An 897,623-nucleotide genomic window follows, 5' to 3' on the forward strand; every position below is an offset into this window, starting at 1 on the left:
AACACTTAAATCATTCAAATCAAATTGCTCTTCATCTTTACCTGCTTCTTCGTCTTCTTTTCTTTCCATTTCAATGCCGGCTGCTTCAAGTTGATCCAAAAATTCCTCAAAATGATCCGGTTCCATTTCAAATACGGAAAGCTTTTCCGCCACTTCGTCCTGAGATAATTCTCCCGCTTTTTTACCCGCTTCCAATAAACTTGCTTTCACTTCTTCTAATGTCATCTCGTTCTCCATCTCTCCAGCTTGCTCATTTTTAGTCATAATACCCGTTCCTCCTTAATTCACCGGAATACGGCTTACATCGCCGATAATGATTTCCGGAGCTGTATGATTTCCCTGGCCAGCTCCAGTGCCCGGGTATAATCGTTCATCTTTTCCGCTTCTTTTGATTCATGCATCATCTGATTAATTTGCTTGATAATTCGATGTCTCTCAAGATGATGAATGCAGTCATGGATTTCCTGTTCGGCATATTCAGGATCTCTCTCCAACATCGCCGCTTCCATGACCGTTTTACGGAGTCCTCGATCTTCCAAGGATTCTGCAAATCTGTGGAAGTCTGGTGTCCCATGTTGTTCATAAAAACCTGCCAACTTGACGAAAATAGCTGTATAGTCATCACCGTCAAATACTTGTGAATGGGATTCACGTATCCTGTCAAACAACTGGCCATCATTCAACAAGTGACATAAGAGTAACCGCTCTGCCCTTTCGATACTGGACAGGTTTCGGTTTGGCATCTTCGGTAAGGAAGGCGGTGCTTGTCCAGTAAACACTTCAGCTTTTTCCTGTTTTGCAAACTCGCCAACCTTTTTAATGAATTGCTCTTGAAGTGCCTGTGCAGAAACACCCGTCTCCGTAGACAATTGACGGATCATAAGATCTCGTTCAATCGGGGAAACTTTCTGGGCAAGCTCTTCTAGCACTTCATGAATATATTGGAGCACATCGTTTTCATGTGTTAAGTTTTTTGACCTTTTGTAAAAAGCCAGAATAAACGACATATACGTATGTGGGTTGCCGATCACTTTCTCAACGAATGATTCCCCACCATACGTGGAAATGTATTCGTCGGGATCTAACTTTGAAGGAAGTAACGCAATTTGTGCGTCTAGTCCTTTTTGAGCAGTAAGATTAGCAAACCGCTTAGCCGCTTCCCAACCTGCGTTGTCACCATCACAACAGATGATCAACTGGTTCGCAATTCTTTTTAATTTCGTAATATGTGTGTCAGACAAGGATGTACCCATAACTGCCACACTATTCATAATTCCAGCTCTTTCTGCTGCAATTGTGTCCATAAAACCTTCGAACAATATTATTTTACCCGTTTTACGAACATTAAGACGTGCGTTATGAAAATTATAAAGCAATCGGCTCTTTTCAAATATGGGTGTTTCTGGACTATTTAAATACTTCGCTTCGTCTTTGGACGTCGATAACGTCCTACCTGAAAAACCGACTACATTGCCATTATCGTCATGCAGCGGAAACATAATACGTCCTCGAAACCTGTCAAAGTAGCCTGTACCATCATTTTTCATGATGCAAAGACCGGCACGCTCCATCTCCTTCATATCATATTTCTTACGTTGGAGAAGTTGGCTTAACACTTCCCGATCGTCAAGTGACCACCCTATACCATACTTTTCGATATGCTCACGCGAAAATCCTCTTTGTTCCAAATATTGTAATGCTTTTTCACCCTCCACTGTATTCAGTAATAAATGACTATAAAAATTAGCCGCAAGTTCATGCGCTTCCCTCATCTGTTGGAACTCACCAGACTTCGAATGGCTTGCACTTTCTGTTAGAGAGATATCCAATTCGATACCAGCGCGTCCTGCCAATTTTGAGACCGCCTCTGTAAATGGGCTATTATCAATATCCATGACAAATGTAATAGCGTTACCACTCGCTCCACAACCGAAGCAATGAAACAATTGCTTATCCTCTGACACAGAAAACGAAGGGGTACTTTCACCATGGAATGGGCATAATCCAAACCAATTTCTCCCTCGCTTTGTCAATTGGACGTACTCTCCGATCAAATCGACAATATCCGTTTTCGACCTGACTGCCTCAATTGTCTCTTCTGGAATTTTAGTCATTCTATCACCATTTTCTTCTCACATACTTGAATTCTAGATAGTTTTCATAAATCCTGCTTATTCGACAAAAAAATTTCGTGACATTATAAAAAAACCGTGTATGTAATCTAGAAGATTATAGAACGGCGACAATTCACTATTGTACACAATCTAAATAGAAGAACCAACCCTTTTTTATCGGACGGTCCTTCTCCTTATTAATTCATAGGAATCGACTAGCTAATTTGGTGAGGATGACATTCGCTGTTTCTTCAACTGCTCGATTTGAAACATCAATCACTTGGCAGCCGATTTTAGAAACAACAGTTTCAAAATGTCGCAATTCCTCTTGAATCCGCTCGATTTGTGCATAATTCGCATCATCTTTCAAACCAAGAGCTAGTAATCTCTCTTTGCGGATGGAATTTAATACACCTGGTGAGATGACTAAACCGAAACATTTAGCTGAATCAATTTGATACAGCTCTTCTGGCGGCTCCACTTCTGGAACAAGGGGAACATTTGCAACTTTAAATCCTCTGTGAGCCAAATATTGAGATAACGGTGTCTTCGACGTTCTCGATACACCGACTAAAACAATATCCGCTTTAAGGACACCACGAGGATCCCGGCCATCATCATACTTGACCGCAAATTCGATTGCTTCGATTTTCTTGAAATAATCTTCATCCAGTTGTCTGACGAGCCCCGGTTCTTCATAAGGTTTCTCGTTTACCAAGTTGCCGATTTCAAGTAGGAGAGGGCCTAGCAAATCGACACATTGCAAATCATTCGCCCGACACTCCTCTTTCAATTTTTCACGCATGCAACTTTTCACAAGTGTATAAATGAGAATTGCATTCTGACGTTTGGCTAGAAAAGCAATCTCTCGGAGTTGCGATTCATCTTCGACATGCGAAAAACGTTTGATTGAAACTGCTTCCAGATCATGTCTGAACTGGCTTGCTGCCGCCTTCGCTACTAAGTCGGCCGTTTCCCCTACTGAATCGGAAACGATGAACAATGTCAATTTCGTCATAGGAACACTCCTTTGTCATTTTATCAGAGGTCAACTTTATAGATCATGTTCTTCAGCAAGTGAAAGAAAAGCAGCAGTAATGTTCGTTTTCGTAATCCTCCCGACGACTTCAAGCCCATCTTCTGTCGCTGAAACGACTGGTAGCGAATCAATTTGTTGCAACATCATCTTTTTTGCAACTTGGATGAGGGAATCCTGTTTTTTGCAATACGTGATGTTCGGCATCCGTGTCATGATTACATGTACCGGTATTTTGTCTAGCTCGGTATTCCCAAGACTTGTTCGCAATAAATCTTTTCGTGATAGAACACCTGTTAAGAATGAGGATTTATCCACAACAAACAGCGTTCCTACGTCATCAAGGAACATCTGACAAATCGCATCATAAACTGTTACATTTTCGTTCACAACTACCGGAATGGATTGGAAGTCCCCAACTTTCATACCAATCATGCCATCTGCAATGGAGGGAGCCGGTTTTTTTCCTGAATAGAAGTAACCTACGCGTGGCCTAGCATCTAAATAACCCGCCATAGTGAGAATTGCTAGATCAGGTCTTATCGTCGCTCTAGCTAAACTTAATCTTTCAGCAATCTGTTCACCTGTTATAGGACCATCCACTTTCACAATTTCAAGGATTTCGGTCTGGCGCTTATTCAATTCCAAGTGAATCACCGCCTTAATCGTTCGATAATATATCCTTGAATAGTATAGCATTTTGCTATCAGATTTCCTAACCCAATGGCTTTTGTCACTTGACTAGGATGATTGAGGCTGATTTAAGAATAAGATACAAGCTGTGATAAAACGAACGATAATCGACTTATGTGCTTCATCATGCACCTTATCACTAAATGCAATCGAACCAATAAAACAAGCAAAGTTCAATCTGTATTCATTTTAGTGTACTTCGATGGTATGTAAGCATTCTTATATCGCTTGTTACTAATAGAGTACCACTGCTTTCAGTAGACAATTCATGCTAGAATGAAGACAGGTGAAACTATGAAACACCTTACGACTGAATAGGATGAAATGAAAGAAAAACGTTAGAAAGGAGCATGTTTTTATGCAATCAATACTTCCTCACCTCATTACGAGTGGAATATGTGTCTTATTTGTAACCATTTTTCTTTTCTACCTTTATCGGCGGACACCTAAGATTGATAAAGGATTTGAATTAATTTATTTTAAATTGTCTTATAGACGAAAGTTAATCCGTTGCTTTACATCACTTCCTTTATTCATTGCAGGAATTGCTTTCATCATTCTTTTTTCAGACCTGAGTGAAGTGGCCGGATTCTGGTTAATCCTTTCATTCATACTTATTGCTGTTATACAAATCATTTACAACATTTATAGGTGGAGGACGACAGAAACGTAACGCGGGATGATCAGTTACTTTCATCTTTTTTACTTCTTCACAACTATCCGTCGATCCTTTACACATACAAATTTAATAAATTGCAGAGATTCAAGAACCATGCTACACTATGTACAGAATTCAATAGGCGATGAGAGGTCTATAAGTAATGTCTTGGTAGCGAACGGGGATAGTGAAAGCCCGTAACGACATGAAACGGCAACCTTGAGCTAGCATGCATTCAAGTGGGTTGTTTTTACAACCAATCGAGGTGGAACCGCGGGTCATTATGCACTCGTCCTCGGACTTTATGTCCGGGGATGGGTGCTTATTTTAATTGGAGGGATAAGTTATGATGACAATGGAACAAATTGTGAATGTATCGAAGCAGCGTGGATTTGTGTTTCCCGGCTCTGAAATTTACGGAGGTTTGGCGAATACTTGGGATTATGGTCCGCTAGGGATTGCCTTAAAAAACAACATTAAAAAAGCTTGGTGGCAAAAATTTGTCCAAGAGTCCCCTTACAATGAAGGACTTGACGCTGCCATTTTAATGAACCCAAAAGTTTGGGCAGCTTCCGGACATATCGGTAATTTCAACGATCCGATGATTGACTGCAAAAAGTGTAAAACGCGTCATCGTGCAGATAAGTTGATTGAAGATGCATTAGATGCGAAAGGCATTGAATTAGTCGTGGACGGTATGCCATTTGACAAAATGGAAGCGTTAATCAGTGAACACGAAATTGTTTGTCCGAGTTGTGGGGCGATGGACTATACAGGTATCCGTCAATTCAATTTAATGTTCAAAACCTCTCAAGGGGTTACGGATTCATCTGCAAACGAAATTTACTTACGTCCTGAAACGGCTCAAGGGATTTTCGTCAACTTTAAAAACGTTCAACGCTCAATGCGTAAAAAAATGCCATTTGGGATTGCCCAAATCGGTAAAAGCTTCAGAAATGAAATCACACCTGGAAACTTCACTTTCCGTACACGTGAATTCGAGCAAATGGAGTTGGAATTCTTCTGCAAACCAGGAGAAGACATGAAATGGTATGAATTTTGGAGAGACTTCTCCGAGAAGTGGCTATTGGACCTTGGTTTGTCAGTTGAAAACATTCGCTTACGTGAACATAGCGATGAAGAACTTTCTCACTACTCAAAAGGGACAGTCGATATCGAATATAAATTCCCGTTTGGTTGGGGCGAGCTATGGGGTATTGCAAACCGTACAGATTTCGACTTATCGCGCCATATGGAACATTCTGGTGAAGACTTCCATTACCAAGACCCTGTAACGAATGAGAAATATGTCCCGTATTGCATCGAGCCTTCCGTTGGTGCGGACCGCGTTACACTCGCATTCCTTTGTGATGCATTTGACGAGGAAGAGCTTGAAGGCGATGACAAACGTACAGTTATGCGTTTCCACCCTGCTCTTGCGCCAATCAAAGCAGCAGTCCTACCATTATCGAAAAAGCTTGCTGAAGGGGCAGATGAAGTCTACGCAGAACTTCGTAAACACTTCCCGGTCCAATACGATGATTCACAATCAATCGGTCGCCGTTACCGTCGTCAAGATGAAATCGGTACACCATTCTGTATTACGTACGACTTCGACTCTGAAGAAGATCGACAAGTGACTGTTCGTCACCGTGATTCAATGGAGCAAGTTCGCATGCCAATCGCAGATGTAAAAGCTTATATCGAAAAACATCTTACATTCTAATAAATCGAGAAAAAGAAAAACCGAGGAAGAGGTCATTCGCCGTCTTCCTGCGGTTTTTCTTTTTGTGGTAATAATTGTGGCGTCCGCTCCAACTGGTCGAGAAACGCTCTCGATTTCAAGCGAACACCCACCTGTTCATCATAAACCGTCCTTACAATTTTTCGCATGAATTGTTTCGTCGCTTTTTTTAAAGTTAACGAACCAACTTGCTGGATGGGAACCGTAAAAAATGTCCTGATCAATCGGAGTTGCGTTGGTGTAATACGCACAATATAGGGATCAATCTGGAAACAGCGATGACACAAGAAACCAATCATCTGAAACGAAAAGGCGAATTCCCCTTCTGTAGCTCTACAATGTGCACATTGATGCAATACAGGATGGATACCTGCCACCGGAAGCATCTTCCATTCAACGAAAAGCGCTATTGCTTCGGGGTCATACCCTTCATTCATTGCATGTAACGCGTCTTGTAACAGCGCAAATACATTCGGTCCTTGCCCTTTGTCTTCCGTCAATCGGTCAATCAATTCAACGACAAAGCTTGCATAAGCGGTAGCTTCAAGATCTTCGCGAATATGACGCATCGAATTGACTGGCTCACCTTGTTCCAACGTCCCCATCCCTCGTCCTGCGTGAAGCAGAAAGAAGCCATGGGTGAACGTTTGAGTAACAGCAGCTAAACGGCTTGCAGGCTTTTTCGCACCTCTCGCCATTGCGGTCATCTTCCCTGCTTCCCGTGTGTATAGTGTCACAATTTTATTCGATTCACCGTATGGCATGCTCTTTAGAATGATGCCTTCCCATTTATTCAACAAGGACATCACTCCTTTTCAAGTTGACTGCTCAATACTCATCGTCACGGAAACCGAATTCACGAAGATGACCCGGTTTGTTCCGCCAGTCCTTTTGCACTTTCACCCAAAGTTCCAGAAATACTTTGGAACCAAGTAACATTTCAATATCACGACGTGCCTTCGTTCCAATTTCCTTTAACAGTGCACCTTTTTTACCGATGACAATCCCTTTTTGGGAATCACGATCGACAATAATTGTAGCTGCCACATCGACCATGTCACGTTCTTCATCCCGAGCAATTTTTTCAATAACTACCGCAACGGAATGTGGAATCTCTTCACGTGTTAAATGAAGCACTTTTTCTCGAATCAATTCAGAGATGATGAACCGTTCAGGATGATCGGTCACTTGATCATCCGGATAGTATTTTGGCCCTTCCGGTAAATATTTTGTTAATGTTTCCATCAATCGTTCAACATTGTTACCATTTAGAGCGGATAGTGGGACGATTTCTGCAAAATCGTATTCTTTCGTATACGACGTAATCGTTGTAAGCAAATCATCAGGGTGAACTAAGTCAATTTTATTGATGACTAGAAACACTGGTGTCTCAGTATTTTGCAAGAGGTCGATGATGAACTTGTCTCCCCCACCAATCGGTTCATTCGCATTCACCATAAACATGATGACGTCCACTTCTTTTAACGTGTTACGTGCTGATTTGACCATGAAATCACCGAGCTTATGCTTCGGTTTATGAATTCCCGGTGTATCGATAAAAACCATTTGTGAATTGTCTGTAGTAACAACGCCTTGCACTTTGTTTCGAGTTGTTTGTGGTTTGTCACTCATAATGGCGATTTTCTGTCCAACAACGCGATTCAAAAACGTCGACTTGCCGACATTCGGTCGACCGATAATGCTAATGAATCCTGATGTAAATTTACTGCTTTCCTTCTGCATACTGAAGATCCTCCTTGGAAAATGCACCTGGCAATAACTGCTCTACTGTCGTCTCTTCGACGTCTCCTTTTAAGTTCGTCAAGTAGACCGGCATCGAGCCGTCGCAAAACTCTGCAATGACTTGCCGGCATGCACCACATGGCGAGACTGGACCTTCAGTGTCTCCGATGACTGCGAGTGCTTTGAATGCCGTGACACCTTCTGATACCGCTTTAAAGAATGCGGTTCGTTCAGCACAATTTGTCATACTGTACGCTGAATTTTCGATGTTGCAACCATGATAGACGTTTCCATCTGTATCTATCAGTGCTGCGCCAACAGGGAATTTCGAATATGGGACGTATGCTTTCTCCCGTGCTATTTTTGCTTCATTCATTAGATTTTGCTTTTCCATGACTACACCTCTACCAAAGTTTTTATCCGAACCATTTTGGGATGAAAATAATTAAACCGATGACGGCACTTGCAATTGCAAACAGCAACACAGCACCTGCCGCCACATCTTTCGCCTGTTTTGCTAAAGGATGGATATCCTTTGTCACTAAATCAACTGTTCTTTCAATAGCGGTATTCATGAGCTCCAATGCCATCATACCACCAATCAGCAAGATGATGATCATCCATTCAGTTGTCGATAAGCCTGTAAGAGCACCTGCTAGACAGACAATGATTGCGGCTAGCAGATGAAACTGCATATTTCTTTCAAAACGAAAACCATGCAACACACCATTTATTGCATAGTAAAAAGATTTTAAAAAACGAACCATACAATTCTTACCTTTCCAGGCCAAGTGATGAAAGAATTTCTCGTTGTCTTCCAAACATTTTTTCCTCGTCCTGCTCCGTCAAGTGATCGTACCCAAGCAGATGCAAGAAGCCATGGAGTGCAAGGAATCCAATCTCTCTTCTTTCGTCATGTCCATATTCACTTGCTTGTCGTTTTGCAGTCTCAATGGAAATGACGATATCTCCAAGCAACACAGGCATATCATCCGTTTGAACGATGGGGACTTCTCCTTCTGTCATTTCTTCCAAAGCAAACGAAATGACATCGGTAGGTTTGTCCTTTCCTCGATATTCGGCGTTGATGGCTTGAATTTCTTTATCATTCATGAATGTAACGGACACTTCAAGATTGCCTGTTAAGTTTTCCATTTCCGCAGCATGTTCTAACACTTGTTGCACAAGCTTCATACTATCTTCCGTTACTTTAGCCGTTTCATCTTCAAAATAGATCGCGAGCATTACAACTCCCACTTTCCTCATTATTCAGGGTACTCGATCCGACTGTGGTAAAAGCCGTTTAACGTCTCACAAATAACGCGTTCGACCTTTCGCAATTCCTTCATCGATAATTCACACTCGTCAAATTGACCATCGTTCAACTTGCTCGTAATAATCGAATTCACCAGTTTTGCAATCTTGTCAGGTGTCGGTTCTTTAATCGTTCGGACAGCCGCTTCCACACTATCCGCAATGGAAATAATCGCAATTTCCTTTGTCTGCGGTTTAGGGCCAGGATAACGGAAGTCGTCCTCTATGACATCTTGCCCTAACTCCTTCGCCTTTACAAAAAAGAATTTTAAAAAACTTGTTCCATGGTGCTGACGTGCAATATCGATGATTTCACGCGGCATTTTATGTTTCGTTAATAGCTCCGCCCCATCAGTCGCATGGGCAATAATAATATCACGGCTTTTTTCTGGTGGCAATTCATCATGCGGATTTAAATTACCATGCTGGTTTTCTATAAAGAAATTCGGACGTACAGTTTTACCAATGTCATGATAATAGCTTCCGACACGTGCCAGTAATCCATTTGCACCAACCGATTCACAAGCCGCATCCGCTAAATTCGCAACCATGACACTATGATGGTAGGTTCCAGGCGTTTCTGTAAGGACTTTTTTAAGGAGCGGGTGATTCGGGTTCGACAATTCTATTAACCGCATATCCGATAGAATTCCAAAAAACGATTCAAAAAATGGCATAAGCCCAATCGTCAATGCACCAGACAAAATACCAGAAGCAAAAGCAGCAATTAAATAGAATGATAGCTCCGAAAGATTATACGTCGATTGTGTCATTTGTAAATAAAAAGCTACAAATAGAATATTAGAGACAGAAACGATAAGGCTCGTTCGTAAAATGTTTGATCTTCGCCCATTGTTCCCTAACAAATAAATACTAATAACTCCACCAAAGAGGATGTATAAGGCAATTTCCATCTGCATAATTGCTGCAAAGCCTTCTAACAACATAATACCAGCAGTCGCAGCCGTTACAATCGTCATCATATATGCTAGCCGTTCATTTAATAATAGCTTTACAAGCAATGGTGCTAGTGCTGTAGGGAATAAAAAAGCGACTTGCACATCAAATTCTTTGTCAATCAAACTTAATAGTTTCATAATAATGACAAGAATAAAAAATACTGCGATAGCGATTAATAATGATTTCTTTTTTTGATAATTATCTGTTCGCCACGTTGCAAAATGCAAATAAATAATTGCCGAGACGAACAAAACATACAAAATAAGACCGATCATCGGTTTGTAGGAGGATTGATTCGTTAATAGTCCAGTCAATTCCAATTGACGGTAAATTTCAGAGTCGATGAATTGACCTTCCCTCACAATGACTTGTCCTTGGAGAATACGGGTAGGCTCAACAGCATTTTTCTCTTCTTCTATGCGTTTGTCGGTCAATTCCTTATTGATTGTTTCTGTTTCAACGACAAGCGATCTACCAAGTGTAATCATTGTTTGTAATTCAGCTGGTGGAACGGCTTCGGATGATCGAAGTTTTCTCTCCACTTCATATCTGACTGCAGAAAGATCTTCAGACCTGACAGGTTTGGACAGCTCTTCCCCGATAATCGAAACAATCTCCTGCTTCATTTTCGTTAAATCTGATACTTCAGCAGTTAATAGACTCGCAATCGCTTCGTCCGTAAGCCGTAGTCCGGGTTCCTCTTTTTCAAGCTTTTTAAATTTGTTTCGCACTTCTTCAATTTGTTCGGAACGAGATTTTACAAGCTTATCAGGATTTTCAGGATCTGGGATATTCGCTTTTTTCTCTTCAATGATGAAATCGAAGAGATTTGCTGCAATCGCTTGTCGCGTTTTGGAGACTTCCTCGTCAAATTGATAAAAAGGCGTCACTTCGTTTTCAATCCTGCGTTTTTCTTGCTCGGTTTTTACAGTATCCTCAATGGTTTTCAAGGAGCGGATTGTTTTAGGAGAAATTTTGAATTCATGGAGCTCATACGTCTCTTGTTTCACACTGTCGTACATGAATGAAAAAAGCCCAATGGCTACGAGAATAATGATAAACAGGGAAAAGTAGTTGAATTTTAATGACGTAAACAATTTTTTAACTGTCTTAAACACAATGATAACCCCACCTATTCTCTAGAACTTCCTAATGCAGCATAAAATGATGAAAAAGCAGTCAGTTTTATGACTGCTCGTTTTCATACGCTTCAATGATTTTCGCGACAATTGGATGGCGGACTACATCACCTTGCTCTAAATACTGAAAATGGATTTCCGGTACTTTTTTCAGTATGGATTCTGAAGCGTTCAAACCTGATTCTACACCACGCGGCAAATCGATTTGCGTCTTATCACCCGTAATGACCATTTTGGAACCAAATCCTAATCGTGTCAGAAACATTTTCATTTGCGCTTTCGTTGTGTTTTGTGCTTCATCAAGAATGACGAATGCATCATCGAGCGTACGCCCTCTCATATAGGCGAGAGGCGCGATTTCAATTGTTCCCCTCTCCATGAGTCGTTCTGTATGTTCTGCTCCTAGAACGTCATGTAACGCATCATACAAAGGGCGTAAATACGGGTCTACTTTCTCTTTCAAGTCACCTGGAAGAAACCCTAAGCTTTCCCCCGCTTCCACAGCTGGTCTCGTTAGAATAATTCGTTTCACTGATCCCGTCTTCATTGCTTGCACAGCAAGTACAACTGCCAAATAGGTCTTTCCTGTTCCTGCGGGCCCGATACAGAAGACTAGATACCTTGTTTCGAATCGCATGGATATATTCACGCTGTCCGATTGTCTTAGCCCGAATTGCTTTTCCTTTAGCAGTTCTTGCAACTTCCTCATCATAGAGTTCAGCAAAGTATTCAATCGTTTCGTTTTTCACCATTTCTAACGCAGTAGAAATATCTCGCAAGTTTATATTGATTCCTTTACGGATCACTTTCAATAGTTGTTCTAATAAATATTTTCCCGATACAATTGCCTGCTCGTCACCAACTAGAGAAATTGTATCGCCTCGCGTAATAATTGAAACTTGTAACGCTTCTTCAATCAATTTCATGTTTTGATCGGAAATACCAAGAAGCATTACCGCCTCATTCGGCTCTTCAATATGAAGTTGAATTTGTTGTTCGCTCAATAGTTTCAGTCTCCTTGGGGTATGGGTCTTTTTGTCGCTATATTTTCATTCATTAAAAATAATATGGTCCCTCTAACTGTATCATCTTGGAACGTCAGGTGTAAAATGTTTTCATCCTTTATAATTAATTCTGAAGATGATTCTGTCATGATTTTGTATTTTATTAACGGAATGATAACCGTTTCCTCCATCCCTTCAGCCAATTCAAATTGTCCCTTGCGATCATTCCTTTGCCATTCGGTTTCAAGAAACGAACGAAAAGAAGGAAAATCATTGCCTGAATTCCAAGTGATAGGAGATTGCCATTTCAAACGAATATTCTCTTCTCCTAACAATGCATAATCGATTTTCTTCGGTATGGTAAATGTATACTTGGACCAATAATCTGCATATACCTTCCCTGCAGCACCAACTACAGTCTTTTTACCGCCTTGTTCTAAAATGCCTGTCGCTAGAATGTCTCCTTTTTCAACCGTTTGGTGAAGTCGTGCCACTCTTTCACCTCTACTTAATTGAAAGCCAGTGATGACACCACTCGTCCGTGCAACAAGATCAGCAGGAGGTCCATCGTCTTTGACGGGATCATTCAGTTTCGGTGAGAGCATCGGTGTAATCGTCATTGTACTACCCGATCTTGTAAAACGCACCCATGAAAGAGAAGGGTCATTTTGCATGAGCACTCTTCTAATCTCTCCTTCGTCAGGCAGTTTGGAGAGCGGCCGATATTTTTTAATAGAGACCTTCTCCAATTGCTTAACAATGCGTTCATTCACTTCAGGCACTTCAGATTCAATCGTAATGTCCCATAAAAACAGTGATGCGACTAAGGGTATGACACATGCAATGAGGAACCGGTACGCTGTAAACAACCTTCTTTCAAGCGAACGCTCCTCATTGCGTCTAATTTCCACTTTCACCCGATATTTCCTACGGTGTTTTCGGATGAAAACAACTCCTTTTTTATCGGTGCGGAAATGGATGACAGAACCCGATTCTGTTAAGCCAATCACTTTAACACCAGAGGAAGCTAGAAAGCTCAAGAATCTCGACGGATGTACTTTACCTGTCATTGTGATGTTATATCGATTATGAATCATAAGCATCCTGTCCATCTTTCAATTCTTTTACAGACATTGATGTAATCAGTTCAAACGATAGGACAGCTACTTCTTCAGATAACGTTTCTACAATAAGGTCTTCACCGGTTGCTTCAATTACATGATTACCACTTCGGATAGCTGCGTAATCAGGTCCAAGTTTTAGAAGTGAATACGGCCCTGTAATTCGGATTGTTACAAATTCATCAATTGTGACAGATGAGTTCATTTTAAATAATTTTTTCAAGATAAAACCCCCTATCCAAGCCTATGATTTGGATAGGGGGTAGATGATTATTGTTTTGCTTTTGGTGGTCCTAAAATTTCAGAGAAGATGATTCCTTTAATAAGGTCTTGCTCGTCCTTAGGGATCATGTCAGGTTGTTTAAATTGTTCATTCCACACATGTTTTCCTTGATGTGCGGATAACCTTCCTCGAGAACTTTCCCGTGGTACATTCCGGTCAAAAACGGGTCGTTCCTTCGGCAACATCTGTTTACTTTTCACAGGCTTAGGAGCAGCCGGTGTCTCCTGACGGATGGGAGGTGTTTGTCGACTTGGCGGTTCATCCACTTCTGTCTGAAACTCCCTTTGCAACTCTTTGACCATCTCTTGTGAAAGGTCTTTCAGTTTACGCATCGTATCCGGTCTGTTCGTTTGTGAAGAAGGTTGCCGTGGCGCTGGTTTCTCGTTCTTCTCAGGTTGCTTCCCTTTAAAGAGCATACCAAGAATCGTAATGACCACAAAAATAATTAATGATTCCATCTGTGCATCCCCTTTCCGGGAATTAAGTGCTCAAACGTCATTCTTTCGTCGTGTCAGGCTTTTGTTGGTCTCCACCGATTTTGCTGATGGAATCACGCATGCCCGTATCAGCTTGGATGTTTTTATAGTTCATATAATCCATAATTCCGATATTACCTGTACGTAGCGCTTCTGCCATCGCGAGTGGAACTTCCGCCTCTGCTCCGACAACTTTCGCACGCATCTCTTGAACTTTCGCTTTCATTTCCTGTTCGTTTGCAACAGCCATTGCACGACGCTCTTCAGCTTTTGCTTGTGCAATATTTTTGTCAGCCATCGCTTGTTCAGTTTGAAGTTCCGCACCAATGTTTTTACCGATATCAACATCCGCGATATCAATAGACAGGATTTCAAACGCTGTTCCAGAGTCAAGCCCTTTTGCCAATACTGTCTGTGAAATCAAATCAGGATTTTCCAATACTTTTGCATGGTCCACAGAAGAACCAATCGTGGAAACAATCCCTTCACCGACACGGGCAACAACCGTTTCTTCACCCGCACCACCGACGAGTCGATCGATGTTCGCTCGAACCGTAATTCTTGCTTTCGCTTTCACTTCAATACCGTTCATCGCAACACCAGCGATAAATGGCGTTTCAATGACTTTTGGATTTACGGACATTTGAACCGCTTCCAACACGTCACGGCCAGCTAGGTCGATCGCTGCTGCACGCTCAAACGATAACTCGATATTCGCACGATGTGCTGCAATTAACGCATTAACAACGCGGTCGACATTACCACCTGCCAAATAGTGACTTTCCAATTGGTTAATCGCAACATTTAATCCTGCTTTATGTGCCTTAATCAACGGATTAACAACACGACTTGGGATAACGCGACGTAAGCGCATACCGATTAATGTGAAAATGCTTACACGTACACCTGCAGCTAACGCTGAAATCCATAGCGTCACTGGTACTAGCGTAAAGAATACCGACAAAATGATGATGATTCCGATAATGATTAAAATCGGAACGAAAACACCACCTAAACCTAATAACTCACCCATTATTCATTGTCCCCCTTTTCTTTTGATTCCCTTACAACGATACGGGAACCTTCAACCCTTACTATCGTAACATGTTTCCCTCTGTCAATGTAACTACCTTGGGAAACTACATCAATCCGTTCGCCATCCAATTCAATCGTTCCTGAAGGACGAAGTGGTGTAATCGCTAATCCTTGCTTCCCTAACAATTCTACCCGATTGACGTTCGACACATACCCGCTTTCCGTGTCTGTCGCATCCATTAACACCATCTTATTAAGAAGATGCAGTTTTTTTCCGAAGAATTTCATTAAGATCACCATCCCGCTGATAGCGACGGCAATTGCGATAAGGACAGAATACGCCATATACACAGGGTTGCCACCCGCCAAAATAATACTTGCAATGATAGCAATCGCACCTAACGCTCCGGCTATCCCTCCTGCTAAGAAAAACTCTAATATGACGAGTATGACACCAATTATAAACAAAATCAGCGTCTCATAACCTGCCAAACCTGCTACGAGATGGCCGAATAAGAATAGCAGTAAAGATGTGATTGCCATCGTACCCGGAACACCAAACCCTGGTGAATAGAGCTCCACAACTAGGCCTAAACCTGCTATTGACAGTAAGATCGGGACAACGATAGGATGCGTAATGAGACGTGCTAAGCTTTCAGTGAAGGTAAGATTTGTTTGGATGATTTCAGATTTATCTAGACCTTTCAAATCAATCAATTCTTTGAATGAAGACACTGTGCCTTCGCTGTAATCCACTTCCTCAGCCTCTTTAGCCGTGAGTGTTAGCAATTGCCCTATACCAGCACGGTATTGCGGTAAATCAACCGAATCGTCCGCCATCGCTAATGCAAACTTCGGGTCTCTATTTGACGAATTGGCAGCACTGACCATTTCTGCTTTCCAAAAACTATCCGACTTCTCTTGTGCTGCGTTCCCTGCACCATCAACGGCCTGTGCAGCACCAATTTTGGCATTCGGTGACATATAGATTTCATCGGCATGTAGTGCAATGTAAGCACCAGCGGAAATCGCACGGTCATTGACATAAGCGATGATCTCGACTTCCGTCTCATCCATAAGCTTACCAATTTGTCCCGCAGCATCAATTAATCCACCGAGTGTATTAATTTCTAAAATGATCGCCTTCGCATTCGCTTCTTCCGCTTCGCCGAAAACCCTCTTTAAATAAGCATGAAGCCCTCTTTCCACTGACTTATCCAGTTCCACGTGATAAACAGGATTGCCGTCCGCTTCAACTGCACCTGCAAATGGAACGGTTAGGACTGAAGCAAATAGAAGGAAAAGGAGAAACTTGCCAATCATTTTACGCATGTAGACGTTCACCTCTTTCTATATATGTAATTATACCTTTAATACGATTAAGATGGCGAAAAGATTCACTTGAACGCAAGAATTTTTTAATGTAAAAAACCGGAGAATCGCAATGGATTCTCCGGTTTCATGCATAACATGCTTAGTTTTTATTTCATATGGACAGCTATTAGAATTTACGCTTACGAGCAGCCTCAGACTTCTTTTTACGTTTGACACTTGGTTTCTCGTAGAACTCACGCTTTCTTACCTCTTGTATTGTACCAGATTTTGATACAGTACGTTTGAAGCGGCGAAGAGCATCTTCAAGCGATTCATTTTTGCGAACGACAGTTTTCGTCATATCTCTTGTCCCTCCCTCCGAGCACACTTCGAAACAAGGTGTTACTCCTTGTACTAAAAAATTATATCGCACAATGCCTAGATGGTCAATAAAAAACTTTCAAAATATCGATGCGAAATAGGAACTTATTTTTTAGTGCCATTCGTGTGACTTAATAATCAGAATCGCTTTGCAGACCTTGCATAATTTGCACACCAGAGCTTGCTCCGATTCTCGTTGCCCCAGCCTCTATCATCTTTTTCATATCCTCAAAGCTACGAACGCCACCTGATGCTTTCACGCCCATTTCAGGTCCGACAACACCACGCATCAATTTAACATCTTCTGCAGTTGCTCCGCCTGTAGAAAAACCTGTAGACGTTTTAACGAAGTCCGCACCTGCTTCTTTTGCAAGCTCACACGCTGTTCTTTTTTCTGCATCGGTTAGCAAGGAAGTTTCAATGATTACTTTAACAATTGCTTTTCCTTTCGCCTCGGTTACGACAGCTTCAATGTCTTCTTTAACAAGCTGCTCCTGCCCGCTTCGCAAGGCACCAATATTAATAACCATGTCAATTTCAGTTGCGCCATTTGCAATAGCATCTTTCGTTTCAAAACGTTTCACTTCTGAAGTCGAAGCCCCTAAAGGGAAGCCGATGACCGTGCATGTTTTAACCGGTGAACCTTTCAATTGTTCACTCGCAGTTTTCACCCATGTTGGATTGACACAAACGGACGCAAAGGAGTATTCCCTAGCTTCATCACATAATGTAACAATTTCTTCTTTCGTCGTGTCAGCTTTTAATAATGTATGATCGATAAACGCTGCGTAATCTTTGTTCAATGCAATACCCTCCTTAAGATGTATGTACCTCTTACATCATAGCAAACCTTTGTCGCAAACGCATTAAAACAGTCCACCCGATATAGAGTGGACTGTGTTTGTTTCTTTTAAACAAGCGTGGCTTCGGCTTCTATTGTCCGGACGAATTGACCTTCATTATATGGATAGCCTGCTTTTGTAATTTTGACTTTGACAATTTTACCGACCATTGATTCATCTGCCGGGAAAACGACTTTCAAGTAATTGTCTGTGTAGCCTTCATACAAGCCGCTCGCTGGATCGAGCTTGTATTTCTCTTCAGGAATGACTTCCAATACTTCTTCTTCGAAATCAGCTGCATATTGTTTCGCAAGCTGGTCGTTTAACTCAATTAATCGATGAACGCGCTCATTTTTTACGTCTTCATCAATTTGATCTTCCATTCTTGCTGCAGGTGTACCGGTACGCTTTGAATACGGAAAGACATGTAATTCAGAAAAACGATGATCTCTAATGAAATTATACGTCTCCATGAATTCCTCTTCTGTCTCTCCCGGAAAACCAACGATGACATCTGATGTAATCGCTAAATGAGGTAATGCCTCACGTAAACGATCCAAACGCTCTGCAAAAAATTCCATCGTATATTTTCTTCTCATTCGCTTAAGAACCGTGTTGGATCCTGATTGGATTGGAATGTGCAAATGACGCACAATCGTAGAGGATTGACGAAGCACTTCAATGACTTCATCGGTTAGTTGGCTCGCTTCAATTGAACTGATTCGAAGTCTTTTCAGGCCTTTTACTTTTGTTTCTAGGTCCCTTAAAAGGCGAGCCAAGTTATAATCCTTCAAATCTTCTCCGTAACCACCCGTATGGATACCCGTCAAGACGATTTCCAAATAACCCGCGTCTACAAGTTGTTGAGCTTGACGTATTACTTCTTCTGGATCTCTTGAACGCATTAACCCGCGCGCCCAAGGAATGATGCAGAATGTACAGAAGTTATTACACCCTTCTTGGATTTTAAGTGAAGCCCTAGTTCTATCCGTGAACGCTGGAACATCCAATTCTTCATACACTCTGTTCTTCATAATGTTACGGACAGCGTTAATCGGTTGTCGCTCAACACGGTATTCATCGATAAGCCCAAGCAATTTTGTACGGTCCTGGGTGCCGACAACGATATCGACTCCTGGGATTGCCATAATTTCTGCCGGAGATGTTTGGGCATAGCAACCCGTCACACAGATGACCGCATCCGGATTTCTTCGGATTGCTCTCCGTATGACTTGACGGCTCTTTTTATCTCCTGTATTTGTAACTGTGCAAGTATTAATAACATATACATCAGCATTTTTCTCGAAATCGGCGCGTTCATATCCAGCATCTTTGAAAAGTTGCCAAATCGCTTCCGTTTCGTAATGGTTCACTTTGCAGCCTAATGTATGGAAAGCGACAGAAGACACTAGCTGCTCACCTCTTTCATTCAAATTCGTAAGACATAGCGGACAATACGTATAATGGAGCTGTTTCGGTGCGTAAAATACGTGGTCCTAATGAAACAGAAAGAAATCCTGCAGTCGACATTGACGCCGTCTCTTTTCTGGATAGGCCACCTTCCGGACCGAAAACAACTAATACTGATTGTTTATCATACACGTTTTTCAGTCTCTCTGCAATCTTGTTCGGACGATCACTTTTGGCATCTTCTTCATCTGCATAAAGACAAACATCGTATTGAGAGGAAACTTGGATTAACTGTTTGAACGACAAGGGTTCACTAACATTCGGAATAACCGTCCGGTGACATTGTTCGGCTGCTTCCTTTGCGATTTTACGTAAACGTTCTACTTTTTTATCGCCTTTCTTTGCGTCCCATTTGACAATCGACCGTTCTGCTTCAAATGGTATAACAGCATGCATCCCAAGTTCAGTACCTTTTTGAACGATCAGATCCAATTTATCGCCTTTCGGCAATCCGCATGCGATCGTCACCTTGACTGGCATCTCGTTTAAGGGAAGAGAACCTTCCTGCCGTTTAATCGTGACCCCATCAGGTTGAGTCTGAATAATGCTCGCGACGCACGCTTCGCCTTCTGATACAGCAATCAGTGTATCGCCGACCGTCATTCGCATTACTTTTACGATATGCTTACTATCTTCTCCGGTAATTGTTGCATTTCCTTCATTACTAAATGGAGTATCCAGAAAATAGCGTTGCATCGTTACGCACTCCTTTTGGAAGCAACAATTGCAACCCACTCTTCCATCAAAACGGATTCTACAATCTCAAATCCTTTTGCAATCAAATCTTCTTTTACCAAGTCTCTCTTTTGCGCAATAATGCCAGATACGATGAAAAGCCCTTCATTTGGCAATATGTCAAATGCATCCTGGGAGAATGTCATGATTACTTCTGCTAGAATGTTTGCAACGATGATAGATGCCGGCTCTTTGACAGAGTCCAATAAGTTTCCGTGTGTAACTTGAATCGTTTCATGCACTTTGTTCAAATGAATGTTTTCTTTTGCAGCCGTGACTGCGACTTCATCGAGATCCAATGCATGAACATGAGATGCCCCAAGGAGTGCAGCACCAATTGCTAAAACACCAGAACCTGTACCAACATCAATGACACGATCGCCCTTTTTCACATACTTCTCCAGTGCTTGTAAACACATGACCGTTGTAGGATGCGTCCCCGTTCCGAAAGCCATTCCGGGATCAAGTTCAATGATTAATTCATCTGAAGCCACAGGAGTGTAGGTTTCCCAAGTGGGCACAATTGTAAAACGTTCTGAAATTTTAACTGGGTGGTAATACTTTTTCCATGCTGTTGCCCAATCTTCTTCATCCACTTCGTTCGTTTTTACAATATTCATACCAATGTCAAGTCCGTAATCTGCTAAATCATTAACAGATTCACTAATTTCCTTCACTGTTTCGATTAGAAAACTGTTGACTGGCAAATAGGCTTTTACAATGACCCCTTCTGCAGGGAAGTCATCTTTGTTCAATTCGTAAATTTCTCCGAATCGATCTTCATGTATTTTATCAGGCTCATGGGAATCTTCAATGATCACCCCACTCGCACCTGCTTCATGTAAAATGTTTGCAACGGCTTCAGTTGCTTCGTGTGTCGTATGGATGGAGATTTCAGACCACTTCAACAGCATTCATCCCTTTCAATCGCCTTTTATCGTCCGCTTGATTTTATCAAATAAAGAACTTGAGAACTCGTCTGGTGAACTTCCTTCAATTGAAGCAAATTCACGTAGCAATTCCTTTTGTTTTTCAGTCATTTTCTTAGGTGTTACCACTTTAATGATGACATGTTGATCACCAATCCCATGCCCGTGGACATTTTTTATCCCTTTGCCTCTTAAACGGAAGTTCGTTCCAGTTTGTGTACCTGCAGGAATTTTCAATTTAACATTCCCATGGACTGTTGGCACTTCGATTTCGTCTCCCAATGCAACTTGCGGGAAGGTCATTGGTACTTCTAAATAGATGTCGTCATCTTCACGAACGAAGCGCTCATGATCTCTCACGCGGAAGACGATATATAAATCGCCGGATGGTCCACCATTTATGCCTGCTTCACCTTGACCACTCACACGTAATTGTTGACCATTGTCAACGCCTGCAGGGATAGTTACTTTAATTTTTTTACGTTTTGTTACGCGACCTGCACCATGGCATGTGCCACATTTTTCAGGGATGATTTTTCCTGTTCCTTGACAATGTGGACATGTCCGTCTGTTTACCATTTGACCAAGTGGTGTATTTTGAGTGACTGAAATTTGACCGGAACCACCACAGTGTGAACATGTATTGACAGGTGTACCTTTTTTCGCACCTGTGCCAGAACATGTATCACAAGTTTCTTCACGCGGTACTTCAATTTCAGTTTCTTTACCAAACACCGCTTCCATGAAATCAATTGTCATCGTATATTGGAGATCGTCACCTTTTCGTGGCGCGTTTGGATCACGGCGTCGTGAACCACCACCACCGAAAAACGAACTAAAAATGTCTTCAAAACCGAATCCGTCTGCAGCACCACCACCAAAGCCACCAAAGCCTTGATTTGGACCAGCATGACCGAATTGATCATATTGTGCTCGTTTATTGTCGTCACTTAAGTTCTCAAATGCTTCTGTCACTTCTTTAAATTTCTGTTCAGCGCCAGCTTCTTTGTTCAAATCAGGATGGTATTGTTTAGAAAGTTTTCGATAGGCTTTTCTGATTTCTTCTTTTGTAGCTGTTTTAGGCACGCCAAGCACTTCGTAATAATCTCGCTTACTCATCATTCCACTCTCCCATGAATCATTGACTGCTTATTCAAATGAATGAGCAGTAGACTCCTGCATCCATACAATTCAATAGATGCATATTGGAACCCAACTGCCCGTAAATTTTCCCGTTACCAACCCTCAACAGGTTGAAGACTCGCTTTATTGTAACACGGTAAGAAAAAAGAGACAAAAGTGCGGTCATTTCTCCACTTCTTTCTTTATCTTTCAAAAAGAAAAAGTCAAAGCCGGAATATCGGACTTTGACTTTTCCGTCAATCGGTCGATCAATTAGTTTTTCTTGTCATCTTCTACTTCTTCGAAATCAGCATCTACGACACCATCATCTTTCGATTGGTTGCCTGCTTCGCCGTTTTCACCTTGTGCTTGTGCTTCTGCAGCAGCTTGTTCATAAAGCTTCATTGTCATTTGTTGAACGATTTCTTCAAGCGCTTCTTTCTTCGCACGCATGTCTTCTAAATTGCCTGCTTCAATTGCTGCTTTCAACGCTTCTTTTGCTTCTTCAACATTTTTGACTTCTTCTTCAGAAACTTTGCCTTCCAAGTCTTTAACTGTTTTTTCAGCCATGAATACGAGTTGGTCTGCATCATTTTTCAAGTCTGCTTCTTCTTTGCGCTTTTTATCTTCTTCTGCATTTGCTTCAGCGTCTTTTACCATGCGATCAATCTCATCATCAGAAAGACCAGAGCTAGATTGAATTGTAATGTTTTGTTCTTTTTGCGTTCCAAGATCTTTCGCTTTAACAGTTACAATACCATTTTTATCGATATCAAATGTTACTTCGATTTGTGGAACGCCACGTGGTGCTGGTGGAATATCTGTCAATTGGAAACGACCAAGTGTTTTGTTGTCTGCTGCCATTGGACGCTCACCTTGTAACACGTGAATGTCTACTGCTGGTTGGTTATCAGCTGCTGTCGAGAATACTTGTGATTTACTTGTAGGAATTGTCGTATTCCGTTCAATCAATTTTGTAAACACGCTGCCCATTGTTTCAATACCAAGGGAAAGTGGCGTTACATCCAATAAGACGACGTCTTTCACGTCTCCACGGATGATGGATCCTTGAACCGCTGCACCCATTGCAACTACTTCATCAGGGTTTACGCCTTTAAAAGGCTCTTTACCTGTTTCTTTCTTAATTGCTTCTTGAACTGCCGGGATACGTGTAGAACCACCAACAAGGATGACACGGTCAATTTCAGATGGAGACAAACCAGCATCTTTCATCGCTTGACGAGTTGGCACCATTGAACGCTCTACTAGGTTCGCAGTCAGTTCATCAAACTTCGCACGGCTTAGAGAAATTTCCAAGTGAAGAGGACCTGCTTCTCCAGCAGTGATGAATGGTAATGAGATTTGCGTTGATGTTACACCAGAAAGGTCTTTTTTCGCTTTTTCTGCCGCATCTTTCAAACGTTGCATCGCCATTTTGTCTTTTGACAAGTCAATGCCGTTCTCTTTGCGGAACTCTTGTACAAGGTAGTCGATAATGACATCATCAAAGTCATCTCCACCTAATTTGTTGTCTCCCGCCGTTGCACGGACTTGGAATACACCGTCACCAAGTTCAAGGATAGATACGTCGAACGTCCCGCCACCTAAGTCATAGACGAGGATTGTTTCATCTTCTTCTGTTTTATCTAAACCATATGCTAATGCTGCAGCTGTTGGTTCGTTAATGATACGCTCAACTTCTAAACCAGCAATCGTACCAGCGTCTTTTGTCGCTTGACGTTGTGCGTCATTGAAATAAGCCGGCACTGTAATAACTGCTTTCGTTACTTTTTCGCCTAAATATTCTTCTGCATATCCTTTCATATATTGAAGGATCATTGCAGAAACTTCTTGTGGCGTGTACTCTTTATCTTCAACTTTTACTTTGTAATCTGTACCCATATGTCTTTTGACGGACATAATCGTATTTGGATTTGTAATGGATTGACGTTTAGCGACTTCACCAACTTGTCTTTCACCATTTTTAAACGCTACAACAGATGGCGTTGTGCGGTTGCCTTCCGGATTCGGAATTACTTTCGCTTCTCCACCTTCATAGACTGCTACTACTGAGTTTGTAGTCCCTAAGTCAATACCAATAATTTTGCTCATTCTAAATTCCTCCTAAATAAATGCGTCTCAACAAGTAATTATTATTCGTTAACTTTAACCATTGTTGGTCGAAGAACACGATCTTTTAACATATACCCTTTTTGGAGCTCCTGAAGCACAATACCTGAGGCTTTGTCAGGGTCACTGTCTGTCATGACGGCCTGATGGAAATTCGGATCAAATTCCTGGTCTTGCGCTTCGATTTCTATTAATCCTTCACCTTTCAGTGAATCCATCAGATTTCGATAAATCATCTCCATACCCGTAAGTAGAGATTGTGTTTCTTCCGCTTTGACTTCTACAGCAAGCGCGCGTTCGAAATTGTCCAATACTGGCAAGAGGTTTGTCAGAAGACTTTGCGCTTTGTATTTGTTTAACGCTTCCTTATCAAGAGTTGCTCTTCTTTTGGCATTCTCGAAGTCTGCTAAAACACGCAGCAACTTATTTTCTTGCTCTTGGAGTTTTGTTTCCAATTCACGAATGCGTTCCTCTTTCTCGTCAACTTCTTCAGGTTCACCAGCTAGTTGGTCCTCACCTTCATCAGTTCCGTTCGTAGGTTGCTGATCTTCTTCTAGTTGAACTTCGTGTTCAGCCTCATCAGGAACCTGTTGTTGTGAAACGGTTTCCTCTGTTTCTTTCTTAGTCACTTCAGCCATCAATCTTTCCTCCTGTCCAATCCGTCGCCGCCTATTGACAATTTTCCAAGTGCTTTAGATAAATCACCACTTAAAATATCCAACATCGTAATGACTCTACCATAATCCATCCGTTTTGGTCCGATAATTGCAATTGCACCTGTTACGTTACTACCTGCAGCGTATTTAGCGGTGATGACACTACAGTCTTCAATTGCATTATTGTTGTTCTCAGAACCAATTCGTACATGAATTCCTTGTTTGTCATCTTGGAAAAAAGTCATAGCAGGCATGCCATTTTCCATCATTTCAAAAAACAATTTCATCTTTTGAAAATCATGGAATTCCGGTTGCTTCATCATGTTCATTTTACCGCCAAAATATAAACGTTCTTCAGGCTTGATTGTCATAGCCCGTTGGAACGAAGCAAACAAGTCACCAGCTTGGTGTACATGTTGGTCAAAAATCATTTTCACTTCACGGGCAAGCTTGTTTTGAAGAAAGCTTAACGGGGTTCCTACTAGACGTTCATTTAAAATATTGACCATTTTTTCAATATCGGATGCGCGCATACCATTTGGCACGTCAAAAACCCGATTTTCAACATGCCCATTGTCGGTAACGATAATTGCGACCGCTTTTGTTTCATCCAACGGAACGATGGAGAACCTTTTCACGGAGTGCATGGACATGTCTGGCCCTAATAATACTGCTGTGTAATTCGTCAATTCAGAAATAATCTTCGCGGAATTACGAATGAGTTCTTCTGTTTCTACAACGCGGTCCTGAAAAATGGAACGCAATTGGACACTGTCTTCCACTGTCAATTTTTCTGGTGTCAGTAAATGATCGACATAAAAACGGTATCCTTTGTCAGAAGGGATTCTTCCTGAAGAAGTATGGGTTTTTTCAAGATAACCCAGTTCTTCCAGATCAGCCATTTCATTCCGAATCGTTGCAGGACTGAAAGGCGCTTCCGGTTTTTTAGATAACTGCCTTGACCCGACAGGTTGTGCGGACTCGATGAAATCGTTAACCGTCAGTTGCAAAATAAGCAATTGTCTGTTTGTCAACATGATCATCACTCCTGTTAGCACTCTTTATAAGCGAGTGCTAATACTACTCATAATTTATCAAATTGACGATTGACTGTCAACGGATAAACTCGAGGTTACATAAGAAATTGTTGAAACACTTCATTGCCCCTAAAGATTCCCTTCCTCGTCAGTTTAATACGAGTCGGTGTCAATTCAATTAACCCTTTTTGGTTTAAGTCGTTGAGCACTTTTCCGTACACATCTTCAAGCGTTTTCCCGAACTTCTCATGAAATGTGTGCGTTGAAACACCTGACAGCTTACGTAAGCCTAAAAACAACTCTTCCTCCATCGCCTCCGTTTGCGTCACTTCATGTTGTTCCATAATGGGTCTAGCTTGCGACTCTAAGCTGCCCATGTATTTTTTTAACGGGCCAAGATTTGCATATCGCCAACCATTCAAATACCCGTGCGCACCAGCACCAATTCCGGCATATTCATCATTTTCCCAATAAATGAGGTTGTGCACCGATTCAAGACCTGGTACAGAGAAATTGCTAATTTCATATTGCCGCTTGCCCTCTTTATGCATTCTTTCCATGAGGACCTCAAACATTTCTGCTTCGGCGTCCTCTCCCGGTAGAGGTAATTTCCCTTTATTCATTAAGTTGTAAAACACAGTTTTCGGTTCTACGATTAATGAATACGCTGAGTAATGAGGCAAGTCAAGTCCCAGCCCAAGGTCAAGCGTCTCTTTCCATTGTTGCATTGTTTGATCGGGTAGTCCGTATATTAAATCAATGCTAATGTTCTCAAAACCGATGCGTCTTGCATCCTGAACCACCTTTATCGGATCATTCGCGCCATGTGTCCGTCCAATTCGTTTCAATAGTTGTTCATCAAAAGATTGGACACCAATGCTTAATCGGTTTACGCCTCCGTTTTTTAAGACCGCCAGCTTACCTGCTGTCAATTCATCTGGATTCGCCTCAGTTGAAAACTCTTTTAATGAACGAACATCCACAAATTGATGAACGATTTCGAGTAAGCGTTCTAACTGCTTTTCTGATAAGGAGGTCGGTGTTCCACCTCCTATAAACACCGTCTCTAACTCGTTGAATGAATGCCCTTCATCCACCATTATCGAAAGTTCCGTTCCGATGGATTCGATATAAGCATCCACTGGTTGATTTTGAAAGAATACTTTATTGAAATCACAGTAATGACAAATTTGATGACAGAAAGGAATATGAATGTACATGCCTCGCATAAAAAGTGTGCTCCTTTCTAAACTGCTAATGGTCTAAACAATAGCGTTGGATCTTCTACATCCAATTAGTTTACCTTATCAAGTCGCTTGCTACAAATGAACGGATTCCATAGAAAAAGGAGTCCCATTCGGACCCCCGTCTCCTTTTACTCTTCATCCATTTTAAGAACTGCCATGAATGCTTCTTGCGGTACTTCAACAGAACCGACTTGCTTCATACGCTTTTTACCTTCTTTTTGTTTCTCTAACAATTTCCGTTTCCGTGAAATATCTCCACCGTAACATTTCGCCAATACGTTTTTACCGATGGATTTGATTGTTGAACGCGCAACAATCTTTTGTCCAATCGCTGCTTGTACCGGCACTTCGAATTGTTGTCTCGGAATTAATGTCTTCAACTTTTCGACAATCGCTTTTCCACGTTCATAGCTGAAATCACGGTGAACAATGAAGCTCAAAGCATCTACTTGCTCACCATTTAACAAGATGTCCATTTTCACAAGTTTCGATTGTTTATAACCGATTAACTCGTAATCAAGGGAAGCATAGCCTTTCGTGCCTGATTTCAACTGATCGAAGAAGTCATAAACGATTTCCGCGAGCGGTAGTTCATAAATGATGTTTACACGTGATGCATCCATGTAATCCATTGTTTTGAAGTTTCCACGTTTTTGTTGGCAAAGTTCCATTACTGAACCAACATATTCGTTCGGAACCATAATCGACGCTTTTACATATGGCTCTTCTACATAATCCACTTTTTGAGCGTCGGGCATCATGGAAGGGTTGTCCACTTTCTTTTGGGTACCATCAGTCAAAACAACATTATAAATAACACTCGGAGCCGTTGTAATGAGGTCAATCTTGAATTCACGCTCAATACGCTCTTGAATGATTTCCATATGCAAAAGACCTAAGAATCCACAACGATATCCGAAACCAAGCGCTTGGGATGTCTCAGCTTCGTATTCGAGTGCAGAGTCATTGAGTTCGAGCTTTTCAAGCGCTTCACGTAAGTCTACGTATTTCGATGAGTCAATTGGATACAATCCACAAAATACCATAGGATTCATTCGACGGTATCCCGGAAGCGGCTCGCTCGCTGGGTTTTTAGCGTTCGTTACTGTATCACCGACACGTGTGTCACCGACATTTTTAATGGCAGCTGATAAAAACCCAACATCTCCGACAGATAGTTCATCACGTAAAGAAACATTCGGAGTAAAGACTCCTGTTTCAATGACTTCGAACTCTTTACCTGTCGCCATCATGCGAATTTTATCACCCGGTTTAACGGTTCCTTCAACGATACGAATGTTAACGATGACACCTTTGTATTGATCGTAATGCGAGTCAAAAATCAAAGCTTTTAGTGGTGCTTCTGGATCTCCGGTAGGAGCAGGTACTTTTTCAACGATTTGTTCCAATATCTCTTCTATACCGATGCCCGCTTTTGCGGAAGCGTGTACAGCTTCAGAGGCATCCAGACCAATAACATCTTCAATTTCCTGTTTCACTTTGTCAGGATCTGCTGCTGGCAAATCAATTTTATTAATAACCGGCAATATTTCAAGGTCATTATCGAGCGCTAGATACACATTCGCTAATGTTTGCGCTTCAATTCCTTGTGCTGCATCTACTACAAGTATTGCCCCTTCACAAGCTGCGAGGCTTCTTGATACTTCATACGTGAAATCGACATGCCCAGGTGTATCGATTAGATGGAACGTATAATCTTCACCATTTTTAGCTGTGTATTTCAATTGTACCGCGTTTAACTTGATCGTAATTCCTCTTTCACGCTCTAAATCCATGGAGTCCAATGTTTGCGACTTCAATTCGCGTGAGCTAACGGTTTCAGTCTTTTCCAATAATCGATCGGCTAATGTCGATTTTCCATGGTCGATATGCGCGATAATGGAGAAGTTTCGTATATTCTTTTGACGTGCCATTCTCTCTTCATGATTCATCTGTCAGTTCACTCCTATATAAGCTATTTGCATTATAGCAAATAACTGATAAACATGTTACATTTTCTTATTTCAAATTCCAAACTACTATAGATACTATGTAGGCTTCTCAAGTCTAACAGATGAATGGCATTAGATAAAGAATGGCTTTCGGAAAAAGGGTTGTCCTATAGTAAACAAAAAATCGTCCATACGATATCCTACTTAGATAATCGTTTAGGACGATTTTTATGTTGCAAGCCTTGTAATTGTCACCGTTCCGCTCAAACACTTATTTTTCAGTTCCTTCTCCTTGCTCCACCAATTCTTTCACAGCTTCTGCAATGACGCCAATTGTCCGATTCAACTCTTCTTCGTTGTTTCCGATGCCTCCTAGTTCAATCAAGATGATTTTCGGATGTAAATCTTGATTGTACTTGCCATCGACACCTGCTCCACCTTTAGAAATTACATTTCGTGTAATACCAGGTATCCTTTTTTCCATTTGCAACTTCAATTGTTTTGTAAGCTGTTCGTTTTGTTTATATCCGGCATGATCCGTCCCGACAACAAACGCAACTTTTGCATAACGCTGTCCCTCATGGACGAGCGTTGTCAATTCCGGTCCGACTGCATCCCGGTGTATATCTATAATGAGATCATACTCTTTTTCGGCTAAACGTTTTTTAACGTGAGGTCGGATTTCTTTATAGGCTCTCGCATAAGGAATACGGTTTTTCAGCATTTCTTTCATAATGTCCACTTCAATCGCTTCTGCTTCCAATCCATTGATGGTTAGTTGGTTTTTCAGTTTTTCTCCCATCTTCATGATGTTTTCCGTATGGTGTGAAACGGCTACTTTGCCATCCGCGGCTTTCGTCATCGGTTCATACGCTTCATGAGAATGGGTGTAGTACAATAACACTTTGCCAGCGGTCACTTCAGTCGGAACGACAGGTTCAACTTCTTCCTCAACAACATTGGATGCATACACGATCAATGCGTTCTCTTTAATGATCTTAGTGTTGGAGATTTTGGATTCTTCCGGTATAAATTGAATGATCACCGGGAACAGGAAAAGAGCGAATACGATAACGGTCCAAATTTGCATATTTTTCTTCAAGCGACATCCCCCCGTCTAAAACTATATGCTTGAAGAAGGAGGTCAATGACTCGTTTTTATCGTTTCCATCCAATCCGTAACAGCAGTCGCAAGTAAGTCTGCATATTGATATGCCCATGAGTCGATTTCTTTTGGGGAGATGAACGTATTCAACTCATGGTTTGCCAAAACTTCTTCAAACAATTGAACCCGTTCTTCGTGTGGCCAAGCTGTCCAATCTCCAAAAATGGGTACCAATGTCGATTGATCTGCATTTTTATTTTCACTACGTAGCCAAGGAGAAACAGACAAGCGAGAAGAAGGGCTATTTTCTTCTTCAATTTTTGTTGCAATGTAATTGAATAACGTATTGATGGCATCTGCGATTAGCACAGGTCCATCTACGACTGTCGGAATGCCAATTGCGATTACAGGCACCCCTAATGTTTCACGGGATACCTCTTTTCTGCTATTCCCTACTCCCGATCCTGGATGGATTCCCGTATCCGTGAGTTGAATGGTTTTACATAATCTCGAACTGTCTCGGGCGGCTAACGCATCCACAACAATTAAAAGGTCCGGTTTAATTTCCGTAACGATTGCTTTGACAAAATGGGCTGTCTCAAGACCTGTTTGGATTGTGACACCTGGCGCATAGACATAAAGTTCACTTCCCTCATCTGAATAGTAGTGAGGAACGATTTCTTTCATACGGTCCATTGTCAATGGCCCGACTGCATCCGGTGTCACTTCACGATTGCCAAGACCAATCAATAATATTTTCCCACTTTGCAAGTTCGGAATGTGCGCTGTCATTTCAGCCAACTTCGTTTTTAATACGTTCGTCAACTCCTCCAATCCATCTGTGTCAGATGGAGTTAACGTTGGACATGTCAACGTCAAGTATTTTCCTGCCTTTTTCCCAATACGTTTCTCACCTTCAGCATCTATCGTTACAGACGTAACAATGACTCTACCCTTTCTTTGCTCGTCGAATAATACGCCGTTGGATTTTTTTAATGTTTCTTTTTCTTGCTCAGTCCGATGGCGTACCATCTCTTCATGTTCTACTAACAAGTCCGTACGGAAGAAATTCAACTTTTCCATTGTCATCACCTCATGATGCAGTTTGCACGTTGTGTCAAGGAAATATTCTTTGCATATTTTTATTGCGTTCTTGCGCTCATTTTGCTAAAATGTTAATGTTGTATAGAGATATCCGGATGGTAATTATGGAAACACTCTTGCCTTACCTGAAATTGGAGGTGAATGGAATGCCAAACATTAAAGGTGCTATTAAGCGCGTTAAACAAAGTGCTGCTGCAAATGAGCAAAACTCACAAATTAAAGCTGCTATGCGTACTGCTGTACGTAAAGCTGACACTGCGATCGTCAATAAAGAAGAGAACGCTACTGATCTTTTGAAAGACGCAGTTAAAAAATTGGACACAGCTGCTCGTAAAGGTCTAATCCACAAAAACACAGCTGCTCGTCAAAAAGCACGTCTTACAAAAAAGGCGCTATAAGAGAAAAGGCTGTACCTTGTTAACATGGACAAGGTACAGCCTTTTTCATTCGCCTCGCATTGGATCCATAAAGAAAATTTCCAACACTCTCTCCCTCTTCCCACCAGTTGATTTTAATTGATGGTCAATATGGGCGAGTCGCTCTATAATTCGTAACAACCGTTGCATCGATGGAATCCGTCGATTTTCCATAATCAATTTTACGCGATAAGGATGCACATTCAACGTTTTCGCGATCTGTTGTTGGTGATACCCTTTTTTCACCAGTGACGACACATGAATCATCAAACGGATTTGTCCCGCTATAAGTGAAGTCAACATGATTGGTTCCTCACCGTTTCGTAAGAGGTCATGGTAAATCTTGATCGTTTCAGGTACATTTCCTGTCATATAAGCATCCGTCAATCTGAATACATCCATTTCGGGTTGACGAGGGACGAGCATTTCAACAATTTGCCCAGTAACTTCTCCATCACCGTCCATGTACATCGCAATCTTTGCAATTTCTGACGATAACACGAGCAAACTATCTCCTGCCATCGTAACAAGCAACTGCGCAATTTCTCCGCTAATTGTAATTCCTCTACTCGCTGCTTCCTGTTGAACCCAAGTCGTTAAATCTCCACCAGTTAACGGAGATGTTTCGACAACGACTGCTTTTTGTTGGAACAGTTTCGTAATTTTTTTTCGACCGTCCAATTTTTCATAAGGGGCAACAAACACCACGACAGCGGTAGGCGAAGGATTTTCCAGCCATTGCTCTAACAATGAAACATTATGTACAATTTTCTCTTTTGATTTATCAGCAGCTTTTAAAAACGTTGCATGGTTGGCAATAATGAGCTTTCGTTCTTCTAGAAACGGCAGCGTGTCCGCCTCTTCAATGACAGCTTCTATCGGCGTCTCCTCTAAATCAAAACGAATCACCGTTGCTGCGTCAATATCAGGCATCGCTTTGATAAGCCGTTGGATCGTTGTATCAATCAACTGTTGTTCGATTCCCGTAAGCAAATAGACCGGTTCGATATTACCGTTACTGATTTTTTTCCAAATTGCATTGACCACAAATTTCCCCTCCAGTCTAAAGCTGTTTTCATTATACAGCACGTTCCCCTAACTATGAACACTTTGTGTCGTTTGTCATAAAGTCTTACGAATAAATCGTTACATATAGATTTTTTAGTCATTATCATCTATACTATATAGGAATTGGAGGTGTAGCAATGAATGAGTTTGAACATGACGTACAGTCAAAACGCAATGATTTAATTGATTCTGGTGTCGGCTTTGTTGTCGCATTCGTAGCTTTTTCTGCAATTTTCGTTATTGCTACAGTTATCGACTTCGTCGCACAATAATTGTACGATGAATAGACGGTCTGTTTAGTCCTTAATTGAACTAGACAAGACCGTCTTATCAATTTCTTGTAGCTGAAATGACATACTTCCCCTTATTTACCGAAATTGTTATTGATCCATCTTCAGCAGTTGAGTACGTCTTCACATTATACTTGTGAAAAGTCTCTACCACTTCTTGATGCGGATGGCCATAGCGATTGTCCTTCCCATACGACAAGATGGCTACTGTCGGTCGTATCATTTCGATGAAAGCATCTGAACTCGATGTCCGGCTGCCATGATGACCCGCTTTTAAGAAGACTTCCCCCCAATTGATATGTCGGTAGTCCCGAATGAGCTTACTTTCCCCGTCACGTTCCAAATCACCAGTAAAAAGAAAATTCGGCCCTGTTGTTTGCATGAACAAAACAAGCGAACTATCATTTCCTTTATAAATTCCTTCATCTGGTGCGAGGTAAGTGAAAGAGATTGACGAGTTAGACCACGTAGCCCCTTCAGATACGGTTAACACCGGTATTTGCTTCGCTCTCGCCAGTTCCAATACTTCTTTCATCGTCTCTTCCTTCTCAGTATGCGGCGCAATATGAATTTCCACCACTTCAATTTCTTCTATTATTTCATCCGCAGCTTCCATATGATCACTATCTGCATGCGTAAGGATTAGCTTATCTACCTTCGTAATACCTTTCCCTTTTAAATAAGGAAAAACAATTCTTCTCCCTACTTCGAACTCTTTTTCAGGTGTCCTCCAATCTTTTTCACCCCACCTGACGACTCCTCCCGTATCCACCACATATACACCTTTACGACTCGGCAATTCGATAACAATTGCATCCCCTTGCCCGACATCTACATACGTTACGCGTAACGTCGAATCCAAATAAGGTGTAAACTGTATACATAATGCTGGGACAAGTAGGAAAAGTGAAGCATAGAATAGATTTCTCCTCTGTTCTATTTTGATGAAAAAGACCAAGCTACCGATCAGTGCCATCGTTACAAATAGAGGATGCGGTTTACCAGGAGTCCATAATTGAAAAGGAAGCGAAGCTAAGAAAAAAGTACCTTCTTCTACCAAAACTCTCAAGGGTGTATACAAGGTAAAACTAATTGAAGCAAGGACTGGCGCAACATATGTTAACACAAGTAACAAAATATTTGCTGGTAAAATAATCGTCGCATACAACGGTACATAAAGTAGATTCACGAAAAAAGAAGACAAAGACAGTTCATAAAAATGCACCAACAAAATTGGATATAATGCAATTTGTGTAATCGCCGTAACGAGAAAAGCTACTACTATTGGTGACTGTGCCCTCGATAAGAGCGTACTGGAGTAAACGAGGGAAAAAGCAGCCACATAGGACATTTGAAATCCAGGCTGGAAGACGACATACGGTTGCCAACTAATAAAAAGGATGGCACTAAGGGCTAATGCATCGTCTGTCTTCATCTTCATTTTTCCAGTAGCTGTTAATAAAACAAGCATCGTGACCAATACCGCCCGCCATACAGAAGGTGCGCCTCCTGCAAGCACAGCGTACAGAGGTAAAAGGATAACGAGCAACGTATCCACGGTTTCCATTCTGATATTCATTCGAATGAGCAAAACGCGTATAAGGTATGTCAACAATCCTACATGAAGTCCAGAGATCGCAAACAAATGTGTAATGCCTAATGTACGATAGGTAGCTGCCAGTTCGTCTGACATCCCACTACGATCACCTATTAATAACGCTTTCGCCTCAGTTTGCAAATCAACTGGAAATAGTCGTTCAATATGCTGTTGCACCGACCATCGATGTGCACTTAGCGATGAATACAAACCGTTTGCATATCGGACTTCTACCAACATATCTGATTCAAACAAATTAGCAGCACCATTCATTCGTAAGTATGAATCCATTTGAAAGGAATACGCATGTGCACTCTCTGGAATTTGTTTGAAAGTCCCAGCTAGTTTCATTTGTAAAGATGGAATATGCATAGACTGAAATTGCTCTTTCTCACGTTCACTTTCAATCCGATAAATAACATAGACGACGTCACCAGTTTGTGTTTTCGCAAACCCTTTAAGTGAACCGCCATCGACTTTCACTTTGTCCGTCCATCGAATATCAATCACGTCAACAACGAATTCATTGGAAAAAGGTATTTGTGTAGAGAAAAAAGTATAAGAAATAATTGCCGTAGCCAATGCAATAATGGGGGTCAGATAATCTTGTTTTCTACGAAGAAAGATGGGGATAAGAAGGAGATTAAGTGCCAGTAAATGAACCTGACCGTACACAGCAAATGCCGATACGGTCAACGGTATCATCACATAGATCAGACGTATTTGACCGATCATTTTCCAAATAAGTCATCCATCCTTTGTCTGAATGGAACGAGTTCTTCATGCGGAGTGCCAACGCTCTCCATTTTTGAAAGCAAGTCATGCATAAGCTCAATTTTTAAATCCTTCGTGAAGTCCACTTCCCTTTCGTCAAAAGGAATGTGTTTTACTTCGACGCCTGATTGTTCAAAAAGCGTTATCGCATAAGCATCATTTTTGTAATCAGTTGCATAATTGACCTTCTTTATGCCTGACTGGATGATCGCTTTTGAGCATTGCAAGCACGGAAAATGTGTGACATATAACGTCGCACCTTCCACAGGACTCCCGTACTTGGAACATTGCAATAATGCATTCATTTCAGCATGGATGGTGCGGACGCAATGGTTGTCCACAACATAACATCCATTGTCGATGCAATGATCTCCACCTGAAATCGAGCCATTATAACCGCCTGCAATTATCCGGTTATCTCTAACGATCGTTGCACCTACAGCAAGCCTTGTACATGTGCTTCTGACTGCTAGTAAATGGCATTGCGCCATGAAAAACTGATCCCATGTAATTCGCTCCATATGTATGCCTCCAAACATTAGTTCACTGAAATATAAGTTTTCAATTTATCGAATGTTTTCTGTCCAATGCCAGACACTTCCATAATTGCATCTACTGTTTGAAACGGTCCATGTTCCTCTCGATATTCAAGAATCGCAGTCGCTTTCGAGGGACCAATCCCCGGTATCGTCATCAGCTCTTGCATATTCGCAAGATTAATATTTACCGTAGACTCATCAACAGCAGTTTCTTCTTCGTGTTGGCCGAGCAGCCCAACAGATGCCAGTGGCTCAACTTCCTCGCCTTCTCTTGGAACATAGATGAAAAATTCATCATGAACCTTCATCGCGTGATTCAGCATCTTTGTTTGCGCATCAGGTAAATAACCGCCCGCCGCGTTAATTGCATCGATAAGACGGTCGCCCTCCAACAAGGAGTATACACCTGGATATTTTACGGCACCACGAATATCCACAACGATTGGAGCTGGTTCACTCAATACCGTTGGGAGTGGATCATCAGCGGGTAGTTCAGCCGCTTTTGTCGGTTCTTCATCAATTACATTCATAACAGGAGATTTTCCGCTGACAATTGCAGATGTATTGTCATTTTGCTCTCGGGGGAAGAACAAGAATACGGATAGGATTGTGATTGCTGCAATAGGGGTAATGATTATGCGCCATTTTTTAGAGAGCTTCGTAAAAAACAGTGCAGTCACCCTTTCTACGAGGCATTCACATGGAGTCTTCCCCACTATAAATGATTTCACAGAAAATTGAAAGTGTTATTTGCACACTTGAAAAAATATTCTTTCGCTTTCCTCATGTGGTGGCTCATCTTCCCAGTCAGAAAAAATCCGTTCAATGTGAAAACCTACATCAGCTAGCATTTCTGCATAACGATTGACTGGGAAAGTGCGTTGTGTATGACGCTCGTCAAAACGGCGATACAGTCCGCTACCTTCTTTAACGAAAAAAGCAAGCTCCGAATAGACGGAGTATGCTTCTTCCCCTTCTTCTGTTTCCCATATGTACGCAATCTTTTCATTATCAAACGTAAATGGACCTTCCAGGAAAATTGTATCCATTTTAAAAGTAGAATGGACATCAAACAACAAGGTGCCGCCGTTTTTTAACACTGAGTAGATGCCTTTGAACGTTTGGAGTACCTCTTCTTCGGTACACACATAATTTAATGAATCGATTGCAATCACTGCTGCGTCAAAGCTAGGATTCCCAGCAATTTGTTGCATCGGCAGTTGATTGAATTCGATAGATAGCGAGGAATCAATCGCCCGATTGCGAGCAACTTCAAGCATGTCGTTTGAAAGGTCGATGCCCGTGACTTCCGCACCCTTTTGCGCAAGCTTCACTGACAGCAACCCTGTTCCACAACCGACATCCAATACCTTTTTTCCATTTAGTCTGCCAATTGCTAATTCAAGCAGTTCAACATAGTCATCGTACGGAATATCGGTCATTAATTCGTCATAGACCGTCGCAAATTCCTTATATGCTGCTGTCATTGCATTTCATCCAATTGTAATAACGGCGCGTCTCCCCACAATTTTTCAAGGTTGTAATAGCCACGCTCATCTTTATGGAATACATGAACGACTACATCCCCAAGATCAACAAGGACCCATCGTCCGTTGTCCAACCCTTCCATTCTTCTCACTTCATAGTTGTGCTCAGCAGCTTTATCGACTACTTCTCTTGCGATTGCTTGCACTTGTCGTTCAGAGTTTGCATGGCAAATGATGAATTGGTCTGCAATTAATGAGATTCCTTCCATATTTAGAACGACGATTTCTTGTGCTTTCTTATCATCTACCGCTTTATAAGCTGTTTCGAGTAATGTTGGCATATTTTCACGATTCCTTTCGTAGTTGCGTTTTTTGTACATGTTCATTATAACATTCAAGCGAGTCCGGAAAAACTGCCACATGGTTGTCCAGTAAGTATTTAATGGAATGTGACACGCAATCCCGCATCACTCGGTCTAGAGATTTACCTTCTAGGGTACGTAATTGTTCAATACCAGGAAACGCTCTGCCCGGTTCGATTAAATCGGCTACATAGACAATCTTCTCAATGGGAGACATTCCCGCTCTTCCCGTCGTGTGATATCGGATGGCGTTAAGAACATCTTCATCGGACACATTGAACGTTTTTTCTGCAATAATTCGGCCAGCTGCAGCGTGCCATAACTCGTGATGGAAAGTGAGGAGACGCACATCTTCGCCATGCTTTTCAATCAGTGTGCGCATTTCTGCTGGTTCCATGAATTTTGCGATATCATGAAACAACGCAGCTAGTTCGACACGTATTTCATCCACATCATAATGGCGCGCTAACTTCTTGGCAGTGGCAGCCACTCGTAATACATGCTCATATCTTTTCTGAGGTAGTCTACGTTCAAGTTCTTCTTTTAGCAGTTGTACTTCCATACAGACCCTCCTGTCGAATATACGATATGACCGGATCCGGTACTAGAAATTGAATAGACTGTCCCGCTTCCGTCCTTTTTCTAATCATCGTAGAAGAAAGATCGATTGATGGGATATCTATGAACTCAACTGGAATGACTGATTGTTCACCTGAAGAGCCCGGCCGTTGGACACCTACAAACGTGACCAACTTACATAGCGCTTCGATTTGAAACCACTGTGGCAGTATGTCGATCATGTCTCCACCAATGATGAAATAAAAATCCGTTTCAGGTTCCACTTCTTTTAAAGCTCTCATCGTATCATAGGTGTACGAAACACCACCACGGTCAATTTCAAATGAAGATTCCATTAACCCATCCGCGCCTTCAACGGCAAGCTGTACCATCCGCAACCGTTGTGCTGGTGTTGCATCGGTTGGATTGTGTTTATGAGGAGGAATTGCAGTAGGCATGAGACGCACTTCATCTAATCCAAGTACTTGTTTCACTTCATTTGCAATGATTAAATGTCCTATATGTGGCGGATTAAACGTACCTCCCAATAGTCCAACTTTTCTCATCGACAGTCCCTCTTATGGCAAAACAATCCGTTTTTTTTCTTTTGATTCTTTATACAGCACAAGAATTTTTCCAATCACTTGCGCAACATCAATACCTGCTTCTTCAAGTCTTTCAGCAATTTCACTTTTATCTTCTTCGCAATTTTGCAAAATGCTCACTTTAATCAATTCACGTGCTTCTAACGCTTCCTCAATCTGCTTAATGATTGGTTCAGTTAGACCACCTTTCCCAATTTGAAAGATCGGTTGAAGGTGATGTGCTTCACTTCTAAGGTAACTTTTTTGCTTGCCTGTTAACATTTAATTTCCTCCAAGTTTTTCTGAGATTGTTTGAATCATTGTTGTTGTGTCCGGGTAAATACCCGTCCATAATTCGAATGCCAATGCACCTTGGTGAACAAACATGCCAATGCCATTCACCGTACGCCCGCCACTTATACGTGCTTGATGAAGGAATTCAGTTTCTAATGGATTGTAAATAATATCTGCTACAATCGTATCTTTATGAATACCAGTAGGATTTAACGGCATACCGGACTGTGCATAATTCATCCCAACAGATGTAGTTTGCACGAGTAATGAATATTGACTGACCATCGCTTCCGCTTCTTCAATCGAAAGTACAGTAGCATCGGGGTACTTGCCTTGCAACTGTTGTGCCTTTTCCACAGTACGATTTGTAAATGTCAATGATCTGCATCCCGCTTCATGTAAAGCGAAGGCGATACCACTGGCCGCTCCACCTGCCCCAATCATTAAGATCGATCGATCGATCACTTCTCCTGGATAAACCTCTTCAAGCGATCTGTAAAAACCACGACCATCTGTATTTGTCCCGTACAAAGTCCCATCTTCCATCACGCAAACCGTATTCACAGCATTCATTTGTTTTGCCGCTTCATCCACTTCATCTAAGAACGGAATGATTGCTGTCTTATGAGGCACAGTAACATTCCAGCCACTACAGCCAACTTGTTTTAAACTTGCTACAGTTTTCTCCAAATCCTCCGACTTTACCCGAACCGGAATATAGGATGCATTAATTCCATTCTCCTTGAACCACGCATCGTGCATGGCTGGTGACATGGATTGCGCAATTGGGTCACCAATGACTGCGTACCATTTTTTCATGTTGTGCCCCTCCTTAAATGAGTGAAGGTCGTAGTACAACATTCACGCCACGTGGGGCATGTACTGCCACGACGACACCCGGATGTTGGATGGTGATCCAGCCTAATCCCGATATTACAACGTCCATTTTGGAATTCTTAATGGAAAATTCATGCCTGACGAGTGGAGGCAATTTTTCAACTGATTCACCAGTTGGCGGTGCAAGCATTCCACCACGATGCGAAGCATACAACGCATCGGCATTTTCCAGTTTCGTCCGATGGATCGTCAATTCATTTGAAACATGAATGGTAAACGACGAACGATCACCTGCCATAAAATCAAATCTTGCTAACCCACCAATAAATAACGTTTGTTGTGCGTTTAACTGAAACACTTTCGGCTTCAATTCTTTTTTCGGTGTAATCGCCTTTAAATCTTTAGCGTCTAGATGATGTGCGATTTGATGCTCATTAATAATACCTGGTGTATCATAGATTGCTTTCCCGTCATCCATCGGGATTTCAACAAGGTCAAGCGTTGTACCCGGGAAGTGCGAAGTCGTAATGACTTCTCCCATGCCGGTAGCATTTTTAATAATCCGGTTAATGAACGTCGATTTTCCAACATTTGTACAACCCACGACATATACATCTTTGCCTTTACGGTAATGGTCGATTGCAGCCATCGCCTCTTCCATTCCATGTCCTTTATGGGCAGAAATAAGCAAAACATCAACCGGCTTTAATCCAAGCTTCGCAGCTTCCGCCTTCATCCAATTAATGAGACGATTACGATTGACGGACTTTGGCAGTACATCTGATTTGTTACCGATGAGTAAAATATCTTTTTGGCCGACAAAACGTTGCAACCCATTAATCCAACTTCCATTAAAATCAAAAATATCGACGACTTTAATAACTAAGCCTTGTTTTTCACCAATTCCATTCAGAATCGCTAAAAAATCATCACCTGATAATGAAACAGGTTGTAACTCATTGTAATTTCTTAATCGAAAGCATCTACGACAGATGACTTCCTCTTTCTCCAAGGAAGCGGCAGGTGCATACCCTTCTTTTTTGGGGTCGTCTGTTTGTATTTCAATTCCACACCCAATACATGTAATTGGTTCCAATGTTATTCCTCCCATTCAATCAGTCCCGAACGTTTCAGTTTGGCCATGATTCTTCTTTCAATTTTGCGATTGAATTTCGTGAAAAATCCATCGGAACTAGCTACAGGCACAACAAGTATCGTATGCACACCGAAACGGTTGCCACCTAACACGTCAGTCATGAGCTGATCACCGACCATCACGACTTCTTCCCTTTTCAGTCCCATGAGCGCAAGCGCTTTTTTAAACGATCTACGTAAAGGTTTACGTGCGTCAAAGATGAATGGTGTTCCTAAAGGATCACAAAACGCCTTCACGCGCAATTCATTATTATTCGAGAGAATTGTCACCTTTAAACCAGCCTGCTCCATCATTCGGACCCATTCAATAATTTCAGGTGTAGCTTCAGCACGGTCCCATTCAACAAGCGTATTATCCAAGTCAGTGATGATTCCTTTAATACCTTTTTCCAGTAATGTATCCGGTGAAATTTGAAAGATGCTTTTTACATATTCATCCGGTAAAAAGTTTTTATACAAAATATCCACTCCGTTAGTTCACTTTTTCAAATTAATTATAGCATAACATACGCCTAAAGTAGGTGTTGCAGTTATTCGAACCCTTCATACATAACGTTTCTTCAACATCGAATTAAAACAAGCCATCTACGCATATGCTGTCATAGAACGACACAGGAGGTGGACTGATGAGCGGGTTTGTCATGGCACTCGTCCAACTGTGGGTCGAAATCCCAGCAATGGTAGGATACATTCGGGGGCAGGCATTCCGTAGACCTCTGTCACAAGCAGAAGAAGCGGATTGTTTGAAACGATTGGCAGAAGGTGATGAAAGTGCACGAGATGAGCTCATTGAAAGAAACATGCGCCTCGTTGCTCACGTCGTAAAAAAATTCCATCCAAAACACGAACAACTTGATGATTACATTTCGATCGGTACAATCGGGCTTATGAAAGCGGTCAACAGTTTTACATTGGACAGAAAGACCAAACTGGCAACATATGCAGCCCGTTGCATCGAAAACGAAATACTAATGTACTTGCGCACACAAAAGAAAGTGCAAAAAGATGTCTCGCTATTTGACCCGATTGGTACTGATAAGGATGGCCAATCTTTACAAATCGCAGACTTATTGCAAACTGACGAAGAAGCGCCAATTGAAACGGTGCAACAAAAGGAACAAAAAGAGAGGCTATATCGACATCTTGGCAAATTGGATAGTCGAGAGTTAGAAATTATCCAACGGCGATACGGTTTGTTAGATGACAAACCAATGACCCAAAAAGAGATTGCAGAGCAACTGAACATTTCAAGAAGTTATGTTTCACGCATTGAAAAGCGGGCGATCGTTCGATTATATCAACTGTTTAAACACGAATACAATGAGTGAACGTTTCTTCAGTCATCCGTTGCTCGCAATAAGTCATTGAAAAGGCGTTTCCAACCACAGGGTACGGCCCTGTGAAAGGAAACGCCTCTTGTTACGTTTATAAACTACCTCTGTTTGTAAAAGAAATCAGTCTGCACTAACCTCGCGCATGATGACTACCGCAATCACAGTCGATGCAAAGAATACACCTGCCATTAGATAAAACATCGATGATCCCCTCCTTTAAACGAAATAATACCTGTTTGTATCATATCATAAAGCCCTTACAATTTCGATAGGACATGCATGACAATTTCCGAAGAATGCTTAGCAGCCAACGGAAGGAATTCATCGAAACTGATGGACGCTTCTTGCCCAGCAATATCAGACAGTGCACGGATGACAACAAACGGTGTTCCGAATTGGTGACAAACTTGAGCCACTGCAGCAGCTTCCATTTCAGCAGCAATCATCGTCGGGAATTGTTTTTTCACAAGTTGTACGCGAGAGGGGTCGCTCATAAACACATCTCCAGATGCAATAAGACCTGTAGCGTGTCGATGTTCACCAATCTCTTCAACCGCTTCCTTTGCAAGTGCAATCAACTTGTCATCCGAACGGAATGCATTTGGCATACCTGGCACTTGTCCAATTTCATAACCAAAAGCTGTGACATCCACATCATGGTGCCGCACTTCATCGGAAATCACAACTGCTCCGACTTCCAGATCCTCTTTAAATCCTCCTGCTGAACCTGTGTTCAAGATAGCCTCAGGAGCGTAGTTTTGAATAAGTAATGTCGTTGCAACCGCTGCATTCACTTTCCCAATACCGCTTTTCACAAGAATTACCTCGTGACTGCCGACACTTCCTTCAATGAATTCACAGCCAGCAATCGTAGTTGTTGTAGCCGCATCAATTTTCCCTCTTAATAATTCCACTTCTTGTTCCATTGCACCAATTATTGCGATTTTCATGTTGTTTACCCTCCGTGTCAGCGGACAATTTCCACTTAATTAATAGTCAAAATCTAAAGTTGTTAGTTTGTCCATCTTTACAGGCTTCCACCCTGCTCCATAGATCCATTCCAAATAGACACGGTACTTTTGTTGCTTGTCTTTCGTTGAAACAATTCCAATCGATTTTTGAAGGCTTCCACCGTTTTTGATTTTCCAATAAATTAACTCATTTTCCGGAATGCCAGTCGCATACGCAATGGCCTTCTTTTTCTCATTCCAGTCAACTGAATTACCATCGTATTTGGAAGTATGCGCACCAGATTGCTCGGTCCCAATTGGTTCCCATGCAGTATTGACAACCGTTTCTTCAATAATTGCATCGTCGTTAGGTACGATCGTTACAGAACCAGCTTCCGTATCCTGCTCTTCTTCTGTACTTCCAGCCGAGTCCTCTTCATCCTCTAGTGCCGAGTCCTCTGACGTTCCATCTGTTTCATCGTCCTCGTCCTGTCTGGATGTCTCATCGTCTGCTTCAGCACCTTCGTCCGTACTTGAATCATTCGTTTGCTTGTCAGTAGTAACTTCTTCAGATGCATGATCGTCTTTTTTCCCTTTATCTTTACCACCTGTAATAAGAGTAGCTCCAACGATGAGTATGAGTACGACCACGATGCCAATCATTATGTTGAGGAAACGATTACTTTTGTTGTGACGTTTTTTTCGGTTAATCCGAGAAAAATCTTCATGTTCATTCATTTTCTATTCCCCCTGTTCATCCTTGCATCTAATGAAGAATGGCCACCATATAGACGGCGGCCACTTTCAATTACTTGATTTCGACAATTACAACCGACATTTCTCCGCCTGGTGTGATGATTTTCACTTCGTCACCTTTGCTTCGGCCTAGTAACCCTTTTGCGATTGGTGAATCGTTAGAAATTAAGCCTTCAATTGGGTTTGCTTCAGCTGATCCGACGATTGTATACGTCTCTTCATCCCCATCTGGGAGTTCCTTAAATGTAACCGTTTTCCCTAGTTGCACTTCATCGTTGTTCAATTCATCTTCTGTAATGATAACAGCATTACGGATCATCGATTCAAGAGAAGAGATTTTCCCTTCAACAAACGCCTGATCTTCTTTCGCAGAATCATACTCTGAGTTCTCAGAAAGGTCACCGTAACTACGTGCGATTTTGATACGCTCTACTACTTCTTTACGTTTAACCGTTTTTAGAAACTCAAGTTCTTCTTCTAATTTCTTTTTCCCTGAAACTGTCATTGGATATTTTTTTTCTGATACCATCATACAACACTCCTCATATTCCTGTTCATAAAAACACTATGCCGCTCCTTCAAGAGGTATGCGACATAGGATTATTTATATTGAATTCTGACTACATCATATTACAATTTCGTTCCATATTCAAGAATTGTTTTTATTTTCGTGACCATTAAATCGATTGCTACTTCATTTTGGCCGCCTTCCGGGATGATGATGTCCGCATATCTTTTCGTCGGTTCGATGAACTGATTATGCATCGGACGGACGACTGATAAATATTGCTCGATGACTGAATCGATTGTTCTTCCACGGTCTTGAATATCCCTCATAAGGCGTCTAATAATGCGTAAATCTGCATCCGTATCGACGAAAAGCTTAATGTCCATCAACTCACGAAGTCGTTCATCCTCAAGGACAAGGATCCCTTCCAGAATAATGACGTCCTTCGGTTCAATTGGTATGATGTCTTCTGCTCTCGTATGCAGCGCATAATCGTACACCGGCTTTTGAATGGGTTGTCGTTGCAATAACATCTCTACATGTTCAATTAATAAATCAGTGTCAAACGCGAGCGGATGATCATAATTCGTCAGCAATCGCTCTTCGAATTCTAAATGCGATTGATCCTTATAATAATAATCTTGTTCGATGACTACGACCGAATGCTCTTTGAACACATTATAAATTCGATTCGTGACGCTCGTTTTACCAGATCCGGAACCACCGGCAATTCCAATGACAAGCGGTTTACTTGAATTCATTCACTATCCCCCTAGCACATAGAGGCACGCCTCAGTTGCTCTTTTTTACTGCAATAAGTATTCCATCACCGACAGGTAACAATGATGTTTCGTAGGCAGGGTGTTTCATAACCCATGCTGTAAATTCTTTCAAATTTCGGATCATCGTTCGATTACGCTTTGGTACATCCTCATCGGGTAATAGAACGGCACCGTGCATGAACATATTATCACAATAAATAATTCCACCCGGCCGCACAAACTCAGAATACTTTTCAAAGAAACGTTTATACTGCCCCTTCGCTGCATCAATAAATAACGCATCAAATGATTCATCAAAAATTCCTTGCGTTTCCAATTCCAACGCGTCGCCTTTAATAATCCGTATGCGATTGCCGAATTCACTTCTCGCAATAAAATCTAACGCCTTCTCGTACCGTTCCTGGTCGCGTTCGATTGTTACAACGGATGCACCATGCAAAGCAGAAACCATACGGATAGCAGAATATCCTATTGCGCTTCCAATTTCAAGTATTTGCTTCGGCTGTTGTATGCGGAGCAAACCAAGAAATGTATTCATTCCACTAGGATCCATGATTGGAATGTAATATTTTTGTGCGTAATTCTCCATTTCTTTAATAAGAGGGTCTACCGTTTCCGTAAAGCTTGCCAAGTAACTTTCATAATCAGTCACTGCATCGCCACGTCCAATCATTCTAAATATAGTTAATCAATGTATTTCGCTCTGTTCTTCAAGTGCTCATCGTACGTCTTGGCAAAGTGGTTATTCCCCTCAGCGTCTGCTAGAAAATAGAAATAGTCAGTGATGGACGGATCCACAACCGCCTCAATAGATGATTTCCCTGCATTGGCAATTGGACCAGGAGGAAGCCCAGTATTTACATACGTATTATAGGGATCTTGTATTTTCAAGTCCTCAAATAGAACTCGATCCTTATGCTCGCCTAACGCATAAAGAACAGTCGGATCTGTCTGAAGTGGCATATTTTCTTTCATCCGATTGTAAAACACACTTGCAATTGTTTCACGATCCGTTTTCGCAGTCGCTTCCCGCTCAAGCAAACTGGCAAATGTCAGCAACCAATGAACGGTTTTCTCATTCTCTTGCAAATAAGCAAAATACGGTGTCAGGTTGGCTGAAGTTGCATCGAGCATCGTTGTGACAACTGTCTCAACAGATGGTTTCTCTTCGTAGAATGGATAAGTCGCTGGATACAAATAGCCCTCCAATGGATATTTCACGTTTTCCGCTAAAATTTCATCGGATAAGATATTTGGATACTTATTCATCAAGTCTGCGATAATATTCTTATCATTGACGTAATCAAGAAAAGCTTGTTCTTTAACACCAGTACGTTTTTCGACAACCTTTGCGATCTGATCCAGTGTTAACCCCTCAGGCACAGTCATTGTAAATACCGGCGTCCGGTACACTTTACCCGTTTTCAAACTTTCAATTAACTCATCTAACGTCATTGCTTTTGTTAAGCCATAAGATCCGGCTTGGAATTGGGATTCGTTATTAAATTTTGCATAGTACTTGAAAATCTTTGCATCTTTAATAATCCCCTTTTTTTCAAGAGTTTGTGCAATTGAAGTGAGACCTGATCCTATCGGTATTTCAACTTCAATGACTTCTTCAGAATTGGGATCTACTGGTTGCAAGGCTTCTGTTATGTATTTATACATGGCGCGGCCACTTAGAAGCCCAACAATCAGTAGTACGATTGCTACAACAAATACAATCCGTCTAACGATTTTCACTTCTTTTTTTTGCTCCAGCATCTTTTCAAACATCTGATCTTTTTTCGTCCCTTTATCCACTTTGCTTCACCTCATTTCAAACAATCTTGCTGTCTAGTAGAAAGAAATCGTTTACTTTTTTGCACCGAAAAAAAACGGAATGGCTTGCACCATTCCGTACGTGCACATTATCAATTACTCTTCGTCTTCATCTTCCTCAGCTAGGAAGGTATTCAACATTTCTTCGATCATATCCCATTCTTCATCCGTTTCAATCGGTAACAATTCACCGTCTTCATTGTCTTCAGAAGGAATAAATGCAGATGCATGGATTTCAACTTCTTCATCGTCGTTCTCATCTTCACCTAAAATATGATAGAGAACATATGACTTCCCGAAATCTTCCGATTCAAATGTGAAAATCACTTCACAAACGTGCTCTTCGCCGTGCTCATCTACTACTGTCATTGTTTCTTGTCCATGTTCCATTTCATTCACCTCATCTATTTTTTGAGTCAAGATACCCTTGTAGTATCATGACAGCCGCCATCTTATCGATGACTGACTTGCGTTTTTTCCTGCTGACATCCGCTTCAATTAACATCCGTTCCGCTGCCATCGTCGTCAGACGCTCGTCCCAAAGAATGACAGGCAAATTAAACGTCTCTTTTAACAGCTCCGCAAATTTTTCAGATGCTTCTCCTCTAGGTCCAACGGTATTGTTCATGTTTTTCGGAAAACCTACTACGAAACATGTAACAACGTGTTCTTTAACGAGTTGTTGAATTCTTTCGATGCCAAATTGGCCGGCACTCTCATCGATTTTTATCGTTTCGATACCTTGGGCTGTCCACCCGAGCGCATCGCTAATTGCAATGCCGACCGTTTTTGAACCTACATCCAATCCCATTGTTCTCAATTCGATTTACCTCTGTTTTCACGAATGTAAAACTTGACCAATTCCTCAAGAATTTCGTCTCTTTCCAGCTTCCTGATTAGATTCCGAGCTTCGTAGTGACGAGGAATGTAAGCCGGGTCGCCGGAAAGAAGATAACCGACGATTTGGTTAATGGGATTATAACCTTTGTCTTCCAGCGCAGTATGCACATGAAGCATGACCTGTTTCACTTCTTGTTCCATCGATTCTTCAGGAAAGTTGAATTTCATCGTCTTGTCGTATGAATTCATAGTCGACACCCCGCTTTCCAATCGTCCGTTTACAAATCGGATACCTTTCCCAATTTCTCTATACCCGACATCCATTTCCGCTTAAACGGATTTGACATAATCATACACGGATTGAAGTGCTTCATCAAGTTTGGAAGCATCTTTTGCTCCAGCCATTGCCATATCGGGACGACCGCCGCCCTTTCCATCACAAATCGTTGCTACATGATTGACGATTTTTCCAGCATGGAAGTTCCCATTTTTCAAGTCTTCTGTTACACCTGCTGCTAACAAAACTTTGTCGTTTGCAGCGGCACCGAGTACAATAATTCCTTTTGCAACTTTCTGTTTCAGCTCATCAATCATTTGGCGCAACGCTTGATTATCTTTGACGTCCACTTTCGCAGAGATGACCGTTACATCGTCCACTTGTTGCGCAGAAGAAAGAATGTCCGTCAACTGGCTATTTCCTAATTTAGCAGAAAGGGATTCATTTTCACGTTGGATCTCTTTCATCTCTGCCAATGTGGAAGAAAGTTTGTTGACGATTTCTTTCGGGTTTGATTTTAACAGAGCTGCCGCTTCTCCTAGGTACGCTTCCTCTTCTTTAAAGGATTTGTAGGCATTTTTACCTGTCAACGCTTCAATTCTTCTCGTCCCAGCGCCAATTCCACTTTCTGATTCAATCTTGAAAAGTCCAATGGAAGAAGTTGCAGGTACGTGACAACCTCCACAAAGCTCCAAAGAGAAGTCTCCCACAGTGACCACACGGACGACATCGCCATACTTTTCACCGAACAATGCCATTGCACCCATTTGCTTTGCCTCTTCAATTGGCTTTTGAGCAATCCCAACAGGTATATCATCCCATATCTTTTCGTTAACAATTGCTTCAATTCTTTCCAACTCTTCCTTCGTCACTTGTCCGAAGTGAGAAAAGTCAAAACGGAGTCGATCTGGACCTACGTATGAACCTGCTTGGTTGACATGGTCCCCAAGTACGATTTTCAATGCTTTATGGAGCAAATGTGTTGCTGTGTGATTTTTAATAATTTGTTGACGTGAAACAGCATCCACTTCAGCCAAGACGTTTGCATCCACGCTCACTTCTCCTGAACGAACAATGGCATTATGCAAATGCTGACCGTTTGGTGCTTTTTTAACATCTTTCACATCGACGATGAACGCTTCTCCCGAAATCGTACCGGTATCTGCAATCTGTCCACCACTTTCAGCATAAAACGGGGTACGATCCAGCATGAATTGGATTTCATCACCTTCAGAAGCATGTGCAACCATTTCACCATTATGCAACAATGCGATGATTTGTGCTTCAGTCGTCAATTGATCATACCCAACAAACTCACTAGCAGCATGAATATTGCCTAGTACTTCTGATTGGACATGCATCGAATCGACGTCAACCCGAGCCGCTCTCGCACGCTTTCGTTGACTGTCCATTTCTTCATCAAAACCTGCTCGATCGACCGTCACGCCTGCTTCTTCAGCAAACTCTTCTGTCAGTTCAAACGGAAAACCGTACGTATCATAAAGTCTAAACGCATCTGCGCCTGAAACGATTGCTTGACCTGATGACTTTGCTTTGTCAATAATGCCGTTTAAAATCGTTAATCCTTCGTTTAGCGTCTCATGGAAGCGTTCTTCCTCATTCTTAATGACTTTCATGATGAACGCTTCTTTCTCGGTCACTTGTGGATAGAAATCTTCCATGATCGCACCGACAACTGGTACTAACTCAAACATGAAAGGCTTGTGAATACCAATCTGTTTTGCAAAACGCATCGCTCGACGTAATAGTCGTCGAAGGACATATCCACGCCCTTCGTTGGATGGTAGCGCTCCATCTCCAATTGCAAATGCTACTGTACGGATATGGTCTGCGATGACTTTAAAAGCAGTGTCTTTGTTTGCATCTTGTCCATAAGTTTCACCTGATACCTTTTCCACTGCATGGATAATCGGCATGAACAGATCTGTGTCGAAATTGGTTGGCACGTTTTGAATAACAGAAGCCATTCGCTCCAATCCCATTCCTGTATCAATGTTCTTCTTAGGGAGCGGCGTGTACGTATGATCTGGGTTATGGTTAAATTCAGAGAAGACTAAGTTCCAGATTTCCAAATACCGTTCGTTCTCCCCGCCTGGATATAATTCAGGATCTGAAAAATCATCTCCATATGCCGGACCACGGTCGTAGAATATTTCTGAGTTTGGACCACTTGGGCCTTCCCCAATATCCCAGAAATTCCCTTCCAATCGTATGATTCGTTGTTCAGGAATACCGATTTCATCTCGCCAAATAGCGTAGGCTTCTTCGTCTTCCGGATGGACTGTTACCGATAACAGTTCAGGATTAAAGCCGATCCATTTTTCGTTTGTGAGAAAATCCCATGCACGATGTATCGCTTCTTTCTTGAAATAATCACCAATCGAAAAGTTTCCTAACATCTCGAAAAACGTATGGTGACGAGCAGTTTTCCCTACATTTTCAATATCATTCGTTCGGATGGATTTTTGTGCATTGACAATTCGAGGGTTCGTCGGCACAACACGTCCATCAAAATACTTTTTAAGCGTTGCCACACCGCTGTTAATCCAAAGGAGTGAAGGGTCATCAATCGGCACAAGTGGAGCTGATGGTTCTACATCGTGACCAAATTCTTTAAAGTAATCAAGGAACATTTTACGAATTTCTGCTGCAGTCAATTGTTTCATGTGTAAGCCTCCTGTTCTATATGCACGAATTCGGTAGAGCGTCATGCCGTTTGGCAATAAAAAAATCCCCGCCCCTGTACAAGGGACGAAGACTTTTCGTGGTACCACCCTAATTTACCGGTTAGACCGGTATCTCAAGAAGCCATAACGCGGCTAACGGCAAGGATTAGTTGCACTCAGGAGTAGCTTTCCGACAATTACCATGAGAATCCTTTCAGCCTGTGGGATTCCTTTCTATTACATGGTTCATTGCGTACTGTCTCCGTCAACGAATTCGTATGTTACTTGTGATTATAGGAAAAACCTAACGGGTTGTCAATCCATCACTTCCATAAAATCATATGGACTGGCTCCTTGCATACCAATCATCGGATCAATTCCAAAGATCGTTTCTTTGGTCAGTCTAAAGTCTTCTGTTTCTTCATCGGCCAAAGAAGGATTGTCCGATTGCTTCTTCACTTCATCTGCTGACTGCATCGGTGGTTCAACTTCTTGCGACTGGGCAGCCACTTCTTTTCGAAGACGTTCTTTCAACGTTGTCTGCCTTTCCAGTTCATCCGTACGCTGTATACCAATTGAAAACTCTTCAGGTTCACCACACAGGATGAGGAAATCTTTTGCTCTTGTAATCCCTGTATATAAGAGATTTCTTCGCAACATCTTACGATAACCACGTACGACAGGCATGACGACTATTGGAAACTCACTGCCTTGCGATTTATGGATGGAACAACAATACGCCAAAGTAATTTGATTCAGGTCATTTCGCTCGTATTCAACTTCGATTCCGTCATAAGAGACGATGAGCATTTCTTTTTTGTCTACGGTTTCGTTCGCCTTAATTATTGATATGACTTCTCCCATATCTCCATTGAAAACATTACTTTCGGGTTGGTTGACAAGTTGCAGTACCTTATCACCGATTCGGTACACGACGTCGCCGAAAGTGACTTCCTTACGGTCCGGACCGGGGGGGTTCACCATCTTCTGGATCATTTTATTTAAGCCATCAATGCCTGCTGGTCCTTTATACATCGGGGCCAATACTTGAATATTTTTAATTGGATGCCCTTTGGAGACCGCATTTTTGACTATTTGTTCAACAGCTTCGAGAATCTGATCGCCCGTTGCGCGTATAAATGAACGATCACCTGTCTTTTTCACTATATCCGTTGTCAATGATCCATTTTTAATCATATGTGCGAGCTCGATAATCGTTGACCCTTCACTTTGACGATAAATTTCCTTCAACTCCACGACGGGAATCTTTTTCGAATCGAGCATGTCTCTTAGCACTTGGCCAGGACCTACAGGAGGCAACTGATCTTGATCCCCACAAAGAGAATTTGGATTTCAGTCGGCAACGCCTTTAACAACTGATGCGCAAGCCATGTGTCGACCATCGACATCTCATCAATAATAATGAGTCTTCCCTCGACTTCTTTTCCAATGGCATCTTCTTTCTCTTGCCCAGTGAATCCTAGAAGGCGATGGATAGTCATGGCTGGAAGGTCTGTTGACTCTGACATCCTTTTCGCCGCACGACCAGTCGGCGCTGCCAAAACAATTGGAAATGTCTCTTCTTTTTGCGCGTACACTTTTGGATCGAGTGACAGTCCATGCAATTCGGCATAAACTTCAACCAAACCTCTAATAACTGTCGTTTTGCCCGTACCTGGTCCGCCTGTCAGGATCATCGCAGGAGAATGGAGCGCCTTCTCAATCGCATCAACTTGTGTAGGCGCGTAGCTCACTTCAAGTCGTTCCTCCGCCTCCCCTATCGCTTTACGAATTTCAGATACCGGGAATTTATCCGAATGGTCATTTTCCATAATCCGATCCAACTTGGAGACAATACCAATTTCTGAATAATAAAGAGTAGGGATATAGAGTCGTCTTCCTTCCCCGCACAACTTTCCTTCCTCAACCAGTTCGATTACTGCTTGAGAAATGTTGTCAAAAGGAACTTCTGCACGTTGACTACTTTCCAAAAGCCGTTTCACTTCTGGCAAGACATTCTCTGCTTCCAAGTAAACATGACCTACTGATTGAACGGCTAAATTCATTGTATGTAATATAGCCGCCTTGACTCGTGAAGGATGATTGCCGGTAATGCCCAATTGCCTTCCTAATTCATCTGCACGTTGAAAACCGATTCCTTCAATATCCTCAATAAGTCGATAAGGATTCTCTCTCAGAAGTTCTAATACTTCTTCACGATATGTTTGGTAGATTCGCATGGAAAGTTGTGGACCAAATCCCCATTCGTTCAGTTGGACCATGCTCCGTTCCAAACCGAGATTTTCTTGTAACACCGTGACGAGCGTCTCTTTTTTATCAGCCGCTAATTTAGGGATTTGATCAAGAACATCGGGATTTTCAAGGATGCGTTTAATCGCATCTTTTCCTAATTGCTTTACAATCGTATCAGCAGTCTTCCTCCCGATACCCGGAAACAAGTCGCCCGAAAGATAATGGACAATTCCAGTTTCCGTTTCAGGCATTTCTTTTGTAAACGTGAACACATCAAACTGTTTACCATAAGTGGCGTGATTGACGAGTCGCCCTGTAAACCGGTAATCATCTTCGTTTGACAATGGAGGAAAACTGCCTTTGATGACAATTTCCTTATCTTCATAACCGCTGTTCGTCTTTGTGATTTTCATTTTCACAATAGAAAAAAGGCTGTCAGGATTGTGAAAAATCGTGACGACCGGTCTTCCGACGATGAATAGTTGCTCAATATTCCCTTGTCCATTTCCTACCGTCATGGTCATCACCACCTAGCCATCTACTTGTTACGATTGTTCCCCTATTTTGATCATGTCAAAAATATAGCGAGCTTGTGTATGTTCAGGTTCAATGGTAAAAGCCTGTTCCAAATGATGGAGTGCATCGTCTTTGCGATCTGTAGATACCGCATACAATACACCTAGATTGTAATGAGCATCTGCATTATCTGCATCATTATCCAGTATGAATGTAAACTCTTCTTGAGCTTGCTTAAACAATTCCATTTCTGCGAGTAAAATGCCGAATGACAATCTGATCTCCAAATCTGAAGGCGCCAGCTCAGCTGCTCGTTGGAAATAAGGGAGTGTGAGTTTACTGTTGTCGGTATTTCGTAAACATTTCCCGAGCATAAAGTAGGCATCCGCTTCATCTAATCCCGCACGGATTGCTTTTTCATATAATTTAGCCGCCTCTTCAAAGCGCTCATTTGTAAAATAAAGATTTCCAAGTCCATACAACGCAGATCCTGCATGTTCATCGAGCGTAATTGCTTTTTGGAAAAAGCGTTCTGCTCTTTCAATATCACCTGCAGAAGCAAATACATTTCCAAGGTTAATGTATCCGACTGGATTATCTGGTTCTGCTTCTGCCGCTTTCATGAACGCCTCAATCGCCTTTTCGTATTCTCCGTCTTGAAGTGCTTTAATACCTAATTCATTAAATTCCATTTGTGATTCCTCTCATCCTACATAATCTAGTTGGACACCGTTTTTAATGACTGTGTCAATCGTCCCTCCACCTAGGCATTCTTCCCCATCATAAAAGACGACTGCTTGACCTGGAGTAATCGCTCTAACCGGTTGTGCAAAAGTGACTGTCGCAGTATTGTTTTCACCTAAAAGGACAGTGACGTCGGTATCCGGTTGTCTGTAACGAAATTTTGCAGTACATGAAAAAGTGTCCGGTAAGTCTCTTGCGGTTGCAAAGCTTATTTGAATGGCTGTTAAGCTATCCGAGTAGAGGGCATCATTATGGAATCCTTGTCCGACGAGCAAAGCGTTGTCCGCTAAATCTTTTCCAAGAACAAACCAAGGATCCCCTGCTCCACCGATTCCGAGACCGTGCCGTTGACCAATTGTATAATACATCAGTCCATCGTGTTTGCCGACAACTTCTCCATCCATTGTTTTCATATCACCAGGTTGAGCGGGCAAGTATTGGGAAAGAAATTCTTTGAAATTACGCTCCCCGATGAAACAGATGCCTGTTGAATCTTTTTTCTTCGCAGTTGCTAGTCCGGCCTTTTCAGCAATCAATCGTACTTCTGATTTGTCAAGGGAGCCAATTGGGAACATCACTTTTTGTAATTGCTCTTGATTTAACTGGTTCAAGAAGTACGTTTGATCTTTGTTTTCATCTTTCCCTCGCAACATTGCAACACCGTTATCTGTTTCCACAACTTGCGCATAATGGCCTGTTGCCAAGAAATCAGCACCTAAACTCATCGCATGATCGAGGAAAGCTTTAAATTTAATTTCTTTATTGCACATCACATCAGGGTTTGGTGTCCGTCCTGCTTTATATTCTTCAAGGAAATAGGTAAACACTTTGTCCCAATATTGTTGTTCAAAATTGACTGCATAATAAGGGATACCAATATCGTTACAAACTTTAATGACATCTTCGTAATCTTCGGTCGCCGTACATACGCCGAATTCATCTGTGTCATCCCAGTTTTTCATGAAAATACCGATGACATCATAGCCTTGCTCTTTTAAAAGTAATGCAGCAACAGAAGAATCGACACCTCCGGACATCCCGACAACTACGCGGGTTTCTGCTTTCGATTTAGTTGTTGTTCTCATTTATATTCATCCTTTATCCGTTCATTTCACTAGACGTTTAACAATCGTTGCTGTTGTAGTAGCTGCACGCCGCACCAGGTCTTCATCCAATCCTAAGCCAAAACTGAATCGTACCGAATTTCTTAGCTTTGAAGACTTGTTCCCGTACATCGCTGACAGAACATGAGACGGTTCAAGTGATCCTGCCGTGCAAGCAGAACCACTTGATACAGCAATTCCTGCCATGTCCATGTTGACGAGTAACGACTCGATATCTGTACCTGGAAAACTGATATTGAAGAGGTGTGGTAATCGGTGCGCTCGTTGGGCATTCAATTCAAATTGGATTCCCTCTTCGGTAAAAACAGCTTGTATGAGCTGTTTGTAGCGTTCATACGTTTTTTGGTTGTTCTCCATATCAACCTGAGCAATATGAACCGCTTTAGCAAATGCGGCAATGGCGGGCACATTTTCAGTCCCCGCTCGTCTCTTCCGTTCCTGCTCTCCGCCAAATAATAAGGGGTGAGTAGTGATCCCCTTTCGTTGATAAAGAAAGCCAACTCCTTTCGGCCCATTCAACTTATGAGCGGATGCACTGAGCAAGTCTACTTGTAATTCTTGTACATCTAAGGGCGCAATACCGTACGCTTGGACAGCGTCGGTGTGGAAAATTGCTTGATGTCCTTTGAGCAGTTCTCCAATTTCTTGAATCGGTTGGATGGAACCAACTTCATTGTTCCCGTACATAATCGTAACGAGAATCGTATTCTCCGTTAATGCATCTTTTACTTGCTCTACAGCAATTACACCGTCTTCATTCACAGGTAAATACGTCACTTGAAAACCTGTTTTCTCCAGTTCCTGGCAGGCGTGTAAGACGGCATGGTGCTCGATGGTTGTTGTAATAATGTGATTACCTTTCTCCTTCATTGCACTCGCAGTTCCAAAAATTGCAATGTTATCAGCTTCCGTACCACCTGAAGTGAAAATAATTTCATTTGGCTCCGCTTGTAAGCTCAGAGCAATTTCCTTACGAGCGTCATCGATCCATTTTCTAGCTAAACGTCCGTATTGATGAATACTCGAAGGGTTGCCGAATACTTTATCCATCGCTTCAATGTATGTTGACCGTACTTCCGGATGTACAGGTGTAGTTGCAGCATGATCCATATAGATTGTTTGCATGAGTAAACTCCTTTATTGAAACCGTTTAAATGTAATACATATATCCGTCATTTGTAGTAGATTCTTCTGCATCGACGAGATCTTGGATCGTTGTCGTGTCAAGAACTTCTCGAATTGCATCCCCAATCCGATTCCATAATGATTGTTGAGGGATATTTCCTTCTTCAATCCCTTCAACAACTTGGATAGGACCTTCTAATAACCGAATGATGTCCCCTGCTGTAATGTCTGTTGGCGGTTTGGAAAGTTTATAGCCGCCATAAGCACCACGAACACTTGTTACGAGACCACTGTTTCGCAATACCGGAATGAGTTGCTCAAGATACGCATCAGACAAATCATGCTCTTCGGCAATTTTCCGTAAAGGCATTGGACCTTCACCATATTTCTTTCCAAGTGCAACAATCATTGTAAGGCCATAGCGGCCTCTCGTTGAAATTCTCATGTATAACCAACGTCCTTTTCAATAAGTACAAAACATTATAGCATAATTGAAGGTTGGCTTCCTGCAAATGACTTCTCGGTTTTCTTTGTGTATAATGGTGGAACGGATGTACGTACGGGGAGTGAATAGTTTGCACAACGAACCATTAGCTTTTAGAATGCGACCACGAACAATTGACGAGATTGCCGGTCAACAACATATTATCGGAAAAGATACAGCCCTTTACCGGTTAGTTCGTAAAGGGCATGTCCCTTCCATGCTACTGTACGGCGAACCGGGTATCGGCAAAACCTCTTTAGCGTATGCAATTGCCGGCACTAGCGACTTACCGTTCATCGCACTGAATGCAACAGTTTCCGGTAAAAAAGATGTCGAGGAAGTTGTTGCAGAAGCTCGGATAACAGGAAAAGTCATTTTGTTTTTGGATGAAATCCACCGTTTTAATAAATTGCAACAAGACACGTTGTTACCACATGTTGAAAAGGGATCAATCGTGCTAATCGGTGCAACAACCGAAAATCCTTTCCACGACGTGAATCCTGCCATTCGTTCACGGTGCGGGGAGATTTTACAGCTCAAACGATTGGAAACCGAAGATGTTGTCAAGTTGTTGAAACGTGCCATCCACGATGTTGAGCGAGGTCTTGGGAAAACGCCTATTGCCATTACGGACGAGCAAGTCGAAAAGATAGCAGGCGGTGTGAACGGAGATGCTCGAAAAGCACTCACATTACTCGAGTCAATCGTATCAGCGAGTGATGAGGAAGACGGAATAATTGTTATTGAAGATTGGCTCATCGAAAACTTAATTGGCAGAATTGGACTCGTTGGCGATAAAAAAGGATCTCATCATTACAACTTGCTCTCTGCATTGCAAAAGTCTGTGCGTGGAAGTGATGTGAATGCAGCGATCTTCTACTTGGCTAATCTGCTTGAAACCGGCGACTTGATTGCTGTTTCAAGACGGCTTCTCGTCATGGCGTACGAAGATATCGGTTTAGCAGCACCCGAAGTTGGTCCACACGTACTTGCAGCGACGGATGCCGCTATTCGATTAGGCATGCCCGAAGCGCGTATCCCACTTGCGAACGCGGTCATCGAAATGTGTCTCGCATCAAAGTCCAATTCAGCATATAAAGCAATGGATGCAGCAATCCGCGCCATCAACGAAGGGAAAACAGGTGACATCCCCCTCCACTTGCGTGATACGCATTACGCTGGAGCTGCTGAACTCGGCCACGGTGGGTATCAATATCCTCATGATACCCCAATTGGATCTTTCGGCGGCTGGGTAAATCAACAATACCTCCCAGACAAATTGAAAGACGTAGAATTTTACGAACCTGTTATCGCGGGTGAGGAGAAGAAACTCGCAGGGATTTATGAACGGTTAAAGGAATTCAGACAAAGAAAATAAAAAAACACATCCTGTCTATTTTGTGTACAGGATGTGTTCTTTTTTTATAAAATATATTGATCCATTTTCAAAACAAGTTCAGCAATTCCCGGTTTACTTACTTGATCATTCGCACCAACGTTTTCACCTTTATGTTTTAATTCATCCGTAATCAATGATGAGAAAATAATGACTGGCAACATGGCAAGCTGTTCGTTTTCACGGATACGTTTTGTGAAATGATGACCATCCATTTGTGGCATTTCAATATCTGTAATAACAAGTTGGACAACTTCTTGTGCCTTCTGACCTGAAGCGACGGCATTTTCCAAATACGCCAAAGCATCTTTTCCGTTCTCAAAGAACTCGATGTTTGCATAACCTGCTTCGGTAAGCGTATCATTTAACAATTTACGCAACAAAGGAGAGTCTTCCGCAACAAGTATACGTTTGTCAGACCGCTCGCGTACACCAAGTTTCTTCACTTCTTCGACACGGATTCCACTCTCAGGATTTATGTCCAGGACAATTTTTTCGAAGTCTAGTAGCAACAGCATATCTTCCGATCGTTTAATTACACCGATCACTTGTGTCGTATCACCTGAATAGAGGTCTGCGGGTTTTTCAATTTGATCCCATGATACCCGATGAATTTGTGATACATCTTGCACATGGAAAACTACTTGTTGTTGATTAAACGCAGCGACGATGTATTTACCTTCATTTTTTCCAATTGTCTTCGGTAAGCCCATAACGGTTTCCATATCAATGACAGGCAATACGTCCCCACGCAATTGGATTATCCCTTCAATTGAAGGATGTGCATGTGGAATGATTGTGATTGGAGTAGGTAAAATGATTTCTTTTACTTTAATCACATTAATGCCATATCGATTATTGCCAATTTCAAATTCAACGATTTCAATTTCGTTCGTACCACTTTCCAATAATATGCCGTCTTGTCTTTGCATCATTTCCAGTCCTCTCATCGTAACTAGCAGTGGATTTATAACTTTCTTCCTTACATATCACAAGAACAATTCTATGTATTATGACCCATATTCATATTGTAGCAGTTCCCTCCCCTTTCAACAAGTGACTTATTTCTAACAAACTATGGTATAGTAAGAGGTAGACACAAATACATATGATCACTGGGGGAGCCTATTGGCTGAGAAGAGGAAACTCTGACCCTTTGAACCTGATTCGGTTAATACCGACGGAGGGAAGTGGCGAGTTCATCTTATCTATGCACATGACCGCTTTTTCCAGTGGTCTTTTTTTGTGCAATTCAAACATTTGAAGGAGAGATGGAGAATGAACATTGCAGAACAAGTGGTAGTCGTTACGGGAGGTAGTCGAGGATTAGGAAAAGCAGTGGTCCAAGCATTTGCCCGCGAAGGTGCAAAAGTGATCGTAAACTATTATAAAAGCGCCGACCAAGCAGAAGAGCTCGTTCGCTCAATTGGCAAAGAAAAAGCGGTCGCAATACAAGCAGATATCCGAAGTGAAGAAGATGTCAAAAGAATGTTTGAGGAAGGTAAAAGATTTTTCGGGAAACCTATCACAACGATTGTTAATAATGCCCTTGTCAATTTTTCGTTCAATGGAGATGCGAGGAAAGATCTCGAAACAATTGGATGGCAAGATTTTCAATGTCAATTTGAAGGAAGTGTCAAAGCGACTCTTAATACGTTACAAGCAGCGAGAAAAGATATGGAATCCCTGCAGTTCGGTCGCATTATTACAATCGGCACAAATTTATTTCAAAACCCTGTCGTCCCATACCATGAATACAATACGAGTAAGGCAGCGTTGCTCGGTTTAACGAGGAACATTGCAAAAGAACTAGGGGCATACGGCATCACTGCTAATATGGTGTCTGGTGGGTTGTTACATAAGACGGACGCAAGTGCAGCAACACCTGATGCTGTCTTTGACATCATTAAAGCAAGCACCCCTTTACAACAAGTGACAACACCAGAAGACGTGGCGGACGCAATCTTATTTTTCGCATCCCCATGGAGCCGCGCAGTGACAGGCCAAAACTTAATTGTGGACGGCGGACTAGTCATGAACTAATTACACATGTGACTACAGGATTTCAAAAGCATAAAAAAACTGCATGAAACCAAGTTTGTGTAACTTCGTTTCGTGCAGTTTTATTTTTTCTTCTCTATATTTTGTGAAACTTACTTACTGTCGTTCACTCTTTCAATCGGCAAGTCCTTAACAATATCGTTAAGCACCCAGCTTGCACAAACCAATCCCGCTACTGATGGCACGAAAGCATTCGATGAGGGCGGCATTTTTGCTTTCCGTATAGCGGCATCCGGATTCCCTACCGTTCCAACAACATCTTCACGTACAACAATCGGACTTTCATCAGAAAAAACAACCGGGACGCCTTTTCGAATGCCCTCTTTTCGTAATCGGAGGCGAATGACTTTGGCAATTGGGTCGGTGTGCGTTTTAGAAATGTCTGCAATTTGAAAACGAGTAGGATCTAATTTATTTGCTGCGCCCATGCTGGAAATAATTTGTATTCCACGTTGTAAACATTCTTTAATAAGGTGAATTTTGTAACTAATTGTATCGGAAGCGTCAATGACATAGTCAGGTTCATAACTGAAAAAGGTTTCGTACGTTTCCTCCGTATAAAACATATGAAGACCAACTACTTCACAGTCTTTATTAATATCCGCTATCCGTTCTTGCATCACTTCCACTTTTGAACGACCAACCGTCGACAACGTCGCAATCAATTGCCGATTTACGTTTGTAATGTCGACAGTATCCTTATCTACGAGAATGATTCTTCCAACTCCACTGCGTGCACAAGCTTCTGCAGCAAACGAACCGACACCACCTACACCTAAAATGGCAACCGTCTTGTTGCGCATACGCTCAAGTCCTTCTTTGCCTATCGCGAGCTCATTACGGGAAAATTGATGGAGCATGACAATTCCGCCTTTCTTCTATGAATCAAGTAAAAACCCCTCCGCAAGATCGCAAGAGGGGAATATGGGTAAATCCGTATAATATCGGTTGAGACGAATCCCAAATGTGCCGTCTTATCGTTATCGTTTTGAACCCGCTCTCAGCAGGTGGGTGCCCAATCCACTCTTTCTGAAGTCCCCCTAAAGGGCAGGTCATCTAGAGTGAAATTAGAGCTCCCTACGACAAAAATGTTGGGTCAAAAATTGATGAACATAAAACGTACACTTCAGGATTCGTATTACTAGTATCCTATCATATCACTCCTGCCGATTCAACAATTACACTTCGGCAATTTGTTCCTTTTTCAACAAACTACTCACTTCGATTGGATAGCGATTCCTAACTCTGCTAGCTGTGCTCCATCAACAGAGCTTGGTGCTTCTGTCAATAAACAACTCGCACTTGCTGTTTTCGGGAATGCAATCGTATCGCGTAAATTCGTCGCGCCCGCCAACAACATGACAAGGCGGTCCAAACCGAATGCAATGCCCCCATGAGGTGGTGTTCCGTATTCAAATGCATCGAGAAGGAAACCGAATTGCTCACGTGCTTGCTCCGCTGTGAAGCCTAATGCCTTGAACATCTTCTCTTGAACATCACGTTGATAAATACGCAGCGATCCTCCACCGAGTTCAAAACCATTTAGCACAAGGTCATACGCTTGCGCTTTTACCGCGCTCGGATTTGTTTCTAGTTCCTCAACATCTGCAGGCATCGTGAATGGATGATGTGCAGCATAGTAGCGACCTTCTTCTTCGTCATATTCAAACAACGGCCAATCTGTCACCCAAAGGAAATTATATTGCGACTCATCAATCAAGCCTAAGTCTTTCCCTAATTTCAAACGTAATGCACCGAGTGCGTCTGCGACAACAGATTTTTTATCTGCAACGAACAACAATAAGTCGCCGTCTTCCGCTTGTACTGTTTGAATAAGCGCTTCAGCTAATTCGCCTTCAAAGAACTTTGCGATCGGACCTTTCAATCCTTCTGCATCGACTTTCAACCAAGCAAGCCCTTTCGCGCCGTATCGAGCCGCAAATTCACCAAGAGCATCAATGTCTTTTCGTGAATAGTTCGCTGCTGCTCCTTTGACTGTGATTGCCTTCACTTGGCCACCAGATTCCACTGCTCCTGCAAACACTTTAAAGGATGAATCTTTCACAAGTTCGGACACATCTTGTAGTTCCATGCCAAAGCGCGTATCTGGTTTATCCGAACCGAAACGACTCATCGCTTCGTCGTAAGGAATGCGTTTGAAAGGTGTTTCTACGTCGATTCCCTTTACATTCTTCATCACTTTTTTCATGAGGCGCTCATTTAACTCAATAATTTCTTCAATGGTCATGAAACTCATTTCCATATCAATTTGCGTGAACTCAGGTTGACGGTCTGCTCGTAAATCTTCATCACGGAAACAACGGGCAATTTGGTAATAACGATCAAAACCGGACACCATCAGCATCTGTTTAAACAACTGAGGGGATTGTGGCAATGCATAAAATTCGCCATCATGTACTCGGCTTGGTACTAAGTAATCACGTGCCCCTTCAGGTGTAGATTTCGTCAAGATTGGTGTCTCAACTTCTAGGAAACCTTCATCATCCAAGAAGTTGCGAACAGTTTTCGTAATATCTGAACGCATTTTAAACACGCGTGCCAATTGAGGTCTACGTAAATCAAGATAACGGTACTTAAGACGTGTCTCTTCATTCACATCTGTATCATCTTCAATCATAAATGGCGGCGTCTTCGCTTCGTTAATGATATGGACATTTTCGATGTGCACTTCGATTGAACCGGTAGGGATTTTATGATTTTTTTGTTTCTCTTCACGTTCCACTACTTTTCCACTAACCTCAACGACAAACTCACTTCGAATTTTTTCAGCAATTGCAAGCGCATCTTGTGAAAAATCCGGATTAAAGACAATTTGTACAATTCCTGTACGGTCGCGTAAATCTACGAAAATGAGTCCACCTAAATCGCGCCTTTTTTGCACCCATCCTTTAAGGGTTACCTTCTGCCCTATTACTTCTTCTGTCATTTGTCCGCAATAATGAGTCCGTTGCATACTGTTCATCAACCTTCCTTATCTCAACTTTTCTAACAATGTGTCAATAACTGTTGCATCTGTAATTTTCTCTTGCGTGCCGTCTGCCATATTCTTTACTTGCACGACGCCATTATTCACTTCATCTTCCCCGATTACAATGACTGCTTTCGCATTGAATCTGTCTGCAGACTTCATCTGCCCTTTCATTTTCCGATCCAAATAATCCATATCTGCACGGATGCCAGCATTGCGAAGTTGCTGTAACAATACAAACCCTTTTTCATGAGCGGCCTTTTCAAGCGTTACGACATAGACATCTAATTGGGCATCTTCCGTAAAGCTCTTGCCCTCTGCTTCCATCGCAAGCAATAAGCGTTCAATACTCATTGCATACCCTACACCAGGTGACGGAGGACCACCAATTTCTTCAGCGACTCCGTTATATCTACCGCCACCGCAAAGTGTCGTAATTGCCCCAAATCCATCAGCAGTACTCATTATTTCAAACGCCGTGTGATTATAGTAGTCAAGGCCTCTTACTAAGTTCGGGTCTAACTCATAATCTATACCAATTGCGTCCAAATAGCGTTTCACTTGTTCAAAATAGGTTGCCGACTCTTCATTCAAATAATCCGTCAAAGATGGTGCGGTTGCCATTAACGGATGTTCACGGTCAACTTTACAATCAAGGATCCGTAACGGATTTTTCGCAAGACGAGACTGGCAATCGGAACAAAGTTCATCGATTTTTGGCGTAAAGTGCGCAACAAGCGCTTCTCGGTGAGCCGTCCTTGATTCTTTATCTCCTAACGAATTGAGCACAAGTTTGACATCCTTCAAGCCGACTCGTTTGTACATTTCCATCGCTAATGAAATGACTTCCGCATCAATGGCTGGATCCGCACTACCGATCGCTTCCACACCGAATTGTACGAATTGACGGTACCTCCCAGCTTGCTGACGTTCATATCTAAACATAGGACCTTGATAGTAAAGCTTTACCGGCTGGTCCGGATAACCGAACATTTTATTTTCCACATATGAACGTACAACGGGTGCCGTTCCTTCTGGACGAAGCGTCATAGACCGGTCTCCACGATCTTTGAATGTATACATTTCTTTTGTTACGATATCCGTCGTATCACCAACCGTCCGTTGAAAGAGTTCAGTTTGTTCGAAAATTGGCGTTCGGATTTCTTTGTAGCGATACATGTCACAAACTTCACGGATAATGGCCTCTACTCTTTGCCATTTCCACGATTCTGCAGGCAAAATGTCTTGCGTTCCTCTTGGTACTTTAAAATTCATTTGACTTCCCCTCCCATATACTGTTAGATGCAGAAATACAAAAAAGCCCCCATCCCTTGTTTGCACAAGGGACGAGAGCTAAGTTAAGCTTCCGCGGTTCCACCCAAATTGGTACAGAAATCGTACCCACTCGTATCCGGATAACGGCCGGTTCCGTCCATACCTACTAGAAATCGTTCAGCATGGAGCTTCAATGGTGTTGTTCACTTTATCCGTCTGTAGGATGAATTTCAGCCACGTTCATCCCTCTCTTGTCAGTCTGCAATACAGTTACTTTCCATATCATTAGCTTTGTTTACGACGTAAACGCAATTCAGTTAAACATTATCTTAATCATTGATTGGCAAAGTGTCAACCTTTTTCATTTCACTATGGTTTTTTCCGACAAAAACTTCTACAATGAAACTAAGGGAGAGTGATAGATTGTCTACATTAATGAAATGGGTGCTCGCATTCATCCTGCTAATTTCAATTTTTCATAACACACCATCTGTTTTAGCAGGTGGAGAAACCGTGACAATCAATACGCAATCGTTGAATGTGCGGTCTGGCCCAGGTCTTACATACCCTGTAGTCGCCTCCTTAAAAAAAGGGGACAAGGCAGAAATAGTATCTTCATCCGGCGACTGGTATAAAATTCAGTTGAACTCCGGTACTGGCTGGGTTGCTTCATGGCTCGTGTTGAAAAACGGTGTTTCTGAATCCGTTCAAGGAACAGCAGTTTCAAAAGTAGATTCCTTAAACATACGAACAGAACCTACGCTGAATGCTGCTGTAATCGGTAAACTATCAGCGGGTGAAACCGTTACGGTCACTGGCAGACAAGGACAATGGGTTTCTATCTCACGAAACGGATCACAAGGATGGGTACATACGGATTACATTTCTTCAGTTACTCAACAAACAAACGGAAAAACAATTGAAACAAAAAATGCTCAACAATTTACTGTGTCTGTCAATGCATTGAACGTCCGTAAAGAAGCGGGTCTCTCTTCTAAGGTAATAGGACAAGTACACGAAGGCGACGCTTACCCTGTTGATGCGATTGACGGAAATTGGGTCCGCATTTCAATGGGGAAAGATGGGTACGGTTGGGTATACACTTTCCATGGCACACTTGGACCAAAGAAAACTAAATCGGAAACGGCTTCAACAACAAAGCAAGTTACGGTATTGACAAATGGGACAAATATCCGGTCCTCTGCAACTACTTCTTCCACCATTGTCACACGTGCAGATGCAGGTGATCGTTTGACGGTTACGGGTGAAGAGGGAGATTGGTATCATGTGACCTTGCCTTCAGGACAGTCTGCTTATATTGCTAAATGGGTTGTTTCTACAGGGAATGTATCGCAAGCAAATATGACAACCGATAAACCAGTAGAAAAAAGAGTACCAGGGACATTAAAAGGGTTAACAATTGCCATCGACGCCGGGCATGGAGGACATGACAGAGGAACAACTGGCGCTCAAGGGACTGACGAAAAGTACTTAACACTTAAAACCGCTGAATTGTTAGCAGGAAAACTCCGTGCAGCGGGTGCGAATGTCGTAATGACACGAGAATCCGATACGTATATCGCCTTAAGGAAACGGACGACCATCAGCAAAACGGCAGATGCAGATGCTTTCATCAGCTTGCATTATGATGCAAATCCAGATACCTCGATCACGGGTTTTACAACTTACTACACGCATTCGAATCAAAAGCAATTGGCTACATTCATTAATGATGGGCTTGCCAATAACATCAATTTACGAAACCGCGGCGCACAACCCGCAAACTTTTTAGTCCTCCGAGAAAATCGGAAAAACTCGATCTTAATTGAACTAGGCTTCCTTTCTAACCCTTCAGAAGAGCGAGTGCTCATCACAGAAAAATTTCGCGAGCAAGCTACTCACGGGATTTATAAAGGATTGCTAGCGTATTTTGATGAGCAATGAAGAACTTTACTATTTTATTTAGCTTTATAAAAGTATTAAAGAATGAAATAATCACTAGAAAAGCGCGTGGAGCCAAGCAATTAAATGCTTGGCTCCATGCGTTTTTAGTAGCTGTTAGGTTTTCTTCGAGGGATAGCTTGTTTTGAGCGCGGCATAACACAAAGGACTTGCACTACCGACGCAATACAAAAAAAATCAAAAAGCGGAATTACACGATGGCAATTCCGCTTTCCGATCCACATCTGCTCATTTCGATTCGACGATAATTGTAACTGGACCATCGTTTACTAGCTCAACATCCATCATAGCTCCGAAAATACCTGTTTCAACATGTAAACCACATTCGCGTAAACACTCATTGAAATAGTCCCATAATGGTTTTGCAGCTTCGGGTCTTGCCGCTTCAATGAAACTCGGGCGGCGGCCTTTCTTCACATCACCATACAATGTAAATTGCGAAACCGATAGAATTGCGCCATCGATTTCGTCAATTGCACGGTTCATCTTCCCTTCTTCATCTTCCCATAATCGCAAGCCTGCGATTTTCTTTGCGACATATGCCGCGTCGTCTTCAGTATCTTCATGTGTGATGCCCACGAGGAGGACATACCCTTTTTCAATCGAGCCGGTCATTTCTCCGTTCACCTTTACGGACGCTTGACCTGAACGTTGTAAAACGACTCTCATCGTAAAACACCTCTCTTGTTGATCAATTACTAAACGTTAATGTATAACGCGCTGCACAGAATAAATATCCCTAATTTGCTTAATGCGCTCAACTATACGATGCAAATGGGCAATATCTGTAATCTTTATCGTCATATTGATTTTAGCCAATTTGTCACGATCCGCTTTGCCACTTACCGCCACCATTGGCGTTTTCGTATCAGCTACCACCATCATCACTTCATTCAGCAAACCTTGACGATCAAACGCAGAAATTTCGATATCTACTTGGAAATCTTTGCTCGTATTATTCGGCTCTACAGCCCATTCAACATCAATGAGACGGTCGCTATCTTCTGCGTCAATATTCGGACAATCCGCTCGATGGACAGAAACACCACGGCCTTTTGTGATAAACCCGACAATATCATCACCCGGAATTGGGTTACAGCATTTCGAAAGTCGAATTAGCAAGTTTTCCAGTCCCCGAACGATAACACCTGATTCGGTTGTGCGCACTGGATGTGTCGCTTTCATATCCGAGACAATTTTATCGATTGTATCTTGCTGTTCACGCTCTTTACGAATTTTCTCCGCTAGTCGATTGACGACTTGCTGAGCAGTAATGCCGTTCGAACCGACTGCCGCATACATGTCCTCTTCAGATGTAAAGCTGAATTTATCAATGACCCGTTGTATATTTTCAGTCGTTAACACTGCTTTACTGTCAAATTCCTGGAGCTTAATCTCTTTTTCGACCATTTCAGAACCTTTGACAATATTCTCTTCACGCAACTGTTTTTTGAAAAACTGACGGATTTTATTTCTTGCTTGAGAAGTATTGGCAAGCTTCAACCAATCACGACTCGGTCCAAATGATTGTTTCGATGTGAGGATTTCGACAATGTCGCCAGTTACCAATTCTGTATCTAGCGGAACCATTTTGCCATTTACTTTGGCGCCAATCGTCCGATTCCCAACTTCCGAATGGACGCGGTATGCAAAGTCGATCGGTACGGATCCTTTCGGTATTTCAATGACATCTCCATCCGGCGTAAAGACATACACCATATCCGAGAATAAATCGAACTTTAAGGATTCCATAAATTCTTCTGCATTTGATGATTCGTTTTGGAATTCGAGTATTTCCCTGAACCATTTCAGTTTAGAATCAATATTATCCGGTTTTTCGGATACAGTTTTTCCTTCTTTGTATGCCCAATGAGCAGCGACCCCGTATTCAGCAATCCGGTGCATCTCTTCCGTACGAATTTGGATTTCTAACGGATCGCCCGCAGGTCCAACGACAGTCGTATGAATGGACTGATACAAATTCTGTTTAGGCATGGCAATATAATCTTTAAATCGTCCAGGCATCGGTTTCCATAACGTATGGATAATGCCAAGTACTGCATAACAGTCTTTAATGCTTTTGACGATAATACGGATGGCAAGCAAGTCATAGATTTCGTTAAATTCTTTTTTCTGTAAAATCATTTTGCGATAGATGGAATACAGATGTTTTGGGCGGCCATTGATTTCGGCTTCGATCTCCATGTCCTTTATTTCATCACGAATTACGTCCATCACATTTAACAAATACTTTTCACGTTCGTCCCGCTTTTTCTTCATCATATTAACGATTCGATAGTACTGCTGAGGATTCAAATACCGAAGTGCAGTGTCTTCAAGCTCCCACTTAATCGTGGAAATTCCTAAACGATGTGCCAACGGAGCGAAAATATCCAAAGTTTCAGCAGCTACCCGCCGTTGCTTTTCTTCTTTGACATGTTTCAATGTCCGCATATTATGCAGGCGGTCAGCAAGCTTAATGAGGATGACTCTGATATCTCTCGCCATCGCTATAAACATCTTTCGGTGATTCTCTGCCTGTTTTTCTTCGTTCGATTTGAATTTTAGCTTTTCGAGTTTTGTCACGCCATCTACAAGCATGGCAACCTCTTCACCAAAATCGTTAATAATATCTTCTCTTGAGACATTTGTATCTTCCACAACGTCATGTAGGAATCCGGCAGCTACAGTTGACGGGTCCATTTGTAGTTCAGCTAAAATGCCCGCTACTTGTATCGGGTGAAGAATATAAGGCTCCCCTGAACTTCTAAATTGTCCTTCATGGGCAATTTTCGCCGATTCATATGCCTTCTTGACGAACGCGACATGCTGTTCATTCATATAGGAGGCAATTAATTCAAATATTTCTTCTGCCGTCATGTCACGGTTCTTCGCCATTTTATGACTCCTTTCGACTATTTCCGCAAAAAAATTAAAGATAATTCTATTGTATGTATAAATGCCATCGAATGTAAAGTACTTATCGGAAAAAAAGCGTCCTAATCAGCTAGACGACCCATTTCCGTCACAATGAAATATGAAAAACGCGTGAAACCAAATGTCTATCTTCTTGGTTTCACGCGTTTATATACAGTATGTGCAGATGACAGCAGATGCACTTAATACGTCATGAGTGCTTGGACATTGTAGCCTTTTAGTTTGTCTCGACCATTTAAATAGGTCAATTCAATCAAGAAAGCACATCCAGCAACGACACCACCTAGCTTTTCCACAAGTTCTACCGTCGCACCGACTGTACCACCAGTTGCAAGCAAGTCGTCGACGATTAGCACGCGTTGTCCAGGTTTGATTGCGTCTTTGTGAATCGTTAAAGAGTCTTTGCCATATTCCAAGTCATACTCGACTGCAATCGTTTCCCTTGGCAATTTACCAGGCTTGCGGACTGGTGCAAAGCCGATTTCCAACGCATAGGCGACTGGACAGCCGATAATGAATCCCCTTGCTTCTGGACCAACAATGATGTCTACGCCAAGTTCTTTTGCATATTCAACAATTTGATCTGTCGCATATTTATACGCTTCACCATTATCCATAATGGTTGTTATATCTTTAAAACTAATTCCTTCTTTCGGATAATCCGGTACAATTGTTACAAAGCTCTTTAAATCCATAATTGTTCCTCCCTATTGGCTGTCTCTTGGAAAATTTCATCAAACCATTTTTTCAATTCCATATAAGATGCATATACAAGCATTTTTTCGAGTTCAATTTGCTGCTCCCGTTGCCGATAGGAAGGAGCTGCAGAAAGACTTTTTTTCTCAGCATTGTCTATGACATTTGCAACACCATTCTCTATCTTAACAAATCCTAGCTCAGAAAACACCTTTGTCATGAAATATAGTATGTCAATTTTCCACCCTCTATGTTTGGATAATTGCTGGCCTTGATTACGCACATCGAAACTCCCACGCTTTTTCAAGAAACTATAATACCAACCGAATTGTTCGCGGTTAGGCATTCCTTCAAAATACTTGGATTCAGGCAAATGGAAATGAGCATAAATACGTTTAGGGTTGGTAGCTAATAAAACCGTCTTCAATTGTTCCAAGTCTGTCGGAACATCCAATACTATTACATGATCGATTTCTTTATATGCTTCTCTACCATATAGATGGATTGGACGATCTGGCATACGCTTTTGGTATTGCTCGATAGTCGATTCCTGAAATGCGATGTAGAGAGCACTCTTTGCCGGAATGATGGAAGCCCAACGAGTCGGTTCGTGAATACCACGCAAATCAAATAATTGTCGGTCATTCGATTGAAGATCTTGTAGTAACAATTGGGGTTTCTTCCGACCATTCCATTCGTTCACTTGCAAATCTCCCGTAACGGATAATTTAGCACCCGGACTAATCTCATCAGCAATCGCCCCATTGCCAAATCCGATAACATCTAGCGTATTTGCTCCATCCGTCAACTCGAGCTTCAAATGATTCTTTGCAGCTCCAATTTTTCGGATGGATGAAGCAGAAAGGTTTTCAATGAGAAAAACGGGCTTTTCAAAAGACATGCCAAAAGGACGCAGGTGTTCTAATTCTTCAAGGACTTCAACGTCTATCTCTTCAATCGTTAACGGTACATCAATCTGTAGAGTTGGCGTGAGTAATGCATCCGTTAACTGCATTTTTCCTTGCTCATTCAGATTCTCTCTCAATTGATCTACATCATCAAGTGACAACGACATACCAGCTGCCATTTCATGCCCGCCGAAGTGCGGAAGAATGGATGCGTTTTTAGACAACTCTTTGAATAAATCAAAACCTGCGATACTGCGTCCAGAACCTTTTGCGGTTCCCGTTTCAACATCTACCGATAGTACAATGGAAGGTCGATAATATTTTTCAGTCAACCTGGAAGAGACGATGCCGACTACTCCTGGATTCCATCCTTCCTCTGCTAGAACAATGACATATGGCAGCATGTCGCCATACATTTCCGTCATTGCTTGTTCCGCCTCTTCTGCAATTTGACTCACGATTGCTTGACGTTCTTTATTCAACGTATCAAGCTTTTCTGCTAACGTCATCGCTTCCATTGCATCTGTAGCTTTCAAGAGATGGACTGCATCGTTTGCACTCCCAAGACGTCCAGGTGCATTTAGCCGTGGGCCTATCATGAAACCGAGCGACTCTTCTGAAAGACTTTGTTGCTCGGTTCCACTCACTTTCACAAGCGCTTGAATCGCCGGGCGCTTCGAAGCTCGCATTCTTCTTAACCCTTCTTTAACAATGAATCTGTTTTCATCTTTCAAAGGCACCAAATCTGCTACGGTGCCAATCGCAGCCATTTCATAAAGATCTTCAGGAATTTCACCTAGTAAAGCACAGGCCATTTTAAAAGCGACACCAACCCCTGCCAATTCTCCAAATGGGTACTCTCCCTCTGGATGACGTGGATGAATGATTGCCAATGCATCAGGCATTGTCGGTCCGATTTCATGGTGATCGGTAACGATGACGTCCATCCCTACCGAATTCGCGTATGCGATTGGATCCAAACCAGCTATCCCATTGTCCACTGTAACGATCAGCGACGTGCCAGATGCATGAAGTTGCTTGAATAACTCCGTGTTCGGGCCGTAACCATGCTCAAACCGATTCGGGATTGCAAAGTCTACATGAGCACCAAGCTGTTCCAATGCAGTCGTCAAGACTGTCACACTCGTTACGCCATCGGCATCATAATCACCATACACCGTTATTTTCTCTTGAACTTCAATCGCTTGTCTAATCCGCTCAACAGCTTTGTCCATTTCATGCAGTAAAAACGGATCGTGCAAGTTGGTTTCATTCATATGTAAAAAGGACTTAGCTTGCTCGACATCAGTAAGTCCTCTGGATACTAGGATTTTCGCATGGACTGAAGGTAAGCTAAGGCCGGTCATTAATGCATTAACAGTTTGTTCATCTGGACGATTAATTGTCCACGTTTTAGCCGATTCTATCAATTTGACTCACATCCTTATCTTTCATTATATCGAATAACCCGAGGGACTTAAAGGTAAACCGATAGGAACGGTCTAATGAAAAATATGCTATCCAATAGAAACGAGGCTGGGACATAACATAAAAAAAACTGCATTAAGTAGGCTAATTCGCCGTCATGCAGTTTTTTTATTTTTCCAATGTTTCTTTTCAAATTCTTGAGTGAGTCGGAGCGGAAAAAGGCCGACTCCTGCGGGATTGTAGCGCGAATGTTGAGACCCCGCAGGAAGCGCAGCGGACGAGGAGGCTCAAGCGCGCCCCGCGGAAAGCGTGCCTTTTGGAGCGCAGAGGAACGGTCTATTTAGAGTTTTGTCCCAGCCTCGCTAGCGTCTAATCGTTTGTTTGAATACGATTACTCGGTTCATCTGTTTGCTGATAAGCAGCCAACTCGTTTTGTTGAGTAGCAATTGTAATTTCTTTTGCGGTCATTTCTTTCTTCAGTTCATTAATTTGTCGATTCATCCGTATCGTTTTAATCATCGCCATGAATCCGCTAATTGCTGCACCGAGTAACGCTGTGAATAGGATGATAAGGATTAGCGGTAATTGTGCAGTGCCAAATAGATAGTTTACACGTACTGGTTCCACATTCAATACAGCAAAAAATGCGATGAGAATTGCAAAAAGAATACTTAAAATAATAGCCCATTGTTGCTTCATTTCTAAACCCTCCCTTTACCTAAAAAAAACAAGGTATACACAAAGTATACCCTGTTCGGTAAAAAGTTGAAACACTTGTATTTACACAACCGGCTCGTCAGAACCCCATTGCTTTTTCTCTTTCTCGACTTTCAAACCGCCCGTTTTCAGCAATTCTTTCTTCTTCAAGTCATACCAAATTTGTGCCGATATGAAGATGGAAGAATACGTACCCGCGATTAAACCGATTAGTAACGCGATGGAGAAAGGACGAATTGCTTCTGCACCGAGGGCAATTAAAGCAACGACGACGAAAACCACTGTCAATACAGTATTGACCGAACGGCCAAGCGTTTGTCGAAGTGATTTATTCACAATGTCAGCCAGTTCATTTGCATTGTCAATCTTACCGACCTTTTTCATATTCTCCCGTATTCTATCAAACGTTACAATTGTGTCGTTGATGGAATAACCGACAATCGTAAGGACGGCCGCAATGAACGTAATATCGACCTCAAGACGAGTAATACTAAATACGGCTACCATGAAGAATGCATCATGCACCAATCCAATAATGGACGATACGCCCATACGCCATTCAAAACGGAAAGCTACGTAAATAATGATGCCCAATGCCGCAATCATTAATGCATACAATGCATTTTTCACCAATTCTTTACCAACTGTGTCAGAAACGGTTGAAACGTTTGGCTCATGACCAAATTGGGCTTTAATATCACGCTTAATAGTATTGACTGTGTCTTTACTAAAATCGTCTTTGTAACGGACGACCCCGATATTATCGGTATCACCTGAAATGACAATATCAGAAGATGGATGACCGATTTTATCAAGTTCTTTCGAAATCTGTTCAGTCGTCAATGACTTATCGGATAAGATTTCAACTCGCGTACCACTTGAGAAATCGATTCCTAAGTTTAATTTGAAAATGCCAAGCGCAATTATGCCTGAAACAATCAACGCGACGGAAAGCACATAAAATCTTTTACGAGAATGAACAAAGTCGAAACGGTCAAACTTAGTGGACAAGTCAAACGTATCTAACTCTTCTGCCGGAGAATGGATCCGTTTTTTCGAAATGCCCAGCAGACCTGTCTTGCCGTCAAGCATCCCACTGTGTACAAGCAATCCAAGTAATAGACGTGAACCCCATACAGCCGTTAAGAAGCTGACAAGAATACTAATGATCAACATTGTCGCAAACCCTTTAACAGAGCTTGTCCCGAAGATAAATAAGACAACCGCCGCAAGCAATGTCGTAATGTTCGCGTCCAAAATCGCTGTAAATGCTGACTTCGCCCCTGTTAAGAACGATGTACGTACGGATCTTCCGACACGTAACTCTTCTTTAATCCGTTCATATGTCAAAATGTTCGCGTCAACCGCCATACCGACTCCGAGCATAAGCGCTGCGATACCCGGTAATGTCAAGACACCATTAATTTTCGTGAAGACGAGTAAAATTAGATAAATGTAGACCGATAATGTAACGACCGCTACAAAACCAGGCACTCGGTAATAGATCAGCATAAATAAGAAGATGAGTGATATCCCTACGATACCTGCTGTTATCGTCTTATCCAACGCTTGTGTACCGAATTGTGCACCGACAGACGTTGAGTAGATTTCTTCAAGGTGAACAGGAAGTGCACCGGCATTCAAAATACCTGCCAAGTTCTTTGTTTCTTCCACCGTGAAACTACCTGAGATCTCAACATTTGATGAATAAATCGCCTTGTCTACTCCAGGAGCTGAAATGAATTTCGGTTTCGCTTTCATTCTTTCCTCTCTGTAGGAGTCCACACCTTCTTCAAAATCCATCCAGATGACCATAACATTTTCAGGGTTTTTGGACACTTGAGCCGTTACTTCCCCGAATTTCTCTGGATCTTTCATTTGTAAAGTGACAATTGGATTTCCTGTGTCGCCAAAGTTCGCTTTCGCTTTTCCTTCCTTCAGGTCATTACCATCTAAAAGTAGGTTATCATCCGCATCACGGAACGTCAGGTTTGCTTGTGTCGATAAAAGCTCACGAGCTGCTTCCTGATCTTCAACGCCTGCTAACTGAACCCGAATACGGTTGTCCGATTCCACTTGGATACTTGGTTCACTGACACCAAGGACGTTCACCCGGTTCTGCAATGCCCCAGCAGTATCTTTGACGATATCTTCCGTAATCTTTTGTCCATCCCGAAGTGGTTGGACTTCATAAAGCACTTCAAATCCGCCTTGTAGGTCAAGGCCTAGTCTAACATCTTTAAGTATCGGATTAGCTGTAGTTCCTACTAGAGAGCCTAGCATGACGAGCAATAATAAAAAGGCTACAATCCGGCTTCTTTTTTTCATCGATTCCGTTCCCCCTCTGTACGTGGAGCGATGGTGCAATACCTATGTACAGTTTATAAAATACAACACTCCAATTATGAGACAGAGTCTAGCATCTGTCAAATAGTTGGTCATCCAAAAAACGTCAAATCACTCTGCTTTCTTTGGTGAAAGAAGCAATTGGAGTTCATCGCTGTTTAAATCCGAAAACCAGTTTGAGTCTCGTTGTTGCTCAATTTGTGTATACGTCATAAATTCCGCAGCCGTTAACCGTAAGATGCCACTGACCACTTCATGAATGGGCATATCTTCCACTTTTTTCTTCCGCCACTTTTTCTGAATGCAGTATTTCCAAATCTCTTCATCGGTTACAGTTGGATAACCATATAGCCGAAGTTCATTCCGCTTACTTTGAACTGCAGGTAGCGCTTGCTTGAATAGTTGCTCGAATTGAATCGTCATCTCCACCATTCCTTTCCCGTTCAGTCGTAAATAGACAAACCTATGCATAGGTTTAGTGTATACGATATGACCGGAATTGAGAAGGAGTTGTTTACGAATGTCCACTTTCATACGTGGCACAGCTATCTTGATGATCGCAGTATTCATGACAAAGCTATTAGGATTCGTCTATCGCATCCAATTCATGCGTGTTGCAGGTGAAGAAGCCGTCGGTATTTATATGACTGCGTACCCTGCTTTCATCTTTTTCTTATCACTCGTCCAATTAGGCGTACCCATTGCTGTCGCAAAAGTGATTGCAGAGTTGAAAGCGAAAGGTGAAACTGCGAGACTACCGGCAGTTATGAAAACTGCAACCGTCATTACAATCTTTACTGGCGCTGTTTTCATTCCACTATCCATCCTCTTCGTACCTTATCTTTCTGAAACGTTACTTGGAAACGCGGCTTCATCCACGACAATCTATGTTGGAATTGCGATCATTCCAATTGCAGCAATTGGTGGATTAATTCGTGGCTATTTCCAAGGGATTGTCAGAATCGAAGAGACGGCTTGGTCTCAGATCATTGAGCAATTATTCCGGATCATTTTAATCACGTTACTGTTGCCAATGGTACTCGTACCGGAAAATACGGGATTAAATGCAGCTTATGCTATGGGCATTACATTACTTGCAGAAATGCTATCTGCAGCTTATTTGTATTTTAAATACGCACAACATAAACGTAGTGAACGTAAACCAAGTGACAAAAAAGAGAAGTTTCCGATGAACCCGATTCTTTCCATCGCGCTCCCTTCATCCGGCAGTCGGTTGTTCGGAACATTTACATGGTTTTTAGAACCGATCATCTTTTTACGTGCACTCTCTCTTGCCGGTGTAGGTGCTGTAGCTGCGACTTCTCTTTACGGCATTATCTCAGGTGTGTTAATCCCTTTGCTTTTATTCCCATCATTCATTCCATATGCATTATCCGTTGTCCTCGTGCCAGCTGTCAGTGGGGCAGCAGCTACGAGCAATCGCAAAAAACTCCAAGAACGGATTCAATTGGCATTAAGGCTTTCTGCTTTGACAGGCGCATTTGCTGCAGCTGTATTTTACATTCATGGACAGGATTTAGCAGAAAAGCTTTTTCATATTTCTGAAGGCGGTTCCTATATGTCCTTGCTCGCACCAGTTTTCTTTTTTTACTACATTCAAAGTCCACTTTATTCCATCTTACAAGCGACTGGTGATGCGAAAGCCGGTATGATGAACTCCGTCTACGGAGGCATCGCAAAATTAGGTGTCATGTTTGTATTAGCTTCCCAAGCAGGACTGCAAGAAACAGGAGCCGTTTTAGCAATCGGCTTTGGTGTGCTCGTCACTTCTTTCCTTCATATTGCAACATTGCGTAAAAATAAGGCTGCTGGCGCTGGATTTACAATGTTTGCTCTACCTTATGTGTCCTTTATCATGACAGCCGTCATGCGACCAATTTTCATACCGATTGGCCAATTTGGATTACTCGTGGAATGCTTAATTACTACGGCTTTCTTACTTGTACTTCTTTTATTGTTCGGTCAAGTGAAGAAAAACGATGTACGCATGTTAAAAAGACTCACAAAGGTTTACTGATACTTATTTTTTAATTGATAATGGAGCTTCCCTTCTTCATAGGAACAATAAAACACTTGTTCAACATGATTGACGCCTACATCTTCCAAGCCTTTGAGCAACCATTCTTCCGTCTTACCAATCAGTTTTACATGTCGACTTTGAATAACACCATCAGATATGAGTGCTAAAACAGGTTGTGTATCTTCATATTTAAAGATTGACAAATTACCAGACGGCTCTAAATAGGCAAAGGAGACTTCACGGACAGAACCAATTTGTTGTTCACGAAGTTGTTGAAATAAGTCGTCTAAATTATACCGTTGCTTCCTCATCTCTTCTTCTTGTATGATGCCGTCCTCAATAATGACGGTCGGATCGCCGTCCACTAAATCTCTGAATTTTTTACTTTTCAAAGAGATAAGTGATGTCAGTAGCTGAATGGCTAACAAGAGGAGCAATGGTACGATTGAATGACTTAGTTTTTTATCTGGCGAATCTAAAGAAAACGCAACAACTTCCGCCATGATGACAAAGATGACGACATCGATGACACTTAACTCACCTACTTCACGTTTTCCCATAACGCGTAAGATGGCGACAATTAAGACATACATTAAGACCGTTCTTAAGCTAATAATGAGCAAGTCACTCATTCAAATCCCTCCCTAGTTGGAAGGATGCCTTTACTTGAATAGGAATATACACAAAAGAGGCGGTCTGCAGGGAGTACCTGTAGACCACCTCTTCTCGTTTTCAGAAAAGCTCTTTAAATTGTTTTAAGAAGCACTAGATTCTACAACACGACCGACAGCTTGTCTATCGAATTGCAAAGTTGTTCCATCAGCAACTTTCAAGAACACGGAACTATCATCGACAGCGTCAACTGTTCCATGGATACCGCCAATTGTAATGACTTTATCGCCACGTTTAAGGCTATCTTGCATTTGCTTTGTCTGCTTTTGTCTCTTTTGCGCTGGTCGAATCAATAAAAACCACATGATTGCGAACATAGCAATAATTGGTAGTAAAGTACCTAACATATCATTCATTTCGTTTCCCCCCTCTTCTCTTGGTTATTATACAAGATTCAAAAGTTTTTTGCATTTGGTTTATTAAATCCGTATTGTTCAAAAAACTCTTCCCGGAAGTCACCGAGACGATCGTTGCGGATCGCGTCCCTTACTTGCTCCATTAAATTCAATAAGAAATGGAGGTTATGATAGGACGTTAAACGGATGCCAAAGGTTTCATTTGCCTTAATTAAATGACGGATATATGCTCGGCTATAGTTTTTGCATGCATAACAATCGCAATTCGGATCTAACGGTCCAAAGTCACGTTCGTATTTTGCATTTTTCACGACAACTCGGCCTTCACTCGTCATCAGCGTTCCGTTTCTTGCAATTCGAGTCGGTAATACACAGTCAAACATGTCCACCCCGCGGATTGCTCCATCAATTAATGAATCTGGTGAACCAACCCCCATTAAATAGCGTGGCTTGTCCTGTGGCAATAAAGGCGTTGTGAACTCCAGTACGCGATTCATAATATCTTTTGGTTCCCCTACCGATAATCCACCAATTGCGTACCCCGGGAAGTCTAAAGAAACGAGATCTTTCGCACTTTGTTTTCTCAGCTCTTCAAATTCGCCTCCTTGCACGATGCCAAACAGTCCTTGATCGTTTGGCCGGGCATGGGCAGTCAAACATCTTTCAGCCCATCTGGACGTCCGTTCAACACTTGCTTTCATGTAGTCGAAGGTAGCCGGAAAAGGAGGGCATTCGTCAAACGCCATCATAATATCGGAGCCGAGAGCATTTTGGATTTCCATCGCTTTTTCAGGGCTTAAAAACAATTTACTGCCGTTAAGATGATGGCGGAAATGCACACCTTCTTCTTCTATCTTACGAAAATCACTCAAAGAAAATACTTGGAATCCTCCAGAATCCGTTAAAATCGGTCGATCCCAGTTCATGAATTTGTGCAGACCACCTGCTTCCTTTACAATTTCGTGGCCAGGACGGAGCCATAAATGATAGGTGTTACTTAAGATGATGCCTGCGCCCATCTGTTTCAATTCTTCAGGAGACATCGTCTTCACGGTCGCTTGTGTGCCAACAGGCATGAATGCTGGTGTCTCAAAGGAACCGTGTGGCGTATGGACAATCCCAAGGCGCGCACCTGTCTGTTTACACGTTTTTATATGTTCGTACGTAATTGCTGGCATGAATAATTTCCTTTCTCAAAGGGCATCTTGCTTTTTCCCTCTTACTTTGTATGTGGTTTAATGAACATGGCATCACCGAAACTGAAGAAACGGTATTTTTCTTGAACCGCTTCACGATATGCTGCTAATACATGTTCACGTGTAGCTAATGCGGATATGAGCATGATCAATGTTGATTTCGGCAAGTGAAAATTTGTCAACATCCCGTCAAGAATGCTGAATGTATAGCCCGGATAGATAAAGATGGAAGTCCAACCGCTTGATTCCACAATTTTCCCATCGTGTAATGTTGCAATTGTTTCGAGCGTTCGGGCAGAAGTCGTACCAATCGCAATCACTTTACCACCATTTGCTTTCGCCTTGTTAATGGCTTCAGCTGTATGCGCACTTACGTTGTAGTATTCCGCATGCATTGTATGTTCTTCAATCGTATCTGCACTAACCGGTCTGAATGTGCCCAAGCCGACATGTAAGGTGATGAATTCAACACCGACGCCCTTCTCTTTGATTGCCTGTAAAATCTCTTCAGTGAAATGTAGACCTGCAGTCGGTGCGGCAGCAGAACCCCGTTCTTTTGCAAATACGGTTTGATAGCGAGATTGGTCGTCCAATGTTTCTGTAATGTAAGGAGGCAATGGCATTTGCCCTAAAGCATCCAAATTTTCATAGAATATCCCATCATAGCGGAATTTGAATACACGCCCACCTTGGTCCATCGTCGCTGTACACTGTGCCGTCAACCGGCCGTCACCAAATGTGATAACTGTTCCAACTTTAACTCGTTTTGCAGGTTTTACGAGCGTTTCCCACTCATCGGACCCTTTCTCTTTCAGAAGAAGTACTTCAATGGAAGCCCCTGTCTCCTCTTTTACACCAATTAATCTCGCTGGGAGGACACGTGTATCATTTAATACGATAACGTCTCCCGCGTTTAATTCATCAATGATGTCACGGAATTGCCGATGCTTCACTGCACCAGTAACTCGATCCAGCACCATTAACCGGCTCGCTGTTCGATCAATGAGTGGCGTTTGGGCAATCAGCTCTTCTGGTAATTCAAAATCAAAATCATTTACATCCATTGTTCCGAAATACTCCCTCTATCATAGTTTCGTTTTTTCTTACGTTCGACCTTCAGGTACAGCATATCCGAAATGGTCATATGCAAGACGTGTCGCAATTCTTCCGCGCGGCGTCCGTTGAATGAAACCGATTTGCAATAAATACGGTTCATACACATCTTCAATTGTTACGGACTCTTCACCGATGCTTGCCGCAATCGTATCAATGCCTACCGGCCCGCCTGTAAACCGTTCAATCATACTTCGGATTAGCTTATGGTCAATATGGTCAAGACCATGCGAATCGACTTGTAACATTTCTAACGCTTCTTTTGAGATGCCCATTGTGATACTTCCATCGCCTCTCACTTGGGCATAATCCCGAACCCTTCGGAGCAAACGGTTCGCTATACGGGGCGTTCCTCTTGACCGTCTTGCAATTTCAACCGCTGCCGCCTCATCAATTTCCACTTCAAAAAGTGTCGCACTGCGTATGACGATTTCTTTTAGAGGCTCCACACCATAATATTCGAGGCGTAGGGGCACACCAAAACGGTCACGCAACGGTGCAGATAGCGAACCCGCCCTTGTCGTTGCACCGATCAATGTGAACGGAGGCAAGTCCAGACGAATGGATTTGGCAGATGGACCTTTTCCAACAACGATATCTAAACAAAAATCCTCCATCGCCGGATAGAGTACTTCCTCGATCGAACGATTCAAACGGTGGATTTCATCGATGAACAACACATCTCCTGGCTCCAATGACGAAACCACGGCCGCTAAATCTCCCGGACGTTCGATGGCAGGCCCACTTGTCATCTTGACGTTGACACCCATTTCATTTGCAATGACCGCAGCTAAAGTCGTTTTTCCTAGTCCTGGCGGGCCATATAACAAGACATGATCCAAACTTTCACTTCGTCCTTTCGCAGCTTCAATGAAAATACTGAGGTTGTCCTTCACTGTCTCTTGACCGATGTATTGCTGCAACCTTTGTGGACGCAATGATTGTTCGAAGTTGTCATCATAATTGGATTGCTCGCTAGATATGACACGCTCCATCTTTTTGCCCTCCTCCTTTCCTAGAAATGACGATTATTTTTGCTTTAATAACAAACCTAAGGCAAGTTTCATATAAGCTTCCGTATCCAGCTCTTCTTCTTTTTGCAATGTCGGTTTTACTTTCGATAGTTCGCGTTGGGAATAGCCAAGTGCCTGCAATGCCAACATCGCTTCTTCCAATGAATCATTTTCCGCCATTGATAGGAGTGTTACGTCTGTATCCGGCATTTCAATTTCCGTGAACAAATCGCCCAACTTGCCTTTTAAGTCTAATATCATCTGTCGGGCAGTCTTTTTTCCGACACCTGGAAACTTCACAAGAAATGTCTCATCTTCGCGCTCAATTGCCCCGATAACTTGAGCTGGCACACCGCTTGCTAAAATCGCCAATGCGCCTTTTGGTCCGATTCCTGAAACCGTAATGAGCTTCTTGAACAATTCGCGTTGTTCCAACGTTTTAAATCCGAGTAGCCATTGCATATCTTCTCGTACATGTAAGTAGGTAAACACTTGTTGCACTTCTTCGGATTGGTGAAAAGCGTATGGATTTGGCGTCATGATCTGCCAGCCGACGCCACTTTGTTCCAGTGTTATGTATTCCGGTGTTACCCGTGTGACATATCCTTTAATATAATCGTACAAATTATTCTCCCCCTACTGTATAGAAAACATTATAGCATACGAACGCGTTTTCTACCTAGAGTTGAGAGCATTTGTCTATGTTTCGAAAGTGAAATTGAATTTCCGAAAACGATTGAAGAAATCGTTGATCCATATAAAAAACGCATGAAACCATAGTGTTGTAAACCTGGCTTCACACGTAGCTATAAATGGTCCGTAAATTACTACACATTCATTTAATAAAGCGCATATCTGTTCACTTTTCGTTAGACAATTGTCTTCCAACATAAATGGTACTAACAATTGTTTCATTTCATCATACGCATAATATCATACCATAACTTCGGCCACGCTGAGACTGCATTTTCAGTAAAAGGAATCAGCTTTCTCGCCAGTCGCTCTTGGCTATCTGGCGGCAAGGAGAAAAGATGCAACCACTCCCTAAACACTTCGTTCGGATAAAGCAACATCGCTTTGGATGCATTGTCCATATCATTCAACGCGACTTGCTCACCGAACAAAAAATCCACATTATATCCGATGTTCGGCATGACACGATGTGTCCATAGCGCTAATTCAGTCCCTGGTGGCCCTGTGCATGCCAAGTCAAAATCAATAAAACGGATCAGGCCATTTTCATCCCGTAATATATTGTGATGAACGACATCACCATGTAGGAGTGTGTGTCCTGCCTGATTCTTAACTTTCTTTTTAAGTACCGACATGGCATTGTTTCCAAAAGCAATCATTTCATTAATTGCATGTTTATCGAGAAACTTCTCACAAGCAGGGCGATATTCTACAAAGCGATCCAATCGATCTTGCCATTTATCAAGCAATTGATACCTATGCAAAAATGGCGATGCATCCCAATCAATTTGTTCGATTGTCTTATGCAATGCATGCAAGGCTAGCAACGAATCCGTCCGGTCAATTCTTTTCCTGAAATTGACCGGCTTTGTTCCTTCGATCCATGGTTGCATGATGAATAACGGATCTTCTGTCGTCATGAGTGGCACGATGTGTGGAAATCGGATTGCGTGCAATTGCCGATGGATGTATTCCACTTTGACGGCAGTGGACCGGGATTTGTATTTCTTTAATGAATAGGCTGTTTCTCCTTCGACCAACTTCCAAACGTTCTCTTTTACCTTTCGGATGTTTTTTTCCAGCGTCATACGCCGGTCAGCACGATCCGCAGCCGTTGTTATCCATTTGGCCGTATGGATTTGTCATTGGCATTTGTTGTTGCATTGGTTGCATATACATGCCTTGCATAGGCATCATTGGATAATAACCATGATGAGGATGGCATCCGTAAGGAACCATCGGTGGACATGGATAACATTGCGAATAAGCACCTTGAGGATACATCATGTTATACGGTTGTTGATAATCTGGTGAAATCATTTGCGGGACATAGCCTGGACCTGGTGGACTGTAAACCATCTGATTGGAAGATTCCATCTGATCCATCATGGTGGACTCCATCATCTCCCAGCCGCTCGTCGGATAGGCTGGCGGTGTTCCCATACCCATCCCTGGGTAAATTGGTGATTCATCCATATCAGATTCGTCCATGCTTTCACTCCTATCAATTGCTGGAGGTTGCATCCACATTTGTGCAGGAGTAGTTGGTTGCGATGGTTTTGCTTGTTCGGCCGGCATGGACATTTCCAGCTTTTGCATAGGTTGTGTAAACTGATGATGTTGCATTGGATAGCAATCGGCATCGTAAATAGGCATCCAGCCACAAGGTACCGGAATAATTGGCTGGTAATAGTGCGGCATCACCATTTGCGGCATCTGAGGAGCAGGTTGTTGTGGTGCGGGTTTTTGTTCCCCAGACGGCATTTGTACAGGTGGTGGCGTCGGTTTTGTTGCAGGTGGTATCGGTGTAGGTTTTGGCGTTGGTGTTGGTTTTACTGATTCAGGCTTTGTCTGTGGCAATGGGATTGGTTCTTTTGGCTTTACAGGCTTTGTCTCCGTCACCGGTTTGCTCATCGGTTTTGTAGGCTTAACCTGATCCGTTTTTTTATCAGGCACCTTCATCCCGGGCATTTGGTCTTTCTTCTTCATCGGCAAAAATATTTTCATCCCCGGTACAATATAATCAGGGTTTGCCAGATGAGCATTCACTCTTTTTAAATCTTCAAAAGAGATACCGTATTGTCGTGCAATCTTCCACAATGTATCTCCCTTTACTACAATATGGACATCCATTTAAAAAATCCCCCTTCCATCAATTCATCGTATGAACGAACGCCCGACTATGTGACGCAAATTCATGAAAGGCGCCCTCTCTCATACTATGTATATTAACGAGGAAGGGGTATTATTCATTAAGAAACTTATTGGACGCGAAAAATGAAAAACCTCCAAGCTAATTTACCATTAGCGTGAAGGTTTCTGTTCAAACGAATAATAGGAACCGAATGAGCGGACGTTGCAATTCAACGCTGCCAGTTCTTCCATGGCACCTTGCATCATCGGATGGTCTTCGTGTTCCAACACATCGATTATGAAAAAGTAGTTTCCTAAGCCAGTTTTCAACGGCCGTGATTCAATTTTACTTAAATTCAATTTCCGCCATGCAAATACAGATAAGATTTGATGAAGCACCCCGGAACGATCATCTTCAGGCAGTTTTACCATGAAGGTCGTTTTAGGTTTTTCCTGATGGCCTTCAACTTCCAAAAACCCTTTCCGTAATGACAACACAACAAAACGTGTGTGGTTAAAATGAAAATCGTGAATGTTTTCTTCCGCAATATGTAAGTTGTATTTTTCTGCCGCTAAACGATTACCGATTGCCGCGATGCGTAAATCTGGATTTTCAGCAACGTATTTAGCAGCCGCTGCCGTCGAAGTCGTTTGCAATAGCGGTGTACGACGGTAATGGTATTGCAAATATTTATGGCATTGTGCAAGTGCATGTGGGTGCGACTGGATGGAATCCAATTTGCTTACTGCATCTTTCTGACAGTTGTTCACCATTAAATGCTGTTCAATCGGCGTGGAAATTTCTGCATTTATGTATAATTCACTTCCATGGAATAAATAATCGATCGTCATTGGCACGGAGCCTTCCAATGCATTTTCGAGTGGGACAATTGCATATGCCACTCGTCCCGCTGTCACCGCTTCAATACAATCTGGTATCGTCGGTTGAGGCACCAATCCGTCTGTTCCAAACAAATATGAGGCTGCCACATGCGTGAAAGATGCCTCAGGCCCTAAGTACGCTACAGTTGGCTTATAATCAATGTTTCGCATCGTCTATCTTCCTCCAAATCCAGAACACCTTATGTAGTAAATTCATTTGATGAAAGTTGTTGTAAATAGAAATTGCTGTACTATTGTTCCACTTGCATGTCCACCCGCTTTTACAAGCAGGTGGGCTGACAAGTGTTTTCCATTCAGCTTTTAAAGGGCACCTGAACTAACTAAATGGACCGAGTCGATAAAACTCGGTGTTTTTAATTTTTGCATGAATTCTTCCAGCTTGATGAGCATTTCAGTAACATCCAATGACAATGTGATATTCGCACGGCCTTGCACAGGAATTGTCTGGTGGATCGTCAAAACATTGCATCTCGTTTCAGCAATTAGTTGAAGCAATGTTGCAAGCGACCCTTTTTGATCTTCCATTTGAATAAAAATTGTCAACACTCGTTCACGTGCAATCGATTCAAACGGAAAGACTGTATCTTTGTATTTATAATAGGCACTACGAGAGAGTCCAACACGTCTTGTTGCTTCCTGAATCGTTTTCTCTTCCCCGCTTGCAAGCAGACGCTTCGCTTCAAGCATTTTTTGCATCGATTCGGTCAGTACATCTTCCCGTACTAAATAAAACTGCCCTTCCCCCAATGGCTTCATGTCATGCCTCCTAGCAGTGTTTCAATAAAACATGAATGCTTATTCTAAGAACTCAAATTCAAAGTCGAGAATCCGTACCGTATCTCCGTCTTTTGCGCCACGTTCGCGAAGTGCATCATCGATTCCCATACCACGCATTTGACGTGCAAATTTCCGAACAGATTGATCGAAATTGAAATCGGTCATCTTGAATAGGCGTTCAAGTGCATAGCCGGATAGAACGAACGCTCCATCATCATCACGTGTAATTTTAAAGTTTGCCGTTTCAGATTCATGTTTATAAAGAACAGAGCGATTTTCATCCTCCTCTTCAATTTCGTGCATCGGAAATTCAGGTGTTGTCTCAAGAAGTTCAACAACTTTGAACAATAACCGATCCAACCCTTCGCGTGTAATCGCAGAAATCGGGAAGATCAATGCTTCTTCATCATTCAATTTTTCTTTAAATTGAACAAGGTTCTCTTCAGCATCCGGCATATCCATTTTGTTTGCAACGATGACTTGTGGACGTTCCATCAAGCGAAGATTATATTTTTCCAGTTCCTCGTTAATGGTGACATAGTCTTCATACGGGTCTCGTCCTTCCAAACCGGACATATCGACAACATGAATAATGACACGTGTTCGTTCAATATGACGTAAAAACTGGTGACCTAGACCAATCCCTTCGTGCGCCCCTTCAATTAAGCCTGGCAAATCCGCAAGAACAAACGTATTGCCATCTTCCAACTCAACCATTCCAAGATTCGGGACAAGTGTTGTAAAATGATAATCAGCAATTTTCGGTTTTGCTGCTGAAACGACAGAGAGCAACGTGGACTTCCCTACACTTGGAAAACCGACTAATCCGGCATCCGCTAACACTTTCAATTCAAGGATGATATCTTTCTCTTCCCCTGGTTCTCCTTTTTCCGAAAGCTCAGGTGCAGGGTTTTGAGGTGTCGCAAAACGGGAGTTCCCTCGCCCACCGCGGCCTCCTTTGGCGATAACAGCAGTTTGACCATGTTCCACTAAATCGGCAATGATATGCCCCGTCTCTGCGTCTTTGACAATCGTCCCAGGTGGTACTTTGACAACAAGATCCTTGCCACCTTTTCCATGCATATTCTTCGTTGCTCCATGTTCCCCTCGTGTCGCTTTAAAATGACGTTGGTAACGAAAGTCCATTAACGTACGCAATCCTTCATCGACGATAAAAACGACATCTGCACCTTTACCTCCGTCGCCACCAGCAGGTCCTCCATAGGCGATGTATTTCTCTCTGCGGAATGCGACCATCCCATCGCCGCCATTTCCACCTTTTACATATACTTTTACGTGATCGACAAACATGTATTTTCCTCCTATCGTCCACTTAGCGTGAACGTCCATTGCTGCTCTTGCTTCGACTCGCGTACAAGAAACCCTCTCTGTTCATGTACGAATTGCGGGATATGTGTAAGTGATCCTGTTACTGTCAGCTGAATCGACCATTCTTCAGATGTAGCTTTGACGAGTACATCGATATGATAGTCACTGAGTGGATCGACGCCTTCTTCAATCGTCTTCAATAACGCTTTCAAATAAGACACAACGGCTTCATCCTCGACAGCCCGTGGCCCCGCTTCAATATGACACGTCAGTGATTTTGAAAAAACCGTATACATCCAATCGAATGTACTTAGCAAAAGTTCCGTTTCAGGCAATTGAAGCTTCTCTAACAAGGAAACGTGCCGCATGCGTTCTGTTGTTTCCAACAACGTCTTTCTTGCTTCAGCTGTTTTTCCAAGATCCAAATAAAGAAGCATGAGCTGTAACTCATTCAAAAAATCGTGCCGTGCAAATTTCAATGCACTTCCTATTGTAAGATTTTCGGACCCCATTTTATCACCGCCAGAGTTTCATACTATACAGTATAGCATTTTGACCTTGTGATTCGTCAAAAAATAAAAAGGACTGCACGGTAAAATGCAGTCCTCAGCCTGTTGACAAACGCTCGCATCCGTTGTTGCTCGTCTCGCTCGTCCGCTCATGAACTTTAGTTCTATTCGCGTCTTCGCTCGCCTTCGCGCCTAGGCTGACAAGCGTTTTCAATCAGGCTGAAGGATTCCTATGTACTATAAATTTCAGTAAAAAAGAGTGTAGACAAAGTCCAAATCAACTTTGTCTACACTCTGAATACTGCACGGTAAAATGCAGTCCTTTCTAAATACGATACCATTAAGCTTCTTGAGCTACAGGGTATACACTAACTTTTTTCTTGTCGCGGCCAAAGCGTTCGAAACGAACAACGCCGTCAACTTTTGCAAAAAGTGTATCGTCACCACCGCGACCAACGTTTTCACCTGGGTGAATTTTTGTTCCGCGTTGACGATAAAGGATAGAGCCGCCTGAAACGAATTGTCCATCAGCACGTTTTGCGCCAAGACGTTTCGATTCGGAGTCACGACCGTTCTTTGTAGAACCTACTCCTTTTTTCGATGCAAAAAACTGGAGATCCAAACGTAACATAAGTGCCACCTCCTATCGGGAAAAAATAAGTTTTATATGTTGCCCGTAATCTTGTTCAATCGTCTGTAATGAAACAATCATCGCCTTCACGATCAATTGGATTTCTTCATCTTTTTCCGTTTCGGGAAACTCCACTTTCAAATACCCTCCGTCCGAGCCTTGTCGGATATCAGGCGTGATGCCAGTGAGTGCAATAATTGCATTGACAGCTCCAAAAGAAACTGCAGATGCACCTGCACAGACGAGATCTTTTCCATGTTCAGCGTAATCGGCATGGCCTTTCATCTCAAAAGAGGCGATCCGGCCAGATGGTTGTTCATTAATCATGATTTTGATCATGCCGGCTTACGCGTTGATGCCTTCGATGACAACTTTAGTGTATGGCTGACGATGACCTTGCTTTTTGTGGTAGTTCTTTTTCGGCTTGTATTTGAAAACCGTGATTTTCTTACCGCGACCATGCTTAACGATTTTAGCCGTTACAGAAGCACCTTCAACGAATGGCGCGCCAACTTTCACGTCATCTCCACCTACGAATAGAACTTTGTCGAATGTTACAGTTTCCTCAGCTTCGCCGACTACTTTCTCAATGTAGACTTCTTGGCCTTTTTCGACTTTGATTTGCTTTCCACCAGTTTCAATAATTGCGTACATACTTGCACCTCCTCTATAGACTCAGACTCGCCTTCAAAGGTGATCCCGAAAGATGCTTGTACCTTATCAGTGCGGTTGTAGCACGGGTGCTACAAACAATAACAGTAAAATATTATCACGTCTACGCTATGGCGTCAACTGTTTTCGTATCAACTTCTCATAAGCTTGTTCATATTTTCGAAATTGAAAAGCGGACACATTTTGGCTCAGTAGAAAAAGAGCTAGTAATAGGAAAAGAATCGTCTCTGGCATTCTAAAAGACATGAAAGCAATGCTGAATAGCAGCGCGAAAATTGAGAAAAGCAAGTACCCCGTTCTCACTTCATATTTTTTGTCTGCCGTTTCAAGAAGCGCACTTATAGCTTGTCCACCGTCAAGTGGTAAAATGGGTAGTAAATTTATGAGTAAAATTGCGAATTGAATATGCACAACTTGCTCATCTCCTGGAAATGAAAACACCATTGCTAGGAGAAGGACCATCATGGTAGCAAGTGGTCCACTGATCGCTACAAAAATCCGTTGCATCTTTCCATGCATAAAGCGATTATGAATTCGTAACTCTCCACCATAAGGCATTATTGTACAAGATTGCACGCTCATTCCACACATTCGTGCTGCAATTAAATGACCTGCTTCATGGAGAAGTAGCGATATGAAAATGAGCGCATAATAGGACAGACCTCCAGTAAAAGCTAAGAAGAGAAAAAATGGGGCAAGTATCGGATGTAAACGAAGCTTCATTCGTTCGTATCCGAGAAATAAGTAGCTAATACACCCGCTTCTAAAATAACCCCTTCTCTTTTCACTTTCAAATAGATGGCTTCTTCATCCATCAAAGCGAGCGTGTCCCCTTTTTTCACAGTTGAATACGGCAACTTTTGAATGGATCCTACAAACCCATATGTCACCTCATCACCATCATCATAGAGCACGGTTACAGTCTTACCGGATTGCCGCGTAGAACCTGTAAACACAACAAGTCCATCACCTTGAGCTGTAATCGGCATCGCGTGCGTATACGAGACAATTACCCCGTCTTTATACGGTTGCATCGATTCGTATGCAGCAAATGGCAGTTCTTCCACCGGCTCCGCGGATACAACAATTGCATCTTCATCGTCATTATCTATCAATGAAGATACCCATTTTTTCATGACGATAAAGTCCTTTCCAGTTGTTATATATTGGGTTATCGGTTTGTTCACGACGCCCATCTCTTCCAACTTAGCAAAGCTGAACACACCAATTGCCAAAAGAATAGCAAGAATCCATTTCGTCTTCCATTTCACCCCGTCACACCACCTTTTTTCTCAGTATATGATGGGACGTTCGGGAATATTATGGGCAAAAGACTTGAAACAATCTTTTTGTCAGAAAATTTATTGGTAAATCAACTTCATAAAGCCTGCCAATTTTTTAGCGCAATAATAAAAACCCCTGACAGGTCATGTCAAGGATTTGTGTTCACTTTACAAATAATGATTTTAATTTCCCGAAAAAGCCTGCTTTCCCTTCATCCAGCGACATTAGCGGCACCGATTCACCTAAAATACGGCGGGCAATATTCCGGTAACCAATTGCAGCAGGATTGGAAGGGTCCATCACGACTGGTTCCCCTTTATTTGATGAAGAAATGACATTTTCATCGTCCAACACGATTCCAAGTAAGTCGATGGATAAATGCGTCGTAATCTCATTGACGTCTAACGCATCTCCACTATTGACGAGGCGGCTTTTAATCCGATTGATGATCAGTTTAGGTGGCTCGATCTCTTCTTGCTCCAATAAACCGATGATCCGATCAGCGTCTCTGACAGCAGAAATTTCAGGTGTCGTGACGACGATTGCACGGTCAGCCCCTGCAACCGCATTTTTGTACCCTTGCTCAATACCGGCTGGACAGTCAATTAAAATGTAATCATAATCTCTCTTCAACTCGGTAATTAATTCCTTCATTTGCTCAGGAGTAACCGCATTTTTATCGGTTGTCTGCGCTGCGGGTAATAAAAACAGCCCTTCTTCAAACCGCTTATCCTTCACAAGTGCTTGGTGAATTTTACACCTACCTGCAATGACATCCACGAGATCATAGATGATCCGATTTTCAAGCCCTAAAATGACATCCAGGTTACGCAGTCCGATATCCGTATCAACGAGACAGACTTTCTTACCTTGCAGAGCCAATGCAGTCCCAAGATTAGCAGAGGTAGTCGTCTTTCCGACTCCTCCCTTTCCAGACGTTATGACAATTGCTTCTCCCACACTAGCTCCCTCCTTTAAATGTTGACAAATTAGGTCGGAGAATCCGAAGCTCCTGCAAACGATCTATGGCGATGAAGCCATTTGGATGAATGTACGCACACTCCATCTCAGGTTGCTCAGACAATACTGTCAGTTCATCCGTCATCGTTTCCATTTTATCTGCTATCATCAAATGCGTTGCTTCTAGCCAAGATGCTGCAATGACAGCCTCCTCATTGCCGTTCGCACCCGCATGAGCGATCCCTTTCAGTCGTCCTAATATATAAATGCTTCCAGCAGCAACGACACGTCCATTCGGATTGACATCACCGATAACGACAAGGTCTCCATCAGCCTTCACCACTTGCCCAGATCGGACAATTCCAATGAACGTTTCGGATTGGTTCTCCAAAATTTTTCGATTGCTTTCTTCAATTGAAATGACTTCACTTTGAATCTTCGAAACCCGTAAATGCGGTGATTCATGGACGACATTCATGATTTCCTTTAGTTCTTCTTCGTTACAGTAGCGATTTCCAATATGGATTTTCACTTCAGCAAGACCGTCCAGACTATTTTCGCTCACTTTATTGCGGAGTTCTGCAAGCATGTCCGAATAAGCGCATTTGTCGTCTAGTCGGAGGACAAGTCCGTCTTTTGTCCCTTTTATCGTTACATAGTGCTGTTTCGTCATTTGCGTCCCTCACAATTTCTTGTTTATAGACCGGTGTTTAGTAGCTCTCTCTTATTAGGAGTCGTTTGAAGAAGTACCCAAACATCCCAACAAAAATTGTATTAGCAATCATTGTAGGAACGAGTCGACTCACTATGAATTCTTCAAACCCTATTGACGTGAGGGCAATGACACTTGCGAATGAATAAGAAAGTAACTCAAGCAATGCAATCATCACTAAAGACAGCACCATCACCGTCAAAATGTGGCGGTGCACTTGTCGGATAATCAAATACGCAAGATAACATAGTACCGGATATAAAAAAGTATATACTCCAATAATATCAATGTGATACATATCATACAAGAGTCCAAATACGATTCCATAGTAGATTGCCCGTTTACGATTGAAGTAAACGGCGATAAAGATTAAATAGACGATGACTAATCGTGGTACAAGGGTATATTCTACATGACCAATCGAAACCGGCGAAAACAGACTGAAAACAGGTTCCAAAAAAAATAACACGACAGCAATAAGAGGGATTATGAACCTAATCACGATCCATCGTCCCCCTTGCCGTCCGAAGAACTCGCTCCGTCAGTGCCTTCTTTTGGTTCTGTTGTGGATACCCGATCTGCCACCATCACATGATCGAGCATCGAAAAATCGGCAGCCGGACGGATATATGCCAATTTTGTCAAACCAAAGTCATCCGTCGATACTTCAGTCACTTCTCCAATGTATAAACCTTTAGGGAAAATCCCACCAAGTCCTGACGATTCAACTTTTTGACCTTCCTTCACTTCAAAGTTGGAATCGATTCTTTTCATAATCAATTCGCCACGCGTCGTGTCATATCCTTCAATCAAGCCAAAAATAGGTGTCTCTCCCGGAATCATCGCTGAAACCCGGAAATTTGGGTTTTCCGTGGATAGTAATTCAACCGTAGACGTGAACGCACTTTCAAGTACGACTTTCCCAACTAAACCGTTTGCTGTAATGACAGCCATATTCAGTCGGACGCCGTGTTCAATTCCCTTATCAATGATAATTTTTTCCTCCCACTGATCAGGGTTTCTCGAAATGACGGTCGCATGAATCGGATTATAATCCCGTAGACTATCTTGCTTACCGACAATTTCACGCAATTTTTCATTATCCGCTTTCACGTCCAATAATTCGGCTTGTGTAGCGGCATATTCTTGTAGTCTTGCTTTTAAACTCTTGTTTTCTTCATATGTATTCAATAGTCCATCAATCTTATCCAAAGTGCCGGTTAAGTAATGTGCCGGTTTCGAGAACAACGATTGACCGAAACCGACAACATCTTTAACAATTTTTTCTGGAAGGGTGGCATTCTGCCTGTCCCGAAGAGAGAAGGAAATCAATGCCACTAGGACGATTACGCCTACAAGCAATAAAATCAACCGTTTATTTGAAAAAAATCGTGGCATTGCATAAATCCTCCCTCAAATTATCGAACTTGCATTTTCTTAATCAACTCAAAATTATCGAGTGCTTTCCCTGTCCCGATTGCCACACAATCCAATGGATCCTCAGCAATGAAAACAGGCATATTCGTTTCATCAGAAATAACCTTGTCCAAATTGTCGAGTAACGCACCGCCACCAGTCAGCACAATTCCACGTTCCATGACATCTGCAGACAATTCCGGTGGTGTCGCTTCTAACGTTTTCTTAACACCTTCGATAATTTGTAGAATTGACTCACGGAGCGCTTCTACAATTTCATCTGAAGAGATTTCCAACGTTTTCGGCAGACCAGTCAATAAATCACGACCACGAATCTCCATCTTCTCAGCTTTGTTTGATACTTTCGCTGAACCGATTTCAATCTTAATGGCTTCAGCAGTGCGTTCACCAATCGTCAAGTTATACACTTTGCGAATGTAGCTAATAATTGCACCATCCATGGAGTCTCCACCAATGCGGATTGATTCGCTAGTGACAATACCGCCAAGCGAAATAACCGCTACTTCAGTCGTACCCCCACCTATATCGACGACCATGCTTCCTGTAGGTTCCCAAACAGGCAAATTAGCGCCGATTGCTGCTGCAAAAGGCTCTTCGATTGTATACGCATCTTTTGCGCCAGCTTGTCTTGCAGCGTCAATAACCGCACGTTGTTCAACAGATGTAATCCCAAATGGTACACAAACCATTACGTTGGGCTTTTTCCAAGAACTGCCCGCAGCTTTTGTCGCTTCACGCATATAATGCTCAATCATCGCTGTCGTAATTTCAAAGTCCGCAATGACACCATCTTTCATTGGACGTGTTGCTACAATGGAGCCTGGTGTCCGGCCAATCATATTTTTAGCAGCCGAACCGACGGCTACGATTTCATTCGTAACAGTATTTTTTGCAACGACAGAAGGTTCACGAAGAACAATCCCTTTTCCTTTAATAAAAACCAATGTATTAGCTGTGCCGAGGTCAATACCGACATCTCTAGATCCTAATCCAAACAAATTTGTTCTTCCTTTCTATTCGACCGCTTAAATATGGTCTTCTTCAAATCATAAACCACATTATAACGGATTGGCGAACAAATTCACAGTGTCAATCGTTTTAGCTGACAGATTAATAAGTGTGTGAACGATTTCCATTACTCTTAGACTAGTTAAAAAACCTTTTATTTATTGGCTTTATGACGTTTTTTGTGATTTTATGTCGAATTGTAATCTACCAAAATAGGCGTTTATTTCTAGTTCATATATCCTTTTTCCTTCAAGCTGATGAATTTATGATCCCCGATGATGACATGATCGAGCAAGTCGATGCCGATGATCGAACCTGCTTCCACTAACCTTTTCGTCACCTCGATATCTTCGGGTGACGGCGCGGGATTCCCGGAAGGATGGTTGTGCGCAGCAATTATTGAAGCTGCTGAACGTTTTACAGCTTCGCGATAAATCTCGCGTGGATGTACAATCGATGAGTTCAAGCTACCGATGAAGATTGTCTGTTTATGCAACACTTCATTTTTCACGTTCAGAAACAAAACGACAAAATGTTCTTGTAAAAGCGAAGACATATCTGTCATCAAATAAGCTGCTGCATCTTCGGGAGACCGGATGACATAACGCCCCTCGGAATGTTTCTGATAAAGTCGCTTTCCGATTTCCACGGCAGCAAGAATTTGGACAGCCTTTGCTTGTCCAATACCTTTAACAGCCATCATCTCTTCGACGGTCGCGTCTCTTAAATCTTGGATTTTATCAAAAGTTTTTAGGATACGGTTTGCAAGCATGAGAACGGATTCCTCTCGTGTACCTGTCCGCAGAAGAATCGCAACAAGCTCTTGATTCGAAAGGCTTGCCGCCCCTTGTCGAATCAGCCTTTCACGCGGTCTGTCAGCGATATGTACATCCCGGATCATCATTCGTTTTTTCACGTCAACTGTCAAGGAAATGTTCACCTTCTTTCAAACGGATGTGCCCTTCTTTCCTTAACAGCTCAACTAGCTTCGACAAAGGCAGACCGACAACATTTAAATAATCGCCATCTATTTTTTCAACGAGCAATGCACCAGCTGTTTGGATGCCATATCCGCCAGCCTTGTCCATCGGGTCCCCCGATTGGACATAAGCATGTAATAATGCTTCGTCAATGGAGCGGAACGTCACTTTCGTTTCTACCGAAAATAATTTCGACTTTCTACCTTCCAGTAAACAAACACCTGTAAAAACTGAATGTGTGTTACCGGAGAATTCCTTCAAAAACGCTACCGCCTGTTCTGCTGATGAAGGCTTCGGATAAATCGCTCCTTCAAAGACGACAATCGTATCTGCAGCAATGACGAGCGCCTCGGGATGATTTTCTGCAACGACGGAAGCTTTCTTTACTGCCAACTGCTCCACATACCTACCAAAATCTTGTTCAATCAATTCGATATCTTCCTCTGCATGACTAACTTGTACGTCAAAAGGAATACCTGCTAACGTCAACAATTCCTGCCTTCTTGGTGAGCCTGATGCTAAAATGATTGGCTTTTGTACAGTGAACTTCACTTTACTCCCTCCTTTTTCTTTATCATATACGAGGAAGTGGCAAATGAAAATTTTCTCTAAACGGCCAAAAATTAATAATAGACTGCAAAACTTATCAAAAACTGATTTTGGCACACCCATCTTTATGTGTATAATGGGCTAATAATTGCAAACGAATCACTTGCAAATCTGACGTGAACGCCGTCACAGCAACCAAATTCTTTCTAAAGTCTGCCACACCTTTTTCGTCAGACTCCCCTTCTCCTGAGGTCGTCAAAATTTTAATTTGCGCTAAATCGGTCTCACTTAACGCTTTCGTCAATTTCCCAGCTCCGATTGCTGAACAAGTCGATGTTTCAGCATAAAACGGTTTTCTGAATATCCCTTCCGCTTCACTGACAATCAACTCATCTTCTGCAAGGCCGATCGCACTCCAAACAAAAAATTGACCGTCCGCCTCAATGACAGCCGCTTTTGCTAATGCAGCGTCTGTTGCAATGAATTCTTTTGCCGCGTCTGCTGATGAGAAAACACCATGTTGTTTCGCAACCATTTTCAACGGATTGCCAGTTGGTACCACCTCACCTGAAACCGGAGTCTTCTCCTCTTCTCCCTTTTTTTCCGGTTGCGTGGCAACTCCCTTCTCCACTGCCTGTTCTTTCCCTTTTCCACTTGTCCCGACAATGATAAAGCCAACGATGGCAACAGCCGCAATGCCAATCACTACTCCATGGATCATTGCTGCCAGAACTGTCATTTTCGAATATTTCTTCTTAAAATTCACGTCTGCTCACCTCGTTTTAAGCAACCATATCAAAACAAACATGAAAAAGAACAAGACGTATGTCGCCTTGTCCAAAGAAATTTATCGACCTAAATGAATAAATGCTGATACCAATCGACAAAGTCTGCTCCCCAAAAGTATGCAACGATGGCCGCAATTGCAATTGAAGGACCAAATGGCACTGGCGTTTTTCGTCCTTTACCGGTCTTTTTAAGGATATAAATTCCGACGACAGAACCGATGAGTGAGGCTAGGAATAGCGTAACGAGTGTATTGATGGTACCTAACACAAGACCAATGACAAAGAACAGTTTAATGTCTCCGCCACCCATGCCACCTTTCGACACAATCGCTATTAGAAACAACACACTAAATCCAACGGCTGCCGCAAGCAAACTGTCCCACCACGGACTCGTCGGAATGATCCAACGGCCGATAAGAAAAGTAATAGCGAACGGAAGAAGCACTTTATCAGGAATAAGCATGTACGCAACATCCGAAACGGTAATGATTACGAGTAATGAAATGAATAAAATCGCAATGATTAACTCTAACCTAAAACCGATTTGCACATACGCAAGTGCATACAATCCCCCCGTCACGAACTCCATAAAGGGATAGATCGGGCTAATCTCCGTCCCACAACGACGACATTTCCCCTTTAATAAGATAAAAGAGAGAACAGGGATCAGATCGATCATTCCGAGCTTCTTCCCGCAATGTGTACATTGTGATGGAGGGGTAATGATTGATTCCTTTTTCGGAACACGTAAGCCAACGACGTTGAAAAAGGAGCCGAAGATGCATCCATAAATGAAAAATACACTTCCCCATAATACATTCATCACTCTTCCTCCATCGACGGAATTGGATTAATAGGCGTAGGATCTTTTTTAGAGGACGGTTCCGGTGCATCGACTTTCGGCGACTCTTCTAGAAGTTCCACAAGGTCTGGTCGATAAAATGCGCGAAACGTGACTGTCAAATCCATTAGCACATCGTCGTCATTACTCGTACGCTCTTCAACAGGCGCAGAGAATTCAATCGATTCCACAACAACAATTCGCTGCAATGCTTCAATTTCCTCAATAAAGCGATCCACTTTGGAATAAGCATCAGCTTGTAAATGCACTTCAGTCAGCAACGCGTGGACTTTTTCGACTTCTTCAGGAGAATTGTCCAACACGGTTTCATCTAAAGTGAAATTTACTTCATGTACGAACGTGTCAGACTTAACTTCTGCTTCATGCACTTGTAGAAGTAGTTGGTCTTCCAAAGGTTTGACAGGAACTCTTTCTTGTAAGGTTCTTGAACTAAACGTTTTCTCTCCAACCTGTTGTGCTTCTTGGCGTTGCAATGCGAAAAGGATATCTCGTTCGTTAGTCAACGATTGAATAGCTTGTTCATTCGCCTGTTTTGCAGGACTGTACAGTTTACCATACGAATATGCTCCGAGTGCTAGTAGAAAGAGGGCAGCTAATCCAATGAGTGCTTTTTCCTTTTGCCGTTTCGTCAAATTACTCATCCGCGTCCACCTCTCCATCCACTTCCTCTATGTCGGTTTCCTCTATCTCCGTTTCCAAATCCGGATTAGCGTCCTCTGTTTCAATAACCATTCCGCGCTCGTCTACAAATTCGACAACGTACGTCGCAAGGAAACGCGGAAGGACGTTTTCATTCTTACCGTCACCTTCCTCCAACTCCTCGGCAACTAAAGATTCAATCATCGATGTGTTCACAAGCGAAGAAGCTTGAATACGCGTCAAATAATGTGCCGCATCCTGTTTATCATCAAATTGAACCGCGAATGTGGCCTGATTCGGAGCAGTAAACTGGAAAGTAACAAAAAAGCCTCTGTCCGGCAATAAGGCAATCATTTCTCGCAGCAATGGTAAAGTTGCAAACTGATAGGATTCTGCCCATGTCACAGTTGCTGCTAACTGATCACGGTCGCTCACTGTATCTGTTGGTTGCAAGCGTTCACGGATAGCTTCTTGTCTAGCATGCAACTCAACAATTTGACCCTCTACTTGTGTGGTAGACTTCGCCAACTGTAGAGAGCTTATAAAAAAAACAGCCCATAAAAGAAGAGCCGCACCAATTAGTATAAGTGCAGCAAGTAGTAGCGTAGAGCGCTCCCTCTCTTTTTCGGGCAATAAATTAATATCAACGAGCATCTTTACACCTCTTTCAATGCCAATCCGATCGCACGATTGAATGTTGCTGGTAGTTCGCGTCCATCTGCCAGTTGAAATGGCTGTTGCAACAAACGATCAGCCTGGATTGAAAACCGTTGCCGAATAGCTTGTAGTAGTGCATCCATTTGGTCATACTCCCCATTAACGAGTAGATGGGTAATGGAGGCAGTCCCATTCTGTAAATTATAGCGATAAAAATTCACTAGTTTTTCTAGTTCCATCACGATGGACGTAGGCGTAATGATAGATGCATCCACTTGTCCGTCTGTCACAACGGAAAGGTCTGCAGATTGATGAAGGTCTACAGGACGCATGAACAGTGGATAATGGTGGTGGAAAGTAGAAACCGTTAACTTGCCCTCACCGAGATCCGCTAGCATGACGTGTTCATCACCCGTGAATGCATGCACTTTATGCGCCAATCGGTACAGCGCGAGCGGTCCGATATCGGCAACGACTGGATGGAGCTTTACTTCTTTTAGTACGTGTTCATACTGGTCAAGAATGCTCTCCTTTGACGCGATTAAAATCGCCTCATGTGCAGCAGGGTTCAAATCGCAAGGGACCACATCAAAAACAGGATCATCAAACGGCAAATAAATCGTTGAACCGATTTCAATGAAAAAATGCCCTTTCAATTCATCGGGCTGGATGTCTTCAGGGTACGGAACTTTACGGATCATTACATATGTATCAGGGGCAAGAAATTGGACATCACGCTTGGCGATGCCCCATTCCTTTACGACCCCTTCTAAAATCATCGTTATGTTTTCGGAGTCGACAATTTTGCCCTCGACGATTGTGTTCGGTGGGAGCTGGATTTCTTCAGCCATGTCGATCACAAGGGGTTCCCGCGACTTCAACCGGACGTAACGGATTGCGTTTTCTTCAATTGTGAGTGTTGCCGGTTGTTTGCGGCGGGAGAAAATGGACATGATGACAACTCCTGAATGATGTAGATTTCCTAACAAACCTAATTTAGCATCCACCTGAGGATTTGAACTCCAGGCGGACGCTTTCCGGGGGGCGGGCGGTGAGCCAATCGAACAACGCAGAGTTCGATTTGCCGTATTTCTGCGTACTTTACTGAAATTAAGGCATCCTTGCTCCTAACGTTACGCTTTTCCTATGGGATTTTAACTGATCCACTAATCCCCCAGGAGTCGCCGCCTTCCGTTTCAATATGAGAAAACTAATTTATCTCTATATCTCGCTTACGTGTTGTCTATTAATTCAATTAAAATAACACATTTTAAATCTATTTAATTTCAATATTCTTTTCAGTGCCTTCCTTTGTCCCTCTATCCGTAATATCTTTACTTGTTGCACTAGTATATACTATAGTAGTACCACCTTTAACTGTTGCAGTTCCACTCAAGGTATTACCCCCTGATTTTTTTGTAACTTTCACAGTGTTCTCTGTTGCCCCATTAGTAAAAGTACCAATAGAATCAATATATTTCTCACCTAAAAGCGTTTTTAAATCAACGCTTTCAGCATCTGGAGATTCAACAAAGTAAATATTGGCAGCAGATAATATGTTTTGAGCATCAGCATGAGCTGCTTTAATTCTAGTATTATCAATTAAACCTCCAATCGACGGTACTGCGATTGCCGCGATGATCCCCAGGATGACGATTACTGCTAAAAGCTCGACAAGTGTTAACCCTTTTTCGTTTTTCAAACGTTTTTGTAACCACTTTTTCATTATGAATTCCTCCCTATAAGTGCGTACTTTTGTGTACCTTTTAAGAATAGCAAACTTTCTACAAAAACGGAACTAAATTCCTAGATTTCTTTGAAACTATTTATTTTTCGACAGCATCCGCTACATACTATCTATTTCAGTGAAAATTGTAAACATCGGTAAGAGAATTGAAAGGACGATTGTGCCTACTAAACCGGCTAGTAAAATAATCATTATCGGTTCAATTAGTGCTTTTAATCGATCGGTTGCCGCTTCTACTTCCTTTTCATAGAAATCTGCCACTTTTGCGAGCATGGCGTCGAGTGAACCTGTTTGCTCGCCGATTGCAATCATGTGAGGTATCAATGGTGGAAATGCCCAATGTTTGGCCATCGGGTCGGTTAATGAGCCGCCCCGCTCTAAAGACAACCTAGATTGCGCTACGACGCGCGATATTACTTCGTTTTCGACGATTTTCTCCGTCATGGATAATGCTTGTAAAATGGGCACCGAACTTGTAAACAATGAACTTAAAGTTCGTGTTAAGGTTGCAAGTGCGGACTTTTTCAATAAATCTCCAAAAATCGGAATACGTAATAAAAATGAATCTAACAGGAATTTGCCTTCTTTATTGCTACGTAACAGTAAGAAACCGACAACGAGTCCAGCGACTAGTAGCACAAATAAGTACCAGTACGCCAACATGAAGTCGCTCGCTTTTAGCACAAATTGTGTGAGCCATGGTAATTCTCCACCGATACTCGCAAACAAGTCGACAAACATCGGTACAACGAACGATAAGAGGAATATGACGACACCGATTGCGACGATTCCAACGACAATTGGATAAGACATCGCTGAAATGACTTTTTGTTTTGTACGGTGAGCCTTTTCGTAGTGCTCTGCCAACCGATCCAATGAATCGTCAACAGATCCTGATAACTCTCCTGCTTTTACCATGTTGATGACCAATGGTTCAAATGCTTTCGGATGCTTCGTAAGTGATTCCGATAATGAACCGCCGCCACGTAAATCGTCGCCAATCGACACTAAGATTTTTTGAAACGGTTTGGATTCCACTTGCATGGACAAGATGCGGATTGATTCAACAATCGTCACACCTGCTCGAAGCAGTGTGGAAAATTGACGAAGGAACATAATGAACTGTGTTCGTTTGATTGGTTTGCCAATATGAATTTCTTTCGTCAATACGGTTTCCGCTTGCTCCGTCAAGTCAGTTACACGGATTCCTTGGCTTTTTAGTTTCATCGCCGCTTCTCTTTTATTCGCAGCCGTAATAACACCTGACTTTTTGGCATGGGCATCTCGGCCTTCATATTTAAAGCGAGCCATCGTTACTCATCACCTTTTAAATAGGGCATGGCGGTTTCATATGAAATTGCTCCTTGTTCAAGCAACTGTTTTACGGAAGATTCCATCATGTGCATACCCATCGCACGATTTGTTTGGATGACGTTTGGAATTTGGTGCACTTTTTCAGAGCGAATTAAGTTGGCAATTGCAGGGTTTGCAATCATTAATTCTGTTGCGACTTTCCGTCCTTTTCGGTCAGCTGTCTGAAACAACCGTTGAGACAATACCGCGGTCAACACGCCGGCCAGTTGCACGCGTATTTGCGCTTGCTGTCCGTGTGGAAACACATCAATAATCCGATCGATTGTCGAAGCTGCACTCCACGTATGAAGTGTCGCTAGTACTAAATGCCCGGTTTCTGCGGCTGTAATTGCGGTAGAAATCGTTTCAAGATCACGCATTTCTCCTACAAGGATGACGTCTGGATCTTGGCGTAACGAAGCACGTAATCCATCTGCAAACGATTGTGTGTCAAAACCGACTTCACGTTGATCAATGATGGACGATTCGTGGGTATGGACATACTCAATCGGATCTTCCAGTGTAATAATATGTTTGCGCATCGTTTCGTTCATGTAACGAATCATTGCTGCTAACGTCGTCGATTTCCCTGAACCAGTCGGACCGGTTACTAAAATGAGTCCTTGAGGCGTTTGTGCCAATTGTTTTAAGACATTCGGTACTTGCAGGTCGTCAATGGATGGTATGATTGTTGGAATCGTTCGGAATGCGAGTGAGATCGCGCCTCTTTGCTGAAAAGCATTTACCCGAAAACGTGCGATTCCTTTTAATTCATACGAATAATCGATTTGGCCTTTTTCTACGAAAGTCTCATACAACTTCGTAGGGATGGTTGCTTTCGCCACTGCTTCTGTATACGTTTCGTCGACCGGTACATCGCCATAACGCTTCAACTCACCATGCATGCGAAAAACAGGTGGCTGGCCGACAGTTAAATGAATATCGGAAACTTTCAATTCTACCGCTTTTGTTAACACTGCGTTAAGTGTTTCAGTCATACTATCGCCTCTATTCGATGAGTGCTACACGAAGCACTTCTTCGGTTGTTGTCATACCTTGTTGTACTTTTTCGAGTCCGTCGTCTATTAAGAAGATAATACCATTACGCATTGCAATTTCACGAAGCTGTGCAGGTGTTCCATGATTATTAATGACTTCCCGCATTTCATCATTGATGACAAGTACTTCGTGAATTGCAATTCGGCCGCGATATCCCGTCATATTGCAAGCTGCGCAACCAGGACCTCGAACAATCGTTTCAATCGACTTCCCACGTTTTGCAAAAATCTCTTTTTCACGATTTGAGGCTGGCATCGGCTTGCCACAATCCCGACAGACGCGCCGGATAAGACGTTGCGCGACAATTGCATTGACAGAAGCTGTTACTAAAAACGGCTCCACACCCATGTCAATTAAACGCGTAATTGACGCAATGGAATCATTCGTATGAATCGTACTTAATACGAGATGCCCAGTGAGGGAAGCGCGGATTGCAATTTCAACAGTTTCCCGGTCGCGGATTTCACCGACCATCACAATATCAGGATCTTGCCGCAAAATAGACCGTAAACCATTTGCAAACGTCAATCCGACCGTAGCATTCACTTGAATTTGATTGACCCCTTCAAGCTGGTATTCAACGGGATCTTCGACGGTGATAACGTTCACTTCTTCTTGATTGAGCCGATTAAGTGCCGCATATAATGTCGATGATTTCCCTGAACCCGTCGGTCCTGAAATTAAGACAATCCCATTTGGCCGTTCGATTTCTTTTAAAAATCGTTTCATGTTCACATCACTGAATCCTAATTTCGTCAAGTCGTTCAATGAACTGCTTAAATCCAAAATCCGCATAACGACCTTTTCTCCGAAAACAGTCGGCAATGTCGACACACGCAAATCAATCGGTCTGAAGTCGATTGTCACTTTAATGCGCCCGTCTTGCGGTACACGGTGTTCCGTTATATCGAGACTCGAAAGGATTTTAATCCGGGCGATGAGCATCGCTTGCATATGTTTCGGCAAGTATCTTTCTGTTTTCAGCATGCCGTCTATGCGAAAACGGATGACAACTTGATGCTCTTGGGGGTCAATATGTATATCGCTCGCCTTTTGTGTAATTGCTGAAGATAGAATTTGATTGACAAGACGAACAATCGGCGAATCCAAATCGGTCAATTCGTCTTGTTGCTCTTTTGCATCATCCGGCTGATCGATGAAAAACTCTTCTAATGAATCGTCGTCATAGTACTTAGAAATTGTCTTTAATATATCGTCTTTCGACGCGATGGCGGTTTCAATATGGAATCCTGTTGATAATCGCAAATCATCTACTGCTAAATAGTCCATCGGGTCAGACATTGCGACAAACAATCGATCTCCTTCCGCTTTAAGGGGTACGAGTAAATTGCGTTTCGCAAAGTCCTTAGGGACAACATTGAACAACTTTGGATCGAAAGGGTATCTGAATAGATTGACGTGGGGAATGCCTAACTGGAATTCCAATACTTCAATCAATTGCTGTTCAGTAATATAGCCTCTTTGTAAAAGCGCGTCCCCTAGCTTCTGATCCCTTGGTTTTTCTGCCAATGCAGTTTGAAGTTGAGCGTCTGTTATCAGCGCGGATTCAACGAGTAAATCTCCTAACCGTTTTCGTGTTGTCGCCATTTGCAACCCCCTCTATTCACTTACTTGTCAGCGGGAGACCGCTTTTATCATATTCCGGCTCGTTGTTGCCGTGTTGATTGTTTTCACCTGTTGCAGGTGGTTTTCCAACGGGTCTATCAACTTGATTACCTACTGAAGAACTATCCTGCATACCTTCATTGCTTCCTTCGCCCATGGTTGCAGACCCTCCACTCGTTTCATTTTGTCCACTTTCCCCTGTAGCTGAAGAATTCTCATTCGTTGTGTTAGTTGTATTCGAAGAGGTTTTCTCACTTTGTAATGGATGTAGTTCAATGCGTGCTTGGGGAGCATAAAAGTCTTTTGCAATTAGCTCTGTTGTTACGACATCGCCATTATGTGAAATTGTGCGATGGACAGTCGCTTCCACACCTTCTTTTCCTTCTTTCGCAAGGATGACTTGTCCACGATTAACGAACGCGCTGTATTGTATGATCGTTCGAAAATCGAATTTCTCTTCCTCCAAAACAAATGGTTCGTACGTGTAATAAAAAGGAAGTCCTTCAATGGACAGATGGTAGCCCCCATTCTGCCATGTTGTTTTTAGAATGAAAGTTGAGCGATTCGGGTTTGTAAATTTCAAATCCAAATTCAACGCTTCATTGATCGTTGCATCAAAACCGATTTTCACATCATTGGATAGACTGGATCTAATCGTTCTTTCATCGATTGTAAAATTTGTTTGAAGGACTGCCGTATACAAGGAAGAGGCAATCATGTGCAATTCATCTTCTGTTAGTGCACCTACACTAGATTGTGTGAGCAGTTCAAGTAATGAAATGGTTTCAAAAGGTTCAATCGTCAGTTCATTTAGCGCTTTTATTGCTCGACTAAAAGATGGACTCACATGACTCATTTCATAAGTAGCTGTAGCGACCTCGGCCATTCTCTTATCTTCTTCTTGAATGTAGTCGACCAAGTCAACTGTTTGAGGGATAATTCCTGTTACCAATTCCCCTTCAATTCCTTTAGCAATTGCCGTGATGGATGCGTCAGATAACGACAAAAATGCAAGTTCATTGCGTAATACCGTCTCTAGTCCTTCCTGATTCACGTGCGTAATGATTGGATTGTCCTTCCCTGATTCAGCGCGATCGATGGATTGTTCTACATCAAAAGAAATGAGCTCTTCAGGAAGTACGAACGAATAGTCCTGGTATATGACATCGACTTGCATTTGTTGTTGTAACAACGCAAAATCTGTGGCAAGCTGCTCCTTTGCCTTCTTTACTTTCACATTGGATACGGAGAACGGACCAACATACGTATGATCAGAAAATTCCTTTGTTGAAAAAATAGAACTAGCAAGCACATTTGTGGCGTTAAGTGCGTATATTGCTGAAGCTATAATGACCACGATGCTTACTCCAATGATTGATTTTCTCATCATACACCTCTATTCAATACTGTTTTAATAGTTTACAGAAACGTTAGGTGGATCCCATGTTGTTTGTTCAGGAGTATTTGAAATCACCTTACACTGACTATTAAATTCACTCTCACTTAACTTAATAATTCTATTATGACTTTTTGGTTGTACAAGATTACCTTTATAATATATTATGGACCCTTTTTCAATATCAATATCGCCACTAATTTTCACATTTTTCTCCACACAAATTTTAGAGTCATCTTCTAATTCCAAGTCATCTGAAACCATCAAATCTTTACCAACATACAAATAAGCATTTTCCATTTCTAATTCACCTTTAACATCGACATCTTGGGATACATAGGTTTCAGAATCCTCGATATCAAATTCGCCTTCATCTTCATCATTTTTTTCCCATGTACTTTTAAAAATCCATTAATTACAACTTTAGAATTCTCTTCAATATCGAAATCCTCAGTTATCATTAAGTTACTTGTAACATAGACTTGTGATTCTTCGATTTCTAGCTCTTTTCTTTGATGCGTTCCATTACTGTTAATCACACACTTCTTTCCTTCTATTTCATCACCTTTTGGGCAAGACGGTAGCCCGGTAGGAATAGTTTCACTAGTACTCGCACCTGTCCAATCCGCTGGAATGTGGAAAGTTAGTAGATAATTTAAAGGGGCTTCTTTACCACTCTCGTATTCACCACGAACGATACCTTGAATAGTAATTCCTTCATCACTACTCTTTATAACGTCTAAATCACTTGTTTTCTTCATGAAGTGAATATCTTTTTGAGGAATTGCTATCACAGTATCCTTTAAGGACTGTTCTATCTTCTTAGTTAATTCCCCCCTTAATTTTCTTCTTAACAATTCTATTTGTCTATTCAACTCTTCCGGTTTGTTTTTATAATCTTTTTCCAACTTTATTTTCTCTGATTGAAATTGACTTCTATACGTTTCCAAATGTTTATGTAAGATTGCATAATAGTGATTTGTATAGGCAGCAGTAAAATAATCCACACCCATCTCAGCCGCCACGACGGATAAATGATTCATATCCACTTTCTTTTCTTGCTTTGCATTGCTAATAGAACCTTTGATGAATACAGCGCTCGCGAGGAGAATAAAAAATATTAAAAATAGAACGAGCAATAATGCGTAACCTTGTTCATTGGTTGCCCTTTTCATCGTCGCTCCTCCTAACTTATTGGTCTTTATATCTAGCAAAGACTGTATCCACTGTGAGACTTCTTTGTTTGCCTTGCGCTTCATTCGTCAAGTCAAAAATCGTGATAGACAAATCTAGATTGACTTCTCTCGGTTGAATGTCTGAGATGCTTTGTGGTTCAAAGCCAAAGCCATTGCTAAACGTCTCTCCATAAAGGAGCTCCCCCTGACAGCTTGACATTTCTACACGTGTCTCTTCTATTTGCAGTTCATAACAATCGTTTTTACGGTGTACTTGTTGAATTTTTGTAATGAGGTAGTTAACTTCCTGTTGCATCCGAATCTTTTTGGACTCCATCACGTTATATTTCATACTCGTCAAAATGGTCGTCCAAATGAGCATGATGACTAAAGACGTTAGAACAAGCGTAACGAGGACTTCAATGAGCGTCATGCCTTGTTGTTTAGCCATCATCGCCCCCCCTTTATTACTCATCTGCAATTTCAATGTAGCCAAATGTTTCACTTTTTACTTTCCCATCCTTTTGAATGGCAATATAGACCTGGTGGAGATTTACTTGTCCAGTTAACCCATCCGAAGCTACATCACGGGACTTTGTAATTCGGTAAGTGGTAGATAAACCATTTCCACTTGGAACGACTTTGGTCCAAGTCCCCTCTTGCTCCACATACTCACTTCCATTATTAAAATCGCTATATGTATGACTGGATTGTTTAAAATCGTCTAACAGAATTCGAGCTTCATTCATCGTTTTCAATTTTGTTTCGGTTTTATTATTAAAGATCGTCATTTGTGGAAAAATGGTCATAAAACCGACGAAGACAATGCCTAACAACACGAGAGCTGCCAACACTTCTACAAGTGTCATTCCTTGTGAATTCATTACATTCCTTCTACTTTTCACAGGAATCCGCCCTTTCTGTAAATCTATTACTTACAGCATACAAAACTTGGTTGAACTTAGCAACTACACAACGAAATTAGTTATTTATTCATAGAATGAACGACACAAGACGGATGAAATTGTATAAGCTTTCATTCAAAAAAAACAGTGTAAAACCATTACAATCTGTAATTGGTCTTACACTGTTTATCGACACACGTTATGTTGCTGCATTGATTTTCGGGTTTTCCTCATACACGCCTACTTTATTTCTTCCTGCTTGTTTACCACCAATATAAAGAGCGCGATCTGCGTTCCGTAAAAGATCTTTGCCGTCCGCAGCATCTTCCGGAAGGGAAGCGACTCCGATACTGCAAGTCATTTGGACAATTGTCGGCTCCCGATCTGGCGATAAGTCCGGAAGTATGGTAAACGTCGTCTCTTCTACTTCTTTTCGTATTGTTTCCGCTAAAGCAATTGCTGCTTCCTTTGACCAATCTGGCAAAATGAAGACAAATTCTTCACCACCATAACGCGCCAATGTCACTCCGTCACGAGTATAATTCTGCAAAATAGAAGCAAAAGCAACTAATAAGTCGTTTCCACTTTGGTGACCATATGAATCATTAATTCCTTTGAATCGATCAATGTCTAAAATAATTGTCGACAGACTTCCGATTTCTCCTGTATGGTATCGTACGAGTTCTTCGTCCATCTTTTCATCTAAATAACGGAAATTATATAAACCCGTTAACCCACATTTCACACTTTTCTCTACTGTCCTCTCGTAATAACGTGCTTTTTCAACGGCTACAGCTAAATAACCTGTTAACAAATCCACAATTTTAGTAGGAACATCGTTAAAAGCATATTCCCGTGTCGACGTTACAAGAAGATAGGCTTCCGTTTTTCCATATCGAACAATGGGTGCAGTCATGGCACTTTCAACAGCAATTGGGAATGTAAATCCTCGTAGTGTTTGTAAATCTTTGCGTGTAGAATATTTCTTCGTGCGTCCGCTACTCAAACCATCCTGCTCTGTCTTCTTTGGAGGGACCAAAACCTTTTGAGGGCCCTCCACGTAGTCCACACACTCAGTCGAAGTGAGAAGGACCAACTGCTCACCGATACGACGGTCAATAATGTACGCACTTTCATAAGGGATGACCGTTTTTATTTTTCCGAGAAACGAATGAAGCACTTCATCCACACGTAACTGTTCTGCAAGCTCATGTCCAATCATGGCCGCAGATGATAATACTTCGTTTTGCTGGTTCGACCTCAAATAACTTCTTGTAACAAGGAGTACAAGGATGAAAGGGATACCAACTAATAACATCGATTTGTTTCCAAACTGCTGAAACAAATAACAACTAATGATGGCAAAGGGCAACAGAAGAATAGACGTTACATAGTCCCAGATGATAATTTTGCCCATTTTCCCCGTCTCTTGTTTGAAGATCCGAAAGAAAGCGGTGAGCAATAAACTATTGAACCATGAATAGACCGAAGCATAGACGAACCCGGCGATCATGAATGTACTAAACGACATATACTCCAAGGAACCGCCAACTGCATAGTAAACGAAACTACTGATTAACGAAGTGACTGCAAAGTTAATAGAGTTAAATGTAAATCGTAATAGTTTAGGGGTTGAAGATTTCAATGTAAAAATCAGCATGATCATTCCAACTTGCATGAAAACCATTTCCGCAATAATTCCATACTGAAAAAACACAGTAAAGAGGACCCAACGTTCCAGCGTCATGGATACATGTTGCCAAGCAATCGGCAAATTCATAATTGCAAGAAGAACGAATGCAAGCATCAGTAAGTTCGAATAGTCAATTTCATTGGCCGGATAAAACTGATAGGCCACGTAAAACGCCGCCGGCACAATACAAAGCCACATGACATGTATGATTCGTCTTTGTGTAATTGTCATCTTCATTCACGAGACCCCCCGACCAATTATTTACTGTACGCCGCAACCCTGTCCCTGCCCGACTGTTTTGCACCAATATATAATGCTCGATCTGCATTTCGAAACAACGAAATGGCTTCGTCTGTGTCGGTTGGCGCATTTGAAACGCCAATACTTGTTGTAATGAATAACTCAATCGTCTGCTTGTTCTCCGCTAGGTCCGGGATTATCGTAAACGGATGCCCCTTTATGCGGTGACGTATCGCATGAGCAAATTCCAATGCATCCTGCTTTGAATAACTTGGTAAAATGAAAACGAATTCTTCTCCTCCGTATCGCCCTACGGTACCATTTGGAGGAATTACCTGTTCTAGAATGCTCGCGAGTTGACAAAGTATATCATTCCCACATTGATGGCCGTATGTATCGTTGACCCCTTTGAACCGATCAATATCCAACATGACAAGTGACAATTGGTCGAGTTCCCCCGTATGGATACGCTGCATTTCTATACGCAATTGTTCTTCCAAGTAGCGATAGTTATAAAGATTTGTTAAAGCACACCGCTCACTTTTTACTTTTGCCTCTTGTACATAACCCGATTTTTCATGCGCTACAATATAATACGATCCTAATAACTCTAATACTTTTAGTTGGTAATCTTTAAATGCATTTCGACGATTAGAACCTAGTGATAACACGCCTATCGTTAGACCGTTATGTGATAGCGGAATACATAGCATACTCTCTAATTCCATCGGTACAAATTCGGTGCCGAAATTTTGCCATTCCTTTCTTTTGGAATAAATGACCGGCTCATTCGTTTCAAGCACTTTCCCGACCACACCCTCACCTACTGGAATCGAACCATAATGCAACTCGACAAATCGATCTTTTGCAAATGCAATCTCCAATTCCAACCATCCTTCATAATACTTAAAAAACAACACACTATCCGCATTGAACAACTTGCACGTTTGTTGAACGAATTGCTCTGTTACACGTTTTCTATCCGTTAACAACGATAGTTCTGTACCGATACTTCCGGCATTCTCAAGTAACCCGTTCACTTTTTCCGATTGACTATACATCCGTATCATACCAATTGTACAAAAAAACGGTAAACCCATTAATAAAAATGTGCCAATCCCGACAATTTGCAACATGAAGTACAAGGATAGAGCTAAAGGTAAGATAAGCACGGTTGTAGCATATTCATCACCAATCTCTTTAGCGGAGAAAGGCAATTTCATTTTTCGCAACCTCATATACAGTTGGATAAACCCTAAGTTTGTTGTTGTGTATGTCAAACGATAAACAATTACACTCAGCAACATTGGCCAAAATTCAAGCGAACCGATTTGTCCACCCACAAGATGAAAAGCAGCCGCACTAGCAAGCGATAACATGAACATCATTGTTGAGTTTACAAAGAAACGTTGAATCGTTTGCTGTTGATTTTTTGAAGAAATAAGTGCGCCAAGTATGGATAGTTGCATAACAATAACTTCGATTACAAGTCCATATAATAAAAACGAAGGGAGCGTAATCCACATTAACAATGTAACCGTATTGCCGTTTTTCTTAATCGGAAACAGAACAGTCAACAAACCAAACAAGACAAACAACGTGACATACAATGGTGAAACCGTTTTAGGCATTTGTGTCGCCAAAAGAAATGTGATTCCAGGTGGCACGATTAGCAACCACACGATGAAATGAAAAAGTGTAACCTTCGTCTCCTTAGACAACTACCAAACACCCCTCACCTTTAAGAATCATTCTACGAAGTAAATTAGTATTTATAGTCCAAAAGACTTGTAAGAAAATAGAGAGAACCTACTACTATCTTCTTTCTTGAACCTTCCCTTACTAGTATTATAGTATTATCGTTGGCGTTTGTCACCTTTTTTCTATTATATTGACAATTCTCCAATAATTCCTCTACACTTGCAGCTTGTGGATGCTGGAATGTAACAAACGTAAAGCTTGCTGCGACCGGTATAAGTTCATCCAACGTTGCTTTTACATCTTTCGTTTTTAGCATCCCCACAACAAAATCCACTTTTTCACCTGGAAATTGACGTTCGATTGTTTCGGTCAATCTTTTTGCAGCGGCTGGATTATGGGCCCCATCAACAAACACACCCGGTTTGATTTCTTGAAAACGAAAAGGTAGAGATGTTTCTGCAATGCCTTTTGCGACTTGTTTTTCATGCAATGAGATACCCGCTTTCCCTAATGCTTCAATTGCAAGTGAAGCATTAATTGCTTGATGCGGACCTTTCATCTCTCTTTTTGGAATAAAGACCTGTAGACACCCATGGAAGTGCTTGTCTTCATCCATATAGAAATCTTCTCCGTATACAACAACTTCACTCTTCGTTTCTAAAGCTTTCAATCGGATGATTTGCTCAGCCTCTACAGGCACTTCTCCTACTACAACAGGAATGCCTTCTTTAATAATGCCTGCCTTCTGTGTAGTAATTGCTTCAATCGTTGTGCCTAAAAAAGCTTCATGATCTTTCGCAATTGACGTAATGACCGACACAAGTGGAGTAACGACATTCGTACTGTCAAGCAGGCCTCCCATCCCACATTCCAGGAGAATATAATCAGGTCGTAACCGTTCAAATGTAACGAATGCAGCTACAGTCAACAACTCAAAGTCTGTCAGCATACCGCTAATACCCGCTCTTCTAATCTTCTCAAAGGTACTGTCCATCTCTTCTGTTGCAATTGGACGACCTGCAATACGAATTTGATCATGTACATCCTGTATCGCGGGTGATGAAAACACGCCTGTCGTATAGCCATGCTCATTTAAAATTGACTCCATGAACGCGACAGTAGACCCCTTTCCGTTCGTGCCTGCGACGTGAATGAACTGTAAATCTCTTTGAGGATTCTCTACTTTCTGTAACGCTGCTTGAATGCTTGCTAAGCCGGGTTTAATTTCATTTGCACTTTGTATGTTAAATCGTTCTTTATACTCATTAAGTTTAGGAATCAATTGTCTCGCTCCTTATGATAGAATCAGCTTAGGTAAAGTATAGCATGTGCGGAGGAATTGATATGAAAAGTTGTTGGATTATTTATAATGGTAGTTTGACGAGCGATAAATTTCGCGATCAAGCGGAACTGATGAAAGAAGCTGCTGAGCGCGCAGGTGTGCAAGCATTTATAAAAAAGAACTATGAAGTCCTAATGAATCTGCATGAAGAGTTGGCCTCCCCCCCTCATTTTGTTGTTTTTTTAGATAAGGATATTTTATTAGCAACCTACTTAAAAAATGCTGGAATTGCGGTGTTTAATGACCCTGTCGTCATTGAAACATGTGACAATAAAGCGAAACAATACATTCAATTGGCAACGCATAACATCCCAATGCCTGAAACAATTATTGCCCCAAAAGTGTATCCGAATTTTACAATTGAAGGTTCAGGTTATTACGAAAAAGTCCTTAAAACATTAGGCTTACCGTTAATCATTAAGGAAGGTCACGGTTCTTTCGGGATGAAAGTGTATTTAATTGAAACAGAAAAAGATTTCTTTGAAAAAGTGGATGCATTGCGTGGCGTCGATTATGTGTTTCAGCAATTCATCGCAACGAGTAGAGGAAGAGATATCCGTGTCAATATTGTTGGTGGCGAAGTTGTTGCGGCTATGCATCGTTCATCTCAAACAGATTTTCGTGCAAACATTACAAACGGCGGGGTCGCAACAGTCATCGAATTGACAAAGGAACAACAGACAATAGCAATTCGGGCAGCAGAAGCAGTCGGTGCTGAATTTGCAGGCGTAGATTTATTGTTTGGAGAGAATGAACAGCCACTCGTTTGTGAAGTGAATGCAGCTGCTCATATTCGCAACATCTACACCGTTACAGGCATTAACGTCGCGGACCGGATGATTGCCTACATCCTTAGGAAGCTTTCATGAAAGGGTATCTCTACTACTCTTCCATTGAAGCAAAACGCAATTACGCCTTCATTGAAGATTTACAACAACACGCCAAGTCTGCAGGAATTTCATTACGACTAATCGTGGATGATGAACGACCATGTGAAGGAGCAGATTTCGTTCTTTTCCGCGATCGCACACCTGCTTTAGCCTACAAATGGGAGTCAATCGGCCATCGGGTTATTAATCGCTCGCAAGTGAATGAAATTGCGAATGACAAGTTAAAGACATATGAATTCGTTTCGTTGCTTGGCATACGTAGTGTACCGACAAAAAAATTACGGACAATTGACGAAATCGATTCGTACCCGGTTGTCCTAAAATCGGTCGATGGCTATGGGGGAAATAACGTTTACCTTTGTCACTCGCGACAAGAAGCATTAGATGTCTCAACACAAAACCCTCAGTTACAATTCATTTATCAACCATTCATTGAAACGAATGCGCAAGACGTACGTGTTTTCATGCTTGGTGATGAAGTGCTTGGTGCGGTAAAACGTACAGGTGTGCAATCTTTTAAATCAAATTTTACGTTAGGCGGAACTGTAGAAAAATATTGTTTGTCGTACGATCAAGTGACAGAAGTACAACAGATTGCTCGTGCATTAAAAAGCGATTATATTGGAATCGATTTTTTGCTACGTCCCGATGGCAGTTGGCTCTTAAATGAAATTGAAGACCCCGTCGGCGCACGTTCTCTGTATGTAACGCATGATTTTTCAGTTGCTGAGAAATTAATAGCATACATCGTGAATACGTTGAAGTAATTGATGATTATTTAGAAAAGGATGATACAATGAGCCCCATGGTTACTGTGTTTGTAACACTTCTCATAGGCGTACCACTTTTCGTTTTTGCAACGATCTTTTTCGTCCGGACAATGAAAAAGTCCAACTCGCCAGTAGGCGCAATGTTGTTTGGACTGCATCTTTCAATCGTCGGTGGCATTCTCTTGTTAGACCCTAGAATTGAGCATATTGTTTTGCCCTATGGACTCCTCTTTTTTGGCGTAATTCTTTCATTCCTTGCATTTCGGAAATTGGACAGTGTGTAATACTAGTTCGTCTTATCTATCGCATGAAGCTAACGGGAAATTAGTTTCATGCGATTTTTGATTTGCAAATTTGTTCGGCGCCAGACAAACGGATGCATGCAGTCCAAGCCAATAAACTTAGAACTCACTCTCTCGCGATAAAAAAAATCGAAGTTGAGCAAATGCACTCAACTTCGATTTCTCATTCCATTTAAATCTCTTGCAGTTCCTCGATACGGCGTTCGACGGCTGCTTTCTTTTCTAGATAATCTTTCTCTTTCGCACGTTCTTCTTCAACGACAGCTTCAGGGGCTTTTGAAACGAACCGTTCATTCGATAACTTGCCTTGAACACGTTTCACTTCGCCTTCCCACTTCGCAAGTTCCTTCTTCAAACGTTCGATTTCTTCATCGATATTGAGAAGACCTTCGAGAGGAAGGAATAGTTCAGCGCCAGTGATAACAGCTGACATTGATTTGCCTGGTGCCGAGATGCCGACGCCAATTTCAAGTGTTTCTGGATTACAGAAGCGCTCGATGTAATTACGGTTCGCTTCCAAAACAGCTACTGCTGCTTCGTCTTTCGCCGCAATATAAAGTGGAACTTTCTTGCTCATCGGTGTATTCACTTCAGCACGGATGTTACGGACCGCATGAATGAGATCGACGAGTAACTTCATATTTGACGCTTTCGCAGTGTCCGTCAACGCTGGATCAGCTACCGGCCATGCCGCAACTGTGATGGACTCGCCTTCATGAGGCAAGTTTTGCCAAATCTCTTCTGTAATGAACGGCATAAGTGGGTGTAGCAAACGCATTGTGTTGTCTAAAACATATGCGAGTACCGAACGAGTCGTTTTCTTCGCCGCTTCGTCTTCACCGTATAATGGCAATTTCGCCATTTCAATGTACCAGTCACAGAAATCATCCCAGATGAAGTTGTACAATGCACGGCCCACTTCCCCAAATTCATAACGCTCTGCAAGTTTTGTTACTTGTTCGATCGTTTCATTGAGACGTGTAAGAATCCAAGCATCCGCAACGGATTTTTCACCTGTCAAATCGATTTCGTCATAGGTCATGCCATCCATATTCATTAACGCAAAACGGGATGCGTTCCAAATTTTATTGGCGAAGTTCCAAATTGCTTCAACCTTCTCTGTTGAATAACGTAGATCTTGACCTGGAGAAGAGCCTGTTGCCAGGAAGTAGCGCAAAGCATCTGCACCGTATTGATCAATCACATCCATCGGATCGACACCATTACCAAGTGATTTAGACATTTTGCGACCATCTTCAGCTCGCACTAAACCGTGTATTAACACATCTTTAAACGGACGTTCATTCGTAAACTCCAGTCCTTGGAAGATCATTCTAGAAACCCAGAAGAAGATAATATCATATCCTGTTACAAGGGCAGCGTTCGGATAATAACGTTGGAATTCTTCGTTGTTTACATCCGGCCAACCCATCGTTGAAAACGGCCACAACGCAGAGGAGAACCAAGTATCAAGTACGTCTTCCTCCTGATGCCAATTTTCGATGTCAGCTGGTGCGTCATGCCCTACATATACTTCACCTGTCTCTTTATGATACCAAGCAGGAATTCGATGGCCCCACCACAATTGACGCGAGATACACCAATCGTGGATATTTTCCATCCAATTCAAATACGTCTTTTCAAAACGCTCTGGAACAAAGTTGACTTTCCCTTCGCTCTGTTGGAGTTTAATCGCTTCTTCTGCAAGAGGCGCCATGCGTACAAACCATTGTGTCGACAAGTACGGTTCGACGACTGCCCCACTTCTTTCCGAGTGTCCAACAGAATGCATATGGTCTTCGATTTTAAATAACACACCCATCTCTTGCAAGTCCTTAACGATTGCTTTTCGGCACTCAAAACGGTCCATTCCGTTATATTTGCCAGCAAGCTCATTCATAGAGCCGTCTTCATTCATGACAAGTACACGAGGAAGGTCATGACGGTTTCCAATTTCAAAGTCGTTCGGGTCGTGAGCAGGTGTGATTTTTACAGCGCCACTTCCAAATTCCATATCGACATAATCATCCGCAACGATTGGAATCTCTCTTCCGACAATCGGCAATTTCACCATTTTGCCAATTAAATGCTTATACCTTTCGTCCTCTGGGTGTACTGCGACTGCCGTGTCCCCTAACATCGTTTCAGGACGTGTCGTAGCAATTTCAATACTACCTGTTCCATCAGCGAGTGGGTAGCGCATATGATAGAATGCACCCTGCACGTCTTTGTGAATCACTTCGATATCGGATAGTGCCGTCTTCGTCGCTGGATCCCAGTTAATAATGTATTCGCCACGGTAAATATAATCTTTCTCATACAGCTTTACGAACACTTCTCGTACAGCTTTAGAAAGACCTTCATCTAACGTGAAACGCTCTCTTGAGTAGTCAAGTGCAAGGCCTAATTTTGCCCATTGTGCCCGGATATGCCCTGCATATTCTTCTTTCCATTTCCATGTCTCTTCAAGGAATTTTTCACGTCCCAAATCATAACGTGTTATTCCATCGGCACGGAGTTTCTCTTCCACTTTCGCTTGTGTAGCAATGCCCGCATGGTCCATACCCGGTAACCATAACGCGTCATAGCCTTGCATACGCTTCATACGGATCAAAATATCTTGAAGCGTCGTATCCCAAGCATGCCCTAAATGTAGTTTACCCGTTACGTTCGGTGGTGGAATGACAATTGTGTACGGCTCTTTTCCGCTCTTTGGTTGTGCTTCAAAATAACTGCCTTGAAGCCACCATTCATAGCGACCTGCTTCAATTGATTGCGGTTCATATTTTGTTGGCATCGAAATGTTTTCTGTTGACATGTAAACTCCTCCTTGTGACTTGTCTGATACGCTTCTGCATAAAAACGGCAACAAAAAAACTCCACTCGTCGAAAAGGACGAAGGAGTTATCCGTGGTACCACCTTTATTCGTGCAAATAGCGATCATTTGCACCTCAATAACAAGTAACGGCTTCAAACCGGCTCCCGCTACGTAATTTCACGGGAACTGCTCCTGGGTGACTTTCTTCAACCCATTCATAGGCCCTCTCAGCGACCAGACCCTCTCTGAAATGAATGATGTTGCGTACTATCCCAATCAACGCATCATTATCTAGTTACGCTTATTGTAGCTGACTGGAGGAGCTTGCGTCAAGTACAATTAGAAAGGATGAAATGATGAGACGAGGTTACAACCCGTATTTACTACCGCCATGGTTACGAAAAACAAGATTTTATTGCAAAGGGATCATTATCCCAATTGCCATTTTTCAATTGATCCGCCTTTTAATCGTACCGACGACAGGTGATTTTTTATTATTATGCATACTCGCAGGATTAGCTTTCCTGCTGTACAAAGACATCATTTGAACGAAAAGTGGTTGACGTCCATTCATCAGGCAATGTGGCGATGTATGACAGTACGTCATCTTTTGTCGTTAGCGAACTGCTGTCATACACTGCCACTTCCCGACTCGCTTGGTGCTTTTGGTCAAAGGCTTCTGTTTGAGTTGCTTCTGCTGAATGCTGCCCTGTCGCCTTGTCCTCCACCGCCTCTTCTTCAATTTCCGCTTCAGCGACTGCATCATCGTACGAGCATGTAACACACCAAGAAACTTTAAATGCACCGTTTTCATCGGTTGCAGTTTGGACATCCGTCGCCTCCACCTTTAAAGGCTGCGTCACTTCAGGTGGTAAATCCACGTATAATGGCACAGCATACTCAAAATACCCTGATTGTCCGTCCAATTCCACATCATCTACATAGACGGTTTCTTCCGGTAAGACGTCCTGTCGTTGACCTTCAGCAAAATCGACATTTGCAGCAATATGATAGATCCTGTCAATCGTACAGCATCGTCCGTTCGATTTTCAGTAAATCCTGCTTTCACTTTGACTGTCCCATTTTCTGAAGGGACGCCAACTTCAGATGGGAAATAAAATACTTCTTCCATATTCCATTGTAATGTTTTCATTCTCCGATTCCCTCCCCAGTATCGTTCCTTTGCCATTATATGCGAAGAAAATGAAAGTAGAAGTTGCGCGGAAAAGAATGGTGAGTTCAACACTGAATGGAACACGCATGGAATCACGAGATTCACCAGGTTGTTTTTTATCAACACAAAAACCGTGTGAAACCAAGTTTTCATGTCTTGGATTCTCACACGGTTTTGTTTAGTATCAGGTCTCAATCGCAACACTCAAATGTGTGCCCTAGCTTATCTTACTTCGCTAATTGTGCAAACACTTTATGGAAAGCTTGAACCGTCTTTTCAATATGCTCTTCTGTATGTGCAGTGGACAAGAACATGCCTTCAAATTGGGATGGTGGTAGGAATATGCCTTCTTCCGCCATCAAACGGAAGTATTCTGCGAACAGTTCCAAGTCCGATGTTCTTGCCTGGTCATAATTGTAAACTTTTTCGTTCGTGAAAAAGAAGCCAATCATAGACCCAGCACGGTTAACAGTATGCGGAATATTGCATTTCGTCGCTGCTTCACGGAAGCCCGCTTCCAATTGATCGCCAAGCTTTTTAAAATGATCGTAGGAGGCAGGCGTCAATTTTTTCAATGTCGCGATACCAGCAGTCATAGCGAGTGGATTTCCTGAAAGTGTTCCTGCTTGATAAACCGTTCCTGCTGGCGCGATGTTTTCCATAATTTCGCGTTTACCACCATATGCGCCGACTGGTAGGCCTCCACCGATAACTTTACCAAGGCAAGTAAGGTCTGGTGTTACGCCAAAATATCCTTGTGCGCAATTGTAATCTACACGGAAGCCAGTCATTACTTCATCAAAAATGAGTAGCGTGCCATTTGCTTCTGTCATTTCACGCAATGCTTCAAGGAAACCAGGTTCTGGTGGAACGACACCCATGTTCCCTGCAACCGGTTCGACAATAACACCCGCAAGGTCATCGCCAAATTGTTCAAACACTTGCTTGACACCGTCTAAGTCGTTGTATGCGACCGTAATTGTATTGTTTGCTACTCCTTCAGGCACCCCTGGACTATCTGGAAGACCGAGTGTTGCAACACCGGAACCCGCTTTAATAAGCAATGAATCGCCGTGCCCATGGTAGCATCCTTCAAACTTCAAGATTTTGTTTCTTCCTGTGTACCCTCTAGCAAGCCGTAATGCACTCATCGTCGCTTCTGTTCCCGATGAAACCATACGAACAACTTCGATGGATGGAACTCGATCGATAACGATTTGTGCCAATTCATTTTCCAATAGCGTCGGTGCACCGAAGCTCGTACCCGTTTCAGCAACCTTTTTAATAGCCTCAACGACATCCTCATCGGTATGACCTAAAATAAGCGGACCCCATGATAACACATAATCGATATATTCATTCCCATCGATATCGGTAATGATTGGTCCTTTTCCGCTTTCCATGAAAATCGGGTCCATATTGACCGATTTAAATGCACGAACTGGAGAATTCACCCCTCCAGGCATAAGCTGAACCGCTTCAGCAAAAGCTTGTTTGGATTGTTCATAGTTTCTACCCATTCAGTTTCCCTCCAACCAACGCGCTGCGTCTTTAGCATGGTATGTCATAATGAGATCTGCACCTGCACGTTTCATACTCGTCAACGTTTCCAGCACAATTTCTTTTTCGTTAATCCAACCGTTTTGTGCAGCTGCTTTCACCATGGAGTATTCTCCACTGACGTTATAAGCGACTACAGGCAACAACACATTGTTTTTCACATCACGCATAATATCCAAGTACGATAATGCAGGTTTGACGATTAAGAAATCTGCACCTTCTACAACATCTGATTCCGCTTCTCGAAGCGCTTCCATACGATTTGCCGGATCCATTTGATACGTTTTCCGGTCACCAAATTGCGGAGCAGAGTCAGCCGCATCACGGAAAGGACCGTAGTATGCAGAAGCATACTTTACTGCATAGGACATAATTGGAATATGTTCAAAGCCTGCAGCGTCCAATCCTTGTCGGATCGCAATGACAAATCCGTCCATCATATTGGATGGTGCAATAATATCGGCACCCGCTTCAGCCTGACTAATTGCCGTCTTTACTAATAAGTCTAACGATGGGTCATTCAATACTTTGTCGCCATGGACAACACCACAATGACCATGATCGGTATATTCACATAAGCAAGTATCTGCAATGACGATAAGATCAGGATACGCTTCTTTAATGAGACGTGTTGCCTGTTGCACAATTCCTTCAGCGGCGTAGGCACCTGTTCCAACTGCATCCTTCTCTGCCGGGATACCGAAAAGAATGACGGAAGGAATGCCTAATGCATGCACTTCTTTCATTTCCTCTAGTAGTCGGTCAAGTGATAATTGATAAATACCGGGCATTGAATTGATTTCGTTTTTAACATTTTCCCCTTCAATTACAAATAAAGGGTAAATGAAGTCTTCTTTACGTAAGTGTGTCTCTCTTACCATCGAACGTAATGTAGAAGAATTACGAAGACGTCGATTGCGTCGAAATTGTAGCTGTGTCATTGAATTACTTCCTTTCGCCTCGCCAAAGCGTTGACGAGTTCCTTTAACGTATAGGTCTCTGGTTTCACGTGAACGGTCGCTCCTGCAGCAAGCAACGCTTTTTCTGTTACATGCCCTATTGCGCCTATCGTGAACCCTTCCCAACCGATTATCGGTGCAGCGCCTTGTTCGTAAACATGCACGGCAGATGGGCTAGCAAATAAAATTGTACAGTTCTTCTCCGTTTTTAACAATTCCACAATGGAAATGATAGAAGCGGGCTTCGCACCTGTTTCATAAACTGTCCATTCCTCCACTTGAAACGGCAATTCCTCACGTATAATACTTCCTGCGAGAGAGCCTCTAAGAAACAGTACTTTTAAGAGGTTTGTTCCTTCTGGTTTAAACTGCTGGACAAACACATCCGCACTGAAAGTTGTAGGGATAAAAGAAACAGTAAACCCGATCTTCTCTAAAGCAGAAGCAGTCTGGCTACCTACCGCAGCAATTTTACATGGAATTTGTGCAGATTTTATAGCATGACGAAGCATTTTTTCATGAAACACCTGAACCGCATTTTGGCTTGTGAAAATAAGCCAATCATAGTGTGCGGCTTCCAACAGTCGCTCATTATCTGTTGTTTGTTCAATTTCGTTCACCTGGATGAGTGGTAAAGAATGAGGATTGCCTCCATATTCCTTCACAAGTTCTAGCGCATCTGGTGATTTTAGTGTCCCGGTAAATATGACCGTTTCACCTTGCAAAGGGTACCGTTTAGGCATCCATTTCAGCCTTCACTTTCTGGATGACTTCGGCAGCACCTTCCGCACGCAAAGTAGATGCAACAGATTTTCCTAACGCAATCGGATCTTTTCCACTGACTGTTTTTTTATAGACTTGTTTCGCATCAGGAGAAGCGATAAAACCTGTAAAAGTTATTTCCTCTCCAACAGTGTGTGCAAACCCTGCAATTGGGACTTGGCAAGATCCATCCATTTCGGATAAGAACGTTCGCTCAGCATCAACTTCATTCCACGTTTTGTCATCTGACATTTTTTTCAATTCCGTTAGCAACTCTGTATCTTCTGTGCGACATTCAATCGCTAAAGCTCCTTGTCCAACTGCAGGTATACAGTCTTCAATCGACATATACTCTGTCACGACATCGTCACTCCAGCCCATACGCTTCAAACCAGCTGCAGCCAATAAAATCGCGTCATACTCGCCATCTTGCATTTTCTTAAGACGCGTATCAATATTGCCGCGGATCCATTTAATGTCCAAGTCAGGTCGTAGCAAGAGTAATTGTGAGCTACGACGTAAACTGGATGTACCGACAACTGCTCCGACCGGCAAGTCCATGAACTTAACATGCCCTCTTGCGATATAAGCATCCCGTGCATCAACACGTGGCGGTATACAACCAATCGTTAATCCTTCCGGAAGAACGGCTGGCATATCTTTCATACTGTGGACTGCAAAATCGATCTCTTTGTTAAACAATGCTTGTTCAATTTCTTTTACGAACAAGCCTTTACCACCGACTTTGGATAGCATAACATCCAGGATTTGGTCACCTTTTGTGACGATTTCCTTCACCTCAAATTCAAAAGGAGCTCCTGCGGCCTTCATCTGATCGATGAACCAATTTGTTTGTGTCAATGCAAGCTTACTTCTTCGTGAACCTACGATGATTTTTCTCAATTGTATCTTCCTTCCGGTGGTAAGTTTATTAATTGCTCATAAAAACGAGTAAGTGTTTCTGTTTGCGTCTTACATCCAAAAATGGAATTGGGACAACTTGCTCCCTAAGAAAAAGTTGACGATAACAAATAGAAAAGCGAAGACGTTCGCCCAAGCAAAATCATTTGCTGTCAGTTTACCTCTTCGTTGTAAGAACAATACTAAACTATAAATGAAAATGATAAAAAATGAGCCAATAATTTTAATATCTGTAAGTGACCAATCATCCAGTGCAACAAATGCCCACTGTGTCCCTAAGATCAAACTAACAAATAAGATTGGTATTCCTACATAAATGGAGGCTTTCATACCTGTCAAAGAAGTTTGAAGTGCAGGTAAGCGTCCAAACTGCTTAGACCATTTTTTCTGTTTCAACAACTTATAAACTAACAAGTAGAGAATTGAGAAAACAAAAGACATGGAAAAAGCTGCATAAGAAAAGATTGCAAAAGTTATATGAATAATTAATAATTCGGATATAAGTGAATCGCCAATTGGCGACTGCTCAAGCTGTAAAGGTGCAAATGTATAGATCGTCATAAATACAAAGCCTATTCCATTCAAAAAGAAAACGGCAAAACCGACTTTCGAAACAAGTTGAAGAACCATTGATAAGCTGATCAGTAGCCATGCATAAAAATAAATCCCTTCGTAAAGGGAAAGGATTGGTAAACGTTGGGTCTCAACAAGTCGCCATAGCAGGTAGCCGCTTTGCATCATATATACGATCGATAAAATGAAAAAACCACTGCGGTGAGCCAATCTGTTTTTATTCAAGTAGTCAACAAAATAAAAAACAAGGCTCACCGCATACAGAATGACGATCACTTCATGAAATCTCGCCATTGTTAATTCAGCCATGATGCACTCTCTGCCTTTCACATGAAGATCGTATTTCATCCCTCATGTTTTTAAAATAGATGGAAATGCAACAAGTTCTTCGCATCATCATTGTGTTCGCTTCCACTAACAGGTAAAGATTTATGCAATTGGATTTGCTTGTACGCTTACATTTTTTTTCGTTTTAACGTGTTCCTCTGCTTGTCGTGCGTTTTGAAAAACCGGCTCATTTTCCAAACCAAATATCTGTTTAAACAACGCCAACTTTTCTGTTGCCTGTCCATCCATTGCCAGTTCTTTCGCTTGTAGAATCGGTTCTTTTAAGAGCTGGTTGACAATTGACTTCGTATGTTTATTCAATACCTTCTTCTCACGCTCTGACAAATTAGGCATTTTATTTAGTATACTATCCATCGTTTCAGATTGGATTGCATTCGCTTTTTCCCGTAAGGCTGTAATAAGTGGTACAACACCTAAAGTTGCAATCCATTCTTTAAATACTACGATTTCCTCTTCAATCATGAGGCCAATTTCTTCCGCAGCCCGTTTACGCTCTGCTAAATTCGCTTCAACAATCCCTTGTAAGTCGTCAATGTCATACAGGAAGACATTTGGCAACTCTCCAATACGTGGGTCCAGATCCCGAGGAACCGCTATGTCAACCATAAAGAATGGTTTTCCTTTGCGCAGTTTCTCCACCATTTGCATCAGTTCAAAGTCAATGACGTAGTCTGTAGCACCTGTAGAACTAATTAATATATCAGCTTCAAGTAATGAGCATTGTAACTCTTGCATCGATTTGGCAACACCACCAAATTGTTCAGCCATTTCTTCAGCTTTAGAAAGTGTTCGGTTTATGACCGTGACCTTTCCTGCACCACTACCATGCAGATTTTTAATAGCAAGCTCGCCCATTTTCCCTGCACCTAAAATGGCGATATGTTTATGTTGTAATGAACCAAAAATTTTCTTTCCAAGTTCAACAGCTGCATAGGAAACGGATACTGCATTATCTCCAATTGCCGTTTCGGAATGCGCGCGTTTAGCCACCGTAATCGCTCTTTTAAATAGTTCATTAAAAACTGTTCCAGTCGTTCCAATTTCTTGTGCTTTCAAGAAACTGTCACGGACTTGTCCTAAAATCTGTGTCTCACCAAGAACCATCGAATCAATTCCAGCAGCTACTCTCATCAAATGTTCGATTGCTGCATCATTTTCATAAATAAGCAAATGAGGGGAAAGATCTTCAAGCTCCATGTTAAACCAATCGGCTAAAAACCGTTTTACGTAGTAACGTCCCGTATGGACTTGATCCGCTACTGCATAAATTTCCGTCCGATTACACGTAGAAATGATGATGTTTTCCAATATGCTTTTCTCTTTTTGCAAAGTTTGCATTGCCCGCGGCAAGTCAGTCTCAACAAAAGATAACTTTTCTCTTATTTCTACTGGAGCCGTCCGGTGATTGACACCGACTACGATTGTATACATTGGGTGTTCACACCTCTCCCGTTCTTTTAAACATATCGATTATACCATATAACGATGTCGAATTCTGTAGTTTTTGTGAACAACTCTTGAACCATCAATGGTTGAATGGCAATATTTATAATGATTATCAATTAGTGTGACCTGATTGGCAGAAAAAAATCCGGACCACAAATGCTAATCCGGATTTTCTGTTATGAAACGTTATCTTTACATCCGACTTTCAATTTCGCTCCAAGCTTGTTCCATACCAATTCCTTTTTCAGATGAGAACAAAACAATCGGATCTCCTGCTCTTACATGTAATGTATCGCGGACAATCTTTTTGTGCTTTTCCCATTTTCCTTTTGGAATTTTATCAGCTTTCGTTGCAATAATGATGGTAGGGATATTGTAATGCCCTAAAAAATCATACATGACGCAATCATCAGCGCTTGGGGGATGACGAAGGTCGACGATTTGAATAACTGCACGTAGCTGTTCTCGTCCCGTCAAATACCGCTCAATCATTTTGCCCCATGCTTCTCGCTCGGATTTTGACACTTTTGCATAGCCATATCCTGGTACATCTACAAAAAACAATTTTTCTTCAATTTTATAAAAGTTTAGCGTTTGTGTCTTTCCTGGTTTGGAAGATGTTCTCGCTAAACTTTTTCGACCGATCATCTTATTGATGAAAGACGATTTTCCAACATTGGAGCGTCCCGCTAATGCAAATTCCGGGAATCCATCATCTGGATATTGCTCAGGTTTTACGGCACTCATAATCATTTCTACTTGATTGACTTTCATTCGGAAGCCTCCTCTAATGCAATTGCTAATACTTCTTCAGCATCCGAAACAAGCTTGAATGACAGCTCACTACGTACACTTTCCGGTATATCTTCAATATCACGCTCATTCGCCATCGGTAAAATAATGGTTGTTAAACCTGCTCGATGGGCACTGAGCGATTTTTCCTTCACTCCACCAATTTGTAAAACTCGTCCTCTTAGCGTAATCTCGCCTGTCATGCCGACTTCACGTCGAACAGGCTTGTTCGTTAACGAAGAGACAAGCGCAGTTGCAATTGTCACACCTGCAGAAGGACCATCTTTTGGTACTGCCCCTTGTGGAACATGGATATGAATATCGTTCGTTTCATAAAATTCCGGGTCGATGTTAAACTGCTCCGCTTTCGATCGGACATACGAAAGCGCTGTTTGGGCAGATTCCTTCATGACGTCCCCTAATTTCCCAGTCAAGATGAGTTTACCTTTCCCGGGCGATAATGAAACTTCAATTTGTAAAGTATCTCCGCCTACGGATGTATACGCTAAACCGGTCGCAACACCGATCTGATTTTTCAGTTCCGCTTGACCATAATCGTGCTTTCTCTTACCAAGTAGTGACTCCAAAGTGTTGGCACTTACGGTCACACTTTTCTTTTCGCCAGTCACGATTTGTTTAGCTGCCCTTCGACATACGCGTGCCACTTCACGTTCAAGTCCACGGACGCCTGCTTCACGTGTATAGTAGCGGACGATATGCATAATCGCTTCATCATTAAAACGAACTTGGGATTTCGTTAAACCGTGTTCCTTCAATTGTTTAGGAATCAAATGATTTTTTGCGATTGCCCGCTTTTCAACCTCTGTATAACCTGGAATTGAAATGACTTCCATTCGATCTCTCAATGGACCCGGGATGGCATTGACATCATTTGATGTTGCAATGAATAAAACACCTGACAAATCATAAGGTTCCTCAATATAATGATCACTGAACGCATGGTTCTGTTCAGGATCTAACACTTCTAACATCGCTGCAGAAGGATCTCCTCTAAAATCATTTGACATTTTATCAATTTCATCTAACAAGAAAACAGGGTTAATCTTTCCTGCCTTTTTCATCCCTTGAATGATTCGACCAGGCATGGCCCCAACGTATGTCCGTCGATGACCCCGAATTTCAGACTCATCTCGAACACCACCAAGGGAAATACGCACAAAATCCCTGCCTAACGATTCTGCAATGGAACGGGCAAGTGAAGTTTTACCAACACCTGGTGGTCCGTCCAGACATAGGATTGGCCCTCTTAGTGAATTTGTCATTTGACGGACAGCTAAGTATTCTAAAATACGTTCTTTAACAGATTCTAGCCCTTCATGATCACGATCTAGAATCTCTTCAGATCGATTAATGTCAAGTTGGTCTGCAGACGCATCTGTCCAAGGCAGTGCCACAAGCCAGTCAAGATAATTACGAATTACACCGCTTTCGGCTGAAGCCGAATGCGCTTTTTCATAACGCTGCAATTCACGATAGGCTACAACTTTTACATGTTCAGGCATCCCTGAAGCTTCAATTTTCTCTGTTATCTCAACAATTTCAATGTTTTTTCCATCTTTATCACCAAGCTCTTTTTGAATGGCTTTCATTTGTTCACGTAAGTAAAACTCTTTCTGAGTCCGTTCCATCGCCAACTTTACGCGATTGTTTATTTTGTTTTCCAATTCTAATATCGCTTGCTCATCATGGAGTTTGTGTACGAGAAATTCCAATCGTTTTTTGACATTACTCATTTCAAGAATTTCTTGCTTAGCTGCCAGCTTTAACGGTAGATGGGAAGCAACTGTGTCTGCGAATCTTCCTGGCTCTTCGATCGATGCAATCGAATCGTACGTCTCTTGGGAGATTTTTGATGAATTTTTGGCGTACTTCTTGAAATACGGGAGCAATGTACGCTTTAGCGCTATCATTTCTGCATCATTCTCTTCCTTTGCAGGAATAACCTTCACATCGACGACAGGATATAGATCTGCTTCTTCATAATTGCTCCATTCCGCTCGTTCCAAGCCTTCAAGTTGGATTCGGTATGTACCATTCGGTAGTTCATTCAACGATTTTACATGGGCCAACAAACCAATTGTGTACAGATCATCCGCTTCAGGTATTTCGACACTTGTATCTTTTTGAGAAGCGAGCATGATGATATTCCCATTTGCAATGGCGTGTTCGACTGCAAACACTGAGCGTTCGCGCCCCACATCAATATGTAAAACCATCTTAGGAAACATTAACATTCCGCGTAATGGTAAAAGGGGAACGTTTACTTTTGTTTCAATATCCATGCAGTAGTCACCTCCGAAAGTTCCTATCTTATGTATGTCCAATATTCGCAATTCATATAAGGTGGAAAAAGCCGACAACCGATGAGCGAATGAATCGCCTCGCCGGAGTCGGCTTTGTCCCTCCTGTTATCATGCCGTGTTCTTTTCTGGATCCAAATCAAATTCAGATCCATCTTCCCGATAAAGAATCGGGCTGGACTTTTTTAGAACAGCGTCTTTCGTAATGATGCATTCTGTTACTTCCTCCAAAGAAGGAAGTTCATACATAATATCTAACATGATATTCTCAATTATAGAACGCAATCCACGAGCACCTGTTTTTCGAACAATCGCCTCTTTAGCGATTTCAAGAAGCGCCTCTTCTTCAAAACGTAATGCAACGCCATCGAGTTCAACCATCTTTTGGTACTGCTTGACAATTGCATTTTTTGGAACCGTTAAAATTTGATACAGCGTATCTTCATTTAATTGCTCCAAAGTAGCGATAACCGGTAGACGACCGATAAATTCCGGAATCAATCCAAAGCGTTGTAAGTCTTCAGGAATCAGTTTAGAAAGTAAGGAAGCTTCTTCATCAGCTTTCTCAATATCCGTTCCGAATCCAATCACTTTTTGACCCGTACGACGCTTAATGATTTCTTCCATCCCGTCAAATGCTCCACCTACGATAAATAAAATATTTGTCGTATCGATTTGCAGGAATTCCTGATGTGGGTGCTTTCTTCCTCCTTGTGGTGGTACACTTGCTACCGTTCCCTCAAGGATTTTCAAAAGCGCTTGCTGTACGCCTTCACCAGAAACGTCCCGTGTAATCGAAGCATTTTCGGATTTACGAGCAACTTTATCGATTTCATCAATATAGATAATTCCTTTTTCAGCTCGTTCAATATCGAAATCTGCAGCTTGGATAAGCTTCAACAAAATATTTTCCACGTCTTCACCGACATAGCCGGCTTCAGTTAGGGAAGTTGCATCTGCAATCGCAAATGGAACGTCCAAAATACGTGCCAACGTTTGAGCTAATAGTGTTTTCCCGCTTCCAGTAGGTCCTATTAAGACAATGTTTGACTTTGCAATTTCCACATCATCTACTTTACTGTTCGTATTAATCCGTTTGTAGTGGTTATATACCGCCACAGCCAATGATTTCTTAGCTCTATCTTGACCGATAATATATTCATCAAGAATACTTTGTATTTCACGTGGTTTCGGTACGTCTTTAAGCTCAAAGTGCTCTTCAAGGCCTACTTCTTCCTCAACGATTTCAGCACAGAGCTCGACACACTCATCACAAATATAAACACCTTGACCAGCAACAAGTTTCCTTACTTGGTCTTGGGTTTTACCACAAAATGAACAACTCAAGTTGTCTTTTTCATCGTTAAATTTGAACATCAAGCTCACCCCTATCAAGTGACAATCTTACAAGATTCCCCCGTTTTTATCAACTAATTAGAACTTATCCTCTTTTCCCACAGGTTCAATTCGTCCTATGAAAAACAAGGTACGGGAAAGCCGCACCTTGTATGATTGTGTCTACTTATTCAGTGATTTTTGCGTTGTCAACGAGGAATTCCACTGTTTTATTCAAACGCAAGTCGTTTTCAAGAACTTTCGTTCCACCTAGTGTTTGTTTAATTTGGTCAACTTCCATTCCAAATTGCTTAGACATCTTTTCAAGTTCTGCGTTCACTTCTTCTTCAGTTACTTGAAGATCTTCAGCTTTGCCAATTGCTTCTAGTGTCAATGATACACGCACACGGTTAAGTGCATCGTCTTTCATTTGGCTACGAAGAGCTGCTTCGTCTTGACCAGAGAATTGGAAGTATAGGTCAAGGTTCATACCTTGCATTTGCAAACGTTGACCGAACTCTTGCATCATGCGATCCACTTCAGAATCTACCATTACTTCAGGTACTTCGAATTCTGCGTTCGCTGCAGCTTTTTCGACAAGCTCGTCACGCAATGCAGCATCAGCAGCATTTTTCTTTTCTTCAGCAGTCTTTTCTTTTAACTTTGTGCGAAGTGCTTCAAGGCTTTCGACTTCTTCGTCAATTTCTTGAGCTAGTTCGTCGTTTAGTTCAGGAATTTCTTTTGTTTTGATTTCATTGATTTTCACTTTGAATACAGCTGGTTTACCTGCTAATTCAGCAGCATGGTATTCTTCAGGGAATGAAAGCTCTACGTCTTTCTCTTCGCCCACTTTAAGGCCGATTAATTGCTCTTCAAAACCTGGAATGAATGAACCAGATCCAATTTGCAAGTCGTATCCTTCAGATTTCCCGCCTTCAAACGCTTCACCATCAACGAACCCTTCAAAGTCAATGTTCGCAGTGTCGCCGTCTTCAATTGCTCCATCTTCTTTTACAACCATCTCTGCAAGCGCTTGTTGACGATCTTTCAATTGCTCCTCAATCTCTTCATCCGTCACAGCCGTTTCTTGGCGAGTTACTTCAAGACCTTTGTAGTCTCCAAGTGAAACTTCCGGCTTTAATGTAACAATCGCTCTGAATACAAGCGCTTTGCCTTGTTCCATTTCGTCGATTTCAATTTCAGGTTGAGCAATCGGCTCCACACCTGACTCGTCTAGTGCATTGCCATAAGCTTCCGGTAGGATGATATCAAGTGCGTCATTATAAAGAGCTTCCACTCCGTACATTCTATCAAACATTTTACGAGGCATTTTCCCTTTACGGAATCCAGGTGCTTGAACTTTCTTTACAACTTTTTTAAACGCTTCATCGATCGCAGCGTTCACTTTTTCTGCTGGCACCTCAACTGTGAGTGTACCTTTATTACCTTCTTGTTTTTCCCAATTAACTGACATTAGTAAATACCTCCGAATCATTTATGACAAGTATAATATCGCATGTTAATACGCCATTTACAACCACTATAGTATATCATAGTCTTTCGATCTTTCAACAGATTTACTGCTACTTATTGTTCAGTTTGTTCATCAATTGATTGGATCAAGTTCATTAATTCCGAATCAATCCACTTTTCCCCAGTAAACAAACCGTCTATGTAATGAATATAGCCTTGCGCAACTTCTTCCGCAGAAAAGCCTTCCCAACTGAATGGGTATGCAATGATGCCATAACGCAAGCTCGCTTCAATCGCCATTTGCATCCTCGATGGATCTTTTTCGTTAAGGTCGCTTATCCGATCAATTACTTCCCGTGTTTTTTCATCTTGGTTCGGCAAATGTAATTCAGTGGGTACGACCGCTTTTTCAAATCCGAATTTCTTCACAGTCAATGTTTTATCGCAAGCAGCGTCACGTAAAAGAACGAGCGCATATGTAACAACTAGAGGATGAATCTCTTCATGTTCGGCTATCTCAGCGAGTAATTTTAAACTTTCCGCCTCAACCTGGCGATTCTCCATTGACGCTACTATTTGTTGTTGCACTTCAGGTGTGTTCGCTAAAAACTCTTCAATTGTCAGTGCTTCTTGTAGTTCTATCATTGGTTCTTCCGAGATAGCGTAGCGGCTCGCTAATCGATTATTTAAATCACGTAAATAGTTGAACTTCTGTATCATGTCTGGTGGTACAATATTTTCCTCGAGCAGTGTAGCGATGGTCATTTCCACTTCTTCATACTCTTGCAATTGAATACTGATTGCTAAATACAATTCCATCGCATCTAAATACTCTGCTGCTCCACTATGTAATAATTTCGTAGCGATTTCTTTCGCTTTTTCAAAGTTTCTCGTTTCATATAAAGAAACAGCATACGGTGCCAACAAACGCATATTGTCCGGGTCAAAATGATAAACCTGGTCAAAGGATTCAACCGCAAGTTCGTAGTCCACATCCTCAACGGCATCCAGTCCTTTTTCAATCAGCCCATCCAATGCGCCTGGAAATACAACGATATTATCTTTTTTCAGCAATTTCCCATACTTATTTCGCACGGCATTCACCTTCTTTCATCCTCTCCACTATACCACATAGCATTTTCCAACTGGAATCGATTTATGCATCGGCGTTCAATGAATATTACGTTACAACAGGACTTTCATTCCTTCCATTAGACAAGAAAAAAGAAGGAAGTGGATTACCCCTTCTTCCTTCTATCGAAAGCTGCTGTTAAGCGACAGCTTTTTTACACGCCTCTGCGCATTTACGGCAAGCTTCTGCACACTGTTTACAATGTTCATGGTCATGTTTGTCACATTCTTCTTCACATTGCTCACAAATTTTCGCACACAACTCCATAATTTCTTTTACAAACGGACTATTACGTGTAATTGCTTGTGCCGTATACGCACATATATCTGCACATTCACGGTCTAGACGAATGCAGTCCGCCATCATCTTCACGTTTTCTTCACCTAGGCAAGCATCGTAACATCTGTTGCACGCTTCCAAGCATTCCAAACAGGCTTGGAGACATTCTTCATAGTTCACGTTCATTTGCTCAGCTCCTTTTATGAAGTTCGTTACTCTCTTCCCCACATAAGAAGGTGTAAAACCTCTTCGATCACTCTACTAAAACTTGTCCCATCATTCCATTATCTTCATGTTCGAGTATATGACAATGGAACATATACAACCCTTTATTTTTAAATTGAATGGCAATCTTCACTGTCTCATCGGGATGTACAGCAATGCTGTCTTTCCATCCTTGTTGATTCTCTGGAGGTGCAGCGCCATCTCTGCTAATAATCTTGAATTGTGCACCATGAACATGGAACGGATGAATCATTCCACCCATCATGTCCGGCTTATTATAAATTTCCCATACTTCAGTAACGCCTTGCTCTTGTGTAAAGTCGATTCGGTCCGGGTCGAATTTCTTCCCGTTAATCGTCACATGATCCATCATCCCGAATAATTCTACCGTCTTATTAACTGGCAAGTTCTTTTCCTCAGCAGTCAGCGTGAAATCATTTAACTGTGTCGATAATTCGCTTGCCACTCCATTTGAATGAGCAATGTCAAAAGGCAACAGCACGGAGCCATCTTCATTCACTAATGCCAAATCAGAAGTTGCATCAATTGCTTGATAGTCAATGACAATCTCCGCTCTTTCAGAAGGTGTCAAAGTGACTTCCTGAACGGTTACAGGCTCGTTCAAAAAACCGCCATCCGTACCAATTTGAACAAACGAATCCCCACTATTTAACTTCAATGTGTAATTTCTCGCATTCGAGCCATTTACGATTCGCAACCGTACTTTCTCTTTCTCCACTGTCAACTTCGGATTGACCGTTCCATTTATGAGTAACGTATCACCGATTGTGCCGTCTTCATTTCGAGCTTCACGATAATTCAATTGATGGTTCTCATCAAACATCTTATCTTGAATGATTAACGGAAAATCATTTTTCCCGTAGTCATCCGGCACATTAAGATGCTTTGAGTTTTCATCCTCAATAAAAATTAAACCAGCCAATCCGTTGTATACTTGATCTGCAGTATTTCCATGAGGATGAGGGTGAAACCACAGTGTTGCCGCTTCTTGTGTCACCTTAAACTCAATTACTCTCTCCTCACCCGGTTGTAGTGCATCATGAGGGCCACCGTCTGCATCAGCAGCCACTTCCAACCCATGCCAATGGAAAGTTGTCTCTTGATCAAGTTCATTAATTGTCCGGATTTTAATCGTTTCTCCTTTTGTAAACTGGAGCATGGGGCCTAAAAACGTTCCATTGTAGCCATACGTTTTCGTTTTACTTCCATTAAATATTTGAGTTTCCCCTTTTTGAGCCCTTACCGTGTAAGTGACATCACCATCTATATTCCGCTCAAGAACCGGTGGGACAATCAATTCATTTTCACCTGTAGAATCTTTTAATTGCATTACTTCATCATGACTCATATGGCCTTCCATTTCACCATGACTCATACCGTCTTCCATTTCATCATGATTCATCATTGTCTGATCCGTACGGACTTCTGCAGGCTCCTCTTTCACACAGCCGCTCAATATTAGGAAGCCCCCTAACATCATCAGTGCGAGTTTGTTGCTATTCATCATCGTTTCCTCCAATACTTCACCATCGTTCGTTACGTAGCGTAGCAAATAAATAAGGAAAATCTATGCATATCGTAATCAATTCATCACAAATAGGAAGGAGTTCTCATTTGTAGGAATTACACTTGAGAGGATGGAACTGTTTACACGAGTCATTTCAAGTAAAATTCAACTCCAGTAAGTCACAGTATCCAATAATCCTATGATGATAAGCATGACACCTGCCACTTTTTGAATAGCAGCACCAATCTTGACACTTGTTCGCATAATCCGTTTGTCTACGTTAAAAAACCAAATAAACACAAACAACAAAATAAGAGGAAATGCAGTAGCTATACCAAAAACAGCTGGAAGAATTAAGCCATAGGACGTGGCAGTGACAACAGGCATAAGCCAACCGAAAAACAAAATGAACATTGTCGGACAAAATGCGACTGAAAAACTTGCACCAAACAGAAAAGAACCAAGCTTCCCGTCAAGTAACCGTTGAGGGACATGTATCGCTAATCGATTTAAAAAGCGCATCTTTACAATCCCGAGAAGTACAAGACCTGTAAGGACAATGAGGGGACCGATAACCTTTCGGAAGATTGGAAAATAGCCTACTAAGGATGATTCAAATTGTTGGCCAAACAACCATGCGAAAAGCCCAAATACGCTAAAAACAACAATTTTACCCAGTATGAAAAACAGGACTTCTTTCCAATCACTCTTTGTTTGTACAGATCGTTGCCCATACAGCGTCATCGCACTTATATTGCCTGTTAGCTGACAAGGAGCAGCCGCACCAATTACACCGAGTAATAGTGCAACAACTAGGGGGTAATCCCAAAATGAATTGATGAGTCGAGTCATTGGCTCGGTAATACTTACACTTATCTCAGATAAGATTCCATACAAATGTAAAACACCTCCTATATTTCTTAGCGACTTGATTTATTTCTTTTACTTTTTCAGTAATCGATTCCACCAAAATCTCTTTATCCCCATTTATAACCAATCCCCCACACAGTATGGAGAAATTCCTCGATTGGAAAACCAGCCGCTTTCAATTTTTCCCGTAGATTTCTAATGTGTGAATCTACTGTACGAATGTCCGTGTAGGTGTTGTAATCCCATGCAGTACGCAGTAACTGCTCTCGCGTATACGTCCTTTTCGGATTGCTAATTAACGTATGAATAATGGAATACTCTTTCAGTGTCAGATAGGCTTCAACATGCCTATATTTCAACGAGTACGTGTCGTGACTTAAGATGAATTCACCATTTACCGTTGTATTTTCGTCTTCCTGTTTATGCACTCTTCGAAGTAACGCATTCACTCTTGCAACGAGTTCACCTTCATCAAACGGTTTTGTAACGTAGTCATCAGCGCCAACATCTAATCCTCGAACAACGTCTAATTTATCTGCCCTTGCAGTCAACATAATAATCGGCACATTTACTTGTTGGCGAATCATTTCACATACTTCCCAGCCATCCATGAAAGGCATCATAATATCCAAAATGACAAGATCTATTTGTTGTGACTGGATCATTTCAATCCCTTTTTCACCACTCTCCGCTTTCAAACAGGCAAATCCATGTGGAGCTAAAAATAATTCAAGTAAATTAAGCATTCTTTGTTCATCATCGATGAGTAGGATCTTTCGCAATGTAATCTCCCCTTTCAACTTATAGTTTCACTATAAAAGTGGAGCCAGTGCCAACGCGGCTTTCTACATAAATGACACCATCGTGCGCTTCAACTAGCTCCTTCACAATCGCTAGTCCTAATCCTGAGCCTCCAGACGTACGTGAACGAGATTTCTCAACTCGATACAACTTGTCAAAAATCCGGTCAATTTCATCATGAGGAATACCAATTCCTTCGTCAGAGACCTGTAGGACTGCATTAGCACCCTCCTCGTATACGGTCATCGTTACGTCCGTATTCGCTTCTGAATATTTCAATGCATTATCCAACAAATTCAATAGAATTTGTTCCAAGCGTAAGGGATCTGCAAACAGTTGAAAGTCTTTTTCACATAAAATGGTTAGGTTGATGTTTTTCAGTTCAAATGAAGGTTGTACGAGACGATATAATTCCTTTGCAAATCGTTGTGCCGAGAAATACGTCTTTTCAACCGTAAAAGACAATTCATCCATTTTCGCTAACTCCATTAAATCTTTCACAAGTTCCTTCATTCGGTTCGATTCTTCCGCAATGATCTTCAAGTATTCCATTCTTTCCTCATCCGTAAGCTCATTTCTCATCGCCACTTTCAAGTAGCCGATCATATACGTCAGGGGCGTGCTAAGTTCATGGGAAATCGACGCTAAAAATTCATTTCGCTCCGTTTTCATAGTTTCCAAGTCCGTCGCCAGTTCCATAATGGCCATAGACAGTTCTCCGAGTTCATCTTTTCCTGCATTCGGCAAACTAACACGAAAATCTCCTTCACGTAATTTTTCAGTTGCTTCTTTCATATGTACGAGCGGACGCGTTAAAAACTTGGATAGGACAAGATAAATGACAAACAAAATGATTATGCTTACACCGCCTGCTAAACCGAAATGCAAGTTGACACGGTCGACTAATCGTTGAATAGGTTCAGTCTTTTGGAACATCACTACATGACCTGACCAATCCGCTATTTGATAAGGATGAACACTCACAATATACTCCGAGTTTTTCCAATCATCTAATAGCAACTGATCATCTTCTCGGCGAGAACCGTCCAATAGCTTCAAATACTTATTCAAAGCAAGAATGTTTTCGGCTGAACTCTGAATAACCTCATCGTTTTCTCCCGTGATAACTACTTCGCTTTCCTTGCCGTATTCCATTAAGACGATATGATTCATCGTCTCTTCAGAATAGTAATCCTCTAACACCTCACGATGGTTAGAGCCATTAGCCATCACTCTCTCAAACTCTTCTTCAATTCGCGCGTGAATTATCGTTTGGTGCAGATAGATCATAAGAATCGATTCAAGCAAAAGAAATGACAAGATAAAGTAGGCAGCTAGTTTTGTGGAAATTCTCTTCAACATCCTCACCTCCCAATACATCTCAATCTATTATAGAAAATGATTATGAAAAAGATATGCAGAAAGGTTTGATGGACATTCAATAACCGGCCACATTTTTGATATTCATTTTAACTAACTACGATTGAACATTATTTGTCTATACACAAGTCTACATCCTGTTTATAAGCACAGAATTAGGAACACTTTCAGTTTAGTTGCCATGTATACTGGATACACTGCTTTCACGACATCTTAAACAACCAGATACACAGACATTTATTTCCTGAGAAATAAACAATATCTTCGACGTCACGATTCCTTATCACTCACGATGGAGGCATTCCACATGACAGAACCACATTACATAAAAGAGTCAAAAATAAAATGTAAATTGGCTGGAATGGACCCAGACAAAGTAGCAAAACCAAAAAAATTTCTATGCGAAGTAGCTTTTGAAGAGAAATTGACTTTCTATCGCGAAATTTTATCAGTGGTCCGCTTCTTTTCTAACAAGCTTCTTGATTCTTTAAAAGGAACACCTATTCTTGTAGTCGTTTCTGATGCAGATGGTTACTTGATTGACGTAACTGGAGACGAAACAATTAAAGCAGCTATTGAACAATTTGGGATTGTTGCAGGCAGTCAATTTTCTCAAGAAGATACAGGTACAAACGTCGTGACACTCTCTTTGGAACAAAAACACCCTGTTAGCATTATCGGCGACCAGCATTACCATTCTGTTCTACACGATGTGGCATGTTATGGAACGGCTTTTCATGTAAAAGGCGAGACGAAACTACTTGGCAGTATTTCTATTATGACACCTCTTCCATTTCAGAACCCATTATTATTAACAATGCTAGCACTAACTGTTGATTCGATTGAAAGAGAGCTTTTGCTTCGAAAACAAAATAAAAAACTCGATATATTAAATCAAATCCTCCTAACACGAACAAAAAACGGAATTATCATTACAGATGAATATGGAGTTGTAACAACATCCAACCTATTCGCAGAACAAATCTTAAACCAAAAGGAATCTTTACTTGGGCTTCCTATACATCAATTTCATTTAGTCGGTCACTATTTTAAAGCAGTACTTGAACAGGAAAAAATTATTACAGATGAAGAGATACCTTTCCTAAACGCAGAAGAAAATACTGTTGTCTGTTTGTTTGATGCCTATCCTATTTTTGAAAACACGCGCTTAATTGGGGCTTATGGACAGTTCAGAGATATTACTGAACGGTACTTACTGGAGGAGAAATATAACTATTTAGCGTTTCATGATGAGTTAACAAATTTACCTAACAGGCGCTTCATCAACAAGGAACTATCTGCTTTTATTGAAGAACATAAAGCATTTAGAAAAGGTAATGAATTAGCTTTATTGTTCATTGATCTTGATCGCTTTAAGATCATAAATGATAATTTTAGTCATTCATATGGAGACGAGCTCTTGATCGAAGTAAGCAAACGCTTAGCTGGGTGCTTAGGAAAAAAAGATATACTTGGCAGAATGGGTGGCGATGAGTTTGTCATGTTACTGCGAGATTTTGAAGACGCAACTGATATAGCTAATAAAGCCGATACGATTATTAAGCTTTTCCAAGAACCCTTTTATGTACATGACGAAAAAATTTACACAACAGCGAGTATAGGAATTGCAATATATCCCGATCACCCTATACCTAAAGAAAAATTTCTTATTTATGCGGATAATGCCATGTATCAAGCGAAGTCTCTTGGGAAAAATCGCTATGCTCTTCATTCCACAGATACGTTAACTGATCTGATGGGTGACTCTATACTTGAGATGGACATGCGAAGAGCACTTGAACAAAACGAATTTATTCTGTATTATCAGCCTCAACTTCATAGTTGTACGCAAGAGATCGTTGGGTTGGAAGCGTTAATTCGTTGGCAGCATCCGACACTCGGCCATCTCGCACCTAATCGTTTCATTTCGTTAGCTGAGGAAAACGGGTACATTACAAAAATTGGTGAGTGGGTTATCGCTGAAGTATGTAAACAGAACAAAAAGTGGCAGGACGACGGTTTGAAACACATCCAAGTCCATGTCAACCTCTCTTCACAACAGTTCAATAAAACGAACCTCGTACAATTCATCGAACAAACATTAGAAGAAACTGGGCTAAAGTCTCAATACTTAGGCGTTGAAATTACAGAATATATAGCTATGGAAGACGAATCCTCCATTAACGTTGTAAGAAAGCTAAAAGAGATCGGTATCGCGATTAGTATTGATGATTTTGGGATAGGACACAATTCGCTTCATTACCTCAAACATCTTCCAATCGATTTCATTAAAATTGACCGGTCATTCATTGCAGATATGATGAAGGATCAACATAACGCCATCATTGTACAAACAATCATAGACTTGTCACACAATTTAGGAATGGAAGTCATCGCTGAAGGTGTGGAAACTTTGGATCAATTAGAGTTTTTAAAAGACCACAACTGTACAATTGTGCAAGGTTTTTTTCTCTACAAACCACTTCCAGCTAAAGAAATTAGGAAATTATTACAGGTAGAGTAAATATATAACCGATAAAAACAGACTGTATACTCGAATAAGAGTATACAATCTGTTCGGCTTTCTGTATGATTTGCCACATAAACAAGTCAACTATTTACGCTAATTGCACAATCACAATGGAAGCACTGATGACTGGAATGTCTGGTGAAATTTCATTGTCTAATACCGTTTGGCCATCTAGATTTCTTACAGTAAGAACATCACCAGCGGTTAACGTCACAATTTGCTGTCCTACATATGGTTGGTTACCCGCAGTTGTCCCATAGGCTGTCCCATCAATTTGCGATACGCCGTTGAATAACGCAAATGCAGATGTCCCAGTACGAGGAGTAACTTCATACGTGATTAAATACGTTCCTGTTTCATTAATTGTGATTTCAGCAGCACCTGGTGTATGTGTGACAAATCCTGGAGGCGTGATATTACCGTTTGTATCATATGTTACAGCGTCACCTTCTTCAAGCGTCTGTAGTGTTGTGTCATAAATATAAGCTGCACCAAGCACACCTCCTGGAGGACCCGCTGGACCTTCTGGGCCTGCTGGACCCGCTGGACCTTGTGGGCCTGCCGGACCCGCTGGACCTTGTGGACCTTCAGGACCTTGTGGGCCTGCTGGACCCGCTGGACCTTGTGGACCTTCAGGACCTTGTGGGCCTGCTGGACCCGCTGGACCTTGTGGACCTTCAGGACCTTGTGGGCCTCGTTGACCTGGCGGGCAAGCTCTACATGGATTAAAACAAGAATCAACTGGAGTAGCTTGCACACATCGAATAGGTTTATAGTGATATCTCATTCAATTCACCTCCTTCTCTACTCTTTCTTACTATATTCAATGAAAGGTGTGTCGCTTGTACAAACGTAATAGGTGATAACGGAAATTGCGAAATTACCTCTCTCACCATGTACTGACTTTTAAATAATTTATTATCAGCAAAAAAATACGACCAAGAACTTAGCAGTTAAGTTCTGGTCGTTTTGTACTTCATTATTGATTCTCTAATGTATTCTCTGCCATGGAAGATAAACTTTGAGCATTCCGGCTGATTTCTTGAACAGTTGCTGAAATTTCTTCGATTGCTGCCGCTTGATTGGAAGATACTTCATTAATCGTTGAGAATGATTTGTTTAACGCATCTACAGCAGAAGTAATTCGTTGGATAACTTGATCAATTTGCGAAACATTCTCTTTTGAATTGGTTGCGAGTTTACGGATTTCGTCAGCTACTACTGAAAATCCTTTACCTTGTTCACCAGCCCTTGCTGCTTCTATCGCAGCATTCAGCCCAAGGAGATTGCTTTGATCAGATATTCCTTTAACAACCGAAGAGATGTTTCCAATTTCATCAGTTCCTGTCATTACTTCTGCGATTATTTCATTTGCATCGACTACTTGATCTGCTAAATTAGTAACAGAATTTGCAATGTCATCGAGAGAAGCAGCGGTTTCCTCAACAATTGCAGATAAGCTATCGGCAACCATGAACAATTCATTAGATTTTTGAAGACTTGTCCCTATTCCTACTCCACCGACAATATTGCCGTGATCATCGTGAAGGGGAATGGCCCGAGCAATCAATGGAAATCCAAAAAGCTCTTTGGGCACCATGGCGACTTTGTCACTATTTTCTCTTAGAGCTTCTGTTATAATATCTCCCGGCGCTAACGGATCACCTACAGACACATCCAATGCAAACGTTTCCCCTGGTATATTTAACAACAATTGTTTTGTATCGTAAATCCCTATTGTAATATCATCTTGTATTAAGCGATTTAAATAAGGTGCTATCTTTATGAAAGCATCTAAAATCTCAACATTCGTCGCTGTATCATGCTTCGTCAATTGTCTGTACCCCCTACTTCAATATGGAAAGGTTCGTTGTCCAAAATTTAATGATATCCATTTCATTGTAGTAAACTCATCCAAACTCCATTGCCCATTTAGCCGTCCAATTCCAGATTGGTTTTCTCCTCCAAACGCAACAATGGGCTCGTCATTTATCGTTACATCATTGATGTGAATCATACCCGTATGAATTTTCTTAGCCATTTCAACACCTTTTTCAAGATTGCTCGTATGGATCGCTCCACTCAATCCGAAACGTGTATTATTCGCAATGTTAACTGCTTCTTGTTCCGTTTCAAATTGCATGACGCACACAACTGGTCCAAATAACTCTTCCTGAGCTACCGTCATATCCGGTGTAACATCTCCTATAATTGTTGGCGCAACCAAGTTACCAGTAATGGAACCATCTAATATAATAGAAGCCCCTTCTTCAATACTTTTATCAATGTACGACTTCAATGTGGATGCCTGTCGCTTATTTACAACTGGTCCAATAATGGTGTCAGCCTCTTTCGGATCACCGACCTTTAGGGATGAAACCTTTTCTTTATATTTCTTGATAAATTCCTCATATACATCTTTATGGACAACAATCCGATTTGCAGACATACAAATTTGTCCCTGATGCGTGAACCTGCTGAAAGTGGCCGCATTTACAGCATAATTAATATCTGCATCCGCCATAATGATGAATGCACTATTTCCACCTAATTCCAACAAAGGTTTTTTGAAATTTTTCATAGCAACTTGACCAATATGTCGTCCAATTTGAGTAGATCCAGTAAACGATATTATTCGAGGTATCGGATGCTCAATGAAAGCATCACCGATTTCTTTAATATCTGTTACGACAACATTTAATAGCCCAGAAGGCAATCCAGCCTCTTCAAAAATCTTAGCTATTAGTGTCCCACCAGTGACAGGTGTTTCTTCATGTGGTTTAAGGACAACGCCATTCCCCGCACCTAAAGCAGGTGCAACAGATTTCATGGATAGGAAAAAAGGAAAATTAAATGGACTTATGACACCCACAACTCCAACCGGTACACGGTACAATCTATTTTCCTTATGATCTTCTGTCGAAGGCAATATCTTCCCTTCCATTCTTAGCGGGAACGTAGCTGCCTCTTTAATCATGTTCTTGACTAGGCCAATCTCAAAAGCCGCTTTAAGTCTAGTTGCGCCTAATTCTTGAATAATTATCTCTGTAATTTCCTCTTCGTGCTGTTCAATATAAGCGACCGCATTTTCTAAAATGGTACGCTTCTTATAGGCATTTACGTGCGCCCATTCTTTCTGACTACGAAATGACGCATTATAAGCTTGGTCGACATCCTCTATTGTCCCGATCTTCATACTTGCAAGTTCTTCACCCGAGTATGGATCAACATTTACAAGCTTATTACGACTTCCTCCATCTCTCCAGGAGCCATTAATGTACTGTTTACTTAATGTTTGTATCGTTAACATGACTTTCCCCCTAAAACACAAATTGGTTATTAGCATACAATATTACTATCGGAAAAATTTACCGTATTCTTTAGTTCTATACTAATGTGTTTTTATTCTAAATAATTAAAACAAAAAGACGCCTTCATTGACGTCTTTTTATCCTTTGTTGCACATATTCAAATTAACGATAGTAGACAATTCATTCACGTTGCTCCAACTCTTCAATTAATACCTTCATTTCTTCAATTTCTTTCTTCTGCGCTTCAATAATTTTGTCCGCTAAATCTTTCACACGTGGATCTGATATCTTTGCGCGTTCGCTCGTTAAAATGGCAATTGAATGATGCGGAATCATCGCTTTCATCCAAGATGTATCTTCAATAGTCGCCTGACTGCGGACTAAATACAATGACAAAGCAAAAATGATTACACTTACGCCTAAAATTCCAACATTCAACTTTTTATTCGCATACATTTTCCACATGAATGCCATCATAATCATTGCCATTGTAGCTCCCATCAGCAAAGCCATATACAGTCGTGTTTCACTGAAGAATACATGGTCGAGTGCATATGTGTTCAAATACATCAATCCAAACATGATAACTGTGGATGTCACAATCATCATCGCAAACCTTCCGTAACTTTTCATACTGTAGATCTCCTTTCATGAAATGATTGAGTTCCTGTCTCCTCTACCCCCTAAATATGCAGAAAGTCTGCACGTACCTAAAATTCATCTCATGACTTAGCTCATCGGTAATTGACTGCACAACCGACTACACAAAACAATAATCATTCATATGTCGGTCGAAGCATTATTTCATTTAAATAATCCTGGTTGAAATAAACGATAACTACTAGCGACGTTAACAATACAAGATGAATACCTATGACAATTAACTGCGCTTTATGCGTGCGGAAACGTCTTGACAGTACATAAATTATAGGGAATGCCAGCAAGACACTACATGCAATCGTCGTGAACTGTAAATGATCAAGATACATATAAACGTAAACAAGTGGAGAAAGATTTTGTACTTGTTGAGCAAGGAACGGAAAAAGAATGCATAAAACGGCAAACACATTCATTACTGTTGTGACAGATACAATCGCTGTATAAAGAAAGCGGCTTTTGCTCATAGTAGACTCCTCCTAGTTTTTAAAATAGTATTATAGTAGTCAGACGCGCAATGACTCTTTTTGTTACAAATTCTTAGCTAGCTTCTCAAATCACAAAAATTTACTCGTACTAATACAACTAATACTTGTTAATGTATAAGGAAATGATTAATATGCAACAAATTTGAAGACCGTTCACATTCCAACCTTTCTTTCTATGAAACCTTGTACATGTAATAAACAAAACAAAGCTGGGACAAAACTCTAAATATCCATTCCTCTGCGCTCCAAAAGACACGCTTTCTGCGGGGCGCGCTCGAGCCAATCGATCAACGAAGAGTTCGATTGGCTCCCACATGCCGTTCTACGTGACGATTTTCCCTGTAGGACTCAACATTCGCGCTAAATCCTTCAGGACAATGAATAGACTTCGTCGAATAAGCATCGAACGAAGGTAATGCATCAGCATTTTCGAGGAGTCGGTCTCTTTCCCCTCCGATCCACTCATGAAAATGAAAAAGAAACATTATAAAAGCATAAAAATGCATGTTGGCGAATTTTGCCTTCATGCATTTTTTTATGTTTTATCCGAGCCTCTTTACTTCAATATTATTATATCGCGCGTTTTTTGCTTGCAAAAGAGATCGAAATTCAGTTGACCATAAGGTGAAATTATTATGACGTTTTGTTCAACTCCTTTATGGAAATATTACTTAATATCTTTCAAATAAACCCCATAGCTTTTCCATATTTTAAAGTCTAGTTTTTCGTAGAACTCCACTAAGATTGTCCAGTCAATGATAATTGTTTCGATATTTCTTTCTTGAATATATGTCATTGCTGCTTGAACAATTGCTAATCCATAGCCTTTTTTTTGTTCATTTGCATCTATTCCTAATGGACCAATCCCAGCAATTTCTCGGGTAAAAAGCGGACTCCAATAAACGTTTTGTGCAATTGATGGCGAGTGGGAATCATTAATTCTACAAAATCCGATAATCTGATCCTTCTTTTTAAGGACGACGAACTCTCGGCCATCCCCGTTCATTTCAAAGTATTTAATGGCTTCATATTCCCATCTTCCCGGGAAACACCTTTCTAAGAATGAAATGAATTCTGCTTCCTCTTCTCTTTTTAGTATTGAAAAGGTAACAGAATCAATCTCTGGGAAAGGATACTTTTTGTCCAAATGGTTTATTAAATCATAGGTGTCTAATTTTTTAACATAACCATTTTTCTCTGCCCATTTTTGTGCATCTTGATATTGTTCTGGAATGCCTGAGAAATAATGAAAAGGATCACCAGCCAATTGCATGGTCACAACTCCTTTTTCCTTTAATCCTGTTTCTGCACGTTCAAGTAACTCTGTTCCAATTCCTTTTCCACGGTGGTCACGATCTACTAAAAGCACTTGAATCCAACCTTTTTTGTCATCCATTTTAACATCGATTTCTTCTTTCCAGTGTTTAGCGATAACGAAGCCGATGACATGGTCTTGTTCATCTACAGCGATATGTGAATCTTCATAGGAAACGTTTTTATCATTAAAACTATTTTGCTCAAATAACTCTTTACGCATTGGAAAGTCTTCGGCCAATTCCTTATTCCACAACTCAACTAGCTCGTCCAAGCGATCATGATTCCAAGATAGTATCTTCATATGAATCCTCCATTAGATAAATAATCTTTCTTTGTGTATTTTATTTACCAAACGTTTCTTCCATTCGTTTTATCGGATCATCAACCATACCTGTCCCCCATCGAACGACTTGATTAGCCTTTAGAAGCTCCTGATTTAGCTCCTCGTAATTGACATCTTGTACAGTTGTTTCATGCTGAATAGCAAGAGCTGCAGCCACACCTGCCGACTGGCCTAGAATCATGAAGATGGGTTCCATTCGAATGGATCCATACGCAATATGAGAGCTTGATAAGCAAACCGGGACAAGTAAATTGGTACATTCCGTAGCTTTTGGACGAATGGATCGATATGAAATTTCATAAGGGCCAATGGGAACTTGAACATCCCCCTCATTCACACATCGGCCATCAATGACGACGCGTCTGCAATTATGAGAATCCATATGGAACGATGCCAAACCGATTGAATCGTCAACAAAAGTTTGTTGCAGGCAATTACGGTCCGTCATGACATAATCAGAAATCATTCGTCTACTTTCACGAATATACAACTGATGTGGCCAGTTTCCCGTTTTTATAAACTCGTCTTTCGGCAATCCCCACTCATTCACTTCCTGACGTATTGCATCTGGAACGCGCGAATCATTCGCTAAAAAGTACAACATTCCCATATCATAATTTACATGATCTTGAAAGATTTCCTCACGTCTTTGGTAACTTCCTTCCGGCCAATCGTAATTCATCCCGATATGATCTGTTGAAATCGCTCCATAGTTATTTAAATCTGACTTGCCATTCGGCAACATCGTATGAAGTTTCATGGCATCCCAAACTCCAGATTGAATATAGCGCAGTAAAAGTCCGTATCGTTTGTCATCATAATGAGCTGGTTTTGGGAAAGGTAACTTATTCTCTGGATCTTTTGTCAAGCAAATGCGGAAATTATACGCTTGAATCCGATGATCTCCTTGCCCTTGATAGCCCAATTGTTCACGATCATCTTCTGTAATCCCTGGCAAAACGCCACTTTTCGGTTGTCCTTCAACAACATAAGGGTCAATCCATTTTTCGAATTTATGATGCGGCGCACCAAACTGAATGCCATTATATATTTCCTGATATGTTGCATTGGATTCGCGTCCAACAAAATAAGAAACACCTGACTTGGCGAGTAAATCACCTTCATAACTACAATCCATAAAGATTTTCCCACTATATCGGGCTCCGTTTTCCATGACAATTTCAGTAATCTGCTTATTTTCTACCGTTACTTCCGCTAAATGTTGGTTCAAATATACTGGAATATCATATATTCTCATCCATTGATTGAACACAAATTGAGCTGCTTTAGGTTCGAATGTCCATTGCTTTTCTTTGTGATAATACTTTGCAATTTCTTGATAAAATTCACGCGAAAGACCACCAACTGCATCTTCCGCACCAAGATCTGTCGCACCCAATCCACTGGCAGTCATCCCACCAATATTTTTGCTAAACTCCACTATTGCAACCGTTATACCCATCCGTTTTGCTTGAACAGCTGCCGTTAACCCTGCTGGTGTACCGCCGTAAATAATAAGCTCTTTTTCAATTAAAGTTTGATTGTCCACCTTTTGGGTGGGTACGTAATAATGTAGATTGCTAATACCCATTTATAGACCTCCGCTTACCTTTCTTGTATTAATGTTCTACCTCTAATGTCCATGCTTCTGCATGAATTCCAGCTACCTCTTTTAGATAATAAAAATAAATTAACATCATTTCTTTCGTTGTAAATGATGTTAAGTTATCTTTTGTTTGAATCGCTAATAATGATTCTGTCTCCGTTAAATCCCACTCAGCTAAACGTTTATAAACTTCACGTAAGTACAATGGAATTTGAGGATAGTTTATCCGGTCTTGTACTTTTTCCGGGTCAACAAGCCGTGCTGGAAATAGGGGAGCATTCCACTTCGTGTGCTGTGAAATAAGTTTTTCCAGTTCGATAAACATTTGTTGAAATGCCTCTTTGTCTTCATTCAGTACGTTAAAGTATTCTTTGACAACGACCTTGTATTCTTCGCCCCAGGCAATTCTAGCGTATAAATAATTATTGAGATGGTGAATCCATTTCCATGGATAGTTTTCCTCTATTTCAGGATGTTTTCGTTTTTGATGCGTCGGTACAATTAAATTTAAAACGCCTTGTATATTCAATTTTTTGTAATCATGTAAATCCTGCTGAATTCTTGTCAGTAATGGAGGGAACAGTTCGGATAACATAAAATGATCACTATAATATTCTAGAACAGTTAATGATCGGCCTTTTTTAATGGCTTCCTTATTCCAATCCTGCAATGTTTCATATGCTCTCTTTTGTTTAGGTTCGTTGGAGTCAATTGAGGTTGAATAATCCCTTCCCCAAAAGGCATACAATACATCGACATGGTACGAGGATTCCATTTGCTCTTTTCTTTCTAACATATTCCAAGACAAACCTGCATTGTAGACAATGTATTCCACACCTACTTGTGATTTGTTCTTCTGGAGAGCTTCTTTCAATTTTTCGGTAAATCGAATATATGTCGGTAAAAACTCGCTTCCATTTTTCTCATCAATTCCGATATCCTCTGGCCATAAAGAGACTCTCGTAATCACTTCATTTTCCATACAGATGTCTACTATTTTTTGAATAACCTTATCTTGAAGCTTCGTATTTTCAGCAAAAAACTTCAATTTATCGTTCTGTTTAAGTTCACTATCACTTGTTTTTTCTTGTATTTCATTTAGTAAAAAGCTTAAGCTATGTCCACCTAAAGTTACATGAACATTCCGTTTTCTCAACGTAGAGGACACGTATGATTTGATGTCATTCCATAAAAAGAATGTGAAAAAGTATTCATTTTGACCATTCTTCACACCCCAATCAATAAGAGCGTTAATATAATTAGGATCATTAATGGTTTCGATAATATTACCTCGCCTAGCAAACATCGGCTCATGAATATACAGTTGTTCATGTGTAGGTATATCTTTATCCACAATGCGTTCTTCATCCAAACGAGTCCACTCATAGCCAAAACGAATTCTACAATACATATAAACGCCATATAGAATCGAACGTGCCTCATTACCGATAATCCACACATCATTGCTAGACTTAAACAACGCAAATCCATCATCGTTAATTGTGATTATTTTTTTATCTTTACAAGTGGCATGATATTCATTTGTTGTGATCAAGTGAATTTTTCTATTACTATTTTCAATATGACTGGACGACCTTCCGGAATCTGTTATCGTACATTCATATCCAGCATTGCGCATCAACCTTCTTAACTCTTCAACAGCAAACAAAGTTGTTTCATGCTGATTCCAATAAATAATTTCGTCCATGATTCTCAGCACCTTTTCCAATAGATGTTTTTTATTTACTATTCGCCCTATCGCAAAGCAAAGAACAGAAAAAAGCACTATCGTTTCCTATCAAAATTGATAATCACTAGTGCCTTATTTATCGGTAATTATAAGTGAATCGTCTTATTCAACTTACTTGATTCGTATCCCGCCAGTGAAACCTCTAATGACTTCAACCCGTCATAACCCGTGATTGACGGTTCTCTTCCCTCTTTCACACAGTTAACAAAATCTTGTATCAATCCAAAGTCCATATCATTTCCCCAAAAAACATTCTCCAATGATTTTTTATCATTGGTAAACATTCTAAAGTGTTCTTGAAATACATCCACTTTCACAGTTTGCTTTGTTCCAATGACTTCAATTGTTGCATCACCCCATGATGGGTATTCTGTAAAACGAGACCAGCTTGCATCATGCGAAGCGACTACTCCATTTGCGAATTCAAAAGTCAAAAGTCCCGCATCATCAATATCTATTCCATGAAAATATGAATCGACAATCGCTTCCACTTCGGAGATTTCTTCATTTAAATACCAGCGCATAATATCTACCATATGCACTGTATGATCTAAGACAGCACCACCACCTGATTGGTCCTCATCGATAAACCAACCACCCGGATTTTGTCCGCGATTTGTCGTCCGAAAGGCAATAATTTCACCTAGCTCATCGTTATCAATCATTTCTTTTAGTTGCTGAATGGGTGAACTGAATCTTACTGGATAAGCAATTTGCAAAATCACATTGTGATCTTTACATGCTTGAATCATTTTTTGTGCATCTGCAAGATTCGTCGCAATTGGTTTTTCACATAAGATGTGCTTTTTAGCTTTCGCTGCATGCAAAACCATTTCTTTGTGACGATTGTTTTCACTACAAACAATGACAGCATCCATGTCTAATGCTAGAAATCCAGCTTGGTCACTATAATGTGTTGTATGATACGTTTCGGCCGCTTCTATTCCTCTATCGATATCGTCATCAAAAATGCCTACTAATTCAACGTTTTGTAATTTAGTTAATGCGTTAGCATAACTATATGCGTGCATATGTGCGAAACTCATTATCCCAATCTTCATGAATAGACACCTCCATCGATAAGCCTGCTAAAATCATTCAATCGGTCAATAAGTTCCTGATCTACTTTCTGTGCACATGCTAAAATAGCGTCAACTGAATAAGCTAATGGTTGGGCCGGCTTTCTTGTTGACTGAATGGATACCATCTGATCACTATCAAACTCGATTATTTTTTTTATCCCACTCCACTCAAGTTCGATGCGCTCCCGATCACTTACCGTGTATTCGATATGGGCCATCGTTCCTCCACCAAAGTTCATCAAAATAATCGTATGGGATGGTGTAACAGATTGGTCTGTTTGTTTTACGCGGATATCTTGTGGCTTGCCAAATAATGATGACAAGGTATATAAATCACCAGTGAGTAACGAGTGATTACGATCATGCTGTACAGTTCGCCTAAAACGGAAAACACCTTTTGGTTGATCTTCTTTACTAATTATTTCTTTCACCTTTTGATAAAACGGATAGCTTTCCAAATCAAAATAAATGTGTAATCCTAACGATTTATGGCTTTCTAATAGGCTAGTTGCCGGAATATAAACGTTTTCTGGATTACGAACTACAGCATTACTATTTTCTTCTGTCAAAGTTGAGAAATATGTAATTTCATCATTGTTTTTCTTCAATAATTGTTCTACTGATTCTACTACTCGGATATTTTCTGCTGTTGCGCTAAAGTCGAGTTTCTCCAAGCCGCCAAGTATAATTTTCATCATTGTTGCAAGCCTCCTAATTCAATAGGTTTCTTAAACGATTAACCGCCTCTGCATTCGCTTTTTTTGCATCGTCATGCCCCTCATACTCTATCGATAACCAACCGTCGTAATGAATGTTTTTTAAACCTTCTACAATATAATTCAGATCGACTTCACCATCACCAGGTATTACACCGATTAGTTCCAAACCATCTGTTGATAAAAACCCACGAACAGATTCGTTTGCCGTTTTTGCACGAAAGTCTTTAAAATGAACATGCACAATATCGTTTTTTAGCTGCTCAAACGCCTTTGTCGGCTTTTCATGAACAAGCAAAAAGTTTCCTGTGTCAAATGTTGATTTTACATACGGACTATTCACTGCATCAATAATCTCTTTTACTTGTCTACTCTTACCAGCCAATAATCCGTGATTTTCAATCGCTAAATATACTTGCTCTTTTTCAGCAGTTCGTGCACATTCTTTTAAACTTTCAATAATCCAAGCGAATCCTTTTTCAAAGGTTAAGTCTTCCTTGGCATCTCCAGAAAATATACGAACAATATTTGTGCCCAGTTTTTTTGCCACTTGAATTGCATTCACAACGGCAGTTACTTCTTCAGCGCGTTCTTCCCTTGTTTCTTTTACAAAGCTATTCATAATGTCATAGGCAGACACGCGTAAGTTATATTTTTTTAAAGCAACTCTTACTCGGTCCAGTTCTTCAGTTATATCTGCTTTGTTTTCCCAGTACACATCGAGTAGCTCTACACCATCAATTGCAATCATACTTGCATAGTCAATAAATTGTTCAACCGACCAGTGTTCTTTTTTTATTGTTGTTGCTAAACTATACATACTCACACTAATTTTCATAATATCCCCCCACTCGTGCTTGATAGAATTTCAATCTTTGTAGAACTCTTTAGGCCACTCAAGTTCAAAGCCCTCTGCTCTTAGCTTCGTTTGAAATTCCATTAACAACTGACTATTTTCACGAACTTCTCTTGGTTTTGCCTTCGCTTTCATACAAAAAGAAACTAATGCCCCACAAGCTTCTCCAATATTCCACTCTGTTGGATGAAGTCGATAGCAGCCATTTGTGATATGTGTTGTCCCTATGTTTTTACAACCTGCCAATAAATTATCTGTATCCTTCGGGATTAGCGCACCTAATGGAATATGGTATGGTAAGGCATCAACATCAAAATACGTTCTCCCTGTCATACTCGGATGTAAATCAATACTATAGGACCCGATTCCAATCCGATCCTCGTATAACTTGCCTGTTTTTCCATCATTAAATTCAGGGGAAACATCTTGTTCCACAATTGTATATTCTGCTTTGATTCGCCTTGACTCTCTTATATAAGCAGCTTTTGCCAAGCCATCTTCCGTTTCGAATAAATCTTTACGCAGTTTTAACCCCGGGTATCCTTTGCCACCATCGGGTCGTGGGGCGTCGGTTTGTAGCCAGTAGAGAAGGGATAAGCTAAGCTGTTTAGCTTGGTAAATATTTCTTTCTTTTTCTTCTTCTGTGACATCATAAATATTTCCTAAAAAGTAGTCACTTTGTGGCCAATTCATTAAACTTACATCACCCGTATAAACAGGAGTTGTAAATTGTTTTCTATCAAAGCTACGTCGGTATTCCCAGAGTGGAAACCCCTGCTCTTCACGAAATAGCGTATACTCTCTTTTCTCTTTCGTGATCGGGTGTGGAGCGAAGAAACTCAAATATTTTTCAGGCCATATGTCCGGATGAAACTCTTTCCAAAATGAGTACATCTCCGGCTCAGGGATTGTGTGATCTTCTCCTTCTCTATATTCCATTCCAAGTACATAAGTAAATGCTTGAATATCATTCGGATCCGAGATTTCTAATGCATGTATCTCTTTTGTAACAGACTTCGCTTCTGCACCCGTTACAAATTCGATATTGGCGAGTGGCAATAGGTCCCCGGCCTCCGTAGCATCGATGAAATACGGAGCAGCCAGCTTACCTAATTTTCCTGTCAGTGTATTTTGATAGGTTACGTTCATCACTGTTCTACAAGTTCTTTCAACCGATGTAACAATTGTATTCAACTGAATCGTTAGCTGATTTGTTAAGACGTACGGCAAAAGCATTTCTTTTAATACATGTAAGCTAACTCTTGGATCATGGCAAATCTTACTCACTAAACCGTTCCCCGGATTAAATGCTGTGTTCTGAACCGTGACATCCATTGCTCGCAAATACGTTTCGCGTACTTTACTACGATATTCCCGGTATCTCCGTGTTGAGCCGAACTCTTCAATCCATTGATGTTCATCTGGTGGTACCCCTTGTGAAGTGACTTGACCACCAATCCAATCAGTTTCTTCCGTCAACACGACATTTAATCCATTAGCACAAGCCGATAATGCTGCTGCGCAACCGCCTAGACCAGCACCTATAATGACAAGATCTTTTTTCAACGTATCCATTTACAAATACACTTCTTTGCCTGTTTTTGCTGATTCATAGACAGCGTTTAGCATTTTCATAATTTGCACGCCGTCAGCAACAGGTGCTATCGTTTCTTTTCCTTCTATACAACAGTCAACGAAATGATTGATTTCATTCGTAAAGGCTTTCTCAAAATCAAAACTAAGATTATCAATTTGCGGCGTAATGTTTAGAATGGTATTATTTTTTTCTGTCACCATCGCTAATTGTGGCTCGATTTCTGCTCCCCCTTTTTCCCCAAATAATTTAGCGTATAATTCGTCTTCTTTAGCATGTAGCGTAAAACTAACATCTACAAATAAAGAAGCGCCATTGTCAAAACGAATGAGGGCATTTGCTAGATCTTCGACATTATTTAATGCCGCGTCATAGTCAGCCGCTTGATAGAATGATAAGTTTTTTATATTGCTTCGGTTGCCCAGCTTTGAGTAAGTATTTCCACTCACTGAGACAGGGCGCGGTTTGCCCATCAAATACCAGCATATGTCAATCATATGAACGCCTAAATCGATAAGCGGCCCTCCGCCTGATTTTGACTGATCACTAAACCAACCTCCAGGATTGCCAAGCCTTCTGATACAGGAAGCCTTAGCATAATACATCTCCCCGAAATCACCTGAATCGATAAATTGTTTTAGTATTTTCGTATTATCTCCATGCCTTCTGACAAATCCAACCTGTAGAATTTTACCCGTTCTCTTGACTGCCTCTTCAACAGCTAAGGCTTGTTCGACAGTCATACTCAATGGCTTTTCAACCAAAACATGTTTTCCTGCTTCCAATGAAGCGATAGCAATCTCTGCATGGGTATTATTCCATGTACAAATACTAACGGCATCGATTTCCGGATTCTCTAATAAGTCTTCATAGTTGCTATACAATCCACTTACACCATACAGTTCGCCTGCTATCGCTAGACGTTCTGCATTTTTATCACATAATGCTACCAACTCTACTCCAACGTTTTCTACGTATGGCTTAATGTGAAACGCTGATATAGAACCTCCCCCTATAACTCCAACCTTTAACATTTGTAAACCCTCCTTTTAATTCACTAATGATACTTTATAAAATTCAGAATGAGCGATTACATGTGTAATCGAATTTATAAGATAGACACCGTGATATTTGTCCGACTTATCGCTGTAGGCACCACACGTGTTATAGTTAGAGTTCTAAACGTCAACATATATAGTTAATAATTTTTGTTAATGATTTTTTATTCATCAAATCATCGTATGCAGTAGGTACATCATTAAAATCGACCTCATCCATAAGGAAGGGTAGTACATGGATACGTTTCTCGCTTACTAGCCGTAAATATTCCGCTACGTTTCTACCTTCCGTCCATCGTACGTAGCCATATGGGTAATCGATAGCTTGCTTTTCATATACCGGATCATAGCGTCCTGGACCACCGGCTCTGGAAATAAGGATTTGTGCTTCCTTTGCAAACATCAATTGGCGAGGGAAATCCGGTTCAATGTCTCCCACAATTACCACTTTCCCCTGCTTACGAATCCATTCTAAGCTTTGGCTTGTTAGCGAGGAGCGCTTGCCACCTGCACATAATAGAACGGCATCTACTCCATTGCTTTGCGTACATTTCTTTATTTCTGCTTCCATCTCCGACATCGTTGAAAATGAACGAATTCCCATTTCTCCATTGACCATTGCGGCTCGTTCTGATTGAACGTCGAAAGCAATTACATCATATGCGGCTGCGGCAGCAATTTTAGCAATCATTTGACCTAGTAATCCTAAACCAACGACTACAACCGTTTCGCCAAAACCAAGCTTTGCAACTCTAAGTGCATGAATCGCAATCGCGCCAATCCCTGCTAATGCGGCTTCCTTTGGCTCTACTTTAGCTGGGACCTTCGCACACAATGTTGTCGGGACTAATAAAAACTCCGAATGACCAACATAGGGTGCTCCGTAACACGCGACAATATCACCTATTTGGAATGTCTCTACATCTTCCCCGCACTCTTCAACAATTCCTACTGCACTATAACCTAATGATATTTCACTATCCTTACTTATTCCGACTAAGCTAAGTTCCGTCCCAGGTGAAATCACAGAATGTAATGTTTTCACCAATACGTAGGAATGTTCGATAGTTGGCTTAGCAATCTCGATAATATGGACTTTTTGATGACTCGTAACAATAGATTTCATTTGATTTGCTCCTTACTCTTTGAACCATTTGGCCAAGTTCTCTTTCACGAATGCATCATCATGTAAATGTGGATATTCGTCATAGACACGGTCTATTTCTTCCAATTGATTTGGACTCAGTTTTTCCTTTTCCAGTAGACACCAACGCCCCTTTAAAAGTCCTTGTCTTGACAGCACCTCGTTGATACCTGCAATGCTACCTGTAAATTGATTGCTTGGGTCGAAAAATGCAGCATTCGCATCTGTTATTTCTTGTCCCAATGTTAAGAGCTCGCTTGGAATCTGCCCTGTTCCTCGAATGTCTTTTATTGTATTAAAAATATCCACTGTTGTTTTCGTCCACACTGACCAATGTCCAAGTAAACCGCCTACAATCTGTTTCTCTACCTGTTCACCGTTTACAGTAATTCGATAGGTTGTTAACAAGTCATTGATGATATTGTCATCATTTCCTGTATAAATTGCGATTTCTTCATTTCTTTCAGAGTGACAAACCGCACGGACGACGTCAAAAGTTTGATAGCGATTAAAAGGTGCTATTTTTATGCCATGAACATTCGGGATATTCGCAAGTTTTCTCCAAAAGTCATACGAAAGTATTCGGCCACCAACTGCCGTTTGTAAATAGAATCCAAAAACCGGGATAATCTCTGCAATTTTTTCAGTCCTATGTAGCAACTCTTCCTCGGTAACGTTTTGTAACCCACCCATACTCAACAATCCAATGTCATAACCAATTGATTTGATAAACTTCGCTTCTTCAATAGCCTGCTCTACTGGTCCACAAATTCCACCGATCTTAATAAATGAATTTGGAACCTGTGCTTTCTTCATCTCTTCAATCGCAATCGTTAAAACCTTTTCGAATAAATTGAACTGTGGATCACGTATTTCAAACTGTGTTGTGTGGACGCCAACAGCAATCCCGCCTACTCCTGCATCAATATAATAACGAGTAAGTGCTCGTTGACCGGCTTCGTCAAGCTGGCGATCTTCTGTTAGCGCTAAAGGGTGAGCCGGTATAACTGCCCCTTTGTGTAAACTTTCTTTAACCGCAGGATTCAACATTTAAAACTCTCCTTTGCGCTCTTGAAAATGAGTTGGCTTATTAAGCGTTTCTCCTTTGTTAACCAACCATTCTGCTGTCATATCAATCATTTGTTGTAGTGGTACCTTTGGATAGCCAAATAATTGATGTGCTTTAGAGGAGTTATTTAATAATGCTGTCGACTGTTCTTCATTGATAAACTCTGCTTCTTTGTCAAATCGTTTTCCAAATTCCTTTGCCAACCAGCGAACTGAGATCGTCTCTGGCCCAGTCACATTCAATATTTTAGGAGGATTCTCGCAATGCAATAAAGATCTTACAGCATATTCGTTGGCATCTCCTTGCCATATAACATTGACACTCCCCATTGTTAGATCAATGGCCGTACCTTCGAACACATGCTTAGCGATTTCAAGTAATACTCCGTACCTCAAGTCTATTGCGTAATTCAAACGTAAGATGAGCATTGGTGTGTCATTCGTTCGTGAAAAGTTTGTCAGAACACGCTCTCTTCCCAAACACGATTGTGCATACTCTCCAATCGGACTTGCCGGTGTATCTTCAGAACAATTACCATTCACAACATTTGTGAGTGGATACACATTCCCAGAAGAAAATGCAACTATTCGAGAGTTCTTAAATTTGTCTGCGATTCTACCAGGTAAATAAGCATTCATTGCCCATGTGAAATGTTCGTTGCCAGCAGTACCAAATTTATTACCCGCCATAAAAATTACGTTTTTAACATCTGGTAGTGATTGCAATTGTTCGTCTTTTAACAAATCGACTGCAATCGTTTCAATGCCAAATTCCTCTAACTCGTTTTTTAAATTCTCTGATGAAAATCGAGAAACACCAATTACCTTTTTGTCCAAGCCAGCTTGATCTATGGCACGTTTCGTCATTTTCGCTAGCGTTGGCCCCATTTTTCCTCCCACACCCAAAATGATAATATCCCCGTCTACTAATTTTAAATCTTCAATCAACTCTAGTGATGGCGCTGTCATAAAATCGTCTAGTTCTGTAAGCGTCTTCATTTTACCACTCCTATTTATTATTTCTGCTTTTAGCTAGCAACCTAAATATTTCAACTTTCACTCTTTTTAATTGTATGTACACGTTCATTAAAAGACAAGTCTTTATGTGGTCTTTTAATAGATTAGAACAATAACAATGTTTCACTTTATATTGCCTTGTTTTTGACAGACTACCTATTAAAAAGTATTATGAACTAAATATTATATTAAAGGACATGATTTCAAAGATTCATATGACTAAAATGGTGAATGGGGATGAATTTATGCAAAAAGATCATTTAATTTCAGATAGATCAGAAATAAATATCGGGATAATAGGTCCAGAAGCGCTTGTCAATCAAACACGTGAAACCTTAAAAAACTTTCCTAATTTCAAACCCGTTTTCCGTGTAATCAATCCCGATAGTCTACTTATTGATATCACAAGGGAACTAATGGATGTTGTTGAAGTTCTAATGTTCACCGAATATCATTCATACAATATCGTCAAACAAGCAGTGGACTTTATAATACCTGTGCACCATATGCCGATTATGGGCACCGGATTATATAGATCGTTATTTATTATTAAAAATGGATATAGCTTAAAATCCTTGTCCATTGATACAGTTGAAGTTAAGTATGTTGAACAAATTTTAATAGAGCTTGAAGAAGATAATTGCGAACTGATTACTTATAAAAACCCTTCGGCAAATACGATAATTGAAGAAGTCGTTCAGTTTCATGTGGACAATCATCAAAAAAACAATTCAATTGCACTTACAGGAATTCAAGAAGTTTCTAAACATCTATCCGCTAGAGGCATCCCCAATGAATGGGTAACTCCGACTCAGCAAGATTTGACTATTTCATTAGAAAGAGCTTTGTTAGCAACGACTACACGAAGAAACAAAGAATCTCAAATTGTTTTCGGCCTCATTAACATTGATAATTTTAAAGGAGTCACAGTAAATTATTCTTCTGAGCATGATGTTCAATTATTTAAATTAAGTATCCAACAAATGCTTCTGGATTATATTAAACAGCTTGATGGGTATCTACTCAATTTAGGTGGCGAAGAATATACATTCATTACAACTCGTGGCATATTTGAACGTGAAACGAGAGGGTATAAATTTATCCCTTTACTGCAGGATGTCAAAAGTGAACTTGGCATTACAATAAGTCTGGGTGTTGGCTTTGGTCGTACTGCTGCCGAGGCAGGCAATCACGCTCGTTTAGCACTTCGACAATCCAAAGAGTTAGGTGGCAACGTTTGTTATATCGTACGTGAAGATCGTAGTGTTTTGGGACCTGTCGATGTAATGACTAACAAACAATACGAAAGATATAATTTAGTAATTACCGATCCACAACTACTAGAAAAAGCTGCAAAAGCAGGTATGTCTGCATCCTACATGACAAAGCTAATGGCACGCGTTTCTAGACATAAAAAAATTGAGTACACAGGTCAAGAATTAGCGTCCACACTCAATATAACGATAAGGAGTGCTAATAGAATCCTACTAAAATGGACGGATGCCGAATTGGTAACGATTATCGGTGAAGAGAAAGTATCGCATAAAGGAAGACCCCGCCGTATTTACCGACTAAGTTTTTTAGATGAAGAGTATAGTTAACTTACAGATGCCGATAGGGGTTGTTACCTTCGGCTTTTTTATATACACTTTATTCTCTTTGTTTGTTATAAGATGACTGTTTTTCCAGATAAGCTGCTTTCGTTGCACGCTTCAACAAAACGGATAATCTCTTTTGTTTCATTTAAAGGAACTTTGGGAATACCATCTTGAAAAAAATCCAATACCTGTTCTAACAAACTGGCATAATATGGTTTTTCGTTTAAACTAATATCTATATACTCGGTACCTAGCTCAAAATGTATTAATACACCAAACTGATTATTCCCTACTCGATTGCCTCTAATGGTCCCAATACGACCGTCTTTCCAGACGCCCGTAATTACGTCATGCTCTGGATTCGTGATGGTCTTTATCGACTTTGAACCGCTACCTAATACAGTGAACAGCATTTCGACCATATGAATGCCATACCAAAAAAATCCTTGCTTACTATCTTGAATCTCCATTGGCCCAAAACAATCTGCACCTATAATTTTTCCCTTATTCGTATTACGAATAGCTTTTGTTAAATTCTCAGCATAGCGTAGCGCTGATGTACTCATAATCGCTGTTTCATATTTTGCAGCTAGTTGTATCATGTCATTTGCCACTTTCGAACTTATACTAAAAGGTTTATCTATAAATATTGGTTTTTTGAACGCAACTACTTTTTGTAATTGCTCATGATGAACTGCGCCATCTACGGATTCTAAAAAAATAGCATCACTTACATGGGCAACTTGTTCAATCGTATCCACAATTTCTACTTCAAACTGGCTCCTAAGCTCTTGTGTAAAGGCCTCCACACGAGAGATGCTCAGTTCAAAATGAGGTGATCCACCAGGAAAAGCAATTACTACTTCTCCCCCCGGCACATGATATCTTTCGTTTGGATTATTTAATAGTCTCGTAAAAGCAACTACATGTGATGTATCGAGCCCTATTATACCGAGCTTCAAACTCTCCCACTCCTTTACTGTGCACCTAAATTATTTCATTCCAGACATTTGAATACCTTCCGTGAAATAGCGCTGGAAGAACAAGAATATGAGGAATGTAGGTATAAATGACACGGCAGAACCAGCCATTTCAATCCCAAAGTTCCCTTCTTTTCCAAGCATAGAGGCTAAACCAAGGGTAATCGGAAACATTTTCTCTTGCGTCAAATAAATTAGTGGTTGGAATAAATCATTCCAGTTGGAAATAAATGAAAATGTACCGACTGTCGCAACAACTGGTACAGCGAGTGGCAAAATAACTTTGAAAAATATCTGGATATCATTAGCGCCATCAATATAAGCCGCCTCTTCCAAATCATTTGGTATACTTTGAAGGAATTGTCTAACTAAAAATACTCCCATAATCCCCCACAATTCCGGAACAATTAACGCCCAATATGTATTGATCCATCCGAAGTCAGAGAACATAATATACTTAGGAATAATTAATAGTTGTTGAGGAATCATAATCACCGCCATGAAAATCCAAAATAGAATTTCTCGGCCTAAAAATTGTTTCTTTGCAAAAATATAACCAAGAACCGCACAAAATAGCATTTGACTAGCTACCGGAATAACGGTAATAATTACAGAGTTGAGAATCCATCGTAAAAACATACCGTCTCTCATTATATAAATATAGTTTTTCATTGTTGGAGGGTCCGGTATCCAAAACAGAGGATCTATCTGTGCAAATTGAACATCTTTTAAGGATCCTAAAATCATAATGGTAAAGGGCAATAGAAAACAGAATCCTAAAACAAATAACGCTATATACGTAATAATCTTTTTAACCATTTTGCAGTCTCCTTTCTACGCACATTAACTCTTTTAGTAATGTTTGGAATCTTGCCCCAAGTATTTTCGTTGAATCAATGAGATGATTAAAATAATCGAGAATAATACATAGGATAATACCGCAGCATAACTTAAATTCAAGCTAGTAAATCCTTGTTCATACAAATAATAAACAATTGTTGTCGTTGCGTAACTTGGGCCTCCGCCTGTTAGTAAATAGGCCGAATCAAAAATTTGAAAGGATCCTATTGTTGTTGTAATCAATACATAAAAGTGAATAGGTTTTAATAACGGAAACGTTATATTCCAAAATATTCTAAAGGATGAAGCACCATCTATCCGTGCCGCTTCATACAATCCACGATCAATTGACTGCAGTCCTGCAAAATAGTAAATCATCGTTGTTCCAGCTACTTTAAAAATACTAAGTCCTGCCAATACTGCGAGTGCTTGGCTAGAGTTCGATAAAAACAACTGTGGTTCAATGCCAACGAAGCTTAGGATGTAGTTAACCATCCCTACTTCTGTACCTCCAAATAACCAGCCCCAAATCCCTGCGATGATGACAAATGACGTCACTACCGGCAAGAAAAATATTCCCTTGAAGAAGCCCGCGAACTTTACACGCGAGTTAATAATGACTGCAAGGAGTAATCCTAAAGCCATGGTTGGTAGAATATAATAGACTGAAAACATGACTGTATTCCAAATAGCCTTCCAAGCCAATTTATCTGTCAGTAAATACTTCCAATGCTTTAGCCCGACAAACTCTGGATCACCAATTATTCTCCAGTCCATAAAAGTTAGGTAAAAACTCAATAAAAATGGATAGACCTGAAAAACAATAAAATGGGCAATGACTGGAATTAAAACGATATAAACAATCGCATTGCGCTTCCACTCACGCTTAAGTTTTTTTCCTAGAGAGATCTTATTCTTTTTAGAGCTTAGTATATTACTCAGTGTACTCACCCTTTCACTTGTTTCAGCGGAAGTTCCCCACTTCTATAATTTAGCTAGTTGAATGTTGAAATTTGAGGGGGGTAGTTGTGTTAAGACAGTTTGATTCGGCCAGGTAGTAACAAAAAGCTTGATCGTTACCTGATCAAGCTCTTTGTTATACGAACTATTTTATGAATGGTACGTTGGTTTCATTGATGTGTAACCAAAAATCGCTTTTTTAATTCATTTTTCCCTTAACGGCTTCGGCAGCTGCATCCGCGGCTTCTTGTGGTGTTTTCTTCCCTTCTAACATTGCTTGAATTTCCGCTTGAATCAATGGCATAATGGTGCGTCCTTGTGGGTGGATCACGCCAGGTAATGCATATTGCGTATAGCCTGCAAGCTGCTCAAGATACTTTTGTTCACCAAAGATATCTTTTGCAGATTCACGCGTAGGAATATATTGAGTAACCGTGTTAAATTTCTTTTGATTTTCTGTGTTTGTCATCACTTTTATGAATTCTGCAGCCGCAGCTGGATTATCTGTATTGACCGGTGCCACAAACATACCCGTTGTTCCATACGTCAATTGTTCTTTATGTTTCATCGGTGGTGCAATTACAAATTCAAAATTATCTTGGCTTAATAAGCGGCTAACTGAAATGCCTGAACCTTGCACAGCTAACATTTTTCCGCTTTCCCATAGCCCATCATGCTCCATTGCAGTAATTGAATCTGCTGGTATCCATCCTTTTTCATACATATTATTAATAAACGTAAATGCTTCTACACCCGCTTCATTGTTGATCAAAACTTCGTTATCCTCAGTTACAACATTACCGCCGGCTTGCCATAGGAATGGATATAACGTTCCATTCATTGATCCTCCACCTTGAAAGCTTGTTGCATAAAATCCTTTGTCTTTTGCCTTTGCAGCCCATTTTTCAAACTCTTCCCAAGTTGCAGGCAAATTTTCTGGATCCTCACCAATTGCTTTTACTACGTCAACATTATAAATATAAGTATAGGCTTCTTGTAGAATGGGAAGTCCATATAATTTATCCTTCCAAGTAGTAGACACTAATGCCGTATCTACAAAATCTTCAATATCGAAGCCTTCTAAATAGGGATCTAACTCTAAAAGCATACCTACATCAGCATACTGTGGCATTTGGTCAGGGATTACATAGAATACATCCGGACCATTGTTCGCCGCTAAAGCTGTCAATACTTTTTGGTCACGATTTGCCCAAGGAATTTGTTCGAAGTTTACTTTCACACCTGTTTCCTGTTCATAAGATGCAATGATTTCTTTCCACATTGCTCCTTCAGTTTCTTGGTCTCCTGTAAATGGATGTGCCCAAACCGTTATTTCTCCAGATAGTTCATCCTTACCTGATGTCTCAATTTTTCCTTCATCTTCTTTATTGGTCTCTTCTCGTTCTTTATCCTTTATGTCTGCCTCGTTTGCGCTACAACCAACAATTAAAGCACCCATTAAAATTAATACTAGTAAAAACAGAAACTTCTTCATCCAAATGACCCCTTTCGAATTTTAGTTCATCCTATAACCTAATAAAATTACGACTATATATTCTACACCTCCTCTAATAGCACAATATATGAAAGCGCTGACAATAAACTGTTTTATTATCTAAGTAATCCAGCAGAGTCTATTCGTAAGACCTTCACTATTCGTACTAGTAAAACAAATAACCTGAAATGACTAAATTGACTGTTAATCTGACTTTAGATTACATGAATAATTAGTAAGAGACAAGTCCCTAAAGCGTCTTTAATTGCAATTGCAAAAACTTTCACTCCAAGGTTTTTCATTACTTACCTATTAAAAAAGGTTGCAATTTAGATAGTTTTCAACATATAGTTACTTCAAGAGGTGAGAAATTTGATTGGTTGGGATAACTTCAATAGAGTCGCTTATAGAATGATTGAATTAGCTTATATCAATATACTCTGGATTGTCTTTACACTTATCGGTTTAGTTGCTTTCGGTATTTTTCCCGCTACATCTTCTATGTTTGTAGTCGTTCGTAAATTGATTAAAGAAGAAGAAAGTTTCAAGATATTCCCAGCATTTTGGAATGCATTTCGGGCAGACTTTTTGAAAGTAAATGGTTTTGGCCTTCTTTTCTTAACTATTAGTTACTTCTTCTTTTTTGATTTTTATTTCTTACAACAAAATAGTGGTAAGTTGCAATTTTTGTATCCAATATTAATCTTTATACTTATTTCCGGAACTGTAACGTTCCTTTTCTTCTTTCCCGTCTATGCACATTTCAATTTGAAGTTCTTTCAATACATTAAACAGTCTTTCTTAATTGCCATTACATCCCCTATTGAAGTCATTTTGATTGGTGCTACTGCGGTAGGAATCTACTTTATTACAACATTCATTCCAGGTATTATCCCCTTATTTCCAGGAAGTGTCTTTGCCTATGTAGCTACATTAATAAGTTTCCGGGCATTTGCACGAATAGAAACACGAAAAAACGTACAAATATGAAAAACTGACAGTCATACTGATTCGTCAGTCTTTTTTCAGTTTGGATTATTAATATAGCCGAAAGTTTAAGAACGCATAAAATTAATCATGATCTTTACATACTTCCTAGGCATGAACCTAAGGACGAAATTATCAATCCAAGCTCAACTCACGAAATTCTGTAGATGCGTCTAACTGTCGTCAGTCTATTAGACATGTTTGGTAGAAGCTTGTCGCCTTTCGCGCGCTTTGTTCTTTTTTGTAAACGTAAAAAAACCTCCTAACGTAGAGTTAGAAGGCAGACGTCCATTATGCGGAGCTTAACCGCTCATAGACTGTTGCTTTAACTACGTAAGAAGGTTGATATACCGCGGTTACACCGCACTACTATACGTCCCAGGAGGGATTCGAACCCCCGACCCACAGCTTAGAAGGCTGTTGCTCTATCCTGCTGAGCTACTGAGACATGTTCAATTTGCGATTACTTTTCGCAAAGGACAAATATTATTATAGGCAGGATTTCGAAAAAAGTCAACGCTTTCTTGCATAATTTTTCATTTCAACGGAATGAATTATTTTAAGCTGAAGATTTTTAATGGTTACGCGCAACGTTTCCTCGTTTTCTAAAGTGTTAACGTCATTTGAAACTCCCTCGTAAGCAAGATCCTCGACTTCGTGGTCCCATTCTATTTCCACGAACGATGGTTCATTGCCACCTCTCGGCAACAAAGTGCTCCCTGGATTGACAAATAAGATTCCCTCTTTCATTTCAGCACCGTACAAGTGAGAATGCCCGAATAAAACAATGTCTGCCTGTCGTTCCAGTGCCTCGTAATACAAGGGGAGCATCGAGCGTTTACAATCATGTTCATGTCCGTGTAGGACGAAAATTCGTTTGTCGCCTACTTCGACGAGGAGTGATTCAGGAAACCGGCCGTCTCGGTCACAATTCCCTCTTACCACATGTATGTTATGCAAAAGCGGATCGTCAAGTGACAGTTCACTGTCGCCACAATGAAAAATTGTATCCGCCGGCAGAGCGGAAACGGTTTTCACCGTCTCCACATCACCGTGAGAATCACTCATTACGATAATCTTCATTGTTCTTTACCGAATGATGCCATGAGTGTAGGGAGTTGTTCTTTCAGTTGAGCGAGCGCTGCACCACGATGAGAAATTTCCCCTTTTTCAGCAGGAGTCAATTCAGCCATTGCACGTTGCTTCGCAGGTGTATAAAAGATCGGATCATATCCGAAACCGTTTGTTCCTCGTCTTTCATTTAAAATGAAACCTTCACAACTGCCGGAAAATGTCTTCGTTTCCTGCTGTGGTCCTGCTATGGCGAGTACACAACGGAACCGTGCTGTCCGTTCGTCTTCAGGCACCTCTTGAAGCTCTTCTAGCACTTTGTCGATATTCGCATCATCGTTCTTTGCCGGACCGGCATAACGAGCAGAATAGACGCCAGGGGCACCATTTAGTGCATCGATTTCCAAGCCACTATCATCGGAAATGACCATGATGCCTAATTGCTTCGCTACTTCTTCTGCTTTCAACACCGCATTTTCCTCAAATGTCGTGCCAGTTTCTTCAACGTCTATGTCTTGTTCTAAGTCATTCAAAGTCATTACTTGGATGCCATACGGCTCAAATAACACCTCAAAGTCTTTTGCTTTGCCTTTATTGTTCGTGGCAATCAATACTTTTTTCATGCTTCATCACTTTCCTTTTGTTTAATCTGCTCATGAATGGAACCTAAAGCGTCTTGTTGAATTTCGATTAGACGTTGAATGCCTACTTCAGCCAATTCAACGAGCGCGTTCATTTCTTGCCTAGTAAACGTCGCTTCCTCACCAGTCCCTTGCAATTCAACAAATTCACCCGCACCTGTCATAACGACATTCATATCGACTGCAGCTGCAGAATCCTCCACATAATCAAGGTCTAGGATAAGCATGCCTTCCTCTGTCTTCCCAACACTGACGGCAGCTAAGTAATCACGGATTGGGAACTTTTTCAGTTCCTTTTCACTCACTAACTTAGCGACTGCCATGCTCATTGCCACAAAGGCACCTGTAATCGAAGCCGTTCTCGTTCCGCCATCTGCTTGTATGACATCACAGTCAATCCAAACTGTTCGCTCTCCGAGTGCTTCCAAGTCAACGACTGCACGCATCGCACGGCCAATTAGACGTTGAATCTCCATTGTCCTTCCGCCTACTTTCCCTCGGGAAGATTCACGTTGCGTACGCTGCCCTGTCGCCCGTGGAAGCATTGAGTATTCCGCCGTCACCCATCCTTGTCCACTTCCTCTAAGAAAAGGAGGCACTCGCTCTTCAATGGACGCCGTACAAATCACCTTCGTATTTCCAACAGAAATGAGCACTGAGCCTTCGGGATGAAGCAAATAATCCGTTTCAATTGTTACATCTCTTCCTCTATCAGCAGTTCTTCCATCATGTCTCATGTCGGCTACCTCCACATTTCAAGTTCAGCATTCATCTTATCATAACCATTTTCATCAAAGCAAAAAACCGGACACCTGAATTGGTATCCGGTCTAGAGAATAATATGTCGAACATCTGGATTTTGCAATTCTAGCCAATCCATCGCAATGGATGAAAAGCCTTCCAATGAGCCTGTTGTATAAAATAAGGGTGCAATCCCTGTATTTTGTTCATTCAACAACCCGAAATGATCCAATGTGTTACGTACATCCTGAACCGTTTCGTTCGCAGATGAGACAATGGCGACTCCTTCGGGCAATTGTGCTTGGATGTGGTCATGCAAAAGGGGATAGTGCGTGCAGCCTAAAATCGCCGTATCAAAATCGATATGAACGAGTGGATTTAACGATTTCTCCATAATCGGACGAATATCCAAGCTTTTATACTGTCCACTTTCTACGAGAGGTACGAAATCCGGACAGGCAAGCTGGTATGTTTGGGTAGCATTTGAAATTGCCGTAATGGCATGTTCATACGCTCCACTTTTCACCGTTCCTACCGTTCCCAACACTACGATTCTCCCTGTAGTCGAGACGCGTACCGCAGCTCTTGCACCGGGTTCAATGACTCCTACTACAGGAAACGCAAATTGGTTGCGCAAATCATCCAGTGCTACTGCGGTCGCTGTATTGCAAGCAACTACCAACATTTTTATACCCATTTCTGACAATGCATACGCCATTTCTAACGTGAATTGTTTCACTTCTTCGACTGAACGTGGCCCATAAGGACATCTTGCATCATCGCCGATGTAGATGATTCGTTCTGCCGGTAATTGGTTAAGCATTTCTTTTACGACGGTCAACCCGCCCACACCTGAATCGATGACGCCGATCGGTGCTTGTTTTGTGGCCTTCAATCCTTGCTCATCTCTTCATGCAATCTCGTCATCAACTGCAGGAACTGTGTAATTTCCTCTTCCGAAAAATCATCGAGGACAGAGCCTAAGTATTTACGACGCTTATCAATTACTTCTTCAATGATTCTTTCGCCTTCATCCAATAGATGTATACGCACAACCCGACGGTCTTGTTCATCACGCACACGTTTTACGAGCTTGTTGTTTTCCATACGGTCTACAAGATCAGTAGTTGTACTGAAAGCTAAATACATTTTATTGGATAAATCACCAATCGTCATATCACCATGCTCGAATAACCATTGCAATGCGACGAATTGTGGAGGAGTAATTGAATAATTGCTTAATATTTTACGACCTTGTTGCTTAATAATTCCGGATATATACCGCAGTTCTTTTTCCATCTGTGCAATGTTATCCAAACTATCTCGATTATGCTCATTGTTAGTTGTCACGAATACCAGCTCCCTGAAAACGAATACTGTCTACTTATTGTCACCTTTTTCGACACATAACGCAACTTTTTTTACATGATTGTCACGTATATATTTTTTCCAGGGATGATAAGCGTGTTTACTTATCACTTCTTCGTGCGTTTGCGAATGCTACTATCCATGTAATCTAGTTTAATTTCAACTCCCCTAATCGCAGTAATTCGACAATTGCTTGAGCCCTTCCAGAAACCCCTAATTTCTGAATTGTATTCGAAATATGGTTCCTGACGGTTTTTTCGCTAATGCCGAGCCGCCCTGCGATTTCTTTCGTCGTATGATCGTTTACTAATAGATCGAAGATTTCCCGTTCTCTAGCTGTAAGCAAAGAACGATTTTTCATTTCTCCTGTCAAGACGCGCCCCCTCCTATCCACGTTCACTTTACAATATGTGAGGACGGTCTAGGCTGTGCCGGCTCGTTCATCATTTTAGAGAGAAAACGCAGATTTTTGATATTCTTTCCAAGGCAATGCTTTTCCCGTGAATTTATCGATTTGGACGATTGAGCCTCTCCCTGTAAAAACAACCTCATTTTTTGCGTTCTTCGCCATATAATGGAGATCGACAGAGCTGTTTCCGATAGCAGCAGCTTTCACAAAAATCGACAATTGTTCATCAAAAAATACTTGTTTCATATAGTCACATTGTAGATCTGCCACAACAGGAATAGCTGCACCTTTTGGATCAAGCCACTCTTCCATATGACCAATCGTTTTTAAAAATTCGATCCTAGCGTACTCGAAATAAGTGAAAGTGACTGTGTTGTTCAGATGACCATACATATCCGTTTCAGAAAAACGTACTGAAACAGGTACTGAAAACGTAAATGATTGAATCCATTTCTCCATATCCTCAATATATGCAATCCTCATGTACTGCTCCCCCTTGATTATCGAAGTAAATAATACATAGTAATTTTTTCAGCCTGATTGAAAACGCTTGTCAGCCTAGGCGCGAAGTCGAGCGAAGACGCGAATAGAACAAAAGTTCATGAGCGGACGAGCAAGACGAGCAACAACGGATGCGAGCGTTTGTCAACAGGCTGAAATGAATGAACATTCATTCTTTTATTATACTCGAACAAAGAAGAACAGCAAACAAAAACAACCCTTCGCGTATCAGTGATACGTAAAGGGTTGTTGGAAGTTGAATTAATCAACCATATGATCGCTTCCGAAGAAGTTCTTGAACATTTGTACAGTTGTATCACGGTTTAATGCCGCAATGGATGTTGTCAATGGAATTCCTTTCGGACATGCCACTACACAGTTTTGAGAGTTACCGCACTCTCCGATTCCACCGTCTGCCATTATTGTCGCTAGACGTTCGTCTTTGTTCATCGCACCTGTTGGGTGTGCGTTGAAGAGACGTACTTGTGAAAGCAATGCTGGACCAATGAAATTCGTTTTGTCGTTCACGTTCGGACATGCTTCCAAGCAAACGCCGCACGTCATACATTTCGATAATTCATATGTCCATTGGCGTTTCCGCTCAGGCATACGTGGACCTTCACCAAGATCATACGTACCGTCAATCGGAATCCATGCTTTTACACGCTTCAAGGAATCGAACATGAAGTCACGGTCTACGACTAAGTCCCGTACAACCGGGAACGTTCTCATCGGTTCAAGACGGATTGGTTGTGTCAAATGATCGACCAATGCTGTACATGATTGACGAGGGCGTCCATTGATGACCATCGAGCACGCACCACAAACTTCTTCTAGACAGTTCATGTCCCAGTTAACAGGCGTCGTTTTTTCACCTTTTGCATTAACCGGATTACGACGAATTTCCATAAGCGCTGAAATCACGTTCATATTCGGACGATACGGGATCTCAAAGCTTTCCATATAAGGTGTAGATTCCGGCGTATCTTGACGTTGTATTTCAAATGTCACAGTCTTCGTTGCAGTCGGTTGTTCTTGCACAGCTGTTGTTTGCTCACTCACTTCTGTCAATCTCCTTTCTTCGCAGAATAGTCACGTTTACGTGGCGGAATTAAGGATACATCCACTTCTTCATAAGAAAGGATCGGTGCAGATTTACCATCGAACTCTGCAATTGTCGTTTTCAAGAAGTTTTCGTCATCACGGTTCGGGAAGTCTGGCTTGTAATGTGCTCCACGGCTTTCATTACGGTTAAGCGCACCTAACGTGATTACGCGTGCCAAGTAAAGCATGTTCTTTAATTGGCGTGTGAATGTAGCACCTTGGTTCGACCATTGTTGCGTATCAGTAATGTTGATGTTTTCATAACGTTCCAAGAGCTCTTGAATTTTATCATCAGTCGCTTGTAATTTATCGTTGTAACGAACAACCGTTACATTGTCTGTCATGATTTCACCGAGTTCTCTATGAAGCATGTACGCATTTTCTGTTCCATCCATCTTCAATGTTGCATCCCACTTCTGTTGCTCATCTTTGATGGCTGCATCGAAAATCGAAGAAGGTAATTCATCCGCAGTGCGTTTCACGCCGCGCATATACTTAACTGCTTCCGGACCTGCAATCATACCACCATAGATAGCGGATAGAAGTGAGTTCGCTCCAAGACGGTTTGCACCATGTTGTGAGTAATCACATTCACCAGCAGCAAATAGACCAGGAATATTCGTTTGTTGTTCATAGTCCACCCATAGTCCGCCCATTGAATAGTGAACAGCTGGGAAGATTTTCATTGGCAATTTACGTGGATCGTCTCCAGTAAACTTCTCGTAAATCTCAATGATTCCACCAAGTTTAATATCAAGTTCTTTTGGATCTTTATGAGAAAGGTCCAAATACACCATGTTTTCACCGTTTACACCGAGTTTTTGATTGACACACACATCAAAAATCTCACGTGTTGCGATGTCACGTGGAACGAGGTTACCGTAATCCGGATATTTTTCCTCTAGGAAATACCATGGTTTACCGTCTTTGTATGTCCAGATTCGTCCACCTTCACCACGTGCTGATTCACTCATGAGACGAAGTTTGTCATCTCCTGGAATAGCAGTCGGATGGATTTGGATGAACTCACCGTTTGCATATTTTGCACCTTGCTGATACACGATTGAGGCAGCAGAACCCGTGTTGATAACTGAGTTTGTTGACTTACCAAAGATTATTCCCGGGCCACCAGTTGCCATAATGACTGCATCCGCTGGGAAAGCTTTGATTTCCATCGTTTTCATATCTTGCGCTTTAATACCACGGCAAATTCCTTCATCATCCATAATGATACCTAGGAATTCCCAGTTTTCGTATTTCTGAACGAGCCCGGCAACTTCATGACGACGAACTTGCTCGTCCAATGCATAAAGAAGTTGTTGACCTGTCGTTGCACCCGCAAACGCTGTACGGTGATGCAATGTTCCACCAAATCGGCGGAAATCGAGAAGACCTTCTGGTGTACGGTTGAACGTTACACCCATACGGTCCATGAGTCGGATAATTCCAGGTGCCGCTTCTGCCATTGCTTTTACAGGAGGCTGGTTCGCAAGGAAGTCTCCTCCATATACAGTGTCATCAAAGTGGATGGCTGGTGAATCGCCTTCACCTTTCGTATTCACTGCACCGTTAATGCCACCTTGTGCACAAACGGAGTGGGAGCGTTTAACCGGAACGAGCGAGAACAGGTCAACTGCGACCCCTTCTTCCGCAGCTTTGATAGTTGCCATTAAGCCGGCGAGTCCGCCACCTACGACAATCAATCTGCCTTTTGCCATTATTGTTTCACTCCTCAATTTTTACATGTTCTGTAATTTATCTACGATTAATTAGACAAATGCAAATAGCGCTTGAATGCCTATTACTGATAGTACTAAGAAAGCTAGTATTGTAATGTATGAAACAATTTTTTGTGAGTTTGGTGATTGTGCAATCCCCCAAGTAACTGCAAATGACCAAAGGCCGTTTGCCAAGTGGAAAGTTGCTGCAATAACACCTGCAATGTAAAACACGAGCATGAATGGACTAGATAAAATTTCAGCCATCATGTCAAAGTTCACTTCAGCACCCAAAGCTTTTTGGATTCTTGTTTCCCAAATATGCCAAGCGATGAAGATCACAAGAAAAACACCTGTGATACGTTGTAGCAGGAACATCCAGTTGCGGAAAGTTCCGTAGCGCTGAACATTGTTTTTCGCAGTGAAAGCTATGTACACACCATAAAACGCATGAAACATGAGTGGAATATAGATGACAAACCATTCCAAGAAAAGCACGAATGGCAAGTTGCCCATAAAGTTGGATGCGTTATTGAATGCCTCTTCACCGCGAGTTGCAAAATGGTTAATGACCAAGTGTTGAGTCAGGAACAACCCAACCGGAATAATTCCGAGCAATGAATGCAGTCGGCGCAAGTAAAAATCTGATTCTCTCGACAAGTCTTTACCCTCCCTTATTAATGGGATACGCCAATCGAACGTTACCTAATTATCTACTTTTGAGAACGTTGACGGCATGCCCCTTCATGGTACAATATTATAACATGTTCATTGTACTCCTCACATTTAAGGAGGTCAAGGACATGTGAACTTTTCTTGTCGACAACGAAAAGTTCCTTTACGATTCAGAATCCGCTTGAAAGGACTGCATATCCCTTGAACAATGACACGACTGAACAACCGACTCGTCTCGGTTATGAAATAATTAGAGATCATGTACTTCCAACAATATTAGGTAAACACGAGAATGAAATCCTTTATTGGGCAGGAAAAGATATTGCACGGAAATTCCCCATGTTCTCAACCGATGAACTCCCTGCATTTTTTTCGGAAGCAGGTTGGGGGCAACTAACCTTTTCTTCGAATAAACAGCCTAAAGATGAAGCCTGGCTAATTTTACATCAACCCGATCTCACGGTCCTGGAAAAAAGGTCGTACCAGCTAGAGGCAGGATTCCTCGCCGAGCAATTCCAAAAGCTTAACGGCTATTTAGCAGAGTGCTACGCTGAAAAACAAGTGAATAAAAAACAAATCCATTTTATTGTAAAGTGGGACACGAAAACAACCGTGTAAAAAATAGACAATGAATGGGTTCTAGCTACTTATTGAACCCATCATTTCTCTTTTGTAAAGTACAAATGAACGGATTCCGCTACTTTTATTGGCAAACCTGCTTCCTTCAGCTGTTCCGTGGATGCCTCTTTTATCTTTTTCATTGACCCAAAATGTTGCAACAATTGTTTTTTCCGTTTTGGTCCAACTCCCGGCAATCCATCCAACGCCGACATCATTGACTGACTATCCCTTCTTTGACGGTGGAACGTTATAACAAATCGGTGCACTTCGTCCTGAATTCGTTGAAGCAAATAAAACGCTTCACTCGTCCGTTTTAACGGCACTACCTCAACCGGACTTCCATACAGTAATTGAGCCGTTTGGTGTTTATCGTCTTTTGCCAAACCTGCTATCGGGATTGATAATCCTAACTCATCTTCAATGACTTCACGTGCAATCTCCATCTGTCCTTTCCCCCCGTCAATAATGATGAGATCAGGCAGTGGCAAGTCTTCTTTCAAGACACGTGTATAGCGTCTTCGAATTACTTCTCGCATTGCTCCATAATCGTCGTGCGCAGCAGCTGTCTTTGTTTTATATTTTCGATAGTCTTTCCGATTTGGTTTTCCGTCAACGAACGAAACCATAGCAGAAACCGGATCAACTCCACCTGTATGCGAATTATCGAACGCCTCAATGCGCAAGGGTGTTGCAATATTCATTGCAATTCCTAAGTCTTCGCAAGCTCCAATCGTTCGCTGTTCCTGCTTTTCGATAAGTTGAAACTTTTCTCGCAAGGAAATTTCAGCATTTTTCATCGAAAGCTTCAGTAAATCTTTTTTCTTTCCTCGTTGCGGGATTAATACATTCACTTTTAACAACTGTTGGACCAATTCGTGATTAACTCCTTCAGGAAGTAAAATCTCTTTTGGCAAAAGGTGCCCGGACTTTCCGTAAAATTGTCCGATGAATGTTAACATCTCTTCCTCTGGATCTTGGTATAAAGGAAAAAGGGATACATCCCGTTCAATTAGTTTCCCTTGACGCACAAAAAATACTTGGACACACATCCAACCTTTGTCAACTGCATAACCAAAAACGTCCCGATCCGTGAAGTCGTTCATCATCATCGTCTGCTTCTCCATAACCGCCTCGATATTCGCTATTTGATCACGGTATTCCTTTGCGCGTTCAAATTCCAGGTTTTCAGCTGCCGCAGACATTTTCTCCGTCAGTTCCTTTTTAACGGTCTTGTACCCACCGTTTAAAAACCTGCTAATATCATCAACCATTTCTTTATAGGTTTCGTGTGGTATATCTTTTACACACGGCGCAAGACATTGTCCGAGGTGAAAGTATAGGCAAACGCGATCAGGAAGTTTATGGCATTTACGATAAGGATAAAGCCGATCTAATAATTTCTTCGTTTCATGTGCAGCAGTAGCGTTCGGATATGGACCAAAATACTTCCCTTTGTCTTTTTTTAATTGCCGCGTGACAATCAATTTGGGATGACGTTCCGCTGTAATTTTCAAGTACGGATACGTTTTATCATCTTTCAGCATGATGTTATATTTCGGGTCGTATTGTTTAATTAAATTCAATTCCAATATGAGTGCTTCAATATCAGAACCTGTAACGATATATTCGAAATTCTCAATTTCACCAACAAGACGTTGCGTTTTCGCATCGTGGGAACCTGTGAAATAGCTTCTCACCCGATTTTTCAGGATTTTTGCCTTACCGACATAGATAATTGTTCCTTGTCGGTCTTTCATTAAGTAACATCCTGGAAGGTCTGGCAATAAGCTTAGTTTGTGCTCAATTATTTCATTCATCTGCTTCACCTACCAAAAAACCGGGTCCTCCTGAAGGCCCGGTTTTACGTAATGCTTACGCGTGTTTTTCAATCAATTCAGCAAGTTGCTCTTTCGGTTGGAAACCGACAACTTTGTCAACAATCTCGCCATCCTTGAAAAGCACAAGTGTAGGGATTGACATAATGCCATACTCACCAGCAGTTGCTTGGTTTTCATCCACGTCCACTTTTACAATTTTCGCTTTGCCTGCTAAGATCCGCGTCAAGTTCTTCAAGAACCGGAGCGATCATTTTACAAGGTCCACACCAAGTTGCCCAAAAGTCAACGAGCACAAGGCCCTCTTTAGTTTGCTCTTTAAAATCTTGATCTGTCGCATGAAGTACTGCCATGTAATTTCTTCCTCCTTTTAGTAAATCCAACTATGGTTGAATTATAGCATGCCGGTTTAAGGCGGGCGAAGTTTATGCTTACATTCTTGGTTTGCCCGTTTTACGGTTTTTAAAACCACTACTTATGTCTATTGGTTCATATAAAAACTGCAGACACCACACTTTTGGTGTCTACAGTTTATTTCAATTTTACAAGTCACACAATCAGTTCGTCTTGATTTTCTTGATTTCTTCTATCATCATCGGAATGACTTCAAAAAGATCTCCAACGATTCCGTAATCCGCGACTTTAAAAATGTTTGCTTCAGAATCTTTATTAATCGCAACAATCACTTTGGAGTTTGACATACCTGCCATATGTTGGATTGCGCCTGAAATACCTGCAGCAATATAGAGATCCGGCGTGACAACTTTACCTGTTTGGCCAATTTGCAAAGAATAGTCACAATAGTCAGCGTCACAAGCGCCACGAGAAGCACCTACCGCTCCACCTAATAGTTTCGCTAACTCTTCTAAAGTTGCAAATCCGTCTGCACTTTTCACGCCACGTCCACCTGCCACGACCACTTTCGCTTCAGATAAATCTACACCTTCTGTCGATTTACGGACAACTTCACTAATAATGGAGCGTAGGTTTGTAATGTCGACAGCTAATGATGCCACTTCACCGGTGCGGCTGTCATCCTTTTCAAGCGGCGCAATATTGTTCGGTCGCACGGAAATGAATAACAATCCTTCTTTGTTTTTCACTTTTTCAAATGCTTTTCCGGAATAAATCGGACGGACGAATACTGCGTCATCCCCATCGCCTTCAATCGCGGTTACATCTGACACTAATCCTACTGCTAGTTTACTAGCAATTTTCGGAGACAAGTCTTTCCCTAAGGCAGTATGACCAAAGACAATTGCATCAGGCTGCTCCTGTTCATACGCTGCCATGAACGCTTGGCCGAAGCCGTCAGACGTATAATGTTTTAAATGTGGGTGTTCAACCGTAATGACGCGGTCTGCACCAAACTTAATCATTTCTTCCCCTAATGATTGAACCGAATCACCAAAAAGCAAGCCGACGATTTCGCCTCCACCAGCAACTGTCTTAGCTGCTGCGATTGCTTCAAACGAAACGTTACGCAATGCTCCTTCACGAGCTTCACCGAGTACAAATACTTTTTTAGACATATTATGTTCCTCCCATTACAATTTGAATTCCATCAAAGCACTTTTGCTTCTTTATGTAGAAGCTCAACAAGTTCCTTCACTTGGTCGGACAGATCGCCTTCAAGTACACGACCCGCAGCTTTTTGAGGTGGCAAGAAGATTTCAACCGTCTCCGTTTTTGCTTCAACGTCCTCTTCGTCCAAGTCCAAGTCATCTAATTCCAGTTCTTCAAGCGGCTTTTTCTTCGCTTTCATAATTCCTGGTAAAGATGGATAGCGCGGTTCGTTCAAGCCTTGTTGTGCAGTGACGAGTAACGGTAACGATGTTTCAATCGTTTCTGAGTCCCCTTCAACATCACGAACAATCTTGACGGATGTTCCGTCGACTTCAATATTTGTAATTGTTGTCACATAATTAATTCCTAACAGTTCTGCTACACGAGGACCTACTTGACCAGAACCACCATCAATTGCAACGTTCCCTGCAAGGATTAGGTCAGCGTCTTTATCTTTCAAGTATTCAGCAAGTATGGTAGCAGCCGAAAACTCGTCCATTTCGTCAAGATCATCTTCCGTATTAATAAGAACTGCTTTGTCAGCACCCATAGCAAGTGCTGTACGCAATTGTTTCTCGGCTTCTTCGTTGCCGATTGTTACGACAGTTACTTCCCCACCGTTTGCATCACGCAATTGAATTGCTTCTTCAATTGCATACTCATCGTACGGGTTAATGATAAATTCTGCACCATCTTCCACAATCTTTCCGTTTGAAACCGCGATTTTCTCCTCCGTGTCAAATGTACGTTTTACTAATGCATAAATGTTCATCGTACAATCCTCCTCAACGTTTTTAATTCCCTTTGAAATGTGGTTCCCTTTTTTCAATAAAAGCTTGGATGCCTTCTTTTGCATCAGCTGTCACAAACACTTCCCCGAATGAATCGGCTTCAGCTTTTACACCCTCATAATAACTGTCTGTTTTCATATATTGAAGCATGCGTAATGCTGCTTTCATCGCAACAGGGCTCTTTTTAGCAATTTTTCGCGCGAGCTCCATAGTTTTAGAAAGCAATTCCTCTTCTGGATATGCATGATTTGCAAGACCGAGACGCACTGCTTCCGTCCCAGTGATCGGTTCACTCGTGAGGAGCATCTCAGCAGCTTTCGCCGTACCGACATATCGGGGCAAACGTTGTGATCCAGCAAACCCAGGTATTAAGCCGAGTTGCAATTCAGGTAAACCAAGTTTTGCTTTCTCAGTCACCAGACGGATATGACAGCCCATTGCCAGTTCAAGGCCCCCACCTAACGCGGCTCCGTGAATAGCGGCAATGATCGGTTTTGAAAAATTCTCCAACCGCTCAAATACATGTTGACCCGCTGATGATAGTTTTGAAAATTCCTCACCCGTAGAAATGGTTGTAAATTCTTTAATGTCTGCACCTGCCGAGAAAAATTTCCCTTCCCCGTGCAAGACGATGACTCTTACAGCATCATCTTGTTCAACTGCATCGAGCATTTGGTCAATCCCACGAATAAGGCCGCTCGATAATGCATTTGCCGGCGGACGATTTATGGATACAATAGCAACATGTTCCTCAATGGTCATTGATAAGAATTCCATTTTACCCCATCCTTTCGTATGAATAGTGATACTGTTACGATTTCCCCAAGCGTTTACTACGTCTACGACTTCATACCTTTTAATAGCAATTTATGCACTGCCGGAGCCAATTTGATAAGATCATATTTTTGATCGTTCATCACCCAAGAAGTGATTGTTTCATCAATTGTGCCAAAAACCATTTGCCGAGCTAACCGAATATCGATTTTTTCGTCAAATTCACCGCTATCAATCCCTTCTCGCAAGATCGAATCGAGCAATACGAGATATTCTTTTAGTACTTCGTTAATTCGAAATCGTAGGTCCTTGTTGGATTGTCGAAGCTCTAATTGTGTCACAATAGCAAGGTGGCGGTCGTGATAAAGTAATGAGAAATGATTATCAATCAATTTATACAATTTTTCTGTTGCGGAAATCTCTTTTTTCACAATCTCCTTCACATTTTCTACGAAGATGCCCATTTTCTCTCTAAAGACCGAAATAAGGATGTCCTCTTTATTCTTGAAATAGAGATATATGGTGCCATCTGCCACGCCAGCTTCCTTCGCAATCTTGGATACTTGCGCTTGATGGTAACCGTTTTCTGCTATGACGATGACAGCAGCATCAATAATCTGTTTGTATTTCGGTTTATCACGCTTCATTTTATTTCACCACCAAAAAGAAGAAAATATGAATGATTGTTCATTCATATTTTCATAGTAATCTTTTATTGAACTGTCGTCAAGCATTTCATGATATCGTTTTCAATTGTTCAACCTTTTTCTTTTCTTCATCGATTAGCGACCTACGGAGAATCTTTCCGACTGCCGTTTTCGGTAGCTCTTTACGGAACTCATAGAGTCTTGGAACTTTATAAGATGCCAACTGTTTTCGGCAATACGTATCTAATTCTTCTTCTGTAATCGATTTTCCTTCTTTAAGAACGATATAAGCTTTCACCGTTTCACCGCGGTATGGATCCGGTACACCTGCAACAACACATTCCAAAATGGCAGGATGTTCATAAAGGATTTCTTCTATTTCTCGTGGATAAATGTTAAAACCACTTGCGATGATCATATCTTTTTTACGATCGACGATATAGAAGTGACCTTCATCATCCATATACCCGAGATCTCCTGTTAAAAACCATCCATCTCTAAAGGTTTGCGCGGTATCTTCAGGTCTATTCCAATACCCTTTCATTACTTGAGGACCTTTAATGGCAATTTCTCCTACCTCACCATTCGGTAAAGGCTCAGTCGTTTCCGGACCAACGATGCGTGCATCCGTATCTGGCCATGGCACACCAATAGAACCACTCACCCTACGTTTTTCCCATACAAAGTTCGCGATAGCAACTGGCGAAGTTTCTGTAAGGCCATACCCTTCCACAAGTTTACCGCCCGTTACTTTTTCAAACTCTTCTTGTAATTCAACTGGTAAAGCGGCAGATCCACTAATACAAGCTTTGATGGATGACAAATCGTATTTCGCCAATTGTGGATGGTTGAGCAAGCCGATGTAAATTGTTGGTGCACCCGGAAACAACGTCGGTTTTTGTTTATCAATCGTTTTTAAAGCTGTTTCAAAATCGAATTTAGGCACTAACACCATTTTATTCCCTTGCATTACCGATAAAATAAGGACTGTTGTCATACCATAGACATGGAAGAACGGAAGGATCCCCATAACGGTTTCTTCGCCTTCTTTACATTGATATAACCACGCATTGCACATCTGGACATTACTGATCAAGTTCGCATGGGTTAACATGACGCCTTTTGGAGGTCCTGTTGTTCCACCTGTGTATTGGAGCAACGCGAGGTCATCATCAAAATTAAATTCATATGAAACTGGCTCTGCTTTTGCGATTTTCATAATTTCTGTAAAAAGATGATTCATGCCTCGATGTTCCACTTTGACGACAATTCCATATTCCCTCTTTTGAATGAACGGATAGACAAGGTTTTTCGGGAATGGTAAATAATCTTTGATGCCGGTAATGATGATATGTTCCAAGTCTGTTTCTTTAACAATCTTTGAAATTCTTCCGTACAAAATATCAAGGGAGATAATCGCCTTCGCACCGGAATCTTTCATTTGATAAGCAAGTTCTCTTTCCGTGTACAAAGGATTAGTTTGAACAACAACAGCACCGACGTAAAGGATTCCATAGTAAGCAATTGCACTTTGCGGGCAGTTCGGAAGCATAATCGCCACCCGGTCTCCTTTTTCCACACCGAGAGAGCGTAAATAATTGGCAAACTTCAAGGCCGAATCATGAAACTCTTTAAATGAAATGTCCTTCCCTAGAAAATGAATGGCCGTCTTATCGGGAAACTTGTTACTCGAGTCTGTTAAGAATTGTTGGATGGGAATCCGGTCATATGCAATCGTCTTCGGAATCTCTGGTGGATACATGCTGAGCCATGGTTTTTCCGTCATTTGCAAAACCTCCTTCTTTTTAATAGTTTATAGAAAATTCATTCTTAATATAGTATATCGATAAATGAATCCGCTTTCAAATAGAATATTAAAAACTCCACAAAAAAATGCCTTGACCGGCAAATTTTAGTCAAGGCGTGTTCGTCATCATCCAGTAGATGCCGATGATAACAAAGAGGATACAAACAACAATCAATATTTTAGATAATTTCTCCATTAGAAGTCTCCTATGAAATACTTGCTCCGATAACAAAGGACAGGCCGACTGAAATGGTCAGCGAGATAAAGCCGACAGAGCGGTTATCTTCTTCAATCTCCTTGTCAATTTGGAACTTTGGTGTTAAAAATTCGAAAAGCAAATACGCAAACACAAGCAAAATAAACCCGTATAACCCCCACCCAATCATTTGGGGCAACGTATTATGTTGTTCGATCGAATAACGGAAAATATTCGCGACACCAAAAATTTTTCCACCGGTCGCCATTGCTACAGCCATGTTCCCTTTTCGGATTTCTTCCCAGTTTTTATATTTCGTAACAAGTTCAAATAAGACCATCGATACGATGAGGCAAAGGACTACAACACTGAAGTAGCCTGCTGTTTCTACTAGTGGATGGCTCCAAAACCCTGTTTTTGTCATTTGTTTGGCTCCTTTATGAATCGTTCATTCCTTCCTCTACGTATAGCGGTCGAAAAAGATTCATTTCTCAAGATCTTTTTTAATTCATGTTGACTTTTGACGGGTCAGTTACGGTTAAAGAAAGACACGAGACGCCTCTTTTTTAACCGACTGACTCTTAACGGGTTGGATCGTTACGAATGATTTACCTATAAGCGGTTACTTCACTTTAACTCAACAACTGTCACACCGTGGCCACCCTCACCCGCTTCGCCATAGCGATAACTTTTTACCCGTGGATGATTTTTCAAGTAGGATTGGACACCTTGTCGTAACGCGCCAGTCCCTTTCCCATGAATGATGGACACTTGGTGGTAATTCGATAACAGTGCATCATCCAAATATTTTTCTGTTCGATGCAAGGCATCCTCATACCGTTCACCACGCAAATCGAGTTCCAACTTCACATAGGAATCTCTACCGCGCACCGAAGCGGACACGACAGGTTCTTTCAACTTCTCTGGCTTCGTATATTCCAATACGGATTCATCGAGCTTCATCTTCAATATACCAATTTGTACGACCCATTCTTTTGCTGAAGCTTTTTCTATTAACGTTCCTTTTTGTCCGTATGTGACGACTTTCACTTCATCACCGACTTGTAGTGGTCTTGCAGCAGCTTTTGCTACAATCTTCCTCTTCTTTTCTTGCGGTGCAGCTTCATCCAATTTTTTGCGTGCTTCAATCAATTCATGCTCTTTCACTTGTGCACCCGCATTCATTCGAAGGGCGCGCAGTTCTGCGATAACAGCTTCAGATTCTGTTCTTGCTGTATCCACAATCGTCTTTGCTTTTTCTTTCGCTTTTTCAACAAGCTTCTCTTTCATGTCGTCAAATTCAGCGAGTTTCGTTTCCAGTTCACGCTTTAATTTTTCTGTTTCAATGAGTAACGCATGTGTTTGTTCTGCATCTTTTTCTGATTGCACCCGACTTGTTTCCAATGAAGCGATCATTGAATCGACTTCTCCCCGGTCAGTTCCCGTGAATTTTTTAGCGCGGCCGATAATGTGCTCGTGCATACCAAGACGTTTGGAAATTTCAAATGCATTACTACGTCCCGGGACGCCGATGAGTAACCGATACGTCGGGCTTAACGTATCAATATCAAATTCAACACTCGCATTTGCAACACCGGGCCGATTGTAGCCGTACGCTTTCAGTTCTGGATAATGCGTCGTCGCCATCACCCTAGCCCCCGTACCATGCACTTCATCCAATATGGCAATTGCCAACGCAGCGCCTTCCTGCGGATCGGTGCCTGACCCTAATTCGTCAAAGATGAGTAATGAGCGGGAATCGAACTTTTTCAAGATGTCTACAATATTCACCATATGGGAGGAGAACGTACTTAAGCTTTGCTCAATGGATTGCTCGTCCCCAATATCCGCATAAACCGATTCAAACACAGCAACCTCAGAACCATCCAATGCAGGAATGGGTAGACCAGCTTGCGCCATTAACGTACATAAGCCGACTGTTTTGAGTGTAACGGTTTTTCCGCCCGTGTTCGGACCTGTAATGACAATGGACGTAATCTCTTTACCAAATTCAATTGTATTTGCTACGGCTTCTTCAATCGGCAACAGTGGATGACGCGCTTTCGCTAATCGAATATACCCCTCTTCATTGACAGTCGGTTTCGTACATTTGTGCGCAGTTCCATATTTCGCCTTCGCTAAAATTACGTCAATTTCCGCTAAAACACCTACAAGCACAAACAATTCATGTGCGATTTCTTGCACTTTCATCGACAGTTCTTGAAGGATTTTTTCGATTTCTTCCCGTTCTTTGATTTTCAAATTCCTAATTTCGTTGTTCGCTTGAACGACCGCATCTGGTTCAATGAACAGCGTCTGTCCTGAAGAGGACATATCATGAATGACACCGCCGAAGTGTGACCGGTATTCAGCTTTTACAGGGATGACAAAGCGATCGTTTCGGATTGTTACAATTGAATCGGACAACATTTTCGCTGCATTACGGCCTCTAGTGTATCCTTCCAACTTTTCACGCACACGACCTTCCTGCATACGAAGGTTTTGTCGAATGGAACGGAGAGTTCCTGATGCGCTATCAACAACGTGACCGTTATCGTCGATTGCAGCGTTAATTTCATGCTCAAGCCCTGTCAGTATAGGCAACGCTTCTTTTTTGGCTAAAAACTTCGGTAACTCGATATCTTCCTCTTCATTCACTGCTTCGATGAATTGCCGAAGAATACGACTCGCTCGAATCGTATTGGCAATTTCCATGAGCTCGTAAGCACTCAGTACACCACCAATTTGTGCTCTTTTTGCATGAGGTCTGACGTCAGCAATGCCGCCCATCGGTACATTGCCCCTCAGACGTAATATCGCAAGCCCTTCATCTGTCTCATCGAGCAACTCAACAACTGTATTGAAGTCACTGACTGGTTCTAACTTTTGCAAGAGGTCACGACCAATCGTTGACGTACAATAGGTCGCTACAATCTCTCTAATTTTGTCAAATTCAAGTGTTTTTAAGACACGTGTCTCCAATGTCTTACACTCCCCTTCACTTCCGAATAATTTCACGGATAAATTGTTCGAGCGGCCATGTGTTGACGACCGTCTCTTTTTTCAACCAAGCTTTTTGTGCATAATTTACTGCAATGTCCATATAATTCAATTGGTCAATTGCATGTGCATCCGTATTGATTGCAATTTTCACGCCAGCTTCTTGGGCTGCAACCAAATATTCCGTACACAAATCGAAACGATGGGGATTTCCATTCAATTCAAGGATTTTATGATGCTCTTTTGCCCACTCGATGAGTTGCATAACGTCCGGGTTATAACCTTCACGTTGGCCAATTATTCTACCTGTTGGGTGCGCAATCATATGAACATATGGATTTTTCATCGCAGCATATAGTCTTTCCATAATCTGCTCTTGTGATTGATTGAAATTCGAATGGATTGATGCAATGACAAAATCCAATTCTTGTAATAAATCATCTTCAAAATCAAGCGTTCCATCCGGCAGTATATCCATCTCAGTGCCACAAAAAATCTCAATATCATCAAATTCTGCATTCACTTTTCGAATTTCCGCAATTTGTTCACGGACGCGCTCAGGCGTTAGACCATTTGCTACTTTTAAATAGTGCGTGTGATCTGTAATAACCATGTGGGTGTACCCCTTCGCTCGACACGCTTCCGCCATTTCACGTATGGAGTAGCCACCGTCCGACCACGTTGTATGCATATGGAAATCGCCTCGAATATCTTGTACCGTTACAAGTTCTGCAATTTCATCCGCTCGGTCAATTTCAGTACCATTTGTCCGAACGGAAGGAGGTATATAAGGCAGATCAAAGAACTTGAAAAACGCTTTCTCAGAGCTAAATGTTTTCGTTGTCCCGTCTTCCTGCTCTACACCGTATTCACTAATTTTCATCCCTTTAGATTTCGCCAACTGCCGCATTTTTACATTGTGGTCTTTGGAGCCTGTAAAGTGATGAAGTGCGGTAGCAAACTGTTCATCCGTCACGAAGCGAAAATCGACGTCGACCGCATCTGTCATGTCCAGCACAATCGATAGCTTTGCATCTCCCGCCGCTACCGTCTCTTCAACAGGTAAAGCAGAAACGACCTTTTCCGTTACAACGGCCGGATTGTCTGTAACGATGATGAAATCCACGTCACTGCTCATTTCTTCAGCACGCCTGAAACTTCCAGCAACCGAAAAGCGAGTAATTTCGGGAATTCTTCTTAACTCTTCTTCAATAGCGTGAACAATTGACTCAATTTGCCAAACTGGCAACTTCTCTTTACGTGTACCGAGTTGTTGTAGTTCATGCAGCAACTTTTCTTCTGTCTTCTTACCAAACCCCGGCAATTCACTTACTTTATTTGACTCACAAGCTTGGCGTAGTGATTCAACTGAATCGATGCCAAGCGTTTCACGAAGTTTTGCAATGCGCTTGCCACCTAGGCCAGGAACTTTTAATAAGGGGAGCAAGCCTTTTGGTACTTCATGCTCCAGCTCTTTCAATAGATCCGATTCACCCTTTTCAAGCAAATCAATGATTACAGCGCCTGTCCCTTTCCCAATCCCTTTTAATTTTAAAATATCATCCATTTCGGATAAGCTACGAGGATCGAGTTCGAGAACATTCGCCGCTTTACGAAAAGCACCTACTTTAAATGGATTCTCGCCTAGTAATTCCATATACAATGCAATTTTTTCGAACGTGCGAATGATCGTCTTTTTATTCATCATCCATACCTCCATTGGGTTGTTAGTTGCTGTGAAAAAGGCTTCCCTCCAGCGAAGGGGGGAAGCCGTGAACAGTTCGATTTTCAACAAAGATCACTTCGTATAAATGTACCACCAATTTTTCACAGTCTCCGAAAAAATCGGTGTATGCTCGAACATCGCTTCTGCTAAGATTGAATGTTCAATCCAATTTTGTATGAAATCTAGCGGGAGCATTGCAACTAAATAGAGGACAAGGAAAATTAGTATATAAAACTCCACAAATCCTAATGCAGCCCCTCCAAATCGAGCAACAAAACCTAGTACTGGTAAGTATTTCAAGAAATCAAACATTGAGGCAATCAATTGCAGAACAAATTTCACCACAATAAAAATAATTACAAATGCTAATAACCGATAAAAAGTTTGGTCAAGATCAAGTTGCTCTACTGTCCAGCTCAATTTCGATCCAGCTGTCACCCCTGGATAAGGAATCCATAATACGAATTTATCAGCTAACGGTTTATAATATATGTACGCTACGATAAGTGCAATGATGAAACCTGTCATATGGATGAGTTGCACGATGAGCCCTCGACGGAACCCAGTAATCAATCCTCCTACTAATAGGAACACAATGAGTAAATCTAGCATATACGTCAGTCAACCTCTCAACTTATTCAATTCTTCTTCCAACTCTTCGACACGTTCTTTTAACAGTAAATAGTCATGAACGCTGTTGACAGCGGTGAGCACAGCAATTTTGGAACTGTCCAAGTAAGGATTACGGGCACTAATTTCCTTCATCTTTGCGTCAACCATCGAAGCGACATGGCGAACGTGACTACTTGTTTCACTGCCGACAATTGTATAAGTTTGCCCATATATGTCAACCGCAACGCGCGTCTTCTGTTCGTCTGCCAATGTTGAAACCTCCCAAATAACGACTCTGTACCCAATCATACCATGAAACTCTTTTACTTGAAAAGAGAAGGGATAGTTTTGGGATCTGTAACGACTTTATAGACAGACCTACACGTTCTGTTCCTGTACAATATAGACAAGTGAATCGAGAGGATGAAAACAATGGGACAAAGCGTACTTCTATTAGATGAGTCAACCATTTCAGCACTAACACAACATTATCTGTCATTTAAAGTGACGAGAAATGCTCCAGGGATTTTATTTGCAGCAAAACTTCCAGATACCGCCATTACAGTTTACAAATCCGGAAAAGTGCTCTTTCAAGGGAATGGAGCTGAACGTGAAGCTGCACAATGGGGAAAGTCAAAGGCAACACAACAGGCAAGTTCGACGTCGACAGCAAAAAAGGTAGCATCTCCTAAAGGTGAATTATTGCCAGATAATTTTGCCGGGTTATCAGTACTAGGATCAGACGAAACAGGAACAGGCGATTTTTTCGGTCCAGTTACTGTAGCAGCTTGTTATGTGCGTACTGAACAGATCAATCTTGTCCGAGAACTCGGTGTAAAAGACTCAAAACAACTGACAGATGATCTGATGAGACAAATAGCTCCCGACTTACAAGCGACTTTGACGCATAGTGTATTGACTTTATCCAACCCGAAATACAATGAAGTGCAAGCAAAAGGCTGGTCACAAGGAAAAATCAAAGCACTCTTGCATAACCAAGCACTGAAACACGTTTTACGCAAATTGGATGGACAAAAACCGGAATATATTTTGATTGATCAATTCGCAGAACGTGGAATCTATTATAACCACATTAAAAACGAACCTGAGATTATCCGTGAAAATGTATTATTTTCCACCAAAGCAGAAGGATTGCACGTCTCGGTAGCAGCCGCATCAATCATCGCGCGTGTCGCTTTTTTAGAAGAGATGGATCGTCTCAGTCAACTCGCCGGCATGACCCTTCCAAAAGGGGCGGGTCCCCGAGTGGATGAAGTTGCTGCTAAAATTCTTCTCAAGGACGGAGAAGCAGCATTGCGTTCCATGACCAAATGGCATTTTGCAAATGCACAAAAAGCGAAAAAACTTGCAGCAAAGAAGAAAATGTAACTTATTTGATGCGCTACCGTCTACTAAACAAGGAGTGATTCTACTTGAAAAAGGGATTAGTAAGTTTAGCAATCATTGGTTTATTAGCCGGATGTAGTGTGTCTAGTAACGGGAATACCCCTAGTAAAAACGTTTCCTACCCTCAAGAGGCGGAAATGCAAGCGGATGATTTCGTATACAAATTATATACGGAAAAAGAAACGTATGATGAATTCGAAGAGACTGCAATATACGCAGAGTTGACGTACGTAGGTGATCAAGAATCCATCGTCATTTCACACGCCGCCTCCCCTTTTTATTTCCCAATTAAAGAGCTAACTCGCAATTACGAGATCGATTATGCGATGAACGAGCCATTGATTCACACAACGTTGAAAAAGGGTGTCCCTTTCAAGGTGAAATATGAATTTGCCGGTGGGTATAGTGACGAGGATGAAGCTGCAAAACGCGAGTTCATTCAAACGATTGTGGACAAAGGGTTTCCGACTGGAAAATACGTTGTGAGTGGTTCAGCTCAGTTTTATGTGGAAAGCAGCATTGAAGGAGAGAATCCTAATAGCTATGACATGCGAGTAAATATTGGTTTTGATATTCGTTAGGTGGAATTTTAACGAATTAGCACCCAATGTGACGCAGCATACAATCTTAACTTGGTACTTTGATAATTCAATTAAAACAGTGATTCTTTCCTTTTAAAAAGATCACTGTATTTTTTTCACTTTAAATATAGGCGATTTACGTTGATTGGAGTGTAGAGCGGCGACTCCTGGGAAATCAGCGCAGCGTGAAGACCCCGCAGACGCGAAGCGGCGAGGAGGCTGAGGGCAAGCCCCCGGAAAGCGTCCGCACGGAATGCAAATCAACAGTTCTAGGATAAGCCCTCTTTTGGGAACTCTTCCAGTGACCTTAAGACAAAATGTTATATTTTTTGAAGTGTTGCTGCTAGAAACTTTGATTGATAAAATCGCTACTCACGTAGAGAATTTAAAAATGGAATTGCACGAATGCAATTCCATTTCTCTTTTCTATCACAGATTCAGCAGGATATTCCTTACCCTTGTGAGTTATCCTCTAAGTTGAGCATTCGCTTCTGTTAAAGCGTTCAGCACTTTATCGTGCGCTTTAACGACTTCTTCGTCCGTCAATGTCCGTTCAGGATCGAAGTATGTCAATGAAAACGCGAGTGACTTTTTGCCCTCTTCAACGTTCTCACCTTCATATAAATCGAATAACTTGACGTCTTTCAGTAATTTTCCACCTGCTTGACGAATAACCGATTCGAGAGCACCTGCAGATGTTACGGTTGAAACAACTAGCGCGATATCTCTTGAAATCGATGGGAAACGTGGGACTGGAACATAGATCAAGTCTTCCGTCGCTACTGTCAACACTTGCTTGAGATTCATTTCCATCACGTACGTCTCTTTCAAGTCACGTTTCTTTTGCTCTGTCGGATGAATCTGTCCAATTAGACCGATACGCTCACCATTCAACAAAATCGTCGCCGTACGGCCAGGATGCATACCGTCTACAACCGATTGTTCAAATGAAAGGCGATCTGCTAGTCCGAGACGGTTCATCATCCCTTCCACAATGCCCTTCAGCACGAAGAGGTCGACTTTTTTCGTTTCGCCTTGCCAAGCATGATCGACCCATTTTCCTGTCATCACTGCAGCTACATGCTCCACTTCACGTGGGAGGCCGTCTTCTTCCATCCCAAGGAATACAGAACCCGTTTCATACAATGCAACAGAATCAATCCGACGTGCGACGTTATACGTTGCCACTTCTAGTAAATGAGGAACCAAACTTTGGCGCAATACGCTTCGTTCTTCACTCATCGGCATGAGCAATTCCGTTACAGGCGCAGTTTCTAACGCATACGCTTGAGCCTGCTCTTTGGAAGTTAATGAATACGTAATGGCTTGATATAAGCCCGCACCTTCAAGATATTGGCGCACAATACGGCGTTTCGCCTGATAAGGAGTAAGTCCACCTGGTGTTGATTCCGTTATTGGTAGTGTTTTAGGAATTTCATCATAGCCATGCATTCTGGCGATTTCTTCGATAATGTCTTCCTTAATACGCAAGTCTTGTCTACGAGTTGGCGCGTCAATGACAAGTTGACCATTGATTGCTTGTGTCGGTATACGCAAACGCTCCAAAATTGTGAGCATTTCATCCATCGAAATTTTCATTCCTAGACGGCTATTAATATAGTCTGGTGAAATGGTAATGCGCTCAGCTGTTTTGTCGAGTTCATCAAACAGGACCGAGTTTGCCAATACTTCTCCACCAGCAATGTCCGCCATTAATTGCGCAGCGCGTTCAGCTGCTTCAAGGACACGGTTCGGATCGACTCCTTTTTCAAATCGTGTACTTGCATCACTTCGCAAACCGACGTCTTTAGAAGTTTGTCGGACAGAAGACCCTGCAAAATAAGCAGATTCAATGACAACTGTTGTTGTACCATCATGCACTTCGGAATTGGCTCCGCCCATTACACCAGCAAGTGCTACTGGTTGTTGACCATTCGTAATGACGAGGTGATGTGGTTGTAACGTACGTTCCACTTCATCTAACGTCGTAATTTTCTCCCCTTCATGCGCATGGCGGACGACAATTTCACCCGTTTCCAATCGATCATAGTCAAAAGCATGGAGCGGTTGACCGTATTCCATGAGCACATAGTTCGTAATATCAACGACATTATTGTGTGGTCGCACGCCTGCAGCCATTAAGTAATTTTGTAACCAAAGTGGCGATTCAGCAATTTTCACGTTTTTCACGACTTTAGCAACGTACATCGGGTTGACGTCAGGTGCATCGACACGCAGCTTCAACATGTCTTCGGCCTTTACTTCTGATGTTTTGTAATCAATTTTCGGAAGATGGATCTCTTCAGATAAAATTGCCGCCACTTCATAAGCTACACCTAACATGCTTAATGCATCTGACCGATTTGGTGTCAAATCAAACTCGAGGACAGTATCATCCAAACCGAGTAAAGGCAATGCACTTTCACCAGGTACCGCTCCCTCAGGTAACACATAAATCCCTTCAGCGTATGCTTTGGCAACAAGTTTCCCTTCAATCCCGAGTTCTTGTAATGAACAAATCATGCCGTTCGATTCCTCGCCACGAAGTTTCGCTTTCTTTATCTTCATACCACCAGGCAGAACTGCGCCTGGACGTGCAACAATCACTTTTTGGCCTTCAGCGACGTTAGGAGCTCCACAAATGATTTGTGTTACTTCTTCGCCGACGTCCACTTGGCATATATTCAACTTATCCGCTTCAGGGTGTTTGACACATTCTTTTACGTATCCGACAACGACGTTTGTCATACCGTGAGAACGATCGATAATGGAATCGACTTCGATACCTGAACGTGTGATTTTTTCCGCTAACTCTGCAGGTGTAATCCCGCCTGTATTTACATATTCATTTAGCCATTTCGTTGAAACTAACATGTTTTCTCCTCCTTACGCTTCCGTCCGATGGAATTGTGATATGAACCGGCTGTCATTCGTGTAGAAATGACGGATATCTTCAATGCCATATTTCAACATTGCAATACGCTCAGGTCCCATACCAAATGCAAATCCAGTAACAGCAGACGGATCATAACCCGCCATTTCCAATACATTCGGATGCACCATTCCGGCACCTAAAATCTCAATCCAGCCTGTTTTTTTACACACATTGCATCCCTTACCACCACATTTAAAGCAAGAAATATCCATCTCGACGGACGGTTCAGTGAACGGGAAGAAGCTAGGACGTAGGCGGATTTCACGCTCTGCACCAAACATCTCTTTCGCGAATAAATCAAGTGTACCTTTCAAGTCACTCATGCGGATATCTTCACCAACGACAAGACCTTCAATTTGTGTAAATTGGTGTGAATGTGTTGCATCATCATTATCACGTCGGTACACTTTCCCCGGGCAAATGATTTTAATCGCCTCGCCACCTTTTGCCTCCATCGTACGAGCTTGCACAGGAGATGTATGTGTACGAAGCAAAATGTCATCAGAAATATAGAAGGAATCCTGCATATCACGCGCTGGATGTCCTTTTGGCAAGTTGAGTGCTTCGAAATTGTAGTAATCCTTTTCCACTTCCGGTCCTTCTGCAATTTCGTATCCCATACTAATGAAAAAGTCTTCGATTTCTTCTACGACACGCGTTAGTGGATGGTGATTGCCTGCTTGTACTGGACGACCCGGAAGCGTAACATCGATTGCTTCCTTCGCTAATTGCGCATTAATTGCTTCCGCTTCCAGCAACGCCATTCTTTCTTCTAAAGATGCCGTTACGGTTTCACGCACGACATTGACGAGTGCACCCATTTTCGGACGCTCCTCAGCAGGGAGCTTACCCATTCCTTTTAATAAGTCGGTAATCGGTCCTTTTTTCCCAAGATAAGCGACACGAACGTCATTTAACTCTTTTACGGACTGAGCATCTTGAATTTTTCCTAACGCTTCATCTTTTAATTGCTGCAACTGTTGTTCCATCGTCATTCTCCTTTCAAAATAAAAAAACCTCGCCCCCAAAAAGGGACGAGGACGAGTTCGCGGTACCACCCTGATTATTATGCAAAGAAACGCATAATCACTTCATTTGGAGTAACGGCCCTCTACCGGCACACCTTTACAGCTCTCGCTGGTCCAAGCGGCAGCTCGCGGGGTGAACTTCAACAGCTCTCTTCCTATTAGCACTCACAGTCAAGGCGCTAACTTCCTGCAGGAGAAATACCGTCTACTTTTCCCGGTCACAGCTTTTACAATGTATAATAAGTATTAGTATAGCCTATTCCGTTTCATTCATCAAGATTGGGTTAAGGTTTATCTTCTTCCGAATGAATAGACGAGAATGCCCGTTGCGATCGCTACATTTAAAGATTCCGCTTTGCCATACAACGGAATTTTCACGACTTCGTCTGCTTGTCGCAAGTAGTCTTCAGATACACCACTTCCTTCATTCCCAACAATGAGTGCGAATGCTTGCATCGGTTCAATTGCGTAATGTTCGGATGCCTGTTGCAAGCCCGTTCCGATAATGCGTATACCTGCTTGTTTCAGTTGCGCTAACCATTCATTCAAATCACCCTTGATGACCGGTATATGAAAATGTGAACCTTGAGCAGATCGGACGGTTTTGGGATTATACGGATCAGCGGAGCCTTTTCCAAGAATAACCGCATCAATTCCTGCAGCATCCGCCGTTCGAATCATCGTCCCGATATTGCCTGGATCTTGCACCGCATCAATTAATAAATATTTTTTCCAATGCTTGACCTCTTCAGGCGAATAATGAGGCTGTTTACAGTGAGCAAATACGCCTTGTGATTGCTCCGTTTCAATGAGCTCTTTAGCAACAGCTTTTGTCATTTCAATCAATTGCACGTTTTCCGTATTCCAATTAGCAGGGAGTTCTATTCCTTCAGTCACCATTAAATGGACAACAGTACCATTGGTGTTTAGCGCTTCTTCCACCAAATGAAAGCCTTCAACGATAAATTCTTCCGATTTGTCCCGATCTTTCTTTGACAAGACAAGTTTTTTCCAATGTTTCACAAGCCCATTTTGAGTGGATTCAATTCTTTTCATGTATTGTTGACATCCTTTTTATCTTTTTTCTCAGTGTAACAAATGTCTGTATAGTTGGCGATCATTGTGTCCAAAATGATTGCAGGAGGATTGATAATATGAACTTTCAAATTCGTGACGCGATTACAGCAAACATGACAAATAATTCCGCGGACGATATTCGAAATGTAGTAGAAGATGCATTGAACCGTGGCGAAGAGCACCTTTTGCCAGGATTAGGCGTGTTCTTTGAAAAGTTGTGGGTCAATGCGGACGAGCAGGAAAAAGCAAAAATCACCGGCGAACTCGCTCAAGCATTTACAGCTGGTTAAGTAGACAATCATTGAAAGCTCCAATAGGATGAACGGCACGATGAGAAGCAACTTCTTATCGTGCTTTTTAGGTGGAGATGAACCGCCTGGATCTAGAGGTGTTTATGCAATTGTAATATAACCTGTGCGTATCACAACACAAACCGCGCGCATCACAACGTAAACGGCTCGTATCACAACACTCAGCCCTCGCATCACAATGCTCCAACCGTATCGCAACATAAACCCCGCGCATCACAACGTAAACGGCTCGTATCACAACACTCAGCCCTCGCATCACAATGCTCAAACCGCATCGCAACATAAACCCCGCGTATCACAACGCTCAGCCTTCGCATCACAATGCTCCAACCGCATCACAACACAAACCGCGCGCATCACAACGTAAGCGGTTCGTATCACAATGCTCAGCCCTCGCATCACAATGTAAACCTTTCGCATCGCAACACTCACGCCTCTTATCGAAAAGCAATCAACCTCTGAGAGAAGCCCACAAAAAAAACGAGTACAGGAATCCCCCCTACTCGCTTCTCAACTTCGTTTCATCATCTGGAATTTCTCGAACGATCAATTAAAGTTCCGCACAAAAATATCAAAACCGGCTGCTGTGGCAAGCCCGAAAACGAGCGTCCATAGTGTGATACTAATCGTCATCCAGACCGTTGTATTTACTTTCGTCGCACCAAATAGTAACCCGATAAATGCAGCGATATGGGTTCCGATGAGAATCGGACCGAGTAAGGCGAGGCCAGGCATGCCGTATTTATTCCAAATCCGTTTTCCGCGTTCTGTTCGTTTGGATTCAGGTTTGCCGGTTTTTTCACGTCGTTTCTCCATCCACTCTTTGACGCGCTGAAAGGCAATAATTAACAATAATACTGTAAGCATATTCCCGATAAACGCGAGAATCATCACCCAAACTGGCGATAATCCCCTTATGATGCCTAATGGGATGACGAGTGCAATTTCGAACCAAGGTATGGCAGCTCCTAAAAACACTAAAAAGTATTCAAACATTCTGTACCCCCACGATATGAGTAAATTCAATTCATATACTACAGGAAATTCAGATTGTTTTCCACATGTTTCCACGACTACAGCTACTCATTCATTCGAAACTAGCACTTTATAACAGCGTTGCGAGTACAGCTTTTTGAGCGTGTAGACGGTTACCCGCTTGTTGGAATACATAGGAATTTGGCCCATCGATCACGGACGTAGCAACTTCTTCTTCACGATGCGCAGGCAGACAGTGCAAAAACATATAGTCTTTTTTTGCGTGAGCGACGAGTTGATCATTCACTTGAAAATCATTAAACACTTGTAATCGAGTAGCTGTTTCTTCTTCCTGGCCCATACTCGTCCAGACATCTGTATAGACAACGTCCGCATTTTCGACGGCTTCGATCGCGTTGTTCGTTTGAATGAGTGAACCGCCATTTGCATTGGCAATTTTTTGTGCCTTCATGAATAGGTTTTGATTACACGCATAGCCTTCTGGAGAAGCAAAAGCGACATGCATCCCCATATTGGCCGCTCCAATGATGAGAGAATGGGCTACATTGTTCCCATCTCCCACATAAGCGAGTTTCTTTCCTCGAATCGTCCCTTTCACTTCGATCATCGTGAGCAAATCCGCAAGTGCTTGGCACGGATGAAAAATGTCGGTTAAGCCATTTATGATGGGAATTGTTGCATGCTTTGCTAACTCTTTCACCATTTCATGTGAGTTTGCACGAATCATAACCCCATCAACGTATTCAGATAAGACTTTTCCGGTATCGGAAATCGGCTCACCTCGTCCGATTTGCAAGTCTTTTGCATGCATGAACATTGCATGCCCCCCTAGATGATTCATACCTACTTCAAATGAAATCCGAGTTCGCGTAGAATGTTTTTCAAAAATCATACCGAGCGTCTTCCCTTGTAATACGGCAGGCATTTTCCCCGCCACCATCTCTTGTTTCATGATAAGTGCTTTTTGTAATAAATAGTCAATCTCTTCGCTTGTATAGTCTAACAGCGTCAATAAATCTCTACCTTTTATTTGATCTTCTATGGTCTTACCAATCGTTGTGATTGCGCTATGCATTTGAACCAAACTGATCATCTCCATCCACGGTTATGTTTGTTTAAATCAGTATACAATTGCATAAATATAAAGTCAAATGTATTTTTATTAAAAATAATTACTTCTAATCCAACACGGCGTTTCTCATTCAAGATAACTAAAACCATGCGATCGCTACACTTTCAATTGAATTCAAACAACAAGAAAACCGCATAGCAACAACTTTGACAGTTGTCACCATGCGGATTTCATTCATTTCAAAAATGGCGTTCAATTAAAGATAATATTATTCACCGTTTCACGGTCAAGCTTTTTAATAACTTCCACAATCAATTTCACGGCATTTTCATAGTCATCTCTATGCAACATTGCTGCATGCGAGTGAATATAGCGAGTGGCGATACAAATTGCGATGGATGGTACACCATTTCCACTTACATGAATAGATCCCGCGTCCGTTCCGCCGCCAGGAATCGCTTCGAATTGGTATGGAATGTTGTGCGCTTCCGCTGTATCGACGACAAGATCGCGCAATCCTTTATGAGAAACCATTGATGCGTCATAAAGAAGGATTTGAGGGCCATCCCCCATTTTGCTTGCAGCTTCTTTGGACGTTACACCCGGCGTATCGCCAGCAATTCCTACATCAACAGCAAAGCCAATATCCGGTTGCACTTTCGCAGCAGCTGTTTTGGCTCCACGTAAACCGACTTCTTCTTGGACCGCCCCTACACCGAAAACAATATTCGGGTGGTTTTCATCTTTCAACGCTTTCATGACATCGATTGCAATCGCGCATCCGATACGATTATCCCAAGCTTTCGCTAGCAAATATTTTTCGTTGTTCATCACAGTAAACTCAAAGTGCGGGACAATCATATCACCTGGCAAAACGCCCCATTGCATCGCTTCCTCTTTGGAAGTTGCACCGATATCGATGAACATATCTTTAATGTCAACCGGCTTTTTGCGTGCTTCCGGGGACAAGATGTGTGGAGGCTTGGAACCGATAACGCCTGTCACGATATCCCCTTTGCGTGTAACAATGTCGACGCGTTGCGCAAGCATCACTTGGTTCCACCAGCCACCGACCGGTTGGAAGGAAATGAATCCTTTGTCGTCAATTTTCGTTACCATGAAGCCGACTTCATCCAAGTGACCTGCTACCATGATCTTCGGGCCATCTGCTTGACCAGATTTTTTGGCAATCAATGAACCAAGGCCATCATAGTCGATTTCATCTGCGAACGGCTCGATGTATTTCTTCATGACTTCACGAGGTTCCCGTTCGTTCCCTGGAATTCCTTTCGCGTCCGTCAATTCTTTCAGCATTTGCAATGTGTCATCTAATTTCGCCAATTATTTCGACCTCCCAAATAAAAACTACTTATTCAGTATAATGGAATGTTAGCTACATTGAAAGTGCTTTCATTGTTATAATAACTCCTTGCGTAAATCATGTGCACTTTTAGATGAAAGTAGACCTGGCGCAACATCAAAAACGGTTTTCGCGCCTGTTTCTCCTTTTTGATTCATACGAAAAGCAGCGCGTGCATAAGCGACGAGGACGCTCGATGTGAATTCCGGATTGCTATCAAGCGTCAAAGAGAATTCCATTACTTGATTACTGGAAGTTCCTGTTTTGCCACTTCTAATGACAAATCCACCATGCGGCATTGTGCTATGTTCTTCCGCCAACTGCTGTTCATTAATGAAATGGACCGTTGTGTCATAATCTGAGAAGTAGTCAGGCATAGAGACAATTGTTTGTTCAACAACAGATGCATCTGCACCTTCTTCCAATACGACATAGCACTCACGTGTATGCTTTTCCCTTGTCGTCAGTGTCGGTTGGTTTCCACTTCTCACTTTGTCAACAGCCTCTTCAACCGGTATCGTATATTGGACTGCACCTTTGACACCAGCGATTCTACGGATTGCATCAGAGTGACCTTGGCTTAACCCTTTGCCCCAGAATGTATACGTCGCTCCTTCAGGAAGGATTGCTTCCCCATAAAGCCGGTTAATGGAGAATAGGCCAGGATCCCATCCGACAGAAATGATTGCAGTTTTTCCATTCGGTTTTGCCGTAGCGTCTACTGTTTCGAAGTAGTCCGGAATTTTTGCATGCGTGTCAAAGCTGTCAACCGTATTAAAATGTTTAGCAAGTGCAGGACCTTGTTCCGGAAGATCATCTTTAGACCCACCACATAAAATCATGACGTCGATCTCATTTACGAACTTTTCGACATCGCCTAATGCATAGACAGGTACACCGCTATTCACCTTTAGTGTAGAGGGATTCCTTCTTGTAAAAACAGCATGAAGTGTTAAATCTTCATTTTGAGCGATTGCTGATTCTACACCTTTCCCTAAATTTCCATAACCGACAATACCGATGTTGATTTTTGAACTCATTTCCATCATCCCTCTCTCGTAAAGTATTGTATTATTTTATCGTTACCTTGTTCAGAATGCTATGATTATTTTTGTTCACAATCTGTCCTTTGGTCTATTGAACGATCAATGGTACAGTAGACTATGATGGACTTTATTTGAAATGAGGATTTAAAATGCGCGCATTTGTCTATGTAATCGTCTTTTTTTCTTTCTTTGATTTATTTTCACAGTTGCCTATTATGAGTCCGTTCGCTCTATCGTTAGGCGCTTCTTCTTTTTTGACCGGTTTAGCTGTCGGTATGTATTCTTTTTCAAATACAATTGGAAATATCATTTCTGGTTTCATGACAGATCGCCGTGGCCCTTTTATGATTTTACTCATTGGCTTATTCGCCTCAGGAGCGTCGCTTTTATTGTATACAGTCGTTGAGGGACCATATTCTTTGCTTGGTATCCGATTCATCCACGGATTTATGGAAGGGCTTATTGTTCCAGCCGCTTTCACATTTCTTGCAAATCGTACAGAAGAATCAAAACGTGGCCGTAGTGTCGCAATTTCCGGAGCGTTCGTTGGAATGGCGGCGATCATCGGTCCTGCCTATAGTGGGATTGTCGCTTCCAAAACAAGTACCCCTTTTATAATGGGAATGAATGGCCTCATCATGTTTATTTTAGCATTCGCAGCCTTCTTTCTGTTGCGTTCCTATACGTATGTCAGAAAAAATCGCTTAAAAATGTCATCACAATTTCGGGTCAAATACTTATTTAAACACCCCGGCATGGTCCGTGCATTTTCAGGTGCATTTTTTCTCATGTTTTCACAAGGGGTACTGGCATTCATCCTCCCTTTAAAAGTGGAAGCGCTTGGCTTTGATACAAAAACAACCGGAATGCTGCTCAGTACATTCGGGGTTGTCGCAATACTAATTTTCCTTCTACCGATTAATCGTGTATTTGATCGGGTACGTCCTATGATTACGTTAGCTTTCGGGATTTCACTAATGGGTATTTGCATGATTTTGTTAAGCCAAGTATCAGCGCTTACTCACCTGTTTTTAGCGATGGGGTTATATGGCATCGGCTTCGCTTTTCTATTCCCGTCTATCAATTCATTGCTAATTGACTCATCAGCCCCTGAGTACCGCGGAAAAGCATACGGCTATTTTTATGCCTTTTTTTCCATCGGTGTCGTAGCGGGATCGAGCTTGATTGGCTATTTGGATTTATCGTTCACTGGTGGGTTCATGGTGACAGGAATCATCCTTTTGTTCATTGCACTTTATACAATTTTAGGTTTGAAACGAAGTTTGCTATTGACAGAATAGGTAAAACCAGTTAAAGTCATAGACGAAAAGAATAACCCTGTTCGGGAGAGGTTCATAGCGACCCTCTATAAAAAACTATGGATGCCGGAAACTACGCCATGTCCATTTGACATGGCTTTTATTTTTCCATTTCTATGGCCCCTCCCTGACAACATAACTTCAGGGAGGTTTTTGTATTGACTGGAAGAGATGAAAACACACTACAAGACTTAACACTATTAGGTAACCAACGAACGACCTATGCTTATGAATACAATCCATCCATTTTAGAAGCCGTTGACAACATGCATACAACGCGTGATTACTTCGTGAAATTCAATTGCCCTGAATTCACTTCCCTTTGTCCGATGACGGGACAGCCCGACTTTGCAACGATGTACATCAGTTACATTCCAGATGAGAAATTGGTCGAAAGTAAAGCTTTGAAACTGTATTTGTTCAGTTTCCGGAATCACGGGGATTTCCATGAAGACTGTGTCAACATCATCATGAATGATTTAATTCATTTATTGGCGCCGCGCTATATTGAAGTTTGGGGGAAATTTACGCCTCGGGGTGGTCTTTCAATCGACCCTTACTGCAATTATGGTAAACCGGGAACGAAATACGAACAGATGGCGGAGCATCGTTTGATGAACCATGATCTGTACCCTGAGAAAATCGATAATCGATGAGGAGTAATGAAAGATGCGCTATTATTTAAGTGGAATATTTGTAGGTTTATTAATTTTATCGAACATTGTAGCAGTGAAATTGATCAGCGTTGGCAGTTGGATCGTTATTCCTGCAGCAGCCGTCATTTATGTCTGTACGTATCCAATTTTGGATGTACTAACTGAAGCTTATGGGAAAGAGGCTGCCCGAAAAACTGTTCAAACCGGGTTTATTGCACAACTTTTGGCAATAGGATTCATTTGGATTGCCATCCACTTGCCTGCTGCTCCTTTTTATGAAAACCAAGCTGCTTTTGAAACGATCTTTAACGCAGGTTTCCGTGTGACTATTGCCAGTTTAGTTGCCTATCTCGTGAGCCAAAACTTAGATGTAACAATCTTTGATAAGCTGAAACAAAAACACGGCTCTAAACAATTATGGGTACGTAACAATGCCTCTACGATGGTGAGTCAATTCGTCGATACGACGTTATTCATTACAATCGCATTTGCAGGAACAATGCCTACCTCTATATTACTTGGCATGATTGCGAGCCAATATATCTTTAAGTTTTCAATCGCAATTATCGACACACCCATTGTGTATGTATTGGTTGCACTCTGCAGAAAGAAAGAGCGAAACGTCCAACCAATTGTTTCACCTCAACAATAATTCGAACGTAAAAAACCGCGTACCGGCGACTCATTTGAGACGCGCACGCGGTTTTCCTTTTGTCTAAAATTCTTACACCATCTGCTTTGAAAAAGCTTTGATTTCTTCCATAAACGCTTCTCCATACCGCTCAAGCTTTGCATCACCTACACCATTGACTTCCAAAAACGCTTCGTCGGTCATTGGCATTTTAGCAGCCATATCCCGTAATGATTTATCAGAGAAGACGACGAAAGGCGGAACACTTGCTTCTTGCGCAATTTTCAATCGAAGTGCGCGTAATTGGTCAAATAACGGGTCGTCTTGCGTAATCTGTTTTGTTTCAACTGTCGCTTTCCGATAGACTTTAGTTTTCCCAGTCAGCACATCTTTGCCTAATTCCGTCACATAAATAATCGGGAATTGACCATTTTCAACACCTAGATAATTTTCCGAGATAATAAACTCAATAAAATCGGACACTTCCTTCGCGTTGCGGCCTTTCATAATGCCATATGTCGTCAGTTTATCAAATCCGAATTCGACAACTTTCTTATTTCTTGAACCGGTCAACACTTGGGCGATCATCGTCTTACCAAAACGTTGCCCCATCCGAATAACGCAAGATAACACTTTTTGAACGTCAACAGTTACATCAGCCCGTTCCCGCGTATCCGTGCAATTTGCACAACGGTTGCAATCTTGTAGGTCACTTTCACCAAAATAGGAGATGATGAATTTTTGTAGACAAGATTCGGTATGACAATAGTCGATCATCGATTGTAATTTTTCCAACTCACCAGGTATCCGATTGACATCTTGTGATTGATCAATAAGGAACCGTTGCGTAATGACATCTTGCGACGAAAATAATAAGGTACAGTGACTATCAAGTCCATCCCTTCCCGCACGACCCGCTTCTTGATAATAGCTCTCCATATTTTTCGGCATCTGGTAATGAATTACATAACGTATATTACTTTTATCGATGCCCATGCCAAATGCATTTGTCGCTACCATGACAGTCGCTTCATCCATAAGAAAACGATCTTGTTCAGATTGACGAACAACATCCGATAAACCAGCATGATACCTAGCAACTGCAATTCCGGTCCGCTCGAGCATCGTATATACTTGGTCAACCGCTTTGCGCGTAGCCGCATAAATAATGCCTGCTTCGCCTTCATTTTTCTTTACATACGCCTTCACAAACTTGTCCCGGTCTTGTCCCTTCACGACGGAAAACGTCAAATTACTTCTTTCAAAACCTGTCATCACAGTAAATTCGGGATCGATGTTCAATTGGTGACAGATATCATCCCGCACTGCAGGTGTTGCAGTTGCAGTCAAAGCGAGGACTACTGGTTTCTTCACAAACGAATTGATGACCGTATGCATCATTCGGTAGCTCGGTCTGAAATCATGCCCCCATTGTGAAATACAGTGCGCTTCATCAATGGCAATCATCGGAATATCCATCTTGTTGATTTGTTGAATAAACGATTGGGACTCGAACCGTTCTGGAGCAACGTATAATAGTTTATATGCGCCAGCTAAGGCGTTTTCCATAACGCCAAAATATTCTTCAGTCGTTAATGAACTGTTTATGTACGCGGCTTGTACACCTATCTGTAGAAGTGCATCCACTTGGTCCTTCATCAGAGAAATTAATGGTGACACAACTAGAACCGTACCTTCCATGACCATAGCTGGTACTTGGTAACAGATTGATTTTCCTCCACCTGTTGGCATCACACATAACGTATCTCGTCCATGCAAGACATTTTGAATCGCCTGCTCTTGTCCAGTTCGAAACGATGAATATCCAAAGTAAGTGGAGAGCACGGATTGTAATTGTTCGATTGATGTCACCTCCAAATTCTTCATCATGCACATTACTCCATTCTAAATAAGTCGCTTCTTCTAGAATAGCAGACATTTGATAGCGTCTCCAAGAAAATAGAAAAAATGCGTTCAACGAATCTGATGATCGTTGAGCGCAAAAGAAAGTAAAACAACATATTATTATACTTTTGCAATCCTAATATTGCTTACCATTAGAATTCCGAGTATGATCATAACGATTACAAAAAAGGCAGGACCGACATAATGGCTTAAGAAGTAAGATAATGTTAACAGAACGCCAGCTGCAGTAATAGGCACACCGTAAAATGTCCCATCAAATTCTCTTACGTTATATCGAGCAAGGCGAACTGCCCCCGCAAGAATGTAAAAGATTGTAGCCACAATCCCAACCCATAACATATTAGACAAATTTGTCGTGTAAATTAATAAAGCAGGTGCGACACCGAAAGATATTAAATCACTTAACGAGTCCAATTCCTTACCAAACAACGATTCTGATTGGAAATGTCTTGCAACCATACCGTCAAAACGGTCAAATAGGGCTGCTAAAAAGATGAATACAAGACTCATATGGCTAAGGTCGCGTGAGATTAAGAGGATGGCGATGATTCCGAAGCTAAGGTTCGTCAATGTAATTGCATTCGCCAACTGCCCTTTTATTTTAGTATAATCAAAGTATCTGGATAAAAACATGAGAATTCCTCCGTCTATTTTTTCTACTACATACTATTTGCATGGGAGACTACCGTAATGAAAAAAACACTCTTTAAACAATTCGTCGAATTGACAGGACACCCAGTGTCCTCATCGATTTTAAAAACATTTACCCGCTCTTCAATGAGTAAGAGACTACTAAAGCCTTTTGCTTCCGCATACCGTATCAATGAAGAGGAAGCGGAATATCCGCTAGAGCATTATAAAAGTCTTCAAGATTTTTTCACGAGAAATTTAAAGCACGGCGTACGCCCGATCGATCAAAGAGCAAATGTGATGACTTCACCGGTAGATGGCTATTTGACAGCATCCGGCAAAATCAATGAACAACAGTCTTTTTACATTAAAGATCATCTATATAGTATAAAACAAATTTTGGGAGATGAAAAGAGCGCAAATACGTACAAAGATGGTTTTTTCTATATTTTTTACTTATCACCCAGTCATTATCATCATTTTCACTACCCATTTAATGGACAATTGGTCAATCGATATGCATTAGGAACAACATCTTTTCCTGTCAACGATTTAGGATTACGACTTGGCAATCAACCTTTTGCAACGAACTATCGGTTGATTTCCGAAATGGAAACGACCCATAGCAAACTTGCAATTATCAAAGTTGGTGCACTGAATGTCAACAGCATCCACCTGACAAGCACGTCAAAAAACTGTACAAAAGGCGATGAGTTCGGCTACTTTTCTTTCGGTTCCACAGTCATTCTCTTCATTGAAGACGATGCGCACTTTAAGACAGTACTTTCATCAGGAACTGAAGTAAAAGTAGGGCAGCCTATTGGCGAATGGATAGAACCTCAACCATCACAGAACAACGAAATTTAACTAAATGAGGGATAAGGAATGTTACAGTTTGAAGACTTTGTCATGCATTACGGTTATTTTGCCGTATATATATTTTTAGCGCTCGGAATTTTCGGGCTACCGTTACCCGATGAAGTGGTCGTTGCTTTCATCGGACATTTATCAGCAGTCGGTACGCTGAATTATTTCAGCGCGTTCGTCATTACAATTCTCGGTGTGTTGACAGGAACCCTATTCACTTACACGATTGGTCGCAAAGTCGGAAAACCGTTACTCATGAAATATGGAAAATGGATCAGCCTTTCACCAAAACGGATCCAAAAAGTGGACAGTTGGTTTAATAAGTATGGTTCATGGGCAATTACAATCGGCTATTTTGTGCCAGGTATGCGACATATTATTTGTTACATGTCAGGAAGTTCAGGTGTAGACATTCGAAGATACCTTGTTTTCGCTAGTATCGGAACTTTTATATCCTCTATCACTTTTTTAACAATTGGATACTTCGTACACTTTCCATTCTAGTACGTTGTTGTCTCTCCAAATCTGAAAAGTTACAGTCTGTCGATTTTCGGATATCTGTCGGTTGAATACTGTCATAACAATCGTTGTTACGAGCAACTCCATCAAGATACATAGTTAATTGGGATCACTGATTTGTATTGTTTAAATACGATAAAAAAAAGCAGTTGGAAGGACTTTATCCGTCCTTCCAACTGCTTAGAAAAAAATTATACGCTAACTAATACTAAGATCAGCAGCCTCTTTCATCATCAACTCTTTGAGTTCACTATAATTGTTCCTGCATTTGGTCACAACAAGATTCTTTAATAATCGCTATTAATCGATATTAATTTCTTAACAATAATTATTATAAATAACACTGGTTTTACATGAACGCCTATGGTATATTGATAATTGAAGTTAGCACACTACTATTCCAAGGAGGAATTATCAATGACTATCAATGATAATCATTCTCAAACGAAATTAACAACTGCTGCGGGTGCACCTGTTGGTGATAACCATAATTCCATGACGGCTGGACCAAGAGGACCGATTCTTTTACAAGACGTTTGGCTAATTGAAAAACTCGCTCATTTCGATCGCGAAGTTATTCCTGAAAGACGAATGCATGCAAAAGGTTCAGCAGCTTATGGGACTTTTACTGTTACGAATGATATTACACAGTACACGAGGGCTAAACTATTTTCTGAAGTAGGGAAACAGACTCCGATGTTTGCTCGGTTTTCGACTGTAGCTGGTGAACGAGGGGCTGCCGATGCTGAACGTGATATTCGTGGTTTCGCACTAAAATTTTATACGGAAGAAGGAAACTGGGACCTTGTTGGAAATAATACACCAGTTTTCTTCTTTAGAGATCCGCTTCACTTCCCTGATTTAAATCACGCAGTGAAACGTGATCCTCGTACAAACATGAGAAGCGCAACAAACAACTGGGATTTTTGGACTTCCCTCCCTGAAGCCTTACATCAAATTACGATTGTCATGAGTGATCGCGGGATTCCAAAAACATATCGACATATGCACGGTTTCGGAAGTCACACATACAGTATGATCAATGCAAATAATGAACGCGTTTGGGTGAAATTCCACTTCCGTTCCGAGCAAGGCATTGAGAATTTGACAGATGAACAAGCAACTGAATTAGTTGGTATAGATCGAGAATCGCATCAAAGAGATTTATTGGACAGCATCGATAATGGCAACTTCCCGAAATGGAAAATGTATATTCAAGTGATGACGGAAGAACAAGCCCTAAACATGCCTTACAACCCATTCGATTTGACAAAAGTATGGTACAAAGATGAATTCCCACTCATTGAAGTAGGTGAATTCGAGTTGAATCGAAATCCCGACAATTATTTTGCAGAAGTAGAACAAGCTGCATTTACACCTGCAGCAATTGTCCCAGGTATCGGTTTTTCACCTGACAAAATGTTACAAGCACGATTATTTTCATATGGCGATGCACAACGCTACCGCTTAGGCGTGAACCATCACCAAATTCCTGTTAACGCTCCTAAATGCCCATTCCACAGCTTCCATCGTGACGGCGCAATGCGCGTAGATGGAAATCACGGAAGCCGAACTTCTTATGAACCAAACAGCTTCGGACAGTGGAACCACCAACCTGATTTCAAAGAACCACCTTTAAAAGTTTACGGTGATGCTGCACATTGGGATTTTAGAGAAGATGATGATGATTACTTCACACAACCTGGAAAACTATTTAGACTGATGTCACCTGAGCAACAAGCCGTCTTGTTCGGTAATACAGCTCGTAATTTAGGAGATGCACCAAACGAAATTAAGTACAGACATATCCTTCACTGCTACAAAGCAGACCCTGCATATGGAGAAGGTGTAGCGAACGCACTCGCCATTCCAATGAGCGACGTTCTTGAAACAGCGAAGTAAACAACGAAACAAATATGAAAGCCAATGGTCTCCTTGCTTGGGACCATTGGCTTTTTTGTGACCTTACATATCTAAATTGAATAAAACACATATAAACTCCATATCCTATTTGACATAAGCCCTACTATGTCTGGAGTGAAATTGAATGGAAACTGTCGATATGATTCATTCTTCTAAAAATAGAATTGTACATACAAGTTTTCTACTTGCTTGTCTTTGTATCATCGATGCGGTTTTTACCGATATCGGGATACGCCAAGGCCATATAGAAGAGTTGAACCCGCTTATGCGCTTTGTGCACGACAAAAGTATACTACTGTTTTATGGAATGAAAATCCTTTTACCGGCAATCCTTCTAACGTTAATTCAATTTGCAAAAACATCAACAATTTTAAAATACACCGTTTTATTCGCACTGATCATCTATGTCGTTATTGTTAGCATGCACATTTACTGGATAATTATTGTGATGGCTTTTTTATAAATGTCGTTCATCCAAACATCGCTGAAAAATGCAACAAGCCCTCTTCGGTTACAGTAAACCAAAGAGGGCTTGTTCTACTTATAAATGCTTACTTTTCACTCGGGTCAGCTGCATTAAACATATTTGCTACTATTAACCCTGTAATCAGGGCAACAACACTCATCACAAATGGTGTACCGCTATCAGGAATACCTGGATAGATAACGAATACAGAACCTAAGATTAAACCGATAATGATGGCAAACATTGCATATGTGTACGTATTCAATAAGTAATGGATAATTTTACTGCTGGCAATAAAACCGACAATGACCCCTGCTCCAATAACTACAATAATTGGAAGGTTTAATGTAGAGAGAGCATTAATGGCAGTAGCATATACACCAAGCAACAATAAGATGAATGAGCCACTCACACCTGGTAATAACATCGCCATACTACCTGCCCATCCAGCAAAAAATAGACCTAATGCATTTTGCATCGATAGGGATGTAATAATTACTGCATCAGCCGGTTTAATGAATACCGTACTAGCCAATGCTACACCCACGACGATTAACAACACATAATGACCAATTGTAAAGTTCTTTTTCACACCAGCTTGTTTGGAGATAAATGGAACCACACCAATAATCAGTCCTAAAAAGAAAAATTGTGTCGGTTGTTCATAATTCTCCAACAAGAAGTTTATCAGTTTGCTAAAAAGGACTAACGTTAACCCAACTCCAATTCCAAGCGGAAGTAGAAAACCGATATGCTTTTTCCACTCTCGACTAAAAAAGCCGCTAATTGCAATAAGTAATCGATCATATATACCGAGGATGAATGCTATTGTACCGCCACTCACTCCTGGAATTAAGTCGCTGATTCCCATTAAGAACCCTCGATAAATATTTTTCCATTCCATAAATCTGTTCCTCCAATATCATTCAATGATAGTAGTATACCATTTCACAATTACCATAAGCCATATAAAGTACACTTCCACTATTATCACTTTTCAATTAATGAAAACACACTTCATCTTCTTACTATAAGACGTCCTTTCTTCAATTTAGGTTCATAGACTGTTACCGTGAAATCTCCTATGTATGTTGATTTCCTTTCTCTAAAGATAAATGTAGTCAATTGATAGTTGTAGATGGAAAATAATAAGGTAACAATATCATCCGTAAAAAAATTCGAGAAGCCGCATTTTCATGCGACCTCTCATTACGTTTAGAAAACCTTCGTACATACTAACTAAATCATCATTATGAAAATACAGTAATGATGAAGGCGTCAAATCCAGCAGCTTTTAAATCTGCTACTTGCTTGTCCGCATTTGACTTATCCGCAAATGAACCTGCAATGACGCGATAATAAGTGACGCCCCCTTGCGTGTAAATGTCAATGAAACTATCAAAGCCTTTTGCTTGTAATTCTGCTACACGTTGATCTGCATTGGCTCGTGATGTGAATGAACCGGCAACGACCCGGTATAAAATGGATCCAGAAGGTGGTGGAGAACTCGTTTTTTGTAACCCAAGCGCTTTTTCCAATCCGTTTACATGTCCTCTAGCAGCTTTATCCAACCATGCAGACGTTTTCATTAACGAAGCGTTCGATGCATAGTCAATAAATCCATTTTCCGTTAGCATTGCATGCATACGCGTTTCTCGTAGCACATGGAAATCCGCTTTCTTTTTCCCACGGTTCGGCATATCAATCAATTTCACGATTTCTGAATGAATCGTATTTCTTAGTTGTGCTGTCGTTGAGCTATCCGAAAGGTTGCTATGAATATAATCTTCGTACCCATTACCTCCACCCGCATTAATATGAATGCTCAAGTAGAATGCTGCTCCCCAAGCATTTGCATCATTCGTACGTTGGGATAGACTGACCGTCTGATCCCCTGTCCGACTCATACGCACCGTAGCATTAGAATACTCGTTGACAAGAATATTTCTAACCCTCGTCGCAATAGCAAGCGTTACATCTTTCTCCTTTAATCCATTCCCAATTGCTCCAGGATCCGTTCCACCGTGTCCCGGATCGATATAAATTTTAACCATTTTCATTTCCTCCCTATTAGTTTTTTGTTTTTAATTTCAAATTTCAGTTTTCTACTTTCTTTACACCACTTATTCTTTCAGTTTTAGTATTTCACCTCCTTTTTTGTTCTTAATTTCTCAGGCATCACCTCCTTTCGGATAATAAAAAGAGCGATATCTACCTAGGCGGCAATCGCTCCTTCACTTCTTGAATTTCTTTTATAATGTCGTCATATTTATCCGCCATCGTCGTCAATAACTGCTGATACCGTTGTTCCCTTGCTTCACTGCTCTTTACTTGGTACATGAATAACCAAACAAACAGTACAGCAAATGGCCCTTGTGTCAAAAAGTAACCGAGGACTTCTCTTGCATCCATTCTCTCTCTCCCTTCTTGATTGCCACCAATTTTGGACATGTGCATCCTCACCACATACTCTTTTCACTATAAAATCCAATCCTTTTCTCTTGCTCCTCTCACCTTTTTTCACGTTCTTCTTTTTAATGTATTCCTTTATTTTCATTCATGCTTGTACCTCTTCATCACTTCCGAATGGAATTTTCAAATGTCCCTTCTATAAAATTTTTAAATTCAAAAAGAGCGATGTCCAAAACGCAGACAACCGCTCTATTCATGTTGCTTGTACACCGAACAATTCAAGATCTAGACATTCTTCTCATCACATCATTCGTAAAGTATCTCGAACCATTCCTTATATAGAACACATGTTCTTTTTTGCTTAAACATAGTGTAACGCACCCAATATGTTCAAGTCATTTATTCGACCTACGCGACATTTGCGACATCAATTTCTAATCAAAACATGATGATGGCGCGATTTGACTCGATACATGTCTTTCTCTATTCTTCATCACACATTTTTCTAATGATTAAATCTTTTAATCTTCCAATATGCCGATCAGAAATTTTCATATGCCGACCAATCCAACGCAAACTTTTCCCCTCCAATAACCAATGAAGGATTTCAGCCTCTCGATCATCCGTTATCGCGGTGAGTCTTCGTTGCACAATCATTATTTTTTTCTCATATTCAATGATCTTATTCATTCTGCGTTCCCTCCTTGTCACCTCTCTGAAAACAGGATCATTTTGGACACCGCTTTTTTTCGGCATTGCTGCGTCATTTCCATACTTAGCAGTCAATCCACCGACATGTTCCATCGACTCTCTAATCACCGCCACACTATTTACCATCCAGTGATAATCTCTCACTAATTGCTCCATTTCTTCTGCCCTCATGTCCACGCCTCCTCAATTGAGTCACATTTGAAACAATGAAAACCTTAGTTTCACATATGAAACTTTTAAATGAAGATAACATATGTTCGGTTTCACTTTCAACAATAAATACACGAAATGTTGTCACAAAAGAAACTTTACAGTATACTTATTCATACAGATCAGGGAGGTTAATGCATGGAAACTTTAGGTTCTGAAATTAAGAAAGTCCGTCTGGAAAATAAGTTGTCACAAGAAGAATTTGCTGAACGTATCAATCGTCAACATCATCTTGCCATTACGAAAGGGATGGTCTCAAAATGGGAGTCAGGATCTATTGAACCAAAAACCCGTATGGTGAAAGCAATTGCAGAAACATTTAATGTTTCTGTTGATGGCATTCTTGGATTGACACAAGAGAAAGCTAACAAAGTTGAAACTATAGCTATGCATATGGATGAAGACCTTACAGAAGAAGAAGTGAAAGAGATTCAAAAGTATATCCAATTTCTCAAATCGCAGCGAAAGTGAGGCGGTACGATGATGTATGAGTTGCTTCTCGCCCAATATTCACATTTAGCAATTAAAGAAGTCAAAACATTACCGGTAGGATTAGGTGGAGTTTATATGGATAATATGATTCTCATCGACCAACATCGTTCATCCTATGAAAAACATTGTATTCTTGCGGAAGAGATTGGCCATTATGAAACGACTTATGGGGACATTACGGATGCATCTTCTCTCACCAATTGGAAACTTGAACTGATTGCAAGAAGGTGGGGGTACGAAAAAATTGTCTCGCTCGACAAACTGATTGATTGCTATGAGTTAAATTATCTTTCAATCGAAGAAGTGTGTAGTCATTTGGAAGTAACAGAAGACTATTTACTAGCATCCATTCAACATTATCATGCTCGATTCGGTGTTTCGGTTCAATACAAAGCGTATGAAATCTTCTTTGAACCGTTATCTGTTGTTAAGCAGCGGTAAATGTTTTCCCTTCGTTACGTATCATTCTTCTGACAACTACGTCTTAAGACCGAGAACAAATCATACGTCCGTCTAGTGGCTATATCACCACTATACGCTATGATAGTGTTAAAGGGTTAGCGTTCATCCGAAAAGCAAAGGAGAATGGGCATGAAAAAAGTGTTGTGGGCTGGATTAATAGGGGGATTTTTAGTCGTCATCGGTATTTTTTTATACGAAAAACTGCTAAACATTCCAGTGAACGAGGAAGCTATCATACAAAGAGACGATGCAAAATCATTGGATATGACAATTCACTTTGGCGTCGGTACATTAAAAATGGTCGGCGGCGCTTCAGACTGGGTAAACGGGACTTTCGACTATACCGATAAGAAGTGGAAACCATCGCTAACGTATAAAAACAAAAACAAAATCGGTTCTGCACACCTGAAACAAAAATCTTCAATGAATATTGGTTTTTCCAATAAAAAGTTCCAGAACGATTGGTCGCTGCAGCTCACAAATGAGATTCCAGTAAAATTAGCTGTCAGCTTAGGTGTTTCTACAGCAAATTTGGATTTAAAAGGCATCCAACTGAGCAGTCTTGCAATCGATAGTGGGGTTGGAGAATCGACAATCGACTTAAGTGGAAACTGGGACCACAGTTTTCCTGTTGACTTACGATTGGGCGTTGGAGACACGACGATTTATCTACCGAAAGATACAGGCATAAAACTTGTCGTTTCAAAAGGGGTCGGTCGGTTCAACACGAATGATTTCATTCCACAAGGGAAAGGTGTATACGTAAACGAAGCATATGGAACCGCTAAGCATACGATCGACTTGTCCATTGATATGGGTGTAGGAAATGTTACTTTCAAAATAGTTGATTAGGTGAAATTCCATGTACGATCTTCGCCACAAACTGAAAAGGGACATTTCGCTACATTTTAAGCGAATGCCCCTTTACTATTTAAATAGTCGGTCAGTGCAGCCTTATGTTTTACCCGTCATACCCGTTTAACAAACGACTTCGTCGCATCGCTACATTTTTTGCTTCAGTTTCTCTTGCAATTTGATCCTTCCTTAACTGACCGTTAATACGAGGATCTTGCAATCTCATCGTACTCCATCCAGAAGGACCGACTTTTTTACTCACTTTCTTAATTTCATCTTCAAAAAATAACATGTCCACTCCTCCTCCCTGCACAGTAGTTGAAAGAGAGAAGCAACCTTACTTCCCACTCTCTATACAATACGCAACAAAAGAGGACATACGGAGGGTATGCGCACAGCGTGGCGGCAATTAGTTATCTACTAACGTTAATTAGTCAAAACCATCTATGCAATCATAAAAATAAGCCATTGCAAATAATCGTTAACTTACAATGGCTTATCAGGAATACAGCGCTATAGATAAAAATTTAGTTGCAACTTCACCAGATATTTTCATCAACCGCTTTTTCGAATAGACTTCTTCAAACGTGGGCAAACTGCGTATCTTAGTATGGTAAATTTTGATTTTTATCCAATTTCGTAATAGCTTACTTTGCATTTTGTTTTTTCAATTCTTTCATTCTCGCTTGATAGTCATCAATTTTTTTAACAATCCTGTCGACTTCATCTTCAACTAGCTTGCGTTTCTCTTCTTCCAAATCGTCAATTAGTTTTTGGTAAGCATCTTTTTGGTCGTTAATGAAAGTGATAAGTTCTTCTTCCTGGCTATCACTTACTAACGCTTCATCTTTAAGTAGTTTTGCCGCACCGATCAATCGATTGTTTTCTACTTTAATCGCCTTTTTCGCTTTATTAGCATAGTCCGACACCGTTGTGAGAGCCGTTGTTTTTGGCCAACCAATCGGCTTTGCATAGACGAGACCGACAAGATCCAAATCAGATGGTAACCAAATTTTCGACATACCTGCTGTCATTTCTTCAAGGGAATTTGCAGCCATGTACGTACCATTCCCAGCTTCTGCTACTGCTTTCAACTGACTTTCTGCATCTTTATCAACTTGAAAACCAATTACATTGACATGTCGACCGGTCTTTCCTTGTGCAAATGCCTTCGCCTCTGCAATCGGATCTCCCCCACAAGTTTCTGCTCCATCACTAACAATGTACACTGTTAGGTCTTCTGTCGTGTCTTTGTGATCGATACCGGCCTGTTTAATCGCTTCTGCTAACGGCGTCCAACCGCTTGCCTTTACATTATCCAATACGCTATTAAATTCTTTTTCTTTGAATTCTCCTAAAGGATACACTTCCACAATCGTCCCACAAGAAAGTGTTTTATCAGATGCACTTTGCGTCCCTTTATGTCCATATGCATATAAGGATACTTCACTCTTTTGTCCAATTGCCGTCGCAAAGCTCTTTACTGCACTTTTCGCTGTATCCATTTTCAAGCGTCCATCCGCATAGAGCAACATACTGGAACTGGCATCGAGGAGAATAAGCGCTTTTGCAGGGTGTTTCGTTCGCTCGCCTTCTTCGTTCATCTCATAAGGTTCAGGCATCAAAGGTTCAGTGAATGAAGGATGATAGGTTATAAGCGGGTCGACCAATTCTTTGTATTGAGCACCACCAAGGTAATAGTTTAGAGCTTTTACAATCATTGCAGGGTCCTCTGTGCGCTTCAGAACCTCTTTCATTTCGGATAAAAACACAGGACGCAGCTCACTAGGAACTTCGGTTTTTGCCCACATTGACGTCTCTTCTTCTACAGTGAACTCACTTGTCAACGAGCCCGGTGACAATTCTGACAAATCTTCTACAGATTGAACGCTCTTTACTGAAGAGATGTTTTGGAGAAGTGATTTATCTAACGACTCTTCCATTTGATTATTTTGTTCTTCCTCATCTTGTTTCACTTCATTTTCAGGGGACTGTTCTACTGGCAATTCGGAGTCCACATTCTCATTTCCTTTAGAACAGCCTGCGAGGAAGGTACAAACAATTAATAGAGCTACTAATAAATAGTTTTTCATAATCGCTACCACCTTTCTGACTTTACCGTTTATACGGTATACAACTCGCTAAGTTCCATTTTCTACACATTACAATCCGAATGAACTATAAAATGAAAATTACATACAATTTCCATATTCGAAAGAACTATTCAATTGATTTACTTCCCTTACTTACTCGGTGACACATAACAAAAAACACATAGATACAAAGTAATCAAACTTCGTTCCATGTGCCTTTTTCATTAACGTCTTTCATCTATTCAGTTCGCAGTAGCTACTTCGTTACGTTTTGCCTCAATCGCCGCGAGTCTTTCATTAAATTCATCTACCGTCATGTTTTGTTCTGTGAAATAACGGTTTCGTGGATGTGTACGGCATTCATCCGAACAGCTTCGCATATAGAAATGCTCATTTTCTTCTGAGCATAAGATTTTATCGTTACATTCTGGGTTTGCACAATTCACATAACGTTCGCAAGGCGTTCCGTCAAAATGGTCACGACCGACAACTACGTGTTCAACTTGGTTAATCGGAACAGCAATTCTTTCGTCAAATACGTAACATTGTCCGTCCCATAATTGTCCTTTTGCGACAGGGTCTTTTCCGTATGTGACAATTCCACCTTCAAGGTGAGCAACGTTATCGAATCCTTCGCGTTTCATCCACCCAGTGAATTTTTCACATCGAATGCCGCCTGTGCAATACGCAAGGACTTTTTTGCCTTCAAACAGCTCTCTATTTTCACGGACCCATTCAGGTAGATCACGGAAATTTTCAATATCCGGACGAATGGCTCCTCTGAAATGACCTAGATCATATTCATAGTCGTTTCTTGTGTCAAAAACAACTGTATTTTCATCTTGCATTTGCTTGAAGAATTCTTCAGGCTTTAAGTACTCTCCTGTCAATTCCAATGGATTGATGTCCTCTTCAAGACTTAAGTTAACAATTTCCTCGCGATGACGCACATGCATCTTTTTAAATGCGTGTCCATCCGCTTCATCGATCTTAAACCAAAGATCTTTAAAGCGCTCATCGCTATGCATTTTTTCCATGTAGGCATCTGTTTGCTCAATCGTACCTGAACAAGTTCCGTTGATTCCTTCTGTACCTACAAGAATACGACCTTTCAGTCCAAGTTCCTTACAAAATGCCAAATGTTCGGCAGCAAATGTTTCTGGGTCTTCAATGTGTACGTATTTATAGTACAACAATACCCGGTATGCTCCTTTTTCCATTTCTTCGACCACCTTCTGTTTGTTTTCTTTGCAATAGAAATAACAGCTTGATCGGTTTAACAATATTCGATTGTAAACACATAAAAGCTCACCCGAATTTGCAAGATGCGGGCATTTGACAGTATATCATAAATGCACCTTTTGAAAAACCCCATTGCACTGTTTTTATCCAATTAATACGTGATTCGTTTCGTACATTTCACATTCATTTCCAGCACTCAAACTACTAGGTATTGTTGTATACTTTCAACTAGTAAACATTCGACATTTTTTTACTTTCACAGAAACTATTTCAGAAGTCTATCCGTCTAACATACTAAGAAGACAATATTCATTTTTGTTAGTTGACGCGACATAAATCGTGTTAGTAAGACACGAAAATGGAAAAAGGAGATGATTTGAATTCAAATGGACTTTTATAGCACGAAAGACTTTTTAAAGTGGAGCGCTCGCGTCATTAAACGGACTTTATTGACACGATAGACTTGTATACCGGGGTTCGCGCGTCATTAAACAGACTTTATTGACACGATAAGTTTGTAAAACGGTTCGCTCGCGTCATTAAACGGAATTTATTGACGCGTTAGACTTGTATACCGGTGTTCGCGCGTCATTAAACGGACTTTATTGACACGATACACTTGTAAAACGGGACGCTCGCGTCATTAAACAGACTTTATTGACACGATACGCTTATATTCCAAAACTTTCGCGTTATTAATCAGCTAACAAGACTACTAATCCGCTTCTCCAAGTTTTTGACTAAGCACCAAAAAACAGCAACATGCACCTTACACGGGCTTCAAAAGCTCGAGAACCAATGAATACAAAATAAGGGAGTTTAGCAACATGAAAAAGCTGCACCATAAATACCGTTCCACTTGGATTGATATCATTTTTTCAGTCGCAATCATTCTATTGACAATTTCCGCCTTTTTATTGGTTTTTCCGACGAAAGGTCTTCTATCTAAAAAAGAAAGTCCTTCTACAAACGCAACCTCTCCAATACAGATGGAAGAAATCGAGTCGAGCTATCCAGGCGTTAAAATTGTTACGAAAACATCAAATGATCCCTATTCACCATTTGCGATTCAATATCCACAAACAAACTACACTTCCTTTAACGACCAAATACTTACATATATTACTGAAGCACAAAACCATTACATACAAAAGTTGAAATCAAAAAGGCAAAAGAACACTAAAACTTCAGGTGAATTGAACATCTCTTTTGAGACCATTACCCATCATTCTGGAAACTATTCTTTTGTCCTTGTAACAAATACGAACTTTAGTGATGTAGAAGCCGGTACATTGGAAATTCGCTCGTTCCACTTGAATCCAGAAAATGGGAATCATTATTCAATAGAAGATCTGTTGCACAATGACCCTACTAAACTCGAAAAGATTGCTTCATTCGTGCGTGCAGCAATACACGAGGATCCATCGTTAGTAGGTCATGTACAAGAAAAAAGTATGGAAATGCATACACAACCATTTTGGAACAACTATCGCAACTATGCGATTTCTGATGAATCGCTTCTGTTCTATTTTGACGAGCAGACAATTGCAGACCAAACAGTTGGCCCTCCAATCGTTACGCTTCCAATCGATATTGTTGCGCCTTTTCTAATCGATGTGTTTCAACCGACAAAACCAACGGATCCGAATGAAGACTACCCTTCAACAGAAACACCTACTAAGGAGGAAGATGACTCTACACATGACCAGTCAACAACTCACACGGATAATGAACATAAAGTAGAACCATCAAAAAAATTAGTCGCTCTTACTTTTGACGACGGACCAGACCCAAAAATAACGCGGCAAATTCTTGACACACTTAAAAAGTATGAAGCAAGAGCAACATTTTTCATGCTAGGAAGCCGCGTCGAATATTACCCTGATGTTGTAAATGAAGTAATAGAAGCTGGTCACGAAATTGGTAACCATACATGGAACCATGCAGATCTTACAAAACTCTCAGCTGATCGAGTTCAAAAAGAAATTGAATCTACGAGTGAGATGATTGAAAAAATATCTGGCCATAAACCCGAAGCTTTCAGGCCACCTTATGGAGCGGTTAACAAAATGGTACGTTTTCAAACTGAACTCCCTGTTGTTTTGTGGGACGTGGATACATTAGATTGGAAACACCGTAATCCTGACACACTTCTCCAACTCATAAAAGAACAGACCAAAGACGGAAGTATCATTTTAATGCACGACATCCACCAAGCCACAGCAGACGGGCTCGATGCTGTTCTTTCGTATTTGGAAACAGAAGGATATGAATTTGTTACAGTTGCCGAATTAAATCAAACAACCTACTAAGGTAAACTAAAAACCGCGCGTCACCATCATTTTTCAGAGATGGTGTCACGCGGTTTTTGTTTATTCACAGCATTGATTCTAGGCATATTTCTGTTATAATTCAATTAGAACAGATTGGAGGGTTAACATGTTCATCGAAATTGAACCGTCTTCAGAAATCCCCATATATACGCAATTGGTCAATCAGCTTATTGAATTGATTGCCAAAGGAGAGCTCCAACCTAACGATACGTTACCTTCCGTTCGTTCATTGGCCGCTGATCTCGGTGTCAATATGCATACCGTGAATAAAGCATACCACGAGCTGGAACGAAAACGTATCATTCGAATCATTCCTAAATCGGGAGCAGTCGTAAGCGAGATAACAACACCAACTGACGAACAACTCGCTACAATAACACATGCTTTAAAAACTGTACTTGCTGAATCAACAGTTTACGGAATGAACAAAGATGAAGTACTATCGATTGCTTTAACAATTATGTCAGATTATAAGGAGGGCTAAGGAAATGACCGTCATCATCATGACAGTTATCATTTTATTTTTGACAGGCATGCAAGCAGGTACACCTTATTTCGTCAAAAGGACCGTTGTCTTTGGCGTTACAATTCCAGAAGGACATACCGAAGATAGCAAATTGGCACAGTACAAAAAATATTATATGACCGGGACACTCCTTACAGGATTTATAAGTGCAATCACTTTCATTGTACGAAGTCTAAATGATTCTACAGAAGCGACAATTGTCGGAAGTGGTTTGGCGCTACAATTTATCACCCTTTTGGTAAGCATGATTCTATATGTTGTCTTTCATAGTAAAACAGCAAAACGAAAACAGGACAATGAATGGGGAGCGACTTTAAAACAAATTCGCGTTGTAGATTTATCGAGCCGCTCCGCTGACGAAATGTTGCCGACAATTTATTTTACACTTCCAATGACGATTACAATTGGACTGATCATTTATACAACATTAAATTATGAGCACTTGCCTCATTTGATCCCTACACACTGGGGTCCGACTGGCGCACCTGATGCATTCAGTGAAAAGAATCCCTTTACCGCAGTTGCCCTTCTCCTCATTCTTCTTGTGATGCAAGGCATGATGAGTGCTATAAATTATTTTACAAAGAAGTCAGGCATTAAACTGAACGCTACGAATAAAAATAAATCAAAAATACAACAACTAACATTCAGGAAATACACAAGTTGGTTTCTATTTCTAACAACGTTATTGACAACCTTACTACTTGCTTTTTTCCAACTAACAATTATTCACGAAGAAATAGGCGGTACATTGCTACTTATTACCGCACCATTAGGTTTTCTTGTTATCAGTTTAGTCGGAACTGCTATTTACGCCTATAAGATAGGGCAAGGTGGGGCACGTATCCAAATTGACTTAGAAGAACAAACCCCTCAAGGCATTACGGATGTAGATGAAGACCGGTACTGGAAAGCTGGCGTATTCTATGTCAACAAAAACGATCCATCCATATTCGTTGAGAAACGTTTCGGAGTAGGCTGGACCATTAATCTCGGCAATCCGATTGGCTATTTCATTTTATTCGGTCCAATTGCGGTCATACTCGCTATTGCATTTTTCCTTTGAACATCGAACAATAAAAAACCGCGGTAAATCCTAAGTTTTAACACTTAGGTTCCGCGCGGTTTTTCGATGCACAATTCGTCACTTTATTGTTGAAAATTAATTAAACACACTCGTACTGTGTAAAGGTTGCAACCTTGCTTTCGGATCAATATGCGCTTTTGCATGGTTGACAGCAATTGGAGCTTCTCCAAGGCCGACAGCAATAAGCTTCACTTTTCCATCGTAATTTGTTACATCACCAGCTGCATAGATTCCTTCAATATTCGTTTCCATGCGAGAGTTGACCAAAATGGAATTGCGATCCATTTCAAGTCCCCATTCTTTAATCGCACCGAGTGAAGAGATATTACCGTAGTTGACGATTACATGATCGATCGCCAACGTTTCTTCTGCACCGTCTTTTTGGACAACAACCACTTCTTTCACAGTACCTCCTTCACCTATAATGGACTTGACATTACGAGATGTTAACACATTCACTTTAGATGCCATCAATTGATTGACACTCGTTTCATGAGCGGTAAAGCGTTCTCTTCTATGAACAAGTGTAACGGATGAAGCAATATCCTCGAGCATTAATGCCCAGTCCACAGCTGAATCTCCACCACCACAAACAAGTACTTCTTGATCTTTGAAGAGTGAAAGATCTTTTATTCCATAATGCAAGGTCTTTCCTTCAAAATCAGTTTCCTCTGTCAAACCAATCTTACGTGGTTGGAAAGCACCGATTCCTGCTGTCAAAAGGATTGTACGTGTCAAATGCGTCCCTTTGTCAGTCGTAAGCACAAAGTGATCATCTTCTTTTGTGTAAGAGAGTGCAGTCTCTCCAAGCAAGATTTCCGGTTTTGCGTAATGAGCTTGGGTTACAAGATTTGCTACAAGGTCTTTTGCAAGGATTTTAGGAAATCCACCTACATCGTAAATATATTTGTCAGGATAGAGCTCGACTAACTGACCTCCTAGTTGTGGAAGGCTGTCAATAATCTTGACAGACATCTCGCGCATTCCTGCATAAAAGGAAGCAAACAAACCTGTTGGCCCCCCACCGATAATTGTAATGTCGACGATTTCATTGTTCATCTATAAACACTCCAGTTTTCTTAGAATTTTCGATGAATAAAAAAACACCCTCATCAGTATTTCCTACTTTCTACTCTACACATTATCTACTATTTTTCAATAAAAATCACAAAAAACGAACGGATCAGTGCGAAATTTTTTAAAGAATTCTACGTACTTTTCCGCACAAAAATTGAAAGCGCTTAAATTTTATAATTTTTATATAGTATTATATTATCAAACAAGTATAATAGGTATATGGACTGTACTACTAGAGTGAAATTCAGGGGGAATGTAGTGTGAAATTATCAGTATCAAAAAAGATTTGGATGGGGTTCTCAATTCTTCTTGTCATCATGCTTATAATGGGGGGTTCCTCGTTTTTTGCAACGTATAAGATGAACGAGGAGTTCGATTTGTTCATTGAAGATCGTGCGCATAAAGTGAACCTTGCAGATGAATTGATTAGTGCACAAAAAGAACGGTATATCGCCATTAGTAGTTATGTATTATTTAAAACGAAAGAATTTGTCGACCAAAGAGATGAGTCAACTGCCCATGCAGAAAAGTTAATGGTTGAACTAAACGAGTCGTTTAGAAATTCCTCAGACGCTGAACTTGTCGGAGAGCTTACTACACTGCAATTACAATTTGGGGAACTAGTAGATGAACTCAGTTATAGCTTAATGAGAGCTTCCGAGACGCAAAATCGAACATTACTACGTGATGCAAACACATTGAACGAACAAATTATGGAGAGAGCAACTGCTTTAAAAGAACATCAACAACAAGCAATGCAACAATCAAGACAAGAATTGGCAAGTTTAACGAAGACTGTACATATGATAACGTTTGTATTCATTGGTATTGCCATTATACTTTCACTCATTATCGCTACCTTCATTAGTCGGAGCATTGGCAATCCTGTTAGAAAAATGACGGCTGCTATTGAACGCGTTGCGTCTGGTGATCTGACCATTGAATCATTACACATTCAAAATAAAGATGAAATTGGCGTCATGGCTACAGCGTTCAATAAAATGGCAACTGATCTGAAAGGTTTATTGGAACAAATCCGGCATTCTTCCCATCAATTAGCTGCACAGGCTGAACAGCTTTCTGCAAGTTCTGAAGAGAGTCTAGCATCATCCGAACTCGTTGCAACAGCTTCAGAGAAAAATATGAAAGATAGTGAAGAACAAGCTGAATTAGTAGGTGATACTGTCACATCCGTTTCCAAACTGACAGCTGACGTCAACATGATTGCTGCAAGCAATGCACAAATGCTCGATGCAATGCGTGCAGTGATTTCCCACGTTACAGATGGCTCATCGACTGTCAAACGACTATCTGGACAAATGAACGAGGCGGATTCCGTTATTCAAGAAGCTGCAACCATTATTCAAGCAATGGCAAAACAATCTGCGGAAATTCAAAAAGTCACGTCTCTCATTACTGCTATATCCGAACAAACAAATCTGTTAGCGTTAAATGCAGCAATTGAAGCAGCACGAGCTGGAGAACACGGAAAAGGCTTTGCAGTAGTCGCGGAGGAAGTCCGTCATTTAGCTGAACAATCTAAAACATCGGCAACAGAAATTGGACAGATGATTACTTCCATCCAACAGGCTACGAGTCAAGCAGTTTCAGCTATCCATACAGGTAGAGACAGTGTGAAGGACGGTCTAGACGCTACACATCAATCCCAAGAAACGTTCAATACAATTGAACACTCTATCAATGACGTTAACGACAATGTTGTCACTGTAGCGGAAGCTATTGAACAAATCCGCTCAATGACAGAAGCGATTTCACATTCATCTATTCAAGTAAGAAAACTAGCAGAGTCAACTGCATTCACAGCACAGGAAACGAGCGCTGCAACTGAAGAACAACTTGCTGTGAACGAAGAGATTTCCTCGAGTTCACAATCGTTGGCACGGTTAGCAGAAAATCTTCAAAAGGAAGTCAACAGGTTTTCCTTGTAATGAACAACGCAAAAAGGCAGCGCACTCAAAATTGGTGCGCCGCCTTTTTAAGTTTTGCTACAGAAACAGTATCTGTTCAGTCGCCTAGATGCTCTTTGCAAAATTCAGCAATAACCAGTTGTTCCTCTTCATCTAATTCAAAATCCAACACTTCATCCGTCGCACGATCAAAAAGATGATAAGATGCCACCTTCTCGGTTTCTTCATCTACAACATAAAGTACACGGACTCCAGTCCCCTGCTCTGTATAAAGTTCATCCTCTTCTTCAAATTTCACATAAATGCGAAACTCATATCGCTGACCAGATAAAATACCAGTCGGATCCACCATTTCGATCATGCTATATTCCATAATTTCCATCATCATCATCCTATCGGTAGTTACTTTCTTTCATTTTACAACACTTTTAGCGAAAGCGTTCAACATTTGTCCACTTCTAACCGATTTCTGTTCCAAAGATTTGATTCTTACCGATACAATACGATTCTATTCATGAAGCATACAACGCAAAACATATTTACTGGTAAATGTATCCTCTCGGCATTATTTGCCATAGCTGCTTATCGAAGAAATCGCAACGGTCATTCAATCGCTACAGCATCCTTCCCTAATCGCAGCATATTTCTTCGTGAACAGTGCATTCTTCGTAAGCGTAAAAGGATCTGCACCTGTTTTTCCGGGTGCAGATCCTTTATTTTAGTAATGAATCCTTTAATTTGTAGATAGGTAACATTGCTCCGGCAGCTTTTTCGACCAAGGGAACAATTTTGCAAGCTCATTCACATTGTTCTTATCAATGTTAGGAAGCGTTTCATAGAGGTGAACTAGATAGGCTAAGACATTTAACTTATTCTCTTTCGCCGACTCCACGATACTATAAAGGATGGCAGTAGATTGAGCCCCTTTTGGAGTAATCGAGAATAGTGAGTTTTTCCGTCCTAATACAAATGGTCTGATTGATCTCTCTGCTCTATTGTTATCAATGTCGAGTATTCCATCTAAAAAAGGACGCAGTAACTTCTCTTTTTGATTGATTCCATATTTAATTGCTTTACCTAGTTGGCTTTTCGGTGTGACTATTGGTTGAATGGATTGAAGCCATGCGAAAAAAGCCTCTGCGAGTGGTAAACTTTCCTTGCGGCGCACCTTACGGCGCTTTGCGAAAGATTGAGAGGTGATTTTTCTTTCAATTTTATAAATCTCTCCAATTTTCATAAGTGCTAATTCTGAAAGAGTGGGCGCTTCTTTCTTGTTCTTTGGGGCAGCTTTTACAGCTTTATCAAAATAACGCCTTAAGTGTGCCCAACACCCTGAGAGACTAACGTTTTCCAACCCCTCATAGCCTGAATAGCCATCTGTATGAAGCGTTCCCTTAAAATTTTCCAAAAAGAGTTTTGGATTAGTAGCGCTTCGAGTTGATGAATATACATATATGGCACATGGAGGCCCAATCCTCCCAGTCCTGTATAACCAAATATATGACTTCGAAGAAGGCTGCTTACCCTCTTCGTACAAAACTTGTTGTGTTGACTCGTCTGCATGAAGTACTGGAAGCGATAAAATAAATTGATGCATCGCAGAGTAGAGCGGACGAAGTAGTTCCTCTGTAGAAAGGACTAACCAATTGGACATCGTCTGCCTAGATAGATGAACACCCAATTGGCGAAACTGTGCCTCCAACCTATGTAGTGGCGTGGCATACATATACCTTTGCGTCACCACATAAGCAATCGCTGAAGGTGATGCCATGCTTTTAGGAATGACAGCTTCTGGCATTGAAGCTCTTACAATTGGTGTATGAGTATTCTCTTTCTCGCATGTTCGACAAGAGAAAACGTCACGTTCGTGTTGGACAATCTCTGCGCGAGCAGGGATGATCTTGATTTCACGGCGGATTCTTTTTTCATCACATGCATAGAATGACCGCAATCTGAACAGGCCTGCTCCTTTAAGGGCAGGCTGTGGTGAACGACTGTTACAGGTAGCTCATTGTTTAGGCTTTCCCGAACTTTTCGTTTCTTTTTTTTTGATTGTAAGCTTTTGAAGTTCCTTGCACTGTCGTATTTTCCAGGGTAGAAGAATGTGATGTTTCCTCACCAAAAAGTGTCAATTGACCACTCGGAAACTTCTCACTTGAAGCTCCGAATTGGCGTTGCTTTTGTAATCGAAACATCTCTTCGTACCTAGCTATGATTGCTTTTAGACAGAGTAGTTCCTCTTCAAGAGCCGCAATCTTTGTATCCTGTTCAGTTAATTGGGGTGAGTGATCATTTAGGTTTCTCATATTATAAATATCGACATATTTACCATAATCTTTATGCGGTTAGACAACTTTTTTTACATTCATTTTCGGAAATACTCTTCCGTCTTCCAATGTTAACCCTTCAAGTAACCAAATTAATTGCCTAGGTGTAATTTGCATGGTCTCATCTTCTGGACCTTGCGGCCAGTTAAATGTACCGTTTTCGAGTCTTCGATAGTAGAGCCAAAAGCCATTATGATCCCAGTGAAGGATTTTTATTCGGTCCTGTTGGCGATTACAGAAAATAAAAAGGTTCGAAGAAAAAGGATCTAATTCAAAAGTTTCTTGTACACGAGCTGCTAGACCGTCCATTGAAAGACGCATGTCAGTTGAGCCGTGTGCGAGGAAAACACCTTTCACCCCCTCGAGATTAATTCGCATCTTTTAACACCTCCACAATCTCCAATAGAAGTGTTCGATCGAATCCCGGAGGGACCTCTATATATAAACCATTTACATGAACATTCATAGAAGAGGACGGCAACTCCATTGTAATAGCTGACCAAGTATTGGGTTTTCCAGTTCCATAAACTTCTTCTGGATAAAGTCTTCTTCTAGCGTTCACTAGTTGATAATAGGTGACTTCATCTTGCCCCCTGATCCATTCTGACATGGTCATACCGCTATCCTTCCACTGTTCAATAATCTCAATCCAGCGAGCATCTTTTTCATCATGTATCGCGGATGGATTCGCTAATTCTGACAATCTCAAACACCTCTCTGTTTCTAAAAGTTACTACCAGTATTGCATGGACAAACAAATAGAATAAGGTGTATTTCGATTAACGCTTACCATTCTTCCGAAAATCGCAAGCATATTTCTCGTAAACAAAGCACACTTCCGAAAATCACCGCATACTACTCACCAACAGCGCAATCTTCCGAAAATACCTCCATCCATTTCCAAATCGCAGCCTTCTTTTCCGAACCAGTTGCAAATTTAAAAATACTTTCTCCTACTAGTAAATTTCTTTTGCATTTTCCCAACAATTCATGAACAATGAAGATAGTGAATACAATTCACAGTATACAAATGGAGGAATGGGAATGTTGAAATTCGAAGACTATGAATATAAGAGACCTGATTTGCCACGTATTAAGGAGCAATTTCTTGATCTACTCGAGCAATTTAAAGGTGCAACCTCTTTTGAATCTCAAAATGAAATTATCGAAAGCATTAATCGCATCAACTCTAATTACTCTACACAATCCAATATTATGCTTATCCGTTCATCAATCGACACGAACGATGAGTTTTATCAACAGGAACGTGAATATTTTGATGAAATCGATCCTGAATTCCAAGAACTCGGAACGGCTTTTTACAAAGAACTTGTTGCAACACCGTTTCGCAAACAACTTGAAGAAAAATGGGGACCACAACTGTTCGCATTAGCAGATAATGCGATTAAATCATTTTCACCAGAAATCTTACCGTTATTGCAAAAAGAAAATAAACTCGTATCCGAATACTCAAAGCTTGTCGCATCTGCACAAATTGAATTTGACGGTAAAACGTTAACACTTGCCCAACTAGGTCCATACGCAGAATCTACGGACAGATCCGTTCGCAAAGCTGCAATGGAAGCGTCATTTTCATTTTATGAAGCAAATGGTGACTCGTTCGACAGAATATACGATGAACTCGTGAAAGTTAGGCATGAAATCGCGACAACATTAGGATTTAACAATTTTGTAGAATTAGGTTATGTCCGAATGAATCGAATTGGCTATGACGCAGCAATGGTGAAAAATTTCCGTGACCAAGTCCGTGATTTTATCGTTCCAATTGCAAACAAGCTTTATAAACGACAAGCAGAACGCATCGGAATCGAATCGATGAAGTATTACGATCAAACGCTCAATTTCTTAAGTGGGAATGCCACGCCAAAAGGATCACCCGAGTGGATTATTGAGAATGGAAAGAAAATGTACGCAGAACTGTCTCCTGAAACGGACACATTTTTCCGTTATATGACTGAAAAGAATTTACTTGACCTTGTTGCAAAAAAAGGAAAAGAATCAGGTGGCTATTGCACATTTATTGACGACTATGATTCTCCTTTCATCTTCTCCAACTTTAATGGTACTTCTGGAGATATCGACGTTTTGACACATGAAGCCGGGCATGCTTTCCAAGTGTATTCCAGCAGGAACATCGGCATCCCTGAATACGTTTGGCCAACATACGAAGGTGCGGAAATCCATTCGATGAGTATGGAATTTTTCACATGGCCTTGGATGGAACTTTTCTTTCAAGAGGAAACTGAAAAGTACAAGTTTGCACATTTAAGCAGCGGCCTACTATTTTTACCATACGGTGTTGCAGTCGATGAATTCCAACACGTTATTTACGAAAATCCAGAAATGTCACCGACAGAACGAAAAGAAGCTTGGAAAAAAATAGAAAAAACCTATTTGCCAATGAGAGATTATGACGGCATTCCTTTCTTAGAAGCCGGAGGCATTTGGCAACGTCAATCTCACATTTATCAATCTCCATTTTATTATATTGATTATACGCTAGCTCAAATTTGTGCGTTCCAATTTTGGAAACGATCTTTTGAAAATCGTGAGGAAGCTTGGAACGATTACTTACACCTTTGTAAATTAGGTGGTTCGAAGCCTTTTACTGAACTTGTAAAAGAAGCAAATTTACTATCGCCATTCGAAGATGGTTCTGTGGAATCGGTTATTGGTTCAATAGAAAATTGGTTGAACCAAGTAGACGATAAAGCGTTATAATTTCAACATAACTAAAAAAATGCATGAAGGCTCATTCCCTCATGCATTTTTTATTTCTGCTTTTATTCACCGTCTAATCCTTTACATTAAGCCGACAGCATTGCCTTTTTCATCGACATCCATTTGAAGTGCTGCAGGTTGTTTAGGCAAACCAGGCATTGTCATAATGTCGCCCGTGAGACAGACGAGGAATCCAGCCCCAAGCTTCGGCAAAATTTCGCGGATTGTAATCGTAAAATCCTTTGGTCTCCCTAGTTTTTTCGGATCATCCGAGAATGAATATTGTGTTTTTGCCATGCAAATCGGTAAAATGTCCCATCCGTTTTGCTCAATTTGTAGCAGATCTTTTTTAGCTTTATCTGTAAGCACGATACCATTTCCGCCATAGACCGTCTGTACGATTGTTGTGATTTTATCAATAACGGATTGTTCCACATCATAAAGGGGTGCAAAATGATTCGGTTCATCCAGCAGTTCAAGCACTTGTTCAGCTAATGCTCTACCGCCTTCACCACCATTCCCCCAAACATCTGTTAACGCAGCTCTTACATTGTTCTTCTCACACCAAGTTAACACATAATCGAGTTCCGCTTTTGTGTCTGCTACAAACTGATTCAATGCAATTACGGGTTGAACTCCGAACGCCCGCACCGTTTCCACATGCTTTTCAAGATTCACGATGCCAGCCGCAACCGCTTGAACATTTTCAGTTCTCAACTCAGCTTTCGCCACACCACCATGCATTTTTAAAGCGCGTATTGTCGTAACTATAACAACAGCATCCGGTGAAAAACCACCTTTTCGCGCTTTTATATCCATGAATTTCTCAGCACCTAAATCAGATCCGAAACCCGCTTCTGTGACAACAATATCTGCAAGTTGCCTAGCTGTATTTGTCGCCATTAATGAATTGCAACCATGCGCAATATTGGCAAAAGGCCCTCCATGAATAAGTGCTGGCGTCCCTTCAATTGTTTGCACAAGATTAGGCTTAAACGCTTCTTTTAACAATAACGTTAAAGCACCTTCGACACCTAGGTCTCTTACGGTCACCGCTTCTTTGTCATACGTATAGCCGATGACCATTTGGGACAAACGCTCTTTTAAATCATCCAAGCTTGTTGCTAAACAGAAAACTGCCATAATTTCCGAAGCGACCGTGATGTCAAACCCGTCTTCTCTTGGAATTCCCTGACCTGGTCCGCCAAGTCCAATCGTCACATGACGTAGTGCCCGATCATTCATGTCCAGTACACGCTTCCATGTAATCCGTCTTGGGTCAATTTGAAGCGCATTCCCTTGATGTAAGTGATTATCTATCATGGCACTTAACGCATTATTAGCTGTCGTAATTGCATGGATATCACCATTAAAATGCAGATTAATCTCTTCCATCGGCAGCACTTGTGCATATCCACCACCTGCTGCTCCACCTTTTACTCCCATCACAGGTCCTAAAGAAGGTTCACGCAAAGCAATCATAGATTTCTTCCCTAATTTTGCCAATGCATCTGCCAAACCAACTGTGACGGTGGATTTCCCTTCTCCTGCCGGTGTTGGACTCGTGGCCGTCACTAATACAACTTTACCGTTTGATTTAGCAACTGGTAATTTTGCTACATCAATTTTCGCTTTGTATCGGCCATAGGGCTCAACTGCTTCCTCTGGTATACCCGCTTGTTGTGCAATAACCCCAATTGGCTTCATCACCGCTGCATTAGCGATTGCTAAGTCTGTTAATGGTTTTGCTTCTTTTGTCAATCTAGCCGCCACCCTTCTCCTAAAAGACGTACCTCGTGCTCGTCATTTTTTACTTAATCTTAAGTACAAGTTTTCCGAACTGTTCACTATTCGTTAAAGCTCGAAACGCGTCCATTCCATCATCTAAATTATACACACGGTCAATAACCGGTTTTGTCTTAAACTTGTCCATATGCTTAAGCATTGCTCGTAGCTCATCTCGACTACCCATTGTTGAGCCGAACAACTGATATTGCCCGTAGAAAAACTTTCGTAAATCTAATTCCACAAGATCTTCTGTTGTTGCGCCAAATACGACGATTCGTCCACCACGTTTTAACACTTCCAAAGACCGGTTGAAAGTTGCCTTTCCTACACTATCGATGACAATATCGATCGTTTCGTTTGCTAATGCTTCAACCCAGTTGCTAGAAGTGTCAATGGCTACATCAGCTCCAAGTTCAATTGCTTTCTGTCTCTTTTCTTCCGAACGGGAAGTTACGATAACACGTGCACCGACATCTTTAGCAAACTGGATAAGGAAAGTTGCCACACCACTTCCCGCACCTGGTATAAAAACCGTGTCGCCTTTTTTCACGTCAGCTTGAGTGAATACCGCTCGATAACCCGTTAACGCTGATAACGAGACTACAGCAGCTTCTTCCATCGACAAATGAGTAGGTTTTCTTTCAATTTGTTCAGCAGATATAACAATCTTTTCAGCGAATGTACCGTTATCCGGCATGCCTAAAATCTCAAACTCTTCTGGTGGACACGTGTGATTCTCATACCACCGTAACGAGGGATTAATGATTACTTCATCTCCAACAGCCCAATCCATAACCCCTTCACCAAGCGACTCGATGACACCAGCACCGTCGGACCCTAGTACGAGCGGCTCCGCTGCATCACCTCTGCGACGAGGAATCATCAAATCCCTTCGGTTTAATCCAGCAGCATGAATGGAGACAACAACCTCGCCCTTTTTAGCTTTCGGCTCTTCCACTCTACCAACTTTCAATTCTCCTTTTTCATGAAAAATTGCCTTCATAAGCGCCCCCCAGTTAATAATAATTATACTAATTCTTCTCCACTTTCTATCATACAACACATACGGAATATTTTCACATTGATAATTTTGCAAATAAAAAACGCAAAGATTAATCCTTTGCGCCTTTTCCTATTTGTATAAGAAGCCAATTTTCAATATATCACATTTCGTAAAAAGGCTCTGCAATGTATCATTTATAACCAGCGTTTCTTCACTTTCGCAAGTTCAAGCAATTCCAACACATCTTTTTTCGGCAACTCCGTCAAGATGGACAGTAACTCACGTTCAGCAAGTCTTCGTCCACGACCACTTCGATAACGTTCTTTATTTTCAGCATCAATCGAAATATATAAGTCTGTAATTTTTTCGCCTTGCTCATCATTTTCTTTTCCGATGATTAAGTTCTCGCGTAAACGTTCATACAACATATCTACATTTGAGGAACCACTCGGTGTAAAAGCTCGAGATGTTTTTGGATCACCTAAAATTAATTCATCCGTGGATACATTAAATCGCTCAGAAATTTTTGCAATCCATGCTGCCGAAGGGGCATTCTTACCTTTTTCCCAATCTTTTATTCTACTTGCTGACGTTCCTATCGCGGCGCCAAAAGCCATCATTGATAAGCCTCTCTGCTCTCTCAAGGTCTTTAGTCTTATCCCAAAGTCTTCTTTACTCCAATCGTTCACCGTTATGCCCCCTCCAATATACTTATCTCTATCATATTTTTCCTAGTTCAATATGTCAATCCTAATTATTTTTATATAAAGGATTAATACCCGGTTTGTTGTCGCTTATAATTTTCTTCATTTTTATGGATATATGCATGTATAATATCTTTTGTTCCAAAATCCAATGCTTTTGCAATCGCAGCATAGTGAACCCATACGTTTATGTAATGTTCCATAGAGCTATGTAAGATGAATTGTTGAATGGCAGAAATTGTTTGGAGAAATATTGAGGTTAAGTCTCCAGAAACTTCACCGTCCGGCCAATAATCAAGCGTATCCAAGTTTTTTTCAATACCTAGTGAAAGTAGAAAATGTATGGAGTCCACATACTCTTCTAGTATGATTTCTTTTTCTGAAGGACCTTTTGTACTCCAAAATTTAAAACATCTAGTTTCATTTGCTAATTCAGCAAGTTCAATAATAAGCGCTAGTCCTTTTTCTTGAAATACATCTCGACGTACTTCCTGATTCGTTTGTATATATGCATCCAATTCCTTCTGCATATCAAATAGTGTTGTTAAATTCATTAAACAATCCCTCCGAAATAAAAATATCTTGAAACCAAACTAGCTATGTTAATTATAACGCATAGGCATATGAAAGCGAACGTTTTATTTCTTAATAAACTTATTTTATTTCATTAATTCATTTACACTATTTACTTTTATGTAAGTTCGAGTTGTTATTTCGAAAAAAAGGGTTAAAATTAGATAATAAGAACTACTATATGTATAAATTAAAAATGTGCAAAGTATAGTAATAAACACCTATTATCTCCGCACTTCTTTTTGTTAATTAGAGAATGTTTTGACAGCAAGTAATTTCGGAGAGATAATTGATTTTTTTTTTGAATATCTTGAAACCAAACTGTTTGTCATCCGTATACGTAGATGACTAAATTTATTTTTCTTTAAGGGGATGGCAAGTATGATCTTCGTAATCCGTATTTTCATTATCGCTTTCATCATCTACTTATTTTATCGAGGTATACGTTATGTAATCGATCCTATGCGGAAATTGGATGATGCGTATGAACGAGAACAGTATTACTTTTATGATGATGTAAAAAATGTACGGAAAAACTTCTTTATTACGTATAAAGGAGCGCTGTTCGAAGGAGAGAAGTATTTAGGTACGACAGATAACGCATTCGAAGTAGTCTCTATTTTCGTTTGGGTAAAGGACGAAACAAAACTTCAAGGATTTACGAAAGATGATTTTCATTTCCTCTCTTCGGAAATTCAATCGAACTATCCTCAAGCAGAAGTTAGTTGGAAGAATCCAATTGAGCAGTTGATGAAGAAAACAAGCGAGTAAGAATAATGCTAGATACCGCATTCGATTAAGTTACAGGATACTTAATTGCATGCGGTATATTTATTCTAAACGACTCTCTTATCTAGAAGTAATTTTCAATATATCGATTCCCAGTAAATAAAGGATGAGCAGTATGTACACAACCGCTAATAGTAGAAAGCCAATCCTAAATGTTGTTCGCCGTGTTTTATGATTAAAGATCAACATTCCTGCATAAGAGCCAATTGCACCACCCACAAATGCAAGAAACCAAAGATTCTTCTCCGGCACCCGTCTCGCTTTGCGTTTTGCCTGTCTTTTATCATAGCCCATCGCTGCAAAAGCCCATATCGTTGCAAACAGTATCCAACTCATGAAAATTTCATTCATACGATTCAACTCCCCCCTATTATTTTACACGGTAGCGAGTTGCAATTGGAAGGATAATGAATTGCTTTCATATGTATAAAACCCCCACAGTCGTTCCTGGCATGGTTTTGTTGGCATTGACGGTAGACAATTGCAACACTCGCGGCGTATCACAACGTAAACCCTTCGTATCGCAACGTAAACCCGCCGTATCACAACACTCTTCCCTCGCATCACAACACACCCCTCTCCTCAAAAACACATACAAAAAGCCCTTCAACCAATTAAATCGGTTGAAGGGCTTTTTTATCATCAATCAATTATTTTGCGACTGATTTTTTTGCTGTTTCTGCAAGTTGTGCAAATGCTTGTGCATCTGTTACTGCAAGGTCAGCTAGCATTTTGCGGTTTACTTCGATACCAGCAACTTTTAAACCGTGCATAAGTGTGCTGTAAGAAAGACCGTTCATGCGTGCAGCTGCGTTGATACGTGTAATCCATAGTTTACGGAAATCACGTTTCTTTTGACGGCGGTCACGGTATGCATAGTTGAATGATTTCATGACCTGTTGGTTTGCTACTTTGTAAAGTCTATGTTTTGAACCAAAGTAACCTTTGGCTAATTTCAATACTCGATTACGGCGCTTGCGCGTCACTGTTCCACCTTTTACGCGTGGCATAGTTCATTACCTCCTGCTATTCCTAAAGAATGTTGTAATAGTTGTTCAAAGAGAAGTTAGGCTGGCGTCGTTTGACATACCTTGATGCCTTCCCCTATGAACGGGTTTGAAAGTCTTACTTCATGTATGTGATCATTTCACGGATACGTTTGTAGTCGCCAGAAGAAACAAGTGAAGCTTTGCGCAAGTGGCGTTTAGCTTTCGTAGACTTGTTAGCAAAAAGGTGACTTGTGTAAGCACGGCCGCGTTTCACTTTACCAGTTGCTGTTTTTTTGAAACGTTTTGCGGATCCGCGGTGAGTTTTCATTTTTGGCATGATCTGTTCCTCCTAAATCGTTCGTGTTACTTTTTTTCGGCAGTCGGTGCAAGTATTAGGAACATGCTCCGGCCTTCCATTTTCGGTTTCACTTCAACCGTTGAGAATTCTTTGCATTCTTCTGCAAAGCGGTCCAATACACGTTGACCGATTTCCTTGTGCGTAATTGCACGACCACGGAAACGGATAGACGCTTTTACTTTGTCCCCTGCTTGCAAGAATTTGATACCGTTACGAAGCTTTGTTTGGAAATCATGTTCGTCAATTGTTGGGCTTAAGCGCACTTCTTTGACGTTAATGATTTTTTGGTTCTTTCTCACTTCGCGTTCTTTCTTCTGTTGTTCGAACTTGAATTTTCCGTAGTCCATAACGCGGGCTACAGGGGGTTTTGCTGTTGGAGCGACAAGGACAAGATCCAAATTCGCGCGGGCTGCAATATCAAGTGCCTCGTTGCGTGATTTGATTCCAAGCTGGTCGCCATTGTGGTCAATTAGGCGCAGCTCGCGGGCACGGATGCCCTCGTTTACGTACATGTCTTTGCTAATAGTAATCCACCTCCGAATGTTGTCTCGCGAATACACGGTTTGGGTATACCGCCCACCATTCCGGCAGGGGCCCCATAGTCCATTCGATTAAGAAGAGCACAGGGCACCGGAACGTTCAGAAAAAGAGCTAAATAACCCGTAAAAAAACAGCTATCATGCAATTTCCTTTAGGAACGTAGCAATTCCGAGGGACTGGTGCCCGTAATCCGGACAATAAAAAAGGTAGACAAACAGTACATTTGTCTACCCGCTTATGTGTACGTACACCTACGTGTACGGCACGTTCACTCATGTGCTGACCTGTCAACAACGTAAAGCGTCGATCAGGTGAGAAGCGGGCAGCTCCTTCTTATACCACAAACTGTATTCATTAACCTTAATAAGTCTATCATTCAATAAAAGGAATGTCAACCGTTTAATTTAAAGCGCTACTTTCACATACCGCAATGCTGTTAAAAAGTTCAGCCAGGAAAACTCGATTACCTGGCTGAACTTAAACAACTCAAGAAATTATTCCTCGTGTGAAACATCCGCTTTTATCAAGTTCAAAAAGTCAGCAAACGGCATGCTTTCTGATTTTTGCTCACCATATTTACGTACATTCACTTCTCCAGACTCGACTTCTTTATCGCCTAGTACTAGCATATAAGGAATTTTTTGTACTTGCGCTTCACGAATCTTATAACCAATCTTCTCATCACGGCTATCAAGATCTACTCGGTAGCCTGCAGCAACCAACTGTTCTTTCACTTTATTGGCATACTCAAAATGCGCATCAGGTGAAACTGGAATCACTTCGACTTGGACAGGTGCAAGCCATGTCGGGAACGCGCCTTTGTACTCTTCGATTAAGAAAGCCACAAAACGTTCCATTGTTGAAACGACACCACGGTGGATGACTACAGGACGGTGTTGCTTTCCGTCTTCCCCGATATATGTCAATTCAAAGCGTTCCGGCTGTAAGAAATCAAGCTGTGCAGTCGAAAGTGTTTCTTCCATACCAATCGCTGTTTTAACTTGAACGTCCAGCTTAGGACCATAGAATGCTGCTTCTCCAATTGCTTCTACATAGTCCAAGCCCATTTCATCCATTGTTTCTTTCAATAGACGTTGTGCATGTTCCCACATTTGATCATCATCATAATATTTTTCAGTATCTGCCGGATCACGGTACGACAGACGGAATGAGTAATCATTAATATTGAAATCTTTATACACATCAATGATTAATTGAACAACTCGACGGAATTCGTCTTTGATTTGATCCGGACGAACAAAGATATGCGCATCATTCAAAGTCATTCCACGGACACGTTGTAACCCTGACAATGCGCCAGACATTTCATAACGATGCATTGTGCCAAGTTCCGCAATACGGACAGGCAAATTCCGATAAGAATGGATGCCATTTTTATAAATCATCATATGGTGTGGGCAGTTCATCGGACGGAGCACTAGGTCTTCATTATCCATACTCATGACCGGGAACATGCCGTCCTGGTAGTGTCCCCAGTGGCCTGAAGTTTCATATAATGCTTTACTTCCAAGTACAGGCGTATACACGTGATCGTAACCAAGCTTCACTTCTTTATCGACAATATATCTTTCAATGATTCGACGAATTGTTGCACCTTTTGGTAGCCATAAAGGAAGGCCTTGACCGACTTTTTGGGAGTTTGTAAATAAATTTAACTCTTTTCCGATTTTACGGTGATCCCGTTCCTTCGCCTCTTCCAACAAGCGTAAATGTTCTTGTAAATCTTCTTTTTTGAAGAATGCTGTTCCATAAATACGTTGTAGCATCTTGTTCTTGGAATCGCCTCGCCAGTATGCACCCGCAATACTTAACAGTTTGAATTCCTTCAGCTTGCCTGTGGATGGAACGTGTACTCCGCGGCAAAGGTCGAAAAATTCTCCTTGCTCGTAAATGGATACTTGCTCGCCGGCTGGAATCGCTTCAAGCAATTCAATCTTATAGGGATCGTCAATTTCTTTGAAACGTTTTTCTGCTTCATCACGCGAAACATCATGGCGGATAATCGGTAAATTTTCACCGATAATGCGTTTCATTTCCTTCTCAAGTTCAGGCAAATCTTCCGCTGTAATCGGTGTAGGTGAATCGATGTCATAATAGAAGCCATTGTCAATGACTGGTCCAATCCCTAATTTTGCATCTGGAAACTTGCGTTTTACCGCTTGTGCCAGTAAATGCGCAGTACTGTGGCGTAAGATTTCAAGCGCCTCATCTGATTGGGGAGTAATGATGGCAATGTCACCATCTTCAAGGATTGGTGTTTTCAAATCCACAAGTTTCTCTCCAACCTTACCTGCCAACGCACTTTTTCTTAGACCAGGGCTGATAGATCCAGCAACCTCTTCTGTTGTTGTGCCCGCGGGAAATTCCTTTATCGCACCATCTGGAAATTTTAATTGAATCTGTTCTGCCATTGTAAACACTCCTCACTCGATTTTTTTGAACAAAAAAAGCCCCATCCCAATAAAGGGACGAAGCTATTGCTCGCGGTTCCACCCTTCTTCCTTCCACATCCTCGATACGTACTCGCGGACATGGAGCTCTGAAACGGCTAACGGGCCGGGGCCGTCATCAGCTACTAAAGAAGTTCACTGATGCTGTTCAGAGGTGGTAAATCGATGTTCGCAACTACAGGGCTTGCAGCCTAAAGACCCTGTTCTCTGTAAGTGGAGCTATCGATTCATGTCCTCTTCAATACATTTCGAATATAATACTCATTAGTATAAGGAATGTCTCAGAAAATTGCAAGTGACGATTTGTCCTTCATGTCAATTCCGATTTCTAAGGTTGGAACCTTTCAATTCAATCGGTTTACTTACCGTTTTAATGCGTTCCATAATTCTCGCTGCTTTAACCTCTTCCTTTTCACCTCGTTGCGTATACGCTAAGTGATGCTCCAACTCTTTAAAATTATAGTTCGAGGTAAAGAAAGTAGGCAATTTCTCTGCCATTCGGTATTGTAAAATCGTACCTAGCACTTCATCTCGCGCCCAGGCAGAGATGGATTCAGCACCAAAATCATCTAACATAAGGACTTCCGCTTTCTTCACAAAGTCAATCTTGTCATTGAACGTTTGGTCTTGAATCGATTGTTTAATTTCCCGCAGAAACTCGGGAATATAAACAATGACTGTCCTCACTCGACGATTAGCAAGTTCATTCGCAAGTGCTCCAAGAATATAAGATTTGCCCGTTCCAAATGGCCCGTAAATGTAGAATCCGCGCTCCGGCAGTTTTCCTGTCTCACTGTATTCACTAAGAAATTGTGCGGCTGCTTCAATTGCAATAATGCGACTGTCATCATGCTCTAAATTGACATGGTGAAGACGCGCTTCCATCACATCTTTTGGCATGTGCATACTATCAATCATATTCGTAATGTTTCGTCTTTCATCGTCAACCAATTTATTCGGACATTTAACATAATCAATGTCAATGAACCCTTGCGACAAAACAAGTTTTGGTTCAAAGCCTTTCATTACGTTTATGCACCCATCCAGATGTGGACACTTTTCACATTGATGTGAAGCAGACACAAACTCATATAACTTCATTAAACTCTTCTCAACAACCGCTTTGTCAATGGAAGCCGCATGCTCTTCAATAAACTGTTGAACAGCGGGAGATTCCATCACTTCATTTCGCACCGCTTCATATCTAGCCGCCAACTCTGACGGATTGACAACCCTTCTTAATGTACTTCCGATTCGCTCCATCTATTATTTCCCCTCCGTTCTCATCGCATCTAACTTGGCGATTAGTTGACGACGTTTTTCATCCATGGATGGGTCAACATCCTTTTTGTTAGCTTGTTTACGATCATCTGTTTCATCGTTTTTACGGAACCACTCCGGCAGCTTCTCTTCTCTTCCTTGCCTTTGTTTTCGAGAGTTTGTCTGCTTACTTCCTTCTTTTTGCCATTGCATATACTGGTCGTGCTCTTTTCTAGACATGTCCATTGCTTGCTTTGCAGTTGTAATTTTTTTATTAGCCCAGTGAGACGCAATCCGTTCTGCATAGTTTTTCGTTATTTTCCCGTCATTTCGGATAATGACATAATGTAACAGGACATTGACAACGCCAACTGTGAAACCGTGTACCGTTACTAAACGTTCAGCAAGCTGCACATCGACAGGAAGTGGTTCTTTCCCTGTATAATCCCTTAACATTTCTCGCGGCGAGACCGTTTCCATGTACTGTAAAAGTTCATCTTCACGAGTGACAGGTTCTTTTTTAAGAGGAGGTGCTTCCTTATGAAAAACTTTTTCAAGTTTAGGGGCATTACGAGAAATATTCAGCTTGTAGAAATCTGTAGCAGCTTTTCGTAAGCGTTCTTCTGGTAGATTCAAATCTTCATCCAACGCCATCATAATTACTTTTTGCATATCCATTGGCGTTAATGAATAAAGAAATGCCAGTTTCCCAATAAATTCTTTTGAAACGGAAGCAAGAGCAGATTGAGGTACCATTTGTTCTGATAACCCTGCCCGAAGAAGTTGGAAATCAAAATCAAAGTTGGCAAATGGTAAGCCTTCTGACACCGATTTCCCTGATAGTTTCGTTGGTTCCTGTTCAATTTCCGATCCACTTGAACGGATCGGCTTGTACACGTCGAGAAATGTACGCGAAACTTCATTATAGCCATCCATTTTTTGATCAGAGAGGGTAAACCGAGCTTTTAATCCACGGTACGCATTTTCACCAATCTTACTGAATAAAAATGTGGACAATAAGGATCTTCAAAGAAAGATTTCGCATCCATCGGCGGCAAAAGTTCATAGATGAACGAGCGGTCTTCACTCTCTTCCTTACAAAATGTCCGCAATAGGCCAATCGCTTCAAGAGAGATTCTAGCTTCAAAAACTTGACCAAGTGGCATAGTTAGTAAGTTCATGAGGTGGTAGTGATTGTATTCACTTTCAAGATTTCGCTCTGCATCCGCCCATAACGACAAAAACAGACTCATCGATTGCGGTCCGATAAGTGGTTGGTAAAACAAAGTGAGGAGTTGTCGATCATAATCCGAAAATGGATGCGCCATCATGATTTTATAAGTGTCAATCGGTTGTAATTCTTGATATAGCATATTGTCGGAACTCCTCTCTTTCAGGCTTCAAAGCTTAATTTCTCTCTTTTTTCGTTTGTAAATTTTGGAGTTCTTCAATGAAAACCGTAATGTCTTTGTATTGACGATAGACAGATGCAAAACGGACATAGGCCACTTCATCGACATCCGCCAATTTTTCCATCACCATTTCCCCTACGTTTTCTGAGCGAATCTCCACTGTCCCTGAACTTCTTAACTCTTTTTCAATATGATAAACAATGTTTTTAAGAGCTTCCAGATCAACCGGTCTCTTTTCACAAGCCCTTATCAATCCTCGTAATAATTTCTCGTTGCTGAATTCTTCCCGTGTACCGTCTTTTTTGACGACAATGAGCGGCATTTCTTCGACCTTTTCAAAAGTCGTAAAACGAAATGCGCATTTCTCACATTCTCTTCGTCGCCGAATAGATCGATTCTCTTCAGCTGGTCTGGAATCGATGACTCGGGTGCCATTGTAATGACAAGCTGGACATATCATTTTAGCTTCCTCCGTATTTCCGTATAGTCCTTTGATTATAACAGATGTTCAAGGGAAAAATCGAAAAGGATGTAAGAAAGATTTAGGGAATCACGACGAAAAAGAGGTTGTCTGCTTACTGTCAAGAACAGCCACCAGGCATTGTTCAACGCCTGATTCCCATTCTTAACGAAGCGACAACCTCTATGAATTATTGACCTTACGCTTTCAATTTCTCATTCAATGCATTTGCAACTTTCTTCGTCAATTCTACAACACGTGCAGAATAACCCCACTCGTTATCGTACCAAGCAAGCACTTTTACTTTGCGATCACCCATGACAATTGTCGAAAGACCATCAATTGTTGCAGATTCTTTCGTTGTATTAAAGTCGATGGAAACAAGTGGCTCAGTTGTGAAACGAAGAATGCCTGATAACGCACCATTTGCAGCTTTGATAAATGCTTCATTTACTTCTTCGACTGTAACATCCTTTTTCACATCCACTACGAGGTCGACGAGAGAGACATTCGGAGTTGGTACACGTAAAGCCATACCATGAATTTTCCCTTCAAGCTCTGGTAATACAAGTGACAATGCCTTAGCCGCTCCAGTCGAAGTCGGTATGATTGATTGTGCACAAGCACGAGCACGACGAAGATCCTTATGTGGATTATCCAAGTTCTTTTGATCATTCGTATACGCATGAACAGTCGTCATCAAGCCGTTCTCAATTCCAAAAGTATCGTTCAACACTTTTGCAACAGGAGCAAGACAGTTTGTTGTACAGCTAGCATTTGAAATGACATCATGCTTTTCAATGTCTAATTTTTCATCGTTTACACCTAAAACAATTGTTACGTCTTCGTTTTTACCAGGTGCAGTCAAAATCACTTTTTGTGCCCCCGCTTCAAGATGAAGAGCGGCTTTTTCACGGGCATTGAATACGCCTGTCGCTTCTATTACAATGTCCACACCAAGTTGTTTCCATGGTAATTTCAATGGATCACGCTCAGCTATTAATTCTACACGCTTTCCATTTACTACAAGAGCATTTTCCTCTACAACGACCTCACCATCAAACACTCCATGATTTGTGTCATACTTAATCAAATGTGCTAACGTTTCAGCCGGATACGATGCGTTCACTGCTACTACTTTCACATCGTCCTCCATAATAATTTGGCGGAAAACCATGCGTCCGATGCGCCCAAACCCATTAATCGCTATAGAAGTAGTCATGAAATAAATCCTCCTGCATAATGTTATACTTTTTATCGTTTATCCGTTAATTAGTATAGCATAATTTAAGTAGGAGCAAAGAGTTTGTGAACAAAATAACAATGTTCCACTTTTCAGAGAATACTTTTACGCCAGTGCACCCCATTGTTGCAATATAGAAGTCAATTGCACTTCAGTCTCTTCTCTCGTACCGTTATTGAAAATTACAGCATCTGCAAGCTCTTCTTTTTCTGCTATCGGCATTTGTGAGCGAATCCTAGCATCCGCCTCTTCTTCTGTTAAGTGGTTACGTTCCATTAAACGTGCACGTTGGATAGAAGGCGAAACTGACACAACAAGCACTTTTTCCACGAAAGATTGCAACTTACTCTCAAACAAAAGGGGGATATCCATAATGACTGTCCGTGCACCATTCAGCAACCACTCATCTTTTTGACGAAGCATTTCTTTCCGTACAGCAGGATGCATAATTGCATTTAACTTCTTACGTTCTTCTTCGTTCGTAAATATTCGATGCCCCAGTCGTTCCCTATCCAATGAGCCGTCCGCCTTCAGTACTTCTTGGCCAAATACTTCCGTAATTTCAGACAGAACAGGCCTACCTGGTTCAACAACTTGTCTTGCAATTTCATCCGCATCAACAATTGCATATCCTTTGTTTTTAAGCATTGTTGCCACTGTACTCTTCCCGGTTGCGATACTACCGGTTAACCCGATAATCATGCACACACCTCCTTACCTCTGGCATTTTGGACAATAAACCGAAGTTCGTCCCGCAATTTGCATGCTTTTTGTTTCTCGACCACACGTGTTGCATTGTTTTTTACCGTACATCTGAAGACGAGTCTGCATCGTACCGGCTTCACCATTAATATTGCGATAATCGGAAATCGAACTTCCACCCGCCTCGATACTTTCTAGCAGGACCGAGACGATTTCCTGAAACAACGCCCGCTTTCTTTTTTCACTAATGCGTTCTGCCGTTCTCGCAGGATGGATATTCATCCGAAAAAGTGCTTCTGTTGCATAGATGTTTCCACAACCTGAAATGATTTGCCCATCCATAATTACTTCTTTAATCGGTTTACGGCCATACTTCGGCAATTTTGTCATCTCGATGAAATGGTCAATGGCAATCTGCTCGAATGGTTCTGGAGCCATTTTCAAAAGCGGTATATAGTCATCTTCCTTACTTAAAAGACGTAATTCACCAAATCTGCGAATGTCCGAGTAAATGAGGAGACCGCCGTCTTGCATTTTTAATACGACATGAATATGATCTCTGAACCGTTTCTCTTTCACTTCCTCTGGGCTATTTACGACGAACCACGCACCCGTCATCCCTAAATGACTGACGAGCAAACGGGGTTGTCCTTCTTTCTCTAAATGGAAGTAAATATATTTACTTCTCCGTGTCACATTCTTAATGGTCATAGCAGGTAGTTCGTTTATAAAATCGTCTATTGTCTTACCTTTTACAATCGCTTCTTTTCCTAACTGTTTTGATTGCTTGATAACAGAAGATACTTCGACCTCTACAATTGTCCGACCTGTAGAGGCGGGGGCCAATTCACGGACGACCCCTTCCACTTCTGGTAGTTCTGGCATTTCTAACTCCTCATTTCGTTTCGTACCAAGACAAGCCAAATGCAGATTCCACTAGTAACGGGACATCCAGTTGCAAAGCAGATTCCATTACTTCTGGTACGATTTCTTTCAATTTCTCTATCTCGTGTTCAGGAGCCTCAAAGATCAATTCATCATGTACTTGGAGAAGCATGCGCGCTTCCATCTTTTCAGCTTCTAACCGTGCATCCATGTCAATCATCGCTTTTTTTATAATATCTGCTGCTGTTCCTTGAATTGGCGTATTCATCGCAGTTCTTTCTGCAAAGCTCCTCAAGTTAAAATTCGAACTTGTTATATCTGGCAAATACCGTCTGCGGTTCATCATCGTGACGACATATCCTTTTAATTTTGCATCCGCCACAATATCTTCCATATATTGCTTCACACCTGGGAATGTTTCTAAATACGTATCAATGAATTTTCCAGCTTCTTTTCGGGTAATATTTAAACTTTGAGACAATCCATAATCGCTAATTCCGTAGACAATACCGAAATTGACCGCTTTCGCAGTTCTTCTCATATCAGATGAGACGCCGTCTTTATCCACTCCGAAAACATCCATTGCCGTTTTTGTATGAATGTCTTCACCTTCACGGAACGCAGCAATCATTTTTTCATCTTGCGAGATATGTGCAAGGACACGCAACTCAATTTGCGAATAATCCGCTGCAAACATCATCCAGCCAGGTTCAGAAGGCACAAAGGCAGCCCGTATTTTACGCCCTTCTTCTAAACGGATCGGGATATTTTGCAAGTTCGGGTTAATGGAACTTAGTCGTCCCGTCTGCGTTAACGCTTGTTGGAAGCGCGTATGAATTTTCCCATCCTCATGGATTTCTTTGGATAATCCTTCTATATAAGTCGAATTCAATTTACCGAGTTGTCGATACGTTAGGATGAATCCAATTATTTCATGTTCACTTTCCAGCTTTTCCAATACATCCGCTGCTGTTGAATAGCCGGTTTTCGTCTTCTTGATTGGCGTCAATCCAATTTTCTCAAAGAGGATTTCACCTAGCTGCTTAGGTGAATTAATATTGAATGGTTGGCCAGCCATCTCGTAAATAATGGACTCCAGCTCAGACAACCTTGTCGATAATTCGACACCTATTTGTTGAAGGATACGTAAATCAGTCTTCACTCCTGTAGATTCCATTTTGCCAAGTATTTTGGCCAACGGCATCTCGAGTTCATGGTACAAGTCAAATTGCTCATTTTGACGTAATTGTTCTTCCAACTTCGGTTTTAATGACCAAACGGCCTTCACTTTCCGACCTGCATGTTCTGCAATAACTTGTTCTTCAGGTACAGCTTTCTTAGCACCTTTCCCATAGATCACTTCATCTGATTCAACTTCATGATAATTGAATTCCTTGGCAACGGAAGCGACATCCGTATAAGACGAGGAAGGGTTTGCAATGTACGTAGCTAAAAGCAAATCGAATTCAAATCCGTTCGTTTCAATCCCATAACGCAATAAAGACGCATAGGTCGCTTTCGTATCCGTCGCATACTTTTTCTTTGATTCATCCTGGAACCATGCGGTTAACGTTTTTGAAGCTTGAAGGACTTCTATTGGGATATAAGAAATTGTGTGTCCATCCGTCATGCTGACACCTAACACATTTGTCGAAAGATATTTCTCATCTTTCATCTCAACATGTACAGCCATTTCGTCAGCTAATTCAACAGTATCTCCATCCGAAATGATGTCAACTTCGATTGTTTCATGCATTTCAATGCTTTCTGACTGTGGCGTCATTTTTTCTAAAAGCGTTTTAAATTTCAATTCCTCGTAAATCGCTTTAACTTTCTCTTCATGAGGTCCTTTATATGACAAATCATCTAACGCAATTGTAATCGGTGCTTGCACTTCAATCGTCGCTAGCTTTTTACTCATAATTGCCTGGTCTTCATTTGCGGTCAAATTTTCTTTTAACTTTTTACCTGAGACGGCATCCAGTGACTCATAGACCCCTTCCACAGTCTCGAATTGTTTTAATAATTTTATGGCTGTTTTCTCTCCGACACCAGGCACACCAGGTATATTGTCTGAAGCATCCCCCATGAGTCCTTTCATATCGATGATCTGCTCAGGTGTCAGCCCATATTTCTCCTCAATATGTGCTGGTGTATATTTTTCCAGGTCCGTTATCCCTTTTCGTGTAATGCAAACGGTAGTTGTATCACTAGCGAGCTGCGTCAAATCTTTATCTCCAGAGATAACGACAACTTCAACACCTTTCTCTTCGCCCACTTTGCTCAAGGTTCCAATGATATCATCTGCTTCATATTGATCAAGTTCATATTGAGGAATTTCATATGCATCAAGCAATTTTCGCAAATAAGGGAATTGCTCAGAAAGCTCGGGCGGCGTTTTTTGTCTGCCACCTTTGTATTCACCAAAGGTCGCATGTCTGAATGTAGTTTTTCCTGCATCCCACGCAACAAGTATATGTGTCGGCTTTTCCTCGGCTAAAATGTTTTGTAACATCATTGTAAATCCATAAACGGCGTTCGTATGAATTCCACTATCATTCGTTAACAGCGGCAATGCAAAAAATGCACGATACGCTAAACTATTTCCATCTAAAAGGACCACTTTCTCTTTTGACAAATCCGATTCACTCCTTAATAAAAAACGTCATCTCCATTCATCTTACCACGATGGGCAGAATAAATGAAAATGACGCTACCGGTTACTCTAAGTATCCAGTTAGTATTTTTGCGTATGGTGAATCTGCTGGCATAATGATCATCGTGTCATCGCCAATTGTCCTCGAATACGATTGCAACGTTCTGTAAAGATTGTAAAACTCAGGGTCTTTCGAGAAAGCATCATTGTAAATTTTCGCTGCTTCCGCTTCCCCTTCAGCATGGATGATTGCTGCATCTTTCTTCGCTGTCGCCAGCATCTCTTGCACTTCACGATCCGTTTCTGCTTCAATCTTCTTCTTAGCTGCATCTCCTTCAGACAAATAAGTTTGTGCTGTCGAGTCTCGTTCAGAAATCATTCTGGTGTAAATAGAATGCTCGTTTTCCTCCGGTAAATCGATACGCTTCATTCGTACGTCAATGACTTCTATACCGAAGTTACCTTCTTCCAAAAATGCATTTACTTTCTCTGTCACACGATCATTCAAACTACCACGTGAGGAATTTTCATCGTTAACAACGTCAACATAATCTAATTTCCCCATCTCATTGCGGATAACGGAATAAATGAATTCCTCCATTCTAGATTCGGCATTAATAATATTTCGTGCATTCGTAATCATTTTTGTCGGATTATTAATCCTCCAGACCGCATAATTGTCAATAATAATCCGTTTCTTATCTCTCGTATTAATCTCCGTTTCCGATACATTATACGTCATTTGGTTTTTAGGTAACACCGTCACTGTTTGAATGAATGGAACCTTCATATTCAATCCTGGTTCTTGAATTGTCCTTTTTATTTCACCAAACTGCCTAACAACTCGATATTCATCTTCTTTAACTACAAAGACATTTGCCAGGAGGATAACCGCGATCGCAAAAAACAGCGTTAACAAAATGGCAGTTCTCATATATTTTTTGACGTTCAAAGGGCGTTTAGGTGTAATGACTTTATTCGAATTCGGTGAACTCTTTTGTTTCGCACGTTGCTTTTCCATAAATTTCTCTTCTATACTTTTGAATGGATTATTTTCGTTCGCCATTAATTGTTACCTCCTTCTGCTCTTGATTCAGTCGGTGGAGGTGTCTGGTTCTCCATTTGTTGAAGCGGTAAATATTTTAACGTTTCTCCCTCATCGTTCATAATGTAGATTTTCGCTTTTGGCAACACTTGCTCTAGCGTTTCGATAATTAACCGTTGCCTTGTAATTGTTTTATTTTTTTCATATTCGGCATGTAAGTCATTGAATAATGCCACATCTCCTCGCGCCTGTTCAATACGTGCAGTTTTCTGTCCGATTGCTTGAGACTTTATTGCGTCTCTTTCTCCAACCGCTTCACTTGTACGTTGGTTTCGATACTTGTTCGCTTCATTTATTTTAGTGTTTTTCGTTTCTCTTGCATCCGTAACAGCTGTAAAGGCAGCACGTACTTCAGCATTTGGCAGTTCTACGTCTTGCAATTTTACACCTTGTATCGAAATACCGATATCATACGTAGTCACAAGTGTTGTTAATAACTCACGAGTTTTCGCCTCTATTTCCGCCTTACCATCTGTCAATGCTGCATCTATTTTTGAACTACCTATGATGGATCGAATAGAGGCTGAAGTTGCATCATGCAAGATTTCCTGTGGATCTTGCGCATTGAACAAGTACTTTTCAGGATCCGTAATTTTCCATTGTACAATCAAATCTGCAAGTACAATATATTCGTCTCCTGTAATCATTTTTGTTTCTTTGTCAAACGACACTAAATCTCCACTAGCGTCTTGTTTGTAACCAAACTGTAGACTGTACGTCTCTTTTGACAGCTTTTCAATCTGTTGAATCGGCCAAGGTAGCTTAAAATGCAACCCTGATTCAGTGACCGGTGTATCGGCCTTACCAAATGTAATGACAACAGCCTGTTCTGATTCATCAATTGTGTACCAAGTCGTAAATGCAAGTACGAGTAGTATGGCTCCAGCAATTACAAGTCCAGCTGCTACTGATGCACGGCGTGTACTCATCGTTGAAGTTCCCCCTTTTTCTATGTATCTACTACATGTACGGACTTATTGCAAATAAGTTTCAGAATCGAGTCAAAAACATTTCAATTCGTTACATCCATTAGCAGTAACATTCAACTTTTTGATTAGCACTCAATAACTTGTGTTCCAGAAAATAAGTAAGTGAGCAACCTACTATTATAGTGAAAGAAAAAAACGAACAGCACTAAGCCATTCGTCTTTTTAACGCCATTTACTAACTCTTATACTTGAATTTCATTGTTCTTTTGTACGTTTAGGGATGTAAATCGTAAACGTCGTGCCTTTCCCAAGTTCACTTTCAACAGCCACTTTTCCGCCGTGCGCTTCGATTAAATGCTTGACTATCGCCAAACCTAATCCAGTACCACCCGATTCCCTACTTCGTGCTCGATCCACTCGATAAAATCTTTCAAAAAGACGCGGAAGTTCTTTGGTCGCAATGCCCATCCCTTCATCCTTAACTGAAAGAGTCACTTCATGCTTGGAGTCAAAAGCACTGATTGTAATCGTTGTACCTTCTTTCGAATAATTAATGGCGTTCGTCAGCAAGTTGACCATCACCTGAATTAATCGGTCAGCATCTGCCATTACTGTAATTGCAGCTGTCTCATCGATAATACGCATGTTTTTGCGCTCTGCCAAACCCGATGTGATTTTTTTAGCGTCCTTTACAATCTCCTGCAAACTTACTTGTCGCTTGTTCAACTGGAAACCTTCACGCTCAATGCCTGACAATTCGAGGAGATCATTTACGAGCACATGAAGGCGTTCACTTTCCTTCTGGATAATTTCCAAAAAGTCCTTTAATAGTACCGGTTCCTTCATCGCACCATCCAACAGCGTTTCAATAAAACCTTTTATGGAAGTGATGGGTGTTCTTAATTCATGGGAAACGTTTGCCACAAAATCTTTCCGTATTTCCTCCAATCGGATGATTTCCGTAATGTCGTGTAAGACGACGATGATACCCAGCCAGTTCCCATGACGGCCAATGACAGGCGCACCATAAACACTCAAAAAGGATTGGCGATGACGGATTTGACGCTCTTGTACTTGTTCGGTCAAAAAGACATCTTCTATGATTCGCTCAAAATCTGTTGGCAAACCAATTTCCATATACGTTTTGCCAATCAGTTGCTCACGCGTGACACCAAATGTTTCTTCAAAGGCACCGTTTAGCAAATTGACGGAGCCCTCTCGCCCGAACATTAACAGACCGCTCCCCATGCTTTCAACTAATGTTTTTAAGCGTTCTTTCTCCATCGCTCGTAAAATGGACGTTTCTTGTAAATTTCTTGCGATTTGATTCACAGCGAGTGCAAGTTCGTCTTGACCACCATTCTTATCGATCGGCGCTCTTGCCAAATAGTCTCCTTTGGCAATGAGTTGCGCTGTCCTTTTTACATGATCAATCGGTTTAGTATATTGTCGAATGACACGTATACCAATAAACAACGTAATCAAGTAAGCAATCAAAAGAAAAAACAATAGAAAGTACCAATACTTAATCTCTATTTCTTTTGTTATTTCATGGTCAATCAGTTGAAAAAACTGGCCGAGGACGATGCCTAGACCAGCCAATAAAATAAAAAGCATCACTGCAAATGCAACTGATAGTCGTGAATGGAGGCTGCTCATTGCGTCTTTTGCTCCTCAAATTTATAACCGATGCCTCTTACCGTTTTTATGAATAACGGTTTTCTTGTGTTTTCCTCAATCTTTTCACGCAAATGACTCACATGAACATCAACAATTCTTGTGTCTCCCGCAAAGTCGTAATTCCACACAGCACTTAGCAATTGGTCACGCGTTAACACACGATTTTTATGTTGAATGAAATAGACCAGCAACTCAAATTCTTTTGGTGTGAATTCTAATGCTTTCCCATCTAAATAAGCTTCGTACTGCTCAGGATGTACTGTCAGTGAACCGGATGCCAGGATTTCATCACCATCTGTTTCGATGTCAGAACGATCCCCACTTCTACGCAATACAGCTTTTACACGCGCAATCACTTCACGGGGACTAAAGGGCTTTGTCATATAATCGTCCGCACCGATTTCCAATCCAAGCACTTTATCTGGCTCTTCGCCTTTTGCAGTCAGCATGATAATTGGAATATTACTTTTCCTTTGCCTCAACACTTTGCATACTTCTATTCCATCCATTTTCGGTAACATCAAATCAAGGAGTATTAAGTCCGGTTTTTCAGTCTCCACTTTACGAACAGCTTCTTCTCCATCGGCCGCCATTACCGTTTCAAAATTGGATTGTTTTAAGTTATAGTCGAGCAATGTGCGAATCGGTTGTTCGTCATCGACGATTAATATTTTGCTAACGATGTTCTTCATCCCCCTTAGCTGTCTACTCTACATTCGATTTATATTGATTTATCAGGTCTGTTGATTAACAACTTATTTATTAGTGGACTCCTCAAGCTCGTTGGCTTGCGTTCCGGCGCACGCTTTCCGCGGGGCACGGGTGAGCCAATCGAACAACGAAGAGTTCGATTTGCCGTATTTCTGCGTACTTTGCGGAAATTAAGGCATCCTTGCTCCCAACGCTACGCTTTTGCTCGCAAAAGCCGTTCTACGTAACGGCTTTCCCTGCGGGGTCTCACCATTCGTGCTATTTCCCCGCTGGAGTCGGCGCCTGCACTCCAGCCAACTAGTATGTGACCGAGAACTTATTTGTCTCTCAACTAAAAAAAGCTCATCAGGCTTGGAATAAAAGCGTAGCGCTAGAGCAACGATTCATCGAGGCTGCCTTAATTTCTGTAAAATGCACAGAAATACGGCAAAGCTCACCCTCACAGTTCGCTTGGCTGAAGCCGCGCCCGCGGAACGTGTATACCAGGAGCGAAAATCCGGTATTTATGGAGAATTACAAGAAAAATTGGGTATCTTTTTATCCTGCAAATCGGTAATTCAACACGCCTGTTATATATATCATATTCAAATCTTAAAAATTCTCCATTGCTTGTGTTGTCAAGTGGTCCTTCATGACAGGTGGAATGACGGTCATCGAGCCAGTTATGACTACACTTCCATCCTCTTTTGTCGCTTCTACTTGAATGACAATGAAGTTATTTTCTTTATCAACCTGCTTAACTTCCAATTGAATATCGATTGTTTCGTAATGGTAAACGTGTTCTGGAAATTGCAAATGTTGTTCTGTGACATGTGACCCCGGACCAGGCATGTATTTGGAGATTGCAGCAGTAATAATTCCGGTTAACATGATTGTTGGCACAATTGGTCGTTCATACGCAGTTTGAGAAGCATAATCATGCTGAATATAGAGTGGATTCGCATCGTTCGTTAACCCAAGATAAACGAGTAGATCTTTATCCTCTATCTTCTCTGTCAATTTCAACTTTTCCCCTGTATCGATTTTATCAATACTACGACCTAAACGTCTTTTCTTGCCCAGTATCATTGTTTTCCCCCTCATCATTCCGTCATAAAAATTGTATCAATATTTCATCAGAAAGAGCAAGCTTCTTCCGTGCTAAATACAAGGTTTCGTTCATATTTAAGTAAATTTAACATTGTGTTTACAATTGTAAAATCCGAGTTGCACAATGCCACTCGGATTAGTTATTTCTATCATACCAATACTTCCATGACCGCTTTGACAGCAGATGCGGATTTCAAGAGGGCTTTGTTTTCATCATCTGACAGTTCTAACTCAATAATCTGTTCAATCCCATTTGCTCCAAGAATCGTTGGCACGCCTAAATAAATACCTTCCATTCCATATTCACCTTCCAAATAGGCGATGGACGGGAGAATTCGTTTTTGGTCTTTCAGTATCGCTTCAGCCATTTCAACAAGTGATGCTGCTGGCGCGTAATATGCAGAGCCATTGCCAAGGAGATTGACAATTTCAGCTCCTCCTTTTCGAGTCCGTTCCACAATTCCCTCTATTTGTTCGGGCGTTAACAATGATCTGATGGGAACCCCTCCTGCTGCTGAATAGCGGATGAGTGGCACCATATCATCCCCATGTCCTCCGAGTACAAATCCGGTGACATCTTTCACGGACACATTCAATTCCTGTGCAACAAACGTACGGAAGCGAGCGGTATCCAAAACGCCTGACTGCCCGATGACCCGTTCTTTAGGGAATCCTGATGTACGGAAGACGGTATACGTCATAGCATCTACAGGATTTGTCAAAACAAGTATGATTGCATTCGGAGAATAGTTCACAATTTCAGTTGTTACATCTTTCATGATTTGTTGATTTGTTTGCACGAGATCATCTCTGCTCATACCTGGCTTTCGTGCAATGCCGGCTGTTATGATGACAATATCGGATTCCTTTGTATCAGCGTATGATGCTGTACCAGTAATTTGCGCATCAAAACCTAGTACAGGTCCTGCTTCGAGCATATCGAGTGCTTTTCCTTTTGTCGGATTTTCCATGTGTGGAATATCGACAAGTACTACATCGCATAATTCTTTTTGCGCAAGCAGAAATGCTGTTGTTGCACCTGTGAAACCTGAACCGATAACTGAGACTTTCTTCCGTTTCAATGTCATTAGAAAACTCTCCTTTTTCTGTTGCAAGTATTCGAAGGGTATGCCCTCTACCATAGTCTACCACAAAACCGTAAACTCCTAACGGCTTTAGGCAACGTCCCATTGGAAAGTCCTATGAAGCATAGAAAAATCCCCCTTCATTGTCCAAAGACAATAAAGGAGGATGGATTCATGAATTATAAGTTTTTGATCAATTCATCAGCAAACTCAGAAGTCTTCACTTCAGTCGCACCGTCCATTAGACGCGCGAAGTCATATGTTACTACTTTAGAAGCAATTGTTTTCTCGATGGAAGCCATGATCATTTTAGCCGCTTCGTTCCAACCCATATGCTCGAGCATCATAACACCAGAAAGCAATACAGATGAAGGGTTTACTTTGTCAAGACCTGCATATTTAGGTGCAGTTCCGTGAGTTGCTTCAAAGATCGCATGTCCTGTTACGTAGTTGATGTTCGCTCCTGGAGCAATACCGATTCCACCAACTTGTGCAGCAAGTGCGTCAGAAATATAGTCACCATTCAAGTTCATTGTTGCAACAACATCAAACTCTTTTGGACGTGTAAGAATTTGTTGTAAGAAGATGTCAGCGATTGAATCTTTTACGATGATTTTACCAGCCGCTTCAGCATCTGCTTGTGCCTTGTTTGCAGCTTCCGTACCTTCTGCTTCTTTGATTTTATCGTATTGGTTCCAAGTGAATACTTTGTCACCGAATTCTTCTTCAGCCACTTCGTAGCCCCAGTTTTTGAAAGCTCCTTCAGTGAACTTCATAATGTTCCCTTTGTGAACAAGTGTCAATGATTTACGACCTTCGTTAATTGCATAGTTCAATGCGCCACGAACAAGACGTTTTGTTCCTTCTTTAGAAATTGGTTTAATACCAATACCAGAAGTTTCAGGGAAACGGATTTTATTGACACCCATTTCTGTTTGAAGGAATGAAATCAGCTTGTTTACTTCTTCTGAACCTTCTTTGTATTCAATACCCGCATAAATATCTTCCGTATTTTCACGGAAAATAACCATATCACAATCTTCAGGACGTTTCACTGGAGAAGGAACACCTTCAAAATAACGTACCGGACGTAGGCAAGTGTAGAGATCCAACTCTTGACGAAGTGCTACGTTCAATGAACGGAAACCTCCACCGATTGGAGTTGTTAAAGGACCTTTAATTGCAATCAAATATTCCTCGATTGTATCAAGCGTTTCTTGTGGCAACCATTCACCTGTTTCGTTGAATGCCTTTTCACCTGCAAGAACTTCTTTCCACTCAATTTTCTTTTTTCCCTCATAAGCTTTTTCTACAGCCGCTTCAATTACGCGGGAAGCTGCATGCCAAATATCAGGACCAGTACCGTCACCGATAATGAATGGAATTGTTGCTTCATCTGGAACATTTAAAACACCGTTAGTTACTGTAATTTTCGCCATTGATAATTCCTCCAATTCATGATGAGAGGGCAAGTATACCGGATACTGCCCCAAAAAGCTTGTCTATTCAGTTAAACAACTGTTATCGCTCATTGATTGGTACATATTTTTGCATATCCGGACCGATATACTCTGCACGTGGACGGATCAATCTGTTGTTCGAATACTGCTCTAAAATGTGTGCCGTCCATCCAGAGAAACGTGAAACTGCAAAAATAGGCGTGAACAAGTCATGATCGATACCAAGTGAATGATAAACCGAAGCTGAATAGAAATCAACATTTGGCGGTAAATTCTTTTCACCTGTAACAATTGACTCAATCTTTTGTGACATGTTGTACCATTTCTCTTCTCCGCGAAGAGTTGTTAGCTTTTTAGACATTTCACGTAGATGTTTCGCGCGTGGATCACCTTTACGATAGACGCGGTGACCGAAGCCCATAATTTTTTCTTTGTTATCAAGTTTTTCTCTGATGAAAGATTCAACTTTGTCTTCAGAACCGATTTCCATTAACATCTTCATCACTTGCTCATTCGCTCCACCATGAAGTGGACCTTTAAGAGCGCCGATCGCTGCGGTAACACCTGAATACATATCAGATAAAGTAGCTACACAAACACGTGCAGTGAATGTGGATGCATTTAACTCATGATCCGCATGCAGTACGAGTGCCTTATTGAATGCTTCAATTGCAATCTCTTGCGGCTGTTCTCCTGTCATCATGTATAAGAAGTTTGCTGCGTAACCGAGATCCTTCTTAGGTGCAACAGGTTCTTGTCCCTTACGGATACGTGAAAAAGCAGTAACAATTGTTGCGATTTTCGCTTGGAGCTTAATCGCCTTCTCGTAGTTCGCCTCGTCAGACATATCTTCTGCATTCTCATCGTATAATCCAAGAAGAGATACAGCTGTTCTTACCGCAGCCATAGGATGCACTTTGTCGATTGGGTACGTCTTGAAATGATCAAGTACAGGCTGTGGAATCGACATGTTATCCGCTAGTTGTTGTTTGAATTCAGCAAGTTCATCTGCTTTTGGCAGACGTTGATGCCAAAGTAGATACACAACTTCCTCGAAGCTTGCATTTTCAGCAAGATCATCAATATCGTAACCGACATATGTAAGGGTGTCATCAATAATAGAACTGATGGCAGATTGTGTCGCTACGATTCCTTCTAATCCTTTTGTTGCTGTCATTTGAATCGCTCCTTCACTCAATTTTGTCTATATATCTACAAAAACCTTGTAAACATAGACAAATCTACTTATTTACTTCAGTGTGTAACGCTTACATTCACCATTATAAGCAAATATTACAGTTTTGTGAATGAAAACGCTTGTTTTCATTGTAAAAAAGTGAAAAAGGGTGGAAATTTGATCAAAAAACACGTACAACATGAGTCGATTAAACAGTTGTCACTAAGTTGGTTTCCTGCAATCTTCGCAATCCTTTTCATTTACTTTGTCCCGCCAGTTGGCATTGCAATCATTATTGCCTATTTCACAGCTCCAATATTGACTGCACTACGCACCGTCACTAAGCTACCGCTAACAATTGCCACTTTGTTTGTTATGTTATCTATCATATTTATTGTAAGCACGTTTTCGTTCATTGCCATTCACGGGCTCATTGATACCGTCCCGATTGTAGAAAAGCACCTTGCTCCGTACACTGCCAACTCCGATGTTTCAGGAAAAGTATTTACGTTCCTAGAAGAAAAAGTTGTCGAATACGGACACGCACTACTCGAACATGCCATTGCATTTACGACTACATTATTCCAACGATTATTTAGCCTTTTCATTTTTCTTGTCGCCTATTTTTTTGCGTTGCGTGAATCAGGAAAGAATCGATTTTGGTTTCTAGTCTATTTCCCTATCAGCATGAAGAAACCAGCCAAAAAGATTTTTACAAAAGCCGGGGAACTGATCGGAACTTTTGTTTTTGTGGAAGCTCGACTATTTTTGTTGACCTTTATCATTTTGGGGATTGGTTTTACACTTCTGGATTTCAGCTCTCCAATCGGAAGCGCTTTCCTTGTATCACTCGTTGACAGTTTGCCATTACTTGGAATCGGTCTCTTCCTCATTCCAATGGCTGCTTTCTTCTTTTATTCAAATAAAATGATTGTCGCGATCGCATTATTGCTCTTATACATCTTTGTCATCATCGCAAGACAGATGGCCGAGTCGCTCATGTGGGCATCTGCTTTTCGTGTACAACCGATTCATGCGTTTTTCATAACCGTTTGCTCTTTCTATTTGTTCGGACTTCCCGGAATCCTACTGACACCTTTTCTTTTGTTCGCTGCGTTAAAGTTAAAGAAGCATCCTTATTTCATCGAATAATAATCTGGCCTTTTTTCATTTTATTGTATATCCATTTCACGATGAATGGTCGAATGAGATTTCTTGGTCCATTGAACAATAGCAACAGGCCGGCGAAGTCTGTCAAAAAGCCAGGCATCATGAGAAGAATTCCTCCAATGAAAATACATAGGCCATCAATCATTGCATTTCCTGGTGTTTCCATGGACGACATTCTTATTTGCAGTTCCTTCCACGCTTTTAACCCTTGTCGTTTTGCAAGATAAGCGCCACCTAAACCAGTTAGCAAAATAAGGAGGACAGTCGGCATTACGCCCAATTGATTTCCGGAATATAACAAAAGCGCAATTTCTGCAGTTGGTACGAGGATAAACGCTGCAATTAGCCATTTCAATTCTGCATTTCCTCCAATCCTGAAAAGGCTGCTTCCGATTGAACGAAAGACAGCCTTTTGAAATGTGACGACTACATTTTCCTGTAATCGTTTCGTAAATACTTATAGGACACTTGCATGTCCATTATAAATGACTCCAGACTCCGCATCCATTGTAATGTCTTTTCCGTGGATAATCAATTCGGTCGCTTTCTCCACTCCAACAATGACCGGAATGCCTAAACTTAAACCGACAACCGCTGCGTGGCTCGTCAATCCACCTTCTTCGGTAATTAATCCAGCGCACTTCTCAATTGCCGGCATCATGTCACGGTCAGAAGAGTTTGTGACGATGATCTTACCGTCGACATCGTGTGCCAATGCTTCTTGTGCATTATGCGCAATGACTGCCTGACCGAAAGCAACTGATTTTCCGATTCCTTGACCTTTGGCAAGCATATCACCAATGACATGGATTTTCATCAGATTCGTCGTGCCCGCTTCACCAACAGGAACACCTGCAGTGATAATGACGACATCACCGTGCGTCACATATTGGTGTTTCACACTTTCTTCTACAGATTCTTGTAAAATTTCATCAATCGAATGCACTCGTTCACCAATGATCGGATAAATTCCCCAAACAAGTGAAAGTTTACGTGAACAAATTTCTGATGAAGTCATTGCAATAATTGGACAACCTGGACGGTATTTCGCAATCATTTTGGCAGTATGACCACTTTCAGTAGGTGCTAAAACAGCTTTTACATTCAAATTAATGGCTGTATATGCTGCGGCTTGACCAATTGCTTCTGTCATATTGCCTTGTTTTTCTTTCCGACGTGTAGAAACGACAGCTCGATAGTCAACAGCACTTTCTGCAGTTTGTGCAATTCGATCCATCGTGCGTACTGACTCTACCGGGTATAGTCCAGCAGCTGTCTCACCAGATAGCATAATGGCATCAGAACCATCTAGAATTGCATTCGCTACGTCACTCGCCTCCGCTCTCGTTGGACGAGGATTGCGTTGCATGGAATCTAACATTTGAGTTGCTGTAATAACGGGTTTTCCGACTTGGTTACATTTCTCAATCATGTTCTTTTGAACGAGAGGAACTTTTTCTGCCGGAATCTCCACACCGAGATCTCCACGAGCGACCATCAAACCGTCTGAAACGTTTAAGATATCATCGAGATTGTCGACGCCTTCCTGATTCTCTATTTTCGGGATGATATGGATATGGCCACCGCTGTTTTTCTCCAACAATTCACGAATCTCCATCACGTCAGATGCTCTTCTGACAAAAGAAGCCGCAATGAAGTCAACACCTTGGTCGATACCAAATAAAATATCTTCCTTATCCTTTTCGGTAATACCAGGCAATTGAACAGAAACACCTGGTACGTTTACACCCTTTTTATTTTTCAAAGGACCTGAATTGATAACAAGTGTATGAATCAGTCCATTTGCCACATCTTTCTCGATGACTTCCAGTTGAATGAGGCCATCGTCCAATAAAATGACAGAGCCTTTATCCACATCATCAATCAGCTTGTCGTAGGTAACAGAGAACATCTCCTCTGTCCCTTCAACTTCAGACATGGAAATCGCAATTTTTTGTCCTGTCACGAGTTCAACAAGCCCGTTCTTCATGGAGTGCGTTCGAATCTCGGGTCCTTTCGTATCGAGCAAGATCCCTACTACTTTACCTGTCTTTTTAGACGCTTCCCTGATGGCTAGAATTCTCGCTTTATGCTCTTCATGTGAACCATGTGAAAAGTTAAGCCTCGCTACATTCATACCTGCTTCCATCAATTGTTCCAGAGTTTCTGGTGATTCACTAGCAGGTCCGATTGTACATACAATTTTTGTCTTCCTCATCATTTCAACGCCCTTTCGTCTACTCTTCTTTAAATTGATAACTCTTTCGACAACTTATACAATTGTTTGTCAAATGTATGGTCAGAAGGGTTAAAAACTACATCCAAGTCATAGTCTACCACCATATTGTTCTGCATTCCAATCGCGATGCCACTTCGTCCTTCACAAAGCACTTCCACAGCTCTCGCACCATACTGACTCGCAATGACACGATCTCTCGCTGAAGGAGAGCCGCCTCTTTGAATATGTCCCAGTACAGATACACGTGTTTCAATCCCTGCTTTTTCCTTTAAGATTTCAGCGAGGGCTGATCCAGTCATCACGCCTTCAGCAACAATGATGATACTATGTTTCTTTCCACGACCAGAACCGCTTTGTAATCTTGTAATGATTTCATCAATTGCAAAGCCTTCTTCAGGAATCAGAATGGTTTCTGCTCCCCCTGCAAGACCTGACCAAAGCGCTAAATCACCCGCATCCCTACCCATCACTTCAATGATGAAAGTACGTTCGTGTGAAGTCGCCGTATCCCGTATTTTGTCAATTGCATCAATGACTGTATTCAATGCCGAGTCGAAACCAATTGTAAACTGCGTTCCATTGATGTCATTATCGATTGTCGCAGGCACACATACACAAGGAATACCCAACTTGACTAATTCATACGCCCCACGGAAAGATCCATCACCACCGATTACAACAAGTCCATCAATCCCATTTGCATGAAGTTGTTTGACAGCCTCTGCTCGACCTTCCTCTGTCATAAATTCAGGCGAGCGCGCTGACCGGAGCATTGTTCCTCCACGTTGAATGATATCTCCTACCGAACCAAGTTCCAACTGTTCAATTTTCCCTTGGATCAATCCTTGATAGCCATTATACACTCCTGCTATTTGAAGACCTTCATAAATTCCTTTACGAACAACAGCACGGACTGCAGCATTCATTCCAGGCGCGTCACCGCCACTTGTCAAAACAGCTATTTTCTTCAACGCGAGCACATCCTTTACAAGTAGTTGTGGAAAACACGAAAAGATGCGGGGACTTGCCCGCACCTCGACTTATTCAGTAAATACCCCTATATTCCGGAACTTCTTATACCGGTTTTCAATGATTTCATTTTCATCCATCTTTCCAAGCACTTCTAACGAATTACGTAAAACATTTCTCATATTCTCAGCTTGCGCTTTTGCATCACGATGCGCGCCTCCTAATACTTCAGGAATGATTTCGTCTATAATCTCCATTTGTTTCAAATGCTGAGCAGTTATCTTCATAGCTTCAGCCGCTTGCTTCGACAAACTTGAATCCTTCCAGAGAATTGAAGCTGCACCTTCAGGCGAAATAACCGAGTAAGTGGAATGTTCTAGCATGTGGACATGATTGGCAACCCCTAGTGCAAGCGCTCCACCACTTCCACCTTCACCGATCACAATTGAAATGACAGGGACTTTCAAGCCAGCCATTTCGACCAAATTACGTGCAATCGCCTCACTTTGACCACGTTCTTCAGCTGCTTTACCGGGATACGCACCTTTTGTGTCAATGAAGCAAATAATTGGTCGACCGAATTTTTCAGCTTGTTTCATCAAACGAAGAGCTTTCCGATAGCCTTCAGGATGAGGCATTCCAAAATTCCGTTTCACATTTTCTTTTGTATCTTTTCCACGTTGGTGACCAATAATTGTAACTGGCTTAGATTCAAATGATCCAATTCCTGCCACAATCGCAGCATCATCACCGAAGCAGCGGTCCCCGTGTAGTTCAAAGAAATCCTCAAACAACTCTTCTATGTACTCTTTTGTAGTCGGGCGTTGAGGATGTCTTGCTACTTGAACACGATCCCAAGGTTCCATGTTTGTATAAATTTCAGTTTCCAAATTGCTTAAACGTGTTTTCAAATTGGTAATTTCTGCTGTGAGGTCGACATCATTGGATGAAGTGAATTCTTCCAACTCTGCAATCTTCTCGCGCAATTTAACAATTGGTTCTTCAAAGGCTAATGTCTTACTCATTTCAATTACCCTCTCTTTCATGCAACTTGAGCAATTTTGCAAGTTCTTCAGCCATATCACAACGATGGATGACTGCATCTACTTGGCCATGCTCCAGAAGGAACTCCGCGGTTTGGAAATCTTCAGGTAATTTCTCTCTTACAGTCTGTTCAATAACTCTTCTTCCCGCAAATCCAATCAGTGCTTTTGGTTCTGCAAGGTTAATATCCCCAACAGATGCAAAGCTCGCAGACACGCCACCAGTTGTTGGATACGTCATAATGGAGATAAATAGCAAGCCTTTATCCGAATGTCTTTTTAATGCAACACTCGTTTTGGCCATTTGCATTAAGGATAGGACTCCTTCTTGCATGCGTGCGCCACCACTCGCTGAGAAGATAAGAACAGGGATATTCTTCTCTGTTGCTTTCTCCACCGCTCTCGTTATTTTTTCACCGACTACCGAACCCATAGAACCCATTCTGAAATGCGAATCCATAATGGCAACTGCAACTTCGCAACCGCCAATTTTTCCGACACCCGTAAGAACAGCTTCATTTAGGCCTGTTTTCGCTGCATCCGATTTCACCTTTTCTGTATAAGATGGGAAACGTAATGGGTTTTCCGTTTGTAAATGGCTATCCATTGGCTCAAAAGTATCTTTATCAAATAAACAATCAACACGCTCCCAAGCTGTCATCTTGAAGTGATGATCGCATTTTGGACATACTTTTGCAGTTTTCATCAAATCTTTCGTCAAGATGATTTCTTTACACGCTGGACATTTTGTCATTAACCCTTCAGGCACATCGTTTTTAGCCTCTTCAGAAGGTATGGTCACAGCTTTATGGCTATTTTTCTTAAACAAATCACGAATCATATCATACTTCCCCCTCAATTATTTCAATCCAATTGTCATAGGCAGTAATTGCTTTTTCCTCAAGACCGCTTACTATATTTTCCAACAACGCTTTTACAGTTTCTTTTTCTGCAGCAGTTGTCAATTCTTCATAGGGAACTCTACTATATCGCTTCAACAAAAACCAAATTTTTAATGACAACCGGTTATCAGTCACTACAATCATCTCACGGATGATGTCCTCTCTCAAAACCGCTCCGTCTTCCTCAAGCCTTACTAAAAGGCTTTGCCAAACAGGTAATTGTCGCTTCTCTTCCTGTTTGCATATTGAACGAATTGCCGCTTTTTCATGGATAATCCTCGTCTGCTTTACATCCATCGCCGAATTCGGTTGCTGCATAATGAAAGTAGAGAGCACTTCGACAAGTTGATGCTTTTTAAAATCCGATAAAAATGTCCCTTCTCCACGCCTCGTTTCAATTAAACCTAATAACTCCAAACTTCTAAGCGCTTCGCGAATCGTGGATTCTCCCAACTTGAAGCCGTTCAGCTAACACGCGTTCAGACGGGAGTTTATCACCAACAGCAATGCCTTCCGCCTTGATCATCAGACGTAGTTCTCCAACAATATCAAGAAACATTTTAGATGATGGTTTTATAGTTTCCATTTTGGTGCCCCTTTGGACGTCTTTTGTTGAAAAGTGGTCAGACCACTATTGTTTATAAGCATACAGAAAAGAAACCAAGCCGTAAAGTATAACGTGAAAAATTTCACAAAAAAACTGCCACCCAGCACTTTGAGGATGAACCCACTACGCTTCATCATCCTTACAAATGTGCTGTCGACAGTTTCATATTGGTGAAATGTCTTGAATGATCAACTGATGTTGTCCATTTCTCTTCTCTACCGTTCCTTTCGCCTGGACGATAATCAATTCTTGCAAATGGACATTCAAGGAAGCATATTGCTTTGGAAAGAGCGTACAAGATACTTCGCCAGTCTCATCTTGTAATGTAAAGAATGCCATTGCTTCGCCTTTTTTTGTCCGGATTCTTTTCACTTCCATAATCATTCCAAGCATATTCACAACCGAACGTTTCCCCGAAGTCTGAGCGTCCACTATGTCCAATACATGATGCTTCAACCGCTTTTTCATCTCGGTAGCAGGATGTTCTGATAAGTAGAAACCTAGCACTTCCCGCTCATATTCGAGCAATGCCAATCTCGGCATCTTTCCAGCTGGTGAATATTTCGGCTTTGCAACAGCGTTCATGACTTCATGAAGCAAGTCATCTTCTGCCCCGATAAACATTGCATGGTTTTTTGCTGCCTCCACGGAAGCGAGTAAAACTGCCCGATTCTCATGGAATTCGTCCAATGCTCCTGCTTTAATCAGTGGTTGGATTGTTTTATCTGTAAAGTGTTGTCCTCCAATTGCCGCAGCAAAGTCAAACATCGAATCCCATTTTTGAGCGGTTCTAGCAGTTTTCAACTGTTGATAAAATGCAAAGGAAATGCCTTTAATAGCTCCTAATCCAATTCGAATGGATTGCCCTTCAACAATATGTAAGTATTTACTTCTTGTTACGGAAGGAGGAAGTACATGGATACCTTTTTTTCTGATTTCTTGCATGATTTCCGTCGTCTTTTCTGGACTTCCTGCTACCATTGATAAGAGTGCAGCATAAAAATAAATCGGTTCATTTGCCTTTAGAAAAGCCAATTGATAGGAAATTAACGAATAAGCAACGGCATGACTTTTTGGAAAACCGTAATCAGCAAATTTTACAATCAGTTCATAAATTATTGTTGCAGGTTGCTCAGGGAACCCGTTAGCAACCGCACTTTCTACAAAGTGAGCTTTTTCCTTTTCTAATACATCCCTATTTTTTTTACTGACAGCACGTCGAAGTAAATCTGCTTCTGCGAAAGTGAAACCAGCAACATGTACAGCAATTTGCATAATCTGTTCTTGATAGACGATTATTCCTTTTGTCTCCTCTAAAATCGGCTTCAATTGAGGGTGCACATACTCAATAGGCTGACCCTCATTTTTCCTTTTGCTATATAACGGAATATTATCCATAGGGCCCGGACGATACAAGGCGCTGATTGCATACAAATCACTGAATGTTTCAGGTCGTATGAGTCGGAGGGCATCACGCATACCAGCTGATTCAAATTGAAACACGCCTGTCGTATCGCCAGCTTTGAATAAATCGAACGTAGGTCGATCCGTTAAAGGAATCTTTTGAAAATCCATGGTTATGCTTTTGTCATGCTCAATCATGGACTTAATACGGTCCATTAATGTTAAATTCCGCAGACCTAGGAAGTCCATTTTCAACAAGCCGGCTTCTTCCACATCTCCCATAGCCCACTGTGTTAAATAGAGCTCATCTCCTCCATTTTGGACAGGGACCGTTTCAACTAACGCCACCGGAGACAATATGACACCTGCAGCGTGTGTCGATGCATTCCTTGGCAATCCTTCCAATTTCACCGCCGCTTCATACCACTTATTTCTTATCTCATCCATTGCAATCCAGTCTTGTAGCGGCTTTGATTGTTGCACGGCTTCTTCCAAAGATTTCGTCTGTCCTTCTTGAATTTGTTTAGAGATGAAAGACATTTCCTCTGATGAAAAATCAAATACCCTTGCAACATTTCTAGCTACCGCTTTTGTTGACAATGTACCAAAAGTAATAATTTGGGCGACATGTGCTTTACCGTATTTCTTTGCAACATACGCAATGACTTCCGAACGTCTGTTATCTGCAAAATCAATATCAATATCCGGCATTGTAATACGTCCAGGATTCAAAAACCGTTCAAAGATTAATCCATATTGCAACGGGTCAACATCTGTAATTCCTAATGAGAACGCGACAAGTGAACCAGCTGAGGACCCCCTTCCTGGTCCAGTTAAAATTCCATGTTCTCGCGCAAAGCGCATAAAATCTTCAACAATGAGAAAGTAGTCTGCATACCCCATTGAATCGATGACATCTAATTCTTTTTGCAACCGAACTACATACTGTTCACGTAAATGCCCGATCCTCTTTTCAGTCCTCTTTCACAATTCCTTTTTAACAAGTCGACCGTAGACATACCGGTCTCAATCGGAAAAGTGGGCATGAGTGTTTCGCCAGGCGGTAATTCAGCATTACAAGCTAGCAAAAGGTCTTGCATGTTCTCCAGCCATTGAGGGCAATCAGCAAACCATTGGGCAAACGTTTGTGCATCAGGCAAATAGGCATGCGTAAAGTCCATCTTCGGTCGCGTGGGATCGTTCAATTTGTACCCTAGGCGAATGGCAGTCGCTATCTCATATGTGAACGCTTCCTCGCGATGAATATACCTTGCTTCTTGCACCGCACAGATTGGGGCAGCTATTTCTTGGGCAATCGCTGTCATTACTTGTTCTTCTGAATGCACCTGTCCACCCGGGCGAGAAATTCCGATGAAAATCGTTTGACAAGCATCCTGTAAAAGTTTTACTGTTTCACTATTTCGTAATCCATCCCATGAAGCATCTGTCATTGGACAAACAAAAACGCAGCCTGCACTGTACGCCTGCAACCACTTTAATGGGAATGTCTCTTGATTTCGAATCGAGCTCGCACTACTGATTTTCAACAAATTCTTATACCCGCTGTCATCTTTTGCATAAACGTAAAGAAGTACTTCACGCTCATCTGGAAGCTCAAGTGTTATCGATAGACCGATGACTGCATGAATGTCATATTTTTTCATCACCTTCGTAAACGATCGGACACCGTACATTTTAGAATTGACGATACCAACAGCTCGAGCCCCTCTTCTTTTTAGAAGCGGGGCCAATTCATCAAGCTTAATAATTCCGCGCAGCAGATCAGCGCCGGTTACAATTTGCGGATAGACAAGTGTCACAGCGCATCCCTCCGACTTGTTAATGTGTCACACATAAGTCCCTCAATTTCCGAATGATTTCATCCGCCTCTTCCCATTTATAGATCGATGCACCGGACGCTAACGGATGGCCACCACCATTATATTGTGCTGCAAGCTGATTAATGATTGGCCCTTTTGAGCGTAAACGAACACGGATCTGATCTTCTTCTTCAACGAAAATGACCCATGCACAAATGCCTTTTACATCCCCAAGGACGCCAACAAGCTGCGACGTCTCTTTCGCTGTCACACCATACTCTTGTAAAAGCGATTTGTTAATCTTAATATACGCTGTTCCGTGTTCATCCATCGTAAAGTTTTGGTAAATATACCCTTTTAGATGCAACAATCGTCGATCTTCCTCATACATATCTGCATACAATTTAGTTCGATCAAACGCATACCTACTTAACGCACTAGCAATTTCAAAAGTCCTCACCGTCGCGCTAGGGAAAATAAATCGACCCGTATCGCCGACAATTCCTGCAAAGAGCAACCGTGCACATGCGTCTGACATCTTCCAGTCATAATGATCCCGTCCTGCTTCAAACAACAGATAAATCATTTCAGAAGTAGAACTCGCTTCTGTATCGACCCACCTAATATCACCATATGGGTCAACATTCGGATGATGATCAATTTTACATAGACAAGCAGCCTCTTGGTAGCATGAAGCAGCATCGATTCGTTCAGTGTTACCCGTGTCTGTCACAATAACGAGTGCACCTTCATAATCGGACGGGTCAATTTGATCTTGACTTGCCAAGTAAGTTAGTTGCTCATCATGTACTCCAGCGGCAAAAACTTGCTTTTCAGGGTAATTCGCTAAAATAAGTTCTTTTAAGCCTACTTGTGAACCGTACGCATCAGGATCTGGTCTGACATGACGATGAATAATGATTTTGTCATATTTTTCAATTGTGTCGATGATTTGTCTTTTCAAATTTTGAATCCTCCATTATTCGATGATTTCTGTTCGCATTCCGATCAAAAAGCCGCTACAATGGAAGAAGTTCTTTGATGGAGGCTCACACATATGAAAACTCTAAATTTCTTTCTTGTCTTTTTCATTGTCGCTTCGGGCGTCTTTTATTTTTATTTCAAAACAAGACAATTCAGAACGAGTCAAGTATTCCCTATTCGCAAAAAAATGTTTGCTAGCCAGGCCGGTATTTTTTTAGGGACTTTGCTTTTCTTCTTCGGTTTGAATCAAGTCTTACTCTTTGGAGGAACCGCTACATATGTAATCGCTGGCCTCTTTATCATTTTTGGTGCATACATTATAACGTTTAACTACAAAGCATCAAAGCATTATAAACAATTCGTTGATGAAGAGACGAGTCTAAACAAAAACTGATGTGTTTGCATCAGTTTTTTTATTTATCGCTCAAACAATTGGTACATGACCATTGCTTTGGCAACAAGCTCGGAATCCGTAAATAAATCGAAATCCACTTTGACAAACCTTCTGCTCATTTGTAAAATCCGAGGTTCGACAACAACCGTACTGCCAAGTTGTACGTGTTTAATGAAGTAAATCGTCATGTTCTCTGGAACAGATTCCCCGCGTTTCCTCATTTTAATCGCTCGGTTACCGACATCCGTCAACAAAGTTGTCAATGCACCATACGATAACGACCCGAATTGGTTCGTCATTTGGGGAGCAACCGTAAACTCAATGTTTTGCGGGTGTTCCGGAACGGTTTTCATTTGGTTTTTGACGATGTCGTCAATTTTCTCCCCTTGTTGAGGTTGACGTTGCGTCATCTGGAAGGCCTTCAATACATCTTGCCGACTAATGATCCCTTCCAACAAGCCGCTTTCACTTACAACCGGCATTAAATCTATGCCTTCCCAAATCATACTATGACCAGCTGACGCTACGCTTGTCTTACCGCTTACCGTAATTGGATGGGGGGTCATCACTTTCTCTATTAGTTCAGACTCATGCTTACCAACAGCATCACGAGACGTGACAATACCAACTAATTTACCGTTTTTTTCGATAACCGGGTAGCCTGAATGGACGGTTTGGCGATTCACTTCGTTAAAATGCGCGACACTGTCCTTCGGGAAAAAAGTAATCGTCTCTGCCAGTGGTGTTACAATGTCTTCTACTAAAAGTATCTCTTTTTCAATAAGCTGATCATAAATCGCTCGGTTTAGCATCGTTGCAACGGTAAAAGAATCATAACTTGAAGAGATGATTGGGAGATTTAATTCGTTTGCGAGCTGCTTTACTTCATCAGCAGCATCAAAACCGCCTGTCACGAGTACAGCTGCACCTTCCCGTAATGCAAGCTCATGAGCTTTCAAGCGGTTTCCGACGATTAGAAGACTTCCTGCATCAATATAGCGTCTCATGTCTTCTAACTGCATCGCACCAATAACAAATTTTGTCAACGTCTTATGCAAACCATCTCGTCCACCGAGAACGACACCATCCACGATATTGACAACTTCGGCAAATGTCAGTCGCTCAATATTTTCTTTTTTCTTCTTCTCGATCCGAATGGTGCCCACGCGTTCAATCGTATTGACCAATTTTTGATTTTCAGCTTCTTTGATTGCTCGATAAGCTGTTCCTTCACTGACCGAGAGCGCTCGAGCAACTTGCCGGACAGAAATTTTTTCGCCGACTGCCAACCCTTCGATATAGCGTAATATCAATTCATGTTTTGTCGACATGTTTTCACCTTTTTCCTTATTTCACCTACAACCATTTTAGCATAGTTCCTTGAAAATAGCGTAAGAAGAAGTTATTGTCGTGTAGTTTGTTAACCGATAAAACTTCTCCAACTGCATCCTTCAAAAAACCGAATCCCTCACGACTTGGAGGGACTCGGTTTCTGCACTTACATTTCTAATACGTCGCCTGCTTTCATGATTTTCACTTCATGGGCAGTGACAAGTTTTTTGAAGTCCTCGGGATCTTGCTTAATAGGTGGGAACGTATCATAATGGACCGGAACAACAAGTTTCGGTTGAAGTAATTCTACAGCCATTGCTGCATCTTCTGGTCCCATTGTAAAATTGTCTCCGATTGGAAGAAAGGCAACATCGATCTCATTCCTTTTGCCGATCAGTGCCATGTCCCCGAATAATGAGGTATCCCCTGCATGATAGATTGTTTTCCCTTCAGCTTGAAAAATGATTCCAGCCGGCATACCTGTATAGATGATTTCATTCGCTTCCGTCGTATAAGACGAACTATGAAATGCTTGTGTATAACGGACAGTTCCAAACTCAAACTCACAAGCACCACCAATATTCATGCCATGCGTATTCAATCCTTGCCAACCAAGATAAACCGCTAGTTCATTCGGGGCGATGATTAGTGGATTGCACCGTTTTGCAATGTCGATCGTATCACCTACATGGTCATTGTGACCATGTGTTAGTAAAATAACATCCGGTGATTGGTCAGCAGCTTGCAAATCCGTCAACTCATTGCCAGTAATGAACGGATCAATTAAAATTGTCTTCCCACCTGTTTTAATTTTGACAATCGAATGTCCGTGGTACGATACTTTCATGTGAAAATCCCTCCATATGTTTTCTCTAGTATCTAGTTCTTCACGCAACCACAATACCCTTTTTTTTGATATGATAACAATACCCAATTTAGGAGGGATATTTGTGACCAAAGTTAAAGCGATTCAAGAATACTTACAAAAAAACGATGTGGATGCTGCATTTATTACTACACCGGACAACGTGTTCTACGTGTCAGGTTTCGCCAGCGAACCACATGAACGGTTATTAGGCGTAATGATTTTCAAGGAAGCTGAACCTTTCTTAATCTGCCCGCTTATGGAAGTGCCTGATGTTAAAGCATCTGGTTGGGCTTTTGAAGCTGTCGGTCATGCTGACACAGATGACGCTTGGGATATTCTATCTTCTGCAGTTGCCAAAAGAGGGGTAGAGTTGGAAAAAATCGCGATTGAAAAATCACATTTAACCGTTGAAAGACTGGAACGTATGGAGCAAATTTTCCAAAGTGCCCAGTTCCCTCGTTTAGATGAACAATTAAACAATATGCGGAATATTAAAAGCGAAGATGAGCTAAACAAACTACGGAAGGCTGCGGAATTAGCGGATTATGCAATTGAAGTTGGCTGTAAAGAAATTGCAGAAGGCAAGACTGAACTTGAGATATTAATGGCAATTGAATTTGAAATGAAGAAAAAAGGCGCCGAAAAAATGGCATTTGATACGATGGTGTTATCTGGCCCTAAAACAGCCTCTCCACACGGAACACCAGGTGATCGAAAAATTCAAAAAGGCGATTTCGTTTTATTTGACCTTGGTGTCGTTTATGAAGGATATTGCTCCGACATTACACGAACGGTCGCATTTGGCGAGCCTTCAGAAAAACAACGTGAGATTTATGAAACTGTCAAAAAAGCAGAACAGACAGCGATCGACCTTGTCCGTCCAGGAGTAAAAGCGAAAGAATTGGACAAGGCTGCTAGAGACGTCATTACGGAAGCAGGCTACGGTGAATACTTCACTCATCGCCTCGGCCACGGTTTAGGCATTTCCGTGCATGAATTCCCGTCCATTACGGGAACGAATGAGATGGAATTAGTCGAAGGAATGGTCTTCACAATCGAGCCAGGTATTTACAACCCCGACATCACTGGTGTCCGAATCGAAGACGATGTTGTCGTGACGGCTAATGGAGTAGAAGTACTAACGAAATTCCCGAAAGAGTTAAAAATCATCGAAGCAAAATAATAAAACCGAATTATCGACAAAAGGGTTGGAAATCGTAGATTTCCAACCCTTTTGCTTAAACAGGTAAACTTTATCGGTTAGTGGACTAATATAGCGTTAATTTCCGTTTCTGGCGGATTTCAACACTGTTAAACTTATCTCTATTTTTTTAAAAAAGACTGTAGGCCAACACCAAAATTCAAGGTGTATGTCTACAGTCTGAAACGCTGTCCGCTATTGACGGACAGCGTTATTATTATTTATTCAAAAGTGTTTCTGCTGCAACGTATTCGAGCCCTTGTGCATCAGCAACCGCTTGATACGTTACATGGCCTTCAAGGGTATTCAGACCTTTTTGCAAAGCTAGGTTGTCCAAGCAAGCTTGCTTGTAGCCTTTGTTTGCAATCTGTAAAGCGTAAGGTACGGTTACATTCGTCAATGCCATTGTCGACGTACGTGGAACAGCTCCTGGCATATTCGCAACTGCGTAATGAACTACGCCGTGTTTTTCATAAGTAGGATTGTCATGTGTTGTAATTCGATCAGACGTTTCAAAAATTCCGCCTTGGTCAATTGCAATATCGACAAGAACAGAACCTGGCTTCATGGATTTCACCATTTCTTCAGAGACCAGTTTCGGCGCTTTTGCACCTGGAATCAATACACATCCGATGACAAGATCCGATTCTTTTACCGACTCAGCAATGTTGAATGGATTTGAAACGAGCGTCTGCACATCGTTTCCAAACATTTCATCCAACTGACGAAGACGATCAACCGAAAGATCAAGCACAGTTACTTTTGCTCCCATACCAATCGCAATCTTCGCAGCATTTGTTCCTGCTTGTCCGCCACCGATAATTGTAACTTTCCCACGAGATACCCCTGGAACGCCTGAAAGAAGAATTCCTTTACCACCATGGATTTTCTCAAGGTACTGTGCACCAATTTGTGTTGCCATACGGCCAGCAACTTCACTCATTGGAGCTAACAATGGAAGTGTGTTGTTCACTTGGACAGTTTCATAAGCAATTCCCACAACTTTGTTATCAAGCATCGCTTTTGTCAATTCCAACTCTGGCGCTAGATGTAAGTATGTGAAAAGAATTAGCCCTTCTCTGAAGTATCCAAACTCAGACGCAAGTGGTTCTTTCACTTTCATGACCATGTCGGCATCCCATGCTTCTTTCGCTGTTCCGACAATTTTCGCACCTGCTGCAACATAATCCTCATCTGTGAAACTTGACCCTAATCCTGCGCCTGTTTCGATAAGGACTTCATGACCAGCTGACTTCAAGTTAAAAGCACCTGCTGGTGTCATCGCCACTCGATTTTCATTATTCTTCACTTCTTTTGGAACCCCAATACGCATAACTGATCCTCCTAAATAAATGAAAATTGGTTGATTGCTTCGAATAGTATTCGATTTGACCAACGTACAGTCCAATTCTATCAGATATATGAGAGATTTGCTTCAATTATTTACATTATGTAACTTTAATTTTTACTATATTGAAATTTTCTACTTACTCACTCGACAATTTCCGTGGCGTTGTAACATTTTCGTCAAATTCAATAAGTTTTTTTGAAGGTTTTTTATTTGATAGCAGGAGATTTGAACATTAACTAGAAGATAGTATATAGAAAGACCAATCTCACTGAAATGGAGTGGTAATCTTGGTATTAAAATATGAACAAATTATTGTAGCCGTCGACGGGTCTAAAGAATCCAAATGGGCATTTAAAAAAGCAGTAGGAATTGCTAAGCGAAACAATGCAGTGTTGAATCTTGTCAACATCATTGATACACGCTCATACGCTGCTGTCGAAGCTTATGATCGATCAATTGCAGAACGCGCGCACAAATATGCGGAAGAGTTACTGACAGAATATAAGCAAGAAGCAGAAGCAACAGGTTTAGAGAAAGTGAATATTCTCGTTGAATATGGTTCCCCGAAAACAATGATTTCTCGTGACCTCTCCAAAAGACTTGTAGCGGATCTTATTATTTGTGGAGCTACTGGTTTAAATACTGTTGAACGCTTCCTCATCGGCAGTGTATCTGAAAATATTGTACGATCAGCAACTTGCGATGTATTAGTCGTTCGTACTCCTGAAGATGAAGTATAATTCATCAATTATAAAAGGCAACTCCAGAATGCTGGGGTTGCCTTTTTTCATACATCTTTACATGTCATTTGCCCATTCATCAACTTTTTGTAAGAAAGACGACATAGCTTGCTTGTTAGACATATTTGGTACTTTTGAAAGCAATACATCAGGTGTCACTTTCATATTTTCGGTTGGCTTTTGTAGAATAAGAATACTCTTCTCATGAGCACGATTTTTAAACAACGACTCTGGCAACTGTAGGACTGCACGGATCCGTACATTTTTCTTCACATATTGATGGAAGATTGATGCTTGGTCTGATTCAAATAGTGTTGCAGGTGCAAGAAAAATCCCATAACCGCCTTCTTTTAAGTGTTTCATTGATTGTTCGATAAAAAGATGATGTGCATAGGCATGACCTTCAGCCGGCATCATTTCAAAGTTCAATCCGTTGTCATCGTCTGGATAATAGCCTACCGGCAAGTCGCAAATGACAAGGTCCACTGGATCGATCAATAATGGGCGTAATGCATCTTGTACGAAGAACTGTACAGGTTGTTCAATCAAATCTGCAGAAACGGCAGCTAATCGGACAAGCAAGTCATCAATCTCAACAGATGAAGCAGATGCCTTTTGTCCAAACGCGTTCATGACAGTGAATAAGAGATTCCCTGTCCCAGCTGCAGGATCCAAAACTTGCACTTCATCTTTTGCTTGCATAAGTTTTGTAGCCAGATGGCCAATAAGCATCCCAATTGCATCCGGTGTCATTTGATGATTCGGTTGCACTTGCTGTTTCATACCTTTTAAGACAGCAAGTTGGATACCTCTTCGAATATCTTCTTTTGTTACACTTTCCGAAATATCCGGCTTTGCTTCGCCGGACAACCATTCATTACAAGCTTGAATGACAGCCTCTAAATAGATTCCATCTTGATCGTTTGCAGCATATGCATCAATAAATGTGAAAATTTGTTCTGTGTTTGTCGACATGGTTACTCCTCTACCTTACTCAACATTTTTTCCCTGCACCTTCAATTCTTAGCAAGGTTAGAAAAGCCCACCCGTTTTCCGAGTGGGCTACTGACAGCATATTATGCTATTAGATTTCTTACCGCTTCTAATGCTTTGTCGTAGTCCGGGTGATTGGTAACTTCACTTACATACTCGACATACGCAATCGTGTCATCTTTATCAATGACAAAAATCGACCGAGCTAATAGGCGTAATTCTTTCATCACTACTCCATAAGCTTCTCCGAAAGACAAATCTCTATGATCAGATAAAGTTTGCACATTCTTAATGCATTCTGTCGCTCCCCATCTCGCTTGCGCAAAAGGAAGGTCTACAGAAATAGTTAAGACTTCTACGTCCTCACCAAGTGAAGTCGCTTGTTCACTAAAAGTGCGTGTTTGTTGAGAACAAACTCCTGTATCAATGGAAGGTACAACACTGATTAAGCGCACTTTCCCTTTTGAATCGTTTAACGTAGCAGGTTTCATATTCGTTGTTAGCACAGTAAAATCAGGAGCTTTGTCCCCTGCTTTTAACGCTGTGCCTAGCAATGTAACAGGCTCCTGGTTGAATGTAACATTTGCCATTACGACGCCTCCTTTTCATTTCTGTTCATTTTACTAGACAATCGTTCCGCCTTGCAACTGTTCACCCTCACGTAATTGTCTCACTTCAATCACTTCTTTTTCATAGGATTGCTCGTGAATGACAATTGTATCAGCGAACAGATCATGCAGTGCTTCTTTTTTCGGCATGAAGATGACAAGCAAATAAGGGAGCAAAAGCAACTTAGAGATAAACCGTCCGATTCCTTCTCTAAATAAAACCGTACCCCACGTCAACTTCTCACCATCTTTTCGAACTACTTTAATGCCAATGATCATCTTTCCAATTGTTTGACTGAATATTTTCGTCATTACTGTAAAATAAGCAAGGAACAAAACGAGCACAATGATTTTATATGGGCTAAATAACAAAAATGGTGGATTTGAAATTGTTGCATCAACAACTCTAAAAATGGGCTTAATGATTATCCCACTAATAGCCGACACAATGAGCAAATCAATGACATATGCCCAAAAGCGCGTCCAAAAACCTGCATATTGTTTCCGAAAGCGTTCCGTTTGAACAATTTCATACACAGGGGAATGGCTAGCTGCTTCCACATTCATCCGTTCATGATTCTCTTCAAATGAATCTGCCAATGCGATCCCCCCTTATCTTTCACCGTATAAATACATCATTCGCGGCGCTTGATAATCTGTTAGGATTTTTCCGATGAGCTCCGCTTCAACATTTCTACCGAAAAGACTTTGCACTTTCATACTAAATAGCGAACTGAAATTGTCGAGTGTGGCATATTCAAACACCGTTGCATTTTCCAGTTCATAATCTGCTTTCAATGCATCAATGACATCTCCGGCTTTACCAAACTCATCAGCCAAACCGGCTTCAATTGCTTGCCTGCCGTTCATAATCCGGCCATCTGCAACCTTTTTCACTTCTTCGACAGACATTTGTCTGCCTTCCGCTACGATATCGACAAATCGATTATATGAGTCATCAATCATTTCTTGGAGCATTGCTCGTTCTTCTTTCGTCATTTCACGAGAGCCGCTCATCATGTCTTTATAAGGTCCTGACTTAATTGTGTTAAAATCAATACCGATTTCTTCAGCCAGTTTGGAAAAATTGACACTTTCCATGATTACGCCAATTGAACCTGTGATGGTTTCAGGATGAACGAAAATCTTTTCCGCAGGTGCTGCAATGTAATAACCGCCTGACGCTGCCATCCCTCCCATTGATACGTAAATCGGGATTTCCTTTTCCAGTTGAATTGCTCGAATGGCATCATAAATGTCAGCAGACTCCAGCACACCACCACCTGGTGTATTTACAGCTAATACAACACCTTTGACAGTTGGATCGACCAAAACATCTTGTAATTGTGACATAAAGGCTTGGTGATTATACCCGACTGTTCCTAAAAACGGACTTGCTTGGACATCTTGGATGACACCGTCCAACGACAAGACAGCAATACGATCCATGCCTGTACCCGGTTCAACAACAACTTCATTGTACCCTACACCACTTGCTGTCATTTCTTCAAATATCAAATTAAAATCTCTCGTAAATATGTACGAAAGTGAATTAATGCCTATCGATATAAAGATAAGCACGGTTGCTACGATGATTGCGATCCATCGTTTCATTGCCATTTTGTATACCTCCTTCTCTCTTTGCAACACTGTATACGAATTAACAAGATAAAATGTTTCATTATTTCTAAAAAGAAACCATGCTTTTTTACTGGAAACAACGGTTATTGCACACTTCTTTTCGTAACAACCGATTCATACACTTTGGAAACAGTAAACAAAATCAAGCCTGCCCAAATGATTGAGAAAGATAACAATTCCATTTTCCCAAACGACTCGTTATAAATTACCACACCAATAAACAACATCATAGTCGGTGCAATGTATTGAATGAAACCCGCCATGTATAACGGGATTTTTTGAATCCCTTTCGCATACAGAAGAAGTGGTAGTGCAGTTGCAATTCCTGTACCGATAAGTAACAGATCCGTCTTAAAATCGCCATGCAAAAAAGCAACTTGCCCTTTTGCAAAAATGAAGAAATAATAGCCAGCAGCAACCGGCACAATGAAAGCCGTCTCAATCGCTAAACCTCTCAACGCATCCAACTGAATGTTTTTCTTAATGAAACCATAAAACGCAAAAGTTAACGCTAAACTTAAAGCGATCCAAGGAATTGATCCATAAGAAATCGTCAAAAGCACGACACCGATAACGGCTAACAAAAATGCAATCATTTGGGCAGTAGATAATTTTTCTTTCAAGAAAAACAGACCGAGCAATACCGAAACGAGAGGGTTTATGTAATATCCTAGACTTGTTTGGACAATAAAATCATGATTAACTGCCCATATGTAAATGAACCAATTGCCTGTCACTAAAACAGCTGCCAAAAATAAACTCCAAAATTGCTTTTGCTTCGACCATAACTCTTTCACATCCGACCACAATTGCTTACCATTCTTCATCAACAAGACCGCAAGAAAAGTGGAAACGAATGCCCAAACAACTCTACCTGACAATATTTCTTCGCTCGCAACGTGCTCCAGATGTTTCCAATAAATCGGCATGAATCCCCACAATAAAAAAGAACCCACGACAAACAAAACTCCACCTTTATCCGTCTGCATCAAAAAACCCCCTTTACACCAAAAAAGAATAGTCCAATTATAGACCTTCCATTTCATTCCGTAAAGGAGTTCTAAGAGGTTTTCCACATACCTATGTATTCTAGGTGAACACCACGATCCTCTTGAACAAAGCATATTTCCTCCAAACGCGGCATATTTGAGTGAAACGCGGCATATTCGTTCCAAACCCAGCATATTCGCGTCAAACGCCGCATATCCGCACCAAACGCAGCATAACCGCTACCAAACACCGCATAACCGCCACCCAACAAAACCGTCAATTTGTCAAACCCCATAATGCGCGATACAAAGCATCTTCCACCAAAAATTGTCGCGAGAATGAGTATAGAAAGAGAACTTATCTTTTCATTCATTACAACTTCGATGCGAATCCCTTTACCAAACAGCAAACTCTTTACCACACTTATTTTACTCTGTTTGATTCTCTTGCCTCTAACAAAAAAAGAAAAGCGAAAGTGATTGGAATCAACTTCGCTTCTCTTTAATTTACTTCAAACAGAACTATTTTGCCGTTTCTTTCGCTTGTTCAAGTTTGCGAAGTTCAACACGCATAATCTTTCCAGACGCAGTCTTCGGTAACTCTTCTACAAACTCAATTTTTCGCGGATACTTATAAGGTGCGGTCAATTGTTTCACATGTTCTTGTAACTCTTTAATGAGGTGATCGTCTTGCTGAATTGATGGATCACGCAACACAACGAACGCTTTAACGATAGTCCCTCGCACTTCATCAGGGCTTCCGACAACTGCACATTCGCGTATCGCTGGATGTTTAGTTAACGCATCTTCCACTTCAAACGGTCCAATTGTGTAACCTGAACTAATGATGATATCATCACCACGTCCCTCAAACCAGAAGTAGCCATCTTCATCCAATTTCGCTCGATCGCCCGTTATATAATACTCTCCTCTAAATTGCATCTTCGTCCGCTCAGGATCATGTAAATATTCTTTAAACAAAGCGGGTGTAGAAACGTGTACTGCAATGTCACCCACTTCACCAGGTCGGACTGGAGTTCCTTCATCATCCACAATATCAACTTTGTTTCCTGGTGTCGGTTTCCCCATGGACCCTGGTCTTGCTTCCATACCAAGCATTGTACCGACGAGCAACGTATTTTCAGTTTGCCCATATCCATCGCGGACGCTGAAGTTAAATGTTTTCTCAAAGATATCAATGACTTCACGATTTAGCGGCTCTCCTGCCGATACCGCACTTCTAATGGAAGAAAGATCATAATTCTGAAGGTCTTCAGCTTTTGCCATGAATCGATATTCAGTCGGTGTGCAACATAACACATTAACTGCATACTTCTTTATCAACTGCAAATATGTCTGCACATTAAACTTTCCATTATAGACAAGTCCTGTCGCTCCACTGCCGAGCACAGATAGGAAAGGGGACCAAATCCATTTTTGCCACCCCGGTGCTGCTGTCGCCCAGACAATATCATCACTTTGAATGCCGAGCCAGTTTGGTGCAGCAGTCCGCAAATGTGCATACGCCCATGCATGTGTATGGACTACACCTTTCGGCTTACCCGTTGTTCCGGATGTGTACGATAAAAACGCCATATCGGAACTTTTTGTTTCAACGGCATTGAAGTCGGCCGAAGCCGTTTCCATTAACTGCGTTAGTGATTGTTGGCCAGCTTTTGCTTGACCGATGACAAACAATTGAACATCTTCAATTGAATCCACTGCCTCCAGCTGTTCCATATATGACTCATATGCCACAATCGCTTTTGCACCACTGTGCGCTAGTCGATATTCAATATCTGAAGCGCGAAGCATCTCAGAACTCGGAATGACAACAATCCCCGCTTTAATGGCACCGATATATGTGCTGTAGGCTTCAAGGAGGCGTGGGACCATGATGAGTATGACATCCCCTTTTTGCAAGCCGCTATCCGTTAGAACATTTGCCACTTTGTTTGCAGAAGCTAACAATTCCTCGTATGTAATCGTTCTTTCTTGCTCCTTTTCATCCACATAAATTAATGCATTTTTCTTTGTATCTTTGTACTGTTCAAATTCCGATACTAAATTATAGTTAGCTGGTGCAAGTAGTTGTTCACGCTTCAAAACGATCGCCCCTTTTCAACTTTTCATTCATTATACAAAGCTAAAGCGGAAATTTCAAAACATATTCATTTTTCTAACGTAATAGTAGTATAAGTGACATGATTGTTGGACATACTAGAAAGAATTTATGTCGCTTAAACAGAAAAACTGCCCCGAATAAATTCGGGACAGCTCCTCTTTACATTTTTGTTATTTTTGGTAACCGTTCATTTGTTGTTGAGCTTGACGCACTAATCGCTTAGTGATTTCTCCGCCGACGGATCCGTTGGCACGCGATGATGCATCAGGTCCAAGTTGTACACCAAATTCCTGTGCGATTTCGTACTTCATTTGGTCAAGAGCTTGTTGTACTCCTGGAACGAGGAGTTGGTTTGAGCTGTTGTTGTTGTTGTTAGCCATGTCGTTGTCACCTCCTTGTGACTATAGAATGGACTGTATCCGAAAAATCATACAGGAGGTTTAAACGGTAATTGTTACCAACTTACAACAAGTTCATAAATCCTTCTTCTTTTACGCGCAACTCGGCTGCTTCAATTACTGTACGTTCATTTACAGCTTGTTGAATAAGCGGCTCAAAGTCAAAGTAGCTCTCAAAACGATTGACCTTCTCAATTTTCGGTTTCGTTTTAGGGTTAGAAGGTGTAAAAATCGTACAGCAGTCCTCATAAGGTCTAATCGAAATATCATACGTATCAATTCGTTGAGCGATGTCAATGATTTCGAGCTTATCCATTGCGATTAACGGTCGTAGAATCGGTGTTGACGTTACTTCATTTATTGCTGTCAAGCTTTCTAATGTTTGGCTCGCAACTTGTCCAAGACTCTCCCCCGTAATAATGGCCATTGCACCAATCTCTGCTCGCACACGATCTGCGACTTGCATCATCATACGTCGAGTTGTCGTCATTGATAAGTTGTCTGGAACTTGTTGGACAACAGCTTGCTGCAATTCAGTAAAAGGAATGACATGTAACCTCACGGATGCACCAAAAGAACATAATTTTTCGGCGAGATCCATCACTTTTCGCTGCGCTAACTCACTTGTGTACGGCGGACTCGCAAAATGGATGGCATCAATCGATACGCCACGCTTCATCATTAAATAGCCTGCAACCGGGCTGTCAATTCCACCTGATAACATGAGCAATGAATGACCATTCGAACCTACAGGCATACCACCAGCACCTTTATATACTTTAGCTGTCAGAAATGCGCCTTCCTCACGGATGTCAACAAGTAAAAGAATATCGGGCTTTTTCATTTGAACGACCAACTCAGGAAAATGGCGAAGGACATGTCCGCCGATTTCTTGTTGCAATTCACTTGTTACATAAGGAAAACTTTTGTCTGCGCGTTTTATTTCCACTTTAAACGTACATCCTACAGTTTCACCAGACCCGATAACTTCAATTGCTTTTTGCTTAATACTTTCTAAGGTAGCTTCACATTGGGCAACTGGACTGAAAGATTGAATACCAAAGATAGACGGAAGACGCTCGATTACTTCTTTCATTTCTTCTTGCTTTTCCGTTTGCAAAAACATTCGATCACGTTCAGCTCGAATTTGGATTGAGCCTATATCTCGTAATGCATTTTTTATATTGGATCTCAACTTCCGGACAAATTGATTACGGTTCCTTCCTTTTAATGAAATCTCACCATAACGTATTAATATTTCGTTCCAATCCATTTATTACATCCCTTTCTCAATAACGTCAATAAAGCGCTCAATGACACTAACTAATTGTTCGATATGCTCATCAGTCGTAGTGTTCCCAAAACTGATTCGCACTACCCCGTTTTTAAAGCGGTTGTGTAGACCAATCGCTTCAATTACATGACCAGCTTGACCATTTTTCGAAGAACATGCGCTAGATGTAGAGACAATTAATCCATTTTCTTGAAAATAGTTTACAGCAACTTCACCTTTAATACCGCGGAAAGCCAAGGATACGATATGCGGTGCACTATTCTCTGGACAGAGCACTTGAATATTTTCGTACTTCGTGCATGTTTCTAACACTCGATTCCGCCACGTTCGATAATCCGCTCTCTCTTTTTCAACTACACTGAGCCTTAACGCTTTCGCCAATGCGACAGCATTCGGAACCGAAACTGTCCCGCTCCTCAAACCATTTTCTTGACCACCACCATGCATGATGGCTTGAGGTTTAATCCCTTTTTTCAAAAATAACGCACCCGTATTTTTCAACCCATTGAATTTATGTGCGGAGACGGTAATTGCATCTACCCCAAGATGTTGCATGTTAACTGGCAGTTTACCTATACTTTGCACACAATCAGAATGAAAAACAGCTCTACTCTTTTTATGAATGAGTTCAGCACAAGCAGCAAGTGGCTGAATGGAGCCAAGTTCATTGTTGACATGCATAATGCTGACAAGAATTGTATCTTTGCGAAGTTTTTCATCTAACTCTTCTATTGAAATGATACCTTGCTCATCTACCGATAAATAATCGACTTCAAAGCCAAGTGTTTCCAATTTCTTACAAGCGAGTAAAACAGACGGATGTTCAATCTTCGTCGTAATTACATGATTTCCTCTGGAGCGATAAGCCATAGCAAATCCGATAAGCGCCAAATTATTAGATTCGGTTCCACCTGAAGTAATCACTACTTCCCCTTCTCGATTATCGACAAGTTGCAACATTTGTTCTTTCGCTCTTCGTAGTAGCACGTCAGTCTCTCTTCCCATTCTATGTAAGGAAGCAGGATTCGCATAATACTCCAAGTTTGCAGCAATAAAAGACTCCAGTACAGCATTATCCGGTTGCGTGGTCGAGCTATTATCTAAATAAATCATTCGTATTTTCCTTTCCACTTCTCTTGGTGCAGTGTTTGAGTAACTCTATTTCATTTAAATTAATGAATTTGCTTGACAATTTGTAAATTTACACGATAAAGCCACCTGCACTCATTATGCCGGTGGCTATATCTATTCATTCGTTATGCATGCTCTTTTAACATTTCCTCAATTCGCTTCATTGCACCTGGTTCAACCGCTTCTACTGCAGTCGCGGCTTCTTCCAACGCTTTCGCATATCGGAATTGTCGGAACGATTCTTCTGCCATTAGTAAACGTTCATTCATTTCAGGATTGGACACACGGTATCGATTACCGTATTGAATAATCCTTTCAATCAGCATGACGTTTTCTAACAACTCTTCCACTTTTCCTTTCACTTCATGGACAACACGTTCAGCGTTTGTAAGATAATTTTCTGCTACCGCCATATTTAACGGAACTTCCTGCAAACTTTGACTGACTAAATACAACTGCTCTTCAGCTTCTTCTAATCGTGCATCCATATCATCCGGAATGCCAGGAATGTTTCCTCGATGCAGCTTGCGATCAACACTTTGCAATTCCCTCGTGAGTGTCTCAAGTCTTTTCCGCACATTGTTTTCATCAATGCGAAGATTTTTCATACGACTTGCTAAACTTTCCTGTTCCATAGCAATGAGTTCAAGCTCCTCGGTAATTTGTGCAAGTTCCAGTTGCAAAGCGGAGTAAGCAGATTCCTCTTCTGCAACGAGTATTTTTAATGTGTCATATTTCTTTTGCAAAGACTCGAGTTTTTTACTGCTAGTTTCAGGTAATTTCGCTTCTTTTTCATCCAAGCGATAACTTTGTTGGACATAAGCTGCTTCATCTGAAGTTTCTCTCGTCAACTTTGTAATTTGTTCAAGGGACGTTTCCAGCGTATCGAAATTCAATTCCACATAATGTCTTGCGTTCACTTCGTTTTCTAAAGCATCGTAACATGACTCGATGATATCAAGCATTTCCGTTACTTGTTGTTGAACAGTGTCAATTTCAAGTTCTACAAGTCGGTTCATCTGTGCTTCAATTGACACTTCAATCTCCTGAAGTTTCCTAGTAATTTCAAGGTGATGCAGATTATACCCTTGTTCTTCCATTTCCCTACTTCCGTTTCGCAATTCACGAATAGACGCAGGGATTTTGTTTTGAAGATCCGTTAATAAAGAAGGAATTTCTTGAATCAGTTTAGACAATTGATCACCTTTTGCAGCGAGTGTAATGACTATTTCACGCGCAAGCAAGTAATTTCCATTCGCAGTCAATTCATCATACTCTTCAAACTTCGGCATAAATGCTTCTAATTCTTTCTCCAACGGCTTGACCGTCATGCCAAAAGCATGTTGGTGAGCTAAAACTGTCTTTCTTGCCAAACGGTATTGTTCCCGTAACTTTTCAATTTCAATTCGGTTCTTCTCTTCGCTACCAATCAGCTCATTTAATTCATCTAAGATAGCATTTTTACGTTTATCACAGTGACGGATTTTTTCTTGAATAACTTTCTCAGCAGCAGTCGCTTTTTTGAATCTAAAACGATCAATCATATCTTCTGCGTCAAATAGCATAGAATCGATTTCAGGCATAAAGACGTCAATAACTTCCGTCCATTCATTGCGCCACCGCTCAAATTTCTCCTCGGTTTCTCCAGTCATATTCAATTGTTTAACTTTCATCATCTCTTCAAAAATCGGCTTGTTTTGAATTTGGAGCTTCTCGTGTTCTAATCTACCAATTTCTCGAATATGTTTACGCCTAAACAAAAAGGCGATGGTTACAAGTATAAGTACTATAATAATTGGAATGATGAAATATTTCATCATTGTGATCCCCCTATTCCGAAGTCACTAATCTATTCTCTGTTAAAATAATATTATCTTATATAATAACATGTTTAAAGTATTTTCATACTGAAAACGACGGATTTATAGAGAAAACGTTATATTTTGTAGAAAGCATGCTCGAAATTTGTAGAATATTTGTCCACACCTTATAATGAACGTACTAATTTTTGGAGGTGCAACATGTTCACTTCGACAAGCTATTCAGCTGATCCGAAAGAAAAATATGAACAACTGACTTTTCAACTTGATGCATTGCTAACTGGAGAAACTAATCGTTATGCTAACTTAAGCAATGCGTCTGCGCTGCTCAATCAATTTTTCGACCGCATCAATTGGGTCGGATTCTATTTGAATGATCATAATAAAGAATTAGTCCTTGGCCCCTTTCAAGGACTGCCAGCATGTATTCGCATTCCATTCGGGAAAGGCGTTTGTGGCACTTCTGCACTGAAGCAAGAAACGATCATTGTGGCGGATGTCCACCAGTTCCCTGGCCATATTGCCTGTGACGCTGCCTCCAGGTCAGAAATTGTCGTGCCGATTGTGAAAGAAGGGCAGTTAATTGGCGTTCTTGATATTGATAGTCCTGAAGTCAACCGATTTACTGAGGAAGACCGAGTTGGATTGGAAAAGTTTACAGACGTGTTAGTTAAATTCCTTTAAGCGCTAAAGGATAGTCAAAAAGAACGTGAGAGCGTTGACAAAATTCGTCAATGCTCTCACGCTTTTTTTATGCAGCAAGTAAATCACTTACTGTTTAATGTGCGACTAATTTCTGATGCAGCGTAGTGAACGCAGCATCCAGGTCTGCAATAAGATCATCTGCATGCTCTAACCCTACCGATAAACGCAACAAAGAATCTGTAATCCCCATTTCTAAACGTTCCTGTTCTGGTACTGCAGAATGGGTCATCGTTGCAGGGTGTTGAATGAGTGTCTCTGCATCTCCTAAGCTGACTGCGATTTTAATTAACTCTAAAGCATCCATGATCGTTTGTGCACCTTGTTTCCCACCTTGTACTGTAAATGAAATGAGACCACCACCAGCACGCATTTGACGCTGTGCGATTGAAAATTGTGGGTTATTCATATCATATGGATAATAAATGGACTCTACAAGTTTTTGCGATTGTAAATAGGCCAACAGTTTCTCTGCATTCGCCGTGTGCCTCTCCATCCGAATTGGCAATGTCTTAAGCCCGCGCAGTAAGAGCCATGCATCAAATGGTGACATGATTGCACCAAAATCTTTTTGGACCGTCAAACGGATTTTCTCCATTTCTTCCCGATCTTTCCCTACCAGAATTCCAGCAATGACATCCCCATGGCCGTTTATATATTTCGTGGCACTGTGCAATACAAAATCTGCTCCGATGGTTAGTGGGTTTTGCAAGTAAGGCGAAGTAAATGTGTTATCGACGACAACACGTAAACCATGCCTGTTCGCAACCTTCACAACTGCGTGCAAATCTACTAGCTCCATTGTTGGGTTAATAGGGGTTTCCACGTAGATACAAACCGTTTTTGGTGTAATGGCTTGTTCAATCGCTTCCTCCGAATTCATTGCAATTAGGTTATGTGTAATACCATATTTTTCTTTCATGATACCGAGTAGACCAAACGTGCAGCCGTAGATTCCTCTAGAGCAAAGAATATGATCTCCCGCTTTTGTTAAATGTACAAGTATGGAGCTAACAGCCGCCATGCCAGATCCAAATGCGAGTGCGCCTTCGCCATTTTCTAAAGCAGTCATTCTATCTTCTAGCACACTTACCGTTGGATTCCCAAGTCTTGAGTAAATGTTTCCCGGTTCTTCACCTGCAAATCTTCGTTCACCTTGTAATGCATTGTCAAATGAAAAAGTCGAAGTTTGGTATAATGGGACAGCTAAACTTCCATGATGTTGCGCATCCTCATACCCTTCATGAATGACAATCGTATCTTGATGAAGATTATTCCTTTTCATTTCACGACCACCTCTCCCGTTTTGTAAGCACTTACATTTCCTGTTTATATTTTACCTTGTTTCTTCTAAAAGAAAAAGAGCAACTTCAGCAACATTACTTTGCTGAAGCCACTCCTTCCATGACAAATTGGTTTTTTCCATTATTTTTGGCATAATAAAGTGCTTTGTCACTCGATTGAAACAGTTCGTTATACGATTTTCCCTCTTTACTTGACCAGGTGGACATCCCAATCGATACAGTCACTTGAGGAGTTGTGACTGTCGGTATATAGCTCACTAGCATTTGCGCAAATTGGACTCCATCGTGCACACTTGCCGACGGAAGGAAGATGGCAATTTCCTCTCCACCCCACCGACATGCGATTCCTAATCCATCTATCGCTGTAAGTATATAGGTTGAAATCTGTTGAAGGACATCGTCACCGGTCGTATGGCCGTACGTATCGTTCACTTGTTTAAAATCATCGACATCCATTAATAAAAACACACAGTCTTCTCCTTTATTATTAATGGTAGTCGCTACTTCATTGTCCAAATATCTTCGGGTATAGAGCTTTGTAAGATTATCTTTATTCACTAATTCTTGCAATTGGTCTCGCAATAAGATATTCGAAATGGCTAACGAGGAATGGCTAATCAACGAACGCATTAATTTGAAACTATCAAATGAGAAAAAGTATTCCTCTTCATGCAGCAGGATGACAAAGCCGATCATCTCATCACGGTCGATGATAGGAAGTGCCACTTGTGATTTAAATACAATATTTGTTGTAGACGATTGTGGCGCATTTGGATCAAATATTGCTTCTTCACCACTCGATAACCGTTGCACTACCATCTCAATGTATTGTTTCGCTACTTCTTTTGTAAAAAAATCCGTACTGCTAGCTGATATATTCCAATTTCCACTCTCATCCCGTAGGACAAACGCAATCTCAGTTGGCTGAAAAGCAGTAATAAATTGGCCTTTTAGATAGGCAATCATCTCTACAAGATCCAAATTACTATTTAATTTCCTAGACGCTTCATTCACCAATTGCAAATCATTGACCAGTCGATGCGATTGCTCATATAAACTTGCGTTTTCAAGGGCAGTCCCTGCTGCGTTCGTAATCATCCGAACAAAACCTTTTTCTGTCTCTGTGAATTCTGCATCATTGGGTGCTGAAATTTGTACAACGCCATAGATCCCTTGTCTACCACGAATCGGAGCATTCACTAGACTGACACTTTGATCCTTCACATTCTCAATCGTCAAATCTCCCGATAAAAACGCATCGACAGCGGATGCTCGTTCGTTTAGATAGTCAAACAATCGATAGGTTTTCATTGTCCCCTTTTGTTCTTGCGACAGTAAAAGTTGCACATCAAAGAGTGGGAAAGAGTCCTGAATCGCTTCCATCATACCATTCAAAATGACAGCACTTTCCATTGTAGAGTTGAATAACTCAGCAATTTCAAAAAGTCGTCTATACGTCATCTCTTTTTCAGTAATTTGATACATCCAGATGCTTTGATCTAGATATGTCCCAAAAACAGTTTTCAAGTCCTTCAAATAGGGCGTCGACGCAAAATCATGCCATTTTTCTGACGCTTTAAAAAGCAGGGCGCCAAGCGGAGATTGGTGATCATCCCGTATAATTAAGGAATCGTCTGCAAATTCGTATCCATTGCTCTCGACAGTAGAGATGAACGATGCAAGCAAAAGCGGGTGCTCAATTTTCACTTGAGGTTCGCCACTTTTCCAAGAACGTTCTAGCGTTTTGCCTTCCTTGACAATCGGTATATATCGGTTATTGTCGTATAACAATATATCCGCAAATTCTATATCAAACAAATTCATGAAAATTAATTTGAAATTTGTTAAGTTTTCTTCCAACGGGCGTTTACTATTCCTTTTGGAAAATAAATTAAAAATAGCCGATTTCATTTCAAAAACTAGTAATTCTTGATTATCCATCCTGTCACCCCATTTGTCCCGTTCCACTACTAAATATCTTTCTTACTATTCTAATGCATAAAACCTATTTTTAACAGTGTTTTGTATAGGACTATTCATTTATCTTCTTTAGCCCTAAAACGATTAGTGCTTGACTCCATACATGTGAATTGTTATGATAAAGCTTGTGTAAAATAGTTGCAGCAGTTGTATGATTCATGTTGACCAGTTCATTCCTTTATAAAAAGGTGCATCGCGTAACCTTGAGGCTGCTGAGGCGAAGGTGCAAGATAATGGAATGGCGCAAGAATTGAATACATCTGGTTCTTATTTTACAACAAAATAAAACCAATACAGAGGAGGAGTCTTTCATGGCTCGTTATACAGGTCCATCTTGGAAACTTTCCCGTCGTCTTGGCGTTTCGCTAAGCGGTACAGGAAAAGAAATCGAAAAACGCCCTTACGCACCAGGACAACACGGTCCTACACAACGTAAAAAACTTTCCGAATACGGAATCCAATTACAAGAAAAACAAAAACTTCGTTTCATGTTCGGTGTAAACGAACGTCAATTCAAAACTGTGTTCAACAAAGCTGGTAAAATGCCAGGTAAACACGGTGAAAACTTCATGATCCTTCTTGAAACTCGCCTTGACAACCTAGTATACCGTATGGGTCTTGCTCGCACACGTCGTGCAGCTCGCCAACTTGTTAACCACGGTCACATCTTAGTTGATGGAAAACGCGTTGACATTCCTTCTTACAGCGTAAAACCAGGTCAAGAGATCTCTCTTCGTGAAAAATCTCAAAACCTTACAGCTGTTAACGAAGCAATCGAAGTGAACAACTACGTACCTGAATACGTTACTTTCAATGCAGACACAAAAGTCGGCACATTCGTACGTATGCCTGAGCGTAGCGAACTAGCTGCTGAAATCAACGAAGCTCTTATCGTTGAGTTCTACTCTCGTTAATAAATTCACTTTGCAAAGTGAACAAGAAAAAGCCTTTGAATCCCTTATTACTAGGGTTTCAAAGGCTTTTTTGTTTTATTTCCACAAGACGATTTCAATAGTGAAGTGTTTCTTAATAGAGCGAATCGCTATTCAGGTGAATGTCTTTCGCCATCATCTATTGCTATTGAACCTTGTCATAATAAACTTCGGCGTAATTTGAAATGCGCTAACTAAAGACCGAGCTACTCGATCACAAAACAACTCTCACCACAGGAGAAAGTATATTTTATTAGTAAATATATCCAAAATATAACTAGTTTCCTGTATAATTCTAGTAGTGACTGAATTCAAAATACACAAACGGTCACAATATACTATTTTTCCTACTAGATACAGGAGGGGTACTGTTGAAAGAGAGCGAGACAAATAAATATCCGCAAAACGTTGTAGAAGCGGTCGCAAAAGTTTTAGAACTAGAAGTGCATGAGCAGCAAGGGGCAATCGGGACAATCACCAAGATAGACGACATGTCAAAGGTGAATATTATGGACATATACGTCAGCACTTTTGATTTACCAATTGATGGCAAACAAATTTGTCAATGTGTCAAAGAGGTTTTCGGAATTCAAATCGACTCAAAATATGTACTGCCTAAAAAGAGAGATTTACGAATAGACTATGTGTGTGGATTTAATGCACGACTAATCGACAACTACTTAAAAGAATTACAAAATCAGCTTACTGGCCAGGAGATCCGACTACTCATTAACGACATTTTCGGTATCAATTTGGATGCAATTGATTCACTTGAAAAAACACAGATCTCACTGTACTCAAAAGGACAGTGGATTGTGCAACAAGCAAGCGATTTATATGTCGTACATACGGGTATTGGCGACATCGATGCTTGGGTATTGCCAACTGACTATTATATTGAACAAACCGGACTAAAAGAGTTACCAGAACAACTGCAACACAATTTATCCTTAATCGGCTACGAATACAATTCGGATATTCAAGGTATGTACTACTGCAATCCTACTGGAGAGGCGGTTGAAGACGCATTTAAAGGAAGAACGATGCGTGCAATTCTTTCTTGTATTGATTAATAGTAGACATTCATCGCCTAAAAGGGAATTCCTTCATTTACCTAAATCTATTAAACTACTATTTTTTAATAGAATAAAACTAGCAACATAATTAGTGATTTAGTTTTCGATGCCCCAGGCAATTAGAATACTTCTATTTGAGCGGTAGGCAGAGTTTTGCGATCCCGCGGGCATTTAGAACGCTTCTATTTGACCGGCAGACAGAGTTTTTCACTCCCGCGGGCATTTAGAACACTTCTATTTGACCGGCAGGCAGAGTTTTTCACTCCCGCGGGCATTTAGAACACTTCTATTTGACCGGCGGACAGAGTTTTTCACTCCCGCGGGCATTTAGAACACTTCTATTTGACCGGCAGACAGAGTTTTTCGATCCCACGGGCATTTAGAACACTTCTATTTGACCGGCAGACAGAGTTTTTCACTTCCCCAGGCATTTAGAATACTTCTATTTGACCGGCAGGCAGAGTTTTTCACTCCCGCGGGCATTTAGAACACTTCTATTTGACCGGCAGGCAGAGTTTTTCACTCCCCCAGGCAATTAGAATACTTCTATTTGACCGGTAGGCAGAGTTTTTCACTCCCGCGGGCATTTAGAACACTTCTATTTGACCGGCAGGCAGAGTTTTTCACTCCCGCGGGCATTTAGAACACTTCTATTTGACCGGCAGGCAGAGTTTTGCTCTCCCGCGGGCATTTAGAACGCTTCTATTTGACCGGCAGACAGAGTTTTTCGATCCCACGGGCATTTAGAACACTTCTATTTGACCAGTAGACAGAGTTTTTCACTCCCGCGGGCATTTAGAACGCTTCTATTTGACCGGCAGACAGAGTTTTTCACTCCCGCGGGCATTTAGAACACTTCTATTTGACCGGTAGACAGAGTTTTTCGATCCCACGGTTATTTAGAAAGCTTCTATTTGACCGGTAGACTTAGTTTTTCACTCCCGCGGGCATTCAGAACTTCCTATTCGACCGGAAGACTTTGTTTCTCACGAATAAACACTCCATCATCAAGAAGCATAAAGAAAAGCATGAAGACGAATTGTCCTCATGCTTTTCAATATCTTGCACTTCTTATTTTCCAAAAGACGATAAAAATTTCACGCGATCGCCCATCGGAGGAATGTTCGGATCAACTAACGCCACTTCCAATAGTGCCGGGCCGTTGTTATTCATCAAGTCCTGTAACACCTCTTCGGTGAGATCCTCAAGTTTCTCCACGCGGACACTCGGAATGTTCATTGCTGCTGCCATTGCTGAAATGTCTACAGCTTCCTGTTCAAAAGTTGGATGTGTACGCTTGAATTGCAATGAATGACCATGGTACACCATGCCGAGTCTTGCATTATTCATGACGACAAACAAGATTGGTAGATTGTATTCTTTAGCCGTTAGTATTTCCATGCCGTGCATAAAGAAACAACCGTCACCCGTAATACAAACGACAGGTCTTTCAGGATCCGCTAACTTTGAGCCGATTGCGGAACCAATTCCTGTCCCCATAGCCCCGAAATGCACATTGATGTTATACGTATCAGTATCGTACACTTTCATAGTATGAATGACATAAGACATGAATTCGCCAATATCAATGGTATATCTTGTTGAAGCTGGAACAGCAGCTTGAATTTTGGCAAATACGTTCCTAGTATTAAATTCATCCGGGTTTTCTAACAGATTGTCTACTTCAATTAGCTCGTGTGCTTTTCTAGTAAACCCTAAATCTTTTAATTTTTCTACTAGCATCGGAAGGCACACATCGATGTCGCCAAGCATAGGCTCGTCAACAGGGTACTTTCGGTTAAAGACTGTTTCATCATAATCAAATTGAATGACATACCTGTCTTTTGCTAAGTTGCCATTGTAATTATTCGTCGCTGTCTCGCCTAAGCTCGAACCTAAAACAAGCAACACATCGCCTTCACCTTCAGCGATGAGTTCCGAAGCTTTTGCATGACCGGCAAATCCAAAAACACCTTTTACAAGTGAGTGATTTTGCGGGATATAGCCTTTCGCTTGAGGAGTTGTTACAATCGGCCAATTCAGCATTTCAGCCAACTCCATCACAGCATTCACTGAATTTCTTGCACCTTGTCCAACGAATATGATTCCCGAATTCCGCTCAGCCAGTTGTTTTGCAACACGTTCGATCCCTTCAGAATCGGGCACATGTTGCTGTTTCGCTACAATATAGGAATGACTTTTCACGTCAATCGTTTCATGTTGTACGTCGATTGGTATTGCGATATGCACAGGTCCTGGTACGCCAGACAGTGCAATTTCCATCGCTTTCATCAACTCATCTTGCAATTCATTGGCATCATTCACCAATACACTATATTTTGTAACCGGCGCAAAGATTGGCGCAACATCCAATTCTTGAGATGCATTCAAACCTTGCGTGTTCACAGGAACCGCTCCCGTTATGAAAAGAACCGGTAAATGTTCGCGCATCGCATTCGCTGCACCGGTTACTAGATTCGTTGCTCCCGGTCCACTACAACCGATTGCTACACTCAAACCGTTTGTATACTTGGCATAAGCTGCAGCCATATAGGACGCAGCCCCTTCATGTTTTGAAACAATTGGTGTAATTTCGGGCATATCGTACAGTTCATTGAAAATCGCGTTAACCGATCCTGCTGGAATGCCAAATACATACTGGACCCCATTTGCTTGTAAACATTCTAATAACATACGTGCCGCTTTCACACGAACTCCCCCTTGCAACTTATTTGTGTAAATACTTTGTTTCGATTTCTTCCGCACAAAGTGGCTTGCTGAAATAATACCCTTGCATTAAATGACAACTTTGCGCATATAAAAACTCTGCTTGTTCTTGCGTTTCTACCCCTTCAGCAATCACATCCAACTTAAGATTATGGGCAAGCATAATAATTGTTTTGGTAATGGCTGCTTCATCGACTGTCATATCTTGGATGAACGACTTATCAATTTTCAACATATTAATGGGCAAATTCTTTAAATAACCGAGCGATGAATACCCCGTACCAAAATCATCAATTGCAATTTGAATACCTAATTCTTTCAATTGCTTCATTGTTTGCAAAGTCAAATCCGTATTTTTGATAATATGATTCTCTGTCAACTCTAGGTGTAAACACTGCGGGGATAACTGAACCTCTTCAAGCGTTTGTTTAATAATGGAGAACAAATTATCCTGCTCATATTGTCTGACGGATAAATTTACGGCCATATTTAAATGTGCATAGCCTTTTTCATGCCATTTTTTCAACTGCTGACACGCTTCTTTTAAAACCCACTCCCCAATTGGAACGATTAACCCTGTCTCTTCTGCCAATGGGATGAATTTATCCGGTGGTACTAAACCATCTGTTGGATGATGCCAACGTAACAATGCCTCTAGGCCGACTACCTGTTTCGTATGATAGTTAATTTGAGGTTGATAATAAAGCACTAATTCTTCATTGTCCAGAGCTTTGTAAAGGGCATTTTCATACTTCACGTTTTCAAAAGAGCGTGTATCCATTTCTGCACTAAAGAAATGATAACTGTTCCCTGAAATCTCTTTCGCTTTGTACATTGCGGTATCTGCATTTTTGATAAGAACATCAGGTGTTTCGCCATGTTCCGGATACAAGCTGATGCCGACACTTGTCTTAATGTACACATCATGCTCGTTCAATAAAAAGGGTTTTGAGAAACTATCGATGACAAGATTGATGACACTCATGACATCTTCTTCTCGTTTCACAGTTGGAAGAAAGACGGTGAATTCATCCCCACCTTGTCGCGATAATGTTGCACCTCTTGGCATACACGCCTTAATACGATTGGCCACTTCACGAAGTAATAAATCTCCATAACTATGTCCAAGTGTATCATTAATGTATTTGAATCGGTCTAAATCCAAATACAAAAGCGCTGCCCTCTCACCATTCAATTGGGCGTAAGTCAATCCTTGATGAAGTCTATCTTGCAATAGAATCCTATTCGGCAGGTCCGTTAAGCTATCGTAGTATGCATGGTATTTTATTTCCTCTTCCATTCGTTTTCTTTCAGTAATGTCTCGGAACGTAACGACATGCCCAACCGTCTGCTCCCCTTCTTGAATTAATGAAATGACATACTCAACAGGAATGCTTGTCTCATCTTTTCTGCAAAAATATTCATCTGTGTAGTAATGATTCAACTTACGATCACTTAACGTCAATAAGTCCCGTTTATCTTCTCCATTAAAGATTATGGTTGATGACTTACCGATGAGCTCACCTTTATTAGTATACCCTAACATTCTTTCACCTGCAGGATTAATAAAGGTTATATTTCCCTTTAAATCCAATCCAAAAATCCCTTCACCCGCAGAGTTAAGGATCAACTCTTTCTCTCTGCTAAGTAATTGTATTTCCGTAACAACTTTTTCAAGTTCATCGTTTTTCACTTGAATTTCTGCAGTTCGTTCATTAATGATACATTCCTGTTTTTCCATATACAATAAATTGGATAACGTAGATGCAGTAGCATCTGCGATGGATTGGGCCAGCTGCAAATCGACTTCTTCATATTTGTGCCCTGCTTTTTCAAGATTCACGACAGCGATTACACCTAATACTTCACCCATGGAGACAAGTGGAATCATGAGTATGCCTTTAATGCCGAAATGGTCGCAAATTTGATGGTTAGGTCTTTTATCCAACGAAACGTCCGGTATGATCACCAGCTTCTTGGTTTCGACGACTTCTTTGAATACAAGGTCATTTATTTGGTTTATGGCGATTTCATCGTGTGTTTTTAACCAGTCCTCTTCAGACCAGTCACTACTCGCACTGAGCTTTGCAGGCTTAAACTTTTTTTCATCGAGCGGATCGATAATATGAATACCGACGTTCGTATTTTTAATTGTTTTTGAAATATATGAGAAGCATTTTTCGACGACTTCTTGCAGAGAAGAGCACATCGACAGGTCTCTAATAGCATCCAAGAGCATCTGTTTCTCTGCAATTAAATTCTCTTTATATGTCATATTGTTTGCGTTTTGTATCGCGACTGCTGCCATATTGACATACGCTTCCACACTTTGTATTTCAAGTTCCGTGAGATTCATCGGAATTCCGTAGTCAAACAGGAAAACAACCCCATACAACTCTTCTTCGTATGATATTGGTAATACCAATAAAGATTTTATTTGAAAACTGGATACCGCACGGGGATCTGGCCTGTTATCTTTTGACGTATCCGGTATGTAAATTGTCTTTTGTGTTTCAATGACTTCTTTAGCGAGCAAATCCATTTCCAAATCAATAACATGCATATCCAATGTCATCCCATTGATTATTTCCGGCTTACCAACAAAACCTCTAAATGTACCATCTTTTTGTGGCAAATAAATACCGACTGAATCACATTGGACGATTTCTTCTGAAATTGCGGATACGACGTACTCCAACACTTCCCGAAGTTCAAGCTTTGTATTTATCAATTTGGTTAAATTAGCAAGTCTGGAATAGCGGGTTTGTTCCTTCATTGTTCATACCTCCACTCATCAAGTCGTCTCTATGCTCACTAAAATGACAATCGAAAGCTTAATTGCCTCTTTCTTTCTTTTATCATCGGGTGTTAAGCTCATATCTAAAGTATCTACTGAATTTTACGCAAAAAAAGGGTATATGGCAAGGTACGTAGCAGAGATGAGAATATTTATCTAAAACGTTTAAGTTCTTTTAGCCTATCCACAATGGGTGCCAAGTTCTGGGGCTTTTTATTAATTGAGCACTCTCTGAATAAATCCCCTTTTTGTTCGAGTCGTGTAGGGACCGATTCAATTGTAAACTGTTCAGGATGTAAGGTGTTGTTCAACTCCTCCCATTCCAAAGGGGTTGCGACAGTTGCGTTAAGCGTTCCCCGAGGAGAATAAGGAGCAACAATTGTCTTTCCCTCTTGATGTTGAATGTAATCCAAATACAATTTACCGCCGCGATTCTTCTTTAATCGTTCTGTCGTAAACCACTTCGGCTCCTGCTCACATAAAAATTCACATGCAAATTGTGTGAAAACGCGCGTATCTTCATAGGAACATCTTTCTCCAAAAAGCGGGATATACAGTTGTAACCCTTTCCCACCTGACGTTTTAATGTAAGAACGTAATTGAAATTTGTCAAAAATGTCTTTTAAGCGTAACGCACCTTCTACCGCAAGAGTAAACTCTGTAACTGAGGGTGGATCTAAATCAAACACGATTTCCGTTGGGTACTTCGTCTTAACTGTTTGAAATGGAATATGGAATTCCAAAGCGAGTTGATTGCCAAGCCACAATAAAGTGTTCACGTCATTGCAAACGATATATTCAATTCCCTCTTCCTTGTGTGTCGCAATAAAATCCGGAGCGTAATCAGGGCGATTCTTTTGATAAAAACTCTCACTTCCAACACCGTGAGGATAGCGAATGGCCGTCAACAAACGATCTTGCAGCCATGGCAGTATATAAGGGGCAACCGTCTGTAGATATAGTAAATAATCATCTTTTACCAATCCCCTATTCGGCCAGATCGGTTTATCACTATGCGTAATAAGTACTTTTTGAGGTATCGGATACAATTGGCGCATCATGGAACGCCACGTACACAAAATCGGTTCATGATGGAGAGTAAAAGCAGCGAATCGTGGTTCCCGTAATTGTTGCCCAAAAATACCGATACAATGGACACTCACGCAGATAGAAGGAGGCAGCTCCCACTTTTGATCTTTTGTTTGTGCACCTTTTGTCAGAAACAATGTTCGCAATGTCCTCATCTCATCTTCAGTTAACCCATGACGAAATGACACAATCTCAACTATTTCATCTCCTTTAAAAACAGCACCTGTGAAATAGCCGTTTACCGGGTCGTATGTTCTTATAAAGACCGATACAGTTCGCCAGTTCTTCACTTTTTGCCAATAGGGGACCCTCTTCCCAGGAATCCATGCGCCATTCTTTTTCTTAGCTACTATCCCTTCACCATTGTGATCGCAAATCAGTTTCCAAAGTTTTTGGCCATCTTTGTAACTGTTAACAAGTTGAATGGGGTTCAAATGTTGCTTTTCACTACTGTTAGGAAGCTTTGTTCTTTTAAAGAAATCAATAAGCATTTGCTTCCTTACAACATAGTCACTTGTCATAACATCTTTTCCTTTGATGATTAGGATATCGAATAGGAGTAATTGACAAGGAAAAGATTGCGCATGCTTATGAATACTGTTTCCGTTCTTCATTCTTCCTCTCGTTTGCACTTTGGAGAAATCACTCACGAATTGATTGGTAAGATGAACAATTTCTCCATCAAATCTTAATGGCGTATAAGGCGCGACTACTGGGTGGACGCTTTTACAAAACGTTAGGATTTCCGGAAACTGCTCGTTTAACAATTTGTTATTTCGACTCCAAAGTTGTACCCCTTCTTCGGTCCATTCCACAATGCACCGGAAACCGTCAAATTTCGCTTCATATAGCCAATCTTCACCGACAGGAATTTCATTTGCATCAGCTAACAACATAGGTTTCATCTTGTCTCTCCGTTTTTTTCTTTAGTGTTCATCGGATTCACTTTCATATACATAATAAGCATCAAATTTTCCATACTAGCATAAAAAGCAGGTGTCCTATGCATACAATTTGGAAAGGTAGCATAAGTTTTGGGCTTGTCAATATCCCAATAAAACTACACGCAGCTACTGAAAATAACGATATTAAACTACGCCAACTGCACAAGGAGTGCCATTCACCAATCAGTTACCAAAAAGTTTGCCCAATATGTGATAAAGAAGTACAAAGTGAAGACATCGTGAAAGCATATGAGTATACCAAAAACAAATTTGTCGTATTGGATGAAGAAGAACTTGAAAAATTAAAAAAGGAACAAGAAGATAAAGCGGTTGAGATTATTGATTTTGTAAAGTTAGAGGAAATCGATCCGATTTATTTTGAAAGAAGTTATTTCATTGCACCTGATGCTAATGGCGGAAAGGCGTATGCACTTTTACGGAAAGCTTTGCAGGAATCCGGAAAAATCGGAGTCGCGAAAATAATGATCCGATCAAAAGAACAACTTGCTGTCGTTAGGGTTTACAAGGAAGCTTTGCTGATGGAGATCATTCACTTTCCTGATGAAGTACGTCATGTGCAAGACGTACCCAACTTACCGAAAGAAGACACAGTCGTTAAAAAAGAACTTGATACCGCTTTAATGCTCGTTGATCAATTGACAACTGTTTTTGATCCTGAAAAATATACAGACGAATATCGAACCGCTCTCATGGAACTCATTGAGGAGAAAAAGACAGCGAATGCCGGAATATCTCCAACTGAAAAGCAACCCATTTCACCGTCAAATGCAAGTGATTTGATGGCCGCTTTGCAAGCGTCTTTGGATAAAACAACTAAAAAGAAGCCAACAACACGAAAAAAAGCGGCTGCGAAGAAAAATGCGTAAATGCTACTGGTTTGGCTAAAAAAACACCGCGTGAAACGATGATGGCAATGCATCCGTTTCACGCGGTTTTATGTTCTTTACTAGTTGAAAAGGACTTATGAAAACTTCACCATTTTATAGTTTTTCTTACCACGACGAACGATTGTAAACGCATCTTCCAATCGATCTGCAGCAGTCACTTCGTATCCAGTATCTGTAACTTTTTCTCCATTAAGAGAAATTGCACCGTTCGTCACATCTTCACGAGCTTGGCGTTTTGATGGAGAAACACCTGCTTCTACGATGAAATCAACAATGTTTTTATCTTCTTTTGTCGTTTCGAATGTTGGTACATCTTTGAAAGCATCTTTCATTTCTTCAACAGTCAACGCCTTTAAGTCACCACTGAACAAAGCTTTAGAGATACGGATTGCTTGGTCAAGTGCTTCTTGTCCGTGAATGAGTCGAGTCATCTCTTCTGCTAGCGCTTGTTGCGCTTTGCGAAGATGTGGTTCTTCTTGAACGGACACTTCCAACGCTTCAATCGCTTCTCGCTCCATAAATGTGAAGATTTTCAAGTATTTAATAACGTCAGCATCCGTGGAATTGATCCAGAACTGATAGAATTCATACGGCGATGTCTTTTGCGCATCTAACCAAACTGATCCACCTGCCGTTTTTCCGAATTTCGTCCCGTCAGCTTTTGTTACAAGTGGAATCGTAATGCCAAACGCCTTCGCATTTTCATCGTGTGTTTTTCGAATGACTTCAAGGCCAGTTGTAATATTCCCCCACTGATCGGACCCACCGATTTGTACACGGCAACCGTATTCATTGTACAGATGATTGAAATCCGCCCCTTGAATGAGCATATAGGAAAACTCAGTAAAGGAAATGCCTGTCTCTAATCGTGAAGAAACGTTTTCTTTTGCCAGCATGTAGTTGACACTTAGCAACTTCCCGTAGTCACGGAGAAACTCAATTGCAGACATCTTTCCAATCCAGTCTTTATTATTTACAAGAAGTGCGCCATTTTCATCATTAAAATCAAACAATCTTTCCAATTGCTTACGAAGACCTGCTACGTTATTCGCTACTTGTTCTTCTGTTTGCAATTGTCGCTCATCCGCTCTGAATGAAGGATCACCGATCATACCTGTTGCCCCACCGAGCAACAAAATCGGACGGTGCCCATGCATGGCAAAGCGGCGTAATGTCAATAACGGGACGATGTGTCCAATATGCATACTATCTGCAGTCGGGTCGACACCACAATACAATGAAATCTTTTCTTCATTTAATACGTTTGCAAGACCTTCCTCGTCTGTTTGTTGGTACAACAGACCTCTCCATTTTAAATCATCCAATAATGCATTCGTCATAACAAAATCCCCTCCAGTAAAATTAAAAAAGTCCCTACACGATTCAAAAAGAATCATGCAGGGACGTCATATACAGTTACATAACGCGGTACCACCCGGCTTGAGAATAAAAATCCTCCGCTCAAAGCGCTCTATCGCTGCGCACGCGTCACACTCCAAAGTTGTAATTCGTAAACGATGTACCGGACAGCTTCCACCAACCGCTGCCTCTCTATACGGATTCACCGTCACTACTGCGACTTTTTCGACATGTGATGCTATATACCCTATATTGTAATGTAAATTAAGTAATTGTCAAACATATTATTTTGATTACCAGGATATGTGTTATAATAAAATTGATTTTTAGGAGGGATAGCAAATTGAGCGATAAACGTAAAAATCGGATTGATCTAATAGAAGAGAAGTTTGAAGAACTGAAAAAGAAACGATGGGCAAAAGGTGTGCGTATCACTTCTGGGGTGATGTGGAACCTATTTCTACTATTTCTAGTAGTAGGATTGACATTCGGTGTGTTCGCAACATCTGTTGGCGCAGGATATTTCGCTTCACTCGTTGCAAAAGAGCCACTTCGCTCATCAAAAGAAATGCGCGATGAAATATTCAACTTTGAAGAAACATCTGAAATCTATTTTGCAAATGACATTTATCTTGGACGAGTGAGTGCAGATATTGAACGGAAAGAAACGACATTAAAAGATGTATCCCCTTTCGTCATAGATGCAGTCTACGCAACGGAAGATGAATATTTTGAAACTCATAAAGGAATTGTCCCAAAAGCTATTTTTAGAGGCCTTTTTCAAGATGTTTCAAATTCATCCAACCAAACGGGCGGTTCTACACTTACCCAACAACTTATAAAAAACCAGATTTTAACGAACGAAGTTTCATATGAACGAAAAGCAAAAGAAATCCTCCTGGCAATGCGACTTGAACATTTCATGGAGAAAGATGAAATTCTTGAAGCCTATTTAAACATTATTCCTTATGGTAGAAATGCAATTGGCCAAAACATTGCAGGGATTGAAACAGCAGCAGAAGGAATTTTTGGTGTAAAAGCGAAAGACTTGAACTTGCCTCAAGCAGCTTATATAGCTGGGATTCCTCAAGCTCCATTCGCCTACACACCCTTCCAAAGTAGTTATTATGGCGGTGGTTTGAAAAAAGACGAAAATATTAAACCTGGTATTGATCGCATGAAAACCGTACTTTTCCGAATGAAGGAAACGGGTTACATTACGGAGGAGCAGTATGCAGAAGCGATTGCGTATGACATCAAGAAAGATTTTCGTGAAAAAACAAAACGTGCGCAAGAGCGCTATCCCTATTTGACGCAGGAAATTCAAAATAGCACAATTGAAATCTTAGCGAAAATGTTAGCAGAGAAAGATGGCATTGATGCAGAACGTTTGGAAGATGAGAAAAAAATAAGAGAGAAATATTCTATTCTAGCAGAACGTGAAATGCGGACAGGCGGCTATCGAATTTATTCGACGATTGAAAAAGACTTATATGATCGGATGAATAAAGTCGCTGAAGAGTTTGAGCATTATGGCTTTACGTACACCCGTGAAGAGAAAGACTATAGTACAGGAGAGATGATATTAAAAGACGATCCTGTCCAAGTCGGCGGCTTCATGATGGAAAATAGTACAGGTAGAATCCTTTCTTTCATCGGTGGACGTGATCATGATCTGATTGCACTCAATCACGCTACGCAAGCGTACAGACAAAACGGCTCTTCCATGAAGCCACTACTTGTGTACGGTCCTGCAATAGAATATGGCATGATTGGTGCAGGTAGTCCCGTCGTCGATGTTAAATTTGAAGTGCCAGATAACGGAAAGATATGGAGTCCTACAAACTATATCGCTTCAGTTGAAAATGGCATCATTCCTGCACGACAAGCACTAGCAGAGTCATTGAACTTACCGACTGCCCGATTGTATCGGGATATTATCGATAGACGCCCAGCAGAGTTCTTGGAAAAAATGAAGTTCTCTCAACTGACTCCTGGTGATTACGTCAATTTGTCTGCGTCTTACGGCGGTATGTCAATCGGTGTAAGCGTTCAAGAGAATACAAATGCTTTTGCGACATTTGCCAACGGAGGTAAATTTGTAGAATCGTATATTATCGAACGGATTGAAGACATGTCCGGCAATGTCGTGTATCAACATGAAGTCGAACCAGTGGAAGTCTTTAGTCCAGAAACGTCTTATATCGTAACAGATATGCTAAGAGATGTTCTTAAAGCTGGGGGTACAGGACAACAAGTACCTACCTATATGAATTTCAAAACAGATTTAGCAGTAAAAACCGGTACAACGCAAGGTTACGGCGATGCTTGGCTCGTAGGTTACAATCCGAATATCTCAATGGGATTATGGCTGGGCTACTATGACAATTCACGTAAACTTTATAAACGTGGAACCGGACAAATGCATCCAACAACAAGGACGAGTATGTTATTTGGTCGAATTATGAATGCTGCCAACGATGTACGACCAGATATTGTTGGTGCTTCTTCAACCTTTAAGAAGCCGGACGGTGTCGTAACGAGATCGTTCTGTGGGATTTCAGGCCTTGCGCCTTCAGCTGCATGTTCAGCGGCAGGACTTGTCCGATCTGATTTATTCAACTCAAAAGTGATGCTCCCAACTAAGGCTGACGATAGCATTATCAATGCTTCCTATGTCTCTGTTAAAGGCAGTCGTTATATGGCGCTCCCTTCTACGCCAAGCGAATTTATCGTTGGAGGCGGAACAGGTGTAAATCAAGCATTCATCGATCGGATGCTCGGACCATGGGGCGGGGACCCGTCAAAACTATTCCCGTCAGGTTCGATTTTCTCATCAAATGTTGTCTCCGGTGCGGAATTCCCAGCGGACAATGTTGCACCTGCAGGGGTGTCAGCATCCCTGAACGGTTCAACGCTGACATGGACAGAATCACCTTCCAATGACGTAATTGGTTACTATGTCTATAAAGGTAACGAGCGCGTTGCAACGATTAAGGACGGTTCCCCTCTGTCCATGCAAATTGGACCTGGAGATTATACTGTACGAGCGGTGGACATTACAGGTCTCCAATCAAACAGTTCAAATGTCATTACGATTGAAAAGCCGGAACCCACTCCTGAACCACCTGGTGAAGACGATGACGATGCGAAACCAAAACCAAAACCACCAGGCAATGGCGGCGGTGACAACGGCAGTGGAGACGGAAACGGCAGTGGCGATGGAAATGGCAACGGCGGTGGAAACGGCAACGGCGGTGGAAACGGCGGCGATGGAAACGGCAGCGGCGATGGAAACGGCAGCGGCGGTGGAAACGGCAGTGGCGGCGGAAACGGCAGTGGCGGCGGAAACGGCAGTGGCGGTGGAAGCGGCAGTGGCGGCGGAAAGCCGAACCCACCGGATGACGATGATGAAGATTAATTAACCAAGTACATCTGGTATAAACAATCATTAATAAAGGTAAAACGCATGAACTGAGAGCTACACTCGGTTCGTGCGTTTTTTCTATGTTTAAAACTATTACACTTTTTTTACCTATTCATCGAAGAAATGTTACTGCTAGGCAAGATTTAAGAAGGATCTGGCTGGATACCTTTTTTATTCACAGCAAATAAAAGTTTTCAAAAGGTGGCTGCTTTCTTTAATGGGTTATGAGGCGTTTCGGGCAAGTATGCGGCGATTGGGAAGGATATGCTGCGAATGATGGATTTATGAGCCGTTTGTACGGAGTATGCCGCGTTTGAGCAGTTTATGCGGCTTTCTATATAAGTAAGAGGTGTTTAGAGGCTTTTGATAGTTCTTCTAGGTTCTATTTGACCGATACATACGCTTATTTACTCTAACGGGCAATTAGAACACTTCTATTGAACCGCCAGCACTGGTTTTCAGCTCCATCGGGCAATTAGACTGTTTCTATTTGACCGCTACCTACGTTTATTTACTCCAATGGGCAATTAGAACACTTCTATTGAACCGCCAGCTGTGGATTTCAGCTCCATCGGGCAATTAGACTGTTTCTATTTGACCGCTACCTACTTTTATTTACTCTAACGGGCAATTAGAACATTTCTAATGAACCGCCAGCACTAGTTTTCAGCTCCATCGGGCAATTAGACTGTTTCTATTTGACCGCTACCTACTTTTATTTACTCTAACGGGCAATTAGATTCATCTCAGTTAAAAATTCCCTACATTTCCTGCACACCAAAGAAGCGGAACCAAACGAGTGGCTCCGCTTCTTTCTATTACTCTAAATTTAGTCCATCAATCTTCCATCGTTGATAAGTCGCCTGTTGGCAAGTTCAACTCCCATGCTTTCAATACTCTACGCATGATTTTACCACTTCTTGTTTTTGGTAATTTGTCTTTGAATTCAATTTCTCTTGGTGCTGCATGTGCTGCAAGCTCTTTTTTAACGAACTGTTTAATCTCTTCTTCCAACTCCACCGAAGGCTCGTATCCTTCTTGTAGTGCAACAAATGCTTTGATGATTTCTCCACGAACAGGATCCGGTTTACCAATGACTCCCGCTTCGACAATCGCAGGGTGCTCCAGTAATTTACTTTCCACTTCGAATGGTCCAACTCGCTCGCCACTTGTCATGATGACATCATCGACGCGCCCTTGGAAAAAGAAATAGCCGTCCTCATCCATGTATGCAGAATCACCGGAAACATACCATTCATCGTTTAAGAAGTACGAATCGTATTTCTCGGGATTATTCCATATTGCACGCATCATTGCTGGCCAACCTTTTTTAATGGCCAAGTTCCCCATCCGGTTTGGCGGCAAAACATTTCCTTGATGATCAACAATTGCTGCTTCAATGCCTGGTACCGGTTTACCCATCGATCCTAATTTAATTGGCATAGAGCCGAAATTACAAATTGTTTGTGCTCCCGTCTCTGTCATCCACCATGTATCGTGAATTCTTAGTTTAAAGACTTCCATTCCCCACCGAATGACTTCAGGATTCAAGGGCTCTCCGACGGACAGAATATGGCGTAAAGTAGACAAATCATGTTTTTCAATTGGTCCCACGCCTGCTCCCATTAACATCCGGAATGCTGTAGGTGCACTGTACCATACCGTAACGCCATAATTTTGTATCGCTTCATACCAGCTATCTGTTGAGAATCGCCCACCGACAATCAAGGAAGTTGCACCGGCTAACATCGGTCCGAAGACACCATATGCAGTTCCTGTTACCCATCCTGGATCAGCCGTACACCAAAACACATCTTCATCTTTCAAGTCTAAAACCCAACGAGTCGTCTGTAACTGTTGCACCATCGCTTCTTGTACATGTAAGACTCCCTTTGGTTTCCCTGTGGAACCGGACGTGTAGTGCAATAAGGTTGGCGATTCACGTTCCAACCATTCCACTTCATAGTGAAAAGATGCTTCTTTAAGATGCTTTAAAAAGTCAACATACTTATCAGTTTCTTGAATGTTTTCGCCAACTAAAAAGACTGTCTCCAAATGCGGTAACTTGTCAACTGGAACCCGTTCAAGCAATTCTGGTGTAGTCACGATCGCTTTTGCTTCACTGTCTGCTAATCGATCATACACAGCCCCTTCCATAAATGCTTCAAACAATGGTCCGACAATTGCACCCATTTTTAAAGCGCCCAATAGAGCAAAGTACAATTCAGGAGAGCGCGGCATGAAGATAAAAATACGATTCCCTTTTTCAACTGTAGAACGATTTGACAATACATTCGCCGCTTTATTGGTCATTCTCTTCATATCATTATACGTGTATGCTTCTTTTCGATTGGCATCTTGATAAAACAACGCCACTTTGTTTTTCCGATAGGAATTCGCATGACGATCGACCGCTTCGTGTGCGATGTTAATGAGTCCTGTTTCATGCCAACTGAATTCCTTCTCAACATCCGACCAGTTGAAATTCTTTGCCGTCTGCTCATAATCTTGTAATTGGTAATCCCCTTGAATTACAGATAACGTTTTCGTCTCCATTCCTATCATCCTTTCATCTAGCAATTAACCCTTACTATTTTACATGATTTTTTCAGTGTTTGCTAACAAATTACTATCTTTCGTATTATCATTCAACTTAATTCGACATGTTTTACTCATTGATTTTGCTTAAGATACCATAAGCCGTAATCACAATAAAAATCTTTCGTCACATGTTGATCAAAGGATTGTCAAACCTCATACTTACATCCATTCTTACAACAACCATAAAATGCAACTGTAAATTGTCGCTAATATTTTCGCAACTTGAAGATGAATTGATGTATACTTAGAGGAAGTTGACTTACTTGTAGGCGGTGATAAAAGTGGAACATAAGAAAACGTATAATGCAATGGAGATCAAGCATAAGAACGGCAATCTATTTATCGAAGGACCGGTTTCGAGCACAGATTTAGCCACATTTGATTTTCATGAAGATCTCACATCATTTAGACCACCAAATCAACAACACAAAGCCCTAATTGAGATCGCAAATCTTCCAGAAGGCAGAATTCTCATTGTCCGTCATCTTAATGAAATCGTAGGCTATGTCACGTATCTATATCCTGATCCTCTTGAGAGATGGTCACAAGGCAATATGGAGAATCTCATTGAGCTCGGAGCAATTGAAGTGATTCCAAAGTTTCGTGGCGGAGGAGTCGGTAAAGCGTTGCTCGAAGTTTCCATGATGGACGATGCGATGGAAGACTATATTATTCTCACAACAGAATACTATTGGCATTGGGATTTAAAAGGAACAAAACTGAATGTTTGGGAATACCGAAAAGTGATGGAGAAAATGATGAACGCTGGCGGCTTGGAATATTACGCAACCGATGAACCGGAAATTAGTTCACATCCAGCAAACTGCCTAATGGCGAGAATCGGTAAAAGGGTCGACCAAGAATCCATTCAACAGTTCGACCAGTTACGTTTCATGAACCGATTCATGTATTAACAGGGGGGATTCATGTATGCTAATTGAAGAAATTATGAAGAGAAAAGTTATTACACTCACTGAAGAACACACTATTTCCGATGCAATCACGCGCATGAAAGAAGAGAAAATCAGGCATTTGCCAATCTTATCCGTGGCGGGTGAGCTCGTTGGGATTGTTTCCGATAGGATCTTAAAGAAGTCATCCCATCCCTTTTTAACGACGCATCTAATGAAAACGTTTACAATCAACCGCTATCCGCAATTATGACAAAAAATCCAATCCATGCACACCCTATGGACTTTGTAGAGGAAGCTGCTGTCATCTTTTATGACAATCAAATTGGATGTCTACCCATTGTTTCGAATAAACAATTGGTTGGCATCATTACGGAAACGGATTTACTTTATAAATATATTGAACTGACAGGAGCACACCAACCTGGCTCTCAAATTGAAGTACGTGTGCCTAATATCCCCGGTATTTTATTTGAAGTGTCCAAAGTGTTCCATGAACACAAAATGAATATATTAAGTGTACTTGTCTACCCCGACAAGGAACATGAAGACAATAAAATACTTGTCATTCGCGTTAAAACGATGAACCCGCTAAATGTGATCAAAGGATTGCGGACATCCGGATTTGAAGTCTTATGGCCGAATGTCCCAGGAATTGACCAATGAAACAAGAAGCAGTATTCATTTATTCCGATAAACAACTTGGTTATTCGTTTTCAGATACGCATCCTTTTAACCAAAAAAGGATTGTTTTGACGATGGACCTTCTTAAGAAATATGGGGCATTACGCAACGAGGACATCATTGCACCAAGGTCTGCCACGGATGAAGAGCTATTACTTGTCCACGATTCCACATTCATTGACATCGTCAAACGGGCAGGTAAAGGACTGGTGACTGAAGAAGCAGGAGCGGTGTTTGGAATCGGCACAGAAGATACACCAATTTTCCCAAATATGCATGAGGCGAGTGCAATGTTGGTTGGTGGTACACTCACAGCAGTAGATGAAGTGATGGAAGGACGAGCAAAATACGCGTTGAATTTAGGCGGTGGCCTTCATCATGGCTTCCAAGGAAAGGCGTCTGGCTTTTGTGTGTATAACGATAGTTCTGTTGCGATTAAATATATGCAAAAGAAATACAATGCAAGAGTGTTATACGTTGATACGGATGCACATCATGGCGATGGCGTGCAATGGACATTTTACGACGATCCAAATGTTTGCACATTTTCAATTCACGAAACAGGACGATATTTATTCCCCGGAACAGGAAATGTTACGGAGAGAGGCAACGGAAAAGGATATGGCACTTCTTTTAATTTTCCGATCGACGCTTACACAGAAGACGAATCATTTTTAGAAGTTTACGAGACAGCTCTACATGAAGTTGCCGCGTTCTTTAAACCTGATGTCATTTTGACTCAAAATGGTGCCGATGCGCACTATTTCGATCCACTCACGCATTTGTACGGAACGATGAAAATTTACGAGCACATTCCTCGTCTTGCACGAGACATTGCTGAACAATATTGTGAGGGTCGTTGGATTGCCGTAGGAGGCGGCGGCTATGATATATGGAGGGTTGTGCCTCGAGCTTGGGCTCATATCTGGCTTGCAATGAAACAACTTCCCGCTCCGACTGGGCAACTGCCTATTGAATGGCTTCAAGCATGGCAATTAGAAGCACCTGTGCCATTCATTGAAACGTGGTCGGACCCAAATCCCTTATATGAGCCTATTCCGCGTAAGGAAGAAATTACGGAAAAGAATGCACACATGTTAGAACGTGCTTTGCATTTCATCCGAAACCAACAGTAGTTTGTACTCATCCTGTTACGCTCATTCGAAAGTTACATGAACGAAAAAAGACGAAGGATACACGCTCTCCCTTCGTCTTTACTCTGTTCAGTCAATACGACGCAACGCCATTTTCCCTTTGAAAAAGTCAGCAATGACAATTTATCTTTTGAGGCAAGTATTCTAATCGCCAGAATGCAAAGGATTACTTCGTAGACTGACGTTCTTCCATTCGATAAGGAAGGACGACATTCGTATCGTCGACTTCTTCACCGTTCATTAATTTTGTTAACAGGCGCATGGAAACTGCACCTAAGTCATATAGCGGTACGACAATCGTTGTCAATTGTGGACGAACGACGCGTGACAGTAATGTATGCTGGAAGCAAATTACTTCAAAATCGTCCGGAATTGAGTAGCCATCATCTCGAATTCCATTCATAATGCCGACAGCGATCTCATCGTTGCCAGCGAAAATACTCGTCGGCATTTCATCTAAGCTCGCTAATTTTTTCCACTTATCATACGCATCATCGTACGTATTGTCCGTTTCGATGAAGTATTCCTCTCGAAGTGGAATGCCAGCCTCTTGGAGTGCTCGCTCATAACCTACTTTTTTGCAAAACTTATTAATATCTCTGGACATTGGACCAGCTACATGTGCAATCCGTTTATGTCCGTTATCAATCAACTTTTTCACAGCTTCATATGCTGCTTGTTCATGGTCGATGTTGACGGTCGGTAAATTTGTATTAGCGTCCAACGTTCCAGCTAATACAATTGGTACATTGGCCGTTCCCATTTCTTTTTTTATTTCGTCCGTTAGGGAATCACTCATAAAAATAATTCCATCTACTTGTTTCCCTAAATGATCTTCCAGTAGCTCGACTTCACGGATTGGTCGTTTATCGGAATTCGATAAGATGATATTGTACTCATACATGGTAGCAATATCTGCTATCCCTCTAGACAGTTCCGCATAATAGCTTTTTGAAATATCAGGAACGATGACACCGACAGTAGTCGTTTTTTTACTTGCAAGTCCTCTAGCGACGGCATTTGGTCGATAGCCTAATCGCTCAATGCATTCCAATACTTTTTTCCGTGTTGCAGGTTTGACATTTTGATTGCCATTGACGACACGTGAAACAGTAGCCATTGAAACATTCGCTTCTCTAGCAACATCATAAATTGTTACTGACATTGTCGAATCTCCTTCCCTACGTATGTAATCGTTTACTCTTAGTATAAACAAAACACCGGAACCTTAAAAGGTCCGGCGTTATTTACAGAACAATTTAATTACGCCTATGTCAATTTACGAGAAGGTAACGAAAGAGCTACCCCCTTTAAACCATTGTAATGGGACAAGTGGCTTCATACAAATGTCCTGTATCTTTTCATGCAGACAAACGTTCATTCAATAAATCGAATGAATATTGTATAACCTATTCATCAAACGGTTTGATGTGTTTTCATGAAACGTTGAATTTCTTTATAGAACTCATCAAATTGCTGAATATCCATTTGTTGAGCAGAGTCTGATAATGCCACTGCTGGATCAGGATGTACTTCAGCCATCACGCCGTCCGCTCCTACTGCGATCGCAGCTTTTGCTGTCGGAAGTAACAGATCTTTTCGGCCAGTAGAATGTGTTACATCGACAAATACCGGTAAATGTGTTTCTTGTTTTAAAATCGGAACAGCAGAAATGTCTAATGTATTACGTGTCGCACGCTCGTATGTACGGATACCACGTTCACATAGCATGATCTGGCTATTCCCTTTAGAAATGATGTACTCTGCAGCATTGATGAACTCATCAATCGTTGCAGCTAAACCACGTTTTAAGAGGACAGGTTTGTTTACCATACCAGCTTCTTTTAATAATTCGAAGTTTTGCATGTTCCGAGCACCAATCTGGATGACGTCAATGTAATCCAATGCTTCTTCCAAATGCGAAGGGGTAATGATTTCAGTAACAATCGACAGGCCCGTTTCTTCTGAAACACGCTTCAAAATTTTCAAACCTTCAAGACCTAGTCCTTGGAAATCGTATGGCGATGTACGAGGTTTGTATGCCCCGCCTCTCATCATCGTCAACCCTTTTGCTTTAATGGATTGCGCAACAGCCAAAACTTGTTCATAAGATTCTACCGCACATGGACCGAACACAAATGTTGGCGTTCCATCCCCGATTTTTTCGCCGTTCACATCTACAATTGTATCTTCAGGCTTCCGTGTACGGGAAACGAGTAAAGCATTCCGTTGTTCATCTTCTTGAATTTCAAGGGCAGACATGAAAATACCTTTAAAGATTTGTTCCAAAATTTTATTTGGAATTGGACCGTTATTGGATTCCACTAACGCATTTAGCATTTCCCGCTCGCGGATCGGATCATATCTATTTACACCTTGCTTTTCTTTTACTTTCCCGATTTCTTGTACAACCGCAGTACGTTCATTAATCAAGTCCAAGATTTTCGTATTTAACGCATCCACTTGAACTCTTAGATCATCTAGCTCATTTTGTCTCATCAATATGACTCCTTCCCCGCACATGTCATTCCCTTTTCGAAGTGGGAAATCTATGATACATTTTTATATAATAGTCCAAGTATAATGAATACCATTTAAAAAGTCACGTCATTTCTGCAAATTGTCAAAGATTCGCATTATTTGACGATGAAAGGGTGTATGATTCTGTCTAACAAACTTTTTGCACTGGACATCGGTACGCGCTCAGTTGTCGGAATTATCCTCACGGAAATGGAAGATTGTTTTCATGTGGAAGACCTCCTCATAATTGAACATAAAGAACGCTCGATGATTGACGGTCAAATACATAATATTGTAAGCGTTGCAAAAGTGATCACGGACATTAAAGAGCAACTCGAAGAACGCCATGGCAAACTAGAGCGAGTGAGTGTCGCTGCCGCAGGCCGTGCATTGAAGACCGAAAACGGTTCAATGGCGATAGATATTTCCAATCAAGCGCTGTTTTCCATTGAAGATATTAACCGATTAGAATTGGCGGCTGTACAACAAGCTCAACAAAAATTGTTAAGTTCTGCATCAACAACTGACGATTATTATTACTGTGTCGGCTATTCTGTATTACATTATGAACTTGACGGCGAGAGAATCGGAAGCTTAATTGATCAGTCTGGACGAACTGCCTCAGCACATGTTATCGCCACATTTCTACCGCGCGTCGTAGTCGAGTCCCTCTTATCGGCATTAAAACGGGCTGATTTGGAAATGGAAGCCTTAACATTGGAACCAATTGCTGCCATTAATGTGCTCATCCCCCCTTCCATGCGAAGACTGAATGTCGCTCTTGTGGACATAGGGGCAGGTACATCGGATATTGCCCTAACAGATAATAATACTGTGGTAGCTTACGGGATGGTACCAATCGCTGGTGACGAAATAACTGAAGCGCTTAGCAATGAGTACTTACTCGACTTCCCTGTCGCTGAACTTGCAAAACGTGCATTAACTACGGAAGAATTCGTCACTTTCAACGACATATTAGGGTTTGAACAACAAATTGCTGCCTCAGAAGTAATCTCAAAGATTAAGCCTTCTATTGAAAAATTGGCGGATTCGATTGGAACAGAAATTAAAAAACTGAACAATGGTAAACCTCCTCAAGCAATCATGTTAGTAGGTGGTGGAAGTTTAACTCCGCAACTCACAAAAGAACTTAGCATGCACTTGGACTTACCGGAAAATCGAGTCGGCATAAGAGGTTTGGATGCTCTTGCTTCTGTCAGTTTAGGAGAAGCGATCCCTTCCTCACCTGCACTCGTTACGCCAATCGGAATTGCAATCGCTGCGAAACGTGCGCCGATTCACTATATGACTGTCATAGTGAACGAAAGGACAATTCGGCTTTTTGAGCTGAAAGAAATGACTGTCGGGGATGCCTTACTAGCAGCAAATATTAAAGCTAAACAATTGTATGGTAAACCTGGATTGGGGATATCCATCACTGTAAACGGCAATCGACTCATCATTCCAGGGGAACACGGAAAGCCATCCGTCATTTTACAGAACGGTCAACCTGCTAGTACGAAAGATCCTATATCCAATGGAGATGTACTTTCACTACAACCTGGGAAAGACGGTGAAGATGCTTCAGTAACGCTTGAAAAGATTATTGGCGATCTGTCATCCTTGGAAGTGCAACTGAATGGGCGCCTACATACGATAACTCCTCACGTTCTTGTGAATGGTGAACAAGCTTCCCTTTCACAACAGATTCATGATAGCGATGAAATCATTTATCACCCACTGACAACCGTTAAGGACTTCTTATCACAACAGGAAGAAGTTCTATATGAACCTTTTGAGGTCTTTATCAATGACCAAAAAGTAGTCGTAGATGACTATACACCAAAGATTTTCATTGGTGAACAGCAAATTGGCGGCAACTACAAACTCAATCATGGTGATTGTATTCATACAGTTTGCCCGCAACCGCCAACTGTCAATGATTTACTTCAGACAATAGGTGAAAAACATCAATCGATCACAAAAGTCACATTTAATGGAGACCCAGTCACAATCATTCACACAAACGCTTCAGTCTTAGTAAATGGACAAAAAGTCTCTCTTGCAACTAAGATCCGTCGTCACGATGAGCTCACTATTACGCAACTACCACAACATGCGCCTGTATTCAGTGATGTGTTTAAGTTCATTGAGTATACATTGCCGAGTAGTGCAAGTTCTTATCAGCTGCTATGTAATGGCCAGATGATAGGGTTCAACGATGCAATTACTGACGGTGACGAATTAGCAATCATTTATACCCCTTAAAAGGAAAAGCCAGGCATCCATTACGGATTGCCTGGCTCTTTGGTCATTTCTTTTGTTCGTCAGAGACGTAATTTTGGTTCATGTTTTTTTCTTCTCCTACATTGTCACTGTTATCGTAGGATACTTCACTGTTTTTCGTCGTCTGGTCGTCTGCAGCCTTTTTATCTTGGACAGTTGAATTGTCTACATAATCTGTAGCTTCTTCTCCTTCAGATGAGACTGTACCATCATCCATTGGAACGGTCGTTTTATTTTTCATTGACTTCACTTTATCGACAAGCTGCCCTGATTGTTCTTGTATGGACTTTGTAAGGCCATCTGTCTTTTCTTTTGCGACAGATGAAAATTCAGTTGCCTTGTCCTTTGCAACTGCACTCAATTCAATACTTTTGTTTTTCAAATGAACGGCTTGCTCGGAGAAGTCATCACGCATTTCTCGACCAGATTTTGGTGCGAGGAACAGTGCAGCTGCTGCACCAATGACACCACCTACTAGTGCACCTAGCAAGAAGCTACCAGTTCCAGAATTATGCTCATCATAAAAATCATCGGTATTATAGCTATATGGATAGTTCACGGGTAGATGAGAAGGCTCGCCAAATGTGTTTTCGTACTCGTTTTTCCCATAGTATGCGTGATCATATTGTACATCTTGTACATCCTTATAATTCGGTTTCTTGTTTTCTGACATCGTAATTCCTCCTATAGGTTTAGTTTTGAGGCGTTAGTGTCTGTTCGGATTCGGTAATCTCTTCTGGTTCGGATCAGGTTGATAAACTGTCCATCCTGTAGACTTTTCAGCTTTCATATCCTTCACTTTCCCGATAATACCGAAAGCGACATTGCTCCATTGCACAACTTGGGCTATTTTGTCACTGTTTCGTTCTGCTTCCACAGTGATGGAATTAGATACTCTACGCACAGAGCTGTTTAGATTGCTAACAGAGTCTCCAACCCCTTTCACAGCGTCCACGACAGTGTTCAGTTTTTCTGATTTCTGCTGAATGTCAACTGCAAGGGCATTCGTCTTATGAAGAAGTTCAGTCGTTTCAGTCGTAATCCCTTCAAGTTGATTTGAAACATTGTCCATCGTTTCAGAAACACTCCGCAAAGTAGTTTTCAATGAACCTAATGTCATCGCTAGGCTAATACATAAAATCAAAAATGCAATAGCTGCAATAATCGCTGCAATATACAATAATACTTCCATGGCGTTTCCTCCTTCCTTGCTACATCTATACATCATTTGTACCCTGTCGACGAACGAACTAAACGCCTGCCTCTATTACCTTTTTCGACATCTTTCTTCAATCCCCTTTATTTTTCCGAAATAAAATAGGAAATTTCCTTTTTTATCGTATCGTTAGGGGATTAGATGTGTTTTTTGAATGTCAGAAGAAAAAACAGCAGACCCTTATGGATCAAGCTGTTTCTTCCTTTTCAGTATGGTCTGTAAAGACATTCATATACTTTTGGATATCACCAGCACCCATGAATAGGTATACTGCATTCCCGTGAGCATCTAAAACGTCAATATGATCAAGTTCAAGATGTTTTGCCTGTTGGATTTTAGCGATTAAATCTTTAATCGTCAAATTACCTGCCACTTCTCGAGCTGAACTGAATATATCGCACAAGTACACATGGTCAGCTGCTTCCAAGCTTTCCGCAAATTGAGAAAGCAGAGCTGCTGTCCGCGTAAACGTATGCGGTTGGAAGATCGCAATGACTTCCTTGTCAGGATATTTTTGACGGGCTGACTGGATCGTTGCTTTAATTTCAGTCGGATGATGAGCGTAATCATCTACAATGACTTTGCCTTGAGCCTCTTTAATTGAAAACCGCCTTTTTACTCCAGCAAATGATGCTAATCGCATTTCGATCGTCGATACTGGAATTCCTTCGTAATGGCAAAGTGAAATGACACCTAGTGCATTTAAAATGGCATGATCACCTGGCAAAGGAATTGTGAAATTGTGGTAAAATTCATTTCTCACATACACGTCGAAATTCGATCCGTTTGCCGATTTCGTAATGTTTTTAGCGGCAAAATCATTTCCTTCATCAAAGCCATAATATACCACGGGTACATTCGCTTGGATTTGTTGAAGATGCAAATCATCCCCGCATGCAATGATTGCTTTCTTCACCTGTACAGCCATTTGACCGAACGCTTCCATGACATCCTCCAAATCCTTGAAGTAATCAGGGTGATCAAAGTCAATATTGGTCATGATGGCATAATCGGGATCATACGCAAGGAAATGACGTTTGTATTCACAAGCTTCAAAAACGAAATATTTACTATCTTGCACACCACTCCCTGTGCCATCTCCAATTAAATAGGATGTAGGAGAATCGCCCGAAAGCACGTGTGCCAACAAACCTGTAGTAGAGGTCTTGCCATGGCTGCCTGTAATGGCAACAGAGACGAATGCTTTCATATATTGCCCTAAAAACTCATGGTAGCGGACTACATCCACGCCTAATTCTTTTGCTTTTGCTATTTCTGGATGACTATCGGGAAATGCATTTCCAGCGATTACCGTCATCCCTTCCGTAATATTCTTTTCATCAAATGGATAAATCGTAATGTTTCTTTCATGCAACGGATCTTCTGTAAAGAAGTACTTTTCAACGTCAGAACCTTGTACGTTAAAATTGGAATCGTGTAGGATCTGTGCGAGCGAACTCATCCCTGAACCTTTAATGCCTGTAAAATGAAACAATGTCATATTGCAACCTCCCGGGATCATTTCTGCTCCCACATTCTGAAAACCGGTCATATCTTGAAGGACATCTGTAGGAACCTCTCCTTCATTATACGCCAATATTCATTCCTTATAAGCTCTATTCCCATTCTCTAATGGATTCTAGTAATCATTTAAATTATGTTCTTTCAGTTCCATTCAAGTAGTTATCAAAACTGCTTTCAGTTACGAAAACTTCTCTAGCTTTACTACCCCGTTGTTCGGATATAAAACCTAACTTTTCCATCCGATCCATTAATTTCGCAGCTCGATTGTAACCAATGCTGAAATTCCGCTGCAACAACGAAGTAGAAGCACTTTGCTGTTCAATAATGAACAGACAAGCATCCGCAAACAACGGATCGGACTCTTCTTCTTCAACTGCGTTTGCCAATAAATCTTCTTGACCAAATAAATAATCAGGTTCCGCTTCGTTTTGAACGTGTTCTATTATACGTTCAATTTCGCCATCCGTGACAAATGTACCTTGTAGCCTAACAGCAGATGATTGACCGTTCCCCAAGTATAGCATATCTCCTTTACCAAGAAGTCTTTCCGCACCTGGTGTATCAATAATTGTTCTCGAATCGATTTGAGAAGAGACCGAAAATGCAATTCGCGTCGGTACGTTCGCTTTAATCGTTCCTGTAATGACATCTACTGAAGGTCTTTGGGTTGCGATAATTAAATGAATACCGCATGCCCTTGCTTTTTGCGTAATGCGGCTAATCGACACTTCTACATCTGCAGGAGCCATCATCATCAAGTCAGCTAGCTCATCAATGACAATGAGTAAATAAGGTAATTTCAACGAAAACTTACGATCTTTCTCCGCCATTTCGTTGTAACGTTCAATATTCCTTGCACCCGCATGAGCAAATAACTCATAGCGACGTTCCATTTCACCGACTGCCCATTTCAATGCTGCAGTTGCCGCCTTAACATCCGTGATGACCGGACTTAACAAATGTGGAATGCCATTATAAGGTGCCAACTCAACCATTTTAGGGTCTATGAGCAACATTTTTAAATCTGTTGGCGAAGATTTATACAAAAGACTAATAAGAATCGAGTTAATGCAAACCGATTTCCCTGATCCGGTAGCTCCGGCGATCATTCCATGTGGCATTTTGCGCAAATCAAGTGTTACCGGTTCTCCCGTCAGGCTTAAGCCAAGTACTGCTTCCAATGGAGAATCGGATTCTTGGAATCGTTTCGTTTCAATGACTTCAGATATTCTTACTGCACGCGGTTTGCGATTCGGAATTTCAATACCGATTGAACTTGTTCCAGGTATCGGCGCTTGAATTCGAATATCTTCTGCAGCGAGTGCCAGTTTTAAATCATCCGTCAAGTTCCTCACTTTACTCACTTTTGTACCATGTCCGACTGTCAATTCAAACCTCGTTACCGTCGGACCTTGTACAGCCTCAATGACAGTTGCTTGAATCGCAAAATAGGAAAGCGCTTCTTCCAATTTCACAGATTGCGTCTGTAACCATTCCGTATCCTCAATATGCGCTTCAGGATGGACAAGGAAATCTTTCGGTGGAAACGCGTAAAAAGGTTGTTCTTCCTCTGCGTGCATTGAACTTGGTTGTTCATCAATCCCGTTTAGGCTTTCTACTTCCAAACCCTCGTCTTGTTCGCTTGAAACTTGCCATCCATTTAGATTCTTACTAACTGTTTGTTTCATTTGCTGTTGACTTTCGTATTTCATTTTGTCATTCTTCAACATCAAAACATTAAACGGAACAGTCTTCTCTTTTTTCCGCTCTGTTGAAGTATGCATATGTGATGAATCGTTTGAAGTCCTTATTTCGATAGAACTTTCGATTGTTGGAGCCTCTTCATCAGTTGCGATAAACTCTTTTCCTACTACTGAACTCGTACTTTCCAAGTCCTCGCGTTCCACCTCATACGACGTTTGTCCGTCTTCATAATTAGTTTCAGAAAGCGCGTCAAATGGTTCAGGTTCAACAAGCTCTTCTTCCGGAATTGTCGATTCATGAACAAGAGCGGTTTGTTCGTGCTCTACACTCGATGCTGTTTCACTTATTTGTTCTTCATGACCATCTACAATGGAATCATCATAAGCTGGCTGAAGCTCGTTTTCAACATCCATGTTAGCTGGCACTTCGTCTATTCGTTCTTGATTCAACTCATCATGGCGGATTGCGTCATACCGAACGTCCTTTTCCGACTCCCACGTTACAGGCGAGTTATGTGCATTTGAATCATTTTTTGGCAAATCACCTTGATAAGAGGTATCCGTCTTTGCAACCCTGTCAGAAGGTTTCATGTAGCCATACACTGGAGAGGGCACCTCAGTTGGCGTGAAAGGACGATTACTCCGTTTTTGGATGATGGATGTCCGCACCGCCTCTTCTCCAGAGGAAGGCTTAGGTTTAGGGTGTTCAACAGTTTGCGGTTGCTTTTTTTCAGTCTTGTATTTAGCAGGTGCATTTGCTCGGTGGATGACCCCTTGTTTCCGTTCTCCTGGCCATCTTTCATTTTTATACAACGGTACGGGCTCGAAATCATCGTCATCCAACTGGGTTACGAGCTGTTCCTTGGATTTTTTCTCTCGTTCTTCATTTTGATCATCAGGTCCCCAACCATAAATTTCTGCATCCGTAATGATTGGAAAGCGGAAGGCAGGACGTTCATTGCTTGTTTGTTCTGTTGTCTCTAGTTCTCTCTCATTCTGATTCTCATGATCTTCCATACGATATTCTTGCTCATTTTCCGTTTCAAACACACGGTTCATCAATTTTTTAATCCATATCAATACTATCACTCTTTTCACGACGATCAGTTTATTTTAACAGGTTTTTGCTCGTTAAATCAATTAGATGCCTAAAATAAGAAAAACGTACTGCGTGAGGCAGTACGCACGGAACAATTAAAATGTAAAAGCATTCCCTGTTTCTGAGTCTGCTGGAAGGACTAATATCCCTTTTTCTTCAGGTGCATTTGGTAAATTAAGTTCTTTAGCTGAACAAATCATACCAGAGGATGGAACTCCTCTTAACTCCGCATCTTTAATAATCATACCCGATGGCATAACAGCACCCACTTTTGCAACAACAACTTTTTGACCAGCATCTACATTTGGGGCTCCACAAACAATTTGCAGTTTTTCTGATCCGACGTCTACAGTACAGACACTTAATTTATCTGCATTCGGGTGTTTTTCTTTCTGTTCGACATACCCAATTACGAATTTTGGTGAGAGATCCACTTCTAGCTCCAAACTTACTCTGTTCTTGTCCAACGCATCTTGGACTTGCTTAACAACTTCCTCTGTCAATTCAACTTGCCCGTCCACTTCAACTTTCAGGAATTCGGAAGCATTGAACACGTTAAGAGCAACTACTTCTTTCGTTTCAGCATCTTTTATGAGTGCTACGTCATTTACTTTTTCAGTTTCAACTTCTGCCGGCCGATTTGTTGTCAATTGAATCATGAGGACATCGCCGACACCTGTTTGATTGTAAAATATATTCATTTGTTTTCTTCCTTTCGTGTTACCCTGTTTTTCGCCATTATAAAGATCGGTTCCATTTTGCCATTTTCATATATAAATGACAAGGATGTAATCGGGACCGTCCCGACTGTGAAAAATTGCATCGTCATTTGAGCAAGGATATCATAACCCGTGTCGTTTCGAATATCTCCGATAATTAGGACGTCTTGATGAGGTACGGAAACGGTCATGTGACCATCGATTTTTTGTTCCATCTCTCTCAAAAAAGCAACATTCAAAATCCGACTTGCATCATACCCATCTTTGTTGTTAACAAAATAAAATACATTTCCTGCGACTTCATCTCGTTTCACCTCTGTCGGTAGTGAGCGCACTTTAAAAAGTGCAGATTCTATAATTTCTTGCTCACTCACACCTAATGAAGCAATCATCGTTTCATCGATTAATCGATAAGTCGTCCCAAGATCGAGTGCATAGAAAATTCTTGTTTCAGCTGTGTGATTTTTATAAATAAATGGATCGCCCGCTTTTGATGTTAACGGAAAAGAAGTCGATCGAATAACTGGATAAATGACTGTGTTTTGTAGGAATCCTTCTGCTAACTCCTTTTCCATTGCCGTAAATGTTTCTTTGATTGTATAAACTACTTCACGGATAGATGCCTCACCATCCGTTTCATATTTAGCCAGAATTTCAGGAAGCGAAATATCCATTCCTTTATTTAACACAGTATGCTCTAAGCGGACTTTGTCGTTTTTCCGATCAAAGTTCCATTTAAATTCGTGTGATGGCAATTTTCCTTTTAAGATTTCAACCAGTTGAGCAGATTTCATTCACCTCATCCTTTCTGTCAAAAATAAACGGCCGCTCGTCGAATGTATCAACGGTGACCGCTTTAATTATGCGTCTTGTTCAATAGACCGGACAATTTCCATCATGCGCGCCATGTTCGTTTCGATATCTTTCAACTTAGAAATGGTCGTCATTTTAACACCACCGACACTTGCAATCAGCTCGACTTGGTCTTCTGCTAATTGGACGATCGATGCGAAACCAAAGTACCCTTCATCCGTAAAAATCGCTTCAAAACGCTCATTCACTTCTGATGTGTCGAGAAGGTCATAAAATAGACGACTTTGTCTCGTTTCATTGGGATTAATGAACAGTATGAACGTTTCATCCCCTTTTTTCATGACGATGTTTTGCGCATCAGATGACTCTTCAATTGTAAATCCTGTAGGTTTATATAGAGAGACGCCTTGAATTTCATCATTTCTTTGTTTATCATGCAACTGGAAGGCCTCTTTGGCAGCAAGTAATCCATCATCCGCCATTTCGTCGACATTTTTCCCGCATGCAGCTAATACACCAATTGCTATACTTAGTAGGAATAATAATTTCCAAAAGCGGAACATTCAAGATCCTCCCATCATTACATGTTAATTTTACTAAATATCATTACCATTTTAAAGTTTCTAAGCAACATATGCAAATATCGAGTTTTAGTGAGATGCTCTTCCATATTTATATTGCCCAATGATCAAGCGCATGACATGTTCAAACATTGTGTCCCTTGTGACGACATTTGCGGTAAACATGCCAACTGCCCCTTCACTGTGGGAAATTCCTTTTGCATGAAAATACGCATCTACGACTTCGCCCAATTCTTTGCCTGCCAAAATCTCTGATGCAATCTCTCTTGGCAAAAGGATTTGCGCGCCACCCGCTGTAAACGTTTGACCTGTAGGCAAAACGAGTGCTCCCCAATTACAAAGATAAAGTTCATCCTCCAACGTACGAACGCCACCTTCAAGTCCAATTCCGATTGCCCCTTGTTTTGTAGCTGCGGCATTTTTTGCTCTGTTCACTGCGCCTCTTCTCGTCTCCTCATCTCCAATTGGTTGATTGCTGACTTGTGAGGGTACATCTGCAGTAACGAAATTGCTTGACGGAAAATGTTCAGAGATGATAGCTTTTACCGCCTTCACTTTTGCTGGATTCATTGACCCAATGACAAACTCCATTTGACCACTCCTCGTAGATGAATAAAGACCATCCTTCATCACACAGAAAGGATGGTCCCATTCGTTACACGTTCTTTTTGATTGTTTCCACAGTTGACTTATCACATGCTTTGACCAATTTCACAAGCAGTTCTTTTGCCGCTGCATAATCGTCTGTATGGATAATGGATGCAGCCGTATGGATATAGCGAGAGCATATTCCGATAACTGCGCTTGGCACACCTTCATTGGAAACATGAACTTGTCCTGCATCTGTACCACCTTGCGAGATGAAGTATTGATAAGGGATATTATGCGTTTCAGCCATATCGAGGATGAACTCTCTCATCCCCCGATGTGTTACCATTGTGCGGTCTAAAATCCGGAGCAATGTACCTTTACCTAGTTGCCCAAATTCGGATTTATTGCCAGATGCGTCATTAGCAGGACTTGCATCTAACGCGAAGAACAGATCTGGATTGATCATCCGTGCTGCAGTTTGCGCTCCTCGTAGTCCAACTTCTTCCATTACATTCGCTCCGGAATAAAGTGTGTTTGGCAACTCTGCTCCATGCACTTCTTTCAATAGTTCAATGGCTAATCCGCAGCCGTATCGGTTATCCCATGCTTTCGCCATAATCTTTTTGTCATTTGCCATTGGTGTGAATGGGCAAATCGGAACAATTTGTTGACCAGGGCGGATACCGATTTTCTTTGCATCTTCTTTATCATCAGCACCAATATCAATTAACATGTTTTTAATGTCCATTGGTTTATTGCGGACTTCATCGCTTAACAGATGTGGAGGGATTGAGCCGATAACACCGACGACTGGACCTGCATCCGTAATTACTTGTACGCGTTGTGCAAGTAATACTTGATTCCACCATCCTCCTAATGGTTGAAAACGAAGCATTCCGTTGTCCGTTATGGCCGTTACCATGAATCCGACTTCATCCATATGACCTGCAACCATAATTCTCGGACTGTCCTCTGCTCCTTTGCATACACCAAAGATGCCACCTAAATTGTCCTGGATAATTTCATCTGAATACTTCCCAAGTTCCTCTCGCATATAGGCACGGAGCATATGCTCATTTCCAGGTGCTGCTGGTAACTCCGTCAAAGTTTTAAACATTGTCAGCGTTTCGTTGTTCATAGTAATAAGCCCCCAATTTGATATGTACTATGTCTAGTATAGAGCAGTAGTCAGAAACTTTCCATTAAGAATATTTAGGTTGGCGAATTAATTTTTCTACGGGTTCTCCCATTCAGATTTCACGAAAGTTAAAAATAAAAAGGAATTATGGTACACTTGAAGAAGATTAGTTGAGGGGGTTTCACACATGAAAATAAAAGATTTCGCGGCAGGCATATTAACAGGTGTTGCAGCTGGAATAATTGTCAATCAAGCGTTTCAGAAGATGAACCCGAACACACCGGCAGAGGATGTCTTACATGCTGTAAAAGAGGCTTTTAAAAAGGAAGGTCCTATTGATGGCTCGTGGATTGTTATGAAGCCTGAACCTTTCACGAACAATGTCTTAACGATGGACGTCTACCGTGGCGGCATTTCACGTATAAAGAATGGAGAGCTTGAACAATACGAATTCGCCGCAAACGCGCAAACAGGCACAGTCGTCGAGTTAATTCAAAAGTGAATGGTTGTATGAAAAAAGTAGAGAGGAGCGTTCGCCCTCTCTACTTTTTATGTTTACTTCGTTCGTTCAAGTGACGCAACGATTTCTTTACCGCTTTCATCCCACTGAACAAGCCGATACACAGCGTCATGATAAAAGATAAATTTATAGCCGTTTACTAATGCTTCTTTCATGATTTTTTCTTTTGCAAAAATCGATGTCATTGGGTAATCATCGTAAGCTAATACCCACAACGGATTGCTGTGCGCATGTGTAGGCATGATATCAGCCATATGGACAATCGTTTCTCCGTTTTGCGTTAGTTTGATAATACTATGGCCGTCACTATGACCACCCGTATGAATCATCTCAACACCTGGTAAAACCGTCACTTGTCCTTCAAATGTTTTCAATTGTTGTTGAATCGGCTCCCAATTCTCTTTCCAGTACGTGTTTCGTGAGCGAATGTTTGGATTCCGCATTTCATCCCACTCCACTTGTGAGACAAAGATATCAGCATTCGGAAAGATGGACACAAGTTCACCATTTTCCCAACCTGTTAAACCGGCTGCATGGTCATTATGTAAATGAGACATGAGAATGATGTCGATATCATTCGGCTTCAAACCAAGCTCGGCTAAACTTTCTTCTACTTTGGTCTCCGCACGAACACCTAGATTGCGTTTCATTTTATCGGATAGTTTCCCTTTTCCAATGCCTGTATCTATTAAGATATGCTTACCTTCATAGGCAATGTAAATTGGATCGGTCCGTAATTCAATTAAGTTTTGTTCATCGACTGCATATTTTCGTGACCACAACGCTTTCGGTACAACACCAAACATTGTGCCTCCATCGAGATAGTTGACTCCCCCATCGAGCCAAACAAGTTTCATATCATGAAATACATACGAATCCATCATCATACGCCCCTTTCTCATTCCCTATTTCAGTTGTTATAGACCGCCTCTAAACGATAGATCGGTTGCCCTTTCGCTGAGAACTTCTCCTCGTATTCGGTCATAATATTATCCTCCGGCATTTCAGCATGCAAATCAAGTGATACATCAAGCAGTTGCATCCCGTATGTTGACATTGAAACAAGAGAATACTCAAACAGCTTACGGTTGTCGGTCTTAAAGTGGATTTCCCCTTTGGCTTTCAACACGTTTTCATAGCGTGCCAAAAACGACTCGTGCGTCAACCTTCTTTTGGCATGTCGAGTTTTTGGCCATGGATCAGAGAAATTCAAATAGACCCTGTCCAATTCACCCGCTCCAAATAATTGTTCGAGGTTTGCACCATTTCCTCTAATAAGTCGTAAGTTCGACGGCTTGTCAGCCTCTATCACTTTCTCTAACGCTGATACAATGACGTTATCAAAGTGCTCAACCCCAATATAGTTAATATCCGGGTTAGCAAGCGCCATGCCGATAACAAACTGGCCTTTACCCGTTCCTACTTCAACATGAATCGGTTGTTCATTGCCGAAGATTTCTTTCCAATTAATGTTCTTTCCTTCTTCTTCAAGGATCAAGACATCCGGGTGTTCACCCATAAAATCTTTCGCCCATGGTTTATTTCTAAGTCGCATAGTTGTTAGCACTCATTTCTATTCATTAATATCCATCTGTTCTTCTTGCTCGTCAAACAATCTACTTGAAGCAGTTGTTTGTGTTGTATCCAATAATACTTGTGCCGCTTTGAATTGATTAAACTTCATCGGAATCGTTGACCTCTGTAATGCACCGAACCAGTCTGCAAACGAGCGTCTATCGACAATTTTTGTGTCAAAAGGAACTGCTGGGTAATCAATATAGCCATTCTTCGAAACGATGAATTTCTTCACAGGAAATTGTATGTTCTGCTCTGCGAAAATGCTCGAGACAATTTTCTCCATACGATTTAATCCGATTAAGGGGTTAACGAGTTTTGTTTCTCGATCACCTATTTTTTTCGTCCAAAAACGGTCTCCAGTCCCGATGAATGCAGATGCATCTTCACCTTCTAGTACAGTTATGCATAAACATTCAAGCGGAGTGATCAATAAAATATCCAGTTCGACAGGTGCTTTTTTCACTTTCAAGACTGGGTAGTAAAACAGCAAATAACTATCAGGGAGTTGTTGTGTGAAACTCTTTAATAGAGAGTCACGCAGGAACTTTGCATCTAATCGTGAGTGCTCTAACATCGTAGAGCTCGCCCATTTTAATTGGAAATGGAACAATTGGTCCATATAGAGTTTTTTTAATTGTTCAAGGTTCTCAGGTTTATAAATGATGGAAGGATTAAAGTCAAACAACTCTTTTTCATCTTGTACTTCTGTTTCAATGTCGACTTCAATTTCCTCCTCCTGTTGATCTTTCTTTTTCAGGAGCCGGAAGAAGGGGGAAAACCATTTCCCTTCTTCCGGTTGTTGTTCAGGCTCCATTACTGCTTCTTGTTGCCACATCGTTAAATCCTCTTCATTCAACCAACGCATTTTCATGCGCTCCCAATGGGAAGTTTTCAAACGAATATACTGCGTCGGATAACGAGATAGATCATTTTCATAGCGAGAAACATAATCAAGCAGTTTAACGAGCTGCGCCAAATTCAATCACTCCGATCAGCCGGTAATCTTCATTAGTTTCCTGTTACAAAAGCAGGAATGCGTAATGCAAATGCAGCTTGCAATTTTTTCGTAATTGGACCTGGCATCCCGGTTCCTATTTCCTTATCATCCAACTGAATAACAGGTGTCACTTCCGCAGTTGTAGACGTAATGATTAATTCATCCATCTCAAATGCTTCTTGTGGAGTAAACGGCTTTTCAACTACAGGTATTCCGTTTTCTTCACATAACTGTAAAACAACTTGTCGGGTAATGCCATTTAAAATAAGGTTCGTCGCAGGGTGTGTATAGACAATACCATCTTTCATACCGAATAGGTTTGATGACGATCCTTCTGTAATAATTCCATCACGAACAAAAATTGCTTCTGCACAACCTTCTTCGTACGCTTCTTGTTTCGCCAATACATTTCCAAGTAAATTTAAACTTTTAATATCACAACGTAACCATCGAACATCTTCAACTAATTTGGCCGCAACCCCCTTTTCCAAGTTCGTCGTCGGTCTTGGATTCACAAGACCATAACCTGTTACGACAACAGGCACACTAAAATCAGAGAACTGGTGAACACGTGGGGCTGCTCCACGGGTCACTTGTAAATAGATATGGCCAGTGCTAATTTCATTCGCCTTTACTAACTCTTTCGCCACATCAATCAACTGTTGCTCTGAATAAGGGATTGTCATTTTTATTTTTTGTGCACTTTGGAACAGACGTGCAATATGTTCAGCTGCTGTAAACAACGATCCATTATACACTTTTATCACTTCATAGACGCCATCACCAAAGTAATACCCTCGGTCATCTATAGAAATGTTCACGTCTTCCTTGCTCAAGAACTGCCCATCAATAAAATACGTCGTCATGCTATTCCCCATCCTCTTCTTTTGATGCTAGACGGCTGATCGCCGCTGCGTAAATGGCTGTCGCTTTGATTAAGTCCTCAATATATACATATTCATCTGCTTGATGTGCGACATCCTCTCTTCCAGGGAAAAGCATTCCGAATGCGACACCTTTTTCAAGCACACGTGCATACGTACCTCCACCAATTGCTAACAGCTCGGCTTCTTTACCGGTATGTTCGGTATAGATCGCTTGTAGTGTTTGGATAAATGGATCATTTGCATCTACATGATGTGGTGTTGAATTTGATTGCACGTCTAAACGGAATGTAGAGTCCTTTAAGCGATCGATGCAAGTCTTAATTTTCTCATCGAAAGGATAGGTCACTGAATAGCGCATACTCACTTCAATCTTAGCGCCTTCTTCAGGTGTAAACGATACAATTCCTGCGTTCAACGTTGTATCGCCTGAAATTTCATCATTGAAAGCCAATCCTAAATAACGACCTCTTGTTTCATTGCCAAACGCATCCACCATGAATTGGGTAAAGTCTTTGGACGGACCTTCTGTAAAGATTTTATTCAAAAACGCAGCTAACAACACTGCTGCATTCACGCCGTTGTCAGGTTCCATTGCATGAGCAGATTTCCCATGGACGGTTATATCAATGATTCCGTTATGTTCAACTAGTGAAAAAGCGAAATCCTGAAGATTCATGTAGCTTTCAATTTTACCCTCAATGGCAGACAAATCCGCTTTAAACTTCGCATGTGCAAGATCAGGTACCATATTTGTCCGATCACCAGATGTAAATGCCAGAAGTTGTCCATCTGCGTTTTCCACGTTTTGTGTAAACTCGAGGCTCGCAATTCCTTTTTCTGCGTGAATAATAGGGAAATCAGCATCAGGTGCAAAACCAATTGTCGGCATTTCCTCTTTCTCAAAGTACCGGTCAACACATCTAAAACCACTTTCTTCATCGGTTCCGATAATAAGCCTCACCCGTTTACCGAGTGGTATGCCTGCTTCTTTCACGAGTTTCATCGCATGCCAAGCTGCCATCGTCGGTCCTTTGTCATCGATTGCCCCTCGACCGAACAACTTACCATCTGCAACGGTTCCTGCAAACGGTTCATAGGTCCAATTCTCACCTGCTGGGACGACATCTACGTGACAGAGGATACCGAGTAACTCTTCCCCTTCTCCCATTTCAATATGACCTGCCATGTTATCAATATTTTTTACGGTAAAGCCTGCTCGCCGACCTTCTTCCAACAGCCACTCTAAAGCACGCTTCGGTTCTGGTCCGAACGGCGCATCACTCGTTGCTTGTTCTTCATCCAAAACCGATGGAATGGCGAGTAAGGTTTTCAAATCATGTATCAGATAATCTTGGTGATTCAATGCTTTTTCGTCCCACTTCGTCAATGCAAGCACCTTCTTTCTTAATAACCTATTTTTACACGTTCCGCTTAGAAAATAAAGGACAAAACTTTTCATACAAAGTATTCACAAAAAATTCATGTACGATTAACAAAAATGATGTATACTTATATTGTCAGAACATTGCATCTGACGCAACGTTCTGATGAAGGGAGTGCATTGTCGGAGGCGATTTCAACTCATAAAGGTAACATTCAACAGTCTCATGCCCATTGTTTTGGAAAATGAAGATGAAGGAGTGGTTTCCCAGTTGAATCCAGCTACTGATCGTATGCTCACTCGCATCAAGGACGTTTATTTATATATCCTTGATCGAGGAGTCGTCACTACAGAAAACGTTGTCGAGGAATTCGGCATCACCAACCGCACAGCACAAAGGGACCTGAATGTCCTCGAATATAACGATCTCATCACAAGCCCCGCTCGCGGTAAATGGACTACAACAAAGAAAAAAGTGAAATTAACCTCCTGACAACCCTAAAAAGCGAAGGGCGCTCGCATAGGCTCGACAAGCGCTGGAAGGCCGATCGGAAAGGCGCTCTTTGCCTTTTTGATCGGCCTGAAGCGACTCGAGAGCCTAGCGCCCGCAGCTGGATTATCTAAAAAGCGGAGGGCGCTTGCACAGAGGCGACAGGCATAAGGCGAAGATGCGGCGTGGCGCCCTTTGCCACAAAGCAGCTTTGACTTATGACCCCGAGCCTCTAGCGCCCGCAGCTGGATTATTAAAAAGCGGAGGGCGCTTGCTCAGGCTCGACAAGCGATGGAAGGCCGAGCGGAAAGGCGCCCTTTGCCTTTTTGCTCGGCTTGAAGCGACTCGAGAGCCTAGCGCCCGCAGCTGGATTATCTAAAAAGCGGAGGGCGCTTGCTCAGGCTCGACAAGCATTAGAACGCCGATCACGCACTACTTCTATAGTAGTGATAAAACAGTTTTTTATACTAAATAAATCCGACAGGAGGATATAAATGACCCCTGACTTCACTACGGATATGGTGAATTTTTTCAGTATAAATCTACTCATTATTTTTGCAAGGATTATCTTATCTGGAATACTTGAAAACAAAAAAGAAATCGTGACTACAGTTTGCGACCTGCTATTAACAATAGTTGTTTACTTTTTCACGTTTAGACAGCGGGAATTTATAGCAGACAATTTTGGCAAATCTATTTTGTTTGGTTGCTTTTAGTAGGGTTGCTCGTACTTAATGTTAAGGATATTTATGTGCTCATTAAAGCCAATAAGACGAAAGCAAAAAAGCAAGAGTTCTAATACCCTTGCTTTTTTGCCGTTTAGCGAATCAATAGTTTCACAAACACTACTAGTACTACACCTGTCATTTTTATAGCAACAAGTTTATTTCCTCATCCGTTAGTTCACGACACTCTCCTAATGCAAGTGATTCATCCAACGTCAACTCACCCATTGTCATTCGCTTGAGATAAATCACTTTCTTTCCGACCGCCTCAAACATTCGCTTCACTTGATGGAATTTCCCTTCAGTAATCGTCAATTCGATTTCTGAGATAGGAGCCGACTTTAGGATTTTCAGCATTCCAGGCTTCGTGAAATAACCATCTTCCAATGTAACGCCTTCTGCGAAACGTTCAACATCCTCTTGGTCGACAACCCCCTCAATATGAGCGTAATACATCTTCGGCACTTCCTTTTTAGGGGATAACAACTCATGTGCCAACTTGCCGTTGTTCGTCAGCAACAATAACCCTTCCGTATCTTTGTCAAGCCGCCCAACTGGGAACGGTTCAAAATGTCGGTATTCATCATCCAATAAATCGATAACTGTCCGGTCCCGATTGTCTTCCGTGGCAGAAATGACACCTTGTGGTTTGTGCATCATCAAGTAAATGAATTCCCGGTAAATGATACGCTCACCTAATATGGATACCTCATCTTGTTCAGGATGAACATGTAGCGCCGGATCTTTAACAGGGACACCATTCACTTGGATGGCACCTTTCTTCAGTAAACCTTTCACTTCTTTACGAGATCCAAATCCCATATTTGATACTAATTTATCTAAACGCATTTATTATCCTCCTAAACCAAGCTTTCTTGTGATTCTCGTCAAACGATCGCCAAATAACTTTTGTGCAAGTCCCGACTTCAGCGACAATGCACCATAGATGACAACACCAACGAAAGCACAAATTAATACATAAAGTAAGGCCTGCATTTTACCATCTACGGGACTGAATGCAAGTAGTCCCTTCAACGTAAAGTGAACAGCTATAAACATGATTACATTGAAAATCCCGATCAGTATTAGCCTTCTAAACACCATTTTGAATTGATAGTGCAGAACTCTCGAGATCACATAAATATTAATCCCCACTGCAACTGTGTACCCAATTGCTGTTGCAGCGATTGCACCGTTCACTTCGAAAAGCTTGATGAGCGGGATATTCAAAATCATTTTTACGAGCAATCCAGCGAGCGAAGTGAATACTATCCACTTATGCTTATCAATCCCCTGTAGGATGGCTGCGGTAACAGTGAATAGTCCGAATAGAATCGCAACCGGAGCATATGTTGCAAGGACATCTGCGCCAACCGGGTTATCACTATAGAAAAATGTATAAACTTGATTTGAAAGAACGATGAGCCCAAGAACCATGGGAGCAGTGAGAAACAGCATAATTTGATAAGTTTGATCGAGCGATCGCGTAATACCTTTTTGGTCATTTTTTGTGTAAAATCTTGTAATAACCGGAATCAATGCCATCGAGAACCCAGTCGCGACCATAACAGGAATCATAACAATTTTATGTGTTAAAAAGTTGAGCATCGTAAAATACGTCTTCGCAACTTCTTCTCGGCCAATCGACTCCATTGTCGAGTTGAATGTAATCATATCGACAAATTGGTAGAGTGGATTGACGACACCGACAAGAACAAATGGGATTGTATAACCAATGACTTCTTTATACATATCAATGAACGTAACATCGCTTGCTGGTGGACTACTTTCATATAGCTGGTTAAATTCCGGCTTGTATTTTAACCAGTATTTGTATAAAACTACTAGACCAGCCAAAGCACCAATGAAGGCTGCAAAAACTGCAAATTTAACAGCTATCCGTGGGGAAAGATCTAAAACATTTACGACGATAAACGCACCAAGAAGTACGACAATGATTCTGACGATTTGTTCAATAAGCTGCGAAACGGATGTCGGTTCAAACTTTTGATTTCCTTGTAAATACCCTCGGACAATACTCATCAGCGGCACGACAAGCAACGCGTAACTCACCCAACGAATGACAGATGTAACTTCGGCAATTGAAAAGTCTTTTTCATCATTTGTGATAACTAGATGTGCAATCGGTTCTGCCAAAAAGAACAATACTAAAAACGACAAAATGCCAGTCATCACCATGACAAGCATCCCTGATTTCATTAACTTCCGTCCGGTCGCATAATCTCCGACTGCATTATATTTCGAAACAAACTTCGAGATGGCCAGCGGTGCACCTGAGATAGCAACTGCTAACGCCAAATTATAGGGTATGTAAGCATATTGGTATAAGCCGATATTTTCTTCTCCAACAATTGCATAAAACGGGATGACGTATAATAAGCCCAACGCTTTTGATAAAAAAAGACCAATTGTTAAAATGGCCGTACCTTTGACAAGATTTGATGACATGTAAGATCCTTCCAATCTATAGAACTTTTCCATTGAAGCTACTTAACAGTTTACCTCCAGCTCGCTCATTACACAATGATTAACTAGGACTAACAGAATACAAGTGTTTACCCTAATTTTATATAAGAAAAACGATTCATTACGAAAGACATTGCTCACAGACACTTATACTGTACGTATGTACGTGTTGAATTGACACATCATGTATAATGAAGAAAAAACCGAAAGTGTGGTTCCAACTATGTATGACGTCATTATCGTCGGCGGGGGTCCATCAGGCTTGATGGCGTCCATCGCTGCGGCAGAGCATGGCAATAAAGTGCTGTTGCTCGACAAAGGAAAAAAACTCGGCAATAAATTATCAATTTCAGGTGGTGGGCGTTGCAACGTGACGAACCGTCTTCCACTCGAAGAAATTGTGAAAAATATACCTGGAAATGGCCGCTTTCTATACGGTCCGTTCTCTGTTTTTAACAATGAAGACATCATTGCATTTTTCGAAGGACTTGGCGTACCGTTAAAGGAAGAAGATCACGGACGGATGTTTCCTGTTTCGAATAAAGCAAAAGATGTTGTAAATGCCCTCTTACAAGAAATGGAACGCCTTCACGTTGACGTGCAACTGTCCACACGCGTGAAAAAACTCTTAATGGATGATGAGCGGATATTGGGCGTCCGTCTTGAAACCGGTGAAGAAATCCGAGCAAACGCAGTCGTTGTGGCTGTAGGCGGAAAAGCAGTGCCCCAAACCGGCAGTACAGGAGATGGCTATCCATGGGCTGAAAAAGCAGGACATACCGTAACGACACTTTACCCGACGGAAGTTCCATTACTTTCCAATGAACCATTCATTGAAACGAACGAGTTACAAGGACTCGCACTCCGTGACGTCGCGGTTTCCGTGTTAAATGCAAAAGGCAAAACACTTGTTACCCACCAGATGGACATGCTTTTCACCCACTTCGGATTAAGCGGTCCAGCCATTTTACGTTGCAGCCAGTTTGTCGTGAAAGAACAGATGAAAAACGGCAAACAACCCGTTGACATGCGAATCGACTCTCTTCCTTCTTTGAATAAAGAAGAGACGTTCCAGACGATTCATGCGATGTTAAAGGAAGATCCGAAAAAAGCAATCAAAAACAGTTTGAAAGGCATAGTACCCGAACGTTGGCTCCTCTTCCTTTTCGATCAAGCCGGCATTGATCATTCAGACGTTGGAGCAGGACTTTCCAATGAAAAAATACGGAAACTTGCTAGCTTACTTAAAGAATTCCCAATGACCGTGAACGGCACACAACCCATCGAAAAAGCGTTTGTAACCGGTGGAGGAGTTTCCACAAAAGAGATTGAACCAAAAACGATGGCGTCCCGTAAAAAAGCCGGGCTTTACTTCTGTGGAGAAATTTTAGATATTCACGGCTACACGGGCGGCTATAATATTACATCAGCACTTGTCACAGGAAGAATTGCCGGAATGAATGCAGGCGCATTTGCCGAAAAACAGTAAGTGCACATACGTTAACACCAGGGAAAAAGCGCCCTGGTGTTTTTTGTTGTTATGTATTGAACGGCTTTCTAGCATGAAAGTTGCCTTCTCTTGTATGCGACTTATGGTTAATTGATAAATGAGTTTTTATGAGATGCTTAGACGTATAAACCGGCATTCTATTATTCGCGGAAATCGTTATCACCGTTTCGAAGGTGGTTATCACCGATTCTCGGACCGTTATCACCGGTTCTCGAGCGTTTATCACCGATTCTCAGGCAGTTATCACCGATTTGGACCAGTTTATCACCGATTCGCCATTTTTCAGTGGAAGAAGCAATCTAAGGAGCGGGCATTTCACGTTACCACCGATTCAGGCGAGTTTACCACCGGTTCTCGGCTCGTTACCACCGGTTCTCACCCATTTACCACCGATTCAAGCAACTTTACCACCGATACTCCTTTTCCAAGTGAAATCAAACGCTCATCCTCGATCTTAATTTGCGTTATCACCGCTTACACGTGTTTTATCACCGCTTGTCTGACCGTTATCACCGCTCAGCGACAATTTATCACCGCTTGTCGGCCATTTATCACCGCTCATCACCGTTTTATCACCACTTTTCCAATTAATGTAACACTATTACTTATAAAAATTGACAATCCAACACATTCAGTAGCTAGTAAGCAATTTCACAACACATCAACACCTACCCCTTCTCCTAAACTTCGCGATCACACACTCTCTAACACCACTCCAACAAATTCCACATGCAAAAAAATCCGCGGAAAAGGCATATACCCTTTCCACGGACTCAATTCATCCTACCGCAACAATGTTTACTAATCTTCCAGGAATCGCAATGACTTTCTTCAGCTCTTTCCCTTCAATCCATTGTTTCACTTGCTCATCTTGCAATGCTACTTTTTCAAGGTCTTCTTTTGAAATATCTTTCGCAACCTCAATTTTCGCACGGACTTTCCCATTGATTTGAACGGCAATTTCCACAGTATCGTCTGTCAGTTTTGACTCATCGTAAGTCGGCCAAGCGACATACGCAATTGATTCCGTATGGCCTAACTTCTCCCAAAGTTCTTCTGCAAGATGCGGAGTGATTGGCGAAATCATAATGAGGAAGCCTTCAACAAATTCTTTCGGAATTGAATCAGCTTTATAGCCTTCATTAATAAACACCATCATTTGAGAAATCGCTGTGTTATTGCGCATTCCTTCAAAGTCTTCCGTTACTTTCTTGACGGTTTGGTGATAGATTTTTTCAAGTGATCCACCTGGTTCGCCACCAATTTTCGAGCTAAGTGTGCCATCTTCATTCACGAACAAACGCCAGATCCGATCAAGGAATCTGCGTGAACCTTCAAGACCATTTGTCGACCATTCTTTGGATGCATCAAGTGGTCCCATGAACATTTCGTATAAACGTAGTGTGTCCGCGCCGTGTGAATGAACGATATCATCAGGGTTAATGACATTGCCGAGTGATTTGGACATTTTCACATGCCCTTCTCCTAAAATCATTCCTTGGTTGAATAGTTTTTGGAATGGCTCTTTCGTTGGCACAACACCGATATCGTAAAGCACTTTATGCCAAAAACGTGCATACAACAAATGAAGTACCGCGTGTTCTGCACCGCCGACGTAAATATCAACCGGTAGCCAACGTTCAGCAAGCTTCGGATCGATTAGCATTTCCTCGTTATCCGGATCGATATAACGTAAGTAGTACCAGCAGCTTCCTGCCCATTGCGGCATCGTATTTGTTTCACGACGACCCTTCATTCCTGTCTTCGGATCAACGACATTTACCCACTCTTCGATATTAGCAAGTGGTGATTCACCTGTTCCGCTCGGCTTGATATTGTCCGTTTTCGGCAACATCAATGGCAATTCGGACTCATCTACTGCTGTCATCGTACCATCTTCCCAATGGATGATTGGAATTGGTTCACCCCAATAACGTTGTCTCGAGAACAACCAATCACGTAGACGATACGTAATTTTCTTTTCGCCTTTGCCTTGCTCTTCAAACCATGCAATCGCTTTTGCAATTGCTTCTTCTTTATCCAGACCGTCAAGGAATTCAGAGTTAATATGCTTCCCATCGCCTGTATACGGTTCTTTGGATACGTCGCCACCTGCAACAACTTCAACAATCGGTAAGTTGAACTCAGTCGCGAATTCGTAGTCCCTCTCGTCATGCGCAGGAACCGCCATGATTGCACCTGTGCCGTATGAAGCAAGGACATAATCTGCAATCCAGATTGGCATTTTTTCACCGCTCGCAGGATTAACTGCATACGCGCCCGTGAATACACCCGTCTTCTCTTTTGCTAAATCTGTTCGTTCTAAATCACTTTTCGTCTTCACTTTATCCAAATACGCTGCGACCGCTTCCTTCTGTTCAGCCGTCGTAATTTTATCAACAAGCTTATGCTCTGGTGCTAACACTGCATACGTCGCACCGAAAATCGTATCCGGACGCGTCGTAAATGCTTCAAATGACAAATCTGTTCCGTCAATTGCAAACGTCAATTGCGCGCCTTCCGAACGGCCAATCCAATTGCGTTGCATGTCTTTCAAGCTTTCTGACCAATCTAGGTCATCCAAATCTTCTAGCAACCGATCAGCATATTCCGTTATACGCAATACCCATTGGCGCATCGGACGACGTTCAACCGGGTGGCCGCCACGTTCAGAAACACCGTCAATCACTTCTTCGTTTGCTAGGACTGTTCCTAACGCTGGACACCAGTTAACAGGCACTTCGTCGATGTACGCCAATCCTTTTTTGTACAATTGGATGAAGATCCACTGTGTCCATTTGTAATATTTTGGATCCGTCGTGTTCACTTCACGGTCCCAATCATAGGAAAAGCCAAGATCATTCATTTGGCGTTTGAATGTTGCAATGTTTTTCGCTGTAAATTCAGCAGGATCATTCCCTGTATCAATTGCATACTGCTCAGCTGGCAAACCAAACGCATCCCAACCCATTGGATGCAACACATTGTAGCCTTGCTTTCGCTTAAATGAACTTAAAATATCCGTTGCAATATACCCGAGTGGATGACCGACGTGCAATCCCGCACCGGAAGGATAAGGGAACATATCAAGTGCATAAAACTTCGGTTTTGTTTCATCATCGACCAATTTATACGTTTTATGGTCTTTCCAATAGTCCTGCCACTTCTTTTCAATCTGTACATGTTTATAACTCATTCAATTCATTCCTTCCCATTGACACGATTTGCGCACGGCATTTTGGGAATAAAAAAACTCCCGTCCCTTAACAAAATAAGGGACGAGAGGTATTGTTACTCCCGCGGTGCCACCCAAATTGACGACGAGGTCGCCCAACTTGATTCCTTAACGCGGAAAACGGCACCAGCTACTGATCTTTCACCGATACAGGCTCATAGGCGAGTTCATCGATCCGTCATACAGGCTTGCACCTTCCGCCTGCTCTCTTGAATGACTAAAGCGATTACTATTCCTCTTCAACGCCAACGCTATTTCATATCATTTTATTGTAGTGTACCCGATAAAGTTCCGAATTACAACTAATCATTTCAAGGGATTACGCTAATTCTTTGACAATCAATTCCGCTTCGGTAGAATCAATAACATCTTGAACCGTAAAGCCTTCAAATACTTCTTTCAATTCCAAGCCGTCCGGTGTCACTTCTATTAACGCGCGCTCGGTAATAATCTTATGCACGACACCCTTACCCGTTAATGGAAGTGTGCATTGTTTCTTAATCTTCGGGGATCCATCCTTTGCGGTATGATCCATGATGACAATGATCTTCTTTGCGCCATGCACGAGATCCATCGCACCGCCCATGCCTTTAATCATCTTGCCTGGAATCATCCAATTCGCCAAGTCACCTTGTTCAGAAACTTCCATACCTCCGAGAATTGCCACGTCTACATGGCCTCCGCGAATCATTGCAAATGACTCAGCACTATTGAAAAAGGAGGAACCCGGAATCGTTGTCACGGTTTCTTTCCCCGCATTAATTAAATCTGGATCGACTTCTTCTTCCGTCGGATACGGCCCAATCCCAAGTAACCCGTTCTCTGATTGCAGAACAACCGTCTTGTTGTCTGAAATGTAATTAGCAACGAGTGTCGGCATCCCAATTCCAAGATTGACATAATCGCCATCTTTAATTTCCTTTTCTGCCCGTCTTGCAATCCGTTCCCTGAAATTGATTTTCGTCATCGTGAACATTCCCCTTCCTTATCGAGTTGTCAGTCTCTCAATCCGCTTTTCTTGTTTAGCCTGCAACAGACCTTGTACATAAATGCTTGGTGTATGGATCATTGCAGGATCAAGTTCTCCGATTTCTACAAGTTCTTCCACTTCTGCTATGGTCACACGACCTGCCGCTGCCATCATCGGATTAAAGTTTTGAGCCGTTTTGTTATAAATGAGATTTCCGATTTTATCCGCTTTAGCCGCTCGAACGAGAGAGAAGTCTGCTACTAACGCTTCTTCGAGAACATATTCCTTGCCGTTGAATGTACGAATCTCTTTGCCTTCAGCTACAGTCGTTCCAACCCCTGCTGGCGTGTAAAATGCTGGAATTCCTGCACCACCTGCTCGGATTTTCTCCGCTAACGTTCCTTGTGGCGTCAGCTCTACTTCAATTTCTCCAGCTAACACTTGGCGTTCAAATTCTTTATTCTCACCAACATAAGACCCTATCATTTTCTTAATCTGTTTTTCTTTTAATAAAAGACCTAATCCCCAGTCATCTACGCCACAGTTATTCGAAATGATTGTTAAATCCTTTACTCCTTTTTCAACAAGCGCCAAGATGAGCTGTTCAGGGATTCCGACGAGACCAAATCCCCCCACCATTAATGTTGCCCCGTCTTCAATTTGTGAAATCGCTTCCATCGCTGTCGAATAGATCGGTTTCATTTCGCGTTCCCCCTTCAATTCAGTAAATGGTTCTCTCTTCATTTAATCAAACTATTTCGTAAGACGCAATCTTCTAAACTGAAAACCGGGAAATCAATATCGATTTCCCGGTTTGATAACTCCTATTCTAGCTACTCTTTCTGCTCGAAATTTCGCAATGGACGATCATACAACACGGTTGTCAGCAAGGTAAACGCCATGAAGCTCGTCAGTATGAGTAGCATAATTTTCATGTCATACATTACAACAAGCACTCCACCTGCCCACGGACCAATCATCCGACCAATTGTGGCTGCCGAGTTAACAATTCCTTGATAAAAACCGTCTCTGCCTTTCGGGGCAAATTGGCTAGCAAGCGTCGGAATCGTTGGCCATACAATCATTTCACCAAATGTCAGAATAACCATTGACACGATGAACATTTCAAACGTCTCCGCAAAACTGACAACAATAAAAGAGAGGGTAAAAATGCTTGTGCCAATGAACATTTGCATTTTCAACTGGTGCTCCAACCGCTTAATAAGGGGTTTAATCAGCGGCTGCCCTAAAACAATCAGCAACCCGTTTATCGTCCAAATGAAACTATATTCCCTTAGTGAAATGCCAAGAGACAAAGCATGTGTTGAAATCGTTGTGGCCCATTGAGAATACACAAGCCATGTAATCAAATACCCTGACACAAGGATGAGCAAAGCATAAAAGGGCGCTTTATGTTTGATTCGTCCGGCTTCCCGAATGACATCCGTATGACGGTCCGGTGCGATATCAAGGTTTTTATAACCGAAATACGCAATCCCTAAAAACACGATATAAAATACCAGATTCGCAAAAAATATATAATCGATATGAACAGATGCTACTAATCCCGCTAGTGCCGGTCCAATGGCGACACCTACATTTTGAGCAAGGTAAATGGCATTAAATGCTTTTCTTCCACCTTCCGGCCAAACAGAACCGACCATGGCAAACATACTTGGAAAAATAATGCCGCCACTAAATCCTAAAATCGTCAAAAAGATGATATATGGATACCAACTATGATCATAGACAAGATAAACAAGAGCTATGATGGACAGTACAATTCCTGCCATAATGGATTTAAATCCGCCTATTTTGTCAAATAAAAAACCACCGAGCAGATTTCCGACAACGCCTGCCCCGGCATTCGCCATGAGGACAAGACCGGCAACCGCCAATGACTTATCAAGGTATTCATGCATATAAATTGTATTTAACGGCCATAGAAATGAGTTACCAATAACATTCACTAACATCCCTATGACGAGCAGCCAAACTTTTTTAGGCAATGGCAATCGCCTCCATTCCGATCATCTTCGTTATGACTTCGGGATTCTTCAATATGTCTCAGAATAGACAGTGAGGAAAATCCATTTACAGTCAATATTTTGAGTGTATGTCTTTTTTCCCGCATTCACAAGATAATCAGAATAAGTTTCACAATTCAGATGATGCCATTTCATTGCCACATGTTACAATGAAGGTGCTCATTTGATCAATAAAAAACAGGAAGAGGTTCATATACATGCGTCAAATCCGATTACATAGAGTTTTACCATTCGCGAAAAGGTTGCTAGCCGAAACCGTAGTTGCAGGAGAAACCGTGGTCGATGCAACGGCCGGTAATGGAAACGATACCGTTTTCTTAGCGGAGTTAATTGGTGAAGAAGGAAAGGTATTTGCATTCGACATCCAACAAGCCGCTCTACGCGCAACGAAAGAAAGATTGGCTGGCTTGGCTAATCGAGTCGATTTGGTGTTAGATAGCCATGCACATGTGGACCGATACGTGCAAAAGCCTATCGGTGGAGCGATGTTCAACTTAGGGTACCTTCCTTACAGTGACGATCCAACCATCATTACAAAACCCGAATCCACTATTGAAGCGATTCATAAACTCCTTGCACTGTTAAAAAAAGGTGGAATCATCACTGTATCTGTCTATGACGGACACGAAGGCGGACCACAAGAGCGAGATGCCTTACTCCAGTACGTAAAAACGTTACGGCAGGCGGACGTCCATGTTATTCGATACGAATTGTTGAATCAACGAAACAACCCACCATTCTTGATTGCCCTAGAAAAAGTCCGAGAGTTTGATGAAGTAATTCTAACGGAAAATTAAGTAACCGCGTAGGGACAATGTAGATTTTGTCTCCACGCGGTTTTAATACATACTGATTCGGTTACGTTAGATTTCTCGAATATCCGCAATCGGACAGAAAGAACGGAAGTCCTTGCGATCTAGCAAAGCAATCAATTTACCCGCGACCTCTCCTGCACTACTCAACTTACCTTGTTCCTTATAATCAACAAAGCGGTCAAGCAATGGAAAATCCGAGGCATCACTCGAACGAATTGTTTCTTGCATCCCGGTGTCTATAATACCTGGAGCAATGGACATCACATCGACAGGATAGGTTGCAGATTGCTGTTCGATTGCAGCGACTCTTGTGAAATGGTCTAATCCTGCTTTAGTCGTACAATAAACACCCCAACCTTCATACGCATTCCTTCCCGCTCCAGACGAGATAGAAACAATACGCTTTTGACCACGGAAGCTCTTCAACTTTGAAATGAAAGCATTTGACAATACCATCGGAGCTGTCAAATTCAACGCGATAGCTTGCTCCATCTGCCTAGCAGTTACCGTTCCAATTAGACCAATCGGCTCTACAGTTCCAGCGTTATTAATCAAGGTAAATGAGGTCGCTTTCTGTTCATATTCTTCAATAATTTGATGAATCGTGTCTTCTAAGTTGTCGGTTCGGGTTAAATCAGCCTCAATGAATTTCACAATCCCCGGTGTTTTCGTACGAGCAACGCCAATTACTTCATGTCCTCGTTCTGTTAACTGCTGGCACAATTCAAACCCAAGCCCTTTTGAAGCACCCGTTACAATATAAATATCCATTGTCATTCTCCTTCCGTATAAGCGGCTAGCCACTCATTCAGCGATGAATCATCTAATCGTTGTTGCACCTTCTCTTTGAAGTTCGACGGTTCGCTCAACGTTGTAAAATCGTCTCCAAACCACTTCTCCACTCGATCCCGAGTCACCTTAAATGATTGATCTTGGAATTTCAATTCTATTTCTTGAAGGTTACCAATTAACACAAATGCAGCAGTTGTATTATAAATTACCGCCTGTTCAGCAATACCATCCAGATCGGAAGTAGCTATCGGATAATGAACGAGGAGATAAAAGCGATTCAAATCCATTTCAACCGTCCCTTTATGTTCGTTCAACGGCAAAGCTTCAAAGAATGCATTCGTATTTGATGCATCTCCCATATAGGTAGTTCGAAAAGACAGCATTTTTTCGTAATCATGCGTTAAAGGATCTTGCTGAAGCTTCTCCTCACCGACTTTAGCCTTGTCTGGAATTTCAAAGTAAGCAATCCATATGTATATTGGTACAACAAGCAATATAAGTAGACCGATAATCATTCTGCGTTTATCCATTGCCATTCCCCCACTTACCCGTTTCCTACTAGTTTACCACGAATATTTGATAAGTTAAAAAAATAGTAAAAGCCAACCCCTTTATCATTTAAGGGATTGGCTAAACAGTTCTTATTTTAGAATCTTTATTTTCACGTCTTTACGTCCCCACTTGAACGCTTCGCTTTTTGTTGGGAAAAAGACGTCAATTTTATTTCCTTTAATCGCGCCGCCGATATCTCCTGCTACCGCATACCCATATCCTTCCACGTAAACTTTTGTCCCTAATGGAATTACTGATGGATCGACCGCGATGACTTTCGCATCTGGATTGCGTTTTAGATTAATGCCAGTTGCAGTAATTCCAGAACAACCGTTACAATTGGCAGTATATGCACTTGCTGATACCGTTAATTCTTTTACCTCATTACTTTCATTGGATCTCGATGGTGTTTTACTTGCAGCTTGTGTTCCACCATTTGTAAGTTTTAGAGCTTGCTTTGGAAAAATCGTGTTTGATGTTAATCCGTTCCACGCTTTTAGGTCTGTTATCGAAATGTTGTAAGCTTTGGCGATGCTGTAAAGGGTGTCACCTTTTTTGACTGTGTACGATGAAGAAGCGGCAAAACTTTCGGTCGTTCCACCGATCAATAAAACTACTGTAAAAATGAACGTCACAATATGTTTTTTCAAGTTTTCTACTCCTTACTTTTTAGTCTATCCATAGATTATCAGCCTTATATTACAGCGACGTTACAAAATATATCCATTCGCATTACAAATCCTAGCCAATTATTACAAGAGGAGGCGCATTAATTTGACGGAACTTTCAATAAGAAAGGCAGAAATACATGAAGCAAAACACTTATCCCACTTGCTTTCAATGTGTCAATGGTTTACTTATGAGGATCTTTATTCAAGCGCTTATATTGAACGTCTCATATTGAAATATTACAATGTCGAACGGATTAAACAGGAAATTACAACAACCGACAGAAGCTGGCATGGCTACGTCATTGCTGAAAGTCGTGGGAAAATCGTTGGTGCAATTGGTGGAGGAATGATTGATGAAACTACAGGAGAAATATACGTCTTCTATGTAGATCCTAAGGAGAGAGGCTTAGGTGTGGGGACAAGGCTGTTGAATTTCTATACAAAACTTCAAAAGCATCTGTATGGTGCAAGTGAACAGAAAGTTGCAGTGGCCAAAGGGAACAAGTATGGCATCCCTTTTTATGAATCAAGAGGATTTACATTTTCACACGAAGATCTTGCTTATGGTACCTCCGAAGAAGAGCATGACATATCGTTAATTTATAAACGAAAGATCTAAATGCAATATATTGCATATCTCCACTTTCCATAAACAGTTATTTCCTGTATACTTAAACTACAAATTGCAGCAGGAAGGTGACTGTATATGCCGATACCTTCGGAACATCAAAAAACCGCACGTAAAACAGCAAAAGAAAGCGCATTCAATCAACTTCAACAATGGATTATTGATGGGACCTTACAACCTGGTGAAAAGCTGAATGATGTAGAATTGGCAGACGCACTCGGTGTAAGTAGGACACCCATCCGCGAATCGCTTCAATTATTGGAAGTACAAGGTTTCGTTAAAATGTATCCCGGGAAAGCAACACAAGTTACGGAAGTGAATAAAGACTCCATTAATGATCTTCTGCCTCCATTAGCTGTATTACAGGCTCTAGCAGCAGAATTAGCAATTCCCCAGTTACAGGAAGAATCGTTACGAGAACTTGTCCAAACAAATGAACGATTTGCGCAAGCTGTTCGATCAAAAGACTATTATTCTGCCTTAAAAATTGACGAGGAGTTTCATCAGATAATTGTCGACATTGCATGCAATCCATATATACATCAAATCATCTCTTCGTTGCAGACACATGTGCGACGGCTCTTCTTCTTGAACTCCATCATCTTAACGGAAAAATCGATTGATGAGCATTCAAAGATCATTGAGCTCTTGAAAGAAGGAAAGGCGGATTTGGTTTCATCAGTCATGCGCGAGAATTGGCTCAGAGCGATTGATGAATTTCGCTCATTGGAAACAGAGTAATTGAAGATTTTAGGGAGTATGCCACAATACAAAATCAATCGAGCACTTCCTGAATTCGAAGCTGTAAAGATAAAAAAATAAAAAAATGCATGAAGGCTCATTGTCCTTCATGCATTTTTTATTTCAAACTGTATACTTTTCCTTACGTTAACTTCATGACTCTTGCGATAACGCCTGTTACAACCATGACAGCGAGTACGGGCAATAACCAACCTAGCCCTTCGCTATAATAAGGTAAAACATTTGTATAAAACGATACAATTGACGTTAACCAGTTCGGCCATTGCTCCACTGTATAGCCAAGCGTTCCATATAATGTCTTTACACCATCAATTGTACTAATTGCAAGAGCAACAACTGTTGCACTAATATACACAAGTCGAGCATGCTTAAATAACGGTGACGTGAACGTCAATAGCATAAGAACGACTGCTAGTGGATAAAGGAACATTAATACTGGAATCGAATACGTAATGATGTTTGACAATCCGAAATTCGCAACGATGAAACAGAATGTCGTGAAAATCGTGACAAACATTTTATAACTGATTGAAGGAATGATCGTTGTGAAATACTCTCCACAAGCTGTCATTAAACCAATACTTGTCGTTAAACAAGCCAAGATAATGATAATTGCCAACATGATTGAACCAAACGTACCGAAGTAATGGGCAGCTGCGCCACTTAATACAGGACCACCCGTATCAAACAATCCAAACTTCTCAGTCGTTGTCGCGCCTAAATAAGCGATACCAACATACAACAAGCCAAGGAACCCAGCAGCAATAACACCCGTTTTAGCTGTTGCTGATAAAATCTGTACTTTGTCCGTCACGCCCAGCGCTCGGATTGCATTTATGACGATGATTCCAAATACAAGTGAAGCCAGGGCATCCATTGTATTATAGCCTTCTGTAAAACCTTTCATGAATGCTCCGGAAGCATACGCATCTTCTGGAGATTGGAATGAACCAATCGGATTCACAAATGCCATCACTAATAAAACAAGCAGTAATACTATGATTGCAGGAGACATCACTTTCCCGACCCGATCAACAATTTTAGCCGGATTTAATGAAAGCCACAAGGTGACACCAAAAAATACAAGTGTAAAAATGAAAAGAGCCGTTCCTTGTGCACTTTCAGGAATGAATGTTGCAATTCCAATTTCAAACGCGACCGCTCCTGTACGAGGTGCCGCAAAAAACGGTCCAATCGTCAAGTAGAGCAACGATGTGAATAACACAGCGTATACAGGATGCACCCTGCTCGCCAAATCCTGCAAGTTGCGGCTACCTGAAAAGCCCATAGCTAGAATACCTAAGAACGGTAAACCCACACCGGTAATAAGAAACCCAATAACCGCCGGCCAAAGGTTCGTTCCTGCGTATTGTCCTAATTGTGCCGGAAAGATTAAGTTACCTGCTCCAAAGAACAGAGCAAATAACATGACACCAATTAAAAGAAAAGATGAAAAAGACAGTTTATTTTGCATAGAATGATAGAATCCTTTCTTCTTGTAAGTTTATCTTGATGCATATGCAATATATCGCTGGCATTTATCATACGTGGACAAACCACTAATTGCAACAGCAAATTATTATTTAAATATATTATCAATTCATAAAATACAAGTTTATAAAAAATCCAAATGAACGATGACTAACAAATGGACTTTTGGATGCCTTTTCCGTTCATTCCTATACACTATACCGTGTATTTATTCATCTATTTAATTTTAACCAAAATAAACCATTAAGAGACATACCGTATAAAAAACAGACGCGTAAGACGGAGTAAACTACGATTCGTCTTACGCGACTGATTTATAACTAAAAAAACTTATCAACTGACTATCAGCGCATCATTTTAATATAAATTTTGTTTCACTATGTCCTTCGTTCGATTTACGAACCTCTAGTATTGCCGGCAACGCCTTCTTCAATTCTTCAACATGGGAGATGACACCGATCATCCGACCTGATTTTTGTAAATCAATCAACGTATCCACTGCCTTGTGAAGCGATTCTTCGTCTAACGTTCCAAATCCCTCGTCGATGAACATCGTTTCGATTGATACTCCACCTTGGAAACTTTGTATAACATCCGCCATTCCTAACGCAAGACTAAGCGAGGCATTGAATTTTTCTCCCCCTGACATTGTCTTTACGTCTCGATTTTGCCCTGTATATGCGTCATATACATCCAACCCTAGGCCACTTTGTTTCCCTCGTATTTCTTGTCTTTCGCTACGCATCAACTCAAATTGACCATTTGACAGGTTATGCAATCTACTATTTGCGGACTGGATGATTCGCTCCAAATAATCGATTTGAATAAACCGTTCAAAGGAGAGTTTCAAGTGATTTTGCCCCCTGATCACATCATGAAGACTCGTCAGTTTACTCACTTTACGCTCTAATTCTTCAATCCCTTCAGACGCGTTATGCAAGTTGCTTCTTAATTGATTGAGCGCTTTTCCATGTTCTATTGAACCCTTCCACTCTGTCAATGCTTGTTCGTAAGCATCTTTTAAGCGGTCTACTTGTTCGGCCAGTATGGACGTGTCCATTTTCTCTTTGCCTTTGAGACTCGTTTCCAGCTCCACAATTGCAGTTTTTGTTGCATGAAGGTCCTCATTAAACCGTTTTACTTCCTCTTTGTACATGCGCTTTTCCGCTTCCGTCAACTTTGCGTTTCGGTATGCCTCTTCAGAATTAAAATCCGATTGGTGTAAAGCGTCTTTATAACGTGCTTCAGCTTGTTGCTTCTTTTGCACACACTCATGGACCGCTCTTTCAACGTACTGTTGAGCGTTTTTTGACGTCGCAAGTTTTTCTTTCGCTTCTTCCTTTTTCTTCTGAATAGCTATCCACGAAGCTTCCAATTTTTCTTTATGCATGGCTGCTTTTTGAATTTCCGCTTCCAATGCAGGCAAGCTTCTGACCTCTTCAGGTATAGACGTTATTTCATGTTGCAACAAAGCGGATTCTCGTTCATACTCCAACTTCCGTTCAGCTAATTGCTTTTCGATAGCATGTAATTTTGTTGTCCAATCTGCCACTTCCTTCTCAAAGGAAGACAACTGTACTTTCATGAGCGTACAGGCACTTTTTTTCTTTTTTAACACTTGTACTTTTGTAGCTATTTCCTCTTGCTTCCTTTTCACTACTTCTGCAGAGTCAGTAATTTTTTCTTCCGCCATTTCCTGTTCCAGTGCGGTGGATTGTTCTTTTATTGTTTCCAGTTTAGCCTCTGCCACACGTAATGATCGTTCTACTTCTGTTAAGTGTGCCCGCTTGTTCTCGAGCTGTTCTCGCGAAACTGCTTCTCCTTCTCTCTGTGCATGTTTTTCAGGATGGTCCACACTGCCACATACAGGACAAGGTTGCCCCTCTTGCAAAGCATGAGCTAGATGCGCAGCTTGATTGCTCAACCAATTGTTTTGTAACCCTTCAAACTCTTCTTTCGCTTTACGAAAAGCACTTGAAGCATTCATTGCTTTCTGTGTACAACTTGCTAATTCCGCTTGTAATTGTTCATGCTTTTCAACAATTTTGACGTCTGTTACATACTTGTTCAGTTGCTCGACAAGCATATCGAAAGGCACAATCGCTTCTTCAACATCGGCAATTTGCTTTTTCAAAAGTGTTTGCTGTTCTTGATAAGTAGAGGCCTTTTCTGCAATATAATGATGATCTGAATGAAGCTCACGTAAATGTCCAAGCAATTGGTGGACATGTGCTTGTTTTGCCGCTAATTGCGTGACGGCTGGCAAGTGATGACGCAGTCGAATAAGCTTTTCAGAAGCCTTAGTTCGTTCAGGTTCTTGACGCTCAACCTCACTGTACACTCTTTCGGTTTCCGCTAATTGTGCCATTGCAACGTCTACTTGTTCAGTAGTTTTTTCAAATTCTTGCCGCTTAGCCAAAACTTCTTGCTCTTGTTGTATATAATAGGATTCGATTTCGTGAATGATTGCCGCACGGTCTGCATCGGCAAGTTGTTTCTCTTTCAGTTGAATGTGTGGTTGTTGTTGTTCTAATGTTTCAAGCGTCGTCTTTCGTTGTTCGAGCAAAGCAAACTGTTCATTCGTGTTTTTTGCTGAATGATCCGTTTCGAGCAAAGCTCCATGCTTATTGTGTGCCTCTGTGTATAGCTTTTCATCCTCCACAGCTTTTTCTGTATAATACAAGATCTCTTCGTCCAGCCCTGCAAGCACTTGAGACGTTAGCATATATTCATTCCGTAGCACTTCAAATAGCAATGATTCTCTCGTTGGTACGATTGCAGTGATTTGTTGAATAAAGTGATCAGCTTTCGATTTTTCATTTGTCAACTGCAACGTAGCCGCATCTTTCCTTTTTTTCAACACTTCCACTATGCCTCGATAATCGTCAGTCTTAAAGATTTTCCGTAAAATCGCTTCTTTGTTTTCTGTATCGGACGTTAGAAACTTACGAAATTCCCCTTGAGGCAGCATGACAATTTGACTAAATTGGATTTGTGTTAATCCAAGTAGTTCTTCAACTTTCCGATTAATTTCTGAAACGATTTGGCGATCCACAATCGGTGTTTCACCTTCTGCTGTCAGTTCAAACAATTCACATTTGGCGGATGTCTCGGATTTGTTTCCTTTTTTGATGTAAGGGATTTGACGCATGATTCGATAGGTGCGTCGATGAATCGTAAATACTAATTCGACTGCCGTTTGAATGGCATCATCCGCAAAGTCACTACGCAAGGACCGGATATCTGTCCGGTCTTCCCCACTTGCTTGTCCATAAAGTGCAAAACAAATCCCGTCAAAAATCGTTGTTTTACCTGCCCCTGTCGCCCCAGACACGACAAACAATCGATGGTCTTCTAGTTGTCTAAAATCGATTGTTTCTGTCCCCTTGTATGGTCCAAAAGCAGTCATTGTCAATCGAATTGGCTTCATACGTCATTCCCACCTTTCACTTCTTGGAGTACTTCGGCGAAAATCCGTTCAGTTTCTTCATCAGGTTCTACATCGTTCATTTGTGTATAAAAATAACGGAATAACGTCTGGTCATTCGGCTTTTCTTGTATCCCACGTTCGTGTTGTTGCAAAGTCGCAGCCGTTGTGCGCACCATTTTTCGTTCGATATGCATCGCATTAGGAAATATCGACTTCACTTTTTCCATTGGAAACAGAACGGGTGATTCATCTTGCAATTTCACAAAAACAAAGTCATCACAAGGAGGAAGCGTTAAGATTTCGTCCATATGTCCTTCCACTGTCCGCATGTCGTGCAATGGATAAAGCTCTCGTTTCTCCACTGAAACTTTACCATCCGCATCCATTTCAACGATGTAAAATCCTTTTTTATGATGTTCTTCCGAAATCGAATATTTCATGGGTGAACCAGCATACCGTATTTGTTCATTCAACACATAATGCGCTTGGTGTAAATGCCCTAAAGCTGTGTAATGGAACGGCTTAAAAAGATGTGCAGATACATACTCCGCACCCCCGATTGCCAACGGACGTTCTGAATCACTCGTGTTCTCTTCCTCTTCACCATGTGGCGTCACAAACGCATGTCCAACAAATACATGGCGGGCATCCTGATCGAACGTCATTTCACCAATCACTCGTTGCATGGCAGTCGTAAAATCTACAATCGTGTCATCTTCATAGATTTGCCTGCAGATTGAAGGGTCAGCATAAGGAACGAGATGGAAATGTACTTCGCCATGCGCATCTCTTAACACGATTGGCTTTATCGGACGTTTAATGCGCCCTTCAATGTAATAACCATTTTGTCGCATCAATTCACTACCAAAATCCAACCGACTTGGACTATCATGATTTCCAGCAACCGCTATAACAGGTGTCTCTAAATCTACGACAATTTCCTTCAATACATCATCCAGTAAGTTCACTGCATCCGTTGGCGGCACCGCCCGATCATACAAATCCCCTGCAATGACGACGACATCAGGTTTCTCCTCTTTTACTGCTTGAATAAACTGCTGCAACACATGTCGCTGTTCTTCAGTCATATAAATACCTTGTACGAGCTTTCCTAAATGCCAATCAGCCGTATGGAAAAATTTCAACTACCTCTCCCCCTGTTACTGTTCTACCTTTTATTTTACAGCAATTGTGTAGAATTGATAGCGCTTGATTCGCGCGTATGGATATGTAGTTTTTGGGAGATGGCGCTTGTGATACGGCGCGAGTATTGTGATGCGAACGTGGTACGTTGCGATACGACGCCTTTACGTTGTGATGCGGGCGCTTTATGTTGTGATACGGCGCGAGTGTTGTGATACGAACGCGGTACGTTGCGATGCGACGGCTTTACGTTGTGATGCGGGCGCTTTATGTTGTGATACGGCGCGAGTGTTGTGATGCGAACGCGGTACGTTGCGATGCGACGGCTTTACGTTGTGATGCGGGCGCTTTATGTTGTGATACGGCGCGAGTGTTGCGATGCGACGGCTTTACGTTGTGTTGCGACGTATTTATGTTGTGATACACCTCACACAAACCGAACACAAAAAGGACACCTGTATCAGATGTCCTTTTCGCTGTAGGATATACTCAATCCTCTATTGAGGAGAGGCATTAGGTTCATGGGGTTTTACTTTTCATTTCTATATCGAGTATAACACAATAAGTTGCACGAAGGAAACTTTTATATACTTAAACTGCGAATTACGTAAAAACAACTACTTGCCTTCATATGCTTTTTGTACAACACGTGTTAAGAATCACGAACAACTCACGCAACAACAAAAACCGCCTTTTGCCAATATGAAAGCTGGCGAAAGGCGGTTTAACGTTTAAGTTCAATTGTTTTCAAAAAATACTTTTTCCGTATTGTACTTTGCGCGCATCGTATTGATAATATACGTTTCGTAAATTTCTCTTTCCATTGCATCTTCTACAATGATCACTGAGATTTTCACAACTTCATCACGATGGTTTTTTAATGGTGAAACGTTATCTTCTAGGTGTTTCTTAACACGCTGGCGTAATTTACGAGCCTTCCCAGCAAGTAAAAGTTCATCCCGTTTATTATAAAATAAAATAAGACCGCCTTTATCACGTGGAATTTCATGAAGATCTACAAAACCGTTAATTGGTTTAATAGGAACTTCCACATTACTTTTTTGTTGTCGTTGTTCAATTGTAACATCCGGTTGCGGAATTGTAATTGAGATCATTATATCTTCACGTCCTCTTCTTTTGTGAACTTACATCCTACCATAGATTGCTCAAATTTGCGAAATCCAAGACATATGTATAAGCCCTTTATGTCCGTTCAGCGTTATGATTTTCTTATCCACCATTCATGTCGCCAGTACTACTTCTAAACGCCCTCTCATAAAGTGTAAAACTGACTTTGGAAGGAGTGTGTATATTGCGCGAGTTTCCAGTTTGCATTCATACAAAAAAACTGCCTCATACCTCATCAAATATACGTGTCAACTATCCTGTCGTTACCCAAATGAACAATCATACAGTTCAACAAAAAATCAACCATACGATCATTCATACACTAAATAAGATGCTTGTGGATCAATATTTTTATGAAGATTACTTAGTGGAATTGATTGCTTACTATGAAATTAAGACGAATGAGCGAGGGGTTCTAAGCTTAAATTTAATTGTTTACTCGGACACCGGCGGAGCGCATGGGCTGACAGTAATCCGTTCGCTGACATTTGATACGAAAACCGGCAAGAACTATGAGTTGAGCGAACTGTTTAAACCAAATAGCGGCTATGAGAAGGCAATCAATACGATTATTCAACAACGTATTAAAGATTGGGACATTCAATTATTAGATCCTCCTGCCACTGAAATACGCAGTAACCAAGATTTCTATATTGCAGATGTAACGCTAGTGATTTACTTCCAATTATACGAGATTTCTCCTTATGCATCCGGTTTTCCTTTCTTCCCAATCCCTATCTTAGATCTTGCACCTTACATTCAACCAGGTAGCCCGCTGGAAACGATGATGTCTTTCACGTAAAAAGCGCGCAGTTCTTAACTGCGCGCGTTCTTCTTTATTCTCCAAACAACATACAATGCTCCAGCAAGAACGAGCATACCGGCGAGAATAATCTTCGTTGTACTCCCATTAAGTAGTCCATCGTTGTGTTCGTCTTTTTTAGCATTGCTTCCTTCAATTTTTTGACCTTTACCCAGTTCATTCAGATCTTCTGTCGCATTTGAAAGATTTGTCGTCCGTTGGCAAATACTCGTCGAAAGTGTACTCTTATTATTCATATCTCCTAACGAAGCGTAAACGAGGTACGATTGACCAACTTCAAAAGGAAAACCGCAATCCCCATCATGATAGCCTGTCGTTACACTAACTTCTGACTGCTCTACGCCTTTCCAGCTTTCATCCACTGCAAAGTACACGGTAAACCCATACCCATTCAGCAGATTTTTGTTATCAACAATTTTAATCACTTCGCCACTAAATACAGCCTCTGCGTCAAGTAATGCTTCTTCAGGAGGTGGCGGCATAACACATGAACAAGCGGACACTTCCAATGAATTTCCACCTACAATGAAGACAACTACCAAACAGAACGCAATACATAATCGCTTCCAACCACCCATTTTAAAACCTCCCCATTTACAGAGTAGACGAAGTAGACTGTTATTTCGTTTCAAAATAAAAACTGAAATTTACGCCTTGAAAGTGGAGTGTCTATAGCCGTTAACAAACAGGTTTGATTAGGGATGGGTCATTGTATTTGGGTGAATTGACAGCAGGTGATATTTCATACGCCTCCATTTGGTCTTCATCAAACGATTGCAACATATTCCCCAGGAAATGAATATCCGTAATAGATGGATCCAACCATTTCGCTTCTTCTTCCTTCTTTAGAATAACAGGCATCCGATTATGAATCGGTTTCACAAGGTTATTTGGTTCAGTAGTAATCGCGGTACACGTGTAAATCGTTTTCCCTTCCGGAGATTGCCAAGACTCCCAAAGACCTGCGATGCCAAACATGCTATTGGACTTCAGTTTTATGCGCATCGGAATTTTTTCTCCATCTTTTCGTTGCCATTCGTAAAATGAATCTGCGGGGATGATACAACGACGCTTTGTAAATGCTTGTTTAAAACTCGGTTTCTCTGCAATCGTTTCTGCCCGCGCGTTGATCATCTTATACCCGATCTTTTCATCTTTCGCCCATGGAGGAATTAACCCCCACCGTAAATATCCTAGCCGATTTTTAGAGCCGTCGTTAATAATCGCAGCGACTTGTTGAGAAGGGGCAATATTATAACTAGGCATGTACTCACTTTCCTCGAAAGCCGATTCAATTGAAAAACGCTCAATAATGTCGTGATAAGGAGCAAATAATGTAAAACGACCGCACATAGACATCCTCCTTTATTTTGTAAGACAATTTAGTTAATGGTATCATGAATGTACGAAAGAATCATGGTAGATGAACAGAGAGGATGAAATTGTTGAAAAGAACATTGGTCATTAGTGACATTCATGGAGAGTTAGATTTATTAGAAGAATTGTTAATAGAAGTAGGTTATGATCCAAAAGTAGACCAACTCATCTTATTGGGCGACTATATTGACAGAGGACCTGATTCTAAAGGAGTCCTTGAGAAAGTAATAGCTCTAAAAAAGGAAGGTGCGATTGTTTTACGCGGCAATCATGAAGAAATGATGATTAAAGCGTTAACGACAGACGAAGAGAAAGCTTGGAAACATTGGACAGATCGGAATGGCGGTAAACAAACACTAGAGAGTTATGGATTTTCTGAAGATGTATTCATCGTGAAAGATGATGACTTTGTCAAACCGATACTTCAATCGTCTACATTGAATGCACACCTTCAATTCATTCAGTCATTGGATTATTATTTCGAGTGGGATGATACCATTTTTGTCCACGCAGGCGTTCATCCATCTAAGCCGATAGACGAAACTGATCCACATGAACTCGTCTGGATCCGCGATGTTTTTCACAATGGATATTGTGGAGAAAAGACAGTCATTTTTGGCCACACGCCTACAAAGAATTTACATAATGATAAATGCAATAATGGTGTCTATTATGGTGAAAATCGGATTATTGGCATTGACGGGGCTGCAGTGTATGATGGCCAGCTGAATTGTCTTCAATACCCTGAAAACCGTACGTTCTCTATTAAAGCAAAGAATAAAGCTGAGGAATTAATTACAACTCGATAACGAGTAGGTATAAAAACAATAAAAACCGCATGTCGCTGAAAGTCTTATAGACTCCGGCTCCATGCGGTATTTCACATTCTCTAACGACATTGATCAATTTAGACAACAAGACAGATTACAAGTCTTTCTTCTTTCTACTCGCTTTCTTTTTGACTGCTTTCTCGATATTCTCAAACCTTCGAATATCTCTTGGCCGTACGGTAATCGGTTCCTTGCTTAATAATTTCCCGAGAGAAAACATGATTAGAATAATGAATAGTGTAAACGGCAATGCCGATACGAGCGAGGCTGATTGTAAAGCTTCCAATCCACCGGCGTACAAAAGGACCGCCGCTATTGCTGACATGAGGAATCCCCAAGTCATTTTAACAATTAGTGGTGGGAATAAACTTCCCCGCGTTGTCATACTTGCTAAAATATACGTTGCAGAGTCTGCAGATGTGATTAAGAATGTAAAGATTAAAATAATCGCTAAAACAGACATCAGTCCTGTTAACGGCAAATGCTTGAACGTCTCAAAAATTGCTGACGTTACATCCGCATCCACCGCTTCTGCAATCTTTGTTCCGTTGTTCATATCGCTATACAATGCTGTTCCACCGAGTGTAGCAATCCACATACACGAAAATACGGGTGGAATGACCATAACTCCCGCAATGAACTCCCGCATTGTACGGCCTTTGGACACCCGAGCAACGAACGCTCCGACAAAAGGAGACCAGGCAATCGTCCATGCCCAATAGAAAATTGTCCAATCTTGCACCCAGTTTCCACCTTTGTACGGTTGCAAACGTAAGCTGTATTTAATGAAATTATTAATATAATCGCCAATTGCAAGTGTAAAACTTTCTAAAATAAATACTTTAGGGCCCACGATAAAAAAGAATACAAGCAACACAATCGCCATGCCTAAATTGAAATTTCCTAAATACGCAATTCCCTTCTTCAAGCCGGTAGATGCAGATAGCATATAAGAAAAGAAAAGGACTACGATGATCATCATTTGGATGAAGAACGTGCTTTTCATATTAAATACTTGTTCAAGTCCTCCACTCATCTGCAACACACCCATTCCGAGTGACGTTGCAATTCCCATTACAGTCGCAATGACAGCAAAAGAATCAATCCCATTTTTCACAATTCGGTTTGATCCAACGAGTGGCTCCAAAGCGGTTGACACAAGGCCATCCCTCTTCTTTCTGAACTGAAGAAAAGCGATCACAAGACCAACAATGCCAAAGATGGCCCATTGGGATACCCCCCAATGGAAGAAAGAATACCCCATTGCTACACGGGCCGCATCTTCGGACTGTGCTTCCACTCCGTTAATGGGTGAAGCGAAATAATGACTCATCGGTTCGGCTACACCCCAGAAGACAAGACCTACGCCAAACCCTGCAGAAAACAACATACCGATCCACGTGAAGAAGGGATATTCCGGTCGCTCCGAATCTCCACCTAAACGGATCGCTCCATATTTACTGATCGCAAGTGCAACAAGGAATGCAATAATGACAAATACCGTGAGCAAATAGAACCAACCAAAGTTGGTCGTTGTAAATGCGTATAAACGATCTGCAACGTTGCCAAACGGCCCGGGTATGGATGCTCCTAGCACAACTAATAGCAAGATGACAATTGATGAAATTAAAAATACCGGATTCCTTAAAAATGTCCTATCCAAAACGTAATCGACTCCTAATTAGTAAGTTACCACCCTTATACCCTATTTTTTTCTTGAATAACATATAAACAATAGAAACTACTACGGAGTTTATAATTTCTACAATAAAGAATCGCTCTTTTTATTGACTGCTCGATAAAAAATAAGCACAACAAAAATAAGCAGTGAGGATAGTAAATACATCTTCTGGTAGCCCAAGTGGATCGCCAAAACGCCTAACACATAGGAACCAATCGCCAAACCAGTATCAAAGAAAGTAAAAAACGTAGCCGTTGCATACCCGCTTCTTCGTTCCGATGTCGATTGAATCGCAAGTGTTTGTAAACTTGGCACCAATGCTCCATATCCAAAACCGACAAATGCTCCAGCCAGTAAAAACACCCCTGGCGAGTTGACAAATGCAAGGATGAATAGTCCAATACCGAACGATAGAAACCCGGGTATTATAATCGAATTAGGTCCTTTTTCATCAAATAATTTACCGGTAAACGGTCTTGTACCTAGCATAACAGCAGCATACACAGCAAAAAATGTGCTTGCAAGGTGCAACAAGTCTTTGCCTTGTGCATAGATCGATAAATAGGACAACACACTTGCATAGGCGAATGAAACGATACTGCCCACAGTTGCAATCGGCAGTGCCTTTCTTTCAAACAAATCACTCCATGTCAAACGTTTAAATGCCGCACCCGTTGAGTTTTTTTCTGTCTGAGGTGTAAATAAAGACAGAATACTTCCAATTACCATAAGCACACTCATTGTGACAAAGAGGATATGAAAAGAATACGCTTGAATAATGTATAGCGCGATAAAAGGACCAACAACAACTGCTAAGTTCGAAGACATAACAAAATACCCAAGCCCAGCCCCTCGTCTTGATGGCGGAACGATAGACGACGTAATCGATACAGCTGCCGTTGTAATAATACTGAACCAAATGCCTTGGAAAAACCGCAAGAAGAGTAATCCTTCAAATGGAGTTATAAAAACATAGAGGATCGTACTAACTAAATAGAAGAACAAACCCCACAACAACAATTTCTTTTTTCCGACCATATCAAGTAATTTTCCGGTAAATGGACGGACAATAATTGCGGACAGCAGGAAAATTGTCATGAGCAACCCGGCTTCTTCATCTGTGCGTTGAAGGGCACCTGTTGCATATAACGGTAGCGCCGATACGAGGCCATAGAATACGATGAACACTGAAAGATTTGTTAAAAACAGACTAAGAAATGCTTTCGTCCAAATTGGTGGTTTACTTGTCACGAACGAGGACCTCTTTCCCGTCTATTTTACGCAACAGCAAGATGAGCTGATTTTCCTCTTCCAGAGTCAATCGATTTAAGCAAGCACTTTCGAATTGGATAATTGTCTCCTTTATATGAGGAAGCTTATGAATCGCTTCTTCGGAAAGACGTACAATTTTCTCACGACGGTCCTTCCCTTCTCGAGTTACTAACCATCCCATCTCTTCCAATCGATTCACAGTTCGTGTAATCGTTGGGGCTTCGACATTTAAATACTTCCAAATTTGCGTCAACGTCATTTCAGTATGTAAATCAATGCAATAAATGACACTCCACTGTGCTGCGAACAAGTCATGTTTCTTCAGTACACTATTTACTTCTTTCGTTAACAGGCGATATTTTTGAAATAGCTCATGAATGATTGGATTCAACATTTTCCACTCCTTTATTTACTTAAGTAACTAAATGAGTGTACACCGTTTGGATTTTGTTGTAAAGGTGCATAAGCCAATCTATCTAAAAAAACCGTGTGAACAAGGCTATACGCGCCTTAATTTCACACGATTTGTTGAATTGACAACTTATGATTGAGATAAAAACGGAGCTAGATTCATTTATTTCATTCTACCAACTAACCATTTTATGATGTTGGCTTGGTGACCGTTATTTTTTGGTCTTTCGGCAACATGAGTCCGACGAGACCAATGAAAGGAAGGAATGAAGCAATCACCATTGTCGGGAAGATCCCGATGACGTCCATCAGTCTACCTATAACAACAGCACCTATCGCACCCATACCGAAAGCTAATCCGACAGTGAGTCCCGCCATCGTTCCAATTTTACTTGGAACAAGTTCTTGTGCGTAGATAACCGTCACGGAGAAACTGAGCATAATAAAAAATCCAATTGCAGCTAACAGAGGACCGACTGCCCATAGGGATACATACGGCAAGAGGAGGCATAGGGGTAATGGAACGAGTAGCGATAGAACGATTACATTCTTCCTTCCAATCCGATCCGCCATTGGCCCACCGAAAAAAGTCCCTGCAGCTCCTAGTGCCATAAATAAAAAGATTAATAATTGACCTTGTGCAATTTTCAATCCGTATTCATCCAACAAATAAAATATGTAAAAGCTCGTTACGTTTGTAACGTAAAATGAACGCGCAAAGATGATGGTCAAGATCAGTGTCAAAGCGATTGTAATCTGTCTTTTAGTCAATTCTCCAATGCTAGAGAGTAATACTTTTTTTCGATTGTTTTGCCTCTCCAGTTCAAGTTGTTGTTTATACCAGGCAGATATTCGAGATAACAGTACAATTCCGACTGCAGCAACGATAATGAAGACAGCAGCCCCTTTCTGCCCTAGTGGAACAAGCACAAATGCGCTGATTAACGGAGCTAATGCTTGTCCGGTATTACCGCCTACTTGGTAGATCGACTGAGATAGTCCTCTTTTATTGCCAGCAGCTAAAAATGAAACCCGGGATCCTCTGGATGGAAGACGGCTGACCCGAACCCTAAAATGATGACGGAAAGTAAGATAAGCCAATAACTTGGCGCAATTGCCAAACCTGCCATACCGACAAGTGAAAAAGTCATTCCGATCGGCAACGCATAGGGCATCGGACGCTTATCACTGAAGTAACCAACGACTGGCTGGAGAACGGAAGCAACCATATTTAAGGCAAAAAAGATGAACCCAAGCTGCGTAAACGTTAGCCCTCTTTCCGCCTCCAAAACAGGAAACATCGCAGGAATAACGGCTTGGAGTGTATCATTTAGCAAATGACAACCACCGATAGCAAACATGATTGGATAGACTGGATTGGTAAAGCCTTGTTTTTCTTTCGTTAACGCCAATTGAATCCCCACGCTTTTCAATAAAATTTCACAATATGTATAGTATAGCGTAATTAGTAGGCACAATGGGGATATCTCAGAAATTTTGCTTTCTTATCGTTTTCGTTTTATGACGCAAAATTTCCGGGTAAAACAATTGTACAGATTACGAAAGGGTGGACATTGCTATGATGCTCTTTGACTCAATTCCTGTAATGACTCTGTTCCCCATCACACTTTTTTTATTGACATTGGAAATTGTCCTTTCCTCTTACAAAGCTTCATCCATCCATTGGACCCGAAAGCTTGCATTCGGCAATCTAGTCATTAATGTCTTCTGGATTGCACTAATCATCATTTTACTATTAAATCCATTGGTCATTCATCCGTTTTTAGCAGACATGTTGTCGCAAATTTTTGGCCGATCGCCTGAAGATATATCAAATCAGGTGTATCTGATTATTTTCGGCATTGGATTTCTATCCATCATTTCAACCGTAATCGATTCTTTTACTGGTTTTAAACAGTCCAAAACCGAAAAAACTAAGCTCCAGTAAAAGAACTTAGTTTTTTCATGCGTCGCACTAATTGGTCTAGGATGTTCCAATTAGTGGGTGAGCTGTCAGTTTAATTCGAAGTTATCGATCGAGTTCACAATTTATTCGATTGGATACGGACAGTTATCGATCGAATTCACAAAGTTATGACCAAATCAGGACTATTTGACTAGCAAGAGTGCATTGTTTCATTACACAAATACGATATCATTTTAGAATCCTTCGCTGATCAGGTTCCTGCTTCAGCAGTACTTTAGCTAAAAGATTAAAATTTTTTAACGCGAACTTTCCTTGATGCAATAAAGCTTGCTGCTAAACCGACACAAAGTACCGTAACGATTGAATGGAGTAAGGAAATACCGCTCAATAAATAACTTCCTGTCACAACAATAAAACTGTCGAAGAAAAAAATCATGAACGCTGGATTGATGGAAATCTTATTCGCAATCATTTGCGCAAGTAAATCAGTGCCACCAATGCTCACATCCATTGATAACATCAGACCGACACCCGTCCCTATAATGAAGCCACCAATAGCCGCTTCAATAATCGGGTCAACAAATATCGAACCTCCAAGTACTGTCAACGGATGAAACAAATCGATGAATAAGGAAGAACAAAGCATTCCATGTAATCCATTGTAGAAAAAAGGGCGATACAAAAACCAAGCGACGAGGAAGATCGGTACGCTAATTGCCAAGAAAGTCTTTCCCACTTCTACTTCTTGTAAATAATGAAGTAATAAGCTAATGCCAAGTGCTCCGCCTTCCATCAAACTGTTCGGGAGCAGGAATACATTTACACCAATTGCAATGAATGAACTGCCGATTAGAATCATCGTTGCCCTTTTCAGCATCTCATTCTTTCGGCTATTTGTAGATGCGACCATAAGTTGTATAGGACAACCCCCGTTTATATGGAATGAACACGTTTTTCATTATGTACAGTTCCTTCTTTAGCGGATGAAGTAATCTTCTTCCAGTCAACGTGTAGACAAAGTCGATTTATGGCTTTGTCTACACTCTTTTGAATGAAATTACTAATCCATAGGAAATTCTAAACAAAATATTACCGTTATGACGTTACACTTTGCTCTTCTTCCACAGTTTCAGTACCTGCTACAACAACAGCTGCTGATGCATCTCCTACAACATTTACAGACGTTCTCATCATATCCAGCACCCGGTCAATACCTGCTATAAGCGCAATGCCTTCAAGTGGCATATTGACAGAAGTGAGCACCATCGCGAGCATAATCATCCCTGCGCCAGGAACACCTGCAGTGCCAATGGAAGCTAAAATGGTAATGAGGACAACCGTCAACAATTGCAGAAATGATAATTCTAAGTTATAAAACTGTGCAATGAATATGACTGCAACCCCTTGATAGATGGCTGTTCCATCCATATTTATTGTTGCACCTAACGGCAAGACGAAGCTCGAAATCTTTTTCGGTACACCAAGGTTTTCATTTGTGTTCTTAATCGTAACAGGTAGGGTACCTGCGCTGCTTGCCGTACTAAATGCAACTAATGCAGCAGGTGAAATGCCTTTAAAGAACTTTTTAGGACTCATCTTGCCAAATGTTTTCACAGCAGTCGAATACACAATGACAGCATGCAACAAACAAGCTACATACACTGCAACAATTACTTTTAGAAGCGGCAATAACACAGATGGGCCATATTGACCGACAACCGGAGCAAGTAAGCCTAAAATGCCAATCGGCGCAACTTTCATGACAATCGCAGTAATTTTATACATCACTTCTGCAAACCCTTCAAAAAACTTGAACACGGGCTGCGCTTTTTCACCAACTAACGTAATCCCAATTCCGAGAAATAAAGCAAAGAAAATAATCTGCAGGATACTCCCATTTGCCAATGAAGTGAATGGATTATCAGGGACAATATGCAACAGTGTCGTTATTGGGCTCTGTGGTTCTTTCGTTGCCGCTTCAGGTGCAACAAGACCGTCAGAAGAAACTGATACCCCTTCTCCTGGTGAAATTGCAAATGCAACTGCAAGTCCGATGACAATTGCCACAGCAGTCGTCGCAAAATAGTAAACGACTGTTTTAAACCCGATTCTTCCCAATTGTTTCGGGTCTGTCGTACTTGCCACTCCAACGACTAACGTCGATAAAATAAGCGGTGCAATGATGAATTTAATTAATCGTAAAAACAGCTCGCCAAAAGGCTTTAAGAAATTGATGGAACTGCCAAAAAATGTACCTAAAATAATCGCTAAAACAAATGCCATAAAAATCTGCGTCACAAGACTGAATTTAACTTTCATCGTTCTCCCCTTTCACAGTGTAGTCAGTACGTAAAATTCTCTTATACCAACATATACAAGTTCGAGGACAAACATGAGTAAATTCGTGGTCTCAGAAGAAAAAGGATGCTCTCATCGTGTAAAGCTCACAAAGAAAGGAGCTAGTATTTTTTGAAATGAAAGAAGACAGTATTGTAAATTTTCGAGTGAAGTAGTTTAGTAAAGGTCAAATACAAAAGCCGTGTGAAACCAAGGTAAGATTCTTGGCTTCACACGGCACTATACATGACGAGTAGAACGATTCTTGCGATAAACATAATAGACCATACCAATCATTAAGAGAGCAGCAACAGTGATGATCAAAAACACATTAGATAGGATATTTTTAATATGAAATGGAGCTTTATGTGCATAAACAGCCTCCACCCATTGCTCATTATTCTCAACAGCAATTGCTGTGGATGTAGATATTCCTTTTATTTCATAATAGTTCGTTCCAATTGGAAAATAGTTTGAAGCATTCCCGTAATGATCACCAGTCATCTCATGTGGTTTCGTCTCCACTTCTCCTAACCTTTTGCCGATCTCACTTTCTTCAATCATCTCTTCCAATTTGACCTCGTACACATCCCCATTCCAAACGACAAAGGGATATGCCCATTGTAATGCATGCGCTGAAGAAGCAAGGAAAAACATCAATAATAAGACGATCGGAAATTTTCGCATGAATATCCCCTTTGCTACACTGCTTTAAAACCATCTTCCGACAATTGGGTATTGATACGGTTCATCTTGTACTGCTTTCACAATGCCGATAATCGGAACAATAATGGTCATCAAACTAAATACGATGAGCATCGGAATCCCAATCAGAAAAATGACTAAAATAGCGGAAATAAAAATCAATGCCCCCATTACTAATTGAAACAATAACGCTTGAATCGATAATCTCTTAACTTCTACATCATCAATGACAAGATACAATATAAACGGCACGAGGCATGGTGCAAAAAATGCACTTGCATGAACCAATATCTTAAGACCTGTTTTTTCCATGAACTGAACCCCCTCTATCTACCTTTATATACGGAAGGTGATAGCAAAAGTTTCATTCAACGTAGCGCTTTTTTCGCTTGTTTGTTCAAAGCATTTACGTCAATCTGCCCCACAATGTCGTCTGCTAAATTGTAACGATGCTTCAGCTCTAAGATCCTTCTTACACTTTCGTCAATGCGTTCTTCAGAAATAGTCCGTGTAAATACGGCATCTTTTAAAGTTTCAATTGTTTTGACTTGATTGGCATAGTCCCCAGCAATAAGTAAAAGATCACTTCCAGCAATGAACGCTTGCAAGCCCGCTTCAGGAACGGTGTACGCATTCGTTATTGCGCCCATCGTTAAATCATCAGTTATCACAACGCCGTCGTACCCTAGTTCTTCACGGAGAAAATCGGTTATGACATTCTTAGATAACGAGGACGGATTTGTGGCATCTAGTGCAGGAAACAAGATGTGTGCAATCATGATGCCATCAACTTCTTGAGCAATAGCTTGCTGGAATGGTACAAGTTCCGTTGCAATTAATTCGTCGATATTTTTATCGATGACGGGCAATGATTTATGTGAATCAATGTGTGTATCCCCATGTCCGGGAAAATGTTTCACAATCGAAATAACGCCATTATCAACCATGCCCTTTCGAACGGAAAGTGCATGTTGTGTTACTATTTGCGGGTTTGACGAATAGGAACGATCGCCGATGACTGGATTTTTCGGATTACTATTCACATCCAGGACAGGTGCAAAATTTATATTGTATCCAAATGCATGGAGCAGCTCGGCAAGGTATACCCCACTTTTGTAAGCGAGTGCTTCATCCTCTTTTTGTCCAATTGAAGCAGCTGCAGGTAGTTTTTTCATACCTGCTGGCAATCGCGATACACGTCCACCTTCTTCATCAACCGAAAGGAATAAAGGAATGGAATAGTCTTTGTTAGCAACTTTCGCTTCATTTAGTAACTGGACAATGCCAGTAGGTGTAGATACGTTCTTCCCTAAGACAATGATGCCACCTACACGATAGTGGCGGATGAGGTGATCGAGTTCATCATCATATGTCTTTCCTTTCATACCTACGATGATCAATTGACCGATTTTCTCATCAAGAGACATCTTTTCCAATTGTTCATCAATGTAGGATACCGGCATATCGGCTATTGGTGCCACTTGTTCTCTTTCCGAAAACGTAGGAATCGTCTGTTCATCTTGCATCGTTGACGGTTGTGAGCAAGCCGTTAAAAGTAGAAAAAGGCATGCAAGGACGTAACCTAGACGTATGCACATATTTGGATTCCATTGCCTTTCTGTCACTTCCAAAATTCTTTCGCTCTTTCAATGGATTCAACTGTCACACGACCTTTCAGCATAGGTGGTGGACAATGTTTGTTATGCTCGTCAATCTTTTGGTTTAGTCCTATGACACGATTTTGTAAATCTACCTCAATGTTCTCGGCTTGTAACTTTGAAATCGCATGTAATTCATCTCTTATTTCATGTTGAAGCTTCAGCCAATGCGGTTTATACCCTGCATCTTTTGCTATTCGTTGAAAATGTTGATACGTATCACCCGAAAAGTATTCTTTTGGCAATGGCTTTCCTTGTCCTTTCAGGTTTTCCATTTCCCCTTCTTTTGCATGGCTCTTTAAAATATCTCCAATCAAGTCATTGTATGGCGGCATCGAATTCCCATCAGACATCTCCATCACACCTTCGTTTAAAGTTTTATAAGATCATTCTTACCACTTGAATAATCCAGCTTCATCTGCTCAAGTTCAAGCTTCAACTTTTCTGTTTCCATAATGAAATTCTGCTGCTTCAATCGCTCCAGTTCCAACTCTTCTTTCAGCATATCAGCTTTAATCTTCAACATTTTTCGTTGATGCTCTGTAATGATTGCTGTAATTGGTACACACATGACGACCGCGACAATTGCAAACCCTATCATTCCTTTTCCCGTCCTTCCACCAAATTCTTCATACAATGGATTGCATGAGTATCTTTCACATGATTTGTCCAACATAGTCTCGCTAACATGATAATATGACAATTGGCAAGAAAGACTACTTTCATTTGTACTGATTCAGTTATCATTTCGCAGTAAACGTTTTGGGCATTACAACGCCGACGACTTCACCTTTTGCACAAACGACATCTTCTGCAAACACTTCTACTGTAACTTTCCATTTTTTCGGATGAATCTCTTCCACCGTGCCGACCGCTTTTAATGGAACCCCTTGTGGCGTAGGTTTTAAGTAATCAACATGTAAAGAAGCTGTCACAAACCGCGGTACATCAGCTTCATCGCCTGGTTCATGACCATTCTTCCGATAAAGTGCTAACGCACAGGACCCTGTTCCATGACAGTCCACTAGAGATGCAATTAGACCACCATATACAAATCCAGGAATCGCAGTATGTTTGTCTGATGGCTCATAATATGTAACCGTTTTCACGCCATCCCATCCTGTTCGAAAATGATGCCCCTCGTCATTTAATCGTCCACACCCATAACACCAAGCAAAATCATCCGCATACCCATCTTGAATCGCATGCTCAACATTCTTTTTCATCCTCTTCACCCCTCCATATTTTCATTCCTTTGAAAAATAGTATAACATTAATCTTCTAAAATCTCTGCAGATGCAGTATTGAAAAAATCCATTACATACTAAAACTACTACTAAACATCCCTCCGCACGCATTAAACATTATCGACACGCATATATACCATGAGTACTAATCCGCAATATTTTCTCTGCGTATACTATACAAACGACAGACGAGGAGGGATTGATTGGATGAAAATGCGAGCCCTATTGCTGACCGCCCTTCTAATTGGAGGAGCATATGCAATGCTCCAATCATTTAATGAGTACCAACAGAAAAAGTTTAGTGAACTCGTGGAGACAACACACTCAGAATTTCATACACTCGTCTTCTCAAAACCTCCCATGTTCGGCGCACCAGCAGAAACATGGGTCGTAGATGATGAAAAAGAAGTGAATGAACTCCTTGTTTTTTTGCAAAACTATACGATTCAGAAACTCAAACCCGAGGAAATTGACCCTGACGACAATATCGACGAACTTCGTATTACGCTCCAAGATCGAGATGGGAACAGCCTCACAATTGTCATTGCGGAAAACATGATTATTCAAAACTCCGAGCTTTACTATGAAATCGTAGACGGACCACTCGATGTCGATTGGATCGTGCGATTTATTGTCAGCAACAAATCATGAATGTGGATAGCGTGTAGTGAGCAAACCTTCCCTCTTGTTTGGAGAGAAGGTTTTTGTGATGTTATCGCGTGGGAGTGTTGCGTTGCGAGCGGGTTATGTTGTGATACGGGCAGCTTACGTTGTGATGCGAGCTCATTACGTTGTGTTACGAACGGAGCGTTGTGATACGAGCAGGTTACGTTGTGATACGAGCACGTTACGTTGCGATGCGAGCTCATTACGTTGTGTTACGAACGGAGCGTTGTGATACGAGCAGGTTACGTTGTGATACGAGCACGTTACGTTGCGATGCGAGCTCATTACGTTGTGTTACGAACGGAGCGTTGCGACGCGAGCGGGTTATGTTGTGTTACGGGCTGGTTACGTTGTGATGCGAGCCAGTTATGTTGTGACGCGACGGGAGTATTGTGATGCGCCGCGAGCCTCGCTAAGGTTTCAGTATGTTTGAAGTGGAAAAATTGCTGGAAATCGACAAAATACAAAAAACACATGGTACCAAGGTTTTGTACTCGGTTCCATGTATGCTCCATTCTTTCGCTTATACGCTCTTCAATCTTTAATTTACTATCGCATCGCATATTGGAGAATCATCTCCCGTACTCTAGGATTTAGCGTTTCAGGCATATTAGTCAGTGGAAAATATCCGACTTCTGTTGTTTCGATCCCATCTGCGCGCAATTCTCCGCCACGAATGTCTGTAGTTGCATAAATGATGGTGACTGAATAATACTCGTGTCCATTTTTTAAGACTGTATGTGTTTTTGATCCCGATACGACGGTTACTAGTTTCAACTCACCAATGTGGATTCCTGTCTCTTCAAAAACTTCCCGTCTACCTGTTTCTTCAGCTGATTCACCTAGTTCCATGAACCCCCCAGGAATTCCCCAACGTCCATCCGCATTTTTCTGTAAAAGAATTTCACCTTTCAAGTTAAACACACCTACGCCTACGCCAGTTAAGAGAAGCGGGCGATTACCTACTATTGCTCGTAAATCTTTAATATAATCCAACTCATTCCCCCTTCCGATAAACTGTGGTATCTCCGATGATATAAATTTTAGTCTTACATCAATCTATATGCACAACTTCCATACTGCGCCATTCATTCGGTGGAATTTCACAGGTTACTGCACCCCTTGATAACAATAAGGAATTGATGACTTCAAAAGTTCTTCAATTCCCCCTTCGTAATAAGGTAATTCTCTATTCGCAATATCGAACTCCATCCATGCAGCTTCCAAAATGCCATTCTGGTCTTGAACTGCAACTTCGCCTTCAGTCGCTTCACCTATAAAAGTGAAAAACAGCACATGATTATTTTCTTGTCGTCTGAATGTTTCATTGACAGCAAGAAGCTTTCCGAGCGTTACGGTTAATCCCGTTTCCTCCCATACTTCTCGAATGGCAGCTTGCTCCAACGTTTCACCTTTTTCAACACCACCACCTGGTAACGTCCAATTCGTATACTTCTTATTCTTCACCATTAGCACTTTTCCTTCTTTTACAATCAATACGTAAACAACATCGACACGATTCACGAAATTCATCCCCCTTTTCATATATACTAAGAATCATAGCTTATCCTTGGAGGCGAAAACAATGAAGTTTGAAAATATTGACGAACGTGTTATTCAAAAATATCAAGAAGATGAGACACTGATGATTCGTTTGTTTGTACAATGGTGCAACAATCACAAGTTAGATGCACAAACGCTTTACAAAACAGCTTATCCTCATCAACAACAAAACGAGCGTTTGAAGGAAATTGTGGAAGCAGACGCTTCTGTTGACGAGTTGTTCATTGACAATGAAACAATGCTTGACGTTCTTCAGCTATTTGGAAATGAAGACTTGGCATTTGTCGTTGCGGATGAAATTGCCCGGTTGTCTACACGAAAAAATTGAGTGCCTGAATGTTCACATTCATTTCCCTTTTCTAGCATACTACTATATACTGTAATTAGTTCGAATACCGTAATAAGGGAGAGATGAGAATGGTTAAAAGCTTACCACCACGTTCAGCAGTAGCAGTTGAAGAAACATGGAATCTAGAGGATTTATTTAAAACAGAAGATGCTTATAACGAAGCGATTAAAGATGTACAAGCTACAGTCGCTGCTTTTGCTGAACGCTTCAAAGGCAACATGACGGATGACTCTTCCGTTATCGAAGCGATTGACGGATACGCTGCGATTATGGGTAAATTGGTGCCAATCGGAGCTTATACGAACTTGGCACTCAGCGTCGATCAAACGAACGATGAAGCACAAATGCGTGCAAGCAAATTCGGTTCAATTGCTTCAAAATTGGGTAGTCAACTGGCTTTCTTCTCAAGTGAGATTTCAGAATTACCGATTGAGTTATTGGAAAAAGCGATGGAACAATCCGCCGAATACAAAAATTACTTGGAAGAATTGATTCGCCAAAAACCTTATAAACTACATCCGGAAGTTGAGCGTACGTTAGCGGCCCTATCATCGGTATTAAACGCACCTTACGGATTATACGATACGACAAAATTAGTCGATATGAAATTTGATGATTTTGAAGTGCATGGAGAGAAGTTCCCACTCAGCTATATCTCTTTTGAAGGTGGCTGGGAACAAGAACCTGATACTGAAAAGCGAAGAGCCGCATATGATGCGTTCCATGCGAAGCTGAAAGAGTACCAACATACACAAGCGAAGACGTATGATATGCAATTGCAAAAAGAAAAGACCATTTCAGATCTACGTGGTTATGATACAGTGTTTGACTCCCTTTTGTTCAATCAAGAAGTCGACCGATCCATGTATGACCGCCAAATTGATTTGATCATGAATGAGCTCGCACCACATATGCGTAAATACGCGAAGCTCCTTCAAAAAGTCCATCGTCTGGATGAAATGACTTTTTCAGATTTAAAAGTGCCGTTAGATCCGAATTACGAGCCTAAAATTACAATTGAAGAATCAAAGAAATACATTAAAGAATCCCTTGCCATCATGGGTGACGACTATATGGACATGGTGAACCGCTCGTATGATGAACGTTGGACGGATTTTGCACAAAACGTTGGGAAATCAACGGGTGCTTTCTGTTCAAGCCCATATGGAACCCATCCGTATATATTAATCTCTTGGACAGGTAGTATGGAAGATGTATTTGTACTTGCTCATGAACTTGGACATGCTGGACATTTTTACAATGCGCATCAACACCAAAACTATTTTAATTCACGACCGTCCACTTACTTCATAGAAGCACCATCTACGATGAATGAAATGCTTGTTGCCAACCATTTGTTATCAAATTCAGACGATCCGAAATTCAAGCGTTGGGTCATTTCATCAATTGTAGCACGTACGTATTACCACAACTTTGTAACGCATTTATTGGAAGCGGCGTACCAAAGAAAAGTATACGAGCGTATTGATGCAGGCGGTAGCGTGAATGCAAACGTCTTGAACAATTTGAAACGTGGCGTATTAGAAGAGTTCTGGGGCGATGATGTCAAAATCAATGAAGGTGCAGAGTTAACTTGGATGCGCCAACCTCATTACTATATGGGCTTGTATCCGTATACGTATAGTGCAGGCTTAACCATTTCAACACAAGTTTCCAAGCGAATCCTATCTGAAGGACAACCTGCTGTTGAAGATTGGTTAAAAGTGTTACAAGCTGGTGGGACGAAACCGCCTGCTGAACTGTCAAAAATGGCTGGTGTCGATATTACGACTGAACAACCATTGAAAGATACAATCGCGTATATCGGTGATTTGATTGACCAACTCGTAGAATTGACAGAAGAAATTGATGGAGTCACAATTTAACAACGGTCTTTCATTGCTTAGCTGCCAACTATCGTAACTTCGGTAAATTGGCAGCTTTCTCAATGTTGTCACGGATTAAATAGTTCGATATGATAGCTAGTGTACACAAACCATTTTTGAAAAGAGGGATTCTTCTTGCCTTCCGCGCAATCCAATTGGTATATACGATTTGGGTGTCTTGCACCAATAATAGGAATTGGCTTGTTAGTCTACTTGTTAAATACGGATGCCATCATTCCTGGCTTCACTTTCTTTGCGCTGTTCTTTGGGTTCGGTGTATTGTTCTTGAATTTGTCAATTAGAGCAGAACAAAAAGTGAAGCAGAAACAGCTCGATTATTTGAATTCATTTAAACCTACTTCACCCAATTACAACGAATCACACGCATTTGTCTCCTATGATTTATTGTCCAAAATAGCTGTGGATGAAAAAAATCGCCGCATTTACTTTTGGGAACCCGAAACAAGTGATGGAAAACCGCTTACAAAAGCGTATTTACATATGCCTTATACGGTTAAATCGTATACATACCAACAACTATTAGCTGTTGAATTGTTTGAAAACGGGACAAGGCAACAAACTGTCGTGAATGAAGCACCAAAAACGATCGAAAGAATTGAGGAACTTGGTCAATCCGTCGAGCAAATCATTACGAACAAGTCCACCTTAATCCGAAAGGTCATTTATCGTAAAGTGGCAACGTTGGAAATGAAAGTACTGCTTGATGATGAGAAAAAGCCTTATCGCATTGTCCGGTTTTACTCCAATCTTGATAAACGGTTAAAACGCAAATCAGCAAGCTATACATTAGTAAAACAAGACGCCGAACATTGGATTTCATTATTGACTTTTGTCATGAATCAAAAATAATCATAAGCTGCTATCCTTGACTGTTAAAGGATTAGCAGCTTTTTTGTCGAGCTCATGTTCATGTTGAGTTTACTATGAAGCATATAGTAGAATGAAAGCAACACCTAGTCAGACAAGTTCAAAAAATACGAAAAAGAGGTTATTACATGTTGATTTCGAACCGTGTGAAGAACATGCCACCCCATTTCTTTTCTACATTAGTAAAGAAAGTAGAGGCTGCCAAAGCAGCAGGAATGGACATTATTAATCTTGGCAGAGGTAATCCAGACCAACCGACACCCCCGCATATCATTACAGCACTACAACAAGCAGCCGAGCGCCCAGATACCCATGGCTATTCACCGTTTAAAGGGATTCCACAATTTAGACAAGCTGTGGCAGATTTCTACAAACGGGAATATAACGTCGAAGTAGATCCTGATACAGAAGTTGCCATCATCGGTGGTTCCAAAATCGGGCTCGTGGAATTGCCACTCGCAATGATGAATGAAGGGGAGCTGCTCTTATTACCAGATCCCGGATATCCGGATTATTTATCAGGCGTCAGCTTGGCGAATATCCGCTATGAGACGATGCCCCTTCTTGAACAGAATGGTTTCTTACCGAATTTCAACTCCTTGTCAGATGAAACTCGAAGACAGGCAAAAATGATGTATCTGAATTACCCGAACAACCCGACGAGCGCGGTGGCAACCATACCGTTTTTTAACGAAACAGTCTCTTTTGCCAAAGAAAATGCGATTTTCGTCCTCCATGATATGGCGTACGGTGGTATTGGATTTGACGGTCAAAAACCGGTTAGTTTCTTACAAGCTGAAGGAGCAAAAGAAGTTGGCATTGAAATGTATACATTGTCCAAAACGTATAACATGGCCGGCTGGCGTGTTGCATTCGCAGTGGGCAATGCGGAAATGATCGAAGCGATTAATCAAATCCAAAATTATTTATTCATCAGTATCTTCCCTGCTATTCAACATGCGGCCATTGCAGCGTTAGCCGAAGACCAGACATGCGTGAAAGAGTTGACCGCATTATATGAAGGACGACGGAATATGTTAATTGATGAATGCAGACGGATCGGATGGGCAGTCGATGCACCGAAAGCTTCCTTCTTCGCTTGGCTTCCCGTTCCAGAAGGCTATACAAGTGAGACGTTTGCCGATATTTTACTTGAAAAAGCAGGTGTCGTCGTTGCACCAGGTCATGGTTTCGGGAAACACGGTGAAGGATACGTTCGCGTTGGTTTGTTGGCGAGCGAAGAGCGGATAAAAGAAGCGGTTGGACGGATTGAGAAGTTAGGGATATTTTCGAATAGTTGTGTTTGAGCTTTTGTAGAAAACGGAAGGACGGGTTGCGACGTCCTTCTTTTTTTGAGTGCATTGTGAGAGTAAAGTCCTAAAATGATCGATAGAATTGTGAAAGTGATTGATAGAAACTCATAAGTGATCGATAGAACGATAAAAATGTTGAATAGGCTGGATTTTTAGAGGAGTTTCTCCTATTTCAACGCAAAAACCCAGATTTTTATTCACATAAAAAACCTCTCCCTCAGGAAAGGCTTCAGTTTGAAACTTTAGCACTCTGTAAACCCAATATGAACCGAATCAGCAATTCGTTTATAGCCAATTTCTTGATAAATTTTGTTTGAAGTCGGATTTAACATGTCTGTATACAAAACACAGAATTGATAGTCCTTTAACAATTCCTTGGAACCTTCCAGGACCATTGTTCTTGCATACCCTTTTTTTCGTTCTGCTTTCGGTGTAAACACTAAGGAAACTGTGACACTATTTTCTGTTGGTCTTGCTTTCTTCATCATGGAAACAACTTTTCCATTGTTGACCCAAAGAAATATTTCCTTTGCTGCAATGAAAGTAGCGGCACGTTCTTTAACTGTAGATTGTGGACTTTTAGGTAGATGTGTATCCTCTTCAAAAAGTGTAATCCACTCTTCAATTAACGGACTATCCTCTTCAGTGGCAAACCGCCATTCCCCTGGACTCAATTGTAACGAGTCATCGACTTCATCTAATCGATAAAGTCCTTGATCCATCAGCATCTTCTGCTGCTGACCAGTTGTTGTACACCATTCACTCGCAAAGAGGGACGCCCACGGTTTCAAACTAATGACACCCGGAACCTCCACATTGCTGGCGACCAAGTTATGAATCAGGAAGGAAATCACTTCTTCCATTCGACTTTCATTCACGATGACTACGTTCAAAGGGTGCGGCGGTGTCATTTGGACAATAGCTAAAATGTCATTGCCTTCTTCTACAGTAGCAAGAAAAGGGTTTTCATATTTTCCTTGTTTAATTGCCTGAAGAACTCCTAAAAATAGGCTGAACACGTCTTCTTGTTTCATGACAATCGGTTCAGCAATGCTAGCAAACTTCTCTGCATCATGATAGCGCGTCCATTGCATAATCGTTTCCCCATTTCTTTTCTATGCATTATAGCTTGAAAGGTTTGAATTGTCACCTTTGCACATAAAAAGGATGTGCACCATTTATGCACATCCTTCCAGTACATGATGCATATAAAATCACCATAATACCGGTTTTTGAACCATTAGCCACAGCATGACTAACATTAGCACGATATAGATCCAACATGTCCGTTGTAGCCTTGTCAAAATGACTTCCTTGTTGTTTGAGGATAAATAATAGTTTTTTAATACTTTCGAAAAGCCAGTCGCTAGGAAAAATCCGGAAATGAGCAAGACGATAAGCGTTGCAATGACCCAGGATGTATACCATGGCCAAGGCCCAAGAAGTACAAGTAAAACGCCAGTGCCCACAAGAACGTGACCAGCGTGCATGACCAAACGAACCGTTACATAAATTATGGACAAATAGGCACTTTCGTATGGAAGTTCACTTCTCCGTAACCGCTTAATGATTGGCAACAGCAGAAATAATGGTCCGATTGCGAGGACGGCGGATACGACATGGGCATAGACGAGTGCGCCATAAAAATAGTTCATCGGTTAACTTACTTTTCAACTGGGCTGAACTCGTGGACCCACACCTTCATTGTCGGCAGCCAAGGCATCTTTGGGTGCAAGGCAAGAATGGATTGTTTATAGTCTTCCAACGAAGGATACCCTTCTTGCTTTGCGTGTTCATCCGTCATTTCGCCAAGTTGTTGACGGTATAATTTATCGACTTTGAATTGTTTCCCATCCAATTCCATAATCTCATCTGGATAAGCATAGACACCATTTCTTCGGGTAGCTGTTTTCTCTCCCTTTAACACTCTTTCAACATCTGCTGGCACGGTTACAAGCCGCTCCACTGAACACGTTTTTTCTGGATATTCCATCATAAACAATCACCGCTCCTTTTCTAGTAGTTCTATTTTATATGGAAGACGTAATTATATCCATTTTTTTATTCCCATTCATTATGCCACTAAAAAACAAGAGCCGTTGAGACTCTTGTCAGTTGCTACATCATTCAATTGAAATTCAGCTGAAGAAATCGTTACTTTACTTCACTTCAACTGTGTACTCTTCATGCTCATGCAATCCATCATCGTTTTTCACATGTATTTTCACAACGTAAGAGCCCGCTTTTTCAAAAGTGTGAGTTGCTGTATATTCACCAGCTACCGTTTCCGATGCATCTACCCATAAATGCTTATCGCCAAGTACTTCACTAGAAATTTCATACCGTACATCTGCTTGTTCAAGTGGTTTACCGTCAATTTGTAAGTGTGTCATCAGTTCAGTTCCAGCAGTCGTCGTTGGGTTTTCGGGATTTACAAAATGAAGGGCAAAACCATCCGTATGCCCATGTTCATGCGCGCCGTGTCCTTCTTCATGTCCCTCACCGTGGTCATCACCGTGCCCTTCCTCATGCGTCTCTTCTGCAGAAGCCCCATGGCCGATTGTCACTTTTTTCACAGGCATCGAATGCAATTGTTTCGCATCAACATGGGATTGGATATGAAACAAGCCATCATGGTCAAACGTCGTTTCTGCTGTGTATGAACCATCCTTTTCATTTACAGCATCGATCATAATAGAATCTTCTTTTTTCCCTTCTTCCCACACTTCAAATACAACTTTGTCGGCATCTTCTACTTTTTCATCCCCATAAGTGACAACCGCTTCCATCGTAACCGTTTCGCCAATTTCAGCTTGTTCCGTAACAGTGAGTTCCACGTCTAATGGGAGCACTTCTGTAGAAGACCCCTGATCTGCCTCTTCGGCTTTTCCGCATGCTGCCAATACGAGCAATCCTACCAGTAGTCCGATTGCACTCAATTTTTTCTTCATTCAAAAGACCTCCACATTCATTTATTTACACAAACATTTTTTGTTCAGTATGATAGTATCAAGTAAATAAGAAATTACTATGAAGTCACTCACTTCACAAGTATTTCATATATTCCAGCTACTATTTACCATAATCATGAAGCTGAAAAGAGGGTCGTGTATGAAACCTTATTCAATATTAATCATAGATGATGAACCACAAATGAGGAAACTTATTCGCACGTTTTTAGAACGAGACGGTTATACAGTCGAGGAAGCGACAGACGGTGTAGATGCCTTGGCGAAGGTGTATAAAATGCAACCGCATTTATGTATTGTTGATGTGATGATGCCTTATATGGATGGGTTTGCTTTTGCAAAAGAGATGAAACGGACAACAAACATCCCTCTACTATTTTTGTCGGCTAAAGGGGAAGAATGGGATAAAATCGAGGGACTGAAACTTGGTGGTGACGATTATGTCGTCAAACCGTTCATGCCGGGTGAATTACTTGCACGCATCGAATCGGTCTTGCGAAGAACGTATCAGCAAAACACCACCTCACATATTTTGAGGATTGGTCCACTCGTCATTGATCATATGGCGCATACGGTTCAATTAAACAATCAACCTTTATCGTTGACGTTAAAGGAATTCGGCATCCTGGAAACGTTAGCAAAAAACGCTGGCCGTGTCTATACGAGAGAGCAATTATTGGAACTTGTATGGGGAGACCAACACCAAAGTACCGATCGTACAGTTGATACACATATAAAAACACTCCGACTCAAAATGGGTGAATCGGGTGGTTTGATCGAAACAGTATGGGGCATCGGCTATAAATTTGAGGTGAAATGATGAAAAGGCTCACCTTGAGCAAAAAAATATTAGCCATACTTCTTGCGAGTATTGCTTTTACGATCCTTTTTTCTTTTTTCTTTCTCCACTTCCTTTATTCCAACTTGTATTTGTCGAGCATTGAGGAATCCATTATCTATCAAGGGAAGCGGACCACTTCGCACTATCATTATGGCGAATTAAGTGAAGAGATTATTGAAAAGATTCAATGGTACAACATTGTTTCTGAATATGAAATCATTGTAGTGGATGAATTGGAAGAGTTAACTTCATACTTCCCGTATAAAATCAACACAAAGGATTTAGTGAATGCTTCTGACTATGCCAAGCTTGAAAAAGGTTCTTACGTCTTAAAAGAAGGCTATGTGGAGGAATTGGATCGTGAAATACTTGGTGCCATCTTTCCAATTAAAGGCGAGGACGGTCTAATCGGCTTCATTTATATTTATGTACCGCTCGCTGCCATTCAAGATGTTTTTCGAGAAAGCATTCCCTTGTTGCTCATTGTCGGATCGCTGTTCTTTTTCATTCTTTTTCTAATCATTAATCGCGCTTGGCGATCGTTGTTCAATCCGTTACGTCAGTTGCAGCAATTTTCAACGGAAGTGTCAAAAGGCAACTATCAGAATCGAATTGCCGTAGAACGTGAAGATGAGATCGGACAACTGGCGAACGCTTTTAACTCGATGAGTGAATCCTTGAAGCAACAAGAGGAACGTAAGAAAGAATTCACGTCAAACATTGTCCATGAATTACGGACGCCGTTGACGTATATCGGTGGGTATACACAAGCGTTAAAAGACAAAATCTACTCTTCACCTGAAGAAGCAGAAAGCTATTTAAGCACGATTGAAAAAGAGACGGGTCGTTTAAACAAACTCATCAATGATTTAGTGGAGCTCAATCATTTGCAAGGTGACTTATACGTTTTAAAGCGCGAACCGATAGCATTAGCACAAATCGTATTGGATACACTTCATTTATTCCACGTGCGAATCGCTGAAAAAGGGTTACATTTAGAAACAATAATTGAAGAAGACATTGTCATCATCGGTGATGCACAACGGATTCAACAAGTTTTCTACAACGTTCTTGATAATGCCGTAAAGTATTCAACGAAGAGTGGAAAGCTACTTGTTCACTTGAAAGAAGATGGACAATTTGTTGAATTCATAGTGACGAATGAAGGAATATCCATTGCAACGGAGGATTTACAACGACTCGGAGAACGTTTTTTCAGAACCGATAAAGCACGGAATCGAACAACAGGCGGCTCGGGTCTCGGACTATCTATTGTTAAAGAAATCGTTCGATTACATGGTGGCACATTCACAATTACAAGCGATCCTGTTACAGGAACGACTGTGAATATACGCATCAATCGTACACCGACTGAACAGAAAGATGGGATGTCTAATGAATAATCGCAAATTCATTCACTTGCTCCTTCTGACGCTGGTACTGTTAGCAGCTTGTAGTTCGCCTCAACAGTCTGGTAGGCAAATCGCATCCTTTTCATTTACGGATCAAGATGGAGAATCTTTTGGTACAGATGATTTAAAAGGTGAGGTTTGGGTTGCCAATTTTATTTTCACTGAATGTGAAACAGTCTGTCCTCCAATGACGTTTGAAATGGCAGAACTTCAACAAATGGCTAGCGAGCAAGAGTTGGACGTTCAATTCGTTTCTTTTACGGTTGATCCGATGGTTGATACACCTGAAAAACTCAAAGCATATGTGACACAATTTACGGAAGATGATTCGAATTGGCATCTTTTGACGGGCTACTCTCAAGAAGCCATCAAAAACCTAGCGTTAGAACAGTTTCAAACTATCGTTCAAAAACCTAAAACGTCCGACCAAGTCATTCATGGGACAAACTTTTATTTGATCAATCCAGAAGGTTTTATTGTAAATGAATTTAACTATGCAGAAGATGATTTTGAAGAAAAGTTGCTAAAAGAAGTGAAGCGTTATCTACAATGATGGTGATTCTTTGGAACGGGAGTAAAAATCTGATAGCATAAGAACAAGACTTGCCCGGGAGGAATCCACTTGACTGAACCGAACAATGCCCCAATTTCAACATTGACCTACTTCACAATCGAGCGGTCGATTGAATGGTTTCAACAGAAACAGGAACAACAAGCAAACAGCATGACGTTGCATGTAGAGATGGTAACAACGTCAGAGCGTACCTTTTCGTTGGAAACTGTTCTGGATATGTCCTATCGCCCTTTTTCCAACGGCACTGGCCTCTTTTATCTCCATACAAACCAAGGTGTGTTCACATACGGCGTCCAAACGGATCCGAAAGAATTCATGAGCGCCTATCGTAGATTAAAAGGCAATTCGATCGAATACTAACTGGACTTTGTAAACGTTCCTTGTTTAAAAATAGCGTATTGAGGTATATATACAACAAATACGATATGGAGGTAATGTTGACATGACAGTTAAGAGAATTGTAGAAAATGCCGTACAAGCAAAAAGTGAGATTGAAGAATTGACGCGCCAAGGTTTTACACATGACGACATCTATATCTTCGCGCATGATAAAAAACGATCTGATGATATTACAGACGCACTTGATACAGAATCTGTCGGGATGCAGGAACAAGGCTTCCTCGATAGTATGAAAAACATGTTTTCTTCACGCGGTGACGAGTTACGTAACAAGATGGAAGCAGCTGGTTTGACAGCTGAAGATGCTGCTGATGCGGAACGTGAACTTGATCACGGTAAACTTGTATTGATTGCACGTAAATAATAATGATTGTTCGACAGCTCGCACTAGTCTACTAAGTGCGAGCTGTTTTCCATTTCCCTACCCTCCTCCCCCGTTTTCTTGTATGATATGTACGGAGAGAGGGTGCGAAGTTATGGACAGTAAATTATGGAAAATCGGCTTTTTTACAGGGCTGACTTCCTTCGTTCTACTCATTTTGGGTATACGGACGATTTTAGGAACAGAATTGACATTTAAAAATTATTTAGCATTCGGCGTATTTAGCTTGACCGTTGGCATCATTGCGGCTGTCATGCTCTTTTACAACATGAAAATCGCTTACAGGGTTTTCATGGTAGCGCTTGTACTTGCCTTTGCAGAGTTTTTTAGAAGCTTCCTTATGAATACAGACGGATTTGGCGACGTCATTGGTGTTTTATCGTTATATATGATCACTTCATTCGGTTTTGGTGTAGCGATTATTGTTCAATTTATTGTGATTGCGATTCGTAAGATGAAGGGGAAAGAATCTTAATTGTCTAAGCAACCTACTTACTCTTTTAAGTGGGTTGTTTTTTTGTCGTGAGTAAAAGCCGTGACGAAGAACGGCTTTTGCGAGTAAAGCGTAGCGTTAGGAGCAAAGATTCACCAAGGCTGCCTTAATTTTAATCAGCAATTTTACAGCATATTCATAGAGGATTAGTCATTCAAAATTTGTCGTATTCACACTACTATTGTCGAACTACTTTTAATAGATTGAACATTAAAGCGGTACTCGCTATAGTATGAAGGGGGAGAAAATAAAAAAGGGGTTGATGAATATCAAACGTAGGACAGCAGAACCGTACAAGATTAAAAGCGTGGAAACGTTATCGATGTTGTCGCGTACGGAACGTGAAGAATCATTGAAGCGTGCTGGATTTAATACGTTTCTCATTGATTCGCAAGATGTGTATATTGATTTACTAACCGATAGTGGAACAACAGCCATGAGTGATGCGCAATGGGGAGCGCTCATGACGGGAGACGAAGCGTACGCTGGCAGCAAGAGCTGGAAACAGTTAGAGCAGGCAGTGCGCGATGTATATGGCTATGAATATGTGTTACCGACACATCAAGGGCGTGGAGCAGAGAATATTTTATCGCAGTTAAAAATCAAAGAAGGCGATTTTGTTCCTGGCAATATGTATTTCACGACGACTCGTGCTCACCAAGAAATGAATGGCGCTACATTTGTCGATATTATCATTGACGAAGCACACGATCCTTCGATCAACCTTCCTTTTAAAGGTAATGTTGATCTAACAAAACTACAAGCGTTAATTGATAGAGTTGGGGCTGACAAAATTCCTTATGTTTGTCTTGCAGTCACTGTGAATCTAGCTGGCGGACAGCCAGTTAGTATGCAAAATATGAAGGATGTCTATGAACTGTGCCAATCCTATTCGATTGACGTCATGCTCGATGCGACGCGTTGTGTTGAAAACGCTTACTTCATTAAAGAGCGAGAAGATGGGTATGGGGATCGTACGATTGCGAGCATTTTGAAGGAGATGCTTTCCTATTCGGACGGGTGTACGATGAGTGGAAAGAAAGATTGTCTTGTCAATATCGGCGGATTCCTAGCGATGAATGATGAGGATCTCTATATTCGGTCACGTGAACTTGTCGTCGTCTATGAAGGGATGCCTTCTTATGGTGGGATGGCAGGACGTGATATGGAAGCAATGGCGATCGGGATTCGTGAAGCTGTCGATGATCATTACATTGAACACCGGATCGGCCAAGTGCGCCATTTAGGGCAACAATTGTTGGATGCAGGCATTCCAATTGTTCAACCGATTGGTGGTCATGCGGTATTCCTGGACGCTAAAGCTTTCCTCCCTCACCTTGCCCAAGAAGAATTTCCTGCTCAGGCGCTTGCGGCGGCATTGTATGTAGATTCGGGTGTACGGAGCATGGAGCGTGGCATTGTGTCTGCTGGTCGAGATATTCAAACTGGGGAGCATATAAAGCCGAACTTGGAATTAGTGAGGTTGACGATTCCACGACGTGTGTATACGAATAATCATATGGATGTCGTCGTGGATTCGATTTTGTCATTGTACGAAAAGCGGGATTGGATTTGCGGATTGAAGATGGTGTATGAGCCACCGACATTACGGTTCTTCAATGCACGCTTTGCACCGTTGGCAGAAAGCGGGAAACTAATCGATGAAGAGAATAAAGTAAAGCAAATTTCTTGAGTGGATTTTTGGGAGGAATGCGGCGTTTTGGGGAGATATGCGGCGTTCTGAGCGGGTTATGCGGCGTTTTGGGGAGATATGCTGTTTTCGGGATAAATATGAGCCGTTTCGGAGCGATATGCGGCGTTCCGGGAGATTATGAGCCGTTATAGGATAATTTCTCTTTCTAAGGATTGGAATGAAGAACAATCTGACACGCGCGGAGTTCTTTGACATGAAAGTTCACTATCGCGCCAAATGCTTTTAACAAACTAGTGTTTCATTTAATGTGAAGCGTTTATGACAGACAGAATAACGGTTTTCCAGACGGCTTCATTGACAATCAAGATGATTCAACATGAACTAAGCGACATTGCTGCCATCTACCGAATGAAAACGTGTGTTAAAACGAAAGATATTTTTTAAACAAATCCATAAATGTAAAAAACCAGTAATTTTTATTGTAAGCAAAAAAAGTAGAGTAGGAATTATTCATTCCTTCCTCTACTTTTTTATCATTTTGCTTTTTCTTTGTCTTTTTTAATTTGCTTACTGCGGAGCTGACCGCATGCTGCATCGATGTCTGTTCCGTGTTCAAGACGGACGCCGCAGTTAATGCCGCGTTTCTTTAATGTTTCATAAAACGCTTTAATCGCTTCAGGTGTACTGCGTTGGTATTGTCCGTGTTCGTCGACTGGATTGTATGGAATCAAGTTGACATAGGACAAGTGGCGTTTTTTATAAAGTAGTTTCGCCAATTGTTCAGCTTCTGCTACGTGATCATTTACATCATTTAGCAAAATGTATTCAAATGTAATTCGACGATTTGTCGTCTCCAAATAGTAGTCAATTGCATCCATCAGTTTTTCGATTGGATATGCTTTGTTGATTTTCATTATGCTTGTTCGCAAATCATTATTCGGCGCGTGCAAAGAGACGGCCAAGTTGATTTGAATGTTTTCATCCGCAAAGTCACGGATTTTAGGTGTTAATCCACTTGTTGAAACCGTAATGTGACGTGCACCGATTGAAAGACCTTGTTGGTCATTGACAACTCGAAGGAAGCTCATCAAGTTCGTATAGTTATCGAACGGTTCTCCGATTCCCATAACGACAATATGACTGACGCGTTCATCTTCGCCAAGTTCATCCAAATGCGCTTGCACCATCATAATTTGACCAACGATTTCGCCTGCATCCAAATCGCGGTTCTTTTTCAATAATCCACTTGCACAAAAACTACATCCAATGTTGCAACCGACTTGAGTTGTTACGCAGACCGATTGACCATATGGGAATTTCATCAGTACCGTTTCGATTAGATTCCCGTCTTGCATTTTGAAAAGGAATTTAATCGTTCCGTCATCGGATACTTGTTTGACCGCTTGCTCCAATGTCTGAATCGCAAAGTTCTCCTCTAACAATTGAAGACAGTCTTTATTTATATTTTTCATGTCTGCAAAACTGCTGACCCGCTTTTTGTAAAGCCAGTCCCATACTTGTGCAGCACGGAATTTCTTTTGTCCATTGTCCACTAACCAAGTTGTTAGCTGTTCCAACGTTAACCCGTAAATTGATTTTTTCATGTCAATTCCTCACTTCTAAAGTTCGCATTCAGTAAGTATAACATATTTAGCATGAAAACCGAAGAAAAAAAGCTGGATTTCTTGAATCACAGCTTTTGTTTCTTCTCTTATTTTGGTTCATTCGCTTGTTTTTTATCCTGCTTAATTTTCACTGTGAGGACGAACACATTCAACAATGCAAGCACTGAAAACATAATACCGATACCTGTTTGTCCAGTTGTGAAACGATCAAAGGCAAAATAACTCAAAAAAATGATTAGTGCAACGTCAATATATTTAGGCATATTCATGATAGACACCTACCTTCTCCAGGATAATTTCCCTTTACTAGTAGTATAACAGTCTATCACAATTCTTCGACAACAAATTTTTTATCTACAGTATTTTCCGTAAAGTTGTAAGGAGCATTTCCATTTGTTCATCGGTACCAATTGAAATGCGTAAATAGTTGTCAATGAAAGGTGCATTGAAATGACGGACGAGGATGTTATTTTCCTTTAACTGCTTATACAACGTCTCCGCTTGAACAGATGCATGTGTTGCAAAAACAAAGTTTGTCTTCGATGGCAAAACGGTGAATCCAACTTGTTGAAGCGCGGATATTGCTAACTCTCGCGTCTGTACAATTTTTTCAGTTGTCCTTTTGAAATATGCATCGTCATCAATTGCAGCAGTAGCCGCCACCATTGCTAGTCGATCTATCGTGTAGGAATTAAATGAGTCTTTAATACGCATTAATGCGTTAATTAATACCGGATTACCGATTGCATAGCCAACGCGCATTCCTGCTAAGGATCTGGATTTTGAAGTCGTCTGGACGACGAGAAGATTGTCGTAACGGCTAATTAGTTCAATCGCGGAATTTCCCCCGAAGTCGATGTAAGCCTCGTCAACGACTACGACTGTGTCAGGATTCTTTTGAAGAATCTTTTCGATGGACGATATGTCCTCATAGAGACTAGTCGGTGCATTTGGATTCGGAAGGATGACACCGCCTTCGGAATGAAAAAACGCATCTACATCCAATGTAAAGTCGTCATTCAATGGTACCGTTTCATACGGAATTGCAAACAACTTTGCATAGACCGGATAAAAACTATACGTTACTTCTGGAAATCTAATCTTCTTCTGTTGGTGAAAAAAAGCCATGAATGAAAACGCGAGCACCTCATCCGAACCGTTACCGACAAACACTTCTTGTTCTGTAACACCGAAGTGGCTTGCAATGACGGAACGCAGTGGGGTTGCACTTGGAGAAGGATACTTCTGTAACTGTCCATCCATTTCACGTAAGATTGCTTCTTTCACACGCGGGCTAGGAGGATACGGGTTTTCATTTGTATTCAATTTAATAATGTCCGGTCGATTCAGTTGCTCGCCGGGCACATACGGCTCTGTCCGTTTCACCATGTCACTCCAATAGTTACTCAACACGCAACACTTCTTTCTTCGGCCTTCGATCCCGAAGCACTTTTTTCACGTCCTCCACTGACACTTCTAACAACTCCATCAAAACAAGTGTATGATACGTTAAGTCTGCCAACTCATTCGCCAGTTCATCTTTGTCACGATTTTTCGCTGCGATGACCACTTCAGTCGTTTCTTCACCAATTTTTTTCAAGATTTTATCGACGCCTTCTTGGAATAAATACGACGTATAAGAACCCTTTAAAGGATTGTCTCGTCGTTCTTTAATTTCACGGACAACTTCACCGACAACGCTGTTAACCGAAGGCTGTTCTTCTTGAATTGTCTGAAAGAAACAGGATTGTTCCCCTGTATGGCAGGCCGGACCATTGGGCTCCACTTGTAAAAGTAGAGTATCGTTATCGCAATCCAATGAAATGCGTTTGACGAGTTGGCGATTGCCGGATGTCGCGCCTTTATGCCACAATTGTTGTCTGGAACGACTATAAAACCAAGCCTCTCCTGTTTCAAGCGTCCGTTCAATCGCTTCTTTGTTCATGTATGCGAGCATAAGCACTTCTCCTGTTTGCTCGTCTTGCACAATCGCAGGAAGTAACCCGTTTTCGTTAAATGAAAGTGTATTGATATCCATAATCGCTCATCCTTTTTGTCCGACAAGGAGATTTTGTTGTTGTAAATAGGCTTTTAATTCACCAATATTGACTTCTTCAAAGTGGAAGACGGATGCAGCAAGTGCAGCGTCTGCTTTACCTTCAGTAAGCACTTCAGCAAAGTGTTCAAGCTTCCCTGCACCGCCACTTGCAACAATTGGAATGTTTACTGCCTCAGCCATCGCTTTGTTCAACTCGATGTCATAACCGTCTTTTACACCATCTTCATCAATGCTGTTGACAACGAGCTCTCCTGCACCGAGTTGTTCGCCTTTTATCGCCCACTCAATTGCATCGATTGCGGTCTCTTCCATGCCGCCTTTAGCAAACACTGTCCATTTGCCTGGCCCCGTTTTCCGCACGTCCATCGATAGCATGACCTTCTCCGAGCCGAACCGCTCAGCCACTTGTTGAATTAAAGACGGATTTGTTAGTGCGGCACTGTTTATGGATACTTTATTGCCACCTAGTGAGAAGATTTTCTCTACATCTTCAATGGTACGAATACCTCCGCCGACGATGAAAGGAATGGGTACTTCTTTCGCAATCTCTTCGATTAGGTCCAGAAACATCCCACGATTTTTCGTAGAAGCAGAAATATCATAGAATACGAGTTCATCTGCACCATCCGCGACATATTTTTTCGCTAATGTAAGAGGATCTGCCACTTCTTGTACATCTAGAAATTTCTTCCCTTTGACGACTTTTCGATTGTCGACATCCATACACGGAATAATACGCTTTGTCATCTGCTATTCGCCTCCATTACGGTTTCTAATGATATGTTTCCTTCATACAATGCTTTTCCGATAATCGCTCCGTACAGCTGCATGTCTTTTAACTTTGCAATATCCTGTTCCGTCGATACGCCACCCGATGCAATAATGTCGATATGTGATGCTTCATGCATCAACTGCAGTTCCTGAAAGTTCGGTCCTTGCAACATCCCATCTTTTAAAATATCCGTATAGACAACGGTTTTAATGCCAATCAGCGCAAGTTCTTTTAGAAGGTCAACAGCTTTTACAGCGCTCGTTTCAGTCCAGCCATTTGTCGCCACAAATCCATTCCTTGCATCGATTGACACTGCAATTTTCTCTCCAAACGTTAGAACTGCCTCTTTGACGAATGCCGGATTCTCGATGGCCGCTGTACCAATGATGATGCGGCTGACGCCTAGATCACAATACGCCTCGACCTGCTCCATCGTTCTAATTCCGCCACCAACTTGTATGGGAACTGATACAGATTGCACGATTTCTGCGATCGCTTTTTCATTCAATGAATTCCCTGTTTTCGCACCGTCCAGATCGACGACATGTATATAGGTAGCACCTTGTCGTTCCCATTGCTTGGCCATTTCAGATGGGGAATCATGATAGATCATCTCCTTACCGTAATCCCCTTGGACTAGACGGACACATTTGCCGTCCCGAATATCAATCGCTGGAAATAAAATCATTCATTACGCCCCCTTATAATGTCCCTTTTGTGGAAGGTATCCCTTTAATGTCCGGATTAATTGCACTCGCTAAACGCAACGCTCTGCCAAAACTTTTAAAGACCGACTCGATGATATGATGGCTGTTTCTTCCATATGCCAAATTAATATGCAACGTAACACCTGCGTGCCGAGTGAACGCCAAGAAAAATTCCTCGACGAGTTCCGTATCAAATTCGCCCACTTTTTCTTTTAAGCCTTCCACGTTATAAACAAGGAATGAGCGCCCACTAATATCGAGAGAAACGGTCGCTAACGCTTCATCCATCGGAGTCGATACCGTTGCATAACGTTCAATGCCTTCTTTTGAACCGATACTCGCTTGGAAAGCTTGCCCTAGTACAATTCCGACATCTTCTACTGAATGGTGTTGATCGACAATAAGGTCCCCTTTGCATTTCACAGTCAAGTCGAATCTGCCGTGACTTGCGAACAAAGTCAGCATATGATCAAAAAAACCAACGCCCGTCTCCAAATTGGTTTTGCCTGTACCATCAATTGCAAAGTCCAAGTCAATCGTCGTTTCTGCCGTTCGACGTGTAAGCTTTTTACTTCTCAATTCCGCTCCCCCTTCCGCACGCGTATCGATTGTGCATGACCGCTTAACCTTTCCGTTTCTGCCAATACGATGATATCGTCGGCAACTTCCTCAAACGCCTCTTTTGTATAATGAATGATGCTAGATTTTTTCATGAAATCATAAACGCCTAACGGTGAAGCAAAAACTGCCGTACCACTTGTCGGCAACGTATGATTCGGTCCTGCGACGTAATCACCTAACGCTTCAGGAGAATAGTCACCTAGAAAAATTGCCCCTGCATTTCGAATGAACGGAAGTATTTCCATCGGGTTTTGCACCATGATTTGCAAATGTTCAGAAGCGATTTCATTCACAACATCGATCGCTTCTTGTACTGATTCGACGACGACAATACGACCTGCATCTTCTATCGATTTAGTTGCGATTTGTACGCGATCCATCTGCTTTACTTGTTTTTGCACTTCAACCGCTAACTTGTCAGCAAACACTTTATCTGTCGTGACACAAATAGCCGCAGCTTGCTCGTCATGTTCCGCTTGAGATAATAAATCCGCAGCGACATATACCGGATTTGCCGTTTCATCTGCCAAAATACAAATTTCACTTGGACCTGCGATCATATCAATCCCGACATCCCCGAATACCCATTTCTTCGCGCGCGCCACATACGCATTTCCGGGCCCAGTAATTTTATGTACTTTCTCAATGGTCTCCGTGCCGTACGCTAGCGCCGCAATTGCTTGCGCTCCACCGACTTTGTACACAATATCCGCTCCAGCTTCACGTGCTGCCACTAATACAGCAGGGTTGACAGAGCCGTCTGCTTGAGGTGGCGTCGTAATGGCAATATGCTGAACACCAGCAATTTTCGCCGGAATCACATTCATCAGTACGGTAGATGGATAAGCCGCTTTCCCCCCTGGTACATAGACACCAACTCGTTCAATCGGCGTCACCTGTTGGCCAAGCATCACACCTTTTGGTTGTTGAATGAACCAAGAGCGTTCTTTCTGTTCTGCATGGTAGGTAGCTATCCGCTGTTTCGCTTGAACGAGAGATGATAGAAACGCATCTGACACATTTGCATAGGCCTCATCAATTTCTTCATCGGTAACGATGAAAGATCCGATATCGACCCCATCAAACTGTTTTGTATATGCTTTTATCGTAGCGTCCCCATTTTTACGGACTTCTTGAAGGATTGCTAGTACCTGTTGATCAATTGCAAGATCCACAGATTGTAGATTGCGAATCCGCCACTCTGTCAAAAATTCCGAAGCACGTAGTATCTTCACGTGCTCACCCCCATTCCTTCTTTCACACTCCCAATTAGTTGTTGAATTACAGCCGTTTTAATCGCAAAGCTTGCTTTATTCACAATGAGTCTTGCGCTGCTATCGGCAATTTCTTCAAGAACAACTAATCCATTCTCTTTTAACGTCTTTCCAGTTTCTACAATATCAACGATGACATCTGCCATTCCAATCAATGGTGCCAGTTCGACAGATCCATTCAACGTTATGACATCTGTGCGAATCCCTTTATTCGTAAAAAACGTCTTAGCTACATGTGGATATTTTGAAGCGACTGTCAGTTGTGTGTTTGGATACGGTCCTGGAAAACCTGCAACGACAAGTTTACAAGCAGATATCCGCAAATCTACCATCTCATACACGTCTTTTGGATCTTCGAGCAGGACATCTTTCCCGATAATCCCGATGTCAGCTGCACCCTTCTCCACGTAAGTCGGAACGTCTACAGCCTTCACAAAAATCAATTTCACTTGACCAGAATCATCGGTCAACACTAATTTCCGACTATCATCCTGTAAACTCGAAAAGTAGATGCCTGCTTGTTCAAAAAGCTTCATCGCCTTCGTTGCAGTGCGTCCTTTTGCCATAGCAACCGTTAACTGTTCCACAGAAACACTCCTTTTTGCACAAAATCCTCGATGCTTGTAAATTGTTCCACGCTCCCATTTTTGTGAATCGTCTTCTTCCCTTCCCGGATATGAATGGTGAACGTACTGTTTTCTGCTTGTAACCGTTCTTTCGTATAAGGAACCGAAACGACTTTGAATTGTCGATTGCGCAAAGCAGTTGCCAGTTCAATCGCTTGTGCTAACTCATCGTGTTCATAAAAGATCGTTACGTCAACTAAAGATTGTGGTGCATGATTTGCATACAGTGCGTTCACAATGGATTCGATATCACATGCGAAACCGATAGCAGGTAGTTCAGCCCCGAATGCTTTGCCAAGATCATCGTAGCGTCCGCCCATTAAGACCGGTTTACCAACCCGTTCAACATAACCTTGAAAGAGAACCCCAGAATAATAGTCCATATCATTAATTAATCCAAAGTCTATGACGAGGTAGTCTTCTAAGCCATAGAGTACTAATATTCTGTAAACCTCTTCGATATATGCGATCGTCTGTTGCATGTCAGGTGCAGTTAAAATCTGCTTTGCACGTTGCAACACGTCGTGTGGTTTGCCATAGAAAGTCGGAATTTGTTCTACAGCATGTATCATTGTCTTGTCTACCGAAAGAGAAGCCAGAAACGGTCGTAGTTCTACTATATTTTTCGCTTGAATCAACGACTTTAAGGAATTCTGATTGTGCTCGTCAAACCCAAGCCCTGCAATCAAACTGTTCAAAATGGCTGCATGGCCAAGTTCAATTGTGATGTTCTGCCATCCTAAGTCCTGCATCGTTTGAATCGCCAATGCAATTACTTCGGCATCAGCTTCTGGAGAGCATTGGCTAAAATACTCAACTCCGGCTTGTGTACGCTCCGTTTTCATCGATTGCCCAACTTGTTGTCTAAATACTTCCTGAATATAAAAGAAACGGTATTCTCTTGTGAGTTCGTTTCGGTCATGAGACAATTCCTGAGTAAGCGGAATTGTCACTTCAGGTCGAAGAACGAGTACTTCCCCATTCGTGTCAATGACTTTCACCATTTCTTGCCGTTTCACCGAGCTCGTCACATGTGAATACAAATCGTATTTTTCAAATGCAGCTGTTTTCATACGTGCATAACCGTATGTCGCAAATCGTTTGCTTAACAGATCGATGACTTGTGTATATTGCTGATTTCGTTGTAAAAAAGTGTTCAATTCCGGCACCCCACTTTGTCACTTCATCACTTTACTTAACTAAAGTTATAAAGTACTATAAGACTATTATGATTGTTTGTCAACTGATAGGAGGAATTTTTTATGTTTGATTACCATATGCATAGCTCTTTTTCTGCAGATTGTACTGTGGAGATGGAAGAAATGGTGAAAGGGGCAATTGCAAAAGGGCTTTCGGAGATTTGTTTTACGGAGCATATCGATTACGATTACCCTGATGAAAATTTTGTGTTTGACTTTGATAAGAAAAAATATGCTGAACGCATTGATACGCTACAACATAAATATGCAAATCAAATTCGACTTAAAAAAGGCGTGGAATTCGGTGTCCAACCTCATATTTTAGATCAATACAATGAGTTGGTAAAAAAGGAAACATTTGATTTCATTATCTGTTCATTACATACTGTCCAAAGAAAAGGATTACATTTCGGAGAGATTTTTGAAGGGCGTTCCGTTGAGGAAGCATCGCAACTGTATTATGACGAGTTGCTACATTGTGTGAAGCACTTTGAGAAGTACTCTATTTTAGGGCATATTGATTTAATTAAACGGTATGCGCCTCAACTCGTGCAGAATAATTTCCATGATGTATTACGAGAAATCTTTCAACTAATCATTCCTGCGGGCAAAGGGATTGAATTAAATACGTCAGGTGTCCGGTATGGCTTGCCAAACGGATTACCAAGTGATGACATACTAAAGCTCTATAAAGAATGCGGCGGTGAAATTATCACACTTGGATCAGATGCTCATAGGCAAGATGACATCGCGTTTCAATTCGAAGAATCACGCGAATTGTTGAAGTCGATTGGTTTTCGCTATGTTACAACTTTTGATAAGTTACAGCCGACTTTCCACGCAATCTGAAGATGATACTAAACAAACGAAGAGGCTGGGGCAAAAACTTTAAATAGACCGTTTCTCTACGCTCCAAATGGCACGCTTTCCGCGGGGCGCGCTTGAGCCTCCTCGTCCGCGTCGCTTCGCTTTGCTCCCTGCGGGGTCTCAACATTCGCGCTAAATCCCGCAGGAGTCGGCCATTTTCCGCTCCGATCCACTCATTAATATATAAAAGAAAAATAGTAAAAGAAAAAAAATACATGGCTATTTAGCCAAGGCCACTGAAAAACCTACGTTTTTTATTTGATATTTCTTACTCTGCTTCCCTCATTAAGGTTAGTATTCGCTTCAGATTCACTGCAAATATCATCATGGCCACTTGCATCTGCATGCCAAATAGACCCGTGGATGTGACTACATCATACCTGTGTCATTGTTTTAATTCACTATTCTTCGCTTCAATCTTATAGCGGGATTTGGCTTTCACCTTAAATTCAGTGCTATTTTGAAACGCTTCCTGTTCCTTGTGTTCTGTTGATTTAATGGTGACTGAATATGTTTTACTTTTTGCTCCTTCCTTGTAACAACCCTCGCAGAGTGGGCAAACTTTACATTTCTCAACGTCAAAATAGTAAGTGTACGCTTGGTTGCTTCCCCGTTTTTTCTTTCCTATACGCGCTTTGCGAATGGTCACATGCCCAACCTTACATACTTGCCTGCCTCTTTATTGAATTCAAATTCATCTTCTTTCGCTCGGGTGCCTTCAACAAGTTTGTTTATTTGACGTAACATATTTTCTTTTGGGACGACGATATCGTTAAATTGCCATATATGGGCTGAAATTTAGGGTTTCTTGATTAGAGACCATCAGGAACACCACCTGGATTTTATATATTAATTATACAATATAAACAGTGACCCTTTCCTGTGAAAATGGAAATAGATCACTGTTTTATTATCACTTTAAATACAGGTGAGTTCCGTTGAATGGAGTGGAGAGCGCCAACTCCTGTGGGATTAGCGGGACGGGTGATACCCCACAGGAAAAGCCGTTACGTAGAACGGCTTTTGCGAGCAACAGCGCAGCGTTGGGAGCAAATCGAACTCTTCGTTGTTCAATTGCCTCACCGCCCGCCCTACGGAAAGCGTCCGCTTGGAACGCAAATCAACAGTTCCAGCAAAAAAATCTTAGCGGACTTTTTCAGTGGCCTCAAATTGCCTACATGCATTTTTTATTATTTTGTCCCAGGCTCTTCTCCTTATTTCCCAACTATTTTTGTTTTAATTAACGCCAATCGTTCACGGAACTGCTGTTGTGCTTTTACGGATGCCGGCGTTTTTGCTGCAACGACGTCTGTTTCTAGGTCTAGTTTTTTAGCAATCATTCGAGCGCGGGCTATATGATAATCACTCGTAATGATTGTTACTTCATGAACACCTTCCGGCAACAACTTCTTGGTATTCACTAGATTCTCATACGTGGAAGTCGATGTGGATTCGAGTACTAATCTATCCTCGTCTATTCCATGCTCCACCATGTAATTCCACATTGCTTCTGCTTCACTGATGTCTTCATCAGGCCCTTGTCCACCTGACAGGATGAATGTCACGTGAGGATGCGCATGAGCATACGCAACCGCAGATTCTAATCGATACCGTAAAGAAAGTGAAGGTGTCTTCCCATTCACTTTTGCCCCTAGTATGATGGCGTAAGGTTTTGAACCGTCCGCTTCTGGTTTCAACGCATCTACCATTAACTTCCCTGGCCATAACCAAAAGACAAGCCCCGAAATCGTAACGACCATACCGATGAATATCCCCAACTTTTTCTTATTTTTCAACGCGTCACCTGCTCCATGTAGATGAGTATATGTCGGAGATTCGCTAAATAGAAAAATCCCCTCATCAAACTAACTTGCAAGTTAGACGTTTTAGAAATGAGTAAGGTTTCCTTTGGATAGAAGAAGACGTAGACAATTTTGAAAGAGAATAGAAACATGAAAAAATGCATGGAGGCGAGTTGACCTTCATGCATTTTTGTTTTATAAGCTGCTTTTAACCGTTTGTTGTTTATTCACCGTACTATGCACTTCTGTCGGCAAGCCCCATAGCTGGATGAATCCGATAGCCGCTGACTGGTCGAATTGATCATCTGACGTATAGGTTGCCAGCTTTTCATCATAAAGCGAATTAGTCGACTTTCTTCCTTCCACAATTGCATGGCCTTTGAAAAGTTTAACACGGACAACTCCATTGACATATTGTTGAGTGTCTTTAATAAATGCCTCCAATGCGTTGCGTAACGGAGAAAACCATAACCCATTATAGATGAGCTCGCTTAACTTCTGAGAAACAAGTGGCTTGAAATGGGCGACATCTTTCACAAGCGTAATGTCTTCCAGTTCTTTATGCGCCTTTAACAAAGTAATAGCACCCGGGCATTCATACACTTCACGTGATTTAATGCCGACAAGACGGTTTTCCACATGATCAATTCTGCCGACACCATGTTTCCCTGCGATTTCATTCAAAGTTAAAATGAGCTCGCTTAATGGATAGTGCTTACCATCGATACTGACTGGTACTCCTTTTTCAAAAGCAATCTCGATGATATCTGGTTGGTCAGGTGCATTTTCAATGGATGAAGTAAGGCCATATGCCTCTTCAGGTGGAGCTGCCCATGGATCTTCCAAAATTCCACATTCATTACTGCGCCCCCACAAGTTTTGGTCGATCGAATACGGACTGTCAAGATTGATAGGAATCGGAATGTTTTTTTCTTTAGCATACGCAATCTCTTCCTCACGCGACCAACTCCACTCACGAACAGGCGCAATGACCTCTAGTGAAGGATCGAGCGCTTTAATTGCCACTTCAAAACGAACTTGGTCATTCCCTTTTCCAGTGCAACCATGGGCAACAGCCGTCGCATTTTCCTGGTGAGCGACTTCTACAAGTTTCTTAGAAATCAAAGGACGAGACAGAGCCGAAACAAGTGGATATTTATCTTCATAATACGTTCGCGCTTGTAAAGCGAGCAACGCATACTCCTGCGCGAACTCTTCTTTCGCATCAATGACATAACTATTGACCGCCCCAACTTGCAACGCTTTTTGTTGAATAAAGTTTAAGTCCTTGCCCTCACCAACATCCAAACAACAAGCAACAACATCGTACCCTTTATCGGTTAACCATTGCACCGCTACCGACGTATCTAGTCCACCTGAGTAAGCTAAAACCACTTTCTTCTTGTTCATATCTATCGTCCTCCTTATACATGTTTATGTATTTTTATTCATCATTACGTATTTTTATAATAACATAGATGTTCGGATTTTCAATAGATTTGACTAAAAACTTTTCAAGGGATTTTAAATTGGGTGTACTTTGAGCGTGGGATGCTCCATTTTGTGTATAGGACGGTCAGTTTTGTGTGCGGAGCGCTTCACTGTAGACGAGGCCAAAACATTGCACTGACGGCCTATCAAAAGTGACGCGATTCAACACGATACCAAAACAAAAACTATCTCAATGGCTGAGATAGTTTCAAGTTATCGGATGCCGTGCGCTACCATGGCGTCGGCTACTTTCAAGAAGCCAGCGATGTTTGCACCCATTGCAAGGTTGCCAGGTTTGCCGAAACGCTCAGCGGCATCTTTACAACTGTTGTAAATGCTGATCATGACAGTTTTTAACCGTTCATCGACTTCTTCTGCTGTCCAACCGAGACGCATGCTGTTTTGGGACATTTCCATTGCTGAGACGGCTACACCACCAGCATTTGCAGCTTTGGCAGGTGCGAAAAGGACCCCATTTTCGATGAAGATGTTAATCGCTTCATTATTGCAGGGCATGTTTGCTCCTTCTCCAATCGCTTTTAGACCGTTGGCAATTAAGATGTGCGCAGCAATTTCATCAATCTCATTTTGTGTCGCACACGGCAATGCGATGTCACATGGAATCGACCAAATGCGAGAGCAATCTTCGTGGTATTCGGCTTCAGGATGCTCTTTTGTGTATTCCCAAATCCGTTTGTTTTCAACTTCTTTTAATCGTTTAATGGTCTCTACATTGATGCCTTTCTTGTCATAAATGAAACCACCTGAATCACTGCACGCAATGACAATTGCACCTAGTTGCTGCGCTTTTTCGATTGCATAAGTAGAGACGTTACCTGATCCAGAAACAACTACTTTACGCCCTTGAAAAGACAAGCCGTTTTCTTTTAGCATTTCGTCGACAAAATAAACCGTACCATATCCTGTCGCTTCTTTTCGACCAAGTGAACCACCGTGATTCGGATCTTTCCCGGTAAGTACGCCTGCTTCATAACCACCTTTAAGGCGATTATACTGACCGAACATATAGCCAATTTCCCGTTTTCCGACACCGATATCACCAGCAGGCACATCAACATCAGGGCCAATATGTTTACTCAACTCCGTCATGAAGCTTTGCGTAAAACGCATGATTTCACGTTCCGACTTCCCTTTTGGATCAAAATCGGAACCTCCTTTTCCCGCTCCAATCGGTTGACCGGTCAATGCATTTTTGAAAATTTGTTCGAACGCGAGGAATTTCATAATGCTGTTGTTAACAGATGGATGAAATCGAATGCCCCCTTTATAGGGGCCGAGGTCGCTGTTGAATTGTACGCGGAATCCACGGTTTACATGTACTTTTCCTTTGTCGTCTTCCCAAGCAACTCTGAACGAGATGATGCGCTCCGGCTCTGTAATTCGCTCAAGGATCCCGTTCCGTATGTACTCCGGGTGTTTGGCAAAGACCGGACGAAGCGAATCAAATATTTCCCTAGTCGCTTGCAAAAACTCTTTTTCGTCCGGATTTCTCTTTTTTACAAGCTCATATACTTCGTGCACGTAATCATTCGCTCGATTACGATGTTCTTGAATCGTTTCCATATTTGTCAATCGCCTCATCCCTTTCTCAATCATCATAAAAGCCTAGACATTCATTTTACCATAGTTTGAAAATTAGTATTTCAAAATCTATTCTTCGTTTTTACTAGTATTACCGAAAACGTGAATTAGTACAACATTTTTTTCATGTTTATTCATTTTGTGTAGCGGGAAAAACTTCATTACAAACTAGAATTAACGATCTCTTAAAACACCGCATGAATTGCTAAAACGCGGCATACTTATCCAAAACGGCTCATAAAAACGGCATTTGCGGCATAACTTTCTCAAACGCCGCATTTCCCGCCAGAACGCCGCATACTTGCCCAAAACGACGCATTCTTACCCAACATGCCAAATTGCCCGCGAATATTGACGACAATATTAACAGGCAAATAAAAACATTTACAACACTCTAAACATAGACTATTATTAGTACATCCAAATCTCGAAAATGAGTAAATTGGAAAACTACTAAGAAGAGAAAGAGGAGATGCTATATGAAATTCACCAAGATTGTACGTACTGTTATCGGAGCCAACCTAGCGATACTGATGGCATTTGCATTCCTACCTGCTCTGCTCATCAACCCTGATGTTGAAATTTTCCAAAGCGTACTCAATTACATTTCGAAAGACTGATCGATGAAGAAAAGGAACCGTATGGCGTATTTTCGCCATGGGTTCCTTTTTACTTCTACTTTTTGTCACACTATCATTCACAGCTCGTATACAAATGCAGCAGAACATTTTTTACCGTTTAATGATTGTAAAGTTATCATTGAGTAGTAACCAATTTTGCGGGAATGCTAATCCTATCTTCCAATACATCATGCCGCGCAAGTTAAATTCTTTCAGCAAATTGAATTTCGCTTGAATACTGCGTGCATCTTCAAACCATACGTCGTGTCTGACACCGTCATTATCCCAATAGAGGAAGAAGGGCGCTTGTGCAACCGGATCATATTGGATATTTGCATTTTGGCGAATCGCTAAGTTTACCGCTTGTTGTGGGCTTAATGCCCTCGCTGCAACACCCGTTTCAGGCGGATACGGATACTTCCAATCATATCCATACAAGTTTTGTCCTAGAAAAATTTTCTCTCTTGGAATTTGGCTCACTGCAAACTCCACTACTCGCCGAACTTGGTTGATAGGGCTAACAGCTTGGGGCGCACTGTACGAATAGCCCCACTCGTACGTCATTAACGTAACGAAGTCACAAATTTCACCGTGTGCTTTGTAATCAATTGCCCCGTAAATACCAGTAACATTTGCGCTTGTTTTCGGAGCTAGCGCGGTCGAAATCGTCAAGCCTGCTGGTTTAAAACGCGCTTTCGCATTTCGTAAAAACGAATTGTATAATTCTCGATCCGCCGGTCTTAGAAACTCAAAATCAAAATGAATGTCCTTGTACCCGACCCTTTTAGCTGTCCGTACAATATTTTCAAACAAACGGTTTTGTACGGTCATGTCTGTGAATAAAACATGAGCCAATTCTGAACTAAATGCAAAGTTCTCTAAGTTACTGATGACCATAGCATTCAGCACGCCCGCATCCGTCGCGATTTGAGGTATCTCTCCGATTGGTGGCGATTTTAATGAGCCATCTCGTTGTGCCTCATAACTGAACATTGCCAAATACGTCAAATCGTCAACGCGTTCTTTTACTTCAGCAGTAATTTCTGTCAAATTCTGCTCCCGAGGTTCAACATACAACAACACTTCAATTGCCCTCTTTGTCCTTTGAGGAATCGACAAGCGTTGACCGACAAGCAAAATGGCGTTTTGAGCTATTCCGTTGATCCGCGCAAGTTCTGCTACTGTCGTTCCATATAACCTTGAAATGATGTAAAGGGATTGTCCCGGTTGTACCCAATGATAACTTCCTGTTACAGGAATGACTAGCGCTTGCCCGACAACAATTTTTGATGGTTCCATCAATTCATTCGCTTTTGCTATCTCTTCCCATGCAATCCCATAAGCTTGTCCAATCCCATACAAGCTTTGACCTGCCTGTACAACATGAATTTGCATAATGCTCCTCTGCCTTTCATTGACAAATTGTCCACTACTCCATGCTATTGTCAAAATGAGCAGAATATGCGTGATTTCCACTTCTTTATACATATCCTTTTTGATTGAAGCCATACTACAAATGATTTTTAAAACCTTACAAGGAGGATATGTAATGACACACAATGAATTCCATGAAATGCACGAAAATATGCAAACCGGTCCAGTCTCAACAAAAATGAATCACGGCGCGAATGGTATGATTGGGATAAAAGATGTACTAGGGAGCGTCCTAGCTACACTAAACCAAGCGACACTTTTTCGACCACACGTAAAAGATCCCGAGTTGCTGGATATTATGGATCGTCAGTATCGTTTTATGCTTGATGAATACAACATAACGGTGGAATGCTTCAAATCAGGTACGGATCCTTCCCATCCGACAGGCAGCTACAACATGAAGCAAGAGAACGACTTCGTCTATGGCACGAAACCCTCTCAACCGAAAAAGCCGATGCAAAGTGCCAACGAATTAAATGATGAAATGATTTCTGGATTCATGTTAGGAGCAATGAAGAACATCGCTTCCCTCAAAACGACTTCCGCAATAGAAGTGACACATCCAGTTGTCAGGAGAGTGCTCGCTGATTCCATTGCGAATTGCATTGAAATGGCGTATGAACTTTCCATTTACCAAAACAAACACCATTACTACCAAATCCCTCAACTTTCAGATCACGACATGCAAGAAATGATGAACTCGTTTGCAGGCGCACAAGGTCAACCCGGCATGCCTATGCAATAAGAAAAAGCGGTCCCGCTATGGGGCCGCTTTTCTTATTGGACTTTACGAAGGAAACTCGTCGGTAGATCCGTTTCAAACTTCATCACCTTTTTAGTGACTGGATGGACAACCGTTAATGACGTAGCATGCAAACCTAGTCTCTTCAGTGGATTCACAGTGGATCCGTATTTTTTATCTCCTACAACCGGATAGCCAAGTTCCTCCATGTGTACACGGATCTGATTTTTCCTACCTGTATCCAAACGCACTTCCAATAGGGAATACTGGCGATTTGATTTTATTTTTTTATAATGCGTAATGGCGAGCTGTCCACCGTTATCAGTAGGATTCGAGTACACTTTGTAGGTGCGTGTTTCTTTTAACCACGATTTAATCGTACCCTGTTCCTTTTTAACGTTGCCTTCTACAAGCGCAGTATAAACACGTTCTTTCGCCATCTCGTCCCAATTCGTTTGCAACGTCATTTTTACTTCTTCGCTTTTTGCGAATAAAAGAACCCCAGATGTATCTCGATCTAAACGATGGACGATGAAAACCCGTTGACGAGGGTTTTGTTTCTTTACATAATAAGAAACTTCACTGAAAGCTGTTTTTTCATTTTTATCTTTTGCAGCCATTGATAATAGGCCTTCCTCTTTGTCGATGACAATGATCGATTCATCTTCATAAATAATTGTCAATCCCGTCAGCATACTTTCGCTTTTCGCTGCCTTATTTTTTTGGATTTCTACTTTTTGTCCAATCGATAATGGATGATTGTGTTTCGTCACCGGTTGTCCATCTACTTCCACTTGCCCTCTTGTCAACATCGATTTCACCGAATTTCGGCTATTTTGTTTCATGTTCTCTAATAAAAAAGGTAATAGTTCAGCCTTTTCCGTTACGGTAAATAAGGTTGAATGTTCTCTTCTCTTTTGATGATTTTTTTGCATAACTCGTCTCCTCACTCTCTCTCTTTATTATGCGGAAATTGCCCTTGGATTACAAACACTGTATCATCATAAGTAAAAGCTCCTGTGTGTGCATAAAGAAAAGGGGAATGTTCTTGAGAATTGCAATTTTCGACTTCGACGGCACTGTTTATGCGAATGAAACTTTTAAATTATTAATGGAACACTTAAAACACCATCCCACCTATCATTCAAACTATCGGACTTTTTACAGACAAATCCTCCCTTTGTACATCGGTTACAAAACAAAAATTGTATCTGAGGCGACGATGAAAGAACGATCAATGCAGTTATATGTAAATGCACTTGGCTCGTTAAACCAAAACGAGCTACAACATTATTTCGCTGAATTAAAAGCCAGTATGCAAAACGATTTCAATCATGAAGTTGTTTCCCGTATCCACCAACACCATACGGAAGGGATTTTCACAATGCTCGTGTCAGGTGCATATACGCCTTTACTGCACGCTGTGACAGAAGGACTTCCTTTTGATGCAATCATCGGCACCGAAGTCCCTTACACGATAGACCAGCAATTAGACCGACAAAAGAGCATATACCACATTCAAGGGAAACGCAAAAATGAAAAAATCATGGAAGCCCTCCAATCCAAGGACATCGATTGGACAAACAGCTATGCGTATGGAGACAGTTATTCTGATTTATCCGTACTTGAATTAGTCGGTTCACCAGTCGCAGTAAAACCGAAAAAAAGGCTTGCACAAATTGCAAACGAACGAGATTGGGAAATCATCTAAACTTATGACAATGCCTTTAATCCAACAACACCGATAACAATTAATAACACACTCATCACTCGACCGATACTTTTAGATTCTCCAAAGAAAATCATATTAATGAGTACGGCTCCTGCTGTTCCAATGCCAATCCATACAGCATAGGCCGTGCTCACTTGTAAGTAGTTGAATGACATGTAAAGAAACGCAAATGCTGGCCAAATCCTCCTCCAAATAACAACACATTTTGAAAGCTTTTTTGCTCGTTATATTTATTTAAACCGACAACACCAGCAAATTCACACGCTGCCGCTAATAAAACAAAAAACCAACCCATTACTGAACAATCCCTTTCTTCGCTTTCTTATCTTCCAAGTCATCCGCAAGTTTCAACCCGACAACCCCGACAACTAAAATAAACATGAAAAATATTTTACCGGCACTTAAACTTTCTCCAAAGAAGAAAACATCCATTAGCGCCGTCCCGACAGTTCCAACGGCAGCAAAGATGGCATACACCGTACCCGTCGGTAAATTTTCACAAGCCTTCGCCAAATAATGAAAATCAACAAAAATAAAAAACACAATCGGTAGCCAATGCCACCATTCACTTGCTACGTTAAATCCAAAAATCCAGACCAATTCAAAGAAACTGGTCAATGCTACATAAAGCCATGATTTGTTCATTTCTGTTTCCTCCGTTACGTTATGACTGACTGTCATTCATTTAATAACAAATGATAAATTTTGCCCTGCTGGAGAACGGAAGAAATCGCTCTCCAGCTGTGCAATTAGTCATGAATGGACAAAGCAAAACGTAAAAACTGCTTGACCTCTCTTTTTTGTACGGCAGCCTCGTCCTCTTTGTTTGCATCATACAAGTAAATCTGTTCCGCAGCTGATTCAACAAGACCTATCACTAATTTTGCAGTGCGTGCAGGATCAACAGAATCTCTAATGACTTCATCTTCAATTGCTTGTTCCAAACTCTCGCTGATCCATTCGTAAAACGGTGCATAGACCGTCTCCCATTTTTTTAAATGCTCGGTAGATGCGAGACCGGAATAGATGAGCGCTTGCATTTCGTGATACTCTTCACTCACTTCAAAAATTGCATCGACTAATTGATCGAGTCTGACTGGAAAAGGAGCTGATTTTGAAACTTTAGCCTGAACAATCTCCATTGTTTTCTCGACCATCACTTCTGCAATTGCAGGCATCAGCGACAACTTGGAAGGAAAGTATAAATAAAACGTTCCTTGGGCGATTCCTGCTCTTTTCACAATATCCGAAATTTTAGTCTTCTCGATCCCCTGTTCACTAAAGACCTCAATAGCTGCAGACACGATTCGCTCACGTTTGTCCATTTATTCAACCTCCTTTACGAATGATATGAATGACTGTCATTCATTTTATCATATAAATAGTTTGCATTTCCAGTGCTACTAATAAAATATTTTTTTCACATACTAAATATATATCGAATCATCGTGTAAGCGGTATCATTCACATAATCATTGGATTAAACAGATTTTCACCACTTGCATTTACTGTTTGATGCTGTTAATAATTTTAATTACCCATAAAACAAATAGAACGGAGCGAACTAGATGACGAAAGAATATCATTCCGCATTAGCGATGCATGGACTTCACAAAGGGAAGATGGAAGTTGTTTCAAAAGTCTCCCTAGACAATACGAAGGATTTGAGCTTAGCCTATTCCCCTGGCGTTGCTGAGCCTTGTTTGGAAATCGCAAAAGAACCAACAACTGTGTACGATTATACGATTAAAGGGAATCTCGTTGCAGTCATTACAGATGGAACAGCCGTATTAGGTCTCGGAGATATCGGACCAGAAGCTGCATTGCCTGTAATGGAAGGCAAAGCGCTTCTACTTAAACGTTTTGCCGATGTGGATGCGTTTCCGATTTGCCTCGCAACAAAAGATGTAGAAGAAATTATTCAAACCGTCAAACTGATGAGCCCAACATTCGGTGGCATCAATTTAGAAGACATTTCTGCACCCCGTTGTTTTGAAATTGAACAACGTTTACGTCAAGAATGTGAAATCCCTGTCTTTCATGATGATCAGCATGGAACCGCAATTGTCGTTGCAGCGGGACTGATTAATGCATTCAAACTGACAGGTAAAGACTTAAAAACTGCCAAAATCGTCGTGAACGGTGCAGGCGCAGCAGGAATTGCAATCGTCAAACATCTTTTGACAATCGGGTGCAAGGACATCATTTTATGTGATTCAAAAGGAACAATTTACGAAGGTCGGACAAACGGCATGAATCCGATAAAGAATGAGATGGCAGCACTGACAAACCCAACTGCTGTTAAAGGCAGTTTGGCGGATGCTCTTGCTGGTTCTGATGTCTTCATCGGTGTCTCTGTTGCAGACTTGCTAACAGAAGAAATGATTGCTTCCATGAATGAAGGGCCAGTCCTTTTCGCACTTGCGAATCCAAATCCTGAAATCATGCCAGCACGCGCTAAACAATACGGTGCACGGATTATTGCAACAGGCAGATCCGATTTCCCTAACCAAGTAAATAACGTTCTTGCATTTCCTGGAATTTTCCGTGGAGCGTTGGACGTACGTGCTACGGATATTAATGAGCAGATGAAAATGGCAGCGACCGTTGCAATTGCATCTTTAATTGACGAGAAAGACTTGCACGAAGACTATATTATTCCAGATCCTTTTGATGATCGTGTCGCAAGTGCCGTTGCACAAGCTGTTAGTGAAGCTGCAATTACTACTGGAGTTGCCACGTTACAAGTCACGCCGACTGCGTAATTTATTGACCGGTTCGCTCATCGACATGGAGTGTGCCATCGCCCAGTATTTCAGCATAGAAGACTTGTTCAACTGTCGATATGCCATGATGCTGCAACTCAGCATACAACCATTCTTCTGTCAAATGAAGTTCGGTTAAGTTTTCTTTCATTAACTTTCCGTCAGAAATAATCTCAGTCGGAAGATATTTTGGTTCAGGGCTAGGAGCATTCACATCTTTTCGTGTGGCTGGCTCCTGGCTCGCTTTTTTTAATACACTCAGTTCCCCATTCGTTTCAAGTATCGCATAGTTAACATCGGTCACAGTAAAAATGCCTTGTTCTCGAAGCATCATATTCAGGTCATTCAACGTAAAACGTGCTTTCTTCATGCCTTGTTCACTAATTTTCCCCTTTAAAATAAGGATTGTTGGCTGATCATCTAACAACTTTCGTAAATTCTTTGATTTGATTGTTAAGAAGTTCACAAAAACCGTCAATAAAGCCCACCAAATTAAGGATATACTTCCATTATAAAAATGCGTTTCTGAATTAACGGATATCTCGGCAGCAATCGATCCAATCGTAATACCCGTCACATAATGGAAAAACGTCAATTGTGAGATTTGTTTCTTCCCCATAATCCTTGCAAGAATGAGCAAGATGATAAATGCAGTTGTCGTCCGCAAAAGCATTTCCCAAAACTTCAATTCCAGTAACCCTTCTAATTCCATGTTCTCTTACCTCCTCTGTACACTAGTTTGCAGCAGAAAGAGGGACTTATTCAGAAGAGAAATACGTAATCGAATAGGAATGCAAGTTGTAGAGAAATTTGAAAGCTTTTTATCTTAATTTAATTGCTGTTTTTATTGACTCGAAAAACTCATTGAAGCCAAAAAAGCCAGCATCAGCAACATGTGCCAATGCTAGCTTTACTTTTATTTCCATTCAAATGGTGTCTCTTGATACACATAATAGTTCAGCCAGTTGGAGAACAACAAATGCGTATGCGAACGCCATGTATTCAACGGTTGCTTCGTTGGATCATCGTGCGGGAAATAATTTTCCGGAACATCAATTGCAATGCCTTTTGCAATATCACGCGCATACTCTTCACCAAGCGTACATGCATCATACTCCAAATGCCCTGTCACCATAATATGTTTGCCATCTTTTGAAAGTATGATGAAAGCTCCCGCTTCTTCAGATATAGCCAACAATTGAAGGCGATTGTCCTGTTCAATTTCTTCAATGGATACGGATGTGTAACGAGAATGAGGAGCGGTGAACAAATCGTTGAAGCCACGCGCAAGCTCTACCGTCGGATCCGTCAATGTATGTTCATATACACCCGACAACTTCTTTGGGAGTTCAAATTTATTAATGCCATAATGGTGATAAAGAGCTGCTTGAGCGCCCCAACATATGTGCAAAACGGATGTGACATTCGTGTTGGACCAATCCATGATTTGTTGCAGTTCATCCCAATACGTTACGTCTTCGAATGCAAGATGCTCAATTGGTGCACCCGTAATAATTAGACCGTCATAGCGGCGATTTTTCACATGCTCAAACGTTGTATAAAATGCATCTAAATGCGTTTTACTGACGTTTTTCGATTCATATGTAGCGGTGTTCAAAAAAGATACATTTACTTGTAAGGGTGTGTTTCCTAATAACCGCAATAGTTGCAGTTCAGTTTTCTCTTTTTCAGGCATTAAATTGAGAATGATGATGTTTAATGGACGGATATCTTGAGAAGTAGCTCTCCCTTCATCCATCACAAATATTTTTTCTTCTTTCAACATTTCTCTTGCCGGCAATTGTTCAGGTATATTAATCGGCACGTAAATTCCCCCTATTCATGTAAAAAATCCTCATTCCTAAGATAGGAACGAGGATTTTTAACGGTCTCCGCTCTTATCTCTCAAGATTAACATCTTGTTGGAGGTAGCACCTTCCTGCCGGAGCAGAGGTTGCTGAAGCTTCTCAGGGCCAAATCCCTCAGCTTCTCTTGATAAGAAATATTCATTTGTTGTCCATTATATCATTTTATACAGAATTGTATACTTATTTCTTACAGTCTTACTTTCGCTCTCGAAAAGCCTGTCCCCAAAATTTCAGAAGCATTCAGGAATATGACAAAAGCGCTCGGTTCAGCAGTTTGTAACAACTTTTTCAAATAAACGGCTTCTGATTGTTCCACTACACAGAAAATCATCGTCTTGTCATTGTTTGAAAACCCACCTGTTGATTTTACTTTCGTCAAACCACGGTCGATCTCATTTTGAATGACCGCTTGGATTTTATCTTCATGTTCGGTAATAATGAGCACTAACTTCGTCGGGGAAGTTTGCAATTGCACGAAGTCAATCACCTTGCTTGTAACATAAATAGCCATGAGTGCGTATAAAGCGAGTTCAAAATTAAATACAAATGCTGAAGTGACAACGACAATTCCATCGACAATCAATTGTGAGAAACCGCTTGAAATGCCTGTATACTTTTTCAACAATTGTGCAATTAAAGCGGTGCCGCCAGTCGAGCCATTCCCACGGTACACAATTCCTAACCCAATACCAAGCATGATCCCACCATAAATAGAACTGAGTAGAGGGTTGTCAACGGACAAGTTAATATCATGCGTTAAAAAGATGACAAACGGGACAAAAAACGTACCAACAATCGTTTTCACACTAAATTCTTTTCCTGCAAGCACAAGTCCAAGTACAATTAGTGGGATATTAATGATCCATTGGACAACAGCCGGATTATAGTTGAATAGCTCGTACAATATCGTACTTACCCCAGAAATCCCACCCGCTGCAATACGAGATGGCAACAAAAATATATTAAATGCAAGGCCGACAAAAGTCGCCCCAATAATAATTTGAACATAATCAAAAAACACCGATTTCTTCAATAAAACAGACATACAATCGTTCTCCTTTCTTTACAACGTTTCCTATTTTAACAGAAATCGATGTATAGAATAGTTTTAAAGTTTCCAGATGTGGAATAGTAGAAGTAAGTAAAGATAAGAAAGTATATTCATATTTTTGTATTTTTTCTATTTTACTGGTATACTCATCCATACTGGTATAATAACTATCACGAAGTCAGGGAGGATATTATGCGTAGTTTAGGTATCGTACGGAAAGTTGATCATCTCGGAAGAATTGTGATTCCAAAAGAACTTAGAAGCACCTTACAATTGGAGAAAGGTGCACCGATGGAAATTTTTGTAGACGACGATATGATTATTCTACGAAAATATGTTGTCGATGAGGCGTGTATTGTAACTGGTGATATCACTTCTGAGAATAAACGTTTGTCTAATGGCATGTTCATCAGCCCTAGAGGTGCGGAACTTCTCAAGAAGGAAATTGAAAACAACAATAATTGGAACTGATTCAACACAGAATACATGCATACTAAGCGGGCTGCGGGCTAACCGCCGCCCTTTCTTAATTGCATAAACGAACAACCATTTAGATGCTTTGAAATCTTTATCTATATTACACTTGCTACTCGACTGTAGCGTCGGAGGAAAATACAATGGACATTTTTGCCCACAGAGGAGCTTCCGGGACATTTCCCGAAAATACAATTCCCGCATTTAAAGAAGCAGCTTCCCTGCCGATTCATGGAGTGGAATTTGACGTTCATATGACAGCAGATCATGAATTGGTTGTCATCCATGATGAAAAGATTAATCGAACATCAAATGGTAAGGGCTATGTAAAAGACCTCACTTTAGAAGAATTGCGCACCTTCGATTTCGGAAGCTGGTTCGCTCCCGAATTTACAGGAACGACCATTCCTACATTACGAGAAGTGCTTGAAGTCTTTCAATCAACAGAACACGTGATAAATATTGAATTGAAGTCGGACATCTTTCCCTATGATGGAATGGTTCAAAAAGTAATTGAACTAATTGAAGAATACCAGTTGACAGCTCGCGTCATCCTTTCGTCGTTTGACCATGGTGCTATTCAATTAAGCAAACAACTTGCACCAGCCATTAGAACCGCAACGTTGTTCATGGAAGTACTCGTGAACCCTGTCAACTATATACGAAGCGTCCCAGCAGATGACTTACATATCCTTTTTCCAGCTGCTATTCGCCCTTCCATGCGTGAAGTTTTCGAAAGTGGAATTCCAGTAAGGACGTTTACGGTGAATGATGAACAGTATGCAAAGTACATGCAACAAGTAGGTGTGCAAGCAATTTTCACAGATTATCCTGAAAAAATGTATACATTATTTGCGGAGCAATAATCTGAACGAAATGAACCGCAACAAGTCCCGTTATCGGTTGGCTTGTTGCGGTTTATTCATTCGAGCGGGAGTTAAGACTTGGCTTCGGGCTTGGGGTTGTCTTTATTGTAAACTGGAGAGCAGCTTTAGGAACGAGAGATGATACGTGAGGTACCGGAGTCTGACAAATTGAGAATGTAGGTGCTGAAAACGATCTGATGCAAGTAGACATATTCTACTTACGCGATTCTTATAGTAAAGAAAAGATGGAAATGAATAGCCACATTTCCACCTTTTCATTAGTTAACACATCAAAAATTGGCGTTAGTTTCCTAATTCGTTTAAAAATGCTTCAATTTCTTCTCTCGATTTGCGGTCTTTGCTGACAAAACGACCTGCCTCTTCCCCACTATGGAAAGCAACGAAGCTTGGTATGCCAAAAATGTCGAGTTGCTGGCAAATATCTATGAATTCATCGCGATCGACATAGATGAATTGGTATTCAGGATAATCTGCTTCAATTCCAGGGAGAAGCGGTTCGATGATTCGGCAATCAGGGCACCAATCTGCTGAAAACATGAAAACTGTGCGTTCCTCATTTTTTAATTGTTCAAACTGCTCAACTGACGTTAATTTTTCCATCCTATCCATCTCCTTCTGTAGGTACATTCTCTTATTGAGTATAGCACAACTACATAATCTACCGTAATGCTTCCTTTGAGAAGAACATTCACATTCCTCCACCATCTAACAATCCAAAATCCTCATGAAAAACGTCACTTCGGGAAAGCTATAAAGTGAATAAAGGAGGAATCCCATTTGCGTATTCACTTAATGAGCATTCCGTTTTGCTTTTTGTTACTCACTGCATTTCCTTTTGTGAAAACGATGGCTGCAAACATACAAACCGAGGAAGCAACAAATGAAGAACGGATGAAGTATTATTATGAGTTCTCAAGCGAGCTTGTCCCTTGGTATTATTTAGCCGCGATTGATCAATATGAACGAAATATCCAACAAGTTCGGCCGGACCTGGAAAAAATGGAAGGTCCGATTTCCATTCAATATCCTACTCCGTACTGGGTTGGTATGTTAAATCCTGAAGCTTCAGATACTGTTCTGGATTCCATCGCTTTCTTCGGTGGAAACGGAGATGATGGAGATGAAGACGGCCTTGCCGATTTGCAAAACCCAGCTGATATTCTTGTGACGATGGCTAATCATCTCGCTTTGTATGGTCCACGTGAAGAGGATTACAAAGCAGCGTTATGGCATTATTACAAAAAAGAAGCAACTGTTAACCAAGTACTGACGATTGCCAAGTTGTACAAGCATTTTGGAACAGTCGAACTGGATGAACACACCTTTCCTATCCCAAAAGCTCATCATTACAGTTATCGAAGTACATGGGGGTCAAGCCGCGGTTGGGGAGGAAGGCGAATTCATGAAGGTACAGACATTTTTGCAAGTTATGGTGTCCCTGTCGTGGCAACATCATACGGTGTCATCGAAGTGATGGGATGGAACCAGTTCGGTGGTTGGCGCATTGGCATCCGTGATAACCATAACACATACCATTACTTTGCCCATTTAGCGTATTTTGATAAGGGCATTCAAGAAGGTGATATCGTCGAGCCTGGCACATTGCTCGGATTTGTTGGTAGTTCGGGTTACGGCAAAGAAGGTACTTCAGGCAAGTTCCCCCCGCACCTGCACTATGGTGTATACAAATATAACGGAAAGACAGAATGGGCTTTTGATCCATTCCCAGCGTTACGAAATTGGGAACGACAAAAATAAAAATCAGGGCCCGTCAGTACAAATGACAAATGGGCGCCTGATTTTATTTATTTCAAGACCAATTTTAAAAATGAATAAATATCGGTTTGTTCTTCAATAATTTTTGCTGTTGGTTTACCTAATCCATGTCCTGCATTTTTTTCTACGCGTAATAAAATTGGATTAGGACCGGATTGAGCTGCTTGTAACGTAGCAGCAAATTTCTTCGCATGTAGAGGTACGACCCGATCATCCGTATCCGCTGTAGTAATTAAGGTCGCTGGATATTCAACTCCAAAACGCACATTATGAAGTGGAGAATACTTGATCATAAAAGTAAAGTCGTCAGCACTCTCTTCCGCATTGCCGTAGTCTGTCACCCAATAGCGACCGACTGTGAACTTATGGTACCTTAGCATATCAATAACCGGAACTTGACAAACTGCTGCGCCAAATAGATCTGGCCGTTGCGTAATACATGCTCCGACGAGTAACCCACCGTTACTACCGCCCATGATTGCCAACTTTTCCGACTTTGTATAGCCTTTTTCAATTAGCCACTCGCCTGCTGTGATAAAATCGTCAAAGACATTTTGCTTGTGTTCTAATGTTCCTGCCTTGTACCACTCTTCCCCGAATTCTCCGCCACCACGTAAGTTCGCAACGGCATACACACCGCCTTCTTCCAACAAAACTTGCACTGCTGGTGAAAAACCCGGCGTGAGACTTACATTAAAACCTCCATATCCATACAACAGCACCTGATGACTCCCATCTAACGCAATTCCTTTGCGATGTGTGATGAACATCGGAATTTGGGTGCCATCTTTTGACGGATAAAAAACTTGTGTTGTTACAAAATCATTCATTTTTTCATCATGTGAACGACGAAAGATCTCTCTAGATGTAGCAGCTGAAAAATCATATTCAACAATTGTGCCAGAGGATAAGTAAGACGTATAACCAATGAACATGCTCGTATCTTTCTTCTCACCTGTCATTCCTGTTAACGATATGAAATCCGGAAGAGGGACAACACTTACAAACTTTCCATGCATGTCATAAATCTTCACTTTGTAATGTGCATTATGTAACGTACATGCAACGATTTGGTGGTTGACGATTTTCGCAAATGACAATACATCCTCTTGCTCAGGTATAATTTCCGTCCAATTTTCCTTACTTGGACTTTCCACGTTAACAGCAATTACACGCTCTTTCGGTGCATCCGAATTGGTCACAAAGTAAAATAACTTGCCTTCATTTCCAATGAATGTATAGCGAGCATCACCCTCTGCGAATAGTTTCACAAATCCAGAATCATTGGCAACGTCTTTCATATAAATCCGGCTTTTATTTTCTGTCCCTTTCCACACATTCAACAACAAATAGTTGTAGTCATCCGAAAAAACGGGGTCAAAGGAGAACTCTTTATTGTCCAAATCCTCATAGATGAGCACATCATCTTCTTGCGCTGTACCGATTTTATGCCAATACACTTTGTTATAATAGCTTTCATCCTCAGCTTGAATCGTTGAAGGATCTGGGAAACGGTTATAATAAAATCCGGTGCCTCCTTCATCCCATGCGATGCTACAAAACTTGCACCACTGCAACAAATCCCCCTCATCTTGAAGCGTTTCCAAGTTCCGTACCCGGATTTCCTGCCAGTCACTGCCGTTTAACGATACCCCATACGCTAGTCGCTTTCCATCTTTCGTGAAAGAAAGGTTGGTAATTGCAGCAGTCCCTTGTTCATTCATCGTATTCGGATCTAAGACCACTTCCAATTTATCCGAATCAAGATTTGTTGTCCGATAGAAGACTGCTTGGTTTTGTAGGCCGTCATTTTTATGAAAATAATAATAGTCCCCTTCTTTTCGAGGAACTGAATACTTTTCATAATCCATCGCTTTCGTCAATTTCGTTTTTAACAATTCACGATCTTCAAATGTACTGACAAAATCATGTGTTTGTTTATTTTGTTCATCTACCCAATGCTGAACTTCTGGATCTTTCGGATTCTCCAACCATCTGTAGGGATCTTCAATTTTTGTTCCATGATAATGGTCTACAACTACTTCCCTTTTCGTTTGAATCGCCACGTAATTTCCCCCTTTAAAAATCATCTCCATCATTTTACCATATTTTTCTGAAATAAAGCACAAAAGAAGCAGCTGACGTTTGCCAGCTGCTCCTTTTGTTAATGAGGAACGTGAATTGGTGGTGGAATAATCCAACCTTTTTCTTTATTCATCTTTAATAATTTCATGCCGAATAGTAAACGCTCAGCATGGAATTTACTGAACATCATCGCGACGTCTTCCCGTAAGCATTGCCCAATCACTTGGCTGCACGATACGAGGGCTTGCCCAACGTTTATCGAGATTGCGCCACTAATTTCAGGATCCATGAAGCGTGCGCCAGCAGGAATTTCTTCTTGGTTGGCAATTGGACGATCAGGTAATGTAGGAGGAGGCGTGACTCCATGTTCTTTCAATAGTGTTTCCACTTGCTCATTTTCTTTTTTCATCATTTGCACAGCTTCGTCCAACAGTTTTTTAAGACCGTCATCTCCCGCATGGTTAATGAAGCCTTGATATCCGCTAATGAGTCCTTTATTTGCCCCTACATATGCCCAACATCCTAATACTTCACCATAATGCATCGGTTCTTCTTTTGAATTTCCGCTTAAAATACCCAATTGTTTTCCCTCTTTTCTTGAACTTTTCCATTGAATTCATGGATTTGGTATTATGATGTGATAAGAATGCGATTTTATACACTCGTTAAAAGGCATTTTATTGTTCATTCAAAAAAAGGTTGACATTTTTTTAGATACTGATATGATATTCAGTAATTAAATTTTTCGATAATATTGCGATGGAGATACGCGATAGATGATGGCATCTAAAGAGAGCTGATGATTTGCTGAAAATCAGCGTTGACATGTCTGTTGTAGCACTCCTGAATAGATGTACCGAACAACTTTTTAGTAGGTACGTACGTTTCATGCTCGTTACCGCATGCAATGAAGACTGTCTTTGACAGTGAACAAGGGTGGTACCGCGTAAATTGTAAGCTTTTCGCCCCTTTACATGTAGGTGTAAAGGAGAGTGGAAAGCTTTTTATTCACAATGATAAAACACGAACAATAATTGATTTAAATTTATTTTAGTACGCGTTTAACTGATTATTTTAATCCAAATTACGAAAATCATATAAAATATAGATCTAAACACGAACTAATTGGTTGACATTCTTTTTTCACGTGATATGATGTTCAATAATTAAATACCTAAACGAACAATGTCGATGGAGATATGTTTTACGTACTCGAATCTTAAGAGAGCTGATGGTTGGTGAGAATCAGTGGTTCAGTCGTAAAGTAGCACTCTGGAATTGGTGATCTGAAACTTATGTCGTAGGATCATCCGTATGATGCACGTTACGCAAACAATGAAGGCTGTCTATTTTGGACAGCGAAAAAGGGTGGTACCGCGTAGCGTAAAAGCTTTTCGCCCCTTGCAGTACATGCAAGGGATGAAAGGCTTTTTTATATTTTTTATTAATTGGAGGAGATCTACATGTTAGCAGACCAATACTTTTTACGAATTCCAGGACCAACACCGATTCCGCCGAGCGTACAACGGACAATGAGCCAACCGATGATCGGACATCGAGGAAGTGAAACTTCTGAATTGCTACGTACCATTCAACCAAGACTACGAAAAGTATTTGGCACAACACAGGATGTTGTCATTGTAACCGGCAGTGGCACGTCAGGACTTGAAGCAGCTGTTGTGAATATAGTAAATCCTGCGGATGAAGTACTTGTGATTGTAACAGGTACGTTTGGAGCACGCTTTGTAAAAATTTGTGAAGCATATGGAATTGTCGTTCATCAGCTTACGGTCGAATGGGGCAAAGCATTTGACGTAAAAGATGTGCAAGCAGTGGTGCAAAATAATCCAGCAATTAAAGCTGTATTTGCAACGTATTGCGAAACTTCAACAGGTGTCATGAATCCTGTTCATTTGCTTGCACAGACAGTCAAAGAAGTGTCCGATGCACTTATCATCGTCGACGGAGTCTCTTGCGTTGGCGGTGTGGTAACGAAAATGGACGATTGGGGGATTGATGTGATCGTAACGGGTACACAAAAAGCATTCATGCTACCAGCTGGACTCACTTTTATTGCCGTAAGCGAGAAAGCTTGGAACCGAATTGAAAACAATTCAAATCGTGGTTTCTACTTGGATTTAGTGAAATATAAATCGAATTTAGCTAAAGATACGACACCTTTTACACCTGCCCTTTCGTTGCTTTTCGGACTACATGAAGCACTAAAGATGATGGAAGCTGAAGGGCTCGAGGAAGTATATGCTCGTCATAAACTCATGAAAGAAATGACGCGCGCTGCTTTTAAAGCATTGGCGATTCCTTTACTGACAACTGATGAGGATGCTGCAGACACTGTCACAGCTGTTTCCCCTGAAGACTTTGACGCCGAATTATTTAGAAAGACGATTAAAAGCGAATTCGGTTTAACAGTAGCGGGTGGACAGGAACATCTAAAAGGCAAGATTTTCAGAGTTGGGCATATGGGATATTGTTCACCTGCCGATGTCCTTCAAACCATCGCCATGATTGAAATCGGATTAGTAAAATCCGGTAAGCAAATAGAAATCGGAAAAGGCGTGGCTGCAGCTCAAAAAATTTATGTAGCAAAAGGAGCGACAAACTGATGACATTCCATATTCTAATTACTGATCCGCTTAGCGAAGAAGGCATTTATCCATTACGACAAGCTGAAAACTTAGCCATAACCATTACAACCGATTTATCCAAGGAAGCTCTGCTTGAGACAATAAAAGATGTTGACGCGTTGCTCGTCCGAAGCCAAACACAAGTGACACGCGAAGTGATTGAAGCAGGTAAAAACTTAAAAATTATCGGTCGAGCTGGTGTCGGTGTGGATAACATTGACCTGGATGCCGCGACGGAAAATGGCATTATCGTCGTCAATGCACCCGACGGCAACACGAATTCTGCCGCTGAGCATACAATTGCGATGATGACTGCGTTGGCTCGAAAAATCCCACAAGCATTCAATGCATTAAAAAATGGCGTTTGGGATCGCAAAACATATATTGGCGTCGAGTTGAAAAATAAGACACTCGGCGTAATCGGTCTCGGTCGAATTGGTACAGAAGTTGCAGCACGTGCGAAAGGACAGCGCATGAATGTCATTGCGTACGATCCGTTCTTGACGGAAGAGAAAGCGAAAAAGATGGGGATTGACTTTGGTACGGTTGATGATGTCATTCAAGCAGCAGATTTCATTACCGTTCATACACCATTATTAAAAGAAACGCGTCATTTATTAAACGAAGAAGCATTCTACAAAATGAAAGATGGCGTACAGATCATCAACTGTGCAAGGGGCGGAATCATCGATGAAGATGCACTCTACAATGCGATTGTTTCTGGAAAAGTTGCCGGTGCTGCCCTAGATGTTTTTGAAACCGAACCATTTATCGATCACCCGTTGCTCACGTTACCTGAAGTGATTGCAACACCTCACCTAGGTGCGAGTACAGTAGAAGCGCAAGAAAGTGTCGCAGTAGATGTAAGTAATGACGTTTTTAGCTTTTTCAAAGGCGAAGCTGTACGCAATCCCGTCAACTTACCTTCCGTTTCTAAGGAAGTACTTGCAAAAATTGCTCCTTTCTTCGATTTGGCAGAGAAATTAGGCACATTCCTCTCTCGCAAAACGGATGAAACAATCGTAGAAGTGAACATCAAGTATGCAGGCGAACTTGCGAATTATGATGTCAGGGCGTTAACGCGCAATACGGTAAAAGGAATTTTAAAACGGAATTTCGGTAGTCACGTCAACGATGTCAATGCAAAATACCTCGCAGAGCGTTTTGACATAAAGGTCAATGAACATAAAACAACGACGAGCAAAGGTTTCCTCCACTTAATCACGGTAGAAGTGCACACTGCCGGTTCTGTTCATCGCGTAGCGGGTACGTTATTAAATGGACTCGGCCCGCGTATTGTAAAAGTCGATGATTACGTAGTAGACGTCGTGCCTGAAGGGCATTTATTGTTCATTAAACATAAAGACCAACCGGGCGCAATCGGCCGTGTCGGTACATTGTTGGCAGAAAAGAATATTAATATCGCCACGATGCAAGTCGGCCGAACAACTATTGGCGGTGAAGCAATCATGATGCTGACGATTGACAATCATGTGGAGCAAGAAGAAATGGAAGATCTGACTGAACTGGCTGATATTTACGAAGTTCGTGCGATTGATCTGTAAAACACTTTCTTAGCTATTAATGGACTGATAAAATGTTGATTTCCGTTCCGAGCGGACGCTTTCCAGGGGGCTTGCCCTCAGCCAAGCGAACAGCATAGGGTTCGCTTTGCCGTATTTCTGCGTTCTTTGCGGAAATTAAGGCATCCGTGCTCCCAACACTACGCTAATGCTGTCTAAAGCGGACGGCTTTTCCTGCGGGGTCTTCACGCTGCGCTGATCCCCCAGGAGTCGCCGCTCTGCACTCCAATCAACTGCATCCCCCTTTACAAAGATGCATCATTTCAATAATTACGGCAGCTTTCTTCATGTTTAATCGGCCAGTTACTTTAGATTCTTGGTAGAAAAAGTAAGTTTCCTCCATGGACATTTTAAAGCCCCTAAGTGTTATCCTTCGTATACCAGTTTTCTTTACACCAGTAAAGACACGCTAAATCGTCCCTTCGCACTTTCCATATATCTTTCAAAAAACATGGCTTTGTCGCACAGAACTTCGTGGATTGCGGCACGTGTTTCTATTTAAGCACTGTTTTTACTCCAATGCATACTACTCATTCAGATCCGATAACTCTCCTAATATTGTAAATAACTCATCTAAATGACTTATTTCAAAGTCAGGTCGGATTTCATCATGTTTCGGCTTGTTTTCTCGATTAATCCAAACGGAACGCATGCCGACTCGAGAGGAACCTAATATGTCTGTCATCAAGTTATCACCAATCATTAGAGCTTGTTCTACAGGGGTAGATGTTTTTTCTAGTACGTACGTAAAGATTGACGGGTCCGGTTTTCCTTTTCCAAATGCACCAGAAATGACAATTTCATCAAAGTATGGTGCAATTTCAGGCGTTATCGCAAGCTTTGTTTGTTGCAATGAAGGTGCTCCATTCGTTAACAAGACAAGTTTGTAGTTCCCTTTCAACTGATTCAATACGGAAAATGTCTCTTCATAAACAAACGGTGCTTTCTTTCGCTCTTCGATGAATCTTGCAGCTAATGTTTTTCCGTATTCCTCATTATGTATTCCGCATACTTGCAATCCTCTTGTCCATGCATCTTTTTGATAGGATGGTATGAGACTTTTCATTCGTTGAAACGCTTCTCCTTCATCATCAAAAGTACCCCATAGCCCCTCAAATGGATTAATGCCAATGAGCTGAGTATGTGCATATGTTTCATAAGTAGCATAGAGAGTGCGAGCTGCTTCACGAACAGTTGCCTCCAATTCCTTCGGGTTTACGTCATATTGTTTTGCAGCAAATTGACACGTTTTTGCAAATGCCGTGGCGATACTTTTTTCATCCCATAAGAGCGTATCATCTAAGTCAAATATGATTGTGCGGATCATCTGCTGTCACTCCTTTTTGTTTGATTATACACAAAAACCGCTCCAAAAAACGCATGGAGCGGTAAATTTCAGATGATGTATATATTGCGATCCCAAAAACGTTGTTGCGTGATTGCTTGAATATAATCCTCGGCGAAATCATTTTCTGTTGCAAAGACGATACCTGGCCCTGGCTTTGCATCAGATTTACTGAAAATCGGCATACCAGTTGAAGCGACGCCAATCGGTTTATATTGGCTGTATGCAACATTAATGTAATTTATGAGCTGACTCTCAAATTTCTTCTGATTATCCGCTTTGCCTCCCACAATATATAATGAATCAAACAGGGAAGGTGCTGTGGATACCAAAGATTGGTTCACTACTACTTGAATACCATCTGCTCCTGTTAATGTCCCTAACTTTTCGCCGACAATATCGACAGTAACACCTGCATCCAGTAAAGAATTGACGACTGATTTCACTTCACTGCCGTTGAATCCTTCACCGATTAACACACCTACTTTCAGCGTATATGGATACTTAGGTGTGTTTTCTTGACTGAGCGCAGGTGAAGAAGCAGTAACATTCACTTGCTCTCCCGTTGGTCGATTCACTCCAACAGCATCTGCAAGTGTCGTTGCCAATTCCTTATCCACATGTACGAACATATCGACGACTTGTTGCCTAACACTCTTAGACTGCACTTTACTCACTTCGAAAATGAAAGCGTTCATGATATGTTGCTTTTCAACCGGCGTCATACTGTTCCAAAACAGACGAGCTTGCGAGAAATGATCTTTGAAAGATTCACTTCTTGCTTGGATAACACGTCCTTCGACTTTTTCAGCATAATGGACAAATCCTCCCTCTTTCCAAGTGGAGGTGGATGGTGTAATGTTCGCCAAACTATTCTTATGATAACTGACTTGCCCTTTGTCGATTCGTTGACGGCTGAATCCGTCACGTTGGTTGTTATGAAACGGACAAATCGGACGATTGATCGGTATTTCAGTAAAGTTCGGTCCGCCCAAACGAAGGAGTTGTGTATCCAAGTAGGAAAATAATCTTCCTTGCAATAACGGATCATTTGTAAAGTCAATTCCTGGGACAACATTTCCTGGGTGGTAAGCTACTTGCTCCGTTTCCGCAAACACATTTTCCACGTTTTGATTCAGCGTAATTTTCCCGAAGAGGCGCACAGGTACGATTTCTTCTGGCCATAATTTTGTCGCATCCAGAATATCAAAATCGAACATGAACTCATCTTTTTCATCAATCATTTGTACACCTAAATCATATTCGACGACATTGCCATGCTCGATTGTTTCCCACAAATCCCTTCGGTGAAAATCAGGATCTTCTCCCGCAATCATTTGAGCCTCTTCCCAAATAAGTGAATGAACTCCTAATCGAGGTTTAATATGAAACTTAATGAATTTCGCTTGGCCCGCTTCATTGACGAATCTGAACGTGTGGACGCCAAACCCTTCCATCATACGGAAACTCCTTGGAATTGCTCGGTCTGACATTAACCACATCATCATATGGGCTGTTTCTTGATTCGTAGCGACGAAATCCCATAGCGTATCATGCGCTGATGAGGCTTGCGGTATTTCATTATGAGGTTCTGGTTTGACGGCATGCACAAAGTCGGGAAATTTAATGGCATCTTGGATGAAGAAAACAGGAATGTTGTTACCGACTAAGTCAAAATTCCCTTCCTCTGTGTAAAACTTTACAGCAAAACCTCGTACATCACGAACAGTTTCAGCAGATCCTTTGCTTCCTGCCACAGTTGAAAAACGGATGAAAACTGGTGTTTTTGTTCCTGGTTCTTGAAGAAATGCTGCTCTTGTAAACTCTTTCATCGAATGATACAACTCAAACTCTCCATGAGCCGCAAAGCCTCTTGCATGAACAACTCGTTCTGGAATACGCTCATGATCAAAATGCGTCATTTTTTCACGGAAATGGAAGTCTTCGATTAACGTCGGTCCACGTACTCCGGCTTTTAATGAATTTTCATCATCCGAAACCTTTACCCCTTGATTGGTCGTCATTTTCTTTCCATAGTTATTCACTGTATACGGTTTCAGTTGCTGAATTTTTCGATTTGTCGTTTCGTCCACGTAATCCCCTTTCGCCTTCTGGTTGTTCCCCACATTACTATATGCTTAGGTTTGTGTATTGGGTACTTGACACGACGTTTTATCCTGTACAATATAGGCTACAATACCATTAAAAGAGCACATAAGGAGTTAAAGAATGAATACACATTACTTCATTGGCATTCCAGCACAACAAACGATACATGAACAGGTACATCACTACTGGGACAAATTACAACTCGCAAATCATTATAAAGTTTTACCAGGATTAGCTGATTTGCATATTACGTTGCTGTTCATCGGATCGATACCTGAACATAGACTTCACACATTACAACAACAGCTAACGCAAATCGCTAAGCATCACAAACCCTTCACATTGCTTATCAACGGAATATCCTATTTCGGTTCACCATCTGGTCCGCGAGTTGTCTATTTAGCAACATCACCTAACGAAGAACTGGATCATTTACAAAATGCAATTGCTGAAAGCGGATTAGATGTAGGAATTCAAAGTTCAAATCATTTCACGCCACACATGACAATCGCAAAGAAAAGGAAGTCAACAGATCCCATCATCATACCTAAAGAAACGTTTGATTCGATTCCTTTACAGGTCAAACATTTTTCACTGTTTTCAATTCATCCATCACAAACCCCAAAGTATACTGAGGTTCAACAGTATTGGTTATAAAATTTATTTAACTCTTATTAATTCGGAACCAACCTTTATATGTAAACCACCCAACCATTGCAATTCCAATGACAAACATTACCGCGAGAACGACCGGATAGGCATACGTCAAATGGAGTTCTGGCATATGCTCGAAATTCATGCCATATACGCCCGCAATGAATGTGAGTGGTATGAAAATCGATGAAATAATCGTGAGTGTCATCATTATACTGTTCATGCGATTCGAATTGATGGATAATGACTATCATGTATATCCGCAGTCAACTCTCAATTAGAATCAATCATTTCTCCTAATCGAAGGAGATGATCGTATATATCCGAAAAATACGCATGTTCATGGGTTAACAAATCAATTCTTTTGGAATCAAGCATCCGATATAGCAGCTCTCTCATCGGAGAGATTGTCCGTCTTTATCGTAAGAGATCACTCCGCACTTCAAGAACGTATTACATTGACAGATGGACCGTTGGACCGTTGTAAGGGAAAGTTGTTCTTCAATTTAGCCCAATGGTTTTACCTCGATCTGCACCTCTACTTCCTCCTGGATTCGTTCTTGCCGAACAGCCGAAACCGGTTGTCCATCGTTCTCTCCACCGCGCACAAAACGCCCATCATGCTCAATCTGTATAGGTCGATTACTGCTCAACCATCGCTCTATCATTAGATGTATCACCTACTTTTACATAGTATGCAATGGTAATTCTATAAAAAAGTCGAATGTTGTCAAAATATTATATACATTTAATATAAAGTGTGTTTTGGTTATAATTGCAATAAATTTGTAATTGTAGTTTATAGGTTGTTTAATATTGGGTTAGGAAAATGACATAGCAAAAAGGTCAATTTCTCAAATCATTGTTGAGAAATTGACCTTTGAGTGTGCCACAATTACGCCCATATCTGGAATAGTGTTAAGCTTGTTGATTTGCGTTCCAGCCGTACGCTTTCCGGAGGGCGTGGCTTGAGCCGCTTCCTTCGCTTCGCTACGTCCAGGGTCTCAAGCTCACGCTAATCCTCTCGGAGTCGACGGCTTTCACTCCAATCAACTAAGAGTGTATTACCAATGAATCGCGCCCGGTAGTAGCAAATTATTTGCTGAAAACAGTCTCTTATATTAACAGTAATTACCTACCATGCTGACTAATTTCATATCTATAGTCTTTTATAATCCAATCTTTAATCTCCTCATATAAACCATAAAGTCTATTTATATATATATAATCTGGACCCATAACCTCTGCCTCTTCCGATATAATATCTATTTGTAAGACACTCCAAACTATCTCACTATGAAGTAAATGTAAATTATCATACAAAACTTTTCTTGTACCTTCGGCATAAACTTCCCATAAAAAATCTCTCTCACTATCACTATGTACACCATGTACCAAAGGACTATTCATACCTTCAAGCAAAAGAAATTTATTATAAGCAATATGCTTTTGGCGTTTATCATTTCTTCTCTCAATTCTCTTATCATTTCTTGTTTGGGTCAAATAAGAAACAAAACCACCTACTAAAACACCAATCAAACCAATTACTGGTGAAATTATTTCATCCATCATAACAACCCTCTTTCGCAAAAATCAGATCCAACAATATGGCCCGTTTACGGTATACCCATTATTTCTTACTTTACTCAATGATACCATTTTAACTTCCCAATAACGTCCCCTGAAAATGTTAACACGGACTTATGACTTCCTCCTTTGATCCATCCCCTTCTGTTGCTTCATTAGTTTCTGCTGCAACTTCAATTTTTCAAATTCCTCATAATCCAAATCTTCCAATATCCGATCAATTGCTTTACCTTAAAGAACTGTTTAAATAACGTTTGGGAACTGTAGATGTTCATTTGTTTGCGCCCGAACGTATCATTGAAAAAAATAGTTCCTTGCTCTGTTGCTACTTCTACAGCTGCTAAAAAAGCATTCGCTTTCTTTTCGGACAAGATATCTTCTGCAAAACAATCACTCAGTACAAAAGCCTGATAACGAGGGTGCGCCAAATCCTTCAATAATTCTGGATCCATTCCTTTTTGTACTCGCAGCAACTCCTGTGCGGACACCTGCTCTCCTCGTAAAACGGCTACATCATATGCTCGTTTCGCTCGTACATAATCGGACACAACTACAAATTGCTCTTTCGTTTATTTCTTCGGTGGCTCACTTGGAAAATTGGCCAATCTTTCTTTTGTGAAAGCTTCTCCGTAATAATCCATTGCCGTCATCAGCCACTCATGCTCAACTAGGGATTTATCCGATAGATCTAAACTTGGCATACGTAAATGTATACGCTCGTTATAATAAGACCCAAATAAACGCAATGCCAGTTGCAGTCTTTTGATTTCCTTCAGCATACTTTCAAAGTTATTTTTTTTAGTAGGAGATAGACGATCCATAGATGCCTTCTGTTGAAGCGATACTCCCTGCTGTTGCATAAAGGTTGCCGCTCGCGTTTGCACAGCTTGTAAGCGCTCCTGTGCTTCGATAACAGTTGTAATGGGTTGTTTTAAAATCGACTGGACTTGTTCCACTACTTCATCCTCACGTGCCTGCATCAATGTATCCTTAATTTCCAACTCATTTAAAGTGCGATCCAGACGAGCCGTTTCATTGATTAGCGCTCGCTTCTCATAAGACATCCACTGACTCGTTTCAATCGACTGTAGAAAGTAACACTTCATTTCTTACTTCCAATATTAGTTCTGTAAGTACAAATTCCCTTCCACCGTTTTGTTCATACCACTCAACAACACGTTGAACGTGCTCCTTGTCTGCCCGCACGTTCTTTTCAATTTCAACATAATCCTCATAACTATCGTATTCCCAAATCGCAAAAATTTCGGTTGTACCATCTCCGTTATCTTTCATCCATCGGCCGATGAAACGCGCGCCGTGTTTTAGTTGGTTAGGTAAGTTCGTTTTGTTAAAATGATTATTAAATGTTTCCACAAACTCATTTTTCACATTGTAGTATTTACGTCTATAGAACATCTGCACACCCCTTTGTTTTACATTTCGTCCTCCTTAAATCTTCAAGTTCCCTCAACGACTATTATCAAAAATAATTTGTAGGATCAAGAGAACTGTTACAATTCGTAATAAAGGTTTCACATACTTTGGATTTAGTTTTTCAGCGAAGCGGACGCCTAGTTGAGCTCCTGAAATTGAACCTGCCATTAAGACAATTGTGAGTGGCCAAACGATTGTCCCTGCAGCAATATAGGTGATTGCTGCTCCAAAGCAACTTGAAAACGTAGCGAGACGGACATATCCGACTGCTCGGATATAAGCCACATCCAAATAATTGAACAAATAAAAGAGTAGCGTCCCTTGACCGGGTCCGAAAACACCATCGTAAATGCCAATGCTATATAGTCCCGGAACACTCACTTTATTCAATGCTAATGTTTCTTCACCTGAAAAACTCCCCTTGCCGAAAAACGATGATACGAACGCAAAACTTAAAAGAATAATTGCAACAACATACAAGTTTTCAGCTGAAAGTTTTGTAGCGATAAAACCACCTGTCACCCCACCAAGTAAACTAATCGGTATGACCCACACTGATTCTCGCATCGAGATCTTTTTGTGTTTCAAAAGAATATAGAAACTAGAGAACGAACTTACCGTATTTGATACTTTGTTTGCTCCAATGGCAGAGTGAATCGGAATACCTAACAAAAGCATTGCAGGCAAACTGATGAGACCGCCACCGCCAGCCAACGTTCCAACTGTCGTCGCAAGTAAACCGATGAAAAAAAGCGCTACATAATCCAACAAAACCACCCCCTTAGTCACTACTAGTATACTTTCAATTCAAACATAATGAAATTCAATGTTTATTATGAAAGTATATAAGTATATCTTAAGGGGGGGTAAGCCTAGAAGATTCTCATCATTTACAACAGTTTCCCTCAGGATTACTGTATATCCTCGTGAACGAGTCGCTTTTCCATTGTAATTCGATGAATCCCTTCATCATCTTGAAAAGTGGCCACAATATCGAAGCCATGTTTAATGTTTGCAATTAACATGTTACGCCATTTGTTTCTTGTTTTAGTTTCCAAAATCGTATAGCCAGCTTCCGCTATGAGTTGATGTTGCTTCTTCATTAGTTCAGAAGCAATCCCTCGTCCACGATATTCTTCAGATACTGCACCATACCAACTATAATAACGGTCTTTAGTCAATTCATAACCTATTTTATAACCGACTACCTCTTCATTTTGACTAGCTACAAGTACTAGTGCGTTTGGAACGATCGAAAGCTTTGCACGTAAATGGTCAGCGTTCATAAAAACCTCATGATGTAAAGCCAATATGCCCTCGAAGATTTGTTGTTCCGGCATTCCCCAATAATGTCGATACTGTACCATAGTTAGTCTCCCTTCAAAAAGCGTATAGCGTTCCTGGAAATTGTATTTCAGATTAGACTTGGAATTTCCCGACTTCACTTTCCAAACGATCAGCAAGTAACGCTAAACTTTGTGCATTTGTCGATATTTCTTCATTTACAGCAAGTTGCTCTTCGGTCGCCGCACTTACCGAATGGGCTTGGTCCGACGTTTCGTTAGCAAGAAGTTGCACTTTCTGTGAACGCTCTAGTACTTCATCCGTCATTGAACGCACGTGTGTAATTTTGTGACTGACGGCAGTAAGTGTACGATCCATCTCCTCAGTTGCAGTCTCAATCGCATGAAATACTTGCTCTGTTTCACTGGAAGTAATTTGACTTTTACCGATATGATTTGATACGTCTTGTACACTAACTACCGCCTCATCCATTCTACGGGTAATTTCTTCAATCATCTGGCCAATCTCGCTCGCTGACTGCTTGGATTGTTCAGCTAGACGGCGTACTTCTTCTGCTACAACTGCAAATCCCTTACCATGCTCACCAGCCCTTGCTGCTTCAATAGCGGCATTCAATGCAAGTAAGTTTGTTTGCTCCGCAATAGTTGTCAGTACTGTCGTCACATGTCTGATCTGTTCGGAATAGGAAGACATTGCACTCATTGTCTTCGTTGAATGCGTAATGCTCCTGTTCATCTTCTCCATCTGCTCTGCAAAATCCTTCATTTGAAGATTCCCGGTCGACACAAGTTCAGAAACATGCACTGACGCGATTTGGAGCTGATGATTCGATCCGTTCATCTGAATCATTTCATCCATCATTTTCTCTATGTATGTAGTTGTTTCGTCTACAGTTCGGACTTGCGATTGGCTTCCTACCCGATTCTTTTCCGTAATTTCACTTACCGTTTCAGCTGTAGCGAGACTTTCTTCCGAACTCGCAGATAATTCTTCTGCTTGTTTTGCTAGTTGAGATGCTGAGACGCGTACTACGCTGAGGATTCCTTTTAAATCTTCTTTCATGTGATTAAATGCAGTCGCCATTTCACCTATCTCATCTTTGTTGTGAATAACAACGGTTTCTGCTGTAAAATCACCTGTCGCTAATTGCTCTAAAGATGCGGTCATCTTGCCTACAGGCTGTGCAATACTTCTACTCACCTTTTGTGCTACTAAAAAGCTAGCCAAGACGGCAAAAGCTATAAAACCAACGATGACGAGCTTAATCTGTTGCAAGACAGTACGTAATGATTGTTCGGTCTGCTCTTGTCGCGTATTTTGTTGTTCAATCAATTTCTCCAATAAAACCGTTACAGCATCTTGATAATAGACACCTTCTTTTGCTAGACCCATCGCTTGTTCAATATTGCCGTCTTTGACCCCTTGGATGACTAATTCACTAATTTGATCATAACTTTTCGAAGTCTCCGTCACTTCTTTTAGGATTGCCCGGTCTTCATCATTCCGGACAAGCTTATTCATCTCTTTCAACTTCATCTTTAATGCTTGCATGTTATCATTACGATCATTTACGTACGTTTCTTCTTGATAGATGATATACCCTCTTAAGTTTTTTGCATCTTCATTTTGTAACGACAAGACTTGCTCTAGCAAAACGACTTTTTTTATTTGTTCATCAATTAAATAGCGGTATTCAGCATTTAATTTTGATAGTGCCCAAATTCCTGACAGTCCAACAACTAGTAAAATCGCTAATAAGAATAGAAATCCGAACCATATCTTTTTTCCAACTGTCAACCTCATCCTAATTCCCCCTCAATCGATGTAGTCAATTCAGATTATATACGATAGTAGGAAAGTAATATGTAAAGTTATTGTTAAGTTGAAAAATAAATTTATTGACTAATTTCAATTTTAGTAATTGTGCAATCTATCAATTCATAAGATAATGTACTTATCTTGGACGAGCTTAATTAAGGAGGGAACATTGATGGATCAAATACTAGAAACGATTGTAGGATGGCTTTGGGGACTTCCCCTTATCTTCACTGTATTGTTTGTCGGAATCTATTTCACGATCGGCAGTAAGTTCTTTCAATTCAGTTATTTACCTCATATTTTTAATGCTACTTTCGGAAGACTTTTTTCAAAGAAAGAGCAGACAGACGATGCGAAAGGAATTTTGACACCGTTTCAGGCAGTCAGTACTGCAATCGGAGGCAGTATCGGTGTCGGAAATATCGGTGGTGTCGCAACTGCAATTGCAGTCGGTGGACCAGGTGCTGTGTTTTGGATGTGGATAACTGCACTTTTAAGTATGATGACCAAAACGGTTGAAGTAACTTTAGCAGTCCATTACCGAAGTACCGATGAGAAAGGCAATCCATACGGCGGTCCTACATATTACATGGAAAAAGGGTTAGGCGAAGAAAAGCGATTTAAATACTGGAAAATCCCAGCGATTCTTTTCGGGTTTGGGATTTTCACAACATTTTTTATCACTCTTCAAAATTACACCGTTTCAGAAGCGGTCAGTTCAACATTCAACATCGGCATGATTCCTTCTTCACTTATATACGTAGCACTCATCTATTTACTCATTTACGGTGGGATTAAACGGATTGGCATGATCGCGTCAAGACTCATTCCGATTATGAGCATTTTTTTCGTAGCATCTTCTCTATTCATCATACTTAAGAATTTCACTGAAATCGGTTCTGTGTTTGGTTTAATCTTTGATAGCGCTTTTAACGGAATGGCTGCTGTTGGAGGATTTACAGGTGCGGTCATTGCGCAAGTGATTCGGATGGGGGTCGCACGTGCAGTTTATAGTAATGAGGCTGGATGGGGGACATCTCCGATGATACACTCGACTGCTAAAACGAATCACCCCGTTAAGCAAGGGATGTGGGGAGCTGTAGAAGTATTCATTGACACGATTATTATTTGTTCCATGACGGCATTTACAATTATTATTACCGGTGCATGGTCATCTGGCTTAGATGGTGCCGCCTTAACATTGTCTGCTTTTGAAATCGGTATCGGTGAAGCAGGTCGAACCATTATTACACTTTCGATATTCTTGTTCGGTTTAACGACGACGAGCGGATGGTATACGTATTACGAAATTATTTTACGGCACCTGTTTCATGGAGAGAAAAAGGTTAAAACGAAGAATAAAACAATTGCTTTTTACAAGTGGCTCTATCCAATTCCAGGTCTGCTCATGGTCATTTACGCAGTCTATTATGATTTGCCAGGAAAAGCCGTTTGGTATTTTGCAGATATCACAACTGCCATTCCGACGTTTGTGAATTTAATTGTCCTATTAGTGTTAAGCAAGAAATTCTTCGAGCTGCTACGCGACTATAAGGCAAGGCATTTAAACATTGGTACCATTGATCCGAATTTCAACATTTTCTATGAAGATCGGCACAATAAGAAAAAATAATGATAAACGAGAGCCTCCAGCGTGGAAGGCTCTCGTTTACTTATGATACTTCCGTTATTTCCTGTTCTGGCGATACAAATCTTTTGATTTATAGCCTTCCGCTAAAATCATCTCCATTTCAGCAAGTCTCTTTTCTTGTGTTTCTTGCCTTTTTGCACTGTACACGTACCTTGCCCAATCTTTTTGGTAACCGAAAGTCAGCGCATCATAGATTGGTAATATTTCTTCGTTTGTTTGAAGGTGTCGTCTAATATCTTCAATGCGATCGATGTAATCATCTACACATTGACTTGCTTTAGCCGATTTAGTTTTCGTTTTTTTCTGTTCACACTTCAGTCCGACAACTGTAAATACATCATTCAAGCTGACCATTCTAGAAAATTTCAAATCACTGCCATCTACATAACCATCTTCATCAACTTGTAGTTCGTTATAAAACACGTCTCTGTCAATGAACGAATCGTATTGCTTGTTCCCTTTTTTAGGATAGGCGAAAAACAAATACCCTTTGTTTTCAAGCAAACCCTTTTCGATGACAACACGAATTTCTCTCTTAAATTCTTCCAAATTGTAAATGAAAACGAACAGACAATTGTACTTATCCTTTAAGACCCGATCATCATAGGTAATGGCAGCAAACTCTTCAACCAAGTCTTCTGGGCTGTGAATTACCGCTATTTGTTCATATTTATCCAACTTCAATTTTTCAATAATTGTTTTCGTCGAGTTCATCTATTTTGCCTCCTATATAGTCATCACGAGAGACTTTAATCCACTCGTCAATAAATGTAATTCGTGCATCGGTCTTGTCATTGCGACATACAACAATTTCCGATCAATCTCATTATCGTTGAATGGCGCATGAAAAGCACCTATCATGACTGCGTCAAACTCTAATCCTTTTGATAAATGACTTGGGACAATTAGAAGACAATCCGCTGTTAAATCGGAATCTTCTCCAATCAATTGAACCGGCATTCCGTGCTCAGATAACACTTTGTAAAACGTTGACGCTTCTGCTTTCGTTTTACAAATCAGTGCTATCGACCGATGCTTCCTTTCTTTTATCTCGTTATAAAGCGCATGAATTTTATGAGGATCCAAACTTTCCATTTCATAAAAATCCGGTTCTTGTCCATGTCGCACAACAGGTTCAACTAAAGGGAGATCTTCCTCCATTTGCGCCAGCACCTTGTTCGCTAACTGCATAATTTCAATTGTTGTCCGATAACTCTTTTGCAATGTCGTATATGTCGCACGGGGGAACAACTCCTTGACAGGATCCCAAGAAGTCAAAGCACGATAACTATGAATTCCTTGCGCCAAATCGCCGACCATTGTGAACATATCCGTTTCCAATCCATCTTGTAATGCCGCTAACTGAAATTCACTATAGTCCTGCACTTCATCAATGAATACGACACGCATCTTCCACTTGTCGGACACTCCTTTCAATTTGGCATGCAAATAATAGAGCGCCGCCAAATCTTCCAGCTCCCACATTTCCTTTGGATGAGCATTCAAAAAAGCATCCCTTTCTGATTCAGACCAGTGGCATGCCAACTCTGTATGTAGTTCAGGATCTGTCAGCCAATCCCTGTATAGTTGTTTGATCGAAAATTTCTTGAACCGGCGCATGTAGGAAGCGACTGTCTTCTTGCCTTCCTTTTCAATGAAAGGAAGACGTTCATCTCGCTCATCCATAATTCTTGTAATTCTAGCTCTTCGCTTTTCGTCATCTCGAATACCATAAAGTGCTTTATCCAGCGCCTCTTCATACTTATCAGATAAAAGCTTATAAAGCTGTTTACGCTTACGATTCACTTCCGTTTGCATGATAAGCTTGATGCGCTCTATGCGCTTCTCAAGCGGCATATACTTGAAGTCCTCCAAAAACAATTTACGTAGACGAGATGCACGCATAATCCGATATTTTTCAATATACACATCCTCGAATAGCGATGCTGTTGCTCGTTCAATTTTTTGAACATATCTATTCATCATTTGGCGATAGTCAAGGGAACCTTTCACTTTTGTGATAAACAACTTCTCTTCATCAATCGTACCGTCCGCTGTCAAACTCTCCAACTTCTTATTCGAGTCTCCAAGCTTCAATTTCAGCCCAGTAGCATTTAATACGTATTCTGTATAAGTTGTTTGGCAAATACGGCCTACCCCTAGTTCAGGCAGCACATCCCCGATATACTCCATGAACAACTTGCTCGGTGCAAGGATCATTAGTTTATCTGAAGGGAAGTCCGTTCCCATCGTATACAAGAAATAAGAAATCCGATGAAGCGCAATCGTTGTCTTCCCACTTCCTGCTGCCCCTTGCACGATAATCGGCTGCTTTAAATTTGCTCGTATGATTTCATTCTGCTCCGCTTGAATGGTCGATACTATTTCCGTCAAGCGCGTATCAGCTTTCCCAGAAAGGGCTTCTTGTAGCAATTCATCATTCGTTGTCAAGTCAATATCGAGTATATCCAGCAGTTCGCCTTCCTCGATTTTGTACTGTCTTTTCGAGTATAGATGTCCAGTAATCTCTTCGTCTCTCACTGGATAAGAGATGTCGCCTAATCGCCCGTCATAATAGACATTTGCAACAGGTGATCGCCAATCGACAATGATTGGTTCTTGTGTTTCTTGATGAAAGACGGAGGTTTTCCCAATGTACAGGAATTCATCCTTCTCTCCGTGTGTCTGAAAATGGATGCGTGCAAAATAGGGTTTTTGACGAATCGCTTCTAACCCTTCTTTTTGGGAACGGGCCATTTCAAAAAAGCGGGTGTTCGTCAAAATATTAATATAACTTAAACTTGAATCTAAGTAATCCAAATCCGCCATTGCATGGCGAATTTCATCTTGCGAGGATTTTACATCACGTTGAGATTCTTCCAGTAGCTTCTTCATGTACTGTTTGGTGTAATCAAGGCGCTGCAATTCAAACTCAAAATCAGGATGTTTCTGCATTGGACAGTCCTCCATTTTGTGTATTGGCGTCTTACGATTGTTGATGGGAGATGTTGGGGATTTAAGTCAGAGATTGATTGTATCATTCTACAGACATGAGAGCAATGTTTATTTTCAGATAACAGAAAAAGCTGACTGGACATGCAGTCAGCTTCTGTCTTTATACCGTAAATCGCCCTAAATCCGTTTGAAGTTTTTCGGCGACTTCTGATAAAGTTTGGGCACTTGAACTGATTTCTTCATTGGATGCAAGTTGTTCTTCCGTAGCAGCACTTGTTGATTGTGCTTCTGCCGAAGTTTGGACTGCTAGTTCTTGAACCTTTTTAGCACTAGCTGACACACGTTCAGACATCGAACGAATCTGATCAATCGCAACGGCTACCGTTTGCACTTTTCCGCTTACATCATTGGAAGCAAACTCAATCTGCTCAAACACACGGCTCGTCTGCTGCGTGATACCAAGTCCCTCGTTCACTTTCTCTTTTCCATTATCTGCACTATCGACCGCCAACGAAACATTTTGAATAACCGTTTCAATCATCCGTTCAATCTCTTCCGCAGAATTTTTGGATTGCTCCGCAAGATTTCGTACTTCATTTGCAACGACCGCAAAGCCTTTTCCTTGCTCTCCTGCCCGTGCTGCTTCAATTGCCGCATTCAAAGCTAACAAATTGGTTTGTTCGGCAATACCGGTAATCATCCCAGTTACATTCCGAATATTTTTCGAGTGTTCCGCGAGTTCATTTATAATCGTGGAAGAATGCTCAATCGTCGTTGAGATTTCTGACATTTGAACGGTCACCTCATTCATGAGTTGAGACCCCTCTCCGACAAGTCTTGAAACTGTTGTCGATGAAGTGAGCATTGCTTCGTTGTCTTCTGTAATTTGCGTGACACCGTTTGCCATCTCTTCCATCGCAGTCGCCGACTCATTGACGAGATTCACTTGCATATCACTTGCCATCAAGTTCTTTTCAGCGATTTCTGCTACCATTTCGGATGCTGCAAGACTCTCTTCAGAACTTGCCGTCAATTGCTCAGCTTGTGCTGCCAACTGATGCGCGGCATCCCGCGTATTTGAAATGATTCCGCGCAAGTCGGTAGTCATCTCATTGAAAGCTGTCGCCATCTCACCGATTTCATCTTTGTTTTTTATACGTAATGCATCCATTGCAAAATCACCTTTTGCAATCCGTTTTAATGATCGTGTCATGACACGAACAGGTTTTGTAATGCTTCGACTGATGAAAGTAGCAATTACAATACTAAGGACAGCACTGAAAGCAATGACACCGAACAGGAAGATACTCGTCCACTTACGGGTGTCAGCAAGCTCTTTTTTCGTTGTAGCCATTTCAGCACGTTGGATTTCAATTAATTTCTTTGCTTGTTTCGTTATAATGGCTTGATAATCTTCTGCCTTATCAGCAAATGCAATGGCATCAGCATCTCTGCCATTGTTGAACGAACTAATTGCGGAATCTGTCAATTCGCTATAGCGAACACCAGCATCTTTTAGCTCCGCTAACAGTTCAATACTCTCTTCCCCTTTTAGAGATGTTTCTAGTTGGTTCACTTTTTCATTGAATGACTCGATTTGTGTGCGGCGATTCGTCAAATAGACAACTTCCTTATAGAGCAAGTAACCACGTAAATCATTCGACAATTCGTTCTGATTTGTCGCTACTTGTTCAAGCACAATCACCTTTTCCATTCGGTCATCAATTAAGAACTCATATTTTTCACTCACGCGCTCCATTGCCAAGTAGTTCAATATCCCTGCAATGACCATTAGGAAGACTAATGTCAAAAAACCAGTCCACAGTTTCCTACTCACTGAAAATCTCATCTGTATCCCCCTATGTAAACCTTTTCATCTATATTCTACTATACTAATTTCACAGTAAGATAGAAAGGTAGATTGCCAAAATAATGACTGAAGTACTTATCGTTTTGCAAATAAAAATACTGACGACAAATCACTAAACCTTTAGGACTATTCCAACATTATAAAAAAACGATCCCAATTTAAAAGATTGAGACCGTTTTACAGGATTGCCTACGTTATTAAACTGTTCGCTTCTTTTTGAAGATGACTTTCCACTCTTCAGCTTCTTGTCTCATTCCGACACCAATCCAACCATCTTTTAATAACGCCTGTTGCCTTTCAAGGTAAGACATATCGATAAGGATTGTTTCCAAATCATTCACTTCGATTGGATCATCCGTTAATTCTTTCATCATCGTATAACGAATAAGATTGCCATACTTCACTTTTAAGGAAATAATATGCATCCCTAAAGAAAATTTGTCTTTTAAGCTTGCAATGTTGAATGGTGCGACCGTCGTGCAGACATATCGGAAACGACTCGTATCTACTTGCTCCATCAACATTTTCCCAAGCATTTTTTGAAGGCCGTTTCCTCGATAGGCAGGATGGACATTGGAAATTTCAGAGTACAAGACCGATGGCAGCTCATTTTCTGAGAGTCCCGCATCTCTCCCTAGATGTTCTTCATCTATTTCAGGTTCTAACATCGCTCGAAACGCAATGAGCTCCTCCTCGTGGAATGCACCGAGCATACTACCATTTCCATTAAGAATGAATCCAAACTCTTCCTCTGATAGCGGTTGAAGGAATGACGTATCCGGTAGAGCAGCGATGACGTTCTCTTGTAAGCTTTGAATGGCCAAGAGATCATTCATCGTCAACGATTGAATTCGAATTGTCTGCCCGTTCGGAAGTGTTTGTACCGTATTCATCCTTTCACCTTCTCAGAGAACACTGTAAGTTTCGCTAAGACGCTTTCATCTACATCTACGCCTAATCCAGGCTTTTCAGTTAAACGGATAAACGGAACATTGTAGTGTAAGTTCCCAACATCCTCACTAAACTTTAATGGGCCTGTCAATTCAACACTTGTCATGATTTTCTTTGAAAAAGCAACTTGGAAGCCTGCCGCTGACCCGATGGATGACTCAACCATCGAACCAACTTGACACTCAATTCCTGCCATTTCAGCCATATGCGCAAGTTTCATGGCTGGATAAATACCGCCACATTTCATTAACTTGATGTTTACCTTATCAGCTGCACGTTTTGCAATAATTTCACGCATTTCGCGAACACCGCGCAAACCTTCGTCAATCATGACAGGTACGGAAGTTTTAGATTTAATTTCCACCATCGCATCAATGTCATCCGCTTTAACAGGTTGCTCTAACCAGTCAAGGTCACATTGTTCAAGTTTCCGCAACGCTTGTAACGTAGCTGCACTATTTACCCACCCCTGATTCACATCAACACGGATTGCAATGGCATCTCCTACACGTTCACGGACTGCTTGGATCCGTTTAACATCTTCCATAACATTCGTACCGACCTTCATTTTCAATGAACGGTACCCTTCTGCTACTCGATGTTCTGCTTCGTCTGCCATATGTGCTGGGGAAGCAATGCTTAACACATGTGTAATTGGAAATTCATCGTGGTATCTTCCACCTAACAACGTATACACCGGAACGTCCAACGCTTTACCGACTACATCATAACAAGCGATATCGATTGCAGCTTTGGCAGCCGGGACACTATAAATCTCCTTGTCCATCCGTTCATGAATCTTTTCCATTTCTGCTGGATTCATGCCAATGAGTGCAGGCGCAAGTGTATTTTTTAATACTGCAAATGTACTCTCCCAGCTTTCTCCCGTAACATGTTCATCTGCCACCGCTTCTCCATATCCAACATGCCCACTATCTGTCGTCATTTTGACAATAATTGAAGGCATATAATCATAAGTTGCATAACTGATTACAAATGGTTCAACCAACGGAAGGTGTATTGCAAAAATTTCAATTTCAGTAATTTTCATCATTTTTCTTCCTTTCTGTTTTAACATCCTTTATAGTAATTGTAACACTGTCGTTAAATAGTCGCTATAAAATTGGAGGGATTTTTGTTGAGAATAAAAATTGCGATCATCGGTTCAGAACATTTTTGTTCGCATGTTTTACAGCTCGTCAAAGAAAACGACGATATGGCTATCGAATGTCATATCTATGATGAGCCCCAAGAAGCAGCTACTATCATTCAAACAATTAAACCTTGTGATGCGATTGTGTTCTCCGGATCACTGCCTTATTTGTACGCACAAAAAGCGGTTCAACAATTCGCGGTTCCAGCAATCTTTTTACAACAGGATGAAACCGCTATCTCCACTACGTTACTCTATGTGTTAGCGAACGAGCAACTACCTTGTGATCGTATTTCCATTGACGTCACAAATCGATTTTATGTGGATCATGTGATTGAAGATGTTAACGGAACCATTGCTCTTCCTTTTATCCATGAATTGCAAGAAGATGACACGATTGCAACACTCGTTTCATTTCACAGTAAGCTAATGGATGAGGGAAAAACAGCTATCGCTATTACAAGTGTCCATGCTGTGTACGAGCAGTTAAAAGCTGTCGGGAAAAGAGCTTGCATGATGATCGACCCTGGAAGCTCTATCGTAAGAAGCCTTTACGAAGCCCGTCAACAAGCTATGCTTCAGCAGAGCACTTCTGCTCAAATCGCTGTCGGCATTGTGACAGCTCCAGATCCGTCTATGCAAGACTTTATCGCTACACTCGCTCAACAATTGCATGCACATTGGCATGAATCAGCAGGGGAATACACACTCTTCACGACAATGGGAAATTTAGAGTACTCTATTAAAAATCCGCAATTTACAGCGCTAGTAAATCAACTACCCTCCACTGTAAAAATAGCATTCGGTTGTGGTGAGTCAACAATGATTGCCGCAGACCATGCAAGGCTTGCTTTAAATTTTAACCGGTCGACAGATCTAAGAGGTTTTTACATTCTTGATGCTCACAAAAAACTGCACGGGCCATTTCCACAAACGGAAGATGTGCTGGACATGAAAGTCGATCATCCAACATTATTGTCCATGGCTGATAAAACAAAACTCGGGCCAGCAAACATCTCGAAATTACTTGCATTTAATAAATCACGTTCAACAAACCAATTTACCGCTAACGATTTAGCCATCTATTTGAATGTATCCAGAAGAACCGCAGAACGCACAATTAAGAAATTGATTGAGTATGATTATATAACAATCGTGGGCGAGGAAATGACGTACAAACAAGGAAGACCCCGTGCGATCTATGAATTTAATTTTCCAACTCACATGTAACAAAAGGCCGTCCTAGCCAAATGGCAAATGGACAGCCTCTTTTTTTACATTTCAACTTGGACTTTATCATCCAATTGTTCTTTTTTTGCCGCTTCCATTTCTTCCTTCGTCATTTTGACAATAGAGAAACCAGTAGCCGCATAAATAATTGAAATCAACGGAATAACTAAATTGAGTATTGCATAAGGACCATATTGAGCAACCCCAACACCTAATGTACCTAATATGAATACCCCACATGTATTCCAAGGGATAAATACTGACGTAATCGTCCCACCGTCTTCCAATGCACGGGATAAGTTTTTCGAGTGTAGCCCCATTTTTTTATACAGCTTTGAAAACATTCTTGACGGAACAACGACTGAAATATACTGTTCTGAACAAGTTGCATTTGTAAAAATACAAGTTGCAATTGTTGATGTGATTAATGAAAAAGATGATTTAACACCTTTCATGAGCTCATTAATAATTGACTGAAGCATACCTGAATACTCAAGTATTCCTCCGAACGTCATTGCGACAAGCGTCATTGAAACGGTATACATCATGGAATCCAAGCCACCGCCATTGAACAGCTTATCGACCATCATATTGCCTGTTTCAATTGCAAAACCACTTTGTAATGCTTCAAGCGCCCCTGCTAATGAACCGCCTTGAACAAAAATTTGTGATAAGAATCCAAGGATAATACCGACAATAAGTGCAGGGATAGCTGGTACTTTTAATGCAACGAGCACAATAACTGCTAACGGAATGAGCAGTAACCATGGCGTAATGAGGAAACTCTCTTGTAACACTGAAGACGTTTGTGCGATCTGTTCCAAGTTCAAATTGCTGTCTGCAAACCGTCTTCCTAAAAAACCATAAACCCCAAGTGCAATTAGTAAACCAGGAACGGTTGTATACAACATATGCTTAATGTGATCAAAAAGATCTGTCCCTGTCAAACCTGATGCTAAGTTCGTCGTATCTGAAAGCGGTGACATTTTATCACCAAAATAAGAACCTGAAATAATTGCTCCTGCGACCATCCCGGCAGGAATTCCCATACTTAACCCAATTCCCATACCTGCAACACCAATCGTTCCCATTGTAGACCACGAGCTACCAATTGCTAAGGAAACAATTGCACAAATGATTGTAATTGCGACTAAGAACCAACCCGGTGTAATGATTTGCAAACCATAGTAAATCATTGTCGCAACGATACCGCCGCCCATCCATGAACCAATTGTCAATCCAACTAGCATTATGATGACGACAGCTGGTAATGCAAGCTTAATTCCTTTATACATCATTTCTTCGATTTCTTTCCACGTAAATCCATATCGCCAAGCGACTAAAGCTGCGGTCGTTGTACCGACGATTAAAGGCATATGTGGACCTTGCTCCAGTTTCACGACGGTCAGAAGCATAACACCTATCATAATGAGTAGTGGCAAAATTGCCATGAAGAATCCAATCTTCTTTTTCTCTGGTTGTTTCATCGGTACCCCTCCAATAAATAATTATTTTTTTGTAAAATTAAAATTTGTCGCTAATTGGTCGTTAATAGAATAATATACAGTTTTTCAAAAGGAGTCAATAGTTTTTTTGAAAGCGATTTCAGTGATATACTACAATAATGTATAGAATGCATTGAGATTCGAGGTACATAGTACGATATAACTAGTGAAACTAGTGCTAAAAAGGAGCTTATTGTCGTGAAAAAAGAACATAAAAAGGAAACGTTTCGAAGTCTTATCCAACGCTACTTTTTCATACTTATTGGGGTTACATTAGCAGCAGTCGCGTTGGAGCTCTTCCTAATACCCAACTCGGTCATCGATGGTGGAATCATCGGAATTTCACTTATCTTGAATTTCATGACGGGCATTCCGTTTGGTATTCTCATTCTCATCATCAATTTACCGTTTCTCTTCTTCGGGTATAAACACATCGGCAAGAACTTCTTCATCTCTTCATCTGTCGCGATTGTATTATTAGCCGTTATTGAATTCCCATTAAAATCGGTAGGTCCATTTGTCACCGATCCCTTGCTCGCGACCGTCTTTGGCGGAATTTTGCTAGGTGCAGGTGTCGGACTCGTCATTCGAAATGGCGGGGCATTAGATGGTACAGAGATTCTTGGTATTTTATTGACAAGAAAAATCCCTTTTTCCGTGGGCGAATTCGTCATGTTCTTTAATATTTTCATATTTGGCTGGGCAGGTTTTGTCTTAACGTGGGAAAAAGCGATGTACTCCATTTTGACGTATTACATTGCTTCAAAAGCAATTGATATCATTATACAAGGGTTGGAAGATACGAAAGCGGTCATAGTCGTATCTGACGAGTACGAAGAATTGCGCGCCGCTATTACGGAAAGACTTGGCCGCAGTGTCACTTTGCTTCACGGTAAAGGTGGTTATAACGACAACGAAAAAGAAATTATTTACGTCGTCATTACCCGCTTGGAAATCTCCAAGTTGAAGCAGATCGTACGTGATATGGATCCGTCAGCCTTTGTGACAATTACAAATATACAAGAGACACACGGCGCCGCGTTTAAGTCTGCGATCCATTAATGGGATTTAGGTTCATAGACCGTTCCTCTGCGCTCTACTCGTGAATATGAACAAGAAACATTGTAAAAACAGAAAAAAATGCATGCCGGCGAATTTGCCTCATGCATTTTTTTATGATTTATCCCAGGCTCTTTTTTATTCCTCATGGCTTACTTGCCATTCGATGCCAAATTGATCTTTTACCGATCCGTAGCATTTGCTCCAAAAAGTCTCTTGAATGTCCATTGAAATACGACCACCTTGTTTCAGCTTATGAAAGATGGATCGTAATTCTTGTTCATCTTTGCTCACGTACACTAAGCTTACGTTGGTTCCAACGACATAGGGTGAACCTGGAAATGTATCTGAAAACATGATCACATCATCGTTTATTGTCAAACGTGTGTGCATGATTCGATCATGAGCTTCTTCAGGTAATGGGTACTCCGGATTCGGTGGGGCTTGACCAAATGTCATGAATTCAGGTTTTTCCACATTAAATACGTCCGCATAAAACTCCACTGCTTGTCGACAATTTCCATTGAATGTTACATATGCATTGATAGCGATAACAATCATACTCCTTTTTCAGATAAGTAGTTTTATTTATCATAGCATAGGTTTTATTTAAGCGGAAACAAGAGTGGAATGGCAATCATCATGACAATGAACATGATAAATTGTAGCGGGACGCCAATCTTTACAAAATCCTTAAACTTATAATTCCCCGCAGTCATGACTAGAGCATTCGTTGGAGAAGCTACTGGTGTGGAAAATGCCATACTCGCTCCTACCGCTACAGCAATTAAGAATGGATAGGGACTGACACCTATACTTAACGCTGCACTCATTCCGATGGGAGCAAACAGAACCGCTGTTGCTGTATTGCTTATGAATTGCCCAAACAGCATTGTCAAAAAGAAGATTCCTGCAAGGACGCCCATTGGCCCTACCCCGCCTAAGAGTTGAATAATCCCTTCAGAAAGCAACACCATGCCCCCTGTATTCTCAAGTGCAGTCGCCATCGGTAACATGGCACCAATTAGCAAAATACTTTCCCAGTTAATCTGCCCATAAGCATCATCCATATTGCGTACACAGCCGGTTAAGATCATTAAGGCTGCGCCAATTAAGACCGAAATGACTGCTGGAAACACTTCGAGCACCATTAGCAGAACGATAAGTGCCATGATTCCTCCTGCAATTGCAGCCTTTCCGCTTGCAGAAGCGACACTTGCATGCTCTTTCGGTTGACCGATGACAACCACATTCCTCGTTTCTTTCGATAACAGTTCAATTGAATCCCAAGCACCTTGCACGAGAATCGCATCTCCAAAACGCAGCTTTTGCTTGGACATATCTTTGACAACAAATTCCCCTTGTCGATTAATCCCTAAAATATTCAAGTTGTACTTTTCACGAAAATTAATACTTCGCACTGTTTCATTGATCAGTTTAGAATGGGGCGTCAATAACACTTCTGCAATGCCTAACTGTTTGGATACTAGTTCTTCCGTTTCTGAAGTCGCTTCTTCACGAACTAGCCCAAACGCTTGGATGAATTTCTCGAGATTAGCTGCACTTCCTTGGATATATAGTCGGTCTTTCTCTTGGATCACACTGTTTGGACCAGCCATTTCTTGATACGTCATAGGCATTAAGTTCATGCCTTCAACCGATTTACGACTAATTTTTAAAATGCATAAATGGTACGTAGCTGGAATTTTTAATTGTGCAAGACGTTTTCCTACCAATGATGAGCCTTCAGGTACTTTCACTTTGAACAACTTTCCACCTAATTCATAATCAATGGCCAATTGTTTTGTTGCTAATGATGCATAGCCATTTGTAGTAGAAGAGGCAGAACTACTTGGAAGCAGTTTATTGCGTACCGCATACAAATAGACGATACCAACCACAACACCGATAATACCGATTGGCGTGATTTGGAAAAAGCCTAATTTTTCATAGCCGTTATCGACAAGTAATTGGCTCACTATTAGATTGGGTGGAGAAGCGATCAATGTCAGCAATCCTGAAAAACTTGCCATATAGGAAAGAGGAATCAAATACTTCGACGGACTACTTTTAATGCTCATTGCAATGCTAATGACAATCGGCAACATGAGCGCCACCGTACCCGTTTTACTCATGAACGCACCAACTGAAGCGACAATGACGAGTAACAATACGAACAATCGGCTTTCACTTTCTCCCGAATAGCGCAATAAAAGAGTGCCCGCCATTTGCGCAAGACCGGTACGATAAATACCTGCACCGATGATAAATAAGCCCGCTATCATGATGACAACAGAATTCGAAAACCCAGATAACGCTTCTACAGGTGTTAGGATTCCGGTAATGACAAAGGTCAATAACGCAAGCATCGCAACCAAATCGGCTCGAAGCTTATTTGTCATGAATAAAACAATGGTAATGCCTAAAATGATAAACGTCAGTGTAAGTTGCAAAATCGATAATTCCTTTCAATGAGTTCGTTACTTCTATTGTAGTATAGACAGAAAAAAAGTGCTTTATCGATCAGCACTTTTTTGTGAATCATTGAAGCGTTTTTATGTTTACGATGAATAGTACATTTCATAATATTCAGCCGTCCCCATTGGCCCAACTGTCATCTCTTTCTCATTGTATGGTAACATGATCTCCATCCATTCTGTCTGTTGTTCCATACTGAGCCCATCGAGCGGAAGACATAATAAGTGATTTGCTACATAGACATGTTTTTTTGGTAACGTAAGATCTTTCTTTAGAGCAGTATATTGCTCCGGAGACATTTCAATTTTAAGGAAGCACTCATTTTGGCTTGTGAAACGTTGCTCGTGAATGAATGTCCCATCTTTTAAAAACAATACACGATCTGCATACAAATCTAGGTTTTCTAATAAATGCGAAGCAACGAAAATCAATTTATCACTCTTCATATCTAGTAAGCATTCAGAAAGAAGGGCAACATTGTCCACGTCAAGACCATTCATTACCTCATCCATTAGCATCATCGGTGTATCAGCTGCCATCATCATAGCGAAACACAGTCGTTGGCGCATTCCAAGCGAATAGGTTCCCACTTTCCGTTTTACATAATGCCCCATCTGAAGTCTCTCAACAATCATAGGAACATTTTTACTATTCCCTTGCCACAGTTTTGCATAAAGTTTTAGATGATCAATCCCTGACAACTCTTCAAAGAGATCTTTTTGCTCAGGAAATGTGACCAACTGTTTATGGATATGTAATTCTTCACGTTCATTCCGATACGTATGCTTTCCTCCAAAGACGACTTGACCTTTATCTGGTTTGACGAAGTTGGCTATGACATTAAATAGTGTAGTCTTACCCGTACCGTTCGGGGCAACTACTCCGATAATTTCCCCTTTATGAGCGGTTAAATCCAGTTCATCTAAAATTACTTTATGTTGATATGCAATAGATACATTTGATAATTTTAACAAATCTTCTACCTACCTTTCTCTAACTAGTTCATTTACGTCTTCGCATTTGAGTAAAAAAGTTTATGGGAATAGTTTAGAAAAATTCCTTTTTATCAGGCATGTTGATTAACCGTTTTTTTAAAAGTATATTTTTTGACCCGTTGGCTTGCGTTCCGGCGCACGCTTTCCGCGGGGCACGGGTGAGCCAATCGAACAACGAAGAGTTCGATTTGCCGTATTTCTGCGTACTTTGCGGAAATTAAGGCATCCTTGCTCCCAACGCTACACTTTTGCTCGCAAAAGCCGTTCTACGTAACGGCTTTCCCTGCGGGGTCTCACCATTCGTGCTATTCCCCCGCAGGAGTCGGCGCCTGCACTCCAGCCACCTAGTTTATGACGACAACTTATTTTCCTCTCACTTTAATACCACAATCTGGTTAATCAACAAATCTGCTTTTTTATATCACAAGCATTTGTTATCCCCATTGTCTTTTCTTTCTGAAATCTCATTCTATTATAGGTAAAATCTGAAAATTTTTCAATAGGTTTACTCTAAGTCTTTTAAATCTCCTTTCATAATCGTTGCTAGTAGCCACCAGATAAAATCACGAATTTTCAAAGTTACGATAAAAACCATTCGACTGACGAACTTTTTTCCAATAGTATTAAACATAGTGGTTGCTATTTCTACGGTTGAAGGAGTTGGCATACGTTGGATTTACTCTTTATTATCTTCCCGGTCTTTTTCATATTCTTGATTGGGTATATTGGACAAAAGCTAATAGGTTTTGACATTAAATCGATTTCAATGACCGCTTTGTACTTAATGTCACCATTTTTAGCATTCCGCACGTTTTACGGCAATCCGTTAACTTGGAATTATATGTACATAATCGTTTTTAGCTTATTATTATCTATCGCTTTGTTCATTGTTGTATGGAGTACAGCAAAATTGATGAAGGCAACGCGTTCTGAAAGATCCGCAATGATTTTAGGCTCGGTATTTATGAACAGCGGCAATTATGGTGCACCTGTTGTTTTATTCGCACTCGGTAAAATTGGTTTCGACTATGCTGTCATCATGATGGTTTTTCAATCTCTGCTAATGAACTCTTTCGGCATTTTCTTTGCATCGATTGGAGCAAGCGAACGGGCTACTTGGCAAGACGCCTTGCAACGTGTAATTCGGATGCCACTCATATATGCAGCACTTCTTGGCATTATCCTGCAATTACTTGCTGTTGAACTGCCTTCTACGTTGATGGAAGGGGTTAGTTTAATAGCTGATGCGTCGATTCCTACGGTCATGTTAGTGCTTGGTATGCAATTGGCCGCAATGGTTAGAAAAAAAGTGAAGTATCAATATGTAACAGCAGTGACAATCATTCGCATGTTCGTATCTCCAGCAATTGCCGCTGTTATATTGTTATTTTTACCGGTTGATGATGTACTTCGAGCAGTTCTGATCATTCAAGCTTCTATGCCTGCAGCAGCCAATACAACGATGTTTGCATTACAATTCGGCACTGAACCTGATTTAGTTTCTTTTACGACGTTTGTCACGACAATAATTAGCATATTGACGATTCCGGTCATACTGCTACTCGTTGGTGTTTGATTTGTGTTCTGTGGGTTTATGCGGAGTTTAGAGGAAGTATGCTGCGTTCTCGGAGTTTATGCGGCGTTTGGAGGAAGTATGCCGCGTTCAGCAGAATTTTGCTGCGTTGTAAAGAGCTATTTATTTTAATCATAGCTTGCAAGAAACGTTAATCAATTGAAGGAATTAACCTGTTCAATAAATCTTTAGCTTCAGCAAAAGATTTATTGAACGCGGGAAACATCGAGTTTAGGGATAGTATAGACGCGCCAAATTGGTTTTGACCAATCAGGCTTTTGAGCTTTATGGATAGATTCATCTACTATGTAAGGTTCCATTCGAGAAGGCTTTTAATTGATAAAGCTTATAGAACTTGTCTCAGATTCTTCTATTTTAAAATGACTTTTGCATGGAATGTAAAGAAACGATAGAGAGAATTTCTTCCTCACTCATTTTATAAGAGAAGGGCTGTCACAGAAAATCAGTGTTCAATGATTTTCCGGACAGCCCTTATCGCTATTTTTGATTAAGAGGCAACTGCCACTTTGTTTTTGTTATTTTTATCTTTCGTCTTGAGCTGAATTGCAAGTAGAAGTGCAAACATGCCTAGTCCCACAACATCCGTAATCGTTTCTGGGAAAATGAGGAGCAATCCTATCGCAACGATGATAATCCGTTCAATCCAATAACATTTTCGATACCAATAGCCGATCATTCCAGCACCAATCGCAATCATCCCGACAATTGCTGTGAAAGTGACCCATACAATTTCAAGCAATGAAGCATCAATCATTAACAAGGCCGGATTGAAGACAAACATGTATGGAATGATAAACGCCGCAATGGCCAGTTTTGCTGAATTGACACCTGTTTTTATCGGATCGCCTCCAGAAATTCCGGATGCCGCAAATGCAGCCAATGCAACCGGAGGTGTAATATCTGCAATAATTCCAAAATAGAACACGAACAAATGTGCAGAAATGGCGATGACGACAGGCACTGTTGTACCTGGCCCAATTTCACCACCCATTAGTAATAAGATAATCGCTGGCGCTGCTATCGTAGACGTAATGACATAGTTAGCAGTTGTCGGCGATCCCATTCCTAGTACAATTGCTGCCAACATCGTGAATATGAGTGTCAATAGAATATTCCCACCAGCTGCTGACACGAGACCGTTCGCTAAACTTAAGCCTAATCCAGTCTTAACGACTACACCGACGATGATCCTGCGCAAGCTGTTGCAGCAGCAACTGCGAGAGCTGTACGTGCACCATCGACAAGTGCTTCAATAATATCTTTAAATCCAAGTCTCGTTGCTTTATCAAAGAAACTCACGACAATTGTTAAAACGATTCCGTATAGTGCAGCTTTCATCGTTGGTACGCCTAACAGGAGGAACACAATGATTCCGACTATCGGCAATAACAGATAAATCTTCTTTAATGTCGCCCTTCTGTCTGGCATCTCTTCAGGAGACATTCCTTGTAAGCCAACGCGTTTTGCTTCGAAATGCGTCATAATCCATATTCCTGTAAAGTAGAGCAACGCTGGGATTGCAGCCGCTTTGGCAATCTCCCAATAAGTTACCCCACCAATAAATTCAACCATTAGGAAGGCTGCAGCTCCCATAATCGGCGGCATGATTTGGCCACCTGTAGAAGCAGCTGCCTCTACCCCTCCAGCGAATTCTTTTCGATACCCTAACTTCTTCATCATTGGAATCGTATACGAACCGGAACCTACGACGTTCGCAACGGAACTTCCTGAAATTGTTCCTTGCAGAGCACTCGAAAAAATCGCAACTTTTGCAGGTCCACCGGTCAAACGACCGGCAAGGACAACTGCTAAGTCATTGAAGTAATTCCCGACGCCTGTTTTAACGAGAAACGCTCCAAAGAGCAAGAACACAAAGATGAACGTTGCAGATACACTGATCGGCGTACCTAAAATACCATCTGTCGTAAAGAATAGAAGTTGGACCAATGATTCTAAATCTTGTCCCCTATGTGCTAAGAAACCTGGGAAATGGCGACCAAAGAATGCATAAATTATAAAGACGACTGAGATAATCGTGATTGGTAATCCAACAGCTCTTCTTGCCGCTTCAAGTGTGAGTAGAATAGCAACGATACCAATGAACATATCCATTTCAGATACGCGACCGACACGGTATACTAAATCATTGTAAAATAGTGGCCAATAGAGACCGACCGCGATCGCCAATAGCGATAAGAGTATGTCATAAAAAGGAACTTTGTTTCGTTTCACACCAGGTTTTTTTACCGCGGGAAATAGCAAGAAAATTAATGACAATGCAAAACCTAAATGGACTGAACGTTGGATATACGCAGTAAATTGCGTTCCGATGGATGTGTATAATTGAAATAGTGAAAATGCAAGCAATCCTGCAAATACGATGATCTTGAAGAAACCCGTTAAGTTTCTTGTATTGGACTCAGGATCATATTTTTGTAGTAATTCTAACTGTTGTTCTTCAGTTAACGTATCATGTGATGAAATGTCGGTCTCCTGTTGGGATGGGTTCCGCTTTTTATTGTTCGCCATTCATCTGAACTCCTTTCATCTTCTGGTACCAAGATAGGCGTTGCACACAAAATTTGTACGACTCCCCCCGTGCCAAATAGTTTTTCAAGTTGAATTCCTTATCACGATACTTAAATGCCAAATCAGCATCTACATCACCTACAAAAAGAACAAACGACTGGATACGGTTATCGTCGTAAGAAAGCGTATATACGCCATCTTCGATAACCAACGTTTCACCTTCTTCAGCATAACCCGGTAAACCGATACCGACATCTTCATATTGCATGGACAGGAACTGAAGTTTATCTGTTTCTGTCACTTGATAACTTTCAATGACATCTGTCAAAAAAATGGAGTGAACATACCGGATTTGAAAATTCCTATCATTCTCCATTTCTACATAATACGTCTTTGGATGATCAGATCGATAGTCCGTAAAGGTGAACGACTTATGTATGGGTAAGAAAATAGAAACGAGGCTGGTAAGCAGAATAAGAAGTAGAATGGGCAGCCATACACTCTTTTGCATCATCTCCCCATCCGCCTTTCTCACTTGCAATGAAGAATGGGACGGCTGAAGCTAATTGCTTCACCGCCCCGCGCTACTTGCAGTTTGTCAATACTTACTTATTTTTCATCAAAGTACTTCTGAGCACCTGGATGAACAGGAATGCCAATACCATCAAGTCCTGTTTCTTTCTTGATCAATGCACCTTTTGGATGCGTCAATTTAGACGTGTTGTCATAAATTGCTTTTGTAATTTCATACGCCAAGTCTTCTGGTACGTCATTTTGAATGACTAGCATTGCACCAACAGATACTGTCGGTGTATCTTCAGCAATTCCGTACGTTCCAGCTGGAATGACTTCTTTCGCGTAATATTGATATTTTTCGATTAGCGCATCTGCTTTATCATCCGCAACAGGGACAATGAAAACTTTTGCAACAGCATTCAAGCTTTCAACCGCTCCTGTTGGTGTACCTGCTGTGATGAATGCTGCATCGATTTGGCCAGATTGTAAACTTTCTTGAGACTCACCGAAGTCCAAATCTTGTTGTTCGATATCATCCATAGACAAACCGTGGATTTCAAGAAGTTGCTCTGCGTTCGCATACGTTCCTGAACCTGGTGCACCTACAGAAACTTTCTTACCTTTTAAATCTTCAAATGACTTAATGCCTGACTTCTCAGTAGTAACCAATTGAACAGTTTCCGGATAAAGTGCACCAATAGCAGATACTTGGTCAACCACTTCTCCGTCGAACATCATTTCACCTTTAGAAGCATAGTACGCGATGTCTGTTTGTACGAAAGCGATTTCAGCTTTTCCATCTTTTAATGCTGTCATGTTAGCAGCTGATGCTTGTGAAACTTCAGCAGTCGTTTTTACACCTGTTTCAGATGAGATGATATCAGCTAGTGCGCCACCTAACGCATAGTACGTACCTTGTGTTCCACCCGTCAATAAAGACAGATAATCATAGTCTTCTTTTGTTTTGTCCCCACTTGCATCATCTTTGCCACCACATGCTGAAAGAACAAGCAATGCAAACATTGAGATAATTGCAAGTATACGCATACCATTTTTATTCATACAATCTCTCTCCCCTTTTGTAGAGTACTAGTTTCTAACTCCCAACTATTCTACCATGAACATCTAATCACTTGTCAATCTTTCTATGGAATACTCAGTAATTTGCAACCGATTTCATTAGTACTAAAAAAAGAAGAAGTATCATTACTGCCTACTTCTTCTTTCCGTTTCTCACTCATTCGGAGAAGGTTTGTCTTTTTGCGCATTCGCTTCAAGGTATGTTATGCCTGCTTCGTCTAAATCACGTTTACGGTGTGCAAGTCGAGATGCTGCACACGATGCGACACTCGCAATTAAGTCATCTAAAAATGTATGAACACCGTTCCCTTTTTTGGTGTCTAGATCATTTATAATGCCGATTTTGTTTTTATCTAAATGGCCGAACGTCGTTACAGCGATGGAACCATATGTAAAAACGGCTCCTAAAGCAATTGTTTCATCCACTCCGAACAGACCTTCATCTGAAACAACAATTTGTTGCAATGGAGCTGAAAGTTTGCCCTGTTCGGCTAATTCATCGAGTTCAATACCCACAAGGATTGCATGTTGCAGTTCACGTTTCCTTAACACGCGCTCTACCGAGTCCACACATTCATCCAATTCCAATCCCTCATGATAAGGGACTTGCATTTCATAAACAATTTTAGCGATGTCTTCTAATGTCACGCCTCTTCGGAACAATGCTTCTTTTGTTGCTGTTGTAACGACATCGGAATGGACAATATTTTTACCAGTAAACATAACGTAATTCCTCCTTCGATGATCTTTCGATTTATCAACTATAGTATGACAAAAATCTTTACATTGTACGTTCATTCTAACGTACCGTCCACTTCATTCAACTCGTTGCCCATACAAAAGGTGTATAGCCTGTCCAAGCATTATACCTGTTCACTCCCTTATGGTACAATCTTCGTACACACTCAACTAGGAGGGAACCGACAATGAAATACGGCAAAATTGAAGAAGTGAATTTTTATAGCAATGCGCTGAATGAGGACATGCAACTGCTCATTCATTTACCACAACAATACTCTCCACTATATAAATACTCCGTGTTGTTTGCTTCAGACGGAAAAGACTATTTTCAATACGGACGGATCGGCCGTGTGGTGGATGAGCTCGTTCATGATGGCGAAATTGGGAATATGATTGTTGTTGGCATTCCTTATAAAAGTGTATCCGAACGGCGGAGAATGTATCACCCGGACGGGGATCGACACGAAAATTATATTCGTTTTTTAGCGCATGAACTGGTTCCTTATATCGATGAACACTATCCGACGTATCAAATTGGGGCGGGGAGAGGCTTAATAGGAGATTCACTGGCAGCAACTATTTCATTGCTGACCGCTTTAAAATATCCGAATTGCTTTGGGAAAGTAATTCTTCATTCTCCATTTGTAAATGATAGTGTATTGGAAAAAGTCGAAGCACACAAGGATGTGTCTACATTTTCCATATACCATGTCATCGGAAAAGACGAAACAGAAGTGAAGACAACAGAGGATGGAGTTCAAGATTTCCTTACACCGAATCGACAATTGAACACCCTTATTAAGAAAAAAGGGTTTTCGTACTTCTATGAAGAGTTCGATGGAGACCATACGTGGAAGCATTGGCAAAAGGATGTTCGTCGTTCAATTCAGCATTCATTTCAAGATGAATGATGTCAATGAGGACAAATTGTTATACATTCTGCTATAATTAGCAATATGATGTATGTTTTAAACATTCCAAGAGGAGGTCATTTAGTATGAAATATGGTATCGTAGCATTCCCATCCAAGAAACTTCAAGACGTAGCAAATGGGTATCGAAAACGGTATGACCCACATTATGCGCTAATTACGCCACACATGACAGTCAAAGGCGTTTTCGAAGCAGATGATAAAGAAATAGAACATGTTGCAAAAGCAATCCGTGAAGTTGCGAATAAAAACAAACCATTTGAACTGAACGTTTCAAAAGTGAGCACATTCGCTCCTATTACCAATACCATTTTCTTTAAAGTGACAGAGAATGATGAGTTACTTGCACTCCACAAAGACCTAAACGAAGATTTCTTCGGTAATGCACCGGAATATTCTTTTGTTCCACATATTACAATTGCACAAAAGCTCAGTTCAGGTGAACATGACGATATTATCGGCCAATTGAAGATGGTTGGAGTTGACCATACGGAAATTATTGACCGCATTCACCTTCTCTATCAACTTGAAGATGGATCGTGGACTGTATACGAAACGTTTCGTCTTGACGAGGAAAACTGAAATTGATAGATGTTAAAATTGCCCGCTCAGATAGAGAGCGGGATGATGCTTTTTATGTGCGTAAAAAAGTTTTCGTGGATGAACAAGGTGTTCCTATTACATTAGAAATAGATGAATATGATCAGACAGCCAATCATTTTATTGTATACATTGATGAAAATCCGATTGGAGCAGGTCGTATTCGTGAAATTAACAAAGGGATTGCAAAAGTGGAGCGTGTTTGTATTTTACAAGAATTTCGCGGAAAACACTTAGGTTCTTTGATCATGGAAGAACTGGAGAAATATGCGCGTTCTGAAAACATGACGAAAATTGTGCTTAATGCACAATCTTATGCAGTGCCATTCTATGAGAAACTTGGGTATGTCGTCACATCTCCCGAATTCATGGATGCTGATATTCCCCATCGAGCAATGGAGAAAGAAATTAACTAATAAAGAAAAGAGCAGATTTGATAACCGGGTGGCCGGTTTTCAAATCTGCTCTCTTTTTCATCATCTGTGCAGCTAAGTCATTATCTTCTGCGGTCATTTACACATATGCATTCACCGCAAGACCTTTCCCAACAACATAGGCAATTTCGGGAGACAAGTTTGTCGGGTCTGGGTAAATAAATCCTTTCATTGCAGGAGGGTGGTTACTTGCTGAAGACGGATTTTCATTCTCTTCCATTAACCTCTCCTGTTCTTGCAATAACGTATCATTGAACTTTCCTAACTGTTCTGGATCAAGCTTCACTTTTTCAACTCGATTAATATAAGCAAAATTAGTCCGCCCGGCATTCATGCGATTCGCATACATTTCAGATTGAATTGGTTGAAATGGCAAAATGTAACCCATACCCACACCTCTTTTCAAACGATTTTACTTCTTATTCCCCGTTCTCTACACTATGAAACATTTTTTGAATAAAGAATAAATTTACTGCAGATAAATTAAAAAAACAGAGAGGCTCGCTCTCTGTTTTTTTACGGACGAAAGGCAGCTCCTCGGGTCACTTCAGTAATGAAAGTAAAGGCAAAGAGCGCCTTTATTTCATTTCTTCCGACGTACACGACGTACTAGTGTCGACGTTGCCACAGGACGTGGCGCACTTAGTCGACCAGTGCCTGTCGGAGCTAAACGCCTTTCTTCGCTTTTGGTTACATCCAGCTGCAGGCGTCAGCCCCTCGAGTCGCTTCGGTCTTGAGATAAAGGCAAAGGGCGCCTTTATTTCAAGACCTCCGACGGACACGATGTACTAGTGTCGACGTTGCCACAGGACGTGGCGTACTTAGTCGACCAGTGCCTGTCGGGGCTAGACGACGCCTTCCGCTTTTGTTACATCCAGCTACGAAAGGCAGCCGCTCGGGTCGCTTCAGGCTATGGAAATGGTGCAAAGAGCGCACCATTGTCCTTAGCCTTCCGACGTACACGACGTACTAGTGTCGACGTTGCCACAGGACGTGGCGCACTTAGTCGACCAGCGCCTGTCGCGGCTAAACGCCTTTCTTCGCTTTTGGTTACATCCAGCTACAGGCGTCAGCCCCTCGGGTCACTTCAGACATGAAGCTAAAGGCAAAGGACGCCTTTACTTCATGTCTTCCAGTGCCTGTCGGGGCTAGACGACGCCTTCCGCTTTTGTTAGTTCCCCATCATTTTTTGGATGTCGTTGATGTTGACGGAACTGCCGTTTTTGACGATTGATTTGACGAGTTCGTCTTCCATGTGTTGGGGGACGTTTTTCTTTGCGAGTTTTCCTACCTTCTGAACGATTTTACGGACTTGCCGTTCGTCGTTGAAGTTTGCGTGTTGGATTGCGTTCGCTAGTGCGAATACCTCTTCCATTGGCACACCCGTTTTGGATTCAATCTTCTTGAAAAAAGAATCATTCATATTGTCTATCCTCCCCCTTAGCAAAAGGTCGCTCCCACAATGATCAGCAAGATGAAGAGAACTACAATTAGAACGAATGTGGAACCGCCGTATGAGCCTTTTCCGTAACCGCCATATCCTCCGTAGCCGTAAGGATTGCATCCACCGTACATAAAAATCCCTCCTTCCCTTCCATCTATCGTATGCAGATAGTGGAGAGAAAGAGGGGGCGTTCGCACAGATTATTTTAGACATTGCCTTTTGGTTTGAAAATGAAGGATGCGATGAACGCGAATAGGATGGCAGAACTGATTCCAGAGCTCGTCACTTCGAACATCCCTGTTAACACACCAATTAGTCCATGTTTTTCAGCTTCCTCTAATGCCCCATGTGTTAATGCATTCCCAAAAGAAGTAATGGGAATGGTTGCACCGGTGCCGGCAAAGTCAATAAGCGGCTCGTATAAGCCAAAACCGTCTAAAACGGAGCCAATTACGACTAATGTGCATAGCGTATGTGCCGGAGTCATCTTGAATACATCAAACATGATTTGACCAATGACGCAAATGAGTCCACCTACTATGAACGCAGTTATATAAATTGAAAACAAATGAACCACTCATTTCATCGTTATTTCGACTGCATGTGCAACACAAGGAATCGTATCGCCTTGCTGGAAGGTCAATGGGGACAATAATGCACCTGTCGCTATGAGCAACACACGCTTATACTCTTTTTTCATGAGCTTGTTATAAACCTCGGATAAATAAACAGCAGCCGAACACCCTGCACCACTGGCTCCTGACATAAAATCAGGATTGTTTCCATAAAACTCCATACCTGCATCACTGAAATTATCGAACTCCGTAATTCCTTGATTGCCAGCAAGTTTTTGAAAGATCGCAAATCCGTTCTTTCCTAAATCCCCTGTCATAATCAAATCATAATCTGTGGAAGAAGTTTGATGTCCATCAAAATGGCGCTTTAATGTGTCTGCAGCTGCCGGCGCCATTGCGGCTCCCATATTCAAAGGGTCGGTCATGCCCATATCAATTGCTTTGCCAATTGTTCCACATTCAATAGAAGGAAAACCATTTTCATGTGGAGTGACGGCGGCCATACCCGCTGCAGTAACGGTCCATTGTGCGGTATCCGCCTTTTGTGCTCCATATTCAATCGGATAACGGAATTGCCTTTCAATCGCGTTATGTTGACTAGCAGAACCGGCGATTGCAAGTTTTGACATACCAGCTTCCGTTAAAAGCGCACCCATTAGTAATGAAGAAACAGAAGTTGCACATGCTGAGAATAACCCGATATATGGAATACCAAGCGTGGTCGCCCCGAAATTTGATGGAGTCATTTGATTCACTAAATCACCAATTAATAAATAATCGGCTTGGCTCGGCACTTTCTCAAGTTTACTTAGTGCAATCATACAAGCATCTTCGACTAACTTTGCATGGCCTTGTTCATTCGTTTTCATCTCACAACGTTCATCTTCGTACATTTTGTCAAATTGATGAGAAAAAGGACTTTTCTTTTCAAGTGGACCGGCTGTTACACCTGTCGCTACAATGGATGGTTTTGAAGAGAATGTCAGCAAGCCTTTCACCATGAAACGACTCCTAACTTCACGAGTATCGTTTTAACAAGTGCAACTAAAAATGCCGAGAACACGCCGAATAGAATGACTGAACCAGCCAATTTAAACATGTTTCCGCCAACGCCGAGTACGAACCCTTCAGACTTGTGTTCAATTGCCGCTGAAACGACGGCATTTCCGAAACCTGTTATCGGAACAGCCCCACCCGCTCCACCAAACTGTCCAATTTTTTTATAAACACCGAATCCTGTCAATAGCATTGAAATGAAAATCATTGTTGCGACTGTCGGATTGCTTGCTGTCCGCTCAGTGAAATTAAAAAATAGCATATAAAAAACAGCAATGAATTGGGCGATTAGACAGATAAAACCACCTGTTAAGAATGCTTTAATGCAATTTTTCAATAGAGGTTTTTTCGGTGTAATACTTTGCTCGATTTTTGCGTACTTCTGCTTGTCCATTATGTCTGTTCCTCCGCTAACGCAATAAGCTCGTGGATTTCTTCGAGTACATCAATTTGCTCTTTATTCAGAATTAGTTTCGTCGTTTCTGTCAAGATCTTACTATCTGCTGACACGAAAACAGACAACTCCGGATACTTTTCCTGCAATTCCTTTTCTATTGCCGAGGCAATTTTCCGCTTATTGAACCTGGAAAATGTTTTGACGCGGATGCCGACAAGTAAATGATCTTCATGAAAAAGGACAGCAGCTCCTTTCACACGGGACTCGTCTTTAATTACTTGTTCAGCTGTACTTGAATTTTCTTCCGTCCCGTTCTCAACTCTAAATTCATTCGGTATACAACCGGACAACAATAACACGAGACACAGAATGGGTAGTAGTTGACGAATCGTCATCAGCCCCTTTTTTTAACAGTATGGACTGTGCATTTGTTTTTATGCATAGTCGTGATGTTTGCCCTAGCCCTACAGGAACAGGTGCATAAAGTATAAGGAGTTGAGAAAAGGAGGTGGAATGAATGGGATGTGGAAGAAATGATGACGTCGGAAATGTACGGCACCACGACAGTTGTATTTGTGAAGTGGTCCGTGCCATTAAGCGCGTGCAGGATATCAGAGATGATTTCGACTGCGACGATTGCAAAACTGACTGTTTCCTGACTCCGCTCGGTAGCCTTGTAAGTCCTACAAGACAACGTGCAAATACACGTGTTTTCATGTTGTTGGATGAAAAAGGTAATCCATTCAAAGCATTGTTCAAGAGAAATAGAAGGTTCGCTGAAACAGAAGACACAACGACCTCCGAACAAGGTCGTAGAGAGTGTGCTACATGTTTCTCAATCTTCTTCAGAGTGCAAAAGATTTTTGATAACTGCTGTGCTACATTACAAGTTCTTGAACCTCGCGACGCTAGAGGTAGAAAAGTTGACTTATTTAAACACGGAAAGTTGGATCTTGACGCAGTATGTGAAGTGGAAAGATTCACAGCGACTGGAACGTGTGTCACTGTAGACTTGAAATGCTTCTGTGGCATTCAATGTGTGAAAGACGTATTTATAGATTGTGACGAAGACTAATCGCAATGCCTGTGGTGCTTATATTGCCTGATCAGTTAACCTGATCAGGCTTTTTCTAATAGGAATGAATAACCTAATACCTTCAGTCTTGTTTATTTTAGTATACGCAAATAAGGAGCTTCTACATTTAGAAGCTCCCTCTGTACATGTTAAATTTTCGTATTGAACGATTGACCTCTCCACAAAATATCCTCAATCTTTTCAATTTCAATTTCTTTTACATCTTGATCGGTTTCAATCCAAAGAACATTTCCTTGTACTCTTTGGATGTCCCCTTTCACCTTTTGGCCTTCGACTACAAATTGTAATGGTTGATAGGCCTGTTTTTGAAACGGTCCACTTAAGTAATTGATTTTATTGAGAATACTTATGTTTCCTTCGTCTGTATCTCCTGCTTGTGTCATCGACGGTTGGATTTCAATCGTTTCTTTCACTTCTTCCTCATTCATAAAAAAGACGGAAGTGCTTTCTTCTTCCAGGACTTTCACTTTTACATAGACAGGTGGCCCTTGCACAAATAATAACGGAGCATTCGTGGATATGATAACTCCCCCTTTTTCCGTAGTATATGCGCCTATGTTGGATGAAGTTCTTTTTCGTTTTTATAAACTACTTATGAAAACTGTTGCTAATCCTAAGTAAATGATAATGCTGATGACATCATTCAACGTTGTAATAAAAGGTCCTGAAGCAACTGCAGGGTCGATTTTCATTTTGTGCATAAACAATGGAATGAATGAGCCAGATATGGTTGCAACGAAAATCGAAACCAAGATCGCTGCACCGACTAATAATGCGATGATGAATTCATGTTTCCAAATGAAAATGAGTCCGATGACAAAAATTGCACAGACAAGCCCCGTAATTAACCCGGTTCCTGCTTCCCTTAAAAGCAATTTAAACTTACTTTCCTCTTCAACATCTCGTGTCGCAATCCCACGGACTGCAACGGCTAATGCCTGCGTTCCACTATTCCCGGCAGTTCCGGCAATGAGTGGGATGAAAGCAGCAAGTATTGCAACTTGTGAAATCGTATCTGTGAAAAGATCAATTAGATTGGCCGTGAGCATTCCAAGTACGAGTAGGATGATTAACCATGGTATCCTTTTCTTCGCAGCTGAAATGGACGTTTTGTCGAAAGAATCCATATTGGAAACGGCAGCGAGTTTGGAATAGTCATCTGACGCTTCTTCATCAATGACGTCGATAATATCGTCAACGGTAATAATCCCGAGCATATGTTGTTGGAAATCGACTACAGGTACTGCCAGTAAGTTGTAGTCTTGTGTCGTCCGAGCAACATCTTCTTGATCGGCAGACACGAGTACACTGACAACCCGTTCATTCATAATGTTTTTGATTAATGTATCTTCGTCAGTAATGATCAAGTCACGCAAAGATACGACACCTGTAAGGTGATTATCTTCATCTACAACGAATACGTAATAGATGGTTTCAGCGGATGGTGCTTCATTACGCAAAATCGTCATAGCGGATCGCACAGTCGAATTTTGTGGGACCGACACATATTCAGTCGTCATGATTGAACCCGCCGTGTATTCTTCATAATGGAGAAGGGACTTGATCTGTGTAGCCGCTTCTTTGTTCATTAATGTCAAATAACTGGCGATGTGCGATTTATCTAGCTCTTTCAGGACATCTACCGCGTTGTCAACGAACATATAGGAAATCATGTCTGCAGCATACGTCGTGTCCATCTCCTGAAGGAACTCTTTATACTCTTCTTCATCGATTTCGCTCGTCTCAAAAATCTCTGCCAACTCTTTTGGCGAAAGGAAATAATACATCCTTTTACGATAATTGGTATCCACTTTTTCATAGAAAACTGCCCGGTCATACGGGTGAAGCATCAAATATTCTTCCCGAAATGATTTGATGTCTTGTTGCTCCAAAGAAGCAATCAGTTTTTCTTCATCGATGACTCTTTCATCGCGTACATCTTCATTTATACTCATGGCTACACCTTCCTTCCATTCCGACATGCATGTTTCTATACTCTATTGGTATGATAATGAATAAGAACCTTACATTCAAGGAGTGATACGATTGAAATTTGATATTATAGGCGATATTCACGGCTGTTATGACGAATTGCTCCTACTGATTGAAAAGCTTGGTTATTCAATGGAGTCGGGTCTTCCTGTACATAAGGATGGAAGACGCCTTGCATTTGTCGGTGATGCTATGGATCGCGGTCCAAACAGTTACCAAACACTTCTCTTCCTATTCAACATGCAAGATCACGGTCTCTTACTTTACTCTCCTGGCAATCATTGCAATAAACTCTATCGTTTGGCTAAAGGGAATAAGGTTCAGCAAACACATGGACTTGAAACGACTGTCGCTGAATTGGAGGCCCTTCCCCCAAGTGAAAAAATACAATTTTACGAACGATATCGTCGCTTTTATGAAGCACTACCCTTATATGTGTCACTTGACGATCGGAAACTCATTATCGCACATGCGGGCATTCGTGAAAATATGATAGGCGAACCATTTTCAAAAAAAGTGGAGACTTTTGTTCTGTACGGCGATATTACAGGTAAAACACATCCAGATGGACGGCCTGTCAGAAGGGATTGGGCAAAATCTTACGTAGGAACACCTTGGATTGTCTATGGACACACACCCGTCCTCAATGCCCGATTTGTCCAGCGAACAGTAAACATCGATACCGGGTGTGTGTTTGGTGGAAAGTTAACAGCAGTACGCTATCCAGAATTGGAGATTGTTTCAGTACCTTCCTTGCAACCATTCATTCCAGAAAAATTCACATCTTTTGATGCGTAATCAAATGCTCATTCAACATTTTCATATCGACAGGCATGCCACTTGTGAATGACAGTTGTTCACCTGTTAACGGATGGCGGAATCCAATGGAAGCACAATGCAATGCTTGCCTGTTCAACAATGAGCGAGTACCACCATATAAATCATCACCAACGAGTGGATGGCCAAGCCATTGCATGTGGACACGGATTTGATGTGTGCGCCCTGTATGCAGTACAAGCGATACGCCAGTATATTGGCTGCCAAGACATTCAAAACGGCCAAAGACTTTTGCGTCCGTTCTGGCGTATTGTCCATCCTCCCTTACAATCCGTTCAATAATGCTACCATCTTTTCGTCCAATGGGCTGTTCAATCATTTGCTCATTCCAATCCACCCAACCTTCAACGAAAGCAATGTACTGACGATAAAAACCCGTCATTCTCATTTGTTCGTTTAACAAATGATGGATATGACGATTTTTAGCGATGCAAAGGAGGCCAGATGTATCTCTGTCCAATCTTGTTACAACATGGACGGTAGACGGGACACGCTCATCTGCGAATTTCCCTGCTACTACATTGGCGATTGTTCCACTGGATTGATCTCTCGATGGAATTGTCCCTTGCCCCGCTGGTTTATCGATGATGACGATTGCTTCATCTTCGTACACGATTGATAACGGTCCAGATTCCGCTGTTAACCCTTCACTTGGCTGCTCTATCGGGAAGCAAATCGTTACCGTATCACCTTCTACAAGCGTATATCTTACCGTTTGTTCATTGCCATTGACAAGGAGCTTGCCACCGTCATACTTCACTGCTGTCAATGTTCGCTTGGAAATCCCTTTATGCTGGAGGAAATCCCGCAATTGTATGTGGTCTTCTTTGACACTGAACTGTAAGGTGAACGGATTATTATTCATCGCTGGAAATGAATGAATCATGTACTCTCGTCCAAAACGGGAATGGTCTGAACCGGCCAAACCGTACCTTTTCGGATGCAACTTTGTATTCAATCGACTTAACGTCTTTATGCAACAGTTGCAAATGATCGATTGTCACCATGAAATCCGGTCCTTTTACTGGTGTCAACACACAACGATGATGGGCAGGCAAAATGAGAGGCGACCCAACTGTTCTAAACACCCGATTATTAATCGATGCCATCTCAGTCAATTGGATAGCCGGTAATGATGGATGGATAATTGCGCCACCGAGTGCCTTATTATATGCTGTCGAACCTGACGGAGTCGACATACAAAGCCCGTCTCCACGGAATCTTTCAAAGTGCACGCCGTTCAGTTCAACGTCCATTACAAGCGTCACTTCAGGGGATTTTACGGTCGATTCATTGAGCGCCAAATACGTTGTAGCTTTCTCTGTTTGACGGTAATTGATCGTCACTTCGAGCAAAGGATACTCGATAACGTTATATTCTTTCCGTGCAATTGACAGCACTAGTTTTTCCATCTCTTCCGGTTTCCAATCTGCATAAAACCCTAAATGTCCAGTATGGATACCGATGAAAGCCGTCTCTTGTAAACGATGGATATGTTTGTGGAATGCATGCAATAATGTTCCGTCGCCACCAATTGAAAGGACAATTTCCGGTTCCGTTTCATCAAAAACAAGTCCGAAATCTGTCAAATAGTCGACCGCTTCATCTTTCAAACGATTTGACAAGGCATCATTTCGGCTTTGAATCGCAAATTTCATCGCTCATACGCTCCTTTCATTTGTTCTCACCATAATCACGATCATCGGTTTCCTTATATGCACTAAAATATTGTTGCGCTTCGTGGATTTCATCCCGTATTAGCGACATTTCTTCATCCAATCGAAAAGCGGCTTCAGCAGCTCTTTCCAAACGATGACGGATTTCATCCGGCAATTCACCTTGGTATTTGTAATTCAGAGAATGCTCAATGGAAGCCCAAAAATTCATCGCAAGCGTTCGTATTTGAATCTCAGCAAGAATCGTCTTCTCTCCATGAATCGTTTGGACAGGGTACTCAATGATCATGTGGAACGATCGATAGCCGCTCGGTTTTTTATTGGATATATAATCCCTTTCTTCGATCACTCGAAGATCAGCACGTTTACGTAAAGTTGTGACCACCTTTCCGATATCATCTACAAATTGGCACATGATACGCAAACCGGCGATGTCTGGCAACTCTTCTGCCAATTCAGCAGATGGTTTGAATGGGATTCTTTTTTCCAGTGTTTTATCATATATGCTTGCAAGAGGCTTTACACGGCCTGTCACAAATTCGACAGGCATATGAACACCTTCCAGTTCGTATTGTGCGCGTAATCCTTTTAGTTTCACTTTCAGTTCTGCAACTGCCTGCTTATAAGGCTCAAGAAATTGTTTCCATTCCCTCATCACTAGCCCTCCCGACTGTTAGTTCACACGTTGAAGGAAAGCCTCGAACTCCTGCTCAACTGCAGTTGTGAATGCCTCTCCATAATTGTCGTTCCCCTCAATATTGTATAAAAGCATCGTTAGCTCCTCGATAAAGCCCTTTAAAGGGATAGATTCATCCTTCCAGACGAGGTAAGGATCTGCACCCCCATCCAATGCTTGCAACATAGATGACCATGTCTCCCGCGGAAAGTGTATGTAAGCGTAGCCTTCATCTGCATCCATTAAATAAACGAATGCTGTTTCATCTGAGTCGGTGATCATTTTTCGAGCAGGTGTGCCAATGGAATGACTTTCGTTTGCTTCTAATATGAAGTGCATGTCATTTCCTACTTTTTGTCCTTCTTTTATACGGTTTTGAATTCGCATCAGACTTCTTCCTTTCACTAATCATACGTTCAGTCTACCATATGAAACGCACTCATGCAGTCTGTAACATGCGTTTTTAGAAGGAACTTGTTATACTTAAATGAGAGTTAACTGTTTGCAACAGTCAGGAAGGGATAGGGTATGAAATGGACGCGCGTGCAATACGTTCTTTACTAGACATACAATCGATGCAGACACTTGGTGCAGTACAATCACAATCTATAAATTACGAAACATCTCTATTTAGCACAATGTTGAGTGAAGTACTTAACGCTACAAGTAATGACAATCTGCAATCTAACTATTTTCAGCACAACGCATTTGGTCTGTCTGGCAGTTTGCAGACATTCGAAAACTTACGTTATCGCAATCCGGAAGCAGTTTATATGCCTGCTGTATTAAATGGATTGGAAAGGTACACGAATTATTCCGTTCATGTAGATATGCAGACTACGATGACCGACAATCAGTTTACCCATGTCATCCGGCAAGCAGCAGATGCCTACAATTTGCCTGAACAGCTCATTTCATCTGTCATTCGACAAGAGTCGAACTTCAACCCAGATGCAATTAGTCATGCAGGTGCCACAGGCTTAATGCAACTTATGCCAGGGACTGCAAAATACCTCGGCGTAAAAAATAGTTTTGATCCGGAGCAAAATATTATGGGCGGGGCAAAATACCTTCGTCAAATGCTCAATCAATTCGGAGATGTAGAACTTGCATTAGCAGCCTATAATGCAGGTCCCGGTAATGTCAAAAAGTATGGAGGGATCCCTCCTTTCAAGGAAACTCAACGTTACGTAGCCACTGTATTAAACTATTATAATCGCTCCATCGGGTAACGCCCCATCGTTCTTTGAAGGCGATTTATTTGTGAAAGAATTGTATGGTTGTTAAAATACTCATACAGTCAGAGCAAAGGAGATTGACATACATGACTCGAAAACCTTTGATTCCTTATGAGGAAATCGGCGCTGCAAAATTATCAGAGCTCATTGATCGTTTTTATGAAAAAGTGGCTGTCCATCCAGACTTATATCCGATTTTCCCAAAAGACCTGACGGAAACAGCACGAAAGCAGAAACAATTCCAAACACAATACTTAGGCGGACCGAACTTATTCACGGAAGAACACGGACATCCGATGATGAAAGCGCGTCATATGCCTTTTCCTATAACACCAACTCGTGCTAGAGCCTGGCTATCCTGCATGGAGAAAGCAATGGATGATGTCGGACTAGAAGGTCCTCTTCGTGACGTCTATTATCAAAGACTCGTATTGACTGCGAATCATATGGTGAATAAAAGCGAGGAGGATGGGCAGTGAATCGAGAGACCATGTTGGAAAGCAGCATTAGTTCATCTGCTTCATTGTCAAAGCCGATTGAAATCTATGTATTTGTGGATCCATTATGCAATGAAAGTTGGACATTAACACCATTACTTCGCAAACTACAAGTAGAATACGAACGCTACTTTACGTTAAAAATCGTTTTACGCACTTCGTTGCCAAAGATGAATCTCTCTTGCTTGAGAAGTAAAGAGACAACGAATTCTTGTGAAAATCATCATCCCGCTTTTCCAAGCATCGCGATGAAAGCAGCGGAGTTCCAAGGTAAGCGAGCAGGTTTCCGCTTTCTATCCAAACTCTTTGAATATACGTACTTGCAAGCTGGCAACATCCTCTCATTTGACACACTAGTCGACATTGCAGAACGCATCGGTTTAGATGTAGATGAATTCATACTAGACTTTTCATCCAATAACGTATTGCGTGCATTGCAAGTAGACTTGTATTTGGCCAATGAAATGGAAGTTGATGATGCTCCTTCTTTCGTGTTCTTCAATGAAAATATTGAAGATGAAGGGCTGAAAGTAAATGGATTGCATCATTATGAAATTTACGAGCAAATATTAGAAGAGATGGTAGGCTATGCAATCGAACCCGATCTCCCACCAACTTTGGAAGATTTGTTTAAACGATTTGACTCGTTAACGACAAAGGAGATTGCTGATATTTATCAGCTACAGGAAAAGTGTGCAGAACGCGAGTTAAAAAAACAACTCCTTCTTCAAAAAGTGGAGCGCGTTACTTGCCAAGACTTGACGTTATGGAGAAAAAGAAATTAAATCGACGAAAACATAAAGCTGTTTCAAGAAGTGAAAGTACCTTCTTGAAACAGCTTTTTAAATGCTTAACAATCCCTTCTATTTGAAAGCTTCTGCTCGAAGTATACAAAAAGAGCATCCGCTCCTGGGGGAGAGGGATGCTCTTTACAAAGGGAATGGGAGAAATGTTCACGTTCAAACAAAAGGGGTGTATGTTTGGTATGTGATTTATTTCACATCTATAACTTATCATAAAATAATTGTACAAGCAACATTTCACGCTAAAATTCACATGACTGTCACAAATTATTTTTTAGACAAACCCTTTACCTACCAATGTTTTACTCTTTCAATCCAACAAAATATAAACAATTGTAGAAATGAAAGCGCTATCTATTCCGTTATATAAATATAACAAATTCTCAAGATAATAAAAATAGACTGACTCAGCATTCAAAAATGCTTTGTCAGTCTGTATTTTTCTGCTTTACTGCTTGTTCAACAATACTTCCAATTCATTTAAGCGCTCTTCAAATACTCGGCATGCCTCTTCAATCGGTTCTTTACTTGTCATATCGACACCCGCTTTTTTAAGCACTTCAATTGGATAGTCTGAAGATCCTGCTTTTAAGAACTGATTAATGTAACGGTCTACTGCAGGCTGTCCTTCCGTTAAAATCTGATGGCTTAACGCAATCGCTGCACTGAAGCCCGTCGCATATTGGTAGACGTAGTAATTGTAGTAGAAGTGAGGAATTCGAGCCCATTCCAGTGCAATTTCCTTATCTTCTTCTACTGCGTCTCCAAAATACTTCTTGTTCAACGCTGCATATTCCTCTGACAACTTATCTGCTGTCAGTGCAACCCCTTGCTGATCTAGCTGATGGATCAAATGCTCGAACTCAGCAAACATCGTTTGACGGAAAACAGTTCCACGGAATCCTTCTAACCAGTGGTTAAGCAAGTAAATGCGCTTTTGTTCATCATCAATTGTTTTCAATAGATGATCATTTAATAACGCTTCATTCACAGTCGACGCTACTTCAGCGACGAAAATGGAGTAACCACTGTACACATACGGTTGAGATTTACGTGAATAATAGCTGTGTACACTATGACCAAATTCATGCGCCAACGTAAACATGTTGTCTACATTATCTTGCCAGTTCATTAAGACATACGGATTTGTGCCATATGAACCTGAAGAATACGCACCCGAACGCTTGCCTTTATTTTCTCGCACATCGACCCAACGGTTTTCAAGACCTTCCTTCACAATGGAAGCATATTCCTCACCAAGTGGATGGAAACTGTCCAACATTGTTTCTTTCGCTTCTTCATATGGAATTTTCATTTCTACGTCTTTGACCATAGGAGCGAACATGTCCCACATATGCAGTTCGTTAAGTTCTAACACTTTCTTACGCAGTGCGACGTATCGATGATGCAATCCAAGATTTTTGTTAATTGTTTCAACGAGGTTATCATACACTTGCTCTGGAATATGATTTTGAGACAGTGCTGCATGGCGAGCAGATGTATAATTCCGGATTCGTGCGTTTACATTATGACTTTTCACGTTTCCACTTAATGTTGATGCAAAGGTATTTTTAAACTCACCATATTTGCTATACATCGCTTTGAATGCCTCTTCACGCACTCTCGGTTCTTTACTTTCCAGGAAACGGATATAACGGCCGTGTGACAGCTCCACTTCTTCTCCGTCCTCATCTTTCACCATCGGGAACGTTAAATCTGCATTATTTAACATGCTGAACGTTTCAGATGGACTTCCTGTCACTTCACCAATTTGCGCTAGCAATGCTTCCTGTTCAGCAGGTAGTACATGCGGACGATGCGCATTTAAAATTTCGAATTCTTGCTTGTATAATTTTAAATGATCATTTTCTTCGACGAATCGATTAAGGTCCTCTTCAGGAATTGTTAGTAGTTCAGGTGTTAAATAAGATAACGCTGTAGACACTTTGATAACGAGTGATTTTGCTCGGCTTTCCATCGCTTGATAGAAGCTGTTCGTCGTGTCTTGGTCACTTTTCAAATGAGCATACGTGTATAATTTACCGATCTTTTCATATAAGTTATCTCGATAGGCCAATGCATCGTATAGAGCTTCAGGACTGTCCGCTAACGTCCCTTTAAATGAAGGCGCTTTCTCACTTAACGTTTCGATTTCTTTAAACGCTTGTTCCCAAGCTTCATCCGTTTCAAATATGTCTTCAAGACGCCAAGTTTCTTCTACTTTTACCTGATCACGCGTCAAAACTTTGTTTTTCGCTTCACTCATTATACAAAATCCTCCCTATCCTCTTTCTTCGTAATCCGAATCATTATCATTCTCTCAATTCTGCGTTGCTTTTGCAAGAAATCTTTCTGAAATGATTTGCAAAACCTCATTTTCACTAAAATCAGTTTCTTCTCCTAATGATTGGAAGTTGTGTTGCCGTAGAAATCGACTATAATTTCTACAGGCTTCCACTTTTTCAATAGAAGGATTTGAAAACTGGTTGACAAAACGGCTTATCCAAGTTCGACCCACACGCTGGACAGGCAAGTTATGTTGTTTACAGAAATGCAGCAAACGTAGTTGCCATTCATAGTCCGCTTCTCGGAATGCGTCGTGCCCTTTCGTTGGCACGCCAATCCACAAAGGTAACTCAACAGGCAAGATCCGCAACTTGTAACAGCTTAATAAGAATGGATCTTTAATGCCTTTTCTATTCAACAGTATCCGCTTCTTTAAATCGTCCTCACGGAAAGCCTTATACATGTCTGCGTAAGAACGCAAGGCATTTTCATTGAGTAGCTTAGGACGCGCCAAAGGAAAAACTTGATAATGCATTGGTAATACGTGATGTGTACCTATATATCGTTGACCGGCTAGATGTAACAAATGATGGTAGTAGTGAAAAATCTTTGTGTGGGGATAAAAGGTCAGAAGGACGTCTCCTTCAATTGGGGGATTTAAAGTAAACCACTCTTGAAACTTTGAAAGTCTCAAAACACTTACACCTTGGGGACAATCTACTAATGAGATAGGTGTCTGTAAGATCCATATCGGATTCATCCCGATTGTACGAAACCCATCCGTACGTTTTTGGAGTTGATTTACCGGGATTGTGCTGCATTGAAATTCAATTGGTACACATTCTTCATCGGATGTCACTAACAAGTCAGGGCGTTGTTGAATCGCCTTCATCACCGGCTCTAACACGACATCTTTCTTTCGTTTTTGTAACAACCATTCATACAATAATTGTTTTCCGAGGAGATGTTCAGCTGACTCTCCTTCTGCAAATAAATTTTGACAGGAAGAATTGCATGCATGCGCAAAATGAGGTACTTTAAAATCTCCTACTTTCATGTGTACAGGTTTTTTACATTGAGGACAATAAAATGTCTCCATGTCTCTTCGATTCCGTAACGAAATGCGACAATCATCTTTTGACAAGATTACAAGTTGCCCATCCGTTGTACGCGCAGTTAATATGTCCACTCACTCCTCTCCGCTCAATTGTACGAATGTTTGGATGGTTTTGCAACGATATTGTTAGAGCTTTGTTTAGAAAACAGAAAACAGCTGTTACCAATTATTTCTCATTGGTAACAGCTGAATGGATCTTCAAGTTTCAAAATGCTTGTCAATTGTTTCTAGGACATCTGATTGGATAATCAGTTTGCCATATTCTTCGAGTCGGTGAATCGTCACTTGGGAAATTGAACCATACTCTGATAGAATACTGCCAAAATCAGATTTATCGTCATCATCCATCGTCGAGTCATCAAAGACTACATACAAGTAGAATTTGTTTTCAAATGAATAGAGTGATGTTTCGACTGCGTAAGGCGGAATTTTTTTCGATAGTGGAATCAAATGCTCGAAGTCTTCAAATACGAACATATCGGAGTTCCACACACCGGGATCATCATTCAATTCTTTTAGCAGTTGCTCTGAATCCTCGAACAGACTTGGATCAGGCTGGTATTGCTTACGCGGATCGACTAAACCAAAGCTTTCTTCAGATTCATCGTCTTCGTTCAACTGAGCTCGGGTAACCGTTACTTCTATCCCATTATTCATCGCATGGACTTGTATCCACAACGGTCCTTCTACTTCAAATTCAGTTTCATCGTTAACTTCGTCCATCATCTCCCAGAATAATTCTTCACTTTTATCGCGATTGTACCAAACTTCTTCGCGCGTAAATCCTCGTTCTTCTATATCTATATACGATAAATAAAACTTTACAGTATTATCATTGATACGCTCTATTTCCATCCCTTCTCTCTCCCTTCCTTAATAACAGGCTTATGCCCATTTCTGTATTTTTGCAATATACCTGCAATGCTTATTCTTACTATATGTCCGTCCTTTCCATTTTGAAAGGGTTTCTCTTCTGATAAGACATGATATTAGCATTGTAGTGAACATCAGCCGGCAAAGCAAGGGGAAAATGAAAAAGCTGATAGGTTTTGGCGAATTATCCGTCAACTCCCTATCAGCATTACTATTTCTTCAGTTAGTTTACCATGCGCCGCGCTTCAAGCAGCTGATAGGCCCTTACTTTTCTAGGTAGGAATCGTCTGATTTCATCTTCATTATACCCTACCTGCAGCCTCTTTTCATCTAGTATGATTGGTCTTCTCAAAAGACCAGGATGTTCTTGAATTAACTCATACAAACGTTGCAACGGCAAGCTTTCTACATCGACGTTCAATTTCTGGAAGATTTTTGAACGTGTTGAGATGATCTCATCGGTTCCATCTTCCGTCATTCGAAGAATTTGTTTAATTTCATTAATATTCAAAGGCTCTGAAAAAATATTGCGCTCAGAATATGGAATATCATGTTCTTCCAACCATGCCTTCGCTTTTCTACATGATGTGCAACTAGGTGAGGTAAATAATGTAACTCCCATTCGCTGACACTTCCTTTCAATTGTCTTGCTCATTTGTATTGTAGTTAAACTAAATTAGAATAATTTTAATGTATCATACATACTTCTTATTATACACATATTCATTCTCAATGAATACACTTTTTACTAAAAAAGTGAAACACCATTTTCACCTGTCACATTTCCGCAATATAACCAAGTTTGTAGCCCGTCAATCTATGTACTACTTTTACCTCTTTACTGTTATACCCGCCGAAAATAACATTTAAACATACAAGCCATAAATATTTTCTTTTCTCATTTAGATTGTATGAATGAAAAATCACTTCTCACGTAATAGTACGTATACACATTCCAAAAAGTTTCAGGTTTCAATGAAAAAACCCCAGAATCTTTGAATCGACTCTGGGAATCTCATTACGGTGTATAATCTACACCTTCCGTATAGTTATTACCTGCATTCCATAAAAGATATTCATTAATGCCATTATCTTTCAACGCTTTGATTTGTGCTTCCACTTCGTTCTTCCCGTAGCGAAGGTAGTTGCCTGCCCCTAACCAAGGCGCACTAAAATCTTGTAACCATGGCCGCGAAACTGGCGGATTTTCTAGCTCACCAAGTTTTGCATTTTCCACTTTCGCGTATTCAGTTATAAGTCGATACGGTTCAAGATCGGGTTTTGCAATACCGAAATAAGATGTCCAGTGGCTCGGATAAATCATCGAAGAGATGACATCAACATTCTCTGAGATTTTCGAGAAGTTTTGTCCGATTCCAGGGGCTTCCGGCAAAGTCGCAGAGTACCCAAATATGTCAACGGAGACGTCTACGTCATACGGTTTCAATTTTTCTTTGGCATACGCTACAAAATCTGTTACGGCTTGCACTCTTCGTTGAACAGGGTCTAAGTCTGATTCAGCATAAGTACCCATCGAGTATTGCAAGGTTTCATGACGTTTCTCAAACCCTTCTGGGAAACGGACATAGTCGAACTGAATTTCTTGGAAGCCCATCTTGGCAGCTTCAATGGCTATTTCAACATTATGATCCCAAACTTCTTTCATGAATGGATTTACAAAAGCTTCTTTTCTACCATTCTTCCATACTTCTTTGCCATCTTTAAATGACAATTCAGGCTGTTGTTCAGCAAGTACACTGTCTTTAAAAACAACAACGCGAGCAATTGGATAGACCTTTTGCTTTTCCAATGTTTCTAGCATTTTTCGAGGATCTTTAATATAGGGCTTGCCAATATCTTTTTTATAAAGCGGAGAGTCCTCTGCTGGTTTGTACGTCAAGTTACCAAAATCGTCTTTCACGTCAATTACCATCGCATTCAACTCTGTCGAATCCAGTAATTTTAACAATCTTTCAAAACGAGACCCCCCTGCCGAATGCCCAGTGACATAGATGCCTCTCACTGCATCAGGGTATTCAAAAACAAGACCGGAATCATACCGGAATAATTGAGAACTCGCTACAACATTTTCGTCTATCGTGTTAAAACCGTATGTACGTTCAGCAAAACTGCTATCGGAATCTTTTTGTTCAGTAGCTTGCACACTCATCGGCAATGCGAGAGATGCAGCAAGTACGAAAGAGCTTGCTATTTTCAAATTTCTCATGACACCCATCCTCTCTCCCCTCATTCTATCAAAGCGAAATTCCATTGAATAGACTAAATCATCTATTCCCTACATTTCTTGTTGAAAAACCTATTTTATTCGCGAATCAACACCTTTCTTGCCGAGTAGAACGATTGAAAGCGTGACAAGGATAAAATTCCATTTAACTAAACGAAACTTTTCTATTGCATTGTATCGGTTGCCGTACTATACTATTGACAATTATCTTGCAAAAAGCAAAGACGGAAAGAGTACGCTTGTTGTGACTTTCAAGAGAGCCTGTGGTTGGTGCAAACAGGTAGGACACACAAGAAGAAGTGGATTCCTGAGCTTGATTTGGGAAAGGGTGTACGCACCTGATTAGCATTTCACGTTTCCCGCGTTAAGGGTGTTGAGTGGCCTGCACGCAGGTCAATTCGGGTGGTACCACGGTTGATACACATCAGTCGTCCCTTTTTTAGGGATGACTGGTGTTTTTTTATTTTAAGGAGGCGTTTTAATGAAAACCATTTTCTCAGGCGTACAGCCTACAGGTACAGTGACATTAGGGAACTATATCGGGGCATTTAAGCAATTTACAGAGCTCCAACACGAATACGAATGTCGTTTTTGCATTGTCGATCAACACGCAATTACGGTGCAACAAGACCCTGACGAATTAGCACGGACAATTCGTTCACTCGCAGCAATTTACATCGCGAGTGGCATTGACCCAGAGAAATCCGTCCTGTTCATCCAATCTGAAGTGCCTGCACATGTGCAAGCTGGATGGATGATGCAATGTATTTCGTATATCGGTGAGCTCGAACGGATGACACAATTTAAAGATAAATCCGATGGAAAAGAAGGCGTTTCTGCAGCACTTCTTACGTACCCACCGCTCATGGCTGCCGATATCTTAATCTACAACACGGATATTGTGCCTGTTGGGGACGATCAAAAACAACACGTTGAGTTAACACGTGACTTAGCGGAGCGTTTTAACAAGCGCTACGGAAATGTCCTGACAATTCCTGAAGTACGCATTCCTAAAAGTGGCGCACGTATTAAATCTTTACAAGATCCTTTGAAAAAAATGAGTAAATCTGATCCGAATAAAAAAGGAACGATTTCCTTGTTAGACACGCCAAAACAAATTGAAAAGAAAATCAAAAGTGCGGTCACGGATTCAGATGGTATTGTGAAGTACGATGTTGAAAACAAACCAGGCGTATCCAATCTATTGACGATTGAATCTGCTTTGACCGGTGTTTCTATCGCAGAGCTTGAATCGAAGTATGAAGGCCTTGGCTACGGCGCGTTTAAAGCGGGCGTCGCAGAAGCAGTCATTAACCACTTAACACCGATTCAACAAAGGTATGAGGAGTTATTGAACTCACCGGAACTGGATGCTTATTTGGATAAAGGCGCCGAAAAAGCGAATGCCATTGCAACAGAGACGTTTAGAAAAATGGAGTCTGCGATGGGGCTCGGAAGAAGACGGTCAATAGGAGTAAGATAACAGCCAATACAAAGAGTGTGAAGTCTGCTGTTTGAATGATAAACAAGATGATTTGCTTCCAACTGTATCCTAGTGAAAGATAGTTGAAGTAAAAAATCATGTGCGAGACGGTTACAACAATGAGTCCGTAACTGAGAAGGAAGAGAAAGATTCGCGTCATGTACATCGCCCTTTTTTCTTCCATTGTATGAACGGTCAATCCCCTTTTAGACTACTGATCTAAAAGGGGATTGTTTTGTTGGGAATAAAGATGTAATTGTTACAGTGAGGAAAAGATTTAGTTTGTCAAAAACCATTTGGCGCGAATTTTTGTGGGGTATGACGTGGTGATTGCCCGCGGATCGGGTCATAGGAGATGGATTGATTCAAGTAGAGTACTCAGATTTGGACAATGATACATTTTGTAAAATGGAAAACGGTATACAGCATTTCCCTTCAAAACAGCTCATAACTTTGTCAAACGGCTCATAAATGCCTGAAACACAGCATACTGACCGAGTTTGCCGCATAATCAGCTAAAACGCCGCATACTAACCACGTTTCGCCGCATAATCCACAAGAACGCCGCATACTTAGCAGCAGAATCCCAGCATAAAAAAACTGCAAACCAAAAAAATCAGGTTTGCAGTCAATCAGTCGATCTTCATCCTATTTTCTTAAACACAAGTGATGCGTTATGTCCGCCAAATCCGAGTGAGTTGCTCATTGCATAGTCGATATCAACTTTGCGTGCTTCATTCACAACGTAATCGAGATCGCATTCCGGATCTTCATTGACATAATTCATCGTTGGCGGCAAGATGCCTTCTTGTAAAGCCTTTACCGTAAAGATGGCTTCCAATCCACCTGCTGCTCCTAGAAGGTGACCCGTCATGGACTTCGTTGAACTCATTGCAAGCTTGTATGCATGTTTGCCAAATACGGTTTTAGCAGCCATCGTTTCAAATAGGTCGTTATACGGTGTGCTCGTACCGTGCGCATTGATGTAATTGATTTTTTCAGGCGTAATTTCAGCTTCTTCCAAAGCTTGTCGCATTGCGCGCGCGCCGCCTTCCCCTTCAGGTGCTGGTGCTGTAATGTGATGCGCGTCACCTGTCGAACCGTAACCGACTAATTCCGCGTAAATTTTCGCGCCACGTTTTACTGCATGCTCGTATTCTTCAAGGATTAAGATACCTGCACCTTCACCAATGACAAATCCGTCACGCTCTTTATCAAATGGACGGGATGCGGTTGCAGGATCAGGGTTTAACGATAGTGCAGTGTTTGCGCAGAAACCAGCAACAGACATCGTTGTAATTGGTGCTTCTGCTCCACCTGTGATCATGACGTCCGCATCTCCACGTTTAATCACTTCGAACGCATCACCGATAGAGTTCGTTCCAGATGCACAAGCAGTTACTGTACACGAATTAATGCCTTTCGCGCCAAAATGGATGGAAACTTGACCAGAGGCCATATCTGGAATCATCATTGGGACGAAGAAAGGACTCACACGGCGATATCCTTTTTCCATAAACGTTTTAAACTGCTGTTCATGCGTTTCCATTCCACCAATTCCTGAACCGATCCATACACCTGTGCGGTAAGCCGTTTCCTCGTCCAATTCAAGATTTGCATCTTTCATCGCCATAATGGATGCCGCCATTGCATAATGCGTAAAACGATCCATTTTACGCGCTTCTTTCCGTGGTAAGTATTCTTCAATGTCAAAGTCTTTCACTTCTGCTGCTACTTTCACTGGGAACTGCTCGCTATCTAGTCTTGTCAGTGGCCCGATTCCAGATTTTCCATTAATGACCGCTTCCCAAGATGCTTCAGCAGAATTTCCGACAGGAGAGACAGCTCCGATTCCCGTTACGACAACTCGACGTTTTTCCATACTCAAAACTCCCCTTCATTAAAAACTAGTAATCAAATAACAAAATTTAACCGTTCAGCCTACTCGACAGGCAAGTAGATTAAAGTCGTACACCTAGATGACTTTTCAATTCTTATTCATTATATAATAATGTTCACTTATTTTCCCCATTTAATGCAAAGCGCGCCCCATGTCAATCCGCCGCCGAAACCGACCAACACGATAATGTCATCGTCTTTCACGCGACCTTCTGCTAAATCATCTACCAAAGAAATAGGTATTGAAGCAGCTGACGTGTTGCCATATTTATGGACGGTTTTGGACATTTTCTCAACAGGCAATCCTAAACGCTCACGTGATGCTTCCATAATCCGGATATTTGCTTGGTGAGGAATTAAATAATCAACGTCATCAGTCGTCAATCCGGCCTTTTCCGTCACACTTACAGCCGACTCACCCATTTGGCGAACAGCAAATTTAAACACTTCACGACCATTCATTTGAATGTATTTGTCTTGGTAAAGGTATTTGCCGCCTACACCATCCGCACCGAGTTCAAACGATAAGATTCCTCGGCCCTCACTCACTTCACTAACAACTGCAGCACCGGCTCCATCTCCAAATAGCACTGCTGTATTACGATCTTCCCAATCCGTAATTTTGGATAACTTTTCTACGCCGACGACAAGAACATGCTTATACGTTCCTGCTTCGACAAAATGTTTCGCTGTTACAACGCCATACATGAACCCTGCACAAGCTGCAGATACATCCATCGCGGCCGCATTTCTTGCCCCTAAACGCTCTTGAACCATCGTTGCAACAGCCGGGAATGGACGATCACCTGTTACGGTCGCCACTAAAATCATGCCGATGTCTTCAGGCTGAAGACCTGCGTTTTCAATTGCACTTACCGCAGCATGGTACGCCATATCTGATGTATCCATATCTGCTTCAGCAATGCGTCTTTCTTCAATTCCAGTACGTGTACGAATCCATTCATCCGTCGTATCAATACGTGCTTCCAAGTCTTTATTCGTAACAATTTGAGAAGGGACATACTTCCCGACACCTATCAACCCTGCGTTCATTTCACATACCCCGTTCCTTATCATCTATTATTAGTACCTGGTATTAATTATAAAAGATGTGCCTATACTTTTCAATATGCAGACACGATTTTGCCAAAGAATGTGGAAAGTGTACATTATTTTGTTTGATGAATGTATGGGCTATGGTATGATAATTAATGAATAAGTATTGTCGAGGTGAATCTGATGAAATATATTATGGCTTTCGTATGGTCTTTCCTTTTAGTGACCATGTTGAATTATGTTGCAGGATCAATCGCTGGAATCCCACATTTCGACTTCATGAGTGGTGTCATCGCTTCTATTGTTCTTGGAGCAATCATTCTCGTTATTACATCTACTATGTCAGATGAGGAAGTAGCAGATTACTGAGCAACCGGGACCGTCCTTACAGAGGGCGGTTTTTTTGTACAAAAAAATGCTTGAATAGCCTTTGATCCGACTACCCAAGCATTCTTCATCATACTTTTTCCACTTGTAACGCTCCGTTGACCATCTCAAGCATCAACTTTTGCCCGTCTTTCAAGTCACCTTTAATGATTTCTTTAGCCACAGCCGTTTCGACATGGCGTTGGATGAACCGTTTTAATGGTCTAGCACCAAAATCCGCGTCGGTCCCTTGATCTACAATCCAATCTAGGACCGCATCATCGAACACCAACTCAACGTCTTGTGAATTGAGTCGTTTCGCCAAATCATCAAGCATTTTACCGGCGATCAAACGGAACGTGTCTCCAGATAATGAATGGAAAATGATAATGTCATCCATTCGGTTTAGTAGCTCCGGTTTGAAATGTCTTCGCAACTCCGCCATGACTAAGTCTTCTGCGGCATGTTCATCCGAGTCAAACTGACCGTCTAGTAAATACGCCGATCCGATGTTCGATGTCATGATAACGACGGTATTTGTAAAATTGACAAGTCTACCTTGTGAATCGGTGATGCGACCGTCGTCTAAGATTTGAAGCAGAATGTTCGACACATCCGGGTGTGCTTTTTCAATTTCGTCGAGCAACACAACGGAATAAGGGTTGCGCCGAACCGCTTCCGTCAACTGTCCGCCTTCCTCATATCCGATATAACCGGGAGGTGCACCGACTAGACGGGACACACTATGCTTCTCCATGTATTCCGACATATCAATTCGAATAAAGTGATCTTCTGAGTCAAAAAGAGTCGCCGCTAACGTTTTCGCCAATTCTGTTTTCCCTACTCCCGTTGGCCCAAGGAAGAGGAAAGAACCAATTGGCTTATTCGGGTCTTTAATACCTGCGCGCGCTCGCCAAACTGCTTCTGTTACAAGTTGCACGGCATCGTCTTGCCCAACGACACGTTCTTCCAACGTTTCACGCAGTCGAAGCAATTTTTCCCTTTCCCCTTCTACAAGTTTCGTCACAGGAATGCCGGTCCATCTCGCGACAATCGTTGCGATTTCCTCTTCCGTCACTTCTTCTCGGAGTAATCGGGTTGAATCTTGATCGACGAGAGAAGCTTCAAGTTCTTGTAACTCCTTCTCCAAATTAGGAATTTTTCCGTATTGGAGTTCTGCCGCTTTATTCAAATCAAAACGATTTTGTGCATCTTCAAGCTCCCGACGATAACGATCGAGTTGTTCACGCTTCGTTTGGATACTGTTCAACGCCTCTTTTTCTTTATCCCATTGTTCTCGCATCTCGGCAGATGAATCCTTTAATTCCTGCAATTCATCCCGTAATGTTGCAAGACGCGTCTGACTCATCGCATCTTTTTCTTTCCGTAATGCTTGTTCTTCAATTTCTAGCTGCATAATTCTCCGCGTCACCGAGTCTAGTTCTTGAGGCATTGAATCGATTTCAGTCCGGATCATTGCACTCGCCTCATCCATTAGGTCAATCGCTTTGTCCGGCATGAAACGCTCCGTCAAATAACGGTCAGATAATGTTGCTGCCGCCACAAGCGCACGGTCATGAATTCTGACACCATGATGGAGTTCGAAGCGTTCCTTCAACCCACGTAAAATTGAAATCGTATCCTCTACAGAAGGTTCACGAACGAGCACTTGTTGGAATCGACGCTCTAGAGCAGGATCTTTTTCGATATACATGCGGTATTCATCAAGCGTCGTCGCGCCGATACAATGCAGTTCACCACGCGCGAGCATCGGTTTTAACATGTTACCGGCATCCATCGCACCGTCTGTTTTACCAGCGCCGACAATCGTATGGATTTCGTCAATGAAAAGGATTATTTCCCCTTCACTCTCTTTCACTTGCTTGAGGACACCTTTTAACCGCTCTTCAAATTCACCACGATATTTCGCTCCTGCAATGAGCGAGCTCATGTCCAACTCGAAAATTTGACGGTTTTTAAGTCCTTCAGGCACATCGCCTTTTACAATCCGTTGGGCCAGCCCTTCCACAATTGCTGTTTTCCCAACGCCTGGTTCTCCAATAAGGACAGGGTTGTTTTTTGTTTTTCTAGATAAAATCCGGATGACATTGCGAATTTCTTCATCCCGTCCAATGACCGGATCCATCTTCCCTTTTCGTACGTCTTCCACTAAATTTCGTCCAAATTGTTCCAACGGCGTTTTTTGATCTTCTTGTACGCTATCCATTCTCATTCATCTATCACCTCAACTGTTTGACTTTGACTATCTTTGATTAATTATAGTATAGTCAAAAATGATCAAAACGTAAAGTTTTTTGCACGTACTGAACGCGTTAAATCGTTAATGAAGTTTTCTTGGTGATACGAGTACCCCATCCTCGTCCGCATAAACATAATGCCCGGGCGTCCAATTGACATCACCAAAAAACAAAGAAACTGACCGCTCGCCTTTCCCTTCCTTTTTACTACGAATCGGATTCTTTCCAATTGCCAGGATTCCTACATCAAGTGCTGCTAATTCGGCCGTATCACGCACACATCCATTAATGATGATACCTGCTACTTTACGTGTTTCGGCAATTTGCGCCAATTGGTCTCCAAGCAATGCACATCTAACAGAACCTCCACCGTCTACGACTAGAACCGTTCCTTCATTCATTTGCTCAAGGGTTTCCCTAACAAGGACGTTATCTTCAAACACACGCACTGTTTCAATTGGTCCAAAAAAGCGCTTCTGCTTGCCGAATGAACGAAACGTGAGTGAGCAAAGCGTCAATTCTTCACCGTATTGGTCAAACAAGTCTGTTGTTTTCATTGAATTTCCTCCTTAGCTAGTAAAAAAAGACTGCATGACATATCGTCAAACAGTCTCTTCGGTGTATAATTAGCGCACACCAAGTGCCATTTTTGCATAGCGGGACATATTGTCACGGGACCATGGTGGACTCCAGACAATATTTACATCTACATCTTTTACTTCAGGAAGCTCCATAAGTTCTTGTTTAATGTGCGCTACAATTTGCGGTCCCATCGGACAGCCCATTGAAGTTAACGTCATCGTAACAATCGCCGTACCTTCTTCGTTTAACTCCGCATCGTAAACAAGTCCTAGGTTGACAATATCGATCCCTAATTCAGGGTCGATGACATTTTCAAGAGCACCCATCAAGCTGCCTTTCATATCCTCGCTCATTCAAATACCCCTTTCGTTTCGTTGTCCCTTCATCATAGCAAGGTTATGCTATTCATTCAAATAACTTGCGAGCCAATCGACCGAACGCAACATGCCTGTTCGAGAAACAGCATGTCCCGCTTCTGAATCGGTCATGAATTCGAACCGTTCTGGTAGGTTGATGTAATCTTTTTTAGCGGCATTATAGAAATTAAACGTTGGTTCATAAGGTACCGTCGTATCATTCTTTCCATGCCAGAAAAATACAGGTCGCCCAGCTAATTTTTCACGTTGTTTCGTCATATCAAAAAATGCTAATGTATCGAGCAACGATTGACGGTCTTCATCCGAAATGGGTAACTTGAAACCTCTTCTCTCAAATTGCGCAATTTGTGCTTTCGCCAATTCGACGTACCCGGGTGCCCCCATCATGACTGTTGCCACATCAATCCACGGATAAGCTGTCAAACAACCGAGCGTCGTAATGCCTCCCATGGAAGTGCCCCCCATGCCAATTTTCGTTACCCCTCTTTGTTGCAGTTCATTGTGCAGCACTGCCATTTCTTCAATCGACGTTAACACGATTTCCCAAAATCGAAGGCTTAATTGCACTTCATCTAACTGTTCACTGCGAACGCCATGCAAATGCGCTTCAGGCAGAAGGACACGGAGCCCTTGCTTGGCCATGTTATATGCGTAATGTAAATTGTGCTCTTTCGCACTTGTAAATCCATGTAAGAAGATTACAGCTGGAATGTTGCTATTTTGCAGGGATTCATCCACAATATGTAATAAAGGGATATTCGTCTTGCCCCATTGTTCGTCTCTAACAATCATGCAAACACCTTCTATACCTTTTTAGTAAATCGTAACAAAGTTTTACTAGAAAAACAAAAAATAGGCGTGTGGCGGAATTTTTTGACTTACGCCTAATGATAACGCTACACTGAACAGTAGATAATAAGAGTCAATTACAGGTCTGTTGATTAACCAATTACTACAAGTAGACTCCTTCGAATCCGTTGGCTTGTACCTGCAACTTATTTGCCTTTCAACTTAAAAAATGCTCATCAGGATTGGAGCAGAAGGCGGCGACTCCTGCGGGAACAGCGCGAGCTGAAGACCCTGGACTGAGCGAAGCGAGGGAAGCGGCTGAAGCCGTGCCCGCGGAACGCGTCCGCCTGGAGCGGAAATCCGGTGTTTACCGAGGATTACAAGGAAAATTGGATATTCTTATATCACACAAATTGGTTAATCAACACGCCTAAGCCAATTACTCAAAAAACATATTTAACAACGAGGGGGACGACTCAATGAAACCGCATTTAATTGTCCTCGATTTGGACGGGACATTATTGACAGATGAAAAAATCATCTCAGAAAAAACTGCACATACTTTGAAATTGGCAGAAGAACAAGGGCATCAGATTATGATTGCAACAGGACGACCGTATCGAGCGAGCGCTGTCTATTACAAGCAACTCGGTTTACAAACACCTATTGTCAATTTTAATGGTGCGTTTGTCCATAATCCAACGGATACGAATTGGCAAACCATTCACGAAACGATTTCCTTACCTGTCGTAAGGGACGTCGTCGATGCGATGCAGGATTTTCGTTTTCACAATATCATTGCTGAAGTGATGGACGATGTGTATATGCAAGTGCACGACGAGAAGATGCTCGATGTACTGACATTTGGAGAGCCGATTATTACAGCAGGTGATATACGCAATTCATTACAAGTCGATCCAACAAGTTTACTCATTCATGCAGACTCGAAAAATGTCGATCCGATCAGACGCCATTTAGCAGATGTGCATGCGGAAGTGATTGACCATAGACGATGGGGAGCTCCTTTTGATGTCATTGAAATTGTCCGTCACGGATTGAACAAAGCGGTTGGGATTTCACATGTTTCCAAATGGCTCGACATCCCGCGGGAACGGATCATCGCGTTCGGGGATGAAGACAACGACCTTGAAATGATCGATTATGCAGGTACGGGAGTCGCCATGGGCAATGGAATTGACCGATTAAAATCGATTGCAAATGAAGTGACGATGACGAACAACGAAGATGGAATTGCAGCGTTCTTAAAGGAACGCTTAAAACTATAGAAATGAGGGGTAGTTATGAGAATTTTTGCGGATAGTGGTTCAGATTTACCGAAATCATTTTTTGAAGAAAACAATGTGACGCTAATTCCATTGAAAGTATTAGTAGATGACAAAGAGTTTGATGATATTACCGAAATTGATGCGCAAGAAATCTACTCCGCAATACGTAGTGGAAAGCATCCAAAAACGTCGCAAGCCTCTCCGGAACTGTTGCTCAATACGTGGAAGGAGTTAGCAAAAAGCGGAGAAGACGGACTGTATATCGCTTTTTCATCCGAATTATCAGGTACGTACAATACAGCAGTCATGATGCGAGACCAAGTAAAAGAAGTCAATCCGAGTATGAATATGATTATCATTGATTCGCGATGCGCTTCGCTTGGCCATGGACTTCTCGTAAAAGAGGCTGTTCGTTTACGGGATGCAGGTGACGATATCCGGACAATCGAACGCAAAATTCGCCATATGGCTGCTCATATGGAGCATTTATTTACAGTAGAGGATTTAGATTATTTGGCGAAAGGCGGACGTGTGTCAAAAGCGAGTGCATTCATCGGTGGATTATTGAATATTAAACCGTTGCTTCATGTAGAAAGCGGCAAACTCGTACCGATTGAAAAACATCGCGGTCGCAAAAAAGTATTAAAACGGATGGTCGACCTTATGGATGAGCGTGGAGTAAATTTAGCCAACCAAACGATTGCCATCAGTCATGGTGATGACTTACAGACCGCCAAAGAAGTTCAAGCACTCATCGAAGAACGTTTTAAGCCAAAAGCAACTGAAATCCATATGATTGGTTCCGTCATCGGGTCACACGCAGGCCCTGGCACAATCGCCATCTTCTTTTTGAATAAAGAAATGAACGCATAAAGAAAAACGCCTTTTCAGACAGGCTTACCACATGTCATGAAAAGGCGTTTATTCATCCTTCCGCTTTTCTACGCGCTCTTCCTTTCTTAATGACAAGGAAAAGGAACGTTAAAAAGAGTATATAAACAAGAAGCGAGGCAATTAAATACGGTATATTAAATCCTTTGTCTTCATCAGCAATATATACTTCTGCTAGTTCACGGTCTAACACGACGTGGAAATACCCGTCGTCTGTTTCTTTCACCAAATCACTGTCGAGCAAGCCGCGTAATTTCTTTTTCTCACCTATTTGCTCTGCTGGAATTTTAATATCAACCGTTTTTGACGTGTTGTTAACAGCAATTAACCACGTTTCGTCTTCTGAAGTTCGTGTATAAACCATGAAACCATCTTGATTGTGCAACATTTTGAAATCACCATTGCGAAGCGTTTCCGATTGGTTTCGCAGCGTGTTTAAATTACCGATCAAGTCTTTTAATTCCATATCGGTTTTAAAATTGAGCAATGGGTGACTATCTGGCGCTTCTTTACCGTTTACTGCAATTTCCGAGCCATATGTCATTAAAGGCACCCCTGGCAACGTGAATAATGCCGTTACGGCTACTTTCCATCGAGTCGGTGGGAACATTCTTGCTTCAACCATTTCATACGTTAACCGGGAACCGGACAAATCGTCAAGTTGGATAATATTCGTTGCATTTGCATCGGTAAAAATATCAATACCTGATGAGTTCGCATCGGTTTTCGTAAATGCTTGACGGAGTGCATCTTCTTGAGCGATGTGCCGCGTCGCATCGAAGTCCGCATTGCTCTCCTCATTCGTCATGACATATGCGCCTGCTTTTGCTTCATGGACGGCTGCAATTACTTCATTTACAAATGCATCCGAATAGCCTTCCAACTTTGTCAATCGGACCCCATCTAAATCGTGTGTAGTCACAAAATCTACGACCGCTTGAAGTAACGCTTGCTGGAGGGCATCATCATTTGAATCCCATTGAATTGTACCGTCAGTCGTTTCAGTATGCGAAAATTGTTCATTCTTTACCCAGTCATGCTGTTTACTCACGTCATTCATGGGGAAATCTGCTATGACCTTTATGTCTTTTTCATGTGCTTCTTTCACTAAACTTGTTAATTCTTCAGCGGTTCCAAAATGCGGTTCCAACTTTTCGTAAGACCGTGCTTGTGCGCCATCATACGTGTCTGTTTCAAACACAGGCCCAATTGAAATCATCGTGAAACCCATTTCAGTAATATGTTGCAACCTCGACTGGATTCCTGCAAAGTCCCCACCATTAAACGCATGACGATTTGTTGCATCCACGTCCACATCATTCGTACCGATCTCATTATTAAACCGGTCTACTAATAAGTCATATATACTTTCATCCTTCAACGTGCGTTCAGTAGAAGCAGCTGCTTCTGTCGGCAACATCGTTGAAATGAACAGTAAAAAAATGGCGATAACACTACTTATACGTTTACCTTTCACAAAAAAAGCCTCCTCGACAAGCTATCTTTAGCCATTTTATCAAATGGATGCTTTCCACGCCATGTAATGAAATGAAAAAAATGTCGGACGTCTGGAATTGAGTCGAATTTGTGAATGGAGGAAAACGTCAGCAGTCTCCAATTTTTGTCCAAGTAAAAACCGTCAGCTTGATTAGCTGACGGTTTTCAATCCCAGTACATCAATATAGTTGGACCTTCTGTACCTTAAAACAACTCCCAGCCCATCGGTAATTTAAAACCGAAGAACATTGTTGCGAATAGGAATACGAAGAAAAGGATCCAAAATAGGGTAACGTTTTTCCCTTTTGTAGAACGAACGAGCACCATTTCCATCATGCCGATCGTCAATAAACCGAGCAGGAATTTGATGCCGTACTCTGCGCCTCGACCGTAATCCATTCCTTTAATGAATAGCAGTACGCCAGATAGAAGGATGAGCACATAAAATAAGCGTGCAATCATATGTGTAATTTTTTTGCCTTTTGTCCCGTTCGCCATCACTGCAGCAACGAGAAAAACGATAATGCCGACTACCCATGTGAAAATATGAAAATGGGTCGTGTCTGATAAAAAGCCCAAGTGATTCACCTCATTTATTGTCTTTACCCCTTAATCCTACCATATTAGTAATCCTAATCGCACTAAAATACGCTTAGGCAAAGCGGTTTACAAGTGTGCCAATTCCCTCTACAGCAATTTGCACCGTATCGCCAGCACGCAAAAATTTCGGTGGATTCATTCCTTTTCCGACACCAGCAGGCGTACCTGTCAAAATAACATCTCCCGGTTCCAGTGTTACGTATTTCGATATCTCCACAATCAATTCATCTATTTTAAAGATCATATTTGCTGTATGGCCATTTTGGCGTACTTCATCATTCACTTTTGTCACAATGCTAAGATTATGCGGATTTGGGAGCTCATCTTTTGTCACAATGTACGGCCCGATTGGACAAGATCCGTCTAAACTCTTGCCTAAGAAATATTGTTTATGAGCCGATTGGATATCTCTTGCTGTAATGTCATTTGCAATGGAATACCCAAAAACATAATCATAGGCAAGTTGTTTCGGGATATTGCGTCCTTTCTTACCAATAACGACAGCTAACTCGCCTTCGTAATCCAAGTTTTGCGTAACTTCGGCATGGACAGGTAACACCTGTTCATCTGCAGCAATTGCAGTCGGTGATTTCGTGAAGATCATTAATTTCTCAGGTGGTGCATCACTACCCATTTCAGCTGCATGGTCCGCATAGTTCTTACCGACACACAAAACGTTTTTAGGTGTTCGTGGCACAGGCGATAACCATTCGATTTTCGTAAAGTCATGTTTGAACTGTTCCGGATTCTCACTCGTCTTCGCTTGTTCAGTCAGTTTTCTCACCTTCTCAACAAACTGTAGCCCTTCTTTGATGCCCTCGATGATTGTTGTCGGGAAATCTGTTTCGCCAAAAGCCTCTGCAATGGATCGGACATCCCAGACCGCTTCCTCTTTCTTCACTTTCGGACCGAATAAGATGTTCCCTTCATACCGGAACGATAAAAGTTTCATGTGCTAGCCCTACCTTCCTTGTTTGATTTCTTCCCTACACAAACTACAAGCTAACGATGACTGTAGCTGTCTCCTTTATTTCTACAAAACTTGCACTTTCTCCTCTTTTTTCGTCAGATTCTTTCCATACGTCACTTTACGCCATATCCATTCAAATGGACCCATCTTAAACTTCATCAGCCACAATTCGGCAAAAATCACTTGTAGAATGAAGATGCCAATCGCCATTAACGTTCCCGTCTCAATGTCCACTTTTCCATACAAACCGAACCCATAATTGTAGAAAATTAATGTTGCAACGATCGATTGCGTCAAGTAAGTCGTCAAAGACATACGACCTGCTTTTGAAATTGGCCGGAATACTTTTTGGAAAATCGGCAATTGACATAACAACAAAATGACGCCTGCATATCCGATCGCTAAAATCGGTCCACCGATCAATTGCTGAGTGAGTTTGTAGTAGTACGTCGGCTCATCAAGATACGGCAATGATTTAATGACAATACCTACAACGAATGAAAGGAGTGTAACAAGTGCGATTCTGCCTTTGAACTGTGCTGCACGTTCAAACAACTTCACCTTTGCAAAGACTGCACCGAGCATAATTAACGGAAGCACCATAAACACACCCATGAACATCGCCGGCAAACCTATTAGCAACCATTCTGGAATGCGGAACAATAGCGCATCGACATACGAGCCATGTCCGTATGCTGTAATCGCTTGTTCAATCCGTTGGATGTCTGAATAGCCTTCCAGCAGGTCATCTGGAAACATTTTCGTCACAAAATAAGTTCCCCCGATTAGCAACAACGTTGGAATTAAATAAACGACGAGCGCAATGGGTAAGAGCCATTTTTTAGGTATTCTCACAACCCCAATCATGATGAACCCCATAATTGCATACGTAAACAAAATATCACCGGACCATATGAATAGCGCGTGTATCAGTCCGAATGCCATTAAAATTGCGAGACGCTTTGCCATAATTGGCGCAAATGGTGTTTTATTCACAACAGACTTTTCGTACTGCATTTGCAGACCATAACCGAACAGCATCGCAAAAATCGGATAGAAACTCGCTTCTATGAAAATGCTAATAATTTTATAAGAGAATTGATCACCAGGCGTACTGAAATACGTATGTGGATCAATATAAAAATAGGGCGAATGGAAAGTAAGCATATTTGCAATAAAGATACCGAGGAGTGCAAAACCCCTCAACATATCCAACGACTCAATTCGATTCCCTAACAATGTTGGTGAGACTTTCAAACAGATTCCTCCTGAACTTTCACAACCCTCTCCCCGTCAAATAAGTAGAGGACCATTTCTTTTATGTGTATTTTCGCAATCGATTCGATCGCTTTTTTATAAAGGCTCAACTGTATGCCGTACCGTTTTTGCATCTCCTCTGTTAACGACTCATCGGAAACAAGCTGCCCACGGACACGATCGGTTTTGTAATCAAGCAGCACCCATCCGTCCTTTTCCTGGAACAAACAATCCGCGATCCCTTGCAATATCTGATGATCCCCGTCTTCTGCATCATACGCATACGTAAACGGAACTTCCCGTAGGACTGTTGCCGAAGCGGACAAACGATTATACATGTTCGTCGAAAAGAATGTTACGATCGCATTCACATCTACAGCATTTGCTTCTTCAGGTGTCAATAATTGCCGCGTAGTCAATTCCGTCACAAATCGAGCAACATCCTGAACCGTCGGCTTTGAAGTGAGGTCAATATGTTGCATAATCGTATGCATCGCTGATCCGATTTCCGCACTCGATAATGCTCGCGTTTGCATGAACGATGGACGTGCATGCAAAAAGGGTGTACTCACTTCATCATCCAATGTAGAAAAGAAATTATCATACGTACCATCTTGCTCAAGCTGTGCTAACCGTTTCAGTTCACTAACGGTCTGTTTTGAACGTTTCTGCACAGATGCTCCATGCGGATACCGGTAATCGAATCTGCGTTTCACTTCGGCTACCCAGTCATCATTTACTTCCTCCGAACCAACGATCTCTTTCTCTTCTACGGCAATTTCCTCTTCTGCCGGCTCTAAGAAAGACGCCGTCGGATACGCTGCAATTTTCCATTTTGAATCATCCGCTATTAGTCTACCGCCATTCGTTACACCGAACAATTCAAAATCGGCATGCCTTGCAACTGCAGGTCCAATCCAATCCAAATACCCGTTTGCTCTTGAGCGCGTATATTCCGGTAACATTGAACCCGGCTCAATCAGTTGTGCATCTTGCCATTTCGTCATCGTCTTCTCTATGTCTTTCACAGTGGCAACAAGTTCCAGATGTTCTTTCGCCCGCGTCATCGCTACGTATAACACACGCATTTCTTCCGCCCGCATTTCCAATTGCTTTTTTTCCTTCATCGCTAAAAACGGAAGCGATGTATACGTAATGCGTAAATCGGGATCGATTGCCTTTACCGCAAGACCAAAATGTTGGTCAAATAAATACGGTTCATTGAAATCCATCTTATTGAATTGGCGACCTGTTCCTGCTACGAACACATATGGAAATTCGAGCCCTTTGGATGAATGGATGGTCATGATTCGCACAACATCTTCCGTATCACTAACGTAACGAGCAGCTCCTAGGTCATCTCCTCGTTTTTGCATTCTGTCGATGAAGCGGAGAAAACGGAACAATCCTCTGAAAGATGTTTTTTCATAATCAATCGCACGGTCATGCAAGGCGCGTAAGTTCGCTTGCCGTTGCTTGCCATTTGGCATTGCGCCAACAATTTCGTAATAGTGCGTATCTGCGTACACTTGCCAAATAAGCTCGGACAACGAACCGCGACGAGCTAAATTACGCCAATCTTCAAACCGCAAGAAAAACCGTTGCAATTTCTGTTGTGTGACGGGATCAATACCTGCTCCTCCCGTCGCCATAAAATGCTTTAATGCATCGTAAAAAGGTTTATTCTTCGCTGCTAATCGGACTTGCGCCAACTCATTCTCTGTCATGCCGACAAACGGAGCACGTAAGACGGAAGCAAGTGGAATATCTTGGTAAGGATTATCAATGACACGCAAGGTGTTCAGCATAATCATCACTTCAATCGCTTCAAAATAACCACGGGACAATTCAGCGTAAATCGGAATCCCTGCCAGCTTGAATTCTTCTGCAATTTCGCCAGACCACGTCATCGAACGCATAAGAATGACAATGTCACTATATTTTAACGGGCGCCGTTTATCCGAAAAAGCATCCGTCACTTCTTCCCCTGAAGCCATCAAGCTTTTAATGCGTTGAATCATATAACGCGCTTCGGCTTGCGAACTTTTTAAACTTTGGCCAACGAGCTCTGTTGCTTCATCGTCAAGCTCCTCTTCATCAGCTTCGTACAGTAGCGTAAGCGTTGCTGCAGTTTCCTTTTCAGGATACTTTGCACCATATTTCAAGGCAGCCGCCTCATCATATTCAACTTCTCCGACACGTTTCCCCATCACTTGAGAAAAGACATAATTTGTCGCATCCAACACTTCCTTGCGACTTCTGAAGTTTGCGTTCAAGTCGATTTTTAGTCCTTGGTCGCCGTCATCTGTCGTAAATCGATTATATTTCCCGAGGAATAAACCAGGCTCTGCCAGACGGAACCGATAAATGGATTGTTTCACATCACCAACCATGAACAAGTTCCCATCCGCTTCGCTCCCCCGTTTCACAAGCTGGATAATCGCTTCCTGTAATAAATTGACATCTTGATACTCATCCACAAGCACTTCCGCAAAACGATTTAAGTAGTCCATCGCGATATCAGAAGGAACCCATTCACCGTCGCTTTCTTCCGCGAGAATCATTAACGCAAAATGCTCCAAATCGGAAAAGTCTACAAGTCCCCGATCCATTTTCACTTGTTTATACCGCTCACCAAAATCGATGACCAACTCTACAAGCGAATGCATACTCGGTGCCATTAATCGGATTTCATCGAGCAGACGCTTCGGTGTTCTTGTAAAATAGGACTCTTTCAAAGTATTGATGATTTTTTTAACGGAATCACGTATCGCTTTCGCCCGCTTCGCCAGTTCTTCATCACACGTATTTTTGCGAATCGTTCCCGCTTTCACCCATGTCAACGAACCGAAGAAATGGTACGTATCTTCCCAAGTCCCCTCATCTATCCGGCGCTTCGCTTCCAACAGCCATTGCAAGTCCGTATCCGCCGTTACAGCGAGAGGTTCCGGACCTTCAGGCAACAAAGCGATCCGTTTCATATCTTCCGTCAAAGCAATTGCCTCTTCCAATGTGTGCCGAATCGCTGTTTTCAACGGCTCAATGAACGCTAATTCATCAATTGAGACATCTTCACCAATTTCATATTGCATCGGTAACATGCGAAGCCATCTTTCAGGAGAAGGATGAACTCTTGAATAGTCATAAAGCTTGTCAATCAGTTTTTCAATTGACTGGTCGTTCCGATCGGATGTAAAGCTATCCGCTAAACGATACATTGCTTCAGGATTGTCGGCATTATACGCATCCTCCAGCACTTCCCCAATCGTATCATCGCGTAACAAAGCCGCTTCCGTTGTATCTGCTATCCGAAAGCCTGGATCGATATCAATCAAATAGGCATACTGACGCACTACATTTAGACAGAACGAGTGCAAAGTGGAAATCTGGGCTTTATTCAACAGACTCAACTGTCGTCGTAAATGGATGGACGCTGGTTTTTCAGCAATCGCCTCTTCTAACGCACCTGCCATCCGATGACGCATTTCTGCAGCCGCAGCATTCGTGAATGTGACAACGAGCAATTGGTCGACGTCAATCGGGTCTTGCTCATTCAATACTTTCTGAATCATTCTAGTAATCAACACTTTTGTTTTCCCAGATCCAGCCGCAGCTGACACGAGCACATCTTTCCCTGTCGCCCAGATCGCTTTCCACTGTGCATCCGTAAACGTCACGTCTGCCGGTTTAATTGGAATGTCCATCATCATTCACATCCTCTCGCATCTTTTCAAGTGTTTGCTCGGCATCCATCGAATCATATTGCCTGTACGCCTGCTCAGGATCAGTTGGATCGAATTGACAAACGGATTGATACGAACAAAACTGACAAGGCATCCGGTCCTTCAATTTATATGGATAGACCCGTGTATCGCCCGCTAACATGCCATCTCCCGCCTGTTGGTGCCGATGTCGCACAAATTTCCTGACGACATGCAAATCATCCGTCGACAAAACTTTCGATGCTTTTGTGAATGAACCGTCTGTCTTAAATGCGGCAGGGATGACAGCTGAAGTCTTGCCAATTTGCGCATCCATTCCCATGACAACTTCAGGCTCATCTAACAAATAGCCCCGCATCTTATAGGACTTGATCATTTCCTGCTCGATCATTGCCTCGGTCATTTCCAGTTCGGACCGAAGCATCGGGTTATGGACATGCAAATAAAGGACACCCGCAGGATCCGCTTTAAACCCAATCCACTCTTCCGCATGTTCAACCGCTACATCTAAATACGTCAACATTTGCAAGGAGATACCGTAATAGACATCCGTCAAATCCAACTGCTTTGCTGATGATTTGTAGTCGACAATTCGCAAGTATTTCTTGCCATCTATTTCGGTCGCGTCAATTCGGTCAATACGTCCACGTAAATTCATTTGATTGCCCCGACGAAGTGGAATTGACAGTGGCGGCAACGGCTCTCCTGGTCCAAATGCCGCTTCAATTGCCACCGGCTTGAACGAGCTCGTCGTCGCCTGCTTGCCAAGCGCATACAACGTCCGCGTCAAAATATGCGTCAATTTCCGCCGGATATACTGATAACGACTTGTCGACAGTAATATCCGATTGAAAAACAACGGAGTAATCGCGTCCATCGCTCCCTTGGCTAGCGCCCAACAATCTTCCTTCGTCAACTCCGCCCATGACCTACCACTTCGATTCATTTCATCCGAAATCCATTTTAATGCCGCATGGAACAAATCCCCGATTGAAGGAGCTTCCAACGTATACTCCATCCGCTCCTGTAAACCTAATCCATACGATGCAAAATGCTGGAACGGACAGCTATAATACGATTCAACGCGCGAAACACTCGATACGAACGATTTTCCATACAAGCCTTCTGTTAACGTAGGAGCTAACCGTTCCGTGCGGTTCCGCTCTTTCATCGACGTCGTAATATCATGCAGAACAGAAGACCACAGTGGATCTTCTTCGTAATATGTCAACACCGCTTGCCATTGCGGCGTCAGTTCATTGCGATGAGCAGCCTCTTTCACTTTCATGGAAACATAAGGCAATGCCGTCCGAGGGTGACTAATGTAAGTCGCTTCATCGGCGCGATCCAACAACTCCGATGGATCCGTCACTGCAACTTGCAAAGGAACTCCTTTCACGATCGTTTGGATTCTTGCGATATACAACGAAGGCAATAAGGATTTTCCTTCTTCGTCGGCAATCGGGTACGTAATAAAGAGCTTGTCCTTTGCGGAAGTGAACGCACGATACGCCATATACGACTCGTCCATTAATTTCGTCTTGGACGAAGGAGCGAGTTCAATACCGCTCCGATTGAACCACTCCCGGTCCGAATCGGATAAGATTCCCTCTGCATCCATCCGTTGCGGCAGTACCCCGTCATTGACACCCATTACAAATACAACATCGCTATCCATCATACTCGACAGCTCAATTGTCGTAACAGTCACTTGGTCCAAAGAAGGTGGAATGCGCGTAAATTCCAACGTATCCAAACCTTCATCCAAAATACGGGCAGCTTCTTTCAATGGCATATCCTTTTCCCCGAACATAAGCACAAATTGGTCCAACACATTAATCCATGAATTCCATGCTTGGTCGTGTTCCGCTGCACTTAATAATCGACCCGCACGTTCTTCCTCAGCCCGCAAGTCAACAATCTTATCGAAGATCTGCAACGATTCCATGAATAAAAACAACGCCTCAGCGATATCCCGTCCATTACGAGCCCGTTTTAACCGACTTTCAAACTGGACAAGTGGATCCCTTACGATGTCACGAATGAGATGCAACTCTTTTTGCAACTGTAATTCCTCGTCCGTCTGCACAGTCGTATGGAGCTCTAATCCCCGGTATCGTTTCACTTTCCAACGATCCTCGTCATACCAACGATTCCCGTAAATACCATTTGCCAGCACGTAGTTTTCCAAACGATCCGCTCGCTCCCGCCATAACTGTTTGTCCTCACGATGCGGGAAAAACAAATCTGTTTTTATCGCCCTAAAAACTGCTTCGTACGTCCAACCATTCGTCACAACTTCCAAAATGGATCGTGAAAACTCAATAAGCGGGTGATGGAGCATTGGTTTTTTACGGCTAATGAACACCGGGATGTCATACTGGGAAAAAATCGTCTCAATGAGCTCATCATATACTTCAGGCTGCCGGTACAAAATGGCAATCTGTTTATAACGCTCACCATTCCTAACAAGCTCCCGGATATGCCGGGCCACAGCATGTACTTCTGCACGCCGATCCGCCGCTTCAATAAGGGTAACAGCTCCTTCAGAAGTCCGTTCAGAGGGCGGGTACTTTTCAAACTCCTTCTCAAAGTGCCGTAATTCTGCATTTCGAAAACGCAACGCTTCTTCCAAATGCATGTTGCCTTCCACATCGACTGATTCCAACCGGGCAATCTCCCGCAACTTTAACGCCGTCCGCACCGGATTGAAAAACAACTCATGGTCTGCATGACCCGAAACACCCGCTTCCATCGGCAATACAACCGTCACGCTTTTCCCGTACTTCATTAACTCCTTCAAAATCTCGTATTCTCGCGAAGTAAAACTCTCAAAACCATCTACATATATATCCGCATCACGAATAAACTCCGAATGCTGCACTTGCGATGCAAGCAAAGCGAGATGGCCCTCACTATCGACATACGCTGTCCCAAGCTTCTCTTCTATCTTTCCAAGCAGTAGTGTTAAATCGCTCACCTTGTCTTGCAACGTACGTGGTGCATGTCCCGCGGACAACTCCGCTAACAGCTTGCCAAGCAATTCTTGGTCCAAACAATACCGGGAAAATTCCTTCATCAAGTCGCCAATCTTCTCCGTAAATCCTCTTTTATTGGCAGCTTGCCGAAACAGTTTCAACTCATCCCGATTCTCCTCCAACACGCTTCGCACAAGCATCCGATAACCAAAACCATCAACCTCTTTACGCGTAATGCCACCTGTCTCTTGCAACACCCGCCACGCAAGCCGTTTAAACGTCGAAACTTGTGCACGAATCATACCCTTTAAGCCAAAATTCACCGACAAGCTATGTTCCATCGAATACGACATCTGGTCAGGCACAAGCAATATAATCGCCGGACCAAGCGGATCCTTCTCCAACGACTCCGCAATCTCCCGCTCAATCAACGTCGTCTTACCAGTCCCAGCTCGTCCCGTCACAAAACGCAACGTCATCCTAAAACGCCCCCTTCCAACCAATAAAAAAATCCCTCTCATCTCTTCCTTCCATTGTACCGAAAGTTTAAGAGGACAGGAACTAAATACATTCACAAACAACCCATTCATTTGTCAAAAGCATTCTGCGCGATTAGCAAATCCTTGCAACGAAAACAGGCCGCGCCACCCAAAACACCAAACAACGCATAAACTCCTCAAACGCAGCAGTACTCCTCGAAACTCAGCATATTCATCCCGAAAACCGCACAACTCCTCAGAACTCCGCATATCCGCCCCGAAAGCCGCATAACGCTACTAATTTCAGAAACCGTTGATTTGTCAAAAGCATTCTGCGCGACTAGCAAATCCCTGCAACGCAACTATCCCGCGCCACCCAAAACGCCAAACAACGTATAAACTCCTCAAACGCGGCATAACTCCTCGAAACGCGGCATATTCATCCCGAAAACCGCATAACTACTCAGAACTCCGCATATTCGCCCCAAAAACCGCATAACGCTACTAATTTCCAAAACCGTTGATTTGTCAAAAGCTTTCTGCGCGACTAGCAATTCCCTGCAACGCAACCAACCCGCGGCACTAAAAAACGCCAAACAACGCATAAACTCCTCAAACGCGGCATAACTCCTCGAAACGCCGCATATCCACCCCGAAAACCGCATAACTCCTCAAAACTCCGCATTTTCTCCTCAAAAACCGCATAACTCAAAAAGCCTTAGTCAAATCATTACTCATCTTCCCCCTGAAACATCGTACTCGACTCTTCCTCCACCCGCTTATCAAGTCGCTTCTCAAACCATTTTCCAACTAACCACAAAATCACAATTAGCACAAGAACAATAGCAGTTCGAATCGGCTGCGTCAGCAACGCCTTTAAATCATGTCCAATAAAGCTAATCGTAAAAATCATAACAAACTTCCCCGCCATCAAAATCAACAAATAATTCCTTTTCTTTAAATTGGACAAACCTGCAACTAGATTGACAAGCGCTGACGGCGTAAACGGAAAACAAAGTAGCAAAAATAACGGACCGAAACCATTTCGTTCCACCCATCCAATAAGCTGTTGAATACGCGCATGCTTCGTGAGAAAACGCAGAAAACGATTTCTTCCATACTTGCGGATTATTAAGAACACTGCATACGATCCTGAAACTGTTCCAACCCATGATAGAAGAAATCCAAACCACAAACTATCATAAGCACCAGCATTCGCAAAAACAAATACAAACAGCGGCAAAAAAGGCAAGAAAGCCTCAATAAACGGCAGTAAAATGCCAATAAAAGGCCCAAGCGCCTTATAATGCTCCGCCAATTCAATAATTTTATCAACATCCATCCATTCGCTCATATGTATACACCCTCACCTGTCCACAAATCGACTCATCTTCGGCCAATTCTCAATTCCTATCTCAACTATTCCCTTTTTTCTTATAGAATACCACTGAAACATCAAAATATAGTATAATTTCAACTATACATATTAGAAAGACGTGACAAAATGCGAAACAAACAGTTTATAGCAGGCGTGAAAGCAGGCATCAGCATCGCAATCGGCTACTTTCCCGTCGCACTCACATTCGGGCTACTCGCCAAAACAACAGGACTGAACATCATTGAAGCAACAGCCATGAGCTTGTTCGTATTCGCTGGCGCCTCTCAATACATGACCCTTAGTCTCATCAAACTTGGAGTAGATCCCGTCACCATCGTCATCAACACATTCGTCGTCAACATCCGTCACTTCCTTATGACGGCATCACTGAATGAAAAGATGCAGCGTGCACCAAAATGGGTAAAAGCTACATACGCTTTCGGCATTACAGACGAAACCTTCTCCATCCTAGCGACGCGTGAAGAAGACAAAATCACATCCGCATTCGCATTCGGTGTCGCCTCTGTCGCCTACGGCAGCTGGGTCATCTTTACGGCAGTCGGCCACTTCGTCGGCGCCAACTTACCGGGTTTCCTGCAGATCGCCATGTCCATTGCGCTTTACGCCATGTTCATCGGTCTACTCGTCCCAGCGACAAAAGGAAATCGAAAAGTCGTCATGCTCGCAACAACAGCAGCCGTCATCCATTGCATCCTCTACTTCGGAGAACTGCTAACGACCGGCTGGGCAATCCTCGTGTCCACACTCGGATCCGCCATCTTCATCGAAATCATCTACACACGCCGCGGCAAAAATGCAGCCGGCATGTACAAAGAAAGGAAGACTAACTAATGGGCCCTACATACTGGTGGATGCTCTTTGGGATGGCGCTCGTCACCTACCTCCCACGCATGATACCACTCACCATACTAGACGGAAAAGAACTCCCACCAATTATTAGCGGCGTCCTCAGCAACATCCCCTACGCCGTCCTCGGTGCACTCATCTTTCCCGCCGTCCTATTCGTCCAAGAAGGCAACATCCTCTTCGGCATCATCGGTGCAGCAACCGCATTCCTCATCGCCTTCCTCGGCGGCAGCCTCATGCCCGTCGTCCTAGGCACAATCGGCGTTCTCGCCATCTACAGCCTCTTCATGTAACTTGAAAACTGCCATGCACGGCGGTTTTCTTTTTTTGGTCAATCGCGTCATGAAGTCCTATTCTATCAATGGTACATACCCGCATTCATCCAAACCTATCCCTTCTTAATAAGAGTAGGGACTAGAACAACAGTCAACAATACGGAAAACTGCGTGAATCCAAGTTGCAAAATCCTTGAAGTCACGCAGTATTTTATAAGCTTTTTATTAATCACACTAAAATTTCTACTTATCTCCCAGCCTTAGCTAAGTTCATACTTCAACCAAATCCGTTCAAAATAAACCGATTTACTACAGTTACGACTACCAATTGCACTCAAAAAGAGGCTGGGACAAAACTCTAAATAGACCGTTCCTCTGCGCTCCAAAAGGCACGCTTTCCGCGGGGCGCGCTTGAGCCAATCGAACAACGAAGAGTTCGATTTGCCGTATTTCTGCGTACTTTGCGGAAATTAAGGCATCCTTGCTCCCAACGCTTCGCTTATGCTCGCAAAAGCCGTTCTACGTGACGGCTTTCCCTGCGGGGTCTCAACATTCGCGCTACAATCCCGCAGGAGTCGGCCTTTTTCCGCTGCGACTCACTCAAGAATTTAAAAAGAAACATTGGAAAAATATAAAAAAACTGCATGACGGCGAATTGGCCATAATGCAGTTTTTTATGTTTTGTCCCAGCCTCTTCACAAACATTATTCATTCACTTCTTGCTGGCGTTTCCTCGCCTTCTTCACCATCCGCGTGGCATACCAGAAGCCGATTGTGAGCGACAATGCGTCTGCCACATACAACAGCCAATTATGTGTGTATCCGGCATATATCGACGCAGCTATAAGGGCAACTGTCAACGCAAGGCCAACGAAGTGATGGAATGTTACGCGTGTGAAAAACACGACGAGCAAGCCAGGCAAAAACAAGGCGAGCAGTAACTTCGTTTCCAATAAGGCGATATCCATTTTACAACCAACTTTCTTACTGGATTAGCGGACAACAAGCAGCCCTAACCGATGATGATCGTGTCGATACAATACTTGTTGCATAAGCCTCACTTCTCCATCGCGACCAATTACTTGCAAACGACAATGGGCAGCATTCACTTGGATTGCATCATACAATTCTTTTTCATTGGACACTTGAATGCCATTCACTGTACGAATGCACTCACCCGGAACCAATCCAAGCTTCTCACCTGGAGAATCCGGTAAAATCCCTGCAATCATGACACCTGTCGATTGTGGTGCTCCAACGAATCCACCATGCCGTTCGCGCACAGCAACGACAATTGAAAGTGCTGCACGACCGACAACACCAATCACTAGTGCAACCCAACCCATAATCGGCATCCACCAAGCAAGAACCCCGACTGCAGCAACAAGCACACCTATCCATATGATGACTCGTCCCATTTTCGGTAATAAATCATCCGGAAAACTTGCCCGGGCAACTTGGGAAAAGCCAATAACAATTGGTACAGGTATGAAACTGAATTCTGTTGCACCTACAGTAAATTGTGGCCAGTAAGGCGTGAAAGCCGTTAAAAAATCACCCGGCACGAGAAAAATCACTGGCAATAACCAAAGACGTTTTGTCTTAAAAGCCGCTGCGCGTAAGCCTCTTTTCGTTTTCGTCAAAAAAGGTGATGCATAATGAGCTGCGGTTCCAACGAGGAAACCCTCCACCATTAACAGTAACCCCGCTATGACAGGAATGGTAATTGCAAATTGGCCCATAAAGTCTATTGAAGTTAATGACCATCCGCGAACCGTAACATCACCAACAAACTGTTGCACAGCAACGAGACCAAAAAAAGCGAAAGCGGCAGCATAAATCGGTGACGCCACTTGATAATAAAACGTGAGCATCGTGACGATGGCAATGCCCGACAAGAGAACTAACCAGCCAACATCTACCGTCAATCCAACACCTGAAACGACAAGTGATAACAGCAAAGCAGGCAACCACGATTCTTTAATTACCCTTTTCAACTCCGTCAGTCCCGGATGCAAACGAACATGAAAACTACGCCTCTCATTTTTCACCCGAAAATACCCTAGTCCAACAGCTGCAAAAATAGCAACCAACCAAACTGGATTCAAGAAAAATAGCCCGACCGCTTTTAACACGTCCACTACTACATGTTCACTCATCCACGCTCACCGTCCTATCCTACAAACATGATTATTCCTTATTGTATCAAAAGAATCGTCTTGCGTGTGAGACAGCAATCATTTTTTTCCTTTTTACAAAACCAAACCCCTCTGATTTGTCAAAACCCATTCAGCGCGACAGATCACCGCTCTCTACAATCCCTCCCCGCGCCCCAATCCTCATCATAGTTTTCAAACAAAGCATATTCCGTCAAAACGGCTCATTATCTTTAAGAACTCAGCATATTCCCCTCAAACGCCTCATAACTTCGCAGAACTCAGCAATTTCCTGAAAAGGCTCATAATCCCTTAGAACACGGCATATTTATCCAAAACGCAGCATTGCCCCCAAACGCCGCATACTTAGCCATAACTCAGCATATTCCCCTCAAACAGCTCATATTTTCGTAGAACTCAGCATATTCCCCTCAATCGGCTCATAACTTCGTAAAACGCGGCATATTTATTCAAAACGCCGCATTGCCTCAAACGCCGCATATTTAGCCATAACTCAGCATATTCCCCTCAAACAGCTCATATTTTCGTAGAACACCGCATATTTCCCTCAAACGGCTCATAACTTCGTAAAACACGGCATAACCACCGAAATCACCCCATATCCAAAAACAACAAAAAAGCACCCGTCCTCTCAAACGAGCGCCTAACCTATCAATCATTCACTTAACAAATGATGCACATACCCAATCGCAACTTGCAACTGCTTGTCATTCTCCTTGTCTTTCCGATAACCCTCCACTTTCTCACGCAATGCCGTAAAAAACTTGCGATCCATAATATTTTCTTCAGACACTTTCGCTTCCATTCTAAATGCACGTACAGCTTCAACGGTCGATTCATCAAAATAGCCATCATCCCTGCCAACTGAATACCCTAACCCACTGAGCAACCGCTGAGCATAGGATATATCCTCATGATAATCGCCTTCCGCATACACATCGGTAGAGAATCGGATATGCTCTGTAAACAATTTGTCTTGCTCAGATGCCAAATCGACGTTGACACCTTTCCCATGAATCCATGTCTCTTTCGGCGTCAGCCATTTGTGCGTGGACAACTTCATCTCTCCACCATTTGACAACTCCATCGTATCTTGCACAGTCCCTTTACCAAAACTCACATCTCCAATAATGAAACCACGGCGTAAATCTTTCAATGCCCCACTTAACACTTCACTTGCCGACGCACTCCCTTTATCTTGCAATAAAACAACCGGCATCGTTTTTAACTTTCCGTCAAACGAAAACTTTTCAGACGGCTCTACAACGAGTGGCGTCAATTCCCCTTTGACGTTTTGCATATAGGCAAAAACCGTATCATCCGCCAATAAACTCCCTGCAACCTCACCGACAGCGCGCAAGTATCCACCTGGATTGCCACGCACATCAATAATAAGTGCCTCCGCGCCTTCTTTAATCACTTTGTCTGTCGCTTTCTTCCATTCATCCGCTGTTTCATCGCCAAACATTGTCAGAGCTATGTAACCAATTTTTTCGCCCCTTACTTCCATAAGTTCAGCAGATACTGTTTTCACAGGAATGACTTCCCGAACTACTTTCAATTCAAGATGCTTATTTAAGTCAGGACGATAAATCGTCAATTCCAACGCCGAGCCTTCCTTGCCACGAATCTTCTTCACGACTTCTTGTAACTTTAAGCCACCTAACGCCTCTCCGTTAATACGGACAATTTCATCATACGGCTGTAGTCCAGCTTTTTCAGCAGGAGATCCTTTAATTGGTGAAACGATAATATATTTTCCACCTGAACGGGTAATTTCAGCACCAATCCCGACTCTCTCTCCTGCCAATGATTCCTTGTGAGATGCAGCCTCCTCCTCCGACAAATACGTCGAATACGGATCCCCTATGACATCTGCCATCCCCCTTAACGCACCTTCAACGAGCATGTCCCCTTCGATCGGGTATACTGCATTCTCCTGAATAATGCTATACGCCTCGTCAATGACTGGAAACGAGCCCGGCATGGCCGTGTCAGCACTTTTCTTATCACTGACCGAGCATCCATCCAACACTAGAAATACGCCTGTCGCCAACACTGCTAATAAGGCGAATAAAAAAAACCGGCTTCTGCGCATCGATACCTTCCCTCCTCCATTCACTATATGAACAGAGTGCGGTCGATACGACAACAGAAATCCGGCAATTATTAATCTAAATCTTGTACTAACTGTTCCATGATTGCTTCATCCATCGGTCCAACGATCTTATGCGCAATCGTACCATCCGTATTCAACATATACGTTGTAGGAATTTGGAAAGCTTGATACGTTTCACCGACAATACCTTGCTCATCCAATGGAATTGGGAACGTAATGTTGTATGCATCAATAAAACTCTGAACAGCTTTTTCGCCTTTCTCACTGTTCGTCAAGTTCACAGCTAGAATCTCAACATTTTCTTTATCTTTGTTATTGTTATAGTAATTTTCCATATGCGGCATTTCGGCTTTACATGGCGGGCACCACGTTGCCCAGAAATTCAAGACTACTTTCTTACCCTTCAACTCTGACAGTTTCACTTGTTCTCCAGCCAATGTCGTCAACTCAAAATCAGGTGGCAAATTCCCTTGCTCAATCCCAGTTTGCGCTTCAGATACATCACTCGAACCGCCATCTTGCTTATCCACAATCACGCCAGATGTATCCACCGGCTCCGGTTTTTTCACTGTATTATTAATCATAATGACAACCATCGAGCCAATGACTAAAGCGGCAATTACATACCCAATCACTTTCTTATTCAAAGGATTCCCTCCGTTTCATCACTTTTGCATTCATTCTCCAAAATAAGGCAATAAAAAATAATCCAATAGACATACTTACGAAAAACGACGAATCTGTTAACCCTCTAGGCTGTAGTGTTGCGACGAAAAAGTGTACTGCCATGAACAGTATCGGCAGTAAAATGCTGTTTCCCTCCGTCTTCTTAGCCACAATCCAAAGGTAAACGACCAAACTAAGAAAGCCGATTGCAGTTACGATTTTAGGTACTAAACCCCCATCATTCAATAGCGCCATCATTACTTGATACACCGCTTGGACAACGACCGCTCCCATAAATAAACCAATGACACCCGAAACTTCCAATCGTTCTTTTCGCACATCTAGCAGAAGTCGTAATGCTACAAATACCAATCCGAGACAAAAACCAATCATCCCACCATTAAAATACACAATGGCCATAGGCGCTTTGATGACTGTACTGAAATCCGTAATTACGACCGATAGTTTCCAAATAATGATTATGTAAAACACCGCATCACTGAAGCGCTCAGCTAGCTGTTTGCCATACCTTTTTCGAATAGCAATATATGCAACGAGAAAGCCGACGATGAGTGCCACCCAATTCGAGGGCACTGTTATACTACCGATCAAATAATATTCCGTTACTGGCATTGGCGTAAACTCCTTTACTCCATATACGGGCTATGGTATCGGAAATCTTTTCTTATTGCTAGAAAAGTGCCTACAAGATGAGGATTTATAACAAGCCGCTTTCATATTCTCGTCACATTTATTGAAAATAAGTATTTCGTCATGCAAAAAGATGAACCTGCTCACCTAGGAAGCAAGTTCATCTCTTACTACTCATTGAAATGATGGACGATTATTTTCCTTGCACTTTCGCCAAGAATGCTTAGAAATCTTATTTTCACCCCTCACGTTTTTTAACCAGTATTTTAACATCTAATTAATTGAAAGAACTGCCAGATTCTTTGAAAATCTACTCTCTATTATGGTATACGAATTAAGGTTGACAATGTCCGAATGATGTACTTTTCCATATAATAATCCGCATGAAAGCCAAGTATTGATTACTTGCTTTCATGCGGATTAGATATCGACTTTATTGAATCAACTACAACTTAAAACGACACATAACGTAATGGATTTACTGCACTCGGACCAGATGCTGTCCAGTTTCCAATATGCATCTCAAAATGAAGGTGAGGACCTGTTGATGCACCCGTATTCCCGACTGCGCCAATTCTGCCGCCTTTATCGACAACTTGTCCAACACTTACATTAATTTGAGATAGATGTGCATACACCGTCGTGAAAATATTGCCGTTATTGGAATGCGTAATCATGATGACATTCCCGTAACCACCCATTTTACCAGCATAGTTGACAACACCATCACCCGCTGCGACAACCGGTGTACCAATCGGAGCTGCTAAATCCGCTCCACGGTGCTGCTTTTTCGTTCCATAGATTGGATGGATTCTCCAACCAAATGAAGATGAATACCTTCCATTTGCCGGTTTTGTCCAAAAGCCATTCGATACGTTTGGCAATGAACCCGGTTTTCCTGCTTGTGCAGCTTCCTGTTCTTTGCGTTTGCGTTCTGCTTCTTTTCGAGCGATTTCAGCAATACGTTTTTGCTCTGCAATGACTTTCTTTTCGAGCTCTGCTTCAACTTCAATCGCTTCATGATAGTCTTCTTCTAAACTCTTCTTTTCCTTAGACAGTCTTTCTTGTTCAGCTTCCAATTGGTCGATGACTTTATTCTTTTCTTGCTTCTTCGTTTCAAGTCCAGCTTTTAACTTCTCGAGCTGCGCCTTGTTATCTTGTAGCTCCGCTAATTTCTTTTCAACGAGCGCTTTTTCAGCTTCAAGTTGGTCCATATCTTCTTTTTGCTTACGCATAATATCGCGATCCGCGTCCATTAACGTTGTAACTGCAGAGAAGCGGTCGATGAAATCAGCAAAACTGTTTGCTCCGAGTAACACATCGACATAGCTCACTTTTCCGCCCTTCACTTGCATGGCACGTACACGTTCTCTTAACACTTCATCACGCTCAGCGATTTTCTTTTCCAAATCTTTAATGGATGCACGGAGTGCTTCAATTTCTTCATTCGTCTTATTGATATTGTCAATTACACGATTAATGTTTGCGTTCGTTTCTTCTATTTCTTTATTCAGCTTGGAAATCTGATCTAGAAATTTTTGAATTTCTGTTTTCGTCGCTTTAATCGCATTGTCTTTTGTTTGGATGGATGATTTTAAATCTGATTTCTTTTGGTTATTCTGTTTCTGTTCTTTCTTCAAATCATCTAAAGTATTGGCTAGCGCTTCGGTTGTTCCAACAATCGATGATAAAAGAAGTACAGCAATTACACCTGCCATCATGAATCGGTTCTTCTTCAACTTCTCTTTTCCCCCTTCATTACAATCGGCACAGTCACTTCTCATTGTAATAACATTGTTTTATAGACAATTACGCTCTTAGGAACTTGCGTACGGACATGAAACTTCCCCATACTCCGATGAACACACCCATAAAGAGCAGCAATGCATTCACTTGCAAGATGAACGGCGTTGCACTTAACAGTTGGAATAATTCGTTTTGCAACCTCGGCTCCCACTGTGCGTACAGTTCGTAATATGAGAAGGAGATAACCGCCATTGGAATGATGGATCCTAATACTCCAAGCCAAACCCCTTCTAATACGAACGGAATGCGGACAAAACCGTTAGTCGCCCCTACAAGTTTCATAATCTCAATTTCTCGTCCTCTCGCAACGATTGTGAGACGGATCGTGTTCGAAATTAAGAACATCGCAGTGAACAGCAAGGCTAGAATGAGCGCAAGCCCAATATTCCTGCTCATCGTTAACACATTAAATAATTTATCAATTTTTCCTTCACCATACTCGACTTGATAGATGTTATCGTATGTATCGATTTTCTTAGCAATCGCTGCTGTTTGGTGAGGATCCTCTGCACGGACGTAAAATGCGTCCCCTAAAGGATTACTTTGCTTGTACAAATTCAATTCATCGCCAAAAGATTTAATCATCTTATCTAATTCCTGGTCTCTCGAAGAATAAACGACTTCCGCGACACCCGGTGTTTTAATAACTTCTTTTTCCAATTTCTTCACTTGTTCTTCATTCGCAGCTGGATCAGCAATCACTTTAATTTCGACATCATTTTCAAGATTGTCTGCTAACTGATTTAAGTTCATCATGATGACGATGAACACACCAACAAGTAACAATGTAACCGTTACAGCACTAACCGAAGCAAACGTCATCCAGCTGTTCCGACCAAGGCTTTTCAAACTTTCCCTAACATGTCGCCCCGCTGTCCTAGCTTTCATAACCGTATACTCCTTCACTTTCGTCTCTCGTGATCATTCCACCTTCAACCGCAATGACACGGTGTCTGATCGTGTTGACAATTTCTTTGTTGTGCGTCGCCATAACAATCGTCGTTCCGCGCGCATTAATTTGTTCAAATATCTTCATAATGTCCCATGACGTATCAGGGTCAAGGTTTCCAGTAGGTTCGTCTGCAATGACCACTTTCGGAACGTTAACAATCGAGCGTGCAATTGAAACGCGTTGTTGCTCCCCGCCTGATAATTCATTTGGAAACATGCGCGCTTTTTGTGTTAAGCCAACAAGCGCAAGTACATCATTCACTTTTTTTCGTATTTGCTTCGGCGTTTCTTCGATTACTTCAAGCGCAAACGCTACATTCTCGTAAACATTCAATTTCGGTAAGAGTTTAAAATCTTGAAAAACTACACCAATTTGCCGTCTTAAATACGGCACTCGCTTATTGCGTAGCGTTGCAAGATTGATGCCATTTATAAATATATCTCCACTAGTAGGAACTTCCTCACGATACATCATTTTAATAAACGTCGATTTTCCCGCCCCACTTGGTCCGACAACATACACAAACTCGCCACGGCCAATTTCAACATTGATGCCATTTGCTGCCATGACACCATTCGGGTATTTCTTATATACATCTTTCATCACAATCATGTAAAAACCACCTGAATATTATTTACTACCTCATTTTTTTCACCAACAATCTCATTATAACATGTCATTGCTTCCTTAGTATTACAGATATGTTTCATTTGGTTCGACATCGTTTGCTAGATTTTTGAATTTTACTACAAAAAGTCGATTATGCATGGCATCTAGAATTGCTAGGAACGACCGAGAACTTTCCAGCGGATAAACGAATTTTCCACGTAATGTTTTCGTAATAGTATTCACGTCAACTTTCTACTGTTTGATGGAATCTCAATAAAATTTACCCACGTTTTAATACATAAGTATTTTGTACGATAAACTCACGGAGTTAAGCAATCCATACATTGTGCCTGCAACACTTGACAAGATAAAGCTCTTCCGTGTAATCGCGTCATAATATGATCTTTCACAAAGCTCCCCCGCATCACAACGCTCTCGCTTCGTATCGCAATACTCTCTCTCCGTATCACAACATAATGCCTTCGTATCGCAATACTCTCTCTTCGCATCACAACATAATGCCTTCGTATCGCAATACTCTCTCTCCGCATCACAACATAATGCCTTCGTATCGCAATTCTCACATTACCTCATCAACCCCACAACGCAAAAAAACGCAACGGGTTGCCTTGCACCCATTGCGCTTTTATCAAAATTATTTCTTTTCAGCTAGCCATTTTGCTACAGCTTCCAATTCTTCACCTTGGATTAATCCTGGTGGCATGCCGCCTTGTCCATTTTGGATAATATCGTGAATTTCCTCTTCAGAATGTGTAGATCCAGCATTCGCTAAAGAAGGAGCACTTCCGCGTCCTTCAAGATTACCCCCGTGACACGTTGCACAGTTTGCTTGATAAACTTTATCCGCGTCAATACCAGCTGCTGTGTCACCATTGCCACCGTCGTCCGCTTTGTCTCCGCCGCCACATGCACCGAGGACAAGTGTTGCGCCGAAAAGTGCTGCTAAAAGTTTGCTTTTCATCTTCTTTTCCTCCTATCCAATATTCACTATGCTACATCCCTTAGTATACCAAAGGAGTGGAAAGGTACACTGCCAAGCCTAGCATCCAATTTTATCAAATTGGTGACATTTCGCATTGTTTCCCATTTTAAGTAGGTACAATTCCAGTTCGCCTTTACCTTTTACTATACACATCTTTAGTTATTTCAAACATGAAATGAAAAAAACACACCGAGGTGTGTTTTTCCAATTCATTATGCAATTCGAGAACGTAAATACGCATTGATGAAAATATCGATTTCACCATCCATGACAGCACCGACATTTCCAGTCTCTTCGTTCGTACGGTGATCTTTTACCATGGAATACGGATGGAAAACGTAGGAACGGATTTGACTTCCCCAACCGATTTCCTTTTGCTCTCCACGGATTTCCAACAAGCGTGCTTCTTCTTCTTCCAAACGAAGTTGGTAAATCTTCGCCTTCAATAGGTTAATTGCACGCTCACGGTTTTTAATTTGGGAACGCTCTGTTTGACACGTTACAATGGCACCTGTTGGAATATGCGTCATCCGTACCGCTGAATCGGTCGTATTGACGTGCTGTCCACCTGCGCCACTTGAACGGTACGTATCCACTTTGACGTCTTCCATCTTTAATTCAACGTCTACATCACCGTCAAACTCCGGCATCACTTCAACAGATGAGAACGATGTATGACGTCTTCCAGATGAATCGAATGGGGAAATACGGACAAGACGATGGACGCCTTTTTCTGCTTTCAAGTACCCATAAGCGTTATGGCCTTTAATGGATAACGTTACAGACTTCACGCCTGCTTCATCGCCCGCTTGATAGTCAAGGGTTTCCACTTTGAAGCCTTGATCTTCAGACCAACGTGTATACATGCGCAACAACATGGAAGCCCAGTCCTGTGACTCTGTTCCACCAGCACCAGAATGAATTTCCAAAATCGCATTGTTCTTGTCATACTCATCGCTTAACAGCATTTGGAGATCGAAATCTTCCATTTTCTTTTTAAAGCTTTTCAACTCTGCAAATAATTCTTCTTGTAAATCTTCGTCGTTTTCTTCACGAAGCAACTCAAGTGTCATTTCCAGGTTTTCCTGTGTACTGTTCAACTCATTGAATTCGCCGACTGTATCTTTAAGGGCATTTGACTCTGCAATCACTTTCTGTGCAGTATCTTGGCTATCCCAAAAACTTGGGTCTAGCATCACTTCATCTAATTCTTGGATTCGTGCCTCTTTGTTTTCTAAGTCAAAGAGACCCCCTAAAGTCCGCTAATTTCTTAGCTGTTTTGTCAAGCTCATTACGTACATCGGATAATTCCATCATTGTTGTTTCCTCCTGAAAATAAAAAATGAAACTTCCATCAGCAGACAGAGCCACTGATGGGAAGTCAAGTTTTGCTTTTTTACATGGCATTTACGCCTTGCCATGACAGTTTTTATACTTTTTGCCACTACCACAAGGACACGGATCGTTACGTCCAATATTAACGGCACGACGAACCGGCTTTTTCGTCACTTTTTCACCGTCTTCTTTTGGATTCACCGCTTGCCCTTTCGCCACTTCCTCACGTTCAAGGTTGTTGCGGATTTCTGCTTTCATGACATATTTCGAAGCATCATTTTCGATAGCTGTTACCATGTCTTCAAACATCGCGAAGCCTTCCGCCTGGTACGCACGAAGTGGATCGGTTTGACCGTATGCACGCAAATGAATCCCATGACGTAACTGGTCCATTGCATCGATATGATCCGTCCATTTCGAATCAATTGCCCGAAGCAAGACAACTTTTTCAAACTCGCGCATACGCTCTTCGGACATTTCCGCTTCTTTCTCATTATATCGTTCAATGACCGCATCGTGAATCAATTTATTTAATTCCTCTTCAGATTTCCCTTCCATATCCGCTGCCGTCAATGCACCTTCCGGTAACAAATTGGCACCGAGGAAATCTTCGAGTCCTTTTAATTTCCACTCTGCATCCTTCTCATCAGGTGCGTGCATCGCAACGACACGCTCGATGACACTCGTCAACATGCCTTCCAACACCTCACGGATATTGTCAGACGCGAGCACTTCATTCCGTTCTTTATAAATGATTTCACGTTGTTGACGCAATACATCGTCATATTGCAACAACCGCTTCCGGGAATCAAAGTTGTTCCCTTCCACACGCTTTTGAGCAGATTCGACGGAGCGTGAAACCATTTTCGATTGGATTGGGGTTGTATCGTCCATTCCAAGCTTCGTCATCATGCCTTTCATTTGCTCGGAACCAAAACGGCGCATCAACTCATCTTCAAGAGAAAGATAGAATTGTGTCACCCCTGGGTCACCTTGACGACCGGAACGACCACGTAACTGATTATCAATCCGGCGCGATTCATGGCGCTCTGTACCGATAACAGCTAGTCCGCCAACTTCTTGAACACCTTCGCCAAGTTTAATATCTGTACCACGGCCGGCCATGTTCGTCGCAATCGTAACTGCTCCGCGTTGACCCGCTTCCAAAATGATTTCAGCTTCTCGTCCATGGTTTTTCGCGTTTAAGACATTGTGCGGAATGCCATACTTCTTCAAGAAATTAGAAATGATTTCAGAAGTCTCAATTGCAACCGTACCGACAAGGACGGGTTGTCCATTTTTATGGCGTTCGCGGATATCTTCAGCCACTGCTTTATATTTCCCATCCATTGATGCATAAATCAAATCTGGACGGTCATCACGCGCAATCGGACGGTTTGTAGGCACTGCAATGACATTCATGTTGTAAATATTGCGGAACTCTTCCTCTTCCGTCTTCGCTGTACCTGTCATCCCAGACAACTTATCATACATCCGGAAGAAGTTTTGGAACGTAATCGTCGCCAAAGTCATCGTTTCATTTTGGACTTCCAAACCTTCTTTCGCTTCAATCGCCTGGTGCAATCCATCACTATACCGACGACCTTTCATCAATCGACCTGTGAATGAATCGACAATGACGACTTCGCCTTCTTGAACGACATAGTCCACATCAATATGCATACTAGCATGTGCCTTTAACGATTGATTAATCGCATGATTCAGCGTGACATGTTTTAAGTCAAACAAGTTTTCAATGCCAAACGCTTTTTCAGCTTTCTCAATTCCAGCTTCCGTCAAGACGACACCTTTCGTCGACTCGTCATACGAATAATCTTCTTCCTTCTTCAACGTCGTGACAAAACGATTCGCCAATCGATAAAGCTCAGCCGATTTCGCCGCCTGTCCTGAAATAATTAACGGTGTTCGTGCTTCATCGATTAAAATGGAATCGACTTCGTCAATAACCGCATAATGGAGCGGACGTTGCACTTTATGTTCTTCATACAAGACCATATTGTCTCGTAAATAATCAAATCCAAGTTCGTTGTTCGTCGTATACGTAATATCAGCTGCATACGCTTCACGCTTTTCTTCTTTGGACAAACTGTTCAAGTTCAACCCTACTGACAATCCGAGGAACTCAAACAACTGCCCCATCTCATTTGCATCACGGCTCGCCAAGTATTCGTTCACCGTAACAACATGTACACCTTTTGCTTCAAGCGCATTCAAATAAACGGAAAGTGTCGACGTCAGCGTCTTCCCTTCCCCGGTCTTCATCTCTGCAATATTCCCTTCGTGCAATGCGGCCGCACCCATCAACTGGACGCGGAACGGATACATCCCTAGCACGCGTTTTGCCGCTTCACGAACAACTGCAAATGCCTCAGGTTGAATCGCATCCAATGTCTCACCATTGGCAACACGTTCTTTAAACTCAGCTGTTTTTGCAGCAAGCTGTTCATCAGACAATTGCTCCATCTCGCCTGCAAGCGCTTCTACTGAATCAGCTATTTTTTCTAATCGTTTTAAATCTCTCTTATTCGGATCAAACATTTTATTCAATACGCCAAGCATACAAGTCACATCCTCATTAAGTTCACCCTCCATTTTAGCATTGTAAAAAGCGCGGTGCAAATAGTCCGTGCACTTTTTGTAAAATAGAGGAATCCTTTTTGTACAATAATTTTCCAACCTGCTCCAATTACATGTAATCGTTAATTGAACATAAAAAACCCTGGATTGCTCCAGGGAAAGGGGTTAACCTTATTAGTTTGTTTCAATCAAGCCGTATTTTCCGTCGCGGCGTTTGTAAACGATTTGTGTGCCGTCTGACTCTGCATCTGTAAAGATGAAGAAGCTATGACCGAGCATATTCATTTGAAGGATTGCTTCCTCTTGGTCCATCGGTTTCAAGTCAAATTGCTTTGTGCGAACAACTTGGAACTCAGTCTCATCATGCGCAGCTTCTTCTTGCACATTCTTCTCTTTTTCCACCGATTGTAGAAAGGCAGCTACACCTTCACGCTCACGAAACTTACGGTTTACTCTCGTTTTGTATTTACGGATTTGACGTTCCAATTTGTCGACAATCAAGTCGATTGCAGCGTACATATCATCATGTCGTTCCTCTGCACGGAGTGTCAAATTTTTCATAGGAATTGTGATTTCCACTTTAGTCTGCCGGTCATTATACACTTTCAGGTTGACGTGGGCCGTAGCATTCGCGCCCTCTGTGAAGTATCGTTCAAGCTTTTGAACCTTTTTCTCGACGTACTCACGAATTGCCGGAGTTACCTCAAGGTTTTCCCCTCGGATGTTAAAGTCTAGCATATGAACTCCTCCTTTGTTTAACCTTACTGTATACTTCTACATATCTATTTCAATCTCCTTCTTTTTTTTGAAGGAAAATTAAAATCTTGTCGGAATGTGACGAAATGGATCACATTTGGTTATTGCCGTTTTATTTTTCTGATTGTCTGCGCAACTTTAATTCATCGACAATCAATTTTTCCATCAGCGGATTTTCAATAAAGTCCATTCCATATTGATAGCCTTCCTTGTCTTTCTTTTTCCATACAATTTGCCCATCAATCGTCAATGGTTCTTTAAATAGTGTGCACGTCAATCGTAAATGAACTGCGCCACGAATGTCAGGAAATTCGTAATTGGTGAGCATTTTGCAACCACCTGGGCTTATATCCACTAATCGGCACAACCCCGGATTGGATTCAAACGCCCCTTCGGCCAAGAGCATTTTAAAGTTTGCTTCCAACGGCTCGTTGAATTCATACCTAAAATATTCGTGTCGTTTATAGTACATATCCCGTACCTCACTTTTCATCCAATCTTCCTCTTTATTATACCAAATGAAACCAACTTTATCGAATATTAACCAATGCTTTTGTCCGTTTCATTGTTCCCTCTAACGTGCTAATGATTTGTTCATTATCTTCCACTGCAGTGTGCACAGTTGCATTCACTTCTTCAAGCGATGCACTCGACTGAGCAAGCAAATCCGCAAAGTTGATTGTCATCTCACCGATATCGGAAGTTTCATCAGTAATCACTTTCATTTTCACATCGAACTGTTGAAATTGTACATGGAATTGATCCAAGACCGAATGCATTTGTTGAATTTTATGCTCCGCTTCAGATGTTAGTACCCCTTGTGCTTTTAAACTGTCCGAACTAGCGGCCAACGTTTGTTGAGATGTAGCGTTCATCTTGTTGACGTCACTTAAGTTTTGATTAATTTCATCAAGCGTACCAGCAGTCATATGGGCAAGTTTTCGAATTTCTCCTGCTACAACTGCAAAGCCCTTGCCATGTATTCCTGCGCGAGCAGCTTCAATAGAAGCGTTAAGCGCAAGGAGATTCGTTTGATCCGTAATGGCGGCAATTGCTTTTGCCAATCCATTTGTCTGCTCGATGTTCGCTGATAATACATGAAATGCACGATCCAATTCAACTAACAAGCGGTCCACTTCTGTCATCCCGTTTTGCACTGTGCGCATCAGTTCGACAACCTCATCTGACGCTGTTCGTATTGCTACCGCTTCATCATACATGGCACGCGTTTCCACACGCATATGAGCTACATCTGTCTTTGCGCGTTCTGCATGCTGTGCAATTCGGCCAATTTGCTCAGCCTCTTGCTCAACTCCGACAGCAATGGAATTCATGATTGTCAACAATTCTTTTTGGGATGCATGATGACGACTAGCGGTGTGACCAATCGACTCTAAATCCGCAGCAACCTGTTCGACTTCCATCGTCAAACTACGGTGTTTTTGCTCTTCTGTAGCTACACGCTCAGCTTGTTGTTCAGTGAAAAGATGGACTTGGTGTTCCAGTTTTTTTGTTTGCTTAATTTGAACGAGCAAACCAATTGCCATTAAAACGAGTGGTAATAAAATTGCCCCTTTACTCGTCGAAATCTGCTCTTGATACGGATACTTCGTCAAAAATACAAACATAATGGATAAAGACAAAATGAATCCATACGTCATGATTCGCATGGATGCATGGACACTTGCAATACCCGCTATGAAAAATGCGATACCCGCTGTCGCTATCGATGGGTCACCGACAATTCCATTAAATAGTGCTGCGAACGTAGACAGTCCGATGAGCAACCACGGAAAAAGCCTTTCAACCCAATATACTTTTAAAGCAAATCCGTAAAGTAGTATGGACATGACAAGCGGAATGGTCATACTCAGTGTTTTCATCGTGTCTTGTCCCGTCAAAAAATAAAAAATTGTTCCAAGTAAGCTGGAGCCGCCTAATGTTACAAACAATATAAAATTTTTCTTTGCAAATTGCTGTTGAATCATGTGGTCCACGTTTGCTGTTTCCAATTCCTTTTCCCCCTTTGAGTCGCCGACTAACATTTTATTTTTTCTGCCTATTCACGATACATTCACTAGTCAATTAGTTTTATGTACATCGTAGCATTAATGAATGTTCATTCACATAGGAGGTTTTCCTCAATTTAAAAAACCGACCAAAAAATGGTCAGTTTCGTTTAGGATTTCGTATCGTAGAACGTCCCATCACGCGATACGTTCGCGTAAGGATTGACGTAACTTTTCACATGTTCTTTTTTCGATTGTGTCGCTGTAATGGAGGAACGGATCGTTTGTTTGTACCGTTCTAAAGCTTGCATCACTTGCTTTTCGAGTTGCATAAGAGATTGACCTAATTCATCTTCCGCTTGTGTAAAAGGTGGTGCAATGTCAGCTTGTAACCTGTCACGTTCATCCAACAAATTAGAGATTTTCTCAATCGCGTCATCTCGTTGTTCTTCACTCGTATTCGCGGAAACCGTCAGAATTTGTCGGGACACTTCCTGCCAACGGAGCAGTGATGCGCGAATCATACTTCATCCATTTTCCCGTACTGCTTTGTACGATTAATTTGAATAACTTGTTTCCACGTATCCCGAAACTCCGTAATGATACTCGCCGCTTCATCATAAAGAACAGGGTCATTCTTGATGTTCCCTTCTAACAGACGATGGTTCACAAATTCATAAAGAACCATCATGTTTTCCGAAATTGCGATGGATTGATCCAAAGTCACCATCAATTCTGACACGATCGCTTGGGCTTTTTGCGTAGCTGTATTTTTCTCTTCAATATTGCCCGCTTCCAATGCCTTTTTTGCTTGTTGAATGAATTTCAAGCATCCGTTGTATAACAGCAGCGTCAATTCTCCCGGAGTCGACGTATTCACCGAATTGTTCTGATACGTTGCATATGGATTATTCATTGCCATGCTCTTTAAAAACTCCTTTTATTGGTTTGCCAAAAATCAAGTAGCAATCACCTAAGCCGTTCTTACATGCCGCCACCAAAAGCACCCATCAAACTTGCAGATTGCGCATTCGCACGTTGGATTGCACGCTCCATTGCCGTGAACTGGCGCCACAAACGGTCTTCCGTCATTTTCAAACGATCTTCAAAGCGTTCAATTTGCTTGTCCATACTCTTCATCGTACGCCCTAATGTAAACGAATCACTTACTGACCCAGTCGACCCGGCCTTTTGAGAGATAACTGAAATCGTATTATCGACCGTCTTACGGAATTGAGCCGCGATTCCGCCTTTGTCGGCATCTTTAGCAGGCTTGCCGAACACTTCATACACTTGGTTCGGATTTTCACTGATTGCTTTTCTTAACTTATCTTCATCAATCTTCAGCTTACCATTTTCCTTAAAATCTTTAATCGGTTCAATACCAATATCTTTTAAACTAATTTTTGTACCATCCGACATCGTCACGGAACTGCTCATCATTTGACGCAGTTCTGTCAACATACTTGCAACTGTCGGATCATTACGAAGCGTACCACTCTTCGCCTTCTCTTCCCACAGTTCAATTTCCTTTTCCTTCATCTCTTTCTTCTGCTCATCTGAAAGCGGTTGGAAATTACGGTACTTCGGCTCACGAATTTTCGCATGTAATTCATCAATCAGTTTATTATAATCATCGACAAATTTCACGACTGATTCTAAAATCTTGTCTGTGTCAGGTGCCGAGCTGAATGTGACTGGTCCTGTTGTGACTTGTTTCAAGTTCACTTCGAAGCCGTTGATGTTGAATGTGTTCGAAGAGCGCTCGGTTGTTAGGCCGTTGAAGGTGAATTGTGCGTTTTGACCTTCGGAATAATATGCCTTACTATTATCCAGGTTTCCATCAGTTGGCTTTGGTTCAGCATTGCTTAATTTGAGTAAATCAGCTGCACCGCCGTTACCCGCTATCTTAATCTGACCAGCTCCACTCTCTTTGGAAGTAAGGGCAATCTTTCCAGTGTGAGAGTCAAAAAACGCTGTAACACCTGTTTCCGCATTCCCATTGATTTTCTTAATTACCGATCCAATAGTATCGTCATTAGTAATTTCAATTTCTGCCGATTTGCCATTTGGTGCAGTAATTGTAATAGAAGCTTTGTCACTTAATGGAACACCATTTAAATCCGAAATTTTTGTATCAGCGGTAGTAGGGTTATTGTCTGTTCTTACTAATGCGCCCCCCTGCAAACTCGCTTGCGTCGCCAACTGTTTAACTTCAATCGTTCCAGAAAACTCTCCAGTAGCACTCGTAGCCTTAATCCCCACAGCATCTGGATTTGAAATACTCACTGTCTTCTGCATGAACGTCGCTTGACGGCCCATCGTATCGGACACTTTATAAGCCGTATCGCGCAAGTTTCGGTTCATGCTGCGGTAGTCGTCTAGTTGCCACTGCAAATATTGCTTCTTCTGGGTTATTTTATCTAACGGAATTCGATGAGCTGTCATCATATCCTTAATAATTTGTTCGGTATCCATCCCTGTTGCTAATCCACTAATTCGCATCGTTCATCCTCCTCAGATTTTGCGGTCTATGAGTAATCCGACAAATTCCTTCATCGCTGCATGCATGTCCATCAATTTTTTTGAAGGAATTTCTCGGACCACTTCGTCTGTTTTCGCATCGACAATCGTTACATAATATTCATTCAGTTCGTTATGCAACTTGAATCGCAGTTGGGTGTTCGCACTTTCCAAGAATTTATTCATACTATCTGTCATTTGTTGTGCTTTTTCAATCGGCAATTGTTTGTCTTCTACCGACTGTTCAGTTTGTTGCGGTATCGCTTGCACTTCAGAAACTTTTAAAGTAGCTTCTGTCAATGTACTATCCACAATTGCTCCTGCTTGTTGCGGTCCAGTACTTCCCCCAATTCGACTTACCATACACGTCAACCTCCCCGTTTGTGAGCACTCCATTACTCTCTTTATCGGCAAATCGATTTAGTTGTTGAGTCAAAAACTGATAAAAACAAACCGTTTTTCTGACACACTCGTTGGAATAAACAAATCTAGCCATTTCCTTAATCTAAACAGTTATGTATTTTCATTGTAAACAAATTAGTAATTATTACATGTTAACATTACACTTTTTCGACCGAAGAACCATATGTACATATGTATAGAAAGGAAGTCCTTCATGTTTAAATCCATTCGCACGAAAATCATTATTACAGCAATTTTACTATTTCTTCTCGGAATTTTTCTAATGGTTTACATGACCAATGATCAAGTGAAGAAAAGATCAGTGGAACGCGTGATCAGCATGAGCGAGTCCACGATCCAACAAGCTGGTAGTTCCATCGAAAATTATTTTGAGCAGTACGCTAAAGGAATTGGACAGCTCGCAAATTCGGAGATTGTTCAATCTTCTACAGCAAACGAGGAAGAGATTTCCAAACAGACGAATCTTGTAAATGAATTGAAAAGTTTCCAAGCAATCTATTCAGATGCATCATCCGCGTATTTTGCAACCCCTTCAAATTCAATTGCTATCTATCCAGCAGCGGACACGAGCAACCTGAATGTAAATGAACGGTTGTGGTTTACAGAAGCGATGGCTTCTCCAAATGAAGTCCACTGGTCAAACGCCTATATTGATAGCTCTACAGGAGAATTTGTCATTACCGCATCTCACGCTGTGCAACAAAACGGCTCAATTGTTGGGGTTGTTGGTGTCGATATTTTATTAACTGAACTGACCACCGAGTTGAATAAAAACAAATTGCCTTTCGACGGATTCACCATCTTATTAGATAATGATGGAGTAGCTTTATCTCACCCAACTAAAAACGGTGAGAGTTTAATGGATTCGCCTTATGTTCAGAAGTTATATGACTATCAATACGGCGATATTGAATTTACAGACGAAGAAGGAATTGATAAAGTCGATGTGTTTACGACACTTCCAGACTTCGGATGGAAAGTCATCGCAGTTTATGAGAAAGACAAGCTAATGGGAATGGCGAATGATCTTCGTACATCCATGCTCATTATATCGTTAATTACGATCATCATCGTATCTGTGGCAATGTACTTCGTCATTTCTCGAATGATTAAACCGATTGGTAAACTTAAAACGCTGATGGATACCGTGGCAAAAGGCGATTTGACTGTAACGTCGGATATTCAATCGAAAGATGAAATTGGGCAACTCGGAGACAATTTCAATACGATGATTGCCAATATGAAAGGCATACTTACAGTTGTGAGCACTTCAGCTGATCAAGTCCGTTCAAACTCTGAGAATTTAAGTGCCGTTGCTGAAGAAACGAACGCATCCAGCTCACAAGTGGCCCATGCCGTGACAGAAATTGCAGAAGGTGCGGCTAAGTCAGCGGAGGATTCTGAAATGGTATCGGAGCGCACTGAACATCTAGGTAGTCAAATCAATGATATCAATAGTCGTGCAGATGAAATGACGGGCATTGCACAGCAGACTGGAACAATGAACGCGAACGGACAACAACAGATGGCTGAACTGAAAGAGACGTTTACTTCTTCAGGCTTTAAACTCAAAACCATGAGCGAATCCATTGCGACACTTGGTGAAAAAGTGAAAGCGATTGGTGGGGTGATGGAAACGATCACTGACATTTCATCTCAAACAAACTTGCTCGCTTTGAATGCCAGCATCGAAGCAGCGCGGGCTGGAGAACACGGCAAAGGGTTCGCGGTTGTTGCAGAGGAAGTTCGTAAACTAGCCGAACAATCCGCAGCTGCGACAGAAGATGTCAAAGTAACGGTTACAGAACTTCAAAACGAATCGAAACTCGTTTCCACTGAAATGACGGAAACTATCGAGACATTCCGCAACCAAGGGAAAGTTGTAGAAGAAACGGAAGCTTCTTTTAAAGAACTAACAGTATTAATGGAAGACATGCAAGCATCTATTAATTCCGTTACACAGGAAATTAACAAAGTAACACAAAACAAAGACGACGTCGCCCTCATTGTTCAGACGATGGCCGCAACATCTCAGCAAACTGCTGCCGCCTGTGAAGAAGTGAGTGCCTCAACAGACGAACAGTTACGTGCCATCCAATCCGTTACAGAAGCAGCGGAAACGTTGACGGATCTGAGTGAAGAACTAACGAAAACGATTCGACAATTTAAGATTTGATGGATGAGTGACAATTGGAGTGTTGAGGAGATTTTTCGTTAGGAAGCAATGCATTTTTGCTAGTCGGAAGGTCCCGATTCGGCGATAACTTTGTGAACTTGATCGATAACTTTGTGAACTTGACCGATAACTCTGCGTATCCAATCGAATAAATTGTGAATTCGACCGATAACACACAAACTCATACAGCTTGGAACATTCCAAACAAAAAAACGCCTGCGCGACAAGCCAAACTCTGTCGCCAGGCGTTTTTCATATGCATTTATTACCAAACAGCAATTGCGCCGTCCGTTCTTGATTCGGTTCCTCCAGATAGGACGCCTGTTTCAGGATTCCGCCAAATGATTTGCCCTCTGCCGAACGATCCGCTATCGAGTGTCGGGACGACTTGGTGGCCGTGGCGTGTCAATGCTTGCGCCAAATGGTTCGGGAAATTCGGTTCAACGTGCACGACGTTCTCTTTTACCCATTGCCACCTTGGTGCATCCAACGTCGCTTGCGGATTTAATTGGTAGTCCAGCGTATTAATGATCACTTGGAAATGACCTTGTGGTTGCATGAATCCACCCATGATGCCAAACGGTCCGATTGCTTGTCCGTCTTTCGATAAGAACCCCGGTATAATCGTGTTATAGGATCGTTTGCCTGGTTTCAATACATTTGGATGATTTGGTTCAAGCGAAAAATCGACGGCACGGTTTTGCAACGCGATACCTGTTCCCGGTACGACAACGCCAGAACCAAATCCCATGTAATTTGATTGGATGAATGATACCATATTCCCTTCCCCGTCAGCCGTCGCCAAATAGACTGTGCCTCCTTTTGGCAAATCATAGGGAGCCGGAATTGACGCACGCTCCGAAATTTCGGCAGCACGGCGCTTTGCATATGCCTGCGACAATAACGTCTTAACCGAAACAGGCATGTCCGTCTCTTCGGAAATGAAGGCTTTCCCATCGATAAAGGCGAGTTTCATCGCTTCAATTTGTTCATGTAACGAGCGCACGTCATTCGGGACAGCGGGGTTCATTTCAGAAAAGATGTTGAGCGCCATTAACGTAATCATCCCTTGCCCATTCGGCGGCATCTCCCATACGTCATACCCTTTGTAGTTCACCGAAAGCGGTTTAACCCACTCAACTTTGTAATTCGCCAAGTCTCTTTTCCGCAAAAAACCTCCGTGCTGTTGCATGATAATATCGATTTCATCTGCAAGATGTCCATGATAAAATGCGTTTGCATTCGTCTCTCCAATTGCATGTAACGTTTTCGCGTGATCGGGCGAACGCCAAATCTCCCCCGTTTGAGGAGCACGTCCATTTGGTGCAAACGTGTTAAACCACGCCTCAAATTCTGAACCATTGCACGCATTTTTGAATTTATGATAAGCAATTTCCCAATACTTCCCGAGAATCGGCGTTAATGGAAAACCTTCTTCCGCATAGCGGATGGCAGGCTCCAATGTCTCTAACAAAGAAAGCCTACCAAACTTGCTCGAAAGTTCTGCCCATGCTGCGGGAACGCCTGGTACGGTAATGGGCACCACGCCATACGTGGGAATTTTCTCGTGACCAGCTGCTTTCACAGCTTCCACTGTGAGTAATTCAGGCGTTGGTCCAGATGCGTTTAATCCATATAACTGATCTTTCATCCAAACGAGTGCAAACGCATCCCCGCCAATTCCGTTAGACGTTGGTTCTACAACGGTCAACGTCGCAGCTGTCGCGATCGCTGCGTCAATTGCATTGCCGCCACGTCGCATTATTTCAATGCCTGCTTGTGCAGCGAGTGGTTGAGACGTCGCCACCATTCCTCTTCTTGCAAATGCTGCATGCCGAGTCGTTTGAAACGGATTGTATAAATAGTCCATAACGCCATTCCCCCAAGTTGTCTACAAATCTACTTTTTACACGCCCGAACAAGTGCTTCAAACAAACGGTTAGAATAAACGTCTCCCTTCATCATTAGCATTTCAGGATGCCATTGAACCCCGATGACAAATGCATGAGCTGTACTTTCTATCACTTCAACAATGCCATCATTTGCAATTGCCGATACAACGAGCGGTCGACCAATATCTTTAACCGCTTGATGATGAAAAGAGTTGACTCGAATAACATCCATTCCTACAATCGCATGGAACTTCGTTTGCCGTGTCACTTTCACTTCATGTGAAGTAAACCACCTTTTTGACTGCTGTATATGTTGGAGTAACGGTTTGTCATACTGCGCTTGCATGTCTTGATAAATCCCGCCGCCAAAAACGATGTTTAACAATTGCATTCCCCGGCAAATCCCAAGAATCGGTTTATTCGCATTCAAGAATTGCCGCGCTAGCAACAATTCAACAGAATCACGTTCAGGCGTTACCTCACCTAATTTCGGATGGGGATCTTCACCCAAATGGACGGGATCGACATCTCCTCCGCCCGTCAATAGCAAACCATCCAACATGTTGCAAAGCTGTTGCACATCTCGATCAATTCCAGTCGGCAGGATAATTGGTACCCCTCCTGCTTTTAGAATCGCGTCAATATAACTCGCATTCGTCAGGTGGTTTCCCGCATTATCCACATCCGTCGTCACCCCAATGATCGGCTTCACACACTTTCCCCCTTTTACTAAAAAACGAGCAGCCCTCCCTAGTAGACTATTCATCGTTGTATCTTATATTGTAAACCATTCGAACATTTAATCAATTTATTTTAGCTAAAAAAATACCATTGGCACGAGGACAAATGGTAGAAGTAGTTGCAGTTTCTATTTGATTTATTTCGCTTGTTTTAATCGAAGAACATCCGCTTGCGTCGTTATCAATGCTTTAGATAATACATCCAGTTTTGCATCAACGAGGTCAACCTTTTCATCTAGTTCTTTCAAATCTTGGCTAAGTCTTTCCTCCACCCTGTTCAAATCTTGTCTAATCGCTTGCATTTCCCCAATCAACTCCAATTTCATCTCTTTCAGTTGACCGGATAATTCCATGATTGCTTGCATAATTGTATTTTCTTTATTGGGATTCATCTTTATCACTCCAATTTTCCGATTTGATATTACTATTCTATATTGTTTCCATCCTCGTTCACGTCGACAGCAATTAGCATAAGGATACCATACAATACATCCTATTTCATTGGCACATACAGACAAAAAAAGCCAGTAACCGATTAGGCTACTGACAAATAGACATGCGCTTCACAACCGTGCAAGCAACTCACTTTTATTGATTTTCCCGACATGGGTTTTCGGCAATTCGGGTACGACGATAACTTCTTTTGGAATCTTGTATGCAGCCAATTTATGTTTGCAATGCGACAAGAGCGATCCCGGTCAACTTCCACCTCATCATAAACGGCCACGAATGCGACGACTTTTTCGCCCCAGACGTCGTCTGACATCCCAACTACAGCCACTTCCCGAATTCCATCAAAAGTGATCAAACACTGTTCGACTTCTTGCGGATAGACGTTTTCTCCGCCTGTAATAATCATATCCTTTTTTCGGCCGACAATGTATGTATCTCCGTCTGCATCCACTTTTGCCAAATCACCCGTCCGTATCCAGCCATTTTGAATCGTTTCTGACGTTTGCGTGGGATTGTTCCAATAACCGCTGAACATGTGCGGCCCTTTCACGAAAAGTTCACCAATCTCACCGGGAGCACAACGGTTACCCTTCTCATCTCGCACAACTGTCTCGTTAAAAAGCATGCTTTTGCCGACCGAACCAATTTTTCGCGCAGCATCTTCCGGTCGGATGAAAAAGTTGTTCGGCCCTGCCTCCGTCAAACCGTATCCTTCTTTAAAACACAATCCTTTCTTATGGAATGCACGATAGACGGTTTCTGGACAAGGTGCTCCACCCGATAGAAAACAATCCATGGTCGGAAAGGAAGCATGCTTGAAATAATTCGTCTGCATCATCATTTGGTACATAGTTGGTACGAACAACGAAATGGTTGCTTCATAGTGATTAGTGGCACGTAAAGCTTCTTCAGCATCGAATTGGTGGCCAATCGCAACCGTTCCACCGGCCATGAACAAAGGAATACTTAATGCGTTTAATCCACCTGTATGAAACAACGGCATGTAATTGATCGTCACGTCGTTTTCTGTTAATCCCCATGTAGAAATCGTATTTAACGCATTCCAGTTAATGGCTGAATAGGAGAGAACGACCCCTTTAGGTGCACCGGTCGTACCGCCTGTATAAATGATCATCCACGGATCTTCAGCTTGATTAAGTACATTCCGGGTCCAATCTGTCGTGATCGGCACTTGCTCAACGATCGTTAACCGATGTGCCTCATTCATCTTTAACTGTTGAACGGAGGCTTCGAACCCCTCTTCGTATAGCGTAAGAATCGGTTTGCAATCGTCCAAAACACCTTGTAACTCCGCTTGGCTCAATCGCCAGTTCAACGGCACGTAGATTAAACCGACTTGCTCACATGCAAACAAAATGGCAAACAACTCAGGCTTATTCGGTGAATAAACAGCAATCCGTTCACCCTTCGTGAACCCTTTCGCATGGAAAAAGGAAGCCCATCGATCAATCCGATTTTGTAACACGCCATACGAAACGCGTTCACCTGTGTGAATATCTATCAAAGCAATGTGTTCAGTTGATAACGCTGTTCTTTCAATGATCCAGTTACACGTATGAAACATTGGACTTCCTCCTTCCATTACATCATGATGCCGCCATCCACGTGTAGCACATGCCCATGTACATAATCCGATTCATTGCTCGCTAAAAACAAATACGCATTTGCAATGTCTTCCGGCTTGCCAAGTCGTTGCAGTGAAACAGCAGACGCCATTTGGTCAATCACTTTCTCAGGCATCTTCTTCACCATTGCCGTCGCAGTAAATCCAGGAGCGACCGCATTAACATTAATGCCCTTGCGTCCAAATTCCTTTGCCCACGTTTTCGTCATGCCGATGACTGCCGCTTTCGTCGCCGCGTAATTCGTCTGTCCGAAATTCCCATAGACGCCACTGACGGAAGACGTATTAATGATTTTCCCTGCACCCGCTTCAATCATTTTCGGAACAACCGCTTGCGTGCAGTTAAAAACTCCTGTCAAATTCACATCCAGCACGCGTTGAAAATCTGCCGGATCCATTTTCAACAACGTTGCATCATTTGTAATGCCCGCATTGTTAATTAACACATCAATTTTGCCGAATCGAGCAATCGTTTCTTCCACTAATCGAGCGACACTGTCGCGATCCACTACATTCACTTGGCAAAACGTTACGTCATAACCCTTTTCCTTACAAGCCCTAACTTGTTCCTTCCCTGCTGTTTCATCAAAATCTGCCATCATGACAGAAGCCCCTTCTTCAGCAAATCTGTGACAAGCTGCAAGGCCGATTCCGTTTGCACCACCTGTAATAATTGCTACTTTCCCTTGTAGTCGCATGTTGCCATCTCCTTAATCTAAAAACGTTTCAATGGTTTTTGTTAACGTATCTATATCATCGACGAGTGGAGAATGCCCCATATCCGTTAAAGCGATAAATTGCGCATTGTCTCCGAAATCTTCCATTATTTCATTCGTCATTTGTTCCGTTACTACATAATCTCTATCGCCTCTTAAAACAAGTGTTGGGATTTGGATGTCCTTCACTTGATTTGACCCTTCTGTTACGCCATTATGCATTGAACTGATGTTGAATGTATTTAATGCATAATACACATCTGCCAAATTTCGCTGCGTCAACATATCGTCAACGTACTCCTCGTACTTCTCTGCGTCCGGCGTGTTGTGCGTATAAATTAACGCGTTCCAAACTGCTTTTAAACCTTCTCGATTCGCTGTGTCATACAAGCCTTGAATCGCTTTTGTTTTACCAGCATCCTGTTCTACATCTTCAAGCGAAACTAACCGTCGTTCTAAATTTGGACTGCCGTCTTCATTCGTACCGAAAAACGGGTAACCGCGTGTCGAAGCAGAAGCGAGTAAGACGAGTTTTTCACACTTTCCTGGATGATCCGCGACATATTGCATCGCTACTGCACCGCCTGTCGACCAGCCAACCATGTCGAATTTCTCCAAGTTCAGCGCTTCAATTACATGATGCACGTCCTCCGAGAAATCTCTTATACTCGTAATCCGTTCATGATACGTAGACTCCCCGAATCCACGCAGATCTGGTGCAAATACCGTAAACTTGTCGTCCAACTTTTCCAAGAGCATATCCCAATGCTTGGAAGACGTCATATTGCCGTGGACGAGTACGACAACTCGCTCACCGCCAGCGCGTTCACGATACGCAATCTGTTCCCCATTTGCCAAAGCGACTTTTTTCAATTCCATCATTTCTCTCCTCCCCATTTCACAGTAACTGCCCCCCAAGCATACCCGATTCCGGCACTGACAAGAACTGTAATGTCTCCGTCTTTCAGTTTGCCTGCTTGTTGAGCGAGCTCCAATGAAAGGATTTGATCCATCTGGCCGATATGCCCGTACTCGTGCAAGTAGATTGATTGTTCATCCGCCAAACCGAGTTCCCGCAACACATAGTCATGAGCAGACCGCTTCATATGCAAAATGGCCAGATAATCGAGGTCCTTTTCGTGATACCCGCTTTTTTGCAATGAACTGCGAATTACTTTTAAGAAGTTTTGCATGGATTTCTGTTCAAGCCGCTCTTTCATGCCGACCGGATCTAACACATCCAATCGATACAAGCCATTCGCCAAATCAGCCGGTGTCAACGGTTGCTTCGTACCACCAATCGGCACGACGACATCTTCTGAAAATGACCCATCTGTCATAATTTCTGCTTCTAAAATAAGGTTTGTCGAATGATCGCGTCGAAGTATCATTGCGGCACCACCGGCACCTAAATTGAACATGAAACGCGTACGTTCATTTTCATAATCGATAAAATCGCCATTTCGATAACCGCCCGCCAGTAAGACCGTCTGAATGGAAGGATCCGTGAGTAGTAGGCTTTTCGCAACTTTCATCGCCATAATCGTCGTTCCACAACGAAGTGCTACGTCAAATCCCCATGCATGATGGGCACCAATTTCTTCTTGGATCTTAATTGCTGCTGTCCATAATGGATATTCCTTATGTTCTTCACCAATGTAAATGATGACATCGATTTCTTTTGCATCAACGCCGCCTTTTCGCATCGCGTCATGCGCAGCCCATACAGCCATTGCAACCGTATGATCTTGTTCACCCGGAATCGGCTTTTCCGTAATGCCCATCTTCGTTTTCACAACTTCAATCGGTAAATTCGCACGTTCAGCAATTTCCTCTCCAGTCATTTTGGAAGAAGGAATATACATGCCTGTACTGACAATCCCGACAGTCATCCTAATCCCTCCTTCTTCGTGACCGGTTTCACTTCACTCTTCTTCGACTGCCTTTTCCACATTTTTTCACGTATCGTACCAACGACACCTCTTGGGAAGAAGATAACCGCTAAAATATAAATGATGCCGAAGAAAATGATCCATCGTTCAAAGATCGGATACTCTTTTGCAAGGCCTGACAAATAATGTTGCGTTAACTCAATAATGCCCGCACCGACAATCGGGCCGATCAATGTACCGACACCACCGATGATGGTCATAAGCAATGCGTCTAACGTAATGTCCATTGCGAGGACACTCGTATTGACAAACCGTAAAGAAACGGCATATAACGAACCTGCCAAGCTCGCGATAACCCCAGCAACGACCGATGCAATCACTTTATAATGTAGCGGGTTAAAACCAAGTGATTGTGTCCGTTGTTCATTCTCCCGAACAGCAACAAGCACACGCCCAAACGGTGAATTGACAAATCGGCGTAAACAAATATACACAAGCACTAACATAGCGAGCACTAAGAAATAAAACATCATACGGTCTTTGAAAAATTCTGGGGCTTTAAACGTAAAGCCGTCATTCCCATACGTTAACGTTCGCCACTTTTCAGCAAGCACCAAAAACAAGCCCGATACGGCGAGTGTGAGCATCGCAAAGAAGTGACTCTTCAACCGCAATGTCAACAAACCGATAAAAAAACTGACAACGCCCGCCAACAACATGCCGACCCCGATCGACAAGAAAAATACGCCCATCGTCGGCTCTGCTTTTTTCAGCATAATCGCTGTCGTATAAGCACCCATCCCGAAAAACATCGCATGCCCGAACGATACGATCCCTGTGTAACCAAGCAAAATATCGTAACTCATTGCTAGAATCGAAAAGATGAAGATTTGGGTCAATAAGATCGTCCACGTCCTGGAATCCGATACGAACGGGAAGATGACAAGTGCCAAAACGACAACGCCAAGTAAATAGTTGTTCCATTGAAATTTCTGTTTCATGCCGTCACCCCTTTGCCGTAAATAGCCCTTGCGGACGGAATATTAATACGATTGCCATGAGCATCATATTGACCGCAAGTGAAAGTGCCGGAACGTAATAAGCCATATAACTTCCTGCCAAACCAACAAGAATCGCTGCCAGCAATGAACCTGGAAAGCTCCCCATACCGCCTATAACAACGACGATGAAAGCCAATATCGCAAATTCAAACCCCATCTCTGCGTACACAACACCTGAATACGGTGCCATTAACGCGCCACCTAAAGCTGCAAGTGCAGCACCAGCCATGAACACATATAAGAACACGCGTTTAATGTTAATGCCAAGTGCTTGCACCATCTCTTTGTTCATAACCCCTGCACGAACAATCAAACCAATCTTCGTTTTTTGTAACATGTACTGAAACAAACCAAAAATGACAAAGCCGACGATGATGATGAACAGTCGGTATTTAATAATGAGGACATCCCCAAACTCCCAACTTCCCGCTAAATAAGGCGGTACTTTCGCCGCGATTTGATTGGGCCCCCATACAACTTTCAGCAACTCCGTCAACACGAGCATGAACCCGAGTGTAATAAGGATTTGTTGAACGTGATTGCCATACACAGGTGTAATGATAAGCTTTTCTGTAATAAACCCTAGAACGATTCCAGTAATAATTGCACCGACAATGCCCAGAACAAAACTATCCGTCAATGCGTAAAACCACACACCCGAATAGGCACCCCAAGCAAATAAGCCGCCATGTGCAAAGTTCAGTACACTCATCAAGCCAAAAATCAACGTCAATCCGGAAGCGAGAAGAAAAATGAGCATCCCCGTAGCTAAACCATTTATCGTCAAATTGATTAGTAACTCCATCGTTCCGCCTCCTTCATCCAATCCCTAAATATTTGCGTTTCACTTCTTCATCATGAATCAGTTCTTTCATCGCGCCCGTTTGCACAGTCGCTCCGTCATCAATCAATGTGTAGCGATCCCCAATTCGACTCGCCATGATGAAATTCTGTTCAACAAGAACAATCGTCGTCTTCTTTTTCATTTCCATAATGGCTTCCATCACTTTTTCAATAACAATCGGGGCAAGCCCTTTCGATGGTTCATCGATCAGCAGCAATTTGTTTTCATGGACAAACGCTCGCGCCATCGCCAACATTTGTTTTTGCCCACCTGACAAGTGCCCGCCGTCTTTCTTCCAATACGTTTTAAGATCCGGGAATAACTCCAGGACATATTCTTGTCTCGCCAACGTTGCGTCGTCCTCTTTTCGCATCGCAACTTTCATATTTTCTTCGACCGTTAACTCACCGAAAATCCCCTGGTCTTCCGGCACGTAACCGATGCCTGAATTCGCAATGTCGTATGTAGCCCGTTTCGTAATGTCCCGTTCGTCAAACGTGACACTTCCTTTAGAAGCTGGCGTTAACCCCATAATCGTTTTTAATGTCGTTGTTTTCCCAGCTCCATTTCGACCAAGCAAAACACTTACTTCCCCAACGCGTGCTTCAAACGAAATGCCTTGCAAAATGTGGTACTGCCCAATATGCGTATGGATATCGTCAACTTTCAACAGCGTTTTCATCATACAGACCTCCTAAATACGCATTTTGCACAGTTTCATTGTCCATAATTTCTTGCGGACTGCCATCAGCAAGCAATTTGCCGTTAAACAGCACCATGATTGAATCCGACAAGTCTAGAATCATGTCCATCTTGTGTTCAATTAATAAAATCGTCTTGTCGCCTTTTTGTTTGATTTTCTTAATGACATCCAAAATAGCCGGCACTTCTTCAAGTGACATCCCTGCCGTCGGTTCATCCAGCAACAATACTTCGGTATCGAGTGCTAACAACATCGCAATTTCCAATTTCCGCTTTTCCCCATGCGACAATTGGCTCGCAATTGCGTGCTCCCTACCTTGTAACAACACGAGATCGATGAGCTGTTGCGCTTCTTCCATTAACGCCTTGTAATGAAAGAAGTGGCGCGTCATCTGGTACCGGATATTCTTTTTTGATTGCACAGCAAGCCGCACGTTTTCAAGCACCGTCAAATTCGGAAAGACGTTTGTAATTTGAAAGGAACGGCCAAGTCCTAGACGTGTGCGTGCAACTGCAGACATCGTTGTAATCCGTTTTCCTTTAAAGAACACTTCGCCTTCTGTCGGTTTTAATTCACCACTTAGCAAATTAAAAAACGTCGTCTTGCCCGCACCATTTGGGCCAATAATTGATTTTAATTGTCGCGCAGGCATTTCAAAACTGACGTTGGAAACTGCTGTATGTCCGCCGAAACGGATCGTTAACTGATCGGTCTTTAAAATTGGATCCATCTTTCCCTCTCCTCCCACCTGTTCCATCCTTCTCAAACGGATGAACGCACGGTTCATCCGATTGAGAAGGACAGCACGCGCACTGTCCATCTTATTTAGTTATTAATCGGTGGCTCCGTCTCATCCGGTGTGAGTTCTCGAATAAGAACTGGCACTGGATAAGGGACACCGTCTTGTTTTTCAAGCTTAATGGAATATAGGGATTGCATCGCTTGGTGGTCTTCTTCACGGAATGTCATCGTTCCTTTCGGAGTTTCAAAGGACATCCCTTCCATAATGCTAATCAAGTTGTTACCGTCCGCATCCCCTTCAGATTTCTTCAACGCTTCAACAATCGCAATTGCCGCGGACATGCCCCCCGGTGTGAATAAATCCGGAACTTCTCCGTTGAAACGTTCTTTATGCTCTTTCACGAGCCAGTCGTTTACTTCATTGTCAGGTAGCGTATGGTAATAAACCGTGAACCCTTCCATCCCGATAAGTGGTTCCATCACAGAAAGTGCCGCGATATCCGGTGCACCTGTTGAAATCTTGATGCCTTTTTCCTGGAGCTTCAAATCTGCAATTTGGTTCCAAGGGGAGTTGGCACCCGCCCATACGACATACAAGTAATCTGGATCTTCTTCAATAATTTTTTGTAGGTTGGATGTGAAGTCTGTAGCTGCAGGATCTGCAAACTCTTCAAGCACAACTTCTGCCCCTAAATCCTCTGCCGCTTTTTTAAACGCTGCGACGCCATCCCAACCGAATGAATAATCCGGTGCAAACGTAGCAATCTTCACGCCCGGACCTGCAATAGCGGCAGCTCCAGCAACAGCATCTTGTGATGAGTTACGCGCTGTACGGAAGATAAACGGGTTGAATTCAGAACCTGTGATACTGTCCGCAACAGCCGGTTCAACGATCATAATTTTTTCATATTCTTCAGCAAGCGGAAGAACGGCCAATGTATCCCCTGAGCTAGAAGAACCGACGATGAAGTCCACTTCGTCTTCTTCTAATAGTTTCGTAGCTTTTTGTACAGCGACTTCAGGCTTTGTTTCTGTGTCCTCAAAGACGACTTCGATTTTCTTACCTGCGACTTCCATCGTGCCGCCTGTCGCATATTCAAGACCTAATTCGAAGCCTTGTTTTGTTTGCTTGCCGTACGCTTCAAGTGCTCCGGTCAAGGAAGCGAGGACACCGATTTTGATGGTACCTTGCACTTCTTCACCGTTATCGTCTCCAGTGGACGCTTCCGGTTTTTCCGTGTCTTCGTCAGTGTTACAAGCGGCAAGGATGATGAGCATCATTGCGAGTAAAGAGAACAACCATAGCTTTTTCTTCAACGTGAACCCCTCTTTTCATGTCGTTTTTGTAACCGCTTTCTTTCTAGTTCTTACTGTAAAGGATGCGAGTTACATTTCAGTTACAAATCGAACCACGAAAGTGGTTCGATTTGCCGTATTTCTGTGAACTATGCAGAAATTAAGGCAAATCTTAGAATGAACAGATACCAGTCTAGGGAGGGTGATTTACGCTACAGAGGACGACACTGCAGGGTCTTGCCTATCCCTTTTTCCCCCACTTGAAAGTGGCTAAGACAAAGCTCAAAAACCGTTCCTCTGCGCTCCAAAAGGCACGCTTTCCGCGGGGCGCGCTTGAGCCTCCTCGTCCGCGTCGCTTCGCTTTGCTTCCTGTGGGGTCTCAACATTCGCGCTACAATCCCGCAGGAGTCGGCCTTTTTCCGCTCCGATCCACTCTTAAATACCGAAAAGAAACATTGTAAAAGCAGAAAAAAGCATGATAAAAAATTTGACTTCTGCCTATTTTCATGTTTTGTTCCAGCCTTGCGAACAAAAGAGCACGTCTTTGCACTTCGCCTTTCGCTCCATTCAACTATTAGGGGATTGGTGATGTTCAAATTACATCCTTAGAAAGAAATCCAAAAAAGAAAAATACAATTCTATACACAATTACGAGATAAAGGTATGTCCAAATTAACAATGCCGCTAGCTATCGTAAGAATTATTGGAACTTATATGATTTTAAATCGTAGAAGATGGTAAGAGGTTTGTCCGTTAAATTGGAGAGTTATGGTTGTAGACGTTCTTACTGAGAAAGGAGTGGTAAAGATGGAGCAACAAAGGAAAGCCGTTACGACGAAAGTATGGTCAGTGGGCGCAGTTGCATTGCTCATTGTTGCGTTTATGGTATTGACTACGAGTTACTTTAATACGAAAGAGATTAAACTCGCGAGTGAAGGGTGTTATGAGGTTGGCGGAAGTATTGTTTTGGAAATCCATAATTCTGTGACGAGCAGCTATTCGTTTGAGTGTAAGAAATGAGCAAGTTACGTACAGTACAAATGAAATGACTATGTAGAGTAGGTATGGGGGGTTGCATTTGTTAAGTGAACAGTTTTATGAAAGAGTAGGAGATTCAAGAACTGCATTTCTGTTACTCGCGTTATGCATCATCCTTTTCTATTCGGGAATTACATTCACGTTTGTAATACCAGGATTAAAAGGGTTTAACTTGTTCAGTATGAGTTTGACATTATTCCTATATTTCCTTGCGGCTAATATTTTTGCAGGCTTATTTTTAGATAAAGTTTGGGTTGTTTTTATGCTTTCCTTAATACTAAGCTCCATAGGAATGGGTTGGCGATTATGGCTTGAATGGGGAGAGTTTAGTTTAGTGGACCATATGCGTTTTTCAGTTTATTTTGGCTATCCTTTTGTTTGCGCAGTTGTTATTACAATCTTTTACTTCCTTAGCAATCATTCATTGAAACAAAAAACACATTGGAGTTAGTGAACTGAGGAGTTGAGAATTGCGGGAATTGAAATGGAGAAGCTTTTCATTATTTAAGATTGAACAAAGGACTGGGGGTGCATTATGAAAAGGTTTGCCTACAGCGTCATTACCTTTTTATTACTTATTTCGTTGGCGGGTTGCCAAGGAAGCGGTCATAATCTAAGCGATTATGACGATGAGGACATTGCTGCAATTGTGAATGGACAAGAAATTACGATTGGAGATTTACGTTTTATGTATGAAGACGAAAAAGTAATAGGAAACATCGAAGGGGCTGTGAAACTCGAGTTATTGCTTCAAGAAGCTAAAGAAATGAAGGTAGACGTTTCTAAGGATATTGCTTCCCAACAGGAAATGTTGTTGCAGCTACCACAACATGAAAACGATTCATTACGAGAATCTATACAAGTATTTATTACATCGCAAGCAAAGAAGTTAGGGATGAATGCTGAAGATTATTATTCAAAATATGTAGAACGTAGGAGTGAACAAATTGCCTATATACATGCATATGTCCGAGAAACCTTTGGTGATCCAGATAGTTTTGACGAAGTAGAGCTAAAGGAATTTGATAAGAAAAACAATGACTACCTAAATGAATTGATGGAAAAACATAGCGATCAAATTGAAATACTCATTAAATAATTCTAAGCACAAATTCATTAATACTCTACTCTCTGGACGATACATCAAACTGAAAAAAACGTTTTTCGTATTGCTGTAAATATGTGTATAAATGAGGTGAATTTATTGCAAGTCAAAGGTCTAAATCATTTATTGTTTTCTGTTTCCGATTTAGAGAAGTCCATTCGGTTTTATGAAGATGTGTTTAATGCAAAATTGCTCGTTAAAGGAAAAAGTACTGCTTATTTTGATTTGAATGGGCTGTGGTTAGCGCTTAATGAAGAGAAGGATATCCCACGAAATGAAATAAGCGAATCATATACACATATTGCATTTTCAATAGAAGAAGCTGAATTCACGCATGCATATGAACTTTTGGAGAAACTTGGTGTAACGATTCTTTCAGGACGACCTCGAGATGCTCGAGACAAAAAATCGATTTATTTTACTGATCCTGATGGCCACAAGTTTGAATTTCATACAGGTACTTTGCAAGAAAGAATGGATTATTATAAGCAGGAGAAACCTCATATGTCGTTTTTCGAATGAACAACCTATGAATCTTTGATTGGAGAACAATGAGATGAACTACACGATTGATACCGTATTGGAGAGCAACGAGGAATTTTCGGCTTTTCTTAAAACGAAAATTAGAGAGTTTAATAATGAGCATTCGATTCATCATAAAAATAGTAGACAGCAAGGTGCAATACAACCTATCCATTTGATTGTAGGCGATGATGACGGCAATTGGATTGGCGGAATTGCAGCGGAAGTATATTGGGATTGGGTTGAAATCAATGACTTTTGGCTCCATCCAAATTTACGTGGCAATGGATTGGGCCGTTTATTATTACAAAGAGTCGAAGACATTGCCTATAAAAAGGGTGCAACTAAAGTACTGTTAACAACGTTTGATTTTCAAGCAAAAACATTTTATGAATTGCACGGGTATGTTGTCGTTGGAGAAGTGAAAGATTATCCCCCTGGAAGTAGTTATTACACGATGGTGAAGTTACTGCAGCAGTAAGTAGAATAAGATTTGTACGAAATAAAATCTAGAAATCTGCAGATGAATGTAAAAGACGCAGGTGAAAAAATATTGTGAAACTCTTATTTCGTTAAACAATCAATAGGCGAGGCTGGCGGATCTCTATTTGTTTTGCTCGTTTTTATTGCATTACCCGGTTTTTGATGGGACAGGTTTGTTAAGCTATTGCTAACGTTTTTGTATGCGTATTTTCTCATTTCCATCAAACTGCAGGAAGCGGTAAGTAGGCTTCCTACAGTTCATTCATAATCATTTTATACATTTGCTCGGTTGTTTCCATCGGGTTGATGGCGTACTCATTTTGTAATACTTCTTTACATTTTTTGAACCACTTGATGGATTGAGGGCGGTTTTGCAGTTGGTAGTGGGCGTACATGAGCAAACGGTACGCCTCTTCCCATGTTGGGTCAAGTCGGACAAGTTTTTCTGCCCATTCAATTGTTTTGGTGTATTGCTGTAGACGGGTGTAGGATTGCGCGATACGTTCGAGAACGAGGATGTATTGCTGTTCCATTTGTTCACGTTCCTGCACGATCCATTCGACCGTCATTTTTTCCTCGAATAGCTTTCCTTTATACAGCGAAGCGGCTTTCAGCAATGCTTCCACTGCTTTTGATGCCGTCTTTTCCGCCAAACCTCTCTCCATGTAGGCTTTAAACCGTTCCACGTCTGTTTGTATGACGGCTTTTGGGTTCAATCGATACATCGTCTGTTTCCGTAGGATGAAAAAGGACGGTTCCCTTGCTGTCCGGTTCGGTTCCAGTACTTTTAAGAGTGCGTTGAGGGCGACTTTGAAATCCCGATCAGCCGTTTTCTCTTCGACATCAGTCCATAACGCGAGCATGATTTCCTCTTTTGGAACGAATCGATTTTTATTCAGCAACAAATAAAGGAATAGTTCTTTTGCTTTGTCACGCTGCCACTTGCGTTCATGCACTTCTTCCATCCCTAGATGGACAGTAAAGGGTCCCAACATGTTGACGTCCACTTTGTAACCTGGATGTGTTTGTACGTCTTGTAATTGGAGGACATGGATCGCATGCTGGACGCCGTCATGTTCGGGAAGAAGTTCTGCTGCTTGAAGAACGAGCGGATGCATCGATTGTCGATCAAATGGGCCAAAAATGGTGTCTGTTGTTACATAAAAATCGTATTTCTGTTCTGCAAGGATTGTGAAAAAGCGATTCGCGTAAGTTGAAAATGAATCGACAGTTCCAGCTGCGCCATACATCTTCATGAACCAGAATGCGGTCACCATTTCTCCATATCGATCACCACATTGTATTAAGAGCGCTTCGGCTTTTTTCAAGTGTTCTTCCGCAAAATCTTCCTGCTGTGCATACACATACACAATGGCCAGTCCGATATGAATGAGGCCGGATAGCCAGCCGTCTTGAACGCGTTCCGTTTCCACCAAGCCCGCTTTGCCATATTGAATCGCTTCCGAAAAATTTCCTTGCCTTGCCAATAAAATCGATAACCCCATATACGGCTCGGCATTTCCACGAGATACTTTCAAATCATCCATCTGTTCAATCGCCCGCAAGTAATACGTTTTTGCAGTTTCCGTCTCACTCGCATCATGTAAAACTTTCGCATGCCCCATCCGAATCCAGCCGACCGCTTCGATGAACGCCGATTTTTCTTCTTCCCCTAATCGAATACCGTTTGCGGCACATTCCATTGCTTGCTCCGCTTGTCCCGTCATCGAATAAAGTAACGATAACAGTACATCGGACTCTCGATGGGAATCGGGTAAATTAGAATTCTGTTCGCGTGTTGTTAGGATCGCTTGTGCTTCTGTCAATTTTCCCGTTCGCAATGCTATGCGGGCATCCAAGTTCCCTTCTTGTAAAATTTGTTGCTCCGCGATTTCACTGTTTACCCATTGTTCCGCCGCTTGCGCTTTGCCTAAGTTAACGAGATTCTCGGCGAATTGACGTTTAAGCCGCTCTTTTTCTAAACAAGTGGTCCGCTCGCTTTTTTCGGAATAGACGATGGCATTTAATAAATGCGGATCCGCTAACCCTGGCTGAATCGTATCCAAGTAAATGTGCGCAATACCGGCATGTGCTTTTCCGATATAGTAATCATCTTGCTGAACTGTCGCGTTGTCGATGCATTTTGTATAAGCGATACGCGCTTTTTCATAAAAAGCCCGGTAGCGATGCGCTTCCCCTTCAAAGTAATAAATGGGATAATGCTTGTCTTTTATTGCCACGTCTAACGTCTTTCCTATATCAAGCAACCATTCAAATTGGCCGGATTGAATGAGAGCAGCTCCGCTTTCGACAATGACTGCTCCGATGAAGTCCGCGTCCCCAGTCTTTACAGCATGTATAATGGCTTGGTTCGCATCTCGTTCGTCAATAAAATAAGCGACTGCTTTTTTTTGGATGGTGACGTATTGAGACGGATCAATCGATTGCCATTTGCGTTCGAGAAATTGTTGGAACAGCGCATGGTAACGATAAGCCCCCTCACCAAGCGATTGAATGAATACGTGGCGGTTTGCAAGTTCACGTAACACAATGACTGCTTCCTCGCCATAAAAAGCGTCGATTACGTCTTCGGTAAACGTTTGGAACACGGAAAACGCAAGTGCACATTCCTGTTCGTGCGGTGTCATCCGGTTGAACACTTCTTCCGATAAATACGCGAATAGGTCTTGTAAGGCGGGTTTCATTTCAATGGAAAAGTCTTCGTTGGATCCTGTCAGATGGATGGCCAACAAGTTGACGGCGATCGCCCACCCTTCTGTCAATCGTATAATGGAAGCCGCCTCTTCCGTCGTTAACGGTTGGTGAAAATAATCTTCGTAAAACACGGAAACTTCATCTTCAGAAAACAACAGATCTGCTTCTGTTAGTTCACATAACTGCCCCGACAACTTTAATTTCACGAGACTCGACCACCTCGGCCGCGTGCGTGATGCGATGACGAGGTGGACATGTGGCGGCAACAATGAAATAAGTTTCTCGAGGATATAATTAATTGTAAACACATGGTCGACGTGATGAAAATCATCGATGACGATAAACAACGGTGTGTCAATTTCACAAAGTGCATTCATAAATTTTGCGAGCCATTGCTCGATATCAACGTCTTTTGGCAGAACGACAGACTCTTCCCATTCCACAAGCGATCGATCCAATGCCGGATGTACTCTGCGAATACTATGTGTTAAATGGGTGAGGAACGGCAAGATGTCATCATCTTCTTGCGCAACAGAATACCAGCTAGACGCTGCATTCAAATCATGGATAAACGCCGAAAGCCCGGAACTTTTTCCGTACCCCGCACCACTATGCACAAGCGTCAACTTTACATGCTCCGCTTTACGCATCTTTTTTATGAATGAAGCTCTACGCATATACGTAGCAGCCGGCATAGGTGCCATAAGCTTCGATTGTATGACCGGTTTCACTTGCATTGGTATCGATCACCTGCTTTGCTGAATCTTTTAGTCTAGTTTACCATAAGAAGGTTCTGAATTGGTTGATAGTTGGAGAAATCGTAAAATTATGAGGGATAAGGGAGAAAGTTTGTGCTAATTTGAAAATGAAAAAACCACTGCGAAGTCGCAATGGTGGAAGAGATTATTATTTAATTCACTACAGCTTTTTTGAGGACTTTCATTTCAATTTCTAACTCATCCAAGCGACCGTTTATACTGGCCAATTGCGGAATGTATTCACTCTTCAGAACCATCCGTTCCCGTATATCCACCATCTGTTGAGTGGGCTCAGCAACTTGTTGTGAAATCGACGTAAGTTTCGCATCCACTTCGGCAAATTTGTTTTTTGTATACGTCTCAAATTGGTCGAATCTTGATTCAAGATTGTCGAATCTGGATTCAAGCACATCAAATCTGGATTCCAACTTGTCAAATCGGTCATACAATGGTTGAATGGCTTCATGAATGACAGACTGCAACATCTCTTTCAGTTCGTTGTTCATCAGGTTCCCTCCCTTCAAATTTTTGTCCGACTTTCTTTATCACTTATCATAGCATGTTTGAAAGTGTTTACCCTTAGAATAAATTTACCACATACAGGAATATACGTTCTCATTTAAGTGTATCTTACGTTAATTAATTGTCAACCTATTTAGGTATTTTATTGGATAGTAGAAATTCATAGGGTACTATTGCTACACTGTACATAACTAAATCGAATCGAGATGCTATAAGGAGATGTAGCCAATTGAGAAAGCACCCTCAGCAACTATCATTTTTAGATGCAATTCAAGACGAAGTGGAAAAGCCGATTATTCAAGTACCACCCCATGAGAAAGGTAATTTTCCAGAGGATTTGATTACCGACTTTGAACTTTTTATTGACTATTGCCAACAACATAAGATTGCTTTGACGAAAACGAATGAATATATGACGCGGAAACACTTGGTAACCCTCAATGATTTGTTTAGTGTAAAAGCACTGCTCGCGACAGACCATTCTGATCAAAAATCTTATCCTTACATTCACTTCCTTTATCACTTAGCGATTAGTGGTCGGCTTGTGCTCATTAAGCGAAACGCTACAAGTGCCTATCTTCTCAGCACCGATCGTATTGACCAATTTAAACGTTTGACGCGTAGTGAAAAATACTGTGCTCTACTAGAGATTTTCTGGGTGGATACGAATTGGCAAACGTTAACGAATGCTACGCCTGAAGCAACTCACGCTTATATTTTTGCTGAGCTACACCGAATTGGTCCTGGCATGCCTGTCTCGATTACACCCCCTAAAACGCCGTTTGGCCAAGAGATTAAATCATCGACTTGGAATTGGCATTATTTCTTACTGTACTTTGAGTGGTTCGGTTTATGGCAATGTGAAGACGATGTGGAACAGATTCAACAGTACTTTCGGAAAGACGCGTACTTTGCGAAAAGCATCACTTTGACCAAATTAGGGACGGCAATCATGCCTATTCTCATTTTTGAAAGAAGTTTGGAAGCATGGAACATTGCTTATCGGAAACAAAACCACGAACCGGATTGGTTTCCTGGCACACCAACTGAAGACATTATTGGATTTTTCCTAAACGATGAGGATTACGACAAACTAGATGATTACTTATCAATCGATCAAAGCGATCAACCGTTCCATCAACCTTTCATTCCACACTTTCCTGCAGGTGAATTAACAAACACCTTGCCTCGTGAACAGGAGCGTTATCAAGAAGGGACCTATACATTCAAAGTACTTTACGAGACTCGGGTATGGAGGAGACTCGTATTTAACGGCCAGTCGACAATGGATGATTTGCATCAACTCATCCTCCAATCATATGGCTTTGAAGATGAGCATTTATACAGTTTTTTCATGGACGGTAAAAAGTGGTCCCACAACTGCATTGGCTCTCCAAACGATGAATTTGAACACACAGATGCTTCTTTAATACGCATCGATACGCTCGGCTTACAAGTCAGCCAACGTTTTCTCTATGTCTATGATTTTGGAGCTGAATGGACATTTATCGTTGAAGTGGAGCAAATTGATAGGAATCAAACAGATCCAATTGAACCGTTTGTGTTAGCGGAAAAAGGTGAAGGACCAGAACAGTATTTTGATTGGGATGAGGATGACGAGTGGGAGTGATTGCTGTTTCTATAACTTATAGGTAGTCAAGAGGTTAATGAATCTGTTGTGATCCTACTAGAAAACGTCATGTTCGATGGCAACAGGCGTTTTCTATTTCAGTAAAAATGGTTAGTTCCATTAATAAAGCCGTTACTCCAGGCTTCTCTCCTAGATAACGGCTAGTAATTAACGAAACTGCAAAGTCTTTTTCACGTTGTTACAACACTTTCTTCAATTTAACGACTTCAGCCTGTGTATTAAGCAACCCTTTTGTAAACACATCCATCTTTGCATCGATGGTTTCAAGACGTTCATCTGTCTTTACCATCCAGTCCTTGATACTGGCAACATCCTGTTTTAACGTGGCTACATCCGACTTCAAAAGACCTATTTCATCTTTGACTTCTTTGATGTCTGCCTTCCATTCATCTTTGTTTGCTTTTACTTGAGCAGTTAACTCGAGAATAGCTTGTAAGATGACTTCTTGGGTGACAACTTGGCTCATTTTTATCCCTCCTTCTGTTTTTATTGATTATATATGATGTTCCTTAGGTGTAATTGTCAAGAATCGACAGTTTTCATTCGATTCCTTCTCATTTTAACATAAAAACAGACTTCTGACGATTTAATCTCCACTCTGCAAAATGACAAACCCTAACACTTTAGAGGGAGTGTTAACTGTGATAAGGAAGATGTTTCCTATAAACGATAGTTGTATACCGTTTCCAATCCCCTTCTAGTTCCGGCCAATCAACAATTTTCCACGGGTTAGTAAAAATCTGACCACATTTATTAAAGAACAACACGCCATCAATGCAATAGGCAGCATGCTGAATAACGTCCTCATTATTCACCCAGACGACAACATCTCCGCCTTTAAATCGATCATCCGTTTTAACGAACGAGGAGCGTTGCAAGTGAAGTGCAAAAGTCTCAGGATGCACCCATTCATGGATGATCCTTTCCTCCAATTCCGGCTCCGTACTGATTGCAAAAAGAACAGCAGCCAAACAGTTCGCTCCGGACTTGTCAGAAAAAGTATTCGCGTACCGCCTCAAATGAAGGGGGAAATTAGCTGGAACTGGCTTCCCTTCCCAAGCATCATACAACTGACCCGTTAAGCCAATTATTTCCTCTTTGACTTCAAAAGGGAGAGCATCCCACATGGCACGACGGATAACAACAAATGATTCACTTTCCTGAGAATCGATGTATTCTTTTGGAATCAAATCTACATCTTGCAGCTTGGAAAGCGGGATCGTCAACCCACTACAAAGTTCTGTTTGTTGTAGAAGCAAGAAGCTCCTTGTCTCGTCATTTAATTCGGTGAGCCAACGTGGTTCTGCCACGACAACATAAACTGCTTCTGCAGCAATCGTCCAATACATATAGCTGCTTACCATTTGAACATGCTGATATGAAGAGTGATTAAAAAATTCTTTACGTGGAAATAAAAGCGCACCTGTTAGATTTTCCTCTAATACGGTAAGATCCTCTTCACGAATAAAAAACAAGTCTTTATCCGGCAATATTGCATCCATCCAAATTTCCAACTGTTCTCTCGTTGGCCGTATTTCGTTCTTCATCTGCTCATTCATTCCTCCTTGTTTCAGCTGTGCTATCAAAATCTAAATTGCCGAGTTTCACCCAGTTTGCCTAATCGTAAATATTGAATAAGCACACAACCTTCAAATTCTATGTATTTCTCTATCGAGTGCACATACCTCTCTGCTAGCATCTTCTGAATATTAACTCCCCATCCGAATCATATTCGTCTATAAAAGCAAATCCAAGTTCCTCATACATACGTAACGCTGCTTTGTTCTCTTCATATACACTCAAGTAAATCGGCTGCTCCTCGTATTCCGACAGCATGCGCTCAATTAGCAGTTCAGTAAACCGCCGGCCATAGCCCTTTCGTTGATGCTGTGCATCGATTAAAAGCCGATCCATCCACAAATTCCGCCCGCCTCCACTGTCCAACAGCGCACCATACATTGCAAAACCGACTAACTGCTTATCAGCATACAATCCAACTGGCCGAAACTCCGGCCACTCCTCAGCATCCTTCAAACACTCTGCAGGAGACTCGATGAAACCTTGCTGTTCAATAGTGACACGGAGAGACAATACTTCTTCAAGATTCTCTTTATCTACTTTTCGGATTTCGTAAGTCATGCAATCATTCCTCAATTATAAATGTATATTCTAACGATAATGAAAAACATTGGAGTTGGCAATGGCATATCATTTCTTAGCTACTATCTTCCAAAATAAAAAGAGATTGCACATCAGTTAGTGTTGATGGGCAATCCCTAAATATATTTACACTTTTATGAATCGATTTCATAATTCCTCTTTTTAAAAATACAAACAAGGGCAGAATTTATAGATTGTATTTCAAAAAACAAGAATCATGCGGCTTGAATGTGGTTCAATCGTGCCCCAATCCTATCGGCGGCTAGTTTTGAAGCGTTTTAAACAAGCACAAGTAAATCGAAGTGAACTTTCGCGCGTTTCCCTGTCCGATAACGGACGTTGTTCAATTGAAAGAACTCTTTCAGATAAGCATTGACACGCTCCACAGCGGTTCGACGATTAAAAAGCGTTTTCCATGCTTTCGAGCCACGTGCCGGTGCACTGTACCTTCGTAAATCTGTGGTAATTTTCACCTTGTACACTTTCTGACAGATGCCCTCGTTTACAAGCGGGCAATCTCGGCACTCCTTTGGCCCTGTATACTTCAACGTTTCGTATTTGGCATCATAGCTGTCATAACGATACGAATACTCTCGAAAACAAGTCGGTGCGAAATATTCGTCAAATCCGAGGGGCTCTGGTTCATTACGCTTATTATAAGCGATGATAGATCGGTGTCCCATACGATGTACTTGTTCGTAGATTGCTTCAAAATCGTAGCCGGCGTCCATCGTATGATACATCAGTTTGCGAAGTGGAATTCGTTCTTCGATTCCTTTTAACAGCGGGATAGCAGCCTTGCCGTCATTCAGGCTTCCAGAAGAAAATAGGGACTGCAGAATATATTGGCTGGACGTACCTACTGCCAAATGTCCTTTATAGCCGAACCAGAACACGTTCTTCCCCTCGCTGTTTTTCTTGACACCCCATTTGGGGTCTTGAGGAACTTCAGCACGCAGCCGGGCAAGCGGTTCATCCAACTGCGCTTCTATTTTCTTTTCGTATAGCGGAAGATTCGCTTCCTGTTCTGCCTGTTCAGCCAGCCATTGTTCACGTTCTTCCTTCTTTTTACGGCCGCGTTTCTTGGGTTCTTCCTTTGTTTTTTCCTGTTTGGCCGGCGCTTTGTCACGTGCTTCGAAGTGAGTAGCGTCAATTGCCACCGTGTCATCTTGGATAAAGCCTTCTCCGATGGCGTTCAAGACAATCGTCTCCTGTACCTTTTCCAAGACGTCGGTTTCACTCAGCTTGGTGAGAAGACGGCTGTAAGATGCCTCGGAAGGGACGCTGTCTGAAACCTTGAATCCGCAATCAAGCTTGAAAGAGAGGTCGTCGTTCAATCGCTTGATAAGGTCTTTGATTGTTGGAATTCGGTCAATATAACGTGCGAAAATACTTACAATCATTGCACCGTAATTCAACTCAGTAGGCGCACCCACGCGGGATTTCTTGTTGATTTCATAGAAAATAGCGTCCAAGTCGATGGCAGCCATAATCTCTTCATATTTTTGGGTAGGTTCCATCTCGTATAATTCTTCAATGCTAAATAAGCTTTGTTGTCGTATAATGGTCATAGGGAGTACCCCTCCAGTCTTTATGGAATGTTTTCGTCGACTACCATTATACAAGACTTGAGGAGGTACTTCCTTTTTTGTGTCTACAAACCCTTGGGAGACATAGGCTGGTAATTATGAAATTCATTCTTATGAGTAATCTATTGTTCATTTCTTTAATACGAGTTTTAATCTATCAACCACACCAATAACATCACTATCTTTCATTTCAGGGAAAATTGGTAGCGTCAACGCTTGTTCATACCACTTTTCAGCCAAAGGACAAAGACCTCTTTTGTAACCGAGTGATTGATAATACGGATGCCAATAAACTGGGATATAATGCACATGAACACCAATATTTAAACTACGCATCTGGTCAAAAATTTCTCTTCTTGATTTACTTAATGCCATTGAGTCTAACTGTATCATGAATAAATGCCATCCTGAATTAGTGTCTATTAATTGTTCAGGCAAAATCACGCCAGGTATTTTGATCAGATACTCTCTATATAGATTAGCAATCTCTCTTCTACGCTCAATAAAAGTGTCCAGTTTACTCATTTGAGATATTCCAAGAGCAGCTTGAATATCGTTCATGCGGTAATTATAACCCAAGTCTGTCATTTCATAATACCAATCACCTTGTTCTTCAGAAGAATCAGTCTTAGTAATTCCATGACTTCTAAAGAGCTTTAACTTCTCAAAATATTCTTCAGAGTTTGTTGTAATAATGCCGCCTTCTCCTGTAGTAATGGGCTTAACAGGATGAAAACTAAACATAGTCATGTGCGCTTGGGTTCCAACTCTTCTCCCTTTATACGTAGCACCAAGCGAGTGAGCACCATCTTCTATGACAACTAGATTGTGCTCATTTGCGACCTCCATAATCTTATCAAGATTCACAGGTTGTCCAGTAAAATCCACAGGTATTATAGCCTTCGTTTTCGAATTAATATTCTTCGTAATCTCATAAGGATTGATATTATAAGTAGATGGATCAATATCTGCAAACACCGGGGTACCACCACAATATAAAACTGCGTTAGAACTAGCTGCAAAGGTGATTGGACTGGTAATGACTTCATCACCATGATTAACTCCAGCAGCATAACAAGCGCCATGTAATGCTGCCGTTCCGTTCGCGAATGCTACCGCATACTTAGCGCCAACATAATTAGCAATGCATTTTTCAAACTCTTTTACTTTAGGACCTTGCGTTAAGAAAGGCGATCGTAATGTTTCCACGACCGCCGCAATATCATCTTCGTCTAATTGTTGTTTACCGTATGATAAAAAACTCGCTCTCTTGGTCATATCAACTCAACAACTCCCAACTAAGTGGTGTACCTGCTACTAATTTTTTATTCGCTTTCATGTTTAACACTTGTTCATAAAATTTCGGCTCTAATCCGTATCCCGGTCGAATCACCTTGATATTCTCCTTCGTAAAAGCCTCTCCAACTTCAATATCCTTCGAAACATAAATCGAACGTCTAAACTTCAATGATGCTTTTTCTTTTTCGGTCGGCCCATATGTAATCTTCCCCATTGCCTGCCAAGCGCGTTCGGTTTCTAAAACAAGCGCAGCCATCTCATCTGGCTCCATTGAAAACGCTGAATCCACACCACCATCTGCACGGGACAGTGTAAAATGTTTCTCAATAACTGTCGCACCTAATGCAACACTTGCAACCGCCACGCCTATCCCCATCGTATGATCAGATAATCCAACTTGCACATCAAATAATTCACGCATATGTGGGATCGTTGAAATATTAGTATTATCAGCCGTAGCAGGATACGTACTCGTACATTTTAGTAGAATTATATCTTTACATCCGGATTCACGTGCAACTCGGACCGTTTCATCTAGCTCTGCAACTGTCGCCATTCCAGTTGAGATAATCATTGGTTTTCCTGTTGCTGCAACTTTTCTAATCAGAGGAATATCATTATTTTCAAATGAAGCAATTTTATAGAGTTGAACATCTAGCTCTTCTAGAAAATCGACTGCTGTTTCATCAAATGGTGTACTAAAAGGTATCATTCCAAGTTCCTTAGCACGGTCAAAAATTGGCTTGTGCCATTCCCATGGCGTATAGGCTTGTTGATAAAGCTGATATAGATTTCGACCGTCCCATAAGCTGTTTTCATCGTTAATTTTAAACTCCGGATTTTCGATATTCAATGTCATTGTATCCGCTGTATAAGTTTGAATTTTGAGTGCATGCGCTCCTGCTTTCGCAGCAGCTTCTACGATTTCTAATGCTCTCTCTAATGATTGATTATGATTTCCAGACATTTCTGCAATGATTAAAGGTGCATTCTCACTTCCAACTTTTCTATTTAGAATTGTAAATTCAGACATAAGGAACCTCCTCGTATATTAGTAGTAAGAGCTCTTTCCGATAGAATTTCCAGTTGATCCGGACAGCTGGGAGACCTGTTGGATTTCCTATAGGAAACGGTTGCCTTTTGGCTTCCTCACCCTTTTATGTTTTACCTGTTTGACCCCTGCTTTACCGAGGAGGCCAAAAGGATAAATCATCAGTTATATGTTTGTGTAAATAAAACTTGCTTACAGGTGCTTACCTGCTTATTTAGAATACCTAATTTTATATAGTTTGGACGGAGGATGGAGGAGGCTCCATTTTAATACTTCGTCCTTTTTTATTTCTTTTATTTCTCTCAGACCGTGCCCGTGAGACAATGGAACGGACAAGGTTGACACAGGAAATAGCTTTCACTCCTTGCGGACATTTTACGTGTACTGCTTAATAAGCCTGCTACCCATCGTTCATTATTGAAGGTCTAACCACTGGCTGCGACGCTGGTGAAGAAGAGAGTGTAGCGCTCATTTTGGTCTTCTTCCCTTTGATTGCTAATACGAGGCAGACATCGATGATTCGACTGGGCACCCAGGTCTGAGACAATCTTGATTAACTACCACCTGAGGAGGTGATTGGCATGTCACAAATGCTAGTCGGTATCGACGTGAGTTTACGCTCCCATCATGTCCATTTCATGCATGGAGAGGGACACACGCTAGCTGATTTTTCTGTTTCCAATGATACAAAAGGTGCGAATACCTTAATTCAAAAGCTTTTAATAACAGCGGAAAAAAATCAGTGCGAACACATTAAAATCGGGCTTGAAGCCACAGATCAATATAGTTGGCACATTGCACATTACTTGAAAAGTGAATTGAAAGGGTATGAACCTTCCTTTCAAAGTGCGGTCTATATGTTGAATGCACGCAAAGTCTCACGCTTTAAAAAGGGCTACGATACGTTACCGAAAAACGACCGGATTGACGCCTGGGTAATTGCGGATCATTTACGCTTTGGACGTCTGCCACATGAAATGAAAGAGACCTTACAGTATGATGCATTGCGCCGTTTAACCAGAACACGCTTTCACATCATGCATGAAATTGCACGCAATAAAACCTACATGATGAATCAAGTCTTTTTAAAGTTTAGTGGCTTACGCCAAGATAACCCTTTCTCCAATACATTTGGTGCGACATGTGTAGCTGTAATTGAGGAATTGGATCCTGAAACGATTGCAGAAATGCCCATTGAGGAACTCATAGAGTTCTTACTAGAAAAAGGAAAAAACCGTTTTGCAGAACCTGAAGAAATCGCAAAATATCTTCAAAAGCTCGCACGCAGCTCTTATCGGTTGGACAAAGCAATGGCTGATCCAATCAATAAGAGCTGTCAGTGATTTTAAGCACAATACAACATATGGAAAGCCAATTTAAACGCCTTGATAAAGAGATCAATCGGATGATGAAAGGATTTACACAAACATTAACATCAGTGAAAGGCATTGGACCTGTCTATTCAGCTGGCCTGCTCGCTGAAATTGGCGATATTAAGCGTTTTAATGATCACCATGCATTAGCGAAATACACCGGGCTTGTTTGGACGCAGTATCAATCCGGCGAATTTGAAGCCGACAATACCAGACGAATGCGAACGGGTAATAAGTATTTACGGTACTACCTTGTTCAAGCAGCAGATGCCATACGTAAGAATGACGCTGAATATAAAGCCTTTTATCAAAAGAAATTCAATGAAGTCAACAAGCATTAACACAAACGTGCTCTCGTCCTGACATCTAGAAAACTCGTACGCCTCGTGCATTCGCTACTACGCACGAATCAGCTATACATATCGCCTGAAAGGAGAGAGTAGATTTCCATACATCCTTACTTTCAACACAATTTAACACTTCTATTCACATATATTCCTTTAAATGTAAGTTGGAGGTTTATTTAAGTACGTGTTGAAAAGGAAAATTGCTGCTGTTAAGGACAATGAATTTCCAATTCTCGCGTATTAAGCGCTTGATATATTACCACTTGGCTTCAATTGACTTTTTTAAGTTAACAGATTGTTTTCCCCATTCCGAGTATAATAATCCATATTGTAGGATATCAATGTATTTACCATTTTTAATAATATGCGCACGAAGTTTTCCTTCCAGTGTAAATCCCATTTTGTTATGAAAATTAATGCTTTTTTCATTGGAATCAATTACTTGGGCAATTAGTTTTCGTATTTGTAATTCCTGAAAGATATAATTCAATGCAGTGTATCCTAAAATGCTTCCCATACCTTTGGGCGCATTATCAGTTCCTATGTAAAAACCCCATTCACATGTATTATGGACTGGATCTATTTTTGTAATGTTTACTAAACCATAAGGGATACAATCAAAATAAAATATTTTAGAAATAACTGTACTATTTTTTTGCAACCTTTCAAACCATTTACTGTGCTGTTCCCAAGAAATTAAATCACTATTAAACATGACTTCCCTAATTGACTCTTGGTTACGCCACATCAACAAGAATGACAAATCATTTTTAGAAATATCTTTTAGCATCGCTCTCTTAACAAAACTCATACTAGCAACTCCAATACTTTTTTTGTTACTAGGCTCTTTCTTACCTCATTGACATTAAGTAACTCCATGCATTTTCTAGACATAACTTTCATGCTCTCTGGGTTTTGGATGGATTTCATTATTGATTTTTGATAGTTTTCTTTTGTAAGCGCCTGGACCTTGCCTAAATAAATCGTTGCACCCTCTTTAGCGATAGTTCTAGTTAACTCTAATTGATTTTCGGCTATAACAACTGTTATTGAAGGAAGACTTAAAAAACATCGTTCCCAGGTAGTCGCACCGCCTGCACCAATCGCAAGATCCGCTTTCCACATTAATTCCGCCATATTGTTTACCTGGCAATGAAAAGTTGTATTGGGCATACTTCTGCATATCTGTTCAATCTCATAACGCATTGGATTTGATGAGCCAACAATAACATTAATTTCAGGAATGATAAAATCTTTTATAGCTTCCAATACTTTTATAGTTTCTCCAGTTGGATCCGTGCCACCGAAAAAAACAAGGATATTATTGATTTCACCTGTTCTTTTTCTAGGCTCATTGGTAAGATTAAAAAATTCTTCGCGAAGTAGCACATAATCTGGTCCAAGCATTAGAACACAATGATCCGGGACAAGTCCTTTATAGCGTTCATGAGCATTCGAGTAATAATTTTGATCTAATAGCAAATCACAATTATGTGATCTATCCGCTAGATCGTCAATGACCATAATACTTCTTGTATATTGACGAAGCTCACTTTCCCATCGGCAATCTAATTTATAGTGATCGACAATGATTAAATCAACTTCATCATCCATTTCCTTTAGAATTTTAATCGTTTCTTCGGCATCCAATTGCCAATCATAATGACCATCTATGGATGTTAATGTAAGCACTCTTATCCCTTGGCTTTGTAGATAAGTGATGCTATCCCCCTCAAGTATTCGGCAAACAAACGTCACCTGTGCTCCGTGACGTTTGAGTTGATTTGCCAATGTTAAGCATCGCACTACATGGCCTGTACCAATTGTAATAGAAGCATCTGTACGAATGACCACATTCATTTTGAGTCACATCCTACGAGTTCTTTTTCATTAAAAACCAGGTAATATCATCTTGCGGGAAATTATTATCTCGATGATAAACGAACCCATAATCTATTAATTCTAAATCACTATATTTGTCTAGCATTTCACCTGCGAAGTCACGTTTAAACAACTTCTCTGTATATCCACGATAATTGACTTCAACTGGAGTTGGATTGTAATATTCAGCTACACAAATATATTTTCTACTCGTATTATAAAGTAATTCATAAACATCATTTAATACTTCCGGGTTAATATGAATGAGAACACCTTTAATCAAAACTAAGTCACGTTTATAGTCTACTTCAAAATCTAAAATTGACTGATTGTATACTTGTACATCGCCCAACTCTTCTAGACTTTTAACCGCTTCAGCGTTAATTTCAATAGCTGACAATTGAACACTTGGAAGAATCTCTCTAATCGCCTTCAAGTTTAAACCAATATTAGATCCAAACTCAATGACTGATTCAATTTGATTTGTATTGGATAATATCTTTGAAAAAAGTGGGATATTAATTGAATGGTTTTGATTTCTATTTATATACTCATTACCAAAGGTCCCTGCCCAAAACTTTTCTTGGTCTGTTTTATATTTACCCATCACTTATCCTCCTTTGTCGCTCATCCTTAAATGCAGTATGTCACCTTTGTTAAATTACCATGTTTATCTTTCAGTAAGGTCCCGTCAGAATTTTTTAAAAATAAGTCTTCGTTAGTAAATTTATCACATATTTCAACAAATTCCGGCACTGTTATTTCTAATGGTGCTAGTATCTCTTCGAGGGGTATACCTAAGTATGTCCATGGAAATTTACCGTCATGAGTATTCACAAGATTTAATGCGTCTTCTCTACTAAGAATTCCTCTTCGAATCTGAAGACAAGCAATATCTGTTGCTCTACCAAAACCAAACTTCAAAAATTTAAAGTAATCATGTATTCCCGTTTGTAAATTATCAAGATTTTCATAGTTTACAATGGAGCCTTCAACTGTTTTATCATATGTTTTAAATCCATGCCCTTGGGAAATTAAATAATTTGCCAGACCATCCCATGGCATATAATAACCTAAAAATATACCTGTAACCCCTACTTCTTTTAATTCACTGTCTGTCGGATATCTATACGAAATTAAATCTTTTTCTTTAATGCCCTCATACCCAATTAGTTCAGAAACATTTACTCCAAGGAGACCGCCAAATCTATTTAACCAATTATGATCTAAAAATTTGTTTTCACTTGCTGAAGCAGGTCCACCATACTCATTTTGAGGGTTTTCTCCCCAAATAATTAATGGGATATTAAATTGAACAGCAGCACGTATCGGTACAGTAAAAATACCAGCATGTTCTGGCCAAGAAATATCTCCAACTTGAGATAATCCAAATTTATTTAGTTTACGGCGAATCTTAGGATTAGCTGTAAATTCTATAAAATCCACACCTAGTTTTTTAATATTCTCTATATTATATCTACCTATTTCGGATAGATGGCAGGTAGTCGACAGCACACAAAGAGGCGTCATTCCAAGTTCAAGCATACGAATCACTTGAAAAGTACTATCCTTTCCACCACTAACAGGGATGATACAATCCCAATTACCTTCACTATTAGAACGATATTTATCCAAAATTTCCAGCAATTCCTGCTTTCTTAAATCCCAGTCAACTAATTCTCTATTTTCATAATTTCTACAAGCAGTACATACACCGTCCTCATCTAAAACTAAATCTGGTTTGGTATTGGGCATTACACATTTTTCACAATATATCATCATTAATTACTTCTCCAATCTACTGTTGATTTTTCCGATGATGAGTAGAAATTATAACCTGTGTGATTTAGCTTACTCACTGGAACAGAATAGAAATCGAAAAACTTTATTTCTTTTGTTCTATATGTGCATTAATGTCGTTCCATGAGGGGTTTCTCTCAACCAATTCAATTAAATCCTTTAATACAAATGTTGGATTGTTAGGATATATATTGAGTAATATTTGTCGAATAAGCTCAAAGTCTTCTTCTGTATCAACTGTCCAACGGTATTTACTTAAATTGTAAGAGTATGTTAACCCTTGTATTTTGAATATGTGAGGATTTTTGTATATAAAAGTAGTTACGTGCTCCCGTTCATTTTTTGACACTGCATTTGCATAAGCTTTTTGTAATGCACTAAAAGAAAAAACTTCTGTATCCATTCCTCTCGGAAATGTTCGCTCCAATGTATTTGATGCATAATCGATTTCCCCACGCATATCCAAATACAACTGAATGACCTGATCCACCACTTCAAAGTCGATTAATGGACAATCTGATGTCAATCTTACAATTACATCAGCTTTATACTCTATAGCGGCCTCATAATAACGAGCAAGAACATCATGTTCCGATCCTCTATACACACCCACACTATTTTTTTTACACCATTTTACAATATCTTCATCAGCACTATCTCTAGTTGTTGCTATAATAATTTCATCAATTAGTCTTGATCGTTGAACACGCTCTAATTGATATTCTAGCAACGTTTTATTTAATACTGTTTTTAATACTTTTCCCGGTAATCTTGTTGAATCCATTCTTGCTTGAATGATTGCAACTACCTTTAAACTTCTATTATTGTCCTTTTTCATTACATCTCCTCTGATAAAAGTTGTAATTGTTCAATAGTTAACCAGTCTGTATTGTTGTCACTAGTATACGCAAATCCATCAGGCAATGCTTTTCCTTCTTTTGCATAATCCCTTGGCCACCAAGGAAATTCGGGCTGAATAACATAATACGTTTTATACTCCCTTGTATGTCTCGCATCATCTTCCATAATCATTGCTTCATGCAATTTCTCTCCAGGCCTAATACCTATAATCTCCATCTCACACTCAGGCGCAATGGCTTTAGCTAAATCCGTGACCTTCATACTCGGTATCTTTGGCACAAAAATTTCTCCGCCCTGCATTCGCTCCAAATTATCTAGTACAAATTGAACACCCTGATCTAATGTGATCCAAAAGCGAGTCATTCGAGGATCAGTGATTGGTATTCTACCTGTGTTTTTTATTTTCTTAAAGAAAGGAACCACACTACCTCTGCTGCCCACTACATTTCCATATCGGACTACTGAGAACTTTGAATGTTTTTCTCCGACATAGGAATTAGCGGCCACAAATAATTTATCTGAAGCCAGCTTAGTTGCTCCGTAGAGATTGACTGGACTAGCCGCTTTATCCGTACTAAGCGCTATCACTTTCTCCACCCCACGGTCAATCGCCGCCTCTATCACATTCTGAGCACCATGGATGTTAGTTTTGACTGCCTCAAATGGATTATATTCACAAGCATCTACATGTTTCATAGCAGCTGCATGAATGACAATATCCACCCCATCAAACGCTCGATACAATCTATCTTTATCACGCACGTCACCGATGAAAAAGCGAATTCGAGGATCAGTAAATTCTTGTTTCATTTCATATTGTTTTAATTCATCACGGCTAAAAACAATTACCTTTTTTATTTCTTCTGTAAGTATTCTTTTAATGAATTTCTTACCAAAGGAGCCAGTACCTCCTGTAACTAGTATCGTTTTTCCTTGTAACACGCTATCCACTTCTTTCAACATAAGTTTGATTCTATTTTATTAGTCATTTCTTTATAGAGCTCCATTGCAATTTGATAATGTTGCGAACACTCTACCAGGAATTCAGTAAATGTCTTAACAATCGTTTCACTTTTTTTAATTGCATTTTTTTCGTATTTTATACCCTGTATATTCTGTGAAAGGCTTTCATACTGAACTCGAATCATTGGCTCAATGAATTTCTTGTAGAATAAGTTGTTTTTTAGTTTTTCCATTTCAGTGTCTAATTGATTATATTTCTTTTCTAACTGAGATGTTTTATTAATCCCGATCACTTTATGAATATTCTTTAAAATAGAAAAAACATTATTAAGTTCCCTTTCAAGTAAATCTGCCTGACTGTCCATTTCACGAAACTTATTCTCAAGATTAATTTTATTATAATTATTTCTACCTTTTGACCAATCACTTTGAATAACTCGTACGTTTAAATGATCGTTAATAACGTCTTTCAGTTCTTTAAAGACAGTTCCTTGAATAGCAGCACCGCCTTTCGTTGTATTCCATACTTCTAAGTTTGAATATTGGGCGATATACATCTCTAACTGCTGGCGCATCCGATTAAAACCGTCTGTTGTTTTAACATCGTTTCCATAGACATCTTTAACTGTAAGTGCAGATTGTAAATTCTCATCACTCACCACGCTGCTTTCAAATTCGTAATCAATTCCAGTTGCATAATGTTGATTATTAATATATGCAAGGTTTTGGCCGACCAAAATGATTGAGCTGACTCCCATTTTTGCCAGCAATTCAAACGTGACAACTGCAATTGATGGTGCATCATAAACAAAATTTATTGGAGTGTCATCTTTAAACTCTAAAAATGTCGGGGCCACTGTATCTTGACTGACAATCATATGTAATAATTCACCAGGATAACCTTCTAAAGTCTCAAAACCTACACTGCTTCCAAAGATAAGCGGAATTTCAGTAATCCCTCTATCCTTAATGATTTGAAAAACAGCATAGTTAATGTCCAGGGGATCATACGTACAAGCAGCATCGGGATAAATTCCATGCTCAATCAACGCATTAATCGCTGAACCGACTGAAAAAATATAGGCCAACCCATGCTCTTTTATATATCGCAAGTTTTCGAATTCCTCGTTCAATGAGGGGCCAGCAGATACAATTATAGCCGGCTTTCCTTCAAAGAAACTACGGTCAATGTCATGTAAGATATTGGGTGTATTCAATACTGTAGGGAAATTTTTTATTGAATTAATGGTCCATCGTTTTTGATAGGAAACATTAGTAGTTAGCAAATTGTGTTTATCCTTTAGGGACTCTAATGCTTGTTCTAAAATGGTATTAATTTGCGGACGGTAAAATTTCTCATAAACTGGTAATATGACGATTTTCAAAATATGATTTGACCTGGTTAATAGGTCTTGAACTTCTTTTCCAATTTTTTTTTGATCTGTACCTACGAGGATTTTGACCAAGTTTCGTATTGGCAGATGATCTAGTTTGAAATTGGACAAATACGCATGGAGTACTTCCTCATTCGGTTCATAGATTGAGAACTTTGCATCCGGATGAGTCTCAGTGAATTTGAGGATATGATAGCCAACTCCTACTCCTACAAAAAGGACATGTTTAATCTGCTCGTCATCAAACTTTCCAATGAAACGTTCCGCTTCTTGTTGCGGGTCATATTTGCTATGCAGATATTGCGTTCGGCCCTCAATAACTAATTTAACTGTGAGAGCACCGGTTTTCGCCTGCTCAACGATTACATTTCCCGTTGGTTTACTATCATCTAACAAGGACAACCGATTTAATAGCTCCCTATTTTTTAAACGTAGAACATTTCGATTATCAACTAAGATCATAACGCATTCCCTCATTATTAATCGTTTGTTTCGCTTCATTATTTAAACTTTGGAAGTTGGGGATTAATTCGTATTGAATGATATCACCTATTAAAATATTATCTTCGTCTTCAATTGCTTCCGAAAGATTATGTATTTCTTCTTGCATTTTCGCTGAAACAGTTAAATAGGCTTTCCAGTTTAATGGAACAGCACCACTTTTCCCAATCACTAACATCATTTCATCAATCCATTGTAGACCTTCTAGTAGCTGTTCTAATTTTTCCCACGCTTCGGCTCTTGGGTTATCGTAGAAATCCCGAGCTAATCCCGTCAATTCAGGGGTAGCCCGCTCAATGTATTCTTCTGTTGAAAGTAATATATCATTAACAAACTCCTTGATAGTTTTGGCCACAATTTCAAGGCGCTTTATTTGTCCCTCCTTACTATTTAGAAAGTCTTCATATTCTTCAAATACTTCTATTCCATCCGCAATAAAATGGCTGAAATAAAAATCTTTTTTTAACAGGTCATTTATCTTTTCAATTAGTTCAATAGCTGTACTTGGGGAATTTATTTTAATTGTTTGTTCTTGAAATATTAGTTCCATGGAGTCCGCCTCCCTATCTATTTTAAGTAAATTATTTATAGTATTTATATCGGTTAAGAATTTGACATTTCAAGTATAAATCTTTGGTTAAAATTGCATGTAAAGAGGAAAATTAATAAATTTTTCTGTATTGATCACTTCAAAAATCGCAATATTATTATTTCTAAGTGATTGGATTCATTATAAAAACGCGATCGGAAAAATCCGGACCGCGTTTTATTAACCAAATTAACGAAGAAGTTGAAGTACGCCTTGTGGTTGTTGGTTGGCTTGCTTCGCCGCCATGTCTTTCGAGCATGGAATAGACTATATCTTCACCCTCAAGTTCCCTTGTAGGGGCTGGGCACTTCGAACGTCGGTAGACGCCCTACAGATTTCATCGGCATAGTCAGGGAGACCTTAGACGGTATATCCTAGTCGTTGGACCTTCTCCAGGGTTTCCCCACAGGAGCTTGGCTGCTGATTGTCCAATCCCACTTATTTTTAACCGTTCACGTTTGCTGTTTCCAGCTGCGTTGTCGGAAAGTGGACTTAAGGAGGTTCCAGCAATTCACCCAGTGATGCTCTTATCCGTTACCAGATAAGACGCCCTTGAATCAATTACCGAAGGAGTTGTAGAACGCCTTGAGGCATTTGATTCGATTGAGCTAACATAGCTTGTGCTGCTTGAGTAAGAATATTGTTCTTCGTGAAATCCATCATTTCTTTCGCCATATCAACATCACGGATACGGGACTCGGCAGCTGTTAGGTTTTCGGATGATGTTCCAAGGTTGTTAATTGTGTGTTCAAGACGGTTTTGGAATGCACCTAGGCTTGAACGTTGCGCTGAAACTGTTTCTAGAGCTTGGTCAAGTGCTTTAATTGCAGCAGTTGCATTTGCATGAGTCGAAACATCTAGAGCAGAGCCGGAAACTGTTGAAGATGTACCATTATTAACCCCTAATGTTGCAAAAGTCGCGCCTGATACCCCGGATGTTGCAACGCCAAGTCCTGATGTAGAAGCACCAGCGCTGTGAGTACCACCAGAAGCATCCGCTTGAATTCCTAGTGCTTTTGCATCCATTGTATAGATTTCAATTTGCATTGCCTGACCGTTATTCGCACCAATTTGGAATGTTGCCGTGAATTTACCGCTTCCGCTTGTACCTCCATTAGTCAACTTTTGTGTGTTGAACTCTGTAGTATTTGCAATACGATTAATTTCCGAAGTCAAAGAGTTGATTTCTTTTTGAATTTCACCTCGGTCTGATGTTACGTTAGTATCGTTAGAAGCCTGTACAGCAAGTTCACGCATACGTTGAAGGATTGAGTGGGTTTCATTCAATGCACCTTCAGCCGTTTGGATCAAAGAGATACCATCTTGAGCATTCTTCTGAGCCATATCCAAACCACGGATTTGACCACGCATTTTTTCGGAGATTGCTAAACCTGCTGCGTCGTCTCCTGCACGATTGATTTTAAGACCTGAAGATAGTTTTTCTAGGTTTTTCCCAGCTTGTGTGTTGTTAGCTCCTAGTTGGCGGTGTGTGTTAAGAGCCGCAATGTTGTGGTTAATTCTCATGATTCATTTCCTCCTTGAGTGTGTGTTTGGTTCACGTCCTTGTGAACCGCTTTTTTGTTTGCGCAGGTAAAGAGCCGGCCGAACTCTTTTCTGCGCTTACATTATTAGTATCGGATGGGTTGGGTAGGTGTTTAGTGTTTTTTGAAAGTTTTTGAGGAAATTTGGTGGGATTTTGTGAGATTGGAGAATTCATCTTAGTTTTTACATTGGATTTGCATGTTCTCATTAATTAATGAATATGAGAATGAGATTAGGTTGATACCTAGGAGCTAGGTACAGCTACGAATAGGTCTACAGGATGTAGCTACGGTATCTAGTGAATATTGGGTTTTTCGTTGTAGCCAGGAGCCAGGTACAGCCACAATTCGCGGAAGGCGTGCGAATGGTGTCTATACCAGGCACCTTGGGAAAGTGTTGATATTTTGGAGTTTGCTTGTATACTGTGTTATTCCTTTTTGGTAAGTTGTGAAAAGAGGAATGGGTCTAGTGTTAAGGCTTCATTGTTTGTTTCGGTGATGGTTTGAACGAGTTCACCGCGGAGGATGTCGATGTTTTTAGGTGCTTCAATCCCAATGCGAACGGTGTCGCCTTTTACCTCTAAAATACGCAGTTCAATGTTGTGACCTATCTTGATGGTTTCGTTTGTTTTTCTAGAGAGGACTAGCATATTAGACTTCCTCCTTGCTGTGACCGATGATGTGTCGGGTTGTGAAACGGTTGTCGTTTAGGATCATTTGTTTTGCTGTTCGGTTGTGCATTTGGAAAATGAGTGGTGCTTGCAGATTGATGGTTGATGTTTCAAAGGGCTGTTTGACGGTTAGGATGCTGAGTACGAATAGGTCTTCTGGTTTTTCGATATTAAGCAGTTCAATTGTTGGGTCGTTGATGTCGAATGAGTAATCTTCTACGAGTGTGTACGGGTTTGTGACGATGAAGGCTACGGCTGGTGTGTTGACAGACTGCAATACTTGAAATGCGTTGTTGCCTTCGATTGGCAGTAACATGAATGATCTTTCGTTTTCAAAGCCGGGTAATCCTTTTGGAAAGTTCCAAAGTTGGTCTTTTTCAATATGGATAGCTCCATGGAATTTTGTTTCAATTTGCATTTCGGTCGCTCCTTTTCTGAAAAGCTACGTGACTGGTATGTAATCAAAAAGCCACGAAGTAATCTTTACGTGACTCGTGTTACACTTGCCAATCAATTTGAATGGATGGATACTGTTCGACATGTCCAGTGACTTTACCTGGTGTGTATGTATGGATTGGTTTGTTTACTTGAACGTCGTGAGTTGGTTTTTGTGGTGTTACATTGATCGATAACGAGCCTGGTGTTATGTTCGTTTTGACTTTTAATCGATTTCCGACAAAGCGGATACCAATCGGTGCAGGGTCTTTTTCTATAATTTGCTTGCTCAGTTCGGCCAATACGTTTCCGCCATTTTCGATTCGCAAGAGTTGTTGGCCTTCTTGTGCGCGTCGAGCGATGCCTTCCATTAGCTGTTGAACACCGTATTGGGCGTTTTCATCGCCACGGCGAATCGCACTTTTCAAATCAAGGTCCGCACGATTTTCGGTTGTATCGATGGATAGTTGTGGGCGCGTTGTTGACATTTCCAAGATCGCCGCTGGTTGCTCGATTTGTTGTGTTGCCTTTGGTAGTTCGATTTCCTGGACAGGTTTATCGATTTGCAGACCTAGTTTGCCGCGTGTTGTCTGGATTTGAAGTTGTGGGATGTTCATTGGCTTCACCTCGAATATAAGGGGGGAGCCTGGCACGGCCACAATTCGCTAAAAGCATGCGAATGGTGTCCATGCCAGGCACCCGTGTGTTGCTCAAAAATTGCTTATCTAAGAAAGTCCACTAACGAAGGTTGAATGATTCGTGCACCAACAGAAAGAGCTGCACGGTGGATGGATTCTTGGGTGATCATGTCCGTGATAACTTTTTCGTAGTCGATGTCTTCGTTTTCGGAGCGTTGTTTTTTCGCTGCGCCTTCTTGCATTTCAAGGCGGTTGTTCATGAGTTCTGCACGGTTGGAGCGGGCTCCGATGTCGGCACGTTGTGTGAGGACGTCATCCATGAGTCCGTCAATTTTGCCTAAGGCGTCCCCAAATCCTGCGCCGTCGTCTCCGATTGCTTCCAGGTCAGCAAACAAATCATCTATTTTCTTAAACGTGTCTGCTGCTGTTGTGTTGACGCGTAGTGTAACACCGTCAAACACTTCGATTTCCACATTTTTAATGAAGGCAGGATCTGTGGTCACATCAGGATAGGCGCCATTCTCGTAAAGGGGCTTATCGGTCATTGTTCCACTAAAGATGTATTTGTCGCCAACTTTCGTATTGGAGAGATCTTGTAATTGAGTTCTCATTTGCTCTAGCTCAATCTTGATTTTCTCACGGTCTTCCGGTGTCATTGTCCCCGTGTTTGCTGCATTTGTGACAAGTTCTTTTGCACGGTGAAGGACTTTTCCGACTCCGTCTAGTGCATCATCTGAGCTATCGAGCCAGTTGTTTACTTCACCTAAGTTCTTTTGGTATTGAGCGACTTTGTCGACTGTCATCCCGTAGCCTAGGCTTTTCATAACGGTTACAGGGTCATCAGATGGACGATTCACTTTTTTACCAGAGCTTAGTTGTTCTTGCAGTTTGCCCATTTTGCTGTAGCTCGACATGACGTTTCTGAGCATGTTATTGGAAAGCATTGATTGTGTAATGCGCATTTAGTTACCTCCTAGTTACCTACCTGCTACGCCCATGCCGTTAATGATTTTGTCGAGTGTTTCGTCGACGACGGTTATCATTCGGGCGGATGCGTTATACGCTTGCTGGAATTTAATCATGTTTGTCATTTCTTCATCTAAAGAGACGGAACTGATGGAATCACGTCGGTTGGATACAGCGCCAAGCAACGTAATGGCGTTTTTGACCATTTTCACTGATTGTTCGCCTTGTACGCCGAGTTCACCAATGACACCTGAATAATAAGTTTGGACACTAGAGCCGTCTAATCCAGGCAATTTATTGAAAAGGACATCGCCCAGTTTTTTCGCGTTCTCTCCATTACCGACTTCAGGATCTGTTACATTTGGATCGGAAGTTGAAGCTGCTAGTTTGTTAGGATCCTTTTCAATGACACTATTAATACCAATATTGCTTGCATCAATAGCATTACCATCTTTGGAAACAAAGAACGCTTCGCCTGTATCCCCATTTAGGTCTTTCCCGTCTTGATGAACTGTATTAAAAGCATCCGCAAAAACATTTGCCATCTTATTCAACTTTGCGAGCATATCCGGATACAAACCTTTTGTATCCCCATTGCTGTCTACATAGCCATACGAATCCGTCAGTGATTTCAACGAACCGGCATTTTGCAAGTTGTTGACGTTAATTATGTTCACTTCAGCAGGACCACCTGTAAATGTGAAACTTGTCATCGGACCTTTCGGATTCCCCTCTGCGTCTGTTCCCCCATTGCCGACTGGCGATAATTCTGAGTAGGAGTCCTTTTGTACGACTGTGATGAACGGGTTTGCGGGGTCGTTCGTTTTAATTTTCACTGTAACGGTTCCTTCCGCAATCTCCAGTGCACGTCCGCCTGATTTCTCATAATCTACTTCAATCGGCATAATTCCAGCTAATTCATCTAGCAAATTATCACGTGCATCGTATAAATCGTTTGGCATGTAGCCATTGGGTTCGACTTGTGCGATTTGCTTATTCAGTTCACCGATTTGCTTTAAGATCGAGTTAACATTTTTCGTTGTGACACCGATTTCCTTGCCAAGATTGGTTTGGATTTCTGATAACGATTTATGAATATAGTTGAAGGAGTCCGCAACTGCTATACCACGTTCTACTGCAACGGCACGTGCTCCACCGTTTTCAGGGTTAGCGGCAAGTGTTTGCAGAGACTGCCAGAAGTCACTTAAAGATTGTTGCAGCCCATATGCTGATGGTTCTGCTAATACATCTTCCATTTGAGAGATGGCGTTAGTTCTTGATTCCCAATAGCCGAGTTTGTTGGATTCCCCTCTAAATTGCTGGTCGACAAATCCGTCGCGGATTCGCTGAATCGAGCCCGCTTCGACACCTGTTCCGAGAAATCCTGGCATGGTCGGTGCATTTAATCCTGTTCCTGGATATCCTGCAGTCGCCTGCATGTTGACGCGTTGACGGGAGTAACCGAGTGTGTTGGCGTTACTGATGTTGTGTCCTGTTGTATATAAGGCGGATTGTTGTGTGAACATACCGCGTTTGCTAGTTTCTAATCCCATGAATGTGGAGCGCATCATGTTCCTCCTTAAGCTTTCGAGTCAAAGGTTGGTAGATCCTTCGTCTCTTTTTGACCGCTAATTTCTGTTTTTGAGTACGTAGCCGATTCCGGACGTGGGCGGACCATGTCCAGCGACAGATTCACGAATTGAAGGGATTGGTACGTCAGTTTTTGGTTCAAGTCATTTTGCCATTTCAATTCATGAATCACATGCAGGAGACGGTCCTTCGCCTCCTCAAGCTGCTTCTTATCCGGTTCGGGTGTTGCTTCGATAATTGTCGTCATTGTTGGGTTGTTTGGAAGAGGACATCCATGTCCTTCCAAATAGGCGTTGACAGCTTGTTGTCGATCTTGCTCGAGTTGTACGATTGCCGCAAGATGTGCCTGTTCGTCTTTCAGCAATTGGTTCATGCCATCGAGATCGCCGTCTTTTATGCATGCTGCTTTGTCATTTGCGATGCGGAGCAAGCTTTTATGCAATTTTTCCAAGTTGTCGAAGATGGACAATAGTGTGTCGATGTTCATTGCCTTGCCCTGCTTTCCTATCATTATTTGTTAAAGTACTTCATCAAGTTGGAAGCGAGTTTTTCCGCATCGACTTGATACGTTCCTGATTCAATTTGTGCTTTGAGTTGTTGTACTTTCTCATTCCGTTTAGCGGTAACAGGCGACACTTCAGATAGTTGTTTCGCTTCAGACGAGATTTCAAGTTTATCTGTCTTCACTTTCGGTTGCTCCTTCGCCTGTTCCGCTTTCATTTGTGCTTGACGATACGGATTTATCGCTGGCGTATTGATTTTATTGATTTTCACTTCGCTCGCTCCTTTCAAGTAAAAGTATGTGCTTATCCTCTATTTCGGCAGATTTGTGACAACGTTTAGGGTCTTTTGAACGAAAACGGGATATATGCGTTTTGCCTTGGATGTCCTAGGGCTATTGTTCCCTTGAATACCGCAGACAAACGTTGGGTGTAAAAACAGACTGCGTCGTACAGTCTGTTTTTCATTCAAACTTTCTTTTCCGCCAAGTACGTTCCAGTATCATTCTTCGAAACGGCTTCTCTAAATTCTTGCGCTGCGTCAAATGTGCGCAGTTCACTTTTCAATTCAGCTGTACACGTTTCGCATAGTTTCCCTTTTGCCGTTAGCTTGCCGCAGTTATCGCACGGATAGCCGAGGTTTGGGAAGAGTGCCGGTTGTAAACGGCCTTTACGTACCCATTTGTGTAATAACGTTTCCGTAACGCCTGTCACTTCTACAATGCGTTCGATCGTTGCGGCACGGTTTTCACGCCTTCTAAGAAATCGGTATACTTCTTCGTATTGTTTTTCTTCGTCTTTTGCGCAATTAGCACATACATCACGGATGCCTGTGAAGTTAAAGAAATTTCCGCATGATGGACAATCTTTGATTTCTGCCATTCTGTTTCCTCCTGATGATTGGATTTTATGCACGTACTAATGTGACAGCTTCAACTTGTACAGCGCCAGCCTCTTTCAATACTGTAGCGGCGTGTTGAAGCGTCGTACCTGTCGTGTAAATGTCATCGACGAGTATGTACGTCTTCTGTTGGATGTCAATTCCTTCTTTCATTGCAAATAAAGGGCGCATCGCCAATCGTTCGTCTCTCGTCTTTTCGCCCATCACATCGGTATTCGTTTTACCGAGCACATCTTCAAACGGAATGCGCGCTGCATGCAACAGTTCATCGATATGGGAAAATGTCCGCTCGATTTTCTTTTGCGGATGCATCGGGATTGGCACGATAATTGCATCTTTCCGTTGCAATACCGCACGCAACGCGTCAGCAAATACCGGTGCGAGTGCAACGTCTTGCAAAAACTTGTACTGATGGATGTACGCACGCATCACTTCGTTGTAAGCATAGATCGAATGGATGTCTGTAATCGTTTCACTCCTATCTTTTATGTCGACACGTTTGAACGTTTTTGAACAGTCTTCACAAATTAAACTCGTCTTTTCGATGGCAATAAGTGCTTGCCAACTTGGCGTAGCGTCCATTTTTTCATCACAAAGAAGGCAGTGCATTATGCATGACCTCCTTCATTCAACCGGCGAATTTCGTTTTTCGCTTCGTCCATCGCATACGAAATGCCGTTATGAAACAGTGTGAAATGGCCAGTTGGGTAGAGTGCGGAACGACCAACCCGTCCACCAATTTGAATCAGTGCCCCTTTGTCGAAAATCGCTTGTTCTGCTCCAACAACGGCAACTTGTACATTCGGAATTGTAATGCCACGTTCTAGTATCGTCGTTGTAAGGAGACCTGGAACTTGTTGGTCGCGCAATGCTTGAACGTGTTCTTTCCGCTCTGGATGTTGCGCATGGACCGAACGAATTTGTTGATGAATCGTTTGGAATAAAGGCTCCGCTACTTCCATTAAGCCAATGTGATGAAAGAAAAGTAGAAAGGGTTCGTTTTTAGCAATTCGTTCTTCTGTCCATTGTGAGAGTTTACGAGGTAATGTTCCCTTTTGGATTTGCTTCTCGTAGTTCCACAATGAATGGAAAGCCGGCATAGGAAGTGGTTGTCCGTGGTAACGACGGTAGATGATTGACACGGCACCTGTATTTTTTCGTTCGCGAAGGAGTTTGTCTGAGGGGGTTGCGGTGACAGAATGAACAGGTGTTTCAGGCTTTGCCGCTTTCATGACCGCTCGTTGAAGCGTTGCATCCGCTTTGTAGGGGAATGCATCTGCTTCATCCACAAAAATGGCGTCAAATGCTTGTGTAAATCGGTATAGTTGGTGGGTTGTCGCAAGGACGAGCTGTGCAGCTTCCATTGACGGTTGTGCTCCACCGTACAATGCTTCGATGGACGTTTGTGGAAAAGCTGCGCGTAACCTCGGCTCCAATTCGAGTATGACGTCGACACGAGGGGCTGCGATACAGACGCGTTTTCCTTGTCGCAACATCGCATGAATCGGTTGGAAAAGTATTTCCGTCTTACCCGATCCGCAAACCGCGTACAGTAAATGAGATCGACTTTTGGTCTGGCTTTCTAGTAATTGGTCCGAAGCTTGTTGCTGCTTCGGTGTGAGCGTTCCTTGCCACGCAAGCGTGTGATCGGTTGGATACGTGATCGGGGGTCCAGTCCACGTAATCAGTTCAGTACATGACGATACACGCCCCATTTTTAAGCAGTTTCGGCAATATGTACACGGACCTTCACATTTCGCGCATTGAAACGTCGTAAATCGTGAATCATCGTTTTCGCAACGATTGCATATGTGCCGCTTCGGTTGGAAGAGCGAGCCGTTTTCCGTTCGTATTCCTTTTATCACTGTAATTGTGCCGGCGGCGATTTGTTCATCGATTTCATTGGACGCAAAAGGGGTGTGCATGCGCAACCAAATGCGGCCGCTCAAGAAATTCCTGATTGCCGGATTCATTTGTTTCCTCATGTCAACACCCCCTTTACCATGTATTGTAAGGCAGCTAGCATCCGTACTTCTTATTGTTTACGTTCCACCCAACCAAGTCCCATCGAACCTTCACCTAAATGCGTACCGATGACTGGTCCGAAATGACTGATTGTGAATGAAACATCTGGTAGACGTTCCTGCAATTCATCCCGCCACGCTTCCGCTTCATCTGGGCGATTCGCATGGATGATTGCCACTTCCAACGGCATCTTTTGTGCATCTTCCGCTACTAAATCGGCAATCCGTTTCATCGCTTTTTTACGTGTGCGAATTTTTTCAAACGGAACGATCACTTTTTCTTGGAAATGCAAAATCGGTTTAACTTGAAGCAGGCCCCCGATGAGCGCTTGAGCACTGGATAGTCGGCCGCCACGTTGTAAATGGGCGAGTTCATCTACCATAAAGTACGCACGCATTGTCTTTTTCATAGCGTTTAACGCTTCGATAATCGCCTCGGCTGTCGCACCTTCTTTTGCCATCTCAGCTGCACGGATTACGTAAAACCCTTGCATGTAACACGATATTTCCGAATCGAATGGCCGTATGTCAATGCCTTCGACCATTTCTCCCGCTTGCACCGCACCTGCATATGTACCACTAATTCCGCTTGATAAATGAATAGATACGATTGCGTCGTATTCTTCCCGAAGAAGTGCATATAGCTCGGTGAATTTTCCAATCGGCGGTTGTGACGTCTTTGGTAGCGGTCCGTCTCCACGCACTTTATCATAAAAATCGGTCGATGAAAGGTCGATTTCTTCTTCATATGCTTGTCCTTCAATCGTAACCGTCAACGGAATGATGTGAATACCAAGTTCACGAATGAGATTGGAAGGCAAATAAGCTGTACTGTCTGTAACGATTGCAGTTTTCACTTCAATATCAACTCCTGCATCCATTCTACTCGAAATGGAAGTGAAAAGAAAAGGTGAAGCCGTCGGTTATTACGCTTCTACGTACGACTCATCCAATTGTTGCGCCCAACGAATCGACATGCGAGAAAACTCACTTAACTCTTTCTCAGAGATTTCAAGTTGCGCACGGTACTTGCGTATTTGTGACCAATCCAATTTTTCCGTGGCAATCGCCAGTTGCAACACAGTCGTCATTTCCGTCTCTTCGCCTTTTAACGTATTGGCGACGCTTTCCGAGAACGGGATAAGCGGTAAAATGTCATCCCAACTTTTATTCATAATGACATTCATTAAGGAAAACATGCCAACAAAGAAATATTCGTCGCTATTTTCTTGTCCGATCCGTTTAGCGATTAGCTCGCACATCCGCGCCCTCGTGAGTGAGAAAGATACGAGTGCTTTCACTTGACCTGATGATGAATGTTCGCCGATATGGTGGACGAGTAGGATGCGCATCCATTTTTTCAAGTGTTCGAATCCGATGAGTATGACTGCTTGCTTGACGGAACCTACTTTTTTGGGAACACCGAAGTGCATCGTGTTAATGAAACGGAGCAACTTATACGTAATGGACATGTCATGGACAATAAGTTCAACGACTTCATCAATGTCAGCGTCCTCTTCGCTCAGTTTATGTAAAATGTACGAATGTGAACTCAACGTTGAAGGAATGTCTACCCCTTTAATGATTTCAGGCTTGGCAAAGAAATACCCTTGGAACAGATCATAACCGCTTGCTTTCGCTTCCATGAACTGTGCTTCCGTTTCGATTTTTTCCGCCACCATCCGAATATGTGGATATTTTTTGATGAAAATCTCTATGTTTTTTCGTTCCGCCTCGTTCACTGCAAGAAAATCCACTTTTACATAATCAATTAACGCGAACAAATCGGTATGTTGTGCATATTGATCTTGCATAATAAAATCATCTAACGCAAATTGGTAGCCATGTTGTTTAATTTCTTTCATTCTATGAATCAAGATGGACGTAATTTCAACGTCTTCTAGTATTTCAATAATGACGCGGGCGGGTGATAGTCTGGAAAAGATGTCTTCTATGAGAAGTTCACCCGAGAAATTAATAAAGGATTTATAGGATTCCGCTACATTATCGATGCCGATTGATAAAAATGAGTTCATGAGAACTTGTAATGTTGCACTTTCAGGATTGACTGCTGGGAACCGATTTTCTTCACTGTTCCGATACAACAATTCATAACCGAAAATTTGTCCTTCTCGATCCAAAATAGGTTGTCTACCTACAAACACATTTACTTCCATTTTCTCACCTCTCTTTTTTCGAGTATACCAAAAATAGTTACTTTCAACTATTACTTTTTGCATAATAATACTTGCTATATTCATAGCGGCTTTTTGTGAAAAATGATATGTTGAAAAGAGTACATTAAGTAGAAAAGGGGTTTTGGTATGGAAACTGTACGTTTAGAGCAAAAAGGACATGTCGCTTGGGTGACTTTGAATCGTCCAAAAGCGATGAATGCATTTAATTATGATTTAATGGCAGAACTCGGACAAATTATCGAGTCAATTCGGATTAACCCTGATATTCGGGTTGTCATTTTTACAGGCGCAGGCGATCGTGCTTTCAGTGTGGGGGCTGACTTAAAAGAACGTAAAACGTTGACGGAAGCACGCGTCAAACGAAACATTTATAAAATCGGTGAAGTGTTTACGATGATTGAAAACCTATCACAACCGACGATTGCCATGATGAACGGCTATGCATTCGGCGGTGGAATGGAACTTGCACTCGCTTGCGACTTCCGATTTGCGGTCGATAGTGCCGTGATGGGGCTGACCGAAACAGGCCTCGCCATTATTCCAGGTGCTGGTGGTACACAACGTTTGCCAAGATTGATCGGTGAAGCAAAAGCACTCGAACTCATTTTAACTGCACGCAGATTGGATGCAACAGCAGCATTGCGTTATGGACTCGTAACGAACATCGCGCCGAAAGAAGAATTGCCGCAACTCGTCGATGCATTTACCGAGCAATTACTCGCAAACGGCCCAATCGCTGTCCAACAAGCGAAATTTGCCGTCAAACACGGCATGAACACCGACCTACAAACCGGCCTTGCCATCGAACGCAAAGCCTACGAAATCACCATCCCAACCGAAGACCGCCTGGAAGCCCTCCATGCCTTCGCCGAAAAACGCAAACCCGTCTTCAAAGGAAAGTAAAACAAGGTGCCAGTCCCCCACACAATTCCCAATCCACAGAATTGTTCGGGTGCCTGGCACCTGTTTTATTCTGAATAGAAGGAATTGTTTCGGTGCCTATCCCCCAAAAAATTCCTAACAATCCGAATCGTTCAGTGCGCCATTATTGTTTACAGTTGGTCTGTTTTGTAGGTGCGGCGACGTGTGACTTGTTTGGCGATTTGCCAGGATTCGATGAGCTGGGATGTGAGCTGCTCTATGTGGGGGAGGAGTTCACCTGATTGCGTCATTCGTGTTTTGACGAGGCACTGGTTCATGTGGATGTAGAGGGTCATGAGCCTTTCGCTTTCAACAGTTTCTTGATTTGTAGTTGTCATGATTTCAAAAAGGAAGTCTTGTGCTTTAGAAAGCGTTCTGTCGCGCTCTTCATTATCCATGCTTACAATCGCCACTTGGCACTGCTGAATGTATTTTTGCATTTCGCTCAGTAAGAGGAGTACATATTCCATCATGGACAATGTGGACGTGCTTGCTTCTTTGTAAATTTGGATCGCTTTCTCCATCTCCATTGAGGTCGTCAATTTGATCCCTCCGTGTCGCTTTTTCTTTAGTATCGGCAATTCTCAGTTCATTTCAATGGCTATATGCCGATAATAAGAATGAGAAGTGTTGATTATTGGAATTGGGGGTGAAGAGATGCGCGTAATGAGTCAGGAGCACATCGCTTTTTCGACGAACCGTTCACAACGGAATGCGAGTCAGATTGAAAAGAGCTTAGTGAAATTAGGATCCGGTGTTAAGATTGCGAAAGGTAGCGACAATGCTTCGGGTTTAGCAATTTCTGAAACAATGCGAGCACAGATCCGTGGGATTTCTCGAGCGCAAAGCAATATGCAAGACGGTCTATCTGTGCTAGAAGCATCGAATGAAGGGCTGAACAATGTAAACGGGCTTTTACAACGGGCACGCGAATTGGCAGTCATGAGTTCGAATGATACGCTAACTGTGAATGACCGTGCTGCAAGTCAAGTCGAACTTGACCATTTGCTCGGTGCAATTGATGATACGGCGGAAAAGCTGGAGTTTAATACGAAGAAAATTTTAGGACAGGACGCTTCGCTCATTTTGCAAGTCGGCGCGAATCCTGGACAGCAGATGAAGATTAACTTGGTCGATGTGAGTACAAAGAAACTTGGTCTTGAAAACGCATCGTTGCGCATGCGAGATGACGCGAATGCATTGATTACGAAAATTGATGATGCGATTAAAACGGTTTCTGGGCATTTGACTCGCGTCGGTGCTGACATGGAGTCGGTTGAACATCATTTGACGAATGCCTTAGTATTTGAGAACAATCTTTCTCGCTCGCTTTCGTTGCTTGAAGATACGGATATGGCGAAAGAAATGATGAACTTTATTCAAATGGATATTCGCCAGCAAGGTGACCATTTACTCGTCGGACATGTGAATCAAAGTGTGCAACGCGTCATGTCGTTGTTTTCAAATTGAAAAGAGGAGGCTCAGGGATTGTCCTGACCTACTCTTTTTTTGCGTTTTCACAGCGTGGGGAGTCGGTTACGATTCGGGCCGCTTTTACGACGGTCGAGAGAATATTGGTGACGCCTTGTCGATCCGTGACATGCCCCGCACGTATGTATGGCTTATGTTGCTCGTTGACGATATAGTGTGGCTTCAATTGGTTCAATGCGATGGCCATAATGTCGTCATGGCACCGTTGACAGTCACATGTGAGTTGGAGTTCTTTTTTGTATTGCTGTAAAACGTCATGCACGACATCCTCCATGACATTATAGATTGGCAAAATTAGCACCTCCTACGACACTACTAGTCCTTTCGTTTCACAAGCGATTTTCGGATGACTATAATTCTATTCTATCACTGATTGGAAAAATAGTGAAATGTAGGAGTTATGCGGCGATTCGGAGGAGTTATGCGGCGATTGGCGGATTAATGCGGCGTTTCGGAGTAGTTTGCCGCGTTTTGTAGATGAATGCCGCGTTTAGAGAAGTTATGCGTTGTTAGAAGATTTAATGCCGCGTACGGAGAAATCATGTAGCTCTCCTACTTTTAGATCCATCGAACCGCGGAAGGTTATCTATAATCTGGCATTTCTCGCTCGCGCCAAATGGGTTTTGACAAATTAAAAGATTTGCTTTCAAGCGGTTTGCTGTGTTTGGACGCGTTATGCGGCGTTCTAAAGAAGTTTGCCGAGTTCTGTGGATTTTTGCCGTATTTTCGTGAAGTTTGCGGCGTTTGAAAGATTTATGCCGCGTTCAAAGAAAGTATGCGAATTTCGTTACTTATAGCTACCTGAACCGCGGCTGGTTGCCTTTTAACTTCAATGCCCAATCGCGCCGAATGGCTTTTGACAAACTAACGGTTTTTCTTGAAGACGGTTTGCTGCTACTCATTGAGTTATGCGGCGTTCTTCAGAAATTTGCCGCGTTCTGTGAATTTTTGCTGTGTTCTACGGAAGTTTGACGCGTTTAGAAGAATTATGCCGCATTCAGAGAAAGTATGCGGATTTCGTTTCTTATAGAGCTATCTGATCCGCGGATGGTTACTTTTCAACCTAATTTCCCAATCGCGCCTAATGGCTTTTGACAAATTGAACGATTTGCTGAGTAGGATGCATCCATAAAAAGCGCACACATCATTTTATAGACGTGTGCGCTTCATTGCTTCTAGCTTCTTTCTTGCTGTTCCCATTCTTCCCGCAAAATGCCCATGCGATACAAGTCTTCTTCTTTTACGGGTCGAATTGTGACACCGTCAGTTGTATACGTCAATCGTGTGCCTCCTTACGCCAACGCTTCAGTCAGTCGTAGTATAAAATTTCACAAATATTTTTTGAACCATCCTGTTAGTTCAGTTAACCGTTCAATCCGAAGATTTGGGATGCCGGTTCTCGGTAAATTGTGGTCTGCTTCCGGGAAACGAACGAACTCCGTCTCTTTCCCCATGCTCTTTAATGTAATGTACAGCTGTTCCGCTTGCTCAATCGGGCATCGGAAATCCTTTTCAGAATGAAGGATCAGTAGCGGCGTCTCAACATCTTTTGCATATTTTAACGGTGAGTGTTTCCATAACGTTTCCACGTCTGTCATATCTGCTCCATGTTCCCAATCTGTGAAATAGTAGCCGATGTCTGACACACCGAAAAAGCTGATCCAGTTGGAGATGGAGCGTTGTGTTGCGGCCGCTTTAAATCGATTTGTATGACTGACAATCCAGTTTGTCATAAAGCCACCATAGCTACCGCCAGTGACACCGAGACGGTTTTCGTCAATCCAACCATACTCAGAAAGTGCATAATCTACAGCTGCCATAATGTCTTTAAAATCATTGCCACCATAATCCCCACGAACCGCATCGACGAACAGTTGACTATAACTATGACTGCCACGTGGGTTCACGTAAAGTACCCCCCACCCTTGTGCAGCAAATAATTGCATTTCGTGGAAAAACGTATTGCCGTACATCGCATGTGGTCCACCGTGAATATTGACGACTAACGGATACTTTTTTCCCTCTTCAAAGCCGGCTGGTTTCATAATCCATCCGTGTACGTCCCAGTCCAACGCACCTTTAAAAACAATGGCTTCCGGTTCTACCAGCTCTACTTCTTGCACATATTGTTCGTTAAATGAAGTGAGGGCGACCCTCTCCCCGGTGGCGATTGTTTGCACATACAACTCGCCAGGATTCGTTGCATTGCTCACTGCAACGATGGCTGTCGCTCCGTCTTTTGTAAGGTCGTAACCGTAAATGTGTTCATTTTCAGGCGTCGCTGGATACAACTCGCCTTCCATCGTCCCGAAATACAGTCGGACATCCCCCATCGTAGAGAGTGGGAAGTACAGATGGTTGTCTTTCGTCCATACGACACTTGGTGCATTTGCGGCTTGTTGATGGTCAGCGACGGTATGGTCGCCAACAGGTGCATCCATACACTCCGTCACATTGATCCGATTCCCTCGTTTCGTATCATACACATACAGATTTGCGTGGGAAGCGATTTCAAATGTTCGGTCCGCGCCTACAAAAGCAATATAGTTATCGTCAAATGAAAAACAAGCTCCGCCATAATGGCCGTCCTCGTCAATGATAACCGTCTCTTCCTTTGTTTCAACGTCCACTAACAACAGTGGCGTGTGAAATGCATAATCCAAGTTCTCTTGTCGATTCACGCCAATGACAAGCTGTTTGCCATCGTTGGAAACTGCTTGCAATGAATATTTAAACGAGCCTTCCGTGAATTGTGTCACTTCTCCACTTTCAACATCAATTACCCCGACTTGCTGGAACATATCTTGCGGAACGAGTCCAATTCGATCCATTTTGTAGTTCATGTTCGTTATACGAACTGAATGCGGCCTGTTATCGTCATCCTTTTCCTCTTCATCGGTAAATGTTTTGCCTTCTTTCACAGGTGCATCGAACCAGATTTTCTTCCCACACGGTGCCCATCGATAGTTGGAAATGCCGTATGCAAAGGAAGTCATCTGCTTCGCTTCCCCTCCGCGGGCGGATAGGATATACAGTTGGTTCTTCTCTTCGCGATTCGCCAAAAAAGCGATTTGCTTTCCGTCCGCAGACCATTTTGGCAATGAAATACGGTCTGTCCCGTATGTCCATTGTGTCGTTTCTTTCGTCGCAAGGTCGATGTGGTAAAGGTTGGCGATGTATGTGTTTTTCTTCTCGTCAATATGCGTTTTAATGAATACCGCTTCGTTGCCATCCGGCGAGAGTTGTGGATCTGTAACGGATTGCAGTTGGAATAAGTCGGTCATTTCTACCTTTTTTGTCATGGTGCATTCCCCCTTTTCCGTACATATTTCGACACTCGGAGGATAGTTTCCTGCTTTGTCAGCAACTCTTTTCTGAAAAAGCACCGACATAGACGGATTGTGGGCGGAAAATTGTGTTGTCTTGTTGTTGTTCAATTGCATGTGCGGCCCACCCTACAATTCTTGCTACACTGAATGTCGGCGTGAATAGTTCTGGTGGCATGTCGATGGAACGCATGATGGCAGCAGCATAATATTCCACATTTGTATACAATTTTCGTCCAGGCTTATGCTTATCGAGCAACCTGATGATTTCTTTCTCTGCTGTCGTTGCAAGGTCGAGCCACGCATCTCTTCCAGACATGCTTAGGCATTTATCCCGCAGGATAACGGATCGAGGGTCTTCTGTTTTGTAGACGCGATGACCAAATCCCATAATCCGTTCGCCTCTACGCATTTTTTCTTCAATGACAGATTGAATATGTTCAGGGCTACCAATTTCATTTAGCAAATCAATGACGCCAGCAGGTGCACCCCCATGTAAAGGACCCTTCATTGTACCAATCGCTGATGTAATGGCGGCTGTCAGATCGGATTCGGTCGAAATCGTGACACGGCCAGCAAAAGTCGATGCATTTAAGCCATGCTCCATTGTTAGCTTTAAATAGGTTTCAAGCGCCTCCACATGCACTTCTGTAGGTAGTACACCTGTCAGCATCCATAAGTAATTGGCTGTATGATTCAAATTAGCATTCGGTTCGATAAGTTCTAGCCCTTGTTGGTTCCGATAATGGCGTGCAACGATGACTGGAAGTGCTGCAATTAGCTGGATTGCTTGTTCATTACTTGTTTTACGTACAAAATCGCGGTCACAAAATGCTGAAATGCCCGTTCTCATCGCATCCATTAATGAGACTTCTGAAGGGAGTGCATCAATGATTGCTTGTACATGTTGTGGTAACGTTCTATTTTGAAGTAACGCAGACTGGACTTCCTGTAATTGCTCTTGATTTGGACGTTGTCCGTTTAAAAGCAAGTAAAGGATTTGTTCAAATGAATGTTGGGTTACTAACTGTCCCACTTGAACACCTCTGTATTGCAATTCACCTTTTTCTCCATTGACATCCGCGATTTTCGTGTGCACGGCTACGACATCTTTTAATCCTTTTTGAAACATCTTCCATTCCTCCTTTTCTCTACTATACGCAATTGCTATAATTAGATAAATTGAATTCTATTAATCACTTTGATTAAAATTATTAATTAAGGAGTGGACGGTATGGATTACCAATGGTTACAGACATTCATTGCAGCAGCAGAAACGCTGAATTTCAGAAAAGCTGCGGAGAGGCGTTTATTGTCACAACCAAGTGTCACTGTACACATTCGACTATTGGAAGAGCATTTGAATTGTCGACTTTTTGATCGGATTAACAACCGCGTGACGTTAACGGATGCAGGAAAATTGTTTTATGAAGAGGCTTTGCACTTACTCCAATCCATGGAAGGTACCTTGCAGCGAATGAGTGCATTCACGCAAGGCTATCGCAGGAAGTGGACGATCGCTATCTCTCCCTTAATGGCTGAAACGATTTTGCCGTACTGCTTACGTACCTTCAGGGAGCGCTATTCTGATGTCGAGTTGACAATTCGTGTGGAGGACTCTGCACACATTGAGCGACTCGTCGAAAGTGGTGATGTGCATTTAGGAATTTCCGCGCTCGATGCAACTTTGAAAGGTTTAGAGTCCATCCGAATTTACGATGATCCTGTGGTTTTTATCTCCCCTAACGACCGATACGATGAAGAGAGCGGCCCACCAGTTGATGTTCGTGCCATGCTACAACAAAATGATTTACTTACGCATCACCACCCGGTCTATTGGGATCCATTGCTTGTCACCCTTAGCAAACATGTTCCTGGTGTTCGGACGATGAAAGTGACGCAAGCTCATATCGCTAAGCGTTTCATTCAAGAAGGCATTGGCATTTCATTTCTTCCTCACTCAATAGTGAGACGTGAGTTACTGGAAGGCCGTCTAATGAGACCCCATTTTGACTTATTTGAATTACCTACGGTGTCAACATTCCTCATTGTGAAAAATATTGGCGATTTAGAAGAGGCGTTCATTCAAGAAGTGTCCAGTTATTATTTTGGTTGAGAGATTGGTTTAGGAAGCAAGGGGGGCTTGTTTCTTTGTGTGAATGAGGTTATCATGCCCTATTGTTAAGCAATGCCTTTACTTTCTTGCTGGTTAAAGTTATTGGTGGCTTACGATTTAATACAATTATAATAAAATTTAAGCTATATGGGCTGATTAGCAACCAGCCGTGATAATGATGATTATTGAAATAGATGGTTTTTTTCACCAAGCCTTACTAACAGGTAGAAAGTGTTCTAAACCACAGTTAAGAAAAATGTATCTCCGAGCCCAAGAATTTACTTATGAGATAAGGGACCTTCCGCAAGTATTTTGTAGACTGTACCATTTTGACCAAATTCCTTATACAGAGGATATAACGGTTGATTTCATCGTAGATACTGATACGGATAGGATTTATTCACCTTATTTTTAAGCTATTAGGAAACATTTATATTAAAGGTTTCTTTTAATTTTAGTTGTATGTCAACATCATGTTTTTCTAAATTGATTAACAGTTTCGGTCTACTGCACTGGTAAATACTCCACAACCTGATCCGGTCTAAAATCACGTCTTTTTTTAGATCGAATAAATTACATGATATGGTTTGCTGCCTTTCGATATCTCTTCATTTTACAAAAACAAAGCGATTCCCTATTTTGGGACCGCTTCGTTTTTATTTTAAATTAAATTTCGAAATGGTTTGTTGCAATGTGTCTGCCATTGAGCTCAGGACGGCTGATGAGGCAGAGATTTCTTCCATGGTCGCACTCTGTTCTTCGGATGCGGCGACGATATTTTGGGCGTTTTCATCGGAGCGTTCGGATAATTGTTCAACTTCCGTAACAAGTTGTTTCACTTGTTGGATGCTTGTGTTAATGACATCGCTAATTGTTGCAATTTCTTGTGCTTGCGTGGAAACAGCTCCAACGTAGTAGTCGATTTCCTTGAAACTGTCACCTGATCGTTGCACTAATGTGAGCCCGTCATCGACGAATTCTTTTGACGTATCCATTGCTTGGATTGCTCCTTGCACTTCCTGTTGGATTTCTTCTATTAATTTTTGAATATGTGCTGCCGCTTCTCCTGAGTTGATTGCAAGTTTCCCTACTTCAGAGGCTACGACGGCAAAGCCTTTGCCGTGTTCGCCTGCTCGTGCCGCCTCGATGGAAGCATTGAGTGCTAACAAATTGGTTTGCCCTGCTATATTCGTGATGAGCGATACAATATTGCCAATTTCCGTTGATTTCGTTTGAAGTGAATGGACAACGGTTGACGTCTGTTCAGTTGATTGTTGGATATCACTCATTTTTTGGACCGTTGAAGCCATTCGCTCAGAGCCGTCTGTTGTCAGTTGTTTGGTCGTTAAGGCGAGTTCAGAAACTTGCTGAATCGACATCACTGCATCTCCTAGCTGATTTGTAATTCCATCAACAAGTTCGCTACTTGTATGAGCACTTTGCAATTGTGTTGCAACAACTTCTGATACATCAATAATCGAATTGGTGATTTGTTCTGATGCACGTGAAGACTCGTCTGCGCTTGATGAGAATTCCGAAGAAGTAGATGCTAACGTATCGACGTTTTCCGTCAGCTCTGCAATTAATTCGTTTAAATTCGTAAGCAACTGATTAAAATCATTGCCAAGCTGTCCAATTTCATCTTGTGATTTTACGACAATTGGTGCGATTGCTAAATCACCTGTTGCCATAGATTTGAAGCGGTCTGATAATGTGACGATCGGTTTCTTAATCGTGCGTAGCAAATAGCGAATACCAAAAATAGCAATGAGAACCGCTACAATTGTACTGATTGATAAAATGAGCAACACGGAATTGTAAAGCAATTGTCCTTCCTCTTCAATAGCGAGAAGCTCGTCATGGTGTAATTCACTCAATTGCTGCAACGAGTCTTCCATCGCATTCGCCATCTTAACTGCTTCATACGATTGTTGTGTCGCTTCCTGCACTTTTTTTGCTGCACTTAATGAAAGAATTGAATCAATTTCTTCTAAAAAGCGTTGCCATTCGTCAGTAACTTGTTGGAAGAGTTGCTGTTCTTGTTCGGAATTTAACAGCTCATTGTAAGCGGTCGCATTTTCTTCTACCTTTAAAATCTCTTCATCAATTTGGCGTTCGTAGTCCGCTTCAAAAGAGCGATCTTTCGATAACATATGCCTTTGTGTAATACTAATAACACTTTGAATCCCACTTTCAACATTTGTTTGCTTTTCAATTTTTTGAAACACATCATCGTTAATTGTTTTCGTGTTTTGATTCAACGTAAACGTACTCATGATGCCCGCAATGCTCATCCCGATAATTAAGACAATCATCACGGTAAAGATGGTAGATAGTTTTCTGCCTACAGTCCAACGCATGGTAGTTGCTCCTTTAATATGTATTGTACGTATTTTATCGGCTACTCTTCCTTCTCTCTTGAGTAGTGAATTTGGCATATTCCGTATTATCAATAAACAAAAGCCCTTCCTCACAATTTAAGGAAAGGCTTGTCTAGTTATATTTTCACTTGGTTTTTCAAAGAACGACGCAAGATTTTACCGGTCGTATTTTTCGGCAATTCATCCAAAAACTCAATGACTGCAGGTACTTTGTATTTGGCAAGTTTTTGTGTACAGAACTGTTTAAGCTGCTCTTCTGTCACTTGCGCATCTTCTTTTAAGACGACGAATGCTTGCACTTCTTCGCCAAAGTCTGGATCAGGCACACCGATGACTGCGGCTTCGGAAATTGCGGGATGAGCAAACAACACTTCCTCCACTTCACGCGGATAAACGTTAAATCCTCCGACAATTATTAAATCTTTCTTCCGATCGACAATGTAGAAATACCCGTCCTCATCTTGACGTGCCAAATCGCCGGTATAGAGCCAACCGTCTCGAATGATCGCGGCTGTTTCTTCAGGCATTTTGTAATAACCTTTCATGACATTCGGCCCTTTGACAATCAACTCGCCAACTTCTCCAACCGGCACTTCTTCCCCAAGTTCATTGACAACTTTGTTTTCGACATTGACGATATTCGTGCCAATCGAACCTGGCACGCGATCGCGGTCAAGCGGATTAAAGCAAGTGACAGGAGATGCTTCGGATAGACCATATCCTTCAGAAACACGCACGTCAAATTTGTTCTCAAAGTTGTGTAATAACGCAACTGGCAAGGATGCCCCGCCTGATATGGCTAATCGGACGGTCGCAAAATCTTCTTTCACAGCTGCAGGGTATTGATAAAGGAAATTGTACATCGTCGGTACACCCGCAAAAACGGTTGCCTGTTTTGTTTTGATTGTCTCGAACACATCACCCGGGCTAAAACGTGGCACGAGCAAAATAGTCGCTCCTTTTAGCAAGGGTGCATTGACGACAACTGTTAACGCAAATACATGAAAAACCGGCAACGTTGCGACGACACGGTCATCTTCTGAGAAACCTAGATAGTCTGCTACATCGCGCGCGTTTGAAAACAAGTTTCCATGTGTCAGCATCGCCCCTTTCGGCTGTCCTGTCGTCCCAGATGTATACAAGATGATAGCGGTTTCATTTTCCTCAACAGCAACCGGTTGAACATTTGGACGACCTGTCGCAATCACCGATGAAAACAGCTTTACTTTCGGCTTTACCGTATCAGGTAAAGCGACAAATCGTTGACCGACATCCTCGCTCACTTCGCAAATGATGAACTGCTCAATCGCCGGAAATCCTTGAACAGCTTTTTCGACTAACGGTAAAAGCGGATCGACCGCAATGACAACTTTCGCATCACTATTATGTAAGATATACGAAATCTCATCCGGTGAATAAATCGGATTAATCGGAATTGCCGTCGCCCCAATGCGCATCGTCGCATACAAGGAAATTAGAAAGTGTGGCGTGTTGCCCAATAAAAACGCAACATGGTCCCCTCTTTCAACCCCCAATCCTTGTAAAGCCGTTGCAAACATCGATACCGACTGGTCGAACTCTGCATACGATGTATCTTTCCCCATGAAGTGATACGCCGATTTCTCTGGCTGCAACTTTGAAGTTTCATAAACCTTAGACACCAAATTCATTTGAACCTCTCCCTTCCAAAAATATGAATGACCATTCATAAACCATCTCTATTATTATATAAGAAAAGTTAAAAGTTCACAATACTTTCGAATAATCTAGCGATAGGCAAGAAGTTCGATTTCTAGTCGATTGGTGGTTTGATATTTTGCAAAAATATCCTACTAGTTGGAATGAAGGTGTGAAGGGTTCATTGGAGAGGTGGCGATGAAATTAAAGGAAATGTTTGGCGAGGAGATACCAGCTTGTCGCGTAAAATATATCGTCCTCTCTACCTTCAAAAAAAATGAAAACACCAGGCTTTAGCCCGGTGTTCGAATATGTGCCAAATAGCGCCAACGAATTAAGTAGAAATAGACAATCTGCAAGAGCGTAAAACCGACCAACACCATTATAAGTTCCCGCACAATCGAGATTTCTGCAAGTGCGTCCCAGATGACTTGTAGCGATAAAAAAGCAAACGAACTATGAATTAACGCGACAGACCAAGGGATAAAGAATTGGGGAATGAGCTGCCGATTGACAATTTTTTTAAACTCTTTATCCGTAATACCCATACGCCGAAGTACATCGAATTGTTTGCGATCGCTATCCAGTGACGTATACAGACGGAAATAAATGAAACTTCCCGCTGCCAGAAGGAATACACCTGCCAACAACAAACCGATCAGGAGCAACAACGTAAACGTCGTACGCATGACAGAGTAATTCAATCCCGGGTTGTCAAAATAGAAACGTGGTGCATAGGTAGAACCCGTAATCATTGATTCGCCTAGAGCGTGGTTGATTGACAGTCCAATATTTTTCGTCTCCTGCCAATCCTGTATATCATACGCATGATAGACAAATGCCGGCTGGTCGACAAAACGGGCAATCGCTTCAAAATCTTCATTGCTAACTACGATTGCATTTGTCCCGAGCGCGTGGGCTGGGAACAACTGATAAGGATACGCCCCGTCAATCCGTTCTGCTACACCACTTTCTTGCAATACCGTCTCCACCGTCTGCTTGTTCAATTGTGCAAACGTAGACGCAGTTGGAGGTAGAAACAACGCTTCTCCTTTTGAAAGTTCGAGTGCTTGATTGCCAGAAGACTTCGCGAGTTTATTGATATCTGCGATTCTGACGATATTGACAGTAAACGCAGTAGCAGACGACTGCTGTTCCAACACTGGAAAACGAACGTGTGTATAGTCTAAACCATTGCTTTTTAAGTCTTCATGAATTTGACGTAGATGCTGATGCTCCAACTCGTTTCCCGGAAAACTCTTGTACACGAGACCAAGCGGATTCACTTCCCGGTATTGTGACGCGAATGAAGTAAGCGACGCCAAGATGCCGACCGACATGAAAGCGACCGTCGACACGATCGTCACAATAAAAAACATTCGTGCATTTTCTTTAATGCGAACGATCCCTTCCGATATGGCGAGCAGGCGAAAATGCCGCCAGTAAAATTCTTTCCGAAGCTTCAGGAGATGAAGAATGAGCGGCAACGAATCGGTAAAAAAGTAATACGTCCCAACAGTTGCTAAAGGTGGCAATAAAAAGACAAGCCCAATGACGATGCTATTAGACGTCAGCGCAGCCAATGTATAGGACATACCAAGCAACAGCACGCCGAGAATGCCACGCACTTTTGAAAAGCCCAATTTCTCTTTTTCATTCACTTCTCCACGAATCAACTCAAGCAATTGCCCCGTTCGAATAAAAACCGGTGCTACTAATGAAATAATCATAAACAAACTGAGAAATGCACCGACCGTCAACGCAAACGGTTTCCATGAAAAATACAAAGGCAAGTACGAAAACATGACAATTCGTTTAACGACCATAAAAAAGAATTTGGAAAACATGTACCCTAAAAATGTCCCGACACCAATTGATGCGGCACCGATCAAAATCGTTTCCGTAAAAATCAACCGATGCAACTGGCGTTTTTGCATGCCTAACTGTAATAGAATGCCAAACTCCTTCGTTCGTGCTTGAAGGAACGCGCGCATCGAATAAAACAAAAAGAAAACCGTAAATATGTATAAAATAATTTCGGCTGTCCCCATTCCGAGGAAAGCAATATCTTTTAACGCACTACTCTCAATGGAAGGATGGAAAAGCAGCATGGAATTCAGAAAAAAGACCATTACTGAAAATACACTCGCCATGAAAAACGCCGCGTACACACGCCGATTTCGCACTACATTCCGAAACGCAAATTGACGAAAAGTCATGCGCCTCCTCCTTTCCATTCCATTGATTATAACAACCGTAAATCGTTGACATTGCCGCCAAGCAAACTTAAAACGTTCAAAATTCGTTGGAAAAACGTTTGGCGTCTCTCATCTTTATAAATCTCATTGAAAAACTCACCATCTTTAATAAACAGCACGCGGTCACAATAACTCGCGGCTATCGGATCATGCGTCACCATAATGATTGTCGTCCGCTCATGTTCATTTATTTGACTGAGTAACTCTAGCACTTCTTTCGCTGAATTCGAATCCAAGTTGCCAGTCGGTTCATCCGCTAAAATGAGCTTCGGTTTGTGGATGAGTGCGCGGCAAATCGCAGTCCGCTGCGCTTGTCCACCGGATAATTCATCTGGCCGTCGGTTTAAAATATCCGACAAACTAAGTTGTTCCGCCAATTGATGAATACGTTTTTTCATTTCCATGACTGGCAAGCCATCTAACGTTAACGGCATGACGATATTCTCTTCCACCGTCAACATTTGAAGGAGATTGAAATCTTGGAACACGAAGCCTAAATTATGTCGCCGAAAGAGGGCAAGTTCATTCGCTTTCAACGTTTCGGGCTCGACGCCGTCAATGAGTACACGCCCATATGTAGGAATGTCAATCGTTGAAATAATATTTAGCAACGTCGTCTTACCACTTCCAGAAGGCCCCATAATGGCAATGAACTCGCCTTCCTCCGCTTCAAAGTCAAGACGGTTCAACGCCCGGTGCATCACTTTACTTTCATAAATCTTCGTCACTTGCGTCATTTCCACGATCGGTTTCTTCGTCATTCACTTCACCGCCTTCTCCGTTCATGAAAAGAATTTTCACGGATGTCCCTTGTCCAACTTCAGATTCGATCGTCAGTGGATGCCCAAGCTTCTCACACACTTCTTGAGCGATGTACAAGCCCATTCCCGTTGATTCGCCCGTCAAACGGCCGTTTTCACCTGTAAAAAATGCTTTTGTCACCCGTTTCAAATCTGAAGCAGGAATACCAATCCCTTCATCTCGGATCGTCAACGCAAAACCCTCTTCTGATTTTTCCAACGTCAAATAGAGGTGCTTCCCTTTTTCAAACGTATATTTCACAGCGTTCGTAATGAATTGCCCAATGACAATTTTCAGCCATTTCGCATCTGTCGCCACAACAATCCGTTCATCAATCGAAATGACGGGGTACACCCCATTCGTGATGAACAACCGTTTATGTTCCGTTACAATTTGTTGAATTAAACCCTTCAACCCGACCTGTTCGATTTGCATATCTTCTTCGAATGTCTCCAGTCGGGCATTGACAAGCACGGCATCCAATCCACGTTGCAACTTCTCGATTTCTTCCTGCACACTTCGCTTATCCAGCTCTCCGTCTTCCTGCAGCAACAGTCCAATGACCGAAATCGGCGTCTTCATCTGGTGCACCCATTGATTCATAAAATGCAGTTGGCGATGTTGTGATGCATACAGCGTTTGCACTTCATTTTGATACAAACCATATAAATCGCGCATGAATCGGGCTGACTCGATTTGTTCAGGCGTTTGCACTTTTCGAATAAGCGCATCCTCCATCCGCTTTGGCTTCTTCACAATCGTATTGTAATACGCCCGCCGCGTTATGAACTTCGCACCTAAAAACCCCGTCAGCAACATGATGCTCATAATAATTGAATAGATCGCTGTATTTATTCCACGAAACCCATCCAACCAATACAGTAATAGAATGAATGTCACAAGCAACATTTCAAATATGATCCACGACAAATATTCCTTCAAAAATAACAGGACTTGTCTCATAATTCCTCCGGCGCAGGCACGAATCGATACCCCGACCCTCGTACCGTCTCCACGACAGAGTGGACGCCATAGTCGACGAGCTTTTTCCGCACACGCGTCATATTCACATTCAATGTGTTTTCATCTACAAATGACTGGTCGTCCCATAACTCCTCCAACAACGTCTCTCGAGAAACGACTTTCGGCGAAGCATCCATTAACAACTCCAAAATGACACATTCCTTCTTTTGAAGGGGGATGACTTCATCTCGTAAATGCAACTCCATCCGTTCAATGTATAACGTTAACGATCCGAGCTTCACCGTCCGCTCCCCTTGGCTCGGCGCATACTCCCCGAACGCCCTGCGCAAATGACTCCGTATCTTCGCAAGGACGATTTCATAATGGAAAGGTTTCGTAATGAAATCATCCCCTCCATTCTCCAGCGCAAACACCTGATCCATATCCCCGGACCGCGCTGAAATGAAAAGAATTGGACACATTGTCTGTTGCCTCAACTGACGACACCAATAATACCCGTCATACGACGGCAAATTTATATCAAGCAAAATCATATGCGGATCGAACGCCCTACACTCCTCAACGACCGCATCAAAATCCTCCACAATTGCCACATCATACTGATACTTTCGCAACGTATCTGCCAACAACTGCGCAATCTTCCGGTCATCCTCAACAATAAAAATGCGATGGTTCACCATCCAACTTCCCTCCTCACATACAACCAGTATACCGTAAAACTGGAAAAACCGCAGAGCAAACCGTTTTGGGCAATCGCGTTATGATAACGTCTTTTCCGTACAACTAGCCCACCGCGTAAATCCCTAATTTGATAACCTCAACACCTATTGTCCACGCAAGCGTTGTGAGCTCAGTCTATCGCTATTTTTTTTACGCAAGGTCTATCCTTGAATGGAACGATACCTTTTTTTAGTAAAGAACTGATTTGGACTTACCAGTTTTAAAAGAGCTACAATGTATGCAGGAAACCTACACAAAAACCGCCCTTACACCGTATACTACAGCAAAAGAAAAAACCGGTTTTCACCGGTCTCAGCCTGTTGACAAACGCTCGCATCCGTTGTTGCTCGTCTTGCTCGTCCGCTCATGAACTTTAGTTCTATTCGCGTCTTCGCTCGACTTCTCTCCTAGGCTGACAAGCGTTTTCAATCAGGCTGAAGAATTTCCTATGAATCACAAATTTCATTAAAAAGGTGTAGACAAAGAAAAAATTAACTTTGTCTACACTAGGAAACCGTTTATCACCGTTTTTTTACTTAATAGATTAAATTGACGAACTCCTCGCTTGTAATGCCGCCTAATAATGTCGGAATATCGAGCCCTTCTAACGCAGCGTTAATGGCTTCTCGGTTATATTGAACGTTTTGTAATCGCTCTTCAATTGCAGTCACTTCACCTACGCCGAAAAAGTCGCCGTAAATTTGAACAGATTGGATGGTCCCTTTTTCAACTTGCAAGCGGACATCTATGCTACCGACCGGAAAACGGTGGGAGTGTTGGACATTAGACTTCGGTGATTTTCCATAGTTCCAATCCCAATTTGCATAGCGTTCAGCCGATAACGCATGTATCTTAGTCCAATCCTCTTCCGTCAATTCAAGTTCTTTTACATTTTCTTCTCCGTTAAAGATTGACGTCAAGATTTTCTTACGGAACTGCTCAATCGTCATCTGTTCATTGATGAATTCGGAAATGTTGGCAACTCGGCTTCGGATGGATTTAATGCCTTTGGATTCAATTTTATCTTTGCGCACTTTCAAGGCAGAAACGACACGTTCAATTTCTGTATCAAACATTAATGTGCCATGTGTGAACATGCGTCCAAGTGTAGCAAACTGTGCATTTCCAGAAACTTTACGGCCTTCTACAAGAATATCATTCCGTCCAAGTAATTCTGCTTTTACACCCATTTCATTCAACGCTTTGATGACAGGCTGTGTAAACTTCTTAAAATTGCGGAACGACTCGCCGTCATCTTTCGTGATGAAGCTGTAATTCAAGTTGCCTAAGTCGTGATAGACTGCCCCGCCACCAGATAGCCTTCTCACAACATGAATACCGTTCGCATCGACATATTCTGTATTAATTTCTTCAATTGTGTTTTGATTTTTCCCGATGATGATGGACGGTTCGTTAATATAGAACAGTAAAAATGAATCTTTGTCCACGTCCATATTTTTCAGTACATACTCTTCAATCGCAAGATTTATTCTTGGATCTGTGATCCCTTTATTATCAATAAAATACACGCTAATCGCTCCCTAAATAAATGAATTCACCTCTATTTTATCTGAAAAGACCAAATAAGTGTTGACATATGATTGTCTGTTATAATACAATGACACTACCAAATTCAGTTATAGAACAAGAGGTGATGGATGAGATGGTTGAGAGTATTGTAGAATTCTTTAAAAACCTGCCCCCTAAAGCCTGTGCCACTTGTGGAAATGACATAGAAGAACAGCACGAATGTTACAGCAATACATGCGAGTCTTGTACGATGGTGTAAATTTTTTTATCGCCACTGTACTATTACAACATAAGTTCAATCAAACAGTAATAAAACAGAAATACACATCCGAAACGTTACGTAAATGCCATGTCATTGATCGCACACATTCTTTTTTTGACGCACCTGTACTATGACAAACAACCTGTTTCAATTTAGTATTAGTACAATTGATAGGAGGGAACCATCCATGTTGGAAAGCGTTATCGAGTTCTTTAAGAATTTACCGCCTAAAAACTGTGTCACTTGTGGAGAAGTCATCGAAGAACAGCATGAGTGCTATAGCAACAAGTGCGATTCCTGCAACATCGTTTAAGTCGTCTCGGAAAATAAATAACGCGTGAAGCCAAGTTCTCTAAACTTTGGTTTCACGCGTTTTCCAGGTCTTTTACTTGTCATTACTCTTCCTCTTTCAACAAATCAGGTTGATCTGTATGAATGCCATTCACGCCCATCGCTTGTAAACGTAAAGCCGCTGTTTCATCATTAACGGTATAGGCGAAAACAGCCAAGTTCTCTCCATGCATCGTATTGACAAATGCGGGCGTGAGCGCTTCGTATGTTACCCCAATTCCTTTTGCATACGTTTGGATGTCTTGCACCTCTTTTTCATCCACTTTCGCTTCTTCCCCTTCATCAAAGGAAATGAGCTGTAGGAGAGGTATATCAGGAGCAAGTTTATGTATTTGTTTTAATGCTCGCTTATTAAACGAGTGCACAATCACTTTTGGCAATCCATTCTGATCTGGACCAATTAACGCATGCTCTTCCAAGAATTCCACTAGCTTCGCTTCTATACCGATGTATTCTTTCGTATTTTTTAATTCAATAATAAAATGTACACGTTCACCAACGGCGTCGATAACTTCCTTCAACGTCGGGACTTTATATGCTTCCTCAGGTAACGTGTGATCCGCCTTTTCCCCTCCTTTCTTCTCGTCTGCAGTCAGCTGTTTCAGTTCAGCTACTGTAGCCTGTTGAATCTTTCCCTCTGATTCCGTTGTCCGTTTTACATCTTTGTCATGCATGACTACGAGCTCTCCATCTTTCGTCAACTGGATATCTAGTTCGATGTAGTCAGCATCCAAGTTCTCCGCAAGCTTAAAAGCAGGTAACGTATTTTCCGGTTCATACGTGGATGCGCCTCGATGTGCAACGACAAGAAATTCGTCTTTAGGGATCTGATTGTCCCACGTGCTACTCATTGAACAGCCACTCATGAGTACAGTTCCGATTAGTACGCTCGCTATCTTTTTCATCAATGTCATCACTTCCGTTCAAGACCGCTCTTTTCATACGCTACCTATTTCCGATTCTTCTATGCCGTAAACCTCGCCCAATACACTTACTTGAGCCCTCTCTCCTACTGCGAACATCCCTTGACTGTTTGCTCCCTTTTACGAACCCTTAATTTGTCAAAAGCATGCAGCGCGAGTCAATTAATTTCGTACCCCTTGCCGGTCCGCGGTATTTATTGATGTTTACAGCGCAACTCATAGAAACATTAATGACGCGACAGATCCTTTATTCAACGCTTGTGCATCATTAAAGGGATTTATTGATGCGGCTTCTCCTTTATTCTGCGCTTGCGCGTCATTAAACAGATTTATCGACGCGATAGATCCGTTATTCAACACCTGCCCGTCATTAAACTGATTTATCGACGCGGTAGCTCCGTTATTCTGCGCTTGCGCGTCATTAAACAGATTTATCGACGCGACAGATCCGTTTTTCAGTGCTTGCCCGTCATTAAACGGATTTATCGACGCGGCAGTTCCGTTATTCTGCGCTTGCGCGTCAATAAACGAATTTATCGACGCGACAGACCTTTTATTCTGCGCTTGCGCGTCATTAAACGGATTTATCGACGCGGCAGTTCCGTTTTTCAGTGCTTGCGCGTCATTAAACTGATTTATCGACGCGGTAGCTCCATTATACTGCGCTTGCGCGTCATTAAACAGATTTATCGACGCGGCAGGCTCGGTAATTCAAACACAGCATAACTCTTCCAAACGCTGCATATTTCCTCAAAACGCCGCATTCGCGCGCATATCGCCGCATAACTCGCCAAAACGCCGCATATTTCCCCAAAACGCCGCATATTCGCCAGCCACATCCATCTCAAAATAAAAAACCCGCACAAGGCGGGTTTTTCCACTACTATTCATCCTCAACGCTCAAACAATCCATTCAGTACATCTTCTACAGCTGCTTTTCCTTGGTCAATACAATCTGGCAAGCCGACGCCTTCATAAGAGGCGCCTGCTAATTTAACCATTGGAAAGGCTTGTTTCAATTCGGCTTTTGCCGCAGCGACACGCTGGCGATGGCCGACACGGTATTGAGGGCGGTCTTCTTTATAACGCGTGACAATCGTGAAATCGGGCTTTCCGTTGATTGTAATGATTTTTCCCAGATCCTCGAGAACAATTCGTTCGATTTCATCGTCAGGTAAGTCAACGATCGCTTCGTCGCCAATGCGGCCGACAAATGCACGAAGCAGGATTTTACCGTCAGGTGTTGTTGTTGGCCATTTTCGGTGGACCCACGTACAAGCTGTTATTGAATAATCGCTACTTCTTGAAACGAGGAAGCCTGTACCTTCCTTGTCTTGAATGACGGCATCTTTTGGAAAGGCAAGCGCGACTGTCGCTACAGACGTCGTATGGATTTCCTTCAGTCCTTGCAAAATTCCATGTGGCTCAAACAACTGGCTCGCTGCCATATGACCCGTTGTCATAATGACTGCATCCGCAACAATCGTTTCACCGTTGTTCAACCGTAACACTGATTGGTTGCCTCGTTTTTCAATCATTGAAATTCGGATGCCTTTTCTGATTGTTCCTGGTTCCAATTGCTCTTCTGCCGCCTCGACAATCGTCGATAATCCATTACGGAAAGAATGGAATGCGCCTTGTTTTGATCCGCTGTGACTATCTTTTTGCGGCACTTTTTTAGGCGTCGTCTTTTTCATTCCCAGGATTAAACTTCGGTGTTTCTTCTCAACTTCGTAAAATTGCGGATACGTCGATTCTAAACTCATTTGATCGATATCCCCTGCGTAAACGCCAGACAATAGGGGTTCAATGAGGTTGTCGACGATTTCTGCACCAAAACGGCGTCTGAAAAAATGGCCGAGTGACTGATCGCCTTCCACTCCGGAACGAGGCAACACAAAATCACCAGCAGCCCGCAATTTCCCGGTTAGCGAAAAGAGATTGGACTTTAAAAAAGGCGTAACCTCTGTCGGTATCCCCATAATTGAACCGCCCGGAATGGGTTGAAGTTCATCATCCACAAGGATATACGCCTGCCCGGTCGCATTACGAACGAGTTCATCCGCAATACCTAAATCCTTTGCAAATGTATCCATGCTTTTTTTCCGAATGAGAAAGCTATCGGGTCCGCGTTCAATGACAAATCCATCACGTCGAACGGTCTGGATTTTTCCACCTAAACGATTCGATGCTTCAATCAGTACAACCTCAATCGGCAAATCCTGTTCCCGAGCTGTTTTTTGTAAATAAAAGGCTGCCGATAATCCTGTAATTCCTCCACCTACGATGACGACTTTCTTCTTTTGTACATTCATGTCAATCATCACTTCTTCCATTAGGCTTTTTTCAATTGATCGCGCACTGCATCAGCCATTGCATCTATGAAAAGTGGATCCGTATTCGGCATTTCCGGACGATAATAGGCAGCACCTATTTCATCGCAAACGACTTTACATTCAAAATCGTTGTCGTAAAGCACTTCTAAATGATCTGAGATGAATCCAACTGGTGTATAGACGAATGCTTCGTATCCTTTTTCTTCATGAAGATCACGCGTTAAATCCTGTACGTCCGGTCCTAACCAAGGTTCACCTGTTTGTCCTTCACTTTGCCAACCAACCGCATACGTGTCAACTTCCGCTGCTTCTGCAATCAGTTTAGCCGTTTCCGCCAGTTGCTCCGGATAAGGATCTCCAAATTGCTTGATTTTCTCAGGTAGTGAGTGTGCAGAAACAACGAGACATGCTTTTTCACGTTCAGCTTCGTTCATGCTAGTAAACGTGTCACGAATTTTTTCAGACCAATATTGGATGAACTTCGGTTGCTTGTACCAGCTTTCCACGGATGTGATCGCAATGCCGTATTTGTCTGCTTCTTCCTTAGCACGTGTGTTATAAGATTTAACAGAGAATGAGGAATAGTGTGGAGCGAGGACGATGGATACCGCTTCTTTAATTCCATCGTTATGCATCGCTTCTACCGCTTCCTCAACAAACGGTGTGATATGTTTTAAGCCAATATATACGGTAAACTCAATGTCATCTTGAACTGCATTCAATCGTTCTCCGAGTGCATTTGCTTGGTTTTCTGTAATTTTTGCTAGTGGAGAAATTCCACCGATTGCTTGGTAACGGTTGCGCAAATCCTCTAATTGCTCAGGTGCTGGTGGACGACCTCTACGAATATGCGTGTAGTATGCTTCAATATCCTCTTCTTTGTATGGCGTTCCATACGCCATCACTAAAAGTCCCATTTTCTTTTTCGTCATTGCGTACACCTCGTTTTTCATAGAATTTATTTACGTAGTTGGGCACTGTATTCATGGATAAAATCTGTCAACCTTTTTAATGTTGCCGGTTGGACATCCGGGAATACACCATGTCCGAGGTTAAAGATATGGCTTCCGTGTTCAACACCTTGTTCGATAATGGTTTTCGCACGTTCTTCAATAATGTTCCAATCCGCTAACAATAAAGAAGGATCCAAGTTTCCTTGCAATGTTTTTGTTAATCCGCGTTCGCCTGCTTCTTTTACCGATAAGCGCCAGTCAAGGCCGACAACATCTACAGGGAGGTCATGCCATTCATTCGCCAAATGACTTGCCCCGACACCAAATGTAATTAACGGCACATTCAATTTACGAAGTTCAGTGAAAATACGCGTCATGACAGGCTTGATGAAGATTCTGTAATCGGAAACGTTCAATGCACCTACCCATGAATCAAACACTTGAATTGCCTTTGCTCCAGCTTTTACTTGCGCGTTAACGTAAACAATAATCATATCAGCAAGCTTGTCCATTAATGCGAACCAAGCTTCCGGTTCAGATACCATGAACGACTTTGTCAAATTATAGCTTTTGGAAGGGCCTCCTTCAATCATATAACTTGCAAGCGTGAAAGGTGCTCCTGCAAACCCAATTAAAGGAACGGTCAATTGTTCATTTAAAATTTTAATGGTATCCATAACGAAAGGAACATCATCTTCTGGAGAGAGCTCACCTAAGTTATGTACGTCTTGTACGGTACGTATCGGATTGGAGATGACCGGGCCAACACCCGCTTTTATTTTCACGTCTACTCCAATTCCTGGTAACGGCGTCACAATGTCTTTATACAAAATTGCAGCATCGACATTGTAATTATCGACTGGCAATTTTGTCACATATGCACAAAGTTCAGGTTGGTGTGTAATTTCTTCTAGTGAATATTTTTCTTTGATGGCACGGTACTCAGGTTGAGAGCGACCTGCTTGTCTCATATACCAAACAGGCGTATGCTCAATCTTTTCTCCTCTTGCAGCACGAAGCAGTGTATCGTTAAATGTGGACATACGATCGATTCCTACTTTCTTTATAATAATTATCGTTTTACCTATTCGTTTTCAAATATATCCGTTTCCACGTGTAATGTATAGTATTTGCCTTGATTTGTCACGAAATTGTGTTCATTTCCCATGCAATCTGCCATCATTTAGACATTGTTTGTTTTAATTACCTATTTGGGGGAAAATATGAGTAGTATCACTTTCATTGGAGGTTTTGAGAATGTATATGTACATGACAACTGGAACGAGAGACTTTATGGAAAAACTGCAAGAACGTCATTCGGATAAACAGATGGTACTCATGCACGGTAGTGGACAGTCGCTACTTATTCATGAAACCGAATCAAAATCTGTGTTTCAAACACCGAGACGGTATGAAGTCATAAGTTCTACGGGTTCTATTACCGATAAAGGCTATTTTGTATGCAATAATATCCCTGTGACAGATGAAGGACGACCTGTTTTTGAACACCGCTTTTCATCCCAAGGAGAGCAACTTGAAACCCAACAAGGGTTTATTGCTTACAGACTTCTACGTCCACTTGAATCGGATACGTACGTTGTTATGACTGAATGGGAAGAGGCTTCTGACTATGATCGTTGGAAAAGCTCTCCTTCTTTCAAGTTTTCCCATCCATCTCCGGATGAATTCGCTGATAATACAACGCATATTTTTTCTAGCGCATCGTATGTCTCAACATACATTGCAAAACCTGAAGAAACAGATTGATCAATAGTTCAGACTACATTGCGACCCTTCTCATGTATTGTTATAATAATCAATGCATATAAATAACGTTTTGAGAGGGGTAATTGAATGAATGAGCAACTATTTGAGAAACTGGACCTTGCGTACGAAGATATGGTCGTCATCAGAAGACATCTTCATATGCATCCCGAACTATCTTTTAAAGAAGTAAAGACCGCACAATATATCCATGATTTCTATGCAAATCTTGGTATCGAGGTCCAATCAGGCGTTGGCGGCAATGGCGTTGTAGCGCGGGTCAAAGGCGCACGCCCAGGCAAGACAGTCGCATTACGCGCAGACTTTGATGCGTTGCCGATTCAGGATGAAAAAGACGTCCCTTACAAATCGACTGTTCCAGGCGTCATGCATGCTTGTGGTCATGACGGTCATACTGCTGCTTTGTTGCAATTGGCGAAAGTCATTTTCGACCTTCGAGAAGATTTGGCAGGAGAATACGTTTTCATCCACCAACACGCTGAGGAATTTGCACCTGGTGGGGCCATCTCAATGATTGAAGACGGTTGCCTCGATGGCGTAGACGTCATTTTTGGAACGCACTTATGGTCACTAACCCCTTATTCATCAATTGAATACCGTACAGGCCCTATCATGGCCGCTGCTGATCGATTTGAAATTACAATCCAAGGCGCTGGCGGACACGGTGCTGCACCTCACCAGACGAAAGATGCAGTCGTCATTGGTGCACAGCTTGTCATGAACTTACAGCAACTAGTCTCACGTCGTGTCGATCCGATTGAATCCGCAGTTCTGTCCATTGGCTCATTCATGGCAGATAATGCTTTTAATGTCATTGCAGACTCCGCAAAACTCGGTGGGACCGTACGAACATTTAGCCCGGAAATCCGCGACTTGATGGAACAAGAAATGCGCCGTGTCGTTGAAGGGACTGCCCTCACAAATGATTGCACAATTACTTTCAACTATTTCCGAGGCTACCCTGCTGTTGTGAACCATCAAAAGGAAACTGAATTCCTTCAGCAAGTCGCTGAAACTGTTCCTGACATTAGCGCAATCGTAGAAAGTAAACCTCAAATGGGTGGAGAAGATTTTGCGTACTACTTAGAAAAAGTGCCAGGCACATTTTTCTTTACGGGTGCTCAACCTGTGGATGCAGCTCCTTTCCCTCACCATCATCCAAAGTTTGATTTTGAAGAACGAGCGATGCTAATTGCAGCCAAAACATTAGGTGCTGCAGCGCTGGATTATCAGAAAACTGAGTGAAAAATAAATATTTTATTAAAAGAAGGAATTTTCTTGTTACCCAAGAAAATTCCTTCTTTTTTTATCAACAGAAATCCCTTTCAAGGGTATATTCGTACTAGTTCTAGAAGACTTAATAATTGCATAATAATCCCTAATTAATATGTTATTTAACCTATTTTTTAATTAAAATAATTCTCTGATTTTGTTAATATTTCGAATTATTCATGAAAAAGGGTTGCATTTAATTTTACGTACTCTATAATACTATTTAGGGTACTGTTTACGATAAAAGGAGGAAATGGAAAATGAACGAATCGAAAACAAATTATGTCATATCTTTTGACACATTAGTATTGAATCCTAAAACTTATGGGAAAAGGATTTATACGTCGGTAATTGAACAGAACGATAGGTTTACGATTGCTAAGAAACCTTTACATATCGTTACGCGTTCATGTAAATTTTACGGTGGAAGTTTCGATAACGCTATGCAATCTTCAGCAAAATTACTAGATAGACGGCACAAACTACCTTTGCTAATAGCGAATTCTTATGGCATGCCCTTTATCTTCATCCCAACAATGTCCGCAAAATCAGATTACAACACGTGGATTGCCTATCATGCAATTGATACTTTCCTACCCGACGGTTTGCAAACAATCGTAAAATTGAAGAACGGTATCGATATAAAAATCGGTGTGACAGTCGCTACAATGTATCGTCAGTTCTCGTTAGCGCGATTGGTTGAAATTAACTTCATCAACAAACAGAAAGAATTGAATCGCACGTCCAACCTCTTATCCTCTCAAGAACCTGAACACACATTGACTCAAAGAGAGCATGTCGATTCTGTCGTGTTAGAAGAACATTTAGATGAACTCTATGCATCTACAAAAAAAATCAGTGACGATCATTCGTCCGCGGATGGTTCAACCCCTTCATGAAATAAAGATGAAGTAGCTCTTCCGTCCGATTTCGAAGTCTAACATTTAAGTAACGACGATGATCTTCATAACCACCATTTAAAAAAATATATTCCGTAAACATGTTATCCCTACTTTTTTGGAGCACTTTCATGTTATTACGTTTTAAAAAGATTTTTGTCTCTTGTAACTCCTCTTGGACTTGTGACAATACCGTATCAATCATTGTAAGATAAGGTCCCTTCAGTTTAAAGGGACCTTTTTCAATACCTACACGGTCACGTTCCAACACAATTACAAGCAACGGCAAGTAAATCATATTTTCAAAGTGCGGCAATGCCTTTGCAGGAATTAAAGGCATACCCATTCCTCCTCTCACAATAACAAGAACATTTGTTCTTATAATACCACATACAGTCTTAAAATCAATATGGAGCGAGAAGGGAATTTTATACATAGGAATAAACTGCACGATTTTTACAACGACGGATTCAACAAAAAAGCGATTCCCCGTCTAGTTGACAAGAAATCACTCATTTATCGTTACGTACTTATCATTTTGCTTCGCCGCTAGGCTGGTCTTCCATGTAATAAACAGACGTCACTTTCCAGTTGCCGTCTTCTTTCGTGAAAACGGTCACTTGTCTGCCGGTACGGTTCGTTTCAAGGCCCGAAGACTTCTGTTTTAATGTCGTATCCAAATTGGAGAACACTTGGGCTTCCCCTTTATCCGCGTCATATTTTACAATTGTCACGTCTTTTGCATCACGACTGATCTCGTATTCACTAAAGACCCCTTCAATGTAAGTGCGCTCTTCATCAATGGAAAAGCTTTGCGGATTTTTTGAGAGTGTACGCATATATTCATCTACGTCTTGCGCGTTAAATGCATGAATATACGTGTCAAACGCTTCCACTAACGCGGTTTTCTCTTCCTTAGGGACATTGGCAGCTTCTTCGATTTCGCCGCCTGATAGGTTGAACCCTACTTTGTTTTCATCAACACCGTGATCAATAGAGCCGAATTCATTGGACGTTTCCCCATCATTTACAGAGCCTTGATTGGCATTATCCTCTTCATTCTTCGAACAAGCACTTAGTACAAGCACAAATACAAGCATCAAATAAACGACTGTCTTTTTCATCCTTTTGCCTCCTCAAACTTCGAAAGGGACCTTCTTAAAATAGAAGGTCCCTTCAAACTGTATCATCCGTCTTCCACTTGCGCTAGTGAGATGCTTCCAAGCGGGATCAAGATGAAGGTACATCTAATTACCCGTAATGGGGGGGAGCAATTACTTTACTTCCACCCAGCCATTTTTAATCGCCGTAACAACGGCTTGTGTACGGTCATTGACACCCATCTTTTGAAGAATACTCGACACATGGTTTTTAACCGTTTTTTCAGAAATAAAGAGTGTTTCACCAATCGTACGGTTACTTTGACCATCCGTCAACAATTGGAGGACTTCACATTCGCGCTTCGTCAACAAATGGAGTGGGCGACGAATATCATTTTGTTGGAAAGAACCTTTGTGCTCCCGCTCGCTTAAACGACGGAATTCTGCTACTAAATTATGTGTAACTTTCGGATGTAGATACGATCCACCAGCAGCTACCACTTTAATGGCTTGTACAATTGCATCGGCATCCATTTCTTTTAACATGTAACCAAGTGCACCTGATTTAAGTGCATGCGATACATATGATTCATCGTCATGGATTGATAAGATGATGACTTTTGCGTCCGGGAATTCATTTTTCAAATTCTCCGTTGCTTCCACACCATTCATGCCTGGCATGTTAATGTCCATCAAGACGACATCAGGATTGAAACGACGATAAAGCTCAGCTACTTCAGAGCCGTCGTCCCCTTCACCTACTACGTCAAATGAGTCTTCAAAATCTAGGATTCGCTTTACACCTTCACGGAATAATTGATGGTCATCTACAATCAAAATTTTTGTCATTTTCATTCCCTCCCAATACCCTATTCAACAATACTATTTTCTTGTAACGGAATACGGAATAGCACCGTTGTACCGTTGCCGATAGCTGACATGATCTTCATTTCACCTTTCAGCAACTCGATTCGTTCACGCATTCCTATAATGCCAAATGATTTCTCTTTAGTTTGATTTATATCGAATCCTTTTCCGTTGTCTTTCACGACAATATTCATTGTATCACGGAGCCATTCTACTTTCACCCAAACATCCCTGGAGTTTCCATGTTTTAGTGCATTCGAGATGGATTCTTGGACAAGTCTGAAAATCGCTACCTCAATTGTTGAGTCAAAACGTATTTCCGTCCCATTATTCATGAAATGGATTGTTACACCTTCTTCATATTCCATAACGGTCGTAACATACTTTCTCAGAGTAGGGATTAAACCTAAATCGTCGAGCGCCATTGGACGTAGGTCGTAAATAATACGACGTACTTCAAGTAGCGCATTTCGAACCATCACTTTTAATTGACTCAGCTCAGACAATGCTTCATTCGGGCCTCTTTCTGCAAACGTCTTTTCGATAAGTCCTGAGCGCAACAAGACATTTGCTAACATTTGAGCGGGCCCATCATGGATATCACGAGAGAGGCGTTTTCTTTCTTCCTCCTGGGCGTGAATGATTTGTATGGCGAATTCTTGTTTTTGGCGAGCTGTTTCGAGTGCTTCTCCAACTTTTTTCAAATCAGATGTCAAATAAGAGATGACGGTTGTCACTTGATTGACAAGCTGATCTGCTTTTTCAATCGTATCCAAAAGAGCGACAATGCGACGATCTAATTCATCTCTTCGTACGCGTAATTGCTTCTCTTCCATTCGATTGATCGATAATCTTACAAGTAGATCATTTGCAGTTTCGTAGGCTTTACGTACTTCTTCCTCGGAATAGTTCATAAAATTCTTGGAGACATCTGCAAGCCTTCTTCTGGAATGGCGCGTCATGTCTTCCAAATAATCCCCTTCATCTATTACCCGGGAAATCTCTTCTTTAATGATCGCTACTTCGTTTTGCATCTCCTGGAGAGCTTGTCGGCTTTGCTCGCTGATTGTAAATATGTCGTTTTTAGATTGATCCATCACATTGACCATGTTGTCGAAAATACTCTCAAGTTTTTGGATGTCTATTGTCTTCTCAGCCAATTCAACCTCTCCCGTCCGGAAATCAAAACACGTACAACAGTTGCAATGTTGCAGTATTCATTAATTCCTTATACACTTTGTTATTATATCATTATAAAACTAATTGCGTATTACGATTGTATTACAAGTGATAGGGGTGCTGCAAATGCGAGCAGATTATAAAACTGTCAAACTTTACGGCGAAAGTGAACTCGTCATTCAGAAATCGAGATTTCTAACATATGTTAAACGTGTTGAAACCGAAGAAGAAGCGCTCGATTTCATCCAGGATATTAAAAAGATGCATCATACAGCCACACACAACTGTTCAGCGTATTTGATTGGAGAGCATGATCAGATCCAAAAAGCAAATGATGATGGTGAGCCTTCCGGAACCGCTGGCTTTCCTATGCTAGAAGTACTAAAAAAGCAAGGTTTAAAAGATACCGCTGTCGTTGTCACCCGTTATTTCGGGGGCATCAAACTAGGTGGTGGCGGGTTAATCCGTGCGTATGGACGCGCGACGACTGAGGGAATTGCTGCAACAGGCGTCGTTGAACGGAAGCTCCATGAACTGATGAAAGTGTCCATTGATTATACGTTGCTTGGTAAACTTGAAAATGAAGTACGTCAGTCCACATACCCGCTTGAACAGATCCTCTATGAAGAAGACGTTCATTTACTGCTATATGTTCCAGTTTCTGAAACGGATACGTTTTCCGAGTGGATTACAGAATTAACAAGTGCTAAAGCTGAAATCTCCAAAATATCGACAGCGTTTTTAGAGTTCGATTGTTGATAATAGTATACGGATGCGCCATTTAATAGTATAATGTTGAAAGTTGACGATTGATTGCAAAAAATAGTGACAACAAGAGTTTTTTGACATAAAGCTAGTAGATGGATCGATTATATCAGCTTCACACCTTACCGAGCTGATACAGGGGGCTTAAACCTGAATGAAAAGAAAAGAATATAGAAACATGAAAAAGAAGACATCTAAGAAAAGACTGGCCATTAAAATTGGGCTCTCCGTTTCCTTCGCGACTTTGTTACTCGTTTCAGCTTATGCGCTTTCTTTGCATCAGAAGGCTGAAAAAGCGGTGGACCGCGCTTACGAGCCAGTTCCGAGTACACAAAAGTCGGATCTTCGTGGCGAGGCGAAAGTGGAACCTGCCAAAGACAATGTCTCAGTCCTGCTCATCGGTGTAGATGACAGCGAAGCAAGGATGCAAGGCGAAGGAAATAGCCGTTCGGACGCCCTTCTTGTCGCTACGTTTAATCCCGAAGAGAAATCCGTTAAGTTATTAAGCATTCCGCGTGATTCGTATGTGTACATCCCGAAGGTCGGTTATAAAGATAAAATTACCCATGCTCACGCTTATGGCGGCACACATGCTTCAATTGAAGCGGTGGAAGAAATGCTCGACATTCCGGTTGATTATTATGTGAAAATGAATTTTAATGCATTCATTGAAGTCGTGGATGCGCTTGGCGGCATCGAAGTAGAAGTTCCATATGATCGATTGGAAAAAGATGAAAATGATAAAAACGCTATCCAATTGAAAAAAGGCTTGCACGTGTTAGATGGACGTCATGCCCTTGCACTGGCAAGAACGCGTAAATTGGACAGTGATATCGAACGAGGCAAACGTCAACAAATGATTCTTCAATCAATTATTAAAGAAATGGTGTCTGTTAAATCGATTTCCAAATATGGTGATGTCATTGACGCAGTTGGGGATAATATGAAAACCGACATGACTTTCAAAGAGATGACCTCGTTTTGGGAGTATGCAAAAGATGGGATGCCACAAATTGATACAATTAATTTGCAAGGATATGATGATTGGTCTACCGGTGTTTATTATTACAAACTGAAAGATAGCGACCTAGAAAATGTCAGTCAGTTATTGCAGTCCCATTTAGGACTCATCCCTGATTCTTCATCATTAACCGATTCGAATTCAAACGGATTACATTCAGCGGACGAAACGGCTGATGGTAGTGACGACTTCTCAGATTGAAGAGCCTTACAAATGGAAACAGGTAGAGAGAAACGATTAATGTCGATTTCCCTCTACCTGTTTTCTATTGGAAAACACATAGAGAGACGAGTAAAGTCCCCCCTCCTTCAACATGAAAAAAGGTGACATGCACAATTTGTGCACATCACCTTTTTTCATTTCCCTATCATTCGTACAAGATTCAATAATGGTCGATAATTCGTTCCTGCTAGACCAATTACCTCCACAAAAAGTTCAATTGCAAGTAACATGACTGCAATTAACACAATTGCTCCCCAAACAGTCGCTTGCGAGAAGAGCACTGCTGCCACACCGAATAAAATTGCTAAACCGTAAATGATTAACACAGTTTGGCGGTGTGAAAACCCTGCTCGCAATAAACAATGATGCAAATGGGATTTGTCAGGTGCAGTAATCGGTTGTTTCATTCGTACGCGTCTTACAATCGCAAAGAATGTATCAGAAATCGGTACACCTAACATAATAATCGGGATGACGAGTGATACGACTGCGATATTTTTGAACCCTAAAAGTGCAAGAACTGCGATCATATAGCCGAGAAATAGCGCTCCGGTATCTCCCATGAAGATTTTCGCAGGATGAAAATTGTAAAATAGAAAACCGAGAGAGCTTGCTGCCAATATTGCAGCTGTTGCGACAACAAACACATTGCCCATGATGACAGCCATCACCGTTATGGAAATCAGTGCAATTGTAGAAACACCGGCCGCCAAGCCATCTAAACCATCAATTAGGTTAATGGCATTCGTGATGCCGATAATCCAAATAATTGTGATTGGTATACTTAAATAACCAAAGTCGAACTGGCCATAAAATGGTAAGTTAATATAGTCAATTTGAAGGCCGCCCCATGTAATGACGATGATCGCAGCAATGAGCTGTCCGAACATCTTCGCTTTAGCGGTGATTTCCAGCATATCATCCAAAAAACCTGTAATGATAATGATGAACGCGCCAACGAGAATTCCCGTAGCGTTTACAAGATCATCTTCGGGACGTAATAATAAATAGCCGATAAAGAATGCGCCAAATATAGCAACTCCACCGATTCGCGGCATGACAGAAGCATGCACTTTACGATAATTAGGATGATCGACTGCCCCAATCCGAAATGCGAATTTAATGACGAGCGGAGTGAGTATGATGGCAGCTACGAAAGCTACGGCCATTGCAAGGAATAACATGTCCTTCCTCCCCGTAAATCAATAATTTAATTAGCCACAAGTATTATAGCACGTTTGCTGTTGGAAAGCACCCAAGTTAGCAACTTGAAACTACTATACCCTCTTTTTCTGCAAACTATCCTAAATCTACTATTGTTCTTTTACCGCTCACGGTAGTCTTTTTATAAGTACTTTGATAAAATAGAACCATATCCTTAGGTGAAGGATCAATTAAAGGAGCGTCAATACATGTTATCATTTTTTAAACGTTCAACCCAAACGAGCGAAAGACAACTACGAAAATACCGGAAAGTTGTCGAACACATAAATAGTTTAGAAGCAAAATACGAAACGTTGTCAGATGAAGAACTTGCACATATGACAGAAGTTTTCAAGACGCAAATTCATGATGGAGATACAATTCAAACGATACTCCCTGAAGCATTTGCCGTCGTTCGCGAAGCATCCAAGAGAGTACTGGGGATGCGTCATTTTGACGTCCAACTCATTGGCGGGATGGTACTGTCAGAAGGAAATATTGCAGAAATGCCGACAGGGGAAGGAAAAACACTTGTTGCATCCCTCCCCTCTTATTTGCGTGCCCTTGAAGGGAAAGGTGTCCATGTCATCACTGTAAATGACTATCTTGCAAAACGCGATTATGAACAAATCGGTCAAATTCATCGTTTCCTTGGTTTGACAGTCGGCCTGAATGTACCGATGATGCAAGGCCGTGAAAAACAAGATGCGTACATGGCAGACATTACGTACGGAGTTGGAACGGAATTTGGTTTTGATTACCTTCGGGATAACATGGTCCAATACCCTTCTCAAAAAGTACAGCGACCGTACCACTTCGCAATCATTGATGAAGTGGATAGTGTGTTAATTGACGAAGCGAAGACGCCATTGATTGTTGCAGGGAAAATGCAAGCGGATGCAGATTTGCATTTCATTGCAGCAAGACTTGCCAAAAGATTTAAAAAAGGTGTCCACTTCGACTTTGACGACGAGACAAAAGCGACATCCCTTACTGATGAAGGGATTGAACAAGTTGAAAAGGCGTTTGGGATCGACAATCTGTATGAACTCGAACACCAGACACTTTATCATTATATGATTCAAGCTGTCCGCGCTTTTGTCATTTTTGAAAGAGATGTGGATTATATCGTCAAAGACGACAAAGTGGAGCTCGTGGATATGTTCACGGGAAGGATTATGGAAGGCCGTACACTATCCGACGGCTTGCACCAGGCAATCGAAGCAAAAGAAGGGCTTCCAATTACAGAGGAAAATAAAGCCCAAGCTCAAATTACCATTCAAAACTATTTTAGAATGTATCCACATCTAAGTGGTATGACCGGAACTGCAAAAACACAGGAAAAAGAATTTCGTGAAGTGTACAACATGGAAGTCATTCAAATTCCGACAAACCGACCACGAGCACGTGTCGATTCACCTGATAAAGTCTTTGTCACAACCGATCAAAAGTACATTGCTGTTGCAAAAGAAGTTGCGAAACGTCATAAGACAGGACAACCTGTCCTTGTCGGGACCACTTCCATTTTACAATCTGAGAAAGTCGCCGAGTATTTGGATAAAGAAAACCTTCGTTACCACTTGTTAAATGCAAAAAGCGTCGAACAAGAAGTCGACCTCATATCCCAAGCGGGGCAATATGGTCATATTACGGTCGCTACAAACATGGCTGGACGTGGAACTGACATTATGCTTGGTGAAGGGGTAGAAGAAAATGGTGGCCTCTTTGTCTTAGGAACTGAAAAACATGAAAGCCGCCGCATTGATAATCAATTGCGTGGACGTTCCGGTCGTCAAGGTGATAAAGGGGAGAGCCAATTCTTCATTTCACTCGAAGATGATATGTTCAAACGTTTTGCAAAAGATGACCTTGAAAAGTTCAATAAGAAAGTAAAAGCGGACGAAGATGGTCTTGTTCAAAATACTGAAGTAAATGAGCTAACAGAACGCACTCAACGAATCGTAGAAGGCGCGCATTTCTCCATGCGTGAATACAACTTGAAATTGGACGATGTTATTAACGATCAACGTGGTGTCGTCTATTCATTGCGAGATAAAGTGCTAGAACGTGAAAATCTCTTTGAACAATTAAAGACAATGGTGACGGAAGCGGTTGAGTTTGTCGTCTATGATAGCTGTCCTGAACACGAAACGCCTGACCAATACGATTTTGATCGAATTGAACGCACGATGAATGGACTTCTATTAGAGCCAATAACACTTCCACGAAATTTGGAAAAGCCATCTGAAATTGTTAAAGTTTACGATGAAGCGCTGCAAACCCTTTTTGACTATCTGGACAGATTTGTCGACAATGAGGAAGTTAAAGAAATCATCCCTCAAGTGATGCTGAGCCATATCGACTCCATGTGGGTGAAACACCTGGAAGTGATGGCGCGTCTAAAGGAAGGAATCGGCTTACGTTCTTATGGACAAGAAGATCCGATGCGTATTTACCAACGAGAAGGCCTGCAGTTATTTGGCAAACATTATCAACAATTACGCCGAAACATTGCTTCTGAAATTATTGGTTTCATGAAGTTGATTTCACAACAACAGGAGGGACAAGATTAATGAAACTCTTTTCATTATTTACAAAAACCGAAAAAAAAGGCTCCGATAGTACAATTGGTTCCGAAGAAATTTTAGAAGGCAATGCCCCATCTGCGAGCACAGATGATATTGAGACGACGCTGTCCCTTCACCCTCAATGGACAATTTCTCAAGAACAGGAATACGTCTTCAGATTTCTAGCGAATGAATTGGAACCTTTGAAGCCTGATCAAATTTCTTTATCCGGTATCGATATAGACGTAGATGAATCGAACGGTAATTGGCTCGTTAAAGCTTTTTTCCGCTCTTCTCTCAGTCAATCCATTACACTTGGCGAAGTCGAGTTGTTATTGCTAGACCGTGAAGGGAATATGCTTGCGTCCCAACAGTTCAACTTAGAGGAATTGGGAGATATCCCAGCAACGAGTGCACGTCCTTGGGTATTCGTCTTTACGAAAGACAATCTTTTTGCGGAAACCCCACCAGCTGAAGGTTGGAAACTTGCGTTTAACGTCCAATCGATGGTTCCACACAAACTAGAATTAGAGCCGGCTTGGGAAGAAGGGCTTTCAGCAGATCAGAAAGCAGCGCTTGAAAAAGCAGTTGAAAGTATGCCGAAATTAAAACCACGTGAAGTGAACATCGCCGGATTTCAAGTGAAACAACAGGAAGACGGCAGTATCGCCACTTCTGTATTCATTCGTAACGGCCACTCAAAACAAATCAACATTGAAAATCTACCATTAGAATTAATTGATGCTACAGGTGATCTAATTGCACGTGGATCATTCAAACTCGATTCATTCGATGTGAAGGCCAATACATCAAAACCGTGGACGTTTATTTATCCGAAAGAAATGGTACAAAAAGAGGACCCTGACTTCTCCCGTTGGTCCATTCGTGTGCCACAATAAAGAGGTACCTTAACTAAAGTTTAAAAGCATAATGGAATTTCCGCAGGGACCTTTAAGTGGGTTTCCTGCGGATTTTTTTGTTATGCGGCGTTTTGGAGGAGTTATGCGGCGTTTTGGAGAAGTTTGCCGCGTTCTAAACATTTATGCGGCGTTTCAGAGAAGTTTGCCGCGTTCCGAACATTTATGCGGCGTTTTGGGGAAGTTTGCTGCGGTTGTGTGATACAACTTATGTACTTTTAAGTACCGCGGATACATTCTATTCAAAATTGATAGCTTGTCGCGCCAAATGGGTTTTGACAATTTAGAGGGTTTGTTTGCAAAACAAATGTAGCTTTTAAGCAAAGAGCTAGTCGATAAGTTTATGCATTGCGAAGGTGTTTGCTACAATATAGGTTTTGCTTTTTATACTGTAATGCTTACAGGACCTTAAAGCATGGAAAGATGCGAGAGGCGATGTAAGGTTCGTTTTTATTCGCGACAGGTTTTGACACATAGTACTTATGCAACTGAATTGAATGCATACAAAAAGAACGGAATTTCTATAAAAGAAAATCCGCTCTTGGAAGAGACTTATATTACTTATTTTGTTGATGCAACAGAAGTGGCACCGTTAATGCGTTTAGCACCAACGTACTTATCTCCCCAGTAATAAGGATCGTTTAATGCATCTACACGTACACCTTTTGAAGACGAGGCATGGGCAAATTTCCCGTTACCAACGTAGATGCCTACGTGAGATACCCCTTTACCGGAAGTATTGAAGAAAACAAGGTCACCTGGAAGTAAGTCAGCTTTGTTCACTTTCGTACCTGTTGCATGCATCCCTGAAGAGGTGCGAGGTAATGAAATGTCGTGTTGCTTAAATACGTACTGGATGTACCCTGAACAATCGAAACCAGCTTTTGTCGTACCGCCATATTTATATTTTATTCCTTTTAAACTCTTTGCAGTGTCAGATATAGTAATTGATGACGCTTCAGCTTGGCTAGCGAACGGCGAGACGAGCAATACGATAGAAACTGCAAAAATAACAAATGACTTTTGCACCTGTGCTAATATTCTCATATAATCCCCCAAAATTTTATATTTATCTGAATAAATCATCTGCATTAACTTTAACACGTACTATGCTCGTCCTATATTACAGTTATGTAACAATAACATTACAAAAATCGCGTTGTATTTCACGCTGAAACATATTTGTCATTTTCCGCCCATAACAGCTCCTATTTGTACACTTTACTTGCTCATTTCAATGAATACCTAATACAAGCGAATGCACGCATAAATAAAACTGCGTGAAGGACAAGTCGCCCTCACGCAGTTTTTCTTATGTTATGAAATTATTTAGAGAAAAGGCCACTCTTATGTTTGCCCGCCCCTTCTCTTCCTTGTTACATGTCTAAATCTGTAATAATCGTAACATCATCATGTTCGTGCAAGTACGTAATTGTCCAATCGGAATCAATTTTCCCTTCCAAGAACTTCGTAATTGCTGGTCGTTTTTTCTCGCCGAAAGCGAGCAAGACTAATTTTTTCGCACTCATAATAGAAGCAATCCCCATTGTCAAAGCAGTCGTTGGGATTTTTTCATCGTTGTCGAAGTATTGACTGTTGACACCTAGTGTGGAATCCGTCAATTCTGCTACGTGCGTAACCGAGTCAGCAGGTGTGCCAGGTTCGTTAAATGCGATATGGCCATTTTCTCCGACTCCGAGCAATTGAATGTCAAGACCTGCTTGTTGCAGCGCTTGCTCATAACGATTACATTCCGCGTCTAGATCTGCAGCCATTCCATTTGGTATATTCGTTTCTTTGAACTTCTTCTTATTAAATAAATGGTCATCCATGAAATATGCATAACTGTTTGGACTCGTTGCATGTAGACCGACGTATTCATCCAAATTGAATGTTGTTACATTTGAAAAATCCAGCTCAGACGCTGTTAGTTTTGCATAGACCGGAATCATCGTACTTCCTGTAGCCAATCCAAGCACATGAAGTCGATCGTTTTCAAGCTCTTCTTTTATCAACTGATAAAATTGTTCAGCACCTTTCTCAGGGCTTTCAACTTTAATTAGTTTACATTTTTCCATCATTCTCAACCGACTTTCATTTTAGATTTATTGTACCTCTTACATTGTAATTTCCATAAACAGTATGGTCAACTAAACGAATAATTTACACAAAAAGGGTAGTCGAATCTGTTATTCCCTCTTTCCACTCCAACAAACCTATTCAATCACTACTACATATCTATGGCGATATTATGAAGACCATTTGTACAAAGTGTGAACGAATTCCCGATCTAATGAATCATAGGGAATTCCCTAATTCTCTATTTCTACCACATGCTTAAGATAAAAGTATGAGCAAACGACTTTCGAATGTAGGAGGTGGAAGGAATGACGAAAGACAATTCCAAACAACTTGTACCAAGTTCCAACGAGCATGGGATGGATTTAAAAGGTACATTCATCGCTGTCATGCTTTTAGGATCTTCATACTAGTTTCTTGGTTCGGCATTTATGCACTCTTTTTATCACGATAATGATACAGGTTAGGGGGAAATACGATGCATTTGCATAAATTTGAAAAGATATGGCTTGCATTCGGCTTAGGGTCACTCGTACTTTTTTTAGCCATTATCGGATTTGCAGCCTTTTGGAAAGGTGCGCATCCACAAAGTCATATCGAAACAATCGATCCACAAAATGTAGAAGCGCATGAAGCATTTAAGCCTGAAAATCTTGGACTGCGTGAAGTTGCTGACGGAAAATACACCGTCAACATTGTTGCTTCAGCTTTCAATTATGATTTCGGAGTAGATGATGACGGGAAACCCGTTAAAAAAATCCGCGTGCCAAAAGGATCTACGGTTTTATTTCAAATCACAACAAAGGACGTCATCCACGGCTTCCAAGTTGCAGGGACGAATGTCAACATGATGGTAGAACCAGGTCATGTAAGTCGATTGGAGACAGTTATGAAAAATACCGGAGAGTTTACTGTCGTTTGTAACGAATACTGCGGCATCGGTCACCATCAAATGTTTGCAACTGTGGAGGTGTATGAGGAATGATGAAAGACTGGAATTTTTCTAAGAAAGAATCCCGTTTATATATGTCTTTTATGTATGTGACTTTTGTTTCGCTATTAATTGGTGGGTTGATGGGTTTATTGCAAACACTCGCTCGATCTGGTGAATTTCAATTACCATTTGGCATTAATTATTACACGATACTCACTGTGCATGGAGTCATTCTCGGGCTTGTCTTAACAACTTTTTTCATTGTAGGTTTTCAGTTTGCGTTATTAGGAAAAACAGTCGGTCTCTCGGATAAACAACGTCAATGGGCATGGATTGCCTTTTGGACAATGCTCGTTGGTACGGTTATGGCTGCCATAACAATTCTCGTTGGTCAAGCGAATGTGCTTTATACATTTTACGCACCGTTACGTGCCCACGTTGCCTTCTATATAGGGCTAGCACTCGTCATCGTCGGAAGTTGGATTGCTGTGTTCGTCAATTTCCGTCAGTTGTATGTTTGGAAGAAAGCGAATCCAGGTCAGAAATCACCTTTGCTTGCATTCATGGTAACGATTAACATGGCCATGTGGTTCATTGCTTCACTTGGAGTAGCCGCATCCGTACTCATTCAATTTATCCCTTGGTCATTAGGGTATGCTGCCACAATTAACGTCTTGTTAAGCCGGACATTGTTTTGGTATTTCGGGCATCCACTCGTTTATTTCTGGTTACTTCCTGCTTATATGGCATGGTATGCAATTATCCCGAAAATTATCGGCGGAAAATTATTCAGTGATTCCCTTGCAAGATTATCTTTCATCCTATTGCTCATGTTTTCCATTCCGGTTGGTTTCCATCACCAATTGACCGAACCGGGCATCGATCCTACGTGGAAGTTCATACAAGTTGTGTTGACGTTCATGGTTGTCGTTCCAACACTTATGACTGCATTCTCGATTTTCGCTACTTTTGAAACGACTGGACGAAGAAAAGGACATAAAGGATTGTTTGGCTGGTTTAAGTATTTACCTTGGAAAGACGTTCGTTTTCTAGCACCGTTTATCGGCATGGTCGCGTTCATTCCTGGGGGAGCTGGAGGTATCGTTAATGCTTCCCACCAAGTAAACACACTTGTCCATAATACGATTTGGGTAACTGGCCACTTCCATTTAACTGTGGCAACTACTGTTCTCCTTACGTATTTCGGAATTGCCTATTGGCTAGTGCCTCATTTGACGGGTAGACGTTTGACGCCAAAACTGAATCGCCTCGGCATCATCCAAACGATCATTTGGACAGTTGGTATGACGATCATGTCAACCGCCATGCATATTCAAGGATTATTAGGTGGTCCACGCCGTTCCAACTTCTCGAATTACGCAGGTGGCGAGCAAGTGGATACGTGGATCAGTTATCAAATTGCGCAAGCAGTCGGCGGCACAATTCTCTTTATCGGTATCTTATTAATGATTTACATTTTCATCCAAATCGCTTATTTCGCACCGAAAGGCGTTCAGGAATTTCCGATTGCAGAAGAGGAAGAAGATGCAGAACCGACACCAAAGATTTTAGAGAACTGGTACTTATGGATCGGCATTACGATTGCCCTTATCCTTTTCGCATACACAATTCCAGTGTTTGATATTCTAAAACACTCTCCACCAGGGTCCATTCCGTTTGATTGGCCAATCGGTCGATAAAAAGAATGGAATAGAAAAACCGCACGAAACTTTCGTGCGGTTTTTCATTTTTCAAGTCAGATCAAACGACTCAACTTATAATAATACTTTACTCGCAGAAGGAAGAAGGAGCTTACCTCCCCTACCGTACTTGTGAAACAGATCATTGATTTGATTTACCTCAATCGGTTTACTGAAATAATACCCTTGGAGCTGCGAACAACCAAGTTGCTTTAGTATGTCCCACTGCTCTTTTGTTTCCACACCTTCACCAATTGTCCGTAACCCTAACATTTCAGCGAGATGAATGATCGTTTGCACAATCCCGATGCTTTGCATGTTCGATCCTAACTCACTAATGAATTCTCGGTCAATTTTTATTTCATTAATCGGAAAATGCTTCAAATAAATAAATGCTGAATAGCCTTTTCCAAAATCATCGATTGACACGGAATAGCCCATTTCCTTTAAAAGTTTAATGCGGCTAGTCACAGCTCTTTGTTCTTCCATGGCGACATTTTCTGTAATTTCCAAAACGAGCCTTTGCGGTTTAATACGTGCTTCTTGAATACATTGTTCCAAGAAGAAAGGTAAATTATGGTGTAGAAAATGTCTAGGAGACAAGTTGATGGACACGGTAACATTCTCAATACCCATTTTGTTCCATTCGCTAATTTGTTTAACCGCTTCTCGAATGACCCATTCACCTATTGGCGTTATTAAACCGGTCGACTCAGCCAGTTCGATAAAATCAGATGGAAAAATAAGTCCTCTTTCAGGGTGTTGCCATCTGAGCAGTGCTTCAAAACCTATGACTTCCCCCGTTCGACAATTGACTTGCGGCTGATAGTGGAGCTGAAATTCATTTAAATCCAAACCTCTGCGTAAATTCATTTCAGATAACATTGTTTCTTTTAAATATGTATGCATGTTAGGGTTGTAAACACTGCCACTTTTTCGATTGGACGTCTTTCTCCCCGCTTGCAATGCCATATAAGCTGCTTGAATTCCATGTTTTACATCTTTCGCATGATCAGGATAAATTGCGGCACCATAACTAAAAGTCATATACACTTCCTGTCCGCAAATGTACATGGGATGCTTTAACTTGTTGGTAATATGATCCAACATTTTTCTTTTGTCACTCAATTCTCCTTCGAATGGCGAAAAGAGGATGAAATGATCAAAAGCGATTCGTGCTGTCTGGGCAGGTTCAGGAAAGAGCTCTTTTAAACGCTCAGCTGTTATTTTCAGCATTTGGTCAGCTCCATCATGGCCGAGCACACCTTGGACTTCTGTGAATTGATCGAGCACAAAATACATGAACAATCCACGCTCATGTGTTGCCAATGTTCGGAGCTTTTCTGTCACTTTCTCATTGAAAGCATATTGATTGTCCAGTCCTGTGACCAAATCTTTATAGGCTAAGTGATGAACATGCTCTTCCACTTCAATTCTTTCTAAACGATCAAAGAGGAAAGACAGCATGTCCGCAATGGACGTTACAAGTACTTTTTCAAAAACCGTCCACTCTCTCTGATGGATTGATTCACAACAAAGCACGCCTCCAATCCCTTTACTGAGTAAAATAGAGGCGTCTACTATAGATTGAATGGGTCCATTTCGGTATTGGCTGTCTTCTTTCAACTCACATGTTCTCGGATCGGTCATGACGTTAGACACAGCAATAATTCGCTCTTGCTCAATTGCTTTGAAATAAGAAGGTGCCGAGTGTCGGTAAAGATTTGTTAGCGGAACTTGTTTGTTTGGGTGTTCATAAATCGTTTGCGCGTTTAATATTGAATGATCTTCATTAAACAACCAAATACTTACTTTTTCACAATCAATAATTTGTGCGATACGGATACAAATTTCAAGCAGCATATCTGCAATAGACTCTCTGGATACGTTCAATTGTTGTGCATGTGTAAAAATATATTCTTGCTTTTCCATCATCTGTTCCAATATCTTCTCAATTTCCTCTAGGGAATGTTGCATATAACTAGTACACCACCTTTCTATACAATAAATACCTACTCCTGTTATCGACAATTTTATACATTTCTTAAAGCATTATCCGCTATTTTTCAAAATTCTTCTTTTATGTCACGCTTCTTTCAGACACATTTACAATTTACGTAGGTTCTTCGATATTATGGAACTTTATTTACTCTCCTTGCATGGAGATATGCTATACTGAATGAATAATCAGTCACTTACTAGGAGGATGTTGATGGATGAATGTTGAAGCGATGAGCATGGATGCAATTTGGCATGAGATCAGGAAGCGATTGCTTGAAAATCGAGAACCCTATAAAGGATTGAAGACGACGTATCGTATTGAATTGACCGGTGAAGATGGTGGCAGTTATGTCATGAAATTTATGGACGAAAGCGCAGAAGTCTATGATGAAACAGACGGTAAATCCGGTGAAGAAGTTGATTGTTCACTAAAGATGAGTGTCAAAGACTTCAAAAAACTGCTTATTGGCGATTTCAACTCAGCAGCAGCGTTCATGATGGGTAAGTTAAAAGTAAAAGGCAATATTGGCCTTGCTTTACAACTTGAAAATTTATTAAAAGAATATCAATTATAACGTAGATTGCTGACTCAATGGAATACTTGAGTCGGTTTTTTTACGTATCGAGGAAAAGCTACTTGCTCAGGATTTAGTAAATAGGCTCTTCCTTATTCTCTGTAAATATATTAGTATATACATGTGTCTTTACACTAGTTGAAAGACATAATAATAATGTGTTGAGGAGAAGATCAAATGAATAAAAGAAGTATGTGGTCGTTCCAGTTTTCAACTGTAGCACTCGTTTTGATTCCTGTTGCGATTGGTATTAATTATCTTGGAAAACTGTTTGCAAGTTTGTTAAAGTTACCGCTTTGGGTGGATTCCATTGGCACAGTGCTTTCAAGTATGCTAGCCGGGCCAATTATTGGTGCGCTAGTTGGCATTATTAATAACATCATCTACGGCTTTACAACAAATCCCGTTTCTTTCGTCTATGCAATTACACAAGCGGTCATCGGTCTTGTCGCCGGAATTATGGCGTATAAAGGGTGGATATCTAGTGTGAAGAAGGCAATCGTCCTTGGACTCGTTGTCGGACTCGTAGCTGCGACTGTTTCGACACCGTTGAATATTCTTTTTTGGGATGGTCTGACAGACAACGTTTGGGGAGATGCGCTGTTTGCAATACTCATCTCAAACGAGTTGCCTGTTTGGTTCGCTTCATTCGCAGATAGTGTAGTTGTCGATGTACCAGACAAAGTTGTCACTGTTTTGCTCAGTTATTTACTGTTTAAAGGACTCCCGAAAAACGTTAAACAACTGTATACTGCGGGTAGTGAAATCGAGCGGCTATAAATTAGGAAAGGTTTGATAGCATTGAACAAGAACATGACGTTGTATGTTGAGAGGCCGTCACCAATACACCGAATCGATCCACTTACAAAACTATTGTTCGTTGTCTTATCTGTTGTCTCAACCTATATGATGCAAAGTCATTTATTCGCCGTCGGTGCCGTGTTGCTTGCGTGTTTTGTATTGTGGATCGGCAACGTGTTTAAGTTTATCTTACCCGTTATCGGATTGAGCTTGTTTTTAATCGGGTCTATTCTCATTATTCACGGCTTCTTTCATCCTGATCGTGCCACTATTTTAGTTGAGATTGGTACTTTCCCTATTTACAAGGAAGGTTTTTCAGTTGCTCTTTTACTAACGCTCCGGCTAATGAATATGCTGTTAAGCTTTGGGGTGCTTATCTTAACGACAAAACCAAGTGAATTGGTCGATGCTCTTGTTCAAAAAGGGCTATCCCCACGGTTCGGATATGTACTGCTCTCCGTGTTGCAAATCATTCCACAAATGCTAGGACGTGCACAGAAAATTACCGAAGCACAACGATCAAGAGGATTGGAAACAGAAGGTAGTTTATGGGTTCGCTTAAAGTCTTTCATTCCCCTGCTCGGACCGGTTGTGCTAAATGGATTGAGCGAAACACGTGAGCGCTCTCTTGCATTAGAAGCACGTGGTTTTAATGTAAGAGGGAAACGGACGTCCATTCAAGAGCCAATTGTTTACGCACACAGTGTGTTGGTAAGGGCTCTTCTATGTACAGCATTTATGAGTGTCGTCTTTTGGAGGTTATTTGTATGAGTTTCATACGTGCGCAACAGTTGAAGTATAAATACCCAAACAGTACAACATTTGCGTTAGAAGATCTTTCATTTTCAATTGATAAAGGAGAATTTATTGGCATTGTCGGAATGAATACAGCTGGAAAGACGACATTAGCGTACGCATTGTCCGGTCTCGTTCCCCATTTCTTTAAAGGAGCATACGGCGGAAAAGTAATGATTGATAACGAGGAAATACTTGCCAATGATTTGTGTGACATCATGTCAAAAGTCGGAGTTGTATTCGACAATCCTTTTGCGCAGATGACAGGGGCGAAAACGACTGTCTATGAAGAGATTGCTTTTGGTTTAGAGAACATGGGGGTCTCTCGAAAACAAATGCAACAGCGAATTTCAGAGTGTATGCGTTTGCTCGACATAGAAAACTTGCACGCAAGAAACCCATTTTCCTTGTCTGGTGGACAGATGCAGCGTGTTGCGCTTGCTAGTATACTCGCGATGCAACCCGATGTACTCATTTTGGATGAACCGACGTCTCAACTTGATCCAAAGGGAGTGGCTGATGTCTTTCGGATTGCCAGAAGGTTAGCAGATAGTGGTATGACCATTATTATGATTGAACAAAATATTGAAAAATTATCGACTCATGCTGATCGAATTTTATTCATGCATGAAGGACAATTATTGCAGGCTAGCAAACCGGAAGAGTTGTTTGCTAGAGATGACTTGGAAGCGTACGGTGTGGAGTTACCAATGACCGAAAAACTTAAACGGTTTTGCGCTCAACCTCAATCTGTTCGGGTTGGTGATGATGCACATGTTCAAAACATTTGGAGTCCGACAAAAACATTGCGTTTTTCGTTTGATGAAGTGATTACATCCACGAGACAACCGAAAACACCGGTAATTGAGGTCCGTGAACTTGCTTATCGATATGCTACTAATGAGGTCCTTCAGCAGATCAATTTGACGTTAAGTGGTGAGCCAATTGCCATTATTGGTGAAAACGGAGCCGGCAAAACAACTTTTGTTAAATTGTTAAAGGCTTTGCTCACTCCTGATTCAGGACATATACTGATTGACGGAAAACATACACGTGATGAAACAACAGCGTCACTCGCCAAAACTGTTGGCCTCATCTTTCAGAATCCCAACGATCAAATCTTTAAAAGTACTGTATGGGAAGAAGTACTATTTGGTCCGTTAACAATTGGTGTTTCAAAAGATGTTGCGTATGCCAATGCTGAGAACGCATTAGAGCTCGTCGGCTTGCAACATAAAGCACAGGAGCACCCCTATGATCTCAGCCTAGCGGAACGAAAAATGGTTACAATCGCTTCCATTTTGGCAATGGACCCACCAATTATCATTTTCGATGAACCGACGATTGGGCAAGACTATCAAGGGAAACAGCAAATAAAAAAGATCATACATTCTTTACAAGAAAGCGGAAAACTCGTTATTTGCATTTTACACGATATGGATTTTGTAGCCTCGACGTTTAATCGGACGATTATTTTCCACGCGGGAAGCGTTCTATTTGACGGGCCAACACGAGAAGCATTTGCGGATCAAGAGCGATTAACCCTTGCAAATGTTGAGCAACCGATGATTACTCAAATTGTGCATTCGCTCGGGTACAATGAAGTGGTTTTGAAAGAGGAAGAAATTTTGTTTGAATGCAGGTAGAGTTTTTGTGGGGTTTGGTGCGATTTTGGGCGGGTTATGCGGCGTTTCGGGGATTTTTGCCGCGTTCGGGCGGGTTATGCGGCGTTTCGCGGAAGTTTGCCGCGTTCGGGCGAGTTATGCCGCGTTTCTGAGGAGTTTGCCGCGTTTGAGCGAGTTATGCGGCGTTTGCTTATGGACGCGGAGATTTTTAGAAGCAGAGGGCATGAGTCGCGCTGAATGCTTTTGACCAATCAAGCACTTTAGAGATGAAATGCTAATGTCATTAAGGCAGTAGAACTATAGGTATAAAAAAACAGCCACATATGCCTTTGTCGGGCAGTGTGGCTGTTTGAACATTTTTAGCGTGCTGCGTATCCACCATCGATAACGAGTTCAGCGCCTGTAATGTAAGATGCTTCGTCTGAAGAAAGGAAAAGAACTGCATTCGCAACATCTTCTGGTTGACCTAGACGTTGTAATGGTGTCATACGGATAAGTGCATTGACAACATCTTTCGTGTCTTCAAGAGATTTAGTCATAGGAGTTTCAATAATGCCTGGGAAAATCGTATTAACCCGAATTCCATGTTGTCCAAACTCTGCTGCAGCTGCTTTAGAAATAGCACGAACTGACCCTTTAGATGCTGAATATGGGTTAAGTCCCATGCCGATTAAAGCCGTGTAAGAAGAAATGTTCACGATTGAACCTTTTTTTGCTTCTTTCATGTATTGAGATGCGTGTTTCATTCCGAGGAATGTACCGAATCCATTGATGTCAGACAGGCGACGCCAGTCTTCGATTGTAATGTCATTCATTCCTTTTTCAGTAGAGATACCAGCGTTGTTAACGAGGATATCAATTTTGCCAAGAGAATCGACTGCTTTTTTCATCGCTTCTGCCCATTGTGCGTCGTCTGTAACATTTAACACAACCGTCATTACGTTATCATAAGAACCCCATTTTTCAGTCAAGGCAGCTTCGTTAATATCAGCAGCTACAACTTTCGCGCCTTCAGCAGCGTACAATTTTACCATTTTCTCACCCATACCGGATGCGCCACCTGTAATGAATACAACTTTATCTTGGAATCTGTTCATGTTTACCGCTCCAATTCTCAATTTAATTTAACACTTAAATAATAATCCTTTTTACAATGAAACTCAACCGTAAAGACTCGATTCCAAGAAATTGTCATTTGTTTGTCGATGCTTGTTATGTACAGGTAAAGAGCGAATTATTCACTAAAAACTTCAAAAAATTATTGGTAATAAACGGTCCAATGCCGTTAAGATCATTCTGATGCAATTTTGCCTACTAGCGAAAATAAAAAGGTAGCAGGAATTCATCTTCCGACTACCTTTATTAACTATTTAATGATGTAGTATACGATTAAACCGTTATTTCTTGCTGGACAGCTCCTTGTTCTTTTGGTCTTCTGCGTTGAATGAACCAGACGATTGTAATGAGCAAGAGCCCTATTGTACTTGTCGTCAGTTCAGGGATGATTAACAGTAAACCGCCTGTAAAAAGGAATAACCTTTCAATCATTCGACAATTCCGTATGAAATAACCGATAACAGCGCTACTCACCCCCATCATGCCGATGAGTGCCGTTAACAAACCTAAAATAAGTTTTACCGGCGTGACATCTACAAAGACAAGAATCGGGTTGTAGATGAAGATATAGGGAATAATGAAAGCTGCGATGGCTAATTTTACGGCGGTTGTACCTGTTTTAAATGGATTTGCCTTCGCAATTCCTGCTCCTGCATACGCAGCTAAACAAACAGGCGGCGTAATATCTGCTACGATGCCAAAGTAGAATACAAACATATGCGCAGCAATCGGGGCAATGCCGAATTCATTAATAAGAGCAGGCGCGGCGATCGTTGCTGTCACAACATAATTTGCAGTAGTCGGCAAGCCCATTCCTAAAATGATACAAGCAATCATTGTAAAAAATAATGCTAAAATGAGATACCCATTTGATAATGCAATAATGCCTGCAGCAAATTTAGCCCCTAGTCCTGTCATACTGACCACACCTGCAATGATTCCTGCCGTAGCAACCGCCGCAATAACAGGAAGCGCCACTCTACCACCTTGCTCCAACACGTACAAGATCCGCTTAAAATTGAATTCAGATTCTTTCCGGATCAGTGCATTAAATAGCCAGATGATGAACGCTGAAAGGATACCGAATAAAGCTGCTCGCTGCGGAGTGAAACCAGACATAATCGTCACAATAATAACGAGCAATGGCACAATCATATAGCCATCCCGCACAAAAATTTTCTTAAAGACAGGCAACTCCGACTTTGGTAATCCGAGTATTTTCAATCTTTTCGCCTCAAAATGCGTGCCGATGAAAATGCCTGTGAAGTACAAAATCGCTGGAATAAGCGCGGCTAACATTATTGTGGCATAGCTGACTCCGAGATATTCCATCATAATGAATGCTGCTGCACCCATCATTGGTGGCATGATTTGTCCGCCTGTTGACGCAGAAGCTTCTGTCGCTGCAGAAAATTCTGGTTTAAAACCGGCTCTTTTCATCATCGGAATCGTAAAACTTCCCGTAGCAACTGTATTCCCGACAGAACTTCCTGAAACAGTTCCTTGTAATGCACTCGCAACAACTGCTGCTTTGGCAGTTCCGCCAGTATAGCGACCTGTAAGTGAAAAAGCTAAGTTATTAAAGAATTTCCCAATAGGTGTATTGACAAGCAACACACCAAAAAACAGGAACAAAAAGATGAATTTCGCGGAAATCTGTAGTGGCGTGCCGAAAACACCGCTTTCCCGGAACCAAAGTGTCGCCATCGTTCGGTCTACTGAAAATCCGGCATGGGACAAGATTTTTGTTGGAACATAATTCCCCAATACAGCATATAAAATTGCCACTGACGCCACGATGACAATCGGCAATCCAATCGTCCGCCTAGCTGCTTCGAGAACAAGAAGCACACCCACTATTGAAATGATGATGTCTAGCAAGCTGTATCCTGATACGATACTTTGCTGAATGGCGTCAAGAAAGATGATTTTATGATAAGACACATACATAGCAGTGAAAGCCAGTAGTACATCATACCAAGGAACATGTTTCTGGGTTGACCGCCACGCCTTCTTTGCCGGATACAATAGAAAGACAATGCCTAATGCGGTGCCCAAATGGATTGCCCCCTGCTGTTGAGAAGGCAATACACTCGTCGCACCCGTATACAAATGAAAAACGGTTAAAGCAATCGCGAGAAATGAAACGACCCACTTCCACTTACCAATTTCCGTTCGAAACTGACTTTCCTTGTCGTACTTTTCAAGAATATCTTGTGCATCTACCACCTTTTGTTCTTTCATAAATTGCCGCCTTTCTACGCTGATGAATTTATTTCAGGTCATCGAAACTACTGATCTCTGTCTTTTCTCTCGTGACAATTTGAACAACTTCAGGATAAATATGACCGATGAAAGCTGCATTGGTGACCGGATTGCCTTCAAAGTCCGCTTTACCATTCAATGCATTTAAAGCTGGTACGTGAACCGTCATCCCTAAATCCATCTGTCCTTTGCTGATGGACGAAAGATTCTCAACCGAAGCCCCTGTTTCCATATTCGTTACATTGATACCTTCAATGTATTTGTTCCATAAGTTTGCCATTTCTCCACCAAGCGGATAATATGTCCCACCTTGACTGCCTGTACCAAGCGTAAATTCTGCTTTTCGATTCCCTTTGTCAGCAGAAACAGTCGCCACTTCATTCTCCACAGTTAACCCCTGCTCTTCATAATATTTTTTCGCACCTGGATGAATTAGTAACCCTTCCGCTCCATTCAATGCATTTTCAAGAATCATCTGTTTTGCTTGTGCATGCGTATTTTCACTCGCATTCTCAATCATACTTTTAGCCAATTCGTAACCGAGCTCTTCATCAATCGTATCCGTATTTCCCATTAAGATTGCGTAGGCTGTCACCGTCTCCACATCTTCTGTTAAGAAATCATATGACTCTTTTGGAATTGTAAAACGCTTGTAACCTGATTGTTCTTCGATTTTTTTAATCGCGTCATCCGATAGACTTAGCATTTTGACATCTCCCGCAGAAGCTTGGAGGCTCTCGATACTCGCTGCAGGAAGTCCTAAAATACCGATTGAAATGTCAATATTCCCGTCTTGTACGCCATCTGCAGCTGCTCCAAAACCTTCTTGGAATGCCTTGTAATCCCCATCCTCAATGCCGTATGCCCCTAAAATAATTTTCGACACGTTGTTTGTTTCACTTGCAGGTGGGCCGATTGCAATATTTTTCTTACCACCGCCACATGCAGATAATACGAGTAGCGCTCCAAGTAATACGAGTACGAAACTTTGTAGTCGAGTCTTCTTCACAGTAGTTCCCCCTTCTGTTTGTTCCCCATCATTTCGTAAGCGCTTACAAAAGTGGTTATTAAAAGAAGCTATGCATCGTATTGAAAACAAGTTTGATAAAAACCGAGCTACCGTTTGTTCAATACAAGCCTATTCAGAGGTGCTTGCGCTATGAAAAATGGAATCTACTTACTAGTATACTAAAATCTCTTAAAAAATCAATCAATTTTCGCTTTATTCTGATTGTTGGTTTGTTTTTTCTTCATACCTACAACAAAAAAATCATCCACACAGCATAACGCCGAATGGATGACTGTTCATTAAGATTGGAAAGATGCTTTTCGCAATGTAGTAGCAAGTACTTTCGCACCCATATCAAGTGCTTCATGGTTGAACGTCATTTTTGGATGATGAAGCCCGGGACCCAGATCTGCACCAATGCCGATCATCGCCGCTTTCAAGTCCGGACGATGGATTGTGTAAAAATGAAAATCATCACTTCCGGAAGTAACAATTGCTGGTGCAAACGCCTCTTCACCAAACGTCTCCAAAATGCCTTCCTTTGCTAATTCCATCGCTTCGTCGGCCACTTCTGCTGCCGGGGTATAGTCCGACCACTCCAATTCAATAGCAACCGAATGAAGTTGTCCAATTGATTGGATACCTTGCTCAATGCGGTCTCTTAATTCTTTTAATACTGTATTAGATTGTGCGCGAACGTCAATCCCGAAAGTTGCTGTTCCTGGAATGATATTCAAGCTTTCGCCACCCGCTTGGACCTTTGTCAATTTGGCTGAATACGCTTCATAAGGAGAGAAATGAATGGTCTTTATGTAATCTGCAATTGCAAAAATAGGATCGAGTGCATTTTTCCCTTGATGTGGTCGTGCACCGTGTGCGTCTATTCCGTTCACTTTTCCTTCTAAAAAGATTGCGGCTCCGTGATGAATAGCAGGTGAAATTTTACCGAATGGAATTTCTTCTTTTGGTCGTAGATGTACACCAAACAAATGGGATACGCCATCAACCGCTCCGCGTTCGATCATCGAATTAGCCCCATTCCCTTTTTCCTCTGCTGGCTGAAAAATGAAGCGGATTCGGCACCCAAGTTCTTGTTCCTGTAAGTAAGCAAGAGCACCTAACACCATTGAAATATTTGCGTCATGCCCACATGAATGATTCGCTTGGTAAGTCCCATCGACTTCTTGCCATAAAGCATCAATATCAGCTCGAACGGCAATGATCCGTTCTCCTTCACCAATTTCTGCTATTACACCTGTTACGTCATCGAACGTATGGTGTTTCACATTCATCGTTGTTAATATCTCTGAAATTTTCTTCGTTGTTTCAACTTCTTTCCAGCTCACTTCAGGGTACGCGTGGAAATGGTCAAACCAGTCCCCAATTTGTGTATGAATACTCAATGAACTCACTCCAATCCAAATCTCTTCTTCCTTTAGAATAACTGATGTGAACAAAGAAAAAAAGCCGTTTATTGGACGACTTTTCTATGATTACTACATTAATTTAATACGTATTTGACATATCCTCTTCTTTCGTGAAGCTATTCATTGAATTACTTGTGAGTAGATATGAATAAAACGATCATTCACAAGCAGACGTACTACGGGGTTGGACGTTTATTAACTAGACGAACTTGTATTCAATGTTGCCACTTTGTGTTCATTATTTATTCCCAATACCTTCATAAAGTGCTAGTAATCTTTTTGCGATGACATCATATGAATGCATGCTGACGGCCGCTTCCATTTTGAGTTTTCGATCTTCATCCACCTCTGTAAGGGCTTGTCTCATCCCTTTCGCAAGCGCTGCCGCATTTCTCGGTTCCACAAGAATTCCTGTATTATCCGCTAACAAATAAGACAACCCTCCGACATCAGTTCCAACGACCGGTGTCCCGATTGCCATCGCTTCAAGTGCAACGAGTCCAAAACCTTCATGGTGTGAAGGTAAGACAAACAAATCTGCTGCTGCAATCCATTTGGCAACTTCTCGTTGTTGCATCGGTAGCTGATGAACGACAGGAACTGCTGTGGAAGCTGTTTTCTCCTGAAACTTCTCCATAAATCCTTTGTCTTTATCCGAACCGATCAAGTACAACGTAATGTTGGGATCTTCCTTCTGCAAGATGGCACTTGCTTCAAGCAACTCTAAAATCCCTTTTGCCTCTATCATATTCCCGACATAGAGCACCATCTTTTGCTCAGAGGGAATGCCTAATTCTTTTCTCGCTTCCGATTTTTCCAGTGGGACAAAAACAGATGTATCGACGCCCATACTCATGACTTGAACGTTCTCTTCAGGCACATTAAAACGCTCGATGACGTCCTTTTTTAAACGTTCGCCTACTACGATAACCGCATCTGCAGCCAGTAAGATTTTCTTTGTCATCGCTGCAATTCTCGCATTTTTGGAAGCCATTTTGTCAATGTCTCCGCCGTGTACAGTTACGATATACGGCAAGTTGAAAAGCTTCTTGCCCATCATTGAAATAAAACCTGTCGGAAACGCATAATGCGCGTGCGTCAAAGCAATCTTCCGCTTGTTTTTCATTAGATGAAACAAGGACTTCATAAACCATTTCGCGTATTTTTTCACATTCGCTACTTTCCCTTTTGCAGGGTCCTGAATGGCAACGACGTCTACGTCTATTCCTTTAGACTTCAGAAGTTCCACTTGATTCTTGACGAAAATTCCGTATGTCGGATGTTCAATTGAAGGATACATATTGCTCAATACGGTTACTTTTTTCATGTATGTATTCATTCCTATCTACTGTTAGCTCGTTCTTCTTTTAAATTGTATCATAGATGCTTTTGTCCTTCGGGTGTGTTGCATAGGAACGACTATTACGATTATGTTACATTCATCCACCAATTTATCGAAAATCCAGCATGAATTCCAGTTTTTCTTGTCGAATGAATGGGGAATTACATAAAAACTAGTCTTGCATGCTACGAAAATAGAGGTTTTCTCACAATCTTGCACAATGTAACGTTTCTGTAATGTTTCTGTAACCGAAATGAAGGTTTAGCTATGTTAGGATTATCTCAACAGATAAAGCACACAACAAAAGAATGTGCGAAAGGGGAATTTGAGAAGCGATTATGAAGAGAATGATGTTTTTAGTTTTTGCATGTCTTTTACTCTCAACGTCCACTCCAGCCATGGCATCAGCGAGTTCGGCAACTTCACTTATACAGACTGCAAGTGCATATAAAGGTACACCTTATCGATACGGCGGAACAACTACAGCAGGATTTGACTGCTCAGGTTACACGCAATTTGTGTTTAAAAAAGAAGGCGTCTCCATTCCGAGAGACACGAAAAGTCAATATGCTTCTGGAAAAGCAATATCTAAAAGCAATTTAAAAACAGGCGATCTCGTATTTTTCAATACATTTGGCAAAGGGGCTTCCCACGTCGGGATTTATGTTGGCTCCAGTAAATTCATTCACGCTTCAACAAGCAGAGGCGTTATGGTTTCATCCATCAACGATCCTGCATATTGGGGAAGCCGCTACATTGGCGCTCGTCGTGTAAACAACTTCCAAGCAGAAACAACAATCGCTTCTGCACCTGAAGTCGACTATGCAACACGTGCTGAAATCGCGCAAATTTTAGTTGAAGAATTGAACTTGTCAGTACCAACTGATGGTCCTGCATTCAAAGATGTAACAACATCTCACCCGCAATACAAAGTAATTGCTGCAGCGGCAGAAGCGGGCATTTTCTCTGGAAATTCAGCTGGCGAATTCATGCCGGACGATTATTTGACACGTAGCCAATTGGCAAAAGTATTAGTTGAAGCATACGACATGCCGATTATTGCAGGTCAAACGCCATTTAAAGATGTGGCACACTCCAACTGGGCAAATAATTACATTAACACACTTTACAAAAACGGCATTACTTCCGGTTACACAGATGGAACATTCGGTACTAACAAAAAAGTGACAGCAAATGAATTTAAAATCTTCATGAGCCGTTTAACAAAATAATGTATAGTCAAACAAGCACTCCTACAGCGGGTGCTTGTTTTTTATTGATACAAAGTGAGCCCTACAATTCTTTCCACCCACTGTTCGTCATACTGAGAACTAGCATGTTGGAGAGGTGCTACAATAAACGGACCTTTCGCTTCTTGCTTTAGGACAGCCGTCGGGTAAAAAGATGCTTCTCCTATTTCAACGAACCTTTTGCCCGCAATCTCATGACGAGCAACTTGTACCTTACCAATACCGCCAACAAACGTGGAGTCAAATTGCTGGGCAGAATAAAAGTTTCCGAGTGAATAGAAAATCTTCGTGTTTTCAATTTGGGTAAAGGGTTGCAATACGTGAGGATGGTGTCCAAATACAATATCGACACCCTGTTCAGCAAACCAATGTGCCAACTCCTCTTGTGTTGCTGAAGGTTGTAATGAATATTCTTCACCCCAGTGCACGGAAACAATTACTACGTCGACTTCATCCTTAATTCCCTGTATATCTTTTTCCATACCCACTTTATCCAATAAGGAAACGATGTATTCTTTTCCTTTAGGAACCAGCAATCCATTTAACCCATACGTGTAAGCGAGGATTCCTATTCGCACGCCTGCTATTTCCACAATCCTTTTCATCTCTCGATCTTCTAGAGATTCATACGCGCCTACATACGGCATCCCATATTCTTTCATATGCTTTATCGTGTTTAACAGACCTGTTTCTGATCAATCCATCGTATGGTTGTTTGCAATTGACAACATGTCAACACCCGCTAATTGCAAGTCTCTTATGATATGCTTTGGACTATTAAACAATGGATAACCCGATAAGCCGAGTTCTGTTCCTCCTGGCATCGACTCCTGGTTTGCTAGTAAAAAATCGATATTTTTCATCTCTTCGCTAACAAGCCGGAACGATTCTTCATACGAACTGTATGTATATAAAGGATGATGTAACAGAATATCCCCCGTCATTCCAATCGTTAGTCTCGTCGTTTGTACTTCCATGGTTAGCATAGAGGGATGGCATTGTATAAACGCAAAATCACTTACACGGTGAGAATGAGTAGCATTCATATAACCTGCTCCAGCTACCAAACAGCTCGTAATAGCTATACTAAATAGTAGTACCAATTGCTTCAATCAACTATCCCCTGTCTACTAGACTCTATATGTCTCAGTATACTTCAGGAATTTCTTTTTAAACACACGAATTTAAGATAAATGAAGTTGAGCAGGTTAAGAAACTGCGTACAGTCAAGTTTTCTATTTACTGTACGCAGTTTTGAAGGTTCCTGCATGTTCGGCAAGAAAAGAGGCACCGATATGGGTCCGCACACTCCCCTTTATTTATCCGATTTATTTCGTTCATTCTTACTTTCTACTGTTTGTTGAAATTGAGCTATTTGCTTCTCCGCACTTTGCTTTGGTTCGAAATCTGGAAAAGGTTTTGCTTGAGGCATTCCCGTAAATTCTTTCGTTACTTGTTGATTGGATGAGCCATTTTCCTCGTTTTTCTTCAAGGTTCTCAACTCCTTTCAATTTTGCCCTCTCTTTCAAGATACCCTGATTGACCAGATGTATGTAGGAATTGCATTTTTGACGTCTTACCTACCGACAGTTCAAGAGATATTCGAGTTATCCATTGAGTTCACAATGTATTCGATTGTATAAGTAGCGTTATCGATCGAGTTCACAATCTATTCGATTACATAAAAGAAGTTATCAATCGAATTCACAAAGTTATCGCCATTTCGTGACCTTTGACTCACTTAAACAGTACGTAAACATTGCGCATCATTCAGCCAAATCGACAACCTCTCGAATTAAACACTCCACTAGACAACTGTAAATCGTCCAGAGACACCCAATCATAAGGCAAAAAAACAGGGAAAGAATGGTGTATTCTTTCCCTGCTCAAAAGTTCCCTATTAGACTTTAAAATGCTGAAGTTCGTGCTGGAGGTCTTCTGCAAGCTTTGCAAGACTTTGAGCACTTTCGGAGATTTCGTGACTGACGGCCAATTGTTCAATCGTTGCCGCACTTGTTTCACTCGCTGTACTTGTCGTCTGTAAACTTAAGGTACGAATTTCCGAAGAACCGTTCATTACTTCTTCTGCCATCGCCTGGATTTGTTCGATCGCTGCAGAAACTGTTTCAATTTTTGCCACGACGTCTCCGACCGAGCTTTGAATTTCGTTGAATACTGTATTGGATTGCTTGGACGCTTCAATGCCTGCGTCGACTCGTTCACTCCCGGAGCTGATCGATTGAACTGCACGAGTAGATGCATGTTGAATTCTTTCAACCATCTTTCCAATTTCAGCAGCTGAGGACTTTGACTGTTCTGCTAGGTGCCTTACCTCTTCTGCTACTACCGCAAACCCTTTGCCGTGCTCGCCTGCCCGCGCAGCTTCAATTGCTGCATTTAAAGCTAATAAGTTTGTTTGATCTGCTATGGAAGTAATTAACGTCGTAATTTTTTGGATTTCATTTGAGTGTATTGCCATCTCTTCCATAATGGCTGAAGATTCACGAATTGTTGCATGAATTGTGTTCATTTGATCCGACACACCCATAATTGTTTGGGAACCTCTCACGACAAGTTGTGAAGCTTGTTCAGCGGACTGGAGCATCTGTTCATTATTCGCTGCAATTTCAGAAACACCTATTGTCAATTCATTCATTGATGAAGCAGTTTGTTCAGTAATCTGTTTCTGTTGCTCACTACTTGCAAATTGGCGCTCTGCTGTCTGGGAAACGATTTCAGATGATGCTAAGCTCTCTTCTGAACTTGCCGAAAGTTGTTCAGATTGAGCTGCGAGTTGCATGGAAGAATCATTAATTCTTCTGATCATGTTGGCGACATCTGCCCCCATTTTGTTAAAGGCTGACGCCATTAGACCAATTTCATCTTTATTTTTGACGACAAGAGGATCAATGGAGAAATCTCCTTTTGCAATGGCATCCAGGCCATCCGTTACAACTTGCACTGGTCTCGAAATACTTCTACTGATGAACGTCGAAATCGTTAACCCGATAATAACGGAGAGCCCGATGAGAGATACACTGAAAATGATGGCACCAAACATTCTCTCCTCAATCTCAACAAGTTTTTTATCCATTGAATCATATTGAACTTGCTTGATCATCTCTGCACGATCCAATACGATATTGCCAACATTCGATGAGGATTTTCCAATTGTAATCGCAAGCCCGTCTTTCCCAGCTTTCGTGTTGGACACGATTACATCTTGTAACTCAACAAATGCTTTATTGGATTCTTGTAACGCCTCAAAGTGCGTTTGCATTTGGTCGCCTGAAATAATGGAACCTAGTTCTTGTATAAGGGCATCCGACCGCTCCAAGTAGGCTTCGCGATTCGTCAAAAACTGCTCATCTTTATACAACATATACCCTCTTACTTCACTTTGGATCTCTTTTTGTTTCAGAATGAATTCATTGACTAAATCCACTTTTTTCACTTCATCTTGAAGCAACATTTCGTATTTTTGATTGACATCAATTGTAATCCATAAACTTAAAGCCCCCACAATGATTAGCAATAACAAAATTGCTCCAAACCCACCCCACATTTTTCTAGAAACAGACTTTCTCATTGTACATCCCCCCATTTTACCCGTGACTGAATATGTATAAATGCACACATTCACAAGTCTATAGACTCATAAAATTGTCAAACTATACTTTAGTATACCACTACTTCTTAACTATACAATAGAGGAAAGACGTTACTATTCAGATTTCATAAAATAAGCAAAATAGAGGAATTGTTATAAGTACTCGCTTGCAAGAAAAAACTGCCGCGGTCGATTGACCATTCGGCAGTTTTCTTATCATTTTTTCGTTTTGTTAGCAATTTCTATTGCACGGTTTGTACCTTCAGCCGCTTTGTCTAGCACTTCTTGCGGGTCTTTTCCTTGGTACAGTTCTTCCAATGCAGTGACAATTTGCTGTCTGGATTCCGGGAAAACTGAGATGAGCGCTCCTTGTGTCGCAAGGCCCGGTACTGTATCTTGCAACTGATCGACTGTCACTTTGAATTGTGGATATTCCGCCCACTTTGCTTTGACGCTTTCTTCCTCATAAGCTGCTGGGTTGATGGCAAAGTAACCTGTATCCAGATGCCATTTTGCCTGTACTTCTGGTGTCGTCATGTACTTCATGAATTCCCAAGCCGCTTCTTGCTCTTCTTCCGCAATGCCTTTTGACATCCACAATGAAGCGCCGCCGATGACAACGCCGTTTCGTTTCACTTCGTCAGCATGTGGAATATACGCTACTCCTACTTCAAACGGTGCATTTGCAATGGCACCCGCAACACCTGCTGAGGAGTCCATGTACATCGCGACTTTTTCCGTAGCAAATGCAGCACGAATGTCGTCCCAATTCGTACCGAAGTTACCGAACGTGCCCGCTTTGTTCATCGTGTCAAGGAAGTTAAATACGTTTAACCCTTCTGCACCGTTAAATAATACTTCTGTTGCATCACCCGAGCGGCCATTGTCTTCATTCACATATAAGCCGCCTTGTGTGGCGACGAGTTGCTCGAAGAACCAGCCGTACGTTAGCATGGAGAAACCTTTCATATCATCTTTCGTCAGTTTCTCTGCTGCCTCAATAACTTCTGAAAAAGTTGCAGGTGCTTTTTCAGGATCCAATCCTGCTGCTTTAAATGCATCTTTGTTGTACATCATGACAGGTGTTGAAGAGTTAAATGGCATCGAGTACAATTTACCATCCACTTTGTAATAGTTTAAAATGTTTTCTTCGAGCTGCGAAAGATCATAATTATCTTTGTCAATGAAAGACTGCATCGGCTCGATATAGCCACTCTCAATCATATATTTTGTTCCAACTTCAAACACTTGTGTAATCGCAGGGGCATCCTTCGTGCCGCCTACGCCGCGCAACTTCGTCAGAGATTCTTCATAAGAACCTTGGAATTCCGCTTTTACTTCATATTTATCCTGCGACTCATTAAAGCCTTTTACGATTGCATCAATCGATTCCTGTCCTGTGCCTGACATCGCATGCCAAAATTCGATCGAAACTTTGCCGTCTTCTGTCTTCGTTACTTCTCGTTCAGTCGCATCTTCTTTGTCACTGTTTGTACATGCAGCTAGCAGTCCAATCGTTACGAGCAACAGCCAAAACAACGACGACTTCATCATTTTCTTCATCTCTCATGCACCCCTCTAAAATTGGTTTACTTCAACGCACCTTTGGAAAGACCTTTTTGCAATTGTTTCTGACCGATAAATAGCAATAGCAATGTCGGTATAATTACGACGATAACCCCTGCCATGACCACCCCCCATTCGGTTGCAATTTCTTGAGATTGCAATTGTTTCAAACCAATTTGGACCGTTCTGACGGATTTATCTGTTGTAATTAATAACGGCCACAAATACATATTCCACGTTGTCAAAAATCCGTATGCACCTAGTGTGACAAGGCTAGTTTTGGAGATGGGTAACACGACTTTCCAGAAAAACTTAAACCGGCCAACTCCCGCAATTTGCGATGCTTCATGCAACTCTTTCGGGATGGTAAGGAAATGTTGTCGAAGCAAAAATGTCCCAAAGGCCAAGGCGAAAAAAGGAACTGTCAAACCTTGGTATGTATTGAGCCAATCGAGTGATCGAATCGTAAATACGTTTGGAATCATCGTCGCTTCCCATGGAATCATCATCGTTGATATGAACAGGAAGAAGATAAAATCGCGCCCTTTAAATGTAAAGAATACGAATGCATATGCTGCCAAACTACAAACGATAAGCTGTCCGAGCATCACACTAACTGATACGACAAAACTATTGAGTAAATAGTTTAGTAACGGCAATCGCTCGAATACTTTCAAGTAGTTTTCGAACGTGATCGATTGTGGGATGAATTTCCCTTGGATAATTTCTGGCCCTGTCATGAATGAAATCATAAAGGCATATACGACAGGGAAAAAGACGAATGCCGATGTAACGATCAGTAAGAAATAAATCCATATTTTTTGCAGCAAACCCATTTTCATTGATAGTGCACCTTCCTCTCCACAAACTTAAATTGGAGAATCGTCACAATTAATATAATGACAAATAATATGACGGCTTGTGCACTCGCAGTTCCAAATTGATAATTGATGAAAGCCTCTCGGTAGATCGAATAAACAATGAGATTCGTAGATTGAGAAGGTCCACCTTGCGTTAAAATATCAATTTGTCCGAATGTCTGGAATGCATTAATGAGTGAAATTGTAGTAATAAAAAACAGCGTTGGCGACAACATTGGAACCGTAATTCTTCTTAGTCGATAAAAATACCCAGCACCATCAATTCGTGAACTCTCATAAAGGTGTTCATCAATATTTTGTAAACCACCTAATAGAATCAGGAAGGAAAACCCTGTATTCATCCAGATGGTTGAAACAGCGACGGAAATCAATGCCCACTCAGGGTCCAATAACCATTGGATTTGTGGGAGATTGAACACGCTTAACAACCGGTTGAACATTCCAATGCTCGGGTTGAACATGAAAAGCCAAATAACAGAAGATGCAGCAACCGATATACCCATTGTTGAAGAATACATCGTTCGAAAAAAGCCGATTCCTTTTAATTTTTCATTTGCCAACAAAGCAAAAAACAATGCTAAAATGACGCCGATTGGAACCGTATAGAGGACAAATAACGCTGTTGCTTTCATGCTATTTTGGAATTCAGATGAACTTAACAAGTATTGATAGTTTTCAAATCCGACGTTAAGCGCTGCATTCCCTGCTTGATCGGTGAGAAAAAAACTTAAATAGATCGTGTGGAACATTGGATAAAAGATGAACACTGCAAATAATATAATTGACGGTAATAAGTAAAGCAGCGCTGTGCTGACATCTAGGGTTTTCCGCCACTTCAACGTTCGGTTCATGGAGACACCTCTTTATTCGCAATATAATTTCCGTTATCGATTGTTTTTTTAATTAATTCACCGCTATGCTCATCAAAAATGGAGAGTACATCAAAATGTACATAAATTGAAAGACTGTCGCCAATTCCGATGTGCCATTGACCCGTCCATTTCGCCATCCACTCCTCCTCCCCAATTGTGAAAGAAAAGACCGTTTCATTCCCTAGTATCTCAACATTTGTTACCTCTACTTGAAAAGCTATCGAATGGTCTTCCGCTTGTGCTTCCGAATGAAGATTTTCCGGCCGTACACCAATTGTCATCTTCTGCGGCAGCATATCAAGCTGATCAGCTGGAATCGGTAGTCGAATCGTTTGTCCAATAACAAGGTGTGACGTCTGCTTGTCAAGTTCGGCTTTTGCTAAATTCATAGGCGGTGCACCGATGAACGTTGCGACAAACGGATTGGCAGGGTAATTGTAAATATCAATCGGTTTACCGATTTGCTGAATTTTGCCTTCATGCAGAATCATGATTCGATCTCCCATCGTCATTGCTTCGACTTGGTCGTGGGTGACATAAATCATCGTAATGCCGAGTTTGCGTTGAATCCGTCGAATTTCCGAGCGCATATGTGCACGAAGCTTAGCGTCCAAGTTGGATAGCGGTTCATCCATCAAACAGATCGGTGTTTCACTAACGATGGACCTAGCCAGTGCGACACGTTGCCGCTGCCCACCTGATAATTCTCTTGGTTTGCGATCTAAGTACGCTTGCAAGCCAAGCATTTCTGCAACTTCTTGTGCTTTTTGCCGTTGCTCGTCCTTCTTCATCCGCTTCACATCAAGCCCAAACGTAATGTTTTGCTGGACAGTCAAATGCGGGTAGAGTGCATAATTTTGGAACACCATCGATAGATCACGTTTGTTCGGCGTCAAATGATTGGCCACTTGATCGCCTATTTTTAACGTTCCGCCGGTAATTTCCTCGAGCCCTGCAATCATTCGTAACATCGTACTCTTCCCACAACCTGAAGGACCGACGAGAACAAAAAACTCGCCTGGCTCGATTGTTACGTTTATATTGGATATAACATCAACTTGCTTATCATACGATTTTGATACGTCGATCAGTTCCACTTTTTTCATTCAATCAAATTCCTTCCTTTTTTATCTATGACTAAATTTTCCTACTGACACACTTCGACATTTGGGCGAATGAATCCTTCTATTTTTCGCTATTTTACAATTACTTTACATAGGAGGTACTCGCGAATGAAAAAACTCGTTTTGTTGTTCCTTCTCATCCTGCTAGTTTCATGTGCACAACAGGACAAGGTTGCGTCCTTGCCAGACAATGAGTTTCTGATCATTGCCCATCGCGGCGCATCCGCTTATGCACCGGAGCATTCATTACTTTCCTATGAACTTGCTGTCCAAATGCAAGCGGACTATATTGAATTGGATGTGCATCGAACACAAGACAAAGAGCTCGTAGCACTGCACGACCGTTTCATCGAACTAGGCAATGACAAACAAGCAATCGCTGATACGACGTTCCAGCAATTAAAGGCAATCCAACGCAAAGCGAGTCAACGAAAGAAAATACCTGTGACGATGCAAACAGACATTGATCCACTGCGAATCGTAAGTACAGAAGAAGTCTTTTCCCATTTTAAAGATGACGTGAATTACTATATTGAATTAAAAACACCTTCCACCTATCCCGGTATCGAGAAGGCTTTGTTACAGCAATTACGAGACAATGACTTGCTGCAACAAGGCAACGGGTTTCCAACCGTCATTTTGCAATCATTCGATGGTGATGCTCTTAAGGAAATTCATAAGGAAGAGCCTTCCATCCCACTTATTCAACTGTATTCCGAAAAAAACGAATCGATGCTAACAAAATCGCATTTACGCAAAGTTGCAAAGTACGCATCAGGCATCGGCGTTGACGAAAAAATCGTCACAAAAGAATTGGTCGATCGAGCGCACGCAGCGGGGTTGCACGTTCACCCTTTCACGGTAAACGATAAAGATGCCATCCGCCGATTGATTGAGCTGCAAGTGAACGGCATTTTTACCGATGTCCCTGATGTGGCAGTTGAGTTATTGAAGGAGATGAATTTGGAGTGAACTGTTGGTGGACGGAGCGAGAAAGCATTGGGGATGGCAAGCGTTTTGGTGGTAAACTTTTGAGAAGTGGACTTGTGGCAACTGGTGAATTGGTGATGAAGTCTTTGGAATGGGTGATAACTGGCGAATCGGTGGTAACACCCTGAGTATCGGTGATAAACACCCGAGTATCGGTGATAACACCTTGGGAATCGGTGATAAACCTCCGAGTATCGGTGATAACTACCAGAGATTCGGTGATAAACCCTTGAGAATCGGTGATAACTGGCGAATCGGTGGTAAAGCGACCTGAATCGGTGGTAAACTCTTACGAATCGGTGGTAACTGGTGAATCGGTGATAAACTCTTGTGAATCGGTGATAAACCTCTGAGAATCGGTGATAACTACCCGAGTATCGGTGATAACTGGCGAATCGGTGGTAAACTCCTCTCCCATGAAAAAAGAATCAACCTATCGACATTTATGATAGGTTGATTCTCTGCAAAGGATGATCGTTAATTCGCAAACTAGACGTACTTTCAAATAACGATGAACTTCTACTTCTATTTAGACAACTGCTGAAACTTCTTCTTTAAAACGACTGACTGCCTCATCGATGGATACTTCATGACCTAACTCGACTAATGTGTTTCCAATTTGTTCTACTGCGGTTGCTAACATGTCTTCTGTCGTGTTGCCCATATGGCCGATGCGGAACGCTTTGCCCGCTAAATGTGCTAACGCTCCCGCGACAATGATGCCTTTCTTCGCTAATGCACTTCGGAATGCTGCATCATCGACCCCTTCAGGATATAGGATACAACTGAGTGTGGATGCTGCAACCGTTTCATCCGCTAATGGTTGCATGCCGTAAACTTTCAATGCAGCACGAACTGCGCGACCAAATGATGTATGTCTTGCATACCGTTTCGTCAAACCTTCATCCAATACGAGTTTCATGCCTTCATCATACGCATAAATCAAGTTTACCGGCGGCGTTGCAAAATACTTAGACGGATCTTGCATAATTGGTATCCAATTTGCAATGTCGCAGTAATATGCAGGGACTCTTTCGATTTTTTCCCTTGCCGCTAATGCAGTTTGATTGAACGCTACAATCGCCAAACCTGGTGGGACCCCGATTGCTTTTTGGGAACCGGTCAGTACGACATCGATTGTATGTCCTGCACCCCCATATACCTTCTGCATATCCTCTTCCATCGCCGCCGTTGCACAAACGCCGTCCACAATAACGAGCGCGCCATGTTGTTTAACGATTGGGACAAGCGTCTCCAAGTCTGCCGCGACACCGGTTGATGTATCAGCATGCGTAATCGTCACCGCTTTGTATGTATGCTCTTTCATCATACGCTCGACCTCTTCAGCTGCTACTTGTTTCCCCCATTCCGCTTGTAGTACATCCATTTCAATGCCAAAAGCTTTCCCCAGTTGAATGAAACGGTCACCAAAATAGCCCTGACTAATAATGAGCAAACGTTCACCTGCAGCCACTGTGTTAACAAGGGCCATTTCCATTGCAATTGTTCCTGAACCCGCAACGACAAACACTTCTCCATCCGTGTTGAATAACTCTCGTGTCTTCTCGATCGACGCTTTGTATTGTGCTACAAAACGCGGGTCTGTATGCCCCCTCGTTTCACTAGCCATCGCATCGTAAATTGAATCGACAACCGGTGTCGGTCCTGGTATTAGCAACATTTCTTCATTCCTCATCTGACATCCCCCTATGTTTCATAATTGTTAGTCACTTTATAGGATTCGACTTGACGTCTTGAAAACCCTCTTTTTGTCCAATGAATGTCGAGCCTATCATTCGTCACTTACAAAATAGCGGTTCTTTGTAATAAAAGCATTCACTCAGTAAAATCCTTACAAACAAAAATCTTAAATGCTCCACGGATAACAACCTGTGCAACTGACTTTTCTTCCACACGTCATTTTCAAACCTACTCCATAAATGAATCAGCGTGCAACAGACAGCCAAACTGTCTATCACACGCTGTCCAATTTCGTACTTACTAGAAAAGCACATCTACTCTTTATGTTTGCCAATGCAACGTTCACATTCATATAGGAGTGACTCAACCTGCTCCACGATTTCACATCCACATTCCCGGCAAATTTTCATCGTCTTTGGCTCTTCGACTTTCCTCATTTGAATCTCCTCCACTCTTTTAGATTTTTAAATAACCAGGGATTGTTAAAAATTCTTCAAATTCCTCTTGTACTGTTAATTGAACAAATAGCTCTGCCGCTTCTTGAAAACGACCGAGTCGATACGTACTTTCGCCAACTCGCGCTTTCAATTGCTCCATCTCTTCTTCAAAAACTTCCTTAAACAGCTCTATCGTAATGTCACGTCCGTCTTCTAATTGTCCTTTCGGATGGCGGATCCATTGCCACACTTGTGACCTTGAAATTTCCGCTGTCGCAGCATCTTCCATTAAATGATTAATCGGTGCGGCACCATTTCCACTTAGCCAAGATGCGATATATTGAACACCGACACTGCAATTCATTCGCAAACCTTCTTCTGTAATCGTCCCTGTTGGAACTTCCAGCAAGTCTGCCACAGTTACTTGGACGTCTTCCCGTTTTCGATGGAGCTGATTCGATGTTTTCATCTCGTTAGTAAACGCATCCATGGCGACCGCTACAAGGCCAGGATGTGCTACCCACGTGCCATCATGTCCATCGGTCACTTCTCTCCGTTTATCTTCGGCCACTTTCTGAAATGCCCGTTCATTTGCAGCCTGATCATCACGGATTGGAATTTGTGCAGCCATTCCTCCCATTGCAAATGCATTTCGTCTATGACACGTTTGAATGCAAAGTTGCGTATATGCACGCATGAAAGGGGATGCCATCGTCACTTGTGCTCGATCCGGTAAAATGACTTCCGGGTGTTCGCGTAGCCGTTTAATGAAACTAAAAATGTAATCCCAGCGACCACAGTTCAAACCTGCTGCATGATCACGCAATTCGTATAAAATTTCATCCATCTCAAACGCAGCCGTAATTGTTTCAATAAGCATCGTTGCACGAATCGTTCCATATGGAATCCCGAGTCGTTCTTGTGAAAACTTGAAAACATCATTCCACAGTCTTGCTTCCAAATGACTTTCCAGCTTTGGCAAGTAAAAATACGGTCCTGTATCGCGGGCAATCAACGCTTGCGCATTATGGAAAAAATACAATCCGAAATCGAAAAATGCTCCTGCCATCGGTTCGCCATTTATGACAATGTGCTTCTCATCCAAATGCAACCCCCGTGTGCGGACAATTAAAACAGCCGTCTCTTCATTCAAGCGATACTTCTTTCCCGTTACAGGATGCTCGTATTCAATGGTTTTGCGCACTGCATCCTTCAAATTGATTTGCCCTTCAATTAGATTCGACCATGTCGGAGAAGTCGCATCTTCAAAATCCGCCATAAATGCTTTTGCACCACAGTTTAGCGCATTGATGATCATTTTCCGGTCTACCGGGCCTGTAATTTCAACTCGACGGTCCTGTAAATCAGGAGGAATTGGCGCCACTGTCCAATCCCCCTCCCGAATGGATCGGGTCTCTTCCAAAAACCGAGGTGTTTCTCCTGCATTGAATTGCACTTGCCGTTGTTTCCGAATTTCCAGCAATTTCTTTCGCTGTTCATTAAAATTCTCATGCAAACTATAGAGGAATTCCAATGCTTCTGGTGTTAACAACTCTTCGGTTCCAGCCGTCATTTCACCGACAATATCCATATTGAAACGTGCTTGTTGCATGGTCAGAAAAACCACCCTCTCTTTATTTTAAAACTGTATGCCTCAAACGAATTGTGCTTCTTCCGTTGATCCTTTCATCGCTGTAGTAGAGGACGTTCCGCCAGAAATGACTTGTGCCACTTCATCAAAATACCCTGTACCTACTTCCCGCTGGTGGCGTGTCGCCGTATACCCCTTGGATTCATTCGCAAATTCCGCTTGCTGCAACTTCGAATACGCTGCCATTCCGTGGTCTTTGTAACCGTGTGCCAACTCAAACATGCTATGGTTCAACGAATGGAAGCCCGCTAACGTGACGAACTGGAATTTGTACCCCATCTTCCCGAGTTCCCGTTGGTATTTCGCAATCGTCTCATCATCCAAATTTGCTTTCCAGTTGAAGGAAGGCGAACAATTATACGCCAGCATCTTTCCAGGGAATTTTTCATGAATCGCGTCAGCAAATCGTTTTGCTTCATCCAAGTTCGGCGTTGACGTTTCACACCAAACAAGATCTGCATAAGGTGCATAAGCAAGCCCCCTAGCAATCGCTTGATCGATACCGGCCCGCGTACGATAAAACCCTTCAGGCGTCCGCTCTCCTGTAATGAACGCATGATCCCGCTCATCGATATCACTCGTTATTAAATCCGCTGCATCTGCATCTGTTCTCACAATGATAATCGTGTCCACACCTAGCACATCAGCTGCCAACCGAGCAGAGATTAAATTCCTGACAGCATTTTGTGTTGGCAATAAAACCTTCCCGCCAAGGTGACCACATTTTTTCTCAGAAGCTAATTGATCTTCAAAATGAACACCTGCCGCCCCTGCTTCAATCATCGCTTTCATTAATTCAAAAACATTCAGCGGTCCACCAAAACCTGCTTCAGCATCCGCCACAATCGGTGCGAACCAATCAAAACCATCAGTTCTTCCTTCGGCGTGATCGATTTGGTCCGCCCGCTGTAGTGCTTGGTTAATCCGTTTGACGACATTCGGTACACTGTTTACCGGGTAAAGGCTTTGGTCAGGATACATGTGCCCTGCCATATTGGCATCTGCCGCCACTTGCCAACCACTTAGGTAAATTGCTTGCAGTCCAGCTTTCACTTGTTGTACGGCTTGATTACCAGTGAGTGCCCCTAGTGCATTAACAAAGTCCATTTCATGGAGCGATCGCCAAAGACGTTCGGCACCTCTTTGCGCTAATGTATGTTGAATTTGCACAGATCCCTAAGCTTAACAACTTCCTCTGCCGAATACGTCCGCTCAATTCCCTTCCAACGTTCCGCAGTCCCCCACGCGCGCTCCAATTGCTCCACTTGTTCTTGACGATTCATCAATACAATCCACACCTTCCAATAAATTTTGTTTAGCTCTCCAGTAAATGTTACTTTCTTACTGTTCCATAACAGCTAAACTTGTTATACATTAATATATAACAGAAATTCTAAACTGTCAGTGCTTTCCGACAAAAGGTGCTTTTTTACGGATGAATGAAGAATACGCTCGATAACTTAGCTGGGGGGAACGATCAATGACGTTAGGAAATACAGAGCGAACATGGGAGTTTGTGCAACAGTATAGAAGTTTACTAGAAGATTGGATTCCGAAAGACGCAACGTTTGCGATTGCTTGTGAGGGACACTACTTGTATCACAATGGAAAAGAGGAGAATTTAAAAGGAAAACAGGTTGCAACAGGCAGCATCGCCCAACTCGTCCTGCAAGAACGACGGAAAGTGGAAAACTTCTTAGATCATTCATCCTATAACGAACCAAAGTACGGCAATGGCTATCCAATTGAACTGGATGGCATGCAAGGCGCTCTTGTCGTCTACCTTACGCAAACCAGTGAACTATCGAATACACAACCTGTCCGTCTCTTAACGGGCAAAGCAGATAATGAGTGGTTTCCCATTCAAACTGATCGAATCACCCATCTCGAAAGCTTCCAAAAGAAAACCTTCTTCTACACCGAAGACGGACAATACAGCATTGCAAACACATTAAAAGAATTAGAAAAGAAACTACCGCCTTCTTTTTTGAGAATACACCGATCCTATATCGTAAATACCGCATGCATCGAACGTATTTCAAGAGACTTCTCTTCGAACTTACAAGTGATCATCACGGATGGTACTGAGCTACCAATCAGTCAAAAATATGTAAATGAAGTGCGGTGTGTGTTGGGGTTTTAAAGATAGTAATAGGAACCTATTGTATGTATGAACAGTTGGAGTGTAATAAAGTCCCTACAAATGTGCATGAAAAGATGAGCGATCGTTACACCGTTTTCGTTCCATATCGGGTAAAGTCCTCAAGAAATAGTCTCTGTACTATCTGCATTGCTCCGAAGCAATACAGATTGTACAGGGGCTTGTTTATCTTGGCGTATCACAACATAAGCGCCCCGCATCGCAACGTAAACTGCCCGTATCACAACACTCAACCCTCGCATCGCAATATTCGCGCCGTATCACAACATAAACGCCTCGTATCACAACACTACCCCCTCGCATCGCAATACTATCGGCGCATAACCGTCACGCATAACAACAAAAATCCCTCTCATCCAGTTCCCAAATAAAAAAAACTACCCGGAAAGTAAGTTCTCACTCACTTTCCGGGCAGTTTTCATTCCATTTAATCGATTACGCATGCTGCTGCTCATATGCAGCAATGTGCTCTTCATACTGAAATGTTAAGGAAATTTCGTCCCAACCGTTTAAGAGCATTTGCTTGTAATACGGGTCAATTGTAAAACTGTACGTCTTGCCATCTTCACCGCGTACGGTTTGTTGTTCCAAGTTTACTTCTAGTGCATAAGGGGCAGCTTTCCCTTTTGCGAGCAGTTCTTCAACTTCTCCTACCGACAGGCGGATAGGTAAGATACCGTTCTTAAAGCAGTTGTTGTGGAAGATGTCTGCAAATGATGGTGCGATGACGACTTGGAAACCGTAGTCCAGGATGGCCCATGGAGCGTGTTCTCTTGAAGATCCACAACCGAAGTTATCGTGGGCAACGAGAATTGTCGAGTCTTTAAAGCGTTCATCGTTCAATACGAACTTTTCATTCACCGAACCGTCTGCATTGTATCGCCAATGATAGAAAAGGTATTTTCCGAAGCCAGTACGCTCAATCCGTTTTAGAAACTCTTTCGAAATAATTTGGTCCGTGTCGACATTTTTATGATCTAGCGGAGTCAGTACACTGCGCACTTCATTAATCGGTTTCATACAATCATCCTTTCGTCATGCATGGGCAAGTTTCATCTCACGGACATCTACGAATCGTCCTTTGATGGCTGCAGCTGCAGCCATAGCTGGACTCATTAAGTGCGTGCGAGATCCTGCGCCTTGGCGTCCTTCAAAGTTCCGGTTGGATGTCGATGCACATCTTTCTCCTGCTGGAACTACATCATCATTCATCGCTAAGCACATACTACAGCCAGATTCCCGCCATTCAAAACCAGCTTCCGTAAAGATTTTATCCAATCCTTCTTCTTCCGCTTGCTTTTTGACGGTGCGGGAGCCAGGTACGACAATTGCTGTCACGGAAGGATGCACTTTTTGTCCGGCAATTACTTCGGCGGCATTCCGTAAATCGCTTAGCCGTGCATTTGTACAAGAACCGATGAATACATGTTGAATGTCAATTTGTGTAAGTGGTGTCCCTTCAGAAAGCCCCATATAGGCAAGTGCTTTCTTCAAAGCTTCTTTGTCAGATTCATTCACAAAATCATCTGCTGAAGGTACATTTGCGCTAATGCCTGATCCCATTGACGGATTCGTTCCCCATGTGACGAACGGTTCGATAGCCGCTGCATCTATTTCCAGCGTCGTGTCGTAAACCGCCCCTTCATCTGTCGCCAATGCAAGCCATCCTGCAGCCGCTTCCTCAAAAGCAGCTCCTTTAGGAACGTACCGTCGATCTCTCAAGTAGTCCACTGTCGTTTGATCCGGGCTAATCAACCCCGCTTTCGCTCCAGCTTCAATGGACATGTTGCAAATCGTCATCCGTTCTTCCATCGTCATCGAACGAATTGCTTCCCCTGTAAATTCCACGATATGGCCTGTTCCAACATCGATACCGAATTTCGCAATGATTGCTAAGATGACATCTTTCGCAGTTACTCCAAATCCAAGTTTACCGTTGATGCGAATTTCCATCGTCTTCGGTTTTGATTGCCATAATGTTTGCGTTGACAAGACATGCTCAACTTCACTCGTACCAATACCGAATGCGATTGCACCGAAAGCACCGTGTGTAGATGTGTGGCTATCACCGCACACAATCGTTTTGCCGGGTTGTGTCAATCCAAGCTCAGGACCGATAATGTGTACAATTCCTTGGTCCGGATGTTCCATATCCGCCAGCTCAATACCGAACTCCTGACAGTTCCGCTCCAACGTCGTGATTTGCTTTTTAGCAATCGGATCTTGGATGATCGGTAAGTTCTTTGTCGGCACGTTATGATCCATCGTCGCGAAACAAAGATCCGGCCGCCTCACTTTCCGACCTGCCAGTCGTAATCCTTCGAATGCCTGTGGAGAGGTTACTTCATGCAATAAATGAAGGTCGATATATAACAGATCCGGTTTCCCCTGTTCTTCATATACAATATGTCGGTCCCAAACCTTCTCAATAATCGTCTTTGCCATTTGCGCTTCTCCTTCCATTTACACGTAAGAAAACATAATGCTATTTGAAACAGATTGTAGATCCAATTCTTCAATTACTTTATCCGTCCACTCTTTTGTAGATAGAACCCGATCGCTGCCACCGGACAAATCTGCTGTGTAATGTCCGTCCTCAAAAACGGTATCAATCGCTTTTTCGATTGTTGCGGCTTCTGTTTCTAGCCCGAACGAATAGCGTAACATCATCGCTGCAGATAAGATGGTCGCCGCTGGATTGGCAATGCCTTTACCTGCAACATCAGGTGCTGAGCCGTGTACCGGTTCATATAACCCGAACCCATCTGATCGCACACTCGCTGATGGCAATAAACCGAGCGAACCCGTAATAACAGACGCTTCATCACTTAAAATGTCGCCGAACATATTTTCCGTCACGATGACATCGAACGCTCCAGGATTTGTAATAAGCTTCATGGCAGCTGAATCGACAAGTTGATGTTCCACTTCAATATCTGGATAGCTCTTCCGCTTTTCATCGACAATCTCTCGCCAAAGCTTGCTCGATTCAAGTACGTTTGCTTTATCAACTGAAGTCACTTTCCCTCTGCGTAAGCGAGCAAGTTCAAAAGCTTTTTCTACAATACGTTCAATTTCCTCGCGTGTATAAACAAGTGTGTCCACTGCTGCCTTATCCGTTTTGCGACTCGGTTCACCGAAATAGAGGCCGCCTGTTAGTTCTCGCACAATCATCATATCGACTGCTTGAACGACTTCTTCCTTTAAAGGAGAAGCATGAAGCAAGGAGGGGACAGCTTTCACAGGACGCAAGTTGGCAAATAGGTCAAAATGCTTTCTGATGGCTAAAAGTCCTTTTTCTGGTCTCAGCTCAGAAGGGTTTTGATCCCACTTAGGTCCACCGACTGCCCCTAAGAGTATTGCATCACTCGATTCACAGAGAGCGATTGTTTCCTCAGGAAGCGGATGATTGAATTCATCAATCGCTGCTCCGCCAATTGAACCGTAATTGAAATGGAAATTATGATTAAATCGTCTTGCCACAACTTCGAGAACTCTGACAGCCGCCTCAGTCACTTCCGGTCCGATACCATCGCCTTGTAATACAGCTACTCTTTTTTCCATTGTTCTTCTCCTCCTTTTAAATGTGTACAGCCTTCCCATTACAAAAATCACAATTTTCAGTCTTAACTACTTAAAAATCTTTGTATTTTACACCTGACTGACCGGCTCAGCCACTTTCACTGAGTCCTTCACTAACTTTCGATTAATCGCGTTCAAATAAGCTTTTGCAGATGCTTCAAGTACATCTTGTGAAATATCTCTTCCTGTATAAGTCTCTCCGTTAAAACGTAAGTTGACGACTGCTTCCCCAAGTGCGTCTCGACCTTTACCGATTGACGTGACACGGTAATCCATAATGTTCACTTGCCCTTTGACAAGTAGCTCCAATGCATTGAATATCGCCTCTACTGAACCGGCGCCAGTTGTTGCAATAACGACATTCTCACCTGTTGGTACATTCGCAGAAACTGTGGCAGTCGGTACATTTGACGTTCCATATTGGACTTGCACATTCGTCAATTCATAAATGTCCGCATTCGCGTTTTCAATTTGCTTACCGGTGAAGAGAACGAACAAGTCATCTTCCGTAATTTCTTTTTTACGATCAGCAAGTTTCTTGAACGCACTGAATGCTTCGTTCAATTGATTTTCAGTCAAATCAAAGCCCATTGTAATTGCACGATCTTTAAATGCATGACGGCCTGAATGCTTGCCAAGTGCAAGCGGTGCTGTCGTTTCACCGATCAACTCCGGTGTAATGATTTCATACGTTTCACGATTTTTCAACATACCATCTTGATGAATTCCTGATTCATGGGCAAATGCATTTTTCCCGACAACCGCTTTGTTCGGTTGAATGACGACACCTGTAAGCTGACTTACCAACTGGCTTGTGCGCTTGATTTCCTGAAGATTAATGCCTGTTTCTAGTCCATAGAAATCTTTTCGAATATGGAGTGCAACAGCAATTTCCTCAAGCGCTGCATTACCAGCACGCTCACCAATTCCATTAATCGTCCCTTCAACTTGATCGGCTCCGTTTTCGATTGCCGCTATGGAATTCGCAACGGCCATCCCTAAGTCGTTATGACAATGGGCAGACAGTTTTACTCGATCAATGCCTGTCACATTCTCTTTCAAGAATTTAAATAACGCACCGTATTCCTGCGGAGTTGCATAACCGACGGTATCAGGAATATTAATTGTCGTAGCGCCAGCTTGGATCACTTGATTAATAATACGAACTAAGAAAGCTGGATCGGATCGAAATGCATCTTCTGCAGACCATTGAACAAGCGGAAAGAATTTTTTTGCATATTTTACTGCTTCCACTGCGATATCAACGACTTGATCGGGTGTCTTTTTGAGTTTGTATTCCATATGGATTGGCGAAGTCGCTAAAAATACGTGGAGATGTGGCTGTTGACCGCCTTTTAACGCTTCCCAAGAAGTATCGATGTCACTTTTCATCGCTCTTGCAAGCCCTGTCACTGTTGAGTTTTTCACGGTATTTGCGATTCTTTGTACTGCTTCGAAATCACCAGGTGAAGAAGCAGGGAATCCTGCTTCAATCACCGTAGCACCAAAACGTTCAAGTTGGCGGGCAATTTCCATCTTTTCTGCTGTATTTAAGTTAATGCCAGCGGATTGTTCACCGTCTCGAAGGGTTGTATCAAAGATGTCAATTTTGCGCACTACCCACCACTTCTTCCTGTTTTGTTTTCTTACCATCGTTTACGAAAGGCATCATTGCACGAAGTTTTTCACCGACCACTTCAATTTGGTGCTTCGCTTCTGATTCTTCATAGGCGTTGAAGTTAGGGCGACCGTTTTCGTTTTCGTCGATCCACCCTTTCGCGAACTTCCCTTCTTGGATATCTGTCAGGATGTCTTTCATGCGTGCTTTCGTATCTGCATCGACAACGCGTGGACCTGAAACGAAATCACCCCACTCAGCAGTGTCAGAGATAGAATAACGCATACCTGACATACCGCCTTCATACATCAAATCGACGATCAATTTCAATTCATGCATTGTTTCAAAATACGCTAATTCTGGTTGATAGCCCGCTTCTACTAATGTTTCGAAACCTGCTTTTACAAGTGAAGTTAATCCACCACAAAGTACTGCTTGCTCTCCGAATAGATCCGTTTCTGTCTCTTCTTTGAAAGATGTTTCAAGAACGCCTGCACGTGCTGAACCGATTCCTTTCGCATATGCAAGTGCTACATCTTTCGCTTGGCCCGATACGTCTTGATAGACCGCAAACAATGCTGGTACACCTGCACCTGCTTCGTATGTTCTACGTACAAGGTGTCCTGGCCCTTTAGGTGCAACGAGGAATACATCCACATCTGCCGGAGGAACGATTTGACCGAAGTGTACATTGAAACCATGTGCGAATACGAGTGATTTTCCTGCTGTTAATGCCGGTTTGATTTCTTCGTCATATACTTTCTTCTGTCTTTCATCCGGAAGAAGAATCATAATGATATCCGCTTGTTCAGCCGCTTCAGCAACTGTTTTCACTTCAAGTCCGTCTTCTTTTGCTTGGTCGAACGATTTACCTGGGCGTACACCAACTACGACATTAAATCCTGAATCTTTCAAGTTCTGCGCGTGCGCATGACCTTGTGAACCGTAGCCTACAACTGCAATCGTCTTTCCTTGTAAAAGTCCTTCGTTGATATCTTGGTTATAATACATTTTAGCCATTGGTAGTTCCTCCTTGGGTTTTGGGTTTAGTTTTTTTATAGAAAGGCTCGTTATGAATCTGACTACTCTTCACGTAGAACAGAAGGCCGCATGTTTATTATCAATTCTGACATATTAGTTTAAGCTAGTGACCTTCTCACTTGATTAGTTCTGCTACTGACTAGTTATGATCCGTTCACAATGCCTATTTCAAAATAGAAAGTTGTGGTGATGGGGCTTTTTGGTTTTCTCTTGTGAATGCTGTCGCCCCGGTTCTTGCCAATTCTTTAATGCCGTAAGGTTTGACGAGATCGATGAATGCCTCGATTTTTTCAGGTGTTCCCGTCACTTGATACGTTACGACATTTTTTCCTGAGTCAATAATGGTTGCACGGAATGGCTCTACGATGCTATTAATTTCTGCACGTGCATGAGGAGGTGAAACGACTTTCACAAGCGCCAATTCCCGCATAACAATCGCTTTATCGGTAATGTCATTCACTTTTATGACATCGATTTGTTTCTGCAGCTGTTTCACCAACTGTTCGATTTTCCGCTCATCTTCCACATGGACGATAAACGTCATTTTCGACATGCCCGCTTGCTCGGTATGGCCGACCGTAATGTTTTCAATATTGAACTGGCGTTTCATTAATAAGCCTGTCACGCGGTTCAATACACCACTTTGGTTAATGACCGTTACGGAAATAACTCTCTTCATACATTTTTCACCCCGATCATTTCATGAATGCCTTTACCTGGTGCAATCATCGGATAGACGTTTTCCATCATCTTCACTCTGCAATCAATGAGGACAGGTTCATCTGATAACAACGCTTCACGGAATAATTCTTCTGCATTGTCTTTTTTCGTAATGCGGTACCCTTTAATGTCGTATGCGCCTGCTAGTTTAACAAAATCCGGTTGTACAGGAATCAATGATTGAGAATACCGTTCGTCGTAAAATGTTTGTTGCCATTGACGAACCATTCCAAGTGCACCGTTGTTTAGAATGACGATTTTCACCGGAATTCTCATTTCTTGCAGTAAAGAAAGTTCTTGAGCGGTCATTTGGAAACCACCATCTCCGACGATTGCAATAACTCTTTTATCCGGCTTTGCGAGTTGTGCCCCAATCGCCGCTGGGAAACCGAATCCCATTGTCCCAAGTCCGCCAGAAGTGACCCAATGATCTGGATTGTTCAACTTGTAATATTGGGCTGCCCACATTTGATGTTGCCCGACGTCCGTCGTAACAATAGCATTTCCTTCCGTAATTCGGTGCACCATTTGAATGGCTTCTTGTGGCAAGATTTCATGCTCATCTTCGTTGTACCACAATGGTGCTTCTTCGGTTAATGCAGCCAAGTGTGCAAGCCAGTCAGCTGTATCAGGTGCTTTCATGTCTTGTTGAAGCAATGCTTGCAATGCTTCTTTTGCGTCCGCCACGATTGGAATCGCTGTCGGTACGTTTTTGCCGATTTCTGCAGGATCGATGTCAATATGGATGACTTTTGCGTTCAAAGCGAAGTGATTCAAGTTTCCTGTCAACCGATCATCAAATCGCGCCCCAATATTGACGAGTACGTCACATTCACTAATCGCCATATTGGCTGTGTAAGTTCCATGCATACCTGCCATCCCTAGAAACAGCTCATGATCGCCTGCAATACTGCCTAAACCAAGCAATGTATTGGTAACTGGAATCTTATTTGTTTCTACAAAAGTTTTCAATTCTTCCATTGCCTGACCGTGCAATACACCAGCGCCTGCAAGAATTAACGGTTTCTTCGCTGCCGAAATTGCTTCGACCGCTTTTTGTATTTGTAAGTAGTTAGGAGTTGTCGTCGGTTGGTAACCTGGCAAATTCACTTCTGCGCGACGTTCTTCTTCCGTCACAAAGATTTCAGTCGCAACGTTTTTAGGAATATCGACGACTACCGGACCACGTCTACCCGTCGAAGCAATATGAAATGCCTCTTTAATAATTCTCGGCAAGTCCGCCACATGTTGCACTTGGTAGTTATGTTTTGTAATTGGCGTTGTAATACCGATAATATCTGCTTCTTGGAAAGCATCCGTTCCGATGACTGTCGTTGCTACTTGGCCGGTAAATACGACGAGCGGCAATGAATCCATCATTGCATCGGTAATGCCGGTGACAAGGTTTGTCGCTCCAGGTCCTGATGTCGCAATGACAACACCCGGTTTGCCAGAGACGCGCGCATATCCTTCCGCTGCATGAATTGCACCCTGTTCATGACGTGCAAGCACATGGGGAATCGGATCCTTGTACAATGCATCGTAAATTGGTAAGACTGCACCCCCGGGATAACCGAAAATGACTTCGACACCTTGATCTTTCAATCCTTGAATCAAGACTGCAGATCCATCCATCGGTTGATTTTTCTGTTGCTCTTCCATGGGCTCAGGCGCCATTTCCGCAACTGCTTGCTTCGTTTGAACTTCCGCACTCATTTACAAACTCCTCCTAACTGATTTGTTCTACCGTCTATAAAAAAAGAAAAGCTTTTTCTCCCCACACAAAAAGACCTACTCTCTGTGTAAGGGATGAAAAAGCTTTTCATGGTACCACCCTTGTTTACGACTTGCGCCGCCTCATGAATGGATAGCAATCGTGAAACTGTAAGGTAGCTGTCAGTAGATGACACAGCCTAATTTCACAGATCGATACGATCCATTCTTTGCTAACGGGCTTTTATGCTAGCCCGGAATCGCCTACTTAGTTTCCTGTTCAGCCATCCACTCCGAGGTGATATCGCGAATAGTTGCATCGCCGGCTTCCAGCACGACCGGCTCTCTGGTAAATGCAAGACTCTATTCCCTTTTGCCTCATCATCGAGTTGTTATATTTTCATGACGCCGCCAGTGCTTGCGGACGTTACAAGTTTTGAATACCTTGCTAAGTAGCCTTTTTTAATCTTCGGTTCAAAAGGCTGTAGCGTTTCTCTACGACTTGCCAATTCTTCATCTGAAACTTGCAGTTCAATCGTCCGATTCGTCAAATCAATTGCAATGATGTCTCCATTTTGCACTAACGCAATTGGACCACCTTCTGCCGCTTCCGGAGAAATATGTCCGATCGAAATGCCTCGTGACGCTCCTGAAAAACGACCGTCCGTAATGAGTGCTACCTTCGTACCTAAACCTCTTCCTTGAATTGCGGAAGTCGGTGCTAGCATTTCAGGCATACCCGGTCCACCTTTTGGACCTTCGTAACGAATAACGACGACATGGCCTTCTTTCACTGTGCCATTATCAATGTTCTCTTGTGCAGCCTCTTGCGAATCAAAGACAATCGCTTCGCCTGTAAATTCTTTAATCGACGGGTCAACTGCACCGACTTTGATAACGCCACCTTCAGGAGCGATATTACCGAATAAGACGGATAACCCTCCAACAGGACTATATGGATTGTCTTTCGTCCGGATGACTTGCTCGTTCGTAATCTTATAATCTTGCACGTCTTCACCGATTGTCTTACCCGTAATCGTCAATCTGTTTGGATGAATCGCACCTGGTATTTTCGTCAGTTCGTTAATAATTGCACTGACCCCACCTGCTTTAAAAATATCATCCATCGAAATATCGGACGCTGGCATGATTTTCGCTAAATACGGCACACGCTCGGCAACTTTATTAATATCTTGGACACTATACTCAATTTCTGCTTCATGTGCGATCGCTAATGTATGAAGGACCGTATTTGTCGATCCACCCATTGCCATATCAAGTGCAAACGCATCATCAATTGCTTCTTTTGTGACAATGTCACGCGGTTTCACATTTTCTTTTACCATTCGTACTAAATGTTTTGCAGCATCTTTAATCAACTTATGACGTTCGTCTGAAGTTGCGACGATTGTTCCGTTACCCGGTAAAGCCAATCCAAGCATTTCCATGAGACAGTTCATGGAGTTTGCTGTAAACATGCCTGAACAGGAACCACAAGTTGGGCAAGCATTGTTTTCAATGTCGAGCAACTCTTCAGCAGACATCTTACCTGATTTAAATGCGCCAACTCCTTCAAATACAGAAGTCAGTGAAAGTTGAGCACCAGTAGCTGATACGCCAGCTTCCATTGGACCACCTGAGACAAAAACAGAAGGAACATTCGTCCGAACTGCTGCCATTAGCATTCCGGGTGTAATTTTGTCACAGTTCGGAATGTAGAACACGCCGTCGAACCAGTGAGCGTTAATGACCGTTTCAGCAGAATCGGCAATTAATTCACGGCTCGGAAGTGAATACCGCATTCCGATATGGCCCATTGCAATTCCATCATCGACACCAATTGTGTTGAATTCGAATGGGACACCACCCGCTTCCCAAATTGCTTCTTTTACAATCTCGGCAAATTTATTCAAATGTTTATGACCTGGAATAATATCAATATACGAATTGCACACACCGATGAAAGGTTTTTCCAAATCTCTCGTCTTAATGCCTGTCGCATATAGTAGACTTCTATGTGGTGCTCGATCGACACCTTTTTTAATCATGTCACTTCTCATAATATCTCTCCTAGTCCGCTCATCTATCAGCTTTCACAAAACTAATAGAAATATGAGAATCAACTCACATATCAAAATAGATTGTTGCTATCATATATCGGAACGCAACTGGAGTCAACCGTCTATTTTTAATTATTTCTCAATTACGAATTATAATAAAAAATGTATCCGCTTACATCTGCGATATATTGCATATCATAAAAAATATGACCATTTAAAAATATTTTTTTCAATGGTCACGTAAAAACAATTTCAACTCATCAATTAACAATTATTTGGTATAAAATAAAGAAATCTCGAACAGTCTGCAAAACAGAAAAAAACTCCATTCACCAATTTTTACATGGTAAATGAAGCATGAATCGGACAAGAATATTTACTCAGTGAACGCGTCTATCCGCCACCCTGCTTTCTTAACATACTTGTAGGTGACATGAAATGTTTCCGCGGTACGTGTTTCTCCAATCGGCACCGTCAGTTCAAACGTCATCTTTTTCTTCTTGCTCTTCAATACGCTCGCTGTAGCGATTTCCCACTGCAATACAGAACTAATTTCAACAACAGGTTGCGCCAAAATCCCATCGTGTTTAATAAATCCGTTCTCTTTCATAAAACGTTTTGCTTTTTTCTTTGTGACGTATTTGTGTAATTCGGATTTCAACTTCTTTTTTGTATTCACATGCTCCGCTAAAAAGCGATATTCAATCCCATTATGGGTAAACGTTTTGTACTCCCCTTCTTCGTACGTACCGCCAGCGAGTAGGGTATTACCCGTTTCTGCCCATGTAGTCGCCAACTCTACCGCATCTTTTGGTGTTAGAGCAACCGGATCCCTTTTCGTTCCACTTCCACAGGCAGTCAACAGGAAAAGGAGAATGACCACCCCTACCGTACAGACCTTCCTCAATACCATCGCCCCCCTGTCTTGCTCATACATTAGCGTATGAGACGGACAATGCGCGCATACACTTTGTATAAAAATTCACAGAGGAACATGTACCTTATCGGAGGATTAAGGTTCTCATCACACATTTCCATAAGCAGGATACGTTGCAGCGGCTTATTGATAATGCTGTTAGGGCGTATTTAAATGATTTTTTATAATTCCATCCCGACAAACTAGGTAGACCGTTTACATTTTGTTATATACCTTCTCATGTATAAAGTCTACAATATGCATGGCTCGGGAAGTTTTCGAAAGTCCCGCTCGCTCAACACCTACTTTCATCTGAAGTAAGCAACCTGGATTTGTCGTCACAATGGTGGTAGCTTTTATCCCCTTGATTTCTTCCATTTTCGACCTCAAAATTGTTGAGGCCATTTCAGGTTGAAGAAGATTATAAATACCAGCTGATCCACAACAAAGATGTGCGCTAGGCATTTCGATGAAGTACTTACCACTTAGCGCTTTAACGATTGCTCGGGGTTCCTCTTTTACACCGTTTACATTGCGTAAGTGACAAGAATCTTGATACGTAACAATTTCGGTAGACGTTTCAATTCCTTCTAATTCATTAATAATGCCCAGTTTGACGAGCAATGTCGTAATGTCAATTTGCTTCGCCACAAACGCTTTCGCTTGTTCGTAATAGGGAGAATCAGACGTCACCAATCGGTCATACTCATACAGAAACGCACCGCATCCACCTGCATTATTTACAATATAATCGACTGAAGACAAGTCAAAAGCACTGAGATTCTTTTCAGCATTGCGTTTAGCACGCTCCATCTCCCCACTATGCCCTTGCAACGCTCCACAACATTGTTGGCCTTTGGGAATGACAACTTCACAGCCAAGATATTGCAGTAGTTCAATCGTATGACGGTTCGTTTCTTGGAACATCGTATCCATGAGACAACCTGTAAAAAACGCAACTTTTGTCGTTCCTATCCTTTTGGACAATCGTATCCCTTCGGATTTAGAAGGCGCAGGCAATGCCTTTTCCATGTCTTTCATAAATGGTGGGAACAGTTCCATGAACCCGACTTTACGAATGACTTTCTGCAAACCTGACTGTTGGTAAAAGGTTAGTAGTTTTACCGCTGTTTTCATTTTCCTTTGATCTGCAAAGAGATGATCAAATGCACCTTTTCTAATGGCTTTCTCTTTCACTGATTGAGCTTTCACATCTAAGATCGCCTCTCGCGTTTCCTCAATCAACGTTCCATATTGCACACCTGCGGGACAAGCTGGCTCACAAGCGCGGCAGCCTAAACACAAGTCAAAAGCCTCCTCAATGGAACCATCCCATTGCACAAGTCCATCTCGTACCGCTTTCATTAAAGCAATTCGACCACGCGGCGACTGTGTTTCATCAAAATCCGAATGGATATATGTCGGGCAAGCCGGTAAACAAAAACCGCAACGCATGCAATCCATTAACCGATTTTCATCCACATGTGTGACAAACGCTTGCTTGTATTGTTTCGCTTTACTGTTATTCATTGTGCACAACCACTCTTTTTTTCGTTGATTTGGCGAATATCTTTCCTGGATTCATGATGTTTAATGGATCAATTGCCTGCTTGATCCCTTTCATCGTTGCAATACCCGCCTTGCCTATTTTCCATTCTAAATAGGGGGCTTTCATCTCCCCTACTCCGTGTTCGCCTGTAATTGTGCCTCCTAACGAAATCGCATAGTCGAAAATGTCAGCGAAAGCCATCTCTACTCGCGCCATTTCCTCTTCATCACGCGTATCTGTAAGAATGGTCGGATGTAAATTTCCGTCACCAGCATGTCCAAACGTACAAATGAGCAAGTTATGTTTTACCGCAATTTCTTGAATTGCCTTCACCATCTTTGCAATTTCAGAACGGGGAACGGTCGCATCTTCCAATATTGTCGTAGGACGTTTTCGGGCAAGTGCAGACAAAGCAACTCTTCTCGCCACACTTAAACGATCTGCCTCTTCTTTCGTTTGAGCAAGCTGAGTCGATATCGCGCCTTGCTTCATGCATAATGTATGTACAAATTCCATATCCCGTTCGACAACTGTCGGATCGCCATCTTGTTCAATTAAAAGCATCGCCTCACAATTTGTCGGAAGACCAATTTGCATGAATTCTTCTACAGCCGTAATTGTTCCTTGGTCCATGAACTCAAGTGTTGCCGGCACAATTTTTGCCGCAATAATCGATGAAACCGTTTCTGCAGCCCGCTCAAGTTTGTCATAAAAAACGACTAGCGTCTTTTTCGTTATTGGCGCAGGAAGCAAGCCTAGCGTAATTTCCACAATGATCCCAAGTGTTCCTTCAGATCCAACAAATAAGCTCGTCAAGTCGTATCCTGCAACATCCTTAGCCAGTTTTCCACCCGTCTCAAGCAACTCACCACTCGGCAAAACGACTGTTAACGATTTTACATAATCACGTGTTACGCCGTATTTTAATCCACGTAAGCCACCTGAATTCTCACTTACATTTCCACCAATTGTGGAAATACTCATTGAGCTAGGATCTGGCGGATAAAATAACCCCCGTTCAGCTACTCTTTCATTTATCTCCTGCGTAATCACACCGGGTTGAACAGTTATCGTCAAATTCTCTTCATCCAGTTCTAAAATTTGATTCATCCGATTAAATAAGATGACAACCCCTCCCGAAGTCGGTGTTGTGCCTGCCGCCAAGTTCGTTCCTGAACCACGTGAAACAATTGGAATTCGATGTGCTGAACAAACTCTGACAATCTGTTGCACCTCTTCAATCGACGACGGAGATAAAACGATGTCAGGTAACGCTTGGAAATTAGCAGTCGCATCGTAGGAATATGCCAGTAACTGTGCTGTTGACGTCTTTGCATATGCAGAACCTGTTATGGCAATTAACTGTTCCTTCACTTGTTTTTCCAATGAACAACCTCCTCAATATTCTTATTAATACAAACAATTACCATTAGTATAACGATAGATTATGTATGTCACAAACAGAAACTAGACAATGCATGTTTATCATTCCTATCTTTACAATCGTACTCTTTCGTATCCGTGGACTGCGCTACATCCATTTTCCATAAATGGATCTATTCTATAGACCACTTACGCAATACGCCCGTCAATGACGCTTAATTGTCGATTTCCAAGCGACAGCATGCTGAAAATAATTATTCCAATGTCGTGATTTGTCGAATCGTTCATTCGAAACGATTTGTCTGGTAAAAAATATGAAATGACAAGCATTTTCTCATTTGAATCAATCATCTCTCATTATTTTCAGAAGAATCTTTCGACATTTTTCGCGCATTCACAACCTGTGGATAACTTTGTCCACATACTCCACTTTGAAACACTTGGATTCCCACTGTTACAAACAAGTTAACCACAACTTATCCACGTGCAACTGTGGATAACGGAACAGTTGTTCTTCCTCCTTTTATTTGGTAATGTATAAGTACAAACTTATAACGTATGCATTGACGAATGAACTTATGCAAAGGAGGTGTGTAAAATTGACAAGATTATCGGACGATTTATTGATGGATTCCTATCAAAAAGCAAAAGCCTTGAAGCTTTGTCCGAAATTCATACAACTATTAGAAACTGAAATCCATCGTCGCTCTTTGCAACCACGCTGTACAAATTCTTGTAACAACAAAAAAAAGACGCCGATGTAAAATGGACAAGCAATGGTTCATTGTCAGTCAGATAACTACATGCGTATAGATTGTTGGATCAAGATGAAGGCGACCTAAGACAAACCTTCGTCTTTTTTTATTGCCAACTACTATCGCTTTGCCGTAATAGAAAATAAACCGCGTAAGCCCAGTGCTATGATGCTTGGCTTTACGCGGTTTTTGTTGCTGCCTGAACGTTGAGCAGCAATTATGCATAGTGAATCATACAATTGTCTCTAATTGCTGAGACTATACTGCTTGTTGCTCTTTTCTATTTTGCAGATAGTTTTGAGCAAACATTGCGCCGACAATTAGTACCCCTACGATGTCGGTAATGGTTTCTGGAATAATCATCATGAGTGCACCTGCAGCAAGCACAATCCGCCAAATCGGATGATAGGCCGTTTTGAAATATCCTTCAATAGCTGCACTTAAACCAATTACGCCGATGATTGCAGTGATGGTAATCATCACAATGTCCACTGTTGATGCTACTGGGAATTCACGAGCATTCATCGCAACCCCGGATGTATCGATCATGAGCATCGCTGGATTATAAACGAACATGTACGGAATCAGGAACCCTGCAGCTGATAGTTTCAGTGCAGTGAATCCGGTTTTCATCGGATCTCCTCCTGAGATGCCCGCACCTGCAAACGCAGCCAGTGCAACAGGAGGCGTAATGTTTGCAAAAATACCGAAATAGAAGACAAACATATGTGCAACAAGAATTGGAATATCAAATGCTGCTAATGCTGGCGCAGCCATTGTAGCGGTAATGATATATGCAGGAATCGACGGAAGGCCCATCCCTAACACCATTGAAGCCAGCATTGTAAAGAACAGCGTTAGGAATAAAGAACCTGCACCAAGACTCGCAATGGATGATGTCATCACGTTCCCGAAGCTCGTTAAGCTGACCACACCGATAATAATACCAACGACCGCACACGCTACCATAACGGACAGCGATTGACGTGCCCCGCTATCCAATGCTCCTAAAATGTCTTTGAAAGACATTCTCGTCGTTTTTCGAAGCATCGCCACAACGACTGTGGCAACAATTGTGTAAAATGCTGCGTGTCCGATCGGTACGTTGCGATATAAAAGGAAAATGAGAAAAATGATCGGCAATAAAAGATGTCCTCGCTCTTTCATCACTTCCTTGGCGCGTGGTAAGTCCGGTTTCGGTATTCCTTTTAAATTATCTTTTCCTGCACGAAAATGGACTTGCATAATGACAGCAAGGAAATAGAGTACAGCAGGTATTAACGCCGCTAAAGCAATCGTTCCATATTTCACACCTGTTGTTTCTGCCATGATGAAAGCACTTGCCCCCATAATCGGAGGAAGGATTTGCCCACCAACTGACGCACTCGCTTCAACTGCTCCTGCAAAATTTTTCGAATAGCCAACTCGTTTCATCATAGGGATTGTGAATGCACCTGTACCTACTACGTTCGCAACGGCTGCACCGTTAATGCTTCCCATAAATCCACTGGAAATGACCGCAACTTTTGCGGGACCGCCTTGTTTGTGTCCTGCTAAAGCTAGGGCTAAATCATTGAAAAATTGGCCCATCCCTGACTTTGCCAAAAAAGCACCGAAGAGGATGAATAAGAAGATGAACGATACGGACGCACCGATTGCTGTCGAGTACAACCCTTCCGTCTTCAAATACATTTGGCCAAAGATGTCGCCTAAATCATATGGACGTGTTGCCATTTTAGTTGGTACCCAACTCATATGACTAAAAAACGGATACGACAGGAAAACAAGCGCGAGTAACGGTAATATCCACCCTGTCACCCTACGTGCTGCTTCCAGTATTAGAACAACCGTCATAATCGCCATGACGATATCCATCGTATTGGGAATTCCACCTCGTGTCGTGACGATTGCTGTGTATTCCTTAATCAAATACCCTGCTGTCAGTAAACCTAAAATGAACAGCAACCAATCAAAAATCGCCACTTTACTTCGATCTTGACGACTGTATGTTGGATAGATGAGAAAAATGAGGGATATTCCGATGGCCACGTGAACAGCACGTTGTTGCAGTGCAGGCATCGGGTAAAATGTAATGTACAAATGGTAGAGGGAGTAGAGAATAGCGATTGCTGAGACGAAGAACGCCACTTTCTTCCCTGAAAACTTTCGTACCTTGGATTCCGTGTCAAACTTCTCGAGTAACGCGGCTTGCTGCTCCTCTGTCAAAACGTCCATTTCTGCATGATTCTCTTTCCTATTTTCAAGCTTAGTCAATTTTTTCACCTCTTACTAAATTCCAAATAGAGACTTTCTCGGCATGAATGTTGACCGTTTCATACTCATCGGCGAGTTCATACAATGGAATTTTGTTGTTTTTCGTGTATAAAGTTGTTCGTACATTGCTTGAAACAGCTAAATTGATTTCCTTCATTTGTTCATTAATCGTCATATGAATGAATCCATCATCCGCTTCTATCAATTCAGCTGAAGCTGGAACGCCCGCGCCAAACGTTTTGAATTTTGTCGTCGTTAACGTTAACTGATCGCCATCTCTTTCATACGTTTCAAACCAAGGTTCCTTTTCAACCGAATGAATCCAGCCAATGTCAAATGACGTATCCATCAAATAAAAACGACCATCCGGATAATCCACTTGTATGGCTGGAATTCGTAGTAAAAATAGAGAAAGCAGGAGCATAACGACTATGCCCCCACTTACAAGAATTTTACTTCTGCTCATCGTAGTACTTTTGTGCACCAGGGTGAACAGGTGCTACCATTCCTTTTTGAGCACCTTCAAGTGAAATATCTGCTGCCGCTTGGTGTGAGTTGCTAAGTTCACCTAAGCTGTTAAAGAATTTCTCCGTCAATTTATAGACATCTTCTTCACTTAGTTCACTGCTAACGACAAGTGCATTCATAATTGCCGCTGTCGGTACAGCTTCTGCATTGCCATACGTATCTGCAGGGATGTCCATTGCAACGAAATACGGTTGATCTTTTGCAATTTCTTCGACTTTATCGCGATCTACTGCAACTAGTGCTAAATCGATACTCGCTGCAAGCTCCATTACTGAAGAGTTTGGAAGTCCACTTGTTAGGAATGCTGCATCGACACTACCGGATTTAAGGCCGTCAGCTGCTTCTGCATACCCTAAATAATCGACTTTTAAATCATCATATGTAATGCCAAAACCTGCAAGCAAGTTTCTTGCGTTTACTTCAACGCCAGAGTTTTGATCGCCAACAGCGACACGTTTACCTTTTAAATCTTCAATTGTCTTAATACCAGAATCGGCTGTCGTTACAATTTGAACGAAATTCGGATAAAGTGCTGCGATTTGTTGTACGTTCTCTACTTTTTCTGAGAAGTTTCCAGTTCCTTCAACAGCCTCTGTCAGAACATCACTCATGACAAACGCCATTTCCACTTTTCCTTCTTTAATTAAGTTAATGTTTTCAACGGAAGCACCCGTCGATTGCGGCTTGGAGTTCACGCCAAATTCTTTTGAAAACTCATTTGCTAATGTCGTTCCGATAATGTTGTATGGGCCAGATGATCCACCCGTTGCGATTGTTACAATCTTTGTTTCAAGGCTGTCAGCGCTTTCATCCCCTTTTGACGAACCCCCGTCCTTGTCAGAGTCCCCACAAGCTGCAAGGATTGAAGCACTCATTAAAGCGCTTGCAAAAAATAGTCCATACTTCTTAAACTTCATACCATTCATCCTTCCTACTATTTATCTAACAACTTTTACAATAATACAGTAATATTTTTCTGAAATCAATACATCGTTAATAATATTCATAGTTAAATAGGAATTCTAACTTTAAGAAAATACGTTTTAAGTAGCTAACTGTACGCTAATCATCTATTTAACGAGTTAGTCGATTTTAATAAAATCAAAAAAATACAGTAAATTCCCTTATACTCCTTCAATTATTGCCGATAAAGAGGATAGGAGAATATCTGTAAATTCATATGGAGGTGGCATATTTTGTATTCGAGAATCTTATCGTTAGCTATCCTTTTTTTACTAGTGAGTAGTACATGGCTGACAAGTCCTGTAGCTGCTGCATCGACAGTGAAAGGAACTTTTGTGAAAGTCCAATTTGAGGATGCAGGAAACAATAAACATAAAGTTGAGAAAAAACCGAAATCCATTACGATCAAAACAGAAAAAGGGAAGACAATACATATTGCACTTACTCAACACCCCTCGCTTTCGGTCGATACGCTGCCAGTAAAACTGGATGCTTTTAAGCTAGGAATGGCAGTAGAAGTCTCCATTTCCAATGGGCAAGTGAAGAGCATGAAAGGAAAAACAGGAACCGTTCCCGGTCAATTGGACACACGAGGGCAAATTGTATATGGAACCATTCATTTGGTAAATAAACAAACGATTACGTTAAAAAGAGATGATGGCAACTTAGAGAAGTATCATGTTTCACGCCAAACAAAAATCCTGAAAGATTCCGTTAAGGGAAGTATTAGTAATCTAGTCGAAGGTGATCGAGTAAAAGTTACGGTGAATGTTCCGAACTCATCCTATATGGATGTCATTGAAGTTGTAGGACACGGACGTGAAATAGAAGCGTTCAGAAAAGGCACGATTCAACAGCTTGATGCAGTTACGAATAAACTTCAATTGCGAAACGGTATGAAGTTCTCTCACTATTGGTGGAGTTCCCCTTCCTACTACAGTTCTAATAGTTCGTTACCATTCGCAAAAGATCTAGTCATTCATTATGGAGATGAAGTAGTCGACAGGTACAGTTTTCGTTCCTACAAAAACAATGAAGTGTATTTCGTAACGTCTTCGCAATTTGGAAACGAAGTGATTGAACGAATCATTATCCAACAATCTACCTCAGGAAGTTTGCAAGAAGACATCACTTCCATTGACTTGAACTATGCATACATTACATTGCGTACTTCAGGAAAGTATTATTTCCATGACGGTACGATTTTCATCCGCAATAATCGAATTGTCGACTCTGCTAGCATTGAAAAAGGCGACAAGGCATATGTCATTACAGATCGGATTGACGGCATCGCTCACGTGAATGTTGTGTACATTAAATAAACTAGAAAAGGTGAGATTCCAATCGAATGATACAATTCATAAAACAGTTCAAATTCATGCTCGTTCTTTGCTTAACACTTCTACTAACAAACTTTTTATCTACACCAGTTGAAGCCGCACCTCCTGATTACAGTGGAGGAGTAGCAAATGAGTATACGTACGAAGAAGCTTTCTTTTTGGATAGCTATCCGATTACGTTCAGCGGAAAGCCGACCATTACGGAACGTAAGACAAAAGACAAAATTACGAAGACGTATCGATTTAATCTCACAAGCAAAAGTGGCGATAAACTGACACGTTCCATCGTCTATGAAACAACGCTTGAAAATCGTGCTGATAAGGGACAGACGACTTCCCAAACGACGATTAAAAGCTACTCGGAAAAAATTACAACAGCAAGCAAGGCGGTTTTCACTTTGGATGATTTCCAATTTTCCCAAGCAGCAGTGAACGATAACCGCCCTGCTTCCGACTTTTATTCGGGAGACCTCGTTGGTCGTAAAATTTATAAAGTAACTAGACCAGGTGCACCAAAAGATTACACCGAACTCATCACTGTCCATATGACTGGCCGAAATATGGGTTATGAAAACTTTTGGGGTGCTACCGAGACACAAATTATTGACTATGAAATTATTACGAATTCCGGGACGACATTTGTGACGAGCAAAGTGTCAGACAGTAAAACAAAAACGTTGAAATACCAGCCTCATGACCCGTCGATTTCCAGTTTCCCTGGCGGTCATATTGTTGTAAGCAATTCAGATATGGTCGGAAAATACACGTATGCGTATCCTTATTATTCAAGAGCCGGTGTCATCGAGTTGTCGCAAAAGAATGCAACGTCGATTGAGCGCCTCATTGTTCCAAAGTTCAGGGACTTGAATAAGCATTGGGCAAAAGATGCGATTGAAAAACTATATTCAATAGGGGTTTTTGATGAAACTTCTCAATTCTTTTCACCGAACACACCGATGAATCGTTATCAATACACAATCGGCGTTTTAAAAGCGGTCGACATGCGTGTCTACGATACAAAAAGCAAAGTGAATTCCACAAAATCCATTTTTAAAGATATTGATCGACGGGATAAAGGGTACAGCTATATTGAAAGTGCAGTGAATCAAGGAATCATTCACGGTATCACAGCAGATACCTTCAAACCGGATGACCCCATTACCCGTGCACAAGCAGTTGCCGTACTCGTAAGAGCACTTGGAATGGAAGGAAGAGCGCCAAGTCCTGGCTACAAAACAAAATTTTCTGATGATCGACTCATTCCAAATTGGGCAAAAGATAGTGCATACGTCGCTTACGAGCTCGGCTTAGTGCAAGGCGATGCACATAAACGCTTCAAACCGCAACAACAATTAACAAGAGCTGAAGCGTCTGCAATGATTCAACGTTTCCTAGAATTTCTGGAACACGATTTGCAAGAGAATTACCGTGAGGATATTTTACAGATGAATTAAGATTGCTACATGCATAAAGGCAGTAAGCTCCTTTCAATAGGGGCTTGCTGCCTTTTTGAAACATTCTTTTGATTCACAAGTTAAGTGACCTGTTGAGTAGGTGTTCGTAACGTATGCTTCAACACTTTCCCAGAAGCATTTCTCGGTAAAACCTCCATAAACTCCACTTCATATGGCACTTTGTATTTCGCTAACCGTTCTGTACAAAACGCCATTAATTCCACTTCAGACAATGCCTTTCCTTTTTTTAAAACAACATAAGCTTTCGGTACTTCCCCTAACACTTCATGGGGAATCCCGACAACGGCTGCCTCTAACAGTTCTGGAATTTGATAAAGAACTTCTTCGACTTCCACAGGATAGACATTCTCTCCCCCTCGAATGATCATGTCATTTTTACGATCCACAATATACAGTAATCCATCGTCATCCATTTTTCCTAAATCTCCGGAATATAGCCAACCATTTCGAATTGCACGCCGCGTTTCTTCTTCATCTTTTAAATACCCTTTCATCACTTGAGGACCGCGCATCACGATTTCACCCACTTGCCCAATCGGTAAAGGTTCCCCGAATTCATCTACCACTTGGATGTCCGTTTGCGGCAATGCTTCTCCGACTGAACCAATTTTACTTAACGCTAAATGATCTTTCAGTGTCGTTGCCGCAGGAGAATTTTCCGTCTGTCCATACAAGTTTTGGACCTTCACATTCGGAAACGTTTCTTTCAATCGTTTGACCATTTCGTATGGCATCGGGGCGGCTCCATAGCAAAATAGACGAAGTGATGGGAGATTGATTGTCTTGATTTCCGGCATATTCAATAAGATTGTGTACATCGCCGGAACACCGAAGAAAATGGTTGCATTGGACGTTTGCAGTAAAGCCAATGTACCTGAAGGTGAAAAAGCTTCCTCGATAATGACGGTACCCCCTTTGTAGAGGGTAGGGATCATGAAAACGTGACACGCCGCACAATGGAACAATGGCGTGGAAATTAACATCCGATCACTTTCTGTCATGTCCATTGCTTCAGACCAAATTGCTGCTGTGGAGATGATGTTTTGATGGGTTAACATGACACCTTTTGGCTTACCTGTCGTACCGGACGTATACATAACAACCGCTGTATCTTCGATGTTCATAACGACTTCATTGAATGAAATGTCCTCAGAAATATTTATACCGTCCTCCATACAAATCGGATACTTCTCTTTGAATGCATATTGAGATCGCACAATAACATCTTCCAACCGCTTGTCATACACAACCGCTTTCGCTTCGGAGTGATCGAAAATATATTCCACTTCCGGAAGTGCTAACTTCGTATTAATTGGCATGACGGTTAGTCCAGCAAGTTGAATGCCGAAATAATAGACAAGAAAAGCATCGGAATTCAAGCAATAAAGTGCAATAATATCCCCTTTTTGATAATCGTTTGTCTGAAAAAGTCCCGCCACCTTTCTCACTTGCTCATAGAACTCTCCATAGCTCCATTCCCGTCCATTATACGTAGTACAGACTTTGTCGGGTTGACTCGTTGCATACTGTCGTAAAACATCTGTCATGATCATCGTTTATCTCCCCTTTCTCTAAACTAATATTTCAGACTACAATAATAGTATAAAATATTTAGACTACAAATGCATGTCTATACTTTTTTAAAAGCGTAAACTGCTCATAACTAAACACATTAGGTGGAAGCTATGAGATTTATAGAATAAAGAAGACCGATCACAACGAGGAATTTGTTTACCTATCTTAGAGATATTTTCCGTATTCTTCGAAACAATAGCAGCGAAAGTTTCGTACAACAGTAGAGAAACAAAATAGCACAACTAGAAAGAAGGGATTTTTTCATGAAGAAGTTAGCGTTCTCGTTTATCTTCCTACTCTTCATCCTTGTGGCTTGTACCGATAAAAACGTAGAAGATGCCGCAGAGAAAGAGGTTCCTATTGATACATCGAGTGAAGACTTAACAAGTGATGCAGACAAACCTGAACAAACATACAACTGGGAAGGTGAATACGTTTATCTACATGATACGATTAACGGCCTGCTCACAATTTCCGAGCAGGATCAAAAAGAGTTTACTTATCAACTCGTTCTAAAGCAGACGAATGAGAATAACGAGGTTGTTGCTGAAGAGGACTTAAAAGGCTCCGGTGCAATTACGAATAAAGATGCTCTGTTAGAAATTGCAAACAAAGACTGTCAACTCACGCTTACACACGAAGGAAAATCCCTTCTTGCAAAATCGGAAGGAACGGATTGCAATGAAACACTAGGATTGACCGGGACGTATATCAATCCTGAAAATGGAGAGGCCCCTCCCCTTTTCAAGGTGGATGAAGGACGAATTTATATAAACGGATTGACATTCGGCAATACACCAACCGATGCAAAAGCAATTTGGGGAAATCCGGATCCTGTTGACAGCAATGAAGATGACATTTTAATGGAGCATGAAACTGTTCATCACTATGCTTCGGACAACATGTTCATTACGTATCACAATTACGAACTTTATGCTCTAACGGCAAAAGCCAATGCAGATGATCTAGCCAACGTCAAAAAATCATTTACAGGAGAACATTACAAAGATACGAATTCAGATTCGGAGTTCTTTTTAGTTCCCGAAGACGGTCAGCTGCTCATTTATCGTTCTTCCTATTTTTTGAATCCAGGAGGGCATGAATTTCTGCTTATTGCTGTTGATGAAAACTTCTTTTATGCTGTTGATTCCGGTGCTTATACGAAAGTGAACTAAATTGCAGGAAGAAATAATTAACCAAGCTCTACTTTATATACGTACTATTAGATAGTAAAAAAGAATGCCAACGGATTCGCTCCCCGTGGCATTCTTTTTTTGTTTGCGCTGTTTCTTATAAAGAGCCTGGGACAAAACTCTAAATAGACCGTTACTCTGCGCTCCAAAAGGCACGCTTTCCGCGGGGCGCGCTTGAGCCTCCTCGTCCGCTGCGCTTCCTGCGGGGTCTCAACATTCGCGCTACAATCCCGCAGGAGTCGGCCTTTTTCCGCTCCGATTCACTCATAAATTCGAAAAGAAACATTGGAAAAATATAAAAAAACTGCATGACGGCGAATTTGCCATAATGCAGTTTTTTATGTTATGTCCCAGCCTCCTGTTATTTTACGATGCTTTCCTTAAATCAGACGATCCTGCCTTCTTCCATATTGACTGCACCCATTCCGGATGGTCGATAAAAGGATTGCGGTTCCCTTGCCATTGTTCAATTACATCATTGCGATTCATTTCAAAAGCATCGACTGGATCTTGTTCGTGCCATTCCAATAGCACAGAAAGTTTCCCGTGATACGGATTGTTACTATTGTTCAGCAGCTCATTCAGCTCCAAGTCTACTCTGTCTCCTGCTTCGTACCGTGTCGCCATGTAAAACAACATGCGAGCGACATCACCTTTAACTCGATCAGGTGGTTCCCAGGAGTTTGCCGTTTTAAAACAACCATCACAGCCGTTCACCGGACTCCCACCATTATCAAAATCCAGGTTGCCGCGTGCACTATTTACTCGTACGTCAGTTGGACGCAAATGATGGATATCCGTTCCAGGGCCTTTGCTTGTTCCAAAGTCCCCATGCGATTTTGCCCATACGTGTTCACGGTTCCAATCACCAACATTTCCACCATTCCGATCTTTTGAACGAGACTTACCGGAATAAAACAAAATAACATTGTCCGTGTTATTCGGATCGCTATCCGTTTCCCTTAGAGCAGCCCACACTTCACTATAAGACAGTTGCCGATGGTCTGAAATGATGTCGTGAAGGGCATCTTTTAATGCTTGCCCCTCTTTCCCTAAAGCATTCCGATAATAATCATCTGTAGGGTTTTCAACTTCTTCAGCTGTTACAATGACCGTGAATGTCGTCGTTACGGATTTATCGCCATCTGTTGCTGTTACGCCGACAATGTGATTGCCTTCTTCAAGCTGCAACATTAATTCACCCGTAACTAGATTGATGGTACCTTTTGTTGCGGAATACGTCATTGGTTCTCCATCCGGATCATTAAAATGCTCTGGAAGAGGAATAGAGATTGAATCCCCAACACGAATCTCTTTGTTAGCAATCGGCTTCACGACAATAGGCGCTCGATTAATGACCGGAACAGAAATCCGTTTGCCTTTTGAATTGTAGAAAACGACTTTCGATGCATCAGCACCTTTTACAAAGTCGATTTTACGAATATTTTCAGCTCCGCGGATTTCAAGCGGATGTGACCCTTCCACAATGACATGGCCCATTTCGGTCCCTTTCATATTGACAATTAAGCCCTTTTTCTTCGGTTGTAAAATGACTCTGTTCGTTTTGAAACCGTCTCCTGTCAGTTCTGCATAATCCCCTTTCAGGTAAACACCTTCCTTAAGAGAAGATTGTCCGTCCATGAAGACCGCTACACTTGGTTCAGCAATCATTAACTTCTTTTTGTGTTCATTCACTAAGCGATACTCTTTCTGAATCGGAACAGGTTCCCAAATGACCGGTGCTTCAAAACCGATTTGAACCATAACCGGGTCATGATCACTTGCACGCCCTGCCATATCCGTATAGTCTGCATTAATGTGTAACATGTCCACTTCAGTCTGTTCCACCAAATTATTGGACACTAAAATATGATCGAGCACTTGCGAATTCCCTTGGAAGACGTATGAATAACGATCGCTTTCAGGTACGTGATGGACCATGTTTGTCATTAAGTCACCTTCGTGAATCAACAGACTTTCTGCAAATTGGAAGTCATTAAAATCACCTAGTGACACGACATTTGCTTCAGGGTTATCCGTCTTTATAGCTGAAATGAAGTCATACACGATACGGGCAATTTGCTTCCGTTGTACTTCACTGCCATATACAGGAGGCTGTGTTGCACCGAATAACGGTGTGTCACCCCTCTTCGAATTCCAATGATTCGCGATGACGACCACAGAATCACCTTGGAAATCGAACTGTGCGGCGAGTGGCTTTCGGCTGTTCGCAAAAGCTCCATTGTTCGGATCAATTCGTCCAGGGTTATGCGTTAACTTGCCGTTTACGTAACCCGCAGCAGTCGTCGCATCTCCATGAGGCATTCCTTCCGTCAACGAAACACGTGCAGGATTATACAAAAATCCAACGCGAATATTCGCATTCGGTTGCCCGCCGTCCTCATTGTAGACAGGGTCAATATTCACGTACGCATAACGAGGACCACCTGCATCGACAATCGCCTGAATAAGTCGTTCATAACTTTCATTTGCCCGCGAATCCCCTGCGTCTGGACCATTGTTGTCTTGTACTTCGGTCACACCAATAATATCAGGGCTTTGCATATCGACCGCAAATGCTCTTGCCAGCTTTCTTGCTTTCTCATCAGTTGTCGTCTTTTTGTTATTGGAGAAGTTCTCCAAGTTATACGATGCAATCGTCAGTTTATCATCCGCTTTCACAATCGTCGTCTGCTCAGGAACAGCATCCCCTTTTACATGAGCTGCACGCATTTCATCTAACGACGCATAGATCTTGTAGTTTTGGAATGAATAGCCGACAACCCCAGTTAACGGTCCGGTAAATCGATCTCCTGTCGCAACTTCAAAATCACGTGCCGGGCCATTCGGTTCCAATCTAAATTGGATTCGCTCCGCATTTTGGTCGTTGGCTTTTAACAAGAGTCCACCGTTTAACGTGTCCGTTGCTACCGATTCAAACACCGTGACGAGATCGCCATGTTGTTGCGGTGAAACCGCTTTTACATCGCCTACTTGCACAAGCATCGCTTCACGGCTTTCCCAGAAATCCGCTGCATATGTCGTAGGATCAAAAGTTGAAAATCCTTCTGACGCAATCTGCTCCTTTGGTAAGTTCTCTTCATTAATCATGAAAGGAGTTGGTAAAGGTACATTTCGTCCTAAAACCTCGACATGTCCACCACGATCATTGCGGACATTGATTTGCGTCGTCTTCAAGTCTGTCTCTTGACGATCCGCATAACCGTCAATCGCATACTCACTTACCGTACCCGTAACCGAAACGAGGTCGCCTACCGCCAAATTCCAGACGTCTCTTCCGCTATATAAGACGATTGCTTCAGACGTATGCAAATTTCCATCACGCTTCGCATCGGGCGTTTGAATGTGGTAATACGTAGAACCTTTCAGCTCGTACTTATACGTAACGATCCCTTCAACACCTTCTACGACTTCATTCACAAAAGGCGATGTATGGCCATCTCCTTGAATATCGTGAATAGCAAGTTGCTCCGCAATCGTATAAGTGAACGTTGAAATCTCACTATATCGTCCATCATCTGTTTTCGCGACCGCTTTCACTGTCGCATCTTCTTGAATCGTAATCGGTGTTGCATACGTCACGCCATGTTCAATTGGATTTGAACCATCCAACGTATACAAAATTGTTGCATTTGCTGTGCCCGTTGTGAATGAAACATCGACACTTCCAACAAATGTACCACTACCTGGTTGTGCAACGACAGGTTGTACAATCGTACTGTCAACAATGACATCACCTACGGAACGTGGAATCACTTGATAGTCGTTATCAAATTGCTGGACGATACCCGTTATACTGTCGTACGTCGTCCCTACCGTTAGTCCCAAGGAAGCCGTTTCATCACGAACGATAAATGGATGGCCGTCCGTTGCCATGAAATTCGCCCAACTACTTCCTGTTTGGACGTCTGTAAGAACGACGTTGTGGACGGTTACGAGTTGGGATTCATTCGCTTCGCCAACAGCATCTCCCGTCACAACTTTTGGCGCGGGCTCACCTACGTTTTCCGTTCGGTCAACGAGTTGCGCTCCGTCTAATTGTAATAAGCCTCGGTAATCTGCAAGTGTACCTTGTAGTGTCACTTCATCACCAACAGCAACAGCCAAACTTGTCGGCCTAACCGCTATGCCGCCAGAAGCATCTTGTACCGAAATTGTATTTTTCAATTTCGCTGCGACAATTCCTTTAATGGTGACCGTTTCACCAACAGGCAATGCACGCGCATCTACGATTGGTAAAATCGATGGATCCCCCGGTTCACCCGGATCAGCTCCATCCATCTCATGCGTCCCTAAATGCTCAAACGTATCTTTCGGATAGACAATCCATTCAGCATCACGAGTAAATGCGTCATCTGCAATTGCATCCCCCGAGACGATTGTCGGCTTGCGAACTAACGTCACATCCGTACCCCAATTGCTTCGTGCACCGACTTGTCCAAATGAATCAATGACGTTGTTCGCTTTCTTTAAAACGAGTGCATCATCCCCATTAAAATTTGTAACCGTACTATTTTCCAGATCTCCTTGCTGCTTTATAGCCGCAGAAGCATCGCGATGGTAGACGACAAACGTTTCCCCCGCCGGCAAAGAACCTGTCAATCCCAGCTTATTCGTAGCGGTCGTTGCTCCATTCGCATACAACTCCAATGCGTAATTTTGCAAATCAATTGACTGCGCGGTGCCGTTATACAACTCAATTGCTTTATTAAAACTACTGCCTTCAACATATTCGGAAATAATCAAGTCTGAAGCTGCCGTCTCTGCCCGTACATCCATTGGCATGACAGGCAAAACCATACTAACAACTAATGACAAAGCCAGTAAACCATTTAATCGCTTTTTCCAACTTTTACTTCGCATCGAACCAATCTCCTCCTAGAGTTTGAAATTTGGTGCTGCGCATTACCGTCGCGAGGAAAAATCGCTCCCCTCTTACTAGATTCATAGTCGTAGAGACTACAACACCATCGTATCACTGCCCTGTCAGCATGACTATGCGACTTTTTGTAATATTTAGCGATTACCGAATAATGCTTTCGTTGTGTTTTTCTGGAGTGTGCGTGTGAGGTTAGTTGGAGAAGATGTAGTGAAGGGGTGGATTGGTTGACGGAGATGATGCGTGGCGTGCGTTGTGTTGCGAAACGGCTGTGTTGTGATGCGAACGCTTTACGATGTGATACGAACGGGTTACGTTGTGATACGAGCACTTTACGTTGTGTTACGGCGCGACCGTTGTGATGCAAACGCTTTACGTTGAGATACGAACCGATTACGTTGCGATACGAGCACTTTACGTTGTGTTGCGGCGCGAGCGTTGTGATGCAAACGCTTTACGTTGTGATACGAACGGGTTACGTTGCGATACGAGCACTTTACGTTGTGTTACGATGCGAGCGTTGTGATGCGAACGCTTTACGTTGAGATACGAACCGATTACGTTGCGATACGAGCACTTTACGTTGTGTTACGACGGGAGCGTTGTGTTGCGAACGCTTTACGTTGTGATGCAAACAGGTTACGTTGCGAAGCGAGCACATTACGTTGTGTTACGACGCGAGCGTTGTGATACGAAAGCTTTACGTTGTGATACGAACGCGGTACGTTGCGATACGAGCACGTTACGTTGTGTTACGGCGCGTGCGTTGTGATGCGAACGATTTACGTTGTGATACGAACGGGTTACGTTGCGATACGAGCACTTTACGTTGTGTTGCGGCGCGAGCGTTGTGATGCAAACGCTTTACGTTGTGATACGAACGCAGTACGTTGCGATACGAGCACTTTACGTTGTGATACACCTTAACCCAAAACCCCAAAAACACTCCCTAGTGAACCAAACTAGGAAGTGCATCATCAAAACTTTATTCATATATAACAACCAATTCTTCCGTCTTTACACCTTTTCCATCGACAATCTGCTGGACTTCTGTACCATCCAACGTCTCCTTTTGATAGAGGACAGTGACTAACTCTTCGAATTGAGGGGCATATTCACGGATAAGCTCTTCTGTTTTGCGCAGTGACACTTCAAAAATGGCTTTCATTTTCAATTCCTTTTCGCCTTTATTGAATGTCAACACGAAGCGATCTTGAAGCAATCCTGTATCTACCATCCGTTCAATGATGTCCTTTGCTTGTTGAACATCACCACTCACACCAATGCTGTGCTCGCCGAGATAAAGCCTTTCAGCAACACCACCTGCTAAAATCATGCTCACTTGATCCATTAGTTCGCTTGCAGTTTGTAGATGCAGCTCTTTTTGAATCGGTGCCACATAACCAAGCGCTTGACCGCGCGGTATGATTGTCGCCTTTCGGACAGAACCCGGTTTCGTCAATGCCGCGATGAGCGCGTGGCCTGCTTCATGAATCGCCACTCGTCTTTTCGTGTCAGGATCGTTTAATGCTCGGGAAGTGCTTCCTAGAATTGTACGGTCAATCGCAAAATCTAAGTCGCTCTTTCCAATTTCCTCACGGCCATCACGAATCGCACGTTTACTCGCCGTTTCAAACAATAAACTTAATTCCGCACCGGAAAAGCCTGATGTACTTTCAGCTAACACATCCAACGATGCATATACTTCATCCGCCAACAATCTTCCTTTCGTGTGGATGTCGATGATTTCACGACGCCCATTCGTATCAGGAAGCGGTACGTTAAATGTATAGTCAATCCGTCCAGGACGCAAAAACGCTTCATCGAGCATGTCTTTTCGGTTCGTAGCTGCAATGAATAAAATACCTTCATTGTCATTTCCACCATCCAATTGAACGAGCAACTCCGTTAACGTCTTCTCTGACTCTTCACCGCCATGCTCTTTCCGTTTACCAGCAAGCGCATCGACTTCATCAATAAAAATAACAGCGGGCCGTTGCTTGCGTGCATTTTGGAATAAAGTACGGACACGGGATGCCCCGACTCCCACAAATAACTCGGTAAAAGCTGAACCACTCGAAGAATAGAAAGTAGCGCCTATTTCATTCGCGATTGCTTGAGCGAGCAACGTCTTCCCTGTTCCAGGTGGTCCATATAACAAAATTCCTTTTGGCGCTTGAATCCCGACTTGTGAAGCGCGTTTTGGATCTTTAATAATGGATAATGTTTGGTGGATTTCTTCTTTCATCTCTTCAGGAAGTCCACCAATATCGTCAAGTGTTATGTCCGGTAAAGGTGTGGACTTTGAAGCGCTGTTTTTCATGGAAGATACACCGACGCCTAACTTTCCTTTTCGATGTAAAATGAACAACGTGAGAAGTGCTGCGACCAGCAATCCACCGAAGATTACACCACTGAATTGTCCACTATCTGCATATTTATATGAAAGATTATATTCTTCTACTAATTGTTCTGCCAACTGACTTTGCGGACGGACTTGCGTCACATACAATCCTTCAGCAGTCTTAAGGGAAAGCGTGCCATCTGCTGCCTCTTTCAAAGAGACTTGCTGACCTTCTTGTGCCTGTATCGTTTTCTCAAATTCAGAAAACGAGACATTCATTCCTTTATTTGCATTCGAAACATACCATCCAACAGTTGTAGCTACTCCAATGACTAAGGCGACTAGGACGACAATTTTCGTTGCAAATGTAGAATTTGGCTTCAAGCCATCCCCAACTCCTTTAAAAAGATAAAACCATTATATATAATATAAGATAGAAAGAACAGCAATTTACAAGAATTTTCATTGACAAATTTATCACACTAACTCGCTAACTAGAGTGGTATTCCTCTGTTATTACCGAATATACGCAACGTCTCTCAAGCCTATCTAGTTAACCTCATTCATAACTACAATCTCAGCAACTTGCTTTTTTCATAAATTCATGGTACACTATTTTTTCACAACATCGTATAGGTACTTTTACTAGATGGCATTCTACGTACTGTTTTTGAAGACACTTATTCACACTGGCGCGGCTAAAGGGTCGCAAGGACGTAAGAGAAGGTAGGGCTTACGTTGCTTAAGGATAGAAGACACCCAGTGGAACACTACCGCGGCACAACTCATTTTAACAGCATCCAACTTTGGATTTTTTTAGATGAACATAATAAGTTAAAAGTAAATATACAAAAAAACAAAGGGTTGCTCCTCAAAATGGGGGGCAACCCTTTTCCAATGTATTCAATAAATCCGTTCTTCTGTTTCCATATCAAAAAAATGTGCTTTTTCCATATCAAATGCGAGCGTAATCTGATCCATCGGCGAGATTGTCGTGTCTGAGTCAATTCGTGCGATGAAATCCGATCCATTCAAAGAAGAATATAAATACGTTTCTGCCCCCATCAGTTCAGCGACTTCAATCGTCGCTTGGAATGTAGCTTGTGCATTGAGCTCCACGTCTGCCGCTTTCGTATAAATATCTTCAGGACGGACACCTAGAATCAGCTCTTTTCCGACGTAACCTTTCTCTTTCAACAAAGCGCTTTTCCCTTCTGGAATGGAAACATGTACATCGCCGATGACAAAACCAGCTTCTGTCATTGTGCCGTGGAAAAAGTTCATAGCAGGTGATCCAATGAAACCACCAACAAAAACATTTCTCGGGAAATCATAAACTTCTTTCGGTGTACCTACTTGTTGGATAAAACCATCTTTCATCACAACGAGCCTTGTCGCCATGGTCATCGCTTCGGTTTGGTCATGGGTTACGTATATCGTCGTCGTCTGCAAACGTCTATGCAATTTCTGAATTTCAGCACGCATTTGGACACGTAATTTTGCGTCCAAGTTGGACAACGGTTCATCCATTAAGAAGATTTTCGCATCACGGACAATTGCTCGACCTAACGCTACACGTTGCCGTTGCCCCCCTGATAATGCTTTTGGCTTACGTGATAAGTAGTCCTCTAAGCCAAGTATTTTCGCTGCTTCCTGTACTTTTTCGTCAATCTCTTTCTTCTTCACTTTCCGCAACTTCAAACTGAACGCCATATTTTCGTAGACTGTCATATGAGGATACAACGCATAGTTCTGAAAAACCATCGCAATATCCCGATTTTTCGGCGCTACGTCGTTCATACGCTGACCGTCAATTTCAAAATCACCGTCAGTAATCTCTTCGAGTCCTGCAATCATACGCAATGTTGTCGACTTCCCGCAACCTGACGGGCCAACAAAAACGATAAATTCTTTATCTTCAATATGAAGATTGAAGTCTTTTACTGCGACAACGCCTTTATCGTATTCCTTCGTTAAATTCACTAACTTCAGTTCAGCCATACATGCTCCCCCAATTGCTACTCATTTTCCTTCCATTGTACTTGCTGTACATGCAACATCTTGTCTGTAGCCTATTGCTCCCCTACAGATCGTCATATGCACCTGTAAATCATGATCCAATAGCACAATGTCTGCATCTTTCCCAACTGCCAAGCTTCCTTTTCGATCAAACACGCCTAACCGTTTAGCCGCATTGGCAGATGTCATGTTCACCAAATCCTGTACTGAACAACTAGTAACCTCAAACATATTTCGCAAAGCATTATCCATTCGTAACACACTGCCTGCTAATGTACCATCTTTCAACGTTGCTTTAATCCCTTGTACCGCCACTTCTTGACCGCCTAATGTATACTCGCCATCCGTGAGCCCTTTAGCGCGCATGGAGTCTGTAATAAGAATAATTCTTTCTGACCCCATTGTTTTGAACAGGAGCTGTAACATTTCCGTTGATGTATGAACGCCGTCTGCAATTACTTCACACGTTAATTGATCAAACAGAAAGCCTGCCCCAACAACTCCGATTTCACGGTGATGGAGGCCAGTCATCGCGTTGCCAAAATGCGTCAAATGCGTTAAGCCCTTTTGGATTGCCTGTTGAATGTCGCCGCAAGTCGCTTTCGTATGTCCAGCTGAGACAATGACCGCCTTTTCAGCTAAAAAGGAAGTCAATGCGTACTGTTCGTCAAGTTCAGGTGCCAAAGTAACCACTTTCAATATTTCAAAACCATCAGCGAACCATCTTTCGACTAAATCGGTAGACGGTTTACGAATGAATTCACGTGGTTGGGCACCTGCCTGCTCTACGTGGATGAACGGCCCTTCCAAGTGGATGCCTAGCATCTCCGCTTTAGGCATATGCTCTCGCATGAATCGCCGACCCGTAGCAATTGTTTGGACAATGTCATTGTCTGATTGTGTTAAAGTAGTTGCCAAAAATGACGTCGTACCTTCTTTTGAGAGTGCGCTTGAAATCGTCTCAAAGGCCAAATTCGTCCCGTCCATAAAGTCAGCCCCTTCAGCTCCGTGGACGTGGATATCAATAAAACCTGGTAAGGCAAGACAACCTTGCGCATCAAGACTTTCTCCTTTCACGTCTTTAATAGGACTTCGAGAAATCTTGGTAATGACACCGTTTTCCACTAACAATTCACCCTCGATAATTGTCCCGTCTTCGCATGCAATTTTACTGTTGCGAATATGCAGTTGAGTAGACAGCTTGATCACCCTCTCAATCCGTCATTTTGTTTTTATCGGCCTGCCACTTTGAATCGTTTCAATCGCTTCTCTAGAAGCATCTAAATAATTGATTGTTGTATCGAACTGCTTTGACGCAACTGACATGAAAAGAATATCCATTACATGCAATTGTGCAAGCCTCGAAGAAGTTGCACCACTTCGTAAATTCGCTTCTTTTGTAGGAGAAGTGAAAAGTTGTATGTCAGCGATTTGGGCAATCGGTGTTTGACCGTACTTCGTGAGACTAATCGTCTTTGCTCCGTTTAAATTGGCCAATTCTACGATTTTTTGCACTTCAAACGTTTCTCCTGAAAATGAAATACCGACTACTACGTCTTCTTCTCCTACGTTTGCCATAATGGTAGCTCCCATATGTAAATCCGTACTTGCAGTCGATGCTTTATGGATACGTAAAAATTTCTGTTGCGCATCAATTGCTGGAATTCCGGAAGCGCCTACACCAAAGAAATGTACATTTTTTGCCTGAACAATGGCGTCCACTGCCAATTCAAGCTGAGTTGCATCCAATAATTCTGCTGTTTCAAGCAATGTGTGGACAGCATGCTCCGTCACCTTTTGTATTGTTGACGAAACGGACTCATTCGGTTGAATGTCCCGGTTTGTAATTTCAAGTTTTTTCCCTAAATCACCATTTATGCGTAATTTCAACTCTTGAAACCCTTTTAACTTCAATGACTTGCAAAGTCTTGTCACGGCCGCTCCACTCGTTTGGCTCATTTCGCCAAGCTCAGTAACTGTCATCGTGACAATTGCTTCTGGGTTCCCTAATATATAATCTGCAATTTTCTGTTCTGAAGGAGGGAGCATCTGTTTCATCTCATTGAGTAATATTAACCCACCACTTGCAATAGCCAACTCCATCCCTCCGTTTCAATGCCTAACGTTTCTCTGATCTCGACTTTGAAGTGCACGATACAACTTCATCACACACCTTCACTCGTCGCCAGTTTCAATGCTTTCCCAACAAATCCGTCCGATTCCAGGAGTAATTGGCGGGCTCGTTCCTTTGTCGTTTCTGCCAAAATCATGACAACTGCTACTTTTACATTATAGTCCGTTTCTTCCAATACTGCTTCCGCTTGTTCGTAACCGATGTCCGTCAGTGTACAGACCATTTTTTTTGCACGTTCACGCAATTTGTAATTACTTGCGTGCAAGTCCACCATCAAATTCTTATACACTTTTCCATTCTTAATCATTGCCGTCGTAGAAATCATATTTAGAACCATTTTATGAGCAGTAGCAGCTTTTAGGCGAGTCGATCCTGTCAAAATTTCAGGCCCTGTTAACACCTCTATGGGGATATCCGCGCATTCACTTATAATTGCTCGTTCATTACTCGATAAGCTCACTGTAACCGCTCCACATGATTGTGCATAAAGGAGTGCACCTTTTACATAAGGGGTGCGGCCACTCGCAGCGATTCCAAGGATGACATCTTTTTCATTCACTCGAAGGGCTTCTAGATCTTTCGCTCCAAGCATTGCATCATCTTCTGCTCCTTCAACCGCCACATACATCGCACCTGCACCACCCGCCAAAACCGCTTGCACTTGTTCGGGTGGCGTACTGAATGTCGGCGGGCATTCCACAGCATCCATCACACCTATTCTGCCACTTGTCCCTGCCCCGACATAAATAAGACGTCCACCGACCTTAAAAGCGTTGGCAACTTCCTCGACCGCTTTTTCAATTTGTGGCAATACTTGGCGAACTGCAAGGGCAATCGTTTCATCTTCTTCATTCATGGTCGTAAGGATTTCACGAATTGACATTTCATCTAATCGCGTCGTCTTTACATTTGATTGTTCTGTGAGTAGAAATGGTAACTTTTCCATCGTCCGCCTTCCTATCTATAGCATAAGTATTTTTCTCTTTTGTCCATGAAAACCGCTGTATCCGATTGGCATTTAGCCTGATAATCTCCTAGACTCCCTCTTAATAGACCATGGCGCAACTCAGCATTTCCTGCGAGCAAGTCAAACATCGGATGTTTCAACGATCCGTACGTCAAAAAATCCACTTGTTTTGGATACATGTCAATAATTTCAGCAAGAACGGTAACGAACGTATGTAAAGGCTGTATTCGTCTTGGTTCTGTCACGTGCAATTGAATGCCTTCACAATGTTCTCCTGCGTATTTTTGGTAAGTCGGTGTAAATGCAGTTGCTCGTGCCCGAATGGTTTCTATACCTAGTGAATTTACACGATCTTGCAGTTTTTCACCATCAATGAAAGGCGCTCCGATCACTTCAAAAGGTTGAGTTGTTCCCCTTCCTTCAGAAAGGTTCGTCCCTTCCAACAGACATGTACCAGGGTAGAGGAGCATCATCTGAACGGTTGTTGTATTGGGTGAAGGTGGCACCCATGGAAGCCCCGTTTCATGAAAGTATAAATTGCGTTTCCAGCCTTTCATGTGAATGACGTCCAATTGACAATGGATACCAAACACTTCATTAAAATAAGTCGCTAATTCCCCAATCGTCATGCCGTGCCGATTTGGAATCGGGTATAATCCGACAAACGATGTAAAGCCTTCCTCTATGAAATTCCCTTCAACGGCTTCTCCTCCAATCGGATTTGGCCGATCAAGTACAATCATCCGCTTCCCTTTTCTTGCACACGCTTGCATCATATAAGCCATCGTGTACATGTACGTATAATAGCGGGCACCAATATCTTGCATATCGAAGATGACAATATCCACTGCATCCATCATTGCATCCGTCGGCTTTTTCGTCTTCCCATACAAACTAAATACCGGAAGACCTGTAGAACAATGGACTGCATCTGTGAATTTTTCGCCTTCTCTTGCATTTGTCAATAGCCCATGTTCAGGGGCGAATAATGCCACCAAATGTAAGTCGGGATGATCATGGACTAATCGAATCGTTGAGACAAGTTCTGCATTTACGCCCGTTTGATTTGTCAATAAACCAATTCTCTTTCCTTTGAGCGATGATAAATCCTGTTCAAAAAACACATCCACACCTAACTGTACTTGTTGTGAACGCATCATTCTTTCACGCCACCTAGTGTTAAACCTTTAACAAAATAGCGTTGGAACAGAATGAATACAATAATCATCGGAATGGCTGCTACGGCTGCTCCACTCATGAGTAGCTTGAAACTTGCCAAGTTGGCATCTTGCAACGTTTTCAAGCCGACAGGTAACGTGTAAAGCTCCGCTGTATTCAATACGATAATTGGCCATAGGAAGGAGTTCCACACATTCATGAATGTAAAGATTCCAAGTGCCGCCAAGCCAGGTTTCGCAAGAGGTAAGACGACTGTCCAAAATGTTCGCCATTCACTTGCTCCGTCGATTTTAGCCGCTTCAAGCAACTCATCCGGAACGGAATACATGAACTGCCTCATAAGAAATACACCGAAAACCATTGATAGATCTGGTAAGATTAACGCCCAATGGGTATCCATTAATCCAAGATTCCCGACCATGATGAATAACGGCACGAGTGTTACTTGACCAGGGATCATCATTGTTGAAATGATAATCCAGAAGATGAGATTTCGTCCTGGGAACTTCTTTTTCGCCAATACATAACCGGCCATCGAGTCGATGAGCAATATGCCAATCGTTACAACGACGGCGATATAAATACTATTAAAAAACCATTTCCCAACATCGTGTTTTTTGAACAAAGTTTTAAAGCTGCCAAAAGTATTCGATACGATATGATCCATCATCTCGCGATGGTAGGCTTCTTCTTCCACATCTCCCGCTTTCGCTGCTTCTCTCGCTTCTCCCCAATGTTCAAAATAGAGCGGGATGCCCATCGGATACATTTTTGGAGGATTAGAGTCTACATAAGAGACTGGCCGCTCCATATCTTGTGATTGGTAGCTGCTTAATTGCAATGAAGTGGAAAACACCCAATACAACGGTAGCAATGAGACGATTGCAAAGACAAATAGCAAGCCGAATATGATAAATTTATTTATACGATCTAGCGGTTTTTTCTTCATTTCCTATCCCCCAATCACTCATCGTGGCGAAGCATCCGGAATTGGATGACGGAAAAGATGAGGATAATGACAAACAATACAACGGACTGTGCCCCAGCCAATCCAAATTCAAAGTCGCGGAAACCGGTTTTATAAATTAAGTGGACAAGCGTTTCCGTTGCACTTCCCGGTCCGCCACCTGTCATCATAATAATTTGTGTAAACACTTGGAAGGAACCAATTGTGCTTAACAAAACAAGGTATAGCGTCGTCGGCTTGAGCAACGGAATCGTAATATGAATCCATTGCTTAAACTTCCCTGCTCCATCCATCCTTGCCGCCTCATACAATGACTGTGAAATCGAGCCCATCGAAGCCAAATACAAAATAATGCCGACACCGAATGGAATGAGACATTGCATAATAATTAATGCCCATAGTGCTGTGCTTGATTGACCGAGCCAATTGATCGGCTCTACGCCGAACCACCCTAGAACATAGTTGAATAATCCGAAGTCATAGTTGTACATCCATCTCCATACCATCGCAATGATGACCATAGATGTAACAGTCGGTAAGTAAAATGCAGATCTGAAAAGGCTTTGCGAGAACTTCCCAAGTTCAAATATGAGTGTCGCGAGTACGAGTGCACTAATGACACCGAATGGAACGGTTACAGCTGTAAATAGCAAAGTGTTTTTTAAAGCGATACGAAATGCTTCACTTTGAAACACTTCTATGTAATTCTCAAAACCGACAAATTCACTACCGAAAATTTTGTACTTTTGAAAGGATAATACGAAGGCCCATACAACTGGGATGGCAACGAACAATGTAAACAATATGAGTTTAGGTAATAGAAAGAGGTAGGCACTATAGTTTTTTTTCATTGCCCGAAACACATGTCTGTTCGGTTTTTTCACGCGTAACTTCTCTTCTTTTTTTGGAACGGCTCCCATTGGCATTTGCGTCATGTTGGACACCCCCTAAAAGTGAAGCAGGCATACGCGATGCATAGCCTGCTTGTGAAATCTTACTCTAGTATTTTATCGACAGCTTTCTTTGCATCAGCCATTGCCTGCTCGGCGGTTTTCTCTCCGTTAAACACGAGCTGTAGCTCTGTTTGGATTGCTTCATCGATTTTTCTCCATTCTGGATGACGTGGAAGCATAATAACTTGGTCAGACATTTCCATCGCGCGTGTCATTTCAGGATTGTCTTTGAATGGATCCATTTCTGCAGCACTGATGCGTGCAGGGAAAATTCCGTAATTTTGAGCCATATGAGATTGCTCTTCTGCAGTTGAGATGAATTTCATGAAGTCTGCAACGGCAGCTTTCTTATTTACATCTTTTTGGTGCATCATGACCCATCCACCAACACCACCGATTGTGACTGGATCCCCTGATTCACCAGTTGGGTAATCAGCAACCATGAAGTTTGTCGGGTATTTACCTTGTGCTGCACCAATTGCCCATGTTGCCCAAGGTTGCATTGCGACTGTCCGTTGCTCTTCATTCGCCCATGCTTGGAACGTTCCACCAACGTCATTGCCACCGTGTGTTTCAGGCGCAACTTTATGCGTCAATTTTAAATCAGCTAAATCTTGAATCGCTTTCACAGTTTCTGGTGAATCGAAAGTGAACTCCGTCATATCATCATTAAGTGGTGAACCTCCGTTTTTGTAGAAGAACGGCCATGCTTCATAGTAGCCAGGCATAATGTATGTGGAGAAGCCGTGGACATCAATTTTCCCATCCCCATCACGGTCGAAGGTCAGTTTCTCAGCAGCTGCCAAAAACTCATCATATGTCCATTTTCCATCTTTCGGAGGCTCAACGCCTGCTTCTTCAAATAAATCCAAGTTCAAAAGCATGGAGTGTAGCGTAATACTATTTGGAATACCGTACAATTTCCCATCATGGGTGTATGCATCTAACGCGTTTTCGTAGAAATCTTTTTTCGCGTCTTTGTCAAAATACGGATCTAATGATTCGATGACGCCTTGTTCAATATGATCAATACTTACAGCGCTCCCACTAATATCGACTGGCGCGATATCTGGCCAAGCTTTACCTGCAATCGCAACACCTAGTTTATCGCCCATTTCAGCCCAAGGCACTTGGACTAAATCGATTTCAACGCCATCATTCGCTTCTTCGTATTCCTTAATTTTCGCTTCTAACCAATGGAATTTATTGTCGTCTTCATCTGGCCATCTCGGTCCGTCCCAAATCGTTATTTTCCCTTTAAATTCTTCTGCATTTCCTGCATCTTCTTTCTCACTACAAGCCCCAAGTACAGTTGCTGCCAACCCCAATGATAAAACGGCTGCTGCTGACTTCTTCCACAATCTCTTCATCTCTTAACCCCCCAAAGTTTTAAATGATTATATGGTTACAACTTTTTCCCCTTTTGTTTAACAGTTATTTGTTACTTGTATTGAGTGTGTCTTACTTTTTTCAGGAAACGGATAGCTAAGCGCCAGGGTGTCGGCTAGCTTCGAGTGTCGGCTAGCTTCGAGTGGCAGCTGCTCGGGTCATAAGGAAATCCGCTGTGTGGCAAAGGGCGCCACTTCGCGTCTTTGCCTTATGCCTGTCGCAGCTAGACGCCACTCTCCGCTTTTGATATCGTCCAGCTCCGAGTGGCAGCTGCTCGGGTCATAAGGAAATCCGCTGTGTGGCAAAGGGCGCCACTTCGCGTCTTCCTCTTATGCCCGTCGTATCTAGAGCGGCGCCTTACGCTTTTGATATCGTCCAGCTGCGAGTGGCAGCTGCTCGGGTCGCTTCAAGCTCAAGGTAAAGGCAAAGAGCGCCTTTTCCTTGAGCTTTCCAGCGCCTGTCGCAGCTAGACGCCACTCTCCGCTTTTGATGATCCCCATGCGATTTTTCCCATTATGGTTTCTTTTCTCGCTCCTGTTGCTTCTGGGAGGGAGTTTGGTGTTTTTTGTATGCCTAAGTAGCCGAGTAGTGCGAAGACGAAGGCTTCTTTGGCGTCTGTGTTGATGCCGGCTTCGGTTGATGTGATGAGCCGGATGTCGCTTGGTAACAGTTGTTGGATCATTGCCATTAACGTACTGTTGTGTGCGCCACCGCCACTGACAATCACTTCGTGTACGTCATGTGTGTCTCGGTATTTTAGGATTTCAGAAGTGATGGATGATGCTGTGAACATTGTGGCGGTTGCAATTTTGTCGGCGGATGTGCAGTTGTATGCATCCCCTTCATACCAGAATTCTTTCACATACGCCTCTCCGAACAACTCGCGCCCCGTGCTTTTGGGAATAGGTGCTTTGAAATACGAATGCTGTAACAAATCTTTCAGCCATGCATTTTGCACCGTGCCACTTCTAGCGATTTCTCCATTCTCATCAAATGTCACTTGGCCATTTGAATGCCTCAAGATACAAGCGTCAATGATCATATTGCCGGGCCCTGTATCATAGGCAATGATGCTTTCTGTTGAATGAATAGGAGGCAACACTGTCAAATTAGCAATTCCGCCGATGTTAACGAGCACACGACCAGTTGTTGATTGGAATAATAGCTTATCCGCATACGGCACTAAAGGAGCACCTTGCCCTCCAACAGCCATATCTCTCGTTCTGAAATCTCCGATGACAGTCCGACCCGTTCTTTCAGCAATTACTGCAATATCTCCAATTTGTAGCGTATTCGGTCGAGCATATACATCAGCCACATTTACAGACGGTTCGTGCCAAATTGTCTGTCCATGTGAACTGATTACATCAACGGTGTCTATAGGAATCTCTAATTCTTCTAAAGCTTCTATTACGTATGTCGCAAACAGTTCACCCAAATACATATTCATGGATGAAACTTCTTGGACAGATGTCCTTGGATCCATGAGTGCATGAAGCTTTTTGCGTAATGCCTCGTCATAGGGCTTTGTCGTAAAACCAATCAATGCATGTTGCAGCGCTGACTGTTCATACGAAAAATCTACAATGGCAATATCAAGCCCATCCAAAGAAGTGCCAGACATCAATCCACAAACGCGCATAGGCTTCAAAGGCATCCCCCATTCTTCATAAGACTTTGTAAACGCTTACCAATAGTTTAGCTGTTGTGAAATTAAATTTCAATACAAATTTATTTTTCTAAAAAGAATTTTCAATCACGTAATCGTCACAGGCAACTTACCACTAACAGGGCATTCCCCTACTAAATACTTGGCTACCACCACAAAAGCTGTTTCTGTAAATTCATACGTACAAACCATTCGATTGACGTTTACGAAGCAGCCGGCGTCATACGGTGAACGGATTGCTACTACGTCTACAGGTTTTCCACTTGCTACTAACCGCTGTACAAATTGTTGTTGTTCTAGTTGTTGGACTGCATTCAATGTCAGAACAACAATGTGATCAACGTTTTGAGCAACTTCTAACACTTCACGAAGACGGTTTTCATCTTGCATCGATGCAATCTCCATTGCAGTAACATGTCGGTGAACTTTGTTTAATTGCGTCGCCATGGATAACGTAGAATAGCGTTTATCTTCCACTAACGTTGCATAGTTGTTCGTCGGATATACGAGTAAGACATTGTCATCTTGTTGAATGGTTGTACCAGGCCCTACGACTTCTGTAATCCCTTTTGCGTAGACCTCTTGCATCTGCTGTTGGTGGTGAAGGGAACCGACTTCTTCCAAGCCGTTTAGGTTTGTCTCAATTTCCTCCCATGACGAATACAAATTGGCAAGTTTCTCAATTCTAGCGATTGAGGCGTCAATTTGCTCTTCGGCTATTCTTCCCGTTCGTACTGCTTGTTCCAACGCCTTGACTGCTTTCTCTTGCAAGTCATGCAAATGGGAAACCATGACAAAATCAACACCCGCTTCGACTGCTCGGACACATCCCTCCACTGTCCCTACACCTTTCGCAATCGCATCCATTTCCATACAGTCTGTCGTAATGACACCTTCAAATCCTAATTGTTCTCGCAATAGCCCTGTTATGATCGCACGAGATAACGTCGCTGGCACGTTTGCTTCACGTTCTAATGCAGGAAAGTAAACGTGCGCACTCATAATCGCATCTGCCCCAGCACCCATACATGTTTTAAATGGCACTAATTCCACCGCATGTAAACGGTCCAAGTCATGTGCAATGACCGGCAAATCAAGATGAGAATCAACACTCGTATCGCCATGACCCGGAAAATGCTTTAATGTCGTCGCAATCCCTGCTTCTTGCATACCCATCATTGAATGTTTTGCCATTTCTGCGACTTCCATTGGATTTTCACCAAAAGAACGTACACCGATTACCGGATTGGCCGGATTATTATTCACATCCACGACCGGAGCAAGGTTCCAGTTAATGCCGAGCGCTTTCAATTCTTTACCCGTCAAAAAACCTGCTTGCTGTGCTAAAAGAGAATCTTTTGTCGCTCCTAATAGCATCGCGCCCGGTATAATTGTCGTCCCTTCTCCCAATCGTCTCACTACACCGTTTTCCTGATCGATGCATATGAGCAATGGTGACGTATACCCTGCTTCTTTCGCTTCACGTTGCAAACTGTTCGTCAACTTGCGGATTTCCGCAGGCGTACCAATGTTTCTGCCAAATAATATAATTCCTCCTATGTGATACGTATGGATCAAGTGTTTTATTTCCTCAGACATCGTGATCCCTTTAAATCCGGCTACAAGTAGTCGACCGACCTTCTTTTGTAAATTCATGGTACTCCTCCTTTTTAAAATGCAGCCTACAATGTATTCCACTGCCCTCGATGAAGACTAATCGCTCATTTAGTTTCATATAGTTTTGTCATGATGAGGTTATGTAATCGTGGCCGCAAGCGAATCATGGAAGCGGTTCTTCCAAAGTAGACTCGGTTGGTCAACAACATGACAGTCAGTTCATTCACCGGGTCAATGAAAAAACTTGTGCCCGTAAACCCTGTATGACCATATGTTTTTGAAGACATCAGGTCTCCAACAGGACTCGGCCCTTCTCCCTTTAACTGCCAGCCAATCCCTCTGCTTTCGGTTGAATACGATGTAAAATTCTTTTTAGAAAGTGCTAACCACTGTGGATGAATAATCATCCTTCCATTATAGACACCCTCCGTCTCCAACATCGACGTGAAACGTGACAAATCTTCCATTGTTGAAAATAAACCTGCATGCCCACTCACACCGCCCATGAATTCCGTATTATCATCATGGACAATGCCATATTTGCGGCCTTGTAAGTGCTCAACATATTCTGTTGGAGCAAGCTTATCCCGAGCGACTTGCGGTTTAAAGCAAGTAGCCTGCATGGAGAGCGGTTCAAATAGATGTGTCTTTGCATATTCTTCAAGCGGTTGTTGTGTTACTTGTTCAATAATCTCCTTTAGTAAGATGAACCCTAAGTCACTATAGACGACAGCTGTATCTGATTGATAAGTCAACTCATCGCGCTTAATTTCCTCCAATACTGCTTGCGCTGACAGCCTTCGTTCAAAGTAAGGCCTATGCGCAATCAAACCGGAAGAATGGGTTAACAATTGTTGAATGGTTATAGCTTCTTTTCCTTTATTACCAAAACCATCAATGAATGTAGCGACTTTGTCATGTAAGTGGATTTCGCCTGCGGCACAAAGTTGTAAAATTGCCGGCAACGTCACCATCACTTTCGTTAAGGACGCCATATCAAAAACGTGAGCACTCGTCATCGGGACTTTGTCATTTTCTAAACTATTTGTTCCGAGTGCTTCATCTACAACTATTCTACCTTTATGTCGTATCCGAATGACCGCACCTGGTGTCACTTGCTCATCGATTTCTCGTTGTAAAAACGCTCGTATCGCTTCTCTCAATCACTTCACCCCTATCGTTTTGCGCATTCCTTGATAGCGTTTCCAAGGTATGAAACCAAGTTTTTCATAAAATGAATCCAGTTGCGTCCAGTCAATGACAATTTCATCCACACCTCTTGACGCCAATTCATTGGCTGCCGCCTTTACTAAATCCAAACCAAAGTGCTTTCCCCGTATTGACTTGTCTATTCCTAACGGGCCAATTCCACCTAATTCACCTTGTACTAATCCGGACCAATAAACGTTTTGCGCAATAACTGGCGACTGTGCATCATTGATTCGGCAAAAACCTTTCAATCTATCCTTCTGATATAAACCTATGAATTCCCGACCTGTCCCTTGCAGTTTTTCGTAATGAACCGCTTCGTAATGCCAACGACCAGGAAAAGTGTGTTTTAGGAATTGGACGAGGTTCGGTACGTCCTCATCACTTAGCACGCGAAAATTGTCGGCTGAATTGGTTAATTTGTACAGCTCAGCATTCCTCATATCCTTTTTCAAATCGGTTTCGGCAGCAGTCTTTTCATAGCCTTTTTCCTTGAACCATTCAATAGCAGATAGATCTTCTAGCGGCACACCTGGAAAGTAATGCCACGGATCACGCCCTAAAAGAATTTCATGCACATTTGCTTCCTTTAATGCCTCTTCCGCATGATAAAGGAGCTTCGACCCGATTCCACGATGACGTGCAGAGGATTTGACGAGTAAGCATTGAAGCCAACCAATTGACGTCGACATTTGTACAGGAAGCTGTTCTTGAAACTGTTTCGTGACAACAAAGCCGAGTAGCTCACCATTTTCGACGATCGCTACGGATCCTTTCCAATTTACATTTGAATCACGGGTGGTATTTTGATGCCATAACGCATTTGTCATCGGAAAACGATTTCCGATTGTATCATTCCATAGTTGCACAATTTGTGAATGATCAAGCTTATCCATGTACACTTTTTCCAATGGTACACCCCCCTAAAGCTTTTCATTGAATCGAGCTGAAAAGTCCTCTGCTACTTGTATGCCTTCACTTGCAAAAGCTGCTAAAACAGCTCCTCCGACTGGTGGTACTTTTGTTAATTCAAATGTAACAGACGGCAACGACACTTTTGACAGTGCGCGAAATTTCTCTATAAAAAATGGTCCTTCGGAAAAAACGCCACCTGATAACACGATGTTTGTTGCATGATTGTTAGCAAATAAAGTCCGATGACACGTGTGAATGGCATGCACCATTTCTTTACACGCTTCGTTTGTAATAGCAAGCGCAACCGCATCACCTTGTTGTGCCTCTTCCACAACGATATGTGCAAGGGGCGCAATTACCGATCTCGGATGCTCATTCCCATAGACTTTTGAAATGATTGTAGGAACATGAGCTATTTGGAAGTGCTTGCAAAAACGGTTCGACAATGAAGTCTCTGGACCACGTCCATCGTACGCACGAAAGATCGCTTTTAGCGCATGCTTGCCTAAATAGAAGCCGCTACCTTCATCATCAAACAAATAACCCCAACCACCTACTCGAGCCTCTTTGCCTTCTTCATTCACACCTAATGTGATTGCTCCTGTGCCTGCAATTTGCACAATACCCGGCTTCCCTAATGTGCCTGCGTAAAGTGCATTCCACGCATCATTTTGTACTGTAACAACAGTTTGTGGCGGTAACCCTTTACGCAAAAGGGTTACCACCTCCTTATCACGACCACTTTCGCCAACACCTGCTATGCCTGCATAACATAAGGAAAGTTGTCGAAAAACATCGTCGTTTTGTTTTTTTATGTCCACTAATAGAGAACTTAACACTTCTTCAAATGCTTCTTGCGTGAGGGTGTTCGGGTTACTTCTGCCAGCAACAGCATGCATGTAAACGTTCCCAAATTCATCCGCAACAACTGCAGTTGTTCGCGTCCCCCCACCGTCTATTCCTAAAACATACATGATACGACGACCGCCTTTTTAATATCTAGTTTCCAAATCAATTCCTGTATAAAAGTGCTTTAAGATGACATCGTACGTATAGCCTTTTTCAGCCATGCCGACAGCACCGACTTGTGACATCCCAACTCCATGTCCCCAGCCGCCGCCATCTACTTTGTATCCGATTGTTTCGCCTGTCTCTTGATCTTTCACTGGCTCAATGATGAATAGCGTACTCAGCAATACTGCTGGGCTTCCGTTTGCGTTAATATATTGCAATGCCCACCGAATACGGTCTTTATATTCGTAGAACGTCCCATTTTCCGTAACGAACTCAATCACCGCAGCTCGTCCTGATCGCGAACGTTCCGTCACATTAATTTCAAGGACTCTACCAACATCCGTATTGAAATAACTTCCGATAACGTCACTAATCTCTTCGGCAGTCCACTCGAAATGCCAGCGGTAATACCGTGACCAGTCCGCTTCAAAATCTCCATTCTTCACTTTTCGTAGCGACTCGGAGTTCCCGGTTTTCTTGTAAATTTCCAACGCAGGTACATACTTCAATGAATTCCCTTTCTGCGCTACATGTGTCGCCCGCAAATACGGCGTTGCTTCCGAGTTCCATACATCTTCATTGCTCGCGGTAAAACCTCCACTCGTCGAATGGAATACAGCAGTGATCAACTTTCCGTCATATGTCGCTACAATCCCTTTTGTCCCGTCAACCGCCTCGTTGGATATTGGATGTTCTGCCGTAAATCCTCCATATACTTGGTCAGATGTCGTTGGCAATAAATCATACCCATCCGCACTTCGCTTGCCTAGGTTAGAGAGTGCATACGTACGAGCCGCAATCGCTTGTGCTTTTTGCGCTTCCACTTCTCCATAAGGAACTGGTGGAAGTTCTCTTGGCACAACTCCATACAAATATTGTTCGATGCTTAATTCATTAATACCTGCTAACGTACCACTACTATTGAAGCCTACTTCTGCCACACCTCGATACGCCTTTCCATTGATCGTCACCATTTCGGATGCAGCAATCACTCGTACAGCATTCGTTGTCTCTTTCACAACACCGTCCATTGAAATCGTCAGTCGTTTTTCTCCTTCAGCTGTCGTAACGACTTTCCAAAATGCATCATTTGCTGCTAACCCTTTCGCGACAACTTCATTTTTAAAAGCGACCCGTTCAGCAAACGAAGCATCCGGTGCAAATTCACCGAGGTACAAACGATAGCCATTGTTATAGTCTTCTACATAAGTGGCATAACCCTCCTCAGTTGCACGCCGAACCCAATCTGCAACATACACATCACTTGTCGTGAACGCTACTTGTAAACGAAAAAAACTTTGTACCGTCGACGTACCACTCAACGCCACAACGCTTTGCGCATTTGCGCCTGTGAATAAAACCTCACCTGTCTGCTTATCAATAATGTCAAAATTCCCTTGTCCCCCAATACTTAGAGACTCAACAGCCGGCAAGACCCCAATCCGGATGATCGGTTCCTCAGCAGACTCGCCTGCAGACGCCAAAGACGCCCCCCATCCTTGAAGTACCATCGCACATACAAATACACTGACAGTAAGAACCTTCCACAATCTCATTCACTCACCCATCCTCTCAATATAGACTATTCAAACAGCTTGCTAGTATAAAAAGTTCGACGCCTCTATGAAAATACCTTTTAAAAATATAGATTATTTTCGATATTTTTTTTCATCCATTCAAATCGGCACCTTTTTCACACCAGACCCAAATTTGTCAAAACCCATTCAGCGCGTTTAACAGCAACTATGTATAGTCCTCTCCGCGAATTCCCAAAGCACTTTCGTAAAACGTGGCTCTGTAATCGGTACGCGGCATAAACCACTTAATCGCCGCATACTTCGCCGGTTCGCAGCATAATCCTCTCAATCGCGGCATACTTCGCCGGAACACCGCATACTTCTGCAAAACGCGGCATACTTCTTCGGATCGCCGCATAACTCCTCATAACAACGCAATCCTCTCCGTAACGAGCAAACTCCGCAATGGAAACTCTCAGTCATGCATGACCAAAAAATAAAAAACGACCTCAAAGACTTATCGTCCTTTCAGTCGTTTTTCCTCCTCTTGCATCGCCTTTACACGGACATCTCCACCCGTTTTTCCTGCACGCATCGTCAGTCGTTCATGTTCAGCTATAGCTGTCAACACATATATGCTTTGTAGCATTTTATATCCCTCCATTTCATCACCCTTCTCATACTATGTAGCGTTTTCCATTTGGAGACGACTCTAGTAAAAATACTATTATTCAAAAGCGATCTATAATTCAGACACAATATGATTTATTGAATAAAGAACTGTAGAAACGATCTTCAACCTGTGGCAATAACATTCTACTGCAAGTGCGTTTTATATAGATGGTTCTGTTTTATTCCAAAAACACATCGTAAACTTCGTGTAATCCTTTGTAACATTTCTGTAATTTTACTGCCTCTAAACTGTAATGTTTAACCTGTAGACTGATAAATGTAAAATAATTGATCGGTAAATAGAAAATAATTAAAGCCATATAGATCAGTGGTGGATAGGGGAAATGCATGAAGAAAGTCGCTTTATCATTACTCGTAGCAGGTTCATTGGCATTTGGTATTACAACTGAACATTCACAAGCAAGTGCAAATACAACAGAAGTAGCATCCGTACAAAATAGTACATACTCAACTGCATATAATGTCAATGTCCGTTCTGGAGCAGGAACAGGTCATAAAATTGTTACGTTAGCGAAAAAAGGCACGAAGGTTTCCGTCATTGGAGAGAAAAAAGTTGGGAAACAACTTTGGTTCCAAGTGAAAGTGAACGGTAAAACGGGATGGGCACTTAGTTCTTTATTGACAAAAAAAGCAGTCACAACAAGTAGCGCTGCGCCTTCTTCAAAAGTTGTAGAAACAGCAAAAGGACTGACAGGCATACCGTATCGTTTTGGCGGTACAACGACGAGAGGATTCGACTGCAGTGGTTTTGTTCAATATGCATTTAAGAAATCCGGTAAATCCGTTGCAAGAGATACACTTGGCCAATATGCACAAACGAAAAAAGTAAGCAATCCTAAACCGGGTGATCTCGTATTTTTCAAAAACACATACCGTCCAGGCATCTCTCACGTCGGTATTTATATTGGAAATAACAAATTTGTCCACGCAGGTGGAAAGAAGTCTCAAGTTGTTAGCTTGGACAATCGCTATTGGAAATCAAAATTCCATAGCTTTAAGCGTTTCTAATTGAATTAGTGTCTCACAAAAACCGTGTAGAGCAAGTAAGTCCTTGCTCTACACGGTTTTTGTAATTGACTAGTTTTTCTTCAACACCGTACGATTTTCTTCCGCATGCGGCCATGTTTGCAGAAATTGTATCGTCTTCAAGCGACCAATCTCCATCATTTCTTCTTTTTTTTCATCTTCAAGATCAAACTGTGTCGCACTATATTGCTCTACCGGTATAAAAATAATATCTTTTTCATGTTTTCTAGAAATATAGCGCTCATCATGTGCATTTTTCATTGTGGAAAATAATCCTTCAAACAAATTCAATGCATTATCAATTTTCCTTCCAGGCATTTTATCTTTTGGGTGACTCAATTTCATGCCAATTAACGGCCTTTTACGAAAACCGTCCGCTTCATCAAAAATCCACATCGGGAAATTGCTCAACACTCCCCCGTCTACGACAATTGTCTCGCCTGTCGGTGTTTTTAACCGCACTGGCTCAAAGAAAAAAGGAATTGTACAACTCATCCGCAAAGCACGTGCAATCGGAAACATGCCAGGTTCTATTCCGTAATGTACGAGATCATCTGGCAATACAATCATCTTACCGTTTGTCAAATCAGAGGCAACCAACTTTAATGAACCCGCCGGTAAGTCCGAAAAATTGTACAGCCCTTTTAATGATAGTTTCTCAAAAAACCAATCTTCCAATGCTTGCCCTTGATAAAGTCCCATTCGCCAATAGAGGAACAACCATTTCATGAATGGAAACGGAATCAGCGTTTTACGTGGATCGAGTAAATTTTGCAAATCTTCTTCTTGCATCATATCCTCGATTTCCTTTGCAGTATACCCCGCTGCTATGAAGCTCGCCACGATCGCACCCGCACTTGTTCCCGCAACACGTCGAAAACGGTAACCTCTCACTTCCAACGCTTGGTATGCACCGACTAAAGCAAAACCTTTTAATCCACCACCCGCAAACACGCCATCGATATACACAGCATCCCTCCAATTGTTGGTCATAGGAAGAGCGCAATGAAACAGCATTCATTGCTATTTGACAAGAATCGTTTTTCACCAAAACATAAAGCTTACATGTAGTTTCCATCCTCTGTATAACGGGTATTCATGCAATACATACACCACCTAAAGGAGGAAAATTTCTATGGATAAAAAGGTATTTATCGGCATGTACCACAACGACTCGGAACTGATGAAAAAAATAGATGACTTGAAAGCACAAGGCATAGATGGTGAAAATATCTACTTAATTGCACAAGATGATTCGGATGTTACAATGTTCCAAGGAATGAAATATGGAGATGTTCAAACGACCCCTGATTCATGGTTTGACCGCTTTTTAGATTTCTTAACTGGAGAAAACCATGTCCGCAGCATGTTGCAAGAAGTCGGTGTGCCTGAAGAAGATATGGACAATTATTATCGTGAAATAGAAAAGGGCGGAAAACTGCTGTATGTGGATCAAGGCGAACTGCACGAGTATCATGCTCAAACGATTAATCAATTCGGTATGATGAACGAAGGTACGGATCCTAACCTAGGAGCAAACCGAGTGACCCCTGAAGATTATGAGTCGCCTTCTTCTACGCATGAAACGAACAGAATGGTTGATCCTCAAGCACCATTAGGACGCGTAGGTGGTGAAGCGATGTCAACATTTAATCCAGCAACAATGTCCATCACACCTGGTGTCCCACAAGCACCTCTAGTGAATCCAGATGCTCTTTTACCGAAAGATCCAGCACAAAAGGAGCTTGAAGAACAGCGTGCCATCAATGAAGAGGTTGTGAACAGGCAGCAAGCGCTACACGAAGAAGTCGTTCATCCGTCAGATGCAACAGTTGTTCATAATCAGGAAGCTTTTAGCGAATCTGAACAACTAGCCTCTGTCGATCAAGAAGTGAAAATCCAAAAAGATGACGAAACGATCCGCGTTCCACTCGAAGATTTCCACCCTGAAAGCCCGGTCGATGCGTATACGACGGAGCAACTAGCAGAGAGTAAAAGGACCGATTATACTACCAATGAGCAACCACCATCTAATCAGTTGTCTGAAGAACAACAACTGACTGATGAGCGTGTTACCAAGCGTCCGAACAACGAATTCCCACACTAATCAGAGAGGAGCACCCCTTGAATGTTTACGTTTCAGGGGTGTTTTTTTCAAGAATTTAAAGCTTGTGAATTCCTAAGTATCCAGTTCGTCAGATACGTTTTGAACGTCTTGTAACGTAAGCTTTTCTAACACTTCATGTTGAAGGTCACCCATTTTTTTATTGTGCGCATTGATTTTATCCAACATGTCGAGAATATCGTATAAGTCATCATATTGATGAACTGCAAAATCATTCATCGACAATCGGTGATTTTGCAAGCTCCTTCTCAAACGAAATACTGTTTCGGCTTGCTTGCTAATTTCATGATGAATGGCATCTTGCTGGGTAGTCGCTTCTAGTAAAGTGTTGTAAATGCTGCCCATTCGTTCTTCCATTTCGTCATGTCGAAAGCGTTGTACATGTTTTTGTTGCTGGACCGTTTTCAACAACTTTTGCGATAGTGCCTCAACTCTTGCAACGGCATCTTGAAGGTGTACGTTCGTCTGTTGCTGTTCTTGCATAAAAGAAACATGGGGATTCCAAACAAACTGTTTTTGATTTGTCACGCTAGCATCTACCTTTTCGTGCAAATGAACGTTAGGCTTTTTCAAATGCATGAACTCCTCTATTTTTTCTTCCTTCTATCCTATGTTAAACACCCAGTTAGATGTTCTCTTTTACCTGAAATTTGTTTTCTTCATCCAGTTTCAGGGTAATGTAATTGTAAAAACACGAGGAGGTGCATTTGTGAAGAAAACCTTTATCGGCGTTTATCATTTCAGAGATCAGTTATTTTCAAAAATAAAAGAGCTACAACAGCGAGGCGTTCATGCAGAAGATATATACATTGTCGCTAAAGATCAAGTTGTCGTTGAAGAATTGAAAAGCGTCACATCCCAACACATCCAAGATTCCCCCTCCTCTATGGTGAAACGTTTTTTCGGGTTCTTAACAGGAGAAGACAATGTACGTAGCATGCTGGGTGAAGTCGGCTTTTCAAAAGCAGAAGCTGATTTGTATTACAAGCAAGTTATGAACGGAGCAATGCTTATTTACATTGAAGGACCACCGCTAGATGATCCTCCGATGTCAGCACTTGTTGTAGGAGATGATGGGTATCGAGCGTATGAGCCTGTGCAGACTGAAGACTCGAAAGTGTCAGGATTAGAAGGTGAATAGAGAAACATCCACATTTGTGGGTGTTTTTTTATGGGGTTTGCGGCGAATTGATGGATTATGCGGTGTTCTAGCTGGTTATGCCGCGTTTGAGCAGAGTTTGCGGTGTTCTGGCCGGTTATGCGGCGTTTGAGCGGAGTTTGCGGCGTTTTGGCCGATTATGCCGTGTTTGAGCAAAGTATGCGGTCTTTTGGCCGGTTATGCGGCGTTACAGTGGAGTTTGCGGCGTTCTAGCCGATTATGCCGCGTTTGAGCAAAGTATGCGGTCTATTGGATGAGTATGCAGTTTCTAGGTCTCAAGCATATGGCCTATCTCCGCGGGTATTTTACTATTTAACACATTCTATTCGCGCCAAATGATTTTGACAAATTAATAATTTGTATATTAAGATTTATAGTCAATTAATATTGATTTATCAAACTACTAATGATACTCTACATGAAAGCGCTTTATTTTTTTGTATACTAGTTGAATTTATTTCAACTTTGTTGAATCGAGTAACTACTATCCTAGGAGTGAGCTTATGAAAACGAAAAACTCTAGAATACCAAAGTATTTTCAAATGTCCGTTTCAGATCGACAAGAAGTATTGGCTTCTTCACTTTTACTAAAAGAGGAACAGCTAAACGTATTAAAAAATGCTACTGATGGTTTACCTTTAGCCATTGCAGATAAAATGATAGAAAATGTTATCGGGACATTTCCATTGCCATTTGGGATTGCGACAAACTTCACGATCAACGGAAAAGATGTGTTAATTCCCATGGCAGTTGAAGAGCCTTCCGTTGTCGCTGCCGCTTCTAATATGGCAAGGATTGCAAGAAGTACAGGTGGTTTCTCTACTACGTATTCTGGTTCCATCATGATTGGACAAATTCATGTCACGAACATTAAAGATATGGATGAAGCAAAACAAGCAATTAACGATGCGAAACTTGAACTCATTGAAAAAGCGAATACGTACGACCAGACTTTAGTTGAATTAGGTGGAGGCGTAAAAGATATTGAGCTTCGCGTTCTTGAATTGGGAACTTCTGAAAAAGTACTAATCATTCACTTACTCGTAGATGTTTTAGATGCGATGGGGGCAAATGCAGTAAACACCATGGCAGAAAGATTGACACCGACAATAGAGAAGTTGACTGGTGGGGATGTATTATTAAGAATCTTAAGCAACTTGGCCGTTTATCGTCTGGCAAGCGCCAAAGTAAATATACCTTTCCTTTCTTTAGAAACAAATGAATTTAAAGGTCAAGATGTCGCAAAAAGAATGGTGTTAGCGAATGAAATAGCATTGGCAGATCCATACCGTGCAGCCACACATAATAAAGGGATTATGAACGGGATTGATCCAGTATTAATTGCAACTGGAAATGACTGGCGTGCCATAGAAGCTGGTGCACACGCTTATGCCACGAAGGAAGGTCAATATTCAGCTTTGACAAAATGGTATACTGATGACAAAACATTATATGGTGAGTTAACAATGCCAATGGCAGTCGGTATTGTGGGCGGAGCAACAAAGACACATCCTATGGCACAACTTTCACTTCAATTAATGGATGTTAAAACAGCGTCTGAGCTCGCACAAATTATTGTTGCTGTCGGTCTCGCTCAAAACATGGGCGCCATCCGTGCTTTAGCAACTGAAGGCATTCAACGAGGACACATGACACTCCATGCCAGAAATATCGCTTCTCAAGTTGGCAGAAATCCTGAAGAAATCGACTGGTTGGAGCAAGTAATGATTGAGAAAAAAGATGTTAGGATGGACACTGCAAAAAGTCTGCTAAACAAGAAATTGATAAGTGAGTGAAAACGATGAACCCTAATCAAACTGGTAGGAAAATAAAAGAACTGCGACGCAAAAAGAACATGACACAGCAACAATTAGCAGAAGCAACTGGTTTCACAAAAAGCTTAATATCAAAAATTGAAAACGGACAAACAGGTTCAGCAATTGCTACTCTCTCCAAAATTGCTTCCGTGCTAGGTGTCACCTTGTCATGGCTATTGCAAGAAGAATCGGATGCGGAACTTGTTATTATGAAACAAGAGGAGCGCAAAACAATTGAAGCTGGAGAAGAAGCAAGTTATCTGTATCAATCGTTGGCAAATCTATCTACAAACAGTAAAATAGAGCCTGTCGTCGTCACTGTCATCCCTGGGGCAGATATGATTCAGCCTTATACGCATGAAGAGGATGAGTTCATTTTCATCCTGTCCGGAAAAATCAACTTTTCATACGGTGGAAAAACGACTATACTTCAATCTGGAGATAGTGCCTATTTCAAAGGGAAGACTCCACACGTATTTTTACCAGGAAACGATATGGAAGCGAAAGTATTAACGATATTTATTTCCAACAACTAGGAGGTTCATTATGGAGAAAAAAGAAGGCGTTTTCTACGATATTTGGGGAGATAACGTCAATTTGAAGGATCTACTCATATCGATTGTCTTGTCGATTGCGTTGACACTCGGCGGGTATATTATTGCACCGAACGAGCCACCAATGCCACTTGTTTTCGGACTGACTGGCGGAATTATCGCCTTTATCATTTCGAGTATCCTCATTAAACCGAAGCGAAAAATTACAACAGAAACGGAGGATAACGACTAATGGATTTGACAATCATCTTATTGATGGTACTGGCAAGTGTCGGCGGTGCTGTTCTTTATACAATAATCGGAATCGCGCCGGGTACTGATGAAACAGCAGTCCTTGCGCCTGTGACACTGGCACTTGTATTACTGAACGTCTCACCGTATGTCATACTTTCATTTTTCATCTCTGCAATCGTTGCCAAAAAATTGACGGATTCCATTCCCGTCGCCGTAGCCGGAATTCCGGGTGGCGTCATGGCTGCACCGATGGTTGAGCATGCAATGGTGCTCAAACAACACGGCTTGCCTGACGTCAGTATCCGTAAAATGGCTTCAGGATCGGTCATTGGGACAATCGTATCCATTCCTTTAAGCTTACTCATTGCGAGTTTGATCATGCCTTATGCTTCTTCAATTAGCAAACATGCAGGACTGATCTTTTTCTTAGGTGCACTTTTCTTGGCATTACTCTCTGCTAACAAATTGCTATCTCTGTTAATGATTGTCCCATTTGCCTTACTCATTCAAGGACTTCGTCATCTCTACTGGGACATTGGAATCGTACCGGAAGGCAAAACTGTCTTCGTTTCTTTCTTTCTCGGCATCACAATTGGACCGATCGTATTCAAACTGTTTGAATTGATGAGCAAAGAGTATCGGGAACGAGAACAAATCATTGGCCTTAAAGAAATTAGCTTTAAAAATCACGGCAAGGAAAAAGGGTTTCCAAATCCTTTTAAAATCCTGACCAAACAAGAAGTGGCAACGTCCGCCCTTGGTAGTTCACTTGGAACACTAACGTTTTTCCTAACTCCTGTCGGCATGACCATTTTCTTGGGCGAATTTTTGACAAGACATATTAAAGACCCCGTCCAACGTGCATCACGTGCTATCTCTACAATGGACGGACTGACAAACGCATCGTACATTTCAGGAACGTTAATTCCGTTAATCGCGATTGGCTTGCCGTTGTCCCCAATGGCGATTGGACCCGCAAACGCACTATTCAATGCGCCGCCCGTTTTCACACCCGAAAACAATATTCACCATATCATGTCAATGAGTGAAATTGTTATCGCAACGGTCATCGGTGCTACGATCGCAATCGTCTTGACATTTTACGCTACGATTAAATACTCCAATCAAATATGTGCATTTGTTTTCAAATGGGTGCCCCATGAAGCAATGATTGGATTGTTCGCAGGACTCGTTGTCATGCTCGCATTCATGGATGCAGGATGGGCGAACATTTTCGGCGTCATGTTAGTTGCCTTGGTAGCAGGTTTCTTACATCGGCACGGCGTCAACTATGGTGTTATGTTCATGATTCTTTATGCTGCTCCATGGTTGATGGGATTGATTTAAACTATAATTTTTTCTAAGCGTTCACTTTAGCCAGAAATTAACCGCACTGAACCGATTTGTATGGGTTCAGTGCGGTTTTTTGGTGATTTTTTAATGACAACAGCATCGCTCCAAAAACTTGTTCACATTCAAACGTGTATTCGCACGAAAGAAATTTTTTATCATTAATCGTATAGCAAGAGTTATCAATCGTATACGAAAAGTTATCGCTATTTCGTGACCTTTAGACTATAAAAACCTGAGTCCAAAAATCTTTTTTATCAAAGGCATTATACGCAAATCATTCAATTACACGCCACACAGCAGCTCGCGGAAATCTAATCGTGTAAAAATGGCCACAGTCGCGCTAGAATGCACTTGACCATCTACAGACTTTCATTTAAAGCGATTATTTGCAAGGTGAAAACTCCGTTTACATACGTCAAGATCTTCGATAAAAATAAAGCCGTTCCACCATATGACCGTGTCTTCTGTTCATGATTTTGATCCATTTCCATATACTACGCAAATAACAGTTGGTTTCTCATCACTAAAACAAGGGTATCTTCTTTGGACAAGTACGTTTGAGGAGGTGGAATCATTGCAAAAAACTTTTATCGGCAGTTTTCCAAACCAACAACGATTAGTTGCGAAGATTGTTGATCTAAAAATAGATGGCGTGGCAGAGGAAGATATGTCAATTGTCATGAAAGATGAAAAGGCTGTAGAGCAACTAATTTTACATGCAGACAAAGACGGTGAAGATTCTCCATACAACCTGTTTAATCGATTTATGGGGTTCCATGTAGGGGAAAAAAATGTCCGACAAATGTTACGTGATTCGGGCTTTACCGATTCGGAAGCGAAACATTATTTTGATGCGGTCCAAGAAGGCGCATTGCTCTTGTATATAAATGGGAGGCTGTCTAAAGAATACTCCGCGGACGAGGACCATCCATATGACCAGTATGCTCCGATTCCGTTGGATGAAATCGAAGCTGGTGAGCAATAGGATAATGAGCCGACGTTTTACTTGGTGTAGCAGACATTCAGCATCCACTTTGACGATGGAATCAATCCAGCTTAACCGTTTGCATAAAAAGACCGCATGGCATCAAGTACTACAAACTTGATGTCATGCGGTTTATCCATAAACAAATGCGTAAAACATCATTCAGTCAAATAACGTTCGCGCCATTGAGCAAGCTCATGTTCCAGTATTTGTGCTTCCAACTGCTCGTCCCACTGCTCCGTCATTGTATTCCATACGCGTGCATATAAACGTTCATTGCCCAAATTATGCAACTGAAATTCAATGCATGGTACAAATTTCGGTTCCAATTCCGTGACAGTCTTAATGGATTGAATGACTTTTTGAACATGTTCCTTTTCGGATTCCGTAACCCTTACTGCCTCCAATGCATTTCGCCATTCTTCATCTTCAAAAGCTGTTGTCGCACGTGATTTATTCGCATACCGATACGTTTCTTTCGCATGATCCACTACATTGCCTTCGAAGAATTGAACATGCGAAGCACTATAATAGACAGTTGCATCCTCATTTTCTGGCACGCTGACATATACGCCACTCTCCAGCTGTTGCCTCCCCTTTTCCGTCAATGTATAGGTGCCTGCTGCTTTTTGAATCATCGCCGTTTGCTCAAATTTGTCGATCATGTCTTGTATGAATAAAGGCTCGACGACTAACAGTTTGCTTACTTCCTCTGCCGTTGCAAACGAACCTGTGCGAAAAGCGGTGAGCAACATTTTCATTAAAATATCCATTTTTGTTCGCTCCACTGTTTCAAATGAGACGTCAAATGACTGAACGGGCAATGACCATGTCGCAGTCGCTAGCAATTTCACATTCGTATCACGCAACAACTCATTACGTAGCTTGTTTTCAAGCTCTTTCATTTAGCCATTCCTCTCTACCGAAAGCTCCTTGAAGCCGCCTTTCGTTTTTACGTTTTCAACGAGTCGCGTATACATCTCTCTCGTTTCTGCTTTTTTCGGTCGTTTCATGAACATGTCCGAACTGCCGACAATAATGAGCAGTTCCCGTGCACGCGACAAAGCAACATTCAAGCGTCGATAATCTTCTGCAAAGCCAATCGTTCCACTCGGTTGCTGATGATTCCGGACAAAACTTAAAATGATAATATCCATTTCCATCCCTTGGAATTTATCGACTGACCCCGTTCGGCAATGCAAGTGTTTTGGCATGATTTCCTGTTCAATCAAACGGTCAATCCGCTTTACTTGTTCGCCGTAAAAACTGATGACACCGACACTTTTCTTTTCATCCGCTTGCATGCAGCCGTCACGTTTCGCCTCATCTGTTGCAGACTCGATGTCCACAAGCAATTCACGTATCATTTCCAACTCTGATTCATTATACAAACTCGTACCGCCTTTTACTTGCGCTTCAAAATAGGCGGGCTCATTCGGCATATCAAACCACAGCAAATGATCATTTCGTTCGATGAACCGAGATGTCAATCGATGATCGCGAGCGGTATTTGAATCAGCCAAACCACATTGTAGTCTGTATTGTCCCGCCGCATAAAACGGGGTAATCGTATGCATAATGTCTTCATGCATACGGTATTGGATACCGAGCATCGTCTTATTCTGCTTCGGCAAACTGCGGAACAACCGTTCAAACAACGATTCCTTCAGCATGCCGCGTAACACGTTCTTCTCTTTCTCATCTTTTATTTCCTCAATGAATTCTTCCATTGTTTCGCGTCCGACGAGTGGCGGCAACTGATGATGATCGCCGACAAGGATGATTTTCTTGCCTTTCAACATAGGCAACAACAATTCAGGCGGCGTCGCTTTAGATACTTCATCGATTATGACAACGTCAAATGTCGGATAATCGTCCATGAAGTCTTTACGTGCAGAAGCGACACAAGTGGTGCCGATGACATTCGCGTGTTTCACATACAATTTACGGATTTCATCCAGGTCATAATCACTTGCTGTTGCAAGCATTTCACGCCATTCATCTTGCAACGCTTTTGTGAGCGGCATTTGCTCGATTTCCTGTTGTAGCTTCACCACTTCTTCTGCTTGCACATCAATCTCTTCTCGGATTGCTTTTTTCCGTTGTTCAGGTTCTGTTCGTAACATCCCTTCCAACACGTGTAGCTGTTGTTCCAGTGAGCGGATTTCCTCTTTCAACTGTGTTTGTTCATCCGATCGCTCGGTTAGTGCTGCCTGATTCTGCTTCAACTGTTGTTGTATTTCATTCTGTCGTTCCATACATTCACCAAGTGCTCGTTCTGCTTGTTCAAACGTTGCCTTGCGCGTTTCAAATGCAAGCATTTCCTTTTCTAACTCGATGAGTTGGTGTTCAACTTCATTGCGTGTCGTCTGCTCATCCACAACATGCACGAGCTCCACGCTTTCTTCCTGTAAATGACGCAGTTGCTTTTGATGTTCTGTAATCGCTTGTTCTGACGCAGTCATTTGATTTTTCAATTCATCCGCAGCTAGTTGCATCTCTTCCTTGATTTCTCGAATTAATGCAGAAAATCTTGCAGCAGATTCTTTATCCGATGCGGTTTTTATTATCGACATATTCTTTCGTACTTCACTTTGCTTTCCAAGAAGATACGAAAGGTTGTCAGCTAGTCTTTGCAGCAAAACGGTCTTTTGCGGGCTCCCCACCATCAACAACGTCTTTTTCGTAGCCGGTAATACGAAAAATCGACTCATCTTGTCGAGCATTTCATGCATTTCTTCAGGTGTTGTATAGTTGTGGTTCTCTTTATTCATAACCGTCTCGAGCGGAAACTGATGTTTTTGCAGCAAATCCTTTGCATACGTGACCCCTGCTGCCAGTCGCTCAGCTACTTCTTTCCATTCCAACAATTCATATGGATACGTACCGTTCACGATTTCTACACGTAAACGCCGTAGTGCATTCATTTCCAGCGTTGCAGACAGTGAAGGCTTGAGCCCATGTACAGTAAACACTTCGTCAAGCTCCTGCAATTTCCGTACAGTCACGAGTTTATCTACAAAAGATGGATACGGCTTCAATTGTTCAGCGAACCTGCTCAATTGCGCTTCTTGTTTACGAATCTCCATCTCTGCAAAGGTAATTGCTTCTATCGTCTGAAAATACCGCAACCGTTTTTGGTGCAAACTCATTTCAGATGCTTTCTTTGCCATTTCTTCGATTGCTGCTTCATCGAGTGCTGTTTGCTGATGCAGTTCCTCGCATTGTTTCTTTTGTGTTAAAAGCTGTTCATCCAACGCTTTTAGCTGTTGCTGCTGCAATTGGAGCTCCGCCAATGTAGCCTGAACTGCCGCTATACGCTGCTCCCTATCAGCTAATGTCACTTTTTGCTTCTTATATTCCTCTTTTGCCGTCTGCTTTTGTACAATTTGCTCTGCAACCGTTTCAAGTTCCACTTCTAATTGGTGGATTCGCTCTTTCAACTCAGTCAGTTGCTGTTTCAATCGTTGTTCCCGTTCCGAATGTTCAATCCGTTGCGCATCTACAGCAGCCAGCGTCTCATCCCGCCAATGAAGCGCAACGTTCTCTTCGATGAACCGTTTGCCTTCCTCTTCAATACTTTCCGTTCGTCCATAACGCAAAATCCGGATGCCTGGATCTGACAGCAAGCGACCGAGCGCATTATCGACCGCCAAGTTGGATTGAGAGGCAACGAGTGTACGTTTCCCGGCCTTCATCAGTTGGTGGCACAGCTCTGAAATAACCGTCGTTTTTCCAGTACCAGGCGGCCCTTGAATGACAAATAAGTCGTTTGCTGATAGAGCACCAGTGACTGCTTCCTGTTGGAATTCGTTTAATGAATGGTGAAAATCGAGAGCGAGCCGTTTATTCGTAATTTGTACAACGGGGCGTTCTTCAAACAGTACCTTTTCCAAGTTCGCATTTGCAGCGAAGCCATCTTGCAAGTCTTTAAAACCTTTGCGTAAACGTCGGATTTGACTCAGTTCTGCAAAATTGCTGAATGTCAGTTCCCGAACGCCTTTTGGCAATAAACCACCACGCCTCGCAACCGCTTGTTGTTTTTTATTCAACTCGATCTTGACAATTCGCTTGCCTCGCTGGACATCAATAACCGTTCCTAAATCACTTGTCGCCCCTTGTAATTTTGCACTGAAACCTGTTATTGTTTGCCAATCTTTCGCGTCGAGTCCACTACACGTAACCGTTAGCTCGGTAAAGGATTCATTGACAATTGGATTGGAAAATTGGGCAGTCACATCGGCAACGTCCGCATTTTTCTCTTCGATTTTCAAGTACCCTTCCCAACTTGCAATACGTTTTTCGACGTATTCTGAACGCTCTTGTGCAATTGGCAGTTCACGTAAGCGGGTATAGAGCCCAATCGGCACGGGACTGCCCGTGCGCCGGTTTAGATCGAATGTTAAACGGACACCAATTCGGCGATTCGTCCGAACAGGTTCTTTCCGTCCTTTCACTCGAAAGCTTGTTGCGAGAAACCCCTCATTCTTATAGACGCATTCGAGTACAGCAACGCGTTCATTCAAGAAGTTAGATAACTGCGTGTTCGTTTGTGGGTCAAAATAGAAGGAGAATGTCATGTTGTCCTGTTTGGCCGGTTGTTTTTCAATGTGCACTGTAAAGTGATCTTGTATGCCAAATAGCGCGTGTTCATCAATCGCCCAGTTGCCAATTTCTTTTTTTGCTCGGTTTGTCATTTCCAGCCTGCAACTGATAATTTCCATGTTGTCCATGATGACATCCTCCTTCCCTTGTTGTCGTTTTGAATTTGAAAGCCATACGTTCTATCATACAATAAAATGCGGTTCGGATTAATTAGAAATGTTGTAGAGTAGTTTCTGTTTGTGAATTTTTGGGTATTGTTTTTAGTAAGATTTGTTAAACAGATAGGAGTGATAGCCTTGCAAGAAAAGACCTTTGTTGGGTTATTTGGCACAGAAGAAACCCTTATTGCAGCTCTTGAAGACTTACGAAAAAAAGGGATTCGGCCTGAAGATATGTATATTATTGCGCAACGTGAAGAGGATGTAGAGGTGTTCAGGCAACGGACGTATGACGAGATCCATTCTACCCCCTCGAATTGGTTGGATCGGTTTATTGGTTTTATTTCCGGAGAGAACCATGTACGGAGCATGCTCGTGGAAGTCGGTTTTGACGAAGCAGATTTGAGGAAATACGAAGCTGAAATCAGACAAGGTAAGTGGCTACTATATGTAGAGGGTGAACCAAAAAAAACCGTCTATGAAATTCATGCGGAACGCTATTCAAATGAGAAAAACCTTTTGAACCGATCTGTAGGAGAAGCTGAAAGCCTCAATAGGATGGATAATGATTCGGTTGGAGTAAGCAAGGATGGTTTACCTAAAAATGAGTATCGCGATAGTGTCATTTTTGAAGATCGCGCTTACACGACGAGCATCTCTGAAAGGATGACGAGTAGGGATGGAGATGACAATGATCCAATAAGAAGAAAGGAACAAGGTCACATTGGGAGAGCTGGCGGAGAATCTTTAGGCACGCCAACCCCTTCCCCCTCTCATTTACATCAGCAACGACAAGCGATCGCGCAAGATAACCAACACCTTCAATCGTTTACCCGTCACGAAACCGAACTCCGAAATACTGCTACTTCAATCCTGAATGCTACAAACGATGACGTCATTTCATTGCAACCGTCAGCTACAGTTTCATCCATTTCCAAAAAAGCGGAGAAAAGCTCTGCTACATCCACTCAATACACTGCGATGCACCAAACGCCAAACAAGCCTATTATCATTGATTTAAGAGGTGTGAATAAAGATAAAAACGAAGTTGAAAACTGGTTAATTCAAGATGAAGAAGATTTGACGTAAGTGTATTCGACCACCACTACTCGTATAGTGAGTGGTTTTTTATTGGATAAAAAATACCCTTTCAATGGAATATCTCGCATGTTGAGCATTTTTTTGCTATAGTAATTGAGGCTCAAATATTTAAGTACATAGAATAGGTAATAATAGAGTTCAGTGACTCTGTTCCTCCTTGAATTTGAAGGGAAGAAAGCATGTGAATGGTGTATTGATTGTTATTATTGCATTAATGTTTTTGTTGTTAATGATTAAATTCCCGGTATTTATTATCGGTTTAGTCCTTGCCTATTGGGGGGTTACAAGTATGAAAAAGTTAAAGAGACAAAAGAAGACTTCAAAAGTGGCACCTGCCCTGTTGACAATCGGGCTTTTGCTCGCTTTAACAGGCTGTGTCAGTTCATTTAGCGACGATGAATCGAAGGAACCGACCTCTTCAGCGAACGAAAAAGAAGACGTTCACAAAGAATCAGCTATCGTCGACAAGCAATCTGAAAAAGATGACAAGCTCCCGAATGGTGTACCTCCTGTTTCTACAGAAACGGACAAATCAACGAGTAACGATAACCCAACAACTGTTGATGGACAAGACAAAAACGGAACTGTCAATCAACAGAAAACTGCGAAAAAGACTGAAACAGGTGGTACGACTGCGCACGTTCCTGTCAAATTGGTGAAGACGATTGATGGCGATACGATAAAAGTTCTTTACAATGGCGAAGAGCGGAATGTTCGCTATCTACTAATTGACACACCTGAAACGAATCATCCCCGTTTAGGGAAGCAACCTTTCGGTGAGGAAGCAAAGGAACGTAATCGCGAATTGGTGAATAGTGGCGCTTTGACCTTGGAGTTTGATGTCGGTGAACGTTTTGACAAATATGATCGATTACTTGCCTATGTATATGTCGATGGTAAAAGCGTGCAAGAGACTTTGTTAGCTGAAGGGTTGGCACGTGTCGCTTATGTGTATCCACCGAACACTCGTCATTTAACACCTTTTGAAGAAGTGCAAACGGTTGCCAAGCAAAAAGGGATAGGCATTTGGTCGGTTGAAAACTATGCGACAGATTCTGGATTTGATAGCGACGTTATCCCTACAAAGCCTGCAACAGGATCAGGTGGAGCAAATACACAACCTGTCACACCGCCGAAAACGAATGCTACTCCACCACCTTCGAATACGGCAGGCGGCCAAGAGTGGTTCAAAAACTGCACGGAACTCCGTGTGAAGTATCCAAATGGCGTTCCTGAAGGCCACGCAGCATACCAACCGAAAATGGACCGTGACAAAGACGGCTTTGCTTGTGAAAAATAATGAACTCACCGAGAGAGAGCGCTCTTTCGGTGAGTTTTTTTGATTTCTCACATGTAGCTAACTCCTTATAATACTCGCAAACACCTCATATTTTACGATATCACGGCATTCTGACCACCTATTACCGCATACGCAACTAAAACGCCGCATAAGGTAAGCATTTGACGAATATTCTCCTCAAACAGAGCATACTTCGTTTAAAGTAATCCTTGTTTTCTCGTTTTCCATTTGATTTGATAAGATCTATTTTTTGCGCGACGTGGAGGCTTCTTTTTACTTAGCTTCGTTTCGCGGTATTTTGGTGGAATATGCGGTGTTTTGGCGAAGTATGCGGCGTTTGGCGGAAATATGCGGCGTTCTTGCCTAGTATGCGGCGTTTGGCGAAAGTATGCGGCGTTTGCTGAAAGTATACCGCGTTCTACTTAAATATGCGGTGTAATGGAAAATGAAATTCTAACTAGCGTGGACCAATCATGTATAGATTGGATATTTGTCGCGCCAAATGGGTTTTAACCAACTAACGGTTTATTTACAGGTGATTCTACGTTGTAAACAGTCTTACAATTACAGCTACCACTTATTTTTTTGTCCTTTTCTGTCGAATAAGCTCTCGACTTTCATTTCCCGAGAAATAATTCGACAAAAAACAAGGAAACTGCCCCTCCTTCAAGGGCAGTTTCCACTTATTAAACAAAGAAATTAACGATTAATCCTGCTAATAGTATTATTAATGCTCCGCCTAGTCTGGATGAAATTTGAGCAAAAGGCATTAATTCCATTCTTCGTGCAGCTGATAGAACTGCAACATCTCCAGTACCACCCATGTTCGCCATGCAAAGTCCTGCTGTAATTGCTGCTTCAATAGGATAAAAACCAACTAGCTTGCCAACAATAGCCGAACCAATGATTGCTCCTAGTACTACAGCCATAACTATAATGACATATTGGAAACTCATTGCAGCGATAATTGCTTCTAAGTCTGTATAAACAACGCCTACACCAATTAATAGGGCTAGTGTAAAGTTTTTGGCAACGAACTGATACCATTGACTTGCTCCTTCTTCTATTATTGCCGGCATAACATTTAATCCTTTAACCAATGCAACGAGAATGATCATGAGTGCATATGGATGAATTGGAATGAATTGACCAAGAATTTGTCCTACCATATAGAACGTTACTGCGGCAAGTAATCCAACACCCATTTTCCCATAGTCTAAAACACTTTCTTTTTGTACGTAAGTAAATCCTTTTATTAATTGTCCATTACCCGTAAGACTAGGAAACTTCTTACCTAATTGATTTAATCCTGCAGCAAAAATAATCGCGAAAACATTTCCCAAAGCCAATGCTGGAATCAAGAGCGACATGTAATAGCTCGTATCTTTGCCTAATAGTTCTGAGTATACTTGGGCCATCGGTACAGCCCCAGCACCTAATCCCCCACCCATGATAGGCAATGTCATAACTAATATTGAGTCTTGCAAAGAGAAACCAACTAGTAGGCCGATAATTCCTGCTAGTGTGATAGCCCCAAGAATACCTGCTAGTAGAGGAAATGCATACTTTAATCCTGCTTGAACTAATACTTTGGAATTCATTCCCAAAATACTACCTGTAATTAGAGCCGCAATGTAAAAATTTAAAAAGTCACCATCTTTCATAAACACAGTAATGTTCTCTATTGTCCCTTCAGGCATAAGTCCTGCATATGCCAAGTAAGAAGAACCAAAGATTGCTATAATCGCTCCCCCACCTAATAAACTCTTTACAATAGGCGTATGGTCCCCAATCCAACCCAACAATTCACCAAGAACCACCATTATCAAAAGCGCACCAATTAAACCATTAGGTAATAGATCCATATACATAGTATAAATTGCAATAATTGATATTCCAACAAACCACAATATAGGTAAATTAAATATTTTGACCTCTTTGTTTAATAGATTGTTTTGTTTGGAACCTGTCATCGTTTCTCCCCCTCGTATCCCTATTTAAAATTATTGTAGTTTGTTCAATATTCTTTTGGCTTTTTTAATAATTGGTTCATCAATCATTTTCCCGTCTAATTGAAAAACAGCTGTACCATTGTTCTTTACTATTTCCATAATACGTTTAGCCTCTTCTATTTCTTCTTGGCTTGGCGAAAATGTTTCGTTAATAATCTCAATTTGATCTGGATGTATTGCAAGCTTGCTTCCAAATCCAAGATTTTTAACCATTTGAGATTCACTTAACAATCCATCAGTATCTTTAAAATCAATAAACACCGTGTCAATTGGTGGCTGTAAGTTTTGTACTCTTGAAGCCATGACGATTTGGGATCGCGCATAAAGAAGTTCTGTTCCTTCTTTTGTTAACGTTGCTTGAATATCTAACGCAAAATCAACAGATCCGAATGCTAGTCGTTGTACACGCTCAAAAGTGCCCCCAATTTCGACTGCATTATGCACACCTAAAGCAGATTCTAATAATGGAATAATTTCGATTGACTGAGGTGCTTCAAGCTTATGTAATAGTATTTCCAATGTCTCAACATCTGCACTTCTATTTGACTTGGGTAATACTATTCCTTTTAAAGCACTAGTTTTCACTTGAGTGATGGCATGTACATCTTCCTCAAAATAGTCCGTTCCAATTGCATTGATTCGAACGAAAATTGATTTACTAGTATTAGTCAGTGCTTGTTTCACAAGATTTCTAGCTGTTTCTTTTTCTTCAAGAGAAACAGCATCTTCCAAGTCATAAATAATAATATCTGCCGATAAATTTTCTGCTTTAGCAATTAACTTCTCATTGTTTCCAGGTACGAATAGCAATGATCTTAAAAGCATAATAGTTACACCTTCTTTTAAATGATATTTAGCGCTTTGCATTGGTTAACAAATTCCTTTGAATAACCAATCTCTTTAAGTATTAATTCCGTATCCTGACCAACGGAAGGTATTCCACCCATTACCGGCTCAAAATTATTAAATGTTGCTGGTGGTAGTAATGCTTTAATTGGACCATTAGGTGTTTGAACCTCGCGGAAACGATTTCTAGCTTCCAATTGGGGATGTCGGTAAAATTCTTCAATTGAATTCAACCTTGCATTTGCAATTTTTGCTGACTCCAAACGATCAACGAGTTCATTGGCTGTGAAATTCATAAAAGCGCTTTCAATTAACCCTCTGAGTAAGTTCTTATTATTTACACGTGAAGAATTAGAGTTAAATCTTGAGTCCTCTACGTACTCGGGTTTCTCCATCACTTCTTCACAAAGTCGTTTCCATTCTCTTTCATTTTGGATAGAAAAGAACACGAATTTACCATCATTCGCTGGGAATGGCCCGTAAGGAAAGATTGTTGCGTGACTTGCACCTGTACGTGACGGTTCACGCCCACCATAGTGTGAATAATACATCGGATAGCCCATCCATTCACCTAATGCTTCTAACATAGAGACTTCAAAATAGGAGCCCTTCCCTGTTTTACTTCGTTGAATCAACGCTGTAAGTATACCCGAATATGCATACATTCCAGCTGCTATATCTGCAACAGAGATGCCCGCTTTTGATGGTGTATCATCTGTACCAGTAATCGATACTAAACCTGCTTCACATTGAATTAATAAATCATAAGCCTTTTTATCAACATAAGGACCATACGTTCCATAACCTGAAATACCGCAAACAATCAACTTTTCAAACTTCTCATTTAGCACCTTAGGACTGAATCCTAATCGATCAATAGCACCAGGCGCTAGGTTTTGAATAAAGATATCTGCTTCACTTAAAAGTTTCTCTAGAATCTCCTTTCCTTCCTTACTCTTCAAATCAAGGGTCAATGACTCTTTAGAACGATTTATCCAAACAAAATGACTTGACATTCCATTCACAGTCGTATCGTAATGCCTTGCAAAATCACCATCAATTGGCCTTTCAATTTTTATTACTCTTGCTCCTAAGTCAGCAAGTTGTCTTGTAGCAAAAGGAGCTGCAACGGCCTGTTCCAGTGAAACAACCTTAATTCCTTCAAGTGGCAACATACTAATTCCTCCTTTAATTACAATATGGATATTGGATACAGAATACATTATAAGTATTCTATGTGTTATTATCGAAGTTGTCAATTAATTATTGCAAATCTTTCTAACCTAAACACTTAACATTCATATATAATGGGGAAAGAAGAGTTAAGGAGTGTCAATAATATGAAACCTATAGCAAAACAATCAACCCGTGATCAAGTAATAGCTTCCCTACGAAAAGCTATTTTTAATGGAGACTTAAAAGATGGTGAAGAATTAATTCAAGAAGAAATCGCAAAAAAACTAAACGTTTCTAGGATGCCTGTCCGTGAAGCTTTTTATGCGTTAGAACGTGAAGGGTTACTTATTACGAATCAAAATCGGAGAGTGACTGTAAAAGGATTTACTGTAGATGATATTAATGATCACTATGACATTCGAGCAATGATGGAAGGAGAAGCCGCTGCTAGAGCAAGCCAGACTGAGATAGATGTACAAGAATTAAAAGAAATTCAACAGGACATTGAGATAGCAGTTGCCGAAAAGAATGTTAACGATTATATCATTACAAATGAACACTTCCACCGAGTTATATGGAAAAGTGCTAAAAGTGCTAGATTATTGTCTTTCCTTGATCAAATGTGGAATGGGCTTCCGCCACATTTAGCTGAAATGGTAGAAGATCAAATGTCTAAATCTGTAGCTGAACACAATGAAATCATAAAAGCGATTATTAGTAAAAATGAGGAACAAGCTAGAACTGCAATGGTCAATCATGTAAGACGCAGTAAGAAGGATTTTCTTGAAAATTATTGATTAGTTTTCGTAAATACAAAAAGTCTTCTTAAAAGGAAATCCACCTAAAACCAGAAGGTGATAGGTGGATTTATAACAGGATTATTTTTCAATATGCATAGATACTTTATTATCTTTGAGAATAGCAGTCACTGTTATCGTTAGAACATATTTACTTAATGAATACCTAGTTACACACGTCCCTTCTCCCCTACTCCCCCTTCACTTCCGAAGACACGCATAGCAATTTCACTTCTTCTTCCGAGTAGTTGTACCAATAATGAGGTTTCGTTGAGTCGATCATGATGGACTCTGTAGGCCCGAGTTCATATAATGTGTCTTCCAACTGTACGGTGACGGTGCCTTGTATGACATAGAGAAACTCTTGCCCTTTATGTGTAATAAGATTTCCTTCTGTCTGGCCAGGTTGTAACGTGACGAGTAATGGGGCAAAGTCGCGCTCCGTCACCATCGTTCCTAAATCTTCGTAGAAAATACTGTGGGCATCCATTCGTTTATCCAATTGAAACGATGTAGGGTCTTCCTTCTTTTCGTCCTCAAAAAAGACGCTTGGGTTTACGCCAAAAGCAACTGAAATCTTTTTCAGTGATTCCAACGTTGTCGACGATTTACCTCGCTCTAGCTGTGATAAAAAACTGATTGAAAAACCTGTTTTCTCCGCAAGGGTTTTCAGTGTCATCTTTTTATTCATTCGTATCTGTTTTATTTTTCCACCAAGTGAATTCAATTGCATTTTTATAATCTCCTAAAAATTATTGTTGACAGAATTTTATCGTATCTCTATGATAATTAGTATAATACAATTGAAGTACCACTTCAATTTTTCCTATTGATAACGTTTACATCCGTGAGAGGAAATTCAGGTTTATTTATAAACAGGAATCGCTTTTCTACTTTGTATAGTAAGCGTTTTCAATTAAGGGAGTCAATATGCAGTTCAATACAAATTACAGCACTTAAGGGGGAATGGGAATTGGAAAAGAAACAGTTAAACAGAGTACTTATTGCAAGTCTTGTCGGAAGTTCAATCGAATGGTTTGACTACTTCCTCTATGGTACAGTTGCAGCGCTTGTATTCAATCAAATGTTTTTTGTGAATGAAGATCCGACTGTTGGTTTATTGTTAGCGTATGCATCATTTGCACTCGCTTTCTTCATCAGACCGTTTGGAGGCATTATTTTCAGTCATATTGGGGACCGTATTGGGCGTAAAAAAACACTGATCTTAACGCTAAGTTTAATGGGGATTGCCACTTTCGGTATGGGACTTTTACCTACATATCAAGCAATCGGAATTTGGGCTCCCATTCTTTTAATTACATTGCGACTCATACAAGGCTTAGGTATAGGAGGAGAATGGGGCGGTGCGCTTCTATTAGCCGTTGAATATGCGCCACCAGAAAAACGAGGCTTCTTCGGATCCGTTCCACAAATGGGAATTACGATTGGTATGATGCTCGGAACGCTCGCATTATCCATTATGACGTTGCTTCCTGAAGGTTCATTCATGACGTGGGGCTGGCGCGTGCCTTTCATTTTAAGTGCTTTACTCGTCGTATTTGGACTATGGATTCGTAAAGGTATTGATGAAACTCCTTCCTTCAAGGAAGTTCAACAACGCGGGGAAATCGCTAAACTGCCTATCGTCACAACGTTAAAAACACATTGGCGTGAAGTGCTTATTGCAATTGGTGCAAAAGTGGTTGAGACGGCTCCGTTTTATATTTTCAGTACATTCGTCGTGTCGTATGCCACTAGCTATTTGGATTATTCAAGAACTGCCACTTTAAATGCAGTCATGGTGGCAACGATTGTCACAACAATTCTTATACCAATTATGGGGAAACTGTCTGACAAAGTCGGCCGTAAACCGTTATATGTATTTGGAACAATTGCGATGTTATTGTTTGCATTCCCGTACTTCTGGATGATTCAACAAGGATCTGTCGCTTTATTAGTCATTGCTACAGTCATTGGCCTTGGGGTCATCTGGGCACCCATTACAGCTGTACTCGGTACGATGTTTTCCGAGATTTTCTCAGCAGAAGTGCGTTATACAGGCATTTCTCTCGGTTATCAAATTGGAGCGGCTGTTGCTGGCGGTACAGCACCACTCGTTGCCACGGCTTTGCTAGCTGAATTCAATAACTCTTATATTCCGGTTGCGCTTTACATTATGTTCACCGCGGTCGTATCACTTATTGCCATTTGGGCTGTAAAAGACCGAAAAAACCAAGCGCTCGATCAATATTTTTGAAGGAGCGATGTATGTGTTACTCATTAATGAGCAAGAAATTCAGTCGATCTATAAAATGCAAGATGCGCTAGCCGATGTTGAACAAATTCTACAGGCAAAAGCAGAAAAGCAAATTGAAAATCCACATCGTACAGTTATCGAATTACCCAAACACGGTGCATCGGTTTTGTACATGCCGAGTTCTGATTTGGTGAATGAAATGTCAACGATTAAGACGGTATCGATTTTTCCAGAAAATCCAACTGTCGGTAAACCGACGACTCAAGGTGTTATTCTCGTAACAGACGCACAAAATGGCGAACACCTGGCGATGATGAATGCCTCCTATTTAACACGCTTACGAACGGGCGCATTAAGTGGGCTTGCTACGGATCGCCTAGCACGCAACGATGCGACAACACTTACAGTTATTGGAACGGGTGCAATGGCTTTCGAGCAAGTGATTGGTGTACTGGCCGTTCGTTCCATTAAAAAAATGATGCTTGTGAATCCAACAACGTCAAAAGCAGAAGCATTTAAAGAACGGTTGTTGGAATTTGGTATCGATCCTACGATTCAAATAGAAATTGTAGAGGATGTTGCAACTGCAGTTCGTCAAGCGGATATCATTTGTTGCAGTACTCGCTCTACAACACCTGTCTTTGACGGAAATGATGTGCGTCCAGGTACGCATGTGAATGGCGTTGGTTCGTATTTGCCACATATGCGTGAAATGGATCATACGTTCATTACCCGATGTGCGAAAATCGTGACAGATGATGAAGCAGGCGTGAAAGAAGAAGCCGGTGAAATCATTTTTGCAAATGAACAAGATGATTGGGCCTACGAAGACTTGCATGGTGAACTGATGAATGTAGTGATTGGCAAAGTGCCAGGTCGGGAGCATGCTGATGAAATTACTTTTTTCAAGTCAGTCGGAGCAGCCTATTTTGATTTGGCAGTAGCCCAAGGGGTTTACCGCAAAGCAGTCGAGCAACAAGTCGGTGTCGAGGTACTATTATAATAGAAGAAAGACCAGTGCTTCCATTGACGATGCACTGGTCTTTTGAATTAATTCACTGGCCTATCCATTATGCTTTTCACTAACGTTTCCAGTAACACCGGCATTTCTTTGAATGCACTGTCGACATGAAGCCTTTCCGTCTTTTGATGAGCATCCTTTCCGAAGGGTCCTACGTTCAAGACCGGTGCATCGAGTGCTTGCATGTCTTCAAACGGAATCCAATACGTGTCCCCGTATACTGGCGTGTTCCGTTCAAACGCTGTCCAACTATTTGTATAGTCGCTATACTTCACATAACTTAAGTCGCAAATGCCGTTAAAGTAATGGATTTGGTCAAGCGTGACGTCAAACTGTTTGGCTGTCTTTTGCATGAGCGCAATCGATTCGACAACTAACGGATCATCAGACGAATTGACAGCTGGATAATAAGGCGGTGCAAACAACAAGACGGTGGCAGGCGCGAGTTCTTGGCATTGGATGAGCAAATTATCAACGATTCGCAAAGATTTTTCACGGTCATCCCAACTGTCATTCAAGAGAACTTCTTGTTTCAGTCGCCACACTTCATTTTTCCCGAGCTTTTGGATCGCGTACGTCAATAGCTCATCATACAATAACACCCGCACGTCCCCTACACCGACAATTTGTTCACGGTCACATATCGCCTTGTACGTTTCATTGCATCGATCTATAGCTTGTTGAGCGACTTGAACAAACAACTCCATCACTTCTTCGGCTGTCCGTTTGAATAGGAAGACATTGTATAATGCAGCCGCCCTGTAAGGCGTTTGGGTGGAATAGTGCATCTTCAAATCCTTTTGTTGCAAAGAGACTGGAAGTGGCGTAGATTCCCCTCTGTCCTTCTCACAGAAAAGTGGATTCCATTCCATCTCTTTTGTTACAAATGATGCGATGAAATTAGCAGTCATCCCTTTCAACGGTTCACCGACATGCGTCTCTTTCCCGTAAAACAACGCTGCAGGCATAATTTTGCCAATCGTCCCTGAGTATATATACTCTTTATTGTCTGTAGGTCCTTGCGAAAATGATGGTTCACTATTTAAAAATAATGTATAGTCAAGGCCAAATTCTTCACGTAAATGCACGAGTTCAGTCACAGCCGTCCGCATACCAGCAGAGTTGACTTCTTCATCTGGAACAGTAGTGAGCAGCAAGTTAATCGGCCATTGTTCAACACTCGCCTTTTCAATAAGTTGCATATGTAAGGCCAATCCCATTTTCATGTCCATTGTGCCTCTGCCATACAAATAGTTGCCAGATACCAAGTCGTTCCGTACTTCCTCCGTTAATTCATCCTTATATTCATGCAATTTTTTCGTTAATTCCTCAGGATGAAATGCAAGGGGCTCAAGCATGCCATATTCTTCTGTATATACCGTGTCAAAGTGGCTGATGAGCACAATTGTTTTCGTCGCTTGCGGATGCTTGTACAACGCCGTTACAACATTTCTTCCTAATCCCGCGTCATATAAATTCAAATGCTCCGGATGATTCCTAAAATAGGGGAGTTCCTCGAGCTTCGCCGCCAGCTTTGAAGAAAAGAACCGTTCCCCTTCCGTCAGTGTCCGACTATCCCAACTGACCAATTCACACAATAAGTTCCGCAATTTTTCCGGCGTATCCCATTGATACACGTTCATATCATCCACTCCCCCTTCTTCTGTTCATTGTACAAGAAAATGACGAATACTTACATTTTTCCACTCTTGTATCAATCGAAAAGGCTCGGAAAAAAACTTTAAATAGACCATTCCTACGCGCTCTACTCACGAATAGAAAAAAGAAACATAGTGAAAGTAGAAAAAAAGCATGGCGGCAGATTTGCCTACATGCATTTTAATATTATATCTCGTTCAATTTCACTAATGAATAAAGGAGAATTCTCTACCTCTATCAATTCATCACATAGATTTGATTTTTCCCATTCTGTTTCGCTTCATACAGCGCCATATCCGCATCGTGGAATAATGCTTCAAAGGACTTTATCTCGCCGTTTCGATTCGAAGCTACACTCATTGAGAGCGGAATTAGTGCACCATCTTTTTCCACCTTCAAATCACGTACGGCTTGTACAAGTTGAAGTGCTTTACGATTTGCCTCTTCAATCGACATCTCGTTGAAGATAATTGCAAACTCGTCACCACCAAACCGTCCCATTATATCGTTCGAGCGAATTTGGAAACTACAAGCAGTAGCGATTGACTTGATCACTGTATCGCCGAATATGTGTCCGTATGTGTCATTCAAGATTTTTAGATTGTCTAGGTCAAGGGCTATACAAACAATGGTTTTTCCTACTGCTGCAGCTTTCATAAGCATTTCATCCGTAGCGGATTCCATATAGCTTTTATTGTATAAACCTGTCAATGCATCGGTGTTTGCTCGTTTTTCAATCATTGCAACACCATGTTTTACTTCTAATCGAACTGCTGTCATTGCAATTTCATGTTGGCGTATATCTCGTAACAGCGCGATATAGTCTTGTTGCGCCTTAAATCCAAGCACCATATCCTCCATTAATTCACAAGCTCTGCACCGTACTTCCAAAATATCTTTCAATACATTCTGGTCTTGGGTACTTTCAGCCAGCTCTTTGGCAGTCGTAAAGACATCATATGCCTCACGGTACCGCTTTTGCTTCATTAACAACCGACCATACAAATCATGACACTGCGTTTTTTCTCGAATAAAATCTTCCAGTATCGGATCTTTTATCATAGAAATGATAAGTTCCTCTGCATATTCGAGTGAGCCGAGCTCTACATATGCATTTCCGATATTCAACTTTACACGAAACTCCAAAATCGGTGTTCGGGGAATATGACGCTTAGCCATCTCCAAACCGGTTTGTGCATATTGTAATGCTTCCTTGAAATCACCTTCTGCTACACAGACCGAACTGTAATTACTATAAGCATTACTGACAATATTATAATGGCCAAGTTTCTCACCTAAACCAATCGCTTTTTGTAGCGTATCTTTTGCTTTAGTATATTCTTTATTGTACTCATAAAGAAGGAACATCACATTAAACCCATTCAGCCGATCCGCATCATCCCCATGAACCGCACTATATTCAGCATGCGCATCAATACTTGCAAAAGCTTCTTCCAAATCACCGATCGAGTAATAAGAAGCGGCCATATTAATTTGAGCGGTCAGTATGGATTTCGCATCGTTTGTCATGCGCCCCGCGTCCAACAATTCCATGCATGCTTCGAGTGTCTCTTTGTATTTTCCTTCTACACGTAACTGTGATACTTTGCGTTGTAATTATAGTAGATAGTCCTTGTCCATGTGCCCACTCCTGCTACTCAATAATAGTCCTAATAGATACATATTTACTATTTCAGTATACCTACTATTGTAGCACGGAAAAAATTTATCCGTTTTAATTTTTTTCAGGTTTCCATGGGGCTATACAGTTATTTCAGGACCTACTATTTATTTTCCATTTACCAGCTCCCCTCCCACATTATCTACTACAGTCGTGCTAAAATGCCGGGTAAATTCATATTCACTTTCAAACATAGCAAGTAATTCAACAATCGGTGTAACCGCCCACACAATTGACAAACTCAACCCAACAGCCATCAACCCCAGAATGATTGCTAACACCTTTCTCATCCAATCCCCCACTCCATCAAATCGTTGTATTCCAACTATACAAGCAATTAACCTATTATGTAATCAAATTATTTCGTCTTTTTACGCTACATTCCTCAACTAATTTGCACGAAATGGAATAAATCACTTCACATCGACAGCTTTTCTTGTCAAATGCTGCTATCCTCTAGCGAAAACTTTTTTATTAGAAAAGGCATTCTTGCACGGTATCTCAACTTTCCGTTCGTATCGCAATAATTACAACCAAAAAACCCACAAAGTATCTCTACCTTGTGGGCTCACTTTACTTGATATTATTGTGAATCAAACCTGTTGCGATTTCTGGGAAGAACGAGAGAATGACGATGAAAACAACCATGATGACGGCGTATGGAACAACACCTTTAACGATTTCACTGATTGTATTTTCCTTGTTCAACCCTTTCAACACAAACAAATTCAATCCGACAGGTGGCGAGATGAGTGCCAATTCCATGTTGATCACCATGATGATAGCGAACCAGATTGGGTCAAACCCTAATGCCATGATAATCGGATAAAGAATTGGAAGTGTAATCACGAGTATCGAAACGGTTTCTAAGAACATTCCTAGAATTAACAGAACAACATTTATTAAAATAAAGATAACCCACGGCGAAATATCTTGAGCTGTTGCAAAGTTTACAATGCTTTGTGGGATTTGTAGGATGGTCAGAATATAACCGAGCAGCATAGCACCTACAATGATGAATAAAATCATCGCGTTTGTTTTTACGGTTCCAATTAAAATCTGTTTCATCGTCGTTATCGTCAAATTTCGGTACACAAAAATTGCGATGAGAAAGCTAAGGACAACCCCTACTGCAGCGGCTTCCGTCGGTGTAAATTGACCGGAATAAATGCCTCCAATAATAATGATGGGTAACAATAATCCCCAAATCGCTTTTTTCGACGCTTCAAACCGTTCTCCCCAAGTTGCCGGCAAATCTTTAATATGGCGCGTTTGATAAGAAGAGAAAATCATGAATGCTAACGTCAGTATTATTCCAGGTACAATACCAGCAACGAAAAGTTTTCCGACCGATTCACCTGTGACTGATCCGTATATAATCATTGGAATACTGGGTGGAATAAGAATTCCTAACGTTCCTCCTGCGGCTAGCAGCCCTAATACATGACGCTTATCATAGCCTCTCTTCACCATTTCAGGTAGTGCAATCGCTCCGACGGTTACTGCTGTGGCGACACTTGACCCGGAAATCGCAGAGAATATCGTACAGCAAAACAGTGTCGCGATAGCCAGACCTCCTGGCAAATGACGGAACCAACGGCTCGCCATTTCATACAAATCACGCCCAACTCCACTGATGACGAGCACTTGACTCATCAATACGTACATCGGTAATGCCGTCAGAGAGAAATCATCTAACGACTTGTAGGAAATAATCGGAATTTGCATGAAAGCAAACGTTCCACCATTAAAGAAATACATTCCCGCAATCGCGAGTAAACTTAACGTAAAAGCGACTGGCAAGCCAATTAAGAGAAGAACCCCTAACCCACCGGTGAAAAATAAATTCATAGGTGCTCCCCTCCTTTATGGACTCCACCATCGATAATTTGTAAAACAAAGGCGATACAAAGCAGCACCCCACCAATCACTAAGAGAGATTCTGGAATATACATCGGAATCCTCAACAATGATGCAGATGTCACTTGCAAATTAAATGTCTTCACGACATGCATATAGCTATAAATTGTGAATATGACACTGAATACTAAGCCTAGCGTATTCGTTAAATAGGCAAATATCGTTTTCATCTTGTCATTCACATTATTAATTAAAATATCAACCGTAATATGCGAATAGGTCCGAACCGCATAGGCACTGCCTAGAAAGCAGCTACCGATGATTGCATAGATGGATAACTCAGTCGCCCATGTAGTAGGTGCATCGAAAAACGACCTAGAAACCACTTCGTAGAACGTCATGACAGTCGTTAGTAAAATGAGTATCCCTGCCACATAAGCACCCCATCGTATGAGTAGATCCATAAACTGATAGACCTTTTTCATGTGCGGTCCCCCCTGTCTCTAATTATTTCTTATCAATCAAATCCAACAACTCTTTGCCTAAATCGCCAGCATTTTCAATGAACACATCACGTACAGGAGCAGCAGCCTCTTTCCAAACGTCGAGTTCTTCTTCAGGAACATAGTATACATCCATACCTTTTTCTTCTAATGCTTTTGCAGATTCCGTATCTTCTTTTTCTGCCTGTTCACGAATCCACGTTTCCGTTTCAGCAGCAACTTCCGTCAATAAATCTTGTGTCTTTTCAGGAAGTTTATCCCAGTAATCTTTATTCACAGCTAAAAGAAACTCAAGATACGCATAGTTATTAACTGTTAAATATTTTGTAACTTCATCATATTTACGTTGAAGCATCGCCGTTGTACCGGACGTTGCACCGTCAACTGTGTTTCGTTGTAAAGCCATATATACTTCACCGCCACCCATAAATACAGGGGAAGCGCCATATGCTTGAATTAATTCAGATGGTAAATCACCAATACTACGAATCTTTAACCCTTTGAAGTCTTCGGGTTTCGTCAACTTACGCTTGTTGTTTGCAAATTGAACATAGCCATAATCGGCAAACATGAGCACCTTAGCACCTTTTTCTTCCATTGCGCCACGCAGTTTGTCACCGAATTCACCGTTTACCGCTTCTCCAACAGCCGAATAATCATTAAACATGTATGGAACATCGAACACACCCATTGCAGGCACAGTTGACGACCATAATGTAGATGAATTCACACCCATTTCGACTCCACCGGATAAAATTGATTGGTTCATGTCCTTATCGCTCAATAACTGTCCAGCTGGGTAAACTTGTACATTCACTTTTCCATCAGATCTTTCGACAACTTCTTTTGCAAAGTTTTCAATTCCAACTGCAATGTGGTGATCTTGTGGTAAATTGTATGCCAAACGAATTGTCGTGCTTTCATAACCGTCTTCACTTCCAGACGTATTGGCATCTGCTTTCTTATCCCCTTCATCGCCGCAAGCGGACAATGCAAAGATACTTACGACTGTTAACAATAAACCGAGCATCCATTTTTTCATCCTAATTCCCCTTTTCCTTTTTTCTTTCCACGTGACGGATTCTTCCGAGTGGATTTTTAGATGATAAAATTGCAGCGTAATCCGCAGCATCCAATAGTTTTTCAAAATCAATTCCTGTCGAAATGTTCATTCTTTCAAACAGATATACTAAGTCCTCTGTAGCTAAGTTACCAGCTGCCCCTGGAGCAAATGGACAACCTCCTATTCCACTGGCAGATGTTTCAAAAATCCGGACACCTGCACGATACGCCATATAAGCATTCGCCAAGCCAAGTCCTCTCGTATCATGCAAATGAATCGTAACAGGTGTCGTTCCTGCAATTTCTAACACTTTGCCCATTAACCTTTCAACGTGGTCGGGAGTTGCAATGCCAATCGTGTCAGCAATTCCGATTCGGTCAACCCCTGCCTCCTTGACCCGTCGAACGATACGTAACACTTGCTCCTCATCGACATCTCCTTCATATGGACAGCCGAAGCTAACTGCTACGGAAAAGCAGGTTTTTATCCCATCTTGTTTTGCCTCTTCCAACACCTTTAGAAATTGCTCCATATTTTCATCAATCGACATGCCAATATTTTTCGCATTGAATGTTTCGGTAGCTGCACTTACCCAGTTTATTTCACTGACTCTCAGTTCCTTCGTGCGTTCATATCCTTTTAAATTTGGAATAAGCACAATAGGTTCCAAGTCTTCCATGTGAGCTAACGAATGAACTAATTCCTTTGCATCCGCCATCTGTGGCACCTTTTTCGGGTGAACAAATGAGGTCACTTCCACTTTTTCAACACCCGCATCCACTAACATCCGTACCAATTGTTGCTTTTCTTCTGTAGACACAGGTTTTGGATCGTTTTGTAAGCCATCACGAGGACTGACGTCAATGATCGTCACATCCGGCATTCAAACTACCCCCTTCTCTTTCAACTCCTTAAATTCTTCCTCCGTCAAACCAAGTAAATCCGCATATACCTCTTTGTTATGGGCACCAAGTTCTGGCCCGTTCCATTCAATTGAGCCAGGCGTTCCTAATAGTTTCGGAACGATTCCTGGTACAAGCAATTTTTCACCATCTGGCAACAAGACCTCTTTTAACATGTCACGTGCTTGGTAATGTTCATCTGCGACAATATCATGAATGCCATAAATAGGGCCTACTGGAACTGAAGCTTCATCGAGTAGTCGTTGTGCTTCTTTCAAAGAATGTTGCATCGTCCAATGCTCAATCGCCTCGTCAATGAACGCTACATGATCTGCCCTGCCTTGATTGGTCGCATAAAGAGGATTCTTCGCTAAATCTTCCCTTCCAATCGCACGCATCAATCGTTGGAAAATGCGATCGCCATTACCGCCAATAACAATATGTTTTCCATCTGCACATTTGTACGTATTTGAAGGTGCAATACCAGGCAAAGTACTACCCGTTCGCTCCCTTACTTGTCCCGTCAAGTCATATTCCGGTAAGATGCCCTCTAGCAAACTAAAAACTGCTTCATAGAGAGCCACATCGACAACTTGTCCTTCTTTTTCTGCATCGATATCACGCGCACGTATTGCTAGTAACGTTCCGATGACACCGTAAAGTCCAGCGATCATATCTCCAATTGCAATGCCGACCCGGACAGGTGGACGATCCGGATAACCGGTCAAATAACGAAGTCCTCCTATCGCCTCAGCAACACTTCCGAAACCTGGTTTTTCTTTATACGGCCCTGTTTGTCCATATCCAGAAATTCTCGTCAAAATGATAGAGGCATTCACCTTTTTCATTTCTTCATAACCAAGCCCCCATCTCTCCAACGTACCTGGCTTAAAATTCTCAAGAACGACATCGACTTCACCGATTAATTTCTTAACAATTTCCTGTCCTTCCGGCTCCCTCAAATTGATTGTAATTGACTTCTTGTTGCGACTTTGCACATACCACCAAACTGAAGTATCTTCGTGCATAACACGCCAATTACGCAGCGGGTCTCCATTTTTCGGTTCTTCAACTTTAATTACTTCAGCGCCAAATTCCGAGAAAAGTTTTCCTGCAAAAGGCGCTGCCACCAAGTTCCCCAGTTCTAATATTTTCACACCCGCTAACGGTTTTTTCTTATTTCCCAATGCTTTCCCTCCTACTTTGATGCCACTTTCATGAATGATTGAAAGTCACGCTCAATATGACGTCGCATCGATTCACGTGCCTCGTCCTGTTGCTGTCGATCAATCGCCTGAAATATATCTAGATGATCTTGCAATGCTTCTCGCATATGAGACGGATTGCCTTCCAGGATTGCCTTCCGATAGAAACTATTCACCCCACGCAATTGTAAGGTCATTGAAATCAAAAACGGATTTTGGCTGGCTCTTACAATTGCTTCATGAAAGCTAAAATTGACTTGAAGCATTCCTTTGACATTGTGGTTATCCGTCACATTTTTTTGCATTTCCACAATAAATTCCTGCATTTCTGCTAACTCTTTATCTGTTCGTCTCTGCGCTGCATAATACGCTGCCAAAGACTCCATTTCTACTCGCGTTTCATATAAGTTCCGATAATCCTCAACTGTCGGATTCACAACCGTCACGCCGCCTGAACCATGAACATTCAGCAATCCATCCTTCTCCAACATCCGAACCGCTTCGCGGATGGGACTGCGGCTCACTTGCAACGTCTCAGAAACTTTTTCCTCAATTAAGCGATTCCCTGGCCCTATCTCTCCTGTTGTAATCGCATTTTTCAGATATTCATACACCTGTTCCTTCAACGTCGTTTTTTTCACGATGAAATTCGACAATTGCCAAACACCTCACTTGTTGTCGACTGTATACAGTACACTTTATTCAGAATATAATAATGAATTTTACTTGTCAATATTATTTTTGCATATTGAATTGATAGATAAAGACAACGTGTAATAGAAAGGTTTCGGGGGATGATTGCAACATAACCCGGCGCATCACAATGCTAGATCCGCATCACAACGTAAATGCTTCGTATCACAACGTAAACTCCTCGTATCACAACGCTAACCCGTCGTATCGCAATGCTCGGTCCGCATCACAACGTTAATGCTTCGCATCGCAACGTAAACTCCTCGTATCACAACGCTAACCCTTCGTATCGCAATGCTCGGTTCGCATCACAACGTAAATGCTTCGTATCGCAACATAAACTCTTCGTATCACAACGCTAACCCCTCGCATCGCAATGCTCGGTCCGCATCACAACGTTAATGCTTCGTATCGCAACATAAACTCCTCGTATCACAACGCTAACCCCTCGCATCGCAATGCTCGGTCCGCATCACAACGTTAATGCTTCGTATCGCAACATAAACTCTTCGTATCACAACGCTAACCCCTCGCATCGCAATGCTCGGTCCGTATCACAACGTTAACCCTTCGTATCACAATACAACAGCTTTAACTTCAATTATGTTCGTCTCTTTAACGACAATCTTCCCCCTGCTATTGAATCCGATATAGAAGGCCATCCCTTCAATAATTTTGGGAGAAGGTATTCTGCTCATTATTCCCGCCTGATTCAATTTATTGAACACCAGCGCGCCGTTTTATACGAACTAAAGATGCATCTACAGAAAACCTTTCCTTATATGTTTCCTTGTAAGTGCTATTTTGATCAGATTTATCATTGACACTTTCTCGACAATTATTGCATGCAAATAGGCCAGTAACGTCGGACAAGCCTCTACCTCTCATCAAAAAAATAAACCGCTTGAAGCCATAATAAGATGGCGTCAAGCGGTTTATCTTTTTATACGATCAAGTAATCTATTACGATCTTCTGAAATCACTCAGCGGCAGTGCAGCTGTGTGTTCGTAAGAATGCATTTCGCATTTACAGCGAACTGTTAGTCATCCTCACCTTCGTCTTCCTCATCATTTCGTTGTTCTTTTTCAGCCGCCTTCTCTTGTTCTTTCTTTGCTTTCTCTGCAGCCTTTTCCTGTTCTTTCTTCGCCTTCTCCGCAGCCTTCTCCTGTTCTTTTTTCGCTTTCTCTGCTGCTTTTTCCTGCTCTTCTTTCGCTTTGTCCGCAGCCTTTTCCTGCTCTTTCTTCGCCTTCTCCGCAGCCTTTTCCTGTTCTTTCTTCGCTTTCTCTGTGGCCTTTTCCTGCTCTTTCTTCGCTTTCTCTGCGGCCTTTTCTTGCTCTTCTTTTGCTTTCTCAGCTACTTTTTCAGCTTGTTCTTCTTCCTTTTGCTGCAATTTCTTTTCTTTTTCTTGCTGTTTAGTTTGTTCTTTTTCCAGTTTCTCATGCGCTTTCTTTTCTGTTTTTTCAGCCTTTTTAGCTTGCTCTTGCTGTTCTTCCAGCGCTTCTTCCTTGCTCTCTTCTAACGCTTCCGCAATTTCATCTGCGTCCTCTTTTGCTTCTTTGTGGAACTTATCCATTTTCTTTTCTGCTTGTTGTTGAATTTGCTTTATTTTACGGTCAGCTACTTCTTGGCTCATTTGGCCGGCAGCTACTTTTTCTTTAATTCGCTGGAGTTTTTTATTTACTCGTTGTTCAACATCGCCAAACTCTTTTGCCATCGACAGCGCAATTTGCTCTTTCTGAATACGCTCCAACGATTCAGCAAGTTCATTTACCGCTTCAACATTTCCACTCTCTTCTGCCTCTTCAATCGCTTTCTCAACGAACTTTTCTTTCTTCCGCATAATGTTCTTTAAGAGATCGGCGTGGTTGATCTGTAGCTCATTTGCAATTTCACCAAATCCTTTGTTCTCTTCTTTTAACATCGCCACAATTTCGGCTTCTGTCTTATTCCCTTCTTTCGCAAAGACCACCACTTTGACGATTTCACCAAAACCGAATCCTTGTTCACGCAACATTTTTACTTGCTCCTGATCGAGATCACGTAAACTATTTGCTAAGAGGTACGCATCTTGTTTTTTCTCAACAAGTTCTTGTTTTTTTGTTTCATCGATTACGTCATCTACTTTAGATGACGTCTCCATCGTAATCACTTTTTCCAAAGTATCCGTCAATTGCTCTTTACTCACTTGATCTTTCGCATCATCCATGACAACAAGCGCGACATGTTCTTCTGCTGCCTCTAAATTTGCCACATAAGCATCTATCAAGTCCGTTATGTACTGATCTTTCTCTGCATCCGCCATCTTGTCAGACTCTGCCAATCGTTCTTTTGCAAATTCCATCAATAAATTCGCTTCTTTTTCGTCGTCAAGGGTGAACGCTAACTGCACTTTTTCCGTAAACCGATCTAAGAAATACAACAAATGATCGGGTGCCATCCCTGGTTCAACTACGTTTTCATCTCCAAACTTCTGTTCATCCTCATTAATTATTTCGGCTTCCACTTTCGACTTTTCCGCTGCTTCGACTGTTGCACCGAACAGAATTGTAGCAGCCACACCGCATACAAAAGCACTCTTCATTAGTAATTTCATAAAATGTTCTCCTTCACTCTCAATTTTTCACTAGACTCGACAAGATGTAGAATTCTCGACCTATTCTTACTGCTAACTAATCCATTCTTAGTATAGACCTTATACCCACATTCGTCATTAACTTTTTTAAAATAATCCTTATGAATTAATACCTATATCCTCAAATTGTCCTTGATGATAGAAACCAGCACGAGTATTCTTCCATTCATCACTACGCTCCATTATTCCTACACGCATTAAAAAAACGCCTTTCGCTCTGTACCACACGAGCAAAAAACGTTTTTCGTTTACTTGATTTCACCACAAACAATTCTCTCTCCAGAATCACCTGACGGCTGACTTTTCCCGTCATCCTCGCCTGCATGGATGACAAGCGCTGTTCCGCCTTCTTGGAGCAATGAATTATCATCACCTAATGTTAACGTAACATTCTTCGCAAGAAATTCCGTGTCAATTGTGCCATCCTCACTTACTTCGATATTTGGCAAATCGCCTGCGTGTGGACCCTCGTCATGCTCCAATCCATGGCTAGCATCTGTTGGGTTAAAATGTCCGCCTGCAGATTCAAAATCTGGCGTTTCACACGTACCTTTTTCGTGAAAATGAATGCCATGGGGACCTGGAGGCAATCCTTCTGCCTGTAGCTTTACCATCACACCATCTTCTTTTTGAATTAATTCTACTGCACCAACAGACTCTCCTTCATTCCCGATCAACTCAACGGAAGTGCTATATTCACCTTCCATCGGTTCCGTTTCAGTCAAGCCGGTCTCAGCATTTTCATCGACATTTGGTTTTTCATCCCCACATGCAGCAAGCCCTAATGCTAGAATCACAGTCGGGACAACTCGTGCATAGTTTCTCAAACGACTCAACTCCCTTTATCAATTCCACTTCCTCCTTCTATTTCACCTCCTGCCCTGCCTTAAACATGTAAGTCTTAGCACGCCGTTATGACCCTTTCCCCCAAGCATGTTGAAACCTTTGTTTTGTCAATGCTGATCTCCCAACTTCGTATCCGTTTTTCAAACACCATTCGCCAACTTTTCACAAGAGGAAAAGAAGCCGACTCGTCATCATGACGGCCGACTTCTTTTCTATTTATCCATTATTTTAAGTCTTCAATGGAATCGATGTCCATATATTGCGGGACAACAAGACCGATTTTAACGCCTTCCATGTTCGTGCCTAACACTTCAAACTGTCCATCGAATTTATCAGCATAGGTTTTGTGTGTTACTGGCAGCCATGCTGCAAGTGATGCGTCTGCACTACCATCTGCAACCGCCGTCCAAAGCGGGCCAGCTTCAACTTGCGTTAACGTAACATCGTATCCAACGCTTTCAAGGACAATTTTTGCAACGTTATGGCTCGCAATTTCACTATCCCATGCTACATAAGCAAGCTTGATTTTTTCGCCGTCAACTTGAGCAACACCATCTGTCCACTCTGCCACTTTATCAGCATTAGCATCTACCCAATTTTGTGCAGCGACTTCTTCTTTTTCACCTTCTTGGATAGCGACCATCACTTCTCCCATGTCCGCTTCCGTCCAATGGAAATTGGACAGCACTTCATAAGCTTCAGGTAGATCCTCTGCAAGACCTAATCTACCAATTGTTTGGATTTGCTCTTCTCCACCGTACACACCTTTAGGATCTTCCAAGTATTTAAGGTCAAATTTTGCAAACTTCCAGTGGGGTGTCCAGCCTGTCACGATGATGGGCTCTTCTTTGTCATACGCTTTTTTCAAAGCTGCTGTCATCGCTGCACTTGAGCCAGTTGTTACATCCCACTTATCTAATTCATATTCTGTAATTGCTTTGTCTGTCGCTTCCATAATGCCTGCACCTGGGTCAATTCCGGTAATTTTGTAGTCGACAGCTTCACCGACGGATTTTGTATCTGCATCGCCACTTGAAGTAGAATCTCCTTCATCATTTCCACATGCTGCTAAACCAACTGCGAGTAACGCTGCTGTTCCTAGCCCAAATAATTTCTTTTTCAATTTCATGATGATACTCCCCCTTGTTTTTTCTTTCCTGCATGTTGCGTAATTCGATCAAGAATAATCGCTACAATAACAATTGACAAACCGGTTTCGAAACCGACACCTGTCTTCAACTGTGTAACTGCTCGATACACTTCTTCACCGAGTCCTGGTGCACCGACCATGGATGCAATCACGACCATCGACAGGGATAACATAATGCTTTGGTTGACTCCTGCCATAATCGTCGGCTTCGCCAATGGAATTTGAACTTTCAACAATCGCTGCCATGAAGTAGATCCAAATGCTTCCGTCGCTTCAATCAAATCTTTCGGCACTTGTTCAATACCAAGCATCGTTAAACGGATTGTCGGAGGCATCGAGAAAATAACCGATGCAACAACACCTGGTACGACACCGATATTAAAGAAAAAGATGGCTGGCAATAGGTAGACGAATGCCGGCATTGTTTGCATCAAGTCCAATACTGGATTGATGATTTTTTTCACTGTTGCTTTCTGAGAGCCCAATATACCAAGCGGAATCCCGATGACGAGTGAAATGATGACGGATGTAATGACAAGTGATAGCATTTGCAACATGGAATACCAATAGCCTAGGTAGTCAATAAATAGCAAACCAACTAACGTAAAAATAGCAATCCGCCGGGTTGATATGAACCAAGCAAGTAAAGCAAATAGAATGGCCATTACAATAGAAGGAATGAGTGCCATCACATCTACAGCACCATCTACAATCCCCTTCAGGAATTCAGAAATACCGTCAAAAACTGTTCCAAAATTTGATACAAGCCAATCAATTCCTGTATCAATCCAATCAGCAAATGGCAATCGAGGAATTAATTCATTCATGTACAGTCACCTCGATTTCTTTTACTTCTGTCTCTTGCGTATCCAATTCACTATTAATAAACTGGCCGTCGCCTGCCAAAGCGCCGATCAGTGCACCACGAATAATAATCCCTTCCAACTGGTTCGTTTCATTTACAACAGCAACCGGAATAGATGCGGTTGAAACTGTATCGAACAATTCCGTTAAAATTGTGTCGCGTGAAGTGACAGGAACATCTTTGACCAAAACGTCATCTAATGATTTTCCCGTGTCCGATGCTTGTACAGCATCTTGTGCCGTTACAGCACCAAGCAACCGATTGCCTTTATCGACTACATAGATAGAAGAAATGCTGAGCCGTTCCATTAGACGTAATGCCACTCTTGGCCCACGATCTAGTTGTACTGAATCCGCTTTCTTCATAATGTGTCCAGCTGTCAATACTTTGGACAGATCGACATCCTCAACAAACCGTTCCACGTACTGATTGGAAGGATTCATGAGAATTTCTTCCGGTGTTCCAATTTGAACAATATCCCCGTCTTTCATCAATGCGATTCGATCGCCTATTCGCAATGCTTCATCCAAATCATGGGTAATGAAGATAATCGTTTTCCCCATATCATGATGCAACTGAAGAAGCTCATCTTGCATATCTTTTCGAATGAGAGGATCCAATGCACTGAATGCTTCATCCATCAGTAACACATCCGGATCGTTGGCAAGTGCTCGCGCCAAGCCGACACGTTGTTGCATACCACCACTTAGTTGGCTCGGGAATTGATCTTCATACCCTGCAAGTCCTACAAGCTGGAGAGATTCACGCGCTTTCGTTGCGCGGTCTGCTTTTGCTATACCTTGGATTTCGAGTCCGTAATCCGTGTTTTCCTGAATGGTCTTATGCGGAAAGAGCGCGAAGTTTTGAAAAACCATTCCAATCTTCTTTCTTCTCACCTCACGCAATTGCTCTTTGTTCATACCGACAATATTTTGCCCATCGATTCGTATCTCGCCCATTGTCGGGTCAATTAACCGGTTTAACATCCGAACTAACGTGGACTTACCGCTTCCTGATAGTCCCATAATGACAAAAATCTCACCATCAAGCACATCAAAATTTGCGTTGTTGACACCAACCGTAGCCCCCGTCATCTGGAGAATTTCTTTTTTCGTCTTGCCTTCGTTTAACAACTGCGCAGCGCGCTTACTATGCTTTCCGAAGATTTTCGTTGTATGCCTTACTTCAATCTTCTTTAATTGGTCATTCATGCGCACACTCCCTAATCTCTGTGAATCAATATGTATAAGTATATGCATAACCTTTATGCATTTTCAACCGTTTTTTCTAAATTAATTGTTTGTACAGTAAAAACTGTACAAACTTATGCTTTCCATTGCAATTTGGAAGTAGTTATAATACGCTTAGGAAAGTGACAGGAATTTCTCGTGAAGGATTGAGAAGGAGTTGTATTATGGAAGGTAAAGAGACAGTTGAAAAAGCACGCGAGCGGATTATTGAAACGATCGCACAAAATATACATTTATATGGCCTCACACCTTCTGCCGGTAGACAGTTCGGTATGATGTATTTTCATAACGAACCTCTGACGCTGGATGATATGACGGAAGAATTAGGAATGAGTAAAACGAGTATGAGCACTTCTGTTAGAGCGTTGGCAGACTTGAAGTTAGTGGAACGTGCGTGGAAACGTGGAGTGCGAAAAGACTTATATCAAGTAAAAGACGATTGGTATCAAAGCTTTATTGATCTTTTTTCAATAAAATGGAGACGCTCGATCTCCCTCCATTTAGTCGCAGTCCGAAAATCGTTAAGCGAATTGGAAAAATTACAAGCAGAAGAAGGTCTTGATGAACAATTAAAAGAAACGCTCGCCATCGATATTGAGAAACTCGAATATATGCGTGATTACTTTGAATGGCTCGACCGCTTAGTGGATGCGTTTGAAGACCATGATATTTTTAACCTTGTGCCACCCAAAAACTATTCAAAACAAAAGTAAGTTGCTTGAACTAACAGTGAGAAAGTAGCGTGTTAACGTAATGAAAATGCCAATGATCATCTCTATGCTCGTCATCGGTTCAATTGCACTTGTCCTTTCCATCACACTCCCGGTACCTAAGACAATTCAATGGATATTGTTAATCATCGCTGTCCTATTGAACGTAACGAGCGCGGTCACTCTCATGGTGATTGGTGTGAAACGAACGAGAGGGACTGCTTGAAGGATAAACAGTGATCCGCCTTAAAGAAACTATACCTAATAAAAAGGATGCCATTTTTTGATAGCATCCTTTTTATTTTTGACTACGCTCGGATGTCTTTTCTGCTTTGTAAGTGCTCACTAGCATCGTCTTTCTCTTACATCTCGTCATAGCCTTTATGAGCATATACAGCTAGACGGTATAAGAAAATTTCAAAGTAAGTGCGTGAAAGTCTTCCTAGGAGGTTAGTCGACTACGATTGGATGACCGACTTCTGGACCAGAGATGCCTGTAACTGTATAGCCTTGTGCGGAAGTCACTAGAGGTGTGCATGCTAGGATGCTGAGGGATAGGATAAACATCGTTAGTTTTTTCTTCATTTTTCTTCACCTCCTTTCAATTCGAACGTCATGTTACTGTAGGAAAGGATACAAAGTTCTTGGTAGGTGTATGCATTTTTATATTTCTTCTGTTCTGCGAAATAGTTGGAAAAATGGTGTGCAGCGGTTTTTAGGCTTTTCCAATCTTTGTTCATACGAAAACCAGCCGTGCAAGAGCGCATCTTTTGTTCGTATTCTTCATATTCTCCCATGAAATAATAGATGGTTGCTTCTAAGTACGTAAGTTGGTCTTGCTCAATTTCGGACGATACCGTCTCTTTCAATTTAGGTAAGAAGGTGTGTAACGTTTTAAAATCCTTTAGTTGCAGTACAATTTCCACTTTCAGCTTCATGGCGTTAAAGGCATTTTTACTTTGATGTTGTTGTAAAATTTCTAATGACTTGTTAATTTCTTTTAAGGCTTGCATATATTCTTTTTCTAGATAAAAGAAGTACGCTTGATTGTGACAGACGTCCGCATACAGTTTGGACTTTTTATCCGTAATAATGCTGCTGCCTTTCTCAATATAGTGTTTTGCGTCCTCCATTTTATGCTGTTCCATATAAAGTGCAGCAATTAAATTGTAACAATGACCGCATTTTTCCCAGTCATGGAAATGCATATACAAAGTGAGAGCTTGTTTAGCATAGACCAATGCTGTTCCGTAATCGTAACTGTGATAAAAGGCCAAGGAAATATTGTAATTTAACTTGGCAGACAGGACTTCGTCTTTTGTCAAATGCAACGAATCCAGAAAATAACGGATGCTCTTCTGGTACTCACGATTAAAATACTGATAGATTCCTGTTACAAATGTGTATTTTTCCAGAATGGAATTACTTGCTTGATCGATATAGTCTGGAGGAATGATTTTTATTTCGGAAGTATAATGGGTTTGAGCAAGTGTGATTTCTGCAAAGCGCACAAGTTCCAAGTACTTTAACAGATTGAATAGAATTTCTTGTTTAATAGATGAAATGTAGGTGAATTTGTTTACATGTTTCGTTAAAAATTGTTGGACTTCCTTTTCATTTGTATTCAGCAACTTTTCATATTGAATTAGCAACACTTGTAAGTCAGGATGATCTTCATAGATTTTGTGAAAATAAGAAGTAGGTACTTCCAGTTTATTCGCTAGCAATTGAAGAACTTCGTTTGAAGGATCAAAACGTCCACTTTCAATATTGCTATAATGCGAAGTTGAAACGATGCCGTGACTAATCTCTTTTTGCGATAATCCTTTCGCTTCTCTCAACTTCTTAAGACGCGTACCAAGATGCACATTGACACCCCCTGTCCACTTCTTTACTCTAATTGTATGAAATACATTTCGGAAACACAACACAATATTTTTAAATTCCGAATTTTCATTCTTAATACCCTGTTTTGCCATGAAACAAATGATTCTTCCAGCCCGTCCACGTATGTCCAATCCTCTACTTTATCATTAATATTCTTTCTGTTTTAATCATTTTCGCCGAACTATTTACCTATTCAGCACGTAACTTTTGAAGTTGAACAATGAAAAGTAGTATGCAATCCATTACAGCATTAGTGTTCTAAAAAAATATGAGGTATATTACCAAAATTTTAATTTTAAAAATATACATGCTACAATGAATGTATGTTGGACAACATACATTACGAAGGCAAACTGGCCAGTTGCTTTCCTAAGGAGCGAGTACCGTGAGAAGAATTGTCACAACGATTGTAGTCGGCATTCTCGTGATTGGTTTCCGGTTCCCTGTCCACGCTTCCGTATCAGATCAACTCAATCATCAATCAAGCTTTCAGCCGTTAGTATGTATGGAGCAATTGCCGAAAAGTCTAGTAGAATTTATGCTATTGACAAGCATGGGCGATGTCGCAATCTTCACGTCAATTGTTGATGAATTGGAAGCACTTAGTCAGATTGTAGGTGCAGTTGAAAAGATTGTCTCCCCGTATGCAGTCGTTCACTCTGAGATACAATTAGAACAAGATCAAACAAACCAAATTGCAAACGCAGCATCAAACGACACGAATTCGGTTGTAGCCGACAAGCACTTCCAAGCGGTGGACAGTGAACGAGACTGTTCAACACTTATTTGGTCGGCGATGCTCATTTATGCAACGTGGCGGTTGCATGGCAGAAGACATGACGCTCAGAAAGGTTTACATGATGCAGACGGATGCAATAAAAAAACAGATGAATAGTTGACGTTGATGCTTATAGATGTCAGTTGGCGATAAAATTCGTGCATGAAGTTGAATTATACGGCGAGTAATACCGTTCTATTGACGGAACTAAGATAATAAGGGAGTCCTGTGCTATTTTTCACCTTATTAGTATCTTAGTTCCTTTTTTCGTAATCGTGGAGGGTGTTTTGTTGCTCCGCGTAGTGTTTGTTCCTGCTTGTTTTCCCTCGACCTTTGCACCGTTTCTGAAGCACACCATTCGAATTCCTACTATTGCGGCCAATTATTGAGTGTTAACAAATGAATTGATAGAGAAAGATGGAATCGTATCATCCTCTAAAATTGTATTATTTTTAGTAGTTTTGTGTATGTCGCGAAGTGTCTAATTCAATCATTTCAAGTGAAAGTATTGTGTTGTTACAAAACTTTTTTATAAATGATGTACCTTTTCCCTCTGTAATCTGCCCCCTTTTATATTTTCTCAAAATTTCAATTACTAGTTTATAAATGGTATAGTTGCATTATGTTGGACAACATACAATTTGAAGACAAACTGGCCAGTTGTCTTCCCTAGGAGCGAGTCACGTGAAAAAAGTAGTCGCAACAGTAGCAGCTGGTATTCTCTTACTGAATTTACAGTTCCCCGTCCAAGCATCATCTGTCTCAAAGCATGTCGATCAAATCTTGACGTTGCAACCAGGCGTATCTATGGAAGAGCTGCAAAAAGAAGTTGCAGACCTTTCGATGACGACCGGCATGAATGAAGATGAAATTTATGAAAAAATGCTCGCTGAAATGGAGTATCAAAACCAGTTGGCGGAAGAAGAGGCAAAGCAATTGGCAGAGGAGTATGACGCTACAGATGAAGCGGCCATCCAAGGCGGTGGCGGGTCAGCGTTATATATCGTCGGACCGAGTGCACAAGGGGATTTTTACTACACACCTTCCGCAACCGCTTATGTCAACCATGGACATGTAGGGCTTTACTACACGAGCAATACAATCGTTGAATCCATTTATCCTTCAGGCGTGCGCAGCATTTCAGCGAATGTCCGAAAAGTTGACAAAGGTGCTGTTGTAAAATCCGTTTCTGCAACGAGTACTGTAAAAAGAAATGCAGCGAATTGGGCATACGGAGAAATCGGCGAGAAGTATTCTTTGAATTTCGCGAACAACCGAAATACAGGCCATTATGGTGCTAAAAACTGTTCTAAATTGATCTGGTCTGCGTATTTATTAAAAGGGAATCTGGACTTGGATGTGGATAAAGGATTTGGCGTCTATCCACGGGATGTCCGTGATGCCAAGCAGACAGTATTCAAACGGAAGATCTAACGGTAGTGGTTGTAACCCTAATTTTGCATATCCGTCGTTAGGCATATTAGTGAGCGCAACAGATTAGGGGTTGTCTTAATTCATAAGAATGGAACTAAGCAAACAGTAAACTCGTTTGCTTAGTTTTGTTCATAAGGAGCGTGTTGGAGATGAAAAAGAGATGGTTTATTGCAGGAATACTTGTACTTGTTCTATTAACCGTATCCTCCGTTTACGTTTTTAGTACTAAAAACGAGAACTTACTCACGACTGAACAACTTCCATCCGTCATTACGAATTCTGTTGCGGCACTATACTTTTCTACCACTGCTGATCAAGATATGAACCGAGACGGGTTAAGTTTTGCGGTTTTTATTAACAAAGAGGGACAAACGGACGTGTTTGAAATGGATGGCTTGGAATTAGGCACCATCCACGGAACTGATGAATCGTTTTTTCTGGAGGACCGTAGCCATGTTCACGTTGTCGATCAGAAAGGGACAAAAACGTTTGCTATAGAAGGTGAAGAGCATACCGGTGAAGTGACTGGATTTCGTAATGGGATGTATTACAGCGTGTATAATTCAGGGTTTAATGAGGAGGGGGGCTATTCCTCCAATATCCGAGTCGGGAATAAAGATGGATTTAAAACAATTGAAATACCGTATTATTTACACATGTCTGGCATAACGGAGGATGAGCTGATGATGGTCGCTGGAGAAGAAGAGTACATTTCATTGTTTACGATGCCGCTCCAAGATAGCGTACAAATAGAGGAAGTCGTGCCACTTGGAAAAGTGGGTGACCGCTTAGGACTTTCGCCAATTGTTAAAGCCGATGGTGCGTATTTCATGTTGATTAGCGATACGCAAAAGTTAACGAGCGAATTGTATCGAATTGACGGGCAGGCGAAAACTGTGGAGATGTTTCCGTTTCTTACATACAAAGATGCGGAAGATTATCGAATCCGAGTCCCTTATAATCTACGAAATGCTGCGGCTGTCATAGGCGATACATTCTACTATGTAGACGGTGTAGGTGAAGTGCATAGCATTCACGTAGAAACCGGTGAAACGGCCTTGGCATTCTCGTTGGAAGGAGCGAGTACAGGGAGCTTAAAAATGAGTGAACAAACGTATTTTCAAGATGATAAATTACATTTTTTCCGTTATGACAAAGCAACTAGTGAACACACCATCGACACGTATGACGTACAAACGGGCAAAAAGGTAAGTACACTACCCGTCCATGGCCTGGCCGACATGTTCGACTACACAAACAAAAAAAACAAACGCATCTCCCCCTACGACTTCATTGTATTCGATAAGTGAATGTTGAGAATTGTTTTGGTGCCTGTCCCCCAAAAATTGCGAATTGTGTTGGGGACTGTCCCCATCACAAATGTTGCAAAATATTATTTTGAGTGGTTTTTTGTGTCATTTTTTGATTGTAGATAGCCCGTAGAGATGGGGGAAAAGGTTTTTGATTGGAGAAATTAGTAGGAAGAAGATTGAGTTGATGGGCTTTTTAGGTGATCCTGACGAATTCCTACCGAATAAAGTGGTACTGTTCAAATTCTCATTATCGCAGATTTGTGACAATTGACGAAACTTTTATTGTTGACTATGGTAAGTGAAAACAATAGGAGTGATTACCGTTATGAATCGTTGGAGGAGAGAGTTTCAGCAAAGGATGGATGGACAGGTGGTTGCTTCGTATGGCTAGACAACGCCGTGTTTGGTCACCACATTTGTATTACCACGTCGTCATGCGAGGCAACAACCGGCAAGAGATTTTTCATCATCCGTCTGACTATCGGATGTTGTTGCAGTCGCTTCATTATACATACGAACGACATCCGTTTTCTCTTGCTGCGTATTGTATTATGAATAACCATTACCATCTACTTATTCGTTCGCCAGTTGTCCATCTTGGAAAAGTGATGGGACGGCTCAACAAAAAATATGGCGATTACTACCGAAGTAAATATGACTACACTGGCTTTTTATACGAGGGGCGTTATTATGCAGAGAAAATTACGAATGCAAGGAGTCTATTACGGATTAGTCGTTACATTCATCGGAATCCAATTGATACGAAGTTTCCGTTAGTCGATCAGATGGAGAACTATCCATACAGCTCTTTCACACAGTATGCGACCGCTACGTCTTCTGATTTTCCATTCTTCGATAACGAAATCATTCGACTCGCGTTGCCTTATATGCATTTAACGACAATGCAAGACTATCTTGGCTTTTGTAGAGAGGCACCTGAAGACGAAATGGATCTGGGGACATCGATCGGAATTGCTCGAGACAATCTTTGACTCGTTTAGCTATGTGTGGTTAGCTGCGATTCTTGTACGAAAAAAGCCTTGCGTGTGTGTCTCAAATGCAAGCATACGTAACGAACCATTTAGCATCCTAAACGTAAAAAAAGCTGTTGAGAAATTCACTCCCCACAACTCCTCGACAGCTTTTCTTATCATTATGCTGTACCAACTTCTTTATTTCGAAGTATTTTTCCTTCCTTCTCTCACATACCCACAACGCTTACATCTATTAGAATAATAGTCCATTCGATGGTAGCCCGATAACTTGCACATCAATTTTCCGATCCATTTCAACATACAAAGCTCCCCCCATTTGCTAGATTCTCTCCACCATCAATCCAACTACCTATACTTTCGTGAAAATTTATTCTAGTATACACCAGAATAAGTACTTAGAATTATTTTCTACAATAACTCTCAAAAAAAGTGTAGAAAACACATAATTCGACGCATAAAGAAGGTGCCAGTCCCCAAAACAATTCTCAATTGTTTTGGGGACTGGCACCGGTTTTATAGGTCTATTTGCATGCCTTCTTCGGCTATGCGGAAGCCACGTTTCTTTACTTGTTGCGTAAAGGGATGGCATGGGTCGATTGCAGGATTCGTATGGTTGAAATGGGTGAAGTAGATGTCGGTTTCATCGACCAAGTCTTGCAAGCGGTCCATCGTTTCGGTCATGACGGGATGAGGGATTTCTCTATAATCCCTGCCCATGTTCTCAATTTCTGCAATGGAATGGAACGTAGCGTCCAAGATGCAGACGTCTGCTTCCTTTGCAGCATCGTATATATTGACTTCCCACGCTGTCCATGAATCGATGTCTGGAATGTATAAGATTTTTCGATTACGTCCTTCAATCCAGAATCCGTAAGTCTCTGAAAACTCATTGCGATGAGGTACTTCCACTGGTCGGATGGCAACGTCCTCATTGATTCGTACCGCCTCACCTGCTTGTAAAGCCTTCACGTTAATATTCCCCAGGTCCACAAGTTGCCGCCACGGTGCTTCCGTTTCAAGCATCTGTTTCAACTTCGGACCTACATATGTAGAAACGCCTTGCGCGCCAATTGCTTCACGGCCTAAAAACAACAATCCCGGATAATGGCCGATGTGAGCGTGTGTCAAAAAGATACTGTCCATTAACACGCCTTCCAGCCCGTATTGCATTTGAACAGCAGCGAACTGTTCTTTAAAATCCAACGAAGCGTCTATTAAGTGCCACGTTTTCTCATCAGGCATGACGACGGCAAGAGATGCGGCATATCTTCTTTTAGCAGGATTCGTTAACGCCTCTTTACACTGTGCGCACGTACAATTCGGTTGAGGAATCCCTGCATCTTGAGCTGTCCCAAGTATCGTTAACACTGCTTGTTTCATTTTACGAGCCTCCTATCGCTTTTCTTCACAATTGTCCAACCGGTATACCCATATAACACATTCATGAGCGGGACGAGGAATGCGAGGAATGTGTAAGGAATGAATGCCATCGGATCGACTTCCAGAACACTTGCCGCAAAGACTGCCGGGACACCCCATGGTACAAGATTAATGCCTACTGTACCAGCCGCTTCCACGCAGCGGGATAAATTTTTCGTATCAATTTGAAGCTCTTTATATTTATGTACAAACGTGCGGGCTGGTAAAATGATCGCCAAAAACTGCGCCCCTGTAGAAAATGCGACAGCAAATGTCGAAACAATCGTCAACATAATTAAGGAACCAGTCGATTTCACGCGTTCAAGCATTCTTCGGGTTAGTACTTGAAACGCGCCTGTTTCTTCCATAATGCCACCTAATCCGGTAGCCAATACTAATAAAACAATTGTGCCATACATCGACACCATACCGCCTTTATTTAATAGCTTATCAACTGCCTCGACACCTGATTCAACTTGGTATCCACTTGTCATGAACTGCATGACGGACGTCACCGTTTCACCTTGGACAACTATCGCTAACACGGCACCTATGACAGCGACGCCTAACAGTGCAGGTAACGCAGGTGTCCGTTTAATAATTAGCACAATCGTCAGCACCGGCATGAGCAACAACAGCGGATGGATGATGAAGATCGATTGGAGTCCATCCATTAACGATATAATCGACGACTGATCTGCCCCTTGAATAACTGAAGTGTGTCCGATTAGCGCATACAAAACAAGTGCAATAAAAAATGCAGGTAACGTATCCCACAGCATATGTTTCACGTGACTGAATAAATCGGTCTCCGCTACTGCCGGTGCGATGTTCGTCGTATCTGACAGCGGTGATAGTTTATCACCAAAAAACGCGCCTGAAATAATCGCACCTGCAACGAGTCCTGGTGGAAACCCAAGACCTTCACCAATTACCATAAACGCCAATCCAACAGTTGCAATTGATGTGAATGAACTACCTAACGTTATGGACACGAGCCCAGTTACAATGGCTACAGCCGGCACAAAGAAATCCGGATGAATGAATTTCAATCCGTAATAAATCATCGTCGGAATGACACCACCCGCAATCCACGTGCCAATGATAATCCCGATCACAAGCAAAATAAACACTGCCGGCAACGCCCTTGCTACACCATTCACCATCATCTGTTGAACAGCATTCCATTTCCAACCTGCCATCAAAGCCACGACAGCAGCCATCACCATGCCTGCAAGCAACGGTACATGCATGCCCACTTTCCAAACAAAAATGGAACCAGCACCCGCAGCAATCAACACAATTACCGGCAACAACGCCATCCAAACCGTCAGCCTCTTTTCCATCTTCCTTCCCCCTTTAAGGTGCCAGTCCCCGACACAATTCAGAATCGTTTTGGTGCCTGTCCCCGAACAATTGCAAATTGTCCGGGGGACAGGCACGCGCATAATTCCCTATATTACCACAATTCAACTATCTATATAAGATAAAAAAAGAGGTGAGTTCACGCAATCTCGCGTGTTGTCACCTCTTTTTGATTATTCGTAAATATTGATTACATAAACATACCAGCGATTGTTCCGCTCATCAAGTTCGCAAGGGTCCCTGCAAGTACAGCTTTCATCCCTAATTTCGTGACAGTTGCACGTTGGTTTTCCGCAAAAGCTGTCATACTTCCGATTAGAATTCCAAGTGAACCGATGTTTGCAAAACCACACAAAGCGAAGGTCATAATCGCAACAGTTTTATCCGATAGCATATCAATCATCGGCTGGAATGACGTAAAGGCAACCATCTCATTCAAAATCACCTTTTGCCCTAACAAGTTACCTGCAGTCATCGCTTCAGACCACGGAACCCCCATGATGAATGCCAATGGTGCAAACAAATATCCAAAAATTTGTTCGAGTGAAAGGTCAGGGAAGCCAAACCAACCACCAATTCCGCCTAAAATTCCATTTGCTAACGCTAATACAGCAATGAAAGCAATCAACATCGCGATAATTAGCCCAGCCATTTTCATCCCTTCCATCGCACCACGTGTGATGGCATCAATCAGACCTGACTTCTCTTCTTCATCTGCTACTTCACTAGGATCAACAGAAATGGAAGACGCATTCAAAACAGGTGTTTCCGTTTCAGGAATCAGGATTTTCGCAAAAACCAATCCCGCAGGAGCTGCCATGAAACTCGCTGACAACAGGAAGTTTATCGGTATACCTAACGCGGCATAGGCCATTAAGGTTCCACCCGCGACCGAGGCTAGACCACCGACCATTACGGCAAATAGTTCTGATCTTGTTAACGTTTTTATATAAGGTTTAATAAGGACAGGCGCTTCTTGAATTCCCAAGAAAATATTGGAAGCTGCTGTCAAAGACTCCGGCTTGCTTGTCCCTAAAAGTTTTGCAAGCCCTCCACCAACTACACGGACAAAAAACTGCATAATGCCAAAATGGTACAACACTGAAATAAGCGCAGTGACAAAAATCGCCATCGCTGCTACTCGAATTCCGAAGATAAAACCAGTCGGTTGTGACGGGTCTGCCAAACTTCCGAAAACAAACGCTAACCCTTCATTTCCATAATGAATGACATTTCGAACCCCTTCAGAAATCTTCTCAAGTACCATACGCCCAATCGTCGACTTCAGTACAAGATAGCCAAAAAGGATTTGAAGTGCAACACCAATCCCTACAATACGATAATTAATCTTCTTTTTGTTCTCAGATAACAAAAAAGCAATAAACAATATAACAAGACAACCTAATAGGCCAGTGAGTATATTCATCCTCTTCTCCTTTATTCACAAGTGACATTTTCGACGATATGTGTAATCGGTTACATGTAATTTACCAAAAATCATATTCACTGTCAATGTCTATTTTTAACACTTAAAAATTCAAACTGTATTGATTTGTCTTCACTTTATTGCTATGTTTATGTAAGCGATAACATAGGAGAGTGAGTTCATTTTGCCTACAATCAAAGATGTCAGCAAGCTAGCAGGCGTTTCTGTTGCTACCGTTTCACGCTATTTGAATAAAAATGGCTACGTCAGTCAACAAGCGGCAGATGCAATCGCAGAAGTCATTGACAAACTGAATTACAAACCAAATAACATTGCAAGAAGCTTAGCGGGCATGAAAACCGCGACAATCGCACTTATGGTACCAGACATTTTAAATCCATTTTTTCCCGAAGTCGCAAGAGCGACCGAGGATGCAGCAAACGCTTATGATTACACACTCATCTTATGCAACACAGACAACAATCCAGAAAAAGAACAAAAATATATTGAAACATTAATTCACAAGCAAGTCGACGGCATCATCATTTCGTCTTACACGATTAAACCCGAACAACTTGAACACTTACAAAAACGCAAAATCCCAGTCATCCTTATGGACAATCACTTATCGGGCAGTTCAATCGTCTCGCTCATGTCCAACAATTTTAACGGTGGTAAACTTGCAACCGGACATTTACAAAACCAAGGCTGTCGGAAAATCGCGCATATTTGCGGGCCGATTCATATTACATCTTCCCGCGAACGGACGAACGGATACGAAGTCATTGCGAAGCAACTCGATTCATTCACACCGAGCCTTATTGCATATAGTGATTTCACCGTCAAAGGTGGCTACCGGGCAATGCAGGAACTTATCCAGAAACACCCCGATCTCGACGGTGTTTTTGCAAGCAATGACCTAATGGCGGCAGGCGCAATTAAAGCCCTGCAAGAAGCAAACCTTTCTGTCCCTACTGACGTCAAAGTCATCGGGTTTGACGGCATCCAAATGGAAATGATGTCACCTGAAATTTCAACAGTTGCCCAGCCCATTTACGAAATTGGCAAAACAGCCGTTGATACGTTAGTCAAACTCATTAATGGCGATCCGATTGAAACGTACACGCAAACATTTGAAGTCGAATTACAAGTAAAACAGTCAACTTCCATTCAATCCAAGTAAAAACGGTTGAGTTCCTAGTATGCGGAACTCAACCGTTTTTATGAAACTGTAACCGAACTTCTCCTTGAGAACAATTCCATACAAACTGATAACAACACACCGACTAATAAACCATTGCTCACAATCGGTTGAAATAATACCGGAAACACACTGAACGTCTCCGCCGGGATATTCATTACACTAATTCCGACGAGCAAAGGAATCGTTAAACGATAAAGCGACATGCGACCAACTGGTAAATTCCCCAAATTCTTAATTGCAGTTCCAAACAGTTGTAAGTATGCGACAAACAAAACCGCATCGCCTACACTCATCGGCATTGTCGAGAAAAACGAACCAAGTATAGGGACAACTCCAAGCACGATGAACAGCAACCCTCCAAGTATGAACGGCGCACGCTGATAGATTTTCGTACTTTCCAAAAAACCGATGGAAGATGTATACGGTCCGTATGGGATTAACCCGAACAATCCCGCCACAATCGTATGCACACCTGTTAACATAAAGGACCAACTGAATCGTTTTTTATCTGTCGTCGTCTTAAATACTTTCTCCACAGTCGTAATTGCGACTAACGAATTCGCCATATTAATTAGCCCAGCAAAAAAAGCAGTTAACAAAATACCAATATCAAATCGGAATGAGCCCCATGGCAAATAGGTAAATAACGCAGTCCCCGTTCCAGATACTTGTGCCGTTGCCGGGAATAAAAGACTATGGGCTATCCAACCGCCGATCATTCCGATGAGAATAGCAAAGTTACCGATTTTCCCTCTTACTTTTACAGTTAAGAAAAGCACAAGCAGCACAATACAAATGGACAACAATGCAACGGGTTCATTTATCGTGCCATCCACACCGATACCGAGCATCCCTTTAAAGAAAATCATAATGAGCTGTATGGATAATAAAAACAAATAGACTGTTAACACTACTTTATTGAAAATCTGCTTTAGCACATCTGAAAAACCAATTGCCCCTAACAGAATCGTTACGATTCCAGCCGCTACCATTCCTAATGCAAGACTGCCACCGAGCTGCGCATAACTAATCCCGACAGCTGGAGCAGAAGCACAAAGACTTAACACAAGCCCCCACCATACACCGCCATGCCCTTCCATTAATGGATAGCGATGTCCAAACAATGCTTGCAAAATACTTGCAGCACCTGTCAATATAAACGAACTCCGAATAATCGTCGCAACTTCCGTATCCGGCAAATGAAATGCAGCACCGACCGAAAGAGGCACAACAATCGTATTCGCAAACATGAAAAACAGCCATTGCACACCTGCTAACGACAAAGCAGGTTTTGATAATCGTTCCTCCATCTCCATTTCCTTCTTTCCATCCAAGTAAAAGCGAAAAGTCTGACTGAAATCGTCAGACTTCCCACCATGATTATTTACTTAACGTATCAATAAGTGTCGAAATGAAACGTTCACTATCCACTTCAAGACATACATCGACATTAGGCTCTTTTTTCGTCCAATTATTAAAATCACAAACCGTTTGTCCATCACATAAGTCACTATTCGTTTCAACGTCAACATACAGTTTTTCTGTACGAACAAGTGATTTATCTAAAGCCACACCTACAGCTAGCGGATCATGCATGGAACAAGCACGTTTTCCTGTCAGCTCCATGTAGCGATTCATGTAGTGATTCGTCGAGTCCTTTACAAACTCACTAATTTCACTCGGACGCATTTTTTCAATATCCGCAACAGTTAACAACGTCTGGCTCGTGACATCCAATCCGACAAGCGTAATTGGAATACCTGCGTGAAGTACGATTTTCGCTGCTTCCGGATCGATGTACATGTTGTATTCCGCAGTCGGTGTAATGTTGCCAGGATGGTCAACTGCTCCACCCATAATGACCAGTTCTTTCACCCATTCTTTTAAGCGAGGTTCCTTGCGGATAGCAAGCGCCATATTTGTCAATGGCGCAAGCAATACAATCGTCAATTCGCCTTTATGTAGCTCGGCTTGCTCAATGATGAAATCCGGTGCAAATCCTTCGTCCTTAATTTCTACTTCCATCTCTTTCAGTGCCCCACCAATTCCATCATTGCCGTGTACACTTACTTCAAAATGCGGTTCACGCATTAACGGACGGCTCGCTCCTTGGACAACTTTAATATCATCGCGACCAAGCAATTTAACGATTTTTGCAGTGTTAATTGTCGCTTGTTCAAGGGATGTATTACCATTTACCGTTGTAAATCCTAAAATATCCGCTTGGCCACTTTTCGCCGCCAACAACAATCCAATTGCGTCATCAATTCCTGTATCTACGTCAATAATGATTTTTTTCATCGTTATTTCCCTACCTTTTCTGATTGGAGTAATGCTGTAATGCTTTCAACTGCTGTTGCTACACCGTATTTTAGAGCCTCTAGATTCACATGGTAATACGCGTTATGCCAAGGGTAATTCTCTTTTTCATCCGAACCAGTTCCCCAATACATGAAGACGGATGGAACCGCTTGTGCAACGACCGAGAAATCATCGCCACTCATATAAGGATGCTCGTTTTCTACGACTTTATCTTCACCAAAAGCTGTCTGAATCGCTGTTGCTACGACGTCCGTCAATTCCGGATCATTCCAGCTTGCTGGATAGCCTTTACTGTAGTTGTACGTATACTCCCCGCCCCAGAAGTCCGTCACTGACTTCAACAATTGCTCAATTTGGGCAATGATTTTGTCTTGCGTTTCCGTTCTAATTGTGCGGACTGTCCCAGCAATATCGACACGGTCGCACATGACATTCGAAGTCGTTCCGCCGTTAATTGTGCCGAACGTAATGACCGCATTGTCAAGGGGCGATGTTTGTCTAGACACGATGTTTTGAATGCCGGTAATGAACTGCCCTGCCATGGCAATTGCGTCAATCCCCTGTTGAGGAGCAGCAGCATGTCCACCTTTTCCAATGAGGGATATGTAAACCCGGTCCGTGTTCGCTAACATATAGCCTTTTCTCATTTCAAACTTGCCAGGAGCTAAAAACGGATTCGTATGCAAACAAAGTCCCGCATCGACTGTCGGATTTTCAAGAATCCCTTCGTCAATCATCGGCTTCGCTCCACCTGGCTGAACTTCTTCGGACGGTTGGAACATGATTTTCACAGTCCCTTTCCACTCGCTTAACCGTTCTTTTAATACCGATAAAACACCTAAACCGATTGTCGTATGTGCATCGTGACCGCACGCATGCATGACACCTGGTTTTGTCGAAGCGTACGCCAAGCCGGTCTGTTCATCAATCGGCAATGCATCGATATCGCAACGGAGCAAAATCGTTTTTCCAGCTTCCGCGCCTTCCAGCACTGCGCAAACACCCGTTTTCGCCATTTTTTGATACGGGATATCCATACGATCCAACTCTTTCGTAATGAACGCCTGTGTTTCGTATTCTTCCGCACTTAATTCAGGATGCTCATGCAAGTGTTTATACGTTTCCTTTAAATAACTTTCGAACTGTTTTTCAATCTGCTCAATCGAAACTTTTACCATCGTACTTCCCCTCATTTCCTCTAGGATTAATGAATGTCCTCGTAAAAAGGCATGCCTTCTTGTGCACCAAACTTTGTCACTGCCAACGCAGACACTTTCACTGCAAAGTCGACCGTTTCCTTCAACGATTTACCCGTTGAAATCCCAACCGCCAATGCGCCATTGAATGAATCCCCCGCACCTGTCGTATCCACAACTTCCACTTTGGGTGGTGGCGTTACGACAAGTTGACCATCTTCTAATATGGCACAGCCGCGCTCCCCTAACGTGACGATTAATGTATGATGATACGTTGATTCCCATTTCAACATTAGAGCGGATAATTCCTCATCCGTTGTATAATGCTCACCTGTTAACAACTCAAACTCCGTCTCATTTGGCGTCAAATAATCAACAAGCGACAGCAACTCCGGTGATAAAAATTGAGCAGGGGCTGGATTTAAAATCGTTTTCACGCCGTGCTGTTTAGCAATCCCTAACACATACTGTACGGTCTCGAGTGGGATTTCCAACTGAACGACCAACACATCCGCAGCAGCAATCGCTTGGACGACTTCTTTCGTAATGCGTTCTTTTGTCACGGTATAATTTGCACCCGGAATGACAGTTATGCAATTATCGCGATTCACATGGAAAATATTCGCAATGCCCGTTTGTACGCCATCTACAACGCGAATGAAATCCGTCTTTACACCGTTACTTTCCATTTGGTCCTTAAGGCTACGGCCGAACTCGTCGTTACCAACCGCACTAACCATTGTCACATCACCTTGCAGACGAGCCATGCAAACCGCTTGATTCGCACCTTTACCTCCTGGCAGATACGTAACTTTTTCGCCTAAAATTGTCTCTCCAATTTTCGGCAACCGTTCCGCCGACATGACAATATCCATATTCATACTTCCGACGACAACAATGTTATTCGACACATTCATCACCTGTTCTATCCTCTATAATTAACTGACCTTTTCTCAGTACAAAAACCTTCTTTGTGTAACCGATTCCACATCTCAGAATAGCATATTATGCGATTATACAGCAAATGTTTTTAGAAACTTCTCGAACTTAGCTTCCTCTTCAACTGAGAGAACTATGCATGTTTTTCATGCCTATCCTTCATTACAAAGCCATACAGCTAAAAAATCTACTGAAGTTGAAAAAACCCAGTTGCTCCCTATCGAGCGAACTGAGTTTTTGTGCGAATCGGCTATTCTTTGAGAAACAACTTATACCGTAAACTTTTCAATTTCTCTTTGTAAGTCTTCCGCAATATCAGAAAGGTTTTTCGCTGCATACGCTACTTCTTCGACGGTTGCTGTTTGTTCTTCAGTAGAGGCTGCAATTTCACCTGAATGGCTTCCTAACTTCTCATACAAACTTGCAATTTGCTGAATCGATTGAAGTAAGTTTTGCATGACCTGTTCCACTTCTTTTGAAATCGATGTCGCTTCCGTCGTCTGACTGGATACTGATTGGACCGCAGTCAAAATATCTCTGAACGCTTCTCCAGCTTCATGAACAAGTGACGTACCATTTTTTACAGTTTCGTACCCTTCTGTCATGCTGTCGACCGTCTGTGAAATATCTTCTTTAATCTCCGTAATTAATTGACGAATATGATTTGCTGCATTACTCGATTCCTCTGCAAGTTTCCGCACTTCATTCGCAACAACCGCAAATCCTTTTCCTGCTTCCCCAGCTCGTGCAGATTCAATTGCTGCGTTCAGCGCAAGCAAGTTCGTCTGATCAGCGATGGACGTAATAAACGTAGAGAAGTTTTCAATTCGGGAAGATTTCTCATGCAATTCAATGACGGTCTCTTTCGATTGCTTCGTATAAGTGTTAATGTGCTCCATGCTTTTTTCCGTATCCGTTACAATTGCATTTCCAGTTGTTGAAGCCTGTACGGTCTGTTGTACGAGTTCATTCACTTTTGAAATGTTTGCTAGTAATTTACCAACTTCTTCGGTAATCATTCCGATATCGGTAATGGATTGGCGTACAGTTTGTGTTTGGTTTTCCGTTTCATAGGCCATCTCCTGCACGGAGCTTGAAATTTGGACAGAAGCCGTTTTCGTTTCATCCGCACTTGACGTGAATTGTTCTGACATGGCCATTAAATGATGTGTCGAGTCGATTACTTTGTCAAATGCGCCTCTTACAGAAACAAGCATTTGCTCATACTGTTCGGCCAATACGCCAAAATCGTCTTTTCGCTTTACTAACGTTGCCACATGCTCGTTGTCAGTAAAATCCAATTGCGCTGTTCGATCAATGACTGCACTGAATTGGTGGATCGGTTTGGACACGCGACGGCCGATCACAATGGATAGCACTACCGCAACAATGACGGAGACAACGACCATAATTAGTGCTGTTACACTATTCGTCTTTAATTGACCTGCAAAATAGTGATCATCATAAGTCAAAACAAGTAAACGGGATTGGCGGTACTTGTTCTCATCATCAGACGTCAAATCGATTTGAGGAATAAACTTATAAAGCGTATCCGAAGATTTTTTCTCCAAAACTTTATCTTCGGTAATTGCTTTTGCACCAATGTCCAGCAACGAATCCGGCAATACTGCAGCTTCACCTTCATCGTTTTTCTTATTCATTGAATACGCTGGAATCCCATCGATATTAATCGTATAAATACCGATATCTTCAACATATGGATGTTTTTCCATCAGATTTTTCGTCAACAGTTCCAAATCCATCGACTGAATCAAATGCGAAAACTGATCAGCCGTTGCTGCAATTTGAATCATATATTTTTTATCGGGCGTCGCTGTATAACTGAACTTATTCGTCTCTTTCGTTGCTTCACTAATTTCTAAACGATCGTCAAAATACGTTCCAGCATCCATACGCTCCTGCAATAATCCTTCAAGACCGAACTCTTTTAAATCTAGTCCTAAATCTGCTTCTCTTGTTGCATAGTCAACAACGAATTGATCATTTAAGAAAAATATATCAAAACCATCGAACTCTGTCTTAAAACGCTCTAAGTCCCATGTTGAGACATCAGGATTTTGCTTGTACTCATCTAGTAAAATATTTGTGTACAGTTCCATCTTTTCAGACAAAGACTGTTCAATAATGGAGTACGCGACATCCGAACCTTCGATGACACTTAATAAGTTTTCTTCAATGAGTTTTTCCGTCTGTGCTTTTTCGTCTTCTAACGTCTCTTGGCTCTTTATATAATTTACTGAAACAATTGCAATGACGAGAAGTGAAATGGAAATCACTAACGTACCAATCAAATTCCTCTGAAATACACCCATTTTCTTCATTAGATTCTCTCACCTCAAGTATGTAGTATGAACAACATCTATATCGGGTCGAAAGTCTTAATGTTTAGCTCGAAATTAAACATTTTTTCTGTAATTAAATACCTATTCATTGTGAGTGTCCTAGTAGTTATCTAGTATTTATTTTTGGATAGCTTGTTTTAAGCAATTAATACACAATCTGAACATAAAAAAACTGTACAATCCAATCGCTCATTGACCGGATCGTACAGTTTTAGTCTAACTCATTTCCTGCTTGTGTAAGTGTTAGGCTAATTTGTCTTCTTGCACAATATCTTTTGGCTCTTCCGTCACATAATACTTTCCTTTCGTCATCACAGCGATGATAACCGTCAAAATGGAGGCAAGTAAGGCTGCAAAGAAGGCTGCCGTCGTTTCTAAAAATAATCCCATGTACCCAAGCGCTGCTATTGTTCCAAGGACACTTGCTACAATAAGCGACACCGTACCAACGGGATTCCACTTATACAAGTACTTTTGACGAGCGACGTAATACGTAGGACCAATTTTCAACCATTTTTTAACGACTAATGCATCTGTCACAAGGACAGCGGCCCATGCAAGTAAAAATACCCCTTGGAAAGTCATTAATTTATCGACATGATCGACAATATTGAGCAACATGAGAAGGATAGCGGTCAGACCTGCTACCACGACCCAAAAACGTCTACCTGGTGTAAAACGGAACATGTTTTCAAAAAAATTAGAGAGCGATAAGGAACCACTGTAAATGTTCGTGACGTTAATACGTAATTGCGTTAACATCGTGAACAACGCTCCACCAATTCCGAGCAAGAGGACGATATACACACCTGGATCAGATTCTAAAAATCGAACACCAAACCAAATGCCAAGGCCACCCATCACGCCAAAACAGAAAAATTGTGGGATGAACCCAATCATGAAGGAACCTACCTTAACATCCGTTGGTTTCAGGAACCTCGCATAATCAGATGCCAATAACGCGGTCAATCCCATAATGCCATGGTGCATGCCGATACAAAGTAAGAGGGCTTCCCCACCGATTTGGACACCGTCAGGCATATACGTAAATACAGAACCGGTATAAATAGGCGGTTTATAGAAGGAAACAACAACTGCAGTTAATAAAAAGATGATAAATAGAGGTAAGGACCACTTCTGTAATTTATCTAATTGCTCGATTCCAAACCAGTTTAGAGGGATAACGATGGATCCAAATACAACAATGAGAATCCATTTTGGAAGTGAAGGAAAGAAGTGATGAACTGCGGATACTAAGATGAGTCCTTCAAACGCGCAATACATAATGAAGTTCGACGCGTAAATCAGTGACGTCAAGGACGAACCGATATAGCCGAAACCTCCACCGCGCGAAAGTAAATTTACGTTCATACCGGACTTGGCAGACAAATAGGCAATGACCGTTCCGAGCAATCCTGCGACAATGATTGCATAAGCGGAAGAAATCAATGCATTCACGGCTCCAAATTTAAGCGCCATCACGCTTCCCATTTGGAAATAAAAAATGGCGGTAGCAATCCCGAATGTTATATTCGTTATACTCAACCAACTTTTCGTCCGTTCGTTCCGTGGCACACGGTCCAACGAGTAATCGTCAGATGTTTCCACTGCAATCGTAGAGTTATTATGAAGTTTTTCTGGTGACTGGATACACGTCAACCCCTTTCTAGTTATCTGGACAACATAAATTGTCAATCTACTTGGTTATTCGTCAACTAGTCGCAAAATTCGCCGCCCCTTCAGCATAACAATGATTGCGCGGGTAATCAAACGATTACGTTCAACTACGTATTGTAACGTTGCGCATCAAATCCCCTTCACGCCTTACAAATCAAGTATTTGCATAACCCCATATTTTCATGCAAACGTATATGACTGAAGTTGCAAAGTGGATGAACATTCTACATATTGTGACAGGATTTTCTAGCGGAACAAGAGAAAGTTCGTTCATTCACCAGGAAATAACGACAAGAAAAAAGTTTTGGTGCGGAATGTGTTGAACACTGGAACTTGTACATCACGGAATAAAACTTCACTTCTGTTTATTGCAAAAAATCGATATAATAATAGTGAAGTGTTTTTCTACAATTTCCTTTGGAAGGTGGTCGCTCTCCATTGTCATATAATCTCGCTAATCTATTCCCTTCTCTAAAGTTATTGACCCAAAAACCACTATGGAACTCAGATGACTATGTATTCTTCAATCACAATACGGATACTTGGATAAGTATACATAAAAAAGACGTTTCAGCGCGTGACTATCTTTTACTCTCTACACTATTAACCGAGGAAACTTATTCTTCAACCTCACTCACTCATACAGAAGAAAATTGGTTGTACTATTTAGAAGGGGACGGTCCTTCTCTCCTATCAAACGAAGATCAAATTCGTATCATCCAGTTGTCACTAGAAGCAAATGACTCCCTTGAAGTCGATTTAAAAGAAGCAATGCAAGCATTTTTTGATGAACAAATGATCATTATCTTTTCGTCTGAAAGACATGTATTGTTAATAGAGCGTAAGACTATACACTTGTATTGTGATGACGATTTCAATTCATTTGCAGCTGTATTAGAAAGTGACTTTTATTGTAAGACGAGGATATACATAGGGAAGTTTCAATGTGCAGATTCAACATACCCTTCTTATTATCAACAGGAACGCAATTGGTTTAAAGATGGAATTTCTGAAATGCCAACAAAACGGATTTTTACAATGGAATCAATCTTTCCATTGTTTTTAGAACGTGCAATAACGCCCACCATGGAGCATGCAATGCATCAAGAAATTATTGTTCCCATCCGAAAAGACTTAGAATTATTACATACAGTTTGTAGTTTCTTTGAAAATGGATTCAACGGTTCGATTACAGCAGAAAAGTTACACATCCACCGAAATACATTAAACTATCGGTTAACGAAATTTCAGGAGCTAACAGGCATATCTGCTCGTAGTTTTAATGGCGCGCTCGTTGCCTACATCGCACATTTACGTTTTAGCAAATAAGCAACTGTTGCACAATTTTTTCAAAGATGATTTGTGCAACTTGTACATACCTTGTTATCCCTAACATCTGTATCCTTATAAGTAGTACATACAAGGGGTGAAGATGATGGGAGAATTGGTACTAGAGAATGTATTTAAAAAGTATAGTGATGATGCTGTAGCTGTTTCCGATTTCAATTTACAAGTGGAAGATCAGGAATTCATCGTTCTTGTAGGACCTTCAGGCTGTGGAAAATCAACAACATTACGTATGATTGCTGGATTGGAAGAAATTTCAGATGGCCAGTTACGCATTAATGGAAAAGTAATGAATGATGTTCCTCCTAAAGACCGGGATATTGCCATGGTATTTCAAAACTATGCTCTTTATCCACATATGACGGTTTATGATAATATGGCATTTGGCTTGAAATTACGGAAGTTTTCTAAAGCAGAAATCGATCAACGTGTTAAAAATGCAGCTAGTATATTAGGATTGGAAGACTACTTAACAAGGAAGCCGAAAGCGTTGTCTGGGGGACAACGACAACGGGTCGCACTTGGTCGAGCGATTGTCCGGGATGCAGGTCTTTTTCTAATGGATGAACCGCTATCAAATCTGGACGCTAAATTACGCGTTCAAATGCGCGCAGAAATCACAAAACTACACCAACGTTTGAAGACCACAACAGTCTATGTAACACACGACCAAACAGAAGCGATGACAATGGCTACACGGCTTGTCGTGATGAAGGACGGTTTTATCCAACAAATCGGAACACCGAAACAAGTGTATGAAAATCCCGAGAATGTATTTGTAGGAGGATTTATTGGATCTCCCGCAATGAATTTCTTTGAAGGACAAGTGATCGATGGTTACTTTGCAATGGATCAAACTGCACTTAAAATCCCTGAAAACAAACTCACACTTTTAAAAGAAAACAATGCACTCGGATCATCCGTTATCCTTGGCGTAAGACCTGAACATATATATGACAAATCAGAAACGCTCAATGACTTAGTGGATGCAAAAATAGATGTGCATGTGGACGTTGCAGAACTAACTGGCGCAGAGCTTATGGTCTATTCGTCAATCGGATCTCAATCGTTCGTCGCACGTTTAGGAGCAGATACGCCATTGCAACAAGGACAACAAGTCTCATTAGCGGTTGATATGAACCGTGCACATTTCTTTAATAAAGAATCTGAAATGAGATTCCGATAGGCTTCATTCACAGAACACCATACAAGAAAACCCTCATCCGCTGTAGGAATGAGGGTTTGTTTATTTATTCATCGACATCTTGCAAAAGCACCTTGCAAACCAGCGTTACCTTTATAAATGCTTGCTTCAATTCGCTTCTCTTTTCCTTCTAATAGCGGATGATTTAAGTACTGTCGTAATTCAAGTCGAATGGCTTCCACTAAAGCTGGATGGTCATTGAACACACCGCCACCTATCACGATGCAGGTCGGATCGACAATACCTGGAATACCGCTAACTTTTGTAGTCTCACTTCACTTAAAACTTCGGCAAGTCGTCTTTAAAAGTAGACCAATCCAAAGTCATTTCCTCATCGGTCAGTAAACACTTATCCAAACTGTCTTCAATTTCTGATTGGTCCATGTCCAGCCCAATGAATACAAGCTCGTTTAGTCGATCGCCATATGTAGCATCCCATCGTTTCAACAAATGAGGATCCTCTTGAAAAATTGCTTTCTGTTCTTCTTTCGGCAATGCAGCGACCCATTGGCCGGCAGCTTGAAAGACGAGTGAAGAACCCGCTTGTGAGAATATTCCTGACCAATCATTCCGTGACGCAAGCCAGAAAAATCCTTTTGCCCGAACGACTTCTTGAGGAAATGCTGTTAACCACGCATGCCACCTAGCAGGATGGAACGGTCGTCTTCTTCTGTAGACAAATGACGTAACACCATACTCATCCGTCTCCGGCACATGCTCTTCGTTCAATTCTTTTATCCAACCCGCACCTTCGCTCGATTTTTCAAAATCAAATAATTGTCGATTCAATAGTTTAGATGGCGCTACTTTTCCAAACGTAGTGAGTATGATTTCAGCATCCGGATTGACTTTGCGAAGAAATGCAACAAATGCCTCTTCATATTCCTTTTCAACGAGATCGATTTTATTGACAACCACAATATTTGCGAACTCCAACTGGTCCATTAGTAAGTCCGAGATGTCACGCTGATCGTTCGGGTCATCTGTTTGCTGACGCTCTAAAAGCGTTTCACCACTTTCATAATCCTGCCAGAAACGATACGCATCAACAACAGTCACCATCGTATCCAGTGTACAAATCTCTGTTAAATCAATGCCGAGTTCTTCATCAATGTAAGTAAACGTCTGCGCAACCGGAATCGGTTCAGAAATGCCCGTAGATTCAATAACAATATAGTCAATTTCACCTTGTCTCACTAACTTCTCTACTTCAATGATCAAGTCCTCACGCAGCGTGCAACAAATACACCCATTTGACAACTCAACAAGCTTTTCCTCAGTACGGGAAAAACCGTTGTTCTCCAACAACTTCGCATCAATATTAATTTCACTCATATCATTCACAATGACAGCAATTCGCAAGTTTTCTCGATTGGCCAATAAATGATTCAACAAAGTCGTCTTGCCTGCACCAAGGTAGCCACTTAACACAGTCACCGGTATTTTCTTAGTTTTCATCGTCTTTCTCCACACTCTCTTTCTTTAAATCGTAATGATTACTATTTAAAGAATACATCATTGCCCTCCTCAATGCAACATCAGCATTCAGCATCTACACAAATCTACTTTCATCATGTATGCTTAACTACCGAGAATGCCAGTATAGTTTAATGCATTAGTAACAGATATCTAAACGAAAGAAGTGACCGTGATGGAAACATTCCTATTAAAAAATGGTGAGAAAGTCTTTATAAGAGAAGCCTTGCCAAACGATGCACAGCAAATAATTGATTTTTACAACCTAGTAGGCGGAGAAACTGATTTTCTTTCATTTGGCAAAGATGAATTTACGACAGATGTCGCAGCCTTTCAAACGACCATCCAAAAGACACAACAGTTGCAAGGTTCCATCATGTACCTCGCAATCGCAAACGATGAGATTATCTCCATCGCAACAATCGACTCCCCTTTGAAAAAACGTGTACAACATGTTGGAACATTAGGGATTGTCATCCGTGAAACTCACACCGGTCTCGGTTTAGGGAAAAAAATGATGAATGAACTCATTGAATGGGCACGCACAAACGGCGTCACTGAAAAAATCACACTCTTAACACGAGAAGATAACGAAATTGCCATCCAGCTTTACAAAAAACTCGGATTTGAAACGGAAGGAATCCTAAAAAAAGACACCCTTATCACACCTACTACAACACCTTGTCGATGGCTTTACTCCTTCAAAAGAACTAAAAAAATGGTGCCTGTCCCCCAAACAATTCGTAATTGTTTGGGGGACAGGCACCAACAAAATTATGAATACTCAGACAAAAGTCATCTTTACTCATTGTAAATATACGGATTGGCAGGTTGGTCGATTTGTTCGAGTTGAGTAATTTGGATGAAGGGTAAGGTCCAGTCATCTAATTGATAGGTGGATAGCGTTCCAGTTGCACGGACCCAATCATCTTCATTGAGTTTGGCGACAGCGTCTGACGAAGAACGGATGCCGTAAACGAACGCATCTGCCACACAACAGGTGATGCCGAAACGGGCGATGAGAAATTCGTTTTCTGCAGTCTGATCGTCTTTGTACACAAAGCCGACCAATTCGATTTCTTTTCCAATGAAAGGTTCAAGGTCTTCATGAATGATGAGCATAATATCATTGTAGCGTTCATCATCGATGACAATTTTGTCGCTATCCAGCAGCTCCTGCTTTAATGTACCGAGTCGTTTATTATCCATTTCATCCGCCAAAAGTGCTTGACGGTCTTGCACAAGTAAATCATCCTCCTCAACGCTGGACTCATCCTCACCGACATCCGTACCTGCTACATCAGTCGTTATAGGAGGTCCTGCGCCGTAATTCACTCCTCGCTTAGCCACGATCGAACTGTCGAGCACAACTGTTGGGAACCATAATCCCGTCAAAATCGGAATGACAAATAACGCATAGACGATGATTGTCTGCACAATGGATTTCGATTGTTGATGAATAAATCCACAGTCACAATACAAATCTTCTTCCTTGTCAGACGTACTTCTTACTAACTGAACAATACCTAAAATGAGTAAAGCTGCTAGTAAAAAATACATGAACGGCATCATCTTCGGCGCAATGTAATAACGAATTGTCCCTGACATCATTAACTGGAACAATAACAGGAAAAATCCAAAGTAGATAATGGATCTAAATAACACATGCCCTCTTTCATCGCTCGGATGTTCTTTCATTCATTCACACCTCACAAAATGACGCTTTGGTATATTAAAACGATTGCAAATACAGCCACCGTAATCACTCCCATAAAAACGACTACGAATTTCGACTTAAAATACGCAAACAGGATAATGGCGTTTTTCAAATCTAACATCGGTCCGTATAATAGAAACGCCAACAGCGAACTTGTTGAAAACGTATGGGAAAACGAGGATGCAATAAACGCATCGGCCTCCGAACAAATGGATAACACAAAGCCGAATGCCATCATCACAAGTGGTGCAACGATGTCATTCTCGCTCACAGTCACTAACAGATCGCGATTGAAATACGTTTGGAATGCACTTGCAACAATTGTTCCAAAAATTACATACTTCCCGACATCGAAAAACTCGTCACTAGCATGATAAAAGACGGTTTTCCATTTCCGCTTTCCGGTTAGCTCTGTCTGTTGCTCAGTTGCAGACACCAAGTCCTCCGTCGAATGCTTCAATTGAGAGGTATTTTTAAAAAGAACATACATGACGAGTCCGATACTAATTGCCAACAAAAAGGCTAGTCCCATTCGCGCATATGCCATTGACGGCTCCGACTGAAATGCGTAATACGTTGAAGCGAAGACAATTGGATTCAATATCGGTGCCCCAACTAGAAAAATGATGCCTACATGTAAGGGGAGCCCTTTCCTCAACAGTCGGCGCACGACTAAAATAATTGCGCATTCGCACACGGGCAACAGCACACTGACAATTGTTGCAGGAACAATGGCGAGAAGCGGATTTTTTGGAATAAACCTTCTAACCATGTCCTCCGAAACGAATGTCTGGATGACGGCGGAAGCAAATACCCCTATGAGAATAAAAGGGAATGCTTCTAAAATAATGCTTAGAAACATTGTATTGAGCAACAATATGCTTTTCGGGATTTCAAACTGGATGTAAGGGATTCCGACAAATAATAGAACGATGAGAAGAATACCGAATGCCGTCAATCCAATTCCATTCTTCATTCGATGACCAATCAACAATTCACCCCCGCTAACGCTTCAAATTGGTCCTTGATTTGTTCAATGTTTAGTTCAATTCCAATCAGTACGATTGTGGATAACGCTCGATTCTCTTCAAGTTCCCGATAAGTTAATTTTTTTGATGCGTATTGGAAACTGACTACACGATCCGAATGTTGGAATCGACAATAGCCTTTACCCCGTAGAACACTTTCAGGTAGCTGTTTCATCCAATTTTCAAACGCACGCTGATCCAATGCAGGAAAATCTTCCAAACAAATGACTTGTATGGAAGAGTGACGATGTGGTTTGTGCGTTCGAACTTGCTCACCGTTTTCAAATAACGCTCTGTCAATTCTTCTTTGAAACAATGTCTGTTCATCAACATTTCCAAATGAGCACGCTACTTGTTCTTGATGCGCACCGACTACTTGATCAAGCTTCTTCCGTACTTTCCTCAACTCCGCTGATGAAAGAGCATCCACCTTATTCACAACGAGCAAACTGCCACACATGATTTGTTCCTGTAACAGTCTTCTTACGTCCGATGAACTGGAAAAAACACTTTGATAGTCCAAATAACGACTCGCATCCACAACGGTAATCACCGATAGTAAGTCGAAATGTTGACATATGGCGGACGAAACAAGCACCTCTTGAATGTCCATCGGATTTGCCACACCTGTCCCCTCAATTAACACAATATCGAACAGCTCTTTCTTCTCCATTAAACCATTCAACGTGTCACGCAAATCATCCTGAATGGTGCAACAAATACAGCCATCCAACAACTCCACGACTTCCTCATCGCCAAACAATTCTCTTTCAACATTCTTTTGACCGATTTCATTTAATAGAATGACAGGGCGCAAATTCCTGGATTTGCACATCGCAATCATATTCTGTAAAACCGTCGTCTTTCCACTCCCTAAAAACCCACCAATCACATACACCGGAACACCCAATTGTACGCATCTCCCCTCATAAATATGAATATATCAATCATACTATGAGAACTAAAGCGTAACAATTACTATTTATTTTTTCTAGTGCCAGTTTTTCTAGTGCCAGTCCCCCACTCAATTCAGAATTTTTCCGGGGACAGGCACCAATTTAATTCAGAATTATCAGTATAAAAGTCAAATATAAAAGACCTTCCAATTCACTCGGAAAGTCTTTTACATTTCTAAGTTTCCATTCATTTTGTCCAGGTTACGTTCACGTTGTCTACGAGTTGCAGATTCTTCGTATGCTTGTGATCGGAAATGTAAAACTGGATCGTCCGTACATTCCATCCCTTTTGGTAAGACAGTCGGGTCAAATTGGTAGTCTTCTGCACCGTCTTCCCGTCTGCGACTCAATGTTAAAACACCACCTGCGACATTTTTTCGATCTTCGGGCCAAGGAGTGCTTGGGTCATTGATAAGGTCTGTTCCTTCCGCGAATTGCACCATCAAGCGAAACTTCACTTGCTCCTGTTCCAATCTTTGTTCCAACTCCGTTTCCAAATCAGTTGAATTGGACAATTTAGCTGTTTCGCTCTGTACAGGCTCCCACTTGAATCGAACAGCGGCTTTTTCGTCATGTGTATTCACCAAATAATACGCATGCAAGGAATGGTACGATTCTAACGCAAAACTTCTAACGGGTTTTAGGGAGGAAAGCAGCTTTGGGATCGTGTGAAATTCCGGTGAATCTCGTAAAGCGTTGAGCTTCTCTTTGAATGACAATGTATCCTTCGCAAACACTTGTAACAACTGCACAAAGGCTTCGGGGGTTTTTGTAACAAAAACAGGGATATTGGCCATCGTCAGATTTGTAAATCCGCCATTCTCTAACATAAAGCGTACGGCCATCCCTTTTATCGGATTGAGCAATTCGGGTGAATGAGGAGAAGGTGAGCTATGTGAAAAACGAACAATTGCTTGTACCGGTTGCGTCTGAAAGTGAGGGGCAGTCGTATACTTAGCAATCGCATCACTTGGTTGAAACATCGCATCATACGCAACGCCTTTCGCATGCGCACGCCGATAACCAACATGCACATCCGCCACCTGCTCAATCGTATCTACAGCCTCTACAGCCGTTACCGAAAATGGGCAATTCCCCATACGCATTCAAATCACTTCACTCTCATCAGATCTTCTAGCAATTAACAACATCTAACCATTTACAAAAAATCATAAACTTCCTAATGATTTAGAATTCAACCAGTGCCTGTCCCCCGAACAATTACGAATTGTTCGGGGACAGGCACCAAAACAATTCTGAATTGATTCAGCAGCCAGCACCAAAAAAGCCCCCAAACAAGGAGGCCATTTGCGGTTATTTTTTCTTACGGTTAGAAGTTTGCGATTTGTCGTGATTCGTTTTATTATTTTTGTTTTTCACCTTTGCGTCGAACTCGGTTGAAAACTCTTCATTTCGGTTATCATAAGGATTGTTATTGTTGCTGTTCGTATCGTCCTTATCTTTACTTTGATACGTATCAAAAGGATTGTGCGTCCGCTCGTTCATCGTTTGGTTGTTATTTTTATTCTCCAAAGATGTTCACCTCCTACAGCTACTATGCGCCAATACAAGCTTTTCATGCCTCTATTGATGAATTTGAATGAACACCCCTACTTCGTGCTGTATTTAGCTTTCCACGAGACGTTTTGGATTCTTCCCTAGCCACGTTGCAATGAACAAGACACCTAAAAATAGCGAAAAGAGAAAAAGATAGCTAATCCCTTTTTGCATTTCAAGAAAATAGCCTCCTAAAATAGGGCCCGTCAAGCTACCGATACTGAAGAAAATGCCACATAACAAGTTCCCTGTTGGCAACAAAGACTTTGGTGTCAAATCAGACATATATGAAATTCCTAAAGAGAAAATTGAACCTGCAAACATGCCCCCGATAAAGAACATGATTAAAATACCAACAGCATTACTTCCCATTAACGCAGAGCCGCCAAAAGCCAGACTCGAACCGCCGAGCGTAATCAACATGACGGGTTTTCTTCCGATCTTATCCGAAAGAATGCCTAAAGGGATTTGCGTAATAATCCCGCCTGCTGCAAATGCGGGAATGATCAAGGACACCATCGACAACGGTATATCAATTCGCAATGCATAAACCGGAAACATGGAATTCAATGAAGACTCAAGAAATCCATAGCCGAACGGGCCAAGGAAGGCAATCCAAGCAACCGCAACCGTTGCTTTCGCTCTCGAGATGAAACGTCCTTGCACCACATCCCCCGCCATCACTTCAGGATGATCGTTATCTAAAAAGAAGACAAGTGACCATGCCAAAAAACTTAAACAAGCTGAAACGATGAACGGCAACCCTTCATAAATATCAACAAGTGGAACGAACAATGGACCTACAGCGAAACCGACGCCTACCGACAAACCGTATATGGAAATATTACGGCCTAATCGTTCTCTTGATGAAGTACTCGTCACCCATGTTTGCGTGGAAAAATGCAACGCATGATCTCCAATTCCAATCATCAATCGTAGCACAAACCAGAATACAATACTCTTCCAAAGCGGGAACGACAAAAGTGCCGCAATCACAAAGATTCCACCTGCAATAATTGTCGGTTTATAACCGAAACGCCGTAATGGTGCTTCCATAATAGGCGAAATAAGCAACGTCCCAATATACAGTGCCGTTGCATTTAGTCCATTCAACGCACTCGACACTCCATCCCGCTCAAAAATTGTCGAAATAAGCGGCAATAACATCCCTTGTGAAAAACCTGAAATCGAAACAATTAACACCAACACCCAAAAACGATGCTTATTTATGTATGTACGAACAGTCATGATGCATACTCCTTTTTCCTCTAAAACTCCTCTCATCGTAGCATATTTTCCAACGTCTCCTCCGATATTTTTTCAAAAAAATATAAACAGCTCTTTCATGGCGCACTATTCAGAATATATAAAGGGACAGGCACCTGAACAATTCAGAATCTTGTCGGGGACTGGCACCCAAATACAAGCAGGGGAATTGACTGAACCGTCAGTTAGAGAGTACACTTTATTAGATATGCACTTTTATAAAATGATAAAGAATAGGTGGAAATAGAATTCATGTTGAAGCAAATTTGGAATGGATATCGGAAGACGCCCTTTGCGTTAAAAATGACCATCGGCTTCCTTATCGGTATTGCAGCAGGGCTACTTTTTGGACAGCAGATGCAAGTATTAAAACCATTTGGTACCTTACTCATCAACTTACTTAGTCTCGTAGCCATCCCAGTCGTCTTCCTCACGGTCGTTAAGGCAGTTGACCAAATGAGCATCGCTCAGCTTGGCCGTATGGGATGGAAACTGATTTTATATTACGCAGCAACGACTGCTGCAGCTGTTGGAATCGGCGTTGGCTTAGCCCTCTTCTTCAAACCCGGTCAATCTTTACGTTTGCCAGATGTAACGGTAGAGCCAAAAGAAACACCTCATTTCTCAGACATCCTTTTACAAATGGTTCCGGATAACTTGTTCCAAGCATTTGCAAGTGGTGACCTGATGGCCATCATCTTTTTAGCCGTCATCATCGGGATGGCGATGTCCTCCATGAAATTTTCGACGGATCAACGGATGCAACGAAATGCAGAGCTGCTTGACCAAGTCGTCGTCGCTCTGAATGATTTGTTCTACAAACTGTTGAATGGCATCCTCTTATACGCACCAATCGGCGTGTTTGCCATCAGCGCAGTTGCTTTCGGAAGCCAAGGATGGGAAACGTTCAAATCACTGCTGACTTTTACAGGTGTATTTTATTTAGGGATCGTTCTATTGTGGGTATTCGTTTACACAGGCTTTCTCCGTTTTTCCGGCACACCCGTTATCCATTTTTTCCGTCGGACGAAAGAAGCGTATACAACTGCATTTTTCACATCAAGCAGTATTGCATCCTTACCGGTTGCCATCAAAGCTGCCAAAAATGCAGGCATCTCAGAGAAGACAGCGAATTTCGCATTGCCACTTGGTGCGATTTTCAATTCAGATGGCGGCGCATTGCGGATGGGAATTTCGATTGTGTTTGCGGCCAACATTACAAGCCTACAACTCTCTGCATCTGATCTTTTCGTCATCGTCCTCATCGGCACATTACTATCGATTGGGACTGCCGGCGTGCCAGCGGCCGGACTCGTCACATTGTCTGCCGTGTTGACAATGTTCGGCTTGCCGCTTGAAATTGTTGCACTCATTGCAGGCGTTGACGCCATCATCGGCATGGGTGGAACTGCCTCAAACGTCGTCGGAGACATCGTCGGTGCTGCCGTCGTCGACAAATCAGAGAAAGAAACTTCGTTGCAAGCTTAGTGGAATCGCGACACTGTGTTGTTAATCTATCGTTGATTGCTCCGCAAAAATAATTTATATATCCGCAAACGAGTGGCATCCAAGTACCAATAACTTGAATGCCACTCGTTTTTTTTTATGGTTTTTTCGCAGCAATTCGTTTACGGTACATTCTATCGCGGGTGACTGGGATATGAGACTAAGCATAGTCGCGCTGAATGGGTTTTTACATAATAAGGCTTTTTTCTTTTACCTTCTGAGTTTGCGGCGTTCCCGAGTGATATGCCGATATCTGCAGAAGTATGCGCCTTTCCGAGGAGTTATGCCGCGTTTTGCAGGAGTATGCCGCGTTTCGAGAAGATATGCCGCGTTCTACAGAACTATGCGGTGTTCCCTGAAACTACGCCTCGTTCGCAGAAGTCTGCTTCATTTCGCGGTTTGCTCCTTACGATTCTCACGCATTGTCGCGCTAAATGGGTTTTGACAAATCAAGCCTTTTCTCTTTCGCTTTAAAATTGGCATTTCAGAAGCACTGCCTGTTGCCTCGTCTTATTAAAGTGATCAGCATCCACGTTTACATCCTTTTTATTACTTTCTCCCTTTCGACATATCGAGTAAAACAATGATATGCAGGGAATGCTCCATCTATAGGTTTCGATTTCCTCTTGCAACAAAGCTGTCACTTCTCCAGGACTTTTCACTACTTTTCTCCCCAAATTGTTTTACCGGAAATTAATTTGATGTTAAACTTCTTTTCGCAACTTAGAAGATAATCGATAATTATGCGTCGACTTTCTTACGAATGAAGACATTTTTATTAACACGAAGTGAGGAGTTTACTGTGAACAAAAAAACAATTATTACAAATACAGTTTTATTTGTTTTGATTGTCGGATTCATTATGGGCTTTGGAGCGATTTTTGGGAATGAGAATATCCTTATCGGTGTCTCAACGATTACTGCAATGCTCATGTTGCTGGAACGCGATTTAACGAGCCGCCCAGTTGGCAATACGTTGAAATTTATTGCGCTGAATTTGTTCATCGGGATTGGAGCGTTTCTTGCGGGATTTAACGTTTGGTTAGCCATTCCCATTCATTTTATCGTCATGTTTGTGGTGAGTTATTCGTTACTTTTCAACTTGAAGAACCCTCTTTATTTACCCTTTTCGTTACAATATTTGTTTATTTTAGCTTCCCCTGTCCCGTTGGATTTAATGCCGACGCGTATCGCTGCCCTCGTAGTTGGGGCGTTGGCGATCATGGGTATTCAAATGCTTGCGAATAAAAACAAAATAACGAAAAGCGGAGATAAGAAAATCCAAGCAATTTGTACATCGTTAATTGACAAGATTGATTTACTGAAAAAAGGTGAAGATCACGTTAAAGTTGATGAGAAAATTGTAGAGGATATCGCGGGCTTACGAAGTATTATTTATGACAAGCGCGAAGAGAACTACTATTTGACAGAAGAAGGACGTTTAAAGTTAAACATTTCGGCCGCTTTAGAAAAGATGAATATGTTACTCGACAACCTCTCAAAAGACGAAGCGCAAGCGGTTATTTTGGAAGACGTGCATCAATGCTTGCAGTTGGCGAGCGAAGCAGTTCAAGATAAGAATGCAGTCGACAAATTCGATACGTACTATTCAAGTATGTTAGCGAAGTATAAAGAGGAGCATAATCACTCGCTTATCGTCTTGCGCATGTTGAACAATGTCGACTTTTTAAGAAGTAGCCTTGCTGATATCCAAGACCTCAGCAAAAAACAGACGAACGTCGTGAAAAACTTGGAACAGATACCGAAAAAGTTCCAAAAGATGACGATTTCTACAGCACCCAGTCATACGAACTCCATTAAATTGTCGTATGCTGTTCGAATGGCTGTCGGGATTACACTTAGTGGATTCATCGTCGACTTTTTTGAAATCCATGAAGGTCGCTGGATGATGTTTACGGTGTTATCGGTCATCATTCCGCTTTATGAGCAATCTCGCCAGAAAATGCGTGACCGGATATTTGCTACCGTTATCGGTGCAATTCTTGTTACTGGGTTCTTCATGCTCTTCCAAGGAGATGTCATGCGTTCGATCTTGATCATGACTGCGGGTTATTTGATGAATTACATTAAAGTGTATCGCTACAGTACAATTTTGGTGACATTCTCGGCAATTGGTGCAGCAGCACTTGTCACGGGAACAACAGAAATCTTGACGTTGAACCGGATTTTACTCGTCATTTCAGGAGTCGTTCTTGCTTTGCTTATTAATAAATTCATCTTGCCATACAAACTGGAGGATGCCAATCGTGATTTGCAATCGATGTATGAAGATACGATCCATGAAATGCTGAAAGAAGTACATGACAAAGTGCATCGGAAAGGCAATGAACACGGCATTAAAAACTTGTTGCTCATTACAACGATGATTGAAGACCGTTTGAAACTGAACAATCAAGAAAACCATTCAGAAGAAGGCATAACCTGGTTAACACATCAACGAAGAATTGCGTGTACACTCTATGAGTTGTATGGGTGGATTGTACGAAACGGCATTACGGAATCGAATGTGGAAGTTGTTTCTTCGAGACTTACTTTATTGATGGATCGCTCAGCGAATGCCGATGTGTTAAGCAAGACTGCTCATGCATTGGATGCACATATTCATGTGATGCCTCGCATCGAGGATCGGATGGTTGCGAGTATGATTCTTGATGTGACTGAGGAAATGAAAGCGTTGAAGTTGATGAATGATTAAGTAAAATTTTGTGGAGAAACTCACTGCTAGAAAGCATGACCTTACAACTTGCTTTATGATCTTCCTGATTTTGCGGGAAGTTGTACAATAAAGAAAACTTTAGGGCGCGATTCAAAAAAAGGGTTTTAATAAAATGAAAAGGAAGTCCGCCGGTTCGTTCGGTTGGACTTCTTTTTTTGTTGGCGTATGCATCTGTACAGCTGCTTGGCCACTCGTTGCATAAGGTAGAGTAAAAACTTTTTTCAGGAGGTTTTTGCCATGCAACGGAGAGGTTTTCGGCGGCCACGGTTTTGTGTGTTTCCCGGTTATAACTGGTGTGGACCGGGGTGTAGTGGACCGGGTGCGCCTGTAAATCGTGTGGATGCTGCGTGTAAGGCGCACGACGAATGTTATCTTTCGGGCAGATCGCGTTGTGAGTGCGACCGGGAGTTCATGCATCGGTTGGAACGGGAAATCGATTCAACTAAGCCCGAGAGTCGTCACGCGCGGATTTTGTATCGATACATGAAATTGCAGTCCGCTTTCCATTGTCGGTTTCGGTGATTGTTAGCGTTCACACGCAATGCCGTCTTTGTCACGGTCAAGCTTTGTATGATTTTTATAGATTTCCGACGAAACAGTAGGTGTGTATTTTGTTTTGCCACCTTTGTTTCGTACTTTTGCGTCTTTCGCGATCCCGCCTGCATACGTTTTGTTCAGTTCCTTACAGTTTTTGAATTTGACAGGTGCCGCGTCAGCTGTATACATCGGTGCTGCAACGATTGTACTTGCAAGTGCGAGTGCTGCGAATGCCTTCAGCCGTTTGTTCATTTTCATTCCTCCATGATCATCATTAATATTCATTAATTGTAACACATTTCCATCTAATAAACATCTTTACTTTGAAGATTATGTTAGCACATGTTACCTACTTCTGTTCGTAACAATATTAGCCCATTGCAATGATTCATTGGAATCAGCGATAATTGGACAACATCTTAGATTTCACAGACGAAAGAGGTTTTCACATGAAAGGAAGTTCACATGCGTTAATCGGCGTTGGTGCCGGTGCAATCGCAGGCTTACAAATAGAAAGTGATGTCATGACGGTTTCCGTTTGTTCAGCTATCGGCGCTATTTCTGCGCTCGTCCCTGATTTAGATACGAATGGGCTCGCACGAAACGGGATTACCCTTTCTAAACAAGTGGCGAAATGGCTCATGCACGCAATCGGGACATTATTGTTCATCGCAATTACCTATCGTTTTTTCCAAACAGGGATGACGCCGGACATTTTGTTGTATGGCGGTATCGCCATGCTACTTTTCGTTGTTTCAAGATTTTTGAAGCAGAAGTGGATGTTAACGATGACCGGCTTGCTCGTTATGCTCGTAGGATTCGTCTTGCACCAATCAATTGGTGTCATGTTAGCGGGTAGCTACATGATCATCGCTTCGTTTTTACCACATCGGTCGTATACCCACTCACTCGTTGGCCTCGCGTTTTTCACATTTGTTTTGCATCATTTGCATGAACAGTGGCCGATTGACGGAATGTTGGCTGCCGGAATTGCCGGCTATGCAAGCCACCTTATCGCTGACATGAAGCTCCTACCAATGAACCGTCGAGGCGTCAAATGGTTCGCCCCCCTCTGGAACAAAGAATTTTGAATGGGGACAGGCACCGGGACAATTCAGAATTGTTCCGGTGCCTGTCCCCTTAAAATGATGCGATGAAGACGTTGCTAGCTTCGCCGTCCGAACGTCCGTTGTATTGAGGTTCTTCTGATTCATCGTATCGATCAGCAATGATGCGTACCGTATAATTCCCTTTCGGAAGTGCGTCAATGCCGGCAATTTGCTGCACGATTTCTTCAAATTTACTGTTTGTCATTTCACCATCGTATTGCAAGTACAACCAAGTAACGGGCTCCTCTTCATCATCCATAGGTTGCTCAAATTCCACAAGCCATTGCTTCGCTTGCTCTGTAGATGGATTGGCAAATTGCTCGTCTCCGTACAACTTTAACAATTCATCGAGCTTGTCTTTTTGGTAATCAACTCCTTTAAAACCGATCTTTTCTTCCCCTTCTTCCCATGTCACCCCAGGATACAATGCGCTCACTTTTTCTACATTCGGAATGAACGATTGGTTAGCTGCTTGCTTTAAGTGTTCAATGAGGACTCTGCCAATCGGAAAGTTGCCGTAACGATCATCTAACCCAAGTCGGTTAATCCCATCGAGTTTACGAGGGCTAGCTTCTGTATCGACGTCCACAAACGCCCTTCCCACATACGTCGGTTCATGCAACGTTTTATAATCAACAACGATGACACTTGTATCGATCTGTTTCCCATGATGTTCATAATCAATTTGTTGTATGGAAACGTTCAATCCTTTCTGCTCCATCGCACCAACGACTAATTCCTCGACAGCTTCAATTGTTTCAGGTTGCTCAATGAACTCCTGTGCTTCTTCGTCAACACATCCTGTAAGGAATAAAATGGTTACCATAAGTCCTACTATTTTCTTCATAGACTCCTCCTTAACGATTTATCACGAATGATGAGGTTGTACGAATGACAAGTTGGCTAGACTAGTGACACCAGCATGAGCGGTACGCAAATCTCACTCGAAAAAAAAACGGATTTTAGTAATTGAACGTCGGCATATTTCACACCTGCAGACTTGTACGAATTAGAGTTCATGCAACTACCATTCGGAGGTACTCTTTATGACAAAACTTTCTTGTCGCATCAAATTACTTGGCATTGGGGCAATTGTTACACTTGCAATTGCCGTTTTCTTAACACTCAAACCAAGCTCGTCCATCATTTCAAAACTACCCGTCAATAAACAAAACGGCTTCACGTCTGAAGTGTTACAGTTCGATGATGTGGCCATCCAATTGCTCGATTCATCGCATACCGAAAAAGATCAAACGTTTCATTTTACAATTGAGAACACACGCAATACACCGTTGTCTGTATCAAGCACTTCATTCAAAATCCATAATCAAGATAAAACCTATGCAAGTGAAACCGTCGACTTTGATCAGGAGCGATTGAATCCAGGAATGAAGACCACTGTTACAGTCACTTTTAAGATGAACAGTGAAGCTGTACTTTCCGGACAACCCGAAATGGAAATCACACGAGGACTCTTCTTTAGCAACAGTCAACAATTTCTATTGCAACAAAAATAAGCTACAGTACAGGCCGAATGCCGCATTTCTCTTCCAAACGCGGCATATCTTGGCCAAACGCAGCATTCCTTTTCCAAACACGGCATATCTCGGCCAAACCCAGCATATCCAGCCAAAACGCAGCATTCCTCTTCCAATTGATTCAATTACAAACTAAACTAGTATTCCATTCAATCTTCGCGAACATTTTTCCGTAGTTGTCCCGCGACGTACGCTCGTATTTCCGTTTCCACCATTTCCGCATAATTCTCATGATACGGTTCCCATAATTCCACTGGATACCCATCCACATCTTCAATTCGAACAAATTTTCCGTAATCAAATTCTTCAATCTCCGTTAAAAACTTTACGTCTTTCTTCCTCAAATCAAGAACAAACGCTTCCAAATGATCAACCGTAAAATTCAATATAACAGACTGTTCCTCTGCATCTGTAAATGTTAACAACGTGAACTCATTTGGCTTCAGGAAATTAACCCCGTATGCACTGACGTCCACACCGAGGACATCATGATACCACTGTAAACGTTTTTTTACATCACTGCTCAATTGAATAAAAACCCCACCTAAACCTGTAACTCCAGCCATTCTACCCACTCCCTCTTTTGACTGCAAACGAAACTTCCGTTGACATAGCAAACTTATACGATTAAAATTCATACAATTCTGTTCTACAAAACTAGTTACCCTTAATTTACGATGGTAATACCAAATTAGTTTCAAAACAGTTTCAAAGGGGCAAGTGGATTACAAGTGGGAACTATTTTTCTACCAAAGGTCATTTACTTTTGCCGTATTTTCAGCTCATATGCCGCTTCATGAATACTTTTGCTGCATTTTCATGACATATGCCGTGATCGAGGATATTATGCGTCGTTCTGATGAAGTATGCCGTAATTGAGGATATTATGCGCTGTTCTGACATAGTATGCGGATGTAGTCTATTCGCGGGAAGCTCAATGCCATTCTTGCCACTGTCGCGCTACATGCACTTCACCAATTAGGAATTGATGAGATAGAGCTGCATGTGCGTTGAGAAAATAGTATATTCTATACCAATCACGCATACATCAATAGGTCATACTGATAAAAAGACTAAGAAAGTGGGTGGAAGCATTGAAAAAATGGATTGTCCTATTAAGCATGCTAATTGTACTTGTTGGATGTAATGAAAAACAAGAGGAATCGCCGATCGATTCTCCTCCTGATGAGCAAGATGGTACTAAGGATGTGGATAGAGAAGGTTCATTTACACATGAAGCGATTCTTGAAGGAGCGGATATGGCGGCATTTTTCTTGGAAGATGGAGCAACTGCACACTTTCATGGTGAGGGGAATGAGTTTGCCACTTATACAACCCGCATGGAATGGCTCGATGAACGACATGTCAATGTGTATGAAAATAACGGAGGAGTTGAGCTGGCTAAGTCGTACCGGATTGATGATGACCGTATCGTTTTATTGCGCGAAGAACCGTTACAAACTGAAAATGAAACCGTATCAATTGAGGAGATAAAAGAATTAAAATCCATTCGACCCTATCTTATTTTCCCTTTGGAAGTTGGAGATGAGATCGGTTCATGGACAGTCGTCTCAGTTGACGAAACGGTGGAAACACCGATGCAACAGTTTGAACAAGTCATCGTACTCGAAGAAACGTTTGAAGATGGTGCCGTCTCTAGGAGCTATTTCGCGATCGGTTTTGGGGAAATTAAACGATCCTACAGTGCTCAAGATGGAGACAATCCATTTGAAGTCACTTCCGAAATTGAATCGATTGAGTAAACAACCCGATGCAACCAATATCCATCTTGGTTGCATCGGGTCTTTTTCTATCATTCCCTCACTCTACTTCCTTCAACAATCTTTCAATATCAATCAAACGGTTATCCATCTCCTTCAACCGCTCTTGTAGCATATTGCTGTTTTCGCGTTCTATCGCAAGTCTTTCATCCGCACGCTTCTCAAATCTCTTCACGGTTTTCACAATAAAAACGACCGCAATGATAATCGCGAGTATCGGTAAGACAAAACTAAATAAGCTTGTTAAAACAAACAATTCTGTTAGCATCTTCAACTTCCCCTCTACTTCTTTTTCTTCATCGTCAATGTCGGTGCGAGCTCGCGAATGAGCCGCTCACTCATTTCAAACTGAAATGGATGTAACATGTAAAACTTTGCAGACTTGCCACTCTCCAGAATTTCCAAATTGCTTGTAACCAAGTTCGCCTCCTCCAACTTTTGAAGATGCAAGTACAACAACGGACGACTCATTTCCAACGTCCTCGCCAGCTCACTGACATATTGCCTTCCCTCCGACAAAACGGCAATAATTTTCAGCCGATGCGGGTTCGACAATGCTTCTAGCACAAGTAATAAATGATCACCATCACCAAAACGTATCATATGTAATTATTTTATTACATGTGAATGAATTGTGCAACAAAATTTTCTAATAAATCGCAACTTCCTTTTACTAGGGGATAACACCGTAGCTAAAAGACCAATGAACTCGCACTTTTTTCACATATGCTAATACATTGGAGGTGATACATGATGTACAGGTGCGATGATCAATCCAAAACCATCATAGCTTGCAATCGACGACAAAGAAGATATACGTATGTACTTCCACCATTTCCTCCACTCGAAGAAGAAAACGGAGGAAGTCCACCCGCTTCTACGGTAACACCAATCGTCAATCGCTATTTCTATGTGGCCGAATCTACGATCGACTTGACGAATGGCGCTACATTGTCCGCTAATAATTTTACAGATGATGCAGGAAACCAAGTAAATTCTTTCACTTTATTCTCCCCTAACGGCTATGTAAATTTGTACGTGAATGGCGTCATGCAGCAAGGGAATATGTATACGTTAGATACTAACTCCTTGACCATAATGCCTGATAACACAACGATTGCCCAGGGTACGCCAATTATCATTGAAACTGTTGGCTTTACAACAACGTAGTCGCTAATCAAATGAACCTACAATTGATTGGACAGCCCTGACAAGTTCAAGCACGCTTGCATGTACTGTAAAAGAAAAGAAAGGAGGTGAACGAAATGGCACTATCATTAATGAATATCCACGTCAACGTCGCAGCTTCTGCTGATCGATTCTTCAACGTGTTAGCGAGTGATTTAACGGTTGCAGACGGGACAACCATCCCGGCAACCAGTTTCCAAGATGACACAGGTACGGCAGCTACTGCATTCCCAGTCGTTACAAATGGCTATTACAACTTCTATATCAATGGTGTCTTACAAGAAGGGGCGTCTTATACGATCTCTGCAACAGAGATTACCTTCAACAATGTCACTGGCACCATTTCCGCAGGTACTCCGTTAGTCATTAAAGCGGTTGACATTAACACGCTTACGTAATAAAACTCGATAATCTTTCTCACCACTATTTCTACTCAATCACTAAATTGAACAGGGACAGACCCCCTGCTCACTTCTCCCACAGCTACTCTACCTTCCTAACAGGTTATCAAAAAGCCGCTTCCTTTTTTAAGAGGAGCGGCTTTTAAGTTTAGGGAAATATTGCAAAAACAGGAGTAAGAACCGTCTAAAAGGAGTGAAAACAAAAAGTTATTGCGTATTTCTGTTAATTCAATTAACATTAATGGTATAAATATGCACCAAACTACATGTTGAATTGGGGGAAAAAGCATGAGGAAGAAATTTGGTTTGTTTCTAGTTACACTTTTTGCTGTTTTTGCATTGGCAGCTTGTAACGAGGAAAAGGCTGGATCATCTGAAGGAACAGGTAACACTGATGATGCAGAAAATCGCACGTTAACAATCGCTATGGGATCGGACATCGTGAGCTTTGATATTCATAATCATAACAATACATCAACAGAAGCAGTTCACGATAATATGTTCAACTATCTCTTTAAACGAGATGCAAACAATGAAATACAACCTGAACTTGTCGATACATTTGAACAATTAGATGAACTAACTGTCCAAATGACACTTAAAGATGGCGTGAAATTTCATAATGGAGATCCTTTAACTTCAGAAGATGTGAAGTTTACACTTGAACGTGTCGCAACTGACGAGACATTAAAAGAATACGCAAACTATAAACAAATTAAAGAGGTAGAAATTGTTGATGAAAAGACATTTAAGGTGATCACGCACGCTCCAGAACCATCTCTATTTCACAGATTATCAAGATTGGGATCTGGCATGTTGCCGAAAAATTATATTGAAGAGAACGGTTGGGAACATTTTCTTTCAAATCCTGTAGGTACTGGACCTTATCAATTTAAAGAGTGGGTCCGAGATGACAGAATCGTCCTCGTTCCATTTGATGAGTACTTTGAAGGCAAAGTAGATGAATGGGATGAAGTGGTATTCCGTGTAATACCTGAAAATTCTACTCGTGTATCAGAGCTTCTAACTGGCGGTGTGGATATAGCAGTAAACGTGCCTCCAAGTGATTGGGATCGCGTTGATAAGAATGAAGGGACTTCCATGAAGAAAGAAACATCCAATAGAACGATCATGCTCATCTTACGTTCTACAGAAGGATACCCAACTTCTGATGTGAGAGTGCGACAAGCAATTGACTTTGCAATTGATGATGGCTCTATCGCCGAACATGCCCTTAAAGGTGGCGGAATCCCTACACGTACAAGAGTAGGTCCTGGTAACTTCGGTCATAATCCTAGCCTTTATGACACGTACAATTACGATTTAGAAAAATCAAAGCAATTGCTTGCAGAAGCTGGTTATCCTGATGGATTTGAGATGACGTTACACTCCCCTAAAGGTCGTTACTTACAAGATGCCGAAGTTACAGAGATGATTGCAGGGATGCTTTCACAAGTAGGCATTAAAGTGAATATCGAATTTATGGAATGGAGTAACTTTGTAGAAATGCGGACAGCAAAAAAGAACAAGGATGCTTACTTGCTTGGCTTAGGTAACTCCATGTTTGACGGAGCTTATTCAGTAGATTGGTATAGAGCTGAAAGGTTCACTGGTGAAACAGATTATAAGAACGATGAAATTGAAGCTTTATTACAAGCATCAGCTTCTAACATGAATCCCGATGAGCGTGAAAAACAAATTCAAAAAATAGAAGAGATTGCTGCTGAGGATGTTCCACACGTTCAACTTTACCAAGAAACCATTAATACAGGTGTAAGTGACCGAATTGACTTTAACCCATCTCAAGACGAAATGATTTATGTACCAAAAATTAAACGAAAATAATGTAACTGTGAGGGGCCAGGGAGTCAACCCTGGCCTTTCATGCTACCGTTTACAATTCGATTACTTCAACGAGGGAGGTCTCTATGGCAAAGTTCCTACTTAAAAGAATACTAGAATTCATTCCGGTATTAATAATCATCTCATTTATTGTTTTTTCGCTTGTCTTTATTGCGGGAAATCCTGTTGCTCTCATGTTACCAGAAGATGCGAGTCAAGAGGACATTGAACAACTAACAATAGCGCTTGGGTTGGACAAACCTTTCATTGTTCAATACGGAAAATACATGGCCGATTTGGTCCAAGGTAATTTTGGAACTTCCTTTCGCTACAATACTGACGCACTTCCACTCGTTTTAGAGAGATTACCGGCAACTTTAGAGCTTGCTGCAGCCTCAATGTTTATCGCGATTATTATTGCTATTCCACTTGGTGTTTGGTCAGCTACTCGAAAGAATACTTCTATGGATTTACTTGCAACAGGCGGAGCTGTTATTGGAAAAGCAATGCCTAACTTTTGGTTAGGTATTATGTTGATTTTATTATTCTCTGTCACACTCGGATGGTTCCCAGTTTCAGGAAGAGGCACCCTTGCCCACCTTGTATTACCAGCTCTCACGCTCGGAACTGGTATAGCAGCTGAAATGACGCGGCTAATCCGATCAAATATGGTTGAAATCTTAAGTCAAGATTATGTACGTACAGCAAAAAGTAAAGGTTTACGAGATTTTTTCGTCGTGTATAAACATGCTTTTCGAAATTCATTAATACCGGTTGTGACAATAACAGCCCTTCAAACTTCCACTCTAGTTGGAGGTGCATTAATAACGGAGACTGTATTTTCATGGCCAGGCTTAGGACAGCTGCTAATACAAGCAGTTAACACACGTGACATGGCAATCGTTCAAGCAAGTGTATTCGTAATTGCCATACTCGTCATTTCCATGAATTTACTCGCCGATATCATTTATCGCATTCTAGATCCACGAATTAAATACAACTAAAGGGAGGGAACAACTGCATGTCTACGAATTCTCATTCTCCTACGCTTACTGGTAGTGCAAATACGATTAATCAATCGAAGTCCAATGCTATTAAACGATGGACGAAGATGCTACTGAAAAGCAAGACAGGTACACTTGGATTTCTAATCGTTGTTTTCGTCTTTTTTATCGCTATATTTGCAAATGTATTAGCGCCACATGACCCCGCGGAAATAAATCCTGCTATGATGCTTAAACCGCCATCTTGGATGGAAGGTGGAGAATCTGCATATTTTTTAGGAACCGATAATCTTGGAAGAGACATTCTAAGTAGAATTTTATATGGGTCACGCGTTTCGTTGTTAGTTGGCATCGCTTCTGTTATTTTAGCAGGAATCATTGGCGTAATAGTTGGTTTGACAGCAGGCTATTACGGTGGCTGGTTAGATACGATTTTAATGCGTATTGTCGACTCATTTTTATCCATTCCGAACATCCTATTTGCACTCGTTTTCTTAGCCGTTTTTGGACCAAGCGTTCCCACCCTTATTATCGTATTAGGCGTTACAAATTGGGTTGGCTATGCACGAATCGTGCGGGGTGAGACATTATCTATTAAAGAACGTGAATTTGTCAGAGCGGCTCGTTCTTTAGGTGTAAAAAACAGTAAAATTATCCGTCGACACGTACTGCCTAACGTTATCTCTTCTTTCATCGTAATTTCTACATTAAGTGTTGCTACAACCATCATTTTAGAAGCGTCACTTAGTTTTCTTGGGCTAGGCGTCCAGCCTCCAACAGTCTCATGGGGAGGGATATTAAGTGATGGGCGTGATTACCTTGCTACAAGTTGGTGGTTAGCGACTTTTCCTGGAGTAGCCATTACTGTAACTGTACTAGGGATAATCTTTTTAGGTGATTGGTTACGTGACGTACTCGATCCGCGCTCACAAAGTCGAAGTTAAGGGAGGGGAAAAAATGACAACTGAAACAATCTTACATGTGAATAATCTACATACGTATTTCAGAACTGAACACGGTGTAGTTCCATCTGTAAATGGTGTGTCTTTTGACGTGAAGGAAGGTGAAACATTAGCGATTGTTGGTGAATCAGGTTCTGGTAAGAGTGTTACATCTCTCTCGATAATGGGGCTAATTGACTCACCTGGAAAAGTAGAAGAAGGGAATATCTTATTCGCAGGTAACGATCTAACATCACTTGGGAAAAAGGCTTATCGAAAATTAAGAGGTAACGAACTTGCAATGATTTTTCAAGAACCACTTACGTCGTTAAACCCACTCTTTACGGTTGGCAATCAATTATCAGAATCAATCAAACTACACCAACAAGTGGATAAACCTACTGCGAAAGTCAAAAGTATAGAGATGCTTGCACACGTAGGAATTCCACGCCCAGAAAAAGTGTATAGTTCATATCCCCACGTGTTAAGCGGGGGGATGCGCCAGAGAGTAATGATTGCAATGGCTCTATCCTGCAACCCAAAACTACTCATTGCAGACGAACCAACAACCGCCCTAGATGTAACAATACAGGCACAAATTCTGGAGTTGATGAAGAAGCTTGCGAAAGAGCATCAGACTGCTATTCTTCTCATTACACACGATTTAGGTGTCGTTGCTGAAATGGCTGATAATGTTGTTGTTATGTATGCAGGACAAGTAGTGGAACATACAGACGTCTACAGTCTTTTCAGCAAACCTTTACATCCATATACGCAAGGTTTACTCGCAAGCACACCAAAATTCCACGAATCCGAAGAAGTGTTGGAGTCCATAAAAGGAACCGTCCCCACACCTTCAACAATGCCAGCTGGCTGTAAATTTCATCCGCGTTGTCCTCATGCAATGGATATATGCGTAATGAAAGAACCTACTTTACAGGACGTAGAACAAGCACACAAAGTGAGATGTTGGCTTTATGAAGAGAAGGAGGATGTTATCTAAATGACAAACAACATAGCTACTTCCTCTGCCACACAACGTGTTTTATTAGAGGTGAAAGGGTTAAAGAAACACTTTGAGATTTCCGAGGGATTCCGTAAGAAAAAATTGCTGAAAGCAGTTGACGGAATTGATTTCACAGTTTATGAAGGTGAAACGCTTGGAATTGTCGGTGAATCAGGTTGTGGAAAGTCAACGACAGGTAATTTACTCGTACAGCTGTTAGAGAAAACAGAAGGAACCGTTATTTTTAACGGGCAAAATACGGACGCTCTTTCAAAGGAAGAAATACGACGAGCTCGAGCGGATATTCAAATGATTTTTCAAGATCCTTTTTCATCGTTAAATCCTCGTATGCGTGTTGTGGACATTATTGGCGAACCATTGTTGACACATACGAACAAAAGTAAAGCTGAAATCCGAGAAGAAGTGTTCAAATTAATGGATGCAGTCGGTTTAGATCGGTCTTACGGTAAAAGGTTTCCTCACGAGTTTAGTGGAGGTCAACGACAAAGAATTGGAATCGCCCGGGCCATTGCATTGCGACCGAAGCTAATAATTTGTGATGAACCCGTATCCGCTTTAGATGTATCCATTCAGGCTCAAATATTGAATTTATTAATGGGACTTCAAAAAGAATTTCAATTGACGTTTATTTTCATTGCTCACGGTCTACCAGCTGTGAAATATATTAGTGATCGAATAGCGGTTATGTATCTCGGTAAAATTGTTGAAATTACGACGAAGCAACAATTATTTGCACAACCGATGCATCCGTATACAGTTAGTTTAGTTTCCGCTGTTCCACTTCCAGATCCGTTTATTCGCGACAAAAGAGAACGCGTCATTTTAGAAGGTGATATTCCAAGCAACGTCGATATCCCTTCCGGATGCAGATTTCGAACTCGCTGTCCGTATGCACAAGAAGTTTGTAAAACTGACGAACCACTGTTAGCCGAACTTGAGAATGGGCACTATGTGTCTTGTCATTTTCCTATTACTCAACAACTACATCACTTGGATACTGAGAGGATGAAAAATAGTGAAGGCGTTTCTACAGTCTAATGAAGAAAATATGTTAACGCTCTTAGAAAAACTCGTAAATATCGACTCCGGCTCAACAAATAAAGCAGGGATTGATGCAATTGGTAAGGAGTTAAAAGCGATCTATGAAGAACTAGGGTTTCTCATTGAAACCATACATGAGACCGATCATGGGAATCATCTCATAATTAAACATAAGACGGCAATAGATCCTAAAATAATTGTCGTTGCACATATGGACACCGTCTTTAAACTAGGAACTGCAAAAGAACGACCGTTCACTCAACAAAATGGCATTGCCTATGGCCCTGGAGTCATCGATATGAAAGGTAGCCACGTTGCCCTCATTTACGCGTTAAAAGCATTACTAAACAGTCAGCGGAATGGCTATGAAAATGTTCAAATTGTATTAAACAGTGATGAGGAAATTGGCTCACCAACATCTCGGGCATTAATTGAAAAACATGCGATTGGAAAAGACTATGCACTCATTATGGAACCAGCTCGAAAAGATGGCTCCCTCGTAACTGCACGTCGAGGGGGTGGTAGGTATTCATTATACGTACAAGGCAAAGGAGCCCACTCTGGTATTGAACCGCAAAACGGTATTTCTGCAATTGCAGAGTTGGCGCATAAAATCATTAAACTTCATGCCTTAACGAATCATGAAGAAGGGATTAGTGTAAGTGTCGGACTCATCGAAGGCGGTGAATCAGTCAATACAATTGCACCTTCTGCAGTTGGTCACGTAGATGTACGAATTAGTAAATTGGAGCAGGCGGAATGGCTAGATAGGCGTATTAAGGAAATTTGTTCCACTCCTGATATAGCAGGTACAACGATCACTTTAGAAGGTGGCATTAACCGGCCACCAATGGTTAAAAATGAACAGACAATCGCCCTATTAAACATCATACGAGAAGTGGGCAATGACCTTGGTATAGAAATTACCGACATTGCTACTGGCGGCGGCTCCGACGCTTCCTTTACATCCGCAGCAGGCGTTCCAACAATTGATGGGTTGGGACCGATTGGTGGAAACGCTCATAGTGTTGAGGAGTACTTAGAAGTGCCTTCTTTAGTAGAACGAACGAATTTATTAGCTGAACTAATTGCTCGGTTAAGTAAATAAACTTATTTTAGAGAAGAGGTTTTTCAAATAGTACCTATATTGAAACAGGCTGCAGCGGAACAATTGTTTGTTCCTCTGCAGCCTGTAATATGGAGAGCCCTGACTTTGAAAGTGGAAGTGAATTATCCGCTACTTAGGAGAATTGAAGAAATGAACAACTTTTTTACGTCGAACTGCAAAAAGTGAATTGTAGTGAAAAGCGGCGACTCCGGGAGGATAAGCTGGACAGGTGAAACACCCAGCGAAGCGAAGCGGAGGGGTGTGGTTCACCGCACGCCCTCCGGAACGCGTCCGCCTGGAACGGAAAGGAGCGTTAGAAAGAGATTAATCCCTCATTTGCCTCATGAAATAAGGACTGTCATAGAAAAATCAGTTTTCACCGACTTCCTAGACAGCCCTTCCTTTACAGTAACAACACCTACTCCAGCCCTTCACAAACCTCCAAAAACTGGTACAACATCTTCGCAGCGTGGGCACGGGTGGCGTTTTCTTTTGGTGAAAAGTCATACCCTCCATTAACCGGTTTACCGTTGATGATACCTAAACTTGCTGCTGCACCGACGTATGGCTTGGCAAATGTGCTGATGGCTGCTTCATCCTTAAATGGTACTGCCTTATTCAAACCGGCAAGCACTTCTGGATTGGCTGATTCGACTGCCCGGATAATCATTGCGGCCATCTGCTCACGATTAATGTTGTCGGTCGGGTTAAAAGATCCATTGCTGCTGCCAAATACGATGCCGGCACGATTTGCCGCTTCGATATCGAGTGCTGCCCAGTTTCCTTTTTGCACATCACTGAACTGTCCTGTATACGGCTTTTTTGGTAGATTCAAAGCTCTAGAAAGCAGAGCGGCAAATTGCGCACGCGTAATCTCTTCAGTTGGGCCAAATGTTGTGTTGGATATTCCTTGTATGATGTTTTTTGATGCGAGCACTTCAATGTATTCCTTTGACCAGCCGGAAATATCGTTAAACGTCTTTGCGTTCTCTAGTACTGCAAGGTTTGAAAGTTGACGGGTTTTTACTGTAAATTGGTTTTCTTTCACATGACCACCTACATAATGCCATCTATTCGCCTCTAACTTAAATGCCGCCACTTTCTTCGCATTCATCACTGCGCCAATCGTAAACGACAAGTTCAGAGGCGATTCAACAGTCGAAATTGTTTCTTTGCGACCGTTCCGCTGAATCGTAAATGTAACCGAATAATAGTCTGACAATACGCGCTGGCGCGTGGAGATTGCCGGAACTGTTGCAGGCATCTTTAACCGCTCAATCGCGATGTTCAGTTGCTCTGGATTTTTATTCAACAACTCTGCCATCAATTGCCCGTCAATTGACAAAGATGCCCTTTCTGCAGAAAGCGTCAACGTTTTATTACTTGCAACAATCTTATCCATAAGCAATTTCGGCAAGCTAAGCGATGACGTTTCCAAGCGGATGTCTTTCAACGTCTTATCATTCAACTGGTTTTCAATCGATTGGTGCATTGGATTCATCGGTTGAACGGTTGACGTTGGAGGGCTCACCGGTTGTTCCACTCCAGCAACAGGTTCTGTGTACGAAAGACTATCGGATACTCGTTCTTCTCCAATTGCACTGCGCGCTCTTACACGTACATGATACGTCTCACCAGGAGTGATTGGGCGAATTTCTGCTGAATACCCTGAACTCGGTACAACAGTAAATGGCCCTTTCCCTATTGCAAGCTCAACAGTATAGGAATGTGCATTTGAAACACTTGCCCATGTCACTAAAAGACTGTCCGCCTGACGTTTCAATTCAACGCCTGTTACTTGCCCAAGTTCAGCGGATCTACTTGTACGTAAGCTGTTTAGTTCAATAGCCAATCGTTCGTGATTTAATAAACCCGCCCCATATTCATCATCTACTCCTGGGGCACCTAAATCTGTCGCGGTCTTTTTTACAAGCTCAGTTAGTTCCTGAACCGTTAAATCTGGCAAACTTGCTTTCATCATTGCAATTGTTCCTGCAACAATGGGTGCGGAAAATGACGTTCCACTTGCGTACACTAAGCGATTTGCGGGTGCTGTCGTCAAGATTTGCTCACCAGGCGCAACGACATCGACAAAACGGTTGTAGTTAGAAAAAGCGGAACGATGATTGTTCTGAGCAATTGAACCGACTGAAAGTACACTATCATAGGCAGCAGGGTACGTGAGCGGATTTCCTTTTTCAGCTTCATTACCAGACGAGGCGACGATGATGATACCTGCATCGATCGCACGCTGTATCGCTTCTTGTTCAAAGACAGACGGAGTTGTACCCCCTTGACTAATATTAATGACGTCCACTTTTCGACTTATTGCATAGTCTATTGCTTGAACATTCATCGCCACAGTTCCTTTTCCATCTTTACCAACTGTTTTTAGAGGGAGGATTGCAACGTCATAATCGCCTGTGATGCCGGCAATGCCTATGCCATTATTTGCTTCAGCGGCAATCACACCCGCAACATTCGTACCATGACCGTGTTGGTCAGTGACGTCTGTCGTTCCATCCAGGAAATTGTAGCCACCCGGGGCAATTCGATTTGATAACTCCACATGATTGCGGTCAATTCCCGAATCAATAACCGCCACAACGAGCTTCCGTTGCTGATGAGCCGAAAGTTTCCATAATGCTGGAGCTTGCACACGTTCTAACCACCATTCTTCAGCATAATAACGGTCATTGACAGGCCCAAGAAGATTCCGTTCTGCATTCACTTCCACTTGCTCAACACGCCGGCTTGCCGCTAACTTCTTGCTAATCTCTTTTACATTTGCACCTTCTTCAAGTGTTACTAATTGCGTATCAGGTGCAATGAATTCCAGCTTTTCAATTTCTTTTGTTGCAACCGGCAACTCCTTAATGGAAGAAACGCCTTCTGCATATTTCACAAGCAACTCATTCGTTTCCACTTCATTACTGCTACCAGCTTGCGCAAAAACAGCTAACGGAAGAGCACTAAAACACAATGAAAACAGGATAGCGACTAGGACAAAACGATATAACCACGTACGAAATTTATTCAACAAGTATTTCCTTCTTTCCTATTGTAATCTACTAGTTGAATTCTATTAATTCCATAGAATCCGTTTTTATTCTATCGTAAAAACAGTAAAAGTAATAGGTATTATTTGAATAAATCTTGATAAATACTTGCTAGAAACGTACACGTCTCTGGCATGTTCACTAGACGCGAATACCATTATGTGGTACATTCACCTTATGAAAAAAATCCTATTTTTACTGGCGATCGTTGGTGTACTCTTCATTTCATCAGGCCAAACATATGAACAACAATCACTCGTACCTTCATTACATAAATGGCTACCTGGCAAACCGTTTGAAGGGCTTTTATCGACTTTGCAAATCCCTTATTGGGGCAAAATTATCTCTGTGGAAGAACGGGGCTACTACTACTTCGTGGAGTTTTTACTGCGCAAATCGGCCCACTTTTTCATCTTCGGCCTGTTAGCCATTGCTGTGTACAGTGTTTTGCCAAAAATGCGCTTACGTTCTGTTTTTGCACTCGGCATTACGTTTTTACTCGCGATTGCAGATGAGTACCATCAATCCCTTACAGGTGGACGCACTCCAACGATAAATGACGTATACCTCGACATGTCAGGAGCAATTACCTTTATCGTCTTCCTGCACATCATCCAATTGACTAGAGAAAAAATTAAGAAGCGTCGACAATCTGAAATACACAAAAACCACACGTAATGAGAGCAACTACGTGTGGTTTTTACGTATTTTTTTATGAAAAAAGAGTCATCTTATTGAACTGCCGTTTCAATCAACTTTCTTAAAGGAAATGAAAGAAGCATTCTTCACGCGAGCAATTTGTCCATCGTGTAAATCGATGCGGCTTTCCGACTTCGCTACCGAACCACCAATCATTTCATAGACCAATGGCTCCTCGCCTTCCTCTAAGACGTGCAAATAGCCATAACCGGAGTCAATTGAAACTGTATACGTTCCAGCTTCAATATCGGTTCCCACTACCCATAGTCCTGTCGATAATGATTCAGTTTGGATAGCCGTCGAAATAGGTGTGAACGATACAGTATCATAGCCTCCATCTGCTCGGACCGTATGCGATGCGTCGACGTCAATTGTTAAACTGCCCGCTCCTGCATAACTGCCGACAATCTCCGTTAGAATGAGACGCCCCTCTTTATCATACACAAAAATATTGCCAACGGGATCCCCCGTCATCACATACCTGCCTGTCTCAAGCTGCACGTCCACGCCTTCTTTCGGGACGACAGGAATGGATACTTGTTCAGCGTTTTCATTGCTCCGATCTACTTGCTTGTAAATTGCAGGAGAAACTGTTCCAATCATTTGTTCTTTTTCTTGTCCTTTAATTTCAAAGTTTTCTTCATAAGCAATCAATTCCTCAGTAGGGGCGGCGTTCATTGCATTACAACCTACGAGTAACGATAGACCGATACCATAACCGATGAGCAATAGCGTCCTCCGTTTCAATCGCATACTCAATTCGCGCTCCCCCCGCTTTCGGTCACAGGCAACCTTGCGTTCCGGTAAGACCATTTATTTTTCAGGAATAAGCCTACAAACAGGACAATATTCATGCCGACGAGCCAAATAAGCGCACGCCGATAATCGAGCGTTTCACTTCCTAGCGCAAGGGCAGCATTCCCATTCAAAATGGCTTCAATATCTAGCATGTATAGCGGATATAACCACTCCACGTGCATATCCGCAAACTGAAGGCCAGCTGGTACGAGTAAAATGAGAATTACGATAAAGAGACTCGCATACACATTTTTTGTGACAAGCGTTAACAATGCAAGCGCGAATAAAAGCAGCAATGCAGTGAGCATGAATGCCAAAAGCATATACAGTACATAACGAATTGTCGACACAGCGATATAGTCTCCACCCGTATAAAGCAGCATCGGTGATTGAACACTTCCCCATCCTGTTTGGAATGATACATATAAACCACCTGCTACGAGTCCAATCACGAGGAACAGTAAAATCTGCATCGCATGAATCCCCACTTTACTAAGCAGTTTTTGCATAAACGATACAGGAAAGATGCCGATAATCGTCTTTCTTTGCAAGTCATGTACATACATACTGCTACCTATAAGTAATACGAGTAAACAAAACACCAGTCCGCTTAACGATTCTAAGGCGACAGGCAAATAATTGCTGGCCACAAATGGATCCGGAACGAGCGGCAAGCTATGCTCTTTATAGTAGCGCAACAATGCCATTTCCTTGTAAATCTCTTCTTTCGGTATGACGAATGAAGGATGAATCCCTTCATTATTAAGCTCATGTAACCGAAGGCGCAGTTCATTCACACGTAAACCACTTTCGATGAATGCATCATGATCGACGTTTTTCTGCCAAAGTGCAAAACGCTGATTATTTACGAGTGATGACTGTTCGGTAAGATTTGTATAAATTTCATCTCCAACTGACGACTCCCGGTATTCTTCAGGCAAGTAGAAGAAAATCGCTTGATACGTGTTTGCTTCTTCGTTTTTCAATGTTTGCAGATCTTGTACTTCCGTATCACTATAATGCATGTAATAGAATGGGAAAAAGAGGAGCAATGCACAACCTAGCAACCAATTTTTCTTATTCCGCATTACTAATTTGAGTTCAAATAACAAATAGTTCCGATACATTTGAGTGTCCTTTCTTTAGCCGATTTTATAAAAACGACGTTTATTGACAATACGTGACAAGACCCATACGCATACTTCGAGGAGTAGTACCGTAATGAGCAAGACTACAATTCCCTTTGTCATCGTAATCGTTTCCACGTTGAGCAAGAAATTCTTCTCCCCAGTGACGACTTTTCCAAAATCGATATACGTTTGAGGGAACGAGCTGATATCAATGCCACCTAACGTGCGCGTCGTTCGCGTAAAGTAAAATTGCTCCAGAAACAACAATGCACTACAAATAATCAATACAACCCACTCATTTTTAACGAGCAACCCGATCGCAATGGTTAAACGGGTGAACAAGTAAACAAGAACGAGCATCGCAACCGCCATGATGCCGATAAATGTCCCCATTGATAACACGTCATATTCTTCCCTCGTAAAGGTTTGTTGCGCAATCATGATGGGCACGTCCAAGTTCAAGTACCCAAATCCATATTGAATGGAGATGAGACCCACTGCTATTACAATCGTCACGAATGCAAATAAGCTTGTATACAAAAACGTTGAGAACGTTTTCAAATTCAGCTGGCGATACCACGTCAACGGGAGCCCTTGCAACACTGATCGATTTTTCCGGTTACGTGTCAACACATCGCTACTGAAGAAAATGGCACAAAATAAGAAAAAGTACATGCCATAGTTGAGGAAGAACTTTTGCAACGCTTGCAAACCGGTCTTTTCCATGAGCAATCCATATGTAATCGGACGATTGTTTGACAAATAATCCTCAAATCGGATCATCGTTTGGTGATAAGCATGTTCTCGATCCTTTCCTGGAAAAGGAGAGTCTTTAAAGAATTCTTTGTCGTTCGTATATTCCCAGACATTATTCTCTAAGTAACTCGCACGCAAGTGCAAGAATCGATCATAGTTTTTATCCTCATAGGCTGTCAACAACGCACTATATAAACTGTAATAGTAGGCGTTATTCGCATAGACGGGCATCCCCGAAAACAACACGATTCCGGTATTCCCTTTTTTTAAACGGAATTGTTGCTCAGCATCCAACATCGTCAAATACTCTTTCGTCTTTTCAGGATAGAAAGTTTCCTTCACCTGTTCGTTTGGCAATAAAAGAAAACAGTAACAGAGCAATAGCACACCGATAAACACGATGAACGGAATGTTCTTCATACTTCTCGCGGTAATCAAAAACTCATGTTTCAAATATGTACGATTCATCCGAGCTTCCCCTTTGTTCATTTGCACGTCCTTGAAGTAACCAACAGAAAATGAAAAGTAGCTAGTAAACTAGTTACCTGCGCAAACATACATGTATTTAAAAACAGAAAAAAACAAACTGTCAATCTACTATACCACTACACACATATATTTCCAACACATTGTCAATATAACTATCAACCTTATTAAAAACTTATTAGCCCTCGATTTGAATTTCAGTAAAATAATCACAAAAGAATTTATAAACAATCATAAGAGTCTTATAACTAATTATTACCTTTTATGTAATTTACCTATATAGTAAAATTATAGTAATATATAGTTTTATTTGTATTAAAAACATTACTTTAGCTCTTTAATTCAAATAATAAAAATCACAACGATTGAATCATAATTTTTATGTTTACATATCGGCTATTGCATCCATAGCATCTTATTGAGATAATTGTTGGAAATATATAACTGAACATAGAGGATGAGTGGAAGTAGGTGAAATCATGATTAAAGCGATTATTGTGGATGATGAACAGCTAGCTTTAAGGCATTTAGAGAAAAAGCTACAACACACAGGGATTGTCGAAGTAGTCGCTACGTTTTCAAATGCAACAGAAGTGTTAAAAGGGATGAAACATCTACAATTCGATGTCGCCTTTTTGGATATTGAGATGCCCGGACTTAGTGGCTTGGACCTAGCTGATTTGATGAATGACTGGAACAAAGACATATTCATCGTATTCGTAACTGCCTATCGTGATTACGCTGTGCAAGCTTTCGAACTACATTCCATTGATTATTTATTAAAACCTATCTTATTGGAACGTTTGGAGAAAACGACAGCACGTATTGAAGAACAGATTCGTATCCGTTCCACTGAAGAAAACATTACTGTGGAAGTGCAAAAACCTTTAAAAATTCTCTGTTTTAAAGAGTTCATGGTCTTCCATCATGATACGCCAGTAAAATGGAAAACCGCTAAAGTCAAGGAACTTTTTGCATTTCTATTCACCCATCTAGATGAGTTAATCCCTCGAGATACACTCATTGATGCATTGTGGTTTAATGTGGATTATCAACGTGCGAAAATACAATTGCATACAACTATGTCTTATTTGCGTAAGTTACTTGGAGATATGGGGTATCCAGATGCGATTACTTTTTCAAGCGGTGGCTATACAATGAGAATCTCACGTTTTGAATGTGATGTTCATCAGTTCGAGACGATGATAGAGAGTCACTCAGTAGTTACAGATAATAATTTCGAAATGTTTGAAAGCATCGTCCAACATTACAGTGGAGATTATATGGATACAACCGGCTATGAATGGGCTTTACCTAAAGCACATGCAATACGTCAGAAATTATTGCATGTACTGCAGCAGATGGTTGATTATTTTACGAATAAAGGCATGGAAACCAAAATACAACAATATTTACAGCTACTCGTTTCGCATAATCCATATTCCGAACACACTATCCAACAATTAATGAAGTTCTATGTGAAAATCGGAAACCGCGGCGAAGCAGTACGTGTCTACAATGAAATGAAAAATATGCTTATTGAAGATTTAGGTATCCTTCCAGATCAATCTACAAAAGCGCTTTATGAATCCATTATTAATAACTAAAAAAGTGCCTTTATAGCTTTCACAGGTATATCCTGCCAGCTATCTTAGGCACTTTTTCTTAGTTCGGGATAGTAAAAGTGACTGTAGTTCCTTCGTATAATACACTCGTAATTGTCAATCCACGGCCAAACAATTGCTTTAGTCTCTTATCCGTATTCAACAAACCGATTCCATTTTTGGAATTCGGGGATGTTTGTAGCAATTTCCACACTTTCTCCTTATCCATTCCCATTCCATCGTCTTTAATAGAAACATCGACTCCAGTTTCATGTTCGATGATTAAAATCTTTACTATTCCTCCTTCAGGCAATCGTAAAATCCCATGGTTAATAGCATTTTCGACAAGAGTTTGAATGGATAAAGGTGGGACGAAAACTTCATTGTACGTATCTACATGCCATTCTACCTGCAGTCGGTCCCCAAAACGCTCTTGTTCGATGTATACATAGGCTTGTACAAGTTCCAATTCCTGCTCCAACGGAATTAGCTCACTTAAATTTTGAGTCATGAAGCTTGCATTTAAATAAACCCCGAATTGATCAAGCAATTTCATCATTTTTTGTGGATCTTCATCACTTAAAGCTGCTATCGTATTCAAAGTATTAAATAAGAAATGTGGCTGGATTTGCGCTTGTAACCAAGCTGCCTCCATTGCTACTTGCTCTTTAAGTGACAGCTTTAAATCCGTAAATGCTTTTACACGTGAAACCAATTCAACCCGATCGATTGGTTTGATTAAATAATCGCTTGCTCCGAAATGAAAGCCCGTCTGGATATCTTCCACTTGATCACGTGCTGTTAATAATAATATTGGTAATTCTGCTAATGTATACCGCTCGCGTACCCTCTCTATCAATTCAAAGCCAGACATTCTTGGCATCATGACATCTGAAATGATAAGCTCCCATTTACATGTATCTAAGTACACCAATGCTTCTGGTGCACTACCACATATTGTTACATCATATTTTTCTTGCAGAATTTGTTCGATAATGGATAAATTCAGTGGATCATCATCCACAACAAGAATTTTGGGACGGTTTTCCGTTTTATCAGTCATCCTTACGTTGAACGAATGGTTCTCCACTTTTTGAACCGCAGGGTATTCTTTAATTGGCCCTGACCAACTTTTCCCAATTGGTATTGAAAACATAAAGACGGATCCTTCGTTTAACTGCGAACTTACATCCATCTTTCCACCATGTAGGCGGACGAGTTGATCACAGATGGTTAGGCCTAGTCCTAAACCACCCCCAATAGTAGTCATGCTAGAATCAGCCTGTACATATGGGTGAAAGATGGATTTTAACGTCTCATCATCCATACCAATTCCAGGATCCTGAATACGAATAACTGCCATAGCACCTTCCATCTTAGCGGTGATGATAATCTCTCCATGTTCCGTAAATTTCACTGCATTATGTAGCAGATTAAAGAGGACTTGAAATAGCCTATTTTCATCCGCTCGCACGTATGGAAATTGTTCCGAAATATGGATTGCAAACGTAATTTGCTTTCCTTTTGTCATGAAACGAACTGTATCCACTGCTCCCGCAACAACTGCAGATAAATCTACATCCGTTACTTGCAGGTTGACTCTTCCCTCTTTTAATCGTTGCACGTCCAACAAATCATTTAAGATAGAAGACATCCGTTTACTGACCGATATGAGCGTTTCCAAGTTGCTTTTGCTTTCAGCAGAGAGTGTTGGCTCGTTCTCATAAATGGTTTGAGAGATACTCATAATTCCTTGAAGTGGATTCCTTAGTTCATGAGATGTATTTGCTAAAAACTCATCCTTTTGTTCATTCACTTGCTGTAATCTACTTGCCAATGCTTGACTTTCCTCTGATACGGCAAAGAACCGCTTAAACCAAAAGATTGCGAAACAAAGAACTGCAATAATAATATCGAACGGATAATAGGGCAATACAAGAATCGTATTGGTCTTCAATGCGGCCCATCCAATATTGTTCGCAATCGAAATCATCGCTAAGAGGAGGAACAGCGCACCAGACATACCTCTCGAAACGATTTGAAACAAACTTAGCGCGATAAGAATTGGTACGACAAGCATTATAAACGAAAAAAGCACGCTTGCTATAGGATGGATATCCCACAATAAAAGGAAGATGTACAGTAAATAAATCGCTACGACCGTTTTATTTGTGACGGACAGCGCATCTCCCTTTTCTCGCGTTTCCGTTAACAATCTTTTAAAGAATAACAGTAAAAACACGACCGAAGTAACATAAGAAATATAGAAGAACACCGTCCAAAAGTGGATTGAGACCGACGGGAATAGCGCTAGTAAAATGCGATCATCATCGATGAGAATGGATGTAGCAGCACTTCCAAAAACCATTGCCAAGTATAAAAGTTCAATCCGTCTGGAAAAACTAAAAAATAGTATAATCGCAAACATGAAATGTAGGACTAGAATGCTCGACGACAATATCTGATACACGATTGAACGGGTATGTTCCCTCGATATAGATGACATTGTGCCGAACTGCAAAGGGCTGTTCATACCACTTACCTTGGAGCGGTTTTTATCTGCAATTTGAATCAGTATTTCAAATTCTTTTTCATCACTATCTAAACGAAGCGTGACCGGTTCCATACTTGGAGTGAAATCGGTAGCTGTAGTAGCCACTTTACCTTTCTCTGATACAAGCTCACCGTTAACAAATATTCGAAACGCTGAACGGATATCTTTCACATACAAGGCAAAGGGTTCATCAACCATTGTTTCGTTCAATAAAACCCGCAGTTTGTACGTTCCATACAAAATCGGTTGATCCTTTTCTACTGAGGACACATTTAACGCACTCTTCCACTTACCCGGAATTGAAATGAGTTGCTCTTCGTTTCCAGTCTCCCCGGGATCGACAAGGTTCCATGGGGTTATCAACCATTCACCATTTAATGGAATTACATCTTTTACAACATTTGCGCCTCGTAAATCCATCACACCACCCACTGCACTCGGAAAATTTGAAGGATGGTAATGTAAGAGCCACAACACTCTTAATCCAGTGATGACAAGAAAAAATATTCCTGTCACGAGTAGTAGTTTTCGTTTATTCATAGAAGCTCCCATCGTTTACTAAGCATACACCTGTATAATCCATCCCTTACAAATGCTTGTTTGAAAATCGGTATTTGTGCTGAGCAGATGCTTTTGCTTCGTACATGGCCTGATCAGCGAGTTGTAACAAGGAGGACGGATGTAAACTGTCATCTGGATATAAGCTGATGCCAATGCTTACACTTATATTCAATCGGTTTCCATCCAATATGAACGACTCATCGAATCGGTTGAAAATTGATTGGATAATGGCATTAAGATGAGAATGCCCTTCTAACAATAGGATGAATTCGTCCCCGCTGAGATGAAAAATATGCACATTTTGAGAAGCCATTTCTGCTAATCGTTTACCAAATTCAATGATTAGTCGATCTCCAATATGGTGTCCATACACGTCATTGATTGTTTTGAAATGGTTAATATCCAAATACATCACTGCAAACGGTGACTGTCCATTTTCGCCAATGACAACAAAGTGATCCAGCTTTTCCAACATCGCCCGTCGATTTGGCAAATTCGTCAATTCATGTCGAAATGCCATTTGTCTCCATTTTTTCACGTTCCTCTCGGCCGTCCGATCAATGTGGATGGAAACGATTTCTTTCACCTCCCCGTTATCTTCCATTATAGGGATGAAAGTTGATTCAAGCCACCTATGTTCGCCAATTTCAGAAATTAGCTCCATACGGCCGTACCACCGGTCCACTGCTACAACGGTTTCCAAAACTGCCTGGAAGTCTTCCAAGCTTACAAGCAACTTGTCATAAGGCTTTCTTAACAAATCATCTTTCGTATAATGCGTCAATTGCAGAAAGTGCTCATTCACTTCTATGATTTCTCCAGTTCGTGAAAGTCGGGCAATTGAAAAGGAGTCTTCAAGCAAAGACAACGAATCGCTAATCCTTTTTGTCATATATTCTTGTACGTTCAAAATCCCCCCCCTCTCTTGACGTTCCTATGTACTAATCACAAAAACTTGTGCATTTTTTGTTTTTTCCTACCATTAAACGATGCCAAACAGTACTTTTTTTAGTGTATAGTCTCTTCCTTATAGACTACTTAATAGTTCTTACAAAACACTTATACAGCGCAAGTGATGACTGAGCATAGGACGTTTAACAAATGCCTACAACCTTCAGCTTACCTCTACACAATAAAAACTGCGTAAATACCATTTGTACTCACAATGGTTTTACGCAGTTTCATGGAAATTAAGCAATCCAACAAGACCATCTCTGATTGATTAGCACGTTAAGAATTCGTTCACTCAGCTACAGTTACTTAAACACTTTTGATTTCTTTCTTCTGAGTAACAACCATCCACCAAGTAAGATACAAGCAATTCCAGCTGTAAATGTACCGATTGGATACGCTTCTCCTGTTTGTGGCAGCTTTGCACCACCCGCACCTAAAACACCTGAATCATCTGGTTGTTGTGATGGCTTTCCAGGTTCTCCTGGTTCTCCTGGCTTTTCTTGTTGTTCTTTATCTCCTGAATCGCCTTCTACTTCCGAATCATCGGGTTGTGTCGGTTGCTCAGGTTCACCTGGTTCTTCTGGTTGACCTGGTTGACCCGGTTCTTCCGGTTCGCCTGGTTCTTCTGGTTTTTCACCTGGATCTTCTGGCTCACCTGGTTTGCCTGGCTCTTCAGGGTCTGTTGGTGGATCTGTCGGTGGATCGATCGGTGGCGGGAACCATCCTCCAGGACTTTCTTTCGTATTTTCAACCGTCAATTCCAAGATTTCTGTTTGACCAACTTCAACAGTAAACTCGATTGCCGTTCGAAGCTTCACATACCCAGCAGGTGCTGCTGTTTCAACGAGCTTATAGTTGCCGGGATAGAGCCCCTTCACATCTACTAGCCCATTGTCGTCTGTTATGAGGTTTTCAGCATGAATGGTACCCATAGCATCTTCTACTTTGAAAATAGCGCCTGCTAATGGATTACCGTTCGCTCCGTCCACTTTTTTAACACGTACATCTCCAGGTATTGCTGTATTTTTCATACGTACTGTCAACATTTCAGCAGGTTCCACTTCACTTTTTTCCACTGCAAACTTCATTGGCTCAGCATTCAGTTCATAGCCATCCGGCGCTTCGGTTTCCACAAATTGATAAGTGCCTGGCGCTAGATTTTCCACTAGAATCGTTCCTTCAGCATTTGTCGTATGCGTCGAGATGAGTGTTCCATCGTCGTGTTGTAATTCAAACGTCGCTCCACTTAATGTCTTTGTTTCATCTTTCTCGTCAATCTTTAGTAGCTGAACATCGCGTGGAATGAGCGTGTTTTTCGCTACTACTTGGACGCTTTTGGACGAGCCGGCTTCCAACACAAATTCCATCGGCGTGTTGTCTAATTGATAAAATTCCGGGGCTTTTGTTTCAATGAAATAATACGTGCCCGGATCAAGATTTTGGACAACCGCTTCACCTTGTTCCATTGTTCTGACAAGTTCTCTAACGATATTGCCGTTTTCATCTACCACCTTAAATTCAGCACCTGAAAGGACAATCGTATCGTCAACACTATCTACTTTCTTCAATAATGCTGAACCTTTTTTAATGTTCATTGCAGTAACTTCTTTGCGGACAGTTGCATCCTCTTCAATTGTGAATCCTTTAGAATCTGTAAGAAGCTGATAGCCAAGTGGTGCCTTGGTTTCCACAAACCGATAGCTACCTGGATCCAAGCCTGTTACAGTAATTAATCCATTATCGTCCGAGACAAGTCGGTCTCTCACAATGATAAATCCGTTCTCATCTTGCTTTTGAAGCTGGAACTCAGCATCAGCAAGTACGTTCCCATCTTCGCCAATCTTCTTAAGCTGAACTTCATATACAAGCTTCGTATTATTGACAGTTACTTTGTTGCCTGGTTTATCAGCATTATCCTTCTCAAAAGGCGTGTCAATTGTAATCGTTTGATCCTCAGCTGCTAGATAGCCGACAGGAGCTTGAATCTCTTTTAATAGATAGTCTCCATATAGAAGTCTATCAAAGACAACTTCACCATTTTCATTTGTTTCCCCGCTTGCTACTGTCGCTTTGCTCTCCTTATCAACGAGTGCAAATTTGGCACCTTTTAGAAGCGCATTGGAACTGCCATCTCTTTTAATGACCGTTAACTGACCGAGTTCACCAGTTCCGGTACCCATTCCAGCTGTCCGCTTAACTGTAAACGTTTCACTAGAACCTGATTCCGTTGTAATGTTCTCACCACTGAATTCTACGCCGTTATTGATCGCCGTACCAACTGCTGCAATAATGCGCGTTTGGTATTCGAGAATATACGGTTCATTCATGACATTCGTAAAGGTAAGCGTAAACGTATCCGGATTTTCTGTGAATGAAAGGGTGTAATCTTTCCCTTCTACCATTTCCCCTTGCTTCTTTACAGAGCCATCTTCAGCGACAAGCGTTTTATACAGCGTGAACGAATCCGGTAGAATTACTTGGTTGCCATCTGGGGTGTCAACGATTTTCGCATTATGAACAGTAGACTGTGCGAAGTTGATGTTTATCTTCCAATCAATAATCTTACCATTTTGCTCACCTGATTTATTGATGTACGAGCCACCATTTGGGACCGATACGGCTGCATTCAATTCCCATTGTTGTGAATCGTTATTCTTTAAGGCTGCCGCATTGTTATAGGTTTCCGCTACAAGTGAGACTTCATCCACTGACGTATTGTAAACGACTTTATACGGTTCACTAATTGGTTTGGTAAACGTAATTTTAAATTGTTTCTCGGATGGATAGGAAATGGCATAATCGACTCCTTCAACTGCTTCCCCTAGTTCCACTCCATTTTCGCCGCCAGTCAGCGACATTTTATACACCGTAATTGAATCTTTTAACAGCTTTTGATTCCCGTCAAACGTGTCTTCAACGACTGCATTTTCTAGCGTTTGCAAGTTATAGTTCACACCGATTTCCCACGTGATCTCTTTTGTAATCGCGTTGTAGGAACCATTTTTAAAACCATTAGACTTTGTATATGCATCAGGTTTAAACGCGGCTTTTGCTGTAAGGGTACGATCTTTATCAGCAGCATCTTTCCAGTCGAGCTCCACACGATTCTCAAGGAGTTCCTTTGTTTTGTCCGTTCTCGCTTCATAATCAAAACTCGTATTATACCGGATGTAAACCTCTTTTTCGATTGTACGGTGGAAAGTAAGGGTGAAACCGTCATTCGTTTCCACAACCGTATAATCTGAAGCCTGTACAGTTTTGCCGCCTTCTGTTACTGCTACACTGTCCGCCATAAACGTTAGACCACCATTTGTAAATGTATCGGTAACGACAACCTCTTTCATCGTATGTTGGTCTCTGTTGACACGAATCGTCCAGCCAATTTCTTTCTTTTTATAGTCAGGTGTACCAACATATTTAACTAAAATTTGCGGACTGATCTTTTGACCGACGACGTCGCCTACATCATCATCACCCGCTGCGACTTCATTCACAATTGTCGCATCCTCATATACACGATCAATTGACTTCGTTTTGTACGTAATTTTGTAAGCTTTTTCGATATCATGATTAAAGCTTAATACGAACCCATTTTTACCTGCTTTGGATTGGTCGGTAAAGGTATAGTTTGTAAATTTCGTAGAGCCGGATTCCTTACCTGTTTCAGGATTAATCGTTACTTCCTCAACCGAGAGTGAATCACCAAGCAATTCTTGACTGTTCGTAAAAAAGTCTGTTAGTTTTGCCTCAGATTGAGGAATGCTTTTCTCATTATAATTGTAGAGTATTTCCCATTCAATGGATTGATCCGCTTTGTTATACGCTTTAGCTCGTTTTGCAAGCGGTTTGCCGCGTTGAATGGAAACGGAAGCTGTTGCTTGCTGATCCTTTTTTCCATCTGCCGTCAACGTCGCAGTGTTTGAGAACTCTGTTGCATCTTCGTCGATTACGGTAGTTTCAAACACCAGTCGGTAGGCTGTGTCAATATCGCCCAGCAAAACCGGAAACGTTCGGGAATCTAATGGCAATTCGGCCCCAACTTCGACCTTTCCGCTCCACTTTGTGTTCAACTGATAAAGCTTCATTGAGCCGTCTTTCAGTTCCAGTCCGGCTTGTATCGGATCGATGATTTGTGCATTCGTTAACGAAGCTAAGTTTTTATTCACATCAATCGTCCATGTGATGGTTTCACCGTTGTACACCCGATTTGGCGTCCCTTGCTTCTCAATTGCTGCTCCACCTGGTTGGAAGTTAAGAGGAATTGTTAGTGACGCTTTCCCTTCTATCGGCGTGATGATCAATTTGTCTCCGGTGATAATTGTTTCTTCGCTAATTTCGGTCCAAATGCCGATTTGTCCATTAACATCGGATTTACGTTCAATGTAGTCAGTAAACTCGATTGTCACAGTACCATTTAATGCTGCTGTAAACCATCCCATTAGTTCACCGGTTTGATCACGTATTTCTTCCGATTCCACAATGTTGTGCACTTTCAATTCAGGCGGTAACTGAAACGTGAATGTCGCTCCGGCTTTATACCCGTGACCAACTTCCAATGCCCACTTGTAGTGAACACCAATCACGGTTTGTTGATCAACTTCATCCACAGGTTGCTCATTGGAATCTTCGTATGTCACGTCAACATCGGTCAAGATATTTTCTGTAATGACTCCTGCATTTGTCGGCTTAGCAGTCTCTGTCTGATCAGCTTCCGTTGAACTCTCGTTCTCAACATTTTCGGTCACTGTCGACTGCTCATCTTCTTCACCAGTGAGCGTCTCTTCATCTGAACCGTCAACTGGCATTTCTTCTTCGCCGCCAGTTCCTTCTGCTCCAGGTTCAAGCTGTTCGCTTTCTCCAGGAGGCTCTTCGCCGAGTTCTGTTGAATTTTCCGTATCCGCTTTTGGCTCATTCGTTTGTTGTTCATCGACTTCATACGTTACACCCGCAAACACAAAGCTTGTTGCTTCCGCATGTAAGTGCCCAGACACAATGAGCGTACCAAATTGTTTTGATGGCTGGCCTTGAATACGGGCCGTTAACAATCCATCAGAAATAGAATAGGCAATTGCATTGTCATCATCTTGCCATACGCCAGCTGCCTGATCCACCTGTACTTGTTGAGGAAACGGCAATGAGAACGACTGTCCTTCAGTAACGTCTCCTTCAACTTTCCATTCATAGTGAAGTTGTATTGTGGAATCGTGTGTAAAACTGTCACCTGCTGTCGTTGCCGTACGTTCCATAACCATAAATGACTGCGTGGAAGTGCCAGCTTCACTTGCATGCACCATCGAAATTGGTCCTAAAATCGTTTGACCGATGAGCAGTAGAAATAATGCAAAAATTGATAGTTTCTTCATTTCATCCATTCTCCCTCTTTCCTGTACCCGTATCCATCCTGTATGGCCAATGTCATTTCTCACCTTGACCATTTACAAGTTTGCCTTGGACAATTAATCGATAAGGTGGATTGTGACTTCCTAAGGGTGTGCACGTAACGAGCGTCAATAACGGATCTTCCTGATCATCTAGAACAGACACTTCCGATTGGTGGACGACGAATGAATCGGTGATGACATACTCAAACGTTCCATCAGTCGTTACGACAGTCGCCGTATCACCGGGTTCCACTTCCCGCAATCGATTGAACTGCTTTCCGTGTGTGACGGATCGATGACCTGCTATTCCGATATTGTTCATGCCAAACTGTTTTTCAGGCTCTATCATGCCAACACCTTTCGTCAGCGCTTCAACTGAGGAACTATCAAAAATCGCGATTTTCAGATCAATCTTTTCAATTTGTAATAGTCCCGTCACCCCTTCCAACAAATCGGCCTCCTCGGAATCCGCCGTGCTTCCAACCTCATCTTTTACCTCACCATCTACTACAGGTTGCTCTGATTCTTCAATTGTCCCTAGTCTTTCAAAAGCGTCTAATAGATCTTGTTGTTCTTTGTGATATGCTTTTTTTTCGATTTGAGGATAAAAAAGAATACCAAGGCCAACAACCAGTAGCAAACTACCTATTACTCTACGAATGTACATCACACTCCTTATCTAACAGAACTTCTACTACCATATATACTCTATGCAATAGCCCTTAAAGTCTTCTTACCTTATTCTTAAACTTCTCTTAAACAATGAAAACCCATACAAAAAAACCGCATGAAGCTAAGATATGATTCTCTTGCTTCATGCGGTATTTTTATCTTAAACTAGCCACTTACAAACCCGTTATGAATCGATGTATGGAATTTGAAATTTGACAGTTGTCCCAACTTCACGTTCACTTTCAATCACTAAGCCCTTACCGTATAATCTTCTTAAACGGCGTTGTGTATTTGCTACCCCAATCCCTTTCTCTTCCTTCGTCGCATCACCCATCAGTTGTTGCACTTGTTCAATTGACATCCCTATCCCGTCATCTTCAACAATTACATCGTAGTATGTGTCTGCTCTTTTTTTTATTCGAATGACTACAGTACCACCTTCTACACGCTTAAGCACACCATGACTCACTGCATTTTCCACGATTGTTTGGAGTGCCAATGGGGGTATGAATAATCCTTCCTCCTCATCAATTTCCCACCGAACTTTCAATCGTTCACCAAATCGTTCTTGCTCAATATATACATACGATTTAGTCAATGACAATTCATCTGTAAGTGGAATAACATCCTCAATATTTTGGGTATGAAAGCTTTTACGTAAATAATTGCCGAACTCATTTAATAAGCGCGTCATCCTCGTTGCATCAATGTCTGCTAATGAAGCAATTGTATTCAACGTGTTATACATAAAATGCGGCTGTATTTGTGCTTGTAGCCACGCAGCTTCCATACGACTCTGCTCTTTCATCGCTTGTCGCAAACTCGTCCACACTTGAACACGTGATTGCATCGAAAGTGCATTCATCGGCTTGGCTACATAATCATTCGCTCCTGCCAAATAACCTGTAAGTATATCTTCTGGCTGACTTCGAGCTGTTAACAGAATGATTGGCAATTCGGAAAGGGAAAAGCGCTTTCGTATCAACTTTGTCAATTCATAACCTGATAGATGTGGCATCATCACGTCAATTATTGCTATGTCGAATACAAACTCATCTACGAATTGAAGGGCTTCTTTACCATTCATTGTCATTGTAATACGATAATCAGATTGTAGTAGCCTTCTTAATATTCTTAAATTGACTGCATCATCATCGACGAGTAAAATGTGGGGCTTGTTCATAGCTACCGGTTCTTCATCAATTTCCCATTCCGATTCCACACGCAATTCTCTCTCCATGTGTGATAGATTGACGTAATTACCTTTCTCACCCGCACCTTGCTCAAGTGGAAGTGTGAAAGAAAATGTTGAACCTTTTCCAATTTCCGAAGTGACTGAGATGTCTCCCCCATGCAGTTCAACTAGTTGTTTACAAATCGCTAATCCAATTCCAATGCCACCTGCTGGTGAATCCCCTGCATCGATTTGGACAAATCGATTAAAAATTCTTGTTTGTAATTCAGTCTTAATTCCAACACCGGTATCTTGGATGCTAATCGTCGCCATCTTTCCATAGTGTGCGGCGCGCAACGTGATTGTTCCTTCCTCTGTAAATTTCACAGCATTATGCAAAAGGTTAAACAAAACTTGCAGCAATCGATTTTCATCCGCCCGAATAGCCGGGAAATCATCAGGTACTTTCATACGTAACTTCAGTTTTTTATCATACATGACAAATTCCATCATATCGATTGCTGCAGATGCGATTGATTGCAATCGGACTGGACGAAGATGCAGTTGCAATTGTTGCTCTTCTAGTCTCGTACTGTCCAGTAAGTCATTTAGTGTAAACGACATTTGTTTACCTACTCGAAGCAGCAATTGCAAACTTTTTCTGTTTTCAGGAGACAACTCCTCTTTTTTGTCCAATAAAATCGAATGTGTAATGTTCAATATGCCATGAAGGGGATTGCGCAACTCATGAGATGTATTTACCAGAAAATCATTCTTCATCTTATCCGCCTTCTGAAGCTCCAATGTTTGCAGATCATTTAACTTTGCAACACGGATATGACGATTCACTAAAAGTAGCCCAATCATTATGATTGCGATAATGAAATCGAAAGGATAATACGGAATAGCGATAAAACCTAACTGTATCGCAGTGCCCCAAAGGACATTGGACAAATAACTTGTGATGAATAATAAAATAAAAATTGCGTCTGGGAAACCAGCTGAAACAGCCCTAATAGTCTTAAAAAATAAAAAGAATAGACCCATTCCGTAATATAACGCAATAAATGTCATGATTAACGAATTGAAATGGAATGGAAGGAGTAGTATTCCGATGACTAGAATTGCGAACAGTACGGTTAATACATCATATATACGTGATGAAATCGCAAACAAATGTTTAATAAATGTAACAGTAACGAATAGCATTGACAAAAATAAAAATAGTAATAACTTGTTGGCCCATTCAATTGGAATCGGCAGCTGTAAAACGATATCATCATCTATTAAAATCGAAAAACCACTTACTATAAGTAATAATCCATAATAGAAAACTTCTTTTTTATATTTCCCTTTCCCCAAAAAATAAATACAAAAAGCATAAAGACTATGCAACAAATAAATCATACATACAATAATCTGCAGCGTTATGGATTTCTTTGATTCAGCAAGGATCGAATGTGCAGATCCGATTTTAATGCTGTCTACAATTCCCCCTGATAACGGCACATCATAATTTGACACATGAATCAGCAATTCCACTTCTTCGCGATCGGTAGGAAACAGGACCGTAAATGGCCCCCGTTTTGTTGCATGCCCTTTATCCGATTCCATCGGTTCATTTTGCCATGCAACAAGCTCACCATTTATGAATACTTTTGTCGCAGACAACACTTTCTTCAAGCGTAACCCGTACAATTTTTCGGTTGTTGGTGGGAGAAGAACCGTTAACCGATAGGTCGCATATCCATATGCAGGAATCGCTTCAGAAAGATGCGCCGTCTTGTCCCAACTGCTTGGAACAAATATGAATTGACTATCACTACGCTTGAGATCATCAGGCTGCAAAAATTCATCAGGATAAAACTCCCATTCGCCATCTAACGTAATTGCCTCGTTCTCCGCAAAACGCCACTCACGCAAATCAACAATTCCTTGTTTCGCTTTAGGATGATCGGGAATCTGATGAGTGACAATCCAACCAATCCGAAACATCGTTAAACCAAGTAGAAATAAAACAATCGTCAAAAATATTTTCCGCTTTGACAATCGCAAACTATGCGCCATTCCCCATTCAAATCCTTTACTAATTTATCCACCGTACAACTTTTGCATTAAGTTGCTTGAAAGTAAAGAATACAGTAAAAACCACTTTAGGTAAACGGTTAGTTAGCTTTTTATCGTTTAACACACAGGCAAAAAAAATTCTCCCCTTAAATAAAACGACTCACATAGGAGACGTTTTAAGAACTTATTAATATACTGAAATAGCAATAAGGAGTTTGGTATTCTAACAAGAATGTCTTAGATTCCAATTACAACTTTACAGCATTAATCACCCTAATTCCTCGTGAAAGATGGCTTCTCTAAATCGACGCTATGTAAGGTTGAGCTGTGTAAGTCAAATAGTGCTAGCTAATACTTATTCCCAATTTAAAGTTAGCAACCTTAGAGACTTCTTCCCATACATCTTCTACTTGAAGAGGGTAATCGACTAGTTCATTTACCAAACAATCTCTTTAGGACATAATTCAAACGGCAACACTTCCGTCGGACACGTTTTCTCTAATAATGCCTCAGTTTCAATTTTACGTTTCAAATCTATATAATTCTTGTCTTTATTCGCAATACGCTTGGCAACGATACTAATGTTTGCTAAACGTTTCTCTTTCGGCATTTTAAGTAGTTCAACATTTAAATAATCAATATACTGTGGATAATAGTTTTGATAGTAACCAATGAAAGTTGGTGTAAGCGCACTTTTTAACAATCGAAATTTCTTATCCCCTATTGTCTTTTCTAGACAGCACGCAAGTACTGCTTGGAATTGCCGAATAACAGCGGGATTCAGATCCCAAAAATGTTTTCGATGCTTAGCCGATAGCTCAATAAATTCATTCATGACAAACCCGATGAACAACATTTCTGGCCAAAGTACTTTAAAGTGATAATACGCATTCTTACGAGAAACAGGTGTAACAGGAACCCCTTTTTCAACAAGTTTGTCCACTCCATTTGGTACAAAAGCAATGCCTCGTTGGCCATCCAAAGTGAAATGAATCTCTTCACAGAACTCTAACACCCGTTGCCGAACTTGCTCGTACCCTAAAAATTCCCCTTCATCCCCAACAATTGCATGTATCGCTTTACTCAGACACTCAAAGTCATTTCGATCACCAGCAAGGTGTACACCTGCAAAATTAGGCGTATTCTCCATACAGATCATCTACTAATCTCTCCTCTAGCAATCTATGGTTTGTCTTTAAATCCTACCACCATAATGTGAGTAGGTCTATAAAACTATTAAACTTTCTATAGTATGTTACTATTATGATACATATTAACAAGAGAAGAGTAAGACGGTTATAAGGCGAATGATGGAGAGTGAACCTTGAATGGTTTCTGGCAATTGTTGTGAAAAAACCGCTATAAATGCTGTCAAATCTAGTAACAAGCAATACCTACTATTACATTATAACGATTATTATTTCATAAATTTACCACTCATTACTATTATTATACAGAAAATAGGATTCTGTAATAATTAAGGGTTGAAAAATAAAAAAAACGCCCGAAAATGGCGTTTTTTTGGTCTACATGCTTACTTTGAAATTGAAGTTGTTTTAATGCTCATGATATCAGGTACTCTATCATGACTAGCATGCGCTTGTTGGTTTAAAGAAGTAAATGTAAATACTGTTAATAAACATAGAACCGCAATAATCTTTTTCATTATATATCCTCCCAGCTTTCGATCTTTTTATAAATATAACTATTTCGATTCGCCTCTTTAAAGTAAATCGAAGATAGTTTATATTTCCTGTTCATATAGTACCATTCAGCTAGTGCTGTACAATACTTTTGTACATTTCTGTAGTCATCAAGTTCTTTAAAATAGTCTATTATTTCAATCGCACTCTCAACATTGGGTTTCTCTTCACAATATAGAAACTGATAGAATTTCAAGTGGTAATAATAGGTAATATGGCGATGCTCTTGCCTTTCTTCAAATAAAGTAATGCCTCTCTTAGTCCACTCAATAACTTTGTCAATTTCTCTTGATTTGGAGTATTCGACAACTAAGCAGTAAATTGTAATGTAAGGATTTTTAATGTATTCTTTACTCTCCATACTCATCAAGTAAAATTTAATTGCATCATTTCTATTACCTAGTAAAGAATTTAGACTGCCTAGGTTGTGATAAACTAAACCTTTCTCATCTTCTAAATTGAAATCCTCACAAAGTTGTTTTGCTTTTGAATATGCATCAAAAGCTTCTTGGTACTGTTCAGTCTTTTTATAAGTTATTCCCAAAAGAACATAACACTCTAAAACCCTTTTCATTGCAAACTGTTCCCTAAAATAAGTAAGCGCTTTACGGATATATTCAATGGAATGAAAAATCCGAATATCAGCTGTATATGCAACACCCAAGATGTAGTCTATTTCTGCTTTTTCCCAATCTTCAAGATGAATCGCATCAACAATTTCTACAACTCTTTCAAAATACTCAATCGCTTCACCAAGCTTGCCAAGTGAGTAGAAGAGCAATGCCTTATTCAATGTGTACAAGTACATTTGATGATCATCGAAATTTGATGTAAATTCGTCTAGAACGTCTAGGTCATTCCACCTTTGTTCAATTTCTTGCCCTAGAATCAATCGAAAACGAAAAACGATGAGTAGGTAAGTATAATAGAGTGATTGATCATAGAATACAGGGTTTTCATTAACTAATAGATCTAGTTGTTCTTTTGTGTAGGATTTATCACGTTTTGTAATGACTGATCGATACGTATCTTTTAATAGTTTCGCAAACTTCTGCTCAAAATCGCTTTCAACAGGAGAACGAAACTTTGAAGAATCCATTCCAAGCCGATCCATTAGCAGCTCGACGACTTCTTCACTTGGATTGATCATGTTGCGCTCGATTTTTGATAAGTAAGAAGGCGTGCAAATTCCTTTTGCAAGAACAATTTGTTTCATGTTTTGCCGCACCCGTTCGGCACGAATCACATGTCCTACTTTCATCGCCCTTCCCTCTCTTCATTATCATAAATCATCGGTTGCATCTATCATACCATGAAATGTTGGGAAATATATTAGAAAAAACGATAAAAAATGCCCTTTTCGAAAAAAAATGTCCCAACTTGCTTGTAAACCGCTACAGAATCAAACATGTTATACTTTACACAAGGAACAAAAGATATAAATTACACAATATTTTTTCACGATAAATGGACTACATTAAAAATAGGAGAAGGGAAGTGTGTGAGGATGGCACTAGATCATCGAAATGCGATCGACTTCAGGGACATGGAAATCATCATGATGAAAATTGAATTGAAGAAATTTGTACGTAGAATGCAAGCGGAAGGGTTTTTGTCATCCGTGAATGCGAAAGAACCCATTCCAGTACTAGAAATGCCGATTGAACCATTTAAAGTAGCTGGAAAAACGAACTAACGAAAAGCACCAGACTCTTTTGACGAAGAGGCTGGTGCTTCTTTTATTTATTGACTTACTTTTTCTCTCTCACGTTGAATTTCCGTCATCCGATGGGGATCGAGTAGTTTATCGAGCTCCTCAACCGTTAGCACTTCGTAACGCAAGCATAGTTCACGTATTGGTGCTCCTGTAATAAACGCCTCGCGTGCGAGTTGGGACGACTTTTCGTAACCGATATACGGCATTAACGCTGTAATTGTCCCGATACTCCGTTCAACGTATTCTTGCATCTGCGCTTCATTTGCTGTTAAACCGACTAAGCAATACTCACGGAAAACGTTGAATCCGTTCCGCATGATTGTCAAGGATTGCAGTAAGTTGTAGACAAGCACTGGTTCCATGACATTTAATTCAAATTGGCCAGCTTCAGACGCTAAACTGATTGTATGGTCATTGCCGATTACTTGGAAGGCAATCTGATTAATGACTTCCGCCATGACTGGGTTCACTTTACCCGGCATAATCGATGAGCCTGGTTGTCTTGCAGGCAAGTTGAGTTCATTGAAGCCTGCACGTGGGCCTGAAGCCATAAGACGTAAATCGTTCGCCATCTTGGACATATTGAGCATGCAAATTTTCAATGCACTTGAAATTTCTGTGTAGACGTCCGTGTTTTGGGTAGAGTCCACGAGATGTTCTGCAGATTGTAATGGCAACCCGCTTATGTCACGCAGTTGTTCAACCACTTTCTCAATATACGCCATGTTGGCATTAAGTCCAGTTCCGACTGCTGTTGCACCCATGTTAATTTCAGCAAGATGAATGCGTGTCCGTGAAATCCGTTCGATATCACGTTCAACAACACGGCGGTAAGCTCCAAATTCTTGTCCTAGACGAATCGGAACGGCATCTTGTAAATGCGTTCTGCCCATCTTAATGATCAAATCGAATTGCTGCTCTTTCACACGCAGTTCGTCTACCATCTCCTCCATTGTATCGAGAAGTTCATTCACAAGCGTATGTACAGCTATTTTAATGGCTGTTGGAAATGCATCGTTCGTTGACTGGGACATATTAACGTGATTATTTGGGCTAATGAACGCATAATCCCCTTTTGCGTGCCCCATCATTTCAAGTGCACGATTGGCAATAACTTCATTTGCATTCATATTGACAGACGTACCTGCCCCGCCTTGAATCGGATCCACGATGAACTGGTCATTCAACTTCCCGTCAATCACTTCTTGTGCCGCGCAAACTAACGCATGACCAATTTGTTCAGCCAATCCATTCGCCGAGCAATTTGCAATGGCAGCAGCCTTTTTCACCATACCGATGGCACGAATCATTTGTGGATGAATGCGCTCATTCGTAATCGGGAAATTTTCCGTTGCACGTAGCGTTTGAATACCATAGTACACGTTATCGGGTACTTGTTTCTCCCCGATAAAATCTTTCTCTATCCGTCCAGCATAAGTTTTCATGTTAACGTTCCTTTCAAAGGTCATTTACAATAATCGTTGTTTACGCATTTAAGTATAACGTATTGAATTTTATTTGAAAGGGGTACGGAGGAATTTTATTGGCAGTTGCTAGCATTACTAATAAAAAAAATGAAGAGTTCATAACGAGCAAAGGAACTCTTCAAATCGCTTTGCATTAGACGTTACTTTTCTAAAAGAGCACTCAATTGATCATACGCCTTTTTATAAGGTTCCTGTTTATAATGATTCATTCTGTAAACCATATCGACCCCTTGATACAACAACAAACTTTGCCCCTTTAATCCATAAAGTTCCGCAAACGCTAAATACGTCTCGAAATTCTTTAACCCGGCATCCATTTGATGAGGGGAATACGTATCAATCTCAAGTGTTATACTACTTCCTTTTATTTGCGCCTCCAAGAAAGCCTTATGCAACCGCGCCTTCGGATCACCTAAATTCAACCGAAATGTATTCGGCTGCAAATACGCACCGTCAAAACCATACAACTTCCACTTCTCAAAATTTGTGGTGCGTGCATGTGGGGCATAAATGAACTTCTTTTTCTTTTTATGAATCGCAGTAGCCGTATCTGTTACAAGTTGCTCATCTTCTGCGTGTATGACGGTTTCATTTAACCAATAGTAACCCGTGAACGAAAGATGCTTATAGCCCGCCTGCTGCCACTGTTTCTCAACTTTCGTCATGTACCAATTCACGAGCTGCTGTCGAGCCGCCAAAGTATTTGACACCTTCTTGCCATTCAAATCAACAATCGCTCCATTACGCTTTGGATAAGGAATCGCAATATAGACATTCGCTTTCTGATTTGCTGAACGTGCCGCCTCATTCAGAGCATGTAGTGGTCCTTGTTTTGAGAAGAGCTTGTCGGCAAACCAGTTCCACTCTTTATAATTCGCTTGATTTTTAGACGTCTCTTGAAACTCGCCTCCCGGATACATTCTACCGAGAACAACAAACGTATCGAACAAGTTGGATTTACCGTTGTTGAAATACGGATTAAAAAATTCAGGGGCAAAATTTTCTTTCTCAGCTCCACTATAGATGAGCACACCATTTTTCATACTAGTAGCCGTTTTTAAATCCGCAGGTTTCTGCTCATACCGCATTAATGAATTGCTCACTGGATGCACAGTAGCATTTTCGATTCCAACAGCATAACGAATGGCTTCATCCGAAGAGGTAAAAGTCTTTACAACTTTGCCGGCCTTTTTAACGGTAAATGCATGCGGTTGATCGTAAACACGTTTCAAGAACGTAGAAAATTGTGCTCTGTTGACAGCAACAGTCGGTTTAAAACTGCCATCCACATAACCCGTTGTAATCTTATTTTCAGCAATGGCATCAATGTATGTATAGTAGGCATTACTTTTTGACACGTCTTTAAAAATCGATTTTCCAGCCCCTTTATACTTGTAAGCAACCGCAAGAGCTTTCGCCATTTCTCCGCGTGTCAAAGGCCGATCCGGATGAAAACGACCACCCTCAATCGTCAACATGCCTCGATTCGCAACAACCATCATTTCAGCATATCCACCCATCGTAGACTTCAAATCCGACGGCTTCACAGAAGGTTGTTTTTCTGCTGGCAGTTGAAGTGCACGCACTAACATAACCGATGCATCTTTCCTCGTCAAAACCTTCATCGGTTGGAATGAACCATCAGAAAACCCTTTGATGACACGCTTGTCCGTTAGAAAACGAATCTCATCTTTTGCCCAATGATCTCTTGGCACATCCCTGAACGACTGTGCTCCAACCGAATTTACAAATAAACAACTTCCTAACAATAGGACAAACAATGATTTAAGTATCTTCATAATACGCTCCTTTATATTCAACTAAATTTCACGTTGCCTCTTCACAAAGAGGTCGTCTACCTAATGTGTTCGAACATTATTAGTAAGAAAAGCTACAAACAATCCTAATCGCTTGTATAAACGTCTCACCTCTATTCCTACAACCTTTTAGATAAGGAAAATTAAACCAACCAACTAGTAAAATTATAGTCTACTCACTGCAGAATAGATAGGTCTTTTATGGAATTGAGTGAACTCATTCATATGCCTATCTAATCATTCAATTCATCCACCTCAAACACAGCATATTTCTCCCGAACGGCGCATAATCACCGAGAAATCCGCATACTCTTCCAAAACGGCGCATAAGCCCCCTAGAACTCCGCATACTTCTCCCAATCGCCGCATAACTACCGAGAAATCCGCATACATCTCAATAACACCGCATATCCCTCCACACCCAACCCAAAGTTTGTAAAATGCATGTAGCGCGTCAAACGAATTCTCAGAAGGCCAGTTACCCACGGACCACTTTTCGTTGAATAATACCGTACTGATTCAATATATTGCCCTATCCCTACGAAACTGCTCGTCTCCTCCATACCTAAAAACCTCTGCGGAAAATTCTCCACAGAGGCTTGTTTGCTACTTATAAATCGAGCATCCGATACAGAACAACCGCTGTCTCTGCACGTGTCGCCGTATGTTTCGGATCAAACTTGCCGTTGGAACGACCGTTAATCAAACCAACTGATGCCGCTTGTTGAATAGCATCTTTTGCGTAATGACCAAACAAATGCTCATCTTTGAAGGAAATGTTAGCAGCATCACCCTTCAACAATTCAGGTCGCTCGCTTTTGATCGCACGGACGAGCATTGCGGCCATTTGTTCACGTGTAATGTTTGCATCTGGATCGAATGTACCGTCATGTTTTCCAAGTGTAATTCCTGCTCGATGTGCCGCCTCAATGGATTGTGCCGCCCATTGTTTGGAAGCTGGTACGTCCGTAAACTTCCCTTCGTACGCTTCTAATGGAAGCTGGAAAACTCTTGCTAAGAGGACAGCAAACTCAGCACGACTCACTTGAGCGTCAGGAGCAAACATCGTTTCTGTTTTACCTTGCGTAAGGAGACGGGCATATAACGAATCGATCTCTTCTTTCGCCCAATGTGCTTGCGTATCTTTGAAGTTTGGCGTTTTCGATACGACTGCTACTGTTGATGGTGAAGTATGCATGGTCCACGTTCCAGCTTTCTCTGTTCCACCAGCATATGCCCATTTGCCATCTCTCCAACTCGCTCCCGTTGCCTGATTACGATCCAACGCACCTTCTACTTTTAGCTGAATCGGTAAAGCGAGGTTCACCGGTTTATTGCCAATTGTTACACGAACATCTAGCACGTCACTCAGCAATTTTACCTCATCAGACTTTTCCGCGGCTTGTATGCTTGTAGCCTTCCCAGTACTAGAGAAGTCGCCAGAAGTTTGTACAGAAATTGCTTTGTTACCAGCTGTTTTTACAATTGTTGCTTGTCCATCATTTGCAGTGTCATCCATTTTTTCTTTAACGGCCAGCTCTACAGTCACTTTTTCATCTTTTACAGCTTGCAACACATCTACTGGCAACGTCACTGCATGGCCTTTTTTCATTTCAAAAACGACTGGAACATTCGCTTCACGTGCCGCCTTGACGACTTCATCCGTCATCTGCCATTTCATATCTGCCTCTTTTGAAGCAGTCACTTTCCACGCTTTTTCACTTTTTTGCACGCTATCCATTGTCACTTGCACGGTTTCCCCATCAGTTGGCGGCAATTCTGGAACAATCACATTTCCGTTATCGTCGCCATTATCAACTTCCTTCTGTCCCGTCACAAACGACCAAACACCTGAACGGACTTCTCCGCCAAATGCGTCTGACACTTTCGTATACCAGCCATGCTTACTTGTTGGGAGGAGGTTCGTCCAATTTGCCTGTGCCACTTCTCCGTTTTCAATTCCTGTATCTGTGCCAATTTCCGTATTTGTAAACACTTCCACTTCGAAGAAATCCGTAGCGACCAACTTCTCAACGGGTGTCAAATCTACGTCGATTGTAAATTCATCTTTCCCTGGATAATCAACCGGATTGTAGTAATTGTATTGATCCAAATATGGAGAATACGTTTGAACATGGATTTGATTTTCAAGCGGATTCACTTTCAACAGACGCATGAAGCCTTGCCCGCCTTCAGGTCCCCCTTGGTAGTCCGCCAGCATTTGGTACACTTTCCGATCCGCAATGCCGTCGCCGTCATCGTCAATTTCATCGATTAATGTTTCACTATCATGATAGTGTCCAGATAATACAGCAATAACATTCGGATTACCCATCACAACTTCTTCGTACACTTGATCGCCAATTGGGCTACGATTCCCTGAAACGAGCAAGTATTCATGGAAAGATAGAATCGCTTTCCGATGCGGATTTTCCGCTAATACTTTATTAATCCACGCGATGTCCTCATCATTCACACCCCATCCCATGTACACCATGATGAAGTCATTGCCATTTGCGCTGATTAAATCATAATGTCCACGGTTGTTTTTATACGACTCACCGTAATAGTCTTTGCCGTTAAACCGTTGCTCCCCAAAATATTTACCATACTCATCGTAATCACCTGTCTTGTGGCCGACATCGTGGTTTCCTGCCAACACGCCGTATGGAATATTCGCTTGTTCAAGCGTTCCCATATACTCATCGGCACGTTGCCATTGAATGGGTTCGTGTGCTTTATCGACAAGATCACCTGTATGGAACACGTACTTTACGTTCAATTCATCTTTTATTTCCGCAATCCATTTTGTCATTCGATCAAAGATGTACGGATAGCTCTCAGCATAATATTGTGTATCCGACATCCAGATGAATGAATAATCGAATTCCGTAGTTGGAGCGATTTCGTCTTGAACGAGGACTTGCACTTTCCCATCTAGGATATAATCATTCCCCACAACACTGCCTGTCAACTTAAAATTGGATGCATCTTTAGCAATCTTCCAATCCCGCAGTTCCCATTTGTCGATGACGTTGTTCCAAACATACATGGACACTTTCCGACCAATATGGGACTTTCCTTCCCAGTTCAGGACAATTTCATCATTCTCGGACACTTGCTCATCGAGTTCCACTTCAAATCTGTGGTACGGGAATTGGTCCATTGAAGAGGTTTCGATGTATTCACCGTCTACTTTTGCAAGCTTTTCTTTGTCCGAAACAACAACCTCTCCTGCCGGAATCATCGTTTTCGGTGGTTCCGTATCACTGCTATTTTCAAATACAAGCATTTGTTCATCCGTTGCACTGATCTCAAAGCCTTCGAAAAATGCGACGTCAAGCGTATCTTCTGTCGGATCGGCTACTTGTACTTTCAATGTCACGCCATCAGGGTTTACTTCAATTGCTCCATCTTTTGGGGCAATCGGTTCTGGCACGTAAGGTTTTTCCTCAACGACTGTAAAATGAATAGTTTTTTCCGCTTCGTTCCCTGCTGTATCGACGGCTTTGTACGTAACGCTATGCGCACCAGCTGCTAGTTTTGCAGAAGATGTTTCGTATGGCAACGTGATTTCTTGTTCATCTAGTGTTGCCGTTAATGAAGAGACACCAGAATGCTCATCCGTCACTTCTGCACGTATGGTAAATTCACCTTTGTACGTTTTGCCTTCTTCAATGGAAGGGGTTATGGTCGGCGCAACATTATCGACGATAACATTTGCAACTGCAGGAATTGATCCTTTCGCTTCGATGACATGCGCCCCATCTTGTACTGCGGTCGTATCCCAACGGTACGCTTTTGCCGTATACTTTTCTGCAGGAATCGTAAATGCAAATTCGAACGCCTCTTTCGCACCGCTTCCATCTCCAACTAACAGTTCTTTTTCAGTATTAGCATAGACCGGATCATATAAAGTAGTTCCGTCTTCCAATACAAGCCGTACATTTTTCACATAAAAGTCATCTCGGTTTTCCTCTGATTCTGGATCGAACGGTGACACTTTCGTACCTGATCGAATGGCAATTTTCGTCGCCTCTTCAGGTGTAAAATATTTTGGGTCAACAGGTATCGTAAGTGTTTGATACGTATTAATCGTATCGTCGAAAATATGGAGTATTTCGTCTCCAATTGTCACGCCGTTTTTAAAATATAAGTTCACTTTCTTCACGTCAAACGCGAAATACGCTTGTCCTGGTAATGCAGCGAATGTTTCTGCTGTCACGTCTTCATTGTCAATCAATAGCGATGCATCATGCCCGTATGCTTTTAACAACACTTGCTCTCGAATGAATGCTCCCTCTCCGATATTCAAACCGATATCATCATATGATTCATTCTCAATCGCAATCGTCGTAAGTGGGGAGTCCACTACATTCGTCCCGTCCGATACGGACACATAATAGTGCAAACTTTTCTTTCCAAGCAACTCAGGAGAGAAAATTTTATGTGTAAACAACTTCGTGTCGTAGTTTTTCGTTAAGTACACAGATCGAAATGCATCTTCTTCTTTTGTCTTGTAAAACAATTGGACAGTCTTCACAGAATGATCGTCTTGCGCGTCAAACGTCAATGTCACATTCTGCTTGTCTGACACAGTCCCTTTTGCTGTCAAATCCTCCATCGTAGGGGGTTGTGTATCAACCGGCAATTGCACCTTCACTGTAGGGACTTGAACCGTCGCGACCGAACCCGGTGTTGCAGGCTCCAACCCAGGGCTATATTTTTTCATTTCCTTATTCCCAGGTTCTCGCGGGAATGTATATTGGATTCCTTTATCCGGTTGCGTGTCATCGACTTTCGGATCATCGAAATAAGAAGCAACCGAAATGTCTTCACCTGCATTTGTAGCAATGGCTAATCCACGCGGGCTACTGTTCGCCATTCCTCCGACATGCAACTTGACGATATCCACGTTTTCCGTCAATTGCACACCATAGTTCGCATTGAAATCTTCTACTGTCTTTGCCCCATTGGCACTGTTGATGACCCAAAATACCATCGTTTCACCAGATGGAAGGATGAGGTCTTTCACTTCAGGCATCCAAAGCAAGTCTGCTTGAGGACCTTCCATTGTATAACGGTATCGAATTGTATAATCATTCAAATTGATAGCCTGTGAGGAGTTATTATAGACTTCGATGAACTCATACCCATCCAAACTTCCGACATTCGTCGAATCAGGCACGAGCTCGGTCACTAATAGTGTAGGAACTGCTTGAGGATCAAATGGCTGTCCTTCAATCTGGATTGTGTATTCACTTGTGGAAGCTGTATTCTGCCCGTCAAACGCTTCTATCCGATACGTCAGTTGTTTTGTATACAGTTCCTCAGCAGGGATTTCCACCGCAAAATTATCACCAGCTGTACGGTTCATCTCTCTCTCCAGCCAAACGCCTTCATTGACAGATCGATAAAACAATTTAACAGCTTGTACATGGATGTTATCCGTTACCTCTGCTTCAATCGACAATGGTTGAGCGCTATCCGCTGTTTGGACAGGTGTATGCGTAATGACAGGAAGTTCTCCATCCACTTCGACCGGGGCCTCAGGAAGCTGTTCCGCCTGTACAGTTCCTGGATTCGGAGCAGTTAGTTCCGGATATGCTTCTGTCCCTGTCCCGTCTGCCGTTAATCGGTAACGAATACTTTTATCTTCCACTACTTGATCCTTCGTGTATCGGACCGTCGTAAAAATCATACCGGATTGGTCTGCAACTGACATTGTCCGCTCTGCCGTATTCGCCATACCAGCTGTTTCTACATACGTTAGTTGAGCATCGGGTATTGTTGTGCCGAACGCCTCATTGAAGTCCGAATTCGTAAGATGAGCGTTGTTGTCATTTTTCACCCATACGACCATCGTTTCACCTGGAAGGATCTCTTTGTTTTCAATGAACTGCCAATCCATGGCACGACCGTCTGGATAGCCGTACACCAGCTTAATGTCGCTAAGCTGAATCGATTCACTTCGATTGTTATACAGCTCAATGAACTCAAAAGCATCTGCCGACTTACCGGGTACATTGACACTATTCGGCAAAAGCTCCGTTATAAGTACTTGTGGGTAACTTGCTTGCGCAACTTGACTACTTCCAACATCTGAGAAAGACTCCGCTTGAATGACCGCATAAGGCGCTAGCCCAGAGAATACTAAACTACTTGCCAAGACGGCCGAAAGCATGGACTTCTTTTTCAATACCACCACAACTCCTCCTCTATTAAACAATCAACCCAATTGTATAGATTGATTGTCAACGGCGTATGGAGGTGGTGTAAAGAATGTGTAAAAAGTTCGATAATTATGTTTAGTTCGTTAGGCGATCAATAGACATTTTAAGCGAATTAAAGATCTTCAAGAAGCACAATAAAAAATACAAGAAGGCGTCTACCCTTCCTGTATTTTTTAGTTACGATACTTGTTGCCATAAACTTGCCAAGTAGCTATAAATGGCTGAATCTTCCAACACACGGTAGAGCACGTTACATGCGATAACAAGTAACAGGGCAAAAACGGTAAATCCATATTCGGGGTCTACAGCTTTAGGGTGCTTCGATAAGAGAACACTTACGACATAACTTGGCGCCAGCATGACCACATAGAAAAGACTAGCAACTAGCAGGAGGCTGCCATAATACCCTGAATTTACGAATAGCAAGCCGCAAGCAACAAGATTTATGATGATTGCGGGAAGTGTGTGAGCGCTATAGACGATCAACATCTTTTTACCTGAATCATCCGGACCGAACAATTTATTGGCAATGAACAATGCAAGGATTACGACTGCCATGCAAACGACAACGAAGAGAAAGACGGTAAAGAAGACTGAAAAGGTGGATGGGCTGCCGTATTCGTTCATACCTAGCACTTCCATGTTGCCGTAAGATTGTTGCAACGTCTCTTGAATAGCCATGAACGTCGCCAAACCAAACAGAATCGCGTATAGAAAAAGAGAGATGATGCCATTGATAAATTCAAGCTGTTGTCCGGAAAAGCTGATGGATGGGTGTTTCACATGTGCAAAGAAATATTCTTTGTATTGATTGGCTTGTTTTTTAAGTTTATCGAATTGAATGGTCGCGTTCACTTTTGCAATCTGGCCATCCCCTGTTCGTTCGTCATGTGGTACAGCGAGTTGACTGGAAGTAGTTGTGCTCGACCTGCCCAGTGGCGTTCCACACTTCCAACAATAACCCGCGTTCGCTTGTTCATTCCCACAATGAACACATTTCAATATGTCCCCTCCATTATTTAGTAGATTCCGTGGTGAGTGCTTTGTTACTACTGTATTAATGAGAGAGGGGAGGTAGACCTGTTTGTTTTATAGGAAGGTGTTTTTGAGGGTGCAGGACGAAAAAGATGGCACTTGTTCAGCGAAGCAAGTGCCTTCCTCTCACAAATTTCAGTTTTGATTCAAGTGGCGATTAAGAAATTGAACCGTTTTGGTATGTAAAGCTACGTGATTTTCAATTTTGGAAGTTTGGTGTCCTTCATCTTCAAATACAAGTAGCTCTACGTCTCGGTCCCTAGATTCAAGATCTTGTACAAGTTGTTCCGCTTCACTCACAGGGACACGCGAGTCATTTCTGCCGTGGAAAACGAGTAAGGGAGCAGTAATGTTCTCAGAAAGATTCATAGGTGCTATTTTATCAAAATAGTCACTGTACACATCTAGAGAACCATACTCATACTCTCTTAAACCCCTTCTCCACTCACCTGTATTTTGTAAGAACGTTTTTAAATTAGACATTCCAACAATATCTACCCCAGCAGCCCATAAATTTGGATAATGCGACAAAGCAGCCAATACCATGAAACCACCGTAACTTCGTCCCATAATGCCGATTTTATTCGGAAGAACTTGATGAGTATCCGTTAATTCCTTCGCTAAACTCGCCAAGTCGGCGACAGCGTCCAATCGCTTATCTGCATCGTCAAGCTTTATATAGCTTCTACCATATCCTTTGCTACCTCGAATGTTTGGTGCTACGACTGTGAAACCTTGGTACACAAGAAATTGAAAAATCGGGTTATACTCTGCTTTTGTCTGACTTTCTGGTCCTCCGTGTACGTAGATGATTGCAGGTTTATTGTCGGGCTGCCCTTGATGATACATAAAATAAGGGATTTGGAGCCCGTCAAAAGATCTATAAGTATATAATTCCGGCTCCACCAAATTTGTAGATGTTTCAAATTTCCCGATAGACGTTAACCTTTTTACTGTTCCACTCAATCGATCATATTCCCATACATCTCCAGTCACGGTTGGTGTTTTCAGCGTAAATAATAAAGCATTCTCTGATCGCCAAGACATCGATCCGATGACACCATTCGGTGTATTTTCTACCCATTCCCATTCACCTGCGGACGTATTATACATGCCTAACTTCGTCATTCCTCCTTCATTCAGACAAAATGCTAGTACATCCTCTTTTGGGGCTAAGCTGATTGCGTCTATATCCCAAGAATCCCAATGAAGCAATTTTGTAAGTTCATCAGGTTCATCTATTGAAAATGCGCTAAGATACAACGTTTCTTCATTCTCATCTGTAAGGACATAACCTACGTCTCCATCTTTTTTCATAACGGGAGCTTCATAACGCGCTAGCACGTCATGATCGCCAATTTGATAATGATTCCCTGTTTGTAGACAAACAACATGAATGGTGCTATCAATATTCGTTTCCTTCACATTGACGAAAAGTGTCTGTTCATCCACCCATCCGAGCGGAATGCAATTTCCGTTGTGCGTAAAAACTTGCTTCACTTCTTTTGTATCGACGTCCATTACAAACACATCAAAATAGCCTGGAGACCGGCGATTGCTTGAATAGGATATGTATCTGCCATCTGGTGACCACCCACCACAGTGATGAAAGTGTTCCATTGACTCCACAAGCACTTCAGGCGCTCCACCTGCTGCTCCTACAATATAAAGTTGCTGCTTTTCATTTCCTTCACGATCTATTCCAACGACGGTTCTATCACCACTTGGTGAATGATAGACACTTTGAACGCGATCATGCGCATGAATAAATTGGATGGGCTCATCGTTTTCATTCAGTTTCCACACTTGTGGAAGACCCGATAATTTAGAGAGGAATGTGAAATCACCTGTCCTTTGTATCGCTTGTACGTCGTAAGCTGAATGTACTGTTAATAAATCTAGTAATATATCTTTTTGATCAACCATCGAGTATCCCCCTATTTTTGTAAAAATCGACTTAAATATTTCAATAATTTATACTTTAGAGTAAACTTAGGTGGTATTCAATTAAAACAGCTTATACTAGGACAACATGCGCTACCTTTATTAATATATGTTACAATTGAACATAATCGGAATAATTAGACACAAACTCTTTATTTGGACGCATAATAAAATTCCAAACGAAACAACCAATCACAAACGGCATGGAGGTTCCAATGAAAAAGAATTTCGCCTTGTTGACTGCATGGGCTATTTTGACCCTTTCTGCGTGTACCAGTGAGAACGAACCACTTGAACGTGCAGACGCGTCAACCGTTCCAACTGAAGTCCAGTTGCCATTACCAAAAATTTTAGAGGTTCGAACAGATTTTGAAGAAAAACATGGATGGGTCATCGTTCCGAAAGATTCACATTCAATGACCATTTCAGTGGAAGCAGAACATGTGGATACGATGCTGTTTTGGATAGCGCCAACGGGAACAGGAACTTGGCGTGAAAGAGAACTCATTGGTTATGACATTGATGGCAGCGATGGTTGGTCCATCACTTGGGATTTCGGAGATCGGATTTTCCATGATCACATTTCCATTCAGGCACTCGGTAGTGACAGTTCTACATTAACAGCCACGTCAATAAATGTGCATTCAGAAGATGAGACAATGGGAGATTAGATATTAAGCATAAACAAATAAGTGCCTGCCCTTCATTCATAAAAGGACAGGCACTTCTTATACGTTTTACCCACAGCATTTCTTATATTTTTTACCGCTTCCACATGGGCACGGCTCATTGCGACCAGCTTTTGCTTGAGCATGTTTAGCTGTTGCAATCATACGCTCTTGTTCATAAGGCTGCAATTCTTCGGGTGTGAAGCCACGGTTCTCCCACAGCCTCGTTGTGTTGGCGATTTCAATAATGACGCCGATATAACGTTGTGCTTTTTCTACAGAGAGCTCCAATTTTTGAAGGAAGTCAGAGAGAGGCGTTGTGAAGGCACCGCCACTAATTTGTAAGTTTACGACGAGCTCATGCACTTCTTCTTCAATATCAATCGCTGTTCCGAAGTCTTCTTTTAACATCTTTACTAATTTCTTTTGAGCAGGTGTTCGTTCGTAATAATGATCATCGACGTAGCGCAAAAGCTCTATTGCATCAGGAATGTAGAAAGGCTTTCCTTCCGCCGCCTTTCGTAATGCTTTACGGTCAGCAGGATCGATTAATGCTTCTGCAACAAATGTATCTTGTTCGGTATATGCAAATCGCGCTTCCAACTGTTGTTGAACACTGTCAGCACGTACAAGCTCGTTTAGTGTATTTAAAGTAATGGAATCACTGTTTTGCTCATTATAAATCGCCACTACTTGCTCCATCGGCACAATACCGTATAAATTTGTGCATGCGACAATATAATCGAGCAACTGTTGGTCCTTTTGAGTAACTTCCTTTTCTGCTACGACTTTTTCTTCTACTGCCTTTTGTGTCGAGGGACCGCGATATTTATCGGACAACACTTCATAATTCCGATGATCAATTTTGTCCCATTCTGTCTTTTGATACTTGGAAAACTTCAGCATATCGTTTAGGAAATGAGGATCGTACGGGCGATATTGTTGTGATTCTGCCCATGCACGGATTTCTTCATAATCGGGATCTGTCGGATTATGATACGTCAGTAGAAATTGCTCATACCCCGGTGGCCCACCAACATCTTCAGGAGGCGCAGTACCTTCCCCGTCAAGTAGTGTAGGAAAACCGAAAAAATAATCATCCACGATAGCTTCCAGTTCTACGAGAATCCGCCAATCATCTCCGCTATCATAACGATACATAAGTTGACGGTTTTTTTCTAAGTAGCTGTCGATTTTCAAACGAGATGGACGCTTTAGCACTAGGCCATTCAACTTCGACTTGCCGTATTGTTCATGCATCGCCTCATTGTTTGTTATAAGCATCCCATCGACTTCCATCTCAAAAAAATGATAGGGCTCGTCCATGAAAAAACTCTGAAAGTTCGTCACGCGCTGTATGATTTCATGCAAGCGGTTAAAAGTCGCGCCTGCTGGCATGGCCACCCGTCGCCAAATTTTCGGTTCAATCTGTTCAAATGTTATGTTAACGATATACGCTTTCAAAAAATCGCTCCTTGCTCGAGTTTCTTGTTTTTTTACTGTATCACAAGCTTGGCATTTGTGCTGATTTGATGAGTTTGGATTATGAGCAAATTGTTTAAATATGCCGCGTTTGGGTCAAGTATGCGGCGTTCTAGGTTGATATGCGGCGTTTAGCGGAAGTATGCTGCGTTCTAGGTTGATTTGCCGCGTTTCTAGGAATTATGCGGAATTCCAAGAGAATATGCGGCGTTTGCTGACAAAGTTTAGTCCGCGGGAAGCGGCAAATGCTAACTGGTTTACTCATCGCGCTAAATGCCTTTGAGCATATAAAGGGTTTAATCTAAGAGATATGCGATGAACAGAAGATGTTTTTCTTCTTAAAAGAAGCTCGCTCGTCTCTAACATATTTCTAATAACGCGGTATTCCAGAATATCGGTTCTCGCGCGTCGTTAAACTATTTTTAATGACGCGTTATGCCAGAATTTCGATGTTCGCGTGTGTTTAAACTACTTTTATTGACGCGTTATGCCGGGGTTTCGATACTCGTGCGTCGTTAAACTACTTTTATTGACACGTTATGCCAGAGTTTCGGTCCTCGCGCGTCGTTAAACTACTTTTATTGACGCGCTATGCCGGAGTTTCGGTGCTCGCGCGTCGTTAAACTACTTTTATTGACGCGTCATGCTGGATTTTCGATGCTCGCGCGTCGTTAAACTACTTTTATTGACGCGTCATGCTGGATATTCGGTGCTCGCGCGTCATTAAACTCCTTTTATTGACGCGCTATGAAGGATTTTCGGTGCTCTCGCGTCGTTAAACTCCTTTTATTGACGCGGGATAGCAGAATCTCGATGCTAGCGCGTCATTAAAATGTTTTTTTAAGTTCCATTGAATGAATGCTGTAAAGGAATTAGAGCTAGCGGCGTTTTAAGGGATTATGTGGGTATCCTGGAGAATTTGCAACGTTTATAAACAAAATTTATATCCGCGGACAGATGCTGTTGCTAACTGGTTTACTCATCGCGCTACATGCCTTTGACCAATCATCTTTATCTTTTTTGCATTGCATAGAAAAGGAGCCCTCTGCCTATTCGAAGGACTCCCTCTAGCTACGCGTAACTATGCAGTACTGAGTAGGCCGTATTTACGTTGGACGCGTTGGAGGATTTTTATCCAGCTCGCACCGAAGACGACGAGGAAGAAGACGTTGGACAATGCGTGAGCCAAGTCGAAGTAGATGCTAGATACATAGATGCCGATGAAATATTCCCATGAAAAGGCTTCGATGTTGCCGACAATGATCCATAGATTCATGAACCAGCCGAAGACGTAGCCCCATACAAATCCGAAAATACTTTTTCCCCATAGCGTTTTCATCCACCACAGATTACGTAGGAGTCCTGCAGACATGTATAGGCGCTTGCAATCAGCAGTTTGGATTATTGATTTCTCAGCAGTTTTTCCATAACAGTAGGTAATATGCCACCATTCATGTAATATTCTCTTTCAATAGCATTATCAATTCTGATTTCTATCGGGAAGCTGACAATTGTTCCATCCTGCCTTACCGCCTGCATTTCAGCTCGCTGTCTTGGAATAAACGTTTTTTCGGTGAATCCATGAATTGAATAGGTTTCAGTACCATCTAAACTAAGCGTGTTTGCAGTCATGCCCTCTAAGAATTGTACTGGAAGAACACCCATACCAACTAGATTGCTTCGATGAATTCGCTCAAAACTTTCAGCTAAAATAACTTTCACACCAAGAAGAGTTGTTCCTTTTGCAGCCCAATCTCGAGAACTACCCGTTCCATATTCCTTTCCAGCAATAATAAGCAAGTTTCGGCCATCTTTCTGATACCGACTTGCAGCTTCGAACATGCTGACTATTTCTTCAGTCGGCAAATGCTTCGTGTAGCCACCTTCTTTACCATTCGCCATGCGATTCCTGAGACGGATATTCGCAAATGTCCCTCTTTCCATTACTTTATGGTTCCCCCGGCGTGCCCCGTAGTTGTTGAATTCACGTACCTCAACACCTTGGGATTGCAGAAATATACCTGCTTCGCTCTGAATAGGTATATGCCCTGCAGGCGAAATATGGTCAGTTGTAATCGAATCACCAAGAATTGCTAACGAGAGCATCTCCTTCAAGTTACCCAAAGGTGAGGTAGTTGTTGATACAGCCTCAAAATAGGGCGCCTTTTGAATATAAGTCGAGGTATCATCCCAATCATATAACAAGCCTTCTGAAGAATTGATTGTCGCCCACTTTTCGTTTGAATCAATTCGATCATATTCTCCCTTAAACACTGTTTCATCAATTGTCTCTGATATAATTCGCTCTATCTCTTTCGAAGATGGCCAAATGTCTTTCAAAAAAACGGGCTCTCCATCGTTTCCTACTCCAAGCGGTTCTATTTCCATATTAATATTTACACGACCTGCAAACGCAAACGCTACTACAAGTGGAGGTGATGCTAGATAATTAGCTCTAATGAGTGGATGAATCCGACCCTCAAAATTTCTATTGCCACTTAAAATAGATGCGACGACAAGATGATCTTGCTGTATCATTTGCTCGATTCCATCGACAAGCGCTCCCGTATTTCCACAGCATGCGGCGCATCCATACCCATCAATATAAAACCCAAGATGCTCTAGCCCTTGAAGCAGGCCAGCTTTTTCGAGGTATGTCGCGACCACTCTTGAACCAGGTGACAACGTTGTCTTTACATAGCTTGGTGGCAGCAATCCTTTTTCTACAGCCTTTTTTGCAAGGAGTCCTGCTGCTACCATAACGGACGGATTTGAGGTATTTGTGCAACTTGTAATTGATGCAAGTACCACTGCTCCTTCTTTAAGGGCAGTTTTTACAGTGTTATCATCAGCTCCGTACCCACCATCTTCCATCGGTTTCCTAAGAACAGTGTCGAACGCTTCCTTCATTTTTGGGAGTGGAATTGTGTCCTGTGGTCTTTTAGGTCCGCTAACCGTTGCAGCGATTGTATCAAGATCTAGTTCAAGTACTTCCGTATAGGCAGGTGGTTCATCTCCAAGATTAAACATCCCTTGGGCTTTCCAATACGCCTCTGCAAGTGGAACAATTTTGCCACGTCCAGTCTCCTTTAAATAGTCGAGGGTTCGATCGTCAACAGGGAACATGCTCATTGTGGCACCGTATTCAGGAGCCATATTGGCAATAGTCGCTCGGTCAGGTACCGAAATATCCCGTACCCCCTCTCCAAAGAACTCGACATATTTACCAACGACTCCTTTTTTTCGAAGTATGCTTGTAACCGTCAATGCGAGGTCCGTCGCTGTGACTCCCTCTCGTAAACTACCTTTTAAACGGATTCCAATCACTTCAGGCATCACAAAATAGAGTGGCTGACCTAGCATAGCAGCTTCTGCTTCAATGCCGCCGACTCCCCAAGCAACAGTGCCAATACCGTTAATCATCGGCGTATGCGAATCAGTCCCAACGAGTGAATCAGGAAATAACCAATAATTATTATCTCTCTGCTCCGTACGCACACTACTTGCCAAATATTCCAAATTCACTTGGTGGACAATGCCATTTGAAGGAGGCACAACATTAAAATTTGTAAAGCTTTTTTGTGCCCACTTAACAAATTCGTATCTCTCTTTATTTCGTTCGTATTCCAACTCAACATTGCGACTAAAAGCATACCTGTCTCCTGCATGTTCAATGATTACAGAATGGTCAATGACAAGGTCAACCGGGATCATGGGATTGACGGATGTAGGATCTCCACCTCGTGATGCAACCTCGTCACGCATGGAGGCAAGGTCAACAATCGCTGGAACACCAGTGAAATCCTGTAAAATAATTCTAGTCGGCTTAAATGGAACTTCTGTTGCATCGTAGCTGCACCAATTTGCAAGTGCGTAAATATGTTCATTAGTAATGAACTTCCCATCCCAGTTCCGAACTGCAGATTCCAATAATATTTTAATGGAATACGGCAAATCTCGAATGGTACCAAGCCCAAGCTCCTCAAGACGTGGCAAGGAAATGTACTGATAATTTATGCCTTCAACGGTCAGTGTAGCAATGCTTTCCGTCAATTGAATATCTTCATGTTGCACACTTTTCCAACACCTTTCTTAAAGGATTCTTCCCTCATGTATGTAACATTGCCCTGACATAATTCTGCGAGCTGTCCGATCCAAACCGACAGTCGCCACGTCTAGACCATCATTCGTAATGGATGCATGCACTTCTGCCACACCGTCCGGATGACCAATGCGGACAATCTGTCGGCCTGATTTCTTAGTACCTGTGTACAGATTACTAGGAACGGTTCCTGATAGTAATAGTGCGCTTGCCAGGTTGTAAAGACCGCTCCCCGCAAATGTACGATGAATTTTCCCCATTGAAACCATTTTGGAAACGACATCGACTTCATTCGCCTTAATTACATCCCCTGATGTTGTCCAGTAATCAGTAGGAGGAAACACAAGCGCGATCTTTGGTATCGAAGGAACCTTCCTTGCTTCTTCAATAGTAGAAGACAATCCAGCCTTAACAGCTCCGGCTAACCGAATTTCTTCAAGTAACTTCATTAGTTCGTCGTTAGCAGTCAGATCGACATTCATTTCCGTTCCATTCAGCCCTAATTCTGCTGCACGTACAAAAATGAATGGGTTGACAATGTCAGCAATTGTTACAGAAAATACTCCACGTGTAGTCGTAAGTTCTGTTGTATGGTCGCAAGGAAAGGTAGTGCCTGTTTTACCACCGCCGGGAGAAAGAATGGAGACTGAAATACGCGCACCCGGTCGACTTAAACCAGGCATTAGAAAATCACCCTGTACTTGTGCGTTTCCACGTGCTGTCACAGGGACTTCCATGCGGACATTCCGGCCAATATTCGTATTGTGAACAACAAGATTAATGGATTTATTTCCTTTAGGCACAGAAACATATCCTTCGTCTACTGCAAACGCGCCGACTGCCGCCATCAAATTGCCGCATGTTCCTTCTTTATCAACAATAGGATTGCCGATACCAATCTGGTAAAACGTATACGAGAGACATACTTCTTCTATAAGCGATGCTTTGCTTACTACGATTATTTTGCTTGTATGAGAGGTCCCTCCACCAAGTCCATCTACCTGAGATGGATTGTAAGCATCGATTGCTTCCATAAAAATAGAATTCCATTCTGAACGAGATGTCGGCAAGTCTTCCTCTTTAAAGAAAATCCCCCGGCTTGTCCCACCTCGATAAATGGCACACTTAACTGAAAGTTGCTTCATATAAGTTTCTCCTTTTCATTCCGGCAACACCGTTTTGGCAATCTCTCCATCAAGCTCCTCGTAGTCTTCAAGCCGAATCGTCTCATACAATTCTTTTCTCGTCTGCATGCGATGAAGAATATCTTTTTGAGTTCCTTTAGCGAAGATTTCCTTAAAGACATCCTCATACGCTTTTGCAGCAGCTCGCAATGATGTTACCGGATAGATAACCATCGAGAATCCAAAATCCTCAAACTCTTCTGCTGTATAGTAGTCCGTCTTCCCAAACTCAGTCATATTGGCGAGCAAAGGAACGGTGAACTTCCTCCCAATTTGACGGAATTCTTCTTCCGTAGTGAGTGCTTCAGGAAACAAACCATCCGCTCCTGCTTCCACATATAATTTCATGCGTTTTACAGCAGCTTCAAACCCTTCCACTGCCAATGCATCCGTTCTTGCAATGACAATTAGAGAAGGAGCAACTTCTTTGATTGCCTTTATTTTCTGTGCCATTTCCTCCGCTGGTATTAATTTCTTACCATTCAGATGGCCACACTTCTTCGGTAAATCTTGATCTTCTATTTGCACTGCTGCAACGTTTGCTTCCACCATTTCCTTTGCCGTCCGAGCGACATTTAGGACACCTCCAAAACCTGTGTCTATATCGACTAGCAACGGCAAACCAGTTGCACGTGTCAATTCTCGCGCGCGTTCAGCCACTTCCTGGGAGTGTAATATACCAAGATCCGGTAATCCCTTACTTGCTGTGAAAGCCGCGCCAGACAAATAAAGCGCTTCAAATCCTACCTCCTTCCCAATTAAAGCAGACATTCCATCGTGTGCCCCGATAATCTTAAGAATGGGTTTTTGTTTTATCCGAGAAAGGAACTCACTAGAAAGTTCCTTTTGTGTCTTTTGTTCAGTAATAAGCCATGTCATATGTATCTCTCCTTCATTAAAAATAAAATACAAATTATAACTAGTAAATCGCTTCAATGTGAGTGAGCTCGTCTTTTATACTGCAAAGGAAAGACCTCATCCATCCAAAGTGCTTGGAATTGATGAGGCGGACCGACGCTTTAATTACTAGTGATAAGTGAAAACCGAAGCTAAGTGTGCATGCATCAAAACAGGTAACCAAATGTTCGTCTAAATACTTCATGCCGTACAAATACTTACAGTTTAATTTCCGCCTACCATTTTTTGTGTTTTACGCTTTCGTAACCAAGAAGAAAGGAACGGTAAACCTAAAGAAATAACTGTCATGATGACCAGTGCAATTGTAATTGGTGACGCAGTAAACATGCCGACAACATCAGGATAAGAAATCAAACTCATTCTAAAATTCTGTTCCATGTCTGATCCGACAATAGCCGCGAGAATTAGTGGTGCAACTGGGAACTTCAGCATCTTCATAATAAGACCTATGAAACCGAAGATGATTAATATAACAAAATCCACTGTCGTATAACCCAGAGTGTATGTACCAATAAACGCAAGCAACATGATTAGCGGATAGAGAATTCTTGGCGGTGTATCTAGAATCTTCACTAGTAACCCGACAAGCGCAATGTTCAAAATAACTAGAAAGATATTGCCGACAAACATACTGTTTATGAATGTCCACACCATGTCCGGATTGTTTTCGAATAATAAAGGACCAGGTTTTAATCCGAGCATGACAATTGCACCGAGGATGACTGCTGTTGTACCTGATCCAGGTATCCCCATCGTCATCATAGGTATGAAAGCTCCTACCGCTGCAGCATTATTAGAAGATTCTGGAGCCGCAAGTCCTTCGACTGCTCCTTCACCAAATTCTTCAGGTTTTTTGGAAATTTGCTTTTCCAAAGAATAGCTCAACATGGAAGCGATAGCGCCACCGGCACCAGGAAGGACACCAATTACGAAACCAATGGGTCCATTCCGAATGATTGGCCATTTCGAGCGTTTCCATTGTTCTTTCGTGATCCAGATCTTTCCGACTTCCTTCTTCTCACCTACCGGTTTATTAATAGACAAAAAGTTAAACAATACTTCACCAACCGCATAAATACCAATGATAACAACGAGGAAATCAACCCCTTCGCTAAGATGCGGATTCCCCATCGTGAAACGATAAACACCTGTCTGTAAGTCAATGCCGACTGTACTGATCATAAGTCCTATCGCCATTGAGATGAACCCTTTTACCATCGCGCCTTTAGCAAGCGAAACGATTGCTGATAAGGTAAAGACCATAAGAAGGAAATACTCAGCAGGACCAAACTTTAGAGCGAAATTAGCAAGTGGTTTTGCGAGCGCAATAAAACCTACAACAGCAATTAGACCGCCTATCAATGAAGCAATCGCAGACATGGCAAGTGCCTGTCCGGCTTGGCCTTTCTTTGCCATTGGATAACCATCAAATGTCGCTGCAATCGCTGAACCATCTCCAGGTGTATTCAACAGAATTGAACTTCTTGATCCACCGTACATAGCTCCATAATAAATTGCTGCCATTAAAATGAGCGCACTTGTAGGATCCATTCCAAAAGTAATTGGTATGAGTAATGCGATGGCCGTGGCAGGTCCTAGACCCGGTAACATGCCTACAACCGTACCAAGGAAACCACCGAGAGCAATCCAAAATAAGTTGACAGGTTGTATTGCTGTTAAAAATCCATCAATGATTACTTGTATATCAGAACCCATTGTTCTTCCTCCTCTCTTACGGCAAACTCACTTGTAACAATGTCCCAAAGGCATACCATGTAACAAATGAAAAAATAATAGCAACGAGCACGTTAGCCAGCCATTTCTTAGCACCATTTAATAAGAACAGTAACCCGCCTAAAAATAAGATGGTTGAAAGTAAAAAGCCGATTCGCTCAAAAGCAATAGTATAAAAAATCATTAACACTAAGGTGATACCTAGATACATTGGTGATTTTCCTTCTCTTAGTGCAGCAAAATCTTTGAAAGCAAACCCTCTCGCTTTAATTTCTTGAAATAAATATACAAGACCGCTAACGATTAAAATAACAGCTATTAAAACCGGAAAATAGATAGGACCATTTGGGTTTCCGAGGTTTGATTTCGGCAGGTTCAAGGAAGCGATGAGAAATACTATACCTAATACGACAGTGAATAATGGAGTGATAAACCGTACCATTTTCGCTTTCCTCCTTAACATGAAGTAAAAGGGAGCCCGTAAACTAGGGCTCGACCTTACGCTCGCAGTTACTTCTGCAAGCCGGATTGTTCAATCAAATCTGTATACATTTTCGTTTGTTCTGCTAGAAAGTTCTTAGAAGCTGAGCTATCTTTATAGAAATCTTCCCACCCGTTGTTTTCAAGTAATTCTTTCCACGCATCCGTCTCTACCATTTCGGAGAGGACTTTATCCCAATAAGCGATTTGCTCATCTGTCATATCAGGCGGTCCCAAGATTCCACGCCAGTGAGGGAATACCATATCTACTCCTTGTTCCTTCCAAGTTGGCACTTCTGGAAGCTCATCCAACCGTTCATCAGAAGTAACAGCAAGCACTTTAAACTTGTTAGCATTGTGTTGTTCCGCAGATTCAGAAACAGCCATAGTAGCTGCATCTACGTGACCACCAAGCAAACTAGTCACTACATCCCCGCCACTCTCATATACAAGGAAGTTCAACTTTGTTACATCCACGCCATACGTCTTTGCAGCTTGGACAAATGATAGGTGGTCATTATTCCCTAAACCTGGTGCAATACCGATCTTCACAGAAGAAGGGTCCTTCTTTAACTTTTCCATCAATTCACCAGCAGTCTTGTAAGGTGAATCATTCGGGACAGCAACGGAGATCCACTCAGTTGTCAACGTGGCAATTGGTGTAAATTTTTCATATGTCAAATCACTTTGACCCAGTAAGTTGTTTGTAATCAATAAACTAGAGTTGATGGCAAGTGAATGCCCATCTTTTTTGGATAAATATTGCCAACCGACTTCTCCGCTACCCCCCGGCTTATTTACAACCGTCATGCTTTGCTCAACAATCTTTTCTTCCTTCAAGATTTTTTGGATAGCACGTGCGGTAGCATCCCATCCCCCACCTGGCGTAGCAGGTGCTACAAATTCAATATTTTTGTTTGGAAACTTATCGTCATCTCCGCTTGCAGAAGAACAAGCGCCAAGCACTAATAGCAATGATAGTGCTAGTAATAAAAGTGATTTTCTCATGATTCCCTCTCCTTCGCTTTTTAGATATGTTGATATGTTCATAATACATGCACTTTTTAACTATGTAACCGTTTGCAATTTTAATAGTTTTAAGTTTTTTATGGTAGTTTTGTTCATTTAGTTCATGAAAAAAGCATCTCTAAAAATCGAGATGCTTAACTCGGAAAGTACTTACGCTCTGGACGGCCGACAATTCCGTATTCCAACTCAGCGCGAAGCACACCCTCTGACACCAAATATTCTAGATATCGTCTTGCTGTCGTTCGAGAAGCACCCAGTCGTTCCCCCACTTCCTCTGCTGTCATGCCTACCGTAAGATGCATACAAATCGACTTGACATTCCTTAATGTCAATTGGTTAATGCCTTTGGGAAGTGTATCAATGGAGTCTCTTTCAATATCAGACATTCCGAATAACGCGTCAATGGAAGTCTGGTCTACAATCTCGCCATTATTAATGAGATTTTGCCTATTTTGATAACGTTGAATAACTTCTTTCAATCTATTGAGATCAATTGGTTTCACTAAGTAATGAAACACGCCTGCAGCCATACAACGAGCAAGTAATTCCCTTTCCTTTGCAGCTGTGATCATAATAAATTCCGTTTCTGGATAGTTATATCTTATTTCTACCATTAAGTCTGTACCTAACTGATCAGGCATATAAATATCAAGCAGAATAAGATCAATCCTCTCCTCTTCTAAAAAACCCCAAACTTCCTTTGCACGTAGTGCCTGTCCGACCACGCGAATACCCTCTATACTTTCCATTATTTGCTGGTGAATGCCTGCTATCCGAAAATCATCTTCGACAATTAATACATTAATCATCCTGATGCGCCCCCTTATTTCTTTGTTTCGGAATGTATATTGTGAATACTGCCCCAACCCCTGAGCTAACTTGAATATGACCACCAAGTTCGTCGGTAACCCGTTTAACGTTGGCGAGACCAAATCCTCGATTGGCTTGTTTCTTAGTAGAATACCCTTGTGAAAAAATATGTTCAAAGGCATCTGACGAAATGCCTTTTCCATTGTCCGACACTTCAATAATAATGTCGTCCCCGATATCTAGTGTGAAAAATGTAACACAACCATCAGCTTGCTCAGAAACTTCTTCAAGCGCATTATCAATTAGGTTTCCGAGTACAATCGCGATTGAACCAGTACTAATAAAATCGGGTAATTGTTCTAGGCTACTATTAGTATCAATCTGGAAATCGACTTTCATTTCTGAAGCCTTTCCTATTTTTCCAAACAAGATTGCTTGTACATTCGTATCCAAAATATTTTCCAAAATAAACTGGCTTGTTTGGTCATTCATATCCATTTCACTTTGAATCGCTTGTACAGCTTCCTCATACTTACCAAGTTGTAGCAGGCCTGATAGTAGGTATAACTTATTTGTAAACTCGTGCGTCTGCGCTCTAAGATCATCAGAATATTTTTGCACCTCGTAAAGCGTGTTAACCACTTCCATAATTTCAGTCTTGTCACGTAATGTGATTACTGCACCTTTTTCGACCCCCTCTAGTTTTAGAGGCATGGTTTGAACAATTACCTTCCGATTATTTCGATTCATTTCATACATATGTGGTTGCGCTAAGTGACAATCACTTAAAGGATTCAGTAACTCAGGAAGAATTTTATTAATTTGTTGACCTTTACTATCTTCCGTAACATTCAGAATTCTCCGAGCGGCCGTATTAATAATTGTCACCTTACCTGTCCGGTCAATGGCAATTATTCCTTCATCGATAGAGGCAAGTATCGCCTTACGCTCCATGTAAAAGTTTGCGATATCCTGGGGTTCAAGTCCAAATGTATCTTTCCGGATGCTCCGAGCAAGAAAAAGACTAAGAACAACACCAAGGGCAAGAACAAACAACGAAAAGTAGAAGAGATTTATCACTCTTTGATAAACGATATCCCGTAAATCCGAGAAGAGGTATCCAACCGTTACGACCCCAATAATTTGCTTATGATCATCATAAATCGGTGCCTTGCTAACAACAGAAGGACCTATGATTTCATTAGACACCATTGAATAATTAGCCCCAAATACTACCGCTTTAAAGCCATCCTTATAAGGTTCCGTTTTGCCTATTTTCTCCGTTTGTGGTGAAGCCATTATGACTCCTTCCTTGCTATGTATGACAATAAACGTTGCATCAATCTGACCTTCATAATAATTTATAGTCGCTTGTAGTTCTGCAGCCCTCACCGGATCGTTTCCATTTAAAACACCTTCGTTGATGGTATCCATATAGGAAAGCATCTTGGCTGTTTGAAGACCGACAGATTTACTACGGTCTATTAAGTTGTTATAGTCCAACACCATAAACATAGAACTCATCAATAAGATGATGAATGACAATAACGAAATTACCGTGCTTAAAATCTTCCTCTGCAACTTACTCTTTAACACAATCATCACTTCCAGAATAGACTGCTATCTATTATATCGCGCTTCCTCCCAATCCGATAGTCACAATAGTAAAAAATATCTCTCAATAAAAATTCGTTTAGAGGATTTATAAGAATGATTAGAATATTTCAGGTGCCTGTCCCCGGCAAAACTCAGATTTGTTTCGGGGACAGGCACCCGCTCAATTCAGAATTGTTTTTTTGTAATTCTCATCTTCGTTTGACTTGCGGGTTTTCGGGAATAGGTGGAAAAAAAGGGGTGAGGTCGGTGGCTTTTGATTATGAATTAGATTACAGTAGCCTCAATTTGCGTGAGAAGCCTGAATTGTATCGGGTAGGACGAGGAGAACAAGGCGTTTTGCTTGTGGAACCTTACAAGAGCGAAATCTTGCCACACTGGCGTTTTAAGACGCCTGCAATTGCTCAAGAATCTGCCGAAAAGATTTATTCGATGTTTGAAGGGTACCGAAAAAAGGATGATTTTGTTGGGATGGATATGGCTCGGAAATTCATTCAAATGGGTTATACACGTGCACGACGTTACGCCAATTATAAGGGCGGGCGCAAGTATAACGAGGATGGTTCGGTGAAAGAACGCGATATTGATGCAGGTAAAGCAGAGTCTGCTGCTATCTTTAAGGAATACTGGGATAAGATACGTGCAGACGAGGATTATTTGAGGAGAAAGAGGGCTCATCAAAAAGCTTATGGATGATAAAATAATAATAAACAATTGCTACATGAAAACCAGCTGTCACAAGAGAAAATGTATTAAACTTTCATAAAAAGTTCGCGTGAAGCCCATGGTCTACATCCAGCTTCACGCAATCGATTTATAGAATAGCTTAGCAATTTTTTACTGTCACACAAAATTTGTAGTTGTCAATAATAGACTGCTACCTATTATACAGACTGTCCTATCGAATCCTCAACAAATCAAATGGAGTAATAATACCAATCAAATCTTCGTCAGGTTCAGCATTTTCTGTTATGAGTAACGCTTCCAATCGAGTCCCCCTTGAAATGGCCCTCTTAAAATAATCATCCGCTTCATACACAGAAAGGTCTTTCTCGACAAACTCGAAAGATTCCTTTCGTTTTTCATAGTCGTAAACTGTAGAAAGTGTCGGTATTTCCCGGGAAATCGAATCTTCTGTCGATTGACCCGCCAACCAATACGTAATACCTGCTGCAGTAATCAGACCTTTAAACTTTCCCTCCTCATAAATCGGCACTTGGCTGAACTTATTGTCACGCATCATTCGTAAAGCCAAGGTCAAATGATCACTCGCTTGCAATGTATGTACTTTGCATCCAAATAATGCACCAACACTTAGTGGATTGCTTAGTCTTTGTTCAATTTCTTCGATTCGTTCAACAATGTCATCATGAGGTTCTGCAATTACATAATCGATATCTGTTCGATGATGAACAATTGCATTCCGCAAATCGCCAAACTCCCTTAAATCATCTTCGTACTTGCGCACAACGGAATTTTTTATTTTCGCTTTATCAATAAGTCTATAAAACGGTAAATAACCATTATCATCTACTTTCATTGATAATGTTTTTTCAATCCGGTTGTAAGCCACAATAAAACGATCGGAATTTTTCACACCCATCTCATTCATCTCCTTTCAATTAGTATACCCAGAGTTGATTGAGTAATAATAGTAAACAGTAAAAAACTGAACTGTTGTAGGGATAGGCATGAGAATTATTGACAGAATTCGACTAACTAATCATACAACAATCATTCAAAAAACACGTTCATCTTTAATCATAAATATACTCAGGAAAATCTATTTACTTCTTGATAGAGCCTAAATATTTTGTCGTGGTTTCATTACAATAGGATATAGTTTGTGCAAGGTTATAGTATAAACAAATGTACTCACCAAGTTAAAGTCCTAAAGTGCTATACTATACTAGATTACTAGAGTAGGAGGAACGCAAATGAGAAAGACCATTCTTGGAGTAAAGCTGGTGACGTCATTTATGTTAACAGCAGGATTACTTTTCAGTAGTATCCAACCACTTGCCGCTCAAGCTGCGAGTGTAAAAGAAGAACAACAAGTAGAACAAATAACTAAATACACGTACAAGGTGATGAAAGTTTTACGTGTCAGCCTTGGCGTCGACAAGCATTCTACTGTGAAAGATGACGAGATTGCTAGTATGAACAAAGCAGAAGTGATGAATCGGTATCTTTCATCTCAAGGAAAGAAAATGAAGGGGAATGAGGTACGGAAAGCTGTTGAATTAATTTTCAACATTGACTTGGATTTCATTTCAAAACAAGGAATTGGCACGACGGTATCTTCGTATGATGCTGCGGTCATGGAAATCCTTCGTCTTGACTTGGGATTAGAAAGAGACGACATTTCACGTGATCAAGACATTATGGCGATGAAAAAAAATCACGTGATGGACCGCTACAGCAAAATGTTTAGGTACAAGCTTTCTGGACCTGAATACCGTTTTTTAATCAATCAAATATACGGGGTAAACTTGGACGGTATCGCAAATTTGGAACACGCTCAAGTCGCAATCTATTCAAAGGGTCAATGGATTTTAAAAAGCGATCAGGATTTAATCATCCTCCGTTCCAGCCTGGACGATGTTGAAGTGTACGTCGCACCGACTGACTACTATACTGCCCTAACCGGCTCAACTGAACTTCCAGCATCGCTAATTGCAAAGTTAGCAAGCATGGGCTTCACCTATGACGAGCCAACAAACGCATACTACTACGCCAACCCAACAGGCGAATCCATCCCGGACGCCTTTAAAGGCCAAACCCTCGGCACCATCGTCGGAACCATCGCAAACGAATTCCCAAAACAATAAACAGCCACTAGGAAATAAGCAAAGCACCCATCCAATTTCAGTATATTCGAAATTGTTTGGGTGCCTTTCCCCAAAACAATTTACGTGCGTAATTCTTTCTACCTATTCATAAATCTCTTCACCATAGATTTTCTCTTCAATCAGATAAATATAGTACTTAACTCCCCTAATTGTATTGACAATAGTTCGTTCGAATTCAGTTGTAAAATAAATTTATAATTCTATTCTTCAAATAATATATTTCTAGAAAAAATACAACTACGTTCTTCTAAATAGGCACGCTCGGAAATGGAGGACATTATGAAAATAAGTCGAAGAAACTATCGTGATACAGTCATTATGAAGAATATAGAAGTTTCATTAGTTTCTTCGGGAGATGGCACAGAAGTCATTCACCACAAGTTATACGAAGGAGCGAGGTGGGCGATGGCGCCAGCTGATGGATGGACGGCCTTAGAGCATGTGACGATGCTTACAGGAACACTCATTTACCATGGGTCTGACGGCGATGTCATCTTGCAACAAGGCGATTCCGTTAGTGCGAGCCCAGTGAAAGAGCATGCTCTTTTCACCGCTGCCACAGATGTTGAGTTCATCTATGTGACATCACAGCCGCAATTTCATTTTTACAGTAGTTCGGTTAAAGACATGATGGATTTAGCGATACGCGTGGAAGAAAAAGATGGCTATACAGCGGATCATTGCAATCGTATAAAAGAAATCTCTATGATGATCGGGAAGCGGATGGGCTTGACGGCAAACGAGCTTTTTATCTTAAATTTAGCGGCTTTCCTCCATGATATCGGTAAAATTAACGTGCCGATAGAAGTGTTGAATAAACCCTCGAAGTTAACGGATGAAGAGTTTGAGATGATTAAGAAGCATACGACGTGGGGTAAAGAAATCTTACTAGCAACCAATCAAGAGGATTTGAAATTTGCTGCAGATATTGTTGAACAGCATCATGAACGTTTTGATGGGAAAGGCTATCCAAACGGTCTGGCAAATACTGCAATCCGCATTGAAGCAGCCATTATTACTGTCGTCGATGCTTTTGACGCAATGACGTCAGATCGTGTATATCAGAAAGGACTAGACATTGACGAAGCTTTTGAGGAGCTAATTTCCAATAAAGGAACGATGTTCAATCCGCTAGTCGTGGATACATTTTTGTCATTAAGAGAAGACATCATCTCGTTAAAGGAGGTGATGAACACATGAAGAAATTAGCTATCGTCCTCGGTCTTGCGATAATCGGTCAATCGTTGTTTTCGGGCGCTGCGAGTGCAGCTTACCTTGCAAGCTCTGACAAGAAAATCTCAATTTCAACTGGACTTAATCTACAACTGCCAATTACGTTGGGACAAGAATCTTTTGAACTACAAGAAGCAATCCATCACCAATTGACGGAGTCTACTGGACTTGAAGTCGACCACTATTACTATTGGGTGGAAGTGGATGGTCAATCTGTCATTGCCATCGATCCTGCAAAAGTTATGTACTAATTCGTCATTTATACGAAGTACCGCACACGCGGTGCTTTTTTTGTACCTTTTTTTAAGCGGACGTGTATTTATTTTATCAGAATATACGCAATTAATTTGGTGCCTGTCCCCAAAAAGATTCAAAATCTTTCCGGGGACAGTCACCGTTTTTTTAGAAAGTTACCAAGTTGCAACTGATGAAGTTTGTTATAAATTTTACAGACCAAAAGTTAAGGTGTATCCAGGAGGAGGAATGTCTTCCAAATAATGAAAATCTCTCATCAATAACACCCCACCTAACATTTTAATAACAAAAATCCAATCACAAAAAGTGCGATTGGATTTTTGTTATTTTTTTTGTGTGTTCTTCTCAGATGCAATTATTGTAATTCATAAAGTATGTCTAGAGGATGATTGCCGTTTGGATTAATGTAGAATTTATAGCCGTTTATAACGACAGGCTTCTTGGTTTGGCGCACTTTGTTTACCGTGTCTATAAACTGTTGCCTTGTTATGTTCATGCCGCTACTGATTATTGCGTATTGCGCGCTCATTGTAACTGAATTTGCAAAGTCAGAGTAATTAACATTAACGGGAGAACCCTTTTTTAATGCTTGATGCGGCTTATAGGTCGGAAGTCCAGCTAACGGTTTTGCACCTAATTCATTGTACCAAGCTCCATCGTAACCTTTCAGGAATACAAATCCTTTAATGTTCACATATTCTTCTTGGAGTAATGGGTAGCCATAGTCTTCCGTATATGATTTCCGGAATACCCACTTTTCCCCTTCAACCACGTCCAAAAATTTGCTAATAGCTTTTACCGTTGTCCAACGACTTCCTTCAGCTTTCGGCGCAAATACTCCACCCGTGTAATATTCAATTAAATCATAATGATAGACGCGTGCAACAGACGTTCGAGCATATGCGCCAATTCTAGATCGATCCGCAAAATCTAAAACGTATTCTTTTGTGAAGTCCCCATTTAACTGTAAAGCTCGATCTAACATCACCGCAATTTCTTCTCTTAGGACGGGTTCAGTTGGCTTTATCGTTCCATCATCAAAACCTTTAATGATACCTGCAGCATATGCTCTGCTGACACCGTCATAGAGAGCTGAACTTTTAGCTAAATCCTTAAATGAGCTTTCAGCTTCTGGTAAATCAAGCGCTCGTGCAAGAAATGTTGCAAATTCCCCTCTTGTCACTACCTTGTGCATTTTAAATGTACCATCTCCGTAGCCAGATATTACGCCTCTCTCTACTAACTTACGGATTGGAGAGTGTTCTTCATATAAAAAATCATCAACGTCCTTAAATGGAGATTTATTTACAGACGCTTGCGTTTCCAGGGGGATAGTTAGCATCAACAGCATAGCCATTACAATTACAAATAGCAACTGCTTCCCTTTTTTCAACAATCAACATCCTCTCTACCTGCATTTTTTTGGCATTAATGATATCAAAGGTGACTAGATTAGTAAGAAACATTTCATATTAATGCATAAATCTATAATACCACAATTCAACCATTATTTGTATTTTATTTAAACAATTCAAACACCTTTGACAAGCAATCAAAACTATATGAAAATACAAGTAAATTACAAAACATCTAGTATACAATTGTCTATTAACGCTTTATTCCAATACATTTGACTTCCCCTACTTATGAGGTGATTCCATGAATACAACGAAAAACGATACTCAACTCTCTGACGACTATGAAAAAGTAGTTCTTGAAAATGCATATTTGAAGCAAATGATTCATCATTTATTGCCAACAGTTCAATTGCGACCGCCTGAAGAAATCGTGACGAATGCATCCGAACCGGCTGAAAAAATCCGTTTGTTTAAGGAGCTATTCATCGGAAGAACGGATGTCTTTGCTAGAAGATGGGCGTCGAGTGACGGCAAGGTAGGCTATTCACCTGTCGAGTCGAATGGGAAATATGTTCCTTTAACGAATCAAGTCATTTACGATCATTTGCGAGGGGAACATGTCATTGGCGTATATCCCATGCTGTCAGGGGATACATGCCGCTTTTTCGTCGTGGATTTTGATAAAGGGGATTGGCAAAAGGATGTTTCGGCATTTGTGGCTATTTGCAATGAAGTGTTCCTTCCATGCTATATTGAAAAATCACGCTCTGGCAATGGCGCGCACGTATGGATGTTTTTTGCCGAAGCGCTTCCAGCTGTTCTTGCTCGCAAACTCGGGAATGCGTTATTGAAAAAGACGCAGACTCGCACTTCAACATCACTTTCCTCGTTCGACCGTTTTTTTCCCAGTCAAGACCATTTATCCGCCTCAGAAGGGTTAGGGAACTTAATTGCACTCCCATTGCAACAGCATGCACGCATACAGGGAAACAGCGAATTTGTCACCTCTACATTTGATCCGATAGACGATCAATGGGCTTATTTATGCTCAGTCATTAAAATTGATGAAAACCTAGTACGAAATGCTTTATATGCACTTGGTGCACCTGCGCCTGAACTCTTTGTGAATGAACAACACGCTACCATTACGGCTGTCAGAAAGAATGGCATCCATTTTGCATTAGACCACTTATCCGAAGCGATGCTGAACCAATTAAAATCGTTGGCGACTTTTGGCAATCCAGAATACCATAAAGCGAAAGCAAAACGGTTGTCCACACAACACCTTTCTGCACGAATTGAATGTTTTGATGTAACAGAAAAGCACCTTATTCTTCCTCGTGGGACAGAAAGGGCAATTCGTGATTGGATTGCTTCGACGGATTATTCGATCGTTTGGCAAGATGAAAGGTATGCAGGTACGCTCTTTGAGACAGAGTTTATGGGCCAATTAACAACACAACAACAAGATGCTATGGATCAATTCATGAAAAATGAATGTGGCGTTCTGGCGGCAACGACCGGTTTCGGGAAAACTGTAACGGCTGCGGCGTTAATTGCGGAGCGGAAGGTCAACACACTCATCATCGTGAACCGAAAACAGCTACAAAGCCAGTGGATCGAACAGTTAGCCACTTTTTTAAGCATTCCCAAAAAGGCAATTGGTCAAATTGGTGGCGGTAAGCAGACGGGCACTGGCATGCTTGATGTCGCAACCGTCCAAACGTTAACAGCTAATGGCATAAGCCCACTCATTACACAATACGGACAAGTAATCATCGACGAATGCCATCATGTGTCAGCCTATACGAATGAGCAATTGTTGAAGATGGTATGCGCAAAATATGTGTACGGATTAACGGCTACCCCTTCACGGAAAGACGGTTTGCATCCGATTATCCACATGCAATGCGGCCCAATTGTCTATAAATCACATGCCAAAACGCAAGCACTCATCCGTCCGTTCCATCATGTGTTAAAAGAGCGTTTCACCTCCTATCAAACAACTTCTTCTACGCTGCCTTCGATTTACAATGAGTTAGCTGAAAATGAAAGGCGCAATCAACTCATTTTCAACGATGTGCTGCTCGCTTTGGAAGACGGATTCACGCCTTTAATTTTGACGGAACGGGTGAGTCATGTAGAAACTTTGGCAAATATGTTTAAAGGATTTGCAAAGAACGTTGTCATGCTTTCTGGAAACCTTTCGAAGAAGAAACAAGCAGAAACATTGCAAACGATCAACGAGCTGCCGCCTCAAGAGGAACTCGTCATAATCGCGACAGGGAAATACATCGGAGAAGGTTTTGACTGCGCAAGACTCAGCGCTCTGTTTCTCACAATGCCCTTCGCATCATCTGAAATGCTCACGCAATACGTTGGACGGCTCCACCGCCAACATGACGAAAAACAGGAAGTACGGGTGTACGACTACATTGATCGGAAAGTCCCCGTGCTGCTCAACATGTCCCATAAACGTATGAAAGGCTATAAACAATTAGGCTACATACGAGAAGCAGACCAATCAAGTACAGCTGAGCAACTGCAACTCTTCTAACAGTCGATAGAAATTAACTCGAACGTAGAAAATCTTATCTTCCCCAAAATCGCTAGACACGAATAAACACCTTAGAAAGCATGAAGGCAAAACTCCCTTCATGCTTCTTTCGTAATTTGGAGGGCCTTAACGGAGGATTGGCATCTAAACATTTTAGTTTATTCATAATTGTTTTGGGGACTGGCACCGTTTTTATATCCCTTTTGCACTACTTCCTACAACACACCTTTCTCCATTCGTATAGCCGAGTAACTTCTACCAACACAATTCAAACCATTCCAAATTGTTCTGGGGACAGTCCCCACATTTTCATACCTTTAGTCCTATCCGCCTCTCCGCCACTTTCTTCCATTAGTATGGTACACTGAATCTATGGAATTTTGTATTTTTAGTAGACACTTAAAGGAGCTTGCCATGTATATCGTTAATTCCACTTTTCAGCTTCCACCTGAGAAGGCTGACGAAGTGATTCGCATTTATAACAATCGTTCGAAGCGGGTGGATCGGGCGGAGGGGTTTCTCTCTTTTCAATTGCTACAAAATCAAAAGCGGCCCGGTGAGCTCGTTGTCCATATGGAATGGGAGACGAGGGAGCACTATTTAAAATGGGCACGAAGCGAAGAATTCAAGGAAATTCATGAACTGGAGAAGAAATACCCTGACCAAGAGCTCGCATCGATCATCCCGAAAGTCTCTCAATACAAGGTGGTGTCTACCTGATGAATGTCGACTCGAAAGACCAAGTTGTTGAGGAGATCGTCCACCAGATTTATGAAGCATATCCTTGGCTCGTTGAGAAATTCGGTGAGAACGGTCGAAAACGCACAGCGGAGGACAATTATCATCACCTTGACCATTTGGAAATCGCTTTTCAAATGAATGACGCTCAATTTTTCATTGATTATACGATATGGTTGGACGAAGTGTTGACGAGCAGAAATGTAAGCAGGGCTTTAATTGTCGATAACTTTCAACGTCTGCAACACGTTCTTCCTGGCAAATTGGATAGCGATCGGGAAACAGCTTATTTGCATTACCTAGCCGAAGCCCTTACAATTCTACGGCAACTAGACGTTTGAGGAGGAATTGAATGACGGAACATGCCATCCAACTCGCGCATAAATTTCTAAACGGAGATGAGCAAAATGCCCTCTCCTTCATCCATACAGTTTTAGCGAACAACGATCGACTGTCGCTTTACGAAGACTTGATTACACCTGCAATGATTCATATCGGCAAGCTATGGGAACGAAACGAAATTACAGTTGCGGATGAACACTTGGCAACCGCGATCTGTGATTATATTATTTCATATGTTGAATTTAAATCGGCAGCGATGGATGCGGCCAGCAATCGAAAAGTGATGCTATTCGGAGTGGAAGGCGAAGAGCATTACATTGGGTTGAAGATGGCGACATCTGTCTTTCAGGAGTTCGGCTGGAAAGTTCGTTATTTAGGGCCAAACTTGCCGCTTCGCCACGCAGAAACGGCGGTCAATGCGTGGCAACCTGACGTTGTCGCCATGTCAGCTGCACTTTCATATCGCTTGCCAATGCTCCGTAAATCCGTTGAGGTGCTTGCGAATGTTGCACACAAGCCTACTATTTTAATTGGCGGTCGGATGTCGCCACACGTAAAGTTTGAAGATGTAGCGGCTCCTGGACAAGTCGTCGTCCTACAAAACTTACGGGATCTTCATGCGTGGCTACAGCACACAGGTAAAGGAGCAGTTACTGAAAATGTCATTTCCTAATTCCGCTTTTCCATTACCCATGTACGCCATTAATCAACACTTAGAGATCGTGCAAATGAATCAAGCTGCCCTTAACACGTTGACGATTGGGACAAGCTTATTGGACATTATTGAACCGGAAAGCCGGTCTAAACTCTTGAAGCATCTCGAACAATTCCAGACGATTAAGGCGCTCGAAATGAATATCATTTCAAAAACAAACGACATCCAACTTGCGGATCTGTATGTTTCTTGGACAGATGAGACAATTGGTGAAGTCATTATCGTTCCAAAGGACGAAGCGGTTCGGAAAGTGAGTGAGCAATTGGGGCGGCTACGTCACCGACTGACAGAAACCAATTTTGAATTGTTGCAAGCGAAGGAAACAGCAGAGGAATTGTTACAAGAAAACATTAGACTTTCTTCTCCTTTCATTGAACTAACTCAAACAGTTGGCCTCATTCCAATTTTCGGCCCTCTCGATGAACAAAAGTCTGAAAATATTGCCGCTACCGTTTCTAACCGGGCATATAAATCCGATGCTGATACCGTCATCATCGACTTCACGGCTGTCGGGGAGATTGAACAAGGTGGATTGAACGGCTTCCAAAAACTTGTTCATATTATGCAGCTTCTAGGTTTTACAATGCTTGTCGTTGGGCTCCATCCCGAACACGTAAAGAAATGGAGTGCATTGGAGTTCACTGCTGATGTTCGTTTCTTAAAGTCCCTACGACTAGCCCTTGACAGCGTTTTAACTACACCTGTCCGTTAACATACCCTCCTGTTATTACAGAAACTACTTGAATGCTCAAGCGAGGATGGCGACGAAAAATCGTCCCATCCTCGCTTTTTTGCAGCACTTTGCATCTCCACAACCTCCACACATTTCCACATCCCCATAAAACTCCAGCTACATCTTTGACACCTAAAACTTGAAAAACCTTGCAATCGCAACGCGCACACTACTTTTTACCCCATGCAAAAAAGCGTACTATTTTGCATTTCAAATCATTTCAAATTGTTTTGGGGACAGGCACCGTTTTCATCCATCTTATGCACTACTCCCCGCAATCCACCACGCCTCATTGTCGGTATCGGAAAAGCACCATCAGAACGATTCAAATCATTCTAAATCGTTCCGGGGACAGGCACCGTTTTTCTCCCTCTTTAGCCCCACTCCCCTTTCCCACCACAAAAACTAGTGCTTCATCTTTATTTTCGACAAATTTCTCACGTTTTGGGTGAAAATCTGTTAAGGTATATACTGTTGTTATTGTATGCGCATGTCTTTCCCATTTCTGTTTGAACTTAGACTCAAGACAACTTAGATGCGTTTTAACAGCTTCCTATTACCGATACATAGGAACGTTCTTTTCATACGGCTTCGTTGACAGTACTGGATCTATGTACAACCTAGTAGCCGTGCAGATAAGAATAGAGGTCGCTCTCTATTTAAAGGAAAGGTGAATATGCATGATTGAAATTAACCAAATTACTACGTTATTTTTAGCCGCAGCAGTCTACTTGCTTGGTACTGCACTCGTTCATCGAATTGGGATTTTAGATCGATTTCTGATTCCTGCACCCGTTGTCGGCGGTCTTTTATTTGCCATTTTGGCGCTCGTTTTACAATCCACAGGCATCGTGGAAATTTCATTGGACACTTCGTTACAGTCCTTGTTCATGATTGCTTTTTTCACGACGGTCGGACTAGGCGCGAGTTTCAAGCTGATTAAACTCGGCGGAAAACTGCTCGTCATCTATTTGTTACTGTGCGGCGTAACCGTTTTCATGCAAAATGTGATCGGCGTCTCACTCGCTAAAGTCTTTCATATAGACCCATTACTCGGCGTCATGAGTGGCGCTGTGTCCATGAGTGGCGGACACGGCGGTGCTGCAGCGTACGGCCAGACGATTGAAGAACTCGGAATTTCTTCTGCTGTGACGATCGGGATGGCGGCTGCTACGCTCGGACTCATTTGCGGGAGCCTTTCTGGTGGACCGATTTCTCGGCATTTAATTGGCAAATACAATTTAAAACCAAAAGAAGGCAACGTAGAAGAGTACGTCGAGCAAGACGAAAAGCCGATCGGCCAGCATTCATTCATGGTGCAAGTCGCAATGATTACGTTGTCGATGGCTGGTGGTACGTTGATCGGTGATGTCTTCACAGAAGCGACTGGCTTTGTATTACCTGCGTACATCGGAGCCATGTTCGTCGCGGTTCTTGTTCGAAACATCGTCGATCGCTTCCTTCCAGGTACCGTCAATATGAAGGAAATTAACCTAATCGGAGATGTTTCACTCGCCATCTTCTTATCCATGGCACTCATGAGCATCAAACTTTGGGAAGTCGCAGGTCTTGCACTCCCACTCGTCGGTATCATCATCATTCAAGTGGCATTCATCGTTGTTTTCGCGGTATTCGTCATGTTCCGTGCACTCGGCAAAGACTATGATGCCGCGGTGATGATTGCTGGTTTCCTCGGCCACGGCCTCGGTGCGACGCCAAACGCGATGGCCAATATGGGCGCTACTGTTAATAAATTCGGACCTTCCCGTACAGCATTTCTCGTCGTACCGATTGTCGGCGCGTTTCTAATGGATGTTATTTTTAGTGCTCCTATCATTATTACGACGATTAATTTCTTTGCTCCATAAACGAAAACAATTCAATCGAAAGCCAGCTCGCTTTGCTACTTTAGACAGGATCTGTCCAGAAGTAGCTATAGAGAGCTGGCTATTTTTTATTCATCACCGTACAAGGTACAATGGAACATAATAGACAGACAACTCACGCATACATTACATGAAAATACCGTGCGTTTAAAGGAGGAAAACACGTGGAAAAGCTGAAAGAACTTGCAGGAATGGCAATCATAACGGTACTCTTCACCCTTTTCACAATCGCACTTGTGTCCGCGTACATAGAAGAATACAACTTATTCAAAGCTGAGCCCGTAACTGTAAAAACTGTGGAGAAAGTAGGCGCAAAAGGCTTATATGGTCCCCCTTCCTATTATGTTCGTGTGGAATTGCCAAATGGAGAAGAGGCTCCTTACTTGAATCGAATTTCCAAGCAGCAAATAAAAGACTTCCAAGTGGGTGATGAAGTTTCAGGCTATTCATTGCGCCCATCCGATTTTTCCACACTGCGAGATTTCATTTTCGACAGCATCTTTTACTTGGCCGGTATCTTGATTCTCGGTGTATTGGCCTTCTGTTGCTGGGTCGCACTTATCTTCTCCATTCCTTGGAAGCAATCAAAAAAGAAGACACTATCAAACAAGCAAAAGAAACGAGAACGAGAACGTTGGAAGAAGTTAAATCGCAAGAAAAAAGGGAGTGGCTGGGGCATTGTTGGCGGCATCATCGCATTCTTTCTTCTATTCCTCATACATCCACTATGGAATCTGCTCATGAAGCTCTTACCATTCGGCAAAAACCAAACCGAAGCGCTCGTTCTGGATCGGGATTCATATGTCACATACAGAAAACACGAAGATTCTTCGTATGTACTGACCCTTTCCTTTCAAGACGATGCAGGGCAATCTGTTCAAGTCATTAAAGACGTAACACGCAATACGTACCATCAGTACAACTCCGGTGACGCAGTACCCATCACGTTTCGCAATGCAAATCCGTATGATGTGTTCATCCAAAACACGACATTTTGGGACCTCTTTCAGCTAGCGACGACATGGCAAGCCTATCTCTATTTCTCCATTATCGCGCTTACCGTGTTTGTTGGGCGAATCTATTGGCGAGATTATAGAAAGAAAAATTCAAAGAGTCAAGCCATACAAAAATCCAGGTAGCTCCGTTTGGGAGGAACCTGGATTTTTGTATGCGCTTATGTGAAGGTCATTTAGTAAGGAAAAATTATTAATAAAAGCAAAACTCCATACTACAATTTTAAAGTCGAAGAGAATTATAGTGATTGTATTCAACTCAACTTTGACAAGTAAAGATTGGTTTCAACAAAGCAGTCTTTTCTATCATCCGTTCTTCAAAACGTTCTATAAAACTCTTAAATAATCCCTTGGAAGCGTAAAATAATCTCTGCAATAACAGCGGATCCAAGAAATGTTCCCAGCATGACAAGCGTCGCAACAACGATTGTTTTCCAACCGAGTTTCACGAAATCTGTCCAAGAACGCCCAATCGCAATGCCTGCATAGGCGAGGATCGGAGTCGCTAGTGCAAGAAGCTGAACTTCTGATGTCCACTGTACAACCTTTTCAGAGCCAGGAAACCAAGGCATGGAAACGATGACACCGATAATCGAGATATATGCGATACTAGGGAAATTCACGGGAATCAATTCTTTTAGAATAAAACCGGCCAAACAAATAACAACAAGTGTAATCATTCCAGGAACAGCTTTAATTGGCAGAATATCATACCCTGCCCAGTTTCCAATAAGGGCGGTGATACCAAAGATTCCAAGCAACAATACCCACTCTTGTATGTTTTTCAGCATTAGTACCCCTCCTTATTACGCGTCATTCGCGCATATATTTTCTCTGTTAATGGAAGTCCAATGAAGATACTTACCCACAAACCTGTTGACAGTGAAAGCAAATTACTCGCACCCGAAAATGCGACAATTTGCGATTCAAGCTCTGGAAATGCAGCAATGAGCGAACCACTCGCGGCAGCCATCATACTTCCACTTCCGACGCCTGATGCCATCGCAAACGATAATGGGCTCAGTGGCGTCAATGTTGCGAGTAATCCAGAAATAAGCCCAAGGAACACAGCACCAAACACGGTTCCAAAAATGTACATCGCCATCACACCCCGTCCCTCTGGAGAGTTAATGCCGAATTTGTCCATAATTAACCCCACGTTCGGCTCACGGCCGATGGAATGCGTCATACCGATTGCTTCACGTTTAAGTCCAAGCCATACCGCAACCGGTAATGCGATTAAAATCGTTCCTAAATTTCCGAGTTCCTGCAAGAGCAATGCTGGACCTGCTGCAATGACTTCAGGTAAAGACGGCCCAATAATAACCCCAATTTTCGCTAATAATAGTGATACTCCTAAAACAATAATCGGTTCGGCATTTTTTGACTGCTTCTCTTTAACCACTGGTGTGAAATAAAGCACCAAACCAATCACAAGTGCATATAACATAGGTAGTAATAAAATCACGCCTGGCCCAACTGGAATTTTAAATGTACCAATCAATTCAGTAATTACCACAATCCCCAGTACAATCGCATGTAACCGCCAGTCCTTCCAGATACCAGCTAGTGAATTCTCATTTCCAACCATGTAAATCTCCCCCCTCTTTTTATTCCCACTCCTCTTTGCAATCCATCAAGTTACTGCCTCACGCTCAAGCAATTCCGCTACTGCAGTGGAATCACGTGATCCACTTCCTACTGCATTTGCTCGTTTAAACAACTCCAGTGGTGCATCACTAATTGTTGTAGGTACACCAACATTGCTAGCCAAACTCTGATACAACGTAAGATCTTTTAACATGTTGTCAAGAGAAAACATCACTACGTCATAGGTTTCGTGAATCATAGCAGGACCAAACACATCCATTACTCGTGACTGAGCAGATCCTTTTTGAAAGAGCTCTCTTAACTTTTCTTTTGAAATACCTGCCCTTTCTCCAGTTAGCAAGGCTTCCCCTAACAACGAAATGATGCCGCCTACGACCATATTATTACACAACTTTACAATCTGCCCTGCTCCACTTGGACCCATATATTCAACATGCTCTCCCATTGCTTGAAGCACAGAAGAAACTTGTTGAAACGCATTTTCAGGTCCACCGACCATGATCGTGAGTGTCCCTGAACTTGCACCATCAGGTCCACCACTTACCGGACAATCAAAATACGAAATGCCAACAGAACTTGCTAATCCTTCGATTCTCCGTGTCCTCGCAACATCATTCGTGCTCATATCCAATATCGCCGATCCAGGCTTCATAATGTGTAACGCTCCATCCTCCTCATCCAACAGGACGCGTTCCACTAAATCCGTCGTCGGTAAAGACAATATGACGACGTCACTCGACTTGGCGAGTTCTGGAACTGAAACAGCTCCACTTCCACCTTTCTCCACAACCCTTGCAACTGCTTCCGGATTCGTATCATATACCGTCACTTCAAATCCTTTGCAGATTAAATTCGTAGCAATCCCATGTCCCATCAGACCGCATCCAATAACACCTATTTTGGTCAAAAGATTCCCTCCAGACATTCCTTACTGATGAACCACTTTCTGATCAAGGTCTAATATAAACCGTTTTATAGTCCGTCCAAAAATCCAATGTCGTCGAACCTTGCTCACGTGGTCCAATGCTAGATGCTTTCTTACCTCCGAACGGATACTGATTCTCAAAATAGTTGGAAGGGATATTTACATGGGTTACACCCGATTCAATATGGCGAATGAAGTGAAATGCTTTCTTTAAATCATTTGTATAAATCGTCGATGACAAACCAAATTCACTATCATTCGCAAGTTCCAATGCTTCTTCATACGTATCGACAACACTCATCGCCATGACCGGACCAAAAATCTCCTCTTTAAAAATCGTCATGTCGCGTGTCACACCACTAAACAACGTTGGAGCAACGAAATAGCCTGCGTCCAATCCATTATCCATTAATTGTTCGCCACCACATTCAAGAATTGCACCTTCGTCCATAGCCGTTTTCACATAGTGTAAATACGTCTTTAGCTGGCCATCATCGACGACAGGCCCGTTGTCAACGCTTTCATTAAAACCATCACCAATTTTTAACCGCTGAGTCCTTGCAACGAGTTTTTTCGTCAATTCTTCCGCAATGGAACGAAGAACGATTAGACGACTCGTACCTGTGCAGCGTTGTCCGTTGTCTAAAAATCCACTGATAATCAAGTTTTCCACTGTTTCATCCAAATCTGCATCTTCAAGCACAATCGATGCATTCTTACCACCCATTTCCGCTTGCATTTTCGCTCCACGTTCACTTACAGCCTTACCAAGGGCAAGTCCTACTTGTGTAGACCCCGTAAATGATACGGCTTTGATCTTTTCATGACGTCCGATCGCATTTCCAATGACTCCTCCAGGGCCTGTCACCATATTAATGACACCCGCAGGAACACCTGCTTGTTCAAATAGCTCCATAATCTTGACACTGATTAATGATGTATTGCTCGCAGGTTTAAAGATTACCGTATTTCCTGCAACAATTGCAGGCGCAATCTTCCAAATGCCGATTCCAAGCGGGAAATTGTACGGAGCAATCACAGCAACTACACCAAGTGGTTCACGGATTGTATAGGCAAAAATGTCCGCATCATGCGACGGAACCGTTTCGCCAGTCATGCGAGTTGCCTCTCCGCTAAATTGTTTCATCGCTTCAATCGTTTTTCGTACTTCGCCATTTGCTTCCCTGAATGACTTGCCGACTTCTTTTGTAATAATCGTAGCCAACTCTTCTTGCTGCGCTTCCAACAACTGAATGAGCTTGAACAACACATCTCCACGCGTTGGTACTGCTGTATTTGCCCAGCTAGGAAATGCATCTTCCGCAGCTTGGATTGCTCGCTCGACATCCGTTTCATTCGATTTTTGGAAATAGCCTAACACCTCTTGATTTGCTGGATTCAAGCTTGCGTACGTTTCGTTCGTGTTCGATGAAACCCATTCTCCATTAATGTAATTGTTATAAGTTGTACTCATCGTTGCACCCCTTCTCAAAGTATCTATCTATTACGATAAATTAAATTAAGAAGTAGTTATATGTGACCCATCACAAAATTTCCTATTATTTTTCATTGAGCTCCATAAAAATTTTAAAGGCGACCACAAAGTCAATCCAGTCTTCTCCATTGGAAAAATCAATGCCTAGTATCTCTTCCGCTTTTCGCAACCGATAGTAAAGTGTATTTGGATGCACATGTAATGCATTTGCAGTCCGTTTCTGACTACTATTTGACTGGATGAATACGTTTAGCGTATCGATTAACGTTGCATCTGCCCTTTTTAGTTGGCCCAACTTATCATTCATGAAACGCTCTAATAATTCCTGGTCGACTTCATACAATAACCGTTCAATACCGAGCATTGAATATTCCACAATGGGTACATTATATTTTTTTGCGTAACCGACAGATCGCATGGCCTCCTTGTAGGACACTGATAACTCCTGAATCGGTGTTTCTCTACCAATTCCTACACTAATATCAGAACTCCCTGCCCCCATCTGCCGAATGCTTTCGTATAACTCTTGTACCGTAGAACGAGAAATGGTCGGGACAAGTATAATCAGTTGAAAGGCTCTTGCAAAAATTAACGGATGCACGCGCTCTGAACGAAGCTTTTTCTCTACAGATTTCACAAACTTTTCTTTTCCAATCAATTCTTCAACTTGCCACAGGGGGGTTTCGTTTCCTTCAATTAGAATACATTGTACAAGCGTATCTGATCGCCAGTTCACATACTGTAATGCCGCCTCCAATTCCCTTCCAGACAACCCTTCCAGTAAACGATTAAACACTTGCTCTCTGAAATAAATTTCTTTTTCGTACAATGCATTCTCCTTAATCAGTTCGAGCGCAATCGACAAACTTGCCTGTTCAATTGTAATTTTATCCATTTCACTGTACTGCTCAAAAGGTTTCGGCAAGGAAAGAAAACCTAATGTATCCACTCCCCTTCGAATCGGAAATAAATGAGCCTCAGAAGTTCTATCAAGGTAGCTAAAGTAACGCACGGCAACCCCGATTCTCCTTTTCAGTAATGAAAGGATTGCATCTATTCCCCGCCCTTCAATAACAAGCTGATAGAACGTATGATGAATGGAAATCGATTTTTCCAATAACGCGTTTTGCTGTTGCAAATGCTCATGTACCCTTGCATTCTCAATTGCAATCGCGCTCTGCCCGGCTACGACCTCAATCACCTTCATATCTTCTGCTGTAAAAATACTGTCTTCTCGATAATTATTGACAGCGACCACACCTAAGCATCTCTTCTCGTAGAGAATCGGCACACAAAACGAACTTCTAACCGTTCTTTGTTGAACGCCTTCAAAATAGTACCTAACATTTAACGCAGACATATTCTTCATATAGTCATTAATCTCATCACGGGATGTGAACAACTTTGGCTGTCGCTGGACAAAGACTTTTCCCGTAATCGACTCACCTTCAGCAAATGCAACATGGCGCATTGATTCAACGGCAACCCCTTCACCTTTTGCAAAACGGAGTGTTTTTGTGTCCTCATCATATAAATAGATAATAATGACATCCGCCACATCGACTAATTCACTAGCCGCCTGTATCACACTATGTAAGATTTCTTCGAGTCGCAAAGACTGCGTCAGAATCTTATTAATTTCCAGCAACTTATTCGCTTTATACAAATCCATCTCACTTTTCACTAACATCCGCTCACCTCCTTCACTTATTCTTTTAATTATCTGTCAAATAACCTTTTATCTCAATACTTAATTGGAAAAACTATAGACAAGCACTATAAAAATCCCTATTTGAAATAGGATATCGTTTTCTCCAGCAAAAAAAAGAACGGACCTATGACAATTGCCTAGACCCGTTCATCGCTTTTCATTTTTGATGTATTCCTTTTGCTCCTTTTAGACGTTACTCTTCCGCTAAGAGCAATCATTGCAAGGACTACCTTACCCACATAACCCTCAACCTACTCCTGTTCATGTAAGACACCTTCAAACGGAATCGTTTCAGTTTTCGTTACCCCGAACTTCTTATACGTAATTTTCATATCCGAAATGGCATCTGTTGAACGATCTCCATCGTAGTGTACCTGCAACACCATTCGGAATGTATCACTGGTTAGTTTGTAATTGTTAATTGGCACTAACCGCTCCTTCAAACCACTTTCGTTAACCGTCTCTTCATCAGCAGAGCCAATCACATTCCCATCAGTTGTCTCATCAATGAAAGCGACGATTAGAAAGGCATCTTCTTGCGTTAACGACTTGCCATCCTTTCTGATAAATTCCACTTGCTGCAATGTCGGATAACCGCTTCCTTTCCACGAAAATTCATAGCCCACATACATCGCGTCACCTGTTTCAAAATGTTCCTTTGGCAAGGTAACATGGCTGTTCTTCTCAAACTTTCCATTGTTAATGAAATACGTCGCTCCCCCTATAACCGCTATACCTAAGATGAGAAAAAGGAACACAAACAAGATGTTCTTTTTCAATTATTCCACTCTCCCCCGTTTACTTAATGCCATACAAAAGCAACCTCTATCACCTACATATCAATATATACGAGCTAAATGTCTGAAAAGTTTCTTTTTTAAATAAAATAAAAATCCAATCATATGGTTGGATGATTGGATTTGTTCATCATTGAGACTTTAAACATCAACATTTTTGCAGTCTAGCGCGTCGTTAACTTCTTTTATTGACACGAGTGAGTCGATTTCGTAGCCTTGATCGTCGTTAAAACTCACTTAATGACACGAGCACGACGATTTTACAGTCTAACGCGTCATTAAACCTCTATTAATGACACGGGAGCTCTGATTTTACGGCCTAGCGCGTCGTTAAACCTCACTTAATGACGCGAGCGCGACGATTTTACAGCCTAACGCGTCATTAAACCTCATTTAATGACACGGGAGCACTAATTTTGCGACCTGGCGCGTCGTTAAACCTCACTTAATGACGCGAGCGCGACGATTTTGCAGACTAACGCGTCATTAAACCTCACTTAAAGACACGAGCGCGACGATTTTACAGTCTAACGCGTCATTAAAACAAGCCGATAGTCAGGGATACTTTAGTTTCCGCAACATGTAACAACATTTTTAAAAATCAAACACCCCTTCCTATCCGCATGCTATAATTAACCAAAAAGACCCACATGCCTCAGGAGGATAATATGTCTATTCAAAAATACATAAAAGAGCACATTACTATGTTAGGAGATAGTACGTACACAGCTCCTGGCATTCCCGATAAAAAGCTGAACGGCGCTATTTCTTCCTATGCGCCAGATGTTAATTTGGAATATGTTGTTGCCTTAAAAGATACGTCAATTCTTTCAAACGGCAAAGAAGGATGCTTGTTTTTAGGGGATGCAATGTATTTGAAAACTGCTTTTGAGAAGCCGTTAAGATTGGAATACGCTGCCATTGAATCAATTGTCCATACGTCTTTTGAAAAAGCTGCAAGTTTCGGAAAGACAAAAACGGTAGAAAACGTGGAAGTGTTCATGAAGGATGGCACTTCTCATAACGTGACTTCCCTACTACTAAACGTTAATTTGAAAGGGTTTGTTGCACTCATTGATGGTATTTTAGCTGAAGCTGAGCAAGGGAAGGACTTTACAAATACATCACAAATTACGCCACTGTCTGAGATGTCGGAATCCGTTAAGCAACACTACATTAAACTTGTTGCCAACTTTGCATTTTCGGATGATTAAACGATTGATGTACTCGAGTATACAGAAATCATTTCGTTAATTTCGCGCATCGAACTTAGCGCTGCCATGCGTCTCGACATTCGGAGGTATATGAGCAATGTTGACAACCTCATACCGACAGAAGAATTGCTTAAAACGCTAAAAAATACGGTTGAAGAAGGCAGTTTTGATATTTTAAGTAAGTCTTTATTCAAAGATGTGTTGTACATTTTCGGGAAGAAAAACAACATCCACGATTGGGCACAACATACTTTTCTATGCGAACTTGCAGATGCCTTATCGGTTACACGTGAAGAAATTGACCTTATCATCGCTGCGATCCAACATGATGAGGATATTTTGAAACACCGAAAAAACGACTCGCAAATTAAAAAGTCGATGAAGGATTTATCCGCAAAAGCTGTCGCGGTTGGATTACCGATGGCCGCGATTTATTTTTCCGGCTCCGTCGTCGGATTGAGTGCAGCAGGCATCACTTCAGGCTTAGCCGCGATGGGTATGGGTGGCCTCCTTGGATTCTCGAGCATGTTTACCGGAATTGGGACGCTCGTCCTATTAGGAGTTGGCACGTATCACGGCCTAAAAAAAGTGAGCGGCATTAGCGATATTGAAAACAATAAGCAACGCGAGTACATGCTGCAAGCGATCATTCGAAACACGCAAAAATCACTTTCGTATTTAATTGAAGACATTAATGGAATTACGCAGCAGTTGATGGTCGAAATGAAAAAGGGCAATGAGAATTCCGAGAAAATCCAACAATTGTCGAACATGCTAGACATGTTGAGCAAAGGTGCGCAGTTGAGTGCTGATAAGCAAAATGCCTCTCAAATCGAGCAAGTCATGACGAAGCTGCCTGCAACATTAGATAGAGATCGACTCATCGGCTTGACGAACAAGCCGACACTTGAAAAAGTCCGTCAGTTCATTGAATCTTGTTATGATATGAAACACTCGACAGAGGAAGAAGTTCACGCAAAACCTGTGTGGCAATTAAAAGAGGGATTGACGTTGGCAGAAGTGGAAAATCTGCATAATTGTTTTTCGGAAATTGATTACAACAAAGTAGCTCAAGCAGCGTTCGCAACCGCTACGACAAAAGCGAAAAACTTGTTTAGGTGAATCAAATGAAAAAATCCCATCAGATTTCCTCAAAAGTACTGGATGAAAGCGGAAAAGCGCTCATCGTCCAACAACACATTGTGCAACAAGCCGAACAACGACTTGGACACTTACACGACAATTTGGACCAACTGAGCCAACTACAAGACGTGCAAAGTGATACATTGGATAAGTTGTTACAGCAAGCTAAGCTGCTCACAAATGGTTCAATAATTTCCGATCCAGTTGATACGCCTACCTTCAATAAATTGGAAGAAACCCCATATGAACAACTGGAAACCTTGCAAGCAAACGAGGAAGATTCATGGACCGACTTTCTCCAACAAAACGAATCGTTCGCGTCATCGCACAACATTGACCTACAAGGCGATCCGTTTGCAAAACTTTTTACGGACAAAGAACGTGCAGAACTGACGCGTCAAATACGCGATGATTACAAAATGGCGACGCCAAACTGTGATCGCTACGATTATGCAATTGCCGCCACGTGCGGTGCGGTTGCCGGGCTCATTGACAGCTTTTTCGTCGGAATGCCTGGAGATAGCAAATTAGGGAAATGGACAGACCAACAAGTCGACAACGTAGTCGTGAAATTTGCCCAAACGATTTGGCGTGCCGATAAAAGCAACGGTGCACAACTTCGTACTGAACCGGAAAACATCGCACAGGCAATCGGCTTTTTAGAGCGGAAATTTAAAGTGAATTATGATGCGCGGTACGCTGCGGATTTAGTCATGGGAGAAGAAACGTTAAATATGCGACCGAGTGATCACCATTTAAAATCCCTTGGCCATTCACCGGATATCATCGGGCTATTCTTTTCATTGCTTGATCAGTTCACGGGCAAAGCGAGTTTTGTCGCCGATGGACGCATCATCCGACTGGAACCCATTGAAGGAGCGAATGCCTTTAAGCTGCAAGGCGGGAACTTTCTTGCAAAACTGTATTGTGGATTTGCCAACTGGCTCGGGCATTTGCTATCGGATATCTCGGGATCGAGTGGAACAAGAGGACATAATGATGGACGGCGGGGAGCTGGCATTCCCCTCCCGTTCTATTCATTATTCCAACTATGTGACTTCGGGTCCATCGAAGTAAATGGACAAAGCAAAACCTTTGCAGAGTTTTCCACTGCTGTATTCGAATCCGGTTACGACGCACGTTTCGGCATCACAATGGCAATCCCTGTCGCCTTTAATGAAATTGCCATTCGATTACTATGGGCACTAAAAAGCAAATTTTATCACAAACGGAGCTGGAAAGAATCACTTCCAGTTGGCAATAAACCCGAATTGCGACGCATGCTCCTCGTCGGTCATGGAACACTTTGTGTAGTCGACGGCGCAGATGCCGCGTTGCGCGCAGGCGGCAATCCTCTTCTATTTGCAACACGTATGAACATGGTCGCTTGGTCAAGATTGGCGTTTAGCGGGTTGTTGGAAGTGCGGAGTATGTATAAAGAAAAGGGACTTGATTTGCAAGCGTTGGAGAGAGATTTGGTGAGAGAGTGGGAGCGATTGGGGAGGTAGGTTTATAAAATAAATTTGGAAGTTCTCATAGAGCACATTGTCTTCAAAAATCACATTTTTCACAAGCATCCTTAAATAACAAAGACACATCATTGAGGATGCTTGTACCCTTTAATTTGTTCCAAGAACTCGATTGAGGGTACAATTTTAAATTCATAACAGTTTATATCTAGCAATCCAGACTTAGTATCATTGGTAACTAAATAATGTACTTGCCCAGCATAACTACACTCCAGAAACATGTCATCAAACTTGTCGTTACAATACACCTCAAGGTTTCCTCTAATTTTTAACGTATTTACAGATTTAGAATAAAAAAACATATCTGCGATGTACAGTAGAAATGCAATCTTTTCTTCTTCCAGCTGTAACTCCTGATTAGCAATTTTCTTAGTAATATACATGAGCTCACCGATTGTTTCCTGGGAAAATGCCGCTCTAAAGATACCGGCATTAAAACAATCAATAATTTCTTCACAGTCTGATCTATGCCCCAACAAACCATCAATAATTACATTTGTATCAAAAACAACCTTAATCATTATACTTATCTAGTTCTAAGTCTCTTTTCACATCTTTAGAACTTCTCTTGTTTTCTTTCATTGCTTTTTGAATAATTTTTTTTGCTTCTAGTAAAGGATTCTCTTTTTTAATTGTAACCAATTTATTTTCCTCCTTATCCCTCAAACGTATCACTTCCTTTGGAATATGTATACGTGTAAGTGTTCGTAATCGGTACATTAATTATACCATAACTCCATTAAAAGACGAAATTATACGAAATTTAAATGATTCATTAAACATTCCTGTTAATTTAATGCATTTGGATAGTTAGAAAAGTGATAAATAGCTATTACACAATTCAAATTGCTTCACTAGTAGTTACAGACAAACTCCCCCGCACAGCACAAAACCATGCAGGGGTACTTCATTTATGACGGTATCGGATGCGCAGACTCTCCCGTACGAATCGTCTCACTACGAACAAGCACTTTCCGCAATTTCTCTTCATCTACACTGTAACCAATCCCGAAGCCCGACGGAACACGAATAATCCCGTTTTCCATCGTAATTTCAGGCGTCACGATGTCTTCTTCCCAGTAGTGGGAGGATGGTGCTGTATCCCCAGGAATTGTGAAGTTCGATAGCGTTGTCATTTGAATGTTATGAGCGCGGCCAACTCCTGTTTCAAGCATGCCGCCACACCAAACGGCAATATCGTTCGCCTTGCATAAGTCATGGATGCGGATGGATTCCGAGAGGCCCCCGACGCGTCCAATCTTAATGTTAATGATTTTGCAACTGCCGAGTTCGATTGCTTTCCGAGTGTCTTCGACAGAGTGGATGCTTTCGTCGAGGCAGATTGGTGTCGTCAGTTCTCTCTGTAAACTTGCGTGATCGATAATATCGTCATGGGCAAGCGGTTGCTCAATCATGATGAGGTTGTATGGATCCAGTTGTTTCAGATGTTCAATATCCTTTAAGCTATAAGCAGAATTGGCGTCTGCCATAAGCACGATGTCCGGAAATTCTTTACGAACGGCTGCGATGTAGTCGATGTCTGCGCCTGGTTTGATTTTGACTTTAATCTTCTTGAAGCCTTCGTCCACATATTCTCGTACTTTCTCAACAAGCGTGGCAGGATCTTTTTGAATCCCAATGCTTTTCCCAACCTCAATTTCCTTCTTCTCTCCGCCAATCATTTCCGCGATCGACTGCTCGTTCTTTTTAGCGAATACATCCCAAATAGCTGTTTCAATTGCTGCTTTTGCAAGATTGTTTCGTCGGACGAATTCCAGCATGCCGTGGACTTCGCCTGGATGACTGATTTCCCGATGAATAAGCCGTGGGATAAGAAATTCCTTTAGCATATAAACCGTTGTCGCAGTCGTTTCCTCATTGTAATACGGTTCATTGCTCGTAGCCGTTTCCCCCCAACCGGATAGGCCGGATTCGTCAATTACTTCTACGAGACACACATCTTTGTTCTGCATTGTCCCAAAACTTGTCGTAAACGGAGCGATGAGCGAGACATTCGTATGGTGGAGTTTTACTTCTTTAATTGTGACTGATTTCATTCCCAGTTTCCCCTTTCGCATGCAGTTCTAAAATCGTTGTCATAACGGCAATTCCGTTCATCATGGCGTCGCGGTCAAACGTCATCTTCGGATGGTGGAGACCTGGTTTCAAGTCACAACCAAGTCCGATCATTGTTCCTTTCAAGTGCGGTTTTTTGATTGTATAAAAATGAAAATCGTCTCCGCCTGGTGTAATAATCGGTTCGGTCGTATTTGCATCCCCTAGCGCTGCTGCGATCGCTTGATGAGCTACATTTTGTGCCTCCGGATGAACTTCGGCAGCTGCGATGCCGTATTCTTCGGTAATGCGAATGTCGATCCCGAAGAACGAACGTGCTGAATCGAGAACTGCGTGAATCCGTTTTGACAGTACTTCCATCGCATCATTTGTCTGGGCACGTAAATCGACTGCGAGCGAAGCACTTCCCGGTATGATGTTCGTGCTTCTGCCGCCCGCTTCAAAACGCGTCACTTTCGCCGAATGTGGTACGGTCGGGTCAAGATGAATCGTTTGGATAGCATTCACAATATATGTTCCAATTTCGATCGCATTATGTGTTAAATGCGGCCTAGCACCATGTGCATCATCCCCGCGTATGTCAAAATGAATGGTGCCGGTCGCTCCATGAACAATAGCCGGTGAAGCTTTGCCGTTTTCCGTCTCTTGATGAGGTCGTAGATGAATCCCATAAAAATAGTCAACTGCGTCAACAGCCCCCTTTTCCACAAGTTTCAATGCACCCGCACCAACTTCCTCCGCGGGTTGAAAGATGAACCGGATGCCTATCTGTTCAAGTAAATCACTACAATTCTTAACGTTTTCTACAACCCCAAGCACCATCGTCATATGTGCATCATGGCCACAGGAATGATTCGCCTTTAATGCCCCATCAACTTCCTGCCAAAGCGCATCCATGTCGGCACGTAGCGCGATGACCGGCACGTCTCCCGAGAAGTTCCCGATATCCCCGATGACACCTGTACAATCATCAAAAACAGTCACTGCACAGCCAGCCTCTTCCAATCTCTGCTGAATGAACTTCGTTGTTTCAAATTCCTCCCAACTCAACTCAGGATTTGCATGTAAATGTTCAAACGTACTCATTACTTGATCTTTCGTTAACGTGCCCATCAATCAAAACCCCTCTCATTGAATATAGTAATTGTTTGCCGGATTAATCAGATCCAGCTTGTCAATTTGTTGCGCGACATGTAGCAGCAGGCTGTTTAAAACTGAAAACGTGACAGGTCCTTTTTCTAGAACTGATTTTTGCGAGATCGGAATGACGAGTACATGATCCGCAAAGTCGACGACAGGTGAAGAGCCTGAATCGGTAATAACGATGACTTGATTGCCATTTGCTCGCGCTTCTTCCGCCAGTCGAATCGTGCCAAGTGCATACCTGTAATACGAGAAGATGACGACGCACTGTCCACTCCCACGCTTTGTCATGCCAATATCCGTTTCCGGGCGATACAGTGTCGTATTGCCAAGCAATGTGTTCAGCAACACGGTGAACCAGTGGGCATACGCAAACGATTGATAGTAGCCAATGACGTTAATTGCCTCTGCTTCGACTAAACAATCCACAATCTTTTCGGCAACAGCCCAATCCAAATGCCCCGCAATTTGCGTAATATTATCACTGTCACTTTCCATAATGCCGCTGAACGGATGCTGATCTGCTCGTTTATTCTCAGGTGATCGGATGGTCAGCAAACTCCTCTGCACATCCGTTTGAAGGGCACTAAAACCCTCATAGTGAATTGCTTTTGCAAAACGAATGATCATTGTTTCGCCTACACCGAGTACATGCGCAATCTTTTTCGCTGGATGTGTGGCAAATAAAATCGGATTCGTCAGCAATGCTTCTGCGACCTTCTTTAACCCAGCTGTCAGTTTTTCATATTCCTTTTTCGTTCGTTCGTCGTAACGCATCTCTACAACATTCCTTCATTTGTAATAAATCATAAAATTTATCGTTGTCAAAATAAATTATATGATTTACTATATAGCTAGTCAACCAAATTAATAAATAATTCAGGATGGAGTGATAGTTTGGAAAAGAAAAAGAAGTGGACACTCGGCATTCCGGATGCATATGTCATTCTCTTTATGATTCTCGTGCTTATGGCCGTATTGACGTACATCATACCGGCAGGAGAATTTCAACGAGAAGAAGTAGACGGCGTCACGATTGTCGTACCGGACAGTTACACACAAATTGAATCTTCAGCAGCAAGTCCGATGGATATTTTCCTTGCCATCCAGAACGGAATGATTGCTTCTGCACCATTGATTTTTCTCGTCTTAATTATCGGTGGATCATTTGCAGTCATCGAATCGACCGGTGCCATTGACGCACTGATTTTGAAGACCATTGAGCGGACGAAAAATAAAGAAATTGTATTAATTACCATTGTTATGATTCTCTTTTCGATTTTCGGCACGCTCGGAATTATCGTAAATGCAGTTATTGCTTTTATTCCAATCGGGATTATATTAGCTCGTTCGATGAAGCTCGATGCAATCGTAGGGGTATCGATCATTTATCTAGGGGCTTACGCAGGATTTAATACTGCATTCCTTGATCCGTTGACGACGGGAACTGCACAGCAAATTGCTCAACTACCGCTGTTTTCAGGCATCGGGTACCGAATCATCATCTACATTACGGTCCTACTTGCAACGATTCTGTACATTGCGTGGTATGTAAAGCGCATCAAAAAAGATCCAATGAAAAGCGTGCTAGGCGATAATCCGTTTCCGAAGTACGAAGAACGCGACGATTTGAATAAAGAAGTACAGCTAACAGGAACCCACAAATTGGTCCTCATTTGGCTCGTACTCGGGATTGCTCTTTATGTATTCGGTGTTTTCAAGTACGGTTGGAGCCTTAATCAGATGGCTGCCATCTTCATCATCATTGCAGTCGGTACTGCAGTTATCGGCCGACTCACACCGAACCGTCTCGTCAAAGAATTTTTCGAAGGAGCGAAAGGCCTTGTTTACGGCGCAATGATTATCGGGATGGCTCGCTCAATCGTCGTCATCTTAGAAGAAGGTAAAATTCTCGATACCATTGTCCAAGGAATGGCAACAGTCATGACCCCTTTCACAAGTGTGAGCGGAGCGATTGTCATGTTCATCGCGAATGAATTATTCAACATACTCGTCTCTTCCGGCAGCGGACAAGCCGTCATCGTCATGCCAATCATGACGCCGTTAGCAGACCTCATGGAAATCCCGAGACAAGTAGCTGTACAAGCCTACAAAATGGGAGACGGCTTCACAAATGTCATCACCCCAACATCCGGCATTCTCATGGCAAACCTTGCAATTGCAGGAATCGCCTGGACAAAGTGGGTCCGTTTCGTCTTCCCGCTACTCCTCATCTGGACAGTACTCGGCATCATCTTCCTGGCTATTGGTGTCATGATGAATTGGGGACCGTTTTAAGGATTTATTGTGTACTTGTAAAAACGCCTTTCTGCGGGATGCAGAAAGGCGTTTTTCTATAATTATAAAAGCTGAATGAGTACATGAGGTTCAGGTTCATTGAAAATTGAAAGGTTCACACAAATGAAAGGTGAACAACAGAATAACATAGTCAAAAGGTCACGAAATGGCGATAACTTTGTGAATTTGATCGATAACTTTGGCTATCCGATCGATAACTTTCACTATCCAATCGATAACTCGCCGTATTTGATCGATAACTTTCACTTTTTGATTGATAACTCGCCCACCGACCACGATTATATGAAATCTCCATATTCATTCAACCACTTTTATCCAAATTGCTGTAGTATAAACTAGCTGACACCAAAAAAAGAAAACATTCCTCTACAAATAGATCTCCTCAATTCGCTCTTCTAACTCATCTATATGTTTTTGCTTTTCCGCTTCAGTCCAATTCATGAAGCATGCCATATAATTAACAACTTCTCCTTTCCACTTTTGAACCCATTCAATATCAAACAGCATCGCTCCGGTTCTTCGAATAAAATAATCCGCAGGCGTCATGGCCATTTCTTCTTCCATCGCATACTGTAAGGTCAGCTTAATAGATAGTGGTAAGTCATGATCTTGTAATACGAGATCTGCACACTTCATCACTGCCTCAGTATTCGTGCCGTAAGTTGCAGCGATACTTGTGGCATCACGTTCCGAAATCCCTACCTCTGATGCTACTACACTAGCTTTTTCCTGTATGAAGCGTGTGTAGTCTTCCGGCACCTTAAAATTTCCACCCGATAATTTCAATGTTTTAGTAATAGAATCTGAACAAGTCTGCCCCTCTTGCCTAAGTTGCTGACAAATCATATCTGTTACAGTTTCAGCCATTTTTCGGTAACCTGTTAATTTTCCACCTGCTATTGTAATTAGTCCAGTTTCTGAAGTCCAAATTTCATCTTTCCTTGATATTTCCGAGGGCCCTTTCCCTTCCTGTCGAATTAACGGACGCACTCCTGCCCATGCAGATTCAATATCCGCCATTCCTAATTGCAAGTCAGGGAACATAAATGCAATACTATCAATTATATATTGTTTATCCTCTTCATTGATTTCCGGATGGACTAAATCTTCATGGTACTCTGTATCTGTCGTTCCAACATACGTTTTCCCATTTCTAGGAATAGCAAAGACCATCCGGCCGTCAGGCGTATCAAAATAGACAGCTTGACGTAACGGAAACTTGGAACTGTCAATGACGATATGTACACCTTTTGAGTGGAATAAACCTTTTCCCTCAATCTTCTTATCCTGATCAATGACATTTTCCACCCATGGACCTGTCGCATTAATCACCTTCTTACCAGTAACATGAAAGAGCTGCTTGCTCATAACGTCCTTGAAAAAAACACCTGCTACTTTTCCTTCATTGTCGTAGGTGAAAGATTCTACTCTTGCATAATTCAGCAAATCAGCTCCATTCGCAGAAGCCGTTTTTGCTACCTCAATTGTCAATCTTGCATCGTCCGTTCGATATTCTACGTAATAGCCTGCACCAAGGAGATCTTTCTTTTTTAATAAAGGCTCTCTTTTCAAACTCTCGTCTTTCGTCAACATTATGCGTCTTTCCTTTTTCTTAACGCCAGCTAAAAAATCATACACTTTTAAACCAAGCGACGTAGAGTACTTACCAAACGTTCCCTTACGGTAAATAGGAAGCAACATCCACTCAGGGTGGGTAACGTGTGGAGCATTGCGATAAACCACTTCCCTTTCTTTCCCTACTTCTGCAACCATTCCGACTTCGAATTGTTTTAAATAACGCAATCCACCATGGACAAGCTTAGTAGACCTACTGGAAGTACCAGCTGCAAAATCTTGCATTTCAACAACAAGTGTTTTTAGTCCTCGTGTGACACAATCAAGTGCAATACCTGTTCCAGTAATTCCGCCTCCGATAATAATGACGTCATAGTGTTCGTTTTCAATGCCACTCAACAATTCTTGTCTACCTTTAAACGAAAAAGATTTCATAGTAAACACACTCCTGTATAAAAAAGGCCATTACAATAACCCTGCTTCATGCAAGGATTGTAATGGCCTTTTCTCATATTCTCCGACCTTATAAAATTTACTCTTTTCAAAATTGTATCTATTATACTATTATAGTAGAGAGTCACCATTTCTTATTGCTTGAAAGGATGAACAAACATGAATTTAGTAGACATGGTGGAATCCCAAATGATTGCTTCCGTTAAGAATGAAGAGGATCTGCAACACGCACTCACGTCAAAAGCGAATATTGTTTTTCTTCTAACCGGAAATCTCATGACAATCGCTGATTACATCCAACAATTACGTAAAGCCGATAAACACGTCTTCCTTCATTTAGACTTCATTGACGGTATTTCAAACTCTCGTAATGCCCTCAGTTATGTAGCAGAATTTTGGAAGCCAACCGGGATCATTACGACAAAAAGTCATATAGTCAAGACTGCAAATGAGTTAGGATTAAAAACGATCCAGCGTATCTTTCTAATCGATTTAGCGGCAATTAAAAAAGGAATCGAAATGGTCAAATCCTGTCAACCCGATGCAGTTGAAATATTGCCGGGCATCATTCCAAAAGTGATTGATCAACTCTCAAGGGAACTTGACTATCCAATCATTGCAGGTGGACTCATTACAGACATATCAGAAGTTCACGATGCATTAGAGGCGGGTGCTTTGGCTGTTTCCTCAGGCGACCCAAAAATGTGGAACTTTGACTTATAAAGTCGCTATCTCCTTAACACTTGGGAGCACAAAATCAGGTTGATAAGCTGTTGCTTTCAACATGTCTTCGTTTGTAATACCTGACAACACTAAAACGGAGTGCAACCCTGCGTCATTCGCCATCTTAATATCCGTCTCTAGCCGATCACCAACCATGTAACAGTTGTCCGGTTCCATCTCTAATACATTTTTGAGCACATATTCAGCCATTAATAAGGAAGGCTTCCCAGTAATCATTTTTACACTTTCACCAGTAGCACCTTCTAGCGCACCAATCATTGCTCCACAATCAGGGATTTCTCCGTCTTTAACTGGACAAGTTCGATCGGGATTTGTTGCAATAATTTCTGCTCCATTACGCCAGGCTTGAAAAGCATCATTTAATTTCGCATAGGTGAATTCACGGTCCCAACCGAGGACGACATGAGATGCGCTGGCGGGATTGTCCGCCAGCTGTATATTTTCACTACTTAATTCCTCAAATAACGGTTCCTCTCCAATTACATACACGTTGTCGCCCGGTTGCATCACACTTTTCAAATAGTGCGCTGTAATGTAATTGGAGTTGATGACCTCATCCAATTCAACTTCAATGCCTAGTGCATTTAACTTCACAACATAATCTTTCCGGCTTGCAATCGATTTATTGGTTAAAAAAACGACTTTATCCCCACGGTCCCTCAAGGTTTTAATCGCTTGCGCAGCACCATCAATCGTCTGGTCATCCAGATAAATCGTTCCATCTAAGTCAAAGATAAAACCTTTCAAAATCCTCACTCCAAATCAGTTTTGCCAACTGCCAAGCTACACTATACTAAAGGTCAATCACAGTTGCTGTTTCTTAGCAATGAAGCTAGCAATACCTTGCAAGATCAGTACTAAAGCTACGAGAATGACAGACATGGCTGCAGCTGAGTAATATTCTGCTCGTAATATATTTTGGAAAATTGCTAAACTCATTGGTGCCCATTCAGGAGGAGCAAGTAGGATTGATACACTTGCCTCTTTAATGACGGTAATGAAAACAAGGACGGATCCAGCAGCAATACCTGGTAACAGGAGTGGGCCGACAATTGTTATCGCCGCAGTTAAAGGTGTCGCACCAAGATTAACAGCCGCCTCTTCGATATCCTGTTTGATTGCACGCATTGACCCCATCGTTGAGCGAACCATATAAGGAAGTCTCCTAATTGTATATGCGATGATTAGTAAAACAGCAGTACCTGTCAACTGCAAAGGCGCCGTGTTAAATGTTTGAATCAAAGCAATACCGAAAGCGATTCCTGGCACAACAAGTGGAATTGAAGCAACAAAATCCAGCTTTGCAGAGTTTTGACGTACGACAAAATAAGAAACGAACGTTGCAACAATCACACTTAAAATTAAGGCACCCGTTGCTAACATAATACTGTTTTGAATGTTCCCCATCGATGTCGAGAAAATCGTTTTATAGTGATTCAATGTATAACCCGTTGGTAATAGATCTTTCCCCCAAGTCGTTGCAACAGATTGCAATGCAACAGAAAGCATTGCCAATAATGGAATTAACACAACGAACATAGAGTAGCCTGATAAGACACGCGTCAATACTTTATTCTCAATCAATTTTTGCTGTTTCGGCTTTCCTGAAACAGAACCGTAGTTTTTCCCTTTTGTAAAGAGATGTTGCAAGTAGAAGAAAAATGATGCCACAAGCACCATAACTACTGTCAGAATTGCAGCTCCTCCCCAATTGAAGAATCCAGCAATTTCACGATAGGCTTCAACGACTAATAAATTTAACTCTTTTGGAGCCAATACTATTGGACTTCCAAAGTCTGAGAAACTCACCGTAAAGATAAGCAATGCACTCGAGATGACACCTGGTAAAGCTAGCGGGAATGTAACGAATATAAATGTAAACCAGCTTTTTGCACCTAAGTTTTGCGAAGCTTCCTCTAAACTGACATCGCTTACTTTAAACGCTGCCACTAACGGCCATAATGCATATGGGAAAAAGAAGAATACTTGAACAGCAACAACGCCCGCCATGGAATAAGGGTTTAATAACATCCCTTCTCCACCAAGTGCATTGTAGATTTGCGTCACCCAACCAGACCGTCCGAACATAATAATAAATGCGTAGGCAGAAATGAACGTTGGTACAATTAACGGAATCATACATAACGCGGAAATCGTCTTCTTAAAAGGCATTTTCGTTCTCGCAATCCCGTATGCAAGTGGTATACAGACGAGGATGATAATAATGGTAACGGTAAATGCCAAGACAAGACTGTTTTTTAGAGCAGAGAAATAGCCAGCATTGGAGAAAATTCGTTTGTAGTTATCCAACGTTATATTCTTAAACTTCTCGACCGTAGAATTAAAAATTGCAGGATCCGTAACTGCCCCTAGTAGATTTGTTGGCTCACCCGTAAAACTGACGACAAAGACAGAGAGAAGCGGGAGTAACATGAAAAGACCAAAAAATGCAAAGATGAGGACTTTTACAACCGTCAATCCATTGATGCTATTTTTTAATCGGTTCATATTAACAGCACCCTCTCATGTTCAACCGTTAACTTAACCTTCTTTCCTTCCTCAAAGATATTGGCACCTGAGGAGTACGTCGTATCAACGATTAATTGATAGGAACCAACTTGAACGTCATATCGTACAATGGATCCTAAATACGTTGACATGATGACTTTTCCTTCTATAACATTCGTTTGGGTATGATCAATCACACTATCCGCAGCTTCAACCCTAACGTGTTCAGGGCGGATGATTACATCTACTTCTTTTTTCTGTACTTTATTAGCAGAGCGGAGCAAGAATCCTTCTCCTTTTACGACTGTCAATCCGTTCTCTTCACCTTCAATAGTTCCCTTTAATATATTCGAAGTCCCAACAAAGTTTGCGATGAACGGTGAAGAAGGATTGCTATATAAGTCTGTCGGTGTGCCAATTTGGACGATGTGCCCTTTGTCCATAACTGCCACCCGATCCGCCATACTCATCGCTTCCTCTTGGTCATGCGTAACAAAAATCGTTGTAATGCCCAAGTCTTGTTGAATCGTTCGAATGGTATTTCTCATGGAGTGCCGTAATTTTTGGTCTAAATTGGATAATGGCTCATCCATGAGAAGCACTGCTGGCTCCATAACTAATGCTCTTGCGAGGGCGACACGTTGCTGTTGGCCCCCAGATAATTCACTCGTTAATCGTTCGGCGTGTTGATCCAATTCAACATACTTCAAAATTTCCATAACCTTGTCAGTTATATCTTTTGGATATTTTCCTAAACGACTTGACAATAATCGGGCATAGATTCCCATTTGTTTAATAGGATTACTAGCATTCAGTTGTTTAATATTCAAACTGTATGCAACATTTTCAAACACATTCATATGTGGAAATAACGCATAGCTTTGGAACACCATACCGCAATTCCGCTTATTTGCAGGAATTTTTTCAACTTCACGATCCCCTATGTAAATACTTCCAGAAGTAGGATTTTCAAAACCCGCTATACAGCGCATAGTCGTTGTTTTCCCACATCCTGAAGGTCCAAGGAGAGCGAAAAACTCGCCCTCCTCGATGTTCAGGTTAATGTCGTGAAGGGCAGTAAAATCCCCAAATGATTTTGTCATCTTTTCAATTCTTACTGATCCCATTCATCTTCACCCTTATTTACTGAAATTTGTCTTTCCATTCGTTACGAACGCGGTCGTAGTTTTCATTCACCCAGTCGATGTCAAGGTCTACCGCATGTTCTTTTACTTTTTCAAGTGATAGTGGCGTTTTTGACTCGACTTCTGGATTGATTGGAATGTGGTACCAATCCGCCATAATTTGTTGTGCTTCTTTGGATAGTAGGAAATCCATGAACTTCTTACCACCTTCAGCGTTCGGGCCACCTTCGATTAATGTTGCAGGATTAACGAGTACTGGTGTCTTATCAGGAACGATAAAATCGACTGTTTCCCCTTTTGCCTTTTGCTCATACGCCATGAAGTCAAATCCTACGCCGATATGCGCTTCACCCATTGCTACAGCTTTTGTTGGAGCAGAACCTGAGTCAGGAATAGAGTTTGCCTGCTTCACAAGCTTTTGAAAGTATTCCCATGCCTCATTTTCCCCTTGTTGCATCATTTGGTCCATTACCATTAGCGTAGCTGTACCTGATGCTGCAGGGTTCGGGAATTGAATTTTCCCTTCCCATTTTGGATCTAATAAATCCGCCCATGTTTTTGGTGCTTCTTCATCAGTAACCAAGTCTGTATTGTAAGAGAATCCTAAGACGAAAAGTTCAACACCAACATACTTACCATCTTGATGCTTGAGCTTAATGCCGTTTTCTACGACATCCCAATCAGCAGCAAAATCCGGAATGTATTCTGCAAGAATCCCACGTTCTACAGCAGCTTCAAACGGAAGAATTCCTCCTCCACCATACCAAACATCAGCTTTCGGATTTTCTTTCTCCGCCATCATCTGATTCACTAGAATGTTAGTTCCCGCATACTTCACATCGACTTTCTGTCCATGTAATTCCTCGTATTTCTTCGCCAATTCATTCGTGAAATCCGGTGTTTCAGGTGAATAAAGCGTGATATTTCCTTTATCACCATCTCCCGATGAGTTGCCACCTGCACAACCTGCCAGTACGCCCGCTGCCAATAAAACACTTGCAGCCAATCCTCCCAATCTCTTCATGAAAATCCCCCTCATTCAAATTTTTTTACAGACAAAAAAGAGACGAATGCAAAATGAGCCCCTTTTTAAGTAAGGGCTTACATTTAGGCTTTCATCTCATAGTCTCTGCCTATATTGAACTAAGTCTTAGTATATAGCATATTATCATAATTGCAATAGTTTAATGATTTTTCTTTCAAGAAATATTTTTATAAGTTTACTTTGTTGACCATCAACAAAGTAAACCAATTTAAATTTAGATTAACGATATCTATGTAACAAATATATCGTTTCATGTAATTATGATTTTTCACCTAAATTTTTCATTTGGCATACCCAACCAAAGAAACGGTTCTTCGCTTAAAGATGGTAAAAAAGAATCTTTTTTATACGGTTTTACACTTTTGAACTTTCAAATAATTAAGAATCATGTATACTACATTCCGATAACTTATTAGATTGTTAGAATGGCAATCTAGATCCAAAGGAGGAGTTTCAATGGGAATGAATAGAAGCGTGTGGAAAAGGGTTGTAATTATTATTGTCATCGTGGTGTCGACAAACTTTGGCAATCTGTCGAGCACTGCAAAAACGGTAAGTGCATCACAATTACACCTGATCGAAGAAGATTTTGATCGATTGGATGGAGAATTACCGAAAGGATGGAGCGTTATACAAGGGCAAGCAACTGTTGAAAATGGACAATTAAAGTTAATCTCACCTTCATCAAGTTCTCCTACCAGAGTCCTTGTCCCGCTTCCCGAGAAAAATGGCGATATCGTATTTGAAGCGGATATGACCTTTGTTTCAGCAGTAGAGGATACGCGTTGGGCATCCATGATGTATCGGGTCCAATCTAAAAATTACCCTTACTATCAATTCGCGATGCGCAGGGGGACTACAGCGCTAAATGGGGCAGAGTTTGCAGAGCGCAATGCTCAGAACAAATGGGTCGTTCCTGAAGCAACATTTTTCACTGAAAAACTTGAATTTAACAAACCATACCTGATTAAAATTATTGCAAGCAATCATCGTGTCCAGCAATTTATTAATAACAGATTAGTCATTGATACCGACCAAGCTTCTACTTGGCTCAACGGGGATATCGGTTTTCAAGCGAATGGATCCACTGTTTTATTTGACAATGTAAAGGTCTCCACTTATGAGAATAAGTTACCTCCAATTGAAAACGGCGGCGCTTTTCTCCCACAAGAACCGGAGTCGAATATTGTCAATGCACCAACACTAATTGGTCAATCACTATCCGTTGCCACTTCCTCCGATACAGCTTCCGTTCTACTCGAAGTTGAACAGAACCAAGAGGGAGAACTGATCACAAACAATCAATCTCTTGAGAATGCACTTCGGAATGTTCAAATCAAACATATCCCAATTCTACAGATTGAACAAGAAGGACTTGAAGATGCAATTGTCAATAGCTTGAATGCTACACAAACGACGGATGTTCATATCGTTTCATCAAACCCACACATTGTTAAGTCGATTACAAACCTGATACCCACAGCACGGGGTGGTATCATCTATACAAAGAATTCATTTAATAAGCATGATTTAAATGAGCTAATTCAAAATGTCCATAAAAACAATGCGAAAGTAGCGTTGCTTCCCGAGAAAATACTTGATGCAGAAAAGGTTCATTACATGCATACAAGGATGGTAGCAGTTTGGGGAATTGGCGCTAAAAATGAACGTGAAGCGCATGCATTAATTCATAGTGGAGTAGATGGAATTATAACAGACAACCCTCAAGCGTCTGTTGAAGCACTTGCAAAGTATCCAGAAAATACAATTGTAAAGCGCCCCATCGTCTCTGCCCATCGTGGAGTTCCGTCACTCGCTCCAGAAAACACCATGGCAGGCTATCGACTCGCCTATGAGCTTGGTGCAGATCAAATTGAAACGGATTTACAAGTAACTAAAGACGGACATCTTATTATCATGCACGACACGACTGTCAATCGGACAACAAACGGCACAGGTGCAGTAAAAGATCTCACTTTAGAAGAAATTCGACAATTGGATGCAGGTAGTAAATTCAGTGAGGAGTTTGCCGGAGAAAAAGTTCCGACATTCAAAGAATTCCTTCTTGAATTTAAAAAGAAGGACGTCATCTTGCTTATCGAATTAAAAAGCGTCGGAATCGAAGCCCAAGTAATCCAGGAAATTGAAGCGTTAGGAATGGTGGATCAGGTCATCCTTCAAAGCTTCAATTTAAGCAGCATGATCAAATCGTTTGCACTAAAACCTGAGATTCCTGTTGGTTATCTGTATTCGGCATCCGTACCAGGTACAACAAATGCTAAGATTAAAAATGCCCAAAAAATGATGGATTACGGGACTGCCAACAAAGTCACTTTAAATGCTAGCTACGGCAGCACTTATGAAGAATTTATCACCTATATGCGCCAACGCGGTATGCTAACCATGCACTGGACATTCCGTGGAGAAGAACAATTCGGCGACAAGTTAGCACAAGGACTAATTGGTCCAATCACTGATTACACACAATGGCTCACCTATTCACCAATCAAGCTCGAAACACCAATTAAAAAAGTCAACCTAAAAATCGGAAAAACATCAACCATTAATGCAAAAGCGTTTGTTAATTTCCGCACAACGAAAAAAGAAAATATCGCAACTGAACTATATGTTGTAGAAGATAATGGCGTGGTCAGGCTAAACGGCAATACAATTGAGGCCGTATCCAGCGGCACCGCACAGGTCTTTGTAAAACATACATTTACAATGTTAGGGAAGGAGTGGAACGTTGTAGGAGAACCAATTGAAGTACATGTGGATTAACCAATAGCTGTACAAGCCTACAAACTGGGAGACGGCTTCACAAATGTCATCACCCCAACATCCGGCATTCTCATGGCAAACCTTGCAATCGCAGGAATCGCCTGGACAAAGTGGGTCCGCTTCGTCTTCCCGCTACTCCTCATCTGGACAGTACTCGGCATCATCTTCCTGGCTATTGGTGTCATGATGAATTGGGGACCGTTTTAAGGATTTGTTGTGTACTTGTAAAAACGCCTTTCTGCGGGATGCAGAAAGGCGTTTTACTTTTCTTTGTGAAGCTGAATAAGTACAGGACGTTCATGTTCATTGAAATTGAAAGGTTAACACAAATGAAAGGTGAACAACAGAATAACATAGTCAAAAGGTCACGAAATGGCGATACTTGAGCTTAAAATAAAGTATTCTTCATTGTAACTCCAAATACTGTAGTCTTAGCGTTGACCATTTGAAGAGTTCATCCCTTGTTTCAACGGAATTTAATGTTTCTAGTTTATAAAGGAAAATAGCGAGTTCACCGCGGTTGATCAATTGTGCCGTTCGGAACTTGTTACCTTGATCTCCAGACAAGATTCCATACTCAATAAACGCCGCGACAGCTTCTTTGTAAAGTGGAGCAACGTCAACGAAGTCAACACTTGCTTCATTCCCCCGGATTCCATAGCCTTTTGCCAACATTAACGCCGCTTCTCCTCTAGTCATCATAAGATTCGCACCAAAAAACGTCGTTGTAAGACCTTTCACAATGCCTTTCGCTTTTAATGCATTTATGTATGGGACTGCTCGAGCAGGCACGTCTATAAAATTCGAAGCAGGCGCACTTTCAATCTCCTCTTTCGTCAACGTCGCTTTTGCTAAAATGACCGCCACATCGACACGCTTAATGTCCAAATCCGTTCCATACTCTGTTGATGAAATGCCAGCTGTCATATTGTTATTCACCAAATAATTTACTGCATCTTTATACTGCTCACAAACGTCCTTGAATGAAGTGCTACTTATTTCTTCACATACCTCTTGAACAACTGCCAATTTTACTAATGAAGCTGTAGCTGCCGACGCTACAAGCTTATTGTATCTATGCATATATGACTTTCCTTTCAAAAAACCTTAAAACGTTTTTTCTATTTAGGAATTAATTGTACCTCCAGCTAACGTGCATTTACTATGGGCGAATAGGTATTACTGCACAAAATAATGATTAAATACCCTTTGATAGGATACTATAGTACAGCATTTTATCGGCATAAATAAGAATAATATTCACCACAAACTCTGTATTGACAAGCTTTCCTTTTCATCACTCTGCTTCCAAAACTGTTAGCTAGGAAGTAGTCTAACTTAATTTAAGAGACTGTAAACTAGCTAGATTAAGGACTTTAGCTCTATTAAAACTGCTGATTTTTACTGAAATAGCGGTTCCCACTTTTTAATTATTAAGATAAAACGTCGGTCCACTATTAATGGAAAAAAATGAAATAAAATTTGTTTGTCATGCAGGATAAAGGTCCCGAAATGGCGATAACTTTGTGAACTTGATCGATAACTCTCCCTATACAATCGATAACTTTGTGAACACGATCGATAACTCCCCCTATTCGATCGGTAACTCTGCGTGTCTGATCACACTTGGTATTTTTTCATCAATAACTTCTACACTTGACCTTCCTAATCACTTCTCCCACTTAGAAAGTCAGCCTTTCTCATAAAAAACCTTCGAAAAGTACGTGCATGACGTCTTTTCGAAGGGTTCATTTAACTTACCATCACTTCTTCTTAATCTCTTTAAATTTTTCCGATTGTTCTTTAATGCCTCTTTCTGCTGCAAAACGTTCAATACTGGATGCGCCGAAGAATCCGACGATACCGTCAACGCGTTCGATGATGTATGCTGCGTCTTCGGGTTCAGCAATTGGTCCCCCATGACAGATGACCATTATATCCGGATTAACGGATTTGCCGGCTTTGACAATCCCTTGTATCCGTTCTACGCAGTCGTCCAACGTCAATGCAGTTTGTGCGCCTATTGTTCCTTTTGTCGTCAGCCCCATGTGTGCGACGAGCATATCTGCGCCGGCTTCCGCCATTTTAATCGCTTGTTCTTCGTCAAATACGTAAGGTGTTGTCAACATGCCCAACGCATTCGCTTCGCGGATCATATCTACTTCTAAGTCGTAGCCCATACCCGTTTCTTCTAAATTCGCGCGAAATGTTCCATCGATAAGACCGACTGTCGGAAAGTTTTGGACACCTTGGAATCCTTGATCTTGTAACTGTTTCAAGAACCTACTCATGATGCGAAATGGATCCGTGCCGTTTACACCTGCAAGAACAGGTGTATTTTTCACGACCGGGAGCACTTCATTCCCCATCTCGACAACGATTTGGTTTGCATCTCCGTAAGAAAGCAACCCTGCTAAAGATCCACGACCAGCCATACGATACCGCCCTGAATTGTACACGATGAGCATATCGGCACCACCCGCTTCACTGCTTTTCGCCGTAACACCCGTTCCTGCACCGACTCCTAATAGAATATTTCCTTTGCTGATTTCTTCTTTAAAACGATTTAAGATCGCTTGTTTTGACATATTCATGCTCCTTTCTTCTTTTCAATCATTGCGATCAGCTGCTTTGCTGCAGTAATTGCGAAGTGTTCATCGTTAATAGACGTTTCCACTTCCATTATGTCCACTTTGGTAGCATCCACATGCTTTTTCAACGTTTCAAATAAAACCTCGTCTTCATTCGGCCCATAAAACGGCTGCCCTTCTACGTCGAGCGCAGATAATCCTTTTAGCGGCAACATTAAAACGGTGTCTTTCTTCGCTTTATTCAATTGTTGCGCAAGCACTTGCCCAATCTGCTCGTTTTCTTCCACAGTCGTCCGCATGAGCGTCACGGTTGGATTGTGTTTATAGAAATTACGTCCTTCGAATCGGGGCGGAATTGAAGCGAACGGTCCAAAATTCACCATGTCTAACGCACCGACAGAAACAACTTGTGGAACGCCACGTAAAGCCGCCGCTTCCAATCGATTTGGCCCGGCAGCCAATACGCCACCAACAAGCTCGTCTGCCCATTCAGTCGTCGTTAAGTCGAGCACTCCGTCGATAAACCCATCCGCTATCAAACTCTCCATCGTACGACCACCGACCCCAGTCGCGTGGAAGATGAGCACTTCGTAGCCTTTATCCTCCAAATAGCTTTTCGCATAGTTAATGCACGGTGTTGTGACGCCAAACATTGATGCAGCTATCAGTGGTTTCTTCTCAACTTCTGTATGGCTTTCAAATTTCACCATGCCAGCAATCGCAAAAGCGGCATTCGTAAAGATTTTTGTAGAAATGACATTTAACCCAGCAACATCTACAACTGAAGGCATCATGATCAAATCACTCGTACCGATATAAGGTTCCGTATTGCCTGATGCAACCGTTGACACCATCACTTTCGGTACGCCGATCGGCAATGCACGCATACCTGCCGTTACGATGGAAGAACCACCCGTTCCTCCAAATGACAGAATACCGTCAAACTTCCCCTCTGCATAGAGACGAGGTAGCAAAGTTTCCATCCCTTTCGCCAGCACTTCCGTTGCATGTGCTCGGTCTTTTTTCGCTGCGATTGCTTCTATATCTTCACCTACAGATGCTGCTACTTCCGAATTGGTAACATCCGGTTGAAACACTGGCTCAAATACCCCTGTGTGAATTGTAAATGTACGCAATCCTAAAGACTCGATCAACTCTTTCACAAATAAAAATTCGTTCCCTTTTGAATCAAAAGTACCTGCTAATGCAATTGTCTTCGCCATACAAAACACTCCCTTTTGATTAGTGAAAGCATATCCAAACTTCCTTCTATATTCAATAATAGCGCTTTCAAAACAAAATGGTAATGGTGTTATGTTAGGAGTCGTTGTCCTTTTGTTTCTTCTCCAACAATTCGCTCGGCGAGAGCCCTTTATGCTTCTTGAAGATTTTACTGAACTGTGGGTAATTGAGGTAGCCGACCATCTCCGCAATTCGATTTAGGGGTAAACCGCTGACTTGCATCAGCTCTATTGCACGGTTTAATCGGAATTCTATTACATACTGTGAAAAAGATAAGCCCACTTCTTTTTTGAATAAAGTGCTCACATACGAGCGGGATAGTCGTAAAATCTTCGCGACTTCCTGCAACGTAATTTCTTCCATATAATTCAAACGCACATAGTTCTTCATAAAGTCGATGTAATCAACATGCGCATCGATCCCTCCCATTACATTTGCAAGTAAATCATCGTAATGGAAGTTCGTCGTTTCTTTGAACGATTTCATAATATGCAACAGCATTTGTTCTGTAGGGATGCGTTCAAAGACGGAGCCACCAATGTAGCCCATCGTTGACGTACCATCGTACATGAACTGGACATCAATTGGTTTATTCACCGGTCCACCGTAAATCATTTTTACAACAGTTGAATTGAGTTCGTCACAACGGGCAAAAATTTGATTGGCCAATCGCTTCGCCGACTGCAATGACAAAATGTTTTTTGCACCTACATCGCCACCTTGTGTGAGGCCTAAGTGAACACAAATGACATCTGCCCCTGCCTGAATCATCGCTTCCGCCTGTTGTGGCGTAAACACGAAAGCGACCGTAAACAAACCTTTCGCGCTCGCCAACCGAATCGCCTCAACCTCCAACGCATACGACATTCCCTGTTCGGCCAACGCTTCACCAAACTGCCCATCAAACAACCCGACACTCGGAAAATTATTAATTCCCGCAAAACCTTTACTTTGAATATCGTCAATAAAGCTGTCAAGCGAAATCGTCGGATCCGTTGCACACAACCCGAAACAGACAGGAATATCATGAATAAGCGGAACAAGCTCTTTCGTGGCAAACGTCATAACGAGCTCATTACTATTCGCATACGACAAAAAACCGGCCAATGAGCTGACCCCCATCTGCCGGAACCGCCCTGCACTCAATGCAAGTATGAAATCAGCGCCACCTTGCTGCGCATACTTTGCCGTCATCCCATTCCCTGCCGCTACGCCAATCACTTTCTCATTGTTCCTACACTGCTTTCGTAAGCGTTCCATGATCTCAAATTTATCCATCAGGCATACCCCTAATTTCGTCTATGAATGAACTACTTTCCTATTACTGTAGCATAGGAACAGGAGACATGCGTAGCAATACTCTCTTCAAACTCGTTGAAGAGAATGGAGACTGGTCATTGGTGACTGAGCACTTTGTGGAACAGGTTAAAGGTCCCGAAATGGCAATAACTTTGTGAACTTGATCGATAACTCCCTCTATACGACCGATAACTTTGTGAACTCAATCGATAACTCCGCCTATCCAATCGATAACTCGCACAAACGACCGATTACCACAGCAATCTAACAAATATCCCCTTCCCCACAACTCTATTTTTTGATTTCACACTGAATTCGAACTAAACTAGTAGTATGCAAGATAACTAACTGTCTGAAGGAGGCGGAAGATTGATTACTTTTGAAAGCGTTTCAAAAAAGTACCCGGATGGGTTTGAGGCATTGAAACAGCTGAATTTTACGATCCGGCAGGGGGAACTGTTCGTTCTGATTGGCCCGAGTGGTAGTGGGAAAACGACGACGATGAAGATGATTAATCGGCTCATTGAACCGACTGGCGGTACCATTAAAATTCAAGATAAGGATATTTCGACAGTCAATCCCGTGACATTGCGACGGGAAATTGGGTATGTGATCCAGCAAATCGGTCTACTGCCGCATATGACGATTCGGGAAAATGTCGGCCTTGTGCCACAGCTGAAAAAGATGCCAGAAGCAAATTACCGAGACCGTGTGGAGGAACTGATGCATATGGTGGGACTTGAGCCGGACGTGTTCGGGGATCGGTATCCAAAAGAACTAAGTGGTGGGCAACAGCAGCGTATTGGCGTCATCCGGGCAATGGCTGCAGAGCCAGATATCATCTTAATGGACGAGCCATTTAGTGCACTCGATCCGATTAGCCGAGAGCAATTGCAAGACGAACTGATGCGTCTCCAGCGGGAAGTGAAAAAGACCATCGTTTTTGTCACGCACGATATGGACGAAGCGCTTAAAATTGCGGATCGAGTTTGTATTATGAAAGATGGTGAGATTGTCCAAATTGATACACCAGAAAACATCATTCGACGTCCTGCGAATAAATTTGTGAAAAACTTCATTGGTGAAAACAGGCTCGCCGATTCGATGACATTGCCTTCGCTAGAATCGTTGCTCATTCCTGCAATCACCGCTTCACCAAAACGAGGCCTCGCAGAAGCACTCAAACTCATGCAAAAACGACGAGTCGACTCACTTGTTATTGTTGATGAAAAGAAGAAATACCTTGGCATTACAACGATTTGGGATCTACAAAAATCCTTCAACAATGAAACGTTGACCTTACAAGACATCCAACGTACCGACATCCCCACTTTTTATGTCGACCAACCTGCAGAAGAAGTGTTTAAAGCAATTACTGAATCGAATTATTGGTTCATTCCCGTCATTGATCGAGACGACCGGCTTCTTGGACTCGTTACCCGTTCAAGCGTCGTACAATTCGTTGTAAATGAACTCATTTAACCACTAGGAGGTTTTTACCATTCGAGAAATTTATGAAGATACCGTAACTGTATTTACTGAACGTTGGCCCATGATTTGGAGCCTTTTTGTCGAGCATGCATACTTGTCCATGGTCTCCATTGCAATTGCCATTATTATCTCCGTGCCACTTGGCATTTTTCTTACACGTAAACCGAAAATAGCAGACCCTATTATCGGCATCACTTCAGTCTTTCAGACGATTCCAAGCCTTGCACTACTTGTCTTTTTAGTACCTTTTATCGGCACAGGAAAAGTACCCGCCATTATCGCGTTGACCATTTACGGCCTTTTACCGATTCTGCGCAATACATACATCGGTATTCGCGGCGTAGACCGATCGACCGTTGAAGCGGGCGTAGGGATGGGAATGACGAGTCGCCAAGTGCTCACGATGATTGAGCTCCCTCTTTCCCTGAGCGTCATTATGGGGGGCGTCCGTACAGCAGCCGTTCTCATTGTCGGTGTCGCGACGATTGCAGGACTCATCGGCGCTGGCGGTTTAGGGGACCTCATTTTCCGCGGATTGCAAACTTACAACTCTGGTCTCATTCTTGCAGGTGCTATCCCTTCCGCATTGCTCGCCATTCTATTAGACTATGTGCTAAAGAAAGTCGAAATGGCAGCCCAACCTGGCAAAATGTCAAAGCGAGCGCGCAAAATTGCAAGTCGGGTATCACTTGCCGGAGTTGCTGCAGTACTCATTGTGGCAGTCGTGCTGGCAATGCCTTTTGGCAATAAACAAGACACAATCACGATTACCGGAAAAAATTTCACTGAGCAAGAAATCATGGTCTATATACTAGGAAACTTAATTGAAGAACATACCGATTTGACCGTTAAATACGAATCGTTCCTTGGCGGTTCATCCCCTGCTTTCGACGGAATTCGTTCAGGCAGTTATGACGTTTATGTTGAATACACTGGCACGGGTTTGATGAACTACTTGAAAGAAGATGTCATCACCGACCCCGATGAGGCGTATGACTATGTGAAAAAAGTGTTCAAGGAAAAATATGACCTTGTATGGCTAGAACCGATTGGATTCAATAACACTTACACATTCACCGTCCGTCAAGAAGATGCCGATCGCTATCAACTTGAGAAAATGTCGGATCTGGCCAAAGTGGCTGATGACTTCATACTTGGCTCCGAACCGGAATTTCTCGAGCGAAAAGATGGCTACCCTGGCTTCCAGGAACTGTACGGCATTTCTTTCGGCGCGGTGAAATCGATGGATACAGGCATCATGTATAGCGCGATTAAAAACAAAGAAATTGACGTTGTTGACGCATTCGCCACGGACGGCCGGATCGTCGCGTTCAACTTAAAAGTGCTAGAAGATGATAAGCAGCTTTTCCCGCCGTACTTCGCGGCTCCACTCATCCGACAGGACACACTCGATGCGCATCCTGAGCTAGAAGACGTACTAAACATGCTTGCAGGCACGATCGACAATGAAAAAATGCAGAAACTAAACGCACGCGTCGACCTCGACAAAGAGCAATACGAAACCGTCGCCATCGACTTTTTGAAAGAAGAAGGGTTGATCGACTAATTGCAAACAAGAGTGCATAGGTTAGTAAACGGGCTTTAGACAACTGTCTAGGCCCGTTTTCCTTTTTGTGAATAAACCGAAATGAGCAAGCCTGAAAAATAAAATCCTTCCACCTGTATCCTTTCTGATCAGTCCTCGCTATATAGAGGGTAAAGGAGGAATACGAAATGACAATCTGCTTACAGCACTACAGTAAATTCACCACAACGGAGGAAATTGACACAGCCGCCACTTTGCACGCCAGTCGTCACGCAAAAGCGCTCACCACTTCCGACAGCAAAGTACTCGACGTCATTCGCCACCACGCAGTCGACAACGGCGTCGCCCAACTGAATTACAAAACGTTCCAAGATGAAACGGGGAAATCCAACGCCACCGTCCGACGCGGCATCCGTAAGTTGGTGAAACTCGGTATTATTAAGAAAGTTCACTTCATCCAGCCCGTCGTAATGGGGCTCGGAGCCAATATTTACATTCTCTTGCCGTTTGACGAGAGTTGAAAGAAGGATTGGAGAGGCCGGCCAAATTTGGACTGGCTTCTTTTTTGTTTCGCGCGTTAAATGGCTTATTTTAGGGTGCTGGATGGCTCACTTCGGTCAAGTGGCACACTGCTCTAAGATTAGAGTCTCATACATTCGGCGCAGAACAAACTACTTCCTGCAATGCTTCCTTGCCCTGAGCGTACTACATCCAAAAACCGCATAACGTCAGCGAACGCGGCAAATTCCTTCAAAACGCCGCATACTTTCTCCAATCGCAGCATATTCCTTCCAAACACAGCATACTTCGCTCAAAAACCGCATAACTTCACAAATATAAAACTCCCAAACACAATACAAATCCCCCCCAACAAGCCCCTTGAATTGTCAAAACCCATTTGGCGCGAATTTGATAGATTTAAGACAAAGTAACTCCCACGAGAAAAAGTAGCAAAGAATTACAAGTATAAAAGAAGTTCAGATTTTCCAAACACGGCATACTTTCTCCAAACGCGGCATATTCCCTTCAAACGCAGCTTATTCCCACCAAACACGGCATACTTCGCCCAATCGCGGCATATTCGCCGCATATTCCATAAACATAAAAGACCTGCACCTATTCTTACAGATGCAGATCCTCTCGAACGAACTTACTATAACTCAACCACGAACTCCGAATGCTCCACTTTGAGATTAAACTGACTCGTCATTAACACGTATAGTTCTATTCAACCGGCATACAAACTTCTTTTGTTTCTCCTGCTACATGCTGGACAAAGCCAATCTCCCTAGATTGTTTTCTCTCATTCTTCTGTTGATACATCCACTGATCCGCTTCTGTAAAAAGTTTTGTCATCTTTCCAATGGAATGAATGGAGTAAGAATACCCAATCGATAAATGGATTTTAGTTTGATCAGAATTCTGATTGTTCATATGTATTTCCTCAGTTATTGTTTGGACGAGTTGTTTAACTTCCTCTTTCGTTTGATTCTCTACAAGCAAAACAAACTCATCTCCACCAATGCGTGCAACGATTATCTCTTCGGAAGAAAAACGATTTAACAGTTCCCCTGTCGCTTGCAGCAAAGCATCGCCCTGTTTATGGCCAAAATGATCATTCGCATATTTCAGTTCATCTAAGTCACATAAAATGATGGCAACCGGCGTATCTTCTTTTTCATCAAGCCGCGTAAGCGCAATCTCAAAGTATTCACGATTATATAGACCCGTCAAATAGTCATGGTATAACCGATACTTCAAATTCTTTTGCAGTTCAATCTTTTCATCGATATTGCGAATGATCCCTTGCATGGCGACAATCCGTCCGTTCTCATAAATCGGTGTCGCATACTCCTCAAAATATCTATACGTGCCATCACTGTCGCGCCACCGCTGAATAATGCCCTTACTAAAATCCAATTCACCTTTCACTTTCTTGATTAGCAATTCATAATCATCCGGATGGATGTAATCAAAAGGCATGTGCGGGTCTGCAAAAGAACGTTCAATTGTGCCTTTCCCTATCCATTGCTCCGCCGAAGGACTGATATATTGAAACTTCAGCTCCGGATAAATCTCACAATAATAAATAAAGTCCTTCGAGTTTTCTACGATATGTACAAATCGACTCTTTTCTTCTACAAGAGCAGCCTTCTCTTGCACCCATCTTCTCTGCACAAAAGTAAACAAAACAATTGCTACAAACAAAGCACTCATAAAGCCGAAAGTGAATTGTCCATTCATCAAATCTACCTTCTATCTATAAGTTATGGAATAAAAGGTCGTCATCCTTCCAACTCCCCCCCCATCCTCTATACCACGTAACGATGAAAAGTAATCATATATTCCTAGACCAAAGGATGTGTTTTTTCACATGCAGCAAGTTAAGTCGTCAATAAACACTGATTATTTAAATAGTATTTCTAATTATATAGTCAAAAAGAACTTATTGCAACATAGAACATTTTACTCACTAAAGAACAAAGTAGTAAGCTGAAAGTAACGCAAGAAAAGACGATTTCTTAGAAAGATCCAAAACATCAAGAACTAACATGAAATCGTCATGAGTGAAAGACTATTATTTGACTGCAAAGATCAATTTTTCGTATTCACATCTGTAAACAAGATACAACTTTTCAAGGAACATGACAGCTACTCTTCGGACAGTTGGCCAGCCCCCAAAAATGCCATTATATATACCATCTAAACGATGCAAGACACTTGAAAACCGTTCCTCATCTAAACAAATGGCATAAATCTATATTTTGTCGCAATAAAAAATCAAACGCAGCATACTTCCGAAAAACGGCTCATATTCTGCTCAAACACCGCATAACTCGTGAAATCGCCGCATACTGCCTACAAACACAGCATATTCCAAAAAAACGCGGTTCACCTCTAAGCAAACCCTTAATTTGTAAAAAGCCATTAGGCGCGAGCTGGGAGCATAATAGGAGATCTAAAACTCCCGCGATCTCGTACATCGGCTCAATAACAATCGCAGCATATTTCCTAAAAACGCCGCATATTTCTTACAAACACAGCATATTCCATGAAAACGCCGCATATCCGCCCCAAACACCGCATAACTCCAGCAAATGCCGCATAACCGCCCCCACATAAAAATCCCCTATTGCGCATAATCCCCCGTATACTGCACAAGCGACACATCGTTCACGCCTTCAATATCACCAATCGCTTGAACAAAAGCTGTATTGTCATCCTTCAACCGAATCTCCACCGTCAATTCCGTGAAGCCTTTTCGGACTGTTTTTGACTTCAATTTCGTCTTTAATTTCATGAGCTCAGTCCGTAATTTCACTTCGGCTTCCTCTGTATGGCGGATAATGAGCAAAAACGATTGCTCACGGATTTTGTGTTTGGAGAGCCAGAAGACGACAAGCCCGATGACGAGTGATCCGCCGACGGCTAGAGGGTAAATCCTTGCACCGCATGCGATGCCAGCAGCTAAAGACCAAAACATGTAGACAATATCAAGTGGGTCCTTCACGGCAGTTCGGAACCGGACGATACTGAGTGCGCCGACCATCCCGAGTGATAAGATAATATTTGTACTGATCGTCATAATGACTAAAGCGGTAATCATCGTCAGCAGCACGAACGAGATATTGTAATTGTAGCTATAGACAACACCTCTGAAAGACTTGCGGTAGATCCAATAAATGAACATACCAATTAAGAATGCAAATAGTAGTCCAAAGAACATATCAAAATAGGAAACTGTTCGAAACGCCTCTAACTTTAATACACTATTTTTAAAAAAATCTTGAAAACTCATCTTGTCTGCTCCATTCACACATCATTCTTTAAAATGCTGCAATGTTTTTTCCCTGCATAATACATACTTTGAAATCGAAGACCGAACATGACTTTTCGGGCTAATCAGCATGCGTATGTGCTCTGGTAAGAACGAATCGAATTTCACTTCCATAATTGTCAACTCTGTCGGTAACACTTCTTCTAACGTCAAATTCGGATCGAACACATCATACGTATTGACCGCTGCAGACAGCTTTTTATCAAACGTAATCCGCACATTCCCCCACGTATATACATACGCCTCCCGCCAATAATCGACTATCACACTCGGCCGATAATGGCGGGTCGTGAGGGCGGCGTAAAATTCATGCAGTAAACGTTCCTCCCGTTGCAATAAAAACGAAAAGTCACCCGCCAAAATGGCTATATATTCCTCTAAACTCAACGGAGCCGATTCCTTACACACATACTCTCCAAACTTACTCTTGCGTTCTACATTAATAACCTCATTGCTATCGTTATACATCCGAATCCGGTATTTCTCCCGATTGAAAATCCCATCATTTTTAGTCGTCAGCGCTGTTCGGTGCGGATCGTCAAAATAGAGACTTCGAATATTGTAGCCTTCTTCATTGATGGAATGTTTATCTAAATCCATTACACTGGACAATCGATTCCTTAGCGATAAATAATCATGGATATGCAAATAGTATTTTTGCTCCGTCCGTAATTTACGTCTTTCGCGTGCTAACAATCACTCCACCTCAAATTCTCTAACGCCATCATGGAGGACCTCTTCGTCGTCAACAATCAAATCAAATGCAGTTTGACGATTTCCATGCTCATCTCTTACACTTGACTTCCAATAATAGGTTCCTGTTGGCAACTTAGCAATCTCAACTGTATTCAACCGAAGATCGTTCTTTTCAAAAACCACTTCAGTAAATGCTAAATCTTTCGCAACAACAATTTCATAAAACAGTTCATCGTCTTGCAGATCAAATGACAAGTCCCATGTGAACTTCAGCTTCGAGCCAACCGTTTCAACTTCCCCCATATAATAAGGTTTCGGGCGTTCCAAATCGTCATAATACCGTTGTAGACTCGCTTCCGGTGTTTGCATGAGCACTTGTAACTCTTCCTCATAATCGCCTGCATGACTCGGCAAAAACCGAATATCCGGATAGCGATACAAAAACGGCTCCACAATTGGACGATAGCGTTCCAGCTGCTCGGCAACACGTTTTTCATTAATATAGTCTGCATGCAATTCTTCAATCTTCGCGGTTAATTTATCCACATTTTCCTGCTGCCTGAAATAGCGATTTGCAAGCTTCGACACCCAGTAATTGCTAATCCCGTTTTGCCAACTTTGGATCGTTTGAGCTTGTCTTTGCAACTCCCATCCTCCATCATAGTCCCACGGCAGGATGTACCACTTATTATTGTTGATGGGTGAATAAAGGAAGAAGTTATTCGCTTCTGTATCCATATTGTCCATCAGAATATTCATCGCCGTCCACGTGAAAAAGTTCTCCTCATCGAAATGTTGCTGCATGACTTCATTGATTGGCATACTTAAATTATTTACATCCTCGAGCATCTTAATGAGCTTGCCATGTTCTTTTCGGCCTTTCACTTCTAAAATCGTCTCGAACTGCTTCAGGTCAAAATCCGGATCTGTTTCTTCTTTAATAAATTCTTCATACCGATCAAATTCAAAGAACTGCACTTTATACAAATAGCCATTTGGATCGAGCATATGCGCCTTCAAAAACTTCTTATTCGGTTGCTCCACATGTGTGAATAAACCATAGTCTTCGTAAGCCGCATCCCCCTCACCTCTCGACAAATCCTTCACATACAAATGAATGAACTGCGTCCGCAAGCTCGTCATATTCGGGATTGTCTCCATTAAGTCAAAACTCAACTTATTGCGCATACGGGAAAATTCACTAATGTGCTTGTTTAAGTTGATCGTTTGCTGCCCCATATATAAGCCTGCTTCGTCGTTTAGTTTAATGCGGAATGATTTCTGCGGTTGGTTCCATGCCGAACGTCCCCGCAGTTGAATTGTCGCGTTTTCCATCGTCGTTCCATAACCGAACATCCCTGAACGAGGCGCACCTTCATCACTAAAGCCTTCCTGCATAATGATTGGTAACTTTTCACCGTACGTTTTTTCCGTCTTCCGGTTTAGTCCATACCAATCAAGTGGTTCGTCTTTTTGCTTCTTGTCAGGAAGAACAGTAATATACAACGTCTTGAGCGACTCATCTTCATCCCGCTCATACAACCTTTTATCTTCTAGTAATCGTGTGTCGATTTCGTCCGGCATTGATGCACGATTGGCTTTCGCTTCAGTCTGTTCGTCCGTTCCTTCGTGATCATCCGCTAAACGATCCGGCATACACCCGGCCAGTAACATCGTTGAAACAAGCAATAAGGCCGTAGTCGATGTCGCTTTGCCAAATTGTTTATGCTTTTTCCGTGCGGTCTCCACAGTAATCGGCTGCGCACAAAATGTATAGTAGTCGAGGTTTCGGAGGACGTACAACAATCTTGCAAGTACGAGAAGGACAACAATAGCAGAAGCGATGAACATCCCAAGCCCGTCGAATTCGATTTTCATCATCCAGTAAGTAAAGCCAATATTCAATAGCGCAAACAGCATACTAATGCCGAGCACCCCTTTACGATCATCAAAATACATTAAAATATGCGTGAACATGAAAAAGATGATGAACAGATAGTAACCAAGCGCTAAAATGATGAACAAGTCCAGTTGCGCCATTGTAAAGCCGATTTTAGGCAAGAATTTGATCCCTAATGCAATGGATAAGACGGTGAATAACAATTGAACTTCTACGAGAAACCCAACTTGTTTGATTAACGTCTTCTGCATTTGTTGCTTTGCCGCTTTGATATCCCTAATCGTTCCACCATTTATGATTTGTAAATAATAAACCCTAAATTTCTCATAAAAAGCCGTCTCAACAGCCACGACGAAAGTGACAAATGACGGTAAAACCGTTATGAACGCATAGAAAACCGGCAAATCATAAAAAGGCATAATGCGGAATTGATCGGCCACTTCCCTCCCATTCGGGCTTAGCCAATAAACGAAGTTATGCAAGTAAATGCCCGAGTATACAAAGCACCCCGCAAAAAATAACGAAGAATACTTCTTGAAATAGCGAAGATATTCAAAGAAATAACCGTACTCCGCACGTGGAAAGCGCTGTTCAAAATGGTAGTTTGATAAGATGACAATGACCAAAAAACCGATATCCAAGCTCAATAACGGTATAATCGTCGAATCAATTTCCGTTAACCTCGAAAGCAGCCAACCACTCACAAGTGCGGTAACAGAACCACTGGCAAACCCTTTTACAATACGGACATAATCTTTTAATGCAGATAAAAAGACGCCTTGAATCCACACAATAATAAGCAGCAAAAAGAAGAAGTATGCGGATAGCTTATACAACCATCCAGCGGTCACACCACTTAAAAACAGCGCCCCGATTATCGCCGCAATGGGCAGCATGACAATGAGTGCTCCGTAATAGGCTGACATCAATCGACCATATTTCTTTTCGTACAGCATGTCAGCCGTATAGCGTGTGAGCACCATCGAAATACCGCTCGTTAAAACGATGGAAAAGATGAAGCAATAAGAAACAGTTGCAATATACAATTCCCAGTCCGTATAATCCATCTGCTCCGTCGCTGTTATGCGTTGCAAGGCGACAATAAGCCCCATGCTCATAATCATCGGTCCGACCGTTGTCAATGAAGAATAGGTATAAGCTTTCAACTGATTCACCAAGCCCTGCTCCCGAAACATCTTTCTCAACTCAAAGCCAATGCCCGCCATCTTTTCCACCTCCTATCGTTTCATATACGCTACGGTAATTTCGAATGACCTCTTCATGTTGATAAAATCGCTCTACCCGCTGAAATGCATTTATTCCCATTTCAAGACGCAGCTTTTCATCTTTACATAACTTCACCGCAGCATTTGCAAGTTGTTCATAATGCATAACCGGTACGACAAGCCCTGAAGGTCCAATGCCATCATCCAACCCTTCAAGTAACTCTCTGCAACTACCGACATCTGTTGCAACGAATGGTTTTCCAGCTGCCATTCCTTCTAAAATCGCAAGTGGCTGCCCTTCGCTTATGCTCGTTAGCATGAGCACATCCATCTTGCCAATATAGTCTTTAATCGGCACGAGTCCGGTGAAGATGACGTCTTTAAGTTCTAGAGCATTTACGAGTTGTACACACTCCTCGAAATACGCCTCGTTTTCTTCTGTTGGTCCCATAATGTAGAACACGGCATTCGGCAACTGTTGCTTAATAATGGCAAAGCTTTGTAACATCGTTTTTATATCTTTAATTGGCACAATCCGGACAATCGCCCCGATGTAAAATTCGCTGTTCGGTTTCGTGGACGGCAATTCTACATAATCGGTCACTGAAACGCCGTTAGGAATGATCTTAATCTTGTCTTCCGGGCAACCCAATTCCACTTCGATTTCCTTATTCCGGCTGAAGAGTGTCGTCACGCAATCTGCCCCGTTGTACGCACTTGAAGAGAGTCGATAAAAATAGTGGATCCACAAATCTTTGAAATACCCTTTCACCCATTCCGCTTTGATGATTTCCTCCTCGCGCTCGCGAGAATAGATGCCATGTTCCGTCAACAAAAACGGCTTCGCATACACTTCCTTCGCAACAGCGCCGATAATGCCGGCATATCCAGTAGAAACACTATGGTAAAGATCCGCTTCAGGTAAATCCTCCCGGATAATGATGAGCAACGGTAAAATCATTGAGCGAACCGTCCAAAACATTTCAGTGAACGGCACGAGTGGATAGTGCTCCTCACACAACTCGCGCAGAATATCGTAAAAATCCCGGCTTGTTAGAAAATCGGACACGTTGTTAAAACGTGCACTGCGGACCATTCGAATAAAGGCTGGCCAGTCCATCTCTCCTTCACTTCCAAGCAACGACTTCACATTGCGTTTTTCCTCATGCGTCAACTTGAATTTACGCCCCCACCTAACCTTCTCTTCCAAATAGGAATCAAGAAATGACTCACGTACTTCAATGAGGTTTTTCGGCAACTCATACTTGAACTGACCTCTTTGCTTTTTCTCCGGCGAAATCGCATAAATGATAAATTCATGCTCAGGCATGTCTTTTATCATACTTTGAATCCAGCTTGAAACACCGCCTGTTACGTAAGGATAAGAACCTTCTGCAATGATACAAATCCTCATTTTGTCACCTACCCAGTTCCATAGAAAAATCATTACTTGTCGCTTTTACTAGAAAAACGCCCTTATCGATTTTTTGTATTGTACAATGTTGCATGTTCCCGATTTTTTTATCCGTACGTAAGATGAAATAATGTTCATCCAAAGTTGTCGCAGTCGTTACCTGAAGCGTGTTTCCTTCTTTTGAAACAACCATCCCGCTTTGCAATTGATCAGCTACACTAATCGCCGCTTCTGAAGACGTAAGGCTGCGCAACCACGGGTAGGTCGTATGCAACCGCGTTAACAACTCTTCAAAGTCTTCATATAGACTTTTCCACGTTTGTCGGCGCCCTCGTTCTTCATCCAACAAATCATCCGGATGAATGAAGTGGGAAAACACACCGATTGAAGAAATCGCATTCGCTTCCACCCATCTGTTGTAATCCGTGTCAAAATACCCCGATGTAGTACGCGGCATATCGAGTACGCCATCTTCCCCCATCTCAAACTCTTGAACATAGGAGCGGTTAAATTGGTCAGGCATATACAAAGAAGCGATGACTGCAAGATTTGGCCAAGCATTAACTAATGCTTTTCTTCCTTCACTGTCAAGCACATTGGAAGGCGGTACATAGGACATCATGCTGTAACGCGGAAATGCCTGCTCGAGATAATTCAACATGGTTTCAATGGACACTTCCATATCTTCAATCGTTTCCCATCGCTTATAACCAAAATAATCAGCTATTTCTTGATTCATCTGGAGCGACTGATGATTGTATCCATGGACCCCTATTTCACCACCACTCTTCAGCACTTCCCGTCCATATCGGATCACATTATGCAATTCCTCATCACCTAAACTCGTAAAAGGCTGTTTGACTTGATCCCCATATGTTTGAATGGCTACCGCAGTATACTTCACGTTGAAGTTGCTTGCCGCTTTAAGCATTTGCGGCCACCATATATCATGGAAAAAAGTCGGAATATCCATTTTATATTCTTGATAAATCAAGGCGTCAATCCCTTGAGGAATGGGTGCAGGAAAATCATCGATGTAGAATAATTTCGTATTAAAAATCGGATAGATGTAATCGGGCGCAAGGAGGCTGATGCCGCCAGCGATAAGTCCTCTTGCGTCCTTGCCAGAAAGATTGCTCCCGTTGAACACCATGAAAGCGCCTTCGCCAAATTGTTTTCTCCACATGAGCGGGTTTTGATCGGCCGTCGTTGCTAACAATTCTACTTCTTCATCCAACTCTACAGGGAGCACATCATTGTATATGAAGTCCCCTTCGTAGCGAGCGCCTGCTTGATTGATTAAAACGTTAGAAGTAAGCGTAATGCCATACTTGCCTTGTAAGTATTCAAAATTTACGATGCCTAATTTACGGTGGATGTTAATAAACGCATCAGAAGGGTTATCGGAGCGCATCCAAAACAGATACCCCCCATTTTCGATGAAGTCCAAAATGGCGGGAATTTCATACTCCACACTATCAACAGAAGCTGTCAGCAAGACGGCTTGACAGTTCTGTACTTGAAGACTGGTTGCATCCAAATCGATTGTTGTATAAGGCTGTTGCATATAACCGAGTACACGCTCGGTATTGTCTTTAATACGAACGCTCAATTCATCCTCGCTGTCATACGCCAAGCAATAATCCTGATGCGTAGATGCCGACAGAGATTGCTCCAAATTCATCGCCAAATAATCTTCTTTTATTGCTTGATATTGTTCATGTGTCTGCTCATTTACAGTAGAAGTCAACACGAGTTTAGAACGTGTTAATTGCGACACACCTGCCAACAGCAGAACAAACAGTAGTATGATGTATACTTTCTTTTGTAACTTCACATCTCTCTTCATTGTTACGCTCCTTCTGACCAAAACCTCACCATCGTAAGCGCTTCGCTAGATAATTTAATGGGTGAATTCTTCAACCTTTCCAACGTTTCGTGCAGCCGTTGAATTGAACGGGTTTCATAATGGACCTTCATCATCGTTACATACGCTTTCTCACTGTCCGGTACCGCCTCCATATAAGCATGAGCGATCCGTTCAGCGTCTACATAAGATCCAAGTGCCAATTCGAGATCGACACTTTCTTGATACGCCCATTCATGGTGCCGTTCCAATAGCAGCCACTGTTTTAATACCGCACGATATATATAGCGATATTTCAGCAATGTCCGTTCGTCTAAAAACCCGCTTCTCATATAGTCATGCAATACTTCCGCATACGTTTTCACAAAGAGCAAATCTGTCGGATCCTTCTCAAATTTCACCGAGAAATCTTGCAAAGCAAGTTGTAGTTTCCTCTTTGCTTCCATAATTGCGCTCACTGCGTAGTATGAAGTCTCTTTGTCTTCATTGCTAATTGCGCTCTGTAAAATCTCCAAATAATTGACAGCATCTTGTTTCAACATATCAATGAGCACGCGTCTTCGTGTTTTGTGCTCACTGACTAGAAGTGCATCTTCAATTGGAATGACATCAAGTTCTTGTTGGCGCTCGATATGCTGATAAATGCCAATCCTCTTCACTTGATGCTCTTCCGCTTGTCGTGTAATGAATTCTTCAAAGTCTTCCTTGCCCTCACCGATCAATCGTTTGGACCAAAATATCGGCAACAGCCATCCAATACCAGGAAGCGCGGCAATACTGACCGCTTTTAGAAGTCGGTCTTGCCAAGACTTCCGATACAATACAACAATCAGCAAGAAAGATAGTAGTACGTAAATGCTATAGATTAACCAAAACATCTCGTTCACTCCTCTGTTGCTGTGAGAATAATGGAATCGTGTGCCAGTCGGTTGACAATTTTCTCTTCATCATCCTTACTCGTATTCGTTAAGAGAATGAGCAAATTTCCTGCATAATCCATTCCAAGGTAATCCGTCTCTCTTAACTTTGTCGATAAGTATTCGGCAGTAGCACTCGTAGAAAGGTCAAAGCACTCAGTATTCAATAACAGATAAGGTACGCCATAGTCTTCATACATCTTTTTCTTAGAGGTAACGATATCGCTGAATACTTCAGGTTTTAAAATGATGGAATCCTCATAGTAACGTTGTGATTCGGTTGCTGAAATATGTGTAAATGCTTTGTTCAACGCAGATGAGATCAAGTCCGTCGTAATTTTAAACAAGTTTTGGTGATACATCGAAAAGCTTTCAAATGACAAATCGTCAATTGCGATGATTGCGGTCACTTTCTCGTTATGGAAGAGCGGCGCAACCATTAACGGCACATCCTCCCGCAAATGCTCATTCCGATAAATCGCTCCAGTGTTAATGACTTCATTCAAATAGGCATGCTCAGCAACCTTCAACGATTTCGCTAATCCACTCGCGTCATATCCCGAACTGGCCATTAGGCGTAAGTACGTTTGCGGTTTATTCACAACATAGATTTTTACTTTTTTCACATGCATAATTGATTTCACGACACTAACCGCGGAATTGAAGACATGTTCAGGTTCTAAACTTTCCAATTCTTTTGTGGCGGCATAAATCTTCCCGTAGCTATCCCCTGCATTTAAAATGCGCGTCTGCAATTCATCTTTTACGTCCCGCACATCCGTATAAATACGGTCGAGAAAAACATAGCGGTTGTTCATCTCATCCAACTCGTACGCTTGCTGTTTGATAATCGTTTTTTTCCGCTCAATCGTATAACCGATGACAAGTCCGACAAATAAGTAAATCGCCAACTGAAAGAAGAAGTCCGTGTCATACGTCAGTGAAATGACATCACGCCCACCTTCGAGTTTCTGGTAGGTGAACAAAGCCGTTGACAGGACGACAGCAAGCATTGCTTGACGACTACCGTGCATTATCCCGATGATGGTAATAAAGAACAATTTCAAATCGATCACGCCACTACCACTACTTGGGTAAATGAACGTCAGCCATGTAATTAGACTGAAAGCAACGAGCGTTTCCAACGTAGGAATCGCTTTTGAAAGGATTTTCCTCGCCTTTACGAGGGCTGGTGAAGGCGCACGTTTTTCAGCTTTCACCGGTTTTTTCGACTCTTTTTTAAAATGGGCTACTGTTTTCGCAAGACCTTCTTCAATTGTATATAACGGCGACCAATCTAAATCTCGCATTACTTTTCGATTATCCAGCACGGAATGCTCAATATCCCCAGCCCTTTTCTCCTTATGAACGATTTCAGAAACTGGCTGGATTTCGTTGAGCACTTCGATAATCCGATTGACGGACGTTTGTTCATTGACCGACAAGTTATAAATGCCTGTTTGCGGGCTATTCGCTCCCCGATAAATTGCAAAAGCAACATCTTCAACATAGATGAAATCCCGCGTCTGGTCACCGTCTCCATGGAGTATAAGCGGTTGCTCCGTCAATAATCGGTTTGTGAAAATTGAAATGACGCCACCTTCACCTATCGCGTCCTGACGTGGTCCATAAACATTCGAGAAACGAAAACCGAGCGTTTGCAGACCATATAGTCGCTCCCATTTTTCACAATACATTTCACCACTCAGTTTGCTCATCCCGTACGGGGAAATGGGTGCACATTCCATCTCTTCTGTAATCGGAAGTTCCTTTTGGATACCGTACACAGCCGCAGATGACGCATAGATAAATTTCTTAACACCATATGTAGTAGCAAGATTCAAGATATTGACAAGTCCAACGATATTAGATCCAGCATCCGCGATTGGATTTGAAACCGAATTGGCAACACTTACTTGTGCAGCCAAATGCACAACCACTTCAATTTTGTGCGACTTGAACACTTCTACACATTTCGGATCTTCAATGGATAATTGATAACTTTTGTGCTTAATCGTAATGTTCTCTTTCTTGCCTGTCGTCAAGTTATCAATAATGATTACTTCATAGCCTTCTTGGTGAAAACGTTCTGCCACGTGCGAGCCGATAAAGCCATAGCCACCTGTAATTAAAACCTTCACTTGTATCTCACCTTCCTTTTCAACTCACAAACTGCTGAGACAGTAGTCATCTATAAAAGAGCTTTCATTTAATTAAGTGAGTCAGTAAATGTAAAAAGTAGTATAGACCATTATACTAATGGATTCTTAAAAAACTCTTACATTGGAATTTTCACTATACAATTAGTATATTATCTATCTATTATCATACTTTCGGCGCGTGTTAAATATGCTAGATGACAAAATAAAAGTCGCTAGGACAAAGTGCTAAAATAGACTGCCCCTCTGCACTCCACTCATGAAAATAAAAAATGCAGTTGGCGAATTGGCCTTCTGCATTTTTTATCCTAGTCTTCCTACCTTATTCAGTTGTAGTCTTGTTCACGTCAATCGTGACCATCTTACTTGTCATCGGTAGTTTATCGCCCGGTGAATCGTTCCACACATAACCAATTGAAACGGTTTGGTGGACACCGATTAAATCCGCTAGCGGGATCGCATATTCCACTGCCGTTGCACTGACGGCATAGCGGTTCGTCTTCCGATAAGTTGTCACTTTCGACCAATTCCAGTTTGTACCACCCGTGCCGTTGTATTGATAAAGCGTTCCATTTTCGATTAGGAAACTTAATTGATTAGAAGACCAGTACGGCGCTTCGAACGCTTTTACTCCGTTACCAATATCGATGAACAACTGGCCTTTCTCCGTGATCCGATGACCTTCCACAAGTACATACAACGTATCCAACGTCCTAAACGCTTTAAGACTTCTTACATTCGATTCACTTGTATGAAGAGCAGGGAAGGATGACCAATCATTACCGATTCCATCAATCGTTACGTCCACTAGCTTGGCTCCTATTTCATCCTTTGACGATTTCCCTTGTTCTGGTTGTAGTTCATCCGGCCACGGCTCCCCTTGTCCAGTCGGCGGATTGCTTGGGGCGTATACGGATTTGTTCGGAATGTCACCCTCACGATATTCAGCGGCTCCAATATCAATCCGCTCACCCTCAACCCGTGGCTTGTTGTAAAAATCATTTCGCATCGATCCGATCACATCCAGCGAACCACGGTTGACCGCAGGCGATTGAGCAGACAAGTAAGGTCCATATCGGTCTATTTCCATAAACAGTGGATCTGCGAAAAGAGAATGTTGATCAAAACCAGTCGCATTTTTAAAAGCAATCCATGTTTGATAACGAATCCCGTTGTACCGCCAACTTTTCCCGTCCACTCCATCAGACCGATAATAAACGTTATAGTCAATCAAATTCCCTTTGCCATTCGTTCCACTCATTTTAATAAAGCGCTTGTTTGGGAACGTATAAATGATGTTGTTCAAGAATGCATTGTCCACATTGTAATTCTGCAACGTAATTTCTGCATATCCTTGTTGCATCGTATCGTTCATATAGAGCGTATTGTTAACGACGTGATTCTGACGAGCCCCGCCATTCGTGGAACTTGACCCGCCCATAATCACCCCTGCGCCATCGTTATGGTGCAAATAGTTATTGCGCACTGTCACATGGCTTGTGTCTTTTCCTGGAATTTCACTCGCCAGTTCGATGCCAAAATTACTGTTGTACACTTCGTTATTTTCGACAATGACATTTGTTCCCCCATCGATGTAAATACCGGCAGCAGCACGCACGCCTGTATTGCCATAGGCAGGATTCTGTGAAGTGTCTATATGATGAACGAGATTATGGGCAACAATACCGTTTCGCGCCTGGTCCACACAAGGAGCTGAACACGTTTGATAATGGCCGATAATATCAATGCCAATGTTGTTGTTATGATGTACGTGGTTAAAGGAAATGACAAAGTCTTTCACATTTCCGTCAAGCGTTAAGGATTCACTCGACCCGGAAGTTAAATGATGAATCTCATTTCCAGTTATCGTAATAGACGAAATCGGTGTCAATGAATCGCCGTAGACGAGTAGGCCATGGGCATTTCCCTTCGTCGCCAAATTCGAAATGCTATGGATATCATTATTCGTAATAACAATATGCGATCCGCCCCCACTCACCTTCAAACCCGCCAAATAATCGTGCGGGCTGTCCGACGTGAGTCCGCGTATTTCAAACCCTTCAATTACTACATAACTCGCTTTGTGAATAAAAAATTGGGATTGGTTGCGACTTGTCGGTGTCAAGTTCTTCCCTTCAAGGATCGGCTGCTCTCCTGGATACGCTTGAAAAGTAATATAACCGTCCTTCGCAGAACCCGACCGATGAATCCGAACGAACTCTTCGTAAACGCCTCCCCGCACAAATACCGCCTCACCCGCAACGAGCGTATCCGCCGCCTTCTGAATCGTACGCCAAGGCTCCTCGAACGTACCCGGATTATCGTCATTCCCATTGACCGACACGTAATAAGCATCTTTGGACGGCGCGTCACTTGAATAGACAGAAGGAGACAAATAGACAATCCCGATCATTACTGACAGAAGTGCCGTGAAACTTATTCTGGAGTACCTCAAGAAGCGTTCATCCATTCGGTTAAAGTCCATACGACGCACAACTCCCTTCTGCCCTTATTTTCCATTAACTTTAACATGAATATTTTGTATTTTACAAGATGAGTATTACGGCCAGCATTTTCGATAAGCCAATTTCCATGCATCATCTCCGCAAACGCTGCATCCCCCGAAATTCGCGGCATATATTTCTCAATCGCGGCAAACACCCTCCAAACGCCGCATTACCTCAGAAAACAGGGCATAACCTCTCAAAACAAAGCATAATTCAAAGTTACGCCGCATACTTGCCGCAAACGCCGCATAACCACGCAATGTTAATACCCCTCTAAACAAACCCATTAATTTGTCAAAAGCATTAAGCGCGAATGGTAATTCCTGTTTAATAATCCACCCGCGCCAAAAGAACTCCTCATAAAAAAGCAGTACGCGGCATAAATCCAGAAAACGGGGCATATTCGGCTCAAACGCCGCATACTTGTCTCAATCGCCGCATAACTTCGAAAATCGCCGCATATTTCCGGCAAACGCCGCATAACCACGCAATGTTAATACCCCTCTAAACAATCCCATTAATTTGTCAAAAGCATTAAGCGCGAATGGTAATTCCTGTTTAATAATCCACCCGCGCCAAAAGAACTCCTCATAAAAAAGCACTACGCGGCATAAATCCAGAAAACGGGGCATATTCGGCTCATACGCCGCATACTTGTCTCAATCGCCGCATAACTTCGAAAATCGCCGCATATTCCCGGCAATCGCCGCATAACCACGCAATGTCAATACCCCTCTATACAAACCCATTAATTTGTAAAAAGCATTAAGCGCGAATGGAAATCCCCGTTTAAAAACCACCCGCGTAAAAAGAACTCCTCATAAAAAGGCAGTACGCGGCATAAATCCAGAAAACGGGGCATATTCAGCTCAAACGCCGCATACTTGTCTCAATCGCCGCATAACTTCGAAAATCGCCGCATAATCCTGGCAATCGCCGCATAACCTCTCAAATTAAAAAGCCTCCTATCCACCAATCCGCCGAATGATCGCCTCCATCTCCTTCTTTCCAAAAATCTTCGGAACGGGATAGAGTGGATTGGCTTCTTGGAGCGCTCGCTTAACCATGAGAGGAATATCTCGCTCAACGATGCAGCCGACAGTTGACGGAGTGTCCATTTTTTCATTCAACGTCTTAATGGCTTGGATGAATGCCTGCGCTTTTTGTTCGGTTGTGTCCGACACTTTTGAAACGCCGGCAGCTTCGGCTAGCGTTGCCAAAGATTCGTGGACAGCTTCTCCGTAATATTCGAGGACATGCGGTAAAATCACCGCGTTTGCAAGGCCGTGCGGGACATTGTAAAATCCGCTAAGCGTGTGCGCGATTGCATGTACGTTACCGACGTATGCACGGGTGAACGCCATGCCGGCCAAGTACGCGGCTTTTTGCATATCGTCTCGCGCTCGCACATTTCCACCGTTTGAATAAGCTTCGTACAAATTATCGAAAATGAGTTTTACCGCTTCAATGCTCCACTGCCTCGTCTGCTTCGTCGTGCTCTTGCCGATATATGCCTCAACCGCGTGGGTGAGTGCGTCCATTCCTGTCGTTGCGGTTAGATGGTTAGGCAGATTGACGGTCAGTAACGGATCGAGCACCGCCACGTGCGGGATGAGTGCGGGATCCATCAGTGCGTATTTCTCATGCGTTTGGTGGTTGGAAACGACGCATGCAAGTGTCGCTTCACTACCTGTCCCCGCGGTCGTCGGGACGGCAAAAAGTGGCGGTATGTTCTTTCGCACTTTTAAAATGCCTCGCATTGCCGAAATGCACTTCGTCGGCCTGGCTACGCGGGCACCTACCCCTTTCGCACAATCCATCGGCGAGCCCCCGCCGAACGCGATGACACCACTACAGTCCTTCTCATGATACAACTGCAACGCCTCCTCAATCTGGTCGATTGTCGGATTCGGCGTCGTCTTGTCATATACGATGTACCGCACTTTTTCGCGGTCCAATCCTTCAAGCAATCCATCGATGAGACCAGCTGCCACGATGCCCTTGTCCGTAATGATGAGTACCGAAGCAACCCCTCTTTTTGTAATCAAACCCGGCAACTGTGCGACACTATTTTCCCCAGTGATTAGCTCCGGAACCCGCCACGGCAAAAAAGCTGCCGATACTTTCATCACTTGCTGGAAACTGCGGCAATATAATTTGTACATACGAGATTCTCCCTTCTAGGTAGTTATTAGACTACCATAAGGTGATTGACTATTCACTCAGTATTTATGTGACGGTGCCTGTGCTAGAAACATTCATGTTAACTCAAGCAATTTGAGTGGTTATGCAAAAAAAATTACAAATAGATCAAATACAACATTTTTATGTATGCATATGCAATTGTAGTGTATTGACTAAATTCAACCTTGCACAGGCACCCAATACAAAAAGCAAGAAATGGAATAGGAGGAACCATTGTAAAAAACATTAATAAAACAAGAAAGACAATAAAGGGCTTTCTATATCTTTCTTTTTTCATTGTCCATCATCACTCCTCCCAGCCTAAAGCGTCTTTCTCCAAAGGATAGTTTGCTAATTCAAAGCGTTTCGCAAAATCCATTTGTCTCCAATAAATTCCTAATTGATCCGAAATTGCTTTGAACGGAGTTAACACCACGCCGTTTTCAGATACAACTTTGTCTTTAAGAGTGACAGGTTGACCATCAAGCGTCGCGTGATTGGTGCCCAATTGAAGTTTTAACGTTTTACCGCTATGTTAAATTTTTAAACCATCATTTGAAACAAATACTAGATTCGTGTCTTTGAAAAGTGACTTTACATCTACCAAATAGTCGTTATTAGACGTTTTCTTTACTAATGTTGCCATCCGCTCTACATCTACTCTTCCATTATGGTAGGTAACAAGATCACGATTCATTGAAGGCAAATCAATTAAAAACTTTCCACTCTCCGTTGGAGGATTTGGAATTTGATTAAAGATGATTTCATCTGTAATGAACATCGGGTTTTTAAAAGGTTCAAAGTATTTAGTTTGATTAAAAGGAACGCCATTAATTGTGACTAATTCATATTTCGGATATGCTTCTGAATAAAACGCAAAGGAAGAATTGAAAGGTAAAATGTAATAACGATTATAATACTCTTGCGGATTATAATTTAAAGCAGGATGGCCATCCCATTTGCTTTCAAAACTTTTAACCATGTCTTCAGCAACATTAATAAACTCAATCTCACCATTTTTATCAGGGTTTCTTCTAATAAATTCTTGCTTACCTATAATCGCTTCAATTTCTGCAACCGAATAATTACGAATGTCTCCCGCAGGGTATGAATCTGTTCCAACAAGTAATTTCTTCGTATCCATCAATTCATAGATTGATAGAACCGTACCAATACGGTCACCTGTTGTTTGTGGAGCAAACTTCGTTGTACCGCTTAGTGGAGATACAATTCCGTAGTACGCTAAGCGTTCAACTGCAGAGTAAGCCGTAACTCCAATAGAGCCTTTGTCTGAATAACTCAATTTAGCCTTATTCGTATAAGAGCCTTTGTACTGCAAAGCACGATCCAACATGATTGCCATATCGCCACGTGTGATTAAATCACCTGCGCGGAAACGACCATCTGTGTAGCCTTGAATGATTCCGGCCGCTTGGGCTTTCACTACTCCTTCATAGACTGCTGATGTTTTACCAACGTCTCTAAAAGATTGTGGATTTGAAGGCATTGGCAAGTCCAATGCACGAGAAATAAACAAGGCAAATTGACCTCTATTCACCTTTTCAGTTGGACGGAAAGTGCCATCTGTATAACCTGCAATTACACCCTTTTGAACAAGCGCATCAATTTTCGCTTTATACGGGTGAGTTGATGAAATGTCCTTAAAGGAAGTGGTAGCTGCCTCAATAGTAATCGGTGCAACAACTGCTGGAGTTGCGACTGTTGCGGCTAAAGCCATTAGGAATACTTTGTTGTTTTTCATCTGTTTATCCTCCCTCTTTATTCTCCAATACTGATCCTAGCTTACCTCAATTTCTTTAACAACATTAGAATTATTTACATATCGACTGTAAACATCTATTGAGTTCTTCTGCTGATTAATCCTAAAATCAAAGGGTGGGCGAATTGACCTTCAAGTTTTTCATATAGTTCATGTCCCCTCTCTCAATTGCCTTACTATGGAATATTTGTGCTATTCTGCATACCCCTAGTATACAATGCCTAATAATTAATGATAGGTGATGGCACAAAGTAATGCTAATTCGACCATTAAGTAGTAAATGTGCCAACAGTATGTACATAGATATGATCTCAGCGTATACCGTTCGGATGCAACAGTTAGAACAGATCTATACGTTTCTTTACCGTTCCCCAATTACCAATCCTCCCGCATATTCACAAAGCAGCCACTACTAAGCATCCTATATTGGAATTTTGCCTATAATCGTTTTTATCGATATACTATTTAGAGTGTTGGAACTAATTTCTGTAGTATGGATTCGTTCACTCTATCTTTAGAGTCACCTACCTTTGCTTCTCCACCTATTGTATATGGAGGTTTAATTATGAAAAAACGCAAGTTTAAAAAGTGGCAGTGGATAGTCGCGATCTTGGGATTATTCTTTGTCGGTATTATTATCTTCGGGATATCCGTGTATATGAAATTCACTGACACAGTGAAAGTAATACATGAACCACTTGATCGAACTGTATCGGAAAAACGAGAGGAACCGGTATCTATTCAAAAACAAGAACCTTTTTCCGTTCTACTACTAGGTGTCGATGAGCGCGAAGGGGACAAAGGCCGTTCAGATACCATCATTGTGTTGACGGTGAATCCAACGACCCAATCCACAAAGATGCTCAGTATACCCCGTGATACGTATACAGAAATTGTCGGCAAAGGCTTTTCAGATAAAATTAACCACGCGTACGCTTTCGGTGGAATTGATATGTCCTTACGTACTGTCGAACAACTACTCGATATTCCTATTGATTATACGGTTCAAGTTAATATGGACAGTTTTAAAGAGATTGTAGATGCCGTTGGAGGAATTACAATAGAAAACCCGCTGGAATTTAAATCGAGCGGCTCAATATTTAAGAAAGGCCAAATTTCATTGAATGGCGAAGAAGCATTAACGTATATTCGCATGCGCTATGAAGACCCCCGTGGAGATTTTGGACGCCAAGACCGTCAAAAACTCGTCGTCCAAGCGATTTTACGAGAAGGTGCATCCCTCAACAGTCTGTTACATTATCGGTCGATCTTCAACGCTGTCGGCAAAAATGTACGAACGAATATGGATTTTGACGAAATAATGGATGTGCAGAAGAATTACAAGAGCGCTGTCGGAACGATTGATCAATTGTTTTTCGAACAAGGAACAGGTAAGACAATGAATGGGATTTGGTACTATATTGCAGATGTAGAGGAGCTGGAAGCAATTCAAAATGAGTTAAGAACCCATTTGGCGTTGTGAAGTTTTTTCCCGTTTGATGTTTCCTAGAAGAAAATGTCCTTTAGCACAATACGCAGCATTTGCAGGTCGTATTAGGTGTTTCTGTGATTGGGAACACCCTAAAAATTTTGTTTCCATTAATCATCATAAAAAGCTCCCCCCTTCCTACATTAGAAAAAGACGGAGCATTTTATAGAACGTAAACCGGTTATACTCCATGCGGGTAGACTTACCCCATCGATACTGCGAACCCACGCACTGTTCTCCATCCATTAGTACGTGGGTCGTCGCAGCATGCCTTATGAAATCGGCTCATCTTCTTTCAAAATAAGCATAATCTATAGGTACTCCCACGTAAATTCACTCGCAACTACAATATCTCTAAAAAAACCCTTAATTTGTAAAAAGCATTAAGCGCGAATGGAAATACACCCTCAAGTATCCACCCGCGCCAAAAGAACTCCTCATAAAAAAGCATTACGCGGCATAAATCCAGAAAACGGGGCATATTCAGCTCAAACTCCGCATACTTGTCTCAATCGCCGCATATTCCCGGCAAACGCAGCATAATCCAGGCATTCGCCGCATACTCACTCAACGACAATACCCCTCTGTACAAACCCATTAATTTGTCAAAAGCATTAAGCGCGAATAGAAATCTCTCCTCAAATATCCACCCGCATAAATTCGAAAATCGCCGCATATTCCGCTCAAACACCGTATAACCCAGGCGGTCGCCGCATACTCACTCAACGACAATATACCTCCAAACAAGCCCTTAATTTGTCAAAAGCATTAAGCGCGAACGGAAATCCCCGTTTAAAAATCCACCCGCGCCAAAAGAACTCCTCATAAAAAGGCAGTACAACGCATAACTCTCTCTAACACGGCAAACAACCTCTAAACGCCGCATAACT

The 897,623-nt window shown here is 41.7% G+C and carries 800 protein-coding genes, 1 tRNA gene, 1 other RNA gene, 15 pseudogenes, 3 riboswitches and 9 other annotated features (1 of these 829 cut by a window edge); of the genes and pseudogenes, 200 read left to right on the forward strand and 617 right to left on the reverse strand.

From position 1 onward, the window contains the following. The 4 genes from rpoD to ccpN all read right to left on the reverse strand — a co-directional run. Positions 1-264 carry the 5' end (the start) of an RNA polymerase sigma factor RpoD gene (gene rpoD / locus ACVHUV_RS14800; RefSeq protein ID WP_371389520.1) on the reverse strand. 909 nt of this gene lie to the left of the window's left edge, so the window shows 264 of its 1,173 coding nt (coding positions 1-264); its start codon is at positions 262-264; its stop codon lies beyond the left edge, outside the window. A 35-nt stretch (positions 265-299) separates the two neighbouring features. Beyond that, entirely contained in the window at positions 300-2,114 is a 1,815-nt protein-coding gene (gene dnaG / locus ACVHUV_RS14805) for a DNA primase (RefSeq protein WP_462085129.1), read from the reverse strand. 202 nt (positions 2,115-2,316) lie between these two features. Further along, positions 2,317-3,132, reverse strand: coding sequence for a pyruvate, water dikinase regulatory protein (locus ACVHUV_RS14810; protein ID WP_317942174.1), 816 nt, complete (start codon positions 3,130-3,132; stop codon positions 2,317-2,319). 36 nt (positions 3,133-3,168) lie between these two features. Continuing rightward, on the reverse strand, positions 3,169-3,849 hold the full coding sequence (gene ccpN / locus ACVHUV_RS14815) for a transcriptional regulator CcpN (RefSeq protein WP_317942175.1): 681 nt from the start codon (positions 3,847-3,849) through the stop codon (positions 3,169-3,171). A gap of 352 nt (positions 3,850-4,201) precedes the next feature. Between ccpN and ACVHUV_RS14820 the strand changes: the two genes are divergently transcribed. Both ACVHUV_RS14820 and ACVHUV_RS14825 read left to right on the forward strand, forming a co-directional pair. Beyond that, positions 4,202-4,516, forward strand: coding sequence for a hypothetical protein (locus ACVHUV_RS14820; protein ID WP_462085130.1), 315 nt, complete (start codon positions 4,202-4,204; stop codon positions 4,514-4,516). 331 nt (positions 4,517-4,847) lie between these two features. Continuing rightward, a complete protein-coding gene (locus tag ACVHUV_RS14825; RefSeq protein ID WP_462085131.1) occupies positions 4,848-6,227 on the forward strand; it encodes a glycine--tRNA ligase in 1,380 nt (459 codons plus the stop codon). Positions 6,228-6,259: 32 nt separating this feature from the next. On the opposite strand, the gene recO is transcribed toward ACVHUV_RS14825, so the two are convergent. The 25 genes and pseudogenes from recO to gpr all read right to left on the reverse strand — a co-directional run bounded on the left by recO (position 6,260) and on the right by gpr (position 31,323). Next, on the reverse strand, positions 6,260-7,045 hold the full coding sequence (recO, locus tag ACVHUV_RS14830; protein ID WP_317942177.1) for a DNA repair protein RecO: 786 nt from the start codon (positions 7,043-7,045) through the stop codon (positions 6,260-6,262). A gap of 28 nt (positions 7,046-7,073) precedes the next feature. Beyond that, a complete protein-coding gene (gene era, locus ACVHUV_RS14835) occupies positions 7,074-7,988 on the reverse strand; it encodes a GTPase Era (protein WP_317942178.1) in 915 nt (304 codons plus the stop codon). Continuing rightward, positions 7,969-8,382: a cytidine deaminase gene (locus ACVHUV_RS14840; RefSeq protein ID WP_462085132.1), complete on the reverse strand. Its 414-nt coding sequence runs from the start codon at positions 8,380-8,382 to the stop codon at positions 7,969-7,971. Before ACVHUV_RS14840 ends, era begins: the two co-directional genes overlap by 20 nt. 22 nt (positions 8,383-8,404) lie before the next feature. Further along, entirely contained in the window at positions 8,405-8,755 is a 351-nt protein-coding gene (locus ACVHUV_RS14845; RefSeq protein ID WP_462085133.1) for a diacylglycerol kinase family protein, read from the reverse strand. Between the two features lie 7 nt (positions 8,756-8,762). Further along, positions 8,763-9,233 (reverse strand): rRNA maturation RNase YbeY, encoded by a 471-nt coding sequence (gene ybeY, locus ACVHUV_RS14850; protein WP_371389514.1) that lies wholly within the window; start codon positions 9,231-9,233, stop codon positions 8,763-8,765. A 20-nt stretch (positions 9,234-9,253) separates the two neighbouring features. Continuing rightward, entirely contained in the window at positions 9,254-11,380 is a 2,127-nt protein-coding gene (locus ACVHUV_RS14855; RefSeq protein WP_462085134.1) for an HD family phosphohydrolase, read from the reverse strand. A 67-nt stretch (positions 11,381-11,447) separates the two neighbouring features. Then, positions 11,448-12,405: pseudogene (locus ACVHUV_RS14860) on the reverse strand (PhoH family protein). A gap of 5 nt (positions 12,406-12,410) precedes the next feature. Beyond that, a complete protein-coding gene (locus ACVHUV_RS14865; protein ID WP_462085135.1) occupies positions 12,411-13,517 on the reverse strand; it encodes a sporulation protein YqfD in 1,107 nt (368 codons plus the stop codon). Next, on the reverse strand, positions 13,492-13,749 hold the full coding sequence (locus ACVHUV_RS14870; RefSeq protein WP_371389510.1) for a hypothetical protein: 258 nt from the start codon (positions 13,747-13,749) through the stop codon (positions 13,492-13,494). The genes ACVHUV_RS14865 and ACVHUV_RS14870 overlap by 26 nt, the downstream gene beginning before the upstream one ends. A gap of 47 nt (positions 13,750-13,796) precedes the next feature. Further along, positions 13,797-14,267: a YqfB family membrane protein gene (locus tag ACVHUV_RS14875; protein WP_462085136.1), complete on the reverse strand. Its 471-nt coding sequence runs from the start codon at positions 14,265-14,267 to the stop codon at positions 13,797-13,799. A 37-nt stretch (positions 14,268-14,304) separates the two neighbouring features. Continuing rightward, positions 14,305-15,318 (reverse strand): flotillin-like protein FloA, encoded by a 1,014-nt coding sequence (gene floA / locus ACVHUV_RS14880; RefSeq protein WP_317942187.1) that lies wholly within the window; start codon positions 15,316-15,318, stop codon positions 14,305-14,307. After that, complete coding sequence (locus tag ACVHUV_RS14885) at positions 15,318-16,652, reverse strand: NfeD family protein (protein WP_462085137.1); 1,335 nt, start codon at positions 16,650-16,652, stop codon at positions 15,318-15,320. The genes floA and ACVHUV_RS14885 overlap by 1 nt, the downstream gene beginning before the upstream one ends. 169 nt (positions 16,653-16,821) lie before the next feature. Then, positions 16,822-16,995 carry a 30S ribosomal protein S21 gene (rpsU, locus tag ACVHUV_RS14890; RefSeq protein ID WP_009496905.1) on the reverse strand — a complete coding sequence of 58 codons (174 nt, stop codon included), beginning with the start codon at positions 16,993-16,995 and terminating at the stop codon, positions 16,822-16,824. Positions 16,996-17,146: 151 nt separating this feature from the next. Continuing rightward, entirely contained in the window at positions 17,147-17,818 is a 672-nt protein-coding gene (gene deoC / locus ACVHUV_RS14895; protein WP_317942189.1) for a deoxyribose-phosphate aldolase, read from the reverse strand. A 107-nt stretch (positions 17,819-17,925) separates the two neighbouring features. Then, on the reverse strand, positions 17,926-19,266 hold the full coding sequence (gene mtaB, locus ACVHUV_RS14900; RefSeq protein WP_317942328.1) for a tRNA (N(6)-L-threonylcarbamoyladenosine(37)-C(2))-methylthiotransferase MtaB: 1,341 nt from the start codon (positions 19,264-19,266) through the stop codon (positions 17,926-17,928). A gap of 16 nt (positions 19,267-19,282) precedes the next feature. After that, entirely contained in the window at positions 19,283-20,023 is a 741-nt protein-coding gene (locus ACVHUV_RS14905) for a 16S rRNA (uracil(1498)-N(3))-methyltransferase (protein WP_317942190.1), read from the reverse strand. Positions 20,024-20,025: 2 nt separating this feature from the next. Further along, positions 20,026-20,970, reverse strand: a complete 945-nt coding sequence (prmA, locus tag ACVHUV_RS14910; protein WP_317942191.1) for a 50S ribosomal protein L11 methyltransferase — start codon at positions 20,968-20,970, stop codon at positions 20,026-20,028. 15 nt (positions 20,971-20,985) lie between these two features. Continuing rightward, positions 20,986-22,110 carry a molecular chaperone DnaJ gene (gene dnaJ, locus ACVHUV_RS14915; protein WP_317942192.1) on the reverse strand — a complete coding sequence of 375 codons (1,125 nt, stop codon included), beginning with the start codon at positions 22,108-22,110 and terminating at the stop codon, positions 20,986-20,988. Positions 22,111-22,386: 276 nt separating this feature from the next. Beyond that, positions 22,387-24,225: a molecular chaperone DnaK gene (dnaK, locus tag ACVHUV_RS14920; RefSeq protein WP_317942193.1), complete on the reverse strand. Its 1,839-nt coding sequence runs from the start codon at positions 24,223-24,225 to the stop codon at positions 22,387-22,389. Between the two features lie 41 nt (positions 24,226-24,266). Continuing rightward, a complete protein-coding gene (gene grpE / locus ACVHUV_RS14925) occupies positions 24,267-24,881 on the reverse strand; it encodes a nucleotide exchange factor GrpE (RefSeq protein ID WP_462085138.1) in 615 nt (204 codons plus the stop codon). Further along, positions 24,881-25,936 (reverse strand): heat-inducible transcriptional repressor HrcA, encoded by a 1,056-nt coding sequence (hrcA, locus tag ACVHUV_RS14930; protein WP_317942195.1) that lies wholly within the window; start codon positions 25,934-25,936, stop codon positions 24,881-24,883. The genes grpE and hrcA overlap by 1 nt, the downstream gene beginning before the upstream one ends. Before the next feature lie 95 nt (positions 25,937-26,031). Next, positions 26,032-27,165 carry a radical SAM family heme chaperone HemW gene (gene hemW / locus ACVHUV_RS14935; protein ID WP_371389502.1) on the reverse strand — a complete coding sequence of 378 codons (1,134 nt, stop codon included), beginning with the start codon at positions 27,163-27,165 and terminating at the stop codon, positions 26,032-26,034. Positions 27,166-27,311: 146 nt separating this feature from the next. Next, positions 27,312-29,135 carry a translation elongation factor 4 gene (gene lepA, locus ACVHUV_RS14940; RefSeq protein WP_371389501.1) on the reverse strand — a complete coding sequence of 608 codons (1,824 nt, stop codon included), beginning with the start codon at positions 29,133-29,135 and terminating at the stop codon, positions 27,312-27,314. 271 nt (positions 29,136-29,406) lie between these two features. Then, the gene (gene spoIIP, locus ACVHUV_RS14945) at positions 29,407-30,237 is read right to left on the reverse strand and encodes a stage II sporulation protein P (protein WP_371389500.1); all 831 of its coding nucleotides are present in this window, start codon (positions 30,235-30,237) and stop codon (positions 29,407-29,409) included. Between the two features lie 42 nt (positions 30,238-30,279). Beyond that, positions 30,280-31,323, reverse strand: coding sequence for a GPR endopeptidase (gene gpr, locus ACVHUV_RS14950; RefSeq protein WP_462085139.1), 1,044 nt, complete (start codon positions 31,321-31,323; stop codon positions 30,280-30,282). Between the two features lie 167 nt (positions 31,324-31,490). Here gpr and rpsT point away from each other — a divergent pair, with 167 nt between their 5' ends. Continuing rightward, positions 31,491-31,742: a 30S ribosomal protein S20 gene (gene rpsT / locus ACVHUV_RS14955; RefSeq protein WP_317942200.1), complete on the forward strand. Its 252-nt coding sequence runs from the start codon at positions 31,491-31,493 to the stop codon at positions 31,740-31,742. 45 nt (positions 31,743-31,787) lie between these two features. On the opposite strand, the gene holA is transcribed toward rpsT, so the two are convergent. Further along, positions 31,788-32,807, reverse strand: a complete 1,020-nt coding sequence (gene holA, locus ACVHUV_RS14960) for a DNA polymerase III subunit delta (RefSeq protein WP_462085140.1) — start codon at positions 32,805-32,807, stop codon at positions 31,788-31,790. A gap of 158 nt (positions 32,808-32,965) precedes the next feature. Here holA and ACVHUV_RS14965 point away from each other — a divergent pair, with 158 nt between their 5' ends. After that, entirely contained in the window at positions 32,966-33,100 is a 135-nt protein-coding gene (locus ACVHUV_RS14965; RefSeq protein WP_317942202.1) for a YqzM family protein, read from the forward strand. Between the two features lie 58 nt (positions 33,101-33,158). Here ACVHUV_RS14965 and ACVHUV_RS14970 read toward each other — a convergent pair whose 3' ends face one another. From ACVHUV_RS14970 to ACVHUV_RS15020, 11 genes are read right to left on the reverse strand one after another with little or no spacing between them, the layout of a single operon-like run. Continuing rightward, positions 33,159-35,450 carry a DNA internalization-related competence protein ComEC/Rec2 gene (locus tag ACVHUV_RS14970; protein ID WP_462085141.1) on the reverse strand — a complete coding sequence of 764 codons (2,292 nt, stop codon included), beginning with the start codon at positions 35,448-35,450 and terminating at the stop codon, positions 33,159-33,161. Next, positions 35,447-36,010: a ComE operon protein 2 gene (locus ACVHUV_RS14975; protein WP_317942204.1), complete on the reverse strand. Its 564-nt coding sequence runs from the start codon at positions 36,008-36,010 to the stop codon at positions 35,447-35,449. The genes ACVHUV_RS14970 and ACVHUV_RS14975 overlap by 4 nt, the downstream gene beginning before the upstream one ends. Positions 36,011-36,027: 17 nt before the next feature. Further along, positions 36,028-36,744 carry a helix-hairpin-helix domain-containing protein gene (locus ACVHUV_RS14980; RefSeq protein ID WP_462085142.1) on the reverse strand — a complete coding sequence of 239 codons (717 nt, stop codon included), beginning with the start codon at positions 36,742-36,744 and terminating at the stop codon, positions 36,028-36,030. Positions 36,745-36,774: 30 nt separating this feature from the next. Next, positions 36,775-37,515: a class I SAM-dependent DNA methyltransferase gene (locus ACVHUV_RS14985; protein ID WP_462085143.1), complete on the reverse strand. Its 741-nt coding sequence runs from the start codon at positions 37,513-37,515 to the stop codon at positions 36,775-36,777. Next, entirely contained in the window at positions 37,512-37,856 is a 345-nt protein-coding gene (gene rsfS, locus ACVHUV_RS14990; RefSeq protein ID WP_317942207.1) for a ribosome silencing factor, read from the reverse strand. Before rsfS ends, ACVHUV_RS14985 begins: the two co-directional genes overlap by 4 nt. Positions 37,857-37,860: 4 nt before the next feature. Further along, positions 37,861-38,439 carry a bis(5'-nucleosyl)-tetraphosphatase (symmetrical) YqeK gene (yqeK, locus tag ACVHUV_RS14995; protein WP_317942208.1) on the reverse strand — a complete coding sequence of 193 codons (579 nt, stop codon included), beginning with the start codon at positions 38,437-38,439 and terminating at the stop codon, positions 37,861-37,863. After that, positions 38,408-39,001 (reverse strand): nicotinate-nucleotide adenylyltransferase, encoded by a 594-nt coding sequence (locus tag ACVHUV_RS15000; RefSeq protein ID WP_317942209.1) that lies wholly within the window; start codon positions 38,999-39,001, stop codon positions 38,408-38,410. The genes yqeK and ACVHUV_RS15000 overlap by 32 nt, the downstream gene beginning before the upstream one ends. Before the next feature lie 12 nt (positions 39,002-39,013). Then, positions 39,014-39,301: a ribosome assembly RNA-binding protein YhbY gene (gene yhbY / locus ACVHUV_RS15005; RefSeq protein WP_317942210.1), complete on the reverse strand. Its 288-nt coding sequence runs from the start codon at positions 39,299-39,301 to the stop codon at positions 39,014-39,016. After that, on the reverse strand, positions 39,302-40,132 hold the full coding sequence (aroE, locus tag ACVHUV_RS15010; protein WP_462085144.1) for a shikimate dehydrogenase: 831 nt from the start codon (positions 40,130-40,132) through the stop codon (positions 39,302-39,304). 13 nt (positions 40,133-40,145) lie between these two features. Continuing rightward, positions 40,146-41,261, reverse strand: a complete 1,116-nt coding sequence (gene yqeH / locus ACVHUV_RS15015; RefSeq protein ID WP_462085145.1) for a ribosome biogenesis GTPase YqeH — start codon at positions 41,259-41,261, stop codon at positions 40,146-40,148. After that, entirely contained in the window at positions 41,249-41,764 is a 516-nt protein-coding gene (locus tag ACVHUV_RS15020) for a YqeG family HAD IIIA-type phosphatase (RefSeq protein WP_317942213.1), read from the reverse strand. The genes yqeH and ACVHUV_RS15020 overlap by 13 nt, the downstream gene beginning before the upstream one ends. A 167-nt stretch (positions 41,765-41,931) precedes the next feature. Here ACVHUV_RS15020 and sigK point away from each other — a divergent pair, with 167 nt between their 5' ends. Next, the gene (gene sigK, locus ACVHUV_RS15025) at positions 41,932-42,633 is read left to right on the forward strand and encodes an RNA polymerase sporulation sigma factor SigK (protein WP_317942214.1); all 702 of its coding nucleotides are present in this window, start codon (positions 41,932-41,934) and stop codon (positions 42,631-42,633) included. 263 nt (positions 42,634-42,896) lie between these two features. Here the strand turns inward: sigK and mtnN are convergent, their stop codons facing one another. From mtnN to cymR, 15 genes and pseudogenes are all read right to left on the reverse strand, one after another. Next, positions 42,897-43,589 carry a 5'-methylthioadenosine/S-adenosylhomocysteine nucleosidase gene (gene mtnN / locus ACVHUV_RS15030; protein WP_317942215.1) on the reverse strand — a complete coding sequence of 231 codons (693 nt, stop codon included), beginning with the start codon at positions 43,587-43,589 and terminating at the stop codon, positions 42,897-42,899. Positions 43,590-43,628: 39 nt separating this feature from the next. Next, positions 43,629-44,327: a YrrS family protein gene (locus ACVHUV_RS15035; protein ID WP_462085146.1), complete on the reverse strand. Its 699-nt coding sequence runs from the start codon at positions 44,325-44,327 to the stop codon at positions 43,629-43,631. Between the two features lie 70 nt (positions 44,328-44,397). Beyond that, entirely contained in the window at positions 44,398-44,874 is a 477-nt protein-coding gene (gene greA / locus ACVHUV_RS15040; protein ID WP_317942217.1) for a transcription elongation factor GreA, read from the reverse strand. A 101-nt stretch (positions 44,875-44,975) separates the two neighbouring features. After that, positions 44,976-45,614, reverse strand: a complete 639-nt coding sequence (gene udk, locus ACVHUV_RS15045; protein WP_317942218.1) for a uridine kinase — start codon at positions 45,612-45,614, stop codon at positions 44,976-44,978. A 31-nt stretch (positions 45,615-45,645) separates the two neighbouring features. After that, positions 45,646-46,287, reverse strand: a complete 642-nt coding sequence (locus ACVHUV_RS15050; RefSeq protein ID WP_462085147.1) for an O-methyltransferase — start codon at positions 46,285-46,287, stop codon at positions 45,646-45,648. Between the two features lie 32 nt (positions 46,288-46,319). Further along, positions 46,320-47,438, reverse strand: a complete 1,119-nt coding sequence (gene mltG, locus ACVHUV_RS15055; protein WP_317942220.1) for an endolytic transglycosylase MltG — start codon at positions 47,436-47,438, stop codon at positions 46,320-46,322. Between the two features lie 114 nt (positions 47,439-47,552). Further along, a complete protein-coding gene (locus tag ACVHUV_RS15060) occupies positions 47,553-47,846 on the reverse strand; it encodes a DUF1292 domain-containing protein (RefSeq protein ID WP_317942221.1) in 294 nt (97 codons plus the stop codon). A gap of 10 nt (positions 47,847-47,856) precedes the next feature. Beyond that, the gene (ruvX, locus tag ACVHUV_RS15065) at positions 47,857-48,276 is read right to left on the reverse strand and encodes a Holliday junction resolvase RuvX (RefSeq protein WP_462085148.1); all 420 of its coding nucleotides are present in this window, start codon (positions 48,274-48,276) and stop codon (positions 47,857-47,859) included. Continuing rightward, positions 48,273-48,545, reverse strand: a complete 273-nt coding sequence (locus ACVHUV_RS15070; protein ID WP_317942329.1) for an IreB family regulatory phosphoprotein — start codon at positions 48,543-48,545, stop codon at positions 48,273-48,275. The genes ruvX and ACVHUV_RS15070 overlap by 4 nt, the downstream gene beginning before the upstream one ends. 81 nt (positions 48,546-48,626) lie before the next feature. Continuing rightward, on the reverse strand, positions 48,627-51,260 hold the full coding sequence (alaS, locus tag ACVHUV_RS15075; RefSeq protein ID WP_462085149.1) for an alanine--tRNA ligase: 2,634 nt from the start codon (positions 51,258-51,260) through the stop codon (positions 48,627-48,629). A gap of 315 nt (positions 51,261-51,575) precedes the next feature. Continuing rightward, positions 51,576-54,037, reverse strand: a pseudogene (gene recD2 / locus ACVHUV_RS15080) (SF1B family DNA helicase RecD2). A gap of 21 nt (positions 54,038-54,058) precedes the next feature. Then, on the reverse strand, positions 54,059-54,721 hold the full coding sequence (locus ACVHUV_RS15085; protein ID WP_462085150.1) for a tetratricopeptide repeat protein: 663 nt from the start codon (positions 54,719-54,721) through the stop codon (positions 54,059-54,061). A 12-nt stretch (positions 54,722-54,733) separates the two neighbouring features. Continuing rightward, the gene (gene mnmA, locus ACVHUV_RS15090) at positions 54,734-55,858 is read right to left on the reverse strand and encodes a tRNA 2-thiouridine(34) synthase MnmA (RefSeq protein ID WP_462085151.1); all 1,125 of its coding nucleotides are present in this window, start codon (positions 55,856-55,858) and stop codon (positions 54,734-54,736) included. A 21-nt stretch (positions 55,859-55,879) separates the two neighbouring features. Then, positions 55,880-57,022: a cysteine desulfurase family protein gene (locus ACVHUV_RS15095; protein WP_462085152.1), complete on the reverse strand. Its 1,143-nt coding sequence runs from the start codon at positions 57,020-57,022 to the stop codon at positions 55,880-55,882. A 25-nt stretch (positions 57,023-57,047) separates the two neighbouring features. After that, positions 57,048-57,467 carry a cysteine metabolism transcriptional regulator CymR gene (gene cymR / locus ACVHUV_RS15100; RefSeq protein ID WP_371389482.1) on the reverse strand — a complete coding sequence of 140 codons (420 nt, stop codon included), beginning with the start codon at positions 57,465-57,467 and terminating at the stop codon, positions 57,048-57,050. 130 nt (positions 57,468-57,597) lie between these two features. Here cymR and ACVHUV_RS15105 point away from each other — a divergent pair, with 130 nt between their 5' ends. Continuing rightward, positions 57,598-58,884, forward strand: a complete 1,287-nt coding sequence (locus ACVHUV_RS15105; RefSeq protein WP_462085153.1) for a replication-associated recombination protein A — start codon at positions 57,598-57,600, stop codon at positions 58,882-58,884. A gap of 44 nt (positions 58,885-58,928) precedes the next feature. Here the strand turns inward: ACVHUV_RS15105 and ACVHUV_RS15110 are convergent, their stop codons facing one another. After that, on the reverse strand, positions 58,929-59,834 hold the full coding sequence (locus ACVHUV_RS15110; protein WP_462086924.1) for a chemotaxis protein: 906 nt from the start codon (positions 59,832-59,834) through the stop codon (positions 58,929-58,931). Between the two features lie 175 nt (positions 59,835-60,009). Beyond that, positions 60,010-60,108, forward strand: a riboswitch (TPP riboswitch). A gap of 72 nt (positions 60,109-60,180) precedes the next feature. On the opposite strand from ACVHUV_RS15110, the gene ACVHUV_RS15115 reads away from it, so the two are divergent. Continuing rightward, a complete protein-coding gene (locus ACVHUV_RS15115; RefSeq protein ID WP_462085154.1) occupies positions 60,181-60,945 on the forward strand; it encodes a 3-oxoacyl-ACP reductase in 765 nt (254 codons plus the stop codon). A 110-nt stretch (positions 60,946-61,055) separates the two neighbouring features. On the opposite strand, the gene ACVHUV_RS15120 is transcribed toward ACVHUV_RS15115, so the two are convergent. The 4 genes from ACVHUV_RS15120 to hisS all read right to left on the reverse strand — a co-directional run bounded on the left by ACVHUV_RS15120 (position 61,056) and on the right by hisS (position 65,227). Next, entirely contained in the window at positions 61,056-61,823 is a 768-nt protein-coding gene (locus ACVHUV_RS15120; RefSeq protein ID WP_462085155.1) for a tRNA threonylcarbamoyladenosine dehydratase, read from the reverse strand. A gap of 93 nt (positions 61,824-61,916) precedes the next feature. Further along, a non-coding RNA gene (gene ssrS, locus ACVHUV_RS15125) (6S RNA) lies at positions 61,917-62,099 on the reverse strand. 80 nt (positions 62,100-62,179) lie between these two features. Beyond that, on the reverse strand, positions 62,180-63,937 hold the full coding sequence (aspS, locus tag ACVHUV_RS15130; RefSeq protein ID WP_371389478.1) for an aspartate--tRNA ligase: 1,758 nt from the start codon (positions 63,935-63,937) through the stop codon (positions 62,180-62,182). Positions 63,938-63,955: 18 nt separating this feature from the next. Next, positions 63,956-65,227, reverse strand: a complete 1,272-nt coding sequence (gene hisS, locus ACVHUV_RS15135) for a histidine--tRNA ligase (RefSeq protein ID WP_462085156.1) — start codon at positions 65,225-65,227, stop codon at positions 63,956-63,958. A 64-nt stretch (positions 65,228-65,291) separates the two neighbouring features. Continuing rightward, positions 65,292-65,522, reverse strand: a binding site (T-box leader). A gap of 128 nt (positions 65,523-65,650) precedes the next feature. On the opposite strand from hisS, the gene ACVHUV_RS15140 reads away from it, so the two are divergent. Next, on the forward strand, positions 65,651-67,171 hold the full coding sequence (locus ACVHUV_RS15140; RefSeq protein ID WP_462085157.1) for an N-acetylmuramoyl-L-alanine amidase family protein: 1,521 nt from the start codon (positions 65,651-65,653) through the stop codon (positions 67,169-67,171). A 246-nt stretch (positions 67,172-67,417) separates the two neighbouring features. On the opposite strand, the gene dtd is transcribed toward ACVHUV_RS15140, so the two are convergent. From dtd to ACVHUV_RS15175, 7 genes are all read right to left on the reverse strand, one after another. Continuing rightward, entirely contained in the window at positions 67,418-67,858 is a 441-nt protein-coding gene (dtd, locus tag ACVHUV_RS15145) for a D-aminoacyl-tRNA deacylase (RefSeq protein WP_317942234.1), read from the reverse strand. A 36-nt stretch (positions 67,859-67,894) separates the two neighbouring features. After that, positions 67,895-70,087 carry a RelA/SpoT family protein gene (locus ACVHUV_RS15150; protein WP_371389474.1) on the reverse strand — a complete coding sequence of 731 codons (2,193 nt, stop codon included), beginning with the start codon at positions 70,085-70,087 and terminating at the stop codon, positions 67,895-67,897. 221 nt (positions 70,088-70,308) lie between these two features. Beyond that, on the reverse strand, positions 70,309-70,821 hold the full coding sequence (locus ACVHUV_RS15155; protein ID WP_371389473.1) for an adenine phosphoribosyltransferase: 513 nt from the start codon (positions 70,819-70,821) through the stop codon (positions 70,309-70,311). Then, positions 70,812-73,160, reverse strand: a complete 2,349-nt coding sequence (gene recJ / locus ACVHUV_RS15160) for a single-stranded-DNA-specific exonuclease RecJ (RefSeq protein WP_462085158.1) — start codon at positions 73,158-73,160, stop codon at positions 70,812-70,814. The genes ACVHUV_RS15155 and recJ overlap by 10 nt, the downstream gene beginning before the upstream one ends. Positions 73,161-73,527: 367 nt before the next feature. Then, positions 73,528-73,857: a LapA family protein gene (locus tag ACVHUV_RS15165; RefSeq protein ID WP_317942238.1), complete on the reverse strand. Its 330-nt coding sequence runs from the start codon at positions 73,855-73,857 to the stop codon at positions 73,528-73,530. An 81-nt stretch (positions 73,858-73,938) separates the two neighbouring features. Further along, a complete protein-coding gene (gene secDF, locus ACVHUV_RS15170; RefSeq protein ID WP_462085159.1) occupies positions 73,939-76,203 on the reverse strand; it encodes a protein translocase subunit SecDF in 2,265 nt (754 codons plus the stop codon). A gap of 129 nt (positions 76,204-76,332) precedes the next feature. After that, positions 76,333-76,644 (reverse strand): post-transcriptional regulator, encoded by a 312-nt coding sequence (locus tag ACVHUV_RS15175; RefSeq protein ID WP_371389470.1) that lies wholly within the window; start codon positions 76,642-76,644, stop codon positions 76,333-76,335. A gap of 97 nt (positions 76,645-76,741) precedes the next feature. On the opposite strand from ACVHUV_RS15175, the gene ACVHUV_RS15180 reads away from it, so the two are divergent. Then, a complete protein-coding gene (locus ACVHUV_RS15180) occupies positions 76,742-78,259 on the forward strand; it encodes a putative polysaccharide biosynthesis protein (protein ID WP_317942241.1) in 1,518 nt (505 codons plus the stop codon). Here ACVHUV_RS15180 and ACVHUV_RS15185 read toward each other — a convergent pair. The 41 genes from ACVHUV_RS15185 to ACVHUV_RS15385 form a co-directional block, all read right to left on the reverse strand. Next, entirely contained in the window at positions 78,253-78,894 is a 642-nt protein-coding gene (locus ACVHUV_RS15185; protein ID WP_462085160.1) for a DUF421 domain-containing protein, read from the reverse strand. The genes ACVHUV_RS15180 and ACVHUV_RS15185 overlap by 7 nt on opposite strands. A gap of 123 nt (positions 78,895-79,017) precedes the next feature. After that, entirely contained in the window at positions 79,018-79,290 is a 273-nt protein-coding gene (gene yajC / locus ACVHUV_RS15190; RefSeq protein WP_371389468.1) for a preprotein translocase subunit YajC, read from the reverse strand. A 38-nt stretch (positions 79,291-79,328) separates the two neighbouring features. Further along, positions 79,329-80,468, reverse strand: coding sequence for a tRNA guanosine(34) transglycosylase Tgt (gene tgt, locus ACVHUV_RS15195; RefSeq protein WP_317942244.1), 1,140 nt, complete (start codon positions 80,466-80,468; stop codon positions 79,329-79,331). Positions 80,469-80,509: 41 nt separating this feature from the next. Beyond that, positions 80,510-81,550 carry a tRNA preQ1(34) S-adenosylmethionine ribosyltransferase-isomerase QueA gene (gene queA, locus ACVHUV_RS15200; RefSeq protein WP_462085161.1) on the reverse strand — a complete coding sequence of 347 codons (1,041 nt, stop codon included), beginning with the start codon at positions 81,548-81,550 and terminating at the stop codon, positions 80,510-80,512. 39 nt (positions 81,551-81,589) lie between these two features. Next, entirely contained in the window at positions 81,590-82,594 is a 1,005-nt protein-coding gene (ruvB, locus tag ACVHUV_RS15205) for a Holliday junction branch migration DNA helicase RuvB (protein ID WP_317942246.1), read from the reverse strand. Positions 82,595-82,627: 33 nt separating this feature from the next. Continuing rightward, entirely contained in the window at positions 82,628-83,236 is a 609-nt protein-coding gene (gene ruvA, locus ACVHUV_RS15210) for a Holliday junction branch migration protein RuvA (RefSeq protein ID WP_371389467.1), read from the reverse strand. Positions 83,237-83,523: 287 nt separating this feature from the next. Next, a complete protein-coding gene (locus ACVHUV_RS15215) occupies positions 83,524-84,393 on the reverse strand; it encodes a phosphotransferase (protein ID WP_462085162.1) in 870 nt (289 codons plus the stop codon). A 7-nt stretch (positions 84,394-84,400) separates the two neighbouring features. Further along, positions 84,401-85,438 (reverse strand): LysM peptidoglycan-binding domain-containing protein, encoded by a 1,038-nt coding sequence (locus tag ACVHUV_RS15220; protein ID WP_462085163.1) that lies wholly within the window; start codon positions 85,436-85,438, stop codon positions 84,401-84,403. A gap of 171 nt (positions 85,439-85,609) precedes the next feature. After that, positions 85,610-86,491: a prephenate dehydratase gene (gene pheA, locus ACVHUV_RS15225; RefSeq protein ID WP_462085164.1), complete on the reverse strand. Its 882-nt coding sequence runs from the start codon at positions 86,489-86,491 to the stop codon at positions 85,610-85,612. A 150-nt stretch (positions 86,492-86,641) separates the two neighbouring features. After that, a complete protein-coding gene (thrR, locus tag ACVHUV_RS15230) occupies positions 86,642-87,097 on the reverse strand; it encodes a transcriptional regulator ThrR (RefSeq protein WP_317942251.1) in 456 nt (151 codons plus the stop codon). A 39-nt stretch (positions 87,098-87,136) separates the two neighbouring features. Next, entirely contained in the window at positions 87,137-88,429 is a 1,293-nt protein-coding gene (obgE, locus tag ACVHUV_RS15235; protein ID WP_462085165.1) for a GTPase ObgE, read from the reverse strand. A gap of 11 nt (positions 88,430-88,440) precedes the next feature. After that, positions 88,441-88,959 carry a Spo0B domain-containing protein gene (locus tag ACVHUV_RS15240; RefSeq protein ID WP_317942253.1) on the reverse strand — a complete coding sequence of 173 codons (519 nt, stop codon included), beginning with the start codon at positions 88,957-88,959 and terminating at the stop codon, positions 88,441-88,443. Between the two features lie 337 nt (positions 88,960-89,296). Continuing rightward, positions 89,297-89,587 carry a 50S ribosomal protein L27 gene (rpmA, locus tag ACVHUV_RS15245; protein WP_041075331.1) on the reverse strand — a complete coding sequence of 97 codons (291 nt, stop codon included), beginning with the start codon at positions 89,585-89,587 and terminating at the stop codon, positions 89,297-89,299. 12 nt (positions 89,588-89,599) lie between these two features. Then, positions 89,600-89,926 (reverse strand): ribosomal-processing cysteine protease Prp, encoded by a 327-nt coding sequence (locus ACVHUV_RS15250; protein ID WP_317942254.1) that lies wholly within the window; start codon positions 89,924-89,926, stop codon positions 89,600-89,602. A gap of 6 nt (positions 89,927-89,932) precedes the next feature. Next, a complete protein-coding gene (gene rplU, locus ACVHUV_RS15255) occupies positions 89,933-90,241 on the reverse strand; it encodes a 50S ribosomal protein L21 (RefSeq protein WP_317942255.1) in 309 nt (102 codons plus the stop codon). A 13-nt stretch (positions 90,242-90,254) separates the two neighbouring features. Beyond that, positions 90,255-90,328, reverse strand: a sequence feature (ribosomal protein L21 leader region). 39 nt (positions 90,329-90,367) lie between these two features. Beyond that, positions 90,368-90,982, reverse strand: coding sequence for a M50 family metallopeptidase (locus ACVHUV_RS15260; protein WP_462085166.1), 615 nt, complete (start codon positions 90,980-90,982; stop codon positions 90,368-90,370). Then, the gene (locus ACVHUV_RS15265) at positions 90,979-91,530 is read right to left on the reverse strand and encodes a peptidoglycan DD-metalloendopeptidase family protein (protein WP_317942257.1); all 552 of its coding nucleotides are present in this window, start codon (positions 91,528-91,530) and stop codon (positions 90,979-90,981) included. Before ACVHUV_RS15265 ends, ACVHUV_RS15260 begins: the two co-directional genes overlap by 4 nt. A gap of 175 nt (positions 91,531-91,705) precedes the next feature. Beyond that, positions 91,706-92,503: a septum site-determining protein MinD gene (gene minD / locus ACVHUV_RS15270; protein ID WP_317942258.1), complete on the reverse strand. Its 798-nt coding sequence runs from the start codon at positions 92,501-92,503 to the stop codon at positions 91,706-91,708. Position 92,504: 1 nt separating this feature from the next. Then, a complete protein-coding gene (minC, locus tag ACVHUV_RS15275) occupies positions 92,505-93,176 on the reverse strand; it encodes a septum site-determining protein MinC (RefSeq protein WP_371389462.1) in 672 nt (223 codons plus the stop codon). A 37-nt stretch (positions 93,177-93,213) separates the two neighbouring features. Further along, positions 93,214-93,717, reverse strand: a complete 504-nt coding sequence (gene mreD, locus ACVHUV_RS15280; RefSeq protein WP_317942260.1) for a rod shape-determining protein MreD — start codon at positions 93,715-93,717, stop codon at positions 93,214-93,216. Then, complete coding sequence (mreC, locus tag ACVHUV_RS15285; protein WP_317942261.1) at positions 93,714-94,613, reverse strand: rod shape-determining protein MreC; 900 nt, start codon at positions 94,611-94,613, stop codon at positions 93,714-93,716. Before mreC ends, mreD begins: the two co-directional genes overlap by 4 nt. A gap of 20 nt (positions 94,614-94,633) precedes the next feature. Then, positions 94,634-95,650 (reverse strand): rod shape-determining protein, encoded by a 1,017-nt coding sequence (locus ACVHUV_RS15290; protein ID WP_317942262.1) that lies wholly within the window; start codon positions 95,648-95,650, stop codon positions 94,634-94,636. Positions 95,651-95,886: 236 nt separating this feature from the next. After that, positions 95,887-96,564 (reverse strand): RadC family protein, encoded by a 678-nt coding sequence (gene radC, locus ACVHUV_RS15295; protein ID WP_317942332.1) that lies wholly within the window; start codon positions 96,562-96,564, stop codon positions 95,887-95,889. Positions 96,565-96,577: 13 nt separating this feature from the next. Next, positions 96,578-97,192, reverse strand: a complete 615-nt coding sequence (locus ACVHUV_RS15300) for a Maf family protein (protein WP_462085167.1) — start codon at positions 97,190-97,192, stop codon at positions 96,578-96,580. Positions 97,193-97,286: 94 nt separating this feature from the next. Next, a complete protein-coding gene (locus ACVHUV_RS15305; protein ID WP_462085168.1) occupies positions 97,287-97,955 on the reverse strand; it encodes a hypothetical protein in 669 nt (222 codons plus the stop codon). An 89-nt stretch (positions 97,956-98,044) separates the two neighbouring features. Continuing rightward, positions 98,045-98,800 carry a prepilin peptidase gene (locus ACVHUV_RS15310; RefSeq protein WP_371389459.1) on the reverse strand — a complete coding sequence of 252 codons (756 nt, stop codon included), beginning with the start codon at positions 98,798-98,800 and terminating at the stop codon, positions 98,045-98,047. Beyond that, positions 98,800-99,480: a pilus assembly protein PilO gene (locus tag ACVHUV_RS15315; protein WP_317942266.1), complete on the reverse strand. Its 681-nt coding sequence runs from the start codon at positions 99,478-99,480 to the stop codon at positions 98,800-98,802. Before ACVHUV_RS15315 ends, ACVHUV_RS15310 begins: the two co-directional genes overlap by 1 nt. After that, on the reverse strand, positions 99,473-100,132 hold the full coding sequence (locus tag ACVHUV_RS15320; protein WP_462085169.1) for a PilN domain-containing protein: 660 nt from the start codon (positions 100,130-100,132) through the stop codon (positions 99,473-99,475). The genes ACVHUV_RS15315 and ACVHUV_RS15320 overlap by 8 nt, the downstream gene beginning before the upstream one ends. Positions 100,133-100,134: 2 nt before the next feature. After that, the gene (gene pilM / locus ACVHUV_RS15325; RefSeq protein WP_462085170.1) at positions 100,135-101,088 is read right to left on the reverse strand and encodes a type IV pilus biogenesis protein PilM; all 954 of its coding nucleotides are present in this window, start codon (positions 101,086-101,088) and stop codon (positions 100,135-100,137) included. A gap of 323 nt (positions 101,089-101,411) precedes the next feature. Continuing rightward, complete coding sequence (locus ACVHUV_RS15330; protein ID WP_462085171.1) at positions 101,412-101,861, reverse strand: type II secretion system protein; 450 nt, start codon at positions 101,859-101,861, stop codon at positions 101,412-101,414. Positions 101,862-101,981: 120 nt separating this feature from the next. Continuing rightward, entirely contained in the window at positions 101,982-103,193 is a 1,212-nt protein-coding gene (locus ACVHUV_RS15335) for a type II secretion system F family protein (protein WP_462085172.1), read from the reverse strand. A 2-nt stretch (positions 103,194-103,195) separates the two neighbouring features. Further along, complete coding sequence (locus ACVHUV_RS15340) at positions 103,196-104,233, reverse strand: type IV pilus twitching motility protein PilT (protein ID WP_462085173.1); 1,038 nt, start codon at positions 104,231-104,233, stop codon at positions 103,196-103,198. Between the two features lie 10 nt (positions 104,234-104,243). Then, positions 104,244-105,902 carry a GspE/PulE family protein gene (locus tag ACVHUV_RS15345; RefSeq protein WP_462085174.1) on the reverse strand — a complete coding sequence of 553 codons (1,659 nt, stop codon included), beginning with the start codon at positions 105,900-105,902 and terminating at the stop codon, positions 104,244-104,246. 16 nt (positions 105,903-105,918) lie between these two features. Continuing rightward, positions 105,919-107,307, reverse strand: a complete 1,389-nt coding sequence (locus tag ACVHUV_RS15350) for a VanW family protein (protein WP_462085175.1) — start codon at positions 107,305-107,307, stop codon at positions 105,919-105,921. 24 nt (positions 107,308-107,331) lie between these two features. Then, positions 107,332-107,616: a hypothetical protein gene (locus ACVHUV_RS15355; RefSeq protein WP_462085176.1), complete on the reverse strand. Its 285-nt coding sequence runs from the start codon at positions 107,614-107,616 to the stop codon at positions 107,332-107,334. 2 nt (positions 107,617-107,618) lie between these two features. Further along, positions 107,619-108,491, reverse strand: a complete 873-nt coding sequence (locus ACVHUV_RS15360) for a hypothetical protein (RefSeq protein WP_462085177.1) — start codon at positions 108,489-108,491, stop codon at positions 107,619-107,621. A gap of 16 nt (positions 108,492-108,507) precedes the next feature. Continuing rightward, positions 108,508-108,942, reverse strand: a complete 435-nt coding sequence (locus tag ACVHUV_RS15365; RefSeq protein WP_317942275.1) for a PilW family protein — start codon at positions 108,940-108,942, stop codon at positions 108,508-108,510. 16 nt (positions 108,943-108,958) lie between these two features. Continuing rightward, positions 108,959-109,375, reverse strand: coding sequence for a PulJ/GspJ family protein (locus ACVHUV_RS15370; RefSeq protein ID WP_462085178.1), 417 nt, complete (start codon positions 109,373-109,375; stop codon positions 108,959-108,961). Positions 109,376-109,595: 220 nt separating this feature from the next. After that, positions 109,596-111,326: a sensor domain-containing diguanylate cyclase gene (locus ACVHUV_RS15375; protein ID WP_462085179.1), complete on the reverse strand. Its 1,731-nt coding sequence runs from the start codon at positions 111,324-111,326 to the stop codon at positions 109,596-109,598. A gap of 20 nt (positions 111,327-111,346) precedes the next feature. Next, a complete protein-coding gene (locus ACVHUV_RS15380; RefSeq protein WP_462085180.1) occupies positions 111,347-113,050 on the reverse strand; it encodes a sensor domain-containing diguanylate cyclase in 1,704 nt (567 codons plus the stop codon). Between the two features lie 44 nt (positions 113,051-113,094). Beyond that, entirely contained in the window at positions 113,095-114,312 is a 1,218-nt protein-coding gene (locus ACVHUV_RS15385; protein WP_462085181.1) for a bifunctional folylpolyglutamate synthase/dihydrofolate synthase, read from the reverse strand. A 62-nt stretch (positions 114,313-114,374) separates the two neighbouring features. Between ACVHUV_RS15385 and ACVHUV_RS15390 the strand changes: the two genes are divergently transcribed. The 3 genes from ACVHUV_RS15390 to ACVHUV_RS15400 are packed head-to-tail and all read left to right on the forward strand — an operon-like array spanning position 114,375 to position 116,316. Beyond that, positions 114,375-115,241: an ATP-grasp domain-containing protein gene (locus tag ACVHUV_RS15390; protein WP_462085182.1), complete on the forward strand. Its 867-nt coding sequence runs from the start codon at positions 114,375-114,377 to the stop codon at positions 115,239-115,241. Then, entirely contained in the window at positions 115,238-116,029 is a 792-nt protein-coding gene (locus ACVHUV_RS15395; protein ID WP_462085183.1) for an ATP-grasp domain-containing protein, read from the forward strand. Before ACVHUV_RS15390 ends, ACVHUV_RS15395 begins: the two co-directional genes overlap by 4 nt. Positions 116,030-116,058: 29 nt before the next feature. After that, the gene (locus tag ACVHUV_RS15400) at positions 116,059-116,316 is read left to right on the forward strand and encodes a hypothetical protein (protein ID WP_462085184.1); all 258 of its coding nucleotides are present in this window, start codon (positions 116,059-116,061) and stop codon (positions 116,314-116,316) included. Positions 116,317-116,506: 190 nt separating this feature from the next. On the opposite strand, the gene ACVHUV_RS15405 is transcribed toward ACVHUV_RS15400, so the two are convergent. Continuing rightward, complete coding sequence (locus ACVHUV_RS15405; protein WP_462085185.1) at positions 116,507-119,152, reverse strand: valine--tRNA ligase; 2,646 nt, start codon at positions 119,150-119,152, stop codon at positions 116,507-116,509. Positions 119,153-119,222: 70 nt separating this feature from the next. Next, positions 119,223-119,442 (reverse strand) — a binding site (T-box leader). Positions 119,443-119,509: 67 nt separating this feature from the next. Between ACVHUV_RS15405 and ACVHUV_RS18880 the strand changes: the two genes are divergently transcribed. Further along, positions 119,510-119,701 (forward strand): YszA family small membrane protein, encoded by a 192-nt coding sequence (locus ACVHUV_RS18880; RefSeq protein ID WP_317942333.1) that lies wholly within the window; start codon positions 119,510-119,512, stop codon positions 119,699-119,701. On the opposite strand, the gene ACVHUV_RS15410 is transcribed toward ACVHUV_RS18880, so the two are convergent. From ACVHUV_RS15410 to ACVHUV_RS15495, 18 genes are all read right to left on the reverse strand, one after another. After that, a complete protein-coding gene (locus tag ACVHUV_RS15410; RefSeq protein WP_462085186.1) occupies positions 119,669-120,079 on the reverse strand; it encodes a hypothetical protein in 411 nt (136 codons plus the stop codon). The two genes, ACVHUV_RS18880 and ACVHUV_RS15410, sit on opposite strands and share 33 nt — an antisense overlap. A gap of 11 nt (positions 120,080-120,090) precedes the next feature. Further along, entirely contained in the window at positions 120,091-120,306 is a 216-nt protein-coding gene (locus tag ACVHUV_RS15415) for a hypothetical protein (RefSeq protein WP_462085187.1), read from the reverse strand. A gap of 248 nt (positions 120,307-120,554) precedes the next feature. Further along, a complete protein-coding gene (gene hemL / locus ACVHUV_RS15420; protein WP_462085188.1) occupies positions 120,555-121,847 on the reverse strand; it encodes a glutamate-1-semialdehyde 2,1-aminomutase in 1,293 nt (430 codons plus the stop codon). Further along, the gene (gene hemB / locus ACVHUV_RS15425) at positions 121,848-122,828 is read right to left on the reverse strand and encodes a porphobilinogen synthase (RefSeq protein ID WP_371389441.1); all 981 of its coding nucleotides are present in this window, start codon (positions 122,826-122,828) and stop codon (positions 121,848-121,850) included. It abuts the gene before it with no gap. Continuing rightward, positions 122,825-123,589 carry a uroporphyrinogen-III synthase gene (locus tag ACVHUV_RS15430; protein WP_462085189.1) on the reverse strand — a complete coding sequence of 255 codons (765 nt, stop codon included), beginning with the start codon at positions 123,587-123,589 and terminating at the stop codon, positions 122,825-122,827. Before ACVHUV_RS15430 ends, hemB begins: the two co-directional genes overlap by 4 nt. Next, a complete protein-coding gene (gene hemC / locus ACVHUV_RS15435) occupies positions 123,582-124,511 on the reverse strand; it encodes a hydroxymethylbilane synthase (protein ID WP_462085190.1) in 930 nt (309 codons plus the stop codon). The genes ACVHUV_RS15430 and hemC overlap by 8 nt, the downstream gene beginning before the upstream one ends. Positions 124,512-124,580: 69 nt before the next feature. Beyond that, positions 124,581-125,411 carry a cytochrome c biogenesis protein CcsA gene (gene ccsA, locus ACVHUV_RS15440; protein WP_317942334.1) on the reverse strand — a complete coding sequence of 277 codons (831 nt, stop codon included), beginning with the start codon at positions 125,409-125,411 and terminating at the stop codon, positions 124,581-124,583. Positions 125,412-125,531: 120 nt separating this feature from the next. Continuing rightward, complete coding sequence (gene hemA / locus ACVHUV_RS15445) at positions 125,532-126,881, reverse strand: glutamyl-tRNA reductase (protein ID WP_462085191.1); 1,350 nt, start codon at positions 126,879-126,881, stop codon at positions 125,532-125,534. 207 nt (positions 126,882-127,088) lie between these two features. Next, on the reverse strand, positions 127,089-127,670 hold the full coding sequence (gene yihA, locus ACVHUV_RS15450; protein ID WP_317942290.1) for a ribosome biogenesis GTP-binding protein YihA/YsxC: 582 nt from the start codon (positions 127,668-127,670) through the stop codon (positions 127,089-127,091). Next, positions 127,667-129,991, reverse strand: coding sequence for an endopeptidase La (lon, locus tag ACVHUV_RS15455; RefSeq protein ID WP_462085192.1), 2,325 nt, complete (start codon positions 129,989-129,991; stop codon positions 127,667-127,669). The genes yihA and lon overlap by 4 nt, the downstream gene beginning before the upstream one ends. A gap of 129 nt (positions 129,992-130,120) precedes the next feature. Beyond that, positions 130,121-131,386: an ATP-dependent protease ATP-binding subunit ClpX gene (clpX, locus tag ACVHUV_RS15460; protein ID WP_462085193.1), complete on the reverse strand. Its 1,266-nt coding sequence runs from the start codon at positions 131,384-131,386 to the stop codon at positions 130,121-130,123. A 145-nt stretch (positions 131,387-131,531) separates the two neighbouring features. Then, entirely contained in the window at positions 131,532-132,818 is a 1,287-nt protein-coding gene (gene tig, locus ACVHUV_RS15465) for a trigger factor (protein WP_371389436.1), read from the reverse strand. Positions 132,819-132,931: 113 nt separating this feature from the next. Then, complete coding sequence (locus ACVHUV_RS15470; RefSeq protein WP_462085194.1) at positions 132,932-133,912, reverse strand: tetratricopeptide repeat protein; 981 nt, start codon at positions 133,910-133,912, stop codon at positions 132,932-132,934. Between the two features lie 175 nt (positions 133,913-134,087). Next, positions 134,088-134,414, reverse strand: a complete 327-nt coding sequence (locus ACVHUV_RS15475) for a four-helix bundle copper-binding protein (RefSeq protein WP_462085195.1) — start codon at positions 134,412-134,414, stop codon at positions 134,088-134,090. Between the two features lie 67 nt (positions 134,415-134,481). Beyond that, positions 134,482-135,978: a multicopper oxidase family protein gene (locus ACVHUV_RS15480; protein ID WP_462085196.1), complete on the reverse strand. Its 1,497-nt coding sequence runs from the start codon at positions 135,976-135,978 to the stop codon at positions 134,482-134,484. A 168-nt stretch (positions 135,979-136,146) separates the two neighbouring features. After that, positions 136,147-136,878, reverse strand: a complete 732-nt coding sequence (locus ACVHUV_RS15485; protein ID WP_462085197.1) for an urease accessory protein UreH domain-containing protein — start codon at positions 136,876-136,878, stop codon at positions 136,147-136,149. Between the two features lie 80 nt (positions 136,879-136,958). Beyond that, a complete protein-coding gene (locus ACVHUV_RS15490) occupies positions 136,959-137,633 on the reverse strand; it encodes a response regulator transcription factor (RefSeq protein ID WP_462085198.1) in 675 nt (224 codons plus the stop codon). 19 nt (positions 137,634-137,652) lie between these two features. After that, complete coding sequence (locus ACVHUV_RS15495; RefSeq protein ID WP_462085199.1) at positions 137,653-139,011, reverse strand: sensor histidine kinase; 1,359 nt, start codon at positions 139,009-139,011, stop codon at positions 137,653-137,655. A 328-nt stretch (positions 139,012-139,339) separates the two neighbouring features. Here ACVHUV_RS15495 and ACVHUV_RS15500 point away from each other — a divergent pair, with 328 nt between their 5' ends. After that, positions 139,340-141,556, forward strand: a complete 2,217-nt coding sequence (locus tag ACVHUV_RS15500) for an EAL domain-containing protein (protein ID WP_462085200.1) — start codon at positions 139,340-139,342, stop codon at positions 141,554-141,556. 94 nt (positions 141,557-141,650) lie between these two features. Here the strand turns inward: ACVHUV_RS15500 and ACVHUV_RS15505 are convergent, their stop codons facing one another. The 16 genes from ACVHUV_RS15505 to ACVHUV_RS15580 form a co-directional block, all read right to left on the reverse strand. After that, entirely contained in the window at positions 141,651-142,349 is a 699-nt protein-coding gene (locus tag ACVHUV_RS15505; protein WP_462085201.1) for a hypothetical protein, read from the reverse strand. 192 nt (positions 142,350-142,541) lie between these two features. Beyond that, a complete protein-coding gene (locus ACVHUV_RS15510) occupies positions 142,542-143,396 on the reverse strand; it encodes a methyl-accepting chemotaxis protein (protein WP_462085202.1) in 855 nt (284 codons plus the stop codon). Between the two features lie 18 nt (positions 143,397-143,414). Beyond that, positions 143,415-144,872, reverse strand: coding sequence for an aldehyde dehydrogenase family protein (locus ACVHUV_RS15515; protein ID WP_462085203.1), 1,458 nt, complete (start codon positions 144,870-144,872; stop codon positions 143,415-143,417). A gap of 181 nt (positions 144,873-145,053) precedes the next feature. Next, a complete protein-coding gene (locus ACVHUV_RS15520) occupies positions 145,054-145,506 on the reverse strand; it encodes a DUF305 domain-containing protein (protein WP_462085204.1) in 453 nt (150 codons plus the stop codon). A 143-nt stretch (positions 145,507-145,649) separates the two neighbouring features. Beyond that, positions 145,650-145,997: a hypothetical protein gene (locus ACVHUV_RS15525; RefSeq protein ID WP_462085205.1), complete on the reverse strand. Its 348-nt coding sequence runs from the start codon at positions 145,995-145,997 to the stop codon at positions 145,650-145,652. Positions 145,998-146,685: 688 nt separating this feature from the next. Next, complete coding sequence (locus ACVHUV_RS15530; RefSeq protein WP_462085206.1) at positions 146,686-147,636, reverse strand: GNAT family N-acetyltransferase; 951 nt, start codon at positions 147,634-147,636, stop codon at positions 146,686-146,688. Positions 147,637-147,676: 40 nt separating this feature from the next. Next, entirely contained in the window at positions 147,677-149,269 is a 1,593-nt protein-coding gene (locus ACVHUV_RS15535) for an FAD-dependent oxidoreductase (protein WP_462085207.1), read from the reverse strand. 28 nt (positions 149,270-149,297) lie between these two features. Then, positions 149,298-151,070: an alpha-glucuronidase family glycosyl hydrolase gene (locus ACVHUV_RS15540; protein ID WP_462085208.1), complete on the reverse strand. Its 1,773-nt coding sequence runs from the start codon at positions 151,068-151,070 to the stop codon at positions 149,298-149,300. A gap of 50 nt (positions 151,071-151,120) precedes the next feature. Further along, entirely contained in the window at positions 151,121-152,095 is a 975-nt protein-coding gene (locus tag ACVHUV_RS15545; protein ID WP_462085209.1) for a Gfo/Idh/MocA family protein, read from the reverse strand. Further along, a complete protein-coding gene (locus ACVHUV_RS15550; RefSeq protein WP_317942310.1) occupies positions 152,092-152,814 on the reverse strand; it encodes a hypothetical protein in 723 nt (240 codons plus the stop codon). The genes ACVHUV_RS15545 and ACVHUV_RS15550 overlap by 4 nt, the downstream gene beginning before the upstream one ends. A gap of 13 nt (positions 152,815-152,827) precedes the next feature. Continuing rightward, complete coding sequence (locus tag ACVHUV_RS15555) at positions 152,828-153,670, reverse strand: sugar phosphate isomerase/epimerase family protein (protein ID WP_462085210.1); 843 nt, start codon at positions 153,668-153,670, stop codon at positions 152,828-152,830. Between the two features lie 30 nt (positions 153,671-153,700). Beyond that, positions 153,701-155,263, reverse strand: coding sequence for an FAD-dependent oxidoreductase (locus ACVHUV_RS15560; protein WP_462085211.1), 1,563 nt, complete (start codon positions 155,261-155,263; stop codon positions 153,701-153,703). After that, positions 155,264-156,316 (reverse strand): Gfo/Idh/MocA family protein, encoded by a 1,053-nt coding sequence (locus ACVHUV_RS15565; RefSeq protein ID WP_317942313.1) that lies wholly within the window; start codon positions 156,314-156,316, stop codon positions 155,264-155,266. A 151-nt stretch (positions 156,317-156,467) separates the two neighbouring features. Then, the gene (locus tag ACVHUV_RS15570) at positions 156,468-157,466 is read right to left on the reverse strand and encodes a zinc-dependent alcohol dehydrogenase (RefSeq protein ID WP_462085212.1); all 999 of its coding nucleotides are present in this window, start codon (positions 157,464-157,466) and stop codon (positions 156,468-156,470) included. Between the two features lie 12 nt (positions 157,467-157,478). Continuing rightward, positions 157,479-158,534, reverse strand: a complete 1,056-nt coding sequence (locus tag ACVHUV_RS15575) for a dihydrodipicolinate synthase family protein (RefSeq protein WP_462085213.1) — start codon at positions 158,532-158,534, stop codon at positions 157,479-157,481. Then, positions 158,535-159,551: an NAD-dependent epimerase/dehydratase family protein gene (locus ACVHUV_RS15580; protein WP_462085214.1), complete on the reverse strand. Its 1,017-nt coding sequence runs from the start codon at positions 159,549-159,551 to the stop codon at positions 158,535-158,537. 263 nt (positions 159,552-159,814) lie between these two features. Between ACVHUV_RS15580 and ACVHUV_RS15585 the strand changes: the two genes are divergently transcribed. Continuing rightward, positions 159,815-161,170: a GGDEF domain-containing protein gene (locus ACVHUV_RS15585; protein WP_462085215.1), complete on the forward strand. Its 1,356-nt coding sequence runs from the start codon at positions 159,815-159,817 to the stop codon at positions 161,168-161,170. A gap of 65 nt (positions 161,171-161,235) precedes the next feature. Here the strand turns inward: ACVHUV_RS15585 and ACVHUV_RS15590 are convergent, their stop codons facing one another. The 4 genes from ACVHUV_RS15590 to ACVHUV_RS15605 all read right to left on the reverse strand — a co-directional run bounded on the left by ACVHUV_RS15590 (position 161,236) and on the right by ACVHUV_RS15605 (position 165,442). Continuing rightward, a complete protein-coding gene (locus ACVHUV_RS15590; protein WP_462085216.1) occupies positions 161,236-162,129 on the reverse strand; it encodes a Gfo/Idh/MocA family oxidoreductase in 894 nt (297 codons plus the stop codon). 30 nt (positions 162,130-162,159) lie between these two features. Further along, complete coding sequence (locus ACVHUV_RS15595; RefSeq protein ID WP_462085217.1) at positions 162,160-162,966, reverse strand: carbohydrate ABC transporter permease; 807 nt, start codon at positions 162,964-162,966, stop codon at positions 162,160-162,162. A 33-nt stretch (positions 162,967-162,999) separates the two neighbouring features. After that, positions 163,000-163,929: a carbohydrate ABC transporter permease gene (locus ACVHUV_RS15600; protein WP_462086925.1), complete on the reverse strand. Its 930-nt coding sequence runs from the start codon at positions 163,927-163,929 to the stop codon at positions 163,000-163,002. A 217-nt stretch (positions 163,930-164,146) separates the two neighbouring features. Beyond that, positions 164,147-165,442, reverse strand: coding sequence for a sugar ABC transporter substrate-binding protein (locus tag ACVHUV_RS15605; RefSeq protein WP_462085218.1), 1,296 nt, complete (start codon positions 165,440-165,442; stop codon positions 164,147-164,149). Positions 165,443-165,814: 372 nt separating this feature from the next. On the opposite strand from ACVHUV_RS15605, the gene ACVHUV_RS15610 reads away from it, so the two are divergent. Then, the gene (locus ACVHUV_RS15610) at positions 165,815-166,432 is read left to right on the forward strand and encodes a YesL family protein (protein ID WP_462085219.1); all 618 of its coding nucleotides are present in this window, start codon (positions 165,815-165,817) and stop codon (positions 166,430-166,432) included. A 371-nt stretch (positions 166,433-166,803) separates the two neighbouring features. On the opposite strand, the gene ACVHUV_RS15615 is transcribed toward ACVHUV_RS15610, so the two are convergent. The 11 genes from ACVHUV_RS15615 to ACVHUV_RS15665 form a co-directional block, all read right to left on the reverse strand. Further along, a tRNA-Arg gene (locus ACVHUV_RS15615) sits at positions 166,804-166,877 on the reverse strand. 65 nt (positions 166,878-166,942) lie between these two features. Then, entirely contained in the window at positions 166,943-167,512 is a 570-nt protein-coding gene (locus ACVHUV_RS15620) for a metallophosphoesterase (protein WP_462085220.1), read from the reverse strand. Beyond that, positions 167,509-168,123 carry an XTP/dITP diphosphatase gene (locus ACVHUV_RS15625; RefSeq protein WP_462085221.1) on the reverse strand — a complete coding sequence of 205 codons (615 nt, stop codon included), beginning with the start codon at positions 168,121-168,123 and terminating at the stop codon, positions 167,509-167,511. The genes ACVHUV_RS15620 and ACVHUV_RS15625 overlap by 4 nt, the downstream gene beginning before the upstream one ends. Next, positions 168,120-168,878 (reverse strand): ribonuclease PH, encoded by a 759-nt coding sequence (rph, locus tag ACVHUV_RS15630; protein ID WP_462085222.1) that lies wholly within the window; start codon positions 168,876-168,878, stop codon positions 168,120-168,122. Before rph ends, ACVHUV_RS15625 begins: the two co-directional genes overlap by 4 nt. A 92-nt stretch (positions 168,879-168,970) precedes the next feature. Further along, complete coding sequence (gene racE / locus ACVHUV_RS15635) at positions 168,971-169,777, reverse strand: glutamate racemase (protein ID WP_317942980.1); 807 nt, start codon at positions 169,775-169,777, stop codon at positions 168,971-168,973. Continuing rightward, a complete protein-coding gene (locus ACVHUV_RS15640; protein ID WP_317943023.1) occupies positions 169,774-170,181 on the reverse strand; it encodes a MarR family winged helix-turn-helix transcriptional regulator in 408 nt (135 codons plus the stop codon). The genes racE and ACVHUV_RS15640 overlap by 4 nt, the downstream gene beginning before the upstream one ends. A gap of 217 nt (positions 170,182-170,398) precedes the next feature. Beyond that, on the reverse strand, positions 170,399-170,611 hold the full coding sequence (locus ACVHUV_RS15645; protein ID WP_371389669.1) for a helix-turn-helix domain-containing protein: 213 nt from the start codon (positions 170,609-170,611) through the stop codon (positions 170,399-170,401). Positions 170,612-170,698: 87 nt separating this feature from the next. Further along, on the reverse strand, positions 170,699-171,142 hold the full coding sequence (locus ACVHUV_RS15650) for an acyl-CoA thioesterase (protein ID WP_317942978.1): 444 nt from the start codon (positions 171,140-171,142) through the stop codon (positions 170,699-170,701). Between the two features lie 279 nt (positions 171,143-171,421). Continuing rightward, positions 171,422-172,231 carry a succinate dehydrogenase iron-sulfur subunit gene (sdhB, locus tag ACVHUV_RS15655; RefSeq protein ID WP_462085223.1) on the reverse strand — a complete coding sequence of 270 codons (810 nt, stop codon included), beginning with the start codon at positions 172,229-172,231 and terminating at the stop codon, positions 171,422-171,424. Beyond that, a complete protein-coding gene (gene sdhA, locus ACVHUV_RS15660; RefSeq protein WP_317942975.1) occupies positions 172,228-173,982 on the reverse strand; it encodes a succinate dehydrogenase flavoprotein subunit in 1,755 nt (584 codons plus the stop codon). Before sdhA ends, sdhB begins: the two co-directional genes overlap by 4 nt. 51 nt (positions 173,983-174,033) lie before the next feature. After that, complete coding sequence (locus tag ACVHUV_RS15665; protein WP_317942973.1) at positions 174,034-174,642, reverse strand: succinate dehydrogenase cytochrome b558 subunit; 609 nt, start codon at positions 174,640-174,642, stop codon at positions 174,034-174,036. A 156-nt stretch (positions 174,643-174,798) separates the two neighbouring features. Here ACVHUV_RS15665 and ACVHUV_RS15670 point away from each other — a divergent pair, with 156 nt between their 5' ends. Further along, positions 174,799-175,275, forward strand: coding sequence for a YslB family protein (locus tag ACVHUV_RS15670; RefSeq protein WP_462085224.1), 477 nt, complete (start codon positions 174,799-174,801; stop codon positions 175,273-175,275). Positions 175,276-175,316: 41 nt separating this feature from the next. On the opposite strand, the gene uvrC is transcribed toward ACVHUV_RS15670, so the two are convergent. The 12 genes and pseudogenes from uvrC to zapA form a co-directional block, all read right to left on the reverse strand. Beyond that, positions 175,317-177,095, reverse strand: a complete 1,779-nt coding sequence (uvrC, locus tag ACVHUV_RS15675; protein ID WP_462085225.1) for an excinuclease ABC subunit UvrC — start codon at positions 177,093-177,095, stop codon at positions 175,317-175,319. 55 nt (positions 177,096-177,150) lie between these two features. Further along, positions 177,151-177,466 (reverse strand): annotated as a pseudogene (gene trxA, locus ACVHUV_RS15680) (thioredoxin). Between the two features lie 204 nt (positions 177,467-177,670). After that, a complete protein-coding gene (locus ACVHUV_RS15685) occupies positions 177,671-178,645 on the reverse strand; it encodes an electron transfer flavoprotein subunit alpha/FixB family protein (protein ID WP_462085226.1) in 975 nt (324 codons plus the stop codon). Positions 178,646-178,677: 32 nt separating this feature from the next. Continuing rightward, positions 178,678-179,451 carry an electron transfer flavoprotein subunit beta/FixA family protein gene (locus tag ACVHUV_RS15690; RefSeq protein ID WP_371389405.1) on the reverse strand — a complete coding sequence of 258 codons (774 nt, stop codon included), beginning with the start codon at positions 179,449-179,451 and terminating at the stop codon, positions 178,678-178,680. 22 nt (positions 179,452-179,473) lie between these two features. Beyond that, the gene (locus ACVHUV_RS15695; RefSeq protein ID WP_462085227.1) at positions 179,474-180,247 is read right to left on the reverse strand and encodes an enoyl-CoA hydratase; all 774 of its coding nucleotides are present in this window, start codon (positions 180,245-180,247) and stop codon (positions 179,474-179,476) included. A 62-nt stretch (positions 180,248-180,309) separates the two neighbouring features. Beyond that, positions 180,310-180,891, reverse strand: a complete 582-nt coding sequence (gene fadR / locus ACVHUV_RS15700; RefSeq protein WP_317942962.1) for a fatty acid metabolism transcriptional regulator FadR — start codon at positions 180,889-180,891, stop codon at positions 180,310-180,312. 88 nt (positions 180,892-180,979) lie between these two features. Beyond that, the gene (locus tag ACVHUV_RS15705; RefSeq protein WP_462085228.1) at positions 180,980-182,677 is read right to left on the reverse strand and encodes a long-chain-fatty-acid--CoA ligase; all 1,698 of its coding nucleotides are present in this window, start codon (positions 182,675-182,677) and stop codon (positions 180,980-180,982) included. A 227-nt stretch (positions 182,678-182,904) separates the two neighbouring features. Beyond that, positions 182,905-183,318 carry a DUF350 domain-containing protein gene (locus ACVHUV_RS15710; RefSeq protein WP_317942959.1) on the reverse strand — a complete coding sequence of 138 codons (414 nt, stop codon included), beginning with the start codon at positions 183,316-183,318 and terminating at the stop codon, positions 182,905-182,907. Between the two features lie 203 nt (positions 183,319-183,521). Beyond that, positions 183,522-185,876 (reverse strand): endonuclease MutS2, encoded by a 2,355-nt coding sequence (locus tag ACVHUV_RS15715; RefSeq protein ID WP_462085229.1) that lies wholly within the window; start codon positions 185,874-185,876, stop codon positions 183,522-183,524. A 16-nt stretch (positions 185,877-185,892) separates the two neighbouring features. After that, positions 185,893-187,599 (reverse strand): DNA polymerase/3'-5' exonuclease PolX, encoded by a 1,707-nt coding sequence (polX, locus tag ACVHUV_RS15720; RefSeq protein WP_462085230.1) that lies wholly within the window; start codon positions 187,597-187,599, stop codon positions 185,893-185,895. 93 nt (positions 187,600-187,692) lie between these two features. Further along, positions 187,693-188,232 carry a CvpA family protein gene (locus ACVHUV_RS15725; RefSeq protein ID WP_317942954.1) on the reverse strand — a complete coding sequence of 180 codons (540 nt, stop codon included), beginning with the start codon at positions 188,230-188,232 and terminating at the stop codon, positions 187,693-187,695. A gap of 9 nt (positions 188,233-188,241) precedes the next feature. Continuing rightward, positions 188,242-188,502, reverse strand: a complete 261-nt coding sequence (gene zapA, locus ACVHUV_RS15730) for a cell division protein ZapA (RefSeq protein WP_317942953.1) — start codon at positions 188,500-188,502, stop codon at positions 188,242-188,244. Positions 188,503-188,664: 162 nt separating this feature from the next. On the opposite strand from zapA, the gene rnhC reads away from it, so the two are divergent. Continuing rightward, entirely contained in the window at positions 188,665-189,621 is a 957-nt protein-coding gene (gene rnhC / locus ACVHUV_RS15735) for a ribonuclease HIII (protein WP_462085231.1), read from the forward strand. Between the two features lie 44 nt (positions 189,622-189,665). Continuing rightward, on the forward strand, positions 189,666-190,220 hold the full coding sequence (locus ACVHUV_RS15740; RefSeq protein ID WP_462085232.1) for a hypothetical protein: 555 nt from the start codon (positions 189,666-189,668) through the stop codon (positions 190,218-190,220). 465 nt (positions 190,221-190,685) lie between these two features. On the opposite strand, the gene pheT is transcribed toward ACVHUV_RS15740, so the two are convergent. The 3 genes from pheT to ACVHUV_RS15755 form a co-directional block, all read right to left on the reverse strand. After that, positions 190,686-193,094: a phenylalanine--tRNA ligase subunit beta gene (gene pheT, locus ACVHUV_RS15745; protein ID WP_462085233.1), complete on the reverse strand. Its 2,409-nt coding sequence runs from the start codon at positions 193,092-193,094 to the stop codon at positions 190,686-190,688. 12 nt (positions 193,095-193,106) lie between these two features. After that, complete coding sequence (pheS, locus tag ACVHUV_RS15750) at positions 193,107-194,144, reverse strand: phenylalanine--tRNA ligase subunit alpha (protein ID WP_462085234.1); 1,038 nt, start codon at positions 194,142-194,144, stop codon at positions 193,107-193,109. Between the two features lie 38 nt (positions 194,145-194,182). After that, positions 194,183-194,414 (reverse strand) — a binding site (T-box leader). A gap of 60 nt (positions 194,415-194,474) precedes the next feature. After that, complete coding sequence (locus ACVHUV_RS15755) at positions 194,475-195,239, reverse strand: TrmH family RNA methyltransferase (RefSeq protein ID WP_371389394.1); 765 nt, start codon at positions 195,237-195,239, stop codon at positions 194,475-194,477. A gap of 98 nt (positions 195,240-195,337) precedes the next feature. Here ACVHUV_RS15755 and sspI point away from each other — a divergent pair, with 98 nt between their 5' ends. Beyond that, positions 195,338-195,550 (forward strand): small acid-soluble spore protein SspI, encoded by a 213-nt coding sequence (gene sspI, locus ACVHUV_RS15760; RefSeq protein ID WP_317942940.1) that lies wholly within the window; start codon positions 195,338-195,340, stop codon positions 195,548-195,550. Positions 195,551-196,117: 567 nt separating this feature from the next. Here the strand turns inward: sspI and ACVHUV_RS15765 are convergent. The 4 genes from ACVHUV_RS15765 to ACVHUV_RS15780 all read right to left on the reverse strand — a co-directional run bounded on the left by ACVHUV_RS15765 (position 196,118) and on the right by ACVHUV_RS15780 (position 200,039). Continuing rightward, the gene (locus tag ACVHUV_RS15765) at positions 196,118-196,567 is read right to left on the reverse strand and encodes a small multi-drug export protein (RefSeq protein WP_371389393.1); all 450 of its coding nucleotides are present in this window, start codon (positions 196,565-196,567) and stop codon (positions 196,118-196,120) included. A gap of 109 nt (positions 196,568-196,676) precedes the next feature. Beyond that, complete coding sequence (gene argF, locus ACVHUV_RS15770; protein WP_462086926.1) at positions 196,677-197,642, reverse strand: ornithine carbamoyltransferase; 966 nt, start codon at positions 197,640-197,642, stop codon at positions 196,677-196,679. 249 nt (positions 197,643-197,891) lie between these two features. Then, positions 197,892-198,980, reverse strand: a complete 1,089-nt coding sequence (locus ACVHUV_RS15775; protein WP_462085235.1) for a M42 family metallopeptidase — start codon at positions 198,978-198,980, stop codon at positions 197,892-197,894. 75 nt (positions 198,981-199,055) lie between these two features. After that, complete coding sequence (locus ACVHUV_RS15780) at positions 199,056-200,039, reverse strand: diaminopimelate dehydrogenase (RefSeq protein WP_462085236.1); 984 nt, start codon at positions 200,037-200,039, stop codon at positions 199,056-199,058. Between the two features lie 155 nt (positions 200,040-200,194). Here ACVHUV_RS15780 and ACVHUV_RS15785 point away from each other — a divergent pair, with 155 nt between their 5' ends. The 3 genes from ACVHUV_RS15785 (at position 200,195) to ACVHUV_RS15795 (ending at position 202,672) form a co-directional block, all read left to right on the forward strand. Then, positions 200,195-201,346 carry an MFS transporter gene (locus ACVHUV_RS15785; RefSeq protein ID WP_317942934.1) on the forward strand — a complete coding sequence of 384 codons (1,152 nt, stop codon included), beginning with the start codon at positions 200,195-200,197 and terminating at the stop codon, positions 201,344-201,346. Positions 201,347-201,387: 41 nt separating this feature from the next. Then, positions 201,388-201,431: riboswitch (PreQ1 riboswitch) on the forward strand. Positions 201,432-201,522: 91 nt separating this feature from the next. Then, positions 201,523-202,020 (forward strand): preQ(1) synthase, encoded by a 498-nt coding sequence (queF, locus tag ACVHUV_RS15790; RefSeq protein WP_317942932.1) that lies wholly within the window; start codon positions 201,523-201,525, stop codon positions 202,018-202,020. Between the two features lie 13 nt (positions 202,021-202,033). Beyond that, positions 202,034-202,672, forward strand: coding sequence for a queuosine precursor transporter (locus ACVHUV_RS15795; protein WP_317942930.1), 639 nt, complete (start codon positions 202,034-202,036; stop codon positions 202,670-202,672). Between the two features lie 72 nt (positions 202,673-202,744). Here the strand turns inward: ACVHUV_RS15795 and recQ are convergent, their stop codons facing one another. Together recQ and pssA are read right to left on the reverse strand one after the other, a co-directional pair. After that, positions 202,745-204,541 carry a DNA helicase RecQ gene (gene recQ / locus ACVHUV_RS15800; protein WP_462085237.1) on the reverse strand — a complete coding sequence of 599 codons (1,797 nt, stop codon included), beginning with the start codon at positions 204,539-204,541 and terminating at the stop codon, positions 202,745-202,747. A 135-nt stretch (positions 204,542-204,676) separates the two neighbouring features. Next, positions 204,677-205,210 carry a CDP-diacylglycerol--serine O-phosphatidyltransferase gene (gene pssA / locus ACVHUV_RS15805; protein ID WP_317942927.1) on the reverse strand — a complete coding sequence of 178 codons (534 nt, stop codon included), beginning with the start codon at positions 205,208-205,210 and terminating at the stop codon, positions 204,677-204,679. 57 nt (positions 205,211-205,267) lie between these two features. Here pssA and ACVHUV_RS15810 point away from each other — a divergent pair, with 57 nt between their 5' ends. The 4 genes from ACVHUV_RS15810 to ACVHUV_RS15825 all read left to right on the forward strand — a co-directional run bounded on the left by ACVHUV_RS15810 (position 205,268) and on the right by ACVHUV_RS15825 (position 208,979). After that, positions 205,268-206,074: a phosphatidylserine decarboxylase gene (locus tag ACVHUV_RS15810; RefSeq protein WP_462085238.1), complete on the forward strand. Its 807-nt coding sequence runs from the start codon at positions 205,268-205,270 to the stop codon at positions 206,072-206,074. A gap of 18 nt (positions 206,075-206,092) precedes the next feature. Continuing rightward, positions 206,093-206,578, forward strand: coding sequence for a DedA family protein (locus tag ACVHUV_RS15815; RefSeq protein WP_462085239.1), 486 nt, complete (start codon positions 206,093-206,095; stop codon positions 206,576-206,578). Between the two features lie 432 nt (positions 206,579-207,010). Beyond that, positions 207,011-208,495 carry a catalase gene (locus ACVHUV_RS15820; RefSeq protein ID WP_462085240.1) on the forward strand — a complete coding sequence of 495 codons (1,485 nt, stop codon included), beginning with the start codon at positions 207,011-207,013 and terminating at the stop codon, positions 208,493-208,495. 145 nt (positions 208,496-208,640) lie between these two features. After that, positions 208,641-208,979: a DUF5658 family protein gene (locus ACVHUV_RS15825; RefSeq protein ID WP_371389385.1), complete on the forward strand. Its 339-nt coding sequence runs from the start codon at positions 208,641-208,643 to the stop codon at positions 208,977-208,979. 88 nt (positions 208,980-209,067) lie between these two features. On the opposite strand, the gene ACVHUV_RS15830 is transcribed toward ACVHUV_RS15825, so the two are convergent. From ACVHUV_RS15830 to ACVHUV_RS15845, 4 genes are all read right to left on the reverse strand, one after another. Beyond that, positions 209,068-209,886, reverse strand: a complete 819-nt coding sequence (locus ACVHUV_RS15830) for a DUF368 domain-containing protein (RefSeq protein WP_462085241.1) — start codon at positions 209,884-209,886, stop codon at positions 209,068-209,070. 346 nt (positions 209,887-210,232) lie between these two features. Beyond that, the gene (locus tag ACVHUV_RS15835; RefSeq protein ID WP_462085242.1) at positions 210,233-211,036 is read right to left on the reverse strand and encodes an N-acetylmuramoyl-L-alanine amidase; all 804 of its coding nucleotides are present in this window, start codon (positions 211,034-211,036) and stop codon (positions 210,233-210,235) included. Between the two features lie 157 nt (positions 211,037-211,193). Next, positions 211,194-211,433 carry a BhlA/UviB family holin-like peptide gene (locus tag ACVHUV_RS15840; protein WP_371389382.1) on the reverse strand — a complete coding sequence of 80 codons (240 nt, stop codon included), beginning with the start codon at positions 211,431-211,433 and terminating at the stop codon, positions 211,194-211,196. A gap of 444 nt (positions 211,434-211,877) precedes the next feature. Then, positions 211,878-212,276, reverse strand: coding sequence for a DNA-binding response regulator (locus ACVHUV_RS15845; protein ID WP_371389381.1), 399 nt, complete (start codon positions 212,274-212,276; stop codon positions 211,878-211,880). Between the two features lie 177 nt (positions 212,277-212,453). On the opposite strand from ACVHUV_RS15845, the gene ACVHUV_RS15850 reads away from it, so the two are divergent. The 3 genes from ACVHUV_RS15850 (at position 212,454) to ACVHUV_RS15860 (ending at position 214,121) form a co-directional block, all read left to right on the forward strand. Next, positions 212,454-212,786 (forward strand): helix-turn-helix domain-containing protein, encoded by a 333-nt coding sequence (locus ACVHUV_RS15850; RefSeq protein WP_462085243.1) that lies wholly within the window; start codon positions 212,454-212,456, stop codon positions 212,784-212,786. A gap of 12 nt (positions 212,787-212,798) precedes the next feature. Beyond that, the gene (locus ACVHUV_RS15855) at positions 212,799-213,248 is read left to right on the forward strand and encodes an ImmA/IrrE family metallo-endopeptidase (RefSeq protein WP_462085244.1); all 450 of its coding nucleotides are present in this window, start codon (positions 212,799-212,801) and stop codon (positions 213,246-213,248) included. Positions 213,249-213,398: 150 nt separating this feature from the next. Then, entirely contained in the window at positions 213,399-214,121 is a 723-nt protein-coding gene (locus ACVHUV_RS15860; protein ID WP_462085245.1) for a toast rack family protein, read from the forward strand. 109 nt (positions 214,122-214,230) lie between these two features. Here the strand turns inward: ACVHUV_RS15860 and ACVHUV_RS15865 are convergent, their stop codons facing one another. From ACVHUV_RS15865 to trhO, 3 genes are all read right to left on the reverse strand, one after another. Further along, positions 214,231-214,416: a hypothetical protein gene (locus ACVHUV_RS15865; protein WP_462085246.1), complete on the reverse strand. Its 186-nt coding sequence runs from the start codon at positions 214,414-214,416 to the stop codon at positions 214,231-214,233. Positions 214,417-214,771: 355 nt separating this feature from the next. After that, positions 214,772-216,217, reverse strand: a complete 1,446-nt coding sequence (locus tag ACVHUV_RS15870) for a vWA domain-containing protein (RefSeq protein WP_462085247.1) — start codon at positions 216,215-216,217, stop codon at positions 214,772-214,774. A gap of 242 nt (positions 216,218-216,459) precedes the next feature. Beyond that, on the reverse strand, positions 216,460-217,437 hold the full coding sequence (trhO, locus tag ACVHUV_RS15875; RefSeq protein WP_317942902.1) for an oxygen-dependent tRNA uridine(34) hydroxylase TrhO: 978 nt from the start codon (positions 217,435-217,437) through the stop codon (positions 216,460-216,462). An 849-nt stretch (positions 217,438-218,286) separates the two neighbouring features. On the opposite strand from trhO, the gene ACVHUV_RS15880 reads away from it, so the two are divergent. The 3 genes from ACVHUV_RS15880 to ACVHUV_RS15890 all read left to right on the forward strand — a co-directional run bounded on the left by ACVHUV_RS15880 (position 218,287) and on the right by ACVHUV_RS15890 (position 221,384). Next, positions 218,287-219,771, forward strand: a complete 1,485-nt coding sequence (locus ACVHUV_RS15880) for a polysaccharide deacetylase family protein (protein ID WP_462085248.1) — start codon at positions 218,287-218,289, stop codon at positions 219,769-219,771. 127 nt (positions 219,772-219,898) lie between these two features. Further along, positions 219,899-220,276, forward strand: coding sequence for a GntR family transcriptional regulator (locus ACVHUV_RS15885; protein ID WP_317942898.1), 378 nt, complete (start codon positions 219,899-219,901; stop codon positions 220,274-220,276). A 4-nt stretch (positions 220,277-220,280) separates the two neighbouring features. Beyond that, positions 220,281-221,384, forward strand: coding sequence for a DUF1648 domain-containing protein (locus ACVHUV_RS15890; RefSeq protein ID WP_462085249.1), 1,104 nt, complete (start codon positions 220,281-220,283; stop codon positions 221,382-221,384). A 96-nt stretch (positions 221,385-221,480) separates the two neighbouring features. Here ACVHUV_RS15890 and ACVHUV_RS15895 read toward each other — a convergent pair whose 3' ends face one another. After that, entirely contained in the window at positions 221,481-222,464 is a 984-nt protein-coding gene (locus tag ACVHUV_RS15895) for an NAD(P)/FAD-dependent oxidoreductase (RefSeq protein WP_462085250.1), read from the reverse strand. Positions 222,465-222,742: 278 nt separating this feature from the next. Between ACVHUV_RS15895 and ACVHUV_RS15900 the strand changes: the two genes are divergently transcribed. Then, positions 222,743-224,431, forward strand: coding sequence for a methyl-accepting chemotaxis protein (locus ACVHUV_RS15900; RefSeq protein WP_462085251.1), 1,689 nt, complete (start codon positions 222,743-222,745; stop codon positions 224,429-224,431). Positions 224,432-224,507: 76 nt separating this feature from the next. Here ACVHUV_RS15900 and ACVHUV_RS15905 read toward each other — a convergent pair whose 3' ends face one another. From ACVHUV_RS15905 to tnpA, 5 genes are all read right to left on the reverse strand, one after another. Continuing rightward, complete coding sequence (locus ACVHUV_RS15905; protein WP_462085252.1) at positions 224,508-224,792, reverse strand: DUF6509 family protein; 285 nt, start codon at positions 224,790-224,792, stop codon at positions 224,508-224,510. 351 nt (positions 224,793-225,143) lie between these two features. Further along, the gene (tnpC, locus tag ACVHUV_RS15910; RefSeq protein ID WP_462085253.1) at positions 225,144-226,361 is read right to left on the reverse strand and encodes an IS66 family transposase; all 1,218 of its coding nucleotides are present in this window, start codon (positions 226,359-226,361) and stop codon (positions 225,144-225,146) included. A 64-nt stretch (positions 226,362-226,425) separates the two neighbouring features. After that, entirely contained in the window at positions 226,426-226,716 is a 291-nt protein-coding gene (locus ACVHUV_RS15915; protein ID WP_462085254.1) for an IS66 family transposase, read from the reverse strand. A gap of 39 nt (positions 226,717-226,755) precedes the next feature. Further along, positions 226,756-227,115: an IS66 family insertion sequence element accessory protein TnpB gene (tnpB, locus tag ACVHUV_RS15920; RefSeq protein WP_317946914.1), complete on the reverse strand. Its 360-nt coding sequence runs from the start codon at positions 227,113-227,115 to the stop codon at positions 226,756-226,758. Further along, positions 227,105-227,440 (reverse strand): IS66 family insertion sequence element accessory protein TnpA, encoded by a 336-nt coding sequence (tnpA, locus tag ACVHUV_RS15925; RefSeq protein WP_317946915.1) that lies wholly within the window; start codon positions 227,438-227,440, stop codon positions 227,105-227,107. Before tnpA ends, tnpB begins: the two co-directional genes overlap by 11 nt. A 341-nt stretch (positions 227,441-227,781) precedes the next feature. Between tnpA and ACVHUV_RS15930 the strand changes: the two genes are divergently transcribed. Continuing rightward, positions 227,782-229,479, forward strand: a complete 1,698-nt coding sequence (locus ACVHUV_RS15930; RefSeq protein ID WP_462085255.1) for a M3 family oligoendopeptidase — start codon at positions 227,782-227,784, stop codon at positions 229,477-229,479. A gap of 81 nt (positions 229,480-229,560) precedes the next feature. On the opposite strand, the gene ACVHUV_RS15935 is transcribed toward ACVHUV_RS15930, so the two are convergent. From ACVHUV_RS15935 to ACVHUV_RS15950, 4 genes are all read right to left on the reverse strand, one after another. Further along, a complete protein-coding gene (locus ACVHUV_RS15935; protein ID WP_462085256.1) occupies positions 229,561-231,240 on the reverse strand; it encodes a formate--tetrahydrofolate ligase in 1,680 nt (559 codons plus the stop codon). A gap of 49 nt (positions 231,241-231,289) precedes the next feature. Beyond that, positions 231,290-232,270: a zinc-binding dehydrogenase gene (locus ACVHUV_RS15940; protein ID WP_462085257.1), complete on the reverse strand. Its 981-nt coding sequence runs from the start codon at positions 232,268-232,270 to the stop codon at positions 231,290-231,292. A gap of 194 nt (positions 232,271-232,464) precedes the next feature. Then, positions 232,465-232,959, reverse strand: coding sequence for a helix-turn-helix domain-containing protein (locus ACVHUV_RS15945; RefSeq protein WP_317942882.1), 495 nt, complete (start codon positions 232,957-232,959; stop codon positions 232,465-232,467). An 83-nt stretch (positions 232,960-233,042) separates the two neighbouring features. Beyond that, the gene (locus ACVHUV_RS15950) at positions 233,043-233,528 is read right to left on the reverse strand and encodes a dUTP diphosphatase (protein WP_317942880.1); all 486 of its coding nucleotides are present in this window, start codon (positions 233,526-233,528) and stop codon (positions 233,043-233,045) included. A 400-nt stretch (positions 233,529-233,928) separates the two neighbouring features. Here ACVHUV_RS15950 and ACVHUV_RS15955 point away from each other — a divergent pair, with 400 nt between their 5' ends. Beyond that, the gene (locus tag ACVHUV_RS15955; RefSeq protein ID WP_317942878.1) at positions 233,929-234,318 is read left to right on the forward strand and encodes a sigma-w pathway protein ysdB; all 390 of its coding nucleotides are present in this window, start codon (positions 233,929-233,931) and stop codon (positions 234,316-234,318) included. A gap of 78 nt (positions 234,319-234,396) precedes the next feature. Here ACVHUV_RS15955 and ACVHUV_RS15960 read toward each other — a convergent pair whose 3' ends face one another. The 21 genes from ACVHUV_RS15960 to citZ form a co-directional block, all read right to left on the reverse strand. Beyond that, on the reverse strand, positions 234,397-234,687 hold the full coding sequence (locus tag ACVHUV_RS15960) for a DUF1294 domain-containing protein (RefSeq protein ID WP_462085258.1): 291 nt from the start codon (positions 234,685-234,687) through the stop codon (positions 234,397-234,399). 299 nt (positions 234,688-234,986) lie between these two features. Further along, a complete protein-coding gene (gene rplT / locus ACVHUV_RS15965; protein ID WP_060209871.1) occupies positions 234,987-235,346 on the reverse strand; it encodes a 50S ribosomal protein L20 in 360 nt (119 codons plus the stop codon). 115 nt (positions 235,347-235,461) lie between these two features. Then, positions 235,462-235,662 carry a 50S ribosomal protein L35 gene (gene rpmI, locus ACVHUV_RS15970; protein ID WP_041075504.1) on the reverse strand — a complete coding sequence of 67 codons (201 nt, stop codon included), beginning with the start codon at positions 235,660-235,662 and terminating at the stop codon, positions 235,462-235,464. Positions 235,663-235,688: 26 nt separating this feature from the next. After that, positions 235,689-236,195 carry a translation initiation factor IF-3 gene (gene infC / locus ACVHUV_RS15975; RefSeq protein WP_317942871.1) on the reverse strand — a complete coding sequence of 169 codons (507 nt, stop codon included), beginning with the start codon at positions 236,193-236,195 and terminating at the stop codon, positions 235,689-235,691. Positions 236,196-236,717: 522 nt separating this feature from the next. Then, positions 236,718-238,655, reverse strand: coding sequence for a threonine--tRNA ligase (gene thrS / locus ACVHUV_RS15980; RefSeq protein WP_462085259.1), 1,938 nt, complete (start codon positions 238,653-238,655; stop codon positions 236,718-236,720). A 50-nt stretch (positions 238,656-238,705) separates the two neighbouring features. Beyond that, positions 238,706-238,945: a binding site (T-box leader), on the reverse strand. A 64-nt stretch (positions 238,946-239,009) separates the two neighbouring features. Further along, positions 239,010-239,957: a primosomal protein DnaI gene (gene dnaI, locus ACVHUV_RS15985; RefSeq protein WP_371389365.1), complete on the reverse strand. Its 948-nt coding sequence runs from the start codon at positions 239,955-239,957 to the stop codon at positions 239,010-239,012. 3 nt (positions 239,958-239,960) lie between these two features. Further along, entirely contained in the window at positions 239,961-240,971 is a 1,011-nt protein-coding gene (locus tag ACVHUV_RS15990) for a replication initiation and membrane attachment family protein (RefSeq protein WP_462085260.1), read from the reverse strand. Then, positions 240,920-241,327 carry a replication initiation and membrane attachment family protein gene (locus ACVHUV_RS15995; RefSeq protein WP_462085261.1) on the reverse strand — a complete coding sequence of 136 codons (408 nt, stop codon included), beginning with the start codon at positions 241,325-241,327 and terminating at the stop codon, positions 240,920-240,922. The genes ACVHUV_RS15990 and ACVHUV_RS15995 overlap by 52 nt, the downstream gene beginning before the upstream one ends. A gap of 34 nt (positions 241,328-241,361) precedes the next feature. Beyond that, complete coding sequence (nrdR, locus tag ACVHUV_RS16000) at positions 241,362-241,826, reverse strand: transcriptional regulator NrdR (protein ID WP_317942865.1); 465 nt, start codon at positions 241,824-241,826, stop codon at positions 241,362-241,364. A gap of 199 nt (positions 241,827-242,025) precedes the next feature. Further along, positions 242,026-243,048, reverse strand: a complete 1,023-nt coding sequence (locus ACVHUV_RS16005; protein ID WP_462085262.1) for a glyceraldehyde-3-phosphate dehydrogenase — start codon at positions 243,046-243,048, stop codon at positions 242,026-242,028. A 126-nt stretch (positions 243,049-243,174) separates the two neighbouring features. Further along, complete coding sequence (gene coaE, locus ACVHUV_RS16010) at positions 243,175-243,771, reverse strand: dephospho-CoA kinase (RefSeq protein ID WP_462085263.1); 597 nt, start codon at positions 243,769-243,771, stop codon at positions 243,175-243,177. A 12-nt stretch (positions 243,772-243,783) separates the two neighbouring features. Next, positions 243,784-244,656: a bifunctional DNA-formamidopyrimidine glycosylase/DNA-(apurinic or apyrimidinic site) lyase gene (gene mutM / locus ACVHUV_RS16015; protein WP_462085264.1), complete on the reverse strand. Its 873-nt coding sequence runs from the start codon at positions 244,654-244,656 to the stop codon at positions 243,784-243,786. A gap of 10 nt (positions 244,657-244,666) precedes the next feature. Continuing rightward, positions 244,667-247,294, reverse strand: a complete 2,628-nt coding sequence (gene polA / locus ACVHUV_RS16020; RefSeq protein WP_462085265.1) for a DNA polymerase I — start codon at positions 247,292-247,294, stop codon at positions 244,667-244,669. 82 nt (positions 247,295-247,376) lie between these two features. Further along, positions 247,377-248,378 carry a protease modulator HflC gene (gene hflC / locus ACVHUV_RS16025; protein ID WP_462085266.1) on the reverse strand — a complete coding sequence of 334 codons (1,002 nt, stop codon included), beginning with the start codon at positions 248,376-248,378 and terminating at the stop codon, positions 247,377-247,379. Further along, positions 248,378-249,346, reverse strand: a complete 969-nt coding sequence (hflK, locus tag ACVHUV_RS16030) for an FtsH protease activity modulator HflK (RefSeq protein WP_462085267.1) — start codon at positions 249,344-249,346, stop codon at positions 248,378-248,380. Before hflK ends, hflC begins: the two co-directional genes overlap by 1 nt. Before the next feature lie 255 nt (positions 249,347-249,601). After that, positions 249,602-251,005, reverse strand: a complete 1,404-nt coding sequence (gene pnpS / locus ACVHUV_RS16035; protein WP_462085268.1) for a two-component system histidine kinase PnpS — start codon at positions 251,003-251,005, stop codon at positions 249,602-249,604. Continuing rightward, a complete protein-coding gene (locus ACVHUV_RS16040; RefSeq protein WP_317943019.1) occupies positions 251,002-251,709 on the reverse strand; it encodes a response regulator transcription factor in 708 nt (235 codons plus the stop codon). Before ACVHUV_RS16040 ends, pnpS begins: the two co-directional genes overlap by 4 nt. A gap of 619 nt (positions 251,710-252,328) precedes the next feature. Further along, entirely contained in the window at positions 252,329-252,805 is a 477-nt protein-coding gene (locus ACVHUV_RS16045; protein ID WP_317942853.1) for a MaoC/PaaZ C-terminal domain-containing protein, read from the reverse strand. A gap of 170 nt (positions 252,806-252,975) precedes the next feature. After that, positions 252,976-253,914 (reverse strand): malate dehydrogenase, encoded by a 939-nt coding sequence (mdh, locus tag ACVHUV_RS16050; RefSeq protein WP_462085269.1) that lies wholly within the window; start codon positions 253,912-253,914, stop codon positions 252,976-252,978. A gap of 176 nt (positions 253,915-254,090) precedes the next feature. Next, a complete protein-coding gene (gene icd / locus ACVHUV_RS16055; RefSeq protein WP_371389355.1) occupies positions 254,091-255,350 on the reverse strand; it encodes an NADP-dependent isocitrate dehydrogenase in 1,260 nt (419 codons plus the stop codon). Positions 255,351-255,432: 82 nt separating this feature from the next. Then, on the reverse strand, positions 255,433-256,548 hold the full coding sequence (gene citZ, locus ACVHUV_RS16060; protein ID WP_462085270.1) for a citrate synthase: 1,116 nt from the start codon (positions 256,546-256,548) through the stop codon (positions 255,433-255,435). 177 nt (positions 256,549-256,725) lie between these two features. Between citZ and ACVHUV_RS16065 the strand changes: the two genes are divergently transcribed. Further along, complete coding sequence (locus ACVHUV_RS16065) at positions 256,726-257,700, forward strand: AI-2E family transporter (protein ID WP_371389353.1); 975 nt, start codon at positions 256,726-256,728, stop codon at positions 257,698-257,700. Here the strand turns inward: ACVHUV_RS16065 and ACVHUV_RS16070 are convergent. The 9 genes and pseudogenes from ACVHUV_RS16070 to ACVHUV_RS16110 all read right to left on the reverse strand — a co-directional run bounded on the left by ACVHUV_RS16070 (position 257,690) and on the right by ACVHUV_RS16110 (position 267,666). Next, entirely contained in the window at positions 257,690-258,073 is a 384-nt protein-coding gene (locus tag ACVHUV_RS16070; protein ID WP_462085271.1) for an FxsA family protein, read from the reverse strand. The two genes, ACVHUV_RS16065 and ACVHUV_RS16070, sit on opposite strands and share 11 nt — an antisense overlap. A gap of 102 nt (positions 258,074-258,175) precedes the next feature. Beyond that, positions 258,176-259,936, reverse strand: a complete 1,761-nt coding sequence (pyk, locus tag ACVHUV_RS16075; protein ID WP_317942842.1) for a pyruvate kinase — start codon at positions 259,934-259,936, stop codon at positions 258,176-258,178. A gap of 29 nt (positions 259,937-259,965) precedes the next feature. Then, the gene (gene pfkA, locus ACVHUV_RS16080; protein ID WP_371389352.1) at positions 259,966-260,928 is read right to left on the reverse strand and encodes a 6-phosphofructokinase; all 963 of its coding nucleotides are present in this window, start codon (positions 260,926-260,928) and stop codon (positions 259,966-259,968) included. A 69-nt stretch (positions 260,929-260,997) separates the two neighbouring features. Beyond that, on the reverse strand, positions 260,998-261,951 hold the full coding sequence (locus ACVHUV_RS16085; protein WP_462085272.1) for an acetyl-CoA carboxylase carboxyltransferase subunit alpha: 954 nt from the start codon (positions 261,949-261,951) through the stop codon (positions 260,998-261,000). Position 261,952: 1 nt separating this feature from the next. Beyond that, positions 261,953-262,810 carry an acetyl-CoA carboxylase, carboxyltransferase subunit beta gene (accD, locus tag ACVHUV_RS16090; protein WP_317942837.1) on the reverse strand — a complete coding sequence of 286 codons (858 nt, stop codon included), beginning with the start codon at positions 262,808-262,810 and terminating at the stop codon, positions 261,953-261,955. Position 262,811: 1 nt separating this feature from the next. Further along, positions 262,812-263,457: pseudogene (locus ACVHUV_RS16095) on the reverse strand (FadR/GntR family transcriptional regulator). 183 nt (positions 263,458-263,640) lie between these two features. After that, complete coding sequence (locus ACVHUV_RS16100; protein ID WP_462085273.1) at positions 263,641-265,815, reverse strand: DNA polymerase III subunit alpha; 2,175 nt, start codon at positions 265,813-265,815, stop codon at positions 263,641-263,643. Between the two features lie 5 nt (positions 265,816-265,820). Beyond that, the gene (locus tag ACVHUV_RS16105) at positions 265,821-266,702 is read right to left on the reverse strand and encodes a PHP domain-containing protein (protein ID WP_462085274.1); all 882 of its coding nucleotides are present in this window, start codon (positions 266,700-266,702) and stop codon (positions 265,821-265,823) included. A gap of 19 nt (positions 266,703-266,721) precedes the next feature. Further along, on the reverse strand, positions 266,722-267,666 hold the full coding sequence (locus ACVHUV_RS16110) for a DHH family phosphoesterase (RefSeq protein ID WP_462085275.1): 945 nt from the start codon (positions 267,664-267,666) through the stop codon (positions 266,722-266,724). A gap of 93 nt (positions 267,667-267,759) precedes the next feature. On the opposite strand from ACVHUV_RS16110, the gene ACVHUV_RS16115 reads away from it, so the two are divergent. Then, on the forward strand, positions 267,760-268,080 hold the full coding sequence (locus ACVHUV_RS16115) for a YtpI family protein (protein ID WP_317942832.1): 321 nt from the start codon (positions 267,760-267,762) through the stop codon (positions 268,078-268,080). 23 nt (positions 268,081-268,103) lie between these two features. Here ACVHUV_RS16115 and ACVHUV_RS16120 read toward each other — a convergent pair whose 3' ends face one another. Both ACVHUV_RS16120 and ACVHUV_RS16125 read right to left on the reverse strand, forming a co-directional pair. After that, positions 268,104-269,411, reverse strand: coding sequence for a DRTGG domain-containing protein (locus tag ACVHUV_RS16120; protein ID WP_317942830.1), 1,308 nt, complete (start codon positions 269,409-269,411; stop codon positions 268,104-268,106). 167 nt (positions 269,412-269,578) lie between these two features. Beyond that, positions 269,579-270,259, reverse strand: a complete 681-nt coding sequence (locus tag ACVHUV_RS16125; protein ID WP_462085276.1) for a metal-dependent hydrolase — start codon at positions 270,257-270,259, stop codon at positions 269,579-269,581. A 103-nt stretch (positions 270,260-270,362) separates the two neighbouring features. On the opposite strand from ACVHUV_RS16125, the gene ACVHUV_RS16130 reads away from it, so the two are divergent. Continuing rightward, entirely contained in the window at positions 270,363-271,463 is a 1,101-nt protein-coding gene (locus ACVHUV_RS16130) for a M24 family metallopeptidase (RefSeq protein WP_462085277.1), read from the forward strand. Positions 271,464-271,698: 235 nt separating this feature from the next. Here the strand turns inward: ACVHUV_RS16130 and ald are convergent, their stop codons facing one another. Next, on the reverse strand, positions 271,699-272,814 hold the full coding sequence (ald, locus tag ACVHUV_RS16135) for an alanine dehydrogenase (RefSeq protein WP_462085278.1): 1,116 nt from the start codon (positions 272,812-272,814) through the stop codon (positions 271,699-271,701). Between the two features lie 305 nt (positions 272,815-273,119). Here ald and ACVHUV_RS16140 point away from each other — a divergent pair, with 305 nt between their 5' ends. Next, a complete protein-coding gene (locus tag ACVHUV_RS16140; RefSeq protein WP_317942824.1) occupies positions 273,120-273,572 on the forward strand; it encodes a universal stress protein in 453 nt (150 codons plus the stop codon). A gap of 57 nt (positions 273,573-273,629) precedes the next feature. On the opposite strand, the gene ACVHUV_RS16145 is transcribed toward ACVHUV_RS16140, so the two are convergent. The 11 genes from ACVHUV_RS16145 to ezrA form a co-directional block, all read right to left on the reverse strand. Next, positions 273,630-274,547, reverse strand: coding sequence for a class I SAM-dependent methyltransferase (locus tag ACVHUV_RS16145; RefSeq protein ID WP_462085279.1), 918 nt, complete (start codon positions 274,545-274,547; stop codon positions 273,630-273,632). Positions 274,548-274,648: 101 nt separating this feature from the next. Continuing rightward, positions 274,649-275,155, reverse strand: a complete 507-nt coding sequence (gene tpx / locus ACVHUV_RS16150; protein ID WP_462085280.1) for a thiol peroxidase — start codon at positions 275,153-275,155, stop codon at positions 274,649-274,651. A gap of 33 nt (positions 275,156-275,188) precedes the next feature. Beyond that, positions 275,189-275,773, reverse strand: coding sequence for an RDD family protein (locus ACVHUV_RS16155; RefSeq protein WP_462085281.1), 585 nt, complete (start codon positions 275,771-275,773; stop codon positions 275,189-275,191). Between the two features lie 12 nt (positions 275,774-275,785). After that, the gene (gene sppA, locus ACVHUV_RS16160) at positions 275,786-276,793 is read right to left on the reverse strand and encodes a signal peptide peptidase SppA (RefSeq protein ID WP_462085282.1); all 1,008 of its coding nucleotides are present in this window, start codon (positions 276,791-276,793) and stop codon (positions 275,786-275,788) included. A 104-nt stretch (positions 276,794-276,897) separates the two neighbouring features. Beyond that, positions 276,898-277,803, reverse strand: coding sequence for an EamA family transporter RarD (gene rarD, locus ACVHUV_RS16165; protein WP_371389340.1), 906 nt, complete (start codon positions 277,801-277,803; stop codon positions 276,898-276,900). A 71-nt stretch (positions 277,804-277,874) separates the two neighbouring features. Next, on the reverse strand, positions 277,875-278,225 hold the full coding sequence (locus ACVHUV_RS16170; protein ID WP_462085283.1) for a hypothetical protein: 351 nt from the start codon (positions 278,223-278,225) through the stop codon (positions 277,875-277,877). 100 nt (positions 278,226-278,325) lie between these two features. Then, entirely contained in the window at positions 278,326-279,909 is a 1,584-nt protein-coding gene (gene mbcS, locus ACVHUV_RS16175) for an acyl-CoA synthetase MbcS (RefSeq protein WP_462085284.1), read from the reverse strand. A 189-nt stretch (positions 279,910-280,098) separates the two neighbouring features. Beyond that, positions 280,099-280,308 carry an alpha/beta-type small acid-soluble spore protein gene (locus ACVHUV_RS16180; RefSeq protein WP_462085285.1) on the reverse strand — a complete coding sequence of 70 codons (210 nt, stop codon included), beginning with the start codon at positions 280,306-280,308 and terminating at the stop codon, positions 280,099-280,101. Positions 280,309-280,390: 82 nt separating this feature from the next. Further along, a complete protein-coding gene (gene thiI / locus ACVHUV_RS16185; protein ID WP_462085286.1) occupies positions 280,391-281,599 on the reverse strand; it encodes a tRNA uracil 4-sulfurtransferase ThiI in 1,209 nt (402 codons plus the stop codon). A gap of 3 nt (positions 281,600-281,602) precedes the next feature. Then, a complete protein-coding gene (locus ACVHUV_RS16190) occupies positions 281,603-282,733 on the reverse strand; it encodes a cysteine desulfurase family protein (protein WP_462085287.1) in 1,131 nt (376 codons plus the stop codon). A 143-nt stretch (positions 282,734-282,876) separates the two neighbouring features. Then, a complete protein-coding gene (gene ezrA, locus ACVHUV_RS16195) occupies positions 282,877-284,568 on the reverse strand; it encodes a septation ring formation regulator EzrA (protein WP_462086927.1) in 1,692 nt (563 codons plus the stop codon). 204 nt (positions 284,569-284,772) lie between these two features. Here ezrA and msrC point away from each other — a divergent pair, with 204 nt between their 5' ends. Next, a complete protein-coding gene (gene msrC / locus ACVHUV_RS16200; RefSeq protein WP_317942810.1) occupies positions 284,773-285,255 on the forward strand; it encodes a free L-methionine (R)-S-oxide reductase MsrC in 483 nt (160 codons plus the stop codon). 94 nt (positions 285,256-285,349) lie between these two features. Here msrC and megL read toward each other — a convergent pair whose 3' ends face one another. Both megL and ACVHUV_RS16210 read right to left on the reverse strand, forming a co-directional pair. Then, positions 285,350-286,558, reverse strand: a complete 1,209-nt coding sequence (gene megL / locus ACVHUV_RS16205; RefSeq protein WP_462085288.1) for a methionine gamma-lyase — start codon at positions 286,556-286,558, stop codon at positions 285,350-285,352. A 94-nt stretch (positions 286,559-286,652) separates the two neighbouring features. Beyond that, positions 286,653-288,518 (reverse strand): sensor domain-containing diguanylate cyclase, encoded by a 1,866-nt coding sequence (locus ACVHUV_RS16210; RefSeq protein WP_462085289.1) that lies wholly within the window; start codon positions 288,516-288,518, stop codon positions 286,653-286,655. 350 nt (positions 288,519-288,868) lie between these two features. Here ACVHUV_RS16210 and rpsD point away from each other — a divergent pair, with 350 nt between their 5' ends. Together rpsD and ACVHUV_RS16220 are read left to right on the forward strand one after the other, a co-directional pair. Then, the gene (gene rpsD, locus ACVHUV_RS16215; protein WP_317942803.1) at positions 288,869-289,471 is read left to right on the forward strand and encodes a 30S ribosomal protein S4; all 603 of its coding nucleotides are present in this window, start codon (positions 288,869-288,871) and stop codon (positions 289,469-289,471) included. A gap of 389 nt (positions 289,472-289,860) precedes the next feature. Further along, on the forward strand, positions 289,861-290,562 hold the full coding sequence (locus tag ACVHUV_RS16220) for a hypothetical protein (protein WP_462085290.1): 702 nt from the start codon (positions 289,861-289,863) through the stop codon (positions 290,560-290,562). Positions 290,563-291,636: 1,074 nt separating this feature from the next. Here ACVHUV_RS16220 and ACVHUV_RS16225 read toward each other — a convergent pair. From ACVHUV_RS16225 to ACVHUV_RS16235, 3 genes are all read right to left on the reverse strand, one after another. After that, complete coding sequence (locus ACVHUV_RS16225; protein WP_462085291.1) at positions 291,637-293,274, reverse strand: thiamine pyrophosphate-binding protein; 1,638 nt, start codon at positions 293,272-293,274, stop codon at positions 291,637-291,639. A gap of 19 nt (positions 293,275-293,293) precedes the next feature. Continuing rightward, the gene (locus ACVHUV_RS16230; protein WP_462085292.1) at positions 293,294-296,068 is read right to left on the reverse strand and encodes a bifunctional diguanylate cyclase/phosphodiesterase; all 2,775 of its coding nucleotides are present in this window, start codon (positions 296,066-296,068) and stop codon (positions 293,294-293,296) included. 173 nt (positions 296,069-296,241) lie between these two features. Next, positions 296,242-298,083 (reverse strand): DNA ligase D, encoded by a 1,842-nt coding sequence (locus ACVHUV_RS16235; protein WP_462085293.1) that lies wholly within the window; start codon positions 298,081-298,083, stop codon positions 296,242-296,244. A gap of 98 nt (positions 298,084-298,181) precedes the next feature. On the opposite strand from ACVHUV_RS16235, the gene ku reads away from it, so the two are divergent. Then, positions 298,182-299,009: a non-homologous end joining protein Ku gene (gene ku, locus ACVHUV_RS16240; protein ID WP_462085294.1), complete on the forward strand. Its 828-nt coding sequence runs from the start codon at positions 298,182-298,184 to the stop codon at positions 299,007-299,009. A 95-nt stretch (positions 299,010-299,104) separates the two neighbouring features. Here ku and tyrS read toward each other — a convergent pair whose 3' ends face one another. Further along, entirely contained in the window at positions 299,105-300,370 is a 1,266-nt protein-coding gene (gene tyrS / locus ACVHUV_RS16245) for a tyrosine--tRNA ligase (protein WP_371389328.1), read from the reverse strand. A gap of 362 nt (positions 300,371-300,732) precedes the next feature. Between tyrS and ACVHUV_RS16250 the strand changes: the two genes are divergently transcribed. After that, a complete protein-coding gene (locus ACVHUV_RS16250) occupies positions 300,733-303,810 on the forward strand; it encodes a transglycosylase domain-containing protein (RefSeq protein ID WP_462085295.1) in 3,078 nt (1,025 codons plus the stop codon). An 843-nt stretch (positions 303,811-304,653) separates the two neighbouring features. Here the strand turns inward: ACVHUV_RS16250 and acsA are convergent. Further along, positions 304,654-306,372: an acetate--CoA ligase gene (gene acsA, locus ACVHUV_RS16255; RefSeq protein WP_462085296.1), complete on the reverse strand. Its 1,719-nt coding sequence runs from the start codon at positions 306,370-306,372 to the stop codon at positions 304,654-304,656. A gap of 326 nt (positions 306,373-306,698) precedes the next feature. Between acsA and ACVHUV_RS16260 the strand changes: the two genes are divergently transcribed. The 3 genes and pseudogenes from ACVHUV_RS16260 (at position 306,699) to ACVHUV_RS16270 (ending at position 309,148) form a co-directional block, all read left to right on the forward strand. Beyond that, positions 306,699-307,331 carry a GNAT family N-acetyltransferase gene (locus ACVHUV_RS16260; RefSeq protein WP_317942788.1) on the forward strand — a complete coding sequence of 211 codons (633 nt, stop codon included), beginning with the start codon at positions 306,699-306,701 and terminating at the stop codon, positions 307,329-307,331. Between the two features lie 16 nt (positions 307,332-307,347). Continuing rightward, positions 307,348-307,994 (forward strand): annotated as a pseudogene (locus ACVHUV_RS16265) (acetoin utilization AcuB family protein). Beyond that, a complete protein-coding gene (locus ACVHUV_RS16270) occupies positions 307,991-309,148 on the forward strand; it encodes an acetoin utilization protein AcuC (protein WP_462085297.1) in 1,158 nt (385 codons plus the stop codon). Before ACVHUV_RS16265 ends, ACVHUV_RS16270 begins: the two are co-directional and overlap by 4 nt. A 184-nt stretch (positions 309,149-309,332) precedes the next feature. Here ACVHUV_RS16270 and ccpA read toward each other — a convergent pair whose 3' ends face one another. Further along, complete coding sequence (gene ccpA, locus ACVHUV_RS16275; protein ID WP_317942783.1) at positions 309,333-310,331, reverse strand: catabolite control protein A; 999 nt, start codon at positions 310,329-310,331, stop codon at positions 309,333-309,335. A 251-nt stretch (positions 310,332-310,582) separates the two neighbouring features. After that, positions 310,583-311,665 (reverse strand): bifunctional 3-deoxy-7-phosphoheptulonate synthase/chorismate mutase, encoded by a 1,083-nt coding sequence (locus ACVHUV_RS16280; RefSeq protein ID WP_462085298.1) that lies wholly within the window; start codon positions 311,663-311,665, stop codon positions 310,583-310,585. 159 nt (positions 311,666-311,824) lie between these two features. Here ACVHUV_RS16280 and ACVHUV_RS16285 point away from each other — a divergent pair, with 159 nt between their 5' ends. Continuing rightward, positions 311,825-313,954 carry a cell division protein FtsA gene (locus ACVHUV_RS16285; RefSeq protein ID WP_462085299.1) on the forward strand — a complete coding sequence of 710 codons (2,130 nt, stop codon included), beginning with the start codon at positions 311,825-311,827 and terminating at the stop codon, positions 313,952-313,954. 43 nt (positions 313,955-313,997) lie between these two features. Here the strand turns inward: ACVHUV_RS16285 and ACVHUV_RS16290 are convergent, their stop codons facing one another. The 9 genes from ACVHUV_RS16290 to ACVHUV_RS16330 all read right to left on the reverse strand — a co-directional run bounded on the left by ACVHUV_RS16290 (position 313,998) and on the right by ACVHUV_RS16330 (position 323,356). Continuing rightward, complete coding sequence (locus tag ACVHUV_RS16290; RefSeq protein ID WP_462085300.1) at positions 313,998-314,645, reverse strand: YtxH domain-containing protein; 648 nt, start codon at positions 314,643-314,645, stop codon at positions 313,998-314,000. A gap of 33 nt (positions 314,646-314,678) precedes the next feature. Then, positions 314,679-315,164 carry a DUF948 domain-containing protein gene (locus ACVHUV_RS16295; protein WP_317942777.1) on the reverse strand — a complete coding sequence of 162 codons (486 nt, stop codon included), beginning with the start codon at positions 315,162-315,164 and terminating at the stop codon, positions 314,679-314,681. A gap of 211 nt (positions 315,165-315,375) precedes the next feature. Continuing rightward, positions 315,376-316,689 (reverse strand): UDP-N-acetylmuramate--L-alanine ligase, encoded by a 1,314-nt coding sequence (murC, locus tag ACVHUV_RS16300; RefSeq protein ID WP_317942776.1) that lies wholly within the window; start codon positions 316,687-316,689, stop codon positions 315,376-315,378. A 154-nt stretch (positions 316,690-316,843) separates the two neighbouring features. Next, positions 316,844-319,495: a DNA translocase FtsK gene (locus tag ACVHUV_RS16305; RefSeq protein WP_462085301.1), complete on the reverse strand. Its 2,652-nt coding sequence runs from the start codon at positions 319,493-319,495 to the stop codon at positions 316,844-316,846. Positions 319,496-319,609: 114 nt separating this feature from the next. Further along, the gene (gene ytpR / locus ACVHUV_RS16310) at positions 319,610-320,215 is read right to left on the reverse strand and encodes a YtpR family tRNA-binding protein (RefSeq protein ID WP_462085302.1); all 606 of its coding nucleotides are present in this window, start codon (positions 320,213-320,215) and stop codon (positions 319,610-319,612) included. Then, the gene (locus ACVHUV_RS16315; protein WP_462085303.1) at positions 320,212-321,027 is read right to left on the reverse strand and encodes a DUF1444 family protein; all 816 of its coding nucleotides are present in this window, start codon (positions 321,025-321,027) and stop codon (positions 320,212-320,214) included. The genes ytpR and ACVHUV_RS16315 overlap by 4 nt, the downstream gene beginning before the upstream one ends. Positions 321,028-321,093: 66 nt before the next feature. After that, complete coding sequence (locus tag ACVHUV_RS16320) at positions 321,094-321,609, reverse strand: hypothetical protein (RefSeq protein ID WP_462085304.1); 516 nt, start codon at positions 321,607-321,609, stop codon at positions 321,094-321,096. Between the two features lie 87 nt (positions 321,610-321,696). Continuing rightward, positions 321,697-322,218 (reverse strand): DUF84 family protein, encoded by a 522-nt coding sequence (locus tag ACVHUV_RS16325; protein WP_462085305.1) that lies wholly within the window; start codon positions 322,216-322,218, stop codon positions 321,697-321,699. A gap of 64 nt (positions 322,219-322,282) precedes the next feature. After that, positions 322,283-323,356 (reverse strand): M42 family metallopeptidase, encoded by a 1,074-nt coding sequence (locus ACVHUV_RS16330; RefSeq protein WP_462085306.1) that lies wholly within the window; start codon positions 323,354-323,356, stop codon positions 322,283-322,285. A 187-nt stretch (positions 323,357-323,543) separates the two neighbouring features. On the opposite strand from ACVHUV_RS16330, the gene ACVHUV_RS16335 reads away from it, so the two are divergent. Then, complete coding sequence (locus tag ACVHUV_RS16335; protein ID WP_317942768.1) at positions 323,544-323,858, forward strand: hypothetical protein; 315 nt, start codon at positions 323,544-323,546, stop codon at positions 323,856-323,858. A gap of 53 nt (positions 323,859-323,911) precedes the next feature. Here ACVHUV_RS16335 and ACVHUV_RS16340 read toward each other — a convergent pair whose 3' ends face one another. From ACVHUV_RS16340 to pepV, 5 genes are read right to left on the reverse strand one after another with little or no spacing between them, the layout of a single operon-like run. Next, entirely contained in the window at positions 323,912-324,757 is an 846-nt protein-coding gene (locus ACVHUV_RS16340; RefSeq protein ID WP_462085307.1) for a YtnP family quorum-quenching lactonase, read from the reverse strand. Positions 324,758-324,786: 29 nt separating this feature from the next. Next, positions 324,787-325,431, reverse strand: a complete 645-nt coding sequence (trmB, locus tag ACVHUV_RS16345; protein ID WP_462085308.1) for a tRNA (guanosine(46)-N7)-methyltransferase TrmB — start codon at positions 325,429-325,431, stop codon at positions 324,787-324,789. 18 nt (positions 325,432-325,449) lie between these two features. Continuing rightward, entirely contained in the window at positions 325,450-326,430 is a 981-nt protein-coding gene (locus tag ACVHUV_RS16350) for a nuclease-related domain-containing protein (RefSeq protein WP_462085309.1), read from the reverse strand. Between the two features lie 32 nt (positions 326,431-326,462). Continuing rightward, a complete protein-coding gene (gene dat, locus ACVHUV_RS16355; RefSeq protein WP_462085310.1) occupies positions 326,463-327,317 on the reverse strand; it encodes a D-amino-acid transaminase in 855 nt (284 codons plus the stop codon). A gap of 1 nt (position 327,318) precedes the next feature. Continuing rightward, positions 327,319-328,725 carry a dipeptidase PepV gene (pepV, locus tag ACVHUV_RS16360; RefSeq protein ID WP_462085311.1) on the reverse strand — a complete coding sequence of 469 codons (1,407 nt, stop codon included), beginning with the start codon at positions 328,723-328,725 and terminating at the stop codon, positions 327,319-327,321. 265 nt (positions 328,726-328,990) lie between these two features. Here pepV and ACVHUV_RS16365 point away from each other — a divergent pair, with 265 nt between their 5' ends. Continuing rightward, positions 328,991-329,212 carry a DeoR family transcriptional regulator gene (locus ACVHUV_RS16365; RefSeq protein ID WP_317943012.1) on the forward strand — a complete coding sequence of 74 codons (222 nt, stop codon included), beginning with the start codon at positions 328,991-328,993 and terminating at the stop codon, positions 329,210-329,212. An 866-nt stretch (positions 329,213-330,078) separates the two neighbouring features. Here ACVHUV_RS16365 and ACVHUV_RS16370 read toward each other — a convergent pair. Both ACVHUV_RS16370 and ACVHUV_RS16375 read right to left on the reverse strand, forming a co-directional pair. Then, complete coding sequence (locus ACVHUV_RS16370) at positions 330,079-330,783, reverse strand: pseudouridine synthase (RefSeq protein WP_462085312.1); 705 nt, start codon at positions 330,781-330,783, stop codon at positions 330,079-330,081. Between the two features lie 3 nt (positions 330,784-330,786). Then, positions 330,787-332,403, reverse strand: coding sequence for a putative polysaccharide biosynthesis protein (locus ACVHUV_RS16375; RefSeq protein WP_462085313.1), 1,617 nt, complete (start codon positions 332,401-332,403; stop codon positions 330,787-330,789). A gap of 241 nt (positions 332,404-332,644) precedes the next feature. Here ACVHUV_RS16375 and ACVHUV_RS16380 point away from each other — a divergent pair, with 241 nt between their 5' ends. Beyond that, positions 332,645-333,910 carry a BaiN/RdsA family NAD(P)/FAD-dependent oxidoreductase gene (locus tag ACVHUV_RS16380; protein WP_462086928.1) on the forward strand — a complete coding sequence of 422 codons (1,266 nt, stop codon included), beginning with the start codon at positions 332,645-332,647 and terminating at the stop codon, positions 333,908-333,910. Between the two features lie 799 nt (positions 333,911-334,709). Here the strand turns inward: ACVHUV_RS16380 and leuS are convergent. The 4 genes from leuS to ACVHUV_RS16400 all read right to left on the reverse strand — a co-directional run bounded on the left by leuS (position 334,710) and on the right by ACVHUV_RS16400 (position 340,145). Next, positions 334,710-337,127: a leucine--tRNA ligase gene (gene leuS / locus ACVHUV_RS16385; RefSeq protein ID WP_462085314.1), complete on the reverse strand. Its 2,418-nt coding sequence runs from the start codon at positions 337,125-337,127 to the stop codon at positions 334,710-334,712. A 75-nt stretch (positions 337,128-337,202) separates the two neighbouring features. Continuing rightward, positions 337,203-337,418: a binding site (T-box leader), on the reverse strand. Positions 337,419-337,485: 67 nt separating this feature from the next. Next, positions 337,486-338,133, reverse strand: coding sequence for a CoA transferase subunit B (locus tag ACVHUV_RS16390; RefSeq protein ID WP_462085315.1), 648 nt, complete (start codon positions 338,131-338,133; stop codon positions 337,486-337,488). Between the two features lie 18 nt (positions 338,134-338,151). Further along, positions 338,152-338,838: a CoA transferase subunit A gene (locus ACVHUV_RS16395; RefSeq protein WP_317942754.1), complete on the reverse strand. Its 687-nt coding sequence runs from the start codon at positions 338,836-338,838 to the stop codon at positions 338,152-338,154. Positions 338,839-338,969: 131 nt separating this feature from the next. After that, a complete protein-coding gene (locus ACVHUV_RS16400) occupies positions 338,970-340,145 on the reverse strand; it encodes an MDR family MFS transporter (protein WP_462085316.1) in 1,176 nt (391 codons plus the stop codon). Between the two features lie 245 nt (positions 340,146-340,390). Here ACVHUV_RS16400 and mnmM point away from each other — a divergent pair, with 245 nt between their 5' ends. Beyond that, positions 340,391-340,981, forward strand: coding sequence for a tRNA 5-(aminomethyl)-2-thiouridylate-methyltransferase MnmM (gene mnmM, locus ACVHUV_RS16405; RefSeq protein WP_462086929.1), 591 nt, complete (start codon positions 340,391-340,393; stop codon positions 340,979-340,981). 66 nt (positions 340,982-341,047) lie between these two features. On the opposite strand, the gene ACVHUV_RS16410 is transcribed toward mnmM, so the two are convergent. The 3 genes from ACVHUV_RS16410 to ACVHUV_RS16420 all read right to left on the reverse strand — a co-directional run bounded on the left by ACVHUV_RS16410 (position 341,048) and on the right by ACVHUV_RS16420 (position 342,993). Then, on the reverse strand, positions 341,048-341,770 hold the full coding sequence (locus tag ACVHUV_RS16410) for an SDR family NAD(P)-dependent oxidoreductase (protein ID WP_462085317.1): 723 nt from the start codon (positions 341,768-341,770) through the stop codon (positions 341,048-341,050). 2 nt (positions 341,771-341,772) lie between these two features. Then, positions 341,773-342,321: a DUF4825 domain-containing protein gene (locus ACVHUV_RS16415; RefSeq protein ID WP_462085318.1), complete on the reverse strand. Its 549-nt coding sequence runs from the start codon at positions 342,319-342,321 to the stop codon at positions 341,773-341,775. A 111-nt stretch (positions 342,322-342,432) separates the two neighbouring features. Next, positions 342,433-342,993 carry a 3D domain-containing protein gene (locus tag ACVHUV_RS16420; protein WP_462085319.1) on the reverse strand — a complete coding sequence of 187 codons (561 nt, stop codon included), beginning with the start codon at positions 342,991-342,993 and terminating at the stop codon, positions 342,433-342,435. A gap of 124 nt (positions 342,994-343,117) precedes the next feature. Here ACVHUV_RS16420 and ACVHUV_RS16425 point away from each other — a divergent pair, with 124 nt between their 5' ends. Both ACVHUV_RS16425 and ACVHUV_RS16430 read left to right on the forward strand, forming a co-directional pair. Then, positions 343,118-343,633 (forward strand): GNAT family N-acetyltransferase, encoded by a 516-nt coding sequence (locus ACVHUV_RS16425; protein ID WP_462085320.1) that lies wholly within the window; start codon positions 343,118-343,120, stop codon positions 343,631-343,633. A gap of 87 nt (positions 343,634-343,720) precedes the next feature. Continuing rightward, the gene (locus ACVHUV_RS16430) at positions 343,721-344,383 is read left to right on the forward strand and encodes a GntR family transcriptional regulator (protein ID WP_462085321.1); all 663 of its coding nucleotides are present in this window, start codon (positions 343,721-343,723) and stop codon (positions 344,381-344,383) included. A 142-nt stretch (positions 344,384-344,525) separates the two neighbouring features. Here ACVHUV_RS16430 and brnQ read toward each other — a convergent pair whose 3' ends face one another. The 4 genes from brnQ to ACVHUV_RS16450 all read right to left on the reverse strand — a co-directional run bounded on the left by brnQ (position 344,526) and on the right by ACVHUV_RS16450 (position 351,583). After that, positions 344,526-345,878: a branched-chain amino acid transport system II carrier protein gene (brnQ, locus tag ACVHUV_RS16435; protein WP_462085322.1), complete on the reverse strand. Its 1,353-nt coding sequence runs from the start codon at positions 345,876-345,878 to the stop codon at positions 344,526-344,528. A gap of 369 nt (positions 345,879-346,247) precedes the next feature. Beyond that, a complete protein-coding gene (locus ACVHUV_RS16440; protein ID WP_462085323.1) occupies positions 346,248-349,325 on the reverse strand; it encodes an SbcC/MukB-like Walker B domain-containing protein in 3,078 nt (1,025 codons plus the stop codon). Next, positions 349,322-350,470: an exonuclease SbcCD subunit D gene (locus ACVHUV_RS16445; protein WP_462085324.1), complete on the reverse strand. Its 1,149-nt coding sequence runs from the start codon at positions 350,468-350,470 to the stop codon at positions 349,322-349,324. Before ACVHUV_RS16445 ends, ACVHUV_RS16440 begins: the two co-directional genes overlap by 4 nt. Before the next feature lie 735 nt (positions 350,471-351,205). Next, on the reverse strand, positions 351,206-351,583 hold the full coding sequence (locus ACVHUV_RS16450) for a nucleotide excision repair endonuclease (protein ID WP_317942735.1): 378 nt from the start codon (positions 351,581-351,583) through the stop codon (positions 351,206-351,208). 197 nt (positions 351,584-351,780) lie between these two features. Here ACVHUV_RS16450 and ACVHUV_RS16455 point away from each other — a divergent pair, with 197 nt between their 5' ends. After that, entirely contained in the window at positions 351,781-352,398 is a 618-nt protein-coding gene (locus ACVHUV_RS16455) for a DUF3298 and DUF4163 domain-containing protein (RefSeq protein WP_462085325.1), read from the forward strand. Positions 352,399-352,412: 14 nt separating this feature from the next. Here ACVHUV_RS16455 and ACVHUV_RS16460 read toward each other — a convergent pair whose 3' ends face one another. Further along, positions 352,413-352,997 carry a netrin-like domain-containing protein gene (locus ACVHUV_RS16460; RefSeq protein WP_462085326.1) on the reverse strand — a complete coding sequence of 195 codons (585 nt, stop codon included), beginning with the start codon at positions 352,995-352,997 and terminating at the stop codon, positions 352,413-352,415. Positions 352,998-353,097: 100 nt separating this feature from the next. Then, positions 353,098-353,772, reverse strand: a complete 675-nt coding sequence (locus tag ACVHUV_RS16465) for an SOS response-associated peptidase (protein WP_462085327.1) — start codon at positions 353,770-353,772, stop codon at positions 353,098-353,100. Between the two features lie 92 nt (positions 353,773-353,864). On the opposite strand from ACVHUV_RS16465, the gene ACVHUV_RS16470 reads away from it, so the two are divergent. Continuing rightward, positions 353,865-354,605, forward strand: coding sequence for a metallophosphoesterase family protein (locus tag ACVHUV_RS16470; RefSeq protein WP_462085328.1), 741 nt, complete (start codon positions 353,865-353,867; stop codon positions 354,603-354,605). Positions 354,606-354,720: 115 nt separating this feature from the next. On the opposite strand, the gene ACVHUV_RS16475 is transcribed toward ACVHUV_RS16470, so the two are convergent. The 4 genes and pseudogenes from ACVHUV_RS16475 to ACVHUV_RS16490 form a co-directional block, all read right to left on the reverse strand. Beyond that, a complete protein-coding gene (locus ACVHUV_RS16475; protein ID WP_462085329.1) occupies positions 354,721-356,289 on the reverse strand; it encodes a BCCT family transporter in 1,569 nt (522 codons plus the stop codon). Positions 356,290-356,388: 99 nt separating this feature from the next. Continuing rightward, a complete protein-coding gene (locus ACVHUV_RS16480) occupies positions 356,389-357,558 on the reverse strand; it encodes an MFS transporter (RefSeq protein WP_462085330.1) in 1,170 nt (389 codons plus the stop codon). Next, positions 357,548-357,973 (reverse strand): MarR family winged helix-turn-helix transcriptional regulator, encoded by a 426-nt coding sequence (locus tag ACVHUV_RS16485; RefSeq protein ID WP_462085331.1) that lies wholly within the window; start codon positions 357,971-357,973, stop codon positions 357,548-357,550. Before ACVHUV_RS16485 ends, ACVHUV_RS16480 begins: the two co-directional genes overlap by 11 nt. A 206-nt stretch (positions 357,974-358,179) precedes the next feature. Further along, a pseudogene (locus ACVHUV_RS16490) lies at positions 358,180-359,351 on the reverse strand (MFS transporter). Positions 359,352-359,569: 218 nt separating this feature from the next. Here ACVHUV_RS16490 and ACVHUV_RS16495 point away from each other — a divergent pair. Beyond that, entirely contained in the window at positions 359,570-359,938 is a 369-nt protein-coding gene (locus ACVHUV_RS16495; protein ID WP_371389292.1) for a hypothetical protein, read from the forward strand. 265 nt (positions 359,939-360,203) lie between these two features. Here ACVHUV_RS16495 and ACVHUV_RS16500 read toward each other — a convergent pair whose 3' ends face one another. The 8 genes from ACVHUV_RS16500 to ACVHUV_RS16535 all read right to left on the reverse strand — a co-directional run bounded on the left by ACVHUV_RS16500 (position 360,204) and on the right by ACVHUV_RS16535 (position 365,843). After that, complete coding sequence (locus ACVHUV_RS16500; RefSeq protein ID WP_462085332.1) at positions 360,204-360,776, reverse strand: YitT family protein; 573 nt, start codon at positions 360,774-360,776, stop codon at positions 360,204-360,206. A 236-nt stretch (positions 360,777-361,012) separates the two neighbouring features. Then, positions 361,013-362,236, reverse strand: a complete 1,224-nt coding sequence (locus ACVHUV_RS16505; protein WP_462085333.1) for a dicarboxylate/amino acid:cation symporter — start codon at positions 362,234-362,236, stop codon at positions 361,013-361,015. Between the two features lie 258 nt (positions 362,237-362,494). Further along, positions 362,495-362,941 (reverse strand): hypothetical protein, encoded by a 447-nt coding sequence (locus tag ACVHUV_RS16510; protein ID WP_462085334.1) that lies wholly within the window; start codon positions 362,939-362,941, stop codon positions 362,495-362,497. 24 nt (positions 362,942-362,965) lie between these two features. Then, complete coding sequence (locus ACVHUV_RS16515; RefSeq protein WP_371389288.1) at positions 362,966-363,271, reverse strand: magnetosome magnetite crystal formation protein family; 306 nt, start codon at positions 363,269-363,271, stop codon at positions 362,966-362,968. Positions 363,272-363,327: 56 nt separating this feature from the next. Next, positions 363,328-364,584, reverse strand: coding sequence for a beta-N-acetylhexosaminidase (gene nagZ / locus ACVHUV_RS16520; protein WP_462086930.1), 1,257 nt, complete (start codon positions 364,582-364,584; stop codon positions 363,328-363,330). After that, positions 364,581-364,970, reverse strand: coding sequence for a DnaJ family domain-containing protein (locus ACVHUV_RS16525; RefSeq protein WP_462085335.1), 390 nt, complete (start codon positions 364,968-364,970; stop codon positions 364,581-364,583). Before ACVHUV_RS16525 ends, nagZ (ACVHUV_RS16520) begins: the two co-directional genes overlap by 4 nt. Before the next feature lie 17 nt (positions 364,971-364,987). Continuing rightward, positions 364,988-365,218 (reverse strand): hypothetical protein, encoded by a 231-nt coding sequence (locus ACVHUV_RS16530; protein WP_371389286.1) that lies wholly within the window; start codon positions 365,216-365,218, stop codon positions 364,988-364,990. A gap of 142 nt (positions 365,219-365,360) precedes the next feature. Next, the gene (locus ACVHUV_RS16535) at positions 365,361-365,843 is read right to left on the reverse strand and encodes a PaaI family thioesterase (RefSeq protein WP_462085336.1); all 483 of its coding nucleotides are present in this window, start codon (positions 365,841-365,843) and stop codon (positions 365,361-365,363) included. 228 nt (positions 365,844-366,071) lie between these two features. Here ACVHUV_RS16535 and ACVHUV_RS16540 point away from each other — a divergent pair, with 228 nt between their 5' ends. Further along, positions 366,072-366,515, forward strand: a complete 444-nt coding sequence (locus ACVHUV_RS16540) for a hypothetical protein (protein ID WP_462085337.1) — start codon at positions 366,072-366,074, stop codon at positions 366,513-366,515. A 564-nt stretch (positions 366,516-367,079) separates the two neighbouring features. On the opposite strand, the gene ACVHUV_RS16545 is transcribed toward ACVHUV_RS16540, so the two are convergent. Continuing rightward, complete coding sequence (locus ACVHUV_RS16545) at positions 367,080-367,526, reverse strand: NUDIX hydrolase (protein ID WP_462085338.1); 447 nt, start codon at positions 367,524-367,526, stop codon at positions 367,080-367,082. A gap of 114 nt (positions 367,527-367,640) precedes the next feature. Continuing rightward, positions 367,641-368,054 (reverse strand): NUDIX hydrolase, encoded by a 414-nt coding sequence (locus ACVHUV_RS16550; RefSeq protein WP_462085339.1) that lies wholly within the window; start codon positions 368,052-368,054, stop codon positions 367,641-367,643. A 61-nt stretch (positions 368,055-368,115) separates the two neighbouring features. On the opposite strand from ACVHUV_RS16550, the gene yxiS reads away from it, so the two are divergent. From yxiS to ACVHUV_RS16570, 4 genes are all read left to right on the forward strand, one after another. Continuing rightward, on the forward strand, positions 368,116-368,421 hold the full coding sequence (gene yxiS / locus ACVHUV_RS16555) for a protein YxiS (RefSeq protein ID WP_317942704.1): 306 nt from the start codon (positions 368,116-368,118) through the stop codon (positions 368,419-368,421). Between the two features lie 89 nt (positions 368,422-368,510). Continuing rightward, positions 368,511-370,328, forward strand: coding sequence for an oligoendopeptidase F (gene pepF / locus ACVHUV_RS16560; protein WP_462085340.1), 1,818 nt, complete (start codon positions 368,511-368,513; stop codon positions 370,326-370,328). A gap of 135 nt (positions 370,329-370,463) precedes the next feature. Next, positions 370,464-371,198: a hypothetical protein gene (locus tag ACVHUV_RS16565; RefSeq protein WP_462085341.1), complete on the forward strand. Its 735-nt coding sequence runs from the start codon at positions 370,464-370,466 to the stop codon at positions 371,196-371,198. 146 nt (positions 371,199-371,344) lie between these two features. Next, positions 371,345-372,523, forward strand: a complete 1,179-nt coding sequence (locus ACVHUV_RS16570; RefSeq protein ID WP_462085342.1) for a pyridoxal phosphate-dependent aminotransferase — start codon at positions 371,345-371,347, stop codon at positions 372,521-372,523. 248 nt (positions 372,524-372,771) lie between these two features. Here the strand turns inward: ACVHUV_RS16570 and ACVHUV_RS16575 are convergent, their stop codons facing one another. The 4 genes from ACVHUV_RS16575 to ACVHUV_RS16590 all read right to left on the reverse strand — a co-directional run bounded on the left by ACVHUV_RS16575 (position 372,772) and on the right by ACVHUV_RS16590 (position 375,480). Continuing rightward, complete coding sequence (locus ACVHUV_RS16575; protein WP_462085343.1) at positions 372,772-373,623, reverse strand: GNAT family N-acetyltransferase; 852 nt, start codon at positions 373,621-373,623, stop codon at positions 372,772-372,774. Positions 373,624-373,743: 120 nt separating this feature from the next. Next, positions 373,744-374,184 (reverse strand): hypothetical protein, encoded by a 441-nt coding sequence (locus ACVHUV_RS16580; RefSeq protein ID WP_317942697.1) that lies wholly within the window; start codon positions 374,182-374,184, stop codon positions 373,744-373,746. Between the two features lie 8 nt (positions 374,185-374,192). Further along, on the reverse strand, positions 374,193-374,525 hold the full coding sequence (locus ACVHUV_RS16585) for an ASCH domain-containing protein (protein ID WP_371389275.1): 333 nt from the start codon (positions 374,523-374,525) through the stop codon (positions 374,193-374,195). A 163-nt stretch (positions 374,526-374,688) separates the two neighbouring features. Next, entirely contained in the window at positions 374,689-375,480 is a 792-nt protein-coding gene (locus tag ACVHUV_RS16590) for a FixH family protein (protein WP_462085344.1), read from the reverse strand. 160 nt (positions 375,481-375,640) lie between these two features. Between ACVHUV_RS16590 and ACVHUV_RS16595 the strand changes: the two genes are divergently transcribed. The 8 genes from ACVHUV_RS16595 (at position 375,641) to ACVHUV_RS16630 (ending at position 381,697) form a co-directional block, all read left to right on the forward strand. After that, the gene (locus ACVHUV_RS16595) at positions 375,641-376,318 is read left to right on the forward strand and encodes a response regulator transcription factor (protein WP_462085345.1); all 678 of its coding nucleotides are present in this window, start codon (positions 375,641-375,643) and stop codon (positions 376,316-376,318) included. After that, positions 376,318-377,742, forward strand: coding sequence for a sensor histidine kinase (locus tag ACVHUV_RS16600; protein ID WP_462085346.1), 1,425 nt, complete (start codon positions 376,318-376,320; stop codon positions 377,740-377,742). The genes ACVHUV_RS16595 and ACVHUV_RS16600 overlap by 1 nt, the downstream gene beginning before the upstream one ends. Next, entirely contained in the window at positions 377,735-378,304 is a 570-nt protein-coding gene (locus ACVHUV_RS16605; RefSeq protein WP_317942689.1) for an SCO family protein, read from the forward strand. The genes ACVHUV_RS16600 and ACVHUV_RS16605 overlap by 8 nt, the downstream gene beginning before the upstream one ends. A 69-nt stretch (positions 378,305-378,373) precedes the next feature. Further along, entirely contained in the window at positions 378,374-378,685 is a 312-nt protein-coding gene (locus tag ACVHUV_RS16610; protein ID WP_317942687.1) for a hypothetical protein, read from the forward strand. An 82-nt stretch (positions 378,686-378,767) separates the two neighbouring features. Then, on the forward strand, positions 378,768-379,088 hold the full coding sequence (locus tag ACVHUV_RS16615; RefSeq protein WP_317942686.1) for a YflT domain-containing protein: 321 nt from the start codon (positions 378,768-378,770) through the stop codon (positions 379,086-379,088). 112 nt (positions 379,089-379,200) lie between these two features. Next, positions 379,201-379,581 (forward strand): hypothetical protein, encoded by a 381-nt coding sequence (locus ACVHUV_RS16620; protein ID WP_317942685.1) that lies wholly within the window; start codon positions 379,201-379,203, stop codon positions 379,579-379,581. Between the two features lie 280 nt (positions 379,582-379,861). Next, on the forward strand, positions 379,862-381,292 hold the full coding sequence (locus ACVHUV_RS16625; RefSeq protein WP_462085347.1) for a tyrosine phenol-lyase: 1,431 nt from the start codon (positions 379,862-379,864) through the stop codon (positions 381,290-381,292). 279 nt (positions 381,293-381,571) lie between these two features. After that, entirely contained in the window at positions 381,572-381,697 is a 126-nt protein-coding gene (locus ACVHUV_RS16630) for a hypothetical protein (protein ID WP_462085348.1), read from the forward strand. Positions 381,698-381,786: 89 nt separating this feature from the next. Here the strand turns inward: ACVHUV_RS16630 and rlmN are convergent, their stop codons facing one another. The 10 genes from rlmN to hisZ form a co-directional block, all read right to left on the reverse strand. Then, the gene (rlmN, locus tag ACVHUV_RS16635) at positions 381,787-382,857 is read right to left on the reverse strand and encodes a dual-specificity RNA methyltransferase RlmN (protein WP_371389268.1); all 1,071 of its coding nucleotides are present in this window, start codon (positions 382,855-382,857) and stop codon (positions 381,787-381,789) included. Between the two features lie 107 nt (positions 382,858-382,964). Continuing rightward, positions 382,965-383,156 carry a hypothetical protein gene (locus ACVHUV_RS16640; RefSeq protein WP_317942680.1) on the reverse strand — a complete coding sequence of 64 codons (192 nt, stop codon included), beginning with the start codon at positions 383,154-383,156 and terminating at the stop codon, positions 382,965-382,967. 76 nt (positions 383,157-383,232) lie between these two features. Further along, on the reverse strand, positions 383,233-384,288 hold the full coding sequence (gene hisC, locus ACVHUV_RS16645) for a histidinol-phosphate transaminase (RefSeq protein ID WP_462085349.1): 1,056 nt from the start codon (positions 384,286-384,288) through the stop codon (positions 383,233-383,235). Further along, complete coding sequence (gene hisIE, locus ACVHUV_RS16650) at positions 384,281-384,916, reverse strand: bifunctional phosphoribosyl-AMP cyclohydrolase/phosphoribosyl-ATP diphosphatase HisIE (RefSeq protein ID WP_462085350.1); 636 nt, start codon at positions 384,914-384,916, stop codon at positions 384,281-384,283. Before hisIE ends, hisC begins: the two co-directional genes overlap by 8 nt. A gap of 6 nt (positions 384,917-384,922) precedes the next feature. Then, positions 384,923-385,684, reverse strand: a complete 762-nt coding sequence (gene hisF / locus ACVHUV_RS16655; protein WP_462085351.1) for an imidazole glycerol phosphate synthase subunit HisF — start codon at positions 385,682-385,684, stop codon at positions 384,923-384,925. Next, positions 385,681-386,397, reverse strand: a complete 717-nt coding sequence (gene hisA / locus ACVHUV_RS16660; protein WP_462085352.1) for a 1-(5-phosphoribosyl)-5-[(5-phosphoribosylamino)methylideneamino]imidazole-4-carboxamide isomerase — start codon at positions 386,395-386,397, stop codon at positions 385,681-385,683. Before hisA ends, hisF begins: the two co-directional genes overlap by 4 nt. 13 nt (positions 386,398-386,410) lie before the next feature. After that, positions 386,411-386,995: an imidazoleglycerol-phosphate dehydratase HisB gene (gene hisB, locus ACVHUV_RS16665; protein WP_462085353.1), complete on the reverse strand. Its 585-nt coding sequence runs from the start codon at positions 386,993-386,995 to the stop codon at positions 386,411-386,413. Continuing rightward, positions 386,992-388,272, reverse strand: coding sequence for a histidinol dehydrogenase (hisD, locus tag ACVHUV_RS16670; protein WP_462085354.1), 1,281 nt, complete (start codon positions 388,270-388,272; stop codon positions 386,992-386,994). Before hisD ends, hisB begins: the two co-directional genes overlap by 4 nt. After that, positions 388,269-388,898, reverse strand: a complete 630-nt coding sequence (gene hisG, locus ACVHUV_RS16675) for an ATP phosphoribosyltransferase (protein ID WP_317942664.1) — start codon at positions 388,896-388,898, stop codon at positions 388,269-388,271. The genes hisD and hisG overlap by 4 nt, the downstream gene beginning before the upstream one ends. Continuing rightward, on the reverse strand, positions 388,886-390,097 hold the full coding sequence (hisZ, locus tag ACVHUV_RS16680; RefSeq protein ID WP_462085355.1) for an ATP phosphoribosyltransferase regulatory subunit: 1,212 nt from the start codon (positions 390,095-390,097) through the stop codon (positions 388,886-388,888). Before hisZ ends, hisG begins: the two co-directional genes overlap by 13 nt. Positions 390,098-390,199: 102 nt before the next feature. Between hisZ and ACVHUV_RS16685 the strand changes: the two genes are divergently transcribed. Then, the gene (locus ACVHUV_RS16685) at positions 390,200-390,985 is read left to right on the forward strand and encodes a histidinol-phosphatase HisJ family protein (RefSeq protein WP_462085356.1); all 786 of its coding nucleotides are present in this window, start codon (positions 390,200-390,202) and stop codon (positions 390,983-390,985) included. 286 nt (positions 390,986-391,271) lie between these two features. Here the strand turns inward: ACVHUV_RS16685 and ACVHUV_RS16690 are convergent. The 4 genes and pseudogenes from ACVHUV_RS16690 to gdhA all read right to left on the reverse strand — a co-directional run. After that, positions 391,272-391,777: pseudogene (locus ACVHUV_RS16690) on the reverse strand (transposase); the annotation flags it as partial. 440 nt (positions 391,778-392,217) lie between these two features. Beyond that, positions 392,218-392,799 carry a YdcF family protein gene (locus ACVHUV_RS16695; protein WP_462085357.1) on the reverse strand — a complete coding sequence of 194 codons (582 nt, stop codon included), beginning with the start codon at positions 392,797-392,799 and terminating at the stop codon, positions 392,218-392,220. Between the two features lie 201 nt (positions 392,800-393,000). After that, positions 393,001-394,215, reverse strand: coding sequence for an argininosuccinate synthase (locus tag ACVHUV_RS16700; RefSeq protein WP_462085358.1), 1,215 nt, complete (start codon positions 394,213-394,215; stop codon positions 393,001-393,003). A gap of 294 nt (positions 394,216-394,509) precedes the next feature. Beyond that, positions 394,510-395,880: an NADP-specific glutamate dehydrogenase gene (gene gdhA / locus ACVHUV_RS16705; protein ID WP_462086931.1), complete on the reverse strand. Its 1,371-nt coding sequence runs from the start codon at positions 395,878-395,880 to the stop codon at positions 394,510-394,512. A 497-nt stretch (positions 395,881-396,377) separates the two neighbouring features. On the opposite strand from gdhA, the gene ACVHUV_RS16710 reads away from it, so the two are divergent. Further along, positions 396,378-396,518 (forward strand): hypothetical protein, encoded by a 141-nt coding sequence (locus tag ACVHUV_RS16710; protein ID WP_317942656.1) that lies wholly within the window; start codon positions 396,378-396,380, stop codon positions 396,516-396,518. Positions 396,519-396,629: 111 nt separating this feature from the next. Here ACVHUV_RS16710 and ACVHUV_RS16715 read toward each other — a convergent pair whose 3' ends face one another. Next, positions 396,630-397,913: a glycoside hydrolase family 18 protein gene (locus ACVHUV_RS16715; protein ID WP_462086932.1), complete on the reverse strand. Its 1,284-nt coding sequence runs from the start codon at positions 397,911-397,913 to the stop codon at positions 396,630-396,632. A 154-nt stretch (positions 397,914-398,067) separates the two neighbouring features. Between ACVHUV_RS16715 and ACVHUV_RS16720 the strand changes: the two genes are divergently transcribed. Beyond that, entirely contained in the window at positions 398,068-398,697 is a 630-nt protein-coding gene (locus ACVHUV_RS16720) for a spore coat protein (protein WP_317942654.1), read from the forward strand. Positions 398,698-398,729: 32 nt separating this feature from the next. Here ACVHUV_RS16720 and ACVHUV_RS16725 read toward each other — a convergent pair whose 3' ends face one another. Further along, a complete protein-coding gene (locus ACVHUV_RS16725; RefSeq protein ID WP_317942652.1) occupies positions 398,730-399,629 on the reverse strand; it encodes an RluA family pseudouridine synthase in 900 nt (299 codons plus the stop codon). A gap of 107 nt (positions 399,630-399,736) precedes the next feature. On the opposite strand from ACVHUV_RS16725, the gene ACVHUV_RS16730 reads away from it, so the two are divergent. Beyond that, positions 399,737-400,405 (forward strand): HAD family hydrolase, encoded by a 669-nt coding sequence (locus ACVHUV_RS16730; RefSeq protein ID WP_462085359.1) that lies wholly within the window; start codon positions 399,737-399,739, stop codon positions 400,403-400,405. A 2-nt stretch (positions 400,406-400,407) separates the two neighbouring features. Here ACVHUV_RS16730 and ACVHUV_RS16735 read toward each other — a convergent pair. From ACVHUV_RS16735 to ACVHUV_RS16745, 3 genes and pseudogenes are all read right to left on the reverse strand, one after another. Beyond that, positions 400,408-400,721: pseudogene (locus ACVHUV_RS16735) on the reverse strand (DMT family transporter). Next, entirely contained in the window at positions 400,721-401,071 is a 351-nt protein-coding gene (locus tag ACVHUV_RS16740; RefSeq protein ID WP_317942646.1) for a DMT family transporter, read from the reverse strand. The pseudogene ACVHUV_RS16735 and the gene ACVHUV_RS16740 overlap by 1 nt, the downstream one beginning before the upstream one ends. Positions 401,072-401,175: 104 nt before the next feature. Continuing rightward, positions 401,176-401,751: a TetR/AcrR family transcriptional regulator gene (locus ACVHUV_RS16745; protein ID WP_462085360.1), complete on the reverse strand. Its 576-nt coding sequence runs from the start codon at positions 401,749-401,751 to the stop codon at positions 401,176-401,178. Positions 401,752-401,994: 243 nt separating this feature from the next. Between ACVHUV_RS16745 and ACVHUV_RS16750 the strand changes: the two genes are divergently transcribed. Continuing rightward, entirely contained in the window at positions 401,995-403,191 is a 1,197-nt protein-coding gene (locus tag ACVHUV_RS16750) for an NAD(P)-dependent malic enzyme (protein WP_462085361.1), read from the forward strand. 1 nt (position 403,192) lies between these two features. Here the strand turns inward: ACVHUV_RS16750 and ACVHUV_RS16755 are convergent, their stop codons facing one another. The 3 genes from ACVHUV_RS16755 to ACVHUV_RS16765 all read right to left on the reverse strand — a co-directional run bounded on the left by ACVHUV_RS16755 (position 403,193) and on the right by ACVHUV_RS16765 (position 406,104). Beyond that, positions 403,193-403,903 carry a DUF421 domain-containing protein gene (locus tag ACVHUV_RS16755; RefSeq protein WP_462085362.1) on the reverse strand — a complete coding sequence of 237 codons (711 nt, stop codon included), beginning with the start codon at positions 403,901-403,903 and terminating at the stop codon, positions 403,193-403,195. Between the two features lie 204 nt (positions 403,904-404,107). Continuing rightward, entirely contained in the window at positions 404,108-405,016 is a 909-nt protein-coding gene (metA, locus tag ACVHUV_RS16760) for a homoserine O-acetyltransferase MetA (RefSeq protein WP_317942640.1), read from the reverse strand. 70 nt (positions 405,017-405,086) lie between these two features. Next, a riboswitch (SAM riboswitch) is annotated at positions 405,087-405,193 on the reverse strand. 53 nt (positions 405,194-405,246) lie between these two features. Continuing rightward, positions 405,247-406,104: a YitT family protein gene (locus ACVHUV_RS16765; RefSeq protein WP_371389253.1), complete on the reverse strand. Its 858-nt coding sequence runs from the start codon at positions 406,102-406,104 to the stop codon at positions 405,247-405,249. A gap of 198 nt (positions 406,105-406,302) precedes the next feature. Between ACVHUV_RS16765 and ACVHUV_RS16770 the strand changes: the two genes are divergently transcribed. Further along, positions 406,303-406,581, forward strand: a complete 279-nt coding sequence (locus ACVHUV_RS16770) for a transcriptional regulator AbrB family protein (protein ID WP_317942638.1) — start codon at positions 406,303-406,305, stop codon at positions 406,579-406,581. A gap of 146 nt (positions 406,582-406,727) precedes the next feature. Further along, the gene (locus tag ACVHUV_RS16775) at positions 406,728-407,450 is read left to right on the forward strand and encodes a glycerophosphodiester phosphodiesterase (protein WP_462085363.1); all 723 of its coding nucleotides are present in this window, start codon (positions 406,728-406,730) and stop codon (positions 407,448-407,450) included. 303 nt (positions 407,451-407,753) lie between these two features. Here ACVHUV_RS16775 and ACVHUV_RS16780 read toward each other — a convergent pair whose 3' ends face one another. Further along, positions 407,754-408,071 (reverse strand): thioredoxin family protein, encoded by a 318-nt coding sequence (locus tag ACVHUV_RS16780; protein WP_371389252.1) that lies wholly within the window; start codon positions 408,069-408,071, stop codon positions 407,754-407,756. A gap of 192 nt (positions 408,072-408,263) precedes the next feature. On the opposite strand from ACVHUV_RS16780, the gene ACVHUV_RS16785 reads away from it, so the two are divergent. Beyond that, positions 408,264-409,229 (forward strand): M23 family metallopeptidase, encoded by a 966-nt coding sequence (locus ACVHUV_RS16785; protein ID WP_462086933.1) that lies wholly within the window; start codon positions 408,264-408,266, stop codon positions 409,227-409,229. 47 nt (positions 409,230-409,276) lie between these two features. On the opposite strand, the gene ACVHUV_RS16790 is transcribed toward ACVHUV_RS16785, so the two are convergent. Together ACVHUV_RS16790 and ACVHUV_RS16795 are read right to left on the reverse strand one after the other, a co-directional pair. Beyond that, positions 409,277-411,313: a prolyl oligopeptidase family serine peptidase gene (locus ACVHUV_RS16790; protein WP_462085364.1), complete on the reverse strand. Its 2,037-nt coding sequence runs from the start codon at positions 411,311-411,313 to the stop codon at positions 409,277-409,279. Positions 411,314-411,411: 98 nt separating this feature from the next. After that, positions 411,412-411,912 carry a DUF3231 family protein gene (locus tag ACVHUV_RS16795; RefSeq protein WP_317942633.1) on the reverse strand — a complete coding sequence of 167 codons (501 nt, stop codon included), beginning with the start codon at positions 411,910-411,912 and terminating at the stop codon, positions 411,412-411,414. 167 nt (positions 411,913-412,079) lie between these two features. Then, positions 412,080-412,305: a binding site (T-box leader), on the forward strand. A gap of 206 nt (positions 412,306-412,511) precedes the next feature. Next, positions 412,512-412,737: a binding site (T-box leader), on the forward strand. 58 nt (positions 412,738-412,795) lie between these two features. Here ACVHUV_RS16795 and ACVHUV_RS16800 point away from each other — a divergent pair. Beyond that, positions 412,796-413,956, forward strand: coding sequence for a pyridoxal-phosphate-dependent aminotransferase family protein (locus ACVHUV_RS16800; RefSeq protein WP_462085365.1), 1,161 nt, complete (start codon positions 412,796-412,798; stop codon positions 413,954-413,956). After that, a complete protein-coding gene (gene serA, locus ACVHUV_RS16805; protein ID WP_462085366.1) occupies positions 413,956-415,542 on the forward strand; it encodes a phosphoglycerate dehydrogenase in 1,587 nt (528 codons plus the stop codon). Before ACVHUV_RS16800 ends, serA begins: the two co-directional genes overlap by 1 nt. A 544-nt stretch (positions 415,543-416,086) precedes the next feature. Here the strand turns inward: serA and ACVHUV_RS16810 are convergent. Next, the gene (locus tag ACVHUV_RS16810) at positions 416,087-416,887 is read right to left on the reverse strand and encodes an HAD family hydrolase (protein ID WP_462085367.1); all 801 of its coding nucleotides are present in this window, start codon (positions 416,885-416,887) and stop codon (positions 416,087-416,089) included. 68 nt (positions 416,888-416,955) lie between these two features. Then, on the reverse strand, positions 416,956-418,998 hold the full coding sequence (locus tag ACVHUV_RS16815; protein ID WP_462085368.1) for a catalase: 2,043 nt from the start codon (positions 418,996-418,998) through the stop codon (positions 416,956-416,958). A 136-nt stretch (positions 418,999-419,134) separates the two neighbouring features. Between ACVHUV_RS16815 and thpR the strand changes: the two genes are divergently transcribed. Continuing rightward, positions 419,135-419,671, forward strand: coding sequence for an RNA 2',3'-cyclic phosphodiesterase (gene thpR, locus ACVHUV_RS16820; protein ID WP_462085369.1), 537 nt, complete (start codon positions 419,135-419,137; stop codon positions 419,669-419,671). Positions 419,672-419,678: 7 nt separating this feature from the next. On the opposite strand, the pseudogene ACVHUV_RS16825 reads toward thpR, so the two are convergent. The 9 genes and pseudogenes from ACVHUV_RS16825 to ACVHUV_RS16865 all read right to left on the reverse strand — a co-directional run. After that, positions 419,679-420,118, reverse strand: a pseudogene (locus ACVHUV_RS16825) (CorA family divalent cation transporter); the annotation flags it as partial. 56 nt (positions 420,119-420,174) lie between these two features. After that, positions 420,175-420,336 carry a hypothetical protein gene (locus ACVHUV_RS16830; RefSeq protein WP_462085370.1) on the reverse strand — a complete coding sequence of 54 codons (162 nt, stop codon included), beginning with the start codon at positions 420,334-420,336 and terminating at the stop codon, positions 420,175-420,177. A 463-nt stretch (positions 420,337-420,799) separates the two neighbouring features. Continuing rightward, entirely contained in the window at positions 420,800-421,237 is a 438-nt protein-coding gene (locus ACVHUV_RS16835; protein ID WP_462085371.1) for a hypothetical protein, read from the reverse strand. A 191-nt stretch (positions 421,238-421,428) separates the two neighbouring features. After that, entirely contained in the window at positions 421,429-421,803 is a 375-nt protein-coding gene (locus ACVHUV_RS16840; RefSeq protein WP_462085372.1) for a hypothetical protein, read from the reverse strand. 21 nt (positions 421,804-421,824) lie between these two features. Then, on the reverse strand, positions 421,825-422,361 hold the full coding sequence (locus tag ACVHUV_RS16845) for a hypothetical protein (RefSeq protein ID WP_462085373.1): 537 nt from the start codon (positions 422,359-422,361) through the stop codon (positions 421,825-421,827). Next, positions 422,333-422,671, reverse strand: coding sequence for an NIPSNAP family protein (locus ACVHUV_RS16850; protein ID WP_317942597.1), 339 nt, complete (start codon positions 422,669-422,671; stop codon positions 422,333-422,335). The genes ACVHUV_RS16845 and ACVHUV_RS16850 overlap by 29 nt, the downstream gene beginning before the upstream one ends. A 51-nt stretch (positions 422,672-422,722) precedes the next feature. Beyond that, a complete protein-coding gene (locus ACVHUV_RS16855; RefSeq protein WP_462085374.1) occupies positions 422,723-423,457 on the reverse strand; it encodes a sulfite exporter TauE/SafE family protein in 735 nt (244 codons plus the stop codon). A gap of 143 nt (positions 423,458-423,600) precedes the next feature. Beyond that, a complete protein-coding gene (locus ACVHUV_RS16860) occupies positions 423,601-424,056 on the reverse strand; it encodes a GNAT family N-acetyltransferase (protein WP_462085375.1) in 456 nt (151 codons plus the stop codon). Positions 424,057-424,108: 52 nt separating this feature from the next. Continuing rightward, positions 424,109-425,797, reverse strand: coding sequence for a methyl-accepting chemotaxis protein (locus ACVHUV_RS16865; protein ID WP_462085376.1), 1,689 nt, complete (start codon positions 425,795-425,797; stop codon positions 424,109-424,111). Positions 425,798-425,984: 187 nt separating this feature from the next. Here ACVHUV_RS16865 and ACVHUV_RS16870 point away from each other — a divergent pair, with 187 nt between their 5' ends. Further along, positions 425,985-427,445, forward strand: coding sequence for an alanine/glycine:cation symporter family protein (locus ACVHUV_RS16870; protein ID WP_462085377.1), 1,461 nt, complete (start codon positions 425,985-425,987; stop codon positions 427,443-427,445). Positions 427,446-427,499: 54 nt separating this feature from the next. On the opposite strand, the gene ACVHUV_RS16875 is transcribed toward ACVHUV_RS16870, so the two are convergent. The 5 genes from ACVHUV_RS16875 to ACVHUV_RS16895 all read right to left on the reverse strand — a co-directional run bounded on the left by ACVHUV_RS16875 (position 427,500) and on the right by ACVHUV_RS16895 (position 434,290). Continuing rightward, on the reverse strand, positions 427,500-428,177 hold the full coding sequence (locus ACVHUV_RS16875; protein WP_462085378.1) for a YdeI/OmpD-associated family protein: 678 nt from the start codon (positions 428,175-428,177) through the stop codon (positions 427,500-427,502). A gap of 12 nt (positions 428,178-428,189) precedes the next feature. After that, the gene (gene helD / locus ACVHUV_RS16880) at positions 428,190-430,418 is read right to left on the reverse strand and encodes an RNA polymerase recycling motor HelD (protein WP_462085379.1); all 2,229 of its coding nucleotides are present in this window, start codon (positions 430,416-430,418) and stop codon (positions 428,190-428,192) included. 160 nt (positions 430,419-430,578) lie between these two features. Next, positions 430,579-432,267: a methyl-accepting chemotaxis protein gene (locus ACVHUV_RS16885; RefSeq protein ID WP_462085380.1), complete on the reverse strand. Its 1,689-nt coding sequence runs from the start codon at positions 432,265-432,267 to the stop codon at positions 430,579-430,581. A gap of 218 nt (positions 432,268-432,485) precedes the next feature. Further along, a complete protein-coding gene (locus ACVHUV_RS16890; protein ID WP_462085381.1) occupies positions 432,486-433,181 on the reverse strand; it encodes a GNAT family N-acetyltransferase in 696 nt (231 codons plus the stop codon). Continuing rightward, positions 433,178-434,290 (reverse strand): mandelate racemase/muconate lactonizing enzyme family protein, encoded by a 1,113-nt coding sequence (locus tag ACVHUV_RS16895; protein WP_462085382.1) that lies wholly within the window; start codon positions 434,288-434,290, stop codon positions 433,178-433,180. Before ACVHUV_RS16895 ends, ACVHUV_RS16890 begins: the two co-directional genes overlap by 4 nt. Positions 434,291-434,377: 87 nt before the next feature. Here ACVHUV_RS16895 and ACVHUV_RS16900 point away from each other — a divergent pair, with 87 nt between their 5' ends. Continuing rightward, positions 434,378-435,622 (forward strand): HTH domain-containing protein, encoded by a 1,245-nt coding sequence (locus tag ACVHUV_RS16900; protein WP_462085383.1) that lies wholly within the window; start codon positions 434,378-434,380, stop codon positions 435,620-435,622. A 44-nt stretch (positions 435,623-435,666) separates the two neighbouring features. On the opposite strand, the gene nhaC (ACVHUV_RS16905) is transcribed toward ACVHUV_RS16900, so the two are convergent. Further along, entirely contained in the window at positions 435,667-437,109 is a 1,443-nt protein-coding gene (gene nhaC / locus ACVHUV_RS16905; RefSeq protein ID WP_462085384.1) for a Na+/H+ antiporter NhaC, read from the reverse strand. A 216-nt stretch (positions 437,110-437,325) separates the two neighbouring features. Here nhaC (ACVHUV_RS16905) and ACVHUV_RS16910 point away from each other — a divergent pair, with 216 nt between their 5' ends. Beyond that, on the forward strand, positions 437,326-438,189 hold the full coding sequence (locus ACVHUV_RS16910; protein WP_462085385.1) for a YitT family protein: 864 nt from the start codon (positions 437,326-437,328) through the stop codon (positions 438,187-438,189). Positions 438,190-438,324: 135 nt separating this feature from the next. Here ACVHUV_RS16910 and ACVHUV_RS16915 read toward each other — a convergent pair whose 3' ends face one another. The 3 genes from ACVHUV_RS16915 to ACVHUV_RS16925 all read right to left on the reverse strand — a co-directional run bounded on the left by ACVHUV_RS16915 (position 438,325) and on the right by ACVHUV_RS16925 (position 441,638). Then, on the reverse strand, positions 438,325-438,747 hold the full coding sequence (locus ACVHUV_RS16915) for a VOC family protein (RefSeq protein WP_462085386.1): 423 nt from the start codon (positions 438,745-438,747) through the stop codon (positions 438,325-438,327). Between the two features lie 44 nt (positions 438,748-438,791). Beyond that, positions 438,792-440,588, reverse strand: coding sequence for an SLC13 family permease (locus ACVHUV_RS16920; protein WP_462086934.1), 1,797 nt, complete (start codon positions 440,586-440,588; stop codon positions 438,792-438,794). A gap of 159 nt (positions 440,589-440,747) precedes the next feature. Next, the gene (locus tag ACVHUV_RS16925) at positions 440,748-441,638 is read right to left on the reverse strand and encodes an ATP-binding cassette domain-containing protein (protein ID WP_371389226.1); all 891 of its coding nucleotides are present in this window, start codon (positions 441,636-441,638) and stop codon (positions 440,748-440,750) included. A 691-nt stretch (positions 441,639-442,329) separates the two neighbouring features. On the opposite strand from ACVHUV_RS16925, the gene ACVHUV_RS16930 reads away from it, so the two are divergent. Continuing rightward, positions 442,330-443,235: an AEC family transporter gene (locus ACVHUV_RS16930; RefSeq protein WP_371389225.1), complete on the forward strand. Its 906-nt coding sequence runs from the start codon at positions 442,330-442,332 to the stop codon at positions 443,233-443,235. 505 nt (positions 443,236-443,740) lie between these two features. On the opposite strand, the pseudogene ACVHUV_RS16935 reads toward ACVHUV_RS16930, so the two are convergent. The 4 genes and pseudogenes from ACVHUV_RS16935 to ACVHUV_RS16950 form a co-directional block, all read right to left on the reverse strand. Further along, a pseudogene (locus tag ACVHUV_RS16935) lies at positions 443,741-445,782 on the reverse strand (TRAP transporter permease). Further along, the gene (locus ACVHUV_RS16940) at positions 445,769-446,296 is read right to left on the reverse strand and encodes a DUF1850 domain-containing protein (RefSeq protein WP_462085387.1); all 528 of its coding nucleotides are present in this window, start codon (positions 446,294-446,296) and stop codon (positions 445,769-445,771) included. The pseudogene ACVHUV_RS16935 and the gene ACVHUV_RS16940 overlap by 14 nt, the downstream one beginning before the upstream one ends. Positions 446,297-446,391: 95 nt before the next feature. After that, positions 446,392-447,360 carry a TAXI family TRAP transporter solute-binding subunit gene (locus tag ACVHUV_RS16945; RefSeq protein ID WP_462085388.1) on the reverse strand — a complete coding sequence of 323 codons (969 nt, stop codon included), beginning with the start codon at positions 447,358-447,360 and terminating at the stop codon, positions 446,392-446,394. Positions 447,361-447,531: 171 nt separating this feature from the next. Beyond that, complete coding sequence (locus ACVHUV_RS16950) at positions 447,532-448,101, reverse strand: phosphatidylglycerophosphatase A family protein (RefSeq protein ID WP_317942572.1); 570 nt, start codon at positions 448,099-448,101, stop codon at positions 447,532-447,534. A gap of 203 nt (positions 448,102-448,304) precedes the next feature. On the opposite strand from ACVHUV_RS16950, the gene ACVHUV_RS16955 reads away from it, so the two are divergent. The 3 genes from ACVHUV_RS16955 (at position 448,305) to ACVHUV_RS16965 (ending at position 450,066) form a co-directional block, all read left to right on the forward strand. Beyond that, a complete protein-coding gene (locus ACVHUV_RS16955; RefSeq protein ID WP_317942571.1) occupies positions 448,305-449,030 on the forward strand; it encodes an alpha/beta hydrolase in 726 nt (241 codons plus the stop codon). An 86-nt stretch (positions 449,031-449,116) separates the two neighbouring features. After that, positions 449,117-449,632: a YjcG family protein gene (locus ACVHUV_RS16960; RefSeq protein ID WP_317942570.1), complete on the forward strand. Its 516-nt coding sequence runs from the start codon at positions 449,117-449,119 to the stop codon at positions 449,630-449,632. 2 nt (positions 449,633-449,634) lie between these two features. Further along, a complete protein-coding gene (locus ACVHUV_RS16965) occupies positions 449,635-450,066 on the forward strand; it encodes a GNAT family N-acetyltransferase (RefSeq protein WP_317942569.1) in 432 nt (143 codons plus the stop codon). Between the two features lie 97 nt (positions 450,067-450,163). Here the strand turns inward: ACVHUV_RS16965 and ACVHUV_RS16970 are convergent, their stop codons facing one another. The 7 genes from ACVHUV_RS16970 to ACVHUV_RS17000 all read right to left on the reverse strand — a co-directional run bounded on the left by ACVHUV_RS16970 (position 450,164) and on the right by ACVHUV_RS17000 (position 453,951). Further along, the gene (locus tag ACVHUV_RS16970) at positions 450,164-450,472 is read right to left on the reverse strand and encodes a hypothetical protein (RefSeq protein ID WP_462085389.1); all 309 of its coding nucleotides are present in this window, start codon (positions 450,470-450,472) and stop codon (positions 450,164-450,166) included. A 783-nt stretch (positions 450,473-451,255) separates the two neighbouring features. Continuing rightward, on the reverse strand, positions 451,256-451,507 hold the full coding sequence (locus tag ACVHUV_RS16975) for a stage VI sporulation protein F (protein WP_317942567.1): 252 nt from the start codon (positions 451,505-451,507) through the stop codon (positions 451,256-451,258). A 17-nt stretch (positions 451,508-451,524) separates the two neighbouring features. Continuing rightward, entirely contained in the window at positions 451,525-451,659 is a 135-nt protein-coding gene (locus tag ACVHUV_RS16980) for a YjcZ family sporulation protein (protein WP_317942566.1), read from the reverse strand. Positions 451,660-451,733: 74 nt separating this feature from the next. Beyond that, positions 451,734-452,096 (reverse strand): stage V sporulation protein AE, encoded by a 363-nt coding sequence (gene spoVAE, locus ACVHUV_RS16985; protein WP_317942565.1) that lies wholly within the window; start codon positions 452,094-452,096, stop codon positions 451,734-451,736. A 9-nt stretch (positions 452,097-452,105) separates the two neighbouring features. Next, complete coding sequence (locus tag ACVHUV_RS16990; RefSeq protein ID WP_462085390.1) at positions 452,106-453,104, reverse strand: stage V sporulation protein AD; 999 nt, start codon at positions 453,102-453,104, stop codon at positions 452,106-452,108. Further along, positions 453,098-453,553 (reverse strand): stage V sporulation protein AC, encoded by a 456-nt coding sequence (gene spoVAC / locus ACVHUV_RS16995; RefSeq protein ID WP_317942563.1) that lies wholly within the window; start codon positions 453,551-453,553, stop codon positions 453,098-453,100. Before spoVAC ends, ACVHUV_RS16990 begins: the two co-directional genes overlap by 7 nt. Continuing rightward, positions 453,553-453,951 (reverse strand): hypothetical protein, encoded by a 399-nt coding sequence (locus tag ACVHUV_RS17000; RefSeq protein WP_371389218.1) that lies wholly within the window; start codon positions 453,949-453,951, stop codon positions 453,553-453,555. Before ACVHUV_RS17000 ends, spoVAC begins: the two co-directional genes overlap by 1 nt. A gap of 122 nt (positions 453,952-454,073) precedes the next feature. Between ACVHUV_RS17000 and ACVHUV_RS17005 the strand changes: the two genes are divergently transcribed. Next, positions 454,074-454,631, forward strand: coding sequence for a CotY/CotZ family spore coat protein (locus ACVHUV_RS17005; protein WP_317942561.1), 558 nt, complete (start codon positions 454,074-454,076; stop codon positions 454,629-454,631). 149 nt (positions 454,632-454,780) lie between these two features. Here the strand turns inward: ACVHUV_RS17005 and ACVHUV_RS17010 are convergent, their stop codons facing one another. Beyond that, a complete protein-coding gene (locus tag ACVHUV_RS17010) occupies positions 454,781-455,146 on the reverse strand; it encodes a hypothetical protein (protein ID WP_462085391.1) in 366 nt (121 codons plus the stop codon). A gap of 87 nt (positions 455,147-455,233) precedes the next feature. Further along, positions 455,234-456,607, reverse strand: a complete 1,374-nt coding sequence (mgtE, locus tag ACVHUV_RS17015; RefSeq protein WP_317942622.1) for a magnesium transporter — start codon at positions 456,605-456,607, stop codon at positions 455,234-455,236. A 91-nt stretch (positions 456,608-456,698) separates the two neighbouring features. On the opposite strand from mgtE, the gene prpE reads away from it, so the two are divergent. After that, positions 456,699-457,442 carry a bis(5'-nucleosyl)-tetraphosphatase PrpE gene (gene prpE / locus ACVHUV_RS17020; RefSeq protein WP_462085392.1) on the forward strand — a complete coding sequence of 248 codons (744 nt, stop codon included), beginning with the start codon at positions 456,699-456,701 and terminating at the stop codon, positions 457,440-457,442. Here the strand turns inward: prpE and ACVHUV_RS17025 are convergent. From ACVHUV_RS17025 to ACVHUV_RS17040, 4 genes are read right to left on the reverse strand one after another with little or no spacing between them, the layout of a single operon-like run. Further along, positions 457,423-458,367, reverse strand: a complete 945-nt coding sequence (locus ACVHUV_RS17025) for an RluA family pseudouridine synthase (RefSeq protein WP_462085393.1) — start codon at positions 458,365-458,367, stop codon at positions 457,423-457,425. The two genes, prpE and ACVHUV_RS17025, sit on opposite strands and share 20 nt — an antisense overlap. After that, entirely contained in the window at positions 458,339-459,139 is an 801-nt protein-coding gene (locus tag ACVHUV_RS17030; RefSeq protein ID WP_317942557.1) for an NAD kinase, read from the reverse strand. Before ACVHUV_RS17030 ends, ACVHUV_RS17025 begins: the two co-directional genes overlap by 29 nt. 16 nt (positions 459,140-459,155) lie before the next feature. Continuing rightward, positions 459,156-459,812, reverse strand: coding sequence for a GTP diphosphokinase (gene yjbM / locus ACVHUV_RS17035; RefSeq protein WP_462085394.1), 657 nt, complete (start codon positions 459,810-459,812; stop codon positions 459,156-459,158). Positions 459,813-459,830: 18 nt separating this feature from the next. Next, entirely contained in the window at positions 459,831-460,220 is a 390-nt protein-coding gene (locus ACVHUV_RS17040) for a UPF0738 family protein (RefSeq protein WP_462085395.1), read from the reverse strand. A gap of 146 nt (positions 460,221-460,366) precedes the next feature. On the opposite strand from ACVHUV_RS17040, the gene ACVHUV_RS17045 reads away from it, so the two are divergent. The 3 genes from ACVHUV_RS17045 to ACVHUV_RS17055 all read left to right on the forward strand — a co-directional run bounded on the left by ACVHUV_RS17045 (position 460,367) and on the right by ACVHUV_RS17055 (position 462,353). Further along, positions 460,367-461,065 carry a lytic transglycosylase domain-containing protein gene (locus ACVHUV_RS17045; RefSeq protein ID WP_462085396.1) on the forward strand — a complete coding sequence of 233 codons (699 nt, stop codon included), beginning with the start codon at positions 460,367-460,369 and terminating at the stop codon, positions 461,063-461,065. A 92-nt stretch (positions 461,066-461,157) separates the two neighbouring features. After that, the gene (locus ACVHUV_RS17050) at positions 461,158-461,550 is read left to right on the forward strand and encodes a globin domain-containing protein (RefSeq protein WP_462085397.1); all 393 of its coding nucleotides are present in this window, start codon (positions 461,158-461,160) and stop codon (positions 461,548-461,550) included. Beyond that, entirely contained in the window at positions 461,547-462,353 is an 807-nt protein-coding gene (locus tag ACVHUV_RS17055) for a DsbA family protein (protein WP_462085398.1), read from the forward strand. Before ACVHUV_RS17050 ends, ACVHUV_RS17055 begins: the two co-directional genes overlap by 4 nt. Positions 462,354-462,819: 466 nt before the next feature. Here the strand turns inward: ACVHUV_RS17055 and pepF (ACVHUV_RS17060) are convergent, their stop codons facing one another. The 5 genes from pepF (ACVHUV_RS17060) to ACVHUV_RS17080 all read right to left on the reverse strand — a co-directional run bounded on the left by pepF (ACVHUV_RS17060) (position 462,820) and on the right by ACVHUV_RS17080 (position 468,874). After that, positions 462,820-464,637 (reverse strand): oligoendopeptidase F, encoded by a 1,818-nt coding sequence (gene pepF, locus ACVHUV_RS17060; protein ID WP_462085399.1) that lies wholly within the window; start codon positions 464,635-464,637, stop codon positions 462,820-462,822. Positions 464,638-464,691: 54 nt separating this feature from the next. Further along, on the reverse strand, positions 464,692-465,846 hold the full coding sequence (locus tag ACVHUV_RS17065) for a competence protein CoiA (RefSeq protein ID WP_462085400.1): 1,155 nt from the start codon (positions 465,844-465,846) through the stop codon (positions 464,692-464,694). Positions 465,847-465,972: 126 nt separating this feature from the next. Next, complete coding sequence (gene mecA, locus ACVHUV_RS17070; protein ID WP_371389209.1) at positions 465,973-466,629, reverse strand: adaptor protein MecA; 657 nt, start codon at positions 466,627-466,629, stop codon at positions 465,973-465,975. A 241-nt stretch (positions 466,630-466,870) separates the two neighbouring features. Then, on the reverse strand, positions 466,871-467,269 hold the full coding sequence (gene spxA, locus ACVHUV_RS17075) for a transcriptional regulator SpxA (protein WP_317942548.1): 399 nt from the start codon (positions 467,267-467,269) through the stop codon (positions 466,871-466,873). Between the two features lie 396 nt (positions 467,270-467,665). Then, the gene (locus ACVHUV_RS17080; RefSeq protein WP_462085401.1) at positions 467,666-468,874 is read right to left on the reverse strand and encodes a putative glycoside hydrolase; all 1,209 of its coding nucleotides are present in this window, start codon (positions 468,872-468,874) and stop codon (positions 467,666-467,668) included. Between the two features lie 230 nt (positions 468,875-469,104). Beyond that, positions 469,105-469,331: a binding site (T-box leader), on the forward strand. Between the two features lie 42 nt (positions 469,332-469,373). On the opposite strand from ACVHUV_RS17080, the gene trpS reads away from it, so the two are divergent. After that, the gene (gene trpS / locus ACVHUV_RS17085; RefSeq protein WP_462085402.1) at positions 469,374-470,375 is read left to right on the forward strand and encodes a tryptophan--tRNA ligase; all 1,002 of its coding nucleotides are present in this window, start codon (positions 469,374-469,376) and stop codon (positions 470,373-470,375) included. Here the strand turns inward: trpS and ACVHUV_RS18885 are convergent. The 3 genes from ACVHUV_RS18885 to ACVHUV_RS17095 form a co-directional block, all read right to left on the reverse strand. Beyond that, entirely contained in the window at positions 470,317-470,559 is a 243-nt protein-coding gene (locus tag ACVHUV_RS18885) for a YuzI family membrane protein (RefSeq protein WP_514132988.1), read from the reverse strand. The two genes, trpS and ACVHUV_RS18885, sit on opposite strands and share 59 nt — an antisense overlap. 459 nt (positions 470,560-471,018) lie before the next feature. Then, complete coding sequence (gene fabF / locus ACVHUV_RS17090; protein ID WP_462085403.1) at positions 471,019-472,257, reverse strand: beta-ketoacyl-ACP synthase II; 1,239 nt, start codon at positions 472,255-472,257, stop codon at positions 471,019-471,021. A gap of 137 nt (positions 472,258-472,394) precedes the next feature. Continuing rightward, positions 472,395-473,327 (reverse strand): beta-ketoacyl-ACP synthase III, encoded by a 933-nt coding sequence (locus tag ACVHUV_RS17095; protein WP_462085404.1) that lies wholly within the window; start codon positions 473,325-473,327, stop codon positions 472,395-472,397. 186 nt (positions 473,328-473,513) lie between these two features. Here ACVHUV_RS17095 and ACVHUV_RS17100 point away from each other — a divergent pair, with 186 nt between their 5' ends. Continuing rightward, the gene (locus ACVHUV_RS17100) at positions 473,514-473,699 is read left to right on the forward strand and encodes a DUF2929 family protein (protein ID WP_462085405.1); all 186 of its coding nucleotides are present in this window, start codon (positions 473,514-473,516) and stop codon (positions 473,697-473,699) included. 88 nt (positions 473,700-473,787) lie between these two features. Here ACVHUV_RS17100 and ACVHUV_RS17105 read toward each other — a convergent pair whose 3' ends face one another. The 4 genes from ACVHUV_RS17105 to ACVHUV_RS17120 all read right to left on the reverse strand — a co-directional run bounded on the left by ACVHUV_RS17105 (position 473,788) and on the right by ACVHUV_RS17120 (position 477,705). Further along, positions 473,788-475,923 carry an ATP-dependent Clp protease ATP-binding subunit gene (locus tag ACVHUV_RS17105; RefSeq protein WP_462086935.1) on the reverse strand — a complete coding sequence of 712 codons (2,136 nt, stop codon included), beginning with the start codon at positions 475,921-475,923 and terminating at the stop codon, positions 473,788-473,790. Positions 475,924-476,037: 114 nt separating this feature from the next. Continuing rightward, entirely contained in the window at positions 476,038-476,511 is a 474-nt protein-coding gene (gene rraA / locus ACVHUV_RS17110) for a ribonuclease E activity regulator RraA (protein WP_462085406.1), read from the reverse strand. A 69-nt stretch (positions 476,512-476,580) separates the two neighbouring features. After that, positions 476,581-476,889 carry a metal-sulfur cluster assembly factor gene (locus ACVHUV_RS17115; protein ID WP_462085407.1) on the reverse strand — a complete coding sequence of 103 codons (309 nt, stop codon included), beginning with the start codon at positions 476,887-476,889 and terminating at the stop codon, positions 476,581-476,583. 48 nt (positions 476,890-476,937) lie between these two features. Continuing rightward, positions 476,938-477,705 carry a prolyl oligopeptidase family serine peptidase gene (locus tag ACVHUV_RS17120; RefSeq protein WP_462085408.1) on the reverse strand — a complete coding sequence of 256 codons (768 nt, stop codon included), beginning with the start codon at positions 477,703-477,705 and terminating at the stop codon, positions 476,938-476,940. Positions 477,706-478,181: 476 nt separating this feature from the next. On the opposite strand from ACVHUV_RS17120, the gene ACVHUV_RS17125 reads away from it, so the two are divergent. Then, a complete protein-coding gene (locus ACVHUV_RS17125) occupies positions 478,182-478,988 on the forward strand; it encodes a Cof-type HAD-IIB family hydrolase (protein WP_371389203.1) in 807 nt (268 codons plus the stop codon). 15 nt (positions 478,989-479,003) lie between these two features. Further along, positions 479,004-479,861: a DegV family protein gene (locus ACVHUV_RS17130; protein ID WP_462085409.1), complete on the forward strand. Its 858-nt coding sequence runs from the start codon at positions 479,004-479,006 to the stop codon at positions 479,859-479,861. 52 nt (positions 479,862-479,913) lie between these two features. On the opposite strand, the gene ACVHUV_RS17135 is transcribed toward ACVHUV_RS17130, so the two are convergent. From ACVHUV_RS17135 to ACVHUV_RS17165, 7 genes are all read right to left on the reverse strand, one after another. Beyond that, entirely contained in the window at positions 479,914-481,356 is a 1,443-nt protein-coding gene (locus tag ACVHUV_RS17135; RefSeq protein ID WP_462085410.1) for an alpha-amylase family glycosyl hydrolase, read from the reverse strand. Between the two features lie 224 nt (positions 481,357-481,580). Next, positions 481,581-481,955, reverse strand: coding sequence for a YisL family protein (locus ACVHUV_RS17140; protein WP_317942536.1), 375 nt, complete (start codon positions 481,953-481,955; stop codon positions 481,581-481,583). A 73-nt stretch (positions 481,956-482,028) separates the two neighbouring features. Next, positions 482,029-482,928, reverse strand: coding sequence for a fumarylacetoacetate hydrolase family protein (locus ACVHUV_RS17145; protein ID WP_371389200.1), 900 nt, complete (start codon positions 482,926-482,928; stop codon positions 482,029-482,031). Between the two features lie 81 nt (positions 482,929-483,009). Then, entirely contained in the window at positions 483,010-484,203 is a 1,194-nt protein-coding gene (locus ACVHUV_RS17150; RefSeq protein ID WP_462085411.1) for a DUF418 domain-containing protein, read from the reverse strand. Continuing rightward, the gene (addA, locus tag ACVHUV_RS17155) at positions 484,200-487,913 is read right to left on the reverse strand and encodes a helicase-exonuclease AddAB subunit AddA (RefSeq protein ID WP_462085412.1); all 3,714 of its coding nucleotides are present in this window, start codon (positions 487,911-487,913) and stop codon (positions 484,200-484,202) included. Before addA ends, ACVHUV_RS17150 begins: the two co-directional genes overlap by 4 nt. Then, entirely contained in the window at positions 487,891-491,382 is a 3,492-nt protein-coding gene (addB, locus tag ACVHUV_RS17160; protein ID WP_462085413.1) for a helicase-exonuclease AddAB subunit AddB, read from the reverse strand. Before addB ends, addA begins: the two co-directional genes overlap by 23 nt. A gap of 730 nt (positions 491,383-492,112) precedes the next feature. Continuing rightward, complete coding sequence (locus ACVHUV_RS17165) at positions 492,113-492,736, reverse strand: TVP38/TMEM64 family protein (RefSeq protein ID WP_462085414.1); 624 nt, start codon at positions 492,734-492,736, stop codon at positions 492,113-492,115. A gap of 150 nt (positions 492,737-492,886) precedes the next feature. Between ACVHUV_RS17165 and ACVHUV_RS17170 the strand changes: the two genes are divergently transcribed. Beyond that, positions 492,887-493,612 (forward strand): AzlC family ABC transporter permease, encoded by a 726-nt coding sequence (locus ACVHUV_RS17170; RefSeq protein ID WP_371389196.1) that lies wholly within the window; start codon positions 492,887-492,889, stop codon positions 493,610-493,612. After that, the gene (locus ACVHUV_RS17175; RefSeq protein WP_462085415.1) at positions 493,612-493,920 is read left to right on the forward strand and encodes a branched-chain amino acid transport AzlD family protein; all 309 of its coding nucleotides are present in this window, start codon (positions 493,612-493,614) and stop codon (positions 493,918-493,920) included. Before ACVHUV_RS17170 ends, ACVHUV_RS17175 begins: the two co-directional genes overlap by 1 nt. 686 nt (positions 493,921-494,606) lie before the next feature. Here ACVHUV_RS17175 and ACVHUV_RS17180 read toward each other — a convergent pair. From ACVHUV_RS17180 to flaG, 18 genes are all read right to left on the reverse strand, one after another. After that, positions 494,607-494,870, reverse strand: coding sequence for a CsbA family protein (locus tag ACVHUV_RS17180; protein ID WP_462085416.1), 264 nt, complete (start codon positions 494,868-494,870; stop codon positions 494,607-494,609). Positions 494,871-494,894: 24 nt separating this feature from the next. Continuing rightward, a complete protein-coding gene (locus ACVHUV_RS17185; protein WP_462085417.1) occupies positions 494,895-496,061 on the reverse strand; it encodes a PDZ domain-containing protein in 1,167 nt (388 codons plus the stop codon). Positions 496,062-496,734: 673 nt separating this feature from the next. After that, entirely contained in the window at positions 496,735-498,177 is a 1,443-nt protein-coding gene (locus ACVHUV_RS17190) for a S41 family peptidase (protein ID WP_462085418.1), read from the reverse strand. Positions 498,178-498,248: 71 nt separating this feature from the next. Beyond that, on the reverse strand, positions 498,249-498,845 hold the full coding sequence (locus ACVHUV_RS17195) for a peroxiredoxin family protein (RefSeq protein WP_462085419.1): 597 nt from the start codon (positions 498,843-498,845) through the stop codon (positions 498,249-498,251). After that, positions 498,838-499,497, reverse strand: coding sequence for a hypothetical protein (locus tag ACVHUV_RS17200; RefSeq protein ID WP_462085420.1), 660 nt, complete (start codon positions 499,495-499,497; stop codon positions 498,838-498,840). Before ACVHUV_RS17200 ends, ACVHUV_RS17195 begins: the two co-directional genes overlap by 8 nt. A 470-nt stretch (positions 499,498-499,967) precedes the next feature. Continuing rightward, positions 499,968-501,254 carry a murein hydrolase activator EnvC family protein gene (locus ACVHUV_RS17205; RefSeq protein ID WP_462085421.1) on the reverse strand — a complete coding sequence of 429 codons (1,287 nt, stop codon included), beginning with the start codon at positions 501,252-501,254 and terminating at the stop codon, positions 499,968-499,970. A 70-nt stretch (positions 501,255-501,324) separates the two neighbouring features. Next, positions 501,325-502,209 carry a permease-like cell division protein FtsX gene (gene ftsX, locus ACVHUV_RS17210; protein ID WP_317942523.1) on the reverse strand — a complete coding sequence of 295 codons (885 nt, stop codon included), beginning with the start codon at positions 502,207-502,209 and terminating at the stop codon, positions 501,325-501,327. Then, on the reverse strand, positions 502,199-502,885 hold the full coding sequence (gene ftsE, locus ACVHUV_RS17215; RefSeq protein ID WP_371389187.1) for a cell division ATP-binding protein FtsE: 687 nt from the start codon (positions 502,883-502,885) through the stop codon (positions 502,199-502,201). Before ftsE ends, ftsX begins: the two co-directional genes overlap by 11 nt. A gap of 652 nt (positions 502,886-503,537) precedes the next feature. Beyond that, positions 503,538-503,864: a cytochrome c551 gene (gene cccB, locus ACVHUV_RS17220; RefSeq protein ID WP_371389186.1), complete on the reverse strand. Its 327-nt coding sequence runs from the start codon at positions 503,862-503,864 to the stop codon at positions 503,538-503,540. Between the two features lie 233 nt (positions 503,865-504,097). Next, positions 504,098-505,199, reverse strand: a protein-coding gene (prfB, locus tag ACVHUV_RS17225; protein WP_462086936.1) for a peptide chain release factor 2 whose coding sequence is annotated in 2 segments (ribosomal slippage) — positions 504,098-505,126 and positions 505,128-505,199 — 1,101 coding nt in all. Because the reading frame shifts where the segments join, the coding sequence is not laid out codon by codon here. Between the two features lie 93 nt (positions 505,200-505,292). Next, positions 505,293-507,800, reverse strand: a complete 2,508-nt coding sequence (gene secA / locus ACVHUV_RS17230) for a preprotein translocase subunit SecA (protein ID WP_462085422.1) — start codon at positions 507,798-507,800, stop codon at positions 505,293-505,295. A 192-nt stretch (positions 507,801-507,992) separates the two neighbouring features. Beyond that, positions 507,993-508,556 carry a ribosome hibernation-promoting factor, HPF/YfiA family gene (gene hpf / locus ACVHUV_RS17235; protein ID WP_462085423.1) on the reverse strand — a complete coding sequence of 188 codons (564 nt, stop codon included), beginning with the start codon at positions 508,554-508,556 and terminating at the stop codon, positions 507,993-507,995. A gap of 130 nt (positions 508,557-508,686) precedes the next feature. After that, a complete protein-coding gene (locus ACVHUV_RS17240; protein ID WP_462085424.1) occupies positions 508,687-509,067 on the reverse strand; it encodes a PilZ domain-containing protein in 381 nt (126 codons plus the stop codon). A gap of 37 nt (positions 509,068-509,104) precedes the next feature. Further along, positions 509,105-510,586, reverse strand: coding sequence for a methyl-accepting chemotaxis protein (locus ACVHUV_RS17245; RefSeq protein WP_462085425.1), 1,482 nt, complete (start codon positions 510,584-510,586; stop codon positions 509,105-509,107). Positions 510,587-510,753: 167 nt separating this feature from the next. After that, positions 510,754-511,107, reverse strand: coding sequence for a flagellar protein FliT (gene fliT / locus ACVHUV_RS17250; RefSeq protein WP_371389181.1), 354 nt, complete (start codon positions 511,105-511,107; stop codon positions 510,754-510,756). Then, a complete protein-coding gene (gene fliS / locus ACVHUV_RS17255) occupies positions 511,104-511,505 on the reverse strand; it encodes a flagellar export chaperone FliS (protein ID WP_462085426.1) in 402 nt (133 codons plus the stop codon). Before fliS ends, fliT begins: the two co-directional genes overlap by 4 nt. 62 nt (positions 511,506-511,567) lie before the next feature. Continuing rightward, the gene (locus ACVHUV_RS17260; protein ID WP_462085427.1) at positions 511,568-513,088 is read right to left on the reverse strand and encodes a flagellar hook-associated protein 2; all 1,521 of its coding nucleotides are present in this window, start codon (positions 513,086-513,088) and stop codon (positions 511,568-511,570) included. 12 nt (positions 513,089-513,100) lie between these two features. After that, on the reverse strand, positions 513,101-513,469 hold the full coding sequence (flaG, locus tag ACVHUV_RS17265) for a flagellar protein FlaG (protein ID WP_462085428.1): 369 nt from the start codon (positions 513,467-513,469) through the stop codon (positions 513,101-513,103). 253 nt (positions 513,470-513,722) lie between these two features. Here flaG and ACVHUV_RS17270 point away from each other — a divergent pair, with 253 nt between their 5' ends. Continuing rightward, positions 513,723-515,705: a methyl-accepting chemotaxis protein gene (locus ACVHUV_RS17270; RefSeq protein ID WP_462085429.1), complete on the forward strand. Its 1,983-nt coding sequence runs from the start codon at positions 513,723-513,725 to the stop codon at positions 515,703-515,705. A 265-nt stretch (positions 515,706-515,970) separates the two neighbouring features. Here ACVHUV_RS17270 and ACVHUV_RS17275 read toward each other — a convergent pair whose 3' ends face one another. The 12 genes from ACVHUV_RS17275 to ACVHUV_RS17330 form a co-directional block, all read right to left on the reverse strand. Continuing rightward, a complete protein-coding gene (locus ACVHUV_RS17275; protein ID WP_462085430.1) occupies positions 515,971-517,575 on the reverse strand; it encodes a gamma-glutamyltransferase family protein in 1,605 nt (534 codons plus the stop codon). Between the two features lie 29 nt (positions 517,576-517,604). Beyond that, a complete protein-coding gene (locus ACVHUV_RS17280; RefSeq protein ID WP_462085431.1) occupies positions 517,605-518,309 on the reverse strand; it encodes a gamma-glutamyl-gamma-aminobutyrate hydrolase family protein in 705 nt (234 codons plus the stop codon). 165 nt (positions 518,310-518,474) lie between these two features. Continuing rightward, positions 518,475-518,729 (reverse strand): hypothetical protein, encoded by a 255-nt coding sequence (locus ACVHUV_RS17285; protein WP_462085432.1) that lies wholly within the window; start codon positions 518,727-518,729, stop codon positions 518,475-518,477. A 143-nt stretch (positions 518,730-518,872) separates the two neighbouring features. Further along, on the reverse strand, positions 518,873-520,375 hold the full coding sequence (locus ACVHUV_RS17290) for an AMP-binding protein (protein WP_462085433.1): 1,503 nt from the start codon (positions 520,373-520,375) through the stop codon (positions 518,873-518,875). A 17-nt stretch (positions 520,376-520,392) separates the two neighbouring features. Then, on the reverse strand, positions 520,393-521,133 hold the full coding sequence (gene fabG, locus ACVHUV_RS17295; RefSeq protein WP_462085434.1) for a 3-oxoacyl-ACP reductase FabG: 741 nt from the start codon (positions 521,131-521,133) through the stop codon (positions 520,393-520,395). Positions 521,134-521,145: 12 nt separating this feature from the next. Then, entirely contained in the window at positions 521,146-522,030 is an 885-nt protein-coding gene (gene phaZ, locus ACVHUV_RS17300; RefSeq protein WP_462086937.1) for an intracellular short-chain-length polyhydroxyalkanoate depolymerase, read from the reverse strand. After that, positions 522,030-523,043, reverse strand: a complete 1,014-nt coding sequence (locus ACVHUV_RS17305; RefSeq protein ID WP_462085435.1) for a 3-oxoacyl-ACP synthase — start codon at positions 523,041-523,043, stop codon at positions 522,030-522,032. The genes phaZ and ACVHUV_RS17305 overlap by 1 nt, the downstream gene beginning before the upstream one ends. Beyond that, positions 523,040-524,044: a branched-chain amino acid ABC transporter permease gene (locus ACVHUV_RS17310; protein ID WP_462085436.1), complete on the reverse strand. Its 1,005-nt coding sequence runs from the start codon at positions 524,042-524,044 to the stop codon at positions 523,040-523,042. Before ACVHUV_RS17310 ends, ACVHUV_RS17305 begins: the two co-directional genes overlap by 4 nt. Positions 524,045-524,048: 4 nt before the next feature. Further along, positions 524,049-524,909 carry a branched-chain amino acid ABC transporter permease gene (locus tag ACVHUV_RS17315; RefSeq protein ID WP_317942505.1) on the reverse strand — a complete coding sequence of 287 codons (861 nt, stop codon included), beginning with the start codon at positions 524,907-524,909 and terminating at the stop codon, positions 524,049-524,051. A gap of 13 nt (positions 524,910-524,922) precedes the next feature. Continuing rightward, positions 524,923-525,630 (reverse strand): ABC transporter ATP-binding protein, encoded by a 708-nt coding sequence (locus tag ACVHUV_RS17320; protein ID WP_317942504.1) that lies wholly within the window; start codon positions 525,628-525,630, stop codon positions 524,923-524,925. Beyond that, on the reverse strand, positions 525,608-526,381 hold the full coding sequence (locus ACVHUV_RS17325; protein ID WP_371389170.1) for an ABC transporter ATP-binding protein: 774 nt from the start codon (positions 526,379-526,381) through the stop codon (positions 525,608-525,610). Before ACVHUV_RS17325 ends, ACVHUV_RS17320 begins: the two co-directional genes overlap by 23 nt. A gap of 95 nt (positions 526,382-526,476) precedes the next feature. Continuing rightward, positions 526,477-527,673 carry a substrate-binding domain-containing protein gene (locus ACVHUV_RS17330; protein ID WP_462086938.1) on the reverse strand — a complete coding sequence of 399 codons (1,197 nt, stop codon included), beginning with the start codon at positions 527,671-527,673 and terminating at the stop codon, positions 526,477-526,479. 822 nt (positions 527,674-528,495) lie between these two features. On the opposite strand from ACVHUV_RS17330, the gene ACVHUV_RS17335 reads away from it, so the two are divergent. The 5 genes from ACVHUV_RS17335 to ACVHUV_RS17355 all read left to right on the forward strand — a co-directional run bounded on the left by ACVHUV_RS17335 (position 528,496) and on the right by ACVHUV_RS17355 (position 530,834). Beyond that, complete coding sequence (locus tag ACVHUV_RS17335) at positions 528,496-528,708, forward strand: hypothetical protein (protein WP_462085437.1); 213 nt, start codon at positions 528,496-528,498, stop codon at positions 528,706-528,708. Between the two features lie 58 nt (positions 528,709-528,766). Continuing rightward, positions 528,767-529,177: an ABC transporter permease gene (locus ACVHUV_RS17340; protein WP_462085438.1), complete on the forward strand. Its 411-nt coding sequence runs from the start codon at positions 528,767-528,769 to the stop codon at positions 529,175-529,177. Positions 529,178-529,261: 84 nt separating this feature from the next. Then, a complete protein-coding gene (locus ACVHUV_RS17345) occupies positions 529,262-529,825 on the forward strand; it encodes a hypothetical protein (RefSeq protein ID WP_462085439.1) in 564 nt (187 codons plus the stop codon). Positions 529,826-529,906: 81 nt separating this feature from the next. Further along, on the forward strand, positions 529,907-530,353 hold the full coding sequence (fosM, locus tag ACVHUV_RS17350; protein WP_462085440.1) for a FosM family fosfomycin resistance protein: 447 nt from the start codon (positions 529,907-529,909) through the stop codon (positions 530,351-530,353). 34 nt (positions 530,354-530,387) lie between these two features. Next, positions 530,388-530,834, forward strand: coding sequence for a GNAT family N-acetyltransferase (locus ACVHUV_RS17355; RefSeq protein ID WP_462085441.1), 447 nt, complete (start codon positions 530,388-530,390; stop codon positions 530,832-530,834). Between the two features lie 253 nt (positions 530,835-531,087). On the opposite strand, the gene ACVHUV_RS17360 is transcribed toward ACVHUV_RS17355, so the two are convergent. Continuing rightward, on the reverse strand, positions 531,088-534,288 hold the full coding sequence (locus tag ACVHUV_RS17360; protein WP_462085442.1) for an AfsR/SARP family transcriptional regulator: 3,201 nt from the start codon (positions 534,286-534,288) through the stop codon (positions 531,088-531,090). 173 nt (positions 534,289-534,461) lie between these two features. Then, positions 534,462-534,815 (reverse strand): hypothetical protein, encoded by a 354-nt coding sequence (locus tag ACVHUV_RS17365; protein WP_462085443.1) that lies wholly within the window; start codon positions 534,813-534,815, stop codon positions 534,462-534,464. A gap of 245 nt (positions 534,816-535,060) precedes the next feature. On the opposite strand from ACVHUV_RS17365, the gene ACVHUV_RS17370 reads away from it, so the two are divergent. Next, positions 535,061-536,461, forward strand: a complete 1,401-nt coding sequence (locus ACVHUV_RS17370) for a plasmid pRiA4b ORF-3 family protein (RefSeq protein ID WP_462085444.1) — start codon at positions 535,061-535,063, stop codon at positions 536,459-536,461. A 199-nt stretch (positions 536,462-536,660) separates the two neighbouring features. Here the strand turns inward: ACVHUV_RS17370 and ACVHUV_RS17375 are convergent, their stop codons facing one another. The 6 genes and pseudogenes from ACVHUV_RS17375 to pseI all read right to left on the reverse strand — a co-directional run bounded on the left by ACVHUV_RS17375 (position 536,661) and on the right by pseI (position 542,563). After that, positions 536,661-536,948, reverse strand: coding sequence for a hypothetical protein (locus ACVHUV_RS17375; protein ID WP_462085445.1), 288 nt, complete (start codon positions 536,946-536,948; stop codon positions 536,661-536,663). Between the two features lie 169 nt (positions 536,949-537,117). After that, positions 537,118-538,041 (reverse strand): hypothetical protein, encoded by a 924-nt coding sequence (locus ACVHUV_RS17380; protein WP_462085446.1) that lies wholly within the window; start codon positions 538,039-538,041, stop codon positions 537,118-537,120. Between the two features lie 133 nt (positions 538,042-538,174). Then, positions 538,175-538,621: a GNAT family N-acetyltransferase gene (locus ACVHUV_RS17385; protein WP_462085447.1), complete on the reverse strand. Its 447-nt coding sequence runs from the start codon at positions 538,619-538,621 to the stop codon at positions 538,175-538,177. 236 nt (positions 538,622-538,857) lie between these two features. Next, a pseudogene (locus tag ACVHUV_RS17390) lies at positions 538,858-540,213 on the reverse strand (IS1182 family transposase). 147 nt (positions 540,214-540,360) lie between these two features. Next, on the reverse strand, positions 540,361-541,509 hold the full coding sequence (pseC, locus tag ACVHUV_RS17395; RefSeq protein WP_462085448.1) for a UDP-4-amino-4,6-dideoxy-N-acetyl-beta-L-altrosamine transaminase: 1,149 nt from the start codon (positions 541,507-541,509) through the stop codon (positions 540,361-540,363). A gap of 1 nt (position 541,510) precedes the next feature. Further along, a complete protein-coding gene (pseI, locus tag ACVHUV_RS17400) occupies positions 541,511-542,563 on the reverse strand; it encodes a pseudaminic acid synthase (RefSeq protein WP_462085449.1) in 1,053 nt (350 codons plus the stop codon). 599 nt (positions 542,564-543,162) lie between these two features. Here pseI and ACVHUV_RS17405 point away from each other — a divergent pair. Continuing rightward, a pseudogene (locus ACVHUV_RS17405) lies at positions 543,163-544,397 on the forward strand (IS110 family RNA-guided transposase). A 160-nt stretch (positions 544,398-544,557) separates the two neighbouring features. Here ACVHUV_RS17405 and pseH read toward each other — a convergent pair. The 21 genes from pseH to ACVHUV_RS17510 all read right to left on the reverse strand — a co-directional run bounded on the left by pseH (position 544,558) and on the right by ACVHUV_RS17510 (position 563,733). Continuing rightward, on the reverse strand, positions 544,558-545,112 hold the full coding sequence (pseH, locus tag ACVHUV_RS17410; protein WP_462085450.1) for a UDP-4-amino-4,6-dideoxy-N-acetyl-beta-L-altrosamine N-acetyltransferase: 555 nt from the start codon (positions 545,110-545,112) through the stop codon (positions 544,558-544,560). Continuing rightward, positions 545,109-546,161, reverse strand: coding sequence for a UDP-2,4-diacetamido-2,4,6-trideoxy-beta-L-altropyranose hydrolase (pseG, locus tag ACVHUV_RS17415; protein WP_462085451.1), 1,053 nt, complete (start codon positions 546,159-546,161; stop codon positions 545,109-545,111). Before pseG ends, pseH begins: the two co-directional genes overlap by 4 nt. Before the next feature lie 13 nt (positions 546,162-546,174). Further along, positions 546,175-546,789, reverse strand: coding sequence for a pseudaminic acid biosynthesis-associated methylase (locus tag ACVHUV_RS17420; protein ID WP_462085452.1), 615 nt, complete (start codon positions 546,787-546,789; stop codon positions 546,175-546,177). A 26-nt stretch (positions 546,790-546,815) separates the two neighbouring features. Next, positions 546,816-547,964, reverse strand: a complete 1,149-nt coding sequence (locus ACVHUV_RS17425; protein WP_462085453.1) for an N-acetyl sugar amidotransferase — start codon at positions 547,962-547,964, stop codon at positions 546,816-546,818. A gap of 103 nt (positions 547,965-548,067) precedes the next feature. Continuing rightward, a complete protein-coding gene (locus tag ACVHUV_RS17430) occupies positions 548,068-548,820 on the reverse strand; it encodes a cytidylyltransferase domain-containing protein (protein ID WP_462085454.1) in 753 nt (250 codons plus the stop codon). Beyond that, positions 548,820-549,806, reverse strand: a complete 987-nt coding sequence (gene pseB, locus ACVHUV_RS17435) for a UDP-N-acetylglucosamine 4,6-dehydratase (inverting) (RefSeq protein ID WP_462085455.1) — start codon at positions 549,804-549,806, stop codon at positions 548,820-548,822. Before pseB ends, ACVHUV_RS17430 begins: the two co-directional genes overlap by 1 nt. Continuing rightward, complete coding sequence (locus tag ACVHUV_RS17440) at positions 549,800-551,662, reverse strand: motility associated factor glycosyltransferase family protein (protein ID WP_462085456.1); 1,863 nt, start codon at positions 551,660-551,662, stop codon at positions 549,800-549,802. The genes pseB and ACVHUV_RS17440 overlap by 7 nt, the downstream gene beginning before the upstream one ends. After that, on the reverse strand, positions 551,649-552,251 hold the full coding sequence (locus tag ACVHUV_RS17445) for a DUF8042 domain-containing protein (RefSeq protein ID WP_462085457.1): 603 nt from the start codon (positions 552,249-552,251) through the stop codon (positions 551,649-551,651). Before ACVHUV_RS17445 ends, ACVHUV_RS17440 begins: the two co-directional genes overlap by 14 nt. Positions 552,252-552,851: 600 nt before the next feature. Beyond that, the gene (gene hag, locus ACVHUV_RS17450) at positions 552,852-553,814 is read right to left on the reverse strand and encodes a flagellin Hag (RefSeq protein WP_462085458.1); all 963 of its coding nucleotides are present in this window, start codon (positions 553,812-553,814) and stop codon (positions 552,852-552,854) included. Positions 553,815-554,259: 445 nt separating this feature from the next. Beyond that, positions 554,260-554,481, reverse strand: coding sequence for a carbon storage regulator CsrA (gene csrA / locus ACVHUV_RS17455; protein ID WP_462085459.1), 222 nt, complete (start codon positions 554,479-554,481; stop codon positions 554,260-554,262). A gap of 1 nt (position 554,482) precedes the next feature. After that, positions 554,483-554,920 (reverse strand): flagellar assembly protein FliW, encoded by a 438-nt coding sequence (gene fliW, locus ACVHUV_RS17460; protein WP_462085460.1) that lies wholly within the window; start codon positions 554,918-554,920, stop codon positions 554,483-554,485. 79 nt (positions 554,921-554,999) lie between these two features. Then, positions 555,000-555,554, reverse strand: coding sequence for a DUF6470 family protein (locus ACVHUV_RS17465; RefSeq protein WP_462085461.1), 555 nt, complete (start codon positions 555,552-555,554; stop codon positions 555,000-555,002). A 104-nt stretch (positions 555,555-555,658) separates the two neighbouring features. Continuing rightward, on the reverse strand, positions 555,659-556,537 hold the full coding sequence (gene flgL / locus ACVHUV_RS17470) for a flagellar hook-associated protein FlgL (RefSeq protein ID WP_462085462.1): 879 nt from the start codon (positions 556,535-556,537) through the stop codon (positions 555,659-555,661). 15 nt (positions 556,538-556,552) lie between these two features. Further along, complete coding sequence (gene flgK, locus ACVHUV_RS17475; RefSeq protein WP_462085463.1) at positions 556,553-558,109, reverse strand: flagellar hook-associated protein FlgK; 1,557 nt, start codon at positions 558,107-558,109, stop codon at positions 556,553-556,555. Positions 558,110-558,120: 11 nt separating this feature from the next. Next, positions 558,121-558,618 carry a flagellar protein FlgN gene (locus ACVHUV_RS17480; RefSeq protein ID WP_462085464.1) on the reverse strand — a complete coding sequence of 166 codons (498 nt, stop codon included), beginning with the start codon at positions 558,616-558,618 and terminating at the stop codon, positions 558,121-558,123. 23 nt (positions 558,619-558,641) lie between these two features. After that, a complete protein-coding gene (flgM, locus tag ACVHUV_RS17485; RefSeq protein ID WP_317942478.1) occupies positions 558,642-558,905 on the reverse strand; it encodes a flagellar biosynthesis anti-sigma factor FlgM in 264 nt (87 codons plus the stop codon). A gap of 194 nt (positions 558,906-559,099) precedes the next feature. Next, entirely contained in the window at positions 559,100-559,513 is a 414-nt protein-coding gene (locus ACVHUV_RS17490) for a TIGR03826 family flagellar region protein (protein WP_462085465.1), read from the reverse strand. Between the two features lie 25 nt (positions 559,514-559,538). Further along, positions 559,539-560,141: a ComF family protein gene (locus ACVHUV_RS17495; protein ID WP_462085466.1), complete on the reverse strand. Its 603-nt coding sequence runs from the start codon at positions 560,139-560,141 to the stop codon at positions 559,539-559,541. Next, positions 560,141-561,517 carry an ATP-dependent helicase ComFA gene (locus tag ACVHUV_RS17500; protein WP_462085467.1) on the reverse strand — a complete coding sequence of 459 codons (1,377 nt, stop codon included), beginning with the start codon at positions 561,515-561,517 and terminating at the stop codon, positions 560,141-560,143. The genes ACVHUV_RS17495 and ACVHUV_RS17500 overlap by 1 nt, the downstream gene beginning before the upstream one ends. Positions 561,518-561,567: 50 nt before the next feature. Next, a complete protein-coding gene (fakB, locus tag ACVHUV_RS17505; RefSeq protein WP_462085468.1) occupies positions 561,568-562,413 on the reverse strand; it encodes a fatty acid kinase binding subunit FakB in 846 nt (281 codons plus the stop codon). Positions 562,414-562,482: 69 nt separating this feature from the next. Next, complete coding sequence (locus ACVHUV_RS17510; protein ID WP_462085469.1) at positions 562,483-563,733, reverse strand: EAL and HDOD domain-containing protein; 1,251 nt, start codon at positions 563,731-563,733, stop codon at positions 562,483-562,485. 147 nt (positions 563,734-563,880) lie between these two features. On the opposite strand from ACVHUV_RS17510, the gene ACVHUV_RS17515 reads away from it, so the two are divergent. Continuing rightward, the gene (locus ACVHUV_RS17515) at positions 563,881-564,657 is read left to right on the forward strand and encodes an enoyl-CoA hydratase-related protein (protein WP_462085470.1); all 777 of its coding nucleotides are present in this window, start codon (positions 563,881-563,883) and stop codon (positions 564,655-564,657) included. Between the two features lie 149 nt (positions 564,658-564,806). Here ACVHUV_RS17515 and ACVHUV_RS17520 read toward each other — a convergent pair whose 3' ends face one another. After that, positions 564,807-565,217, reverse strand: coding sequence for a flagellar protein FliS (locus ACVHUV_RS17520; RefSeq protein WP_462085471.1), 411 nt, complete (start codon positions 565,215-565,217; stop codon positions 564,807-564,809). A gap of 115 nt (positions 565,218-565,332) precedes the next feature. On the opposite strand from ACVHUV_RS17520, the gene ACVHUV_RS17525 reads away from it, so the two are divergent. Further along, on the forward strand, positions 565,333-566,145 hold the full coding sequence (locus ACVHUV_RS17525) for a flagellin N-terminal helical domain-containing protein (protein WP_462085472.1): 813 nt from the start codon (positions 565,333-565,335) through the stop codon (positions 566,143-566,145). Between the two features lie 28 nt (positions 566,146-566,173). Here ACVHUV_RS17525 and ACVHUV_RS17530 read toward each other — a convergent pair whose 3' ends face one another. The 3 genes from ACVHUV_RS17530 to ACVHUV_RS17540 form a co-directional block, all read right to left on the reverse strand. Further along, positions 566,174-566,458, reverse strand: coding sequence for a late competence development ComFB family protein (locus ACVHUV_RS17530; protein ID WP_317942470.1), 285 nt, complete (start codon positions 566,456-566,458; stop codon positions 566,174-566,176). A 1,036-nt stretch (positions 566,459-567,494) separates the two neighbouring features. After that, positions 567,495-569,468, reverse strand: a complete 1,974-nt coding sequence (locus ACVHUV_RS17535; RefSeq protein ID WP_462085473.1) for a prolyl oligopeptidase family serine peptidase — start codon at positions 569,466-569,468, stop codon at positions 567,495-567,497. Positions 569,469-569,526: 58 nt separating this feature from the next. Further along, the gene (locus ACVHUV_RS17540; protein ID WP_462085474.1) at positions 569,527-570,624 is read right to left on the reverse strand and encodes a citrate synthase/methylcitrate synthase; all 1,098 of its coding nucleotides are present in this window, start codon (positions 570,622-570,624) and stop codon (positions 569,527-569,529) included. 102 nt (positions 570,625-570,726) lie between these two features. Between ACVHUV_RS17540 and ACVHUV_RS17545 the strand changes: the two genes are divergently transcribed. Then, on the forward strand, positions 570,727-571,608 hold the full coding sequence (locus ACVHUV_RS17545; RefSeq protein WP_462085475.1) for a LysR family transcriptional regulator: 882 nt from the start codon (positions 570,727-570,729) through the stop codon (positions 571,606-571,608). Positions 571,609-572,264: 656 nt separating this feature from the next. Here ACVHUV_RS17545 and ACVHUV_RS17550 read toward each other — a convergent pair. The 7 genes from ACVHUV_RS17550 to lplA form a co-directional block, all read right to left on the reverse strand. Further along, a complete protein-coding gene (locus tag ACVHUV_RS17550) occupies positions 572,265-573,968 on the reverse strand; it encodes a methyl-accepting chemotaxis protein (protein ID WP_462085476.1) in 1,704 nt (567 codons plus the stop codon). A gap of 137 nt (positions 573,969-574,105) precedes the next feature. Continuing rightward, positions 574,106-575,659: a fatty acid--CoA ligase family protein gene (locus tag ACVHUV_RS17555; RefSeq protein ID WP_462085477.1), complete on the reverse strand. Its 1,554-nt coding sequence runs from the start codon at positions 575,657-575,659 to the stop codon at positions 574,106-574,108. A 300-nt stretch (positions 575,660-575,959) separates the two neighbouring features. Next, entirely contained in the window at positions 575,960-577,885 is a 1,926-nt protein-coding gene (locus ACVHUV_RS17560) for an FtsX-like permease family protein (protein ID WP_371389135.1), read from the reverse strand. Between the two features lie 26 nt (positions 577,886-577,911). After that, entirely contained in the window at positions 577,912-578,685 is a 774-nt protein-coding gene (locus ACVHUV_RS17565; protein ID WP_371389134.1) for an ABC transporter ATP-binding protein, read from the reverse strand. Continuing rightward, complete coding sequence (locus tag ACVHUV_RS17570) at positions 578,636-579,688, reverse strand: sensor histidine kinase (RefSeq protein ID WP_462085478.1); 1,053 nt, start codon at positions 579,686-579,688, stop codon at positions 578,636-578,638. Before ACVHUV_RS17570 ends, ACVHUV_RS17565 begins: the two co-directional genes overlap by 50 nt. Then, positions 579,685-580,389 (reverse strand): response regulator transcription factor, encoded by a 705-nt coding sequence (locus ACVHUV_RS17575; RefSeq protein ID WP_371389132.1) that lies wholly within the window; start codon positions 580,387-580,389, stop codon positions 579,685-579,687. The genes ACVHUV_RS17570 and ACVHUV_RS17575 overlap by 4 nt, the downstream gene beginning before the upstream one ends. Positions 580,390-580,965: 576 nt before the next feature. Next, on the reverse strand, positions 580,966-581,958 hold the full coding sequence (gene lplA / locus ACVHUV_RS17580; RefSeq protein WP_462085479.1) for a lipoate--protein ligase: 993 nt from the start codon (positions 581,956-581,958) through the stop codon (positions 580,966-580,968). A gap of 134 nt (positions 581,959-582,092) precedes the next feature. Here lplA and yhfH (ACVHUV_RS17585) point away from each other — a divergent pair, with 134 nt between their 5' ends. Both yhfH (ACVHUV_RS17585) and yhfH (ACVHUV_RS17590) read left to right on the forward strand, forming a co-directional pair. Further along, positions 582,093-582,218 carry a protein YhfH gene (yhfH, locus tag ACVHUV_RS17585; RefSeq protein ID WP_317942614.1) on the forward strand — a complete coding sequence of 42 codons (126 nt, stop codon included), beginning with the start codon at positions 582,093-582,095 and terminating at the stop codon, positions 582,216-582,218. A 190-nt stretch (positions 582,219-582,408) separates the two neighbouring features. Next, positions 582,409-582,534: a protein YhfH gene (gene yhfH / locus ACVHUV_RS17590; RefSeq protein WP_317942458.1), complete on the forward strand. Its 126-nt coding sequence runs from the start codon at positions 582,409-582,411 to the stop codon at positions 582,532-582,534. 82 nt (positions 582,535-582,616) lie between these two features. Here the strand turns inward: yhfH (ACVHUV_RS17590) and ACVHUV_RS17595 are convergent, their stop codons facing one another. Continuing rightward, entirely contained in the window at positions 582,617-583,477 is an 861-nt protein-coding gene (locus ACVHUV_RS17595) for a glycerophosphodiester phosphodiesterase (protein ID WP_462086939.1), read from the reverse strand. 327 nt (positions 583,478-583,804) lie between these two features. Between ACVHUV_RS17595 and ACVHUV_RS17600 the strand changes: the two genes are divergently transcribed. Further along, positions 583,805-584,221, forward strand: coding sequence for a hypothetical protein (locus ACVHUV_RS17600; protein WP_462085480.1), 417 nt, complete (start codon positions 583,805-583,807; stop codon positions 584,219-584,221). 167 nt (positions 584,222-584,388) lie between these two features. On the opposite strand, the gene hemY is transcribed toward ACVHUV_RS17600, so the two are convergent. The 3 genes from hemY to hemE are packed head-to-tail and all read right to left on the reverse strand — an operon-like array spanning position 584,389 to position 587,827. Then, positions 584,389-585,810, reverse strand: a complete 1,422-nt coding sequence (hemY, locus tag ACVHUV_RS17605; protein ID WP_462086940.1) for a protoporphyrinogen oxidase — start codon at positions 585,808-585,810, stop codon at positions 584,389-584,391. Positions 585,811-585,830: 20 nt separating this feature from the next. Continuing rightward, a complete protein-coding gene (hemH, locus tag ACVHUV_RS17610) occupies positions 585,831-586,763 on the reverse strand; it encodes a ferrochelatase (protein WP_371389127.1) in 933 nt (310 codons plus the stop codon). 26 nt (positions 586,764-586,789) lie between these two features. Next, complete coding sequence (gene hemE / locus ACVHUV_RS17615) at positions 586,790-587,827, reverse strand: uroporphyrinogen decarboxylase (protein ID WP_462085481.1); 1,038 nt, start codon at positions 587,825-587,827, stop codon at positions 586,790-586,792. Between the two features lie 214 nt (positions 587,828-588,041). Between hemE and ACVHUV_RS17620 the strand changes: the two genes are divergently transcribed. The 3 genes from ACVHUV_RS17620 to ACVHUV_RS17630 all read left to right on the forward strand — a co-directional run bounded on the left by ACVHUV_RS17620 (position 588,042) and on the right by ACVHUV_RS17630 (position 590,740). Beyond that, positions 588,042-588,551, forward strand: a complete 510-nt coding sequence (locus ACVHUV_RS17620) for an antibiotic biosynthesis monooxygenase family protein (protein WP_462085482.1) — start codon at positions 588,042-588,044, stop codon at positions 588,549-588,551. An 87-nt stretch (positions 588,552-588,638) separates the two neighbouring features. Next, complete coding sequence (locus ACVHUV_RS17625; protein WP_371389124.1) at positions 588,639-589,814, forward strand: M20 metallopeptidase family protein; 1,176 nt, start codon at positions 588,639-588,641, stop codon at positions 589,812-589,814. Between the two features lie 287 nt (positions 589,815-590,101). After that, a complete protein-coding gene (locus ACVHUV_RS17630; protein WP_371389123.1) occupies positions 590,102-590,740 on the forward strand; it encodes a competence protein ComK in 639 nt (212 codons plus the stop codon). Here ACVHUV_RS17630 and ACVHUV_RS17635 read toward each other — a convergent pair. The 4 genes from ACVHUV_RS17635 to ACVHUV_RS17650 all read right to left on the reverse strand — a co-directional run bounded on the left by ACVHUV_RS17635 (position 590,697) and on the right by ACVHUV_RS17650 (position 593,867). After that, positions 590,697-591,080, reverse strand: coding sequence for a YhjD family protein (locus tag ACVHUV_RS17635; RefSeq protein ID WP_371389122.1), 384 nt, complete (start codon positions 591,078-591,080; stop codon positions 590,697-590,699). The genes ACVHUV_RS17630 and ACVHUV_RS17635 overlap by 44 nt on opposite strands. A gap of 193 nt (positions 591,081-591,273) precedes the next feature. Beyond that, positions 591,274-591,864 carry a Cif family virulence factor gene (locus ACVHUV_RS17640; RefSeq protein WP_371389121.1) on the reverse strand — a complete coding sequence of 197 codons (591 nt, stop codon included), beginning with the start codon at positions 591,862-591,864 and terminating at the stop codon, positions 591,274-591,276. Positions 591,865-592,014: 150 nt separating this feature from the next. After that, positions 592,015-592,689, reverse strand: coding sequence for a response regulator (locus tag ACVHUV_RS17645; protein WP_371389120.1), 675 nt, complete (start codon positions 592,687-592,689; stop codon positions 592,015-592,017). A gap of 20 nt (positions 592,690-592,709) precedes the next feature. Continuing rightward, positions 592,710-593,867: a sensor histidine kinase gene (locus ACVHUV_RS17650; RefSeq protein ID WP_371389119.1), complete on the reverse strand. Its 1,158-nt coding sequence runs from the start codon at positions 593,865-593,867 to the stop codon at positions 592,710-592,712. Positions 593,868-594,012: 145 nt separating this feature from the next. Here ACVHUV_RS17650 and ACVHUV_RS17655 point away from each other — a divergent pair, with 145 nt between their 5' ends. Both ACVHUV_RS17655 and ACVHUV_RS17660 read left to right on the forward strand, forming a co-directional pair. Then, complete coding sequence (locus ACVHUV_RS17655) at positions 594,013-594,645, forward strand: YigZ family protein (protein WP_462085483.1); 633 nt, start codon at positions 594,013-594,015, stop codon at positions 594,643-594,645. 160 nt (positions 594,646-594,805) lie between these two features. Beyond that, positions 594,806-595,873 carry an LCP family protein gene (locus ACVHUV_RS17660; protein WP_317942445.1) on the forward strand — a complete coding sequence of 356 codons (1,068 nt, stop codon included), beginning with the start codon at positions 594,806-594,808 and terminating at the stop codon, positions 595,871-595,873. 155 nt (positions 595,874-596,028) lie between these two features. On the opposite strand, the gene ACVHUV_RS17665 is transcribed toward ACVHUV_RS17660, so the two are convergent. Next, positions 596,029-597,078 (reverse strand): glycosyltransferase family 4 protein, encoded by a 1,050-nt coding sequence (locus ACVHUV_RS17665; protein ID WP_317942444.1) that lies wholly within the window; start codon positions 597,076-597,078, stop codon positions 596,029-596,031. A 228-nt stretch (positions 597,079-597,306) separates the two neighbouring features. Between ACVHUV_RS17665 and secA2 the strand changes: the two genes are divergently transcribed. Both secA2 and ACVHUV_RS17675 read left to right on the forward strand, forming a co-directional pair. Beyond that, positions 597,307-599,670 carry an accessory Sec system translocase SecA2 gene (gene secA2, locus ACVHUV_RS17670; RefSeq protein WP_462085484.1) on the forward strand — a complete coding sequence of 788 codons (2,364 nt, stop codon included), beginning with the start codon at positions 597,307-597,309 and terminating at the stop codon, positions 599,668-599,670. Further along, positions 599,670-600,563, forward strand: coding sequence for an accessory Sec system S-layer assembly protein (locus ACVHUV_RS17675; protein ID WP_462085485.1), 894 nt, complete (start codon positions 599,670-599,672; stop codon positions 600,561-600,563). The genes secA2 and ACVHUV_RS17675 overlap by 1 nt, the downstream gene beginning before the upstream one ends. 579 nt (positions 600,564-601,142) lie before the next feature. On the opposite strand, the gene ACVHUV_RS17680 is transcribed toward ACVHUV_RS17675, so the two are convergent. Together ACVHUV_RS17680 and ACVHUV_RS17685 are read right to left on the reverse strand one after the other, a co-directional pair. Further along, positions 601,143-601,628, reverse strand: coding sequence for a C40 family peptidase (locus ACVHUV_RS17680; protein WP_317942441.1), 486 nt, complete (start codon positions 601,626-601,628; stop codon positions 601,143-601,145). A 329-nt stretch (positions 601,629-601,957) separates the two neighbouring features. Continuing rightward, a complete protein-coding gene (locus ACVHUV_RS17685) occupies positions 601,958-602,659 on the reverse strand; it encodes a glucosamine-6-phosphate deaminase (protein ID WP_462085486.1) in 702 nt (233 codons plus the stop codon). A 407-nt stretch (positions 602,660-603,066) separates the two neighbouring features. Between ACVHUV_RS17685 and ACVHUV_RS17690 the strand changes: the two genes are divergently transcribed. From ACVHUV_RS17690 to ACVHUV_RS17700, 3 genes are read left to right on the forward strand one after another with little or no spacing between them, the layout of a single operon-like run. Further along, complete coding sequence (locus ACVHUV_RS17690) at positions 603,067-603,114, forward strand: cytochrome c oxidase subunit 2A (protein ID WP_462086941.1); 48 nt, start codon at positions 603,067-603,069, stop codon at positions 603,112-603,114. Positions 603,115-603,138: 24 nt separating this feature from the next. Then, positions 603,139-603,645 carry a cytochrome c oxidase subunit II gene (locus tag ACVHUV_RS17695; RefSeq protein ID WP_317942438.1) on the forward strand — a complete coding sequence of 169 codons (507 nt, stop codon included), beginning with the start codon at positions 603,139-603,141 and terminating at the stop codon, positions 603,643-603,645. Further along, positions 603,645-605,294, forward strand: a complete 1,650-nt coding sequence (locus ACVHUV_RS17700; RefSeq protein ID WP_462086942.1) for a b(o/a)3-type cytochrome-c oxidase subunit 1 — start codon at positions 603,645-603,647, stop codon at positions 605,292-605,294. Before ACVHUV_RS17695 ends, ACVHUV_RS17700 begins: the two co-directional genes overlap by 1 nt. A 75-nt stretch (positions 605,295-605,369) precedes the next feature. Here ACVHUV_RS17700 and ACVHUV_RS17705 read toward each other — a convergent pair whose 3' ends face one another. Beyond that, entirely contained in the window at positions 605,370-607,271 is a 1,902-nt protein-coding gene (locus tag ACVHUV_RS17705; protein WP_462085487.1) for a sensor domain-containing phosphodiesterase, read from the reverse strand. A gap of 239 nt (positions 607,272-607,510) precedes the next feature. Between ACVHUV_RS17705 and ACVHUV_RS17710 the strand changes: the two genes are divergently transcribed. The 4 genes from ACVHUV_RS17710 (at position 607,511) to ACVHUV_RS17725 (ending at position 611,112) form a co-directional block, all read left to right on the forward strand. Beyond that, positions 607,511-607,870 (forward strand): SCP2 sterol-binding domain-containing protein, encoded by a 360-nt coding sequence (locus ACVHUV_RS17710; protein WP_371389114.1) that lies wholly within the window; start codon positions 607,511-607,513, stop codon positions 607,868-607,870. A 177-nt stretch (positions 607,871-608,047) separates the two neighbouring features. Continuing rightward, positions 608,048-608,650 (forward strand): ECF transporter S component, encoded by a 603-nt coding sequence (locus tag ACVHUV_RS17715; protein WP_462085488.1) that lies wholly within the window; start codon positions 608,048-608,050, stop codon positions 608,648-608,650. A 21-nt stretch (positions 608,651-608,671) separates the two neighbouring features. Continuing rightward, positions 608,672-609,442: an energy-coupling factor transporter transmembrane component T family protein gene (locus tag ACVHUV_RS17720; protein ID WP_462085489.1), complete on the forward strand. Its 771-nt coding sequence runs from the start codon at positions 608,672-608,674 to the stop codon at positions 609,440-609,442. After that, complete coding sequence (locus ACVHUV_RS17725; RefSeq protein ID WP_462085490.1) at positions 609,439-611,112, forward strand: ABC transporter ATP-binding protein; 1,674 nt, start codon at positions 609,439-609,441, stop codon at positions 611,110-611,112. The genes ACVHUV_RS17720 and ACVHUV_RS17725 overlap by 4 nt, the downstream gene beginning before the upstream one ends. A 338-nt stretch (positions 611,113-611,450) precedes the next feature. On the opposite strand, the gene ACVHUV_RS17730 is transcribed toward ACVHUV_RS17725, so the two are convergent. From ACVHUV_RS17730 to ACVHUV_RS17750, 5 genes are all read right to left on the reverse strand, one after another. After that, positions 611,451-612,188, reverse strand: a complete 738-nt coding sequence (locus ACVHUV_RS17730; protein ID WP_462085491.1) for an SDR family NAD(P)-dependent oxidoreductase — start codon at positions 612,186-612,188, stop codon at positions 611,451-611,453. Positions 612,189-612,480: 292 nt separating this feature from the next. Beyond that, positions 612,481-614,451, reverse strand: a complete 1,971-nt coding sequence (locus ACVHUV_RS17735; RefSeq protein ID WP_371389110.1) for a TRAP transporter permease — start codon at positions 614,449-614,451, stop codon at positions 612,481-612,483. Positions 614,452-614,479: 28 nt separating this feature from the next. After that, positions 614,480-615,481, reverse strand: coding sequence for a TAXI family TRAP transporter solute-binding subunit (locus ACVHUV_RS17740; protein ID WP_462085492.1), 1,002 nt, complete (start codon positions 615,479-615,481; stop codon positions 614,480-614,482). 299 nt (positions 615,482-615,780) lie between these two features. Continuing rightward, positions 615,781-616,884: an amidohydrolase gene (locus tag ACVHUV_RS17745; RefSeq protein ID WP_462085493.1), complete on the reverse strand. Its 1,104-nt coding sequence runs from the start codon at positions 616,882-616,884 to the stop codon at positions 615,781-615,783. 262 nt (positions 616,885-617,146) lie between these two features. Further along, positions 617,147-618,235 carry a glycosyltransferase gene (locus ACVHUV_RS17750; protein ID WP_317942428.1) on the reverse strand — a complete coding sequence of 363 codons (1,089 nt, stop codon included), beginning with the start codon at positions 618,233-618,235 and terminating at the stop codon, positions 617,147-617,149. Between the two features lie 353 nt (positions 618,236-618,588). On the opposite strand from ACVHUV_RS17750, the gene ACVHUV_RS17755 reads away from it, so the two are divergent. Then, positions 618,589-619,482 carry a C40 family peptidase gene (locus ACVHUV_RS17755; protein ID WP_462085494.1) on the forward strand — a complete coding sequence of 298 codons (894 nt, stop codon included), beginning with the start codon at positions 618,589-618,591 and terminating at the stop codon, positions 619,480-619,482. Positions 619,483-619,523: 41 nt separating this feature from the next. Here the strand turns inward: ACVHUV_RS17755 and ACVHUV_RS17760 are convergent. The 7 genes and pseudogenes from ACVHUV_RS17760 to ACVHUV_RS17790 all read right to left on the reverse strand — a co-directional run bounded on the left by ACVHUV_RS17760 (position 619,524) and on the right by ACVHUV_RS17790 (position 627,535). Next, positions 619,524-620,546: pseudogene (locus ACVHUV_RS17760) on the reverse strand (CapA family protein). A 269-nt stretch (positions 620,547-620,815) separates the two neighbouring features. Beyond that, positions 620,816-620,992 (reverse strand): hypothetical protein, encoded by a 177-nt coding sequence (locus ACVHUV_RS17765; protein ID WP_462085495.1) that lies wholly within the window; start codon positions 620,990-620,992, stop codon positions 620,816-620,818. Positions 620,993-621,400: 408 nt separating this feature from the next. Next, the gene (locus ACVHUV_RS17770; protein ID WP_462085496.1) at positions 621,401-623,089 is read right to left on the reverse strand and encodes a methyl-accepting chemotaxis protein; all 1,689 of its coding nucleotides are present in this window, start codon (positions 623,087-623,089) and stop codon (positions 621,401-621,403) included. Positions 623,090-623,326: 237 nt separating this feature from the next. Further along, the gene (locus ACVHUV_RS17775; protein ID WP_462086943.1) at positions 623,327-624,661 is read right to left on the reverse strand and encodes an ABC transporter substrate-binding protein; all 1,335 of its coding nucleotides are present in this window, start codon (positions 624,659-624,661) and stop codon (positions 623,327-623,329) included. 38 nt (positions 624,662-624,699) lie between these two features. Then, complete coding sequence (locus ACVHUV_RS17780) at positions 624,700-625,512, reverse strand: carbohydrate ABC transporter permease (RefSeq protein WP_462086944.1); 813 nt, start codon at positions 625,510-625,512, stop codon at positions 624,700-624,702. A gap of 2 nt (positions 625,513-625,514) precedes the next feature. Beyond that, positions 625,515-626,408 carry a carbohydrate ABC transporter permease gene (locus ACVHUV_RS17785; RefSeq protein ID WP_462085497.1) on the reverse strand — a complete coding sequence of 298 codons (894 nt, stop codon included), beginning with the start codon at positions 626,406-626,408 and terminating at the stop codon, positions 625,515-625,517. After that, on the reverse strand, positions 626,405-627,535 hold the full coding sequence (locus ACVHUV_RS17790; RefSeq protein ID WP_462085498.1) for an ABC transporter ATP-binding protein: 1,131 nt from the start codon (positions 627,533-627,535) through the stop codon (positions 626,405-626,407). The genes ACVHUV_RS17785 and ACVHUV_RS17790 overlap by 4 nt, the downstream gene beginning before the upstream one ends. 126 nt (positions 627,536-627,661) lie before the next feature. Between ACVHUV_RS17790 and ACVHUV_RS17795 the strand changes: the two genes are divergently transcribed. After that, positions 627,662-628,525: a glycerophosphodiester phosphodiesterase gene (locus ACVHUV_RS17795; RefSeq protein WP_462085499.1), complete on the forward strand. Its 864-nt coding sequence runs from the start codon at positions 627,662-627,664 to the stop codon at positions 628,523-628,525. Continuing rightward, on the forward strand, positions 628,522-628,671 hold the full coding sequence (locus tag ACVHUV_RS17800) for a hypothetical protein (protein ID WP_462085500.1): 150 nt from the start codon (positions 628,522-628,524) through the stop codon (positions 628,669-628,671). The genes ACVHUV_RS17795 and ACVHUV_RS17800 overlap by 4 nt, the downstream gene beginning before the upstream one ends. A gap of 401 nt (positions 628,672-629,072) precedes the next feature. Here the strand turns inward: ACVHUV_RS17800 and ACVHUV_RS17805 are convergent, their stop codons facing one another. From ACVHUV_RS17805 to aceA, 4 genes and pseudogenes are all read right to left on the reverse strand, one after another. After that, entirely contained in the window at positions 629,073-630,239 is a 1,167-nt protein-coding gene (locus tag ACVHUV_RS17805) for a pyridoxal-phosphate-dependent aminotransferase family protein (protein WP_462085501.1), read from the reverse strand. 319 nt (positions 630,240-630,558) lie between these two features. Further along, positions 630,559-630,681 (reverse strand): YhfH family protein, encoded by a 123-nt coding sequence (locus ACVHUV_RS17810; protein ID WP_317942417.1) that lies wholly within the window; start codon positions 630,679-630,681, stop codon positions 630,559-630,561. A gap of 19 nt (positions 630,682-630,700) precedes the next feature. After that, a complete protein-coding gene (gene aceB, locus ACVHUV_RS17815; protein ID WP_462085502.1) occupies positions 630,701-632,293 on the reverse strand; it encodes a malate synthase A in 1,593 nt (530 codons plus the stop codon). A gap of 42 nt (positions 632,294-632,335) precedes the next feature. After that, positions 632,336-633,615: pseudogene (gene aceA / locus ACVHUV_RS17820) on the reverse strand (isocitrate lyase). Between the two features lie 197 nt (positions 633,616-633,812). Between aceA and ACVHUV_RS17825 the strand changes: the two are divergent. Next, positions 633,813-634,475, forward strand: a complete 663-nt coding sequence (locus ACVHUV_RS17825) for a LytR/AlgR family response regulator transcription factor (protein WP_462085503.1) — start codon at positions 633,813-633,815, stop codon at positions 634,473-634,475. A 453-nt stretch (positions 634,476-634,928) separates the two neighbouring features. Here the strand turns inward: ACVHUV_RS17825 and leuD are convergent, their stop codons facing one another. From leuD to ACVHUV_RS17885, 12 genes are all read right to left on the reverse strand, one after another. Beyond that, complete coding sequence (leuD, locus tag ACVHUV_RS17830) at positions 634,929-635,513, reverse strand: 3-isopropylmalate dehydratase small subunit (protein ID WP_317942412.1); 585 nt, start codon at positions 635,511-635,513, stop codon at positions 634,929-634,931. Positions 635,514-635,528: 15 nt separating this feature from the next. Next, positions 635,529-636,938 (reverse strand): 3-isopropylmalate dehydratase large subunit, encoded by a 1,410-nt coding sequence (gene leuC, locus ACVHUV_RS17835; protein ID WP_462085504.1) that lies wholly within the window; start codon positions 636,936-636,938, stop codon positions 635,529-635,531. 18 nt (positions 636,939-636,956) lie between these two features. Next, a complete protein-coding gene (gene leuB / locus ACVHUV_RS17840; RefSeq protein WP_462085505.1) occupies positions 636,957-638,057 on the reverse strand; it encodes a 3-isopropylmalate dehydrogenase in 1,101 nt (366 codons plus the stop codon). Positions 638,058-638,144: 87 nt separating this feature from the next. Beyond that, positions 638,145-639,692, reverse strand: coding sequence for a 2-isopropylmalate synthase (locus ACVHUV_RS17845; protein WP_317942611.1), 1,548 nt, complete (start codon positions 639,690-639,692; stop codon positions 638,145-638,147). Next, entirely contained in the window at positions 639,679-640,713 is a 1,035-nt protein-coding gene (gene ilvC / locus ACVHUV_RS17850) for a ketol-acid reductoisomerase (RefSeq protein ID WP_317942409.1), read from the reverse strand. The genes ACVHUV_RS17845 and ilvC overlap by 14 nt, the downstream gene beginning before the upstream one ends. 184 nt (positions 640,714-640,897) lie before the next feature. Next, entirely contained in the window at positions 640,898-641,413 is a 516-nt protein-coding gene (gene ilvN / locus ACVHUV_RS17855; RefSeq protein WP_317942408.1) for an acetolactate synthase small subunit, read from the reverse strand. Beyond that, positions 641,410-643,131 carry an acetolactate synthase large subunit gene (ilvB, locus tag ACVHUV_RS17860; RefSeq protein ID WP_462086945.1) on the reverse strand — a complete coding sequence of 574 codons (1,722 nt, stop codon included), beginning with the start codon at positions 643,129-643,131 and terminating at the stop codon, positions 641,410-641,412. Before ilvB ends, ilvN begins: the two co-directional genes overlap by 4 nt. Positions 643,132-643,559: 428 nt before the next feature. Then, positions 643,560-645,227 (reverse strand): dihydroxy-acid dehydratase, encoded by a 1,668-nt coding sequence (gene ilvD / locus ACVHUV_RS17865; protein WP_371389091.1) that lies wholly within the window; start codon positions 645,225-645,227, stop codon positions 643,560-643,562. A 376-nt stretch (positions 645,228-645,603) separates the two neighbouring features. Then, complete coding sequence (locus ACVHUV_RS17870; RefSeq protein ID WP_317942406.1) at positions 645,604-646,134, reverse strand: DL-endopeptidase inhibitor IseA family protein; 531 nt, start codon at positions 646,132-646,134, stop codon at positions 645,604-645,606. A gap of 225 nt (positions 646,135-646,359) precedes the next feature. Continuing rightward, entirely contained in the window at positions 646,360-647,673 is a 1,314-nt protein-coding gene (locus ACVHUV_RS17875) for a (Fe-S)-binding protein (protein ID WP_462085506.1), read from the reverse strand. Beyond that, positions 647,666-649,078, reverse strand: coding sequence for an FAD-linked oxidase C-terminal domain-containing protein (locus tag ACVHUV_RS17880; RefSeq protein ID WP_462085507.1), 1,413 nt, complete (start codon positions 649,076-649,078; stop codon positions 647,666-647,668). Before ACVHUV_RS17880 ends, ACVHUV_RS17875 begins: the two co-directional genes overlap by 8 nt. Positions 649,079-649,264: 186 nt before the next feature. After that, positions 649,265-649,426: a hypothetical protein gene (locus tag ACVHUV_RS17885; protein ID WP_462085508.1), complete on the reverse strand. Its 162-nt coding sequence runs from the start codon at positions 649,424-649,426 to the stop codon at positions 649,265-649,267. A gap of 248 nt (positions 649,427-649,674) precedes the next feature. Between ACVHUV_RS17885 and ACVHUV_RS17890 the strand changes: the two genes are divergently transcribed. After that, complete coding sequence (locus ACVHUV_RS17890; protein WP_317942403.1) at positions 649,675-649,839, forward strand: sporulation histidine kinase inhibitor Sda; 165 nt, start codon at positions 649,675-649,677, stop codon at positions 649,837-649,839. Between the two features lie 249 nt (positions 649,840-650,088). Here the strand turns inward: ACVHUV_RS17890 and ACVHUV_RS17895 are convergent, their stop codons facing one another. The 3 genes from ACVHUV_RS17895 to ACVHUV_RS17905 are packed head-to-tail and all read right to left on the reverse strand — an operon-like array spanning position 650,089 to position 653,549. Then, complete coding sequence (locus ACVHUV_RS17895; RefSeq protein WP_462086946.1) at positions 650,089-652,065, reverse strand: TRAP transporter permease; 1,977 nt, start codon at positions 652,063-652,065, stop codon at positions 650,089-650,091. A 31-nt stretch (positions 652,066-652,096) separates the two neighbouring features. Beyond that, entirely contained in the window at positions 652,097-652,570 is a 474-nt protein-coding gene (locus ACVHUV_RS17900) for a DUF1850 domain-containing protein (RefSeq protein WP_462085509.1), read from the reverse strand. Next, the gene (locus ACVHUV_RS17905) at positions 652,557-653,549 is read right to left on the reverse strand and encodes a TAXI family TRAP transporter solute-binding subunit (RefSeq protein WP_371389086.1); all 993 of its coding nucleotides are present in this window, start codon (positions 653,547-653,549) and stop codon (positions 652,557-652,559) included. Before ACVHUV_RS17905 ends, ACVHUV_RS17900 begins: the two co-directional genes overlap by 14 nt. Positions 653,550-653,828: 279 nt before the next feature. Here ACVHUV_RS17905 and ACVHUV_RS17910 point away from each other — a divergent pair, with 279 nt between their 5' ends. Next, positions 653,829-654,917, forward strand: coding sequence for a hypothetical protein (locus tag ACVHUV_RS17910; RefSeq protein ID WP_462085510.1), 1,089 nt, complete (start codon positions 653,829-653,831; stop codon positions 654,915-654,917). Between the two features lie 26 nt (positions 654,918-654,943). After that, the gene (locus tag ACVHUV_RS17915; protein WP_462085511.1) at positions 654,944-656,389 is read left to right on the forward strand and encodes an S-layer homology domain-containing protein; all 1,446 of its coding nucleotides are present in this window, start codon (positions 654,944-654,946) and stop codon (positions 656,387-656,389) included. A gap of 80 nt (positions 656,390-656,469) precedes the next feature. On the opposite strand, the gene ACVHUV_RS17920 is transcribed toward ACVHUV_RS17915, so the two are convergent. Next, entirely contained in the window at positions 656,470-657,963 is a 1,494-nt protein-coding gene (locus ACVHUV_RS17920; protein WP_462085512.1) for a class I adenylate-forming enzyme family protein, read from the reverse strand. A 285-nt stretch (positions 657,964-658,248) separates the two neighbouring features. Here ACVHUV_RS17920 and ACVHUV_RS17925 point away from each other — a divergent pair, with 285 nt between their 5' ends. Further along, positions 658,249-659,160, forward strand: coding sequence for a hypothetical protein (locus tag ACVHUV_RS17925; RefSeq protein WP_462085513.1), 912 nt, complete (start codon positions 658,249-658,251; stop codon positions 659,158-659,160). A 384-nt stretch (positions 659,161-659,544) separates the two neighbouring features. Here ACVHUV_RS17925 and ACVHUV_RS17930 read toward each other — a convergent pair whose 3' ends face one another. From ACVHUV_RS17930 to ACVHUV_RS18010, 17 genes are all read right to left on the reverse strand, one after another. Next, entirely contained in the window at positions 659,545-664,062 is a 4,518-nt protein-coding gene (locus ACVHUV_RS17930; RefSeq protein WP_462085514.1) for an endonuclease, read from the reverse strand. A 1,001-nt stretch (positions 664,063-665,063) separates the two neighbouring features. Then, a complete protein-coding gene (locus ACVHUV_RS17935) occupies positions 665,064-666,806 on the reverse strand; it encodes an AAA family ATPase (RefSeq protein ID WP_462085515.1) in 1,743 nt (580 codons plus the stop codon). Positions 666,807-667,325: 519 nt separating this feature from the next. Next, positions 667,326-668,423 (reverse strand): oligosaccharide ABC transporter ATP-binding protein MsmX, encoded by a 1,098-nt coding sequence (gene msmX / locus ACVHUV_RS17940; protein ID WP_462085516.1) that lies wholly within the window; start codon positions 668,421-668,423, stop codon positions 667,326-667,328. Positions 668,424-668,444: 21 nt separating this feature from the next. Next, positions 668,445-669,650, reverse strand: a complete 1,206-nt coding sequence (gene nagA, locus ACVHUV_RS17945) for an N-acetylglucosamine-6-phosphate deacetylase (protein WP_462085517.1) — start codon at positions 669,648-669,650, stop codon at positions 668,445-668,447. A gap of 12 nt (positions 669,651-669,662) precedes the next feature. Next, positions 669,663-670,544, reverse strand: coding sequence for a MurR/RpiR family transcriptional regulator (locus tag ACVHUV_RS17950; protein ID WP_462085518.1), 882 nt, complete (start codon positions 670,542-670,544; stop codon positions 669,663-669,665). Between the two features lie 62 nt (positions 670,545-670,606). Next, positions 670,607-671,521 (reverse strand): N-acetylmuramic acid 6-phosphate etherase, encoded by a 915-nt coding sequence (gene murQ / locus ACVHUV_RS17955; protein WP_462085519.1) that lies wholly within the window; start codon positions 671,519-671,521, stop codon positions 670,607-670,609. Positions 671,522-671,532: 11 nt separating this feature from the next. Continuing rightward, positions 671,533-672,702: an exo-beta-N-acetylmuramidase NamZ family protein gene (locus tag ACVHUV_RS17960; protein ID WP_462085520.1), complete on the reverse strand. Its 1,170-nt coding sequence runs from the start codon at positions 672,700-672,702 to the stop codon at positions 671,533-671,535. Beyond that, positions 672,699-673,670 (reverse strand): carbohydrate ABC transporter permease, encoded by a 972-nt coding sequence (locus ACVHUV_RS17965; protein ID WP_317942388.1) that lies wholly within the window; start codon positions 673,668-673,670, stop codon positions 672,699-672,701. Before ACVHUV_RS17965 ends, ACVHUV_RS17960 begins: the two co-directional genes overlap by 4 nt. Positions 673,671-673,684: 14 nt before the next feature. Further along, positions 673,685-674,623, reverse strand: a complete 939-nt coding sequence (locus ACVHUV_RS17970; protein ID WP_317942387.1) for a carbohydrate ABC transporter permease — start codon at positions 674,621-674,623, stop codon at positions 673,685-673,687. A 59-nt stretch (positions 674,624-674,682) separates the two neighbouring features. Then, positions 674,683-676,011 carry an extracellular solute-binding protein gene (locus ACVHUV_RS17975; RefSeq protein WP_317942386.1) on the reverse strand — a complete coding sequence of 443 codons (1,329 nt, stop codon included), beginning with the start codon at positions 676,009-676,011 and terminating at the stop codon, positions 674,683-674,685. Positions 676,012-676,496: 485 nt separating this feature from the next. Further along, a complete protein-coding gene (locus tag ACVHUV_RS17980; RefSeq protein WP_462086947.1) occupies positions 676,497-677,672 on the reverse strand; it encodes an anhydro-N-acetylmuramic acid kinase in 1,176 nt (391 codons plus the stop codon). A gap of 114 nt (positions 677,673-677,786) precedes the next feature. Next, positions 677,787-679,355 (reverse strand): beta-N-acetylhexosaminidase, encoded by a 1,569-nt coding sequence (gene nagZ / locus ACVHUV_RS17985; protein WP_462085521.1) that lies wholly within the window; start codon positions 679,353-679,355, stop codon positions 677,787-677,789. A gap of 65 nt (positions 679,356-679,420) precedes the next feature. Then, positions 679,421-680,479 carry a serine hydrolase domain-containing protein gene (locus tag ACVHUV_RS17990; RefSeq protein ID WP_462085522.1) on the reverse strand — a complete coding sequence of 353 codons (1,059 nt, stop codon included), beginning with the start codon at positions 680,477-680,479 and terminating at the stop codon, positions 679,421-679,423. Continuing rightward, positions 680,480-681,427 carry a GNAT family N-acetyltransferase gene (locus ACVHUV_RS17995; protein ID WP_462086948.1) on the reverse strand — a complete coding sequence of 316 codons (948 nt, stop codon included), beginning with the start codon at positions 681,425-681,427 and terminating at the stop codon, positions 680,480-680,482. It lies immediately after the preceding gene. Between the two features lie 21 nt (positions 681,428-681,448). Beyond that, on the reverse strand, positions 681,449-682,414 hold the full coding sequence (locus ACVHUV_RS18000) for an N-acetylglucosamine kinase (RefSeq protein WP_462085523.1): 966 nt from the start codon (positions 682,412-682,414) through the stop codon (positions 681,449-681,451). Positions 682,415-682,432: 18 nt separating this feature from the next. After that, on the reverse strand, positions 682,433-684,010 hold the full coding sequence (locus ACVHUV_RS18005) for a SpoIID/LytB domain-containing protein (RefSeq protein ID WP_462085524.1): 1,578 nt from the start codon (positions 684,008-684,010) through the stop codon (positions 682,433-682,435). Positions 684,011-684,488: 478 nt separating this feature from the next. After that, entirely contained in the window at positions 684,489-684,620 is a 132-nt protein-coding gene (locus ACVHUV_RS18010; RefSeq protein ID WP_317942380.1) for a hypothetical protein, read from the reverse strand. Positions 684,621-684,991: 371 nt separating this feature from the next. Between ACVHUV_RS18010 and ACVHUV_RS18015 the strand changes: the two genes are divergently transcribed. Further along, entirely contained in the window at positions 684,992-685,672 is a 681-nt protein-coding gene (locus ACVHUV_RS18015) for a C40 family peptidase (protein WP_371389068.1), read from the forward strand. A 69-nt stretch (positions 685,673-685,741) separates the two neighbouring features. Here the strand turns inward: ACVHUV_RS18015 and ACVHUV_RS18020 are convergent, their stop codons facing one another. Then, positions 685,742-686,659 carry a patatin-like phospholipase family protein gene (locus ACVHUV_RS18020; RefSeq protein WP_371389067.1) on the reverse strand — a complete coding sequence of 306 codons (918 nt, stop codon included), beginning with the start codon at positions 686,657-686,659 and terminating at the stop codon, positions 685,742-685,744. Between the two features lie 166 nt (positions 686,660-686,825). On the opposite strand from ACVHUV_RS18020, the gene ACVHUV_RS18025 reads away from it, so the two are divergent. Next, positions 686,826-687,797, forward strand: a complete 972-nt coding sequence (locus ACVHUV_RS18025) for a YflT domain-containing protein (protein ID WP_462085525.1) — start codon at positions 686,826-686,828, stop codon at positions 687,795-687,797. Between the two features lie 72 nt (positions 687,798-687,869). On the opposite strand, the gene ACVHUV_RS18030 is transcribed toward ACVHUV_RS18025, so the two are convergent. After that, positions 687,870-688,388 carry a hypothetical protein gene (locus ACVHUV_RS18030; protein WP_371389065.1) on the reverse strand — a complete coding sequence of 173 codons (519 nt, stop codon included), beginning with the start codon at positions 688,386-688,388 and terminating at the stop codon, positions 687,870-687,872. Between the two features lie 136 nt (positions 688,389-688,524). Between ACVHUV_RS18030 and ACVHUV_RS18035 the strand changes: the two genes are divergently transcribed. The 6 genes from ACVHUV_RS18035 to ACVHUV_RS18060 all read left to right on the forward strand — a co-directional run bounded on the left by ACVHUV_RS18035 (position 688,525) and on the right by ACVHUV_RS18060 (position 693,917). Next, positions 688,525-688,956 (forward strand): YflT domain-containing protein, encoded by a 432-nt coding sequence (locus tag ACVHUV_RS18035; protein WP_462085526.1) that lies wholly within the window; start codon positions 688,525-688,527, stop codon positions 688,954-688,956. A 470-nt stretch (positions 688,957-689,426) separates the two neighbouring features. Next, positions 689,427-690,770, forward strand: a complete 1,344-nt coding sequence (locus ACVHUV_RS18040; protein WP_462086949.1) for a hydroxymethylglutaryl-CoA reductase, degradative — start codon at positions 689,427-689,429, stop codon at positions 690,768-690,770. A 5-nt stretch (positions 690,771-690,775) separates the two neighbouring features. Next, positions 690,776-691,327 (forward strand): type II toxin-antitoxin system RelB family anti-toxin, encoded by a 552-nt coding sequence (gene relB, locus ACVHUV_RS18045; RefSeq protein ID WP_462085527.1) that lies wholly within the window; start codon positions 690,776-690,778, stop codon positions 691,325-691,327. Between the two features lie 10 nt (positions 691,328-691,337). After that, on the forward strand, positions 691,338-691,577 hold the full coding sequence (locus ACVHUV_RS18050; protein ID WP_317942374.1) for a hypothetical protein: 240 nt from the start codon (positions 691,338-691,340) through the stop codon (positions 691,575-691,577). After that, positions 691,577-692,926: a tripartite tricarboxylate transporter permease gene (locus ACVHUV_RS18055; RefSeq protein ID WP_462085528.1), complete on the forward strand. Its 1,350-nt coding sequence runs from the start codon at positions 691,577-691,579 to the stop codon at positions 692,924-692,926. The genes ACVHUV_RS18050 and ACVHUV_RS18055 overlap by 1 nt, the downstream gene beginning before the upstream one ends. Positions 692,927-693,506: 580 nt before the next feature. Continuing rightward, the gene (locus ACVHUV_RS18060) at positions 693,507-693,917 is read left to right on the forward strand and encodes a general stress protein (RefSeq protein ID WP_462085529.1); all 411 of its coding nucleotides are present in this window, start codon (positions 693,507-693,509) and stop codon (positions 693,915-693,917) included. A gap of 158 nt (positions 693,918-694,075) precedes the next feature. On the opposite strand, the gene ACVHUV_RS18065 is transcribed toward ACVHUV_RS18060, so the two are convergent. Both ACVHUV_RS18065 and ACVHUV_RS18070 read right to left on the reverse strand, forming a co-directional pair. Further along, a complete protein-coding gene (locus tag ACVHUV_RS18065) occupies positions 694,076-694,822 on the reverse strand; it encodes a hypothetical protein (RefSeq protein WP_462085530.1) in 747 nt (248 codons plus the stop codon). After that, complete coding sequence (locus ACVHUV_RS18070) at positions 694,823-698,650, reverse strand: DEAD/DEAH box helicase (RefSeq protein ID WP_462085531.1); 3,828 nt, start codon at positions 698,648-698,650, stop codon at positions 694,823-694,825. It lies immediately after the preceding gene. Positions 698,651-698,818: 168 nt separating this feature from the next. Between ACVHUV_RS18070 and ACVHUV_RS18075 the strand changes: the two genes are divergently transcribed. Further along, positions 698,819-699,769: a YflT domain-containing protein gene (locus ACVHUV_RS18075; RefSeq protein WP_462085532.1), complete on the forward strand. Its 951-nt coding sequence runs from the start codon at positions 698,819-698,821 to the stop codon at positions 699,767-699,769. A 193-nt stretch (positions 699,770-699,962) separates the two neighbouring features. Continuing rightward, on the forward strand, positions 699,963-701,081 hold the full coding sequence (locus ACVHUV_RS18080) for a thermonuclease family protein (RefSeq protein WP_462085533.1): 1,119 nt from the start codon (positions 699,963-699,965) through the stop codon (positions 701,079-701,081). A gap of 686 nt (positions 701,082-701,767) precedes the next feature. Here ACVHUV_RS18080 and ACVHUV_RS18085 read toward each other — a convergent pair. From ACVHUV_RS18085 to ACVHUV_RS18095, 3 genes are read right to left on the reverse strand one after another with little or no spacing between them, the layout of a single operon-like run. Next, positions 701,768-703,054 (reverse strand): 2-hydroxycarboxylate transporter family protein, encoded by a 1,287-nt coding sequence (locus ACVHUV_RS18085; RefSeq protein ID WP_371389055.1) that lies wholly within the window; start codon positions 703,052-703,054, stop codon positions 701,768-701,770. Between the two features lie 30 nt (positions 703,055-703,084). Further along, complete coding sequence (locus tag ACVHUV_RS18090; RefSeq protein WP_462085534.1) at positions 703,085-703,960, reverse strand: HpcH/HpaI aldolase/citrate lyase family protein; 876 nt, start codon at positions 703,958-703,960, stop codon at positions 703,085-703,087. Further along, positions 703,936-705,114: a CaiB/BaiF CoA transferase family protein gene (locus ACVHUV_RS18095; RefSeq protein WP_462085535.1), complete on the reverse strand. Its 1,179-nt coding sequence runs from the start codon at positions 705,112-705,114 to the stop codon at positions 703,936-703,938. Before ACVHUV_RS18095 ends, ACVHUV_RS18090 begins: the two co-directional genes overlap by 25 nt. A gap of 165 nt (positions 705,115-705,279) precedes the next feature. Here ACVHUV_RS18095 and ACVHUV_RS18100 point away from each other — a divergent pair, with 165 nt between their 5' ends. Next, complete coding sequence (locus tag ACVHUV_RS18100; RefSeq protein ID WP_462085536.1) at positions 705,280-705,912, forward strand: GntR family transcriptional regulator; 633 nt, start codon at positions 705,280-705,282, stop codon at positions 705,910-705,912. A gap of 190 nt (positions 705,913-706,102) precedes the next feature. On the opposite strand, the gene ACVHUV_RS18105 is transcribed toward ACVHUV_RS18100, so the two are convergent. Further along, positions 706,103-706,645: a helix-turn-helix domain-containing protein gene (locus tag ACVHUV_RS18105; RefSeq protein ID WP_462085537.1), complete on the reverse strand. Its 543-nt coding sequence runs from the start codon at positions 706,643-706,645 to the stop codon at positions 706,103-706,105. A gap of 240 nt (positions 706,646-706,885) precedes the next feature. Here ACVHUV_RS18105 and ACVHUV_RS18110 point away from each other — a divergent pair, with 240 nt between their 5' ends. Both ACVHUV_RS18110 and ACVHUV_RS18115 read left to right on the forward strand, forming a co-directional pair. Continuing rightward, entirely contained in the window at positions 706,886-708,169 is a 1,284-nt protein-coding gene (locus ACVHUV_RS18110; protein WP_462085538.1) for an MFS transporter, read from the forward strand. 13 nt (positions 708,170-708,182) lie between these two features. Next, positions 708,183-709,172 (forward strand): ornithine cyclodeaminase family protein, encoded by a 990-nt coding sequence (locus tag ACVHUV_RS18115; protein WP_462085539.1) that lies wholly within the window; start codon positions 708,183-708,185, stop codon positions 709,170-709,172. A gap of 47 nt (positions 709,173-709,219) precedes the next feature. Here the strand turns inward: ACVHUV_RS18115 and ACVHUV_RS18120 are convergent, their stop codons facing one another. The 15 genes from ACVHUV_RS18120 to ACVHUV_RS18190 all read right to left on the reverse strand — a co-directional run bounded on the left by ACVHUV_RS18120 (position 709,220) and on the right by ACVHUV_RS18190 (position 725,461). Continuing rightward, positions 709,220-710,833, reverse strand: a complete 1,614-nt coding sequence (locus tag ACVHUV_RS18120) for a M20/M25/M40 family metallo-hydrolase (RefSeq protein WP_462085540.1) — start codon at positions 710,831-710,833, stop codon at positions 709,220-709,222. 253 nt (positions 710,834-711,086) lie between these two features. Beyond that, the gene (locus tag ACVHUV_RS18125) at positions 711,087-712,379 is read right to left on the reverse strand and encodes a tetratricopeptide repeat-containing diguanylate cyclase (RefSeq protein ID WP_462085541.1); all 1,293 of its coding nucleotides are present in this window, start codon (positions 712,377-712,379) and stop codon (positions 711,087-711,089) included. Between the two features lie 258 nt (positions 712,380-712,637). Beyond that, entirely contained in the window at positions 712,638-712,820 is a 183-nt protein-coding gene (locus ACVHUV_RS18130) for a hypothetical protein (RefSeq protein WP_462085542.1), read from the reverse strand. A gap of 283 nt (positions 712,821-713,103) precedes the next feature. Next, positions 713,104-714,381, reverse strand: coding sequence for a TRAP transporter large permease (locus ACVHUV_RS18135; RefSeq protein ID WP_317942363.1), 1,278 nt, complete (start codon positions 714,379-714,381; stop codon positions 713,104-713,106). Continuing rightward, entirely contained in the window at positions 714,378-714,875 is a 498-nt protein-coding gene (locus ACVHUV_RS18140) for a TRAP transporter small permease (protein ID WP_371389045.1), read from the reverse strand. The genes ACVHUV_RS18135 and ACVHUV_RS18140 overlap by 4 nt, the downstream gene beginning before the upstream one ends. Before the next feature lie 22 nt (positions 714,876-714,897). Next, positions 714,898-715,935 (reverse strand): TRAP transporter substrate-binding protein, encoded by a 1,038-nt coding sequence (locus tag ACVHUV_RS18145; protein WP_317942361.1) that lies wholly within the window; start codon positions 715,933-715,935, stop codon positions 714,898-714,900. A gap of 1 nt (position 715,936) precedes the next feature. Further along, positions 715,937-716,839: a hydroxymethylglutaryl-CoA lyase gene (locus tag ACVHUV_RS18150; RefSeq protein WP_462085543.1), complete on the reverse strand. Its 903-nt coding sequence runs from the start codon at positions 716,837-716,839 to the stop codon at positions 715,937-715,939. Continuing rightward, the gene (locus tag ACVHUV_RS18155) at positions 716,840-718,045 is read right to left on the reverse strand and encodes a CaiB/BaiF CoA transferase family protein (protein WP_462085544.1); all 1,206 of its coding nucleotides are present in this window, start codon (positions 718,043-718,045) and stop codon (positions 716,840-716,842) included. Between the two features lie 11 nt (positions 718,046-718,056). After that, a complete protein-coding gene (locus tag ACVHUV_RS18160; protein ID WP_462085545.1) occupies positions 718,057-718,719 on the reverse strand; it encodes a GntR family transcriptional regulator in 663 nt (220 codons plus the stop codon). A gap of 612 nt (positions 718,720-719,331) precedes the next feature. Then, positions 719,332-719,454 carry a hypothetical protein gene (locus ACVHUV_RS18165; protein WP_462085546.1) on the reverse strand — a complete coding sequence of 41 codons (123 nt, stop codon included), beginning with the start codon at positions 719,452-719,454 and terminating at the stop codon, positions 719,332-719,334. A 342-nt stretch (positions 719,455-719,796) separates the two neighbouring features. Then, positions 719,797-721,350 carry a hypothetical protein gene (locus ACVHUV_RS18170; RefSeq protein ID WP_462085547.1) on the reverse strand — a complete coding sequence of 518 codons (1,554 nt, stop codon included), beginning with the start codon at positions 721,348-721,350 and terminating at the stop codon, positions 719,797-719,799. A 287-nt stretch (positions 721,351-721,637) separates the two neighbouring features. Continuing rightward, positions 721,638-722,216, reverse strand: coding sequence for a superoxide dismutase family protein (locus ACVHUV_RS18175; protein WP_462085548.1), 579 nt, complete (start codon positions 722,214-722,216; stop codon positions 721,638-721,640). A gap of 242 nt (positions 722,217-722,458) precedes the next feature. Next, positions 722,459-723,358, reverse strand: a complete 900-nt coding sequence (locus ACVHUV_RS18180) for a glycine betaine ABC transporter substrate-binding protein (RefSeq protein ID WP_317942602.1) — start codon at positions 723,356-723,358, stop codon at positions 722,459-722,461. A 2-nt stretch (positions 723,359-723,360) separates the two neighbouring features. Continuing rightward, positions 723,361-724,212, reverse strand: coding sequence for an ABC transporter permease (locus ACVHUV_RS18185; protein WP_462085549.1), 852 nt, complete (start codon positions 724,210-724,212; stop codon positions 723,361-723,363). Further along, entirely contained in the window at positions 724,205-725,461 is a 1,257-nt protein-coding gene (locus ACVHUV_RS18190; RefSeq protein ID WP_462085550.1) for a quaternary amine ABC transporter ATP-binding protein, read from the reverse strand. Before ACVHUV_RS18190 ends, ACVHUV_RS18185 begins: the two co-directional genes overlap by 8 nt. Positions 725,462-725,664: 203 nt before the next feature. Here ACVHUV_RS18190 and ACVHUV_RS18195 point away from each other — a divergent pair, with 203 nt between their 5' ends. Continuing rightward, positions 725,665-726,213 (forward strand): GbsR/MarR family transcriptional regulator, encoded by a 549-nt coding sequence (locus ACVHUV_RS18195; protein ID WP_317942353.1) that lies wholly within the window; start codon positions 725,665-725,667, stop codon positions 726,211-726,213. Between the two features lie 40 nt (positions 726,214-726,253). Next, positions 726,254-726,436 (forward strand): hypothetical protein, encoded by a 183-nt coding sequence (locus ACVHUV_RS18200; RefSeq protein ID WP_317942352.1) that lies wholly within the window; start codon positions 726,254-726,256, stop codon positions 726,434-726,436. A 224-nt stretch (positions 726,437-726,660) separates the two neighbouring features. On the opposite strand, the gene ACVHUV_RS18205 is transcribed toward ACVHUV_RS18200, so the two are convergent. After that, entirely contained in the window at positions 726,661-726,795 is a 135-nt protein-coding gene (locus ACVHUV_RS18205) for a hypothetical protein (protein WP_462085551.1), read from the reverse strand. Next, the gene (locus tag ACVHUV_RS18210; protein WP_462085552.1) at positions 726,792-728,078 is read right to left on the reverse strand and encodes a helix-turn-helix domain-containing protein; all 1,287 of its coding nucleotides are present in this window, start codon (positions 728,076-728,078) and stop codon (positions 726,792-726,794) included. Before ACVHUV_RS18210 ends, ACVHUV_RS18205 begins: the two co-directional genes overlap by 4 nt. 404 nt (positions 728,079-728,482) lie before the next feature. Here ACVHUV_RS18210 and ACVHUV_RS18215 point away from each other — a divergent pair, with 404 nt between their 5' ends. The 5 genes from ACVHUV_RS18215 (at position 728,483) to ACVHUV_RS18235 (ending at position 732,614) form a co-directional block, all read left to right on the forward strand. Continuing rightward, complete coding sequence (locus ACVHUV_RS18215; RefSeq protein ID WP_462085553.1) at positions 728,483-728,992, forward strand: hypothetical protein; 510 nt, start codon at positions 728,483-728,485, stop codon at positions 728,990-728,992. Between the two features lie 567 nt (positions 728,993-729,559). Beyond that, positions 729,560-730,309: a hypothetical protein gene (locus ACVHUV_RS18220; protein WP_317942343.1), complete on the forward strand. Its 750-nt coding sequence runs from the start codon at positions 729,560-729,562 to the stop codon at positions 730,307-730,309. Positions 730,310-730,458: 149 nt separating this feature from the next. Next, the gene (locus ACVHUV_RS18225) at positions 730,459-731,619 is read left to right on the forward strand and encodes a YycP family beta-propeller protein (RefSeq protein ID WP_462085554.1); all 1,161 of its coding nucleotides are present in this window, start codon (positions 730,459-730,461) and stop codon (positions 731,617-731,619) included. Positions 731,620-731,770: 151 nt separating this feature from the next. After that, complete coding sequence (locus tag ACVHUV_RS18230) at positions 731,771-731,893, forward strand: hypothetical protein (protein ID WP_462085555.1); 123 nt, start codon at positions 731,771-731,773, stop codon at positions 731,891-731,893. A 112-nt stretch (positions 731,894-732,005) separates the two neighbouring features. Continuing rightward, positions 732,006-732,614, forward strand: coding sequence for a transposase (locus ACVHUV_RS18235; RefSeq protein ID WP_462085556.1), 609 nt, complete (start codon positions 732,006-732,008; stop codon positions 732,612-732,614). Positions 732,615-733,130: 516 nt separating this feature from the next. On the opposite strand, the gene ACVHUV_RS18240 is transcribed toward ACVHUV_RS18235, so the two are convergent. The 3 genes from ACVHUV_RS18240 to ACVHUV_RS18250 form a co-directional block, all read right to left on the reverse strand. Next, positions 733,131-733,997 carry an MBL fold metallo-hydrolase gene (locus ACVHUV_RS18240; protein WP_462085557.1) on the reverse strand — a complete coding sequence of 289 codons (867 nt, stop codon included), beginning with the start codon at positions 733,995-733,997 and terminating at the stop codon, positions 733,131-733,133. Then, positions 733,994-735,382: a Na+/H+ antiporter NhaC gene (gene nhaC / locus ACVHUV_RS18245; RefSeq protein ID WP_462085558.1), complete on the reverse strand. Its 1,389-nt coding sequence runs from the start codon at positions 735,380-735,382 to the stop codon at positions 733,994-733,996. Before nhaC (ACVHUV_RS18245) ends, ACVHUV_RS18240 begins: the two co-directional genes overlap by 4 nt. A gap of 209 nt (positions 735,383-735,591) precedes the next feature. Next, on the reverse strand, positions 735,592-736,827 hold the full coding sequence (locus ACVHUV_RS18250; protein ID WP_462085559.1) for a NupC/NupG family nucleoside CNT transporter: 1,236 nt from the start codon (positions 736,825-736,827) through the stop codon (positions 735,592-735,594). 184 nt (positions 736,828-737,011) lie between these two features. Here ACVHUV_RS18250 and ACVHUV_RS18255 point away from each other — a divergent pair, with 184 nt between their 5' ends. Continuing rightward, complete coding sequence (locus ACVHUV_RS18255) at positions 737,012-738,010, forward strand: LacI family DNA-binding transcriptional regulator (RefSeq protein WP_462085560.1); 999 nt, start codon at positions 737,012-737,014, stop codon at positions 738,008-738,010. Positions 738,011-738,048: 38 nt separating this feature from the next. Here ACVHUV_RS18255 and ACVHUV_RS18260 read toward each other — a convergent pair whose 3' ends face one another. From ACVHUV_RS18260 to ACVHUV_RS18285, 6 genes are all read right to left on the reverse strand, one after another. Further along, on the reverse strand, positions 738,049-739,341 hold the full coding sequence (locus tag ACVHUV_RS18260) for a uracil/xanthine transporter (protein WP_462085561.1): 1,293 nt from the start codon (positions 739,339-739,341) through the stop codon (positions 738,049-738,051). 70 nt (positions 739,342-739,411) lie between these two features. Further along, positions 739,412-740,332, reverse strand: coding sequence for a nucleoside hydrolase (locus ACVHUV_RS18265; protein ID WP_462085562.1), 921 nt, complete (start codon positions 740,330-740,332; stop codon positions 739,412-739,414). Positions 740,333-740,334: 2 nt separating this feature from the next. Then, positions 740,335-741,531: a M20 metallopeptidase family protein gene (locus ACVHUV_RS18270; RefSeq protein WP_462085563.1), complete on the reverse strand. Its 1,197-nt coding sequence runs from the start codon at positions 741,529-741,531 to the stop codon at positions 740,335-740,337. Between the two features lie 26 nt (positions 741,532-741,557). Continuing rightward, positions 741,558-742,466 (reverse strand): ribokinase, encoded by a 909-nt coding sequence (gene rbsK / locus ACVHUV_RS18275; RefSeq protein WP_462085564.1) that lies wholly within the window; start codon positions 742,464-742,466, stop codon positions 741,558-741,560. 291 nt (positions 742,467-742,757) lie between these two features. Next, the gene (locus ACVHUV_RS18280; protein ID WP_462085565.1) at positions 742,758-744,830 is read right to left on the reverse strand and encodes a methyl-accepting chemotaxis protein; all 2,073 of its coding nucleotides are present in this window, start codon (positions 744,828-744,830) and stop codon (positions 742,758-742,760) included. A 264-nt stretch (positions 744,831-745,094) separates the two neighbouring features. Beyond that, a complete protein-coding gene (locus ACVHUV_RS18285; protein WP_317946789.1) occupies positions 745,095-746,501 on the reverse strand; it encodes a purine-cytosine permease family protein in 1,407 nt (468 codons plus the stop codon). Between the two features lie 465 nt (positions 746,502-746,966). On the opposite strand from ACVHUV_RS18285, the gene ACVHUV_RS18290 reads away from it, so the two are divergent. Then, on the forward strand, positions 746,967-747,857 hold the full coding sequence (locus ACVHUV_RS18290) for a PucR family transcriptional regulator (RefSeq protein WP_462085566.1): 891 nt from the start codon (positions 746,967-746,969) through the stop codon (positions 747,855-747,857). 106 nt (positions 747,858-747,963) lie between these two features. Beyond that, complete coding sequence (locus ACVHUV_RS18295; RefSeq protein WP_462085567.1) at positions 747,964-749,061, forward strand: ABC transporter ATP-binding protein; 1,098 nt, start codon at positions 747,964-747,966, stop codon at positions 749,059-749,061. A 68-nt stretch (positions 749,062-749,129) separates the two neighbouring features. Here ACVHUV_RS18295 and ACVHUV_RS18300 read toward each other — a convergent pair whose 3' ends face one another. Continuing rightward, a complete protein-coding gene (locus ACVHUV_RS18300; RefSeq protein ID WP_462086950.1) occupies positions 749,130-749,330 on the reverse strand; it encodes an ROK family protein in 201 nt (66 codons plus the stop codon). A gap of 28 nt (positions 749,331-749,358) precedes the next feature. Further along, complete coding sequence (locus ACVHUV_RS18305; protein WP_462085568.1) at positions 749,359-750,537, reverse strand: GTP-binding protein; 1,179 nt, start codon at positions 750,535-750,537, stop codon at positions 749,359-749,361. 193 nt (positions 750,538-750,730) lie between these two features. On the opposite strand from ACVHUV_RS18305, the gene ACVHUV_RS18310 reads away from it, so the two are divergent. Further along, complete coding sequence (locus ACVHUV_RS18310; protein WP_462085569.1) at positions 750,731-751,369, forward strand: GNAT family N-acetyltransferase; 639 nt, start codon at positions 750,731-750,733, stop codon at positions 751,367-751,369. Here ACVHUV_RS18310 and ACVHUV_RS18315 read toward each other — a convergent pair. The 6 genes from ACVHUV_RS18315 to ACVHUV_RS18340 form a co-directional block, all read right to left on the reverse strand. Then, positions 751,357-752,253, reverse strand: coding sequence for a TIGR03943 family putative permease subunit (locus ACVHUV_RS18315; RefSeq protein ID WP_462085570.1), 897 nt, complete (start codon positions 752,251-752,253; stop codon positions 751,357-751,359). The two genes, ACVHUV_RS18310 and ACVHUV_RS18315, sit on opposite strands and share 13 nt — an antisense overlap. An 11-nt stretch (positions 752,254-752,264) precedes the next feature. Then, a complete protein-coding gene (locus tag ACVHUV_RS18320; RefSeq protein ID WP_462086951.1) occupies positions 752,265-753,248 on the reverse strand; it encodes a permease in 984 nt (327 codons plus the stop codon). 11 nt (positions 753,249-753,259) lie between these two features. Then, the gene (locus ACVHUV_RS18325) at positions 753,260-754,210 is read right to left on the reverse strand and encodes a CobW family GTP-binding protein (protein ID WP_462085571.1); all 951 of its coding nucleotides are present in this window, start codon (positions 754,208-754,210) and stop codon (positions 753,260-753,262) included. A 213-nt stretch (positions 754,211-754,423) separates the two neighbouring features. After that, the gene (locus ACVHUV_RS18330) at positions 754,424-755,362 is read right to left on the reverse strand and encodes a catalase (RefSeq protein ID WP_462085572.1); all 939 of its coding nucleotides are present in this window, start codon (positions 755,360-755,362) and stop codon (positions 754,424-754,426) included. A gap of 208 nt (positions 755,363-755,570) precedes the next feature. Beyond that, positions 755,571-755,789, reverse strand: a complete 219-nt coding sequence (locus ACVHUV_RS18335; protein WP_462085573.1) for a hypothetical protein — start codon at positions 755,787-755,789, stop codon at positions 755,571-755,573. A 93-nt stretch (positions 755,790-755,882) separates the two neighbouring features. Then, positions 755,883-757,061, reverse strand: coding sequence for an MFS transporter (locus ACVHUV_RS18340; RefSeq protein ID WP_462085574.1), 1,179 nt, complete (start codon positions 757,059-757,061; stop codon positions 755,883-755,885). Between the two features lie 270 nt (positions 757,062-757,331). Here ACVHUV_RS18340 and ACVHUV_RS18345 point away from each other — a divergent pair, with 270 nt between their 5' ends. The 3 genes from ACVHUV_RS18345 to ACVHUV_RS18355 all read left to right on the forward strand — a co-directional run bounded on the left by ACVHUV_RS18345 (position 757,332) and on the right by ACVHUV_RS18355 (position 761,844). Beyond that, positions 757,332-758,567: a dicarboxylate/amino acid:cation symporter gene (locus ACVHUV_RS18345; protein ID WP_462085575.1), complete on the forward strand. Its 1,236-nt coding sequence runs from the start codon at positions 757,332-757,334 to the stop codon at positions 758,565-758,567. Positions 758,568-759,387: 820 nt separating this feature from the next. Continuing rightward, complete coding sequence (locus ACVHUV_RS18350; protein ID WP_462085576.1) at positions 759,388-761,301, forward strand: FUSC family protein; 1,914 nt, start codon at positions 759,388-759,390, stop codon at positions 761,299-761,301. A 258-nt stretch (positions 761,302-761,559) separates the two neighbouring features. Continuing rightward, positions 761,560-761,844 carry a phospholipase gene (locus ACVHUV_RS18355; protein ID WP_462085577.1) on the forward strand — a complete coding sequence of 95 codons (285 nt, stop codon included), beginning with the start codon at positions 761,560-761,562 and terminating at the stop codon, positions 761,842-761,844. A 3-nt stretch (positions 761,845-761,847) separates the two neighbouring features. Here the strand turns inward: ACVHUV_RS18355 and ACVHUV_RS18360 are convergent, their stop codons facing one another. After that, the gene (locus tag ACVHUV_RS18360; RefSeq protein WP_371391085.1) at positions 761,848-762,111 is read right to left on the reverse strand and encodes an excalibur calcium-binding domain-containing protein; all 264 of its coding nucleotides are present in this window, start codon (positions 762,109-762,111) and stop codon (positions 761,848-761,850) included. A 197-nt stretch (positions 762,112-762,308) separates the two neighbouring features. Between ACVHUV_RS18360 and ACVHUV_RS18365 the strand changes: the two genes are divergently transcribed. Then, positions 762,309-762,950 carry a metal-dependent hydrolase gene (locus tag ACVHUV_RS18365; RefSeq protein ID WP_462085578.1) on the forward strand — a complete coding sequence of 214 codons (642 nt, stop codon included), beginning with the start codon at positions 762,309-762,311 and terminating at the stop codon, positions 762,948-762,950. Between the two features lie 49 nt (positions 762,951-762,999). On the opposite strand, the gene ACVHUV_RS18370 is transcribed toward ACVHUV_RS18365, so the two are convergent. After that, entirely contained in the window at positions 763,000-763,815 is an 816-nt protein-coding gene (locus tag ACVHUV_RS18370) for a hypothetical protein (RefSeq protein WP_462085579.1), read from the reverse strand. A 199-nt stretch (positions 763,816-764,014) separates the two neighbouring features. Here ACVHUV_RS18370 and ACVHUV_RS18375 point away from each other — a divergent pair, with 199 nt between their 5' ends. Continuing rightward, positions 764,015-764,485 carry a DUF4352 domain-containing protein gene (locus ACVHUV_RS18375; RefSeq protein ID WP_462085580.1) on the forward strand — a complete coding sequence of 157 codons (471 nt, stop codon included), beginning with the start codon at positions 764,015-764,017 and terminating at the stop codon, positions 764,483-764,485. 170 nt (positions 764,486-764,655) lie between these two features. On the opposite strand, the gene ACVHUV_RS18380 is transcribed toward ACVHUV_RS18375, so the two are convergent. Then, positions 764,656-765,072: a VOC family protein gene (locus ACVHUV_RS18380; protein WP_462085581.1), complete on the reverse strand. Its 417-nt coding sequence runs from the start codon at positions 765,070-765,072 to the stop codon at positions 764,656-764,658. A gap of 528 nt (positions 765,073-765,600) precedes the next feature. Here ACVHUV_RS18380 and ACVHUV_RS18385 point away from each other — a divergent pair. Next, positions 765,601-766,269: a hypothetical protein gene (locus ACVHUV_RS18385; protein ID WP_462085582.1), complete on the forward strand. Its 669-nt coding sequence runs from the start codon at positions 765,601-765,603 to the stop codon at positions 766,267-766,269. 58 nt (positions 766,270-766,327) lie between these two features. Here the strand turns inward: ACVHUV_RS18385 and ACVHUV_RS18390 are convergent, their stop codons facing one another. Both ACVHUV_RS18390 and ACVHUV_RS18395 read right to left on the reverse strand, forming a co-directional pair. Next, positions 766,328-766,555 (reverse strand): hypothetical protein, encoded by a 228-nt coding sequence (locus tag ACVHUV_RS18390; protein WP_462085583.1) that lies wholly within the window; start codon positions 766,553-766,555, stop codon positions 766,328-766,330. A 14-nt stretch (positions 766,556-766,569) separates the two neighbouring features. Beyond that, the gene (locus ACVHUV_RS18395; RefSeq protein WP_462085584.1) at positions 766,570-766,890 is read right to left on the reverse strand and encodes an ArsR/SmtB family transcription factor; all 321 of its coding nucleotides are present in this window, start codon (positions 766,888-766,890) and stop codon (positions 766,570-766,572) included. 147 nt (positions 766,891-767,037) lie between these two features. Between ACVHUV_RS18395 and ACVHUV_RS18400 the strand changes: the two genes are divergently transcribed. The 8 genes from ACVHUV_RS18400 (at position 767,038) to ACVHUV_RS18435 (ending at position 774,839) form a co-directional block, all read left to right on the forward strand. Beyond that, a complete protein-coding gene (locus ACVHUV_RS18400; RefSeq protein ID WP_462085585.1) occupies positions 767,038-767,457 on the forward strand; it encodes a DUF4183 domain-containing protein in 420 nt (139 codons plus the stop codon). Positions 767,458-767,552: 95 nt separating this feature from the next. After that, positions 767,553-767,873 carry a DUF4183 domain-containing protein gene (locus ACVHUV_RS18405; RefSeq protein ID WP_462085586.1) on the forward strand — a complete coding sequence of 107 codons (321 nt, stop codon included), beginning with the start codon at positions 767,553-767,555 and terminating at the stop codon, positions 767,871-767,873. Positions 767,874-768,164: 291 nt separating this feature from the next. After that, positions 768,165-769,721 (forward strand): ABC transporter substrate-binding protein, encoded by a 1,557-nt coding sequence (locus tag ACVHUV_RS18410; RefSeq protein ID WP_371391093.1) that lies wholly within the window; start codon positions 768,165-768,167, stop codon positions 769,719-769,721. A gap of 83 nt (positions 769,722-769,804) precedes the next feature. Then, complete coding sequence (locus ACVHUV_RS18415) at positions 769,805-770,722, forward strand: ABC transporter permease (RefSeq protein ID WP_371391094.1); 918 nt, start codon at positions 769,805-769,807, stop codon at positions 770,720-770,722. Positions 770,723-770,739: 17 nt separating this feature from the next. After that, on the forward strand, positions 770,740-771,666 hold the full coding sequence (locus tag ACVHUV_RS18420; RefSeq protein WP_462085587.1) for an ABC transporter permease: 927 nt from the start codon (positions 770,740-770,742) through the stop codon (positions 771,664-771,666). A gap of 13 nt (positions 771,667-771,679) precedes the next feature. Then, positions 771,680-772,666 carry an ABC transporter ATP-binding protein gene (locus tag ACVHUV_RS18425; RefSeq protein ID WP_371391096.1) on the forward strand — a complete coding sequence of 329 codons (987 nt, stop codon included), beginning with the start codon at positions 771,680-771,682 and terminating at the stop codon, positions 772,664-772,666. Further along, complete coding sequence (locus ACVHUV_RS18430) at positions 772,667-773,728, forward strand: ABC transporter ATP-binding protein (RefSeq protein WP_462085588.1); 1,062 nt, start codon at positions 772,667-772,669, stop codon at positions 773,726-773,728. It begins immediately after the preceding gene. Then, positions 773,706-774,839 (forward strand): M20 family metallopeptidase, encoded by a 1,134-nt coding sequence (locus ACVHUV_RS18435; protein WP_462085589.1) that lies wholly within the window; start codon positions 773,706-773,708, stop codon positions 774,837-774,839. The genes ACVHUV_RS18430 and ACVHUV_RS18435 overlap by 23 nt, the downstream gene beginning before the upstream one ends. Positions 774,840-775,257: 418 nt before the next feature. Here ACVHUV_RS18435 and ACVHUV_RS18440 read toward each other — a convergent pair whose 3' ends face one another. After that, entirely contained in the window at positions 775,258-777,879 is a 2,622-nt protein-coding gene (locus tag ACVHUV_RS18440) for a S8 family peptidase (RefSeq protein WP_462085590.1), read from the reverse strand. A gap of 196 nt (positions 777,880-778,075) precedes the next feature. Between ACVHUV_RS18440 and ACVHUV_RS18445 the strand changes: the two genes are divergently transcribed. Continuing rightward, complete coding sequence (locus tag ACVHUV_RS18445) at positions 778,076-778,576, forward strand: VanZ family protein (protein ID WP_371391101.1); 501 nt, start codon at positions 778,076-778,078, stop codon at positions 778,574-778,576. 69 nt (positions 778,577-778,645) lie between these two features. Here ACVHUV_RS18445 and ACVHUV_RS18450 read toward each other — a convergent pair whose 3' ends face one another. The 3 genes from ACVHUV_RS18450 to ACVHUV_RS18460 are packed head-to-tail and all read right to left on the reverse strand — an operon-like array spanning position 778,646 to position 781,749. Further along, entirely contained in the window at positions 778,646-779,356 is a 711-nt protein-coding gene (locus ACVHUV_RS18450) for a hypothetical protein (RefSeq protein ID WP_462085591.1), read from the reverse strand. Then, positions 779,353-780,522 (reverse strand): hypothetical protein, encoded by a 1,170-nt coding sequence (locus tag ACVHUV_RS18455; RefSeq protein ID WP_462085592.1) that lies wholly within the window; start codon positions 780,520-780,522, stop codon positions 779,353-779,355. Before ACVHUV_RS18455 ends, ACVHUV_RS18450 begins: the two co-directional genes overlap by 4 nt. Before the next feature lie 15 nt (positions 780,523-780,537). Beyond that, a complete protein-coding gene (locus tag ACVHUV_RS18460) occupies positions 780,538-781,749 on the reverse strand; it encodes a hypothetical protein (protein WP_462085593.1) in 1,212 nt (403 codons plus the stop codon). Between the two features lie 497 nt (positions 781,750-782,246). Between ACVHUV_RS18460 and ACVHUV_RS18465 the strand changes: the two genes are divergently transcribed. Then, a complete protein-coding gene (locus ACVHUV_RS18465; RefSeq protein ID WP_462085594.1) occupies positions 782,247-783,374 on the forward strand; it encodes a response regulator in 1,128 nt (375 codons plus the stop codon). A gap of 58 nt (positions 783,375-783,432) precedes the next feature. Here ACVHUV_RS18465 and ACVHUV_RS18470 read toward each other — a convergent pair whose 3' ends face one another. From ACVHUV_RS18470 to ACVHUV_RS18505, 8 genes are all read right to left on the reverse strand, one after another. After that, on the reverse strand, positions 783,433-786,465 hold the full coding sequence (locus ACVHUV_RS18470) for a hybrid sensor histidine kinase/response regulator (protein WP_462085595.1): 3,033 nt from the start codon (positions 786,463-786,465) through the stop codon (positions 783,433-783,435). 46 nt (positions 786,466-786,511) lie between these two features. Next, the gene (locus ACVHUV_RS18475) at positions 786,512-787,396 is read right to left on the reverse strand and encodes a diguanylate cyclase domain-containing protein (RefSeq protein ID WP_462085596.1); all 885 of its coding nucleotides are present in this window, start codon (positions 787,394-787,396) and stop codon (positions 786,512-786,514) included. Positions 787,397-787,742: 346 nt separating this feature from the next. Continuing rightward, positions 787,743-792,803, reverse strand: a complete 5,061-nt coding sequence (locus ACVHUV_RS18480) for a SpaA isopeptide-forming pilin-related protein (protein ID WP_462085597.1) — start codon at positions 792,801-792,803, stop codon at positions 787,743-787,745. A 52-nt stretch (positions 792,804-792,855) separates the two neighbouring features. Beyond that, positions 792,856-793,488: a class D sortase gene (locus ACVHUV_RS18485; RefSeq protein WP_462085598.1), complete on the reverse strand. Its 633-nt coding sequence runs from the start codon at positions 793,486-793,488 to the stop codon at positions 792,856-792,858. A gap of 189 nt (positions 793,489-793,677) precedes the next feature. After that, on the reverse strand, positions 793,678-796,734 hold the full coding sequence (locus ACVHUV_RS18490; RefSeq protein WP_462085599.1) for an ATP-binding protein: 3,057 nt from the start codon (positions 796,732-796,734) through the stop codon (positions 793,678-793,680). Positions 796,735-797,170: 436 nt separating this feature from the next. Continuing rightward, a complete protein-coding gene (locus tag ACVHUV_RS18495) occupies positions 797,171-797,893 on the reverse strand; it encodes a DUF6904 family protein (protein WP_317943073.1) in 723 nt (240 codons plus the stop codon). 375 nt (positions 797,894-798,268) lie between these two features. Continuing rightward, positions 798,269-798,400, reverse strand: coding sequence for a hypothetical protein (locus ACVHUV_RS18500; protein WP_462085600.1), 132 nt, complete (start codon positions 798,398-798,400; stop codon positions 798,269-798,271). Then, positions 798,400-799,698 carry a tetratricopeptide repeat protein gene (locus ACVHUV_RS18505; RefSeq protein WP_462085601.1) on the reverse strand — a complete coding sequence of 433 codons (1,299 nt, stop codon included), beginning with the start codon at positions 799,696-799,698 and terminating at the stop codon, positions 798,400-798,402. Before ACVHUV_RS18505 ends, ACVHUV_RS18500 begins: the two co-directional genes overlap by 1 nt. A gap of 240 nt (positions 799,699-799,938) precedes the next feature. Between ACVHUV_RS18505 and ACVHUV_RS18510 the strand changes: the two genes are divergently transcribed. Continuing rightward, positions 799,939-800,133 (forward strand): hypothetical protein, encoded by a 195-nt coding sequence (locus ACVHUV_RS18510; RefSeq protein ID WP_317943077.1) that lies wholly within the window; start codon positions 799,939-799,941, stop codon positions 800,131-800,133. Positions 800,134-800,180: 47 nt separating this feature from the next. Here ACVHUV_RS18510 and aspA read toward each other — a convergent pair whose 3' ends face one another. The 5 genes from aspA to ACVHUV_RS18535 all read right to left on the reverse strand — a co-directional run bounded on the left by aspA (position 800,181) and on the right by ACVHUV_RS18535 (position 812,652). Then, the gene (gene aspA / locus ACVHUV_RS18515; RefSeq protein WP_462085602.1) at positions 800,181-801,599 is read right to left on the reverse strand and encodes an aspartate ammonia-lyase; all 1,419 of its coding nucleotides are present in this window, start codon (positions 801,597-801,599) and stop codon (positions 800,181-800,183) included. A 182-nt stretch (positions 801,600-801,781) separates the two neighbouring features. Continuing rightward, the gene (locus tag ACVHUV_RS18520) at positions 801,782-803,440 is read right to left on the reverse strand and encodes a DUF4855 domain-containing protein (RefSeq protein WP_462085603.1); all 1,659 of its coding nucleotides are present in this window, start codon (positions 803,438-803,440) and stop codon (positions 801,782-801,784) included. Between the two features lie 628 nt (positions 803,441-804,068). After that, entirely contained in the window at positions 804,069-809,663 is a 5,595-nt protein-coding gene (locus ACVHUV_RS18525; RefSeq protein ID WP_462085604.1) for an S-layer homology domain-containing protein, read from the reverse strand. A gap of 205 nt (positions 809,664-809,868) precedes the next feature. Continuing rightward, positions 809,869-810,693 carry a DUF6574 domain-containing protein gene (locus ACVHUV_RS18530; protein WP_462085605.1) on the reverse strand — a complete coding sequence of 275 codons (825 nt, stop codon included), beginning with the start codon at positions 810,691-810,693 and terminating at the stop codon, positions 809,869-809,871. Positions 810,694-810,861: 168 nt separating this feature from the next. After that, a complete protein-coding gene (locus ACVHUV_RS18535) occupies positions 810,862-812,652 on the reverse strand; it encodes a S9 family peptidase (protein ID WP_462085606.1) in 1,791 nt (596 codons plus the stop codon). 233 nt (positions 812,653-812,885) lie between these two features. Between ACVHUV_RS18535 and ACVHUV_RS18540 the strand changes: the two genes are divergently transcribed. After that, positions 812,886-813,341, forward strand: a complete 456-nt coding sequence (locus ACVHUV_RS18540) for a hypothetical protein (protein ID WP_462085607.1) — start codon at positions 812,886-812,888, stop codon at positions 813,339-813,341. A gap of 66 nt (positions 813,342-813,407) precedes the next feature. Here the strand turns inward: ACVHUV_RS18540 and ACVHUV_RS18545 are convergent, their stop codons facing one another. The 10 genes from ACVHUV_RS18545 to ACVHUV_RS18590 form a co-directional block, all read right to left on the reverse strand. Next, the gene (locus ACVHUV_RS18545; RefSeq protein WP_462085608.1) at positions 813,408-814,802 is read right to left on the reverse strand and encodes an IS1096 element passenger TnpR family protein; all 1,395 of its coding nucleotides are present in this window, start codon (positions 814,800-814,802) and stop codon (positions 813,408-813,410) included. A 1,099-nt stretch (positions 814,803-815,901) separates the two neighbouring features. Then, complete coding sequence (locus ACVHUV_RS18550) at positions 815,902-816,159, reverse strand: hypothetical protein (RefSeq protein WP_462085609.1); 258 nt, start codon at positions 816,157-816,159, stop codon at positions 815,902-815,904. Positions 816,160-816,221: 62 nt separating this feature from the next. Continuing rightward, on the reverse strand, positions 816,222-818,894 hold the full coding sequence (gene acnA / locus ACVHUV_RS18555; protein WP_462085610.1) for an aconitate hydratase AcnA: 2,673 nt from the start codon (positions 818,892-818,894) through the stop codon (positions 816,222-816,224). Between the two features lie 18 nt (positions 818,895-818,912). Beyond that, positions 818,913-820,067 carry a PrpF domain-containing protein gene (locus tag ACVHUV_RS18560; protein ID WP_462085611.1) on the reverse strand — a complete coding sequence of 385 codons (1,155 nt, stop codon included), beginning with the start codon at positions 820,065-820,067 and terminating at the stop codon, positions 818,913-818,915. 15 nt (positions 820,068-820,082) lie between these two features. Next, a complete protein-coding gene (gene prpB / locus ACVHUV_RS18565; protein WP_462085612.1) occupies positions 820,083-820,985 on the reverse strand; it encodes a methylisocitrate lyase in 903 nt (300 codons plus the stop codon). Positions 820,986-821,228: 243 nt separating this feature from the next. Continuing rightward, positions 821,229-822,740: a tripartite tricarboxylate transporter permease gene (locus ACVHUV_RS18570; RefSeq protein ID WP_462085613.1), complete on the reverse strand. Its 1,512-nt coding sequence runs from the start codon at positions 822,738-822,740 to the stop codon at positions 821,229-821,231. Between the two features lie 16 nt (positions 822,741-822,756). Further along, the gene (locus tag ACVHUV_RS18575) at positions 822,757-823,200 is read right to left on the reverse strand and encodes a tripartite tricarboxylate transporter TctB family protein (RefSeq protein WP_317943094.1); all 444 of its coding nucleotides are present in this window, start codon (positions 823,198-823,200) and stop codon (positions 822,757-822,759) included. 68 nt (positions 823,201-823,268) lie between these two features. Beyond that, positions 823,269-824,246, reverse strand: coding sequence for a tripartite tricarboxylate transporter substrate binding protein (locus ACVHUV_RS18580; protein WP_462085614.1), 978 nt, complete (start codon positions 824,244-824,246; stop codon positions 823,269-823,271). 155 nt (positions 824,247-824,401) lie between these two features. Beyond that, positions 824,402-825,076 (reverse strand): response regulator, encoded by a 675-nt coding sequence (locus tag ACVHUV_RS18585; RefSeq protein WP_462085615.1) that lies wholly within the window; start codon positions 825,074-825,076, stop codon positions 824,402-824,404. After that, positions 825,069-826,673 carry a sensor histidine kinase gene (locus ACVHUV_RS18590; RefSeq protein WP_462085616.1) on the reverse strand — a complete coding sequence of 535 codons (1,605 nt, stop codon included), beginning with the start codon at positions 826,671-826,673 and terminating at the stop codon, positions 825,069-825,071. The genes ACVHUV_RS18585 and ACVHUV_RS18590 overlap by 8 nt, the downstream gene beginning before the upstream one ends. Before the next feature lie 267 nt (positions 826,674-826,940). Between ACVHUV_RS18590 and ACVHUV_RS18595 the strand changes: the two genes are divergently transcribed. Continuing rightward, positions 826,941-827,387, forward strand: a complete 447-nt coding sequence (locus ACVHUV_RS18595) for a DUF4385 domain-containing protein (RefSeq protein ID WP_462085617.1) — start codon at positions 826,941-826,943, stop codon at positions 827,385-827,387. Positions 827,388-827,589: 202 nt separating this feature from the next. On the opposite strand, the gene ACVHUV_RS18600 is transcribed toward ACVHUV_RS18595, so the two are convergent. Next, a complete protein-coding gene (locus tag ACVHUV_RS18600) occupies positions 827,590-828,294 on the reverse strand; it encodes a CBS domain-containing protein (RefSeq protein ID WP_462085618.1) in 705 nt (234 codons plus the stop codon). Between the two features lie 334 nt (positions 828,295-828,628). Between ACVHUV_RS18600 and ACVHUV_RS18605 the strand changes: the two genes are divergently transcribed. From ACVHUV_RS18605 to ACVHUV_RS18615, 3 genes are all read left to right on the forward strand, one after another. After that, positions 828,629-829,522 (forward strand): hypothetical protein, encoded by an 894-nt coding sequence (locus ACVHUV_RS18605; RefSeq protein WP_462085619.1) that lies wholly within the window; start codon positions 828,629-828,631, stop codon positions 829,520-829,522. Positions 829,523-829,822: 300 nt separating this feature from the next. After that, entirely contained in the window at positions 829,823-830,743 is a 921-nt protein-coding gene (locus ACVHUV_RS18610; protein WP_462085620.1) for an HD-GYP domain-containing protein, read from the forward strand. After that, complete coding sequence (locus ACVHUV_RS18615; RefSeq protein ID WP_371391144.1) at positions 830,740-831,027, forward strand: hypothetical protein; 288 nt, start codon at positions 830,740-830,742, stop codon at positions 831,025-831,027. The genes ACVHUV_RS18610 and ACVHUV_RS18615 overlap by 4 nt, the downstream gene beginning before the upstream one ends. A 359-nt stretch (positions 831,028-831,386) precedes the next feature. On the opposite strand, the gene ACVHUV_RS18620 is transcribed toward ACVHUV_RS18615, so the two are convergent. Next, a complete protein-coding gene (locus ACVHUV_RS18620; protein ID WP_462085621.1) occupies positions 831,387-832,424 on the reverse strand; it encodes an S-layer homology domain-containing protein in 1,038 nt (345 codons plus the stop codon). Between the two features lie 266 nt (positions 832,425-832,690). Here ACVHUV_RS18620 and ACVHUV_RS18625 point away from each other — a divergent pair, with 266 nt between their 5' ends. The 7 genes from ACVHUV_RS18625 (at position 832,691) to ACVHUV_RS18655 (ending at position 840,499) form a co-directional block, all read left to right on the forward strand. Further along, the gene (locus ACVHUV_RS18625; RefSeq protein ID WP_462085622.1) at positions 832,691-834,946 is read left to right on the forward strand and encodes a TOTE conflict system archaeo-eukaryotic primase domain-containing protein; all 2,256 of its coding nucleotides are present in this window, start codon (positions 832,691-832,693) and stop codon (positions 834,944-834,946) included. Positions 834,947-835,360: 414 nt separating this feature from the next. Further along, positions 835,361-835,666, forward strand: a complete 306-nt coding sequence (locus ACVHUV_RS18630; RefSeq protein WP_462085623.1) for an antibiotic biosynthesis monooxygenase family protein — start codon at positions 835,361-835,363, stop codon at positions 835,664-835,666. After that, positions 835,666-836,025, forward strand: coding sequence for a hypothetical protein (locus tag ACVHUV_RS18635; protein WP_462085624.1), 360 nt, complete (start codon positions 835,666-835,668; stop codon positions 836,023-836,025). The genes ACVHUV_RS18630 and ACVHUV_RS18635 overlap by 1 nt, the downstream gene beginning before the upstream one ends. A gap of 11 nt (positions 836,026-836,036) precedes the next feature. After that, complete coding sequence (locus ACVHUV_RS18640; RefSeq protein ID WP_462085625.1) at positions 836,037-836,699, forward strand: cobalamin B12-binding domain-containing protein; 663 nt, start codon at positions 836,037-836,039, stop codon at positions 836,697-836,699. Further along, complete coding sequence (locus ACVHUV_RS18645) at positions 836,686-837,453, forward strand: STAS domain-containing protein (RefSeq protein WP_462085626.1); 768 nt, start codon at positions 836,686-836,688, stop codon at positions 837,451-837,453. Before ACVHUV_RS18640 ends, ACVHUV_RS18645 begins: the two co-directional genes overlap by 14 nt. A gap of 701 nt (positions 837,454-838,154) precedes the next feature. Beyond that, positions 838,155-839,342: a sodium/glutamate symporter gene (gene gltS, locus ACVHUV_RS18650; RefSeq protein ID WP_317943132.1), complete on the forward strand. Its 1,188-nt coding sequence runs from the start codon at positions 838,155-838,157 to the stop codon at positions 839,340-839,342. 182 nt (positions 839,343-839,524) lie between these two features. After that, positions 839,525-840,499, forward strand: coding sequence for a hypothetical protein (locus ACVHUV_RS18655; protein WP_462085627.1), 975 nt, complete (start codon positions 839,525-839,527; stop codon positions 840,497-840,499). A 212-nt stretch (positions 840,500-840,711) separates the two neighbouring features. Here ACVHUV_RS18655 and ACVHUV_RS18660 read toward each other — a convergent pair whose 3' ends face one another. The 6 genes from ACVHUV_RS18660 to ACVHUV_RS18685 form a co-directional block, all read right to left on the reverse strand. Beyond that, positions 840,712-841,164, reverse strand: coding sequence for a hypothetical protein (locus ACVHUV_RS18660; protein ID WP_462085628.1), 453 nt, complete (start codon positions 841,162-841,164; stop codon positions 840,712-840,714). Beyond that, positions 841,164-841,964 (reverse strand): DUF3100 domain-containing protein, encoded by an 801-nt coding sequence (locus ACVHUV_RS18665; RefSeq protein WP_462085629.1) that lies wholly within the window; start codon positions 841,962-841,964, stop codon positions 841,164-841,166. The genes ACVHUV_RS18660 and ACVHUV_RS18665 overlap by 1 nt, the downstream gene beginning before the upstream one ends. Positions 841,965-842,009: 45 nt before the next feature. Then, on the reverse strand, positions 842,010-842,891 hold the full coding sequence (locus tag ACVHUV_RS18670; protein ID WP_462085630.1) for an NAD(P)-dependent oxidoreductase: 882 nt from the start codon (positions 842,889-842,891) through the stop codon (positions 842,010-842,012). A 43-nt stretch (positions 842,892-842,934) separates the two neighbouring features. Beyond that, on the reverse strand, positions 842,935-844,383 hold the full coding sequence (locus ACVHUV_RS18675; RefSeq protein WP_462085631.1) for an aldehyde dehydrogenase family protein: 1,449 nt from the start codon (positions 844,381-844,383) through the stop codon (positions 842,935-842,937). Between the two features lie 85 nt (positions 844,384-844,468). After that, positions 844,469-846,094: a helix-turn-helix domain-containing protein gene (locus ACVHUV_RS18680; protein WP_462085632.1), complete on the reverse strand. Its 1,626-nt coding sequence runs from the start codon at positions 846,092-846,094 to the stop codon at positions 844,469-844,471. Positions 846,095-846,366: 272 nt separating this feature from the next. Next, a complete protein-coding gene (locus tag ACVHUV_RS18685) occupies positions 846,367-846,894 on the reverse strand; it encodes a hypothetical protein (protein ID WP_462085633.1) in 528 nt (175 codons plus the stop codon). A 686-nt stretch (positions 846,895-847,580) separates the two neighbouring features. Between ACVHUV_RS18685 and ACVHUV_RS18690 the strand changes: the two genes are divergently transcribed. From ACVHUV_RS18690 to ACVHUV_RS18700, 3 genes are all read left to right on the forward strand, one after another. Continuing rightward, positions 847,581-848,126: a hypothetical protein gene (locus tag ACVHUV_RS18690; protein WP_462085634.1), complete on the forward strand. Its 546-nt coding sequence runs from the start codon at positions 847,581-847,583 to the stop codon at positions 848,124-848,126. A 90-nt stretch (positions 848,127-848,216) separates the two neighbouring features. Beyond that, the gene (locus tag ACVHUV_RS18695) at positions 848,217-849,248 is read left to right on the forward strand and encodes a hypothetical protein (protein ID WP_462085635.1); all 1,032 of its coding nucleotides are present in this window, start codon (positions 848,217-848,219) and stop codon (positions 849,246-849,248) included. Positions 849,249-849,253: 5 nt separating this feature from the next. Then, positions 849,254-850,777: a hypothetical protein gene (locus tag ACVHUV_RS18700; protein ID WP_462085636.1), complete on the forward strand. Its 1,524-nt coding sequence runs from the start codon at positions 849,254-849,256 to the stop codon at positions 850,775-850,777. An 89-nt stretch (positions 850,778-850,866) separates the two neighbouring features. On the opposite strand, the gene ACVHUV_RS18705 is transcribed toward ACVHUV_RS18700, so the two are convergent. The 5 genes from ACVHUV_RS18705 to ACVHUV_RS18725 form a co-directional block, all read right to left on the reverse strand. Next, complete coding sequence (locus ACVHUV_RS18705; RefSeq protein WP_462085637.1) at positions 850,867-851,319, reverse strand: putative toxin-antitoxin system toxin component, PIN family; 453 nt, start codon at positions 851,317-851,319, stop codon at positions 850,867-850,869. Next, a complete protein-coding gene (locus ACVHUV_RS18710; RefSeq protein WP_317943149.1) occupies positions 851,312-851,440 on the reverse strand; it encodes a hypothetical protein in 129 nt (42 codons plus the stop codon). The genes ACVHUV_RS18705 and ACVHUV_RS18710 overlap by 8 nt, the downstream gene beginning before the upstream one ends. Positions 851,441-851,709: 269 nt before the next feature. After that, entirely contained in the window at positions 851,710-852,855 is a 1,146-nt protein-coding gene (menC, locus tag ACVHUV_RS18715; protein ID WP_462085638.1) for an o-succinylbenzoate synthase, read from the reverse strand. Continuing rightward, positions 852,836-853,987: a M20 peptidase aminoacylase family protein gene (locus ACVHUV_RS18720; protein WP_462085639.1), complete on the reverse strand. Its 1,152-nt coding sequence runs from the start codon at positions 853,985-853,987 to the stop codon at positions 852,836-852,838. The genes menC and ACVHUV_RS18720 overlap by 20 nt, the downstream gene beginning before the upstream one ends. A 15-nt stretch (positions 853,988-854,002) precedes the next feature. Next, entirely contained in the window at positions 854,003-854,794 is a 792-nt protein-coding gene (locus ACVHUV_RS18725; RefSeq protein ID WP_462085640.1) for a MurR/RpiR family transcriptional regulator, read from the reverse strand. Positions 854,795-854,914: 120 nt separating this feature from the next. Between ACVHUV_RS18725 and ACVHUV_RS18730 the strand changes: the two genes are divergently transcribed. Beyond that, the gene (locus ACVHUV_RS18730; RefSeq protein ID WP_462085641.1) at positions 854,915-856,315 is read left to right on the forward strand and encodes a YfcC family protein; all 1,401 of its coding nucleotides are present in this window, start codon (positions 854,915-854,917) and stop codon (positions 856,313-856,315) included. Positions 856,316-856,702: 387 nt separating this feature from the next. Here ACVHUV_RS18730 and ACVHUV_RS18735 read toward each other — a convergent pair whose 3' ends face one another. Next, positions 856,703-858,346 (reverse strand): glycerol-3-phosphate dehydrogenase/oxidase, encoded by a 1,644-nt coding sequence (locus ACVHUV_RS18735; RefSeq protein ID WP_462085642.1) that lies wholly within the window; start codon positions 858,344-858,346, stop codon positions 856,703-856,705. Positions 858,347-858,523: 177 nt separating this feature from the next. Between ACVHUV_RS18735 and ACVHUV_RS18740 the strand changes: the two genes are divergently transcribed. Beyond that, positions 858,524-859,087, forward strand: coding sequence for a glycerol-3-phosphate responsive antiterminator (locus tag ACVHUV_RS18740; protein ID WP_462085643.1), 564 nt, complete (start codon positions 858,524-858,526; stop codon positions 859,085-859,087). On the opposite strand, the gene ACVHUV_RS18745 is transcribed toward ACVHUV_RS18740, so the two are convergent. The 4 genes from ACVHUV_RS18745 to ACVHUV_RS18760 are packed head-to-tail and all read right to left on the reverse strand — an operon-like array spanning position 859,082 to position 863,785. Then, entirely contained in the window at positions 859,082-859,864 is a 783-nt protein-coding gene (locus ACVHUV_RS18745; protein WP_462085644.1) for an HAD-IIA family hydrolase, read from the reverse strand. The two genes, ACVHUV_RS18740 and ACVHUV_RS18745, sit on opposite strands and share 6 nt — an antisense overlap. A 48-nt stretch (positions 859,865-859,912) precedes the next feature. Beyond that, complete coding sequence (locus ACVHUV_RS18750; RefSeq protein ID WP_462085645.1) at positions 859,913-861,616, reverse strand: ABC transporter permease; 1,704 nt, start codon at positions 861,614-861,616, stop codon at positions 859,913-859,915. Next, the gene (locus ACVHUV_RS18755) at positions 861,613-862,743 is read right to left on the reverse strand and encodes an ABC transporter ATP-binding protein (protein WP_462085646.1); all 1,131 of its coding nucleotides are present in this window, start codon (positions 862,741-862,743) and stop codon (positions 861,613-861,615) included. Before ACVHUV_RS18755 ends, ACVHUV_RS18750 begins: the two co-directional genes overlap by 4 nt. Before the next feature lie 16 nt (positions 862,744-862,759). Continuing rightward, positions 862,760-863,785, reverse strand: a complete 1,026-nt coding sequence (locus ACVHUV_RS18760; protein ID WP_462085647.1) for an ABC transporter substrate-binding protein — start codon at positions 863,783-863,785, stop codon at positions 862,760-862,762. 477 nt (positions 863,786-864,262) lie between these two features. Here ACVHUV_RS18760 and ACVHUV_RS18765 point away from each other — a divergent pair, with 477 nt between their 5' ends. Beyond that, positions 864,263-866,587 carry a glycerophosphodiester phosphodiesterase family protein gene (locus ACVHUV_RS18765; protein ID WP_462085648.1) on the forward strand — a complete coding sequence of 775 codons (2,325 nt, stop codon included), beginning with the start codon at positions 864,263-864,265 and terminating at the stop codon, positions 866,585-866,587. Between the two features lie 3 nt (positions 866,588-866,590). Next, positions 866,591-866,794, forward strand: coding sequence for a hypothetical protein (locus ACVHUV_RS18770; protein ID WP_462086952.1), 204 nt, complete (start codon positions 866,591-866,593; stop codon positions 866,792-866,794). Positions 866,795-866,992: 198 nt separating this feature from the next. On the opposite strand, the gene ACVHUV_RS18775 is transcribed toward ACVHUV_RS18770, so the two are convergent. From ACVHUV_RS18775 to ACVHUV_RS18790, 4 genes are all read right to left on the reverse strand, one after another. Next, positions 866,993-867,670, reverse strand: a complete 678-nt coding sequence (locus ACVHUV_RS18775; RefSeq protein WP_462085649.1) for an S-layer homology domain-containing protein — start codon at positions 867,668-867,670, stop codon at positions 866,993-866,995. Between the two features lie 680 nt (positions 867,671-868,350). After that, positions 868,351-869,175 carry a phosphoenolpyruvate hydrolase family protein gene (locus tag ACVHUV_RS18780; RefSeq protein WP_462085650.1) on the reverse strand — a complete coding sequence of 275 codons (825 nt, stop codon included), beginning with the start codon at positions 869,173-869,175 and terminating at the stop codon, positions 868,351-868,353. 2 nt (positions 869,176-869,177) lie between these two features. After that, the gene (locus ACVHUV_RS18785; RefSeq protein WP_462085651.1) at positions 869,178-870,401 is read right to left on the reverse strand and encodes a Tm-1-like ATP-binding domain-containing protein; all 1,224 of its coding nucleotides are present in this window, start codon (positions 870,399-870,401) and stop codon (positions 869,178-869,180) included. Positions 870,402-870,495: 94 nt separating this feature from the next. After that, entirely contained in the window at positions 870,496-871,698 is a 1,203-nt protein-coding gene (locus ACVHUV_RS18790) for a phosphoenolpyruvate hydrolase family protein (protein WP_462085652.1), read from the reverse strand. Between the two features lie 390 nt (positions 871,699-872,088). Here ACVHUV_RS18790 and ACVHUV_RS18795 point away from each other — a divergent pair, with 390 nt between their 5' ends. The 3 genes from ACVHUV_RS18795 (at position 872,089) to ACVHUV_RS18805 (ending at position 875,277) form a co-directional block, all read left to right on the forward strand. Continuing rightward, entirely contained in the window at positions 872,089-873,201 is a 1,113-nt protein-coding gene (locus ACVHUV_RS18795; protein WP_462085653.1) for an ABC transporter ATP-binding protein, read from the forward strand. 70 nt (positions 873,202-873,271) lie between these two features. Beyond that, positions 873,272-874,777: a glycine betaine ABC transporter substrate-binding protein gene (locus ACVHUV_RS18800; RefSeq protein ID WP_317943164.1), complete on the forward strand. Its 1,506-nt coding sequence runs from the start codon at positions 873,272-873,274 to the stop codon at positions 874,775-874,777. A gap of 167 nt (positions 874,778-874,944) precedes the next feature. Then, positions 874,945-875,277, forward strand: coding sequence for a helix-turn-helix domain-containing protein (locus ACVHUV_RS18805; RefSeq protein WP_317943166.1), 333 nt, complete (start codon positions 874,945-874,947; stop codon positions 875,275-875,277). A gap of 703 nt (positions 875,278-875,980) precedes the next feature. Here ACVHUV_RS18805 and ACVHUV_RS18810 read toward each other — a convergent pair. The 12 genes and pseudogenes from ACVHUV_RS18810 to ACVHUV_RS18865 form a co-directional block, all read right to left on the reverse strand. Continuing rightward, positions 875,981-877,000, reverse strand: coding sequence for a sensor domain-containing diguanylate cyclase (locus ACVHUV_RS18810; RefSeq protein WP_462085654.1), 1,020 nt, complete (start codon positions 876,998-877,000; stop codon positions 875,981-875,983). An 886-nt stretch (positions 877,001-877,886) separates the two neighbouring features. Continuing rightward, positions 877,887-878,555: a DUF4956 domain-containing protein gene (locus tag ACVHUV_RS18815; protein ID WP_317943170.1), complete on the reverse strand. Its 669-nt coding sequence runs from the start codon at positions 878,553-878,555 to the stop codon at positions 877,887-877,889. 21 nt (positions 878,556-878,576) lie between these two features. Next, positions 878,577-879,290, reverse strand: a complete 714-nt coding sequence (locus ACVHUV_RS18820; RefSeq protein ID WP_462085655.1) for a polyphosphate polymerase domain-containing protein — start codon at positions 879,288-879,290, stop codon at positions 878,577-878,579. Next, positions 879,291-882,416, reverse strand: coding sequence for an exopolysaccharide Pel transporter PelG (pelG, locus tag ACVHUV_RS18825; RefSeq protein WP_462085656.1), 3,126 nt, complete (start codon positions 882,414-882,416; stop codon positions 879,291-879,293). Further along, positions 882,397-883,830 (reverse strand): GT4 family glycosyltransferase PelF, encoded by a 1,434-nt coding sequence (gene pelF / locus ACVHUV_RS18830; RefSeq protein ID WP_462085657.1) that lies wholly within the window; start codon positions 883,828-883,830, stop codon positions 882,397-882,399. Before pelF ends, pelG begins: the two co-directional genes overlap by 20 nt. 4 nt (positions 883,831-883,834) lie before the next feature. Further along, positions 883,835-885,679, reverse strand: coding sequence for a DUF2194 domain-containing protein (locus tag ACVHUV_RS18835; protein ID WP_462085658.1), 1,845 nt, complete (start codon positions 885,677-885,679; stop codon positions 883,835-883,837). Between the two features lie 2 nt (positions 885,680-885,681). Further along, positions 885,682-886,575: a hypothetical protein gene (locus ACVHUV_RS18840; protein ID WP_462085659.1), complete on the reverse strand. Its 894-nt coding sequence runs from the start codon at positions 886,573-886,575 to the stop codon at positions 885,682-885,684. Positions 886,576-886,580: 5 nt separating this feature from the next. Beyond that, complete coding sequence (locus ACVHUV_RS18845; protein WP_462085660.1) at positions 886,581-888,755, reverse strand: NAD-dependent epimerase/dehydratase family protein; 2,175 nt, start codon at positions 888,753-888,755, stop codon at positions 886,581-886,583. Between the two features lie 340 nt (positions 888,756-889,095). After that, on the reverse strand, positions 889,096-891,258 hold the full coding sequence (locus ACVHUV_RS18850) for a right-handed parallel beta-helix repeat-containing protein (RefSeq protein ID WP_462085661.1): 2,163 nt from the start codon (positions 891,256-891,258) through the stop codon (positions 889,096-889,098). A gap of 987 nt (positions 891,259-892,245) precedes the next feature. Beyond that, complete coding sequence (locus ACVHUV_RS18855; RefSeq protein WP_462085662.1) at positions 892,246-893,445, reverse strand: iron-containing alcohol dehydrogenase; 1,200 nt, start codon at positions 893,443-893,445, stop codon at positions 892,246-892,248. Positions 893,446-893,771: 326 nt separating this feature from the next. After that, positions 893,772-893,984: pseudogene (locus tag ACVHUV_RS18860) on the reverse strand (stalk domain-containing protein); the annotation flags it as partial. A 15-nt stretch (positions 893,985-893,999) separates the two neighbouring features. Continuing rightward, entirely contained in the window at positions 894,000-895,226 is a 1,227-nt protein-coding gene (locus tag ACVHUV_RS18865; RefSeq protein WP_462085663.1) for an S-layer homology domain-containing protein, read from the reverse strand. Positions 895,227-895,809: 583 nt separating this feature from the next. Here ACVHUV_RS18865 and ACVHUV_RS18870 point away from each other — a divergent pair. Beyond that, positions 895,810-896,727 carry an LCP family glycopolymer transferase gene (locus tag ACVHUV_RS18870; protein ID WP_462085664.1) on the forward strand — a complete coding sequence of 306 codons (918 nt, stop codon included), beginning with the start codon at positions 895,810-895,812 and terminating at the stop codon, positions 896,725-896,727. Positions 896,728-897,623: the final 896 nt, after the last annotated feature.

The organism is Sporosarcina saromensis, assembly GCF_054901285.1.

Excerpts from the sequence above, each read along its gene's own strand:
- dnaG (WP_462085129.1), bottom strand. The coding sequence starts at position 2,114 with ATGACTAAAATTCCAGAAGAGACAATTGAGGCAGTCAGGTCGAAAACG.
- ACVHUV_RS14810 (WP_317942174.1), bottom strand. The coding sequence starts at position 3,132 with ATGACGAAATTGACATTGTTCATCGTTTCCGATTCAGTAGGGGAAACG.
- ccpN (WP_317942175.1), bottom strand. The coding sequence starts at position 3,849 with ATGCTATACTATTCAAGGATATATTATCGAACGATTAAGGCGGTGATT.
- ACVHUV_RS14820 (WP_462085130.1), top strand. The coding sequence starts at position 4,202 with ATGCAATCAATACTTCCTCACCTCATTACGAGTGGAATATGTGTCTTA.
- ACVHUV_RS14825 (WP_462085131.1), top strand. The coding sequence starts at position 4,848 with ATGATGACAATGGAACAAATTGTGAATGTATCGAAGCAGCGTGGATTT.
- era (WP_317942178.1), bottom strand. The coding sequence starts at position 7,988 with ATGCAGAAGGAAAGCAGTAAATTTACATCAGGATTCATTAGCATTATC.
- ACVHUV_RS14840 (WP_462085132.1), bottom strand. The coding sequence starts at position 8,382 with ATGGAAAAGCAAAATCTAATGAATGAAGCAAAAATAGCACGGGAGAAA.
- ACVHUV_RS14845 (WP_462085133.1), bottom strand. The coding sequence starts at position 8,755 with ATGGTTCGTTTTTTAAAATCTTTTTACTATGCAATAAATGGTGTGTTG.
- ybeY (WP_371389514.1), bottom strand. The coding sequence starts at position 9,233 with ATGCTCGCGATCTATTTTGAAGATGAAACGGCTAAAGTAACGGAAGAT.
- ACVHUV_RS14865 (WP_462085135.1), bottom strand. The coding sequence starts at position 13,517 with ATGGACAGGATGCTTATGATTCATAATCGATATAACATCACAATGACA.
- ACVHUV_RS14875 (WP_462085136.1), bottom strand. The coding sequence starts at position 14,267 with ATGGAATCATTAATTATTTTTGTGGTCATTACGATTCTTGGTATGCTC.
- floA (WP_317942187.1), bottom strand. The coding sequence starts at position 15,318 with ATGGGTGAGTTATTAGGTTTAGGTGGTGTTTTCGTTCCGATTTTAATC.
- ACVHUV_RS14885 (WP_462085137.1), bottom strand. The coding sequence starts at position 16,652 with ATGCGTAAAATGATTGGCAAGTTTCTCCTTTTCCTTCTATTTGCTTCA.
- rpsU (WP_009496905.1), bottom strand. The coding sequence starts at position 16,995 with ATGACGAAAACTGTCGTTCGCAAAAATGAATCGCTTGAAGATGCTCTT.
- ACVHUV_RS14905 (WP_317942190.1), bottom strand. The coding sequence starts at position 20,023 with ATGCAACGCTATTTTCTGGATACTCCATTTAGTAATGAAGGAAATGCA.
- dnaJ (WP_317942192.1), bottom strand. The coding sequence starts at position 22,110 with ATGAGTAAGCGAGATTATTACGAAGTGCTTGGCGTGCCTAAAACAGCT.
- dnaK (WP_317942193.1), bottom strand. The coding sequence starts at position 24,225 with ATGAGCAAAATTATTGGTATTGACTTAGGGACTACAAACTCAGTAGTA.
- grpE (WP_462085138.1), bottom strand. The coding sequence starts at position 24,881 with ATGGCTGAAGTGACTAAGAAAGAAACAGAGGAAACCGTTTCACAACAA.
- hrcA (WP_317942195.1), bottom strand. The coding sequence starts at position 25,936 with ATGTTGACAAACAGACAATTGCTTATTTTGCAACTGACGGTTAACGAT.
- hemW (WP_371389502.1), bottom strand. The coding sequence starts at position 27,165 with ATGCGAGGCATGTACATTCATATTCCTTTCTGTCATCAAATTTGTCAT.
- lepA (WP_371389501.1), bottom strand. The coding sequence starts at position 29,135 with ATGAATCATGAAGAGAGAATGGCACGTCAAAAGAATATACGAAACTTC.
- gpr (WP_462085139.1), bottom strand. The coding sequence starts at position 31,323 with ATGGAAAAGTTGAATTTCTTCCGTACGGACTTGTTAGTAGAACATGAA.
- rpsT (WP_317942200.1), top strand. The coding sequence starts at position 31,491 with ATGCCAAACATTAAAGGTGCTATTAAGCGCGTTAAACAAAGTGCTGCT.
- ACVHUV_RS14965 (WP_317942202.1), top strand. The coding sequence starts at position 32,966 with ATGAATGAGTTTGAACATGACGTACAGTCAAAACGCAATGATTTAATT.
- ACVHUV_RS14970 (WP_462085141.1), bottom strand. The coding sequence starts at position 35,450 with ATGATCGGTCAAATACGTCTGATCTATGTGATGATACCGTTGACCGTA.
- ACVHUV_RS14975 (WP_317942204.1), bottom strand. The coding sequence starts at position 36,010 with ATGGAGCGAATTACATGGGATCAGTTTTTCATGGCGCAATGCCATTTA.
- ACVHUV_RS14985 (WP_462085143.1), bottom strand. The coding sequence starts at position 37,515 with ATGACAGCAGCATATAAGGAATTTGCGACGGTCTATGACGAATTAATG.
- rsfS (WP_317942207.1), bottom strand. The coding sequence starts at position 37,856 with ATGCCAACATTACTCGAAACAGCTTATAAAGCGGTAGATGATAAGAAA.
- yqeK (WP_317942208.1), bottom strand. The coding sequence starts at position 38,439 with ATGGAAGTACAACTGCTAAAAGAAGAACTTGAACGTAGACTACCTCAG.
- ACVHUV_RS15000 (WP_317942209.1), bottom strand. The coding sequence starts at position 39,001 with ATGAGAAAAGTTGGACTATTGGGAGGTACGTTTAATCCGCCACATATA.
- yhbY (WP_317942210.1), bottom strand. The coding sequence starts at position 39,301 with ATGTTAACAGGCAAGCAAAAAAGTTACCTTAGAAGTGAAGCACATCAC.
- aroE (WP_462085144.1), bottom strand. The coding sequence starts at position 40,132 with ATGAAAAAATGGTACGCAGTCATTGGTGACCCAATTGCGCAATCCATG.
- yqeH (WP_462085145.1), bottom strand. The coding sequence starts at position 41,261 with ATGGGAGGAATAACATTGGAACCAATTACATGTATTGGGTGTGGAATT.
- sigK (WP_317942214.1), top strand. The coding sequence starts at position 41,932 with ATGAGCGGGTTTGTCATGGCACTCGTCCAACTGTGGGTCGAAATCCCA.
- mtnN (WP_317942215.1), bottom strand. The coding sequence starts at position 43,589 with ATGAAAATCGCAATAATTGGTGCAATGGAACAAGAAGTGGAATTATTA.
- ACVHUV_RS15035 (WP_462085146.1), bottom strand. The coding sequence starts at position 44,327 with ATGAATGAACATGAAGATTTTTCTCGGATTAACCGAAAAAAACGTCAC.
- greA (WP_317942217.1), bottom strand. The coding sequence starts at position 44,874 with ATGGTATCAGAAAAAAAATATCCAATGACAGTTTCAGGGAAAAAGAAA.
- udk (WP_317942218.1), bottom strand. The coding sequence starts at position 45,614 with ATGAATTCAAGTAAACCGCTTGTCATTGGAATTGCCGGTGGTTCCGGA.
- ACVHUV_RS15060 (WP_317942221.1), bottom strand. The coding sequence starts at position 47,846 with ATGGAACATGGACAAGAAACAATGACAGTAGTAGATGAGCACGGCGAA.
- ACVHUV_RS15070 (WP_317942329.1), bottom strand. The coding sequence starts at position 48,545 with ATGAATTCATACGACAAGACGATGAAATTCAACTTTCCTGAAGAATCG.
- alaS (WP_462085149.1), bottom strand. The coding sequence starts at position 51,260 with ATGAAACAATTGACTGCAGCAGAAATTCGTAAAATGTTCCTTGATTAC.
- ACVHUV_RS15085 (WP_462085150.1), bottom strand. The coding sequence starts at position 54,721 with ATGGAATTTAATGAATTAGGTATTAAAGCACTTCAAGACGGAGAATAC.
- mnmA (WP_462085151.1), bottom strand. The coding sequence starts at position 55,858 with ATGAGAACAACAACTAAATCGAAAGCAGAAACCCGCGTAGTTGTCGGG.
- ACVHUV_RS15095 (WP_462085152.1), bottom strand. The coding sequence starts at position 57,022 with ATGCAAACAATCTATATGGATCATGCTGCAACTACACCTGTACATCCG.
- cymR (WP_371389482.1), bottom strand. The coding sequence starts at position 57,467 with ATGAGAATTTCAACGAGAGGCCGCTATGGCCTTACAATGATTGTTGCA.
- ACVHUV_RS15110 (WP_462086924.1), bottom strand. The coding sequence starts at position 59,834 with ATGCAAAGACAAGACGGCATATTATTGGAAAGTGGTACGAACGAAATT.
- ACVHUV_RS15115 (WP_462085154.1), top strand. The coding sequence starts at position 60,181 with ATGAACATTGCAGAACAAGTGGTAGTCGTTACGGGAGGTAGTCGAGGA.
- ACVHUV_RS15120 (WP_462085155.1), bottom strand. The coding sequence starts at position 61,823 with ATGCTCCATCAATTTTCCCGTAATGAGCTCGCGATAGGCAAAGAAGGA.
- aspS (WP_371389478.1), bottom strand. The coding sequence starts at position 63,937 with ATGCAACGGACTCATTATTGCGGACAAATGACAGAAGAAGTAATAGGG.
- hisS (WP_462085156.1), bottom strand. The coding sequence starts at position 65,227 with ATGAATTTTAAAGTACCAAGAGGAACGCAAGACATTTTGCCTGCAGAA.
- dtd (WP_317942234.1), bottom strand. The coding sequence starts at position 67,858 with ATGAGAGTCGTTTTACAACGTTCAGGTCAAGCGTCCGTAAAGGTGAAC.
- ACVHUV_RS15150 (WP_371389474.1), bottom strand. The coding sequence starts at position 70,087 with ATGGCGAAGAACCGTGACATGACGGCAGAAGAAATATTTGAATTAATT.
- ACVHUV_RS15155 (WP_371389473.1), bottom strand. The coding sequence starts at position 70,821 with ATGGATTTAAAGAGCTTTGTAACAATTGTACCGGATTATCCGAAAGAA.
- ACVHUV_RS15165 (WP_317942238.1), bottom strand. The coding sequence starts at position 73,857 with ATGAAGCAACAATGGGCTATTATTTTAAGTATTCTTTTTGCAATTCTC.
- secDF (WP_462085159.1), bottom strand. The coding sequence starts at position 76,203 with ATGAAAAAAAGAAGCCGGATTGTAGCCTTTTTATTATTGCTCGTCATG.
- ACVHUV_RS15175 (WP_371389470.1), bottom strand. The coding sequence starts at position 76,644 with ATGACGATTCAATTCGAGCAACTATTCAAGCAAGCGCTACCTGCAGTT.
- ACVHUV_RS15180 (WP_317942241.1), top strand. The coding sequence starts at position 76,742 with ATGTCCACTTTCATACGTGGCACAGCTATCTTGATGATCGCAGTATTC.
- ACVHUV_RS15185 (WP_462085160.1), bottom strand. The coding sequence starts at position 78,894 with ATGAGTGACTTGCTCATTATTAGCTTAAGAACGGTCTTAATGTATGTC.
- yajC (WP_371389468.1), bottom strand. The coding sequence starts at position 79,290 with ATGAATGATATGTTAGGTACTTTACTACCAATTATTGCTATGTTCGCA.
- tgt (WP_317942244.1), bottom strand. The coding sequence starts at position 80,468 with ATGCCAGCAATTACGTACGAACATATAAAAACGTGTAAACAGACAGGT.
- queA (WP_462085161.1), bottom strand. The coding sequence starts at position 81,550 with ATGGATGTAAATGATTTTGATTTTGAATTACCAGAAGAGCTGATTGCC.
- ruvB (WP_317942246.1), bottom strand. The coding sequence starts at position 82,594 with ATGGAGCGTGTCATATCTAGCGAGCAATCCAATTATGATGACAACTTC.
- ACVHUV_RS15215 (WP_462085162.1), bottom strand. The coding sequence starts at position 84,393 with ATGACGCTGGAAAAAAACATCCGAAAGGTAAAAGAGAACGTTTGGAAG.
- ACVHUV_RS15220 (WP_462085163.1), bottom strand. The coding sequence starts at position 85,438 with ATGGATGTCCATATTGTAGTAAAGGGAGATACATTGTGGAAGATTGCA.
- pheA (WP_462085164.1), bottom strand. The coding sequence starts at position 86,491 with ATGCGAAACATTGATTATAAGCCAACTGTAGCGTACTTAGGGCCTGAG.
- thrR (WP_317942251.1), bottom strand. The coding sequence starts at position 87,097 with ATGAAGCCATTGGGGGAAGGGCAGTTTTATTTAGTACGGGAAGATGTA.
- obgE (WP_462085165.1), bottom strand. The coding sequence starts at position 88,429 with ATGTTTGTCGATCACGTAAAAGTATATGTAAAAGGTGGAAATGGCGGC.
- ACVHUV_RS15240 (WP_317942253.1), bottom strand. The coding sequence starts at position 88,959 with ATGGGGTCCGAAAATCTTACAATAGGAAGTGCATTGAAATTTGCACGG.
- rpmA (WP_041075331.1), bottom strand. The coding sequence starts at position 89,587 with ATGTTACGTTTGGATCTCCAGTTTTTTGCATCGAAAAAAGGAGTAGGT.
- ACVHUV_RS15250 (WP_317942254.1), bottom strand. The coding sequence starts at position 89,926 with ATGATCAAAATCATGATTAATGAACAACCATCTGGCCGGATCGCCTCT.
- rplU (WP_317942255.1), bottom strand. The coding sequence starts at position 90,241 with ATGTACGCAATTATTGAAACTGGTGGAAAGCAAATCAAAGTCGAAAAA.
- ACVHUV_RS15260 (WP_462085166.1), bottom strand. The coding sequence starts at position 90,982 with ATGAAGCTTCGTTTACATCCGATACTTGCCCCATTTTTTCTCTTCTTA.
- minC (WP_371389462.1), bottom strand. The coding sequence starts at position 93,176 with ATGACGAAACAGCACTATGTAACGATAAAAGGGACAAAAGACGGACTT.
- mreC (WP_317942261.1), bottom strand. The coding sequence starts at position 94,613 with ATGCCACGATTTTTTTCAAATAAACGGTTGATTTTATTGCTTGTAGGC.
- radC (WP_317942332.1), bottom strand. The coding sequence starts at position 96,564 with ATGATGATCCGGGATGTACATATCGCTGACAGACCGCGTGAAAGGCTG.
- ACVHUV_RS15310 (WP_371389459.1), bottom strand. The coding sequence starts at position 98,800 with ATGAATGTATTATGGGGAAGTGTATTTTTCATTTATGGATGCATCTTC.
- ACVHUV_RS15315 (WP_317942266.1), bottom strand. The coding sequence starts at position 99,480 with ATGAGTAATTTGACGAAACGGCAAAAGGAAAAAGCACTCATTGGATTA.
- ACVHUV_RS15320 (WP_462085169.1), bottom strand. The coding sequence starts at position 100,132 with ATGCTCGTTGATATTAATTTATTGCCCGAAAAAGAGAGGGAGCGCTCT.
- pilM (WP_462085170.1), bottom strand. The coding sequence starts at position 101,088 with ATGTCCATTTTCTCCCGCCGCAAACAACCGGCAACACTCACAATTGAA.
- ACVHUV_RS15330 (WP_462085171.1), bottom strand. The coding sequence starts at position 101,861 with ATGAAAAAGTGGTTACAAAAACGTTTGAAAAACGAAAAAGGGTTAACA.
- ACVHUV_RS15335 (WP_462085172.1), bottom strand. The coding sequence starts at position 103,193 with ATGGCTCGCTTTAAATATGAAGGCCGAGATGCCCATGCCAAAAAGTCA.
- ACVHUV_RS15340 (WP_462085173.1), bottom strand. The coding sequence starts at position 104,233 with ATGACTGAAACACTTAACGCAGTGTTAACAAAAGCGGTAGAATTGAAA.
- ACVHUV_RS15345 (WP_462085174.1), bottom strand. The coding sequence starts at position 105,902 with ATGGCGACAACACGAAAACGGTTAGGAGATTTACTCGTTGAATCCGCG.
- ACVHUV_RS15350 (WP_462085175.1), bottom strand. The coding sequence starts at position 107,307 with ATGAGAAAATCAATCATTGGAGTAAGCATCGTGGTCATTATAGCTTCA.
- ACVHUV_RS15355 (WP_462085176.1), bottom strand. The coding sequence starts at position 107,616 with ATGGAAAATGCTTATTTGTATGTTGGTAAAGATTTGATGGTTTCAGAT.
- ACVHUV_RS15360 (WP_462085177.1), bottom strand. The coding sequence starts at position 108,491 with ATGAAAAGGGCAACCAATGAACAAGGTTACGCATTATTGCTCGTTCTA.
- ACVHUV_RS15365 (WP_317942275.1), bottom strand. The coding sequence starts at position 108,942 with ATGGCTAAACAACAAGGCATGACGCTCATTGAAGTCCTCGTTACGCTT.
- ACVHUV_RS15370 (WP_462085178.1), bottom strand. The coding sequence starts at position 109,375 with ATGAATTCACAAGGAATGACACTTGTAGAAGTGTTGGCAGCTCTCGTG.
- ACVHUV_RS15375 (WP_462085179.1), bottom strand. The coding sequence starts at position 111,326 with ATGAAGATGACAATTACACAAAGACGAATCATACATGTCATGTGGCTT.
- ACVHUV_RS15390 (WP_462085182.1), top strand. The coding sequence starts at position 114,375 with ATGAAAAGTTGTTGGATTATTTATAATGGTAGTTTGACGAGCGATAAA.
- ACVHUV_RS15395 (WP_462085183.1), top strand. The coding sequence starts at position 115,238 with ATGAAAGGGTATCTCTACTACTCTTCCATTGAAGCAAAACGCAATTAC.
- ACVHUV_RS15400 (WP_462085184.1), top strand. The coding sequence starts at position 116,059 with ATGAGCCCCATGGTTACTGTGTTTGTAACACTTCTCATAGGCGTACCA.
- ACVHUV_RS15405 (WP_462085185.1), bottom strand. The coding sequence starts at position 119,152 with ATGTCAACAGAAAACATTTCGATGCCAACAAAATATGAACCGCAATCA.
- ACVHUV_RS18880 (WP_317942333.1), top strand. The coding sequence starts at position 119,510 with ATGAGACGAGGTTACAACCCGTATTTACTACCGCCATGGTTACGAAAA.
- ACVHUV_RS15415 (WP_462085187.1), bottom strand. The coding sequence starts at position 120,306 with ATGAAAACATTACAATGGAATATGGAAGAAGTATTTTATTTCCCATCT.
- hemL (WP_462085188.1), bottom strand. The coding sequence starts at position 121,847 with ATGGGTAGAAACTATGAACAATCCAAACAAGCTTTTGCTGAAGCGGTT.
- hemB (WP_371389441.1), bottom strand. The coding sequence starts at position 122,828 with ATGACACAGCTACAATTTCGACGCAATCGACGTCTTCGTAATTCTTCT.
- ACVHUV_RS15430 (WP_462085189.1), bottom strand. The coding sequence starts at position 123,589 with ATGCCTAAACGGTACCCTTTGCAAGGTGAAACGGTCATATTTACCGGG.
- ccsA (WP_317942334.1), bottom strand. The coding sequence starts at position 125,411 with ATGGCTGAATTAACAATGGCGAGATTTCATGAAGTGATCGTCATTCTG.
- hemA (WP_462085191.1), bottom strand. The coding sequence starts at position 126,881 with ATGTATACAATCGTAGTCGGTGTCAATCACCGGACGGCTCCAGTAGAA.
- yihA (WP_317942290.1), bottom strand. The coding sequence starts at position 127,670 with ATGAAAGTCAATCAAGTAGAAATGATTATGAGTGCCGTAAAACCTGAG.
- lon (WP_462085192.1), bottom strand. The coding sequence starts at position 129,991 with ATGGATATTGAAACAAAAGTAAACGTTCCCCTTTTACCATTACGCGGA.
- clpX (WP_462085193.1), bottom strand. The coding sequence starts at position 131,386 with ATGTTCAAATTTAACGATGAAAAAGACAACTTGAGTTGTTCATTTTGT.
- tig (WP_371389436.1), bottom strand. The coding sequence starts at position 132,818 with ATGTCAGTTAATTGGGAAAAACAAGAAGGTAATAAAGGTACACTCACA.
- ACVHUV_RS15475 (WP_462085195.1), bottom strand. The coding sequence starts at position 134,414 with ATGAACGTGAACTATGAAGAATGTCTCCAAGCCTGTTTGGAATGCTTG.
- ACVHUV_RS15480 (WP_462085196.1), bottom strand. The coding sequence starts at position 135,978 with ATGAATAGCAACAAACTCGCACTGATGATGTTAGGGGGCTTCCTAATA.
- ACVHUV_RS15500 (WP_462085200.1), top strand. The coding sequence starts at position 139,340 with ATGACAGAACCACATTACATAAAAGAGTCAAAAATAAAATGTAAATTG.
- ACVHUV_RS15505 (WP_462085201.1), bottom strand. The coding sequence starts at position 142,349 with ATGAGATATCACTATAAACCTATTCGATGTGTGCAAGCTACTCCAGTT.
- ACVHUV_RS15515 (WP_462085203.1), bottom strand. The coding sequence starts at position 144,872 with ATGTTAACGATACAAACATTAAGTAAACAGTACATTAATGGCTCCTGG.
- ACVHUV_RS15520 (WP_462085204.1), bottom strand. The coding sequence starts at position 145,506 with ATGAAAAGTTACGGAAGGTTTGCGATGATGATTGTGACATCCACAGTT.
- ACVHUV_RS15525 (WP_462085205.1), bottom strand. The coding sequence starts at position 145,997 with ATGAGCAAAAGCCGCTTTCTTTATACAGCGATTGTATCTGTCACAACA.
- ACVHUV_RS15530 (WP_462085206.1), bottom strand. The coding sequence starts at position 147,636 with ATGAAGATACTATCTTGGAATCATGATCGCTTGGACGAGCTAGTTGAG.
- ACVHUV_RS15535 (WP_462085207.1), bottom strand. The coding sequence starts at position 149,269 with ATGGGTATTAGCAATCTACATTATTACGTACCCACCCAAAAGGTGGAC.
- ACVHUV_RS15545 (WP_462085209.1), bottom strand. The coding sequence starts at position 152,095 with ATGAAGATTGGGATAATGAGTTTCGCACATATGCACGCATATAGTTAT.
- ACVHUV_RS15550 (WP_317942310.1), bottom strand. The coding sequence starts at position 152,814 with ATGATGAAAATTATACTTGGCGGCTTGGAGAAACTCGACTTTAGCGCA.
- ACVHUV_RS15555 (WP_462085210.1), bottom strand. The coding sequence starts at position 153,670 with ATGAAAATTAGTGTGAGTATGTATAGTTTAGCAACAACAATAAAAAAA.
- ACVHUV_RS15560 (WP_462085211.1), bottom strand. The coding sequence starts at position 155,263 with ATGGATACGTTGAAAAAAGATCTTGTCATTATAGGTGCTGGTCTAGGC.
- ACVHUV_RS15565 (WP_317942313.1), bottom strand. The coding sequence starts at position 156,316 with ATGTTAAAGGTTGGAGTTATAGGGGGAGGTTCTATATCAGCGTTTCAC.
- ACVHUV_RS15570 (WP_462085212.1), bottom strand. The coding sequence starts at position 157,466 with ATGAAATCTATTGTTACGAGTCATCAAAAAGTCCATATTATCGAGATT.
- ACVHUV_RS15575 (WP_462085213.1), bottom strand. The coding sequence starts at position 158,534 with ATGTTGAATCCTGCGGTTAAAGAAAGTTTACACAAAGGGGCAGTTATA.
- ACVHUV_RS15580 (WP_462085214.1), bottom strand. The coding sequence starts at position 159,551 with ATGAAGACGCTTACAGAACTAGACGATTTTATGACAGCGCCATCACTA.
- ACVHUV_RS15585 (WP_462085215.1), top strand. The coding sequence starts at position 159,815 with ATGCAAAAAGATCATTTAATTTCAGATAGATCAGAAATAAATATCGGG.
- ACVHUV_RS15595 (WP_462085217.1), bottom strand. The coding sequence starts at position 162,966 with ATGGTTAAAAAGATTATTACGTATATAGCGTTATTTGTTTTAGGATTC.
- ACVHUV_RS15605 (WP_462085218.1), bottom strand. The coding sequence starts at position 165,442 with ATGAAGAAGTTTCTGTTTTTACTAGTATTAATTTTAATGGGTGCTTTA.
- ACVHUV_RS15620 (WP_462085220.1), bottom strand. The coding sequence starts at position 167,512 with ATGAAGATTATCGTAATGAGTGATTCTCACGGTGATGTGGAGACGGTG.
- ACVHUV_RS15625 (WP_462085221.1), bottom strand. The coding sequence starts at position 168,123 with ATGAAAAAAGTATTGATTGCCACGAACAATAAAGGCAAAGCAAAAGAC.
- rph (WP_462085222.1), bottom strand. The coding sequence starts at position 168,878 with ATGAGACATGATGGAAGAACTGCTGATAGAGGAAGAGATGTAACAATT.
- ACVHUV_RS15640 (WP_317943023.1), bottom strand. The coding sequence starts at position 170,181 with ATGGAAAAAGAACTGCGGTATATATCCGGAATTATTAAGCAACAAGGT.
- ACVHUV_RS15645 (WP_371389669.1), bottom strand. The coding sequence starts at position 170,611 with ATGAAAAATCGTTCTTTGCTTACAGCTAGAGAACGGGAAATCTTCGAT.
- ACVHUV_RS15650 (WP_317942978.1), bottom strand. The coding sequence starts at position 171,142 with ATGAGGATTGCATATATTGAGGATATGGAGAAATGGATTCAATCATTT.
- sdhA (WP_317942975.1), bottom strand. The coding sequence starts at position 173,982 with ATGGCAAAAGGCAGATTGATTGTCGTAGGTGGCGGACTCGCCGGCTTA.
- uvrC (WP_462085225.1), bottom strand. The coding sequence starts at position 177,095 with ATGAATGAAATAATTGAGCACAAACTAAGCTTATTGCCAGACCTTCCA.
- ACVHUV_RS15685 (WP_462085226.1), bottom strand. The coding sequence starts at position 178,645 with ATGTCTAAAAAAGTATTTGTACTCGGTGAAGCTCGTGAAGGAGCATTG.
- ACVHUV_RS15690 (WP_371389405.1), bottom strand. The coding sequence starts at position 179,451 with ATGAACATTTATGCATTAGTAAAACGTACATTTGACACGGAGGAGAAA.
- ACVHUV_RS15695 (WP_462085227.1), bottom strand. The coding sequence starts at position 180,247 with ATGGAATTCTTATCAATGACCATTGAGGAACATGTTGCTATTGTATCC.
- fadR (WP_317942962.1), bottom strand. The coding sequence starts at position 180,891 with ATGAAGCGTGATAAACCGAAATACAAACAGATTATTGATGCTGCTGTC.
- ACVHUV_RS15705 (WP_462085228.1), bottom strand. The coding sequence starts at position 182,677 with ATGACGGAAAAACCATGGCTCAGCATGTATCCACCAGAGATTCCGAAG.
- ACVHUV_RS15710 (WP_317942959.1), bottom strand. The coding sequence starts at position 183,318 with ATGACAAAAACAGGGTTTTGGAGCCATCCACTAGTAGAAACAGCAGGC.
- polX (WP_462085230.1), bottom strand. The coding sequence starts at position 187,599 with ATGAATAAAAAGACGATCATTCGCACGTTCGAAAAAATTGCATTGTAT.
- ACVHUV_RS15725 (WP_317942954.1), bottom strand. The coding sequence starts at position 188,232 with ATGCTAGATTTACTCATTGTGTTCCTATTAGTAGGAGGATTGATTACT.
- rnhC (WP_462085231.1), top strand. The coding sequence starts at position 188,665 with ATGGGACAAAGCGTACTTCTATTAGATGAGTCAACCATTTCAGCACTA.
- pheT (WP_462085233.1), bottom strand. The coding sequence starts at position 193,094 with ATGTTAGTTTCAACGAAATGGCTAAATGAATATGTAAATACAGGCGGG.
- pheS (WP_462085234.1), bottom strand. The coding sequence starts at position 194,144 with ATGGAACAACAGTTGCAGCAATTAAAAGATGAAGCGTTAGGAAAAATT.
- ACVHUV_RS15755 (WP_371389394.1), bottom strand. The coding sequence starts at position 195,239 with ATGAAAAGAATTGAATCCACTCAAAATGGGCTTGTGAAACATTGGAAA.
- sspI (WP_317942940.1), top strand. The coding sequence starts at position 195,338 with ATGAACTTTCAAATTCGTGACGCGATTACAGCAAACATGACAAATAAT.
- ACVHUV_RS15765 (WP_371389393.1), bottom strand. The coding sequence starts at position 196,567 with ATGTTTGAATACTTTTTAGTGTTTTTAGGAGCTGCCATACCTTGGTTC.
- argF (WP_462086926.1), bottom strand. The coding sequence starts at position 197,642 with ATGCATAGCGCAATCACAACGATTGGTAAGACCATAGAAGATCAAATA.
- ACVHUV_RS15780 (WP_462085236.1), bottom strand. The coding sequence starts at position 200,039 with ATGAGTTCAAAAATCAACATCGGTATTGTCGGTTATGGAAATTTAGGG.
- ACVHUV_RS15785 (WP_317942934.1), top strand. The coding sequence starts at position 200,195 with ATGCGCGCATTTGTCTATGTAATCGTCTTTTTTTCTTTCTTTGATTTA.
- ACVHUV_RS15795 (WP_317942930.1), top strand. The coding sequence starts at position 202,034 with ATGCGCTATTATTTAAGTGGAATATTTGTAGGTTTATTAATTTTATCG.
- recQ (WP_462085237.1), bottom strand. The coding sequence starts at position 204,541 with ATGATGAAGAATTTGGAGGTGACATCAATCGAACAATTACAATCCGTG.
- pssA (WP_317942927.1), bottom strand. The coding sequence starts at position 205,210 with ATGTTTTTATCCAGATACTTTGATTATACTAAAATAAAAGGGCAGTTG.
- ACVHUV_RS15810 (WP_462085238.1), top strand. The coding sequence starts at position 205,268 with ATGAAAAAAACACTCTTTAAACAATTCGTCGAATTGACAGGACACCCA.
- ACVHUV_RS15815 (WP_462085239.1), top strand. The coding sequence starts at position 206,093 with ATGTTACAGTTTGAAGACTTTGTCATGCATTACGGTTATTTTGCCGTA.
- ACVHUV_RS15820 (WP_462085240.1), top strand. The coding sequence starts at position 207,011 with ATGACTATCAATGATAATCATTCTCAAACGAAATTAACAACTGCTGCG.
- ACVHUV_RS15825 (WP_371389385.1), top strand. The coding sequence starts at position 208,641 with ATGGAAACTGTCGATATGATTCATTCTTCTAAAAATAGAATTGTACAT.
- ACVHUV_RS15830 (WP_462085241.1), bottom strand. The coding sequence starts at position 209,886 with ATGGAATGGAAAAATATTTATCGAGGGTTCTTAATGGGAATCAGCGAC.
- ACVHUV_RS15835 (WP_462085242.1), bottom strand. The coding sequence starts at position 211,036 with ATGGTTAAAATTTATATCGATCCGGGACACGGTGGAACGGATCCTGGA.
- ACVHUV_RS15840 (WP_371389382.1), bottom strand. The coding sequence starts at position 211,433 with ATGTCCAAAATTGGTGGCAATCAAGAAGGGAGAGAGAGAATGGATGCA.
- ACVHUV_RS15845 (WP_371389381.1), bottom strand. The coding sequence starts at position 212,276 with ATGAGGGCAGAAGAAATGGAGCAATTAGTGAGAGATTATCACTGGATG.
- ACVHUV_RS15850 (WP_462085243.1), top strand. The coding sequence starts at position 212,454 with ATGGAAACTTTAGGTTCTGAAATTAAGAAAGTCCGTCTGGAAAATAAG.
- ACVHUV_RS15855 (WP_462085244.1), top strand. The coding sequence starts at position 212,799 with ATGTATGAGTTGCTTCTCGCCCAATATTCACATTTAGCAATTAAAGAA.
- ACVHUV_RS15860 (WP_462085245.1), top strand. The coding sequence starts at position 213,399 with ATGAAAAAAGTGTTGTGGGCTGGATTAATAGGGGGATTTTTAGTCGTC.
- ACVHUV_RS15865 (WP_462085246.1), bottom strand. The coding sequence starts at position 214,416 with ATGTTATTTTTTGAAGATGAAATTAAGAAAGTGAGTAAAAAAGTCGGT.
- ACVHUV_RS15870 (WP_462085247.1), bottom strand. The coding sequence starts at position 216,217 with ATGAAAAACTATTTATTAGTAGCTCTATTAATTGTTTGTACCTTCCTC.
- trhO (WP_317942902.1), bottom strand. The coding sequence starts at position 217,437 with ATGGAAAAAGGAGCATACCGGGTATTGTTGTACTATAAATACGTACAC.
- ACVHUV_RS15880 (WP_462085248.1), top strand. The coding sequence starts at position 218,287 with ATGAAAAAGCTGCACCATAAATACCGTTCCACTTGGATTGATATCATT.
- ACVHUV_RS15885 (WP_317942898.1), top strand. The coding sequence starts at position 219,899 with ATGTTCATCGAAATTGAACCGTCTTCAGAAATCCCCATATATACGCAA.
- ACVHUV_RS15890 (WP_462085249.1), top strand. The coding sequence starts at position 220,281 with ATGACCGTCATCATCATGACAGTTATCATTTTATTTTTGACAGGCATG.
- ACVHUV_RS15895 (WP_462085250.1), bottom strand. The coding sequence starts at position 222,464 with ATGAACAATGAAATCGTCGACATTACAATTATCGGTGGGGGGCCAACA.
- ACVHUV_RS15905 (WP_462085252.1), bottom strand. The coding sequence starts at position 224,792 with ATGGAAATTATGGAATATAGCATGATCGAAATGGTGGATCCGACTGGT.
- ACVHUV_RS15915 (WP_462085254.1), bottom strand. The coding sequence starts at position 226,716 with ATGAGAAACCTAAATGATCACTCACCCCAATTAACTGAACAGGATACA.
- tnpB (WP_317946914.1), bottom strand. The coding sequence starts at position 227,115 with ATGCGAATTAATCTCGAGGGGGTGAAAGGTGTTTTCCTCGCACACGGC.
- ACVHUV_RS15930 (WP_462085255.1), top strand. The coding sequence starts at position 227,782 with ATGTTGAAATTCGAAGACTATGAATATAAGAGACCTGATTTGCCACGT.
- ACVHUV_RS15940 (WP_462085257.1), bottom strand. The coding sequence starts at position 232,270 with ATGAAGGCAATTTTTCATGAAAAAGGAGAATTGAAAGTTGGTAGAGTG.
- ACVHUV_RS15950 (WP_317942880.1), bottom strand. The coding sequence starts at position 233,528 with ATGAATTTAACAACACTATTTGATATGCAGAAGGAATTGGATGCATAT.
- ACVHUV_RS15955 (WP_317942878.1), top strand. The coding sequence starts at position 233,929 with ATGATCTTCGTAATCCGTATTTTCATTATCGCTTTCATCATCTACTTA.
- ACVHUV_RS15960 (WP_462085258.1), bottom strand. The coding sequence starts at position 234,687 with ATGAATGAAATTTTCATGAGTTGGATACTGTTTGCAACGATATGGGCT.
- rplT (WP_060209871.1), bottom strand. The coding sequence starts at position 235,346 with ATGCCACGCGTAAAAGGTGGAACAGTGACGCGCAAGCGCCGTAATCGA.
- rpmI (WP_041075504.1), bottom strand. The coding sequence starts at position 235,662 with ATGCCAAAAATGAAAACTCACCGCGGATCCGCAAAACGTTTCAAAAAA.
- infC (WP_317942871.1), bottom strand. The coding sequence starts at position 236,195 with ATGTACGTAAACGAGGGCATCCGTGCCCGCGAGCTGCGCCTAATTGAC.
- thrS (WP_462085259.1), bottom strand. The coding sequence starts at position 238,655 with ATGGCAGAACAGATTCAATTAAAATTTCCAGATGGTGCGATAAAGGAA.
- dnaI (WP_371389365.1), bottom strand. The coding sequence starts at position 239,957 with ATGGAGCGAATCGGAAGTACATTAAGAAGGGTTGTCAATCCGTCAGAG.
- ACVHUV_RS15995 (WP_462085261.1), bottom strand. The coding sequence starts at position 241,327 with ATGCTATATCAAGAATTACAACCGATTGACACTTATAAAATCATGATG.
- nrdR (WP_317942865.1), bottom strand. The coding sequence starts at position 241,826 with ATGATATGTCCAGCTTGTCATTACAATGGCACCCGAGTCATCGATTCC.
- ACVHUV_RS16005 (WP_462085262.1), bottom strand. The coding sequence starts at position 243,048 with ATGACTACTTCTATAGCGATTAATGGGTTTGGGCGCATCGGACGCATG.
- coaE (WP_462085263.1), bottom strand. The coding sequence starts at position 243,771 with ATGATTATCGGGTTAACCGGTAGTATCGCAACCGGGAAGAGTACAGTG.
- mutM (WP_462085264.1), bottom strand. The coding sequence starts at position 244,656 with ATGCCAGAACTACCAGAAGTGGAAGGGGTCGTCCGTGAATTGGCCCCC.
- hflC (WP_462085266.1), bottom strand. The coding sequence starts at position 248,378 with ATGGCGAACGAAAATAATCCATTCAAAAGTATAGAAGAGAAATTTATG.
- hflK (WP_462085267.1), bottom strand. The coding sequence starts at position 249,346 with ATGAGTACACGCCGTGCATCAGTAGCAGCTGGACTTGTAATTGCTGGA.
- pnpS (WP_462085268.1), bottom strand. The coding sequence starts at position 251,005 with ATGAGCAGCCTCCATTCACGACTATCAGTTGCATTTGCAGTGATGCTT.
- ACVHUV_RS16045 (WP_317942853.1), bottom strand. The coding sequence starts at position 252,805 with ATGATACTGGGCAAGAAAAGACGTTTAGGTCGTAGTATTGATAAAATC.
- mdh (WP_462085269.1), bottom strand. The coding sequence starts at position 253,914 with ATGACATTGAAACGGAAGAAAGTCTCAGTTATCGGTTCAGGTTTCACA.
- icd (WP_371389355.1), bottom strand. The coding sequence starts at position 255,350 with ATGGCGAAAATTACAGTAACTAACGGTGTTTTAAATGTTCCAGATGAA.
- citZ (WP_462085270.1), bottom strand. The coding sequence starts at position 256,548 with ATGACAGCAACAAAAGGATTAGAAGGAATCGTAGCGACACAATCTGCC.
- pyk (WP_317942842.1), bottom strand. The coding sequence starts at position 259,936 with ATGAGGAAGACAAAAATTGTATGTACAATCGGACCTGCTAGTGAATCA.
- ACVHUV_RS16085 (WP_462085272.1), bottom strand. The coding sequence starts at position 261,951 with ATGAGTAAGACATTAGCCTTTGAAGAACCAATTGTTAAATTGCGCGAG.
- accD (WP_317942837.1), bottom strand. The coding sequence starts at position 262,810 with ATGATTCGTGATTTGTTTAAGAAAAATAGCCATAAAGCTGTGACCATA.
- ACVHUV_RS16115 (WP_317942832.1), top strand. The coding sequence starts at position 267,760 with ATGAAAACTCTAAATTTCTTTCTTGTCTTTTTCATTGTCGCTTCGGGC.
- ACVHUV_RS16120 (WP_317942830.1), bottom strand. The coding sequence starts at position 269,411 with ATGTCGACAAAACATGAATTGATATTACGCTATATCGAAGGGTTGGCA.
- ACVHUV_RS16125 (WP_462085276.1), bottom strand. The coding sequence starts at position 270,259 with ATGAAAGTATCGTACCACGGACATTCGATTGTCAAAATTAAAACAGGT.
- ald (WP_462085278.1), bottom strand. The coding sequence starts at position 272,814 with ATGCGTATTGGGGTTCCAAAAGAAGTGAAGAATAATGAAAATCGAGTG.
- ACVHUV_RS16145 (WP_462085279.1), bottom strand. The coding sequence starts at position 274,547 with ATGTCGACAAACACAGAACAAATTTTCACATTTATTGATGCATATGCT.
- tpx (WP_462085280.1), bottom strand. The coding sequence starts at position 275,155 with ATGGCAAATGTTACATTCAACCAGGAGCCTGTTACATTGCTAGGCACA.
- sppA (WP_462085282.1), bottom strand. The coding sequence starts at position 276,793 with ATGGCAATGAAACGATGGATCGCAATCATCGTAGCAACCGTGCTTATC.
- rarD (WP_371389340.1), bottom strand. The coding sequence starts at position 277,803 with ATGCAGACGGATAAAGGTGGAGTTTTGTTTGTCGTGGGTTCTTTTTTA.
- ACVHUV_RS16180 (WP_462085285.1), bottom strand. The coding sequence starts at position 280,308 with ATGGCTAACAACAACAACAACAGCTCAAACCAACTCCTCGTTCCAGGA.
- thiI (WP_462085286.1), bottom strand. The coding sequence starts at position 281,599 with ATGGATTGGAACGAAATATTAATACGTTATGGTGAGATTTCATTAAAA.
- ACVHUV_RS16190 (WP_462085287.1), bottom strand. The coding sequence starts at position 282,733 with ATGATTTATTTAGATAATAGCTCGACCACGCAACCGGATAATGCTGTA.
- ezrA (WP_462086927.1), bottom strand. The coding sequence starts at position 284,568 with ATGAAATATTTCATCATTCCAATTATTATAGTACTTATACTTGTAACC.
- msrC (WP_317942810.1), top strand. The coding sequence starts at position 284,773 with ATGTTCACTTCGACAAGCTATTCAGCTGATCCGAAAGAAAAATATGAA.
- megL (WP_462085288.1), bottom strand. The coding sequence starts at position 286,558 with ATGAAAAGGAATAATCTTCATCAAGATACGATTGTCATTCATGAAGGG.
- ACVHUV_RS16210 (WP_462085289.1), bottom strand. The coding sequence starts at position 288,518 with ATGGATAATCAAGAATTACTAGTTTTTGAAATGAAATCGGCTATTTTT.
- rpsD (WP_317942803.1), top strand. The coding sequence starts at position 288,869 with ATGGCTCGTTATACAGGTCCATCTTGGAAACTTTCCCGTCGTCTTGGC.
- ACVHUV_RS16230 (WP_462085292.1), bottom strand. The coding sequence starts at position 296,068 with ATGAAGGAACAAACCCGCTATTCCAGACTTGCTAATTTAACCAAATTG.
- ACVHUV_RS16235 (WP_462085293.1), bottom strand. The coding sequence starts at position 298,083 with ATGAAACCTATGTTGTTAGCTGATGCAAATGAAATTCCTGTCGGTGAA.
- ku (WP_462085294.1), top strand. The coding sequence starts at position 298,182 with ATGCATACAATTTGGAAAGGTAGCATAAGTTTTGGGCTTGTCAATATC.
- tyrS (WP_371389328.1), bottom strand. The coding sequence starts at position 300,370 with ATGACGAATGCATTATTGGATGATTTAAAATGGAGAGGTCTGTTGTAC.
- acsA (WP_462085296.1), bottom strand. The coding sequence starts at position 306,372 with ATGGAGACGAAAACGTTATCTGTAATTCAAGGGGATTACCAATTACAA.
- ACVHUV_RS16270 (WP_462085297.1), top strand. The coding sequence starts at position 307,991 with ATGAAACAAGAAGCAGTATTCATTTATTCCGATAAACAACTTGGTTAT.
- ccpA (WP_317942783.1), bottom strand. The coding sequence starts at position 310,331 with ATGTCAGTAACAATTTATGATGTTGCTAGAGAAGCGAATGTTTCAATG.
- ACVHUV_RS16280 (WP_462085298.1), bottom strand. The coding sequence starts at position 311,665 with ATGAGACAAAATGAGCTAGATGATCTAAGAGTTCAAGTGGATGCGTTA.
- ACVHUV_RS16285 (WP_462085299.1), top strand. The coding sequence starts at position 311,825 with ATGATTCTGTCTAACAAACTTTTTGCACTGGACATCGGTACGCGCTCA.
- ACVHUV_RS16290 (WP_462085300.1), bottom strand. The coding sequence starts at position 314,645 with ATGTCAGAAAACAAGAAACCGAATTATAAGGATGTACAAGATGTACAA.
- ACVHUV_RS16295 (WP_317942777.1), bottom strand. The coding sequence starts at position 315,164 with ATGGAAGTATTATTGTATATTGCAGCGATTATTGCAGCTATTGCATTT.
- murC (WP_317942776.1), bottom strand. The coding sequence starts at position 316,689 with ATGACATTGTTTCATTTTACAGGCATTAAAGGTTCAGGGATGAGTTCG.
- ytpR (WP_462085302.1), bottom strand. The coding sequence starts at position 320,215 with ATGAATATATTTTACAATCAAACAGGTGTCGGCGATGTCCTCATGATT.
- ACVHUV_RS16315 (WP_462085303.1), bottom strand. The coding sequence starts at position 321,027 with ATGAAATCTGCTCAACTGGTTGAAATCTTAAAAGGAAAATTGCCATCA.
- ACVHUV_RS16320 (WP_462085304.1), bottom strand. The coding sequence starts at position 321,609 with ATGTTCCGCTTTTGGAAATTATTATTCCTACTAAGTATAGCAATTGGT.
- ACVHUV_RS16325 (WP_462085305.1), bottom strand. The coding sequence starts at position 322,218 with ATGGAGTTTGTCATTGGGTCAATGAATCCAGCAAAAGTGAAGGCGGTA.
- ACVHUV_RS16330 (WP_462085306.1), bottom strand. The coding sequence starts at position 323,356 with ATGAACAACGAAACGCTGACAATGTTTAAAACTTTGACGGAGTTACCA.
- ACVHUV_RS16335 (WP_317942768.1), top strand. The coding sequence starts at position 323,544 with ATGAAAATAAAAGATTTCGCGGCAGGCATATTAACAGGTGTTGCAGCT.
- ACVHUV_RS16340 (WP_462085307.1), bottom strand. The coding sequence starts at position 324,757 with ATGGATTCGTATGTATTTCATGATATGAAACTTGTTTGGCTCGATGGG.
- trmB (WP_462085308.1), bottom strand. The coding sequence starts at position 325,431 with ATGCGACTTAGAAATAAACCATGGGCGAAAGATTTTATGGGTGAACAC.
- dat (WP_462085310.1), bottom strand. The coding sequence starts at position 327,317 with ATGACGACGTATTTTATTGATGGGCAGTTCTTGAGCAAGGAAGACGTG.
- ACVHUV_RS16370 (WP_462085312.1), bottom strand. The coding sequence starts at position 330,783 with ATGCGTTTAGATAAATTAGTATCAAATATGGGATTTGGATCTCGTAAA.
- ACVHUV_RS16375 (WP_462085313.1), bottom strand. The coding sequence starts at position 332,403 with ATGTCATCAAATCTTGTCAAAGGTACGGCCATTTTAACAATTGGTCTT.
- ACVHUV_RS16380 (WP_462086928.1), top strand. The coding sequence starts at position 332,645 with ATGTATGACGTCATTATCGTCGGCGGGGGTCCATCAGGCTTGATGGCG.
- leuS (WP_462085314.1), bottom strand. The coding sequence starts at position 337,127 with ATGAGTTATAAACATGTACAGATTGAAAAGAAGTGGCAGGACTATTGG.
- ACVHUV_RS16390 (WP_462085315.1), bottom strand. The coding sequence starts at position 338,133 with ATGACGAAAATCAATTTCAGGGAACGGATTGCAAGACGGGCAGAAAAG.
- ACVHUV_RS16395 (WP_317942754.1), bottom strand. The coding sequence starts at position 338,838 with ATGAAACCGATCTATTCGACAGCGATGGAAGCGATTTCACAAATTGAA.
- ACVHUV_RS16410 (WP_462085317.1), bottom strand. The coding sequence starts at position 341,770 with ATGGATATTTATATTGTAACGGGTGCTTCAAAAGGGCTTGGGTTTGAA.
- ACVHUV_RS16415 (WP_462085318.1), bottom strand. The coding sequence starts at position 342,321 with ATGGATAAACGCAGAATGATTATCGGTCTACTTATATTGCTTGTTGTA.
- ACVHUV_RS16430 (WP_462085321.1), top strand. The coding sequence starts at position 343,721 with ATGCCGATACCTTCGGAACATCAAAAAACCGCACGTAAAACAGCAAAA.
- brnQ (WP_462085322.1), bottom strand. The coding sequence starts at position 345,878 with ATGCAAAATAAACTGTCTTTTTCATCTTTTCTTTTAATTGGTGTCATG.
- ACVHUV_RS16440 (WP_462085323.1), bottom strand. The coding sequence starts at position 349,325 with ATGAAGCCAATTCGATTGACAATGACTGCTTTTGGACCATACAAGGGG.
- ACVHUV_RS16450 (WP_317942735.1), bottom strand. The coding sequence starts at position 351,583 with ATGATCTCAATTACAATTCCGCAACCGGATGTTACAATTGAACAACGA.
- ACVHUV_RS16460 (WP_462085326.1), bottom strand. The coding sequence starts at position 352,997 with ATGGGTGGTTGGAAGCGATTATGTATTGCGTTCTGTTTGGTAGTTGTC.
- ACVHUV_RS16465 (WP_462085327.1), bottom strand. The coding sequence starts at position 353,772 with ATGTGCGGTCGTTTTACATTATTTGCTCCTTATCACGACATTATTGAG.
- ACVHUV_RS16485 (WP_462085331.1), bottom strand. The coding sequence starts at position 357,973 with ATGTTGAATCCAATCATTCATGAGCTATTTCAAAAATATCGCCTGTTA.
- ACVHUV_RS16495 (WP_371389292.1), top strand. The coding sequence starts at position 359,570 with ATGATGCTCTTTGACTCAATTCCTGTAATGACTCTGTTCCCCATCACA.
- ACVHUV_RS16500 (WP_462085332.1), bottom strand. The coding sequence starts at position 360,776 with ATGATTCTAATCGGCAGTTCATTCATTGCAATTGGTGTAAATGTATTC.
- ACVHUV_RS16505 (WP_462085333.1), bottom strand. The coding sequence starts at position 362,236 with ATGAAAGTTAAATTCAGTCTTGTGACGCAGATTTTTATGGCATTTGTT.
- ACVHUV_RS16510 (WP_462085334.1), bottom strand. The coding sequence starts at position 362,941 with ATGCGAAAATTTCCGATCGTCTTATTATTGATGTTTTTCCTTGCTTCT.
- ACVHUV_RS16515 (WP_371389288.1), bottom strand. The coding sequence starts at position 363,271 with ATGGAAAAAACAGGTCTTAAGATATTGGTTCATGCAAGTGCATTTTTT.
- ACVHUV_RS16525 (WP_462085335.1), bottom strand. The coding sequence starts at position 364,970 with ATGTCTGATGGGAATTCGATGCCGCCATACAATGACTTGATTGGAGAT.
- ACVHUV_RS16530 (WP_371389286.1), bottom strand. The coding sequence starts at position 365,218 with ATGATAGGGTTTGCAATTGTCGCGGTCGTCATGTGTGTACCAATTACA.
- ACVHUV_RS16535 (WP_462085336.1), bottom strand. The coding sequence starts at position 365,843 with ATGAAAAAGAATGTTGAGCATGCGATTCAAGATGGGTATGCGGATGAT.
- ACVHUV_RS16540 (WP_462085337.1), top strand. The coding sequence starts at position 366,072 with ATGAAAATGCGAGCCCTATTGCTGACCGCCCTTCTAATTGGAGGAGCA.
- yxiS (WP_317942704.1), top strand. The coding sequence starts at position 368,116 with ATGAAGTTTGAAAATATTGACGAACGTGTTATTCAAAAATATCAAGAA.
- pepF (WP_462085340.1), top strand. The coding sequence starts at position 368,511 with ATGGTTAAAAGCTTACCACCACGTTCAGCAGTAGCAGTTGAAGAAACA.
- ACVHUV_RS16570 (WP_462085342.1), top strand. The coding sequence starts at position 371,345 with ATGTTGATTTCGAACCGTGTGAAGAACATGCCACCCCATTTCTTTTCT.
- ACVHUV_RS16575 (WP_462085343.1), bottom strand. The coding sequence starts at position 373,623 with ATGCAATGGACGCGCTATCATGATGCAGAGAAGTTTGCTAGCATTGCT.
- ACVHUV_RS16580 (WP_317942697.1), bottom strand. The coding sequence starts at position 374,184 with ATGAACTATTTTTATGGCGCACTCGTCTATGCCCATGTCGTATCCGCC.
- ACVHUV_RS16585 (WP_371389275.1), bottom strand. The coding sequence starts at position 374,525 with ATGATGGAATATCCAGAAAAAACGTGTTCAGTGGAGCGGCTTGTAACC.
- ACVHUV_RS16590 (WP_462085344.1), bottom strand. The coding sequence starts at position 375,480 with ATGAAGAAAAAATTGAGTGCAATCGGACTACTGGTAGGATTGCTCGTA.
- ACVHUV_RS16595 (WP_462085345.1), top strand. The coding sequence starts at position 375,641 with ATGAAACCTTATTCAATATTAATCATAGATGATGAACCACAAATGAGG.
- ACVHUV_RS16600 (WP_462085346.1), top strand. The coding sequence starts at position 376,318 with ATGAAAAGGCTCACCTTGAGCAAAAAAATATTAGCCATACTTCTTGCG.
- ACVHUV_RS16605 (WP_317942689.1), top strand. The coding sequence starts at position 377,735 with ATGAATAATCGCAAATTCATTCACTTGCTCCTTCTGACGCTGGTACTG.
- ACVHUV_RS16615 (WP_317942686.1), top strand. The coding sequence starts at position 378,768 with ATGACAGTTAAGAGAATTGTAGAAAATGCCGTACAAGCAAAAAGTGAG.
- ACVHUV_RS16620 (WP_317942685.1), top strand. The coding sequence starts at position 379,201 with ATGGACAGTAAATTATGGAAAATCGGCTTTTTTACAGGGCTGACTTCC.
- ACVHUV_RS16625 (WP_462085347.1), top strand. The coding sequence starts at position 379,862 with ATGAATATCAAACGTAGGACAGCAGAACCGTACAAGATTAAAAGCGTG.
- ACVHUV_RS16630 (WP_462085348.1), top strand. The coding sequence starts at position 381,572 with ATGACAGACAGAATAACGGTTTTCCAGACGGCTTCATTGACAATCAAG.
- rlmN (WP_371389268.1), bottom strand. The coding sequence starts at position 382,857 with ATGAAAAAATCAATTTACGGGTTAACGTTGGAACAGCTAACAACTTGG.
- hisIE (WP_462085350.1), bottom strand. The coding sequence starts at position 384,916 with ATGGATATCAATACACTTTCATTTAACGAAAACGGGTTACTTCCTGCG.
- hisF (WP_462085351.1), bottom strand. The coding sequence starts at position 385,684 with ATGACAAAGCGTATTATTCCGTGTATGGATGTCGACAATCGAAAAGTC.
- hisA (WP_462085352.1), bottom strand. The coding sequence starts at position 386,397 with ATGATTTTATTTCCAGCGATTGATATTCGGGACGGCAAATGTGTCCGT.
- ACVHUV_RS16685 (WP_462085356.1), top strand. The coding sequence starts at position 390,200 with ATGTTTGATTACCATATGCATAGCTCTTTTTCTGCAGATTGTACTGTG.
- ACVHUV_RS16700 (WP_462085358.1), bottom strand. The coding sequence starts at position 394,215 with ATGAACAAGAAGAAAGTGGTTTTAGCTTACTCAGGTGGACTAGATACG.
- gdhA (WP_462086931.1), bottom strand. The coding sequence starts at position 395,880 with ATGGAAACGATTCAAGAACATCGTAATCGAGCGAATGATTACGTGCAC.
- ACVHUV_RS16710 (WP_317942656.1), top strand. The coding sequence starts at position 396,378 with ATGAAATTCACCAAGATTGTACGTACTGTTATCGGAGCCAACCTAGCG.
- ACVHUV_RS16715 (WP_462086932.1), bottom strand. The coding sequence starts at position 397,913 with ATGCAAATTCATGTTGTACAGGCAGGTCAAAGCTTGTATGGGATTGGA.
- ACVHUV_RS16720 (WP_317942654.1), top strand. The coding sequence starts at position 398,068 with ATGACACACAATGAATTCCATGAAATGCACGAAAATATGCAAACCGGT.
- ACVHUV_RS16725 (WP_317942652.1), bottom strand. The coding sequence starts at position 399,629 with ATGCAAAAAAATCATCAAAAGAGAAGAGAACATTCAACCTTATTTACC.
- ACVHUV_RS16730 (WP_462085359.1), top strand. The coding sequence starts at position 399,737 with ATGTTCTTGAGAATTGCAATTTTCGACTTCGACGGCACTGTTTATGCG.
- ACVHUV_RS16740 (WP_317942646.1), bottom strand. The coding sequence starts at position 401,071 with ATGAACAAATCATGGCTTTATGTAGCATTGACCAGTTTCTTTGAATTG.
- ACVHUV_RS16745 (WP_462085360.1), bottom strand. The coding sequence starts at position 401,751 with ATGGACAAACGTGAGCGAATCGTGTCTGCAGCTATTGAGGTCTTTAGT.
- ACVHUV_RS16750 (WP_462085361.1), top strand. The coding sequence starts at position 401,995 with ATGACGAAAGAATATCATTCCGCATTAGCGATGCATGGACTTCACAAA.
- ACVHUV_RS16755 (WP_462085362.1), bottom strand. The coding sequence starts at position 403,903 with ATGGAATTAGAAGGGTTACTGGAATTGAAGTTTTGGGAAATGCTTTTG.
- ACVHUV_RS16765 (WP_371389253.1), bottom strand. The coding sequence starts at position 406,104 with ATGTCTGTTTTATTGAAGAAATCGGTGTTTTTTGATTATGTTCAAATT.
- ACVHUV_RS16770 (WP_317942638.1), top strand. The coding sequence starts at position 406,303 with ATGCGTAGTTTAGGTATCGTACGGAAAGTTGATCATCTCGGAAGAATT.
- ACVHUV_RS16775 (WP_462085363.1), top strand. The coding sequence starts at position 406,728 with ATGGACATTTTTGCCCACAGAGGAGCTTCCGGGACATTTCCCGAAAAT.
- ACVHUV_RS16780 (WP_371389252.1), bottom strand. The coding sequence starts at position 408,071 with ATGGAAAAATTAACGTCAGTTGAGCAGTTTGAACAATTAAAAAATGAG.
- ACVHUV_RS16785 (WP_462086933.1), top strand. The coding sequence starts at position 408,264 with ATGAGCATTCCGTTTTGCTTTTTGTTACTCACTGCATTTCCTTTTGTG.
- ACVHUV_RS16800 (WP_462085365.1), top strand. The coding sequence starts at position 412,796 with ATGTTAGCAGACCAATACTTTTTACGAATTCCAGGACCAACACCGATT.
- serA (WP_462085366.1), top strand. The coding sequence starts at position 413,956 with ATGACATTCCATATTCTAATTACTGATCCGCTTAGCGAAGAAGGCATT.
- ACVHUV_RS16810 (WP_462085367.1), bottom strand. The coding sequence starts at position 416,887 with ATGATCCGCACAATCATATTTGACTTAGATGATACGCTCTTATGGGAT.
- thpR (WP_462085369.1), top strand. The coding sequence starts at position 419,135 with ATGAATACACATTACTTCATTGGCATTCCAGCACAACAAACGATACAT.
- ACVHUV_RS16830 (WP_462085370.1), bottom strand. The coding sequence starts at position 420,336 with ATGATAGAGCGATGGTTGAGCAGTAATCGACCTATACAGATTGAGCAT.
- ACVHUV_RS16835 (WP_462085371.1), bottom strand. The coding sequence starts at position 421,237 with ATGGATGAAATAATTTCACCAGTAATTGGTTTGATTGGTGTTTTAGTA.
- ACVHUV_RS16845 (WP_462085373.1), bottom strand. The coding sequence starts at position 422,361 with ATGAAGTGTTACTTTCTACAGTCGATTGAAACGAGTCAGTGGATGTCT.
- ACVHUV_RS16850 (WP_317942597.1), bottom strand. The coding sequence starts at position 422,671 with ATGTTCTATAGACGTAAATACTACAATGTGAAAAATGAGTTTGTGGAA.
- ACVHUV_RS16860 (WP_462085375.1), bottom strand. The coding sequence starts at position 424,056 with ATGGTACAGTATCGACATTATTGGGGAATGCCGGAACAACAAATCTTC.
- ACVHUV_RS16865 (WP_462085376.1), bottom strand. The coding sequence starts at position 425,797 with ATGAGGTTGACAGTTGGAAAAAAGATATGGTTCGGATTTCTATTCTTA.
- ACVHUV_RS16870 (WP_462085377.1), top strand. The coding sequence starts at position 425,985 with ATGGATCAAATACTAGAAACGATTGTAGGATGGCTTTGGGGACTTCCC.
- ACVHUV_RS16875 (WP_462085378.1), bottom strand. The coding sequence starts at position 428,177 with ATGAACTCGACGAAAACAATTATTGAAAAATTGAAGTTGGATAAATAT.
- helD (WP_462085379.1), bottom strand. The coding sequence starts at position 430,418 with ATGCAGAAACATCCTGATTTTGAGTTTGAATTGCAGCGCCTTGATTAC.
- ACVHUV_RS16885 (WP_462085380.1), bottom strand. The coding sequence starts at position 432,267 with ATGAGATTTTCAGTGAGTAGGAAACTGTGGACTGGTTTTTTGACATTA.
- ACVHUV_RS16890 (WP_462085381.1), bottom strand. The coding sequence starts at position 433,181 with ATGAATACGGTACAAACACTTCCGAACGGGCAGACAATTCGAATTCAA.
- ACVHUV_RS16895 (WP_462085382.1), bottom strand. The coding sequence starts at position 434,290 with ATGAAAATTACTGAAATTGAAATTTTTGCAATACACCTTCCGTTGGTT.
- nhaC (WP_462085384.1), bottom strand. The coding sequence starts at position 437,109 with ATGAAACAACCAGAGAAAAAGAAGATTGGATTCTTCATGGCAATTTTG.
- ACVHUV_RS16915 (WP_462085386.1), bottom strand. The coding sequence starts at position 438,747 with ATGATTGTTATCGCTATCAATGCATATGTAACATTCAATGGAAATTGT.
- ACVHUV_RS16920 (WP_462086934.1), bottom strand. The coding sequence starts at position 440,588 with ATGACAAATAAGCTTCGAGCCGATTTGGTTGCGATGCTTGCGTTATTG.
- ACVHUV_RS16940 (WP_462085387.1), bottom strand. The coding sequence starts at position 446,296 with ATGATGCAAAAGAGTGTATGGCTGCCCATTCTACTTCTTATTCTGCTT.
- ACVHUV_RS16945 (WP_462085388.1), bottom strand. The coding sequence starts at position 447,360 with ATGAATAAAAATGGTATGCGTATACTTGCAATTATCTCAATGTTTGCA.
- ACVHUV_RS16950 (WP_317942572.1), bottom strand. The coding sequence starts at position 448,101 with ATGTTTACTGGTAAAAATATTGTCCATTCCGATGTCGTTACAACAGCA.
- ACVHUV_RS16955 (WP_317942571.1), top strand. The coding sequence starts at position 448,305 with ATGAAATACGGCAAAATTGAAGAAGTGAATTTTTATAGCAATGCGCTG.
- ACVHUV_RS16960 (WP_317942570.1), top strand. The coding sequence starts at position 449,117 with ATGAAATATGGTATCGTAGCATTCCCATCCAAGAAACTTCAAGACGTA.
- ACVHUV_RS16970 (WP_462085389.1), bottom strand. The coding sequence starts at position 450,472 with ATGGGTTACATTTTGCCATTTCAACCAATTCAATCTGAAATGTATGCG.
- ACVHUV_RS16975 (WP_317942567.1), bottom strand. The coding sequence starts at position 451,507 with ATGAATGATTCTTTTTTCAAGAAGATTGAATCCAAAACGGGTGTGCCA.
- ACVHUV_RS16980 (WP_317942566.1), bottom strand. The coding sequence starts at position 451,659 with ATGTACGGTGGATGCAATCCTTACGGCTACGGAGGATATGGCGGTTAC.
- ACVHUV_RS16990 (WP_462085390.1), bottom strand. The coding sequence starts at position 453,104 with ATGGTGAAAGGCTTGCTGACATTCTCTTCAAAACCATCCATTGTAGCG.
- spoVAC (WP_317942563.1), bottom strand. The coding sequence starts at position 453,553 with ATGGACAAGCAGAAGTACGCAAAAATCGAGCAAAGTATTACACCGAAA.
- ACVHUV_RS17000 (WP_371389218.1), bottom strand. The coding sequence starts at position 453,951 with ATGACGATTCGTCAACTACTACCCATTCTGTGTCTCGTGTTATTGTTG.
- ACVHUV_RS17005 (WP_317942561.1), top strand. The coding sequence starts at position 454,074 with ATGGGATGTGGAAGAAATGATGACGTCGGAAATGTACGGCACCACGAC.
- mgtE (WP_317942622.1), bottom strand. The coding sequence starts at position 456,607 with ATGAGTATAAATGAAGATGTACGCGATGAAAGAGTCATCGATGAAGAA.
- ACVHUV_RS17025 (WP_462085393.1), bottom strand. The coding sequence starts at position 458,367 with ATGATTCATTCATTTCCAGCGATGAATAATAATCCGTTCACCTTACAG.
- ACVHUV_RS17030 (WP_317942557.1), bottom strand. The coding sequence starts at position 459,139 with ATGAAATTTGCGATTCAAAGCCGAAATGATGCCTTGTCAAATCGTTTG.
- yjbM (WP_462085394.1), bottom strand. The coding sequence starts at position 459,812 with ATGAGGGAATGGAAACAATTTCTTGAGCCTTATAAGCAGGCAGTTGCA.
- ACVHUV_RS17040 (WP_462085395.1), bottom strand. The coding sequence starts at position 460,220 with ATGCGAATTCAAAACCGTATAAAAGAAGGACAAAAAGTAGGAAATGAC.
- ACVHUV_RS17045 (WP_462085396.1), top strand. The coding sequence starts at position 460,367 with ATGGACGCGCGTGCAATACGTTCTTTACTAGACATACAATCGATGCAG.
- ACVHUV_RS17050 (WP_462085397.1), top strand. The coding sequence starts at position 461,158 with ATGACTCGAAAACCTTTGATTCCTTATGAGGAAATCGGCGCTGCAAAA.
- pepF (WP_462085399.1), bottom strand. The coding sequence starts at position 464,637 with ATGAGTGAAGCGAAAAACAAAGTTTTGACGCGTGATCAGGTAAAAGTA.
- mecA (WP_371389209.1), bottom strand. The coding sequence starts at position 466,629 with ATGGAAATAGAGCGTATCAATGATAATACTGTAAAGTTTTATTTATCG.
- spxA (WP_317942548.1), bottom strand. The coding sequence starts at position 467,269 with ATGGGAGTTACATTATTTACCTCACCTAGTTGCACATCATGTAGAAAA.
- ACVHUV_RS17080 (WP_462085401.1), bottom strand. The coding sequence starts at position 468,874 with ATGAGAAATTTGAAAATAGCAAGCTCTTTCGTACTTGCTGCATCTCTC.
- trpS (WP_462085402.1), top strand. The coding sequence starts at position 469,374 with ATGAAAACCATTTTCTCAGGCGTACAGCCTACAGGTACAGTGACATTA.
- ACVHUV_RS18885 (WP_514132988.1), bottom strand. The coding sequence starts at position 470,559 with ATGGAAGAAAAAAGGGCGATGTACATGACGCGAATCTTTCTCTTCCTT.
- fabF (WP_462085403.1), bottom strand. The coding sequence starts at position 472,257 with ATGGAAAAACGTCGAGTTGTCGTAACGGGAATCGGAGCTGTCTCTCCT.
- ACVHUV_RS17095 (WP_462085404.1), bottom strand. The coding sequence starts at position 473,327 with ATGAACGCAGGGTTGATAGGTGTCGGGAAGTATGTCCCTTCTCAAATT.
- ACVHUV_RS17100 (WP_462085405.1), top strand. The coding sequence starts at position 473,514 with ATGAAATATATTATGGCTTTCGTATGGTCTTTCCTTTTAGTGACCATG.
- ACVHUV_RS17105 (WP_462086935.1), bottom strand. The coding sequence starts at position 475,923 with ATGGATAGCGTACAAGAAGATCAAAAAACGCCGTTGGAACAATTTGGA.
- rraA (WP_462085406.1), bottom strand. The coding sequence starts at position 476,511 with ATGAAAACAACAGACTTGTTTGACCAATACGGTGAAGAATTGACGCTT.
- ACVHUV_RS17115 (WP_462085407.1), bottom strand. The coding sequence starts at position 476,889 with ATGAGCGAGGATATGAAAGGCAGCTTGATGGGTGCTCTTGAAAATGTC.
- ACVHUV_RS17120 (WP_462085408.1), bottom strand. The coding sequence starts at position 477,705 with ATGATTGTTAGAGACGAACAATGGGGCAAGACGAATATCCCTTTATTA.
- ACVHUV_RS17125 (WP_371389203.1), top strand. The coding sequence starts at position 478,182 with ATGAAACCGCATTTAATTGTCCTCGATTTGGACGGGACATTATTGACA.
- ACVHUV_RS17130 (WP_462085409.1), top strand. The coding sequence starts at position 479,004 with ATGAGAATTTTTGCGGATAGTGGTTCAGATTTACCGAAATCATTTTTT.
- ACVHUV_RS17145 (WP_371389200.1), bottom strand. The coding sequence starts at position 482,928 with ATGAAACTTTTATCGTTCCGGTATGAAGGGAACATCTTATTCGGTCCG.
- addA (WP_462085412.1), bottom strand. The coding sequence starts at position 487,913 with ATGATGATGGACATTCCAATTAAACCGGCAGACGTGACGTTTACGGAT.
- addB (WP_462085413.1), bottom strand. The coding sequence starts at position 491,382 with ATGACGTTGCGTTTTGTGACGGGACGAGCTGGGACTGGTAAGACGACG.
- ACVHUV_RS17165 (WP_462085414.1), bottom strand. The coding sequence starts at position 492,736 with ATGAGCGAATGGATGGATGTTGATAAAATTATTGAATTGGCGGAGCAT.
- ACVHUV_RS17170 (WP_371389196.1), top strand. The coding sequence starts at position 492,887 with ATGCGAAACAAACAGTTTATAGCAGGCGTGAAAGCAGGCATCAGCATC.
- ACVHUV_RS17175 (WP_462085415.1), top strand. The coding sequence starts at position 493,612 with ATGGGCCCTACATACTGGTGGATGCTCTTTGGGATGGCGCTCGTCACC.
- ACVHUV_RS17180 (WP_462085416.1), bottom strand. The coding sequence starts at position 494,870 with ATGGATATCGCCTTATTGGAAACGAAGTTACTGCTCGCCTTGTTTTTG.
- ACVHUV_RS17185 (WP_462085417.1), bottom strand. The coding sequence starts at position 496,061 with ATGAGTGAACATGTAGTAGTGGACGTGTTAAAAGCGGTCGGGCTATTT.
- ACVHUV_RS17190 (WP_462085418.1), bottom strand. The coding sequence starts at position 498,177 with ATGCGCAGAAGCCGGTTTTTTTTATTCGCCTTATTAGCAGTGTTGGCG.
- ACVHUV_RS17200 (WP_462085420.1), bottom strand. The coding sequence starts at position 499,497 with ATGCCAGTAACGGAATATTATTTGATCGGTAGTATAACAGTGCCCTCG.
- ftsX (WP_317942523.1), bottom strand. The coding sequence starts at position 502,209 with ATGAAAGCTAGGACAGCGGGGCGACATGTTAGGGAAAGTTTGAAAAGC.
- ftsE (WP_371389187.1), bottom strand. The coding sequence starts at position 502,885 with ATGATTGTGATGAAAGATGTATATAAGAAATACCCGAATGGTGTCATG.
- cccB (WP_371389186.1), bottom strand. The coding sequence starts at position 503,864 with ATGAAAAGCAAACTTTTAGCAGCACTTTTCGGCGCAACACTTGTCCTC.
- secA (WP_462085422.1), bottom strand. The coding sequence starts at position 507,800 with ATGCTTGGCGTATTGAATAAAATGTTTGATCCGAATAAGAGAGATTTA.
- hpf (WP_462085423.1), bottom strand. The coding sequence starts at position 508,556 with ATGCTAGACTTTAACATCCGAGGGGAAAACCTTGAGGTAACTCCGGCA.
- ACVHUV_RS17240 (WP_462085424.1), bottom strand. The coding sequence starts at position 509,067 with ATGAAAAGTGAGGTACGGGATATGTACTATAAACGACACGAATATTTT.
- fliT (WP_371389181.1), bottom strand. The coding sequence starts at position 511,107 with ATGATTCGCGCATCACTGCTCCGTTGGCAGGAAGTGTCCCGACAAATT.
- fliS (WP_462085426.1), bottom strand. The coding sequence starts at position 511,505 with ATGGCAATGAATAATCCATATGCAACGTATCAGAACAATTCGGTGAAT.
- ACVHUV_RS17260 (WP_462085427.1), bottom strand. The coding sequence starts at position 513,088 with ATGCGAATTAGTGGATTAGCAACAGGGATGGATACCGAACAAATTATT.
- flaG (WP_462085428.1), bottom strand. The coding sequence starts at position 513,469 with ATGGTAAGTCGAATTGGGGGAAGTACTGGACCGCAACAAGCAGGAGCA.
- ACVHUV_RS17270 (WP_462085429.1), top strand. The coding sequence starts at position 513,723 with ATGTTTAAATCCATTCGCACGAAAATCATTATTACAGCAATTTTACTA.
- ACVHUV_RS17275 (WP_462085430.1), bottom strand. The coding sequence starts at position 517,575 with ATGGACTATTTATACAATCCGTTTCAAACGACTCGGCATGCAGCATTT.
- ACVHUV_RS17285 (WP_462085432.1), bottom strand. The coding sequence starts at position 518,729 with ATGAATCCCAATAAAGAAAATACAATTATGCAAGCAATCATGGAATTA.
- ACVHUV_RS17290 (WP_462085433.1), bottom strand. The coding sequence starts at position 520,375 with ATGTTTCATACGTGTAACTGGATCATTGAAAGAACAGCGTTATCAACT.
- fabG (WP_462085434.1), bottom strand. The coding sequence starts at position 521,133 with ATGCGACTACAAGGGAAAGTAGCAATTATTACAGGTGGTGCAAACGGA.
- phaZ (WP_462086937.1), bottom strand. The coding sequence starts at position 522,030 with ATGGAATTGAAAAAAGTCGCTTTGGCAAATGGGGAACAGATTGCGTAT.
- ACVHUV_RS17305 (WP_462085435.1), bottom strand. The coding sequence starts at position 523,043 with ATGACTGTCGGGATTGTCAGTACAGGCATGTATATTCCTTCTTCCAAA.
- ACVHUV_RS17310 (WP_462085436.1), bottom strand. The coding sequence starts at position 524,044 with ATGAAACAGAAATTTCAATGGAACAACTATTTACTTGGCGTTGTCGTT.
- ACVHUV_RS17315 (WP_317942505.1), bottom strand. The coding sequence starts at position 524,909 with ATGGAGTTACTAATCAATTTGACGATAAATGGTTTAGCTACGGGGATG.
- ACVHUV_RS17320 (WP_317942504.1), bottom strand. The coding sequence starts at position 525,630 with ATGAAAACGCTGTTGAAAGTTGACGATATCCATACGCATATTGGGCAG.
- ACVHUV_RS17325 (WP_371389170.1), bottom strand. The coding sequence starts at position 526,381 with ATGGATCCAATTTTAAAGACCGATCAGTTAACGATCCGTTTCGGCGGA.
- ACVHUV_RS17330 (WP_462086938.1), bottom strand. The coding sequence starts at position 527,673 with ATGATGCTCATCATCCTTGCCGCTTGTAACACTGACGAAGACACGGAA.
- ACVHUV_RS17335 (WP_462085437.1), top strand. The coding sequence starts at position 528,496 with ATGGAGCAACAAAGGAAAGCCGTTACGACGAAAGTATGGTCAGTGGGC.
- ACVHUV_RS17345 (WP_462085439.1), top strand. The coding sequence starts at position 529,262 with ATGAAAAGGTTTGCCTACAGCGTCATTACCTTTTTATTACTTATTTCG.
- fosM (WP_462085440.1), top strand. The coding sequence starts at position 529,907 with ATGTGTATAAATGAGGTGAATTTATTGCAAGTCAAAGGTCTAAATCAT.
- ACVHUV_RS17355 (WP_462085441.1), top strand. The coding sequence starts at position 530,388 with ATGAACTACACGATTGATACCGTATTGGAGAGCAACGAGGAATTTTCG.
- ACVHUV_RS17360 (WP_462085442.1), bottom strand. The coding sequence starts at position 534,288 with ATGCAAGTGAAACCGGTCATACAATCGAAGCTTATGGCACCTATGCCG.
- ACVHUV_RS17365 (WP_462085443.1), bottom strand. The coding sequence starts at position 534,815 with ATGAACAACGAACTGAAAGAGATGTTGCAGTCTGTCATTCATGAAGCC.
- ACVHUV_RS17375 (WP_462085445.1), bottom strand. The coding sequence starts at position 536,948 with ATGAGCCAAGTTGTCACCCAAGAAGTCATCTTACAAGCTATTCTCGAG.
- ACVHUV_RS17380 (WP_462085446.1), bottom strand. The coding sequence starts at position 538,041 with ATGAATGAGCAGATGAAGAACGAAATACGGCCAACGAGAGAACAGTTG.
- ACVHUV_RS17385 (WP_462085447.1), bottom strand. The coding sequence starts at position 538,621 with ATGACTTACGAAATCCGAAAAGTAGATAAAGAGAATCTTGAAGAAGTA.
- pseC (WP_462085448.1), bottom strand. The coding sequence starts at position 541,509 with ATGACCAAGAGAGCGAGTTTTTTATCATACGGTAAACAACAATTAGAC.
- pseI (WP_462085449.1), bottom strand. The coding sequence starts at position 542,563 with ATGTCTGAATTTACAATTCTAAATAGAAAAGTTGGAAGTGAGAATGCA.
- pseH (WP_462085450.1), bottom strand. The coding sequence starts at position 545,112 with ATGAGTTTTGTTAAGAGAGCGATGCTAAAAGATATTTCTAAAAATGAT.
- pseG (WP_462085451.1), bottom strand. The coding sequence starts at position 546,161 with ATGAATGTGGTCATTCGTACAGATGCTTCTATTACAATTGGTACAGGC.
- ACVHUV_RS17420 (WP_462085452.1), bottom strand. The coding sequence starts at position 546,789 with ATGGGTAAATATAAAACAGACCAAGAAAAGTTTTGGGCAGGGACCTTT.
- ACVHUV_RS17425 (WP_462085453.1), bottom strand. The coding sequence starts at position 547,964 with ATGATGATATATTGTGAAAAATGTGTAATGCCCAATACCAAACCAGAT.
- ACVHUV_RS17430 (WP_462085454.1), bottom strand. The coding sequence starts at position 548,820 with ATGAAAAAGGACAATAATAGAAGTTTAAAGGTAGTTGCAATCATTCAA.
- pseB (WP_462085455.1), bottom strand. The coding sequence starts at position 549,806 with ATGTTGAAAGAAGTGGATAGCGTGTTACAAGGAAAAACGATACTAGTT.
- ACVHUV_RS17440 (WP_462085456.1), bottom strand. The coding sequence starts at position 551,662 with ATGATCTTAGTTGATAATCGAAATGTTCTACGTTTAAAAAATAGGGAG.
- ACVHUV_RS17445 (WP_462085457.1), bottom strand. The coding sequence starts at position 552,251 with ATGGAACTAATATTTCAAGAACAAACAATTAAAATAAATTCCCCAAGT.
- hag (WP_462085458.1), bottom strand. The coding sequence starts at position 553,814 with ATGAGAATTAACCACAACATTGCGGCTCTTAACACACACCGCCAACTA.
- csrA (WP_462085459.1), bottom strand. The coding sequence starts at position 554,481 with ATGCTAGTCCTCTCTAGAAAAACAAACGAAACCATCAAGATAGGTCAC.
- fliW (WP_462085460.1), bottom strand. The coding sequence starts at position 554,920 with ATGCAAATTGAAACAAAATTCCATGGAGCTATCCATATTGAAAAAGAC.
- ACVHUV_RS17465 (WP_462085461.1), bottom strand. The coding sequence starts at position 555,554 with ATGAACATCCCACAACTTCAAATCCAGACAACACGCGGCAAACTAGGT.
- flgL (WP_462085462.1), bottom strand. The coding sequence starts at position 556,537 with ATGCGCATTACACAATCAATGCTTTCCAATAACATGCTCAGAAACGTC.
- flgK (WP_462085463.1), bottom strand. The coding sequence starts at position 558,109 with ATGCGCTCCACATTCATGGGATTAGAAACTAGCAAACGCGGTATGTTC.
- ACVHUV_RS17480 (WP_462085464.1), bottom strand. The coding sequence starts at position 558,618 with ATGAACATCGACACACTATTGTCCATCTTCGACAACTTGGAAAAATTG.
- ACVHUV_RS17490 (WP_462085465.1), bottom strand. The coding sequence starts at position 559,513 with ATGGCAGAAATCAAAGATTGTCCATCATGCGGAAATTTCTTTAACTTC.
- ACVHUV_RS17495 (WP_462085466.1), bottom strand. The coding sequence starts at position 560,141 with ATGCACTGCCTTCTTTGTGATGAAAAAATGGACGCTACGCCAAGTTGG.
- ACVHUV_RS17500 (WP_462085467.1), bottom strand. The coding sequence starts at position 561,517 with ATGAGGAAACAAATGAATCCGGCAATCAGGAATTTCTTGAGCGGCCGC.
- ACVHUV_RS17510 (WP_462085469.1), bottom strand. The coding sequence starts at position 563,733 with ATGGAAGTAAATGTGTTTGTAGGTAGACAACCTATTTTGGATCGAGAA.
- ACVHUV_RS17515 (WP_462085470.1), top strand. The coding sequence starts at position 563,881 with ATGGAAACTGTACGTTTAGAGCAAAAAGGACATGTCGCTTGGGTGACT.
- ACVHUV_RS17525 (WP_462085472.1), top strand. The coding sequence starts at position 565,333 with ATGCGCGTAATGAGTCAGGAGCACATCGCTTTTTCGACGAACCGTTCA.
- ACVHUV_RS17535 (WP_462085473.1), bottom strand. The coding sequence starts at position 569,468 with ATGACAAAAAAGGTAGAAATGACCGACTTATTCCAACTGCAATCCGTT.
- ACVHUV_RS17540 (WP_462085474.1), bottom strand. The coding sequence starts at position 570,624 with ATGTTTCAAAAAGGATTAAAAGATGTCGTAGCCGTGCACACGAAAATC.
- ACVHUV_RS17545 (WP_462085475.1), top strand. The coding sequence starts at position 570,727 with ATGGATTACCAATGGTTACAGACATTCATTGCAGCAGCAGAAACGCTG.
- ACVHUV_RS17550 (WP_462085476.1), bottom strand. The coding sequence starts at position 573,968 with ATGCGTTGGACTGTAGGCAGAAAACTATCTACCATCTTTACCGTGATG.
- ACVHUV_RS17555 (WP_462085477.1), bottom strand. The coding sequence starts at position 575,659 with ATGAATTTGGTGTCTAAGGTTTATGAAACTTCAAAGTTGCAGCCAGAG.
- ACVHUV_RS17560 (WP_371389135.1), bottom strand. The coding sequence starts at position 577,885 with ATGACTTTTCGTCAATTTGCGTTTCGGAATGTAGTGCGAAATCGGCGT.
- ACVHUV_RS17565 (WP_371389134.1), bottom strand. The coding sequence starts at position 578,685 with ATGACGAAGAAACCGATCGTGGAAATGACGCAAGTGACGAAGATTTAT.
- ACVHUV_RS17570 (WP_462085478.1), bottom strand. The coding sequence starts at position 579,688 with ATGAGACAAGTCCTGTTATTTTTGAAGGAATATTTGTCGTGGATCATA.
- ACVHUV_RS17575 (WP_371389132.1), bottom strand. The coding sequence starts at position 580,389 with ATGGTGAACCATCGCATTTTTATTGTTGAGGATGACCGGAAGATTGCG.
- yhfH (WP_317942614.1), top strand. The coding sequence starts at position 582,093 with ATGGTTGAGAGTATTGTAGAATTCTTTAAAAACCTGCCCCCTAAAGCC.
- yhfH (WP_317942458.1), top strand. The coding sequence starts at position 582,409 with ATGTTGGAAAGCGTTATCGAGTTCTTTAAGAATTTACCGCCTAAAAAC.
- ACVHUV_RS17595 (WP_462086939.1), bottom strand. The coding sequence starts at position 583,477 with ATGAAAAAGATAGCGAGCGTACTAATCGGAACTGTACTCATGAGTGGC.
- hemY (WP_462086940.1), bottom strand. The coding sequence starts at position 585,810 with ATGAATGTACAAAAGAAGAAAGTCGTCATCGTAGGTGGAGGAATTACA.
- hemH (WP_371389127.1), bottom strand. The coding sequence starts at position 586,763 with ATGACGAAAAAGAAAATGGGACTTTTAGTGATGGCGTATGGAACGCCA.
- hemE (WP_462085481.1), bottom strand. The coding sequence starts at position 587,827 with ATGTCCACATTTAACGATACACTGCTTCGTGCTGCAAGAGGAGAAAAG.
- ACVHUV_RS17620 (WP_462085482.1), top strand. The coding sequence starts at position 588,042 with ATGTATATGTACATGACAACTGGAACGAGAGACTTTATGGAAAAACTG.
- ACVHUV_RS17625 (WP_371389124.1), top strand. The coding sequence starts at position 588,639 with ATGAATGAGCAACTATTTGAGAAACTGGACCTTGCGTACGAAGATATG.
- ACVHUV_RS17630 (WP_371389123.1), top strand. The coding sequence starts at position 590,102 with ATGAACGAATCGAAAACAAATTATGTCATATCTTTTGACACATTAGTA.
- ACVHUV_RS17635 (WP_371389122.1), bottom strand. The coding sequence starts at position 591,080 with ATGCCTTTAATTCCTGCAAAGGCATTGCCGCACTTTGAAAATATGATT.
- ACVHUV_RS17640 (WP_371389121.1), bottom strand. The coding sequence starts at position 591,864 with ATGAAAAAGACAGTCGTTTATTTGATGCTTGTATTTGTGCTTGTACTA.
- ACVHUV_RS17645 (WP_371389120.1), bottom strand. The coding sequence starts at position 592,689 with ATGACAAAAATTTTGATTGTAGATGACCATCAATTATTCCGTGAAGGT.
- ACVHUV_RS17655 (WP_462085483.1), top strand. The coding sequence starts at position 594,013 with ATGCGAGCAGATTATAAAACTGTCAAACTTTACGGCGAAAGTGAACTC.
- ACVHUV_RS17660 (WP_317942445.1), top strand. The coding sequence starts at position 594,806 with ATGAAAAGAAAAGAATATAGAAACATGAAAAAGAAGACATCTAAGAAA.
- ACVHUV_RS17665 (WP_317942444.1), bottom strand. The coding sequence starts at position 597,078 with ATGTTATTCCTTGCAATGGCCGTAGCTTTCGTAGCTGCCATCATACTC.
- secA2 (WP_462085484.1), top strand. The coding sequence starts at position 597,307 with ATGTTATCATTTTTTAAACGTTCAACCCAAACGAGCGAAAGACAACTA.
- ACVHUV_RS17675 (WP_462085485.1), top strand. The coding sequence starts at position 599,670 with ATGAAACTCTTTTCATTATTTACAAAAACCGAAAAAAAAGGCTCCGAT.
- ACVHUV_RS17680 (WP_317942441.1), bottom strand. The coding sequence starts at position 601,628 with ATGAGAATATTAGCACAGGTGCAAAAGTCATTTGTTATTTTTGCAGTT.
- ACVHUV_RS17685 (WP_462085486.1), bottom strand. The coding sequence starts at position 602,659 with ATGGAAAAATGTAAACTAATTAAAGTTGAAAGCCCTGAGAAAGGTGCT.
- ACVHUV_RS17695 (WP_317942438.1), top strand. The coding sequence starts at position 603,139 with ATGCATTTGCATAAATTTGAAAAGATATGGCTTGCATTCGGCTTAGGG.
- ACVHUV_RS17700 (WP_462086942.1), top strand. The coding sequence starts at position 603,645 with ATGAAAGACTGGAATTTTTCTAAGAAAGAATCCCGTTTATATATGTCT.
- ACVHUV_RS17705 (WP_462085487.1), bottom strand. The coding sequence starts at position 607,271 with ATGCAACATTCCCTAGAGGAAATTGAGAAGATATTGGAACAGATGATG.
- ACVHUV_RS17710 (WP_371389114.1), top strand. The coding sequence starts at position 607,511 with ATGAATGTTGAAGCGATGAGCATGGATGCAATTTGGCATGAGATCAGG.
- ACVHUV_RS17715 (WP_462085488.1), top strand. The coding sequence starts at position 608,048 with ATGAATAAAAGAAGTATGTGGTCGTTCCAGTTTTCAACTGTAGCACTC.
- ACVHUV_RS17725 (WP_462085490.1), top strand. The coding sequence starts at position 609,439 with ATGAGTTTCATACGTGCGCAACAGTTGAAGTATAAATACCCAAACAGT.
- ACVHUV_RS17730 (WP_462085491.1), bottom strand. The coding sequence starts at position 612,188 with ATGAACAGATTCCAAGATAAAGTTGTATTCATTACAGGTGGCGCATCC.
- ACVHUV_RS17735 (WP_371389110.1), bottom strand. The coding sequence starts at position 614,451 with ATGAAAGAACAAAAGGTGGTAGATGCACAAGATATTCTTGAAAAGTAC.
- ACVHUV_RS17750 (WP_317942428.1), bottom strand. The coding sequence starts at position 618,235 with ATGAAAAAAGTAACCGTATTGAGCAATATGTATCCTTCAATTGAACAT.
- ACVHUV_RS17755 (WP_462085494.1), top strand. The coding sequence starts at position 618,589 with ATGAAGAGAATGATGTTTTTAGTTTTTGCATGTCTTTTACTCTCAACG.
- ACVHUV_RS17770 (WP_462085496.1), bottom strand. The coding sequence starts at position 623,089 with ATGAGAAAGTCTGTTTCTAGAAAAATGTGGGGTGGGTTTGGAGCAATT.
- ACVHUV_RS17775 (WP_462086943.1), bottom strand. The coding sequence starts at position 624,661 with ATGAAGTCGTCGTTGTTTTGGCTGTTGCTCGTAACGATTGGACTGCTA.
- ACVHUV_RS17780 (WP_462086944.1), bottom strand. The coding sequence starts at position 625,512 with ATGGGTTTGCTGCAAAAAATATGGATTTATTTCTTACTGATCGTTACA.
- ACVHUV_RS17785 (WP_462085497.1), bottom strand. The coding sequence starts at position 626,408 with ATGAACCGAACGTTGAAGTGGCGGAAAACCCTAGATGTCAGCACAGCG.
- ACVHUV_RS17790 (WP_462085498.1), bottom strand. The coding sequence starts at position 627,535 with ATGAAAAAAGTGGAACTGATCGACGTATCAAAATCGTATGATAAGCAA.
- ACVHUV_RS17795 (WP_462085499.1), top strand. The coding sequence starts at position 627,662 with ATGAAAAAACTCGTTTTGTTGTTCCTTCTCATCCTGCTAGTTTCATGT.
- ACVHUV_RS17805 (WP_462085501.1), bottom strand. The coding sequence starts at position 630,239 with ATGAGGAATGAAGAAATGTTGCTAATACCAGGACCGACACCGGTTGTC.
- ACVHUV_RS17810 (WP_317942417.1), bottom strand. The coding sequence starts at position 630,681 with ATGAGGAAAGTCGAAGAGCCAAAGACGATGAAAATTTGCCGGGAATGT.
- aceB (WP_462085502.1), bottom strand. The coding sequence starts at position 632,293 with ATGCAACAAGCACGTTTCAATATGGATATTGTCGGTGAAATGACGGCT.
- ACVHUV_RS17825 (WP_462085503.1), top strand. The coding sequence starts at position 633,813 with ATGACGTTAGGAAATACAGAGCGAACATGGGAGTTTGTGCAACAGTAT.
- leuD (WP_317942412.1), bottom strand. The coding sequence starts at position 635,513 with ATGAAACCGATTAATGAAGTGCGCAGTGTACTGACTCCGCTAGATCAT.
- leuC (WP_462085504.1), bottom strand. The coding sequence starts at position 636,938 with ATGGCAAAGACGATTATTGAGAAGGTTTGGGACCGACATATTGTATAT.
- leuB (WP_462085505.1), bottom strand. The coding sequence starts at position 638,057 with ATGGAAAAAAGAGTAGCTGTATTACAAGGCGATGGTATCGGACCGGAA.
- ilvC (WP_317942409.1), bottom strand. The coding sequence starts at position 640,713 with ATGGCTAAAATGTATTATAACCAAGATATCAACGAAGGACTTTTACAA.
- ilvN (WP_317942408.1), bottom strand. The coding sequence starts at position 641,413 with ATGAAGAGAGTTATTTCCGTAACGGTCATTAACCAAAGTGGTGTATTG.
- ilvB (WP_462086945.1), bottom strand. The coding sequence starts at position 643,131 with ATGGCGCCTGAGCCCATGGAAGAGCAACAGAAAAATCAACCGATGGAT.
- ilvD (WP_371389091.1), bottom strand. The coding sequence starts at position 645,227 with ATGAGAAGTGACATGATTAAAAAAGGTGTCGATCGAGCACCACATAGA.
- ACVHUV_RS17875 (WP_462085506.1), bottom strand. The coding sequence starts at position 647,673 with ATGAATAACAGTAAAGCGAAACAATACAAGCAAGCGTTTGTCACACAT.
- ACVHUV_RS17885 (WP_462085508.1), bottom strand. The coding sequence starts at position 649,426 with ATGATTGATTCAAATGAGAAAATGCTTGTCATTTCATATTTTTTACCA.
- ACVHUV_RS17895 (WP_462086946.1), bottom strand. The coding sequence starts at position 652,065 with ATGGACGTTTTGACAGAGGAGCAGCAAGCCGCGTTACTCGAGAAGTTT.
- ACVHUV_RS17900 (WP_462085509.1), bottom strand. The coding sequence starts at position 652,570 with ATGAGCAGAAGTAAAATTCTTGTAAGTGGGGGCATAGTCGTTATGCTC.
- ACVHUV_RS17905 (WP_371389086.1), bottom strand. The coding sequence starts at position 653,549 with ATGAAGTTTAAGAAGTATGGACTATTTTTTGCAAGCGCTTTAATGAGT.
- ACVHUV_RS17915 (WP_462085511.1), top strand. The coding sequence starts at position 654,944 with ATGATACAATTCATAAAACAGTTCAAATTCATGCTCGTTCTTTGCTTA.
- ACVHUV_RS17920 (WP_462085512.1), bottom strand. The coding sequence starts at position 657,963 with ATGATCATGACAGATGTTTTACGACAGTATGCAACGAGTCAACCCGAC.
- ACVHUV_RS17925 (WP_462085513.1), top strand. The coding sequence starts at position 658,249 with ATGAAGAAGTTAGCGTTCTCGTTTATCTTCCTACTCTTCATCCTTGTG.
- ACVHUV_RS17930 (WP_462085514.1), bottom strand. The coding sequence starts at position 664,062 with ATGCGAAGTAAAAGTTGGAAAAAGCGATTAAATGGTTTACTGGCTTTG.
- msmX (WP_462085516.1), bottom strand. The coding sequence starts at position 668,423 with ATGGCTGAACTGAAGTTAGTGAATTTAACGAAGGAATACGATAAAGGC.
- ACVHUV_RS17950 (WP_462085518.1), bottom strand. The coding sequence starts at position 670,544 with ATGGAGTTGGCTATTGCAAGTGGTGGGTTAATATTACTCAATGAGATG.
- murQ (WP_462085519.1), bottom strand. The coding sequence starts at position 671,521 with ATGGAAAAGTTACCATTTCTACTCACAGAACAATCAAATGTAAAGACG.
- ACVHUV_RS17960 (WP_462085520.1), bottom strand. The coding sequence starts at position 672,702 with ATGATGCGTTCACAACAAGTACAGTTAGGTGTGGATGTGTTTTTTGAA.
- ACVHUV_RS17965 (WP_317942388.1), bottom strand. The coding sequence starts at position 673,670 with ATGAAGAAAAAACCGCTAGATCGTATAAATAAATTTATCATATTCGGC.
- ACVHUV_RS17970 (WP_317942387.1), bottom strand. The coding sequence starts at position 674,623 with ATGACGCAAATGCCAATGGGAGCCGTTCCAAAAAAAGAAGAGAAGTTA.
- ACVHUV_RS17975 (WP_317942386.1), bottom strand. The coding sequence starts at position 676,011 with ATGAAGAGATTGTGGAAGAAGTCAGCAGCAGCCGTTTTATCATTGGGG.
- ACVHUV_RS17980 (WP_462086947.1), bottom strand. The coding sequence starts at position 677,672 with ATGCGCGTTTGTGGATTGATGTCTGGCACTTCTTTGGATGGGCTTGAT.
- nagZ (WP_462085521.1), bottom strand. The coding sequence starts at position 679,355 with ATGAATTTACAAAAGAAGGTCGGTCGACTACTTGTAGCCGGATTTAAA.
- ACVHUV_RS18000 (WP_462085523.1), bottom strand. The coding sequence starts at position 682,414 with ATGTATGTTTTAGGAATAGACGGTGGGGGGACGCGAACAACTGCAGTT.
- ACVHUV_RS18005 (WP_462085524.1), bottom strand. The coding sequence starts at position 684,010 with ATGAGATTGTGGAAGGTTCTTACTGTCAGTGTATTTGTATGTGCGATG.
- ACVHUV_RS18010 (WP_317942380.1), bottom strand. The coding sequence starts at position 684,620 with ATGCTACAAAGCATATATGTGTTGACAGCTATAGCTGAACATGAACGA.
- ACVHUV_RS18015 (WP_371389068.1), top strand. The coding sequence starts at position 684,992 with ATGAAGAAAGTCGCTTTATCATTACTCGTAGCAGGTTCATTGGCATTT.
- ACVHUV_RS18025 (WP_462085525.1), top strand. The coding sequence starts at position 686,826 with ATGGATAAAAAGGTATTTATCGGCATGTACCACAACGACTCGGAACTG.
- relB (WP_462085527.1), top strand. The coding sequence starts at position 690,776 with ATGAACCCTAATCAAACTGGTAGGAAAATAAAAGAACTGCGACGCAAA.
- ACVHUV_RS18050 (WP_317942374.1), top strand. The coding sequence starts at position 691,338 with ATGGAGAAAAAAGAAGGCGTTTTCTACGATATTTGGGGAGATAACGTC.
- ACVHUV_RS18055 (WP_462085528.1), top strand. The coding sequence starts at position 691,577 with ATGGATTTGACAATCATCTTATTGATGGTACTGGCAAGTGTCGGCGGT.
- ACVHUV_RS18065 (WP_462085530.1), bottom strand. The coding sequence starts at position 694,822 with ATGAAAGAGCTTGAAAACAAGCTACGTAATGAGTTGTTGCGTGATACG.
- ACVHUV_RS18070 (WP_462085531.1), bottom strand. The coding sequence starts at position 698,650 with ATGGACAACATGGAAATTATCAGTTGCAGGCTGGAAATGACAAACCGA.
- ACVHUV_RS18085 (WP_371389055.1), bottom strand. The coding sequence starts at position 703,054 with ATGACAGGTTCCAAACAAAACAATCTATTAAACAAAGAGGTCAAAATA.
- ACVHUV_RS18090 (WP_462085534.1), bottom strand. The coding sequence starts at position 703,960 with ATGCAAAGCGCTAAATATCATTTAAAAGAAGGTGTAACTATTATGCTT.
- ACVHUV_RS18095 (WP_462085535.1), bottom strand. The coding sequence starts at position 705,114 with ATGTTGCCACTTGAAGGAATTAAGGTTGTTTCACTGGAACAGGCCGTT.
- ACVHUV_RS18100 (WP_462085536.1), top strand. The coding sequence starts at position 705,280 with ATGAAACCTATAGCAAAACAATCAACCCGTGATCAAGTAATAGCTTCC.
- ACVHUV_RS18105 (WP_462085537.1), bottom strand. The coding sequence starts at position 706,645 with ATGCAATTGAATTCACTTGGTGGAAAAATAAAACAGATACGAATGAAT.
- ACVHUV_RS18120 (WP_462085540.1), bottom strand. The coding sequence starts at position 710,833 with ATGAACGTGTATCAATGGGATACGCCGGAAAAATTGCGGAACTTATTG.
- ACVHUV_RS18125 (WP_462085541.1), bottom strand. The coding sequence starts at position 712,379 with ATGACAAACGATGCGAAATCCATACTGACCGCTCAAATTAATATGGCC.
- ACVHUV_RS18130 (WP_462085542.1), bottom strand. The coding sequence starts at position 712,820 with ATGAGAAAGGTGTTAGCAATCATTCTGGGGTTGATGGCTGTTGGGTTG.
- ACVHUV_RS18135 (WP_317942363.1), bottom strand. The coding sequence starts at position 714,381 with ATGAATTTATTTTTCACCGGTGGGTTAGGGGTTCTTCTCTTAATTGGC.
- ACVHUV_RS18140 (WP_371389045.1), bottom strand. The coding sequence starts at position 714,875 with ATGAAAAAGGTCTATCAGTTTATGGATCTACTCATACGATGGGGTGCT.
- ACVHUV_RS18145 (WP_317942361.1), bottom strand. The coding sequence starts at position 715,935 with ATGAAAAAATGGATGCTCGGTTTATTGTTAACAGTCGTAAGTATCTTT.
- ACVHUV_RS18150 (WP_462085543.1), bottom strand. The coding sequence starts at position 716,839 with ATGCCGGATGTGACGATCATTGACGTCAGTCCTCGTGATGGCTTACAA.
- ACVHUV_RS18165 (WP_462085546.1), bottom strand. The coding sequence starts at position 719,454 with ATGAGCAGAATACCTTCTCCCAAAATTATTGAAGGGATGGCCTTCTAT.
- ACVHUV_RS18170 (WP_462085547.1), bottom strand. The coding sequence starts at position 721,350 with ATGAAATTACTAATGAAGAGTGCTTTTGTATGCGGTGTGGCTGCTACA.
- ACVHUV_RS18185 (WP_462085549.1), bottom strand. The coding sequence starts at position 724,212 with ATGAATGAATTAATTCCTCGATTGCCATTTGCTGATTGGATTGATACA.
- ACVHUV_RS18190 (WP_462085550.1), bottom strand. The coding sequence starts at position 725,461 with ATGAATGACCAATTAAAGAAGATTGAAGTAAGGCATACAACGAAAATC.
- ACVHUV_RS18195 (WP_317942353.1), top strand. The coding sequence starts at position 725,665 with ATGGAAGGTAAAGAGACAGTTGAAAAAGCACGCGAGCGGATTATTGAA.
- ACVHUV_RS18200 (WP_317942352.1), top strand. The coding sequence starts at position 726,254 with ATGAAAATGCCAATGATCATCTCTATGCTCGTCATCGGTTCAATTGCA.
- ACVHUV_RS18205 (WP_462085551.1), bottom strand. The coding sequence starts at position 726,795 with ATGAAGAAAAAACTAACGATGTTTATCCTATCCCTCAGCATCCTAGCA.
- ACVHUV_RS18225 (WP_462085554.1), top strand. The coding sequence starts at position 730,459 with ATGAAAAAGAGATGGTTTATTGCAGGAATACTTGTACTTGTTCTATTA.
- ACVHUV_RS18235 (WP_462085556.1), top strand. The coding sequence starts at position 732,006 with ATGGCTAGACAACGCCGTGTTTGGTCACCACATTTGTATTACCACGTC.
- ACVHUV_RS18240 (WP_462085557.1), bottom strand. The coding sequence starts at position 733,997 with ATGAAACAAGCAGTGTTAACGATACTTGGGACAGCTCAAGATGCAGGG.
- nhaC (WP_462085558.1), bottom strand. The coding sequence starts at position 735,382 with ATGGAAAAGAGGCTGACGGTTTGGATGGCGTTGTTGCCGGTAATTGTG.
- ACVHUV_RS18250 (WP_462085559.1), bottom strand. The coding sequence starts at position 736,827 with ATGAATATACTCACTGGCCTATTAGGTTGTCTTGTTATATTGTTTATT.
- ACVHUV_RS18260 (WP_462085561.1), bottom strand. The coding sequence starts at position 739,341 with ATGGAGGAACGATTATCAAAACCTGCTTTGTCGTTAGCAGGTGTGCAA.
- ACVHUV_RS18265 (WP_462085562.1), bottom strand. The coding sequence starts at position 740,332 with ATGAAAAAAATCATTATTGACGTAGATACAGGAATTGATGACGCAATT.
- ACVHUV_RS18270 (WP_462085563.1), bottom strand. The coding sequence starts at position 741,531 with ATGGTAAAAGTTTCGATTGAGCAGATTGAAAAACAGTTCGAAAGTTAT.
- rbsK (WP_462085564.1), bottom strand. The coding sequence starts at position 742,466 with ATGAATGTGTCGAATAACATTGTTGTCGTCGGAAGTATGAATATGGAT.
- ACVHUV_RS18280 (WP_462085565.1), bottom strand. The coding sequence starts at position 744,830 with ATGAAGAAAATGGGTGTATTTCAGAGGAATTTGATTGGTACGTTAGTG.
- ACVHUV_RS18295 (WP_462085567.1), top strand. The coding sequence starts at position 747,964 with ATGGGAGAATTGGTACTAGAGAATGTATTTAAAAAGTATAGTGATGAT.
- ACVHUV_RS18305 (WP_462085568.1), bottom strand. The coding sequence starts at position 750,537 with ATGAAAACTAAGAAAATACCGGTGACTGTGTTAAGTGGCTACCTTGGT.
- ACVHUV_RS18310 (WP_462085569.1), top strand. The coding sequence starts at position 750,731 with ATGGAAACATTCCTATTAAAAAATGGTGAGAAAGTCTTTATAAGAGAA.
- ACVHUV_RS18315 (WP_462085570.1), bottom strand. The coding sequence starts at position 752,253 with ATGAAAGAACATCCGAGCGATGAAAGAGGGCATGTGTTATTTAGATCC.
- ACVHUV_RS18320 (WP_462086951.1), bottom strand. The coding sequence starts at position 753,248 with ATGAAGAATGGAATTGGATTGACGGCATTCGGTATTCTTCTCATCGTT.
- ACVHUV_RS18330 (WP_462085572.1), bottom strand. The coding sequence starts at position 755,362 with ATGCGTATGGGGAATTGCCCATTTTCGGTAACGGCTGTAGAGGCTGTA.
- ACVHUV_RS18340 (WP_462085574.1), bottom strand. The coding sequence starts at position 757,061 with ATGACTGTTCGTACATACATAAATAAGCATCGTTTTTGGGTGTTGGTG.
- ACVHUV_RS18345 (WP_462085575.1), top strand. The coding sequence starts at position 757,332 with ATGTTGAAGCAAATTTGGAATGGATATCGGAAGACGCCCTTTGCGTTA.
- ACVHUV_RS18355 (WP_462085577.1), top strand. The coding sequence starts at position 761,560 with ATGCAACGGAGAGGTTTTCGGCGGCCACGGTTTTGTGTGTTTCCCGGT.
- ACVHUV_RS18360 (WP_371391085.1), bottom strand. The coding sequence starts at position 762,111 with ATGAACAAACGGCTGAAGGCATTCGCAGCACTCGCACTTGCAAGTACA.
- ACVHUV_RS18365 (WP_462085578.1), top strand. The coding sequence starts at position 762,309 with ATGAAAGGAAGTTCACATGCGTTAATCGGCGTTGGTGCCGGTGCAATC.
- ACVHUV_RS18370 (WP_462085579.1), bottom strand. The coding sequence starts at position 763,815 with ATGAAGAAAATAGTAGGACTTATGGTAACCATTTTATTCCTTACAGGA.
- ACVHUV_RS18375 (WP_462085580.1), top strand. The coding sequence starts at position 764,015 with ATGACAAAACTTTCTTGTCGCATCAAATTACTTGGCATTGGGGCAATT.
- ACVHUV_RS18380 (WP_462085581.1), bottom strand. The coding sequence starts at position 765,072 with ATGGCTGGAGTTACAGGTTTAGGTGGGGTTTTTATTCAATTGAGCAGT.
- ACVHUV_RS18390 (WP_462085583.1), bottom strand. The coding sequence starts at position 766,555 with ATGCTAACAGAATTGTTTGTTTTAACAAGCTTATTTAGTTTTGTCTTA.
- ACVHUV_RS18395 (WP_462085584.1), bottom strand. The coding sequence starts at position 766,890 with ATGATACGTTTTGGTGATGGTGATCATTTATTACTTGTGCTAGAAGCA.
- ACVHUV_RS18400 (WP_462085585.1), top strand. The coding sequence starts at position 767,038 with ATGATGTACAGGTGCGATGATCAATCCAAAACCATCATAGCTTGCAAT.
- ACVHUV_RS18405 (WP_462085586.1), top strand. The coding sequence starts at position 767,553 with ATGGCACTATCATTAATGAATATCCACGTCAACGTCGCAGCTTCTGCT.
- ACVHUV_RS18410 (WP_371391093.1), top strand. The coding sequence starts at position 768,165 with ATGAGGAAGAAATTTGGTTTGTTTCTAGTTACACTTTTTGCTGTTTTT.
- ACVHUV_RS18415 (WP_371391094.1), top strand. The coding sequence starts at position 769,805 with ATGGCAAAGTTCCTACTTAAAAGAATACTAGAATTCATTCCGGTATTA.
- ACVHUV_RS18420 (WP_462085587.1), top strand. The coding sequence starts at position 770,740 with ATGTCTACGAATTCTCATTCTCCTACGCTTACTGGTAGTGCAAATACG.
- ACVHUV_RS18425 (WP_371391096.1), top strand. The coding sequence starts at position 771,680 with ATGACAACTGAAACAATCTTACATGTGAATAATCTACATACGTATTTC.
- ACVHUV_RS18430 (WP_462085588.1), top strand. The coding sequence starts at position 772,667 with ATGACAAACAACATAGCTACTTCCTCTGCCACACAACGTGTTTTATTA.
- ACVHUV_RS18445 (WP_371391101.1), top strand. The coding sequence starts at position 778,076 with ATGAAAAAAATCCTATTTTTACTGGCGATCGTTGGTGTACTCTTCATT.
- ACVHUV_RS18455 (WP_462085592.1), bottom strand. The coding sequence starts at position 780,522 with ATGTATCGGAACTATTTGTTATTTGAACTCAAATTAGTAATGCGGAAT.
- ACVHUV_RS18460 (WP_462085593.1), bottom strand. The coding sequence starts at position 781,749 with ATGAATCGTACATATTTGAAACATGAGTTTTTGATTACCGCGAGAAGT.
- ACVHUV_RS18465 (WP_462085594.1), top strand. The coding sequence starts at position 782,247 with ATGATTAAAGCGATTATTGTGGATGATGAACAGCTAGCTTTAAGGCAT.
- ACVHUV_RS18470 (WP_462085595.1), bottom strand. The coding sequence starts at position 786,465 with ATGAATAAACGAAAACTACTACTCGTGACAGGAATATTTTTTCTTGTC.
- ACVHUV_RS18480 (WP_462085597.1), bottom strand. The coding sequence starts at position 792,803 with ATGAAGAAACTATCAATTTTTGCATTATTTCTACTGCTCATCGGTCAA.
- ACVHUV_RS18485 (WP_462085598.1), bottom strand. The coding sequence starts at position 793,488 with ATGTACATTCGTAGAGTAATAGGTAGTTTGCTACTGGTTGTTGGCCTT.
- ACVHUV_RS18490 (WP_462085599.1), bottom strand. The coding sequence starts at position 796,734 with ATGGCGCATAGTTTGCGATTGTCAAAGCGGAAAATATTTTTGACGATT.
- ACVHUV_RS18495 (WP_317943073.1), bottom strand. The coding sequence starts at position 797,893 with ATGATCTGTATGGAGAATACGCCTAATTTTGCAGGTGTACACCTTGCT.
- ACVHUV_RS18500 (WP_462085600.1), bottom strand. The coding sequence starts at position 798,400 with ATGAAAAAGATTATTGCGGTTCTATGTTTATTAACAGTATTTACATTT.
- ACVHUV_RS18505 (WP_462085601.1), bottom strand. The coding sequence starts at position 799,698 with ATGAAAGTAGGACATGTGATTCGTGCCGAACGGGTGCGGCAAAACATG.
- aspA (WP_462085602.1), bottom strand. The coding sequence starts at position 801,599 with ATGAAAACTTATGCTGGACGGATAGAGAAAGATTTTATCGGGGAGAAA.
- ACVHUV_RS18520 (WP_462085603.1), bottom strand. The coding sequence starts at position 803,440 with ATGAAGATACTTAAATCATTGTTTGTCCTATTGTTAGGAAGTTGTTTA.
- ACVHUV_RS18535 (WP_462085606.1), bottom strand. The coding sequence starts at position 812,652 with ATGGTTGATCAAAAAGATATATTACTAGATTTATTAACAGTACATTCA.
- ACVHUV_RS18540 (WP_462085607.1), top strand. The coding sequence starts at position 812,886 with ATGAAAAAGAATTTCGCCTTGTTGACTGCATGGGCTATTTTGACCCTT.
- ACVHUV_RS18550 (WP_462085609.1), bottom strand. The coding sequence starts at position 816,159 with ATGAAAACGCTATGGGGAAAAAGTATTTTCGGATTTGTATGGGGCTAC.
- ACVHUV_RS18560 (WP_462085611.1), bottom strand. The coding sequence starts at position 820,067 with ATGAAGCAACTTTCAGTTAAGTGTGCCATTTATCGAGGTGGGACAAGC.
- prpB (WP_462085612.1), bottom strand. The coding sequence starts at position 820,985 with ATGACATGGCTTATTACTGAACAAAAGACACAAAAGGAACTTTCTAGT.
- ACVHUV_RS18570 (WP_462085613.1), bottom strand. The coding sequence starts at position 822,740 with ATGGGTTCTGATATACAAGTAATCATTGATGGATTTTTAACAGCAATA.
- ACVHUV_RS18575 (WP_317943094.1), bottom strand. The coding sequence starts at position 823,200 with ATGGTACGGTTTATCACTCCATTATTCACTGTCGTATTAGGTATAGTA.
- ACVHUV_RS18580 (WP_462085614.1), bottom strand. The coding sequence starts at position 824,246 with ATGAGAAAATCACTTTTATTACTAGCACTATCATTGCTATTAGTGCTT.
- ACVHUV_RS18585 (WP_462085615.1), bottom strand. The coding sequence starts at position 825,076 with ATGATTAATGTATTAATTGTCGAAGATGATTTTCGGATAGCAGGCATT.
- ACVHUV_RS18600 (WP_462085618.1), bottom strand. The coding sequence starts at position 828,294 with ATGGGTGTGAAAAATTCCGATCGTTTTATTGTGGCTTACAACCGGATT.
- ACVHUV_RS18605 (WP_462085619.1), top strand. The coding sequence starts at position 828,629 with ATGAGAAAGACCATTCTTGGAGTAAAGCTGGTGACGTCATTTATGTTA.
- ACVHUV_RS18610 (WP_462085620.1), top strand. The coding sequence starts at position 829,823 with ATGAAAATAAGTCGAAGAAACTATCGTGATACAGTCATTATGAAGAAT.
- ACVHUV_RS18615 (WP_371391144.1), top strand. The coding sequence starts at position 830,740 with ATGAAGAAATTAGCTATCGTCCTCGGTCTTGCGATAATCGGTCAATCG.
- ACVHUV_RS18625 (WP_462085622.1), top strand. The coding sequence starts at position 832,691 with ATGAATACAACGAAAAACGATACTCAACTCTCTGACGACTATGAAAAA.
- ACVHUV_RS18630 (WP_462085623.1), top strand. The coding sequence starts at position 835,361 with ATGTATATCGTTAATTCCACTTTTCAGCTTCCACCTGAGAAGGCTGAC.
- ACVHUV_RS18635 (WP_462085624.1), top strand. The coding sequence starts at position 835,666 with ATGAATGTCGACTCGAAAGACCAAGTTGTTGAGGAGATCGTCCACCAG.
- ACVHUV_RS18640 (WP_462085625.1), top strand. The coding sequence starts at position 836,037 with ATGACGGAACATGCCATCCAACTCGCGCATAAATTTCTAAACGGAGAT.
- ACVHUV_RS18645 (WP_462085626.1), top strand. The coding sequence starts at position 836,686 with ATGTCATTTCCTAATTCCGCTTTTCCATTACCCATGTACGCCATTAAT.
- gltS (WP_317943132.1), top strand. The coding sequence starts at position 838,155 with ATGATTGAAATTAACCAAATTACTACGTTATTTTTAGCCGCAGCAGTC.
- ACVHUV_RS18660 (WP_462085628.1), bottom strand. The coding sequence starts at position 841,164 with ATGCTGAAAAACATACAAGAGTGGGTATTGTTGCTTGGAATCTTTGGT.
- ACVHUV_RS18665 (WP_462085629.1), bottom strand. The coding sequence starts at position 841,964 with ATGGTTGGAAATGAGAATTCACTAGCTGGTATCTGGAAGGACTGGCGG.
- ACVHUV_RS18675 (WP_462085631.1), bottom strand. The coding sequence starts at position 844,383 with ATGAGTACAACTTATAACAATTACATTAATGGAGAATGGGTTTCATCG.
- ACVHUV_RS18680 (WP_462085632.1), bottom strand. The coding sequence starts at position 846,094 with ATGTTAGTGAAAAGTGAGATGGATTTGTATAAAGCGAATAAGTTGCTG.
- ACVHUV_RS18690 (WP_462085634.1), top strand. The coding sequence starts at position 847,581 with ATGTCTATTCAAAAATACATAAAAGAGCACATTACTATGTTAGGAGAT.
- ACVHUV_RS18695 (WP_462085635.1), top strand. The coding sequence starts at position 848,217 with ATGAGCAATGTTGACAACCTCATACCGACAGAAGAATTGCTTAAAACG.
- ACVHUV_RS18700 (WP_462085636.1), top strand. The coding sequence starts at position 849,254 with ATGAAAAAATCCCATCAGATTTCCTCAAAAGTACTGGATGAAAGCGGA.
- ACVHUV_RS18705 (WP_462085637.1), bottom strand. The coding sequence starts at position 851,319 with ATGATTAAGGTTGTTTTTGATACAAATGTAATTATTGATGGTTTGTTG.
- menC (WP_462085638.1), bottom strand. The coding sequence starts at position 852,855 with ATGAAATCAGTCACAATTAAAGAAGTAAAACTCCACCATACGAATGTC.
- ACVHUV_RS18720 (WP_462085639.1), bottom strand. The coding sequence starts at position 853,987 with ATGGGCACGTTAACGAAAGATCAAGTAATGAGTACGTTTGAACATTTA.
- ACVHUV_RS18725 (WP_462085640.1), bottom strand. The coding sequence starts at position 854,794 with ATGCGTTACGACGAACGAACGAAAAAGGAATATGAAAAACTGACAGCT.
- ACVHUV_RS18735 (WP_462085642.1), bottom strand. The coding sequence starts at position 858,346 with ATGAAATCTTTTTCGTTTAAAGGTAGACAAGAATTGTTGAGTGGCATT.
- ACVHUV_RS18740 (WP_462085643.1), top strand. The coding sequence starts at position 858,524 with ATGAATTTAGTAGACATGGTGGAATCCCAAATGATTGCTTCCGTTAAG.
- ACVHUV_RS18750 (WP_462085645.1), bottom strand. The coding sequence starts at position 861,616 with ATGAACCGATTAAAAAATAGCATCAATGGATTGACGGTTGTAAAAGTC.
- ACVHUV_RS18755 (WP_462085646.1), bottom strand. The coding sequence starts at position 862,743 with ATGGGATCAGTAAGAATTGAAAAGATGACAAAATCATTTGGGGATTTT.
- ACVHUV_RS18760 (WP_462085647.1), bottom strand. The coding sequence starts at position 863,785 with ATGAAGAGATTGGGAGGATTGGCTGCAAGTGTTTTATTGGCAGCGGGC.
- ACVHUV_RS18765 (WP_462085648.1), top strand. The coding sequence starts at position 864,263 with ATGGGAATGAATAGAAGCGTGTGGAAAAGGGTTGTAATTATTATTGTC.
- ACVHUV_RS18775 (WP_462085649.1), bottom strand. The coding sequence starts at position 867,670 with ATGCATAGATACAATAAGCTTGTAGCGTCGGCAGCTACAGCTTCATTA.
- ACVHUV_RS18780 (WP_462085650.1), bottom strand. The coding sequence starts at position 869,175 with ATGTCAAAACAAGCGATCTTAAATCGTTTTAAAGAAGAAATCAGCAAA.
- ACVHUV_RS18785 (WP_462085651.1), bottom strand. The coding sequence starts at position 870,401 with ATGGCGAAGACAATTGCATTAGCAGGTACTTTTGATTCAAAAGGGAAC.
- ACVHUV_RS18790 (WP_462085652.1), bottom strand. The coding sequence starts at position 871,698 with ATGGATAAATTTGAGATCATGGAACGCTTACGAAAGCAGTGTAGGAAC.
- ACVHUV_RS18800 (WP_317943164.1), top strand. The coding sequence starts at position 873,272 with ATGATTTGGAGCCTTTTTGTCGAGCATGCATACTTGTCCATGGTCTCC.
- ACVHUV_RS18805 (WP_317943166.1), top strand. The coding sequence starts at position 874,945 with ATGACAATCTGCTTACAGCACTACAGTAAATTCACCACAACGGAGGAA.
- ACVHUV_RS18810 (WP_462085654.1), bottom strand. The coding sequence starts at position 877,000 with ATGAATGGACAATTCACTTTCGGCTTTATGAGTGCTTTGTTTGTAGCA.
- ACVHUV_RS18815 (WP_317943170.1), bottom strand. The coding sequence starts at position 878,555 with ATGAGTTTTCAAGATTTTTTTAAAAATAGTGTATTAAAGTTAGAGGCG.
- pelG (WP_462085656.1), bottom strand. The coding sequence starts at position 882,416 with ATGGCGGGCATTGGCTTTGAGTTGAGAAAGATGTTTCGGGAGCAGGGC.
- pelF (WP_462085657.1), bottom strand. The coding sequence starts at position 883,830 with ATGAGGATTTGTATCATTGCAGAAGGTTCTTATCCTTACGTAACAGGC.
- ACVHUV_RS18835 (WP_462085658.1), bottom strand. The coding sequence starts at position 885,679 with ATGAAGAGAGATGTGAAGTTACAAAAGAAAGTATACATCATACTACTG.
- ACVHUV_RS18840 (WP_462085659.1), bottom strand. The coding sequence starts at position 886,575 with ATGTTTTGGTTAATCTATAGCATTTACGTACTACTATCTTTCTTGCTG.
- ACVHUV_RS18850 (WP_462085661.1), bottom strand. The coding sequence starts at position 891,258 with ATGGACTTTAACCGAATGGATGAACGCTTCTTGAGGTACTCCAGAATA.
- ACVHUV_RS18855 (WP_462085662.1), bottom strand. The coding sequence starts at position 893,445 with ATGTACAAATTATATTGCCGCAGTTTCCAGCAAGTGATGAAAGTATCG.
- ACVHUV_RS18865 (WP_462085663.1), bottom strand. The coding sequence starts at position 895,226 with ATGAAAAACAACAAAGTATTCCTAATGGCTTTAGCCGCAACAGTCGCA.
- ACVHUV_RS18870 (WP_462085664.1), top strand. The coding sequence starts at position 895,810 with ATGAAAAAACGCAAGTTTAAAAAGTGGCAGTGGATAGTCGCGATCTTG.